Consider the following 922,746-nt stretch of genomic DNA (forward strand, 5'->3'; position numbering starts at 1 on the left):
CCGGAAGCCTCCGTCCCAGTCGGGTCCGAGCGGGACCGGTTCGACATCACGGAGACCGAATGTGGAGCACACGTGCTGAGGCGGTTCGGGTGAGCTCACGACGCTCAACCTACCTCCGCAAACCGCCCGGATCGGGAAGGCACTCCGCTGTTTCAGGTCACAACGAGGTCACCGTCAGTAGACCGGTAACGAGGTGTCGACCTGCTGCGCCCACGCGATCACGCCACCATGCAGATGTGTCGCATCCGAGAATCCGGCGCGCGCAAGCACTTCGAGCGCCTCGGCCGAGCGGATGCCCGTCTTGCAGTACAGCACGATCGGGGTGTTCTGCGGCAGGTCGGCGAGGGCCTCACCGGAGAGGATGCGGTCCTTCGGGACGAGCCGGGCACCGTCGATACGGACGATCTCCCATTCGACGGGTTCGCGCACGTCGATCAGCGCGAGGTCGCGGCCCTCGTCGAGCATGCGGCGCAGTTCGGTGGGGGTGACGGCCGATCGCGCCGACGCGGCGGCATCGGGAACGATCCCGCAGAAGGCCTCGTAGTCGACCAGTTCGGTGACCGGCACCCGTCCCGGATCGCGGCGCAGGGTCACCGTGCGGAACGACATCGCGAGCGCGTCGTAGATCATGAGGCGGCCGAGCAACGGCTCACCGATCCCCGTGATGAGCTTGATCGCCTCGGTGGCCATGACGGTGCCGATCGTGCCGGGCAGGACACCGAGCACACCACCCTCGGCGCACGAGGGAACCATCCCCGGCGGCGGGGCCTCGGGGTAGAGGTCTCGGTAGTTCAGGCCGCGCCCGTCGGGGGCGTCCTCCCAGAACACCGATACCTGGCCCTCGAACCGGAAGATCGAGCCCCACACGTACGGCTTGCCGGCGAGGACGGCGGCGTCGTTGACGAGATAGCGGGTCGCGAAGTTGTCGGTGCCGTCGAGGATCAGGTCGTACTGCTCGAACAGCTGCACGGCGTTGCCCGACTCCAGCCGCGTCTCGTGCAGGCGCACGGTGACGCCGTCGTTGATGGCCAGGATGCTGTCGCGGGCGCTCTCCCCCTTGGACCGTCCGACGTCGGAACGGCCGTGGATCACCTGACGCTGCAGGTTCGACGTCTCCACGTCGTCGAACTCGACGATGCCGATCGTGCCGACGCCCGCCGCCGCGAGATACAGCAGTGCGGGCGAACCGAGCCCGCCGGCACCGATGCACAGCACCCGCGCGTTCTTCAGCCGTCGCTGACCGGTGACCCCGACATTCGGGATGATCAGGTGACGGCTGTACCGCGCGACCTCCTCGTGACCGAGCTCCGGGCCGGGTTCCACCAACGGCGGAAGGGATCGGCGCGTCGACGGTGTCGTTGCGGTCACGGGTTCTCCTGTCGCGATGCGTCCTGCGTCACCGTCCATGGTGCCATTCGTTGCTGCAATCCCCGTCCGGCCCGTCGACCCCGACCGGCGCCTACGCCCGCGGGTACGGCCACGGGTTGAACCGGCATCGCGCCCCGTCGGCGGGGACCGTGCCGCCCGGGTCCAGGCGCGCGATGTCGTCGTTGGCGGTACCGAAGGTCTGCTGCATCATGATCGGCGCGAGGCCGCCGTCGGTGGTGCAGGCATCGTGTTGCGCCAGGCCGATGGCGTGGCCGACCTCGTGGTTGACAACGTACTGGCGGTACGACCCGATGTCGCCCTGGAAAGCGACGGCCCCGCGCACCCACCGCGCTTCGTTGAGGAACACCCGCTCCATGGAGGGGTTGAAGCACGATCCCTCGAGCGGGATGTCGTAACCGCATCCTTCGCGGATGGTCATCTGCGAGGTGAGGGAGATCCGGAAGTCCGGCTCGCCGGTGTCGATCCGACGGAAGGCGACCGCCTCGTCGCCGATCCAGCTGCGCGGGTCGGCGAGGGTCCGGTCGACCATCGTCGCGAAGGCCGCGTCGCCGCCGTAGCCGGTGGTGTCGATGCCCTCCTCGAGTTCCACCGTGTAGGTGAACACACGGGTCTGCCCCGCGCCGACCTGCCCCGTGGTGCCGGGCACGACCCGCCACTCCCGCGCACCGACCTCCGTGAACGGGCCGCCCTCCGGCAGCGCACCGGACTCGAGCGACTCGGGGAAGGTTCCCTCGGGTTGCGGGGCCTCGACGATGATCTCGGTGACCTCGCTCGCGACGATCGGGTCGGCGGGCTCCTCCGCTCCGGCGCCACGCGCGGCGTCCCACAGCACGATCAGGGTCACGACGGCGAGGATCGGAACGGCGTAGGCGCGCCAGCCGTAGGTGGCGACGAATCTGCCCACGCGGGTCTGTTTACGGACGTCGCGCTCGGGTCGCGGTCGGCGAGGCGGTCGGTCCGACCGTCCCACCGGGTCCCACACGGCGCGCAGAGGCTGGTGCGACCTACGCCCCGGCTCGGTTCGTTCCGTTCCTCGCGACCGGGACGAACCGGACAGCGTCGGGGAAGGATCTGTCGGCGAGGAGCCCTGCGGACCCCTGCTCTCGCGCACTCCTCCACGCTCGATCACGGATGTCAGGATGTCATATCGAGACCATTTCGATATCCGAAGCGCCGAACGCGCGCCCTATCCGTGCACCGGGAACGGATACTGGTCGGTAGGCCGGTCCGTTCGATATGCAGGTTCACCTGTAACCTGCAAAGACGAGGAGCGCCGAGGTGGCACAGGCCACTGTCGGAGTAGTGCAGATTGGGAGCAAGCATGACCGAAGTCACCGAACGAGCATCCGGCCGGGGTAACAACGGCAAGCGGGGCGCCCGGATGCCGCGTGACGAACGTCGTGCACAGTTGCTCGAGGCTGCCAGCGAGGTCTTCGTCACACGCGGTTACCACTCTGCCGGCATGGACGAGATCGCCGAATGCGCGGGAGTGAGCAAGCCGGTGCTGTACCAGCACTTCCCTGGCAAGCTCGAGCTCTACTGCGCCGTGCTGCAGAACTATGTGGACACCCTCATCAACGGCGTCCGCCAGGCCCTGCGGTCCACGACCGACAACCGCCAGCGTGTGCGCGCCGCGGTGCAGGCCTTCTTCGATTTCGTCGACAACGACAGCCAGGGATTCCGACTCGTCTTCGAGTCGGACCTCATGGGCGAGCCGCAGGTGTCGCGGCGTGTCGAGCAGGCCACCGAGGCGTGCGTCGACGCCGTCTTCGACCTCGTGAGCCACGATTCGGGCCTCGATCCGTACCGGGCCCGCATCCTCGCGGTCGGCCTGGTCGGAACGAGCCAGTTCACGGCACGCTACTGGCTCGATGCCGCGCGCCCGATCCCCAAGGAGGACGCCGTGGACACCACCGTGGCGCTGGCCTGGGGTGGCCTGAAGCACGTGCCGTTGCAGCCGGAACTCCGTCGTCGCTGACGACATACGAGCACCGTCGTCGCTGACGACACGTGAGCACCGTCGTCGCTGACGACGCGCGTACATACCGAGAACGACGAACGGGCCGGGGCGCCATGCCCCGGCCCGTTCTCGTCGGTCGCTCTCAGTTGGCGGCGAAGCCGACCTTGCCCAGCGTGGCAGGACCGATGTCCACGTAGCTGATCTTGGCGGCCTGCACGAGAACCTTGCGGCCCTTCTCGTCGACAAGGGCGAGCACCCCGTCGTCGGCGCCGTTCAACGCGGCCCGGACGAGCTTCTCCACCTCGTCGGGCGTCTGGTCGCTGACGACGACAACTTCGCGCGGGCTGTCCGCGACGCCGATCTTGACCTCCACGGTGGACCTCCGATTCTCATGCGTTGAAACCGAGCTGGTACTGCTGTCAGCCCCAGGCTAATGCAGTCCGAGCACCGACATCCGCTCGGCGTGCTCGACCTGCATGCGATCGAACAGCGCGGCGATGTTCGTCAGGTCGCCGGACGCGAGAATCACCAGCTCGGCGAGTTCCTCGTTCTGTGCGAGGACGTACTGCGCCTGGGTGATGGCCTCGCCGAGCAGCCGGCGCCCCCACAGCATCAGACGGTCCTTCTGCAGCGGGCTGCGCTCGACGACCTCGCGGACCTCCTGCACCACGAACTCGGAATGGCCGGTCTCGGCGAGGACCTCCCGGACCACCGTGGACACCTCGGGAGCGAGCATGTCGGCGATCTCACAGTAGAAATCCGCGGCGATCCCGTCACCGACGTATGCCTTCACGAGAACCTCGAGCCACGTCGACGGAGTGGTCGAGGCGTGGTAGGCGTCGAGGGCCTTGCGGTAGGGCTCCATCGCCGCGTAGATCTCGACACCACGATCGGTGAGCGCGGTGTGGAGCGTCTCGAAATGGCTCATCTCCGCAGCTGCCATGCTTGCGAGGGCGACCCGCCCGCGCAGGGACGGGGAGAACCGTGCGTCCTCGGCGAGCCGGTAGAACGCCGAGATCTCGCCGTACGCGAGCACCGCGAAGAGCTCTGCGACACCGGGGTGATCGGCGGGGACTGCGGGTCCGCCCGGCGTCGTGCCGGACTCGGAGGTGGACTGCGGCGTATCGGCTCCCATGACGACGAAGCGTAGTACTACCTCGTGGAATGCGCCGGAACCGGTACAATGGATCGGGAAGCCCGCGCTTCGAGCCGCCGACCGTGGCCCGCGAGCTTCCCAGATAATGTGCGCGCACCCGAACTGCGGATCGCTGCCGCGCTTCGCCGAGCCTGGTGGAAACCGCTCGCGCTGAGGTGCAGGCCGGTCGCCTTTCCCCCTCGTGCGTGCGTGCCGAGACCAGGAAGGCCGGACCCCTGAGCAAGATCACCATCGACCACGAAGACGACGCGAGCGAAACGACCGTCTCCGCACAACTCGACTCCACCCACGTACCCCCCACCTTCGGCGAACTCGGTGTCCGCGACGAGATCGTCCGCGCCCTCGCCGAGGTCGGCATCGAACGCACCTTCGCGATCCAGGAACTCACCCTGCCGCTGGCCCTCGCCGGCGACGACCTCATCGGTCAGGCCCGTACGGGTATGGGCAAGACGTTCGGCTTCGGCGTTCCGCTTCTGCACCGCATCGCCACCGAGGGCTCCGGCACGACCACCCTCGACGGCACTCCCCGTGCACTCGTGATCGTCCCGACCCGCGAGCTGTGCATCCAGGTCACCAACGACCTCGTGAACGCTTCCAAGTACCTGCCCGGCAGCCGCAAGTCGGGCCTCGAGGTCCTGTCGATTTACGGTGGGCGCCCCTACGAGCAGCAGATCGACGAACTGAAGAAGGGTGTCGACGTCGTCGTCGGTACTCCCGGTCGTCTGCTCGATCTCGCCAACCAGGGCCATCTGATCCTGGGCAAGATCGGCGTGCTCGTCATGGACGAAGCCGACGAGATGCTCGACCTCGGCTTCCTGCCCGACATCGAGCGCATCCTCACGATGGTCCCCGACCGTCGTCAGACGATGCTGTTCTCGGCCACCATGCCCGGCCCGATCATCACCCTCGCCCGCACGTTTCTGAACCGCCCGACGCACATCCGTGCCGAGGAGGCCGAATCGTCGGCCGTGCACGAGCGCACCCAGCAGTTCATCTACCGGGCGCATGCACTCGACAAGGCCGAACTCGTCGCCCGCGTGCTGCAGGCCGAGGGTCGCGGCGCCACCATGGTCTTCACCCGCACCAAGCGCACGGCGCAGAAGGTGGCCGACGACCTCGTCGAGCGCGGTTTCGCGTGCGGCGCGGTCCACGGCGACCTCGGTCAGATCGCGCGTGAGAAAGCACTCGACAAGTTCCGCAGCGGCAAGATCGACGTGCTCGTCGCCACGGACGTCGCCGCCCGCGGCATCGACATCGACGACGTCACCCACGTCATCAACTACCAGTGCCCCGAGGACGAGAAGACCTACGTCCATCGCATCGGCCGTACCGGTCGCGCCGGACGCACCGGTATCGCGATCACCCTCGTCGACTGGGACGACGTGCCGCGCTGGCAGCTCATCGACAAGGCTCTCGATCTCGGTATCCCGGATCCGATCGAAACCTACTCGAGCTCCCCGCACCTGTTCGAGGAGCTGAACATCCCATCCGACGCCACCGGACGCGTCCGCAAGGCTGCTCCCGCCGCCTCGGAGAACGGTGAGAAGCGCGAGCGCATCGAGCGCGAGGGCGGATCCCGCCCGAAGCGCAACCGGGTCCGCCGTCGTACCGTCCGCGGAAAGTCGGCCGACGGCTCCGCAACGGATGTGGCCGCAACCGGTTCGGACGACTCGGTGAAGGCCGGGAACGGGTCTGCCGCAGCGGAGACGGGTGAGGACACCGGGGCGGCCGCTCCGGCACGTCGTCGCCGTCGTCGCCGTCGCACCCGCTCGGGCGAGGGCCCGGCCGGTCGCGCAGAGCAGCAGGACACGTCGAACGTGGAAGCGGTCTCGACGTCGTCTGCCCGATAACCACGTGCTCGCGCCCGAGCGCCGCACCCGCACCGACCTTCTCGTCGCAGCCGCACTCGTCGTCACCGCTCTGGTGGCGGCGAGTGTCGTCTGGCTGAACTCGGATGCGCGGGGCACCACGTCGACCACCTGGGACGGCCCTGTCCCCACTCTCGCTGCCGCGCAATCTCTTCCGCGCACGCTCGCCGAACTGTGGCGTGCTCCGAGTACGGCGACGACCGCACCGGTGGTGTCCGGCGGCACGGTCGCCACGGCAGACGGTGGTGCGGTGGTCGGCCGCGACCCGCACTCGGGCGAGGAACGCTGGCGGTACGACCGCGACCGGGCGTTGTGCGCGGTCACCGAAGCCTGGGGCGACGTGGTCTCGGTCTATCGCGGCCCGCGGGGATGCGGTCAGGTCACCGCGCTCGACTCGGGCAGTGGCTCTCGGGGCGCGCAACGGTCGAGCGACGCCGACGATCCGATCCGGGTCGTCGACGCCGGTTCGCACCTGATCGCCTTCGGTGAGTCGCGTCTGGAGATGTGGCGCTCCGATCTGGTGCGCACGGTCGAGTACGGGCGCGTCGATGCACCGGTGAACCCGGGCGCCCAGCCCCGATCCGGTTGCGAACTGCGCTCGGCGGATTCGGGCGCCGAAGTGCTCGCCGTGCTCGAACAGTGCGCGAACGAGCCGGCCAACCGGCTCACCCTTCTCGATCCCACCCCTGACGACAGCACCAAGCCCGAGGAGTTCGCCTCGTCGGTGCTGCCGGAAGCGGGCGGGGATTCCCGCATCGTCGCGGTGGTCGGCGACCTCACGGCGGTCTACCTGGCCCCGGACGACAACGACGGGCCCCGCATCGAAGTCTTCGACAGCGAGGGCGTCCTCGTCGACACGCACACCCTGCCGCGTCCTGCCGGCGAGTCGGACGATCCCGCCCTCGAGCGCGGCGGCGTGCTCGTGTGGTGGACCGGCCGCGACACCGTCGCATTGTCCACCACCGATTTCGCTCCGCAGTGGACCGTCGAGGACACCCTCGGCAACGGCGATGTCATGGCCGGTTCGCTGCTTCTTCCCGTCGAGGACGCCCTCCTGGGCGTCGACTCACGCACCGGCGAACCCGGCCCGCGCATCGACGTCGAGCGCGGAGCGGTCTCCACGGTGAACGTCGCCGTCGCCGGGGACGTCGTGGTCGAGCAGCGCGACGACGAACTCGTGGCATTGCGCTGAGGGCGGGCCGCCCGGCCGGTGTCGACGCGTGGCCGGCTCAGTCGGCGACGACGGTCTCGAAGGTCTCGAGTTCCGCCTCGCCCGACCAGTACCGCAGCAGGTTCTCCGCAAGCGCACGATAGGCCTCGGCACCCTTGTTCTTGCGTCCCGCCAGCACCGTCGCGCCCGAGGCGGAGGCCTCCGCGAAACGGACCGTGCGGGGTACGGGCGGGGCCAGCACCGGCAGGTCGTACCGGTCGGAGACATCGGCGAGCACGTCGCGACTGTGTGTGGTCCGCGAGTCGTACAGGGTCGGCAGCGCGCCGAGCAACTCGAGATCCGGGTTGGTGATCTGCCTGACCTCGTCGACGGTACGCAGCAACTGCCCCACTCCACGGTGGGCGAGCGTCTCGCACTGCAGCGGAACGAGCACGGACCGCGCCGCGGTGAGACCGTTGAGCGTGAGGACGCCGAGGGAGGGTGGGCAGTCGATCACGACGACGTCGTAGTCGTCCTCGACCGACGCCAGGGCCCGCTTGAGGGTGTATTCGCGCCCCGGCTTCATGAGCAGCATCGCCTCCGCACCCGCGAGGTCGATGGTCGCCGGCAGCAGCGACATCCCTTCCGCGGTGTCGAGCAGGACGTCCTTCGTCTCGACGCCGCCCACGAGCACGTCGTGAACTGATTGTTCGAGCTTGTCGGGGTTGTGTCCGAGGGAGAAGGTCAGGCACCCCTGGGGGTCGAGATCGACGACGAGCACCCGCCGGCCCAGCGCCGACAGCGCGGCCCCCAACGACGCGACGGTGGTCGTCTTGGCGACGCCACCCTTCTGATTTGCCACTGCAAGTACCGTTGCCACGACCCGATCCTCGCGCACTCGGCGGCGCAGCGCGAGGTGAACCCGCCCACGAGACCGCAGGAGGCTGCCCGTCGTGATCCGCAGAGCCACCCCCGAGGACGTCCCCGCGATCACCGGGCTGATCTACGACCTCGCCGAATACGAGAAGGCGCGGCACGAGTGCACCGTGGTGCCCGAGCAGATCCTCGAGGCCCTGTTCGGGCCGCAGCCCTCGGTGTACGCGCACGTCGCGGAGGAATCCGGAGAGGACGGCACCGAGGGCCGGGTCGTCGGGGTGGCGTTGTGGTTCCGGAACTTCTCCACCTGGGACGGCGTGCACGGGATCTACCTCGAGGATCTGTTCGTCCGTCCCGAACACCGCGGCAAGGGACACGGACGGGCACTGCTCGCGGCGCTCGCCCACGAATGCGTGGAGCGCGGTTACACCCGCCTGAGTTGGTCGGTGCTGGACTGGAACGAGCCGTCCATCGGTTTCTACCGATCCCTCGGTGCCGTCGCGCAGGACGAGTGGACGACCTTCAGGCTCAGCGGCCCCGCTCTGCAGGCGCTCGGCAGCTGAGCCGGATCACTCGTCGACGTCGGGCGCGTACTCGTGCGCGAGCCACCGCGACGTGGGCGGGCTGAACAGCAGCACGAGCGTGGGGACCACGACGAGCGCCAGCACGGTGCCGATGACCGGCTGGTGGGAGTCGGTCAGCAGCGACCACACCACGGGCAGCAACAACAGCTGCGCGAGTATCGCCACGGCACGTCCCCAGCGCACACCGCGCACGAGCGCGATCCCGCCGGCCAGGACCCCGCCGAACAGGATGAACAGCCACAGCGCGAAGCCGTAACCGTTGGTGACCGACTGATCGTGTTCGCCCGAGGCGGCGCGGATGATCGAGTACACCGCGAACCCCATCGCGACGACGCCCTCGAGGACGACGAGCCAACCGGCGGCACGCACGGTCGACGGAACGCTGCTGCGAGGTGTTTCGAGAGGCACCCGTCCAGCGTAGTGGACCCGCCGGGCACCACTTAGGCTGATGTTCCGTGCGCGCCCTGCTGATCGTGAACCCGAATGCGACGACGACCACCCCGGCCGGTCGCGACCGCCTCGCTCACGCCCTGAGAGGCCGGCTCGCGCTGACCGTCGCGCACACCACGCACCGCGGGCACGCCGCAGAACTGGCGCGTTCGGCGCACGCCGACGGGATGGACGTCGTCGTCGCGCACGGGGGCGACGGCACCGTCAACGAGATCGTCAACGGCCTCCTCGGCCCCTCCCCCGACCGAGGCGCCGATCCGACCCTTCCGCGACTCGCGGTGGTGCCCGGCGGCTCGGCGAACGTGTTCGCGCGATCCCTGGGGCTGTCCGCCGATCCGCTCGAGGCCACCGAGCAGGTACTCGAGTCGCTGCAGGAGGGCAGGACCAGCCGGATCGGCCTCGGCCACTGCGACGGGCGGTGGTTCACCTTCAACGCGGGCCTCGGTCTCGACGCCCAGGTGTGCGAGGCCATAGACCTGAGCCGCGCCGAGGGCAAGAAGGTGACGACGGCGCGCTACGTGCGGCACGCGGTGGCCCGGTTCTTCGCGTCGAAGCGGGACGAGCCGGCGCTCACGCTCGAGATGCCCGGATCCGAACCCGTTTCGGGGGTGCACTATGCGTTCGTGTCGAACTCGAGTCCGTGGACCTATCTCGAGTCCCGGCCGGTGCACACGAATCCCGGCACCTCGTTCGACACCGGTTTGGGTGTGTTTGCCATGACGACGACCCGGGTATTTCCGAGCCTGCGGGTGGTGAGACAACTTCTGGCCGCCCGCGGCGAGCCGGCGTCGCCGCATCTGGTGCGTGCGGACGATGTCGCGCGCGTGCGCGCCCGGGCCTCGCGCCCGATCGGACTTCAGGTCGACGGCGACTATCTCGGACTCCGCACCGAGGTCGAGTTCGTGTCCGTGCGGTCGATCCTCGATGTCGTCGCGCCCCGCTGACGATCCCCATTAGCGGGACAGCGACAGAAAGAAAAGCACGAATTCTGTGATTACCACTACCTTCTCGGCTCGAGGGGAGTAGAAAGAGGGATTGGCGAACTCGTAGCTCACAACAGCGTGAGCTTCCCCACGATCGTGGTCGATTCTATTGACTCCACGCTCGTTCGTGAAAGCATTCACAAGTAACCGCGCGGAAACACTCCGTGCCACAGGCGTGAACACGCATTGACCAATCAGCCGGTGCACACGCACCATCGAAGGAGAGTAGAAGCATGGACTGGCGCCACAAGGCCATCTGCCGCGACGAGGATCCGGAACTGTTCTTCCCCGTGGGAAACAGCGGCCCGGCTCTCGCGCAGATCGCGGATGCCAAGCTCGTGTGCAACCGTTGCCCCGTCACCGCCGAATGCCTCTCCTGGGCGCTCGAATCCGGTCAGGATGCCGGCGTCTGGGGCGGCATGAGCGAGGACGAGCGCCGCGCTCTCAAGCGTCGCAACGCCCGCACCCGCGCTCGCACGGCGGTCTGAGCAACTCCGACAGACGTTCGAAGGCCCGGCTCCCCCACGGGGAGGCCGGGCCTTCTTACGTGCACGGTCGGAGAACGATCAGGCGACCGGCACCTTACCCAGCGGTAGTTGCAGGCGTGCATCGGTCCCGCCGACCTCGTTGGACGTCAACTCCAACGATCCGCCGAGCTCGGCAGCCACGAGGGTCCGGACGATCTGCAGACCGAGCCGGTTCGACGCCTCGAGGCTGAACCCCTCGGGAAGCCCCTTCCCCTCGTCGCGGACCACGACGTCGAGCATGCGGGCCGAACGCTGGGCATTGACGGTGACCGTGCCGTTCACGCCCGGATCGAAGGCGTGCTCGACGGCGTTCTGGACGAGTTCGGTCAGCACCATGACCAGAGGCGTGGCGCGATCCGCGGGGAACACGCCGAGGTTCCCCTCCCGCACCACCCGGATCTGGCTGCCCACCGTCGACACGTCGACGACGATGGGGATCAGCTGGTCGAACACACCGTCGAGATCGACCTCCTCGTCCACGGACATCGACAGCGCCTCATGGACCAGGGCGATGGATGTCACGCGACGGACCGCCTCCCCCAGGGCCTGCTGGGCCTCCGCGTTCCCGGTTCGGCGCGCCTGCAGTCGCAGGAGCGCGGCGACCGTCTGCAGGTTGTTCTTGACGCGGTGGTGGATCTCGCGGATGGTCGCGTCCTTGCTCAGCAGTGCCCGGTCGCGTCGCTTGACCTCGGTGACGTCGCGGACGATCACCGCGGCGCCCCGGATCTTCCCTCCCGGGTTCAGGACCAACGCACGGATCAGAACGGTGGCACCGAGTGCCTCGATCTCCATGCGCTGCCCCAGACGGCCCTCCACGGCCCCGCGGAGGTAGTCGGTGACGTCGCGACTCTCGAAGGGGTCGGTGACCAGCGCGCGGGTCGTCTCGACGAGATCCTGACCGATCAGGTCGGAATTCAGACCCATCCGGTGATAGGCCGACAGCGCGTTGGGGCTCGCGTAGACGACCTTGCCGTCCCCGTCGAGCCGGATGAACCCGTCGCCCGCGCGCGGACTCGACTTGGTGTCCGAACGCGCCTCGGGTGTCGGGAAGGTGCCCTCGCTGATCATCCGGTAGAGGTCGTCGGCGCACTCGAGATAGGCCGTCTCGAGCGCGCTGGCAGATCGCCGCGACACGCGGGCGGCGTCGCGGCTGAGCACCGCGACGACCCGGCCGTCCCAGCGCACCGGCACGGCCTGGCGGATGTTGATCCCGGCGCCCGGGGTCGACTTGACGTCGACGATCACTCCGGTCTCGAAAGCCTCACGGACGTAAGGATGTTCGTTGTCGGAGACGAGAGTGCCGACGGCGTCCTCGGGGATCACGGTCGAGGCGGTGGTGGGCCGGCACTGTGCGACGCACACGATTCTGGACGGCGCCGCGTCGACCCACAGGAGGACGTCGGCGAACGACAGGTCGGCGAGCAACTGCCACTCGCCCACGACACGTTGGAGGTGATCGACGGCCGCGCCCGGAAGATCCGTGTACCTCGCGAGCAACGAACTGAGTGTGGACACGGGAACCGCTTTCGTACTCAGACTGTCCGCCGTCAGGAGATCACGGCGATGAGGTCGCCCTGCTGGATGACATCCCCGACCGAGACACCGACCGAGGTCACGGTGCCCGCCGACTCGGCGAGCACGGGGATCTCCATCTTCATCGACTCGAGGATCACCAGCGTGTCGCCTTCGGCAACTACGTCACCCTCTCGCACGACGACCTCGAACACGGTCGATACCATCTCCGCACGTACGTCTTCCGCCATCGAACACCTCGTTTCACACTCCGGCGGCGGACCTGCCGACAGGACCACTCGACCGCACGTGAAACACTGTAATGAACGAGAAAGGAGATCCCACCATGGGTAAGCGAGGTCGCAAGAAGCGCAGCCGCAAGGGTAACGCCGCCAACCACGGCAAGCGTCCCAACGCCTGAGACGCGGACAGGGGCCGGAAAGCAGCAGCTTTCCGGCCCCTGTCACGTTCGGGGTGTCCCGTCTACGACCCGGTGCGAGTGGAACTCGTCTACGACCCGGCGCGAGCGGAGCTCGCCTACGACCCGGCGCTGTCCGTCTCGGTGATCACCACGGTGCGGCGGATCTGCAGCATCAGCCGCTCTCTCAGCCCCTCGGGTGCGTGTTCCCCTCCGCACTTGCGGCTGAGCAAGGACTTGATCTTCTCCTCGATCCCGTAGGCCTCGAGGCAGGTGCCGCACTCGTCGAGGTGCCGCTGCAGTTTCTCGCGGGAACCGGCGTCGCACTCGGAGTCGAGAAGCAGGTAGACGTCCGCGATGACCGCCGAGCAGTCGAGTCGATCGAAGTCGGGTTCGCTCACTGCGGTGCTCCCTTTCCGCTCTCGGTCTGATCCGATGTTCCGGTTGCCGCGTCCACGGCCTTCTCCCGCATGAAACCGCGATCGCGCGCCACGTCGGCCAGCAGGCCCCGCAGCTGCTTGCGACCCCGGTGCAGTCTCGACATCACGGTGCCGATCGGTGTCCCCATGATCTCGGCGATCTCCTTGTAGGGGAACCCTTCGACGTCGGCGTAGTAGACGGCCATGCGGAACTCCTCGGGAAGCTCCTGCAGCGCCGCCTTGATGTCGTCGTCGGGAAGCGCGTCGAGCGCCTCGACCTCCGCGGACCGCAGACCGGTCGACGAATGCTCGGCCGTGGCGGCGAGCTGCCAGTCGGTGATCTCGTCGGTCGGGTACTGCGCGGGCTGCCGCTGACGCTTCCGGTACGAGTTGATGTAGGTGTTGGTGAGGATCCGGTACAGCCAGGCCTTGAGGTTGGTGCCCTCGCGAAACGACCGGAAGGCGGAGAAAGCCTTGATGTAGGTCTCCTGCACGAGGTCCTCGGCGTCGGAGGGATTGCGGGTCATCCGCAGCGCAGCGCCGTAGAGCTGATCGAGCAGGGGAAGCGCATCCCGCTCGAACCGCTCGGTCAGTTCTTCCACAGACTCCTCGATCACACCGATCCCTTCATCGACGCCTGTCGAGAAGGCTACCGGTCCGTCGGGGTCCGGATCGGCGGGACGTCTGACGGCGTCCGGTCGAGGCGGGCACAGCACTGCCACGAATTCTCCGATCGTCGGGTGTCGGGTGGCCGGTGGATCCACCCGTCGGTGTGCAACGCCGTACCCGCCGCACTTGTTCCCCACCTCCGGTTTTCTAGAGTGATCGGATGGCCTCGACATCCACTCCCGCGACGGTGTTGTTGAAGCGCGAGAAGGTCGCGCACCGGGTCCACGAGTACGCACACGACCCGAGGTCGTCGTCCTTCGGCGCCGAAGCCGTCGAGGAACTCGGCGCACGTCTCGGGGTCTCCCCCGATCAGATCTTCAAGACGCTGGTGGTGTCGCTGTCGGACGGCAAGCTCGCCGTCGCGGTGATCCCGGTCCCGGCGACGCTGTCGCTGAAGGCCGCAGCAGGGGCACTGGGCGGCGGCAAGGCCGTGATGGCCGATCACACCGCCGCCGAACGCGCGACCGGATACGTCGTCGGTGGCATCTCTCCGCTCGGGCAGCGCAAGCGTCTGCGCACCGTGATCGACGTCTCCGCCGAGCAGTGGGACCGGGTGCTGTGCAGCGCGGGGCGGCGCGGACTCGAGATCGAACTGGATCCGCACGATCTGATCCGGCTGTCCGGTGCGGTCGTGGCCCCGATCACGGCCGGGCCGTAGAGCACCGCAGCCTGGCGGCACCTACAGCAGCACCATCTGGTCGCCGGCGCCGTCGTCGGGTTGCAGCAGTTCGGGGCCGTTGTTGCGGATGCTGTTGACCTTCGCGGACACGCGGCGGATCTCGATCGCCGAGATCGCCTCGAGGCTCGGCACGATCAGATCCGGGTGGCCGAGGCTGTCGGGGTCGAGCCACGCGTCCCATCGCTCCGCCGGGAGGATCAGCGGCATCCGCTCGTGCACGTTGCCGAGTTGCTCGACCGACTGCGCGGTGAGGATCGCCGTGCTCGACAGCGGTGGTGCCTTCGGGTTCCGCGGGTCGCGCCACTCCGCCCACACTCCGGCCATGCAGATCCGCGATCCGTCGGCGGGCGCCATGAAGTACGGCACCTTGCGGGGTCTGCCGTCCGGCGCGGGTTCGACCTGCCATTCGTACCAGCCGTCCATCGGGACGAGGCACCGCTTGTGGCGCAGCGACCGTGCGAAGCTCGGCTTGGTGGCGACCGACTCGGATCGTGCGTTGATCAGCGGTGCGCTTCCGCCCACCTCCTCGGCGAACGGCGGCACGAGTCCCCAGCGCATGCGCCGGACACGGCGGCGGACGGGACCGTCGGGATCGTCTCCGTCGTGCCGGGCGACGACGGTGAGCACCTCGGTCGTCGGCGCGACATTGTAGTCGGGCCCGCGCCGGTCCCGGCCGCTGTCGTCGGTCTCGTCGAGTGCGTCGAGTTCGACGGCGAGCGTCGCCGGGTCGGCCGTGGAGACATACCTTCCGCACATGCCGTCGAGTGTGGCATCGCCGGGTGACGGAACCGACACCGGCGCGCACCGGGTGGGCGAGGGTGCCCGCACCGGTCCGGATGGGCGAAGATGGTCGGGTGAGTCTGTGGAGAGCACCCCGCGCCGTGTCCCCGGTTCGAGCGTCGGTGACGCTGCCGGGATCGAAGTCGATCACCAACCGTGCCCTGATCTTGGCCGCACTCGCCGACGGGCCGTCCACCCTGACCGGCGCGCTGCGCAGCCGCGACACCGATCTGATGATCGGGGCCCTGCGCACGCTCGGCACGACCGTCACCGAGCGCGACGGCGGCACCACCCTCGACGTGACCCCCGGTGCCCTGCGCGGAGGTGAGGTCGCCTGTGGACTGGCCGGCACCGTCATGCGGTTCGTTCCGCCGCTGGCCGCACTGGCCGACGGCGACGTGCGGTTCGACGGCGACGAACAGGCCCGCGTCCGCCCGATGAGCACCGTGCTCGACGCCCTGCGCGCCCTCGGCGCCGACATCGACGGCGACCGGCTCCCCTTCACCGTGCACGGCCGCGGTGCGGTGCGCGGCGGTTCCGTCACCATCGACGCGTCCGCCTCCTCGCAGTTCGTCTCGGGTCTGCTGCTGTCCGGTGCCGCCTTCGACGAGGGCGTGGTGGTCCACCACGCCGGCGAACCGGTGCCGTCGATGCCGCACATCGAGATGACGGTCGAGATGCTCCGCGCGGCCGGGGTCCCCGTCGATACCTCGGAAGCCGACACCTGGCGGGTGCCCCCGACGACGATCAAGGCCGTCGACGTCACCGTCGAGCCCGACCTGTCGAACGCGACCCCCTTCCTCGCGGCCGCGGCGGTCACCGGTGGTGTCGTCTCGGTGCCCCTGTGGCCCGAGTCGACCACTCAGGCCGGCGACGCGATCCGCGGCATCCTCGAGCAGATGGGCGCCGAGGTGACCTGGGCCGACGGGACGCTGACCGTGCGCGGCCCCGGCGAACTGCGGGGGCTCGACGTGGACCTGCACGACGTCGGGGAGCTGGCACCGACCGTCGCGGCCCTTGCGGCGGTCGCCGCTTCGCCCTCCGACCTGCGCGGCATCGCGCACCTGCGCGGTCACGAGACCGACCGGCTCGCGGCACTCGCCACCGAGATCGCCCGTCTCGGCGGGTCCATCACCGAGACCGAGGACGGGCTGCACATCGAGCCGGCTCCGCTGCACGGTGGTATCTGGCACTCCTACGCCGACCATCGGATGGCCACGGCCGGGGCGATCCTCGGACTCGTCGTCGACGGGATCGAGGTCGAGGACATCGGCACCACCGCCAAGACGCTCCCCGACTTCGAGGGTCTGTGGGAGTCGCTGCTGACGGGGAGCGACTCCTGAGGCGGCGGGAGTACGACGAGTCCGACGTCCGGGTCCGCCCCGGACGCGGCTCGCGGCCGCGCACGAAGGATCGCCCGGCCCACCGCAATGCCGAGGAGGGCATGGTCGTCACCGTCGACCGAGGTCGGTGGGGTGTCGCACTCGGCGGTGATCCCGACCGGATCGTCACCACGATGCGGGCACGTGAGCTCGGCCGGACCCCGATCGTGGTTGGCGATCAGGTGGGTGTCGTCGGCGACCTCTCCGGTCGCCCCGACACGCTCGCGCGCATCGTGCGGGTCGAGGACCGCAGCACCGTGCTGCGACGCACGGCCGACGACACCGACCCGTTCGAGCGCATCGTCGTCGCCAATGCCGAACAGCTGCTCATCGTGGTCGCACTCGCCGATCCCCCACCGCGGACCGGACTGGTCGAACGCGCACTCGTCGCAGCCTATGCCGGGGGTCTCGCCCCGTTGCTGGGACTGACCAAGAGCGATCTCGCCGATCCCGACGAGTTCGCTGCACACTTCGCGGATCTCGACATCCCGGTGCTGCTCGTCGGTCAGGGCGACGATCTCACCGCCCTGCACGAGCGGATCGACGGTCGCGTGACCGCCCTGATCGGGCACTCGGGGGTCGGCAAGTCGACCCTGGTGAACAGGCTCGTCCCCGACGCCGACCGCGCCACCGGTGCGGTCTCCGGGGTGGGCAAGGGTCGGCACACCTCCACCCAGTCGGTGGCACTGCACCTGCCCGAGGGCGGCTGGGTCGTCGACACCCCGGGCATCCGGTCGTTCGGGCTCGCGCACATCGGGCCCGACGACGTCGTCGCATCGTTCGGGGACCTGGCCGAAGCGGTCGAGGACTGCCCACGCGGGTGCACGCATCTCGGTCCGCCCGCCGATCCCGAATGCGCCTTCGACTCGTTGGAGGGCAAGTCGCACAACCGGGCGATGGCCGTGCGCGAACTACTCACAGCGCTCGCGTCCAACGACCCTTGGTGACCGACGACGAACCCCGGCCTGATGCACCGAACCCCGGCACCCTGTGGGTGCCGGGGTTCGTGCTCGTTCGCGTGAGCGTCAGCGCATGCCGAGCGCGCGGCGGATGAATCCGCGCTTGCGGGTCTTCTCGATGGTGGTGGCCAGACCCACGCGGCGACCGGTGGCCGGATCGATCTCCGGCGCTCCGCCGAAGCCCCGCTCGGAGGCGGTCTCCGGGGCGGCGTCGCGATCGTCCTTGAGGTACTTGTCGGGCAGCGACAGCTTGGCGATGGTGCGCCACGACTTCCAGTACTGCACCGCGAGCGGACCCGTGGTGTACGGAAGGTCGTACTTCTCGCACAGTTCGCGCACGCGCACCGCGATCTCCGCGTACCGGTTGGACGGCAGGTCGGGGTAGATGTGGTGCTCGATCTGGTAGCTCAGGTTGCCGGTCATGAAGTCCATGACCTTGCCGCCGGAGATGTTCGCGGAGCCGAGCATCTGGCGCAGGTACCACTCGGCGCGCGTCTCGTTCTCGATGTCCTGCTTCGTGAACTTCTCCGCACCGTCCGGGAAGTGACCGCAGAAGATCACCGCGTTGGTCCAGATGTTGCGCACGAAGTTGGCCGTGGCGTTGGCCTTCATCGTGGACTTCCACGACTTGCCGCTCAACGCCGGGTAGATGACGTAGTCGCGCAGGTGCTGCTTGCCGAGCTTGGCGAGCACCTCCTTGCCGCGTTCCTTGGTGAGCTCGCGGTCGTCGCGTCCCTGGATGACCTTGCCGAGCTCGAGGAGCTGGATGGCGATGCCGTACTGGAACAGCGCTGCGAGGATGGCGTTGTACGCGACGTTGCCGAGGTAGAACGGCTTCCATCGCTGGTCGCGGGTGACGCGCAGCAGGCCGTATCCCACATCGTCGTCCATGCCGAGGATGTTGGTGTACTTGTGGTGCAGGTAGTTGTGGGTGATCTTCCAGTGCGCCGACGGGTCGACGTTGTCCCACTCCCAGTTGGCCGAGTGCACCTCGGGGTCGTTCATCCAGTCCCACTGCCCGTGCATCACGTTGTGCCCGAGCTCCATGTTCTCGATGATCTTCGACAGGGAGAGCATGCCCGTGCCCAGCAACCACAGCGGACGCTTGTTCGAGCCGAGCAGCACGAGGCGCCCGCCGATCTCGAGGCCGCGCTGCAGCCGGATCGTGTTGCGGACGTATCGAGCGTCGCGCTCACCGCGGGACTCCTCGACATCGCGCCGGATGGCGTCGAGTTCGCGGCCGATGGCCTCGACGTCCGCCTCCGTCAGGTGCGCGTACTCCTTGACATCCGATATCGCCATGGGAGCTACTCTACCGTAGGTTACGGCTCCGTAGGTTGGCCGGATTCGGAGCTGTGGCGCGAATCACACGGCGGCGGAAGCTCGTCGGCGCCCCGATTCACCACGGCGACGCCGCCGCTCTGCTACCGCATGCTCGGCGTGGACCCGGAGCGCCGTGAGCAGACCCCGACGCCGGCCGGTGGACGCCTCGGTGACCATCGTGGGCGCATCCGGGCGCCACTTGTCGAACTTACGCTCGGAGGAGGTCTCGGGGGCGTCGTCGGCGGTCGCCGTGAGGAAGCGGTCTGGCAATGCGAGCTTGTGGATCGTGCGCAGCGCCAACCAGTACTGCCGGGCGAGCGAACCCGTGGTGTACGGCAGGTCGTACTTGCCGCACAGGGCCCGCACACGGGCGGCGATCTCCGGGTAGCGGTTGCTCGGCAGATCCGGGAACAGGTGGTGCTCGATCTGGTAACTGAGATTCCCGGTGAAGAAATCCATCGCACGCCCACCGGAAATGTTTGCGCTGCCGAGCAACTGGCGCAGATACCATTCCCCGCGCGTCTCGTTCTCGTAGTGCTCGGTCGTGAACTTCTCTGCGCCGTCCGGGAAGTGGCCGCAGAAGATCACGAGATACGCCCAGATGTTGCGGATCACGTTCGCGGTGAGGTTCGCGGTCAACGTGCTCCGCCAGGCCGGGCCGGTGAGTGCCGGGAAGAACACCAGATCCTTGACGACCTGCCGACCGGCCTTCGCCGCGAATTCCTTGTTGGGTCCCGAATTCCACTGCGCGGGCGGGACACCTTCGAGTTCCTTCTTCGCCGAGAGGTCGTGCAGCGCGATCCCCCACTCGAAGGTCAGCGCGAGGACGATGTTGGCGATCGGCTGCGCGAGATTGCGCGGACGCCACTTCTCGTCGCGCGTCATCCGCAGGATGCCGAATCCCACGTCCTCGTCCATCCCCACGATGTTCGTGTAGGTGTGGTGCGCGTAGTTGTGGGCACGCTTCCAGTGCTCGGACGGGCCGGTCTGATCCCATTCCCACGAGGTCGAGTGGATCTCGGGGTCGTTCATCCAGTCCCACTGCCCGTGCATCACGTTGTGCCCGAGCTCCATGTTCTCGATGATCTTCGCGAGCGACAGAGCGGCGGTACCGATGATCCAGCGCGACCGGCGACGCGAACCGAACAGCGCGCAGCGTCCGACCACCTCCAGCACACGCTGCGCACGGATGACGGAATGGATGTAGCGGGCGTCCCGGGGGCCGCGCGAATTCTCCACATCCCGTCGAATCGCGTCGAATTCGTTTGCGAGAGCAACGATATCGGCTTCGGTCAGATGTGAGAAAGCGCGGATGTCGGTGATGGCCAAGCGGGATCCTTCGGAGGTTGCTGTCGGTGTCTACACATCCAGTGTGCAGTCGCCGGCAGCGGCGGAGATGCAGGTCTGGACGCGTTCGCCCTCTGCGTGCTCCTTGCCGGATCGCAGATCGACGACGTGCCCCTTCTCGAGCGGCACAACACAAGTCTGACAGATTCCCATGCGACAACCGAAGGGCATCAGCGCACCGACGCTCTCCCCGGCCTCGAGAATCGTCGTGGCGCCGTCCACGGTGACGGTCTTGCCGGACTTCGCGAACGTGATCGTTCCGCCCGATCCCGAGGTGTCGGCGCGGCTGACGGCGAACCGCTCGAGGTGGACCTGATCCTCGATGCCCTCCGCCGCCCAGTGCGCGGTGATGTCGTCGAGCATCTGCTGGGGACCGCACGCCCAGGCCTGGCGCTCGCGCCAGTCGGGGCACACCTCGTCGAGTTCCGAGAGCGCGAACTTGCCCTGCTCACGGGTGTGACGCACGTGCACACGGAAGCGATCGTGGGTGGCATCGAAATGCTCGAGTTCCGACCGGAACATCACGTTCTCGGCCGTCGGCGCCGAGTGGATGTGCACGACGTCGGGCAGGTCGAGTTCGCGCTCGACCGCGCGCCGGTCGAGCGTCCGCAGCATCGACATGATCGGCGTGATGCCACTGCCGGCGGTGAGGAAGAGAATCTTCGCCGGCGGCGGGTCGGGCAGGACGAAATCGCCCTTCGGGGCCGCGAGCCGCACGACGGTGCCCTCGGGAACACCACCGACGAGGTGGCTGGACAGGAAGCCCTCGGGCATCGCCTTCACGGCGATGGAGATGACCTTGTCATCCCAGGTGGGCGAGGAGGTCAGCGAGTAGGAGCGCCAGTGCCAGCGACCGTCGATGTGCAGACCGATGCCGATGTACTGGCCGGGCGCATATCCGAAGTCGAATCCCCAGCCGGGACGGATGACGATCGTCGCGGAATCGGGGGTCTCCTGGCGCACCGAGACGATGCGCCCGCGCAGTTCACGGGCGGACCACAGCGGGTTGACCAGGTGCAGGTAGTCGTCGGGGAGCAGGGGGGTGGTCAACCGGGCCACCGCGCCACGCAGGACGTTGGAGAGCGACTTCTCTCCTGGCGCGACGTGTGCCGCAGGCTTCTCGATCCATTCCTTCAGGCCCATCCGACCGTTTCTCCTCACTCCGGTTACGCCTCCGTAGGTTATCAGAGGTTACGGAAGCGTAGGTTGAGCAGGAGACGGCCGTCACACCGATGACGTGGCGATATGCGAGGTCAGAGCAGTTCGAGCAGGAAGGGCAGCTCCTGCGCGGCGTACCACGCCAGTTCGTGGTCCTCCGCGTCGCCGAGGACGAACTCGGCCTCCTCGTCGCCCAGTTCGGCCGCATCGACGATCTCGCGTGCCCGCGCGACGTCGGCCTCCGCCTCCTGCAGGTCGATGTGCACCGACGCGACCGCACGCATCGTGATCGGCCCGGTGAGCTTGACGACCGCATCGTCGAGATCCGGTCGGGGCTTCACCTCGTCGACGTCGGCCGCGATCACCACCCGACGGGACGCGAAGGACGGAGGATCGTTCGGCTCCTCCGACCCGAGCAACCGCAGCGACGCGCGCGCCGCCTCGGCCATCGCGACCTCGGCGAGTTCCTCGTCGTCGCCCGCCGTGTAGGCCTCGCGCAGAGCCGGGGTCACCGCGAAGGCAGTCCGGCCCACCGCGTCGACCTCACCGTCGGCGACGAGACCCTGCAACATCGCGAGCGTTGCCGGTACATAGACACGCGTCACTTCTCACCTGCCGGCATCCGTCAACTCCTCGAGAGATTCCTGGATCAGCGTCGCTGCCACGTCCACATCGGGCATCGCATCACGATCCGCATTCAAACCGTAGTAGATCTTGCCGTCGTAGGACGTCAACGCGATGCTCAGGGCCTGATTCTTCAGCAGCGGCGAGACCGGGAAGATCTCGAGCAGCCGGGCCCCGGTGAGGTAGAGCGGGTGCTGCGGCCCCGGCGCGTTGGTGATCATGAGGTTGAACATGCGCTGCGAGAAACCCATCGCGACCCGGGTACCCACCGCGTGCATCGTCGCCGGAGCGAAACCCGACAACCGGACCATCGTCTGCGCCGCCACGCGCCGCCGCTGCCGCGAGTAGGCCTCTCCGGCGTGTGCGATGTGCGACAACCGGACCACCGCGTTCGGCTCCCCCACCGGCAGATCCAGCAGGAAGGACGACACCTCGCCCTGCGGGTGCACCTGGATCGTGTCGTTGTCGCCGCAGTCGTCGGGATCCTGGATGTAGACCGACATGGGGACCATCGCCCGCACCACCGTCGCCTCGGTCACCGGTTCCCCGCGGGAGAGCAGCCAGTAGCGCAACGCGCCGGCGAGGACCGCGAGCACCACGTCGTTGATCGTGCAGCCGTAGCGGGAGTGGATCTTGCGGTACGGCTCCAGATCGGAGCGCACCACGGAGAACCGGCGGCTCCTCGAGATCTGCGTGTTCAGCGGCGTCTCGGGCGCCGACTGCGCAGCCGTGCGGGCGATCCGGCCGACTGCGTCGACGGTCTCGGTGAGCGTCGCCGTGAGATCACCCACGGCCGATCGCACGGCAGCGATCCCCTCCCCCGGGCGCGCAACGAGTTCGGCGAGCGCTCCGACGAGCAGAGCGGACTCCGACGGTTCGCGTTCGGGCATCCACAATTCTTCGGGGACCTCACGCGGCACCGGCTCCTTGTCGAAGAGGACCTGGACGATGTCGAGGGCCTCCTCGCCGTCGACGAGCGCCGAATGCGACTTCGTGAACAGCGCCACCCGATCGTTCGCGAGTCCCTCGACGAGGTACATCTCCCACAGCGGTCGCGTGCGGTCGAGCGGCCTCGAGACCAGACGCGCGACGAGATCGTGCAACTGTTCGTCGGAGCCCGGCTTCGGCAGCGCGGAGCGTCGCACGTGGTAGGTGATGTCGAAGTCGCGGTCGTCGACCCACACGGGTCGGGAGAGCCCGAATGCGACCTCCCGCACCTTCTTCCGGTAGCGGGGCACCTCGGGCAGTCGCTGCTCGACCAACCGGAGCACGTTCTCGTAGTCGAGACCGCCCTCGGGGGGTTCGAGAATCGCGAGCGACCCGACGTGCATCGGTGTGTTGCTCGTCTCCAGGTAGTAGTACGACGCGTCCTGCGCCGTCATCCGGCTCGTCATCGACCCCGTTCCCCCTCCTGACCCGAACCTCCCGAACGTCGCCACCACGATCCGGCGCCGTCCGTGGCTCCGCTCCCGATCTCCTCGGGATCGAGATCGAGGAGTACGGCCAGTTCGCCCGGCGCGTCGTGTGAACCATCATGGTGTACGCCGACCATCCCTGCAGCAGCGGCGCCTCGCACGTTGCCGACCGCATCGTCGACGAAGACGCACTCGCCGGGTTCGAGATCCAGCAGTCGCGCGACCAGCAGGTAGCTCTCGGGATCCGGTTTGGCGACACGCGCGTCCCCCGACAGCACGACACGGTCGACGAACGGGCCCTCGAGATCGCGCAACCACTGTGCGCCGGGCCCACCGGGATCGTTGCTGAGCAGGGCGGTCCGCACACCACGCGCGCGCAGGACCGTCACGGCCGCACCGAACGTGTCGGGATCGCTCCCCGGCCCGACCAGGACGCCACCGACATCGAGTACGAGTCCTCGCATCACGACACCACCGTATGTCCCGGACGTCCCGCTCGCGCAGCGGAACCCGTCCGCGTCGAACCGGACCGCCGCCCGGGGATGTGGCATCATGTGCGCGGTTCGTCCTCTCCCGAACCGCTTCGCCGTCACGGCGTCAGCCGTGCCGATGCAACCGTCACGGTGTCGGCCGTGCCGATCCGTCATGCCTTTCGGGAGAGCTCATGTCGCATCACACCGGGCGCTACGTGCGCCGCCTCACCAACCTCGAACCTCCGGTCGAGGAGGCCTGTCATCGTCCCCGCAGCCACCTCGCGCGCCGGCCCACGCCGCACGACGGACGCTCGGGGCGCGCACCGCTCCGCCGCGACGGAACCGAACGTCCGACCACCGCCCCCGGCACCGAAGATCCGACCACGCGGCCGGGCGACCGGCCCGCGATCGTCCTCGATCCGGGTGTCGTGCGGGTCGCGGAGACGGCGGTGCGACTGGTTCTCGAAGTGGTCGACGGCCGCCGTCCCGCCGTGCAGTCCACGACGGTCCTCGACCCGCGTCTCGTCGCCACGATCACTGCGGCCCGGCCTCCTCGCGCAGGACGCAGCACTGCGGTGCTGCTGCGGACGCGGGTACGTCCCGTCGACGCCGACACCGTGGAGGTGTTCGGCAGCTACGGTCGCGGGGACCGGGTGTTCGCCTACGCCGGCCGGATGGTGCACAAGCGCCCCCGCCCTCGTGCTCCGCACCGCTGGACGATCACGACCCTGTGGCTCGGGTGAGCCACAGGGTCGTGGGGCGATCGTGAGTCTTCGACTCAGCACTCCATGTGAGTCTTCGACTCAGCACACCACGTGAGTCTTCGACTCAGCACTCCATGTGAGTCTTCGACTCAGCACTCCATGTGAGTCTTCGACTCAGCGCCGCCGGTTGGTCTTCGCGTCGCGCCTGGCCGCGGCACGACGCTCCTTGCGGGTGCCGGCCTGACGGGGCGCGGAGCCCGCGTCGGCACCGGCGGTCGTGCGCGCGACATGGGCGCGGCCGTCCTCGTCGGGACCGCTGTAGGTCAGGCGTCGCTCGGTCTCGTCGAGACCCTTGGCCCGCAGCGCCGTCGGTGCGGGCTCGGCCTGCGCCGGTTGTGCCGGACGGGCGGGCTGTTGTGCCGGTCGGGCCGGAGCCGCCTTGGCGAGGCTCGGGGCCGCCTGTGCAGCGGCCGCCGCGGAGGCCGGCGTGACGGCCACACCCGCGGACTGCTGCTGCTGCGCGGCCTCGACCTGGAGGTTGAACAGGAATCCGACCGATTCCTCCTTCAGACCCTCGAGCATCGCGGTGAACATGTCGAAGCCCTCGCGCTGGTACTCGACGAGCGGATCGCGCTGCGCCATCGCGCGCAGGCCGATGCCCTCCTTGAGGTAGTCCATCTCGTAGAGGTGCTCGCGCCACTTGCGGTCGAGGACCGACAGCAGCACGCGACGCTCGAGTTCGCGCATCGCATTCTCACCGGCGATGGCCTCGAGTTCGGCCTCGCGACGGGCGTAGGCGGCGCGGGCATCCTCGAGAAGAACCTCGAGCAGGCCGTCGCGGTCGAGGTCCTCGTTCTCGGCGACGAGCGTCTTGTAGTCGACACCCACCGGGTAGAGGGTCTTGAGCGCCGTCCACAACTGCTCGAGATCCCAGTCCTCGACGTAACCCTCGGCGGTGGCACCGTCGACGTACGCGGTGATCACGTCGGTGAGCATGTGCTGCACCTGACCCTCGAGGTCCTCGCCGCGCAGGATCCGGCGGCGCTCCTCGTAGATGACGGTGCGCTGCTGGTTCATCACCTCGTCGTACTTGAGGACGTTCTTGCGGATCTCGAAGTTCTGCTGCTCGACCTGCGTCTGCGCGCTCTTGATGGCCTTGGAGACCATCTTCGCCTCGATCGGCACGTCATCGGGCAGGTTCAGGCGCGTCATGATCGACTCGAGCGCGGCGCCGTTGAAGCGGCGCATCAACTCGTCGCCGAGCGAGAGGTAGAACCGCGACTCGCCCGGGTCGCCCTGACGACCGGAACGACCACGCAGCTGGTTGTCGATACGCCGCGACTCGTGCCGTTCCGTGCCGAGCACGTACAGGCCACCGGCCGCGCGCACCTTCTCGGCGTCGGCCTTCGACTCGAGCTTGATCCGCTCGAGGGTCTCGTCCCAGGCCGCCTCGTACTCCTCCGGCGTGTTGACCGGGTCGAGGCCGCGCTTGCGCAGCTCGATGTCGGCGAGGATGTCGGGGTTACCGCCGAGCACGACGTCGGTACCGCGACCGGCCATGTTCGTCGCGACCGTCACCGCACCGGACCGGCCGGCCTCCGCGATGATCTGCGCTTCCTGCTCGTGGAACTTCGCGTTGAGCACACTGTGCGGAACACCGCGCTTGGTGAACTGCCGCGACAGGTACTCCGACCGCTCGACGCTCGTCGTACCGATGAGGACCGGCTGGCCCTTCTCGTGACGCTCGACGACGTCGTCGACGACGGCCGCGAACTTCGCTTCCTCGGTCTTGTAGATCAGGTCGCCCTGGTCGACACGCACCATCGGACGGTTGGTCGGGATCGGGATGACACCCAGGCTGTAGATCTGGTGGAGCTCGGCGGCCTCGGTCTCGGCCGTACCGGTCATGCCCGACAGCTTGTCGTACAGGCGGAAGTAGTTCTGGAGCGTGATCGTGGCGAGCGTCTGGTTCTCGGCCTTGATCTCGACGCCTTCCTTGGCCTCGATCGCCTGGTGCATGCCCTCGTTGTAGCGCCGGCCCGACAGGACGCGGCCGGTGAACTCGTCGACGATGACGACCTCGCCGTTGCGGACGATATAGTCCTTGTCCTTGGCGTAGAGCTCCTTGGCCTTGATGGCGTTGTTGAGGTAGCTCACCAGCGGCGAGTTGGCCGCTTCGTACAGGTTGTCGATGCCGAGCTGGTCCTCGACGAACTCGACGCCGGCCTCGTGCACACCGACGGTCCGCTTGCGGATGTCGATCTCGTAGTGGACCTCGGGCTTGAGCAGCTTGGCGATGCGCGCGAACTCGGAGTACCACTTGCTCGACGCGTCGGCGGGACCCGAGATGATCAGCGGCGTCCGGGCCTCGTCGATGAGGATCGAGTCGACCTCGTCGACGATCGCGAAGTTGTGGCCGCGCTGCACGAGGTCGTCGAGCGAGTGCGTCATGTTGTCGCGCAGGTAGTCGAAGCCGAACTCGTTGTTGGTGCCGTAGGTGATGTCGGCGGAGTAGGCCGCGCGGCGCTGGGCCGGGGTCATGCCGGACAGGATCACGTCGGTCTCGAGCCCGAGGAAACGGTGCACACGGCCCATCCACTCGGCGTCGCGCTTGGCGAGGTAGTCGTTGACCGTGACGACGTGGACGCCGTCGCCGGAGATCGCGTTGAGGTAGGCCGGCAGCACACAGGTGAGGGTCTTGCCCTCACCGGTCTTCATCTCGGCGATGTTGCCGAAGTGCAGCGCCGCGCCACCCATGATCTGGACGAGATAGTGCTTCTGGCCGAGCACACGGAAGGACGCCTCCCGGGCGGTCGCGAAGGCTTCCGGAAGCAGATCGTCGAGCGTCTCGCCGTCCTGGTAGCGACTCCGGAACTCGTCCGTCTTGGCCCGGAGCTCGGCATCGGTCAGGGCCTCGAAGTCCGGGGAGAGGGAATCGACATGCTCGGCGATGTGCTTGAGCCGCTTGACCATGCGACCTTCACCGATCCGGAGCAGCTTCGTCAGCGACAGCACTGGTGTGTTCGTCCTCAATCTCGGGTACCTGCACGGACAAGAAATCCGGCCGAGGCCTTGTCGGACCCCGGCCGGATTCCATGGTAGGCGCTGCGCGGGAGTGACCGCGATGGCGAGGTGCCTTCGGTCACTCCCGGCAGTGTCACACGAGCCTGATCAGACCGTAGTCGAAGGCGTGTCGCCGGTAGACCACGGACGGCTTGTCCGTCTCCTTGTCGTGGAACAGGTAGAAGTCGTGACCGACGAGTTCCATCTCGTAGAGGGCGTCGTCGACGGTCATCGGCTGAGCGTTGTGTTCCTTCGTCCGGACGATGCGACCGGGACCGTCCTGGGGTTCCTTCTCGCTGTCGCCGAGCGACAGGTCGGGCGAGATCGCGAGCTCGTCGTCCTGGGCGAGGGCCGCGGTGGCTTCCGCCACGGACACGGGCGTCTTCTCACCGTAGGAGACCTTGCGGCGCTCCTTCGTCCGGCGCAGACGCGATTCGAGCTTGCTGACCACAGACTCGAAGGCAGCGTAGAAGCTGTCGGCACTCGCCTCGGCGCGTACGACCGGTCCCTTTCCGCGGGCAGTGATCTCGACCCGCTGACAACTCTTCTTCTGACGCCTGTTGCGTTCGTGTTGCAACTCGACGTCGAAGATGAAGATCGTCGGATCGAAACGTTCGAGCCGAGCGAGTTTCTCGGAGACGTAGATCCGGAAATGATCGGGGACCTCGACGTTGCGTCCTTTCACGACAACGTCGGCACGGGGGCCTTCCGTGGCGGCATCGGCCTCTGCAACGGAACCTCTGGACTTCGAAGGGGTCGTCACGCGTACCTCCCGAGTTACGGCCGGCGCAGCCCGCGCACCGGCATGATTTATGAGCGCGAGAGCGCGCTCGCCCGGAATCGGAAGAACAGACGTTTCCACCCGTCTACCTTGTTGTTTCCGGGTCTGATGGCGACGGTAGTACGTAACGCGGAGGTGTGCCACCGTTCCCGCGCGATTTCACGTCGCGTCGCCTTCGGGTCACCCGGCGGAGTACTTTCCGGGCCCGCCCGTGGGCTCACGCATGGGCCGTCACGAGCACTCCGAGAGGGTCGAATCCGGCGCGCCGGAGTGCCCGCACCGACTCGCGCGCGGTGGTTCCGGTGGTGAGCACATCGTCGACGACGAGAACCGGGATCGTGCGCGGCAGCCCGTCGGCGCGCACCCGGACACGGCCGGCGAGGTTGCGCTGCCGGTCGGCTGCCGAGAGCCCCACCGAGTCGCGCACTCCGCCCGCCACATTCAGGATCGGGCGGACGTGGAGGCGACGGTCGTGGGTCGCGGCGGCCCGGGCGGCACGCGTGACGGGATCACCTCCGCGTGCCCGCGCCGCACGCGCCCGGGTGGGAGCGGGCGCCACGATCACGGGGCCCTCGGGCAGCTCGCTCCATCGGCGCAACCGCGCGATCGCGACGGCCCATGCGAGCCCGAGCGGCTCGGCGAGATCCCGGCGGCCACGCTCCTTCGCCACGATCACCGCGCGGCGCCTGGGACCGGTGTACGGGCCCAGACTCCACACCGGAACCCCGGGGTCGACGCGCGGCGCGACGGCCACGGGATGGTCGGAGAGCTCGCGTGCACATGCCCGGCACCAGCTCGTGCCGGGAGCGGCGCAGCCACCGCACCGGGCGGGCAGGACGAGATCGAGAAGGGCCGTGAGCACACCGGGAGTGTGCCCGAAGTCACCGACGTCCGGAGATCACAGTCGGCAGGCTCAGCCCGGAAGGACGGGAATCGCCGCCATACCCGCCAGTCCGGGCACCTCGCGCCAGTACCGGTCGCCCGCGGGATCCCGGTTGTTGAGCTGGAAGACCGTCCGGGAATCGGCGACGAACTCGCTGGCCGTGGATGCCTCGACCGCAACCACCGGAGGGGTGAGGTTGCGGCTCGGGAGCGCGTCGATGCGCGAGCCGTCCACCGCGATCTGCACGACGGGCACGTCGGCCGACGCGCGGGAGACGACGATCGTGTCGGCAGTGCTCCAGTCCAGGGCGAGCGCCGGACCGCCGAGACCGAAGCCGATCTCGCGCGGATTGGTGAGCGAGTACTCGCCGGTCGTGGTCGGGACGACCGTCGCGACGAAGACCCGCCCGTCGATGATCAGGGCGGCGCGGACACCGTCGCGAGACAGGCGCAGCTCGGTGATGCGGCCCCCGAGGGCGCGGATCGCACCCGCTTCGACGCCGACCACGGTGACCCGCCCGGTGCCGGGTTCGCGCACAGCGCGCACCACCGCGGTGCCGTTGACGACGGCCCACACCGAGTTGTTGTTGGGCGACCAGGACGGCCGGGTGATCGACTCGCCGTCGACCGCGGGTTCGGCGGCGCCTTCGCTGTAGGCACCGACCATCAGCTGCACGGCCGGCTCCGGTGCCGGTTTACCGGTGTTCTCGACGGCGGCGACGAGTTCCCCGTCCAGCGACAGGGCGACGGACTTCAGGTCGTCGGACATGCCGAAGAAGCTGCGGACCGGTGTCACGCCGGTCTCGGCGACGCTCACCAGCGTCCCGTCGAGCAGCGCGTGCAGACCCACCGTCACGCTCGACGCGGCGAGGGGGTTCATCGATGCCACGTCGGCGGTGGTCCAGCCGTTCGGGAACCGTTCGTCGAGGGGCTGGCCGTCGGCGAGGAGGTGGTACGGGCCGCTGATGTCGGCGTTGGCGAGGGTCCAGATCACCTGCGCGGCGAGCAGTTCGCGATCCTGCCGGCCCATCGAGCCGACCCCCTGGAAGTCGATGCGGATGCCGCCGAGTCCGACGCCGACGTCGGTCGTGCGGCCGTCCGCCTTCGTCACCGAGCCGATGACGGTGACGTCCTCGAGGAGGTTCTTGACCGCGGGCGCGAGGACCTCTTTCGGCCCTTCGACGAGCAATCCGATCAGCTGCGAGGCCGTCTGTTCGGGTGTACCCGTGATCCAGCGCGGGTCGGGGACGACGGCGTTGCCGGTCGGGTCGAGGAAGTACAGCGAGCGGCGCTGATAGGTGTTGAGGAAGCGCGGGCGGTCCATGATGACGCCGGCCGGCAACCGGTCGATGCGCCACTCCCCGTCCGTGCGGACGAGGGAGAACCGTGCCTCGAACTCCCCGTCGGCGGGACGGTAGATGCCGCCCTCCTCGAGATGGCCGACGGTGCTGGCCCGCACCACGTAGGTGGCGCTGTCGCCGTCGCGTTCCTCGACGAGGACGTCGACCTTGTCGACGATCGTCGCGCTCGCCGCGTCGTCCCAGGACTCGGACATCGTGGGGGTGAGGAACTGCCGGGCCGCGCGGTGGCGGTTGGTCGGATCCGTGCTCGCCTGCAGGAAGTCGCGCAGGAGCAGGTCGGGTTCGCGACCGGGCACGGGCGCGGCGACCTCGGTGGTCGTGGGGCCACGTTCGAGGGTTCCGATGGCCTGCGGTGACGAGGAATCGGGCAGCGTGGCGCATCCCGACAGCACGAGCCCGGCCACGGTCAGGAGTACGACGAGCACGCCCGCTGCACGCGGAGTCGAGCGGCTCATGTATTGGCTCCTTCGGACGGTGTGCTCGCAGGGTCGGTCGGGATCTCTCCGGTCGACGGCTGCTCCGGGGTGTCGTCACCCGGTGGAGGCTTGCCCTGCACGGCCTTCGCGGCGCTGGGCACGAGAGGCAGCGGGCTGCGACCCACCTTACGTCCGCGTTCGCGCGGGAGGGTGAGCCGGAAGCTGGCGCCTCGTCCCGGTTCGCCCCACGCTTCGAGCTTGCCGTTGTGCAGGTTGGCGTCCTCGACGCTGATGGCGAGACCGAGGCCGGTGCCACCGGAGCGCCGGACCCGTGACGGATCGGACCGCCAGAACCGGTTGAAGACGAGCTTCTCCTCCCCCGGTCGCAGGCCCACTCCCTGGTCGCGCACGACGAAGGCCGCGGCCGCGTCGTCGGCGCGCAGCCGCAGGAGGATGGGTTTGCCCTCGCCGTGATCGATCGCGTTGGCGAGCAGATTGCGCAGGATGCGCTCGACGCGGCGGGGATCGACGTCGGCCTCGACGGGCTCGTCCGGTAGGTCGACGATGAGCTCGGTGGCGGTCTCGCGGGCGAGGTGCCGCACGGTCGAGACGGCGGCACGCGCGCACATCCGCACATCGAGTCGCTCGGAGGCGAGTTCGGCGACACCCGCGTCGTGCCGGCTGATCTCGAGCAGGTCGTTGAGGAGGCTCTCGAAACGGTCGAGTTCGGCGACCAGCAGTTCGGAGGACCGCTTGAGGACGGGGTCGAGGTCGTCGCTGCCGTCGTGGATGAGATCGGCGGCCATGCGCACCGTCGTGAGCGGGGTGCGCAGTTCGTGGCTCACGTCGGAGGTGAACCGTTTCTGCAGGTTGCCGTACTCCTCGAGCTGGGTGATCTGCCGCGACAGGCTCTCGGCCATCTCGTTGAACGACATCGCCAGGCGCGCCATGTCGTCCTCGCCGCGGACCGGCATGCGTTCCTTGAGCCGCCCGTCGGCGAAGCGCACCGCGATCCGGGAGGCCGATCGGATGGGCAGCACGACCTGCCGCGCGACGATCATCGAGATCGCGGCCAGCAGCACGAGCAGGACCACCGCGCCGACGAGCAGGGTGCCGCGGACGAGGGCGAGGGTGCGTTCCTCCCCGCCGAGCGGGAAGACGAGATACAGCTCGAGCGTCGAGATGTCGGAGTCGGTGGGACTGCCCATGATCAGGGCCGGCCCGGTGTAGCCGTCGGGATCGGCGACCGTCGCGAACTGGTACGCGATCTGCCCGTTCTGGACGAAGGCGCGCAGGTTCTGCGGGATCTGGTCGGCGGGCCCACTCGAGGTGGGGGCCCGCGGCCCGTCACCGGGGACGACCAGGACGGGGTCGAAGGTTCCGGCGACGCCGGTGTCCTGTCCCCCGTCGCTGCCACGGCTGGTGAGGATCGCCGCGGCACCGTCGAGGCGGACGGCGAGCGAACCGGAGTCGTCGGCGCCCGCGAGTTGCCCCTCGACGAGTGCACGCGAGCGATCCATCTCCTCGGTCGCCGCGTCGATCTTCACTTCGAGCAGTCGGTCGGTGATCTGGCTCGTGAGTACCACTCCGAGCACGAACATGACGATCAGCGACAGTGTGAGGGTCGAGGTCACGACCCGCAGCTGCAACGATCGTCGCCAGGTGTGCGCGAGTCGGCTGCTCATCGACCGCGACCACCTCACCAGCGGCAGCGTCCTACGCGTGATACGCCGCCGTAGCCGGTAGGTTCGGATCACGGCGGTCCGGCCTTGTAGCCGACCCCCCGCACCGTGAGCACCGCCTCGGGATTCTCGGGATCCTTCTCGACCTTCGCGCGCAGACGCTGGACGTGGACGTTCACGAGCCGGGTGTCGGCGGCGTGCCGGTAACCCCAGACCTGTTCGAGCAGGACCTCACGGGTGAACACCTGACGCGGCTTGCGCGCGAGCGCCACGAGCAGGTCGAACTCGAGGGGCGTCAGCGAGATCGCCTCGTCGCCGCGGGTGACCTTGTGGGCAGGGACGTCGATGGTGATGTCCCCGATCGTCAGGACCTCGGCCGGTTCCTGCTCGGTGCGACGCAGCCGGGCCCGCACACGTGCGACGAGCTCCTTCGGCTTGAACGGCTTGACGATGTAGTCGTCGGCGCCCGATTCGAGGCCGAGCACGACGTCGACGGTGTCGGACTTGGCGGTGAGCATCACGATCGGCACACCGGAGTCCGCACGGAGCACACGACAGACGTCGATGCCGTTCATGCCGGGAAGCATGAGATCGAGCAGAACGAGGTCGGGCCGGATCTCACGCACGGCGCCCAGCGCCTGAGTGCCGTCCCCCACCACGAACGGTTCGAATCCCTCGCCGCGCAGCACGATCGTGAGCATCTCGGCCAGCGCGGTGTCGTCGTCGACTACCAGAATCCTCGGCTTCATAGCCTCTATCGTGTCACCCCTTCACCGTCGTGAAGCAGATTTGAGATGTCGACGGCGAGTTGTCGCGGGGAGGTCTGCGGGCCTGCGACCTCCCACGGAGACATCCACTGCTGCTGTGCGAGCTCGTCGTAGACCTCACCGGTGCGGTGCTGCAGACCGGTATCGCGCTCGTAGGCGTCGCGATCGCGGTCGGCCTCGGTCGCGGCGCGGTTACGGGCACGCTCCGCGGCGAGGGCTACCGGAACGCGGAGCAGCACCTGCAGATCGGGCACCGGGAGCCCGAACCGTTCGAACTCGAGATGGCGGATCCATTCGACCGCCGGGCCGGTCGCGCCCTGGTTGTGGCGCGCCGCGGTGTACGCGGCGTTGGACGCGACATACCGGTCGAGCAGCACGATGTCGTTGTCGGCGAGTAGCTTCCGCAACTCGTCGGCAGCATCGCGACGGTCGAGTGCCCACAGCAACGCCATCGCCTCGATGCTCGAGGCGGTGTCGCCGTGCTGCCCGCGCAGCGCCTCCGCGCCCAGGTCGGCGTGGATCGACTGCCCGTACCGCGGGAAGGCCAGCGTCGCGACCTTCCGTCCGGACTCACGCCAGGTCTCGACGAGGCCGGCGGACAACGTCCGCTTGCCGGCCCCGTCGAGACCCTCGACGACGATCAGATCACCCATGCGCCCTGTGATCCCAAATCACTCATGCGCTTCGTGTTTCCCGTCGAGTTGCCGGGATCAGTAGCGGTAGTGCTCGGGCTTGTACGGGCCCTCGACGTCGACGCCGATGTACTCGGCCTGCTCCTTGGTCAGCTTCGTGATCCGTCCGCCGAGCGCCTCGACGTGGATCTTCGCGACCTTCTCGTCGAGGTGCTTGGGCAGGCGGTAGACCTCGTTGTCGTACTCGTCGGGCTTGGTCCACAGCTCGATCTGGGCGATCACCTGGTTGGCGAACGAGTTGCTCATCACGAAGGAGGGGTGGCCCGTGGCGTTGCCGAGGTTGAGCAGGCGGCCCTCCGACAGGACGATGATCGAATGACCGTCGGCGAAGGTGAACTCGTCGACCTGCGGCTTGATGTTGACCCGCGTGACGTCGGCGGCCCGCTCGAGGCCGGCCATGTCGATCTCGTTGTCGAAGTGGCCGATGTTGCCGAGGATGGCCTGGTGCTTCATCGCCTTCATGTGCTCGAAGGTGATGATGTCCTTGTTGCCGGTCGCGGTGATGATGATGTCGGCCTGGCCGATGAAGTCCTCGACCGTCACGACGTCGTAGCCGTCCATCATGGCCTGCAGGGCGTTGATCGGGTCGACCTCGGTGACCGAGACTCGTGCACCCTGGCCGCGCAGGGCCTCGGCGCAGCCCTTGCCGACGTCGCCGTAACCGCACACCAGCGCGGCCTTGCCGCCGATGAGGACGTCGGTGCCGCGGTTGATGCCGTCGAGCAGCGAGTGCCGGGTGCCGTACTTGTTGTCGAACTTGCTCTTGGTGACCGAGTCGTTGACGTTGATCGCGGGGAACGTGAGTTCGCCGGCAGCGGAGAGCTGGTACAGGCGCAGGACGCCCGTGGTGGTCTCCTCGGTGACACCCTTGACGGACTCGGCGACGGTGGTCCACTTCTTCGAGTCGGCGGCGAGCGAGCGGCGCAGCAGCTCGAGGAAGACCTTGTACTCGGCGGAGTCCTGCTCGTCGTCGATCGGCGGCACGACGCCGGCCTTCTCGAACTGGGCGCCCTTGAGCACGAGCATCGTGGCGTCGCCGCCGTCGTCGAGGATCATGTTGGCGGGTTCGCCGGGCCAGGTGAGCATCTGCTCGGCCGCCCACCAGTACTCCTCGAGGGTCTCGCCCTTCCAGGCGAAGACCGGGACGCCCTTGGGCTCCTCGGGGGTGCCGTGCGGGCCGACGACGACGGCCGCGGCGGCGTGGTCCTGGGTGGAGAAGATGTTGCACGACGCCCAGCGCACCTGCGCGCCGAGGGAGACGAGCGTTTCGATGAGCACAGCGGTCTGGACCGTCATGTGCAGCGAGCCGGAGATCCGTGCGCCCTTCAGCGGCTGCACCTCCGCGTACTCGCGACGCAGCGCCATCAGGCCCGGCATCTCGTGTTCGGCGAGCCGGATCTCCTTGCGCCCGAACTCGGCGAGGGACAGATCGGCGACCTTGAAATCGAGACCGTTGACCCGGTCGGCTACGAGCGTGGTGTCAGACACGTGCAGATGCCTCTTCCTGTCGGCAGACGATGTTGGTTCCAGGCTATACAACCTGCGCAAGAAGGAGCCCGGCAGATCGACTCCCGACGGGATCCACCCGACTTCCCGGACGGCCTGTGGGCGCCCGCCGCGTACAGCGGACCCGTTCCGGAACCCGCGTACAGCGACCATGTGCGTCAGCCGCGTACGGCGGCCCGTTCGACGAACGGCACGAGCAGATCGGCGAGGTCGGCGGCGACATCGCGCCCCGAGGAAGGCGGCATCGAGACGAAGCTCAGCGCGACCCGCACGACGGCCCGCGCGAGGATCCCGGCATCGGACTCGGACGCCGCGATCCAGCTGTGGTGGAAAGTCTCCGTGAGGCGACCCGCGCCCCGCTCGAGAATGGGGGCGGCATCGGTGGTGATCAGGCGCAGCAGGTCGGGCTTGGCCTCCCCGCTCAGCAGGGACTGCACCAGGGGGTCGGCGGCGGACGCCTCGAAGAAGAACGTGAAACCATCCATGAGCGCGGCCCGCGCGTCGCCGACGTGGGCGTACACCGAATCGGCCACGGCGTCGACGAACTCGTCGACCAGACGCAGCGCATATCCCTGGGCGAGCCCCTGCCGGGAGGAGAACTCCTTGTAGAGGGTCTGCCGGCTGATGCCGGCGGCCCGGGCGACATCACTCATGGTGACCGCCGACCAGTCACGTTCGAGCAGCAGCTCGCGCATCGCGTCGAGGATCGTCGAGCGCAGCAGCACCCGACTGGCCTCGTGGAAGGGAACCCGCGCGTTCGACATGGTGGGAACGCTCTCACGCACGGATGTGCTCGTCAAAGCAACACGGGCAGTGATCCACCGGGGAGCGGTTCACCGGCGGACGATCTCGACCATCTCGAAGTCGGCCTTGGCGGCACCGCAGTCCGGGCAGGACCAGTCGTCGGGGATGTCCTCCCATCGGGTGCCGGGTTCGATGCCCTCGTCGGGCCATCCTTCGGCCTCGTCGTACTCGAATCCGCACACGAGACAACGGAACAAACGGTAGTCGGTGCTCACGGGGTGTACTCCTCGAAATCGGTCTTCTCCCGGACTCCGCAGTCGGGGCACGGCCAATCGTCGGGTACGTCGGACCACGGGGTGCCGGCCGGGAAGCCCTCCCGGGGAACACCGGCGGTCTCGTCGTACACGAACTCGCAGACGGGACAGCGGTAGGACGCCATGATCACTTCCTTTCCGCGGCAGCGGGATCCGATGCTCCGTAGCGGGCCAGGATCTTCTCGCGCCGACGCGGTTCGATGTTGACGCGGGTGATGTCGCCGTCGTAGTGGTCGAGCACGCGGTGGTCCATGACCTTGCGCCACAGCGGCGGGATGTAGGCGAGGGTGATCATCGTCGCGTAACCCGCGGGCAGCTGCGGCGAGACCTCCATGCTGCGCAGGGTCTGGTAGCGCCGCGTGGGATTGGCGTGATGGTCGCTGTGCCGCTGCAGGTGGTACAGGAAGATGTTCGTCACGAGATGGTCGCTGTTCCAGCTGTGTGCGGGCGAGCAGCGCTCGTAGCGTCCCTTCGCGGTCTTCTGCCGCAGCAGACCGTAGTGCTCGAGGTAGTTCACGACCTCGAGCAACGAGAACCCGAAGATTGCCTGGATCACGAGATACGGCGCGATCGACAGGCCGAAGACGCCGAGGAGCACCGCGTACAGCACGACGGAGATGGCCCACGCGTTGAGGACGTCGTTGTGCACGCTCCACACCGGCTTGCCGAGGCGCTCGAGACGGGCCCGTTCGAGGCGCCACGCCGACCTCAGGCTGCCGACGACAGTACGGGGCAGGAAGCGCCAGAAGCTCTCCCCGAACCGGGCCGAGGCCGGGTCCTCCGGGGTGGCGACCCGCACGTGGTGACCGCGATTGTGCTCGATGTAGAAGTGTCCGTAGAACGACGGGGCGAGCGCCCACTTCGACAGTCGCCGTTCGAATTCGACCTTCTTGTGGCCGAGTTCGTGCGCCGTGTTGATGCCGATGCCCGCGACCACGCCGACCGAGACCGCGAGACCGATCTTCGACATCACACCGAGTCCGCCGTCGATGCCGAGCCAGGACAGATCCTCGGCCGACCAGAGGTAGCAAGCGAAGACCAGCGACGCGAACTGGAACGGCAGGTAGAGGTAGGTGCAGTAGCGGTAGAAACGGTCGTTCTCGAGTTGCTCGAACAACTCCTCGGGCGGGTTCTCGCCGTCGGGTCCGACGAACAGGTCGAGCAGTGGGACGAGGACGTAGATCAGCAGGGGGCCGATCCACCACAGGACCGGGGTGACGCTCTGCAGACCGAGCTCGTTCCCGCCCCACACCAGGGCCGTGGCGACGAACAGTGCCGTCGGGGGCACCAGCCCCAGAAGCCACAGATGGCGCTTCCGGTCGCGCCACTGGAGATCGGGTCGATCCACCGAATCCGCGGATGCCGTACTCATGTCGGGTCTCCTCATCACCGTCGATGGCGCCGATGCGCCACCACTCGGTGACGCACACCACTCATACCTTGACTCTAGGCCGCTATCCGTCCGAGGTCTAGACATATGGAGGAATTTGTAAATCTCACGAAGGCGCATCCGGAAACGACGAAGGCGAGCCCGTGCGGGCTCGCCTTCGATTCGATTCCGTCCCTACAGGGACCCCTGTTTCAGGACTCGTCGGTCACCGATCCCGGTATCTCGCCGAGACGGGCCCGGAAGACCTGCGTGTCCGCGGCAGAACCGTGGACGGTCGGATTCCGGTCGCACGCGGACAACCACGCCGAGTCGCCGGGCTTCAGCGTCACCGACTCGCCGTCGCACTCGACGCGGACATCGCCCGAGGTGCACAACAGGATCTGCGGACCGTCGGCACCGACCCCGAGGCTGTCGCCCGCGCCGAGGTCGATACGCGACAGCGCGAATTCCGGTGCCGGGGTCCGGTACCGGCGTTCGATCGGTCCCTGTCCCGGCCCGGTCTCCGCCGGGGTCTCCGGCACGGCTTCGAGAATCGGCACCGAGGCCGCCCCGAAGTCGAGCACCCGCAGCAGTTCGGGCACGTCCACGTGCTTCGGGGTGAGACCCCCGCGCAGCACGTTGTCGGAGTTCGCCATGATCTCGACACCCATGCCGTGCAGATAGGCGTGCAGATTTCCCGCGTCGAGGTACAGGCCCTCGCCCGGTTGCAGGGTGATGCGGTTGAGCAGCAGCGAGGCGAGCACTCCGGCGTCGCCGGGATAGAAGTCCGCCAGCTGCAGGGCCGTACGCACCTCCGGAACGAAATCGCGTTCGCCCTCTCGTCCGGCCGCGAGATAGGTCACGCACCCGTCGAGCACCCGCGGCAGCAGCGCCGCGAGAGCGGGCGGGGGCAACGTGATCCAGGTGGTGAACAGCGCCCGCAGACCACTCGAATCGGGTTGGCCCGCGAGCAGTCCCACATAGGGGTCGAGTTCCGGAACGGCCAGCGCCTCGAACAGCTCCACGGTCCGTTTCGGGTCGCGGAAGCCGGCCAGGGCCTCGAACCGGGTCAGCGCCACCACGAGCTCGGGCTTGTGGCTGGCGTCCTTGTAGTTGCGGACGGGCGAGTCGATCGGGATGCCGAGTGCTTCCTCACGAGCGAAGCCCTCGGCCGCCTGACCGGCGCTGGGATGCGCCTGCAGCGACAGCGGCTCTTCCGCCGCCAGCAGCTTGAGGAGGAAGGGCAGCCGGGGACCGAACGCCCCCACCGTGCGATCACCGAGGTGTCGCTGCGGATCGGCCGACAGCACGTCGAGCAGCGAATGCTCGTCACCGTCCGGATCCACCAGCCTGGCGGGATCGGCCGGGTGCGCACCGAGCCACAACTCGGCCTCGGGATGATGGGAGGGCACATTGCGGCCACGCAGGGTGGCGATCGCGGTCCGCGACCCCCAGGCGTACGAGCGCACCGCACCTTCGAGTCGGTGCACTATCTCCCCCCTGCCAATCCGAGATACGCGGCCGCCATCTCTGTGCGGACGGTCAACACTGCCACCTGTTCCAGCACGGTGGGAACCGTACTCGATTCGAATTCTCCGATCACGGACATCAGTTCCACATCCGGAAGCGCCGCCGTCCTGCGCTGCGCCGCCGAACGGTCGGGGTCCGTGCTGACCACGAACACCCGTGCCGGCGCGATCGGTGCCGGTCCGTCGAGCTCCTCGTCGTGGAAGAACGGGTCGTAGTTCTCGCCGCTCGCGGTGACGACGTTCGTGAGCCGGTCGCGCGCGACCAGCACGTCGCTCAGTGCCGCAGCGCCGGCGACCACCCCCGCCTCCTGGAGCAGGGATTCCGAGGCGTGCCGTGCAAGCACCGTCGTCACGGCGGAATCTCCCGCGAACACCACACGACGCGACTGCATGCGCACCGCGAGGGACTTCGCCGGATTGTGGAAGACCTCGTTCGACGGGTGATTGCGCGCCGCTTCCTCGTCGGCCGTGTCGGCGACCTCGGCGAGCGGCGGAACACCGGTGATCCGGACGGCGCGCTGCAGCACACCGAGCACCGCGCAGAACACCGCGACGTGCCGGGCGAGCACATACCGGGTCTGGACCCGGACGCGCGGCGGCAACGACATCGCGCGACCGGCCGAGACCGCCCGCACCGGACCTTCGTCCGGGGCGTCGACGACGACCTCCGCACTGCGCCGCAATCCGGCGTCGATGCTGCGCGCCAGCTCGGGATCGCCGGCGTCGTTCCCCGAGACCACCACGACGTCGAGCGCGCCGACCCAGGGTGGGGTGGCAGGTGCGGAGACCAGCGGTACACCGGCCTGCCCACCGAACATCGCGACGACCAGTTCCGCGGCCGACCGGGCGCGGGCGTCGGTGCCGACGAAGACGACACTGCGGGGGTGCATGTCGGTGAGCCGGCCGAGCAGACCTTCGTCGACCGCCGCGGCGACCGCGCGGATCTGAGCGCCGCCGAGGGCCGCGCTCCTGAGGATGCCATCGACATCGGCGGCGAGAACACCGCCCGCATCGTCGAAGTCGAACAGCGGTGAGGGAGCCGTCACGACCGCATCACCTTCCTTCCGCCGCCGCGACCTCGGCGAGCCGGCTGACAGGGCCCGGTCGGCCACCGACCCGAGATCGGTGCTCCGCCGAACCGACACCGGCACACCCTGCACCGGCACTTCGATTATTCCCGTTGTCCCTCCGTCTACGCACGAACGACGGAAAGGATCTCCTTCACCAATGCCTCGACCTCGCCGTCCGTGCGTGCCTCCACGTTGAGCCGCAGCAACGGCTCGGTGTTGGACGCGCGCAGGTTGAACCATGCGTTGTCGGGCAGGTCGACGGTGACACCGTCGAGCCGGTCGATCGACACCGCGCGGTCCTCGAACGCCGCGACGACGGCCTCGGTGCGCTCGGCGGCATCGGCGACCGTCGAGTTGATCTCGCCCGACGCCGCGTAGCGGTTGTAGGAGCTCATCAGCTCGGAGAGCGGACCGTCCTGCGCGGCGAGTGCGGCGAGGACGTGCAGGGCCGCGAGCATGCCGGAGTCGGCACCCCAGAAGTCGCGGAAGTAGTAGTGCGCCGAGTGTTCCCCACCGAAGACGGCACCGGTCTCGGCCATCTGCTGCTTGATGAACGAGTGCCCGACCCGGGTGCGGACCGGCTTGCCGCCCTGCTCGGCGACGAGCTCGGGCACCACGCGGGAGGTGATGAGGTTGTGGATGATCGTCGACCCGGGCTCCTTGGCGAGTTCGCGGGCGGCGACGAGGGCCGTGACCGCGGACGGGGTGACCGGTTCGCCACGCTCGTCGACGACGAAGCAACGATCGGCGTCGCCGTCGAAGGCCAGACCCACGTCGGCGCCGGACTCGACGACCAGACGCTGGAGGTCGACGAGGTTGGCGGGATCGAGGGGGTTGGCCTCGTGGTTCGGGAAGGTGCCGTCGAGTTCGAAGTACAGCGGCACGAGATCCACAGGCAGAGCGCCGAAGACGGCGGGGACGGTGTGGCCGCCCATGCCGTTGCCGGCGTCGACCGCCACCTTCAGCGGCCGCATCTCCGCGAGATCGACCAGGCCGCGGACGAACGAGGCGTAGTCCTCGAGGACGTCCTGCTCGGTGACGCTGCCGCGCTCGCCCTCGTAGGCTGGCACACCCTCGACGAGATCGGCGGAGATCTGCGCCAGACCGGTGTCCTGGCCGACGGGCTTGGCACCGGCACGGCAGAGCTTGATGCCGTTGTACTTCGCGGGATTGTGGCTGGCGGTGAACATCGCGCCGGGTGCGTCGAGCAGGCCCGACGCGAAGTAGAGCTGGTCGGTGGACGCGAGTCCGATCAGCACCACGTCGAGTCCCTGCGCGGTGACCCCGTCTGCGAAGGCCTGCGACAGAGAGGGGGACGAGGCGCGCATGTCGTGCCCGATCACCACGCGCTCCGCGCTGCCCTCACTGCGCAACAGGCGTGCGAACGACGCTCCGACCTCGCGGACGAACTCTTCGTCGATCTGCTCTCCGACGACTCCCCGTACGTCGTAGGCCTTGATGACTGCTGACACCGACTCGGCAGCTCTCGCCACTGTATTAGCTCCTGAACTCGACTCGTGCGATGTCGTCCTCCGCGACATCGCACTCGCTCAGCCTAGTGCGAACGGCTCAGGACGTGGGATCGGGAAGAACACGCAGGTGACCGCGTCGGCCGGTGCGTGCGGTGGGAGGCACGACGGCCCGTTGGGGCTCCTCGGCGGCGTCGTCGCCCGAGTCGGGACGGGAACGCTCCCCCAGGCCGGCCTCGCGTACAGCCTCGGCGAGGGCGGTCAGATCGTCCTCGTCGGGGGTAGCCGACGAGAACGCTCCCTCGTATCGGACGAGTTCCCAGCCCTTCGGTGCCGTGATGCGCGAACCGTGCATCTCGCAGAGATCCCACGAGTGAGGTTCCGCGACGGTCGCCAGGGGACCGACAACGGCAGTGGAGTCCGAGTACACGTAGGTCAGCGTCGCAACAGCAGGGTTCTTGCACCCAGGCCGGCAGCATCGACGCAGTGTTCTCACGACTGGGAGCGTAGCGCGCCGGGCGCGCCAGGACTATTCGGACACACCGAAAGGGTGGGGCGATTTTCGTGTCGTAGTGTCCATGGCATGGTCCGCGCACGACGTTCCCGCCCTGTGTCGTCCCGCTCCGTGGCACGCCGCGGCAGGGGAATCCGCGGTCCCCTGTTCCCGCAGAGCCTGCCGGCGTGGAAGACGCGCGCCGAGAAGTTCGACCTGCTCGTGCTCGGGGCGTTCGCGCCGATCGACGCGCGCTGGCACGACCGCCTCACCAAGCTCGACATCGCCGTCGACGAGGTCCCGAAGATCCGGGCACGCGATCCCGACTCGGTCAACTGGCCGGACGAGGTGGTCGCCGACGGACCGGTGCCGTTGTCCCGGCTCGTGCCGGCGGGGATCGATCGACGGGGCGCCGCCACCCGGGCGCGGATCGTGTTGTTCCGCCGGCCGCTCGAGGTGCGGGCGAAGGATCCGGACGACCTGACGGATCTGGTGCACGACGTCCTCGTGCACCAGGTGGCCACCTATCTCGGTGTCGAACCGGAAGTGGTGGACCCGACACTCGGCGAGGACGACGAGGACTGAACGACATCCGGATATGACGAAGGCCGGGTTGCTCGTCCCCCACGGCCGCAACCCGACCTTCGTCGTCCGACTCGGTGTTTCACTCGGTCCCGTACTCCCCGTACCGGGCCGAACCCCTCGTCAGACTATTCCGCGCTTGAGGCGACGGCGTTCCCTCTCGGAAAGCCCGCCCCAGATACCGAACCGCTCGTCGTGGGCGAGTGCGTATTCGAGACAGTCGTCCCGGACCTCACACCCCATGCAGATGCGCTTGGCCTCCCTGGTGGAGCCACCCTTCTCGGGGAAGAATGCCTCCGGATCGGTCTGCGCACAGAGCGCACGCTCCTGCCACTGCTCCTCGCCATCCGCTGGGTCGCCGAATCCCGAAATCAAACTCAGGACGGGCACCCCGACGTCCGGGTAGTCACAGACAGCCTCGACTGCAGTATCGCTTCGAGTGAGCTCGAAGCTGTCGCGCTCGCCGGCCATTGTCCCTCCTCACCTGCAGCGCCGAATCATGACCGGGGATCAACCCGCTGCCATCCTTCGAATACTCGTTCGAATGCGGGTTCACCGCAAGGGATCTCGAATTCGATTATCGAATGACATGTATGTGATTAGACACTTCGGGTGTGTCGCGGTCAAGCGGAGCGGCGTTGTTCACATATCATCGGCCGCTTTGCCGAAACGCGTTTCGGACGGTGCGCGACCGGGTAGACGACGCACCGCTTAGGCTTGGGCCGTGAATGTGACTGTATTGGTCGGAGGTGTCGGTGGGGCGCGTTTTCTCTCAGGTTTGCGCCGACTTCTCGATATTTCCCCCGGCGTGGAGCCGAATCCGGACGCGGCACACCGCATCACGGCGGTGGTCAACGTCGGCGACGACGTGTGGATGCACGGTCTGAGGATCTGTCCGGATCTCGACACCTGCATGTACACCCTGGGCGGTGGGATCGACACGGAACGCGGCTGGGGTCGCGCCGGCGAGACCTGGAACGCCAAGAAGGAACTCGCCGCCTACGGGGCGATTCCCGACTGGTTCGGTCTCGGCGACCGCGACATCGCCACCCACCTCATCCGGACGCAGATGCTGCGGACCGGCTATCCGCTCTCCGCGATCACCGAAGCACTGTGCACGCGGTGGAAGCCGGGCGTGACCCTGCTGCCGGTCTCCGACGACCGCAGCGAGACCCACGTCGTCATCACCGATCCCGAGGACGGTGAGCAGCGCGCCGTGCACTTCGAGGAATGGTGGGTCCGCCACCGCGCCCAGGTGCCGACGCACAGCTTCGCCCACATCGGCGCAGAAGAAGCCGAGCCGGCCCCCGGTGTGCTCGAGGCGATCGAGAACGCCGACGCGGTCGTCCTGGCCCCGTCGAACCCCGTCGTCAGCGTCGGGGCGATCCTCGCGATCCCCGGCATCCGCGGGGCGCTGCGCACCACGTCGGCGAAGGTCGTCGGCCTGTCCCCCGTCATCGACGGCAAGCCCCTGCGCGGCATGGCCGATGAGTGTCTGGACGTCATCGGAGTGGAGACCTCCGCCGAGGCCGTCGGCCGGTACTACGGCGCCCGCTCGGGCACAGGCATTCTCGACGGCTGGCTCGTGCACTCGACCGACAGCGCCGAGGTGCCGGGTGTCGAGGTCCGATCCGTTCCGCTGCTCATGACCGACACCGACGCGACCGCCGAGATGGCCCGCGCCGCCCTCGACCTCGCCGGAGTGACCCTGTGATGCCGGACGCCGTCGCCGACCCCGCAGTGCGTGACCACGCGCCGGGTGGCCCGATCGAGATCCTGCCCGTCGCCGGGCTTCCCGAATTCCGGCCCGGCGACGACCTGGCCGCGGCCGTCGCGCAGGCCGCACCGTGGCTGGCCGACGGGGACGTCCTCGTCGTCACCAGCAAGGTGGTCTCGAAGGTCGAGGGACGGATCGTCGCCGCACCCACCGATCCCGACGCCCGCGACGCGCTCCGCCGCCGCCTCGTGAACGAGGAAGCGGTCCGCGTGCTGGCACGCAAGGGCCGCACCCTCATCACCGAGAACAAGCTCGGCATCGTGCAGGCGGCCTCCGGAATCGACGGGTCGAACGTCGACAGTGCCGAACTCGCACTGCTGCCCGAGAATCCCGACGCGAGCGCAGCGACCCTTCGCGAACGGCTCGGTGCGCTGCTCGGTGTCCGGGTCGCCGTAGTGGTCACCGACACCATGGGGCGCGCCTGGCGCAACGGCCAGACCGACGCCGCGATCGGCTCGTCCGGGCTTCCCGTCCTGCACGGCTACGCCGGCTCCCACGACTCGCAGGGCAACGAACTGCAGGTGACGTCCGTGGCGGTGGCCGACGAGATCGCCGCCGCAGGCGATCTGGTCAAGGGCAAGCTCGGCGGTGTGCCCGTCGCCGTGGTGCGCGGACTCGACCTGCCCGACGACGGATCCACCGCCCGCGCCCTGATCCGCAGCGGTGAGGACGACCTGTTCTGGCTCGGCACCGAGGAGGCCCTCGAACGCGGCCGGCGCGAGGCACTGCTGCTGCGCCGGTCGGTGCGGCAGTTCGCCTCCGAGCCCGTCGATCCCGAGGATCTGCGTGAGGCGGTCGCCGAGGCCCTCACCGCACCCGCACCCCATCACACACGTCCGGTGCGGTTCGTGTGGGTGCGCACCGAGCAGGTGCGCCGCCGGCTCCTCGACCGCATGCGCGACAAGTGGGCCGAGGATCTCCACGGCGACGGACTCGACCCGGTGGCCGTCGAACGCCGCATCTCCCGTGGCGCGATCCTCTACGACGCACCCGAGGTGATCGTCCCCTTCTGGGTGCCCGACGGAGCACACCACTATCCGGATGCGCGTCGCACCGCGGCCGAAGCCACGATGTTCACCGTCGCCGCCGGTGCGGCGGTGCAGGGTCTGCTCGTCTCCCTCGCGACCCGCGGGCTCGGCAGCTGCTGGATCGGCTCGACGATCTTCGCCCCGGAGGTGGTCCGCGAGGAACTCGGGCTTCCTGCCGAGTGGTCGCCGCTCGGGGCGGTCGCCGTCGGCTACCCGCTCACCGAACCGGAGCCGCGCGAACCCGCGGACCCGGGCGACGCCCTCGTGGAGCTGTAGCCGTGTCGGCGCGTTCCCTGCACGCCTCGGCGATCGACCGGCTCACCGCCTGGCGCACCGACTCCGAGGACGCCGAATCACTGCGGCACACGATGCTGGCGTTCCTCGATTCGGCGCCCGACGGGTGCCTGCGCGAACACGTTCCCGGGCACATCACGGCGTCGTCGATCGTGCTCGATGCCGACCACCGCAACGTGTTGCTCACCCTGCATCCGCGGGTGGGGCGGTGGATCCAGCTCGGCGGACACTGCGAGCCGTCGGACGAGACGGTCGTCGACGCGGCCCTGCGCGAGGCCACCGAGGAATCCGGTATCGCCGATCTGGTGATCGATCCGGAACTGCTCTCGGCGCACACGCATCCGATCACGTGCTCCCTCGGCGTGCCCACCCGTCACCTCGACCTGCGGTTCCTGGTGACCGCACCCGTGGGTGCCCGGCCGGTGCGCAGCGACGAATCCACCGACCTGCAGTGGTGGCCCGTCGACGCGCTGCCGCCGGAGGCCGAGCACGAGACGATCGCGCACATGGTCCGGCTCGCGGCGGCCCGACGGGCCTGAGACGACGCGGCCCGACGGGTCGCCGGGACGAGCGTGAGGTCAGAACCGGACGGGGCCCAATTCGGGGTACTTCGGGGTGACGCCGTCACCGGAGGACACCCCGCGCAACCGCCGGCCCATCCAGGGGACGAGGAACTCGCGCATCCACGCGCGGTCCGCGGCGCGTTCCTGGGCCCGGGTGAGGACGGGTGCCTCGTCGAACTCCACCGGTCCGAGACCGTGTTCGACCCCGAGCAGGTCGAGCACGCGGATCGCCATGTTGTGGTGGCCGGCCGCGGACATGTGTAGTCGGTCGAAGTCCCACATGCGCAGATCGCGGTACTCGTCGAACCTCCAGAAGTCGACGATGGTCGCCCCGTGCCGGTCGGCGATCTCCCGGACGAGCTCGTTGTACACGGCCCACCGGCCGCGCAGGAGCCCGAAGACCGGCGCCCAGCTGCCGTCGTAGGCCGTCCACATCAGGATGCGGGCGCCGGTCGCGGCGAGTTTGCCGATCGCCTCGTCGTACTCGGCCGCGAGTGCGTCGAGGTCGAGTTTCGGACGCATGAGGTTGTTGCCGCCGGCGTAGATCGTCACGAGATCGGGGCGCATCGCCACGGCGGTCTCGAGCTGCTCGTCGATGATCGGTCGCAGCAACCGGCCCCGGATGGCGAGATTCGCGTACGCGAAGTTCTCCGAGTGCCGCGCCAGCTCACCGGCGACGAGATCGGCCCAGCCGCGCAGCCCGTTGGGACGCGACGGGTCCGGGTCGCCGACTCCCTCGGTGAAAGAATCGCCGAGCGCCACATACCGTTCGAAGCTCACTTCGTCCTCTCGACTCAGACGTCGGTACTGAAGCGGATGCCGCCGTCGGGGATCTTCACCCCGGGCCACACCCGCGCACCGCGCAACAGTTCGCACCGGGCACCGATGTCGGCGCCGTCACCGATCACGCCGTCGCGGATCAGGGCACGCGGACCGACCCGCACCCCGAATCCGATGATGGTCCGCTCGATCACCGCACCGGCCTCGACCCGTGCACCGTCGAAGATCACCGCGCCGTCCAGGCGGGCGCCGGCACCGATCTCCGCGCCGCGGCCGACGACCGTGCCACCGATCAGCAGGGCGCCGGGGGCCACGGAGGCACCCGGATGCACGAGCGACTCGCCGCGCTGCGGCGGAAGAGCCGGCGACGGAGCGATACCGCGGACCAGATCGGCCGAACCACGGACGAAGTCCTCCGGGGTGCCCATGTCGCGCCAATAGGCGGCGTCGACGTGCCCGTAGACCTTCTTGCCCTCGGTCAGCAGCGCCGGGAACACCTCGCGCTCCACCGAGACCGGACGGCCCTCGGGGATCTGCTCGATGATCTCGCGGCGGAAGACGTAGCAGCCGGCGTTGATCTGGTCGGTCGGCGGATCCTGGGTCTTCTCGAGGAAGGCGGTCACCCGGCCGTCCTCGTCGGTCGGCACACAGCCGAAGGCACGCGGATCGCTCACCCGCACCAGGTGCAGGGTCACGTCCGCCTCGGTGCGCACATGCGTGTCGAGCACGGCGCCGAGATCGGTGCCACCGAGCACGTCACCGTTGAAGACCATGACGTTGTCGGCACGCAGCTTCGGCAGCACGTTGCGGATACCACCGCCGGTGCCGAGCGGCTCGGTCTCGGTGACGTACTCGATCTCGAGTCCGAAGTCGGACCCGTCGGCGAAGTACTCCTCGAAGACCTCGGCCTTGAACGAGGTGCCGAGCACGACGTGCTTGATGCCCGCCTCACGGATCCGCGCGAGCAGGTGGGTGAGGAAGGGCACCCCCGCGGTGGGCAGCATCGGCTTGGGTGCCGACAGCGTCAGCGGCCGTAGCCGCGTGCCCTGCCCGCCGACCAGAATCACCGCATCGGTGTGCGGTGCCGAATCACTCGTCATCGTCTCCCCTGTTCACTGTCGTGCCGACCGGAATGTTCTGGTCGGTCCTCCCGTTCCGACGCTCCCGCACGGCCGCCGCGACCGCCACTCGCGATCGCACCGCGAGCCCGGCCCGCAACGCCCATCGCAGCGGCGCCTGCCACCCGTGGGGGTGACGGTCCGCCTGGAAGCGGTAGGCACTCTCGTGATGTGCCGGGAGCATCAGTTCGGGGTGCCGTCCGGCCGCGTGGCCCTTGGCGTGTGTGACCACCGCGGACGGCACGTACACGTTGAGCCACCCCGCTCGTCCGAGCCGGTCGCCCAGGTCCACGTCCTCCATGTACATGAAGTATCGCGAATCGAAGCCGTCGATCGAGTCGAAGGCCGCTCGCCGCAGCAGCAGGCACGATCCGGACAGCCAGCCCACGGGGCGTTCGCTGATCTCCTCGTTCTCCTGGCGGTAGCGGCGTGTCCACGGATTGGCCGGCCAGACGGTGCCGAGCAGCGCGTGACCTGCACCGGAGGCGAGGGTGGGGACGGTGCGCGCCGAGGGATAGACGCTTCCGTCCGGTTCGTGGATCAGCGGCCCGAGCGAACCGGCGCGCGGCCAGCGACGCGCCGCGTCGAGCAGTTCGTCGAGCGAACCGGGGTGCCACCGGACGTCCGGGTTCGCGACGACGACGAACTCCGCGGACGGGTCGACCTCGGCGACCGCACGGTTGATCGCGCCGCCGTAACCGATGTTCCCGCCGGTCCGGAGCAGTCGCACGTTCTCGTGTGCCGCCTCGGCGGCCTCGGGAGCACCGTCGGTCGAACCGTTGTCGGCCAGGATCACCTGCGTCGGCAGAACGGTTGCGGAGGTGAGCGAGGTGAGAAAGTTCTCGAGGTGCTCACCGGGCGAGTAGGTCACCGTCACCACGGCCAGCGTCGAATCCACGCCGGTCACCTTAGCGACCTCGACGGTGTGCGACACCTCACGGGCCGCTTCGTCGGATGTCATCGTGCAGGCGGCACGGTTCCGTCACCGGCGATCGCCTCGTGCAGCGCCTCCCGCCACGGACGCAAGGGGGTCAGGCCGGCGCCGACCCAGGCGCTGTCGTCGAGCACCGAGTAGGCGGGCCGGGGCGCGGGCCGGACGAACTCGTCGCTGCTGCACGGGTGCACCCGCTCCGGATCGGCGCCGATCTCCTCGAAGACCGCCCGGGCGAGGTCGAACCAGGTCGCTTCCCCGGCGTTCGTCGCGTGCAGGATCCCGCCGGGGATCCCGTCGGCGCGGGAGGCGAGTTCGAGCAGGCCGTCCGCCAGGTCGCGGGCGTAGGTGGGGCAGCCACGCTGGTCGTCGACGACGCGCAGGGTGTCGCGTTCGCCCTCGAGTCGCCGCATGGTGGCGACGAAGTCGTTGCCGTCGCCGGTGTACACCCAGGCGGTACGCACGACGTGCGCGGTGGGCAGCGCCTCGAGCACCTTCCTCTCACCTGCGAGTTTCGTGCGGCCGTAGGCCGTGCGCGGGCCGGTCGGGGCGTCCACCCGGTAGGGCTCGGTCGCGTCGCCGGCGAAGACGTAGTCGGTGGAGACATGGACGAGACGGGCACCCTTGTCGGCACAGACGGCGGCCAGCACACCCGGGCCCGTGCCGTTCACCACAGCGGCTCGGTCCTCGTCGGTCTCGGCCGCGTCGACGGCGGTGTACGCGGCGGCATTGATCACCACGGAGCCCGGTTCGACGGCGGCGGCCACGGCCTGCGGATCGGTGATGTCGACCTCGGTCGATCCGACACCGCGGATCGGGATCCCCGCCGCAGTGCCGCGGTTCACGAGATGACGGCCGAGCTGGCCACGGGCTCCGGTGACGAGAACGCTACGCACTCGGAGAAGTCTGGCACGCCGGAGTGGTGCGCGCCGAGCAAGCGTCCCCACCAGTAGCCTTCAACCGAGAGCTACAGACACAGACCCCGTACCAGCCACAGGAGGAGTACCAGGTGCCGCCAGAGCCGCGTCGCCGCACCGGCCGGCGTCCCGACCCGACGGGACGTCGCCCCCACGCGGGCGATCCGACAGCTGCCGACGGCAGGTACGGGTCGGAGCCCGGCCCCCGGCAGTCCCGGCGTACCGCCCGGCGCGAGCCGCCCTCGCGCAGCCCCGGAACACCGGCGGAGGCGCGGGTGTACAGCGGCAGGCCGTGGCAGATCGCCGTCGCGATCGCGGCGTGCCTGGTGCTGGTCGTCACCGGTGTGGCGTGGCGCAGCGTCGACGCGCTGCAGTCGTCGCTGGCCTCGGTCCGCGGGCTGGCCCTCGGCGGCGGCGAGGACGGCGCCGTCGACATCCTGCTGGTGGGCACCGACAGCCGCACCGACGCGCACGGCAACCCCCTCTCCCAGCGTGAGCTCGACGCGTTGCGCGCGGGCGAGGAAGTGGCGAACAACACCGACACGATCATCCTGATCCGCGTGCCGAACGACGGCCGGTCGGCCACCGCGATGTCGATCCCCCGCGACACCTACGTCGAGGTGCCCGAGATCGGGATGTCGAAGATCAACGCGGCGTACGGCGCCACGAAGGCGAACCGGCGCGCCGAGCTCGTCGAAGCCGACGCCGACGCGACCGAGACCGAACTCGAGAACGAATCGACCCAGGCGGGCCGGGAGGCGCTCATCGAGTCGGTCGCCGACCTGACGGGTGTGACGGTGGACCATTACGCCGAGGTCGGACTCCTCGGCTTCGTGCTGCTCACCGACGCCGTCGGCGGTGTCGACGTGTGCCTGAACGCACCGGTGGACGAGCCGCTGTCGGGCGCCCGTTTCGACGCCGGTGTACAGACCCTGCAGGGTTCGGACGCACTGAGCTTCGTCCGCCAGCGTCACGACCTGCCGCGCGGCGATCTCGACCGGATCGTGCGGCAGCAGGTGTTCATGGCATCGCTGGCTCAGAAGGTCCTCAGCGCCAAGACGCTGTCCAACCCGTCGAAGGTGAGTCAGCTGACCGCCGCAGTGCAACGTTCAGTGGTGCTCGACTCCGATTGGGACATCATGGCGCTGGCGACCCAGCTGCAGGGCCTTGCCGGTGGCGACGTGACCTTCTCGACGATCCCTGTACAGGACATCAACGCGATGACCGATTACGGCGAGTCGGTCGTGCAGGTCGATCCGGACGAGGTTCGCTCCTTCGTCGCCGAGCTGATCGGCCGCGAACCGGACGGCAGCGAGACCACCTCGACCCCGGTGCCCGCCCCCGACATCGACGCGTCGACCGTCACGGTCGATGTCGCGAACGCCGGATCCGTGTCCGGCCTGGCCTCCCAGGTGTCCGCGGCCCTGTCCGAGGAGGGCTACGTCGAGGGCGAGGTGGGCAACTACACCGGTTCCGGTGTGGGCACGTCGACGGTCTTCGGTGCCGACGAGGACTCCGACGAGACTCGTGCGGTGGCCGCGGCGCTCGGTGGTCTCGCCACCGGGTCCGACCCCTCGCTCCCGGCCGGCACGGTGCGGGTCGTGCTCGCAGGCGACTACACCGGCCCCGGCTCGTCGTCGTACTCCGGTTCGTCCACCGCCGCATCCGCCTCCGACATCGGGGTGAGCCCGGCCGGTGGCACCGCCACCCCGGCTCCCTCCGCACCACCCATCGATGCGGGCTCCGACGGCCCGCGCTGCGTGAACTGACAGCCGAGAAGAAGGACATCGTGACCACCCTGACCGACGCACTGCTCGATCCGATCCTCGCCGAAGATCCGGCGGGTCCGCGGATCACCTGGTACGACGACGCGACCGGCGCGCGTATCGAACTGTCGGCGCTCACCCTCGCCAACTGGGCCGCCAAGACGGCCAATATGATCCGCGACCAGTTCGGGATTCTTCCCGGCGGTCGCGTCGCGGTGCTGCTGCCCGCCCACTGGCAGAGCGCAGCGGTGCTGCTCGGTGCGTGGTGGGCCGGCGCCGAGGTGGTGCTCGAGGCCGACCCCGACGCCGACCTCGCGCTCGTCACCCCCGACCGGCTGGACGAGGTCGACACGGTCGCCGAGGTCGCGGCGTTGTCGCTCGACGCATTCGGTGCCCCCGTCCGCGACCTGCCGCCCGGGATCACGGACTACGCGACGGACGTGCGGATGCACGGCGACCAGTTCCGGTCCTCCGGTGCGGCCGATGCGGTGCTCGCCGGACGTTCACAGTCGGATGTGCTCACCGCCGCCACCGAGTCGGCGTCGGCGGCGGGTATCGGCAGCGGCGACCGCGTGTTGTCCTCCCGGTCGTGGTCGCAGCCCGACGATCTCGTCGCCGGACTGCTCGCGGTGCTCGCGGCCCGGGCGTCGCTGGTGCAGGTGAGCAATCCCGATCCCGAAGCCACCGAACGCCGCGTGGCGAGCGAGAAGATCACGGTTCGTCTGGACGGGTGATCCCGCGCTCCTCGCGGTAGCCGCCGTCGGCGAGTCCCGCCTCGATCTCGAACCTGTTGCGGGATCCCGGGTTGCGGAGTTCCTCCCACAGATAACGCGCCGCGAAGCCGATGCCGTGGCGGGCCCACTGGTCCGCGTGCACGGCTTCGTGGCGCAGCAGCGCGCGTGTGGGTCGTATGCGGGTGAGGAAGACACCGCCGACGGTGGTGCCGCCGCGCGCGAAACCACCGCGCATACCGCTGCAGACGAACAGTCCGTACTCGTCGTCGAAGGACACCGAGCCGCCCCAGGCCCTGCCCCACATCGTCGCGAGTGCGGTGACGAAACGTGCCGACGGGACGCCGCGCGATGCGCGTATCACCCTGGCACGCTTCCGTTCCCGTCCCGACACGGCTCGAGCCTACGCCGGCCATGCCGTTTCGGGTCTCCGCCGTGCCCGCTCAGACCTTCGCGGGCACGTTCTCGTCGACGGCGTGGAGATCCTTGCGGCGGACGACCGGGATCGTCAGCGTGATCGCGGCGGCCACCAGCGCGACGCCGCACCCGATGAGCAGACCGGTACGGAATCCGGCCTCGGTCGGGATGCTGTAGCCGGCGGCCTGCACGCTCATCTGCGACAGCACCACACCCACCACGGCAGCCGAGATCGACGTGCCCATCGAGCGCATGAGCGAGTTGACGCTGTTGGCGGAGGCCGTCTCGGACTGCGGCACGGCCGACATGATCAGTGCGGGCATCGCACCGTACGCGAAGCCGACGCCGGTGCTGCAGATCGCGGTGACGACGAGCAGGCCCCAGGTCGACCCCATGAGGACGATCGACGAGCCGTATCCGAGCGCGATGATCAGGCAGCCCACGAAGAGCGTGACCTTCGGTCCGCGCTTCGACGAGAGCTTCCCTCCGATCGGCGAGACGAGCATCATCATGAGCCCGCCGGGAGCCATCCACAGACCCATCGCCAGCATCGACTGGCCCAGGCCGTAGCCGGTCTCGGCCGGCAGCTGGAGCAGCTGCGGGACGATCAGCGACTGCGCGTACATGCCGAAGCCCACGACGACCGAGGCGCAGTTGGTCAACAGGACCGGGAGCCGCGCCGCGACCCGCAGATCGACGAGCGGCTCGGAGCGGCGCAGTTCCCACCAACCCCAGACCAGCAGGACGACGACGGCCGCGGCGAACAGATCGAGGGTCGTCGAGCTCGTCCACCCCCAGTCGCCGCCCTTCGAGATCGCGAGCAGCAGGCAGGTCAGAGCCGTTCCGAGGCCGAGCGCACCCACCACGTCGAAGCGGGCGGTGCTGCCCGTGCCACGCCCCTGGGGAGCCACCCGCCACAGCAGGACGAAGACCACGGCGCTCAGCACGCCAGTGGCCCAGAAGAGGGCGCGCCAGCTGGCGTTCTGGGCGACCGCGGCGGCGATCGGGAGGCCGAGCGCGCCACCGATACCCATCGAGGCGCTCATCAGCGCGATCGAGGAGTGCAGACGCTCGGGAGGGAGCGCGTCACGCAACAGGCTGATGCCCAGGGGGATCAGACCGACGCCGAGGCCCTGCAGGCCGCGGCCGATCAGCATCGGCACGAGCGACGACGCCATGGCGCACAGAACCGAGCCGAGAACGAGCGGCACCGTGCAGATCAACAGCATCCGTCGCTTGCCGTACATGTCACCGAGGCGTCCGACGACGGGCGTGGCCACGGCACCGGTGAGCAGGGTGACGGTGATGACCCAGGACGCATTGGACGAGGACGTGTTCAGGATGGCGGGCAGCTGGGCGATGAGCGGCACGACCAGCGTCTGGGTGAGCGCGCCGACGATACCGGTGAAAGCGAGGACCCCCACCAGCAGGGAGGAGCGCACCTGGTGCGCCCCGGGTGACTCCGACATGTACGACTCCGTGATCGACGAAATGCGCCGGTTCCACCGGCAAGAATGTGTATGGCGCACATGGTATGCATGATGCATATCCGTCGGTCAACGCGGGAACGCCCATAATGGACACCGACCCGCCTAGGAGTGATGAAGCGCACACATGGACAAGACGACGCACCTGATCGAGTTCGAAATCATGCTCCTGGGGCGGCATCTCACCTTCTTCGGGCCGCGCCGGCGCGACGCCGGGCACCTCGATCGCAGCGCCTACACGATGCTGAGCCGGTTGTGGGCCCAGGGACCGATGACCATCGGACAGCTCAGCGAGGCATTCGGTCTCGACGCCTCCACTGTGAACCGGCAGACCGCGGTCCTGTTGAAGTCGGGACTCGCCGAGCGCATCCCCGACCCGGACGGCGGTATCGCCCGCAAGTTCCGGATCACGGATGAGGGTGAACGTCGACTCGACGACGAACGCGCCCGAGCCGTCGAAGGACTCGAGCGCGTTCTGGTCGACTGGGACGCCGAGGACGTGACGCGGTTCGCCCGCTATCTCGAGCGGTTCAACACCGACATCGAGCGGCTGTCCGGGGCACCGTGGACCCGACCGGCCCACATCCGCCCGCCCGGCGAGGACTGAGTTCCCCCGGTCACCCGGCCATCGCCGCGACCGGCGACACCCGGCTCGCGCGCTGGGCGGGGACGAGCGACGCCACCACACCCGCGAGACCGCCCACCAGGACGATCGCTGCGAGCTGCCACCACGGCACCGCCCCGAATCCGATGTGACCCGTGCCGATCACCGAGGCCGTGCCGGCCGCACCGAGCAGCAGACCGAGCACCACGCCGAGCAGCGACGCCACGCCGGCGATGATCGACGCCTCCCGCACCAGCAGACTCCGCACACCGGCCCGCGAGAGACCGACCGAGCGCAGCATCGCGGTCTCCCGTCGCCGCTCGAGCACCGACAACGCCATCGTGTTGCCCACGCCGATCAGGGCGATCACCACAGCCACGGACAGCAGCCCGCCGACGATCAGCAGCATCGTGTCGAGAATCTTCTCGAGCATCTGCCGCATCTGCACCGCACCGACCACGTCACTGCCCGGAACCTCGGCCGCGGCGATCCGCGACAGGTCGTCGGAGACCGCGACGAGGTCCTCGTCCGACAGTCCCCGATCGAGTTTCAGCCACAGGGTGTCCGCCGTGACGGGACCGGCGACGGCGGTCAGATCGCTCCACTCGATCATGTCGGGCATCCCGATCTCCGTCGTGGCGACGGTCAGCTCGCGTGCGCCCACCGGGCCACCGACGGTCACGACAGCTCCGTCGTCCACGCCCACCGATCTCGCCAGGGACCGTTCGAGCACGATCGTCCCAGCCTCGGGAAGCCGCACGTCCGTCCGGACGGTCGAGGCCATCGCCGCGGGATCGACGCCGAGGACCGACGCCTCCGTGCCACCGATCATGAGGTCGACGGTGGCGAGCTCGGCTCCGCTGTGCACCCGGTCGACCGCCGTCAGCCGCTCGATCACCTCCGGTGCGAGACCGTCGCGTTCGGGCGCGGTCACGGCCATGTCGACGGGGAAGTTCTCGTCGATCACGTCGGGCGCACCGCCCTTGAGCGTGCCGATCCCCACGACGAGGGTCGAGGTCAACGTCACACCGATGAACAGCGCGGTGGCCGTCGACGCGGTGCGGCGAGGATTGCGCCGCGCGTTGCCCGCGGCGAGCGCCGCGAGCGGACCACCGGCACGGGCGAGCACGTCCCCCACCGCACCGACCGCGGCGGGCACGAGACGGCGGGAGGCGAGCACGACACCGACGAACAGCAGCAGTCCGCCGGGGCATGCGACGAGCACGTTCGCCATGACGACCCCGAGCCCGAGCAGTGCCGTGCCGCCGAGGATCGCCAGCGCGGCGCAGATGCGGCGCACCCACGAGTCGCGTACCGGTTCGGGGCGGGTCTCGAGGGGCTGCAGGGCCGCGAGCGCCCGCACGCGGGTCGCCGCACGCGCGGCGCCGTTCGCGGCGACCACCGTCATGCCCGTTCCCACGATCAGACCCGCGAGCACCGTCGTGGTCGTCACCGAGATCGATGTGAGCGGGAGCGGGGCGTCCACGGCCTGCGCGACGGCCACCACGGCCGCGGCGAGTCCGGTCCCGCCGAGCACGCCGAGGACGGCCGCGACGAGACCGACGACGAACGCCTCACCGCGGACACTGCGCCGGATCTGGGCGGACGTCACGCCGACGCAGCGCATCAGGGCCAGTTCGCGGGTGCGCGCGGCGAGCAGGACGGAGAAGGTGTTCGCGATGACCAGGCCGGCCACGACCACCGAGATCGCCGCGAAGCACAGCAGGACGTTGCGCAGCAGGGCGACGTCCCCGACATAGCCGTCGGCGACCGCCGTGGCGCGATCGGCACCCGGCACGACGTCGACACCCGGCATCGGCGCAAGTGCCGCTCGCACGGCGTCGGCGTCACCGACGGCACGGACCTCCCAATCCGTCGTATCGCCGGACCACGACCGCACCTGTGCGACGTCGACGAAGACCGATCCCGGGCTCAGGGCGAGCGGCGATCCGTCGAGATCGACGACGCCGACGACCTCCACGGTGGTCGGGGGCACGGAACCCGTCAGGTCGGCGACGGTGATCTCGTCACCGATCGCCCGGCCGGACGACGAGCCGACGGCCACCTCACCCGGGTTCGACGGCCAGCGGCCGTCCCCGAGTTGCTGCCACCGCAGGGCGCCCTCGGGTGCGATGCTCGTCGCGGTGCCGTTCGAGGACGACCCGTCGGCGCCGATCAGCCGGACGGGACCGCTGACGTCGAGCGCCGCCGCCTCGACTCCCGGTGTCGTGGCGACCAGCGTGAGCACCTCGTCGGGTGCGACGGTGGAGTCGACGGGAAGAGCGACGGCCGCGACCCCCTCGTACCGGGCCGCGGTGGATTTCGAGACCGACGCGCTCACCGTGTCGCCGAGCACGAGGGTCGTGACGACGAACGCGACCGCGACGAAGACCGCCAGCGCGGACGCGACGTACCGCCCCCGATGGGCGCGGGCCTGGGCCAGGACGAGATGCCTCATCGGACCGGCACCACCGTTCGGGAGGTGCGCAGGTCGCGAAGCGCATCGAGCACCGAATCCGCTGTGGGTTGCGCGATCTCACCGGCGAGCCGGCCGTCGGCGAGCAGCACCACCCGATCGGAGTAGGAGGCCGCGACCGGATCGTGCGTCACCATCACCACGGTCTGGCCGGTCTCCCGCACGCTCGACCGGAGCATGGAGAGCACCTCCGCGCCGGACTGCGAGTCGAGGTTTCCGGTGGGTTCGTCCGCGAAGATCACGTCGGGCTGCGGCAGGAGCGCCCGCGCTACGGCGACGCGTTGCTGCTGACCGCCGGACATCTCGTGGGGAAGATGGTCGAGCCGGTCGGTCAGACCGAGCCTGCCGGTCACCTCGTCGAACCAGTCCGGCGCCGGGCGCGAGCCTGCCAGCCGCATCGGCAGCAGGATGTTGTCGCGGGCGGTGAGCACGGGCAGCAGATTGAACGCTTGGAAGACGAAACCGATGCGGTCGCGGCGCAGTTCGGTGAGCACCGCATCGGGGGCGGTGCTGATCTCGACGTCGGCGCGGCGGCCGTCACCGTGGAGGATCACGCGCCCGGAATCGACACCGTCGAGACCGGCGAGGGCGTGCATGAGCGTCGACTTGCCGGATCCGGACGGTCCCATGATCGCGGTGAAGCGTCCCCGCTCGAAGGCGATGGACACCCCGTCGAGGGCACGCACCTCGGCGTCGCCGCGGCCGTAGACGCGGACGACCCCCTGAGCCGAACATGCCGGTACGAAAGAGCTGATCGAAGTCATGCTTCGACGCTAGAAACGATGCGGCGCACGCACATCGACCCGCGAGTCGATCTTCGCCGCCCCGGTGTCCTCCCCCGGGAGGACCGGTCGTCTCCGGGATGGCACCACGGTCCTACTCCCCCGAGCCGAGCAGATCGTCGGGATGCACGAGACCTGCGCGGAAGGCGAACAGCACCGCCTGCACGCGGTCGCGCGATCCCGTCTTCGCCAGCACCCGGCCCACGTGGGTCTTGACGGTCGTCTCGGAGAGCACGAACCGCTCGGCGATCTCCCCGTTGGTCAGGCCGTGCGCCATCGCGACGAGCACCTCGAGTTCGCGCGGGGTCAGATCCTCGGGCACCGCGACCGGCACCGCGCGCCGCTCCGCACCGTCGAGCAACGGCGAGACGTGGTGCAGCAGTGAGCGGGTCGCGCGCGGGGCCATCACGGCGTCACCGCGGTGCACCGTCCGTACCGCGGCCAGCAGGTCCTCGGGCGGCGCGTCCTTGAGCAGGAAGCCGCTCGCACCGGCGGCGATCGCCTGGACGACGTAGTCGTCGTTGTCGAAGGTGGTGAGCACCACGACCTTCGGCGCGTCGGCGGAGCGCAGCAGCGACCGCGTCGCCGAGATGCCGTCGACCCGCGGCATCTGCACGTCCATCAGCACGACGTCAGCGCGAACCCGTTCGAGTTCGGCGACGGCGGCCTCACCGTCGGACGCCTCGACGACGACCTCGATGTCCGGCTGCGATTCGAGCACCATGCGGAAACCGGCGCGCACGAGCTGCTGGTCGTCGACGAGCCCAACACGGATGGTCGTGTCGGGGCGGGTGTCGCGGGCGGGTTCGGTCACGGACGCCACCCTAGGGGGAGACCGCCGGTGCGGGCAGTTCGGCACGGACCCGGTAGCCGCCACCGTCCCTCGGACCGGCCGCCGCGCGACCGCCGTGCAGCCGGGCCCGCTCCTCGATACCGGTCAGCCCCTGCCCACCCGGGCGGGCCTCGACGAGCGCCGCCGCTCCCCTGCCGTCGTCGACGATCTCGACGACGAGCGTGTCGGGCCGCCAGTCGAGACGGACGTGGGTGCGGGCGCGGGGACCCGCGTGCTTGAGGACGTTGGTGAGCGATTCCTGCACGATCCGGTAGACCGACAGTCCCAGTCCCTCGGGCACCTCGCGGCTCTGCCCGTCGACCGAGAACTCGACCTCGAGCCCGCTCGTGCGCATCTGCTCGACGAGCGCCGGCACGTCGCCGACCCCGGGTGTAGTGGTGAACTCGCGGGGCGTGTCCTCACGGAGCACCGACAGCAACCCGCGCATGTCGGTCAGCGCGCGACGCCCGGTCTCGGCGATGGTGGTCAACGCCCCCGTGGCCGCCTCCGGGTTCGTCGCGGCGGCGTAGCGACCACCGTCGGCCTGCGCGATGATCGCCGTGAGCGAGTGCGCGACGATGTCGTGCATCTCCCGGGCGATGCGGGTGCGCTCCTGGGTGGCGGCCAGTTCGGCCTCCTTGAGACGTTCGAGTTCGAGCAACCGGTTGCGCTCGGTGAGCGAATCCATCTCGCGCAACCGCAACCCGCGGACCCGGCCGAACGCCCACACACCGGCGAGGAAGACCGCGACGAAGGTGGCCGTCACGAACGCTTCGAGCGCGGTGCGGCCGTCGTAGCCGAAATAGCGCACCCCGGCGAGTGCGCCGCCGGCGACCGCGACGGGCAGCGCGGTGTTGGCGGCCCACCGCGGAGCGTAGGCGGCGAGCGCGTACACCGCGATCGGCACCGCGATCGCCGAGATCGGCAGGACCTCCGGCAGGACGAGCAGGTGCGCGTAGGCGGCGAGCGCGACGAGCGAACCCGCCACCACCGGGCGGGTCCTGCGCCAGGCCAGCGGCAGCGTGAGCGCGAGGGTGACGAACAGACCCGCCACCGATCGCGCGTCCGCCACGTGCAGGGCGGCCCCGAACAGGGCGAGCACCGCGGCCAACGCCCCGTCGATCACTCCGGTGTGCCCGCGGGCCCACCGGTTCCAGCGTTCGAGCAGCGGGGTCGTCTGCACGGCGACGCTCCGTCAGCCGAGCAGCTTCTGCCGCAGCGCCTCGTCCTTCTCGAGCACCATCTGCTCGAGACCCGCCTGGAACTTCTCCATCTGCTCGCGCAGCGCCGGATCGGAGGCACCGAGGATGCGCGCGGCGAGCAGACCCGCGTTGCGGGCGCCGCCGATCGAGACGGTGGCGACGGGGACACCGGCGGGCATCTGCACGATCGACAGGAGCGAGTCCATACCGTCGAGGTACTTCAGCGGCACCGGAACACCGATCACCGGCAGCGGGGTCGCCGAGGCCACCATGCCGGGCAGGTGGGCGGCGCCGCCGGCGCCCGCGATGATGACCTTGATCCCGCGACCGGCGGCGTCCTTGGCGTAGTCGAGCATCCGCTGCGGCGTGCGGTGCGCCGAGACGACACCCACCTCGAAGCGGATCCCGAACTCGACCAGCGCCTCGGCAGCGGCCTGCATGGTCGGCCAGTCCGAGTCGCTGCCCATGATCAGGCCGACCTGTGCACCCTGTGCCACGTCACTCACCGCTTTCTCCCGTGTGTTCGTTCCAACCGTCGGTCCACACCGCGTGCGAGAGCCAGTGCGCCGCGCGTTCCGCGCGTTCACGCACGGCGGCGACGTACTCGGGATCGTCGATCGATCCGGACGGCCCACCGAGCACGTTGACGTGGCCGATCTTGCGGTCCTTGCGCTCACCCTTGCCGTAGAGGTGGACGTGTACGTCGGGCATCCGGGCGAACAGGTGGTGGAGCCGCTCGTCCATGCTCATCGCCGGCGCCTCGGGCGCGCCGAGCACGTTCGCCATCACTGTCACCGGGGCGATCGGGCTCGTGTCGCCGAGGGGGTAGTCGAGCACGGCGCGCAGGTGCTGTTCGAACTGGCCGGTGCGAGCACCGTCCATGCCCCAGTGCCCGGAGTTGTGCGGACGCATCGCAAGTTCGTTGACGATCAGCTCACCGGAACGTGTCTCGAACAGCTCGACCGCCATGACACCGACGACGCCGAGCTCTCCGGCGATGCGCAGCGCGAGTTGCTCGGCGGCGGTGGCGACGTCCTCGGGCAGATCCGGGGCGGGTGCGATGACGACGGCGCACTGGCCGTCGCGCTGGACGGTCTCGACGACCGGCCACGACGCGCCCTGGCCGAACGGGGACCGCGCGACCATCGCCGACAGTTCGCGAGTCCACTCGACCTTCTCCTCGGCGAGGAGCGGGACACCTGCGGCTAGCTGCTCGGCGACGACCTTCTCGAGTTCGGCGCGGTCGTCGAGGATCCACACGCCGCGGCCGTCGTAGCCGCCGCGTGCGGCCTTGAGCACGTACGGATCGCCGAGCGTGTCGAGGGCGGCGCGGGCGTCCTCGACGGAGGTGATCTCCGCAAACTTCGGCATCGGTGCGCCGAGCTCACCGAGCCGCTTGCGCATCGCGATCTTGTCCTGGGCGTAGATCAGGGCCTGCGGGGGCGGCAGCACGGCGACGCCTTCGCGCTGCAGGACCTCGAGATGCCGGGTCGGTACGCCCTCGTGGTCGAAGGTGAGGGCGTGCGCGCCGGTCGCGGCGCGGCGGAGGGCGTCGAGGTCGTCGTGGCTGCCGAGCACCACGTCCGGGCTGACCTGCGCGGCGGGTTCGTCGACGCTCCCGGCGAGGACGCGCAGCGTCTGACCGAGCGCGATCGCCGCCTGATGGGTCATCCGCGCGAGCTGTCCACCACCGATCATCGTGACGACCGGCATACCCGTCGTCAGGGTGCGGGGCGTGTCGGATCTGGGGGACGATTCAGGTCTGCCTGTCACGGCTGTCCATGGTGTCACAGCATGTCGTGGCGTCGTTCCGCTGCTCCCCTGCCGAGCGGCGAGGGACCTCCCACCGACCCGTTGCGGCGTGTGCCGACGCTGCGGGACGACCCGCGCGGCGGTGTGGGAATGCCGACATGTGCGGTCGGGTTTCGGAAATTCACATCTTCGTTTCGTACACTTCTCCAAGTGACAATCGTCGATGAAGCGTTGAGCAGAGTTCCCCAGCCTTTCCGGGGGCTGTTGCTCCGGCATCGCGAATTGATCAAATTCGCCATCGTCGGCGGCACCACCTTCGTGATCGACTCGGTGATCTTCTACACGCTCAAGCTCACAATTCTGTCCGACAAGCCGGTGACCGCCAAGATCATCGCCGGTGTCGTCGCGGTGATCTGCTCGTACATCCTCAACCGCGAATGGTCCTTCCGTAATCGCGGCGGCCGCGAGCGCGCCCACGAGGCGTTCCTGTTCTTCTTCGTCAGCGGTATCGGCGTCGTGCTCTCGTTCATCCCGTTGTGGATCTCGAGTTATGTCTTCAACCTGCGCGTACCCGAGGTGAGCCTCGCGACGGAGAACATCGCCGACTTCGTCAGCGCGTACATCATCGGCAACCTGCTGCAGATGATCTTCCGCTTCTACTGCTTCAAGAAGTTCGTCTTCCCGGAAGAGATGGTTCCGGACGCTCCCGTCGACGAACCCTCCGAGCAGCAGCTCGACCCGTCCTGAGCCCGAACCGTCCTGAGCCCCGACCCGTCCTGAGCAGAGCACCCCGACCGGTCCCGACCGGATGACGGTCTAGCGCGGTTCGCGCGTGCCGTTCGGCACGGGGGCGTCCCGATCGCGGGGCGCGCCGAGGAACAGCGCGAACAGTGCGGGCCGGCGTCGTTGCAGTTCGAGACGACCGCCGTCCGCCTCAGCGAGGGCGCGCGCGAGCGCCAGCCCGACCCCGGTCGACCCACCGCCGGAGAAGCCGCGGTCGAAGACGTACGGCGCGACCTCGTCGCTGACGCCCTCTCCCTCGTCGGCCACCTCGACACACACGGTGGCGTCGCCGCGGGTCGCGACCTGCCTGACCGAGACCGTGCACGTGCCGCCTCCGTGCACGAGCGCGTTGTCGACGAGCACCGCCACGGCTTCACGCAACCGCGAACCGGTGACCGCCGCCCGCAACGACGGATCGCCGCGCAGCACCAGCTCCCGTCCCGCCTCCTCGTAGGGGCCGCGCCAGTCGGCGACGACCCCGGTGAGTTCGCCGACCACGGAGACGTCGGTGCGTTGGTCGGCGCTGCTGTCGCGGGACTGGCGCACGAGGCCGTCGATCGCGGTGGTCAGCCGGTCCACCTGCGCCATGGCCGCCTCGGCCTCCTCCACCACGGCGGGATCGTCGTGTGTGGACAGCTCGTCGAGCCGCAGCCGGATCGCGGTCATCCGGGAGCGGAGCTGGTGCGAGACGTCGCCGACGAGCGCGTGCTCGCGCTGCAGGCGGTGCGAGATCTCCACGGCGGCCGAATCCAGGACGTCGGAGACGCGATCGAGTTCGGGGATACCGTGGCGCCGGGCCACCGGGCGGAAGTCGCCCTCGGCGAGACGGGCCGCCCGGTTCGCCACGTCGCGCAGCGGGTCGGCGAGCCGTCGGGCGGTCGCCACCGCGACCAGCGCTCCGGCCGCGACGGACAGCAGCACCAGCAGGCTCACCGCGGCGAGCACCTGCTGCTGCAGGGAGCGCATGCTCTCCGAGGGGACCTCGATGAGCAGCGAGCCCGACGTTCCCATCGACAACGATTCGACGATCGACGCCTCGAGCACAGGGGTGCCGATGTCCAGCCGCGCCGCGACGTTCTCGGGTGTCGGGTAGACCACGACGGCCCGCCCGTCGGTGGGGACGAGCAGGCGCAGGGAGCTCGTGTCGAGGCCACCGACGACGAATCCGTCGGTGCCCTCCTGGGCGATGATCTCGTCGGCCATGCGTTCGAGCCGGTTCTGCAGGTCGCGGCGGGCGGTGTCCTCGACGAACAGGAATGCCGTGTAGGCGAGCGGGATGCCGAGCAACAGCGCGACGAGCAACACGGTCGCCAGGACGGCGTTGAGGATGCGGCTGCGCACGCCGGAGACGCTAGTCGGTGTTCAGCCGGAAACCGACACCGCGCACCGTGGCGATGCGACGTTCCCCGGCCGGCCCCTCGTCGCCGATCTTGCGGCGCAACCACGACATGTGCATGTCGAGTGTCTTGGAACCGCGCAGGTCGGCGTCTCCCCACACCTCCTCGAGGATGGCGTCGCGGGAGACGACCTGCCCCGCGTGCTCGAGCAGCACGCGCAGGAGCTCGTACTCCTTGTTGGCGAGCGTCACCTCGGAGCCGTCCACGAGAACACGGCGGGCGGCCCGTTCGAGCCGGATCCCGGCGACGTCCACGATGTCGTCGTTCTCCGGTCCGCCGCGCCGGCGCAACAGTGCGCGCACGCGCGCCATGAGCTCGGCGAGACGGAACGGTTTGCCGACGTAGTCGTCGGCGCCGGCGTCGAGACCGACGACGAAGTCGACCTCGTCGGTGCGGGCGGTGAGCATGAGCACGGCCAGATCGGAGCGGCTCGCCCGGATCTGGCGACACACCTCGAGTCCGTCCATCCCGGGCAGACCGAGGTCGAGGATGAGCAGTTCGAACCTGCCCGACAGTGCCTGTTCGAGCGCGGCCGGACCGTTGTCCTCGACGGTCACCTCGTACCCTTCGCGTCCCAGCGCGCGGGACAGCGGTGCAGCGATTGCGTCGTCGTCTTCGGCGAGTAGAACGGCAGTCACCACGCCAGCCTACGGATCGGGGTTCGCTTTGTCGGGATTACCGGTGGGTCGTGTCGGTGCCCCTGCAACTCGTGGTCACCAGGCCTTGCGGTGCTCGTGCTCGTCGCGCCGATAGCGGGTGGTGTGACGGTCGTCGGGACGCTGGTCCTGCGCATCGAAGGCCTGCCGGTAGAGCAGGGCGTGCACCTGCTGGACGTCGGGGATGTCGTCGAACTCGATGGGATCGTCGGCGGCGGAGACCACGACGAGCGTGCCGGTCCGGAGCATCCGGTCGACGAGGCCGTGCCGGAACTGGACGTTGCTGATCCGGCCCATCGGGATGTCGATGCCCGTGTGGGTGAGCACACCGGTGCGGACGAGGACGCGCCGGTCCGTGACGATGAAATGCGTGGTGAGCCACCCGACGAAGGGAGGGACGCACCGCCAGCCGACGAGGCCGATCCACGCCGCGACCACGGCGAGGCCGCACCAGGTCGCGGCGGCACCGTCGAGCCGCGCCTGGACGAGTCCCAGCAGGAAACCCGCAACCATCGTCGACACGAGGAAGGTCGCCGTCGGCAGCACGAGAGACTTCCAGTGCGAATGCCGATGCAGAAGCAACTCTTCCTCGGGTGCGAGGGCGTCCTCCGGGTATCCCATACCGCCCACGATGGCATATGTCGGTCTTGTACCGATGCGAGCGGTCGCAGGGGGGCTCAGACCGGTCGCAGATGTGTGATGTCGCCCGCAGCGACCGCCACGGCTTCGCCCCCACCGTCGGGCCGGATCACGATCCGTCCCTGGTCGTCGACGTCGGTCGCGACACCGTGCAGTTCGGTGTCGCCGGGCAGGATCGCGCGGACACGCTGCCCGACCGTGCTGCACCGTTCGCGGTAGGCCGCGGCGAGTTCGGTGGTGTCCCATCCCGCTCGGGCCCACGCCCGGATCCGGTCGCCGAAACCGGCGAGCAGCGCCTGCGCGAGCGGAGTGCGATCGAGTTCGGTGGCGTCCTCGAGCAGCAGCGAGGTGGCGGTGGGGACGGGCAGTTCGTCGCGTCCGAGGGTGGCGTTGATGCCGATCCCCGCGACCACCGTGGGCGCCGGCGAGGTGGCTGCGACCTCGACGAGGATGCCGGCGAGCTTGCGTCCGTCGACGAGGACGTCGTTGGGCCATTTCAGTTGTGCAGCAACGCCGGTGACGGATCGCACGGCGTCGACGGCGGCGATACCGCACAGCAGCGGGAGCCAGCCGATGTTCTGCAGCGGGCACTCGGGCAGCCGCAGCAGGACCGACACGATGACCTGCGCTCCGGGCACACCGTTCCAGGTGCGCGAGTGGCGGCCGCGGCCACCGTGCTGGAACTCGGCGAGCAGCACGCGGCGGTCGTCGCCGTCCGCGGCGACGGCGAGCAGATCCGCGTTCGTCGACGCCGTGTCCGCGACGACGTCGAGGCGTGTGTAGAAGCCCTCGCGCTCGGCGCCGACGAGGGCATCGCGCAGCGCCGCCTCGTCGAGCGGTGTGCGGAGGGCGAGAAGATCGGTCGTGGGCCGGTCGGATGCCATGTACACAGCCTAAAGTGGACCTTCGCTACCTACCCGCCGGTAGGTCCGGAGTGGTGGTCCGGCCTTCGGGACCTCGATGCAGCGGCCTTGTATGACGATCGCTAAGCTGACTGGCCATGACCACTGTCCAGGAGCCGTCCGCGCCCGAGGCGGCGAGTACGCCCGATATCCACACCACCGCCGGCAAGCTGGCCGACCTGCGCAACCGTCAAGCACAGGCCCGGGTCCCGGTCGGTGAGGCCGCAGTCGAGAAGGTTCACGCCAAGGGCAAGCTGACCGCTCGCGAGCGCATCCAGGCGCTCCTCGACGAAGGATCGTTCGTCGAGCTCGACGCCCTCGCTCGCCACCGCAGCACCAACTTCGGCCTGGCCGACAACCGTCCGCTCGGCGACGGCGTCGTCACCGGCTACGGCACGATCGACGGCCGCGACGTCTGCGTCTTCTCGCAGGACGCCACCGTCTTCGGCGGCAGCCTCGGCGAGGTCTACGGCGAGAAGATCGTCAAGGTCATGGACCTGGCCCTCAAGACCGGCCGTCCGCTGATCGGCATCAACGAGGGCGCCGGCGCGCGCATCCAGGAGGGGGTCGTCTCCCTCGGCCTCTACGGTGAGATCTTCCACCGCAACGTGCAGGCCTCCGGTGTCATCCCGCAGATCTCGCTGATCATGGGCCCCGCGGCCGGTGGTCACGTCTACTCCCCCGCGCTCACCGACTTCGTCGTGATGGTCGACCAGACCAGCCAGATGTTCGTCACCGGCCCCGACGTCATCAAGACCGTCACCGGCGAGGACGTCACGATGGAGGACCTCGGCGGCGCCCACACCCACATGGTCAAGTCGGGTGTCGCGCACTACGTCGCCGACGGCGAGCAGGACGCCCTGGACTACGTCAAGGACCTGCTGTCCTACCTGCCCAGCAACAACCAGGCCGCTGCGCCGCGTCTCGCGCCGAGCGACCCGATCGAGGGCGCGATCGAGGATTCCCTCACCGCGGAGGACATCGAGCTCGACACGCTCATCCCGGATTCGCCGAACCAGCCGTACGACATGCACGAGGTCATCCGTCGCCTGCTCGACGACGACGAGTTCCTCGAGGTCCAGGCCGAGCGCGCGAAGAACATCATCGTCGGCTTCGGTCGCGTCGACGGCCGCAGCGTCGGCATCGTCGCCAACCAGCCCACGCAGTTCGCCGGCTGCCTCGACATCGACGCATCCGAGAAGGCCGCGCGCTTCGTCCGCACCTGCGACGCGTTCAACGTGCCGATCATCACGCTCGTCGACGTTCCCGGCTTCCTGCCCGGCACGGAGCAGGAGTACAACGGCATCATCCGCCGCGGCGCCAAGCTGCTCTACGCCTACGGCGAGGCGACCGTCGGCAAGATCACGGTCATCACCCGTAAGGCCTACGGCGGCGCGTACGACGTCATGGGTTCCAAGCACATGGGTGCCGACGTCAACCTCGCATGGCCCACCGCGCAGATCGCCGTCATGGGTGCCTCCGGCGCCGTCGGCTTCGTCTACCGCAAGCGCCTGCTCGAGGCCGCCAAGAACGGCGAGGACGTCGACGCGCTGCGCCTCGAGCTGCAGAACGAGTACGAGGACACCCTGGTGAACCCGTACGTCGCGGCCGAGCGCGGTTACGTCGACGCGGTGATCCCGCCGTCGCACACGCGCGGTCAGATCGTTTCCGCGCTGCGCCTGCTCGAGCGGAAGATGGTTTCGCTCCCGCCGAAGAAGCATGGAAACATTCCGCTGTGACGCTCCGCGGCAGGACCGGGCGCATCCCGGTCCTGCCGCGACCGTACGGCGTAGCACGTCGCCGACGACGTGCGATGAACCCGAGAGAGGGATCGACATGACAGCGACCCGGTGGGCATCCGATGCCCGTGTGGACGCGTATCCGGGGGGTGCCCTGTGACAGCGACGGCAGAGGACAAGATCATCACCGAGTTCGAGGTCGAAGAGCAGTCGCCCGCGGTCGAGGCCACGGCCGCCGACGGTGCGGCCGAAGCGCCCCAGGAGAACACCGCGGTCGCCGAGACCGCGGCCGCCATCCGCATCGTCAAGGGCAACCCGTCCGACGAGGAGATCGCGGCTCTCGTCGCCGTGCTCGCCGCTGCCGCTGCGTCGGCGAGCGACGAGGTCGTCGACACCCGGCCGCCCGAGACCTGGGGTGATCCGACGCGGATGCACCGTCGGTGGGCGCCGTTCTCGCCGTATTCGTACCCGAACCGCGGCTGACATGCCCCGGCTCGTTCTGGCCTCGGCTTCACCCGCCCGCCTCGCGGTTCTCCACGCGGCGGGCGTGAAGCCGTTGGTGCAGGTGTCGGAGGTCGACGAGGACGCACTGATCGCGTCCCTCGGGCCCGGCACGCCACCGGCGCAGGTCGTCACCGAGCTCGCCCGAGCCAAGGCCACCGACATCCTGCCCGTCCTGCGCGAGCAGAGGCTGCGCGACGCCGTCGTCATCGGATGCGATTCGATGCTGCTGATCGACGGTGCTCTGCAGGGCAAGCCCGGCACCGTCGAGGCGGCCCGGAAGCGCTGGCGGACGATGGCCGGTCGCAGCGGTGAGCTGCTCACGGGCCACGCCGTGCTCCGCATCCGGGACGACGAGGTCGTCGCGGAGGCCGCCGACCACAGCGGCACCGTCGTACACTTCGGCACCCCCACCGACGAGGAACTCGAGGCATATCTCGACAGCGGTGAGCCGCTCGAGGTGGCCGGTGCCTTCACGCTCGACGGTCACGGGGGCTGGTTCGTCGAGCGCATCGAGGGCGATCCGTCGTCGGTGATCGGCATCGGGTTGCCGCTGGTGCGGCGCCTCCTCGCCGAGGTCGGCATCTCCGTCGCACGCTTGTGGGCCGAGAACGCCGCGATCCCCCTCGAGTCGCTCGAGAACTGAGCCGGACCGGCGAATCCGGTCGCGCGGGCTCTATCGAGCCGTGCCGCCGTACAGGGTCTTCTGCAACGAGCCCACCATCGCCGCGGCCTTGCTCTTCGCGCGCTCCGCGTCCACGCCGTGGAACATCTCGTCCACGGTCCCGCACCACGACTGCAGCCACCGCTCGAATCGGGCGGGGGTCAGTCCGTGGTGTCCGTGCAGCGCCCGGTGCACCGGCACGAATGCTCCGCGATAGCGGGTCGTGCGGAAGAGGATCTGCTCCCAGAAGTCGCCGACGACCACCAGATGGTCGTCGAGTCCGACCACAGCGAGCACGTCGAAGGCCGGCGCGAGCACGGGATCGTCGAGGGCCCGTTCGTAGAACCGCCGGACCAGCAGGTCGATGTGCTCCCGCGATGCGAGCTCGACCGGGACCGCCCGGTCGCCGTTGGTGTCACTGCGGGTCACGTCCCGTCACGGTACCGCCTAGAATCGACGGCGCACCTGCCACCACAGCCTCAGGAGCCCATGTGCCCGTCGCACCCGATAGCAACCCTTCGTTCGCCGTCTACGCGGATCCCAACCGTCTCGTGTCGACGGAATGGTTGTCCGCTCATCTCGGCCATCCCGAAGTGAAGGTCGTAGAGTCCGACGAGGACGTCCTGCTCTACGACGTGGGGCACATCCCCGGTGCGGTGAAGATCGACTGGCATCTCGATCTCAACGACCCCGTCACCCGCGACTACATCGACGGCGAGCAGTTCGCCGCGCTGATGGACCGCAAGGGCATCCGCCGCACCGACACCGTGATCATCTACGGCGACAAGTCCAACTGGTGGGCCGCCTACGCGCTGTGGGTCTTCACCCTCTTCGGTCACGAGGACGTCCGTCTGCTCGACGGTGGCCGCGACGCGTGGATCTCCGAGAACCGCGACACCACCCTCGACATCCCCGTCGCCACGACGAGCGGCTACCCGGTCGTCGAGCGCAACGACGCGCTGATCCGCGCGTTCAAGGACGACGTCCTCGCGCACCTGGGCAAGGGCCCGCTGGTCGACGTGCGGTCGCCGCAGGAGTACACCGGCGAGCGCACCCACATGCCCGACTACCCGGAGGAGGGCGCCCTGCGCGGCGGCCACATCCCCACCGCGGTGTCGATCCCGTGGGCGAAGGCGGCGGCGCCGGACGGCCGGTTCCGTTCGCGGCCCGAACTCGAGGAGATCTACGGCGACATCGACAAGGATGCCGACGTGATCGCCTACTGCCGGATCGGCGAGCGTTCGAGCCACACCTGGTTCGTGCTCACCTACCTGCTCGGATACTCGAACGTGCGCAACTACGACGGTTCGTGGACCGAGTGGGGCAACGCGGTCCGCGTGCCCATCGTCAAGGGCGAGGAGCCCGGAGAAGCGCCGGCAGCATGAGCATCCCCGCCCCGCTCGCCGAGATCGTCGACGACTTCGCCGCCGTCGAGGGTCAGGACAAGCTGCAGTTGCTACTGGAGTTCAGCCGCGAGCTCCCGCCCCTTCCCGCGGAGCTGGAGGAGGCGGCGATGGAGCCGGTGCCCGAGTGCCAGTCGCCGCTGTTCCTGTCCGTCGACGCATCAGACCGTTCGCGGGTGAAGCTCCACTTCAGCGCCCCCGCGGAAGCGCCGACCACGCGCGGCTTCGCGTCGATCCTGCATCAGGGACTCGATGGTCTGAGCGCGCAGGAGATCCTCGACGTACCCGACGATTTCTACGCGTCGCTCGGGCTCGCCGAGGCGGTCAGCCCGCTGCGGCTGCGAGGAATGAGCGCGATGCTCACGCGTATCAAGCGGCACCTCCGAGCCTGACGCGGTCATGGAGTTCACCGAGCTCGCCGACTACCGGATCCCCCCGGGTGTTCTCACCGAATGGCTGCCGTGCGCGGCCGAGGACGACTGGCGCGAGGACCCCCGCCCCGCCTCGTACATCCACGAGGCGCATCTGAGGCGTACCTCGGGGGTCCGGTACGGCGGGGGCCGCGACTCGTGGCTCGGCACGGCCTTCGAGGTCGCCGGTCCGCTCGACACCGAGCGGTTCCGGCGGGCCCTGCAGCGGTGGATCGACCGGCACGAACCGTTGCGCAGCCACGCGCACCTCGCCGAGGAGCAGAGCGGCGGTCTGGTGCGGCGCACCGCTCCCCCGGGCCGGGTGTCGGTGCGGCCCATCCGGCACGATCCCGCCGATCCCGGCACCATCCACGACCACCTCCTCGGCCTGTTCGACGACTACACGACGCCGCACCTGTGGCCGTCCTACGTCTTCGCGACGCTCGAGCGGACACCGGACGGGAATGCCGACGACGCGGGGAGCGCGAAGGACACCGACGAGCGGTTCACGGTCTTCTTCGGCGCCGACCACTCCATCATCGACGGGTACTCGGTGGTGCTCGTGGCGCACGAGATCTCGGCGCTCTACGAGGAGGAGCGCACCGGTCGCGCCGCCGACCTGTTCCCGGTGGGCAGTTACATCGATTTCGGCGCCGCCGAACGCGACGACTCCGCGCAGCTCGACGACCACGACGAGGCCGTGCAGATCTGGCGGCGGACCCTCACCGAATGCGGCGGCGAACCGCCCGCCTTCCCCCTTCCGATCGGTCCGCGACCCGCGCACGCCACACCCCAGCAGCGACTCTCGGAACGCTGGTTCGACGACGACGAGGCGAGTGCCTTCGCGGCGTGCTGCCGGCGCGCCGGGACGGGTTTCTTCGCCGGTGTGCTGGCGTGTTTCGGCCGGGCGACGGCCGAGTTCACCGGCGCGGAGCGGTTCCGGACGGTCGCGCCCGCACACACCCGCGCCGGGCCGATCTGGGCGGGTTCGCTCGGTTGGTTCGTCGGCCTGCGCCCGATCGATCTGAAGCTCACGGACACAACGGATTTCGACACTCTGGCGATGCGGGCCGGCGACGAACTGCACCGCACCCGCGCGAGCGCCCGGGTGCCGTTCGTGCGGGTGGGTGAACTCCTCGGCGTGCCCATTCGTCCCCGTTTCGTCGTCTCGTACATGGACGTGCGGTTCGTGCCGATGGCGGCCCAGTGGCCCGAATGGAACGCCCAGGCGCTGCGCAGCCGCAGCTTCACGCACGACGTCTACGTGTGGATCAATCGCACGCCCGAGGGTGTGAACATGTCGGCGCGATTCCCCGACAACACCATCGCGGGCGAGAACGTTCCGAGCCTTCTCACGCGCACTCGCGAACTGATGCACGAGGTCGCGGTGGGTGGGCCGTGGATCGCGCAGCCGGAAACGGCAGCAGTCCCACCTACCGGTGAGTAGCATTGTGCGCTCGAACGGCCGCCGTAATGTATATGGGCATCCGGTTACATCGTCGATCCGATCGCCGCTTAGACTGCCCGTCGACGGAAATAACCTAACGATCGATCAACAGGAGGCTCCGTGCCCAGTCATGCCAGCGCGCAGATCACGAAGGTGCTCGTCGCGAACCGCGGCGAGATCGCTGTGCGGGTCATCCGAGCCGCCAAGGACGCGGGCTACGGCAGTGTCGCCGTCTACGCCGAACCGGACGCAGACGCACAGTTCGTGAAGCTCGCCGACGAGGCGTTCGCGCTGGGCGGCAACACCTCGGCCGAGTCCTACCTGGTGTTCGACAAGATCCTCGACGCCGCCGCCAAGTCCGGCGCCGACGCCATCCACCCCGGCTACGGCTTCCTCTCCGAGAACGCCGACTTCGCCCAGGCCGTGATCGACGCCGGCCTCATCTGGATCGGCCCCTCGCCGCAGTCCATCCGCGACCTCGGCGACAAGGTCACCGCCCGCCACATCGCCGAGCGCGCCAAGGCTCCGATGGCGGCCGGCACCAAGGACCCGGTCAAGAACGCCGACGAGGTCGTCGAGTTCGCGAAGAAGTACGGCGTGCCGGTCGCGATCAAGGCAGCCTTCGGCGGCGGTGGACGCGGCATGAAGGTCGCGCAGACCATCGAGGAGATCCCCGAACTGTTCGAGTCGGCCACTCGTGAGGCCGTCGCCGCCTTCGGTCGCGGCGAGTGCTTCGTCGAGCAGTACCTCGACAAGGCCCGCCACGTCGAGGCCCAGGTCATCGCCGACCAGCACGGCAACGTCATCGTCGCCGGCACCCGCGACTGCTCGCTGCAGCGCCGCTTCCAGAAGCTCGTCGAGGAGGCCCCCGCGCCGTTCCTGACCGACGAGCAGCGCAAGCGCATCCACGACTCCGCCAAGGCCATCTGCCGCGAGGCCGGTTACTACGGCGCCGGCACGGTCGAGTACCTCGTGCAGGGCGACACCGTCTCCTTCCTCGAGGTCAACACCCGCCTGCAGGTCGAGCACCCGGTCACCGAGGAGACCGCCGGCATCGACCTCGTGCGTCAGCAGTTCCGCATCGCCAACGGCGAGAAGCTCGAGCTCACCGAGGACCCGACCCCGCGCGGCCACTCCTTCGAGTTCCGCATCAACGGTGAGGACGCCGGTCGCGGCTTCCTCCCCGCCCCCGGCCCGATCACCGTCTACAAGGAGCCCACGGGCCCCGGCGTGCGCGTCGACTCGGGTGTCGTCCAGGGCGACGTCATCGGCGGTCAGTTCGACTCGATGCTCGCCAAGCTGATCGTCACCGGTGAGACCCGCGAGCAGGCGCTGCAGCGCGCTGCCCGTGCGCTGGCCGAGTTCGAGGTCGAGGGCCTGGCCACGGTGATCCCGTTCCACCGCCACATCGTCCGGAACCCGGCGTTCGTGGGCGACGGCGAGAAGTTCGACGTCTACACCAAGTGGATCGAGAACGAGTGGGAGAACACCATCGAGCCGTACACCGGTGGTGCCCCGATCGAGGACGAGGACGAGGCCCTGCCGCGTCAGAACGTCGTCGTCGAGGTCGGCGGACGCCGCGTCGAGGTGTCGCTGCCCGGCCAGTTCTCGCTCGGCGGTAACGGCGGCGGTGCCGGCGCGATCCGCAAGAAGCCGAAGCCCCGCAAGCGCGGTGGCGGCGGCGCCGGCAAGGCGTCGGGCGACGCGGTGACCGCACCCATGCAGGGCACGGTCGTCAAGGTCGCGGTCACCGAGGGCCAGGAGGTCGCCGAGGGCGAACTCATCGCCGTGCTCGAGGCCATGAAGATGGAGAACCCGGTCAACGCTCACAAGGCGGGCGTCGTCACCGGCCTGGCGGTCGAGCCGGGTGCCGCGGTCACCCAGGGCACCGTGCTCACCGAGATCAAGTAGGACGCCGCTCGAGCAACGCTCGGGCAACACGGCAGCTCCCGACGAGTCCCCCGCATCGCTCACGATGCGGGGGACTCGTCGTATCGGCCGTGTCGCGGCCCGGCTCCTGCGCGCGAAAAACCACTAGCCTGGAGTCATGGCCGACCGCCCCGACATCCGCATAGGCACCGCCGAGCGTGAAGAAGCCGTCGCGCTGCTCGGCGAGCACTTCGCCGCGGGCCGTCTCAGCCTGGCGGAGTTCGACGAGCGGGTCGCGCTCGCCACGCAGGCCACGGTGCGCGGCGACCTGATCCCCCTCTTCGCCGACCTGCCCTCCGCGCCGGCGGCGATGGCTACGACCGGGCCGCGTGATCTGGTGGAACAGCTGCTCACGCTGGTTCCGTTCATCCTGGTCGCGTTGCTCGTGATCGTCGTCTTCCGGCATCCGATCGCGCTGCTCATCGCCTTCGGCGTGCTGTTCGTCGTCGGTCGCCGGGCCTACCGGCTCCTCGGCGAGGGCCGCGGCCCGTCCTGACCTCGCGGTGCCCGGCCGCGCCTTCCTACTCCGGCGGAGATCCTGTAGCGGGTATCACAGCCTTTCGAGGAGCGCCCGTGGCTGTCGCCGGCCCGACGGCACAGGTTAGTGTGACCGGCATGTCAGAACACCCCGACATCCGGATCGGCAACGCAGAACGCAGTGAGGCGCTCGACCTGCTCGGCGAACACTTCGCACTCGGCCGGCTGACACTGTCGGAGTTCGACGAACGCAGCGCGAAGGCGTCGGCCGCCACGACGCGGGGCGATCTCCAGGTGCTGTTCACCGACCTGCCCGCCAACGTCACGGAGCTGCCCACCACGACCCGCGACGACCTGCCGGTGATCACCCCGAAAAACGATTCCGAGCGCTGGCGCGAGATCGTGATGGGACTGACCCCACTCGTCGCGCTCGTGTTGTTCTTCACGTTCGACACGTGGTTGTTCTTCCTGTTGATCCCCGCGATGGGCATCGTCCTGTTCGCCGGTCGCGACCGGGACGGGCACAGCACCGACAGCGACGCCGACGCCCGGCGGGGCGAGAAGAAGAACGCCTGAACCGTGCCGTCCACGCTCCTCCGGCACCGCACTCTGCCACTGATCGTCGCGGTCGTCGTCATCACCGCGATGCTGCTCTCCCCCGGCGGCACCGTGCCGAGCGGTCCGCCGCACGCCGACAAGGTCACGCACGCACTGATGTTCGTGGCCCTCGCGCTCTGCTCCCGCTACGCACGGATCTCCCCCGTCGTCACGGTGGTGTGGCTGGGTCTCTACGGCGTGCTGACGGAGATCCTCCAGGCCACCGTCGCGGTCCGGCGTTCCGGATCGTTCTGGGACTGGTGCGCCGATCTCGTCGGCGTTGCGATCGGCCTCGCCGTCGCGGCCGTCGTCGGCTCACGTTCTCGCACGCGGTCGAAACCGTAAGCATCAACCCGTGATTCGTCACAAACCCTGACGCTGGTAGCCTCCTCCGCGCCGACAGTCCGACGGGGGATCGGACGGGCTGCTCACGGGGGAACGAATGTCGCAGGAACAGGTCGCGGACGCACTACCGACGGTGCTCCCGCCGTATCTCTACCTACCGTGCGCGGAAGCGGTCTCGGATCCGGCCGATGCCACCGTCGACTATCGATATCTCAGCGACGGCCGCATCGCGCTGCTCGCCTACACGGCACTCGACCGTCTCCACTCCTGTTGCGGCGCCGGGCAACCGTGGCTGGTGCTGCCCACGCACGTGCTCCCGCGACTGCGTGAGGCACAGCCGTGGGATTCGCTGCTGCTCGACGTCCCGATACCCGAAGCGGAACGTCGACACCCGGCCTCCGGAGACGCGAGATGAGCCTGTACGTCGATCCCGACGAACTCGATCGGGCCGCAGGCATCTACACGGGTGCGGCCACGGACACCGCAGATCTCGTCGACACCTGCCCCACAAGCGTGGACGCGGGTCTCGCGACCGGCCCGCTCACCGGCATGCTTGCGCAGATCGTCACCGACCTCGCCGGCATGGTCGAGCTCCTCGGCGGAACGGGTGGCCTGCTGACGACCACAGCGCAGACGTACCGGGACGCCGACGACGAGGCCGCCGCCGCGCTCGTCCGGACCTGGTCGGAGTGACCGTGCCGATCGACACCTTCATCGCCGGCAACCCCACCGACATCCGACGGGTCGAGGACTGGATTCGCACGACGCTGGGCACCACGATCGGGAACGTCGCCGACGCCGCGGCCCGGGCGCGTCGCATCGCCGACGACGCCTGGGACGGCGACGCTTCCGAGACCTACCTCGACAGGTCGAGCGAACACGTCCACGCCATCGACGATTTCCACGAGCGGACATCGAGGACCGCCGATGTCTTCGCGGGCCTGGCGGGCGAACTGTCGCGCGCCCTGTCCGACATGGCCGACATCCGCGCTCGCGCCGCGGCCGCGGGACTGCCGGTGGTGTGCAACACGATCAGCGATCCTCCCCCGGGTGACGACGAAGCCGCTTTCCGAAGGACCTCGGCGTATCAAGAAGCGAGCGCAGCCGCCGAGGCGGTGCACGCTCGATGGTCGGTCGCAATCGCAACTGCCGTGAACACCTGGATCGGACACGTGTGGTCCGCGACTTTTCTGACAACCACCGGGTTCGACTCCGCCGACCTGTACCGGAGTGGTCGGGTGAAGGCATTGCTCGAGCTTCGGGAGAGTCTTCGTAACGCAGCACTCCTGTCGATGGAACGATTTCTCGCACTGCCGGACGGCACACCCTACGGTGAACTGCGACGTCTGTTCGATATCGCTCAGCATCCGCTTCAAGACCTCGCCGACACAGGCAGACACCTCGACGACGCGGTACCGCTGTCCCGAACTGTCGCCAGAGTCGCAGGGGCCGCAAACGCTCTCGGTTTCGTCGCCGGCGTCGGGCTGGACTTTTTCGCCGGCGGCGAGTCGCTCGAACAGGCTGTGGCCTCCAACAGCGCGGGTCTGATGGCATCGATGACGACCGGCGCCGCGGTAGGAGCCGCAGTCGGATCGGTCGTTCCCATTGCCGGCACCGCTGTCGGCACTGTGATCGGTGTGCTGGCGGGAACCGCCGGCGGAATCTTCACATCCGGCATGGTCGACCACATCTACGAGTCGGGCACGAGCTCCGCCTTGGGAACGGTCATGGCCGGGGTGAACGAACTCGGAGGTGCAGCAGACGCTACGGCGGATCTCCTCGACGCGACCGTCGGTGGAGTGACGCGACTGGGACGAGGAGTTCTCGATGCAGTTTTCTGACGGTTCCGACCTCCGCACCTACGGAAATCCGCGGGCACTGTACGTCATCGTGTTCACAGCCGTCGTCGGCCTGTTGTTCCCCGCACTTCTCGTCGGCGTCTTCGTCGAACAGGCAACAGCAGGAATGCCACTCGAAGCACCCACCGGCACGACCTTCCTGTTGGCTCTGGGGGCAACGGTTCTGGTGTATCCGGTGATCGGTTTCCTCATGTACAGCCCACGCACCCGAGCGGAGCACATCGTCGCGGAAACCGAAACCGACTTCCCGGCCTTGGTTCTGCGACAGTCACCTTCGGTCTTCTGGGCCGCTCCCGCTCAGATCGGGATGCTGACGCTGATGTTGCTCGCCGCCGTCTGGACGACCCCGAACGCCGGAGACCGGACGAGCGAGAACGTGATCATGACGATCGTCATCTGCTCGTGGCAGGTCGGTTTCTACTTCTTCGTCGCCCGGCGGACGCTGCGCCCCGGCCGGATCGCACTCTCCGTGGACGGAATCTGCTTCAGCGATCACGCCACCGACACCTGGATACCCTGGAACGCCACGGCATCCGGCGTTCAACCCGATCCCCTGTACGTCGTGCTGGTCGCCCTGCCGCAGTGGGGCGCCGTGACGAGCGCACGAGTTCCGTTGCCGTGGCGGATCATCGACGACCGCAAGGACAGCGACCTACGTCCCTCATCCCGACGCCGCCCCGGTCATACTGCCCGCATCGACCGGCGCCGGTTCGAGATCGCACCCGAACTCCTCGACGCCGTGCTCGACCACTATCTCCGCGACCCCGACGCCCGCGCCGAACTCACCGATCCCGACGCTGTCGCACGCCGAGTCGACGAGCTGCGCTCCTACGCACCCGGACCGCGGTGGCGACGCTACGGTCCGGTCCCCGTGCCGACCCTGAGCACGCCGGCGCCGAGGTGACGGTCAGGCGGTCACGTTCGAATCGACGAGCCGGGTCCGCAGGGCCTGCAGGGTGTCGTCGTCGAGACCGAGTCCGGCGGCGAAGTACTGCTCGATGGTTCCGTAGCGCGACAACGCCTCGTCGATCGCCACCTCGAGGTACTCGCGGCGCACACCGAGCAGGGGCGTGATCAGGTCCGGATCGCCGCCGAGCGATGCGAACCGGGCGAAGAAGTCGTCGAAATGCGGGAGCAGTTCGTCGTTGGTGCGGAGATAGTCGGTGAACACGGCCTCCTGGTCGGCGCCGGCGAACAGGAGCAGCGACGCCGCCGCCCACCCGGTGCGGTCCTTGCCGGCACTGCAGTGCACGAGCCCCGGAACGTCGCCGTGCGCGACGGTGTCGGCCAGGGTCCGGTACGACGCCACTGCGCTCGGAAGAGTGACGAAATCGCGGTAGCTCTGACGTAGGTAGTCGGCGGCGCGACCGTCGCCGAGTATCTGCGACACCAACTCCGGATTCGACACGAGTTGCGGCAGCGCCGCCGCGATCGATCCGCCTTCACGATCGGCGAGGACGTCGAGGCCGAGGTGCCGGGCGCCGTCGGGGACGCGATCGGGACGGGCCTGCTGCTCCTCGAGCGTGCGCAGGTCGAAGACCGTCGCGATACTCAGGGCATCGAGGGTCTCGATGTCGGTGTCGGTCAGGCGGCTGAGGTCGGTGGAGCGGAAGACCACCCCGGTGCGGACCACGCCGCCGAACGAACTACGGCAACCGCCGATGTCCCTCAGGTTGGCGAGCGACGGAATCGCGAAGGATTCGCCGCCGGTCACGGTCTCGTCCAGTGCATCGGCCATATCCGACAAGCTACCGCCGTGCGGCCCCGAACAGGGGGACCCGCCCCGTCATTCGTACTGCGAGGTCACCCTGTCGAGCGCGTCGAGGGCCTCGTCGAGCTCGTGGGTGGTGACGATCAGCGGCGGCCGGAAGCGGATGCCGCGCGTGCCCGTCCCGATCACGAGGACGTGCTCGTCGCGGTACAGCCGTCGCAGCACCTCGTCGCGGATCTCCGGAGTCGGGAGATCGACCGCGCACATCAGTCCGCGTCCCCGCGGTTCGGTGACGACCGGTCGTCGCGCGGCGATCTGCTGCAACCCCGACAGCAGGTGCGCTCCGCTCAACCGGGCGCGGTCGATCAGCCTGTCGTGTTCGACGACCTCGAGGATGCGGCGGGCCCGCACCATGTCGGTGAGATTGCCGCCCCACGTCGAGTTGATCCGCGAGCTCACGGCGAACACGTTGTCGGGTACCTCGTCGATGCGTTCACCGGCCATGATCCCGCACACCTGCGTCTTCTTGCCGAAGGCGACGATGTCGGGGGTGACGCCGAGCTGCTGGTAGGCCCACGCGGTGCCGGTCGTGCCGGCACCCGTCTGCACCTCGTCGAAGATCATCAGGGCGTCGTTCTCCCGGCACAACTGTGCGATCGCCCGGAAGAACTCGGGACGGAAGTGATGGTCGCCGCCTTCCCCCTGGATCGGTTCGGCGATGAAGCACGCGATGTCGTGGGGACGTTCGGCGAAGGCGCGGCGTGCCTGTTCGAGGGCCTTCTCCTCGGCCGCGGCGACATCGCGTCCCTCGGCGAGATAGGGCGCGTCGATCCGCGGCCAGTCGAACTTGGGGAACCGGTCGGTCTTGACCGGATCGGTGTTGGTCAGAGACAGGGTGTACCCGGTGCGGCCGTGGAAGGCCTCGGTCAGGTGCAGCACCGATCCGCCCAGGTGGGCGGGCAGACCACGGGACTCGTTGAGGCGGCTCTTCCAGTCGAACGCGACCTTGAGCGCGTTCTCCACTGCGAGCCCACCACCGTCGACGAAGAACAGGTGCGGCAGCGCCGGATCGCCGAGGACGCGCACGAAGGTCTCGACGAAGCGTGCCATGGGCACGGTGTAGATGTCGGAGTTGCTGGGCTTGTTCGCCGCGACGGCGGCGAGTTCGTGCGCTGCCTCCGGATCGGTCAGCGCCGGATGGTTCATCCCGAGCGTGGACGACGCGAAGAACCCGAACATGTCGAGCCTCGTGGTTCCGTCCCGGGCGTCGACGAGGCGTACTCCGCGGGAACGGTCGAGATCGAGGACGAGGTCGAAACCGTCGGCGAGCATGTGCCGGCCGAGGATGCTGTGTACCCGGTCGGGGGCGAGGTTCTCGGCACCGTCCGGGTTTCGGAATGCAGTGCTCATGACCCCACCGTACGCGATAATCAACGGGGCAAACCCGGTATCACAGCAACACTTACGGCGTAGATGCCTATCGTTCGTAAAATGTTTGCAGGACGACGGTGCTGCGGGTCGCGACGTTGGCGGTCGCACGGATCTCCTGCAGCAGCCGTTCGAGAGCGCGAGGAGACTCGACACGTACGAGGAGGATGTAGCTTTCGTCGCCCGCCACCGAGTGACACGATTCGATCGCGGAGATGTGCCGGAGACGGGCCGGTGCGTCGTCGGGTTGCGACGGGTCGAGAGGGGTGATCGCCACGAACGCCGACAACATCAGCCCGAGCGCTTCGGGATCGACGCGCGCACTGTATCCGCGGATCACGTTGCGCGCCTCGAGTCGGCGCACCCGCGACTGCACAGCCGAGACGGACAGTCCTGCCTTCTCGGCGAGCGCCGCGAGCGTCGCGCGACCGTCGGCGACCAGTTCGCGCAGCAGCATCCGATCGATGTCGTCCAGCGACTCCTTCGACGAGTCGTTTCTCGAGGATTCGGGCACCAGCGCAGGGTATCCGAGCAGTAAAGGAGCTCACCGATGAATGCGACCACCGATCTCGCCGATCGCGCGGCGACCGCTCTGAGGCAGTGCGGCGTCGACGCCCTGCCCGACGACGCGGCGCTCGCGGTGACCAGCCCGATCGACGGCAGCGTGATCGGGCACCTCCCGGTCCACTCGGCCGCCGAGGTCGACGCGACGATCACAGCGGCGGCACAGGCCTTCGAACAGTGGCGGGACATCCCCGCTCCGGTGCGCGGCCGCGTGGTGCGAAGGCTCGGCGAACTTCTCGTCGAACACAAGTCGGATCTCGCCGAACTCGTCACTCTCGAGGCGGGAAAGATCCCGTCGGAGGCCGCAGGCGAGGTGCAGGAGATGATCGACGTCTGCGAGTTCGCCGTCGGTCTGTCGCGACAGCTCTACGGGCGGACGATGCCGTCCGAGCGACCCGGGCACCGCCTCATGGAGATCTGGCATCCGCTCGGCGTGGTGGGCGTGATCTCCGCGTTCAACTTCCCCGTGGCGGTGTGGTCGTGGAACACCGCGATCGCGCTGGTGTGCGGCGACCCGGTGGTGTGGAAGCCGTCGGAGACCACCCCACTCACCGCGCTCGCGTGCGACGCCCTGCTGCGCCGAGCTGCCGCCGAGGTCGGCGCACCCGAAGGACTCCATCACCTTCTGCTCGGCGACCACACGGTGGGTGAAGCGCTCGTCGACGACCCTCGTATCGCGCTGGTCAGTGCGACCGGCTCCACCCGGATGGGGCGGATCGTCGGGCCGCGGGTCGCGGCGCGATTCGGCCGGAGCCTGCTCGAGCTCGGCGGCAACAATGCGGCGATCGTCGCTCCGTCCGCCGATCAGGATCTCGCCGTCCGAGGCGTCGTGTTCGCCGCCGCCGGAACGGCGGGCCAGCGCTGCACGACCCTGCGCCGGCTCATCGTGCACCGGTCGATCGCCGACGAGTTCGTCGAGCGCATCGCGAAGGCGTACTCGGGTCTGCGGGTGGGGAATCCGCTCGACGAGGGCGTCCTGGTGGGTCCGCTCATCTCCGAACGGTCCTACGAGGCGATGACCGCGGCGCTCGACCGTGCACAGACCGACGGGGGCACGCTCGTCGTCGGCGGCGAACGGGTGGAGGTCGCCGGTGGCGGCGTGTACGTCTCGCCCGCGCTGGTCCGGATGCCCGCGCAGACCGAGGTGGTGCGCGAGGAGACCTTCGCCCCGATCCTGTACGTCCTCGTCTACGACGACCTCGACGAGGCGATCGCGTTGCACAACGATGTACCGCAAGGACTCTCGTCGTCGATCTTCACACTCGACCAGCGTGAGGCCGAACTGTTCCTCGCCCGATCCGACTGCGGCATCGCCAATGTCAACATCGGCACCTCGGGTGCCGAGATCGGTGGTGCCTTCGGCGGGGAGAAGCACACCGGCGGTGGGCGCGAATCCGGATCGGATGCGTGGAAGGCGTACATGCGCCGGGCGACGAACACCGTCAACTATTCGACGGATCTGCCACTCGCCCAAGGAGTCGAATTCGGCTGATCCCGAACGACGTTCGCGCGCCGGAACGAGGCTCGCCGCCCCCACAGCAGGGGCGAAGCTCGTTTCGGCGCGCGAACTCGGGGGTCCGGTCGGCTAATGGTTGCGCAGTGCGTCGATCAGTTCGTCCTTCTTCATGTCGGAGTAACCGGTCATGCCCAGTTCCTTCGCACGCTTCTTCAGGTCGTCGACCGTCCAGTCGTCGTAGGAGCCGGACTTGCCGCCTTTCTTCCCGACCTGTGACTTGCCCTCGTTCGCAGCCGCGTTGGAGATCCGGGCCGCCTTCTCCTTCGAGGCGCCGTCCTCGCGGAGCTCCTCGTACATCTTCTCGTTCTTGATCGACGGATTCGGCATCGTCTTCTCCTTCCGTGGTCCTTCCGCACGGGTACCCGACGACACTGCGCCCAATCAGAGGATATGTGGTCTGCACCACATCCTGTGGTAGACCTTGGGCATGTATCCAGGGAACTTCGTCGCCACCACGCCCGACAAACCCGCGATCATCCGCCCCGCCACCGGGGAGTCGCTGACCTATCGCGAACTCGACGAACGCTCGATCCGGCTGGCGAAGTACCTGAGGTCCCTCGGCCTCGAGCGCGGCGATCACATCGCCCTGATCTCGAACAACGACCTGCGGGTCATGGAGGTCTACTGGGCAGCGCTGCGCTCGGGTCTCTACATCACCGTCGTCAACTGGCACCTGGCCCCGGCCGAGGCCGCCTACATCGTCGACGACTGCGGCGCGAAGGCCATCGTCGTGTCGGCGCAGGCCGTCGATGCGGTCGACCTGTCCCCCGGCGCGTATCCCGGCGTCACCCACCGGTTGGCGTTCGGTGGGTCGCCGGCCGGTTTCGAAGAGTACGACGCCGCGCTCGCCGGTTTCGACGCGACACCACTCGACGACCAGCCCCGGGGCCAGGACATGCTGTACTCGTCGGGCACCACGGGCCGGCCCAAGGGCATCAAGCCGAAGCTTCCGGACGGGCAGGTCCAGGACATCCCCGACCCGTACACCGCGGTCTTCGCCCCGATGTACGGGTTCGACGACAGCACCGTCTACCTGTGCCCCGCGCCGCTGTACCACGCTGCGCCGCTGCGTTTCTGCGGCACGATCCAGTCGGTCGGCGGCACCGTGGTCCTCATGGACCGTTTCGATCCCGAGGAGGCACTCGCGCTCATCGACCGGTACTCGGTCACGGCGAGCCAGTGGGTGCCGACGATGTTCGTCCGGATGCTCAAGCTCCCCGAGGAGACCCGCGCGAAGTACGACGTGTCGAGCATGAAGGTCGCGATCCACGCCGCGGCACCGTGCCCGCCCGAGATCAAGCGCGCGATGATCGAATGGTGGGGACCGGTGATCAACGAGTACTACGCCTCCACCGAGGGCGCCGGTGCGACGTTCATCGACTCCGCACAGGCGCTCGCGCATCCAGGCTCGGTGGGCCGCGACGGAGGCCTGGGCACCGTCCACATCTGCGACGACCAGGGGCAGGAGCTGCCCACCGGATCGATCGGCACGGTGTGGTGGGAACGCGACGAGCGTCCGTTCGAGTACCACAACGACCCGGTGAAGACGGAACAGGCGACGCACCCCGAACATCCGACGTGGACGACCAGCGGGGACATCGGTTATCTGGACGAGGAGCGCTATCTCTACCTCACCGACCGGGCCGCGTTCACGATCATCTCGGGTGGCGTGAACATCTACCCACAGGAATCCGAGAACGTCCTCACTCTGCATCCGAAGGTGTTCGACGTCGCGGTGATCGGCGTGCCGAACGAGGAGATGGGTGAGGCGGTCAAGGCCGTCGTGCAGCTCGTCGACGGGGTCGAACCGAGTCCCGAACTCGAGCAGGAACTGCTCGCCTACGTCCGCGACCGCGTGTCGCACTTCAAGGCGCCGCGCAGCATCGACTTCTCCGACGACCTCCCGCGCACCCCCACGGGCAAACTCGTCAAGCACAAGCTCCGTGCGCGCTACGTGGAGCCGGTGCGCGGATGAGCCGCCCGACCACCGACCCGACCCTGGTGCTCGACGAACTTGCCGGGCGGTTGCCCGCCGGCGCGCTGGTCACCGATCCCGACATCCTCGCCGGTTACCGGCAGGACCGCGCGCAGGATCCGGACGCCGCGGTTCCGCTCGCTCTCGTGCGCGCGACGTCCACCGCGGACGTGCAGGCGACACTGCGGTGGGCGAACGCCCACCGGGTGCCGGTGGTGCCCCGCGGTGCCGGCACGAGTCTGTCGGGCGGGTCCGGCGGGCTCGCCGACGGGATCGTGCTCAGCACCGAGAAGATGCGGGCGATCACCGTCGACACCGCGACCCGCACCGCCGTCGTCCAGCCCGGTCTGCTCAACGTCGAGGTGAAGCAGGCCGCGGCCGAACACGGGCTCTGGTATCCGCCGGATCCGTCGTCGTTCGAGATCTGCACGATCGGCGGCAATGCGGCCACCAACGCCGGTGGGTTGTGTTGCGTGAAGTACGGGGTGACGACCGACTACGTGCTCGGACTCGAGGTGGTCCTCGCCGACGGCACCGCGGTGCGGCTCGGCGGCCCTCGGGTCAAGGACGTCGCGGGTTTGTCGCTGACGAAGCTGTTCGTCGGCAGCGAGGGCACCCTCGGGGTCATCACCGAGGTGACCCTGCGGCTCGTCCCACCGCCGCCACCGGCCTCCACGATGGTCGCGACCTTCGCCACCGTGCAGGCCGCCGCCGACGCCGTCGTCGCGATCACCGCGGTCCTGCGCCCGGCGATGCTCGAGTTCATGGACCGGGCGTCGATCGGCGCGGTCGAGGACATGCTGCGCATGGGACTCGACCGCACCACCGAGGCGATGCTCATCGCCCGCTCCGACGCACCCGGCAGCGCGGCCGCGGAGGAGATCGAGATCATGGTGCGGGCGTGCCGCGAAGCCGGTGCCGACGACGTGTTCGCGACCGACGATCCCGAGGAAAGCGAGGCGTTCACCGTCGCCCGTCGCATGGCGATCCCGGCCGTCGAGCGCACCGGCAGTCTGCTGCTCGAGGACGTCGGGGTGCCGATCCCCGCACTGCCGGAACTGGTGAGCGGGATCGCCGATCTCGCAACCGAACACGATGTCACCGTGGCCGTGATCGCCCACGCCGGGGACGGCAACACCCATCCGCTGATCGTCTACGACCCCGCCGACGCGGACATGACGGCGCGAGCACAGGTGGTCTTCGGGAAGATCATGGATCTCGCGATCGAACTCGGCGGCACCATCACCGGGGAGCACGGTGTCGGCCGGCTCAAGAAGGCCTGGCTACCCGATCAGGTGGGGCCGGACGTGATGGCGTTGACCGAGCGGATCAAGGCCGCACTCGACCCGAACGCGATCCTGAATCCCGGCGTGGTGATCTGATGACCCGCACCACATCGACAGCGGTCATAATCGTCGCGTGAACACCCGTGTGCCCCCGTCGACGGCGGCCCTGCCGCTGCGTGAGACCAAGTACCGCGAGCTCGAACAGTATCCCGAGTTCGGCTCGGTCACGGCCTGGCTCCGCGACGTCGTGTCGTCGATCGTGCCCAACGCCCGCATGAGCGAATGCGAGTACTGGTCCGTCGTGTGTCTTCCCGCCGGGGATCCGGACGACCCGCGGAAGCCGCTGGTGTCGGTGCATGCCGGCAACATGGCGGTCGCCGGGGTGTTCCTCGATCTCTCCGACGGGCAGCGGCGCCTCGCCGGTTACGTCCGCGTGTCGGGGGCCGAACTGGAGAAGGCGTCGGGCTCGACCCGCGAGCAACTCGTGGCGGACTCCCCCGACCTCGTGTTCGTCGACGAGGGCTCCGTGGTGTGCGTGGTGTGGAGCGACGAGCCGGCCGTGCGGGAGCAGTTCGAGGCGCTGCCGTGGCGGGCCCCGGCACGGACGCTCGTGACGGAACTGATGCGCTACGGACGCAACTCCTGGGCCGACGATCACTGTCGGCAGATCGCACGGTTCGCATACAGCGACTGATCGGGTTCACGTGCGACGACTGAGTGTGTCGGTCGGCGGGTAGACGATGGGATGGTGACCGACATCCTCGATCGTTTCTCCGCGCCGACCCGGGCGTGGTTCGCCGGGGCATTCGAGTCCCCGACCCCGGCCCAGCTCGGCGCGTGGGATTCGATCTCCTCGGGAGCCCACACGCTCGTCGTCGCCCCCACCGGCTCGGGCAAGACCCTGTCGGCGTTCCTGTGGTCGCTCGACCGGCTCTCGTCCACCCCGGCCGACGAGCACGCCGCGCGTGAGCACCGCACCCGCGTCCTGTACGTCTCGCCGCTCAAGGCCCTCGCCGTCGACGTCGAGCGCAATCTGCGCTCCCCGCTCGTCGGCATCACGCAGACCGCGAAACGTCTCGGCCTGACGCCACCCGACATCACCGTCGGTGTGCGTTCCGGCGACACCTCCCAGGCCGATCGTCGCGCCCTGGCGCGCACGCCACCGGACATCCTCATCACGACGCCCGAGTCGCTATTCCTCATGCTCACCTCGTCCGCGCGGGAGAACCTCGTCGGTGTCGAGACGGTGATCGTCGACGAGGTCCACGCGGTGGCGGGGACGAAACGCGGGGCGCATCTCGCGCTGTCGCTCGAGCGTCTCGACCAGCTCCTGCGCGCGCCGGCCCAACGCATCGGGTTGTCGGCCACCGTGCGGCCGCACGAGGAGGTCGGCCGGTTCCTCGCCGGTTCCGCCCCCATCCGGATCGTCGCGCCGCCCTCGGCGAAGACGTGGGATCTCACGGTGCGCGTACCGGTCGAGGACATGACCGAACTCGGGGTCTCCGAACCCGACGAGGAATCGTTCTCCCCATCACCGCAGGCCGGGTCGATCTGGCCGCACGTCGAGGAACAGATCGTCGACCTCATCACCGAACACCGGTCGACGATCGTGTTCGCCAATTCCCGGCGACTGTCCGAACGTCTCACCGCCCGGCTCAACGAGATCCACGCCGAACGCCTCGGCGAGGAGGTGGACCGCGAGGGCGCACCGCCTTCACAGCTCGGGTCGCCCACCGAGACCACCGCCGGCGCTGCCCCCGTGCTCGCCCGCGCCCACCACGGGTCGGTGAGCAAGGACCAGCGCGCCCTGATCGAGGACGACCTCAAGTCGGGCCGGTTGCGGTGCGTGGTGGCGACGTCGAGTCTCGAACTCGGCATCGACATGGGTGCGGTCGATCTCGTGATCCAGGTCGAGGCTCCGCCCTCGGTGGCCAGCGGTCTGCAACGCGTCGGCCGCGCCGGGCACCAGGTGGGCGAGACCTCGCGCGGCGTGCTGTTCCCCAAGCACCGCACCGATCTCGTGCACTGCGCGGTGACCGTCGAGCGGATGGTCGAGGGACACATCGAGGCGCTGCAGGTCCCGGCGAACCCGCTGGACGTGCTCGCCCAGCAGACGGTCGCGGCCACGGCCCTCGAACCCATCGACGTCGACGACTGGTTCGACACGGTGCGGCGCAGCGGATCGTTCGCGACGCTCTCCCGCGGTGTCTACGAATCCGTCCTCGACCTGCTCGCCGGTCGCTATCCGTCCGACGAGTTCGCCGAACTCCGCCCCCGGGTGGTGTGGGACCGCACGGCCGGCACACTCACCGGCCGGCCCGGCGCCCAACGGCTCGCCGTCACCTCCGGCGGCACGATCCCCGACCGCGGCCTGTTCACCGTGTACATGGTCGGCGAGAAGAACACGCGGGTGGGCGAACTCGACGAAGAGATGGTCTACGAGTCGCGGGTGGGCGACGTCTTCGCACTCGGTGCCACCAGCTGGCGGATCGAGGAGATCACATTCGACCGGGTCCTGGTCTCCCCCGCCTACGGCCGGCCCGGCCGGTTGCCCTTCTGGCACGGCGACAGTCAGGGTCGCCCCGCCGAACTCGGTGCCGCGCTCGGCGCATTCCTGCGCGAGATGGGGCACGCCTCACCGGAGGACGCCGAGACCCGCTGCCGCAAGGGCGGTCTCGACGACTACGCGACCGGAAACCTCATCCGCCTGCTCGACGAGCAACGCACCGCCACCGGGCACCTGCCCACCGACCGCACGCTCGTCGTCGAACGGTTCCGCGACGAACTCGGCGACTGGCGGCTGGTGCTGCACTCGCCGTTCGGGTTGCGGGTGCACGCACCGTGGGCGCTCGCGGTGGGCGCGCGACTGCTCGAACGCTACGGCGTCGAATCCCATCCCACCCCGTCCGACGACGGCATCATCGTCCGGCTGCCCGACACCGACGACGCCCCACCCGGTTCGGAGATCTTCGTCTTCGACACCGAGGAGATCGACGACATCGTCACCGAACAGGTCGGCGGCTCGGCGTTGTTCGCGTCCCGCTTCCGGGAATGCGCGGCGCGGGCCCTGCTCCTGCCCCGCCGCAACCCGGGCAAGCGCGCCCCGCTGTGGCAGCAGCGCCAGCGATCGGCGCAACTGCTCGACGTCGCTCGCCGCTATCCCGACTTCCCCATCCTGCTCGAGACGGTGCGCGAGTGCCTGCAGGACGTCTACGACCTGCCCGCTCTGCGCGACCTGCTCGGCAGCATCGCCCAGCGCAAGATCCGGCTGGTGGAGGTCGAGACCCCCACGGCTTCTCCGTTCGCGACGTCGCTGCTGTTCTCCTATGTGGGTGAGTTCCTGTACGAGGGCGACAGCCCGCTCGCCGAACGGCGGGCCGCGGCACTGTCGCTCGACTCGACGCTGCTCGCCGAACTCCTCGGCCGGGTCGAGCTGCGCGAACTGCTCGACGCCGACGTCATCACCGAGGCCGAGCACGAACTGCAACGACTGACCCCGCAGCGACGCGCACGAGACGCCGAGGGCGTCGCCGATCTGCTGCGTCTGCTCGGTCCGCTCACCGACGCCGAACTGCGCGAGCGCACCACCGACGACCCGACGCCGTGGATCGAGGATCTCGAAACGCAACGACGGGCGCTGCGTGTCTCGTACGCGGGCGAGCACCGGTGGGCGGCGATCGAGGACGCCTCACGTCTGCGCGACGCGCTGGGCGTGCCCCTGCCCATCGGGGTTCCGACGGTGTTCGTCGAACCGGTCCCCGACCCGCTCGGCGATCTGATCGCCCGGCACGCCCGCACCCACGGCCCGTTCACCACCGCGCAGGCCGCCGCCCGGTTCGGACTGGGCACGGCGGTCGTCGAATCCGTCCTCGAGCGACTCGCCTCCGAGAAGCGCGTCACGGCAGGCGAATTCCGCCCCGGTGCGAGCGGATCGGAATGGTGCGACACGGAGGTGCTCCGAAGGCTGCGGCGCCGGTCGCTCGCCGCCGCCCGGCAGGACGTCGAACCCGTCAGCACCACGACCCTCGGACGATTCCTGCCCGACTGGCACCACCTCGGCACCGGCCCGGGCACGAGCGCGCTCTACGGCATCGACGGTGTCCTCACCGTCGTCGAACAACTGGCCGGGGTACCGGTGCCCGCGAGCGCCCTCGAACCGCTGATCCTCGCTCCACGTGTCCGCGACTACACGCCGACGATGCTCGACGAACTCACCACGACCGGCGAGGTCCTGTGGTCGGGTGCCGGATCCATCTCCGGGAAGGACGGTTGGGTGGCGCTGCACCCGGCCGATCTGGCTCCGGTGAGCCTGGCTCCGGTCGACGACATCGAACTCGGGCCGGTGCACCAGGCGATCCTCGAGTCGCTCTCGGGCGGCGGGGCGTTCTTCTTCCGGCAACTCGTCGACGCCGTCACCACCCTCCACACGACGGCGAGCGACACGACGGTCGCCGATGCGCTGTGGGAGCTGGTGTGGAGCGGGCACGTCGCGGGCGACACCCTCGCCCCGCTGCGCGCCCTGATCGGCGACACCTCCCGCGCCAAGCCTGCCCACCGCACCCCGCGCCGGGCGCCGCGTGCCCGGATGTACCGCGCCCGGCCCACCCTGCCGAGCCGCACCGGGCCACCGACCGTCAGCGGGCGCTGGTCGATGCTGCCCGAGCGCGAGACCGACGCGACGGTCCGCGCGCACACCACCGCCGAACTGCTGCTCGAGCGGTACGGCGTGGTCACCCGCGGTGTCGTCGTCGGCGAAGGTGTGCCCGGCGGTTTCGCGACGATGTACAAGGTGCTCAGCCGGTTCGAGGAGACCGGCCGGTGCCGGCGGGGCTATTTCGTCGATTCGCTGGGCGGAGCGCAGTTCTCGACACCGTCGGTCGTCGACCGCCTGCGGTCGTTCTCGGATTCGATCGAGGGTCGGCACTCGGAGACCGCGGCCGTCACCCTCGCGGCGTGCGATCCCGCCAACCCGTACGGTGCGGCGCTGCCGTGGCCGAAATCGTCGGCCGACGACGACGCGCCGCGGCACCGGCCGGGCCGCAAGGCCGGTGGTCTCGTGGTGCTCGTCGACGGGGCGCTCGTACTGTTCGTCGAACGCGGCGGACGCACATTGCTCACCTTCGACGACGATCCGGGCCGGTTGCGCAGCGCATGCGCGTCGCTCGCAGCGACCGTCAAACGCGGAGGTGTCGACAAGATCGTCGTCGAGAAGGTCGACGGTGAGTCGATCCACGGGCACGAGTTCGCCGGATACCTTGCCGAAGCGGGATTCTCGGCGACACCGCGCGGCTACCGGTTGAGGTTCTGACGTGCCCGAGGGAGACACCGTGTTCCGCGCCGCGCACCGCCTCCGGACCGCTCTGGAGGGAAAGGTCCTCACCGAAACCGACTTCCGCGTGCCGCGTTTCGCCACCGCCGATTTCACCGGGTGCACGGTCGACGAGGTGGTCTCGCGGGGCAAGCACCTGCTCGTCCGCGTCGCCGACGTCTCGATCCATTCGCACCTGAAGATGGAAGGTGAATGGCACGTCTACCCACGTGGAACACGCTGGCGCAAGCCCGGATACAAGGCACGCGTCGTGCTCGGCACCGAGGACGTACAAGCCGTGGGGTTCGAGCTCGGCATCGTCGAGGTACTCGCTCGCGACCGGGAGGACGACGCAGTGGGGCATCTCGGGCCGGATCTGCTCGGCCCCGACTGGGATCCCGAGCGCGCGGCGGCGAATCTCGCGGGCGACCCGAACCGCCCCATCGGGGTGGCCCTGCTCGATCAGCGCATCATGGCCGGCGTCGGCAACGTGTACCGCTCCGAGCTGTGCTTCCTGCGTGGCGTCGATCCGTGGACACCGGTCGCGCAGGCCGGGGATCCTGCGGCGTGGGTCGACCTCGCGCACCGGTTGCTGATCGCGAACCGCGACCGGACGACCCGCATCACCACCGGCGACCGGCGCCCCGGCCGCAATCTGTGGGTCTACGGACGTCGTGGGAAGCCGTGCAGGCGGTGCCGGACTCCGATCCGGTCCGGTGAGATCGGCACCGCGACCGATCCCGAGCGCGTGGTCTACCGGTGCCCGCGATGTCAGCCGCGTCCGGAAGGATCTCCGGCCTGATCGCCCTGCAGGCACGCCGCCCTGCCGGCGTCCTCGACGAGCGCGACACAGTGCCGGACGAGGGTCTCTCGCGACACCGCGAGGTCGCCTTCGAGATATCCCATGAACAGGCTGGTGAGGGCACCGACGACACCCACGGCCACCATGTGGCGCTGCCCCTCGTCGCCGCCCGGCGGTAGCTGGTCGCGGACCAGCGCGACGAAGGCCGGGGCGAGTTCGATACCGCGCCGGCTGATCGCGGGTTCGCGCAACGGAGCGAGGAGGAGCACGCGTCCCTTCGGGGGATCGTCGACCATGAGCTCGACGAACGCCCGCACCGCGGCCTCGGCGCGGCCGGTGGGGGGCGCGGAGAGCACCGCGTCGGCCAGCGCGTCGCGGGCGCGGTCTGCGACACGGGCGTAGACCTCGCGGACGAAGGTGTCGCGGTCGGTGAAGCTCTCGTAGAAGTACCGTTCGGTGAGTTCGGCGGCCCGGCACACGGCCCGGACGTTCGCCGCCGCGCCGTCGGGCGCTCCGAGCAGTTCGACGCCTACGGCGAGGAGACGTTCTCTGCGCAGCCGACGGCGTTCGTCGATGCCGACGCCCGCCCAGCTGCGGCGCGTGGTGTCCACCTTCTCGCTTCCCATCGTCGACTGCATGCCGGCCGAATCCTACTCCGACGAGGAAGAACGACCCGGCGATGTAGTGCAGCCCGAAGGTGACGGAGCGCCACCGTCCCACCGCCGTTTCACCCTGACACGACCTTCCGGTGGACGCGTCACCGGGGACGATGTGTGTCACGCTAGCGAAGTGTCCACACCCTCGTTCCTGTTGACCCGACAGCGCCATCCCCTGTCGCCGAGTTCGGCGGCCTCCCGTATCAGCGCATATGTCTACGGCAACATCCTGGTGCTGGCTGCGCTCGTCCCCATCACGACGTCTCCCGAGTACGTGGGAATCGCCATCGTCCTCGGCACCGCACTGTCGACATTCATCGCCCACGTCTTCGCGGAGACGGTCGCGCAGGCCGTCCGGTCGGGTGAACAACTCACGCGCAGCGAACGCATCGAGGAACTCCGCGACTCCGTTCCCATCCTGTCGTCCGCGGTGTTGCCCTGCCTGATCCTCCTGACGGCCTGGATCGGCTGGCTCGAACCACGCACCGCCCACATCCTCGCCGAGGTCGCGGTGCTCGTCCGTATCGGGTCGACGATCTTCGTCGTGCGCCGGCTCCAGGGCCGCAGACCGACCACCCGGACCGTGGTCACCGCGATCGGCCTCGCTCTGGTCGCCACGGTGGTGGTGATCGTCAAGGTGATTCTCACGCACTGACGCCGGTCAGGTGATCGGCACCGGTTCGAGGATCTCCGGCCGGGCCTCGGGGGCCGCTGCCCTCAGTGCGTCCGCGGATTCGTCGTCGGGTCGGTTCTGCGACTCGATCTCCGCCTCGACGCGCGCCCGATAGGTCGCGACCTCCCGGTCGATCATCGCGTCGTCCCAGCCCAGGACAGGAGCGACCAGCCGGGCCGTCTGCTCCGCGCAGTGCAGGCCGCGGTGCGGGTACTCGATCGAGATGCGGGTCCGGCGCGCCAGCAGGTCCTCGAGGTGCAGAGCGCCCTCGGCGGCCGCCCCGTAGACCACCTCGACCTGCAGGTACTGCGGGGCATCGGTCAGCGGTTCGAGCAGCTCGGGCCGACCCTTCGCGAGGCTCAGCACGTCCTCGACGAGGGAGCCGTAGCGGTCGAGCAGATGCTTGACGCGGTAGGGATGCAGACCGTACTGCTCGGCGAGGTGCATGGTCTGGTTGACCAGCGCGAAGTATCCGTCGGCCCCGACGAGGGGCACCTTCGCGGTGATCGACGATGCGATCCGGGCCGGGATGTCCTCGGCCGCGAGATCTATGGCGTCCTCGGCCATGACGCGGTAGGTCGTGTACTTGCCGCCGGCGATGGCCACGAGCCCGGGTGCCACCCGGGCGACCGCGTGCTCACGCGACAGCTTCGACGTCTCGTCGCTCTCTCCCGCCAGCAACGGTCGCAGACCGGCGTAGACGCCGTCGATGTCGTCGTGGGTGAGCGGGACGACGAGCACGCGGTTGACGTGGTCGAGGATGTAGTCGATGTCGACCTTCGTCGCCGCCGGGTGCGCCAGGTCGAGATTCCAGTCGGTGTCGGTGGTGCCGATGATCCAGTGGTTGCCCCACGGGATGACGAACAGCACCGACTTCTCGGTGCGCAGGATGATCGCCGAGTCGCTGACGATCCGGTCGCGGGGCACGACGATGTGCACGCCCTTCGACGCGCGGACCCGGAATCGGCCGCGTTGCCGCGACAACGACTGGATCTCGTCGGTCCACACACCGGTCGCGTTGATCACCGCGTGCGCCCGTACTTCGGTGACCGAACCGTCCTCGCTGTCGCGCACCCGCACACCCGACACGCGGTCGGCCTCGCGCAGGAAACCGACGACCTGCGTCGAAGTGCGTACGACCGCACCGTAGTGCGCGGCCGTCCGCGCGACGGTCATGGTGTGCCGGGCGTCGTCGACGACCGTGTCGTAGTAGCGGATTCCACCGACGAGCGAATTGCGCTTGAGACCGGGAACCATCCGCAGTGCACCCGACCGGGTCAGGTGCTTCTGCGCCGGAACGGACTTCGCGCCGCCGAGACGGTCGTAGAGGAAGATGCCCGCCGCGACATAGGGCCTCTCCCACACGCGATGGGTGAGCGGGAAGAGGAACTTCAGCGGCCTGACCAGGTGCGGGGCCAGGGTCGTCAATGCGAGTTCGCGCTCGCGCAAGGCTTCCCGCACCAGACCGAATTCGAGCTGTTCGAGATAGCGCAGGCCGCCGTGGAACATCTTCGACGACCGGCTCGACGTACCGGACGCGAAGTCGCGGGCCTCGACGAGCGCGACCCGCAGGCCCCGGGTCGCGGCGTCGAGCGCTGCTCCCGCCCCGACGACGCCACCGCCGATGACGACGACGTCGAACTGTTCGGTGGCGAGACGACGCCAGGCGTCGGCGCGCTGTTGCGGTCCGAGGAGTTGCACACCCGATTGGTTGGTCACCGCACCCGCTCCCGTGAGTCGCCGACGTATCCCGATCAAGGCTAGTAGCTTCGGACCCGCAGCGCGCAGCGGAAGCGTTGCCGAACCGAGCCGTCCCCTTCACCCGAGGACCACCTGTGAACCAGTTCATCGCGGCGATCGACCAGGGCACCACGTCCAGCCGGTGCATCATCTTCGACCACGACGGGCGCATCGTCTCGCTCGCGCAGAAGGAGCACCGCCAGTTCCTCCCGCGGTCGGGATGGGTCGAACACGACCCGGAAGAGCTGTGGCTCAACACCCGTGAGGTGGGCGCCGCGGCACTCGCCAAGGCAGATCTGCGACGCAGCGACATCGCGGCGATCGGTCTGACGAACCAGCGCGAGACCACGGTGGTGTGGGACCGCACCACCGGAAAACCGGTGTACAACGCGATCGTCTGGCAGGACACCCGCACCGACAGGCTCGTCGAGGAACTCGCCGGTGACGCCGGGCCCGACCGTTACCGCGAGGTCACCGGCCTGCCGCTGTCGACCTATTTCGCCGGACCGAAGGTGCGGTGGATCCTCGACAACGTCGACGGTGCCCGCGAGCGCGCCGAGGCCGGCGACCTCGCGTTCGGCACCGTCGACAGCTGGATCCTGTGGAACCTCACCGGCGGTGTCGGCGAGGAGGGCCAGCCACCCGGACTGCACATCACCGATGTGACCAACGCCTCCCGCACACTGCTGATGAATCTCGGGACGCAGCAGTGGGATCCGGAGATCTGCGCCGAACTCGGTATCCCGGAGTCGATGCTGCCGGAGATCCACAGCTCGTCGGAGGTGTACGGGCACGCCCGCGAACGTGGACCGCTCGCCGGGGTTCCGATCGCCGGCATCCTCGGCGACCAACAGGCCGCGACCTTCGGTCAGGGCTGCCTGTCCCCCGGCGAAGCGAAGAACACCTACGGCACCGGCAACTTCCTGCTGCTCAACACCGGCACGACCCCGGTCCGCAGCGAGCACGGCCTGATCACCACCGTCTGCTATCGAATCGGCGACGCTCCCGCGGTCTACGCCCTCGAAGGGTCGGTGGCCGTGACCGGTTCGCTCGTGCAGTGGCTGCGCGACAATCTCGGGCTCATCCGGTCCGCCGACGAGATCGAGGCGCTCGCTGCGAGCGTCCCCGACAACGGCGGGGCGTATTTCGTGCCGGCCTTCTCGGGTTTGTTCGCGCCGCGCTGGCGACCCGACGCGCGGGGCGTCATCGCCGGCCTGACACGCTTCGTCGAGAAGGGGCACCTCGCCCGGGCGGCGCTCGAGGCGACGGCCTACCAGACTCGGGAGGTCATCGAGGCGATGAACGCCGACTCCGGCGTCGACCTGCGCACCCTCAAGGTGGACGGCGGCATGGTCGCCAACGATCTGCTCATGCAGTTCCAGTCCGACATCCTCGGTGTGCCGGTCGTACGGCCCACCGTGTCCGAGACCACCGCGCTCGGTGCCGCCTACGCGGCCGGTCTCGCCGTGGGTTTCTGGGAGGACGAGGAGGACATCCGCCGTAACTGGACCGCGGACCGCACGTGGGAACCGGCGATGCCGGTCGACGAGCGCGAGCGCTTGTTCGGCGAATGGAACAAGGCGGTCGAACGCACCTACGACTGGGCCTGAGCAGGGCGGGATCGCCGTCTATCCCGCCCTGTCCGGTGTCTAGTCCAGATCGTCGTGGCGCATCAGCTGGCGGGCGGCCTCGGTGACCGATCCACTCAGCGACGGGTAGACCGAGAAGGTCTGCGCGAGGTCGTTGACCGACAGGTTGTTCTGCACCGCCAACGCGATGGGGAGGATGAGTTCTGACGCGGTCGGCGCAACGACCACACCGCCGATGACCACACCGGTCGCGGGACGGCAGAAGATCTTCACGAAACCGCGTCGCAGACCGGACATCTTGGCGCGCGGGTTGGTGTTGAGCGGGAGCATGACGGTGCGGGCGGGCACCTCGCCCTTGTCGATCGTCGCCTGACTGACACCGACGGCGGCGATCTCGGGTCGCGTGAACACCGCGGCTGCAACGGTTTTCAGCTTGATGGGGCTCACGCCCTCACCGAGCGCGTGGTAGATCGCGATGCGGCCCTGCATGGCCGCGACCGACGCGAGCGGCAGCAGTCCGGTGCAGTCGCCCGCGGCATAGATGCCGGGGACGGCGGTGCGGGAGACGCGGTCGACGGGAAGGTAACCACCCCGGTCGAGTTCGAGTCCGACCTTGTCGAGACCGAGATTGCGAGTGTTGGGCACCGAGCCGACGGTCATCAGCACGTGGCTGCCCTCGACGATGCGGCCGTCGGCGAGGAGCACGCGGACGCCGTCCTCCGTGCGTTCGACCCGGTCGGCGCGGGCGTGCTTGACGAGGGTCACACCACGCTCGGTGAGGACGTCCTCGAGCACGAGAGCCGCGTCCTCGTCCTCGTGCGGCAGGATCCGGTCGCGGCTCGAGACGACGGTGACCCGCACGCCGACCTCGGTGTAGGCGGAGACGAACTCGGCGCCGGTGACGCCCGAACCGACGACGACGAGGTGCTCGGGCAGCTTCTCGAGGTCGTAGAGCTGACGCCAGGTGAGGATCCGCTCACCGTCCGGCTCCGCACCCGGCAGGATGCGCGGGCTCGCGCCGGTCGCGATCAGCACGACGTCGGCGTCGAGCACCTTCTCCTCGCCGGTCAGCAGCTTGGCGCGCACCTGGTGGGCAGCCATGCCGGGCTGCGCGTCGACGAGTTCGCCGTAACCGGAGAACAGCTTCACCCCGGCGGCCTCGAGCTTGGTGCGGATGTCGGCGGACTGCGCGCGGGCCAGGCTCTTCACACGGCCGTGTACCTGAGGCAGCGACACCTCGGCGCGTTCGAGCTCGATGCCCAGGTCGGCGGCGCGGCGCATGTCGGTGCGCACGCCGGTCGAGGCGATGAAGGTCTTGGAAGGGACGCAGTCGAAGAGCACGCAGGCGCCACCGATCCCGTCCGAATCGATCAGTGACACCGTCGCGCCGTACTGGGATGCCACCAGCGCCGCCTCGTATCCTGCGGGGCCGCCGCCGATGATGACGATCCGGGTCATTGTTCTCCTCTGTATCGATTCCGAAGGGTGCCGGGTCGGGCTGCACGTGGGCGCCTGGTGGGCACACACGTCGGTCCTAACGCTATGCCAATGCCCCCACCTCGCGCACAAGGACCGGTGGACCCGGCACATCGGAGCCCTTCGACACTCCTCGTCCGCCCCTGCGCCGCCCCTCCGACGACTCCGGTGGACGACGGGTTAGCCTTATCCTCGTGCCGATCTACGCCGCCTACGGGTCCAACATGCATCCGGAGCAGATGCTGACGCGCTGCCCGCATTCGCCGATGGCGGGAACCGGGTGGTTGCACGGTTGGCGACTGACCTTCGCCGGCGCCGACATCGGCTGGGAGGGCGCCCTCGCGACGGTCGTCGAGGATCCCGATTCCAAGGTGTTCGTGGTGCTCTACGACGTGCCGGAGGACGACGAGCGCAGTCTCGACCGTTGGGAGGGGGCCGAACTCGGTTTCCACCGCAAGATCCGCGTGCGTGTCGACACCGCCGACGGCCCGGTCCTCGCATGGCTGTACGTCGTCGACGGCTACGAGGGCGGACTGCCGTCGGCCCGCTATCTGGGTGTGATGGCCGACGCGGCCGAGATCGCCGGAGCGCCCGCCGACTACGTGCGGGATCTGCGGACCCGCAACAGCCGCAACGTCGGACCGGGACGACCCGACAGCTTCTGAGTCCTCAGCCGGCGCCGAGCACCAGATTCGTCATCACCCGCACACCCACGGCGAGCGCACGCTCATCGAGATCGAAGGTGGGCTGGTGGATGTCGAGCTCGGGTCCGACCCCCGGCCACACCCCGAGGCGACCCATGGCGCCGGGGACGTGTTCGAGGTACCACGAGAAGTCTTCTCCCCCACCGGATTGCGGGGTGTCCGCCAGGGCGTCGGGGCCGGTCGCGCGGATCGCGTCCTCGAACATGCGCGCCGACACCTCGTCGTTGACCACCGGCGGCACACCGCGGCGGTAGTTCAGTTCGTAGCTGACGCCCGTGGGTGCGAGCAGACCGTGCACGATCTCGCGGACCATCGGTTCGAGCAGTTGCCAGGTGTCGTGATCGCCGGTGCGCACGGTGCCCGCGAGCATGCCCGTCCGCGGGATCGCGTTCGGTGCCTTGCCTGCGCTGACCGCACCCCACACCATGACCGTGCCGGTCCGCGGATCGATGCGACGACTGAGCATGCCGGGAAGACCCGTGATGACGGCACCGAGGCCGTAGACGAGATCGCCGGTCAGGTGCGGCCGGGAGGTGTGCCCACCGGGCGAGTCGAGGACGAGTTCGACGGTGTCGGCCGCCGAGGTGATCGCTCCGACCCTCATACCGACCTTGCCCGCCTCGAGACGCGGGTCGCAGTGCAGCGCGAAGATCCGCGAGACCCCGTCGAGCCCGCCCGCCGCGACGACGTCGAGCGCTCCGCCGGGCATGACCTCCTCGGCGGGCTGGAGGACCAGCCGGACACCGACCGGGAGTTCGGGCATCGAGGCCAGGGCCAGGCCCGCACCGAGCACGACGGTGGTGTGAGCGTCGTGCCCGCACGCATGCGAGACGCCGGGAACGGTCGATTCGAACGGCAGTCCGGTGGTCTCCTGCATCGGCAGGGCGTCCATGTCGGCCCGCAGCGCGATCCGCGGTCCGTCGGCCGGGCCGAGATCGCAGATCAGACCGGTGCCGCGCGGCAGAACCTTCGGGTCGAGCCCGGCGGCGCGCAGGTGCTTCGCGACGAACTCGGTGGTGGCGTACTCCTGCCGGGCGAGCTCCGGATTCGCATGGATGTGGCGGCGCCAGAGCGAGAGGTCCTCGGTGTGGCGGTCCAACCACTTCTCGACGTACGGGTTCATCGGCGGCCGACCTGTTCCAGGAGCCGTGCCCGGTGTACCGGATCGGTCGCCGCGCGCACGGCGGTCGCTGCGAGCGCACGCGCTCCGTCGAGTACTGCCCGATCGGCGGACTCGGTGACGCATGCGGCCGCGAAGGCGGCCTGATGTGTCACCGCGCCACCGGAGTCGAGTCCGATGACCGGATGGATTCCCGGCACCACGTTCGTCACGTTTCCCATGTCGGTACTGCCCAGGGGGCGCGCTCCTTCCTCCTCGACGGGCAGCGGTCGGCGCCCGAGATCGATGATCTCCTCACGATATGCCTGCACCAGCCACGGGTCGGGAGTGAGTTCGGTGTAGGTCGGCGAGACCGTCCGGATCCGGTGGTTGCATCCGGTGGCCAGCGCCCCTGCGGCGAAGCAGTTGCGTGCGCGTTCGACGAGGTCGTCGAGGAGTTCGCTCGTCCCGGCCCGCAGGTAGTACAGCAGTTCGGTGTGGCTGGGCACGATGTTCGGTGCCGTCCCGCCCTGCGCGACGATCCCGTGGATCTGCTGCCCGGGATGCAAATGCTGCCGCAGCAGACCGACCGCGACCTGGGCGACGGTCGCAGCGTCGGCGGCGTTGAGCCCGTATTCGGGCGCCGCGGAGGCGTGCGCCTCGCGGCCGTCGTACTCGACGGCGATGTCGGCGAGGGCGAGCGACGTCGCCCCGGTGATGTCGAACGGGCCGGGATGCACCATCATCGCCGCACCGACACCGTCGAAGACGCCGCGTTCGAGCATGAGGACCTTGCCGCCGCCGGTCTCCTCCGCGGGGGTTCCGATGACGCGGACGGTCACGTCGAGTTCGTCGGCGAGCGCGGCGAGACCGATCCCGGCGCCCACGGCCGACGCCGCGATGATGTTGTGGCCGCACGCGTGCCCGATGCCCGGCAGCGCGTCGTACTCGGCGCAGAACGCGAGGACGAGTTCGCCGCTGCCGAACCGCGCATCGAAGGCGGTGGGCAGGTCGGCGATGCCGGTGGTGACCTCGAAATCGTGGTCGCGCAGCACCTCGACGATCTTCGCGGCGCTCCGGTGTTCCTCGAACGCGAGTTCCGGTTCGGCGTGGATGGAATGCGACAGGCCGACGAGGGTGTCGGAAGCAGCCTCGATCGCCGTGGCGTAGTCGGTCGTCACGGGGTCCAGTCTGTCATGCTCACCGCGTCCCGATCGATCGGCGCGTACGACCGGTTCGTCGACTTCGCGGCGGGGCGATCAGCCGAACCGGAAGTTCGACGCGTCGGTCCGGATCTCCAGTGCCGAGATCAGCGGCGCGTGCAGACCGCGCTTGATGCCCGACAGATTCGGCCCGCGGGTGGCAGTGAGCGCCGCTGCGCGCTCGACCGCCGCTGCGAGCACGGCGTCACCGGTGACGGCCTGCTCGGCGATGCCCGCGGCCACGGCGTCCTCACCGCCGTAGCGACGACCTGTGGTGATGGCCTCGACCGCCGTCTGGATCGGCAGGCGGGAACGGATCAGTGCGGACATCCCGACGGTGAACGGCATGTTCAGCTGCACCTCGGGCAGGCACCAGTAGCCGCGATCGCCGCGCATCACCCGGAAGTCGTGGACGAGCGCGAGCATCGCGCCGGCACCGAAGGCGTGCCCCTGCACGGCCGCGACCGTCGCCGCGGGGAAGGTGAGCAGCCGCACGTAGAGGTCGTGGACGGAGTCCAGATAGCCCGGCAGATCCGGCAGGTTCGCGCCGACCCAGTCGATGTCGAGTCCGTTGCTCCAGAACTTTCCGGTCGCCGCGGTCACGAGGGCGGCGGGTCCGTCGTGCGCTTCCACCTCGTCGAGGAGGGAGTGGATCGCGGCGAGACGATCGGGGTGGAACCGGTTCTCGGAGACCTCCACGTCACGGTCACCGAGATGCAGGACGAAGACGTCGCCGTCACGTTCGAGGTAAGGCATGCGCGTCAGCATACCGCGCCTACTTACCCGCGAGTAACATGCCGTGAGCGATTAGGGTCCGATGCCATGGGAGAACCCGATCACGTCTTCGACCCCGCCGCGGCCGCCGACGCCGCAGCCGCCGCTCTCGCCGAACGGACGGGGGTCGCCGAACACTCCGTCGCCGTCGTCCTCGGGTCCGGCTGGCGGGCCGCGGTCGAGAGTTTCGGCATTCCCGTCGCCACGATCCCCATGAACGAGCTGCCCGGCTTCGCACCGCCGACGGCAGCAGGCCATGCCGGGAACATCCACTCGGTGCGCGCCGGCGACAACGCCGTCCTCGTCCTCGCCGGTCGCATCCACGCCTACGAGGGGCACGATCTCGCCCGCGTCGTCCATCCCGTGCGCACGGCGGTCGCGGCGGGTGCCCGCACCGTCGTCCTCACCAATGCGGCCGGTGGCATCGACCCCGAGTTCTCCGTGGGGCAGCCGGTTCTCATCTCGGACCACCTCAACCTCACCGGCCGCTCACCCCTGGTGGGTGCCCAGTTCGTCGACCTCGTCGACGCCTACTCGCCGGACCTGCGCGCGCTCGCCCGCGAGATCGATCCGTCGCTGCGCGAAGGGGTCTATGCCGGTCTGCCCGGGCCGCACTACGAGACCCCGGCGGAGATCCGGATGCTGCGCACCCTCGGCGCCGACCTCGTCGGCATGTCCACGGTCCACGAGACCATCGCGGCGCGCGCGGCCGGAGCGCGGGTGCTCGCGGTCTCGCTGGTGACCAACGCCGCGGCCGGCATCACCGGTGCTCCCCTCGACCACACCGAGGTACTGGCCGCGGGGCGTGCGGCCGCGACCCGGATGGGCGATCTCCTGCGCGATCTGGCGGCCCGGCTGTGACGCTGCGGTTCGGCACCGCGGGGTTGCGCGGCCCGGTCGGCGACGGACCGGACTGCATGAACGTGCCCGTCGTCGTCCGCACCACCGCCGGACTCGGGGCGTGGCTCGAGGCGAACGGGCAGGGCGGTGGCACCGTCGTCGTCGGCCGCGACGCCCGTACGGGCTCGGCGGAATTCCACACCGCCGCGGCAGAGGTTCTCGCCGCGGCCGGCTTCGAGGTCGTCGCCTTCGGAGAGCCACTCCCCACGCCGGTGACCGCCTTCGCGGTACGGGCGCTGGGCGCCGTTGCGGGCGTGCAGATCACGGCATCGCACAATCCCGCCGCCGACAACGGGTACAAGGTCTATCTCGCCGACGGAGCGCAACTGGCCGCGCCCGCCGATCGGGAGATCGAAACGGCAATCGACGCCGTCGGCGATCCCGCGGACGTGCCCCGGGTGCCGGTCGCGCCGTCGGGGGACGACCTCGTCGACCGCTATCTCGCCCGGGTCGCGTCGCTCCTCCGCTCCCCGCATCGAGGCGTGCGTATCGCCCTGACGGCACTGCACGGTGTCGGTGGCGAGACGGCGGTCGCAGCCCTGCGTTCCGCGGGATTCGACGACGTCCACGTCGTGGCGTCCCAGTTCGCGCCGGATCCGGAGTTTCCCACGGTCGCCTTCCCCAACCCCGAGGAACCGGGCGCAACCGATGCTCTGCTCGCGCTGGCGGCCGAGGTCGACGCCGACATCGCCCTGGCGCTCGATCCCGACGCCGATCGTTGTGCCGTCGGTGTCCCGGGCCCGCAGGGATGGACGATGCTGCGCGGCGACGAGACCGGGGTCCTGCTCGGCGACCGGATCCTCGCGTCGTCGCCGCCCGGCTCGCTGGTCGCGACAACCATCGTCTCGTCGACCATGCTGGGACGGCTCGCGGCCGCACGCGGCGCGCGATATGCGCAGACGCTCACGGGTTTCAAGTGGCTCGCCCGTGCCGGTGACGGCCTCGTCTACGCGTACGAGGAGGCGATCGGGCACTGCGTGGATCCGGACGCTGTGCGCGACAAGGACGGCATCGCGACCGCCGTGGTGGTCGCCGACTACGTCGCGGACCTGAAGCAGTCCGGCCGGACCCTGATCGACGCACTCGACGACCTGCATCGCGAACTCGGTGTCCACGTCGGCGATCAGGTGTCGATCCGCGTCGACGACCTGCAGCGCATCGGCGCCGTGATGACGCGACTGCGTGCGGAGCCTCCGACGACCCTCGCGGGTCTGGCGGTGACCGCGACCGATCTCGCCGAGAGCCCGGGACCGATGAGCACCGACGCCCTCGTCCTCGTCGGTCGCGCGGATGCCCCGGACGGGCCGGCGGTACGCGTGGTGGTGCGTCCGTCGGGCACCGAGCCGAAGCTCAAGGTCTACCTGGAGGTGGTCACGGAACGAGACCGCCCGACCGCGGAGGCGACACTCGACGCCCTGCGCGGATGGGCGGCCTCGCTCGGTGACGAGAACCCCTGACCCGGCCGGATCCGGCCGGGTCAGGACCCGATTCGATCAGGCCTGCTGCTGCAATCAGACCTGCTGCGGCACACCGTAGGTGACGACGGTGTTCCGGTCGGCGGTGACAGCCTTCAGGTACGGACGGATCATCACCGGTCCGATGGCTCCCGAGACCGAGCCGTGCACGCCGACGATCCGGATGGTCGTCGAGCTGCCGTCGAACTCGAAGTCCTCGACGATCGGGACGGACGTGATGCCGCCCGGCTCGAGCGGGATCTCGATCTCCTGGGACGGGATGATGTCGCCGCTGAGCGAACCACCCGCCTCCAGGCCGAGATCGAGCGAGGCACCACCTTCGTTGTCGAGCGAGAGGCCGATGGCTGCACCGTTCTCCACGCCCCAGGACAGACTCGGAGTGATGACGGTGACCGTCGCCCCCGGCAGCGCGACCGGGTAGCCGACCTGGAAACCGACCTCCACCGCCGTCCCGGCGAAGTTCGCCGCGTTCGGACCGGTGATCCGAACGGTCGCAACCTCGTCGTGGAAGAACTCGACACTCAGCGGTGAGCTGTCGAGCGGCGGCACCGACTGTGTCGAGGTGTCGGCCTGGATCACTTCGATCGCGTGCCCTCCGTCCAACGGGAGGATGCGCGAGTTGTCGACAGCGGCCGCAGCCGTGCCGTGACTCGTCACGGCAGCGAGGACGGCGACCGCGCCCACCGAAGCCGCTCTGACACTTCCACGAATCAGTTTGCGGGAGAAGATTCTTGCCATTCCGCCGACCCCATCTCTGGCTGTACCTACGCAGTGGACTTCACACGGAGCACACCGAACGTAGGAAGAAATCGAGACCTGCGGGTTGTTTTCGGATAACGAGATGACTGCGGTCGTGTGTCACATTCGTACCGCCAGTCACACGAGTAACAGGCGGCGGACGATCTATCGCGGTCCGAACTGCCTGTCCCCCGCGTCACCGAGGCCCGGCACGATGTACTTGTTCTCATTGAGACCTTCGTCGACCGACGCCGTGACCAACCGGACCGGATGCCCCGACGCAGCAAGGGCCTCGACGCCCTGCGGTGCTGCGACCACACAGATCGCGGTGATGTCCGTGGCGCCGCGCTGGGCGAGGATGTCGAGGGTGTGCACCATCGACCCGCCGGTCGCGAGCATCGGGTCGAGCACGAAGACGGGAAGACCCGACAGGTCCTCCGGCAGCGACTCCAGATAGGGCACCGGCTCGAAGGTCTTCTCGTCGCGAGCGAGACCGACGAAACCGACCTGCGCCTGAGGAATCAGGGCGTGGGCCTGTTCGACCATGCCGAGGCCGGCGCGAAGGACCGGGACGAGCAGCGGCGGCTGCTGCAGCCGCACTCCCGTCGTCACCGCGACCGGCGTCTTGACGTCGAACGTCTCGGTGGGCGCATCGCGCACCGCCTCGTAGACGAGCATCTGGGTGAGCCGCCTCAACGCGTGCCGGAAGGCAGCGTTGTCGCTGCGTTCGTCGCGAAGGATGGTCAGGAGCGAAGCAGCGAGCGGGTGGTCGACGACGAGCGAATCCATGTCCGAAGGATAGAACGACGGAACCGATCGGCAGTCGGGTGCGTCGAACCCGGCAGGGACGGAACCCTCCGAAGGTGCCGAATCCCACAGGAACGACGCGAGGGGCGACGAGGTGACCGAGAACTCCGGCAGGGACGCGATACGGATCGACACGAGTGCCGTCAGGAGGTTCGGCGACGACGCCGCCGAACTGGCCGCGCGCCTGCACGAGGCCGCCGAACGGACACGGCACGGCGCCCCCTCGGCGCTGAGCGCCGCACTGGGTCCGATCGGGGCACCCGTGCTCGCCGCTCTCACCGCGACCCACACCGCGCACGTGCGCGATCTCGGCCGACTCGGCGACCTGCTCGGCGGAATGGGAGACGCCGCGAAGGTCTCCGCGGCCGCCTACGAGCGGACCACCCACGAGACCGCCACACGACTCGGCTCCACCACCGCCACACGACTCGGCTCCGCCTCGGAGACGCTGTGATCTCCGCCGATGTGCTCGCTGCACCGTTGACCGGCCTGCTCGACGCGTTCGGCACCACGCTGCCACCCGGCGTCGATCCGGGCGAGATGGTGCGCATCGGTGCGCAGTGGGCCGAGGAGGTGCACGCGGCCGGACGCGACGCCGTCGCCGAGCTCGCCTGGGCCTGGTGCGGCCCGGCCGCCTCGCAGGCCGTCGCGAGTGCCGAGCAGCTGCTCGCCGACGTCCTCACTGCGGCCGATCGTGGGTCGGCGCTGGCCGGGATCGCGCTCGAAGCGACCGTCACGGTGGTCACCGGTGCGGCCGAGATCGCGCGTCTCGTCGACTCGTTCGTCACCTTCGCCGAGCGGGCCGCACCCGCGACGTCGCTCCCGCAAGGTCGGCTCGCGCTCCTCGCGGTGGCGATCGACCACCTCGTCGCCGGGTTGGACGTGCTGACACGGGTGACCGGAACGCTCGCGGAGCTGACCGATCGGACGTCCGCGCTCCTGCCGCCCGAGCCCTCCGCTCCCCCGCTCGGCTCCGGCGACCACCGCGACCCCGACCCGGCCGGCGACGAGCCACGCACGTTGCACACCTTCGGTGGAGGATTCTCCGCGGGCGTGGAGGTGAGACTCCCGGACGGAAGCGTCAGCCTGGCACCGAACGAGACGGCAGCGGCAGCGGTGCGCCACGCCCTTGCCCAGCAGGGCACTCCGTACGTGTGGGGCGGCACGAGCCCCGGCTCCGGGCTCGACTGCAGCGGACTGACGCAGTACGCCTACGCGCAGGCCGGCGTCGAACTGCCGCGGTTGGCGCAGGAACAGGACGTCGGCACACGGGTGGATCCTGCGGCCGCCCTGCCCGGAGACCTCGTCGTATGGGACGGGCACGTGGCGATGGTGGTGGGCAACGGCCTCATGGTCGAGGCGGGCGACCCCGTCTCCGTGACGCCGATGCGCACCGGCAACGGAGGAATGGCCTTCCACGGCGTCTACCGACCCACCGCCGGCTGATTCCCGAGAATTCCGCACCGGGCGGGAACCGGCCGGGCTCGCGCTGCGTCCAACCCGGTATGGACAGCACGACGACGGAACCGATCACGGCCACCGCCCACAACCGGGCCGGGACGATCTCGGTGCGGACGACGGACGGTGGACTGCCCGTGGACCTTCGCATCGACCCCCGCGAGTTGCGTTACGGAGCCCGGCAACTGGCCGATCAGATCCTCGCCCTGAACCGGCAGGCCGCTCTCGAGGCCGCGGTGGTCCGCGGTGAACACCTCGCCGCCGAAGGGGTCCCTCGCGAGATCCTCGACCGGATGCGGCTGCCGTCCCGCGCCGACCTCGCGGACGGACCGGCCGCTCATCGACGAGGTCTCGTCCGATGAGCGAACGGATGGTGGAGGCGATCGTCGACCGAGCCCACGTCGGGCTCGATGCACTCGAACGCACAGTGGAGAGGCTCGGTGCGGTCCGGGGCACCGCGAGCAGCCCCGATGGACGGGTGACCGCCCGCGTGGACGGTTCGGGAGCGCTCGAAGGACTCGAGCTGGCCGAGCCGATCGGCGGTACCGACCCCCGGGAGCTGGCCGCGGTGATCCTCGCGACCGTGCACGAGGCCGCACGGCGGGCCGCTGTCGCGCGCGTCTCCGCGATGGACGATCTCCGCGCGGCACTCGCCGCGAGCGACTGCGGTCCGGTCACCGCGGGCGACCGTCCGGTAACGCGATGAAACCGGTACCGAGCTGCCCCCGGCTATATTCTCGGCGCCGACATGGCTAGGCTTCGCGCCATGGCTGGAGACATCGTCCCGATCGAGCTCGGTCTCACCGACGGCAACCTCGTGACGCTCTGGGCGCCGCGCTGGCGCGAAGGCGACGACGAGTGGGAGGCATTCCTCGGCCACGGCGACGACCTGTACGCCTTCCCGTCGGTTCCCGAACTCGTCGCGTTCGTGCGTTCGGGTGCCGACAACGACCTCGTCGAGCACGAGGCGTGGCCGATCGTGTCCAAGCTCGCGGCCTCTGAGTTCGAGCCCGACGAGCCGCACACCTACGACCTCGTCGGCGTACCCGAACTCGTGGCCGACGACCCGGATCCCGTCTCGGTGTCCGAGCTGCAGGACACCTTCGACATCGTGAGCATCCTCGGCGATGTCTGCGATCTCGACGTCGTGACGAAGTTCTTCGAACGCGAGGAGATCGACCTCCTGCTGCAGCACGGTGTCTCGGCCTTCCGCACCCGTGAGGGCCTCGACCTGTGGAATCGCATCGGGACCGCGGTCGCGCAGGACTGGGACGACGTGATCGACGCGCTCGACGCCGTGATCTCCACTCCCGACGTCGACGCCGCAGTGGTCGCCGAGATCGAATCCGAGCTCGTGGCGGTCGACGAGAACGAGGTCGAGGCGGACGACACGGTCGAGGACGTCGACGCCGACGACGAGTACGAGTTCATCGACGGCGAGGACGATGACGACGAGGACGACGGCTACGAGTTCTGGGCGCGGGTCGGCATCGATCCCATCCGGATCATCACGACCGACGGCACCTGGTACTCGCTGCGGTGCTACGTGAACGACGACGCAGTCTTCCTCGGCCACGACGGCACCATCGACGTCTTCCCGTCCGAGCGCGCGCTGGCCCGCCACCTCGCCGACAACCACGACCACGACCTCGCGACGCTCGAGCCGTACACGGAGATCCAGCTCGCGGCCGTCGACGGATCGCTCGACGTGACGGTCACCGACGACAACGTCTACGTGCTCACCGGAATCGCCGACGACATCGCCCAGGGGGTCGCGGCCGTCGACCCCGATCAGCTCGAACTGGCGGTCGAGTTGTTCGTCGACGCAGCGAACTTCGCGGACGACGACTCGACGGAGGCCGCGCTCGCCGCGTCCACGGAGCTCGGCTGGTTCGTCAACCACGTGATCGAACCCGACTCGGGACGCACGGCGCCCAAGCCGCCGTTCGACGCCGAGTCCCTCGCCTGGCGCGAGCTCGAGCGCGAGTTCGAGGCGCGACTGCGCCGGCACTGACGCGCGGGTCGCGTCGGGTCGGCACTGACGCGGGTCGCGTCGGGTCGGCACTGACGCGGGTCGCGTCGGGTCGGCACCGACGCGGGTTACCCGACGAGGACGGCGTATCCCGGCTTGATGACGTCGTCGATCAGTTCCAGTCGCTGGTCGAACGGGAGGAAGGCCGACTTCATCGCGTTGATCGTGAACCGTTCGAGGTCGACCCAGCCGTAGTCGAAGGTCTCGACGAGCCGAACCATCTCCTGCGTCATCGTGGTGTCGCTCATCAACCGGTTGTCGGTGTTGACGGTGACGCGGAAGCGCAGGCGGGCCAGCAGGTCGAAGGGATGCTCGGCGAGGGTGCGAACCGCGCCGGTCTGCACGTTCGACGACGGGCACAGTTCGAGCGGGATGCGCTTGTCGCGGATGTAGTTGGCGAGCCGGCCCAGGGTGGCGGTCCCGTCGTCGTGCACTTCGATGTCGTCGACGATGCGCACGCCGTGGCCGAGCCTGTCGGTGCCGCAGAAGGCGACCGCTTCGTGGATGGACGGGAGCCCGAACGCCTCACCGGCGTGGATCGTGAAGTGCGCGTTGGCCGCGCGGGTGTACTCGAAGGCGTCGAGATGACGGCTCGGCGGATTGCCCGCCTCGGCGCCGGCGATGTCGAAACCCGCCACGCCGCGATCCCGGAAGCGCACGGCGAGTTCGGCGATCTCCAACGAGCGCGCCGCGTGCCGCATCGCGGTGAGCAGGCAGCGCACCCGGATCCGACGACCTCCCGCAGCCACCTCCGATTCCCCGGCGCGGAAGCCTTCGAGGACGTGCTCGACGACCTCGTCCAGCGACAGTCCCTTCTCCAGGTGCTGCTCGGGTGCGAACCGCACCTCGGCGTAGACGACGCCGTCGTCGGCGAGGTCGAGGACGCATTCGCGTGCGACGCGTTCGAGTCCTTCGGCCGTCTGCATCACGGCGACGGTGTGCTCGAAGGTTTCGAGATAGCGCTCGAGCGACCCGCTGTCGGCGGACTCGCGGAACCACCGGGCGAGATCCGCTTCGGTGTCCGCGGGCAACGACCACCCGCACGCGTCCGCGAGTTCGAGGACCGTCCTGGGACGGAGGCCGCCGTCCAGGTGGTCGTGGAGGACCACTTTGGGTGCGGTGCGAACGAGTTCGGGAGTCAGACGGCCGTTCATGATCGGGACGGTAGTCGGCGGCGGCCGGTTCCGCTCGGTCTCCGGCCGCCGGACCCGCTACGCCCGGATCCGCTCGATCACGAGCGGCTGCCGGTCGGGTGCCGTGTCGGAGATGCGGAGACCGCCGCGGAGGGCGGCGAGCGCGTCGGGAATGCGTCCCGGGGTGTCGGTGTGCAGCGTCGCGATCGACTGGCCCGCGCGGACACGATCACCGAGGACCGCGTGCAGTTCGATGCCGGCCCCGGGCTGGACGTCCTGGCCCTGCCGTTCGCGACCGGCTCCCAGACGCCACGCGGCGATGCCGACCGCGTACGCGTCGAGTTCGGAGATCACCCCGTCCGCGTCGGCGTGGAAGGTCTCGGTGTGGGTCGCGACGGGCAACGGCGCCGTGGGGTCGCCACCCTGGGCGGCGATCATCGCGTTCCATCGGTCCATCGCAGTGCCGTCGCGCAGGCGGTCGGCGGGATCGACGTCGTCGACACCGGCGGCCTCGAGCATCTCACGGGCCAGGGCCAGGGTCAGCTCGACGACGTCGTCGGGTCCGCCGCCGGCGAGCACCTCGACGGCCTCCCGGACCTCGAGCGCATTGCCCGCCGTACGCCCGAGCGGGCTGTCCATGCGGGTGAGCAGGGCCGTCGTGGGCAGCCCTTCGTCGGTGCCGAGCTCGACCATGGTGCGTGCCAGCTCGCGGGCCTCGCCGAGTTCCTTCATGAAGGCACCGCTGCCGACCTTCACATCGAGGACGAGGGCTCCGGTGCCCTCGGCGATCTTCTTGCTCATGATCGAGCTGGCGATGAGCGGGATCGACTCGACGGTCCCGGTGACGTCGCGCAGTGCGTAGAGCTTGCGGTCGGCGGGTGCGAGATCGGCGCTCGCCGCGCACACGACCGCACCGACGGCCGGGTCGGTGAGGATCTCGGCGATTTCCGCGGTGGTCAGATCGGCCTTCCAGCCCGGGATCGCTTCGAGCTTGTCCAGGGTGCCGCCGGTGTGACCGAGACCGCGGCCCGACAGCTGCGGGACGGCGACGCCGCAGGCGGCGACGAGCGGTGCGAGCGGCAGGGTGATCTTGTCTCCCACACCGCCTGTCGAGTGTTTGTCGACGGTGCGCAGTCCGAGCGCGGAGAAATCGAGGCGACGACCGGAGTCGATCATCGCGGTGGTCCAGCGTGCCGTCTCCGCCCGGCTCATGCCGCGGAACCAGACGGCCATCGCCAGGGCCGACATCTGGGCGTCGGAGACGATGCCGTGGGTGAACGCTTCGATGACCCAGTCGATCTCGGTGCCGGAGAGTTCGTGTCCGTCGCGCTTGCGGCGGATGACGGTGACGATGTCAGGCACGGCGGTCCTCGTTCTCCCGCACGGCCGCGAGATCGTCGGGGCCGAACGCGTCGGGGAGGAGCGCGGAGAGACGACGCGGGCCGCCCTGGGCGTCGACCTCGAGATCGGGGCCGCCGTGTTCGAGAAGCACCTGCCGGCACCGGCCGCACGGGGTCAGAACGTGGCCCCGGGAGTCGCACACGGCGACGGCCCGAAGGCGGCCTCCACCCTGGGCGATCAAGTTACCGACGAGTACACATTCGGCACATAGGCCCAGTCCGTGTGAGACATTTTCCACATTGCACCCGAGGACCATCCGACCGTCGACGGTGAGGCCGGCAGCCCCCACCGGGAACCCGGAGTAGGGGGCGTAGGCTCGACCCATCACCTCATGTGCTTTGGCGCGCAACATTTTCCAGTCGATGTCCGGCATGGTTCATCATCCTGTCACGGTGGCGTGGGCGACGGTAGGCGACCCCCACCGCGCCAGATCACAGTTGGAAAGGCAAACCTAACTTCGCATTTGGAGCCCTGTACGAATGGGGCGGGAGATTAGTTCCCGAGTTTGGGATGGGTCTAGAGTCGATCCAAGTCGGTTCAGGTTCACGTCGGGCCCGTACTGCGGAATCCCCCACAGGTAGGAGCAGCTCGACGCGTCCACCATTGACGTTGGAGGCACAGCACTCGATGAGCAGCACGACTGAAGCCGCCCCCGCAAAGGCGGGGCGCACACGGTCGCTTTACCGGGGAGACCCCGGCATGTGGTCCTGGGTATTGCACCGGATCACGGGCGTGGCGACATTCTTCTTCCTTTTCGTCCACGTCCTCGACACCGCACTCGTCCGGGTCAACCCCGAGACCTACGACGCGGTGATCGATACGTACAAGAACCCGATCGTCGGCCTCATGGAGCTCGGCCTGGTCGCGATGGTCCTGTACCACGCACTCAACGGCCTGCGGGTCATGCTCGTGGACTTCTGGTCGAAGGGCCCGAAGTACCAGCGCGTGATGCTCTGGACGATCCTCGCGATCTGGTTCGTGGTGATGATCCCCGCGGCCGTTCGCATCCTCTTCAACACGTTTGCGGGGCACTGACATGACCGAAGCGAAGACTCTGGGTAAGGAATACGACCGGCCTGCCGGCCTCGACAACCCGCGCTCGCCGCGGCGCGCCGCGAAGAACAACTTCGAGCTCTACGCCTGGTTGTTCATGCGCCTGTCCGGCCTGGCCCTGATCATCCTGGTCCTCGGTCACCTCTTCATCATGCTGATGCTCGATGACGGCGTGCACCGCATCAACTTCGCGTTCGTCGCAGGCCGCTGGTCCAGCCCGTTCTGGCAGGTCTGGGACCTGTCGATGCTGTGGCTCGCTCAGCTCCACGGCGGTAACGGTCTGCGCACCGTCATCGCGGACTACGCACGTAAGGACTCCACCCGGTTCTGGCTCAACACGATCCTCGTCGTGTCGATGATCCTGATCATGGGCCTGGGCACCTACGTGATCTTCACCTTCGACCCGAACATCACGGCGAGCTAGGGGAGCCGAACCTTCATGCAGGAACATCGTTACGACGTAGTCATCGTCGGCGCCGGCGGCGCCGGCATGCGCGCGGCCATCGAAGCCGGCCCGCGTGCGCGCACCGCAGTGCTCACGAAGCTCTACCCCACCCGCAGCCACACCGGCGCCGCTCAGGGTGGCATGTGCGCCGCCCTCGCGAACGTCGAAGAGGACAACTGGGAGTGGCACACCTTCGACACCGTCAAGGGTGGCGACTACCTGGTCGACCAGGACGCTGCGGAGATCATGGCCAAGGAGGCCATCGACGCCGTTCTCGACCTCGAGAAGATGGGTCTTCCGTTCAACCGGACGCCCGAGGGCAAGATCGATCAGCGTCGCTTCGGTGGTCACACCCGCGACCACGGTAAGGCCCCGGTCCGTCGCGCGTGCTACGCCGCCGACCGCACCGGCCACATGATTCTGCAGACGCTCTACCAGAACTGCGTCAAGCACGACGTCGAGTTCTTCAACGAGTTCTACGCGCTCGACATCACCCTCACCGAGACCGAGAACGGTCCCGTCGCGACGGGTGTCATCGCGTACGAGCTCGCGACCGGCGAGATCCACGTCTTCCACGCCAAGGCCATCGTCTTCGCGACGGGCGGCTCGGGCCGTATGTACAAGACGACGTCGAACGCCCACACCCTCACCGGTGACGGCCTCGGCATCATCTTCCGCAAGGGCCTGCCGCTCGAGGACATGGAGTTCCACCAGTTCCACCCGACGGGCCTGGCCGGTCTCGGCATCCTCATCTCGGAAGCCGTGCGTGGTGAGGGCGGCATCCTCCGCAACGCCGACGGCGAGCGGTTCATGGAGCGCTACGCCCCCACCATCAAGGACCTCGCGCCCCGCGACATCGTCGCCCGCTCGATGGTGCTCGAGGTGCTCGAGGGTCGCGGCGCCGGACCGAACAAGGACTACGTCTACATCGACGTGACCCACCTCGGCGAGGACGTCCTCGAGGAGAAGCTCCCCGACATCACGGAGTTCTCCCGCACCTACCTCGGTGTCGACCCTGTCACCGAGCTCGTGCCGGTGTTCCCGACCTGCCACTACGTCATGGGCGGTATCCCGACCAACGTCGACGGCGAGGTCCTCCGCGACAACGAGAACGTCGTGCCCGGCCTGTACGCGGCCGGCGAGTGCGCATGCGTGTCCGTCCACGGCGCCAACCGTCTCGGCACCAACTCGCTGCTCGACATCAACGTCTTCGGTCGTCGCGCCGGCATCGCCGCCGCGGAGTACGCCAACAGCACGAAGCACGTCGAGATGCCGGACGAGCCGACGAAGTACGTCGACGAGTGGCTCGACCTGATCCTGCACCAGGGCGGCAAGGAGCGGGTGGCCGACATCCGCACCGAGCTGCAGCAGACGATGGACAACAACGCGTCGGTGTTCCGCACCGAGGAGACGTTGACGCAGGCGCTCAACGACATCCACGCGCTGAAGAAGCGCTACAAGGAGATCACCGTCCACGACAAGGGCAAGCGCTACAACAGCGACCTGCTCGAAGCGCTGGAGCTCGGTTTCCTCCTCGAGATGGCCGAGGTCACCGTCGTCGGCGCGCTGAACCGCAAGGAATCGCGCGGCGGCCACGCCCGCGAGGACTACCCGAAGCGCGACGACGAGAACTTCCTCAAGCACACCATGGCGTACAAGGTGGGCGAGGAACTGATCTCCGACATTCGCCTGGACTACAAGCCGGTGGTCCAGACCCGGTACGAGCCCATGGAGCGTAAGTACTGATGACAACCATCGAGAAGACCGACACGGGCGCGTCGTCACTGCCTCCCGTGCCCGAGGGCGCGACGATGGTCACCCTCAAGATCGCTCGGTTCAACCCGGAGGACGACAAGGGTCAGCACTGGGATTCGTTCCAGGTGCCGGCGCTGCCGTCCGACCGTCTGCTCAACCTGTTGGGCTACGTCAAGGGTTACCTCGACGGCACGCTCACCTTCCGTCGCAGCTGCGCCCACGGCGTGTGCGGCTCGGACGCGATGCGTGTCAACGGCGTCAACCGTCTCGCCTGCAAGATCCTCATGAAGGACCTGCTGGACAAGAACGGCAAGGACGTCACGATCACGATCGAGCCGATCCGTGGCCTTCCGGTCGAGAAGGACCTCGTCGTCGACATGGAGCCCTTCTTCGACGCCTACCGCGCCGTGAAGCCGTTCCTCATCGCCTCCGGCAACGAGCCGACCCGCGAGCGCATCCAGTCGCAGGCCGACCGTGCCCGGTTCGACGACACCACCAAGTGCATCCTGTGCGCGTGCTGCACCACCTCGTGCCCGGTGTACTGGAGCGACGGCAGCTACTTCGGCCCCGCCGCGATCGTCAACGCGCACCGGTTCATCTTCGATTCGCGTGACGAGGGTACCGCCGAGCGTCTGGACATCCTCAACGACAAGGAAGGCGTGTGGCGCTGCCGCACCACCTTCAACTGCACCGACGCGTGCCCCCGTGGCATCCAGGTGACGAAGGCGATCCAGGAGGTCAAGCGCGCGCTCATGTTCGCTCGCTGATCACCTCGCACGACGGCAGGCCCGCCCCTTCGGGGACGGGCCTGCCGTCGTCTGTGCTCACTCCGCTGTCCTCACTCCGCTGTTCTCACTACGTGTCGTCCCGAACTTCATCGAGGAACAGGCCCGGCAGTCGATGGAGCAGGATTCCGCGCGCGGGTGAACCCGAACCGAGACGATCGGATCAGCGTCCGCGTGCGAACAGGAAGCCCGCGACCCACCCGACCGCGAAGATGACGACGAGCACCAGCCACAACGGTGCCTGCAGCGAGATCCAGAAGAGGTCGATGCTCGTGCTCTTGCGGTTCTGGAGGACGAACAGCGCGGCGAGCAGGACCAGGACGGCCGCGAGAACTCTGCGCGGAGTCACCTGGAACGAGCGTCGGGGCGCGGCGGAGCGCGTCTGTTTTGCCACGCCTCCATCGTCGCCCGTCCGCGGCACGATCGGCACCCCCGAACCGGGTTTTCACCCCGGGAGTTCGTTCATTTCCTCCGGAATCGCAACCCGGCGAGGAGCCCCCCGAGCAGACCCGCTCCGAGGAGTACGGCCCCGCGGCGCGCGTCGAAACCTTCGTGCACCTCGAGACGCGGAGTGATGACAGCTCCCGTGGGCGCGGGATGGTGTGCGAGTGCGAGGCTCGCGCGGGACGTCGCTGCGAACGCGGTGCAGAAGAGCACAAGACGAGCCGTGAGATTACCGAACACGAGAATGCCGAGAATGGGCCCGAAGGCGACGCCCGCCGGCCCGTTGAGCACCCGTTCGAGATAGATCGAACCGGTCTGCTTGAGCAGTTCGAAACCGATCCCGGCGATCACACCTGCGACGATCGCGCTGCGGAACGGGACCGGTTCGCGGGGCAGGCGCGCGATCACCCAGGTGAACACCAGGGCGGTCGCGGCCGTGGCCGTGATCAGTGCCAGGATCCGCAGAACCACGCCGATGCCGACGAGGTTCTCCATGTTGAGCAGCTCGACGATTCTGCGCGCGATCGGCCCGCTGCTCAGCGCCGAGAGCCCCAACGACACTGTCATCGCGAGCCCGAGACTGACGAGCGCGCCGCCGTCGCGCAGCTTGACCACGAAGAAGTTGCCCTTGTCGCGCGGGTGCTCCCACATGGCGGTGAGTGCTTCACGAAGATTCGTGATCCAGCCCAGGCCCGCATACGAGGCGGTGAGCAGACCGATGAGACCTACCGCGCCGCGGGATTCGATCGCCGAGTCGATCAGGCTCTGGACGGTGCCACCGAGCTGACCGGGGATGTTCTCGGAGATGATCTGCCGGATCTGGTCGAGCAGCTCGGGGCGACCGGCGAGCACGAAGCCGGCCAGCGAGAATACGACCATGATGATCGGGACGATGGCCAGCACCGTGAAGAAGGTCAGACCGGCCGCGTAGTAATCGCCTTTGTTCTCCTGATACCGCACCCCGGCCCGGAGGATGCGGTCGAGCACCGGATGGGCCGCGCGTTGACGCTCGAGAAATCCCGGCTTCTCGTCGGGTTCGCCAGCCATCCGGGTGCTCCTTCGTCTAGGTCCGCGGCAGGAAACCCACCTTGTCATAGACCTGCGCCAAGGTGCGGGATGCGACCTCGCGAGCGCGGTCCGCGCCGCCCGAGAGAATGCGGTTCAGTTCGGCCGGGTCGGCCAGGTACTCGTCGACCTTGGTGCGGATCGGCGTGACGAACTCGGTGAGAACCTCTGCGGTGTCGGCCTTCAGGTCGCCGTAGCCCTTGCCCTCGTAGCCGGCGACGAGCTCGTCGATACTGCGGCCCGACAGAGCCGACTGGATCGTGAGCAGGTTCGAGACCCCGGGCTTGTTCTCGCGGTCGAAACGGATCTCGCGCTCGTTGTCGGTCACCGCGGAGCGGATCTTCTTCGCCGAGACCTTCGGATCGTCGAGGAGGTTGATCAGGCCCGCGTCGGTCGCCGCGGACTTGCTCATCTTCGACGTCGGATCCTGCAGGTCGTAGATCTTCGCGGTCTCCTTCACGATCGTCGGCTCGGGGACGACGAAGGTCTTGCCGAAGCGGGAGTTGAAGCGCTGCGCGAGATCTCGCGTCAACTCGAGGTGCTGACGCTGGTCCTCCCCCACCGGCACGTGGCTCGCGCGGTAGAGCAGGATGTCGGCGGCCATGAGGATCGGATAGGTGAACAGGCCGACGCCGGCGTGCTCGGTGCCCTGCTTGGCGGACTTGTCCTTGAACTGTGTCATCCGGCTGGCCTCACCGAAACCGGTGATGCAGCTCAGGACCCAGGCGAGCTCGGCGTGCTCGGGCACCTGGCTCTGCACGAACAGGACGGACTTCTCCGGATCGATACCGATTGCGAGCAGCTGCGCCACGGAGACGAGCACACGCTTGCGGAGCAGCTTCGGCTCGTGCGGAACGGTGATCGCGTGCAGGTCGGGGATGAAGTAGAAGGCGTCGTTCTCGTCCTGCGCCGGAACCCACTGCGCCAGCGCCCCGAGGAAGTTCCCGAGGTGGAACGAATCCGAGGTGGGCTGGATGCCGGACAGCACACGGGGGCGGGCCTTCGGCTTCGTGGCGTTCTGTTCTGCAGTGCTCGACATGCCGTCGATGATTCCACGCAGGCCCCACCGCACTGCGACCGAGGTGGGCACTTCCGGGCGATCCGCAGAAGCGGTCAGCGATCGAAGGCCACCGTCACCGGTGCATGGTCGGACCAGCGCCGGTCGTAGCTCGCTGCGCGTTCGACGCGGGCCTCGGTCGCGCGGGCCGCCAGGCCCGGGGTCACGAGGTGGTAGTCGATGCGCCAGCCGGCGTCGGTGTCGAATGCCTTGCCGCGGTACGACCACCACGAATAGGGACCGGCGACGTCTCCGTGGAGGTCGCGCACCACGTCGCGCCAGCCCGCGTCGAGCAGGTCGCCGACCCAGGCGCGCTCCTCCGGCAGGAAGCCGGACTTCTTGACGTTGCCCTTCCAGTTCTTGATGTCCCGCTCGGTGGGGGCGATGTTCCAGTCGCCGCATACCACCATGTCGCGACCTGCGGCCGTCACCGCGGCGTACCGCTCGGCGAGATAGGTCGCGAAGCTCTTCATGAAGTGTTCCTTCTCGTCCTGCTTCGGCGTCTGCGCCTCACCGGTCGGAAGGTAGAGGCTTCCCACCGTCACGTCGCCGAAGTCGGCCTCGATGTAGCGGCCGGCCGACGCGAACTCGTCGACGTCGAATCCGACGCGGACCGCGTCCGCCGGTACACGTGAGAGGATCGCCACCCCGGCGCGGCCCTTGGCCGAGGACTCCGCGCCGACGCAGTGCCATCCGGCCTCGAGTGCAGGGGCGATCGCAGCGTGGAACTGCTTCTCGGTGGCCCGCACCTCCTGCAGGCACACGATGTCGGCGGCCGACGAGGCCAGCCAGTCGACGAGACCCTTGGCTGCGGCTGCGCGCACGCCGTTGACGTTCACGGTGGTGATCACGAGAGGCACCGGGTCACCGTAGCCGACACCCGCGACGCAACGGCTTCCCTGTGGGAGGGGCCTCCCGCGAGGGTGGTCCACCCCACGACCGGTCGTTCCACGGGACGGAACGAATTCACCACGTTCTCTCATACAGCGGAACGGACGAATGCACTTCCAGCTGAAATGCTGCATAGATCCATTCTGCGGATTGTTGAAACCGTTCTACGGACCTAGAGTGACTCACATGACACAGGCATCGACGGTCACCGGAGCCGACGGCGGCGTGCGGAGCGTCGCTCGCGCGTTCGATCTGCTCAACGCATTCGACGCCGAGCACCCGATCCGGACGCTGCGCGAACTCGTCGAGATCACCGGGCTCCCCAAGTCGACGGTGGTGCGCCTGCTGGGCACCCTCACCACGCAAGGGATCGTCGCCACCCGAGGCGATTCGACGACCTACAGCGTCGGCCCCGCCTTCCTTCGCTGGATCGGTCTGGCCGACGCGATGTGGGAGATCGGCGCCGAGGCACGGCGATCGATGACGGAACTGCGCGATCGATGCGGAGAGACCGTCAACATCTACATCCGACAGGACCTGCACCGCGTCTCCGTCGCTCAGGTCGAGGGCACGACGACGGTCCGCAGCGTCGTCCAGGTGGGTGCTCAGTACCCGCTCGTCGTCGGCGCCGCCGGCCGGATCCTGCTCGGTGGCTGTCCGGACAACGTTCTCGAAGCGCTCGCCGAGCAGGAGGGCACCACCAGCACGGCGGACCTGAGGACCGAGGCCGCCGGAGCACGGGAGGCGGGTTACGCCATCACCCACGGCGATCGGGAGCTGGGCGCTTCCGCGGTCGCCGCGCCGATCCTGTCCGCCGACGGCCGTGTCATCGCAGCCCTGTCGATCAGTGGCCCCACGTCGCGCTTCACCGCCGACCGGGTCGCCGCCTACGTCGATGCCGTAACCGACACCGCCCGGCAGATCAGTGCTGCCGGGCTCGGAACCGTGGAGGCCTTCCTGTGACCACCAACCTTCTGGAGGGCGTGCGCGTCCTCGATATGACCAACGTCCTGGCCGGACCCTTCGCGGGCTACCAATTGGCCCTGCTCGGCGCGGATGTGATCAAGGTCGAGACCGCCGGAAGCGGCGACCTGGCCCGTCAGCTCGGCGCCGATCCCGACCTGAGCGCCGAATACATGGGCGTGTCCTTCCTCGCCCAGAACGCCGACAAGCGCTCGGTCACGGTCAACCTCAAGACCGAGGGCGGCAAGAAGGTCTTCGAGCAGTTGCTCGCGGACGCCGACGTGCTCCTCGAGAACTTCCGTCCGGGCGTGCTCGCCCGCCTCGGCTTCGACTGGGAACGTCTGCACGAGCTCAATCCCCGCCTGATCTACTGCGCGGTCTCCGGATTCGGCGCCACCGGCCCGATGAGCAGCCGACCCGCCTACGACCAGGTGGTCCAGGGACTGTCCGGCATCATGAGCGTCACCGGCGACACCGAATCCGCGCCGCTGCGCGTCGGCTATCCCGTCTGCGACAGCTTCGGCGGTATGGCCGCGGCCATGACCGTGTGCGCCGCCATCGTCCGCCAGCGACAGACCGGGCAGGGCGCGTACCTGGACACCTCGATGCTCGACGCGGCCATCACGTCGATGGGCTGGGTGGTCTCGAACCATCTGGTGACCGGCAAGGAACCGGTGCCGATGGGCAACGAGAACATGACCTCGGCGCCGTCGGGTGCGTTCCGCACGGCCGACGGAGTCCTGAACATCGCGGCGAACAAGCAGGAACAGTACGAGATCCTGTGCAAGGTGCTCGGCCGCGAGGAACTCGTCACCGACCCCCGTTTCGTCACCCGCGAGGACCGCAAGCGCAACCGCGAGATCCTGCGCGACGAACTCGAGATCTCCCTCAAGGAGAGGACCGCGGCCGAGTGGGACGAGATCCTGCTCGACACCGGCGTTCCCGCCGCGCCCGTCGCTCCGGTGTCGGAGGCGCTGCGCTCCGATCAGATCCGCCACCGCGGGTTGATCTCCGAACTGGACGTGGCAGCCGGCTCCGGCACGGTCCAGGTCCTCGGTCTGCCCACGCACGTCGACGGTGAGTCGGTCCGTCCCGATACTCCGCCGCCGACGCTCGGAGAGCACACCGACGAGATCCTCCGCGAGATCGGCTTCAGCGCCGAGCAGATCACCCGTTTCCGGGAAGAAGGCGCAGTATGACGACCGATCCCTTCCGCTCCCTGACCGCTCTGCCGGTCTCGGACGAGGCCGGCGCTCCCCTGCACTACTACAGCCTGGCCGAGGCCGAAGCACACGGTGCCGGGCCGATCGCCGACCTGCCGTGGTCGCTGAAGACGCTCGTCGAAGGGATCCTGCGTCACCAGGGTCATCCGCAGGCGCTGCCCGAGCACGTCCACGCCGTCACCCGCCGCGACGAGACGGCCGCGATCCCGTTCTTCCCGGGTCGTGTGCTGTTCCAGGACGCCTCCGGGATCCCGGTACTGGCCGACATGATCACCCTGCTCGAACGCGCCCGGGCCGAGGGGTTGGACACGTCCGCGCTCGAACCCGCGTTGCCCCTCGACCTGGTCGTCGATCACGCACTCGAGGTGGATGAGTACGCGAATCCGGAAGCGGCACTTCGCAACATCGATCTGGAGTACGAGCGTCACCGCGATCGGTACCGTTTCCTGCGCTGGGCGCAGGACCGGCTTCCGGGCCTTCGGGTCGTGCCGCCGGGGCTCGGGATCTGTCACCAGCTGAACCTCGAGGTCCTCGCGCCGGTCGTGACCGCCACCGAATCCGGGGGCCGGCACGTCGCAGCGCTGGACAGCCTGGTCGGCACCGACTCGCACACCACGATGATCAACGCGCTCGGCGTCACCGGCTGGGGCGTCGGCGGCATCGAGGCCACCGCCGCGGCCCTCGGGCAGGCCGTCATGATCCGCGTGCCCCGCGTCGTCGGCATCGAACTCACCGGACGTCTCGCACCCGGGGTGTTCGCCTCCGATCTCGCCCTCACCCTCGCCGAGAAACTGCGCGCACTGAATGTGGTCGGCGCCGTCGTCGAGTTCCACGGTCCCGGCCTGGAGGCACTGTCGGTGCCCGACCGCGCGACCGTCGCCAACATGGCACCCGAATACGGCGCGACGATGGCCTGGTTCCCGGCCGATCGCCGGACGATCGAGTACCTGGCCGCGACGGGCCGCTCCCCCGAGCGTGTCCACCTCGCCGAGCAGTACCTGCGAGCCCAGGGACTGTTCCGCACCCCGAGCAGCCCGGCACCACGGTTCGAGACCGGCCTGTCGATCGACCTCGCGAGCATCACCACCACCCTCGCCGGTCCGTCCCGACCGCACGATGCCCTGTCGCCCTCCGAGGTCCCGACCTCCCGCGGCGAGAGCGGACCGCTCGATGGCGACATCGCGATCGCTGCGATCACCAGCTGCACCAACACCTCCAATCCCCGGTCGCTGGTCGCGGCGGGGTTGCTGGCGCGCAACGCCGTCGCGGCCGGTCTGCGTCCACCGGGCTGGACGAAGACGTCGTTCACGCCCGGCTCGCGGGCCGCCGCCGACCTGCTGGCCTCGGCGGGTCTGCAGGATCACCTCGACCGGCTCGGCTTCCAGGTCGCGGGATTCGGATGCGGCACGTGCATGGGCAATTCCGGGCCGCTCAGCCCGGCCCTGTCCGAGTCGGACCGGACGAAGGACACCGCGCTCGCGGCGGTGCTGTCGGGCAACCGCAACTTCACCGGACGCATCCACCCGGCGATCGCGCACGCCTACCTCGCCTCCCCGGCGATGGTCGTGGCCTACGCCCTCGCGGGCAACGTCCGGATCGACGTGACGCGCGACCCGATCGGGCGCGCCGAGGACGGCACCGACGTCACCCTCGCCGACCTGTGGCCCTCCGACGAGGAGATCGACGCGATGCTGGCCGAGCACGAGGCCGCCGCGCTCGGGCGTGACGCTCACCGGGAGTTGACCACCACGCGCTGGCAGGAACTCGAGTACCCGCGCGGTGAGCACTACCGCTGGGACGGGGAGGCCGGCAGCATCCGTCGCCCGCCCTTCACCGATCCGGAACTGACGTCGCCCACCCTCACCGGCGATCTGACCGCGCGGCCCCTGCTGGTCCTCGGCGATGCGGTCACCACCGACCACATCTCGCCGGTCGCACGGGTCCTGCCCGACTCCGCGGCGGGTCGCTGGCTCCGCGAGCGCGGTGTGGGCGACCGGGCACTGGGCACCTTCAGCTCCCGGCGGCTCAACCACGACGTCATGATCCGCGGCGGCTTCGCCAACACCCGCCTCGCGAACCTGCTCGTGCCCGAGAAGCAGGGCGGCTGGACGCGCACGGCACCCGGCGAGGAGCCGGTGCCCGTCCACGAAGCGGCCGAGTACCACCGCCGGCAGGGCACCCCGGTCGTGGTGGTCGCCGGTGAACTGTACGGCGCCGGGTCGGCGCGGGACTGGGCCGCGAAGGTCACGCGGCTGCTCGGCATCCGCGCGGTCCTCGCCCGTAGCTTCGAACGCATCCACCGCACCAACCTGGTCGCGATGGGTGTCCTGCCGATCCAGTGGCAGGGCCCCGCCCCGGAGACCTTCGACGGCAGCGAGGAGATCGACCTGCTCGGACTGGCCGATCTCGGGTCGACCACCGAGATCACCGTCCGGGTCCGCCGTGCGGGCGAGATCGTGTGGCAGGGCACGGCACTCTGCCGGATCGACACTCCCCTGGAGTGGGAGTGGCTGCGCGCCGGCGGTCTGTTCGGCCATCTGCTGACCGAGCAGACGGAGCGGCAGGGCGCACCGCACCGCGATCCGGTGGGCGCACACCGGTAGACGAGTGGATCGACGGGGACGTCCTCCGAGGGGGCGTCCCCGTCGTCATGTCCGGTCCGCCGGGGCGGCGCGGGCGACGGTGCGCGCCCGCACGATCAGATGACGGAGCGGCGGGACGGAACCCTCCGCTCGACCGTCCCTCCGGCCACCGTCGACCTCGGCACGCCGCACCCGGTACCGCTCGCGCAGCACAGCGGCGCGCAGGGCGGCGGTGACACCCGGGAAGCGACCGTGACGGCCGAACCCGACGGTGCCGAGGAGCAGGACAGCGGCCGGCAGGATTATCCAGGCGTACAGCACGGCGGCGGAGGCGATCGCCTCGGCGACGGCATCCTCGTCGAGCGCCGCCCATACGATTCCTGCGCCGACCACGACGTAGAGGGTGCCGCCCAGCGCCGCGGCCAGGACGGCACCGACGTATCGACGGAGCAACCAGCACCGGACCGTCCACAGCACGAGGACGGCGGCCGTGAACATCGTGATCGCGGACATGACCACGACGAAGACGACGTCCGAGGAGTCCGGCAGCGGTCCGGAACCCGACTCGTCGTCGAACACCACGACCATCAGGAGCCCTGTCGCCACCGTGACGACGGCCAGGAGAGCGAGTTCGACGGCGAGCGCCGCGAAGGGGTGCCCCGCGGCCCGTGAGTCGGCGGGGCGCAGCCTCGCCGCCGTGGCGAGCAGTTCGCGGCGGCGCAGCAGTGACGCCTCCCGGCGCAGACGACGACGGGCACCGACACCGCGCTGGGTCGCGAGGAACAGATCCTGGCTGAGCACCACGATCACGAAGACCGCCGGGAACAGCAGCAGCGCCGCCAGATCCACGGAGTGCGGAAGGCCGTCGAGCAGCGCGGCGACGAAGGTCATCGTCGCCCCGACGCCGAACACCGACCCGCACAGTTCGAGGTGTTCGAGGCGCAGCGCCTCGGTCGACCGGGACGAGCCCTCGGCGGTGATGGCCGGTCCGAGCGACCACGCGATGAGATTGAGCGCGATGACGAGGGCGGCGAGCACACCGAGGACGGCGGCGGCCTCACCCATCGTGAGGGTGGTGAGTACGCCGCTGCGCACCGGCGTGGACCGGTCGTAGGCCAGTTCGTCGGTACGGCGGGCGACCGCGTGGATCAGGTTGGGGGCGAGGGCGACCGGCAGATAGGCCAGCGCCGAGCCGAACATCAGCATCCATACCCGGGTCCAGAACCGCCGGCGGGCGTGCGCTCCACCGCGGGCTTCGGAGTCGGTGGCAGTGGTGGTCACGGCCGTCCCTCCTCCCGGACCTACGGTGATGCGACTGACAGTGGTACACGAAACGGTAACCGGTGCCGGGAGTGCTCGGGAAACACGACACGGGACGCCCGGTGCGGGCGTCCCGTGTCGTGTTGTCGAGAACGGAGCGGAAGGTCAGGCGCGAGCCTTCTGCAGATTCTCGTCGAGTGCGCCGAGGAACTCCTCGGTGGTCAGCCAGCTCTGCTCGGGGCCGACGAGCAGTGCGAGGTCCTTGGTCATCTGACCGGCTTCGACGGTCTTGATGACGACGTCCTCGAGCTGCTGCGCGAACTCGATGACCTCGGGGGTGTTGTCGAGCTTGCCGCGGTGCTCGAGGCCACGGGTCCAGGCGAAGATCGACGCGATCGGGTTGGTCGACGTCGGCTTGCCCTGCTGGTGCTGACGGTAGTGCCGGGTGACGGTGCCGTGTGCGGCCTCCGCCTCGACGGTCTTGCCGTCCGGGGTCATCAGGACGGAGGTCATCAGGCCCAGCGAGCCGTAGCCCTGCGCGACGGTGTCGGACTGGACGTCGCCGTCGTAGTTCTTGCAGGCCCAGACGTAGCCGCCCTCCCACTTGAGGGACGATGCGACCATGTCGTCGATGAGGCGGTGCTCGTAGGTGAGACCGGCGGCGTCGAACTCCGCCTTGAACTCTTCCTCGTAGATCCGCTGGAACTCGTCCTTGAACATGCCGTCGTAGGCCTTCAGGATCGTGTTCTTGGTCGACAGGTAGACCGGGTAGTTGCGCTGCAGGCCGTACGAGAGCGAGGCGCGCGCGAAGTCCTGGATGGACTTCTTGTAGTTGTACATACCCATCACGACGCCGCCGTCCTCGGGGATCCGGCAGACCTCGTGCTGGATCGGCTCGCTGCCGTCCTCGGGCGTGAAGGTGATGGTGACGGTGCCCGGGCGGTCGACCTTGAAGTCGGTGGCGCGGTACTGGTCGCCGAACGCGTGGCGGCCGACGATGACGGGCTTGGTCCAGCCCGGCACCAGGCGCGGCACGTTCGAGATGATGATGGGGGCGCGGAAGATGGTGCCGCCGAGGATGTTACGGATGGTGCCGTTGGGCGACCGCCACATCTTCTTCAGACCGAACTCCTCGACGCGCGCTTCGTCGGGGGTGATGGTGGCGCACTTGACGCCGACGTTGTACTTCTTGATGGCGTTCGCCGCGTCGACCGTCACCTGATCGTCGGTGGCGTCGCGGTTCTCCACGCCGAGGTCGTAGTACTCGAGATCCACGTCCAGGTACGGGTGGATCAGCTTGTCTTTGATGAACTGCCAGATGATGCGGGTCATCTCGTCGCCGTCGAGTTCGACGACCTTACCCTCAACCTTGATCTTGGACATATGCGCTTCGTGTCCTCCTAGGACGTTTCTGTGGTCCCCAATCGACCGCACTTTGTGGGTGCGATCGCCGTCGGCTCGCGAGCAGCGAGCATGGCCGTGTCCACGTCCTGGACTCCGGCCAAACATGACAAGCGTACTGCTATTGGTGAAGTCCGCAAAGCGCCTCGTCCCGCCCTCGCGCCCTACCGACCGGTAACTTTCCTGCTGGTCAGCGATGTTCAGAGGGTGCATAAGACCCTGCGACGGAGAGTCGCTAGACTGCCGGGAAAGTCATGAGTGCCAGCGTCAAGCCCCGGCTTGCTGGCCGGCAACCCTCCGACGGGGTGGGGTGCTCCGGGTGATGACACGGTCGGTGGAACCCCACCGACAAGCCTGTTGTCGGGAGGACTGAGATGATGATGTGCTGTCGCACGCAAGCCACGATCACACCTCCCATCACCGCCGGAAGGACACGATGACCGACATCCGCAGCCGGCGCTGCCAGCCCACCGCGAGCCTCGAGGCGGTCACCTCTTGACGGCGGGCACCGAGCGGCGTCGCGTCGAACTGCCCCCGGCGGACGGACGCCTCGACACCATCGACATCGGCGATCTCGCGCTCGAGAGCGGCGAGACGCTGCCGAACGTCACCGTCGCCGTGCAGAGGTGGGGCGAACTGTCCCCCGCCCGCGACAACGTGGTGCTCGTCGAACACGCCCTCACCGGCGACTCGCACGTCACCGGCCCCGCCGGACCGGACCATCCCTCGCCCGGCTGGTGGTCGGGCATGGTCGGCCCGGGCGCTCCTATCGACACCGACCGCTGGTGTGTGGTCTCGACGAACATCCTCGGCGGGTGCCGCGGCACCACCGGCCCCGGCAGCACGGCGCCCGACGGCAAGGCCTGGGGATCCCGCTTTCCGCTGATCACCGTCCGCGACCAGGTGGCCGCCGAGGTGGCGCTGCTCGACAGGCTCGGCATCGACGTCCTCGCCGCCGTGACCGGCGGATCGATGGGCGGCATGCGCACTCTCGAGTGGATCATCGCGTACCCGGAGCGCGTGCGGGCGTCGCTCGTCCTCGCCACCGGTGCCCGCGCGACCGCCGACCAGATCGGCACCCAGAGCGCGCAGATGGCGGCCATCACGGCCGATCCCGACTGGCAGGGCGGCGACTACTACGGCACGGGGCGGCGTCCCGAAGCCGGACTCGCCATCGCCCGGACCATCGCGCACCTCACCTACCGGACCGAATTCGAACTCGACACGCGCTTCGGGAATCTCCCCCAGGACGACGAGGACCCGTGGCGCGGCGGCCGGTACGCCGTGCAGAGCTATCTCGAGCACCAGGCACGCAAGCTCGTGGCGCGCTTCGATCCCGGCACGTACGTGGTGTTGTCCGACGTGATGAACCGGCACGACGTCGGTCGCGGACGCGGCGGTGTCGAGGCCGCACTCGCGTCCACCCCGGTCCCGACGATCGTCGCCGGCGTCGACTCCGACCGGCTGTACCCACTGCGCCTGCAGCAGGAGATCGCCGATCTGCTCCCAGGATCGGGCGACCTGCGTGTGCTCGTCTCCCGCGACGGGCACGACGGATTCCTCACCGAGGCCGACGAGGTGGCGAAGCTCCTCGTCGAGCTGATGAAGCTCGCCGAGGGCTAGTCGGTTCCCAGCGGGTCGATCGACGCGGCGAGTGCCACCACGATTCCGCCGACGACCATCATCGAGGCGACGTCGAACGTCTTGCCGCGCACCGCGAGGACACCGACCTTGTCCTCGTCGATCACCCAGCGGAACAGTCCGGCGAGGATGGTGGCGCCGCCGAAGACGAACGCTCCGCGTCGCCACCGGTCGGCGATCACCAGGATCACCGCTGCCGCGATCACCAGGGTGACCGCGAGCAGCGGCAGGTTCAGACGCGTGAATCGCAGAGCCTGAGCCATGTCGTCTCCCGGGTTCGTCGACCTGCTTATCGGGCCGCGAGCTGCTCGGCCCGCTCCACGACGTTGGTCAGCAGGAAGGCGCGGGTCAGCGGCCCGACGCCACCGGGGTTCGGGGACACGAAGCCCGCAACCTCACGCACGTCCGCGGCGACGTCGCCGCGCAGGCCGTCCTCGGTGCGGGAGACACCCACGTCCAGCACCGCGGCGCCGGGCTTGACCATGTCCGCCGTCACCAGGCCGGGAACGCCCGCGGCTGCAACGACGATGTCGGCGCGACGCACCTCTGCAGCGAGGTCGCGGGTGCCGGTGTGGCAGAGGGTGACCGTCGCGTTCTCCGAACGCCGGGTCAGCAGCAGACCGATCGGGCGACCGACGGTGACGCCACGACCGATGACCACCACGTGCGCGCCGGCGATCTCCACGTCGTAGCGGCGCAGCAGATGGATGATGCCGCGCGGCGTGCAGGGCAGCGGAGCCTCCTTGCCGAGCACGAGACGACCGAGGTTGACCGGGTGCAGTCCGTCGGCGTCCTTACCCGGATCCATGCGCTCGAGCGCCGCGTTCTCGTCGAGGTGCTTCGGCAACGGGAGCTGGACGATGTATCCGGTGCAGGCGGGATCGGCGTTGAGCTCGTCGATCGCCTCGAACAGCTGCTCCTGGGTGATATCGGCGGGCAGATCCTTGCGGATCGACGTGATGCCGACCTTCGCGCAGTCGTTGTGCTTGCCGCGCACATAGGCCGCGGATCCCGGATCGTCGCCGACGAGGATCGTGCCGAGGCCGGGCGTGACGCCCTTGGCCTTCAGCGCATCCACGCGGACCTTCAGGTCCTCGAAGATTTCGTCGCGGGTTGCTTTGCCGTCCAGGATCGTCGCAGTCACGTCGCTCATTCTTCCAGGCGCCCGTCCGCCGTCGAATCGCGGCCGGTACCGGAAACCGTCCGAGCACCCGGAGGCAGGCAGTCCCGGGACAGTTCCGCGAAGGCTTCGGCGAGATACCTCTCGTACTGTTCGGGGTCCGGCATGCAGGAGTCCGAGACCAGAAAAGACAAGGTGAGAACCTCTCCGAGCGAGGTCACGGAGTGGACGAGACCGTAGTTCCGGTTGAGCATCGGAGTACCGATCGCCTCGACGGCGGGACTGTCACCGAAGCGGAGGCCCTCGACCGGCCCACGAGGCACATTCGTCACGGTGGTGTTGGCCAGCGGCACCACGTCTCCCGTGGGACCCACCCGCCCGCGGTACGCACGGCGGATCGACATCGCCAGGTCGAACGCGGGCGATGCATCCACCGCGGCAGCGGAGGCAGCCGACTCCGGACGCCGGATGCGCTGTTTCTCGAGGGCGGCGGACTCGTGGACGCTGTGGAGTCGTTCGCGCGGGTCGGCGCGATCGATGTGGAGGTCGACATACATCAGCGTGACCTTGTTCTCCGATTCCGCCCCCGCCCGGTCCCGGATCGATCCCGGGACGATCGCCGCCGGAGAGACGGCCGGAATCTCCTCGTAGGACGCGAGGTAGGAGCGCAGTCCTCCCGAGACGATCGTCAGGATCACGTCGTTCACCGAGGTATCCGTGGCGCGTGCGACGGCACGTACCTCCGGCAGCCGCATACGGACGACGCCGAGCTGCCAGGGACCACCGGCATCGGTGTCGAAGCGGGTCCGGGGACGCTGGGGCCGGGGCGCGACGATCTCCCCCGAGGCGGTGAGGTCACCGAGCGCTCGTCGAGCGCGACGCGTTGCGACCAGGGCCGGGAGCATCCTCGCGTACCGGAAGGGCAGGGCTGCCGCCGCGCCGACCGTTCCCGGCACGGCGACGACACGTCCACCCGACGACGGTGCGGCCGCAGGATCGTCGAACAGCGCACGAGCGATCTCGACGGCTCCGAGTCCGTCGGTCACCGAGTGGTGCAGGAGCAGCGCCACGATCGTCGCGACCTCGGGAAGGTCGTCGACCCCGCGGATGTCGGTCAGGACGTGCACTTCCCACGGCGGCACGGACAGATCGAGGCGGCGTTCCTTCATCGACGCGAGCAGCCGATGCAGCCCGCTGCGCGAGGTCGGGCCGATCGTCTCGTACCGGACGTGATCGTCCGGATCGACGTCCGTCTCCACCCAGTAGGGGAAGTCGAGGTCTGCCGGCACGCGGTGCAGGCGTCGGGTGAGCGCCGGTGTGCGATGCAGGCGGTCCCCGATCCACGTGACGGCATCCTCACGGGTACGGATGGGAGCCTCACCTGCCCGGGCGTCGAACACGTAGAAACTCACCATGGTCGGTGGTGGAGCGTCGGGGTCGGTGTCCCCCACGAAGATGTGGAGCGCGTCCCGCGCGGCCAGTCGGATTCCGCGTCGGCGTGTCATCGCGATGGTTCTCTCCCGGGTCGCCCGCTGCTCGTGCCTCTCGATTGAACCAGTTACCGCTCGGGACCACACCCGATCGGCGGTTCGCGAACACGAGCCTCACGCGGTGTAATTCGGCCATGGCGTACCGAGCCGGATCGACGACCGGCACCGAACGAGACCGGGCCGCGCGTCGTGTCCTGTTCTCGTTCGCAGGCGGCCTCGGCCATCTCGCACCGATGCTCCCGATCGCCGACGTCCTGCGCGAGGCCGGTCACCGTCTCGGCGTGTGCGGCGACGCGGACGTCCTCGCAGGCACCGAAGGCTTCGACGCGTACTTCCCCGAGGGAGACACGACATTCGTTTCCGGTCGGTCCACCGGCACGCTCGTTCCTCCGGATCTCGACCACGAGTACTCGGTGATCGGCACCCACTTCGCCGATGCTCTCGCGTCGCGACGATTCGGTCCGGTCCGCGACGTCGTCGACCGTTGGCATCCGGATCTGATGGTCCGCGACGAGATGGACTTCGGCGCGATGACGGCGGCCGAACACGCCGCCCTGCCCCGCGTGGTGGTCGACGTGATCGCGTCCGGCGCGCTCACCCGGATCGACCGCATCCGTGAGCCACTACGACGACTACGTGCCGCCCACGGCCTCCCTTCGGATCCCGAATTCTCCTTCCTGACAAAGGATCTCGTGATCTCACCGTTCCCACCGTCGTTCCGTGACCCCGACTTCCCCCTGCCTGCCACAGCCGTCTCGATCGGGCCGGGCCCATCGCTCGCGTCCCACGGACACCCCGCGATCGACTGGCTCCGCGGCGGCGAGGAATCTCACCGCGTGTACGTCACGCTGGGCACCGTCTTCAACACCGAGTCCGGTGATCTCTTCGGCCGTCTCGTCGGGGGACTGCACCGACTACCCGCGCGCGTGCTCGTCACCGTCGGCCGCGACGTCGCCCCGGCCACCCTGCCCTCACCGGGTGGCAACGTCCGCATCGAACGGTTCGTGCCGCAGTCGGCGGTGCTCCCGCACGTCGATGTCGTCGTCAACCACGGCGGCTCGGGCAGCGTCATCGGTGCGCTCACCCACGGCGTGCCGGTCGTCGCGCTTCCGATGGGTGCGGATCAGGAACTCAACGCCCGACGGCTGGTCGCGCTGGGCGCAGGGACCACGGTCGATCCCGTCACCGCAACCTCGGCGGAGATCGGAAGGATCACCCTCGACGCGCTGTCGTCGGGCTCCCTTCGCCGCGGTGCCGAGCGATTGCGCGATGAGATCGCACGATTGCCTCCCCCGGCATCCGTGCTTCCACTGCTGGAGGATCGGATGCTCCGATCCCGGCTGCGCTGAACGTCTCCGCTCACACGACGGAGTAACCGTCCGGTAGCGACGTCCGCCCGGTCAATGCCCGCAGCACGGTCGTGCCGTCGCCGAGTGCCAGCGCGATCCTCGTGGCCAGCAGGGTTGCTTCTTCGAGGACGTCGGCCGGAGGCGTGAAGGGGACGTCCGCCGCAGCTGCGATGTCGAGACCGTGGACGGCGAGCTCGAAGGTGCGCGTCGGCAGATAGGAGTGCAGACGGATCCCCTTGTCTCCGATCACCCGGATCAGACGGTCCTCGCCGGCACCGAGCCGTTCGATCACCGCGGTCGACAGAGCATCGATCGTGGCCACCGGGTCGTCGCCGAGGTCGGCACCGGCACGACGTCCGCGTTCGACGATGTCCTCCGCGCCGAGAACCGAGGTGGGTTCCTTGACGTGGACGTAGTACTGCTCCGCGCTCGCGAGGTCCTCGGTGTCGGCGGGACCGTCCAGATAGGTCGTGACGGTCGTCAACGAGCGCGAGGTGTGGCCGATCAGCGCTCGGAGATCCCATTCACCCAGGCCCGGGCCGCCCCAGCGGTCGTCCGGTACGGCACGTACCAGCTCCGAGAAGCTGCGCACCGCCGAAACGTACGTCCTACCGGTGATTCCATGACATCTCCCGAGGTCGACCGGACCGGACCCGACACGAGAATGAAAGCACGCGTCCCGCGGCTGTGAACGAAAGCGCGCGTTCCACGGCTGTGAACGAAAGCGTGCGTTCCGAGGTTATGCCGACGGTGTGCGCACACGGATCAGCACGGATCGTTTGCGCAGCGTGAATCCCAGGTTCTCGTAGAGCCGGATCGCGGTCGTGTTCGCGGCCGACGCGTGGAGGAACGGGATCTCGCCGCGTGCGCGGATACCGGCACCGACAGCCTTGACCAGGCGCGTGCCGAATCCGCATCCCCGGAAATCGGCGTCCGTGCACACCGCGCTGATCTCGGTCCATCCCGGCGGATGCAGCCGCTCCCCCGCCATCGCGACGAGACGTCCGTTCACCCTGATACCCGGATAGGTGCCCATCTCGACGGTCCGCGGCAGGTACGGTCCCGGCCGGGTGCGGGCGACGAGTTCGAGTATCTCCGGGACATCGGTGGGGCCGAGCACCACGAGTTCCGGATCGGGTTCGACGACCAGGCCCGTCCCGTCCATCTGGACGAGCCCGAACGAGCCGAGCACCTCCCAGCCGGGTGGTGGTGTGTGCCCCGGTCCGCGCACGGCCACCTCGGCCGACGGGCCCACGAGTGCGGCCAGGTGCGCCCAGTCGTCGTCCGTCATCGCCGTCGGGTGCCCGATGTGCCCCGCGACGTCGGGGTGGTATCCACCGATCCGGCCCGACCACCGCGCGAAATGTGCGTGCACTCCGCGCAGCGACTGCCGGATCGGATCGTCGAGCGGATGGACGTCCTCGTCCACCTCGACGGCGTCGACCGCCGGCGAAGCACCCGCGGTCATGTCAGAGACCGAGTCCGGTGCCGTGGACGCCGTACTCGTCGATGACGGCGAGCTCGTCGTCGGTGAGCGGCGGGAAGCTCAGGGCCTCGAAGTTGTGGTCGAGCTGCCAGGTCGAGCTCGCGCCGACGAGCGCCGAGGTCACCGCCGGTTGCCGGAGCACCCACTGCAGCGCCAACTGGGCCAATGACTGCCCACGCGACCGGGCGAGTTTGTCGAGTTCGGTGACGCGCTGCCGGTAGGTCTCGTCGATCACGTCCGGGGAGAGGAACGCACTGTCCGCCGCTCGCGCGCCGTCCGGGATGGTCTCGAGATACTTGTCCGTCAGAAGTCCCTGTGCGAGCGGCGAATACACGACGAGCCCGAAGCCGCCCTGCTCGGCCGCGTCGAGCAGACCGTTCTGCTCGATGCTCCGGTCGAAGATCGAGTAGCGCGGCTGGTGGACGAGCAGCGGGACACCGGCCTCCCGCAGAAGTGTCGCGGCCTCGTGCGCACGATCCGGCCGGTAGTTCGAGATGCCGACGTAGAGCGCCTTCCCCTGCTCGACGGCGGAGACGAGTGCCCCGACCGTCTCCTCGAGCGGCGTCGACAGGTCCGGACTGTGGCTGTAGAAGATGTCGACGTAGTCGGTGCCGAGATCACGCAGGCTGTGATCGAGCGAGCCCAACAGCGACTTGCGCGACCCGCCCTTCTGGTAGGGACCGGGACCGATCGGGTTGCCGGCCTTCGTCGACAGGATGATCTCGTCCCGGTAGGGCGCGAGATCCTTGCCGAGGATCCGGCCGAAGTTCTTCTGTGCGGCGCGGTGCGGCGGACCGTACCGGTCGGCGTTGTCGAAGTGGGTGATGCCCAGATCGAAGGCGTGGAGGATGATCTCCCGCTGCGTCTCGAACGGATGGTCGGTGCCGAACTTCTGCCACAGCCCGAACGAGAAGGCCGGCAGGTCGAGGCCGGACCGCCCCGAGCGCCGGTAGGGAATCGTCTCGTAACGGTTCTCGGATGCGGTGTACGGGGTTTCGATGGTGCCGTGCGACATCGGGCGGGGTTCGCCTTTCGGTTCCAGCGGAATTCGAGTCCACGGGTACATCGCCCACCGAAGGATTCGGCGGGCGACATATCCGTTCGACACTCGATCACGGGCGCTTCCGGCCTGTCACCGGTTCCGCTCAGGCTGCGCAGAATGCATCCGCCGAGCGCCGGTGCACTGACGTCGACGGGTGGTTCTAATTCGGTGACTGCCAACGGTCCCGGCCATCCGAGCCGGGAGCGCACACCATCGGAGTCCCCTTGGTCGTAACTCCGGTGGCACCTGGGGTGGAACAGAACGAACCGCCGTGCACAGTTCCGCCCGATTGCTGGGCAGGAGCCGGTGGCGGCGTGTACGCAGGCGCCGGCGGGGGCGTGTACTGCGTGACCGGCGGCGGGGTGTACTCGGGCGTCGGGGGCGGCGTGTACTCCGTCGTCGCAGGCAGGGTGTATGCGGGCGCGGGCGGCGTGTACTCCGTCGTCGTTTCGACGACGGTCGTTCCGGCCTGGGGAACCAACGGCACCACGGCAGGCGAGTCGGAGGTCATGATGGGCGCCGGTGTGGTCGTCCGGGGCGTCGTCGTGGTGGGCTTCGCCGTCGTCGTGGTCGGCGCCACCGAACTGCTCGTCGTGGACACCACCGAGGAGGTTTCCGTCTTCGGCTCCTCGTCACCGACAGCGGCGCCGAGAGCCACGAGTCCGACGAGGCCGGCGCCGAGCGCCCACGGCCACTTGCGCCGCTTCTGTTCGCCTCCGGCAGGAGGATTGCCGCCCTGGCCGACAGCCCCGAACACCTGCGTGGGGTCGCCGCTGCCCTTGGGCCTGGTCTGGTTCGTCCACTGCTGACCGTCCCAGTAGCGATCGATGGACGGGTCGTAGGGGTCGGGATGCCAACCGGCAGGAGGGTTCATGCTCGATCCGTTCTGAGGAATACGTTCCGCAGAACGTCGCCGGTACCGATCGGTGTGTTACACCGACGATTCGGAAACCTCACAGCGGCAGGTCGGGGAGACGTGCGAGCCGGGACACACAGTGCCGACTTGTTAACCTGCGTTGTGTTCAGAGTGATGTTCCACGAGCCGCGCATTCCCCCCAACACCGGCAATGCCATACGCATGGTCGCCGCGACCGGCGCGGAACTGCACCTGGTGGAGCCCCTCGGTTTCGACCTATCCGAGCCGAAACTGCGCCGCGCGGGGCTCGACTACCACGATCTCGCGTCGGTCACCGTGCACAGCAGCCTCGACGCCGCATGGGCGGCGCTGGCCCCCGAGCGGGTGTTCGCGTTCACCGCGCACGGCACGTCGAGCTACGCGGAGATCGAGTACCGGGCCGGCGACGTGCTGCTGTTCGGACCCGAACCGACAGGGCTGTCGCCCGAGGCGCTCGCCGACCCGCACATCACCGAGCAGATCCGTATCCCCATGCTGCCCGGGCGGCGTTCGTTGAATCTGTCGAACGCCGCCGCCGTCGCCTGTTACGAGGCGTGGCGGCAGCACGGTTTCCCCGGAGCGGTCTAGGCGCCGCTCTCCACCGGACGACCCGAGCGGGCCCATCCGTCGGTGCCGCCCGCGACGGAGACGGCGTCGACACCGCGACCGGCGAGATACTGCGCGGCCTGCAGGCTGCGGCCACCCACGGCGCAGACGACGTACACGGTGCCCTCGGTGGGGATCTCGTCGATCCGCGCGACGAACTCGCTGAGCGGGATGTTCGTGACGCCGGGTACGCGCACCTGGGCGTATTCGTCGCGTTCACGCACGTCGATGACGGTCGCCCCGTCGGTGAGCGCGGATTCGAGTGCGGCCAGGTCGACCTCACGCATCGCTGTCGGTCCTCTCGGTATCGGGCGTCCCGGTGGTTCCGGACGAACGTCCCCGTCGGGTGATGAGCCGGATGACCAGGTAGAGGACACCTGCACACACGAACAGGAACGCCACCCACGGTATCGCGGCGCCGATACCGACCACCGCGGCCCCCAGCGCGGCCCACAGGCTGTTCCATCCCGCGACCAGCCCGTCCCAGAAACTGTCCTGCTCGGAGGGGAGGCGATCGGTGGTGATGTCGACGGTGAGCGTGGACAGTTCGATCCGGTCGCCCAGCTGCCGTCGCTGCGCCTCGAGACTGTCGAGTTCGGCCTGTCGTTCGGCCAGGGCGGTCTCTGCGGCGATCAGCGCTTCGACGTCGGCCGACGACTCGAGCAACGCGCGCAGGCGGTCCACCGAGGCCCGCAGCGCACCCACCCGGGCTTCGAGATCGGTGTACTGCATCGTCACGTCGTCGCGTGTGGTGCTCAGGCTCGTGACACGGCCGAGCGTACGGATCTCGTCGACGACCTCGTCGAGCCGGTCGGCGGGCACCCGCACCGTGAGCACGCTGCTCGCCTCGGGTTGCTCGGTGAGCGAGTCGACGCGCCCACCGGCCTCCTCGACGACCGTCACGACCCGGCGGCCCGTTGCCACGGGGTCACCGGCATCCATCTCGAGGTAGCCGGTGACGACCTCCTTGCGGTCGGCCTCTTCGGGTTGCGACTCCCGGAGACCGCCGTCGACGATCGCGGGTGCCGAGATCGCAGGCGCGGACGCCGAGGAGCCCTCCCCACCCCCACCCTCGTCGCAGCCGGTGACGACCAGAGCGAACAGAGCCAACGAGACCGGCCACAGGCGTTTCACACTCGGCGATGCTAGCGAAAGTCGCGTGATCTGCTCGGCATTCGCAGATCCATGGCTTCGAGATGGTCGGCGAGGAGCGTGACCACGCCCTCGGCGTTCTGGAGCCGGCCGCGGACGAGCAGGGCGGGAGCCGTGTGGGCCACGGTCCGGTAGCGCGCCCACAGACCGACCGAGCACACCACGTTCACCATTCCGGTCTCGTCCTCGAGGTTGAGGAAGGTGACACCGGCGGCGGTCGCCGGACGCTGCCGGTGGGTCACGGCCCCGCCGACGAGGATGCGCGTCCCGTCGGGGACCTGCAGCAGCTCCGCGGCCGGGATCACCCCGAGTTCGTCGAGCCTCTCGCGCAGGAACTGGGTCGGATAGCTGTCGGGCGAGATTCCCGTGGCCCAGACGTCGGCGGCGGCGAGTTCGAGAGCGCTCATGCCCGGCAGGGCCGGAGCCGGCACCGTCCCGATCCCGGGAAGCCGGCCGGGGCGTTGTGCCGCCGCCGGAGCCGCACCCCAGAGGGCTTCGCGGCGGGTGACACCGAACGAGGAGAACGCTCCCGCGGTGGCCAGTGCCTCGACCTGCGCGGTGGTGAGACCGACGCGGGCGGCGAGGTCGGCGGGCGAGGTGTACGGGCCGTGGGCACTGCGTTCGGTCACGATGCGTTCGGCGAGGTCGTCGCCGATGTGCCGCACCGTCGCCAGGCCGAGCCGGACCTCTCGCCCTTCGTTCTCGAGGGTGGCGTGCGCGAGGCTCGCCCCGATGTCGGGGCCGTGGACGACCACACCGTGACGGCGGGCATCGGCGACCAGCGATTGCGGCGAGTAGAAACCCATCGGCTGAGCACGCAGCAGACCCGCGCAGAACGCTGCGGGATGGTGCAGTTTGAACCACGCCGAATAGAACACCAGCGAGGCGAAGCTCTGCGAATGACTTTCGGGGAAACCGAAATTCGCGAAGGCGTAGAGCTTCTCGTAGATGCGGTCGGCGACGTCCCCCGTGATGCCGTGCAGGTCCCGCATGCCCTGATAGAGGCGTCCCCGCAGACGCTCCATCTTCTCCGTCGACCGTTTCGATCCCATGGCGCGACGCAACCGGTCGGCCTCCGCCGCGGTGAATCCCGCGGCGTCGACGGCCATCTGCATGAGCTGTTCCTGGAAGAGCGGAACGCCGAGGGTGCGTTCGAGGGCCTTCTCGAGGCACGGATGGTCGTAGGTGACGGGTTCGAGACCGTTGCGCCGCCGGATGTAGGGGTGCACCGAACCGCCCTGGATCGGGCCGGGCCGGATGATGGCCACCTCGATGACCAGATCGTAGAAGCAGCGCGGCTTCAACCGCGGCAGAGTGGCCATCTGCGCCCGCGACTCCACCTGGAAGACACCCACCGAGTCGGCGCGGCACAACATCTCGTAGACCCCCGGCTCGGAGAGGTCGAGGTGCGCGAGATCGACTCGGATGCCTTCGTGTTCGTCGACGAGGTCGATCATGTAGTGCAGCGCGGAGAGCATGCCGAGGCCGAGCAGATCGAACTTCACGAGACCCGCTGCAGCACAGTCGTCCTTGTCCCACTGCAGAACGGTGCGTCCTTCCATTCGCGCCCATTCGACGGGGCACACGTCGGCGACGGGCCGGTCGCAGATCACCATGCCGCCCGAGTGGATGCCGAGATGCCGTGGGAGACCTTCGATCTGTTCGGCGAGATCGAGAACCGTCTCCGGGATCCGTTCGTCGGTCTCTACCCGCACCCCACCCCACCGGCCGATCAGCTTGCTCCACGCGTCCTGCTGTCCCTGCGAGTATCCGAGAGCACGGGCCATGTCGCGGACGGCGGAACGACCGCGGTAGGTGATGACGTTCGCGACCTGCGCCGCATTGATGCGGCCGTACTTGCGGTAGACGTACTGGATCGCCTCCTCGCGCCGGTCGGATTCGATGTCGAGGTCGATGTCGGGTGGGCCGTCGCGTTCGGGCGACAGGAAGCGTTCGAACAGCAGCTTGTTGCCGACGGGGTCGACGTTGGTGATGCCGATCGCGTAGCAGACCGCCGAGTTGGCGGCCGATCCTCGTCCCTGGCAGAGGATGTCGCTCCGCTTGCAGAAGTCGACGATGTCGTGGACGACGAGGAAGTATCCCGGGAATCCCAGCCGGCCGACGACGTCGAGTTCGTGTTCGATCTGCCGATAGGCGTCGGGGCGGCGCTCGACCGGACCGTAGCGGCGACGCGCCCCGTCGTAGGTGAGTTCGCGCAGCCAGGTGAACTCGGTGTGCCCGTCGGGAACATCGAAGGGCGGCAGTTTCGGGGCGACGAGACGCAGATCGAAGGCGCATTCACGACCGAGTTCGGCGGCATGGTGCACGACACCCGGAAAGGCCTCGAACAGCCGCGTCATCTCCTCCCCCGACCGCAGGTGCCCGCCTCCGGTCGGGGGGATCCGGCCGACGGCGTCGTCGAGGCTCTGCCGGTCGGAGATCGCCGCCACGGCCATCGCCAGACGTCGCCGATGGGGATGCGCGAAGTGCGCCGCCGTGCTCGCGATGCACGGAATGCCATGTCGCGCGGCAAGTTCGAAGAGGGCTGCGTTGCGTTCGTGGTCGTCGGGATATCCGTGACGGGTGAGTTCGACGGTCACGCGGTCGGCACCGAACCGGTCGACGAGATCGAGCAATGCTGCTTCGGCGGCGGGGATCCCGCCCGTGGTGAGCGCCTGTCGCAGGTGCCCCCGACGACAACCGGTGAGGATCTGCCAGTGCCCACCGGCAGCGTCGGTGAGCGCGTCGTAGTCGTACCTCGGGTTGTTCTTCTCCCCTCCTGCGAGGTGGGCGTCGGCGATCTGCCGCGACAGGCGTCGATAGCCCTCCTGACCGCGGGCGAGGACGAGCAGGTGCGCATCGTCGAGGCCCAGCTCGGCTCCGAAGACGGTGCGGATGCCGAGTTCGCGTGCGGCTTCGGCGAATCGCACCGCTCCGTACAGTCCGTCGTGGTCGGTCACCGCGAGGGCCTCGAGTCCGAGTCGTGCCGCCTCCTCGGCGAGTTCCTCCGGCGTGGAGGCACCGTCGAGGAAGCTGAACGCGGAGTGGGCGTGCAGTTCGGCGTAGGGCACGACCGGTCCTTCCGGACGTCGGACCCGCGCCTCGTACTCGGTGCGGGTGCGCGACCACGCCGGGCTGTCGCTCCCGTCGCCGGGATGTTCGGCATCGCGGCGGGAAGTGCCGGGTCGTCCCGAGAGCACACGTTCCATCTCCGACCAAGTCGGCGGACCGTTTCCCCATCCCACTCCGGCACCTCCTCGACCTATCCAGTATCGCACATGTGTTCGAACGAGACGTTCGAACACATGTGCAGTTCTCGTCGCGACACGCCGGGAGTCGGCGACGAGAACTGCACGATCGACTGCAACCAGGGGGTTGCATCATGGGCCAGCAAGTGCAACCCTGGAGTTGCATTCCCATCGAAGGAGGCGATCATGACCGACGAACTCGACCGCATCGAACGCGACATCACCATCGACGCCCCCGTGGACCGGGTGTGGACACTCGTGGCCGAACCCGGCTGGTACATCAACGACAACGAGTGGACCGAGCACCGCCTCGAACACGACGGAGATCTCACCACCGTGCACGATCCGGTCCACGGCGCCTTCGTCTTCCGCACCGTGACCCTCGACGAACCGCACTACGCGGCCTTCCGCTGGCTCGCCGACCACACCGATCCCGACAGCCCGTCGACCCTCGTCGAGTTCCGGCTCACCGCCCTCGACACCGACACGACCGAATTACGCGTCACGGAAACCGGATTCGACTCCCTGCCCGGCGACGCGAGCGAACGCCGCACCCGCTTCGAGGAGAACTCCCGGGGCTGGACCACCGAACTGGAGATCGCCAAGCACCATCTCGAGAAGGACGGAAGCGTTGCCCGACGCTGAGTTCTCCGCCGACCTGCATCCCGTCTTCGCGGCCCTGGCCGACGACACCCGGTGGCGCATCCTGCAGCGACTGGGCCGATCCCCGGCGTCGGCGTCCGGGCTCGCGGCCGAGTTCACGGTCTCCCGTCAGGCCATCGCCAAGCATCTGGCGGTGCTCGAACGGTGCGGTCTCGTGACCTCCGAGCGCGCCGGACGGGAGATCCGCTTCTCCGCCGTCGGATCGCGGCTGAGCGCGGTCGGGCGTGCGATCGACGCCGTGGGGGCAGGCTGGGACCGCCGCCTGTCCGCGATCAAGAAGGCGGCCGAACGGCCTCAGTAACCCGCGTTCGGATCGACCCGGGCGATCAACTCCTCACCCGCGGCGAACCGGCGCACGTTCTCCTCGAGGGTCGGCGCGAACGTCTGCGTCAGCCGGCTGCGCGTATTGGCGATGTGCGGTGTGATCACGGCGTTGTCGAGATCCCACAGCGGATGACCGTCGGGCAACGGTTCGGGATCGGTCACGTCGAGGACCGCCCCGGCGATCGCACCGTCCCCGAGCGCCTTCACCAGCGCGTCGGTGTCGACGAGGTTGCCCCGCGCGACGTTCACGAGCCACGCCGACCCGGGCATCGCCGCGAGCGTGGCGGCGTCGACGAGATGATCGGTCTCGGCGGTCGCGGGTGCGGCGACGACGAAGTGATCGGCCATCGACCACACCTCCGACGTGCGGTCGGCCGGCAGCGTGACCTTCGCGCCGTCGACGGGACGGCCCGAACGATTGACCGCGACGACGGACGCGCCGAGGGCATGCAGGCGCGGGATCATCGCCCGGCCGATACCGCCGCATCCGACGATGGCCACGGTCGAGCCGTGGAGGGTCCGCACCCGCGGGTCGAGAACGTCCTTGGTCCACCGCTTCGCGGCAACCGAGGCGTGGAACTGCCGCAACCCCACGAGCAGCGCTCCCACCGCGTACTCGGCCACGTTGTCGGCGTACACACCGGACGCATTCGCCCACAGCCGCCGGTCGTCGATCACGCCCGCCCGGAAGAACGGTTCGATACCCGCGTAGGTGAGCTGCACCCAGCGCACCCGGTCGGGCAGATCCGGGAACTCCTCGGCGCTGCCGTCCCACACCAGGGCATCGGCCTCGTCCAGTTCGGAGAGGGTTCCACCGCCGGAGACGATCGCGGCGGCGAGGTGTTCGTCGTGGCCCGGTCCGAGATGAATACGCATGCCGCGACCCTAACCTCGAATCGTTCGCGGAGGGATGTCGAGAATCCGGAAGCGGCTCCGTCTCCTCCATGAACGCGGCCACAATGGGCCGTACCGCACGGAGGAGAACATCATGGCCAAGTACCTGCTGCTCAAGCATTACCGCGGCGCCCCGGCAGCGGTGAACGACGTACCCATGGATCAGTGGGAGCCGGACGAGGTATCGGCCCACATCCGGTACATGCAGGATTTCGCCGCCCGTCTCGAGAGCACCGGCGAGTTCGTCGACGCGCAGGCGCTCTCCCCGGAGGGCACCTTCGTCCGTTACGACGGTGAGGGACGTCCCCCGGTCACCGACGGGCCGTTCCCGGAGACGAAGGATCTCATCGCCGGGTGGATGGTGATCGACGTCGACAGCTACGACCGGGCACTGGAGTTGGCCGCCGAACTGTCGGCCGCGCCGGGAGCCGGCGGGAAGCCGATCCACGAATGGCTCGAGGTGCGCCCGTTCATGTCCGAGCCGCCGACCGTCACGGAGTAGACGTGGACGAGGCTCTGCTGCGCACGCTCGTCCCCACCGTGATCGGCATCCTCGTCCGCCGCGGAGCGGATTTCGCAGCGGCCGAGGATGCCGTGCAGGACGCGCTCGTCGAAGCCCTGCGGGTGTGGCCGGAGGATCCGCCACGCGACCCGAAGGGCTGGCTGGTCGCGGTGGCGTGGCGCAGATTCCTCGACACCGTACGCGCCGACGCATCCCGCCGGCGCCGCGAGATCCTCGTCGACGCCGAGCCCCGGCCCGGTCCGGGCACACCGGTGGACGACACCCTCGCGTTGTACTTCCTGTGTGCCCACCCGTCGCTCACGCCCGGGTCGGCGGTCGCGCTGACCCTGCGGGCCGTCGGTGGGTTGACCACCCGGCAGATCGCGCAGGCCTATCTCGTCCCGGAAGCGACGATGGCCCAACGCATCAGCCGGGCCAAGCGCACGATCGCGGACGTCCGGCTGGATCGGCCGGGCGATGTCGCGACGGTGCTGCGGGTGCTCTATCTCGTGTTCAACGAGGGTTATTCGGGTGACGTCGACCTGGCCACCGAGGCCATCCGGCTCACGCGCCGGCTGGCAGCGGTGATCGACCACCCCGAGGTGTCGGGTCTGCTCGCGTTGATGCTGCTCCACCACGCCCGGCGAGCGGCGCGCATCCGGCCGGACGGCAGTCTCGTCCCCCTCGCCGAACAGGACCGCAGCCTGTGGGACACGCGCATGATCGCGGAGGGCGTGGAGATCCTGCAGGCCGCACTCGCCCGCGACAGGCTCGGCGAGTTCCAGGCACAGGCCGCCGTCGCCGCCCTTCACGCCGACGCACGCACTGCGGAGGAGACCGACTGGGTGCAGATCGTCGAGTGGTACGACGAGCTCCTGCGGTTCACCGACAACCCGGTGGCCCGCCTCAACCGCGCCGTCGCGGTCGGTGAGGCGGACGGACCGCAGGCCGGTCTCGCGGCGCTGGCCGAACTCGACCCCGGCTTGCCTCGGTACACGGCGGCCGCGGCATATCTCCACGAACGCGCCGGCGACACGGCCACGGCGGCCCGGCTCTACACGGAGGCCGCACACCTGGCGACCAGCGTCCCCGAGCGGGACCATCTCGTGCGGCAGGCGGCGCGCCTGCACAGCGTTTCCTGAGGGTCGCTCAGGGTTCTCCCCCACCATGAAATCCGGTGCCACGCCGGATGTGCCGAGAGTGCGGGAGAACGAGCATGGATGTCGTGAAACTCCTGGTGCGTCTGCTCGCCATACCCTTCGTGCTCTTCCTCGCGTTCGTGGCGGTCATCGGTGGCCTGGCCGTCCACGCGTGGACCACGCGCGCGATCGACACCACCGGACGCGTCGACTTCGACACCGCCCTGCGCATCCCTCCCGTCGAGTCGGGCACCGTCGACGCCGACGGCACACGCGTGTTCGACCTGACCATGCAGCGCGGCACGACCGACCTCGGGCACGGCCCCGACACCCGGACGTGGGGAGTGAACGGCAGCTATCTCGGGCCCACCCTCCGCGCCGTGCGGGGTGAGAACGTGCGCGTGAACGTCACGAACGAACTCGACGAGACGAGCACGATGCACTGGCACGGCATGCACCTGCCCGCGGCGATGGACGGCGGACCGCACCAGCCGATCGAGCCGGGAACGACATGGTCGCCGTACTGGACCGTCGATCAGCCGGCCGCGACCCTCTGGTACCACCCGCACCTGCACGGTTCCACCGCCGCGCACGTGTACCGGGGTGTCGCGGGCATGTTCCTGATCGACGAACCCGGCACGTCGCCGCTCCCCCACGACTACGGGGTCGACGACATCCCCCTCATCGTCCAGGACCGGAAGTTCGAGGGCGATCAGCTCGACGACAGCAACGCGATCTTCGCCGACGTCGGGACGCTCGGCGACGAGATCCTCGTCAACGGCACACCGCGACCGTTCCTGGACGTCGGCACCGAGACGGTCCGGCTCCGGGTGCTCAACGCGTCGAACGCGCGCGTCTACAACTTCTCGTTCGACACCGGGATGCCGTTCCTCGTCGTCGGCAGCGACGGCGGTCTGCTCGAGGAACCGCAGGCCGTCCGCAGCCTCCAGCTGTCGCCGGGTGAGCGCGCCGAGATCGTCGTCCGGCCGGAAGCAGGTTCGAGCCACGTGCTGCGCAGCACCCCACCCGAGCTGAAGGCCGGCTTCTTCCAGGACCGCTTCTCCGGTGGTGACGATCGCCTGGACGTCCTCGAACTGCGGGCGGCACCCGTGCTCGGGTCGTCGGCCGCGATCCCGGAGAAGCTGACGACCCTCCCGGAGCTCGGGGAGCCGAGCAACACCCGCCGCATCGACCTGACGTCGTCGACGACCATCAACGATCGCGAGATGGACATGAGCCGGATCGACGAGGTGATCGTCGCCGGCACCACGGAACTGTGGGAGGTGACCAACGCCAGCGGCACGATCCACAACTTCCACATCCACGACGTGCAGTTCGAGATCCTCGGCATGACCGGGATGAGTCCCGACCATCCGTCCCTGGCGGGGCGCAAGGACACCGTCTTCATCCCGCCGGCGGCGACGGTGCGGCTGCTCGTTCCGTTCGGTAGCCACACCGATCCGGCGATGCCGTACATGTACCACTGTCACCTGCTCAAACACGAGGACGCCGGGATGATGGGGCAGTTCGTGGTGGTCGGCGCCGACGAGGTGCACGAGGTGACGCAGGTGGCCGGCACGGCCCACCATGCCCACGACGGCGGGTGAACCCGGTCACGTCCGGCAGGGCGGGGAATGGATCCCCGCCCACCCCTGTTGAGGAGTGTGGATCGGCGCGTCGCGTACGCCCCGGAGCCAATGAGAAACCGCCTTCGTGGAATACCGTCCGGCTGGAGCCACGTTGCGCACCGTGCCGTGAGGCATCCGGCGCGTCGGTCCACCTACTTCCTCCCCTGATCTCGTGCCCGTTCCGGCCGAGCAGGGTAAAGCCCTCCCACTCCACGCCAGTACAGTTGCCGATCGTCACAATCGTCAGCGGAACCGGGAGTGGGCATGAGTCGCTGGGCCGAGATCGTCGTCACCAGGAGCCGATGGGTACTGGCGATCGTGCTGCTCGTCGTGCTCTTCGCCGGCGCCTGGGGCGTCGGGATCTTCGGCAAGCTGACCGGCACGGGCTACTACGACCCGAACAGCGAGGCCGTCGAGGTCGAGCAGATCATCTACGAGAACTTCGGGTCGCAGGCCGCGGACATCATCGCGCTCTACGCCGCACCCGAGGGACGCACGATCGACGACATCCGTCCCGACATCGAGAGAACCCTCGCCGAGTTCCAGGACGCCGTCCCCGCCGAGTCGATCCAGACCTACTGGACCGCTCCCCCGCCGATGAACCAGCTGCTGCTGGCGACCGACCAGCGCAGCGTGGCAGCCTCGATCACGCTCGGCGCGAATTCCGGACTCACCGCCGCGAACTTCCCCGATGCCCTCGAGCTGCTCGAGGTACCCGGTGTGGAATCACAGTTCGCCGGCAACACCGTGGTCGCGATCGAATTCACCGACACCCTGGAGAGCGACCTCATCCGCTCCGAGCTCATCGCGGTGCCCATCACGCTGGTGCTGCTGGTGTTCATCTTCGGCGGCGTGATCGCCGCTGCGGTCCCGGTCTTCGTGGGTGTGCTCGCGATCTTCTCGTCCCTCGCCACCCTGCGTCTGCTGTCGAACTTCACCGAGGTGTCGTCGTACGCACTGAACATCACGTCGCTGATCGGTCTGGGTCTGGCGATCGACTACGGCCTGTTCATCGTCAGCCGCTACCGCGAGGAACTCGCCGCCGGTTCGGACGTCACGTCGGCGGTCAAGCGGACGATGTCCACCGCCGGTCACACCGTGATGTTCTCCGCTGCCCTGCTGATCTGCGCGTTCGCGGGCATGCTCGTCTTCCCGCAGACCGTGCTGCGGTCGCTGGGCCTCGGTGCCATGGCCGCCGTCCTCGGTGCCGCCGTCCTGTCGCTGACTGCAGTTCCCGCGCTGCTGACGATGCTCGGCCACCGCATCAACGCGTGGACCTGGGACCGTGAGACCTCCACCCGCGCCGAAGCGCGGGCACGCCGCTTCTGGGGTGGGGTCGTCCGCAAGGTCGTGCGCCGTCCCGCCCTGATCGCCGTGGTGATCACCGGCGGTCTGCTCGTGCTCGCGTCGCCCGTGGTGGAGGCACGGTTCGGGGAGATCGAATACACCGCGCTGCCCGAGGACAGCCAGGCCCGCGCGGCCACCCAGACCCTGCTCGACGAGTTCCCGAGCACCGGCAACGGCGCCACGCTCGTCCTGCGCGGCGAGAACGGGCAGGCGCCGGACAGCGCTGCCGTGCGCACGGTGTCCACCGAGGTCGCCAAGGTCGACGGCATCTCCCAGACCGTCATCGTCGGGCAGGAGTCCGACGTCGTGGTCCTGCAGGGCCTCTACGCGCAGGGCGTGGACGGCACCACACGGGCGAGCGAGATCACCGGCGAGCTGCGCGCCCTGGACGTGCCGGACGGCACCGACCTGCTCGTCGGTGGTGGCCGGGCCCTCGTCGACGACGCCAACCAGGCCGTCTCGGATTCGCTTCCCTGGATGATCACCATCATGGTGCTCTCGACCCTGGTGCTGCTGTTCCTGGCATTCGGGTCGGTAGCACTGCCGATCAAGGCGGTGCTCATGGCGGCACTGAGCCTCGCCGCGACCTTCGGTGTGCTGACCTGGGTGTTCCAGCTGGGACACGGCGCCTCGTGGCTGCACGTCGTGCCCGCGGCGATGGAGCCGACCTTCGTCGTCCTCATCCTCGCCGTGGTGTTCGGCCTGTCGACCGACTACGAGGTGTTCCTCATGTCGCGCATGATGGAGGCCCGCGCGGCCGGGGCGACGACCGTCGAGGCCGTCGAGTACGGCATCTCCCGCACCGGGCGTGTCGTCACCGCCGCCGCACTGTTGCTGATCGTGGTCACCGGGGCCTTCACCGTCTCCGGCCTGTCGATCATGCGTTTCCTCGGTGTCGGCATGATCGTCGCGCTCATCATCGACGCGACGATCGTGCGCATGCTGCTCGTACCGTCGCTGGTCAAGCTCATGGGCGAGGCCAACTGGTGGGCACCGGCATGGATGAAGCGCGTGCACGCGAAGGTCGGCCTCGGTCATTAGACCGCAGGGCAGGTGTTCGGGACGTCGCTACAGCGGCGTGATCGTCGTCGCGACGACGGGGCGTGCAGGCTTGGCCGCGGCACCGCAGCTCGCCGGCCGAGCCGGTAGTTCCGAGGTTTCCACCCCGACCCGCCATGCGCGGCCGTCGCGATGACGCACGATCGGCTCGTCCCCGTCCTCGACCGTCACGGCGTCGACCGCGAACTCGTCGATCGCCTCGCGCACCGCGATCTCGGCGGCCTGCCCGGCCGCACCCCAGGTACTGCGCCCGCGCAGGCCACCCGCATGGATGTGCCCGTTCCGGGCGTCGCGGACCGTGGCGAGGCTGTCGTCCTCGTCGAGCCGTCCATAGGTGTATCCGGTCGGCAGCATGATCATCGACGGCGCGAAACGGTGTCCGCCGGTGTGCGAGCACTCCCACACGTCCTGCCCGAACTCGGCGGTCAGAGCCGCCGCGATCGGACGCCCCAGCACAGCGCAGCACCGGTCCCGTTTGCCGTGGGCACACACCAGGGCGATCGGGTCCTGCACGGCGGCACCGATACCGGGGGCGGGGCCCGCGACCACGCGCGGGACGATGTCAAGCAGTTCCGCCGGCTCGGTGATCTCGAGCCGCTCGCACCAGGTGTTCCCCGGTTCGGTGCGGGCCAGCAGGACGGTCCGGGTCTCCCGCACCACGTCGCGGCCGGGTCTCCGGATGAACAGGATCCGCACGTCCGCGGCCTTCGCCCGAGCGGACAGCTCGTCCGACAACTCGGCGCCGAGGGCGGTGCCGTCGAGCACGTCGCGTCCCCAACCCGTCGGCACCTCGAGGCACACGTAACCGGGCGCGGTGGCCGCCGTACCGGGCAGCGGCTCGTCGAGCGCGGACAGTGCGGAACAGGTGGGAGCGGCAATGGTGGTCACGCGGACATTGTGGCCCGGACACCCTGGTGACGGCCCGGCACCCCGCGGTGACCGGTCAGCCGCGGCGAAGAAGCCGCCGTGCCGCACCGCCCCACATCCGCAGGAATCCCTGCGACAGGTACGCGAAACTGCCCAGCGCCAGCACCCACTTGGTGACGCTGACGGTCGAGGCGGCCCGGACCGTCCGATCGTCGATCCGGGTGCGGTGATCCAGCAGGTACAGGCCGACGACGTTCTCGACGTAGTCCCCCGCTGCGGCAACGACGGGCGCCGCCATCAGGATCCGACGCGTGCCCGACGACAGCGGGCGGTGTTCGTCGAGCGATCGTGCACCGGCCCGCAACGCGATCGCGAAGGTCGCCGGATGGACCATGTCCCAGTAGTAGTGCTGCCGGTAGCGCTCGATCTCCTCGGGACCGAGATTGTCGAGGATCTTCCGGTACTTCGCGGCCGAGAAGGTGGTCTGGAGGGTGCCCACCGTCGGGGCCGTGGAGCCGAGAACCCGACCGATGTTCGCCTGGGACACGAGGAAGACTGCGGTAGCACCGATGAGGAAGCGGTCGGCCCGGGTGAGTGTCATGCTCGTGATGCTAGGGGTAGATGAACCCGCGACCCTACGGAAGGGAGACCCGTGCAGATCACCGGAGCAGTCCTGGAGGAGATCGGACGTCGACGGCGGTACGAGGAGTCCACCCCGCTCAGCGTGGACCTTCTCGAACTCGACCCACCGGGACCGGGTGAGGCGCTGGTCGAGATCGAATGCGCCGGTGTGTGCCACTCCGATCTGTCCGTGGTCGACGGCAACCGGCCCCGCCCGGTGCCCATGCTCCTCGGGCACGAAGCGGCCGGACGCATCGTCGAACTCGGCGACGACAGCACCGGGTTCTCCGTCGGCGAGCGGGTCGTCATGACCTTCATGCCCCGCTGCGGCGAGTGCGAGGGTTGCGCGAGCAACGGCATCCGCCCCTGTATCCCGGGATCGGCCGCGAACGCTGCGGGAACCCTGCTGTCGGGTGCCCGGCGGCTGCACCGCGACGGGAACGACCTCCATCACCACCTGGGAGCATCGGCCTTCGCGACCCACGCCGTCGTCGACACGCGGTCGCTCGTCGGTGTCGGCGACGACGTCCCCGCCGAGGTCGCCGCGCTGATGGGCTGTGCCGTGCTGACCGGTGGCGGTGCGGTCGTCAATGCTGCTCGTCCTCAGGCCGGAGACACGCTGGTCGTCGTCGGTCTCGGCGGAGTGGGCATGGCCGCACTGCTCGTGGCGCTGGCCCACGACGACGTCACCGTGATCGCCGTAGACACCTCCCCGGACAAGCGCGATACGGCCCGCTCGCTGGGAGCCGAACGCGTCCTCTCACCGGACGAGGCCGTCGAGCAGGGTGTGAAGGCGCGGCTGGTCATCGAGGCCGCGGGGAGCGTGCCCGCGCTCGCCACGGCGGTCGCGCTCACCGGGCCGGGTGGCACCACGATCACCGTCGGACTGCCCGCCCCCGACGCCCGACTCGAGATCTCACCCACCGCTCTCGTGGGCGAGGGCCGCTCACTCGTCGGCAGCTACCTCGGATCCGCCGTCCCGGCCCGCGACATCCCCCGGTTCGTGGACATGTGGCGCGAGGGGCGACTGCCGGTCGAGCGGCTCGTCACCGACCGTCTGCCGCTGGGCCGAATCAACGAGGCGATGGACGCACTGGCCGACGGAACCGCCCTCCGTCAGATCCTCACCATGGACTGAGCCTCGGCCCACGCCGGTGGTCGGTCGTTCAGTGGTTCAGATGTCGTAGTCCACGACGACCGGCGCGTGATCGCTGATCCTCCGGTCCGGCGCCGGATCGCGGTCGGTCCCTGCGGAGATCGCGGTCCGGGCCAGTCGCGGCGTGGCGAGGTGGTAGTCGATCCGCCACCCGGAATCGGAGGCGAACGACTCCCCCAGCCACGACCACCACGAGTAGGGACCGTCGACCTCGGGATGATGCCGGCGGACGACGTCGACGAGCGTGCGCGGCGACAGTAGCGAATCGAACCAGGCGCGTTCCTCGGGCAGGAAACCCTCGGCCTGCCCGCGACGCCGCCAGTTGCGCACGTCGTAGCGCGTGTGGGCGACGTTGAAATCACCCATGATCAGGAACTCCCGCCCCTGGGCGCGCGCCGCGAGCCGGCTGCGGGTCAACTGCCGGGCGAAGGCGGACAGGAACCGCATCTTGCGCTGGTAGCGCACCCCACCGTCCGGTTCGTCGCGCATGCGCCCGGGCTTCTGGAGGTGCGCCGGGAGCCCGCCCTTCGGCAGGTACAGCGACGCCACGGTGATCGGGGCATCGGCGAGATCCACCTCGACGTACCGCCCCTCCTGGGCGAATTCGGACAGTCCGCGTGCCAGCGGCCCCCGATCGAACCCGATCCGGTCGACGTGTTCCTCACCGGGAAGTCGCAGCAGTGCGGTACCGCTCCAGGTGCGCACGGCGGCGGGTTCGTGCAGGGTCAGGATCCCGACGCCGTTCCGGCCGGGAAGGGTGCCCTCCTCGTAGGCGAGGTGGTACTTGCCGAAGACTCCCTGCGGGATCGCGGCCGCCGGGGCGCGTACCTCCTGCAGGGCCACCACGTCGGGGTTGCGCTCACGCAGCCAGTTCTCGAACCCACGTCGCTGTGCGGCGCGGATTCCGTTGATGTTGAAGGTCGCGATGCGCACGATCGTCCAGTCTAGGCAACCGTTCGATCCGTGAGGAACGGGACGACGGCCGCTGCGAAATCGCGGGCACGGTCACGGTGGATGCTGTGCCCGCAGCCGATCTCCCGCACGGAGGCCGAAGGCAGCGCGTCGACTGCCGCCGTCAGCAGGCGCGGGTCGACCATGCTGCCGCGCCGCACTCCGCGCAACAGCAGGGTCGGGGCGTCGAGGGACGGAAGATGCTGCCACCACACCGGATTCGGTGTGTGGAACTGGGCGACGACGGACGGCGTCATCGAGCGGTCGAAGGCGGTGACCGCGCGCGGGTTGAGCGCCATGCTGGTCGCGGCGTGCCACAACTCCGCGGGAGTCGGACGGTGGGCCGGCACCTCCGGAACCGGATCCCCCTCCCGCAGCGGCAGGGGTGTCTCCTCGAGGACGAGCCGCCGGACGAGGCCGGGATTCTGTTGCGCGACCAGCGATCCCACATGACCGCCGAGCGAGTGTCCGACGAGGTCGACGGCCTCGACACCGAGGTGGGCGCACAGGCCGGCGATGTCGGCGGCGAACTCGTCGAAACGGTACGAGGGGGCCCGGCCGCTGCGTCCGTGCCCGCGCAGGTCGATGGTGATCACCCGTCGGCCCGCCTTCACCAGGTTTCCGGCGAACCGGGTCCATGTGCGCCCGTCACCACCCATCCCGTGCACCAGCAGTACGGGCACGGAACGGGCGGCGGACCCCGCGGATTCGCGGGACGCAGCGTATTCGCGATACGCCAGGGCGACCCCGTTCGGCGCGACGGTGAGGACCGGAGATCTCATGATGTCCGAGCCTACTCAGTCGTAGACGCCCTCCACCCGCCAGCCGTCGGCGCCGAAGAACACCAGCAAGGCCCGTGATTCCTCGAGCAGCACCTGCAGACGGGCGGCGCACCGGGCTGCGGCCGGATCCCACCAGTACTCGTCCACCGGCCACGGACCGGCCCATCCGATCACCGTCCAGCTGCGACTTCCCCATCGCAGCCGAGCAGGCGACCCGCTGAGCAGTCCGCGCTCGGTCACCGAGACCGGATTCCCCACGTCGTCGTCCAGTCGGATCGCGGGAGGTGTGTGCAACACCAGCGCGGGAGCCGGGGGCGGGAGCCGGCCCGGCCACGGTGCGTCCGGGTCTGAGTGCGGTATCGCCTCGTCGCCGACGGGCACGAGGACGATCCGTTCGGTGGGTCCCCGGCCGCCGCCGAGCACTCCGATCCGGACGGCGTCCCCACCGAGCAGGCCCTGCACCCGGACGAGCGCCCGACGTGCGCGTTCGTCCTCGTCGCCGACACCGCCCCAGAGCCCGAGCTGCAGCGCGCCGGCGGCCACGACCTCGACCGGTTCGAGACGTAGCAGCACGATTCCCGCCGTGGGCCGGTTCGTGTTGCGGCCGGTGAGCCATCCGTCGAGCTGCCATCGCACACGATCGGCCGTGCCCTCGGGGGTGAGCGGTTCGGCGCAGCGCCAGGTGCGCGCGAGTTCCTCCCCTGCCCCGGTGCGTGCCGTCACGAGCAGTCGCGTGCAGGCGACTCCCGCTGCCGCGAGCCGGGTGTGGAGCAGTTCGGCCAGTGCGCGACCGGCGAAGGCCGCAGCGTCGACCCGCTCCACCGGCGGGTCGCAGGGTTGCTCGACCGTCAGGTCCGGAGGGATCGGCCGTCCCGACGGGGGACGTTCCGGCAGTCCCCGCGCGCTCCGGTGCGCAGCGACGACGTCCGCGTCGAAGCGTGACGCCACATCGATCGGGGACAACGCGGCGAACGCTCCGATGGTGCGGATACCGAGACGACGCAACAGATCCACCGTGTCGGCCCGCCGAGGAGCCGCCAACGCCGGTTCCACCGCGAGATACGAGACCGGCAACGGCGCCAGGAACTCGGCACACCTCCCTGTCGGGACCAGCGCGTTCCGTCGCGCGGCGAGGACCGCGGTGGACAACTCGTCGGCGACACCGACCTGGCATTCCACGCCGGTCGCCGCGACCGCGTCGATCAGGGCCTCCGCGGCGGCCTCCTCCGAACCGAACCACCGGACCACACCGCGCGCGGCGAGGACCACCAGACCCGGGCGCAGCACCTCCACGCCCGGGGCCACCGCATCGATCGCGGCCACCACCGCCTCGAACGTCCGCGCTTCCAGGTCGGGATCCGAGCGGGCCACATGCAGTTCCGGGCAGCGTGCCTGCGCCTCCCGTCGCCTCAGGCCGCGCCGGACACCCGCGGCCCGCGCCGAGGCCGAGCAGGCGACGACACGATTCGCCGAGACCACCGCCACCGGGACGATCGCGGGCAGCTCCGCGGCGGCGGCGACGGCGACGGCGGGCCAGTCGGGGCACCAGAGGGCCACGACCCGCGCGGGTGCCCGCAGAGAGGACGAGTCGTTCACCGGACCGCCTTACGGAAACGCCCGTCCTCCAGCCGATTCCGCTCTTCACTCGCCCATTCGACGGCACTGCGGTCGGCGCACACCTCCACGCGGGTGGCGCGCGGAGGGAATGCCCGCCCGTGCGCTCGGACCGACAGGCGGGTCGCGCACAGGCGATCCCGGCCGGGACCGTCCACACCCCGATACCCGTCGACCCGCGCCTCCAGCCGCACGTGGGCACCTTCCCAGCGACCGTCCGTGACCACGAGGACCGACTGCTTGCTCCGCGCCCGGGCGGCGACCGCACGAGCGCGGGACGGGGGCACCGATGCTCCACCGAGTCCCAGCACCACCAGGTCGATCCCGTCGAGCAGCACCGCGGCGATCTCCACGGGATCCGGTCCGGGATCGGGGATCACGGCCAGCCGGTGCAGACGGGCGCCCATTTCGGCGGCGGCGAGCAGACCCAGCCGGCGCTGACCGATCACGGCGGCGTACCCGCCGGAGGCCGTCACGGACGCGAGCATCCCGAGGAGAAGCGAGGTGGCTCCGGACACCGAGACGACGCTGCCGCGTACCAGTCCGCCCTGCGGCAACAGTTCCGCGAGCGGAGTCGGGACGGGCAGGATGCGGTCGGAGGCGGCCTCGACCCGGCCTCGCGCGACGGACTGGACCTCACCGCGCGCCGGCACGGCCGCGATCCGACGCCGCAGTGCCTCGATCCGCTCCGCACGACCCGCTTCCTCGTCGTCCACCGGAAATTCGGCCACCTCGCCCACTGTCACCCCTGTCATCCGCCTGCCGCCTGACACACACGACCGGCCGACCACGGGGAAGTCGTGGCCCGGCTCGCACTCTATTCGAACATACTTTCGATCTTCATCAAGTAGAACCGACCCGAATCCTTCCCGTCAAGCCGGAAGCACCGCCCCCGCCGGTGACTACAGTGCAGCTCACACGTTTTTCGGCCGGGCCGGACACCTCCGATCGACTACTCTCGATCGAGTGGCGGAGCAGGCGTGGGCAGGACGGGCCGTAGGGCCGGATCACTTGGTGGCCGGTCGATATCGGCTCGACTCCAAGCTCGGCGGTGGCGGCATGGGTGCCGTCTGGCTCGCCCGCGACAACCGTCTGGGCCGCGACGTCGCCGTCAAGCAGGTGATCTCCACCGCAGACCTCGATCCCGACGAGGCCGAGGATCTGCGCCGCCGAGCGCTTCGCGAGGGCCGGGCCGCCGCCCAGCTCGCCCACGAGCACGCCATCTCGATGTACGACATGGCACTGCACTACGGCGAACCGTGGCTCGTCATGGAACACCTGCCGTCCCGCAGCCTGGCGCAGGTGATGAACGTCGTCGACACCCTCCCGCCGTACGTGGTGGCGCAGATCGGCGCGAACGTCGCCGACGCCCTGGCTGCCGCGCACGCCGCCGGCATCGTCCACCGCGACGTCAAGCCCGGCAACATCCTCATCGCCGAGCGCGGCCGCGACGCCGGCATCGTGAAGATCAGCGACTTCGGCATCGCCCGCGCGAAGGGCGACAACGACCCCGACGGCGTGATCATCGGCACCCCCGCCTATTTCGCACCCGAGGTCGCGCGCGGCAACGACCCCACCGAGGCCAGCGACGTCTTCTCGCTGGGCGCGACCCTCTACACCGCCGTCGAGGGGCAACCGCCCTTCGGTTTCGAGACCGACTCGATCGCATTGCTGCACCGGGTCGCCCGGGCGGAGATCATCATGCCCACGCACACCGGTCCGCTCACCGAACCCTTGCTCGAGATGCTCCAGCCCGATCCGGCGCGACGCCCGACGATGGCGCAGGCACGCGATCTCCTCGCCCGCGTGGTCCTCGGACCGGGCGGATCGGCGGCGGCCCTGCGCGGCCGTCCCATCCAGAACGAGGACGGCACGATCCCGTCGTGGGCGCAGCGTTCCGCGCACTTCGCCGAACCCGCACGTCCCCGTGGATCCTTCGTCGACCGCCCCCTCGGTGCCGCGACGCAGTCCACCGGTGGTCCGAGGAAGTCGGCGAAGGGTTTCGCCCCGGCGGATCTGCTCGACCGACTGCTGCCGAAGGGTCCCGTACCCGACAACCCGCAGGACCGCATCGTCGCCTATGCGCCCCTGGCGATGGCGGCGATGCTCGCGGTGATTCTGGTGGCGCTGCTCATCGCCGTCGTCATCGCGCTGGTCGTCTGATCCGACCCCACCCTCAGTCGATACGGCGCCGGTGCGCCCACCGGGTCAGCGCGTTGCGGTTCGACTGCTGTGTCTTGCGCAGCACGTTCGACGCGTGCGTCTCGACGGTCTTCACCGAGATCACGAGTTCCTCGGCGATCTCGCGGTAGGTGTAGCCGCGAGCGAGCAGACGCAGCACCTCGAGTTCGCGCGGCGTCAGCGAGTCGAGTTCGGGATCGAGGGGCGGTTCAGGTGCGGCCGACCGGCCGGTGAACGAGTCGAGCACGAAACCGGCCAGACGCGGGCTGAACACGGCGTCTCCCCCGGCGACCCGCCGGACGGCGTCGGCCAGATCCGGGCCGGAGATCGTCTTCGTCACGTACCCGCGGGCGCCCGCGCGGATGACGGCGATGACGTCCTCGGCCGCGTCGGACACGCTGAGTGCAAGGCAGACCGGGCCGTCCGGGATCCGTTGGAGGACGGCGACACCGCCGCCGTCGGGCATGTGGACGTCGAGGAGCACGACATCCGGTTTGCTCGCCTCGATCCCGGCGACGGCCTCGGCGACTCCTCCGGCCTCGCCGACGATCTCCATGTCGGCCTCGCGCCCCAGTTCGGTGCGCACTCCGGAGCGGAAGACCGCGTGGTCGTCCACCAGGAAGACACGATAGGGACGGTTGTTCTCGGTGGCATCGGAGGATGTCGCCGGAATCGAAGTCACTGTGTCTGCTCCTCGGGGTGGGGGTCGTTCACCCCCCACTCTAAGGTCGACTCGGTGTCCTGTTCGCGTTCGGTATCCGTCCGGCCGGCGCGCGGCACATGGATGCGCACCTCGGTTCCCTTGCCTGGACTCGACTTCACGACCGTCCGGCCGCCGCGACGTTCGATGCGCGCCCGGATGGACTTGGCCAGCCCCTGCCGGTCGGTCGGCACCTCGTCGGGATCGAATCCGACGCCGCGATCGCGCACGAACACGCTCACCTGATGCGGTTCCACCTCCGCGAAGAGGTCGACGCTGTCCACCCCGGCGTGCTTGGCGGCGTTGACGAGTGCCTCGCGGGTCGCGCCGAGCACGGCGGTCGCGGCCTCCGGGGTCAGATCGCTGTCGTCCGGCGCGACGTCGCCGACGATGACGGGTTGGACGGACAAGCCGTACTGGTCCTCCACCTCACCGGCGATGGTGCGCAGCGTCTCGGCGAGAGAGGTACTCGGCGTCTCGTCCCCGCCGAACAGCCAGCGGCGCAGTTCGCGTTCCTGGCTGCGCGCGAGCCGCACGACCTCCTGCTGGTCGCCCGCCTGCTTCTGGATGAGCGCGAGGGTCTGGAGCACCGAGTCGTGCAGGTGCGACGCGATCTCCTCGCGCTCCTCGTTGCGCACCCGGGCTGCACGTTCGGTTTCGAGGGCACGCCACATCCGGATCCACAGCGGAACCGACAGCAGGGCCGCACCGACCAGCGTGACCACCACGGCGACCAGCGACGACCGCAGCGCCGCGACGTCGACCTGCGCGATGACCATCACCCCGAGTCCGGTGACGACGAGGGTCAGGCCGCCGAGTACGCGGGCCCACGTGAGGACCGTCGGGTGCGCGGGCAGGCCGAGTACCGATCGGGGACCTTCGACGTCGAATTCGCGCCATACGAGCGCCGCACCGACGACCACCACGACGATCGGCAGCACCACGCCTGCCGCACCACCGCTGAACAGCCACGAAAGGCCCACCGCCAGGCCGATACCCATGAAGGCGAGGCCGATGGCGCGGCGACGTTCGGGGCCGGTGGGACGATCGGTGTCGGAGCCGGGGGGCACGAACATCCACAGCAGGCCGTAGGCCGCGATCCCGAAGCCGCCGAGGGCGGCGAGCACCGTGAACGCGACCCGCACCTTGGTGGCGTCGATGCCGAGATGATCGGCGACACCACCGGCCACACCACCCACGATGCGACCGCCCACCCGCCGTTCGAGGCGGGGAACGGTCACGGGTAATCCAGGTACCGGTTGCACACCTCGATACTGGCACGGAGATCGCCGGCCCGGCATCGGGGACGAACCCTGATGTCCGGGTTCCGATCGGACCCTCGGAAATCAGGGTTGGTCCCTGATGTGCCGCGCGCAGAAGCCCAGCAGGATGGGTGCCATGGACACGAGGAGCTTTCAGGACCAGGTGGCGGACATGTGGCGGACCCGCCCCGTGCGTCTGCCGAAGGAGGGGCACATCGCGGGTGTGTGCTCGGGTATCGGAGTGCGCTACGGCGTCGATCCCGTGCTGATCCGTGTCGTCTTCGTCGCGTCGGCGTTGTTCGGCGGTGGCGGTCTCGTCCTCTACCTGGCTGCCTGGCTGATGTTCCCCCGTCACGGCGACCAGGTCTCCTCGCTCGAATCGCTCGTCGGGCGGGGTCCGAGCTCGGACTCGACCACCAAGGTCGTCGTGATCCTCGTGGCCCTGGCGATCGCGGCGGGCGCCATCGGACCGGTGGGTGCGGGTTCGGGTGGTTCGGGATTCATCGGAACGCTCCTGTTGCTCGGCGGCTGGTGGCTGCTCTATCAGCGGCGTCCCGAACCGCCGGTACTGCCGGCGCCCGAGGGAACGTCCTTCCCCACCCAGGGGGCCTTTCCTCAGCCTCCGGTGACGAACTCGTACTGCTCCCCGTGGGGCGCGCACACCGGTGCATGGAACATGCACGCGGGTCCGGCGGCCACGGCGACACCGAGCGCGGAGGCGACCCCGCCTGCGCAGGCCACCGACGCGACGGAGGCCATGGACATCACCGACGCCTCGGCCACCGGCACCCCCGCCCAAGGCACCGACGCCCCTGCTCCGGGCACCGGAACCACAGCGTCCACCGATACGACGGAGAGGAAGACGTCCCCGATGCCCGACCTACGCAAGGACACCGACGTTCCGCTCCCGGGTGTCGACGAGCTCACGCCCCACCGTTCGGCACCGCCGGCATGGGATCCCCTCGGGGTCGCCCCGTTCGCATGGGATCTGCCCGAGCCGGCGCCGAAACACGAACCCGCGGTCGTCACGAATCGTCGCTCGCGCCTGACCACGACGGTTCTCGGCCTCGCCGTGATCGCCGCTGCCGTGACCGGCGCGCTCGGCGCCGCCGCCGACCTGGCCTGGGTGACCCCCGCCCGGGTGGGTGCCGTGGCCCTCGCGGTCATCGGTCTGGGCCTGCTGATCGGCGCGTTCCTGCACCGTGGTCACGGACTGCTCGTCGTCACCGGTCCCCTGCTGGGATTCGTCGTCCTCGCCTCGATCGCCGGACCGGTCGACACCTCGAACTGGGGTAACCGGACCTGGGCTCCGACCAGCGCCGACCAGCTCGAGCCCGAGTACAGCTTCCAGTTCGGGGCGATGACCCTCGACCTGCGGGGACTCGAACTCACCGAGGACCGGACGGTGCAGGTCGACGGCCGCTTCGGCAGCGTCGAGGTGCTGCTTCCGGAGAACCTCGACGTCCGCGCCGACTGCACGGTCGGCCCCGGTGAGATCAGGGGATGCCCCGCCCCCGGCATCGACGGCGGCGCCGACGGAGTCGACGACGGGCCGGTTCTGAACCTGAACGCGAACATGGAATTCGGATCTCTGGAGGTGCGTCGTGGCTGATCACGAAACCGGAACACACACCGAGGATCGGGCCGAGCGCACCCGCAAGGGACCGTCGCTCCTGCTCCTCCTGGCCGCACTGGCAGCGCTGGTCGTGAGCGGATGGGCCATGATCGGACCGTTCTCCGTCGAGTTCCTCGCAGCCGTCGACCTCGGGTGGGTCCTGGTGGGCGCGGCCCTGCTGATCGGAGCGGTGCTGGTCTTCCTCCCCAACCGCCGGAGGTAGCCACCCACCTACACGACGTCCCCCGGACCTGATCGGTCCGGGGGACGTCGTCGTCTCACCGCCTCCGGTGAGCGAGGATCACTCCCACGCAGTCACACGCGAGTGGGATCACTCCCACTCGGCCACACGCGAGTGAGGATCACTCCCACTCGATCGTTCCCGGGGGCTTGCTCGTCACGTCGAGCACCACTCGGTTGACCTCCGCCACCTCGTTGGTGATGCGGGTGGAGATCCGCTCGAGGGTCTCGTAGGGCAGGCGCGTCCAGTCGGCGGTCATCGCGTCCTCGCTGGAGACCGGGCGCAGCACGATCGGGTGACCGTAGGTGCGGCCGTCGCCCTGCACACCCACGCTGCGGACGTCGGCGAGCAGCACGACCGGGCACTGCCAGATCTGTCCGTCGAGGCCGGCGGAGGTGAGCTCCTCGCGGGCGATCGAGTCGGCGCGGCGCAGGATCTCGAGGCGGTCGCGGGTGACCTCACCGATGATGCGGATGCCGAGGCCGGGGCCGGGGAACGGCTGGCGGCCGACAATCTCCTCGGGCAGGCCGAGCTGACGTCCGACCGCGCGCACCTCGTCCTTGAACAGCAGTCGCAACGGCTCGACGAGCTCGAACTCGAGGTCCTCGGGAAGTCCACCGACGTTGTGGTGGCTCTTGATGTTCGCGGTGCCGGAGCCGCCGCCGGACTCCACGACGTCCGGGTACAGGGTGCCCTGCACGAGGAACTTCACGGTCTCGCCCTTGTCGGCGCCCTCGCCGAGCACCTCGGAGACCGCGCCCTCGAAGGACCGGATGAATTCACGGCCGATGATCTTGCGCTTGGTCTCGGGGTCGGTGACGCCGGCGAGCTCGCGCAGGAAGGTCTCGGATGCGTCGACGGTGATCAGGCGGGCACCCGTCGCGGCGACGAAATCCTTCTCGACCTGCTGCCGTTCACCCTCGCGCATGAGACCGTGGTCGACGAACACACAGGTCAGACGGTCGCCGATGGCGCGCTGCACCAGTGCGGCCGCCACAGCGGAGTCGACACCGCCGGACAGGCCGCAGATCGCACGTCCGTCGCCGATCTGCTCACGAACCTGCTCGACGAGCGCGTCGGCGATGTTCGCTGCGGTCCAGTCGCCCGGGATCCCGGCGATGTCGTGCAGGAACCGGCTCAGCACCTGCTGGCCGTGGGGCGAGTGCAGAACCTCGGGGTGGTACTGGACACCGGCGAGGCGGCGGGCGCGGTCCTCGAACGCCGCGACCGGGGCGCCGGCGCTGGTGGCCGTGACCTCGAAGCCCTCGGGAGCCTCGGTGACACCGTCGCCGTGGCTCATCCATACGGGCTGCGTCTCGGGCAGGCCGTCGTGCAACACACCTCCGGACACCGACAGCTCGGTGCGGCCGTACTCGCGCGAGCCGGTGTGCGCGACCGTGCCGCCGAGCGCCTGCGCCATCGCCTGGAAGCCGTAGCAGATACCGAAGACGGGGACGTCGAGATCGAACAGCGAGGGATCGAGGCGCGGTGCGCCCTCCTCGTACACGCTGGCGGGGCCACCGGACAGCACCACTGCGCGCGGATTCTTCGCCGCGATCTCCTCGACACCGGCCGTGTGCGGCACGACCTCCGAGTAGACGTTGGCCTCACGAACGCGCCGAGCGATCAGCTGCGCGTACTGAGCTCCGAAATCGACGACGACGACCGGTCTGGACTGCTGGCTTTGCGACGACACCCGAACAGTCTAAGCGGCCGCGCCGGGTGTTCCCGACGCGGCCGCTCATCCGATCGTTTCCGGGTCGCTACGCGACGCCGCTGTGCTTGACCTCGACGACCGGCAGTCGCAACGCACCGGGCGCGTCGACGGGCACCACCGGGTTCTTCGGTTCGACCGGCGCGACACGACGGTAGGGCTGTCCCTGCTCGGGACGCTGGTCGTCCTCACCCTTGTTGGGCCACAACGACGCAGCGCGTTCGGCCTGCGCCGCAATGGTGAGCGAGGGGTTCACGCCGAGGTTCGCGGAGACCGCGGCCCCGTCGACGACGCTCAGCGTCGGATAGCCGTGGACGCGGTGGTACGGATCGATCACCCCGTGGTCGCGATCGGATCCGATCACGGCACCGCCGAGGAAGTGTGCGGTGAGCGGAATGTTGAAGATCTCACCCCACGTGCCGCCCGCGACACCGTCGATCTTCTCGGCGATGCGGCGCGTTGCCTCGTTGCCGGCCGGGATCCAGGTGGGATTCGGCTGCCCGTGGCCCTGTTTGCTGGTGACCTTGCGACGGCCGAACAGACCCTTGGTCGTGTAGGTGGTGATGGAGTTGTCGAGGTTCTGCATCACCAGCGCGATGATGGTGCGCTCGCTCCACCGGTGCACCGAGAGCATCCGCAGCATCTTCACGGGGTTCCGCGCGACTTGCCCGAGGAACTTCACCCAGCGCGGGGTGCGTCCGTCGCCGTCGGTCATGAGGGTCTGCAGCAGGCCCATCGCGTTCGATCCCTTGCCGTACCGCACGGGCTCGATGTGCGTGTCGGGGGTGGGATGGAACGACGAGGTGATCGCGACACCCTCGGTGAGCTTCAGATCGGGGTCGATCCTCATCTTCCCGGCACCGACGATCGATTCGGAGTTGGTGCGGGTGAGTTCGCCGACCTTGTCGGACAGCTCGGGCAGCGCACCGGTGTCCTTGAGGTGGTGCAGCAGGTGCTGCGTGCCCCACGTTCCGGCCGCGAGGACGACGTGCGCGGCCGTGTAGGTGCGCCGCCGCTTGCGGACCCACGCGCCGGTGCGTTCGGTGATCACGTCCCAGGTGCCGTCGGCGGCCTGCCGGAGATCGGTGACGGTGGTCAGCGGGACGATCTCGGCTCCCGCACTCTCGGCGAGACCCAGATAGTTCTTCACGAGGGTGTTCTTGGCACCGTGCCGGCAACCGGTCATACACTCGCCGCACTCGATGCAGCCGGTGCGGTCGGGGCCGGCGCCGCCGAAGTAGGGATCGGCCACGGTGCGGCCGGGTTCGCCGAAGAAGACGCCGACGGGGGTCTGGACGAAGGTGTCTCCGACGCCCATGTCCTCGGCGACGGACTTGATGACCTTGTCGGCGTCGGTCATCCGTCCGTACTGCACCACGCCCAGCATGCGCTTGGCCTGCTCGTACCAGGGGCTGAGCTCGTCGTGCCAGTCGGTGATGCCGGCCCACTGGCGGTCCTCGAAGAAGGCTGCCGGCGGCTTGTACAGGGTGTTGGCGTAGTTCAGCGACCCGCCGCCGACGCCCGCGCCGGCGAGGATGAGGCAGTCGCGTAGCAGGTGGACACGCTGGATGCCGAAGCAACCGAACTTCGGCGCCCAGAGGAAGCGGCGCAGGTCCCAGCTTGTCTTCGCGAAGTCGGCGTCGGCGTAGCGACGACCGGCCTCGAGAACGCCGACCTTGTAGCCCTTCTCCACCAGGCGCAACGCCGTGACGCTTCCACCGAAACCCGATCCGACGATCAGGACGTCGTAGTCCGTGACCCGTTGCTTACCCATGGAACCTCCAGCGACGAGAGTTGTTACCGGCCAGTATGCACCTCGGCGGTGTGACTACAGGCACAGCTCCGACTCTACCCGTTACGTGGAGTTGCACGAAAACCATGGGCGAAAACGCCGATGGCCGGTCACCGCGTCCTGCGACGCTGTGACCGGCCATCGGGATGTACCGGGAAGGTCTTTATCCGCGAACGGACAGACCGACCTTCTGGAATTCCTTCAGATCGGAGTATCCGGCCTTCGCCATCGATCGACGCAGACCACCCACGAGGTTGAGCGAGCCCGACGGATCGTCGGACGGGCCGAACAAAACCCGGCCGAGGCCCGGTCGTTCGTCCTCTGCGATCCGGACGGCAGCGCCGCGCGGCATCGACGGATGTCCGGCCACCGACGGCCAGTACCAGCCCTTGCCTGCGGCCTCCTCGGCGAGAGCCAGCGGCGCGCCGAGCACGACCGCGTCGGCGCCGCACGCGATCGCCTTCGCGAGGTCGCCGGCATTCTCGATGTCGCCGTCGGCGAGCACGTGGACGTAGCGGCCACCGGTCTCGTCGAGGTAGTCGCGCCGGGCCGCAGCGGCGTCGGCGATGGCGGTGGCCATCGGGATGCCGATGCCGAGCGAGGAAGACGTGGTGGTCGCCTGCTTCGTGGAGCCGAAGCCGACGATGACACCGGCCGCACCCGTGCGCATCAGGTGCAGCGCGGTGCGGTGATCGCTGACACCACCGGCGATGACCGGCACGTCGAGCTCCGAGATGAACGTCTTGAGGTTCAGCGGCTCGTCCTCACCGTGGGCCACGTGCTCGGCCGAGATGATGGTGCCCTGGACGACGAGGAGATCGATACCCGCCTTCACGAGCTCGGGCGTGAGCGCCCGAGCGTTCTGCGGGCTGACGCGAACCGCGGTGGTGACACCCGCATCCCGCACCTGTGCGACGGCGGCGGCCAGCAGATCACCCTGCAGCGGAGCCGCGTGCAGCTCCTGCAGGTAGCGGACGGCCGCGCGCGGATCCGTGCTCGCGATCTCCGCGAGACGGGCCACGACGGCATCGACATCGGCATGGCGACCCCACAGGCCCTCGCCGTTGATGACGCCGAGACCGCCGGCCTTGCCCAGCTCGATCGCGAAGGTGGGCGACACCAGCGCGTCGGTGGGATGCGCCAGCACCGGGATGTCGAAACGGTAGGCGTCGATCTGCCAGGCCGTCGACACCTCCTTCGACGAACGCGTCCGGCGCGACGGGACGATGTCGACGTCGCCCAGCTCGTACGTACGTCGGGCCGTGCGACCCATGCCGATTTCAACGAGGTCGCGCACGCGCGCCCCTTTCTCCTCTTGGACGATGCTCCCGTCCTACTCGGAACGGGACCCTGCTGCGGACGCGAAAACTACCGGACCACGTAGTTCGGTGCCTCGGCGGTGATCGTGATGTCGTGCGGGTGGCTCTCCTTGAGGCCGGCGGCGGTGATCTGCACGAACTGCGCTTCCTGCAGTTGCTCGATCGTCGTCGCGCCGGTGTAGCCCATCGCTGCACGCAGACCACCGATGAGCTGGTGCGTGACCTGCTGCAGCGGACCGCGGAACGGCACACGTCCCTCGATGCCCTCGGGCACGAGCTTGTCCTCGGAGAGCACGTCGTCCTGGAAGTAGCGGTCCTTCGAGTACGACTTGGCCTCGCCGCGGCTCTGCATCGCGCCGAGCGACCCCATGCCGCGGTAGCTCTTGAACTGCTTGCCGTTCACCAGGATCAGCTCACCCGGCGACTCGGTGGTGCCGGCGAGCAGCGAACCGAGCATCGCGGTGGACGCACCGGCCGCCAGGGCCTTGGCGACGTCGCCGGAGAACTGCATACCGCCGTCGGCGATGACCGGCACGCCGTGGGCGCGCGCCACCGTGGACGCCTCGAGGATCGCCGTGATCTGCGGCGCGCCGACACCCGCGACGACACGCGTGGTGCAGATCGAGCCGGGGCCGATACCGACCTTGACCGCGTCGACACCGGCGCCGATGAGCGCCTCGGTACCCGCGCGGGTCGCGACGTTGCCGCCGATGATCTGCACGCGGTCGCCGACCTCGGTCTTGAGCTTGGAGATCATCGACAGCACGTTGGCCGAGTGGCCGTGGGCGCTGTCGACGACGAGGACGTCGGCTCCGGCGTCGACCAGCGTCATGGCGCGGGTCCAGGAGTCGTCGCCGACACCCACGGCGGCGCCGACGAGCAGGCGGCCGTCGCGGTCCTTCGTGGCGTTGGGGTGCTGCTCGGTCTTGACGAAGTCCTTGACGGTGATCAGGCCGGTGAGCTTGCCCTGACCGTCGACGATCGGCAGCTTCTCGATCTTGTGGCGACGCAGGAGACCGAGCGCGGCCTCCGCGGTGACGCCTTCGCGGGCCGTGACCAGCGGAGCCTTCGTCATGACCTCGGCGACCGGGCGGTTCTGGTCGACCTCGAACCGCATGTCGCGGTTGGTGATGATGCCGACGAGCTGACCTTCGTCGTCGGTCACCGGCAGACCCGAGATGCGGAATCGCGCACACATCGCGTCGACCTCGGCCAGCGTGTCGGTCGGCTTGCAGGTGACGGGATCGGTGACCATGCCGGCCTCCGACCGCTTGACGGTCTCGACCTGCCCGGCCTGCGTCTCGGTAGGCATGTTGCGGTGCAGCACGCCCATGCCGCCGGCCCGGGCCATCGCGATGGCCATGCGGGACTCGGTGACGGTATCCATCGCGGAGCTGACCAGCGGGATCCGCAGACGGATCTCGCGGGTGAGCTGACTCGACGTGTCGACCTGACTCGGGACGACGTCGGAAGCCGCGGGAAGCAGCAGCACGTCGTCGAAGGTCAGACCCAGCATTGCGACCTTGTTCGGGTCGTCACCGCCGGTGTGCACGCGCCCTCCGGTACTACTCATGCGGTTCGGACCCTCCGTGACAGTCGATGGGAGCGGACGGCAGAACCGTCCGGCAGCGGGAATGAATGAAGGCAGTGCACGCTCGTCGCACCGACGGGCGGTTGGAGAGCGGCACGCACCCATTCATGTTATCTGCTCCGGGGAACAAGCTCGGCTCCCACCCTGTTCCCTGATGTTCGTCACATCACCTCGTGTGATTTCACGGCGTGTCCCCTGGCGACCGCTGGCGCAGACCCCCTCGGTCTGCGTACCGTGGAGTCGTGCGTGATCAGTTGCCTCCCGGACTCCCACCGGACCCGTTCGCAGGAGACCCCGACGATCCGTCCGCAGCACTGGACGCGATCGAGCCGGGCCAGCCCCTGGATCCTGCGGAGCGGCTCGCGGTGGAAGAGGACCTCGCAGACCTGGCCGTCTACGAGGCGCTGCTGGCTCCCCGCGGCGTCCGCGGACTCGTGGTGTGCTGCGAGGACTGCCACCAGGACCACTACCACGACTGGGACATGCTGCGGGCGAACCTGCTGCAGCTGCTCGTCGACGGCACCGTCAGACCGCACGAGCCGGCCTTCGATCCGTCACCCGACGCCTATGTCACCTGGGACTACTGCCGCGGCTATGCGGATGCGTCCATGAACGAGGCTCTTCCCGTCGACCCCTACGGTCTGGATTCCTGAGTCCTTCCGCCCACTGCGAACCACGCATCACGGCACTTCGACAAGAGAACGGGCCCGGCAGCATCTGCTGCCGGGCCCGTTCTCTCGTTGGTTCTACTCGCCTTCCGGCGTCGTGAGCGACGCCGGCGCCATATCGGCGGCGGGCCCGTCCTGCGTCGACCGCGGCGACGACGCGGTCGTGGTGGGTGCAGTGGTCTGGGACTCCGACGTCGCCGGCGGCGGTTCGCTCGGCGCAGGTGACGGCTGCGTGCTGGAAGACGACGACGGCGGCGCGGTCTGCGACGGCGTGGACGTGTCGGACACCGGAGGCGGCGCCTGCAGGATGGTCGGATCCACGGTCGACGACGACGTGGGCGGCGCGGTGGTGCCCGTGTCGGTACCCGTGCCCGTCGTGGGAGCGGGCTGCTGACCTTCCGTGCCGGGTGTCGTGACCGGCGGCGGAACGACGGCGCCCGGAGCCACCGGTACCTCGGGTGCCACCGGCACCGCCGGCGGCGGAGGCACCTGCGGAATCAACCGGCCGAGTTCCTCGGCGAGGCGTTCCAGCCAGTCGCCGAGCGCATCGCGCTCCTCCGCGTCCCGGACATCGCCGGAACGGGACTCCGCGGACGTCAGCAACTCGCGTGCTTCCTCCGTGTTGCCCTCGGCGATGAGTTGTTCTGCACGTTCCAGGGTGGATGTGGTGTCGATCCGGGCCTCGGTGGATTGCGCCTGCTCACTGAACACGACCTGCTTGACGCCCCACAACGGGTCGCCGGGTTCGGCGCCGTAGGACACCGCGGTCGCGCTGCCGACGGCGACGGCGACGAGCGCTGCTGCACCTGCGAGCGGACGGAGCAACCGGAGTTGCCCCTTCGATCTCGGGCGCAGAGGGGTGACCTCCGGGGCCGGAGCGAGCGTTTCCCGTGTTCCCAGTTCCCGGTGGACGGCGGCGACCACTTCGTCGAGGTCGGGGCCGGCGGGCATCGGTTCGGCGAGGATCTCCGCACGCCAGTCGGCGAGCAGCGTGGCAAGTTCGTACTCCTCTGTGTCCTTCGTCTCGACGAGCCCGTTACCGGAGATCGCGTCGATCAGCGCGTCGTCACGGCGCACGGCGGCGAGGTCCACGGAGGTTTCGTCGTCGGGAAATTCGTCGTCGAAGCCGTCGCCCGAGAAACGCCCCCTACCCATTCCGCTCACCTGCTCTCGTGACTTCCTTCTTGAGTCTCGCGATGGCCCGGTGCTGGGCCACCCTGATCGCTCCTGCAGTACTACCCACAGCTGCGGCCGTTTCCTCGGCCGACAATCCCATGACGAGACGGAGGATGAGGATCTCGCGCTGCTTCTCCGGCAGGATGCCCAGCAGCTGCTTCATCTGCCGGCCCGCCTCGGAGTTGATCGCGTATTCCTCGGGGCTGTCGTCGAGCGACATCACCTCCGGCACATCCGCCACGGGTTCCGCGCGGTTGCGGGCCGCACTGCGGTGCGCGTCGGCGACCTTGTGAGCAGCGATCCCGTATACGAACGCCATGAAGGGGCGGCCTTGGTCCTGATATCTCGGCAGAGCGGTCATCACGGCCAGGCACACCTCCTGTGCAACGTCGTCTGCAGAGAGCTGGCCGCGCTCTGCAGATCCGACCCGTGCGCGGCAATACCGCACGACGAGGGGCCGGACACTTGCAAGAACCTGAGCGAGAGCCGCCCGGTCGCCTTGCGCAGCCGCAGCAACCGCGGAGTCCAGCTCCTCACCCATAACAGTCATCGATTGCGCAAGTCCTGGCGTTACAGACGGCACCACCCCCCGGGCGGGCTTCCACCTGACCGTGGAACACCCCCAGAGTAACTACAACGACGACCGGTCGGGTCATCCCCCGCGCGCGAGTGGAACTCAGCAGGCGGACGAGGTCACGAACCGGCCCCCACGCCCGACGATGGTGGTCGCGCAGATATCACGGACGCGACCCGCATCGAGATCACGGACGCGACCCGCATCACCCCCTCCGAGTCCGTCGAGGAGCATCGCCGCGGCCCATTGCAACGGAACCAGTCCGTGTTCCTCCGCGCGCGCGAGGACGTCGGCGGCCAGTTCCACGGCCGGACCGGGGTCGGGCAGTCCGGTCAGAGAGGCCGCCCGCACGAGGTCGGACTTCACGGCGTGCCGGATCGATCCGAATCCGTCCGCGAGTTCCACCGCGCGGTCCGCCCGGCTGCGAGCACGGGTGAAGTCGCCTGCCGCGAGAGCGGATTCGGCCCCGACCCACGCGAGACGGATCCGCTGCCGAACGAAGGCCTTCTCCCCCGCTTCCGATTCGGCAGCGTCGAGCGCGGCTGCGCATCGGTCGAGGAGCGACCCGCAGACCGCGAGACGGCCCCGCCCGAGCGCATCGGCCGCCAACCCCGTGGCGGCGTCGCACCATGCAGCGACAGCAGCGGCGTCGCGCGATGCAGCGACAGTGTCGGCGTCGCGCCGTGCGGCGACAGTGTTCCCGGAGCCGGTTCGCAGCGACCCCGCCTCTACGAGAGCACGTCCGTCCAGCACTGCGGCGGCACGATGCCCACCCAACTGACGGAGGAGGGAGGCCTCGGTGCTCGCTCCGAACGACGACCACACTGCTCCGGTGCCACGCACTCGGGTGAGCTCGGCCCGCGCGGCGGCGTAACGCCCCTGCCCACCGAGCGCGACGGCCCGCAGCCAGCTCTGTTCGGGTCCGTGCGCCGCGGGGAGCGGATGTGCCCCCGGCGTCGGACCGAAGGCCGCGGCGACCAGGATCGCGTGGCGGTCGGACGGTGTCGGTGCCGCCTCCGGGCGGGCGTCGGGATGTGCCATCGCGGAATCATCGCACCAGCGGATTCCGGCGATACGCGGGGCTCCGGGGCCGACGCCGGGCATTTGTCGGAGAGAAATTCTCACCGTGAGCGCAAATAGTCTCGACGATTGGAACGCAGGGATGCACAGAAGACATTTCCGAACATTTTGTTAAACATCGCGTTAAAACATGCGTGGCGCATGTAAGGTGCCGACCCGGCCCTCCGAGCCCGAGTCGGAGCCACCTTCGGCCACCGAAAGTCCGGGTTACCAGCGAGTAAGGGACCTTCGACCCACGTCGGGAGCGGACAATACCCCGGATCGCCCCCGCCCGCAGCGCACAGGCACGACTCCTCACGAAAGTAAATATTTCCGCGGTTAAATCTTGGCCGTTCGGTTATGGACTATCCCACTCGTCGAAAATATTGACGACGAATCGATACAGATCCTACGGTGAGTTTGTTTGATTCGGATCACAGCGGGAATCCCGATGTGTCCACGGTCCGCTCGCACAACTCACGCGAGCTTGCTGCAAAGGAGTGCCACATGCCTGCACCACACACACTGCCCGGCCCCAACGCGGACCTCTGGGATTGGCAGATGCACGGCAAGTGTCGTGGTGTGGACTCCTCGGTGTTCTTCCACCCCGACGGAGAGCGCGGTCGTGCCCGCGCCCAGCGGGAGAACCGCGCGAAGGAGCTGTGCCGCACCTGCCCCGTGCTGGCCCGTTGCCGCGACCACGCCCTCGCCGTCGCCGAACCGTACGGCATCTGGGGTGGCATGTCGGAGACCGAACGGGAGATGTACACGAGGCAACGACGGCGGAAGATCGCCGTGTGAGGCGCTCACCCGCCCCGTGACGAAGCCGTCACGATCGTGACCATGTCGACACGACCGTGACGGTACGACCGGGAGGCCGGCTGGAGGAGATGCGTCGATACGACCGTCGATACGACGAAGGCCCCGCAGGGAATGCGAACATTCCTTGCGGGGCCTCGCTGTATCCGTGCCGACCGGAACGACTTTCACGTCCGGGGCGGCCTACGGACCCGCTGGGCGGGTCCGCGGCCGGTCGCTCAGTGAGCGTGGCCGTGGCCGTGGCCGGCCTCGGCGTCTTCTTCCGGCTTGTCGACGACGGCGCTCTCGGTGGTGAGCACCATGCGTGCCACCGACGCGGCGTTGACGACGGCGGAGCGCGTCACCTTCACCGGATCGACGACGCCCTCGGCGACGAGGTCGCCGTAGGTGAGGGTCGCGGCGTTGAAGCCCTTACCGCTCTCGGCAACCTTGCTCACGACCACGGCACCGTCGATGCCGGCGTTCGTGGCGATCCAGTACAGCGGCGCGGTGAGCGCGGTGCGCAGCGCAGCGACACCCGTGGCAGCGTCGCCGGAGAGGGACGCCTGGAGCTCCTCGAGCGAGTGCGCGGCCTGAACGAGAGCCGAACCGCCACCGGGGACGATGCCCTCCTCGATGGCCGCCTTCGCGGCGTTGACGGCGTCCTCGACGCGGAACTTGCGCTCCTTGAGGTCCGTCTCGGTCGCAGCACCCACGCGGATGACGGCGACGCCACCGGCGAGCTTCGCCAGACGCTCTTCGAGCTTCTCGCGATCCCAGTCGGACTCGGTGGCCTCGATCTCGCGACGCAGCTGGGCGGCGCGTGCCTCGATGTCCTCGGCCGTGCCGGCACCGTCGACGATCGTGGTGCTGTCCTTGGTGACGACGACGCGGCGGGCCGAACCGAGCAGGTCGAGTCCGGCCTCCTTGAGGGTCAGGCCCAGATCGGAGTTGATGACCGTACCCGCGGTGACGACGGCGAGGTCCTCGAGGAACGCCTTCCGACGGTCACCGAAGTACGGAGCCTTGACGGCAACGGCCTTGAGGGTCTTGCGGATCGCGTTGACGACCAGGGTCGACAGCGGCTCGCCCTCGATGTCCTCGGCGATGATCAGGACCGGCTTGCCGGACTCCGCGATCTTCTCGAGGAGCGGGAGGAAGTCGGGAAGCGAGCTGATCTTCTCGCGGTAGAGCAGGACGAGCGCGTCCTCGAGGACTGCTTCCTGCGCCTCGATGTCCGTGATGAAGTAGGGCGACAGGAAGCCCTTGTCGAACTGCACGCCCTCGGTGACGACCAGTTCGGTGTGCAGCGTGGAGGATTCCTCGACGGTGACGACACCGTTCTTCCCCACGCGGGTCAGCGCCTCGCCGACCATCTCGCCGATCTCCTCGTCGCGCGAGGACACGGTGGCGACCTGCGCGATGGCGGTCTTGCCCTCGACGGGAGTGGCGGACGCGAGCAGTGCCTCGCTCACCTTGTCCGCACCCTGGGCGATACCGGCTCCGAGCGAGATCGGATTGGCGCCTGCGGCAACGTTCTTCAGGCCGGCCTTGACCAGCGCCTGGGCGAGAACGGTCGCGGTGGTGGTGCCGTCACCCGCGACGTCGTTGGTCTTGGTCGCGACACTCTTGACGAGCTGGGCGCCGAGGTTCTCGAACGGATCCTCCAGCTCGATCTCACGGGCGATGCTCACACCGTCGTTCGTGACGGTGGGACCACCGAATGCCTTGGCGAGCACGACGTGCCGGCCACGCGGGCCGAGCGTCACCTTGACGGCGTCGGCCAGCTGGTCGACACCGCGCTCGAGAGCCCGGCGCGCGGTCTCGTTGAACTCGATTTGCTTGGACATGTTCTGCGACTACTCCTGGACTCGGATGTTCCCCAACGTATTCCGCCCCGGGTCCGAAACGGGACACCGGGGCGGAATGCAAGCGGCCTACTTGGCGACGACAGCCAGGACGTCGCGCGCAGACAGGATCAGGTACTCCTCGCCGGCGTACTTGATCTCGGTTCCGCCGTACTTGCTGTAGATGACGACGTCGCCTTCCTTGACGTCGAGCGGGATGCGCTTGTCGCCATCTTCGTCCCAGCGGCCGGGGCCGACGGCGACGACGGTGCCCTCCTGGGGCTTCTCCTTCGCCGTGTCCGGGATGACCAGGCCGGAGGCAGTCGTCGTCTCGGCCTCGTTGGCCTGGACGAGGATCTTGTCCTCGAGCGGCTTGATGTTCACGCTCGCCACGATGAGCCCTCCACTTTCAGGGGTAATGGGGTCCGAGAACCGGTGTTCTCGAACACGGGTGTGTTCAGTCATCACGGTGACTCCGCACGCGTCCCGTCGTCGCGGGTGCCGGGCCGGCGCTCGGTGTCACTAGCACTCTATACACGCGAGTGCCAGCGCTCAAGGGCAACGGGTGCAAACACGCCGACCTGCATCGAACCCGGCGTCATGTTACGGTTGAATAACGGAAACCCATGAGCGTGATCGTTCGGTGACCTCAGCCGAGGTAGGCCCTGGACGCCTGGTCGTCGATCACGCACGGAAGGTGAACAATGCCCACGTCGCTCGGCATCTCCGTCGGCGCCTCCGGCGTCGGCTCGGCCCTGCGCGTCGATGCTGCACACGCGCCCACAACGGAATTCCGCAGACTCGCCTCCGAGTCCCAGCCCGGGCGCGATCTCGGAGATCTCGTCTTCGACGCCGTCTCGCTCACGTCTCCTCGCGGAACCGCCCGCGGAGCCGACGGCCCCGACATCATCACGGTCGCATACCGCACCGAGGAGCAGGCGAACGAGATCCGCACGGCCGCCGAGCGGACGGGCCACATGGTCCGTCTCGTTCCGGAGACCACCGCCGCCCTCGAATACCTCTACACCGTGGGAGTCCGTCGCGAACCCGGCGCGATCGCGCTCGTGGACATCGGAGCCACCGGCACGACCGTCTCCGTCCTCGACCGCGAGACCGGCACCCTGCTGCGGTCCGCACGCACCGAGACCGTCGGCGGCGATGCCCTGACCGCACGTGTACTCGATCATGTCCGCAACGCCACCGAGCGGATGCGCACCCGGCGGCAGATCGACCCCGGCCTGCTGGCGGCCCGGTGCCAGGGTGCCCAGGAGGCCCTCTCCTCGGCGCCGACGACCCGCATCGACATCGCCGAGGCCGGTCCCGACGCGACGGTCACCCTCACCCGCGCGCAACTGGACGAACTGACGACCGATCTGGCCGACGAAGCGGCGGCGTTCACCCGGCGCATCTGCTCGAGCACCGATCCGGTTCCCGAGACCATGGCCCTCATCGGAGGTGCTGCCGCGTCCCCCGTCCTCGCCGCGGCGATCTCGGCGGAGTTCGACGGCGAGATCGTCACCGTCCCCGAGCCGGGAGCGGCTGCCGCGATCGGTGCGGCACTGTCGGCCGATTCCGCGTCCTCGGTCGGATACACCGTGGTCGGTGCCCTGTCGCGCACCGGCAACCGATCCTCGGGTCGTGTCTCCGGTGCGGTCGCCGGGCTCCTGGTGCTCAGTGCGATCATGGCCGGCTTCGCCACCCAGCACTTCACCGAACGCGAGAGCAGCGACGCCCAGGTCTCGCCGCGTTTCACGAGCGGCGACGTCCCCACGCAGGAGGCCGGTCCCGGCGAGTCGGCCGTCCCGTCCCACGACCCGCCGCCCGAACCCGTGACGTCCCGGAGCACCCAGGACGCACCCACGCCGACGACGGTTCCCTGGCCGTTGCCGACCGTCGAGCACACCGTTCCGTCGACCCAGGATCCGTGGCCCACCGCGCCCGAGTCGACGAGCACCACGGTGACGCCCACCCCGATCGATCAGGTGCCGACTCCCGGGTCGACAGCGGAGGAAGAGTCCGAGACGGACCGACCGCTCACATCGCCGGATTCCGAGACCGCACCGAGGCCCGATCCGGACTCCACGGCTCCGGACACGACCTCTCCGGACACCACGGCACCGGACACCACCGCTCCCGACACCACGGCACCGGACACCACCGCTCCCGACACCACCGAGCCGACGACACCGCCGGAGACGACGAGCCCTGCGCCCACCGATCCGGAGACGACCGAACCGAGCACCGGTGTGAGCCCGACACCCCCGTCGACCACATCGCCGACCGAGTCGCCGTCCGCATCGTCCACCGGTGCATATCCGACCGACGTGTCCTCGACGATCGCGTCCGTCACGGAGGAGAGCACGACCGTGCCGTCCACCGGACAGACCACGACGGGCGACACGACCACCGGAGAGACCACCACCGGCTCCGGGACCTCGGAGATCGCTCCCACCTAGGCAGCGCGCCCTCCTCGGGTGGCAGTCGGTCGGGAACGGTCAGGCCACGATCTGCGACACCGACACCGACAGGCCCGGATCCGTCGCAGCGCCCAGCGAGGACGGCTGCGCCCCCGCGGCGATGAGATGCGCGCCCAGCGACGCGATCATGACGCCGTTGTCGGTGCACAGCTTCGGTCGCGGCACACGCAGGGTGATACCTGCGGCAGCGCACCGTTCCTCGGCGAGTTCGCGGAGCCGGCTGTTGGCGGTCGCTCCGCCACCGAGGACGAGCGTGTCGACACCGAGATCCTGGGCGGCCCGCACGGCCTTCATGGTGAGCACGTCCGCCACCGCCTCCTGGAAACCCGCAGCGACATCGGCGACCGGCACCGGTTCGCCCGCACGTTCCTTCGCCTCGACGAAGCGGGCCACCGCGGTCTTGAGACCGGAGAACGAGAAGTCGTGACGCGCGTCGCGCGGACCGGTCATACCCCGCGGGAAGACGACCGCGGTGGGGTCGCCCTCCCGGGCCAGCCTGTCGACCTCGGGACCGCCCGGATAACCGAGTCCCAGAAGCCGCGCGACCTTGTCGAAGGCCTCACCCGCGGCGTCGTCGACGGTGGTGCCGAGTTCGACGATGGGCTTGCCGAGATGTTCGACGTGCAGCAGATGTGTGTGGCCACCGGAGACGAGCAGCGCCACGCAGGGCGGCATCGGTCCGTGCTCGAGGGTGTCGACCGCGACGTGGCCCGCGAGGTGGTTGATCGCGAAGAACGGCACGTTCCACGCTGCCGCGTAGGCCTTGGCGGCGGCGACACCGACGAGAAGTGCTCCCGCGAGGCCCGGCCCGATGGTCACGCACACCGCGTCCGGCTTCTCGATCCCGGCCTCGTCGAGGGCGCGCCGCATCGTCGGCACCATGGCCTCGAGGTGGGCGCGGGATGCGATCTCCGGCACCACACCGCCGAAGCGGGCATGCTCGTCCACGCTCGACGCGACGGCGTCGGCCATCAGCTCGAGGGTGCCGTCACCCACCCAACGGACGATGCCGACACCGGTCTCGTCGCACGAGCTCTCGATGCCCATCACGACGGGGCGCTCGGGCAGCTCGAATCGGGGGCTGATGGTGCTCACGCCGGTGACTCCTCTCGCGGGTCCGGACGACGCATCGTGTACGCGTCCGCGCCGCTCGGCTGGTAGTAACGCTTCCTGGTTCCGACGATCTCGAAGCTCTCACGCCGGTACAGGGCGATCGCCGCGTCGTTGTCGGTGCGTACCTCGAGGAAGACCGGCCCGCCCCAGCGGTCGGCGACGGCCAGTAGCTCCCCCAACAGGGCTCCGCCGATCCCCCGGCGGCGCGCCGCGGGGTCCACGCCGATGGTGTGCACCTCGGATTCGGGTTCGATGGCCGTACCGAGTCGCGCGAGTCCCGCGTAACCGATCAGCCGGCCCTGGGGGTCGCGCGCGGCGAAGTAGCGGTTGTGGGGCGAGGCCAGCTCCGAACGGAAGGCGTCGGCGCTCCACGGGTCGTCGCCGGGGAACAGGATCTGTTCCAGTTCGGCGCAGCGGGGTGCGTCCTCGGGGCGCAGTGCGTCGATGACGACCGCGTTCTCGGCGGCCGGATTCTCGTCGGGTGTGGCGTTCATGCTCGGCGGTTCGCGGTCTCCACCGCGTCGGGACGACGCAGGTACAGGGGCACGAGCGGCTCCGGTTCGGCGTCCGCGCACAGGGCGTCGGCGGCAACGGTCACCAGGCCCGCCGGGGACGGCGTCTGCACGTCCACCGCCGGAAGGTCGAACAGCGCGACGTGCGTCGGCGAGCCGGCCACCCGCACCGACGGCTCGGCGGGCACGTCGGCGGGCTTGCGCACCTCGGGTCCTTCGACGCGGCGGCCGCCGGAATAGCGTGCCCAGTAGACCTCGCGCCGACGGGCATCGGTGACGACGAGCAGATCGGCGTCCGTACCGTGTTCCCGGTGGACGTCCGCGGCGATCGCGTCGAGGCTGCACACACCGTGCACGGGGATGCCGAGAGCATCACCGAAGGCCGCAGCGGTGGCCATGCCGACGCGGAGACCCGTGAACGGGCCTGGTCCGATGCCGACGACGATCGCGTCGAGATCGGTGGGTGCGGCGCCGGCCTCGGCGAGACATTCGAGGATCTGCGGGGTGAGGACTTCGGCGTGCGCTCGCGGATTGTCGAGCACGCGCGCGGCGACCGTCTCGGGCCGGGGATCGTCCCGACCGCGGTCGAGACGGACGACTCCCGAGGTCACGGCGGGGGTGGCGGTATCGACGGCGAGCACGAGCACGATGTACCAGCCTACCCCGCACGACCTGCCCGGTCGGTGCGCAGTGACGGAAGCCACCGGCATGTGGGCTTCCGCTGGGTCAGCCGATCCACTCCCACGAGGCACGGCGGACGTCGGTGCCCGGGTCGCGCCGGAGCCGGACCCTCAGATGCCGTTCGGCGAGCTGTTCGACCAGGCCACCGCCCCATTCGACCACCACGACGGTGTCGGTCAGGTCGGTGTCGAGGTCGAGCGCGTCGAGTTCGTCGAGGGCGTCCGGGCCGTCGCCGAGACGGTAGGCATCGACATGGACGAGCCCGACCGGTTCGCGTCCCTCCGGACTACCGGGACGGTGTTCGCGGGCGATGACGAAGGTCGGGGAGGTCACGCGTCCCTCCACCCCGAGGCCGGCGGCTATCCCACGGGTCAACGCCGTCTTACCCGCGCCGAGCGGTCCGTCGAGCACGACGAGGTCGCCGGCCCGCAACTCGGCTGCAAGCCGCCGCCCGAACGCCTCGGTGTCCTCCACGGTCGGCAGTTCGATGGTCTGCTCCCCCACCTGTGGCCCACTCGATTGCGACTCACCCAATTGCGATCTGCCTTCCGTTCACTCCCTGCGTGAAACTCCGCTGGATCAGGCGATCGAGGGCACGGTCGACCACCTCGGGGAACTCCAGCTGCACGAGGTGCCCGGCACCGCGTACCCGCTTGAGTTCGACGTCGGGCAGTTCCTCCGCCAGCGCCTCGGAACTCGCGTACGGGATGACCATGTCGGCGTCGCCGGACAACACCAACACGGGCACGGTGCCCAGGACCGGAAGCGCCGCGGACTCGTCGTGCAGTTCGAGGGTGCGGAGGAAGTTGACGATGGTGAGCACCGACGTCTCGTCGAGCATTCGGTCGGACAACTTCACCAGGCGAGGGCTCACGACCGTACCGTAGGACGCCGCGCGCAGGATCGGGGTCACGACGGCACGGGCCGCGCCGCGCGCGAACTGCACGAATCCCGGTGCGGTACGCGCCGCGTACCGGAACGCGTCGATCACCGGGTTCTCGAGATTGCGTCCGATACCGGTCTTGCTCAGACCTGCTGCGGTGGTCGCGAGGAGACCGACCCCCACGATGCGTTCGCCGAACAGGTCGGGTCGCTGGGAAGCGAGGGCGATCGCGGTCATGCCGCCCATCGAGTGGCCCACGACCACCACCGGACCGGTGGGCGCGACCTCGTCGATCACCCGGCCCAGGTCGCGGCCGAGCTGCGCGATGGTGCACGTCGCGGCGCCGGAGAAACCGGATTCGCCGTGGCCACGCTGGTCGTAGAAGACGGCGCGCACGTCGCGTCCCCACTGTTCGCGCAGGTGCCGGTACTGCATGTGCCAGGCCTGCATGCGCAGGCAGTAGCCGTGGACGAACACGACGGTGAGCGGAGCCAGGGACGAGCCGCTCTCGCGGACCACGAGCGGGACACCGTCCTCGGTGGCCACGATGCGGCGCGGGAGCCGGAGGATCTCGTCGAAGTCCTCGTTCTGATAGATCTCGGGGGCGGGCGCGCCCGCGGTCCTGACCGCGTACAGTCCCGCCGACGATGCGAGCGTCGCGAGGCTCGCACCGAGGAGTCCCATCCTGTTCACGAGGGACATGACGTCACGCTCCCTTCGCTCCGACATAGGTCCGGACGGTCCGTCCGCCGATGCCGGTCACGATCTCGTAGTTGATCGTGTCCAGCTTGTCGGCCCAGTCCTGGGCGTTCGGCTCTCCGTGACGCCCGTCACCGAAGAACAACGCCTCGTCGCCCTCGCTTACTCCTGCACCGTCGGGGCCGAGGTCGACAACGACCTGATCCATGCACACGCGCCCGATCTGCGGGCACCGGCGCCCACCGAGCTGCACCTCGATGCGCCCGCTGAGATTGCGGCGGATCCCGTCCGCGTATCCCATGGGCAGCAGTGCCACCGTCGTATCCGCGGGAGCGGTCCAGGTGTGCCCGTAGGACACGCCGTCCCCCGCCTTCACCTTCTTCACCAGCACCACCCTCGCCCGCACGGTCATCACCGGCCGGAAGCCCAGATCTCCGAGTTCCGGGATCGGTGTCAATCCGTACATCGCAATTCCGGGCCGAACCATGTCGAATCGCAGGTCGGGACGGGTGACGGTGGCGGCGGAGTTCGACAGGTGCACCACTTCGGGAGCCAGCTGGTGCCGCCGCAGATCCGCGACGGCCTCGCTCAGCCGATCGCGCTGCTCGGCGTTACCCGGATGCTCGGGTTCGTCGCCGTGGGCGAGGTGCGAGAAGGCTCCGCGCACGCGCACGGCACCCTCGGCCTGTGCCCGGCCCAGGTCGCGCAGCATGTCGTCCCACTCGTCGACGGCGACACCGTTGCGGTTGAGACCGGTGTCGACCTTGACCGTGACGGTCGCGGTGGCCCCGACCCGACGGGCCGCCTCGACGACGGCCGCGAGGTGCCGCGGCGAGGACAGGCCCAGTTCGACCCCGGCCTCGACGGCGGGAGCGAAATCGGAGTCGGCGGTGTGCAGCCACGACAGGATCGGAGCCTCGATACCCGCGGCACGGAGTGCGAGGGCCTCGCCGAGCGTCGTCACACCCAGTTCGCGGGCGCCTGCGGCGAGCGCTGCACGCGCGACCGGCACGGCCCCGTGGTTGTAGGCGTCGGCCTTGACGACGGCCATGACCGCAGCCGGACCCGCGTACTCCCGGAGCGCTCGTACGTTTTCCGCCACGGCATCGAGATCGATGACGGCTTCGGCTTGGGGAAGGACGGTACGTGCAGGTCGCGGGGTGCGTTGGGTCGTGGTCACATCTGTCGATCCTGCCACTGTGCCGTCGGACGCCGACGTCGTGTCCCCGTGTGCCACGTCACGATTCGGCAATGTGGGTGCGCAGCAGACGAATCGAGTCGCCGAGTCGCGAGAGGATCGCGCTCGCCGAGATCGGCGCCGCTCCGGGGGACTCCGGGTCCTGCGCGGCCAGGTTCGCGGCGAGCGCGTGGGCCCGTGCACCGGCCGCCGCGGCCAGGTCCACCGGCATGCCCGACGAAAGCAGCGACCCGATGACACCGGCCAGCACGTCCCCGGCACCCGCGGTCGACGCCCACGACCCGCCCGCATCGTTGACGAAGACGTGCCCGTCGGGCCGTGCCACGAGAGTCGCGCGCCCCTTGAGCAGCACGTGCACACCCCAGTCGGCGGCGAGGGAACGTACCGCCGCGACCCGGTCCGGTTCGGGGCGGTTCCCGGTCAGGCGTGCGAACTCGCCGGCGTGCGGGGTGAGCAGGGTGGGCGCGGACCGGCCCCGCACGAGACCGGGTTCCCGGGCGAGGAGCGTGAGCCCGTCGGCGTCGACGAGCACCGGCAGGTCGGTGGCGAGGATGTCGCGCAGGTTCGCGCAGGCCTCGTCGTCGGTACCGGCACCCGGCCCCACGGCCCAGGCCTGCACCCGCCCGGTCTCGGCCACCGAGGGCGACACGACGACCTCGGGGAACCGCGCGAGCACCTCGGAGGCACCCGACCCGGCGTAGCGCACCATGCCGGAGGTCGCGGCGACCGCCGCTCCCGTGCACAGCACACCCGCCCCCGGATACCGGGCGCTGCCGGCACGGATACCCACCACACCCTGGGAGTACTTGTCGTCCTCGGCGCCGGGCACCGGCCAGATCGCACCGATCTCGGACGGTTCCGCCGCGACCAGCCCGGCCTCCGGGAGTGTGAGTCCGATGTCGACGAGTTCGACACGGCCGCAGCGCGCGGCGGCGAGCGCATGGACCGGTTTGTAGGCGCCGAAGGTGACGGTCACCGCGGCCGTGATCGCAGGTCCGTCGACGGCACCGGTATCGGGATCGACACCGCTCGGGATGTCGACGGCGATGATCGGCGCGGTGATCTCGTCCACGACCGCGGCCGCTGCCGGTCGCAGCGGGCCGCGTCCGGAGATGCCGACGATGCCGTCGAGCACGAGGTCCGGGTCGCCGACGTGCTCGGGAGTCGCCGAAAGGATCCGTCCGCCGGCCTTCCGCAGTGCCCGCAGACCCGCCGGGTGCGCCCGATCGGGGGCGAACAGCAGCGCGGTGACGGACACGCCACGGCGACGCAGGAAGGCTCCCGCCCACAGCGCATCGCCGCCGTTGTCGCCGGACCCGACGAGCAGACTCACCCGCCGACCGGCGATCCCACCGGTGCGTTCGCGCAGTTCGGAAGCCACGACCCGCGCGAGTCCGTAGGACGCGCGCCGCATGAGCGCCCCCTCGGGGAGAGACTCCAGCAGCGGCGCCTCCGCCGCACGGACCACGTCGGACGGGTGAAAACTGCGCATCGTCCCTCCTGCACCGGCGGGTGGGCCGCTATTCGACGGTGACCGACTTCGCGAGGTTGCGGGGCTTGTCGACGTCGTAACCGCGGGCCTGCGCGACCTCCGCGGCGAAGACCTGCAACGGCACCGTCGACAACAGCGGCTGCAGCAGCGACGCCGACGACGGGATCTCGACGAGGTGATCGGCGAACGGCCGGACCGTCTCGTCGCCCTCCTCGGCGATGACGACGGTGACGGCTCCGCGGGCCTGGATCTCCCGGATGTTGCTGAGCAGCTTGCTGTGCAGCACGGCGCGGCCCTTCGGCGACGGCATCACGACGATGACGGGCAGCCCGTCCTCGATCAGCGCGATCGGGCCGTGCTTGAGCTCACCGGCGGCGAAGCCCTCGGCGTGCATGTACGCCAGTTCCTTGAGCTTGAGCGCACCTTCGAGCGCGACCGGGTAGCCCACGTGCCGGCCCAGGAACAGCACGGCCGGCGAGGCCGACAGCTCACGCGCCAGCGCCCGCACCGGCTCCATGCCGGTCAGCAACTCGGCGATCTTCTCCGGCATCGCCGCCAGGTCCTGGTACTCGCGGGCCACCTCGTCGGGATACTTCGTGCCGCGCGCCTGCGCCAGCGCCAGACCCACGAGGTAGTTCGCGGCCATCTGCGCCAGGAACGCCTTCGTCGACGCCACACCGATCTCCGGGCCGGTGCGGGTGTAGAGCACCGCGTCGGCCTCCCGCGGGATCTGCGCGCCGTTGGTGTTGCACACCGCCAGCACCCGCGCCTTCTGATCCTTGGCGTGCCGGACCGCTTCGAGGGTGTCGGCGGTCTCCCCGGACTGCGAGATCGCCACGACCAGCGTGGACCGATCGAGCACCGGATCGCGGTAGCGGAACTCCGAGGCCAGTTCGACCTCGACGGGCAGGCGGGTCCAGTGCTCGATCGCGTACTTGGCGACCAGGCCCGAGTGGTACGAACTACCGCAGGCGACGACGAAGACCTTGTCGATGTCGCGCAGTTCCTGATCGGACAGGCGCTGCTCGTCGAGCACGATGCACCCGTCGACGAAGTGACCGCGCAGGGTGTCGGCGACCGCGGCCGGCTGCTCCTCGATCTCCTTGAGCATGAAGTAGTCGTGGCCGCCCTTCTCGGCGGCGGCGAGATCCCAGTCGATGGTGAACGGACGCGTCGCCACGTCGGTGTTGCCGTCGAAGTCGGTGACCTCGTAGGAGTTGTTCGTGATCACCACGACCTGGTCCTGACCGAGCTCGACCGCCTGGCGGGTGAACTCGATGAACGCCGCGACGTCCGAGGCGATGAACATCTCGCCGTCGCCGACCCCGACGACCAGCGGCGTCGACCGGCGCGCGGCGACGATCGTGCCCGGATGATCGGCGTGCGCGAAGACCAGCGTGAACGCACCCTGCAGCCGGCGCAGCACACTGCGGGCGCTGTCGACGAAGTTGCCCGCCGTCGGGCCCTCGGCGTAGGCGCGGGCCACCAGGTGCACCGCGACCTCGGTGTCGGTGTCGCTGGCCAGCTCCACGCCCGACTTCTCGAGCTCCTCACGCAGCGGCGCGAAGTTCTCGATGATGCCGTTGTGCACCACTGCGACCTTGCCGGTCGCGTCGCGATGCGGGTGCGCATTGCGGTCGGTGGGACGACCGTGGGTGGCCCACCGGGTATGCCCCATCCCCGCGGTACCGGCGAAGTGCTCCTCGCCGATCTCGGCGAGCTCGGCCTCCAGATTGACCAGCCGCCCCGCCTTCCGCTCGACGGCCAGACCACCCTTGCCGTCGAGGATGGCGATTCCCGCCGAGTCGTAACCCCGGTACTCCATCCGCCGCAGCGCTTCCACCACGACGTCGAGAGCACGACGGTGCCCGACATAGCCCACGATTCCGCACATGCCTAGCAGGGTACTGGTCGACCCCCGTCCGGGAACAACACACCGGTGAGCCCGTACACCTGCATCGGGGCACGCCGTCCGGTACGCACCGACCCCGGCGGGCAGCGCCATCCGCTAACGTTCAGGCCGTGGCGGCGAACCCCAAGAAACTGGCTCAGGAACTCTCCCGGCGCGGCCCGCACTCGGTGCTGCGCGGCGACCTGGCGCTCGCCGGTCAGCCGGGTGTCGTGTACACCCCCGCGGAAGGCTTCGACCTGCCCGCGATCGCGTTCGGGCACGGCTGGCTCACCGGGGTCACGAAGTACACGAAGCTCTTCGAGCACCTCGCGTCCTGGGGAATCGTGGTGGGCGCCCCCAACACCGAGCGCGGACCGGTGCCGTCGGCGATCGGCTTGTCGACCGACCTGCTCACCACCCTCGACATCTGCACCGGCGTGCGTCTCGGCACCGGGCGGATCAGTGTCCATCCGTCGAAGCTCGCGCTGGTGGGCCACGGCTCGGGCGCCGGAGCGGCGGTGCTCGCCGCAGCGAGGCGTGAGGTGGCGGCCGTCGCCGCGCTCTACCCCTCGCCCGTCTCCCCCGCCGCCTCCGAGGCGGCCGGCCGCGTGCGGGCACCGGGCCTCGTCCTCGTCGGTGAGAAGAGCATCGGGTCGATGACCAGCGACGCCGTTGCGGTCGCCCGGGGTTGGGGCAGCGACGACGTGCAGCTGCGGGTCGTGGACAAGGCGAACGACGAAGGACTCGTCGAGGGGCGCCGCCTGCTCGGAGCTCTCGGCGTCGGTGGTGCGGAGCGTCGCACCCAGGAACGCACTCGTGCGCTGCTCACCGGCTTCCTGCTGCACCGTCTCACGGGCGACAAGACGTACGCGATCTTCTCCGACCTCACCACGGAGCTGCCCGGCTCCACGGTGATCTCCGACCCCGACGTCGTCGACCGCGATCTCGGCACGCAGGTCAACCTGCTCCTCGGGCGCTGACGCACCGTCGTTCGCGTCACAGCGGTCCGGCTTCCGCGAGCACGACTCCCGCATCGCCCGCGTCGTTCTCGTCCTGCCGGTGGTCGTCCTCGAGCGGTCCGGAGGCATGTTCGCGTCTGCGTTCGCCCGGGCGGATCCCGGGAACCGTCAGCAGTGCACCTTGATTCGGCGGGTCGCTCGGTCCGTGCTGCATCGACCCGTCGTCGACGACGGGAGCCACCGTCCCGGTACCGGACGCGCCCCCGGCCGCCCCGGCACCCTCGGCGACGCGTTCGGTGGTCGTCGCCAGGTCGGTGACACTGCCGGCGATCCGGCGGCCGGCCTCCTCACACGCCCCGAGCACCACGTCGACGGCGTCCCGGACCGCCGGGACCAGACGTTCCTCGACCCATCTCCGACAGTCGGCGGCAGGGTCGGCCACGTCGCCACCGGGCGGGTCGCCCACGTCGCAACCGGGCGGGTCGCCGAACCAGCGGGCATGCTCCTCCGGGCTCGGTCCGTGCGGGCTCCCGCTCGCTCCGGCGACGATCGTGTCGATCTCGTCCCTCGTGCGACCGTCGACGGTGCCTTCCGCGAGATCCCCGACGACGCGGGCCTTCTCACGCAAGGCCGCGGCGATCGCGGTGGCGGCCGACTCCAGAGCGACCGCGAGATCGGTGAGCGACGAACACAGCGCCACTCCGGCACGGACGGTGGCCGTCAGCTCCGCGCGAGCCCGGTCGGCGGCGGATCCGTCCCACGACTCGTCGAGTTGCAGCAGGAGACGACGCTGTTCGTCGGTCCGACGACCGAGGGAGGTCGCCAGCGAGCGCGTCGTGGCGGCGTCGTCGGCGAGGGCGGGCAACGCGAGGGTTCGTTCCTCGTCGTAACGTGCCCGGACGTCCGCGACGCAACAGCCGGACTCGAGCCCGAGAGCATGCAGGGACTGCACGAGGTCGGTCAGACGGGCCAGGCCGGGCGCTCCTGCATCGAGGATGTCGCCTGCGCTCTCGGGAGGGGTCCTCACGGCTGCCGGGTCCCTGCGTCGCCGAACCCGACGCTGTCGAGTTCGGCGCCGGTCACAGCGGTGACGGCGATGCCGGTCGCGTCGTCCTGGTGGCGGTAGGTGTCCGCCGCGGCGCGCAGCGCATCGGCATGCGCCTGCACGGTCGCCGCCCAGGTCTCGCATGCAGCACGCATCCTGCGACAGCCGGTCTCGACGCGGACGCCGGCCGCCCGGTGCGTCGATCCGGCACCGGAGCCGTCGAAGACGAGACCGCCGAAGCCGCGACGGATCTCGTCGTCGGCGTCCTCGGCGACCTCCGCGAGTCGTGCCGCGACGGCGCGCACCGCCTCGCCGTCGAACCTGATCGTGCCGTGCTGTGTCGCCGCGCTCTGCTGCTGTGTGTCCATGTCCGCCCTTCGCCCACCGAACCCTCTCGAAGAGTTAGGACGCAGCGCAGGGCGATCCGGTTCCACCGCAGCGGGACTACCCGTGGAATGCGGCTACGAGGAGCCGGTGACCGCGCAGATCAGACGGCGGCGACGACTCCCGCGAGACGGTCGGCGACTGCCCGGGCGTGATCGTCGTCGGCGGCTTCGACCATGACGCGCACGAGCTGTTCGGTACCCGACGGACGCAGCAGCACCCGGCCGGTCTCACCGAGTTCGCGCTCGGCCTCGGCGACCGCAGCCGCCACCGCAGGATCGTTCGCGACGGCGACCTTGTCGTGGACCCGCACGTTCACGAGAACCTGCGGGAGCGACGTCATCACCGAGGCGAGCTTCGCGAGCGGCAGGCCCGTAGTGGCGATCCGCTCCATCAGGCGCAGACCCGTGAGCACGCCGTCGCCGGTCGTGCCGTGCGCGGGCAGGACGATGTGACCGGACTGCTCACCGCCGAGGCCGTAGCCACCGCGGCGGAGCTCCTCGAGCACGTAGCGGTCGCCCACACCGACGGTGCGCACCTGGATTCCCGCCGCGCGCATCGCGAGATGCAGACCGAGATTGCTCATCACCGTGGCGACGAGCGTGTCGTCGGGAAGTTCGCCGGCTTCGTGCATGCCGAGGGCGAGGATCGCCATGATCGCGTCGCCGTCGACCACCGTGCCGGTCGCGTCGACGGCGAGGCAGCGGTCGGCGTCGCCGTCGTGCGCGAGACCGAGGTCGGCGCCGTGCTCGAGCACGGCCTGCTGCAGCACGGACAGGTGCGTGGATCCGCAGCCGTCGTTGATGTTCAGTCCGTCGGGTTCGGCGTTGATCGCGATGACCGTCGCACCTGCGGCCGCGTAGGCGGCCGGGCCGGCCTGTGAGGCGGCGCCGTGCGCGCAGTCGACCACCACGGTCGTACCGGTGAGCGGCTTGTGCACGGCCGTCGCGAGATGCGCGAGGTAGCGGTCGAGGGCGTCGGACACGACGCGTACCCGGCCGATGGCCGAGCCGGTGGGGCGTGCAGCGCTCTCGGCGTCGCCGTGCAGCACCGCTTCGATCCGGTCCTCGACCTCGTCGTCGAGTTTGTGCCCGCCGGCCGCGAAGATCTTGATGCCGTTGTCGGGCATGGGATTGTGCGACGCGGAGATCATCACGCCGAGGTCGGCGCCGTAGTCACCCGTGAGGTACGCGACCGCGGGCGTGGGCAGCACGCCCACCGAGACCACGTCGACTCCGGCTGCGGTGAGTCCGGCCGTGACGGCCGCCTCGAGCATCTCCCCGCTCGCGCGTGGATCTCGACCCACGACCGCGACCGGTCGCCGGTCGGCACCCTGAGGGGCCAGGACCGCTGCTGCAGCGCCTGCCAGACGTACTGCCAGCTCCAATGTGAGCTCGGCGTTGGCCAAGCCCCGGACTCCGTCGGTGCCGAACAACCGACCCATGTACGCAGCCTCCCAGTCGTGTGCGGCCCCCGCCGCGGATGTCGATAGAGGTCAGAATGCACGAAAGCAGGCGCCGGTAGGAGATGTCTACCGACGCCTGCTCTCGTGGTGGAACAGGTGCCGACTCTGACGAAATCAGCGTCGGCGGCACATCAGCGCTTGGAGTACTGCGATGCCTTACGGGCCTTCTTCAGGCCGTACTTCTTGCGCTCGACGGCACGCGGGTCACGCGTGAGGAAGCCGGCACGCTTGAGCGCGGGGCGATCCTCGGGGGTGACCTCGGTGAGTGCACGCGCGATGGCGAGACGCAGCGCGCCGGCCTGGCCGGACGGGCCGCCGCCGTGCAGGCGTGCGTGGATGTCGAACGACTCGGTGCGCTCGACCGTCACCAGGGGCGACTTCACGAGCTGCTGGTGCACCTTGTTCGGGAAGTAGTCCTCGATGGTGCGGCCGTTGAGGGTGAAGTTGCCGGTGCCGGGCACGAGGCGGACGCGGACGACGGCCTCCTTACGGCGACCGACGGTCTGGACCGGACGGTCGAACACGATCGGGGCAGCAGGTGCCTCGACGACGTCCTCGACGTACTCGTCTGCAGCGACCTCGACGTTCTCGACGTACTCTTCGGGGTTCACGTTCTGTTCCTCGGGCGTCGTCACTGTGCCACCTGCTTGATCTCGAACGGCACCGGCTGCTGCGCGGCGTGGGGGTGGTTCGGGCCCGCGTAGACCTTCAGCTTCTTCGCGATGGCGCGACCGAGCTTGTTCTTCGGGAGCATGCCGGTGACGGCCTTCTCCACGAGGCGGTCGGGGTTCTTCTCGAGAACCTCGCCGACGGAACGAGCCCGCAGACCGCCCGGGTGACCGGAGTGGCTGTAGAGGAACTTGTCGGTCCGCTTGTTGCCGGAGACGGCAACCTTGTCGGCGTTGATGATGACGACGAAGTCACCACCGTCGACGTGCGGCGCGAATGTGGGCTTGTGCTTGCCGCGGAGCAGGTTTGCCGCCTGCACCGCGAGGCGGCCGAGCACCACGTCGGTGGCGTCGATGACGTGCCACTGATGGGTCACGTCGCCGGCCTTCGGTGTGTACGTAGACACAGATCTTCCTCGTCTATCGTTTCGCTGCTGGCCTGCATGCCGACGGTTGCCACGCCCGGCGGCCAGTTGGGACCCGGGAGAGGTGTTCGTCGCGCCACAGGGCACGACGACGTGCGACACGCCGAGGGGACACTCTACCGGGCGGACGCGGGGCCGGTCAAAGCGCCGCAGCAGCCCCGACCCGGCACACCCCCGGCCGGAACACTCCGGAAGCAGCAGCACGTCCCGGCGGCCTCTCCACCACCGGGACGTGACAGCGCCGGATCGGTCCGGATCCGGCGGACCCGGATCAGCCCGGGAAACGCTGCTGGTTCAGTCGCTCGACCTCCTGCATGTTGTCGTTACCGGTCGAGACCACCCGACCGATGTCGTGCAGCACCTGGATGAGGCCGGCCTCGGCCTCGTTCCAGCGGGCCTGCGTGGCGGCGTACCGCTCCTGCGCCCCGCTGTCCCAGGTGGCGATGAGGGGCGCGACCTGCCCCTCGATGCGGTCGAGCGTCGCCTCGATCGCCTTCTGACCGGACACGAGCTGGGCGTGCAGGTCGGCGACGCCGGCGAAGTTCTGATAGATCTCGGACACGGATCGTTCTCCTTGTTCTCGAATGTGTGCCGGAGGGGCTGTGTGCCGGAGGAACCGGGATCAGGTGAACGAGCCGTTGAGCACCGAACCGCCGTCGGGGTCGATCGCCGACAGGGACTGTGCCTGCTGGTCCTCGGCCGCGGCGTACGACCGTCCGCTGGTGCGCACGGCCTCGGCCAGTTCGTCCAGGGCGTTCGACAGCTTGGTGTGGTTGACGTTCCAGCGCTCCATGATTCCGGCGAACTGTTCCGCCGAGCGGCTCCGCCAGACCGACGGCGCGGACTGCACCACGCCCGTCAGTCGACCGAGGATCGCGTCGAGTTCGGCGCGGGAGTCCTGGAGTTGTCCCGCGACGACCTCCATGGTCGCCACATCGGTGGTGAGGTGATTCGAATTGCCGGTCGGTTGGGTCAACGGCGTACTCCTTCGCTCGTGCGTGGGTCGTCCGGCTCGGCGTCGAGCCGGTCCTGGCTCCTACATGTGGTTGGACGCACCCGATCCGGTATCGGTTCCACCCCTTCCGAAATTCGTGGACCTTCTTTCCTCACCCGACCCGGAGGGTGTGGACGGCCTGCTCGCATTCGCTGCGGATACGAGTCCATTCCTCCTCGAGGTACTGGCACCCCACGGAGACCTGAAGCCCGCGCCCGGTCGGCGTCGCCGATGAGGGGAAGACCAGGACCGACCACCGCACCACCGAGTAGTCGTCGGGAACCTCGGTGTACGCCACGACCTTGCGGTCGGCGAAGGTCGTGTCGGTGTCGAGGTCGCGGATGACCGGTGCACGTTCGGCGGCCCGTTCCGCCAACGCGGCGGCGACCGAGTGCTCGTCGGTCCCGCCGGGGAGATCGCGGTACACCACCAGGATCCGACGATCGGTTCCGCCGACCGGTACGAGTTCCGCGCGACCCTCGGGCACGGTCGCGGCGTCGCGGACACGCCAGTCCTCCGGCAGGTCGAGGTGCAGTGGGCCGGCGTCGATCCGCGTCGACGGGGACGGACCGGCGTCGGCGGCCGATTCGTGCTCACGCGCGTCGGCCGGCACCTCCGCTGCAGCAACGACTTCCGGTGGATCCGGGGCCTCCGCATCTCCGCCTTCTCCGGCGAGACGCGGCCACAGGAAGATCGCTGCGGCGAGCAGGGACGGAATCACCGCACCGGCGACGACCAGCGTGCGCACCGCGCCGGCCCGTCCGGCACGAGGGGGATCCGGGCGTGCGCGCACCTCGCTCAGCCACGGCAGTGTCCTGTCGGGTCCGTCGGTCGTCGACGCGACGGCCGGAGCCCTCGAGGTCGGTCCGATTCCGGCCGGTGGCGTTGGAGGACCGGTCACCGCGACGAGCATCTCCGAGGCCGCGACGGGCACGATCCGCCGACCCGCACCCACGAGATCTGCCACGAGGGCGAACGATTCGACACCGGACGGTTCGCCCGGCGCTCCGGTCACCACCACGACCTCCGGCCCTGCCCCGCCGCACACCGAGGTCAGCAGGTTCTCGAGTCGCGTCGCGGCGTCCGGGCAGTGCACCGACAGACCCGGATCGCGCGCGAGTCGTTCGACGGTCGGCCCGTCGGGTCCGGGCGGACCGATGCTCACGGCGGTGACTCCCCCGGCAGCGAATTCGAGTACCGCACACCGCTCGTGCGGCGCAGGGTCGGCGGCGCGCGTGGCGACCACCGCGACCGGGAGCAGGATCGTATCGCCCGCGACCTGCCGCACAGCGGTCCGGAAGAGATCACGGCGCCGCTCGTTCCACCAGGTGGGGTGTATCGCGCACGCCAGCCCGCCGGTATCCGGTGCACCCACGGTCGCTGCTGCGTAGGAGACGAGTCCGCTCAGCAGTTCTCCGAGTTCGGTCTCCGTTCCGACCGCGGCCGCATCCACGAGTTCCGTGACATCCACGACCGTTCCGAGGCCGACGGGATCCGCCTCCTCCCCCGCTGCCGCTCCGTACACCCGCCGGTCACCGAGATCCGCTGCGAGAGCAGGCACACTGCGCGTCGTTCCGGGCCACCCGATGTGGACGGACCCGGGCGTCAACGTGAACGCGACCGCGGCGACCGTCTCGTCCCGGACCGCCATCACACCTCCGGCACCCAGGCGGTCTGGACGAGCGCCGTGCCGTCGCGTCGTACGAGCGTGCCGCGACCCGGCGGCATCGGCGACGGACGGACCGCGCCGACGAGCGCTCCCTCGTCGCGGCTACCGCTCATGATCAGACCCGGAGTCGACAACTCCCGCAGACGTCCGAGGATCGGTTCGTACATCGCGCGTCCGGCACCACCCGAACGACGCGCGACCACCAGGTGCAGGCCGATGTCGCGTCCCTGCGGAAGGTAGTCGAGCAACGGCAGCAGCGGGTTCTGGCCCGAGGTGGCGACCATGTCGTAGTCGTCGATCACCACGAACACCTCGGGTCCGGTCCACCACGATCGATCGCGCAGCTGTTGTTGCGTCGTGTCGGGGCCCGGCAGCCGACGTTCGAAGATGCCGGCGAGTTCGCGGACCATGGCCGCGAGGACCGTCGCCGACGGCGCGTATCCCCCGAGATGGTCGCCGCCGACGACGCCGAGCATCGTGCGGCGGTAGTCGCCGACGATGATCCTGGTCTGCGCGCCTCTGCCGGCCTCGACCAGTCCGCGGCACAGTCCTCGCAGCAGATTGGTCTTGCCGCACTCCGAGTCGCCGAAGATCAGCAGGTGCGGATGGTCGGTGAAATCCACCGATACGGGCGCGAGCTCGGATTCGTCGATGCCGATCGGGACGGAGAGCCGGGCCGTCGGGGACGCCTCGGCCGGCGGCGGCCACCCCCTCGGCAGCGCTGCGAGGAGGTCGGGTCGGTCGATGCGTTCGGGCAGCATGCGCACCGGCGGCGCCGAACGCCCCGGGGTGGCCGCACGGACGGCCTCGACCGCCGCTGCGACGCCACTCGCGAGATCGGCCGGATCGGAGCTTCCGTCCACTCGGGGCAGCGCCCCCAGGATGTGCAGGCCGTCGCGGTCGATACCGCGTCCCGGCCGCCCTTCCGGCACCATCGCCGCTCTCTTGCGGCCGTACTCGGAGTCGGACGGGTCGCCGAGGCGGAGTTCGAGCCGCGTACCCAGCAGGTCGCGCATGGCGGGCCTGACGTCACCCCAGCGCGGGGCGCTGAGCACCACGTGGATGCCGTAGGACAGACCCTGGGCGGCCAGGATCCCGATCGTCTGTTCCAGTGCCTCGAAGTCCTGCCGGATGCTCGGCCAGCCGTCGACGACGAGGAAGACGTCGCCGAACGGACCGTCGGTGGCCGGTGCGACCGAGTCGGCGCGCATCAGCCGCAGCTGGGCCATGGACTCGATGCCGTTCTCGGCGAAGGACCGTTCGCGGCGACGCAGCAACGACATCATCTCCGCGACCGTGCGGCGCACCCGGTCGGTGTCGTGCCGCCCCGCGACGGAACCGACGTGTGGCAGGCCGGCCAGACCGGACAGGGTGCCACCGCCGAAATCGAGACCGTAGAACTGCACCTGCTCGGCGGTGTGTGTGAGGGCCATCGACAGGACGAGGCTGCGCAGCAGTGTGGACTTCCCGGACTGCGGCCCGCCGACCACCACGACGTTGCCGGCCGACCCCGACAGGTCGACCACCAGCGGATCGCGGCGTTGTTCGAACGGCCGGTCGACGACACCGACGACGGTGCGCAGAGTTGCCCGACGCGCCACGTCGCCGGTGAGCACCGATCTGGGCAGCAGCATGTCGAGCGACGGGGATGCGTCGAGCGGAGGAAGCCACACCTCGTGTGCCGGTCTTCCATGGCCCTGGATCCGATCGACGACCACCTCGAGCACGCTCCGCCCGTCGCCGACGGGAAGAACCGGGAGCGGCTCCGTGACCGGGGCGGGCGGACCGGCATCGACCGGCACCGCCCGCGCGGTGAAGAGCCGGGGCCGGGACGTGCCGGCCGGCACCGCCGACCGGGCGCGCCGGGTGGGGCGGCCGGGCTCGTACGGTCCCGAGACGTACGCCGCAGAGAACCGCTGGATGTCGGCGGAATCGGTCCGCAGATATCCGGCGCCGGGTGTCGACGGCAGGTGGTAGGCGTCGGGAACACCGAGGACGCTCCGCGATTCGTTGGCGGAGAAGGTCTTCAGACCGATGCGGTAGGACAGGTGGCTGTCGAGGCCGCGGAGGCGCCCCTCGTCGAGTCGTTGGCTGGCGAGCAACAGGTGCATGTGCAGCGACCGGCCCAAACGTCCGATCGCCGCGAAGAGGTCGGCGAATTCGGGCTGTTGCGAGAGCAGTTCGGAGAACTCGTCGACCACGATGAACAGCGCAGGCAGCGGGTCGAGAGGTGTACCCGCCGCCCTGGCCTTCTCGTAGTCACCGACGTTGGCGAAGTTGCCCGCGGTCCGGAGCAGTTCCTGCCGTCGGTTCATCTCGCCTTCGAGGGCGTCCTTCATGCGGTCGACCATCGCGATCTCGTCGGCGAGGTTGGTGATCACCGCCGCGACGTGCGCGAGCCGCTCGAGACCGAGGAAGGTCGCACCACCCTTGAAGTCCACGAGGACCAGGTTGAGCGCCTCCGGTGGGTGCGTCGCCACGAGACCGAGGACCAGCGTCCGCAGGAATTCACTCTTCCCCGAACCGGTTGCGCCGATGCACAATCCGTGCGGTCCCATCCCGTTCTCGGCAGCCTCCTTGAGGTCGAGCTCGACGGGCGCACCGTCGATGCCGACACCGATCGGTACCCGCAGGCGGTCGCGTCCGCGGCGCGGCACCCACGCCTGGGCGGGGTCGAAACGGGCCACGTCCCCGAGTCCCAGCAGCTCCTGCCAACTCGACGGCCGGTCGTCGCCGGCACTCTCGTCCACCGCCCCGCTCACCACCCGGTACGGCGCGAGCCGCCTGGCCAGCGTCTGTGCCTGCGGTGTCCCGATGCCGTCGGCCTCGGCGAAGATGTCGACGTCGGTGCCGGTGGCGACCCCGACCCCTCCGTCCTCGACCACCAGGCGCAGGCCACGCGTCGCGCTGAGTCGTGTGGCGTAACCGGAGAGATCGAGCACGGTTACCGCGTCGAGACCGTCGTCGAGCACGCCCGAACCCGATCCCGTGACCCCGCCGTCGACGACCACGACGAGGTGCACGACACCTTCGCCGGCCGGGGTGTTCCGGACGAATCTGCTGCGACCGGCGAGGACCGCCGCGAGATCGGTCTCGAGTTCGAACAGCGAACCGAACACGGTGCGTGCACTGCCCGCACCGTCGCGCAGGACCGGGTTCTGCGCGTGCGGCAGCCACTTGATCCATTCCCATTCCGCGGCGGTGTCGGGACCGCACACGACGGCGACCTGCAGCGTGTCGGGACCGTGGAAGGTGCACGCCTGCGCGAGCATCGCCCGCGCGAGCGAGCGCGCTGCGCCGCGATCGCCCTCGATGCCGATCGCGGCGAAACCCCGCAGCGACACGGCCGTGGGCAGCGCCTGCACCACCGAGTGCGCGCGCACGAACCTGCGCAGCGACAGGGCGGCGACGGGTTCGAGATCCTCGACCGGTCCGGTGTCGGGAGGCACGAGCCGGGTCGCGAGTCGCTGCCCGCCGCGCCCCACCCTGAGGTGACCGAAATCGGGATCGCTGCCCCGCCGCTCCCACATCCGGACGGTGCCGGCGAGGGTCCACAGCAGGGCCGGGTCGGGATGTGACCATTCGAGCGCCCGACGCTGTTCGTGTGCCGTCTCTGTGACCTCGCGCCGGAGTTGGTCGAGATAGCGCAGGTAGTCCTTGCGGTCCTCGTTCGCCTCGGCGGTCTTCGTTCCCCCGCTGCGACCACCGTTGGCGAGCATGCCCACCAGGGACACGATCATCATGAGCGGGAAGATCATCGCCATGGGGCTGCGTGCGGCGCCGGTGGTGAACATCAGCGCGACCATCCCGATCATCGCCGCGACCATCACGAGCGGGAGCAGCCTGGTCACCAGATTTCCGGGTGTGGCCCGGGGGATGTCCGGTGGCGGTTGGACACTCACCTCCCCGCCGGGAGCGCGCGGCGCCTCCCGCCGTGCTCTGCGCACGAAACGCACGGTACTCACTTCGCCACCCCCCGGGACGCCGTCGGCCGCCCCCTACGGCCCCACGGTCGTGGAAGACTAACCCATGGCGGTGACCTTCCGTGCTCCTGCTCGCATCTCGGTCCCCCGACGGGCAACTCGGGCAGGACATTTGTCGGGACGATGTCGTATGGTCTGCGTCGTTCGGACTGCAGTGACGGGGGGAACCGAGGCCGATGACATCTGTGCGTGCGCGATCCGAGACCCCGGGGCAGGTGGGAGCCCCGGATCTGTGCCGGATCACCGTGCTCGCCCGCCACACCGAGGTCGATCTCGCGCTGCCCCTCGATGTTCCGGTGGCGTTGCTGCTCCCGGGGATCGTGGATCTCGTCGCCGGTCACCGGCCCGACAACGACTTCGACGCGACACCCGAACGCACGGAGCCCGACGGCTGGGCGCTCGCCCGGATCGGCCGGGCCCCGCTGTCCGGGGCACTGAGCCTCGACGAGCACGGTGTCCGCGACGGGGAGATCCTCGTCCTGGAGGATGCCGGATCCCCCGCTCCTCCACCGTTGTTCGACGACGTCATGTACAGCGTCGCGGCGTCGGACCGGACCATGACGCCGTGGGGTGCGGGCCCGTCGGGTCTCATCGTGGCCGTCCTGGGTCCGGTCGCCCTCGCTGCGGGCTGCGTACCGTTGCTGTTCCTGCCCGACGGTGCGAGTCGTCTCGCCCTCGGAGCCGTGTGTGCCGCGCTGTCTCTCCTGGTGCTGCTCGCCGCAGGCATCCTCGCCCGGCTGCACGACGATCGGCGGACCGCCACCGCACTGTTGTGGTGCATCTTCCCGCTCGCATCGACGGCCGGTGCGCTGCTCGTTCCCGGCGACTCGCCGGCGCCGCGTCTCGTCCTCGCGGCGGCTCTGACCGGCGCGGTCGCGGTGCTCGCCGTGCGTGTCACCCGCATCGGCCTCGCACCGTGCACGGCGGTCGCCGCGACCGCCGCGGGTGTCGTCGTGACGGCCTCCCTCGCATCGACCACCGATCTCGACGCGCGTGCGCTCGGGGCCGGAACGGTCGTGGCGGCGCTGCTGCTCGCCGGCACGGCACCGCGTCTCGCGGCGATGCTCGCCAAACTCCCCATCCCCCCGGTGCCCGCTCCGGGCGCTCCGCTCGAACCGGAGAGCACCGACAGCAGCAGCGTGTCCGGTCTGCCGTCACCGGCGGAGCTCGAAGACCGAGCCGACCGGGCACGCAGCGCGCTGACCGGGATCGTCCATGCCGTCGTCGTCCTCACGGCGGGTGGGGCGTGGTGCGCCGCATACCCGTGGGACGGAGAGGTGTTCGTCCCCGCGGTGGCACTGGCCGTCGCGTCGGCCGTGGTCCTCGTCTTCCGAGGCCGCACCTACACCGCGACCGCGCAGGCGGCTCCCCTCGTGGCGGGTGGCGCGGTACTGTTGCTCGGGCTGCTCGTCGGCGCGGCAGCGAGCGGTGCGTTGCCACCGTGGGCGGTGTTCGCATCCGCTACGGGTCTCACGTGTGCCGGTTTCCTCTTCGGTGTGGTCGCGCCGCGACGGACGTTCACCCCGGTACAACGCCGGATCGCCGAAATCGCGGAGTACGCAACCATCGCCACCGTCGTGCCGTTGGCCTGCTGGGTCGCCGGTGTGTACGCAGCGATCCGCGGACTGTGACGGTGCGGCTGTCACACCGGTTCGCGGTCCTGGCCCTCGCTGCCCTGGTAGCGACCACCACGCCGGGTCTCGCGACGGCCGCGCCGCCGGTACCCGATCCGGCGCAACTGCCCGCCGGCGCGACGCCAGCACCTCCCGAGGCCACCGAGATGCGGGTGCTGTGCGCGGAACTGCCGGATGCTCCGGACGGGCCACAGATCCCTCGGGCACAACGCATCCTCGACTTCGCGTCCGTGTGGCCGATCACCCGGGGAGCGGGGCAGGTGGTCGCCGTCATCGACACCGGGGTCCATCCGCATCCGCGGTTGCCGGCCCCGAGGCCGGGTGGTGACTACGTGTCCACGGGCGACGGCACCGAGGACTGCGACGCGCACGGCACGCTCGTCGCCGGCCTGATCGCGGCGCGACCGACACCCGGGTCGGGTTTCGCCGGTGGCGCACCCGACGTCGGGATCATCGCCATCCGCCAGTCCAGTGGCCATTTCTCCGATCGCTCCCGGTCGGACGACGATGCCGCGCGCAACGCCTCCGGATACGGCGACGTACGGACCCTCGCCGCGGCCGTCCGGCAGGCGGTGGATCTCGGCGCCACCGTCGTCAACATCTCCGAGGTCGCTTGTCGGACGGTCGCCGAAGGCCTCGTCGACGGTCCACTGGGCGCGGCGGTGCAGTACGCGACGGATGTGCACGACGCGGTCGTCGTCGCGGCGGCCGGCAACACCGACACCTGCCGCGAAGGCAATCCGCGCTCGGTGGATCCGGCCGATCCCGGTGCGGATCCGTGGGATTCGGTCGTCACCCTGGCATCACCGGCCTGGTACGACGAGTACGTCCTCACCGTCGGTGCGGTCGAGGACGACGGCACGCCGGCCGAGTACAGCCTGCCCGGGCCGTGGGTCGACGTCGCCGCTCCCGGGAGTGGGCTCGTCTCGCTCAATCCCGGCACCGACGGTCTGGCCGACCTGATCCCCGGACCCCAGGGCGGCAGGCCGGTATCCGGGACGAGTTTCGCGGCGCCGCTCGTCGCGGCGACGGTCGCGCTGGTGCGCTCGCGGCATCCGCAGTTGTCCGCCCGGGAGGTGATGGCGCGCATCGAGAACACCGCCCACTCACCCGCGGAAGGATGGAATCCGCGGGTGGGGCACGGGGTCGTCGATCCGCTCGCCGCGGTCACCGCGCCGCTACCGGCCGAGCGCGCGCAGCCGGTGCCGGCGGTTGCCGTCGCCGAGCCGACTCCTCCCCCGGTACCGGATCATCGGCCGCGCGCCATCGCACTGATCTCGGCTGCAACCGTGATCGCCGCGACCGCCCTCGTTCTCGTCCTCACCGCACCGGCACGACGACTCGCCCGATCACGGACCTGAATCAGTTGCCCGCCCGGACGGGGACCGCCCCCGGGTCGGCGGCGACACCGTCGTGTGCCAGCAGCGCCTGCTCCCGGCCGAGCGCGGGTCCCGGAGCGAGCAACTGCAGGATCGGCCACGGGACCCGGGCGGGTGGATCCGTGAGGCCGAGCGCCGCAGCGGCGTCCGCATCGGTGATGCCGTACCGCACGCCGGTGTCGGCGACGTAGAACAACGAACCGAGACGGTCGGTGTCCGAGGTCAGCGAAGTGGTCTGCACGTATCTGCCGCGGCCCGGCGGGATGTGGATCGCGTCGACCTGCGGTCCGGCACCGTCGGCCTGGGCCGGGACCACGGGCACGGCGTCCTTGCCGGTGGGCAGGGCCGTCCCCGCGGACAACCGCAGAGCCGAGCGGTGCCGGTCGTCCTCGGCCGTGCCCGGCTGCCAGGTCGAGCACGCCACGGGCCTCTCCCCCGGATCGACGATCCGCGGGACGACCTCGGGAAAGGTGTCGACCGGCAGTTCGTGCACGACCGGCGCGGCCGCGAGGACGTCGGGTGGAACCACGGGGATCTCCGGTGCTCCTTGCGAATCCGAGAAGTGGATGAGATGTGCGGTGGCCCGCGAGACCTCCTGCACACCGTTCTCGAGCACCACGTGGAAACTCTGACCGTCCGGTTCGGACACCGAGACGACCGACCCGACGCGCGCACCCGGAATCGACACGCTCGGGACGCCTCCGGCGCCGGTGATGACGGGTGCCGTCAGCTTCGGTGCCTCCGGCACGGCGGCGAGCAGTCCGGGGCTCGCGGGGCGCGCGCGGGAGATGTCGATGCCCAGCAGGCGCACGAGGGACCGGTCGTTCGGGTCGATCTCGGCGCGCCTGTCCTCGTAGAGCAGGTGGTATCTGCCGTCCGCGGTCACGAGGAGCGCTTCGTCGTCGGCGAGCACCGAGCCTGCCCGGTGGTCGGGTGTGCCGGCGAGCACGGCGGTGGTCGAGGACTGCAGGCCGTTCGGATCGGCGACGTCGCAGACCGTCCACGGCACCACCTCCGCATCGTGGGCCAGGGAGGACGGCGCACCCGGGATCCCCACCAGCGGTCCGCGCGGTCGTGTCGTCAGTTCCTCGTCGGCCACGACCGCAGGTTCGGCGGGCGATCCGAGGATCAGCCGTGCCGACGCGAGATTCAGGACGGGATGGAAGGTCGTGTCGATCGCGACGTAGAGCGCACCGGAGTCGCGGCCGACGACGACGGACGCATCACCGATCCGGTCCTGGGGCCGGAACAGGGCAAGGGCGGCACAGCCTCCCAGCACGACACACGCGACGACGACGCCGACGACGAGCGCCCGGAACTGGGAATGCATGGGGTCGTGGATCATTCGTACGTCACCCCGCACCAACGCATGATCCATGCGCCGCGCCAGGAAGCGGTATCCACTGACCTGCCATCGCGTGGTCGGTTGCGCTGCCATCGATCTCCCCCCGTACGGCACGCTCTCTGGCGCAACACAGTACAGTCCTGTCGGGCGCTCACCACACGCGCTCTGCGCGGTCAGGGGGAAGGTCGGCACCGCGCCGGAATCATTGCCGGCCGTCGTTCGGGGGGATCGATGCAACGGACCGTATCCGAGACGGAGGATTCACGGGTCAGCACAGCACCCGACAGTGCACGGGTCCGCACAACAGCAGGTGAGGCGAGAAGTCGCGTCGCCGTGCGGCTCGTGGGTGCGCAGTGCGTCGCCGTCCTCGTGTGGGCGCTGGCGGTGGTGTCGGGGGCGTCCGTGTGGGTGGCCTGCGCGATCGCCGTACCGCCCGCCGCGCTGTGTCTCATGCGGGTCGGCGGACGCGGCACGTCCGAGTGGATCGCGACCGTTCTGCGCCGACGCACGAATGCTGTCCCCGTCTCGGGTGTCCTCCGCGACTTCCATGTCGGGTCGGCGGTCCCGGTGGGGGTGCGATGGGACGGCCCGTACGCGACCGTCGTTCTCGAGCTGACCTCCCCGGCCGGCGCGATCGCCCGGCTCGGGCGCGACAGCGAGGAGACGGGGCGAACCCTTCCCCTCGACGCGATCGCCGCGTGCCTGTACCGGCACGATGTCGTCCTGGACGGGATCGATGTCGTGGTGCAGGGGCGCCGGGTTCGCGACTCGACCCCCGCGGGCCAGGCCTACGCGCAGTTGCTGGGTCCGCTTCCCGCCGCGGCCGAACGCACGGTGCGGGTGGTGCTCCGACTCGACGTCACGTCCTGCGCGAGCGCTGCCGCCCGTCGGGGCGGAGGCTCCGAGGGTGCGGCCCGGACCGTCGTCGCGGCGGCGCGGCGCGTGATCCGCGCGCTCGCCGACGCCGGGTACGGTGCGCGACTGCTCACCGCGAGCGAGATCGAACAGGCGGCGCTGCGCATCTCCCACGGGGTCCCGGCGACGGAGTGGGTCCCGACGCACCGGCATGTCTCCCTGTCCTCCGTCTTCGACTCGGGCGGCGCCTTCGACCCCCGGCGGATCGACCGCCACCACACGGCGGCGGTCTGGTCGCATCCGACCCTGGCGTCGACGCTGGTCCTCCGGTTGCGACCGGGTGATGACGGGTCGGTTCGGGTCGGGGCGCTGGCACGGTTCACCACGCGCGAGGCGGACGTCCCCTCGGTTGCCGGACTGCTCCCGGCGTACGGACGTCACGCGGAACTCCTCACCGCTGCGCTGCCCCTCGGGGTTCCGCAGCTGGAGGACCGGGTTCCGTTGCGCGAATCGCGCCCCGGTGGACTCGACGCCCTCGCTCTTCCGGCCGGTGGGTGCGGGCAGCTCGTCGGATCGGACGACGCCGGCCGCGCCGTCACCGCGCGTCTCACCGGTCCCGGCGTCCGATCGGTCCACATCGCAGGCGAGTTGTATCTCGCCCAGCAGGTGGTCTTCCGTGCCGTCGCGGTGGGGGCGCGGGTCGTCGTCCACACCGACCGCCCCGGCGCGTGGCGCGGCCTGGTCGGATCCGCGGCCGGACCCGACCGGCTGCGTCTGGCGGGCGAGTACGGGGGCGACCGCGATTTCGACACGGTCGTCCACGACGGCGTCCCGCCCACCTCGTCCATGCCGCACGCGACCGCGATCCACGTGCACATCCACCCGGACGGATGGCCGCGCGAGCGTCCCACGGTGTCACTGCTGCAACCCGGAGCGGCCGGGGACCGCGTCGTGCTCACGGCGGGCGACGAACGCACGCCCCTCACACTCGTGACGATCGCGGCGGAGAGCACCCATCTCGGCCGGTCGCGCATGCCGGATCCGGCGCCTCAGCCGGGATAGCGGTCGAGAGCGGTTCCGGCGCGGACGGTGCGAGCCCACCACGCGATCTGGTCGAGCATGCGTTCCGCGCCGTCGATCGCGGCCTCGTCCGTGGTGGTGCCGTCGGCCGCGAATGCGTGCTTGACGCGGTGGAAGCTCACCGACTGCCGCACCGGCACCATGTGGACCTCGACGACGACCTGCCGCAACTGCTCGACGGCGCGCAGGCCGCCGGACAGGCCACCGTAGGAGACGAATCCGACCGGCTTGGTACGCCATTCACGTTTGACGGTGTCGATGGCAGTCTTCAGCGCGGCGGGATAGCCGTGGTTGTACTCGGAGGTCACCATCACGAAGGCGTCCGCGGCACCGATGCGACGGGTGAAGTCGTCGGCGACGGGCCCGCCCGAGAGGTCCTGCGGGAGCGGGGTCTCGGCGAGATCGAGAACGCCGACGTCGAACTCGGTGTGCTGTCGCGCGGTGGCCGCGAACCAGTCGGCGACGACCGGGGCGATGCGACCGGCACGGACACTGGCGACGACGACCTCGAGGCGGATCGGATCGTTCGATGCTGCCGTGGTCATGGAGTCGATCGTAGGTGCGGTGCGGCCGAGAGCCCGTGCGCGAGCAGCGCGGCGAGTTCCCGGTAGGCACGTGCGTCCTCGACACCGGTCGCCTCGGCCACCTGTCGTTGCTGGATGCGGACCATGACCGAGGCGACGACGTCGGCGACGAAGGCCGCGTGGACGTCGCGCAGTTCACCGGCCGCGACACCGTCGGAGATGAGCTGGCGGACGCGGTCGGCGGCGAACCGGGTGTTGCGTTCGTAGACCTCGCGCGCGACGGGCGTGTGGGCGATGTCCTCCATGAACCGCGTGGAGGCGGGTTCGAGTTCGCGCCCCACGGCCTCGAGATAGGCGCCGATGCGTGCCTGCGCGTCCGCGGCCCGCGCGACGTCGGCCTCCACCCGGTCGGCGGCGCCCTTGAAGAAGTGGACGGTCGCCGCGTAGACGAGCCGGTCCTTGTTCTCCGCGAGTGCGTAGAGCGTCGATTTCGAGCAGCGCAGACGCGCGGCGATGTCGTCGAGGGTCAGATGCGCGAAGCCTTCTGCCAGGAACAACGCGACCAGATCGTCGAACAGTTGCGCCTGCCGGGCGGTGGGCCGCCGGCTACCGACTCTTGCCATACCGAGAACAGTACGCCAGTATCGTTCTAAGTACTATTTTCGGTCCCCAGCCTTCCAGGAGAAACCACCGTGCCCGTCGAGCGTCTGCTTCCCACCCGCGAGGCCTACGACCTGATCGACCTCACCCGCGACGTCGCCGACAAGGTGCTCGCCCCGCGCGTCGACGAGCACGAGCGCAAGGAGACCTTCCCCGAGGGCGTCTTCCCCGCACTCGGCGCCGCCGGACTGCTGAGCCTGCCGTACCCCGAGGAGTTCGGCGGCGGCGACCAGCCCTACGAGGTCTACCTGCAGGTCCTCGAGGAACTCGGTGCCCGCTGGGCGGCCGTGGCGGTCGCGGTGAGCGTGCACGGACTGTCGTGCTTCGCGCTCGCCACCCACGGCACCGACGAGCAGAAGAACAAGTGGCTCCCGGAGATGCTGGGCGGCAACACCATCGGCGCGTACAGCCTGTCCGAGCCGCAGGCCGGATCCGACGCCGCCGCCCTCGCGTGCCGCGCGAAGCCCGTCGACGGCGGCTACCGCATCACCGGTTCGAAGGCGTGGATCACCAACGGCGGCAAGGCCGACTTCTACACCCTGTTTGCCCGCACGGCCGACACCGGCAGCAAGGGCATCTCGTGCTTCCTTGTGCCCGCCGGCACCGAGGGTCTGTCCTTCGGCAAGCCCGAGGAGAAGATGGGTCTGCACGCCGTCCCCACCACCTCCGCCCACTACGACGACGCCTTCGTCCCGGCCGAGCGCCGGATCGGCGCCGAGGGACAGGGACTGCCGATCGCATTCAGCGCACTGGATTCCGGACGACTGGGGATCGCCGCCGTCGCGACGGGCCTGGCCCAGGCCGCGCTCGACGAGGCGACGGCCTACGCCAAGGAGCGACAGGCCTTCGGCAAGCGGATCATCGACCACCAGGGCCTCGGCTTCGTCCTCGCCGACATGGCCGCCGCCGTCGACTCGGCCCGCGCCACCTATCTCGACGCCGCCCGGCGCAAGGACGCCGGTCTGCCCTACTCGCGGCAGGCATCGGTGGCCAAGCTCGTCGCGACGGATGCCGCCATGAAGGTCACGACCGACGCGGTCCAGGTCCTCGGTGGATACGGCTACACCCGTGACTTCCCGGTCGAGCGCTTCATGCGCGACGCGAAGATCACCCAGATCTTCGAGGGCACCAATCAGATTCAGCGACTCGTGATCGCGCGCTCCCTCGCGGGGTGAACGATCACGAGCCGGAAGCGACAGGGGTTCTCGCGGCGAAAGATCGCTAGAGTGCCTGCATGCCGGACGCCCTGGAGCGGCTCACTCCACAGCAACGCCACCTGCTGACGCAGCGGTTCGGCCGCATCGTCGTGGTCTCCGACATGAGTTGGGGGCTGGTGTCGACCACCGTCCTCGAGGTCGACACCGACGACGGGCGGCTGGTCGTGAAGGCGGGCAGAACCCCGGACCGGCACATCGGCCGCGAGATCAGCGCCCACGAACGGTGGACCGCTCCGTGGGTGCGGCGCGGCCGGGCCGCCCGGATGGTGTACGCCGACCGCGCGACGAAGCTCGTCGTGACGGAATATCTTCCGGGCCGGCTCGTTCAGGGCACGGCCGCGTCGTCCCGTCCGGACGTCTACGAACAGGCCGGCGCGCTGCTCGCGCAGTTCCACCGCCAGGAACGTGTGGTGGACGAGGGATACGAGCGATCGGCGAACACGAAGACGCTGCGGTGGCTCGCGGCGCCGCACCGTATCGGCCCCGATGTCGCCGGCCGGTTGCGCTCGATGGTCGAGGGGTGGCCGACGCCTACGGCCACCCTGGTGCCCACCCACGGCGACTGGCAGAGCCGGAACTGGCTCGCCGACGACGCGGGCACAGTGAAGGTGATCGACTTCGGCCGTGCCGCGATGCGCCCGGCGGGTGAGGACTTCGAGCGGCTCGCGGTGCGCGAGTTCCTCCGGGTCCCCGGGGCCGAGCAGGCCTTCCTGCGCGGTTACGGCGAGGACCCGCGCGAGGAGGACGCGTGGTTCCGCCAACGTGTCCGCGCGGCGGTCGCGGTCGCGGTGTGGGCCTTCCATGTGGGCGACGACTGTTACGAGGCCGAGGGGCATCGCATGATCGCCGAGGCGCTCGCTCGTGCGTCGACAGTCGCGCGTTAACAACTTCTCGACGGATATTTGTCACATTCGCCGAGGTTGCCCGTTACCGGCAGTTTCGCTTGAATCAGTTCTGGACATACGTCCGATTCGTTTTCGACATGGAGGTCACCACATGCTTCTCGGTTCGCTCGACGCCCTCATCAGCAACGTCCTCAATTTCCTGGACTGGCTGATCTGACGAGCATGTGAGAACGCCCGAGGGGGTGAGGTCGCGGACCTCACCCCCTCGGGTCTTTCTCGGCGCGTCCGGCTCAGGCGCCGATGGCCTCGCCGAGCACGGGCCACGACTCGTGCAGGGCCTCCTGCCAGTAGCCCCAGGTGTGGGTGCCGTCGGGACGGACCGAGTAGGTCGCCTCGACCCCGGCTGCGTCCAGCGCACCGCGCAGTCGCGTCGTGCAGTCGTTCACGCCGGCCTCGATGAGCCCGAGCAGAGCCACGTCGGGAAGGACGGCGACACCGTCCTGCTCCCATGCCTTCAGTTCGTACGGACCCGGGACACCGCTGCTCGTGGAGACGTACACGGCCTTGCCGCGCAGCTTCTCGGCATTGAGCACGACGTCCTGTTCGGTCCAGTGCTCACCGGCGACCGGCCCCCACATGTTCTCGACCTCGCCTCCGCCGAACGCGACGACGATCTCGGCGTAGCGCGAACCGATGTCCGACGCCGTCTCGGCGCATCCGCTGTACGAACCCACCGCCTGGTAGAGATCGGGCGCCTGCTGGGCGAGCGCGAGCGCCGACGTCGCCGACATCGACACACCGGCGATCGCGTTGCGGCCGCTCGCGCCGAGCGTCTCGTCGACCACCGACGGGACCTCCTCGGTGAGGAAGGTCGTCCACTTGTTGCGTCCGAGAACAGGATCGTCCTCGAGCCAGTCGGTGTAGTAGCTGAACGCGCCACCGACCGGGGTGACGACGTTGACGTTCTTGTCGCCGAAGAACCCCACGACGTCGGTCTGGTCGCGCCAGGTCGCTCGGTCCAATCCCCCACCGGCACCGTTGAGCAGGTAGAAGACCGGTCGCGGCGCGCTCGTGTCGGCCGGGCGCAACACCTGCAGCTCGATGGTGCGTTCCATCGACGGCGAGTACACGAACAGCGACCAGTCGCGGTCGGTGTGCTTCTCGATGCGTTCGACAGTCGCGCTCTGCGACCGGGTCTCGCCGGTCGCGGCTTCCAGGAGGTCCTCGGCGTGGGCGACCGCGGCACCGGGTAGGACCAGCGACGAGACGGCGAGCGCCCCGATCGTTCCCATCAACGCAAACCGTCGTGCGCGCACATTCGTTCCCTTCATCCGCAACAGCCGGGCGTGATGGGCCCGCGCATCTCCCGCGTCGCAACGTTGCGCGCGGCCAGTTCCTCGTCAGCAGGGTAGTCGACGCGGACCAGTGACAGGCCGTGTGCCGGTGCCACCGCGACGGACGCCGCACGTTCGCGTTCCCCGAGCAGGGCCGTCATCCACTCGACACTGCGACGTCCCTCCCCCACGGCCAGGGCCGCGCCGACGAGACTGCGCACCATCGACCAGCAGAAGGCGTCGGCGCTGACGTAGGCGGTGAGGATGTCACCCTCGCGCGTCCAGTCGTATCGCTGCAGTTCGCGTACGGTCGTCGCGCCCTCCCGCCGCTTGCAGAAGGCGGCGAAGTCGTGCAGGCCGAGCAGCGACTGCGACGCGCGTTGCATCGCATCGAGATCGACGGCCTTCGGCCACGCGACGGTGTCGCGGGCACGCAACGGCTCGGCGCCGTACACCGCTGTGGTGACACGGTATTCGTAGTGACGCCGGATCGCCGAGAACCGGGCGTCGAAATGTTCGGGAGCGACGGAGATCCCGGTGACCCGCACGTCGCGGGGCAGGAACCGTGCGAGACGGCGGACCCAGCGCGACGGATCGTCGGGCAGCGCCGCGGTGGGGACGTCGACGTGGGCGACCTGCCCGGATGCGTGCACGCCGGCGTCGGTGCGACCGGCGACGGTGAGCAGCACGGGCGTGCGGACGATCGCGGAGAGCTTCTCCTCGATCTCCCCGCACACCGTGCGGCGTCCGGGTTGCCGTGCCCAGCCGGAGAAGTCGGTGCCGTCGTACGAGATGTCGAGTCGCAGACGGGTTGTCTCGTGAGAAGCCACGAGCCCGCCGCCCTCGGAAGGGACGGCGGGCTCGTGAGCTTCAGCAGATGCCGAAACCAAGTGGACTAGTCCTTCTTGGCCTCGTCCGCCTCGGGCGCGTCGGCAGCCGTGGCGTTGGTGTCCTCGACACCCTCGACGACGGCGTCGGCGTTCGCGACCTCGGCGTCGGTGGCCTCGGCCTCGACGGCCTGGACCGCGTTGTCCTCGGCGGGTGCCTGCGAGGCGGCGACGCGGCGAGCGCGGTCGGCCTCGGAGGTGACGGTCTTCTCGCGCACCAGCTCGATGATGGCCATGGGGGCGTTGTCGCCCTTGCGCGGCATCGTCTTGATGATGCGGGTGTAACCGCCGTTGCGGTCCTCGAAGGAGGGACCGATCTCCGCGAACAGCGAGTGGACGACGTCCTTGTTGCGGATGACCTTCAGCACCTCACGACGCGAGGCCAGCGTGCCGGCCTTGGCGTGCGTGACGAGCTTCTCGGCGTACGGGCGCAGGGCCTTGGCCTTGGCCTCGGTGGTGGTGATGCGGCCGTGCTCGAAGAGCGCGGTGGCCAGGTTGGCCATGAGCGCCTTCTGATGCGAGGCCGATCCGCCGAAGCGGGCGCCCTTCTTGGGCTTGGGCATGATTTTCTCCTAGTAACGGACCGTGAGCTGCTACAGCTGCTCGGTCTCGGCGTAGTCCTCGTTGCCGTCGTTGTCACCGAAGGAGCCGGCCTCGGTATCGCTCCAGGTACCGGTCGCGGCGTCGTAGCCGGCAACGGTGCTGGGGTCGAACGATGCCGGGCTGTCCTTGAGGGACAGGCCGAGCGAGTGCAGCTTGACCTTGACCTCGTCGATGGACTTCTGGCCGAAGTTGCGGATGTCGAGCAGGTCGGACTCCGTCCGTGCCACGAGCTCGCCGACGGTGTGGACACCTTCGCGCTTGAGGCAGTTGTAGGACCGGACCGTCAGGTCGAGGTCCTCGATCGGAAGTCCGAAGGAGGCGATGTGGTCGGCCTCGGCGGGCGAGGGACCGATCTCGATGCCTTCTGCTTCGACGTTCAGCTCACGAGCCAGACCGAAGAGCTCCACGAGGGTCTTGCCCGCCGAGGCGAGCGCGTCCCGCGCGCTGATCGAGTTCTTGGTCTCCACGTCGAGAATGAGCCGATCGAAGTCGGTGCGCTGCTCGACGCGGGTCGCTTCCACCTTGTACGTCACCTTGAGCACCGGCGAGTAGATCGAGTCGACCGGGATACGGCCGATCTCGGCGCCGGACGCCTTGTTCTGCACGGCAGGAACGTAGCCGCGACCGCGCTCGACGACGAGCTCGATCTCCAGCTTGCCCTTGTCGTTCAGGGTGGCGATGTGCAGATCCGGGTTGTGGATGGTGACACCGGCCGGGGGCACGATGTCGCCGGCCGTGACGGTTCCCGGTCCCTGCTTGCGGACGTACATGGTGACCGGCTCGTCCTCTTCCGAGCTCACCACGAGACCCTTGAGGTTCAGGATGATGTCGGTGACATCCTCCTTCACGCCGGGAACGGTGGTGAACTCGTGGAGCACGCCGTCGATGCGGATGCTGGTGACAGCGGCGCCCGGGATCGACGAGAGCAGGGTGCGACGAAGCGAGTTGCCGAGGGTGTACCCGAAGCCAGGCTCGAGCGGCTCGATGACGAACTTCGAGCGGTTTTCAGCGATGACCTCTTCGGTCAGTGTGGGTCGCTGAGAGATGAGCATCTGTTGCCTCCTTGTGGGCGTCCGCCATATGACGCCCTAGTGGAATGGAGCGGTGTCCTCCCGTCCGGACGGACCGGAGGACACCACGACACCGAGGTGTCTTACTTCGAGTAGTACTCGACGATCAGCTGTTCCTGCAGCGGGATGTCGATCTGCGCGCGCTCGGGGAGCTGGTGGACCAGCACCCGCAGACGCGGGCCGACGACCTGCAGCCAACCCGGAACCGGGCGCTCGCCCTGGGTCTCGCGGGCGACCTGGAAGGGCAGCGTGCTCAGCGACTTCTCGCGGACATCGATGATGTCGTACTGCGAGACGCGGTAGCTGGGGATGTCGACCTTCTTGCCGTTGACCAGGAAGTGGCCGTGGCTCACCAGCTGGCGGGCCTGACGACGCGTGCGGGCGAGGCCGGCACGGTAGACGACGTTGTCCAGACGCGACTCGAGGATGACCAGCAGGACCTCACCGGTCTTGCCGGGGCGGCTGGCAGCCTCTTCGTAGTAGCGGCGGAACTGCTTCTCCATGACGCCGTACGAGAAGCGGGCCTTCTGCTTCTCCTGCAGCTGGAGCAGGTACTCGCTCTCCTTGATCCGCGCGCGGCCGTGCTGGCCGGGCGGGTAGGGGCGACGCTCGAAGGCCTGATCGCCTCCGACCAGGTCGACACGGAGACGACGCGACTTACGGGTAACGGGACCGGTATAACGAGCCATTATTCTTTACCTTCCTTTCCCGTTAGACGCGACGCCGCTTGGGCGGACGGCAACCGTTGTGCGGCTGCGGGGTGACATCGGAGATGGTGCCGACCTCGAGGCCTGCGGCCTGGAGGGAACGGATCGCCGTCTCGCGGCCCGAGCCCGGGCCCTTGACGAAGACGTCGACCTTCTTGACACCGTGTTCCTGCGCCTTGCGGGCAGCGTTCTCGGCGGCGAGCTGTGCGGCGAACGGGGTCGACTTGCGCGAACCCTTGAAGCCGACGTGGCCGGAGGACGCCCAGGAGATCACGTTGCCCTGCGGGTCCGTGATGGACACGATGGTGTTGTTGAACGTGCTCTTGATGTGAGCGGCACCGTGCGGAACGTTCTTCTTGTCCCTGCGCCGTGCCTTCTGGGTCTTCTTGGGACCGGTGCTGCGTGACTTGGGAGGCATTACTTCTTCTTTCCTGCGACGGTGCGCTTCGGACCCTTACGGGTGCGGGCGTTGGTCTTGGTGCGCTGTCCACGCACGGGCAGACCACGACGGTGTCGCAGGCCCTGGTAGCAGCCGATCTCGATCTTGCGGCGGATGTCCGCCTGAACCTCGCGACGGAGGTCACCCTCGACCTTGTAACTCTCCTCGATGTACTCGCGGAGCTTGGCGAGGTCCTCGTCCGTCAGATCCTTGCTGCGCAGGTCCGGGTTGACACCCGTGGCCTCGAGGATCTCCTTGGAGCGGGTACGGCCGATGCCGTAGATGTACGTGAGTGCGATCTCCATCCGCTTTTCGCGGGGAAGATCGACACCTGCGAGACGTGCCATGTGGCATTCCTATTCGGTGTGCGGAGGTCTGCTCCCAGCCCGTCCCCTGCGTCGAAGAACTGTGTGATTCAAAAACACAGTGGGGCCCCGGCCTCCGTACCGGGGGTTGATCGCGCAGCTCCTCGACGGATCGAGGATCGTAACCACGCGACTGGTGCTGGAAGGTCTTCGTGCTTGTTGCCAAGCAGATCTTCGAGACGAAGGTGGATCTAGCCCTGACGCTGCTTGTGACGCAGGTTCTCGCAGATCACCATGACCCGACCGTTACGGCGGATCACCTTGCACTTCTCGCAGATCTTCTTGACGCTAGGCTGAACCTTCACGTAAGTCCGATCTCCTGTATGTGCGCCGCCGGACACGGCAGAGCCGGCCCGGCGACATGATTCTCCCCGACCGTGTGGCCGGGGAAGCTTCGTTACTTGTAGCGGTAGACGATGCGTCCACGCGTGAGGTCGTAGGGAGAAAGCTCCACGACAACGCGGTCCTCGGGAAGGATACGAATGTAGTGCTGGCGCATCTTTCCGCTGATGTGGGCGAGAACCTTGTGCCCGTTCTCCAGCTCGATGCGGAACATCGCATTGGGCAGCGGTTCGATTACCCGGCCCTCGACCTCGATTGCCCCGTCTTTCTTAGCCATATCCTCCGCGATCCGTTGTTCGGCGTTGTGGTTGCATCGGCATCCGTTACCGTGACGCTCGGCAACTCCGGGACCGGACACGAACCGAGATTCGAAGGAATTCGACACGAGACCGATCGGAGCGCAGCGCGCACCACCGATCAATGGTACGGGAAGTTGACCGTCCAGGACAAATGAACTCGGGCACACTCGTGCCCACGACCAGGAGGAGGACCGCACGTGCGGGCGTTGATCCAGCGGGTGACCACGGCGGCAGTGGCGGTGGAGGGAGCCGAGGTGGCCCGCATCACGCCGGCGGAAGGTGGTCACGGACTGCTCGTGCTGGTCGGCGTCACGCACGACGACGACGAGGCGAAGGCCGCGACACTCGCCCGGAAGGTGTGGACGATGCGCATCCTCGAGGAGGAGCGCTCCGCCTCCGACGTCGACGCCCCGATCCTGGTGGTCAGTCAGTTCACGCTCATGGCCGACACCAGGAAGAGCCGGCGTCCGTCGTGGTCGGCCGCCGCTCCCCGCCAGATCGCCGAACCCCTCGTCGATGCGTTCGCGAACGCTCTACGAGATCTCGGCGCGACGGTGGAGACCGGGAAGTTCGGGGCCCACATGGAGGTGAGCCTCGTCAACGACGGACCGGTCACGCTCCTCGTCGAGGTCTGAGCCCGCGCGGCGTGACCGCGGCCGTCACTCCGGCCGGAGGGTGAGAATCCGGGGGCCGTCCTCGGTGACCGCGACCGTGTGCTCCCAGTGCGCGGCGCGGCTGCCGTCGACGGTCACGACCGTCCATTCGTCGTCGAGGACCTCGGTCTCGTAGGTACCGAGGGTGAGCATCGGCTCGACGGCGAGTACCGACCCGACGACGAGCTTCGGTCCCTTGCCCGGCTTGCCCTCGTTGGGGAGGAACGGATCCATATGCATCTCGCGCCCGATGCCGTGACCGCCGTAGCCGTCGACGATCCCGTACGAGCGGCCGTGCAACTTCTCGGCGGCGTGCGTGCCCTGCTCGATCGCATGCGAGACGTCGGTCAGGCGGTTACCCGGGAGCATCGCTGCGATACCGGCCTCGAGCGACAGGCGGGTGGCCTCGCTCAGGTCGATGTCGGCCTGCGACAGCTCCCCGATCCCGAAGGTCCACGCCGAGTCGCCGTGCCAGCCGTCGAGGATCGCACCGCAGTCGATCGAGACGAGGTCGCCTTCGGCGAGCACCACCGACGCCGATGGGATGCCGTGGACGACGACCTCGTTGACCGACGAACAGATCGAACCGGTGAAGCCGTGGTAGCCCAGGAAGGACGGAACGGCCCCCGCATCACGGATGACCGATTCCGCCACCTGGTCGAGTTCCAGGGTGCTCACGCCCGGCTCGGCCGCCTCACGCACTGCGACGAGTGCGGCACCGACCACGGCTCCCGCCGCCGCCATCGCGTCGAGTTCACCCGAGGTGCGGAACGGAACCACTGAGCGCTTGCGCCCGAAACCCATATCGAACTACCCGTCTACTTTCCGAGTGCGGACAGTGCCCGCGAATTGATCTCCTCGACCTCACCGATCGCGTCGACCGTGATGATCGAGTCGGCGTAGTAGTCGAGCAGCGGGGCCGTCTCCTCACGGTAGACCCGGAGACGGTTGCGGATCACGTCTTCGGTGTCGTCGGCGCGACCGCGGGCGAGCATGCGCTCGACCACGACGTCCTCGTCGATGACGAAGGACAGCACGCCGTCGAGCTCGACGCCGAGATCCTTCAGGATGTTCTCGAGTTCCTTGGCCTGCTCCACGCTGCGCGGGAAGCCGTCGAGGAGGAAGCCGTTGGCGGCGTCGGGCTCGGCCAGACGCTCACGCACCATGTTGTTGGTGATCTCGGCGGGAACGAGCTCCCCCGCGTCGATGTACTTCTTGGCCTCGACTCCGAGCGGGGTGCCCTGCCCGATGTTCGCGCGGAAAAGATCGCCCGTCGAGATGGCGGGGACGCCGAGCTTCTCGGACAGAATCGCGGCCTGTGTGCCCTTGCCGGCACCGGGAGGACCGAGCAGTACAAGTCTCACTTGAGGAACCCTTCGTAGTTGCGCTGCATCAGTTGACTTTCGATCTGCTTGACAGTGTCCAGCGCGACACTGACGAGAATGAGAACCGCGGCGCCACCGAAGATGCTCGAGGCCGTCTGGCTGCCGGACAGGAAGAAGTTCGGCAGTGTCGCGATGAGACCGAGGTAGATCGAGCCCGGAACCGTGATGCGGTTGAGCACGAAACTGAGATATTCGGCGGTCGGGCGACCGGGGCGGATGCCCGGGATGAAGCCGCCGTACTTCTTCATCTCGTCGGCCCGCTCCTCCGGATTGAAGGTGATGGCGACGTAGAAGAAGACGAAGAACACGATCAGCGCGAAGTAGATCGCGATGTAGACCGGGTTGTTCGGATTGACCAGGTACTCGTTGATGATCCGCTGCCACCAACTCGGATCCGGGTTGGTCGTGGCTCCGGTGAGCTGCGCAACGAGGTTGGGCAGGTACAGCAGCGACGACGCGAAGATGACGGGGATGATGCCCGCCTGGTTGACCTTCAGCGGCAGGTAGGTCGACGACCCGCCGTACATACGACGGCCGACCATGCGCTTGGCGTACTGCACCGGGATGCGGCGCTGACCCTGCTCGATGAACACGACGCCCGTGATGAGGGCCAGGGCCACGACGCAGACGATCGCGAAGACGAGGCCGCCGCGGGATTCGAGGATCATGCGGCCCTCGCTCGGCAGCGCGGCCGCGATACCGGAGAAGATCAGCAGCGACATGCCGTTGCCGACACCGCGTTCGGTGATGAGCTCACCGAACCACATGACGACGGCGGCACCGGCGGTCATGACCAGCACGATGACGACCATCCCGAAGATGCTGTCGTCGGCGAGGATCGGCTCCGAACAGCCCTGCAGCAGCTGCCCTCGGGCGGCGAGGGCGACGATGCCGGTGGCCTGCAGGACGGCGAGCGCGACGGCGAGATAACGCGTGTACTGCGTCATCTTGGCCTGGCCGGACTGGCCTTCCTTGCGCAGTTCCTCGAATCGTGGAATGACCACGGTGAGCAGCTGGACGATGATGCTCGCGGTGATGAACGGCATGATGCCGATCGCGAAGACCGACAGCTGCAGTAACGCGCCGCCGGAGAACAGATTGATCAGCGAGTAGATGCCGGCCTGCTCGCTGCCGGCGAGCTGATCGACACAGGCCTGGACGTTGCCGTAGTCGACGCCCGGGGACGGCACGGTAGCACCGAGGCGGTACAGCGCCACGAGCCCGAGGGCGATGAGAATCTTCCGCCTCAGGTCCGGTGTCCTGAGGGCCGAGACGAAGGCGGAAAGCAAAGATCCTCCTGGCGGGCCGATCGGGGACGACGGATCGAGAGGGATCCGTCGGACGGTAGACAACTCTGAAACTCTAACAGTGGGCCCCGATGAGAGGGGTAGCCCGGTAGCCTATGTCACCGCTGCGAACGCAGCCTATGACACCGCTGTGAAAGCGCGAACGGCCGCGGTGCAAGGATCTGCACCGCGGCCGTTCGACAGCCGTGACTCACACGCGAAAGTACAGGTCAGGCCTGGACGGTCGCGCTGCCACCGGCTGCAGCGATCTTCTCCTGAGCGGAGGCCGAGAACTTGTCGGCGGTGACCTGCACGGCCACCGTCAGCTCGCCCTCGCCGAGGACCTTGACGAGCTGGTTCTTGCGAACCAGACCCTTCGCCACGAGGTCCGCGACACCGATCTGTCCACCCTCGGGGAACGCGCGAGCGATGTCCCCGACGTTGACGATCTGGTACTCGGTACGGAATGCGTTCTTGAAACCCTTGAGCTTCGGCAGACGCATGTGGATGGGCATCTGGCCACCCTCGAAGGCCGGCGACACGTTCTTACGTGCCTTCGTGCCCTTCGTACCGCGGCCGGCGGTCTTGCCCTTCGAACCCTCACCGCGTCCGACGCGGGTCTTGTCCGTCTTCGCACCCGGTGCCGGGCGCAGGTGATGCAGCTTGATGGTCATTCTCAGACCTCCTCAACAGTGACGAGGTGACGCACCACGTTGATGAGGCCGCGGTTCTGCGCATTGTCCTCGCGGACGACGGACTGGCGGATCTTCCGCAGACCGAGGGTCCGGAGGCTGTCGCGCTGATTCGACTTGGCCCCGATGGTGCTCTTGATCTGGGTGATCTTCAGCTCTGCCATTACTTCACGCTCCCAGCAGCCTGTGCACGTGCGCGCAGCATGCCGGCGGGGGCAACTTCCTCGAGGGTGAGGCCACGGCGAGCCGCGACTTCCTCGGGACGCTGCAGACCCTTGAGGGCCGCAACCGTCGCGTGCACCACATTGATGGCGTTGTCGGAGCCGAGCGACTTCGACAGGATGTCGTGGACACCCGCGCACTCCAGCACCGCGCGCACAGCGCCACCGGCGATGACACCGGTACCGGGGGAAGCCGGACGCAGCAGGACGACACCGGCTGCAGCCTCTCCCTGGACGGGGTGGGTGATGGTTCCGCCGATGAGCGGGACGCGGAAGAAGTTCTTGCGAGCTTCCTCGACACCCTTCTGGATGGCCGCGGGAACTTCCTTGGCCTTGCCGTAGCCGACGCCGACCAGACCGTTGCCGTCGCCCACGATCACCAGAGCGGTGAAGCTGAAGCGACGACCGCCCTTGACGACCTTCGACACACGGTTGATCGAGACGACACGCTCGATGTAGTTCGACTTCTCGGCAGCGTTGCCGCCACGCGAGTCGCGGTCGCGGCGGTCGCGACCGCCGCGGTTGTCACCGCTGTTGGGGTTCTGTCCGGCGGGGCCGTTGCCGCCGTCACGCCGCTGACGTCCCGGCATCAGGCGTTCCTTCCGTTCGAGAAAATGGTCATCAGAACTTCAACCCGCTTTCGCGAGCCGCGTCCGCGAGGGCCGCGATGCGTCCGCTGTAGGTGTGGCCACCGCGGTCGAAGACCACGGCTTCCACGCCGGCAGCCTTCGCGCGCTCGGCGATCAGCTGACCGACCTTCGCGCCGCGAGCCTTCTTGTCGCCCTCGAGAGCGCGCACATCGGGTTCGATGGACGACGCTGCGGCGAGGGTGGTGCCCGTCAGGTCGTCGACCAGCTGCACGTGCAGGTGGCGCGAGGACCGGTTGACGACGAGGCGGGGACGCTCGGCGGTGCCGGAGATCTTCTTGCGGAGGCGGAAGTGACGACGCGTCTTCGAAAGGCGACGCGTGGTGGAGGCGTCCTTGCCGCGCGGGATGCGCTTGGCCTTCTGGTTCTCGGTCTGGCTCATGATCACTTACCCGTCTTTCCGACCTTGCGACGGACCTGTTCACCCTCGTAGCGGATGCCCTTGCCCTTGTACGGGTCGGACTTGCGCAGCCGGCGGATGTTGGCCGCGATCTGGCCGACCTTCTGCTTGTCGATGCCCGAGATCGAGAAGCGCGTGGGGTTCTCGACGGCGAACGTGATGCCCTCGGGAGCCTCGATCAGCACGGGGTGGCTGTAGCCGAGCGAGAACTCGAGGTCCTTGCCCTTGAGAGCCACGCGGTAGCCGACGCCGTGGATCTCCATCTTCGTGGTGTAACCCTCGGTCACGCCGACGATGAGGTTCTGCACGAGCGTCCGCGACAGGCCGTGCAGCGCACGGCTGCGACGCTCGTCGTTCGGGCGCGTGACGTTGATTGCCCCGTCCTCGCCCTTGGCGACGGCGATCGGCTCGGCGATCGTCAGGGACAGGTTGCCCTTGGGGCCCTTCACTGCAACATCCTGGCCGTCGATGGTGACCTCGACGCCCGAAGGAACTGCAACGGGGAGTTTTCCGATTCGCGACATTGTGGTGGCCTCCCTTTACCAGACGTAGGCGAGGACTTCCCCGCCCACTCCCTGCTTGGCCGCCTGGCGATCGGTGAGCAGGCCGGAGGACGTGGAGATGATCGCCACGCCGAGGCCGCCCAGGACCTTGGGCAGGTTGGTGGATTTCGCGTACACGCGCAGGCCGGGCTTCGACACGCGGCGCACGCCGGCAAGGCTGCGCTCACGGGAAGGTCCGTACTTGAGGTCGACGATGAGGGTCTTGCCCACCTCGGCGTCCTCGGTGCGGTAGTCGGAGATGTAACCCTCGCGCTTGAGGATCTCGGCGATGTTCACCTTGATCTTCGAGGACGGGAGCTTGACCTCGTCGTGGTACGCCGTGTTGGCGTTACGCAGACGCGTCAAGAAGTCTGCGATGGGGTCGGTCATGGTCATGGCTGACCTGTTCACCTTTCTCGATGCGGTTCCCATGCAACGCCGGAATATGCCGGCCGTGGGCCTACATCGAAACTCGGTTCGATAGCGGGTTCGTCGGCCGGATCGGCGACGAACCCATGACAGCGCGACAGTGGGCGGAGAACTACTCGGTCCTCCGCCCACCGATCACGTCACCAGGAGCTCTTGTGAACTCCCGGAAGTTCTCCGCGGTGTGCCATCTCGCGAAGGCAGATGCGGCAGAGTCCGAACTTGCGGAAGACCGAGTGCGGGCGCCCGCAGCGCTGGCAGCGGGTGTAGGCGCGCACCGCGAACTTCGGCTTCTTGTTGGCCTTGTTGACCAGTGCCTTCTTAGCCATGGGCTCAGTTCTCCTTGAACGGGAAGCCGAGGTGCTTGAGCAGGGCACGGCCTTCTTCGTTGTTGGTAGCGGTGGTCACGACAGTGATGTCCATGCCGCGCGGGCGGTCGATGCGGTCCACGTCGATCTCGTGGAACATCGACTGCTCGTTCAGGCCGAACGTGTAGTTGCCGTTGCCGTCGAACTGGTTGCCGTTGAGGCCACGGAAGTCCCGGATACGGGGAAGCGCGATGGACACGAGACGGTCCAGGAACTCCCACATACGGTCGCCGCGCAGCGTGACGCGCGCACCGATCGGCATGCCCTCGCGCAGCTTGAACTGTGCGATGGACTTGCGGGCCTTGCGGATCTCCGGCTTCTGACCGGTGATGAGCGCGAGGTCGTTGACGGCTCCGTTGATGAGCTTCGCGTCGCGGGCGGCGTCGCCGACACCCATGTTGACGACGACCTTCACGACGCCGGGGATCTGCATGACGTTCGCGTAGTCGTACTCCGCGTTCAGCGCGTCGCGGATCTCCTCGCGGTACCGCACCTTCAGGCGCGGCTGGGTCTTGTTCTCGGTGCTGGTCATGTCAGAGGTCCTTCCCGTTCTTCCGGGAAATCCGAACGCGCTTGCCGGTTTCCTCGTCGGTGCGGTAGCCCACGCGGGTGGGGTTTCCGTCCGAGTCGACGACCGCAACGTTGGAAACGTGGATCGGGGCCTCCTGCGTCACGATGCCGCCGGAGGAGGCGCCACGCTCGTTCGCAGAGACGGCGGTGTGCTTCTTGATACGGTTCACGCCCTCGACGAGGACCTTGCCGGTCGCCGGGTAGGCCGCGATGACCTTGCCCTTGGCGCCCTTGTCCTTGCCCGAGATGACGAGCACGGTGTCACCCTTGTGCACCTTCATCACAGCACCTCCGGAGCGAGCGAGACGATCTTCATGAACCGCTTGTCGCGAAGCTCGCGACCGACGGGTCCGAAGATGCGGGTTCCGCGAGGATCGTTGTCGCCCTTGATGATGACGGCAGCGTTCTCGTCGAACTTGATGTACGAGCCGTCCGGCCGGCGGCGCTCCTTGGTGGTGCGCACGATCACGGCCTTGACGACCTCGCCACGCTTGACGTTGCCGCCGGGGATCGCGTCCTTGACGGTGGCGACGATGATGTCACCGATACCGGCGTAGCGACGGGACGAGCCACCGAGAACGCGGATGCAGAGGATCTCCTTGGCACCCGTGTTGTCGGCGACGCGCAGTCGCGACTCCTGCTGGATCACTTACTTCTCCTTGACCTGGATTGGTGTGTACGTCAGATTTCCGACCTGGACGTACGCGGTCGTCGGTCACCTGCGGCGCACGTGCGAATCACACACGGGTCCCGTAAGCAACCCGTCCAGAGTAGGCGATATACCGTACGCAGGGCAAATTCGCGAATTGTGATGTCACTCCCCACCCCGGAACCGGGCGTGTCGCAGCGACATCCACGTCTCCCCCACGTGCGGCCTGCACCTATCGGACGCACAGCACCCCACCACCCGCGGTGCGGGTGGTGGGGTGCTGCATGTCTCGGGTCCTGTCGAGGACGAGAGGCCTTACTTGGCCTTCTCGAGCACCTCGACCAGACGCCAGCGCTTCGACGCGGACAGCGGACGGGTCTCCATCAGCTGAACGCGGTCGCCGATGCCGGCCAGACCGTTCTCGTCGTGCGCCTTCACCTTGGTCGTACGGCGGATGATCTTGCCGTACAGCGGGTGCTTCACTCGGTCCTCGAGCTCGACGACGATGGTCTTCTCCATCTTGTCCGAGACGACGTAACCGATGCGGACCTTACGGCTCGCGCGCTGTTCCTGGTTGCTCACTGCCTTTTCCTCACTCATGCCACGTCACCCGCATTCGGGCCGGTGGCCAGTCCGAGCTCGCGCTCGCGCAGCACCGTGTAAATACGGGCGATCTCGTTGCGCACGACGCGGAGCCGACGGTTGTTGTCCAGCTGGCCGGTGGCCATCTGGAAGCGGAGGTTGAACAGCTCTTCCTTGGCTTCGCGGAGCTTGTCGGTCAGCTCTTCGTCGCTCAGCTCGCGGAGTTCCGCGGCGGGGGTACCGGTAGCCATCAGAACTGCTCCTCCCTCGTCACGATGCGGCACTTGCAGGGGAGCTTGTGCATCGCGCGACGCAGAGCCTCGCGCGCAATCTCCTCGTTGGGGTAGCTCATCTCGAACAGCACGCGACCGGGCTTGACGTTCGCGACCCACCACTCCGGCGAACCCTTACCGGAACCCATGCGGGTCTCGGCAGGCTTCTTGGTGAGGGGGCGATCCGGGAAGATGTTGATCCAGATCTTGCCGCCACGCTTGATGTGCCGGGTCATGGCGATACGAGCGGACTCGATCTGCCGGTTGGTGATGTAGGCCGGCTCGAGAGCCTGGATGCCGTAGTCACCGAAGGCCACCTGGGTTCCGCCCTTGGCGGCACCCGTACGGCTCGGATGGTGCTGCTTGCGGTGTTTGACCCGCCGGGGGATCAACATTGCGTCAGCCCTCCTTGTTCTCGGTCGAGGCAGGAGCGTCGCTCGATGCGGCGCGGCCGGCCTCGGTGCTCGTCGCGGTGGTGCCCGAGGCGCCGGAACGACGCGGGCGGCTCGGACGCTCACGACGCGGCCGGTCGGCGGGAGCAGCTGCAGCAGCAGCGAGCTCACGACGGCCACCGACGATGTCGCCCTTGTAGATCCAGACCTTCACGCCGATACGGCCGAAGGTGGTCCGTGCCTCGTAGAGGCCGTAGTCGATGTCCGCGCGCAGCGTGTGCAGCGGGACACGACCTTCGCGGTAGAACTCCGAACGCGACATCTCGGCGCCACCGAGGCGGCCCGAGCACTGCACGCGGATGCCCTTGACGTTCGGCTGACGCATGGCCGACTGGATGGCCTTGCGCATCGCACGACGGAAGGCGACACGGTTCGAGAGCTGCTCGGCGACGCCCTGCGCGACGAGCTGAGCCTCGGACTCCGAGTTCTTGACCTCGAGGATGTTCAGCTGGACCTGCTTACCGGTCAGCTTCTCGAGCTCGGCGCGGATGCGATCGGCCTCGGCGCCGCGGCGTCCGATGACGATGCCCGGACGAGCGGTGTGGATGTCCACACGCACACGGTCACGGGTGCGCTCGATCTCGACCTTCGCGATGCCGGCGCGCTCGAGGCCGGAGGCCAGGAACTTGCGGATCGCGACATCTTCCTTGACGTAGTCCGCGTACTGCTTGTCGGCGTACCAACGAGACTTCCAGTCGGTGGTGATGCCCAGACGGAAGCCGTGCGGGTTGATCTTCTGGCCCACTACTGAGCTCCCTTCCGGCGGTTACGAGTCGAAGCCGACCCGACGCTTTCCACGATCACGGTGATGTGGCTCGACCGCTTGCGGATGCGGAACGCACGGCCCTGAGCACGCGGCTGGAACCGCTTCAGGGTCGCACCCTCGTCCACGTACGCCGTCGCGACGACGAGCGTGCTGGGGTCGAGGTTGTAGTTGTTCTGCGCGTTCGCAGCGGCCGATGCGATCACCTTGGCGACCGGCTCGGCCGCGGCCTGCGGCGCGAACTTGAGGATGGCCAGGGCCTCCTCGACGGACTTACCGCGAACGATGTCGACGACGCGGCGCGCCTTCATCGGGGTCACGCGCACGTGGCGCGCAACAGCCCGAGCGCTGTTGGTGGTGGTTTCAGTGCTCATCGACGCTTGCTCTTCCGGTCGTCCTTGATGTGGCCCTTGAACGTACGGGTCGGCGCGAACTCACCGAGCTTGTGACCGACCATGGACTCCGAGACGAACACCGGCACGTGCTTGCGTCCATCGTGGACAGCGAACGTATGACCGATGAAGTCGGGCAGAATCGTGGAACGGCGCGACCAGGTCTTGATGACCTGCTTGGTGCCCTTCTCGTTCTGCGTGTCCACCTTCGCCAGGAGGTGGTCGTCGACGAACGGGCCCTTCTTGAGGCTGCGTGGCATTCTCTAACTCCCTCCTTGACTAGCGCTTCTTGCCGGTACGGCGACGACGGACGATGAGCTTGTCGGACGCCTTGTTCTTGCGGGTGCGGCCCTCGGGCTTGCCCCACGGGCTGACCGGGTGGCGACCACCCGAGGTCTTGCCCTCGCCACCACCGTGCGGGTGGTCGACCGGGTTCATGACGACACCACGGACGGTCGGGCGCTTGCCCTTCCACCGCATACGGCCGGCCTTGCCCCAGTTGATGTTCGACTGCTCGGCGTTGCCGACCTCGCCGACCGTTGCGCGGCAGCGCACGTCGACGCGACGGATCTCGCCGGAGGGCATACGCAGCGTGGCGTAGGTGCCTTCCTTACCGAGGAGCTGGATGCTCGCACCGGCGGAACGGGCCATCTTGGCGCCGCCACCCGGACGCAGCTCGACCGCGTGGATGGTGGTACCGGTCGGGATGTTGCGCAGGGGCAGGTTGTTGCCGGGCTTGATGTCGGCATTGGGGCCCGACTCCACGGCGGCACCCTGAACGAGTCCCTTGGGGGCGATGATGTAGCGCTTCTCGCCGTCCACGTAGTGGAGCAGCGCGATGCGCGCGGTGCGGTTGGGGTCGTACTCGATGTGAGCGACCTTGGCCGGCACGCCGTCCTTGTCGTTGCGACGGAAATCGATCAGGCGGTAGGCGCGCTTGTGTCCGCCACCCTTGTGACGGGTGGTGATGCGGCCGTGCGCGTTACGTCCACCGCGACCGTGCAGCGGGCGGATCAGCGACTTCTCGGGCGTCGACCGAGTGATCTCGGCGAAGTCCGACACGCTGGCGCCACGGCGGCCCGGCGTAGTCGGCTTGTACTTACGGATTGCCATGAGTCTTCTCGTCCTCTATCTCTCGAGAGTTCCGATCGCTACGCGACCGGGCCTCCGAAGATCTCGATGGGCTTGCTGTCGGCCGTGAGGGTCACGAGCGCGCGCTTGGTGTTCTTGCGCTTGCCGTAACCGAACCGGGTCCGCTTGCGCTTGCCCTGACGGTTGGCGGTGTTGACGCTGCTCACCTTGACGCCGAAGACCTTCTCGACGGCAATCTTGATCTGCGTCTTGTTCGAGTCCGGGTGCACCAGGAAGGTGTAGGTGCCCTCTTCCATCAGCCCGTAGGACTTCTCGGAGACGACGGGAGCCAGCAGGATGTCGCGAGGATCGGCGATCGTGCTCACTTGCTCTCCTCCTTAACTTCCTGGCCGGACTCGGCCGGCCCGTGGATGAACGTGTTGAGCGCCTCGACGCTGAACACGACGTCATCGCTGTAGAGCACGTCGTAGGTGTTCAGCTGATCCGGCGCGAGCGCGTGGACGTTGGGAAGGTTCTGAACCGACTTCCACGCCGCCACGTCCTCACGGCCGACGACGAGCAGGACCTTCTTGCGGTCGCTGATCTCGCCCAGGAACGTGCGAGCACTCTTCGTCGACGGCGTCTGGCCCGCGACGAGCTCGGTGATCACGTGGATGCGCTCGTTGCGCGCCCGGTCGGAGAGGGCTCCGCGCAGTGCGGCGGCCTTCATCTTCTTGGGGGTGCGCTGGCTGTAGTCGCGCGGCTGCGGGCCGTGGACAGTGCCACCGCCGGCGAACTGCGGCGCACGGGTCGAGCCCTGACGTGCGCGGCCGGTGCCCTTCTGGCGGTACGGCTTCTTGCCACCACCGCGGACGTCGCCGCGGGTCTTGGTGGCGTGCGTTCCCTGGCGGGCCGCGGCGAGCTGCGCGGTGACGACCTGGTGCAGCAGCGCGATGTTCGCGGGAGCGTCGAAGATCTCGGCGGGGAGATCGACGGAGCCGGAGGTCTGGCCACCGGGGGCCTTGACGCCCAGGGTCAGCTTGGTTGCGGTCTCGGTGCTGGTCATGCCCGTGCACCACCCTTCACTGCGGTCTTGACGATCACGAGGCCGCCCTTGCGACCCGGGATCGCGCCCTTGATCAGCAGCAGACCGTTCTCGGCGTCCACCTTGTGGACCGAGAGGTTCTGCGTCGTGATGCGGTCGGAGCCCATACGACCGGACATGCGCGTGCCCTTGAACACGCGGCCCGGGGTGGCGCAGCCACCGATGGAGCCCGGACGACGGTGCACAGCCTGCGTACCGTGCGACGCACCCTGGCCGGCGAAGCCGTGACGCTTCATGGTGCCGGCGAAGCCCTTGCCCTTCGAGGTGCCGGTGACGTCGACGTAGGCGCCGTCCTCGAACACCTCTGCGGTGAGTTCCTGGCCGACCTCGTACTCGGTGGCGTCCTCGACCCGGAGCTCGACCAGGTGACGGCGCGGCGTGACGCCGGCCTTCTCGAACTGGCCGCGAACCGGCTTGTTGACCTTGCGCGGCGCGATGGCACCGTAGGCGAGCTGCACGGCGTTGTAACCGTCGCGCTCCTCGGTGCGGATCTGCGTGACCACGTTCGGTCCGGCCTTGACGACGGTGACCGGGACGACCCGGTTGTTCTCGTCGAAGACCTGGGTCATGCCGAGCTTGGTGCCCAGGATTCCCTTGATCTGGTTAGTCATGTGTTGTCTCCGCTGCGTCTTTCACAAGCTCGCTGTAATCGAATGTCACTGGATGTTGACGTCGACACTCGCCGGGAGATCGATGCGCATGAGCGCGTCGACGGTCTTCGGCGTCGGGTCGAGGATGTCGATGAGCCGCTTGTGCGTCCGCATCTCGAAGTGCTCGCGCGAGTCCTTGTACTTGTGCGGCGAGCGGATGACGCAGTACACGTTCTTTTCAGTGGGCAACGGCACCGGGCCGACCACGCGGGCACCCGTACGGGTCACCGTCTCGACGATCTTGCGCGCAGATGCGTCGATCGCCTCGTGGTCATAGGCCTTGAGCCTGATGCGGATCTTCTGTCCCGCCACGCTTAGTGTCCTTTTCTTGCCGCGTTTCGTGATCCCCGGCGGAGCCGGAAACCACCTCGTCTGCACAGTTCCCCAGGGAACGGCGACCGAGAACAGCACTCGAAACACATTGCGAGCCGGACGTATCCGATCCGCTTGCCGCTGTTCATCTGTCATTGTTCTCCGGCCCACGCGGTCGGGCGTGTCGGCCCGCCGCTCATTCCCCGGCGTCGATGCTCGAAGGCTTCGACACCGCAAGGAACGGAACCGGCTGCGCTCCACAGGAGCACACAGGGGTACTGCTTCCGTCTTGCATGTGGCCGCGACCAGGCCGTGAGGCTCGATCCGCGACTGTCACGTCTTTCCCGTTCCGAGCCGCGAAACATCCATGGCCCGGTCAAGGCAACCCGACCAGTATGCAGGAGCACGGCCGAGAGTTCAACTCGCGGCGGTGCGTGATCTGCACCTCGGCGATACGCCGTGCGGACGGGTCCGCGTGGTCGAGCCTAGCCGATGGGGTTCATCGGCAGGGTCCGAACCGGAGCGGCCGCCCCGATCGTATTCGTCGGATCGGGACCGGGACCCGGCGGCACCTGCGCGACCTCGGGGACCCGCGCGCCGGCGGCGACGAGTTGCGGCTCGTCGCGCCAGATCGGTAGTGCCTCCTGCAGTTCGAGCCCGATGCCGAGGAGACGTTCGTCCTCCCACGGTCGCGCACCGAGCTGCACACCGACCGGCATCCCCGTCGCGGCGGAATACCCGGCGGGCAACGTCACCACGGGGGCACCGGAGTAGTTCGCCCAGCGCACGGGACCCGTCACTCCGGCCGTGACGCTGACGCCGAGGAATTCCTGGCGTCGCGCGCCGTCGACCGAGGCACCGGGCAGCATGATCACGTCGAGGTCCTGGTCGGCGAACATCCGGTTGTAGTCGCTCTGGTACCTCAGACGATCGCGCTCGAAGGTGAGGTAGTCACCCACCGGCACGACCAGCGAGGCCACCGCAGTGCCTGCGGCGACCGCGTTCTCGGGGCGGTACAGGCCGAGCCGGTCGGTGAACTGCTGGTGGTAGGCACCCATCTCGACCTGGTCGCCGGTCGCGAGGGATTCCGGCAGGGGCGGCATCGTCACCGGGACGGTGACCGCACCGAGCGATTCCGCCACCCGCGCCGCGTCGTCGACGACGCGCTGCACCGCCTCGGGGGGTGCGGGATTCGTGTTCACGGGCAGTCCGATCCGCACGCCGGCAAGGGGACTCGCTCCCCCGGCGGCCGTCACGGGATAACCGCCCTCGGGAACGTCGGGGCCGAGGGCCGTGATCGGGTCGGCCGGATCCGTGCCCGCGAGCACGGTCATCATCAGGGACGCGTCGGCGACGCTGCGACCCATCGGACCCACGTGGTCGCGGGTCCAGGTCAGCGGGATCATGCCGTGCGAGGTGATGCGCCCGTAGGTCGGCTTGATCGACGAGACACCGCAGGCGCTCGCCGGGAACCGGACCGAACCGCCGGTGTCGCTACCGATCGCGAGGGGCGCGAACCGCGCGGCGAGCACGGCCGCGCTGCCGCCGGACGATCCGCCGGGCGACATCTCGGTGTTCCACGGATTGCCCACCTGAGGGGTGGCGACACCGATCGCGAACTCGTCGGTGTGCGCATGCCCCATGAGCACCGCACCGGCGTCCTCGAGTCGACGCCACACGCCCGAGTGCCCGGCGGCGATATTGCCTTCGAGGACGCGGCTCGATGCGGTGAGCGGAAGTCCGGACACCGCGAAGATGTCCTTGAGAGCGATCGGAAGCCCGCACACGAGCGGCGCCGGGGCCTGGTCGCGGCGCGCACGGGCGAGCCGCTCCCCCGCCGCCTCGGCCGCCGCGTAGGCCACTTCGGGGTAGAGCCGGATCCACGCACCGATCGCTCCGTCGTACGAGCGCGTGCGGTCCAGACAGGCATCGAGCAGTTCGCGCGGGTGCAGTTCGCCGGCGTGCAGCAGCGCTGCCGCCTCGACCGCACTCATCCTCGCGGGATCGGTGACGGTGACGGTGTCGGGTGGAGGAAGCCTGCGTGGCGGAGCCGCACGACCGCTCCCCGCGGTCGCACCCCACGCGAACAATCCGCCGGCGGCCCCTCCCAGTAACCGTCGACGTGATACTCCGGTGCTCACCTCGCCAACCAAACCACGAACCGCGTCACGATCCGGGTGAGGTGGAGAATGTCTGCCACATGTCACCCCCGGCTGTGATGCCGCCGAGACCGTGCGGTGATAATGCGAGCCGTCCACTAGGGGAAGGCGTACGCCATGAACTCGTCCGCTTCGTCCGGTTCGTCACGCTCCCCCGGGGTACGTCGGCGACCGCAGCTCTCGGACGAGGTGGCCGCGCACGTGAGAAACCTCATCATGTCCGGCGGTGCGCGTCCCGGCGATTTCGTCCGCCTGGACGAGACCGCGGCCGAACTCGGGGTGAGCGTGACCCCGGTGCGCGAGGCCCTGCTCACCCTCCGCGGTGAGGGGCTCGTCGAACTCGTTCCCCACCGGGGGTACGTGGTGTCCCCCCTCGACAGATCGGACATCGACGACATCTTCTGGCTCCAGGGCAGACTCGCCGAGCGGCTCGTCGAGCGCGCCGCGACCCTGATGACGGCCGAGACCCTGGCCGAACTCGACGAGCTGGCCGCGCGTTTCGCCGAGGCCGTGCGGGCCGGTGACGGCGCGCGCATCGAGGACCTCGAGTTCGAGTTCCACCGCACCCTGAACCGGGCCGCGGGTTCCCGCAAGCTCGCGTGGTTCCTCCACAACGCGACCCGGTACACGCCCGTGCACTTCTACTCGGACGATCGCAGCTGGGGGACGGATGCGGTCGCCTCGCACGAACGGTTGCTGCAGGCGCTGCGCACCGGTGACGTCGAGGCCGCCGGACGCGAGACGCGCGAACACTTCACCGACGGGGCCCATCGACTCGTCGAACACCTCGACGATCTCGGCGTCTGGTCCTGACCGGCCGGCGTGGACACCCCGAGGGGCGGGGCGTCGGCGCCGACGCGCATGTCCGTCCGCCCCTCCCGGGACCGTTCGCACCGGTACGATTCCGACGGTGACGGACCGACCCGTCCCCGACGGGGACCGAGATCTACGGCGGGGTGTGATGTGAGCGATCACGACCAGGCAGTTCTCGTGGAGGACGTCCACAAGTCGTTCGGCGACGTCCACGCACTCGACGGGATCAGCTTCTCTGCACCGCCGGGCCGTGTCCTCGCCATCCTCGGCCCCAACGGCGCCGGCAAGACCACGATGGTCAAGGTGCTGTCGACGCTGTTGCGCCCCACCTCGGGTCGCGCCGTGGTCGCCGGGCACGACGTGGTCGCCGACGCCGCGGCGGTCCGGCGTTCGATCATGATGACCGGCCAGTTCGCAGCACTCGACGACACTCTCACCGGCCGGGAGAACCTGATCCTGTTCGGGCGCCTGATGGGCCTGGACAAGAAGTCCGCCACCCGGCGCGCCGACGAGCTGCTCCGGGAGTTCGATCTCGTCGACGCCGGTCGCCGTCCCGTGAAGGGCTACTCCGGCGGTATGCGCCGACGGGTCGACATCGCGTGCGGCCTCGTGGTCCGGCCCAAGGTGGTCTTCCTCGACGAGCCGACCACTGGTCTCGACCCGCGCAGCCGGCAGGGTGTGTGGTCGCTGGTGGCAGCGCTCAAGGAGCAGGGCATCACGGTGCTGCTGACCACGCAGTACCTCGAAGAGGCCGACGTGCTGAGCGACAACATCATCGTCATCGACAAGGGCACCGTGATCGCGGAGGGCACCGCGAACCAGCTGAAGTCCTCCGCCGGTGGCACCCACTGCGAGATCGTTCCGGTGGACCCGCGGGCGATCCCCGAGATCCTGCACGTCCTGGACGGTCTCCTCCCCCAGGACGTGCTCGTGGGCACGGTCCCCGACACGGATCGGGTGTCCGTCCCGGCGCCCGACGGCGCCGCGACCCTCACCGAGGTGCTGCGGCGCATCGAACCCCTGGGCATCGAACTCGCCGACATCGGTCTGCGACGTCCTTCGCTCGACGACGTCTTCCTCCGCCTCACCGGGCACTCCGCATCCGCTCCCGACGGCAGCGACCCGACGGACGGTGGCTCCACGGACGGTGGCTCCACGAACGGTGGCTCCACGGACGCCGGGCCGGCCGGGCTACCCGACCCGGAGCGGGCGGAGCCTGCGTCGGCAGGTGAGCGGCCGTGACGGCCCGTACCGACGAGACGGTCCGCGGGACGGAGACCCCCACGGTCTCGTTCACCGACTCCTCGTCCACCCTTCCCGCACGCCGGGGAGGCGTCCACCGCCGGATCACGCCGTCGGGGGTGGAGCAGTGGTGGGTGCTGACGCTCCGGTCGTTGCGCACGATGGCGCGGTACGGCGAGCTGGTCCTCGCAGTCCTGGCACCGTTCGTCTTCGGTCTCGGTTTCTATCTGCCGCTCAAATTCGTCATGCAGTTGCAGGGCATCGACTACGCGCAGTTCCTGATGCCCATCATCGTGCTGCAGTCGATGGCCTTCACCGCCATCTCGGCGGCGCAGCTGGCAGCGCAGGAGGGCACGACCGGCGTGACCTCGCGTCTGCAGACGATGCCCGTCGCCCCGGCGGCGCCCCTGGCGTCACGGGTGACGGCGAGCATGGTGCGGTCGGTCATCTCCTTGGCCGCCGCGATCGGATTCGGTTATCTCATCGGTTTCCGTTTCTCCGCCGGCCCCGGGCAGGCAGTGCTGTTCTGCGCGACCGCACTGATCATCAGCCTGTTGTTGTGCCTGGGCGCCGACGCGATCGGATGTCTGTCCCGGAGCCCCGAGGCGACAGCGCAGGCGCTGACCCTGCCGCAGCTGATCCTCGGAATGCTCTCGTGCGGTTTCGTGCCCGAGGAGGGATTTCCCGAGTGGATCAGACCGTTCGTCCGCAACCAGCCGATCTCGCAGTTCTCCTTCGCGATGCGCGACATGGCCCAGGACGGCGTGACCTGGGAGGTCTTCCGGCCGAGCCTGTTCTGGATGATCGGCCTGGCCGTGATCTGCATCCCGGGCGCCGTGTGGGCCGCGACGAGGCGGGAGTGAGTCGATGAGCGAGACCGTCGAGACACAGTGGGCAGGGACCGCGGGCCGCACCTTCGCGTATCCCGAACCGGATCGCATCCGCAGCGAGAGTTCCCTGGGTGCGTTGTGGGAGCACAGCCGCCTGCAGTGCGGTCGACTGCTGCTCAGATGGGCCCGTGATCCCGCCACGATGATCCAGGCGCTCATCTATCCGGCGCTCACCCTGGTGATGTTCCGCATCGTGCTCGGGGACAGCATCACCGCCGCGACCGGATATTCGTCGATCTTCGGCACGGTGCCCATGATCGTGCTCGTCGGCGCGATGTTCGGCTCGGTGGTCAGCGCGGTGGGACTGCGCACCGAACGCGATTCGGGTCTGCTGAGCCGGTTCCACACGCTCCCCGTCCACCGCTCGTCCGGTCTGGTGGGACGGTTGATGGCGGAGATGGTGCGCGTGTTCGTCACCTCTCTCGTGATCTTCGCCGCCGGTATGGCGTTGGGTTTCCGGTTCACGCAGGGCATCGGCCCCACGCTGCTCATCCTCGTGGTCCCGCTGATCTTCGGTCTGGGCTTCGCGATGATGGTGACCGCTCTGGCGACCCTGCCGGGACGCACTCCCCTGGTCGAGACCGTCTCGATCCTGTGCACCCTGCTCATGTTCTTCAATTCGGGGTTCGTGCCGGTCATGGCGTATCCGAGCTGGCTGCAACCCGTCGTGGCGAACCAGCCGATGTCCTGCGCGATCGACACCATGCGCTCGCTCGCGATGGGTGGCCCGATAGCGGAACCGTTCCTGAAGACGGTCCTGTGGTCGGCCGGGATGGTGGCGGTCTTCGTGGTCCCCGCCGTCGTCGGATATCGGCGCTCGGCCGAACAGAATTGATCTCCACCTTCCGGACCACCCCGCGACCTGCTGTTACGCTGTCCCGCGATCCCGACCCGTGTGAATGCCGTACCCAGAGCGTTCGCCGAGGAGTTTCGTATGTCCCGTTTTCGTCGTAGCACATTCGTGTCCGGCGTCGCCGTACTCGCCGTCACCGCATCGGCGCTCGTCGCGCCGGTGATCTCGGCAGCCGATCCGATTCCGGCCGACCCGGTGGAGGCCGAGGCGGTGGCCACCGCTCCCGATCCCGTACCGCTCCCGACCTCGGCGGATGCGCCGGACAGTCGTCTCGCGGCGCTGCTGAGCACGATGGGTGAGGGTGTCGACGGTGCGAACGACCTCGGGTGTGTGCCGTCACCGGAGCATCCGCGTCCGGTCGTCCTCGTGCACGGCACCGGGGCGGGAATGTATCCGACGTGGACGTTCGTCGCACCCGAACTCGAACGGCTCGGCTACTGCGTCTACGCGTTGAACTACGGCGCCGCGCAGGGCTATCTCGATCCCGATCGCACGGTGTGGGGCGTGTCGAACATCGAGCGATCCGCCGAGGAACTCGGAGCGTTCGTCGACGCGGTTCTCGAGCACACCGGCGCCGAGCAGGTCGATCTCGTCGGTCACTCCCAGGGTGGTGTCGTCTCCCGTCAGTACCTCAAGTTCGAGGGCGGCGCGAACCCGGCCGATCCCGCTCTCAACCGCGTCCGGAACCTCGTGATGCTCGGTGCGACCAACCACGGCACCACCTTCAACGGCCTCCAGCAGCTCTACACGGTGCTCGCCGCACTCGGTCTGACGGACGGCACCGATGCCGTGGCCGAGTTGCTGTTCCGCGGCACCAATCTGGGTGCAGCCGGCCAGCAGCAATTGATCGGATCGCGCACGCTCAGCAATCTCAACAGGGACGGCGACACCCGCCCCGGCGTGACGTACACGTCGATCGCCACGCGCCACGACCAGATCGTCACACCACCGGAGAGCTCGTTCCTGCGCGCCGGACCGGGAGCCGAGGTCCGCAACGTGTGGGTCCAGGACGGCTGCCCGAGCTCCCCCGCCGACCACTCCACGATCCTCATGCGACCCGAATCGCTCCATCTGGTGAAGGCCGCACTCGACCCCGACTACGCGGCCGGTGGCACCGTGCCGTGCCCGGCGCCCGAGGCCGAATAACCCCGTCCCGTCGCACCGACCGTCGAACACCGGACGTCGAGCACGACCGGTCGGAACGCAGAAGGCCCCTACCGCTACGAGCGGTAGGGGCCTTCTGCTGTGCTCTGTCGCCGAGCCTGTCAGTCCGAGAGGCCGAGGGCCTTCTCGAGGACGGGCCACGAATCCTTCAGGTCGTCCTGCCAGTAACCCCACGAGTGGGTGCCGGAGTCGCGGAAGTTGTAGGTGGCGGGGATGCCCAGCTGGTCGAGGCGGGCACGGAGGTTGTGCGTGCAGTAGTTGGTCGCAGCCTCGATGACACCACCGACGATGATCTGGTTGGCGAGCACGTCGACCTCACCGTCGATCTGCGGGCCGTTCAGAGTGTCGTGGACACCCGGCAGGCCGGTGCCGTTGGAGATGTACATCTCGAGCCCGCGCAGTGCCTCGGCGTGCACGTAGGGGTCGTTCTCGACCCAGGCCGGATCGTCGAGCTCGCCCCACATGTTGCGGGTGTCGCCGCCACCCCAGGTCTCGACGACGAGCTTGACGAACTGCTGCCCGATCGGATCGGAGGTCTGCGCACACCCGCTGTAGGCCGCGACGCCCTGGTACAGGCCGGGAGCAGCGATGGGCAGCTGCAGGACGGACGTACCCGAGGACGACAGACCGGCGATCGCGTTGACGCCGTTGGTGCCGAGCGCGGCGTCGATCAGCGGCGGGATCTCCTTCGTCAGGAAGGTCTCCCACTTGTTGACGCCGAGCTCCGGGTCCTCGTTCTTCCAGTCGGTGTAGTAGCTCCACTTGCCACCGACCGGCGAGACGACGTTGACGTTCTTGTCCTTGAAGAACTCGATCGCGTCGGTACGGAAGCGCCAGGTGGCACTGTCCTCGCCGCCGCCGGCGCCGTTGAGGAGGTACAGCGTCGGGGCCGGCTCGCTCGTGTCGGCCGGACGCCAGACGTCGAGCAGGATCTCCTCGTCCATCGAGGCGGAGTACACGTAGACCAGCAGCTGCTGCTCGCCGTAGTTCTCGATACGGGTGATCTTCGAGCCGTTCTCGCTGGTCACCGACTCGATCGGCTGAAGCGTGTCCGCGACCGGGTCCGCCCCGGCGGTCACGCCGCCGAAGAACAACGGCAGGGCGACGACCGCAGCGGAGACCGCAGCGAACCTCGTCCTCCGAGCTCGCGTCCTCGACTGGACAACCTTCATTCCGACAACCTCCTCAGACCCGCTTCCGGGCGTGGGCTACAGACCTCGGGCGGGGCCGAGGCGCGCCGTCCGGCGCAGCACAACGTGTATCGACGAATCGTTCGTGCACATTACCGCGACCGACGGTCTCCTCCACTTTCGGCGACCACGCGTGTGGCGGCGGCGTCGAGCGCCGGCGCGATGATCTCGATGGCGGAAGGCTCCATCATCTCGCCGTGTGTCCCCGGCACGAACCGGGTCCGGATACGGCCCGACACGAACGGTCGCCACAGATCCGCGGCGTCCGCCTCCGTAGGGTGCTCCTCCGTCGCGCTGAAGAATTCCATGTCTCCGGCGAACACCTCGGGGTCGTGACCGTTGATCAACTCGGGCGAGGTCACCGCCGCGGAGAACAAGCCTTGCACCCGCTCCACGTCGAGGTCGATCAACCCGTCCGGCACGGCCCGGACCAGCGCTTCCGCAGCCTCGTGCGGAAGCCCGCCGTCGAGTGCGGCGGTGTCCACGGAGACGCCGAACGCACGCAGGTTCTCCGCGAGTTCGGTCGCGAACCGGTCGGTGTCGATCCGCGGGATGCTGTCGATGAGGGCAAGACCCTCGACCTGCAGCCCACGTGCCTGCAATTCGACCGCGACGGCGTGCGCGAGCACACCGCCGAGCGACCACCCGATGAGGCGGTACCGGCCGCCGGGTGCGGCCGCGACGATCTCGTCCGTGTACCTCCGCGCGAGGTCGGCGAGCGAGGATGCGACGAAGCCGGGTTCGCTCAGGGCCGGGGTCTGCACGCCGTACACCGCGCTGCGCGTCGAGAGTCTCGCGGCCAGCGGCGCATACGGCCATGCCAGTCCGAACATCGGGTGGAAGCAGAACACCGGTGTCGACGCATCGCCCGGCCGCAGCGTGACGAGCACGTCCGACGCCGCCTTCCCGGTCCCCGCGGAATCGACGTCCGTTCCGTCCACGACCGCGGCGAGCCGCGCCGCGAGTGCCTCGACCGCCGGTGTCTCCAGCAGCCACGGGACGCGGACCTGCAGTCCGGTCTCGTCGCGCAGCCTCGCGACCACCTGGGTGGCCACGAGGGAGTTGCCGCCGAGGTCGAAGAAGTCGTCGTCGAGACCGACCTGCTCGGCGTCGAGGGCGTCGGCGTACACCCGCGCGACAACCTCCTCGAGGTGGGTGCGCGGAGCCCGGTACGGGCGGGTCCGTGCCTCCGGTTCCGGCAGCGCCGCGCGGTCGAGCTTCCCGACGTGTGTCAGCGGCACGGCGTCGAGCACGACGATGTCGTCGGGAACCATGTGCTGCGGCAACGCTTGGGAAGCCGCACGGAGCAGGTCGTCCGTGTCGACGACGTGGCCGGCCGTCGCGGTCACGTACGAGACGAGCCGGACACTGCCGGTGTCGTACCGGCGGGCGACGGTGACGGCGAAGTCCACGCTCGGCTCGCGCCGCAGCACGGCGTCGATCTCGTCGAGCTCGATGCGGAAGCCGCGCACCTTCACCTGGAAGTCCGACCGTCCCACATAGGCGATCTTCCCGTCGTCGGTCCAGCGGACCACGTCTCCGGTGCGGTAGAGGCGTCCACCGGATCCGAACGGATCGGCGACGAAGCGCTCCGCCGTGAGACCGGGCCTGCGGTGGTATCCGCGTGCGATCTGCACTCCCGACATGTACAGCTCGCCGGGCACACCGACCGGCACCGGACGCAGTCGCCTGTCGAGCACGAGCGCGCGGACGCCCCGGATCGGTCCCCCGATCGTGATCGGGTCCCCCGGCGCCAACGGTTCGCTGATCGTGGTCACGATCGTGGTCTCCGTCGGACCGTAGACGTTGTGGAACGCCCGTCCGGGCGCCCAGCGCGCAACCAGTTCCGGTGGCACGGCCTCGCCGCCGGCGGCGAGTACCCGGAGCCCGTCGAGGCCCTCCGGATCGAGAGTGGCGACCGCTGCCGAGGTGATGAACGCGTGCGACACGCGTTCGGAGCGGATCAGCTCCGCGAGTTCGGTGCCTCCGTAGATACCCGGGGACGCGACGACGAGCGTGCCGCCCCCACCCACGGCGAGGAGCAGTTCGAGCATGGAGGCGTCGAAGCTCGGCGACGCGAAGTGCAGCGCCCGGGTGTCGGCGTCCAGTCCGTAGTGTTCGCGTTGCGCCGCAGTGAAATTCGCCAGTCCGGAGTTCGACACCACGACGCCCTTCGGAAGGCCCGTGGACCCCGAGGTGTAGATGACGTAGGCGGTGTTGTCCGCTCGGACCGGACGGACCCTCTCGTGCGCGGCGAACGGTTCGCCGGACAGGGCCTCCAGCTCCGTGAGCGTCGCGGGATCGGTCAGGTCGATCCACTGCACGTCGCCGGGCAGCCGGTCCCGCTCGGCCGAGACGGTGAGGCCGAGGACGGCCTCCGAGTCGGAGAGCATGTGGGCGACGCGGTCGGCCGGATAGTTCGGATCGACCGGCACGTAGGCGGCTCCGGCGCGGGCGACCGCCCACACTGCGGTGATCGAGTCGAACGACCGCGTCAGTCCGAGCGCGACCACGTCCTCCGTCCCGATACCCCGGCCGACGAGCAGCCGTGCCAGTCGCGACGACCGGGCGTCGAGTTCGGCGTAGGTCAGCGAGCGTCCGGCGTGGACGACCGCGACGCCGTCGGGGTTGCGGGCGGCGGTCTGCGCGAGCAGATCACCGAGCGGCACCGCGGGCAGCGCGGGTCCGCCCCAACGGTCGGCGAGGTCCTCGATCTCGGCCGCATCGAGATACGGCAGCGAGTCCACCGACGAGTCGGGATCGGCGACGAGCGCGTCGAGGATGCGGACGTACCTGGTGGCCAGCGTCACCACGTCCTCCGCGTCCAGGATGTCGCTGCGGTACTTGAACGCGAGCGTCAACGCCTCCTCGGAGGTGACGACGGCCGTGAGCGGATAGTGCGTCGCGTCCCGGGCGTTGACGCCGGCGACGACGAGTCCGTCGATCGATCCCGCGGCCTCGATTCCGCTGCGGTCGACCGGATAGGACTCGTACACGAGCAGCGTGTCGAACAGCGCTCCCGTACCGGCACGCTGCTGGATCTCGGCGAGCCCGACGTGATGGTGATCGAGCAGTTCGGCCTGTTCGCCCTGGATGCGGCGGAGCAGATCGTGCCCGGTCTCGCCGGCGCCGAGGCGCACCCGCACCGGGAGGGTGTTGATGAACAGTCCCACCATCGCCTCGACGCCGGGAAGGTCCGCGGGCCGACCCGACACGGTGGTGCCGAACACGACGTCGTCGCGGTCGGTCGTGCGGGCCAGGAGGACGGCCCAGGCACCCTGCAGCACGGTGTTGACCGTGACGCCGAGTCGCGTGGCCGTGTCCGAGAGGAGGTCGGACCGTTCACGACCGAGGTCGATCCGGTGCTCCTCCGGGGTGCCGCCCGTGCCGTCGGTGTTGCCCCCGGCCAGCAGGGTGGGCTCCTCGATCCCGTCGAGCGAGTGCATCCACGCCTCGACGGAGGCTTCGTGGTCGCGGCGCGCGAGCCATTCGAGATACGCGCGGTAGGACGGTGCCCGGCCGAGGACACCGGCGTCGCCGCGGGTCGCGTAGAGAACCAGCAGATCCTTCATCAACAGCGGCATCGACCAGCCGTCGAGCAGGATGTGGTGACTCGTGACCGCGAGTGTCCAACTGTCGTCGCCGGTGCGGACGAGCACGAAACGGATCAGCGGGGGCTCGGCCATGTCGAATGCGACGGCCTGTTCCGCTCGCAGCACGTCGGCGAGTACTGCGGGATCCTCGCCCCGGATGTCGACCTCGCGCCACGGCAGGATGACCTCGTCGACGACGACCTGGACGGGGATGCCCGATTCGCTCGCGACGAATGCCGTACGGAGGTTCGGGTAGCGCCCCAGCAGCGCATCCGCCGCCGCGCGCAGCCGCTGCGCGTCGACCACTCCGGCGAGGTGCACGAGCACCTGTGTGCTGTAGGCATCGGAGTGCCCCTCCGCCAGAAGTGCGTGGTAGAGCAGGCCGGCCTGGAGCGGAGCGAGCGGCCAGGCGTCCGCCGCGCCGGGGTACCGCGACTCCCACAGATCGATGTCGCGTTGGGTGACGTCGACCAGCGACAGGTCGGACGGGGTCCGTCCCCCGGCCTCCGGACGCGTGGCGTGCGCGGCGAGGGCTTCGAGTGCGCGCACCCAGCGCTGCGCGAGGTCCTCGACGTCGGCGCGGTCGAGCAGACCGGACGCGTAGCCGAAGTTCGCTCCGAGCTCACCTCCGAGGACGACAGCGTTGATGTCGACGGCGGCGAGGGCCGGGGCGTCGGGGTCGTCGGTTCCGGACAGGTCCCCGAGATCGCCGGCGGGCAGCCATCCGAGTTCCGGCATCCGGTCGGTCGAGACCTCACCGGCGTCGAGCCGGCCGAGATAGTTGAAGCTGATCTGACCGGCGGGTGTCGCGGCGAGACGAGTGGAGGTCTCGGGGTTGCAGTACCGCAGCAGGCCGTAGCCGATGCCCTTGTCGGGAATGCGGCGGAGATCCTCCTTGACCGCCTTCAGCGCCGCACCCGCGCTCGCACCACCGGCAACGGCGTCATCGAGGTCGACGTCGGTCAGGTCGAGCCGCACGGGGAACATCGTCGTGAACCAGCCGACGGTGCGCGAGAGGTCCGAGCCCGGGACGACATCCTCCTCGCGGCCGTGGCCCTCGAGGCGGATCAGCGCCGATCGCACGTCCGTGCCCCGCGCCCGCCGCCACTCGGCCAGGGCCAGTGCGAGACCTGTGAGCAGCACGTCGTTGACCGAACCGTGGTAGAGCTCGGGCAGGGTGGTCAGCAGCGTCTCGGTGGTCGCCGCGTCGACCCGGACGGGCACCTTCACGACCGTCGACGCCAGGTCGACCGCCGGGTCGAACGGGCGGTCGCCGAGCAGCGGGTCGGGTCCGTCGAGGACCGACGTCCACAGCGGCAGCTCCGTCACGCGTTCCGCGGCGCCGTCGACGAGGGCGTGGGCCCAGGTGCGGAACGACGTGCCGACGGGCTGGAGCGCGGGCTGCTGGCCGTGGCTGATCTGGGCCCACGCGGTGACGAAGTCGGGCACCAGGATCCGCCACGACACCCCGTCGACGACGAGGTGGTGCGCCACCACGATCAGTCGTCCGGTCCGTGTCGCCCCGGCAGCGGGGTCGAGCCAGACGAACTGTGTGACGATGCCCTGCGACGGAGCGAGACGCTCCTCGGCAGCGTCGAGTTCGCGCGCGGCGATCTCGACCCACTGCTCGTCGTCGGCATCCGCGGGAACCTCCACGCGCGTCACGAGCGCGTCGACGTCGACACTTCCCGGCGCGGAGGTCGACAGCACCCGTTCACCGGAACCGTTGTCCTGCAAGGATGCCCGGAACATGTCGTGCCGGTCCACCACGGCGCCGATCGTCGTCACGACGTCGCTGCGTCCGATGCCGGCGGGCAGTTCGAGCGCGATGGTCTGTGTGTAGCGATCGAAACCGCCGCCGCGCTCGACCATGTACCGCACGATCGGGGTGAGCGGGATCTCGCCGACGCCGGCGCCGTCGAGTTCGCGCAGCACCGGTTCGGATCCCGTTCCGGCGCGCGCCACCTCGGCGAGCCCGGCAACCGTGCGCTGCTCGAACACCTCGCGCGGAGTGAACACGACGCCCCGCGCCTTCGCCCGGGACACCAGCTGGATCGACACGATGCTGTCGCCGCCGAGGGCGAAGAACGAATCGTCGATCCCGACCCGCTCGAGACCGAGCACGTCGGCGAAGACCTCGGCGATGGTCTCCTCGGTGGGTGTCCGCGGCGCCCTGAACTCGCGGTCGCTGGTGAACACCGGTGCGGGGAGCGACCTGCGGTCGAGCTTGCCGTTCGGGGTCAACGGCAACTCGTCGAGCACGAGTACCGCGTCGGGAACCATGTAGCCGGTGAGGAATTCGCCGACCCGTTCGAGCACCTCGGACGGGGCGACGGTGTGCCCGGACCGCGGCACGACGTAACCGACGAGCTTCTCCCCGGTGTGCTCGTCCGACCACACGGACGCGACGGCGTGCGCGACGCCCTCCACACCGGTCAGTGCCGCTTCGATCTCGCCGAGCTCGATGCGGAAGCCGCGCAGCTGCACCTGCAGGTCGCTGCGACCGGCGTATTCGAGTTGCCCGTGCACGTTCCATCGGGCGACGTCACCGGTGCGGTACATGCGCGTGCCCGGCGCACCGTAGGGATCGGCGACGAACCGCCCGGAGGTCAGCTCGGCACGACCGAGATAGCCGCGTGCGAGCTGGCCACCACGGACGTAGATCTCGCCGGGCACGCCCACCGGGACGGGCTGCAGACGGGCGTCGAGAACGTAGATGCCGAGGCCGGGGATCGCGCGGCCGACGGTGCTCGCCGGGTTGTCGACGTCGGCGGCGGACAACTCGAGATGCGAGACGTGCACGGTGGTCTCGGTGATGCCGTACATGTTGACCAGGCGCGGCGCTGTGCGGATCTCCCGTCGCTGCACTCCCCCTGCGTCCCCGTGCCGCTGATACCAGCCGGCCAGACGACGCAGATCGAGCGCCTCGCCACCGAACACGACGTACCGCAGGGACAGCGGCTGCGCATCCGGATCCTGCTCGGCCACGACGGCATCCGCCTCGGCGAGCTGGTAGAAGGCCGACGGGGTCTGGTTGAGCACCGTGACCTTCTCCCGCCGCAGGAGGGCGTGGAAGTCCTCCGGGGAGCGGGAGGTGTGGTAGTCGACGACCACGAGGCGACCGCCGTGGAGCAGCGGGCCCCACAGTTCCCACACGGAGAAGTCGAAGGCGTACGAGTGGAACAGGGTCCACACGTCGTCGGCGTCGAATCCGAATGCGGGCGCGGTGTTCTCGAACAGTTCGAGCACTGTGCGGTGCGGGATCTGCACACCCTTGGGCCGGCCCGTGGAGCCGGAGGTGTAGATGACGTAGGCGAGGTTGTCGCTGCGCAGCGGTGCCGCGTGCTCGTCGTCGGAGAGCGGATCGGCCGACCGTGTCGACAGGTCGAGCCGATCGAGATCGATCACCGGGACGTCGGTGGCGGGCAGCGCATCCGGCTCCCCCGCCACGAGCACACACACCGGCGCCGCGTCCTCGAGCATGAAGGACAGACGCTCGGCCGGGTAGGTGAGGTCGATCGGCAGATAGCCACCGCCGGCCTGCTGCACCGCGAGCAGCGCGACGACGAGTTCCTCCGTGCGCGGCAGCGCGACGCCGACGAGGGTGTCGGGACGGACACCGCGGTCGACGAGTTCGCGCGCGAGGCGGTTGACCCGCGCGGACAGTTCGGCGTAGGTGAGCTGCCGGTCGCCGAAGATCACGGCGACCGAATCCGGGTGCGCCTCGGCGGCTTCGCGGAAGCGATCCACGAGCGTGACGTCGGGGACGCGGGTGCCGGGCTCGTTCCACGCCTCGAGCATCTCGGTGCGTTCGGCCGGGTCGAGCAGCGGGACGTCGCCGATCACGGCCCCGGGCTCCGCCGCCGCCGCGAGCATCCGGCCGAGACGGTCGCCGAAGCGGCGCATCGTCGCTTCGTCGAACAGGTCGACGGCGTAGGTCAGCACGACGTCGAGGCCGCCGGGAGCACCGTCCGCGTCGAACCGCTCGACGACGGTGACCTGCAGGTCGAACTTGGCGTGGGCGATCGGAACGTCGAATCCTTCGACGGCCAGGCCCGGCAGTTCGAATCGCGACTGCCCGAGATTCTGGAAGGTCAGGGCGACCTGGAACAACGGGTGGCGTGCCTGCGACCGTTCGGGGTCGAGGACCTCCACGAGCCGTTCGAACGGCAGATCGGCGTGTCCGAACGCGCCGAGGTCGCTCTCGCGTACCCGTTCGAGGAGATCGGCGAAGGTGTCGGAGGGGCGCACCTCGCTGCGCAACACGAGCGTGTTGACGAACATGCCGATCATGTCGTCGAGCAGCTGCTCACCGCGTCCGGCGATGGGAGCGCCGATGACGATGTCCTCGGTGCCCGACAGCCGTGCGAGAACGGCCGCCAGGGCACTGTGGAAGACCATGAACAGCGACGCGCCTCGCTCCCGCGCGAGACGGTCGAGCGCTGCGTGCGTCCGCGCGTCGATCTCCACGGCGGTGTTCGCGCCCCGGCCCGAGGCGACCGCCGGCCGCGGACGGTCGGCGGGTAGGGCGATCTGTTCCGGGATGCCCTTCAGGGCGTGGCGCCAGTAGGCGAGCTGGCGGGCGATGGGCGACTCCGGGTCGTCCTCGGAGCCGAGCACCTCCCGCTGCCACAGGGTGTAGTCGGCGTACTGGACCGGAAGCGGCGACCAGTTCGGCTGCAGCCCTTCGGTTCTGGCACTGTAAGCCACCATGACGTCGCGCGCGAGCGGGCCCATCGAGAAGCCGTCGCCGCTGATGTGGTGGAGCACCACGACGAGCACGTGGTCGTCGTCGGCGACACGCAGCAGCCGGATCCGCAGCGGGACCTCCGCCGTGACGTCGAAACCGGCGTCGAGGATCGCCGCGACCTCGTTCAGGATGTCGGCTGGATCGACCTCGGACGGCTCGATGCCGGGAACGACGGACGCCGCCGGGAGGATCACCTGGTGGGCGATGCCGTCGGTCTCCGGGTAGACGGTCCGCAGGGACTCGTGCCGCAGCACCACGTCGCCGACCGCGCCGCGCAGGGCGTCGAGATCCAGCGAGCCGCGCAACCGGATCACGAGCGGCAGGTTGTTCACCGCCGAGTCCGGTTCGAACCGGTTGAGGAACCACATCCGCTGCTGTGCCAGCGAGAGCGGCACGTGCTCGGGCCGGGTGCGTGCCGTGAGCGGGACGGCCGCGGCACCGGCCGTCGACGACTCGATGTGGGCGGCGAGGGACTCGACGACGGGATGCTCGAAGAGCGACCGCACCGCAACGCGTGTGCCGAGTGCGGCCCCGAGTCGCGCGGCGACCTGCGTGGCGACCAGCGAGTTGCCGCCGAGGTCGAAGAAGTGGTCGTCGCGTCCGACCCGGTCGACACCGAGGACGTCGGCGTAGACGTTCGCGACGATCTCCTCGATCGGGGTGCGGGGAGCGCGGAATTCGCGGACCTCGAAGACGGGTTCCGGCAGGGCCTTGCGGTCGAGCTTGCCGCTCGTGTTGAGCGGGAACGCGTCGAGCACTACGACGGCCGACGGCACCATGTACGACGGCAGGACGCTGCGCACGGCGTCGAGCAGGACCGCCTTGTCGACGGTGTGCCCGGGCGCCGGCACGACGTAGGCGACCAGTTGCTCGCCGGTGGGTGTCGGCACGACGAGCGCAACGGCCTGGCTCACCTCGGCGAGGCCGAGAAGCGCGGTCTCGATCTCTCCGAGTTCGATGCGCTGACCGCGGAACTTGACCTGGAAGTCGGTGCGGCCGAGATAGTCCAGGACGAGGGCACCGTCGGCGGTGCGGCGCCACCGCACGAGGTCGCCGGTGCGGTACATCCGGCTCCCCCTCGCCCCGAGGGGGCTCGCGACGAACCGGTCGGATGTCAGGTCGGGGCGCTTCTCGTAACCGCGCGCGAGCTGCACACCGGCGAGATACAGCTCGCCCGGCGTTCCCACCGGGGTGGGACGCAGACGCGAATCGAGCACGTACACCTGCACGTTCGCTTCGGGAACGCCGATGGGCACGGAATGGTCGCCGCCCTCGGCGGGCCAGTAGGTCGCCGAGACCGCGGCCTCGGTGGGGCCGTAGAGGTTGTGGACCGCCGCGTCACCGAGACGCCGGAAGGCCGTCACGGTCTCCGGCGGCAGCGCCTCGCCGATGACGAAGACGTGACGCAGGCCCGCACAGCTGCCCGCCGGGGCGTGGGCCGCGAAGACGGTGAGCATGGACGGGACGAAGTCGGTGAGCGTGACGCCGTACCGGACGATCGCGTCGGCCACGTAGGCCGGGTCGCGGTGACCGTCGTGGGTCGCGACGACGAGCGTTCCCCCGGTCCGCAGCGGCAGGAAGTAGCCCCACAGCGACACGTCGAAGGTCGTGGCGGTCTTCTGCAGGTACACGTCATCGGCTGAGATGGCGTACTCCGCCGCCATCCACTCGAGCTGGTTGACGATCGCCTCGTGCGGAACGGACACACCCTTCGGGCGTCCGGTGGATCCGGACGTGAAGATGACGTAGGCCGGCGAGGCGGCGTGGACGGTGCCCCGCAGTTCGTCCTCGCGCACGGGCTCGGTCGGATGTTCGGGCAGGGCCGGGTCGTCGACGAGGATCGTATCCACACCGGTCGGGAGATCCTCCGCGTCGGCGGTGGTGCTGAGCACGCACACCGGTCGTGCGGTGTCGAGGATGTGGCCGATCCGGTCGGCCGGGTGATCGGGGTCGAGCGGCACGTAGGCCCCACCTGCCGTGACGACCGCGTACATGGCGACGACCAGATCGATCGAGCGCCGGATACCGAGCGCGACGAGCGATTCGGGCCCGACCCCGACCGAGATCAGGTGACGGGCGAGGCGGTTGACCCGCGCGTCGAACTCTGCATAGGTGAGGGCGTCGTCGCCGAAGACGACCGCGGTGGCGTCCGGGGTCGAGGCGACCTGCGTGCGGTAGCGCGAGAGCAGGGTCTGCGCAGCGATCGGGCGCTCGGTGGCGTTCACCTCGACGGTGAGCGCGTGTCGCTCCGGCGCGGCCAGCAGGTCGACGTCACCGACGACCGTGTCGACATCGCCGGTGAGCGCTTCGAGGACGGTCACGAGCCGGGTGGCGAGCGACCGCACCGTTGTCTCGTCGAAAAGGTCTTTGGCGTAGGTGAACTGGGCGCCCATCCCGGCGGGACGTCCCTCGACCTCCCGCGGACCGACGGTGAGCTGCAGATCGAACTTGGCGATGCTGCCGCCCAGATCCACCGGCTCGACGTCCAGGCCGGGCAGGGCGAGTTCGGGTCGCTCCATGTTCTGGAAGAACAGGGCCACCTGGAACAGCGGGTGATGGCCGGCAGAACGAACAGGGTCGAGAACCTCCACCAACCGCTCGAAAGGCAGGTCGGCGTGGGCGAACGCGTCGATGTCCGAGGCGCGGACCTCGCGCAGGACGTCGGCGAACGTCCGCTCGGGAGTGATGGCGGTCCGCAGCACGAGCGTGTTGACGAACATGCCGATCAGATCGTCGAGCGCCTGCTCGCCACGGCCCGCGACCGGCGTGCCGATCGCGATGTCGCTCGCACCCGAGATCCGGGACAGCAGAACGGCGAAGGCCGCGTGGACGACCATGAACGGCGAACATCCTGCGGCGCGGCCGAGTTCGACGACGGCCTCGTGCAGGGCCGGGTCGATCTCGAACTCGACGGTGGCGCCGCGGCCCGACGCCTCGACCGGACGGGGCCGGTCGGTGGGCAGTTCGAGGCGATCCGGCAGATCGGCGAGAACGGAAGTCCAATAGGCGATCTCCTTCGAGACCGTCGATTCCGGGTCGTCCTCGTCGCCGAGGACGGCCCGCTGCCACAGGGTGTAGTCCGCGTACTGCACGGCCAGCGGTTCCCAGCCGGGCGCCGCGCCCGACGTGCGGGCGAGGTAGGCGGTGACGAGATCGCGCACGAACGGCTCGATGGAGGTGCCGTCGGCGGCGATGTGGTGGACGACGATGATCAGGACGTGTTCGTCCTCTGCGGACGCGGCCCCGGCACCGTCGCGCGAGATGCGCAGCAGTTCGAGGCGCAACGGGACCTCGGTGGTGACGTCGAAGCCGGTCGTCACCGCGCGCACCACACGGCCGTGCACCTCGGCCTCCGTGACGTCCTCGGCGCGCAACACCGGTGTCGCCTGCGAGGCGGGCAGGATCAGCTGGCTGCCGACACCGTCGTGGTCGGGATAGACGGTGCGGAGCGTCTCGTGGCGTTCGACGAGGTCGGCGACCGCGGCACCGAGCGCATCGGTGTCGAGTGTCCCGCGCAGACGCAGTGCGACGGGGATGTTGTTCGCTGCCGAGGCGGTGTCGAACCGGCTCAGGAACCACATGCGTTGCTGCGCGAGCGAGAGGGGGATCGTCTCGGGGCGCGGACCGGCCACGAGGGGGATCCGGTCGTCACCGGTGAGGGGTTCGACCAGGTCCGCGAGCTGCGCGACCGTCGAACCCTCGAAGAGCAGGCGGGCAGGCACCCGCACACCGAGGCGCTCGCTCAGCCGTGCCGCCACCCGCGTGGCGACCAGCGAGTTGCCGCCGAGATCGAAGAAATCGTCGTCGAGACCGACCCTCGTGGAGTCCAGTCCCAGCACGTCGGCGAACACCGCGGCGATCGCGATCTCGGTGCCGGTCACCGGGGCCCGGAACTCGGTGACGATCGGTCCCGGATCGGGAAGCGCGTCGCGGTCGAGCTTGCCTGTGGGCGAGAGCGGGATCTCGTCGATCGGCACGATCGCCGAGGGCACCATGTGGGCCGGGAGGCGCTCGGCGGCGAGGGCCGACAGTTCCTGCGGATCGACGGTCGCGCCGGGCGCGGGGTGCACGTACGCGACCAGCTGGGCCTGCCCGGACGGGCCCGTCCGCGCGAGCGTCGCCGCGAAGTCCACTGCGGGCGCGGATGCCAGCACGGCGTCGATCTCGCCGAGTTCGATACGGAAACCGCGGACCTTGACCTGGAAGTCGTTCCGGCCGATGTAGACGATGGGTGTTGCGGCGTCACGGGGTCCGCGGACGAGGTCGCCGGAGCGGTACATGCGCGTGCCACCGGGCGCCGCGACGAACCGTTCGGCGGTCAGTGCCGGCCGGCGGTGGTATCCGCGGGCCACACCCGGGCCCGCCAGGTAGAGCTCGCCCGTCACTCCGGCCGGAACGGCGTGCAGTCGCGTGTCCAGCACGTGCGCCGTGGTGTTCCGGATGGGCGCACCGATCGTGATCTGCTCACCCGGGACCAGCGGGTCCGAGATGTTCGTCATGATGGTGGTCTCGGTCGGACCGTAGCCGTTGAAGAACCGTCGGCCCGGCGCCCATCGCGTCACCAGGTCCGGGGGGCACGCCTCACCACCGACGACGATGCAGTCGAGCACGTCCAGGCCCGTCGGGTCGACCGAGGCCAGCGCGGCGGGGGTGACGAAGGCGTGCGTGACTCCCTGCCGCACGACGAGTTCGGCGAACTCCTCGCCGCCGTACACGGAGGTCGGGGCGATCACCATCGTCGACGAGGCGCCGATCGCCAGCAGCAGTTCGAGGATGGAGGCGTCGAAGCTCGGGGATGCGAAGTGCAGCGTGCGCGAGTCGGAGGTCAGGGCGTACCGCTCCACCTGCTCGGTGCAGAAGTTCCCCAGACCCGAATGGGTCACGACGACGCCCTTCGGCCGTCCCGTCGACCCCGAGGTGTAGATGATGTAGGCCGTGTTCTCGACCCGCAACGTCCGTACCCGTTCGTCGAACGAGACGGGCTCGGACGGAAGAGCCGCGAGCTGCTGCGCGATCGCGGGGGCGTCGAGTGCGATCCATCGGGTCGTGGAGGGCAGTGCGGGTTCGTTCTCGGCGAGGGTCAGGCCGAGCGCCGCGCCGGAGTCGACCGTCATGTGCTCGACCCGGTCGGCGGGATAGTTCGGGTCGACGGGCACGAAGGCGGCACCGGTCTTCGCCACCGCCCAGGTGGCGAGTACCGATTGGATCGAGCGGGCGATCGCCAGCGCGACGACGTCCTCGGGACCGACACCGAGGCCGATCAGATACCGCGCGAGTCGCGACGACGCTTCGTCGAGCTCGGCGTAGGTGAGCGAACGGTCGTCCTCGACCACTGCGGTCGCGGAGGGGTCGCGTTCGACGGCCGCGGCGAGCAGCTGAGGAAGCAGCGCGGCCCTGGCTCCGCGACGCTCGGGACGTCTGCGTGGCCGTCGTCGCTCGGCTGCCGCGGATCGGGAGTCGCCCGAGGCTCCACCGTTCCCCTCGGCCCCCTGCTGCTCGCCGACCTTACGCAAGGCTTCACTCACCACTGGTACCGATCCCTCGTACGTCCCGTTCCGGCCGCCACCGCCCGGTTGTTACCGGGCAGTCATGTGCCCATTAGAGCATCGGCGACCGGGGAGCCATGTTACGGGCGTAAGGCGCGCACGCCGCGGTGGGACGACCCGGTCCGGGTCGCCCCACCGTGGGGGATGTCGAGTTGTGGCCGGTCAGCGCCTTTCGAGACGGCGACCGATGGCGGGTCCGATGACCGCCCACGCCTTCCTGGTGGCCATGTCCCAATGGGAGACCGGCACCTCACGCGTGGTCACCAGCCCGTTCACGTAGGGATACCAGGCCTCGGTGGAGGACGACGGACGATCGGTCTCGGCGACGAAGACCGTGAGGTCACCGTCGTAGACCTCGGGACGATGCGCTGCGAGAACCGCGTACGAGTGCCGGACACCCTCGACGATCCGGGTGATCCGTTCCGGGGACAGGCTGTCGAACGGAGCCGGCAGAGCCTGCACCACCTGCTGCGCACTCTCGGCGGTGAGATCGGTGAGAGGGATCTCCGCGGCCGGGCCTTCGACCGGGATACCGAGCACGTTCGCGACCGTCGGGGCGGCGACCGCAGTGGGCTGTGCTTCGGTATGCACGGCTTCGGCCCGAGCGGCCCCGGTCTCCGGGTAGGCGTCGAGGATCGCAAGGGTCGGGACCTGCTCCCCCGCCCGTCGCAGCCGGACCGCGACGGCGTGGGCCAGGATGCCGCCCATGGACCATCCGACGAGATGGTAGGGGCCGTGCGGGTGCGCCTGCCGGATGAGCCGGACGTACTCGTCCGCCCAGGCGTCGATGTCGCCGGGCAGGTCGGCCGCCTCGCCGAGCGCGGGCGACTGCAGGCCGTAGACGGGACGGTCGCCGAGGTACGGCACGAGGCCGGCGAAGCCCCACGCGAGGCCGGTGACGGGGTGGATGCAGAACACCGGTGCACCGTCCCCACCGGAACGCAGCGGCAGCAGCGCGTCGAGACCGGCACCGCCGAGGGTGCCCGTCTCGGACGTGCTGTGCGAGTCGATGCACGCGGCGAGCTCCTCCACGCCCGGGTGCAGGAACAGCCACGGCAGTTCGACGTGGGCGTCGAGCCGGTCGCGCAGGCGCGCGGCCACCTTGACCGCGCTGAGCGAGTTGCCGCCGATACCGAAGAAGTCGTCGTCGAGACCGACCGGGTCGTCACTGCCGAGCACTTCGGCGTAGACCGACGCGACCGTCTCCTCCGTGCCGGTGCGCGGTGCGCGGTAGGGCGCCGTGACGACCTCCGCCTCCGGGAGTGCCTTGCGGTCGACCTTGCCGTTGACGTTGAGCGGGAGCGCGTCGAGGGTCACGAAGCCCTGCGGGACCATGTAGGACGGCAACGAGCGGGCCAACGCGCCGCGGATCGCGGTGATGTCGGGGGCTCCGCCGGTGGGAACGACGAACGCGACGATCCGCTCGCCGTGCTGCACCGTCACCACCGCGTCGCGGATCTGCGGCAGTGCCCGCAACGCGGACTCGATCTCCCCGAGCTCGATGCGGAAGCCGCGCACCTTCACCTGGAAGTCGGCCCGATCGAGGTATTCGAGCGTGCCCGACAGCTGATCGTCGTCGAACCGCCAGCGCACGAGGTCGCCGGTGCGGTACAGGCGTGTGCCGGGGTCGCCGAAGGGGTTGGCGACGAACCGCTCGGCGGTCAGTTCCGGTCGGCCGGAGTAGCCGCGCGCGAGCTGGGTTCCTGCGAGGTAGAGCTCTCCGGCCACTCCCGGGGGCACCGGGTGCAGCCGCTCGTCGAGGACGAAGACCTGCGTGTTGGGGATCGGGCCGCCGATCGGAACCGAGCTCTCCCCCGTCTCGGTGACGCGGTGCGCGGTCACCGAGACCGCCGCCTCCGTCGGCCCGTACAGGTTGACGAGATCGGTGTGCGACCGCTCGAGGGTGCGTTCGGCCGTGTCGACGGGAAGGACCTCACCGATGGCGAGCACCCGCCGCAGCGACTCGGGCAGTTCCCCGTCGGCGTCGTCGAGCAGCGCGTCGAGCATCGACGGCACGACGTGCAGGGTCGTCACGTGCTCGCGGCGGATCAGATCGTTGAGGTAGGCCGGGTCGCGGTGGCCGTCGGGCGCGGCGACGACGAGCTTCGCACCGGAGGTCAACGACGACCAGAACTCCCACACCGACAGGTCGAAGGTCGCGGCGGTCTTGAGCAGGACGGCGTCGCCCACGCCGAGGTGGTATTCCTTCCGCTTCCAGACGAGCTGGTTGACGATCGCCCCGTGCGACACGACGACGCCCTTCGGCCGTCCCGTCGACCCGGACGTGTAGATCACGTAGGCGGCGTTGCTCGCGCGCAGCGGGGCGAGACGGTCGGCGTTGCGGATCTCCTTGCCGCTGTACGCGGCCAGATCGACGGTGTCGACCTCGATGGTCGGCCGGTCGCCGGGCAGGTCGAGGCGGTCGCGGCTCGTGGTGAGGACGCACGCGGGATCGGCGGATCCGAGGATGTACTCGATGCGTTCGCGCGGGTGGTCCGGGTCGAGCGGCAGATACGCGCCGCCGGCCTCGACGACCGCGTACATCGCGACGACGAGGTCGATCGAACGTCGGATCGGGAGCGCGACGACCGTCTCGGGACCGACGCCGTGCTCGATCAGCATCCGCGCGAGACGGCGGACCCGGCCGGCGAAGTCTCCGTAGGTGAGTTCGCCGTTCGCGTCGACGAGCGCGCACGCGGTGGGTGTCGCGCGGGCCTGATCGTCGAAGAGGTCGGCGAGGGTCCGGCCGGGGCCCACAGCGATCTGCTCGGCCTCCCAGGCTTCGAGCATCGCGGCGAGCTGGTCGGGCTCGTGCAGGTCGATGTCGCCGACCACGACGTCGGCGTCCTCGGCGACGGAACGCAGGATGCGCAGGTAACGGTCGACCATGCGCCGGATCGAGGCTTCCTCGAACAGGTCGGTGGCGTAACCGAACTCGATGTCGAATCCACCCGGTCCGCCGTCGATTCCCTTGTCGACGATCGTCACGTGCAGGTCGAAGCGGACCGACGAGGACGACGCGTCGAGTGCCTCCACGCGCAGGCCCGGCAGCTCGAGCGCGTCGATGGTGAAGTTGTGGTACGACAACCCGACCTGGAAGAGCGGGTGCCGGGATGGCGACCGAACCGGGTCGAGCACCTCGACGAGCCGCTCGAACGGGATGTCGGCGTGGTCGAAGGCCTCGATGTCGACCGTGCGGGCCTGCTCGAGCAGATCGGCGAAGGTGCCGCCGAGATCGACCTCGGTGCGCAACGCGAGCATGTTGACGAACATGCCCACCACACCGTCGAGTTCGGGCGCGGAGCGACCGGCGACGGGGGTGCCGATCACGACGTCGTGGGTGTTCGACAGGCGCGCGAGAAGCGCGGCGAGTGCGGCGTGCACGACCATGAACGGGGTGGTTCCCGCCCGGCGGGCGAGGCCGGTGATCGCCTCGTGGACGTCGTCCTCGAGTTCGACGCGCACGGCACCGCCGCCCGCGCCGTGGATCGCAGGTCGCACATGATCGGTGGCGAGATCGAGATGCTCGGGGACACCGGCCAGCGCGTCCGTCCAGTACGCGAGTTGACGGCCCGCGACCGACTCGGGATCGTCGTCGGTGCCGAGCACCTCCCGCTGCCACAGCGTGTAGTCGGCGTACTGCACCGGCAGCGGCGCCCAGTCGGGCGCGTGCCCGCCGATACGCGCGGTGTACGCGGTGACGAGGTCGCGCACGAGCGGCGCGAGCGAGGTGCCGTCGCCGGCGATGTGGTGCAGGACGAGGACGAGCACGTGCTCGTCGGGTGCGGTCGCGAACAGGTGCGCGCGGACCGGAATCTCGGCCGTGACGTCGAATCCGCGACCCGCGACGCGCGCGAGATGCTCCGGCAGTTCACCGGCGGGCACCTGCTCGACCGGAACGTCGACCGAGTGTGCTCCGGGTTCGAGAATGCGCTGCTCACCCACACCGTCGATCTCGGGGTAGACGGTCCGGAGGGTCTCGTGACGCTCGACGAGGTCCGTGAACGCCGCGCGCATCGCGTCGACGTCGAGGTCACCGGTGAGACGCACCGCGAGAGGGATGTTGTACAGGGCGGATTCGGGATCGAGGCGGTTGAGGAACCACATGCGCTGCTGTGCGTAGGACAGCGGCAGGTGTGCGGGTCGCGGGCCGGCGACGAGCGGTACCGCGCGGTCGGAGCCGGCCGCGTCGAGGTGCCGGGCGAGCGCTGCGACGGTCGGCTCGTCGAACAGGACGGCAGCACGGACGGTGACGCCGAGTCGCGCCCGGATGCGGCCGGCGACGGACGTCGCGAGGAGCGAGTTGCCGCCGAGATCGAAGAAGTCGTCGTCGAGTCCGACCCGGTCCACTCCGAGGACGTCGGCGAAGACGTCCGCGACGGCCTTCTCGGAAGCGGTGACGGGAGCACGGAATTCGGTGACGGTCGCTTCCACCTGGGGAAGTGCCGCGCGGTCGACCTTTCCCGCGGGGGTCAGCGGGATGCGGTCGAGGGGCACGACGGCGGCGGGGACCATGTACGTCGGGAGCATGCCGGCGACGTGTTCGACGAGGCTGCCCGGATCGAGCGGGCCGTCGGTGCCGTGCACGTAGGAGACGAGTTGTGTCTCCCCTGCAGGGGTCTCGCGTCCGACGGTGAGGGCGAAGTCGACCTCGGGGTGCGATGCGAGTGCGGCGTCGATCTCTCCCAGTTCGATGCGGAATCCGCGGACCTTGACCTGGAAGTCGTTACGGCCCACGTAGACGATGCCCGACGACGGCGTCTCGGGCCCGCGCACGACGTCACCGGTGCGGTACATCCGCGCACCTCCCGGTGCCGCGACGAACCTCGCTGCGGTCAGCCCGGGACGACCGAGATATCCACGGGCCACCGCCGGGCCCGCGATGTAGAGCTCGCCCGCGACGCCGACGGGGACGGGGTGGAGTCGCGAATCGAGCACGGCCTCCGTGGCATTGCCGATCGGTGGTCCGATCGTCACCCGGTCGCCGGGGGTGAGGGGTTCGGAGATGTTGGAGACGACGGTCGTCTCGGTGGGCCCGTACGCGTTGTGGAAGCGGCGGCCCGGTGCCCATCGCGTCACGAGTTCGGGCGGACACGCCTCGCCGCCCACCACCACGGTGCCCAGTGCGTCGAGACCGGCCGGGTCCACAGAGGCAAGTGCAGCGGGTGTGACGAATGCGTGTGTGACCGCGTGCTTCCGCACGAGATCCGCGAACTCCGCCCCGCCGAAGACGGACAACGGAGCGACGACCATCGTCGACGACGCACCCACCGCCAGCAGGAGTTCCAATACGGACGCGTCGAAACTCGGTGAGGCGAAATGCAATGTGCGCGACTGCGGCGAGAGCCCGTAGCGCTCCACCTGTTCGGCGCAGAAGCCGGCGAGACCCGAGTGCGTCACCACGACACCCTTGGGTCGACCGGTCGAGCCGGAGGTGTAGATGACGTACGCCGCGTTCTCCGCGCGGACGACACCGAGTCGCTCGTCGAAGAAGACGGGCTCCGGTGACATCCCGGCCGATTCGGCGCGCACCTCGGTCGAGTCGAGCACGAGCGCGGGTACCTCCCCGGGCAACGCGCCGGCGTGTTCCTCGGTGGTCAGGACGAGCCCGACACCCGAATCGTCCAGCATGTAGGCGATGCGATCGGCGGGATAGGTGGGGTCGACGGGCACGAACGCCGCACCGGTCTTCGCCACCGCCCACGTCGCGAGGACGGATTCGAGCGACCGCGTGAGGAACGGCGCGACGCGGTCCTCGGGACCGATTCCGCGCGAGATCAGAAGACGTGCAAGGCGTGACGATGCCGCATCGAGCTCACGGTATGTGAGAGTGCCGGTTTCGGAGACGACGGCGATGCCGTCCGGATTCCGTTCGACTGCAATGGCGAGCAGGTGGGGCAACGATGCGGTCGGTGCGCTGCGGCGCAATCTCCGAGGCCTGCCCGACGTGCGGATCCCTGGAACGGATCCCTCGTCCGAGTGGGCCGAGTCGAAGTCCATCGCATTCGTCGTCATACCACTCCCCGCTTCGCGCCGGGGGATGGTACGGCTGATGAACGCACGCCGAAACAGGCACGCGTTCCAGCGCATCGACGCGATCAGGCCCCCGACAGCCGAATCACGTTCGCCGAACTACACGAGTCTTGCACAGTAGTACAGACGCTGCCACTTCAATCGCCGACGCGGAGTGTCGAGTCGCGCTCGTAGGCTTCACAATTCGGACATACACGGCGGTTGCACCAGGCCGCGAGGAGTGGGCCGACGGTGCGGCACGCATGCTCTCCCGTCATCGCCCAATGGGACACGTCGATGTCGTGGCGGTGCACGCGTCCGGTGACGAACTCGGTCCAGTCCCTGCGGGAATCGTCTTCCGGCGACGACGAACTCCGCGACCCCACGAAGAGCAGGTCGCCGTCGAAGCGTTCCGGCAGGTGCCGTTCGAGGACGTCGAACGAGTGGCCGATACCGGCGAGCAACGACTCGACGGACGGGAACGCGTCCCCACCGCATTCGACACGCCCGAGAATCGATGTGATATCCCCTACATCCGCCATCGCGCGGTCGCCGTTGTCGAGGCCGTTCAGCGCCGCGAGTGCCACCGATTGCGGATCGACGGACTCCGGGAGCGGGGCCGGGACGTGCGCGTCGAGCAGGACGAGGGAGCCGACGGCGCTCCCACGTCGTTGCAGTTGCACGGCCATCTCGTGGGCGATCACCCCGCCCATCGACCACCCGACGAGGTGGTACGGACCGTCGGGATGTGCGCGCCGGATCTCGTCCACGTACAGGGCCGCCCATTCCCGGATCGATCCGGGAAGCTCCTCGGTGCCCGACAGTGCGGGCGATTGCAGTCCGTAGACCGGACGATCCGCGTCGACGAACTCCGCGAGTCGCGAGAATCCCCAGGCGAGGCCGACGACTGGGTGGACGAAGAAGACCGGCTCACCGGAGGTGGGCCCCGAGCGCAGGGGGAACACGACGTCGAACGCCGTGGATGCCGCATCCTCACCGTCACGCTCGCTGCGTTCGATCCGCTCTGCCAGCTCGGCGACGACAGGGTGGGCGAACAACCACTCGAGAGGCACGGGACGCTCCAGCGCCGCCGCGAGTTCTCCGACCGCCCGGACCGCGACCAACGAGGTACCGCCCGAGCGGAAGAAGTCGTCGTCGCGTCCGATCGACTCGATGCCGAGGACCTTTCCGAAGATCTCCGCGACGGCGGATTCGACGGCGGTGACGGGCGGGTGGTGCTCGCTCGGCGCGGACGGGACGAGCGGGAGGGCGTTCCGGTCGAGTTTGCCGGTGCTCCCCTTCGGCAGGCACTCGATCGCGCGGATGTCGGCCGGGACCATGTAGTTCGGCAGGCGCCGGCCGAGCGAGGTCCGCAGGGCGGCAGTGTCCGGCGCGGTGCCGTCCGCGGTGACCACGAAGGCCACCACGCGGTCGCCACGGTGTGCGTCCTGCTGCACCGTTGCCGCAGCGGCGACGACGCCGGGGCATGCCCGGAGTGCGTCCTCGATCTCACCGAGCTCGATCCGGAATCCTCGGATCTTCACCTGGAGATCCCGGCGACCGAGATAGTCGAGTTCGGGTCCGCGTGCGGTCGTGACCCAGCGCACCAGGTCCCCGGTTCGGTAGAGACGTCCTCCTCCACCGAAGGGGTCGGCGACGAACCTGCCGGCGGTCTCACCCGCCCGCGCGACGTAACCGCGCGCGAGCTGCTCGCCGGCCAGGTACAACTCCCCGACCGCACCGTGCGGAACCACGCCGAGGCGATCGTCGAGCACGTGGACTCCCGTGTTCCACACCGGCCTTCCGATCGGCACGCCGTGGACGTCGGCGTCGGTCACCGGGTGATCGGTCACCGAGACGGCCGCTTCCGTCGGACCGTAGAGATTCACGAGTTCGGCGTCGCTGCGGGCGGCGAACTCTCGCGCGGTCGCGACGGGCAGGGACTCGCCGATGGACAGCACTCGTATCAGCGTCGACGGAAGTCGCTCCTCGACCCCCGCCAGGAGCATGCCGAGCATCGTCGGAACTCCGTGGAAGGTGGTGACCCGCTCACGCTCGAGCAGGGCGATCATGGTGCGGGGGTCGGGGTGATGTCGCCGGTCGGCGATCACCAGCCTGCCACCGCAGGTCGACCAACCCCAGAACTCCCAGACCGACAGGTCGAACGCCGCCGGGGTGTGCAGGACCGACACGTCGTCCGGACCGAGGTCGAATCGCTCTCGCAACCACCGCATCTGGTTGGTGACCGCGCGGTGGGTGACCGCGACTCCCTTGGGAACTCCCGTCGAACCGGAGGTGAACAGGACGTAGGCGAGGTTTTCCGGTCGCAACGGGGCGAGCCGTTCGGAATCGGCCACCGGCGCTGCGGACAGACCCGCGTGGGCGGGGTCGTCGACGTCGATCACCGCGGCCCCGCCGAGATCGACGTCCACGGACGTCCCACCCGCACGTACGACGACGGCCGGTTCGGCGGCCGCGACGATCTGTGCGACACGTCCCGGCGGGAGGGAGGGGTCGAGCGGAACATAGGCCCCACCGGCGACGGACACCGCGTACATCGCGACGACCAGCTCGGCGGAATGTTCGATCATGAGGCCGACCCGGGCCTCGGGGCCGACGCCGGCTGCGATGAGCGCACGCGCACACCGGTTCACGCGCTCGTCGAACTCTCTGTAGGACATCGATCTTCCCTCGTGGACGAGGGCGATCGCATCGGGGCGGCGATCGGCGTGCGCCCGGAACGGATCGGGAAGGACGGATGCGTCCGGCCGGCGACGCTCTCCTCTGCCGATATCGAGCAGCCGGGTCCGCTCGTGCTCGCCGATCATGTCGGCGTCGCCGACGGGACGTGACGGGGACGCCACGAGTGCGGCGAGCACCCGCGTGAACATGGACGAGAACGAGCGCGCGGTCTCCTCGTCGAACAGGTCGGCCGCGTACGTGAGCCGACCCGCCAGCCCGCCGCACCGTCCGTCGTGATCGACACGTTCGCCGACGAGCAGATGCAGGTCGAACTGCGAGATGCGGGTGTCGGGGACCAGACTCTCGACGGACAGACCGGGAAGATCGAGCCGGGACGGTGCAAGGTTCTGGAACGACAGACCCACCTGGAAGAGCGGGTGCCGGGCCAAGGAGCGGGCCGGATCGAGCGCTTCGACGAGCCGCTCGAACGGCAGGTCGGCGTGGTCGAAGGCCTCCAGCACCGTCGCGCGACTGCGGTCGAGGAGTTCGTCGAACGATTCGGCGGGATCCACGACGGTCCGGAAGACGAGGGTGTTGACGAACATGCCGATGAGGTCGTCGAGCAGTGGATCGGTGCGCCCGGCGACGGGGGTGCCGATCGCGATGTCGCGCGTCGCCGACAGTCGGGCGAGCATCACCGCGAAGGCGGCCTGGGCGACCATGAACGGGGTCGCACCGTGGCGCGCGGCGAGTTCTCGCAACTGCTCGTGGACGAGGGCGTCGACCTCGACATCGACACTGCCCCCGCGGTGCGACTGCACCGTCGGCCGGGGGTGGTCGGTGGGCAGGTCGAGCTGGTCGGGCAACCCGTCGAGAGCGCGCCGCCAGTAGTCGAGTTGTCGCGCGGCGACCGATTCCGGATCGGACGCATCACCGAGCGCATCCCGTTGCCAGAGTGTGTAATCCGCGTACTGGACGGCCAGCGGTGGCAGGTCCGGCGCGGTTCCGGTCGCGTGGGCGACGTAGAACGCGGCGAGGTCACGGGTCAGCGGCGCGAGCGACGCTCCGTCGGCGGCGATGTGATGGACGACCACGACGAGCACGTGTTCCGTTGCATCGCTACTGTTTTCGTTACCGATCCTGCAACGCAGCAGTCGGGCGAGGACGGGAACCTCACGGGTGACGTCGAACCGGGTCGAGAGGACGGCGTCGACCTCGGAGCGCAGGGTGTCGGGATCGGCCTCGACCGGGAGGAGGTCCGGCAGGAACGCCTCGACCGGAAGGACTTCCTGCACCGGGACACCGTCGATCTCGGGATAGACGGTGCGGAGTGTTTCGTGCCGGGCGACGAGATCGCGGACCGCCGCCTGCATCGCCGCGGCGTCGAGATCTCCGGTCAGCCGGACGACGATCGGAATATTGTATGCCGCAGACGAATCGAATCGTCCGAGGAACCACATGCGTTGCTGCGCCAACGACAACGGCACCCGATCCGGACGCCGCCGCGCCACCAACCGCGCCGCCCCCGCACCGGCACCGGCCGCATCGATATCGACACGAGCCGCCAACTCCTGCACCGACGACGCCTCGAACACCACCGGCACCGCCACCCGATACCCCAACCGCGCCGACAACCGCGCCACCAACCGCGTCGCCGCCAACGAATTACCACCCAGATCGACGAACGAATCATCCAACCCGACCCGCTCGACCCCCAGAACCTGCGCAACCTCCTCGGCCACGGCCACCTCGACCGCCGACCGCGGCGCCCGATACTCGGCCACCTCGAACACCGGCGCCGGCAACGCCGCCCGATCCACCTTCCCCACCGGCGTGAGCGGCACCTCGTCGAGCACCGTCACCGACGACGGCACCATATAACCCGGCAACACCTCCCCCACCGACGCCCGCACCTGCGCCGGATCGAGCACCGCCCCCGCCTCGGGCACCACATACGACACCAACGCCGACTCCCCCGACGCCAACGCCGCCCCCACCGTCACCGCGAACCCGACCCCCGGCACCGACGACAACACCGCATCGATCTCCCCCAACTCGATCCGGAACCCCCGGATCTTGACCTGGAAATCACTGCGCCCCACATACTCGAACACCCCATCGCCACCCCGACGCACCAGATCCCCCGTCCGGTACATCCGACCACCCGGCGTGAACGGATCGGCCACGAACCGCGCCGCAGTCAACCCGAACCGACCGTGATACCCCCGCGCCACCTGCGCCCCGGCCACATACAACTCACCGACCACACCCTCGGGCACCGGACGCAGACGCTCATCGAGCACGAACGCCCCCACCCCCGCAATCGCCGACCCGATCACCACCGGCGCATCGGGCACCAACTCCCCCGACGTCGCCAGAATCGTCGTCTCCGTCGGACCATAGGCATTGAAGAAGCGGCGACCACCTACCGCCCACCGCCGCACCAGATCCGGCGCAAGCGACTCGCCCCCCGCTATCACCACGCGCACCGAATCCATACCGGCCGGATCCATCGTCCCCAACGCACCCGGCGTCATCAACACGTGCGACACCGACTGCGCCACGATCAGATCCGCCAACTCCGGTCCACCGCCGACCCCCGCCGGCGCCACCACCACCGTCGCGCCCGCCGAAAACGCCGCACCCAATTCGAGCAGAGAGATATCGAAACTCGGCGAACCGACATGCAACATCCGAGACGACGACTCCACCGCGAACTGCTCACGCGCGGAAGAAATCACGCCGCCAACCCCCGAGTGCGGCACCACCACGCCCTTCGGCCGGCCTGTCGAACCCGACGTGAAAATCATCCACGCCGCATCCGACACCTCGAGCGACCGCACCCGATCCGCATACGACACCGGCCGCGACGACAATCCCTCCACCTGCGCAACGATCGACTCCTCGTCGACAGCCACCACCGGCACCGACCCCGCCGCTGCTGCCACCGTCGGCACCGACGACCCCAGCGACAAGCACATCACCGCACCGGAATCGGCCACCATGAACTGCACCCGCTCGGCCGGATAACCCGGATCCACCGGCACGAAAGTCGCCCCCGACTTCGCCACCGCCCACAACACCACCACCGACATCAGGGAGCGCGGCAGCACGACCACCACCGCGTCGCCCGGTCCGACACCCCGGCCGATCAACCATCGTGCCCACCGCGACGACACCGCATCGAGCTCCCGATACGACAACGATCCCTCGGTCGCGACGACCGCCACCGAATCACCGGCCGACTCCACCGCCGACACCAACAACTGCGGCAACAACACACCACGACGACCACGGGTCGAACGCGGAGCACGAGGGCGAGCACGGTCCTGGCTCCGTGTCCTCATGCGGTGGGTTCCCCCATCCGTGTGCGCGTCCCCGAGCGTGCTCGGCCCCCGACAAGACCTCTGTGCAACACGGAACAGCTCTCCTTCCGGCCGTGGACGCCCCGAACGAACTCGGCCGGTAAGTAAAGTTACCTTTCCGCAATCATTCCTGCATGATCCAGGGGGAACGCAGGTCGGAGAGTTTGCCGGCGAGTCCGGCGGACGGCTCCGCGCCGTCGTGCGCAGGCCCGTCCGTGACGACGACCGCCACGAGGTCCTCGGTGTCGGGCAGAGCGGCGAGATGCTCGACGGAGACGAAGCCGTGGGTCACCCACTCCTCGTCGACGAGGATGCCCGGATCCTGGTCGGGACCGGCGGGAACGACGACGGCGCCGGTGATCGCCGCAGCCAGGACGGCGAAGACCGTCCACTCGTCGAGCCGGGAACCGGCGAGAAGGACCCGCGACTCGTAGGTCAGATCGAGGTCCTTCCGGCCGCGTCGTAGCGCCGCGACCACCGCACCGTGGGTGAGATCGAGTTCACTCGTCCGGACGGCCGTGTCGTCGGGGCCGAGGACGCCGGAACGATCGGTGTACGCGATCGACCGGGCCGGCTGCTCCGCGACGAGGGCGAGTGTCTCCGGATCGTCGACGAACGTCCCTGCGACCGAGGACGACAGATCGCCGCTGCGTCCGAGCGTGGTCAGTACGTGGTCGGCGGTGACCGCGGGGTCGACCGTGACGGCGGCTCCCGTCTTGACGACGGCCCACACCGCGACGACCAGTTCGGGACCGACCGGAAGGTCGACGGCGACGGTGCGACCCGGACCTGCTCCGCGGGAAATGAGGTAACGGGCCCACTGCGACGACCGGCGCTCGACGTCGACGAAGCCGAGCTCGGTGTCGCCCACCACCACGGCCGGCGCCTCAGGATCGGATTCGACCGCGATCTGCAGCTCCTGGACGACGGTCCGATCGACCGTCTCGAGAGCGGTTTCCCGCACCGGAGCGGCGAGCGGTGTGGTTGCCGCCTCGCGCTCGGTCTCGGTACGGATCTCGATGTCGCCGACCACCGATGCGGGATCGGCGGCAACGGCGTCGAGGACCGTCACGAAGCGCTGCGCGAGTGCCTGCGCCGTCGTCTCGTCGAAGAGGTCGGCGGCGTAGGTGAGCGCGATCCGCATGCCGTCGGCGGTGGCGATCGGTTCCACGGTCACCTGCAGGTCGAACTTCGCGGCGAGCACCCCCGAATCGAGTGCTTCCACCGTGAGCTCGGGCAGCTCGAGCCGGGCGGGTTCGAGGTTCTGGAACGAGAGCATCGTCTGGAAGACGGGGTGGCGTGCCGGGGACCGGTTGGCGACGACCTCGTCGACGATGCGCTCGAACGGGATGTCGGCGTGCGCGAACGCTTCGAGATCGGCGGTGCGTGCCTGTCCGAGGATGTCGGCGAAATGCGCGCCCGGATCGACGTCCGTGCGCAGCGCGAGCGTGTTCACGAACATGCCGACGATGTCGTCGAGCACCCGCGAGCCGCGTCCCGCGACGGCGGTTCCCACGACGACGTCCCGAGAACCGCTCATCCGCGCGAGCAGCACGGCGAGCGCGGCGTGGACGACCATGAACAACGACGCGCGGTTCTCGGTCGCGAGTGCCTCGAGCCGCTGCCGGGTCGACGCATCGACCTCGGTGAAGACCGTGGCCCCGCGCAGGCTCGGTACCGCGGGGCGCGGCCGGTCCGTGGGCAGGTCGAGCAGGTCCGGTACCCCGGCGAGCTGCTGCTTCCAGTAGGCGAGCTGCCTGCCCGCCGGCGAATCGGGGTTCTCGGCGTCGCCGAAGGTCTCCTGCTGCCACGCCGCGAAATCCGCGTACTGCACCTCGAGCGGCGGCCGGTCGGGTCGCGAACCGGACAACCGGGCGACGTAGGCCTCCATGAGGTCGCGGGCCAACGGCACGAGCGAGGCGCCGTCGGCCGAGATGTGGTGCACCACGAGCGCGAGGACATGATCGTCGGAGACGACCGAACCGGCACTGCCGCCGGCGGAGATCGAGACGAGGCGACCGCGTACGGGCGGCTCGGAGGACACGTCGAATCCCTGCGAGGCGACCTCGACCACGGCCTCGAAGGCCTCCTGCTCGGAGGCCACCCGGACCGCCTCGAGCGGCGGCATCGCCTCCGCATCCAGGATCTTCTGGAACGGGCCCTGCTCGTCCTGCGTGTAGACGGTGCGCAGCGTCTCGTGCCGCTCGACGACGTCGCGTACCGCCGCGGTCAGCGCATCGATGTCGAGCGCGCCCCGCAGCCGGATGGCGAGCGGGATGTTGTAGGTCGCGGAGCCCGGGTCGAGCTGGTTGAGCACCCACATGCGCTGCTGCGCGAGCGAGAGGGGGATGCGATCGGGGCGCGGTCGTGCGACGAGCTCCGGCACGGTCCGATCGGACCCGTCGGCATCGACGCGCGCTGCCAGACCCGCCACGGTGGGATCCTCGAACAGCTCCCGGATGGCCAGGCTCGCTCCGGTCGCCTCGTTGATGCGGGCGACGACCCGCGTCGCGACGAGGGAGTTGCCGCCGAGGTCGAAGAACGAGTCGTCGGCACCGACGCGTTCGATGCCCAGTACCTCGGCCCAGACCCGCGCGACGATCCGCTCGGATTCGGTGGCCGGTTCGCGGAAACGATCGGCATCGATGTCGATGCGGGGTACGGGGAGGGCGCGCCGGTCGAGCTTGCCGTTCACCGTGAGCGGGAGTTCGTCGAGCACGGTCACGACATCGGGGACCATGTATCCCGTGAGGAACTCGGACGCGTGCGCGCGCACCGCGGCCGCGTCGACGGTCTCACCGGTGCGGGCGACGACGTAGCCGACGAGGCGTTCGCCGAGTCCGTCGTCCCGGACCATCGCGACGGCCTGTGCGACACCCGGGGCCTGCAACAGTTGCGACTCGATCTCGCCCAGTTCGATACGGAAGCCGCGGAGCTGGACCTGCGAGTCGCTGCGACCCGCGTATTCGAAGATGCCCTCGCTGTTCCACCGCGCGATGTCGCCGGTGCGATAGAGCCGGCCGCGACCGAAGGGGTTGGCGACGAAGCGCGCGACCGTCAGGTCGGGGCGTCCGAGATATCCGCGGGAGAGCTGGTCGCCGGAGATGTACAGCTCGCCCGGCACGCCGGCGGGCACGGGATGCAGGCGCCGGTCGAGGACGTAGGCGTCCAGCCCGGGAAGCGACCGCCCGATCGCGCTGGCGGCACCGGCCTTCGCGAGAGCGCGGTCGACGGGCTGGTACGACACGTGCACCGTGGTCTCGGTGATGCCGTACATGTTCACCAGCTGCGGGCCGGCGGGGTGACGATCGAACCAGCCCGCGAGCCGGGCCGGATCGAGCGCCTCGCCACCGAATACGACGTAGCGCAGCGCGAGCGGTGCCGTGTCGGCCGCGAGAGTGCGATCGGCCTCGTCGAACTGGTAGAACGCCGACGGCGTCTGGTTGAGCACCGTGACGCCCTCGCGGCGCACGAGCTGCGCGAACAGCTCGGGTGACCGAGAGGTGAGGTAGTCGACGACGACGAGCCGGCCCCCGTACAGCAGCGGTCCCCACAGTTCCCACACCGAGAAGTCGAAGGCGTAGGAGTGGAACAACGTCCACACGTCGTCCGGGCCGAAGCCGAAGCGGGGCTCGGCGTTGGCGAAGAGGGTCAGCACGTTCCGGTGCGTGACGGCGACACCCTTGGGGCGGCCGGTCGAACCGGAAGTGAAGATGACGTACGCGAGATCGTCCGGTTGCGGCGATGCGATCCGGTCGGTATCGGTGAGCGGATCGGTGGAGACCGAGTCGTCGTTCTGTGCGTCGGCGACGTCGAGCATCTCGATTCCGCTGCCGCGCAATGCGTCCGCTCCGGGCTCGTCGCCGAGTGCATCGGAGGTGAGGATCACGCGGGGCCGCGCCTGGTCGAGGATGTACCGCACGCGATCCTGCGGATGCGCGGTGTCGATCGGCAGGTAGGCGCCGCCGGAGAGTACGACCGCGGTGAGGGCGACCACGAGGTCCTCGGTCCTCGGCAAGGCCACCGCCACGAGCGTGCCCGGTCGGACGCCTGCGGCGACGAGTCGGCGTGCGATCCGGTTCGCGCGGGCACCGAGTTCGGCGTACGTGAGGGTCGTCTCGCCGTGGGTCACCGCGGCATTCGCGGCGTGGGCGCGCACGGCTGCGTCGAAACGTGCAGCCAACGTGGCCGGTTCGACGACCGGGACGGACTCACCGAGCGTGTTCCATTCGGTGAGGATACGGTCGAGCTCACCGTCGGTGACGAGCGGCACGTCGCCGACCGCGACGCGCGGATCGGTGGTGACCGCCTCGAGGATCCGCGAGAACCGTTCTGCGACACCGACGACGGTCTGCGGGTCGAACAGTTCGGTGGCGTAGTTGAACTCCACCACGAGACCGGCGGGATCGCCGGCGGCGTCGACGACATCCGCGACGGTCACCTGGAGGTCGAACTTGGCGACCTGCGCGTCGAAGTCGATACCGGAGACGGTGAGCTCGGGCAGTTCCAGCTGCGAGACCGGCATGTTCTGGAAGGTGAGCATGACCTGGAAGAGCGGATGACGTGCCTGCGAACGAGGCGGATCGAGCACCTCGACGAGCCGCTCGAACGGCACGTCGGCGTGCGTGAACGCCTCGAGGTCGGCCGTGCGCACCGTGTCGAGGAAGTCGCCGAAGGACGCCCCGGGCTCGACTGGTGTACGCAGCACCAGGGTGTTGACGAACATGCCCACCAGGTCGTCGAGCGCGGCATCGCCGCGGCCGGCGACGGGGGTGCCGATCGTGATGTCGTCGTTGCCGCCGAGCCGCGCCAGAAGTACGGCGAGCGCGGCGTGGACGACCATGAATTCCGTTGCGCCGCTACGGCGGGCGAGGTCGGCGATCGCTGCGCGGACGCGCTCGTCGAGGGTGAGCCGGTGTGAGGCACCCCGATAGCTCGCGACGGCCGGCCGGGGACGATCGGACGGCAGCGTCGACTCTTCCGGCAGATCCGCGAGGGTCCGCTTCCAGAAATCGGTCTCCCGCGCCATGAGCGACTCGGGGTCGGACTCGTCGCCGAGGACCTCGCGCTGCCAGAGCGTGTAGTCCGCGTACTGCACCTCGAGCGGGACCCATCCGGGTTCTCCGCCCGCGACACGTGCGGCATAGGCCGTCACCACGTCGCGGGTCAGCGGTCCCATCGAGTAGCCGTCGGCGGAGATGTGGTGCACCACGACGACGAGCACGTGCTCGTCCGGGGCCACCGAGAACAGGCGCACCCTGATCGGAACCTGCTGCGTCACATCGAAACCGGTGGTGACCGCTTCGGCGACCCGGGCCGCGACCTCGTCGGCACCGACGGTCTCGGGGCGGACCTCGACGACCGCGTCCGAGGCGGGCAGCACCTGCTGGTAGCCGACACCGTCGATCTCGGGGTAGACCGTGCGGAGCGATTCGTGGCGTTCCACCACGTCGGAGACCGCCGCCTGCAGCGCGTCGATGTCCAGTCGTCCCGAAAGGCGAATGGCCACAGGGATGTTGTTCACGGCGGAGTGCGGTTCGAGCCGGTTGAGGAACCACATGCGTTGCTGCGCCAACGACAACGGCACCCGATCCGGACGCCGCCGCGCCACCAACCGCGCCGCCCCCGCACCGGCACCGGCACCGGCCGCATCGATATCGACACGAGCCGCCAACTCCTGCACCGACGACGCCTCGAACACCACCGGCACCGCCACCCGATACCCCAACCGCGCCGACAACCGCGCCACCAACCGCGTCGCCGCCAACGAATTACCACCCAGATCGACGAACGAATCATCCAACCCGACCCGCTCGACCCCCAGAACCTGCGCAACCTCCTCGGCCACGGCCACCTCGACCGCCGACCGCGGCGCCCGATACTCGGCCACCTCGAACACCGGCGCCGGCAACGCCGCCCGATCCACCTTCCCCACCGGCGTGAGCGGCACCTCGTCGAGCACCGTCACCGACGACGGCACCATATAACCCGGCAACACCTCCCCCACCGACGCCCGCACCTGCGCCGGATCGAGCACCGCCCCCGCCTCGGGCACCACATACGACACCAACGCCGACTCCCCCGACGCCAACGCCGCCCCCACCGTCACCGCGAACCCGACCCCCGGCACCGACGACAACACCGCATCGATCTCCCCCAACTCGATCCGGAACCCCCGGATCTTGACCTGGAAATCACTGCGCCCCACATACTCGAACACCCCATCGCCGCCCCGACGCACCAGATCCCCCGTCCGGTACATCCGACCACCCGGCGTGAACGGATCGGCCACGAACCGCGCCGCAGTCAACCCGAACCGACCGTGATACCCCCGCGCCACCTGCGCCCCGGCCACATACAACTCACCGACCACACCCTCGGGCACCGGACGCAACCGCTCATCGAGCACGAACGCCCCCACCCCCGCAATCGCCGACCCGATCACCACCGGCGCATCGGGCACCAACTCCCCCGACGTCGCCAGAATCGTCGTCTCCGTCGGACCATAAGCATTGAAGAACCGCCGCCGACCCGGCACCGACCACCGCCGCACCAGATCCGGGGTGAACGACTCACCGGCCACCACCACCACACGCAGATCGTCCAACCCGGCAGGATCCATCGACCCCAACGCACCCGGCGTCATGAACACATGCGACACCGACTGCGACGCAATCACATCCGCCAGATCCGGACCACCACCGACCCCCGCCGGCGCCACCACCACCGTCGCCCCCACCGAGAACCCCACCCCCAATTCGAGCAACGACACATCGAAACTCGGCGAACACACATGCAACACCCGCGACGAGCCATCGACCCCGAAATGCTCACGCTCGGCCGCAATCACCCCACCGACACCGGCATGCGAGACCACCACACCCTTCGGCCGCCCTGTCGACCCCGAGGTATAGATCATCCACGCCGCATCCCCCGGCTCGAGCGACCGCACCCGATCCGCATACGACACCGGCCGCGACGACAATCCCTCCACCTGCGCAACGATCGACTCCTCGTCGACAGCCACCACCGGCACCGACCCCGCCGCCTCGGCCACCACCTGCGCCACCGATGACACCGTCAGCGCCAACACCGCACCGGAATCGGCCACCATGAACTGCACCCGCTCGGCCGGATAACCCGGATCCACCGGCACGAAAGTCGCCCCCGACTTCGCCACCGCCCACAACACCATCACCGACTCGAGCGATCGCGGCACCGCTACCACCACCGCGTCGCCCGGTCCGACACCCCGGCCGATCAACCACCGCGCCCACCGCGACGACACCGCATCGAGCTCCCGATACGACAACGACCGAGAACCCTCCACCACCGCCACCGCATCACCGGCCGACTCCACCGCCGACACCAACAGCTGCGGCAACAAGACACCACGACGACCACGCGCGCGCTCGCCGCGGGCCGGGCGCGCAGCGCGCTCGGGGCGGGCACCACGTTCGGGGCGGGGCGTGCGTTCGGGCCTGGGTGCACGCTCGGGACGGGACGCGCGCTCGGGACGCGGTGCACGTTCGGGACGCGGTGCCCGGCTGCGGGCACCGTCGGCCTGCGTCTCGCGGGGCTGCGTCTCCGACGGGAAATCGGACGAAGAGGATGCGTTCACCGGAGAGGCCCCGTTCGAGCTGCCGTCGTGTCGTGAACGCATGAAAAAGCCCATACCCTTCGCTTTCGATCCCAATGGTCGCGTCTGCGAACCGAGCAAGCATAGTCACCCGCCGGATACGGGCGAACTTACTCGGCAGTAACCCCATGGGGTTCATCTCTCCGACCACTCCCGACGTTACCGGCGCACCCCGCCTGCACTCATCCGCCGAGGTGGCGGGGCCGCCGAAGCGACCCCACCACGTCGTCAGTCCAGGTCGGAGAGCCGGTACAGGCGGTGTGCCGCGCCCCACTCCTCGAGCAACCCGTCGGGTGCGTCGTCCACCACGACGACGACCGCGAGGTCCTCGAGCGAACCGGGTTCGAGCGTGCTCAGCGACGCCTCGGGCAGGTGCACGTGGGTGACCCACTCGTTGTAGAGCACGCTGTCCAGTGCCGTACCCGACGACGCGCCCTCGGGCACGACCACGACGACGGCACCGGTCGCCGAGACGACCAGCGGTTCGAGCGCCACCGCCTCGATGTCGACGCCGCCCACCGCGAGGCTGCGCGACTCGTAGGTCAGCTCGTACCGATCCCGCAGCGTCCCGATCCGCTCGACCAGCTCGGCGTTCGTGAACGTCCGCGACGACAGCACGAGCGCCGGGTCCGCCGAGCCGACCGGACGCAACCGGTCGGCATAGGTCACCGGATCCGCCGGCTGGGCCGCCAGCTCGTCCCGCACACCGGGTTCGTCGACGACCAGCCAGCCGTCCGCACCGTTCATGGCGGTACCGGCGACCGTCAGTCCCAGACCGGCTCCGGCGGGCAGCTGCCCGTCGGCGCGGGTGGGATCGACCGGCGCGATCGCGGCACCGGTCTTGGCCACCGCCCACTGGGCGACCACGGACTCCACCGAGCGCGGGATCGCGATCGCGACCACGTCTCCGGTGCCGAGTCCCCGGCCGATGAGCAGCCGGGCCAGGCGGGAGGACCGTGCGTCGAGTTCCCGGTAGGCGATCTCCGTTCCCTCACCTCCGACCTCCGGATCGGCGGGGAGCGAGAGCGCCGGCGCCGCCGGGTCCTCCTCGACCACCTCGGCGAAGACGGTGGCCAGCGTCCGCGCGCCGGTGTCCACCGCCGCGGTGGACGGTCCGGACTCGGCGACGATGCGGGCGAGTTCCTCCGCGTCGACGAGGTCGATGTCGCCGACCGCAGACTCCGGATCGGTGGCGAACGCGTCGAGCACGCGCACCAGCCGCTCCGAGATGTTCCTGATCTCCGGCTCGGTGAAGAACCGCTCCAGGTACTTGAAGGTCAGGTCGATCCGAGTGTCGGCAACCGTCATGAGGGTGATCGGGTAGTGCGTGGCGTCCTTCACCCCGACCCCGGTGATCGTCATACCGTCGATCGACCCCGCCGCGTCGGACAGCGCCTCGCGGTCGATCGGGTACGACTCGAACACCAGCAACGAGTCGAAGCCGATCGGGCTCCCGACCCGCTGCTCGATCTCGGACAGCCCGACGTAGTGGTGGTCGAGCAGACCCGCCTGTTCGGACTGCAGACGCTGCAGCAAGCGCGCCACCGACTCGTGCGGATCGACCCGCACGCGCACCGGCAGGGTGTTGATGAACAGGCCGACCATCGACTCGACGCCGGGCAGGTCGGCGGGGCGGCCCGAGACCGTGGCGCCGAACACGATGTCCGGGTTGCCGGTGATGCGGCCGAGCAGCACACCCCAGGCGGCCTGCACGAGCGTGTTCACCGTGACACCGAGCTCGGTGGCCAGCGCGGTCAGCCGGGCGGTGTGATCGGTGTCGACCAGGACGGAGACCTTCGAGATGGCCTCGTTGTCGGGGTCGCGCTGGACCGGTGCGATCACCGTCGGCTCGGAGAGCCCCTGGAGGGTCTGCGCCCACGCGTCGAGCGAGGCGGCGTGATCCTGCTCGGCGAGCCATGCGAGGAAGTTCCGGTAGGAACGCACGCGCGGCAGCACCGTGCGGTCTCCGCGCAGCACGTACAGGGCCATGAGGTCCTGCATGAGCAGTGGCATCGACCAGCCGTCGAGGAGGATGTGGTGGCTCGTCACCGCCAGGTGGTAGCGATCCGCCCCGGACCGCACGAGGAGGAACCGCATGAGCGGCGCCGTCTCCATGTCGAAACGCCTGGCCTGCTCGTCGGCCAGCACCTCCGCGAGCCCCGCCTCTCGGGCGTCGTCCGCACGATCGGTGAGATCGACCGTCCGCCACGGAAGTTCGACCTCGTCGAGTACGAGTTGGAGCGACTGCCCCTCGTCGTCGGTGACGAACGCCGTGCGGAGGTTCGGGTACCGGTCGAGCAGTGCCTGTCCCGCGTCCCGCAGGCGGTCGGGATCCACCGCACCCTCGAGGTCGAGGACCGCCTGCATCGTGTAGACGTCGACGTGGTCATCGATCGTCATCGATGCGTGGAAGAGCAGACCGGTCTGCAGCGGCGACAGCGGCCACACGTCCGCCAGCGACGGGTAGCGCTGCTCCCACGTCTCGATCTCCTTCTGGTCGATGTCGACCAGCGGCAGATCGGACGGGGTCAGGCCACCTGCGGCCGGCGAGGCGGCGTGCCGCGCGAGGGCGCTCAACGCCTCGAGCCAGTGCTGCGCGAGTTCGTCGACGTCGTCGCGGTCGAGCAGACCCGCCGGGAACGCGATGTTCGCGCCGAGTTGCGGGCCGTCCGCACCGTCGGAAACGACGGCGTTGATGTCCACGCTCGCATTGGCCGGCATGTCGGCGTCCTGGGTCACGTCGAGCTTGCCCAGCGCGTCGGTGGGCGCCCAGCCGATCTCGGCGAGCCCCTCCGGCACGTCCGCCGAGGACACCCGGCCGAGGTAGTTGAAGCTGACCTGCGGCGAGCGGTGGATCTCGGCAAGGCGCGCCGACGATTCCGGATCGAGGTAGCGCAGCAGACCGAAGCCCATGCCCTTGTCCGGGATCCCGAGCAGCTGCTCCTTGACGGCCTTGACCGCCGAACCCATCGCGGTCCCACCGGCGAAGGCGTCGTCGACGTCCACTCCGGCGAGGTCGACCCGCACCGGGTAGGCGCTGGTGAACCAGCCGACCGTCCGGGACAGGTCGGCGCCCGGCACCACTGCCTCCTCACGACCGTGACCCTCGAACTTCACGAGGGCGGACGAGGACTCGACGCCACGGTCGCGGCGCCAGCGCACCATCGCCAGTCCGAGCGCGGCCACCAGACCGTCGGCGACACCGCCTCGGAACAGGGACGGCACCGACGTCAGCAACGCATCGGTGTCGGCTGCCGGGACGGAGATCTCGAGTCGCTGCACCGTCGCCATGGTGTCGACGGCGGGATCGAACGGGCGGGCACCCAGGTCCGGGTCCGGTCCCTCGAGGATCCGTTCCCACAGCGGCAGTTCGCTCCGCCGCGACGGAGCCGCCTCGACGAGGCCGTGGGCCCAGCGACGCAGCGACGTCCCGACCGCCTCGAGCTGCGGTTCCTGACCGGAGACGATCTGTCCCCAGGCCAGACCGAGGTCCGGCAGCAGGATGCGCCACGACACGCCGTCCACCACGAGGTGGTGGGCGACGACCGTGAGGATGCCCGGGCGCGTGTCGCCGAAATCGAACCACAGAAAGCGGATCACGGAACCGCTCGACGGATCGAGACGGCCGAGGGCCGCATCGATCTCCCGGTTGGCGATCTCCGTCAGCCCGGCGTCGTCGACGTCCGGGGACAGTTCGACACGGTCGAGGATCGCGCCGGGTTCGACCGTGCCGGCCGCGCGCACCCGCAGGACGTGCGTGCCGTCGGCACCCCGTTCGAGGATCGAGCGCAGCGCGTCGTGGTGGTCGATCACCGCACCGATGGTGCGGGTCAACACGTCCCGGTCGATGCCCTGCGGCAGTGTGACGGACACGAGCTGCGAGAACCGGTCGAAGCCGCCGGGCCAGCCGAGCACGTCGCGCATGATCGGGGTGAGGGGCACCTCGCCGACACCGCCGCCGGGCAGCTCGGCCAGGCGGATGGGGCCGGAACTCTCCGCCCGCGTGGCGACCTCGGCGAGGCCCGCCACCGACCGACGCTCGAAGACGTCGCGCGGAGTGAACACCACACCACGCGCCTTCGCCCGCGACACCAACTGGATCGACACGATGCTGTCGCCACCGAGCGCGAAGAACGACTCGTCGACACTCACCTTGTCCAGATGCAGGACCTCCGCGAAGACCTCCGCGATGATCTGCTCGATCTCGCTCTCCGCAGCGCGGTACTCGCGCTCCTCGATCACCGGCTCCGGCAGAGCATCACGGTCGAGCTTGCCCACCGGGGTCAGCGGCACCTCGTCGAGCACCACGATCGCCGACGGCACCATGTGCGGCGGCAACGACCGCGCCACGAACTCCGTCAGCTCCGCGGTGTCGACCGTGCGGCCGCGGACGGGCAGCACGTACGACACCAGCACGGTGGCGCCCGAGCCGGTCGTGCGACCCAGGGTCGCCGCGAAGTCCACCGTCTCGTGCTCGGTCAGCGCCGCGTCGATCTCGCCGAGTTCGATGCGGAAACCGCGCACCTTGACCTGGAAATCGCTGCGGCCGACGAACTCGAGTTCGACGGGGCCACCGTCGATCGAGCGCCAGCGCACCACGTCGCCGGTGCGGTACATGCGGGAGCCGTCGGCGCTGTACGGGTTGGCGACGAAGCGCTCCGAGGTCAGGCCGCTGCGACCGTGGTAGCCGCGTGCGAGCGCACCACCGGCCATGTACAGCTCACCGGCGACACCCTCGGGCACCGGCTGGAGCCGGGCGTCGAGGACGAGCGCGGAGACGCCGTGCGTGGGATTGCCGATGGTGACCGGCCGGCCCGGCTGCAGCTTGCCGAAGGACGAGATGATCGTCGTCTCGGTCGGGCCGTAGCCGTTGAAGTACTTCCGTCCCGGCGCCCACCGCGCGAGCAGTTCGGGCGTGGTGACGTCGCCGCCGACGGAGACCACCTCGAGGCTGTCGATGCCGGTCGGATCCATCGTGCCCAGCACCGCGGGCGTGATGATCGTGTGGGTCACGCGCTCGGTCTTCAGCAGCTCGGCGAGATCCGGGCCACCGATGATCCCGGCGGGCACGATCACCAGCGTGGCGCCGCTGGAGAACGCCGCCATCCACTCGAGCACCGACGGGTCGAAGCTCGGCGAGCAGATGTGCAGGAAGCGATGCCCGGCCCGCAGGTGGTACAGGTCCACCGCGGTGTCGACCACTCCCCCGAGTCCGGTGTGCGTGACGACGACACCCTTCGGTCGACCGGTCGAACCCGACGTGTAGATCACGTAGGCCGGCTGGTCGAGCCGGATCGGGCGCAGCCGCTCGGCATCGGTGATCGGATCGGCCGACCGGGCCTCGAGTGCGGCGGTGGTCTCCGCCGAGTCGAGCACGAGCCAGTCGGCCTCGTCCGGCAGGTCGCCGATGTGCGCACCACCTGTGAGGCCGAGTGCCGCACCGGAATCGGACAGCATGTAGCGCACGCGCTCGGTCGGGTAGGTCGGGTCGACGGGCAGGTGGGCGGCGCCGGTCTTCGCGATCGCCCACACGCTCAGCACCATCTCGTACGACCGCGGGTACGCGACCGCGACGATGTTCTCCGGTCCGACACCCCGCTCGATGAGCAGACGGGCCAGACGCGACGAGGTCTCGTCGAGTTCCTGGTAGGTGATCGAGCGGCCCTCGTAGCGCACCGCCACGGCGTCGGGGTCGATCGCGACACCGGTCGTGAGGATGTCGGTGAGGCTTCCCCCGGCACTGACGCGGTCGCCGTGGACGTGGGTGAGCCGGTCGAACTCGCTCGCATCGAGGATCGCCAGGTCTCCGACGGGCGCCTGCGGATCGACCAACGCACCGGTGAGCAGCATCGAGAACCTGCGCGCGAACTCCTCGACGGTCCGGCGATCGAACAGGGCCGTCGCGTAGGAGAACTCGGCTCCGATGCCGGCGGGCTCGCCCGTCTCGTCGTACTGCTCGCGCAGCGTCAGGGACAGGTCGAACTTGGCGGTGTCGACGTCGAAGGGGACACCCGAGACCGTCAGGCCCGGGAGTTCGAGACCGGCCGACGGCAGGTTCTCGAACGACAGGGCCACCTGGAACAGCGGGTGACGGGCGGTCGACCGCTCCGGTGCGAGGATCTCGACGAGCCGCTCGAACGGGATGTCCGCGTGGGCGAACGCCTCGAGGTCGGTCTCCCGGACCCGCGCGAGGAGATCGGTGAAGCTCTCCCCACCGTCCACCCGGCTGCGCAGCACGAGCGTGTTGACGAACATGCCGATCATGTCGTCGAGTTCGTGCTCACCACGGCCCGCGATCGGGGTACCGATCGCGACGTCGTCGGTGTCGGCCATGCGGGCGAGGAACACCGCGAGCGCCGTGTGCATCACCATGAACATCGTCGTGCCGGTCCGGCGTGCGAGTTCGGCGACGGCGCGGTGCGTATCCGCGTCGATCGTGAGTCCGACCGTGCCGCCGGCGAACGACTGCACCGGCGGGCGCGGACGGTCCATCGGCAGGTTCAGCTCGTCCGGAAGTCCGGCCAATGCCTCCCGCCAGTACGCCGCCTGCGCGGACAGCACGCTCTCGGGATCGTCCTCGGAGCCGAGCACCCGGCGCTGCCACACCGCGAAGTCGGCGTACTGCACCGGCAGCGGCGTCCAGCCCGGTTCCTCCCCGTGGGCACGGGAGAGATAGGCGGTCATGACGTCCCGGGTCAGCGGAGCCATCGACCATCCGTCGGCACTGATGTGGTGGACGACGAAGACCAGTACGTGGTCGGTCTCGCTCAGGCGCAACAGCGCCACCCGCAGGGGCAACTCCGAGGTGACATCGAAACCGGTGGTGACGATCTCGCGGATCCGGTCCGGCACGTCCGCCGGGTCGACGTCCTCGGCGACGACCTGCTGTGCGGCGTCGGCCGTGGGCAGGACGAGCTGGTAGGGACGCCCGTCGTCCTCCGGGTAGATCGTGCGCAGCACCTCGTGCCTGTCGAGCATGTCGCGGACCGCCGCCTGCAGGGCCTCCACGTCGAGCGCGCCGGTGAGCCGCACGGCGACCGGCAGGTTGTCGGCGGCCGACGAGCTGTCGAAGCGGTTGAGGAACCACATGCGCTGCTGCGCGAGCGACAGCGGGATGCGGTCGGTGCGCGGCTGCGGCACGAGCGGGGCACGCCCGGTCGCGCCGGTGTGCTGTTCGGCGTGCGCGGCGAGCGCCTCGACGGTCGAGGCCTCGAACAGGGCCCGCACGGGCACCCGGACGTCGAGCGCGGACCCGAGGCGGGCGACGAGCTGCGTGGCGATCAGCGAGTTGCCACCGAGCGCGAAGAAGTCGTCGTCGAGACCCACGCGGTCGACGCCGAGCACGTCGGCGAAGGCGCCTGCCACGATCTCCTCGACCGGCGTGCGCGGGGCGCGGAACTTGCGCACCTCGAAGGTCGGCGCGGGCAGCGCCTTGCGGTCGAGCTTGCCCGAGGTGTTGAGCGGGAACTCGTCGAGAACCACCACGGCGGCGGGCACCATGTACGACGGCAGGGAGCCGGAGACGAACTCGATCAGCGCTCCGCTGTCGATCTCGTGCCCCGGCACCGGCACGACGTAGCCGGCGAGCTGGTCACCGGTCTGGGTCTGGGCCACGAGGACCGCGGCCTGGTTGACCGATTCGTGTGCCAGCAGGGCGGTCTCGATCTCGCCGAGCTCGATGCGCTGACCGCGGAACTTCACCTGGAAGTCGGTGCGGCCGATGTACTCGAGCTCGCCGTCGCCGTTCCACGTCACCAGGTCGCCGGTGCGGTACATCCGGTCGCCCGATTCACCGAAGGGGTTGGCGACGAACCGGTCGGAGGTGAGATCGGGTCGCCGGACGTAACCGCGTGCGAGCTGGACTCCCGCGAGGTAGAGCTCACCCGGGACACCCACCGGCACCGGCCGCAGACGACCGTCGAGCACGTACGCGCGGACGTTCCACTCGGGCACGCCGATCGGCACGACGTCGACCGGTCCCTCGGCGGGGGCCTGCCAGTAGGTCGCCGAGACCGCGGCCTCGGTCGGCCCGTAGAGGTTGTCGATGTCCGCGGAGCTGATCCGGCGCACACCGTCGATCGTCTCGGGCGGCAGGGCCTCACCGATGACGAAGATGTCGCGCAGCGTGCTGCACGAGGCGGCGTCGGCGTGCGCGGCGAAGACGGTGAGCATCGACGGCACGAAGTCGGTGATGGTCACCTTCTCGCGGGCGATGACCTCCGACAGGTAGGCCGGATCGCGGTGGCCGTCGGGGGTGGCGATCACGAGTTTCGCGCCCACGCTCAGCGGCATGAAGAAGCCCCACAGCGACACGTCGAAGGTCGTCGCGGTCTTCTGGAAGTACACGTCCTCCGAGGTCATCTCGAATTCGTGCAGCATCCACTCCGTCTGGTTGACGATCGCGCGGTGCGTCACGGCCACGCCCTTCGGCCGCCCGGTGGAACCGGAGGTGAAGATCGCGTAGGCGGTGTTGTCGGGACGCAGCGGCGAGAGCCTGTCTTCGTCGCCGATCGGTGTCGCCGGCACGTCCGCGAGGTCGAGACGGTCGATCTCCACGGCGTCGACGGCGATGCCCGACGGGATCTCGAACTCGTCGCGCGCCGTGGTCACGATGCACACCGGGTCGGCGGTGTCGAGGATGTGGCGGATGCGGTCGGCCGGGTGATCCGGGTCGATCGGCACCCAGGCGCCGCCGGCCCGCACGATCGCGTACATGCCGACGAGCAGTTCCGTCGAGCGACGGACGGCGAGGCCGACCAGCGACTCCGGTCCCACACCGCGGCGGATCAGGTGCCGGGCGAGACGGTTGACCCGCGCGTCGAACTCGGCGTAGGTCAGTTCCTCGCCCTCGTAGGAGAGCGCGACCGCATCCGGGGTGCGTGCCACCTGCGCGTCGAAACGCGTGGTGAGCAGCGCGGTCCCGTCGAGAGCGTGATCCGAGTCGTTCCACGCGTGGAGGATCCGGTCGAGTTCCTCGGAGCCGAGCAGCGCGATGTCACCGACCGGCATCTCCGGCTGCTGCGCCATCGCCTCGAGCGCGCGGACGAAACGCTCGACGAGCGTCTCGACCTGATCACGGTCGAACAGCGCTCGCTGGTAACGCAGTTCGACTTCGAGCGCGGACCGCAGGTGCACGAACAGGCTCAGCGGGTAGTGCGTCGCGTCGTGGGTGCCCACACCCGTGACGGCCATGCCGTCGATGGAGGCGGACTGCTCGGCGAGCGCCTCCTCGTCGAGCGGGTACGACTCGAACACTGTGAGTGTGTCGAAGGCGACCGACGGACTCGTCGCCCGCTGGATCTCGGTGAGTCCGAGATGGTGATGGCCGAGCAGTGCGGCCTGCTCGCCCTGCAGGCGTTCCAGGAAGACCGAGACGGGCTCATCCGGATCGAAGGCGACCCGCACGGGCAGCGTGTTGATGAACAGACCGACCATCGACTCCACACCGGGCAGGTCGGCGGGGCGACCCGAGACCGTGGCGCCGAAGACGACGTCCTCGGCACCGGTGAGGCGGCCGAGCAGCACACCCCAGGCGGCCTGCACGAGCGTGTTCACCGTGACGCCGAGGCGCGCGGCGGCGCTGCTGACGGCGACCAGTCGCTCGGCGTCGAGTTCGACCTTCACCCGGTCGTCGCCCTGCAGTCCGGGATGGCGCGGGGTCTGCGGGGCGAGCAGCGTCGGCTCCTCGAAGCCGGCGAAGGTCTGCGCCCACGCCTCACGCGAGGATTCGCGGTCGCGGGCGGTGACCCATTCGAGGAAGGAGCGGTACGAGCGCACCCGCGGCAGCAGGGACACCTCTCCCCTGGTCGCGTACAGGGCCATGAGGTCCTGCATGAGCAGCGGCATCGACCAGCCGTCGACCAGCACGTGGTGAGTGGTCACGCCGAGCTGGTAGCGGCCGTCACCGAGATGCACGAGGACGAACCGCATGAGCGGTCCGGTGTCCATGACGAAGCGGCGTGCTTCCTCGTCCTTCCAGAACGGCACCGTGGCGGTGACGCCGTCCGCGGCGACCTCCGCGGACATGTCGACGGTGCGCCACGGCACCTGCACGTCGTCGAGCACGAGCTGTACCGAGTCGCCGTCGGCGTCGGTCACGAAGACCGTCCGCAGGTTGGCGTGCCGGTCGAGCAGTGCCTGTGCGGCGCGGTGGAGCCGCTCGGGATCCACCTCGCCCTCGAGGTCGAGGACGGCCTGCATCGTGTAGACGTCGACGTCGTCCTCGCCGGTCATCAATGCGTGGAAGAGCAGACCGGACTGCAGCGGCGACAGCGGCCACACGTCCGCCAGCGACGGGTAGCGCACGTGCCAGCGGTCGAGATCGGCCTGGGTGACCGAGACGAGCGGCACGTCGGAGGGCGTGAGTCCACCGGCTGCGGGGTCGGCGGCGTGCGTGACGAGTGCCGCGAGAGCGGCCCGCCAGTGCTGCACGAACTCGTCGACGTCCTCGCGGTCGAGCAGACCCGCCGGGAACGCGATGTTCGCGCCGAGCTGCGGACCGTCCGCACCGTCGTTGACGATCGCGTTGATGTCGACCGCCGCGCTCGCGGGCATGTCGGCATCGAGGGCGGCGTCGACGCGTCCCAGCGCGTCGGTCGGGGCCCAGCCGATCTCGGCGAGCCCCTCCGGCACGTCCGCGGAGGACACGCGGCCGAGGTAGTTGAAGCTGATCTGCGGCGGCCGCGCGATCGCGGCGAGTCGTGCCGACGACTCCGGATCGAGGTAGCGCAGCAGACCGAAGCCCATGCCCTTGTCCGGGATGGCCAGCAGCTGTTCCTTGACGGCCTTGACCGCTGCACCCATCGCGGCGCCACCGGCGACGGCGTCGTCGACGTCGATACCGGTCAGGTCGACCCGCACCGGGTAGGCGCTGGTGAACCAGCCGACCGTCCGGGACAGGTCGGCGCCCGGCACCACGGATTCCTCGCGACCGTGACCCTCGAACTTCACGAGGGCCGAGGAGGATTCGATGCCGCGGTCGCGGCGCCAGCTCACGAGTGCCAGCCCGAGCGCGGCCACCAGCCCGTCGGCGACACCGCCGCGGAACAGTGCCGGCACCGTGGTGAGCAGTGCATCGGTCTGCGCGGCGTCGAGATTCATCTCGATGCGTTCGACGGTGGACGTGACGTCGACGGCGGGGTCGAAGGGACGCTCGCCGAGCAGCGGGTCCGGTCCCTCGAGGATCCGTTCCCACAGCGGCAGTTCCGACCGGCGCTGTGCCGCGGCGTCCACAAGGCCGTGGGCCCAGCGGCGCAACGACGTCCCGACGGCCTCGAGCCGCGGCTGCTCACCGGAGACGATCTGTCCCCAGGCCAGACCGAGGTCCGGCAGCAGGATGCGCCACGACACGCCGTCCATCACCAGGTGGTGGGCGACGACGAGGAGCACGCCGCGACGTTCGGCCGAGCCGAAGTCGAACCACACGAATCGCAGCACCGAGCCGGCGAACGGGTCGAGTGCTCCGAGCGCGGAATCGAGCTCGCGGGAGGCGATCTCGGTGAGCTCGGCGTCGTCGACGTCGGCCGCGACCTCGACCCGAGTCAGCAGGGCGCCCGGATCCACGGTGCTCGCGGAGCGGACCCGCAGGGTCACCTCTCCGTCGGCATCGCGTTCGAGGATCGAGCGCAGCGCGTCGTGGTGGTCGATCACCGCTCCGATGGTGCGGGTCAGCACGTCCCTGTCGATGTCGGCCGGGAGGGTCACGGCGACGGTCTGCGAGAAGCGGTCGAAGCCGCCGGGCCAGCCGAGGACCTCGCGCATGATCGGAGTGAGCGGCACGTCGCCGACACCACCGCCGGAGAGCTCCTCGAGGCGCACCGCCTGCGTCTCGTCGGCGCGAGTGGCGACCTCGGCGAGGCCCGCCACCGACCGACGCTCGAAGACGTCGCGCGGAGTGAACACCACACCACGCGCCTTCGCCCGCGACACCAACTGGATCGACACGATGCTGTCGCCACCGAGCGCGAAGAACGACTCGTCGACACTCACCTTGTCCAGATGCAGGACCTCCGCGAAGACCTCCGCGATGATCTGCTCGATCTCGCTCTCCGCAGCGCGGTACTCGCGTTCCTCGATCACCGGCTCCGGCAGAGCATCACGGTCGAGCTTGCCCACCGGGGTCAGCGGCACCTCGTCGAGCACCACGATCGCCGACGGCACCATGTGCGGCGGCAACGACCGCGCCACGAACTCCGTCAGCTCCGCGGTGTCGACCGTGCGGCCGCGGACGGGCAGCACATAGGACACGAGGACGGTAGCGCCGGACGGGGTGGACCGGCCCACCGTCGTCGCCCAGTTCACCGACTCGTGTGTGCTGAGGACCGCGTCGATCTCACCGAGTTCGATGCGGAAACCGCGCACCTTGACCTGGAAATCGCTGCGGCCGACGAACTCGATCTCGAGCCGGTCCTCGACGGGCCGCCACCGGACGACGTCGCCGGTGCGGTACATGCGGTCGCCGGGTTCGCCGTACGGGTTGGGGACGAACCGTTCGGCGGTCAGCGCGTTGCGGCGGTGGTAGCCGCGGGCGAGTGCCCGGCCGGCCACGTAGAGCTCACCCGCCATACCGGCGGCCACGGGACGCAGACGCGAGTCGAGCACGAGGGCCGTCATACCCACGATGGGTTCGCCGATCGTGATCGGACGTCCGGGTTCCATCTCGCCGAAGGTCGACACGATGGTCGCCTCGGTCGGGCCGTACGCGTTGACGTAGGTGGTGCGCTGCGACCATTCGGCCAGCAACTCCGGCGTCGTCACATCGCCACCGACGGAGAGCACCTCGAAACTGTCGATGCCCGTGGAGTCCATCGTGCCCAGCACCGCGGGCGTGATGATCGTGTGGGTCACGCGTTCGGTCTTCAGCAGTTCGGCGAGATCCGGTCCGCCGATGATCCCGGCGGGCACGATCACCAGCGTCGCGCCGAATGCGAAGGCCGCCATCCACTCGAGCACCGACGGGTCGAAGCTCGGCGAGCAGATCTGGAGGAACCGCGAATCGGAGGTCACCCCGTACAGATCGGTGACCATGTCCTTCAGGCCCGCAAGACCCGTGTGGGTGACGACGACGCCCTTGGGCTTGCCGGTCGACCCCGAGGTGTAGATCAGGTAGGCGGGGTGGTGGACCCGGATCGGGCGTACCCGGTCGGCGTCGGTGATCGGTGCGGCGGAACGGGATTCGACGTCCGCAGCGAACGCCGGGTCGTCGAGCAGCAACCATTCCGCGTCGTCGGGCAGTCCGCCGACGAACTCGGACGACGTGATGCCCAGGGTGGCCCCGGAATCGTCGAGCATGTAGCGCACACGGTCGGCCGGATAGGTCGGGTCGACGGGGACGTGCGCCGCACCGGACTTGGCCACGGCCATGACGGTGACCGTCATGTCGTACGAGCGCGGGAACGACACGGCAACGAAGTTCTCCGGGCCGATGCCACGGTCGATCAGCACCCGCGCGAGCTTCGACGAGGTCTCGTCGAGTTCGCGATAGGTGATCGATCGTCCCTCGTACCGCACCGCGACGGCGTCGGGATCCATCGCGACGCCGCGCGTGAGGAACTCGGCCAGGGTGCTCGGTTCGGTGATGACGTCGTGTCCGCGCATGGCCGTGAGCTGCGCGAACTCGTCGTCGGCGAGCAGCGGCAGGTCACCGACCGGGGCACGGTCGTTCGTGAGGATGCCGCCGACCAGTCGTGTGAACCGCTCGGCGAAACGCTGGATCGTGCTCTCGTCGAAGAGTGCACTGGCATAGGAGAACTCGGCGGACAGGCCGGCGGGTGCGCCGGATCCGTCGATGTGTTCGCGCAGGGTCAGGCCCAGGTCGAACTTCGCGGTGTCGACCTCGAACGGAACGCCGGAGACGGTGAGCTCGGGCAGTTCCAGAGCGGTCTCGGGCAGGTTCTCGAACGACAGGACCACCTGGAACAGCGGGTGGCGCGCCGTCGACCGTTCGGGGTTGAGGATCTCCACGAGCCGTTCGAACGGGATGTCGGCATGGGCGAACGCCTCGAGGTCGGCCTCGCGCACCCGTGCGAGCAGGTCGGAGAAGCCCTCGCCCGTGTCCACCCGGCTGCGCAGCACGAGGGTGTTGACGAACATGCCGATCAGGTCGTCGACCTCGGCCTCACCGCGACCCGCGATGGGCGTGCCGATCGCGACGTCGTCGGTGTCGGCCATCCGCGCGAGGAAGACCGCGAGCGCGGTGTGCACGACCATGAACATCGTCGTGCCGGTCCGCCGCGCGAGCGCCGCGAGACCGCGGTGCGTGTCGGCGTCGAGGAGGAAGTCGACCTTGCCGCCGGCGAAGGACTGCACCGCGGGACGCGGCCGGTCCATCGGCAGGTTCAGCTCGTCCGGGAGCCCGGCGAGGGTGCGCTTCCAGAAGTCGGCCTGCGCCGCGAGCAGACTCGCGGCATCGTCCTCGTCGCCGAGCACGTCGCGCTGCCAGATCGCGAAGTCGGCGTACTGCACGGGCAGCGGCGCCCAGCCGGGGGCCTCACCCTCGGCGCGGGACATGTAGGCCGTCATGACGTCGCGGGTCAGCGGCGAAATGGACCAGCCGTCGGCGCTGATGTGGTGGACGACGAAGACGAGCACGTGATCGCGCTCGGAGAGCTCGAACAGTCGTGCGCGCAGCGGGATCTCGGTGGTGACGTCGAACCCGCGGGAGACGACCGCCGTGACCTTCTGCAGGAGGTCGTCCTCCGTGGCCGATTCGACGTCGATGTCGGGCGCGGCCTCCGCGACGGGGAGGATCAACTGGTAGGGCTGTCCGTCGATCTCGGGATAGACGGTGCGGAGCACCTCGTGCCGGGCGAGCAGGTCCTGGACCGCTGCCTGGAGCGCACCGAGGTCGAGCGCCCCGGTGAGGCGGACCGCGACCGGGATGTTGTTGACCGACGATTCGGTGTCGAAGCGGTTGAGGAACCACATGCGCTGCTGCGCGAGCGACAGCGGCACACGCTCGGGCCGCGGCTGCGGCACCAGTGGCGGACGTGCCGCCGCACCGGTGTGCTGCTCGGCCGCGACGGCGAGCGTCGCGACGCTGGGTGCCTCGAACAGCACGCGCACGGGGACGCGGGTGTCGAGCGCCGCGCCGATCCGCGAGACGACCTGGGTGGCGAGCAGCGAGTTGCCGCCGAGTTCGAAGAAGTCGTCGTCCACACCCACACGGGTGAGTCCGAGGACGTCGGCGAACACGCCGGCGACGATCTCCTCGACCGGGGTGCTCGGGGCGCGGAATTCGCGGGTCTCGAAGACCGGCTCGGGCAGGGCCCTGCGGTCGAGCTTGCCGTTGACGTTCAGCGGCAGCGCGTCGAGCGTCACGAATGCGGACGGGACCATGTACGACGGCACCTGCGTCGCCAGGTCGCTCCTGACCGCCGCCACGTCGAGGGTGCCGGACTCTGCGGGAACGACGTAGGCGACCAGCTGGGTGCCGACCCGCTCGTCCTCCCGGGCGATCACCGCGACATCACGCAACGCATCCATCGCACGCAGCGCGGACTCGATCTCACCGAGCTCGATACGGAAACCACGCACCTTCACCTGGAAGTCCGTACGCGACAGGTAGTCCAACTGCCCATCACGCGTCCAACGCACCAGGTCACCCGTACGATACAGCCGCTCACCGTCACCGAACGGCGACGCGACGAACCGCTCCGCACTCAGATCGGGTCGATCGAAGTAACCACGCGCGAGCTGTGCGCCCGCGAGGTAGAGCTCACCGGCGACACCCGCCGGCACCGGATGCAACCGCTCGTCGAGCACATAGACACGGGTGTTCCACTCGGGCACACCGATCGGCACCGACGCACCCGAGATATCGGTGACATCACCAGCAGTGACGGACACCGCAGCCTCGGTCGGACCGTAGAGGTTCACGAGCCGCGCCCGGTTGTGGGTCAGGAACCGCTGGGCGGTGGTCGGCGGCAGCGCTTCGCCGATGGCGAGGATGTGGCGCAGCGAGGGAGCCAACACCCCGTCGGCATCGACCATCAACGCTTCGAGCATCGACGGCACCACATGCAGCGTCGTCACCGACTGCTCGATCAGCAACCGGTTCAGATAGGCCGGATCCCGATGACCATCGGCCGACGCGATGACCACCCGACCACCGGAGACCAGCGCCGACCAGAACTCCCACACCGACAGGTCGAACGTCGCCACCGTCTTCAACAACACCGCATCATCGGCACCGAGACCGAAATGCTCACGCTTCCACAGCAACTGATTGACGATCGCCGCATGCGGCACCGCCACACCCTTCGGCCGACCCGTCGAACCCGACGTGAAGATCACATACGCCGTGTTCGACGCACGCAACGGCGCAATCCGCTCACCGTCGACGATGGGGTCGGCCGAGACATCCGAGAGATCGAGCGTGTCGATCGCCAGGCTCGGGACAGACCTCTCCCCCGGCGCGACGAACCCATCACGCTCGGTCGACAGGATCACGACCGGAGCAGCCGTATCGAGAATGTACGCATTGCGATCATCCGGCTGATCCGGATCCACCGGCACATAGACGCCACCGGCCTTGACCACCGCATACATACCGACGAGCAACTCGACCGAACGACGCATCGCCAGCGCCACCGTCGACTCCGGACCCACACCCTCCGAGATCAACCTGCGCGCAAGACGATTGACCCGCGCATCGAACTCCGCATAGGTCAGCAACTCACCCTCGAACACCAACGCCGTCGCATCCGGCACCCGCGAAACCTGCTCGTCGAACAGATCCACCAGGGTCGCCGAGGCGGTGGGGTGCACGGTGTCGTTCCACGCCTCGAGCACTCGCGCAGTTTCCGCGGTGTCGAGGAGCGACAGATCGCCGACCGGCAGGGCCGGATCGGCGACCACGGCGTCGAGCACGCGGATGAACCGGGCGGCGAACTCCGCGACGGTCGATTCGTCGAACAGATCGGTCGCGTACGTGAAGTAACCGGTGATGCCCGTGGGCGTGCCGTCGTCGCTGTAGCGGTCGGTGACGATCAGGTGCAGGTCGAACTGCGAGATCTCCATGTCGGCGTCGAGACCGGCGATGGTGAGACCGGGGAGTTCGAGTGCGGCCTGCGCGAGGTTCTGGAACGACAGACCCACCTGGAACAGCGGGTGCCGTGCCGTGGACCGTGCGGGGTTGAGCACCTCGACGAGCCGCTCGAACGGCACGTCGGCGTTCGCGAACGCGCCGAGGTCGGCCTCACGGGTCCGTCCCAGCAGCTCGGTGAACGACGCGTCCGACTCGACGTGGGTCCGGAACACCAGCGTGTTGACGAACATGCCGATCAGGTCGTCGAGTTCGCGCTCGCCGCGACCGGCCATCGGCGTGCCGATCGCGATGTCGTCGCTCGAGGACATGCGTGCGAGGAACACCGCGAGCGCGGTGTGCAGCACCATGAACATCGTGGTGTTCGTGCGCCGGCCGAGGTCGGCGAGGCGCCGGTGGAGGTCGGCCTCCACCGTGAAGTCGACGCGGCCGCCCCGGAACGACTGGACCGCGGGACGCGGCCGGTCGCTCGGGAGATCGAGCTGGTCGGGCAGGCCGGCGAGCGCCTGTTTCCAGTACTCGACCTGCTCGGCGGCGAGCGATTCGGGATCGTCCTCGTCGCCGAGCACCTCGCGCTGCCAGATGGCGAAGTCGGCGTACTGCACCGACAGCGGCTCCCACGCGGGGGCATCGCCCTGCGACCGCGCGACGTAGGCCGTCATGAGGTCGCGGGTGAGCGGACCCATCGACGAGCCGTCGGCGGAGATGTGGTGGACCACGAACGCGAGGACGTAGTCGGATTCGCGGACCCGGAACAGTCGTGCGCTCAGCGGCACGGCCGTGGTGACGTCGAAGCTCGTCGCCGCGAGTTCCTGGACGGCGGCAACGATGTCCGTCTCCGGCACGTCCACCGGGGTGAGGTCGGGAACCGCTCGCGCAGCCGGAACGATGACCTGGACGGGGCCGTCCTCGGTCTCCGGGTAGAAGGTGCGCAGCGATTCGTGGCGGGCCACGACGTCGCCGACGGCGGCCTGGAGCGCGTCGACGTCGAGATCGCCGCTGAGCCGGATCGCGATCGGCACGTTGTAGGCCGACGATTCGGTGTCGAAGCGGTTGAGGAACCACATGCGCTGCTGCGCGAGCGACAGCGGGATCCGTGCGGGCCGCTCGACGGCTTCGAGGGGCCGGCGGTCGTCGCCGCGCTGCGATTCGACCGCACCGGCGAGCGATTCGACGGTGGTGTTCTCGAACAGGGCACGCACCGGAACCTTCACACCGAGCGCGGCTCCGAGACGGGAGGCCACCTGGGTGGCGAGCAACGAGTTGCCGCCGAGTTCGAAGAAGTCGTCGTCGAGGCCGACCCGTTCGACGCCGAGCACCTCGGCGAAGACCGCGGCGACTGCCTGCTCGGCCGGCGTGACGGGGGTCCGGAATTCGCGGGTCTCGAAGACCGGCTCGGGCAGGGCCCTGCGGTCGAGCTTGCCGTTGACGTTCAGCGGCAGCGCGTCGAGCGTCACGAATGCGGACGGGACCATGTACGACGGCACCTGCGTCGCCAGGTCGCTCCTGACCGCCGCCACGTCGAGGGTGCCGGACTCTGCGGGAACGACGTAGGCGACCAGCTGGGTGCCGACCCGCTCGTCCTCACGGGCGATCACCGCGACATCACGCAACGCATCCATCGCACGCAGCGCGGACTCGATCTCACCGAGCTCGATACGGAAACCACGCACCTTCACCTGGAAGTCCGTACGCGACAGGTAGTCCAACTGCCCATCACGCGTCCAACGCACCAGGTCACCCGTACGATACAGCCGCTCACCGTCACCGAACGGCGACGCGACGAACCGCTCCGCACTCAGATCGGGTCGATCGAAGTAACCACGCGCGAGCTGTGCGCCCGCGAGGTAGAGCTCACCGGCGACACCCGCCGGCACCGGATGCAACCGCTCGTCGAGCACATAGACACGGGTGTTCCACTCGGGCACACCGATCGGCACCGACGCACCCGAGATATCGGTGACATCACCAGCAGTGACGGACACCGCAGCCTCGGTCGGACCGTAGAGGTTCACGAGCCGCGCCCGGTTGTGGGTCAGGAACCGCTGGGCGGTGGTCGGCGGCAGCGCTTCGCCGATGGCGAGGATGTGGCGCAGCGAGGGAGCCAACACCCCGTCGGCATCGACCATCAACGCTTCGAGCATCGACGGCACCACATGCAGCGTCGTCACCGACTGCTCGATCAGCAACCGGTTCAGATAGGCCGGATCCCGATGACCATCGGCCGACGCGATGACCACCCGACCACCGGAGACGAGAGCGGACCAGAACTCCCACACCGACAGGTCGAACGTCGCCACCGTCTTCAACAACACCGCATCATCGGCACCGAGCCCGAAATGCTCACGCTTCCACAGCAACTGATTGACGATCGCCGCATGCGGCACCGCCACACCCTTCGGCCGACCCGTCGAACCCGACGTGAAGATCACATACGCCGTGTTCGACGCACGCAACGGCGCAATCCGCTCACCGTCGACGATGGGGTCGGCCGAGACATCCGAGAGATCGAGCGTGTCGATCGCCAGGCTCGGGACAGACCTCTCCCCCGGCGCGACGAACCCATCACGCTCGGTCGACAGGATCACGACCGGAGCAGCCGTATCGAGAATGTACGCATTGCGATCATCCGGCTGATCCGGATCCACCGGCACATAGACGCCACCGGCCTTGACCACCGCATACATACCGACCAGCAACTCGACCGAACGGCGCATCGCCAACGCCACCGTCGACTCCGGACCCACACCCTCCGAGATCAACCGGCGCGCAAGACGATTGACCCGCGCATCGAACTCCGCATAGGTCAACGACTCACCCTCGAACACCAACGCCGCCGCATCCGGCACCCGCGAAACCTGCTCGTCGAACAGATCCACCAGGGTCGACGCCTGTTCGACCGCACGGTCGGTGGCGTTCCACGACTCGAGGATCTCGACCCGCTCGGATCCGTCGAGCATGTCGATGTCGCCGACGGCCGTGGTCGGGTCGGTGACGATCGCCTCGACGACCCGCACGAAGCGCTGCGCGAAACCTGCGACCGTCGACTCGTCGAACAGATCCGTGGCGTACGTGAAGGTGGCATCGATGACGTCGGGCGCACCGTCGTCGTCGTAGTGGTCGAACACCGTGAGCTGCAGGTCGGTCTTGGCGAGCTGCAACTCGAAATCGGTGGAGCTCACCGTCAGACCGGGCAGTTCGAGCTGGGTGCGCGCCAGGTTCTGGAACGACAGACCCACCTGGAAGAGCGGATTGCGGGCGGTCGAGCGCACCGGGTTCAGCACTTCCACCAGGCGCTCGAACGGCACGTCGGCGTTCGCGAAGGCACCGAGGTCGGTCTCGCGGGTGCCTTCGAGGAGTCGCTCGAAGGACTGGGCCGGGTCGACGTCGCTGCGGAAGACCAGCGTGTTGACGAACATGCCGATCAGGTCGTCGAGCTCGCGCTCGCCGCGACCGGCGATCGGGGTGCCGATCGCGATGTCGCGGGTACCCGAGAGCCGCGCCAGCAGAGTCGCGAAAGCGGCGTTGACGACCATGAACAGCGTGGCGTTCTTCGACCGTGCGAGTTCCTGGAGGCCGCGGTGCAGTTCGGGCGAGATCGTGAACTGCAACGATTCGCCGCGGAAGCTCTGGCTCGGCGGACGCGGGCGGTCGGACGGGAGATCGAGCTGGTCGGGCAGGCCGGCGAGGGCCTGCTTCCAGTACTCGACCTGCTTGGCGGCCAGCGATTCCGGATCGTCCTCGCTGCCGAGCACCTCGCGCTGCCACAGCGCGTAGTCGGCGTACTGCACGGGCAGCGGCTCCCATGCCGGGGCGTCGCCGTGCGAGCGTGCCGCATAGGCCGTCATCAGGTCGCGGGTCAGCGGGCCGACCGACGCGCCGTCGGCGGACACGTGGTGCACGACCAGCGCGAGGATGTGCTCGTCGTCGCTGACGCGGAAGATGCGCACCGCGACGGGCACCTCGGAGGTCACGTCGAAGGTCGTCGACATGAAGGCCACGATCTCGGGTTCGAGTTCGGCCTCCGCGACCTCGCGCACGACGAGTTCGGGCAGTGCACCGTCGAGCGGGAGCACCACCTGGTGCGGGCCCTCCGGCGAGTCCGGATAGATGGTGCGGAGCGATTCGTGCCGCGCGATGACGTCGCGTGCTGCCGCACGAAGTGCCTCGACGTCGAGAGTGCCGACGAGTCGCACGGCGATCGGGATGTTGTCGACCGCAGAGGACGCCGTGTCGAACTGGTTGAGGAACCAGTAGCGCTGCTGCGCGAGCGACAGCGGAACCCGGTCGGGTCGCTCGGTGGCGACGAGGGGCCGGCGCGGACCGCCGGACACCCCACGTTCGAGGCGCGCCGCAAGCTCTTCCACGGTGGAGGCCTCGAACAGCAGGCGCAGCGGCACGGTCGCGTTCAGCGCGGCACCGATGCGGGAGACCACCTGGGTGGCGATGAGCGAGTTGCCGCCGAGCGCGAAGAAGTCGTCGTCGAGGCCGACCCGTTCGACACCGAGGACCTCGGAGTAGATCGACGCCACGACCTGCTCGGTGGAGGTGGTGGGAGCGCGGAACTCCTTGACCTCGAAGACCGGGTCGGGCAGCGCCTTGCGGTCGAGCTTGCCGGACGCACCGAGCGGCATGGCGTCGAGGAGCACATAAGTGGTGGGGACCATGTAGGCCGGCAACTGCGCGGACAGTGCCGCCCCGGCCGCCGCCTGATCGAAGGTCTCACCGGCTTGCGGGACGACGTAGGCGACGAGCTGGTCGTGCCGGACGAGCACGACGGCCTGGTCGACCTCGTCGAGAGCGAGCAGCGCGGTCTCGATCTCGCCGAGTTCGATGCGCAGACCGCGGAGCTTGACCTGGAAGTCGGTTCGGCCGATGTAGTCGAGTTCGCCGGCGCTCTCCGTCCAGCGCACGAGGTCGCCGGTGCGGTACAACCGCTCACCGTCGCCGAACGGCGAGGCGACGAAGCGTTCGGCCGTGAGGTCGGGGCGCTGCATGTACCCGCGCGCGAGCTGGACGCCCGCGAGATAGAGCTCTCCCGCGACCCCCACAGGAACGGGCGCGAGACGCTCGTCGAGGACGTAGACGCGGGTGTTCCACACGGGGGCACCGATCGGCACGGAGACCGTGTCGGCGTCGGTGGCCTCGTGGTAGGTCACGTCCACGGCCGCCTCGGTGGGGCCGTAGAGGTTGTGCAGGCCGGCGTCGGACAACAGTGCCCGCGTGCGTGCGGCCAGTGCGGGCGGGAGCGCCTCACCGGAGGCGAAGACGTGACGGAGCGAAGTGAGTTCGTCGGCCGACGCTTCGGCGACGAACACCGCCAGCATCGACGGCACGAAGTGCACGACGGTCACGCCGCGCCGCTCGATCACCGAGGCCAGGTACCGCGGATCGCGGTGACCGTCCGGCACGGCGACCACCAGTCGGGCACCGATCTGCAAGGGCCAGAAGAACTCCCACACCGACACGTCGAAGGTGAACGGGGTCTTCTGCAGCACCACGTCGGCGCCGGTGAGCGGGTATTCGTGCTGCATCCAGCGCAGGCGGTTGACGATCGCGCCGTGCGGCACCGCCACACCCTTCGGGCGCCCGGTGGACCCGGACGTGAAGATGACGTAGGCGGTGTTCGACGCCCGCAGCGGAGACGTCCGCTCGGCGTCGGTGACCGGCCCGGACGCCGTCGCGGACAGGTCGAGGGTGTCGACGAGCAGGCTCGGGACGGACCTCTCCCCCGGTACGCGGAATCCGTCGCGTTCGGTGCTCAGCACCACCACGGGCGCGGCGGTGTCGAGGATGTACCCGTTGCGATCGTCGGGCTGATCCGGATCGATCGGCACGTAGGCACCACCGGCCGTGACGACCGCGTACATACCGACGAGCAGATCCAGCGAGCGGCGCATCGCCAGACCCACCCGCGCGTCGGGACCGACACCGAGCGAGATCAGGTGTCGCGCAAGACGGTTCACGCGCTCCGAGAAATCGCCGTAGGTCAGCGACTCGCCCTCGAACTCTACCGCCCGCGCATCCGGCGACCGCCGGACCTGCTCGGCGAACAGATCCACGAGGGTCGAGGTGTCGTCGAGCGCGCGGTCGGTGTCGTTCCACTGCTCGAGGACCTGCACGCGTTCGGCGTCGTCGAGCAGGTCGACATCACCGATAGCGACGGAGAGATCACCGGTGACCGCATCGAGGAGATGGACGAAGCGCTCGGCGACGCGCTCGACGGTGCGGGTGTCGAACAGATCGGTGGCGTAGGTCAGGCCCACCGAGTACTCGGCGGCACCGGTCGCGGTCGGCGTCTCGACGACGACGAACTGGAGGTCGAACTTGGCGGTCGCGATGTCGAGGTCGACGGCCTCGACGGTCAGCCGCGGAAGTTCGAGCGTGCCGGTCTCGAGGTTCTGGAACGACAACATCACCTGGAACAGCGGGTGACGTGCGGTGGAGCGCTCGGGGTTGAGCACCTCCACGAGTCGTTCGAACGGCAGGTCGGCGTGGCCGAACGCCTCGAGGTCGGCGCCGCGCACCCGGCCGAGCACCTGCTCGAACGACTCGCCGCCCTCGACCCTGGTGCGCAGCACGAGGGTGTTGACGAACATGCCCACCAGGTCGTCGAGCGCCGCGTCGCCACGACCGGCCACCGGGGTGCCGATCGCGATGTCGTCGGTGCCCGACAGACGCGCCAGCAGCACCGCCAGCGCGGCGTGCACCACCATGAACGGGGTCGCGTTGCGTTCGCGGGCGAGCGTGACGATGCGGTCGTGCAGCGTCTCGTCGATGGTGAACTCGTGCAGGGCACCCCGGTTGGTGGCGACGGCGGGGCGCGGGCGGTCGGCCGGCAGGTCGAGCTGCTCGGGCAGACCCTCGAGCGTGTCCCGCCAGAAACCGACCTGCGAGGAGATGACCGACTCCGGATCGTCCTCCGAGCCGAGCACCTCCCGCTGCCAGATCGCGAAGTCGGCGTACTGGACCGGCAGCGGCTCCCATCCCGGCTCGCCGCCGGCGGCGCGGGCCGCGTAGGCCGAGACGATGTCGCGGGTGAGCGGGCCCATCGAGAAGCCGTCGGCGGCGATGTGGTGCACGACCAGCGCGAGCACGTGTTCGGTCGCCGACACCGCGAACAGTTGCGTCCGGAAGGGTGCCTGGGTGGAGACGTCGAAGCCGGACGAGACGAGATCGGTGATGCTCTGCACCAGCTGCGTCTCGGTGACGTCGACCGGCGTGAGGTCGGGTTCGACCTCGGACACCGGCAGCACCTGCTGGTAGCCCACACCGTCGACGTCCGGGTAGATCGTCCGCAGCGACTCGTGCCGGCCGAGCACGTCGACCACCGCGGAGCGCAGCGCCTCGACGTCCAGGGCGCCGGTCAACCGGATCGCCCCGGGGATGTTGTTGACGGCCGATTCCGGTTCGAAGCGGTTGAGGAACCACATCCGCTGCTGCGCGAGCGACAGCGGGACCCGCTCGGGACGTTCCTGTGCGACGAGCGGCGTGCGGCCCTGGGCCTCGCTCTGCTCGACGCGGGCGGCGAGAGCGGCTACGCCGGGCGCCTCGAACAGGACACGAACGGGCACAACGGTTCCCAGTTCGGAACCGAGGCGCGCGACGACCTGCGTCGCGATGAGCGAGTTGCCGCCGAGGGCGAAGAAGTCGTCGTCGAGCCCGACACGGTCGACACCGAGGACGTCGGCGAACACGCCGGCGACGACCTCTTCGACCGGGGTCGTGGGTGCACGGAAGCCGCGAGCCTCGAAGACCGGGTCGGGCAGCGCCTTCCGGTCGACCTTGCCCGAGCTGCCGAGCGGCATCTCGTCGAGGACCACGAACTGCGACGGCACCATGTAGGCCGGGAGCACCGCGCTCAGCGCGGCCTGCGCGGCGTCGCGGTCGAAGGTCGTGTTCGAGGCCGGGACCACGTAGGCGACGAGCTGTTCGTGCCGCACCTGCGCGGCGGCCTGCGACACCCCGGTGTGGTCGAGCAGCGCGGTCTCGATCTCCCCGAGCTCGATACGCAGACCACGGAGCTTGACCTGGAAGTCGGTGCGGCCGAGGTACTCGAGATCGCCGCTGCGGTCGTTGCTCCAGCGCACGAGGTCGCCCGTGCGGTACAGACGTTCACCCTCGCCGAAGGGCGAGGCGACGAAACGCTCGGCGGTCAGATCGGGGCGGCCGACGTAACCGCGCGCCACCTGCACGCCCGCGAGATACAACTCTCCCACGACACCGGCGGGAACCGGCGACAGCCGCGAGTCGAGCACGTAGGCGCGGGTGTTCCACACCGGAGCGCCCATCGCGACGGAACCACCCGTGGTTCCTGCGACCGGGCGGGCGGTGGCGTGCACCGTGGCCTCGGTGGGGCCGTAGAGGTTGTGGAGCTCGGCGTCGCTGATCCGGGAGAACTGCTCGGCCACCGACAGCGGGAAGGCTTCACCTGCGACGAGCACGGTGCGCAGCGACGCGCAGTCGTCGGGCGACACCGACGCGGCGAACACCGCGAGCATCGACGGGACGAAGGAGGTCGCCGTCACCGCGCGCTCGCGGATGACGGTGCCGAGATAGGCGGTGTCGCGGTGACCGTCCGGGACCGCGATCACCATGCGCGCACCGACGGCGAGGGTGCCGAACAGTTCCCACACCGACACGTCGAAGGTGAACGGGGTCTTCTGCAGCACCACGTCGTCGGGGCCGATCCCGTATTCGGTGGTGATCCACCGGATCTGGTTGACGACCGAGGCATGGGTCACGGCCACACCCTTCGGGCGTCCCGTCGAACCGGAGGTGAAGATCGAGTACGCGGTGTTCGACGGCCGCAACGGCGCGACGCGGTCGGCGTCGGTGACCGGCTCGGCCGGTGTCGCGGACAGGTCGAGGCCGTCGATCGCGAGCGACGGCACCGATGCCGTGGCGGGCACGGAGAATCCGTCGCGTTCGGTGGTCAGCACCACCACGGGCGCGGCGGTGTCGAGGATGTAGCCGTTGCGATCGTCGGGCTGATCCGGATCGATGGGCACGTAGGCACCACCGGCCGTGACGACCGCGTACATACCGACGAGCAGATCCAGCGAGCGACGCATCGCCAGACCCACCGACGTCTCCGGCCCGACACCGAGCGAGATCAGGTGTCGTGCAAGACGGTTCACGCGCTCCGAGAACTCGCCGTAGGTCAGCGACTCGCCCTCGAACTCCACCGCGACCGCGTCCGGCGACCGCCGTACCTGCTCGGCGAACAGATCGACGAGGGTCCCGGCGTCGCCGAGTTCGCGCTCGGTGTCGTTCCACGTGGCGAGCACATCGGTGCGCTCGGCATCGTCGAGCAGCACGACATCACCGACCGGGAGTGCGGGTTCGGTCACGACCGCGGTGAGGATCCGGGTCAGGCGCTCGGCGAAGGACTCCATCGTCCGGGCGTCGAACAGATCGGTGGCATAGGTGAGGTCGACGAGATAACCCTCGGCGGTCGCGTCGTCCGAGACGGTGACCTGCAGGTCGAACTTCGCCAGTGCCGCATCGACGTCGAGCGCCGAGACGGTCAGGCCGGGCAGTTCGAGGGAGTCGGCGTCGAGGTTCTGGAACGCGAGGAGCACCTGGAACAGCGGGTGCCGTGCCGTCGACCGTTCGGGGTCGATGATCTCGACGAGCCGCTCGAACGGCAGGTCGGCCTGCCCGAACGCTTCGAGGTCGGCGCCGCGCACCCGGCCGAGCACCTGCTCGAACGACTCGCCGCCCTCGACCCTGGTGCGCAGCACGAGGGTGTTGACGAACATGCCCACCAGGTCGTCGAGCGCCGCGTCGCCACGACCGGCCACCGGAGTGCCGATCGCGATGTCGTCGGTGCCCGACAGACGCGCCAGCAGCACCGCCAGTGCCGCGTGCACGACCATGAACTCGGTGGTGGAGGTGCGCCGGGCGAGATCGCGGACGGCGGAACGGAGTTCGGAGTCCAGGACGAACCGGTGCGAGGCACCGCGGTAGCTCGCGACAGCCGGTCGCGGACGGTCCGCCGGCAGGTCGAGCTGCTCGGGCAGACCCGCGAGGGTCTCCCGCCAGAACGCGACCTGCGAGGAGATGACCGACTCCGGATCGTCCTCCGAGCCGAGCACCTCCCGCTGCCAGATCGCGAAGTCGGCGTACTGCACCGCGAGCGGCTCCCACTGCGGGGCGTCACCCGAGACGCGTGCGGCGTAGGCCGTCACGACGTCGCGGGTCAGCGGACCCATCGAGAAACCGTCGGACGCGATGTGGTGCACGACCAGCACCAGCACGTGCTCGGCCGCGGTCCCGGTCTCGGTGACGGCGAACAGCCGGGCCCGGAAGGGGACCTGCGTCGTCACGTCGAAGCCGGTGCCGACGATCTCGGTGGCCCGGGCGATCAGATCGGACTCGGCCACCGGGACCGGCGTCAGGTCGGGCACCACCTCGTCCACCGGCAGCACCTGCTGGTAGCCCACACCGTCGACGTCCGGGTAGATCGTCCGCAGCGACTCGTGCCGGCCGAGCACGTCGGTCACCGCGGCCTGCAGGGCCGCCGCGTCGAGTGCCCCCGACAGGCGGATCGCCACGGGGATGTTGTTGACTGCCGATTCGGGCTCGAAGCGGTTGAGGAACCACATCCGCTGCTGCGCGAGCGACAACGGCACCAGTTCCGGACGCACCTGCGGGACCAGCGGTGCGCGTCCGTCGCCACCCGAGGCCATGGCGGCGTCGACGAGCGAGGCGAGTTCGGCCGCCGTCGGGGCGTCGAAGAACTCGCGGACGTCGATGCGGACCTTGTGATCGGCGCTGAGCCGCGCGACGACCCGCGTCGCGCTCAGGGAGTTGCCGCCGAGTTCGAAGAAGTCGTCGTCGACACCGAGCTGCTCGATGCCGAGGACCTGCTCGAAAGCGGCGACGACGGCATGCTCGGTAGCCGTCGACGGCGCGCGGTACTCGCGCTGCAGGGAGCTGAAATCCGGTGCGGGCAAGGCCTTCCGGTCGAGCTTGCCGCTGCCGCCGAGCGGGAACTCGTCGAGTTCGACGAACAGCGACGGCACCATGTAGTCGGGCAGGCGCCGGCGCACGGCGTCGGCGAGCTCGGACCGTTCGATGTCGCGGCCGTCGGTGACGAGGTAGGCGACGAGGTGGTCGCCGAGCGCGGGGTCGGAGTGCACGACGACGACCGACTGCCGCACGCCCGGGTGGTCGAGCAACGCCGATTCGATCTCGCCGAGTTCGATGCGCAGACCGCGCAGCTTCACCTGGAAGTCCGTACGGCCGATGTACTCGATCTGCCCGTCCTCGTTCGTCTTCACGAGGTCGCCGGTGCGGTACATGCGGTCGCCGGGCTCGCCGAACGGGTCGGCGACGAAGCGATCGGAGGTCAGATCGGGGCGACGGAGATAGCCGCGCGCGAGCTGGACGCCCGCGAGGTAGAGCTCGCCCTCGACACCGTCCGGGACGGGGCGCAGACCCTCGTCGAGGACGTAGAGGCCGGTGTCGGCCACGGCGGCACCGATCGGCACGACGGTGTCGTCGGCGGAGGTCGCGAAGTAGGTGACGTCGACCGCGGCCTCGGTGGGCCCGTAGAGGTTGTGCAGACGCGCCGAGGAGATCTCGTAGAAGCGGGCGACGGTCTGCGGCGGCAGCGCCTCACCGGACGCGAAGACATAGCGAAGGGTGCTCACCGACGCGGCGGTGGGCTCGGTGAGGTAGACGGCGAGCATCGACGGCACGAAGTGCGCGATCGTCACGCCGCGTTCGATCATCGTCTGCGCGAGGTAGGCAGGGTCGCGGTGCCCGTCGGGCACGGCGATCGTGAGGCGGGCACCCACCTGCAGGGGCCAGAAGAACTCCCAGACCGACACGTCGAAGGTGAACGGTGTCTTCTGCAGCACCACGTCGTCGGCGCGCATCCCGTATTCGGACTGACGCCAGTCGATGTTCGCGACGATCGCCCGGTGCTCGACGGCGACGCCCTTCGGCCGTCCCGTCGAACCCGACGTGAAGATGACGTAGGCGAGATGATCGGCCGTGAGCGCGCCGCGGCGCTCCTCCGGGGCGATCGGCTCGTCGGACATCTCGGACAGGTCGAGGGTGTCGATCGTCAGCGCCGGGACCGAATCGGGAAGATCGACGGCGTCGCGCTCGGTGGTGACGACGGCGACCGGCTCGGCGATCTCGAGGACGTAGGCGAGGCGATCGGCCGGGTGGTCGGGATCGAGCGGCACGTAGGCGCCGCCGGCCTTGACGATCGCGTACATGCCGACCAGCAGGTCGAACGACCGGCGGACGGCGAGACCGACACGTGCGTCCGGTCCCACGCCGAGACCGATGAGGTGACGTGCGAGACGGTTGGCGCGGGCATCGAACTCGCGGTAGGTCAGGGCCTGCCCGTCGAACTCGAGAGCGACCGCATCAGGGGTCCGCGCCACCTGGGCGTCGAAACGCGCCACCAATGTGTCGGGATCGACCGTGGCGGGTGCTGCCGCATCGTCGCCGAGCACCTCGACGGCGTCGGCCAGCAGGGCGTCGACCACCCCCGCGAGGCCCGGAGCACCCAGCAGAGCGGGCGCGATGTTCGACAGGACGACCGGGAACAACGCGTCGAAGCCGAGCGCACCACCCATGGCGGTGTCGAGCGTGGCGATCTCGTCGCGCAGGCGCGCGTAGCCGATACGGGTGTCTCCGTCGGTGAGGGCGACGCGGTCGGGTTCGATCTCCGCGACGGCGGCGAGCAACCGGGGAAGGTCCTCGATCGCCAGCGTCGGCTTGCCCGCCATGTCACCCGTCATCTACGTCAGCCTCCTGAAATAACCTGCGCTCGGCACCACGCTGTGCACGCAACACCGCCCCCCGCTGCCACCCGGCACCGTACTGGCCGGGCAGTCGAACGACAGCCGATCTTCCATTATCCCGAAGTGTCCGACACAGGACTAATCCGCGTCTCCCACCGGGCCGGCGTCCACGCCTTCTGTCGGGTCCGCATCGACGCCTTCCGCGACGGCGATCACATCGCGCACCAACTGTGCGAGACCGTCGGCGCCGAGTTGGGGCAGCATCCCCGGTACGAGCCCGTTCAAAACCACCGACACGAGTGCTTCTGCGGTGAGCGCACCGCCGGTCGTGGTGGCCATGGTGTCCAGACGCTGTGCGAACTCGCCGAGTGTGACCTCGCGCTCACCGTGCCGGAAGGCGACGGTGTCCGGGGCCACGGCGGCCGCTGCCGCCACGAGTGCCGGCAGATCGGCGACGGTGCGTGCCTTCTTCGGCCGGGCCGCCCGCGCCCGCTCGGCATCCGTGCGGATGTCGATCGAACGGAGGACGACCTGCGGGTCGGCGCTGACGGCCTCGAGGATCCGGACGAAGCGATCGCCGAAGGTCTCGACCGTCGCGGCGTCGAACAGTGCCGTGGCGTAGGTGAAGGTCACATCGAGTGCGGTCAGTGCTCCCGACTCGGAGAACCGTTCGACCACCGTGCACTGGAGGTCGAACTTCGCCTGGTCGGCTCCCGTCTCGAGCGCGGTCACCTCGAGCCCCGGCAGGGCGAAGGTGCCGGTGTCGATGTTCTGGAAGGTGAGCATCGCCTGGAACAGCGGGGTGTACGCGCTGTTGCGTCGCACCCCGAGACGTTCGACGACCCGCTCGAACGGCACATCGGCGTTGCCGAACGCCGCGAGATCCTTCTCCTTGGCCTGAGCGAGCAGCTCCGCGAAGGTCGCCGAGCCGGCCACCCGGGTGCGGAGCACGAGGGTGTTGACGAACATGCCGACGAGGTCGTCGAGCGCTTCCTCACCACGACCGGCGGTCGGCGTGCCCACCGCGATGTCCTCGCTGCCCGACAGGCGGGCGAGCAGCACCGCGAAGGCGGCGTGCACCGTCATGAAGACCGTCGCGTTGTGCTCGCGGGCGGTCTTCTCGATCCGCTGCGCGAGTTCCTCACCGATCGTGAAAGTGAACGACTCACCGACGGTCGACTGGCGGGCAGGGCGCGGACGATCCGTGGGCAGGGCGAGAACCTCCGGGACACCGGAGAGTTCGTCGGCCCAGTAGTCGAGCTGACGCGACAGCTCGCTCTCGGGATCGTCCTCGGAACCGAGAACGCTCTGCTGCCACAGCGTGTAGTCGGCGTACTGGACCTCGAGCGGTGCCCAGCCCGGGGTCTCCCCTGCGGCATGCGCGAGATAGGCGGTCATGACGTCGCGCACGAGCGGGCGCATCGAGTACCCGTCGGCACTGATGTGGTGCGCGACGACCGCGAGGACGTGTTCGTCGGCGGCGAGACGCAACAACGCGACCCGCACCGGCGGGACCGATGCCGTCACGTCGAATCCGCTGCCGAGGATCTCGGTGAGACGCTCCACGAGTTCGTCGGCGGTCACGTCCACCGGGGCGAGGTCGGGCACGGCCTGCGCGACCGGCAGCACGACCTGCACCGGACCGTCACCGCTGTCCGGGTAGACGGTGCGCAGCACCTCGTGTCGTGCGAACAGGTCGGCGACCGCGGCGCGCAGGGCGTCCACGTCGAGCGCACCGGTCAGGCGCACGGCGACGGGGATGTTGTAGACACCCGATTCGGGATCGACCCGGTTCAGGGTCCACATGCGCTGCTGTGCGAGCGACAGCGGCACCTGCTCGGGACGCGGGACGGTCGTGAGCGCCGGACGGGCACCCTCGCCCACCGACGGCCGGAGGCGGGCGGCGAGCGCGACCACCGTGGACGACTCGAAGACGGTCCGGACCGGCACGCGGGTGTCGAGTGCGGCACCGAGCCGGGCGGCGAGCTGCGTCGCGAGCAGCGAGTTGCCGCCGAGTTCGAAGAAGTCGTCGTCGAGGCCGGCCCGCTCGACGCCGAGCAGTTCGGCGACGGTCGCGGCCACGATCTCCTCGACGGGATCGGTCGGGGCGCGGAACTGCCCCGCATCGAGTTCGGGGTCGGGCAGGGCCCGCCGGTCGAGCTTGCCGTTGGTGTTCAGCGGCAGCGCGTCGAGTTCGACGAAGGCCGACGGCACCATGTACGACGGCAGTCGCTCCGCGAGCGCCGTCCGTGTCGCACCGGCATCGAACGAGTCGGCGGCCGGCACGACGTACGCGACGAGCCGGTCGCCGAGGTGGGCGGTGTTGCGCACCAGGACGGCGACGTCCTTCACGTCCGGCAGCTCGCGCAGGACGGTCTCGACCTCGCCGAGTTCGATGCGGTAACCGCGCACCTTGACCTGGAAGTCGGCGCGGTCGAGGTATTCGAGGCGACCGGCACGGTTCCACCGGACGATGTCGCCCGTGCGGTACATGCGTCCGCGCCCGTACGGGTCGGCGACGAACCGGTCCGCGGTGAGGTCGGGACGGTCGTGATAGCCCCGCGCGAGCTGGGCACCCGCGAGGTACAGCTCGCCGGCGACACCCGGCGCCACCGGCCGCAGCCGGTCGTCGAGGACGTAGACGGCGGTGTTCCACTCGGGCACACCGATCGGGACGACGGTCCGGTCGGCGTCGTCGACCTCGTGGACGGTCACCGAGACCGCGGCCTCGGTCGGTCCGTAGAGGTTGTACAGCGTCGCGGTGTCGTCCGCGCGGAACTGCTGGGCCACCGCCGCTGGCAGTGCCTCACCGATCGCGAGGATCCGCCGCAGCGACGGCGCAACCGGACCGGCCGCGACCGTCATCAGCATCGACAGCATGGACGGAACGGTGTGCAGCGTGGTGACCTGCTCGTCGCGCAACAACGCGAGCAGATAGTCGGGATCGCGGTGTCCGTCGGCGGTGGCGATCACCAGGCGGGCGCCGGAGGTGAGCGCCGACCAGAACTCCCACACCGACAGGTCGAACGTCGCGACGGTCTTGAGCAGCACCGCGTCGTCGGCCCCGATACCGAAATACTCACGCTTCCACAGCAATTGGTTGACGATCGCGGCGTGGGAGACCGCGACGCCCTTGGGGCGCCCGGTCGAACCCGACGTGAAGATCACGTACGCCGTGTTGCCCGGCCGCAGCGGAGCCGACCGGTCGTCGTCGGTGATCGGATCGTCGGAGAGCCCGGCGAGGTCGAGGCCGTCGAGTTCGACGACCGGCGCCGTGCCGTGCTCGACCCGGTTGCCGCGCGTCGTCACGATCGCGACGGGAGCGGCCGTGTCGAGGATGTAGGTGTTGCGTTCGGCGGGCTGGTCCGGGTCGACCGGCACGTAGGCAGCGCCGGTCTTCGCGATCGCGTACATGCCCACGAGCAGCTCGGGTGAACGACGGATCGCGAGCGCGACCCGATCCTCCGGCCCCACACCGAGACCGAGCAGGTGCCGGGCGAGACGGTTGACGGACGAGTCGAACTCGCCGTAGGTCCACCGCCGGCCCTCGTACACGAGCGCGACGTCGTCGCGGTGTGCGGCGACCTGCTCGTCGAACAGACCGACGAGGGTCGCGCCGGGGTCGGTTCCGTGCGCGGTGTCGTTCCACGCGCCGAGCACCGTGTCGCGCTCCTGCGGAAGGAGCAGGGCGTGATCACCGACGGGCAGTGCCGGTGCCGCGACGAGCGCTTCGAGCAGCTGCTCGAAACGGGCCGCGACGGCCTCCGCGGTCTCGCGGTCGAACAGATCCGTCGCGTAGGTGAGGATCGCATCGATGCCCTGCGGTGCGCCGTCGTCTCCGTAGCTGTCGGCGACGATCAGGTGCATGTCGAACTGGGCGGTGCCACCCTCGAGATCGATCGGTTCGATGTCGAGCCCGGGCAGGGCGAGTTCGGAGCGGTTCTGGTTCTGGAACGAGAAGCCGACCTGGAACAGCGGATGCCGGGCCGTCGAACGGGCCGGATTCAGGACCTCGACGAGACGCTCGAACGGCACGTCCGCGTGCGCGAAGGCCTGCAGATCTGTTTCCCGTGCTGCGGACAGCAGTTCGTCGAAGGACGCACCGCCGTCCACCTCCAGCCGGAGCACCAGCGTGTTGACGAACATGCCGATGATGTCCTCGGTGGCCTGCTCGGTGCGACCCGCGATGGGGGTGCCCACCGCGATGTCCGTCGAGCCGGACAGACGCGCGAGCAGCGTCGCGAAAGCCGCGTGCACGGCCATGAACACGGTCGCGTTCCGGTTGCGTGCCAGATCCCGCAGCTCGCGGTGCAGATCGGCACCGATGGTGAACTCCACTCGGTCGCCGCGGAAGCTCTGCTGCGCCGGCCGCGGACGGTCGAGCGGCAGGTCGAGCTGGTCGGGCAGGTCGGCGAGCGCGGTGCGCCAGTAGCCGAGCTGCTCGGCGGCGGTGGATTCCGGATCGTCCTCGGAGCCGAGGACCTCCCGCTGCCACAACGCGAAGTCGGCGTACTGCACCTCGAGCGGCGCCCACGCCGGATCACTGTTCGCGGAACGGGCGGCGTAGGCCGTCATGACGTCGCGGACCAGCGGCACCATCGACGAACCGTCGGCGCTGATGTGGTGGACCACGGTGACGAGGACGTGATCGTCGTCGGCCACGCGGAGCAGATGCATCCGCACCGGCACATCGACGGTCACGTCGAACCCGGCTGCGGCGATCTCCCGCATCCGCGGCTCGAGATCGGCGGCGGTGACGTCCACCGGTTCGAGTTCGGGCCGGACCTGCGAGGCCGGCAGGATGCGCTGCACCGGACCGGATTCGGTCTCGGGGTAGACGGTGCGCAGGGACTCGTGCCGTGCGACGAGATCGGCGACCGCGGCACGCAACGCGTCGACGTCCAGTGCGCCCGTCATCCGCAACGCGAACGGGATGTTGTAGGCCGTCGAGTCGGGATCGAACCGGTTGAGGAACCACATCCGCTGCTGTGCGGGAGACAGCGGGATCGACTCCGGCCGTGTCCGCGCCGTGAGCGGCACCCGAGCACCGCGACCGGACTCCTGCTCGACCCGTGTCGCGAGTTCGGCGACGGTGGACGCCTCGAACAACGCCCGCACCGGCACCTGCGCATCGAGCGCGGCACCGAGCCGGGAAACGACCTGCGTCGCGATCAGCGAGTTGCCACCGAGTGCGAAGAAATCGTCGTCGGCGCCGATGCGGTCGACACCGAGCACGTCGGCGAACACGCCCGCCACGATCTCCTCGATCGGGGTGCTCGGCGCGCGGAAACCACGCGTCTCGAACACCGGCTCGGGCAACGCCCGACGGTCGAGCTTGCCGTTGACCGTCAGGGGGATCGCGTCGATCACCACGAACGCCGAGGGCACCATGTACTCCGGCAGGACCACGGCGACACCGCTGCGCAGCGCTTCGGTGTCGATCGACATGCCCTCGTGCGCAACCACATAGGCGACGATCCGGGCTGCTCCCGGGGTGTCCTCGCGCACGATGACCGCCGCGTGGGCAACCTCGTCCTGCGCGAGCACCGCGGCCTCGACCTCACCGAGCTCGATGCGGAAACCGCGGATCTTCACCTGGTCGTCGGCGCGTCCGAGATATTCGAGATCACCCGAGACGACCCAGCGTGCGACGTCGCCCGTCCGGTACAGCAGCGCACCGTCGGACGAGAACGGATCGGCGACGAAACGCGCCGCCGACAACTCGGGCCGACGCAGGTAACCACGCGCCAACTGGCCGCCGCCGACGTACATCTCGCCGGCCACACCCACCGGTACCGGCTTGAGCCGCCGATCGAGCACGTACACCCGCAGACCCGCGATCGGGACACCGACCACGCTCGCGGACGCGCCCTGCGCCAGGTCGGCACCGATCTCCCGGTACGACACGTGCACGGTCGTCTCCGTGATGCCGTACATGTTCACCAGGCGCGGAGCTGTGCCGATCCCCCGTCGCTGCGCTCGCCCCGCATCCCCGTGACGTTCGAACCACCCGGCCAGACGCCGCGGCTCGAGTGCCTCACCACCGAAGATCACGTACCGCAGCGACAGGTGTGCCTCGTCGACCGCGACCCGGTCGGCCTCGACCAGTTGGTAGAACGCCGACGGGGTCTGGTTCAGCACGGTGACCCGCTCGCGGATCAGCAACTCGCGGAATGCTTCCGGTGAACGCGACGTGAAGTAGTCGACCACCACCAGGGTCCCGCCGTAGAGCAGCGGTCCCCACAGCTCCCACACCGAGAAGTCGAAAGCGTAGCTGTGGAACATCGTCCACACGTCCGACGAGTCGAAGCCGTACACCGATTCGGTGTTGACCATCAGCCGCACCACATTGCGATGCGGGATCAACACACCCTTCGGGCGTCCCGTCGAGCCCGACGTGTAGATCACGTACGCGAGGTTCGTCGACGTCAACGGCGCACGGCGCTCCGCGTCGAGGATCGGTGCGTCGTCGACCTCCGACAGATCCAGACGATCGATCTCGACGACCGGCACCGAGTCCGGGAACGCCACCTCGACGTCCGAGGTGGTCACCACCGCGACCGGTGTCGCGTCCGAGACCAGGAACTCGATCCGATCGGACGGCGAGTTCGGGTCGATCGGCAGATACCCGGCACCGGCCTCGAGCACCGCCAGCAACGCCACGATCAGATCGAGCGAACGCGGCATCGCCACCGCGACCAGATCCTCCGGACCGGCACCGACATCGATGAGATGACGCGCCAGGCGATGCACCCGCGCACCGAGATCACGGTAGGACAACTGCTCGTCGCCGAACCGCACCGCAACCGCGTCGCCGCGTTCGGCGACACGCGCCTCGAACATGTCGACGAGTGTGGTGCCGGCCGGTGCGACGTCGTCGCCCAGCGAGTTCCAGCGCGAGACCACCAGTTCGCGTTCGAAGTCGTCGACGATCTCGATGTCGCCGACCACGGCGGCCGGATTCTCGGCCACCCCGCGCAGGATGCGCAGCAGCTGCTCCGCGAATGCCGCGACCCGCAGGTCGTCGAACAGGTCGGTGGCGTAGGTGACGGCGAAGTCCATGCCGGCCGCCGAACCGTCCTCGCCGACGGTCTCGGCGAAGGTGAACTGCAGGTCGAACTTGGCGGTGGGCGCCTCGTAGTCGACCGCGGCGGCGGTGATGCCGTCGAGGTCGAACTCGACCCGGCCCGTGTTCTGGAAGGTCAGGGCCACCTGGAACAGCGGGTGACGCGCCTGCGAACGCTGCGGGTCGAGGATCTCCACGAGCCGTTCGAAGGGGACGTCGGCGTTCGCGAAGGCGTCGAGGTCGGTGTCGCGCACCTCGGCGAGGAGGTCCTGGAAGCGGATGTCGTTGCGCACGCCGACACGCAGCACGAGGGTGTTGACGAACATACCGACGAGGTCGTCGAGGGCGGCTGCGCCGCGACCCGCGATCGGGGTGCCGATCGCGATGTCCTCACTGTCGGACAGTCGCGCGAGCAGTACCGCCAGCGCCGCGTGCACGACCATGAACAGGGACGTGTTCCGCTCCCGGGCAAGACTTTCCAGTGTCGAATGCAGCTCGGGTTCGACGCGGAACCGGCTGGTGCGTCCGGTGTTCGACGCGACCTCGGGGCGAGCGCGATCCGACGGCAGGTCGAGCTGGTCGGGAAGGTCCGCCAGTTGCGCGGTCCAGTACTCCACCTGGCGGGAGAGCACCGAACGCGGATCGTCCTCGGAGCCGAGGACGTCGCGCTGCCACAACGCGTAGTCGGCGTACTGCACCTCGAGCGGCGCCCAGTTCGGGACGTCGCCGCGCGAACGGTTCGCGTAGGCGACCATGATGTCGCGCGCGAGCGGCCGCAGCGAGAAGCCGTCGGACGCGATGTGGTGGACCACGAGGAACAGCACGTGCTCGCGCACGCCGAGCGAGAACAACACGACCCGCAGCGGTACCTCGCTCGTGACGTCGAAACCGGCCGAGGTGAGCTGCTCCGCACGCTCGAACAGGCTGTTCTCGTCGACCCGTTCGACGGGCAGCTCGACCTCGTAGGGCGGCTGCACCGACTGGTGGCCGACGCCGTCGATGTCCGGGTAGACGGTCCGCAGCGACTCGTGCCGCTCGACGACGTCGCCGAGCGCGGTGCGCAGGGCCTCGACGTCGAGGTCCCCGGTGAGGCGGACTCCGACGGGGATGTTGTTCGCCGCGGAGGCCGGATCGAAGCGGTTGAGGAACCACATGCGCTGCTGCGCGGGCGACAGCGGGATCCGCTCCGGACGCTCGCGTCGTTCGAGCGCGGGTCGAGAGCCGGCTCCCCCGAACTGTTCGACGCGGATCGCGAGGGCCTCGACGGTGGGGGCGTCGAACAGGGCACGGACGGGGACGGTCGTGTCGAGGGCGTCGCCGAGACGCGCGACCACCTGCGTCGCGACGAGCGAGTTCCCGCCGAGCGCGAAGAAGTCGTCGGTGCGGCCGACGCGCGGGACACCGAGCACCTGCGCGAAGACACCCGCGACGATCTCCTCGACCGGCGTGCGCGGCGGCATGAACTCCTGCACCTCGAAGGTCGGTGCGGGCAGTGCCCGACGGTCGACCTTGCCGCTCGTGTTGAGCGGCAGCGAGTCGAGCACGACGATCGCCGCGGGCACCATGTACGACGGCAGCCGCGAGAGCAGCGCGGTCTTCACGTCCGCCGGGTCGATGTCGGCACCGGCGATCGGCACGACGTACGAGACGAGTTGCGGTCCGGAGCGGGGATCCTCGCGCACCACCGTCACGGCACGACCGATCGCGGGCTGCGCGGTGAGCGCGGTGTCGATCTCGCCGAGCTCGATCCGCAGACCGCGCAGCTTGACCTGCTGGTCGGTGCGGCCGATGTAGTCGAGTTCGAGGCGGTCGCCACCGGCGGTGCGCACCCACCGCACGAGGTCGCCGGTGCGGTACAGGCGGCCACCGGAGGTGGAGAACGGGTCGGCGACGAAGCGTTCCGCGGTCAGGTCGGGGCGACCGTGGTAGGCGCGGGCGAGTTGTGCGCCGGACAGGTACAGCTCTCCGGCGACTCCCACCGGGACGGGCCGCAGGCGCGCGTCGAGGACGCGGGCGGCGGTGTTCCACACCGGCGAGCCGATCGGCACGGCGGGGTGGTCGTCGGGTTCGGCGGTGCGGTGCAACGTCTGGATGGTGGTCTCGGTGGGACCGTAGAGGTTGTGCACCGGTGCTGCGCCGAGCTTGCGGAAGCGGGCGGTGCTCTCGCCGGAGAGGCTCTCGCCGCCGCAGAAGACGTGGGTGAGCGAGGCCGCGGCCTCCTCCCCGAGGTGCTCGAGCACCGCGTCGAAGACGGTCGGCACGAACTGGACGACGGTGATGCCGGCCCGGGCGATCTCGGCGGCCATCCCGGCGGGCTCGCGGTGCAGGCCCGGCGACGCGACGACCGTGCGTGCGCCGGCGTGCAGCGGCAGGAAGAGCTCCCAGACCGATGCGTCGAAGGTGACGGGGGTCTTGAGCAGCACCCGGTCGTCGGCGGTGAGGGCGAATTCGTCCTGCATCCACGACAACTGGTTGACCACCGCGCCGTGCGGCACGGCGACGCCCTTGGGGCGGCCGGTGGAGCCGGAGGTGTACAGGACGTATGCGAGGTGTTCGGCCCGCAGCGGGCGGGTCCGTTCGTCGTCGCGGACGGGCGAGCCGTCGCGGCCGGCGAGGTCGACGGCGTCGATCTCGACGGTCGGGATGTCCCCGAAACCGGTCCGTCCCCGGAGCTCGTCCCAGGATGCGACCAGAACCAGTGACGGAGCGGAGGATTCGAGGACGTACGCGATACGGTCGGCGGGCTGTTCGAGGTCGAGCGGCACATAGGCGCCGCCGGCGGCGATCACCGCGTGCACGGCGACGAGCATGTCGACGGACCGGCCGATCGCCACGCCCACCCGGGTCTCCGGGCCGACGCCGAGCTCGACGAGATGACGTGCGAACGCGTTGACGCGCTCCCCGAACTCGCGGTAGGTCGACGGCGTTCCGACCGCGTCGGTGCCGGGTACGACGGCGAGGGCGTCGGGAGTACGCGCGACCTGCGCGTCGAGCAGTCCCGGCAGCGTCGCGGTCGCGCCGAGATCGGCACGGGCACCGTGCGCGGCGGCGTCGACGGCGTCGCGTTCGCCGGCGGTGAGCAGCGGCAGTTCGTCGATCCCGGTACCAGGGGTCTCCGTCGCGGCGGCGAGGAGACGAACGAACCGCTCACCGAGGACGTCGATCGTCTCGGCGTCGAACAGGTCGGTCGCGTAGGACAGTTCGACGACCCAACCGTCGGACGACGATGCGCCCTCGGTGTCGGCATCGAGGACCGTCACCACGAGGTCGAACTTGGACAGTCCGTTGTCGAGGGGCACGTTCGTCACCGACAGTTCCGGCAGCTGCAGCGACACCTGTCCGAGATTCTGGAAGGCCAGCATCACCTGGAACAGAGGGTTGTGCGCCTGGGTGCGGACCGGGGCGAGGACGTCGACGAGACGCTCGAACGGGATCTCGGCGTGGGCGAACGCGCCGAGGTCGACCTCGCGGACGTGGGCAAGCAGCTCGTCGAAGGTGGCGGTGACGTCCACCCGGGTCCGCAGGACGAGGGTGTTGACGAACATGCCGATCAGGTCGTCGAGGGAGCGTTCGCCGCGACCGGCGATCGGCGTGCCGATCGCGATGTCGTCGGAAGCGCTCAGACGCGCGAGCAGCGTCGCGAGGACCGCGTGCACGACCATGAACTCGGTCGTGCGCCGCTGCTGCGCGAGACGCTCGACCGCGGCGCGCAGTTCGGGGTCGATCGTCAGCCGGGTGACGGCACCGCGGTACGACGCGACCGCCGGACGCGGCCGGTCCGTGGGCAGGCCGAGGCTCTCCGGCAGGTCGGCGAGGGTGTCGGTCCAGTAGCCGATCTGACGGGCCAGCACCGACTGCGGGTCGTCCTCCGCTCCGAGCACCTCGCGCTGCCAGAGGGTGAAGTCGGCGTACTGGATCTCGAGCGGGGTCCAGGCCGGAGCCTCGCCCTGCGCCCGGGCCGCGTAGGCGATCATGATGTCGCGGGTCAGTGGCACCATCGAGAACCCGTCGGCGGCGATGTGGTGCAGGACCGCGACGAGCACGTGCGAATCGGGTCCGGTCTCGAACAGACGCACCACCATCGGCACGTCGCGCACGACGTCGAAGGTGGTCGCCGCGAGTGCCCGCAGTTCGGCGGGCAGACGGTCGGCGTCGATCCGAGTGACGGTCAGCTCGACCGGCACCTCCGAGACCGGGAGCACCTTCTGGTAGCCGTAACCGTCGACGTCCGGGTAGACGGTGCGGAGCGATTCGTGCCGTACGACGACGTCGCGGAGCGCGGTCTCGAGAGCGGCGACGTCGAGCGCACCGGACAGGTGCACGGCCACCGGGATGTTGTTGACCGCGGACTCCGGGTCGAAGCGGTTGAGGAACCACATCCGCTGCTGCGCGAGCGACAGCGGAACCCGCTCGGGCCGCGGTCCGGCGACGAGCGGTGTGCGGGCCGCACCCGACGAGTCGGCCTCGACGGCGGCGGCGAGCGCCTCGACGGTGGACGCCTCGAAGATCGCGCGCAATGCCACTCGGCCACCGAGGGATTCGCCGATACGGGAGACGGCCTGCGTCGCGATCAGCGAGTTGCCGCCGAGCGCGAAGAAGTCGTCGTCGAGACCGACGCGGTCGAGTCCGAGGACGTCGGCGAAGACCGACGCGACGATCTGTTCGACCGGGGTCGTCGGGGCACGGAACTCCTTGACCTCGAAGACGGGGGCCGGCAGGGCCCTGCGGTCGAGCTTGCCCGACGATCCGAGCGGGAACTCGTCGAGCACGACGTAGATCGACGGCACCATGTAGGCCGGCAGGGAGCCGGCGAGACGACGCGAGACGGAGGCGGTGTCGAGCGACCGGCCGTCGGCGGCGACGAGATAGGCGACGAGGTGCTCACCGGAGTGGGCGTCCGAGCGCACGAGCACGACGGCCCGGTCGACGTCGTCGAGCGCGAGCAGGGCCGCCTCGATCTCGCCGAGTTCGATGCGCAGACCACGGAGTTTGACCTGGAAGTCGGTGCGGCCGATGTATTCGAGTTCGGCGCCTGCCGTACGTACGTCGGAGGTCTCCCGAGCGACCCACCGCACGAGATCGCCCGTGCGGTAGAGCCTCTCCCCCGCCCCGTACGGCGAAGCGACGAAGCGTTCCGCCGTCAGGTCCGGCCGCGCCACATAACCGCGCGCCAGCTGGACACCCGACAGGTAGAGCTCACCCGCGACACCGACCGGCACGGGATGCAGTCGGCCGTCGAGGACGTGGACGCCGGTGTTCCAGACCGGGACGCCGATGGGCACCGACACCTCGTCGGCCGCGGTGACCTCGTGGTAGGTCACGTCGACGGCCGCCTCGGTGGGGCCGTACAGGTTGTGCAGGCGAGCGCCCGGCAGGATCGACCGCAGACGTGCGGCGACCGATGCGGGCAGTGCCTCGCCCGACGCGAAGACCATCCGCAACGACGACGCCGATGCCGCGGCGTTCTCGGCGACGAAGACCGCGAGCATGGACGGCACGAAGTGCGCGACCGTGACGCCGCGGTCGGCCATGACCCGGGCGAGATAGGCCGGGTCCCGATGGCCGTCGGGCAGCGCGATCTCGAGTCGCGCACCGATCTGCAGGGGCCAGAAGAACTCCCACACCGACACGTCGAAGGTGAACGGCGTCTTCTGCAACACCACGTCGTCGCGGGTGAGGCCGTACTCGTCCTGCATCCACAGCAGGCGGTTGACGATCGCGCCGTGCGGCACCGCGACACCCTTGGGGCGTCCCGTGGAGCCGGACGTGAAGATGACGTAGGCGGTGTTCGCCGGCGTCAGCGTCTCGATGCGATCTGCGTCGGTGATCGGGCCGGACGGCAGGTCGGACACATCGAGCGTGTCGATCTCGATCGTGCGCGCAGCCGCGGGCGACTCGAAGGCGTCGCGGGTGGTGGTCAGCACCGCGACCGGCGCCGCCGTGTCGAGGATGTAGGCGTTGCGGTCGGCGGGCTGGTCGGGGTCGAGCGGCACGTAGGCACCGCCGGCCTTGACGATCGCGTACATGCCGACGAGGAGGTCGAAGGATCGCCGTACTGCGAGCCCGACGGCCGTCTCCGGTCCGACACCCTGCGAGATCAGGTGGCGGGCAAGGCGGTTGACACGCGCGTCGAAGTCCGCGTAGGTCAGCTGCTCACCCTCGAAGGCCACGGCCACGGCGTCGGGATCCGTCGCCACGCGGGCGTCGAACAGGTCGACGAGGGTGGCCGGTTCCAGCTCGTGCGCGGTGTCGTTCCACGATTCGAGGACCGCGAGACGCTCGTCGGCGTCGAGCAGGTCGATGTCGCCGACGACGACCTCGGGTTCGCGCACCACGGCCTCGAGGATGCGGACGAAGCGATCGGCGAATCCGCGTACGGTCGCGTGATCGAACAGGTCGGTCGCGTAGGTGAACGCCGCTCCGAGACCGTTCGGCGTGCCGTCCTCCGCGAAGTCCTCGGTGAGGGTGAGCTGCAGGTCGAACCTGGCGACCGCCGTGTCGATGTCGAGCACGTCCAGGGTCAGGCCACGCAGTTCGACGTGCGCGGCGCGCAGGTTCTCGAACGAGAGCATCACCTGGAACAGCGGGTGCCGGGCGGTGGAGCGGGCCGGGTTGAGCACCTCGACGAGCCGCTCGAACGGCACGTCGGCGTGACCGAAGGCACCGAGCGCCGCGTCGCGCGCCCGTGCGAGATGCGTGGTGAACGGCGTGCCCGAATCGACATCCGTGCGCAGCACGAGGGTGTTGACGAACATGCCGATCAGGTCGTCGAGCGCCTGCTCGCCGCGACCCGCGACCGGGGTGCCGATCGCGATGTCGTCCTGACCGGACATCCGCGCGAGCAACACGCTCAGGGCCGCGTGCACCACCATGAACAGCGACGCGTTCCGGGTGCGCGCCAGCGCCACGAGCTCGCGGTGCAGTTCCGGATCGATTGAGAAATCCACGGTGGCACCGGAGTACGACTGCACGGCCGGCCGCGGACGGTCGGCGGGCAGATCGAGCTGATCGGGCACACCGGCGAGGGTGCGACGCCAGTAGTCGAGCTGCCGAGAGATCAGCGACTGCGGATCGTCCTCGGAGCCGAGGACATCGCGCTGCCACAACGTGTAGTCGGCGTACTGCACCGGAAGGGGCGCCCATGAAGGGGCCTCCCATTCGGTGCGGGCGGTGTAGGCGACCATGATGTCGCGCGCCATCGGACCCGTGGACCAGCCGTCGGCCGAAATGTGGCTTACGACCAACGCCAGGACATGCTCGTTGTCCCCGAGCTCGAACAACTCGGCCCGCATGGGTACATCCGACGTTACATCCAACCCCGTCGAGGCCAGACGACGAACCGCCCACGGCAACTCGTTGTGAGCGATACGCGTGGGAGTGAGATCCGGGACGACTTCCGCCGCAGCCCGAATCACCTGATGTGGGCCGTCCGAGGAGTCGGGGTAGACGGTGCGCAAGGATTCGTGTCGATCGATCACATCCATGATCGAAACCTGCAGAGCCGCAACATCCAGCTGGCCGGTGAGCCTCAAGGCCATCGGCAGGTTGTAGGTGGCCGATTGCGAATCGAACTGGTTGAGGAACCACATCCGCTGCTGCGCCAGAGACAGCGGGATCGACTCCGGCCGTGTCCGCGCCGTGAGCGGCACCCGAGCACCGCGACCGGATTCCTGCTCGACCCTTACTGCAAGCGAGGCGACGGTGGACGCCTCGAACAACGCCCGCACCGGCACCTGCGCATCGAGCGCGGCACCGAGCCGGGAAACGACCTGCGTCGCGATCAGCGAGTTGCCACCGAGTGCGAAGAAATCGTCGTCGGCGCCGATGCGGTCGACACCGAGCACGTCGGCGAACACGCCCGCCACGATCTCCTCGATCGGAGTGCTCGGCGCGCGGAAACCACGCGTCTCGAACACCGGCTCGGGCAACGCCCGACGGTCGAGCTTGCCGTTGACCGTCAGCGGGATCGCGTCGATCACCACGAACGCCGAGGGCACCATGTACTCCGGCAGGACCACGGCGACACCGCTGCGCAGCGCTTCGGTGTCGATCGACATACCCTCGTGCGCAACCACATAGGCGACGATTCGGGCTGCTCCCGGGGTGTCCTCGCGCACGATGACCGCCGCGTGGGCAACCTCGTCCTGCGCGAGCACCGCAGCCTCGACCTCACCGAGCTCGATGCGGAAACCGCGGATCTTCACCTGGTCGTCGGCGCGTCCGAGATATTCGAGATCACCCGAGACGACCCAGCGTGCGACGTCGCCCGTCCGGTACAGCAGCGCACCGTCGGACGAGAACGGATCGGCGACGAAACGCGCCGCCGACAACTCGGGCCGACGCAGGTAACCACGCGCCAACTGGCCGCCGCCGACGTACATCTCGCCGGCCACACCCACCGGTACCGGCTTGAGCCGCCGATCGAGCACGTACACCCGCAGACCCGCGATCGGGACACCGACCACGCTCGCGGACGCGCCCTGCGCCAGGTCGGCACCGATCTCCCGGTACGACACGTGCACGGTCGTCTCCGTGATGCCGTACATGTTCACCAAACGCGGAGAGGTGTCACCATGACGTTCGAACCACCCGGCCAGACGCCGCGGCTCGAGCGCCTCACCACCGAAGATCACGTACCGCAGCGACAGCTGCGCCTCGTCGACCGCGACCCGGTCGGCCTCGACCAGTTGGTAGAACGCCGACGGAGTCTGATTGAGCACGGTGACCCGCTCACGGATCAGCAACTCGCGGAAGGCTTCCGGTGAACGCGACGTGAAGTAGTCGACCACCACCAGGGTCCCGCCGTAGAGCAGCGGTCCCCACAGCTCCCACACCGAGAAGTCGAAAGCGTAGCTGTGGAACATCGTCCACACGTCCGACGAGTCGAAGCCGTACACCGATTCGGTGTTGACCATCAGCCGCACCACATTGCGATGCGGGATCAACACACCCTTCGGGCGTCCCGTCGAGCCCGACGTGTAGATCACGTACGCCAGATTCGTCGACGTCAACGGCGCACGGCGCTCCGCGTCGAGGATCGGTGCGTCATCGACCTCCGACAGATCCAGACGATCGATCTCGACGACCGGCACCGAACCCGGGAACGCCACCTCGACGTCCGAGGTGGTCACCACCGCGACCGGCGTCGCGTCCGAGACCAGGAACTCGATCCGATCGGACGGCGAGTTCGGGTCGATCGGCAGATACCCCGCACCCGCCTCGAGCACCGCCAGCAACGCCACGATCAGATCCAGCGAACGCGGCATCGCCACCGCGACCAGATCCTCCGGACCGGCACCGACATCGATGAGATGACGCGCCAGGCGATGCACCCGCGCACCGAGATCACGGTAGGACAACTGCTCGTCGCCGAACCGCACCGCAACCGAATCACCACGCACCGAGACCTGCCGCTCGAACAGATCCACCAACGTCACACCCGACGGCGCCACATCGTCACCCAACGAATTCCAACGCGAGACAACCAACTCCCGCTCGGAATCGTCGAGAATCTCGACATCACCGACCACGACCGACGTATCGCCCACGACCGTTCGAAGGATGCGCAGCAGCTGCTCCGCGAACCGGGCAACAGTCGCTTCATCGAACAGATCGACTGCGTACTCGAAGGCAGCACGATGGGTGGACCCGGTATTGCCGTCACGAATGTCCGGCACAGTCAATTGCAGGTCGAACTTGGCTGTTCCGATCTCGATCTCGGTTGCAGCGACATCCATGTCACCGAGTCGAGCCGCGGGTATCCCCGGTGTGAGATCCACAGCGAGGACGACCTGGAACAATGGGTGGCGCGCCGCAGAGCGTGTCGGGCTCAGAAGGTCGACCAGGCGTTCGAACGGGAGATGCGCGTGTGCATATGCTGCGCTGTCCACATCCCGGATGTGGTGTAGCAATTCCGCGAAGGTACTGCGATCGTCGACATCCGACCGAAGAACGAGCGTGTTGACGAACATACCGATCAGCTCATCGAGTTGCTCGTCGTCCCGGCCGGAAACCGGAGTCCCGATAGCGATGTCGCGAGTTCCGGACAGACGTCCCAGAAGCACGGCAAAAGCAGCATGCAGGACCATGAACGGCGTCACACCGTGGTCACGTGCCAGCGAACGTATGCCCTGCACCAGGTCGGCTTCGAGATCGAACGACAGGCGCGCACCGCGATTCGTGGGTGCCTCCGGCCGACTCCGATCGAACGGAAGGTCGAGTTGTTCGGGCAGATCGGAAAGAGTCCGCTCCCAGAACTCCAGTTCGCGACTTGCGACCGAGTTCGGGTCGTCTTCCGATCCGAGCAGTTCCCAGTGCCACAGGGTGTAGTCGGCGTACTGCAGAGACAGGTCGGGGAGGCTGGGCTCTGCAGCGCCACTCCTCGCACTGTAGGCAGCCAGGAGGTCTCGTCCGAGGGGCTCGAACGACGCTCCGTCGGCGGCAATGTGGTGGAGCACGATGATCAATACGTGCTCGTCGGGCGCAGTCCTCAGGACCGAGGTGCGGATCGGTACCTCGATCGTGAGGTCGAATCCGCGCGACGCGAGTGATGTCATCTCTGCTTCGAGCGCGGAGGCTGCAACATCCCGTGGCTTCGACTCCAGATCGATCTCGTCCGGAGAAAACACACGCTGCTGCGGGGATCCGTCGACATCGACGAAGAGAGTGCGCAGAATCTCGTGGCGGGAAATCAAGTCGTACAGTGCCGAATGGATCGCGACTTCGTCGAGAGGCCCTCGCATCCGGATTGCGAACGGCAGGTTGTACAGCGCGCTCGCCGGGTCGAATCGATTCAAGAACCACAGTCTTTGCTGTGCGGTCGACAGTGGCAGCACGTCGGGTCGCGGCCGGGCGACGAGCGGGGACCGCGCGCCGGTACCGATCTGCTTGGCGAGCCGCGTCGCGAGACCCACGACGGTGGATGCCTCGAACAGCACCCGCACGGGCACCTGGGTGTCGAGCGCGGCTCCGATGCGGGAGACCACCTGAGTGGCGACGAGGGAGTTGCCGCCGAGTTCGAAGAAGTCGTCGTCGAGACCCACGCGTTCGACGCCGAGGACCTCGCCGAACGCGTCGGCGACGGCACGCTCGGCGGGGGTGCGCGGCTCACGGAAGATGCGGGTGCTGCTGAAGACCGGCTCCGGCAACGCCTTCCGGTCGAGCTTGCCGCTCGTGTTGAGCGGCAGTGCGTCGAGCACCATGAGCGACGCCGGAACCATGTACGACGGCAACGACCGGCCGGCGTGGTCGGCCAGGTCGGAGGTGTCGATCGTGCGGCCGGGAGCCGCGACGACGTACCCGACGAGCTGGTCGCCGGTGGGGGTCGCCACCACGAGCACGACGGCCTGCGAGACGGCGGGGTGCGCGAGCAGTACTGCTTCGATCTCACCGAGCTCGATGCGCTGGCCACGGAACTTGACCTGGAAGTCGGTGCGGCCGATGTATTCGAGCAGACCCGTGCCGTCGGCGGCGGTCTCCCACCGCACCAGGTCGCCGGTGCGGTACATCCGCTCGCCGGGCGCCCCGAAGGGGTCGGCGAGGAAACGGTCGGAGGTCAGGTCGGGACGGTCGAGGTACCCGCGCGCGAGCTGGACACCGGCGAGGTAGAGCTCGCCGGGGCGGCCCACCGGCACCGGACGCAACCTCCGGTCGAGGACGTATGCGCGGCTGTTCCACTGCGGAACGCCGATCGGGACGCTGTGCACGTCGCCGGGAGCGGCCCGGTGGTAGGTGATGGAGACCGCGGCTTCGGTGGGGCCGTAAAGGTTGTGGAGTCCGGCCGAGCACATCCGCGCGAAGTCCGCGGCGGTCTCCGACGGCAGGGCCTCACCGATGACGAAGACGTGCCGCAGCGAATCACACGTTCCGGCAGGCGCATTCGCGACGAATACGGTGAGCATCGACGGCACGAAGTCGGTGATCGTGACGCCGTGCTCGGCGATCCTGTTCGCGACGTAGACCGGGTCGCGGTGCCCGTCGGGCGTCGCGATCACGAGGGTCGCGCCGACACGCAGGGGCATGAAGAAACCCCACAGCGACACGTCGAAGGTCGTCGCGGTCTTCTGCAGGTACACGTCGGAGGACGTCAGACCGTACTGGTCGTTCATCCACTGGATCTGGTTGTCGATCGCCACGTGGCTCACGGCCACGCCCTTCGGCCGGCCCGTCGAACCGGAGGTGAAGATGACGTAGGCGGTCGTGTCCGGCAGGATCGGTCCGCGTCGTTCGGCGTCGGTGAGCGGCGTCGTGTCGAACCGCGAGTGGTCGAATGTGTCGACGTCGATCGTGGGGATGCCCTCGGGCAGCGTCACATCGTCGCGCGCCGTGGTGAGCACCGCCGCCGGGTGGGCGGTCTCGAGGATGTAGGCGGTGCGATCGGCCGGGTGGTCGGGGTCGATCGGCACCCAGGCGCCCCCCGCCTCGACGATCGCGTACATGCCGACGACGAGCTCGAGCGAACGGCGGATGGACAGTCCGACGAGGGACTCGGGGCCGACACCGAGGTCGACCAGTGCCCGGGCGAGGCTGTTCACCCGCGCGGCGAACTCGGCGTAGGTCAGCGATTCGCCCTCGAAGACCAGCGCGGTCGCGTCGGGAGAGGTCGCGACCCGGTCGTGGAACTCCGTGAGCAGGTCGCGGCGCTGCACGGGGTGGTCGGTGCGGTTCCAGTCGCGGACGACCCGGTCGAGTTCGGTGCCGCCCGCGAGCGGGATGTCCCAGACGGGCCGGTCGGAGTCCGAACCGACGAAACGGTCGAAGAACTCGACGAACCGCGCGTGGTCGGAGGCGGCCCGGTCGGGTCCGTAGAGATTCGGGTTCGACTCGAAGTCGATGTGGGTGTTGTCGCCGCTGGTGTAGACGTTGACGCCGAGGTCCTCGATCAGACCGGTCGACAGGATGTTGATCCGTCCCACCATGTCGCCGAGGCGGACCTCGTTGTCGAACAGCATGATGTTGACCCACGGCCCGAAGAAGGTGGCCTGTGCTCCACCCGCGGAGCTCGCGTCGCGGTCGCGGACGATGTCCTCGTGTCGGTAGCGCTGATGTCGCAGCGCGCCCGAGACGGCGGCACCGGACGCCGCGATGAGGTCGTGCACGGTGGTCTCGTCGGTCACGCTCAACCGGAGCGGGACGACGTTCGAGACCATGCTGCCGGAGCGGCGCAACAGGGCGGTGGTGCGGGCCGCGACGGGCAGGCTCAGCACGACGTCGGTCTGCCCGGTCATCTGGGCGACATAGGCCGCGAACGCCGCGATGACGGCGGTCGCCAGACTCGTGTTCTCCCGTTCGGACAGCTGCTCGATGCGGCGTTCGGTCTCGTCCGACAGCGCCGCGCTGTCGATGCGGCTGACCGGCGCGGGCGCCGCGGTGCGGCCGGCGAGGCTCGTGGGCTCCTCGATGCCCTCGATCTGCTGCGCCCAGTACTCGTGGTCGTCGGCGAACCGCTTCGACCCGCGGTACTCCATCTCCACGTCGTAGACCTTGCGCAGATCGGACGCGAGGCTCGGCGACGGTTCGACGCCGTCGACCGCCGCCGTGTAGAGCTCGGCGATGCGGGTCATGAAGGTCGCGGCGGCGAAACCGTCGAGCGCGAGATGGTGGACGCGGTTGTACCAGAAGTAACGACGGTCACCGATGCGCAGGACCGTCGCGGAGATCAGCCGGTCGCGGAGGACGTCGACGGGACGGCTGCGGTCGTCGCGCATCCAGTCGAGGGCGGCCTGACGAGGGTCGGGTTCGTCCCGCAGGTCCTCGTAGCCGACGGAGTCGTCGAGCGTGAGGTCGACGAGCTGGTAGGGCTGGGCGTCGACCTCGATGAACCGGAGGAAACCCGATCCCATCTCGCGGGCGGCGCGGACGCTCGCGGCGTGCAGCAGGTCGAGGTCGAGGTCGCCCTCGAGTTCGACGTACTGAGCGATGTTGGCGGGCACCGTCGGGTCGACGTGCTGGGCGAACCACATTCCCAGCTGTGCCGGCGAGAGCGGAAAGGCCCCGGGCGGCACGACGCCCTGCGAGTTCCCCGCGTCCGATCCGCCGTTACCCAGCGAGTCCAATCCCCAACCTTTCTCTCACCGTCGCGCAATCCCCCATCGGCGGTAGCTTGCGCAGCGCACAACCCTCTCGGTTTATCTGCTGAGCAGGTGAGGATCGTTACGGCGTGGTCGGGCGGTAGAACTCTCCGCAGGACCGGACGCAGCAACGGATCCCCAGCCTGTCGGCCGAGGCGCCCGAAGCAGGTTACCCGCCGGTCATCACCGGAGCCCATGACATACGCATCGGTCCCAATCTACAGGGTGCCCGCCCGGGCGCCGACCGACTGTCACCGAGTGCCGACGGTCACGTCCACGCCACGGCGATGATCACGTTGAGAATGCCCAGACCACCTGCGACGTGGGCGAGGGTCGCGGTCGAGCCGGGATTCTGCTTCTCCTTCTTCAGGCCGATGAACGCCACGACGAGCACGGCGAGGGCGACCAGCAGCTTGATGCCGATCTTCATGTGGTTCACCTCGACGACGTCCTGCGCCTCCCGGAGACCGACCAGGGCCAGACCCGTCACGACCTGCAGGATGGCGCCGTGCAGCATGCCGGCGACGACGCGCGGTTCCTTGATGACCGCGAGCCACGAACCGATGATGCCCGCGAGGCCGATGAAGTGCAGGATGAGGAAGATCTTGATGGCGATGTCCATGGGCGCAATCCGACCATTCCGGGCGTGGGCTGTCCAGTAAGGCGACACTCAGCGAGTGCCTGGGATCACGCCTGGCTGCGGTACCAATCGAGCAGGTCCGGGTCGTCGATCGCGGTGCGGTCCACCGCCCTGGCGGGATCGGCTCCCTGCAGGATCCGTTTGAGGGGAACCTCGAGCTTCTTACCGGTGCGGGTGTGCGGCACCCCGGGCGCGGCGACGATCTCGTCGGGCACGTGCCGGGGCGAGGCGTGCTCGCGCACGGCCGCACGGATCCGTTCCTTCAGGTCGTCGGTGAGCGTGGCTCCGTCGGCGAGGACGACGAACAACGGCATGCGGTACGTGCCGTCGGGTCGTTCGATGCCGAGGACGAGCGACTCGACGATCTCGGGCAGGGTCTCCACGGCCTGGTAGATGTCGGCACTGCCCATCCGCACGCCGTGACGGTTGAGCGTGGAGTCGGACCGGCCGTGCATCTCGAAGGTGCCGCGCTCGGTGATCGTGATCCAGTCGCCGTGCCGCCACACGCCCGGATAGACGGAGAAATAGGAGTCGCGGTAACGACTGCCGTCCGGGTCGTTCCAGAACCGCACCGGCATGGACGGCATGGGAGCGGTCACGACGAGTTCGCCGACCTCTCCGCGCACCGGTCGGCCCGCCTCGTCGAAGGCGTCGACCGCCACACCGAGGCAGGGCACCGAGATCTCCCCCGGCCACACCGGCACCGTGGGGACGGCCCCGACGAATGCCGTGACGACATCGGTCCCGCCGGAGATGGACATCACCTGCACGTGTTCCCCCGCATTGCGCGCCAGCCACGACGACGAGGAGGCGGGCAGCGTCGACCCGGTGACTCCGACGCCGCGGAGGGCCGACAGATCGTGATCGTCCTGCGGGACGACACCGGCCTTGATGCAGGCCAGCACGTATCCGGGGCTCGTCCCGAGCACCGTGACGTTCTCGTCGGCCGCGATCCGCCACAGGCGATCGACCTCGGGATGGGACGGGGCGCCGTCGTAGGTGACGACGGTGCATCCCACGAGCAGTCCCGAGAGCAGGAAGTTCCACATCATCCAGCTCGGGCTGGTGTACCAGAGGAAGCGGTCGCCGGGACGGAGGTCGAGGTGCAGCGATAACGCCTTGAGATGCTCGAGCAGCACACCGCCGTGGCCGTGCACGAGGCCCTTCGGCGGGCCGGTGGTTCCCGAGGAGAAGACCACCCACAGCGGGTGGTCGAAGGCGACGGGCAGGGGTTCGAGGTCGGCGTCGCCGGAGACGGCGTCCTGCCAGTCCAGGACGGCCCCGGTCTGCCCGGTCGTGTCCGACGGCGGCTCGCCGTCCGTATCGACGGACGTCCCGCCGTCCGACACGACGACCGTCAGGGCGAGGCCGGGCATCGCGGCGCGGAGCCGGTTCACCTCGTCGGCGCGGTCGTGCCGCCGTCCTGCGTAGCGGTACCCGGTCGCCGTGACGAGTGCGCGCGGTTCGAGCCGGCCCAGACGGTCGATCGCCGCGGGCACGGCGTAGTCCTGTCCGCAGCCCGCCCAGACGGCGCCGATGCTCGCCGTGGCGAGCAGGGCGACGATCGCTTCGGGGATGTTCGGCAGGTAACCGACGACACGGTCGCCCTCCCCCACCCCGTGCGCTCGGAGGGTCGCGGCGAGCGCGGCCGTGCGACGTTCGAGTTCGGCCCAGCCGATCTCGCGCCGGTGTCCCTCCTCGTCGAGGTGGACGATGGCTGCCTCGTCCGGGGGACGCTCCCGGAAGACGTACTCGGCGAAGTTCAGTCTCGCGCCCGGGAACCACACGGCGCCGGGCATGGCGGCGTCGGCCAGAGCCGGGCCGGGATCGGTGTGGGAGACGACGTCGAAGGCATCCCACACGGCCTGCCAGAAATCACCGGGCTCGTCGACGGACCACTGCCACAACGCCCGGTAGTCGGGCAGGTCGAGTCCGTGTCTCTCCTCGACGAACCGGGTGAACCCGGTGACGTTCGCCTGCTCGATATCGACGTCTGTCGGGGTCCATTGCGGTTCCACCACAGTTCACCTCCGGTCCGGGACCGTATCCGAACACGCGCGAAGGCCCCGCTCGGGCCCGACAGGAGGTGGTGCACGGCCGATCGCCGTGCACCACGTCCCGGTCGTCCGGGCGGAGCCCCGCGCGACGGGCTCTCGACTATCTCCTCTCGCGCGTCGCAGAGGTGTAGATGAGAGTGAGAACCACCGCGACGGCGATGGAGATGATCCAGCGGATCCAGTCGATGCCGGAGGTGTCCTCGTTGCCTTCGGACGAGATCATGCCCCAGATCCAGTAGCCGATCAGCGCGCCGATGATGCCGATGATGATCGTGATGATCATGCCCATCGCCTGCTTACCCGGGATCACCAACCGGGCGAGGATGCCGATGACTGCGCCGAAGATGATGGTGCCGATGATTTGTCCCATGGTGAGCCTCTCTGTTCGGCGCCGCACCTGCGGGCGGCGCAACCTCGACGACCATGTACCTCCTCAGTGTCGATCATGAACGGCGCACGCGGAGGCCGAATCGACGTCCCTTCCGGGTGAATTTCCTTCTCCGGCAGGCCGGGATCTCACCGGACCCCGTCTGCTCCGGCCGCCTCGAGCAGCGCGATCGCCTGCTCGCGCATCTCCACCTTGCGGACCTTTCCGGTCACCGTCATCGGGAACTCGTCGACCACGTGCACGTAACGCGGGATCTTGTAGTGGGCGAGTTTCCCGGTGCAGAACGCCCGGAGCGACTCGGCGTCGAGCGGCGCCGCGCCCTCGCGCATCCGGATCCACGCCATCAGTTCCTCGCCGTACTTCGTGTCGGGCACGCCGACCACCTGGGCGTCGAGGATGTCCGGGTGGGTGTAGAGGAATTCCTCGATCTCGCGGGGGTAGATGTTCTCCCCACCCCGGATGACCATGTCCTTGATCCGGCCCGTCACCGAGACGTACCCGTCCTCGTCCATGACTCCGATGTCGCCGGTGTGCATCCATCGGGCCGCGTCGATCGCCTCGGCGGTCTTGTCGGGCTGATCCCAGTAGCCGAGCATCATCGAGTAACCGCGGGTGCACAGTTCGCCGGGTTCGCCGCGCGGCACCGTCAGTCCGGTGACGGGGTCGACGACCTTGACCTCGAGATGCGGGCCGACACGACCGACGGTGCTCACGCGCCGCTCGATGCTGTCGTCGCTGCGGGTCTGCGTCGAGACCGGGGAGGTCTCGGTCATGCCGTAGCAGATGGACACCTCGCTCATGCCCATCCGGTCGATGACCTGCTTCATCACCTCCACCGGGCACGGTGATCCCGCCATGATGCCGGTGCGCAGGCTCGACAGGTCGTAGTTGTCGAATCCCGGGTCGGCCAGTTCGGCGATGAACATCGTCGGCACGCCGTACAGCGACGTGCACTTCTCCTCGGCGACGGCGCTCAGCGTCGCGGTGGGATCGAAGCCCGGCGCCGGCAGCACGATGGTCGCGCCGTGGCTCGTGCACGCGAGATTGCCCATCGTCATCCCGAAGCAGTGGTACAGCGGGACGGGGATGCAGACCCGGTCGCGTTCGGTGTAGTGGCACAGCTCGCCGACGAAGAAACCGTTGTTGAGCACGTTGTGGTGACTGAGGGTGGCGCCCTTGGGGAAACCGGTGGTGCCCGAGGTGTACTGGATGTTGATCGGATCGTCGGGCGACAACGAGGCCTGGGCCGCGTCGAGCGGTGCCCGGTCCTCGGTGAGCGCGGCGCGGCCGGAGTCGACGAGTTCGTCCCACCGCGGCGAGTCGAGCAGGACGACGTCCTCGAGGTCGGGACAGTTGGGCCGCACGGTCTCGATCATCTGCGCGTAGTCGGAGGTCTTGAACGTCGGGGCGGACACCAGCATCCGCACACCGGCCTGCTCGAGGACGTACTGCAGCTCGTGCGAGCGGTAGGCGGGGTTGATGTTGACGAGGATCGCTCCGATCTTCGCGGTCGCGTACTGCACGAGCACCCACTGCCAGCAGTTGGGTGCCCAGATGCCGACGCGGTCGCCCTTGGTGATGCCCGCCCGCAGCATACCGAGCGCGAGCGTGTCGACGTCCGCGACGAATTCGCTGTAGCTCCAGCGCTTTCCGGCGGCGGAATCGACGAGCGCCTCACGGTCGCCGAAGCGGGCGGCGGTGCGGTCGAGGTTGTCGCCGATGGTGTCGCCGAGCAGCGGGACGTCCCAGGCACCCTGGGCGTAGCTGGGCAGACGGTCGACGTCGAGGCCGGACATCGCATTCTCCTTCACGAGACGGGGATACGGCTGCGGTGGCGGTCGTCGGGCTGCTGCCGGACGACCGCCACCGGGGGTGGATCGGGGTGGAACGGATCCACCGGGTGTGGATCGGTGCGCGACGGATCCGCCTACTGCGGATCAGAGAGCCCGGTCGCGGGTCTCCACGAGCGCGGCGGTGCAGACCAGGCTCACGAGGCCGATCGCGGCCAGCATGATCCCGATCGCGATACCGCCGTAGGAGGCGGCGAGCGGTGCGGCGATCATCGGCGGGATGGCGCCGCCGAGGACACCGGCGAAGTTGTAGCCCAGACCGGCACCGGTGTAGCGGTAGCGGGTCGCGAACATCTCGGGCAGCAGTGCTCCGCACGGTCCGTAGGCGATACCGAAGATCGCGAGGGTGATCATCATCCCGAGCACGAACGCGATCGGTGAGCCGGTGTCGAGGAGCGGGAACAACACCAGTGCCCAGACCACGGAGAAGGCGCACGAGACCATGATGACCTTCTTGCGCCCGAAGCGGTCGGAATACAGCGCGGACAGCACGATCGCGAGACCGAAGACGAGCGACGAGGCGATGCCCACCATCAGGACGAACGGCCGATCGAATCCCAGCTTGGAGGTCGCGTAGCTGGTCAGGTAGGCCGTGCCCATGTAGAAGAAGGCGAACATGATGGCCAGCGCGCCGCCGGCGAGGAAGATCTCCTTGGCCTGGTAGCGCAACGCGTCGAGGAAGGGCAGCCGGCGCGGGGCCTCGATCTCGGCGGCCGGGGCGCTACGGCGGGCTTCCTGCTCCGCACGAAAGACAGGAGTCTCTTCGATGGCGAGGCGCATGTAGAGGCCGATGCCGACGAGAACGATGCTGAGCAGGAACGGGATCCGCCAACCGTAGTTCAGGAAGGCGTCGTTGGTGTCGCCGAGGGCGAGACCGGTGAACAGGAAGGTTCCGCTCGACAGGGCGAAGGCGATGGCGGGACCGAGCTGCGGGAACATCGCGTACAGACCGCGTTGACCCGGTGGCGCGTATTCGGCGGTGAGCAGGGTCGCGCCGGCCCACTCACCGCCCACTGCGAAGCCCTGGGCGAATCGCAACAGCACGAGGATGATCGGGGCGGCGACACCGATGGTCTCGGCGCCGGGCAGAAGGCCGATGAGCAGGGTGGAGATACCCATCAGCAGCAGCGTGGAGATCAGCGTCTTCTTGCGTCCGATGCGATCACCGAAGTGCCCGAACAGCATTGCGCCCACGGGGCGGGCGATGAAGGCGACGGCGAAGGTCGCGAAGGAGGCGACGGTACCCGCGGTCGATCCGAGCGCGGGGAAGAAGACCGTCGGGAAGACGAGCGCTGCGGCGGTGCCGTAGATGAAGAAGTCGTAGAACTCGATCGTCGTGCCCATGCAGCTGGCGACGGCGACGCGCCGGATGCCGGGCCCTTCCTTCGAGGGTCCCGCGTGGCGGGGTGTGGATGGATCGGGACGCGAACGTCCCACCGGTCCGGCGACGGGGGGTTCGGCAGCCCCCGGGGTCGACACACTGGTCACGTGAGTCCTCCGTTGTCCGTTCGAACCGCGGGCGTGATCGCCTCGGCGGATGAACGAAAACGTAGTGATGCCGGTCACCCCCTCACCACCCCCGAAAGGGGGGTAGGGGTGACCGGCATCACATAGTGTACCGAACGAACGAAATTGTCAGCGGCCGGCGGCGCCCGCGATCTCTTGGCGCATCTCGCCCCACACGGAGGCGTAGGAGTCGATGTTGGCGGCCGTGGCCCACGCCAGCGAGCCGCCCTTGATCTTCTCCAGGGCCTCGGCGAACAGGTCCTGGTAGCGCGACAGGCGCGGCACGAACGCCGACACGTCGTCGAACAGACTCTGTGCCCGGCGGTCGAGGTCGATGAGGCCGTCGACGAATCCGTCGGCGTCCGCGTTCTCGAGGAGCGTGTTCAGCTCTTCGTCGAGCGGGAGGAACTGGTCGTAGAGCTCCGAGATCGAATCCTCGTCGATGGAGACCCGCTCGGCGTCGAGCTGATCGTTCAGCTCGGAGACACCCTTGTCGCTGAGACTGATTCCGCCGTCGTTCTCCGACGCCTTGCCCTGCTCGAGGAGTGCGGCCACTGCGGCCTGGCCGGCCGCCACCGACACCCCGAGGTGCGCGGCGAGCACCTCGGCCGTGACCTGCTTCTTCAGACGCACCGTCTGCAGCAGTGCCAGTTCGTCCACGTTGCCTGCGAAGGCCATGCCCACTCCTCGTCGCACCCGCCGGGCGCCCACGTCGTCGTCCGGAATCCGGACGGATTCCGTCCCGATTCTGACGCACACCGGCAACCGGCAGGTGAGTCACCCTCCTCCCGATGGGATCACGCAGATGCGATCACGGGGACAGGCCGGGCACCGGGCACGCGTCGGCGGCCTCGGCGACCACGGTGGGCACATCGGACACGGCGGGCTCCACGCCGGCCTCCCGGTCCCGCCCGGTGAGCGGCCGGTCGGCTTCCAGGAGGGCCAGTTCGTCGGGGGTGAATGCGCGCCCCCTGCTGAGGAACCGCACCCCCTCCGGACTTTCGAGACTGAACCCGGAGCCGCGTCCGGGCACCACGTCGAGGACGAGACAGGTGTGCTTCCACGCCTCGAACTGCGAACCGGAGATCCACACCGGCACGGCGTCGGCGCCGACCGGCGGATCGGAGCGGGTCTCCCCTTCCCCGAGACGCAGGTCGAGGACTCCGAGGAGCACGTCGCGGTCACCGACGACGAAATCGCCGTCGGGATAACACATCGGCGCGGAGCCGTCGCAGCATCCGCCGGACTGGTGCATCATGAGCGGTCCGTTGCGCTGCGCGAGACGGCGCAGCAGGGCGACGGCATCGACGGTCGCCACGATTCGCGGGACGGTCACAGGCCTGCCTTTCCGTTGGGGTGCACGATGTTCCGAGCGTATGGCAACGGCGCCTGCCACGTCGTGCGGACGTGACAGGCGCCGAAGTTCGGATCAGAAGAAGCCCTGTGCCTTGGGGGCGTAGGACACCAGGAGGTTCTTCGTCTGCTGGTAGTGGTCGAGCATCATGTGGTGGTTCTCGCGGCCGATGCCGGACTGCTTGTAACCACCGAAAGCCGCGTGCGCGGGGTACTGGTGGTAGGTGTTCGTCCACACCCGGCCGGCCTGGATGGCGCGACCGGCACGGTAGGCGACGCCACCGTCGCGGGACCACACACCGGCACCGAGACCGTAGAGGGTGTCGTTGGCGATCGAGATCGCATCGTCGAAATCGCTGAAGGACGTCACGGACACGACCGGGCCGAAGATCTCCTCCTGGAAGATGCGCATCTTGTTGTCGCCTTGGAAGATCGTCGGCTGCACGTAGTAGCCGCCCGAGAGGTCGCCGCCGAGATCGGCGCGCTCACCACCGGTGATGACCTTGGCACCCTCGCTCTTGCCGATCTCGATGTACGACAGGATCTTCTCGAGCTGGTCGTTCGAGGCCTGAGCGCCGATCATCGTGTCGGTGTCGAGCGGATCGCCCTGGCGGACGGCCTTGGTGCGGACCGCGGCGAGCGAGAGGAAGTCGTCGAAGATGTCCTGCTGGATCAGCGCACGCGACGGGCACGTGCACACCTCACCCTGGTTGAGGGCGAACATCGTGAAGCCTTCGAGCGCCTTGTCCTGGTAGTCGTCGTTCGCCGACAGCACGTCGGAGAAGAAGATGTTCGGGCTCTTGCCACCGAGTTCGAGGGTGACCGGGATCAGGTTCTGCGAGGCGTACTGCATGATCAGCCGGCCGGTGGTGGTCTCACCGGTGAACGCGATCTTGCGGATGCGCGGGCTCGACGCGAGCGGCTTGCCCGCCTCCACACCGAAACCGTTGACGATGTTGACCACGCCGGGCGGCAGCAGGTCGCCGATGATCGAGATCAGGTGCAGGATCGACGCCGGGGTCTGCTCGGCGGGCTTGAGGACCACCGCGTTGCCGGCGGCCAGGGCCGGCGCGAGCTTCCACACGGCCATGAGGATCGGGAAGTTCCACGGGATGATCTGGCCGACGACGCCGAGCGGCTCGTGGAAGTGGTAGGCGACCGTCTCGGAGTTGATCTCGGAGATCGAACCCTCCTGCGCGCGAATGGCTCCCGCGAAGTAGCGGAAGTGGTCGATCGCGAGCGGGATGTCGGCGTTGAGGGTCTCGCGGATGGGCTTGCCGTTGTCCCACGACTCGGCGAGGGCGATCGACTCGAGGTTCTCCTCGATGCGGTCGGCGATCTTGTTGAGGATCACCGCGCGTTCGGCGGGCGAGGTCTTCCCCCAGGCCGGTGCGGCGGCGTGGGCTGCGTCGAGCGCGAGTTCGATGTCCTCTTCGGTGCCGCGAGCGACCTCGGTGAACACCTGGCCGGTGACGGGGGTGACGTTCTCGAAGTACTCCCCCTTCACCGGCGGCACCCACTGGCCGCCGATCCAGTTGTCGTACCGGGACCGGAAGGACATGAGGGCGTCGGGCGAACCGGGACGGGCGTACACGGTCATGTGCATCTCCTGCAGCGTCGAGCGGTCGGTATGTGATCCGGAACACTACGAACGCGAGGGTTGCAACTACGTTGCGAGCTGCCTGTCCAATCGGGTCAATGTGGCATCGACCTGCGCGAAGCGGGGCGACCGAGGATCGATCGATGCCCGGTAGGCCGCCCAGGCGGTGATGTCCTCGCGACCGTGGACGGACGAGGTCCATTGCGCGAGCAGATGCTCCTCGCCGCAGCGCAACAGCGCCGCCCGCACGCCCGAGCGGAGTTCGTCGCGGATCTCCTCGATGCCCGGCGCCACCGATCCGGGCAGGATCTCCCCGGTACAGAGGCGGACCGCCGAGGCCACGTCGCCGCGGTCGAGTGCGCGACGCACGTCCGCGACATCGGTGTCGAGCGTGGTGAGCAGCCGGTAGGGCCGCGATCCGAGGTGTTCGGCCCCGAGCACCTTGCGCAGGCGCGACATCTCGGCGCGGATGGTCACCGAGTCGAGTTCGTTCTCGTCGAGCAGCATCGCGAGCCGGTCGGAGCTCAGGCCCTCGGGATGATCGGCGAGGATCAGCAGGATCTCGGCGTGCCGGCGGGACAGGCCGACGCGTTCGCCTCCGCGGTGCAGGGCGGGCCGCCCGGCGCCGATCGTCTCGATGCGCGGCGTCGCCGAGGGGAACAGCGGGCGGCCGCTCAAGGCATGCAACCGCAGTTCGGCCTCCGCCGCCGCGACCGTCGCGCGGACGAGTTGCAGGACCTCGGGCGCGGCGACCCGATGCCCACCGGTGATGTCGATGGCACCGAGGACCCGGCCGCTGGTGGGGTCGTGCACGGGAGCAGCCGAACAACTCCATTCGTGCACCGTGCGGTTGAAATGCTCGGCGCCGAAGATCTGCACCGAATGATCTACGGCGAGAGCCGTTCCCGGAGCGTTCGTGCCGACGCGGTCCTCGCTCCAGTCGGCCCCTTCGACGAAGCTCATCGACAGGGCGCGGTCGCGCGCGGCGTGATCGCCCTCGACCCACAGCAGCCGTCCCTGCCCGTCGGTGATGGCGACGAGCAGTCCGCTGTCGGCGGCGTCCTCGACGAGGAGCTTGCGCACCACCGGGCGGATCAGCGACATAGGGTGGCCGGCGCGGTACTCCTCGAGGTCGTGCCCGGAGAGCAGTGCGGGTTGTTCGACGACGTCGGGATCGATGCCGCGTTGCAGGCTCCGACTCCACGAGTCGCGGACCACCGAGCGCACCCCGTCGAGCCGATCCTTGCCGCGTGCGGAGACGAACGTGCCGTGCGCGCGCAGCACCGCACGTGCGTGCGCGGCCACGTCCGCTCCGGGGTCCAGTGCCACCCAGGGGTTAGTCGTCGCGATTCCACGATCCGTCATGTACCGGCGCCTCCTCCCCCGACACTGTAGTCGGGATCACACCGTGTGCGGCAGGGCATCCCTCGCGGTCGCGGCGACGCGGTGGGCGAGCATCACCGCGGTGGCATGGGGTCCACGGCTGGGGACCTGCGGAAACACCGAGGTGTCGACGACGCTCAACCCCTCGATCCCGCGCACGCGGCACCACTCGTCGACCACGGCGTGCTCGTCGTCGCCCATCCGGCACGTTCCGGACAGGTGCAGCGACGTTCCGAGCGTGCCGCCGCTCGCGTCCACGCTGCCGGCCTCGACGACGCCGGTGGTCGCGGCGAGGAGGTCGGCGGCGAGTCGGACACCCTCCTCCAGGGCTTGCCGGTCGGCCGGGTCGGTCAGGTATCGGTAGTCGAGCAGGGGTGGACGTCGCGGGTCGCGTTCGTCGAGCACGATGCGTCCGCGACTGCGTGGGCGCGTCAGGACGACGCCGAGCACCGGATCGGCGATGCCACTGCCGGGGATCGCCGCTCCGAATGCCGCGGTGTACGGGCGCAGTTCGAGGTTGCCGGTGTGCAGGACCGCCTCGAGCAGCACCGTGTGCGACGGGAGACCCGGGCGGAAGCGGTACGGGACGGTGAACTCCGGATGGTCGGAGAAGTTTCGACCCACCCCGGGAAGGTCGTGCAGCGGCACGATGCCGAGCCGTCGCAGCTCGTCGGCCGGTCCGATCCCGGAGAGCATCAGCAGCTGCGGGGACCTCACCGCGCCCGCGGCGACGATCACGTGTCCGGCCGAGATCGTGCGTGGTCCGTCGGGTCCGGCGATCTCGACGCCCGCCGCGCGACCGCCCGACATCACGATGCGCGTCGCGGTCGTCCCGCCGGCGATCGTCAGATTCGGCCGGTCCAGGACGGGCGCCAGGTACGCGAGGAACGGACCCACCCTCGTGCCGTCGCGGAGGTTCGACGGGACCGCACCCACCCCGTCGGGTCCGGGGGCGTTGAGGTCGGCGACCGGTGTGAATCCTGCGTCCTCGGCAGCGTCGACGAAGGCACGCGAGAGCGGATGCATCCGTTCACGCGGCACCCGGGCGACCGGTATCGGGCCGGAACTTCCGTGCAGGTCGCCGGGGACATCCGCGTCGGTCTCGACGGCCCGGAAGTACGGCAGTACCTGCTCGTACGACCACGAGGTGGGCCACGACGCGAAGTCGTCGGGTCGCGCACGCACGAAGTAGGCGCCGTTGACCGCGCCGGAGCCGCCGAGCACCCGGCCTCGCGTCACGGTCGCCTCGACATCCGGAGTCAGCCGTGCGGGAAAGTCTGCGGTCCACGGGCTCTCCGGACCCACCGGAAGGACGGCGGCATCACGGATCTCGCGCGGAACAGCGGATGCCGATCCGAACGCCGCGCCCTCCTCGAGCAGCAGCACGGTGCGGTCCGGATCGTCGCTGAGCCCGGCGGCGAGAACGCAGCCGCAGCTTCCGCCGCCGACGATCACCACATCGGCGTGCGCCGGGATCATGTCACTTCCGGATGTCGGGTACGAGCGCGGCCGCCGTGCGGGCGTCGAGCGCACCCTTCCACAGCCCCGCGCCGTAGGCGAGGTCGTCGAGTCGCTTGTAGAGCAGGTACCGGACGGGATCGAGACCGCCGCTCTCGCGGTGCGTCTTCCAGTCCCAGATACCTTCGGCCACAGCACAAGCCAGAACCGCTCGACGCACCCGGCGAGAGAACACCGCTGCGACGACCGTCACGGGCCAGTAGTGCCGGCACACCGCCGACGCCACCTGCCACAGTCCACCGGCGAATCCCTGGGCCGTGAGCATCCCGGCGATGCGGTCCGGCCGGTCGAGCTCGGAGAACATCCGTCGCAGCCGCACGAAGGTGGCCACCTGGGTCAGTACCGCTGCGATCACCCCGATGCGGGTGAAACTCGCGATCGCGACGCACGTGAGGAGCGTCCAGACAGACATCACCATCGGCGGGACGGAACCCGGATGCCGCTCGGCGAGCGGAGCCGCACCGGTTCCGTAGAAGGCCTTGCGTGTCAACCACGTCCGGAAACGGGTGCGGTGGTCGTGCGCGACCCGCGAGATGGGCTCGTACCGCAACCGCCACCCCGAGGTCTGCAGTCGCCGGCACAGATCGACGTCCTCGGCCACGTGCATCGTCTCGTCGAAACCGCCGCAGGAGACGAGCGCGTCGCGGCGCACGAGCACCGCCGCGCTCGGCACGTACGAGACGGGACCACCCGCGACCACGGCGGATTCCCGACTGCCGAGGTCGAGCGACGAACGTGCGTGCTCGTACTTCGCGAGCGCGCTGCTGTCGGGTTCGAGAGCGACGATGCGCGGCGCGACGAGAGCGACCGCGGGATCGGTGAAGTGCCCCAGCGATCGTTCGAGCCAGCCGAGTTGCGGGACCACGTCGGAATCGAGGAAAGCAACGAATTCCGTTGTCACCTGCTGCAATCCGGTGTTCCGGGCCGCTGCGGGACCGCGTGAGGTCTCGTGGCGGATCACCCGGACGCGACCGCGTTCCGGCGCCTCGACCGGCTTCTCGGAACCGTCGTCGACGACCACGACCTCGTGCCCTTCGACGGCGGCGAGCAAACGCGCGAGGCCGGACGGATTGTCCTTGACGGGGACGACCACGGTGACGGCGGAACTCGGCGGCAGCTTCGTCGGGCGTGGGTTCCCGATTCCCGAATCGAGCAGGCGGCGCGCGACCGCGGCGCTCTGCGCGTCGACGACCTCGACGAAGTCCTCGTCGATCATCGCTGCGGCGGCGGGTGCGAGCTTGAGCATGCGCGTAGGTGATCCTCCGACGAGGACGCGCCCTCCGGCGAAGCTGCGTACCCGTGCGTCGATGCGCACACCGAAACCGTCGGGGAGCCGGGTCGCCCGGGGCTGTGCCGCCTCCGGGGAGGTCGCCTGTGGAGTGATCGCCCGACTCACCGAAGCCTTCCTTCCGTTCCCGGATGCCACCGGGCGACCTGTGCGCTCGCCCGCTCGACCAGACTCGCGAACAGGTGCGCGCCGAGTTCTGCGGTGGCCTCGGTGGGGTCTCCCAGCACTCCGTTCGCGGACACCGAGACGATACCGGCTTCGCGCAGTCGTGGCATCAGTGCTCCGATCGGTTCCGTCGCTCCGACCGCGGCCCGTGTCATGTCGACCGCACCGGGGGCCAGGTGCAGCAGCAGACTCGTCTCGGTGACACCGGCATGAGCGTCGGATCCGGGCACCGCGCACGGAAGCCAGGCAGCGTCGCGGCCCTCGTATCGCAGGAGGCTCACCGCCTCGATCAGCGGATAGGCGTTGCCGCCGTGTCCGTTGACGAAGACGACCCGCTTCGCCCATCGGCACACCGACCTGCCGTATTCGACGATCAGAGCCTTCGTCACCTCGGCCCCGATCGAGACGGTTCCGGCGAAACCTTCGTGTTCGCCGCTCGCTCCGTAGGGCACGGGCGGGGCGAGGACCACCTCGGGCAGCGCCGCGGCGACAGCAGCCGCGATCCGGGTGTCGGTGTCGAGGGGAAGGTGCGGGCCGTGCTGTTCGAGCGCACCGATCGGGACGGCCACCGTCACCCGGTCGGGTTCGATGTCCGTCCAACAGGCGTCGGCGAGCTCCCGCATCACCGCTCCGATGCTAAGGGTTTCGCGGGCGTGCACGAAACCCGGAGGTCCCGGTAGGTACACCCGGACGCCGAGGTCCGGTCGGTACGCTTTCCCGGTGCTGATCGAACCTCGTCCGCTGGACGATCCGGACGTGCAGGACCTCATCGGCGAGGTCCAGCTCGAGTACGTGCGGAGGTACGGCGGACCCGACGACACGGAACTGGCGCCGCACGAATTCGAACCGCCGCGCGGGGTGTTCCTCCTCGCGGTGGCCGACGGGATTCCGGCCGGGATCGGCGGCTGGCGCACACCGGAGCATTCGCATCGAGGGGTGCGCGACGACGATGCCGAGATCAAGCGGATGTACGTGCGGGCGAGCATGCGGCGTCGTGGTGTCGCCGCGCGGGTGCTGGGTGCCCTGGAGCGGACGGCGACCGATGCCGGTCGCCGGCGCATGATTCTCGAGACGGGCAGCGAGCAACCCGAGGCGATCGCGCTGTACGCGAAGGCCGGGTATGTGCCGATGACCGAGCGCTTCGGGCTCTACGCGGACTCACCGACGGCGATGTACTACTGCAAGGAACTGCCCCCGATCCGTCCGGCGGCCGACGACGATCTGCCGGTGCTGCAGGAGATCGAACGCGCGGCGGGCAAGCCCTTCGCCGAGATCGGGATGGCCTTCGTCGCCGACGACGACCCTCCGTCCATCGAGGAACTGCGCGCCCACCGGGACGCAGGTCGCTGCTGGGCGTGGTTCGACGAGCAGGGACGAGCGGTCGCGTATCTCGTGGCCGACATCGTCGACGACGACATCCACATCGAGCAGGTGTCGGTGCATCCCGACCACGCGCGTCGCGGGATCGGACGCGAGCTGATCGAGCACGTCGCGGGGTGGGCTCGGGACGCCGGGTTCGGGTCGCTGACGCTGACCACCTACCGCGACGTGCCCTGGAACGGCCCGTATTACGCGCGTCTCGGTTTCCGCACCGTCCCGGACGATGCCCTCTCCCCCGGTCTCACCCGGATCCGCGTGGAGGAACGGAAGAACGGTCTCGACCGGTGGCCGCGGATCGTCATGCGTCGCGCGACGACTCCGGAACGGTAGGCGGCCTTTTCAGGAGTCGCGAGGCGGGGAGGTGAGAGCAGGCAGGACGGCGGCGACGACCGAGCCGGCGAAATCGGCCATCGGTTCCTGCGGGTGCTCGGGCCCGTAGAACTGTTCGAGGAAGGCCCGTAGGTAGCAGGCTCCTGCGATGGACGACGCGGCCCCGCCGATCGGCGCGTCGGCGACGACTGCGCCGGCGCGATGGTCCTCGCCGTCGTGTACGCCGCGGCGGCGGGACCGATCCGCGACGCACTGAACGTGAGTGCGGCAACGATCCTGATCACGGCCGGCCTGCTGTTCCTGAGCGGTCCGGCGGAGTGCGCGTTCGCGCTCCGCAGTGCCGCTCCGTCGCACACCAAGTACCTGATCGCCTACGACACCGGATGGATTCTCGCCACCTTGGTTGCAGTCGTGCCGATGTCGTCAGGGGGCGGCTTCTGGTTCGGATACCAGGCGATCGCGTCGGCCCTTCTCACCGTCGCGTTCGCGACCGGGGCCGTGCGCACCGAGAACCGCGGACACTGACCGATCTCCCTCGGTGATCGCGGCGTACAGGCGGCGTGGCGTCACCGCGTCGCCCACGCGGATCACTCTCGTGCCCGGTCCGGTGAGTTCCCGCCACAGTTCGTCGACGGGCTCCTGATGGGTGGCGACGACGACCGCGTCCACCGTGAGCGTCGTCTGCTCACCGGTCGCGTGGTGGACCAGGGCGACCTCGGCGCCGCCCGGCAGGTCCACGACACCGCCGACGGCGACGCCGGCGAGTCGCTCGATCCGCTTGTCGTGGGCGCGGTGCAGCCAGCCGTCGAGCTCGAGCGTCAGACCGAGGTCCTGGCCCACGAGCATCCCCGGCGTACACACCGTCACCGCACATCCCCGGTCCGCCAGCAGTTCGGCGACCGACGTCGCCTGGTGGAAACCGAGATCGTCGACGACGAGGACCCGGCCGGAGGGTGCAGTGCGACCGGTGAGCACATCGCGCACATCGCTCACCCGTGCGGACGATCCCGCCCAGGCGGGCCGGTGCGGGCGCGCGCCCGTCGCGACGACCACGACGTCGGGCGCGAGCGCGTGCAGTGTCGCGGCATCGGCGGTCACACCGGTGCGGATGTCCACTCCCCTGCGGCGGCACTCGGCGTCGAGGTGGGTCACCGCACCGAGCAGTTCGGCACGGTGCGGGGCTGCGGCCGCCTCACGGATCTGACCGCCGGTACACCGGTTCCGTTCGAGCAGCGTGACCGAATGCCCCTGCCCGGCAGCCGTCACCGCCGCCTGCAGACCCGCGGGTCCGCCGCCGACGACAACGACCCGATGCGGTACGGCGGTCGCGGCGGGAGCGTCGGATTCGTACCCGGCATGGGAATTGACCGCGCACGCGATGGGACGGTTGAGCCCGACCCGTCCGATGCATTCCTGGTTGCAGCCGATGCACGGCCGTATCTCGTCGTCGCGGCCGGAGAGGGTCTTGTTCGCGAAGTCCGGGTCGGCGATCTGCGCACGCACGGCGCCGACCAGATCGCACACTCCGTCTGCGAGCGCGGCACCGATCTGTTCAGGTCGGGTGAAGCGCCCGACCCCGACGACCGGCAGCGACACCGCTGCCCGGATCGCGTCGGGGACGAACAGCGAATAACCGTGCGGGGTGGACATCGGGGCTTCGACCAGATGCAACGTCTCGGTCGCGACACCCACGGACGTGTTGAGGTAGTCGACGTCACCGCTCGCCTCGAGCATCTGCGCGACCTGCACGGCGTCGTCGATGCCGACACCGCCGGCGGTGCCGTCGTGACCCGTCAGCCGCACGCCCACGACACGGTCGCGTCCGACGGCCCGTCGCACAGCGGACACCACCTCGAGCAGCAGCCGGGCCCGCCCGGCGAGATCCCCGCCGTAGCGATCGGTGCGACGGTTCGTCGCGGGTGCGAGGAAGGCACGGAGGACGGATGCCTGGGAGCACTGGATCTCGACACCGTCGAAGCCGCCTTCGGCGCAGCGGCGGGCGACGTCCGCGTAGCCCCCGACGAGTTCGGCGATGTCGGATTCCGTCATCACGCGCGGGACCTCACGGAAGAGCGGGTCGGGTTCGGGACTCGGCGCCCACAACGGTTGCCCCGTGTACATCGAGGTGCCCTGGGCGCCGTTGTGGTTGAGCTGCGCGAGGATCCGCGTGCCGTGCCGGTGGATCGCGTCGGTGAGGCGACGGTAACCGGTGATCACGTCCGGGTCCCAGCCCCGGATCAGTTTCTCGTAGGGCCGGTCCGAGGGGTGCACGGTGTGCTCCTCGGTGACGATCATCGACGCGCCGCCGCGTGCTCGGGCTTCGTAGTACGCGATGTGCCGGTCGGTGACGGTGCCGTCGACCGAGAAGTTGGTCAGGTGCGCCGGGAAGACGATGCGGTTGCGCAGGGTGACCGGACCGATCCGCAACGACGCGTGCGGAACGGTGCCGGTCGCCGTGCGCGTCACCGTCAGACCTTCGAGTTGCCCTGGTCGATGGCCATCTGGCTGCCGGTGATCGTGGAGGCCCGATCGCTCGCGAGGAACAACACGGTCTCGGAGATGTCGTCGGGGTCGGCCGCGGGCTTCTCGGTGAGGATGGGGACGAAGTTCGGTCCCCACGACGGGTTCTTCTCGAACAGCTTCAGGACGCTGACGTCGGTGCCCATCGGGGTGTTCACGCCGTAGGGGTGGATGGAGTTGACCCGGATGCGGTACGGGCCGAGTTCCTTCGCCGCGGCCTGCGTGATACCGACGAGGCCGAATTTCGCTGCTGCGTAGTTGATCTGGCCCGGCATCGCCTTGAGGCCCGCCACCGAGCTGACGACGATGATCGATCCGCCGTTGCCGGCCTCGATCATCGCGGGGGCGGCGGCCTTGAGGGTCTTGAAGACACCGGTGAGGTTGATGTCGATCAGCTCTTCGAACTGGTCGTCGGGCATCTCCCAGAAGCGGTTCCAGCTGCAGATGCCGGCATTGGCGACCACCACGTCGAGGCGCCCGAACTGGGCGACGCCCTCGTCGACGACGGCCTTCAGTGCGGCACTGTCGCGCACGTCCGCGACACGGGCGAGGATCTTCCCGCCGGCCTCCTCCACGAGGCGGACCGTCTCGTGGAAGTCGTCCTCGGTGGCCTGCTCGTAGGTCACGTACTCCGAGACCGGGGCCGCAATGTCGACGCCGATGACGGACGCGCCCTCGCGCGCGAACCGGATGGCGTGGTTGCGGCCCTGCCCGCGTGCGATCCCGGTGATGAAGACGACCTTGCCGTCGAAATCTCCCATGTCGGCCCTTCCGTAGACCCGGATTAGAACGCGTTTCAGTGTGCCCCACGTTACAGCGCCGTGGCCACCCGGTATCCCTCTCGGACGGCCTCGCGCACGGTCCTCGGGGCCACGCGGTCGCCGATCGACCACGATCCAGGCCACTCGGACACTTCTGCCGGTAGCAGGGGTGCACAGTCGACCAGGACAGCGTCCGCGACCCGCGTGGATTCCCCGGACACCCGGTCGACGAGCACGACGCCGTCGTCATCGACCGAAGCGACCCGGCACCCGAGATGTCTCACCACGCCCGCCCGCTGCATGCGGACGTCGGAGGCGACGAGGTCCCCCGTCGGCGCGAGTCGTGATCCGGCGACCGGGTCACCCGTCGCATAGTGGACCTCCCCGCCGAGCTCCACGAGACGGTCGACGACGGCACCCGCCACCGGACCGCCCGTCGGATCCCACACGACCGTGGGGGACGTGGGCTGCCGGGTCCCCGAGAGCACCTCTGCGGCGGTCGCGTACCGCTCGGGCGCGGTCACCGGAAAGGAGGGCGGACGGGCAAGCCCGCCGGTGGCCTGCACAACCGCAGTGCCGGCGGCGAGCGCATCCGCGATGTCGGCGGCACTCGCTTCCGTGCCGGACCGGATGTCGACGCCCGACTCCCGGCACTGCTGTTCGAGCCAGTCGACGAGCGCAGCGAAGTCGGGTCGGCCCCCGCACGAGACGGCGGCGATCGTCCCACCGACCCGCTCGTCCGCCTCGACCAGGACGACACGGTGACCGCGCATCGCTGCCACGCGGGCAGCTTCCAGTCCGGCGGGCCCGGCACCCACCACGAGTACGTCGCGTGCGGAGGTCACCGGTTCGGGTGGGTCCCGTGTCTCGTCACCGGCCTCCGGGTTCGCGATGCACCCCACGACCGGATTGTGGAAGTCGTCGACGAGGCACGCCTGGTTGCAGCGCACGCAGGGACGCGGCCGACGACCGCGACGGGCAGCGAGGACGAGGTCGGGGTCGGCGATCTGCGCGCGGGTCATCTCGACCAGGTCACACGCGCTGTCGGAGAGAACCCGCTGCGCGTGGCCGGCGTCGACGATGCTGCCCTGCAGAGCGATCGGGACCGATCCGGAGACCTCGTCACGGATGCGGCGGCACAGGTCGTCGTTGAACCCGGCGGGGACATGTGCATCGGGCCGATACGACTCGGGTGAGAACAATCCACCGCGCACCACGGTGAGCAGGTCGACCGATGATGCGATCGCGCGGACGTATCCGGCGGCGATGTCGGGTGTGATGCCCGCCCACGGCGCGTTCTCGTCGCACGAGAGTCTCAGTGCAAGAATGCGATCCGAGCCGATTCGCACGCGAACGGCGGCAATCGCCTCACGCAGCAGCCGCAGGCGTTCGGTGCCGTATGCGTCGTCGCGACGGTTGGTCAGCCCGGAGAGGAACTGCCGCAGCAGCGAGGTCGGTCCGGCGTCGAGTTCCACTCCGTCGAGACCCGCTTCCGCGGCGACGACGGCAGCACGGGCGAAGGACTCGACCAGTTCGGCGATTTCACGCTCGGTCGCCTCGGCAGGCAGTTCGCGTGTCACCGGATCCGGCACGCGCGAGGGTGCCCACAGCGGTGCCCGGGTCCACGCGCTCGAACCCTGCAGGCCGCGATGACCGAGGCCGGCGAGCACGAGTGTGCCGTGCGGACGGCAGGCCTCGACGATCCGCCGGTAGCCGTCCCCGCAGTGCTCGGCCAGCGGCGCGCGTTCGTAGGGGTGGTCGGACGGGTGCACCGACGCCGTCTCCGTGACGACGATCCCGCACCCACCCCGCGCACGTCGCGCGTAGTACGCGACGTGACGGTCCGAGAATGCCCGGCCGTCACCGAGATCGGTGACGTGCGGACCGAAGATCACCCTCGACGGAGCGGTGCGTCCGGCGAGGGTGATCGGTTCGGTGAGCGCGGGGCTCATGTCGTCGGTTCGGTCAGATGCCGAGGTCGCGGCGGAAGCCGTCCGGCACGAAGACGTCGTCGGGGGTGAGCTCGTGGATCGAGTTCTTGCCCAGACCCATGAGGGCGGAACCGATTCCGCCGGACAGGATGTCGAGGACGTTCTCCACGCCCGCCTGACCGTTCGCGGCCAGACCCCACAGGTACGCACGGCCGATGAGCACGGCCCTGGCGCCGAGCGCGATCGCCTTGACGACGTCGCTGCCGCGGCGGATACCGCCGTCGAGCAGCACCTCGACGTCCTTGCCCACCGCTTCGGCGATCGCCGGCAGCGCCCGGATCGGCGCCGGGGTGCCGTCGAGATTGTTGCCACCGTGGTTGGACACCGAGATGGCGGTGACCCCGGCGTCGACGGCGCGCTTGGCGTCGTCGACGCGCATGACGCCCTTGAGCATGAACGGTGCATCGCCCCACTGCTCACGCAGCCACGCGACGTCCTCCCAGGTGGGCAGGGGCGTGGTCATCCACTCGCCGTAGGCGCCGAAGAAGGTCGGGGCCTGGCCGTCCGGCGGTGTGAGGTTGGGGGTGGTCAGATCCGGCACCCCGCCGGTCTTCGCCCATTCGAGCAGCCACTTGGGGCGGGTGATGCCCTCGGGGGCGAACTTGACCATCGCCTCGAGGTTCATCCGCTCCGGGATGGCGGGGCTGCCCCAGTCGCGACCGTTGGAGAACGACCAGTCCAGCGTCATGATCAGACCCTTCGCACCCGCGGCGCGGGCACGTTCCATGCGCTGGATCAGCGTGTCGCGGCTGCCGACCCAGTACATCTGGAAGAAGGTCTTGTCGTTGACCGCCGCGACCTCCTCGATGGACTTGCTCGCGAACGACGACAGACCCATCGCGGTGCCGCGGGCGGCGGCCGCGCGGGCCACGGCGACCTCACCGTCCGGGTGCACGGCCTGCACACCGGTCGGCGAGATCATCACGGGCAGGGACACATCCTGTCCCATGATGGTCGTGGCCATCTCCCGCTTGTCGGACAGTCCCGCGACGTGCGGGGCGAACCCGAGTTCGCGGAAGGCGGTGGTGTTGTCGTCGACCGTGATGCCGGCCTCGGACCCGGCGACGAGTGCGCCGTAGACGGACTTGGGCAGGCGCTTACGGGCGCGCTGCTGTGCGATTGCGACGGTCTCGAACCACGGGTCCTGGGCCCACGGATTCTTCAACCAGGAAGGCTTGGCCATCGTCGGTCGTCTCCTCGGAAGATCTAGAGCCCTGCGAGCGGATTCTCGTCGCAGAACTTGGCGGGGGGCTTGGTGAGCAGAGTCAGCGGTACCGGTGCGGCCGGGGTGCGCCGTTCGGCGCGCTTGCCGGTGCGCGAGTGGTCGACGCTCGACTGCGGCACGGTGCGCTCGGCTTCGAGCGCGGACTGCCCGTAGCCCTGCACGCATTCGGGATCGGGGCCGTCCATCGGCAGGCCGGTGAAGAACTTCGCGGCCATGCAACCGCCGCGGCACGCGTCGAAGAAGTTGCACGAGGCGCACGCACCGGCGGACTGCGGTTCGCGCAGTTCGCGGAACAGCTCGGAGTTCTTCCACACCGACGCGAAACCACCGTCGGTGAGGATGTTCCCGGCGTGGAAGTTCTCGTGGATCGCGAAGGGACACGCGTAGACGTCGCCGACCGGGTCGATCAGGCACACCACGCGTCCCGCGCCGCACAGGTTCAGTCCGGGCAGCGAGCCGCCGCCCTCGCCGCCGAAGGCGGACAGGTGGAAGAACGAGTCGCCGGTGAGCACGCCCTCGCCGTGGGCGACGAGCCAGTCGTAGAGCTGCCGTTGCTGCTCGTGGGTGGGATGCAGGTCGTCCCACACGTCCACGGCGCGGCCGGACGGGCGCAGTCGCGTGATGCGCAGGGTCGCGCCGTAACGGTCGGCGAGAGCCTTGAATTCGTCGAGCTGGTCGACGTTCTGGCGGGTGACGACGACGGAGATCTTCGCGTCGCGGAAACCGGCCTCGGACAGGTTCTCCAGCGCGCGCACGGCCATCGCGAACGAACCCGGCCCGCGCACGGCGTCGTTGACCTCGGCGGTGGCGCCGTCGAGGGAGATCTGCACGTCGACGTAGTCGGAGGCGGCCAGCCGGGCGGCGACCTTCTTGTCGATGCGCACACCGTTGGTCGAGAACTTCACGCCCACCTGGTGTTCGGTGGCGTAGTCGACGAGTTCCCAGAAGTCGGATCGCACGGTGGGTTCGCCGCCACCGATGTTGACGTAGAAGACCTGCATGCGTTGCAGCTCGTCGATGATCGCCTTGCACTGTTCGGTCGACAGTTCGCGTGGGTCGCGCTTGCCCGACGAGGACAGGCAGTGCACACACGAGAGGTTGCAGGCGTAGGTGAGTTCCCAGGTCAGGCAGATCGGGGCGTCGAGGCCCTTCTCGAACTGGTCGACGAGGCGGCCGACCTTCGGCGGGGCGGAGGTGGTGGGCGGTTCGAGCAGCGAGGTCATGGGCTGGTCCTTACAGACGTCAGGCAGGAACGATCATGTGCGAGTCGGCCAGGGTGCCCAGGGCGCGCACGTAGGGGCGCTCGGCACTCTCATCGATCCCGTGTGCTCGCAACGCTTCTCGCACCGACCCGTGGTCGCCGAGGGATCGGACGACGTCGACGATGACGGTGTTCTTCAGGAACGACAACTTGCGGGTGCCGAAGTGGTAGAGCAACGCCCCGAACGGCTCGGGGCGAAGCGCTACCTGCGGGTGGAGCCGCCAGCCGGCACCCGGATCGAACATCTCGGTGTCCATTGCTACGGGGGACACATCGGTGGCTCCGGGCGCGGTCATGTCAGTACACGCCGCACATGCCGTCGATGGAGACCTCTTCGACGAGGGACTCCTCGATCAGATCGGATTCGATCACGGCGTTGTCACGATCGGACATGTTTCCTCCTCGGTTTCTTCTCCTGGATCGGAGTCGGTCGTCACAGTGGACTTGCGCTGTGAGCCGGTTCACCACTGTAATGACATCGAGTGCAGAATGTCACCCCTCCGGGAGGAAGAATGACGCGCAGTCGCGGGAAACCGTCCGCTCGGATAGGTCGACGCCCGTCCACCTCGAAGGAGGAACTCGCCGCGATCGGCATCGAGCTGTTCATGGAGGCGGGCTTCGACGAGACGAGCATCGACGACATCGCCGAGGCGGCCGACATCGCGCGACGCACCTTCTTCCGCTACTTCCCGTCGAAGAACGAGGTGGCCTGGGGGAACTTCGACGAACACCTCGCCGGCATGCGCACGAGCCTCGAATCGATCCCCGAGGACGTTCCGCTCTCGGAAGCGCTGACCACCGCGCTGCACGACTTCAACACCTTCCCCGACAGCGAGGCCGAACGACACCGCGCGCGGATGGGGCTCATCCTGCACACGCCCGCGCTGCAGGGCTATTCGTCGGTGATGTACCAGGGCTGGAGACGTGTCGTCGCCGAGTTCGTCGCCCGTCGCACCGGGGCCGATCCCGACGATCACATCCCCCGTACCGTCGGTTATCTGTTGCTCGGTGTCGCGATCTCCGCCTACGAGGCGTGGCTCGACGAACCCGGATCGGATCTGCACGAATTCCTGTCCACCGGGATGGGGACACTGACGGCCGGTCTCGACTACAGTGACCCGCACTCCGCTTCCACGCCGCCCCCTTCCACACCCCCGAAAAAGGTTGCGAAACAATGACCCTGCTCGATTCGCTCGCCCCCTGCAGCCCGGGCCGGTGGACACACGACCATGTGACGGTCGAGCGCGTACCCGCCGGACCGTTGAACGTCCGGCGCGACGACGACCGGCTCCACGTCACGCATTCCCTCACGGCCGAGCAGATCAGCGAGCGCCTCGTCGCCGAGGTGACCGCCTCGATCCGGGACGCCGAGTTCGGTCAGGACGAATTCGAACTGACGATGGTGGGGCTCGTCCGCTCCACGGTGCCCGGCGCCCTCGCCTCGTGGGTCACCTACTACCGCAACTCGCTCGGCGAACTGCTCGACGGTACAGCCGATTTCGCGCCCATCCACGACCGCGCGGCCGAACTCGTGCGCGGGAGCGTGCTCGACCTGGGATCGTGCTTCGGCTTTTTGCCGCTGCGGCTCGCCGCGTCCGGCACCGCCGTCACCGCCACCGACATCCTGCCCGGCACGATGCGTCTGCTCGATGCGGTCGCACCTCGACTCGGACTGCACGTGAACACACTCGTGTGCGATGCGGCGAACGTCCCGGTTCCCGACGGCAGCGCCGACACCGTCACCGCGATCCACCTCCTCGAGCACGTCGACGACATCATCGGTGCCACGATCCTCGCGGAGGCGTCGCGGATCGCCCGGGAGCGGGTGGTGGTCGCGGTGCCGTTCGAGGACGAGGCGACGGCCTGCCACGGGCACGTGCGCACCTTCGACCTGCCTGCGCTCGAGGAACTCGGGCGCAGCACGGGGCGTCCCTTCGAGGTGTTCGAACACCACGGCGGGTGGCTCGTCATCGACTGATCCGTCCGGCCCACCTTCCTGCCCGGCCCTCCGCTTCCCACCCCGCTTCGTCGAGGCGGACCGCTACTGCACCTGATCGTGTGCACCGGCGCAGTGTCGGTACTCGTACCGTTGCACTCGCCTGCCCCGACCGGATGCTGACGCGGTGTGGACGTCGGGGCCGTACTCGCCCGGGCAGACGTGGTCGACCAGCACGTGCTCGCGGTCGTACTCACCCCCGCGCAGCGGCCTGTACGGGATTCCGGGTTCCGACGACAAGCCCGCAAGACGATCGTGGAGACGACGCTCCTCGCGCAGGAAGGTCTCCCCGTCGAGCCGGTCGGCACTCGCGACGAGATGGGGCCGCAGTACCCGCATCCCGGTGTAGAAGCCCGTGCCGTGCAGGAGCGGCCACAGCACGTGATCGATCGATCCGCTGATCCCGCGCGGTCCGAATGCTGCGGCCCGATCACCTGCCGTGACGACGGCGAGCATCGTCCTGCCGGACAGTCCCCCGTCGCCGTACTTGCGCACGTGCCCGTGCTCGTCGCGGACACCGAACGCGAAGCCGTTGGTGAACACGCGGTCGAACCATCCCTTCAGGATCGCCGGCATGCCGTACCACCACAACGGGAACGACACCACGAGGTGGTCGGCGGCACGCAGCGCGTCCTGTTCGCGTCGGATATCGTCGGTGAGGAGCCCGGTGGCCGTGGCGTTCTTCTGCCGCTCCGACAACGTCCTCCCCGGCGCCGCACCGAAGTCGGCGTCGGAGAGCACCGGATTCCAGTTCATCGCGTAGAGATCCGAGATCGCGACGTGCGTGCCCGACTCGCGCAGTCGTGCCGCCCCCGAACGGACGAGGGCGTGCCCCAGCGAGGCGTCGTCCGGATGGGCGTGCACCCACAGAACCCTGCCGTTGTCTGCACTGCCGTTGTCTGCACTGTTCTTCTCGGCCATGTCTCCATAGTCTGGGTACGGGAACACTATGGGAAGTACGCACTTTGCGATCACATACGGACCGAGAGGTAACCATCGGCGATGACCAGGGATTTCCGATGAGGAGGAAGTTTCGATGACACGGAAGGCCGTGGAGACCGCGATGCAGGTGTGCCCGGTGGAGATCGCCGTGGCGGTTCTCGGGGGCGCGTGGAAGCTCACCATCGTCAAGAACCTGATCGACGGGCCCTGCCGGTTCGGCGAACTGGGCCGACGGGTCGGTCCCGTCAGCGCGCGGGTTCTCACCCGGCAGCTCCGTGAACTGGAGGCCGACGGGATCGTGTCGCGCACGGTCTTCGCCGAGGTACCGCCGCGGGTGGAGTACGAACTGACCGAGCTCGGCCGGACCCTCGAGCCGGCCGTCGCGTGGCTCGACGACTGGGGTGCGACCTACAGCAGCAGGCTCACCCAGCGCAACTGAGTGCCGGAAGGGCCAGGTGTCAGATCAGCCCCTGTTTGCTCGCGGCGTAGACCGCCTCGGCACGGCGGCTCACTCCGAGCTTGCGCATGATGTTGCTGACGTGGAACTTCACGGTGGTGGCCGAGATGAACAGCTGCTCACCGATCTTCACGTTCGACATGCCGGCGGCGAGGAGCTTCAGCACCTCGAGTTCGCGGCCGGTCAGCTGTTCGGCGGGCGCACCCTGACCGTTGAGCGAACGCACGACCGCCGCCGCGCTGCGCGAGTCGAAGGCGCTCTCACCGCGGGAGACGGCCCGGATGGCGCGCACCAGTTCGGTGGTGTCGACGTCCTTGACGACGTAACCGCGTGCGCCGGCGTGGACCGCCCGCACGACGAGCTGTTCGTCGAGGAAGGTGGTGAGCACGAGCAGACCGATGCCCGGATGCGCCGAGGACAACCGTCCGCACAATCCCAGTCCCTCGAAGTCCGATCCGGCCGAGAGCTTGAGATCGAGCAGCACGATGTCGGGGCGCATGCGGTCGACGAGCGCGAGAGCTTCCGCGTCCGTCGAGGCCTCCCCCACAACTTCGAGATCCGGTTCGCGGTCGAGGATCGAGCGGAGTCCCTGGCGGAGGATCGCGTGGTCGTCGACGAGCGCGATGCGCACCGTGCCGGGCCGCGCCCGTGGGGTCGCCTGCGGCGGTGTGACGGTCATGACGGTTCTCCCACCTGTTGAGCTACAGCATTGTCCTGCAACGGGATCCGGGCAGCGATCCGCACACCGCCGAGCCGGGAACGACGCACCTCGAGCGTGCCGCCGAGTTCGCGGGCACGAGCCTGCATGTTCGCGAGACCGCGATGGCTCCCGTCGAGATCGTTGGCGGCGAGTCGCAGCATCACCCGCAGACGGGCGGGGTCGCCGTCACCGTCGTCGGCAACCGACAGCAGGACCGCGTCGCGTCCGTAACTGAGCCGCAACACCACACGACTCGCGTTGGCGTGCACGGCCGCGTTGAACAGCGCCTCGCCGGCGATTCTGAGCAGGGCGTGCTCGGCCTCGCCGCTCAGCTCGACCGGTGTGCCGCCCGTCCTCGTCCTGACCTCGAGTTCGCCCGGCATGTGGGCCACGCTGAGCTGTTCGAGCATCTCCGGCAACGACATCCGTTCGGAATCGGACGGCCGGTTCAGCGCATAGATCGCCGATCGCAACTGCTCGACGGCACCGCGGGTGAGTTCCTTGGCGAGGTCGAGTCGTTCGCCGCGTTCGGCGTCGGGGATGTCGCTGCGGCACACCTCGATCTGCATGCCCGCCGAGAGCACGGCCTGGGTGACGCTGTCGTGGAGTTCGCGTGCGATGCGGTGGCGTTCCTCGTCGAGCGCCTGGTTCCGGTGGGCGACGCCCAGTTGTCGCTGCGTGACGGCGAGTTTCTTCAGGGTCGCTTCGAGTTCCTCGTTGCGTGCCTGCAGGTCGGCAGCGGCGCGGTTCGCTTCGCGGTAGGCCTGTTCGGCGCGTTCGAGCAGGAGTTGCCCGCGCTGGTAGAGCGCGGAGTTCTGCAGCGCGACCGCGGTCTGGCTGGCCAGGATCGACAGGACGGCGCGGTCGGTGGTGTCGAGGACGCGGTGGTCCGGCGTCCACGCGGCGATGGCGCCGGCGACTCCCCCGTCGAGGACGATGGGCACGAACGCATGGTGCTTCTCGACCAGCTCGCGTCGTTCGACGGCACCGGTGCGCACGGCGTCGAGCAGGGCCACGACCTCGTCGGGAAGGGGCGGCCCCTCGACGTTGTCGACGAGGAAGGGGGTGGCGTCGGGACCGAGCACGAGCCTGCGCGGCCCGGCATCGGGCAGGACACCGTCGGCGAGCGCGAAGGCCACCCACGTCGCGCTCAGGTGCGCGCGGGCGGCTTCGGCGACGGCGCAGATGAGCGTCTCCGGCCCCTCGACCGTGCGCACCAGCGCCCGGGAGATCAACTCGAGTGCGTGGACGACGCGTTCGAGTCGTTCGGCGGCACCGCGGTACTGCGGATAGAAGGTCGACTTCCCGGAGCGGAGTCCGGTCAGTGCCGACAGGTCGGGAGCACTCACAGCGCCGTCCGGAACAACTCGATCATCTGGTCGCGGGTCGCGGTGCGCGGATTCGTCGACATGCACGCGTCGCGCAGGGCTCCCTCGGCGAGTCGCGGCAGGTCCTCCTCGCGCACACCGAGTTGGCGCAGCCCGCGCGGCACACCCACCTGACGAGCGAGAGCGTCGATGCGCGCCGCAACGGCCTCGACGGCCTCGGGCGCGGGACCGCGCGCCTCCTCCAGACCGAGGGTCGCGGCGACCTGGACGAACGGCTCGGGATCGTCGGCGCCGTTGAACCGGATGACGTGCGGCAGCAGCACCCCGTTGATGACCCCGTGCGGCAGATCGAGCAGACCGCCGACCTGATGGCTCATCGCGTGGGCGGCGCCGAGGATGGCGTTGGTGAACGCGAGTCCGGCCTCGAGACTCGCCTGCGCCATGGTGGCGCGAGCGGGCATGTAGGTCGGGTCGTCGATCGTGCGCACGAGCGTGCCGGTGACCATGCCGACCGCGCGCAGCGCGTGATGGTCGGTGAGGGGGTTGTGGGCGCGGGAGACGAAGGCCTCGATGCCGTGCGTGAGGGCGTCGAGTCCGGTGGCGGCGTTGAGGTCGGCGGGCATGGTGGTGAGCAACCGCGGATCGATCACCGTGAGGTCGGGGACGAGCGACCGGCCGATGATGGTGATCTTGCTGCCGCGCGCGGTGTCGGTGACCACGCAGAACTGGGAGACGTCGGCTCCCGTCCCGGACGTCGACGGCACCATGACCATCGGCGGGATGGGCAGCGGCGCGCGGTCGACACCTTCGTAGTCGAGGATGTTGCCGCCGTTGGCGGCCAGGATCGCGACGCCCTTCGCGGCGTCGATCACCGAGCCACCGCCCAGCGCGACGAGGACGTCGCAGCCCCGCAACCGGTACAGCTCGTGACCGGCGGCGACCTCGTGGTCCTTCGGATTGGGGGTGAGCCCGGCCCACACCGTGGCTTCGACGCCCTGGTCGCGCAGATGCCCGAGGAGTTCGTCGACCCAACCGGCCTCGATCAGTCCCGGATCGGTGACGAGCATCGGGCGGACACCGCCGAGCCGGACGGCGGCATGGGCCGCTTCGACGAGTGAGCCCTCCCCGAAGACGATCTCGGGTGCATGGAACTTGACGAGGGCCGGCCCCGAAGCGGGGTGGTCGTCCCGAGGGGTCGCGGAAGCGCGGGGATGGGTCGTGTTCTGGTGTCCCGGCATGACGACGGCCACTGTTCACTCCTGACGATCCGCGCACCTGTGTGATCCAGCTTACGGTGCACGGGTTGTCGGGCGGGGCGGGCACGGGGCGCACCGGACCGATGGCGAGGGTCGGCACCTATCCGACAGGGTAGGTCACGGGTGTGGGTCGGCGCTCGACGGATCTCCGCTACGGCCTGCGCCGATACGTCGCCGGCCCCGTGCCGATCCGTCGACAAGCCTGCCCCGGTCGGTCACTGCCCGCCGGTATCGCCCATCACGGCACCCTCGCGGCGGGGGTCGGCGCCACCGACCCATCCCTCCCCCTGGCGCAGCAGCGCGCTCAGCCCACTGGACTGCGGGGCGACGGACACCTCGTGGCCCATGTCGCGGAGCTGCTGCACGAGCGGATCGTTCGCTCCGTCGTCGGCGCCGTCGATCGCCGGGTGTTCGCCGCCGACCCCGGTGACGGGGGTGTTCGCGGCACCGAACGACACGGCCGAGACGGCCTGCTGCGGGTCGAGTCCCCAGTCGAGGGTGTTCACGAGTGTCTTGACGACGAACTGGATGATCACCGAACCGCCCGGCGACCCGACCACCATCCGGATGTCGCCGCGACCGCCGTCGGGTGTGCGTTCGAAGACGAGCGTCGGGGCCATCGAGCTGCGCGGCCGCTTGCCGGGTTCGACGCGGTTGGCGACGGGCAGTCCCTCGTCGTCGACCGGTTCGGCCGAGAAATCCGTGAGCTGGTTGTTGAGCAGGAAGCCGTCGGTCATGTGGAACGAGCCGAAGGCCGACTCGATCGTGGTCGTCATCGACGCGACGTTGCCGTAGCTGTCCGCGACCGAGATGTGGCTGGTGCCGTGCTCGGGGCTCTGCGGCGGCATGCCGAGCGGGACCGGACCGAAGTCGCCGGGCTGCGCCTCGCCCATGCTCTTGCCGGGGTCGATCAGTCCTGCACGCTCGGACAGGTAGTCCGGGTTCACCAGGGTCTCGAGCGAGCCGCCCGGCAGGGGGACGAAATCGGCATCGGCGACGTACTTGTCGCGATCGGCGTAGGCGAGTCGTTCGGCCTCGGAGATCAGGTGCACCGCGTCCGCGTCGGGGACGCCGCCGTCGGCGTCGACATCACCCGGCGGCAGCGACGCGAGGTCGAAGTTGTCGAGGATGCCGAGCGTCGCGGCGACCGCCATGCCACCCGAGGACGGGTTGGGCATGCCGCAGATCTCGTACTCGCGGTAGGGAGTGCACAGCGGCTGCCGTTCCTTCGCCTCGTAGGCGGCGAGATCCTCGAGGGTCATGGTTCCGGGTGTACGCCCGCCGGAATCGGTGCCGGTGGACTCGACGATGCCGGCCGCGATGTCACCGGTGTAGAAGACGTCGGCACCGTCGGTGGCGATCGCCGAGAGTGTCTTGGCCATGGCCGGATTCGTGAGGGTCTCACCCGCGGCCTTGGGTGAGCCGTCGGCCTGCAGGAAGTAGGCGCGGGCCTCGTCGTCGACGGCGAGCTGCTCGGCGGAATCGGCGATCGACTGCGCCAGACGGTCGCTGATCACGATGCCCTGATCGGCGAGATCGATGGCGGGGCGGAACAACTCGTTCCAGGCGGCGTTCCCGTGCTCCGCGTGGACGGTTTCGAGCATCCGCACGACGCCGGGCACACCGATCGAGCGGCCGCTCGCACGCGCGTCGGGGCGGGGTTCGGTGCGGTCGGTGTCGCTGATCCAGCGCAGGTAGTTCTCGGTCGCGGACATCGGTGCCGTCTCGCGGCCGTCGTATGCCTTCACCTCACCGGACTCGGCGTCGTAGTACACCAGGAACGCTCCGCCACCGATACCCGACGACTGGGGTTCGACGAGACCGAGGACCATCTGGGCGGCGACGAGCGCGTCGGCCGCGGTCCCGCCGTCGCGCAGGACCTCGCATGCCGCTTCGGTGGAGACGGGATTGGCCGTCGACACGGCGAAGGAGGAGGTGGTCACCGCGGTCATGCCGGTGCGGTAACCGGTCGCGATCTCGGGGTTCGTGGAGATGTCGCGATCCCCGGTCTCCGCCGGCTGCGTGTCGGTGATCGGGGTGCCGTTCGGTTCTGCGGTGCAGGTCGCGGCTGCCGCGGTCTCCTGCACGTCGGCCGCGCCGTCGGATTCCGTATCGCGCGACGCGGACGTGCACGCGCCGAGGAGGGCGATCGAGACGGTCGCGGCGAAGGCCGCGCGGACACCGGGCCGGACTCTCGATGGCAGGACCATTCACCGACCGTAACCGGGCGCGTGAGTGGCCGTAGGGAATTCGACAGCGTTCCGCTCGCGTCCGCGCGACGGACCCCTTGACACGGCCCTCGGCCGGGGCGCATCCTTTATTCAACCGGATGGTTGATAAACCGGAAGGTTCACAAAGCGGAGGCGATCGTGTACGACGACGAGACGGACGACACCGCACTCGACCTGGCGTTCACCGCACTGGCCGATCCGGTCCGCCGCTGCATCGTCGCCCGGCTCAGCCGGGGCCCGGCCACGGTCACCGAACTCGCGGAACCCTTCGAGATCACCACGCAGGCGATCTCGAAACACATTCGGGTGCTCGAACACGCCGGTCTCGTCACGCGCACGCGCGACGCCCAGCGCCGGCCCGTCCACCTGAACCCCGCACGGCTGGAGATGCTGACCTCCTGGATCGACCGCTACCGGTTGGTGAAGGAGCAGCAGTTCCGCGGTCTCGACGCCGTGCTGACCCGGGAAGCGGCCCCCGATCGTCCACGGGGTGCGTAGCCCACCCCGATCCTCACAGCGTGCGTAGCCCACCCCGATCCTCACAGCGTGCATGGCAGCGCACCCCGATCTCCGGAGGACCACCATGAGCAGCAATGCAGTCACCCTCTCGATCCCCGAGGGCGTCCCCTTCATCGACTACGAGCGGGAGTTCGACTTCCCCCTCGAGGACGTCTTCCGCGCCCACAAGGATCCCGATCTCGTCGCGCAGTGGCTCGGCCCGCGCGGCATGGAGATGAAGATCGAGGAGTACGACCTCCGCACCGGCGGTTCGTACCGCTACGAACACTCCGACGACGGCGGCAGCTACCGCTTCGCGGGTGTCTTCCACACCGTCCGCGAGAACGAACTCATCGTCCAGACCTTCGAATTCCTCGGGTTCCCGGACGTGGTGAGCCTCGAGACGCTCACCTTCGTCGATCTCGGGAACGGCCGCTGCAAGCTGGTCGGCCATGCTGTGTACCCGAGCCAGGAGGCCCGCGACGGCATGGCGGAATCGGGCATGGAGACCGGCCTGACCGAGGGCTTCGAACGACTCGAGGAACTGCTGACCGGGTCCGCGACGCGGTGAGCGCCGTTCACCGCAGGGCGTGGCCGAGTTCGGCGGCGCGCGCGAGCAGTTGCGCGCCGTCGCGGGCGACGACCACCTCGTCGCACAGTTCGGCGTAATCGGGCATCGCGCAGGTCGCCTGCGGCCAGTACCGCTCGGGCTCGGGCGTGATCCACGCGAGGCGGTGCACGCGACGACGGAGTTCCTCGAGCCGATCGATACGCGGGGGCAGACCGTTGCAGCGCCCGTCCCCCACGACCAGCACCGACGTCCGGCCGTCGATCGATCCGGAATGTTCGGTGAGCAGTTCGTCGAACATCCTGCCGTAGTCGCTGCTCGCTTCGAGATCGACTGCGGGATGGGCGAGTACGGCCGCCAGTGCACCGTCGCCGTCGGCGGCGAGCAACTGTGTCGTCACGTCCACCGGACGATCGACGAACGCGACCACCCGGCACCGGTGCGCCCGTCCGTGCATCGCCTGGGCGAGCCGGAGTGTGAACGCGGTGATCGGACGGACCGACAGCGAGACGTCGGCGAGGACGAGCAGCCGCACCCGGTCGGGGCGGGGCGCGCGGACGACGAGCCGGAACGGCACCCCGTCGGTCCGCATCCCCGCTCGGGCGGTCCTACGCATGTCGAGCCGCCCGCGGGTCCGCTCACGCGGATGGGGCCGGACCGGTCCGCGCATGCGACGCAGCACCTCGTGGCACGCGAGTTCGATCTCGGCGCGATCGATGCCGGCGGTGTCGTGCGATTCGGGTGCCTCGACACCTTCGGTCCCCGGCGCCACGGCGGCGAGCGAAGCCACGAACGCCTCGACCGCATCCACGAGACGCGCGAGCTGGGATGCGGAGAGAGGTTCGTCGAGGACCTCTCCCCCGTAGGTGCGGTGCGGGTCGTAGGCGTCGAGCCACGCGAGAATCGACGCCGGGTCGTCCCACGACAACGATCCGACGACCGCGGCCCCCGGTTCACCGGACAGATCACCCACCGTCGTGGTCGCCGCATTCTCGACGTCGACGGTGTAGGTGACGCCGCGACGGCCCGAGTCCGCATCCGTGTCCACCGACAGATCGGCGTCGGACGACGTCATCGACACATCGTCGTCGTCCTTGTGCGGGTTGAAACCCTTGCGGGCCTCCGGAGTGTCGAAGTGGTCGCCGACCTCGGCTGCGCGTTCGTTGTACTCGGCGTAGCGCGCGACGCTCGGGTCGTCGCCGATCTCGAGTGCCGCCGGCAGGGACTCGGCGAACTGCGCGCGGGCGGGACCGCCGCCGCTCGTGGCGACGGCGGCGTCGACCGCACCGAACAACTCGTCGAAGGCGCGCTCGAAGCCGGCCCTCTCGTGCGGGTACTTGGCGCACACCGCCCGCAGGCACGCGCGCAGCGAATCCCGCTCGCGGGCGGGGACCATGTCGAGCACCCGGCGCACCTCGATGCTCTCGGCGGGTGACGCCGCGACACCGTGGCGTCGCAGGAGCATGCCGAACACCGCCGCCACCACGTCGAGCACGTAGCGGGGGCGACGCTCGTCGAGCGCGGTCACCCGTCCCACTCGGGCTGCGTGCATCGCGGGGTCACCCCCGGAGTCCGCTGCCCGCGGCGTCGCGACCGCCACCACCGCGTCCCCGGAAGGCTGCGGTCGTGGTGTTCGCCGGGCGCGATGCGACCGTCACGCGTTCACGCGACGGAACAGGTTCGGGTGCACTCGCTTCGGACGCGCTCGGTTCGGACACCGCGGTTGCCGGTGCTGCACCGCCGAGCCGGGTCTTCGCGAGGTCGACGTCACCCGTGTACTTGAGCAGCGTCGCCAGCAGCACGTCGCGCATGCCGCCCAGCGAATCCGGGTCGTCGGCGTCGTGCCCCATCACCGTCGCCGCGCGCGCGGCGTCGATGACCTCCGAGATCGAAGGGCTCTTGCGCAGCGGCAGATCGCGCAGGGTCCGGGACAGGTCGACGATCTGGTGGGCCGTTCCCGGGCGCACGTCCGGGACCCGCGCGGTGACGATCTCGCGTTCACGTTCGGGTGTCGGGTACCCGACGTGGTAGTGCAGGCAGCGCCGCTTGAGCGCGGGTGACAACTCGCGAGTGTCGTTGGAGGTCAGGATCACCCAGGGTATGGACCGGGCCGTGAACGTGCCGACCTCGGGGATCGTCACCTGCCGCTCGGCGAGCACCTCGAGCAGCAGAGCCTCCATGGACTCCTCGGTGCGGTCCACCTCGTCGACGAGCAGGACCACCGGCTCTTCCGAGAGCACGGCCTCGAGTAGCGGCCGGACCGAGAGGAATGCCTCCGAGTACAGACCGAAGTCCTGCTGCGCGAGGAACTTCGACGCGTCCGCGAGTTCGGCGTGACCGGCGAGCAGTTCGCCGATGCGGTCGCGCAGCATCTGCACGTGCAGCAGCTGTTTGGCGTAGTCCCACTCGTACAGGGCGCGACTGTCGTCGAGCCCTTCGTAGCACTGCAGTCGCACCAGTTTCCGGCCGCCGACGGCGGCGAGCGCCTTGGCCAGTTCGGTCTTGCCGACCCCGGCGGGGCCTTCGAGCAGCAGAGGCCGCTCGAGTGCGGTGGCGAGGTGCACGACGGTCGCGAACTCGTCGTCGGCGATGTAGTCGTGCCGGCGCAGCGCATCCTTCAACTCGGCGCCCGAGGCGAACGGGGTCATCCGGGGTCTCCTTGTCTGGCGTGGTCGCAGCGGAGCAGGGCGCTCCCGGGGCGCAGGGGACGCCCCGGGAGCGCGGGTTCTCAGTAGGACCGGTTGATGCAGTGGTCGACGACCGGGATCATCGAGTCGACCGTGACCTCACGGGGGTTGCCCGGGGTGCACCAGTCGTCCTGGATGTGCTCGGAGATGGCGCGCACGGTCTTCTCGTCGCCGCGGATCGTGTCGCCGCGACCCGCGTACTTCTTGGTGTTCATCTGGTTCTTCTCGTACGAGTCGGTGCGCACCTGCCCGAAGTTGTCGGGGATGCCGACGTCCTTCGCGAGACGGATCGCCGCTTCGACCGCTGCGTCGGCGGCCTGGACGGTCGTCATGTTGCGGGTGTCCACGCCCATCGCGGTGGCGATGCGGGCGTAGTGCTCGTAGCGGGAGGGCAGGTTGTACTCCCACACGCGCGGCAGAGCGATGGCGTTGTTGAGACCGTGGTGGCTGTCGAAGAAGGCGGAGACGGCGTGCGAGATGGAGTGCACGATGCCGAGGCCGCCGGAGTTGAAGGCCTGCGCGGCGATGTACTGGGCGTTCATCATGCCTTCGCGGGCCTTGAGGTTGCGCGGTTCGAAGACCGCCTCGCGCAGGTGCTTCGAGACGAGTTCGATCGAGTACAGGGCGTTGCCGAGCGACGGGGCGAAGTCCAGCCGGGAGACGTACGGCTCCGAGCCGTGGGCGAGGACGTCGAAGCCGCAGTAGGCGGTGAAGTGCTGGGGGCAGCTGTAGTAGAGCAGCGGGTCGTCGATCGCGAGGGTGACGATCGTGGCCTCGTCGAATCCGACCCACTTGTGCGGGTGGTCCATGTCGGAGGTGTCGGTGATGACGTATGCCCAGGACGTCTCGGAGCCGGTGCCGGCGGTCGTGGAGACGGCGATGTGCGGCGGGTTCTCCTTGTTGGTGGACTTCGCGAAGCCTTCGAACTCGTTGATGTTGCGGCCGTCGTGGGCGATCACGACGCGTGCGCCCTTGGCGGCGTCGTGGCTCGATCCGCCACCGACGGAGATGATCGAGTCGCACTTCTCCTTCTGGTAGAGCGCCGCGGCCTCCATGACGTTGTAGTCCTTGGGGTTGGACTCGACCTTGTCGTAGAGGACGACCTCGACGCCCTGGTACTCGATCTTGCCGATGAGCTCCTCGATGATCCCCGATCCGCGCAGGCCGGTGGTCATCAGCAGGGCACGCTTGAAACCGAGGTTCTTCGCCTCGACACCGAGGATGTCGTGGGCGCCGACACCCATCAGCGCGCGGGGGAAGGGGTGGAATTCCTTGATCGGGAAGTCCCAGATCTGATTGAGCTCGATTGCCATGGTGTATCTCCTCGCAGAGGGGGTGTACCGGATCGGGAGTGTGATGTGGACCTCATCCGCGATTCACCATCGACCAGAGCTGCGAGGCGTGAAAGGCACAGCGGCCGAAACCGTCCGGTCGCCGTGGGGTCACCACCCGTTCGGGTAGGGCACCTCCCGCTGACCGGGTGGGTTCCGCACCCGCCCGAGCAGTGCCGGTACCGTTTTCCTCATCCCATGCGCGCTGGTAACCTTAATTAGAACACGTTCTAGATTCGGTCGTGCGCGGCCATCTTTGCAGGAGAGGACGAGACCCACCCATGACGACTGTCGAGGTGCCCCACGGCTCACGCTCGGTGATCCTCACCGTGTCCGCCGTCGTCGAGGAGACCGCCGACACGCGGTCGATCGTGTTCGCCGTCCCGGACGAGCTGCGCGACAAATTCGCCTACCGACCCGGCCAGTTCCTCACCCTGCGCATCCCGAGCGACCGGACGGGCTCGGTGGCCCGCTGCTACTCGCTCGCGAGCTCCCCGTTCACCGACGACGCCCCCAAGGTCACCGTCAAGCGCACCGCCGACGGCTACGGATCCAACTGGCTGTGCGACAACATCGCGGCCGGACAGACCCTCGAGGTGCTGCCTCCCGCGGGTGTCTTCACCCCGAAGTCGCTCGACCACGACTTCCTGCTGTTCGGTGCCGGCAGCGGCATCACCCCGGTGATCTCGATCCTCAAGTCCGCGCTCACCCAGGGCGGCGGCAAGGTGGTGCTGGTCTATGCCAACCGCGACGAGAAGTCCGTCATCTTCGCCGAGGAGCTGCGCGCTCTTGCGGAGAAGTACCCGACGCGCCTGACCGTCGTGCACTGGCTCGAGTCCGTCCAGGGTCTGCCCACCGCCGACCAGCTGGCGACGATCGCAGCGCCCTACGAGTCGTACGAGGCGTTCATGTGCGGCCCCGGCCCGTTCATGGACACGGTCCACCAGGCACTGAACACCGTGGGCATGCCCCGCGCCCGCGTGCACGCCGAGGTCTTCAACTCGCTATCGGGCGACCCGTTCGCCGACCAGGCACCTGTCGAGGTCAGCGACGAGGACGCCGCCGACGCCGCGACCGTCGAGGTCGAACTCGACGGCGAGGTCCACAAGCTCTCGTGGCCGCGCAAGCAGACCCTTGTCGACATCATGCTCGCGAAGGGCATCGACGTGCCGTACTCGTGCCAGGAGGGCGAATGCGGGTCGTGCGCGTGCACCGTGCTCGAGGGCAAGGTCGAGATGGAGAACTGCGACGTGCTCGATCCCGAGGACATCGAGGCGGGTTACATCCTCGGTTGCCAGGCGCGGCCGGTGACCGACCACCTCAAGATCGAGTTCTGAGCCGGCGGGCTCACGCCCCGCTGCTCACACCCTCTGCGGAAGTGCCCGGCGCCTACGAGCGTGCGGGCACGGGCACTTCCCGCATCCCGGCGGAGTCGGGCTTCGGCTTGCGCACGAGCACGCCGACCCCGGCCACGAGCGCCAGCACGGCCACGACCACGCCGTAGCCGACGGCGGTGGACATCAGGCCGAACGATCCGGCCGCCACCCCGGCGGCCATCGCGGGCACCGAGAACGCGAAGTAGCAGACGACGAAGGTCGTCGCGAAGATCCGGCCGCGCTCATGAGGTCGGCCGAGCGAGCCGACCACGCCCATGGCCGCGACGAAGGTCGAGCCCCAGCCGAAGCCGGCGACGGCGGTACCCGCGTAGTACACCGCGACCCATCCGGTGAGGAGCGCGGTGATCACCGCGGCCAGACCCGTCGCGAGCAGCACGGCCCCGAGCACCACGATGCGATGCGGGTCGCGGCGGGAGGTGGTGGTCGCCGCGACGGTGCCCGCCGTGAACAGCGTGCCGATCGCCAGACCCGCGGCGAGCCGGTTGTCGATACCGAACACCGAGTCGACGATCGACGGCCCCAGCGACATGTACAGCCCGCCGAGCGCCCACGCCGACATCAGGCTGGGCAGGATGAGCAGATAGCGGCCCCGGACCTCACGGGGCACGGACGCGCTCGGCACCAGGCTCCGCAGGGCATCGCGTCGTGTCGGGAAACCCACCGACGGCGACGTCTCCGGCACGAAGATCAGCGCGATCGCCAGTACGACGGCGAGAACCGCGACGACCGCATAACTCAGGACCGTCGGGAACGGCGCGAACTGCACGAGCACGCCTGCTCCCGCCGCACCGAGTGCGAGGCCGAGCGACGGCGCAGCCGTGTTGATCAGCGGACCGATGTGTCTGTTCGGCTGCATCTCGATCACGGCGGCGGCCAGCGCACTCGTCGCTGCACCCACTGCGAGACCCTGCAGGATCCGGGCGACGATCAACCACCCCACGCCCGGTGAAGCGATGAAGACGACCATGCTCGCCGCGAGCAGCAGCAGAGCGGTCACGATCACGGGTCTGCGCCCGACGTGGTCGGACAGCGACCCCACCGTCACGAGCGCCGCGAGCAGCGCGAGCACGTAGACCGCGAACACCACCGTGAGCATCGCCGCGGAGAATCCCCACATCTGCTGGTAGACGGGATACAGCGGTGACGGTGCCGACGACGACGCGGTGAGGGTGAAAGCTCCCAGGCCGACCACGGCGAAACCGAACGAGCGGATACGGCCGCGGGGCTGTACGGGAGCAGTCATCGAACCTCCAGAAGGTGATCGGCGCGTTCCATGCAGGAAACGAACGGCGTGTTCCACGCGGAAACGAACGATGCGCCCCCGCGCGAATTGGTGAACACCCCTTCACCAACATACTTCGCTCGACGAAGTATTCCTCCGGCCACCCACCCGGCGGCTCGGACACTCAGAGAGAGGTGGCGTCCTCGACGTCCGCGTCGCGCATGTCGCCGGGCGCCGCGAGCAGGGCACGACCGGCGGCGAAGACCGTCGCTGCCGGCGGCAACTCTCCGGGCACACCGCTGCGGAAGACCTCGACACGACCCGAGCCCGAGGCGGGTCGCCCGAGCGCATCGATGCGGCGCAGCGTCTGCCGTGCGACGGCCTCGGCGCTGTCGAACAGGCGCACCCCGGCCGGCAGATGTTCGGTGATGGTGTCCGCGACCAGCGGGTAGTGGGTGCAGCCGAGAACCACACCCTGCACGTCCCGAGGGGTGCGCTCGGCCGCGGAGGCGACCGCTGCGGCGACGGCCACCCGATCACCCGCATCGATGGCATCGGCGAGTCCGTGGCACGCCACACCGACGACCTCGGACCCGTTCGCGAACTGTTCGATCAGATTCGCCTGGTACCTGCTCGCGGTGGTCGCCGCGGTGGCCCAGATCGCCACGGAGTCGCACGCCGCGGCCGCGGGCTTGACCGCGGGAACCGTGCCCACCACGGGCACCGACGGGCCGAGATCGGCCCGTACGTGTTCGAGGGCGGTCACCGATGCGGTGTTGCACGGGAGCACGACCACCTCGGCGCCGCGGTCGACGGCGCGGCGGGCGGTGGTGACGACCCGGTCGATCACCCAGTCCGGTGACTTCGGCCCCCACGGGGCGCCGTCGGGATCCGTCGACAACATGAGGTCGAGATCGGGACGCAACCGTCGCAGCCACGCGGACGTCGGCAACAGCCCGAGACCCGAGTCGATGAGCGCAACGATCACCCTACGAATCTAGCGGGTCGCGCACCGCCGACCCGAGTGCGGTCGGCGCGACGCGCAGCCCACTCCCCTATACCGCTGCCGCGAGCAGCTCGTCGATCGGGGCGCCCGCGGCGATCTTCGCGCGCGACTTCATGACTAGCGCGGGCAGGCCGCCGCCCACGGCACCGACGAGCCTGCCGTCGCGCTCGTAGTACGCGAGGAACTTGCGGCCGTCGTCGCGCACGACGTGCACCGTGTCGTCGGCCGTGACCGCACCGAGGCCCTGGATCTTGATGTCGTACTGGTCGCTCCAGAAGTAGGGCACCTGCGCGGCCGCCCCGGCCTCGACACCCATGATGGTTCTGGCGAGGACGGATGCCTGCTCACCGGCGTTCGTCCAGTGCTCGATGCGCCGGCGGCCACCGGCCGGCACCTGCCAGGACGCGACGTCGCCGACCGCCCACACGTGCGGGGTGGAGGTGCGGCCCGTGCCGTCGCACACGACTCCGTTCTCGACCTCGACACCCGAACCCTCGAGCCACTCGGTGGCCGGGATCGAACCGATGCCGAGGACCACGAGATCGATCTCGATCTCGCTGCCGTCGCCGAGGACCGCGGAGGTCACACGCTCGTCGCCGCGGATCTCCGACAGACCGACGCCGGCGCGCACGTCGACACCCTCGGCGGTGTGCAGCCGCGTGACGAGAGCACCGACCTCGGCACCGAGCACCGACGCGAGCGGGGTGGGCTGCGGTTCGACCAGCACGACCTCGACCTCGCGCGACCGCAGGCTCGCCGCGACCTCGCATCCGATGAATCCGGCGCCGACCACCAGTGCGCGGGCACCCGGCACGATCGCCTCGCGCAGCGCGCGGCTGTCCTCGAGCGACCGCAGGACATGGACTCCCGCCAGATCCGGCAGACCGGGGATGCGGCGGGGCCGCAGACCCGTGGCGACGACGAGTTCGTCGTAGCCGAGTTCGGTGCCGTCCGTGAGGGTGAGGGTGCGCGCTGCGGTGTCGACCGAACGGGCCGCCGCACCGAGCTTCAGCTCGATGCGGTTCTCCTCGAAGAATTCGCTCGGGCGGAGGGTCGTGTCGTCGCGGTCGCCGCGCAGGACCTCCTTCGACAGGGGCGGGCGGTCGTAGGGCAGGTGCGTCTCGTCGCCGACGAGCACAAGTTCGCCCTCGTATCCGGCCCGGCGCAACTCCTCGGCGGTACGCACCGCCGCCAGACCGGCGCCCACGACGACGACGCGCTCCGGCGTACTCTCGGTCTCCCGCTCGTTCGACACCCTCGGCCCATCCTTCGCTTCGTCTGTGACACGAATGCTCGTGCCGCGCGTCAGTGATGTATCCCACCCTGCGTCCCACGTTCTTACCAAACAGCGACGGCGGGCGACAGACCTACGTCGGCCGTTAGAGTTCGAGGCACCGTGAGGACAATGGGATCGAGCACGGAACACGACCGGTACACCTACCTGGGAGCCCTCATGACCAGCGACAGCGGCGCAGGTATCAGCCGCATACAGTTCGGCACCGGAACCTCCTCCGGACCCGCCGGCCCGCAGGGCCGCACGATCATCGCGGACGCGGTGGTGGCCAAGATCGCGGGGCTCGCGACCCGCGAGATCAGCGGCGTCATCGAGGTGGGCGCCGGCACCGCCCGCGTCGTGGGCGCACTGCGCGACCGCATCCCCGGTGCGCGCATCAACCACGGACAGGGTGTCGCCGTCGAGGTCGGTGAACGCCAGGCCGCGATCGACATCGGCATCGTCGCCGAATACGGCGTCGCGCTGCACGAACTCGCCGTCGCCATCCGGCACAACGTCATCGCCGCGGTCGAGCGCATGACGGGACTCGAGGTCACCGAGGTCAACATCACGGTCTTCGACGTCATGCTCCACGAAGAGGCCGCAGCCCTCACCGACGACGCCAAACCCCGCGTGCAGTGAACCCCGGATCCGCAGCGCAGGCGAGCACGGCCGACCTGGTCGCGGACGCCGCGCTGTCCGTTCCCGGCGTCGTGGGTCTGCACCGCGGCGCCTTCGGTGAGGTCGCCACCTACCTGCCCGGGCGACGGGTCGAAGGTGTGCGGCTGACCGATCGGCTCTGCGCGGTGCACATCGTCGTGCGGATCCCCGCCGATCTCCAGGCCGTCGCCGACGCCGTCCGCGTCCGGGTGTCCCCGCTGGTGGACGTGCCCGTGCAGGTGACGATCGAAGACGTCCACGCCGGTGAACGAGAAGGAGCCCCATCGTGAACCACACACCCGTCAGCAACACCGTCGTCGGACTCCTCGCGGGGCTGCTGCTGGCCCTCGCCGGCATCATCGGCGGCTTCAGCGGTCTGCTGTTCGCCGTGCTGCTCGGCGCGCTCGGTGCCGCGATCGGCGCCCACCGCGACGGCCACCTCGACCTCGGCGCCCTGCTGAGGAGTCGGGGCCGTGGCTGACCCCACCGCACCCGACGTCGGGACCTCCGACGACACCGCACTCGACACCGGGGGCGTTCCCCCGGGCGAACGCGGCAGCCTCGTGATCAAGGACCGCGCGATCGAACGTATCGCCGCGGCCGCCGCGCTCGGCGTCCCCGGTGTGGTGCGGCACAGCGGAGGGGGCATCCTGCGCCTCACCGGCCGCGACCTGCCCCGGGCCGACGTCTCCACCGGAGCGATGGCCGTCGCGGTGAATCTCTACATCGCCGCCGAATGGCCGTACGACGCGGCGATGCTCACCCGCCGCGTCCACGATGCGGTCGAACGCCAACTGCACGACCTGACCGGCATGCGGATCAGCGAACTCAACGTGCTCATCGTCGCGACCGCGCTCGTCGAGGACGGTGAGACCGCCGAGGCGCAGCCACCCGTCGAGTACCTGGAATCCGACATCGTCGCGGCACGGACCACCCCGGACCCCGACATCCCCACCGTCGCTCCCCTGCCACCGCTGGCGCCGCCCGCGGCCGCACCCGCCGCCGCGATCGTCGCGATCGCGGCGCTCGCCCTGTCGTTCGTCGCCGCGCGGGAACTGCTCATCGTCAACGGGACCTACGGCGGTGCCCCGTGGCTGCGCAACTCCTTCGAGTGGTTCGGCCGCCTGCACTGGCACACCTGGCTCGCACCCATCGCGGGGGTGTGCCTCGTCCTCGGGATCGTCCTGATCGTCGTCTCGCTCAAACCGCGTCGCCGGACGCATGTCCCGCTGCAGGTCGCGGGGCCGGTGCCCACGGTGTGGATGCGGCGCACCGACGTCGCACGCATGTGCAGCGCCCACGCGTCCGCGCTCACCGGCGTGCGCACGGCCCGCACGGTCGTCGACCGTCGCCGCGCCGTGGTGCGTATCTCGATCGAGGACGAGACACCGATCGACGAGATCACCGCCTCCGTGCGCGGCGCGGTCGCCCCGAACCTCGCGGCGCTCGCCGACCCCGTCGAACTCGTGGTGGAGGTGGCGCGGTGAAACTCCGTACCGTGCTGGCGAATCGGCTCGTCACCTTCCTGACGGGCCTCGCGCTCGCCGGCGTCGGCGCATTCGCCCTCGCGTGGGTGTGGCAGGTTCCCGTCGCCCGCGAACAGCTCTCGCGTCTCGACCGTCCCCGTGTGACCGACGTGCCGGACCAGTCGTGGTGGACGCCGGCCCTGTGGTCGGTCTTCGCAGGCGGACTCGTGCTCGGCATCGCGCTGCTCGCGGTCAACCTGTCTCGCCGGCGCACCTCGACCGTGCAACTCTACGACCAGGTCACCGATGCCACCCTCGGTATCGAGCTCGGTCCTGTCGCCGACGGTGTGGCAGCGGAACTCGCCGCCCTGCCGGGCGTGCGGGCCGTGCGCGGACGGGCCGTAGTCGAACGCCACCTGCCGACGCTCTCCGTGGTGGTGCACGCCGACCCGACCATCGATGTCACCGAACTGACGGAGGCCGCCGAGGACGCCGCCCAGCGGGTCGCGCGGGCTCTCGGCGGGGCGCATGTAGCGACGCAGGTCCTGGTGCATCTCGACCCGGCCGTGGACGTCCACTGACCTCGGCCGGCACGGGGGCCGGAGCCCACCCACCCCTTCCGGTGCGGCTCAGCGTGCGGCTGCGTCCACGAGGTCGTGCTCGACGCGGTAGTCCACCCGCATCCGGTCCATCGCCACGTCGCGCACCTTGTAGGCCCGCCTCGTGGTCCGTTCGAGGTCCGGATAACGGAGTTCCTGGACGCGGTTGACGAGTGCGAGCAGCGGCCCGACACGTCCGAGGACGTACTTGAGCGGGCTGTCGGGGATGTGCAGGGCGTCGGCGTCGGCGTCGCCGATGAACACGCGCTGCAGCGAGTGCATCACCGTGCGGGCGACCGTCGTCCGGATCGGTGCGGTGCCCGGCAGCAGGTTCGCCAGCTCCGGGACGAGATACTGCTCGGTCAGTGCGGTGACGAACTCCCGGTCCTCGTCGCTGGGCCCCGGCGAGGTCAGCCGGTACAGCTCCTCGACCGCGATGTGGTCGCGTTCGGTACGCGGGCCCAGTTCCTCGCTCATCCCGATGACGTGCCCGACATATCGCCACAGGTGGTAGATGTCGTCGAGTTCGCGATCGGTGAAGCGCACCCCGAGAGTCTGCATCGCCTCGACCGCGATGTGGCCGAACTCGGCCATCGTCAGCGCCATGTACGACTGCGGGATCGGCACTCCCCAGGCGTCCTCGTCCCACACTCCACTCGCGAGGATGCCCTTGCGCACGTGGGCGTGGATCAGACGCACCCGCACCGTGAACGCGAATCCACCTCCGTCGCGGCGCATTCCACCGCGGGTGAGGACGTGCCGCAGCCACTCCCCGACCTCGACCGATCGCACGGCCGGCCGGCTCACGTAACGGCCCGTCAGCGCGAGAGGCTTTCCGGCGATGAAGTTCCCGGCACCGCGCAGCAGCGATGCGGCCCCGAGCACCATGCCGAGAATCGGGGTGTGCCGCACGAGCGCGTCGGCGGCGTTGTCGATGCGGTCGTGGTCGACCCAGGCGGGTTCGTCGTCGAGGAAGGCGAACAGCTCGCGCAGGGAATCGGGGGCGCCGGGGACCGAGTCGACCCCGTCGGCGAGCGCGACGCGCACTGCGTCCGTTGCGGAGGCCGCGCCGAAGTCGTCGTTCACCACGGCGTCGGCGAGGGGGTCGGCCTGCCACATGCCGTCGAGCCAGCGCTCGCCGAGATCGGCGTATCGGCGCACCGCAAGGTCGGCGTTGACGAGATCGCGTGGGATACGTCGCTCCATGCATCCATGGAAACACGAGGAATCCTCACTTACTATTCACTTTTCATGAGCTCCCCGCGCGGTGACAGAACCGCAGGCAAAGCACCTCGGAAACGTCCCGTGCAGCAGCGGAGTCACGACACTCGTAAGCTGCTCCTCACGTCTGCGTACGAATTGCTCGAGCGCAGACCCACCGCGCGGATCAGCACCACGGCACTCGCTGAGCACGCCCACGTGAGCATCGGGACGGTCTACCGGTACTTCCCCGACGTCGACGCCGTGCTCGACGAACTCCGCATGACCGCCGTCCACGCGATCACCACCTCGCTGTCCACCGCCATCGGGCGGGCAATGGACCAGGAACCGGAGGAAGCCATGGTGACGGTCGTGGAAAGCCTCACCGCCGCGTTCGAGAAGCACGCCGCGGTGCTCCGGGTGTCGTACACCTCGGAGGAGATCGAGTTCGGGCTCGCGTGGGCCGAGGTCGAAGGTCCGCTGCGGCCGCTGGGACGTATCATCCCGGCGCGGTTGCGACCCGATCTCGACGACGCGGCACTCGACGATCTCGTGTTCATCGTGATGGGAGCGACGGCGAGCCTGTGCTCACGAATCGCCCTGCTGCGGCCACGGAGATCCGATCGGGCACGGATGATCGCGGTGACGGCGCGGATGCTCCTCTCCGCGATCGAGAGCGCCTGACGCACAGCGCACCATGTACGGCGCGGTCGTCTCCGGGTTCGAAAACAGACCCGACGTCCTGCCGAACGGCACATACTGATCACTGTCGTTCTCACACAGTCGTCTCGACCGGGGAGAGTGCCGTGCGCCGACTACCGATCGTGTTGTCCGCCGTGATCCTCACCGTTGCCACTGCCTGCGGCAACGACACCTCGGGCGAATCACCGCCCGCCGTGACGTCCGAAGCGACGACCTCTGATGCGCCCGCCTCCGGCGCGGCGCCCGCCGACGAATTCCAGGACGTGCTCGACCGAGTCCGCGAGGAGGTCGGCTTCCCGGGAGTCGTTGCGCGCGTGGTCACCCCGGAGTACGAGTGGACCGGTGCGTCCGGCACCATCGGGGCGGATCGATCGGAGGAGCCCGGCCCCGACGACCACACCCGCATCGGCAGTATCACGAAGACGATGACGATCACCGCTCTGCTGCAACTGGCGGAGGACGACAGACTGTCGCTGGACGACCCGATCGGCCGCTACGTGCCGGGCCTGCCGAACGGGGACGTCGCCACCCTGGGGCAGCTGGCCTCGATGGTCAGCGGCATCCCCAGCTACACCTTCGACGAGGAGTTCCAGCAGCGGCTCTTCGACGATCCGGAGGCGTCGTGGACCCCGGAGGAACTCCTCGACTACGTGCGCGGCGACGCACCGAACTTCGCACCCGGGGAACGGTTCGAGTACTCCAACACCAACACGATCGCGCTCGGGCTCGTCGTCGAGCAGGTCTCCGGGCAGAGCCTGCACGAGTACTTCCGGACCGACATCTTCGATCCCCTGGGCATGACCGAGACCGTCATGCCCACCGACGCGGCAATCGCGTCACCGCACCTGTACGGGATCACCGAGCAGGGGCAACCGGACGGGCAGACAGCCGATGCGACCGACTGGAACCCGTTGTGGGGATGGTCGGCCGGCGCGGTGATCTCCACGGTCGACGATCTCGAGCTGTGGGGCACGGCCCTCGGGACGGGCGAGGGCATCCTCTCCCCCGAGATGCAGCAGCTCCGTCTCGACTCGTTCCTGTTCGACATCCCCGGTGCGACCGACACCCGCGCCTACGGCCTCGGGCTCGGTATCGAGAACGGCTGGCTCGGCCACACGGGCGAGCTCCCCGGGTTCAACACCTACGTGGGGTACCTGCCCGAACGCCGGGCCGTGGTGGTCGCCGCCGTGAACAGCGACATCGCGACGGCCGACGGGGAGGAACCGGTGACCCCCGTGGCGAACCAGCTGAAGGAGATCGTCGGCTGATCGCCTCCGCCCCGGAACACCTGACGGCGCCCGCGCCGGAACACCTGACGGCGCCCGCGCCGGAACAGAAACGCCGAACGGCGCCCACCCCGAAGGGTGGACGCCGTTCGAGCGTCAGTGAGAACTAGCTCACTTGATGATCTTCGTGACGCGACCGGCGCCGACGGTGCGGCCACCCTCGCGGATCGCGAAGCGGAGGCCCTCGTCCATGGCGACCGGCTGGATCAGCTTGACGGACATCTCGGTGTTGTCACCGGGCATGACCATCTCGGTGCCCTCGGGGAGGGTAACAACGCCCGTCACGTCCGTGGTACGGAAGTAGAACTGCGGACGGTAGTTGTTGAAGAACGGCGTGTGGCGGCCGCCCTCCTCCTTGTTGAGGATGTAGGCCTGGCCCTCGAACTCCGTGTGGGGAGTCGTGGTGCCCGGCTTGACGACGACCTGGCCGCGCTCGACGTCCTCGCGCTTGATGCCGCGGACGAGGAGACCGACGTTGTCGCCGGCCTGGCCCTGGTCGAGCAGCTTGCGGAACATCTCGATGCCGGTGACCGTGGTCTTGGTCGACTCGGGGCGGATGCCGACGATCTCGACCTCTTCGTTGACGTTGATCACGCCACGCTCGATACGGCCGGTGACGACGGTGCCACGACCCGTGATGGTGAAGACGTCCTCGACGGGCATGAGGAACGGCTTGTCGGTCTCACGGACCGGGTCCGGGATGGAGTCGTCGACGGCCTGCATGAGGTCGACGATCGACTGGACCCACTTCTCGTCACCCTCGAGAGCCTTGAGAGCGGAGATCGGGACGACCGGAGCGTTCTCGTCGAACTCCTGCGAAGCGAGGAGCTCGCGCACCTCCATCTCGACGAGCTCGAGGATTTCCTCGTCGTCGACCATGTCGGCCTTGTTCAGGGCGACGAGGATGTAGGGAACGCCGACCTGGCGGGCGAGCAGCACGTGCTCACGCGTCTGCGGCATCGGGCCGTCGGTGGCGGCCACGACCAGGATCGCGCCGTCCATCTGGGCGGCACCGGTGATCATGTTCTTGATGTAGTCCGCGTGACCCGGGGCGTCGACGTGCGCGTAGTGGCGCTTGTCGGTCTGGTACTCGACGTGGGAGATGTTGATCGTGATACCACGAGCCTTCTCCTCAGGCGCCTTGTCGATCTGATCGAAAGCGAAGCTCTCGTTCAGGTCGGGGAACTTGTCGGCAAGCACCTTGGTGATCGCAGCCGTGGTGGTGGTCTTGCCGTGGTCGACGTGACCGATGGTGCCGATGTTCACGTGCGGCTTGGTCCGCTCGAACTTCGCCTTCGCCACTGGATGTCCTCCTGGACTGTTGTTGCTTGCTGTATGCAGCAGTGCGGTTTGTATTACTTGGTCGTGCAGGTGACCGAGGGATAACCCGGAGGCTACTCGCCGGTCGCCTTGGCGATGATTTCCTTCGCGACGTTCGAGGGAACCTCTGCGTAGGAATCGAACACCATGGAGAAGTTCGCACGACCCTGGGTCTTCGACCGCAGATCGCCGATGTAACCGAACATCTCCGAGAGCGGAACCAGCGCCTTCACGACACGGGCACCACTGCGTTCCTCCATGGCCTGGATCTGGCCACGGCGGGAGTTCAGGTCGCCGATCACTTCACCCATGTAGTCCTCGGGCGTGGTGACCTCGACCGCCATGAGGGGCTCGAGGATCACCGGGGCGGCCTTGCGGGCCGCTTCCTTCAGTGCCTGCGAGCCGGCGATCTTGAACGCCATTTCGGACGAGTCGACGTCGTGGTACGCACCGTCGATGAGGGTGACCTTCAGGTTCACCAGCGGGTAGCCGGCGAGCACGCCGTACTGCATGGCGTCCTGAGCACCCGCGTCGACCGACGGGATGTACTCGCGCGGGATGCGACCGCCGGTGACCTTGTTCTCGAACTCGTAGGTCGCGCCGTCCTCGCCGACGAACGGCGAGAGGCCGATGATGACCTTTGCGAACTGGCCCGAGCCACCGGTCTGCTTCTTGTGCGTGAACTCGAGCTTCTCGACCGGCTTGGTGATCGTCTCGCGGTACGCGACCTGCGGCTTGCCGACGTTGGCCTCGACCTTGAACTCGCGCTTCATGCGGTCGACGAGGATGTCGAGGTGGAGCTCGCCCATACCGCCGATGACGGTCTGGCCGGTCTCGTCGTCGAGCTCGACCGAGAAGGTCGGGTCCTCTTCGGCGAGCTTCTGGATGGCCGTCGAAAGCTTCTCCTGGTCGGCCTTCGACTTCGGCTCGATGGAGACCTGGATGACCGGGTCCGGGAAGGTCATCGACTCGAGGACGATCGGGGCGTCCTGCGCGCACAGGGTGTCGCCGGTCGTGGTGTCCTTCAGGCCGATCATCGCGTAGATGTGGCCCGCGACCGCCTCGTCGACCGGGTTCTCCTTGTTGGCGTGCATCTGGAACAGCTTGCCGACGCGCTCCTTCTTGCCCTTGGTCGAGTTGAGCACCTGGGTGCCCGAGTCGATCCGGCCGGAGTACACGCGGACGAAGGTCAGCTTGCCGAAGAAGGGGTGCGCAGCGATCTTGAAGGCGAGAGCCGAGAAGGGCTCCTCCTTCGAGGGCTTACGACGCAGTTCCTCTTCTTCGTTACCGACCTGATGGCCGATGACGTCGCCGATGTCGAGCGGGTTCGGCAGGTAGTCGATGACCGCGTCGAGCATGGGCTGGATGCCCTTGTTCTTGAAAGCGGAGCCGCACAGCACCGGGTAGAGCTCGGAGTTGACGGTCATCTTGCGGATGGCCGCCTTGATCTCGGCGACGGTGAGTTCCTCGCCGCCGAAGTACTTCTCCATGAGCTCTTCGTCGGACTCGGCGACCGTCTCGAGCAGCTTCTCGCGGTACTCGGCAGCCTTGTCGGCGAGGTCGGCCGGGATCTCCTCGACCGTGGCCTCGGTGCCGATGTCGGTGGTGCCACGCCAGGTGAGCGCCTTCATCTCGACGAGGTCGACGACGCCGTCGAAGGCATCCTCGGCACCGATGGGGAGCTGGAGGACCAGCGGCTTCGCGCCCAGGCGATCGATGATCGTCTGCACGGTGAAGTAGAAGTCCGCGCCCATCTTGTCCATCTTGTTGACGAAGCAGATGCGCGGAACGTCGTACTTGGCAGCCTGGCGCCAGACCTGCTCGGACTGGGGCTCGACGCCCTCCTTGCCGTCGAACACGGCGACTGCGCCGTCGAGGACGCGCAGCGACCGCTCGACCTCGACCGTGAAGTCGACGTGGCCGGGGGTGTCGATGATGTTGATCTGGTTCTTGTTCCAGAAACAGGTCACAGCAGCGGAGGTGATGGTGATACCACGCTCCTTCTCCTGCTCCATCCAGTCGGTGGTCGAGGCACCGTCGTGCGTCTCACCGATCTTGTAGTTGACACCGGTGTAGAAGAGGATGCGCTCGGTGGTGGTGGTCTTGCCGGCATCGATGTGCGCCATGATGCCGATGTTGCGGACCTTGTTCAGGTCGGTCAGCACTTCCTGTGCCACAGGTAACCCCGCTCGTAGCTCGTGTCGGTCCTTGGGTGCGGACCACATGTTCTTGTGTTGTCAGCCGGCCTTTACGGGACCGACACAGTTGTGCGAGCAGCCGACCGGGAGGTCCGTGATGACGGCATCTCCCGGTCGGCGACGACTCACCAGCGGTAGTGCGCGAACGCCTTGTTGGCTTCAGCCATCTTGTGCGTGTCCTCGCGGCGCTTCACGGATGCGCCGAGGCCGTTGCTCGCGTCGAGGAGCTCGTTGGCGAGCCGCTCGACCATGGTCTTCTCGCGACGCTGACGCGCGAACGTCACCAGCCAGCGCAGGGCGAGGGTGGTGGAACGACCGGGGCGAACCTCGACCGGCACCTGGTAGGTGGCACCACCGACGCGACGGCTGCGGACCTCGAGGGCGGGCTTGACGTTGTCGAGCGCGCGCTTGAGGGTGACGACCGGATCGGTGCCGGTCTTCTCGCGAGCCTGCTCGAGCGCCTGGTAGACGATGCGCTCGGCGGTGGACTTCTTGCCGTCCAGCAGGATCTTGTTGACCAGCTGGGTGACCAGCGGCGAACCGTAGACCGGATCGGCGATCAGGGGGCGCTTGGGAGCGGGACCTTTACGTGGCATCAGCCCTTCTCCTTCTTCGCTCCGTAGCGGCTGCGGGCCTGCTTGCGGTTCTTGACACCCTGGGTGTCGAGCGAGCCGCGGATGATCTTGTAGCGCACACCCGGGAGGTCCTTCACACGACCGCCACGCACGAGCACCATCGAGTGCTCCTGGAGGTTGTGGCCCTCACCCGGGATGTAGGCGGTGACCTCGACCTGGGAGGTCAGACGCACACGGGCGACCTTCCGGAGAGCCGAGTTCGGCTTCTTCGGGGTGGTGGTGTACACGCGAGTGCACACGCCGCGACGCTGGGGGCTGCCCTTGAGCGCCGCGCTCTTGACCTTGGCGGCCTTGTCGCGGCGGCCCTTGCGGACCAGCTGATTGATGGTTGGCATTAACCGGCTTTCTTCGTTGTCTGAAGCTGCTCACTTCGAGCAACCTCGGCTGTTCTGAAATTAGGGATCCATCGGTTGGGGCAAGAAAGCTGCTGCCCCTCACTCGCCCCTCGTGTGCACACGAGGTCGGGTGTGTCGCGTACCCCCACACAGGCAGCCGGGGGCTCGCTCCTGCAGAAATCCACAGACCGCGCGCACGGCACTACCTCGCATAGGCACACAGACCGGCCCGGGCATGCCGGACACGACCCACAACGATACCCGGCGGGCGCACATGAGGTCAAAGTGAGGAGCGCGCACCCTCCCGAGGATCCGCACACACCGTCAACTGCTGAGGTTCAGTGTGAGCCGGGCCAACGTAGCAGCAGCTTCACACGGGTCCGTTCCCCCGGAGGTGTACTGCACCCACCAGCCGAAGATCCCGGTCGTCGACGCCCCGGAACTGACCCCGCACGAGCGCGGATCGCCCGGTCGGCGCATCTGCAGTGCCCGCCGGCCTTCGATGGTCGTGTTCTCGATCTCGTAGCCGAGCCCTTCGGCGGCGGCGCGTTCGTGGTCGAGGGAACCGGTCTCGAACCAGTTGAAGGTGACCTTCACTACTCCGGCGGGTCCCTCGCCGTCCCAGCGGCAGATCGCACCGAAGAATCCACGGTAGACGTAGTCCGCGCCCACCGCCTCGGCGATCTTCTCGTCGGCGACCGCGTCGCACTCGGTGAGCAGCCGGGTGAACTCGGCACCCGTGCCGCTACCGATCCCCTCGGGAACGGCACGCCCCTCGATGGTGCGGGTGCACCCGGTGAGCAGAGCGCCAGTCGTGAGGACGGTCGCGAGCGCGGCACCCCAGCGGCGGGCGTTCACTTCTGCACCCTTTCCACACTCGTGGCGGCCAGGCCGCGAGCGACCATGCAGGCGTCGGCGACGGGCGTGAGGTTCGAGTACGAGACCGACCAGTGGACGAAGTCGCCGCCGAAGTCCACACCGATCTCGCACAGCGTCGTCTGCCCCAGTTCGTTCTGGTAGGACCCCATGAAGCCGGACCGTCCCCCGATCTCGACGTCGGCGGCGGGCCGGCCGATGAGATCGGAGCCTGCCCGTTCGCGGCCGATGGGACTTCCCCGGTACCAGGAGAAGCTCACGCTGGGACCGCCGACGTAGATCTCCCACTCGCAACCCACCGAGTTGCGCGTCACCGTCGTGAACGTTCCGAGACCGAAGGCCGCCGCCACCTCGTCGTCGGACATCGCGCCGCACTCGTCGAACAGCGGGCCGGGGTCGGTGACGGACGCGGTCGGCGCGGTTTCGGCCTGTTCGGCGTCGTCGGAGTTCCCGCACGCCGCCGCACCGAGACCCATGAGACCCACCGTGGCCACGGCAGCCGCCGTCCTTCCGATGCGCGGGAGAGGCATGGCGGGAAGACTACCGAGCCGGGCCCGCCTGCGTGCGACGACTCGAGGACTCCCGGAGCACCTCGTCGAGCTGCGCGGCCCAGTGCCGGACGATCTCCCGTCGGCGCGCCGAGTCGTCGGTCAGCACATCGGCCAGACCGAGGCCGCGCGCGAGATCCAGGGTCGCCTGCACGGTTCGGTGCACGACCGGGTCGGTGTCGTCGGCGCCGAGCTGCTCGACGGCCACCGCGTGCGAGACGCGCCCGAACTTCTCCTCGAGCGGCAGGAGCATCTCGCGCAGAGCCGGATCGGCCGCCGCGGCCGTCCACACCTGCAGGGCGGCCTTGAACATGTTGCCGGTGCACTGGTCGACGATGCGCTCGACCACCGCCTCCGTGCGGCCGACGCCCTCGGGCACGTCGAACGGCTCGGTGCGGACCCGTTCGATGCGACTGTCGAACATGAACTCGAGCGATGCGGTGATGAGATCCTCCCGGGTCGGGAAGTGATGCTGGGTGGCCCCGCGCGACACTCCCGCCCGTTCGGCGACCACACTCACCGTGGTTGCGGCCCAACCGGATTCGGCGAGGCAGTCGATCGTCGCCTCGAGCAGTCGCCGCCGCGTGGCGCGGCTGCGATCCTGCTTCGGTTCTCGCGCCATCGGGTCTCCTGTTCCTGCCTGTCCTGTCCCCACCACCGGTCACGACCGTTCCGTCACGACTGATCTTCCGCCGAACGGGTATTCGTGCGACCCCGAGACCGTACGCAAAGCTCATCATCCGTACACTCGTATAACGGGTCGGGGCGAAAGGGGAGCACCACGTGGCGACCATCGTCAGGCGCGAGGACTACTTCGACGCTGCGCTGGCCATCCTGGCCACCAACGACCATGCCGGGCTCAAGCAGGCACGGTTGTGCAGTCACCTCGAGGTGACGACCGGCTCGTTCTACAACTATTTCGAGAGCTGGGCGCAGTTCAAGACCGAGTTCCTCCAGCACTGGCTCGAGAGTCAGACGCTCCAGCTCGCCGCCGCGGCGCGCCTCGAGGGTTCGATGACCCGGCGACTCCGGTTGCTCGTCGAATTCGCGTGCAGCCTTCCCCACTCCGCCGAATCCGCCATCCGCGGTTGGTCGCACAGCGACTCCGGGGTCCACGAGGTGCAGAGCAAGGTCGACGAGCTGCGCTACGCGGTGGTGGCCGAAGCGGTGGCCCAGTACATCGGTTCGAGGGAACAGGCCGAGCGGTTCGCTCGGTTGGCCCTGTACGCGCTCGTGGGCTACCAGCAGACCGTGCCGCTGCAGGACGTGAACTCGTTGCGGTGGTCCCTCGCATATCTGCTGGGCACGCTGCTCCCGGAGGAGGAGGAGGCGGCCGGCCTCTTCCCGTCGGATTCCTTCCCGCCGAACGCCGGAACCTCCGGGTCCGAGGTGTCGAACCCCGAAACCTCGAACCCGGAAGCGTCCACCTAGAACGACTGCGGCCTGGAACGACTGCGACCTGGAACGACTGCGACCTGGAACGACTGCGACCTAGTACGACTTCGGCAGACCCAGCGAGTGCTGGGCGACGAAGTTGAGGATCATCTCCCGGCTGACCGGCGCCACTCGGGCGATGCGCGCGGCACCGAGCATCGCCGCGAGGCCGTACTCCCGGGTCAGGCCGGCACCGCCGTGCGTCTGGATCGCCTGGTCCAGCGAGGCGATCGCGGCCTCGCCCGCTGCGTACTTGGCCATGTTCGCGGCCTCGGCGGCCCCGAAGTCGTCGCCGCTGTCGTAGAGGAAGGCGGCCTTCTGCATCATGAGCTTGGCGAGTTCGAGCTCGATCTTGCGCTGCGCCAGCGGGTGCGCGATGCCCTGGTGCGCACCGATGGGCTGCTTCCAGACGGTGCGCTCGTTGGCGTAGCGCACCGCGGCGTCGAGGGCGTACCGGCCCATGCCCACCGCCATCGCCGCGCCCATGATCCGCTCGGGGTTCAGGCCGGCGAACAGCTGCATCAGCGCGGCTTCCGGCTCACCGACCAGTGCGTCGGCGGGAAGCCGGACGTCGTCGAAGAACAGGGAGAACTGGTAGTCCGGCTCGAGGATGTCCATCTCCATGGGCGTCTTCGTGAAGCCCGCAGCGTCGGTCGGCACGATGAACAGGGCCGGGCGGAGCTTGCCGGTCTTCGCGTCCTCGGTGCGGGAGACGACGAGCACGGCGTCGGCCTGGTCGACGCCGGAGATGTACACCTTGCTGCCGGAGAGGATCCAGTCGTCGCCGTCACGGCGTGCGATCGTGGTGATGTTGTGCGAATTGGATCCGGCGTCGGCCTCGGTGATGCCGAAGGCCATGATGCGGGAGCCGTCGGCGAGCCCGGGCAGCCACTCCTGCTTCTGGGCGTCGGTGCCGTACTTGGAGATGATCGTGCCGCAGATGGCCGGGGAGACCACGACGAGCAGCAGTCCGGCACCCTTGGCGGAGAGTTCCTCCTGCACCAGCGCGAGTTCGTAGATGCCGGCGCCGCCGCCTCCGTATTCCTCCGGGAGGTTCACGCCGAGGAAGCCGAGCTTGGCCGCCTCCGCCCACAATTCGGTGAGCGGCTCGTGCGCGCGCGACTTGGGGAGCACGTAGTCGACGTAGTTGTAGCGCTCGGCCAGAGCCGCCACCGCAGCGCGCAGTTCCTTCTGTTCTTCGGTCTCGATGATGCTCACGAGGATGCCTTCCGGGTTCGGGTGAGAGGACGCGCGGCCGTGGACGGTCGCGTGAGGGAACAAGTCGGTCAGGTGCCGTAACCCAGCCGCTTGGCGGCGAGTTCGGTGAGAATCTCGGTGGTGCCGCCACCGATGCCGAGGATGCGCATGTCGCGGTACTGCCGTTCGACCTCGGATTCGGCCATGTACCCGAGTCCGCCGAACAACTGGACAGCCTGGTTGGCGACCCACTCGCCGGACTCGACAGCGGTGTTCTTCGCGAAACACACCTCGGCGATCAGGTCGGTCTCCCCCGCCACGGCGCGTTCGGTGACGTGCCGGGTGTAGACGCGCGCGACGTCGATGCGACGCGCCATCTCGGACAGCGTGCGCTGCACGGCCTGGCGGGTGATCAGTGGCCGCCCGAAGGTCTCGCGGTCGCGGCACCACGCGACCGTCAGGTCCAGGCACCGTTGCGCGCCCGAGTAGGCCTGGGCGGCGAGGGCGATCCGCTCGGAGACGAAACCCTGTGCGATCTGCCAGAATCCGGTGTTCTCCGCGCCGACGAGGTTGCCGACCGGGACACGGACGTCGGTGAAGGACAACTCGGCGGTGTCCGACGCGCGCCAACCCATCTTGTCGAGTTTGCGGGAGACGGTGAAACCCGGTGTGCCCTTCTCGATCACGAGCAGCGAGACTCCCCCGGCGCCGGGACCACCGGTGCGAACCGCGGTGACCACGAAGTCGGCGCGGCACCCCGAGGTGATGTAGGTCTTCGCGCCGTTGACGACGTAGTGGTCGCCGTCGCGCACCGCGGTGGTGGTCAGATGACCGACATCCGATCCGCCACCCGGTTCGGTGATCGCGAGGGACCCGACGAGTTCGCCTGCGAGAGTGGGCCGTACCCACCTGTCGATCTGTTCGGGATCACCGGCTGCGATGAGGTGCGGCAGTGCGATGCCGCACGTGAACAGCGACGCGAACGCACCGCCCGAGGCACCCGCCTCGTGGAACGCCTCGCACACGGTCAGCGTGTCGGCGCCGTCGCCGCCGGAACCACCGACCTCCTCGGGGAATCCGGCGCCGAGCAGTCCGATCTTCGCGGCCTCGACGTGCAGTTCGCGAGGCAGTTCGCCGGCGCGCTCCCAGTCGTCGAGATGAGGAAGGATCTCGCGCTTCACAAAACCGGTGACGGTCTCGCGGAGGGCGAGACGCTCGGGGGTGGTCCACATACTCACGATGTCTCCGATGGTGTTCCGGTCGACGATGTTCCGGCCGGGGTGTCTCGACTGTGGGGCGGTGGCCTCAGGAGGCGGACGAACCGGCTTCGCGTCCGGCGCCGGGCGCGCCGGCGAAGGCCTGTGCGAGACCGAGCCATTCCTCCGCGTCCGGGCCGTCGGCGACGAGGGCGGTGTCGTCGCGGTGGATACGCTGGGTGACGAGCAGGCAGAAGTCGAGGGCCGGGCCGGTGACCGACTGCGCCGCGTCCTCGGGACCCCACTCCCAGCTGTCACCGTCGGGGGCGGTGAGCACCACGCGGAACGGTTCGGCGGGCGGCCTCCGGTCGCGGATGACGTACGCGAAGTCGCGCGTCCGCACTCCCAGGTGCGCGATGTTCTTCAGGCGCGCGGTGGGTGTGCGGGTGACGCCGAGTGCGTCGGCGACGTCTCCCCCGTGCGCCCAGGTCTCCATCAGCCGCGCGGTCGCCATCGAGGCCGGCGACATCGGCGGTCCGAACCACAGGATCTTCGTACCGCGCGGGACCTCGGCGAGCGCGTCGGCGAGTTCGCGGCGGGTGTCGCGCCAATCGGCGAGCAACTCCGCGGGCGGGCGGCCCGCCTGCTCCGCGGCACCGACATCGACGAATCCCAACGGGTTCCCGAACGCCGCTTCGACCGTCTTCACGAAGGCGTCCGGGTCGCGGACGGCGGTGAGCGCCGCCCGGTCGGTCCACAACAGGTGGCCGATCTGGTGGGCGATGGTCCAGCCCTCCGCCGGGGTGGGCAGTGCCCAGTTCTCGTCGGGCAGGGTCGCGACGAGAGCGTCGAGATCGTCGCCCTCCGCGCGGAGATCGTCGAGCACGGTGTGCAGATCGGACATGCGGCAAGCGTCACACGTCACAGCTCCAAAATCAAGCACACGTGATTGTTTTTCGCGGCGGGCGTCGTTCGTGCCCGTCCGACAGACTGGCGGGATGGCCGACGATTCCCGCTCGCACCCCGTCGGGCCGGTCGTCGCGGTCCTCACCGCGGTGCTGTCGATGCAGTTCGGGGCGGCCTTCGCCGCGACCCTGTTCGACCGGGCGGGCGCCCTCGGCACCGTGACCCTGCGCCTGCTGTTCGCGGCCGTGATCCTCTGCGTGTTCACCCGGCCCCGGCCACGGACGTGGACACCGGAGCAGTGGCGGGCCGTGGTGACGCTGGGCGCGAGTCTCGCGCTCATGAACACGGCGTTCTACGGTGCGTTGACGCGACTGCCCCTCGCCGCGACCGTCACCATCGAGTTCCTCGGCCCGCTCGGGCTGGCCGCGATCCTGTCCCGACGCATCCGCGACGTCCTGTGGGTGGTACTCGCGCTGGCCGGGGTGGTGCTGCTCGGCGTGGGCGACGGCGCCGGACTGTCCACCGGTCTCGATCCGCTCGGTGTCGCCTTCGCGCTGGTCGCCGCATCGGGGTGGGCCTGGTACATCATCGCCGGGTCACGTGTGGCGACGACCCTGCCCGGATCGGCCGGACTGGCGGGAGCCACCACGATCGCGGCCGTCGTCGTCCTGCCGTTCGGCGCGGCGACCGCCGGCACCGCACTCCTCCGGCCCGACCTCGCGCTCGCAGGACTCGCCGTGGCGCTGCTGTCGTCCGCGATCCCGTACACCCTCGAGATCCGCGCCCTGCGCGACCTTCCGAAGAAGGTGTTCGCGATCCTCATCGCTCTCGAACCCGCCGCCGCTGCACTCGCCGGTGCCCTGGTGCTGGGGCAGTTCGTCGACCCTCTCGCCCTCGTGGGCATCGCACTCGTCGTGATCGCCGGAGCCGGCGCGCTGCAGCATTCGCGCGCGTGAATATTGCGGATATACGACCGGTCAGCGGGTACGGGTGATCAGACGGACCAGCTCCCCTGCCGGACCGGACAACACCCGTGGCGGCCTCCAGACCGCGCGGAGCACACGCTGCAGGTCGAGTCCGTCCACCGCGACCGCGACCAGGCGACCGGAGTCGAGGTACTCCTCCACCGCGAGGGTGCTCAGCACCGCCGGGCCCGTCCCCCCGAGCACGCTCGTGCGGACCGCGGCTCCGCTCCCGAGTTCGAGCAGCGGTACGGTCCGGTCGTACTCCTGCAACGCGAGGTCGAGGGTGCGGCGGGTGCCGGACCCCTCCTCGCGGACGACCAGTGGTGTCGCCGCGAGTTCGGCCACGGTGAGCGGGCGCCGTCGCCGCGCCCACGGATGCTGCGGCGGGACGACCACGACGAGGCGGTCGCGTGCCACCGCGACACTGTGCAGTCCCTCCGGAACCGTCGGCCCTTCGACGAATCCGACGTCGCATCCGCCCTCGGCGACGACGTCGCACACCCGCATCGAATTGTGGACCTGCAACTGGATCTGGACGTCGTCGCGGAGCGTGCGGAAGGCGCCGAGCCACCGAGGGATGAGGTGTTCGGCGACCGTCATCGACGCCGCGACCACCAGTTCGGGTTGGTGTTCGACGCGCAGTGCGGAAGCGGCGTCGAGGAGGCGTTCCGCGTCGGCCAGGACCTCCCGCGCCCAGTGCGCGACCACCGTGCCCTCCGGGGTGAGCACCGAACCCGTCCGGCCCCGCCGCACGAGGACCGCGCCGAGTTGCCGCTCGAGCCGGCGCAGCATGCGGGTCGCGTTGGGTTGGGCGAGACCGGCCGCGCGGGCCGCGGCGCCGAGGCCGCCCCGGTCGTCGACCCCGACGAGCAGTTCCAGAGCGACGAGATCCGGCCAACTGGTCATGCACGAACGATATGCCCGATCCCCTGCCCATATCCATTCGGTATGACCTCATGTCCGATCGACGGCTGGTGCGGACCCCGCTGCGGCGGAAGAGTCGAGGCATGCTCACCGTCCACGCGCCCGCATCCCGGCCCACCGTCGTTCCGGGACTCCTGGTGGCCGCGACGGGCGCGGTCGTCGCACTGGGAGCGGCGCACCTGATCCCTGGGGCGAGCCCGCTGCTCGTCGCGATCGTCCTGGGTGTGATCGTGGCGAATGTGGGTCTGCCCGCACCGGTGGTCGGCCTTCTGGAACCGGGCCTGGCTACGGCCTCGAAGCGTCTGCTCCGGGTGGGGGTCGCGCTGCTCGGCGTGCAACTCGCGGTCTCCGATCTCGTCGACCTCGGGTGGGGCACGGTGATCGTCGCGGTGACCGTCGTCGTAGCGGGTATCGGTGGCTCGCTCGCCTTCGGACGGTGGCTCGGTGTGGGCTGGACCCAGCGTCTGCTCATCGCGTGCGGCTTCTCGATCTGCGGGGCCGCGGCCGCGGCGGCGGTCGACGGCGTGATCGACTCACGCAAACGCGAACTCGTCACCACCGTCGCACTGGTGGTCGTGTTCGGCACCGCGATGATCCCGCTCGTCCCGCTCGCCGCCGACATGCTCGGGCTGACCCCTGGGACGGCCGGCCTCTGGGCGGGTGCGGCGATCCACGAGGTCGCCCAGGTGGTCGCGACCGGCACCGCCCTCGAGGTCACCGCCGGTGGGGTGCTCGCCGCGGCGGTGACGGTCAAACTCGCCCGGGTGGCACTGCTGGCCCCGGTCGTGGCTGTCGTCGGGGTCGTCGCCCGGAGGCGCGGTGACGGCCGCCGCGACGAGCGAACTCCCCCGATCGTGCCGGCCTTCCTGCTGGGCTTCCTCGCGTGCGTCGCACTGCGCTCGACCGGACTGCTCGATCCGATCGTGGTGGAGGCCGCGGGGACGGTGCAGAGGACGCTGTTGACGGTCGCGATGTTCGCCCTGGGCGCGGGGGTGCGCCGGGAGGTGCTCCGCGGGGTCGGATGGCGCCCGATCGCGCTCGCGGCAGCGGCGACCGTCTGGGTCGCGGCGATAGCGCTGATCGGTGTGTCGTCGATCAGCGGGCGGTGACGATCAGTGGGCAGTGACGATCAGCGGGCAGTGACGATCAGTACGGCCGACGAGATCGCGAGCACCACGACCGTGGCGGCGACCGCGACGTTGCGCCACCAGAAGTAGGGCGCGCGTCCCGCGATCAGACCGCGCACCCGCGCGCGGTGACCGATCCGGGAGGCGAGCAGCACCGCGAGCACCGGCACGAGGCAGATCAGGCCGATTGTCGCGACGACGGCACCCGGGCCGGGCACGAACCGCATGAATCCGAGCACCACCGCACCGAGCACCGAGGCGGTGCGCAGCCACGCCAGACTCGTCCGTTCGGGCTGCAGACCGGCGTCGCCGTGCCGCAGATCGTCCGGGCCCACGATGCCGCTCGTCTCACCGGGCGATCGCGACGGCGAGCACGACCCCGGAGACCCCGAGGGCCACGGCGAGCAAGTAGGCCACCCACGGCACCGGGAGTGCCCGTCCGGTGCGCATCGCGTGCTCGACACGGTGCCAGCGGATCAGCGCGAACACGGTGAGCACGGCGGCGAATCCGAGCAGCGCGCACGCCAGCACCGTGCGGAGCCCTTCCGACACGATGCCGCCCGCGAAGGTCTCCAGCGCGACCGCCGCGGCGATGACGCCGAGCGCGGTCCGCACCCACGCGAGGAAGGTGCGCTCGTTGGCCAGCGTGAAACGAGGGTCCGGGTCCGTACCCTCCCGCAGCGCCTTCGGGCGCCAGCCTCCGCTGGTCTCCACGGAGCGGACTCTATCCCCGGACCGATCAACCCACGACGAGATCGGACCCGCGCGCCGTCACGGGACGGGTCTTCAACGGCCGCTTCGCCGGTCCTTCGATCGGGGCACCGTCGAGGTCGTACCGGCTGCCGTGGCACGGGCAGATGATGCGGTCGCCCTCGACACCGCTGAGATTGCAGCCCTGGTGGGTGCAGATCGCGATGAACGCGCGGAAGTCGCCCTCCGCGGGCTGGGTGACGACGAGCCTCTTCGATTCGAGCATGACGCCTCCGCCGACCGGCACGTCCGAGACGGCGGCGACGACCTCTGCGTCGGGTCCGGGAGGCGCCGTCGTGGTCGGTGCGGGCACCGCCGATTGCGCCTCGCCGGTGTCGCCGGACGTTCCGCAGGCCGTGAGGGCCGCGCCGGCCGCCACCACACCGGCACCGCCGATGAGAGTGCGGCGCGTGAGCGCCGTGCGGTCGAGGTTGTCGCTGCTCATGCACATGTCCGTTCGGGTCGGGATTCGGTTCTCCCGAGCCTATCGACGAACGTCCGGCCGGGCCGCGACCTGCGTCACCCCCGCTCGGTCAGTGACGCAGCGAGGCGAGCAGCGGAAGCCGGCGTCGGCGACGACCGAGTTCGACGAGGGTCTCGCGATCGGTGATCTTGACGCGGGGCCGGCCCTGGGCTCGTCCGGCGCGACGTTCGGCGGCGTCGATGGTCTTCCAGCCGTCCAGGTCCACCCGATCGGGCCGGCGCTGTCCGAGCAACCGGTTCAGCGCACGACGGTCGCCGCGGGGATCGGCGAGCGCACCGGAGTCGAAGTCTGCCAGCAGCGCGGCGACGGTCTCCTTCGCGCACCCCTTGTTGGTACCGATGACGCCGCTCGGCCCGCGCTTGGCCCAGCCGGTGACGTAGACGCCGGTGTCGACGCGACCGCCGGCGTTGGGAACGATGCCGCGGACGTCGTCGAAGGGCACGCCCGGCACGGGAACGCCGCGATAGCCGATCGACCGGAGCACGAGCGTGGCGGACAGGTCCTCGAACCGGCCGGTGGGACGGGCGGTGAGGCGGCCACCGTCGTCGACGAGTTCGGTGCGTTCGACCCGAACGCCGGTCACGTGGTCGTCGCCGAGCAGTTCGCTCGGCGCGGCGAGATACCGGAAGACGATGCGGCGGTGCCCGGGACGGACGGGTCGTTCGGCGTACTCGCGGGCGAGACGGACGCGCAGGGCCGTCGCCGCGTCCTCCTCCACGGCCCGGGCGCTCGCCGGATCGAGTTCGAGGTCGGCGTCGTCGACGACGATATCCACCCCGGTGAGGTCGCCGAGGGCGAGGAACTCCGGGTTGCTGTACGCGGCCTGGGCCGGGCCGCGCCGGCCGAGCAGGACGACCTCCCGGATGTTGCTCTCCCGCAGTGCCCTCAGAGCGTGATCGGCGATGTCGGTGCGCGCGAGTTCGTCGACGTCCATGGTGAGGATCCGCGCGACGTCGAGGGCGACGTTGCCGTTGCCGACGATGACGGCGCGTTCGCCGGACAGATCGAAGGTGCGGTCGGCGTAGTCGGGGTGGCCGTTGTACCAGGCGACGAACTCGGTGGCGGCGTGGCTGCCGGGCAGGTCCTCGCCGGCGATCCCGAGGCGGCGGTCGGACGACGCGCCGGTCGCGTAGATCACGGCGTGGTGGTGCTCGAGCAGTTCGGTGTGGGTGATGTCGCGCCCGATCTCGGTGGCGAGGTGCAGGGCGAACTCCTCGCGCCGGAACGACCATTCGAACGATTCCGTGACCGCCTTGGTCCCCGGATGGTCGGGGGCGACGCCGGCGCGCACGAGGCCGAAGGGAGTCGGGAGCCGGTCGAACATCTCGACCTCGACGTCGGACCGTTCGAGGAGTTCCTGGGCGGCGTAGCAGGCGGCGGGACCGGCGCCGACGATCGCGACCCGCAGCGTCCCGCGATCACGCGGAGGCGCCGGGGTGGGCACGAGGGGCTGCCACCCTTCCGGCGCCGGGTGGTCCTCGTACCAGGCCGCGTTGATCTCGGCGAACCGCTTCTGGGAGGGGTCGAGCCTGTCGTCGGGCAGGATCGCCTCGACCGGGCACGCGTCGGCGCAGGCGCCGCAGTCGATGCAGGTCTTCGGATCGATGTGCAGCATCTCGGCGGTGGCGAATCCGGGCTCGTCCGGCGATGGGTGGATGCAGTTCACAGGGCAGACCGCGACGCAGCTCGCGTCGTTGCAGCAGGTCTGGGTGATCACATAGGCCATGGGAAGGGTCCTCGGCAGCCGGGCGGAGCGTCCGCGAATTTCATGTAACGATCCGTAACAGTTAACTTGACTGTAGCGGCAGTCACCACGGGTTCGCAAGAGAACCTGCGACCGCCCACCGAAGCTGCGAGAATCGCACGATCGGACATCCGACCCGGGGGGACACATGGCCACGTCGACGCCGAGCACCGATCTGCCTCGGACGCGACCGCTGACGGAACTGCCCGAGCAGGCGGACCCCTTCTCCACCGAGCGCACCGTCCGCACCGGCGACGTCGACACCGGTAAGCGACTGCGACTCGACGGCATCGCCCGCTATCTCCAGGACATCGGCACCGACAACCTCGCCGCCGTCGGCGCGTCCGAGACCGACCCGCTCTGGATCGTCCGGCGCACGATCGTCGACGTGCACCGCCCCGCCGAGTACGGCCGCACGCTCCGACTGCGACGCTGGTGCGACGCCCTGTCGACGCGGTGGGCGAACGTGCGGGTCCGCTTCGACGACCCAGGCGACGCCCCGGACGGCCCGCTGATCGAGACCGCGGCGTTCTGGATCGACATCGGTCCCACCACCGGCGCCCCCACCCGGATCAGCGACGGCCTGTTCGAGCACATGGCCCGCTACGCGCACGACACACGCCTGAAGTGGACGGCGTGGCTGCCCGCTCGCGCACCCGACGAGGTCGACGACGAACGCGTCTTCCCCCTGCGTGCCACCGACCTCGACCCGTTCGGGCACGTCAACAACGCCGTCTACTGGCACGGCGTCGAAGAACTCCTGTCCCTCCGGCCGGACGTCCCGGACTCGCCGTACCGGGCGGTGATCGAGCACCTGCGTCCCGTCGCTGCCGGCGAGACCCTCACGTTGCGGACGACCCTGCGGGAGGACGGACTGACGGTCTGGTTCACGGTCGAGGATCACACTCGCGCGGTCGCGTGGATCGGCCGGAATCCGGACGCTCTACGGTGGACCCCATGACCCGTACCCTGATCTTGCTGCGCCACGGCAAGTCCGCGTACCCGGACGACGTGGACGATCACGAGCGTCCCCTCTCCCCCCGCGGACGCCGCGAGGCCGGTCTCGCCGGTCGCTGGATCCGGGCGAACCTGCCCGAGGTGGACGCCGTTCTGTGCTCCACCGCGACCCGGACACGCAAGACCCTCGCCGAGGCGGCCGTCGAGGCGCCCGTCGAGTACCGCAACAGCCTGTACCACGCCGATCCGGAATCCCTGGTCGCCGAGATCCGCGGAACGGCCGACGACGTGCAGACCCTGCTGGTCATCGGGCACGAACCGACCCTCTCCGCCACCGTCCTCGGGCTCATCACGGACCACAGCACCGACGCCGCCCATCAGGTGGCCGAGAAGTTCCCCACCTCCGCGATCGCGGTCCTCACGGTGAGCGGATCCTGGTCCGAACTGTCGCGAGGCACCGCCGAACTCGTGGACTTCCACATCCCGCGCTGACCCACCCCGAGCAAACTGCCACGGGATGCCCGCACGCAACAACGGCGTCACTGCCGGGAAGAAATGACGAAGGCCCCGCCCCCGAAGAGAAGAGGGCGGGACCTTCGTCGTCTACTACGGCAGCGAACTACCGGTAGTCGTTGGAGTAACCGTAGTCATCCAGCGGCACTGCAGCGCCGGTGTTCTGGCCGAAGCCGTCCGGCGAGTAGTACTGGTCGTCGTACGCCGGGATGGCGTACGCGGCCGCGCGGGCCTCCTCGGTCGGCTGGACCTCGATGTTCCGGTACTTGTTGATACCGGTACCCGCGGGGATCAGCTTGCCGATGATCACGTTCTCCTTGAGACCGATCAGCTTGTCCGAGCGGCAGTTGATCGCCGCGTCGGTCAGCACGCGAGTGGTCTCCTGGAAGGACGCCGCCGACAGCCACGAGTCGGTGGCCAGCGACGCCTTCGTGATGCCCATGAGGACCGGACGGCCGGCAGCCGGCTCGCCACCCTCCTGGACCACACGACGGTTCGCAGCCTCGAACTCGCTGCGCTCGACGAGCGAACCGGGCAGGAACTCCGTCGAGCCCGAGTCGATGATCGTCACGCGACGCAGCATCTGGCGCACGATGACCTCGATGTGCTTGTCGTGGATCGACACGCCCTGGCTCCGGTAGACCTCCTGGACCTCGTGGACCAGGTGGACCTGAACCTGACGCGGGCCCATCACGCGCAGCACCTCGTGCGGATCGGCAGAGCCCTCGAGGAGCTGCTGACCGACCTCCACGTGGTCGCCGTCCGCGAGCACGCCTTCGGTGCCGTCGGCCTTGCGGATGACGTGCAGACGCTGACGCTTGGACAGCTTGTCGTACACGACCTCCTCGCCACCGTCGTCGGGGATGATCGTGATCTTGTAGAAACGATCGTCGTCCTCGAGGCGGATGCGGCCGGAGACGTCGGCGATCGGGGCCTTGCCCTTGGGGACGCGGGCCTCGAACAGCTCCTGGACGCGGGGCAGACCACCGGTGATGTCCTCACCGACGCCACCCTGGTGGAAGGTACGCATCGTCAGCTGCGTACCGGGCTCACCGATCGACTGGGCGGCGACGATACCGACGGCCTCGCCGATGTCGACGAGCTTGCCCGTCGCCATCGAACGGCCGTAGCAGGTCGCGCAGACGCCGGTGCCGGTGTCGCAGGTCAGGACCGAGCGGACCTTGACCTTCTGGATGCCGGCCTCGAGCAGCGCCTCGATCGCCGGATCGCCGAGGTCGGAACCACGCTCGACGACGACGTTGCCGTTCGCGTCGACCGCATCCGTCGCCAACGTACGGGCGTAGGTGCTGGTCTCGATGTGAGCGTCGCGGACGAGCTCACCGGTCGGCTGACCGGTCGCGTCGCGTGCGAGCTCGGCGATGGTCATCTCGATGCCGCGCGGCGTGCCGCAGTCGACCTCGCGGACGATGACGTCCTGCGAAACGTCGACCAGACGACGGGTCAGGTAACCCGAGTCGGCGGTACGGAGAGCGGTGTCGGCCAGACCCTTACGCGCGCCGTGCGTGTTGATGAAGTACTCGGCGACGGTCAGGCCCTCACGGAAGGAGGACTTGATCGGGCGCGGGATGAACTCGCCCTTCGGGTTCGTCACCAGACCCTTCATGCCCGCCAGCGAGCGGATCTGGGTCATGTTGCCCGCAGCACCGGACTTGACGATCGTGGGGATCGGGTTGTCGTCCGGGTAGTGCGCCTCCATGACCTGACCGACCTCTTCGGTCGCTTCCTGCCACAGCTTGACAAGCGAATCGCGACGCTCGTCCTCCGAGAGCTTGCCTCGGTCGTACTGCCGCTGGATGGCGTCGGCCTGTGTCTCGTACCGCTCGAGGATGTCCTTCTTCTCCGGCGGAACGAGCACGTCCGCCATCGAGATGGTGACACCCGAACGCGTGGCCCAGTAGAAACCGGCGTCCTTGAGCTTGTCGACGGTCTGCGCGACGACGATCATCGGGTACCGCTCGGCCAGGTCGTTGATGATCGCGGCCTGGCGCTTCTTCGGCATGATGTCGTTGACGAACGCGTAGTTCGTCGGCAGCAGCTCGTTGAACAGCACGCGACCGAGGGTGGTCTGCGTGATCCACGCCTGACCGTACTTCCAGCCCTCCGGGAACAGCTCGTTCTCGACGTCGCGCGGCGGACGCAGCTGGGTCAGGCGCACCTTGATCGGAGCCTGGACCGACAGCACACCGCGGTCGACGGCCATCTGGGCCTCGGCCGGCGACGAGTAGACGCCCTGCTCGGGCTCGTCGGCGGTCGCGGCCTTGTAGGCGCCGGGGGCGTCCTCGACCAGGCGGGTCAGGTGGAACAGACCCGTGACCATGTCCAGACGCGGCATGGCGAGCGGGCGGCCCGATGCCGGCGACAGGATGTTGTTCGACGACAGCATCAGGATGCGGGCCTCGGCCTGCGCCTCCGCGGACAGCGGGAGGTGCACGGCCATCTGGTCGCCGTCGAAGTCGGCGTTGAAGGCCTCACACACGAGGGGGTGCAGCTGGATGGCCTTGCCCTCGACGAGCTGCGGCTCGAACGCCTGGATACCGAGGCGGTGCAGCGTGGGAGCACGGTTCAGCAGAACCGGGTGCTCGTTGATGACCTCTTCGAGGACGTCCCACACCTGCGGGCGCTGACGCTCGACCATGCGCTTGGCGGACTTGATGTTCTGCGCGTGGTTGAGGTCGACGAGACGCTTCATCACGAACGGCTTGAACAGCTCGAGCGCCATGAGCTTCGGCAGACCGCACTGGTGCAGCTTGAGCTGCGGACCGACGACGATGACCGAACGGCCCGAGTAGTCGACGCGCTTACCGAGCAGGTTCTGACGGAAGCGGCCCTGCTTGCCCTTGAGCAGATCGGACAGCGACTTGAGCGGACGGTTACCGGGACCGGTGACCGGCCGGCCACGACGGCCATTGTCGAAGAGGGCGTCGACCGACTCCTGCAGCATCCGCTTCTCGTTGTTGACGATGATCTCGGGGGCACCGAGGTCGATCAGTCGCTTGAGGCGGTTGTTGCGGTTGATGACGCGGCGGTACAGGTCGTTGAGGTCGGAGGTCGCGAAGCGGCCACCGTCGAGCTGCACCATCGGACGCAGTTCCGGCGGGATCACCGGCACGGCGTCGAGCACCATGCCCATGGGCGAGTTGCCGGACTGCTGGAACGCAGCCACGACCTTCAGGCGCTTGAGAGCACGGAGCTTCTTCTGGCCCTTGCCGCTGCGGATGGTCTCGCGCAGCGACTCGGCTTCGGCGTCGATGTCGAAGTTCTCGATGAGCTTCTGGATCGCCTCGGCACCCATGGCACCGGTGAAGTACTCGCCGTAGCGGTCCTGCAGCTCGCGGTAGATCATCTCGTCGACGATCAGATCCTTCGGCTTCAGCTTCGTGAAGGTCGTCCAGATCTCGTCGAGACGGTCGAGCTCGCGCTGCGCACGGTCGCGGAGCTGACGCATCTCGCGCTCGCCGCCGTCCTTGACCTTGCGGCGGACGTCGGACTTGGCGCCCTCGGCCTCGAGTTCGGCGAGGTCGGCTTCGAGCTTCTGCGCACGGGCCTCGAGGTCGGCGTCGCGCTGGTCGGCGACCGCCTTCTTCTCGACCTCCATCTCGGCTTCGAGAGTGGAGAGCTCGTTGTGGCGCAGCTCGTCGTCGACGGACGTGATGACGTACGCGGCGAAGTAGATGATCTTCTCGAGATCCTTCGGCGCGAGGTCGAGCAGGTAGCCGAGGCGGCTCGGCACACCCTTGAAGTACCAGATGTGCGTCACCGGAGCGGCGAGCTCGATGTGGCCCATGCGCTCACGGCGGACCTTGGCGCGGGTCACCTCGACGCCGCAGCGCTCGCAGATGATGCCCTTGAAGCGGACACGCTTGTACTTGCCGCAGTAGCACTCCCAGTCCCGGGTGGGACCGAAGATCTTCTCGCAGAACAAGCCGTCCTTCTCGGGCTTGAGCGTGCGGTAGTTGATGGTCTCCGGCTTCTTGACCTCGCCGTACGACCAGTTACGGATGTCCTCGGCGGTGGCCAGGCCGATCCGGAGTTCATCGAAGAAGTTGACGTCGAGCACGTAACTTCCTTTCCCCTGTGCGGGTTGTATTGCTGCTAGTTGTCGCTATCGCTGCCGGGGCCCGATGCGGTACGCGCCCGGTGGTGTCGGGGTGCGTACCGCATCGGCTCGGCTCCTAGTTCGCGAGGTCGTCGACCGTGGCCGACTCGTTGCGGGAAAGGTTGATGCCCAGGTTGGCGGCCGCCCGCTCGAGGTCCTCGTCGTCGCCGTCGGCCATCGCGATGGCCGCGCCGTCGCTGGAGAGGACCTCCACGTTCAGGCACAGCGACTGGAGTTCCTTGAGGAGCACCTTGAACGACTCGGGGATACCCGGCTCGGGGATGTTCTCGCCCTTGACGATCGCCTCGTAGACCTTGACGCGACCGACAACGTCGTCGGACTTGATCGTGAGCAGTTCCTGGAGGGTGTAGGCGGCGCCGTAGGCCTGCATCGCCCAGCACTCCATCTCACCGAAGCGCTGACCACCGAACTGCGCCTTACCACCGAGCGGCTGCTGCGTGATCATCGAGTACGGACCGGTCGAACGCGCGTGGATCTTGTCGTCGACCAGGTGGTGCAGCTTGATGATGTACATGTAGCCGACCGACACCGGGTACGGGAACGGCTCGCCGGAGCGACCGTCGAACAGCGTCGCCTTGCCGTCGGGGCCGACCATGACCTCACCGTCGCGGTTCGGCAGCGTCGAGGACAGCAGACCCGTCAGCTCCTCCTCGCGGGCACCGTCGAACACCGGCGTGGCGATGTTGGTGTCGGGCTCGGCGGCGAGCATCTCCTCGGAGAGGTTCTGCGCCCACTCGGGACGGCTGCCGTCGTCGGCCACCTGGATCTGCCAGCCGGCCTTGCCGATCCAGCCCAGGTGCGTCTCGAGGACCTGGCCGATGTTCATACGACGCGGAACACCGTGGGTGTTCAGGATGATGTCGACCGGGGTGCCGTCGGGCAGGAACGGCATGTCCTCCTGCGGGAGGATCTTGCCGATGACGCCCTTGTTGCCGTGGCGGCCGGCGAGCTTGTCGCCGTCCTGGATCTTGCGCTTCTGCGCCACGTACACGCGGACGAGCTCGTTGACGCCCGGAGGCAGATCGTCGTCGTCCTCGCGCGAGAACACGCGAACACCGATGACCTTGCCGTTCTCACCGTGGGGCACCTTGAGCGAGGTGTCGCGGACCTCGCGCGCCTTCTCACCGAAGATCGCGCGGAGCAGGCGCTCCTCGGGGGTCAGCTCGGTCTCGCCCTTCGGCGTGACCTTGCCGACGAGGATGTCGCCGTCGCGGACCTCGGCACCGATGCGGACGATGCCACGCTCGTCGAGGTCGGCGAGGACCTCGTCGGAGACGTTCGGGATGTCGCGGGTGATCTCCTCCGCACCGAGCTTGGTGTCGCGGGCGTCGATCTCGTGCTCCTCGATGTGGATCGAGGTGAGCACGTCCTCCTCCACGAGGCGCTGCGACAGGATGATCGCGTCCTCGTAGTTGTGGCCCTCCCACGGCATGATCGCCACGAGCAGGTTCTTGCCGAGCGCCATCTCACCGTTCTCGGTGCAGGGGCCGTCGGCGAGGACCTGGCCGGACTCGACGCGCTGTCCCTCGTCCACGATCGGACGCTGGTTCGAGCAGGTGCCCTGGTTCGAACGGTCGAACTTGCGCAGACGGTAGGTCTTGCGGGTTCCGTCGTCGGCCATGACCGTGATGAAGTCGGCGGAGACCTCTTCGATCACGCCGCTCTTCTCGGTGACGATGACGTCGCCGGCGTCGACGGCGGCACGCAGCTCCATGCCGGTACCGACGATCGGCGACTCGCTGCGCACCAGCGGCACCGCCTGACGCTGCATGTTCGCGCCCATGAGGGCACGGTTGGCGTCGTCGTGCTCGAGGAACGGGATCATCGCGGTCGCGACCGACACCATCTGGCGCGGCGAGACGTCCATGTACTCGACCTGGTCGGCGGCGACGTACTCGATCTCCGCGCCCTTCTTACGGACGAGGACACGCTCGTCCGAGAAGCGGTTGTCGGAACCGATCGGCGAGTTGGCCTGGGCGATGAGGTAGCGGTCCTCCTCGTCGGCCGTGAGGTACTCGACCTCGTCGGTGACGACACCGTCGACGACCTTGCGGTAGGGCGTCTCGATGAAGCCGAACGGGTTGACCCGCGCGTACACCGACAGCGAGCCGATCAGGCCGATGTTCGGGCCTTCCGGGGTCTCGATCGGGCACATGCGGCCGTAGTGCGACGGGTGGACGTCGCGGACCTCGAGGCCGGCGCGCTCACGCGACAGACCGCCGGGGCCCAGCGCCGACAGACGACGCTTGTGCGTCAGGCCCGACAGCGGGTTGTTCTGGTCCATGAACTGCGACAGCTGGGAGGTTCCGAAGAACTCCTTGATCGCGGCCACGACCGGACGGATGTTGATCAGGGTCTGCGGCGTGATCGCCTCGACGTCCTGGGTGGTCATGCGCTCACGGACCACGCGCTCCATGCGGGACAGGCCCACGCGGATCTGGTTCTGGATGAGCTCACCGACCGTGCGCAGACGACGGTTGCCGAAGTGGTCGATGTCGTCGACCTCGACGGGAACCTCGACGCCGCCGGGGACGGTCATCTTGTTCTCGCCCGCGTGCAGACGCACGAGGTACTCGATCGTGGCGACGATGTCTTCCTCGGTGAGGGTGGACGCCTCGATCGGCTGACCCGTGTTCAGGCCGAGCTTCTTGTTGATCTTGTAACGACCCACGCGCGCCAGGTCGTAGCGCTTGTCCTTGAAGAAGAGGTTCTCCAGCAGGGTCTGCGCGCTCTCCTTGGTCGGCGGCTCGCCCGGACGGAGCTTGCGGTAGATATCGAGGAGCGCCTCGTCGGTGCCCGCGGTGTTGTCCTTCTCGAGCGTCGACATCATGATCTCGGAGAACCCGAAACGCTCGACGATCTGCTCGGTGGACCAGCCCAGCGCCTTGAGCAGCACGGTGACCGGCTGACGGCGCTTGCGGTCGATACGCACACCGACGGTGTCGCGCTTGTCGACGTCGAACTCGAGCCAGGCACCGCGGCCCGGGATGACCTTGACGCTGTGCAGGTCCTTCTCGGTGCTCTTGTCGACGTTCTTGTCGAAGTACACGCCCGGCGAACGGACGAGCTGGGACACCACGACACGCTCGGTGCCGTTGATGATGAAGGTGCCCTTGTCGGTCATCATCGGGAAATCACCCATGAAGACCGTCTGGCTCTTGATCTCACCGGTGTTGTTGTTGATGAACTCGGCAGTGACGAACAGCGGAGCTGCGTACGTCATGTCCTTGTCCTTGCACTCCTCGACGGAGGCCTTGACCTCGTCGAAACGAGGATCGGAGAAGGACAGGGACATCGAACCCGAGAAATCCTCGATCGGCGAGAGCTCGTCGAGGATCTCCTCCAGGCCACCGACGACGTGACCGTCGCCGCGCTCGGCAGCCTTCGCGCGCCAGCGCTCCGAGCCGATCAACCATTCGAAGGAATCGGTCTGTAGATCGAGGAGCCCGGGAACTTCGAGGGGTTCGCGAATCTTCGCGAACGACACCCTCGTCGGGGCTCCGGGGATTCCGGCTACTGCCTTGGTCTGGCTAGAGACTGCCAAGATGCGTCCTTCCAGCACCTCACGCGGGCCGCTCCAACCGGTGCGACCGCCGCTGTACCTGCTTCTTCATGTGGGGCGTTTTCGCTGGTCGCAACCCGAACGAGAACCCCACCGACGCACCGAAACGGTCTCGCCTGAATGGGCGAATCCGACTCGACGATCAGAAGGTGAACAGGAGGCAGCCAGCGCAAAGAACTAACCTACACCAAAGTAGGCAAAATGTCCACAGGGGTGCCTCAAAGAAACCTGGCAAACGACCTCGAACGGCTCACGAGGAAGCCTTCAGTCGAACAGGCGTACCGATAGAGTGACCGCTCGCGTCGCCTGCGTCAAGACTGCGCGTCCGGAACGATCCGCGCGTCGCGGCCGCGGACGCCCCCGGTGAGGGGGCGATCCGCAGCCGTCGTCACCGGTCGCGGATCTCCGAGACCAGCCATCGTCCGTCCGACTTCTCCATCCTCACCAGCAGCGGTGCGGCCGCGCTCCCCTGGGCGATCCCATCGCCGGTGGCGCTGACGTTGATGTAGGCGGCGACCTCGGCGCGGGTGTCGTCGAGCATCGTCGGGCCGATGTGCTCGACCATCACCTCGGTGACCGTGCGGGTGTCGATCGCGGCCTTCTTGGTGACGTCCGCGGTCGAGTCGAACTCCTCGAGCCGCTCCGGGGTCAGCAACTCCCGGATCCGGCCGAAGTCCTCGTCGATGGTGCGGTAGTCGTAGCCGTGCATGGTCTCGATCGCGACCTTCGCTGCCTCGGTGACCTCCCGGGTCTCCGCCGTGTCGACCCACGCGACGTTCGAGACGTCGGCGCCGGGACGGAAGGCCGCAACCGCGGCGATCACCGCGAGTACCACCGCCACCGCACCGACGACGATCACCGGGCGCCACCCACCGGAGGCACGCGATCCGCCGGCCTCACCGGCGGGAGGCTCCGGCGGGTCCACCGGCTCGGTCGCAGTCTCCACCGGGTCCGCTGCCGGGGTCCCCGTCACATCGCCGGCCGCCGGAGCCGGCTTCTCCTGTTTCTTCTCCTGCTTGTCGAACGTCACCTCGGACGGTCGCGACGGCTCGGCAGGAGCCTTCTCGGCAGGGGTCTCCACCGGTCCGGTGCCCACCTGCTCGGGCGGCGTGATCGTCCGCTCCGTCCGGGACGGGCGTTCGTCCTCTGCAGGGCTCATCCGGGGCGGTCGGGACGTGCCGGCGACCTTCGGCCGACGGCGCGGGGGCCCGCTGGGGCCGGTCTTCCGTCGCTGCGGGGGCACTACACGTTCTCCTTCGTCGACTTGCCGAACATCACGGGCCCGCCTCTCCTTCGGGCGCGGGCTCCCCGGAGTCCTCGGGCACTCCGCTGTCTCCGGGTGCGGACTGCGCGCCGGGATCGGGGGCCGGTGCACCGGGGACCGGTCCCGACTCCATCTCGACGGAGGCGAGCGGCTCGATCGTCTCGGCCTTCCACACGTCGCCGTCCTTGCGCAGCGACACGAGCACCGGGACCTTGTTGGTCACGAAGTACTCGGGGGTCTGGGTGCGCACGGCGAGCACGACGAGCGCCTTGCCCAGATCGTCGTCGGTGTTGAGTTCGGTGAGCGTTCCGAACAGCACCTCGGCCGACATGCTGGTGCCGGTCTCCGCGACCCGGGCCCGGATGTCCTCCTCGGTCGCCGCGAGATCGTTGCGCAGGGCGTCGCCGGTGATCGACGACCGCATGTTCTCGATCGACAGGTCGACGTCGTTCGCGTCGACACTGTTCAGGTTGACGGCCGCCTGCATGGCTCCCGAGAGCGCGGCGTCGCGCGCCTCGGCAGCCGAGCGATCCACCAGGAGCGCACGCCCCCAGCCGTAGCCGAACCACACCGCCGCCGAGAGGGCGACGACGGCGAGCACCGAGACGACGGCGAGGGCCGCCCTGCGTGCCCCACCCGGTCCCCGACCGTCCGCGGGCGGGCTGCCGTCGGCGGATGGGGGCGGGGTGGGCGGAGCGTCGGAGGAAATTGGTGCACTCACTCCACAAACCTACTAACTGCTCACTTCGGGGTGACTCCGAGCAACGGCGCGAGCTGCGTCGCGATCGGATTCAGGTTGAGCTTGTCGGGGTCCTTCTTCGGCTTGAAATCCCAGGGCTGGATCGTGTTCGGATCGGCGAAGACGATGCGGTTCGCGCTGCGCACGCCGGTGACACTGCCCTGCGGCACCTCGCACGAGGCGTTCGTGTTGAACGGGAAGTCCTGCTGGGTCTCGTCGAAGTTCGGATCCTGCGCGCGCATCTGCGCGAGGATCTCCTGCGTCCCCTCGTACCCGATGGTGCACGAAGGCGGATTGTTGGTCTCGAGCACGATGCCCTGACGCACCGCGCCGTCGCCCGGAGCGACCGTACTCGCACTGCCCGCGACGGCGGGAAGGAAGGCCAGCAGCGGCTGCAGAGCGATGGACTGCGGCGCTGCCGCTTCCGCCACCGCCGCGAGGTTGGCGAGGTCGGTGGTCAGACCCGGGCCGGAACCCTCGATCAGCTGCGAGAGCTGGTCGCTCGCGTCGGTGCCGGTGTCGATCAGGCGCCGCAGATCGGGGTCGCTGTCGCGGAGCTGCGCGGTCACCAGATCCAGATCCGAGCTGAACTGCCGGATCGCCGACGACTGGTCGGACTGCGTGTCGAGCACCGTGAGGCTGTCGCGGATCAGCGTGACGGTCTGCGGCAGGTATTCGGCGCCCTTCTCGCTGAGTCCGGCGAGCGCGTCGACGAGCACCTGCAGGTCGTCGCCGCGACCGTCGAAGGCCGCGCCGAGTTCGGTGACGACGGTGCGCAGCGGCTCGAGCGGAACCGAGTACACGAGGTCGTTCGTGCTCAGCAGCAGATCCTCGACCGGCGTGGGCAGATCCTCCTCGGTGCCCTCGATGACGGAGCCCTGTTCGAGATAGGGGCCCTCGTCGGTCGGCGGTTGCAGATCGACGTACTGCTCACCGATCGCCGACCGGTTCGCCACGACCGGGCGCGCCGACGCCGGGATCTGCGGGCCACCGTTGTCGAGGCGCAGCTCGACGTTGATGCCGTCGTCCGTGAGACTGAGCGCCCCGACACGGCCCACGGGCACCCCGCGGTAAGTGACCTCGGCGTTCGGGAAGATGCCGCCGCCGGTCGGGAACCGTGCGTCGACGGTGTACTGGCCGAACCCCATGAGGTTGTCGAGCCGCACGTACCGGGCACCGACGAACACGATGCCGAGCAGCGCGATGATCACGAACAGCGCGAGCTGCACTTTCACCAGGCGCGATCTCACTGCCCACCCCCGAGTCCGAGCTGATTCAGCAAACCTTGCAACGGCCCCGGCTGCGGGGCCTCGTCACCGTCGGTCTCGGCGTCGGTGTCCGCACCGGCCTCGGTGACCCCCGGAATCTCGATGCCGTCGGGCAGCGACACCCCCTCGGGCAGCGTCACACCCGGCAGACGCGGGGTGGGAAGCACCGGCAGCAACGACACCGTGGGCCAGCCCGGAGCGGGTCCGTTCCCGTCGTAGTACGGATTGGACGGGTCGACGAGCGGCTTCGGATTGCCGAACTTCGGCTCGCGGTAGACCGGGTCGCCCTGACCCACACCGAGCGCGGCCAGCGCGTTGCCGATCTGCAGGTCGACCACGAGGAAGAGGTTCACCGAGTTGCCCAGCGCGACCTTCTCGACACCGTCCGGGAACGGCACAGTGGGCACGAAGGCGAGCGCCTCGACCAGGTCGTCACCCGACGCCGCGAGCGACTGGAGGGTCGGGCGCAGCGCCAGGAGGTCGGCGATCAGATCCTCCTTGGACCGATCGAGGACATCGACACCCGCGGTGCCGAGCCGGTCGAGCTGGCCGAGCAGCTGGGTCAGCTGCGGCCGCTGCTGCTCGAGCACCTCGGTCGCGACCGGCAGTTCGTCGAGCACGGCTGCGATCTTGTCGTTCTGCTCCGCGACCCGCACCGTGAGCTCGTCGAGCCCGTCGAGGGCCCGGGTGATGTCGTCGCGTTGCTGTTCGAGACCGGTGATCAGGGTCTCGGCCTGCTCGATGAGGCTGCGCGTGGTGCCCTCGCGGCCGTCGAAGGCCGTCGACAGTTCGCTGACGATCGGCGCGAGCTGACCGACACCGCCACCGTTGAGCAGCAGCGACAGCGCGCCGAGCACCGGTTCGAGTTCGGTGGCGTGCCGGGTGCGGTCGAGCGGGATCACGTCGCCGTCGGCGAGCCGGCCCGTCGGGGGCTCGTCCTCCGGAGGTGTGAGCTGCACGAACTTCTCACCGAGCAGACTCGACTGTTCGACGCTCGCGAGCGCGTTCGCCGGCAGGTCGACACTCGAGTCGAGCACGATGTCGACGTCGGCGGTCCACCCGAAATCGGATGCGACCGAGATCGACTCGACGCGCCCGACCGGCACGCCGTCGACCTTCACGCTCGACTGCGGAACCAGGTCGAGCACGTCGTCGAACTGGATGGACAGACGGATCGGATCGCTACCCACATCGGCGCCGCCGGGCAACGGGACGTCGGACAGACCTCCGCAGCCCGTGACCGTCACCGCGACCACGCACGCGGCCGCTCCGAAGACACCTGTGCGGCCCATCCTCTTCGCGCCGCTCACCGATCTCCTCCCTGGAGGTCGAGCCGGGGCGAGACCACGCCGGGCACCGTGCCCGGGGTGACCTGCCGCTGAATGTTCTCGCCGCTCAGGACACCGAACGGCAGGATCAGATCCGGGGACCGCTGGTCCTCGGTGATCTGCGTGGCGACGTCGCGGCACCGGTCGATCAGCGGCTGCATCTGCCGGCCGAGCTGCTCGAAACGTTCGTCGCCGGGCACGAGATTGCCCAGATCGATGAGCTTGCACACCGCTCCCGCAGGGTCCTGCAGGTCGGGCAGCACGAGGCGCGACGCGAGCACACCGGCTTCGGCGTCGTAGGAGTTGACGAGGTTGCTCACCGCGAGCGGGAGCAGGGTCAGCGAATCCACGAGTTCCTGCCGGCGGTTCGACAGGGTCTCCGTGATCGGCACGAGCGCGTCGACGTTGTCCTTCACGGCCGCCTGGTTGTCGCGCACGAACGTCGCGACGTCGCCGAGCGTGACCGACAGCGTGTTCAATGCCTCACCGAGGTTCTGCCGCTCCCCCGCCAGGAATCCCGACAGGTCCGAGAGCTGGGCGTTGAACTGACGCACCTGGTCGTCGTTGGCCGCGAGGGCGCTGACGAACACCTGCAGGTTCTCGATCGTGCCGTAGAGGTCGTCGCGCGACTGGTCGAGCGTGCGCGCGGCGGCCGAGAGGTTCTCGATGCTCTGCCCCAGGGCCTCACCGTTGCCGGCAAGGTTCTCCGCACCGACCTCCACGAAGTCGGTCAGTGCGCCCTCGCGGTTCGCGCCGTCGGGACCGAGCGCGCGGGAGAGCTCGTCGATGCTCGCGTAGAGCTCGTCGACCTCCACGGGGGTGGCGGTGCGCTCGCGGTCGATCACCGCACCGCTGCTCATCGTGTCGCCGCCGGTGTAGGCGGGAGTGAGCTGCACGTAACGGTCGGCGACCACCGAGGGGGTGATCTGCACGGCGCGGGCGTCGGCGGGGATGTCGATGCCGCGGTTCACCCGCAGACCGACCTTCACGAGGTCGCCCTGCGGTTCCACGGAGGTCACCTTCCCGACCTCGACGCCCAGCACCCGGACATCGGAACCCTCGTAGATGCCGACGGCCTTGTCGAAGTAGGCGGTGATCTCGGTGGTGCCCAGTCGGGTGAGCATCCACCAGCCCGCTCCGGCCAGGGCCACCGCGACCGCCACGACGGCCGCGATCAGCGCGATGCGCCCGCGATTGCTGCGGGACTCGCCGTTCTCGGCGTGTGCCATCAGTTGCCCCCTTCCAGGCGGCGACCGGGCTCGCGGTAACCGGGGATCTCCGGCAGGCCCGGCGGGGTCAGGTTCACGACGACCTGGTCGAACCACCGGCCGTTGCCGACGACGTTGGTGTAGACGCGCACGAACGGCTCGTACAGTTCCATGGCCCGATCGAGGTTGTCGTTGTTCTCCTGGAGGATGTCGACGACGCCGCGCAACTGCTGCAGGGCGGGACCGATGGTCTCGCGGTTCTCCTCGACGAGCCCGGAGAGCTCGGCCGACAACCGCTTGGTGCCGTCGAGCAACTGCGAGATCGCCTCCTGCCGGTTGTTCAGTTCCGCGACGAGCAGCGCACCGTCGGAGAGCAACCGGTTGAACTCGGCGTTGCGGTCGGCGAGCACCTTCGAGACGTTGCCGGTCGCGTCGAGGAGCTTCTTCAGCTCCTGGTCACGACTCGCGACCGTCTCGGACAGGCGGCTGATGCCGTCGAGCGAGGCCCGGATGTCGTCGGGTGTCTCCGAGAAGGCCTCCGACAGGGTCTGGAAGCCGGTTGCGAGCTGCTCGGAGTCGATCTCGCCGAGGGTCGTGGCCGCCGACGAGAACGCCTCGATCACGTCGTACGGCGCGACGGTCCGGTCGAGCGGGATCCGGTCGTCCGGGTCGAGCACCTCCCCTCCCCGCGGCTCGAGCGCCAGATACTTCTGCCCGAGGATCGTCTTGATCTGGATGGAGGCCGCCGTGTCGTCCCCGACCCAGGCGTCCTGGACCTTGAACGAGACGATCACGCGGTCGCCCTCGAGGTCGACTCCGGTGACCTTGCCGACCTTCACGCCGGCGATGCGCACCTCGTTGGTGGGTTTGAGACCTGCGGCCTCACTGAACTCGGCCTTGTAGGTCGCGCCTGCCCCGATGATGGGCAGTTCGTCGAGAAAGAAGGCGGACAGTGTCCCCAGCAGCACCACGACGATGCCCAGGGCACCGGCGGCGGCCGGACTGCGACGTTTGCTCATCGTCCCTGCAACTCCTGCATCCCCTCCTGCGAGCAACGCTTCGCCGCATTCGTGTAGATGGGTTGGTTCACGGTGGGCAGCCCCGTCGGCAGATTCAGATACGGGACCGAACCGGGACCTGCGACGACGTCGATACCGCACAGGTAGAACTGGAACCACGACCCGTAGCTGGCCACGCGCCCGAGCTTGTCGAGCTTGACCGGCAACGTCTCGAGGACGCGGTCGACCTCGTCGCGGTTCGCGTTGAGATTCGAGGTGACCTGTTCGAGCGCCGTGATCGACTGCGCGATCGACGGGCGGGTGGGCTCGAGGACGTCGGAGACCGCGTCCGTCAGCCCGGCCATCGACGCGACCGCCGAACCGACGGTCTCCCGGTCGGCCGACAATCCGCTGACGAGTGCCTGCGTGTTGACCAGCAGCGAATCGAGCTGCTCGTCGCGCTGGTCGATCGTGGCCAGGACCGTGTTGAGGTTGTCGATCACCGCACCGATCACGCGATCCTTGTCGGCGATGGTGTTGGTCAGCGACGCGGTGCTGCGCACCAGATCGTCGATCGTCCCGGCCTCACCCTGGAAGACCTGGATGATCTGGAACGAGAGCTTGTTGACGTCGTCGGCGCTCAACGTCTGGAACAACGGACGGAAGCCGTCGAAGAGCGTCGTGAGGTTCACCGCCGGCTTCGTGCGCTCGATCGGGATCGTGTCGCCGCCCGTGATCTTCTCGCCCTGCGCGCCCTCACCCTGACCGAGCGCGATGTAGCGCTGGCCGACGAGATTGCGGAACCGGATGGTCGCGGTGGCTCCGGCCGGGAGCCAGTCGCGCTCCTCGAGCGAGAAGGTGACCCGCGCCTGCCGTTCGTCGAAGACCGAGATCTCCTCGACCTGTCCCACGCGGACACCCGCGATGCGGATGTCGTCGCCCTTGTTGAGGGAGGTGACGTCGGAGAAGATCGCGTGGAACTTCGTTCCTCCCCCACCACCGACACTGGCGATGGTCGCGGCGAGGACACCGGTCGCGAGGATGGTGACCACGGCGAACACGATGAGTTTGATCAGGGGTGCTGCCAGACCTCTCACTGGAAGCTCACCTCCGTACCGCGGATCGCCGGAGCCCCGAGCCGGGTGGTCCAGGACGGGACCTCCTCGGGGTCGACGCCGGTGGCCTGCCCGTAGATCACGTCGAGCGTGTCCTGTTCCAGACGCGAGCCCGCGTACGAGACGGGAGTGGCGCCGCCGTCCGAGGTGCCGATGATCTCGCCGACGTCGTCGGGGACACCGGACCCTGCCGGGGCAGGGAAGAAATCGATGGTCTCGGGGCCGGGATTACGCGACGGCACCTGGTACGAACCGTCGTTGACCGAACCGCCCGGATACTGCGGGAAGTTGCGGCCCGGAGCGGTCACGTCGTTGTAGCAGGCCGGTCCGCGATCGTCGAGCAGACGCGGTTCGTCCTGGTTCGGCAGGTAGCGGCCCTTGGGGTTGGTGAACTGGATGTTCGCACGCACACCCGGGAACGGGTCGTCGGCTGCGAGCAGGTCGACAGCGGCCGGCTTCGCGTCGGCGAATCCCTTGAAGGTGCAGGGGAAGGACGGCGAGTAACGGGCGAGCAGCTGCAGCGCCTCCTTCGAATCGGCGGACAGCGTGATGATCGAGTTCGAGTTCTGCTCGATGAAATCGGCCGTCTGCGACGACGCTCCCGTCGCGCTCGCGAGCAGCGTGCGGATCTGGTTCTGCTGTTCGACGACCGTGCCACCCGTCGTGCGCAGGTTGTTCAGCGCCTCGACGAGCTCCGGTGCAGCCTCGGAGTAGGTCTGCGAGAAGTCGGCGAGTCCGCGCAGATCCTCCTGCAGCGTGGGCAGTTCGACGTTCACCTCACGGAAGATCCGTTCCAGATCGTCGACCGTCCGTCCCAGCTTCTCGCCGCGTCCGCTCAGTCCCTGGGCGAGGGCGCCGAGCGTGTTGGCGAGGTCCTGCGGCGGGACGGCCTCGAGGAGTGGGAGCAGCCCGTCGAGCACATCGCCGAGCTCGACGGTGCGCTCGCTCGTGTCCTGCACCAGCACATCGCCGTTCGTAACGGGACGGCCCGGATCGTCGGGGATGATCAGCGAGACGTAGCGCTCACCGAAGAGGGTCTTCGGCAGCAGCTGTGCCGTGGCGTTGACCGGGATCAGTTCGGCCTTGTCGGGGTCGAGAGCGAGATGTGCGGTGACGTCGCCGCCTTCCGCGCTCGTTCCGCGGACCTCGCCGACGAGCACACCGCGCGCCTTGACGTCGGCGTTGAGCGGCAGGGCGTTGCCGATGCTGTCGGTGCGGAGGTCGACCTTCACGACCTTCGTGAACGTCTTGTTGTACATCGCGATCGTGACGTACAGGAACAGCGCCAGCACCACGAAGAAGATCAGTCCCAGGGTGCGGCGACGCACGGGCGAAGTGGTCGTGTCGCTCATCCGGCCACCCTCACCGTGGTCGTCGTGCCCCAGATCGCGAGGCTGAGGAAGAAGTCGAGGATCGCGATCGTCACGATCGCGGTACGCACCGCGCGGCCCACGGCCACACCGACGCCGGCAGGGCCGCCGCTGGCGTGGAAACCGTAGTAGCAGTGGATGAGGATGACCACGAACGCGAAGACGAGCACCTTCGCGAACGAATACAGCACGTCCTCCGGTGGGAGGAACAGATAGAAGTAGTGGTCGTACGAGCCGCTCGACTGGCCGTTGAACAGCGTGCTGATCGTGCGGGTCGCGAGATAGGCCGCGAGGAGACCGATGATGTACAGCGGGATCACGGCGACGAAGCCGGCGATCATCCGGGAGGTCACCAGGAACGGCAGCGACGGCACGGCCATCACCTCGAGGGCGTCGATCTCCTCGCTGATCCTCATGGCGCCGAGCTGCGCCGTGAAGCCGCAGCCCACGGTCGCCGACAACGCGAGCGCTGCGACGATCGGGGCCAGCTCGCGGGTGTTGACGTAGGCCGAGAGGAAGCCGGTGAGCACCGACGAGCCGAGCTGCTCGAGCGCGGCGTAACCCTGCAGACCCACGACGACGCCGGTGAAGCCGGACATCATCGCGATGACGCCGATGGTGCCACCGATCACGGCGAGCGCACCGCTGCCGAAGGTGACCTCGGCGAGCAACCGCAGGACTTCCTTGCGGTAGTGGGTGAGGGTTCGCGGGGTCCACGCGACGGCGCGCGCGTAGAAGGACATCTGGTCCCCCGCGCGGTCGAGCACGTTCAGCGGTGCGCGCACCGCTCGGCGACCCCGGAGAAGAACGAGATCTCCGCGGCCTCTGGAGACTGTCATCTGGTCAGGATCCCTTCGCAGGAACGATCTGCAGGTACACCATCGTCAGGATCAGGTTCGCGAAGAAGAGCAGCAGGAACGTGATGACGACGGTCTGGTTCACGGCCTCCCCCACGCCCTTCGGACCCGCGCCGGGGTGCAGTCCCTTGTAGGACGCGACGACTCCGGCGATCAACCCGAAGATCGCAGCCTTGAGTTCGGCGACGTAGAGGTCGGGTAGCTGTGCCAGGGCGGAGAAGGAGGCGAGGTAGGCGCCGGGGGTACCGCCCTGCAGCACGACGTTGAAGAAGTACCCGCCGGCGATGCCGATCACGGAGACGAGACCGTTGAGCAGGAGCGCGACGAGCACCATCGCCAGTACTCGCGGGACGACGAGTCGCTGGATGGGATTGATACCCAGCACCTCCATCGCGTCGATCTCCTCGCGGATCGTCCGCGATCCGAGGTCGGCCGTGACCGCGGAGCCGGCTGCACCGGCGATCAGCAGGGCCGTCACGATCGGACTGCCCTGCTGGATGACCGCCAGGACGCTCGCGGCGCCGGTGAACGATTCAGCGCCGAGCTGTTTGATCAGCGACCCGGTCTGCAGCGAGACGACGGCACCGAACGGGATCGCGACGAGCGCCGTCGGAAGAATCGTGACGCTGGCGATGAACCACGCCTGTTCGATGAATTCCCGGAACTGGAACGGTCGGCGGAAGGTGTTCCGCACGACGTCGACGAACAGTTCGACGATGTTGCCGGCCTGGGTGAGTGCGCCGTGAACCGGCCGCACGAGCGAGCTGCCCGCCCCCATCTACTCTCCTACTTCTCCAGCCTGCGGCTGTACTACCACTGACGTTGTACGACTGCTGCGGCTGTTGCTACTTCGGGGCCTGCTCGTATCCCTCTCCGGTGTAGGCGGGAATGATCTGGGTGTCGTCGTCGGCGTATCCACGGGAGGTCTGGGGCGCGCCGGTGTGATCGAGCGACTCGAGGATGGCGCTCTGGGCGGCCGGGGGCAGAGTATGCAGGATCGACCGCACCCGCTCCTGCCGACGCGCCACCGCCTGCCGCTCCGGCATCCCCGGAGTCGCCTGCATCTGCGGCACGATCCCCTCGACATCCTCCACACCACCGGCATGATGACCCGCATCGACGAGCGCCTGCTCGTGCGCCATCGTCGCCTCGTCCTTCTCCTCCGACATCCCGATCGGACCGATCATCGTGCCGTTGAGGAACTGCTTGACCACCGGCTCGTCCGAAGTCAGCAACACTTCGCGCGGACCGAACATCACCAACTGCCGGCGGAACAACATCCCGATGTTGTCCGGCACCGTGCGCGCCAGATTGATGTTGTGCGACACGATCAGGATGGTCGCATCGATCTCGGCGTTGATGTCGATCAACGTCTGCGAAATGTAGGTGGTGCGCACCGGATCGAGACCCGAATCCGGCTCGTCCACCAGAATGATCTCCGGATCGAGCACCAACGCCCGCGCCAGACCGGCGCGCTTGCGCATACCCCCGGAGATCTCACCGGGCAGCTTGTCCTCGGCGCCGAGCAGACCGACGAGCTCGAGCTTGCTCATCACGATCTGCCGGATCTCCGACTCGGACTTCTTGGTGTGCTCGCGCAGCGGGAAGGCGACATTGTCGTAGAGGTTCATCGATCCGAACAACGCACCGTCCTGGAACAGCACCCCGAACAGCTTGCGGATCTCGTAGAGCTCCTTGCTCGAGCACTGCAGGATGTCGGTGCCGTCGATGACGATCGAGCCCTCCTCCGGGCGCAGCAGACCGATCAGCGACTTGAGGAACACCGACTTACCGGTACCCGACGGACCGAGCAACGCACTGACCTCGCCGGCTGGCAGCGTCAACGTCACGTCCTGCCAGATACGTTGCGAGCCGAAGGACTTGGTCAGCCCCTCGACGGAAACCTCGACTCCCACGATTACCTCCGCTGTCCGATACCGTCGCCCCCGTGTGGGTTGGGCCACTCTATCGCATGGATAGTGGTACCTGTGACAAGCGATCCTACTCATGAGTAAGGACCTCGTACAAGGGGGTCCGCATATCTCGACTTACGCCGTGACCTGCATGAACACCGTGCGGAATCGGATTCCTCCGATATCGGACATAACGCTCGCAATTCTCGTCCGAAAATGCAGAAGGGCCGTTTCCGCGAAATGAATTCGCGGAAACGGCCCTGTGCGGAACCGTCCCGGAGAGCGTCGGAACGCTCGACGGAAAGTTCGGAAACCGTCTTACTTGACGGTGACCTTGGCGCCGGCCTCTTCGAGCTTGGCCTTGGCAGCGTCGGCAGCGTCCTTGGCGACCTTCTCGAGGATCGGCTTCGGAGCACCCTCGACGAGGTCCTTGGCTTCCTTCAGGCCCAGGCCGGAGACGATCTCGCGAACGACCTTGATGACCTGGATCTTCTTCTCGCCGGCACCCTCGAGGATGACGTCGAACTCGTCCTGCTCGGACTCGGCCTCGGCAGCAGCGGCCGGAGCACCGGCGGCAGCGACGGCAACCGGAGCAGCAGCGGTGACCTCGAAGGTCTCCTCGAATGCCTTAACGAACTCCGAGAGCTCGAGCAGGGTCAGTTCCTTGAACGCGTCGAGCAGCTCTTCGGTGGTGAGCTTCGCCATGGTGGCGGTCCTTCCTGATAAGTCCCATGTCGCTGATCCGCGACCGGATGGGATGGTGCGTGCCGGAGCACGCGTGGATGTATCTTTCGCGGTGATGCGGATTCGCGGTGATGCGGATCAGCGTCAGGCGGCTTCTTCGCCCGCCTTCTTCTCCTGCAGAGCGGCCGCGAGGCGGGCCACCTGAGAAGCAGGGGCGTTGAACAGGCCTGCGGCCTTTGCCAAGTTGCCCTTCATCGCGCCGGCAAGCTTGGCCAACAGCACCTCGCGGGACTCGAGGTCCGCGATCTGGTTGACCTGCTCCACGGACAGCGCAGCGCCGTCCATGTAGCCGCCCTTGATGACGAGAGCCTTGTTGTCCTTCGCGAAGTTCTTCAGAGCCTTCGCAGCGTCCACCGCTTCGCCCTTGACGAACGCGATGGCGGTCGGACCGACGAACAGGTCGTCGAGACCCTCGACGCCCGCCTCAGCGGCGGCACGCTTGACCAGGGTGTTCTTGGCGACGGAGTAGGTGGCACCCTCTCCGAGAGCGCGACGCAGCTCGGTCAGACTTCCCACCGACAGACCACGGTATTCCGTGACCACGGCAGCGGTGGAGGTCTTGAACTGCTCGGTGATCTCCGCAACTGCGGAAACCTTCTCGGGCTTTGCCATACTTCGCCTCCTCTCAGTAACAGTCGTTTTCCCGGTGTCCCGAGTGGGACGCCCCACCGGACGACCGCCGGGACCGGAAAACGACGAACGCCCCGGCGCAGGGCACACGGGGCGTAAAAGGAGGAGGAACTCGAATGCACCCGAAAAGGCACATCGCGGCTCACATCTCCCCTAACCTCGTCCTCCTGCGTGGGCCGCCGGACAACTCCGGACCTTCAACCGATCCGCACGCGGATTCGGTGACCAACGGTCTTGGGTAGAACATGATCGGGGTGAAGATCGGCGCACGCCGAACTACCCGACCACTGTAGCGGACGACGTGCGCGAGATGCAAAACGGCCGGCACAGCGATGCTGTGCCGGCCGCTTCAGGCTGCAAACCCACTGCGTGCAGTGTGAATTACGTGCAGTGCGATCTACTCCGCGGTCTCGAGGAGGTTGCGGGTGCGCTGCGGATCCACCGGGATGCCCGGGCCGGTGGTCGTAGCAATCGTGACCTTCTTGATGTAGCGGCCCTTCGCGCTGGACGGCTTGGCGCGGAGCACCTCGTCCAGAGCAGCAGCGTAGTTCTCGACCAGCTTGGTCTCGTCGAACGAGGCCTTGCCGATCACGAAGTGCAGGTTGGCGTTCTTGTCGACGCGGAAGCTGATCTTGCCACCCTTGATGTCGGTGACGGCCTTCGCGACATCCGGCGTGACCGTACCCGTCTTCGGGTTCGGCATCAGACCACGGGGACCGAGGACGCGGGCGATACGACCGACCTTCGCCATCTGGTCGGGGGTCGCGATCGCGGCGTCGAAGTCCAGCCAGCCGCCCTGGATGCGCTCGATCAGATCCTCGGCGCCCACGACGTCGGCACCTGCGGCCTCGGCCTCGGCAGCCTTCTCGCCCACCGCGAAGACGATGACGCGAGCGGTCTTACCCGTGCCGTGCGGCAGGTTGACCGTGCCACGCACCATCTGGTCCGCCTTGCGGGGATCCACACCGAGTCGCATGGCGACCTCGACGGTGGCGTCGTAGTTCTTCGAGGTGGTCTCCTTCGCGAGCTTCACAGCTGCGAGGGGGCTGTACAGGTTGTCCGAGTCGATCTTCTCGGCCGCGGCGAGGTATGCCTTGCTGCGCTTTGCCATGTTCTTTCCTAACTTCTCACCGGCAGGTGAATGGTTCGGGCGTGGTAGCGGGCCTGGCCGGCCCTCCCACGAGTGCTACTGCAGGCCGGGGACTGCTCCCCGGAACAGTGAGGGCTCAGCCCTCGACCGTGATGCCCATCGACCGAGCGGTGCCGGCGATGATCTTCGCGGCAGCCTCGATGTCGTTGGCATTCAGGTCTTCCTGCTTGGTCTTGGCGATCTCGCGCACCTGATCCATGGTCACCTTGGCGACCTTGGTCTTGTGCGGCTCGCCGGAGCCCTTCTGCACGCCTGCGGCCTTGAGCAGGAGCTTTGCGGCCGGCGGGGTCTTCAGCTTGAAGTCGAACGAGCGGTCCTCGTAGACCGTGATCTCGACCGGCACGACGTTGCCACGCTGCGACTCGGTCGCGGCGTTGTACGCCTTGCAGAACTCCATGATGTTGACGCCGTGCTGACCCAGCGCGGGGCCGACCGGCGGAGCCGGGTTGGCCTGGCCGGCCTGGATCTGGAGCTTGATGAGCCCGGCGATCTTCTTCTTCTTGGGGGGCATCTCTATTCCTAGTTTCTTGCTCGGTGTGGTTCTTGCGTACTGCTACTGCAAGCTTGTGCGCGCCGGATGCCGGCGCCGTCGGGTCCCGGGGACCGTCAGATCTTCGACACCTGGTTGAACGACAACTCCACGGGAGTCTCACGGCCGAAGATCGACACCAGGACCTTGAGCTTCTGCTGCTCGGCGTTGACCTCGCTGATGGAGGCGGGCAGCGTCGCGAACGGGCCGTCCATCACGGTGACGGACTCGCCGACCTCGAAGTCCACCTCGATGGCGGGCTTCGCAGCGGCGGCGGGAGCCTGCTCGCCTGCGGCCGGGGCACCGGCCGCCGGTTTCTTCTTCGCCTGCTGCGGGAGGAGGAACTTCACGACCTCCTTGATCGTCAGCGGCGACGGACGCGACGTGGCTCCGACGAAGCCGGTCACGCCGGGCGTGTTCCGGACGGCACCCCACGACTCGTCGTTGAGTTCCATCCGAACGAGGATGTAGCCGGGCAGGACCTTGCGGTTGACCTGCTTGCGCTGACCGTTCTTGATCTCGGTGACCTCTTCGGTCGGCACCTCGACCTGGAAGATGTAATCGGCGAGGTCGAGGTTCTGGACGCGGGTCTCGAGGTTGGTCTTGACCTTGTTCTCGTAACCGGCGTAGGAGTGCACGACGTACCAGTCGCCGGGCTCGCGCCGCAGCTGCTTCTCGAGGGCCTCGGCCGGATCGACCTCGTCCTCTTCGGCGTCGGCGCTCTCCGCTGCGTCGGCGTCGTCGGCGTCCTCCGCTGCGTCGGAGACATCGGCGTCGGACTCGGCATCGGTGCCGGACTCGACAGCAGTGTCGGACTCGGAGACCTCGGTGTCCGCATCCGCCGACTCGGCCGTCACGTCGTCAACCAAGGCCTCGTCCGAAACGTGCTCCTCGGCCGAAGCCTCGTACGAGTCGTTCTCGGGGGTGCTCACCGGGCACTTTCCTCTCGTCGATCACATTTTTCGTCTCGCGCGGACAGGCGCTAACCGAACAACCAGCTGACGCCCTGTACGAACGCCAGATCCAATCCGAAGATGAACGCCGTCATGACGGTCACGAACGCAAGGACCACGAGTGTGTAGGTGGTCAACTGCTTGCGGTTGGGCCAGATCACCTTGCGGAGCTCGGCGACGACCTCACGGAAGAAGCGCACGAGTCGCTTGAAGATGTTCTCGGACTTCGCGGCGGGACGATCGCTCACGGCCGTGGCCGAACGCGACGTCTTCTTCATGGACACCGCGTTCGTCGTGGAAGCCGAGGAATCGGCCGCGCCACGACGGGTGGCCCGCTTGCCGGTCGGCCGAGCAGCCGCGGAGGAACCGTCGGGGGTCGCGCCGGTAGCCGTTCCAGCGTCGCCGGGGATGTTCCCTGCGGTGCCGCTGTGGCGCTGACCGCGCTCCTCGCTCACATCGTTCCTCTCGGTCGCTGGCAGTCCGGGGGCAGGGGCGACAGGACTTGAACCTGCAACCTGCGGTTTTGGAGACCGCTGCTCTGCCAATTGAGCTACGCCCCTCTGGTCGGACATCCACACTCGTACGAAGCGAGTGTCCGGAACCGACCCATCTGCGACCACATGACACGCGCGCTACCCCGTCGGGCCGTTACGGCCTTCGTAGAGCAGCGCGCTGCTATGCGATCCCAGAAGCCTAAGTGTACTGCATTGCCCCGGGACAAACCCAATCCGCTCGGCCGTCAGGCCAAACGGACCGTTGCCGTGGCCCGACCGAAGATCTTACGACCGTCGGACTTCGCCACGATAGCGACCACTGCTGTCTTGCTCTCCGCGTCCACCGACTTGATCTTGCCGGTGAACTCGATCTCGGCGGCCTTGTCGGCCTCCACATATACCGGACTGGTGAACCGAACGTTGTATTCGGTCACCGCACCGGGGTCTCCCAGCCACTCCGTGACGAAGCCGGCCGCGATGCCCATCGAGAGCATGCCGTGCCCGACGACGTCGCGCAAGCCGGCCAGTTCGGCCACCTTGTCGCTCCAGTGGATCGGGTTGGGATCACCCGACACACCGGCATAGTTGACCAGATTTCCACGCGTGAGCGTGACGACCTTCGACGGAAGCTCGTCCCCTACCGCGACATCCGTGAAACTACGGAGTGTCACTGTGCATCACCACATCCTTGACCGCGTTCGCGATGTTGTCGTCGACCTCGCCACCGGAACGGGCGACGAGCGTCGTCCAGGACGTGAGCACGAGATTGTCGTACTGATCGGTGATCACGTTCTTGGTGGTGATGATGTCGCTGCCGGCAGCCTGACGGAAATCGTCGAGGTAGACGTCGCAGAACAGCCTGTCGCCGGCCTGGATCGGGCGGTGGTAGACCATCCGCTGGTCGGTCTGCATGATCTGGCTCAGGTCGTATCCGGTGACGACCTCTTCGAACAGCTTGCGCTGGGCGATCATGCCGACGATCGAGACGAAGGTCAGCGGGGCGATCACGCCGTCGTACCCCAGCCCGCGGGCTGCGTCGTCGTCGTGATGCGCCGGATGCGAATCGCGCACGGCACGGGCGTACTCGCGGATCTTCTCGCGACCCACCTCGTAGTAGTCGTCCACCCGGTAGTGGTGGCCGACCATGGACTTGGCGTGCGCGGCGGCATCGAACGGGATCCCGGCCTGTTCGGTCGCGTCCACCGATTCCTGGTTCTCGAGTACGTTCGTCATACGCAAAACCTCCGCAATTCCGACGACGCCAACTGGCACGGTCGGTATTGCGGAGACCTTACGCGTCGACGTCGTTCCGACCGGCTACTTGGACTCGCGGTGCGACTGGTGCGTACCGCAGTTCGGGCAGAACTTCTTCAGTTCGAGCCGGTCGGGGTCGTTGCGACGGTTCTTCTTGGTGATGTAGTTGCGGTGCTTGCACACCTCGCAGGCCAAGGTGATCTTCGGCCGAACGTCAGTAGAGGAGGCCACGGGATGCCTTCTTTCGCGTCAATCCGATCAGTATCGATCAGGGTGGATCATGAACTTTTGGTAGCGGTGACCGGACTTGAACCGGCGACGCAACGATTATGAGTCGTTTGCTCTACCAACTGAGCTACACCGCCTCGGTGCCGAGTGTCGCTACGAAGGCGGCACCTCAATCCAGCGAGCCCCCTGACGGAATCGAACCGTCGACCTTTTCCTTACCATGGAAACGCTCTGCCGACTGAGCTAAGGGGGCGTGGCCTCCGGAGCATCTCTGCTCGCTGCGGCCTCCAAAAGATTACACACACTCGGTCCTGGCGCAAAATCCGCTGGTAGAGGCGCATAAACGCCGATGCTTGCCGAGCTCCGCGCACCGGCACGCACCCGCGCACACACGTACGCGCGCGGCGGGTCGGCGGTGGGCACCGGGCGCGGGAAGGAACGGCACCGCGTGCCGAGCCGGCCGGAACCTCCGGGAGAGCAGGACCCGCACTCGGGGATCTCGCTACGAGAATCCGCGCCCAGGGACTGCACTCCAAGGACCCCCGGAATGCAGAACGGCCCCGGTTCCGAAGAACCGGGGCCGTTCCGGTGGCAGGTGTAGGATTCGAACCTACGTAGGCATAAGCCGACGGATTTACAGTCCGCTCCCATTGGCCGCTCGGGCAACCTGCCGGGTGCGATCGGGACCGCGTCCTCGATGCGTTTGGAAGAATACAACGCATACCCCCCCGAAACGCAAACCGAGTGGTCACAGCCCCGCGCGACCCGATAGCGTCGGGTGGACAGAACCCTTACAGATCGACCCGGAAGTGGAGTGAGACGTGGCTGATTCGTCGTTCGATGTGGTGAGCAAGGTCGACCGCCAGGAAGTGGACAACGCGCTGAACCAGGCGGCGAAGGAGATCGCCAACCGCTTCGATTTCCGGAACACCGGGGCGCACATCGAGTGGTCGGGTGACGAGGCCATCACGATCTCGGCCGAGACCGAGGACCGCGCACTCGCCGCGCTGGAGGTCTTCAAGGAGAAGCTGATCCGCCGCGACCTGTCGCTGAAGTCCTTCGATGCCGGCGAGCCGACGCAGTCCGGCAAGGTCTACAAGATCACCGGCACCCTGGTGCAGGGCATCAGCCAGGAGAACGCCAAGAAGATCTCCAAGCTCATCCGTGACGAGGGCCCGAAGGGCGTCAAGGCTCAGATCCAGGGCGAGGAGCTGCGCGTGACCAGCAAGAAGCGCGACGACCTGCAGGCCGTCATCTCGCTGCTCAAGAATGCCGACCTCGACATCGCCCTGCAGTTCGTCAACTACCGCTAGTTCGTCGAGCACCGCCGGTTCGTCGAGCACCGCCGACGAAACCTCTCCCCTACGACACCGCCCGCGATTTCCGTCGCGGGCGGTGTCGTCTGTGGGGGTCGTGCGAGTTGTCCGGGGTCAGCGGATCCCGGCCATGCGCTCGAGTCGTTCGATGCGGTCGGCCATCGGCGGGTGCGTCGAGAACAACCGGCTCATCTTGTCGCCCGCCCGGAACGGGTTGGCGATCATCAGGTGCGACTGGGCCGCGAGCTTCGGTTCGGGCGGCAGCGGGGCGGCCTGAGTGCCGAGAGCGAGCTTGCGCAGCGCCGAGGCCAGGGCCAGCGGGTCGCCGGTGAGCTCGGCACCGGACTGGTCGGCCTGGTACTCACGCGACCTCGACACGGCGAGCTTGACGACCGACGCCGCGATGGGGCCGAGCAGGGAAACAAGCAGCAGCGCCAGCGGATTCGCGCCACCCTCCCGGTTGCCGAAGGCCGACGCGAAGAACGCGAAGTTCGCCAGACCCGAGATGACGGCCGCCATCGCGCCGGCGACCGACGAGATGAGGATGTCGCGGTTGTAGACGTGGGCGAGTTCGTGGCCGAGCACCGCGCGCAGTTCCCGTTCGTTCAGGATCTCCAGGATGCCCGTCGTACAGCACACGGCGGCGTTGCGCGGGTTACGTCCCGTGGCGAACGCGTTGGGGGCGTTGGTGGGGCTGATGTAGAGCCTCGGCATGGGCTGGTGCGCCGCGGTCGCGAGCTCGCGCACGATCCGGTACATCGCCGGAGCCTGCACCTCGGTGACCGGCTGGGCGTGCATCGCCCGGAGAGCGAGCTTGTCGCTGTTGAAGTACGCATAACCGTTCATGCCGACGGCGAGCACGATCGATATCAGCAGGATCGTCGAATTCTGGAACAACGCTCCGACGAACACGATCAGCGCGGACATTCCGATCAGCAGACCGGCCGTCTTGAGACGGTTCGAGTATCCGTGCACGTCGCACCCCTTCCGCACCACGATTCCCCACTCGTTCGTCCAACGAACGAGCGCGCGGCGCGGTTCCCGCCCCGAACGGGGCGGGACCACACGACGATGCGTCAGCCGACGCGGGCGACGGTGAAGTCCACGAGGCGACGCAGCGCCTCGTTCGCCGGGCCCTGCGGCAAGGCATCGAGTTCGGAATGGGCGCGGGCGGCGTACGTCGCGAGGGTCGCCTTCGCCGCATCCATTCCCGGCGAGCGGACGAGCAGCTCGAGCGCCTCTGCGACGTGCGCTTCGTCCTCGATGGGACCGACGAGCAGTTCGCGCAGGCGATCGGCCTCCGGCCCGGTCTCCCGCAGCGCGTAGAGCACCGGCAGGGTGTACACACCCTCGCGGAGATCGGTTCCGGGGGTCTTGCCCGACTCCGTGGTGTCGGACGCGATGTCGATGATGTCGTCGACGATCTGGAAGGCGGTGCCGACGGCGTCGCCGAGCCGCTCGAGACGCTCGACGTGCTCCGGATCGGCGCCCGAGAACGTTCCACCGAAGCGACCGCTGGCGGCGATCAGCGAACCGGTCTTCTCCCAGATCACCCGCAGGTAGTGCTCGACCGGGTCGTCGTTGGTGCGCACACCGATGGTCTCGCGCATCTGACCCGTGACCAGCTCGGCGAACGTCTCCGCGATGATCTGCACGGCCGACGGACCCAGGGTCGACACCAACCGTGAGGCGTGCGCGAACAGATAGTCGCCGGCGAGGATCGCGACGCTGTTGCCCCAGCGCACGTTGGCACTCGGGGCTCCGCGACGCATCGTCGCCTCGTCCATCACGTCGTCGTGGTAGAGCGTCGCGAGGTGCACGAGCTCGACGACGGTCGCCGCCGTCACCACGGCGGGGTCGGTCGGCTTCGGCCCGAGCTGCGCCGTGAGGATCGTGAACAGCGGCCGGAACCGCTTGCCACCCGCCTTCGCCAGGTGCAGCGCGGCCTCCGTCAGGAAGTCCTCACCGTCGGACAACTCCTCGACCAGGAGTTTCTCGACGCTCGCGAGGCCGTCCCCGACTGTCGCGGCGAGGACCGGATCGCCGAGTTCCACACCGGCCACGACGGTGCTCGGCGCCGCATCGGCCGAACCGGCGGTCCGAGCCGCCCCCTCAGTGCTCACGATGACGTACCCATCCTGTTCTGTCGCCTCGACTTCACCGTAGTGAACCTAGCCGTTCGTTCCCCGATCCACCTCGTCGAGGCGGCCGATCGCGGCCTGAGAAGATGGAGCGGTGGTGGCCGAACACTCCGCGCGAGATCCGCGGCAATCCCAGTCCTGCGTTCCCGACAGTACCGATGTTCTCGTCGTCGGTGCCGGTCCAGCCGGTTCCGCCGCCGCCGCGTGGGCTGCCCGCGCCGGTCGCGACGTGCTGCTCGTCGATGCCGCGACCTTCCCTCGCGACAAGACCTGTGGTGACGGCCTGACCCCGCGTGCCGTCGCCGAACTCGACGAACTCGGGCTCGGTGACTGGCTGCGTACCCGCACCGTCAACCGCGGTCTGCGTCTCGAAGGCTTCGGTGGCCGCTTCGAACTCCCTTGGCCCGATTCGTCTTTCCCGGTCGTGGGCAGTGCCGTGCCGCGCACCGAGCTCGACGCCCGGATCCGGCAGGTCGCGCTCGACTCGGGTGCCCGTGCCGTGGAGGGAACGAAGGCCGTCGACGTCGAACGCGACGGCGACCGGGTCTCGGCGGTGATCTTCCGCACCGCCGACGGGCCTCGGGCCGTCCGGTGCCGCATGTTGATCGTCGCCGACGGCGTGCGCTCTCCGCTCGGCAAGGTGCTCGGGCGTCGCTGGCACCGCGACACCACCTACGGGGTGGCTGCGCGGGCCTACGCCACCTCCCCGCGCAGCGACGATCCGTGGATCACTTCGCACCTCGAACTGCGCGACGACGCGGGGGCCGTCCAGCCGGGCTACGGCTGGGTGTTCCCGCTCGGCACCGGCGAGGTGAACCTGGGGGTGGGCACCCTCGCGACCGCCTCACGACCCGCGAACGGATCGCTGCGACCGCTCATCGACCTGTACGCGCGGCAGCGTCGCCCGGAATGGGAGCTCGGTGAGGTGACCCGTGTGGCGTCCGCTCTGTTGCCCATGGGCGGAGCCGTATCGGGGGTCGCCGGCAGGAACTGGGCGCTGATCGGCGACGCCGCGGCGTGCGTCAATCCGCTCAACGGCGAGGGCATCGACTACGGACTCGAGGGCGGACGGCTGGTCGCCGGACTGCTCGACTCCGACGACCTCACCGACCTGTGGCCGGCGACGCTGCGCTCCCACTACGGCCGGGCGTTCTCCACCGCACGTCGTCTCGCGAGCCTGCTCACGATCCCGAAGTTCCTGCCGGCGACGGGTCCGATCGCGATGCGGTCGCGAACGATGATGTCGGTCGCGGTGCGGGTGATGGGCAATCTCGTCACCGACGAGGACGCCGACTTCGTGGCCCGGGTGTGGCGGACGAGCGGTCATCTCTCGATGCGCTGGGATCGGCAGCCGCTCTTCGCCTGAGCGCCCTACAGCGCCGCCCGGCTACTTGCTACCGCGCGGTGCCGATGCACTCGGCTACTTGCGTACCGCGCGGCGCCGATGCGCCCGGCTACTTGCGTACCGCGCAGTGCAGGGCGGTGATGCCCCCGGTGAGATTGCGCCACTTCACGTCGTTCCAGCCCGCTGCCTCGATGCGCCGGGCGAGCTGTTCCTGATCGGGCCAGGCCCGGATCGATTCGGCGAGGTAGACGTAGGCGTCGGGATTGCTGCTGACCGCCCGCGCGACCCGCGGCAGCGTCCGCATCAGGTACTCCATGTAGACGGTGCGCAGCGGTTCCCGCACCGGCGTGGAGAACTCGCACACCACGAGGCGTCCACCGGGCTTGACCACCCGGGCGATCTCGCGCAGCCCCTCGTCCGGATCGGCGACGTTGCGCAGGCCGAAGGAGATGGTCGCGGCGTCGAAGACGGCGTCGGCGAACGGCAGTCGCATCGCGTCGCCCGCGACCATGGGGACGTTGCGGAACTCACCGGCGTGCAGCATGCCCTTGGAGAAGTCGGTGGCGACGACCCACGCTCCGGACCGTCCGAGTTCGACGGTGGACACCCCGGTGCCGGCGGCCAGGTCGAGCACGCGCTCGCCGGGCTTCAGGCCGAGTGCCGCACGGGTCGCGCGACGCCACCCGCGGTCCTGCCCGAACGACAGGACGGTGTTGGTCAGGTCGTAGCGTGCAGCGACCCCGTCGAACATGGACGCGACCTCACGCGGGTCCTTGTCGAGCGACGCGCGTGATCCGTGAGTTGTTGCCACGGCCGAAACGTTACCCGCTCCCCTGCGCCACCCCGGCGGTCGTGCCGCCCCGGAGGCGACGTCGCGACGAACGTTGCGTTCGTCACACCTGCAGCTGCCGATCCTTCTCCTCGGAGGTGGCCGCAGCAGCCGCGCCCCCCTTCCGCCGGAGCCAGATCGACACGGGCGTGGCGATCAGCCATGTGACGACAATCACCGATCCGGTGGGGATCAGCGCGACGCGGGCGTCACGTCCGGTCACACGGACGAGATCGGGATCACTCCGGGCGTATTCGACGGCGATCCGCTGCCCGGTGGCCAACCCCGTCGGATACAGAACACCGAGCTCGGGATTGTGCGTCACCCCATCGGGAGTGACGAAACTCACCGCGGACCGCAGGGATCCGGCCGAGAGCACCTCGGCGACGGCCGTGCCCGTGTCGGAGCGGATGGTGAGGTCGTTCCGGAGGGCGCCGAGGAACAGGATCACCGCGAGGGCGGAGATCGCCGCCGCGACGATGAGAACCGCGCGCCGCGCGCGCTCGGGTCCGCTCACAGCTGCGCCCGCACCGCCGCGTGCAGTTCGCGCAACCCGGCCCGATCCGTGGTGACCTCGACCACACGGATGCCCGCGGGCGGCACCGTGTCGTCCGCGAGGGTGAGGGCGAGGCCCTGCAGATCCACCCGCTCGTGCGGGACGCGGTAGGCCGCGCACAGTGCCGCGAGGTCCATGCCGTGCGGCGTGCCGAAGACACGCTCGAAGACACCTGCGTACTGCGGGTCGCCCTGTTCGAGCAGTTCGAAGATTCCGCCGCCGTCGTCGTTCGCGACGACGATGGTGAGGTTCTGCGGACGCGGCTCCGACGGTCCGATGAGCAGGCCGGCGGCATCGTGCAGGAAGGTCAGGTCGCCGAGCAGCGCGACGGTCCGTCCCTGTTCGTAGGCGAGTGCGGCACCGACGGCGGTGGAGACCGTGCCGTCGATCCCGGCGACACCGCGGTTGGACAACACCTTCACGTCGGGCTTCGGGTAGCTCACGAGCGCCGCGTCGCGCACCGGGTTCGATGCCCCGAGCAGCAGCTGGTCGCCGGGCTTCAGCGAATCCGTCACCACCGCGGCGACGTGCAGTCCGGTTGCCTTCGGGTGCCCGTCGAGCTGGGCACGGACGGCCTTGTCGGTGTGCGCCGACAGCTGGCGGCATCGTTCGAGCCATGCCTCGTCGGGTGTTCCCGACACCACGGCACGGGTGCCGGTCGCGATGACGTTGCCCGAGACGTCGGGCCAGCGCGGGCCGGTGGTCAGGGCGTAGACGGTGACGGCGGGGTCTGCGAGCAGGTTCGACACCGGCCGGTGCAGCGTGGGCCGGCCGGTGATGATCGCCTGGCGCGGCTTCAGGTGCGGCAGCGCCATCGGATGCACCGGGATGCCGTGCAGCGGTGCGGTGGGTTCGGCGACGGTCGGCAGCCCGGACAGCTCGGGGCGATGGGCGGAGCCGTGACCGGAGACGACGATCGTGTCGGGGGTCAGATCGATCTCGAGCGGGACGTCGAGGGTGGCGTTCACCGTGGTGGTCCAGGCCTTGCCGTCGGGACGTCCCTCGGGCACCGGTCCCTTCGCGTCGAGCTCGGGCACGAGCGGTTCGCGCAGCGGGATGTCGAAGTGGACCGGGCCGGCGTTGCCCGATCGGGTTCCGCGGGCGGCGGCGAGAACCCGGGAGACCGCCGAACGCCACTGGCTGTTCTGTTCGATGCCTTCGGCGAGTCCGAGGCTGATGGTCGCGCGTACCTGGGTGCCGAACATCCCGAGCTGTTCGACGGTCTGGTTCGCGCCGGATCCGAGCAGTTCGTAGGGGCGATTGGCGCTGAGTACGACCAGCGGCACGCGAGCGTAGTTCGCCTCGAGCACGGCCGGCGCGAGGTTGGCCACGGCAGTACCGGAGGTCATGACGACCGGTACGGGACGACCCGAGGCGAGGGCCAGGCCGATCGCGAGGAATCCGGCGGTGCGCTCGTCGATACGCATGTGCAGGCGCAGACGTCCTGCGCTGTCGGCGGCCTGGAGCGCGAAGGCCAGCGGCGCGTTGCGCGAGCCCGGGCACAGCACGACGTCCCGAACACCGCCCCGGGCGAGTTCGTCGACGACAGCAGTGGCCTGGGCAGTGGACGGATTCACGGAGTCCAGGGTAATTGCGCCGGAAGTGTGGCCGGGTACAGGTGCGGTCAGAATGGAGGCCGTGCGCACAGTCTTCGATCCCGCCGAGTCCGGTCCCGGCCGCTTCTACCGCCTTCTCACCGCGACAATCGTGCCGAGACCGATCGCGTGGGTGTCGACCGAGGCCGAGGACGGTGTGTTCAATCTCGCTCCGTACAGCTTCTTCACGGTGGCGAGTACCGCACCGCCGGTCGTGCAGTTCACGTCCGTGGGCCGGAAGGACAGTCTGCGGAACATCGAGCAGACGGGCGAGTTCGTGATCAACATCGCAACCGTGCCGTTGATGGAGAAGGTCAACGCCTCGTCGGCGGCGTTCCCACACGACATCGACGAGTTCACCGAGGTGGGGCTGCACGCCGAGCCGAGCGAGCGGGTGCGGCCCCCGCGGGTCGCGGAGGCACCGGCCTCGATCGAGTGCCGGCTGCACCGGGTGATCGAGATCGGCGACTCGTTCGTCGTGATGGGCGACGTCCTCGCGGTGACGGTCGATCCGGAGGTGCTCGCGGAGGACGGTGCCCCCGACTTCGCGGCGCTCGGCGCGGTGAGCCGATTGGGGCGGACGGAATGGGGCCTGACGCCCGCGGTGCGGAGACTGCAGCGGCCCGGCACTCCCGGGTGAACACAGGTTAGGCTTCGCTGAACGATCGTCGGGATGCTGCACGTCGTCAACGGTGGCATCCGAGCAACCTCGGAGGGCGTATGGCGAAGAGCACCGGAACCGCACGGCGCGATCCCTATCTCAAGCCCGAGTCGCGGCGGATGGCGCGCGCGCAGGTGCTCGCCACCGAGCGGATCAGCCCGACCTTCGTGCGCATCACCGTGGGCGGTGACGACATCGACTCGATCGCGCCGATGGGCTTCGACCACTGGTTCCGGATGTTCTTCCCTACCCCGGAGCAGCAGGAACTCACCCTCCCCGGGGCGACGGACGACCGTTGGTGGCCCGAATACCAGGAACTGCCCGAGGAGCAGCGTCCGGTGTTGCGGAACTACACGTTCCGCCGCGTGCGACCTGCGGGAACCGGGTTGTTCGGCCCGACCACCGAGATCGAGATCGATTTCGCGTCGCACGGCGATCTGGGTCCGGCCTCGGCGTGGGCGGAACGCGCGCAGCCCGGCGACGAGATCGGCATCCTCGACGAGGGCATCAGCAACCTCCCTCTCGACGAGGCGCGGTCGTGGCTGCTCGTCGGTGACGAGAGCGCCGTGCCCGCGGTGGCCGGCATCCTCGATTCGATCCTCGCCCTCGACCCGCTCGCGGCGGTGGAGGTCCTCGTCGAGGTTCCGCACCCCGACGACCTCACCGCCCAGAACGTTCCGACGGGCGAGAACGTGCTGGTGCATCCGGTGATCAGGACGGATCCCGAGGCCGTACCGGGCAGTCTCGTCGCCGACGTGGTGCGGAAGTCGACCCCGTCGTCGGATTCCGCCCACGCATTCGTCGCGGGCGAGTCGTCGCTCGCGACCGGCGTGCGTCGTCATCTCGTGCGCGAGTGCGGCTGGGACCGGTCGGCGGTGACCTTCATCGGATATTGGAAGTACGGCGAGCCGGTCTACTGAAGGTCGGCACCACCGAGAGACCGAATCTCTCCGGAACGACGAACGTCGCGGTACCGACCGGCAAACCGGTTCGGGACCGCGACGTCCGGATGTCGCTGGTGTCGGCTCAGCCGGCGTGCTTCTGGATGAGATCACCCAGGCGCGGCAGGGCCTCGACGACGTGCTTCTTGGCCGAGGGGCGCAGCGAGTCGTAGACCTTCTTGACGCCGGACTTCGACGTGCCGGCGATGCGCTCGTCGGTCACCCCGAGGAGAGCGTCGGCGACGACCTCACCGCGGGCGACCAGGAAGTCCGAGAACGAACCGTTGCCTGCGTACTCCACCCAGAAGGGCTGGAGCTTCTCGACGAATTCGGGCAGCAGACCTTCGACGGCACCCGGCACGATGCCCGGGCCGACCTTCTTCACTGCTGCGTAGCCACCCTTGAGGGCGAGACCGGACGCACCCTTCTTGTCCGACACCTCAGCATCGATCAGGGCTTCGACGTCTGCCTTGACCGCCGGGAACTTGTCGGCGCCGAGGAGGGCATCGCCCAGAGCTGCAACCACTTTCACTGCCTCCGTAGATGTGACACTTGTGACCGTTGGGACGCGGGGAACGATATACGACGATTCCGTGCCGTCACAGTCCGCGTCCGGCGAGGTCGTCACAGTCCGCGTCCGGCGAGCACCGTACGGCACCGACGCACCCGTTCGCACCACCACTCGATGCGGTCGGGATCGGCTCGCAGCGCATCGAGTCGCTCGGGTTCGGGCTCGACGGCGACGACATCGAGCGCTCCGTCGGACATGTGCAGAGCCGGCGCGACGTCGGCTTCGAAGAATCCGCCCGTGCCCAGTCCGCAGGCATACGGGAGGTCGGGCAGGGCAGCGGCCGCCGCGAGACCGGTGGCGATCCCCACCGCGGAGTCGAGGGCGCTCGAGACGACCACCTCGACGCCGTGTCCGGCGAGTTCGTCGGCGAGCGCGACGAGACGTCGGACCCCGCCGAGCGGCGCGACCTTCACAACGGCGACGTCCGCTCCCCCGGCCCGCACGACCCGCAGGGGATCCTCGGCGCGGCGGATGCTCTCGTCCGCCGCGATGCGCACTCCGGGCAGTCGCCGGCGCACCTCGACGAGTTCGGGGACGGTCGCGCACGGCTGCTCGGCGTACTCGAGCGGTGCGTCGGCGGTGAGCGCCGTGAGCGCGCGCACGGCCTCGTCCACGCTCCAGCCGCCGTTCGCATCGATCCGGACGTTGGGCACGTGCTCGCGCACGGCCCGGACGCGAGCGACGTCCTGTGCGAGATCCTGGCCCGGCTCGGCGACCTTCACTTTCGCGGTGCGCGCACCGGGGAATCGGGCGAGGACCTCGGGGACGCGCTCCGGGCCGACGGCGGGGACGGTCGCGTTGACGGCGATCCGGGAGCGGCGCGGAGCAGGATGGCCCTGCCAGGCGGCCTCGATCGCGGACTGCAACCAGTGCGCCGCCTCGTCGTCGCCGTATTCGGGAAACGGCCCGAACTCGCCCCACCCGGCGGGTCCGCGCAGCAGCAGCACCTCGCGTTCGGTGATGCCGCGGAACCGGACGCGCATGGGCAGCGAGACGACGACCGCCCCGTCGAGCAGTTCGTCCGCGGACGGGAGGGGCGGCGAGGACGGGAAGGGCAGGGAGGTCACGGCTGGCCCGGCAGCAACTGGACCATCAGCGCCTCGCAGTCGGCGAGGAGATTGCCGTCGACGTCACGCAGTTCGGCCTTGCAGAAGGCCTTACGACCGTCGACGCGGTCGACCCAGCCGTCGACGACGAGGTCGGTCTCGATCGGGGTGATCCTGCGGTAGTTGACGTGGAGATAGGCGGTGCGGGCGATCGGCCGTCCGTTGGCGTGGATGACCATGCCGAACAGGTCGTCGAACAGCAGTGGCAGTGTGCCGCCGTGCGCGGCTCCGTTGCCCCCGAGGTGGTAGCGGCGGAAGACACCGCGTTCCCGGACACCGTCCGGCCCAAACTTCTCGATCGTCCACGGCAGCAGCAGCGCGCTGCCGCGTCCGGGCAGGTCGATGTTGAATCCGGCGGGCGAGCCGCCCTCGGGTACGGCGTGCTCGGCGAGCAGGTCGATCAGGGCCTCGGTCTGCTCGATCGCGCGGTCGACGACCTCGTCCGGCGGATTCGTGGAGACCATCAGATCCTGCAGACGCCGGAAGGTCTCGACGAAGCGACCGTAGTTCGGCCCCGCCTCCACCGGTTCGTAGACCGGGAATCCCCCGTGGTGTTCGTAGTCGTCGCGGGGATCGGTCTGCTCGCTCATGGTTGTGCACGTTATCGGGCGACAGCGCACGTCGTCGCGATGCCCGGCCCTTTATGGTGACGAGGTGACCTTCGATCCAGAATTGTGGCGCCCGGTACCCGGGTTCGAGAACCTCACCGACATCACCTATCACCGACACGTCACGCAGGGCACGGTCCGCGTCGCGTTCGATCGTCCCGAGGTGCGCAACGCCTTCCGTCCGCACACCGTCGACGAGCTCTACCGCGTGCTCGACCACGCGCGGACCACCTCCGACGTCGGCGTCGTGCTGCTCACGGGCAACGGCCCGAGCCCGAAGGACGGCGGATGGGCGTTCTGCTCCGGCGGCGACCAGCGGATCCGTGGCCGCAGCGGCTACCAGTACGCGAGCGGCGAGACGGCCGACACCGTCGACAAGGCCCGCGCCGGCCGCCTGCACATCCTCGAGGTCCAGCGGCTGATCCGGTTCATGCCGAAGGTCGTCATCGCTCTGGTCAACGGCTGGGCCGCCGGTGGCGGGCACAGCCTGCACGTCACGTGCGACCTGACGCTCGCCTCCCGCGAGCACGCTCGCTTCAAGCAGACCGACGCCGACGTGGGCAGCTTCGACGGTGGCTACGGCAGCGCCTACCTCGCCAAGATGGTCGGCCAGAAGTTCGCGCGGGAGATCTTCTTCCTCGGCGATACCTACACGGCCGAGGAGATGCACCACATGGGTGCGGTCAACAAGGTCGTCGACCACGACGTGCTCGAGAACGTCGCGCTGGAGTGGGCGCAGAAGATCAACGGCAAGTCGCCGCAGGCGCAGCGCATGCTCAAGTACGCCTTCAATCTGCAGGACGACGGACTCGTCGGCCAGCAGTTGTTCGCGGGCGAGGCCACCCGCCTGGCCTACATGACCGACGAAGCGATCGAGGGTCGCGACGCCTTCCTGGAGAAGCGCGATCCCGACTGGTCGCCGTACCCCCACTACTACTGATCCTGACGCGACGAACCGGGCTTCGCCCCTGCTACAGCAGGTGCAAGGCCCGGTTCGCCGCGCAAGGAGGGGTCGTCGGACGGAAGGTCAGACGCAGTCGCGGCAGAAGGCCTGCTCGCCGTCGCCCGTCGCGCGGCGGCTGTGGTGCTGGACGAGGAAGCAGCCCATGCAGGTGAACTCGTCCGACTGCTTCGGCAGGACCTGGACCGAGAGCTCCTCCGCCGACAGTGCCGAGAGGTCGGCGCCGGGCAGGTCGAGGGTCTCGAGGATCTCGCCCTCGTCGGTGTCGGCGGCCGCGGTGGGCTTGATGTCCAGCTCGTCCAGGGCAGTGCCACCGCCGCCCAGGATGTCGGTGGTGCGGGGAGCGTCGTAGTCGGTCGCCATGGCAGTTCTCCTCACTCGTTGTCGGCGGTGCCGCGCAGTCGCGGGTTACGGCTGCGTCGGACCCGCTGTGGCAGGCCGGCGCTGTCATGGGCACCGTTGCCGTCAGTAATGTCCCACCCGAAGCTTCGTCAAACACATATGTCCAGTTACGTTCGAACTGTGTGCTCTCGGGCACACTGTGGGACATGACCGATCGCCAGAGTCCGCGAACCGCCCACACCCGCCCGGAAGGCGTCTCCGACGCCACTGTGAAAGCGACCGGCAAACTGTCCGAGGCCCTCGAGACCGTCGAGCAGGCGCGGGGCCATCTCTATGCCTTCCACCAGCTGATGGGCCGCGCCGATCTGCTCACCGGCGACGCCGAGGAGCTGTTCCGCGAGGCCGGGCACGACGAGATCGCCGAGCGTCTCGGCACCGAGATCATCGGACGCAACATCGCCGAGGGTCGCTGGACCTTCCAGCTCGTCGAGGAGTTCGACGACGGCTACTGGTCGGACTTCCGCACCTTCGAGAAGCAGGTGCGCGACGAACTCGTGCAGGGCCGGCGCCATCTGTTCGAAGCAGAGATGAAGGAATCGCGGCGCACACACGGCCGCCGCCATCACGAGGCCCGCCCGGCCGAGGAGCAGTGACGGTGGAGATCCTCAGCAGCCGCACCATCCTCCGGCCGCGCGATCAGGAGGCCGCCGTCGAGTTCTACGGCTCGACGCTGGGACTGGCGATCGCCCGCGAGTATCCCGGCGGAACCGTCTTCTTCGCGGGGCAGTCGCTCATCGAGATCGCCGCCCACGGCCGGTCCGACGACAGCGACGAGGTGTTCCACGGCGCCCTGTGGCTCCAGGTGCGCGACGTCTACGACGCCGAGGCCGAGCTGGCACTGAAGGGTGTACGCATCGTCCGGGGTGCGAAGCAGGAGCCGTGGGGACTGCACGAGCTGTGGATCGCCGATCCCGACGGGATTCCGATCGTCCTGGTGCAGATCCCCGAGGACCATCCGTTGCGCCGCGACCTCCGCTGACGAACGGAGGTACCCGGGCACGACCGCAGACAGTCGCGCGGCGCCGGTGATCTTGCACACAAGCCGCGCGGTCTGCTCTGCACTCCGCTCATGGTCGGAGTCCGAAAGAACCGGTCGGGCGTGACGCCGAGACGCAGAATTCACACCCCCGTCGCTGTACATTCACGTGCCCGCTACCCCACAATCGACAGACGTGACCGCAGAGTTCGTCGTGCTCCTGGTGGTGGTCGTCACTGCCCTCGCATTCGATTTCACCAACGGCTTCCACGACACCGGCAATGCCATGGCGACATCCATCGCCACCGGCGCCCTCAAACCCAAAACCGCGGTCACTTTGTCCGCGACCCTCAACCTCGTCGGCGCCTTCCTGTCCGTGGAAGTCGCCGCGACCGTCGCGAAGGGTGTCGTCGACCTCGACACCGTCGGCGGTACCGATCTGTTGCTCATCGTCTTCGCCGGTCTGGTCGGAGCGATCCTCTGGAACATCTCGACCTGGCTGTTCGGCCTGCCGTCCAGCTCGTCGCACGCCCTGTTCGGCGGTCTCGTCGGCGCTGCACTGGCGTCGATCGGTGTCCAGGGCGTCGTGTGGGACGGAGTCCTGGGCAAGGTCCTGATCCCCGCCGTGCTCGCGCCCGTCATCGCGGCGCTGGTGTCCACGGTGGGTATCTGGTCGATGCACCGCCTGACCCGTTCCGTCTCCAACGAACACCGCGACCGCGGCTTCCGGCTGGGACAGATCGGCACGGCGTCGCTGATGTCCCTCGCGCACGGCACCAACGACGCGCAGAAGACGATGGGCGTGATCTTCCTGGCCCTCGTCGCTCACGGCACGATCACCGCCGACACGGACATGCCGTTCTGGGTGAAGGTCGCCTGTGCCGTCGCAATCGCACTGGGCACCTATCTCGGCGGCTGGCGCATCATCCGCACTCTGGGCAAGGGCCTCGTCGAGATCGCCCCGCCGCAGGGCCTGGCCGCCGAGTCGTCGTCGGCCGCCATCATCCTCACCTCGAGCCATTTCGGTCTGCCGCTGTCGACCACACACGTGGCCACGGGATCGATCCTCGGTACGGGTCTGGGCACCAAGGGCGCCGAGGTGCGCTGGTCGGTGGCGCGACGGATGGTCGTCGCGTGGGTCATCACCCTGCCGTGCGCCGCGGTCGTCGGAGCGACCTGCTGGGCGCTCGCCCACCTGATCGGCGGTATGCCCGGCGTCCTCGTCGTGTTCGCGATCCTGTGCGCTCTGGCCGTGTTCATGTGGCTGCGCTCGCGCCGGCAGCCCGTCGACGCCTCCAACGTCACCGCCGACTGGGACGACAAGCTCGCCCCGGCGCCGGGTGCCTCCGAGACGGTCACCGGGGAAGGACGCGCGTGAACCTGCTGACCCACACCCTCGACTCCCTGTGGCAGGTCGTTCTCGTAGGCCTGCTGCTCGGCGCCGGCCTGCCCTCCCTGTTCGCCCTGGGGGTCCGCGCGCTCGACACCGGTCGCGGCAGCGACGGCACACCCAATCCGGCGGCACGGACCGCCGCGGTGCTGTGCTTCGCTGTGGTGGCCTGCGCGATCCTGGCGGGCATTCTCCTGCTGGCGTCCGATTTCCTCGCCGGAACATTCGGCATCGACATCTTCTGATCGGAGTGACGGGTGGCCCTCCCGCCGTTTCTCGCTTCCATCGTCGAGTGGCTCCGCGCCGGTTACCCCGAAGGGGTGCCGGAACAGGACTACGTACCCCTGTTCGCACTGCTCGCGCGGCGCCTGTCCGACGAGGAGGTCGCCCAGGTCGCCGACACCCTGGTCGAGGACGGTGACCTCTCGATCAACCGCATCGACATCGCGGTCCTCATCAGCAAGATCACCAACAACATGCCGTCGCCCGACGATGTGGACCGGGTCCGCCGCCAGCTCGAAGCGGGCGGATGGGACACGACACAATACGATCTGTGACCACACTCGAGCTTCTTCCCGTCCCTGCCGGGCCCGCCGTCCGTTCCGTGCTGCCCGCCCTGCAGCGCATGCTCGACGGTGACGGGCCGGCGCTGCTCCCCGTACCCGCCGGGGACGAGCGGGAGACGCTCCGCCTCACCGACGCGCTGAGCCCCGGTGACCCCGTCGCGGACGGCGTCGGACTGGTGGTCGCGACCTCCGGCACGACCGGGATCCCGAAGGGCGCCCTGCTCTCCGCACAGGCGCTGCGCGCGAGCGGCGACGCCACCCACGCCCGGCTGGGCGGAACGGGCTCGTGGCTCCTGGCCCTGCCCGCCCACCACATCGCGGGCATGCAGGTACTGCTGCGCAGCCTGCTCTCCGGAACCGAACCCGTCGTCGTCGACGTGTCCGCCGGTTTCGATCCCGCGGGTCTGCCCGCGGCGGTGGACGCCATGGCAGGTCCTCGCCGCTACAGCTCGATGGTTCCCACCCAGCTGATCAAGGCCCTCGATCATCCCGACGCCACCGCGGCGCTCGCCCGCCTCGACGCGATCCTGCTCGGTGGGGCCGCGACTCCCGTGCCGGTCCTCGAACGCGCCCGCGCGGCCGGCGTCACCGTCGTCCGCACCTACGGCATGAGCGAGACCTGCGGCGGCTGCGTCTACGACGGCGTGCCGCTCGACGGGGTGCACGTGCGCGTCGACGGCGACTCACGGGTGTGGCTCGGCGGCGCCACGCTCGCCTCGGGCTACCGGAACCTGCCCGATCATCCCGCCTTCGCCGAACCCGGCTGGTTCCGCACCGACGACGCAGGCACGCTCGACGACGGGGTCCTGCGCATCCTGGGACGGCTCGACGAGGCCATCTCCACCGGCGGGCTCACCGTGGTCCCCCAGGTGGTCGAGGCCGTGCTCGTCGAGCACCCGGCCGTCCGGGAGGTCGCGGTGGTGGGTCTGCCCGACACCCGGCTCGGTCAGCGCGTCGCGGCTGTCGTCGTGCCCGTCCCCGGCGCCACGCCGACGCTCGCCGAACTCCGCGACCACGTCGAGGCCACGCTCGATCCCACTGCTGCGCCGCGTGAGCTGCAGCTCGTCGACGCACTACCGCTGCGTGGGCCGGGCAAGGTGGATCGCCGCGCCCTCGTCGCGCGCTTCTCCTGACGGGTGCGCACGACGCGGCAAGCGGACCCGGGTGCGAAGATCGATCCATGGCAACGGCTGGTCAATGGCTCGAAGGCGCTCGTCCGCGCACCCTCCCCAATGCGATAGCACCCGTCCTGGCAGGTACGGGCGCTGCGGCGTGGCTCGGTGAGGTCGTGTGGTGGAAGGCGCTGCTGGCACTGGTCGTCGCGCTCGGATTGATCATCGGCGTGAACTTCGCCAACGACTACTCCGACGGCATCCGCGGCACCGACGATGAGCGGGTCGGGCCGATGCGGCTGGTGGGTTCGGGCGCGGCGAGCCCCGGCGCCGTCAAGCGCGCCGCGTTCGTGTGCTTCGGGATCGCGGCCGTCGCGGGACTCGCTCTCGCCGTCACGACCGCCTGGTGGCTCGTGCTCGTCGGCGCGGTCTGCATCGCCGGGGCCTGGTATTACACCGGCGGGAAGAACCCGTACGGATACAGCGGATTCGGAGAGATCGGAGTCTTCGTCTTCTTCGGGCTCGTCGCGGTGCTCGGCACGCAGTTCGTGCAGGCCGGTCGCGTCGACGGGGTGGGTCTGGCGTGCGCGGTCGCCGTCGGCTCGCTCTCGACGGCCGTGCTGGTGACGAACAACCTCCGCGACATCGCGACCGATGCGGAGACCGGTAAGAGGACCCTGGCGGTCAAGCTGGGTGATCCGAGGACCCGCACGCTCCACCTGGTGCTGATCGTGGTGCCGTTCGTGATGTCGCTCGTGCTGGTCGCGGCGACGCCGTGGGCGCTCGCCGGCTTCCTCGCCGCGCCGTTCGCGGTCCGCGCGCACAAGCCGGTGCGGGCCGGCGCCCTCGGTCTCGCGCTGATCCCGGCGTTGAGCGATTCGGGTGTCGCGATGCTCGTGTGGGCGGTGGCCACCGCGCCCGCGCTGGCCTTCGGCTGACCAGGACGCGGGCGCGGCGGAATCGGTCGCGGACGGGCGGATCAGTCGCGGTCCGGGACGATCAGTCCGAGGACGAAGTTGACGATCGCGATGATCACGCCGCCCCACAGTGCCGCCCAGAAGCCGTCGATCGTGAGGCCGTACTCGGTGAAGCCGCTCAGCCACGCGGTGAGCATGAGCATCAGCGCGTTGACGACGAGCAGGAACAGCCCGAGGGTGAGGATCACCAGCGGCAGCGACAGCAGCTTCACCAGCGGCTTCACGAGTGCGTTGACGACGGTGAAGATGGCGGCCAGGACGACGAGCGTGATGACCGCGCGGGTCGTGTCGGAGGTGCCCGCGGGATCGGTGAAGTCGATCCCGTCGACCAGCTCGACCGCGAGCCACAGACCGACCGCGTTGATGATCAACCGCAGTATCAGAGAAATCATGGTGCCACTGTGGCACACGGAACCCGGTCTCGTAACGGGCAAATCGGACGCATCCGGGGCCGCCCCTCCCCCTCAGCGGCCTCTCAGTGACGGACGGTAGCGTCGGCCGGCGTGCGTTCACGTCTTCTCCCCCTGCTTCTCACTGTGACCGGACTGCTCCTCGTGGGCACCGGTGCGGTCTTCGCCTGGCTCGATCGCCCCGAGACGACGGTCGCGACCGTCGCGGAAGAGCCGAGTCCCTCGGCGGACGGCGTCGACGAGGCACGGAGCAACCTCCAGCGAGCCGGACTGCCGCTGTCGGTGCTCGACGGCGGTGTCGGGCAGCTGACGGAGGGCAGCACCCAACTCGACGACGGTGCCCGACAGCTGTCCGACGGCCTCCGGCAGGCCCGCGACGGTGGGGAGCAGCTCGCCGCCGGCCTCGGACAACTCGACGGCGGTGTCGACATGCTCGGCGACGGTGCCCGCCAGGTGAGCGGCGGCGTCGACGAGGTGGTCGACCGGCTCTCCGGTTTCGGGGAGATGCAGGGCGACGTCACGGCACGGCTCACGACCGTCGCCGACACGCTCGGCGCGTCCGCGGATCCGGTCTCGCAGGGTGCGGCCGGCCAGCTGCGCGGACTCGTCGAGACCCTCGACACGCAGGGCCTCGGACCGGACACCCTCGACCAGCTCGGGCAGTTGCGCGACGGCGCGCGGCAACTCGCCTACGAACTCACCGATCCGAACGCGCAGTTCGTCGCGGGGATGGCGCAGGCGGCCGACGGTTCGCGACAGCTCCGCGACGGCCTCGTCCTCCTCGACGACGGCGGCCGAGCTCTGACGGACGGCACCGGACAGCTGGTCGACGGTGTCGGGCCGGTGGCCGATGTCGTCGGTGGCATCGCCGACAACGTGCGGTCCGCCACCGATGCACTGCCGCGCAGCGCGCCGGCCGCTACGGACACGCAGGTCGCGGAAGCCGTGGCGACGGCGGATCGTCGGTGGTGGCCGTTCGCGACGATCGCGGTCGGCACGCTGCTGCTCGTCGCGGCGACGGTCGTCCCGCTCGTCGCCGGGCGCCCGCTCGCGGTCGCTCCCGCGCCGACCCGGTAACCGTCCGAAGGGTCGACGACGTCAGGCAGCGGTGTCGTCAGGCAGCGGCGTCGAGGTGGCCGTTCAGGCGCTGACGGAGCTGCGCGCGCGGCACGTGCGCTTCCACGAGGGCGACGGTCGCCGGATCGTCGCTGCGCAGCAGTCCGAGCAGAATGTGTTCGGGGCGAATGACGCGTTCGCGGCGTGCGATCGCCTCCCGCAGCGCGAGTTCGAGCGACTTCTTGGCCGCCCGGTCGAACGGGATGTGACCGAGCCGGTTCGCGCCGGCCCGCCGGTCGGTGCCCTTCCCGTCGAGCACCCCCTTGCCGAAGGCCGCTTCGAGACGGCTCCGGACCTCGTCGAGGTCGATCCCGATCGCTTCGAGTGCTGCGGCGTCCTCGTCGCCGAGCGGGGAGTCGGCGGTGCGGGCGGCCCGATCGGAGCGGAGCCCGTCGACCGTGAGACCTTCTTCCGCGAGCAGGACCCGCAGCGGTTCCTCCGCGGCGACGGCGACACCGATGAGCAGGTGCGACGCCTCGATCCGGGGATCGTGCACCCGGATCGCCTCCTGTTGCGCTGCGACGACGACGGATCTGGCACTGTCGGCGAATCGTTCGAACATGTCGATCACCTGCGCTTCCGGTTGTGCTTCTGATGGACCGCCTGGCGGCTGACGCCGAGTTCGTCGGCGATGGCCTGCCAGGACCAACCCCGCTCACGGGCATTCGCGACCTGGACCTCCTCGAGCCGTTCCAGCAGGCGGCGCAGGGCACGCACGGCGCGCAGGCCCACTGCGGGATCGGAGCTCGCGGCGGCAGCGGCGAGGGTGGTGGCTTCACTCATGTTGTCAATATAGGTTGACAACGAGAGCGTGTCAACGAAAATTGACAGAAGACGGAATCTGCACAGGTGGTGGAGTCTCTATCGACGCCACCGACCGCTGGTCACCGAGGCCACCGACCGCTGGTCGCGAACTTTTCCAGCACCTCGAGCGGCCCGGTCAGGTCCATCCCCTCGGCAGCGACCCACTCGTCGGAGAAATAGGTGTCGGCGTAACGCTCGCCGCCGTCGCACAGCAACGTCACGACGCTGCCCTCACGGCCTTCTTCGAGCATCTCGGCGATCAGACCGAAAGCTCCCCAGAGGTTCGTGCCGGTCGAGCCGCCCACCCGTCGTCCGAGCGCGGTGCTCGCGTGCCGAATGGCGGCGATGGACGCCGCGTCGGGCACCCGCACCATCCGGTCGACGACCTCGGGAACGAAGGACGGCTCGACGCGCGGACGTCCGATTCCCTCGATACGCGAGGGCATGCCGGTGGTGTAGTCGGCCGAGCCCGTCTCGAACCCGCCGAAGAACGCCGAGTTCTCCGGGTCGACGACGGCCAGCCGCGTCCGGTGACGGCGATAGCGGATGTAGCGGCCGAGGGTGGCGCTCGTGCCACCGGTCCCGGCACCGACGACGATCCACTCCGGTACGGGATGACGCTCGAGACGCATCTGCGAGTAGATGCTCTCGGCGATGTTGTTGTTGCCCCGCCAGTCGGTGACCCGCTCGGCGTTCGTGAACTGGTCCATGAAGCAGCCGCCGAGTTCGTCGGCGAGCCGCTGCGCCTCGGTGTAGATCTCCGGCGGGCGGTCGATGTAGTGGCACCGGCCGCCCTGGGCCTCGATGAGCGCGACCTTCGCCGGTGAGGTGCGGCGCGGCACGACGGCCACGAAGTCGAGACCGAGCAGCCGCGCGAAGTACGCCTCGCTCACCGCGGTGGAACCCGAGGACGCCTCGATGACCGGGGTTCCCTCACGGATCCAGCCGTTGCACAGGGCGTAGAGGAACAGCGAGCGCGCGAGGCGGTGCTTGAGGCTGCCCGTGATGTGCGTCGACTCGTCCTTCAAGTACAGGTCGATGCCCCGGTCCGCCGGGAGCGGGTAGCGGAGCAGGTGGGTGTCGGCGCTGCGCTGGGCGTCGGCCTCGATGAGCCGGACCGCGTCGTCGACCCAGTCGCGGGGTGCGCTGCGGTCGACGACCGCGCCGGTCGCCGTCACCGCCCGTTCTCGCCGCGCATGCGCTTCTCGAGGTCGGCGCGCTCGGTACGCCGGCGCTCGTCGACCGCGGCGATGCCCTCGTTCACGCGACGCCGCAGCGACGCGAAGAGCACGAGCGAGACGGGCAGCGCGATGAGCACAGCGAACAGGGCCGCGACGAGGAGGGGGATTTCCACCCCGAATGCACGCGGAACGTAGAGAATGAGCAGTGTGAGCGCGACCACGAGGGCGAGTCGTGCCGCGGAGTACAACGCGACGTCCCGGATCAGGGACCCGGTCCCCGCCCTGCCGGTTGCGCTCTCGTCACGAGAGTGTGGAGTGCGCTGGGAGGGGGTATTCGAGGGTTCGTTCCGGCGTTCGTCGTTCACCACTCCAGGTTAACCGGCCGCCCGGACCACGAGCTCCGCGACGATTTCCGGAAGTCGGACATCCGTCCGTTTTGTCTATTACTTCCGCTTTACCAACCGTAGACCGTTCGAGCAACCAGGGGTATCGGTGCCACCATGGGCTTGGACATCCCGATCGAACAACTCGATCGCGTCGAACAACACGATCACGACAACCGGGAGGACATTCGCAATGAGCGCACCCACTTTCAACGGCGCGAAGGAATCCCTGCTGACCCCGGGCCAGGTGGCAGCACTGTTCCATGTGGATCCCAAGACCGTCACCCGGTGGGCCCACGCCGGCCGATTGGGCTCGCTGCGGACCCCCGGCGGCCATCGCCGCTTCCGTGAGTCCGAGGTCCTGGCGCTTCTCCGCTCCCTCACGACCGAAGCGACGCGCTGATCCGAGACACGAGAATCCGCACCTCCGGCGTGCACCTGCCGGACCCCGGCCGACCACCCGCGGAACCCACGTGCCGGACCGGGTTCCGCACACCTAGAATGTGGACGAACCGGTCTGCGGTCGCCGCGGCCCGGAGGTGTACGGCGAGGGCACGTCCTCGTCCGGCACCGCCACGGTCAGGAGGTGCAACGTGCTCTATCTGTTGGCACTCATCGGTGCGGTGACACTCGCCGTCCTGCTGTGGAAGGCGTACGGTCCCACGTCTCGTCCGCCCACCCGCGTGATGGGTCCGGACGACGATCCCGACTTCCTGTGGAAGGTCGATCGTGAGGTGCACCGCCGCCGGAGTGGCGACGGCACCGGCGAGTCCGATCAGGACCGGGGCGACTGACCGTTCGCGGTGTGCGGTGAGCCTGTCACCGTGGCGGAGCTGCGAGCCTGTCACCGCGCGGTGAAACCGTCGGCGATATCCGCGGCGAGCCCGAGCAGGGCGCGCCGCGTACCCGACTGCAACCGGTCCGGATCGATCTCCGCTCCTTCTTCGAGGTGGGGGTCGAAGGGTAGGACGTGGACCGCGCGGCACCGGTGTTCGAAGTGCCGCACCACGAGGTCGAGATCGACCTTGCCCGACCTCGGCCGCACCGCGTTGACGACGGCCACCGACCGCTCGACCAGGTCGCGATAGCCGTGCGCGTCGAGCCAGTCGAGCGTGGCCGACGCGCTGCGGGCGCCGTCCACCGATCCGGAACTGACGACGACCAGCGTGTCGGCGTTCTCGAGGATCGCGCTCATCGCGGAGTGCATGAGCCCGGTCCCGCAATCCGTGAGCACGATGCTGTAGAACCGCTCGAGCAGCCCGAGCGTCCGCTCGTAGTCGTCGGCGCTGAAGGCCTCCGAGACCGCCGGATCGGCGTCCGAGGCGAGCACCTCGAGACGATGCGTGTTCTGCGAGGTGTAGGCGCGCACGTCCGCGTACGTCTCGAGCAGCGCGTGATCGCGCAGCAGCGTGCGCACCGTGGCCGGCGTCTGTTCGGCCACCTTCTGACTCAATGTCCCGCGGTCCGGATTCGCGTCGACCGCGACGATCCGATCGCCCCGCAACTCCGCGAAGGTCGAGCCGAGGGTGACCGTGGTGGTGGTCTTTCCCACCCCACCCTTGAGGCTCAGCAGGGCGATCCGGTGGCAGTCGCGCAACGGTGCACGCACCCGCTCGACCGATTCGTCCCTGCGCTGGTGCCGGGAGCTCTCCCCCATGCGGACGCGTCCGCCGGTCGCGCGGTAGACCACTCGCCGCCAGCCCTCCCGCGGCGGCGCAGCGACCGGGCGTACCAGTAACGACGAGTCCAGCGCCGTCGCGTCCAGTGCGTGTCCGTCGAGCCCCGACGTACCGTTGCCGGCCCCATCCACCGCGTTCTCCCCCCGTCGACTGTCACGGACGACGGCGCGACGATAGCAGCCTCAGTTGAGCCCGGCGTACGAGTGCAGGCCCGAGACGACCATGTTGATGATGAACAGGTTGAACAGCATCGCGATGAAACCGGCGACGTTGATCCAGGCCGCGCGGGTGTTGCGCCATCCGGAGGTCGCGCGGGCGTGCAGATAGGCGGCGTAGACGACCCACGTGATGAACGAGACCGTCTCCTTCGGGTCCCAGCCCCAGAAGCGTCCCCAGGCGGCCTCGGCCCAGATCGCACCGAGGATGATGCCGGCACCGAACAGCGGGAAACCGATGATCGTGGTGCGGTAGGCGAGACGGTCGAGGGTCTGGGCGTCGGGCAGACGCTCGGCGAGCGCCGCGAACACGCCGCTGTGCTCCTCACCCTTGGGGAAACGGATGCGCAGCAGGAACAGCAGGCTCGCGACACCCGAGACGAGGAAGATGCCGCTGCCGACGCTGATGATCGTCACGTGGATCGGCAGCCAGAACGAGCGCAGCGCGGGAACCACGGGAGCGGCGTCGGCGTAGAGCACGGTCGCCGCGAGGAACATGAGGATCAGGACGGGGACCAGCAGGTACACCCACATGATCCGGTAGGCCGGCTTGCGCAGGACGACCAGGCCGAAGAGCACGGCGGCGGTGCACGCCATCGCGACGAACTCGTACATGTTGCCGAGCGGGAAACGCTCGGTGGCCAGGCCGCGCAGCACGATCGAGGCGACCAGCAGTCCGGCGACCACGACGACCAGCGCGCGGCCCATGTTGCCGACACGCTGCGACAGGGTGCGTTTCGGTGTCTCCTCGACACGCCCCGGGCCGGCGGTGCGTTCGACGGTGTCGGAGGCCGGTCGTCGGCCTGCCGCGACGAGTTCGCGTTCCCGCTCGGCCACGACGTCGGCACGGTGGGTCGCGTATTCGGCGACGAGCAGCACCAGCGCCAGTACGAGCACCGCGAACGCCGATTCGAAGGCCCAGTCGCTGTACCGCGCCAGGGTGTCGTTCTGTGTCATCAGTTCTTCTTCTCCTGTGCCGCCGGGGCGGAGGGTGCATCGTCACCGAGAAGACGTTCGACCAGTCGGTCGAACTCGTCTCCCCATCCGGCCTGATCGGTCCGTGCGAGACCACCGAGTTCTACTACGGTTCGTCGTTCACCGTCGTTCACTGTACCGCTCGGGTACGCGCGCGCCCACACTCTGCGTCGTTTGACCAGCAACGACACGAGCAGACCGGCCATCATGGAGATCGCCGCGACGAGTACCCACTGCTGCGCCGGGTCGTGCGAGACCTGCAGGTTGACGAAGTCGGTGGCCTTGTCGAACCGCACCTCGGTGCCGTCGGCGAGCGTCACGCTCTCCCCCGGACGCAGGTTCACGCGGTCCTGCTTCACGAGGCGGCCCTGGTTGATCAGTTCCTTGTTGAGCGAGAACAACGACTGCGGGCTGCCGGTGTCGAGACCGGAGTCGCCCTTGTAGACGTCGATGGCGACGGCGGGGTCCATCATCGCCGGGAAGATCGACGTGAGCAGCGTGCCGTGGAAGGACGCCGTCGGCGCGAACAGACCCTCGAGCGCGATCTGGTTCTTCCGGCGCTCGTCGGCGTCGGGATACATGCCGCCGGGCGGGTCGAAGCGCATGGCGCCACTGCTGAGGAAGGTCGTCGCGTCGTCGGGCGCCCACTGCATCGTCTCGGTGCGGGTCTCGCCGTTCGGCCAGGTGACGGTGAAGGTCGGGGCGTAACCGTGACCTTGCAGGTAGACGCGGTCGCTGCCGACCCGCAGCGGATGGTTGACCTTCAACTGCGCATCGCGCCAGGTGTTCGTGACGAGGTCGCCGCCGTACTGGTACTCGATGTCGGAGGTGAACATCTCGGCCTGGCCGTTGTCGAGATAGTCGGCGGCGAAGGTGTTCACCCGCACACACATGGGATTCAGGCCGGTGCCGTCGAGCGTGCTGCCGGCGCGGAACGAGTCGAAGGAGGCAGGTGAGGTGGTGCAGAACTCCTCGCCGTTCGCGACGAGGATGCGCTGCCCCTCGTAGCCGAAGAGCTTGCCGGCGGCGACGGCGACGAGCAGGCCCACGAGGGAGATGTGGAAGACCAGGTTGCCGGCCTCGCGCAGATATCCCTTCTCTGCGGACAGGGTCACCTCGCCGTCATGTCCGCGGGCACCGCCCTCGCGGCGCACGACCTTCCAGCCGCGCAGCTCCCCCTGGATCCGGTCGAGCGCGTCGGCGGGGCTGTCGGCCACGGTCGTCTGCGTGTGGTGCGGCAGGCGCTGCAGGTTGCGCGGCGCGGCGACAGGCGGGGTGCGCAGGGCGTGGAAGTGCTCGACGCAGCGCGGCAGGATGCAGCCGACCAGCGAGACGAACAGCAGCACGTAGACGGCGGTGAACCAGAAGCTGCCGAAGACGTCGAACAGCTCGAACCGGTCCATGATCGGTCCGAGCGTCGGGCGGGCCGCGATGTACTCGTCGACCTTCTGGGTGTTGAGGCTGCGCTGCGGCAGGAGTGCGCCCGGGATCGCGGCGAGCGCGAGCAGGAACAGCAGGACCAGTGCGGTCCGCATCGAGGTCAGGCCGCGCCAGGTGTTCCGCACGAAGGCCGTGGCACGTCCGAGCGCGCCCTGTCGCGGCGGCGGCGACGGTTGCGGTGCGGGGGTCGGGGTGTGGGTCGCGGTCATACGGGCAGAGTCACTTCCGAGATGAACGAGTCACGGATCCAGGACACGAACAGGTCCCACGCACCGGTGACGAGAGCGATGCCGACGGCCATGAGCATCAGGCCACCGACGATTTGCACGGTCCGCGCGTGGGTGCGCAGCCAGCCCACCCCGCGCAGCGCCCGCGCCGAACCGAGCGCGAGCACGACGAACGGCAACCCGAGGCCGAGGCAGTAGGCGACGATCAACGTCACCCCGCGTGCCGCGGTGGTGCCCTCGGTGCCCGCCGCGAGCGAGATGACGCCGGCGAGGGTCGGGCCGAGGCACGGGGTCCACCCGAGCGCGAACACCGCGCCGAGCAACGGGGCTCCCGCGAGGTTCGAGATGCGCCGGGGCGCCGGGCGCGTGTCGCGTTGCAGGGCCGGGATGAGGCCGATGAAGACCAGGCCCATCACGATGGTGACGACCCCGCCGACACGCATGAGCAGTTCGCGGTTGACGGCGAGCGCGGAGATCGCCCCGAACACCGAGGCCGTCGCGAGGACGAACACCACGGTGAATCCCAGGACGAACAGCCCGGCGGCACCGGCCACCCGGAGGCGGCCGTCGCTGCGGATCGTCGTGGTGCGGGCACCGGCCTGCTCGGCGGTGACGGCGGGAGCCTCGGCTCCCACCACCCCGGCGAGATAGGACAGATAGCCGGGAACGAGCGGCACGACGCACGGCGACGCGAACGAGACGAGACCGGCGAGCAGGCACACGCCCATCGCCAGCAGCAGCGGACCCGACAGGGCCGCGTTCTGGAAGGTCTCCCCGACACCCGACGCAAGGATCACTGTTACTGCTCCGAATCCGGTTCCGCCGCGACCCGCTCGACGACCGGTTGCAGGTCCTCCGCGAGCAGTTCGGTCAGGTAGACCGCGGCCACGCGGTGCTCACGATCGAGAACGACCGTCGTCGGCACGACCGAGGTCGGGTAGTTCCGTCCGAGTGCGAGCAGCGAACGCATCGGCGGGTCGTAGATCGACGGGTAGCCGATCTGCTGGTCGGTGACGAAGTCCTGGGCCTTGTCGCGCTGGTTGTCGCGGACGTTGATGCCCAGGAACTGCACGCCGAGATCCTTGGTGGCCTCGTGGACCTCCTCGAGATCGTCGGCCTCGCTGCGGCAGGGCGCACACCACTGGCCCCACACGTTGAGCACGACGACCTGGCCCTCGTAGTCGTCGAGGGAGATGGTCTCGCCCTCGTTCATGAGGTCCTCGCCGGTGAGCTCACCGAGGGTGCCGCGTTCGGCCGGGGGGTCGTAGAAGATGCGGGTCTGCCCGCCGGGCGAGACGAAGTCGAACGTTCCCCCGGTGGCGACGGCGTCGTCCCCGGTGGCGCAGGAGGTGAGAAGGACGGAACCGCAGATCGCGGCGACCGTCGCCCGGAACACCTTTCTCATGCGCCGTGGACGTTCGGGTCGGAGGCGCCTGCCGGTTCGGAGTAGACCAGATCGACGAGGGTGTCGCCCTCGTAGACCAGGGAGGTCAGCGAGGCGAGGCTGCACTGGCGGCGACGCGGGTCGTGCCACAGGCGCTCGCCCTCGAGGAAGCGGCGCAGCGTCCACACCGGGAGCTGGTGGCTCACGCACACCGCTTCGCGTCCCGCTGCGGTCACGCGCGCCGCGTTGACGGCGGCGAGCATGCGGTGGGCGATCTGCAGGTAGGGCTCGCCCCAGGAGGGGGTGAACGGATCGCGCAGCTTCCACCAGTGGCGCGGACGGCTCAGCGCACCGTCGCCGACCGCGACCTTCAGTCCCTCGAAGTCGTTGGCCGCTTCGATGAGGTTGTCGTCGGTGCGGATCTGCAGTCCGTGCTTCTCCGCGATCGGGGTGGCGGTCTGCTGGGCCCGTTCGAGCGGGGACGCGACCACGTGCGCGATGTCGTGGTCGGCGAGCGACGCCGCGACCGCCCGTGCCTGGGCCTCACCGGTCACCGACAGCCGGAATCCGGGCAGGCGTCCGTAGAGGATTCCGGAGGGGTTGTGGACCTCTCCGTGGCGGAGCACGTGCACGATCGTGCGGGTCTCGGACGGGGCGGCGTCGGTCACGTCGATGTTCCTCGAGGGGTGTGGGAGGGGCGGGGCGGGCTGGGCAAGCAGGAAGAAAGGACTACGGCGCGGTCGCAGCGGCGGCCGCGCGAGCGGCGTGCGGCAACGCGTCGGCGATCCGCGAGAACGCGTCGTCGTCGAGCGCGGACGAGACGAACCACGTCTCGAAGGCACTCGGGGGTCCGTAGACGCCGCGCTCGAGCAGCGCGTGGAAGAAGGCCGGGAAGCGCCAGGTCTGCGCGGCCTTGGCCTGCTCGTAGTTCGTCACCGGCTCGTCGGTGAAGAACACGCTCAGCAGCGTGCCGGCGTTCTGGACGTGGTGCGGCACCCCTTCTACGGCGAGTGCCTCGCCGAGCAGACGACCGAGGGTCTCGGCGTTGCGGTCCAGGGCGGCGTAGACGTCGGCGTCGGCGGCACGCAGGCTCGCGAGGCCCGCGGCGACGGCGACGGGATTACCGGACAGGGTGCCGGCCTGGTAGACCGGTCCGTTCGGGGCGAGATGGGCCATGACATCGGCGCGACCACCGAAGGCCGCGGCGGGCAGACCACCGCTCATGACCTTGCCGAAGGTCATGAGGTCGCCGGAGACCCCGTCGATGCCGTGCCAGCCGGTCGGGCTCGCGCGGAAGCCGGTCATCACCTCGTCCATGATCAGCAGCGCGCCGTGCTCACGCGTGAGCTCGCGCAGACCCTCGTTGAAGCCGGGCACCGGCGGGACGGTGCCCATGTTGCCGGCGGCGGCCTCGGTGATGACCGCGGCGATCTCACCGGGGTTCGCCTCGAAGGCGGCACGCACGGCGGCGAGGTCGTTGTAGGGGACGACGACGGTGTCGCCCGCCTGGGCGCCCGTGACGCCGGGAGAGGTGGGCAGACCGAAGGTGGCGAGGCCGGAACCGGCGTCGGCGAGCAGTGCGTCGACGTGACCGTGATAACAGCCCGCGAACTTCACGATCTTCGACCGGCCGGTGAATCCGCGCGCAAGACGGACGGCGCTCATCGTCGCCTCGGTGCCGGAGTTGACGAGCCGGACCTGCTCGACGGGCGCGATGCGGGCGACGATCTCTTCGGCGAGTTCGACCTCCCCCTCGGTGGGGGCACCGAACGACAGACCCGCCAGCGCGGTCGATCGGACGGCCTCGACGACCGCGGGATGCGCGTGCCCGAGAATCATCGGACCCCAGGAACACACCAGGTCGACGTATGTTTTTCCGTCGACGTCGGTGAGCAGCGGACCCGATCCCGATGCGAAGAAGGGAGGATTGCCGCCGACCGATCCGAACGCGCGGACCGGAGAGTTGACGCCCCCCGGTGTCACCTTCGATGCCCGGTGGAAGAGTGCGGCGGATCGAGTGTCGTGGGTGGACGAAGCATCGGGGGTCGCAGTCACGACTTCCAGTGTCCGTAGTTTCGCGGGATTTGCCAAAAACAGCGGTCCTCAAACCTCATGTGTTTTTTCTCCCTTACCAGGAAAAAGGGACACCGTGAGTGACTTGTCGCACCTATCGTCTGAGGCATGCCGACGACAGCCGAACACCTGCGCATCGCACTCGACGGTGCGTGGCACGAAGCACGCGAACGCGCACGCAAGGATCTCGCGCACGAGAAGTTCGCGCCGCACTACACCCCCGAGACCGACAAGGCCCGCGCCATCACGCTCGAGCAGATGCGCATCCTCGCCGAGCACGGCTACGCCGCGGCGGGCTTCTCCGTCGAGTCCGGCGGCACGGGCGACGCGGGCGGCGCGGTCGCATCCATCGAGATGCTCGCGATGTCCGACCTGTCGCTGATGGTCAAGGCCGGCGTGCAGTGGGGCCTGTTCGGCGGGGCCATCGAGAACCTCGGCACCGAGCGGCACCACGAGAAGTACGTCAAGCAGCTCATCGATCTCGACGTGCTCGGCTGCTTCGCGATGACCGAGACGGGCCACGGCAGCGACGTGCAGTCGCTCGAGACCACAGCGACCTACGATCCGGACACCCAGGAGTTCGTGATCCACTCCCCCACCCCGTCGTCCCGCAAGGACTACATCGGTGGCGCGGCGCAGCACGCCCGGTTCGCGGCGGTCTTCGCGCAGCTCGTCACGGAGGGTGAGACCCACGGCGTGCACTGTTTCGTCGTCCCGATCCGCGACGAGGACGGCAACGACCTGCCGGGCGTGAGGACCTCCGACTGCGGTTACAAGGGCGGCCTGCCGGGTGTCGACAACGGCCGCATCATCTTCGATCAGGTGCGCGTCCCCCGGGAGAACCTGCTCAACAAGTACGCGGACGTCGAACCGGACGGCACCTACGTCTCGGACATCGACAACCCGAGCCGACGGTTCTTCACGATGCTCGGCACGCTGGTCCGCGGTCGCATCACCGTCGGCGGGTCGGCGGGTGCGGCGGCGCGGGTCGCGCTGAGCATCGCCACCCGCTACGCCGAGAAGCGTCGCCAGTTCGACGCCCCCGGACGCGACGGCGAGGTGCCGATCATGGACTATCTCGTCCACCAGCGTCGCCTGCTCCCGCTGATCGCCCGCTCGTACGCGCTCGGCTTCGCCCAGAACGAGCTGCTCACGACGATGCACCGCCTGCAGTCGACGTCGCTGCAGGAACTCGACGCGCAGGAACAGCGCGAACTCGAGGGTCGCGCGGCGGGCCTCAAGGTCGCCAACACCTGGCACGCGTCGCAGGCGATCCAGGAGTGCCGCGAGGCGTGCGGCGGGGCCGGCTACATGGCCGAGAACCGGCTGACGGCGCTGCGCGCGGACGTCGACGTGTTCACGACCTTCGAGGGCGACAACCACGTCCTGACCCAGCTGGTCGCGAAGGAACTGCTCACCGCCTACGCCGACGAGGTGCAGGGCATGAGCCCGGTGGAGTGGATGCGGTTCGCTGCGACCACCATCTCCGACATCGTCAAGAAGCGCACCGCGGCGCAGCAGATCATCCAGACGATCGTCGACACCCGCCAGGACAACGAGGAGGACGGCAGTCTCTTCAACCGCGGTACCCAGGTGACGATGTTCGAGGACCGGGAGCAGTACCTGCTGTCCACCGCGGCACGGCGTCTGCAGGCCGCGATGAAGCGCGAGGACAACCCGTTCGACGCGTTCAACTTCGTGCAGGACCACGTTCTGCACGCCGCCCGCGCGCACATCGACCGGGTCGTGCTCGAGGCGTTCGTCGCCGCGATCGAGGACTGCAAGGACGAAACCGCCCGCGAGCTGCTGTCGGAGCTGTGCGATCTGTACGCGCTGACGATCATCGACGAGGACAAGGCGTGGTTCATGGAGCACCGCCTGCTCTCGGTCGAACGCGCCAAGGCGGTCACGCGCGGCATCAACGAGCGGTGCCGCAGCCTGCGTCCGCATGCGCTGACGCTCGTGGACGGACTGGGTGTGCCCGACTACCTGCTCGGCTCGGCCATGCTCGATCGTGAGGGAGCGGTCGTCCCGCCTCAGGACGTCGCGGTCTGACCGGGGTCGCCGACGAGTTCGCCGAGCCGTGCTCGCAGCTCGTCGGCGTCCTTCGCCCACGCCCGCACGAACGTCCCTCCGGTGAGCCGCAGCCCGACGGGCTTGCGGCCGCGCGGCACGTCGGCCAGTTCGCCGAGGCTCCGGGCGGTCTCCCAGCGTTCCGGATCCCGCCGGTCCTCCGGTGGCGGCGACAGCACCGCCTCGATCTCGGCGACGGGTAGTTCCTCGGTGCCCTGCCGCAAGGTGGTGGACGTGAGCTCGACGCTGACGTGCCGGCGGGCCGCCACGACCATCACGTAGGAGAAACCGGCGAGCACGATCGCGATGATCGGCAGCGCGGCCCAGTGCACGACGGGACCGGTGAACAGTTCGACGACGAGGGCCACGGCGCAGAACAGCGGGCCGATGGCGACCGTGCGCCAGCGCGCTCCGGGTTCGTGGAACAGCGGCCCGGTCGCGTCGGTGCCCATCGGATCGGGGGTCGTCGGCTCGGGGACCGTCGGGTCGGTCAAGCGGCGAATGCGCCGGGGATCACCAGCAGCACGGTGGTCACCAGGCCGAGGAGGGCGATGAGAGCGATCAACACCAGTTCGCGACGGCGCCCATAGGGCCGCGGTTCCACCTGCATGACGTCCTTTTCGCTCGACGGGAAGGGCCTTCGGGCCCATATGGTGAGCCCACCGTACTCTTCCGTCGCACGCAACGAAACCGAGTGGTACGTCTATTCTTCCGGCAGTCTCAGGAAGAAGCGGTTGGCATCGCGCCGGTGCATCAGCACGATCGCTCCGACGGTCGCGACGGCTTGCAGAATGCCCACCACACCGAGTATCCAGCCCGCGCCGCCCTCCCCGACGCCCACACCGAAGACGGTGGGCAGGGTCGACAGCGACATGAACACCCCGAGCAGGGTGAGCAGCATCCGGGCCCAGTTCTTGGCCTTCAACAGCTGCCTGACCACCAGATACAGCAGTCCGACGATCACCAGGCCGATGCCGGCCGTCAGGGCGACCAGCACCGGCACCGCCGACTCGAGTTGCTCCGTCGTGACCCCCTCGACGGCCTGATCGGTGGCCATCGTCGTCATGAGATCGAGCAGTTCGTCGCGTCGACCGAGCAGATCGGCGAGACTTGCCGCCAAACTCACGACGGCGAGAGCGAGTACCCCGCACCACAATTGGTAGGCCGTCGTGACGTCTCCGGGAACGGGACGATTCGCCGCGGGACCGGGCCCGACAGGAGGTGCGGGGAAGCTCATGACAGGCGACCCGCGACCTCGGCGGCCCAGTAGGTGAGGACGACGTCCGCGCCGGCCCGCCGGATGCCGACCAGCGATTCGAGGATCGCCGCGTCGCGATCGATCCAGCCCTTCTGCGCGGCCGCGGTGATCATCGAGTACTCCCCCGAGATCTGGTAGGCGGCCACCGGGACGGGCGATCGGTCGGCGACCTCGCGCAGCACGTCGAGGTACGACATCGCCGGCTTGACCATCACCATGTCGGCGCCCTCGGCGAGGTCGAGGTCCACCTCGTGCAGCGACTCGCGACGGTTCGCCGGATCCTGCTGATAGGTGCGGCGATCGCCCTCGAGGGACGAGCCGACGGCGTCGCGGAAGGGACCGTAGAACGCCGAGGCGTACTTCGCGGAGTAGGCGAGCTGACCGACCTCGGTGTGCCCGGCCTCGTCGAGCGCCGACCGGATGAAGCCGATCTGACCGTCCATCATGCCGCTCGGGCCGAGCAGATGCGCTCCGGCCTCGGCCTGCGCGACGGCCATCTCGGCATAGCGCTCCAGGGTGGCGTCGTTGTCGACGACACCGGTGTCGGTGAGCACACCGCAGTGGCCGTGATCGGTGAACTCGTCGAGGCAGGTGTCGGCCATGATCACCGTGGAGTCGCCGAGTTCGCTGCGCAGCGACCGCAACGCGCGGTTGAGCACACCGTCGGGATCGCTCGCCGCGGTACCGCGGGCGTCCTTGTCCTCGGGGCGGGGCACACCGAAGAGCATCAGGCCGCCGACACCGGCGGTCACGGCCTCGGCCGCGGCCTTGCGCAGCGAATCGGCGGTGTGCTGGTACACCCCCGGCATCGACGCGATCTCGCGCGGCTCGTCGAGGCCGTCGGCCACGAACATCGGGAGCACGAGGTGGCGGGGTTCGAGGGAGGTCTCTGCCACGAGCCGTCGGATGGCAGGTGTGCTACGCAGCCGGCGGGGACGGATGTCGGGAAACATGGGGAGAACACCTTCCATACGGGTCGTGCGCGGCCCCGGTAGTGGCGACTACCGGAACCGCGCACGGATCATCGGATCACGAGAGATCAGCGGCGGGCTCGGGACTTCTTCCGCGGCGGGGGCAGTGCGCCCTCGGCGCGGAGCCGGGCCGCATGCTCGGCGAGCGCGTCGACCAGGGGCCCGATCTGCGCCGTCTCGGGCTGCACGTCCACCCGCAGACCGAACTCGATCGCCGTCTCGGCCGTCTTCGGGCCGATGCACGCGACGATCGTGCGGGCGTGCGGCTTGCCGGCGATACCCACGAGATTGCGGACGGTCGACGACGACGTGAAGCACACCGCGTCGAAACCACCGGTCTTGATCATCTCGCGGGTCGCGGCCGGCGGCGGAGCGGCACGCACGGTGCGGTAGGCGGTGACGTCGTCGATCTCCCAGCCGCGCTCGCGCAGGCCCTCAGCGAGGGTCTCGGTGGCGATGTCGGCGCGCGGCAGCAGAACCCGGTTGACCGGGTCGAAGACGTCGTCGTACGGAGCGAACTCGGCGAGCAGGCCGAGGCTGGACTGTTCGCCGCTGGGCACGAGTTCGGGGATGATGCCGAACGAGCGCACCTTCGCGGCGGTGGCCTCACCGACGCACGCGATCTTCACGCCGGAGAAGGCCCGCGCGTCGAGACCGAACGCCTCGAACTTCTCCCACACCGCACGCACCGCGTTGGTGGAGGTGAAGACCACCCACTGGTAGCGGCCGTCGACCAGGCCCTTGACCGCGCGTTCCATCTGCGCGGGGCTGCGCGGCGGCTCGACCGCGATGGTCGGCACCTCCATCGGGATCGCGCCGTGCGTGACGAGCCGCTCGCTCATCTCGCCGGCCTGATCCTTGGTGCGGGGCACGAGCACGGTCCAGCCGTACAGTGCGCGTGACTCCCACCACGACATCTTGTTGCGGTGCGAGACGACCTTGCCGACGGTGACGACCAGCGGACCGACGAGCTCGGAACCCGCATCGTTCAGGGTCGCGAGGGTGGCCTCGACGGTGCGCTGCTGACGGGTGGTGCCACGCACGGTGATCGCGGCGGGGGTCTGCGGCGCGAGACCGTGCTCGACGAGCGCGCTGGCGGTCTCGGCGAGGTGACCGGAGGTCGCGTGGAGCACGAGGGGGCCGGGGGCTGCGGCGAGCGCTGCCCAGTCGACCTCTCCGCGCACGTCGACCTCGGTGTGGCACGAGCCGAGCGCCATACCGGCGTAGCTCGGCACCGACGACCCGGCGGGCAGGCCCGGCAGGACCTCGAAGACCACCTGGGTGCGGGCGACGGCGTTGACCTCGGCGATCACCGAGTCGGTGGTGAGGGGGTCGCCGGCGACGAGGCGCACCACGTCGCGTCCGGCCTTCGCCTCGGCGACGAGCGTCTTGGCGACCTCGGCGGGCTCGCCGAGTGCGGGACGGACCTCGGCGACGGGCTCACCGGTCTCCGGATCGGTGCCGTGATCGACACCGACGAGGGCCACGACACCCTTGTCGACATCGGGGTCGGTGAAGGCGATCGTGGCGCCCGCCAGCACGTCACGCGCGCGCACGGTGAGCAGCGCAGGATCGCCCGGACCCGATCCCACGAACAGGATGCGCCCGGGGTTGTGCTTACGGACTCGGCTCATCGGTCATTCTCCAGTGCGGTCAAATCAGCGGTAAGGGCAAATCGGGTGACGGTGACAGCTGGGTCAATCATCGGCAGGTCTCGTCTCGGGAACGACCCCGTGCTCGACCATGAGCTCGCGCGCACCGAGCTCGAGAAGTTCGCGGGCGACACGACGACCGAGTTCCTCGGCCTTCTCCGGCGCCCCCACCGCGCTGGCTCGCAGCACATCCGATCCGTCCATGGCGGCGGCACATCCGCGTACCGACAGCTCCTCGATCACCCGGCCGTCGTCGTCGAGCGATTCGACGACGTCGGCGATCGCCCCCACCGGTGCGGTGCATCCGGCTTCGAGTTCGGCGAGCAGCGAGCGCTCCGCGACGACGGCGGCACGGCTCGGTGCGTGGTCGAGTCCGGCGAGCAGCTCGATCATCTCGGGATCGTCCGATCGGCACTCGACGGCGAGCGCACCCTGCGACGGCGCGGGCAGCATCTGCACCGGTTCGAGGGACTCGGTGACGCGGTCCAGGCGTCCGATGCGCGACAGTCCGGCACGCGCGATGACGATCGCGTCGAGTTCGCCGGAATCGACCTTGCCGATGCGGGTGTCGATGTTGCCGCGCAGCGGTTCGATCTGCAGTCCCAGGCCGAGCGCGGCGAGTTGTGCCCGCCGGCGCGGCGCCGAGGTACCGACCTTCGAGCCGGGCGGCAGCTCGCCGAGGACGAGTCCGTCGCGGGCGACGAGCGCGTCGCGCGGGTCCTCCCGCTCGGGGACGGCCGCGACGACGAGACGCGGATCCTGGAAGGTCGGCAGGTCCTTGTAGGAGTGCACGGCGACGTCGACCTCACCGGCGAGCAGCGCCTCGCGCAGCTCGGCGGTGAACACCCCGACGCCGATGCGCTGCACCGGGCCGGGCGTCACGTCGCCCTTGGTGGTGATGATGACGAGCTCTGCCGGGCGACCGGCGGCGATGAGTGCGTCGCGCACGGTCCCGGCCTGGGTCGTGGCGAGCACGCTGCCGCGGGTACCGATCCGCAACGGACGATCCTGCCGAGCAACATCGTCGCGGGAAACCGATGCGGCTTCGGTGCTCATGCGGTGCCGTCCTTTCGTGAGGCCTGGAGTTCGGTGGTGACAGCGGGGTCCAGTGCGGCGGACAGATCCCCCGAGAGGGTCGGATCGGTCAGCGAGCTCAGATCCTTGGTGGGTGTCGCGACCGCGTCGACCGACCCCGGGCTCAGCTCGAACAGCTCGCGCAGGGCCTCGGCGTACTGGTCGCCTCCCGGCGTCGACGCGAGCTGCTTGACCCGCACCGTCGGTGCGTGGAGGAGCTTGTCGACGACCCGGCGCACGGTGCGGGCGACCTCGCCGCGCTGGCCGTCGTCGAGATCGGGCAGTCGCGATTCGAGGCGCATCAGTTCGCCCTCGACCACCTCGGCGGCGCGCTGACGCAGTGCCGTCACGGTGGGGGTGACCTCGGCGAGTCGCTGCGCGGTGAGGTACTGCGACAGCTCGGCGGCGACGATCTTGCGGGCAGCCTCCGCGTCGGTCGCGGCGGCGCCGGCCGACGGGTCGCGCTGCAGCGACTCCATGTCGAAGACCTGCACACCGGGAAGACCGGCCACGGCGGTGTCGACGTCGCGCGGCAGACCGAGATCGCAGATAGCGAGGGGGCGTTCGCCGCGGCCGGGCTGCGCGAGTGCGCGGTGCGCGTCGGCGAGCGTGACGACGGCGCCCACGGCTCCGGTGCAGGTGACGGCGACGTCGGCGCGGCTCAGTGCGGTCGCGAGATCGTCGAATCCGACGACCTCGGCGTCGACACCGGCGGCCCGTGCGGTCTCGGCGAGTCGCTCGGCACGGTCGCGGGTGCGGTTGGCGACGACGATCGAGCCGACCTCGGCCCGGACGAGATGTGCGACGGCGAGGCCGCCCATGGCGCCGGCACCGATCACTGCGGCGGTGCGGCCCTTCAGGTCGCCTCCGAGGAAGTTCGAGGCCTTGTCGAGCGCGACCGACACGACGGATGCGCCGGCGGCGTCGATGCCGGTCTCCGAGTGCACCCGCTTGCCGACGCGCAGCGCCTGCTGAGCGAGTTCGTGCAGGGTGCGGCCGGCGGCCTGCTGGGCGTCGGCGGCGGCGTAGGCGGTACGGATCTGGCCGAGGATCTGCTGCTCCCCCACGACCATCGAGTCGAGCCCGCTGGCGACGGAGAAGAGGTGTTCGGCAGCGGCCTCGCTGTACCGGACGTAGGCGTGCTTGTGCAGTTCGGTGACGGGCAGACCCGAGTGCTCGGCGAGCAGTTCGCTGACCGCGGCGAGCGCGCCGTGGAAGGCGTCGACCACCGCGTAGATCTCCACCCGGTTGCAGGTGGAGACGATCATCGCTTCGGAGATCTTGTCCGACGCCAGCATCTTGTCGGTGAGCTTGGGGCGGTCGGTGTCCGTGACCGCCACCTTCTCGAGCACCGGGACCGGTGCGCTCCTATGCGATATCCCGACGAGGAGAACACTCACGGTGCGATCACCGATCCGTTTCTGGTCGCGGCCGAGCCCATCGGACCCGCCTTTCCTGTTGTGGTACGCCGTGCAGAGCTCCGGGTGGACACCCGCGGGATGCCGGCGGGGCGTACGTCGCCGGCTGCAGGACGAACGTCGGCGGTCGCCGCACGGGGGGTCTCCCCGTTGCGCGTGCTGTTGAACGAGAGAACCTGCATCTCGACGGACAGATCGACGCGTCGGATCTCGACGTGGTCGGGGACATCGAGTTCGACGGGAGCGAAGCTCAGGATGCTGCGCACGCCTGCGAGCACGAGCCGATCGCACACCTGCTGCGCTGCCTCGTCGGGGGTGGCGACGACTCCGATGGTCGCGCCGAGTTCACGGGCTCCGTTCTCGAGATCGTCGACGTGCCGCACGACGAGGTCGCCCACACGTGTGCCCACGACGTCGGGATCGGAATCGAAGAGACCGGCCATCGTGAAACCGCGGCGGTCGAAGCCCGGATACCGGGCGAGGGCGCGGCCGAGGCTGCCCACTCCGACGAGCACGACGCGATGGCCCCGGTCGAGTCCGAGAGCTGCTTCGATGCGGGACTGGAGGCGCAGGACGTCGTAGCCGACGCCGCGCACTCCGTTGGGTCCGAGGAAGGACAGATCCTTGCGCAGCTTGGCCGAACCGACGCCGGCGGCGGCCGCGAGTTCCTCACTGGAGACGATGAGGGTGCCGGCCTCGGCGAACGCACCGAGGACCCGGAGGTAGGTCGCGAGACGCGTCACAGTAGCCTGTGGGATATCGCGGACCGGAGGGGTGGGAGTGGCACCCTCGCCGGACTCGGCGGTGCCGCGAGCGTCCTCGCCCTGCGGTGGGTGCAACTGCGTCACGGTACGTGGCTCCTCGTCCGGCCGGTGGATACACGCCTGGCCTCACGGTGATCCGGGAATTCGTTCACACCACGGTAACCGCTTGTGAAGCCATGCACAAAGTTGCTCGAAGCACCCCGAATGTGCTTCCCACCTGCTGTACGACGAGGACCTGCCCACTCAGCCGGCGAGATCTGCGCGCAGTCGCGGCTCGTCTACCTCCCAGTAGCTGTGCTCGCGTCCGTCGAGCAGAACGACGGGCAGACGGTCCCCGAATTCGGCCCTCAGATCGGGATCGGTTGCGGCAGCGACATCCACGTCGATGCAGGTGACCTCGACGCCGAGCTCCTCCGCGAGCGCCTCGAGCTGCTCGCGCGCAGGACCGCACGCACCGCACCCGGCACGCACGAGAAGGGTCAGGTGATGACGGCTCGCGGAGCCGCTCGTTGCCGATGACGATTGCTCACTCATGCCTCCACTGTGCGGCACGACCTGTCGAGATGAACGTCACACCCGGTCACGGGGGCGACGGCCTCCCGGTGACGGGCCGTATCGCGGGCTAGGCTTGGCGCGGGTCGCCCGTGTATGCGGTCGCCGTATGTGCGGCGCCCGGAAGTGCAGGGGTCACACGGGGCCCGCCCGTTTCGACAGCCCCGCCCGTTACGACACCGGAGGTGCGAGTGCCAGGACGTTCGTTTCCCTACGGATGGGGCATGGGTGAGACGTGGGCGCGCATCATCCGTCCCGGACGTCGGCTCTTCTCTCGCAAGTTCGGGCCCAGCGAGGAAGAGGTCCGCGCCAATCTCGCAGGTGAGGCGAGCGCCGATGCCGCCCTCGCGTTGCAGGAATCCCGCGTCGAACCCGAGCCCTCCCCCGATACCGCTCCCGTCCCGCGCGATCTGACCGCGGCGGCGTTCTTCGACGTCGACAACACGATGGTGCAGGGCGCGTCGATCATCCACTTCGCCCGCGGCCTCGTCGCCCGGAACTACTTCGACAAGTCCGACCTGTTCGAGTTCGCCTGGCAGCAGGTCAAGTTCCGCCTGACCGGCAAGGAGAACATGAACGACGTCGCGTCCGGTCGCGACAAGGCGCTGTCGTTCGTGCAGGGCCGCTCCACCGAGGAACTGCGCCGGCTCGGCGAGGAGATCTACGACGACATCATCGCCGACAAGATCTGGCCGGGCACCCGCGCGCTCGCGCAGATGCACCTCGACGCGGGCCAGCAGGTGTGGCTCGTGACCGCGACGCCGGTCGAACTGGCCGACGTCATCGCCGAACGCCTCGGCCTGACCGGTGCGCTCGGCACCGTCGCCGAGTCGAAGGACGGTGTCTTCACGGGCCGTCTCGTCGGCGACATCCTGCACGGTCTCGGCAAGGCACACGCCGTGCGGGCCCTCGCGATCCGTGAGGGCCTGAATCTCAAGCGCTGCACGGCCTATTCGGACAGCCACAACGACGTGCCGATGCTCTCGGTGGTCGGCACGGCCGTCGCGATCAATCCCGATCCGGATCTGCGGCAGGTCGCGCGTACACGCGGGTGGGAGATCCGCGACTTCCGGACGGCGCGCAAGGCTGCGAAGGTCGGGGTACCCACGGCGCTCGGTCTCGGTGCCGCGGGTGGTGCAGTCGCGGTCCTCGTGGGCCGCCGCCGCGATCGAGCGGCCTGACGGCACAGCCGCGATCGAGCGGCCCGACGACACAGCCGCGATCGAGCAGCCCGACGACACAGCCGCGATCGAGCAGCCCGATCTTCGGCCTGCTCAGCCGAGGAAGACGTTCCGCCGGCGCGTGAGCAGTTTGTAGAGGGTCTGCTGGATCGTCTCGCGCACGTGGTCGGTGACCTCGAACAGCACCATCGGATCCTCTGCCGCGGCCTCGTCGTACACGTCGGTGACGATGGGGGTGCCGAACTCGATGTACCACTTCGACGGCAGCGGCACGATTCCGAGCGGGCCGAGCGCCGGGAACAGCGGGGTGATCGGGAAGTAGGGCAGGCCGAGCAGGCGCGCGAGCGAGGTGAGGTCGGCGATGTTCGGGTAGATCTCCTCGGAGCCGACGATCGAGCACGGCACGATGGGCGCCTGGGTGCGCAGGGCCGCCGACACGAAACCGCCGCGGCCGAACCGCTGCAGTTTGTAGCGCTCCTTGAACGGCTTGCCGAGTCCCTTGTAACCCTCGGGGAAGACCGCGACCACCTGGTCCTGCCGGAGGAGTCGTTCGGCGTCGGGATGGCACGCGAGGGTGTGGCCGGCCTTGCGCGTCACCGTTCCGACGACGGGCATACCGAAGGCGAGGTCGGCGGCGAGCATCCGCAGGTGACGATCCGCGTGGTCGTGCACGGCGACGGAGGTCATCAGTGCGTCGACGGGGAGCGTGCCGGCGTGGTTGGCGACGACGAGTGCGCTGCCTTCGGCGGGGATGTTCTCGACGCCGCGGACCTCGACGCGGAACCACTTGTCGAACAGGGGTCGCAGCACCGGCAGGACGACGTTCTCGGTGAAGTGCGGGTCGAAGCCGAAGTCGTCGACCTCGTAGTCGCCGGTCATCCGGCGGCGCACGAACTCGGCGGTGGCGGTGACCTGTTGTGCGAGCGTGCCGCGCAGGTCGTCGAGGAATCGGTCGGTGCGGTTCACCTGCTCGGGGGTGGGCGGTGGCCCCATCGACGGATGGGGTGTGCGTGTGACCCGTTCGCCGGGACGGCGGTTGCCGGCGTGCAACGGGATGACCTTCGCGACCTCCGTCATCGCGCCTCCCTCGTCTCTCCGAGCACGGAGAGCGCCATCGACTCGGCCTTGTCCACCCATTCGGTCTTCACGATGCGGGTGAGGGCGAGGCCCCGGGCGAAATCGTCGAGCGCTTCTCTCGTGGTCCAGCGTGGTTCGAATCCGAACTCGTTGCGCATGCGCGTGGTGTCGAGTCCGCATCCGAAATGGAAATAGTCGAGTTCTTCCTTGGTGAAGGAGTTCATCACCGAACCCATGAGTGCGTGCCCGACCGTGCGGAACAGCGCGTAGGGCATCGGCACGGTGACGCCCCCGGCCCGGCGCACGGCCTGGGTCATCATGACGATCCCCTCACCGGCGATGTTGTACGTCCCGGGCCGTCCGGCGACGACCGCGTGTTCGAGTGCACCGAGCGCGTCCTCCTCGTGCAGCAGCTGCAGTCGCGCGTCGCGGCCGAGCACGTTGGGGACGAGCGGGGAGGTGAGATAGCTCGACACCGAGCCGGGCAGCCGGTTCCCGACGGTGGGTGCGAGCCGGAGGATGGTGGTCGCGATGTCGCTGCGCCGGCGGGCGATGCCGCGCAGGTACCCCTCGACCTCCATCATGTCGCGGGCGAAGGCACCCGTGGGTCGTCGGCGGGCGCTCATCTCCTCGGTGAACTTCGCGGGATCCTTGGCGCTCGAGCCGTAGACGACGGACGACGAGCGCAACACGATCCTGCGCACCGACGGCGCCTTCTGGCACACCGCGAACAGTTGCATCGCGCCGAGGACGTTCATGTCCTTCATCGCCGTGCGGCTCCCCGACTTCGGGGCCTTCGTGACGGCGGACGCGTGGACGACGGTGTCGACGTCCATATTGCGGATGATCTTGCCGATGAGAGGGTTGCGGATGTCGGCGAGCACGAACTCGGCTCGCCCCATGCGCCGGAGCATGTCCTTCGACGGCGATTGGGTGTCCACACCGATCACCCGCTCGATATCCGGATTCTGAGCGAGCCTGGTGACGAGGAAACCACCCAGGAACCGACTTGCTCCGGTGACCAGCACGACTCGTGGACGTGCCACCTCGTGCCCATGCGAAACCACTCGTGAAACCCCCTGCTGCACCACACGCGTCATCGGTCACATTCGCCCCGACGCGGTATGCCGTCCCACAATACGGCCACTTCGCTGCCGTCGCACGACTCGCGGGTGAACTTCCGGGGACCGGGATGCGCAGACGAGTACGGGATGTACGGACGAACGATGCCCGCCACCACGAGGGTGACGGGCATCGGACAGGCGCAGGGCTTACTTGCCGAGTTTACGACGCTGCACTCGGGTGCGGCGGAGCAGCTTGCGGTGCTTCTTCTTCGACATGCGCTTACGGCGCTTCTTGATCACAGATCCCATGTGGGCATCCCTCACGTTCCTTGTAGCGTTCCTGCGCACGCCGGTGACGTACGCCTGATGTATGTCGACGCTGGGCCTCGTGGCGACGAGTAACAGCGCCTCACGACACCGGCTGGCCGGTACGACGACAAGCAATCCTACCGGGGCGGCCCACCCGGCGTGAAACCGAGGTCCGCCCCGGAACGCGACTTCCCTCGCGCACCGGATCCGTTCGTCGTACCGTCGTACCCCGACGACGCGCCGACCGTCCCTGCTCTACCTCTATCCGACGTCGAAGTACGACGTCTCGAGGTAGTCGTGGACGGCCTTCGCATGCACGCGGAACGAGCGTCCCACGCGCACTGCGGGTAGTTCGCCACTGTGCACCAGCCTGTACACGGTCATCTTCGACACCCGCATGAGAGCTGCCACCTCGGCAACTGTCAGGAACTGGGTACCGGCGAGAACCGACTGTCCGTCTTGAGGTTGACCCTTCGACGGCGTGTTTCCTGAAACCATTACACACCTCCGGCACGCCCGCGCCGCCGGCTTCCCCTCCGGCGGAACAGACACGCACGTGCTGATTCGAGCTTAGCGTGACGAATGGTTCCTGTGCGACGATGCAGCTGGGGAATTTCCGGCGGGCGGCTGTTCGTCGCCACGCTACGCCCCGCAGGGACGTCTGTCAGCGTTCCGCAGATGCGCCTGTCCGCGTTCTCCGGAGGGACCTGTCGGGGCCCCGGGTAGGGCGCCTGTCAGGCGGTTCCGGAGAGTCCCTCCCGGGCCGCGGGCGACGGCTGATCCGATCCCGCACCGAGTTGCGCGGAGCGACGCTTCGCGGCGTCGAGCGCCTCGTAGAAGGCCGTACGCAGTCCTCCACGCTCGAGTTCGCGGACCGCAGCCGCCGTGGTGCCCCCCGGCGAGGTGACCGCGGCGCGCAGATCGGCGGCGTTGTCCCCCGAACGCGCGAGCATCGCGGCAGAGCCGGTCATCGTCTGCACCACCAGATCGGTGGCCACAGCCCGCGTCAGGCCGAGCGAGACACCGGCGTCGATCATCGCTTCCGCGACGAGGAAGAAGTAGGCCGGTCCGGATCCGGAGACCGCGGTGACCGCGTCGATCTGCGACTCAGGGACCACCGAGACCGTTCCCACGCTCGCGAGGATCTCGCGGACCGTGTCGAGGTGCTGCTGCTTGACGTACCGACCGGCGGACAGCACGCTCGCGCCCTCCCCGACGAGCATCGGGGTGTTCGGCATCACGCGCACGACGGGGAAGCCCGCCGGGAGCTTGGTCTCGTAACGGACCGTCGGGATGCCTGCGGCCAGCGACACCAGGATCTGCTCGTCGTCGTTCCCGGCGTCGACCGCCGCGAGGGCGGTGACGACGACGTCCACGTCGTTGGGCTTGACGGCCACGACCACCACATCGGCGCCTTCCGCGGCGTCGGAGGTGCTGTCGGTGACCCGGATCGAGTAGGTCCGCGACAGTTCTTCGCGTCGTTCCTCGAACTTCTCGGCGACCACGAGGTCCTTGGTCGCGAAGCCGTTCTTCAGCAGGCCCGAGACCAGCGCCTCGCCGATCCTGCCGCCACCGATCACTGCGATTCTCGTCATGGGGACAGCCTGCCACGACCGCCCGTGCGGCCTACACCACAGTGGGGTGTGTCAGCGGGGCATCATGGCCAGCTGACGCGACTGCACGACGACCTGGCCGGTCGAGTCGACGACGGTGTGGTCCTCCTCGAACCAGGTGTTGCCGAGGACGCTGCTCTCGGCGATGACACGCAGCCATCCCGGAGCCGGCACCCGCCGCAGGTACGCGGTGAGCTGCACCGTCGGCGCCCAGCCGAAGCGGCCGAGGTTCATCGCGACGGGAGCCGAGACGTCGCCGCACATGAGCGCGAACAGCACCGAGGTGTCGACGTCCGCCTCGTCGCCCGGCGACGGCCGCGTCCACATCGACACGAGTGGTTCGCCCTGTTGCCCGTCGAGGAAGCGTGCGGTCGAGGAGTCGATCCGGAGCCGGGAGGTTGCGGCGAACTTCACGATCTGCCCCATGGGGTGCTCGGGGGTGACGAGCACCGACTCGGCCGGCGGGTCGGCGGGCATGGTGGTCGCGCGGTGCGGCACGGTGTGGAAGGGCTCTCCGGTGTCCGGGGCGCCGAGGGTGACACTCGCCCGCACCGCTACGCGTCCGGCCTGGGACAGTTCGACGTCCACGAGACCGATCTGCTTGCCCTGCTTGCGCAGGACGGTGGTGAGCTCGACGTCGCCGGGATCGGGCGCGGCGACGAACGAGGCGCTCACGGCCAGGGGCTGGGTGAGCGGGTCGACACCGGCGTCGAGCACCGACCTGCGTGCTGCGGACGCGCAGACCGCGAGCATGCATCCGCCGTGCACCTTGGGTCCGATGGTCCACACCGGATCGATGTGCGCCTGCCAGGCAGAGGTGCCGTCGGGGTGCTCCCCCGGCACCCGGGTGACCGAGGTCAGGTCGAGGAAGGGCTGGTCGGTGAGAGTCATTGCTGCTCCTGGTCGTCGTTCGGGGCCTGATCGGCGCCGGTCGTGGGAGATTCACCGGACCCGAACACGCGGGCGGCGAGATGCTGGTGGGCCAGTCGGCGCATGGCCGTGAGGACCGGTTCGTACAGGGCCGTCCCGAGCACGGCCGCTTCCACGGTGGCCTCCCGGGAGTGCGTCGGCAGCAACTCGAGGTCGACTTCGGCGATGGCGCGGACGTGCCGGCCGTAGGCGTCGATCCGGCGGTCGTCCATCCGCAGGCCGGCGGCCTCGAGGGCTGCGAGCGCATGTTCGAGTTGCGCCACGGCCGCGAACCGCGGGTCGTAGATCTGGCCGAGGCGCTCGAGCAGGCGGCGGGCGCGGGGATAGTCGGGACCGGCCGAGTCCTCGACGTAGGGCGGCAGCGCGGCGATGGCGTGGCCGAGTTCGACGAACAGGTCGTCGCGCGGGTTGTCGACGAGATCCACGACGGTCTTGATCTTCTCGAGGGGCAGGCCCTGTGCGGCGAGAGCGCGGACCAGACCCAGGCGGCGGACGTGCCGGTCGTCGTAGGTCGCCGAGGTGACGCTCGTCGCCACGCCCGGCATGAGCAGTCCTTCGCGCAGGTAGTACTTCACCGTCGGCAGCGGTACGCCGCAGCGCTCGGCGAGTTCCGAGATCCGCACGGTTCACCTCCATCCCTTGACATCGGATACTACAACTATCCAATATTGGATAGCATCACTATCCAGTTGCGGATCACAGGCCGGGGAGGCCCTCATGCATCCGATCGTGACCATCGTTCTCGGGAGCACCGTGCTCACCGTCGCAGGCATCGCCTTCGGAGGCGCCTTCCTGCTACGCGTCGCCGCAGGCGGCGTACCCACCAACGACCTGCAGAAGGCGTTCTTCCGTGCGGGTCATGCCCACGCGGGCGTACTCGTCACGCTGGGGCTGCTCATCGCCGTTCTCACGCACGTCGTGGGCGCATCACCCGGCTGGTCCGCGGGCGGTGCCATCGCTGTGCTCGTCGCCGCGATCCTGATCCCGGCGGGCTTCTTCCTGTCGGTGCTCGGGCCCGATCCGGCCCGGCCCGGCCGGATGTTCGCGGCGGTGTGGCTCGGCGCCGCCTCCCTCACCGCGGGCGTGCTGATCTCAGGCGTCGCCGTGCTCGCCGCCGGAATCGCCGGCCTCTGAGGCGGGGACGCGCGCGATGTCCGTGTGCCGGGGACTCTCGGGGCCGGCGGTGATCGCGCGCGTCGCCGAGCGATCCAGGTGCGTGCGCGCGAAGGCCAGCGAACGCGCCAGCATCCCGGCGCGCTCCGCACGCGTCCGTGCACTCTGAGTGCTGATCTCGAGAACCACGTGACCGCCGAAATCGCTCTCGGCGAGCCGGCGGCAGACATCCGCACACGGCTGCGTGCCCGTTCCCGGGACGAGGTGCTCGTCGAGCGAGGAGCCCCGGCCGTCGGCGAGATGGAGGTGGGTGAGCCCCTCCCCCATCCGATCCGCGAGCGCGAGGGCGTCGGCCCCCGCAGTCGCGGTGTGAGACAGGTCGAGCGTGTAGTGCGCGAAGCCGGTGTCGGTGGGGTCGAGCGACGGGCTGTAGGCCGAGACCGCGCGGCCCGGCCCGCGCCGACGCAGACGTTCGGCGCCGCGATCACGACCGCCGAAGACGACATCGGCTCTCATCGGGTACATGTTCTCGACCGCGACCACCACGTGACTGTCGGCCTCGAGCGCCGCGACCTGGTCGGAGAATCCCTCCGCATAGCGACGCTGCCACCGGAAGGGCGGATGGACCACGACGGTCTCCGCACCGAGGATCTCGGCGACACGTACCGAACGGTCGAGCTTGGCGGCCGGATCGGATCCCCACACGCGCTGCGAGATCAGCAGGCACGGCACGTGCACGGCGAGCACCGGCACGCCGTACCGGCGGACCAGACGTTCCACCGAGGTGGGGTCCTGACTCACCGGTTCGGCCCACACCATCAGCTCGACCCCGTCGAAACCGAGATCGGCGGCGAAGCGGAACGCCGCTTCGGTGTTCTCCGGATAGACCGAAGCGGTGGACAGCCCTACCCGGATTCCCTGCGCGGTCGGCATCGGCTCACCCGGGCAGCAGGAACAACAGCGGCCCGAAGGCCACGAATGCTCCCACCGCGAGCGCGATGAGCTGACTCGTGATGTCGTCGGTGCGCCGCAGCACACGCACCAGTGCGACCAGGCCCACGATCACCAGCAGCGCGAGCGCGAAGGCGACCCACGGCAGGAGATCCCACAATCGTTCGAATCCCTTGAAGAGCAATCCGCCCGCGACGATCGCGGCGACACTCTCGCCGATCAGTAACGCCCACTGCTTGAGGCCGCTGCCCTGCTCCGCGTCGGCGGACTCGTCGTCGTCCACACTCTTCCGTGCCGAATCGTCGGCGGCGTCGGCCGCTGCCTTCCCGCCCTTGCCGCGCGACTTCCGCGACCGCGACGATGCCGCCTTCTCGGAGGCGTCGGACCCGGTGTCCGCGGCACCGATGGTGTCGGTCGAGTCCTCGGCGCCGGAGCCGGTGCCCTGCAGGTCGCTGGCCGGGCCGGAGAGCAGTCGCGGTTCGGCGACGTCGGCCTTGCGCACCGACACCGCCGGGGCGCTCGCCTTCTCGGACTTCTTGTCCGCCTTCTTGTCGGCGACCGCTGCTCCCTCACCGGACTGCGAGCCGGGCGCGGCCGCTCCGAGATGCGCCCGCGCGCGCCGGGGAAGCGCCTCGGGACGGATGACCTCGGTCGGCGACTCGATCTTGGGCGGCGCCGCCTTGGACGCTGCCTCCGTCGATGCGGCCGTCTTCGAGACTGCATCCGTCTTCGACACCGTGTCCGTCTTCGACACTGCGTCCGCGGCTGTGGGCACCTTCGACGCCGGGCCGGACGGTGTCTTCGCAGTGGGTGGCGTTTTCGCGGCAGGCGGCGTCTTCGTGACGGCAGGCGTGCTCGTTCCGGTCTTCACCGGCGGCGTCTTCGTCTCGACGGCGACCCGCGGGGTCACGGTGGTCTTCTCGATGTCGGACAGCGCGAAGGTCGCCGCCTTCGGCGTCTCGAGCTTCGGGGTCTCGACCTTGCGTGGCGCCGGGACGGCCTTCGGCGGGGTCTCCGCCTCGACAGCAGCCGTCGAGGTCGACGAATCCGCCTGCCCGGCAGCGCTTTCCGCATCGGCCGCGGTGTGCCGCTCGACCTTGCTGTCTGCGCGGGTGATCGGGATCTCACCCGTCAGTTCGGCGACGGAGATGCCGCCGCTCGCGCCTCGTCGGCGTCGTCCCCCGGCCCGCGTTCCCACCTTCTGGCCGTTACGCGCCAACAGCTCGGCCACGGAGATCTGCCCCGTGTCGTTGCTGCGATTCCCGCTCATCCGGTTGCCACCACCAGTTCGCCACCCATATCCGTATCGAGCTTCCGAAGAATCAGGCCTTCGCGCAACGCCCACGGGCAGATCTGCAGCGTCTCCACCCCGAGGGCACGCATGCTCGCCTCCGCGACGAGGGCGCCGGCGACGAGTTGCTCGGACCGATCCGAGCTGACGCCTTCGAGTTCCGCCCGGTCGGCCGTGGTCATCCGGGAGATGAAGGCGATGAGCTGGCGCAGTCCGCTCGCCGTCAGAGTCCGTTGTACCCGCAGGCCGGCCGAGGAGGGGGCCGCGCCGGTCAGGCGGGCCAGGGTCCGGAAGGTCTTGGAGGTACCCACACACAGGTCGGGGTCGCCCGCGCTGCGCAGCACCTTCGCCGGTTCGGCGAGTTCGGCGTCGAGCCAGTCGCGCAGCGCGGAGATCCGGCGCTTGCCGGGCGGGTCCTCGCGGAACCAGTCGCGGGTGAGCCGTCCCGCACCGAGCTGGAGGGAGTAGGCGATCTCGGGGTCCTCGTCGCCACCGAAGGTGAGCTCGAGCGAACCACCGCCGATGTCGAGGTCGAGGATGTTCCCGGCGCTCCAGCCGTACCAGCGGCGCACGGCCAGGAAGGTCAGCCGCGCCTCGTCCTCACCGGAGAGCACGTCCAGCGACACCCCGGCCTCCCGGCGCACCCGATCGAGGACGGTCTCGGAGTTGCCGGCGTCGCGCACCGCGGACGTCGCGAACGCCATGAGCTCGCCGCATCCAGAGGTGCGGGCGATACTGGCGAACTCGGCAGTGGTCTCGACGAGCCGATCGGCGCCCTTGGAGGTGATGTCGCCGTTGTCGTCCATGTTCTCGGACAGCCGCAGCGTGGCCTTCGTCGAACTCATCGGCGTGGGGTGCCCACCACGATGGGCGTCCACCACCAACAGGTGAACGGTGTTGCTTCCGACGTCGAGTACCCCTAAGCGCACATCAATACGGTACTGGGTCTACCGTCGGGACCTGTGACAGCAGGTATGTCCCATGCCCCACACAAACTCGACCCGGCCCCCGAAGTCCCTCTGGACTTTCCTCGGGAGTGGGTGGAGTTCACCGACCCCGACAACGACGAACACGTCATCGCCGCAGACATGACATGGCTGCTCTCGCGGTGGACCTGCGTGTTCGGCACTCCGGCGTGCCAGGGCATCATCGCCGAGCGCCCCGACGACGGGTGCTGCTCGCACGGCGCGTTCCTGTCCGACGACGACGATCGCAAGAAGCTGGCGAAGGCAGTGAAACACCTCACGCCGGCCGATTGGCAGTTCATGGACAAGGGCCTGGGCAAGAAGGGCTACCTCGAAGAGGACGAGATCGACGACGAGCCCGCCCTGCGCACCCGCCGCTACAAGGGTGCGTGCATCTTCCTCAACCGTCCCGGATTCGAGGGCGGCCAGGGCTGCGCCCTCCACACCATGGCGTTGCGACGCGGCATCGAACCGCTGGAGATGAAGCCCGACGTGTGCTGGCAGCTCCCGATCCGCCGCACCCAGGACTGGGTGGAGCGTCCCGACGGCACCGAGATCCTGCGCACGGTCATCACCGAGTACGACCGGCGCGGCTGGGGTGAGGGTGGCCACGATCTCGACTGGTACTGCTCCGGCTCCCCCGACGCTCACGTCGGCGAGCGCCCGGTCTGGCAGTCGTACGCCCCCGAACTCACCGAACTCCTCGGTGCGGCGGCCTACGACGAGCTCGCGCGCCTGTGCCGGCGACGCCAGGGACTGGGTCTGATCGCGATCCATCCCGCGACGTCGGCAGCACAGGCGCACTCGGCTGCCGGTTCCGATCAGGCTTCGAGCTTGTAACCCAGGCCGCGCACCGTCACGAGGTGGCGCGGCTTGGCCGGGTCCTCCTCGATCTTCGAGCGCAGTCGCTTGACGTGGACGTCGAGGGTCTTGGTGTCGCCGACGTAGTCGGCGCCCCACACCCGGTCGATGAGCTGTCCGCGGGTGAGCACCCGCCCGGAGTTCCGCAGGAGATATTCGAGCAGGTCGAATTCCTTGAGCGGCATGGCAATCGGCTCGCCGTTGACATGCACGACGTGACGGTCGACGTCCATCCGCACGGGCCCGGCCTCGAGCAGTCCGTCGTCCGCCGCCGCCTCGCTCTCGGTGTCGGATCCGCGCCGCAGCACCGCGCGGATCCGGGCGATGAGCTCGCGCGCCGAGTACGGCTTGGTGACGTAGTCGTCGGCGCCGAGTTCGAGCCCGACGACCTTGTCGATCTCGCTGTCGCGGGCGGTAACCATGATGACCGGCACACCCGAGCGGGTCCGCAGTTGCTTGCACACGTCGGTGCCGCTCATTCCGGGGAGCATCAGATCGAGCAGGACGATGTCGGCACCCTTCCGGTCGAACTCGGCGAGGGCCGACGGGCCGTCGCCGGCGATGGTCGTCTCGAACCCCTCCTTGCGCAGCAGGAAGGCGAGCGGATCCGCCAACGATTCCTCGTCCTCGACGATCAGCACACGCGTCACGAGCTGGTCCTCCGTCTGTTTCTCGGTGTCCGTCCGCCCGGGAACCCGGGTGGGGGTCTGTGTCACGATCCGACCGCCTTCTCGGTGCGGCCGGCGGTGTCGTCCTCGTCGTCGTCGGCGTCCTCGAGGTGGGCCGGGACGAGAAGGGTGAAGGTGGAGCCGGTACCGGGCTTGCTCCACAGGGTGATCTCGCCGTGATGGTTCGCGGCGACGTGCTTGACGATGGCCAGGCCGAGGCCGGTGCCTCCGGTGGCCCGCGACCGGGCCTTGTCGACGCGGAAGAAACGCTCGAAGACCCGTTCCTGGTCCTCCTTCGCGATACCGATCCCCCGGTCGGTGACGGCCATCGCGACCTTGCCCTCGCGCAGCGACCTGCTGATCGTCACCGGTGAGCCGGCCGGCGAGTAGGCGATCGCGTTCTCGATGAGGTTGGTGAGGGCGCTGACGAGCAGCGTTCGGTCGCCGAGGATCTCGAGACCGCTCGGCCGGTCGGTGCTGATGGTGATCGAGGCGTTCTCGGCGGTCAGGCGCGTGCGGTCGAGGGCCTCCTCGACGACGGCGTCGACGTCCACGACCTCGAGATCGGGCAGCTTCTCGGCGCCCTGGAGCTTCGAGAGTGCGATCAGTTCGGTCACCATGTTGCCGAGGCGCGTCGCCTCGCGCTGGACCCGTTCGCCGAAGTGGCGGACGGTGTCGGGATCGTCGACGGATTCGAGCAATGCCTCCGCGAGCAATGCCATCGCACCGACGGGGGTCTTGAGTTCGTGGCTGATGTTGGCCACGAAATCGCGCCGTGTGGCCTCCATGCGGACGTGCTCGGAGTCGTCGAAGGCGTAGAGCACGACGAAACGCGGGTCGCGGTCGAGCAGCGGCCGGACGGTGCAGCGCACCGCGACGGGTTCGCGGCCGAGCAAGGCCTTCGCACCCAGGTCGATTTCTATCGAGTTCCTCGTCTCGAGCACGCGGCAGGCGGCCACCCAGGCACGGTCGTCGATCTGCCGGTTGCGGACGAGTCCGAGTTCCTCGGCGCGCGGGTTCGACAGGACGACGTCGTGGAACTTGTCGACCACCGCGATCCCGGTCGATGCCTCGTGGACGACCCGGTCGAGCACGTCGAACATCGTGAGGTCGGCTTCATCGCTACCGTGCGCTCTGCGCTGCACCAGCCTCCCGACGGCGACGGTGCCGATCCCGCCGAGGACCGCTGCGACCACGGCCAGCAACACGGCCTGCGTAACACTCACACTTCGAATCGTAATGACACCGGTACCCCACCGGACACCGGGTCGACGGCATTCCCCGCACGTCACACCGCATTTTTCGGTTGTTGGAGTGTTGTTCACCGATTGTTCGCCCGGCACCTGCACGAACGAACCGACCCCGTCACCGATCGGAGACGGGGTCGGTTCGGTACCGAAGAGCTGTTACTTGGCGCCCTGGTTGGCGACCGCTGCCGCACCGGCAGCCGCGGCCTCGGGGTCGAGATAGGTGCCACCCGGGTTCAGCGGGCGCAGGTTCTCGTCGAGGTCGTAGCGAAGCGGAATGCCCGTCGGGATGTTGAGGCCGGCGATGTCGTCGTCGGAGATCCCGTCGAGGTGCTTGACGAGCGCGCGCAGCGAGTTGCCGTGTGCGGTGACCAGCACGGTCCTGCCCGCGAGCAGATCCTGGGAGATCGTCGACTCCCAGTACGGAACGAGGCGGGTGACGACGTCCTTGAGGCACTCGGTGAGGGGGACCTCGTCGATGTCGGCGTAGCGCGGATCGGCGTCCTGGCTGTACTTCGAACCCGGCTCGATCGGCGGCGGCGGGGTGTCGTAGCTACGACGCCACAGCATGAACTGCTCCTCGCCGAACTCGTCCTTGATCTCGGACTTGTTCTTGCCCTGGAGCGCACCGTAGTGGCGCTCGTTGAGACGCCAGTCGCGGAAGACGGGGATCCAGTGCCGGTCGGCGGCGTCGAGCGCGAAGTTGGCGGTGCTGATCGCGCGGCGCAGCAGGGAGGTGTAGGAGACGTCGGGAAGCACGTTGTGCTCGGCGAGGAGGGCACCGGCCCGCTTACCCTCGGCGATCCCCTTGTCCGTCAGATGCACGTCCACCCAGCCGGTGAACAGGTTCATCGCATTCCATTCGCTCTCGCCGTGGCGGAGCAGAACAAGTGTTCCGATAGTCATGACCCAATCCTGACATGCACGGATGGCGATTTCGCCACGGGCGCCCCCGATCGTGGGCTATATCTGACAACGCGCGTTGCCAGGAACGCGGGAGTCGGCGTCGCGCACCACAGTTCGCCATCACCGACATACACGGGGGTTCGATGTCACACGGGGAACCGAAGTCACACCGGGGTTCGAAGCCCGACGCACGCATGTCCCGCCGCACCGTCCTCACCGCCCTCGGGGCACTCGGTGCCGCTGCAGCCCTTCCATCCACAGCATCCGCCCTACCACCCACAGCGGCACAGCCGAACCGCCGCGCCCCGGCGGTGCATTCCGGCGGACGCCGGGTCGCGATCCTCGGCGGCGGGATGGCCGGGCTGGCCGCCGCGCACGAGCTGATCGAGCGTGGCTTCGAGGTCACCGTCTTCGAACCGACGGCGCTCGGTGGCAAGGCGCGCAGCATCCCCTCCCCCGGCACCGCGACAGGCGGCCGCCTCGATCTGCCCGGCGAACACGGCTTCCGCTTCTTCCCCGGCTTCTACCAGCACATCCCCGACACGATGCGCCGGATCCCGGTCCCCGGCAACCCGAACGGCGTGTTCGACAATCTCGTTGCGGGACACGGATTCCGGATGGCGATCCCCGGGGCGCCCGACCTCACCGCCCCGGCCTCCATCGCACCGCTGCGCTTCGACGTCTACGACCCGCTGAGCCTGCAGGAGAGCCTGACGGCAGCCTTCTCCCTCGGCGGCTCGATCCCCCCGCACGAGCTCGCGGTCTTCATGCGCAAACTCGTCATGTTCCTCACCAGCAGCCTCGAACGTCGCAACGACCAATGGGAACACGAGACGTGGGCGCAGACCCTCGAAGCCGACGGCAAGTCGAAGGGCTACCGCGAGATCCTCGTCTCCGCACTGACCCGTCAGCTCGTCGCGGCACGGCCGCAGACCGTCTCGACCCGCACCATCGGCATCATGGGCCAGGCCTTCGTGTGGAACGCGATGGGCACCGTGCCCCAGTACGGACATCTCGACCGCCTGCTGTCGGCACCGACGAACGAGGCGTGGATCGACCCGTGGGCGCAACTCCTGCGCGACCTCGGCGTGAAGTTCGAAATGGGTTGGGCGGCCGAGGCCCTGGAGATCTCCGGCGGACGGATCACCGGTGCACGGGTCGTCGACGGGTCGGGCAATCGGGCCCGCGCCGAGGCCGACTGGTTCGTCGCGGCGATGCCGGCCGAACGCGCGGTCTCGCTGTGGTCACCCGAGATCCTCGCGGCCGATCCCGGCCTCGAACGGATGAACGCTCTGGTCACCGACTGGATGGTCGGCATCCAGTACTTCCTTCGGCGACCCACCCCCATCACGCCGGGTCACGTCGCCTATCTCGGTTCGCCGTGGGCGCTCACATCGATCAGCCAGGCCCAGTTCTGGCGCGGCGACTTCGCGCAACGGTACGGCGACGGTTCGGCACACGACTGCCTGTCGGTGGACATCTCCGACTGGGACACCCCCGGCATCCTCTACGGCAGAACCGCCAAGCAGTGCACGCCGGAGGAGATCGCCCGCGAGGTGTGGGCGCAGATGTCGGCCTGCCTCGAGGACGGGACGGGCGCGATCGACGAGAACGATATCGTCTCGTGGTTCCTCGATCCCGGCGTGAAGTGGGGAGCCGGCGGCGTCACCAACGACACCCCGCTGCTCATCAACACCGCCGGGTCGCTCGCGAACCGGCCCGAGGCGCACACCGCGATCCCGAACCTGTTCCTCGCGGGCGACTACGTCCGCAACGACATCGACCTCGCGACGATGGAGGGCGCGAACGAATCGGCGCGGGCGGCAGTGGGTGCACTGCTGCAGACGGCGGGGTCGCCCGCCGCACCGCCCGCGCTGTACAAGTTGCACGAACCGCCCGAACTGGAACCGTTGCGGCGCATCGACGCCGACCGGTACCGGGCGGGACAACCGCACATGCTGGCCTGATCGGACAGGGCCCGGACAGCGGAATCCCCGGGAGACACACGGTCTCCCGGGGATCCACATTTCGTCGGCCCGTCCGTCAGGCGTTCAGGGCACGCAGATCCTTCCGAAGGATCTTGCCCGCAGAGGATTTCGGCACCGTGTCGATGAACTCGACCTGCCGGACCTTCTTGTGCGGCGCGACCCGCGCGGCCACGAAGTCGATGACCTCGTCCTCGGTGACCGTCGAATCCGGCTGCCGGACGACGAAGGCCTTCGGAACCTCCTCGCCCTCGTCGTCGCGGACCCCGATCACCGCGGCGTCGGCGATCTGCGGGTGCGTGAGGAGCAGGGCTTCGAGTTCGGCCGGCGGCACCTGGTAGCCCTTGTACTTGATGAGTTCCTTGAGCCTGTCGACGATCCGGACGGCGCCCTTCCCGTCGACGGTGGCGATGTCGCCGGTGTGGAGGAAGCCGTCCTCGTCGAGGGTGTCGGCCGTGGCCTCGGGGTTGCCGAGATAACCGGCCATGACGTTGGGCCCCTTGCACCACAGTTCGCCGGGCGCCGAAACACCGTCGCCGGTGGGATATTCGACTTCCTCGCCGGTCGCGGGATCGACGATCTTGCATTCCATGTTCGCGATCGTCGGACCCACCGAATCGAGCTCGGTCTCGTTGTCCTCGAAGGGGATCGCGTGCGACACGGGAGACATCTCCGACATGCCGTATCCCTGTCGGACGTTGCAACCCAGGCGCTTCGCGACGGATCCGGCGAGTTCCTTGTCGAGCGGTGCGGCCCCGGAGAATACCGTGTGCACGCTCGACAGGTCGTACCGGTCGACGAGGGGGTGCTTGGCGAGCGCAACCGCGACCGGCGGCGCGATGAACACGTACGTGCACTTGTGTTCCGAGATGTAGGTGAGGAAGTCGACGAGATCGAACTTCGGCATCGTCACCAGCGACGCGCGGTTGTACAGCGCGGCGTTCAGCAGCACCGTCATGCCGTAGATGTGGAAGAACGGCAGCAGTGCGAGCACGCGGTCGTCGGCCGCAATTCCCATCCGCGGGGTGATCTGGCAGACGTTCGCGACGAGATTGCGGTGCGTGAGCATCACGCCCTTCGGCCGGCCGGTCGTGCCCGAGGAATACGGCAGCACCGCGAGATGCGTCGCCGGATCGAACTCGACGGTCGGAGCCGGGGAGCCCTCGGTGAGCAGGTCGCGCAGGGACGGATGACCCTCGGCGCCGTCGAGCACGAAGAGCAGCTCGTCGGGGATCCCCGCGGCCGCGGCGGCCTCCTTGGCCTGCGACAGGAACGGGGAGACCGTGAACAGTGCGGCGGCCCCCGAGTCGTCGAGCTGCTTCGAGATCTCACCGGCCGTGTAGAGGGCGTTGATCGTGGTCGCCGTGGCGCCGGACCTCAGGATGCCGTGGAAGACCGAGGCGAAGGCCGGCACGTTGGGTGCGAGCAACCCGACGACCTTCCCGACACCGATGCCCCGGGCGGCCAGCGCTCCGGCGACGGCGTCGATGTGGGCCACGAGCGTGCGGTAGTCCGTCACGGCGCCGGACGAGCCGTCGATCAGTGCGGGTCGATCGAGCTCGGACTCGTCGAGCGAACCGAACAGGAAGTCGTAGACACTCGATGCCGGGATGTCGACGTCGGGAAAGGGACTGCGGAAACTCATTACTCATCCTCCGAGCATTCTGCTGGCACGCCGTGCCGACTTTCGGTCGAGTTCACACTACCGCAGCGGTTGTGAAGCCCGTCACACGTGCTGTGTGAGGATTGCGAGGATACCGTTCCCGGCGCGATTCGCCTGCCGGAGAGCACGAACCCCGCGTGCGACGGATCGCACGCGGGGTTCGGAAGCCGCTGGAGCTGCGCTCACGATCGTGCGTGAGCTGCGCTCGCTACGCCAGGAGGCGCTGCGCTCAGAGGTACTGACCGCAGACCGGCCATGCACCGGCGCCCTGTCCGGCGAGGACGTTCTCGGCGACGCGGATCTGCTCCTCGCGCGTGGCGTTGTTCGCGGTTCCCGAGCCACCGTAGGCCTGCCAGGTGCTCTGCGAGAACTGCAGGCCGCCGTAGTAGCCGTTACCGGTGTTGATCGCCCAGTTACCACCGCTCTCGCACTGTGCGACGGCATCCCAGTTACCGGATGCGGCGTTGGCGGTACCGGCACCCAGAGCGAACGGGGTCGCAACGAGTGCAGTGGAGGCAGCGAGGGTGCCCAGGGCGCGCTTGATCGTGAACTTTGCCATGTGGATGAATCCTTTCCGGCTGCTTGCGAGGCCCCCGACGCAATGGGTCCGCCACATGTGGGCTGGACGGTCGGTGCCGGCAACACGGTGCGGTGCTGACGCACGCCCGGTCGCTCTCTCGCTCCACCCCTCGGCAGGTTGTGGATCCGACAATCCCGCGGGGGTGGAACGAGCGGCTGCGGGGCCGGTGTGTAACGCCCGTCGGTATCGGGCCTACATCGACGGTAAGGGTTCATCACGGCGAGGTCACGGGTCGATTTTCCGGTACGGCTGTGCGAGAAACCGGACCGGCGATCGACAAAACCCCAGGTCGCTTCGCGGGAACGCACCGTTTCCCGGACGTTTCCAGCGGATTTCGATTGTGGCGATGGTCACACGATACGGCCGTGCAGACCTCTCCAACCGGACATGCTCACGGCGCGGTAACGGTGTTCGGCGACGCCGTCACCCGTTCGCTTCGCGCCGATCCTCGGGTTCGTCGTCGTCCACATCGGGTTCGAACGGCGTACCGGTCTCCTCCTCGATGAGGTGACGGAAGGGCTCGAGATTGCGCAGCGGCTCGCCGCGCGAGACCCGCCATTCCCATTCACGCTTGATCGACGTGATGAACCCGATACCGAGGATGATGTTGAAGTCGTAGTCGGCCGCCTCGAGGACCTGCCCGAGGACCGCGTCGATCTCCTCGGGGGTCACCGCGTGCGCGGCGATACGTCCCACCAGATAGATGTCGCCGACCTTGTCGAGCGTGTACGCCACGCCGTAGAGGCGCCGGTTGCGGCGCAGCAGGTAGCGGTACACCGATTCGAAGTTCTCGTCCGGCTTGCGGCACACGAACGCCTCGACCCGCACACCGTGCTGTCCGACGCTGAGCAACGTGGTCGTCTTGAGCTTCTTCTCGCCCGGGAGCTCGACGACGAAGTGCCCGCCCTCCTTGACGGAGAACTCGAGCTCGCGATCGCGCAGCGTCGAATCGATCAGTTCGATGAGCCGGTCGCTCATGCCGTGACTCCCCTCGTCCGTCGCAACTTCCACACTCCACGCTGCCGTCGCAGCGAATGCTCACCGGTACCGAAGGCGCGGTTGCGGCGCATCCCGGCCCGCCGATAGCTGTCGAGCAGTCCTTCCGCGGTGTGTTCCCACGAGAAGGACTCCGCATGCACGGGCGCGGTCGCCGCGAACCGGGCGAGACGATCCGGATCGCCGACGAGCGAACGCAGCGCCGTCGCCCAGTCGTCGATGCGGTGCCCGTCGACGAGCATGCCGGTCTCCCCGTCGCGCACGGCGACCCCGAGACCACCGACGTTCGCGGCCAGCACGGGCGTGCCACAGGCCTGCGCCTCGATCGCGACGAGACCGAAGGACTCCGAATAACTCGGCACCGCAACGAGATCCGCAGCACGGTAGACCTGGACGAGACGGTCGGGCGGCTGCGGCGGGAGGAAGGTCACCCGCGACGCGATACCCAATGCGGACGCGAGTTCGATGAGCGCGTCGGGGCGCTCGAGACCCGTTCCCGACGGCCCTCCCACCACCAGGACCCGCAGCGGCATGCCGGGGTCGTCGGCGAGTGCCCGCGCCGCGGCTTCGAGCAGCACGTCGGGAGCTTTGAGCGGCTGGATGCGGCCCACGAACGCCACGACGGTCTCGCGCGGGTCGAGTCCGAGTTCGGCGCGGGCGGCCGCGCGGTCGCCGGGCCGGTAGCGGTTCAGGTCGGCGCCCGGCGCGACAACGTCGATCTTCGCGGGATCGGCCCCGTAGATACGTTCGAGCTGCCCCGCCTCGTCGGCGGTGTTGGCGACCAGGCGATCGGACTCCGCGACGACCTGCTGCTCCCCGATCTGCCGGGCCGCGGGTTCGGGGGTGTCGCCCTCGGCGAGCGAGGCGTTCTTCACCGCGGCGAGCGTATGGGCGGTGTGCACGAGCGGCACGCCCCAGCGGTCGCGGGCGAGCCAGCCGACCTGCCCCGACAGCCAGTAGTGCGAATGCACCAGGTCGTAGTAGCCCTGCGGGTGCCGTGCCTCCTCGCGCAGCACGCCGGCGGCGAATGCGCACAACTGCGTCGGCAGATCGTGTTTGTCGAGTCCTTCGAACGGACCGGCCTCGATGTTGCGGACGAGCACCCCGGGCGCGGCCTGCTGCACGGCCGGGGCGGCCGACGAGGTCGCGCGGGTGAAGATCTCGACTTCGACGCCGCGACGCGCGAGCTCGACAGCGGTCTGCAGGACGTACACGTTCATACCGCCTGCGTCCCCGGTTCCGGGCTGCGCCAGCGGCGAGGTGTGGACCGAGATCACGGCCACGCGGTGCGGGCGGCTGGGCTGGGACGTCACCCCTCCATACTGCCCTGCTGCCGATCTTCGCGTGTCGCCGCCTCCGCCGTCGCAGCTCGAGCGAACTCTCCGACCTCCGACACGAACCGGTGGGGATCCTCGACGAACGGACCGTGGTCTACGCCCTCCCAGATCGAGGTCGTGGCGCGGCGCAGCAGCGACGCCGCATGGTGCGCCGCGGAGACGTCGACGACCGAGTCGGCGTCGCCGTGCAGGAGGAGAACCGGCACGTCCAGGCCGGCGAGCAGGTCGTCGTTGCCCACCGCTCGGTCGAACAGCGCCGCACGGACCCGGGGCGGGGTGGACAGGCTCGCGCCGAACAGTGCCTGCGACACCGCACCCTTGCCCTCGAGGAGAGCGCTGTCCTCGACGGGACCGGTGAGCGCGTTGCCGAAGGAACCGAGCGCGCGCACCGCTTCCTTCGGGTCCTCGGACATCGCGGCGGGGATCGCGGCACGCATCGAGGCACCGACGCGTCCGCCCTTCTCGCCGCGCCCGATGCTCGTGATGGCACCCACGAGGACGAGGCCGGCGACGGCTTCCGCGCCGTGTTCGGCGAGATAGTCGCAGATCACCAGACCGCCGTAGGACCATCCGAGCAGCACCGCCGGGTTCGTCCCGGAGACGTTCTCGGCGGCGAGCACCGCGGCGAGGTCGCCGGCCCAGAGCTTGCGATCGGCGTATCCGGTCTCGGGAGCCTGCGAATAACCGTGTCCGCGCAGGTCGACGGCGACCACACGGAAGTCGCGGGCGAGTGCGTCGAGAACCCCGTCGCCCCAGCACCGCGACGACTGCGCCCATCCGTGGAGCAGCACCAGGACCGGTGCCGTTTCGGAGCCGAATGCGCGATACACGAGGGAGGTGCCGTCGATACCGGCCACTTCACGAACTGCCATGCGCGTCACTCTAACCGTGCCCGCACATGGATCCCGCCGGCACAGGTGACCGCGAGGATGCCCGCGGCGACCGCCACGAGATAGCCGGTGCCGGCATCGGTCCGGTCGATGACCTGTCCCACCAGCGCAGAACCCGCGGCGACACCGACCCCGAGACCCGCGACGGTCCACGTGATGCTCTCGGTGAGCCGGTCGGGCGGCACGATCTGCTGCGTCAGCGACGTCGCCACGATCATGATGGGCGAGATCGCGCATCCTGCAACGAAGTACAGCACCGTGAGCATCGGCACCGAACCGGCGAGCAGCAACGGGCACAGCAGGACGGCGAGAGTGCCGGTGGCGACGAACAACTGGCGGGTCGGGGCATTCGACCCCACCCGGCTCCCGAAGACAAGGCCGCTCAGCGCCGAACCCGTCGCGAACAGTGCGAGCGCGAAGGTGGCCGATCCCGGGGAGTCCTGTTCGGCCGTGAACGCGACGGCCGCGACGTCGATCACCCCGAAGACCACACCCATCGCGACCATCACCACGACGATGGACAGGAGGACGGGCATGCGCAGGATGTTCGTCCGCGCACGGCCGTCGGTGTTCGGTTGCACGGGCGGTTCCGTGCTGCGCAGCGCCGCGAGGGCGAGGGTGCCGACGAGCAGCAGGACCGCGCCGAGCAGCGGGCCGGCCTCGGGGAAGACCGCCACACTCAGCCCCACCGACAGGACGGGGCCGACGATGAAGCACACCTCGTCGACCACGGCCTCGAGCGCGAAGGCCGTGCGCAACCGCGGGGTACCGCCGTAGAGCTGCGTCCACCGCGCCCGCACCATCGCCCCGATCGTGGGCATGAGCCCGGCCGGGATCCCGCAGACGAACAACCACACGGTGGGCACCTCGAACCGGACGCCGGCGAGCATCGCGAGGGTGGCGACCGCACTGACCGCCGCCGCCGTGGGCAGGACCCGTCGCTGGCCGTACCGGTCGACCGCGCGGGAGACGAGCGGGGTGAGTACGGCGTACGACAGCGCGAACACCGCGGACAGTGCACCGCCGACCGCGTAGTTCCCCTCGAGCTGCGAGAACATCGTGACGATGCCGATCCCGACCATCGCGATCGGCAGGCGCGCCACGAATCCCGCGAGGCAGAACGCGGCTGCGCCCGGCGCTGCGAACAACTCGCGGTACGAGCCACCCTTCTCTCCTGTCACGTGCTTCTCGCGTTCTCTTCGGTCCGATCCGGTCCGGTCAACGTTATGGCCGACCGACCGCGCCGGGTGCAGGTGCCTCCCCGCGTCCGCACATCGCTGCCCGATTCCGCACGTTCCGTGACGGGAGCGGCCATGCTGGGTACATCCGGAGAACGGACAGGACGGATCTACGGAACGGAGCGGGCATGGCGGTGCACGAACGACACGGACGGCTCTCGTCGAAGGAACTCTCACCGAGGAATCTGTGGACCCGGTACCGCGCATCGGGAGCGGATCTACCCTTCGGGAATCCGCTCGCCGCGCACGGCGTCGCGATGGAGGGTTACTTCTGGCGCTTCACCCAGCCCGGAACCGACCGCGTCGTCATCGCCCTGTGCGGGGTCAACCGTGCCGACGACTCGGCCGGGCCCGGATCGCACTGGGCGACGCTCGGCCTGGCCGCCCATCCCGGCGGTTTCCTGCGCACCGCCGCGCATCCGGTGGCCGCTGCCGATCCCGATCGGCTCGGCGCGTCGGCCGGCGACGTCTTCTGCGGCGACAGCGAACGCGTGTGGATGGATCTCGGCGACGACGCCCGTCTCGACATCCGACTGTCGGATCTGCGGCCCTGGCCGCGACGCCGCTTCGGCGCGTCGAGCGTCTTCCATTCCGTCCCCGGCCTCAACCAGTACTGGCATTCCTGGCTGCTCGGCGGCCGGGTGGAGGGCCACGTGATCCTCGGCGACGAGAAGTGGGATCTGACCGGATCCCAGGTCTACGGCGAGAAGAACTGGGGCAAGGGAGGTTTCCCCGAATCGTGGTGGTGGGGTCAGGCGCAGGGCTTCGCCGATCCGCAGGCGTGTGTGGCCTTCGCCGGTGGGCAGGTGCACTCGGGTCCGCTGCGCACGGAGGTCACGGCGGTGGTCGTCGCGTTGCCCGACGGGCGCGTGGTGCGACTGGGCAATCCCGTCACGTCCCCCGTCCGGGCGACGGTCACCGACGAGAGCTGGCACCTGCGCGGCCGCAACGCCCGCTGGAGCGTGGAGATCTCCGGAAGTTCACCCATCGGAGCGGCGCACGTCCTACCGGTCCCGCTGCCCGCGGAACGACGGAACGTCGCCGGTTCGATCGAACATCTCGGCGGTCACATGACCGTGACGGTCCACGAACGCGGGAAACTGGTGTGGGCCGACGAGTCGCATTCGGCCGCACTCGAACACGGCGGGCTCGACCGGGCCCGGGCGGAACTCGATCGGCGGGGTGCCGCAGCGGACGCGACGGACGCCCCACCGATCGTGTGAATCCGACGGGATCGCTCAGAGTTCGGTGCGCTTCATCGCCGCGATCGGATCCGAGAACAACGAGCTGAGCGAGACGACACCCGCGGCGTGGGCCTGCACCCGGTTGCCGAAGCCGGTGATGCGGATGTCCTTGCGGGGCAGAGTGGTCGACGCGGCGAAGGCGCGGGCGACGTGTGGAACCGCGGCCGGGTACTCGGTGAAGGCCTGTCCGCCGAGGATCACGCGGTCGGGATTGAACAGGTCGCGCAGCATTCCGACGGTGCGGCCGAGCACCGTGGCCCGCTCGACGAGCAGACCGTGGGCGGCCTCGGATCCGTTCCGCGCGAGGCGGTAGAGCGACTGGATGGTGTCGTCGCGGTCGGTGAGGATACCCTCGGCCACCGCACGCTGCACGATCGCCCGGTCGCTCACCGTCGCTTCGAGGCAGCCCGTGCCGCCGCACGAACACCGCGCCGACGAACCGGTGGGGAAATGCGTCACCGAGCCCGGACCACCGGCAGGAGTGTGCACCTTGCCGTCGAAAGTGATTGCCACACCGGCCGTCTCACGAACGTAGAAGTACAGGCCGGTGCCCTTGACCTCGGGGGCGTCGCGATCGGGGGTGAGGAGCAGCTCGGAGGCGGCCATCGCCTCGACGTGCGCGGCCACCGAGACGGGCAGGCCCATACCGCCACCGACGATCGCGCCGACCCGGGCGTCGACCCAGCCGAGTCGCGGGTGCGTGACGACGGCGGTGTTCGAATCCACCCGCCCGCCGAGTGCGACGCCTACCCACAGCGGGGTGCGGCGGTGCCACCGTGCGGCGAAGGCCTTGGCGCTCGCGGTGATCGACGCGAGCGCGGCGTCCTGGTCGCCGGTGGGCGTGGGGACTTCGACGGCGCCGATGATGCGACCACGCAGGTCGCTAGCGACGATGCCGGTGGTGACGGCACCGATGTGGATGCCGACCGTCAGGTACCGCTCGTGGTCGACCTCGACGGGAACGCGCGGCCGGCCGACGGCGCCGGGTTCGGTCAGGTCGGCGCGCTCACGCAGAAGACCGGCCGAGAGCAGGGCCGACACCTGACGATTGACGGTGGCGATGCTCGCACCGGTGACCTTCGCGATCACGTCGCGGGAGACGGGGCCGCGGTTGGCGGCGACACGGAAGACCGACGCTCCGGTGCCGTCGGCGATACGCAGGTCCGGCGGGACGATCCGGACCGGGCTCGACACACGAAAGGTGCGGGGACGGACGACCGTTGCGCGCGTGGATCCACGAACAGCGGAACCGGTGGCGCGACGGGGCGCGGACGACCGCGAGGGAAGGGAAACGGACGGCGAGAGAGTGGGAACCGACACGGCGCTGATCCTTGGCTGCTGATCCGGACGTGATGACCGGAGGACGGGCGGGAGACGATCGACGCACCGAGACCCCGGCGTGGAGAACACGATCGGAGACGGACCCGCACATCGAGGGGCGGGATCGGTGCGGAGTTACTTTCCGCAGCAGCGACAACAGAGTTCGCGCGCCAGAGGCAGCCGTGATCCCAGCGCGGCGGTCACATAGGTGACGCGCGGTGCGGAGGTGTGGCCGACTGACATGTCGATCAAACTATCGCCCCGACCGCGTCGTGTCCAATCCTCACCGACCCGGTGGGAAACCTTCCCGCACATCCCCGCGCGCCTGCGCGGTCTCCGCCGACACCGGGGCGAGCAGCAATGCCTCCCACGCGTCGACGAGCGCGGCGAGTTCGACCGTGGTGGGGGATTCGCCCGCACGATGACATCGCGCCAGCGCACCGACGGTGCCGGAGTAGACCAGTCGCAGACGTTGCCCGGCGATGTCGTCGGGCAGCGGCCCGAGCAGGGTCCGCAGCGCAGTGTCGGACCGGCGGCCGCTCTCGGTTCCCGTCGGTCCGGTGACGCGGAAGCACTCGGCGAACCGGTCGTGGTTCGACAGCCGGTCGAGGAAGGCGACGTAGTGGTTGGTGCGGCCGAGCGTGCCGGCCAGGGGGCGGATGATCACCCACAGCAGGTCGCGGACCGAGAGGGTCTCCCGCGTCCGCAGCATCTCGGCGAGGAGCGCTTCCCGCTGGGAGTTCAGGGCGGGCAACCGGTGGGAGAAGACCGCCTCGAGCAGTCCCTCCTTGGTGCCGAAGTAGTACCCGACCACCGAGGAGTTGTGCTGTCCGGCGGCCTTGCGGATGTCGGCGAGGGTGACCCCGTCGTATCCGCGGCGGGCGAAGAGCCGCTCGGCGGCCTCGACGAGCCGGATCCGGGTCTGTTCTCCCGAGCTGTATCGACCGCGGGTGGTGGTCATACGCCGCAGGGTAGCCGCACGGAGGGGACTTCGCAGGCCGGGAGGTGGGGCGTCATCCGGTGCCCGACACTACGATTGCCCCCATGAGCATCTCTCCCGATTCCCGCGTCGCCGTCGTCACCGGAGCCTCCTCCGGAATCGGCGAGGCGACCGCCCGCACGCTCGCCGCACAGGGCTTCCACGTCGTGGTGGGCGCACGCCGACTCGACCGACTGCAGAAGCTCGCCGACGAGATCGGCGGCACCGCGCTCGAGCTCGACGTCACCGACGAGGATTCGGTCGACGCATTCACCACGGTGCTGCCGCGGGTCGACGTGCTGGTCAACAACGCCGGGGGCGCCAAGGGGCTCGCACCGGTGGCCGAGGCCGTCGAGGACGACTGGCGCTGGATGTGGGAGACCAACGTCATCGGCACCATGCGCATCACCAAGGCGCTGATCCCCGAGCTCATCGCCTCGGGCGACGGCCTGATCGTCACCATCACCTCGGTCGCGGCCTTCGAGGCCTACGACAACGGCGCCGGTTACACCTCCGCCAAGCACGCGCAGGCCGTCCTGCACCGCACGCTGCGCGGCGAACTGCTCGGACAGCCCGTCCGTCTCACCGAGATCGCGCCGGGCGCGGTCGAGACCGAGTTCTCGCTGGTGCGCTTCGAGGGCGACAAGGATCGGGCCGACAAGGTGTACGAGGGCATCACCCCGCTCGTCGCCCAGGACATCGCCGAGATCATCGGCTTCGTCGCGTCGCGCCCGTCGCACGTCAACCTCGATCAGATCATCGTCAAGCCGCGCGACCAGGCCAACGCCGGCCGGTTCCACCGCGTCACCGACTGACCCCGCCGTGGTGGTGGGCGCGGCAAAACGGTCGCGTCCACCGCCGTCGGTACTGTCACGGGATATGCGCCAACGACGCCTCGCGCCCGGACCGCTGCTCGACGACGACGGAGTGCTCGCCGAAGCCGGCTGGAGCACCTCCGAGGTGCGCACCTACGACCGGCAGCGGGTCGCGGCGCCGCGGTTCCGCATCAAGGAGTGGGACTACTACTGCGTCCTGTCCGACGGGGAGGACGGACCGTTCGGGATCGCACTGACCGTCGCCGACAACGGTTACGTCGGGCTCCTCGGAGTCAGCGTGCTCGACCTCGCGGGTCGCTCCGAGACCACCGAGAACGCCCTCGTCCCGTTCCCGCTCGGCCGGATGCGCCTGCCGGGGACCGCCGACGGCGGCGATGTCGTCGTCCACCACGGTGGACTCCGCATCGAGTACCACCACGAGGGGCGGTCGCGGCGGCTGGTCGTCGACCACCCCCGTTTCGGCGGTGGGCGCGGACTGTCCGGTGAACTCGTGCTCACGCAGCCGTCCGACGACCGGATGGTCGTCGCGACACCCTTTCCCCGAGCACCGAAGGCCTTCTACTACAACCAGAAGATCAACTGCCTGCCCGCGCGGGGCACGATCACCGTGGGTGGGCGGGAGCTGGTCTTCGATCCTGCCACCGCGTTCGGGGTGTTCGACTGGGGTCGCGGGGTGTGGACCTACGACAACACCTGGTACTGGGGGTCGGCCTCGGGAATCCACGAGGGTGTGCGATTCGGGTTCAACATCGGCCACGGCTTCGGTGACACCACCGCGGCGAGCGAGAACATGCTCTTCCACGACGGTGTGGCGCACAAGCTCGACCGCGTGCACTTCCATCTGTCCCGCGACACCTACGACGGGGCGCCGTGGCGGTTCACCAGCAACGACGAGCGGTTCGAGATGGAGTTCGAACCGATCCTCGACCGCGCGGCCGACGTGAACGCCCTGCTCGTGCGGTCCACGCAGCATCAGGTCTTCGGACGGTTCACCGGCAGCGTCGTCCTCGACGACGGCACCCGGCTCGAGATCGAGAACCTGCTCGGCTTCGCGGAGGAGGTCCGCAACCGCTGGTGACCCGGGCCGGACCGTCCGTCAAATCACACAGTTCACGGTGACGGGTTCGGGATGCAGACGCACTCCGAAGGCGTCCTCGACGCCGTCGCGCACCGTCCGCGCCAACGCCACGAGATCCGCCGTCGATGCCGCTCCCCTGTTGGTGAGCGCCAGCGTGTGCTTCGTCGACAACCGCGCCGGTGCGTCGGCGGCGGGGAAACCCTTCGCGAAACCGGCCCGCTCGATGAGCCATCCGGCCGACAGCTTGGTGCCGCCGTCCGCGGGGAACTGCGGGATGCGCACGTCCTCCCCTACCTTCGCCGCGATAGCCGCGAGCACCTGCGGCAGGCGGTCGTCGGGGACGACGGGGTTCGTGAAGAACGATCCGGCGCTCCAGGTGTCGTGGTCCTCGGCGTCGAGCACCATGCCCTTGCTGCGGCGCAGCGCGAGGACGTGCTCGCGGACCTGGGCCGCCGGCCGGCGCTCGCCCTCCTCCGCCCCCAGCGCGACCGCGAGTTCCCGGTAGGCCAGGGGCGCGGAGGAACCGTCGCTCCGCACGTCCAGTTCCACCTCGAGGACGACTGCTGCGTCGGTGTGCTTGAGGATGCTGGTCCGGTAGCCGAGACCGAGTGCCTCGGGGCCGACCCACGAGTCCTGGCCGGTGGCGCGGTCGAGCAGGCGGACGCGACGCAGGATCGAGCCCACCTCGACGCCGTACGCGCCGACGTTCTGCACCGGCGTCGCTCCCGTGGATCCGGGGATACCCGACAGGCATTCGAGGCCGCCGAGGCCGGCGTCCACGGTGGCCGCGACGACGGCGTCCCATTCGGCTCCCGCATCCACCCGGACGTGGTCGTCGCGGAGGTCGACACCGGTGGTCGCGACACGGACCACGACGCCGTCGAAGCCGTCGTCCCCGATCACGAGGTTGGAGCCGCCCGCCAGGAGCAGCAGCGGCACTCCCTGCTCGTCCAGCAGGCGCACGACCTCGATCAACGACGCGGTGGACGTGCATTCGACGAGATACCGGGCAGGACCACCGAGCCGGAGGGTCGTGAACTCCGACAGCGACACCTGCTCGGACACCGTGGCTCCCGTTTCGACGAGCCGGGCCCTGGTACGTGGATCAAGCACCAGCAAACGGTAGCGTGCCCCGTATGGGCAGCCCTATCGACCACACTGCGAACTACTCGTCCCCGCCTGCTGCGGTCCACGCGGCGTTCGTCGATCCGCAGTACTGGCAGACCCGGCTGCGTGAGGTCGGGGGCCCGGGTGCGGCCGTCGAACGCGCCGACACCGGCGACGGCACCATCGAGCTCGACCTCCACCAGGCCATCCCGGCCGAGCACCTGCCGAGCATGGTCACGAGCCTGCGCCCGGGCGACCTCGTCATCCGGCGTCACGAGGCGTGGGGTGCGTTCGCGGACGGTCGCGCCGAGGGCAGGTTCTCGGCCCACGTCGACGGCATGCCCGGCGAGGTCACCGGTGCGATGACGCTCATCGCCGACGGAGCGGGTTCGTCCGTCGTCATCGAGGGCACCGTCGAGGTGAAGATCCCGTTCCTCGGTTCCAAGATCGAGGGCATGATCGTCGAGCAACTCGTCGAGCTGTTCGACGCGGAGCGCACCTTCACCGAGCAGTGGTTGAACGGGGACCACTCGGCCTGATCGCACGCCCGCGGGGCTTCCCCGTGGACGATCGCGATTTCCGGAGAGGCCGTCCGGCGCGGTAACCTGGCCGGTCGTGGCACGGCGTATCGACTACTCCGCCCGCTTCCCTCATCCACCGGAGCGGGTGTACGAGGCTCTCGCCGACCCCGATCACTGGGAAGCGCGGATGACCGAGATGCGCAAGTACTCGGAGAACCACGTCCGCGAGTTCACGGTCTCCGAAACGGGCATCGCGCTGGTGTTGCACCACGTCCTGCCGCGTTCCGACCTGCCGGAGATCGCCCGCACGGTGATCAAGAAGGACATGGTCATCACGCGCAAGGAGACCTACGGGCCGTTCACCGACCGTGCGACCGGCACCTACCAGGCGTCGATCCCCGGCGGTCCGGGCAGTCTCACCGGCACGATGGACCTCTTCGGCGACGATCACGGTGCCACGCTCCGCACCACTTCCGAGGCCAAGGTGCACATCCCGTTCGTCGGCGGCAAGCTCGAAGAACTCATCCTCACCAATCTCGTCGACGTGTTCCGCACCGAAGCGGCCATCACCGCCGACTGGCTCGCCGGTCGGTAGCGCGTGCGGAATCGAGGACCCGTCGGTGTCGTCACGCGCGGCACCACCGGCATCAACAGGCTGCGCCGCAGCGACCGCTGGGCGATGCACGATCCCCACATCACGAGGGCGTTGACGCACGCCACCGACCCGCTGGTGGTCGATCTGGGTTACGGCGCCATGCCGGTGACGACCCTCGAACTCGCCGCGCGGCTGCGTCGGGTCCGCAGCGATCTGCGTGTGGTCGGTCTCGAGATCGATCCGGACCGTGTGGTCCCGGGCCGCGACGGTGTCGAGTTCGCCCGGGGCGGTTTCGAGCTCGCGGGCCTGCGCCCGACCCTGGTCCGGGCCTTCAACGTGCTCCGGCAGTATCCGGAGGAAGCCGTCGAACCGGCGTGGGCGCGCCTGCGTTCCGGCCTCGCTCCCGGCGGCCTGCTCATCGACGGCACGTGCGACGAGCTGGGCAGGCGCTGCGCCTGGGTGCTCCTCGACGAGCACGGTCCCCGTTCGCTGACCCTGGCGTGGAGCCCGTTCCACGTGGAGAGACCGTCCGACGTCGCCGAACGGCTGCCGAAGGCGCTGATCCACCGGAACGTCCCGGGTGAGCCGATCCACGCGCTGCTCCGCGCGGCCGACCGGGCGTGGGCGACGAGCGCTCCGCACGCGGCGTTCGGGCCGCGGATCCGGTGGAAGGCGACGCTCGAGCTGCTGCAGGATCAAGGCTTCCCGGTGTCCCCGCCCCGCCGCCGTCTGCGCGACTGCGTGCTGACGGTGCCGTGGGACGCGGTCGCGCCTACCGGCGCACCTGTCGCATCCGAGCGAGTCGGCCGAGGAACTGCGCTCGGCGCGCTCGTCGCGGTCTGAGACCCCGTCGGTCAGCCCGCGGCGAGGAGCGCGAGCTCGATCCGGTCGGCCACCGCGGCCGGCTGGTTCGCCACCGCGGCGTGCAGCTGGTCGGAGTCGACCCGGCCGAGCGCGATCGCGTCGCCGACGAGTTCGTCGAGCACTTCCTGGGACACGCCACCGGCCGCGAGGTCGACCGCGGTGCGGGCGGGAGTGGTGATCCGGAAGGCCCCGACGACCTCGCAGTCCTCCTCCGCCAGCGTCCGGTGGTGCAGCGCGAGCCGGTTGCTCGGCACGGTGCGCTGGTCGGGGGTGGACAGGTGCAGGAAGCGCGGCTGGAGGTGACCCATGCCGTGCAGGTCGGCGGCGCTCTGGTGCGAGACGACCGCTTCCCCCTCGTACCAGGTGCACCACTGGGCGAACTCGTCGAACTTCGTCCGTGGGCTGTCGCTGAGGCGGAACAGTTCGGTCTCGACGCGGATCCACAGTCCCGCCTCGATGCGTTCCGCGAAGTCGTGAGCTGCTATTCCGTGACCGACGGCCTGGCGTGCGGTGAAGAACCCGGCTTGCGTGGCGGCGAGGCGCCGCAGCGAGTCGTCGGCATCGGCCCGCCCGGTTGCGTCGTAACCTGAATCCGTCCACCCTGTCATGGCGCCCAGCGTAGCCGACGAATGTGGTACAACTCACATATTTTCCTCATCCTGTGGCCGTGTGCTCAGTCGATCCTCAGCGTCGTCCGGAAGAATCGGCGAGCATGACGCAACGGAAGCGCAACCGCACCGTCACGATCGCCGTCGTTCTCGTCGCGGCGCTGGTCGCAGTCCTGGTGGGCGCGGAGGTGTATGTCCGCAACCGCGCGACCACGTGCCTCGCCCAGTCCTTCGAGAGCGAGCTCGGCACGGGAGTCGACGTCGACCTGAGTTGGAAGCCGGTGCTGCTTCAGCTGCTCGACCGGCAGGTTCCCTCGGTCGCCCTGGACAGCGACGACACCGCCTTCGGTCCCGCCCAGCAGATGCAGGTGCACGCCGAGGTCAACGATGTCGACCTGCGCGACTCCGCCGAGGGAGCCGGCACCATCGGCAGCTCGAGCGCCGACGTGTCGTGGCCGACCTCCGGAATCCTCGCGACCGTGCAGAGCCAGCCGGTCGGCGGCCTCGTCACCGATGTCACGGCCGACGAGAACGCGGGCACCCTGACGTTCACGGTCGGCGGGCAGGGGCTCGCGGAGTTCACCGCGCGACCGGTGGTGAACGGCGGTCTGGTGACGGTCGAGACGACCGACGCGACGATCCTCGGCATCGGGCTCCCGACGGCCCTCGTCGACGGCGTCGTGGAGATCCTCACCTCGGGTCTGCAGCAGTACCCGCTGGGTATGCAGGCCACCGAGGTGAACGTCACCGACGCCGGCGTCGAACTGCGCCTCGAGGGTGGTCGCTTCGTGCTGCCGGAGGCCCCGCAGGGACAGCAGCAGCAACAGCAGGAGGGCAGCTGCGGCCTCCTGTCGTGACCGGAAAGACCGGTCCGGCAGACCGTCGAGTAGAGCTGGTCAGTTCTGCAGACCGTCGAGGACTGCGCGGCTGCCGGACAGTCCGAGGCGCGTGGCTCCGGCGTCGATCATCGCGATCGCGTCCTCGGCGGTGCGGATTCCGCCGCTCGCCTTGATGCCGAGCCGGCCGCCCACCGTCTCCGCCATGAGCGCGACCGCGTGGGTGGTGGCGCCGCCCGCGGGATGGAAGCCGGTGGAGGTCTTCACGAAGTTCGCCCCGGCCTTCTCCGCGGCGCGGCACACCTCGACGATCGCCTCGTCGGAGAGCACGGCGGATTCGATGATGACCTTGAGGACCGGGTCGAACCCGATCGCTTCGCGCACGGTGAGGATGTCGGCGAGGACGGCGTTGTAGTCGCCGGCCACCGCTGCCCCCACGTCGATCACCATGTCGATCTCGCGTGCACCCTCGTCGACGGCAAGTCGCGCCTCGGCGCCCTTGATGAGCGAATGGTGCTTGCCCGACGGGAAACCGACGACCGTCGCGACCGTGACCCCCTCGGCCCGCAGGGGCAGCATCGACGGCGACACGCACACCGCATACACGCCGAGCTCGACGGCTTCGTCGACGAGGGCCCGCACGTCCTGTGAGGACGCTTCGGGTTTGAGGAGGGTGTGGTCGATCATCGACGCGACCTGCGTGCGGGTCAACGGGGTTCCGGACATGACTGCAGCTTCCCATACGGCGGGCCCGACCGTCCGGCACCGCACACCGTCCGGTACCGCATATTGCCTGGCACCGCATCGCGGCTTCGGTAATCCGCTCGCGCGCGGTCCCCTCCGCCACCCACAATGATCGCGTGCTGATCCGTCGAGAACTCCCCGCCGACGTCCGTGCGATCGCCGACGTGCACCGCGCCGCCTTCGCGCCGTTCACCCCGGAAGGCCACGAGCCGGTCGAACCCGGTCTGGTCGCGTCGTTGAGGGTGAGCGACGCATGGCTGCCGCCGTTGTCACTCGTGGCCGAGGACGCCTCGGGCGCGATCGTCGGCCACGTGGTCGCCACCCGCGGACACGTGGGCACCACCCCGGCCCTGGGCCTCGGTCCGCTCGGTGTCCGTCCCGATTCCCAGCGCTCCGGCGTGGGCGGCGCTCTCATGCATGCCGTGCTCGGTGCGGCGGACGCTCTGGACGAGTCGCTCGTGCTCCTGCTCGGGCATCCCGACTACTACCCCCGTTTCGGTTTCGTGCCCGCCGCCGGACTCGGAATCTCCCCGGACGTCGAGGAGTGGACGTCCCACTTCCAGGCGCGGGCGCTCACGGCGCACGACCCCGGACTGCGGGGCACCTTCCGGTATGCCGAGCCGTTCTACGCTCTCGAGGAGCAGGCATGAACGACGATCCCGAGAATCCCTGGTCCGATTCCGCCGAGACCGCGCGCACCTTCGACGCGGCGAGCGGTGATTTCGACGAGTTGACCCCGACGGTCTGGGGACCGGCCGGGCAGGCTCTGGTCTTCCAGCTCGGTGTCTCCCCCGGCGAGGCGGTGCTCGACGTGTGTTGCGGAACGGGATCGTCCGCGCTTCCCGCCGCCGCAGCCGTCGGACCCGAGGGTCTCGTCCACGGCGTCGACGTCGCCGACGAGATGCTCGAACACGGCCGCCTGACCGCGGAACGCCGCGGCCTGAAGAACATCGAATTCGTCTGTGCGGACGCCTCGCAGTGGGAGGCGCCGTCGGACGTACCCGACGCCGGCTACGACGTGCTGGCGATCTCCTACGGCGTGTTCTTCCTCCCGGACATGGACCGCACCTTCTGGCGTCTGGTCTCGCTCGTGCGGCAGGGCGGACGCGCCGGCGTGACGGTCTGGCGACACGGCGCGATGGAGGAGTTCTCGTCGATCGTGTTCGACGTCGCGTCGCGCCACTCCCCCGAACTGCGCGAGCGCGGTGCCCTGCGCGATCGCACACCGCTGCACCGGATCGACACGCCGGACACCCTCGAGGCGTGGATCGCGGATGCCGGAACCGATTCCGTGGAGGTCCGCCCCCTGTCGAATCATCTTCCGGCGACGGACGAGTTGTGCTGGTCGCTGGTGACGGGCACCGGTCTGCGCGGGGTGCTTGCCGGGCTCGACTCCGGGCAGGTGGCGTCGGTGCGGCAGCAGATCGCCGAGGAGGTCACCGCTCGCGGACTGCACACGATCGACGCGACCACCCTCGTCGCCACGGGCACCGTTCGACGTCCTCCGGTCTCGGGCTGACGACCGACGGCAGGGTCTACCGGGAGCAGGGCCGACCGGAAGTAGGACGCCGTGTGTCACCTGAGACAATCGGGGCATGACGCTCGCCTCATCCGCCGACGATCGACGTTACGTTCTGACCCTGGGCTGCCCGGACACCACCGGGATCGTCGCCCGCATCGCGACCTTCCTCGCGGAGGTCGGCGGCTCGATCGTCGAGGCGGCCTACCACGCCGACCAGGACACCGGCTGGTTCTTCACCCGCCAGGCCGTCCGGGCGTCGTCGATCCCGTTCGGCCTCGACGAGCTGCGCGAGAAGTTCGCGAGCGTCGCCGCCGACATCGGGCCGCAGACCGAATGGACGCTCTCCGACACCGGCAAGCGCAAGCGCGTCGTGCTGCTCGTGAGCAAGGAAGGGCACTGCCTGCACGACATCCTCGGACGTGTCGCCGCAGGGGAACTCGACGCCGAGATCTGCGCCGTCATCGGCAACCATCGCGATCTCGAACCGGTCGCGCAGCGGCACGGCATCACCTTCCACTATGTGTCGTTCCCGAAGGATCCGGCCGAGCGCGGACCGGCCTTCGAGCAGGTCCGCAAGCTCGTCGACTCCCACGACCCGCACGCGGTGGTCCTCGCCCGGTTCATGCAGGTGCTCCCGGAGGAGCTGTGCGAGCACTGGGCCGGCCGGGCGATCAACATCCACCACAGCTTCCTGCCGTCGTTCATCGGCGCACGGCCCTACCATCAGGCCTTCACGCGCGGTGTGAAGCTCATCGGCGCGACCTGCCACTACGTCACCGCCGAACTCGACGCGGGCCCGATCATCGAGCAGGACGTCATCCGCGTCAGTCACAGCGACAGCGTCAGCGACATGGTCCGGCAGGGCCGCGACGTGGAGAAGCTGGTCCTCTCACGCGGTCTGCGCTGGCACCTCGAGGACCGGGTGCTGGTGCACGACAGCAAGACCGTCGTCTTCCGGTAGATCCCCGGAGCCGAAACCGGTCCACCCGCGAACGGATGGACCGGTTTCGTGCGTGAGTGATCGGCTCAGCCGACGTGCGTGAGTGATCGGCTCAGCCGACGTGCGTGAGTGATCGGTTCAGCCGACGGGCACGCCGGCTCGTTCGACGAGGTGCGCGAGCTCCTCGTCGAACCGGTCGATCGCCTCGACCGAGCTCATGTGACCGATCCCGTCGAGCACCACGAGACGTTCGAGGTTGCCCGCTCGTTCGAGTTCCTCGGCGAGACGACGGGCGTGGACGGGCGGGGTGAGACGGTCGGCGGTGCCGACCAGCACGGTCGTCGGCACGGTGAGGTTGTGCAGGCCTTCACGGATGTCGAGGGCGCTCAGGGCCCTGCCCCAGCCGCCCCGTGTCCGCGGCGGGCAGCCGAGGACGATCTTCTCGCAGAACTGCACCTCCGCGGTGCTAGCGCCGGGCGACAGGGCCACGTACCGCAGGGCCCGTGTCGTCACCGGGGACGCGGCCAGCGGAACCGTCGCACCCATGAGCCGACTTGCGACGGGCACCGGTACCCGCGGGAAGCGTTGCGGCAGCGGCACGATCGCCGAGTCGGCGACCAGCCGGTCGGTGCCGGTGCTCGCGAGCAGCACCCCCGCGACCGTGCGGTCGACGTTCTCCGGGTACTTCTCGGCCCACGCGATGATGCTCATCCCGCCCATGCTGTGACCGGTGAGTACGGCCTTCGCGCCGGGCCGGACCACGGCGTCGAGGACCGCCTGCAGATCGTCGGCGAGCACGTCGGCTCCCAGCGGCCGTGCCCCGGCCTCGCTGTCGCCGTGCCCGCGCTGGTCGTAGACCACCACCCGGTAGTTCTCCGCGAACGCGTTGATCTGCGGGGTCCAGTACGCGGCGTTGCACGTCCAACCGTGGCAGAACACCAGCACGGGAGCGTCCGCGTCGCCGTAGGCGAGCACGTTGAGCCGGGCACCGTCCTCGGCGCGGACGTCGAGGATCTCGGGTTCGAGTTCCGGTTCTCGCAGCAACTCGTGCGGCGCGACGTCCTCGGTACGGACGACCGTCCGACGACGCCGGCGGACGAGCACGGCGGTGGTCGCCGCGGCAGCGAGAACGATCGAACCCGCGACGATCGACGCGGTCGGGGACGGCTTTCTCACGGGTGGGATTCTCCTGTCGGTTCGGTGGAGCAGCGCGGCGTCACAGGACGTGCGCGCGACGCAGAAGCAGAGTGGACGGACCGCCGATCAGTCCCACCTCGTCGAGGAATTCGACGGTGCGGCGAGTGCCCTGGCGGAGCTTGTCGTGGTAATGCCTGTTCTCCCGCGCGGCCTTCTTCGCCTCGGCGACGTCGAGTCCGGCCGCCGCGTAGACCTGGTCGTTCACGAGGCTGGTGACGACGAAGTACGCGCTCACCCCGAGGTGGATCCGGATCCATGCCCGCTCGAGACGACCGAGCCGGGCCGAGCGCCTGCGGGTCTCCTCGCGGGCGTAGCGGATGTGCCGCGACTCCTCCACGACATGGACGTGGCTCACCGTCCGGGTGATGGGCTGCACCCGCTCGTCGCGCATGAAGTCGCGCTGCATCATGTCGAGGATCTCCTCGGCGAACAGGGTGCCGCCGTAGGCAAGGGCGCCGCGCGCGACGGCCTTGAACAACCGGCCGGTCTCGCGGATCCAGCGCTTGGGCCGGTAGGAGGGGATGCCGTATCGCTGCGCCGACCGCGCGAACATGATCGAGTGCCGGCATTCGTCGGCGATCTCGGTGAGCCCGAACTGCACGTAGGGGGTCGCCGGATCGTGCCGGTAGAGATCGCGCACGAGCATCTGCATGAGGATCATCTCGAACCAGATCCCGGTGCCGGCGATGCTCGCGGCCTCGTGCTCGGTGAGGGTGATGCGCTGATCCTCCGACATGCGTTCCCACAGGTCGGTGCCGTAGAGACTGCACCATTCCGGGGTCATGCCGTACTTGCCGTCCACGAGCGGCGCATCCCAGTCGATCTCGAGCTCAGGATCGTAGGAGAGCCGCGCCGACGAATCGAGCAGTCGTTGCGCGGTTTCCTGCCGGTGATCCGTGGAGTGTTCACCCGGCAGGCTGTCGTGCTTTCGCAGGAGCGTCATCGCCGACCACCTCGTCTCGGAAAATTATCCGTTACCCGAAGTGTCATTATCTGGATCACACTTGTCAAGCGAAAGGGAGGCCCACCCGCCCTACCACCGAGGACGACGGACCTCCCTGATCACCACCGCGGAGTTCGGACCCCGCAGTCATCACCGCGGAGCGGTCACCACCGCGGGCGCTGGACCTCTTCGACCCGCGGGCGGACGTCCACGAGGTACACACACACGGCGACGACCGCGATGATCCCGAGCAGACCCACCGCGCCGAAGACGACGAGGACGAGCAACGCGGCCACGAGGATGCCGAGCCAGACGGGCTTGGTCAGCTTGTCGACGGCCGGAAACGCCTCGGCGGGCTGACGCACGACGTGGAACAGCGCGAATCCCGCCCCGGCGATGGCGATGATCTGCAGCGCGAGGATGATCAGACCGGCAAGTGAATCGACATTCGTCACCACACCAGTCTACGAGAATCGGCCCTCGTGCGAGTTCGCACGAGGGCCGATCGATCGCTGCAGGTCAGGAACCGCTGGTCTTGCGCGGAGCCGCCTTCTTGGCAGGGGTCTTCTTCGCCGGGGTCTTGGCGGCGGGCGTCTTGGCAACCGTCTTGGCCGGAGCCTTGGCGGCCGGCGTCTTGGCAACCGTCTTGGCCGGGGCCTTCGCCGGGGTCTTGGCGGGAGCCTTCTTGGCCGGAGCCTTGGCGGGGGTGACCTCGACCGGCTCGACCGGGGTGGCCACGGACTCGACCTTCTCCGCGGCCTTGTCGGCCGCTTCGCGGACGTCGCCGCGGGCCGAGTCGACCCGTCCGGCGGTCTCGGAACCCGTCTCCTCGGCACGCTCACCGAGCTCGACGACGCGCTCGGCGGCCTTGTCACCGGCGTCGGACACGGCCTCGCTCACCTCGTCGCTCGTCTCGGAGATGCGACCGGCCGCGCGACCCGCAAGCTTCGCGGCCTGCTCGCCGACCTCGCGGGTCCGGCGGGCCACCGTCCCGAGGGCTTCCTCGGTGAGGTCGGCGGCGTCGCCGAGTACGGCTTCGGCGCGACCGATGCCGTCCTCGAGGGCCGGCTGGGAGCGCAGACGCTCGAGCGTCTCCTCACCGCGCTCGGCGAGAGCGGTGTAGAGGTCGGAGGCGACCTTCAGGTACGCCTCGGCGACCTTGCGCAGCTCCTCGGCACTGAAACGCTCGCGCAGCTCCGCGATCTCCTCGGGCAGCTCAGCCGGGAGTTCGGCGAGGCGCTCGCGGAGGGATTCGACCGTCTCGGTGAGATCGGCGGGCAGGGTCACGAAGCGGTCGCGGGCGGTCTCGACCCGCTCGGCCACCTCGGTGCGGTTGGTCTCCGCACGTCGGCGCGCCTGGGCCACGAGGTCGGCGACGGCCTGGACGACGGCGTCGCCGGCACCGACCGCCGCGTAGAGGGAGGTACGGATGCTGGTGGGATCGGTCATGAAGATTTCTCCTCGTCGAAGTCTGTCGGATGGTCGGGCCGGGCATCGCCGGTGTTCTGCTGGTTCTCCCGGCAGAACGAGTCGTAGATGTCGAGCAGGACCTGCTTCTGCCGCTCGGTGAGAACGGTGTCGACGAGCACCGCGTCGCGCACGGCACTCTCCGCTCGATGCTCGAGGATCCCCGCTCGTACGTAGAGAACCTCGGCCGAGAGCCGCAACCCCTTGGCGATCTGGGCGAGAACTTCCGCGGACGGCTTGCGCAGGCCGCGTTCGATCTGGCTCAGGTACGGGTTGCTGACACCGGCCAGTTGCGACAACTGCCGGAGCGAGACCTGGGCGGCCTCGCGCTGCGACCGGATGAAGGCGCCGATGTCCTGGGCGGCATTGTTGACCACCCGGGCGGCGATATCCCCCGGTCCGGCACTGTCGTCCGGCGTGTCCGAGCCCTCGATCGGATCTGGTTCCGTGGACACACCGACCACCCTACGGACAGGTGCTAGCTACAGCAAGCACTCTGCTAGCACGTGACGGTTGTCACGCGAACAGCAGCTCCGAGACCGTGTAGATCGCAAGGCCGGCGAGCGAGCCGACCACCGTGCCGTTGATGCGGATGAACTGCAGGTCGCGCCCCACGGCGAGCTCGATCTTGCGGCTGGCCTCCTCGGCGTCCCAACGCTCGACCGTCTCGCGGATGACGGACGTGATCTCGTCGGCGTAGTTGGACGCGACGAAGCGCACCGCGTCGAGCAACCAGCCGTCGATCTTGGTGCGTAGCTCGGCGTCCTCGCGCACCCGGATGCCGAACGCCATGACGTTCTCCGCGATCTTCGTACGCAGGGTGCTGTTCGGGTCGTCCACGGAGTCGAGGATCATCCGCTTGGCCGTCCGCCAGGTCGCCGCGGCGAGTCCGGTGATCTCGTCGCGGCCCATGATCTCGGCCTTGACCTTCTCCGCCTTGGCGATGGTCACGGGATCGCTCTGAAGGTCGCGGGCGTAGTCGGCGAGGAACTTGTTGACCGCGAGGCGCACCTCGTGGTCGGGATTCGACCGCACCTTCCACGTGAACTCCACGAGTTCGCGGTGGATCTTCTCCCCGAGCAGCAGGTCGACGAACTTCGGCGACCACGACGGCGAGTCGCGGCTGATCACGCGGTCGATCGTCTCCTGACTCCCGAGCGCCCACTGGTGCGCGCGTTCGGCGAGCATGTCGACGAGCGGGAGGTGACGGTTCTCGGCGAGCAGTTCGGTGAGGACACGCCCGATGGGCGGTCCCCATTCCGGTTCGGCGATGCGCTTGACGATGGTGTGGTCGATGATCTGCTGGATGTCGTCCTCGCGCAGGATGCCGACCACGCCGCGCAGGACCGTCGACGTCTCCTTGGCCACACGCTGGGCGTTCTCGGGTTCCGCGAGCCAGCTACCGACCCGCAGCGGGATCTGCGCCGACTCGACCTTGGCGGAGACCACCTCGGGTGCGAGGAAGTTGCTGCCCACGAACGAGCTCAGATTGGCGCCGAGTTGGTCCTTCTTCCGCTTGATGATCGCTGTGTGCGGGACGGGTATCCGCAGCGGGTGGCGGAACAGGGCGGTCACGGCGAACCAGTCGGCGAGCGCGCCGACCATGCCGGCCTCGGAGGCCGCGCGCACGTAGCCCACCCACGCGCCGGCGCCTCGGGTTTCCTGCCAGCGGCAGAAGAGATAGATGATCGCGGCGACGACGAGGAAGCCGGTCGCGACCGCTTTCATACGGCGGAGTTCTCGGCGCTTGATCTCGTCGTCGGTCGTCAGGAGCTGCACCCGATCGATTGTGCCGAAAGTCGACTCTCGGCGGACGGAACGCCCTCGAGTTCTGAAGGACGGGAGACCGGATCGTAGACTGAGCCGACGATCGAAACCGAACGGATGTGCCACACAGTGTCCAGCAGACCGCAGACGACTTCGAACCCGACCTCGAGCGAGGCCGCCCCGCCCGTGAAGCAGGACGGCCGCAAACGGCGCTGGCACGAGCACAAGATCGCCCGCCGGGAAGAGCTCGTGGACGGCACCATCAACGCGATCCGCACTCGCGGCCACGAGATCGGCATGGACGAGATCGCCGCCGAGATCGGCGTGTCGAAGACGGTGCTCTACCGCTACTTCACCGACAAGAGCGACCTGACGACCGCCACGATGCTGCGGTACGTCGAGACGGTCCTCGCTCCCCGGATCTACGCGGCGGTCGCGGAGGATCTCGACGAGTACGAGCTCACCCGGGAGGCGATCACCGCCTACGTCGAGACCGTCGCCGATGATCCCGAGGTCTACCTGTACGTGATGAGCAACAGCGCGTCGGCGGGACGCGACGTGGTCGCCGATTCGGAGCGGATGATCGCCGAGCTCGTCGCCACCGTCCTCGGGGAACGGCTGCGGCTGCTCGAGATGGATTCGGGCGGTGCCGTGCCGTGGGCGTACGGGATCGTCGGCGGCATCCAGCTCGCGACGCACTGGTGGATCTCGAACAAGTCGATGACCACCGAGGACCTCATCGACTACCTGACGATGATGATCTGGGGCGGCATGACCGGCATCGCCGGAGTCGCCGGATCCCCGGTGCGTTTCAAGTCGCAGCCGCATCCGCTCCTGCCGGAGTCGTCGACCACTCCCTGATCGACACCTTTACTGTTACTCGAAGTTGCACGTATAGTGCGGGCATGAGCGACCACGCCGACGACCTGCACGACGAGGACGACCCCGGCTACCGCGGCCCCGCCGAGGTCACGGTGGGCGACCGCACGGTCGTCGTCGACGTCGAGATCTCCGGGCGGTTCGATCCCCTGCTCGGCCGGCACGTGTGGCGGGGCCGGCTCCGCAGGCTCGCCGAGACCCTCGGCGCAGACGCCTCGCCGGCGCCGGGCACCACCGTGACCATCACGGTGCCCGACGCCCCCGAGGCCGCGACCGCCCGCATCTCGGAGGTCGACCTGTGGGGCAGCCACATGGTCGACGGCGTCTCGCGTCCGCCGTACCCCCTGCCGACCGAGACCGACGGTGTCGATCCCGCCTGATCCCTACTGCGTGTGACACGCTGGCGGGATGACGAAGGACGACGTCTTCCGGCCCGCATCGATCATCGAAGCCCTCCGGGCGACGCCCGAGACGCGCGTCGCCGACCTCGACACGAACGGCACCCCGGGATTCGACGGCGACAAGGCGCTCGGCGAACGTCTGCTCGCCGAACGCGGCGCCGTCCTCTCCGACCTGCAGGAGATGCTCTTCGCCGAGGGGCGGACCGGCGGCACCCGTTCGGTGCTGTTGATCCTGCAGGGTATGGACACCGCCGGTAAGGGCGGCATGGTGCGTCACGTCGTCGGTCACGTCGATCCGCAGGGCGTCGACCACACGGCCTTCGGGGTGCCGACGGAGGAGGAGAAGCGTCACCACTTCCTGTGGCGGATCAACAAGGCGCTCCCCCGCAACGGCCAGCTCGGCGTCTTCGACCGGTCGCACTACGAGGATGTGCTGGTCGCGCGGGTGAGATCACTGGTGCCGGAGAGTGTCTGGCGGGGGCGCTACGACGAGATCAACCGGTTCGAGAGCGAAGTCGTCCGCGAGGGCACGACCATCGTGAAGGTCGCGATGTTCGTCTCGTTGGACGAGCAGAAGAAGCGTCTCGCCGAGCGCCTCGAGCGTCGCGACAAGCATTGGAAGTACGACCCGAGCGATGTCTCGGAGCGCACCCTGTGGCCGCAGTACCAGCAGGCCTATCAGGACATGTTGGATCGGACGAGCACCGACGACGCGCCCTGGTACGTCGTGCCGTGCGACCGCAAGTGGTACAGCCGCCTCGCGGTGACGGAACTGCTCATCGACGCGTTCGAACGTCTCGACCTGGATTGGCCGGAGCCGACTTTCGACATCGAAACGGAGAAGCGCCGACTCGCAGAGTCGTGATGTGACCGACTCGCAGAGTCGTGATGTCGTGTGAGTGACGCGAGTCGGCTTTCACCGACTCGCGTCAGGTATCACCCTCAGAACAGATGCGGGGTGTCGTAGTGCCGTCTGTGGTCTCGGCGCACGGTTCCGGCCATCATGCCGAATGCCGCGCCGAGTGCGACGACAGCGCCGAGCGCCGCGACGAGCGCCCAGCCCGAGAAACCGTACCCTGCGGCGACGATCGTCAGCGCGATCAGCAGGATCGAGGCGAGTGCGAGCGCATAGGCGCTCCAGGCTACGAACAGATTGAGTTTCACGACCGGCCTCCTTGGACGAGGTGTGTCCCTCTCGATGCCGACGGTACCTGCACGTGACGCGCATCACAACCGGCCGGTGGAGTACTTCAGCACCTCGTAGCGGAGGACGGCGAACTCGCCGCTCTGCCCGAGCTCGGTGAGGCGCATCTCCACGTGCCGCGGGAGCAGCGGCCGGCCGGAACCGATGGTCACCGGCGCGAACGAGACGATCAGTTCGTCGAGCAGCCCGCGTTCGGCGAACTGTCCGGCGAGATCACCGCCGCCCACCATCCACAGGTCGCGGCCGTTCGCGGCTTCAGCCATCTCGTCGTAGACCTGCCGGACGTCCTTCTGCGTGAAGCGGATGTCGCCGGGTTCGTCACCGGTCCGGGCAACGGGCAGGTCGTTGCGATGCGTGAACACCCAGCAAGGCAGGTCGTACTCCCACTCGTCCTCCCCTGCATGGTCGAGCACCCAGCGGTAGGTGGACGATCCCATCGCGATGGCGCCGATACCGGCGATGAACTTCTCGTAGTCGAACGGCCCGCCGTCGCCGGACTCCCGGGTGAGCAGCCAGTCGAGCGAGTGGTCCTCGGTGGCGAGGAAGCCGTCCAGTGTGCTTGCGGTGTAGTAGATCATCCGGGTCATGAGCTACTCCTGTTCCAGTCGAGTGGATCTCCGTGATCGACGTCGAGGCCGGCCGCCCGCATCATGTGCCGTACGAGTTGACGGCGGTGCGCGGCGAAGGTGAGGACGTGGGCGACCACTCCCCCGAGGACGAAGCTCTCGGGCGGGTCGCACAGGGCGTCGATGAGTATGTCGCCCCAGGCGCCACGGCGATGGATGTCGCGGATCGTCTCCACCCAGCGCGGAGCGACGTCCTCGAAACGGGCTGTCAGAGCCTCGATCCCGCCACCCACATCCTCGGGGTGGTCGGCGCCGGCCATCGAGGCCAGCCACATCTCCTTGGCGCGCACCAGATTGCCGAGCACCCTGGAGACGGATTCCTCGGGGCCGTCCCATTCGAGGACCACCAGGCCGGGGAACCGGATCCGGTCGCGCTCGTCGTCGTCGAGTTCGGTGGCGCGCGCGAGGAGATGGCGAGTGTCCGCGAGATCGTGCTGCACCATCTGCGCGAGGACCTCGGCCGCCGGGTAGGCGGGCGCGGTGGGTCGCCGCCCGTCCTCCTCGACCCAGAGATTGGTCGGCGGATGGAAGTGGACGCCGTTGGGGGCGGGCAACCAGTGATTCACGGGCGCGGACACCCCGGGGTCGACGGGCGCGGGCGCCCCGGGGCCGCTACCGCCGATGCCGAGCACCCGGGCGGCGGCACTGGGCGGATATCCGTAGGCACGGGCGAAGGCGCGCGCGAACCCTTCGACGCTGTCGTAGCCGGCGGCGAACGCCGCATCGGTGACCGAACTGCCGTGACGCAGTTGCCAGGCGGCGCGCTCGAGCATCACGCGGCGCCGCAACGCGACCGGTGACTCGCCGGTGCCCACCGCGAAGGTGCGGCTGAAGTGCCACTGCGACGCGTAGGCGTGCTGCGCCATCCGTTCGAGGGTCGCGTTGTTCTCGTCGAGAACGGCGTCGAGCAGTTCCCGGAGTCGGTCACGGCCGAAGGTCATGCGTTCAGTGTCGCGCGCAGACCCCGGCCGCCGCCCGACCGTTCTTGCTCTCTACCGGCTTCCCCGGTCAGCCCGGCATGGTCTCGCCGCCGAGCGGAGCGAGCACCTCACCGCTGTAGTACGACGACATCGTCTCCGACGCGAAGAAGACGTAGGACGGGGCGATCTCGTCGGGCTGCGCGGCGCGCCCGAAGGGCGCCTGCTGCCCGAACTCGGAGACCTTCTCTGCATCCATGGTCGCGGGGATCAGCGGTGTCCACACCGGTCCCGGTGCTACGCAGTTCACCCGGATCTGCCTGTCCCGCAGCGCCTGCGCGAGTGAGTAGGTCAGGGCGATCACTGCACCCTTGGTCGCCGAGTAATCGATGAGCGTCTTGTTGCCGCGCAGACCGTTGACCGACGCGGTGTTGATGATCGAGCCGCCCGGCGTCAGGTGCGGCAGGGCCGCCTTCGTCACATGGAAGAAGCTGTCGATGTTCACGGCGAAGGTGTGCCGCCACTGCTCCTCGCTCAGCTCGGCGAGGTCGTCGACGGGCTGCTGGGTACCGACGTTGTTGACGAGGATGTCGAGGCCACCGAGTTGCTCGACGGTCTCGGCCACGACCGCCCGGCAGTGCTGCGCGTCGCCGAGATCACCTGCGATGACGTGGCACGTGCGGCCCTCGCGTCGCACCAGCTCGGCGGTGTGCTCGGCGTCGCGGTGCTCCTCGAGGTAGGCGATCGCGACGTCGGCGCCTTCCTTCGCGAAGGCGATCGCGACGGCCCGTCCGATGCCGGAGTCGCCGCCCGTGACGAGGGCCTTGCGACCCGACAGCAGCCCGCGTCCGACGTAGCCGCGCATCTCGTCGGCGGGACGCTCGGCCATATCGTCGGTCTCACCGGGATAGTCGATGGTGTGGGGTTCTCGTTCGCGGTCCTCGCTCATGGCCGCCGGATACCCACCGGCTGCGCCGATATTCCCATTCGTTTCCCCAGTTCACACGGACCGCGAGGTCGTTTCTCCGTGGCTCCGACGGGGTAACCCGGCCGTATGGCTCATGAGACCCGGATGTGCGATGTGCACGACGCCCCGCTGCCCACGCCTCGCGGCCCCATCTCCGCCGAGATCGTCGAGCGACTCGGCGGCCCGGTGGACGATGCCGTGTGGGACGTCGCGACCGACGGCGCGGATGCCTACGGCGAGGACGTCCAGCTCGCCCTGGCCGTTCTCTACGAGCTCCACTACCGCGGATTCGCGGGCGTCGACCCGGCCTGGGAATGGGCGCCGGGTCCTCTCGGGGTCCGGGCGCGTCTCGAGCGTATCTTCCTCGATCGTTTGCGTGCCGACGTCCCTGCCTCGGACGATCCGCAGGGTGTCCTCGAGGACCTGTGCCGTGAGCCGGACGATTCGTGGGGCGTCTCCCACGAGCTCGCTGCGAACGGCACGTGGGAGATGATGCGCGAGTTCTTCGTCCATCGCTCGATCTACCACCTCAAGGAAGCCGACCCCCACGCCCTCGCGATCCCGCGCCTGTCCGGCCGTGCGAAGGCCGCGCTGGTCGCCGTCGAGTTCGACGAGTACGGCGGAGGACGGGCCGAGCGTATGCACTCGCGGCTGTTCGCCGACCTGCTGCTCGCCGCCGGACTGAAGGACGACTATCTGGGATATCTCGATGTCGTTCCCGCCGTCACCCTCGCGACGGTGAACTTCATGTCGTTGTGCGGTCTGCACCGCGCGTATACGCCGATGCTGGTCGGGATGTTCGCCGCCGCCGAGATCACCACCGCCCCGAGCGCACGTCGCATGGTCGAGGCCCTCGAGCGTCTGGGCGCCGACGATGCGTGCATCCTCTTCTACTCCGAGCACATCGAGGCCGATGCCGTGCACGAGCTCGTCCTGCGGCACGACGTGGTGGGCTACATGCTCGAACAGGATCCGGCTCGGGCTCAGGACATCTCGTTCGGTGCGCAGGCCATCGAGTTCCTCGAGGGCCGGCTCGGGAGCCATCTGCTGACCAGTTGGGCCGCGGGCCGCAGCTCGCTCCTCACGTCGGCCGAGGCGTCGGCCTGACGAGCGGGTACGAAACAGCGAACGGAGCCCCGGGACAGCGTGTCCCGGGGCTCCGTTCGTCGGTACCGGAGTTCCGGCTCAGTCGATGAGGCCGGGTTCGTGTGTGGGGGTGCCACCGGAACCGCGCAAGCGGCGTCGACGGAGGTTGAGAGCGGACATCACGACGCCGACCGCGATGAGCACGACGGCAGCGATGGCCCCGACGAGCACCCATCCCTCGAAACCGTCGCCCGCCGCGTAGAGGACGAGGGCGACGACGGCGATGCCCGCGAGGATGCAGGCGTAGCCGATCCAACCCGAAGCTCGGGACGCGGTGGTGGAAGCGTGAGCTCGATCCGATGGTTTCGTCATGGTCGTGGATACCGCATCCGGCCCTCCACGAAACCAGCCCTCCACCACCCCGGGGGACGGGGAGGGCAGGCGGATGATTCTGCGCGGGAGAGTGTTACGACGGGATCCGCCGGCCGATGGGTCCGCGTTCGACGAGCGCGGCGAGTCGCTCCCTCGCGCTGCGCGGAGACAGGACGGGGCTGTCGGTGCCCATCGCACTGCGCATGCCGCGCACCGTCTCGGACCACACCTCGGGACCGTCGTACTTCGGCGACCATCCGAGTTCTTCTCGGGCCCTGCTGCAGTCGAGCATCGGACAGGTGTAGGCGAGGTCGATCCACCCACCCTGCACCGGTTGCAGCCGTAGGCGCCAGGTCGCTTCGGCGAGCGCCGACAGACCCCATCGCGGCACCGGAATCGTCGGGCAGTCGAACGGAGCGGCGAAGTCCCTCGCTCCCACCGGCGTCGGTGCACCGAGGTTGAACGGGCCGGGCACCCGTCGCTCGAGCGCCGCGACCAGCGCGTCCGCGACGTCGTCGGAATGTACGGCGGGGATCGTGAGCCGGTGGTCGATCGGGATCAGCGGCAGGTGGTTCGTGATGCCGGCGGGCACGAACTCGGGCAGCACGTAGCGTTCGAGACCCGAGCCGGAGACGAGCTGCCCGATGAATCCCGGACGGAAACGGGTGAGGACGGGCGCCTTCGTGCCGGACTCGAAGTCGTCGAGGAATTTCTCCGCCGCGACCTTGTCGACGCTGTACACACAGGTGGGTACGCCTTCGCGGGCCCACGACTCGTCGACCTCCCGGCCGTAGGCGCCGTCGGAGTACACGGCGGCGGAGGACATGTGGATCACGTGCCCGACACCGGCATCGGCGGCGGCCGTCACGACGGCGCGGGTGCCGTCCACCGCCACCTGCCTGAGATAGTCGCGCCGGTGCGAGGGCTGGAATCCCCACGCCAGATGCACGACGGCGTCGGCCTCCGCGAAGATCGGCGTCAGGACCCGGGCCGCGTCGGGGGCCGCGAGGTCCACGGCGCACCACTTCGCCGCCGCATACGGATCGCGCGCCGGGGGAATCCGGCGCGCGATCGCGACGATATCGAGTTGTGCGGGATGAGCAGCCAGCCGGCGCAGGAGCGCCGTGCCTACATTTCCGCTCGCTCCGGTGACGACGATGCGTCGTGGCAGACCGGTTCGGGATGTGGAAGCCATCGGCATCGCCGGTATCGTCCGAACGTCCCGGTCAGCGGGCCGAATCCGCCGCGCTCTTCTCCGTCTGCGCATCGGCGTTCGGGAGGGTACCGGCAGAGTTCTCCAGGTGGGCACGGACGAACCACTGGAACTTCTCCAGCTGACCGGTCTGGCCGATCAGGACGTCCTCGGTGATCGGGTCGAGCTTGCCGACCTCGTCGATCGCCTTGCGGTTGTCGGTGATGATGCCGTCGTAGACGAGGTCCAGCGCGGCGAGGTGCGCCTGCGCGGTGTCGCGGCCGACCGAGTAGTCGTCCCATGTGCGGTTCTTCTCGATGGCGCCGGGCGTGCCCTTGGGGGACGCACCGAGCGCGGCGATCCGCTCGGCGACCTCGTCCGCGTATCCACGCACGAGCTCGACCTGGGGGTCGATCATCTCGTGGACACCGATGAAGTTCGGACCGACGACGTTCCAGTGGATGTGCTTCAGCGTGAGGTGCAGATCGTTGTAGGCACTCAGGCGCTCCTGGAGAATCTGCGCGGTGCGCGAGCCGTCGGCATCGCTCAGACCGGGAACCGTGTAGCTCGAGTTCGACATATTCTTCCTCCAGAATGCTCGCGGGTGTGTCGGAGGGCGGATACCCGAGATCCGGTGACATCCAAACATCCGGGCGCACCGAGCGACCCGTGACCTGCGTCGAAGAATTTCGTCCGAATTCGGCGAGTCACAAACGTTTGGAAACGGACCAACCCGGTTATTCGTTCGCCGGGCACCGAAGCCTCCAGGTTTCGGTCATGACATACGAGGTGGCGACAATGATCATTCTGGGTCTGATTCTGTTGGTGGTGGGGTTCTTCACCGGCATCTCGATTCTCACCACACTCGGAGTGATACTCCTGGTGATCGGCGTGATCCTTGCGATCCTGGGCGCGACGGGCCGGGCGATCGGCGGACGCGCACACTGGTACTGACCCCGATCGATCGTCCGTGCCGGAAGGAGACGTCCGGCACGAGACAGGACTGCGGATCCCGGGTGCTCACAGCACCCGGGATTCGTCGTTTCGGGACCTCCACGCACGGCCCCGCCCGGACAGGCGGATCGAGGAGCGGATCTCGGAACGACATCCGGGCCGGCCCCTGTGCAGGGACCGGCCCGGATCGGCGGAGTCGCTCGGTGACTACGTGTCAGTGCTCGCCGCGGCCTTCGGTGTCTCGGTGCTCGCCGCCTTCGGTGCACGGAGTGTGCGATGGCTGGTGTCGCAGAGGGGGTACAGGGCGCTGCGGTGACACCGGCACACGGCCACCACGAAACGGTCCGAGACCGTCTCGGCGCCGTCGTCCTCGACGATGCGCACCGGGCCCTCGACGAGGGTCGGCCCGCCCCTCACCTGACGCACGACTCGTGCTTCGCACTCTCCGTCGGCGGTGAGCTGCGTGATCTTCGGTGTCCTGCTCACGTCCTCAACTCCTCGTGCGAGGACGGTCGGCGCGAACGACGACCACCTCCTCGGTCAGTGCCCCCGGCTCGGCCATCTGCGACGAGTACAGATAATCCGTGCGGCTGCGAAGGACCGGGCCGAAGGGGATACGACTGCGGGCGACGACGGACGCCTTGAGGTCCGCGTCGCGCAGCCGGGACAGTGTCGCTTCCACACCGGTGAACTCGGAGTGCACGATCAGCGCGAATCCGCCGGGTGTGAGCAGCGTGGGAAGGCTGTCGCACAGGGGATCGAGAACACAGCGGCCGTCGGCGCCGGCATCCCAGCGCGGGTCGCGGTTCTCCCCGTCGCACGGAACGTAGGGCGGATTCGACAACACGACATCGAACGGACCGTGGCGCAGGGCCTCGTCCAGACCTCCCTGCCGGGCACGGATCGGCAACCGGCGCGACCACGCGTTGACGCGGGCGCTGAACACGGCGCGCGGGTTGATGTCGAAGGCCGTCACCGACGAAGCACCGAGCATGGCGGCGTTCACCGCCAGCAATCCCGTCCCGGTGCAGAAGTCGAGAACCTTCGCACCCTTCGTCCCGCCTGCGTCGGCAAGCGCGCCGGCGAGCAGGTACGAATCCTCCTGGGGGCGGTACACCCCCGGAAGACGCCATACCCGCGGCGAATCCGATCCGTCCAGTGCCAGGGAAGCTGTCACGTCACACCACCTCGGTATCTCGAGTTCGACGGCATCTCCACCACCCCGGGCCGAAGGCCCGGATCCGTCCGTTCGCGGGCGGATACCCGCGCGATTCACGTGTGAAACACGCCACCGATACGCGAGGGAGACCGGGTTGTCACGAGAACAGCACCCGGCGCGCGGCATTTCGCACGCGCCGGGTCACCGGAGCAGTGCGTTTCCGATCCGAGAGAGCGGCGTGAGCGGCGTTCCAGCCACCCATACCGTGGACTCCCCCGCCCGGATGGGCACCCGAACTGGCGAGATACACCCCTTCGACCGGGGTTCGCGGTCCGCCGAAACCGGGCGTGGGCCGCAGGAACAACTGCTGGTGGACCTGCGCGGTTCCACCGTTGACGGCGCCGCCGACGAGATTCGCGTTCGCCGCTTCGAGGTCGCCGGGACGCTGGACGTGCCGACCGACCACGCGCGCGCCGAAACCCGGTGCGTAGGCCTCGAGTTGCGCGTCGACGCGTTCGGCGAGGAGGTCGGCGGCCGCGTCGTCGGTGATCCCGCGCGGCAGATGCGTGTAGGCCCAGCAGCTTTCGGTGCCCTCCGGTGACCTCGTGGCGTCGGCCGTGGTCATCTGACCGAACAGCAGGAAGGGGGACTCGGGGACGACGCCGGTGGACAGATCGGCCGACCACCGGATCATCGCGTCCGTATCGGCACCGACGTGCACCGTTCCGGCGCCGCTCAACGACGGCGAACGCCACGGCACACGACCGTCGAGCGCGTAGTTCACCTTCACGACCGGGGTGTCCCATTCGAACTTGCGGATGTCGTCGAGTACCCGCGACCCGACCGCGTCGGCCGGGAGGAGTCGTGTGTACAGGGCCGGGGCCGAGGTGTCGGCGAGGACGGCGCGTCGCACCTTCACCCGTTCACCGCCGGCGGTCCGAACGGCGGAGACCTTCCCGCCCTGTACCTCCACGCCGACGACCGGCGAGTCGCACCGCAGCTGGGCGCCCGCCGAGGCGCCGCGGCGGACCAGCGCGTCTGTGAGCGCTCCTGCCCCGCCGACCGGCGCGGGGAATCCGACGTCCTGCGCGAGCATGGTGAGCATGTAACCCATGACGCCGCTGCCGGGGGCCTCGGGCGGTGTGTCTGCGTGCATGGCGTTGCCCAGGAGCAGCAGCCGTGCCGCCGAACCGCCGAACAGTTCGGCGGACATCCGGGTGACGGGCAGCGCGAGCATGCGCGCGTAACGCAGCAGATCACCCGTCTTCATGGTGCGCAGCAGGTCCATGGTGCCCCGGACGGGCGGGAACGGGCCGAGGAGCAGTTCGAGCAACGGGCCACGCACCTGTTTCCACTGGTCGAACAACGCCAGCCACGCTTCCCCGTCACCGACGCAGCGACGCTCGAGGTCGGCCGCCGTGTCGGTGGGATCCGGAGAGACGACGATCGCGTCCTCGTCGTCGGGGCCGAGCGGATGACCGAAGGCCTTCGGCGAACGCGCCCAGCGGAGGCCGTGCGACGCGAGGTCGAGAGCCTGGAAGGCCGGTGAGGCCACACCGAGCGGGTAGAAGGCGCTGAACAGATCGGCGCAGTATCCCGGGTGGAGTTCCGCGCTGCGCACGGCTCCACCGGGTTCGGGTTGTTCCTCCAGCACGAGGACGTCCCATCCGGCGTCGGCGAGCACCGCGGCGGCAGTCAGACCGTTGGGTCCCGCGCCGATGACGACCGCATCGACCGTCGTGTCGCTCATTCGGTGGCGCCTTCGGCGAGCAGCACCAGCCGTCTCAGGCATTCCTGGTTCCGTGGCAACACCATTTCCTCCTGTACACGGTCAGGGACGAGGGCGTACGGCCCTTCGACGACGTGTTCGGCCATCGTGATGCGGGTGCCGCCGTCGTGGGTGGGTTCGAGCGAGATCGCGATCTCGGCCTTGCCGAACAGCCAGGCACGTGCGCGCAGCACCAGTTGCCGTTCGGGCACCACCGCGCGGACCTCGGTGTGGTCGTCGAGCAGGAGTGGCCACAGACCCACCGAATGGTGGATCCGGGTGTCCGTTCGCGGCCAGGCGGGGTCGACCGCGCGGATGCGGGACGCACCCACCACCCATGCCGCGTACCGCCAGCCGTCCGCGAGGATCTCCCACACTCGCGCCGGCGCCACCGAAGTCTCGATCGTCGCGATCCTGGCCATGCCCGCTCCTCATCCTCTGGACGACAGCTCGCTTGCGGCAGACGCATACCCCGCTACCGCAGGTGTCACACGACGCCGGGTGTCATCGCTGTTCGGAGGGGGTATCCGGGCGGGCATGGAAGCCGAGCACACCCCCTCCTCCAACCCGTACGCCTTCGTCTTCGCGCCGTCCCCGCTCCTCACTGTGACACTCGAGAAGGCACCCGACGGAAGCACCGAGCTGCACGTCCATCCCGGCGGGCAGGGATTCTGGATCGGCCGCATGGCGGCGACCCTGGGAATGGACGTGCATCTGTGCGGACCGTTCGGCGGCGAGTCCGGCACGATCCTCGTCGACATGATGAACCGCGAAGGCGTGACGGTGCACGCCGTGGAGACCGCGTCGCCCAACGGTTCCTATATCCACGACCGTCGCGAGGGCGAACGGAAGGAGATCGTGGAGATCGACCCGCCGGCGCTCACACGGCACGAGACCGACGATCTGTTCAGCGCGTCGCTGGCGTCGGCGATGTGCGCGAAGGTCGCGATGCTGGGCGGACCGCACTGCGACGACGCCGTGCCGACGGAGGTGTACACGCGGCTGTGCTCGGATCTGGGAGCCCTCGGTATCCCGGTCGTCGCCGACCTGTCCGGCCCCACCCTCGGTGCGGCCCTCGAAGGCGGGGTGACCGTGCTGAAGGTGAGCCACGAGGATCTCATCGAGGACGGTCGCGCGAAGTCCGAGGATCTCGACGATCTCATCGAGGCGATGCACCGTCTCCACGACGAAGGCGCCGCTTCGGTGGTGATCTCCCGCGCCGGCGATCCGGCGATCGCACTGGACAACGGAACCGTCTGGGAGGTGGAGGCGCCCTCGGTGCAGACGGTGGACCACCACGGTGCCGGTGATTCGATGACCGCCGGCATCGCGTCGGCCTACGCCGCGGGCGCGAAGTTCGAGGACGCGCTGCGTCTCGGCGCCGCAGCAGGTGCGGTCAACGTCACGCGCCGCGGTCTGGCGACGGGGCACCGTGGCGCGGTGGAGAAGATGGCCGAGAAGGTGGAGGTCCGGAAGGTGAAGGGGAAGCGTTCATGAAAGCACTGACCGTCAACGACGACGGCATCGACAGCCCCGGTCTCGCTCTGCTCGCCCGCCTCGCCGTCGAGGCGGGATTCGACGTGCAGGTCGCGGCGCCCCATGTCGAGCGCAGTGGCGCCAGTGCATCCCTGACCGCTCTCCAGGACGAAGGAAAACTCCTGTTGAGCCGTCGCCCGCTCGACGACCTGCCCGAGGTGGAATCCTATGCGGTGGAGGCATCTCCGGCGCTGATCACCTTCCTCGCCTCGTACGGTGCGTTCGGGACGGCACCGGATATCGTGCTGTCCGGAATCAACCTGGGCCCCAACACCGGTCACGCGATCCTGCATTCGGGCACGGTGGGTGCGGCCCTGACCGCGGCCACCCACGGTGCCCGCGCGGTCGCGTTGTCCCTCAACGGGACAGCTCCGTCACAGTGGGAGACCGCCGAGCTGGTGGCCCGTCGCGCTCTCGAGTGGGCCGTCGAACACAGCCGTCCGGGTGCGGTTCTCAACGTCAACATCCCCGACATACCCGTCCACGAGTTACGCGGACTGCGCAGTGCTCCGCTTGCAGAATTCGGCGCTGTCCAGGCGGAGATCGGGGAAGTCGAGGACGATGGCGACATCTCCCGTGCCCTACCGGTCACCTTCCGGGCCGTCGAACTCGATGAATCCCACGACAGCGACGCCGTTCTCGTGTGCCGGGGGTGGGCGACCGCGACCGTGCTGACGATGCCTTTCCAGGTGGCGGAGGCCGATCTCGGAACCTTGGAATTCGCCCACTCGGGTAGTTCGCGGAAGTAGGTGCAGTAGAAGGTTCGGGACCGCTCGGTCACGAGCACCGTGACCGAGCGGTCCGAACCCAATTGCTTCGGGCCGCTGCAGTTCTCAGGGCACGGCAGTTATCAGGCGACTGCGGAATCGGAGACGTAGCGGGAGATCGGCGTGACGACGGACCGTTGCGCACGACCGGTCGTGTCCGTCACGGACTGCACGAACCGGCCGGCCTCGGCGAGCGCACGCCGGCTCTCGGGAACGCTGTCGGCGAAGATCGGGAAGGCGTGCACCTGGTGTCGCCACAGGTGCAGGTCGCAGCTGACCCCTGCCTCCCACACGGCCCGCGCCATGGATTCTGCGTCGCTGCGCAGCAATTCGTCGTGACCGGCGTGGATCATCACCGGGGGCAACACACTGAGGTCGTTGTCGAGCGGGCACATCAGCGGTCCGGGCTCCCCGTCGACGGTGAGACGGGTATGGGTGCCCTCGATGTAGCGTACGAGCGACTGCACGGCCGATCCGGGGAACATGGGGCAGGCCGCCTGCATGTCGTGTTCGGCGCGACGATCGGAATCGAGGTCGACGAGGGGCGACAGCGCGACGATTCCGGCCGGGCGGGGCAGATCGGATTCCGCGATGGCCAAGGCCGTCATGAACGACAGGTATCCACCGGCGGAGTCGCCTGCGATGACGATGTCCTCCCCCCGATAACCTTTCTCGCACAACCACTCGTAACCGCGTACCGCGTCGTCCACCGCGTGTGCGATGGGAGCGTTCGGCAGCATGCGGTAGTCGACGCTGAGCACCGCGCCGTCGGCGCGATCCGACAGGCTCACGGCGAGCGAACGATGAGTGTTCAATCCGCACATCAGGAAAGCGCCCCCGTGCAGGTACAGCACCGCGCGCTTGGTCGATCGTCCTTCCGCGCGGATCCACTCCGCACTGCACGCGCCCAGGTCGACGTCCACGTACTGGGCTCCGGAAGGCTTGGGGAGGAGGGACGCAGCGCCGTCGACGACCGACAGTGGCCACGCGAGGTCGGGCCGGGCCATCCATGCCCCGACGACCGGCTTCGCGAGTGCGCGTACCGCGCCCCGAACGACTCGGGAGCGCACGCTTCCACCTCGGTGGGTGCGGCTGACGCCCTCACCTCCACCGAAATCGTCGATCTCAGAAGACAGCATGGAACCTCCCGTGGGACACCCACGAAACCGGTTGATTTATTTCGCCTTACGCGACGTGGTACTGCGGTTTACCCACACCTGTCCGGCATCGAAACACCCGGTTCGGATCACGAACCGGAAACAACGGTGCGAGAGGCTCCCGCAGCGCCCCGTTTACCGGCCCGACCGGGGAGGTAACCAGCGCATATGCCTACCGAGACCACGGTGTCCCTCTGGCGGGATCGCGCCCCGCAAACCGCGACGTACGACGACTGGACGGCCCGCCGGGAGCGCTACGACGTCGTGGTCGTCGGTGCCGGGATCACGGGCACCGTGACGGCGCTGCTCCTCGCCGAGCGGGGACTGCGCGTCGCGGTGCTCGAAGCCCGGGACATCGGGGCCGTGACCACCGGGAACACCACCGGCAAGGTCAGCGTCCTGCAGGGCACACGCCTGTCGCAGATCGGCCGCAGACATTCCGGTGCGATCCGTCAGGGATATGTCGACGGCACCCTCGCGGCGCAACGATGGGTGGTGGACTTCTGCACGCGGCACGGACTCGACTTCGACCGTGCGGACGCCTATACCTACGCGCAGGACCCGTCGAATGCGAGCATGATCGACGCGGAATACCACCACTGCCGCGCCGCCGGTCTGCCGGCCGAGCGGGTCGGTGAGATCCCGCTTCCCTTCGGTGTGGCCGCGGCGGTCACGATCCCCGACCAGGTGCAGGTCGATCCCATGCCCATCCTGTTCACAGCGGTCGACCGTGCGCGTACGTGCGGCGCCGAAGTGTTCGTCGGGCGTCGCGTGAAGACCGTGGACACCGAGGACGCAGGATGCATCGTCCGCACCGACGACGGCGACATCCGTGCAGATCGCGTGGTACTTGCGACCGGCATCCCCATCCTGGACCGCGGCGCATTCTTCGCCAGGATGGAACCCGACCGCTCGTACTCCATCGCGGTCGAAGTGCCCGGTGGCCCGCCGGAAGGGATGTTCCTGTCCGCGGACAGTCCCACCCGGTCGCTCCGCACTGCCTCCGCGGCGGGAACGTCCTCGTCGGCGGATCGACTGCTGCTCGTCGGCGGCAACGGGCACGTCGTCGGCCGGCACGATTCGACCCGCTCCGCATACGACGACCTGCTGCGATGGAGCCAACGGACCTTCCCCGGCGCCCATGAGCTGTACCGGTGGTCGGCCCAGGACTACACGAACATGGACAGCCTCCCCGAGGTCGGGCCCGTTCTGCCTGGTGCCGACCGGATCTGGGTGGCGACCGGCTTCGGTAAGTGGGGTATGACCGGCGGGGTCGCGGCGGCCCACATCATCGCGTCCCGGTTCTCGGAATCGCCGGACCCCGAGGTCGAGGCCTGGGCGCCCGCCATGGCGGCCTGGCGCACCGAACTGGTGACCGGCACTCCCACCGCAGCCAAGCTCAACGCCACCGTCGCGTTGCACATGGCCAAGGGCTGGTTGCAGGCCGCGACGTCCTCCGGGCCGGAGCCGGACGAAGGACAGGGACGGGTGGTGCGCAGTTGCGGACGTCCCGTCGGGGTGTCCACGGTCGACGGTCGGACGCAGCGCGTGAGCGCGGTCTGCCCGCACCTCGGTGGAATTCTGCGGTGGAACGACGCGGAATCGTCGTGGGACTGCCCGCTGCACGGCTCCCGATTCGCCGCCGACGGCGCTCTGCTGGAGGGACCCGCGACCCGCAACCTCTCCCCCAGGTGATGCCGAGGGTGAAAGGAAGGGTGAGAGCCCGCGTTTCACATCCACCGCAGCCGGGTAGTTCTGACAGCAGCCGAGAAAGGACCACACGAACATGAATTCCGCCGATGGGGCACGACTGTCCGGACTGACCGTCGCAATTCTCGCGACGAACGGAGTCGAGGAGGTCGAGCTCGTCGAGCCGCGTAAGGCTCTCGAGGACGAGGGTGCCACCGTCCGACTCGTCTCGATCGAGCAGGGCGAGATCCAGGCCATGGAGAAGGACGTCAACGCCGCAGGGAAGTACACCGTCGATCACCTCGTCTCGGAGGTCTCCGCCGGCGACTTCGACGGCCTGGTACTTCCCGGTGGAACCACGAATCCCGACCAGCTGCGCCAGGACGACAAGGCCGTGTCGTTCGTGCGGGAGTTCGTCACCTCCGGGCGTCCCGTCGGTGTGATCTGTCACGGGCCGTGGACGCTCGTCGAGGCCGACGTGGTGCGCGACCGCACCCTGACGTCGTATCCGAGCGTCCGCACCGACATCCGAAACGCCGGCGGAAACGTCGTCGATCAGGAGGTGGTCGTCGATCGCAACCTCGTCTCGAGCCGCAACCCCGGCGACCTGCCGGCCTTCTGCAAGGCGCTCATAGATCTCTTCGCCGCGAACCCCGCGAGCTGAATCGTGCGGGCCGCGCACGACGCAGGCCCATCCTCGTTACTTCACCGACCGCGACCACAGAGGTCCCGGTCCATCTCCACCTGTTTTCCGAAAGGACCTCGACGATGCTCGAGCAGAGCCCCGTTTCCGGCGCCACCGTCTTCCCGTCCGCAGCCCTCCACCAGGGCGTGCGATTCAGTACCGCGGAGATCAAGAAGCGTATCGACGAAATGTTCGACAACCCGGCCGCTCCCCTGCCGAGCGAAAGCTGATCTTCCGGAGAACTGCTGGTCGAAGGCCCGCAGCGGTGCACGCGGTTTGCGGCCCCCTACCCGCCTTGATAACAAGAAGTAGTCGATTTCGAACATTTGGGATTGGTTCGCCGTAAGGCAGTTGCACGAAGGCGGGATTATGAACGAACCGAACTCCGACGATTTCGTCGTGGTCGCCAACCGTTTGCCGGTGGATCTCGAGACGCCGACCGACGGTGGCCCGCCGGTCTGGCGACGCAGCCCCGGTGGCCTGGTGACCGCAATGGAAACCGTGCTCCGGTCCAACAGTGGCGCCTGGGTCGGCTGGCCCGGCACTCCCGACGTGACGGTCGATCCCTTCGAGGAGGACGGGCTCTCGCTGTATCCGGTGGAGCTGTCCTCCCAGGAGGTCGAGGAGTACTACGAGGGTTTCTCGAACGACACCCTGTGGCCGCTCTACCACGACGCGCTCATCCCACCCACTTTCGATCGCCGGTGGTGGCGGACCTATCGCGCGGTCAATCAGCGATTCGCCGAGGCCGCGGCCCGTGCCGCCGCCCCCGGGGCGACGGTGTGGGTGCACGACTACCAGCTCCAGCTCGTTCCCCGGATGCTGCGCGAACTCCGGCCCGACGTCACGATCGGCTTCTTCCTCCACATCCCCTTCCCGCCCACCGAACTGTTCCTGCAGTTGCCGTGGCGGAAGGCGATCGTCGACGGTCTGCTCGGCGCCGATCTCGTCGGTTTCCATCTCCCCGGCGGGGCACAGAACTTCCTCTATCTCGCCAACCGGCTCTTCGGACTGCCGGCACCGCGCGGGACCTCGTCGGGCGGCACCATCGATCTCGGCGACCGGCAGGTTCGCGTCGGCGCCTACCCTATCTCCATCGACTCCGCGCAGCTCCGGGAACGTTCCCGCGACAAGGCCGTTCGGGAGCGCGCCGCCGAGATCCGCAGGGACCTGGGCGATCCGGAGGTCATGCTGCTCGGCGTCGACCGTCTCGACTACACCAAGGGGATCGACGTACGCCTGGAGGCTCTGCACGAGCTGTTCGCCGAAGGCACCCTCGATCCCGAGAAGGTCGTGATGGTGCAGTTGGCCACGCCGAGCCGCGAGCGTTTGACGGCGTACGCACAACTCCGCGACCAGGTGGAGCGCGAAGTGGGGCGGATCAACGGTGAGTTCGCCCGGCTCGGTTCCCCCGTCGTCCACTACCTCCATGCCTCGGTCGACCGCGACGAGCTGCTCGCGATGTACACCGGTGCCGATGTCATGCTGGTCACTCCCTTGCGCGACGGCATGAACCTCGTCGCCAAGGAGTACATCGCCTGCCACCCCGACGGCAGCGGTTCGTTGGTGCTCAGCGAATTCGCTGGGGCGGCAGCCGAACTCCGCCGCGCTCTTCTGGTCAACCCACACGATCTCGAAGGCGTCAAGCGCGCGATCGTGGAAGCGATCGAGGACGACCCGGCCGAACGGAAGAAGCGCATGAAGACCATGCACGCGCACGTCATGGAGTACGACGTCGCCCGCTGGTCGCGCACCTTCCTCGAGGACCTGCGGGCCACCTCGGGTGCGCACGTCACCGCCTCCGGAAGCTAGGCATGCGGGTCCTCTCCGACATCTGCCGGAAGAGGACCCGCACGCTCCGCACCTCGAACAGCTACAGACCCGAAGGAATGCGGACCTACCGGCTCGGCTGCGGCATCTCGCACTCGACCTGGGGATTGACGCCCGCGTAGTTGAGCGGCCCGGCCACCACCGTGACCGCCACCGTCGCGAGACTGCTGCAATTCTGGTCCGAGTCGCTGAAGTAGCCGCGCTGACCGGCCGCCACCGCACCGATGATCAACCAGATCAGGACCACGAGACTCAACAATCGCACGACCTCACCTCGATCCGCCTCATACGCCGGACCGTCCGGCCGGGTAGCAATACCCGAGGGGGAAACCGAACAAACGCACCGAGCACCCTGATCCGGCCCTAACGGACAAACTCTCTACGGTCGGGGCGGGCGGGGATGAATCAGGGTCCGGCGGTACCGCATAATCTCGTCATGACCGATTCGTCCGACGCCGACCGAGCGCTGGGCCGGATCACGGCCGACGACGCCTCACGGAATGTCGGCAGTTTCCGGTACCTGCTGGCCGACGACTCGTGGGAGTGGTCCGCGTCCGTCGCCCGGATGCACGGCTACGAACCGGGCACCGTCGTACCCACGACCGAACTCGTCCTCCGGCACAAGCACCCCGACGACAGGGAGGACATCGCGACCCTCCTCTCGTCCGTCCGCACCACGGGCGAGCCCTTCAGCAGTCGACACCGGATCATCGACACCGGGGGAGGGTCAGACAGGTAGCCGTCGTCGGCGACCGCATCCTCGACGAGGACGGCACCGTTCTCGGCACCTCCGGCTTCTATCTCGACCTCACCGACACCCTCGAGGAGGACGTACGCGTAGCCGTCGACGCTGCGATGGCGTCCCTGGCGGACGCCCGTGCCGTCATCGAACAGGCCAAGGGTGCTCTCATGCTGGCGTACACCATCCCGGCCGATCGCGCCTTCGAGATCCTGGCCTGGCGCTCGCAGGAGACGAACGTCAAACTGCGGGCACTGGCCGAACGACTCGTACAGGAGATCACGTCCTTGCCGGCCCTCGCCGAACAGCATCGGAGCCATTTCGACCACGTCTTCATGACCGTGCACCAGCGCGCCTGACGCCCGGCTCACCCCACCCCTCGTCGGGCGACCACGGCACATCCGGATTGGGCGACCTACCCGGGGGTACTCGGAGAGCGAGTCGCGCCCGCCGTTGCGCGCGTGCGCCGCTGTTGCGCGTGCACACTTCGGCCACGAGGAGGAGAGCCATGACCCAGGATGTGGAGAAACGCTGGAACGACCCCCGGACGGCCCGTAAGGCCACGATGTACGCAGGGGGCGTGATCGTCGCCGCGCTCGTGGTGATGGGCGTCGCCATCGTCTGGGGCACGAACTCCGGACAGGACTGCAGCGACGCCGCATTCGCTGTGTGCACCGATCCCGCCCGCCAGATCCTGGTCTTCGGGCCCACACTCGTGCTCCTGCTCGGCGGACTCGGCGCACTGTGGACGGCATACCGCACGTGGAAGCGCGGCGGTCGTTGGCCGATCTGGCAGGGTGCGGGATGGGCACTGCTGGTGCTGATGGTCGCCTACGCCACCATCTCCGCCCGCGCCATCATCTGACCGGACGCCCGGTCGTCCCGTCCGGGACGGCCGGAGCAGCCACATCACACGAACGAACAGCCGGGACAGCAGCGTATTTCGGTTCGTACCGACGCGCCGTGACCGGTTTATCCCCCATCGCACGCGGGAATACCGCTGTGGTGAAGATCGCGATGGTTGCTGGACAAGTGAATCCCCTGCTCGGTCACGGCACGCACGCAGGTGCGGCGCCGCAAGGACTGCACGTCCATCTGGCCGAACTGTCGTCCGCCCTCGCCGGGGCCGGCCACGAGGTGGTGGTCTACACGCGCCGCGAGGACCGCGACGGTCCCGACCGGATCTCCGCTCCCGGCGGATACGAGGTGGTACAGGTACCGGCAGGACCGCCGTCACCCCTGCGCCCTGAGGAAACCTCCTCTGCGATGGGAGAATTCGGGAGCTTTCTCGATCGTGAGTGGCGTCAGCGGCCACCGGACATCACCCACGCCCACTATTGGCTGTCCGGACTGGCCACCCAGCTCGCCACCCGCTCGCTGGGCATCCCCACGGTTCAGACCTTCCACTCCCTCGGCACGGTCGAGCACCGGATCCGGGAGAAGACTGCGATGGACGCGTCCGCGCGCGACCGAATCCGCTTGGAGCGGCTCATCGCCCGGGGCGCGACACGCATGATCGCGACGAGTTCCGACGAGGTGTTCGAACTGGCGCGCATGGGTCTCCCGCGCACGCGGACCACGGTGGTACCGAGCGGAGTGGATGCCGCGCACTACAGCACCGCCGCTGCTCCCGACACCACGAGGACCCGCAAGCATCGTCTGCTCGCGGCCGGCCCTCTCGAACCGGGCTCGGGATTCGACATCGCCATCGAAGCGCTGGCGGGCATTCCCGATACCGAGTTGGTCATCGCCGCGCATCCTGCTCCCCCGTACCTGTCGCGTCGATCCGACGAGAAGGAGAAGTCCCGCCTCGTGAAGCTCGCCCGCGTACGTGGCGTGCAGGGACGCGTCCGGATCCGACGAGACGTCGGGCGGGACGAGATGCCCGGTCTGCTCCTGTCCGCCGACGCCGTCGTCTCCACCCCCTGGCACGATCCGTCGGGCATGCTCGCCCTGCAAGCGATGTCGTGTGGTCGCCCGGTCATCGCGACCGCCTCCGGCGGAATGCTCGACACCGTGCTCGACGACGCCACCGGCCTTCTCGTGCCCACCCGCTCCCCCGAGGCCGTCGCGGCAGCTGCGCGCCGGCTCCTCTCCGACGCGACGACACGCGCCACCTTCGGTATCGCCGGACGCGACCGCGTGCTCGCCCGGTACACCTGGGATCGCGTGGCGGAGGACACCCTTCGCGCCTACGAACGCTGCGTGCCGGTCCGGCGTACTGCACACCGGACCGCACGGACCGGTGTGCAGTAGCGCCCGTCGAACCTTTACAGGCGCCGGAACGATCAGCGACGGAAGTCCTGATCGTTCCGGTGTGCGCCCGCTCGGCCGGCCTCGTCACCCGGCACGTTGTTCGGGATCCGATCCGACGAACCTGCCTCCCGCGGAACCGGATCCGCGCGGCGGTCACCGCGCTGCTCGGCACGTTCCGCCGAACGGGGATCCAGCTCTTCCGCCCGACGACGACGCTCGTCCAACTCGGCCCGCGCCGCTTCGGCGGTATGGCGTTCCTCCTCGGAGCGGGCGCGCAGCCGCTCCGCCTCGGCCGCCTTGGCTTCGGCTTCCGCCGCGGCGCGCCGGGCCTCCGCTTCGGTGCGTTCGGCCGACGCCGCTCGCTGTTCGACTCCCGGCCTGTTCTCCTCGACGCTGCGACGCAGACGTTCGGCTTCGGCACGCCGGCGCTCGGCACGCCGGTTGCGGAGCGTCCACACCAGCACCGCCACTACCACCAACGCGACGACCACCGCTATCACCAGCAGAATCCAGTCGTTCGTGCTCATCTCGACCTCCTCGGGTTCACCAGCGGGTTCCCCCGGGTCGAAGTGACGAAACGGGCACCTCGGGCCGAGCGGCGGATCGGAGATGCCCCCGAACAGAACCGTTGCCGCCCGGGAGACCCGAACGGCAACGGTATGGAGGGGCGTGGCGGATTGCGGGCCACGCCGTATGGTCGGCTCTCCCGGTCTGCTACTTCACGGGAGCGACCGCAGCGAGTGCTGCTTTACGTGTTCTACAGGCCTTGGCGGCGATGGCCGCATCGGCGACCCGGAGCAGTCGTTCCACCGGCCGGCCGCTCAGAAGAGCCCATCGGACGTTCAGCGCTCGCGCCCGTTCGTCGAGATCGTCGAAGACCGACAAACCCGCCGCGCCGAAGAACTCGACTGCGCCGAGATCGACGACCATACGGATCGATTCCCCGAGCTGCCGGTGGGTGAATGCGTGGAGAGCGTGTGCGTTGCGGATGTCGATCTCGCCTCGTACGTCGATCCAGACGAGATCCGGCTCGATCCTCTGAGCACTGAATTCCGCACCGACGACCCGCTCTGCGGGAATATCGGACCTGATCGGTTGAGCCGACCACGCGGACGGGCCGGAATCTACCTGTGCGGCAATTCGCTGAGGAACTGTCATAGCACTTCCCAACATCGAAAATTTCAGGAAGCACGACCTACGAGACAGGCACAACCGGTAACCGATCGGAACCCTCCCGAAACGGGGGTGCTTCCGTGTTCTCGGCTGTGTGCTCAACCTTCTGCCCCAACAGTAGTCCACGAACCCCGGGCACTCAACATGTCGAGCGTGCATTTCGGGCATGGTGCGGACAGCCGCCCAGGTCAAGGCGGATGGATTGGATTCGCGGTATCTGGGTAATCTCTCGGACGACCAGACATACACGACCCGCTCGTACCCCACTCCCCGTACTGGAGACATCAGGCTCATGGCAAAATCCGCGTCGATCGAATCGGCACGCGACCACAATCCCCCGGTAGTCGAACTCCGAGTAGAGGCTCATCCCGACCAGCTCGCAGTGCTCCGAGCAGTAGCCGCCGCGATCGCGCTGCAGCACGACTTCGACCTCGATACCGTTGCGGATGTGAAGCTCGCCGTCGACGAAGCGGCCACGCGGCTGATCATGGGCGCACCCGAGGACGCGATCCTCGCGTGCTCGTTCCGGGTGGCTCTCCCGCTGCTGCACATCAGTCTGTCGGCGCCCACGAACGACGCCTCCGCGATCGGGCAGCCGCGCTCCTTCGGTTGGCACGTGCTCAACTCGCTGACCGAGTCCATCTCGGTGACGAGCGACGACTCGCGCGCCACGATCGACATGTCCATCGCCGAAGGCAGCGCCGATCGGTGACGCGCAACACGGGTAGGTCGAGCGACGAGTACGCCGACGTCACCGAAACGTTGAGAACACTCCTCGCACTCGAGGAGGGCGACCCCGGTCGCATCCGCATCCGCGACGCAGTGGTCGAGCGGTGCCTGCCGCTCGCCGAGCACATCGCCCGGCGCTTCGACGGCCGTGGTGAGGCCTTCGAGGATCTGCTGCAGGTCGCGCGCCTGGGCCTGGTCAACGCGGTCGACCGTTTCGACCCCGAACGCGGTTCGGATTTCGTCTCCTTCGCGGTCCCCACGATCATGGGCGAGGTGCGCAGGCACTTCCGTGACGCCGGCTGGGCCGTTCGTGTGCCGAGGCGCATGAAGGAACTGCACCTGTCCCTGAGCAAGGCCACCTCCGAGCTCTCCCAGCAGCTCGGACGTGCACCCACCGCCTCCGAGCTCGCCGAGGTACTCGGCATCGATCAGGAGGAGGTGCTGCAGGGTCTCGTGGCCGGCAACGCCTACCAGACGGTGTCGGTCGACCGGTCGTCCCCGTCCGGCGACGACGGGCTCACTCTCGCCGACACGCTCGGCGACTACGACGCCGCGCTCGACGAGGTCGAGAACCACGAGGCGCTGCGTCCGTTGCTCGAGGCCCTTCCGGCCCGCGAACGCACGGTCGTGCTGCTGCGCTTCTTCGGCAACATGACGCAGACGCAGATCGCCGAGCGCGTGGGTGTCTCGCAGATGCACGTGTCGCGTCTGCTCACGAAGACCCTCGCGCAGCTCCGCGAGCAGCTCGGCGACAACTTCTGACGGGTCGACGTCCCGGGCTCCCGTGCCCGGGACGTCGACGCGGTCAGAACGTCGAGGCGTCGATCACGAAGCGATAGCGCACATCACTGGCGACCACACGGTCGTATGCCTCGTTGATACGGTCCGCGGAGATCAGCTCGATCTCCGCACCGATGCCGTGCTCTGCGCAGAAGTCCAGCATCGCCTGCGTGTCGGGGATTCCGCCGACATTCGATCCCGCCATCGCACGATCGTTCATCGCGAGCGAGAACGCCCGCACCGACAGCGGCTTCTCGGGCAGGCCGAGGCCGACGAGGGTGCCGTGCAGCCGCAGCAACGACATGTAGCGGTCGAGGTCGAGGTTGACCGAGACGGTGTTGAGGATCAGATCGAACTTCCCGCGCAACTCCTTGAAGGTCGACTCGTCCTCGGTGGACCGGTAGTCGACCGCACCGAAACGCAGGCCGTCGTCCCGCTTCGACAGCGAGTGACCGAGCACGGTCACCTCCGCACCCATCGCTGCCGCGATCTTCACTCCGACATGCCCGAGACCGCCCATGCCGATGATCGCGACCTTGCTCCCCGGCCCGGCATTCCACCGCTTCAGCGGCGAGTACAGGGTGATTCCCGCGCACAGCAGAGGCGCCGCGGCGGCCGGGTCGAGTCCGTCGGGAATCCTCAGGACGAAGTGTTCGGTGACGACGATGTGTGTCGAGTAGCCGCCCTGGGTGACGGAGCCGTCGCGGTCGACGGAGTTGTAGGTTCCCGTCACCCGATTGGTGCAGTGCTGTTCGAATCCTGTTCGGCAGGGCTCACATCCACCACAGGAGCTCACGAAGCAACCCACGCCGACGCGGTCTCCGACGGCATGCTTCGTGACCCCGGAACCGACGGCGGCGACAGTGCCGACGATCTCGTGGCCCGGCACGATCGGGTACTTGGTTCCGCCCCACTCGTTCCGGGCGGTGTGGATGTCGGAATGGCAGATGCCGGCGAACTCGATGGCGATGAGCACGTCGAGCGGGCCGAGGGCACGTCGTTCGACGGTGGTCTTCGACAGGGGCGCGTCGGGCGCGGTGGCGGCGTATGCGGCGACGGTGGTCGTACCGGTTGTGGACGTCATTCCTCCACAACTACTCCGCCTCGCGACGACGTGCACCCGCGGGGGACTCCCGCAGGTGCACGTCGTCGAGACGGTTCGGTTATCCGGCCTGGTCGGACCGATGTGCCGCCCGGCGGCGCAGTCGTCGTGCCGCAGCGACGAGGTTGCGCAGCGACGGCTCGAGCTGCCAGTGGTGACGGGTCTTGAGACCACCGTCCGGATTGGCCCACAACCGGTCGAGTTCCACCGATTCCGCCGCCTCGGTGAGCAACTCGTCGAGCTCGTCGATGTCCGGGATCCGGGCCGAGCGGGACTCGTAGACACCGGGACCGACACCGTGGGACAGCGCGCGGTCCTTGATCGCCTCGAGCACCCAGCGGATCGAGCGTGTCGCCACGATCGCCGTGACGTCGGCGTCGAGCCGCTCGATCGCGTCGACCACCGACGCCTGACCCGAATAGGTCAGGTGCGTGTGGATCTGCGTCTCCGGCTTCGCGCCACCGGTGGCGAGACGGAAGGCGTCGACGGCCCAGTCGAGGTACTCGGAGCGCCCGTCCTGCCGCAGCGGCAACAGTTCCCGGATGGCCGGTTCGTCGACCTGGATGATCGCGATGCCCGCCCGCTCGAGATCGGCGATCTCGTCGCGGATGGCCAGCGCGAGCTGGTCGGCCGTCTCGTGGAGCGGCTGATCCTGACGCACGTAGGAACGCGCCAGCATCGTCACCGGACCGGTGAGCATGCCCTTGACCGGCTTGTCGGTCAGCGACTGCGCGAACGAGATCCACTCGACCGTCATCGGCTTCGGCCGCACGATGTCGCCGTAGAGGATCGGCGGACGCGTGCAGCGCGAACCGTAGGCCTGCACCCAGCCGAAGTGCGTGGTGGCGAAGCCCTCCATCAGCTCGGCGAAGTACTGCACCATGTCGTTGCGTTCGTGCTCGCCGTGGACGAGGACGTCGAGACCGATGTCCTCCTGCAGACGGATGGTGGACTCGATCTCCTCCTGGATCCGCTTGACGTACTCGTCGTACGACATCCGGCCACGACCGAGTTCCGCTCGTGCCCTGCGGATCTCCGCGGTCTGCGGGAACGACCCCAGGGTCGTCACCGGCACCGGTGGCAGATCCAGGCGCTTCTGCTGCGCGGCGCGGCGCTCCTCGTACGGCGCGCGCACCCGATGTGCGGGTGTGACCGCGTTCAGACGTGCACGGACGGTGTGCTTCTGCTTGAAGTGCACCGACACGGGCGGCTTGCGCCACCGCTCCTCGGCTCCGGTCGTGAGCGCCTTGGCGAGGGAGACCACCTCCCCCACCTTCTGCTTCGCGAACGCGAGACGGTCGGCGACGTCGCCGGGGATGTCGTACTCGACGAGCAGGTCGTAGGGCACGTGCAGCAACGAGGACGAGGTCGACACGACGAGATCCGGTGCGACCGCGGCGAGCGACTTCAGGTAGTCGAGGGTGCGGTGGCGGTCGACCTTCCACACGTTGCGGCCGTCGACGACACCGGCGTAGATGCGCTTGCGCTTGAGTCCGGGGACTGCGGCCAGTTCGTCCGCGCTGATGCGGCCGTTGACCAGGTCCAGGCCGATCGCCTCGATCTTCGACGCGGCCAGGATCGGCAGTGCCTCACCGAGATGCCCGTACGGGCCTGTCACGAGCAGACGCGGACGCAGCGGAGCGTGCGAGAGCGCGTCGTAGGTACGCGCGAGGGCTGCGAGCTCCTCCTCGCTGCGGTCCTCGGTGAACGACGGCTCGTCGAGCTGCACGCAGGTGGCGCCGGCGCGGGCGAGTTGCTCGAAGAGCTTCTCGTATTCGGGGAGCAGTGCGTCGAGCAGGTCGAGGGTGCGGAAACCCTCCTTCGTCGACGTCGGTGCGACCTTCGACAGCAGCAGCAGCGAGACCGGGCCGAGCACCACCGGCCGCAGCTCGATACCCTCGGCCTTCGCACGCTCGAACTCGTCGAGTACGGCCGCCGAACTCAGCTCGAAGACGGTGTTCTCGTCGAGTTCGGGCTGGCGGTAGTGATAGTTGCTGCCGAACCAGCGCACCAGCTCGAGCGGCGGGAAGTCCTCGCGGCCACGACACAGCGTGAAGTACAGATCGAGCGGGTCGAGCTCGTCGGCCAGCGGACGGAACCGCTCGGGCAGCGCGCCGAACAACAGCGCGTTGTCCAGGACGTGGTCGTAGTAGGAGAACGTGTTGCCGGGTACCTGGGTCAGACCCGTGGCTGCGAGCTCGCGCCAGGTGTTCTCCTGGAGCTCGCGAGCGACCGCGACGAGTTCGTCGCGCGTGCCCTCACCGTGCCAGTAGGCCTCGAGGGCGAACTTGAGCTCGCGGCGGGGCCCGATGCGCGGGTACCCGAGGATGCTCGATCCGTATCCGTCGGCGAGAGTTGCCATGTCGGCGTCGACCTTTCCCTCATGCACGTCGCGCCCGTGCACCGGTGACCAGTGTTCGGAACACTGTCGCCGGGCACGGGCGCCGTGTGCGGTGGTGCTACCTGGCTAGCCGGCCTTCTTGACCGTGCGACCGTTGTCGGCGTACTCGTAGAAGCCGGCGCCCGACTTCTTGCCGACGAGTCCCGCCTCGACCATGCGCTGCAGCAGCGGCGGGGCCGAGTACAGGGGCTCCTTGAACTCCTCGTACATGGAGTCGGCGATCGACTTGACGGTGTCCAGACCGACGAGGTCGGTCAGGGCGAGCGGACCCATCGGGTGGGCGCAACCCAGGACCATCGTCTTGTCGATGTCCTCCTTGGTGGCGAAGCCGGACTCGACCATCCGGATCGCCGAGAGCAGGTACGGCACCAGCAGTGCGTTGGCGATGAAACCTGCACGGTCGGAGGACCGCACGACCTGCTTGCCCAGTACGTCGGCGGCGAACGCCTCGGCGCGCTTGGTGACGGTGGGGCTGGTCTTCAGGGTGGTGACGAGCTCGACGAGCGGGAGCACCGGCACAGGGTTGAAGAAGTGCATGCCGATGACACGCTCGGGCGCACCGGTCGCGATACCGAGCTTCATGATCGGGATCGACGAGGTGTTCGAAGCGAGCACCGCGTTGGGATCGGTGACGATCTTGTCGAGCTCCGCGAAGATCTCGCTCTTGACCTTCTCGTCCTCGACGACGGCCTCCACCACGAGCTGCCGATCGGCGAAGTCACCGAGATCGGAGGTGAAGCGCAGACGCCATGCGGCCTGCTCACGCTCCCGTTCGGTGATCTTTCCGCTGCTCACGCCCCGGTCCAGCGACCGGAGGATGCGGGCACGTCCGGCAGCCGCGAGTTCACGGGTCTGCTCGAACACCAGTACGTCGACATGAGCGCGTGCGCACACCTCGGCGATACCTGCGCCCATGATGCCGGCGCCGATCACGCCGACGCGCTGAATCTTTTCGCTGGTCACGTCAGCTCCTTCTCGTTGTGGGGGTCGTGGCCGAGGCCGGAAGTACAAGCGAGGACCCGTCGGGTGCGCGCGTTTCGAACTGCTCCGGATACGCACGCACCCCGCGGCAGGACATGGGGACCTGTGGATCCCGCCGCGGGGTGGTGGACCTCGGGGTGGCGCTGGTTCCTAGTGGAACTGGCCTTCCTCGGTGGAGCCCTTCAGGGCAGCCGTGGAGGTGTTGGGATCGACGGTGGTGGCGATGGTGTCGAAGTAGCCGGCACCGACCTCACGCTGGTGCTTGATGGCGGTGAAGCCGCGCTCCTTGGCCGCCTTGAACTCGCGCTCCTGCAGGTCGACGAAGGCCGTCATGCCCTCGCGGGCGTAGCCGTGCGCCAGGTCGAACATGCCGTAGTTGAGCGAGTGGAAGCCGGCGAGGGTGATGAACTGGAACTTGAAGCCCATCGCGCCGAGCTCCTTCTGGAACTTCGCGATGGTCGCGTCGTCCAGGTGAGCCTTCCAGTTGAAGGACGGCGAGCAGTTGTAGGCCAGCAGCTGGTCCGGGAACTCGCTGCGGACGCCCTCGGCGAACTTCTTGGCGACCTCGAGGTCCGGAACACCGGTCTCCATCCAGATGAGGTCGGAGTACGGAGCGTAGGCCTTCGCACGGGCGATGCAGGGCTCGATGCCGTTCTTGACGTGGTAGAAGCCCTCGGCGGTGCGCTCACCGGTGATGAACGGGCGGTCGCGCTCGTCGACATCGGAGGTGATGAGGGTCGCGGCCTCGGCGTCGGTGCGGGCGATGACCACGGTCGGGACGTCCGCGACGTCGGCCGCGAGGCGAGCCGAGGTCAGGGTGCGGATGTGCTGCTGCGTGGGGATGAGCACCTTGCCACCGAGGTGACCGCACTTCTTCTCCGACGCGAGCTGGTCCTCCCAGTGCGAACCGGCGACGCCGGCCGCGATCATGGCCTTCTGCAGCTCGTAGACGTTGAGGGCGCCACCGAAGCCGGCCTCACCGTCGGCGACGATCGGAGCGAGCCAGTTGTCGACGGAGGTGTCGCCCTCGACCTTGGCGATCTCGTCGGCGCGCAGCAGCGCGTTGTTGATACGGCGGACGACCTGCGGAACCGAGTTCGCCGGGTACAGCGACTGGTCCGGGTAGGTGTGGCCGGACAGGTTGGCGTCGCCGGCGACCTGCCAACCGGAGAGGTAGATGGCCTTCAGGCCGGCGCGGACCTGCTGGACCGCCTGGTTACCGGTGAGGGCGCCGAGCGAGTTGATGTAGTCCTCGTTGTTGACGAGGTCCCACAGGATCTCGGAACCGCGGCGAGCGAGGGTGGCTTCCTCGACGACGTTGCCCTGCAGCTTGGCGACCTGCTCGGCGGTGTAGTTGCGGGTGATCCCCTTCCAGCGCGGATTGGTGTCCCAATCCTTCTGGATCTCTTCTGCAGTCCTCGGGGTGCCGGTGGTCGACATCAAATCTCCACTCTCTAGATCTGCCCCGCTCGGGATGAAGCAGTACGCGTGTACGACTTCACATCCTTTGCGTGCCGTTCGGATGTACAAGAACGACAATGACACAGTCCAAAAAACCCGTCTACCTGTTGCTAATGCCAATCTCGGCTATTTTCGTCGCAGCCATTGCGAAGATTGCTAATCGATGGTCGGTCCAACTACCCGAATCGGGCACGGGTTTATTACCCGCGAGTAGTAACTACCTCGGCTTTTGCCGCTGCCGTCCGGCCCACACCGCCGGGACGCCTCGTCCCGCCGACTCCCCCACCTCGGGACGGATCGGACACCTGTCTGTGACTGCCTTCACAAGCGGTGATCGCGGTTTGTGATCCCCATTGACCCCTGGAATCCCATCCGTAACATGTCTCGGGCCGGATCGGGGCCGGTGCGTCGCAGTGCCTTCGTGTCTCAGGGCCCCGGCCGAACAGCCCCCCGAACACGAGGAGTCGACATTCTCTCGAGTACGTCGCGGTCGATCGTCGAAGCGACCCTGCCGGTGGTCGGCGCCGAGATCGGCACGATCTCACGTGTCTTCTACAACCGGCTCTTCCGGGCCGTCCCGTCCCTGCGGGACACCTTCAACCGCACCAACCAGGCCAACGGGGCCCAGCAACGTGCGCTCGCCGACTCGGTCGCCGCTTTCGCATCACTGCTGGTCACCCACGCACCGACCGACATCGACCCGATCATGGAGCGGATCGCCGCCAAACATGCGTCCCTCGGTGTACAGGCCGCGCACTACGGGATCGTGCGGACCCACCTGTTCGCCGCGATCGCCGAGGTGCTCGGCGACGCCGTCACACCGCAGGTCGCCGTGGCCTGGCACGAGGTGTACACGCTGATGGCGAACTCGCTCGTCGAGCAGGAGACGGAGTTGTACCGGCGGGCCGGTGTGGCCCCCGGTGACATCTGGCGTCGGGTGGTCGTCACCGAACACGAGTACGACGGCGCGCACGCGGCCACCTTCCACCTCCGCTCCGTCGACGGTCGGCCGCTGCCGGCCTTCCTTCCCGGCCAGTACATCTCGGTGCGGGTCGCGCTGCCCGACGGCTCCGAGCAGATCCGCCAGTACACCGTCTTCCCGGGCAGGACGAGCGGCGAGTGGGCCGTCACCGTCAAGCGCGTGCCGGGCGGACTCGTCTCCCCCGTGCTGTGTGACGGCCTGCGCGTCGGCGATCACCTCCTCGTGTCACCGCCGTTCGGCAGCGTCGTCGTCGATCGGGGCAGCGAACCGTTGCTGCTCGTCTCGGCGGGCGTGGGCGTGACGATGACGATCGCGGCGCTGCGCGACATACAGTCCCGGGGCGACGGTCGGAGCGTCGACGTCGTCCACGTCGACCGCACCCCCTACGAACAACCGCACCGGACCGAGCTCGCCATCCTGGTCGACTCGTTGCCGGACGCCCGGCTGCACGTGCGCTACACCGAGTACGACGAGATCCGCGGCGACGGACGAACTCCCCTGTCCGGTCTGACGATTCCGGGCGATGCCCGCACCTACGTGTGCGGTCCGATCCCGTTCATGCGTGCCATCCGCTCCGATCTCGTCGCGTCGGGCGTGTCCCCCGGGTCGATCCACTTCGAGGCGTTCGCGCCGGGCTCGTGGTTCGGTCTCGAGGCCCCACCGATCTCCGTCGATTAACACGCTGCGAACGCTGCCTTGCGAAGGCTGCGAGGCAGTTCTACCCTGGGCGAATGGCCAAGACCTATGTAGGCGCCCGGCTGCGGCAGCTACGCACCGAGCGAGGACTCAGCCAGGCTGCGCTCGCCAAGACCCTCGAGATCTCGGCGAGCTATCTCAACCAGATCGAGCACGACGTCAGGCCCCTGACCGTGCCCGTCCTGCTCCGGATCAGCGAGGTCTTCGGGGTCGACGCCACCTTCTTCTCCTCGCAGGACGACACCCGTCTGATCGCGGAGATGCGGGAGGTCGCGCTCGACCGGGAGATGGGCATCGAGGCCGACGCCCAGGAGATCGCCGAGATGGTCGCAGCCCACCCCACTCTGGCGCGCGCGATGGTCAATCTCCACCGGCGCTTCCGCAACACCACCGCGCAGCTCGCCGTCGCGACCGAGGAGAGATACAGCGACGGCAGCGGCAGCGGTGCGATCACCATGCCCCACGAAGAGGTCCGCGACTACTTCTACCAGCGGCAGAACTACCTGCACGATCTCGACACCGCGGCCGAGGAACTCGCCAACCGCATCCGGTTCCACCGCGGCGACGTCGGGGGCGAGATCGCCCGCCGCATGACCACGGTCCACGATGTGCAGATCGTCAAGCGCATCGACCTCGGCGAGAACATCCTGCACCGTTACGACCCCGAGACCCGTGTCCTGGAGGTCGCGCCGCAGCTGTCCGGCGGGCAGCAGGTCTTCAAGCTGGCCATCGAACTCGCGTACCTGGAGTGCGGAGAGCTCATCGACCGCCTCGTCGCGGAGGGTTCGTTCACGAGCGATGCCTCACGCGCGCTGGCCCGGCTCGGGCTCGCCAACTACTGGGCGGCCGCGCTGATCCTGCCGTACACGCAGTTCCACGAGATCGCCGAGGACTTCCGCTACGACGTCGAACGCCTGTCGGCCTTCTACGGCGTCAGCTACGAGACGATCGCGCACCGACTGTCGACACTCCAACGTCCGAAGCTGCGGGGCGTCCCGTTCTCGTTCGTGCGCGTCGACCGCGCGGGCAACATGTCGAAGCGCCAGTCCGCCACCGGTTTCCACTTCTCCACCAGCGGTGGCACGTGCCCGTTGTGGAACGTCTACGAGACCTTCGCCTATCCCGGCAAGATCATGACGCAGATCGCGCAGATGCCCGACGGTCGTCGCTATCTGTGGGTCGCGCGCACGGTCGAGCGTCGCGCCGCGCGTTACGGCCAGCCGTCGAAGACGTTCGCGATCGGCCTCGGCTGCGAACTGCGGCACGCGCATCGCCTCGTCTACGCCGACGGTCTCGACCTCGACGAGTCCAATCCCGGCACACCGATCGGCTCGGGTTGCCGCGTGTGCGAGCGGATGAACTGCCCGCAGCGAGCCTTCCCTCCCCTGGGCAAGGAGATCGACATCAACGAGCACCGTTCGTCGGTCTCGCCGTATCTGGTGCGCTGAGCGTCGGTAGGCTCGTCGCATGGCACGCACCCCCGACTCGATAGGCGCGAAGGCACTCGAGTTCCTGTCCGAGTACCACCTCGCGACGCTCACGACCCTCCGCAAGGACGGCTCGCCGCACGTCGTCGCCGTCGGGTTCACGTGGGACGGCGAGGCGGGCCTCGCCCGCGTCATCACCTTCGAGGGCTCCCAGAAGACCCTCAACGTCGAGCGCGGGGGGTATGCGGTGGTGAGCCAGGTCGACGGTGGTCGCTGGCTCACCCTCGAGGGCCCGGCCCGCGTGACGCGCGAGCCGGCCGACGTCCGCGAGGGCGAGCGTCGCTACGCCGCCCGCTACCGCGAACCCCGCCCCAACCCCCGCCGCGTCGTCATCGAGATCGCCGTCGAGCGCGTGATGGGCTCGGTCCTCGACCCCGCCTGACGCATCCGCTACGGGATTCGCCATCCGCTACCGCAATTGCTGTAGCGAATGACGAAAGATGTAGCGAACGCGTTGTCCACAGGGCGACGACTCATCCACAGATCGGTCGGAATCCCCGACTCCCGCGATTTTCGGGGGCAGACGTGCGGCACGGTGGTCGCCATGGAGCCCATCCTGCGCGGCGACGCCCTGACGACCGGCCTCAGCGACGCCGAGATCCGCCGAGCACTGCGCAACGGTGAACTCGAACGACTCGAACCCGGGGTGTACATCGCCGACGCATCCCTCGACGACCTCGACCGCTACCGCATGCGCGTCCGGTCCGTCGGTGCGCGTCTGTCCGACGACACCGTGATCAGCCACGAGTCCGCCGCTGTCCTTCACGGACTCGCCTTGTGGAAGCCGGACCTGGCACGAGTGCACGTCACCCGCGACAGGTCGGCCGGTGGACGCAGGACTGCGAGTCGCCACCTGCACGTCGCGCCATTACCCACCTGCGACCGGTCGGAGGTGGACGGCGTTCCCTGCACCTCGATGGCCCGAACGGTCGTGGACCTCGCCTGCACGCTCGACTTCGACGCGGCCGTGATCGCCGGCGACTCCGCCGGGTCCCGTGAGCCGGAGTTCGCGGAAGCGCTCACTCGTTGCCTGGCCGAGTCGGGCCCTCGTACGGGCATCGCCGCGGCACGGCGGGTGGCAGCGTTCGTCGACGGTCGCAGTGAGAGTCCCGGCGAATCGCTCAGCCGGGTGCGTATGCAGGAGGTCGGCATGCCGTCACCGATCCTGCAGCAGGAGATCAGAACCCCCGGTGGGCTCTTCGTCGGGCGAGCCGATTTCTACTGGGAGGACGAAGGCGTCGTCGGTGAATTCGACGGCATGGGCAAGTACGACGACGGCGGGATCGAAGCGGTCCGTCGGGAGAAGCGACGCGAGGACGCACTGCGCGATCTCGGCTTCGAGGTGGTGCGCTGGACGTGGCCGGAACTGTTCCGGTTCGACGTGGTCCGCGCCCGTTTCGATCGGGCCGTCGCCCGCGCCCGGAGATAATCGGTAGCGGATGCTTGTGCGCACTTTGTAACACACGCGAAATCTGTGTCACGCGACCGTGACCGGACGATATTCCCGCGCAACAACTCCCTTCTACTGTGTGGCCTCACGGATACAGCGCTGTATACGCCTCCCGGATACACCGGGGGTCCTCTCCGGCCACACCTTCGAAGGAAGGGCTCTACATGTCTGTTGTCAGGTCCAGGCTCGCCACCCGCGCCATCGCGGCCCCCGCAGCACTCGTCGCAGTCGGACTCGTGTTGTCCGCCTGCGGAAGCCGCGCGGGTGACGAGGGCAGCACGGCCGCCTCCGGTGCTGCGTCGTGCGTCGACACCTCGGGCGACACCATCAAGGTCGGCTCGCTCAACTCCCTGTCGGGCACGATGGCGATCTCCGAGGTCACCGTCCGCGACTCGATCGCGCTGGCCGTCGAGGAGATCAACGCCGACGGCGGTGTCCTCGGCAAGCAGATCGAGATCGTCTCCGAGGACGGCGCCTCCGAACCGACGGTGTTCGCGGAGAAGGCCGAGAAGCTCATCGGATCCGACTGCGTCGCAGCGGTATTCGGTGGTTGGACGTCGTCGAGCCGCAAGGCGATGCTGCCGGTCTTCGAGGACCGCAACGCGCTGCTGTACTACCCCGTCCAGTACGAGGGTCTCGAGTCGTCGTCGAACATCTTCTACACCGGCGCGACCACCAATCAGCAGATCGTGCCGGCCCTGGACTACCTGAAGGAACAGGGCGTGACGTCGCTCTACCTCGTCGGTAGCGACTACGTCTTCCCGCAGACCGCCAACCGCATCATCAAGGCGTATGCAGAGGCCAACGACATCGAGATCAAGGGCGAGGACTACACCCCGCTCGGCTCCACCGACTTCTCCACCATCGTCAACAAGGTGCGCACCGCCGACGCCGACGCGGTGTTCAACACCCTCAACGGCGACTCCAACGTCGCATTCTTCCGCGAGTACACCAACGCCGGCCTCAACGCTAAGGACATGCCGGTCGTGTCGGTGTCCATCGCCGAGGAGGAGGTGGGCGGCATCGGTGCGCAGAACATCGAGGGCCAGCTCACCGCGTGGAACTACTACCAGACCGTCGACTCCCCCGAGAACACCTCCTTCGTCGAGGCGTACAAGGCGAAGTACGGCGCCAACAAGCCGACCTCCGATCCCATGGAGGCCGCCTACACCTCGGTCTACCTGTGGAAGAACACGGTCGAGAAGGCCGAGTCCTTCGAGGTCGACGACGTCATCGAAGCCGCCGACGGCGTGACCTTCGATGCCCCCGAGGGCACCGTCACGATCGACGGCGACAACCACCACATCACCAAGACCGCCCGCATCGGTGAGATCCGCGGCGACGGCCTGATCTACACCGTCTGGGAGTCCGACGGCGCCATCGAGCCCGACCCGTACCTCGAGTCCTACGACTGGGCGTCGAGCCTGTCCGGTAACTGACAGCGGAAGCCGAAGAGGGAGACGACATGGATGTCCTTGTAGGACAGCTCTTCACAGGGTTGAGTATCGGATCGATCCTGTTGCTGGCAGCGCTGGGGCTGTCGCTGACGTTCGGCCAGATGGGCGTGATCAACATGGCCCACGGCGAATTCATCATGGCCGGCAGCTACACCGCGTTCGTCGTGCAGCAGGTGATCTCGTCGGCCGGGGTGTCCCTGTTCGTCTCCCTCCTCGTCGGCTTCCTGGTGGGCGGCGTGATGGGCGTGATCCTCGAGGTCACCCTCATCCGCCGCATGTACCACCGCCCGCTCGACACCCTGCTGGTCACCTTCGGTGTGGGCCTGCTGTTGCAGCAGGCCGCCCGCGACATCTTCGGCGCCCCCGCCGTCAACGTCATCGCACCGTCCTGGCTCTCCGGCGGCGTGGAGATCTTCGGGGCCGTCGTCCCGAAGACCCGCCTGTTCATCCTCGCCCTCGCTGTGGTGTGCGTGGTCGCCCTGATCGCATCGATGAAGTACACGCCGATGGGACGACGGATCCGGGCCGTGGTGCAGAACCGCGATCTCGCCGAGACGGTGGGCATCTCGTCGCGCCGCACCGACATCACCACCTTCTTCCTCGGCTCCGGTCTCGCCGGCCTCGCCGGGGTGGCCCTGACACTCATCGGCTCGACCAGCCCGACCATCGGCCAGTCGTACCTCATCGACGCCTTCCTCGTCGTCGTCATCGGCGGCCTCGGCCGCATCGAGGGCGCGGTGCTCGCGGCCGTCGCACTGGGCCTGCTCAATTCGTTCATCGAGTACTCCACGACCGCGTCGATCGCGAAGGTCATCGTGTTCGTGCTCATCGTGATCTTCCTGCAGGTCCGCCCGCAGGGCCTGTTCGCCGTCAAGACGAGGAGCCTGGTCTGATGTCGTCGACATTCTCGGTCCGCAGCTTCACGAAACCCGGGCCCGTCCGCACAGCAAGCGGATTCGCGATCGCCGCGATCATCCTGTTCGGTCTCGCACCCGCCGTCCTCTCCGATTTCCGTCTCGGCCTGCTCGGCAAGTTCCTGTGCTACGCGATCGTCGCCGTCGGCATCGGTCTGGCCTGGGGTCGCGGTGGCATGCTCACCCTCGGCCAGGGCGTCTTCTTCGGCCTCGGCGCCTACATCATGGCGATGCACCTGAAGATCTCCGACGCCGAACTCCGCGGCGACACGGTCCCCGACTTCATGCAGATCGCAGGCATCCGCGAACTCCCCGCCTACTGGGTGCCGTTCGCCTCCCCCGCCGTCACACTGCTGGCGATCCTGATCGTGCCGGCCCTCATCGCCGCCCTGCTCGGTTTCGGTGTGTTCGCCCGCCGCGTCAAGGGCGCCTACTTCGCCATCCTCTCCCAGGCACTGGCCGCCGCGTTCGCGATCCTGCTCGTCGGCCAGCAGTCCACCGGAGGGTCCAACGGCCTCAACCGTTTCCGCACCTTCTTCGGCTACGACCTGTCCGATCCGGTCAACAAGCGGATGCTGTTCTTCATCGTCGCCGCGATCCTGCTGCTCGTCGTCGCCGCGACCCGCCAGCTCATGCAGTCCCGCTACGGCGAACTGCTCGTCGCCGTGCGCGACCAGGAGGAGCGGGTCCGCTTCCTGGGCTACGACCCCGCCCTGATCAAGGTGGCCGCCTACACCGTCGCCGCCTTCTTCGCCGGCATCGCCGGTGCGATGTTCGTGCCCATCGTCGGCATCATCTCCCCCGCCGACGTCGGCATCGTCCCGTCCATCGCATTCCTCATCGGTGTCGCCATCGGCGGACGCACCACCCTGCTCGGCCCGGTCCTCGGCGCGGTGGGCGTGGCGTGGGCACAGACCACCCTGTCGGAGAACTTCCCCTCCGCCTGGACCTACGCGCAGGGCCTGCTGTTCATCGTCGTCGTCGGCTTCTTCCCCGCCGGCCTCGCCGGGGTGATCACCCTGCTCCGCCGGCGCCGCCGCACCACCCCGACGGAACCCACACCGCCGGCCGAACCCGAGACCGCCGACCTTCCCGAGATGGAGCCCGTGCGATGAGCAAACCCGTCTACGGCGGCAACGCCGGAATGAGCAGCGACTACCTCGAGATCCGCGACCTGCGTGTCACCTTCGACGGCTTCACCGCCGTCGACGGCGTCGACCTCACTCTCCTCCAGGGCGACCTGCGGTTCCTCATCGGCCCCAACGGCGCCGGCAAGACGACCCTCGTCGACGCCGTCACCGGCCTGGTCCCGGCGACCGGCTCGATCACCAAGTCGGGCGTCGAACTGCTCGGCAAGAAGACCCACATGATCGCGCGCCTCGGCGTCGGCCGTACCTTCCAGACCGCCTCGGTCTTCGAGGAACTGTCGGTTCTGCAGAACCTCGACATCGCCGCCGGCGCGGGCCGCTCCCCGTGGCAGTTGCTGCGGCGCCGCAAGGACGTGCTGCCCGAGATCGAGGAAGCGCTCGAGACGATCGGCCTGACCGCTCACCGTGACACTCCCGCGGGCATCCTCGCCCACGGGCAGAAGCAGTGGCTCGAGATCGGCATGCTGCTCGTGCAGAACGCCGACGTGCTGCTCCTCGACGAACCCGTCGCCGGCATGAGCCACGACGAACGCGAGGAGACCGGGCAGCTGCTGCGCCGCATCGGTGCGCAGCGCACGGTGGTCGTCGTCGAGCACGACATGGACTTCATGCGCGCCTTCGCCACCTCGGTCACCGTCCTCGCCCGCGGCAAGGTCATCGCCGACGGCACCGTCGACCAGGTCCAGAACGACCCGCAGGTCCAGGAGGTCTACCTCGGGACCGCCACCGCTCCCCAGGAGGCATGATGCTCGAACTCGTCGACGTCCACGCCGGTTACGGTCGCACCGAGATCCTGCACGGCATCTCCCTCACCGTCCCGACCGGGAAGACCGTCGCGGTCATGGGCCACAACGGCGCCGGCAAGACCACACTGCTGCGCGCCGCCGTCGGTCTGCTGCCCGTCACGAAGGGCAAGATCCTCTTCGACGGTGAGGACATCACGTCGCTGCGACCGTCCGCGCGGGTCGCCCGCGGCCTGGCCTACGTCCCACAGGGGCAGCAGTCCTTCGGTCAGCTCACCTGTCGTGAGAATCTGCAGGTCGTCGCCGACACACGACGCAACGGCCGGCAGCTGGTCGCCGACATGCTCGACCTGTTCCCCGCCCTCGTCCCGCTGCTGGACCGGCGGGCCGGTCTGCTCTCCGGCGGTCAGCGGCAGCAACTCGCCATCGCCCGCGCACTGATCACCGAGCCGCGCATGCTCATCCTCGACGAGCCCACCGAGGGCATCCAACCGTCGGTGGTCGCCGAGATCGAGAACACCATCGTCGAACTCGGTCGCAGCGGCGACCTCGGGGTGCTGCTCGTCGAACAGCACATCGGTTTCGCCCTCGACAACGCCCTGCACTACTACGTCCTCGAATCCGGGCGCATCACCTCGACGGGTGACGGCGGTGTCGACGCCGCCTCCACCGTCCGTGCGGCGATGGCGATCTGATGGCCGCCGACACACGGCGTGAACGGGTCTACAAGGCCCTGCGCGCCCGTCTGATGTCCGGGACACCCTCCCCCGACGAACGACTCAGTGAAGAACGCCTCGCCGAGCAGTACGGGGTGTCGCGTACTCCGGTGCGCGAGGCCCTCGCCCGGTTGGTCTCCGACGGGCTCGTCGAACGTCGCGACCAGGGTCTGTATCCCTACCGTCCGCGCTTCGACGACCTCGCCGATCTGTACGAGCTGCGGACCACCCTGGAACTGCGCGGGATCCGCCGCGCGCTCGACGGCGAGTCGGTGCGGCACGATCCCGACGTCCTCGGCCCCGAGCTCGACCGCTGGTACGAGATCCGCGAGGATCCGCCCGAACCCGACGCCGGCTTCGTCACGCTCGACGAGCGCTTCCACATGACGTTGCTCGCCGCCTCCGGCAACCGCGCACTGTGCGATGCACTCGCCTCGGTGAACGCCAAGGTGCGCCCGGTGCGGATGTTCGACTACCTGACCCCCGACCGCATCGTCGCCACCGTCGACGAACACATCGAGGTCGCCGAGCTGGTCCTCGCCGACAAGCTCGACGACGCCCACGACCTGCTGCTCGCCCACATCGACACCTCGCGTTCGGTGGTCGTGCGCCGGGCCGAGGAGGCACGCGCCTTCGCCCGGATGGCCCGCGCCGTCCGAGACTGACCCTCCGGTCGTGTCACGTGACCGGACGGGTTCGTTCGGGCACACTGGCGCTCATGACACCCCGCATCCCGCCCGGACGTTTCAAGGAGCTCGGCCCGATCAACTGGGTGACATGGAAGGCCCTGTCCGCTGCCGGCGGTACCTCGGACGCCCACCTGTTCAGCACCCTCGGCCGCACCGGACGGCTGTTCCGCGGGTGGTTGCACTATGCCGGCATGCTCATGCCGTTCGGCCGCCTCGGCCGGTTCGAATCGGAGATGGTCATCCTGCGCGTCGCGCATCTGCGTGAGTGCGGTTACGAATTCGACCACCACACCCGCCTGGGCCGCCGTGCCGGGATCACCGACGAGGTGCGCGAGCGTATCGTCGCCGGACCCGACGCTCCCGGCTGGCAGGCGAGGCATCGTGCGCTTCTCGCCGCCGTCGACGAACTCGTGGCGACGAAGGATCTGTCCGACGAGAGGTGGGCATCGCTCGCGCAGTTCTACGACGATCGCAGACTCATCGAATTCTGCCTGCTGGTCACGCAGTACGACGCCCTCGCCACGACCATCGGTGTGCTGCGGATCGAACGCGACTTCTGATCCGCCCGCACCGGCCGGCACCCGTTCGGCGGCGCGATCCCTAACAAGGCTGTTACACAACGTCACAGCGGCGTCATTGCTGGTCCATAGCGTATACAGCCATGTCCACAAAGACGTATACAGAAGCGTCGGTCCCCTCGACCTTCGCCTTCGACACCCTGCTGGTCGCCAACCGCGGCGAGATCGCGTGCCGCATCATGCGGTCCGCGCACAAGCTGGGTCTGAAGACTGTTGCGGTCTACTCGGACGCCGACGCAACGGCCGCACATGTCGAACTCGCCGACATCGCGGTCCGGCTCGGCCCGGCTCCCGCATCCGAGTCCTACCTGCGGGCCGATCTCGTCGTCGAGGCGGCCCTGGCCACCGGTGCGGGAGCGATCCATCCCGGTTACGGGTTCCTCTCGGAGAACGCCGAATTCGCTGCTGCCTGCGAGGCGGCGGGAATCGCCTTCGTCGGGCCGACCCCCGACCAACTGCGCGTCTTCGGCGACAAGCACACCGCCCGTGAGGCCGCCCTCGCGGTGGGCGCGCCCCTCGTCCCCGGAAGCGGACTGCTCGAGTCGCTCGACGACGCGCTCGCCGCGGCCGAGGACATCGGATATCCAGTGATGCTCAAGGCCGTCGGCGGCGGTGGTGGTATCGGCATGCAGGCCTGCCACAGCGCCGACGACCTGCGTGAGGCGTACGAACGCGTCATCCGGCTCGCCACGGCGAACTTCTCGTCCTCCGGTGTCTTCCTCGAACGGTTCGTCCCCCGCGCCCGGCACGTGGAGGTGCAGGTCTTCGGCGACGGGCACGGCCGGACGATCAGCCTCGGCACCCGCGACTGTTCGTTGCAGCGCCGGAACCAGAAGGTCGTCGAGGAGGCGCCCGCGCCGAACCTCCCCGACCACATCGTCGAGCGGATGCTCTCGTGTTCACGCGCTCTCGCGTCGTCGGTGCAGTACCGGTCGGCGGGCACGGTCGAGTTCGTCTACGACGTCGATCGCGGCGAGGTGTCCTTCCTCGAGATGAACACCCGGCTGCAGGTCGAACATCCGGTCACCGAGGAGGTCACGGGCGTCGACCTCGTCGAGTGGATGCTGCGCCTCGCGCGCGGCGACGACAGCATGCTCGACGGACTGCCCGATTCCGGACCCGAGATCACCGGGCACGCGGTGGAAGCCCGTGTGTACGCGGAGGATCCGGGCCGCGACCACCGGCCGAGCGCGGGTCTGCTCACGCACGTCGAGTTCCCCGCCCACACCCGCATCGAGACGTGGGTGGACACGGGCACCGAGGTCGGCACCTCCTACGACCCGATGCTCGCGAAGGTGATCGTGCGCGGCGAGTCGCGGCGCACAGCATTCGCCGGGTTGGCGGAGGCACTCGACGACACCCGGATCCACGGCGTGCAGACGAACCTGTCGCAGTTGCGCAGGATCTGCTCCGAGGCAACGATTCTCGACGCGGAGCATGTCACCACGACGCTGGCGGACATCCACCCCACCGGACACCGCATCGACGTGCTGCGTGCCGGCACGATGACGACCGTCCAGGACTTCCCGGGACGGATCGGACTGTGGGAGGTCGGCATTCCGCCGTCCGGTCCGATGGACGATCTCTCCTTCCGCGCCGCGAACGTCGCCGTCGGCAACCCGGAGGGCGCACCCGGTCTCGAATGCACCCTGCTCGGTCCGCGCCTCGGGTTCTCCGATCCGACGATCGTGTGTGTCACAGGCGCCCCCGCCGAGGTCACCGTCGACGGTGCGCCGGTGCCGATGTGGGAGCCCGTCGAGGTCCCCGCCGGTTCCGTTCTCGACGTCGGCACCCCCGTCGACGCAGGCCTGCGCACCTACCTCGCGGTCCGCGGCGGACTCGACGTGCCGCTCTACCACGGCAGCGCATCGACGTTCACGCTCGGCGGTTTCGGTGGACCCACCGGCAGGGCGCTCGCGACCGGCGACGTGCTCGGGCTTGCGTCCGGTGGCGCACTCACCGATCCGGCCCCGGTCCCCACCGGGATCCGCCCCGCCTTCGGGCACACATGGCATCTCGCGGTGACCGAGGGCCCGCAGCCGGCCCCGGCCTACTTCACCGCCGACGACCTGCAGCAGTTCTACGACGCGACGTGGACGGTGCAGACGCACGCCAACCGCACCGGCATCCGGCTCGACGGCCCGAAGCCCACCTGGTCGCGCACCGACGGCGGCGACGCCGGTCTGCACCCGTCGAACCTGCACGACAATCCGTACAGTGTCGGCGCACTCAACGTCTCCGGCGACACCCCGATCCTGCTCGGTCCGGACGGTCCGAGTCTCGGCGGCTTCGCGTGCCCGCTCACGGTGATCTCCGGCCACCGCTGGAAGCTCGGCCAGATCCGCCCCGGCGACTCGCTGCGGTTCGTGCCGGTCACCGACGAGGGCGCCGTCGAGCTGCGCAGCAGTGCGGCCCGCGGCGCCGACCTCCCACCGGTCGCCCGGCAGAGCGCACCCGACTGTGGTCGTCTCGGTCGCATCGAGCCGTTCCTGGACCACCCCGAGGTCGTGTACCTGCGCGGTGGCGACGACAACATCCTCGTCGAGTACGGCGAGATGGTGCTCGATCTCGGCCTGCGCATGCGCGTGCACGCACTGTCGGAGGCGCTGGCCGCCACGCGCCTGCCCGGCATCGTCGACGTCACGCCGGGTGTGCGCTCGCTGCACATCCACTTCGATCCCGACGTGCTGCCGCAGTGCCGCCTGCTCGGGGTGCTGCAGGATCTCGAGACGGAACTTCCCGCGACGCGCGATCTGGTGGTGCCGAGCCGCACCATCCGTCTGCCGCTGTCGTTCGACGACCCGTCGATCGCCGAGGCCATCTCGCGCTACCGCAGCGGGGTGCGCGACGAGGCACCCTGGCTGCCGTCGAACACCGAGTTCATCCGGCGCATCAACGGTCTCGACTCGGTCGAGCAGGTCCGCGACACCGTCTTCGACGCCGAATATCTGGTCCTCGGCCTCGGCGACGTCTATCTCGGTGCGCCCCTGGCCGTTCCGCTCGACCCGCGGCACCGGCTGGTCACGACGAAATACAACCCCGCCCGCACGTGGACGCCGTCCGACGCAGTGGGCATCGGCGGCAAGTACCTGTGCGTCTACGGCATGGAATCGCCCGGCGGATACCAGCTGGTCGGACGGACGATCCCCATCTGGTCGGGCTACCGGCAGACGGGGCCGTTCGAGGAGGACAAGCCGTGGCTGTTCCGGTTCTTCGACCGCATCGTCTGGGAACCGGTGACGCCCGAGCAGTTGCTCGAAGACCGGGCCGCGGCGAAGGCGGGCCGGTTCGACGCCGACATCTCCGACGGCACCTTCGCTCTCGCCGACCACCTGCGTTTCCTCGAGGACAACGCCGACTCCATCGACGCCTTCCACGCCGCGCAGTCCCGTGCGTTCGACGCGGAGAAGCGGGCCTGGCTCGAGGCCGGAGAGTTCGACCGCGTCGACAGCGAGCCGATCGAGATATCCGCTGTCGGTGATCCCCTGGACGGGATGCCGGCAGGTGCCGTCGTCGTCGAGGCGCCGATGGTCGGCAACGTCTGGCGCGTGGGGGTCGCCGAGGGCGACACCGTCGCCGCCGGGGACACCGCGGTGGTCCTCGAAGCGATGAAGCTCGAGATGCCCGTGCCGGCGGAGACCACCGGCACGGTCCTGAAAGTTCTCGTGAGCCCGGGCACGAAGGTTGCACCCGGGACCCCCCTTCTCGTGATCGGAGCAGTCTGATGAGCATCGGCAGTACCCTCGACAACCCGGGTGTCGGATTCACGGCGCCCGCCCCCTCGGTGAGGGTGTCCGCCACCGATCGCGTTCGTGCCGCACTGGGCCGCATCGACGAGGTGGACCGACCCGAGGTGTGGATCACCCTGCGCAGCGCAGACGATCTCCTCGCCGAGGCGGCCGCCGTGGACGCACGGGTCGCCGCCGGTGAGTCGCTTCCGCTCGCCGGTCTGGTCGTGGCGGTCAAGGACAACGTGGACGTCGCGGGAATCCCGACCACCGCGGCGTGTCCCGAGTTCGCGTACGTCCCGGAGGAAACCGCTTCGGGTGTCGAGCGTCTGGTCGCCGCCGGCGCCGTCGTGCTGGGCAAGACCAATCTCGACCAGTTCGCCACCGGCCTCGTCGGCACCCGCAGCCCCTACGGGGCGGTGCGGTGCGCGTGGGATCCCGAGAAGGTCTCGGGCGGTTCGAGTTCCGGTTCGGCGGCCGCGGTGGCGCTCGGCATCGCCGACATCGGGTTGGGCACCGACACGGCCGGTTCGGGACGCGTCCCCGCCGCGCTGCACGGAATCGTGGGCATCAAGGCCACTCTCGGCGTGATCCCGGCACACGGTGTGGTCCCGGCCTGCGTCGACTACGACTGCCTCACGGTCTTCGCGACGTCGCTCGACCTGGCGGCGACCGCGATGCGGATCATGGCCGGACCCGAACCCCGCGACCCGCGCAGCCGGACCTGGCCCGCGGACGTGCGACTCGCCGCGCCGAACACCCTGCGCGTCGCGGTGCCGCGCGCCGAGGATCTCGAGGCGCTGTGCGAGCAGTACCGCGACGCCTTCACCCGCACGGTGGCCGCGGCGCGCGAGTCCGGCGTCGAGATCGCGGAGGTGGACGTCTCACCGCTGCTCGACGCGGCCCTGCTCCTGTACGACGGTGCCGTGGTGGCCCAGCGTTATGCGGCCGTCGGCGAGTTCCTGTCGACGGCACCGGAGGGAGCCGATCCCACCGTCGCCGCGATCGTCGCCGGGGCGAAGAAGCCCGCCGCCTACGAACTCGTCGAGGACCTCGACACCCTCACCCACGTGAAGGCGTTCGCGAGTGAACTGCTCGCCGGATTCGACGGGTTGCTGCTCCCGACGACGACGGAACACCCGACGATCGCCGCGGTGCAGGCCGATCCGATCGCGATCAATCGGCGGATGGGTACCTACACGAACTTCTGCAACCTGCTGGACATGGCGGCGGTGGCGGTGCCCGGTGTGCCCACGGCGGCCGGCGAGCCGTTCGGGGTCATGGTCGTGGTCCCGGCTTTCGGCGACCAGGTGGCGGTGGACGTCGCGGCGGCGCTGAACGGTGTGGACGCACCGCGCATCGTCGAATCCGGTGTGGAACTGGCGGTCTTCGGAGCACACCTGCGCGGTCAGCCGCTGCACTTCCAGCTCGAGGAACTCGGGGCGCGCTTCGTCGAAGAGGTGCACACCTCCGACGCGTACCGTCTCACCGCACTGAACACGACGCCGCCGAAGCCGGGCCTGGTGCGTCACGCACCGGGCGAGGGCGCCGCGATCGTGGGCGAACTGTTCCGGCTGTCGGAGGCCGGTCTGGGCCGGTTCCTCGCCGCGCTGCCCGCCCCGATGACGTTGACGAGCGTCGAACTGGCGGACGGACGGTGGGTCGTCGGTTTCGGGTGCACGCAGGACGCAGCCGCCGACGCGGTGGACATCACCGGGTTCGGCGGCTGGAAGGCCTATCGGGCGTCCTGACCCCGGGCTCCGGAGTGCAGTTCTCGTCGGCGATCTCGCGCATCGTCGACGAGAACTGCACGCCGGATGACGGTCAGCGGGGCGGCGGATCGACCTTCACGCCGCCACCGGCGTGTTCCGGTCCGGCGTCGGGATGGTCGGCGGGCAGACGGTCGCGGAACCGTGCGGCCTCGCTGGGGATGGGACCGCCGGTGGGGTCCTGCGAACGACGATACGGTCCGGGCTTCGGACGGGGCTTGCCGCCCGGGAACGCGAGCCGGGCGATGGTGCGGTGCACCATGAACCACTGCTTGCCCAGTCTGCCCGAGTTGTAGGGCAGTTCGTAGCGCTCGCAGATGTCCTTGACCTTCGGCGCGACCTCCGCGTAACGGGTGCTCGGCATGTCGGGGAACAGGTGGTGCTCCACCTGGTAGCCGAGATTACCGCTGAGGATGTGGAACAGCGGGGTGCCTTCGATGTTCGCGGCGCCGACGAGCTGTCGCACGTACCATCCTCCGCGCGACTCGTTCTCGACCTCCTTCTTCGAGAAGGTGTAGGTCTGGTCGGGGAAGTGCCCGCAGAAGATGATCGCGTGCGCCCACACGTTGCGGATGATGTTGGCCGTGATGTCGGCGAGAACCGTCGCGAGGAAGGTCTTCTCGACGCCGGGCAGATACCGGTCGGCGAGATGGGCTGCGGTGCGGAACTTTCCGGACCGGCCCCTACCCATCGTCCCCTTGCTCATCGATCGCAGTCGCCGGCCCAGACGCGAGGTCTTCGGCTGGGGCAACCGGCCCTGCAGCGCGACCTGCGCGAGACCGAACAGCGCGGCGCTCACCAGCGGCCAGCCGACGTAGTCCTTGACGAACTGCGCGCGGGCCTTGCCGAAGATGCCCTTCAGCTCCTCGATCACCTGACCGGCCGACTTCTCGCCGGCCCACAATGCCTCGAGGTCGAGGTCGTGCAGCGCCACACCCCATTCGAAGAGCACGGTGAGCAGCGCGTTGTAGAGCGGTTGCGCCAGGTAGACGGGGTGCCACTTCTGGTGCGGGTCGATCCGCATGATCTCGTAGCCGAGATCCTTGTCGAGACCGCGGATGTTCGTGAACGTGTGGTGGATGTAGTTGTGCGAGTGCTTCCACGCCTCCGCGGTGGAGGCGGTGTCCCAGTCCCACACCGACGAGTGGATGTCCGGATCGTTCATCCAGTCCCACTGGCCGTGCATGACGTTGTGGCCGATCTCCATGTTCTCGAGGATCTTCGCCACTCCGAGACAGGCGGTCCCGGCCACCCATGCGGGCTTGTACGACGACGCGAAGAGCAATACCCGCCCCGCGACGACCAGCTGACGCTGCGCGGCGATGACGTTCTTGATGTACTGCCGATCCTTGTCGCCGAGACTCGAGTACACCTCGTCGTGGATGGCGTCGAATTCCTTGGCGATCTGCTCGAGATCGTCGTCGCTCAGATGCGCGAGCGGGCTCTGTGGCTCCCGCGTCCCGGTGTCGGTCCTGTCGATGCTTATCGTCACGACGCCCCCTGCTTCGAAGCCGGTTGCTTCACAGTTCTATTTCGATGTCGCCCTCCGCGGTGTGGATGCAGGTACGCACCGCAGCCCCGGTGGGCTCGCTCACCTCGTCGGTCCGAAGGTCCCGGAGTTGCCCGGATTTCAGCGTTCCGACGCACGTGTGGCAGATGCCGATACGGCAGCCGTACGGCAACTTCAGGCCGGCGTTCTCGCCTGCGACCAGGATGGGTGTTCCCCCGTCGCACTCCACCTCTTTCTCGCTGTCGAGGAAGTGGATGGTGCCGCCCTCGCCGCTCCCGGCATTCCCACCGATGATCGGCTGGAAACGTTCGAGGTGGAATCTTTCGGGATCACCGTGTTCGTCCCAGTGTTCTTCGAGAGCGTCGAGCAGGTCGCGCGGGCCCGAGCAGAAGGTGTCGCGCTCGCGCCAGTCGGGGCACAGATCGTCGAGGTCGTCGGGGGTGATGCGGCCGCGGTCGCCGCTGAGCCACAGCTCGAGACGCATTCCGGGATGCCGCTCGTCGAGGTCGCGCAGGGTCGAGCCGAAGATCACCTCGTCCTCGGTGTGGGCGGAATGCACGACGACGACGTCGTCGAGGCGGTCGCGGTGATCGAGGCTGCGCAGCATGCTCATGATCGGTGTGATCCCGCTGCCCGCGCTGATGAACAGCATCTTCGCGGGCAGCGGGTCGGGCAGGGTGAACACGCCCTCGACCTCACCGAGCCGGACGATGTCGCCGGGCTCGAGTTTGCGGACCAGGTACGGCGAGACCACACCGTTCTCGACGAGCTTGGGTGTGACGCTGATGAGCCCGTCGACCGGATCGGGATCGGAGGTGAGCGAGTACGCCCGCCAGTGGTAGACCCCGTCGATGATCACCCCGAGCCGCACGTACTGGCCCGGCTCGTGACCGCGCCACTCGTAGGCCGGGCGGATGAGCACCGATGCGGCGTCGCCGCCCTCGGGGACGACCCGTTCCACACGGCCGCGCAGTTCGCGGGTCGTCCAGAGCGGGTTGATCATTTCGAGATAGTCGTCGGGCCGCAGAGGTGTGAACAGGTGCCGCACCGTTCGCAGCAACCATCTCCGAACTGGGTGCACGTGTGGGCGAGCGCCGCGTTCCGCCATGACGCAACACTACGCGGGCATACACGCCGCACGTGCGAATTCCTTGCCGATGTGGGATCGGTGACAGCTCAGCGCAGGATCGTCAGCTGCACCACGGAATCGGCGTTCGCGACGAGGCGGTGCACGATGCCGGCGTCGACGTGGACGGCGGTGCCCGGCACGAGCGACACGGTCTCGTCGGCGGTGCTGAACGAGATGTCCCCGGTGACGGCCTGCACGAGGATCGGAGCGCCGGCCTTGTGGTCGTCCATCGTCTGCCCGGCAACGAAGGACAGCCGCACCACGGTGGCGCCGGTGACCGCCGCGAGCTTCTCGATGCGCGGCCCGCTCCCCTCACCCGCGTTGAGCTCCGCGAGACCCTCGATACGGGTGAGCCTGCCCTCGACCTGCTGTGTACTCATCACGCTTCCTTCTTCGTGGCGACGATCTCGATCGCGACCAGATGCTTCTTGTACTTCGTGAACGTCGACCGCATCTGGAGCACCCGGCTGCGGGCGTCGGAGTCGCGGAGGACGTTGCGGACGAACTTCAGGGTGCCGGGCAGGCCCTCGTCGGCGAGGATGCGCCTGGGTTCGAGCAGCGCCATGGGCGCGAAGCCGACCTTCTCGACCTCGAATCCGTTCTCCTCGAACAGGGTCCGCCATTCCTCCGCGGTGAGCGGGCGGGCGTTGACCTTGATCGAGCGCGCGAGCGACTTGCGGATCTCGGTCTTGACCTCGTCGTCGACCTCGTCGGGTTCTATCGCGAGTTCGTGGATGGCGTACCGGCCGCCGGCGCGGAGCACCCGGCGGGCCTCCTGCACGATCTCCGCCTTGTGCCTGTCGGTCTGCATGGTGAGCATCGCCTCGCCGACCACGACGTCGGCGACCTCGTCGTCGAGTCCGGTCTTCGACGCCTCGCCGCTGACCACCCTGCCGCCACCGGCGATGGCCTTGCGCGTCAGTTCGGCTGCCGTCTCGTCGGATTCGACGCCGGTGTAGCTGCCGGGCGAGTACGCGAGGATCTCCTGTGCCGTCCGGCCGAGGCCGGGCGCGAACTCGACGACGTCCGCGCCGCGCAACCGCGCGTCGGCGAGCACGCGTGCCGTCAGTTCCTTGCCGCCGGGCCGCAGCACACGCTTGCCCAGGCGGGCGAGCAGCCAGTGCCCCGGCAGGTGGGCGGTGTCCCTACCCGCAAGGGGCAGAGCGTCTTCCGATGCGCGCTCATTCGTCATGTTCTGCACTCTTTCTCGCGAGGCCAAGGGTAGCCACAGTTCCGAGGCCTTCCGGACCGGTCGTAACGTGGACGGTGAGCCGGTCGTCGCCTCCATGACGCCGACTATAGAGGATTTTCTTCCTTTTAATAAGGTGACCCTCACCTAAGGGGCACCCCGGGCGCGACGGGAGAGCGGACTTGGCACGGCGGGTGAAGCAACGCGAGCGGATTCTCGGACTGCTGCGGGAGTCCTCGGGCCCGGTCGACGCCCATCACCTCGCCGCCGCGCTCGCCCTGCACGTCACGACCGTCCGCTTCCATCTCGCGGGCCTCGAGGACGAAGGTCTCGTGCGTACACAGCAGCTTCCGGCCGAGCGGGTCGGGCGCCCGCGCCTCGGCTACGTCGCGGTGAAGGAACCGTCCTACACCGATCTCGTCGCGCTGCTCGCCGCGCGGCTCGGGGGCACCCCCACCGAGCGCGAGGACAAGGCGTTCGAGGTGGGCTCGGACTGGGCGGGCATGCTCGCCCTCGCACCCGCACCGACCGTCGACGCCGGCACGCTCGTCATCGACGCCCTGCAGCAGTTGGGTTTCGAGACACAGACCGCGACGAACGCCTTCGGCACCCACAGCCTCACGTTGTGCACGTGCCCGCTCGCGGAGATCGCCCGCACGAATCCCGAAGTGGTGCGCGGCATCCAGCGCGGATTGATCCAGCGCGTCCTCGACGACCACGCCGACCTGCTGCGCAGCCGCTACGCCGTCGACGTCCGGCCCGACCCGCAGGACGGCAACTGTCTCGTGCAGCTGGTGCTGCGCCCGGAGAAGGGCGGAACGACGTCAGCCCGCGACGACGGTCGAGTCGTCACGGGCTGAGCCGGTACATCCGAGCGGGGATCCGCCCACACGGAAGAAGGGTGAACGCGGGGCCTCGGGTCGGCCCCGCATCCTCAGAAGTTGATCATGTGTCCCGCGAGACCGTGGATGGCCTCCTGCAGCGCCTCGCTGAGCGTCGGGTGCGTGTGGACGTTGCGCGCGAGCTCGTTGACCGTGAGGTCCCACTTCTGGGCCAGGGTCAGCTCGGGCAGCAGCTCCGAGACGTCGGGGCCGATGAGGTGACCGCCGATGAGCTCACCGTGGGTCTTGTCGGCGATGAGCTTGACGAAGCCGTTGGGATCACCCAGACCGTGTGCCTTGCCGTTGGCGGTGAACGGGAAGGTCGCGACCTTCACGTCGTAGCCCTCGGCCTTCGCCTGCTCCTCGGTGAGACCGAAGGAGGCGACCTGCGGCTGGCAGAAGGTCGCGCGCGGCATCATGCGGTAGTCGCCGAGCTCGAGGGTCTCGGCACCGCCGATGGTCTCGGCCGCGACCACGGCCTGTGCCTCCGCGACGTGCGCGAGCTGCAGCTTCGCGGTGACGTCGCCGATGGCGTAGATGCCCTTGACGTTGGTGCGCATGCGCTCGTCGATCGCGATGGCACCGCGGTCGGTGAGCTCGACGCCGGTGTTCTCGAGGCCGTAGCCCTCGACGCGCGGCGCGAAGCCGACCGACTGCAGCACCTTGTCGACCGTGACGGTCTCGACGTTGCCGGACTTGTTGTCCTTGATCTCGACGGTCACCTTCGAGCCGTCGTCCGAGATCTTCTGCACGGCGGCACCGGTCTTGATGGTGATGCCGAGCTTCTTGTACGCCTTGGCGATCTCCTTGGAGACGTCGGCGTCCTCGTTGGGCAGTGCGCGGTCGAGGAACTCGACGATGGTGACGTCGACCCCGTAGTTCTTCAGGACGTAGCCGAACTCCATGCCGATGGCGCCGGCACCGACGATGACGATGGACTCGGGGAGGTCGCGGGTGAGGATCTGCTCCTCGTAGGTGACGACATTGTCGCTGAGCTCGGTGCCCGGCAGCAGCTTCGTGACGGAACCGGTCGCGATGATGACGTTGTCGAAGGTCACCTGTTCGGTGCCGCCCTTGGTGAGGGCCACCTCGATGGTCTTGGCGTCGACGAACGAGCCCTTACCGTCGTACTCGGTGATCTTGTTCTTCTTCATGAGGAAGTGCACGCCCTTGGTGCGCCCGTCCGCGACCTTGCGGCTGCGGTCGTAGGCGGCACCGAAGTCGAAGGACACGTCTCCCGAGATGCCGAAGGTCTTGGCCTCTTTGTTGAAGAGATGTGCCAGCTCGGCGTTGCGGAGAAGTGCCTTCGAGGGGATGCAGCCGACGTTCAGGCAGACACCACCCCAGTACTTCTGCTCGATGATGGCGGTGCTCAGTCCCAGCTGTGCCGCGCGGATAGCAGCGACGTACCCACCGGGACCGGCTCCGAGGACAACGACGTCATAGTGTGAGGTCACGGATATACAGGGTAGTCCCGCCCGATTCCGGTGTCTGCCGATGGTCCGGTTACCGGCCGGTAGCTACCGGATCCGGTGATCGGCCGTGTATCGGCGCACCGCGAGCGGGACCGTCACGACGAGCAGCACGACGCACCAGCCGAACGCCGACCACACCGGATGGTGCAGCGGCCACGCCACATCCGCGGGTACCGGCGCGGACGCCGAGAGCAGCTCACGCAGCGCACCCACGACGGCACTGACGGGATTCCACTCCGCGATCTGCCGGACCACCACCGGCATCGTGTCGGTGGGCACGAAGATGTTCGAGAACATGATCGCGCCGAAGATCATCGGTGCGCACTGCTGCAGGACCTGCTCGTCCCGGATCGAGACGCCGAGCCACACACCCACCCACGAAAGTGCGAACCGGAACAACAGCAGCACCAGCACGGCGAGGGCGATCTCCCCGGCGTCCGCCTCGATCCGCCAGCCGACGAGATATCCGATGCCGACCATCGGCGCCAGCGTGACCGCACACGTCAGGGTCTCGGCGAAGACAAGGCCGGCGGGTGCGGCCACCGGGGAGGTGGGCAGGGTCCGGAAGCGATCCGACAGTCCGCTGCGCATGTCGGCGTTGGCGGTGGCGGCGGTGGTCGCGAGGCCCATGGCCGCCACGAGGACGAGTACGCCCGGCATCAGATACGCGCGGTAGGTGGCGCCCTCGCCACCGGACAGGGCGCCGGCGAAGACGAATCCGAAGAGCAGCATCATGCCCAACGGTGCGGTGAGGGTGACGAACAGCAGGGCCGGCGAATGCCGGTAGGTCAGCAGGACGCGGTGCAGCAACGTCCGGGTGCCGGTGAGGGCAGAACTGCCGTGGCCGGACTCGTGGATGGTGGTCATGCGGACTCCTCGATTCGCTCACGTCCGGTCAGGGTCAGGAACGCCTCGTCGAGACCCACGCGGCGTCGGCCGATGTCGTCGACGGGGACACCTGCCTCGCCGAGGGCGCGCAGCACCGGCAGCAACGGCACCGAGTGGGCCTCGGTCGTGAACGACAGCCGGACCGAGTCGTTCGCCCCCGGCGTCCGGACGCCGGTGTGGCGCAGGCCGAATGCGCCGATGACGGCGACGGCCTCGTCGACGTGGGCGGCACCGGGCAGGACGAGGTCGAGTCCGGAGCCGACCGCCTCCTTGATCTCGGCGGGAGTGCCGGTCGCGATCGTCCGGCCCGCGTCGAGGATGGTGATGTCGTCGGCAAGCCGGTCGGCCTCGTCGAGATACTGCGTGGTGAGCAGGACCGCGGTGCCCTCGGCGACCAGTTCGCCGACCATCCCGTAGATCTCGTTGCGACTGCTCGGATCGAGACCGGTGGTCGGTTCGTCGAGGAAGAGCACGTCGGGTCGCACGAGCATCCCGCCGAGCAGATCCAGCCGCCGGCGCATGCCGCCGGAGTAGGTGCTCGCCTGCCGGTTCGCAGCGTCGGCCAGACCGAAGCGGTCGAGCAGTTCGACCGCGCGGGCGTGGGCGGCGCGACCGGCCAGACCGTGCAGGCGAGCGACGATCGTCAGGTTCTCGACACCGGTCAGCCGCAGATCCACCGCGTGGTACTGGCCGACGAAGCCGATGCAGCGCTTCACGCGGGCCGCATCGCGCACCACGTCGAAGCCGCGTACGCGGGCACGACCGGCCGTGGGCCGCAGCAGGGTGGCGAGCATCCGCACGGTGGTGGTCTTCCCCGATCCGTTCGGACCGAGGAGCGCATGGACGCGTCCCGGCGGGACGCGCAGCTGGACGTCGTCGACGACGGTGCGATCACCGAACGTCCGGGTGAGGCCTTCCGCCTCGAGTGCCATCTCGGTCACGATCCGCCTCTCGACTGGGAACAACGTTCGCAGTTCGAGGGTACTCATCTGCGAACATCGTTCGCAACCCGTTCGAGGAGGCATGCTGTCCTGCATGACGGTCTCCGACTCGATCTGGCTGCGGTCCGACACCGGGCGTCCCGGTCCGCGACCGGCCTACACGCTCGACCAGCTCGCGGACGCGTGCGTGCGGATCGCCGACGAGGACGGCATCCGCGCCCTGTCCATGCGCAGGCTCGCCGACACCCTCGGTACCGCCCCCGCGTCGCTCTACCGCTACGTCTCGGGCAAGACCGATCTCGTGGACCTCATGGTCGACCGAGCCGGCGCCGAATACCGCTTCGCTCCACTGACCGGCGACGTGCGCGCCGACGTACTCGACATCGCCGAACAGTCCCGCGCGATCCACCGCCGGCACCCCTGGCTGAGCCAGGTCACCGCATCGACGCTCGGCCCGAACTCGATGCGGTATCTCGACCACCTCGTCGGCGCCCTCGCCCCCGCCGGACTCGACCCGACCGCGACGATGACCGGAGTCGCCCTCCTGTCGGGGTGGGTCACCAACTTCGCCGCGCAGGAGGCCGCCGGGATGTCGGCAGGGGCGGCCGGCGGCGGAGCCGCGCACATCGCCGCGATGCTCGAGCACGGCGACTACCCGCATCTCACCGCCCTGATGACCGGCGCGGCCGCCGGAGGATCCGCTGGTGATGTCGCAGATGCGGACAGCCGCAGCGGTGCGGACGACGGATCCGATGCGAACGACCGTGCGTTCCGCGCCGGCATCGACGCGCTCCTGTTCGGCATCGCGCCGACCCGCTGACCTCGGCCGCCGGTTTTCGGGCCGGATCGCGGGGCCGGATCGCGGGGCCGGATTCGGGCTCGTTCTACGCGGGTCCTGTCGACCTCACGCTCGCCGAGACCACGGTGCTCACGGGCGACACCGATGGCACTGAGACGGTACAGAAGCGTGGGAGTGATGATCACGGACCGAGCGTGCGGAGACATTCTTGGCGACCACTTGGTGCGCGACGATCTCCGGCGCCCGCTCGGCACCAAGTCGGTTCCAAGTCCGGCCGCGCACGCTACCGACATGACTTCCGCATCCATCACCCCGCGCCTCACCACCGACGACGACCTGCTCGGAATGCGGCTCGCGCACCGCGTGATCCTCCGCGACGTCACCCGGCTCCGCGAACTGGCGGACCGGATGCTCGCAGATCCGTCGAGCTTCGACAGGGCCCGCTACGCGGCGACCGCCGACTACGTCGGACTGTTCGTCGCGAGTCTCCATCACCATCACAACGTGGAGGACCTCGCACTCTGGCCGCTGATCACCTCGTCGGCCGGACCCCACGTCGACTTCACCGAACTCACCGACGACCACGACGAACTCGACCCGCTCCTCGACGAACTCGGCGAATGCACCCGCGGGCTCCCCGACCCCGCGGCAGTGGCCGGCTTCGCACGCACCCTCCGCACGCTGAGTGAGCACCTCCACGAGCACATCGCGGACGAGGAGCGGACGGTCTTCCCGCTCATCACCGGGCACGTCTCCGCCGACGCGTGGCAGCGGTTCGAGAAGGACGCCCAGCGCGGTGGCCGGGCCGACTTCGACCTCACCCGCTTCTTCGCCGTGATGACCGAGGACGAGACCGAGCGGGTCCGCCGCGAACTGCCCCTTCCGGTGCGACTGATGGTCGCGGTCTTCTCCCGTCGGCAACGACGCCGCGAGCGCGCGGTGTTCGGCTGACCCTGCTGTTCGGCTAACCCAGGATCCCGCGGTCGTAGGCGACTGCGACCGCGGCCGCCCTGTCCTTCACCTCGAGCTTCGCGAAGACGTGGGTCAGGTGGGTCTTCACGGTCGCCTCGCTGATGAACAGCTCCTGGGCGATGGCCCGGTTCGAGGTGCCCTTCGCGACGAGCGCCAGCACCTCACGCTCCCGGGCGCTGAGCGCCTGCGGGGCGGTGGGTGTCCGCATGTGGTTCATCAACCGCGACGCGACCACCGGCGACAAGACGGTCCGTCCCTCCGCCGCAGCCCGCACCCCGGCGAACAGGTCGTCCCGCAGAGCGTCCTTGAGCAGGTAGCCGGTCGCGCCGGCCTCGATCGCAGGCACGGTGTCGGCGTCCGTGTCGTAGGTCGTCAGCACCAGGACGCGACTACGCGCACCTCGCGCGACGAGTTCGGTGATCGCCTGCACTCCCCCGCCTCCCGGCATCCGCAGGTCCATGAGCACCACGTCGGGATCGAGTTCGAGCGTGAGGGTCACGGCCTCCGGACCGGAGGCGGCCTCCCCGACCACGTCGAATTCCGGGGATGCGGCGAACATTCCGCGCAGGCCGTCCCGCACGACGGGGTGGTCGTCGACGATCAGCACGGTGATCTCGTCCGCGTCGGTCACGACATCCTCCCCGTCGGTCACGACGTCCTCCCGGCCCTGATCAGCGGCACCCGCACCGAGACCGCGGTCCCCACACCCGGTTCGGACTCGACGTCCACGACGCCGGCGATCCGGTCGGCACGGGACTGCATGCCCCGCAACCCGAATCCGTCGCCCGGTGTCGCGCACGGATCGAAACCGCATCCGTCGTCCCGGATGTCCACACTCACTTCGTCGTCCATGTAGGACACCGTGACACCGGCACGGTGTGCGGAGGAATGCTTGGCGACGTTCGCGAGGGCCTCCTGGGTGATGCGGAACAACGTCACTCCGATGTCGTCGTGCAACGGTTCGGTGGTGCCCGTGACCGTGAGATCGGCCCGGATCCCGTTTTCGGCCGACCATCTCTCCACCTCGTGGGCCAGCGCGTCGTCGAGCGTGCGGTGCTCGAGTGCCTCGGGAGCGAGATTGCGCACCGAGCGGCGGGCATCGCCGAGGCTGCGTCGCGCAAGGTCCGTGGCCCTCTCGACGTGGCGCCGCGCCGCCTCCGGATCGGCGGTGTCCTGCGCCGCCTGCAACTGCGTGACGATCCCGGCCAGGCCCTGGGCGAGGGTGTCGTGGATCTCGGCGGCGAGCCGGCGGCGCTCGTCGTCGATCCCCGCTTCCCGGGCGTGCACCAGCAGCTGCGCGTGCAGGGCCTGGTTCTCGGACAGCGCGTTCTCGAGTCGGACGTTGGTGCGTTCGAGTTCGGTGATCGCAGCGAGCCGTTCGAGACTTCGCTGCTCGTCGCGTTCGGCGAGCCTCATCATCAGCATGGAGATCGAAGCGTTGAGCACGACGAGGAGCCCGAACGCGATCCACATCGTCGTGTCCTCCGGCGGCAGACCACCCGCCTGCGAACCCGCCACCGTCACAGCGGTGACGAGCAGCCCGAACCGGATCCAGCGATCCGGCAGCATCGCGTGGGCATCGAAGTAGCCGGAGGCCGCGTAGATCGCGAAGAACGGGTTGAGCCAACTCAGGACGAACGCCAGGGCAGACCGGAGCAGGTAGTAGACCGCGTCGCCCTCCGGCATCGACCGGCGGCGGCGACCGCGCCACAGTTCCAGACCCACCGCCACCGCGGTGAGCACCGCTGCCGTGTACCGCTCGGCGGGACTCATCAACAACGTCGCGGTGCCGACGGACAGGACGGTGCCGGTGGCGAGCATCCCCACCGGCGCCCATCTGTAGGTCCGAAGCCACGGATCGTCGGTGGTCGTCGGTGCCGTCATGGCTTCCAGGATGACGGTCGACGCGGTCACTGCCAACGGAACCACCGGATCGCCACGCCGGTCAGGACGACGGTCCAACCCACCACGACCGCGATGCCACCGAGGTTCGGCAGGCCGCCCGCGGCGGTCTCGTCGAGCAGTTGCGCTGCGGCACCGAAGGGTGTCAGCTCCACGATCCGTCGCAGCAGCTCGGGCATCGCCTGCACCGGAAGCCATACGCCTGCACTGAACATCAACGGGAAGAACACGATCGTGCCCAGCGTCTGGGCGATCCGCACGGACGGTGCCACCGCAGCCAGTGTCGCTCCCGCGCTCAGTGCCGCAGCGAGAGTGACGAGTACCGCGAGTGCGTATCCCCACGGCTGGGCGGGGAAGGCGACTCCGAAGGCCGCCCGACCGACGATCAGTGCGAGGACCACCGACGCCAGGACCGCGATCGCGTGCACCACGATCTGTGCGGTCAGCAGGTGCGACGGACTCGCCGGGGTCACGGCGAGCCTGCGGAGGATGCCCCGTTCTCGGTACGACGACAACACCGCGGGCATCGTCTGGACACCGGCCACGATCATCGCGAGGAGGATCGCCACGGGGACGTACAGATCGATCACCCGCAGACCACCGAGGTCCGGATCCGGTTCCCGGAAACCGGGAATCATGCCGAGGATCACGAGCAACAACGTGGGGAAGACGAGGATCCAGAAGAGCGCCCCGGGTTCCCGCGTGAACAGTCGTGCCTCGGTACGCAGAACGGCGGTCGATGCGGACATCGCCGGGGTGCCCGTCGTCGACGTCTCGACGAGCCTGGTGCGGACGGTCGGGTCGGTCATGACGTGCTCCTGGTGTCGGTGAGATCGAGGTAGGCGTCGTCGAGGGTCGCTTCGGCGATGCGGAGGCGTTCGGCCGTGACGCCGAGGCGTGCCAACAGGCCGAGTACCGCGTGGATCGACTCCTCGCTGCCTTCGACGGCCACCCGTTCCCGGGCGGTGTGCACGGAGACGACGCCGGGCTGGGCTTCGAGGAGCGCGGGGTCGAGCGGACCGGACGGGTGGAACGAGACCACGATCGCTGCGGACGACTGCCCGATCAGCTGGGCCGGCGTCCCCAGCGCACGGATGCGCCCGGAATCGAAGACCGCGACACGGTCGCAGAGGCGTTGTGCCTCTTCCATGAAGTGGGTGACGAGCAGGACGGTGACGCCGGAATCACGCACCTCCTCGATCAGTTCCCAGGTGTCACGGCGCCCACGCGGGTCGAGTCCGGTGGTGAGTTCGTCGAGGACGACGACGCGCGGTGAACCGATGAGTGCCAGTGCGATGAACAACCGCTGTTTCTGGCCCCCGGACAGTTTCGTGAACCGGGTGTCGAGCATGCGGCCGAGCCCGAGGCGTTCGGCGAGCACATCGCCGTCCGCGGGTCGGGCGTAGAAGGCCGTGTACAACCGGAGGGCCTCGCGCACGGTCAGTTTCGGCTGCAGCTCGCTTTGCTGCAACTGCGTGCCGAGCAGTTCGGTGACGGCCCGGTGGTCGCGGACCGGGTCGAGGCCGGCGACGCGGACGGTGCCCTCGTCGGGTTTTCGCAGACCCGAGATGTGTTCGACGGAGGTCGTCTTCCCGGCGCCGTTCGGACCGAGGATCCCGAAGATCTCACCTTCGTGGATCTCGAAGCTCACGCCGTCCACGACGGCGCGACCTCCGTACGACTTGTGCAGATTGCTCACTTCGACGATCGGCATGCATCGAGCGTCGCGCGGAGTTCCGGTCCCGCACATCGTCCGTCCGTCTCGATCGGATGTCCCCCGATCGGATGATGGCGAGGGTCATCCGGGTCGGGCATGATGTCGCCGTGCGTGTTCCCCGTCGAGATCAACCCGCGCGGCGCGAGGCCGCTCGGGTGTTCGACACGGGAGAACCCACATGGAATACAACGCGATGATCGAGATCGACGCCGACCTCGATCGCCTGACCGACGACGAGACCGTCGAGCTCATCGAACCGATCGTCCCGCACCACGGGGCGGTGGGACGCAGCGACAACGGCCGCGCCCAGCTCGTCATCACCGTCGACGCCGTCGATGCGATCCACGCGCTGCGGTTCGTGCGCGACCTGATGCAGACCTCGTACCCGTCGTACCGCGTGAACGCGGTGGACGTGTTGCCCACCAGTGCGTTCGACGCGATCTACGGCTTCGGCGACTACTTCGCCTGATGTGACGGGCCGGTGAGGGTCCGCCCCGGCGCGGACCCTCACGTCACTTCCGGCGCCCGAACCTCCGCATGCCGAGCAGGTAGCCCGGGATCGACCGGAACGGGACCCGCACCGGCCAGTCGTCGGGGCGGAAGTACGCCTCGGTGCCGCCGTCGACCACCACGACGCTGCCCGTCATGAAGTCCGCGGCCGAGGACAGCATGAACTCGACCCACTGCGCGATCTCGTCGGGCTTCCCGAAGCCCCCGAGCGGAACGGGGAAGCTCTCGACCGCCTTCTTGAGCGGGCTCTCGAGCTGCGCGTCGAGCAGCGGGGTGGAGATCGCTCCCGGTGCGAGGACGTTGAGGCGGATGCCGGCACCCGCCCATTCGGGGGTGACCGCGGCGCGGCGCGCCCATCGGGTCACGGCGATCTTCGATGCCGCGTAGGTGAACGGCGGGCCTGCCTGCGGGATGCGCGTGGTGCGCGCGACGCCCTTGTCCATGTCGCCGGCGAGGAATGCCTTCACCGCCGAGTTCGGCACGCCGGGCGTCGTGGTCGTCGAATTCGACCCGAACACCACGACCTTGCTGTTCGCGGAGGCGGCCAGAGCCGGTCGCCAATCGACGAGCAGGTCGATCACGCCCCGCACGTTGACCTGCGCGATGAGCTTCTCCTTGCCCGGGGTGGGGCCCAGGCCCGCGGCGAGCACGGCACCGTCGAGACGGCTGCCCGCCAGCTCGAGCGTCGCCCGGATCGCGTGGGAGCGGCCTTCCAAGGTGGACAGGTCCGCCGTGACCTCGGTGTCCTTCAGATCGATGCCGATCACCGTGTGCCCGGCGGCCCGCAACCGCTCCGCGCTCGCCCGGCCCATTCCCGACGCGGCACCCGTCACCGCATATACCGCCATGTGCCCCTCCATCGTTGGATTCGGGGCACGTTACAGCGAGGCGACCGCCTCGTGCAGCAGGGCGACGTACCGAGCGAGACCTGCCGCGTCGAGGACATCCGGGGAGGTCGTCACCGACAGGGTCACGGTGTCGCCGATCCCGTGCACGCCGTGGGTGAGCGCCTGCACGGGCGACAGGCCCGGGAAGCCGGAGGTGAACCGCACCCGTCCGCCACCGAGTTCCAGGTCGGCCGGCCCTCGGTGGACGCTCGACACGACGGTGTTGCCCGTGACGGTGGGTGGGACGACGGACAGGTCGAGTCGGTCGGTACCGAACCGCAGCAACGGTGCGGGGACGTGGTCGTCGGTGCGGGCCCGGATCGCCATGGCGGGGTGCCGCGCACGGATCCGTTGCAACGCCAGGTCGGCGGCGATCGCTGCGGCACGTTCGTGCGGGTCGCGGATCGCGCAGTGCAGGTCGACGCCGACGTTGCGGTAGCTGTTGCGGGCCGTGCCCGGCGCCACCGCAACCGGCACCTCGGCGGACAGTTCGTCGACGCCGAGGAACTGCGACAGGGCGGCGCCGATGGCCGTGAGCGCGCCGACGGTAACCGTGCCGACGCTGCGCAGGTCGGCGGAGTCGAACACGAGTGTGCGGACCGTCCGCCGCGGCCCGGGTGCGGTGTTCACGGCGACCAGCGGTCTCCCCGGGGTGGGTTGCGGCACCGACGGGTCGGCGAGCTGTCGCGCCGCCTCCACCGCCCGCCGTCCGTCGGCGATCACCCGCGGAATCGAGAACGGCAGCCGCAGGACGGCACGTGTGAGCATCCCGGCCGGCGAGGGGGCACGCGGCGGTGTGGTGGGTGTCGCGGTGCCCGCCAGCAGGTCGCGGGCGAGCGCGGAGGTGCGCACCCCGTCGGCGAAGGCGTGCGACATCTGCAGGACGACGAGGAGGGCGGGACCGTTCCCGCGCGGAGCACCCGTGACATGCGGGAAGACGTGCAGTCGCCACGGCGAGACGGTGACGTCGACGCGGGTCGCGACGAGTCCGGACAGCGTGTCGAGCAGGTCGCCGTAGCTACCGGATCCGTGGACGACGAACCGGTCCTCTGCAGACGTGTGCGCTGCAGGGGTGTGCGCTGCCCAATAGGGATAGTCGAGACCCGCGGGCACCTCGACCATCCGTACCTGCAGCTCCCCCATCACCTCCGCACGCGAGCGCAGCTCGTCGAGCACGTCGGCGACCGGAGCCGCGGGGGCGTCGAAACAGTAGAGGGCGAACAGGTCGCCCGGGATGCGGTCGCCGAGCCATTCCCGGCGCGCGTCCGACGGATGCATCTGCACGAGGTCACAGTCTGCCTGCCGCCCGTGGCACGTGCGGGGCGGGTATGAATGGGTCATGAGCGACGACACGACCGATCCGTACCTGTGGCTCGAGGACGTCACCGGCGAGGAACAACTCGACTGGGTGCGTGCCCGGAACGACCGAACGGTCGAGGAGTACACCCGCACCGAGAGCTTCACCGACCTCGAATCCCGCATCCGCGAGATCCTCGACACCGACGCCCGCATCCCCTATGCGCGTCGGCGGGGCGAGTACCTCTACAACTACTGGCGGGACGCCGAGCACGTGCGCGGCCTGTGGCGTCGCACGACGATGGAGCAGTACCTGCGCGACGAACCCGAATGGGACGTCCTCGTCGACCTCGACGCCGTCGCCGAGGAGGAGGGCGAGAACTGGGTGTGGTCGGGCGCCCAGGTGCTGCGGCCCGACCAGACCCGTGCGCTCATCAGCCTGTCGCGCGGTGGTGCCGACGCGAGCGTGATCCGCGAGTTCGACCTCGTCGAGCGGCGATTCGTCTCTGGCCCGGACAGTTTCGAACTGTCCGAGGCGAAGACGGACATCGGGTGGATCGACGCCGACACCGTCTACGTGGGAAGCGATTTCGGCGACGGCTCGCTCACCGACTCGGGTTATCCGCGACTCGCGAAGAAGTGGCGGCGCGGCACCCCGATCGAGGAGGCCGAGACGGTCTTCGAAGGTGAGCGCACCGATGTCGCCGTCTCCGCCTGGTACGACAACACCCCCGGTTACGAACGCAGCTTCGTCGACCGCGCGATCGACTTCTACCGGGCGCAGCGTTTCGAACTCACCGCGGACGGCGAACTCGTCGAACTCGACGTTCCCGACGACGCGCGGGTGAGCGTGTACCGCGACCACCTGCTCGTGCGCACCCGCTCCGAATGGCTCGGTCATCCCGCCGGCACCCTGCTGGCCGCGAACTATCCGGCCTTCCTCGCCGGGTCGCGCGAGGTGACGGTGCTGTTCGGTCCCGACGACCACACCTCGCTCGAGCAGTACGCGTGGACGCAGAACCATCTGCTCGTCGTCACACTGCGCGATGTGCAGACCCGCGTGCGGGTACTCACGCCGGGCGAGGACGGCTGGTCGGACGAGGAGCTGCCCGGCGTCCCCGATGCCACGTCGACCTCGATCATCGACGTCGATCCGCTCAACGGCGACGACTTCTTCCTCAACTCGAGTGGTTTCACGATCCCCGCGACCCTGCTGTCGGGGACGGTCGGCGGTCCGGTTGAGGCGATCAAGCAGGCCCCGTCGTTCTTCGACGCCGAGGGCATCACCGTCGAGCAGTTCTTCGCGACGTCCGACGACGGCACGCAGGTGCCCTACTTCGTGGTGGGTAGCAACACCGGAACCCCTTCGCCCACACTGCTGTACGGATACGGCGGATTCGAGAACTCGATGGTGCCGGCCTACAGCGGCGGCGTCGGGCGGGCGTGGCTCGAGAAGGGTTACACCTACGTCATCGCCAACATCCGCGGTGGCGGCGAGTACGGGCCCACCTGGCACACTCAGGCCCTGAAGGAGAACCGGCACAAGGTCTTCGAGGACTTCGCCGCGGTCGCGAAGGATCTCGTCGCGCGCGGGATCACGACGGCCGAGCAGCTCGGCGCCCAGGGCGGCAGCAACGGCGGTCTGCTCATGGGCGTGATGCTCACCCGCTGTCCCGAACTGTTCGGGGCGATCGTGTGCCAGGTGCCGCTGCTCGACATGAAGCGCTACCACCTGCTGCTCGCCGGTGCGTCGTGGATGGCCGAGTACGGCGATCCCGACAACCCCGCGGAGTGGGAGTTCCTGTCGAAGTACTCGCCGTACCAGAACACCGATCCGGATGCCGACTACCCGCCGATCCTCGTCACCACGTCGACGCGCGACGACCGGGTGCATCCCGGCCATGCGCGGAAGATGGTGGCGCGACTCGAGGAGCAGGGTCACGAGGTCTGGTACTACGAGAACATCGAGGGCGGCCACGGCGGCGCGGCCGACAACGCGCAGGCGGCGTTCAAGTCTGCTCTCACGTTCACCTTCCTGGCCGACAAGCTCACGAACCGGTGAACTTCGGGGAGGTTGTGTGCGTTTTCGACAATGAACACGCACACGACCTCCCTCATCTCGCCGGTCCGGTGGACTCGCGGACGACGAGCTGCGTCGGGAGCACGAGTTCGTCGGCCACCACGACCCGCTCGTAGGCCTGTCGGGCGAGCATCTCGATGGCGCGCGCCCCGGCGTCCTCGGTGCGTTCGGCGAGCGTCGTGAGCGACGGCTGGCACAGGTCGGAGCCGAAGATGTTGTCGAACCCGACCACGCTCACGTGCTCCGGCACGGACACCCCGCGTTCCCGCATCCGGCGCAGCACCCCGATGGCGAGCATGTCGTTGTGGCACACCACCGCGGTGGCACCGGCGGCCACGGCGGCGTCGGCTGCGGCGGCACCGCCACCGAGCGTCGGTGAGTAGGGGCCGAAGCGACGCACCGCGATGTCGTGGGCCTGCGCCGCGGCCTGCAGACCGGCCCAGCGCCGTGCTCCCGACCACGACTCGGGCGGACCGCCGAGGAACAACAACGAGCGGTGCCCGAGCGACGCGAGGTGGTCGACGATCTGCCGCGTGCCGGCCTCGTAATCGGCGACGACGCAGGAGATTCCGCGGATCGCGCGATTCACGAGAGTGACGGCGTCGAGGTCGGCGATGCGCCGCAGTTCGTCGTCGGGCATGCGGGCGGCCGCCAGGACGAAGCCGTCGACGGCCGGCCCCAACCGCCGGATGATGTGCGCTTCGGTGGCCGCGCTCTCCTGGGTGTCGGCGAGGACGAGGGTCCGGCCGGAGGCGACGGCGGCGCGTTCGGCCCCTTTGATCACGCCCGAGAAGAAGGGGTTCGTGATGTCGGGGACGAGCAGCGCCAGGGTGTTGGTGCGTCCCGATTCGAGGGCTCGGGCCGCGGGGTTGGGGGCGTAGCCGAGCCGGTCGGCGACCTCGAGGACGTGGTCGCGGGTGGCGGCGTTGACGCGGCCGGGGTTGGTGAACGTGCGCGAGACCGTGGACGCCGCCACCCCTGCCTCGCGGGCCACATCGGTGATGGTGGCGCGTTTCCGGGAACGCGGAGAGGCCGACATACGGACAGTATGGCAAAAAATGGCAAACGATTGCCGTGGGCTGCGCCACACCCATAACGTCCGTGTATCCGATACTGAAGACCCACCCCCCGAGGCATCCGATGACTGAAAACACCACGGTGCAGCGCACGCCCCGCAAGGCGGCGCTCGCCGCGTGGAGCGGCAGCGCACTGGAGTACTACGACCTGGCGATCTACGGCACCGCCGCTGCGCTCGTCTTCCCGAAGATCTTCTTCCCCGAGGGCAACCAGGCGGTCGCGACCGTCGCGTCGCTCGCCACCTTCGGCGTCGCCTACGTCGCGCGTCCCTTCGGTTCCATCCTGATGGGCCACATCGGCGACCGTTTCGGCCGCAAGCTGATCCTCGTGGGCACGCTGCTGCTCATGGGTGTCTCGACCTTCCTCATCGGCTGCCTGCCGACCTACGGGCAGGTCGGCATGCTCGCGCCGATCCTGCTGGTCACCTTGAGACTCCTCCAGGGCCTGTCGGCCGCTGGTGAGCAGGCCGGCGCGAACTCGATGTCGTTCGAACACGCCCCCGACGACAAGCGCGGTTTCTTCACCAGCTGGACGCTGAGCGGCACGCAGGGCGGGCAGGTGCTCGCACCGCTGATGTTCCTGCCGGTGATCGCCCTGCTCTCCGAGGAGCAACTGCAGTCGTGGGGCTGGCGCGTGCCGTTCTGGATCAGCGCCGTGATCGTGCTGATCGGCTTCCTCATCCGCCGCAGCCTCGACGAGACCCCCGAGTTCCACGCCGAGAAGGCGCACGACGAGGCGCCCAAGGCACCGCTGGCCGTCCTCTTCCGCCACCACTGGACCGGTGTCCTGCGCGTCTTCTTCGCGGCCTTCATCGCCATGGTCAACACCGCATTCCAGGTGTTCGCCCTCAACTTCGCCACCGCCGACGAGTACGGCATCGGCATCAGCGACACCACGATGCTGTGGCTGGCGATCGTCGCCAACATCATCGCCGTCGGCACCATCCCCATGTGGGCCATGCTGTCCGACCGCATCGGCCGCAAGCCGGTCTTCGTCACCGGCCTGATCGGCAGCGCCGTCATGGTGACGGCCTTCCTGTGGTCGATCTCGCGGGGCGACGTGCCGCTCGTACTCGTCACCGGCATCCTGCTCGCCGGCGTGATCTACAGCATGCCGAACGCCGTGTGGCCCGCCACCTACGCCGAGTACTTCCCCACCAGCGTCCGCCTGTCGGGCATGGCGATCGGTACCCAGTTCGGTTTCGCGCTCGCCGGCTTCACCCCGGCCATCGCCGGGTCGCTCATGGACGGCAACGCCGACAACTGGTATCGCGTGGCCCTGTTCTGCGTCGGCGCGGTCGCCATCTCGCTGATCGCGGTGGCCACCGGACCCTCCGGAACCCACAAGGTCCCCACCCGTGAGATCGGCCTGCGCCCCCACGACCGGAACACCGCGCCGGTCCCCGCCGGAGCCGCATCGTGACCGCCCGTCCGACGATCGCCGTCCTCAACGGGCCCAATCTCAACCTGCTCGGCACGCGCGAACCCCATCTCTACGGCACCACGACGCTGGCGGACATCGAGAAGTCGTGCCGTCGCACCGCCGACGACCTGGGCTTCGACATCGACTTCCGGCAGAGCAACCACGAGGGCGCACTCATCGACACCGTCCACGAACTCCGCGAATCGGCCGCCGGTTTCGTGGTCAACGCCGCGGCCTACACGCACACCTCGGTCGCACTGCACGACGCGCTGGTCACCGTCGCGGCACCGATCGTGGAAGTGCACCTGACCAACGTCCACGCCCGCGAGGAGTTCCGGCACCGCTCGTTCGTCGCTCCCGTCGCGACGGCCGTGATCGCCGGATGCGGCCCCGACGGATACGGCTTCGCCGTCCGTCACCTGGCCGCACTCGCACTCGACACCGAGAAGAAGGAAAGTTCCCGATGACCTCCGCAGCGCCCGCACGTACGTCCTTCCTGCTGGGCCTGTTCGGCGCCGGGATCGGCGGTTCGCTCACCCCGGCCATGCAGGAACGCGAGGGTTTCGCCTCGGGACTGAACCTGACCTACCGCCTCGTCGACGCCGAGCGCCTCGGCTACGGCGCCGAGAACCTGGCCGAGATGCTCGACTGGGCACAGCGTTTCGGCTTCGACGGGCTCAACATCACGCACCCCTTCAAGCAGGTCGTCATCCCCCTGCTCGACGAGTTGTCCGACGACGCCCACGATCTCGGCGCGGTCAACACCGTGGTGTTCCGCGACGGTCGCGCACTCGGCCGCAATACCGACTGGTCCGGCTGGGGACGCGCGTTCCGCCGCCGGCTGCCCCAGGCCGTCTCCGACCGCGCCGTGCTGGTCGGGGCCGGCGGTGCCGGTTCGGCCGTCGGGTACGCGCTGCTCGAACAGGGCTCCGCGCACGTGTCCATCGTCGACGTCGACGTCGAGAAGGCGCAGGCCTGCGCGACCCGCCTGGCCAAGCGCTTCGGCGACGACCGGGTCCGCGCGACCACCGATCTCGCCGGGGCGCTGGCCTCGGCGCAGGGTCTGGTCAACGCGACCCCGACGGGCATGACCGGACACCCCGGGCTGCCCGTCCCCGCCGAGCTCGTCCGCGAGGACCTGTGGGTCTCCGACGTCGTGTACTTCCCGCTCGAGACCGAACTGATCCACCTCGCCCGCTCCCGCGGATGCCGCGTGGTGCCCGGTGGCGGCATGGCCGTCTTCCAGGCCGTGGGTGCCTTCGAGTACTTCACGGGCGTCGAACCCGACGCCGAACGAATGGTCCGACACTTCGAGGAGCTGACCAGCTGATGCGCCGCGGAATCGCCACCGTCTCGCTCTCCGGTGTTCTCGCCGACAAACTCGACGCGATCGCCGCTGCAGGATTCGACGGGATCGAGATCTTCGACAACGACCTGATCGCCTCGCCGCTGTCACCCGCCGAGGTGGCGAGGCGCTGCGCCGATCTCGGTCTGTCGATCGACCTGTTCCAGCCGATCCGCGACATCGAGGGCGTCGACCCGCGGCGGTTCCCCGACGTCCTGCACCGTGTCCGCCGCAAGCTCGAGGTGATGAACGAGCTCGGCGCGACGACCTTCCTGGCGTGCTCGAACGCGCTGCCGACCGCGATCGACGATCCGGGACTGTCCGCCGAACAGTTGCGCGCCGTCGGTGATCTCGCCGCCTCGCACGGGGTCACCTTCGCCTACGAGGCCCTCGCCTGGGGACGTCACGTCAACCGGGTCGGGCAGGCGTGGAATCTCGTCGAACGCGCCGACCACCCGGCCGTGACGCTGGCCGTGGACACTTTCCACATGCTCGCACGCGGCGACGACGGACGCGCCCTGGCCGGTATCCCCGGCGAACGCATCGGCTTCCTGCAGGTCGCCGACGCCCCGGTGCTCGACATGAACGTCCTCGAATGGAGCCGCCACTTCCGGTGCTTCCCGGGGCAGGGCATGCTCGACGTCTCCGGGGTGGTCGCGGCCGTGCTCGACGCCGGCTACGACGGGCCGCTCTCGCTCGAGGTCTTCAGCGACGTGGTGCGCGAAGCGGATCCGCATGTGACCGCGCGCGACGCGATGCGGTCGCTGCTGTTCCTCGAGGACCGGCTCGGTACGCGGGTCACCGGACCCGCACGCGAGAAGGTGACGGTCGCACCGCCGCTTCCGGCGCGGACCGACGCGGCGTTCGTCGAATTCGCCGACCCCGACCGCTCCGATTACCCGGCACTGCTCACCGGACTCGGATTCCACGTCGCCGGCCGGCACCGCAGCAAGCCCGTCGTGTGGTGGCGCAACGGCGGCGCGAACATCGTCCTCAACGAGGAGCCCGCGCCGGGCCCCGCCGCGACCGCGCTGGGTCTCGTCGCCCCCGACGTCGCCGCGGTGGCCGAACGCGCCGCGAGCCTGCTGTGGCCCGCGGTCGACCGCACCCGAGGGGAGGGCGAAGCAGGCCTGCCGGGCATCACCTCCCCCTCCGGTCTGCACGTCTTCGTCAGCGCCGAGCCGGGGCAGCCCGACGACTGGCACAACGACTTCGTGTCCGACGACGGCGCGGGCACCTCACCTGTCGACGAGGGATGGCTCGGTCTCGACCACGTCGACGTGACGGTCGCGGCGGACGACCTGAACCAGGAGCTGTCGTTCTTCCGCACCCTGTTCGGACTGCGGCCGGAGGACCCGGAGGAGTACATCCAGCCGCAGGGCCGCCTGCGCATCCGCGCTCTGCGCGCGGAGAAGGGCGACCTGCGGGTCGCGCTGAACGTCTCCGATACCGGTGCTGCGCCACAGCCGCACGGCGTGACCCAGCTGGCCTTCGCCACGGCCGACGTCGTCGACTCGGTGCGGCACGCACGTGCGCGCGGGGTGGAGTTCCTCCGGCCGCCCGCGAACTACTATGCCGATCTCGATGCGCGGTTCGTGCTCGACCCGGACCTGCTCGTCGTCCTGCAGGACAACGGGTTGCTCTACGACCGCAACGACGACGGTGGCGAATTCCTGCACGCGTACTCGCTCCCGGTGCAGGGTGGCTTCCAGGTCGAGCTCCTCGAACGGCGCGGCGGTTACACCGGATACGGCTCCCCCAACGCCCACGTCCGGCTCGCCGCGGCCGCCCGCGCGGGATCAGCGGTCGCGTAGCCAGGTCACGATCTTCGCGACGGTGTCGTCGTTGTCGCGGATCCATCCGTTGTGGCCCAGTGCCCGCGGGTTGTGCCACCGGGCGACCTCGGCGGCGGGCAGCTTCTCGAGCAGGTGCTGCGCCGACTCGATCGGGGTGAGGTCGTCGCCTTCGATCGTGATCGACAGGACGGGCAGCGTGAGACGCCCGATCCGTTCCTCGTAGTCGATGTCCGCACCGGCCGGTTCGAACCGGCCGGTGCGGGCCAGTCGCGCCCAGTCGGAGATCAGCACGCGCGACTGCCGGCCGAATCCGGCGACGTCGATGCGGTCGCCGGGCCAGAAACCGGCAACCGCGGCGGTCAGCGACATCGCCGTCGCCCCGAGCCACAGCCCCGGTCCGCGGATACCACCGTGGTGGCGGTAATAGGGCGTGCCCGAGGCGACGAGGATCAGCCCGCCGAGGCGTCCGCGGATGCGCGCGGCGTAGAGCACCCCGAGTTGCCCGCCCATGGAGTGGCCGAGCAGGTACGGCGTCGAATCGGGGAAACGCTCCCGCACCACCTCGAAGACGGCGGGGAAATGCGTCGCGACGATCTCGTGATAGCCGTAGGTGCTCTCGGGCCCGGGTCTCGGACGGCTGTCGCCCTGCCCGGCCAGTTCACAGATCGCCGCGTCGAATCCGTGGTCGGTGATCGCCTGCGCGAACGGCTCGTAGTAACCGGCCGGGATGCCGAGCCCTGGCACGATCACCACGACGGCGCGGGAAGCGTCGCGGCGTGTCTCGTGTTCGTGGTCGGGTCCCGCGAAGAGGCGCACCGGGGCCGTGGTGCCCCCGGGAAGCTGGATCGGTACGGTCTCCACCGGCCCAGACTAGGCCGATCCGGACGCGGCGGGTGCCGGTTTCCCCGCCCCCGAACTTCACCGCCCTCCGAATTTCATCGCTACCCCGAGTCCGGAATTCAGGGTCGGGATGGGGGTCGTGCCCGGATGTGCTCGGGCCGGGTCGCGGCGGACGATCGAAATGTCCGGTCCAGCACCCTTTCGGAGGAACCCATGCGTACCCTTGCCACCCGCTCCCGTCTCGCGACCGCCGCCGTCCTGTCGCTCGGCACCGCCGCAGTGTTTCTCGGAACAGGAACTGCCGCAGCACAATCCGAGCCTGGTGTCGTGGGCATGAGCGAGCAGGCCGCGGTCGGCGTGCTCACCGCGGAGGGTGTGCCGTACTCGATCGTCAACCGGTCCGGTTCCGCCGGCGGCGACTGCACCGTGACCGCTCAGCGCGACCGGGGATACCGGACCGAGGTCGAGTACGAATACGACAGTGACGACAACGAGTTCGACCGTGTCGAACGTCAGGTGTGGCGCGGGGTCGGCCTGACGGTCGTGTGCCGCTGACGAGTCCTGACGGTCAGTCCAGACCGAAACCGCGCTCCCGCAGGGCTTCTCGCATCTTCTCCCTGCTCCCGAGCGCACCGGGCGACGCGAAGCGCCCGAGTACACGTTCGACCCAGCTCTCCGCCAGACCCTGATCGCGGTAGAAGCCGGCGATCTCCTCCTCGTAGGCGGCGAGGCCGGCATCCCGCTCCTCGGTCGAGTACTGCTCGCGATGCAGCACCACATCCTGACCCAACCGCGGCTTGACCTCCGCCTCCACCTCGGGATCGGGACGGCCCACCACCAGCCCGACCACAGCGAAACTGTGGTCGGGCAGAGCCAGTTCTGCGGCCACGTCACGCGGATGATTGCGGATCGCTCCGATGTAGACGGTGCCGAGACCGAGTGATTCCGCAGCGAGCACCGCGTTCTGCGCGGCGAGCGCGGCATCGACCACACCGAGCAGGGCCGACTCCACGTAGTCGACGTTGACGAGGTCCTTGTCGTGCTGCTCGGCGACCCGCGCCGCGCGGGCGAGGTCGGCCACCCACACGAGCAGGAGCGGAGCGTCACGCACCGCCGGCTGATTGCCGGCGAGAGTCGCGATCCGGGCGAGCCGGTCGCGGTCGGTGACGGCCACGACGCTCCACAACTGCAGGTTGCTCGAGCTCGCGGCGGAGGAAGCCGCGGCCACGATTGCGCGCAGATCGTTCTCGGAGACGGCCTCGGGAAGGAACTTCCGCACGGAGCGATGCGCCAGTTGAAGAGCGATGACGTCGTTCCACGCGCCGGAACCACCACGGCCGGCCACCTGCTCAGCGGCGCGGGTGCCGTACCTGCGGCGCAGTGCGGCGAGCTGTTCGTCGAGGACGACGTCGGTCATGGCGGGGAGATCTCCTTCTGATCGGCAGTACCGACGGTCGAGTCTGCCTCCTCGCGTCCCGGCCGCCGAGCATTGCCCTCAGCATGATTTCAGCGGCGTCCGGGCCGGCTCGTCCGGTCGACCCCGAGACGAAGATCAGGGTGAAGATCCGGGCCGTTCCCGGATGTGCCGGGACCGTCACGGCGACAGGATGAATGCATGAACTTCGAGAACCAGGCTCCCCGTCCCTTCACCCGTTCCTCGTCCCAGCGCATGCTCGGTGGTGTGTGCGCCGGACTGGCCGAGTACTTCAACGTCGATCTCAACCTCGTGCGTGCCGGCGCAGTCCTCGCAGCCTTCGTCACGGGCGGCACCGCCGTGTTGCTCTACCTCGCCCTGTGGATGATCGTCCCGGAGAACTGATCGGACTCCGGTCGTGGAGAACACGCAACCCTCGGTGGACATCCACCGAGGGTTGCGTGCTTCGCTGCGAGCGGCAGCGACGGTCCGAACTACTTACTGGGCGCTGCCCAGCAGAGCGCTGCCGGTGTCGAGCAGGGTACCGAGCAGTTCGGTGCCGCCGAGCAGTTCGAGGGCAGAGCCGATGAGTTCGATGATCTCCATGTGAATCTCCTTCGTCCGATCACATACCGGACGGGTGTCGTCCGATTGCTTTTCGCCTACCCGGAATCCGATCGGAATTCCGTCGGGCTCGCATCAATTCTCAACACAGTCGACGCGCCTGCGCGACCCCAGAATACGCAAAACGGGTGTGACGACATTCACACCTGGAAACAAGCCCGGTCGGGCTCACAAATATGCAGCTCACAGCGTCAAGGAAAGAAAACGGAACGTCCGTACCCATTTATTTCTGTTTGAATTCGATTTTTCCGTTCGATCCGGTTCATCCCGTTCGGTGACCGATTACGGCGAATCGACCGATCCATCGGTGAAATACCGACCGAACGGTAATGCCCGATTCGACCGGAGTCGAATCGGGCATTACCGGTGGGTGTCCGGGAGCTACAGTCCGACCGCCTGCGACAGGAGCGGCCACGAATTGCGCAGATCGTCCTCCCAGTAGTCCCAGGAGTGCGTACCCGCCGGACGCAGGTCGATCCGGGCGGGGATGTCGAGTTCCTCGAGCCGCTGGGCCATCCGCTGTGTGCAGTGGTGGACTGCCGCCTCGATGCTGCCGCCGACGACCATCTGACCGACGAGCCCGATCGGGTCGTTGTTCACCGACCGCGACCCGAGCCGCTCGTACTGCCCGGGCAGCCCCGAGCCCGACGAGATGTAGAGGTCGATACCGCGGAGCTTCTCGGCCTGGAGGTAGGGATCGTTCTCGATCCAGGCCGGATCACCGACCGGACCCCACATGTTCTCGGGGTCGCCACCCTTGACGCGCACGACGGCCTGCACATAGGACTGCCCCAGCGGCGTGCTCGTCTCGGCGCATCCGCTGTACGCCCCGACCGCCTCGTACAGTTCGGGAGCCGCCGTGGCGAGGCCGAGCACCGATGTGCCCGACATCGACAGTCCCGCAATGGCGTTGCGTCCCGATGTCTCGAACTCCGTGTCGATGACCGGCGGGAGTTCGTGCGTCAGGAAGGTCGTCCACATGTTGCGGCCGAGCGCGGGATCGTCGTTGCGCCAATCGGTGTAGTAGCTGTAGCCGCCGAGGAGCGGCGTGACGACGTTGATGTTCTTGTCCGAGAAGAAGTTCTCGATGTCGGTCTGCTTCTCCCAGGTGGCGATTCCCTGCCCGCCCCCCGAACCGTTGAGCAGGTAGAGGGTGGGCCGCGGTTCACTCGTGTCAGCAGGCGTCCGGACCCGGAGGGGAATCACCTTGTCCATCGACGGCGAGTAGACGTTGGCGATGACGGTGCGGTCGCTCTCGCGCTCGACGGAGGTCAGCTCCCCCACCGGTCGATCGTCGGGGGTCTCTGCCGGCTGCGCGACGGCGCCTCCCGGCGCCGCGAGGACCATCGACGTTCCCATCGCCACCGTGAGCAGTACCCGCCGTAACCAGGACGACCGCATATTCTTCCATCCCCTCGTCGATCCGTCTGTCTGCGCCCCTCGGACCGGTTGCGGATCGGCACGAACCTCCGGAACCGGATGAAGTGACACTTTCGTGACATTCATCGTCCGCGAGGCCCGTTTCGTAACGAATATGTGATCGTTCGGTACGGGAGGCCGGAATGATCGGGGAAGAGCACGAGGCCCGACCCCACCGGAGTGGGATCGGGCCTCGTGTGACTCAGGGGCGCTGGATCAGAAGTCCATGCCGCCCATGCCGCCGGTCGGGTCGCCCGCGGGAGCGGCGGCCTTCTCCGGCTTGTCGGCGACGACGGCCTCGGTCGTCAGGAACAGAGCCGCGATCGACGCAGCGTTCTGCAGCGCCGAGCGGGTGACCTTGACCGGGTCGTTGATGCCCGCTTCGAGCAGGTCCTCGTAGTCGCCGGTCGCAGCGTTGAGGCCGTGGCCGGCCTCGAGGTTGCGGACCTTCTCGGCGACGACGCCGGGCTCGAGGCCGGCGTTGAAGGCGATCTGCTTCAGCGGCGCCTCGAGGGCGACCTTGACGATGTTGGCACCCGTGGCCTCGTCGCCCTCGAGCTTGAGGTCGTCGAGAACCGGAGCGGCCTGCAGCAGGGCCACGCCACCACCGGCGACGATGCCCTCTTCGACGGCAGCCTTCGCGTTGCGGACGGCGTCCTCGATGCGGTGCTTGCGCTCCTTGAGCTCGACCTCGGTCGCGGCACCGGCCTTGATGACGGCGACGCCGCCGGCCAGCTTCGCGAGGCGCTCCTGCAGCTTCTCGCGGTCGTAGTCCGAATCCGACGCCTCGATCTCGGCGCGGATCTGGTTGACGCGACCGGCGATGGCGTCGGGATCGCCCGCGCCCTCGACGATGGTGGTCTCGTCCTTGGTGACGACGACCTTGCGGGCCTGGCCGAGCAGCTCGATGCCGGCGGTCTCGAGGGAGAGGCCGACCTCTTCGCTGACGACCTCGCCACCGGTGAGGATGGCGATGTCGGCGAGCTGGGCCTTGCGGCGGTCGCCGAAGCCCGGAGCCTTGACGGCGACCGACTTGAAGGTGCCGCGGATCTTGTTGAGGACCAGGGTGGACAGGGCCTCACCCTCGACGTCCTCGGCGATGATCAGCAGCGGCTTGCCCGACTGGATGACCTTCTCGAGCAGCGGCAGCAGGTCCTTGACCGTGGAGATCTTGGAGCTGACGAGCAGGATGTAGGGATCCTCGAGCACTGCCTCCTGACGCTCTGCGTCGGTGGCGAAGTAGAGGGAGATGTAGCCCTTGTCGAAGCGCATACCCTCGGTCAGCTCGAGCTGGAGACCGAAGGTGTTGGACTCCTCGACGGTGATGACGCCTTCCTTGCCCACCTTGTCGATGGCCTCGGCGATGAGCTCACCGATCGCGGGGTCGCCGGCGGAGATGCCTGCGGTGGCGGCGATCTGCTCCTTGGTCTCGACCTCCTTGGCGGTGTCGAGCAGCTTGGCGGTGACGGCCTCGACGGCCTTCTCGATGCCGCGCTTCAGGCCGAGGGGGTTGGCGCCCGCAGCAACGTTGCGCAGACCCTCGCGGACGAGAGCCTGGGCGAGCACGGTAGCGGTGGTGGTGCCGTCACCCGCGACGTCGTCGGTCTTCTTGGCAACTTCCTTGACCAGCTCGGCGCCGATCTTCTCGTACGGATCCTCGAGCTCGATCTCCTTGGCGATGGAGACACCATCGTTGGTGATCGTGGGGGCGCCCCACTTCTTCTCGAGAACGACGTTGCGACCCTTGGGGCCCAACGTCACTTTGACTGCGTCGGCGAGGCTGTTGAGGCCCCGCTCGAGGCCGCGACGGGCCTCTTCGTCGAACGCGATGATCTTGGCCATTGCGAAGTGATCCTCCGGGTATGGGGGTGACACCGGAGCGATCGCTCGTCGGATCGCTCCATGTACGCCTTCGGCCGGAAGCAGTGCCCGCGACGGACGACCAGGGGTGTCGAAAACCCGGTCTCACCCTACCGACCTGGCACTCACGTGTTGCGAGTGCTAAGTGCATTCTTAGCACTCGGGGGTGGCGAGTGCAAGATTACCGGCACCCGCCACCCCCGTCACGAAATCTGCGAAAGACCGACTACACGGTCGTGCGGATCATCGATGCGGCGCTCGCTCAGCGAGGCGTCGAACCGACTCCCACGGCGCACCACTGCCCCGTCGCGGTGTTGACCGCGAACGACTGGGCACCGACGCACGTGACGCCGGTGGTGTCGGCCGTGGCACCCGACCCGTAGCCGGCCACCGACAGGGTCGTCGCCGGACCCTGAGCCCAGGAGTGGCTCAGTCCGCCGCCGAGCGCGTAGGCGAACGAACGGCCGCCGTCACGGGCCGCACTGAGCGCCGTACCGAAGCCCGTCGCGTGGGCTTCGGCGGCGCCGGCCGACTCGGCAACCGACACCGCGGTGCCGCTGTCGGCCGCGTACGCGCGAGCGAAGGCGTCCTCTGCGGTGGCGCCGCAGCTGGCGGTATCGGACACCAGGATGTCGTTGGCAGAAGGAGGTGACACACAGGTCACCGGCGCCGCTGCGGCGGTACCCCCACCGAACAGCGCGGCCGAGGCCACACCGATGGCGACGAGTACACCGGCCCGGAGCGAACGGCGCGCGGTGAGAACGGATCGGAACGAACGAATGGACAAGAACGGCTCCTCTGCACTGGAGTGCCTCTACGCGAAAGGCTGCATCTGCGCTATGTGGGGCGAGAGCCCCGGCCGTAGGGTACCGATCACATGCGTCTCACGCGAGACCACGTGTCACAGACTGTCGAGGAGCCCGGGAAGATCGGCGACGGAGTCGATGACGTGGTCGGGACGATCCACCGCGAGGTCCAGGACCGATTGCCGAAACTTGCCGGTACGCACCAGGATTCCCGTCATGCCGAGGCGTTGCCCGGGGACGACCTCTCCCGCGATGTCGTCGCCGACGACGACCATCCGATCCGGTTCGACATCCATCCGTTCCGACGCGACGAGGAAGCCGCGCAGCGACGGCTTGCCCACCGCCACCACCGACCTGCCGGTGAGCTCCTCGAGTCCCGCCAGGTAGACCCCCGTGTCGATGCGCAACCCGTCGGACGCCTGCCACGCGAGCGCCCGATGCATCGCGACCACCGGGACGTCCTCGAGCATCAGTTCGGCGACGCGACTCATCGCCCGGTGCGTGAAGGCATCCCCCGCACCACCGAGGATCACCACCTCCGGATCGTCCTCGTCGAGGACGATGCCCTCGAGATCCGCCGCGATGTCGCCCTCGTTGAGGACCCAGCAGCGCAGACCCGTATAGGTCTGCCGGACGTGCTCGACGGTGAGGGACACCGCGGTGACGATCTCGTCCGGCGACACCTCCATCCCGAGATCGGTGAGCCGCTGCGCGATCTCGGCGCACGTCCGCGAGGTGGTGTTGGTGAGGAAGGCGCGGCGGACGCCGTCGGCACGCAGTCGTGCCAGGACGTCCGCCGCACCCGGGACGGGCTGCCACTCGGTGACGAGCACGCCCTCGATATCGAACAACACCCCGTCCACACGCGTCATGTGTCGAGCCTATCCGCGTGCGTGCCCACGGCGACAGGCTCGGCTCACACGCTTCCGGCGAGACGCTCGGCGAGCAGGCGGGTGAAGCGCGCCGGATCCTCCACCTCGCCACCCTCGGCGATCAGCGCCATGCCGTGGATCAGCTCGGCGACGTCGGCGAGCGAGGCGTCGTCCGGACGCTGTTCCCGGGCCGTGCGCAGACCCGACACGAGCGGGTGATCGGGATTGAGTTCGAGGATCCGCTTGACCCGCGGCACCGGCTGACCCGACGCCTTGTACATCCGTTCGAGGGCAGGCGACATGCTGAAGGTGTCGCCGACGATGCACGCCGGGGAGGACGTCAGGCGCGACGAGAGCCGCACGTCCTTGACCTGGTCGTCGAGGGTCTCCTTCATCCACGACAACAGGTCGCCGAACTCCTTCTCCTTCTCCTCGCGTTCGGCTTCGGCGGCCTTCTTCTCGTCCTCGGTACCGAGGTCGACGTCGCCCTTGGCGATCGACTGGAAGCGCTTGCCCTCGAACTCCGGAACGGAGGTCACCCACATCTCGTCGACGGGGTCGGTCAGGAGCAGCACCTCGATGCCCTTGTCACGGAACGCCTCCATGTGCGGGGAGCTCTCGAGCAACTGGCGCGACTCGCCGGTCAGGTAGTAGATCGCGTCCTGGCCGTCCTTCATGCGCTCGACGTAGTCGGCGAGGGTGGTCTGCTCCGACTCGCTCGCCGTCGAATCGAACGACGAGATCGCCAGCAGCGTGTCGCGGTTGTCGGTGTCGGAGATCAGACCCTCCTTGACGACCCGGCCGAACTCGCGCCAGAACTTCGTGTACTTCTCGGGTTCCTTCGCCGCCATGTCCTTGACGGTCGAGAGGACCTTCTTCGTCAGGCGGCGCCGGATGGCCCGGATCTGCCGGTCCTGCTGCAGGATCTCACGAGAGACGTTGAGCGACAGGTCCTGTGCGTCGACCACACCCTTGACGAAACGCAGGTACTCGGGGACGAGGTCCTCGCAGTCGTCCATGATGAACACGCGCTTGACGTACAGCTGCACGCCGGTGCGCCGTTCGCGGGCGAACAGGTCGAAGGGCGCGTGCTCCGGGATGAACAGCAGCGCCTGGTATTCGAAGGTGCCCTCGGCCTTGAGCGGGATGATCTCGAGCGGCTCGTCCCAGGCATGCGCGATGTGCTTGTAGAAGTCCTTGTACTCCTCCTCGGAGACCTCGTCCTTCGAGCGCGCCCACAACGCCTTCTGCGAGTTGAGGGTCTTGGTCTCGAAGGTCACCTCGTCGGCGCCGTCCTCCGACTTCGTGGTGCGCGAGACCTCCATGCGGATCGGCCACGCGATGAAATCCGAGTACTTCTTGACGATCTCCTCGAGCTTCCACTGCGAGGTGTAGTCGAACAGGTGGTCCTCGGCGTCCTCGGGCTTGAGGTGCAGGATCACCGAGGTGCCCTGGGGCGCGTCGTCCACCTCGGCGATCGTGTAGGTGGATTCGCCGCTGGACTCCCAGCGCGTACCGGTCTTCTCCCCGGCCTTGCGGGTGACCAGGGTGACCTTGTCGGCGACCATGAACGACGAGTAGAAGCCGATGCCGAACTGGCCGATCAACTCCTCGGATGCGGCGGCATCCTTGGCCTCGCGCAGCTTCTGGCGGAGTTCGCCCGTACCGGACTTCGCGAGGGTGCCGATGAGGTCGACGACCTCGTCGCGGTTCATGCCGATGCCGTTGTCGCGCACGGTCAGGGTGCGCGCGTCCTTGTCCACCTCGAGCTCGATGTGCAGGTCGGAGGTGTCGACGTCGAGATCCTTGTTTCGGAACGACTCCAGCCGGAGTTTGTCCAGGGCGTCCGACGCGTTGGAGATCAACTCGCGCAGGAAGGTGTCCTTGTTCGAGTAGATCGAGTGGATCATCAGATCCAGCAACTGCCGCGTCTCGGCCTGGAATTCACGCTGTTCGACGTTCGTACTCATTCCGGGTTCCCTTTCCACAAGCAGAACTTCCCCGGAAATAGTAAGCCGCCCGCGAACCCGGCCCGTTCGCGCTTCCGGGTCCATGATGGAGGTGCAGGCTTCGTCGTTCACAGGAGGTTGCGATGACGGTTCGTCGGACGGTGGTCGTCGGTGCGGGCATCGTGGGTCTGTCCACCGCGTGGTTCCTGCAGGAACGCGGTATCGAGGTCACGGTGCTCGATCGGGTCGGCGTGGCGGGCGACGCGTCGTGGGGCAACGCCGGATGGCTCGCGCCGGCTCTGACCCTGCCGCTGCCCGAGCCGGGGGTGCTGCGTTACGGCTTGCGCTCGATGTTCCGGCCGTCCTCGCCGGTGTACGTGCCGCCCACGACGGATGTGCGGTTGCTGCGTTTCCTCGCCGACTTCGCCCGGCACTGCACGAGGCGGAAGTGGACGTCGTCGATGGAGGTCTTCGCGCGCGCCAACCGCGTCGCTCTCGACGCCTACGACGACCTCGCCCGCGGGTCGGGCGACACGACCGTCACCGAGCCGACGCGGGTCGCCGATCCGTTCCTCGCGGCCTTCACCTCGGACGACGACCGGCGACTGCTGGTCGAGGAGTTCGAGCACGCACGTGCCGCCGGCAGCGAGATCGACTTCGACCTGCTCGACACCGACACACTGCATTCGCTCGAACCGCTGCTCGGGGACTCGGTGCGAGTGGGGCTCCGGATCCGGGGGCAGCGGTTCATCGACCCGCCGCGGTTCGTCGCCTCGCTGGGGCACGCCGTGCGCGCCCGGGGGGCGGAGATCGTCACCGGCGTCGACGTCGAGGAGGTGCGCGACACCGGTCGCGGGGTGGACGTCGTCGTGGCCGGTGGGGACTCGCGTTCGGCGGATGCGGTGGTGCTTGCGAACGGAGCGTGGCTCGGATCGCTCGCCCGGCCGTTCGGGGTGCGCACGCAGGTCCAGGCCGGTCGCGGCTACAGCTTCAGCGTGCGGCCGCCGAGCCTGCCGAAGAACCCGGTCTACTTCCCCGCCCAGCGGGTGGCGTGCACACCCCTCCAGGACCGCTTCCGGGTCGCGGGAATGATGGAGTTCCGCAGCCCCGACGCCCCGCTCGACCCGCGGCGCATCGAAGCGATCGTCGACGCGACCCGTCCGCTGCTGCGCGATGTCGACTGGGACGGGCGCAGCGAGGAGTGGGTGGGCTCGCGGCCGTGCACGGCGGACGGGCTTCCGCTGATCGGCCGCACCCGTTCGGAGCGGGTGTACGTCGCCGGCGGGCACGGGATGTGGGGTGTGGCGCTCGGTCCCCTCACCGGACGGCTGCTCGCCGGGGCGATGACCGGCGAGCCGGATCCGTTGCTCAGGTCGTTCGATCCGCTGCGCTGACCGGCCCGGGTTCGAGCCGGTCGCGCACGCGGTCGAACCAGTCGAGGACCGCTCGCTCGTAGAGGATGCCGAAGTCGAGGGTCGCCGCGGCGTGCGGCGGGAGGATGTCGGCCGCCGCCTGCTGTTCGTAGGCGGCGAGCTGCTCCTCGTGTCTGCGGCGATGGTCGGCGAGCATCTCGGCGAGGCGCTCGGGCGGGAGGTGATCGCCGAAGGCGACGGTCAGCAGCAGTGGGTGACGGATGTTCTCGTCGCCCGGTTCGCGGTCGATCCATTCGGCGAAGGCGGTGCGTCCGGCCTCGGTCAGCAGGTAGGGCTTGCGATCGCGCGGGCCCTTCTCCCCTGCCTCGATCAGTCCCTGCCGTTCCATCGCGGCCAGTTCCCGGTACACCTGGCTCGTCGTCAGCGACCAGAACTTGCCGATGCGCGTCTGCGCGGTGGACACCAGGTCCCAGCCCGTCTTGGGGCCTTCGTGGAGGAATCCGAGCAGCGACGCGGCGGTGGCGTTGAGCGGTCGTCCGGTCATTGCCGGTTCCTTTCTCGATTCGGGTACGGAAAACACTTGACATTCCACTGTGGCATATTCACCCTGGACTCAGGTGACATTCCATTGTGGAAGATCCCGGAGGGCACCATGGAACACACGTCCACTACCGGCCCCGGTACTGCGACACCCCCGCTGCGCATCTCCGATGCCGAGCGCGAAACGATCGTCGACGAGCTGGGGCGGCATCTCACCGCCGGACGGTTGACGATCGCCGAGTTCGACGAGCGTGTCGCCCGGGTCTACCGCGCCGCGACGCAGGACGACGCCGGCGCCGTGCTCGCCGATCTGCCGTCGACACCCGCGCCCACCCCGGCCCCGCCGGCCGGGAATCCCTTCCCACGCCTGCGCCTGCCGCTCCACCAGCGCATCGAGTGGGGAGCCTGGGCCGCCGTGGGCTCCATCAATCTCGTGGTGTGGGCACTGGTGTCGCTCGGAACGGCCTCATTGATCTACTTCTGGCCGATCTGGGTCATCGCGCCCTGGGGTCTCGTCCTGGTGGGACGCACCGCACTCGGACTCGAGGGCGGCCCGGACCGCCGCAGGGCCGACGACCACATCCGCAACGCCCGGCGACTGCACCGCGAGCACATGCGCCACGCCGCCGTCGTCCACCGGCGTGCCGTCATGCACCGGCGTGGACCGAATCCGCACTGCGGGCGATCGAGTCGTACCTGGTACTGATGTTCCCGAGATAGTGCGGGTGCGTGAGGATGTAGGGGGCGTCGATCGAGATGCCGCGGACGACGATCTCCCCCGCCGTCTCCGGTGCCATACCGGCGTTCCCGCCCTTGATGTGATCCACGCGCCGGACCTCGCCGCCGAGCCTGGCGGTGCTGTCGTCGAGCCCCGAACGCACCAGGCCCGGGCACAGGACCGAGACCCCGACACCGTGCGGGGCGAGTTCTGCGCGTAGCGCTTCGGACATCGCGACGACGGCGGCCTTCGCGGCGCTGTACACGCCGCGGCCCGGCACACCCGCGGTCAGCCCCATGACCGAGGCGGTGTTGACGATGTGCCCGCGCCCGCGTGCCCGCAGGTCACCCGCGAAGGCCGAGACGCCGTTGAACACCCCGGTGACGTCGATGTCGATGACGGTGTCGAAGATCTGAGGATCGAGGTCGGCGAAATCTGTTCCGTTGAAACCGATCCCGGCGTTGTTGACGAGGATGTCGACCGGACCGAAGGCGTCCTCCGCCTCCCGTTTGACGCTGCACCAGCCCTCCCGGTCGCGCACGTCGAGGACGGCGCCACGGAAGAGCCGGAAGACTCCCGTCCGGTCGGCGAGCGTGGATTCGACTGCCGCGCCGTCGATGTCCGCGATCGTCACGGCCACCCCACGGTGGGCCAGGGCGTCGGCGATGCCGCGGCCGATACCGCTCGCACCTCCGGTGACGAGCGCGTGGCGCGCCGAGGCGATGTTCATGGACGAGGCTCCGTTCGTCTGGGTCGTCGAAGTCTGTGGTTCGTCGAGGTCTGCGGTTCGTCCCGATCAGTGCGACCGGCGGATCTTTCCGAAGTCCCAGCTGCGCACGTTCTGCGGAGTGATCCGCAGCCATGCATGACGGCCGTCCGCCGTGAACTCGTCGCGACCGGCGTACTTGCGGGCGAAGGACAGTTCGACGCCGCGCAACAGTTCGTCCTCGACCGTGCGCGCCACGACCTCGGGGCGGGAACCGCGCGGCACGTCGCCGACGCTCATCGCGGTTCCACGCACCTCGACGCCTCGCAGATCCGTGAACTGCTCCCCACCGTCGACGACGATCGCGATGCGCGGGTCCTTCTGCAGGTCGGTCCACCGGCGGCTGCGGACGAGGGAGTTGAGCCACAGGAAGGCGCCGTCCCAGACGAACCACAACGGAGCGACGTGCGGGCTTCCGTCACCGCCGATCGTTGCGACGCGGCACGTCCGCTCGGTGGAGAGGAAGAGATCGATCTCCTCCTTCGTCATCGAGATCCCGGCGCCGCGCGTGCGCAGCGCGCCGTTTCCACTCATCAGCCCTCCTACCTGCACGGATGCTCGTCAAGAATTTTATTCTCCTTCATGAGAGAGATGTTCTCATCCGGCGGGTGCGAACACAACAGTCCGACGGGTCCGACCGATCTGCGATAGTCGGGACCAACCGTGCCCGTCCCGGGCATCCCGCACGCCGGAGACGGAGCCGCCGATGTTTCTTCTCGACGACAGGTTGGTCTTCGGCGCGGGAGATCTCACCCGCGCCGCCTCGTGCGAGTTCGCCCTGCTCCGCAGCCTCGACTCGGCACTCGGTCGCCGCCCGCGCCCCGACACCGAACCCGACGCGATGCTCGACCGCGTCGTCGCACTCGGCGGTCGTCACGAGCAGCGTGTCCTCGACCGCTTCCGCGCGCAGGTGGGTGCGGAGAAGGTCGTCGAGATCGCCCGGCCCGAGTACACCGCCCAGGCACTCACCGAGGCGGCACAGGCCACCCTCGACGCCGTCCGGGCCGGAGCACCCGTCGTCTACCAGGGCGCATTCTTCGACACCGACTCCTTCGACACAGGCTCCTCCGACACCGCCCCGGTTCCGCTCGGCATGGTCGGCTTCTCCGACTTCCTCGTCCTCGAGGACGACGGTTACGCCGTCTACGACAGCAAACTCTCCCGGCACGCGAAGGTCGAGGCCCTGCTCCAGCTCGCCGCCTATGCGGACGCACTCGCGCGCACCGGAACGGCGGTGTCCTCGCACGCGCATCTCGTCCTCGGCGACGGCTCGATCGCGTCCTATCCGCTCGCGGAGATCCTGCCGGTCTACCGGCACCGACGCGCCTGTCTCGAGACCCTTCTGACGTCGCACCGCACCTCCCCCGAGCCGGTGCGGTGGGGATCGGGTGGGCACACCGCCTGCGGTCGCTGCGACGACTGCACCCCCGAACTCGAACGCCACCGCGACCTGCTGCTGGTCGCGGGGATGCGCAGCACCCAGCGGCTGCATCTGATCGAGGCCGGTGTGTCGACCATCGACGACCTCGCCGCATGTGCGGCGCCCGTCGACGGGATGGCCCGCCGCACCTTCGAGACCCTGCGCGCGCAGGCACGGGCGCAACTCGAGGAGGAGCGGCGGGGCAGTCCCTACGCGGAGGTCTACGACGCCACTCCGCTCGGCATCCTGCCCGCCCCCGACGAGGGTGACATCTTCTTCGACTTCGAGGGCGACCCGCTGTGGTCCGAGGGTGGCGATTCCGAGTGGGGACTCGAGTACCTGTTCGGCGTGGTGGAGGGACCGGCCGATGCGCCGGTCTTCCGTCCCTTCTGGGCGCACGACCGCGAGCAGGAACGGCAGGCGCTGCTGAACTTCCTCGACTACGTCACCGACCGTCGGCGTCGCTACCCGGGGATGCACATCTACCACTACGCCCCGTACGAGAAGACGGCGTTGCTGCGACTGGCCGGCCGCTATGGCGTCGGCGAGGAGATCATCGACGATCTGCTGCGCGAGGGTGTGCTCGTCGACCTGTATCCCGTGGTGCGCAACTCGATCCGGGTGGGCGCCCGGGCGTACGGGCTCAAGAAGCTCGAACCGCTCTACACCGAGGAGGGCGAGTCGCGCGACGGCGATGTCGTCGACGCGGGCGCCTCGATCGTCGCGTACGCCGACTACTGCGCACTGCGCGACGCCGGGCGCCTCGAGGAGGCGGAACGCGAACTCGCGTCGATCGCTTCCTACAACGAGGACGACTGCATCTCCACCCTGCGTCTACGCGACTGGTTGCTCACTCGCGCCCGCGACCACGGCATCTCCCCCACCGAGACCATCCACGACGAGGCGGCTCCCGACGCGGAGGCGCACCCCGTCGAGACGAAACTCCTCGAGTACGTCGGCGGTGCACTCGCGGGCGACCGTACCCCGGAGCAACAGGCGGCGGCACTCGTCGCCGCAGCCATGGGCTACCACCGGCGCGAGCGGAAACCTTTCTGGTGGTCGCACTTCGACCGTCTGTCCACGGTTCCGGACGAGTGGGCCGACGCCCGCGACACGCTGGTCGCGGCGACGTGCACGCTCGAGACCGACTGGCACAAGGCCACGCCCCGTCAGCGACTGCTCCGGCGCCGGTTGCGCCTGGCGGGTGAGTTCGAGCCGGGCAGCACGTTGCGCGCCGGGCAGGACGTCTTCCTGTTGTACGACGCGCCGGGACCGGACGGACTGCCCGACGGCGGCGCCGGGACGCGGGCGTGGTCGCGCGGCCAGGTCGTCGAACGCACCACGGGGACGGACCATCCCGACGCGCTCGTCGTCGACGAGTTGCTGCGGACGGACGAGGAGTATTCGGCACTGCCGGTCGCGGTGACACCCGGTGCACCGATCTCGTCGAAGAACATCGAAGCGGCGATCGCCTCCGCTGCCGAGGCGATGTGCAGCGGGTTGCCGGCTCTGCCGTCGACCGCGGCGGTGGACGTGCTGCGCCGTATCCCGCCCCGCTCGAGCTCCGGTGCCGCACTGCCACCGCTCGGCGACGACGCGGCGGCCACGATCGTCGCGGCCGTTCTCGCCCTGGACAATTCGTACCTGGCGGTGCAGGGCCCGCCCGGAACCGGCAAGACGTACACCGGGGCGCGCGTGGTGGCGGCACTCGTGAACGAACACGGCTGGCGTGTCGGCGTGGTCGCGCAGTCGCATTCGGTGGTCGAGAACATGCTGGCCGGCATCGTCGCCGCGGGGATGTCGCCGGAGCGGGTCGCCAAGGCGAAATGCCAGAGCCCCGAACCGACGTGGACCGCCTTCCCGGACGCGAAGTCCCTTGCGACACACATCGGTACGTCCACTACCGGCTATGTGGTGGGCGGAACGGCCTGGGACTTCACGAATCCGAACTGCATAACCCCCGGCAGCCTCGACCTGCTGGTGGTCGACGAGGCCGGTCAGTTCTGCCTCGCCAACACCATCGCCGTGGCCACGGCCGCGTCGAATCTGCTGCTGCTCGGCGATCCCCGCCAGCTGCCGCAGGTCTCGCAGGGCACCCATCCCGAGCCGGTCGACGAGTCCGCCCTCGGATGGCTCGCCGAAGGGCACGGCGCGTTGCCCGCCGATCGCGGCTACTTCCTGCCGGTGACCTGGCGGATGCATCCGGATCTGTGCGCTCGGGTGTCCGACCTGTCCTACGAGGGACGACTGCGGTCGAAGTCCGAGATCACCACGCGCCGTGCGCTCGACGGTGTCCCGCCCGGCGTCCGCTCGGTGGAGGTCGCCCACGAGGGCAACGCGACGTGCTCGCCCGAGGAGAGCGCCGAGATCGTGCGCGCCGTCGCAGCCGTGCTCGGCTCGGCGTGGACGGACGACGCCGACTCCCCGCCGCGGCCGCTCGGGGAGGAGGACGTCCTGGTGGTCGCGCCGTACAACGCTCAGGTCACCCGCCTGAGGCAGGATCTCGCCGCCGCAGGTCTGCACCGGGTCCAGGTGGGGACGGTCGACAGGTTCCAGGGTCGTCAGGCGGCGATGGTGTTCGTGTCGATGACGGCCTCCGCCATCGAGGACGTGCCGCGGGGCATGTCGTTCCTGCTGTCCCGCAACCGGTCGAACGTGGCCCTCTCACGCGGCAAGTGGTCGGCGGTGATCGTCCGGTCCGGCGCCCTGACCGATCACCTCCCGTCGACCCCGGACGGCCTGATCGAGCTCGGGGCGTTCATGCGGCTGACCGAAGCCGAGCCGACCGGGACGTGACCGCACTCACAGCATCCGATAGGATCGACAGCGATCCTGTTACCTCCGGTAGCAGATACACGGGACCCGGTCCCCCGAGAACAGGAGTACACGTGTCGAAGACCCTCGAGGCCACGATCGAGATCACCGCCTCCCCCGAGCAGGTGTGGCGCGTGGTGTCCGATCTGAAGCGGATGGGCGAGTGGAGCCCGCAGTGCCGTCGGATGATCGTGCGCGGCGGGCCGGTATCGGCCGGCACCACCACGATCAACATCAACAAGAAGGGTCTGCTGGTGTGGCCCACGACGTCGAAGGTGATCGACTTCGAACCCGGCCGTCGCCTGAGCTTCCGGATCAACGAGAACCGCTCCATCTGGTCGTTCACCCTCGAACCCACCGCCACCGGCACCCGGGTCACCCAGCGGCGTGAGGCGCCCACCGGGACCAGCAAGGTCTCGCAGACCCTGGTCAAGTATGTTCTCGGCGGCACCGAGGCGTTCGACGACGAACTGACGATGGGGATGAACGCGACTCTCGCTCGTCTCAAGAACGAGATCGAGGCGGGCGCGCGGGTCTGACCTTCCCTCCTCCGCTCACGTACGCTGGAGTGCCTGTGGACCGACAGGACCCGCCCGCGCGACGGGCGGGTCCACTGCGGTCCCGGATCACCGATCGCCAGCGATAAGAGGAGCCCGTGGCACGTAAGCCGACGCCCGCCGGAACACCCCCCACCAGCGGGGTAGCCCACATGGTCGACCTGGTCAGGCACGTCGTACCGCCCATGCATCCGGGCGGCATCCCCTTCGTCGCAGCTCCGCTCGCCGTGGCGACCCTCGGCCGCCGCAAGCCCTGGCTGCGCCGCGCCGGTCTCGCATCGGCACTGGCGTGCGCCACCTTCTTCCGGCACCCGCACCGCGTGCCGCCGAACCGCACCGGGGTGGTCGTCGCTCCCGCCGACGGCGAGATCGCTCTCGTCGACCACGCCGTGCCGCCCGCCGAACTCGGGCTCGGCAGCGAGGAGCGCCCCCGGGTCAGCATCTTCCTGTCCGTCCTCGACGTGCACGTACAGCGCAGCCCCGTCGGCGGCACGGTCCGCTCGGTGGTCCACACCCCCGGCAAGTTCCTCTCCGCCGATCTCGCCGACGCGAGCGAGGTCAACGAGCGCACCAGCATGCTGATCGAGACGCGCGACGGCGCCGAGGTCGCCGTCGTCCAGATCGCCGGGCTGCTGGCGCGGCGCATCGTCAACGACGCGCAGATCGGCGATACTCTGCCGATCGGCGACACCTACGGTCTGATCCGCTTCGGATCCCGGGTCGACACCTACCTGCCGGTCGGGAGCACCCTGCTGGTCGAACGCGGTCAGCGCACCATCGGTGCCGAGACCGTCCTCGCTCAGCTGCCCACGGTGTCGTGAGTCCGCACACACAGGGCGCACGCGCGGTCGCGACCGGGCGGTCCCGCAATCGGCCGAACGTCGTCCGCCTGCTGCCGAGCGTCATCACGATCCTGGCGTTCTCCGCCGGACTGTCGGCGGTGAAGTTCGCGCTCGACGGACAACTCGGCACCGCCCTCGGCATGATCGGCGCCGCGGCCGTCCTCGACTCACTCGACGGCCGCATCGCCCGCATGCTCGATGCGACCAGCAAGATCGGCGCCGAACTCGACTCGCTGTCGGATGCCGTCGCCTTCGGTGTCGCCCCGGCGCTCGTGCTGTACGTGACGATGCTCGACGGCAGCCCCTTCGGCTGGATCGTCGCCCTGCTCTACGCGGTGAGCCTCGTGCTGCGGCTCGCACGGTTCAACACCCTTCTCGAGGACGACAGTGTCCCCGCCTACGCACGCGAGTACTTCGTCGGCGTGCCCGCGCCGGCGGCCGCCCTCGTCGCACTGTCACCCGTCGCCGCCTACATCCAGTGGGGCGACGGCTGGTGGACCTCCTACGGGCTGGTCGCGCTGTGGATCCTCGGGACGGCCGGGCTCGCGGTCAGCCGCATCCCGACCTTCGCGATGAAGTCGGCGTCCGTCCCCGCGCGACTCGCCGTGGTGCTGCTCGTGCTGGTCGCGGTGGCCGCGGCCGCGCTGGTCACCTATCCGTTCATCCTCATGCTCGTGCTGGTCGCGGTGTATCTCGCGCACATCCCCTTCGCGGTGCGTTCGAGGCGATGGGTCGCGGCCCGGCCCGAGACCTGGGACATCAAGCCCTCGGAGCGCCGTGCACTGCGTGCCCGCAACCGCGCGCAGCGTCCGCGTCGAGTCGCGGCCCGGCGTGTCGCCACGTCGGCGAGATCTCAGGCGCGACTCGGACTGCGCCGTCCGCGAGGGCGATGACATGCACGGCCCGCGAGGACGCTAGTCACGTTCTAGGCTCGGCGGGGTGACGACCCCACAACTCTCACTCACCGTCCGGCTCAACACCTCCGCCGCCGACTCGCGGCGGGGTGTCGTGCGTCTGCACCCCGAGGCGCTGGCCGCCCTGGGCCTGCGGGAATGGGACGCGATCGCGTTGGTGGGAGCGCGTCGCACGGCGGTCGTGGCGGGTCTCGCGCCGACCGGCACCCCGACCGGCACGATCCTGCTCGACGACGTGGTGCTGTCGAACACGGGCCTGAAGGAGGACGCGACGGTCGTCGTCGCACCCGTGACGGTCTACGGCGCGCGCACGGTGACGGTGACCGGATCCACCCTCGCGCGGCAGTCGATCCCGGAGACGACCCTGCGTCAGGCACTGCTCGGGAAGGTCCTCACCGTCGGCGACGCGGTCTCGTTGCTCCCGCGCGATCTCGGACCGGGCACGAGCAACGCCGAGACGACGCGGGCGTTGTCGCGGACGTTCGCGATCGCGTGGACCACCGAACTGCTCACCGTCTCGTCGGTGGATCCGGCCGGACCGGTGAGCGTGCAGCCGAACACCGCGGTCGTATGGGGTGGTGGTCAGGACGCTCTGTCGTCGTCCGTGCCGTCCGCCTCCGGATTCGTCTCGTCGGGCTTCGTCGCCTCCTCCCCCGCGACCGACCGGTCCGAACCGGTCCCCATCCCGGCTGTGCCTCCGGCACCCCCGGTCGAGGACCTCGTGGGTGTGCAGGCCCAGGTCGCGAAGCTCTCCGAATGGCTCACCCTCTCGCTCGACGAACCGGAACTGCTGCGCACCCTCGGCGCGTCGCCGCACCTCGGCGTGCTCGTCACCGGCCCCGCCGGGGTCGGTAAGGCGACCTTCGTGCGCTCGGTCGTCGCGGACCGGCGTCTGGTGGAGGTCGACGGGCCGGGCGTGGGTGCGCTCGCCGCCGACGATCGGCTGCGCCGGATCTCCGCGGCCGCCGAAGCGGTGCGCGGCGGTGGCGTCCTGCTGCTCACCGACGTCGACGCCGTGCTGCCCGCCGACACCGAACCCGTCGCGACGTTGATCCTCGACGAGCTGCGGCGGGTCGTCGACACCGAGGGCGCGGTGCTGATCGCGACCACCGCGCATCCCGACGACGTCGACTCCCGGCTGCGCGCCCCGGAGATCTGCGACCGCGAACTGTCCCTGCCGCTGCCCGACGGTGCGACCCGCCGGGCCCTGCTCGACGTGCTGCTGCGTTCGGTGCCGGCCACCGGCCTCGATCTCGCTGCCGTCGCCGGTCGCACTCCCGGCTTCGTCGTCGCCGACCTCGCGGCACTGTGTCGCGAGGCGGCACTGCGCGCGGCGTCCCGGGCGAACCGCGACGACGACGAACCGTCGCTCGTCCAGGACGACCTGCTCGGCGCGCTCGAGGTGATCCGTCCGCTGTCGCGGTCGGGCACCGAGGAGCTGGCGATCGGCAGCGTGAGTCTCGACGACGTCGGCGACATGGTCGAGACGAAGCAGGCACTGACCGAAGCCGTCCTGTGGCCGCTGCAGCATCCCGATTCGTTCGAGCGCCTCGGTGTCGACCCGCCGCGCGGTGTGCTGCTGTACGGCCCGCCCGGCTGCGGCAAGACCTATCTCGTCCGCGCCCTCGCCGGCACCGGGCGCCTGAGCGTCCACGCCGTCAAGGGCGCCGAACTGATGGACAAGTGGGTCGGCGCCTCGGAGAAGGCGGTACGCGAACTGTTCGAGCGTGCCCGCAACTCGGCGCCGGCACTGGTGTTCCTCGACGAGATCGACGCGCTCGCGCCGCGCCGCGGGCAGAGCTCCGATTCCGGGGTGTCCGACCGGGTCGTCGCGTCGCTGCTCACCGAACTCGACGGTGTCGAACCCCTGCGCGACGTCGTGGTGGTCGGGGCCACGAACCGACCCGACCTCATCGATCCGGCGCTGCTGCGTCCCGGCCGCCTCGAACGTCTCGTGTTCGTGCCGCCGCCGGACGCCGACGCCCGGGCCGCGATCCTGAAGACCGCGGGACGGTCGGTGCCGCTCGCCGACGACGTCGACCTCGACGAGCTGGCCGCCGGACTCGACGGCTACTCGGCCGCGGACTGCTCGGCGATGCTGCGCGAGGCCGCGCTCGCTGCGATGCGGCGCAACGTCGACGCCGCCGTGGTGACAGCGGAGGACGTCGCGGTGGCCCGGGAGAAGGTGCGGCCCTCGCTCGATCCCGCGCAGGTCGCGCATCTGCAGGCCTACGCGGAGGGCCGTTGAGATGGCCGTGACCACCGCGGTCCGCGTGGCCGGACCGGCAGCCGTCCTCGCGGCCTTCCTCGCCGCCGCGGTCGCGATCCTCGTCCCGGCCGCGGGTGAATCCGTCCTCCCGGCGGGTGCGCGCAGCGAATGGGCGCCCGTGGTCACCGCCGCGCTCGCCGTTCTCTCGGCGGCGGGGCTGCAGCGGACCGGCTCCCGGCGTACCGCGTGGATGCTGGCCGCCGCGTCGATCGTGGTCCTCGGTTCGATCCGCTATCTCGTTCCCGCCGGCATCTCGGCCGACAGTCTGACGGTCGTCGGATGGGTGATCGCCGCGATCACCGGTGTGTTGCTCGGAGCGGCGACCGCGGGTTCGTGGGGTTCGGCGACCGGCCAGTGGGCGCTGATCGCCGGTGGCTGGGCGGCCTTCCTCACCGCCGCGGCCGTCGGCTCCGAGGTCCCCGTCGACGCGATGCGCTGGACGGTTCCGCAGTGGGCGTTGGTCTTCGCACTCGTGGCAACCGTCGCCGCTGCGCTGACGGTTCCTACCGGGATGCGCGTGCAGCGGGCCGATCCGCGGTTGCTCGCGATCATGGTGACCGCCGCGGTGGTGCTCTCGGTGGGCTACCGGTTGCTGGGTGAATTCGTGGGTTCCCGCGCGGGCGACACGGGTGTGCTCCTGTGGCTGGTCGCCGGCGGAGCGCTCGCGGTGGCGGTCGTCGGCGCCGAGATCGTCGCGCGCCTCGTCCCGCCCGGCGACGACCGGTTCGTCCTCGCAGTCACCGGAGCCGTGGCCGCGGCGTACCCCGTCCTCGTCGAACTGTGGTCGGGTATGCAGTCGGCGACCGTGCCGTGGTGGGTGCTGCTCGTCGCGGTGGCCGCCGTGGTCGCCGGGGTGCGGCTCTCCCCGTACATGCCGTACGCGCTTCCCGGGCTGGTGCTCGCCGCATCGATCTCGGCGGCGACGGTGTGGTGGCCGGCGGAGATCGGCGAGGGCATCCCCCTCGCGGTGCGGGTCGCGCTCGTCGCGCTGGGCACCGGTCTCGCGCTCGGCGCATCCTTGCCGGGTTCGGCGTCCGTGGCGGCTCTCGGCCTGGCGCTGCCGGTGCCGGCAACGGCCGTCGTGGGGGCCGTGTGGATGCTGCCGGCGGATGCGCAATGGTCGGCGCTCGCATTGTTCGCCGCCGCCGTGATCTGTGCGTGGCAGGTGCGTTAGCGCTCTCACCTCCCCGATTCGCAAGCGTGCGAAGACAACCGTTAGGATGGGCACAATCCGTTTTGCCCGATGACGGCGAGCGGCGTGCATGTCGGGGCGATCCCCGTTTCGGCGGTGTGCCGTCCGCTGTGACGACAGCGAGTCCCACGGCCCGCAGTCAGTTTCACCCCGCCGACAGGCCCGACCCCGACGGAGTGCCTTTTGATCGCCATACTCGTTGCCCATGCGGTCGCTGCTCTTCTGGCGCCGCTTCTGGTCAGAGTCATGGGGAGAAATGCATTCCTGCCGCTCGCGCTGGTGCCTCTCGCAAGTCTCGGCTGGGTGGTCACCAATTGGGGAACCGATCAGACCCTGCAGATCGCGTGGGCCCCGACGCTGTCGATGAATATCGATCTGCGCTTCGACACGCTCGCGGCGATCATGTGCGTGCTCGTCCTCGGCATCGGTTCGTTGATCCTGCTCTATTGTTCGCGTTATTTCGAGGACGACGAGCCCCGCCTGGGCCTGTTCGCCGCCGAGATGGTCGCCTTCGCCGGCGCCATGTTCGGCCTGGTGGTCAGCGACAACATGTTGCTGCTCTACGTCTTCTGGGAACTGACGACCGTCCTGTCGTTCCTGCTCGTCGGGCACTACGCCGAACGCGCCTCGAGTCGTCGTGCCGCCACCCAGGCCCTGCTCGTCACCACGGCCGGTGGTCTGGCGATGCTGGTCGGCATCATCGTCCTCGGCGAGATGGTCGGCAGCTACAACCTCTCCGACGTCGTCGCGGCGGCACCCCACGGCTGGCTCGCCGGTGTGGCCGTGGTGCTCGTGCTCGTCGGCGCACTGTCGAAGTCCGCCGTGGTCCCGCTGCACTTCTGGCTGCCCGGCGCGATGGCCGCCCCCACCCCGGTGTCCGGATACCTCCACGCCGCGGCGATGGTCAAGGCCGGTATCTACCTCGTGGCCCGGCTCGCGCCCGGCTTCGCCGACAGCGCCGCGTGGCGGCCGATCGTCATCGGTCTCGGTCTCGCGTCGATGATCCTCGCCGGCTGGCGAGCGTTCCGCGCTTTCGACCTCAAGCTCATCCTGGCCTTCGGCACCGTCAGTCAGCTCGGTTTCCTCACGGCCCTGGTGGGCACGGGCAGCCGGGAAGCGGCCCTGGCGGGCCTGGCGATGGTGATCGCCCACGCCCTGTTCAAAGCATGCCTGTTCATGGTGGTCGGCATCATCGACCACTCCACGGGCACCCGCGACATCCGCAAACTCGCACATCTCGGCTCCGTGGCCCCCTACCTGGCGGTGATCGCGATACTCGCGGCGGCGAGCATGGCCGGTCTGCCACCGTTCATCGGGTTCGTCGCGAAGGAAGCCGCCCTCGAGTCGGCGCTGGTGGCCGAGGTACTGCCCGAATGGGCGCGGATCGCCATGACCGCGGGCATCGTGGTGGGCTCGATCCTCACCCTCGCCTACAGCATCCGGTTCATCTGGGGTGCCTTCGGCCGCAAGCAGCTCAAGCGCCCGAGCCCCGCGGTGCAGAACCTTCACGCGCCCGGGGCGCTGCTGCTCACCGCCCCGAGCATCCTTGCGTTCGCCGGTCTCGCCGCGGGCTTCGCGAGCTCGTGGGTCGATCACCTGATCACCCCCTACGCCGACGAGCTGCCCACCGAACTGAGCAAGCCCTACCACCTGGCGCTGTGGCACGGGTTCTCCTTGCCCCTGGGCCTGACCGCCGTGGTGATCGTGGGCGGCACGGTTCTGTTCCTCGCGCACCGCACCATCGCGCGCCTGCGCTTCGAGCACCCGCCGCTCGGCAACGCCGACCGGATGTACGACGCGACCCTCCAGGGCATGGACACCCTGTCCCTGCGCCTGACCGCCTTCCTGCAGCGCGGTTCACTCCCCCTGACCCAGGCGACGATCCTCGTCACCCTGGTGGCGCTCCCGACGGTGCTGATGTTCTTCTTCGGGCTGAGCACGATGCCGTCGACGCGCGCGTGGGACTCGATCTGGCAGCTCGGGGTCGGGCTGATCATGATGGCCGCCGCGATCACCGCGACGGTGCTGCGCAACCGTCTCGGCGGTGTGCTGGTCGTGGGCGTGACCGGCTACGGGCTCGGTGTGCTGTTCGCCCTGCAGGGCGCCCCCGATCTCGCGCTCACCCAGTTCCTCGTCGAGACCGTCACCCTCGTGATGTTCGTGCTGGTCCTGCGCAAGCTGCCCGCCGAGACCGACCCGGCCGCGGTGATGGGCAGCAAGTTCGCCCGCGCGATGCTCGGCATCGCCGTGGGTGCAGTGGTCGTCGGGATCGGCGCCTACGCCGTCGCGGCACGCACCACCGATCCGATCTCGCTGCTGCTGCCCGACGCCGCCTACTACGGCGGCGACGGCAAGAACGTCGTCAACGTCCTGCTCGTCGACATCCGCGCCTGGGACACGATGGGCGAGATCTCGGTGCTGCTGGTCGCCGCGACCGGCGTGGCCAGCCTGGTCTTCCGCACCCGCCGCTTCGGCACCGCCCCGCGTGTGGCTGACGCACCTGCGGCGCAGCTCGACGCGGTATCCGCCAGCAACGAGACGACCTGGCTGCTCGGCGGCGATCTCATCGATCCGCGCTACCGCTCGCTGGTCCTCGAGGTCACCACCCGGCTGGTCTTCCCCACCATGATGATCCTGTCGGTGTACTTCTTCTTCTCCGGCCACAACGCCCCCGGTGGCGGCTTCGCGGGCGGTCTCATCGCCGGTCTCGCGCTGGTGTTGAGGTACCTGGCCGGAGGACGCTACGAGCTCGGAGAGGCGGTTCCCATCGACGCCGGCAAGATCCTCGGCCTCGGACTCACCTTCGCTGCGGGCACCGCGCTGGTGTCGATGTTCCTCGGTGCTCCGGCCCTGTCGTCGGCGACCCTCGAGCTCACGCTGCCGCTGCTCGGCGACATCAAGATCGTGACCGCGCTGTTCTTCGACCTCGGTGTGTACCTCATCGTGGTCGGCCTGATCCTGGACGTGCTGCGCAGCCTCGGTGCTCGCCTCGACGCCGAGACCGTGGGTGAGCGCCGATGACCGCGAACATCACGCTCCTCGCCATCGTCGGCGTGCTCGTCGCGTCCGGTGTGTATCTGCTGCTCGAACGCAGCATCATCAAGATGTTGCTGGGTCTGCTGCTGGCGGGCAACGGCATCAACCTGCTGCTGCTCACGCTCGGCGGTCCCGCGGGTCACGCCCCCATCGTCGGTGTGGAGAGCGACGTCGAGCCGGACATGGCCGACCCCCTCGCCCAGGCGATGATCCTCACCGCGATCGTCATCACGATGGGTATAGCGGCGTTCGTGCTGGCATTGACCTACCGCTCCTACACCTATCGCGCACGGGACGAGATCGAGAACGACCCCGAGGACACCCTCGTGTCGCAGCGGCGCAGTCTCGCGGATCTTCCGTCGCGAGACCGCTCCGACGACCCGCTCACCGGTATCCCGAGCAAGAGCGGCGACGCCTTCGACGCCGCGGGCAACCCGATCCCGCTCGACCAGCTCAAGAACATCGAGGACCTCGAGGCGTACGAGGACCTGCACGACGGCGACTTCGACGACCCGACCGACTCTGCCTACACGCAGAACCAGGACGGGACGGACGAGTCCGGCGCTGCCGGAGATGCCCCTGCCGGAGATGCGGCCGGAGCCGGCTCTGCCGAGGACGCCGACGAGGCCGACTCCGCCGAGGACGACACCGCAGCCGTGCGTGCGGACGACCCCGACCCCGAGGCCCCCGATCCCGCCGAGGACGAGCCGACCGGAGACGACGAGAAGAACGGGAAGGAGGATCGCCGATGAACCTGAGCGTCGCGAACCTGGTTCCCCTCCCCGTCCTCATCCCGCTGCTCGCTGCCGCTGCGACCCTGATCGTCGGCCGCCGTCCCCGCGCACAGCGGTGGATCACCGTCTTCGCGCTCGTCGCCTCGCTCGCCGTGGGCGTGGCGCTGCTGTACTACGCCGATGCCGACGGCATCGCCGTACTGCAGATCGGCGGGTGGGAGGCGCCGATCGGCATCTCGCTGGTCGTCGACCGTTTGTCGGCGTTGATGCTGGTCGTCTCGGGGATCGTGCTGCTGTCGGTGATGCTGTACGCAGTCGGTCAGGGTATCCACGACGGCAACGAGCAGCAGCCCGTCTCGATCTTCCTGCCGACCTATCTCGCGCTCACCGCGGGCGTCAACATCGCCTTCCTCGCGGGCGACCTGTTCAACCTCTTCGTCGGCTTCGAGGTGCTCCTCGCCGCCTCGTTCGTCCTGCTGACCCTGGGTGCGAGCGCCGACCGCGTCCGCGCGGGCGTCTCGTACGTCATGGTCTCGATGGTGTCCTCGCTGGTCTTCCTCGTGGGCATCGCCTTCGCCTACGCCGCCACGGGCACCCTGAACCTCGCCCAGATGGCACTGCGGATGGACGAGATCTCACCGGGCACCCGGGCCGCGATCTTCGGTGTGCTGCTCGTCGCCTTCGGCATCAAGGCCGCGGTCTTCCCGCTGTCGTCGTGGCTGCCCGACTCCTACCCCACCGCACCCGCACCGGTCACCGCCGTCTTCGCCGGCCTGCTGACCAAGGTCGGTGTCTACGCGATCATCCGGGCGCACACCCTGCTGTTCCCGGGTGGCGAACTCGACGACGTCCTGCTCGTCGCCGGTCTGCTCACGATGGTCGTCGGCATCCTCGGCGCGATCGCGCAGAACGACATCAAGCGTCTGCTGTCGTTCACGCTCGTCAGCCACATCGGATACATGATCTTCGGCGTCGCCCTGTCGTCGCAGACGGGTCTCGCGGGCGCCGTCTACTACGTCGGCCACCACATCCTCGTGCAGACCACCCTCTTCCTCGTGGTGGGTCTCATCGAACGCCAGGCCGGGTCGGCGTCGCTGCGACGCCTCGGCAGCCTTGCACTCATGTCCCCGCTGCTGGCGGTCCTGTTCCTCATCCCGGCGCTCAACCTGGGCGGTATCCCGCCGTTCTCCGGGTTCATCGGGAAGGTCGCCCTGCTGCAGGCCGGTGCGGAGGACGGTTCGGTCCTCGCCTGGATCCTCGTCGCCGGTGGTGTCGTGACCAGCCTGCTGACGCTGTACGTCGTCGCGCGTATCTGGACGAAGGCGTTCTGGCGGGCACGCGCCGACGCGCCCGAGGGCGATCTCGCCGACATCGGCCCGTCGGCGCTGATCGACGAATCCGCCACCGACATCTCGTTCGAGGAACGCCCGGACGTCGGCCGGATGCCGGCCGCGATGCTCGTCCCCACGGTCTGGCTCGTGGCGATCGGTGTGTCGTTGACGGTCTTCGCCGGTCCACTGCTCGACATCAGCAACCGTGCCGCGGAGAACCTGCGCGACCGCACGGTGTACATCGAGGCCGTGCTGGGGGGTGAGCAGGAATGATGAAACGCGCCAACGTCCTGCGCATGTTCGTCGTGGGATGGACGACGCTGGTCTGGGTCCTGCTGTGGGGCACCTTCAGCGTCGCCAACATCCTCGCCGGCGTGGTCGTCTCGCTCGTCATCATGTTCGTGCTGCCACTGCCGCGCGTGCCCGTCGAGGGTCGCGTGCACGTGTGGTCCGCGATGCGACTCGGCGCGGTGATCTTCAGCGAAACCATCCGCTCGACGATCAACGTGGCGTGGCTGGCGATCCGACCGTCCCCGCCGCCGGTCACCGGTGTGCTGCGCTGCCGGCTCACCATCAAGTCCGACCTGGTGCTGACACTGTGGACGGACATCATGAACAACATTCCGGGCACCATGGTGCTCGAGATCGACCAGGTGCGGCGGATCATGTACGTGCACGTTCTCGACGTGAGTACCGACAAGGCCGTGGCCGACTTCTACCGTTCCGCCCGCCTCATCGAGCGTCTTCTCATCCAGACGTTCGAACGCGAGTCGGAATGGCAGGCCAGCCCCTGGCGCAGCGGAACGGAGGAACTGACGTGACCGTGACACTGGTGATCGCGGGGACACTGCTGTTCGTCTCCGCGGTCCTGATCACCTACCGCGTGATCGCGGGCCCCAACTCCCTCGACCGGCTCGTCGGCGTCGACGCCCTGCTGGCGCTCGGCATCTGCGGCATCGCGATCTGGGCGGTGTACACGCGCGACACGTCGGTGCTGCCCGCCACCGTAGCCCTGGCCCTGGTCGGCTTCATCGGGTCGGTGTCCGTGGCTCGATTCCGGGTGCGTGACGAAGGATGACGACGATCATCGACACCTTCGCCCACATCCTGATCCTCATCGGTTCGGTCATCTCGCTGACCGCCGCGATCGGCGTGGTCCGTTTCCGCGACACCCTGTCGCGCATGCACCCCGCTACCAAGCCCCAAGTGGTGGGCCTGTTGTTCGTACTGGGCGGCGCCATGATCATCCTGCGCAGCTCGATCGACATCTGGATGATGGCCCTGGCGGGCATGTTCATGGTCCTCACCGCCCCCGTGATCGCCCACCGGGTCGGCCGCGTCGCCTACCGGGAGCAGCTCGGTCGCGACGGTCTGCTCGACGAGGACGCTCCCGGCGGTGCCTGACAACCGATGAGGGCCCGACGGGCGATGAGGGCCAGACTCTCGACGGGAGCGTGACGGCCGGGATGTCCTCGGCCGATCACTCCTTCAGTTCCTGCACGAGCGAGTCCACCACCGCGACGAGATCGCCGTCGGTCCGCTCCGCGATCCGGCGCTGACGCTGGTAGGACGCTCCCCGCACCGGGATGTCCGCGACCCGCGCGAGTTCGTCGGCGCAACCGAGCCGCATCGCGGTGGGCATGATCTGCTCGAGCAGGTCGTTCAGGTCGTCGGTGACCAGCCGCTCGGTGCACACCGGGTCGAGGATGACCTCCGCCTCGAGTCCGTAGCGCGCGGCACGCCACTTGTTCTCCTTGACGTGCCACGGCTGCAGCACGGGCAGTTCCTCACCGCGTTCGAGACATTCGTCGAAGTAGACGACGAGCGAATGCACGAAGGCGACGAGGGCGGCCAGTTCGGCACGGTTGGTGATGCCGTCGAACACCCGGACCTCGAGGGTGCCCCATTTCGGCGCCGGCCGGATGTCCCAGTGCATCCCCCCGGGGTGGCTGATGACGCCGGACTTGAGCTGATCGCCGATGAACTCCGCGTACTGCGGCCAGTCGGCGAAATGGTAGGGCAGGCCGGCGGTCGGCAGCTGCTGGAACATCAGCGCGCGGTTGCTCGCGTAGCCCGTGTCGTAGCCCGCCCAGATCGGCGACGAGGCCGACAGCGCGAGCATGTGGGGATACTTCACGAGCATGGCGTTGAGGATCGGGATGATCTTCTCCGCGGAGGAGACCCCCACGTGGACGTGTACTCCCCAGATGAGCATCTGCCGTCCCCACCAGCGGGTGCGGTTGATCATCTCGTCGTAGTCCGGGGACGGGGTGACGGTCTGGTCGGTCCACTGCGCGAACGGGTGGGTGCCGGCGCACATCAGGTCCACGCCGTTCGGGTCGGCGGCACGTCGCAGCAGCGACAGCGACTCGGACAGGTCGTCGACCGCCTCGGCGACGGTGTCGTGCACGCCGGTGACGAGTTCGACGGTGTTGCGCAGGAACTCCTTGGTCAACCGCGGGGTCTCCCCCGCGATCTCCTTCACCCTGTCGAAGACGACCGTCGCGCTGTTCGAGAGATCACGGGTGGTCTTGTCCACCAGAGCGATCTCCCATTCCACGCCGATCGTGGGACGAGGTGATCCCGGAAACTCGACTGCCACGTATCGATCCAACCACAGGGCCCCGCCGACGGATGTCCGTCTGCGGGGCCCTGTGTCGGGAATTACCTGCGAGATCGAGTCTCAGGAGATGCGGTCTCCGGTCACTCGATGACGCCGCACGCGAGGCGCGCGCCGAGGTTGTCCTGGTGCACGACCACCGAGGCGCCGTCCTCACCCTCGAGGTCCTCGAGGCCGAAGGCCGAGGTGGTGACGGTGGCGGTGGCGGTGCCGTCCTCACGGACGACGAGCGAGACCAGGTCGCCGCTCTCCGGAACGGAGGTGTTACCGCCGGCCTGCAGGTGGGCACCGGCGGACAGGAACGCGCCGGGCTCGCCGCCGTCCGGAGCGGTGGACTCGGCCTCGCAACGGCCGAACTCGTGGATGTGGACACCGTGGTAGCCGGGCTCGAGACCCTCGACCTCGACGGTCACCTCGACGTCGCCGCCGTTCTCGGCGAACGACACGGTGCCGGCCGACTCGCCGTCGACCGTGGTGAGCTCCGCGGTGAGCGCAGCAGCAGAGGCGGAGCCACCGGCGTGCGACTCGCTCCCACCCTCGGTGCCGTGGTCGTCGCCGTGGGCCTCGGAAGCGGGCGCGGCGGATCCCGTCCACACCGGCGGAGTCGTCCCCGGCTCGGTGCTCGCCTCCTCGCTGTTCGAGCACGCAGTCAGGCCCACCGCGGCGATCGCGACGATCGGGGCCAGAGCACGCCAGGACATGCGACGGGTGGAACTGGAGACCATCAAACCGCTCCTTCGAAGTGCCGAAAAGTCACCCGATCATAACCGGGCGTCTCCGGCGACCACCCGGTGGCGGACCGACACGGTTCCGGCGCTAACGCGAAGTGACGATGACGATCACTCCGGGGGCGGCGTCGCGGATGCCCTCGAAGCGCGGTTGCGCGGTGACACCGAGCGACTCGGCGACGGCTGTCGCGGTCTGCTGCTCTCCGGGAGACGACCCGTAGAACACCGAGGTCTGCGGGAGCAAGCCCTCGCTGTAGTTGCCCGTTTCACTGATGGTGTACCCCTCGTCCTCGAGGTAGGCCGCGGTCTGCGCGGCGAGGCCCGCGACCTCCGAGTTGTTGAACACGCGCACCGGTGCCGTCGCGGAGGCCGAGGTGTCGGACGCGAACGCGGTTCCGCTCCCCACGGGCATGGAAGGAGCCGAAGACACGGCCGTGGTGGTGGTCGCACCGTCCCCGGCGGCGGACGTGCCACCGTTCGCGGCAGCGGGCGCGGGCGCGGTGGGCACCGCGGCCGAGCGCGTGGACGGTGCGGCCGGCGCGGCAGCGGTCGTCGTCGTGGGTGCCGCCGCGGGAGCGGGTTCGTCGTCGGAATCACCGAGCGAGGCGAAACCGAGACCGGCGAACAGGATGCCCAAGGAGATCAGGACCATCGCGAACGCACGCAGAGGCGGTCCCGAGGGTGCGGGCGCGCGGCTGGGGATCTCGGGGGTTCTGCTCACGACCTCGACCATAGTTGCCCGAGCACACGCAGCGCTGCCGACCGGCCGCGCGTGTCGATATCGCATTATCCGGCCCGACGGCCGCCCGTCTAACGGGTGTCGAAACCGAGCCGGCGGGCCGCGCGGGCCTTCTGACGGCTCGCACGCAACCGCCGCAGCCGCTTGACCAGCATCGGATCGGCGGCGAGCGCCTCGGGACGATCCACCAGAGCATTGAGCACCTGGTAGTAGCGGGTGGCGGAGAGACCGAAGAGTTCCTTGATGGCGTCCTCCTTGGCACCGGCGTACTTCCACCACTGCCGTTCGAACGCCAGGATGTCGAGATCGCGACGGCTCAGGCCGTTCGCCCCGTCGCCGGTGGGCTCCTGCGCGGATGCGCCGTCGCCCTGCGGGGACACGAGATCGGACCGGTCGTTGCCGTGCGCTGCTGCGCCGTCCATTTCCCTCCTCGACTGACTGGATCACACCGTGACGAAGAGTCCCTGCGTCTCGGCGGAAGTCATTCAATCACGGGGTGGGGACACATACCGGTTCGAGAACGCCGCGAGTCGATCCCATTATCCTGTGTCACCATGGCCATTCTTCCGATCGTCATCGTCGGCGACCCCGTCCTGCACAACCCGACCCGGCCGGTGACCGAGTCACCCGCCGAACTCGCTCAGCTGATCGCCGACATGTTCGAGACGATGGACGCGGCCAACGGCGTCGGTCTCGCCGCCAACCAGGTCGGCGTCGACAAGCGACTGTTCGTCTACGACTGCCCCGACCGCGACGAGTCCGGCAAGGTCGTGCGCCGGCGCGGTGTCGTCGTCAATCCGATCCTCGAGACCTCGGAGATCCCCGAGACGATGCCCGACCCGGAGGACGATCTCGAGGGCTGCCTGTCCGTGCCCGGCGAGAACTTCCCCACCGGCCGCGCCGACTGGGCGAAGGTCACCGGTACCGACGAGAACGGTGATCCCGTCGAGATCGAGGGCCACGGATTCTTCGCTCGCATGCTGCAGCACGAGGTCGGGCACCTCGACGGCTTCCTGTACGTCGACGTCCTGATCGGACGCAACGCCCGCGCCGCGAAGAAGACCATCAAGCGCGCCGGATGGGGTGTCCCCGGGCTGACCTGGCTCCCGGGTTCGGTGGAGGACCCGTTCGGCCACGACGACGAGGACGAGTGACGAGGCGACCGACGAACCGTCGATGACGACCGACCGTCCGGCCCCGTCCGTACCCCTCGGCACCCGGGTGGTGCTGCGGTACCGCCTGCCCGCCGGCTACAGCCATCCGATGACCGACGTCATCGGTGAACTCGTCTCCGTCGAACCGGTGGTCGCGGTGCGCACCGCCGACGGTCGCGTCGTCCAGGTGTCCCCCACCTCGGTCGTCGCGCTCAAGCCGATCGCGGCGCGGCCGATCCGCGTCTCGGAGATCCGCGCGCTCGAGCACGCTGCCGCCGCGGGGTGGCCCGGTCTCGAATCTGCCTGGGTGGACGGCTGGCTCGTGCGCGCCGGGCACGGTTTCACCCGGCGCGCCAATTCGGCGACGCCGCTCGGTGAACGTGGCACCGTGGCCGACCCCGCCGATCCGGCCGTGCGCGCCCGGCTCCGTGAATGGTTCGCGGCGCGCGGACTGCCGTTGCGACTGCTGGTGCCCGATCGGCTCGCCCGGATACCGGAGGGATGGCCGACCTCGGAGCCGGTGCTCGTTATGGGCGCCGACCTCGCGAACGTGCCGTTGCCGCCGGAACCCACCCCGGTCACGATCACCGACCGACCGGACGCCGACTGGCTGTCGCTCCACCGCGCCGACGCCGACCCGCGGCTCGCGCAGGACGTGCTCGGCTCGGTGGCCGCGGGTGTCCTCGGGTTCGGCCGCATCGGCGCGCCCGGGCAGGCGCCCCTGGCGATCTGCCGCGCGGCGATCACCGACGCACCGGACGGACGCCGCTGGGTGGGTCTGTCGACCGTGGAGGTCGCGCCCGAGCACCGGCGGCGCGGACTCGGCACACTCGTGTGCGGCGCTCTGCTGCGCTGGGCCCGCGAGCAGGCTGCGACCCACGCATACCTGCAGGTCGAGGAGTCGAATACGGCGGCCCGCGCCCTGTACCGAGAACTCGGCTTCGTCGACCACCACCGCTACCGGTACGCCTCCGAACCCGTCGGATAGGTCGCCTACAGTGGGCGTGTGCGCCTTGCTACCTGGAATGTGAACTCCGTCCGTGCCCGTACCGACCGCATCCTCGACTGGTTGCAGCGAACCGACACGGATGTCCTCGCGATGCAGGAAACCAAGTGCAAGGACGAGCAGTTCCCGTACGAACGCTTCGAGGAACTCGGCTACCGCGTCGCGCACGTCGGGCTGAGTCAGTGGAACGGCGTGGCAATCGCGTCGCGTGTGGGCCTCGACGACGTGCAAATCGGCTTCGAGGACCAGCCCGGTTTCTCGAAGGACCCGGAGGTCGATCCGGCGCTCGAGGCGCGGGCCATCGGCGCGACGTGCGCGGGTGTGCGCGTGTGGAGCCTGTACGTCCCCAACGGCCGCGACCTGAACGACCCGCACTACACCTACAAGCTCGACTGGCTCGCCAAGCTGCGCGCCGACGCGCACGCCTGGGCCACCGCAGCGCCCGAGCAGCCCATCGCGCTGGTCGGCGACTGGAACGTCGCCCCCACCGACGGCGACGTGTGGGATCCGGCCTTCTTCGAGGGCAAGACGCACACCTCGCAGCCCGAGCGCGACGCCTTCCACGCGTTCACCGAGGTCGGCTACACCGACGTCGTCCGTCCGCACGCACCCGGCCCCGGGGTGTACACCTACTGGGACTACACCCAGCTGCGCTTCCCGAAGAAGCAGGGCATGCGGATCGACTTCGTCCTCGGGTCCCCTGCCTTCGCGGCGCGGGTGACGGGCGCCGAGATCGACCGCAACGAGCGCAAGGGCAAGGGCGCGAGCGACCACGCACCGGTCATCGTCGACCTCGACCTCTGAGCGGATTCCGGGCCGGGTGAACCGCCCGCGCAGGCATCAGGCCTTGCGGGCGGGCACCTTGCGTCGCGGCTGCCTGCGCCGGTTCTCCTTGCGCTGGGGGTCGGTGCGCGGAGGTTCGAGAGGCACGACGACGTCGCGGTAGTTCTCGTGCGACGACAGGAACCGCTGCACATAGGTGCACACCGGCCGCACGCGCCAACCTCGTCTGCGCGCGAGATCGAGCGAGCCACCGACGAGAACGGCTGCGAGACCCCGATGGCCGAAATCCTCCACGATCACGGTGTGCATGAAGTCGACGACCGGCGGGTTCGGTGCCGGAACGCGTTCGAAGTCGTAGTACCCCAGGATGCCGACGAGATCGCCGTTGAGGCGCAGTTCGAACCGGTTCTGGTCGGCGTTGTCCGACACGGCGAGGTCCGGCGAACTCGTGTTCATGAGCGCCTCCAATAGGGGTGTTGCGTGATCGAACTGTGACCTATGCCACTATAGAGTACTGCGGTGACCACCGGCAGCAGCGCTGTCGCGTTTCGGAAAGTGCACCCGTCCCAGCGCCGCCCGGCCGTGATCGAACACACCCTCGGTAGGGTGTCCGCGTGGACCTTCTGCCCTTGTCGCCTCGAGGCGAGACCCCGGTTCGAGCCCTCACCATCGCCGGTACCGACTCCGGAGGTGGGGCCGGCATCCAGGCCGATTCCCGCACGATGGCGATGTGCGGTGTGCACGCCTGCGTCGCGGTGGCCGCCGTGACCGTCCAGAACTCCGTCGGCGTCCGCGGGTTCCACGAGATCCCCGCCGAGACCGTGGCCGACCAGGTGCGATGCGTGGTCGAGGACATCGGGGTGTCCGCAGCGAAGACCGGCATGCTCGCCTCCACGCAGATCATCGAGGCCGTCGCGCAGGTGTGCTGCGAGGTGGGCATCGGCCGCGACAAGGAGGTGCCCCTCGTCGTCGATCCGGTCTGCGCCTCGATGCACGGCGATCCGCTGCTGCACTCCGACGCGCTCGACGCGATCCGCGGGGTGCTCATCCCCCTCGCCACCGTCGTCACCCCGAACCTCGACGAGGTACGGCTGATCACGAGCATCGACGTCGTCGACGACGCGTCGGCCCGGCGCGCAGCCGAAGCGCTCCATGCGCTCGGCGCCCGGTGGGTGATCGTCAAGGGCGGTCACCTGCGCAGCTCGGAGAAGAGCACCGACCTGCTGTTCGACGGCGACCGCTTCCTCGAGTTCAGCACGCCGCGGATCGAGACCGGCAACGACCACGGCGGCGGCGACACGCTGGCGGCCGCGATCGCGTCGGCCCTCGCCCACGGCCGGTCGGTGCCCGAGGCCGTCGAGTTCGCGAAGGAATGGATCACGAAGTGCCTCGAGTGGTCCTACGACCTCGGTCACGGCCACGGGCCGGTCAACCCGTTGTGGCGCCTGCACGAGCGCTGACCGCGCCCGTCCTCACTCGGTGAACTCGGCACGCACCTCGGCCCGCTGGTCGCCGGTGGGTACCCCGTCGGGTCCGTCGATCGAATTCGCGTAGACGGCCGTGCCGTAGGCGACGGCGGCGGCCGCCGCGCCGAACGCCTCGCGGTCGATGCCGGCCAGGGTGTCCTCGGGGGTGTGGTAGTTCGGGTCGAAGGGCTGGTCGGCGGTGCCACCCCACAGGTCGGCCTGCTCGGGGGTCTTGACGTCGTCGGCGCCGGTGAACACCCCGCCCGCGGGGATGCCGAAGGCGACGAACGGACCGTAATCGGAGCGACCGTCGAAATCGGTTCCGCCGACTTCGATTCCGCGTTCGTCGAAGAACTGCGCGAAGGTCCGCTCGATACCCGCCGAGCCCTCCGGACCGGGTCCTTCACCGACGGAGTCGGAGTCGTCGCCGTCGAACACGAGATATCCGGCGTTGAGCGAGCCGAGCATGTCGAAGTTCAGGTACAGGGCGATGTCGAGTCGTTCCTCGTCGGACAGCGACTCGACGTATTTCGTCGAGCCGACCAGTCCGACCTCCTCGGCGCCCCAGAACGCGAACCGTACGGCGTTGGTCACGTCCGGTTCGCTGCCGAGTTGCAGCGCGGTCTCGAGGACGGCGGCGACACCGGTTCCGTTGTCGTTGATCCCAGGTCCTTCGGGGACGCTGTCGAGGTGCGCGCCGACGACGACCACGTCATCGGTCGAGCCGGTGCGGGTCTGCGCGATCACGTTGCGCGACTTCCGGTCCTCGGTGCGGGTCTGGAGCGTCACCGTCACGCTGGTCGCAGCGGACAGGCGCTCGGCGTCGGCCCCGGCCACACCCCCGACCGGGATGCGGGGATTCGATTCCGCCCCGAGACCGGCGGCGTCGAGCGGACCGTCCTCGTTGTTGGCGACGAGGAGTGCGGCCGCTCCTCGTTCGGCGGCGACCTGCTCCTTGACGGCGAAGGTGCACACGCCGCGATCGACGATCACCACCGCACCGGCCGCGTCGACACCGTCGTAGTCGGTGGCCTCGCAACCGGGGGTGTCGTCGGGGGCGATACGTACGACACGCGCGGTGAGCCCCTCCGGTCCCGTCGACGGTGACATGCCGAGTGCGCTCACACCCATCGGCTCCCCGTCGACGGTGAGCTGCTCGTTCTCGACGGCGAACAGGGTCGTGTCGAACTCCGGTGTCTGCACGTCGAATCCGGCGTCGCGCAGAGCTCCGGCGACGTAGTCGACGCTCGCGTCGTAACCGGGGGTCCCGAGCGAACGGTTGCCGTCGTTCTCGCCGGCGATCCGTTCGAGTTCCGTCAGGTGCGCCATGACGGCATCGAGTTCCACGGCGTCGGCGAGCACCGCCGGGTCGACCGGCGGCGTCTCCACCTCCGCCTCCGAGCATCCCGCCGTCAGGAGTACACCGGCGGCGATCAGAGCCGCTCCCCGCATGCCGTATCTCGTCTGCGCCCGCGCCATCGACCGAGCGTACAAAAAAGCACTGCGCCGCACGGGGAAACCGTGCGGCGCAGTGTGACGGCGCAGAACCTGCGGCGTGTCGGCGCAGAACGTCAGGCGTCGCGGCGGTTGACCACCACGAGCGAGGCGGCGAACACCACGAACGAGAAGGCCGCGAAGTACACGAGCGATCCCCATGGACCCCAGTGGAATTCGATTCCCTGCCCGATGCCCAGGAAGTTGTTCGCGTTCGCGAACGGCAGGAACGGCTGGATCTCACGGCCCACCGAACCGAACAACGCGAACAACGACTCGAGCAGCAGCGGCCACAGCATCAACAGCGCGATCGTGCCGGCCGACTGCCGCAGCAGCGTGCCCACACCGACCGCGAGGAAGACGCACAGGAACGCGTAGATCGCGGTGCCGTAGACCGCGCGCCACGCCGTCCCACCGCTCAGGACGAGTTCGCGACCTGCGTCCGGCCCCGCCAACGCCTTCGCGAGGTAGAAGGCACCGAACGAGACCGCGAGTGTCAGCACCGCACCCAGCACGCCGATGAGCAGCGCCTTCATCGTCAGGAGCAGGGTGCGGTTCGGGGTGGCCTGGAAGGTCGTGCGGATGACCCCGAAGCGGTACTCGCTGGTGACCGACAGCGCCGCGAGAATCATGAGCACCAGCACGCCGAAACCGGTGACGCCGCTGACCGCGACGTCCACGGTCGGATAGAACCGTCCCAGCTCGTCGTCCATCCCTGCCGACGCACGGGAGACCGACCCGAGGATCGCGGCCAGACCGAGGCCGAGGGCGACGATGACGACGGTACACCACAGCGGTGACTGCACCGACGTGAGCTTGATCCGTTCGGCCCGCAGTGTGTCGAGCGCCGTACTCATCACAGTCCACCCTTCATGACGTCGTCGACTCCGGATCCGTGGTACTCGACCTCGCCACCGGTGAGTTTCATGAACGCTTCCTCGAGCGACGCGTTGCGTCCCGCGAGTTCGTGCAACACGATCGACCGGGTCGCGGCGAGTTCGCCGATCTCCGCCGCCGGAGCGCCCGAGACATGCAGGGCACCGTCGTCCTCCCGCACGGTGTGCCCGCGCTCGGTGAGCGCGGTGCGCAGCTCGTCGAGCTGCGGACTGCGCACGACGACGAACGACTCGGACGCGCGATCGACGAACTCCTTCACCGAGGTGTCGGCGATGAGCCGTCCACGCCCGATGACGATCAGATGTTCGGCGGTCTGCGCCATCTCCGAGAGCAGGTGGCTGGACACGAGCACCGTGCGGCCTTCCGCGGCGAGCGCCTGCATGAACCGCCGGATCCACACGATGCCCTCGGGGTCGAGGCCGTTGACCGGTTCGTCGAACAGCAGCACGCGCGGGTTGCCGAGCAGCGCGGCGGCGAGACCGAGTCGCTGCGACATGCCGAGAGAGAATCCGCCGGCGCGCTTGCCGGCGACCTCCGTCAGCCCCACCTGGCGCAGCACCTCGTCGACGCGTGAGGCGGGCAGACCGTTCGACGCAGCCAGCCAGGCGAGATGCGACCGCGCCGACCGGTTGGGATGCACCCACTTCGCGTCGAGCAGTGCGCCGACGGTGGTGAGCGGCCGTGTCAGCTCGGTGTACGGCTTCCCTTCGATCAGTGCAGTTCCCGAGGTCGGCCGGTCCAGTCCCAGGATCATGCGCATCGTGGTGGACTTCCCCGCCCCGTTGGGGCCGAGGAAGCCGGTGACGATACCGGGACGGACCGTGAACGTCAGGTCGTCGACCGCGGTCGTGGACCCGAAGGTCTTGGTCAAGCCGGTCACTTCGATCATGCGCACCACCCTACGTGCGGCTCCGGCCCGCGCATCCGATCACGCGCCCGGAGCCGCACGCGGTGTGTCAGGGGACGAACACCTCGACGGTGACCGGGATGCTCGGTCGCTCGGTACGCATCGTCAGGGCGACACGGCCCTGCCCGGGGAACACGTGCATGAACAACGGCCGGGTGCTGGTGTGGAAGGCCGGCACGAAGCGGGTCTCCGTGCCGCGGGCGCCGGTGTCGAGATTGTGCCAGTCGAACGCCACGGTGACGTCGCAGTTCAGAACACTCGGTGTCCACTCGCCGAGAAGCGAATAGCCCTGCGTGATCCGCAGTTCGATCCCGTGGGTGGCGCCCGCCACCGAGTAGATCGAGTAGGACTCGTCGAGCGGGCCGTCGAAGGCGGTTCCACCCGCGCGCACGATGCCGGCGCAGATGCCGTCGCCCAGTGTCAGCACGGGAGGCGTGGCCAGCTGCGTCATCTCGCACGTTCTCGGTCCGGTGTTCGACCGGCTCAGCTGGCACGGCTCCTGGGCGCCTGCGACGCCCGGTGCCGTGACAGCGACGGCAACACCCATGAGCCCGGCAGCGGCGGCGGAAAGGATTCGGTGTGCAATTGTCATGCCCGGGGATCGTACCGACCGCACGGTATCCCGTCACGCGATAATCGGAAAACCCCTGAACACGAGGATTCTCAAGGGTTTTCCGTACCGGTCACGGCTCCATCGGCGAAGATGCCTGAGCCCAGAAGCGTTTCGGGATCCGACCGGCGTGCCGGGCACGGAATCCCGCCTCGACGGCGTGGCGCATCGCCGACGCCATCAGCGCCGGATCCTTCGCGCGGGTGACGGCGGTCGCGAGCAGCACGGCGTCGCAACCGAGTTCCATCGCGAGCGCCGCGTCGGAGGCGGTTCCGATTCCCGCGTCGAGGATCACCGGCACGCCCGCCGCCTCGACGATCATCTCGATGTGGTGCGGGTTCGAGATACCGAGGCCGGTGCCGATCGGCGAACCGAGCGGCATCACCGCAGCACAACCGACATCCTCGAGACGGCGCGCAAGGACGGGATCGTCGGTCGTGTACGGCAGGACGACGAAGCCGTCGTCGACGAGTTGTTCGGCCGCCGAGACGAGTTCGATAGCGTCGGGCAGCAGCGTCCGTTCGTCGGCGATGACCTCGAGTTTCACCCAGTCGGTCTCCAGCGCTTCCCGCCCGAGCTGCGCGGTCAGCACGGCCTCCTTCGCGCCGCGGCACCCGGCGGTGTTCGGCAGCGGTTCGATGCCGAGACGGCGCAGCAGATCGAGGACACCGGTTCCGGAGGCCGCATCGACGCGGCGCATCGCGACGGTGGTCAGTTCGGTGCCCGACGCGACGAGCGCCTCCTCGAGCACGGCCAGGTTCGCCGCGCCACCGGTGCCGGTGATCAGCCGCGACCCGAAGGTGCGGCCGGCGATGGTCAGCTGCGGCAGATCGGCGCCGGGATCGTGTGTGTCAGCCACCCTGGACCGCCGTGAGGATCTCGATGCTCGCGCCGCGTGCCACCGGTTCCGACCAGCGACCGCGCGGGCACACGACACCGTCGACGGCGACGGCGATTCCCTTCTCGGGCAGACCGAGCTCGTTCAGCAGCTGCGACACGGTCGGGGCCGCGTCGTAGTACTTGTCCTCACCGTTGACGGTGATGCCCACGGACACGTTCGTCATCCCACACTCGCTTCCGTAATTCGTCCAGGACAGGCGTATTTCGCGTCGGCCAGTGACCGCCCGCCGAGTTCGGCGAGCACCGCGTCGACGGTGAGCGGCGTGAGCAGCACACCGTTGCGGCCGTGGCCGGTCGCGGCGACGACACGATCGGAGAGCCGGCCGATCATCGGCAGGTTGTCGGGGGTCATCGGGCGCAGGCCCGCGCTCGCCTCGAACAGTTCGTACTCGCCGAGCGCCGGGAAGATCGTCTCGGCATCGGCGATCAGATCGCGCACGCCGGCCACCGTGATCTGCGTGTCGGAGGCCTCGTACTGCGTCGCGCCCACGACGAGCCCGTCGTGGCGGGGCACCAGATAGGCGGGCCGTCCGTGGACACTCGCACGGATGGTGCGCTGCGGCGGCGGGGTCGCGCCCGGCCGCACCCGCAGCCGCAGGATCTCGCCCTTGACCGGTCGGACCGGAAGACCCGGCCACAGCCGCGCCGACGCCGAGCCGGCGGCGAGCACCACCTGATCGTCGGGCAGGTCGGCGAGGTCGTGCACGGCGCCGTCGGAGAAACGCACCCCGGCCCCGGTGGCCGCAGTGCGCAGGGCGTCGACGAGCGCGCGGTTGTCGACCGACGACTCGGTGGGTGCGAGCAGTCCGAGCCGGACCTTCGGGCCGAGCGACGGCTCGAACTCCCGGATCTCCGCGCGGGAGAGCAGCCGCATCTCGTGCCCTCGCTCCCCGACCCATTCGGCGACGGTCCGCAGGTCGGCCGCATCCGCCGCGTCGAGCGCAACGGTCAGCGACGCCTCGGCGGTGAACACGTCGACGTCGGTCTCCGTGCGCAGTGCGTCCGCGAAGCCGGGCCAGCGGTCGAGCGACGCCGCACCCAGGGACAGCACATGGTCCTCGCCGGGCCAGCCCTCGGACAGCGGGGCCAGCATTCCCCCGGCCACCCACGAGGCGCCGCTACCGGGATTCGGGTCGTGCACGGTCACGACGTGCCCCGAGCGGGCCGCGCGCCATGCGATCGACAGCCCGATCACTCCGCCACCCACGACGGCCACAGTTGTCATCGGTCCACCTCACTCCCTGCGCCGGCATGATCCGGGTCAGGTCATAACGGTCGGGGCCGGCAGGCCCCCTCTCAGCCCCGCGAACCTCGGGACTCCCGTGTCGTCACACTTTCTGCCTAGAGGCTACCGTCTTGGTCGTGACCACCTATCGCGGCAACCATCCCGACCCGCGCGGCCGCCTCGCGACCGCCCGGTTGTACCTGTGCACCGATGCTCGCCGGGACACCGGTGACCTCGCACGGTTCGTCGAGGAGGCCCTCGCCGGTGGGGTCGACATCGTCCAGTTGCGCGACAAGGACTCGGCCGGCGAGAAGAAGTTCGGACGCCTCGAGGCACGCGAGGAACTCGCCGCCCTCGAGATCATCGGTGAGGCGTGTGCACGCCACGGTGCACTCCTCGCCGTCAACGACCGCGCCGACATCGCTCTCGCGGCGGGCGCCGACATTTTGCACCTCGGTCAGGGCGACCTGCCGGTGCGGCACGCGCGGCAGATCCTCGGCGACGAGATCGTCATCGGCCGTTCGACGTCGAGTCGGGCGCAGGCCGCGCTCGCCGACATCGAGGAGGGCGTCGACTACTTCGCGTCCGGGCCGGTGTGGGACACCCCGACCAAGCCGGGACGGACCGCCGCGGGGCTGCAGGTGACGCGCGAGGTCGCGCAGTCGCAACCGGCACGACCGTGGTTCGCGATCGGCGGCATCGATCTCGAGCGGCTCCCCGAGGTGCTCAATGCCGGGGCCACGCGGGTCGCGGTGGTCCGGGCGATCACCAAGGCCTCCGATCCGCGGGCAGCCGCCGCGGCGTTCGAGGCCGCACTGCCCGCCTGAGGCCGCTGAAGGCCGCTGCCGGCCCGAGGGGCTACAGCCAGCCCAGCACGGCCGAGGGCGACATCGCGATCGTGCCCTCGGGCAACCGCGCGCGCAGGCCGCGATCCGCGGTGACCACGACCGTCACGCCGGGGTCGACCACGGCCGTCGCGGTGGAGGCCAGCCGGGCCAATTCGTCGTCGCCGCTGCCGTCCGCGCTGTGTACCGGGATCCGGGCGTCGTCGATCGTCGCGTCGCGGGCATGCCCTTCGAGGACCGCTTCGACGCGGGGGACCCAGCCGAACGTCCCGTCGGGAAATTCGACGGTGCGGGGCAGGACCGCAGCGAGGTCGGCGAGCAGGGCGCTCGTCGCGCCGGGGCGGTCGCGCCACCATCCGGTGGATCCGCTCGCACCGAGCACGTTCGCGGTGTCGAGCAGCATGCGTACCGGTGAGGTGCGCAGCGACGGCCACGCCTCGGCGAAGCCGCTGTGCAGCGGCATCGCCTCGACCTCCGGTTCGGGCACCCAGCGCAGTTCGGTGCTCTCCTGGTTGAGGCTGGTCACGAGCGTTTCGGTGGCGTCGGCGACGACGGTGGTGTAGGTCCATCCGCCCGCGAGACCGAAGGTGACGCGTTCGGCGCGCACCGTCACGGCCGCGACATCGATGCCGGCCTCCTCGTGGGCCTCCCGCACGGCGGCGTCGACGGTGCTCTCGTGCGAGTCGCGGGCTCCACCGGGAAGTGCCCACGTGCCACCCTGGTGCGACCACGCCGCCCGATGCTGCAGGAGAACCGCGGGGCGACCGTCCGCGAGCGGAGCGCGCAGCAGCAGACCTGCGGCACCGTGTCGTCCCCAGCGCTTCTCACCGTCCGGTCCGACCGCCCAGCCGTCACCGTCTCCACGCATTGCGTCCGCCTCTCCGACCCGCCCTCGTCCGGGCCTGTGCCCGGTACCGGATCCCCGCCGTCCGTGGACGGCAACAATACCGCCGGGCTGCTTATATGCTCCCCTCAGAGCGCTCGACACGAGGAAGGGAGTGCCCGGTGGACGTACGGATCACCCCTCCCTTCGCGCCTGTCGAGAGCCATATTCGCGACGACGCCGGCACCGACGCTCCGGACGCCCGGTTCGACGACGCCCGCGCGCTGTTGCGATCCACGCCGGTGCGGTTGGTGGTCCTCGGCGTGGTGCTCACCGTTCTGCTCGTCGCGTCGGCGGCGGTCTCCGCGACGACGGTCTCCGGCAGGCAGGCCACCCACGACCGTCTCCTCTCGTCCATCGAGCCGCTCGCCAGCGCGGCCCAGAATCTCTACAGCGCGCTGTCGGTGGCCGACGCCGCCGCCGTGACGGGCTTCATCTCGGGCGGACTCGAACCGGAGGCGGTGCGCAGTCGCTACATCCGGGCCACCAACGAGGCCGCGGAGTATCTCGTCATCGCGGCGACCGGCCTGACCGACGCCGACCGCGAGACCGCGCACAACCTGACGGAGATCGTGAGGCTGCTGCCCGTCTACACGGGCCTCATCGAGACGGCCCGCACCAACAACCGCACCGGGCATCCGGTCGGCGCCGCATATCTCGGCGAGGCCTCGCACCTGATGCAGACCGAACTGCTCCCCGCCGCGCAGGAACTGCACACGCGGGGCGTCGCCGCCGTCGAGGACACCCAGCGCGACGCGGTACGACCACCCTGGCTCGCAATCGGTCTGCTCCTTGTCACGGTCACCGCACTGTGCGTGGCGCACGTCGTCGTGAGCCGCCGCTGTCGTCGCACCCTCAATCCCGGACTCCTCGTCGCGATCGGCGCGACCGGGGTGCTGCTGTGCTGGTTGCTCGTCGCCGGCCTGGCCTCGTCGAGTGCCACCGAACACGCCATCGAACGCGGTGCGGCACCGCTCGCCGATCTCACCGAGGGACGGATCCTCGCCCAGCAGTCGCGTACCGCCGAGACTCTGCTGATCGCCCGGCGCGACACGACCGGCGCGTACGACGACACCTTCGGGACCAACATGGCGCGACTCGGCGACATCCTCGACGAGTACGGGCGCGACTCCGCCCTCGAGGCCGGCGCCGAAGCGGTCGAGGCCGCGCGGTCGGCGCACGACGCCTGGATCAACTCGCACGCACGCATGGTCGCCGCCCTCGCCCGCGGCGACTACGCAGCGGCCTCGGTCCTCGCGGTCGGGGCGGGACCAGGCGAATCCACCGCCCGGTTCGTCGCTCTCGATGCGGCCCTGACGGAAGGGATCGACGACACCCGCACCGAACTGCGCGACAACGAGTTCCGCGCCTCCCGCACCCTCGCCGGTCTCGCACCGGCGTCGGTGGTGCTGCTGACGGTGGCACTGATCGGCGTGTGGGTCGGTCTCCGGCCCCGGTTGAAGGAGTACCAGTGAGAAAGCGCGTTCTCGTCGCGGGTCTGTGCGTCGTCGCCGCACTCGCCGGCGGGTGCGCGACCGATCCCCCACCGCGCGCCCCCGGTCTCCAGGGGACGACGACCTCTCTCCCGCTCCCCGAGAACGCGCGGATGCTCGAATCGTCGGTGGCCACACCACCCGCACCCGACTGCGGCGATCCCACCGCCTCGCTGTCCCCGGACCCGAACGCCACCGGACCCGCGATCGATCGGATCCGGAAGCGCGGACGGCTGATCGTCGGCCTCGACACCGGCAGCAACCTCATGAGCTACCGCGATACCGCGACCGGGCGGATCACCGGTTTCGACGTCGACATCGCACGTGAGATCGCCCGCGACCTCCTGGGCGATCCCGACCTCGTCGACTACCGCATCCTGTCCTCCGCCGAACGCGAGAAGGCGCTGCAGGACTCCACCGTCGACATCGTCGCGAAGACCATGAGCATCACGTGCGCCCGACGCGAGAAGGTCGACTTCTCCTCCGAGTACTTCCGGGCCCAGCAGCGCGTGCTCGTCGTGCGGGGTTCCGACATCCGCTCCGCCGCCGATCTCGCCGGCCGGCGCGTGTGCATCGTCGAGGGCACCACCTCGCTGCTCCGGATGCGAGAAGTGCAGCCGTCGGCGTCGATCCTCACCGTGCCGTCGTGGGCCGACTGCCTCGTCGTCCTCCAGCAACAGCAGGTCGACGCCGTGAGCACCGACGACACGATCCTCGCCGGACTCGCCTCGCAGGACCCCTATCTCGAACTCGTCGGCCCCTCCCTCGGATCGGAGCCGTACGGCATAGGAATCCGGCAGGGCAGCGACGAGCTCGTACGCTTCGTCAACGCCACCCTCGAACGGATCCGCTCCGACGGGACGTGGACGGCGCTGTACGAGAAGTACCTGCGGGTGCTCGGTCCCACTCCGTCACCCCCGACACCGAACTACCGGGAGTGACGGCCATGTCCGACGAACCCGAACCGGCCGGCACGCCGTCGGCCGATTCCGGCCCCGCGACCGAACGGGCAGTCGATTCCGGGCCTGTCACCAGACGCGCGGCGGATTCCGGACCCGCGACCGAACCGTCGACGAGCGACTCGGGGCCGGCCACCGCGCGGGCGGCCGGGGATACCGGGCCCGCCACCGAACGCGGTCCCGTCCCCACCACGCAGCCCGAATCCACCCGGCGCTCCTCGATCCGGTCGGGTTCGTCCTCCCAGCGATCGTCCTCCCAGCGCTCGTCGTCCCAACGCTCGTCGAGCCGTCGCATCCGGCCCCGCGGCACCCAGCGTCGCCGCATCGCCGGCCTCGTCGACGTGCCGGTCCCCACCCCGAAGGATCCCGTCGACGCCGTCCTCCGCGATCCGCACGTCTCCGAGGGCAAGAGGTTCTGCTCGAAGTGCGGGCAACCGGTGGGACGCAGCACCCCCTCCGGGCCGGGTCCCACCGAAGGCGATTGCCCCAAGTGCGGAACGCATTTCCAGTTCACTCCCGCCCTGCACCGCGGGGATCTCGTCGCCGGGCAGTACGAGGTGCAGGGCTGCCTCGCGCACGGCGGACTGGGGTGGATCTATCTCGCGATCGACCGAAACGTGAGCGACCGCTGGGTGGTACTGAAGGGGTTGCTGCAGGGCGGTGACGCCGAGGCCCAGGCGGTCGCGGTGGCCGAACGCCAGTTCCTGGCCGAGGTCAGCCATCCGAGCATCGTCCAGATCTACAACTTCGTCGAACACCCCTCCCCCGACGGCACCCCGATGGGGTACATCGTCATGGAGTACCTGGGTGGTCACACCCTGCGTACCGTGCTCGACAACTATCCCCCGCCGAATCGCATCCCGGTCGAGCAGGCCATCGGGTACATGCTCGAAGTGCTTCCGGCACTGCAATATCTGCACGACATCGGACTGGTCTACAACGACCTCAAGCCCGAGAACATCATGGTCACCGACGAGCAGATCGAACTCATCGACCTCGGTGCCGTCTCCGCGGTCGAGGGATACGGCTATCTGTACGGGACGCCCGGATATCAGGCGCCCGAGATCGTCCGGACCGGACCGACGGTCGCGAGCGACATCTACACGGTCGGACGCACACTCGCGGTGCTCACGCTCGACATGCCGTCGGACAAGGGCCGGTATCGCGACGGTCTGCCCACCCCCGAGCAGGCTCCCCTGCTCGCCGAGTTCGACTCCTTCCACCGCCTGCTCCTGCGGGCCACGAACCCCGATCCGCAGCAGCGCTTCTCGTCCGCCGACGAACTGCAGGGTCAGCTCACCGGTGTGTTGCGCGAGATCCTGTCGAAGAAGCTCGGTACCGAACATCCCGGACTGTCCCGCCTGTTCAGCCCGCCCCGCACGACCTTCGGCACCGACGAGGCACTCGTCCCCACCGACGTGTACGCCGACGGGATCGAGCGCGACCCCAAACTGCGGGGGCAGGATGTCGCGGCGGCACTGCCCGTCCCCCTGCTCGACCCCAACGATCCGAGTGCCGCGCTCCTCGCCGCCGCGGTCCACAGCGAACCTCAGCAGACCCTCGACTCGCTCCGGCACGCGCGCGAGAACGGGGTCGGTCGGGTCGTCGGGGCATCCGATGTGTCGTTCTCCAAGGAGATCACCCTGGCCGAGGTCCGCGCCTATCTCGATCTCGGACAGGTCGACAGCGCGGTGGAGATCCTCGCCCGCCTCGAGCGCGAGTTCGGCGACGACTGGCGCATGGACTGGTACGCCGGGATCGCCGAACTGCTGCAGGACGACTACGAGGCGGCGTTCGCCCGGTTCGACAAGGTGCTGCAGGCTCTTCCGGGTGAGATCGCCCCGAAGATCGCGCTCGGGGCCACCGCCGAACTGACGCTGCAGCACTGGGAGAGCGACGACCCCGATGCGTGGCGACGCTTCTGCGAGGAGTCCTACCGGGTCGTGTGGCGCACCGACCACGCCGTCGTCAGTGCGGCCTTCGGGTTGGCACGCCAGCTCACGGCCCGCGACGAGATCCGCGCCGCCGTGGACGTGCTCGACGAGGTCCCCACGACCTCCCGGCACCACAGTGCCGCGACCATGACCGCCGCCCTGATCCTGTTGCGGGGCGGTCGCGTCGAGGAGATCTCCGAGGCGGATCTGCGCGAGGCCGCGCACCGGATCGCGTCACTTCCTCCCGACGAGGGTCGCGCACTGCAGATGCGCGCGCTCGTCCTCGGGACGGCACTCGAATGGGTGCGCAGCGGCCGGGCGTCGAGTCGCGAGTACGACCGCATCCTCGACGTACCGTTCACGGAGAAGGGACTACGCCTGGGCACCGAAGCAGCGCTGCGGCAGCTGGCGCGCAACGCGCCCTCACGCACGCACCGCTACACCCTCGTCGACCTCGCGAACGCGATCCGGCCGCGCAGCCTGACCTGATCGAAGATCAGGCACGTGCAGCCTGACCTGATCGAAGATCAGCGCCGGGCGAACTGCACGGCTGCGCGCGCGATCGCGAGTTCCTCGTTCGTGGGGATCACGAGCACCTCCACCTGCGACGAGTCGGCCGAGATCCGGCGTTCCCCGTCGTCGTCGGCGGTGTTGCGCGCGTCGTCGACGATGATGCCGAGCCGGTGAAGGTCGGCGAGGCTGTCGCGCCGGACGTCGACGTTGTTCTCCCCCACCCCGCCGGTGAACACGATCGCGTCGACCCCTCCGAGTTCGAAGGTGTAGGCGCCCACGTATTTCCGGATTCGGTGCACATAGACTTCGTACGCGAGTCGCGCATCCTCGTCGCCCTCGCCGACGAGTTTCAGCAGGGCGCGGAAGTCGTTGACGCCCGAGAGTCCCTTCAGGCCCGAGTGCCGGTTGAGCAGGTCGTCGATGGCGTCGACCTTCAGTCCGGCCGCCCGGTTGAGGTGCATGACGACACCCGGATCGATGTCGCCGCTGCGCGTGCCCATGACGAGACCTTCGAGCGGGGTCAGACCCATCGAGGTGTCGATCGGACTGCCGCCCGCGATCGCCGACGCCGACGCGCCGTTACCCAGATGGAGCACAACCAGATTCAGGTCCGCGATGTCGCGCCCGAGGAACTCCGCGGCACGCCCCGAGACGTATTCGTGTGAGGTGCCGTGGAATCCGTAGCGCCGGATGTCGTGCTTGTGGGCGATGTCGCGGTCGATCGCGTAGGTCGCCGCGTGCGGCGGGAGACCGTGGAAGAAGGCGGTGTCGAAGACACCCACGTGGGGGACGTCGGGAAGTTCCTCCCGCGCGACCTCCATTCCCACGACGTTCGCCGGATTGTGGAGGGGTGCGAGGACCGACAGCTCGTCGACGGCGCGGACCACATCGTCGTCGATGAGAGTGGGTTCGTAGAAGACCTTGCCGCCGTGCACGAGTCGGTGTCCGACAGCGACGATGCCCACCTCGTGCAGCGGACGGCCCAGTCCTTCGAGCATCTCGAGCACCGCGCGCAGTCCGGTCCGGTGGTCGGCGATGGCGTCGTTGCGTTCGTCCACGCCCGTCGTGTGATGGAAGACGATCCGCCCCTCCGACTCCCCGATCCGCTCGATCAGTCCGTGCGCCAGCGACTTTCCGCTGTCCGGTTCGATCAGCTGGAACTTGATCGACGACGATCCGGAGTTGAGGACCAGTACGGTGCCTGCGGTGGCCGGGTTCGGGCTGCTCACGCGTCTTCCTCCTGCGCCTGGATCGCGGTGATGGCGATGGTGTTGACGATGTCCTGGATCAGGGCGCCCCGGGAGAGGTCGTTGACCGGCTTGTTCAGGCCCTGCAGGACCGGTCCGACGGCGACGGCCCCGGCGCTGCGCTGCACGGCCTTGTAGGTGTTGTTGCCGGTGTTCAGGTCCGGGAAGATGAACACCGTGGCGCGTCCGGCGACGTCGGAATCGGGCAGCTTCGCACTCGCGACCGTCGGTTCGATCGCCGCGTCGTACTGGATCGGACCTTCCACCAGCAGGTCGGGTCGCCTCTCCCGCACGAACGTCGTGGCCGAGCGGACCTTGTCGACGTCGGCACCCGAACCGGATTCGCCGGTGGAGTACGACAGCATCGCGACCCTCGGGTCGATGCCGAACCGGGCGGCGGTCGCGGCGGACGAGATCGCGATGTCGGCGAGCTGGTCGGCGGTCGGGTCGGGGACGACGGCGCAGTCACCGTACGCGAGGACGCGGTCGGCGAGGCACATCAGGAAGATGCTCGACACCGTGGAGACACCCGGTTCGGTCTTGATGATCTCGAGGGCGGGGCGGATCGTGTGGGCGGTGGTGTGTGCCGCGCCCGAGACCATGCCGTCGGCCAGTCCCAGGTGCACCATCATCGTGCCGAAATACGAGATGTCGCGAATGATCTCGCGTGCACGGTCGACGGTCATGCCCTTGTGGGCGCGCAGCCGCGCGTACTCCTCCGCGAACCGGTCGGCGTGCTCGGAGGTGCGCGGGTCGAGGATCTGTGCCTCCGACAGGTCCACCCCGAGTTCCGACGCCCGCTGGCGGACGGCTGCCTCGTCGCCGAGGATCGTCAGCTTCACGATGCCACGCTGGAGCACGCGTCCGGCGGCTCGAAGGATGCGGTCGTCCTCGCCCTCGGGCAACACGATGTGCCGCTGCTGGGCCCGCGCGCGGTCGATGAGCTGGTATTCGAACATCTGCGGGGTGGTCACGGACGGTCGCGGCAGTCGCAACCGGTCGAGCAGAGAACGGGAATCGACGTGTCGTTCCATGAGCGCGAGTGCCGTGTCGATCTTGCGCTGCGCGCCGAGGGCCATGCGGCCGCGGGTGCGGTCGGCAGCCGAGGCGGTGTCGAAGGTGCCGAGTTCGGTGGTGAGGATCGGCAGCGACGGCTTCAGGGCCGTGACGAGCTGCGCGATCATCGGGTGCGGCAGCAGGCCGCCGTTCATGATGATGCCGGCGAGCGTCGGGAATCCTTCGGCGGCATTGGCATTGACCAGCGCGAGGATGACGTCGGAGCGGTCGGCGGGAGCGATGACGACGACGCCGTCGGTGAGCCGCTCGAGAATCCGTTCGGCGGTCATGCCCCCGACCATGATGCGCAGCGCTTCCCGCTGCAGCAGGTCGGGGTCGCCGCTGTAGAGCTCGCCTCCGATCGCGGTCTGCAGCTCGGCCATCGTCGGCGCGACCAGCGCGGGCACCTCCGGGAGCGTCCACACCGGTTCGGCGCGGTCGCCGAGAGCCTGGGCGATCTCGTCGAGTGCATGCGGGTCGCAGCGGTTCACCACCACCGCGCCGAGATGCGCGTGCTGTCCCGCGAGCTCGTTCGCGCACACACCGGCGAGCTGGGCGATCTCCGAGGGCGTGCGGCGGGAACCGCGCAGGACGAGCAGCACCGGGGCGTCGAGATTCGCCGCGATGCGGGCGTTGTACGACAGTTCGCTGGGGTTGGCGATCTCCGTGTAGTCGCTGCCGACGATGACGACGGCGTCGCAGCGGTCGGCCACCGCGTGGTACTTGCCGACGATGTCGCTGAGCGCGGCGTCCGGGTCGTCGTGGACGTCGTCGTAGGTGACGCCGATGCAGTCCCCGTAGGCGAGGTCGACGGTGGTGTGTTCGAGCAACAGTTCGAGGATGTAGTCGATGTCGCTGTCGGAGCGCGCGATGGGACGGAAGACACCGACGCGGGCGGTGGACGCGCACAGCGTCTGCAGCACGCCCAGGGCGACGGTCGATTTCCCGGTGTCCCCTTCCGGAGCTGCGATGTAGATGCTCGAGACGGACCCTGCAGCAGCACTCATGGATTCCACCCTAACTGCAAACTTTGCTCCGTCCGGTGTACCCGCGCACATGCCCGGCCGGGGGTGTCCGGCCGGGCATGTGGGAGTCGCGGGAACTCAGGACTGGGTCTGCAGCACGCGCGGGGTGTCGGGCTGTTCGGCGTCCGCCACGACCGCCACCGGTTCGGCGTCGGCCGACAACCCGAGCAGGTCGGTCGGGGTCTTCGCCGTCTCCCGCAGTCCGAGGACCGCGACACCGGCGATGCCGCACGCGACCGCACCGAAGATCGCGACCGGGAGCCAGCCCGCGGCGCCGGGGAGCAGGATGAGGGCGGCGACCATCGGCGAGAAGCCGGCCAGCAGGTTGCCGAGCTGGTTGCTCACGGCCATGCCCGTGAAGCGGACGGTCGCGGGGAACTGTTCGGCGAAGAACGACGTCCACACGCCGTTGTAGCAGCTGAAGAACAGCGACATGTTCACGAACGCGGTGACGGAGATCAGCAGGATGTTCGTCGTCGAGATCGCCCACAGGTATCCGGCGAGGCTCACAGCGCAGCCGACGGAGGCGATCAGCATGGTCGGCTTCCGGCCGATGATGTCGGAGAGGTAGCCGGCCGCGGGGATGGTGAACATCGACAGTGCGATGGCGACGGAGATGACGGTGAGCATCACGCTGTGCTCGACACCCACCGAGGTGGCGTAGGACAGGCTGAACACGGCGAAGAGGGTCTGCACCGAGGCCATCAGGGACGCGCCGGCCACCCGGATCACCGAGCGCCAGTGGAACTTGAACACGTCGCCGAGGGGGAGCTTGCGGACGACGCTCTCCTCCTTCACCTCGGTGAAGGTCGGGGTCTCGTCCAGGTGGTTGCGGACGTAGTAGGTCACGGCGACGACAACTGCGCTGAACCAGAACGGGATCCGCCAGCCCCAACTGTAGAGCGCGTCGTCGGGCAGGAGCGAGACGGGTACGAAGACGACGGTCGCGAGCGAGCAGCCCACGGCGTAGCCGACCATCACGAAGCTGGTGAAGAAGCCGCGGCGTCCTACCGGTGAGTGTTCGACGGTCAGCGTCGACGCGCCGGCCGATTCGGCGCCCGCCGAGAAGCCCTGCAGGACACGCATCGCCACGAGAAGGACCGGTGCGAGGATGCCCACCTGCTCGTATGTCGGAAGGCATCCGATGACGAAGGATGCGACGCCCATCAGGACGACGGTCGCGAGCATGACGCGTTTGCGACCGAGTCGGTCACCGAAGTGGCCCATGACGACGGCGCCCACCGGTCGTGCGACGTAACCCACGGCGAAGGTGGCGAGGGATGCGATGAGGGCGACGGTGGGATTGCCGCCGGGGAAGAACAGCACGTTGAAGACGAGCGCGGCGGCAGCACCGTAGACGAAGAAGTCGTAGTACTCCAGCGCCCCTCCGAGGAGGGCGGCGATCGATGCGCGGCGGGGGTTCATCTCCGGTTTCGCTTCTGACGGCGGCATGGTCGATGCAGATTTGTCGGTGATCACGGTGCCTCGTTGGGGTCGATTCGGATCGGGGTCGGCGTATGCCTCGTCCGAGCTGTGATGTCCGGCGGTGGCAGGCGGAGTGTGTGACGGTTGCCACCGCGTCGGAACAAACGTAGGAGGGCACCGAACCCCCTCGCTGTTCCGTTGTGAAACAACATCGACATCTCTCGTCGAACAGAAAAGGTGCCGCTCCTCCTCGGCGGAGAAGCGGCACCTTGCGGGTCGGATGTCAGGCGAGTGCGCGCAGGCGCGGGGCGAGGTCGCGCTCGAACAACTCCAGGAACCGCTTCTGATCATGACCCGGCGCATGGAACACCAGATGATTCAACCCCGCATCGACATACGCCCTGACCTGCTCGACCGCCTCATCCGGATCCGACGCCACGATCCACCGCTTGGCCACCTGCTCGATCGGCAACGCATCCGCCGCCGCCTCCATCTCCATCGGATCATCGATCGAATGCTTCTGCTCCGGAGTGAGCGAGAGCGGCGCCCAGAACCGCGTGTTCTCCAACGCCAACTCCGGATCGGTGTCGTACGAGATCTTGATCTCGATCATCTTGTCGATCCCCGCCACATCCCGCTCCGCCTTACCCGCACCCTCCGCCACAGCCGGCAGCAATTTGTCGGTGTAGAGCTCCATCCCCTTACCCGACGTGCAGATGAACCCGTCCCCACTGCGTCCGGCATACCGGGCGACCACCGGACCGCCGGCGGCGACATAAACCGGAATCCCGCCCTCGGGCACGTCGTAGATCGACGCCCCCTTCGTCGAGTAGTACTCCCCCTCGAAATCCACCCGATCCCCGCGCCACAACTCACGCATCAACCGCACCGACTCACGCAACCGGGCGAAACGTTCCTTGAACTCCGGCCACTGGCCCGCATAACCGGTGGCGATCTCGTTCAGCGCCTCCCCGGTACCCACCCCGAGGAAGATCCGCCCCGGATACAGACACCCCATCGTCGCGAAAGCCTGCGCGATCACCGCCGGGTTGTACCGGAACGTCGGGGTCAGCACGCTCGTGCCCAGCTGCAACCGCTCGGTGCGCTCACCGACGGCGGTCATCCACGCCAACGAGAACGGCGCATGCCCACCGTTGTGCCGCCACGGCTGGAAATGATCCGACACCGTCGCCGAATCCATCCCGTGCGCCTCGGCCAACACACCCAACTCCACCAACTCGCGCGGGCCGAACTGCTCCGCCGACGCCTTGTACCCCAACTTCAAACCCTGAGCCACAGATTCCTCCGACCGTTCGCGTTTCCGATGTCCCCGAGTATGCCCACCGGATGCTCGTCATCGATCGAGACCGACGTTGTGTGCGAGATTCACGGAAAAATCGCACACAACACCGGGCTCGACGGGTCACCCGAGGGCACCAGCGCGGCGCAACGCGCGTCGTACCCTTTCGACGAGGACCTGGGGTCGTCGGTACAGCAGGTCGGCACCGACGCGCACGACGGTCCAGCCCAGCTCCGACAGCAGCGCGTAACGGTCGATGTCGATGGTCCGTTGCACCTGATCGGTCCAGTGCTGCGCACCGTCGTACTCGACGAGGACCCGCCACTGCTTCCAGCCCATGTCCGCACGTGCCACGAACCGCCCACCGTCGTAGATCTCGATCTGCGTCTCCGGCACGGGCAGACCGGACCGGACGATCAACAGCCGCGTGTGCGTCTCCGGTGGTGACGCGGCACCTCCGTCGACGAGTTCGAGAACCTTCCGTATGGACGTGAGGTGCCGAGCACCCTTGTGCCGAGCGACCACCACTTCGATCTCGTGGACTTTCGTTCCGGTCGCATTGCAGAGCGCGTCCACCATTTCGACACATCGGTCGATGTCTGCACCCCGCGCGAGGTCGAAGGCCGTTCGGGCCGGTGTCGTCACCGTCATTCCGTCGACGACGCAGGATTCGATGTCGTCGACGCTGCGAACGATGATGCCCGGCGTCGAGTGCAGCTTCCCGGGTCGCACGATCTCCGCGGGCAACGACGCGCCGAGCCAACGGGTCCCGTGCACGGCGGCTGCGGACGGTCCGGCCAGTACCCCTCCACCTCCCGCCCACAACCAAGCTGCCTTCGCGCGTAGAAGTGCCGTCGCTTCGACTCCAGGGGCCACGTACACATTGCGATGAAGCTTCACGAAGTGGTGCCGAAGTTGGTACCGCGTCACCGATCCGGCTGCCAGCGCGTCGGTACCGGCGAACGGTTCGTCGAAGTCGACCATGAGCGCGAGCGTGCCCGGTCTCCACTGTTCCCGGTACCCCGAATCCGCAGCCTGTGGAGAATTTTCGACGTTATCCCCAGATGCCCCGAAACGAGACCGGCGTTGATGTCGATTTTTCGCGAATCATCGACAACAACACCGGTCTCGACGGACGATCACGCGGCGCGAACCCGCGCCAATCCCCATTCGCGGGCCAGGAGTTCGTAGGAACGCAGGCGGTCCTCGTGGCCGTGGGTGACCGAGGTGACGACGAGTTCGTCGGCGTCCGTCACTCGGCGGAGGGTGTCGAGGCGCTCCGCCACCGTGCTCGGCGACCCCACGAACTGGGTGACGATGCGGTCGTCGACGAGGGCGCGCTCCTCATCGGTCAGCGGCGGGGTGGTGTCCGGGTTCGGGTACGGGATCGCGCCGTGACCCGAGCGGATGCTGTGCGTCCAGTGCCCGTAGGTCGACGCCAACTCGCGTGCGGTGGCGTCGTCGTCGGCGACCACCGCGTCGGCCGAGACCACCACGTACGGCTTCCTCAGGATCGACGACGGACGGAACGCCGCCCGGTACGCCTCGACCGCCTCGACCGTCGTGCCCGGACTGACGTGGTAGTTCGCACCGAACGGCAACCCCAGGCGACCCGCGAGTTCCGCCGACGGTCCGGCACTCGAACCGAACACCCACAGTTCGAAGTCGGCGCCCTCCCCCGGGCTGGCGTGCAGATCCGTTCCGTCCGGCGCCGTGTAGGTGCCGTCCAGGAAGGCGAGGATGTCCTCGACCTGCTGCGCGAAGTCGGGCGACTGCGCGCCGGGTTGCTGCAGGATCCCGAAGCTCGCCGCCAACCGGGACGACGACAACAGCTTCGCCGGCGAGAAGGGCGGCGGGATGATCAGTCCGTCGCGGATCTCCGTCGCCCGCGGTGCGGGTTCGGGAGCCGCACCCGCCAACGTCTCCGCTCGCCGCTGCCCCGACCTGCCGAGACCGAGATCGATGCGTCCCGGGTACAGGGCGTCGAGGGTGCCGAAGGATTCGACGACGCCGATCGCGGTGTTGTGTCCGAGCTGAACCGCGGCGGCACCGACGCGGATGGTGCGGGTCGCGGCGGCGATCGCGCCGATGAGCACGTCGGGTGCCGACGAGGCGACGGCGACGAAGTGGTGCTCGGCGACCCAGTACCTCTTGTACCCCCACGCTTCGACGTGGCGCGCCAGGTCGACGGTGTTGCGCAGCGCCTCCGGCACCGAGGACCCCTCGCTGACGGGCGAGAGGTCCAGCACGGACAGCGGGACCGGATTCACCGCGTTCACGACGACTCCCCGACTCGCGGAGTACGTTCACCGGCTTCGACGGCGAACGGAAGACGGTTCTGCGGCGGCGCGATCGGGCACGTCGCCGCGTCGGTGAACGCGCACGGCAGGTTCGCGGCGCGGGTGAAGTCGAGCGTGACCGTCCCGTCCTCGGCCGGCGCCTCGACCTGCAGGATCCGCGCCGCCGGATAGGTCGTCACCCCGGAGGTCGCGTCGGTGAACAGGATCCGCAACGGACCGCCGGCTTCACCGAAGGCGACGAGTTCGTGGTCGCCACCGTCGTATCCGAACCGGACCACACCCGCCGCCGGGTGGTGGTGTTCGAGTCCGTCGACGACGGCACCGGTCGTCACGACCTGCTGTTCGTCGAATGCCTCGAACCGGCCGGTCAGCACCCAGGACGCGTCGGGTTCGTAGACCGGGACGCCGGTGAACGACGCGAGCGCCGGTGCCGTGCGGTCATGGATACGGATCCCGAATCGTCCGGTGCGCTTGATGATCTCGACGAAGCCGCGATCGAACTCCGCTTCGAGACCGGGCGCCCCCTCGACCGGCTCGTAGGTGGTTGTCGCCCCGTCGAATTCGTGGATCACCGATTCGCCGTCGACGTGCCACCGACCCGGCGCTTCGTCGAAGGAGGTGGGGGTCTCGGCGAGCCAGTGCAGGGCGGTCAGGCTCAGCCAGCCGAGCGGCTGCCGCAGACCGTCGTTGCGCTCGGCATGCCACCGCTGCCAATCGTCGACGAACTGATCGAGTGTTGCGGTCATGACGCGCGGACTCCTTCGGTGACGGTGTGCGGGTCGCGCAGGCCGAGGTGGCCGCGCAGGGTGGTGCTGTCGTATTCGGTGCGGAAGCTGCCGCGTTCCTGCAGCAGCGGGACGACCGTGTCGACGAAGTCGTCGAGGCCGCCGGGGGTGAGGTGCGGAACGAGGATGAACCCGTCGCTGGCGTCGGTCTGCACGTAGAGGTCGATCTCGTCGGCGACCTGCTGCGGCGTTCCGATGAACTGCTGGCGTGCGGTGACCTCGATGATGAGTTCGCGGATGCTGAGGTTCTCGGCGTCCGCCTTCCCCTTCCACTGCCGGGCGACGGCGAGCGGATCCTTGGCGTGGCGCACGCGTCCGCGCGTGATGGTGACGTTGTCCTCGGGGTCGACGTCCGGCAGCGGGCCGTCCGGGTCGTACGACGACAGGTCCTTGCCCCACACCTGTTCGAGGAAGGCGATGGCCGTCTGCGGGCCGACCTGCTGCAGACGGATGTGCCGGGCCCGCTCGTGTGCTTCCTCCTCGGTGTCGCCGAGGACGAAGGTCGCGGCGGGCAGGATCTTCAGCTCGCCCCAACTGCGTCCGTACTTCGCGAGGCGGTTCTTGACGTCGGTGTAGAACGCGCGACCCTCCTCGAGGGTGCCGTGCCGGCTGAAGATGGCGTCGGCCTTGGCAGCACCGAACTCACGACCCTCGTCGGAGTCGCCGGCCTGCAGGAGGACGGGATGCCCCTGGGGACTGCGCGGCACCTCGAAGCGACCCGCGATGTCGAACTGGGTGGTGTGGATGTCGAACGACGCGATGTCGCCGTCGGGAGCGAAGATCCCGGCCTCACGGTCGATCACGGGACCGCGGGCCGACCAGCCGTCCCACAGTTCCCGCACCACGTCGACGACCTCGGCGGCACGGACGTACCGCTGCGAGTGCTCGAGGAAACCACCACGACGGAAGTTCTCGCCGGTGAACGCATCCGACGAGGTGACGAGGTTCCATGCGGCGCGACCGTCCGAGAGGTGGTCGAGGGTCGCGAACTGCTTGGCCAGTTCGTACGGCTCGTTGAAGGTCGTGTTGATGGTGCCGGCCAGGCCGAGGTGGGTGGTGGCACCGGCGAGGGCCTCGAGCACCGTGAGGGTGTCGGGGCGCCCCACGACGTCGAGGTCGTGGATGCGGCCGCGGTGCTCACGCAGCCGGAGTCCTTCGGCGAGGAAGAAGAAGTCGAACCTGCCGCGTTCGGCGGTGCGGGCGAGGTGCAGGAACGACGAGAAGTCGATCTGGCTCTTCGACTCGGGGTCGGCCCACACCGTGGTGTTGTTGACACCGGGGAAGTGCGCGGCGAGATGAATCTGCTTGCGAACAGTGTTGCGGGACACGATGATCGTTCCTTCAGTGAGCAGCCGCGAAGCGGTTGGCGGGACGGGGCAGACCGAGCCGGTCGCGGAGGGTTCCGGTGGTGGGTGCGACCTCGGGGCGGACGACGGGCAGCACGTTCTCGACGAGTCGGTGGAGGGTGGACGGCAGCGCGAGTGGCCGCAGGGTCACCCCGTCCACACCCGTTGTGTCATCGAGCAGTTCGATCAGGCTCTCGGATGTACCGACGTGGACGAGCGTGTCGGAGCGGTAGGGCTGCCCGGCCCACGTCTCGAGCTGCGCGAGATCTGCGGTGGCGTCGTCGCCGAGCAGGACGTCGACGTCGAGCAGCACGAAGATCCGCCGGTCGCCCGCCGCGGCCCGGATGCGACCGGCCAGTTCGGATGCGGCGGCGAGGTCGGTGGCGCGGATACGCACGAGATCCGCTCGATGCGCGGCGAATTCGAGGGATTCGTCACCGGTCACCGTCACCGCGACCAGCGGTTGTCCTTGTGGGGATCGCGGCACGATCGACGAGCCCTTGACGGAGAAGTACTCGCCGACGAAGTCGATGTAGTGGACCTTGTCGCGATCGATGAAGCGACCGGTGGCGACGTCGCGGATCTCGGCGTCGTCCTCCCAGCTGTCCCACAACCGTGCCGCGACCTCGGCGGCCTCGTGCGCTTCGGCCCACAGCGACGCGGTGTCCTGCTCGTCCTTGCGGCCGAACAACTCCACGGCGCCCGGTGTCACCGCGACCTCCCACCCGGCGCGACCGAGCGTGGTGTGGTCGATCGTCTGGATCGCCTTGGCGACATGGAACGGCTCTGTGTAGGTGACGGTGGCCGTCGGGATCAGACCGATGCGGGAGGTGGCGGTGGTCAGGCGCGCCGCGAGGCCGACGGCTTCGAGACGGCCCCGCACCGTGGTCGCGTCCGAGACGACACCGAAGGTGTCGGGGAAGAACGCGAAGTCGACGCCGGCACGATCTGCGGCACCCACGAGGTCGGCCCAATAGCGGGGGGTGAACAGTTCCTCGGCGCGCGAATCGTCACGTCGCCAGGACGAGGGGTGGATGCCGGTGCCGGCGAAGTCGACGGCCAGCAACAATTCTGAACTATCGGACATGATGGACCTTCCCGGGGATGGCCTCGAGCAACGTCTGCGTGTACTCGTGTTGGGGGTTGTCGAAAATTTCTGCGGTGGAGCCGTATTCGACGACCCGACCGGCGCGCATCACGGCGACGGTGTCGCTGATCTGCCGGACGACGGCGAGGTCGTGCGAGATGAACAGGTAGCCGAGTCCGAGTTCGGCCTGCAGCGAGGTGAGCAGGTCGAGGATCTGAGCCTGGACCGACACGTCGAGCGCCGAGACGGGCTCGTCGAGGACCAGCAGCTCGGGGTTCAGGGCGATGGCCCGTGCGATGGCCACGCGTTGCCGCTGCCCACCGGACAGTTCGGCGGGTTTGCGGTCCAGATGTGCCGTCGACAGCGCCACCTGATCGAGGAGACGGGCGACGTGGGCGGCACGTTCGGCTCTCGTGCCGATGCCGAACGCTTCGAGCGGTTCGGCGACGATGTCGCGGATCCTCAGTTTCGGGTCGAGCGAGGCGTAGGGATTCTGGTGCACGATCTGTACACGACGCCGCAGTGCCCGCAGCGCACGGCCACCGAGCGCGGTGATGTCGTCACCGTCGAACCGGACCGTCCCGGCAGTGGGGGTCTCGAGCCGGATCGCGATGCGCGAGACCGTGGACTTGCCGGAACCCGATTCCCCCACCAGCGAGAGAGTGCCGCCGCGGGAAACATCGAAGGACACATCGCGCACGGCGTGCAGCGAGGACTTCCGGTCGATGCGGAAGGTCTTCGACACCTTCGACACCGACAGGATCGGAGCGGCATCTCGCAGCGCAGGTCGCACGGCCGGTTCCGCGAGGCTCGGCGCTGCCGCGATGAGCGAGCGCGTGTACTCGTGTTGCGGGTCGGTGAGGACCTGCGCCGCCGGTCCGGTCTCGACGACCCGGCCGCTCTGCATGACGACGATGCGGTCGGCGCGATCCGCCGCGACGCCCAGGTCGTGGGTGATGAGCAGTACTGCGGTGCCGGTCTCGGCGATCCGCGCGTCGAGGTGGTCGAGGATGCGGCGCTGCACCGTCACGTCGAGTGCGCTCGTCGGTTCGTCGGCGATGACGAGGTCGGGCCGGCAGGCGAGCGCGATACCGATGAGCACGCGCTGCCGCTGACCGCCGGACAGTTCCTGCGGGTACTGCTTCGCGCGCAGGTGGGGGTCGTCGAGTCCGGCCTCCTCGAGGATGCGCAGCGCCTCGAGCCGCGCGGTACGCCGATCGGCGAGACCGTGGATGCGCAGCACCTCCGCGATCTGGTCACCGATGCGGATGACGGGATTGAGGGAGGTCGTCGGGTCCTGCGGAACGAATCCGATCCGGGCGCCGCGGATGCGTTCGAAGGCGCGCTCGGACAGGTCGTTCAGCGACGTGCCGTCGAAGGTCACCGACCCCGCCGTGACACGCCCGGTGCCGGCGAGCAATCCGATGATCGCGTGTGCCGTGGTGGACTTGCCCGATCCCGACTCGCCGACCACCGCGACGACCTCGCCGCGGGCGACGGTGAGATCGACACCGTTCACCGCGACCACCGGTTCGCGCGACGATCCGTAGGCAACCTGCAGGTCGCGCACTTCGAGGAGCCTCATCATGCGCTCCTGTCCTCGAGGGCGTGGCCGATGCGGTGGGCCGAGAGCACGACAGCGACGATGACGAGACCCGGAAGCGTCGTCATCCACCAGGCCGCGGCGAGATAGTTGCGGCCTTCCGAGATCAGCGACCCCCATTCGGGTGTCGGTGGCACGGCACCGAATCCGAGGAAGCTCAGCGACGACACGGCCAGCACCGCCATTCCGAATTCGACGGCAGCGAGAGCCGCGACGGGCGCGTACGAGTTGCGCAGCACGTGCCGGCGCAGGACGGTGTGCCACCGGACTCCGCACGCGAACGCGGCTTCGACGTAGAGCGCCTTGCGTACCCGCAGCACTTCCGAGCGCATGACGCGCGCGAAGTTCGCCACGAGGCTCACACCGACGGCGATCGCGACGTTCATCGTGCCGAAGCCGAGGGCCGTGACCAGGGCGAGCGACAGCAGCAGCGCGGGGATGGACAGCAGGACGTCGACGAGGCGCATGAGTACCGCGTCGAGGGCACCGCCGACCGCACCGGACAGCAGCCCGATCAGCGAGCCGACGGCCAGGGCGATCCCGACCGCGACGAGCGTCGCGGTGAGTGACAGGCCGGCTCCGTGTACGACACGCGTGTACACGTCGCGGCCGAGATTGTCGGTGCCGAACCAGTGCGCGACGCTCGGTCCCTGGAGCTTCTCGGCGGGCACACCCTGCAGCGGGTCGCCCGATGCGAAGAGCGACGGGAACAGCGCGAAGCCCACCGCGAGGAGCAGCACGATCGACGACACGACGAGCACGGCGTTGCGCCGCACCGCTGCCGTGACGGACGTGATCCGGATTCTTCTGCGCGAATGAGGTTCCGGTAACGGCGTTGCCGGGAGCGTTTCGCGGACGAGTGTGTCAGACACGTGCCTCGACCTCCAGGAGAGTGTCGTCGTGGGTCGGGTCGTCCTCGGTCGAGGCTGCGCCACCCCGGTCGATGCCGTGGGTGATCCGCGGGTCGATGAGGGGATAGAGCAGGTCGACGGCGAGGTTGACGAGCACGAAGACGGTGGACGAGAACACGACGATGCCGAGCACCACCGGGATGTCCTGCGTCATCACCGACATCTGGGTCAGACGTCCGATACCGGCGCGGGAGAAGACCGTCTCGACCACCACGGACCCCGCGAGCAGATTGCCGACGATGACACCGGCGATCGTGAAGGCGGGGATGCTCGACAGCTTCAGCGCATGACGGGTCTGGATGCGCAGGCGGGACGCGCCTTTCGCGCGTGCCGCCTCGATGAACGGCTGTCGCCAGGTCGTCTGCAGGCTGGTGGCAAGGACCTGGGCGATCACCGCTCCGGTGGGCAGTGCCAGGGTGATCGCGGGCAGGATCACGTGTTCGATGCCCTGGTCGCCGAAAGCCGGGAACAACCGCAGTCGGAACGAGAAGAGCTGCAACAGGATCAGGCCAACCCAGAAGGTCGGCACGGCCACCCCCAGTGGGGGCAGCGAGAACAGCAGGCTGCGGAGCCGGTGGACCCGCGTGTAGGTCGCGAGGAAGGCGACCGCCGTGCCGAACACGACGGCGAACACCAGTGCTGTGCCCGCCAGGACGAGGGTGCTCGGCAGAGCGGCGGCGATCGCGTCGGTCACCTGCTGTCCGGTCGAGATGGACATGCCGAAATCACCTCGGACCGCGTTGCTCAGCGCATTCCAGTACTGCGCCGCGATCGGCTGATCTAGTCCGTACCGCGCCTGGAGCTGTTCGATCGCAGCGGCGTCGACCGGTGTTCCGGCATCGGCGCCGGCGGCGATGGAGACCGGATCGGAGGGCAGCAGGAACAGGACCGCGAACGACACCGTGAACGCCGCCCACAGCACCCCCACGGCCTGGAGCACACGGAAACCGAGATAGCGCAGCATGATCTACTCACTCAGCCAGGTGTCGAAGAACTGCAGTCGCGCCGACGCCTCGAACTTCAGGTCGGCGACGTTCGGTCCGGCGCCGACCGCCTGCGACAGTTCGACCGTGGGGATCCACAGCCCGTTGTCGAGGACGAGTTGCTGCGCCTGGCCGATGAGCTCGGCGCGTGCGGCGGGGTCGGTCGTGGACAGCTGACGGTTCAGCACCTCGTCCAGGTCGGGGATCGGACCGCGCTGGTTGATGTTGCGGCCGTCCAGACCGAATGCGGTGCGGAGGATGTCGCCGTCGGCGCGGGTGCTGTTGTAGTAGGACGCCTCGTAGTCACCGGCGTTCTGGCGCGCGGTGTTCTCCGGGGTGGAGACGAGGTCGAGTTGCAGGTCGATTCCCACCGTGCGCAGCTGCTGCTGCACCAGTTCGAGGATGGCCTGATTGCCGGCGAAGACGGAGCTGAACAGCACCGGGAAGCTCAGGCGCTGCCCGTCCTTGACGCGGATCCCGTCGGGTCCGGGAACCCAGCCGGCGTCGTCGAGGATCTTCTCGGCCTTCTCCGGGTCGTAGGTGACGTCGGCAAGTTCGACGTAACCGGGGGTCGCGGATGCGAGGGTGCCGGTCGCGGGGCGGAAGTCCGGTCCGAGCACCGTGTCGACGAGCTCCTGACGGTTGATCGCCGGGACGATGGCACTGCGCACGACGGGGTCGGCGAGGACACCGCGGCTGAGGTTGGGTTGGAAACCGAACGGGATGCCCGGATTCGGAGTGGTCAGGATGCGTCCACCGGCACCTTCTATCTGCGCCGCGTCCTGCGGCAACGCATCCGAGATGGCGTCGAGCTGTCCCGAGGCGAGCGATCCGGTGCGGACACCCGATTCGGGGACGATCGTGAATTCGATCCGGTCGAGATAGGCCTCACCGTTGTGCCCGAATGCGTCCGATCCCCATGAGTAGCCCGCGCGCTTGACGAGGGTGGCGGACCTGTCCTGCTGATAGTCCTCGTAGACGAACGGACCGGTGCCCGAGAGGTCGCCGGCGCAGCGTTCCTCCGCGCTCTTCGCGGTGTCGGCCTCCGAGAGCAGGCCCAGCTGATGACTGGCGGTGGCCTGCAGGAAGGGCGCGTTGGGAGCCGAGAAGTTCACCTGCGCAGTGCGGTCGTCGACGACCGTGGTGCCTGCATATCCCGCGAGGTACCCGACGGCCTGTGGCGCCTTCACCCCACCGAGGGTGTTCACGATCGCGTCGAAGTTCTTCTTCACGGAGTCCGCGGTCAGCGGAGTGCCGTCGCTGAAGGTCACGCCCTCCTTCAGCCGGAAGGTGAACTGCGTGCCGTCGGCGTTCGATTCCCAGCTCTCCGCGAGCCACGGCACGATCTCACCGGTCGCGGGATCCTGGTCGGTGAGCGAGTCGACGACCTGCCGGGCGACGTAGATGGTCTGGTTGCTGGCCGCCTGTGCGGGATCGGCGCAGGTGGGAGGGACCGACAACCCGTACCGCAGGGTGCCACCGGGCTGCGGGTCGCCGGTGGGCTCCGAGTTCGCCGCGGCACCGGTGCCGCAGGCGGTCAGCGCTGCGCCCAGTACGGCGGTGGCGGCGGCCGTGACGACGAACCGGGACGCGGAGGAGGACGAGATGGACAACGACGGGCTCCGTGATCTGAACAGGGCTCCGGCAGCATCACCGTGCGGATGCCGCCGAGCGGGCGGGGGTGGGATGTCGTCCCTGTGGAACGGGATGTCAGCGGGATCTCGGCCGCTCTGGGTGGCTCGCTTCCCGAGGTTACGGAGTCTCGGGGATCGGGCACACCGTTTCTTTCACTGCGATCGAAACGGTTCCCGGGACAGCGGTCTCAGACGGTGAGGGCATCGCGGTGCGGGACCGCCGCGCGCAATTCAGGAGCGACCTCCGCCTGGAACAGTTCGAGACTCGCGCGCTGCTCGGCCACGGAGAACCCGCCGCGATCGGCGGTCACGTGCATGACCTCGTGGCCGAAACGCTCGTGGTAGCGGAGCACCTTGTCGATCACCTGCTGCGGACTCCCGATGAGCGCGGAGCTGCGTTCGACGAAGTCCTCGACGGTCTCGAAGACGACGGGAAGACCGGTCTCCCGGGCGAATTCGAGGCGTTGCTCGAACTGGGGACGGTAGGCGTCGATCGCTTCCTGCGAGGTGCGCGCGACGTACAGTCCCGCCGTCCCGGCACCCACCCGAGCCTCGGCGGGATCGTGGCCGTAGGCGGCCCACCGCTCGCGGTAGTGGTCGATGAGGTCGGCGTACGGCTCGATCGGGTTGGTGACGTTGGCTGAGAAGATCGGATCGCCGTATCGGGCTGCGAGATCGACGGATTCGCGGCTGGTGGCGCTGCCGTGCCAGATGGTGAGGCGCGGCTGCAGTGGCCGGGGCACGGTGACGGCGTCGGTGAGCGACGGCCGGAACCGTCCCTCCCAGGTGACGGTCTCGTTCTCCCACAGAGCCCGGAACAGTTCATATCCTTCACGATTGCGGTCCCACTGGTCCTCGGGGGTGACGTGGAACAGGTCGGCCTGGGCGGTGCCGTTGCCTTTGCCGATCATGAGCTGCAGGCGCCCACCCGACAGGTTGTCGAGCGTGGAGTAGTCCTCGAATGCGCGGACGGGGTCGAGCAGGCTCAGCGTCGTGACACCGGTCCACAGTTCGAGTGTGTTGGTCCGCGCCGCGATGCTGGCCAGGACGACCGGGGGCGACGACGCGAGGAACGGCTTCTCGTGCCGCTCCCCCACCGCGAATCCTTCGAATCCGAGCCGTTCGGCGAGCACGGCGGTGTCGACGACCTCCCGGATCCGTTCGGAGGGCGAGAGCCGTTCTCCTGTCACGGGATCAGGATGATGGGTGATGAGACTGAGCAGCAGGAACTTCATGCGGAGACCGCCTTTCCGGCCAGGAACTTCTCGAAGGGATGCGGACCGATCTCCTCGGCGGGTCGCCGGGAGTCGAACAGGGCGGTGTATCCGGCCGCGAGATACAGTGCGACGGCCTCGGGTTGCCGCCACCCTGTCGTGAGGTAGATGCGGGTGTACCCGCGACGCAGGGCCTCCGCCTCGAGTTCGGCGACCACGATGCGGCCGAGCCCGCGACGTCGATGGTCCTTCGACGTCCAGATCCGTTTGAGTTCGGCGGTGTTCTCGTCGTAACGCTGGAAAGCACCACCCGCGACCGGCACTCCGTCCTCGACGAGGACGAGCAGGGCACCGTCGGGTGGCGCGAACCGGTCCTCCGGGTAGCCGACGAGACTCTCGTACTGTTCGTCGAAGGAGTGCTCGTAGCGGGTGCTGTACTCGACCGCGAGTTCCTCGAGGAGCGGCGCGGCCAGGGGATCGTCCTGCCGCACCGCCCTCACCTCCGATCTGCGGGTCCCGCTCACGAGACCACCACCGGCTGTCGCGCGCCGAACCGGAACGGTTCCGGGGTGGCGGCGGTGCCGTCGGCGAGATCGGCGACGAGTTCCCCGATGGCCGGCGCGAATTTGAAGCCGTGCCCGGAGAAGCCGGCGGCGACCGTGACGGCACCGTCGCGGTCGACGACGAAGTTCGAGTCCGGTGTCGTCGTGTACAGGCAGGTGTCCGCCCGTGCGCTCTCGACGTCGACGCCCGGAAGCCACGTGCGCGCGTAGTCGACGAGCCGGCGCACCCCGTCCGGGTCCGCCACGAAACTACGGTTGTCCGGATCCACCTGCGGACCGGTGCCGTGCTCGCCGATCTTGATGCCGTCGACGGAACCGAGGCCGTAGATGCCCTCCCCGTCGAGTTCGGCGCCGCGATGGTGGACGAAGCTCGGCCACTGTGCATCGGTGAGCGGGACGAAGTGCGCCGGTTGCTCCTGTGTTGTGCGCAGGGCCGGAAGCCGAGGCGCCGTACCACCGGTCACCCCGTCGAGGACGGTGCGCGTCCACGCACCCGCCGCGACGACGACATGTTTCGCGATGATCACCTCGGAGTCGAGCACGATCTCGATGCCTCGGCCGGACGCGCGGACGGTGCGGACCGGGGTGGTGTGCCGGACGTCCGCGCCGGCCTGCGCCGCGGCCTGTTGCAGTGCCGCCACCGAGTGATCGGCGTGCAACCGGCCGGCGTCGGGGTGGTGCAGCACCGTGGTATCGAATCTGATTCCGGGCCAGCGGCGCTGCGCCTCGGCCGGTGTGAGGACACTGTGCGCGATACCGAGCCGGTGCAGCGCCGTCGCCTTGGCGTGGACGGCTGCCGGGAGCCCGTGGTCGACGGCACCGGTGAGTTCGAGGACCGTGCGGCCGGTGGTCTCCTCGAGCCGTCGCCAGAGCGGCAGGGCGCCGGCGGCGAGTGCGGTGTAGAACCGCCCGTCGTAGGCCTGCCGGTAGATGCGGGAGGTGCCGTGCGAGGCACCGCGGTGGTGTCCCTGCTCGAACTGTTCGAGCAGGACCACCGTTCGGCCACGTGCGGCAAGTCGCCAGGCCGCCGCGGAGCCGATGACACCGCCACCGATCACCACGACGTCGACGAGTCTGCTGACGCGAGTCATGCTGTCTTCCTGTCGCTTCCGGTCTAGGTCGTCTTGGGCAGGCCGGGCGGGTTGATGCGCGAGACCTCGATCGCCTCGCTGCTGATGCCCCACCGCTCGAGAACCTCTGCGTAGGTGCCGTTCTCGATGATGTGGTTGATCGCTTCGTTGATCGCCCGGATCAGTCCGTTGTCCTTCTTCGTGAGCACCGCGATCTCACCCTGCAGGTCGAGGCCCGCGCCCGAGAACGTGCCGGCGATCTCCGTCTCACCTGCCTGCAGGACGTGGAACGCCGAGGTCGGGTTCGGGCCGACGTAGGCGTCGATACGTCCGGAGCCGAGCGCGAGGTAGTAGTCGACGGCGTTCTGGTAGTAGAGGATCTCGGCGGGTTCGAGCCCGGCGGCGACGTTCTGCTCGTTCCACTCGACGAGCAGCGACTCCTGGTTGGTCCCGGAGCCGACACCGATCGTCAGGCCGGCGATGTCCTCGGGTCCGTCGAAGGTGATGCCGCTGTCCTTGCCGACCTCGATGGCGAGGCTGTCGAGGCGGTAGGTGGCGAAGTCGTACTTCTCCTTGCGTTCCTCGGTGACGGTGACGTTCGAGATGAACACGTCCGCCTCGCCGGAGTCGACGCGGACGAAGTTCTGCGCCCAGTCGGCGGCGGTGAGTTCGATGTCCAGGTCGAGCACGTTCCCGATGAGATGGGCGAAGTCGGTCTCGGATCCGATGATCGTCGTGTCGTCGTCGGCGTAGAAACGCAGCGGCGGCGCGGTACCGGCGGATCCGGTGACGACCAGCGTGCCGCGGTCGCGGATCTCCTGAGGAACCTTCGCGGCGATCTCCTCGACCGGGTCGGTGGTGATGCGGTTCTGGTCCGCCGTGAGGTTGTAACCGGCCGTCGTCGCGGCATCGGCGTCGGTGCCGGCATCTGCGCCGGAACCGCAGGCCGCGACGCCCAGAAGGGCGGCGGCGGTCAGAGCCGAGGTCAGCAGGCGGACCCGGCGGGAGGAAGCGAACATTGTTACCTTCTCGAGTGCTGTGGTGGGGAGGGGAATCAGAGAACGCGCGACAGGAACGACGCGGTGCGTTCCTGCTGCGGATTGTCGAGGACCTCGTGGGGTGGTCCCTGTTCGACGATGACGCCGCCGTCCATGAAGACGACGGTGTCGGCGACCTCACGGGCGAAACCGATCTCGTGCGTGACGATCACGAGGGTCGCACCGTCGCCGGCGAGGTCGCGGATGACGGCGAGAACCTCGCCGACGAGTTCGGGGTCGAGAGCCGAGGTGGGCTCGTCGAAGAGGATCACGGCGGGTCGCAGGGCGAGGGCCCGCGCGATCGCGATACGTTGCTGCTGACCGCCGGACAGCTGCTTCGGATAGTCGTGCACCTTGTCGCCCACGCCGACGCGGTCGAGCAGGGCGCGAGCCTCCACCTCGACCTCCGCGCGGTCGCGTCCCTGTGCCGACACCGGTGCCTCGACGACGTTCTCGAGGGCGGTCAGGTGCGGGAAGAGGTTGAAGTTCTGGAAGACGAAGCCGATGCGGGAGCGCTGGCGGAGGATGTCACGGGCACGCAACTCGTGCAGCTTGTTCCCGCGACGCCTGTAGCCGATCAGTTCACCGTCGATGCGCACGGTGCCGCGGTCGACCTTCTCGAGGTGGTTGAGGGTGCGCAGGAGTGTGGACTTCCCGGATCCGGACGGACCGAGGATCACGGTGACCGTGCCCTTACGGAGTTGCAGGTCGATGCCTTTGAGGACTTCCAGGGCGCCGAACGACTTGTGAACTCCGCGCACGTCGACGACGTAGTCGACGTCGTCCCTGGTGGCGGTCATTTCGTCGCTCCCCGGGGTGCGCCGATGCTGCTGTCGCGGATCTCGCGGTACTTCGCGACCACACGCTGCCATGGGGTGAGCGGCAGTGCACGTGCCGAACCGCGGGCGTAGTGCCGTTCGACGTAGTACTGCCCGATCGACAGGATCGTGGTGAGGATGATGTACCAGACGGTCGCGACCATGAGCATCGGAACGACGCGTCCGGTGCGACCGAAGATCACCTGTACCTGGTAGAAGAGTTCGGCGATGGCCATGGTGGAGACGATCGAGGTGCCCTTGAACAGGCTGATCACTTCGTTGGCGGCGTTCGGGAGGATCGCCCGCATGGCCTGCGGGAGAACGATCTTCATGAACTGCCGGTAACGCGGGATGCCGAGCGCGTTGGCGGCCTCGATCTGACCGTGGTCGACGGAGATGATGCCGGCGCGGATGATCTCGGCGGAGTAGGCCGCCTGGTGGAGCGCCAGACCGATGACGGCGGCTGTGAATCCCGAGATCACCCCGGCCACACCGAACTCGAAGAAGGCCGGCCCGAAGGGGATGCCGATCGACAGCGTCTTGTACAGGTACGCGATGTTGAACCAGAACAGTAGCTGGACGATGAGCGGGATCGATCGGAACGCCCAGATGTACGTCCACGAGACCACTTGCAGAACAGGATTGTTCGACAACCGGCCGACCGCGAGGAGCACACCGAGAGCGAAGCCGAGGACCGTGCCCCACAGTGTCAGTTCGATCGTCATCCACAGTGCGGACAGCACGGACGACGCGGTGAAGTACTGCGCGAAGGTCGCCCAGTCCCAGCCGGGGTTGGTGACCAGGCCGTGCACGAACTGGGCGACGAGGATCAGCACGGCAGCGCTGATCACCCAGCGCCACGGATGCCGTTTCCGGGCGACGGCCAGGTCCTCGTCGTCGGTGTGGTCGGCCGGGGCGTCGGGGATGCGGAGATCGGTGGACGTGCTCACGGCGACGTCCTGGGGGCGGGAGCCATCGGGATGGGCCTTTCGGGAATGCGGGGGTGCGGGGGTGCAGACGTGGGTCCCGGCCCGTCCCCCTGCGGACGGGCCGGGACTCACGCGGCGAAGGACGACGGGCGGTCTACGTCAGCGACGACACCGGTGCGAAGTACCGCGGCACAGGTCGATGTGCAGGCGGCACCACGAGGCGCGCTCGGTCCAGCGGGTCATGCTCGTTCCTCCATCGATCCCGGCGGTAGCACCCGCACCCGCGCACGGGGGGTTGCTGCGACGTCGTGGAGCCAGGTCTCTCGGTCGCTCTGGATGGTCGCTGCTCAACCTACGGAGTGCGGCGCGTCGTGGACAGGCTTTCTCTCACCGTGGCGGAAATACCGTCCCTCGTCGAGACCGATGTAGATGTCGACGTGGTGCCCCGACATCGACAACAAGGCCGGTTTCGGCACGCCGTAGACTCGCCTCGGTGACCCCGCTCGAACTTTTCCTCGTCGCATTGGCCGGGCTCGGCGCCGGAGCGATCAACTCCCTCGTCGGATCCGGCACCCTCATCACCTTCCCGACGCTCGTCGCGTTCGGTGTACCCCCGGTGACCGCGACGATGTCCAACGCGATCGGCCTGGTCGCGGGAGGCGTATCGGGCACCTGGGGGTATCGGCGCGAACTGCGCGGGCAATGGGAACGGTTGCAATGGCAGATCCCGGCGTCGTTCTGCGGGGCGTTGGTCGGAGCGTGGCTCCTGCTCCACCTGCCGGAGACCGTCTTCGAGACGGTCGTGCCGATCCTGCTTCTCCTGGCACTCACACTCGTCGTGTTCCAGCCGAAGATCCAGGCGTGGGTGGCTCGCCGGACAGGTGGCGACGCCGACGGCCGTCTCGGGCCGGTGCGGATGACGTTGCTCGTCGTCGGCACCTTCGCCGTCGGCATCTACGGCGGCTACTTCACGGCGGCACAGGGCATTCTGCTGATGGGCCTGTTCGGAGCATTGCTGCACGACCACATCCAGCGACAGAACGCAGCGAAGAACCTTCTGTCGCTGGTCGTGAACATCGTGGCCGCATCCGCATACATCCTGGTGGCGTTCGACCGGATCAACTGGACCGTGGCCGCGCTGATCGCCGTGGGCTCCTTGATCGGTGGTTATCTCGGCTCCCATTACGGCCGACGCCTGTCGCCGGTGGCGCTGCGTGCGGTGATCGTCGTGGTCGGGTTGATCGGCCTGTACCGACTGCTCGCCTGACCCGTCTCCGCGAAGACGGTGAGAACACCCCGCTCCGGCACCAGACTGTAGCCGCGCCGATCCCTACACGCTTCGGACGGGAGAGCGCAGTCATCTGAGAGACGCGAACGTGGTGACCTGCGGTCGACCTCAGCGCGCTCCCACCCACAGGTGCCCCCCCAATGCCGTCGCAGGAACCAGCAATGCACGAAGTACCATCCGCCTCCGAATACGAAGGGCCCGGAGTGCGAATGACACCGGTCGGGGGCAGGCTTCGGTGGGCGTGGAGGGTCCTCGCCCTCGGCTCGGAACTCCCACAACGCCACGGTGTCGGCGAGCCCGGCGAAGTCGTGCGGTGGCGTGCCGGCGGGAATCTCTACACGGAAGCACAGAGTCCGCACAACCTTCGGTTCGAGCATGAGGCTGCCGCCCGTCGCCGTGAGCGGTTGACCGTCGACCACAGTCGGAGATCCGAAACCTCCCGCGTTGCAGGACGATGCGGGAGCCTCCGATACGGAGTACCGCAGAACCCCCGCAACCGAGTTCGGTGTCGTCAACGGTGGTCTCAACATGATCGTTACCGGCGTCGTCACCGTCGGAAGCGTTCGTAACGCAACCGGCGCATAGACCGGCTCACCTGGTTGGAGAGAGAGCGGGTCGATGGAGAACTCGAATCGTCCGGCGCCTTCTCGGGTCCCGTACTCTCCCCAGGAGCCTGACTCGCTCTGGTCGATGCCGAAGTTTCCCTGAATCCCGGCTTGGTCCGGCGGCGGATGTAGATGCGATCCGAATCCGCACGCCGAAACCAGGCCGACGATGCAAGAGATCACCAGCAGACGCGCGCCCCTACCGGCAGGTTCGGCCGCACGCACTGTGATCACCTCCTGCCTGGCGTGCTATTCGTCCACGTTGTCGTCTGCTGCGGTTGCAGCGGTTGGGCGCGCGGCTTCCTCTGCCGGTTCGGTAGACGCTTCTTCGTCCGGCACGTCCGCTCCGGTCGTCGCAGGAGTCGCCGTCACCGAAGTCGGTACAGAGACCGCGGGCGCCGACGGAAGAGTGAAGATCCAACCGGCCGTGCCGGACGGACGCAGCATCACCGCGTTTCCACCGTTGAGGACATCGAACGTCACCCATCCCGTATAGGTGGAGTTCGGAGAGAAAGAGGCCGGCATCGAGGCACCACCGCCACACGACGCGGTCGGTGAGCCGACCGGAGCCGTACCTCCGTCCGGAAGTACCTCACGGAAGTCCCGGGCGCGTACTCCGTTCAGCTGCGTGCTCCCCGAACCATCGGACGTCTCGACCTCCAGGAGAACCGCGACGCATCCGCTGCTGCGTGAGACGTCACGAACGGTCGCAGTGCCGAGAACACTTCCATCCGAAGCGACCATCGAGAACGGAACTCGAGCACTCACGCGACTCGGAGTCGAGGGTCCGTTGGGAGCCGGCGTCTGGACAGGTGCCGGTGTAGGTGCGGGCTCGCCAGGCGGCGTGGCGGATATGGTCGTCGGCGCTGTCGAGGTCGCGTCTTCGACTGAACCAATATCCTTGCCATCGACCTCAGATTCCCGGGCTTCGTCGACCGCGCTGTCGGACGTTTCGGAGTTGTCGTCGCCCTCCGCGGCCTTCGTCTCGTCTGCAGTCTTGCCGCCTGGTGATTTGCCGTCCTCTCCCTTGCCATTCTCGTTGTCCTCGCGAGTCGGATCCGAGGCTCCGGTCGATCCTTCGGTACTGCCATCGAATTCACGAGGGTCTCCCCCGACGCGTCCATCGTCAGCACCGAATCGGACGTCTTCGCCTTCCTCTCGAGAATCGGTAGGCTCTGGCAGAGTTTCGGCTTCCTCTATGAGATTCTCGTCTATCAGATAATCAATGGGCGAAGTAGCGCTCGGTCCTGACGCATCGAGCTCACATGACATTGATTCGTCAGCGCGATCGTCAGTTTCTCCAGTTACTTCCAGCTCGTCTGCGCCAATCTCGAGACCAGCAGGTTCAGTTCCGAACGATGTTCCAGAGACAGATTCGACGAGGTGAGAGTCGACGGATTCAGTTGGAGTCGCTTCCACCGTGCCGACATCGTCATCACCTTCATCGACGAGCGAGCTATCTCTCGGCTGCGTTCCCTTGCTTGTGACGGAACAAAGAGACGTTTTGTGGGGGCCCAACATCAAGGACGCCAAGGAGCTCACTGCCGCGCCTTGAACACTCGATCCGTCGACGACGGGCCATTCCGGTGTCGGCACCGACATCCCTACACCGCACTCGGCGTACGCCAAGACGAGGTCGAGGGACCACTTCTGCTCGTCGGTCACCTTACCGATGCTCATCATCTGCAGTCGGAGTTCAGACCGTGCCCCCTTCGATGTCTCCTGCTTCGTGCGGATCAATGTCGCTGTGTATTCGTACCCGACCAACGGCGAATTTCGGCTAGCCGATCGCGTAGTCACGGCCGGGTCGGCACCTTGAACGATTGGTTCGGGGGGCAACTGCATCTGCACCCCGGAGATCCACGGTCCCAGCCTGAGCGATGCATTCGATGGTTTGATCGGGCCAGCAATCATCGTCCCGTCAGCGAGACAGGTTGCCGATGTCGAGATCTCATCCTGAGAAGTAAGGAGATCGATGCCGGCTACGGTAGCCGTCTCAACTTTGATATCTCTTGCAGCCCCATACGCATACCCGATCGCCGGCTTTGCAGGACTGTCGGTACATGTACTCGTACCGCCGCCGCGATAGTAGGACGCACACGAAGAGCCCTTCATCGAGGCTGCGAGAATGCCGGCCGTTCCGGATCCGGATTGGGACACCCAACTCTTCTTGACAGTATCTTCTTTGGGCAACTTCACCTGCGCTTGAGCGCCCCCAAGATTCGAATCCGACAGTCGTCTATGGAAGTGGTAGCGAGCACCGACTGCTTGCGCAAACCCTTCGAACGCCGCCGAATTTGTTCCGAATGTCGACGACCCGAAGACGCGATCGTTCCAGCTCGCGAGAGTCTGCCCGACGAAGCCGGCATTGAAGATCGCGGCGCCCGCCACGGTCAGCACACCGAGTAGCGCGACGAGGAGTCGCGACGATCTGGGGTTGTTCATTGCTGATCCTTGAGGTCAATAGGCGCAGTTGACGCCGACTCGAACTCTCCCTTGCGGGGCCAGAACGCCCACAGAACGAGGAGTGCGGCACCGAGAGTAAGGCCGGCAAGGATCAGGGGATCCGAAAACCAAACGATGACGGAGGCTGCACCAGGCACGGACCACAGCACCTTGCGAACCTCGGTGACCCGGTACGGACCGGGGTCGGGATTGGGGTTGGCGTCGCCCTGCATCTCGATGAGTGCCTCACCCGGACGTTGAGGGTGCACAGCGATCACACGGTGTGTGACAGGCAGTTCACCGGCTTCGCGATCGACAGTGACGACGTCACCGACCTCGATGTCGTCGGCCGAGATGCGCTGTACTACAGACATCGAACCCTGGGGAATGGTCGGAGCCATAGATCCCGTTTTGAACAGGATCAACGAGATGTTGAAGAAGAACGCGGCAATCACCAGAGCAATGCACGCCAACCCGCCCACCGCAAGGAGATTGAGCAGACCGTTCTCGAGACGGGACCATATGGACTTCTGCTGCCGTGTCGGCTCAATGAGTGCGTGCATTCGGACCGGACCGTTCTTCGGAAAGTAGGAATCGAGGACGGGGTGCGCTGCCCGACTTCGGACCGCTCGGGCAGCGCACGAGGGCGGCTAGGCCTCCGGGCTCACTGCCTGGAATTCCCACTGGAGCGAGGCGTTGTAACCCCCCTGAGCGTTCGGGGTACCGAGCTGGGTCGGGGTTGTGCCGTTCGGAAGCGTCACAGCAAAGCAGAGCCACTGTTGGCCGTTCGCCGGGATCGTGACCCCCTTGGCCGGGATGGAAGCAGTCCGAACGGAGCCGTTTGCGACGAGATCCGAAGCATTCTTCACGGCGTCTGCATTACAGTTCGCGCTGGGCCCGATCGGCGCAACCTTCAACTGGAGCACGTCCGCGAACTTCGACGTAGCCGACAGATTCTGCGCAGCCGGCATGCCGATCTCGGCGCCGAGCTTCTCGGACACCACCCGCAGACCGACCTTGGCATAAACCGAATCGCCGGCCGCCATCTCGGTCGGATTCATCGCGAACGCGAACGTTCCAGCCTCGTCGCTGGTCACGAACTCGTCCCAGTCTTCAGTTCCGCCGAAGCTTCCTTGGACGTTCCAGGTATTTCCACCCGTGCCGAACTCTGCGTTGCCCCACACCGAGTCGTTCCACGCAGCGAGGGTCACTGCCGCACCCACGCCGAGAACGAGGCCGGAGGCCAGGATCGCGCGGACCTTACGACGCTTCTGTGCCTTGTTGTCAGCGTTGTCGATCGTCATGACTCACTCCTCTGGGCAGTCTGCGTGCCCGCTCGTGTCGCTTGTCGCCCCGCCCCTCCGCCTTCCCCGAATCAGGCATGGGGCTACCGCACGACCGAATATGGAATTTCGATCGAGTGGGGTTCTGCGAGTTATCTATGGCTTGTTTTCTGTCCGTTGCATCGGACTTACTCGGAAGTATGTTACCGACAAGTAGGCAAACTCAAGACCTGTGATGTAGATCATCCTGGACGGTCTTCTTTAACGTTTCCCCAGTTCACGCCTAGTAATTGAAGGTTCACCCATGATTTCACCCCACGAGAGCTGGACGATCGTCCACTCGAGGGCGATCGACCACGCACTCGCAACGGAAGGCCCTATTCGGGCATTCGAGACAATAATTCCATCACTAGAATTACGTGTTACAGGAAAGAACAGAAATCAATCCGACTTCAGAGAAACGGGAATTCCTGCCACCACGAGAGTCGCCGACTCACTCGCCTCGGCGACCCGCGCATTGAGCCGACCCAGCATGTCGCGGAACAACCGCCCCGACGCACTCGCCGGCACCACACCACTGCCCACCTCGTTGCTGACTGCGACCACGGGAACCCGGGCCTGCCGCCACGCATCGAGGAGATCGTCGATGTCGGCGTCGACGACAGCGGAATTCCCTGTGTTCCACACGTCGTGGAGGTCGAGTCGCGCCGTGAGCCACGTTCCGAGGCAGTCGACGAGCAGAGGTTCGTCGGCATCCCGGAGCACCTTGGCCACATCCGAGGTCTCGATCGTCGACCACGATGCCGGTCGCCTCTCCCTGTGCAGCGCAACACGTTCCGCCCATTCTGCGTCGCCTTCACGCGTCCCGCCGGTGGCGACGTAGGTGACGGACGGATACGACGCGAGTAGTTCCTCGGCGTGCCGCGACTTACCCGACCGCACTCCTCCGAGCACCAACGTCCGATGCGGCACGAGCGGAGCCTCTTCACCCACGTGGATCACCTCACCGTCACGACCCGGACGAGCATTCAACTGCTGCAGTCGGTTCCGTAGATCGTCGATGGGCGGATTGTGGTGGCCCAGATGTACCGCGACCACGTCGGTGTTCTCGGTGACGGCACCGGCTCCGCGCAGACCGTCCACCATCGCGCCGAACTCGGGCAGACCGAGGTGGCCCTCGGACAGTTCCGAACGGTCCCCGAAGGTCTCCTCGAGGAAGACCGCGTCGAACCGGGCGTCGCGCACGGCCTCGAACCACTCGGCGGGCCACATCCCGGTGTCGCAGGCCCACAGCAACCGCGACCCGCCGGGGCCCGACAGGTCGTACAGCACCGCATCGCCGTCGCGGAACACCTTGTGCCGTGCGGGAAGAACGCGCACCGAGTAGTCGCCGACGGTGAGCGAGTCCCCCGCCTCGACCGGCACGAAGCGCACCGGGTCGTCGGGAGCCACCCAGGGCCTGCAGGTGTCGAGCGCGTCGGCGGGACCGATCACGTCGAGCTCGACACCGGCAGCGACCCACGATCGGAACAACAGCGCCTGCGGGCCCAGATGGTCGGCATGGGCGTGCGTCAGGAGAATGTGCCGCACCTTCGCCAGCGACCTGCCGTGCCGCACGGCCGCGTGGGGCGCCTCGGGACCGCAGTCGAGCATCAGTACGTCGTCGACGAGTGCCGCGGTCTGCCCGCGGACCTCACCACGACGCACGGCGTCTGCGCAGGATGCACACGTGCAGAACGGATTCGGCCACCCGTCCGCCGCGCCGGTTCCCAGGAGCACGACCTCCATCAGCAGTCCTTCGTGCTGTCGCGGAGCGGGAGGACGGCGCGACCCGCCGGGCGGTCGAGGATCTCGACGCGGGCGCCGTAGACCTGCGCGATGCGGTCGGCGGTGAGGACGTCGTCGGGCGCTCCGTCGGCGACGACGTGTCCGTGATCGAGGAGCACGAGTCGTTCCCCGTACTGCGCGGCGGAGGTCAGATCGTGCATCGCGGCGATGACGGTGAGGTCGCCTTCGGTCCGCATCGAGTCGACGAGCTCGAGTACCTGCTGCTGGTGCCCGATGTCGAGTGCGCTGGTGGGTTCGTCGAGGAGCAGCACCCGCGGTTGCTGGGCGAGAGCGCGCGCGAGCACGACGCGCTGCAGCTCACCGCCGGACAGTTCGGTCGCGAGGCGTGGGGCGAACGCTTCGAGTTCGAGTCGTTCGACGACGCGGTCCACCACCTCGCGGTCGTGCGCGGTCTCGGAGCCGAAGCGCGGGATGTGCGGGGTGCGGCCGAGATGGATCAGTTCGCGGACGGTGACGCCTTCCGGCACCACCGGTCGCTGCGGCATCAGTGCGACCGCGCGTGCCATGTCCCGACGTCCGGCGCGCCCGGGCGCCACGTCGGCGACCTGCAGATGACCGGTGGCCGGCACGAGACCGGCGAGGACGTGGAGAAGAGTGGTCTTGCCCGAACCGTTGGGTCCGACCAGCGACACCCACGATCCCGCGGTGACGTTCAGGTCGACCCCGTGCAGCACCTCGACACCACCGCGTTCGGCACTGAGCTGCCGGCACGAGACCGTCATGGTCGGGGTGGTGAGAACATCGCTTTTCATCGGACACCTCGGCTCCGTCTGAGCACGACGAGGAAGAAGGGCGCCCCGATCGCCGCGGTGACGACACCGATCGGCAGTTCGGCGGGCGACATGACGGTGCGGGCCAGGACGTCCGCGAGGACCAGGAAGGACGCACCCACCAGCAGCGACAGCGGCAACAGGAGGCGGTGACCCGGTCCGACGAGCAGCCGGACCGCGTGGGGAACGACGATGCCGACGAACCCGATGAGTCCGCTGGCCGAGACCACCGCGGCCGTCCCGAGGGTCGCGACGCACACGAGCAGCAGCCGCACGCGCGCCGGGTTGATTCCGAGGCTCGCGGCTTCGACGTCGCCGACCGCCATGACATCGAGTGTGCGCCGATGCAGCGCGATGATCGCGACGGTGACGACGACGTACGGCAGGACCACGACGACGTCGGACCAGCCGTCGGTGGACAGGCGGCCGAGCATCCACGAGTACACCTGCCGCAGCGTGTCGTCGTGCAGCTGCATGAAGAAGGTCTGGATCGCGTTGGCGAAGGCCGCGACGGCGACACCGGCGAGGATGATGACGACTTCCGAGCGGCTGCCGCCGACGGTACGGCCGAGCGAGTACGTCGCGCCGACGGCGAGCAGTCCCCCGGCGAAAGCCGCGATCGGGACACCGGCGAACCCGGCGGCGCCGCCCACGACGATGGCGAGGGTGGCACCGAGACCGGCGCCGCTGGAGACCCCGAGCAGATAGGGGTCGGCGAGCGGATTGCGGAAGACCCCCTGGTAGGCGGCACCGGCGATGGCCAGCATCGCCCCCACCAGCACCCCGAGCACGACGCGCGGCATCCGGATGTTCCACAGGATCGCCTGCTGACGCGTGCTCAGCCCGGAGTCCACGTCGACGAACGGCAGGCGGTCGGCGATGTCGAGCAGCACCCCGCCCGGGGTGAGGCCGGCGGGCCCGACGAGGATCCCGACCAGCATCGCGGCGAACAGGACGAGCACCGCGCCGGTCAGTACGAGCACGTTGCGCGGCACCACCCGCGCACCACCGGGTGGCAGTGCGCGGGTGTTGCCTCGCGACAGGGAGATCAAGGCGTGGGCTGGACCGCGGGGATGGCACCGACGATCCGGGCGACCTCACGCATCAGGTCCACGACGCGCGGCCCCCAGCGACTGGCGATGTCCTCGTCGAGGACGTAGACACGGCCGTCCCGGACGGCGGTGAGCTCGCCCCACCCGGCACGCTCCGCGACGACCTCGGGCGTGACGCCGCAGCACTGCCCGTCGGCCAGGAAGATCACGTCGGGGTTCTGTTCGAGGACGTACTCGGCGGACAGTTGCGGGTAGCCGTTGCCGCCGGTCGCGATCGAGGTCAGACCCAGCATCGAGAAGATCTCGCCGATGTAGGTGTCGTCGGTGACGGTGTAGAAGGTGTTGTCGAGCTCGTGGTAGTAGCTCAGCGGGGTCTCCCGTTCGGGGAGGCCGGCAAGGATCTCGTCGATGTCCGTCTTCATCTGCGCGACGAGCTCGGCGGCGTCGCCGACGTGCCCGGTCACGGCTCCCAGCTGCTCGATCTGCGCGTAGGTGTCGTCCAGGTTCTCGGCCGCCGGAAGGATCAGCGTCTCGACACCGGCCTGTTCGAGCCCCGCGACGAGATCGGCGGTGTCGGCGTTGGCGACGACGAGGTCGGGTTCGTATCCGAGGATCGCCTCGACATTGGGGGTGTACCCCGACAGGTCGGTGACGGGCGCGTCGGCCGGGTAATCGGACCGGTCGTCGACCGCGACGACCTGATCGCCGGCACCGACGGCGTAGAGCATCTCCGTGCTGGTGGGGCTCAACGACACGATGGCCTGCGGGACGTCCGCGGAGGTGGTGTCGGTGTCACCGGACGGTGACGAATCGTCGCTGCTCGAGCACCCTGCGGCGAGAAGCGCGAAGGCGGTCAGTCCGGCGGCGAGCAGCCGTAGGTGATTGTCGAGGGGCACAGCCATCCTCCGTTGTTCGGAGGACGAAAACAGTACGGCTGCAACGGTGCGGTTGCGGCACGTCACCGTCCTTCGTCCGAGGACCAGTACGTACGAACCCTCCGCGCCGGCTGACCTGGCTCACCCGGAATCGGGCTCACAGTTGCGGGACAGCGCCGGATTCTCACCGGCTTCACCGAAAACGCAGCGGGTGCCCTACCGGATCGGCAGGACACCCGCAGCGTAGCTCACGGCGCCCCAGGTCAGGACAGCGCCTGCTGGAGATCTTCGAGCAGATCCTCGGAATCCTCGAGGCCGACGGACAGTCGCACCACACCGTCGGACAGACCGATCGCGGCCCGGCCCTCCGGTCCCATCGCCCGGTGGGTGGTGGTCGCCGGATGGGTGATGAGCGACTTGGAGTCGCCGAGATTGTTCGAGATGTCGACGATGCGCAGCTTGTTCAGCAGCTCGAAGGCACGCTTCTTGCCTTCGCCCTCGGGGGCGTCGAGCTCGAACGTGATGATCGTGCCACCGCCGCTCATCTGCGACTTCGCGAGTTCGTACTGCGGGTGCGATTCGAGATAGGGGTACTTGACCAAGCGCACGGCGTCCTGCGTCTCGAGGAACTGCGCGATACGCAGCGCCGAATCGACCGAGGCGCGCAGCCGCACCGGCATGGTCTCGAGGCCCTTGAGCAGCGTCCACGCGTTGAACGGGCTCAGCGACGGCCCGGTGTGGCGGATGAGCTGCTGCACGGGCCCGTCGATGTAGTCCTTGGGACCGAGGATCGCTCCTCCGAGCACGCGGCCCTGACCGTCGATGTGCTTGGTGCCGGAGTAGACGACGATGTCGGCGCCGAGATCGATGCTGCGCTGCAGCAGCGGCGTGGCGAAGACATTGTCCAGCACCACCTTCGCGCCCGCCGCGTGTGCCATCTCGGAGACGCGTCGCACGTCGACGAGGGTCTGCATGGGGTTCGACGGGGTCTCGAAGAAGACCGCGGTGGTGGGCACCGACAGTGCCTTCTCCCACTGATCGAGGTCCTCGCCGTCGACGAACACCGTCTCGACGCCCCAACGGGGCAGGATCTCGTTGCACACGACGAAGCACGAACCGAAGAGGCTGCGTGCCGCGACGAGGCGGTCACCCTTGCCGAGCAGCGCGGCGAGCGCGGTGAACACCGCGGACATGCCGGACGCGGTGGCGTAGGCGCCCTCGGCACCGTCGAGCAGGCGCAGGCGCTCCTCGAACATCTTCACCGTGGGGTTGCCGTAACGGGAGTAGACGAAGTGGTCGACGTCGCCGGTGAACGCAGCTTCGGCGGCCTCCGCGGACTCGTAGACGAACCCGGAGTTGAGGTAGAGCGCCTCGGACGTCTCCTCGAAGCCGGATCGCAGCAGGCCGCCGCGCACGCCGAGCGTGGCGGGGCGAACGGTGGCGGGCAGCGCCTTGTCGAACGCGCCGCCCTGGGGGATGGAACTCACGACTGCCTCCACGGCAGGCCCGCAGCCCGCCAGCCCTCGGCACCGCGATGGCCTTCACCGTCGAGAGCGCCTTCGAATCCTTCGAGAACGTTGTAGGCGGGGGTCAGGCCCGCAGCGGTGGCGGCCGTGGCCGCTCCGATGGAGCGCTGCCCCGAGCGACACAGGAAGATCACCGGTCCGCCGCCGATACCCGCCGCTCTCAGGTCCTCGACGAAGGTCGGGTTGGGTGCGCCGTCGGGGTAACGAACCCACTCGACGAACACGGTCCGGCGACCGAGCGACGAGGTCTCGGGGACCCCGACGTATTTCCACTCGGCTTCGGTACGCACATCGACGAGCACGGCATCCGGATCACCTTGCAGCAGGTCCCATGCCTGCTGCGGCGTTATATCACCTGCGTAGCTCACCCGGATATGTTTTCACAGGTCGGACTGTGACGTACACGCGGGCACCGCTTCGTATACGCACGGCGACGCGTCAGAACCGGCAGATCCGCCATACGTCGTCGACGCGGACGACCTGCCACGTCTCGGTCTGTGTCTCCCCGTCGAGGCCGGTCCGGACGTCGACGGTGGCCCGATCGCCGTCCACGGAGACGTTCTGTGTGGCCTGCAGTTCCACCCGTCCCTCGACGTCCGCGAGCGGCGCTTCCTCGGCGGGCAGATCGCTGCAGCGCAGCCGGTCGAGGATCGGTCCGTCGTTCTCGTTGTGCGCGGAGACGTAGTCGGTGACCGCGCGGCGCACCATCTCGTCCTCGGTGAGGTCGTCGCCCGCCGGGGAGAAGAGCTGTGCGCCGAAGACGACGAGGACGAGAACCACCAGCACCGCGAGGGCTCCGAGGAAAGGCCCTATGCTGCTACCGGTGGGACCGTCGGGATCCGGGCCGGGATCGGGTTCGGGTTCGGGGGCTCCGCGCTTGGCCATGCGCCCGATCCTAGTGGGCGCGAGGTCGCGACCCGTCACGGCCGCATTTGCCCTAAAAACCCTCTCGAGGTAGGAATTGTCGCATGGCCACCACGCAGCTCGTTCGACGCCTCGCCGTCGACCTGTGTCGTATGGGTGCCCACATGTGTTGTCGCTGAAGCGATTCGCTCGACGGCTCGATGTCTTCTCCTTCGCCGTCATCCCCGCGCGACCTGCGCCGAGCCCACTGAGGGCAGCCTTAATTTAAGCTGGATATGTCCGTCCGCACACCGAAGAGGTAGTTGATCCCCTGATGACCGATCAGACTCGTCCCCTTCGCGTCGCGATCGTGGGTGCCGGCCCTGCCGGTATCTACGCCGCCGACGCACTCATGAAGTCCGACACTGCGCAGGATCCCGGGGTCAGCATCGACCTGTTCGAGCGCATGCCGGCGCCGTTCGGTCTGATCCGCTACGGTGTCGCGCCCGACCACCCGCGCATCAAGGGCATCATCACGGCCCTGCACAAGGTGCTCGACAAGCCGCAGATCCGCCTGCTCGGCAATCTCGACTACGGCAGCGACTTCAACCTCGACGACCTGCAGCGTTTCTACGATGCGGTGATCTTCTCGACCGGCGCGAACGCGGACCGCGCGCTGAACATCCCCGGTATCGATCTCGACGGCAGCTACGGCGCCGCCGACTTCGTGTCCTGGTACGACGGTCACCCCGACGTGCCGCGCACCTGGCCGCTCGAGGCGGAGAAGGTCGCCGTCCTCGGTGTCGGCAACGTCGCGCTCGACGTCGCCCGCGTGCTCGCCAAGACCGGCGACGAACTCCTGCCGACGGAGATCCCGCCGAACGTCTACGAGGGCCTGAAGAACAACAAGGCCGTCGAGGTGCACGTCTTCGGTCGCCGTGGTCCGGCGCAGGCCAAGTTCACGCCGCTCGAGCTGCGCGAACTCGACCACTCCCCGACCATCGAGGTCATCGTCGATCCCGAGGACATCGACTACGACGAAGGCTCCGAGCAGGCGCGTCGTAACTCGAAGCAGGTCGACATGGTCGCCAACACCCTGCAGGACTGGGCGATCCGCGATGTGGGCAACCGCCCGCACAAGCTGTTCCTGCACTTCTTCGAGTCCCCGCACGAGATCCTCGGCGAGGACGGCAAGGTCGTCGGTCTGCGCACCGAGCGCACCGAGCTCGACGGCACCGGCAACGTGCGCGGCACCGGCAAGTTCAACGACTGGGAGGTCCAGGCCGTCTACCGCGCGGTCGGCTACCTGTCGCAGAACATCGCCAAGCTGCCCTTCGACGAGCAGGCCGGCACCGTGCCGAACGAGGCCGGACGTGTTCTCGCCGACGAGAACGCCGAGGGTCACGACCGGTTCATGCCGTACACCTACGTCACCGGCTGGATCAAGCGCGGCCCCGTCGGCCTGATCGGCCACACCAAGGGCGACGCGAACGAGACCGTCGCGAACCTGCTCGAGGACCGGGCCGCCGGCCGTCTGAACACCCCCGAGGATCCGTCCGAGGACGCGATCGTGAAGTTCCTCGAGGACAAGCAGCTGCCGTACACCACCTGGCAGGGCTGGTACCGCCTCGATGCGCACGAGCGCAGCCTCGGTGAGGCCGAGGGCCGCGAGCGCGTGAAGGTCGTCGAGCGCGAGGACATGTTCCGCGCCAGCGAGCCGCACAAGGCGTGACAGCCGCCTGAGCTGCACGAACGAGGAGGGACCCATCCGCACACGGATGGGTCCCTCTCGCTTTCCGGGTGTGCTCAGGTGAGCAGGACGGCGCCCAGCCATACCGACGCTGCGACGAGCCCGCCGAACAGTTCGACGAGGATCGACAACGCGACCGCCTTGGTCGCCGCGACCGTCGAGACCCACGCGTCGCGGTGGGTGCGGTGCCGCTGCACCTCCGACAGGTACATGCCGAGCAGGAAGCCCAGGAACAGCCCGACGACGGGGATGACGAAGAAGCCGACGATGCCGAGCAGACCGGCCAGGATGAGCGACCGGTTCGGCACCCCGGCCTGTTGCAGTCGCTTGCCGGGCCAGGTGTACTTCACGATGCCGGTGACCAGCAGCGCCACCGTCGCGACGCCCAGCACGATCCATGCGGTGGTGCCTCCCGTGAGGAACGCCCACACGGCGATCGCACCGAAGATCAGCAGGACGCCGGGCAGGATCGGCAGCACGATCCCGAGCAGTCCGACGAGGATCGCCAGCCCGACGAGCAGTTCGCCGCCGGCACTCACGGCGCCACCGGGCGGGCCGAGCGGGCGGAAGACGGCGGAGTACCGGGACGCGGTGGCAGCATGGTGGGACTATATGTGCCACCGGTCCACGCCCCCGGGAGGACGCGATGAGCAGTACCAGGCCTCACAGCAGCCCGAAGAGTGCATCGGACGCCGCTTCCGCCGCGGTGCGCGGCGACGTCCGGTACTTCACGACGCCCGGTGTCGATCCTGCCGAGACGGTGGAGTGGCAGCGACGCGACGCGCGGATCGTCCATCACGGCACCGGCCGTGTCGTCTTCGAGCAGACGGATGTGGAGTTCCCCGCCTTCTGGTCGCAGAACGCCACCGACATCGTCACGCAGAAGTACTTCCGCGGGCAGCTCGGGCACCCCGATCGTGAACACTCGCTGCGCGACGTGATCGCGCGGATCGTCGACACGATCACCGCGTGGGGGCACACCGACGGCCACCTCGACGCCCCGGAGGCATTCGCCGCCGAACTGACCTACCTGCTGATCCACCAGCGGGCCTCGTTCAACAGTCCCGTCTGGTTCAACATCGGCGTGCCGAACACTCCACAACAGGCCAGCGCGTGTTTCATCCTGTCGGTCGACGACAGCATCGATTCGATCCTCGAGTGGTACCGGCAGGAAGCGGTCATCTTCAAGGGTGGGTCGGGCGCGGGGGTGAACCTCTCCCGGATCCGTTCGTCGGCCGAACCGCTCACCGGCGGCGGAAGCGCGTCGGGGCCGGTCAGCTTCATGCGCGGCGCCGACGCCTCGGCCGGGACCATCAAGTCCGGCGGCAAGACCCGGCGGGCCGCGAAGATGGTGATCCTCGACGTCGACCATCCCGACATCGAGGAGTTCGTCGACTGCAAGGCGATCGAGGAACGCAAGGCACGGGTGCTCGCCGAGGCCGGTTTCGACATGGGTCTCGACGGCAGCGACATCCATTCGGTGCAGTACCAGAACGCGAACAACTCGGTGCGCGTGACCGACGAGTTCATGCATGCGGTCGTGGCCGACGCCGAGTGGCCGCTGCGTGCGGTGACGACCGGCGAGACGGTCCGGACGGTCCGCGCGCGAGAGGTGTTGCAGCGCATCGCTGCCGCCACCTGGGAGTGCGCCGACCCGGGTATCCAGTACGACACGACGATCAACGCCTGGCACACCGCCTCGGCGACCGGCCGGATCAACGCGTCGAATCCCTGCTCGGAGTACATGCATCTCGACGATTCGGCCTGCAACCTCGCGAGCCTGAACCTGCTCACCTTCCTACGCGAGGACGGCACCTTCGACGTCGACGGTTTCCGTCATGCCGTGGCGGTGATGCTCACCGCGCAGGAGATCCTCGTCGGCCGCGCCGACTACCCCACCGAGAAGATCGGTGAGACGTCGCGGCGGTTCCGGCAGCTCGGGCTCGGTTACGCCAATCTCGGTGCGCTGCTCATGGCTTCGGGTCTGCCCTACGACAGCGAGGCCGGTCGCGCGACGGCCGCGGCGATCACCGCTCTGATGACCGGCCACGCCTATGCCGTGTCGGCGGACATGGCACGGCGCCTCGGGCCGTTCGACGGGTTCGACGAGAACCGCGCGCCGATGCTCGACGTGCTGGGCAAGCACCGTGGTGCGCTCGACGACATCGACGCCGATCTCGCACCCGCCGAGGTGCTCGACGCGGCACGACAGGCGTGGGATCGCGCGGTGGCCGACGGCACCGCCCACGGTGTGCGCAACAGCCAGGTCAGCGTGCTCGCGCCGACCGGCACGATCGGGCTCGCGATGGACTGCGACACCACCGGGATCGAACCGGACCTGGCGTTGGTGAAGACCAAGAAGCTCGTCGGCGGTGGCAGCCTCACGATCGTCAATCGCAGTGTGCCGCGCGCACTGTCGCGTCTGGGTTACAGCCCGTCGGAGGTCGCCGACATCGTGGCGCACCTCGATCTGCACCACGATCTCACCGGTGCACCGCACGTGCGCGACGAGCACGCACCGGTGTTCGCGACCTCCATGGGCGACAACGTCATCTCGCCGCGCGGTCACGTCGGGATGATGGCCGCGGTGCAACCGTTCCTGTCGGGTGCGATCTCGAAGACGGTGAACCTGCCCGAGTCCGCGACCGTCGACGACATCGCCGACATGTACGTCGACGCATGGCGCCTGGGGGTGAAGGCCCTCGCGATCTACCGCGACAACTGCAAACTGGGACAACCGTTGTCGACATCGTCGCGCCCTGCCGTCGCAGAAGCGGCGGTCCCGTCCGCGGCGCCTCGTCGCGAACGGCTCCCGCGTACCCGCAACTCGCGGACGTTCGAGTTCCGGGTGGCCGACTGCAAGGGCTTCGTCACGATCGGCGAGTACGACGACGGGCGTCCGGGCGAGATGTTCCTGCGCGTGTCCAAGCAGGGTTCGACCTTGGCCGGCATCATGGACGCCTTCTCGATGTCGGTCAGTTACGGTCTGCAGTACGGGGTTCCGTTGCGCACCTTCGTCCGGGCCTTCACGAGTACGCGTTTCGAACCTGCCGGGATCACCGACGATCCGGATCTGCGGATCGCCACGTCGATCCTCGACTACATCTTCCGGCGACTGGCGGTCGACTATCTCGAACCCGACGAGCGCGCCGAACTCGGCATCCTCACCGTCGCCGAGCGTTCGGTGCCCGACACCCCCACGCTCACGCCGTACACGAGCACGCCGCCGATGCGCGAGCCCGATCCGCCGGCGACCGCCCCGCGCGGCACACACAGCGAGAGCACATCCTCCCCGGGTGGGCTCGCCGCTCCGTCGCCGTCGAATCCGGACGCGCCGTATTGCATGCAGTGCGGGGTGAAGATGCAGCGGGCCGGGTCGTGCCACGCCTGTCCGTCCTGTGGGAACACCAGCGGCTGCAGCTGAGGTGATGCGTCCATACTGGCGCGATGGTCCTGGGAGTCGACACCGAACTGACACTGACGGCCGCGGGTGCGGTCTTCCTCCTCGCACTCGCTCTCGGCGTGTGGAAGTACCGGCAGATGGCGACCTCCGACGACCACCTCGCGCACCCGTACGTCGACATCGCCCACCGCTCCGCCCTGTTGTACTCCTTCGCGACGCTGCTGGTCGCGGTGTTCGTCGAGCTCAGCGCGTGGCCCACCGCGGTGAATCTCGCGGCGGCCGCGGTGATCGTGATGTTCTTCGTCGGCGCGATCGCGAGCTATGTCGTGCACGGCGCGCTGCGCGATACCACCAACCAGTTCGCGCATCCGGTGCGCGGGACGGGCCTGGCGATGGCCGCGCTGATCGTCGGCGAGATGGGTGGCTTCGCGGTGCTGTTCGCAGGCTTCCTGTGGGGCGCCTTCGCGAGCTGAGGCCGCGTCAGGTGCGGTGTTCGAGCAACGACAGGACGTTGCCGTGCGGGTCTCGGAACCACGCGACCCGCATGCCGTCGGGCGCGGTCCACGCGTCGTGGTCGTCCTGGTCCATGCCGTTGTAGCGGATGAACTCCACGCCGTGCTCGCGCAGTCGTTCGACGGTGCCGTCCAGATCGGATACCCGCCAGCCCAGCACGGTGTAGCCGGTCTCCTCGCGCGACTGCACGAGGGTCACCCGGACCGGTGCGCCGTCGCCTCCGTCGAGGACGAGCGCGAACGGGTCGCGGGAGAGCTTCCGGAAGCGCAGGGTGTCGACGTAGAACATCTCCGAGACGTCGAGGTCGGTGCTCGGGATGAAACTCACGAGTTGGCCGGTGATCGTCATATGTCCACTGTGCGCCGGAGCGCCCGAGCGCGACAGCGGATTCGGCGGATTCACGCCCCCACCTCCGCGATCCGGCGACTAGGCTCTCGATCATGAGCACCTCGGAGATCGCCACGGTCCTGGCCTGGCACGACGCCGTGAACAGCAACGACATCGACACGCTCGTGCAGTTGTCGAGCGACGACATCGTGCTGCCCACCCCCGACGACGATCCCGACCAAGGACTCGACGAGCTGCGCGAGTGGGCGACGACGGCGGGCGTCACGCTGCAGCCGGGCCGCATGTTCGTCCACCGGGGCGTCGTGGTGGTCGAGGAGACGGCGACGTGGGCGTCCGATCCGGGTCCCCGTGAGGAGGCGATCGCCTTCCGGGTGGTCGACGACCAGGTGGTCACCGTCGTCCGGCACACCGATCTCGCGGAGGCCTTCGAGGCGACCGGACTGAGTGAAGCAGATCTGTACGAGGAGTGATCCGTTCCGCGTGACCGGAACCATATTCTGAACGCTCGCTAAGGTACTCTCCGTTTCGACAGTCCCTACGTATCGGAGTGAGGTTCGTCGAGTGTCCGCTGAAGCTGTTGAGAAGAAGGGTCCGCTCGCGGGTATCCGCGTCGTCGAGTTCAAGGGCCTCGGTCCCGGCCCGCACGCCGCGACCCTGCTCGCCGATCTCGGCGCCGATGTCGTCATCGTGCAGCGCCCCGGCGAGATCCCGCAGGAGGGACAGCGCGATCCGATTCAGCGCAACCGTCGCATCGTCGAGGCCAACCTCAAGGATCCCGCCGACATCGAGAAGGTCCTGACCCTGCTCGAGCGCGCCGACGTCCTCATCGAGGGCTTCCGCCCCGGCGTCACCGAACGGCTCGGCCTCGGACCGGACGTGGTCCTCGAGCGCAACCCGCGCATCGTCTACGGCCGCATGACCGGCTGGGGCCAGGAGGGCCCGCTCGCCAACGCGGCCGGCCACGACATCAACTACATCTCCCTCACCGGCGTCCTGCACGCCATCGGCCGCCAGGGCGAGCGTCCGGTGCCGCCGCTGAACATGGTCGGCGACTTCGGTGGCGGTTCGATGTTCCTCGTGTTCGGCATCCTGTCCGCCCTCGTCGAGCGTCAGACCTCCGGCAAGGGTCAGGTCGTCGACGCGGCGATGGTCGACGGCGCGCTCGCCCTGTCGCACATGATGTGGGCGTTCCGCGGTCGCGGCGCGTGGTCGGACGAGCGCGGCGTCAACATGCTCGACACCGGCGCACCGTTCTACGAGGTCTACGAGACCAAGGACGGCAAGTACATGGCCGTCGGTTCCATCGAGCCGCAGTTCTACGCGCTGCTGCTGCAGGGCCTCGAGCTCGATCCGGCCGACCTGCCGCACCAGCTCGACACCTCGCGCTGGGCGGAGATGAAGAAGATCTTCACCGAGAAGTTCCTGTCGAAGACCCGCGACGAGTGGACCGAGATCTTCCTCGGCACCGACGCCTGCGTCTCCCCGGTCCTCACCTGGGCCGAGGCGGAGAAGAACGAGCATCTCGTCGCCCGCGGATCGCTGATCGAGATCGACGGCGTCGTGCAGCACGCACCGGCTCCGCGCTTCTCCCGCACCCCCGCCGGTGAGCCGGTCGGACCGGCGGCCGAGGCCACCGACATCGACACCCTCTGGGTCTGATCGCCCGGTCCGGGCCCGGGATCGTAACGGTGTTCTACCGATACGGTTCCGGGCCCGTCCCATCAGCGGGAAAGCCACCGGGCGCACCCTGATCGGTGTGCTATCAACACCGTCATGAGTGATGGGGTGGGAGCCGCGATCCATCGATCGGCGGCCACGGCACGAGCACGAGCACGCACCGCGGTCCCGGGCCGCGTCCCGGAGGTGCTCGACGTCCGCAGCAAGGACGGCACCCGCATCCACACCGAGGCGTACGGGCCCGCCGACGCCCCGACGATCGTCCTGGCGCACGGCATCCTGTGCGAACTCGGTTTCTGGCGCAACCAGATTCGCGACCTGTGCGACGACTACCGGGTGGTCGCCTTCGATCACCGCGGTCACGGACGCAGCCAGGCCGCCCCTGCCCGGGCGTACACGATGGACCATCTCGCCGACGATCTCCACGCCGTGCTGGGCGCGGCCGCACCCGACGGCCGACCCGTCGTGGTCGCCGGGCACTCCATGGGCGGCATCGCCGTGATGGCCTGGGCCGAGCGGTATCCGCGCGACGTCGACGCACGGGTGTCGGCCGTGGGCCTGGTGAACACCACACCGGGCGAGATCTTCGACAACGTGCAGTTCCTGCGCGGACCACAGAGCCTGACGACGGTGCGGCGCCGCGTCGCCCAGACCGTCGTTCCGCTGGCGCGGATGCCGCTCCCCCAGCGGATGCCGTTGCGCAAGCACCTGCTCTCCCGCGTCGCCGTCGGGACGGGGGCGGCCGCGACGATCACCGCGGACGTCGACCGCATGCTCGGCCGCACCTCGGCACGAGGTCGCGGCGGTTACGGGCGGCTGCTGGTGAACATGATCGACACCGTCGATCCCTCCGCGATCACCGCGCCCACCCTGGTGATCGCGGGCAGCCACGACCGGATCTCACCGCCGGGCCGATCCGAGTGGATCGCCGAGCGCCTGCCGAACCTGCTCGAACTGCGCACCTTCGACAGCGGGCACTGCGGCCCCCTGGAACGACCCGGAGAGGTGTCGGCGGCGCTGCGCGAGCTGATCGAGACGTCCTGAGAGGCAGAATCAGACGACGAGCCGCGCCTCGTCGGGTGTGCGCCCGGAGGCCACCTGGTCGTAGGCGGCGGCCATGGCCTCGACGGCATCGTCGAGGACCTCGACGTCCTGCGTGTACGGCAGGCGCACGAAGTGCTCGAACGCGCCCTGCACACCGAAGCGCGGACCGGCGGAGAGCAGCACACCGTGGGACGGCGCGGCGGCAGCCAGCGAGGTCGACACCGGTTCGGGCATCCGCGCCCACAGCGACATCCCGCCCTGACCCGGCGTGTACTCCCAGTCGGGCAGCCGGCAGTCCAGGGCGTCGCACAGCGCACGACGTCGTTCCCTCAACGCAGCGCGGCGACGTTCGAGCAGTTCGTCGACGTCGGAGAGCAGATGCGCGGCCGCGAGCTGTTCCATGACGGGCGTGCCCAGGTCGACCGCGGTCCGCGCTCCGGCCAGCCGGACGATCGTGTCGCGGTCGGCGCGGATCCATCCCACCCGCAGGCCACCCCACAGCGATTTCGCCGTCGAGCCGACCGTCACCACCGACGCGCCGGCAGGCATGGCTGCGACGGGAGGCGGCGGCGGGGCGTCGAGCCAGAGATCGACCATCGACTCGTCGACGACGAGCGTGGTCCGCGTGTCGCGCATGATGCGGGCCAGTTCGGCGCGGCCGTCCTCGTCGAGGCACAGGCCCGTGGGGTTGTGGAAATCGGGAACCAGGAAGGCGGTGCGAGCGGCGGTCTGCCGGACGGCGCTGGCGACACCGTCGAGATCCCAGCCGCCGTGCGGACCGTTCTCCGGGCGCACCGGAACCGGCACCGGGCGCGCGCCGTACCGGCGGATCGCTTCGAGCGCATTGGGATAGGTGGGGTGGTCGACGACCACCCGGTCGCCGGGATCGTCGAGCACACCGAGCAGCAGACGCATCGCGTGCTGCGCGCCGGAGGTCACCATGATCTGGTCGGGCGAGGTGGGCAGTCCACGCTCGCGGTAGCGACGGGCGATGACTTCGCGCAGCACCAACACCCCGATCGGTTCCATGCCGTGCGAGTCGAGATAGGTCGACATCGACCGCAGCGCCGCCGCATACGCCGCCTCGATCTCCGCTGCCGGCGCGGGCAGCGAGGCATTGCTCAGATCGATCGCCGGACCGATCGGCATCCGGGACCCCGTGTTCTCGGAGTCCCGACGTGCAGGCACGGCGACCGTACTGCGGGCGCCCTGGCGGCTGCGCAGATAGCCCTCTTCCCGCAGCGCCGCATAGGCGGAGGCGACGGTGGTGCGGCTCACCGACAGCGCGGCGGCGAGTTCCCGCTCGCTGGGCAGGGCGACCCCGAGTGGGACGCGACCGTCGTGCACGAGCAGGCGGATGCTGTCCGCGAGCGCCCGGTAGGCAGGGCGGGGATCGGCGCGAGCGGAGCGACGGGAATGCGACTGTCCGGAATCCTGCCAGTTGCCGAGGTCGCGGACGAGCGAACCGGCTCCGATCGCTCGAGTGATCACCGATCCAGTATGCCCCGCGCCGCGCGGGCGGGATCAGGACGGTGGATCGAGCACCTGACGGAACAGGACCGTCCCTCGCGAGTCGAGCAACTCGACCCGCATCTGCTTCGTCGCGCCGTCGACGAACACCTCCCCGAAGTGCTGATATCCGTCCATCGGTGAGGTGTTCGCCGCCGGGGGCGCGTGCACGAAGACGGCCTCGGGACCGAACGTCCCGTCCAGTTCGTTGGGGCCGAAAGCACCGGCGTTGAGCGGTCCCGAGACGAACTCCCAGAACTCGTCGAAGTCGGTGAACGAGGCGCGGTCCGGCGAATAGTGATGCGCGGCCGTGTAGTGCACGTCGGCGGTCAACCACACCGTACCGGTGATCCTGCGCGCCTTGACGGCCGACAGGACCTGCGCGATCTCCGATTCCCGACCCGAGGGAGCGCCGTTGTCCCCGTTCGCGATTCCTTCGAAGGCCGTGTCGCCGTCGGGTACCACCAGGCCGATCGGCAGGTCGGCGGCGATGATCTTCCAGGTGGCGGTCGAGCGGGTGAGTTCGTCGATGAGCCACCGCGTCTGCGCGCTGCCGAGCACCTGTCCCGCCGCGCCGACGTTGGTGCCGTTGGCGTCCTTGTAGGTCCGCATGTCGAGTACGAAGACGTCGAGCAGCGGTCCGTACCGCACGACCCGGTGGATACGTCCGTCGACGGCCTCCGCCGGATCGAGCGGGAGCCACTCGTGGAAGGCACGGAAAGCCCGTTCCGCCAGGACGTCCACGTTTTTCTCGGTGTACTGGTCGAGATCCAGGATCTCACCCGCGTACCAGTTGTTGACGGTCTCGTGGTCGTCCCACTGCACGATCTGTGCGACGGTGGAGTTGAACCTGCGGTAGTTCTCGTCCATGAGGTTGTAGGCGTACTGGCCGCGGTACTCGTCGAGGGTCTGCGCCACGGCGCTCTTGGGTTCGGTGACGACGTTGCGCCAGATCCGGCCGTCCGGCAGTTCGACGGTCTCCTTCAGCGGATTGTCGGCGTACACGACATCGCCGGAATGCACGAACAGGTGCGGGTCGCGACGGGCCATCGTGTCGAAGATCGTCATCCCACCGACGTCGGGGTTGATGCCGAAGCCCTGACCGGCAGTGTCGCCGGACCACTGCAGCCTGATGTCGCCGGGAGCGGTCGGGGCGGTGCGGAACAGACCCGTCACCGGCTCGGACGTGGCGCCGTCCTCGCCTTCGAGGACGACACGGTAGTGCACCTGCTCACCGGCCGGCAGTCCCGTCAACCGCAGCCGGCCGGTTCCGTCGGTCTCGGGTGTGAGCAGTCCACCCACGTGCCGGACGGGATCGGTGAAGGATTCGGTGGCCGCCGTCTCCACGACGAGCCGAGCCGGTCGATCCGAGCGCGCCCACACGAGCGCCCCGTCGGCCCGCACGTCGCCGGTGGCCACACCGTGGGTGAGGATCGGCCGCTCACGGACCAGGCTCGGCGTTGCAACGGAACTTCCCGACGAGCACGCCGCCGCCGGAGCCGCGAGGGCTCCGAGCGCAACGGTGCGTAGCAGGGTTCGACGGGACACGTACATGGTTCTCCCCGGGGTCCGACGGACTGTGCGGGACGAGCGTGCACAGTCCGTGCGAACCGTCGGTGAACATGCAGTGAGGGATCGGTGCCCGTCCGACGACGAATCGGAGCGGGCCGGAAGCTACCCCGTCAGCGGATGACGTCGCGCCGGACGATCGTCTCGTCGCGGCCCGGTCCGACACCGATGCAGGAGATGTAGGCGCCGGAGAGCTCCTCGAGACGCAGCACGTAGTTCTGCGCGTTCTTCGGCAGCTCCTCGAAGGTGCGGGCGTGGGAGATGTCCTCCCACCAGCCCGGCATCTCCTCGTAGATCGGCTTGGCGTGGTGCACGTCGGTCTGCGTCATCGGCATCTCGTCGATCCGCACACCGTCGACCTCGTAGCCGACGCAGATCGGCACGGTGTCGAGGCCCGACAGCACGTCGAGCTTAGTGAGGAAGTAGTCGGTGATGCCGTTGACTCGGGTGGCGTAGCGGGCGATGACGGCGTCGAACCATCCCGTGCGGCGGGCACGACCGGTGGTGACACCGACCTCTCCACCCTGCTTGGCCAGGTAGGCGCCGTGGTCGTCGAACAGCTCGGTCGGGAACGGGCCCGAACCGACGCGGGTGGTGTAGGCCTTGAGGATGCCCAGCACCGTCGAGATCTTCGCCGGGCCGATACCCGAACCGACAGCGGCACCGCCGGCGGTGGGGTTGGACGACGTCACGTACGGATAGGTGCCGTGGTCGACGTCGAGCAACGTGCCCTGCGAACCCTCGAGGAGGATCGTGTCGCCGCGCTCGAGCGCCTTGTTCAGTTCGAGGCGCGTATCGGTGATGCGGTGCTTGAAACCCTCGGCCTGGGTGAGGACCTCGTCGACCACCTGCTGCGGGTCGAGCGCCTTGCGGTTGTAGATCTTGACGAGCACCTGGTTCTTGAATTCCAGTGCGGCCTCGACCTTCTGGGTCAGGATCTTCTCGTCGAGCACATCGGCGACCCGCACGCCGACGCGGGCGATCTTGTCCTGGTAGCAGGGACCGATACCGCGTCCGGTGGTGCCGATCTTCTTCTTGCCGAGGAAGCGTTCGGTGACCTTGTCGATGGCCACGTGGTACGGCATGATCAGGTGCGCATCGGCCGAGAGCAGCAGACGGGACGTGTCGACGTCGCGCTTCTCGAGACCTTCGAGCTCGGTGAGCAGCACACCCGGATCCACCACGACACCGTTGCCGATGACGTTGTTGACGCCGGGCGTCAGGATTCCCGACGGGATCAGGTGCAGGGCGAACTTGTCGCCGTTGGGCAGCACGACCGTGTGACCGGCGTTGTTACCACCCTGGTAGCGCACGACCCACTGCAGACGTCCGCCGAGTAGATCGGTAGCTTTGCCCTTGCCCTCGTCGCCCCACTGGGCTCCGATCAGGACGATTGCCGGCATGTCGCGCTCTCCTCAGGCAGGTGTCTACGTGCGGGCGGTCTCGCCTGCAGGGTCCTGCCCAACCGGGCAGCAGCCGGGACCACAGTGTAGTCCACCCTCCGACAAGCGCGAATGACGGGACTGCAGAAGCGCCGGAGCTGCGGCGCGGTGCCGGGTCGCCGCCGCCCTCCCCCACCGGCTTCCCATTACAGTGGACGCAGCCGAGAGCCCGACGAACCCGACCCCTCGAGGAGACCCGTTGACCCCGGTAGTGCTCAGATGCGGTGACGTGCCATTGCCGTTGGCGCTGACCCCCGTGACCGCACTGTCTGCGCCTGCCCTCCCCGAGAAGGACGACTTCGAGGACGTCTTCGCGCATCTCGAGTCGGTGGAGGACCCTCGTCTGATCGTCGTGGGCGACGACGCCGCCTTCGCCGCGACCGTCACCCGCCTGATGCGCACCGAACGTCTCGACCTGGAGGTCGCGTACGTCCCGGAGAAGCGCACCCCCGCCACCGAGGCGTACGGGTTGCGGACGGGGTCGAAGGCCGCCACCGTCGCCCTCCAGGGGGTCGCGAAGCCGTTGCCGCTGATCCGCGACGACGCCGGTATCGCCCTCGTCGGCCGTGCACTGCTGTGCGGGGAGAACGGCGACGCGCTCGTCGGGGAGGCCTACGTCGACGACACCCGCCTGTTCTCCGGCACGGTGCCCGGCATCCGCGTCGAACCCACACCCGCGATGCCCGGTCTGCGGGCCGCGATCGACCGGCCGCGCTGGTTCGGCGGCTACAAGTGGCTGACGGGCCGGGCCATGCAATTGGGTTCCCCCGCCGCGGTCGTCACCCGCGACGGGGTCGCGAACCCCCGGGCTCTCAAGCGGTCGACCTTCTACCGGCACGACAAGAAGTGGAAGCTCGTCCGCTGAGACCCGTTTTCAGCCGACGTTGACCCCGTAGTCCCGCGCGATGCCCGCCAGGCCGGAGGCGTAGCCCTGGCCGATGGCGCGGAACTTCCACTCTCCACCGTGGCGGTACAGCTCACCGAAGACCATCGCGGTCTCGGTGGATGCATCCTCGGTGAGGTCGTAGCGGGCGAGTTCCCGGCCGTCGGCGCGGTCGACGACGCGGATGAACGCGTTGCGGACCTGACCGAACGACTGGCCCCGCGCGTCGGCGTCGTGGATCGACACCGGGAAGACGATCGACTTGACCTCCGCGGGAACGGCGACGAGGTCGACGTTCACGCTCTCGTCGTCGCCCTCGCCCTCACCCGTGAGGTTGTCGCCGGTGTGCTCGACGGAGCCGTCCGGCGAACGCAGGTTGTTGTAGAAGACGAAATGCTGGTCGGACAGGACCTTGCCGTTCTCGCTCGTCAGCAGTGCGCTAGCGTCGAGATCGAAGTCCGCGCCGGTCGTCGCGCGCACGTCCCAGCCGAGACCCACCGTCACCGCCGTCAGGTTCGGAGCCTCCTTCGACAGCGAAACGTTGCCGCCCTTGGCCAAGCTCACACCCATACCGAATCCTTTCGCTCGATGATCGTTGCCTACCGCCACCCTAGTGAAGACCGGACGAGTCGGGCAGGGACGTGTGAAGGCCGTCCCGCGGGGGTAGTCGCAGGGCACCGGACGATGGCCGGGGACGGCGTTCCCGGCCTTTCGGTGTGTACGGCGAATGTCGCGCGAGGGAGAAGAGGGGTCGGTTGTGGTGATTCGAGTCGCGTCGGTACCTGCGTCGCACGTCTACGTCCGGCACCTCGCCTGCCCGGAGGGCGACGACGTGATCCGGTTGACGGATCCGGTTCCCGCCGACGGCCGCAAGGTTCCCGGGGGCTGGTGGCCGCCGTTGATGCTCGAACCGGGCCGGGTGAGCGACCACCACGAGGAATTCGACGTCTTCCACATCCATTTCGGATTCGACGCGATCGGCGCGGAGCAGCTGCAGGACGTCGTTGCCGAACTCGCCGAGCACGACAAGCCTCTCGTGTACACGGTGCACGACCTGCGGAACCCGCACCATCCCACCCCCCGGTGAGCACCACAAGCAACTCGACGTGCTGATTCCGGCCGCGGACGAACTGATCACCCTCACGCCGGGCGCCGCCGAGCGGATCCGTCTGCGCTGGGGCCGGGAGGCGACGGTCCTGCCGCATCCGCACGTCGTCGAACAGCACTGGCTCGAGCGACCGCGTCGCGACGAGAGTCCGTTCGTCGTGGGGGTCCACGCGAAGAGCCTGCGCGCGAACATGGATCTGTTCCCGGTGCTCGACACGCTGGCCGAGACCGTGCGCTCGCTTCCCGATGCGGTGTTGCAGATCAACGTGCACGACGAGATCTTCGATCCCGACAATGCGTACTGGTACAACCCGGAAGCCGGTTCCCGCATCCTCCAGTACGGCGAGCAACCCCAGGTGGACGTGCGCGTGCATCCGTACTTCTCCGACGACGAACTGTGGCAGTACCTCTCGGACCTGTCGGTGTCGGTGCTGCCCTACCGTTTCGGAACCCATTCGGGTTGGCTCGAGGCGTGTTTCGACCTCGGCACCGCCGTGATCGCGCCGAGTTGCGGCTTCTACGGCGAGCAACGTCGGTGCGGTGTGTACACCTACGACGAGGACACCTTCGACGCCGACTCGCTCGATCGTTGCGTGCGAGAACTGTACGAGAGTAGAGATCTTCCGCGAGCCGACTGGTCGCAACGTATGGACGAACGTCGCGCGCTGGCCCGCGCCCATCGTGACATATACCTGCGCGCGATGAGCAGCCGGAGCGGATCATGACGCCGTTGCGCATCGCGCTCATCGCGTCGAACAGATATCCGATCCGCCAGCCCTTCGCCGGCGGACTCGAAGCGCACGTGTGGCATCTCGCCCACGCGCTCGGCAAGGACGGCCACGAGGTGACGCTCTTCGCCGCACCGGGATCCGATCCGGAACTTCCGGCCTCGTTCCTCGAGGTGCCGTCCTTCGAGGTCAGCGAACTCGCACGCAGCGACGTGTCGATGCCCCCGGCGAACGGCTTCCTCGGCGACCACCACGCCTACCTGTCGCTGATGCTCGATCTCGCCGGACCGTCCGCCGATGCTTTCGACGTCGTGCACAACCACAGCCTGCACTACCTGCCGATAGCGATGGCCCGCATGTTGCGCACCCCGTTGCTCTGCACGCTGCACACGCCGCCGACGCCGTGGCTCGAGTCGGCGATGGCGACTCCGGGTGGGTGCCCGGGCACGTTCGTCGCGGTCAGCCGGCACACCGCGACGGCCTGGGAACACGCCACGCCCGGTCCGGTGGCGGTCGTGCCCAACGGTGTCGATCTCGGAGCGTGGCCGGTCGGTTCGGGAGGTGAGGACCTGATCTGGTTCGGCCGCCTCGTGCCGGAGAAGGGCGCGCATCTCGCGATCGAGGCCGCGCGCCGGGCCGGTTACCGGCTGCGGATCGCGGGCCCGATCAGCAACCGCAGGTACTTCGCGGAGCACGTCGAACCGTTCCTCGGTCCCGACGTGATCTATCTCGGTCATCTCTCCCAGCCGGATCTCGCTGCCGCGGTGGGACGTTCGGCAGCAGCACTCATCACCCCGCAATGGGACGAACCGTACGGTCTCGTCGTCGCCGAGTCCCTCGCATGCGGGACACCCGTGGTGGCCTTCGCGCGCGGCGGCATCCCGGAGGTCGTCGACGAGAGCAGCGGATGCCTGGTCGCGCCGGACGACATCGACGGCCTGGCCGCGGCGATACCCCGCGCGGTCCGTCTGTCCCGTGCCTCCGCCCGAGCCCGCGCGGAGGAGCGTTGTTCGGAACGCACGATGGTCGATGCCTACGTCTCGCTGTATCGGGAACTCGCGGGAGCGGCATGATCGGCTACTACATCCATCATCACGGGCACGGACACCGCACCCGCGCGAGCAGCATCTGCGCGCATCTGCGGACGCCGGTGACGGCATTGTCGTCGGCGCCGCTCGGCACTGCCGCCGACGCCTTCGACGACGTCGTGCTGCTCCCCCGCGACGACCTCGCCGTCGACACCGCGCAGGACCCGACGGCCCACGACGTCCTCCACTGGGTTCCCACCCACGACGACGGTCTCCGCGAACGCATGCACGCACTGGGGTCGTGGATCGCCGCGACCCGCCCGAGCCTGCTGGTGGTGGACGTGTCGGTGGAGGTGACGCTCCTCGCCCGCTTGTACGGGATCCCCGTCGTGGTGCTCGCGATGCCGGGCGAGCGCACCGATACCGCCCACACGCTGGCCTACCGCGTCGCCGACCATCTCATCGCACCGTGGTCGCAGGACGTCTACGATCCGCACTGGCTGCGCTCGTACGCCACCTCGTACGTCGGCGGGATCAGCCGTTTCGACGGACGCCCGTCTCCCACCCGCACAGCCGGTGAGAAGCCGAGGGTCCTCGTCATGAGCGGCAGCGGCGGATCGTCGATCACCGTCGACGATCTGCACCGGTTCTCGTCGCGCTTCCCCCAGTACGAGTGGGAGGGTCTCGGTGTCGCGGGCGGCCCGTGGATCGACGATCCGTGGCCCGTCCTCACCGGCGCCGACGTCGTGATCGGGCATGCGGGCCAGAACACCGTCGCCGACATCGCGGCCGCCGCGCGACCTGCGGTCGTGATCGCCGAACCCCGTCCGTTCGACGAACAGCGTTCCACCGCAACGGCTCTGGAGAAGGCCGGACTGACGGTGGGTCTCGACGGGTGGCCCGACCCGAACCGCTGGCCCGAACTGATCGAGCGAGCACGCGGCCTCGGCCCCGTCGAATGGAAACGCTGGCAGGTCGACGGTGCCGCGGCACGTGCGGCGGCGATCCTGGACGAGCTGGCGGAGAGATCGTGACGGTCTCGGTCGTCACCGTCGCCGCGAGTCGCAGCACGCATCTGCGACGGCAACTCGACGGCCTCGCACGCAGCACCCGGACACCCGACGAGCACATCGTCGTCGCGATGGGTGATCCGCAGGTCGCAGAGGTCGTCGCTGCTGCGGGATCGTCGGCGCGGGTGGTGGAGATGGACGTCGACTCCTCGAAACTGCCGGTCGGAGAGGCGCGGAATCTGGGTGCGCGGACGGCGTCGTCGGATCTGCTCGTCTTCCTCGACGTCGACTGCATCCCCGCTCCCGACCTGATCGAACGATATGTCGAGGCGGCCGGCCGGCACCCGGCTGCGCTGCTCAGCGGTCCGGTCACCTATCTGTCCGAACCGGGTGCCGGCGGCTACGACCTCGACCGGCTCGGCGACTCGATCGATCCGCATCCGGCCCGTCCGTTCCCCTCCTCGGGTGAGATCGTGCTGGACGACAGGCACGAATTGTTCTGGTCGCTGTCGTTCGCGTCCCGGTCGCTCGTGTGGGACCGCATCGGCGGGTTCTGCACCGCCTACAGCGGATACGGCGGCGAGGACACCGATTTCGGGCAGAAGGCCGCGCGTGCCGGAGTGCCGATGGCCTGGGTCGGCGGCGCCCACGCCTTCCACCAGTACCACCCGGTATCGAACCCACCGGTCGAGCATCTCGACGACATCCTCACCAACGCCGCGCTGTTCCACCAACGTTGGGGCTGGTGGCCGATGCGGGGGTGGCTCGACGAGTTCGAGCGTCTCGGTCTCGCCGCTTTCGACACCCGGGAGCGGCGATGGGTACGCACTCGACCGTGAACTGGTATCACGGCGTGTGCTAATTTCGGCACCGTCATTACGATGACGCCAGAGGAAGCCGGTGCGATTCCGGCGCGGTCCCGCCACTGTGACCGGAGAGCGATCTCCGGGAGCCAGATACTCCCGTCGCCGTACCTCCTTGCCCGGGGCGGACTTCCCCGAGAGAGGGCGTAATCGCCATGCGTGTACGCGCAGCCTTCCCGAAGCTCCTGGTCGCGCTGACCTCGGCGAGTCTTCTGCTCGCCGGGTGTTCGACGACCGCATCCGATACCGAGAACGACGCCTCGGACGGGTGTATCACCGACTTCGACCCCTCGGTCGACTATTTCCCCGACAAGTCCGAGATCGTCGACGCCGAGAACTTTTCGATCACCTACGAGAAGAGCTACCAGGTTCTCACCGTGAACGAACCGTTCTCCGCGGCACCGCCGGAGTCGTACGTGCTGGTCAAGTGCGGTGCACCTGCTCCGGAGCTGTCGGGCGAGCTGGCCGCGGCCCAGCAGATTCAGGTGCCGATCACGAGCTTGTATTCCGGTTCGACCACCCACCTGCCACTGGTGACCGAACTCGATGCGCTCGACGTCCTCAGCGGCGTCTCGAACGGCTCCTATGTCTCCGACCCGGCCGTGATCGAACGCATCGAATCGGGCGCCGTCGCCGAGTATGCCGCGGGCGGCAACATCGACACCGAAGCCGTGGTGCTCGCTGCACCCGACGTTCTCATGACCGGCGGCTCCGACGATCCCGCCTACGTCCAGCTGCGGGAGGCCGGAATCGGCGTGGTCGCCAATGCCGAGTGGCTCGAGGCATCTCCGCTGGGACGCGCAGAGTGGATCAAGGTGATGGCCGCGCTGACCGGCAAGGAGAAAGAGGCGGCACAGGTCTACGACGATATCCGGAACCGTTATCTCGATGTGGCGGCGAAAGCCTCCGACGTGGAACCGGCTCCCGTTCTGCTGGGTGGGATGGCACAGGGCACGTGGTACATGTCCTCCGGCGGCAGCTTCATGGGCCGGTTGTTCAGCGACGCCGGTGCGCAGTGGCCGTGGCAGGACGTGACCACCGCCGGCTCGCTTCCCCTCGACTTCGAGGCTGTGGTCGCCGAAGCATCCGATGCGCCGACCTGGCTCGTGGTGAACAACTGGACGTCGATCGGTGACGCACTCGCCGACGACGAACGGTACCGCTCGCTGGCCGCTGTCGGCACCGGCCGGGTATGGAACGCGAACAAGGCTCTCGGCCCCAACGGGGGCAACGACTTCTACGAGCGGGGCGTTTTGCGACCCGATCTGATCCTCTCGGACCTCGTGGCAATTCTGCATCCCGACCTGTTGCCCGACCACGAGTTCACGTTCTACCAGCAGCTACCGGCATGACCGCCGTGCTCGGGGCGTCCCCTGCCGCGACCGAGTCCGCGCCCGATTCGCCGCCGGGGACCGGACGGGTCTCGCTCGTGTTCACGGCGCTGATCGTGGGACTGGCGGCGGCAACGATTCTGTCGGTGACACTGGGTTCGGTGACGGTGCCGCTCGGCGAGACCCTCCGGGTCCTGTTCGGCCAGGAAGCATCGGATCCGCGCTGGAGCATGGTGGTTCGTGACCTGCGGCTACCGCGAACGATCACCGCGATCGCGGTCGGGGCGGCGCTGGGGATCGCGGGTCTGCAGATGCAGACGCTGTTCCGGAACGCTCTGGCGGACCCGTTCATCCTCGGTGCCAGTTCCGGCGCGAGTCTCGGCGTGGCGATCGTCGTGGTGATCGGCGGCGGCGGAGCGAGTGGCTTCACCGCAGGCCTGGCGGGTCTCGGGCGTGCGGGTGTGGTGCTCGCCGCGGCGCTGGGGGCGGCTGCGGTTCTCCTGCTGATCGTATTGCTGTCGCGGTGGGTGCGGTCGGCCGTGACCCTGTTGCTCATCGGAGTGATGCTCGGATCGGCGACCACAGCCGTCGTCTCGGTACTGCTGGTGTATTCGGACCCGCAGCGCAGCCAGCAGTTCCTGGTGTGGGGACTCGGGAGCTTCACGGCCACGACGTGGTCGGATCTGAAGTTGCTCGTCCCTGTCGTGCTCGGCGGGATCGCCGTCGCACTGCTCACCGTGCGCGCGCTCAATGCGCTGCTGCTCGGTGAGGGCTACGCCCGGTCCATGGGCATCGATATTCGCGTCGTCCGCCTCACCACCGTGGTGTCGGCCGCTCTCCTGGCCGGGGCCACCACCGCGTTCTGCGGCCCGATCGGATTTCTCGGATTGATCGTCCCGCATCTGGCCCGCATGGCCTTCGGCACCTCGGACCATCGCATACTGCTTCCCGGTGTCGCGTTGCTCGGAGCCGTACTCGCCCTCGTCTGCGGGATCATGAGCCAGATGCCCGGTACCGACACGGTGTTCCCCCTCAACGCCGTCACCGCCATCGTCGGCGCTCCCGTCGTGATCGCCGTTCTCATCCGCAGCCGACGCGGAGCACTGGGAGCAGCACTGTGACCCCGAATAGCACTGGGAGCAGCACTGTGATCCCGAGTAGCACTGTGACCCCGGGTGTGGAACTGCACGACCTCACGATCGGTTACACCCGGCGTCGGGCACTGCGACGCGGAACGGTCACCGAGGTGGCGTCCGGTCTCTCGGCAGTGGCCCGACGCGGCGAACTCACCGCCCTCGTCGGGCCGAACGGTGCAGGAAAGTCGACGTTGCTCCGGACGTTGTGCGGCCTGCAACCGGCGCTGCGCGGTCGGGTGCTCATCGACGGTGAGGACGTGGCGACGGTGAAGCCCGCCGACCTCGCCACCCGCATCTCGGTGGTGCTCACCGAGCGCATCGACCCCGGCCTGTTCACGGTGCGCGAACTGGTCGCGCTCGGCCGCACACCGCACCTGCCCGCCAGTGCACGGCTGTCCCCCGAAGATCTGGCCGCGGTGGACCAGGCGCTCGAGGCGGTCGGCGCGACCCGCCTCGCATCCCGGCAGTTCTCCGAACTGTCCGATGGGCAACGGCAACGTTCTCTCACCGCCCGTGCCCTGGCTCAGGATCCGTCGCTGCTCGTCCTGGACGAACCCACCTCCTTCCTCGACGTTCCGTCGCGGGTCGAACTGGTGGACGTCCTCGGCCGTCTCGCTCGTGAACAGAACCTGGCTGTGGTGATGTCCACGCACGAACTCGAACTCGCCTTGCGCGTAGCCGACAGGATGTGGCTGCTGGGCACCGACCGGACCTTGACGTGCGATACGCCGGCGGCGCTGGCCGAGTCCGGACGGATCGGGGCGGCATTCGATCGGGGGCGGATGCGGTTCGATTCGCGCACGATGGTGTTCGATCTGAAACCGGAGGACAGCAGTGTCTGACCCAGCAGTATCCGGCGCGCGCGGGGTGCTCGAGCGAATCACCGCGTGGAGCCCGTACTTCCGTGTCGGTACCGGACCGGTGGACGCGGGCTGGCGCCCGACCTCCGAACTACGAGGTGCCGCGACTCGCGATGCGCTGGTCCGTGCGATGTCGGAACGCATGAACACCGCAGAGCCGCGGGTCGCGGCGTCCACATTGTTCTTCGGTTTCGTCGCGCGACTGTGGTCGGTCGCGGTCGGTACCGTCACCACCTCCGGTCGCTGCGTTCGGCTCGACCCCGACAAGTTGCTGTGGCGCGACGATTCCGGTCTGCAGTTGCACATCGTCACCCCCGAATTCGGAAGCGACCCTGCAGCGGAAGTTCTCGACACCCAGATCGAACCGCTGATCGATGCGTGGCGTGATGTTGTGGCGCCGGGCGCTCTGTGGGGCAACACCGCCTCCGCACTGATCGGTGCCCGACGAGTCATCGGCGACGAAGCCCGGCCGCTCGTCGACGCACTGCTGCAGGATCCGCGACTCGTTCACACCATCGACCGATCCACCGGTCGCCGGCGCAGTTGTTGCTTGTACTACCGGACACCGTCCGGCGGTGTGTGCAGCGACTGCGTCTTCCCCGCGCCACCCCGACACATACCGAAGGAGATTCCGTGACCGTCGTGTTCGATCCCGAGATCATCACCACCGAGGACGGTGGGCGTGAACAGCGCTGGCCGTTGCCCACCGACGAGGACAACCTGCTGCGGCTGGTGACGTTGCTGTTCGAAAACTACTGGGACGACATGTGGTTCGGCCTGCTCATCGAAGGCTCGGCACTGGAGGTCGCGGCTCCGAACGCGCCGAGGAAGATCGGGATGTACGACGGGTACGTCACCGTCGATTTCGGCCGGTGGCATTTCCATCTGTGCATCGGCGAACACACCGCGAGCGGTCCCGAACTGGGCCGGATCCGCCGCTGTGGCCGAGCAGAGCTGTATCGCAGGATCGGCAAGGACGACACCGTCACCTCCTGGGGTCTGCGCATGCTCAACGGGCGGGACGAGCAGATGCTCACGATCATGCTGCCCACCCCGTTCCTCACCAACGCCCAGCAGCTGACCGATGAACCGGTCTGGGAACACCTCGAGGCGTGGGACCGCATCCGCGCGGAGTTTCTGGGGCTGGAACCCGATCCGCGGGACCGCACCGGCAAGGGCTTCCGTCACTCGTGACCATGTCGCACGGCAATCCTGCTACGTGTAGGACGAGGCGCGAATCCGGTGGTAACGGATGACGGGTGTCCCCCCTTCGTAGGAGACCGCGGCACGCACTCCGTATACCTGTTGGATCATCTGTTCCGTCAGCGCCTCGGCCGGAGCGCCGTGAGCAACGACCCGCCCCTTCTCGAGCACCACCACTCGATCACAGAACATCGCCGCGAGATTGAGATCGTGCAGCGCGACGTAGGTCGTCACCGGCAACGCTACGACCCGTTCGAGGATGTCGAGCTGGTGTTGGATGTCGAGGTGGTTGGTCGGTTCGTCGAGCAACAGTTCTTCGGGTTCCTGCGCCAGAGCTCGGGCGATCTGTGCGCGCTGACGTTCACCACCCGACATCGCTCGCCACAACCGGTCGGCGTGTTCGGTCATTCCGGTCACCTCGAGCGCATGTGCGATGGCGGCGTCCCCGCCGTCGTCACGGCCGAGAACGTCGGCGTGCGGAATTCTTCCCAGCCGCACGACATCCCGTACCCGGATGTCGACCTCGGTGTGGGCGTGCTGCCCGACCATCGCGACGCGGCAAGCCAGTGTTCGACGGCCGAGGCTGTGGATATCGGTGCCATCGAGCGTCACCGCACCCGAGTCCGGACGATCGACTCCGGCCAGCAGGCGGAGCAACGACGACTTGCCCGACCCGTTCGGTCCGAGAAGTCCGATCGTCTCCCCGGGCACGGGAGCGATCGTCACGTCGTCGACGACGAGATGTCCGCCGCGGCTCCACCGCAGCGACTTTGCGGACAGTGTCACGGAGTACTCCTCGTACGGAAGAGGATCAGCGCGAAGGCCGGCACGCCGATCAGTGCGGTCACCACACCGACGGGAACCTCTTGCGGCGCGAAGACGGTGCGGGCGACCGCATCGACCCACACCATGAAGACCGCCCCGACGACGGCGGTGACCGGGACCAGGCGGCTGTGGCATGGACCGACCAGGAAACGGGCCGCATGGGGCAGCACCAGCCCGACGAACCCGATCGCCCCTGCTGCACTGACCAGGACGGCGGTGATCAACGCCGTCACCATGAGGAACAGCAGACGGGTACGTCCGACCGCGATCCCGAGGGTCGCGGCGGTCGACGAACCGAATGTGAAGGCGTCCAGCGACGACGCCTTCACCAGGCACACCACGATTCCGGCGGCGCAGACCGCTCCGCAGAGCGCGACGTCGGTCCAGGTTGCTCCGCTCAGGGAACCGAGTAGCCAGAACAGCACTCCCCGAGTGCGTTCCGCGTCGGCGGAGGAGATGACGATGAACGATGTCAGCGCCGAGAACAGTTGTGTTCCTGCCACTCCGGCCAGCACCACACGGGAGGTCCCGCCCCCTGCCCCGGTCGCCAGCAGCAGCACGAGTGCGAAGGAGACGAGTGCCCCGAGAAACGCTCCGCCCGACAACGACACGGCACCCCCGCCGATGCCCAGCACTGCGATCATCACCGCGCCGGTCGAGGCGCCCGAGGAGATGCCGAGCACGAAGGGATCCGCCAGCGGATTACGTAACAACGACTGCATGATCACGCCACACACCGCAAGTCCGGCACCGCACACCGCCGCGAGCAAGGTGCGCGGGAGACGCAGTTCCCACACGATCCCTTCCCGAATCGCGGTGACGGAACTGTCGGCCAAGCCGAGACGGTCGAAGATCACCGCGTACACGTCGACGACGGACAACTCCGCCGGGCCGATCGTGACGGTCACGGCGATCGACAGTGCGAGAACGATCAGCCCCGCGACCACCACGACACCGGCCACCGGAGCCCGGCGCCCCTTCGAGGGTCGCCGGGCAGTGGACGTCACCATCAGCTGTCGAGATTCCACTCGCGCAGGGCGTCGGCGACCTTCTCGATGCCGTCGACCGTGCGGATGGACGGATTCAGGTCGGCGCCGTTGACCACGATGTACCGCCGGTTCTGCACCGCGCTCAGGCGCTGGGTGACCGGATTCGATTCCAGGAACTCGATCTTGCTGTCCAGAGCGTCCCCGGTGACGCTCCGGCGACTCAGGTCGGCCAGCACGAGTGCGGTCGGGTTGCGGTCGAGAATCGATTCCCAGCTCACCTGGGGCCACTCGTTGGTGGTGTCGTCGAAGACGTTCTTCGCTCCAACCGAATCGGTGATGATTCCCGACGACCCGCAGCAACCCGCCACATAGGGCGTCTCGATGTCGGCGAACCAGTAGGCGAGCGACACGCCGGCCGCGTTCACCTGCCCCGACACGTTCTCGTATCGCTGTTCGAGTTCGGCGACGAACTCCTCACCGCGCTCACGCACGTCGAAGATCGCGGCGAGGTCTCGGATCTCCTTGTACACCGCGCCCATGGTCAGCGGTTCGGTGCGGTTGCCGTCGGCGTTGACGCTGTTGTCGTCCTTGCCGTCGCAATCGGTGGGCGAGAGGTAGGCAGGCACCCCGAGTTGTTCGAACTGTGAAGGTTCGGCGACCCCACCGGCGCCGAGTGTGCCGCCGAAGGACGCCGAGACGAAATCCGGTTCCGTGTCGAGCACGACCTCGAAGGACGGCTTGTTGTCGGCCAGACGCGGAACCTTCGCGTTCTCGTCGGCGAGGTTCTCCCGAACGGGATCGGTCCAGGTCGCGGTGCCGACCATGCGGTCGGCGAGACCGAGCGACAGCAGGATCTCGGTGGATCCCTGATTCAGGGACACCGCCCGCTGTGGTGGCGCGTCGACGGTGAGCGTCCTGCCGCAGTTCTCGATGGTGAGCGGGTACGCCGTCGCGGCTGTGTCCGGCTCGGGCGGAGTCGATTGTTCGTCGTTCGACGAGCATCCCGACACGGTCAGCGCCGCCGCCATCAATGCGACGCCGACGCGCACCACCGAATACCGCCTCGTACGGGCGGTGAATATCGAAGTGTTCATGTCCATCCTCGTGGGTCCTGCTTCGGCGACGCAGGTGTCCTGGCTCCCGGATCGACGCTCGCCCCCGGCCTTCCAACCCGTATGGGCCGTGACCATGCTGTTGGGGGATCACTCCTCGGTGACAGTTGCGGGACAGCCACGGATTCGCACCGTTGTTCCCTACGTCGCTACGAACAGTACAAGACCCGGCGTCGGTCCCGGAACCGCGCAACCGGGCGTCCGCCACCCATCGACACCGGATGAGGCACCATGTCCGAATGGCATCCGGCCGAAGAACCCTCGTCGTCGCATGCGCGCCGAGGGCTACCGTTTCGTGACGGTGTCGGAGCTGCTCGACATGCAGTCCTCGTGAACTCCGGAGCGCGAAATGGTCATCGGTACGCGTTGTTACGCGCTCCGATGACCATTTCGCGCTCTGATCCTCAGGTGAACGGGACCCCGCCGGTGACGGCGATGGTCTCCCCGGTGATGTAACTCGACTCCTGGGAGGCGAGGAAGACGTAGGCCGGTGCAAGTTCCGCGGGCTGGCCGGGGCGACCGAGCGGGGTGTCCTTACCGAACTGCTCGTACGCATCCTTCGGCATCGTCGCGGGAATGAGCGGCGTCCAGATCGGACCGGGGGCAACCGCATTGACGCGGATACCCTTGCTCGCCACGTCGGAGGCGAGGCCCTTCGTGAAGTCGACGATGCCGGCCTTCGTGGCCGCGTAGTCGAGCAGACCGGGCGAGGGGCTGACCGCCTGAATCGATGTGGTGTTGACGATCGTCGAGCCCGGGGCCATCTCCGCGACCGCGAACTTCGAGAGCCAGAACAGGGCGTAGAGGTTCGTCTTCATCACGCGGTCGAACTGCTCGGTGGAGATGTCGCCGATGCCGCCGGGTTCGAGGTGCTGGTAGGTGGCGTTGTTGACGAGGATGTCGATGCCGCCGAGTTCGGACACCGTCGTGTCGATCAATCGCCGGCAGAATTCCTCCTCCCGGATGTCGCCGGGCATCCGCACCGCGCGGCGTCCCGCCTGTTCGACGAGTTCGGCGGTCCGCTTGCCGTCCTCGTCCTCCTCGTCGAGATAGGCCAGGACGACGTCCGCGCCCTCCCGCGCGAAGGCGACCGCGACCGCCCGTCCGATACCGGAATCACCGCCGGTGATCAGGGCGCGACGACCTTCGAGTCGTCCGCTCCCCTGGTAGGTCGCCTCACCGTGGTCCGGGGCGGAGAGCAGATCGGCGGTCGCGCCGGGGTAGGCGATCTCCGGTTGCTCCTCGAGCGGTGGAACCGGGTGCTGTTCGCCCGGGTGCTGCATGCGGTATTGGTCCTGGTCCGGCATTCTCGCCCTCCCTCGATCGGGTTCGTAAGGGGCGATACCCGGTGCACCGCGGCGCCACACCGGCACCGGCCCCGACGGGTGTGTCGGAGCAAAATTGCAGGTGGACGACATGAGCGAGGTCACATCGGCGTCCGGCGCATAATGGCCACCCATGTGTCGGAACGGAGAGGTCGAGGCATGAGCGCGGACGGTACGAGCGCGGACCTGTCGGCCTATCGGAACGACTTCGCCCGGATCGAGAAGAAGGTCGCCGGGGAGTTCGACGCCGGCCGCCGCGGCCGGGTTCTTGCGGTCTGCGTCGTCGTCCTGACGGTGTGCATGGTGCTTCCGCAGACGTCGTCGGCGTGGTCGTGGACGGTCTTCGGCAGTTGGTTCGGCGACACCGCACCCGTGGCGGTGCCGCTGCGGATCTTCGCGGCCCTGACCCTCGTGTTCGGGGTGGTGATCTCGACGCTGGCGTTGTGGCTGCGACGATGGAAGCTAGCGTCGCTCGCGATGCTCGGCTCGGGGCTGTCGTCGTTCTTCGGGCTGTTGGCGTACTGGTCACAGGCGGGAATGATCACGAACGCTCCGCATCACCCGACCGTGGCGTTGATCGCCGAATGGCTGGTGATGATCGTGATGACCTCGCAGTGGTTGCCGATCGTGCTGAGCCGGTCGCCGACGGACGTCCCGCCCCGGCCGCATCCGCTGCGGACCGGTCGCCGGTAGGTCAGCGCTCGACGAGCGAGCCCATCTTCTTCGCCAGGAACTCTATGCTGCGACGCGGCATGAGCCTGGCGAGCAGGTCGAGCATCGTCGCGTCCTTGCCGATGCACACCCGGAAGGTGCCCTTCTCGATCGCGTCGGCGATCCTGCGGGCTGCCTCGGCGGACGAGGTGATCTTGACGGAGGCGTCGGTGCTGCGACCCGGGATGGCGGCACCGGAGTTCTCGGCGATGCCGGTGCGGACGGCGCCTGGGAACACCAGCGTCACCGCGACCTTCGTCGTGCGCAGTTCGGCGTACAGACCATCGGTGAGCAGTTTGACCGCCGCCTTGCTCGCGCCGTAGACGGACTGGCCCGGCACCGGCACGAAGGCACCCATGCTCGACACGTTGAGCAGGCTCGCCTCGGGACGGCTCAGCAGCTCGGGGAGGAACGCCTTGCACATGTGCACGATGCCCCAGTAGTTGACGTCGAGCACCTTGTTCATCTCGTCGTACGGCAGGTCCGCGAACGGGACGAACTTCTGGATGATGCCTGCGACGTTGGCGACGCCGTCAACCTGCCCGTGTGCTGCGGTCACGTCGCCCACCAGGGCTTCGACGGCGGCGCGATCGGAGACGTCGACCGTGTGGGTGGTGAGACGGTCGACATAGGCGTCCGCCAGAGCACGGGTGCCGTCGAGAGCCTCGGCGCGGAGGTCGATCGCCGCGATCCGCGCGCCACGCACGAGGAGTTCGAGGACGACATCGCGTCCGATCCCGTTGCCGCCACCGGTGACGACGAAAACCCTGTCACGGATCTGCATGCTGCCTCCTCGTGTCGTTGGGTCCAGTCAATCCGGTCCGGAGCACCGACGCCACCCCGAAGTGTGCGCGTGCACGTCTGCGGGTATCCGTCCGGACACGAGTCGGCCCAGCGTACGGAGGTAGAAGTGACGACGTCGAAGAATAAGGACGACGAGGTGCGCAAGGACCCGCCGGGTCCGGTCGATCACGGTCGCAACGGCGGCATGGCAACGCGGGAGAACGCTCCCGAGGTGGTCGAGCGCTCGGACGACGACGAGAAGTGACCTCGATCAGGACGATGTGAACGGCCACGAGACCACCGATCGGGCCGATATGTTGGGCATATGCAGTTCGCCGGACCGGCCGAACAGTACAACCGCTTCATGGGCCGCTACGCAGCGACGCTCGCGCCTGCCCTGGCGGACGCGGGCGGGGTGAGGGGCGGGCATCGGGTCTGCGATGTGGGCTGCGGACCGGGTGGGCTCACCCGGGAACTGGTCGCCCGGGTCGGCGCAGCGAAAGTCGCGGCGATCGACCCCGCTCCCCAGTTCGCGGCGGCGTGCCGGCAGATCACACCGGAGATCGACGTCCGCGTCGGGGTGGCCGAGAATCTGCCGTGGCCGGACGGAACTTTCGATGTCACCCTGGCGTCGCTGGTCCTCGGATTCATGAACGATCCCGAACTGGGCGTGCGCGAGATGGTGCGTGTGACCCGCCCGGGCGGCACCGTCGCCGCATGTATGTGGGACACCACGGCCGGCGGGATGACGATGCTCCGCATCTTCTGGGCCGCGGTGGGAACAGTCGAGCCCGCGTCTCCGGGTGAGACGAGGTTGGCCGGGACCACCGAGGGCGACATCGCCGAGCGGTTCCGCCGTGCCGGTCTGGACGACGTGATCGGTGGTGCCCTGTCCGCACGCGCGGACTACGCCGATTTCTCCGACTTCTGGGAGCCCTTCACGTTCGGCGTGGGACCGGCCGGGCGGCACCTGGTGTCGATGCCCGAAAGGCACCGCGCTGCAGTACGTGACGCCTGTCGTGATGCTCTTCCGTCCGGACCGTTCTCGCTCGACGCCCGCGCCTGGTACGCGCGGGGAACGGTTCCGGGCGAGCCGAACTCATCCTCGTCGCAGTAGATAGGTGTCCATCACCCAGCCTCGGGCCCCCTTGGCCCGGGCACGGGCCTCACGGACCGCCGGGAGCACCTCGGCGAGCGGGCCGGCGACGAGTTCTTCGTCGTCGGTCCCCAGATTCGCACCCCACCAGATGTTCCAGGCCCCGTCGAGGTCCGCGCAGGCGAGGCCACCGTCGAGCATCACCACGATGTTCGACGCACCCGCTGCGACGTCCTGCACCAGCCTGCGACCGGTCGTGACGGTGATCGGCCCGCCGATGGTGTTGAGCACGAGACGGTGTCGGGCCGCGAGCAGTTGCACGCTGCTGACCCCGGGGACGATGTCGTAGTCGAACCGCACCCTCCCGCGTTCGAGGATGCGTTCGACGACACGGATCGTGCTGTCGTACAGGCTCGGATCGCCCCAGACCAGGAAGCCGACGGTCTCGTCGTCTCCGATCCGGTCGAGCAGAACGGTCTCGTAGGCCTCGGCGCGGGCGGCGTGCCAGTCGCGTACCTCGTCGCCGTAGTGCGCCGGGTTACGGTCCCGGGGCGGGTCGGGCACCACGATCACCCGATGCGCACCGGAGGTGTGGCGGCGCAGGACCTCCTCGCGGACCGCCACGAGATCGTCCACGCCCCGCTTCTTGTCGGGCACGAGGAAGACGTCGACGCTCTCGAGGGCGTGCACCGCCGCGACCGTGAGATCGTCCGGTCCGCCGGGGCCGATCCCGATGAGCCGAACTCTCACCCCCGGTCCTCGAGATCGCCCTCGACGTCGAGATAGGCCTGCTGCAACCTGTTCATCGTCTCCGGATCGGGCTCGGACCACAACCCGCGATCGGCCGCCTCGGTGAGTCGTTCGACGATGCCGCGCAACGCCCACGGATTCGCTTCGCGGAGGAACTGCTGGTTCGCGGGGTCGAGCGCGTAGTTCTGGGCAAGCGACTCGTACATCCAGTCCTCGACGACACCTGCGGTGGCGTCGTAGCCGAACAGGTAGTCGACGGTGGCGGCGAGTTCGAAGGCGCCCTTGTAGCCGTGCCGCCGCATCGCACCGATCCACCGCGGGTTGACGACCCGCGCGCGGAACACCCGTGCAGTCTCCTCCGCCAGTGATCGGGTGCGCACCGCATCGGGGGTGGTGGAGTCGCCGATGTACGCCTTCGGGTCGGCGCCCGTCAGCGCTCGCACCGTTGCGACCATGCCGCCGTGGTACTGGAAGTAGTCGTCCGAATCGGCGATGTCGTGTTCGCGGGTGTCGGTGTTCTTCGCCGCCACCGCGATCCGCCGGTAGTTCGCACGCATGTCGTCGGCGGCCGGAACACCGTGCAACCCACGCCCGTAGGCGAAGCCACCCCACGCGGTGTAGACCTCGGCGAGATCGGCGTCGGTGCGCCAGTTCCCGGAGTCGATGAGCTGCAGGATGCCGGCACCGTACGAGCCGGGCTTCGATCCGAAGATGCGCCGCACCGCACGGTCGGCGTCGCCGTGTTCGGCTTCGTCCCGCCGAGCATGGGCTCGCACGAAGTTCTGCTCGTCGGGTTCGTCGAGAGCGGCGACCATGCGGATCGCGTCGTCGAGCATCCCGATGACATGCGGGAACGCATCGCGGAAGAAACCGGAGATCCGGACTGTGACGTCGATGCGCGGGCGTCCGAGATCTTCGAGTGGGATCATCGAGAGTTCCTTCACGCGCCGGGATTCGGCATCCCATTCGGGCCGTACCCCGATCAGCGCCAGCACCTCGGCGATGTCGTCGCCGGCCGTGCGCATCGCCGAGGTCCCCCACACCGACAGGCCGACCGACTGCGGGTACTCCCCCGTGTCGGCGAGGTACCGCTCGATCAGGTTGTCCGCCAACGCTACACCCGTGTCGTAGGCGAGGCGGCTCGGGACGGCCTTCGGGTCGACGGTGTAGAAGTTGCGTCCGGTAGGCAGCACGTTGACCAGGCCGCGCAAAGGTGAGCCGGACGGTCCGGCCGGGACGTATCCACCGTCGAGGGCGTGGAGCACCGCGTCGAGTTCGGCCGTCGTGCCCGCGAGGCGGGGAACCACTTCGTCGGCAGCGAAGGCGAGCACCCGCTCGACCTCGGAATCGGGATGGCCGAGCACGGTTTCGACGATGAGTGCGCACGACCCGGCGTTCCAGCCGTCGTCCTCCATGGCCTGCACGAGCGACCGCGCCACGGTTTCGACCCGGTCGACCTCGATCAATGGGGCGTCGGGCTTCAACCCGAGCGCAGTGCGCAAGCCCGGGACGGCATTGCTCTTACCGCCCCACACCTGCGCGGCCCGCAGGATCGACAACACGAGATTCACCCGTGCCTCGCCGGTCGGTGCGGCGCCGAGGATGTGGAGTCCGTCGCGGATCTGTGCGTCCTTGACCTCGCACAACCAGCCGTCGACGTGCAACAGGAAGTCGTCGAACTCGGCGTCGTGCGGGCGGTCGTCGAGCCCGAGATCGTGATCGAGTTTCGCGGCCTGGATGAGCGTCCAGATCTGCGCGCGGATCGCGGGCAGTTTCGCCGGGTCCATCGCGGCGATGTTCGAGTACTCGTCGAGCAGCTGCTCCAGGCGAGCGATGTCGCCGTACGATTCGGCACGCGCCATCGGTGGGATGAGGTGGTCGACGATCGTCGCGTGGGCGCGGCGCTTGGCCTGTGCCCCTTCGCCCGGGTCGTTGACGAGGAACGGGTAGATCAGCGGCAGGTTCCCGATCGTGGCGTCGGTTGCACACGCCGCGGACAGACCCGCGTTCTTGCCCGGCAGCCACTCCATCGATCCGTGCTTGCCCAGGTGCACCACGGCGTCGGCACCGAAACCGTGCTCGACCCACTTGTAGGCGGCGAGATAGTGGTGCGAGGGCGCCATGTCGGGATCGTGGTAGATCGCCACCGGATTCTCGCCGAATCCACGGGGCGGCTGGATCATCAGCACCACGTTGCCGGCCTGCAGGGTCGCCAGCACGATGGCGTCTCCGTCGACGAACAGCCTTCCCGGCGCCGGTCCCCACGCCTCGGCCATGGCATCGGTGAGCTCGGCAGGTAGATCGTCGGTCCACCGAAGGTAGTCGGAGGTGCTCACCCGCACCGAATTTCCGGCGAGCTGTTCGGCGGTGAGCCACTCCTCGTCCTGTCCGCCGGCATCGATCAGGGCGTGGATGAGGGCGTTTCCCGCCTCGGTGTCGTCCTCGACGTCCAGGCCCGGGAAGCCGTCGCCGAGGTCGTATCCGGCATCGCGCAGAGCGCGCAGAAACCGGATCGCCGACACCGGCGTGTCGAGACCGACGGCATTGCCGACGCGGGAGTGCTTGGTGGGGTACGCGGACAGCATGATCGCGATCCGGCGCTGCCCCGGTGGTACGTGCCGAAGCCGCGCGTGCGCGACCGCGATACCGGCCACACGGCGGCATCGTTCCGGGTCGGTGACGTAGCGGGGCAGACCGTCGGCGCCGAGTTCCTTGAACGAGAACGGCACCGTGATGATGCGCCCGTCGAACTCGGGCACTGCGATCTGGGTGGCCGAATCCAACGGTGAGACACCGTCGTCCGATTCCGCCCAATCGTCGCGACTCCACGTCAGGCACAGCGCCTGCAGGATCGGGATATCGAGCGCAGCGAGCGCCCCGACGTCCCACGCCTCGTCCTCGCCTCCCGCGCTCACAGCGGCAGGTCGGGTGCCGCCGGCCGCCAGCACCGTCACGACCAGCGCATCGAGGGTGCCGAGTTCGGCGAGCAAGCCGTCCGGAGCACCGCGCAGTGACGCGCAGTGAATCACGACGCCACGAGCCGTGCCGGTCGCGTCGATCGCGTCGGCGAGATCGTGTGCGAACTGCACGTTTCCGCTGGTGTGGTGCGCTCGGTAGAACAACACGCCGACGCGCGGCGACCGCTCGCCGTCGGGCGGTTCGGGACGGTCGAGCACACCCCATTCGGGCAGCTCGGCGGGTGGTTCGAAACCGTCACCGCCGAGCAGCACGGTGTCGCTCAGAAAAGCATGGAGCTGCCCGAGATTGGCAGGACCGCCGTACGCGAGATAGCGATGCGCCTCGGCCGCAACGCCGATCGGCACCGTCGAATACTCCATGAGCTCGGCGTCCGGCGTCTGCTCACCGCCCAGGACGACGACCGGGACCCCGGCGGCGAGCACGGTGTCGAGCCCCGAGCGCCAGCTGCGGGCGGAACCCAGGATCCGCACGACGACCAGGGCTGATCCGCTGAGCAGGGCAGGTAGTTCGGTGGACACGTCGAGGCGCGATGGGTTGCCGAGCACCCAGTCGGCGCCGCTCGACCGCGCCGACAACAGGTCGGTGTCGGACGTCGACAACAAAGTCAGGCGCGTCACGACGCAACCCGAAAACACAGGCGTACAGCCATGTTCAGTCTCCAAAACCCTCGTGGACCTCACGTGCCGTGGCCGGTCTCCTGGCTGACGGGTCATCGCTGCTCCACCGACCTTCCCGGACCGAGATCCAGTGGCCTCCGCACCGGCGGACCGGTACGGACGAGGGCGAGCAACTATCCGCTCACAGTGGCGAGGGCCGCGCCGGTTTCCCACCGGCTTCCCGAGCACCACGGCAAGCCGAGAGTAGCGCACCCGGCCGGAAAGGTGTGCAACCATGTGCGTCCGTGGATGCTCTGCCACCTCCTCTCCCTCCCGATCGGTGCCCCGGAATTCTTCGCCCGCATGTCGCGGCGGACGGTGCGCTGGTGCGCCTGCGTGTGCCCGGAGGGCAGATACCCGACGGTGCACTCCGAGCGCTGTCGACCGCGTCGATCGCCTACGCCGACGGCGACGTACACCTGACGTCTCGAGGAAATCTGCAGCTCAGAGGTATCGAACTCGACGAGTGCGGGGCCGTCCCCGCGGGGCTGGCCGACGCCGTCGCCGCGGCCGGCCTGCTTCCGTCGGCGAGCCACGAACGGGTGCGGAACATCGTCGCGTCACCGCTGTCGGGGCTCGCGGGTGGACTCGCCGACGTCCGGCCTCTCGTTCGCGAATTCGATGCCGCACTGTGCGCCGATCCCGCCCTCGCAGAGCTGCCGGGCCGGTTCCTGTTCGGCATCGACGACGGTCGCGGCGACATCGCATCGCTGAGGTGCGATCTGACCGCCGTCGCACTCGGCGACGGGACCGCGCGAATCATCGTGGGTGGACTCGACGGGCCGACGGTACCGCTCGCGGAGACGCCGGGGATGCTCCTGCGACTCGCCCGCCGCTTCGTCGGGATCCGCGGGTCGGTCTGGCACGTGCGTCAACTTCCGCGTGCGGGAGCGGAACTCGGCGGTACCGTTCCCGTACCGCGCCCACCGGCCCCCACGATGCCGTACGGCGTGCTCGGTGACGCGGTATCGGTGCTGGTCCCGCTGGGAATTCTCACCCCCGCCACGGTCGCTGTGCTGCCCGATCGCGACGTGGTCGTCACGCCGTGGCGCGGCTTGATATTTCCGTCCGGATCGAATCTCGTTGCGCTGCGCGGAACCGGCCTCGAGACGGCCCCGGATTCGGCGTGGCAGCGGGTGACGGCGTGCACGGGAGCACCCGGGTGTAGCCTCGCCGAAGGTGACACCCGAGCACTGGCTCGCCGGATCGTCGCCGGAAATACCATCGATTCCCGAATTCATGTCGTCGGATGCGAACGCGCCTGCGGCGCACCGCACTCGTCTCACCGTCTCGTTTTCGCCAGGAGCACCCCGTGAGTCTTCGACCTCCCCCGCACCGGTACGACTACGTCACTGACGGCGCCGAGATCTACGTCCGGTCGTTCGCGACGATCCGTGCCGAATCCGATCTGTCGGCAATCCCTGTGAATGCTGAGAAGGTCGCGGTCCGGATGATCCATGCGAGCGGACAGACCGATCTGGCACGGGATCTCGTCATCCACTCCGATCTTGTTCCGGCCGCACGCGAAGCGTTGAACGCTGGTGCGCCGATCCTCACGGACGCGAACATGGTGGCCTCGGGGGTCACCCGCACGCGCCTGCCCGCCGACAACGACGTGATGTGTCTGCTCGCCGACCCACGTGTCCCCGAACTCGCCGAACGTTGGGGCACGACCCGCTCCGCGGCGGCGGTGTCGCTGTGGGCCGACCGCCTCGAGGGGGCTGTCGTTGCGATCGGCAATGCCCCGACCGCCCTGTTCCACCTGCTCGAGATGCTCGACGACGGCGCCCCGCGACCGGCGGCGATCGTCGGTGTTCCCGTCGGCTTCATCGGCGCCGCGGAGTCGAAGGAGGCGCTGCTCGACCATCGGCTGCAGATCCCCCATCTGGTGGTCCGGGGACGCCGCGGCGGGTCGGCGATGGCGTCGTCCGCGATCAATGCACTTGCGCAGGAGAAGGAATGAGCGAGATGGTGTCCGGCAGGTTCTACGGCGTGGGTCTCGGCCCCGGCGATCCCGAACTCATCACACGCAAGGCTGCGCGGCTGATCGCCGAGGCGGACGTCCTCGCGTACTACTCCGGTACGCACGGCCGCTCCATCGCCCGATCGATCGCCGCCGATCTGATCCCTGACGGCGTGATCGAGGAACTGCTGGTGTACCCGGTGACGACGGGCACCACCGATCACCCGGGCGGCTACGACGGTGCGATCGCCGATTTCTACGACGAGTCCGCCGCCCGGTTGGCCGTCCACCTCGACGCGGGACGCACTGTCGTCGTGCTCTGCGAGGGCGACCCTCTGTTCTACGGCTCGTACATGTACCTGCACGACCGCCTCGCTCCGCGATACCCGACGGAAGTGGTGCCAGGGGTGACCTCGGTGTCCGCCGCCTCTGCTGCAGCCGCCGAACCGATGGTGCGGCGCACCGACGTCCTCACCATCCTGCCCGGCACACTGCCCGCCCCGGAGCTCGCACGGCGACTCGCCGACACCGATGGTGCGGCGATCATGAAGCTGGGCAGGACGTTTCCCGCCGTCCGGGAAGCTCTCGCCCAGTCCGGTCGCCTCGACGACGCCGTCTACGTCGAACGCGCGTCGATGGATCGGCAACGCATCCTCCCGGTCGCCGAGGTCGATGCCGACGCGGTGCCGTACTTCTCGGTGATCCTCACCGCTGGTGACCGCTCGCCGAGGAATCGGACGGTCGCCGACCGATCACGGCCGTCCGTCTCGGCCGAGGCGACACACCCGGACGCGAACGAATTGCTCGTCGTCGGGTTGGGCCCGGCGGACGAGAAATGGTTGACCCCCGAGGCCGCCGACGCACTCGCACAGGTCGATCACGTCGTCGGATACGGACCGTATGTCGATCGCGTCCCGGTGCGTCCCGGCCTGCACCGTCATTCCAGCGGCAACACCGTCGAGGTCGACCGTGCGCGATTCGCTCTCGACCTTGCGCTGTCGGGCGAGAAGGTCGCGGTGGTCTCCGGTGGTGACGCCGGGGTGTTCGGGATGGCGTCGGCGGTCTTCGAGGCCGCGCAGGACGGTGCGTACGCATCGGTGCCGATCCGCGTCCTGCCGGGTGTCTCCGCGGTGCAGGCCGTGGCGGCGCGTGCCGGCGCCCCGATCGGCGGCGACTTCGCGGTGATGAGCCTGTCGGATCGACTCAAGCCGTGGGACGTGATCGAGAAGCGGTTGGCCGCGGTGTCCGAGGCCGATCTCGTCCTGGGTATCTACAACCCGGCGTCCCGGTCTCGGACGACGCAGGTTGCGGACGCGAGAACGGTACTGTTGAAGCATCGTCCGGCCGACACCGTCGTCGTGATCGGACGCGACGTGGGACGGCCGGGCGAGTCGCTCGAGGTCACGACACTCGAGAAACTCGATCCGGCGAGCATCGACATGAAATGCCTGCTCATCGTCGGCGCTGCAGGCACCTCCGTGATGCCTTCGGGTGCGGTATGGACGAAACGATCGGTCGACGGTCAGAGTGCGGGATCGTCGACGACCGACTGGACGAGCCGGCCGTAGGTCTCGATCAACGTCTCGCTGGGCATCTCGTCGGGCGGCAGCAACTCGAACGTCCTCAGGCTGCCCGCCAGCCCCAGCAGGAGGGTGACGACCATCTGCGGGCGCACCAGCGCCGCCGAGTCATCCCCGATCAGTGCCGCGATCCGGGCGACGACCCGCTCGTTCGTCCGTGCGCGGGCCACAGCCGGATCCGCCGCCTCACGGATCAGGAAGGGTGCCATCGCCCAGAAGTCGTAGTCGTCCGAATCCCGTCGCTCGACGACCGCACGCACCATCCGGTACCCGACCGGCTCGTCCTGACGCGTGGCCTCGGCGAGTCCGGGCGAGTCCGGAGCTGCCGCCTGGAAGAGCTCGGCCTTGCTGCCGGTCAGTTTCATCACGAGAGCCGGTGAGACACCGGCTGCTTCGGCGACGTCCCTGATCGTGGTGCCGTTGAATCCGCGCTCGGCGAACAGCGGTCGTGCGGCGTCGAGGATGACGTCGCGGGTGGTTCGCTCGGTCACCTACGCCTTCGCCTCCACGGATGCGTCCGCGACGCTCGTCGTCGACGGTCGATGCCTCGGAAGGAACATGGCTGCCAGGCTAGCGGAGAACGTCGCGACGCCGGCGATCCCGAACATCGCCACGAAGGCGCTGTGGGCCGGGAAGACCGTCCCGGCGACTTCCATGGTGAGTCCGGCGACCAGTGCCGCGACCACCGCGCTCATGCTCGACGATCCGATCGTCCTCAACAGGCTGTTGAGTCCGTTGGCCGCTGCGGTCTCCGAGAGCGGGACGGCACCCATGATCAACGCCGGCATGGTCGCGAAGGCCATCGCGTTACCGATGCTGACGAGGACGCTCCCGATGACGATGGGTGCGACGGTGTCGTCGAAGACCATGCGGAATCCGTAAGCCACGGTCATGAGCAGTCCTGCGGCGAACAGAGTGGTGCGGCCGCCGAATCGTGCGGTCAGGCGCGCCGACAGCGGGGAGACGACGAGCATCGTGAGTCCGCCCGGAACCATGCACAGACCCGCGGTCGCCGCGCTGAGACCGAATCCGAAGCCGGTGATCTCGGGGAGCTGCAGTTGCTGTGTGGTGGAGAGGGTGTTCGCGTACGCCGCGAACCCGACGAAGAGCCCGGCGATGTTGGTGAGCAGTACAGGCCGATGCGATGAGACGCGCAGATCCACCATGGGGACGGGAACGCGCAGTTCGTACGGGACCCAGACGGCGAGGACGACGGCGGCCGCCCCGAGGCTGACGAGGGTCTGCGGACTCGACCAGCCCCACACCGGACCCTTCGAGATCCCGAGCAGCAGTGCCACGAGCGCGAGGGACAGCAGCACTGCGCCGACGAGGTCGAAGCGGCCCCGGGTGCCCGATGCGCCTGCCGGAACCGTGACGAGGATGCCGATCAACAGGAGCACACCAGCAGCCGCCGAGACGTAGAAGACCGAGGCCCATCCCAGGGTGTCGTAGAGAACGCCCGCTGCCGGTAGACCAAGTGCCCCGCCGATGCCCATCGTGGCGCTGGTCAGCGCCACCGCGCCCGCGACCTTCTCGCGGGGCAGCAGGTCGCGCAGCACGGCCATGGCCACCGGGATGAGCGCCGAGGAGAAGCCCTGTAGTGCGCGGCCGACGAGGACGGCGAGGTAGCTCCCGCCGAGCGCGGCGATGAGCGATCCCACGACCATCATCGCCAGCGACAGCACCATCATCCGGCGCTTGCCGAACATGTCCGCCGAGCGGGAGACGATGGGCGTCGCCACCGCTCCGGTCAGCAGCGTGATGGTGACCAGCCAGGTCGCGGCGCCGGCCGAGACGTCGAGGATCTCCGGGAAGTCCGGGAGCAGCGGAATGACCAGCGTGGTCTGCAGAGCCGCCACCAGACCCGCCAGGCTCAGCAGCGTCGTGATCGTCGTACTCGATGCCGGTGTTCTTCGTCCCATGTCCCCATCTCCGTTGCCACCCGCGGGGTGAACGCCGTTCACCCCCTGATCGAGTGAACGGTGTTCACCCCCGGGTTGTCAACAGGTTCGCGCGGTGGAACGGGGTTCGCCCCTGCTGCAACCGGGGCGAACCCCGGTTCGGCGCGCAAGGATGGAGCTATCCGAGATCGTGTCGCTCGCGGGCGGGGTCGTAGAGGTGTGAGCAGGCGACGTCCGGCCGTTCACGCACACCGAGAGCGTGTCCGACGACGATCACCGCGGTGTGCTTCAGGCCCGCCGCCTCGACGCCGTCGGCGATGTCGGTGAGGGTGCCCCGCAGCACGACCTGGTTCGGCCGCGACGCGAACGCGACCACCGCGACGGGGCAATCGGCGCCGTATTCGACAGCGAGTTCCTCGGCCAGGACGCGGATGCGGGTGATCGCCAGGTGCAGGACGAGACTCGCCCGGATCCCCGCGACCCGCGCCAGCGCCTCGGTGTCGGGCATCGCCGTCGATCGGGCCTGGGTGCGGGTGAGCACGACCGTCTGCACGAGTTCGGGGACGGTCAGCTCGGTACCCAGTGCCGCGGCCGCCGCGGCGTAGGCGGGCACACCGGGTGTGACGTCCCAGGGCACGCCCGCGGCGTCGAGTCGTCGCGTCTGTTCGGTGAGCGCGGAGTACAGCGACGGGTCGCCGGAGCACAGCCGCACCGCATCGAGGCCGCGCCGGTGTGCGTCGACGAGATGCGCGGTGATCTCGTCGATGTCCAGGTGCTGCGTGTCGATCAGTTCGGCGTCGTCACGACAGTGCGAGAGGGTCTCGGCATCGAGATAGGTACCGGCATACAGCACCACCGGGACCTCGCGGAGCAGGTTCACCGCTCGCAGGGTGAGCAGGTCGGCCGCTCCGGGTCCGGATCCGACGAAATGGACGGTCATCGTTCGCCTTTCACTGCGCTCCATTGCACGATCGGTCGCTGTGCACGCCAGCCGGTGAACGTTCCGATGGGATCTGCGTGTTCGACGGACAGACGCGTGAGTTCACCACCGTGCGTCTTCCACCACTGCACGAGGACGGACTCGGTCTCCAGGGTCACCGCATGCGCGACCAGCCTACCGCCGGGAAGCAATGCTTCCCAACAGGTGTCGAGCACACTGTCACGACTTCCTCCCCCACCGACGAAGATCGCGTGGGGTGTCCCGAGACCGGAGAGCGCCTCGGGGGCTGCGCCTCGAACGACATGCACGGTCGACGGCACACCCAACGCGGCAGCGTTGCGTTCGATCGCACCGGCACGCCGTTCGTCCTTCTCGATCGCGAACGTGCGGCAACGGGGATCCGCGCGCGCCCATTCGATTCCGACGGACCCGGCACCCGCACCGACGTCCCACAGCAACTCCCCCGGTCGCGGTGCGAGCGCGCACACGGCCGCGAGACGTACTGTTCGCTTGCTGAGTTGTCCGTCGTGTTCGAACAGGGAGTCGTCGAGACCGGGCAGCACCGACAACCCGGCAGGTCCGTCGACCTCGATGCACAGCAGACTCAAGGACCGGACGCCCGTATCGGTCAGATGGGCCGCCTTCGCATCGATCCGGGACTCGTCCGCCGCACCGAGATGCGACAACACCGCGACCCGTGAGTTCCCGAAACCGGCGGCCTTCAGGAGCGTCGCAACATCCGCGACACGTGCACCGTCGACGAGGACGACGAGTTTGCGTCCGCGCGTCAGAACTCGGCGCAGAGCGTCGATCTCGCGCCCCACGACGGTCACCGTCTCGCACTCCTCCGCGGACCAACCCATGCGTGCGCGGGCCAGTGCCACCGACGAGACCGCCGGGATCACCTCCACGGCGTCGCCTCCGAGGCGCCGGATCAGTGTGGTGCCGATTCCGGAGACCAGCGGATCACCGGACGCGAGCGCGACGACGTCCTTGCCGGCGTGCCGGTCGAGGAGGTCGTCGAGCCCGGACAGGAGCGGCGACGGCCACTCCTCGCGCACCGCTCCGCAGGCAGGAACCAGATCGAGGTGGCGCCGGCCGCCGAGCAGGACCTCGGCTGCGAGAATCCGCTCCCGGACGGTGGACGGCACACCGGACCATCCGTCCGCCCCGATTCCGACAACGGTGATGCCTGTCGTCTGTCGCATCGGTCCCATGGCGGTGAACCATAGCCCAGGCACGGCGGCTACACTCGGCCGCGGCAAGGCAATCGAAGGTGCCCCTCACGGGGATAATCGGGAAGCCGGTGAGAATCCGGCACAGGCCCGCTGCGGTGACCCGGGAGTCGTCGATCATGCGCATCCGCGCAGCCACTGGACCGTCCGGTCCGGGAAGGCGATCGCACGGCGTCCGACCGGGAAGTCCGAATACCGGCCTTCGAACAGCTTGCCGCGAAGAACATCCCAGCGGGAGCCTGTGGAGGTCGAAGTGCATGTGTATCCGTTCGGCGCGGTGGTCGGTTCCGACGACCTCGCGCTGGCCCTGACCCTGTGTGCGGTGTCGCCGTCGATCGGCGGTGTGCTGGTGCGTGGAGAGAAGGGCACCGCGAAATCGACGACGGTGCGTGCCCACGCCGCACTGTTGCCGCCGGTCACCGTCGTGGACGAGTGCCGGTTCTCGTGCGATCCGGACGCTCCCGATCCGTCCTGTCCGGACGGTCCTCATCCGGCCGATACGGTCTCGCATGTCCGGCCGGTTCGGCTGGTGGAACTGCCCGTCGGCGCGGCGGAGGATCGCGTCACGGGAGCGTTGCATCTCGGCAAGGCGCTGGCCGACCGCACGGCCGAATACGAGCCCGGTCTTCTGGCTCTGGCCCACCGCGGTGTGCTGTACGTCGACGAGGTCAATCTCCTGCACGACCACCTGGTCGACCTGCTGCTCGACGCCGCGGCGATGGGTCGCTCGACCGTCGAACGTGACGGGGTCTCCGTCGAGCACGCCTCCCGATTCGTGCTGGTCGGGACGATGAATCCCGAGGAGGGTGAGCTTCGCCCGCAGTTGCTCGACCGCTTCGGACTCGCGGTGGACGTGGCCGCGCCGCGCGACCCGCACGTGCGCGCCGAGATCGTGCGGCGGCGTATGGCCTTCGACGCCGACCCGGCCGGATTCACCGCGCGGTGGGCGGAGCGCGATGCCGAGTGGTCGCGCCGCGTCGTCTCCGCCCGTGAACTCGCCGCACAGGTCGTGCTGAGCGACGACGCGCTGGTCTCGATCGCCGAGGTGTGCGCGGCCTTCGACGTGGACGGCATGCGCGCCGATCTGGTCACCGCCCGCACGGCGATCGCACACGCGGCCTGGCACGACCGCCGCGAGGTGACACGTGAGGACATTGCGGCAGCGGCCCGACTCGCCCTGCCGCACCGTCGGCGCCGCAACCCCTTCGACGCCCCCACCAGCAGCGACGATCTGCTCGACGAACTGCTCGGCGGAGACGATCCCGATCCCGGCCCCGACGACGATCCCGGTGGTGGCGAGAGCGCACCCGACGACTCGGCGGCGGAAACGTCCTCCGGCTCGGGTGATCGGTCGTCCACCGGCCTGGCATCAGCATCGGATCCGTTTCGCGCCACAGTGTTCTCCGTCGATCGGGTCGGGCGCGGAGCGGCCGGTCGCCGGTCGCGGGCGGTCACCACGATCGGCCGCACCGTAGGCAGTCGCCGAGGCGATTCCGGTCCCGTCCACCTCCCCGCCACGATCCGCGCGACCGCCTTCGCCGATCGGGATCGGCAGGTGCGCCGCAAGATCATCGAAGGTCGTGAGACCAATCTCGTCCTGCTCTGCGTCGACGCATCCGGGTCGATGGCCGCACGCAACCGGATGGTGCAGGTCAAGACCGCTGTCCTGTCGTTGCTGCTCGACGCCTACCGCCGTCGCGACACCGTCGGCCTCGTGACCTTCCGGGGAACCGGCGCGACCCTCGCACTCCCGCCGACGAATTCGGTGGACGTGGCCGCCGCACGACTACGAGAACTCCCCGCCGGTGGGCGGACCCCACTGGCCGAGGGCCTGATCGAAGCGGCCGCCACCATACGGCGCCATTCGCTGCGGGATCCACGTCGACGCGCCCTGCTCGTCGTGGTCACCGACGGTCGCGCCACCGCCGGACCGAACGCTGTGCAGCGCTCGCTCGACGCCGCAGACGCCATTGCCGCACACGGGATCTCCTCCGTGGTAGTGGATTCCGAGACGGGCCGGTTCCGGATGGGTCTGGCAGCCCGTTTGGCCGAACACCTCGGCGCCGAATACGTGCCCGTCGGCGAGGTCGATGCCGACGCACTGACCGGAATCGTTCGGGAGAGGGCCGCCTGATGCCGAAGGGACAACCCACCGTCGTACCCGACGACGGTCTCACGACTCGCCAGCGCCGCAACCGGCCGCTGCTGATGGTCAACACCGGCGACGGAAAAGGAAAGTCCACGGCCGCTTTCGGTCTCGCGCTGCGGGGCTGGAACCAGGGTTGGTCGGTCGCCGTCTTCCAGTTCGTCAAGTCCGCCAAGTGGCGACTCGGCGAGCAGACCGCTTTCGAGACCCTGGCCGATCTGCACGACGAGCGCGGCACCGGTGGGCCGATCGAGTGGCACAAGATGGGTTCCGGCTGGTCGTGGTCGCGTAAGGACGGCACCGAGGAGGACCACGCCGCCGATGCCCTCGCCGGGTGGCGCGAGATCCAGAGACGCCTCGCCGCGGAGCAGCACGGCCTGTACGTGCTGGACGAGTTCACCTATCCGATCGCCTGGGGCTGGGTCGACATCGACGAGGTCGTCGATACGCTGACCTCACGGCCGGGACGCCAGCACGTCATGATCACGGGGCGGCGGGCGCACCCGAAACTCGTCGAGGTCGCCGACCTGGTGACGGAGATGACGAAGGTCAAGCATCCGATGGATGCGGGACAGAAGGGCCAGCGAGGGATCGAGTGGTGAGAGTTCCACGTGTAGTCGTCGCCGCACCGGGATCCGGGCACGGGAAGACCACCGTCGCCACGGGTCTCATGGCGGCACTGCGCCGCGCCGGCCACATCGTGTCGGGCCACAAGATCGGTCCCGACTACATCGATCCCGGCTACCACTCGCTCGCCACCGACCGACCCGGCCGCAACCTCGACCCGCATCTCGTCGGCGAGGACCTCGTCGCTCCCCTGTTCCTGCACGGCGCCGCCGGTGCGGATATCGCTGTGATCGAAGGGGTCATGGGGTTGTACGACGGGATGATCGGCACCGACGGGTACGCGTCCACCGCCCACACCGCGGCCCTGCTGTCCGCACCGGTGATCCTCGTCGTCGACGTCTCGCACGCCTCCCGGTCGATCGCGGCGATCGTGCACGGCATGGCGTCCTACGACCGCGGCACGCGGATCGCCGGCGTGATCCTGAACAAGGCCGGATCGCAGCGACATTCGGACGAGGTGATCCGCGCACTCGAACCGACCGGCATCCCGGTGATCGGCGTGCTCGGCCGCGACGACGGCATCACCGTTCCGTCGCGCCATCTCGGCCTGGTGCCCGCCGAGGAACGCGACGAAGCAACTGCGCAGGTGGATCGGCTCGCCGTGCGGATCGCCGAGCGCATCGATCTCACCGAGATCCTCGGTATCGCCTCGGCAGCACCCGACCTGCCGGCAACACCGTGGTCACCGGGCACGCCCACCGAGGACGGACCCGTGATCGCCGTCGCCGGAGGCCGCGCCTTCACCTTCCGCTACACCGAGACCGAAGAACTTCTGCGCGCACACGGATGCCGACCGGTGTCGTTCGATCCTCTGCGCGACGGACGGCTGCCTGCCGGCACCGCGGGGATCTATCTCGGCGGCGGGTTCCCCGAGGTGCATGCCGCCGACCTCGCCGCGAATCTCCCCCTGCGCGCGCACCTGCGCGCCGCGATCGCGGCGGGAGTTCCGACCGTCGCCGAGTGCGCCGGTCTGCTCTATCTGGGGCGGGAGGTCGACGGGCACGAGATGGTCGGCGCCCTCGACACCTCGGCACGGATGACGCCGCGCCTGACCCTCGGCTACCGCACCGCGATCGCACCGCAGGACACCCTGCTCGCCCCCGCCGGCACCCGCGTCACCGGCCACGAATTCCACCGCACCGCGATCGATCCCGGTTCGTCTCCCGCGTGGCTGCTCGACGGCCGGCCGGACGGCGTCGCGACCGCGACGGTGCACGCGTCGTACCTGCACACGCACTGGGCGGGACATCCCGATCTCGCTCGACGTTTCGCGGACGCCGCGCGGGCGGCGGAGCCCGCACCCGAACCCACTTCGGCACCGGCACGTCGTCGAACACACGAACCCGACCTGCACCATCACGGCGACCGTGACGCGACCGAAGGGCTGGTCGACCTCGCCGTCAACGTCTCTCGTCGACCGCGACCGGCATGGCTCGACGACGCCCTGCGTGCCTCGCTGGACGATCTCGCCCGGTATCCCGACCCGAGCGATGCACGCGCCACCCTCGCCGATCGTCACGGCCGCAGCAACGACGAGGTCCTCCCGACGTCCGGGGGCGCAGAAGCGTTCACGCTGGTCGCCAGGGCCCGAGCGTGGCGGAAGCCGGTGGTGGTGCATCCGCAGTTCACCGAACCCGAGGCGGCACTGCTGGCCGCCGGGCATCGCGTCACGCGGGTCGTGTTGCGCCGCGACGACGGGTTCGTCCTCGATCCGGGTACGGTCCCGGAGGATGCCGACCTGGTGATCGTCGGCAATCCGACGAATCCCACCTCGGTCCTGCACCCGGCCGACACGCTCCTGGCGCTGACCCGGCCGGGACGGGTGGTCGTGGTCGACGAGGCGTTCATGGACGCCGTTGCCGGCGAAACCGAATCGTTGACGGGACGATTCGTCCCGGGACTGGTGGTGCTGCGGTCGCTCACCAAGACGTGGGCGATCCCGGGCCTACGAGCCGGATACGTGGTCGGCGACGCCGCAGTGCTCGTGGATCTCGCCGCGCAGCAACCGCCCTGGTCGGTGTCCACTCCCGCAGCGGCCGCGATGATCGCGTGTGCATCCGGTCGCGCAGTATGCGAGACCGACGTGATCGCGCGGAAGATCGCCACCGACAGGGCGGTTCTCGTCGACGCCCTCACCGGACTCGGGATCCGCCTGGTCTCCCCCGCGACGGCCCCGTTCGTGCTGGCGTCCGTTCCCGAAGGAACGCGGGAGAGATTGCAGGAGAAGGGCTTCGCACTGCGTCGCGGCGACACCTTTCCCGGTCTCGGTGACGACTGGGTGCGGATCGCGGTGCGCGACGCGGCGACCACGGCGGCACTCGTCGAGGCGTGGAGAACGATCCTGTGAAGCACAGGGCACTCGGACTGGCGCTCGGCTACGCCGCCGACCAACTCGTCGGCGACCCGCAGCGGTGGCATCCCGTGAGCGGCTTCGGGAAGTTGGCGCGCGCCGCCGAGGGCCGGTTGTATGCCGACCACCGCGCCGCCGGGGTGGTGTTCACCTCACTGCTGGTCGGCTCTGCCGGAGCGCTGGGATACGTCGCCGACCGCGCGACCCGCCGTCGCCCGGTACTGTCCATCGCGGTCACGGCGCTGACCACATGGACCGTGCTCGGCGGCCGCTCCCTCGGATTCGAGGCCCGGACGATCGACGCCCAACTCCGCGACGGTGATCTCGCCGCGGCGCGGCGGCAGGTGACCCACCTGGTGGGCCGTGACCCGTCTCGGCTCGACGAGAACGGGATCGCCCGCGCCACGATCGAGTCGGTCGCCGAGAACACCTCCGACGCCGTCGTCGCGCCGCTGTGGTGGGGTGCGATCCTCGGCCCCGCCGGTCTGCTCGGCTACCGCGCCGCGAACACCCTCGACGCGCGCGTCGGGCACCGCACCCCGCGGCTCGAACGGTTCGGCTGGGCTTCGGCCCGGTTCGACGACCTGCTCAATCTCGTCCCCGCTCGCCTCACCGCCGTGCTGGCTGTCGCACTCGGTGAGGACGGCCGGGGCGCGGTCCGGGCGTGGCGCCGGGACGCCCGTCAGCATCCGAGTCCGAATGCCGGTCCGGTCGAAGCGGCGTTCGCCGGTGCTCTCGGGGTCCGGCTCGGCGGCACGAACGTCTATCACGGTGTGGTCGAGGATCGCGGCACGCTCGGCGACGGACCCGCACCGGCCCCGGAAGATATCGGCCGGACCGCGCGACTCGCCTCGAAGGTCGGAACCGGAGCCGTGGCGACCGCCATCGCTGTCGCCCTCGTCCGTCGATAACCTCCCCGATAATTCCCGCTACGACGGGAAATTCCGGCCGAGGGTGAAATTCCGGGGTGAATCCGTGTTCGTTCTGCCCGAATGCGTAACTCCGGTTACTGTTCGTGCGATTCGTATATCGGAAAACGAAATACGGAACCGTTGAGCAGGGGAAGCCGACGTGGAGGTGTCGAGATTTTTCCTTACTGTCGCGGTCGCCTGTTCTCGGAATTGTCCGATGCCCCACGTCTGGTGATCCTTCGCGGTCACCGCTTCTCGGGGAAGACGACACTTCTGCGGACATGGCTCATGACCGATCCCGAACCCCGTCGCGTCATTGCGTACGTCGGTCCGTCCACGGCGAATTCTGCCGCCGACCGTTATTGGACCCGGATATTCGATTCCGTACGCCGTTGCATCGACACCGAAGCCTCGCGCACGAGCCGGGGATTCGACGCCCTCCGCACCGCCCTGTCGACCGCGGACACAGCCGTCACCCTCGTCCTCGACGGCACGCGACTCGACGAGGACGTCGCCGAGGGCATCGGCACTCTGCTCGCCGACGAACCGACCCTGCGCATCGTCGTCGCGACCCGCACCGCGAGTTCCGTCGGTGCGGACATGCCCTCCGACACGAGGATCCTCACCTCCGACGACCTCGCCTTCACCGTCGACGAAACAGCTGCCTACCTGCGTGATGCCGGTGTTCCGCAGGAGCGGTGGGTCGTGGAGCGGATCGTTCACCGCACCGGAGGGCTACCGGCCGTGATCGGCCGTCTCCCCGCAGCCCTGTCCCCCGCTCGGATCCCCGGCGTGACGGAGACGGAGCACCTCGACCGCATCGTGGACGCGGTGACCGACTCGGTGACAGCGCGGACGATCAAGAACGAACCGCTCCTCGCACACCTGCTCCGACCGGTTCTGATGTCGGCGATGACCGACACGCTGACCTGCTCCTCCGTGGCAGGGTCGGGCGTGGACGCGCCGACGTTCGTCGCCACCCTCGAATCCCTCGGACTGGTCGAATCCGTGCCCGGGAACCCGGCCCGGGCGTACCCGGACGCCGTCCGCCGGTCGTTGTTGCGACGTGCCGTCGCCGACCTGCCGGCGGAACCGGCCAGGACCTACCTCGTGATGCCGGGGACCGACGAGCGCGGGTCGGACAATGCTGCGCAGCTCGGGCAGGTCGTCACTCTGCGGAGGGACGGACGGTTCGCCGAGGCGGCGTCGATCTGCGACGAGCTCGCGTCGAGAGCGGTGTCCTCGTCGACCGAGTCCACCGATACGACGGTCACTTCCGACGCCGCCTTCTACTTCCAGGCGGGGCTGACCTACTTCTTCGCGGTGCGTCCGCACGAGGCGATGGGCATGTTGCGCCGCGCCCGTTCCGCCAGGGCCGGGACACCCGTCGGCGACGATGCCGCTGCCGTACTCGGACTCATGCACGCCCTGCGCGGAGAAGGACCGGAGGCACGCGCGGCGCTCTCCGTCGATCGGTCGCCTCGGCGACACCACCGAGCGGGCGCACGCCTCGCGCACACCGCCGAGCAGGTCGCGGCGGTACTGCTCGCGATCGACCGACTCGAATCCGACGTCGCGCTCGACATCCTCGTCGACATCGAAGCGTCCACGGCTCCGAACGAGCTCTGGGCACTCGTCCTCTACGCACAGGGCTCGCTCGCGCTGCTCACCCGTACTCCGATGGACGGGCTGCGGCGGATCAAGGCCGAGATCCGGAGGCACCCCGAGCTCCACGCCGGGTACAACGCGGTGCTCGTCAACGCGATACGCGCCGACCTCGAACTGGCGCTGGGCGACTTCGACCGGGCGCAGAACCTCATCGCCGACTCCACCCACCTGTTCACCGCGCCCGTCCATGCCCGCCTGCGTCTGCTGACGGGCGATCCTGCCGGCAGCGAAGCGCTCGTGCACCACTACGGAACCGATCCGAACTGCACGCCCCGGCAGGCGATGGAACTCGCCGTGCTCGGTGCAGCTGCCGCATGCGCGCTCGGACGCGACACCGAGGCCCGTCCTCATCTCGACCGGGCGATCGCGCTGTCGCAGCAGACCGGGCTGTTGCGACCGTTCACCATGGTCTCGCCGCTGATGGCCCGTCACCTCGGCTCGCTGGGAGTCGCCCTGCCGACCGCCGCGGAGCCGACGGCGCTCGACACGGCCACCTACCCGAAGTCGAAACCGGTCGTGCGACTGACGCCGCGCGAGCGTGCGGTGCTCGACGGATTGATCGCGGGTCGTTCGGCACGCACCATCGCGAAGGTCGAGTTCGTCAGCGTGAACACGGTGAAGACGCAACTGCGGTCGCTGTACCGGAAGCTCGGCGTGAACTCCGGGAAGGACGCGGTGATCGCCGCGCGGCACCTCGTGCTCGACTGACGCGGTACCCGAGCGACGGGTGAGCCCGGTCGGTCCGGCCGCCTCAGGGAGTGTGCTCGACCGTGGTCATGTGGTGGTGGCCGATGCGCACCAGCTCCGACAGCACGTCGGTGTCCACGGCGGACAGCTTCGTGACGTACAGGCACGCGGCACCGCGCTTGTGCGGACCGAGGGTCGCGAGGAGCTCTTCGGCACCGGGCGCGATCGTCAACCCGTACAGCGCGAGGTTCGTCTTGCGCGGCGAGAAACCGACGGCGAGGGCGTCGCCTTCGCGTCCGCTGGCGTATCGGTAGTGGTACCGGCCGAAACCGACCATCGACGGTCCCCACATCACCGCCGGCTGCCCGGTGACGTCGTGCATCAGGTCGTGCAGTGCCCACCCGTCGGCGCGGCGTACCGGATGATCGACGGCGTCGAGGAACTCCGACACCGGACGATCGGTGGGCTGGGTCTTGTTCTCGGCCATGATCGGCACTCTTCCAGCGAGTGCCGACAGGTACCTGTCACGGCATGTCCCGCAGGTCCTCGATGCGGTGGTCGAACTCGCCCTCGGTGTCGTCGACCGCGTCCTCGAGGCGACCGTTCTCGAGCGGTCGGTACACGAAGACGGTGTTCAGGCCGACCTCGCGGGCGGCCCGCAGATCGTAGGGATGCGACGCGACCATCGCGGCCCGGGAGGGGTCGACCCCGAGATAGCGGCAGGTGCGTTCGTACAGGAAACGTTCGGGTTTGAAGGCGCCGAACAGTTCGGCCGTGAGGATGGCGTCGGCCTCGAGCTGCTGCTCGCGGAAGAGCCTGATCATCGTGGCCATGTCCGTGTTCGACAGCGTCGACACCACCGCCTGAGAACGGAGTTCCTTCAGCCCCGGCCGCACGTCCGGCCATGCCTCGAGGCGCTGCCATGCCCGCGCCGTCTCGATGCGCACGTCCTCGGGAAGGTCGATCCCGAACTGCTCGCACACGTCGCCGAGTCCGTCGACGTAGGAGTCCTGCACGCGATACCACTTCTCCACCGACTGATCGAGGCGGAGGATGCGCTCGTAGTAGTCACTCCTCCAGGCCCGCACCAGGTCGCCCACGGTCGCCGGATCGGCATAGGTACCGAGTGCCTCGGCGACCGCCCGGGTGACCGGGGTGTAGAAGTCCATCAGCGTGCCCTGCACGTCGAAGATGTACGCGTCGTATCGGCTCACGCCCTGGAGCATGCCCGCTCGCGCCGTCCCGAAACGGAGTCGCAGAACCAGCACGCCGATGTGACCCGCGTCGCATACTGGGACCGAAGCGTCGCCGCGCTCCGGGGGTACACCATGGACGACCTGGCGGAATTCCGTCACGATCTCGATCGCATCGAACACCGCGTCGCCGGTGAGGTGACCGTCGGCCGCTCGCGGGTCCGAATCCTGGCCGGGTGCGTCGCGCTGCTGGTCGTGGGCCTGCTGCTTCCCCAGGCCACCTCGGTGACGTCCCTGACGACCCTTCTGCGCTGGGACTCCGAGGCCGCCACACTCCCCCTCCGCGTCTTCGACGTCTTCGTGGTGGTGTTCGGCATCCTCGTACCGCTCGTCGCGTTGCTCCGCCGCCGGTGGGGTGCCGCGGCGATCGCGATGCTCGGCTCGGGTGCGGCGTCGATGGTGGGACTGTTCGCCGTCTGGTCGCAGGCCGGGATGGTCGCCCGCACCTCTCACGCACCGCACGTGGGGCTGTATCTGTGCTGGGCCGCGGTGATGGCGTCCACGGCGGTGTGGCTGCCCGTCGTACTCTCCACCGCTCCCCTGCGTAGCGCTCCTCCCGTCACCTCCGGGGTTCTGACTCCCCGGGACGGTCACTGATCGCACCGTTCACCGATCGACAGTGGCGCGCGTCACGCTTGCAGTGCAACACTGTAATCAGTGCAACACGCACGGTTGATCGGTGCGACACGCACCGGGTCGCGTCCCGAGGAGGACATCATGCGACATTCACACATTCACGGATTCGGACGACCGGGCGGCTGGCAACAGGCCGACGTCCCCGACGCGAGCGATGCCTCCGAGTGGTTCGCCGGCAGGCTCCCCGACGACTGGTTCACCGGCCCGCCCGACATCGAGATCGACAGAGAGGAGATCTTCGTCGTCGGCCCGCTCGGGGTACCCGACGGCACGAGCGATACCGAGATCGACGGACGTATCGCTCGATTCCGCGAGACCACCCGCGCCGATCGGATGCGCATCGCCGACGAGGCCGAGGCCCGCTACGGCCGGAAGGTGGCCTGGGGCGTGAAGGTCGGCGACCGGACCGACCTGTTCACCCACCTCGCCGTCCCGGTCATGACTCGACTGCGCCAACCCGAACGGAAGGTGCTCGACACCCTCGTCGACGCGGGTGTCGCGCGGTCCCGTTCGGACGCACTGAAGTGGACCGTCAGGCTCGTGGGGCAGCACTCGGAGCAATGGCTCCGGGAACTGCGCGAGGCGATGAAGAAGGTCGACGATCTGCGTTCCGAAGGTCCGCAGGTCTGACCTCCGCGACCCGGAGGACCCACTCCCGCGCTGCCGCCACGGACTCCACCGTGGCGACACCGCGGGGTGCCGGCGGGCGACGCACGACGATCACGCGCACACCCAGTTCGTCGGCGGCGTCGAGTTTGCCGCGAGTGAGCGAGCCACCCGAATCCTTCGTGACGAGGGTGTCGATCCTGTGGTCGAGCAGCAGCTTCCGTTCGTCACTCGCGGTGTAGGGGCCGCGTCCGAGCAGCACCGACCAAGCCTGTGGCACTTCGATCGTCGGCGGATCGACGACGCGGACGAGCACGTCGTGCGCGTCGAGCGGCCCGACGAAGCGGCCGAGGGTCTGTCGTCCCGTGCTGAGGAAGATCCTCCGGCCGGTCGCGGCAGCGCGCGCGGCGCCGTCGTGGTCGTCGACCCACGTCCACCGGCGGTGCTCGTCGTGCCAACCGGGTCGCTGCAGGCGCACGAGCAGCACGTGTGCGGCAGCGCATGCCGCGGCGGCGTTCGCGCTGATGCCCGCGGCGAACGGATGGGTGGCGTCGACGACGGCTCGGATATCGCGCTCGGTCAGGTACCGGGCGAGACCCTCTGCACCACCGAATCCACCGATGCGCACGGGGCCGACGGGCAGGCGTGGATTGCGGACCCGGCCGGCCAGGGAGGATTCGAACGCGATGTGCGTGTCGTCCAATGCTGCAGCGAGGGAACGGGCTTCCCCCGTCCCACCGAGGATGAGGACCGTCACCGAAGGGTTCCCCTCAGCACGGGCAGGGTTCGCCCGTCGGAGAGCATGGCGAGCAGAGCGTCCATGTCGAGATGTTCGTCGACGAGATCCGCGAGCGCCTCGATGCGAGCCTCGCGTGCGGCCGGGAAACTCACTTCCCCGGCGCGGATCTCGCAGCCCATCCCTGCGGCGACCTCACGCAGCCACGCCCACCGTAGGGCGTCCCCTTCGAGGGCGCCGTGCCACATGGTGCCGAACACCGATCCTTCGCGGGTGCCGCCGAGGAAATCGGTGCCCCCGTCGACGATGATGCGTCCGTGGTGGATCTCGTAACCGGAGGCGGCCACACCCAACGCGGTGCCCCTCGGCAACCGGAGAACCTTCTCGCGTCCGAATGCGGTTCGCACCGGGAGCAATCCGAGACCCGCAGCGCTTGCGCCGGGCAACCCCTCGACGCCGTGCGGGTCGTCGATCTGCGTGCCGAGCATCTGGAATCCGCCGCAGATACCGAGGATCGTTCCACCCCGGCGGGCGTGCTCGACGATCGCGGTGTCGAGTCCTCGCGAGCGCAGCCACGCGAGATCCGCGAGGGTTGCGCGTGTTCCGGGCACGATCACCACGTCGGCACCGGCGAGCGCTCGCGGGTCCTCGACGAAGCGGACCCGCACATCCGGTTCGAGGCACAACGCATCGACATCGGTGAAATTGCTGACGCGCGGCAGCATCACGACGGCGATGCTCAGTGCACCGTCACCGTCGTGCACGGGGCGGGAGGTGAGGGCGAGCGAATCCTCGGAGTCGAGCCACAGGTCGCGTTGCCACGGCAGCACACCGAGTACAGGGCGGCCGGTGAGTCGTTCGAGCGAGTCGAGTCCGGGCTTCAGGAGTGAGACGTCGCCACGGAACTTGTTGATCACGAAACCGCGGATCAACTGCTGATCCGCCGCGTCGAGCAGGGCGAGCGTCCCGTACATCGAGGCGAAGACACCACCGCGGTCGATGTCGCCGACGATGACGGTCGGCATCGAACCGTGTTGCGCCAGTCCCATGTTCACGTAGTCGTGGTCGCGCAGATTGATCTCGGCCGCACTGCCGGCACCTTCGCACACCACCACGTCGAATCTGCGGCGGAGGTCATCGAAGGTGCCGAACGCCGCATCGGCGAGATGCTGTCGCCCACCGGCGAACTCGCCTGCCTCCAACGCTCCGGCAGGTCGCCCGAGAACCACGACGTGGCTGCGCCGGTCGCTGCCGGGCTTGAGCAGCACCGGGTTCATCGCGGCCTCGGGGATCGCGCGTGCTGCCACCGCCTGGATCCACTGGGCGCGCCCGATCTCCGCGCCCTCACTCGTCACCATCGAATTGTTCGACATGTTCTGCGCCTTGAACGGCGCGACCCGAAGGCCGCGCCGCGACAAGGATCGGCAGATCCCGGTGACGACCACGGATTTCCCTGCATCCGAGGTCGTTCCGGCGACGAGCAGACCCGAACCCATGTCGTCAGGCCGAGATCATCACACGACGGGACGCGCGTTCGGTGAGATACGCGAAGACCACACCGAGCGCCGCCCACAGGGTGAGCTGCACGGTGAACGACGCGACCCGGAACTCCCACAGCAGTGTCGCGGGGAATCCCTCGTCCACCTCGTCGATTCTCGGCAGGGCGAGATATCCGAGTCCCACCACGACGAGGAATGCGACCGCCGGTCCGGCGATACGGACGGTGTGGAGATCCTGGGCCGCCAGGGCCTTCGCCACCGCGACGGCCACGGCGATCGCGACGAGCCCGAGAACCACCGAGGCGAGCCACAGCAGGGTGCGTTGATCGATCGTGTCGGGATCACCGACGGCCGGCGGGTTCGCCGGGTACTTCACGAACGGGACTGCCTCGACGGCGAGCCACGCCCCGGCCGCTCCGAACAATCCGAGTTTCCACCCCGGCATGTCGGTGAGGCGACGCGCGAAGTGCAGCACCGATGCGTAGAGAGCGCCGAGTGCGAGACCCGCGAGGATCGTCGCGAGGAACAGCCCGGCCTTCTGACCGGTTCGGCCGACGAGCGCGTCGTCGCCGTGACTGTGACCGTGGGATTCTTCGGCGGTCGCAGCGTGATCGTGGTCGTGCGAATGCGCCTCGCCGGCAGCTTCTTCGAGCGCGATCGCCGATTCGATGTGGGGTTCGCCGACGACGAAGGCGACACCGCCGGCGAGCAGACCCGCGACGAGTCCGGCGAGCAGGCCCCGCAACAGCAGGTGGAGGTAGGTTCCGGGCATCATGGTCCCCGTTCTCAATGGCACGGGAGACCGAGGAGGTGCCGGCCGTCGTGCATCAACTCGTGCATGAACATGCCGGTGCGCGAGATCGCGCCCTGATCGAATCCGACCAGGTAGAGAACGAGAAATGCCGCGACGATCACTGCGGCGAGAGCGACTGCGAGTGCGGCGGAGCCGAGCGACTCGTCGGGGGTATGGACAACAGCCATGACAATCCTCCTGGGATTTCGCGTCCCATTCGATTCCGTCATGCGCCGCGGGAGTTTTCTGGCTTCCGGAGATTTCGACGTCTCCGGTTACAGTGGCGCGACCGCTCCGGTTTCCCACCGGATTGCCTACACCTCGGCACATCTTTACCGACGAACCTTCGCACCGCGCGGTCTGCGATGTCAAGCGGAGAGGACGCACCTGCCGTGACCCGATTGTTCTTCGTCGCACACGCTTCCACGCGTGCGACGGAGAAGGCCCGATTCCCGTGCGACGAGCCGATCTCCGAACGAGGCCGACGCGAACTCGGACGCGTCACCGTGCCGGTCGTCGACCGGTGGGTGTGTGCACCGGAGCGACGCGCGGTCGACACGGTGCACGCCTTCGGTCTCCTCGCCGAGATCGACCCGGCACTGCGCGAGCTCGACTACGGCATGTGGTGCGGGGCGGGGTTGGACGAACTGCCCGAGAGCGACCTGGCGATGTGGCTGACCGAGCCGGCGGCAGCACCGCACGGCGGCGAGTCCGTCGAGGACCTCATCCGCAGGGTCGGCACCTGGCTGGCTGCACGGGACGACGGCTACGAACGTGTCGGGGTGGTGACACACCCGGCGGTCGTGCGGGCCGCAACGGTGTGCGCCCTCGACGCTCCGGCATCGTCGTTCCGCAGGGTCGACGTGGGACCGCTCGACGTCGTTCGGCTCTACGGTGGGCCGGATCGGTGGACGTTGCGTCCGAACCGATTCGCGCGGTGAGCTACCAGGTGACGTCCTTCTCGCACTGCTTGCCGTCGACCGTCGACTCCACCTGGACGGTGGCGTGCTCGAGTCCGTGCGACGACAGCGCGGTGCGCGCCGAGTCGAGGATCCACTGCGGGTCGTGGTCGCTGACGAGATGCACGGTGGCGACGTCCATGCCGGTGGTCAGCGTCCACACGTGCAGGTCGTGCACGCCGCACACGCCGGGCAGCGCGAGCAGGTCGGTGCGCAGGAGATCGACGTCGAGATGCGCGGGCGAGGTCTGCGTGAGGATGCGCAGCGACTCGGCGGCCAGTCGCAGGGCGCGCGGCACGACCCACAGGGAGATGAGCACACCGACGACGACGTCGGCCAGGCTCCACCCGAAGATCATGACGAGTGCGCCCGCGATGAGGACCCCGACGGATCCGACGGCGTCGGCCAGCACTTCCATGTAGGCACCGCGCACCGCGATGCTGTCCTTCGCGTCGGCCCGGAGCATGAGCATCACGACGATGTTGGCGGCCAGTCCCGCGAGGGCGGTGATGATCATGGGCAGGCCGGGAAGTTCGGGGGCGTCGCCGATGCGATTGATCGCCTCGTAGAAGACCCAGCCGGCGACGCCGAGCAGCAGCACCGCGTTGACCATCGCGGTGAGGACTTCGGCGCGGTGCCACCCGAAGGTGCGCGACGCCGCGCTGCTCCCTCGTCGGGCGAGGATGAGGGCGACCATGCCCATGGACACCCCGACGACGTCGGTGAGCATGTGGCCCGCGTCGGCGAGCAGGGCGAGGGAGCCGATCAGGAGACCGACGAGCGCCTCGAGTACGAAGAACGCTCCGAGGATGCCCAGCGCGAAGGCCATGCGCCGGATGACGGCACGCGTGGGACCGGCGCCCTGACCGTGACCGTGGCCGACGCCGTGTGAGTGCCCGTGACCCGAACCCATCGAACTCCCTCTCCGAACTTCGGGCCATCGTATGCACGAATGCGCATATGTTTCAACGGCGACGTGCCCGGCGGGGTCGGAGAGGTCTATTCGTCCGGGTCGTAGGCCGGATGTTCGACGGTGGGAGGAAGGGTCGCGATCGCGGTGATCCGCTTGAGTCCGGCGGTCTGCAGCAGGTCGACGATCAGCGACCTCATCTGCGCGAACACCACCGTCGCCGAGACTCCCGCCCCGGCGATGAGGTCGGGATCCATCTTCTTGGCGATGCTGCGCAGCACGCGCGCGGCCTCGGCCTGGTCGGGTTGCTCCCCCGGCTCGGCGAGAACCATCGCGCGGAGCACGTCCACCGCATCGGCCACCTCGGCGAAACGCTGCACGAGCCGCGGGTCGAGGATCTCGTCGTCGCGAACGAGGGTCAGGGACCGGCGCGCGAGCACCCGGATGTTGCGCATCGCGTGGTCGATGGGATCGGCCGCGGCGGTGAGCACCGCGAGTCTGCCCCGGCTGTTCCAGTAGAGCGGCGAGATCCGGCTGATCTCCCGGCCACCCTTGAGGTGGGTCCGCATCGTGTCGATCGCAGGCTGAGTGGCTCGTGCCTGTTTGAGGGCGTCCTCGATCGGTTTCGGGTTGTTCTCGACGAGCCCGGTCTCGACCTTCCTCAGGACCTCGCTCGCCGTCGCGAGGACCTCGGCGGCGTTGCGCCGGGCACGCCGCACCGGATGGGTGGGGATCATGGCGACGACCGCGATTCCGGTGAGACCACCGATCAGGGCGTCGACCATGCGATCGGGCCCACCGGTACCGCCGGGTGGCAGCAGTGTCGCCACAAGCACTGCAGAGTTCCCGGCCTGCATCGCGAAGATCGGGCCGCTGTTCAACGCGACCGCCGTACTCATCGCGATCGTCACGACGAGGGCGATCTGCCACGGTCCGCTGCCGATCAGCGACACGAGCAGGTCGCCCACACCGATCCCGACGGTCACACCGCAGACGAGTTCGACGGAACGCCGCAACCGGGCGCCGAGCCCGAGTCCGAGGGAGACGACTGCCGCGATGGGCGCGAAGAAGGGCTGTTGGTGCCCGACCAGATCCTTCGCGACCCACCACGCAAGGCCCGCCGCCAACGCGCACTGCACGATCGGCAGCGCCGATGAGCGCAGCCGTTCGAACGAGTCGGTCAGGCGCTTACGAGCTCCTCGACGCGTGGGTCGACGCCGGGTCGCCGCGGACAGTCTGTTCGATACAGACATGTACGGGCGTCTATTCGACGCCGAGTTCTTCCGCTGCCCGCGGGTCGCAGTCCTCGAGCAGGTCCAGGCAGCGGGCGTGCTCGTCCGACTCCCCGATGGTCCGGGCGGCCCGGGCCAGCACGGCGACGCAGCGCAGGAAACCGCGGTTGGGTTCGTGGCTGTAGGGCACGGGACCGAAACCCTTCCATCCGTTGCGGCGCAGCTGGTCGAGGCCGCGGTGGTATCCGGTGCGGGCGTAGGCGTAGGCCTGGATCGTCTCGCCACTGTCGAGTGCGGCCTCGGCGAGGTACGCCCATGCGATCGAGGCGGTGGGATGGTCGGCTGCGACCTTCGCCGGGTCCTCGTTGTTCAGCAGGGCCGACTCCGCGTCGTCGTCGCCGGGGAGAAGGGTGGGCTGCGGTCCGAGAAGATCACCGAAAGACGTCATGGGGTCATTCTGCCCTTCCGTCATGAAGGCTCGATAGAGTCCCCGGGTAACCGCAGGCCGTCGAGCGAGGTGCAGCACGTTGTCGGACCCGAAGAACGAAGAGTCACCCGAGCAGACTTCGACGACCCCATCTGTCGAAACACCGGGCGAGAGCACGGAGAACGAACCCGCCGTCGAGCCGGCGACGGCCGAGAAGGCGGCGCCTGAGGAAGCAGTGGCCGAGGAGGCCGACGAGCCGGCGGAGCAGGTCACCGAGCCGACCACCGAGGCGGCGTCCGCTGATGTGGACGCGAGCAGCGAGGTCGACGCCTCCCCCGAGAGTTCCGAAACCGTCGAGCCGTCCGGAACTCCCGAACCCCAGGACGCTCCAGAACTCCCGGACGCTCCCCAGCCCTCCGACACCGTCGCGAGCAGCGACGAGCCGGAGCAGGCCGACGAACCGAAGCAGGCTTCGGACGAGAGCATCACCACGGACGAGACCGTGGCGCTTCCCGTCGTCGACCCCGAGAACACCGGGTCCCGCCCGGCCGCCGAACCCGAATCGGAACCCCCGCCCGAATCCGACGCCGCCTCCGCCGCCGATGCGCCCACGGTGCAGATCCCGGTTCGCAGCCACGTACCCAAGGCGCCGCCGCAGCGAATCGTGCCCCGCGGTGAGGAACCGCCGGTGCAGCCCGAACCCGCCCGCGTCGCCGTCCAGCCCACGCCGACGCGCATCCCGCCGGCCCGCGACAAGAGCCGCGGACGCTGGCTGATCGCCGCCGGAGCGGCAGCCGTGCTGGTGGTCGTCGCGATCGTCGCGGCCGGGGTGTTCGTGTTCATGAAGGACCGCGCCGACAACTCCCCTGAGAGCCGGATCCGCTCGAGCATCGACACCTTCGTCGGAGCGCTCGAATCGGGCGACCTCCCGACCCTGCGGGAGTCGACCTGCGGGGCGCTCTCCGACTTCTACGAGACGGTCGATCCGGAGAATTTCCGCGACATCCACCGGCTCGCCGTCGAGCAGGGCGAGATCCCGGTGGTGACGAGCGTCGACCGCATCCAGATCACCGGCGGCACCGCCATCGCGCAGGTCACCGCGCACACGGTGAACAATCCCGACGACGTCACCGACCGCACCTTCGACCTCATGCTCGACGGTGAGCAGTGGAAGGTCTGCAGCGAATAAACGGGACAACGGCAGCGACGAGTGCGCAGAAACCGTCGATCGTCCTCGGCGTGTCGCGACGATTTCTGCACACCCCGGGGACGACGAAGGGCGCCGACGTTGCCGTCGGCGCCCTTCGGGTATCGGTGGGTCCTACTTGGCCGAGACCGAGCGTCCCGCCGACCTGAGGTCGTTGCAGGCCTCGACGACACGCTGCGTCATGGACGCCTCGGCCTTCTTGAGGTAGCTGCGCGGGTCGTAGGTCTTCTTGTTGCCGACCTCGCCGTCGACCTTGAGAACACCGTCGTAGTTGGTGAACATGTGTCCCGCGATCGGGCGGGTGAACGCGTACTGCGTGTCGGTGTCGACGTTCATCTTCACCACGCCGTAGCTCAGCGCCTCGTCGATCTCCGACTTCAGCGAACCCGAACCACCGTGGAAGACGAGGTCGAACGGCTTCGAACCCTCGGGCAGACCCAGCTTCTTCGACGCGGCGGCCTGGCCCTCGGCGAGGACGGACGGCTTGAGCTTGACGTTGCCCGGCTTGTAGACGCCGTGGACGTTGCCGAAGGTCGCGGCGAGCAGGTACTGGCCCTTGTCGGCGCCGAGCGCGTCGACGGTCTTCTCGAAGTCCTCGACGGTGGTGTAGAGCTTGTCGTTGATGGCGTTCTCGACGCCGTCCTCTTCACCGCCGACGACGCCGATCTCGATCTCGAGGATGATCTTCGCGGCCTTGGCGGCGGCGAGGAGATCCTGCGCGATCTCGAGGTTCTCGTCGATCGGGATGGCCGAGCCGTCCCACATGTGCGACTGGAACAGCGGGTTCTGACCGTTGTTCACGCGCTCCTGCGAGATCGCGATGAGCGGACGGACGAAGCCGTCGAGCTTGTCCTTCGGGCAGTGGTCGGTGTGCAGGGCGATGGTCACGTCGTACTTCTCCGCGACGACGTGAGCGAACTCGGCGAGTGCGACGGCACCGGTGACCATGTCCTTCACGCCCAGGCCCGAGCCGAACTCGGCGCCACCGGTCGAGAACTGGATGATGCCGTCGCTGCCGGCGTCCGCAAAGCCCTTGATGGCGGCGTTGATCGTTTCGGACGAGGTGCAGTTGATGGCCGGGAACGCAAAGGAGTTCTCCTTCGCGCGGGCGATCATCTCGGCGTAGACCTCGGGAGTCGCGATAGGCACAGCGGCTGTCCTCCAGATGAGAGTCGATCGGCATCCCACCGGGATGTGGTGGGTGCCCGGGTTGTCCCTGCAGTATGTCAAGTGACACGTCTCCTCGATACTCGGGCCGTCCCGCGCCCGATGCCGGGATTCGGGGTGAGGTGGACCCCGCCGGTACCCTGGACCGCGTGACTGTGTTCGAAGCCTCGGAGTCCGTGACCAATCTGGCCCTGATGCCGGGGTTTCTGGATCCGGTCAATCTGCTCAATTCGTTCGGAACCTGGATGCTCATCGGGCTGCTGCTCGTGGTGTTCATCGAGTCCGGACTGCTGTTTCCGCTGCTCCCGGGCGACTCTCTGCTGTTCACCGCGGGTCTGATCGCAGCGGCCAAGTCGGCGGAGGTCGAGCCGTTCGCCCCTCTGTGGGTGCTGATGGTGACGATCCCGATCGCGGCCGTCCTCGGCGACCAGGTCGGTTATCTCATCGGCGCGAAGGGCGGCACCAAGCTGTTCAAACCCGATGCGAAGCTCTTCAAGCAGGCCTACATCGACGAGGCGCACCAGTTCTTCCTGCGCCACGGTCCCGCGATGATCTTCCTGGCACGCTTCGTGCCGATCGTGCGCACCTACGCCCCGCTCGTCGCGGGCGCCGCGAAGATGCCCTACCGCGTGTTCATCGTCTACAACGTCCTGGGCGGCATCGTGTGGGGCGCGGGTGTGACGCTGCTCGGCTACCTGCTCGGCCAGATCACCTTCATCGCCGACAACATCGACATCATCTTCCTGGGCATCGTGTTCGTCTCGGTGATCCCGATCATCACCGAGGTCGGCAAGCGCGTGCTCAGCTCGCGTCGTGCGGCCAAGAACGGTGAGGCGCCGGCCGCCGAGGCCGAGCCCGCGACGATGCCGATCAACCGCATCGAGAGCAAGTAGGAACGGCCCTCACACCGCAGAAGGTGGATTCCGCCCGTCGAACGAACGGGCCGGGATCCACCTTCTTCCGTTTCAGGACCGCGACGCGGCGACAGCGTAGGCGGCCTCCATGAGCATCCACCCACCGAGTTGCACCGACATGTCGCGTTCGGCGACGGCCGACTCACGGACGGTGCCGCCCGCGAACCGCGCGACCGAGGTGCCCAGGCCCGGGAGCCGCGCCTGCTTCGACCAGTCGCGGCCGAAGACGGGCAGTTCCTCGACCTGCAGCCGGTTCTCCCAGGCGGCCTCCGCCGACGCCAGCACGATCCGTGCCGCGACGTTGCGGGCACGGATGTCGTCGCCGTCGACGACGGGCAGTGTCGTGGCGACCATCGCGAGGTAGCGGGCCAGGATCCCGTTGAACAGTCCCCCGTCGCCCCCTCCCCCGCCGGTGACGACACTGCGTTCGGTGAGGTGGTCGTCGACTGCGGCGACGAGCGCGTGGACCCTGCGGCGATGCCGGGGGTCGTCGAGCTGCAGGGCGAGTTCGGTCTCGAGACCGAGCGTCACACCCTGGCAGTAGCTGTAGATCGCGCGTTCGTGCACGCCGTCGCGGATGCCGTCCAGGACGAGACCCGTCTCGGGGTCGAGCAGCACGTCGTGGATCCAGTCGGCCATCTCCTCGGCGCGGTAGACCTTGCCGGTGCGGGCGAGCAGCAGCGCCGCGGGACCGTTCGCGGGGGCGTTGAAGAAGTTGTCCCGGCGACGCCACGGGATGCCGCCGCCGCGTTCGGGTTGCCAGGCGTCGAGGAGCTCGTCGACGAGGGTCGCGATCGCACCGCGGTGGTCGACGTAGAGATGCCGTTCGGCCCGTTCCAGCGACAGGCCGAGCCACGCCATGTCGTCGTAGTAGTTGTTGGTCCAGCCGGTGAGGTTGCGGATGCGGTGGGTGCGGGCGAGCCGCACGACGCGGCGCCGGCGACGCGGTGTGGCGTCGCGCTCGGCGGCGTCGACGGCGGTGTCGATCAGGTGCGCCTGCCACCAGTAGTGCCAGGAGAGGAACAGTCGCTCACGTCGGACGGCGGGCCATCCGACCACCCCGAGCGCGGTGCCGGGCAGGGCCCAGAGACGACGGATGTGCCGCGAGACGATCGCACCCTCTGCGGCGTCGGCCCGCTGCGACCACCGGGCGGCTTCGACTCCGTCCGAACGCTGTCCTGCTGCGGTGTTCATCACCCTCCACACTGCCCGACCGGCGGCCGTCCCGACGACGGTCCGCGCGACTTTCATCCCGGAATGCGGGGCAGGTGTTACCAGGCGTCCGAGAAATCGGCGTGCTGCCTGATCCACGCGTGCATCGCGATCCCCGCGGCGACACCCGCGTTGATGGATCGGGTGGAGCCGAACTGGGCGATGGAGACCGTCATCGACGCGACGTTGCGGGCCGCTTCGGTGACGCCGGGACCCTCCTGCCCGAACAGCAGCAGGCAGCGGTGCGGCAGGGTCGCCGTCTCCAACCGGACCGAGCCGGGGGTGTTGTCCACCGCCACGATCTCGAGGTCCTGTTCGGCCGCCCACGCGACGAGCGCGTCGACGTCGGGGTGGTGGAGCAGGTGCTGGTAGCGATCGGTGACCATCGCTCCGCGCCGGTTCCACCGGCGTCGTCCGACGATGTGCACGGTGCCCACGGCGAACGCGTTGGCGGTGCGGACGACCGTCCCGATGTTCGCGTCGTGGGCGAAGTTCTCGATGGCCACGTGCAGCGGGTGCCTGCGACGGTCGATGTCCGCGACGATCGCCTCGCGGTTCCAGTAGCGGTAGGCGTCGACGACGTTGCGCCGGTCGCCGTTGGCGAGCAGCTCCGGGTCGTAGCGCGGGTCGGTCGGCGGCTCGGTGCCGAATTCCTCGATCCACGGTCCGACGCCGTGCGGGTGCTCGCCCCACTCGGTGGGGCCCGCGGCGTCCTCGACGGCCGGTTCGGAATGCGTGTCGGTCACCGTCAGAACGTCTCGTTCGATCCTGCCGCGACGCGGAAACCGTGACCGGTGGCGTCGTTGGTGCAGGTCACGTCGGCTGCGGTGGTGGCGCACGTGTAACCGAGCTGTGACAGCGGCGATCCGGGCGGCAGCGCGGGGCTCGCCCCGTCGGGCGAGAGGTAGACCGGTCCGCCGGAGCACACGAACTCCCCTTCACCGGAGTCCTGCACGCGGATGCCGAGTCCCCAGTTGACCATGCAGTCCTCGGGGCGCGGCGGGATCGGATCGGTCGGTCCCTCACAGCCCGCCTCGGTGCGGGTGGGCAGCCGGACGATGCCGCATTCGAAGGTGCCGTCGGGGCTGCTGAAGTAGTACGACTCGTTGCGCTGGTACTCGACCTGCGCGAGCGGAGCAGGTTCCTCCGTGGAGGTCTCCGGCTCGGGAGCCGGTTCGGTCGTCGACGGGGTCGTCTCCTCGGTGGTACTCGGGGCGACCGTCGTGGAGGAGGTCGTCGAGGCAGTCGCCGAGGTCGTCGTCGACGTCGCTCCGGAGTCGGCTTCCGGCCCGTCCGCGGAGCCTCCGCATCCTGCGACGAACAGTGCCGCACCCGCGACGACTGCGACCGGCCACATCCGAATTCTCACGCAACACCCTTCCCGACGACGTGCGGGTGTCACTCTATCGAGCGGTGTCAGTGGCCGGTCAGGCGCCGGTTGACCAGGCGATTCATCCATCCGGGCGACACCTGGGCGAGTGTGGCGAGCACGGTTGCCTGCCGTCCGACGGGCCGGTGCACCCGGCCCGAACGCCGGGTGGGGCGGGTCGCGTCGAACACCGCGCGGGCGACGTCGTCGGCGCCGAGGTTCACGCCCAGGGAGCGTCGCGAGCCGATGTCCATCCCGTCGACCATGTTCGTGTCGACGAACAGCGGCCACATCGCCTGGACCTTGATGTCGTGGCGTGCCCACTCGAGTTCGAGTGCTTCGGTCAGGCCGCGCACCGCGAACTTGGTGGCGCTGTAGGTGGCGAGCTCGGGCTGTCCGTAGAGCGCCGATGCCGAGCACATGTTGACGATCTGCGCACCGGGGGTGTCGCGGAGGTACGGGAAGGCCGCATGGCAGCCGAGGAGGACACCGGTGACGTTGACCTCGACGATCCGGCGATGGCGGCTCACCGGGATCTCCTCGAACGGTCCGGAGGACAGCAGCCCGGCGTTGTTGACGAGGACGTCGAGGCGGCCGTCGGTGCAGAATTCCTCGAGCACGCGGGTCCACGCGGCGGTGTCGGTGACGTCGAGGGCACCGGTGACGATCCGTCCCGCGGTGATCGAGGCGCCCTCCTCGGCGAGGCTCGCGAGCCCGGCGGTGTCGATGTCGAAGGCACCGACGCGGTAACCGTGACGGGCGAAGAGCAGGGCTGTGGAGCGGCCGATACCGGCGGCGGCTCCGGTGATCACCACGCTGGGAGCAGACATGGCATCACCCTAATCGCGGGCGGGAGCCGACGGGGTAGAGCGGGGATAGGCTGGAATCGGAGGAGTTGTGAATCGTCGTATCGTCGCCACCGTCGCGTTCGTCACCGTGGGATATGTCGTCGTTCTCGCGTTGTGGATGAACCTGTTCCTGCCGATCTCCGAACCCGGCACCGAGGGTTTCCAGGTGGTCTTCCTCGTCTGCCTGTACGGCACCGTGCTCGGCCTGTCGATGGCGCTCGCGGGTCGCCGATCGGAGGTCATGCGTCGCATCGAACGCGAGGGCTACGAGGGATGGGCGACCATCCGTTCCGCGACACCGCTCGATCTGACCTCGACCGGTCAACTGACCCGGCTCGACCTCGAGCTCACGGTGCCCGGCTCGGAGCCCTATCGCGGCACGGTCGTCTACGAGGTCGACCGCCGCGACCTGCACCGCTACGTCGCCGGCGAGGTCGTGAGCATCTGGGTGGACCCCCTCGACCGCGACCGGATCGTCCTCTACCCCTAACCCTTCCGGCTCGTGAGAGCGAGAAGCCCTTCCACGAGCAGCAGCTGGGCCACGGCGTAGGTGGTCAGCACGAATCCTTCCGCTGCCGCACGGGACTTCTCGTCCTTCAGCAGGGTGCGGCGCACCACGATCGATCCGTCGGACAGCGTGAAGATCAGACCACCGAGACCGAGCCAACTGCGCCGATCGGTGTCCGGCACGGCCAGCCCCGCGCGCACGCGCGCAGCGGGCGCGAGGGCGGGATCTCCGGCGAGCGTCGCGGTGGTGGCGAGCAGGGCACCGTATCCGGCCAGCGGCGCGGCCACCGAGCGGCTGCGGGCGGCGAGCAGACCGGCCGCACCGGCCAGCGCACCGGCACGCTGCACCGCGACCGGCTTCGACACCCGCGCACCACGCCGGACGAGGATGCTCGAGTAGGCGGTCTGCATGACACCGAAACAGGCTGCACCGCTCAGGATCCGACGGTCCTCGTCGGAGCGGATCATGGCGATGTCGCCGAGGGTGGCGGCTGCGAGACCCGCGACCATCAGCGCGGTATCGGCGCGATCGGTGTCACGGGAGCGACGCAGCACCCGCACGGCGAGCGCCGGTGCGATGAGCGGTTTGGCGATCCGCTGCAGCTTCTCGTTACCCGACACCCCACCGACGACCGTGGCAGCCGATGCCGCCGCGAACACCGCGTGCTCGACGCCCCACCTCTTGCGACTGAACCAACCCATGCGCGCACAGTACCCGGCAGGCATCAGCAGCGGCGCGCACCGCCGGACGCCGTGGCGCGCAGGAAGGTCGGCGCCGGAAGGCCGCGACGCGCAGCGGCATCGGCGACGGCCTGCCGCACCGGGTCGACGCGGTCGTCCTCGCACAGCGCGATCGCCGACCCGCCGAAACCGCCGCCCACCATCCGGGCACCGAGTGCACCGGCGCCGACGGCCGCATCGACGGCGGTGTCGAGCTCGAGGCAGCTGACCTCGAAGTCGTCGCGCAACGAGCGGTGCGACGCATCGAGCAATGGTCCGAGATCCCGGATCCGCCCTGCCCGCAACAACTCCGCGGCCTCCCGGACCCGGGCGATCTCGCCGATCACGTGCCGGGCGCGGCGACGCAGGACGGGATCGTCGATCGGGTCCGCCGACGAGGCGTCGCGCAGGCTCTCCACGCCGAGGAGTCGAGTGGCGTCCTCGACCTCACGGCGGCGCTGCCCGTACTGCCCGTCGGCGAGCTCGTGTCCGGTGCCGGTGTCGACGACCAGCACGGTCAGTCCTCGGGCTTCCGCGTCGAACGGGATGTGTTCGCTGCTGCCGTCGGCGAAGTCGAGGAGCAGCGCGTGGCCCGGACGGGCGTGGAGGGCGATCCGCTGGTCGAGCCCACCGGTGGGAGCACCGGCGTAGTCGTTCTCCGCGCGCACGCACGCCGCGGCGAGTCGATCACGGCCGTCGTCGTCGAGGGGCAGCCCGCACAGGTCGGCGAGTGCCACCGCAACCGATGTCTCGAGTGCCGCGGACGACGAGAGTCCCGCTCCGACCGGCACGTCCGACGCGACCGCGATGTCCGCCCCGGTGAATCCCGGCGGGTCGAGCGTCCAGATCACGCCGGCGACGTAGGCCACCCAGCCGTCGGCGTGCCGGTCGCGCAGATCGAGATCGACGTCGTCGAAACCGGAACTGCGCACGCGCAGCAGATGATCGGAGCGGCGGCGTACAGCGACGACGGTGACCTGCGGGATCGCCATCGGCAGGCACAGACCTCCGGCGTAGTCGACGTGCTCGCCGATGAGATTGACGCGCCCGGGCGCGCACCAGCAGCCCTCGGGGTCGGTGCCGAACTCGGCCGTGAACCGTGCGCGGGCGGTCTCCGCGAGTGTCATGGCGCCACCTCGCGCAGGCGTTCGGCGATCCGTTCGGGGGTGGTGTCGCTGATCCACGCGCCCATCGCGGATTCGGATCCGGCGAGATATTTCAGCTTGTCCGGGGCCCGCCGCAACGAGAAGATCTGGCAGAACAATCGCACGTCCCCGCGGGGTGCACCGACCGGCGCCTGGTGCCAGGCGGCGATGTAGGGAGCGCGGTCGACACCGGGAAAGAACCGGTCGACACGGCCGAGCAGGTCGCGCTGGATGCCGGCGAGTTCGTCGCGTTCGTGTTCGTCGAGGGCCGCGAGATCAGGGACCTCGCGATGCGGGACGAGGTGCACCTCGACGGGCCAGCGTGCCGCGGCGGGAACATAGGCCGACCAGGCGTCGCCGGCGAACACGAGTCGGGTGCCCGCGCGTCGTTCGGCGTCCAGGATGTCGCCCTGCAGCGACCTGCCGGTCCGCCGGCGATGCTCGCGGGCGCGGTCGAGCAGGGCCTGCGAGCGCGGTGGGACGAACGGGTAGGCGTAGATCTGTCCGTGCGGATGCTGCAGTGTCACACCGATTTCCACGCCGCGGTTCTCGAAGCAGAAGACCTGCTCGACATCAGGTCGCTGCGACAGCGCGGCGGTGCGGGCGGCGAGCGCATCGATGACGGTGCGCGCCCGGGACGCCGAGAGGTCGGCGAACCGGGCGTCGTGGTCGGGGGTGAACGCGACGACCTCGCAGCGGCCGGTCGCCGGTCGCCGCGGCCACAGACCGTCGCCGTCGACGAGATCCTCACCGGCCGACGGCGCCCCGAGCGACGGGAAACGGTTCTCGAAGACAACGACGTCGTAGTCGTCGGCCGGGATCTCGGTGCACGCACCGGCCCTGCTCGGACACAGCGGGCAGTCGACGGCCGACGGCAGGAAGGTGCGGTCCATCCGGTGCGCCGCGAAGGTGACCCACTCCCCCGTCAGCGGGTCGCGGCGCATCTCGGAGGTCGCCGCGACCGGCGGCAGGTCGCGGCGGTCGTGGAGGTCGCGGGTCGCGGCACCGGAGACGAACGGCTCGGTGTCGTCGAAGTAGATCAGCTCCCGGCCATCCGCGAGATGCGTGACGGTCTGCCGGACCCGCGCCTCCACGCGGCTACTTGTCGTCCAGACCCAGGTCGGCGAGGCCGAGCAGGGAACGGTACTCGACGCCCTCGGCGGCGATGACCTCGTCGGCGCCGGTCGCGCGGTCGACGACGGTCGCGACACCCACGACGATCGCGCCGGCCTCGCGCAGCGCCTTGACGGCGGTGAGCGGCGAGTTGCCGGTGGTGGTGGTGTCCTCGACGACGAGCACGCGCTTGCCGGTGACGTCCGGTCCCTCGATCTGCCGCTGCATGCCGTGGGCCTTGGCGGCCTTGCGGACGACGAACGCGTCGATGGGCCGGCCGGGGGCGTGCATGACGGCGAGGGCGACCGGGTCGGCACCCATGGTCAGGCCGCCGACGGCGTCGAAGTCCCAGTCGGAGACGAGCTCGCGCAGCAGCTTGCCGATGAGCGGGCCGGCCTCGTGGTGCAGGGTCGCGCGGCGCAGGTCGACGTAGTAGTCGGCTTCCTTACCGGACGACAGGGTCACGCGGCCGTGTACCACCGCCAGCTCGCGTACCAGTGCTGCCAGTTCGTCGCGGTCACTCATTGCGTCCTCACCCGTCGTTCGGCGGCGCGACGCCGGTGCGGTCGCGCTCGTGTCGGGGAACGAGCCTAGTCGCTGTGGGTCGCAGATCAGGCAGCGACGGTGTCGGAGGTCGCCTCGGACTCCGGCCGGACGTCGCTCGCGACGACCGCGGTTTCGGTGTCCGCCTCGACGGTCTCGGGCCTGCGGGCCGGTCCGGATGCGGTGACGGGTGCGGGCGCCTCGAACAGCACGACCGGGCCGACGGCCGCGAGCTTCGCGAACAACGAGGTGGGGAATCGGCCGACGGCGGTGTTCAGGGCGCCGCCGAGGTCGTTGTGCACGCGGACGGCGCCGGCGATGCGCTGTTCGCGGGTCTGCAGTTCCCGGGCGACCCGGATGAACGGCCAGTGGTTGACCCCTTCGAGTCCACCGATCAGCTCGTGCAGCGTCGCGGACAGCGCGTTCTCCGCGCCGGCGCGTTCGGTGAGCCCGAGACGCTGGTCGCGCACGCCGATGGCGAGCGACCGGGCGCCGACGACGGGCCGGATGTGCTCACGTTCGACGCCGGCACCGGCCGACGCCGCGATGAGCGCGGGCACGAGATCGTAGCGGTCGTCGAGTTCGTGGAGGAGCAGGCGCAGGCTCTCCCGGTGGCGTTGCTGCAGCGTCCGAAGGCGGCGCACGCCTGCGCGCAACCACAGCACCACCGCAACCACGACAGCAACACAGAGCACCACAGCCACAGACGTCACGCGCAGAAATGTACCGAGCGCACGGATCGCGTCGAAGACTGCACCCGGCGTGTCCTGCGCGGTGTATCCGTACCGTGATCTGGCAACGCCCGCCGTCAGTTCGTCCGGCGACGATCAGGTGCGGCCGCGACCGTTGCCGAAGGTGTTCGTCAGCTTCCGCACGAGGTTCTGCGGCACCAGTCGTCCCGCCGTCGCGAGCACCTTGTACTGCAGCCCGGGGATGCTGCGGACCTTGCCCTTGTCCAGGTCGGCGAGCGAGGTGCGCACCACCTCGTCGACGTCGAGCCACATCAGGTTCGGGGTGGACGACATGTCGATCCCGGCACGCTGGTGGAACTCGGTGCGCACGAAGCCGGGGCACAGTGCCTGCACCCGCACGCCCGTGCCGGTGAGACCGCCCGCCAGTCCTTCGGTGAACGACACGACGTAGGCCTTGCTGCCGGAGTAGGTGGAACCGCGCCCGGGAAGCAGACCGGCCACGCTCGCGACATTGACGATGTCACCCCTGCCCGCCTCGATCATCGACGGGAGCGCGGCGCGTGTGAACGCGACGACCGAGGTGACGTTGACATCGAGCTGCGCGTGCAACAGGGCCGGATCGGCGGTCCAGAACTCGCCGGTCGTGCCGAAGCCGGCGTTGTTGACGAGCATGTCGACGCCGCGGCCGAGGCGCTCGACGACGAGATCGCGACCGTCGGCCGTCGCCAGGTCGGCGACGATGATCTCCGATGCCGCCCCGAACTTCTGCTTCAGCTCGGCGGCGAGTTCGTCGAGGGCGGGACGGGTGCGGGCGACGAGCACGAGGTCGTAACCGCGACTCGCGAGGGTGCGGGCGAAACCCGCGCCGATTCCCGAGGTGGGTCCGGTCACGAGCGCGACGGGGCGGGCGGAAGTCATGGCCGCCACACTAACGACACGCGGCGTGCGCGACCACCTCTCGGCGTTCCCCGCAGTGACTGCTTCTCGGCGTTCGCCTCAGTGACAATTCTCGGCGTTCGCCTCAGTGACAATTCTCGGCGTTCGCCTCAGTGACGAGCGGAGGGGCGTCCCGGATCCTGCGAACCCCGGTCGAGTTCCTCGGGTTCGACAACGGGTGGCAGCACGTGGAGGATGCCGGACAGCCGCGCGACGGTCTCGATGGCCGAGTCCCATTCGCGTCCGGTGCTGCCGATGGGGATCGAGCCGAGCGTCCACTCGCCCTCGCTCCACAGCATCTGCACGTGATCGGGGATGGATTCGGTGAACGCGACCATCCGCTGATCGCACACGCGACGCGCGATCTCGAGGTCGGTGGCGAAGACGATGCGCGGCCCGATCGAACCGAGCAGGTTCATGTCGGGATCCTTCGGCGGCGGCGTCGACTTGAGGCGCAGGTCGATGTCGACGTCGGAGCCGACCTTGCGGCGGACCGCGATGATCGTCGCGGTCTCCTCGATGTCGAACAGGACGAACTCCTCGCCGCGGCGAACCCCGCGGACGATGTCGATCGCGCCGAGATATTCCTGCTTGGCGAGCGCCGCGCGGTGCCAGGTGGACGGCAGGTGGTCCTCGGCGGAGGTGTACTTGTAACCCTGCGCCTTGGCCCAGATCTCCCGGATACGACCCGACTGCTCCCGCCGCGTCCGGTCGACGTAGAGCAGCGCGACCGCACCCAGCAGTGCGACCGCGGCCAGAGAGAACCACATGACAGTCATCGTCGAGTCAGCCTAGCGGGTCAGCGGCCCGAACCACCGAAGGACGGGAGGGACGCGCTGACGACGGTCTGGGCGGTCATCCGCCCCTGCTCGACGGCGCTGCCGGTCGCCACGGCGGTCGCGCCGACCTCGAGGCTGTCGGCGGTGTTGCCGGTCAGGGTGATGATCTCGGTGTCGGGCGTGAGGACGACGGTGACCGTCGAACCACCGATGACACCGAGGGTGATGCTGCCGCCGTCGTTCGCGGTGATCGTGCCCACGACCGCGCCCGCGTCGCCCATGACCTCGCCGAGTCCGCCCGGGATCCGGTCGAGGGGCAGCCCCGGTGTGGTCGGTTCGGGTGCCGGCGGGAGAGTCGCCGTCGGCGGGGGCGCGACGGTGGCCGGGGCGCGATCCGACGCGACCCGCGAGGTGGAGTCGTCGGGTCGGCTGAGCAGGAACCCGATGGTGCCGCCGAGCGCGATGAGGACCACCGCGGCGAGCGCGATCAGTCCCCAGCGAGGGCCGCGTGGCTTCCCGGCATCCGCGCCGGGCACCGGGCCCGTCGGTGGCTGCCCCGGTATCCCCTGCCCCGGTGTGCCCGGTCCCGGGTTCATCGCCGTCTGCGGATTGCGGGGGTCGTAACCGGGGAGCACCTGCGTGGGCTGATAGCCGTGCGGGGGCGGGTAGCCCGGCTGGGGAGGATACGGCTGCTGAGACGGATGGACCTGGGGCGCGGGGTAGGCCTGCGTGGGCTGGTACTCGCTCCCCTGCGCGCCCCACTGCTCGTAGCGGGTGTACGCGACCGTCGGGTCGGTGACCGGCCGCCCGTACGCCTCGGTCGGGTCGTCGGTGTGCAGCACGCGGGTCGCGTCGTCGTCCGTCCCGTTCGACGACTCGTCGAGTGCGTAGGCCCGTTCCTGCGGGGTGCGCGGCTCCTGGGGATTCGTCATAGCGCCTTCCAGAGTAGGCGTGCGCGGCCCCGGCGGCTCCTGCCGCCGAGGCCGCGCACGGGGCGCCGTCAGGCGCTGATCACCAGGTGGTCGCCGTCCTCGCTGACGCCCACGTGGACGGTGTCGCCGTCCTTGATCTCACCGGCGAGCAGCTTCTTGGCGAGCTGGTCGCCGACGGATTGCTGGATCAGGCGACGCAACGGACGTGCACCGTACTGCGGGTCGTAGCCGCGCACCGCCAGCCAGAACCGGGCGGTACCGGAGACGTCCAGCGTCAGTCGCCGCGCCGACATGCGGTCGGCGAACTGGTCGAGCTGGATGTCGACGATCTTCTCGAGCTGCTCCTCCGAGAGCGGGTCGAAGATCACGACGTCGTCGAGCCGGTTGATGAACTCCGGCTTGAACGCCGCCCGCACCGCCGCCATCACCTGTTCCTTGTCGCCACCCGCACCGAGGTTCGACGTGAGGATCAGGATGGTGTTGCGGAAGTCGACCGTGCGTCCCTGGCCGTCGGTGAGACGACCGTCGTCGAGCACCTGCAACAGCGTGTCGAAGACGTCCGGGTGTGCCTTCTCGACCTCGTCGAACAGCACCACCGTGTAGGGGCGGCGCCGCACGGCCTCGGTCAGCTGGCCGCCGGCCTCGTAGCCGACGTAGCCCGGAGGCGCACCGACGAGCCGTGCCACCGAGTGCTTCTCGCTGTACTCGGACATGTCGATCCGCACCATGGCGCGTTCGTCGTCGAACAGGAAGTCCGCGAGTGCCTTCGCCAGCTCCGTCTTACCGACACCGGTCGGGCCGAGGAACAGGAACGACCCCGTCGGACGGTTAGGGTCGGCGACACCGGCACGCGCACGACGCACCGCGTCGGAGACGGCCTGCACCGCGACGTCCTGGCCGACGACCCGCTTGCGCAGTTCGTCCTCCATCCGCAGCAGCTTGGCGGTCTCGCCCTCGAGCATGCGCCCGGCGGGGATGCCGGTCCATGCCGCGACGACGTCGGCGACGTCGTCCGGGCCGACCTCCTCCTTGAGCATCAGGTCGCCACCGGCGGTGGCACCCGACGCGGCGGCTGCCGCCTCGAGCTTCTTCTCCAGCTCGGGGATGCGGCCGTAGCGCAGCTCGGCGGCCTTGCCGAGGTCGCCGTCGCGTTCGGCTCGCTCCTCCTCGCCGCGCAGGGATTCGAGCTGTTCCTTGATCTCCCGCACGGAGTCGATCGCGGTCTTCTCGTTCTGCCAGCGCGTGGTGAGCTGGTTGAGCTTCTCCCGCTCGTCGGCGAGTTCGGCGCGCAGCTTCTCGAGACGTTCCTTCGAGGCCTCGTCGCTCTCCTTCTGCAACGCCATCTCCTCGATCTCGAGGCGACGGACGATGCGTTCGACGCTGTCGATCTCCTCGGGACGCGAGTCGATCTCCATCCGCAGACGCGAGGCCGCTTCGTCGACGAGGTCGATGGCCTTGTCGGGCAGGAAACGCGAGGTGATGTACCGGTCGGACAGTGTCGCCGCCGCGACGAGTGCGGAGTCGGTGATGCGCACACCGTGGTGTACCTCGTAGCGCTCCTTGAGGCCACGCAGGATTCCGACGGTGTCCTCGACACTCGGCTCCCCGACGAGGACCTGCTGGAAGCGACGTTCGAGAGCCGCGTCCTTCTCGATGTACTTGCGGTACTCGTCGAGGGTCGTGGCACCGACCAGCCGCAGCTCACCGCGGGCGAGCATCGGCTTGATCATGTTGCCGGCGTCCATCGCCGAGTCGCCGGTCGCGCCGGCGCCGACGATGGTGTGGAGCTCGTCGATGAAAGTGATGATCTGCCCGGCCGATTCCTTGATCTCGTCGAGCACGGCCTTGAGGCGTTCCTCGAACTCGCCGCGGTACTTCGCGCCCGCGACCATCGAGCCGAGGTCGAGCGAGATGACGGTCTTGCCGCGCAGCGACTCGGGCACGTCCCCGGCGACGATGCGCTGGGCGAGGCCCTCGACGATGGCGGTCTTACCGACGCCCGGCTCACCGATGAGGACCGGGTTGTTCTTGGTCCTGCGGGAGAGCACCTGGACGACACGGCGGATCTCATTGTCGCGACCGATGACCGGGTCGAGCTTGCCTTCGCGCGCCCGCGCCGTCAGATCGGTGGAGTACTTCTCCAGGGCCTGGTAGCTGGCCTCGGGGTCGGCGGAGGTCACGCGTCGGTTGCCGCGGACGGTCGTGAAGGCGTCGCGCAGGGCGGTCGGCGTCGCGCCGTGCCCGGCGAGCAGCTTCGCGACGTCGGAGTCGCCACCGGCGAGACCGACGAGGACGTGTTCGGTGGAGACGAATTCGTCGGTGAGTTCGGTGGCGAGTTTCTGCGCCGCGGTCATGGCCGCGATCGCTTCACGCCCGAGCTGCGGCGTGGTGGTCGCACCGCTGGTCTGCGGAAGGCGACGGACCAGGTCCTCGGCTTCCCTGCGGACCGCGGCCGGGTCGACGCCCACTGCTTCGAGCAGCGGGCCGGCGATGCCGTCGATCTGGTCGAGCAGTGCCACGAGCAGGTGTGCCGGACGGATCTCCGGGTTGCCCGCAGCGGACGCCGACTGAAGTGCAGCGGTGAGTGCGGCCTGGGTCTTGGTCGTCGGATTGAACGAGTCCACTGCGCGCCCCTTTCTTTCTCGGTGCACTCCCGCGCAGGCGAGTGCCCCATGTCGATTCTGCAGCCGATTCCCTGTGGAGGGCAGGTCTCGGTGATGTCGAATTCTTCAACGGATCGTAAGTTGAGTTTGTTCCACTCAACTTTCCTAATTGTAGTGACGCTGATCACAAACCGCTCGCAGGTTGTGATGGACCCCGTGGTCGGTGGCCGGGCGCCCTGCGAACGACTACAGTGACGGCGTTCGCGCAGCACGGATACAGGGAGGATGGCGTGGAGGCTTTCGCCATCGCCCGGGTTCAGCTGAGCTTCGCATCGATCATCGCCACCCCCACCGGAGCCGAACGGTTCGCGACGGCGTTCTACAACGCCCTGTGGAGCGAGTCCACGGGCATCCGATCACTGTTCCCCGCCGGCATGGAGTCCATGCGACAGCGTTTCGCGACCGCGGTCGGCTGGGTCGTCGCCCGTCTCCACGAACCGGGCACCGTCGAGAAATTCCTCGGCCAGCTCGCGCGCGACCACCGGAAGTACGGGGTCGAGCCGCTGCACTACCGGGTCGCCGGCAATGCGCTGCTCGCCGCGGTCCGCGAGTGCACTCCCCTGATCCTGTGGACGGCCGCGCTCGAGCGCACCTGGGCCGAGGTCGTCGACGGGGTCGTCGAGACGATGGCGACCGCCGCGGCCACCGACGACCTGCCCGCCTCCTGGGGCGCCACCGTCGTCGGCCACGAACGCGTGCTCCCCGACCTGGCGATCATCCGGCTCGAGGCCGACAGCCCGATCCCCTACTACGCGGGCCAGTACATGAGCGTGCAGATCCCGCAGCGCCCGCACATGTGGCGGTACCTGTCTGCGGCGATCCCCCCGAATCCGTACGGGCAGATCGAATTCCATGTCCGACGGGTCTCCACCGGGTGGGTGAGCCCCGCGCTCGTCGGCGAGACCGCCGTCGGCGACCGGTGGACGATCGGCCCACCGCTCGGCGGCCTGCACGTCGACCGCGAGAGCGGCCGGGACGTGCTGATGATCGCGTCCGGCACCGGCCTCGCCCCCATGCGCGCCCAGATCATGGAGATGGCGATGCGCGGTGACAACCCGCGCGTCCACCTGTTCTACGGCGGCAAGTATCCGTGCGACCTCTACGACCTCGAGACGCTGTGGCAGATCGCCACGACCAACCCGTGGCTGACCATCGTGCCCGTGCTCGAGGAGAAGGAGAACCCTTGGTGGCACCCAGTTCCCGTGAAGGAAACGCCCACCGGCCTCAACCGGCCGATGTACGGCAAGCTCGGTAAGGTCGCCGGGCAGTTCGGCACGTGGGCCGACCGTCAGATCCAGATCGCCGGGTCGCCATCGATGATCCGCACGACGCTGTACGCGCTGTCGGCGGCGGGCACCCCGCGTCAGAACATCAGCTTCGACCCGCTCTGATCTGCTTGCGCAGCCTCCGTGTTGCGAGAACGTTCCGCTCCGGTGGCTACATCCGCTGCGCCGCGACCGCCCGCGCGAACTCCGGATGCGCCTGCGAGATGACGAGTTCCGAACCGTCCTCCGCCACCGACATTCCCAGCGACGCCCGCGTCGGCTCGAGCACCCGCAGGGCGACGTAGATCGGGAGGAACGACAGGCCGAAGACACTGAGCAGCGCGAGACCGTAGATCTTGGGAGCGCCCTGCACGAGCGCGAACACCAGGGCGAGGAAGATGACGCCGAGGACCGTACAGGTCGCGGCGGCGGCGATCTGCCACCGCGTGCGGACGGCGACGCAGCGAGCGCACACGGGCCAGTCCACCGCGGCGACCTGCACCGTGTAGGCGGCCTCGAGCGCCGAACCGAACCGGTTCGATCCCTGGCGGGGCTCCGAGGCGTCGGCCGCGACCGTCACCCGGACACGACCGGTCTCGGGCTCACCGTGGCGCGGGCAGATCGGGGGAATGGGGTCGATCGGTCGCATCGAACCGTCCCCGAGCGTGCTCGTCGCTCCCGAGCCCGGATATTCGACTGCCAACCGCACCTCGACCCGCTGGGCGTCCCCGTTCACCATGCGAGGGAGTATGTCAGCACGACCCGGGCGGTGAAAGACCGGCCGCACCTGAGCGGTACTCGTCGGGTCGGTCCGTACAGAGAATCCCTCCGTGCGCTCGTTCCCGAAAGCGCGCACGATCTTTCGGACGGGCGCCGGCGTTGTCGTGGCACGAGTCCCACCCTGCGGCAGCGGAACAGAACAGCGGTATGTAACGCAGATCACAGTTCTTGCGATGATCCATCATCAGCCACACACAGAGGAACGGACATGAGCAGGATTCACGTGTGGCTCGCGATGATCGTCGTCATCGCGGGGATCGGGCTGACGGGCCCGACCGCGTCGGCCGCAACGCCCTATTGCGGCATCCACTGGGATTCACTCGACAAGGTGAACCCGACGATGGTCACCTCACCGTTCACCGCCGTACGGGCGGGACGGCACGAGTGCTTCGACCGGATCGTCGTCGATCTCGCCGGGCCGGCCGCGGGTTACCGCGTCGGCTACGTCCCCACCGTCCACGAGGACGGATCGGGATTCGAGATCCCACTGCGCGGCGGCGCGTATCTCCAGGTGGTCGTCCTCGCGCCCGCCTACTACGCACCGGCGAACCGGCACGAGGTCGTCGACGTAAGCGGGTATCGCACTCTGCGACAGGTGGCGTGGGCCAACAGTTTCGAGGGCCAGACCACCCTCGGGGTCGGAGTACGGGCCCGGTTGCCCTTCCGGGTGTTCACCCTCGACGGTCCCGGTAGTGGTTCACGGGTGGTGCTGGACGTCGCGCACCAGTGGTGAGGCCGGATACCGGCACATCCGGATCCACGAATTCTTCCGACACAGCTGGTCCCGGCAACCACGGACGGCTGCCGGGACCGGCTGTCACAGAGGAGGGTCAGCGGTAGGACGCCCGCAGCGTCTTCTTGTCGAGCTTGCCCAGCGGCGTCAGCGGCAGCGAGTCGAGGAAGTCGACCGACTTGGGGGCGTGCACCGAACCTTTTGCGGCACGCACCTTCTCGATCAGCTCCTCGGCGGGCACCGACTGGCCGTCGCGCAACACGACACACGCCTTGACGGCCTCGCCCCACTTGGCATCGGGCACACCGACGACGGCCACGGACGCGACCGCCGGATGCGACGAGATGACGTCCTCGATCTCGCGGGGGAAGACGTTGAAGCCGCCGGTGACGATCATGTCCTTCTTGCGGTCGACGATCGTCATGAAGCCGTTCTTGTCGGCGCGCGCGACGTCGCCGGTGTGCAGCCATCCGCCGCGCAACGCCTCGGCGGTCTCCTCCGGCTTGTTCAGATAGCCCTTCATCACGAGCGGGCCGCGCACACAGATCTCGCCGAGTTCGCCCTGCGGCACCTCGTTCAGGTCGTCGTCGAGCAGGCGGACGTCGAGCCACGGCACGGGGCGCCCACACGACGCGAGACGGCTCGGATCGTCGGGGAGGTGTTCCTCCTTGCGCAGCACCGAGATTGTCATGCCGCATTCGGACTGGCCGTAGAACTGGAAGAAGACCGGGCCGAGCCGTTCGATCCCCTCGCGCAGGCGGGACGGCGACATGGCCGACGCACCGTAGAACAGGGTCTCGAGACTCGACAGGTCGCGGCTGTCGAAATCGGGATGGTCGAGCAGCATGTAGATCATCGTCGGCACGAGCATGGTCGCGTTGATGCGGTGCTTCTCGATCGCTTCGAGCACGAGCGCGGGATCGAAATGGGGCAGCACGTAGAGACATCCACCGCGCAGGAGCGTGGGGACGAAGAACGCCGCACCGGCGTGCGAGAGCGGGGTGCACACGAGGAAGCGCGGCTGCTCGGGCCACTGCCACTCGGCCATCTGGATCTGGTTCAGGGCCGCACCCGAACGGAACGAGCCCATGACACCTTTCGGCTTCCCGGTGGTGCCGCCGGTGTAGACGATGGACGAGGTGTCCTCGATGTCGACGGGCGCGGACACGAGTCGCTGCTCGGTGAACTCCTCGGACAGGGCGAGGATGTCGGTGCCCACCGAGGACGGACCGAGGGAGAACAGGTTCTCGAGGGTCGGTACCTGCTCGCGCAGCTCTGCGGCGCGGTCCTCGAAGTGGCGGGGATCGAAGATCAGGGTCTCGATCTCGGCGTCGGTCGAGATGTACAGGTGGTCGGAGAGCGAGCCCATCGGGTTCAGGGCCGTGTTGCGGCAGCCGGCGACCATCGTGGCACCCATCGAGATGAGGACCTCGGGCCGGTTCTTGGACAACATCGCCACCGCCGATCCCTGTCCGACCCCGACGGACGCGAGCGCCTGCTGGAACCGGCTGATGGCGGCGCGCATCTCGGCTCCGGTGAGGACGACGTCACCGAGGTGCAGGGCGGGCCGGTCGGCGCTGCGGTCGAGCGCGGTGATGAGGAGATCGGGCGTGAACGCGGGGCGGTAGAGGTCGGCGTACTCCTCGGGCATGGTCGTCCTTCCGGTGTGCTGTGACGGTCCGTTGTGTGACGTCACCGGTCGGCGTTCTCCGCTGTGGTGACCATCACCTGCCGTTGGTCACGATAACCGCTCCGGGCCGAAAACTGAAACACGTTCCACTCTGCCTTTTCGGCGAACTCTCGCCTAGAGTCTTGGGCACGCCACAGCACACCACCGGGGGATCACGCATGCAGTCGGCCACGCCGTCACCGAGCGAGACCGAGACGGCAGTCACCGCCACCGTCGTCGAACATCATCGGCTCCGGCACGACCTCGCCGTCGTGCGTCTCGAATGCGACGACGCGATCGTCGATTTCCGTCCCGGGCAGTACGTCGACGTGGCCGTGCCGCAACGTCCCACGCTGCCGCGTCGCCTCTCCCCCGCGTTGCCGCCGTCGCTGGACGGCAAGCTCGAGTTCCACGTGCGCACGGTCCCGGGCGGCTGGGTGAGCGGTGCGATCGTCGCCGAGACACAGCCGGGCGACGTATGGCAGATCGGCGCGGCCCGCGGCGGCGACCTCCACATCGACGACACCGGCCGCATCGTCATCATGGTGGCCGGCGGAACGGGCCTCGCACCGCTGCGGTCGTTGATCCTCGACGCGGCGCGCCGACCGGATCCGCCTCGTACCTTCCTGTTCACGGGCGCCCGCAACCCGCGCGACCTGTACGCCGCCGACATGCTCATGCTCCTGTCGGAGGCGCTGCCGTGGCTGACGGTGGTGCCGGTCGTGGAGACCCTCGAGATCCCCGACATCCCCGACCCCTGGTTCGACCGCATCGCCCCGCGCATCGACGAGTTCGGACCCGACCCCGACGAACTGCTCGAGGGCAGCGTCGACGAGGTCGTCACGTCCTACGGTGCGTTCGGCGACCACCAGGTGCTCGTGTGCGGCCCGGCGGCCATGGTGCGCACCACCGCTCAGCGGCTGATCGAGACCGGTACCCCGGTCGAGAACATCCGCTACGACCCGTACTGAGTGCCCCGGCGCACCGGCCGGCGCTCTACGAAGCGGCCGCGGTCACCCAGGCACGGGCGACGACCGACCCGGACGAGTCCGTGCCGACGAGCGCGACGTCCTCGACGTTCTCGTGATCGGTGCGGTAACGCTGCAACACGGTCACCGACCAGGTCGGTGATCCGGGACCCGCGGAGTGCTCGTAGAAGCGCATCCGGAGCCGCCGCACATCGGCGAGGTCGAACCGTTCGACAACCGAATGCAGCAGTTCGTCGGCGTACGGGGTGGGCACACCGTGCTCACCGTCCGGACGCGCCGATCCGGACACGAAGACCTCGGCGACGACCCGCCCGATCTCATCGACGTATCCGAGTGTCCGGTCGAGCCGGCCGGACGCCTCGTCGCGGTCGTCACGGGCCCGGCAGGTCAGCGCGTCGGTGGTGGGTGGCGCGAAGAACACGATGTCCACTTCGTCCACCCGGCCACCTTCGGGACGGGGTCCGGACTCCCAGAGGGACAGCACGGTAGGGAGGAGACGTACGTCCCCGTTCGTGATCGTCACATACCCTCCATACCTCTCGGATCGTCCGGTCAGGCGACCGGTGCGTCCGACGATGCTGCGTCGCGTGCCGCGATGTACCCGAAGACCAGGCCCTGGCCGATCGTGGCGCCGGCACCGGGATAGCGGTGGCCGAACGCGTTGGCCGCGGTGTTGCCGATAGCGTAGAGACCGGCGATGGGGCTGCCGTCCTCGCGGAGGACCCGCGCCCGCTCGTCGGCGCGCACGCCACCGCACGTGCCGAGATCGCTCAGCGTCATCTTCACCGCGTAGAGCGGGCCGTGCGTGAGGGGCCGCAGGTTCGGGTTCGGCTGGACGGTCGGGTCACCGTAGTAGCGGTCGTAGGCACTGCCGCCGCGTCCGAACTCGGAATCCGTTCCCGCCGCCGCGTCCTCGTTGAACCTGTCGAACGTCGCGGCGAAGGTGTCCACCGGCACGCCCATCGACGCCGCGAGTTCCGCAGCGGTGGTGCCACGGTGGGCGATGCCCGCCTCGTACCAGGCTTCCGGGAGCGGTTGACGCGGGAACACCCCGGCCGCGAAGACGTAGCTGTTGCGGTACTTCTGGTCGAAGACGATCCACATCGACTCGATCGGATCGCCGGCACGCTCACGTTCGAGCACCAACTGTCCGAACGACATGTAGTCCGACGACTCGTTGGTGAACCGGCGGCCCGTCTGGTCGACGATGAACGAACCCGGCAGCGACCGCTCGGCGAGCATGACCATCGGCGGCTTTCCCGTGCGGGTCGGCGCGACGGCAGGGAACCACCAGGCCTGGTCCATGAGGGCGAGATCTGCACCGACCTCCTGGGCCGCCTTGATCGCGTCGCCGGTGTTGGTCTCCGCTCCCAGGCTCTCGTGGTCGAGCAGACGCTCGGACTGGAACTTGCGCCGCATCTCCATGTCGTGGTCGAAACCGCCGGCGGCGAGCACCACCCCGCGACGCGCGGTCACCGTCACCTCACGTCCGTTCTGCTCGACGACGGCACCGGTGACACGGTCCCCGTCGGTGAGCAGACGCACCAGCGACGTCTCGGTCCACACCGGGACACCGGCCTTCAGCACACCCGCGAACAGACCGGCGGCGATCGCCTGTCCACCCGCGACATATTCACGCTTGACGGCGAGACCGGCGACACCCTGGGCGAGCCGCTTGAAGATGCGCGGAAAACCCTTGTGCGGCACGCGCAGCATGAGGTTCATCCACTTGTAGTCGGCACCGGTGGTGGGCATCGGCAGGCTCGCCTCCATGAGGCCCGGACGCAGTCGACCGCGCTCCTCACCGAGGACCGACAGGTCGAGGGGCAGGCACTCGCAGCTGCGGCCGACCGCCGAACCACCCGCCAGTTCGGGGTGATAGTCGGAGTAGCCCTCGGCCCAGAACAGCTTCATGGGGGTGGTGCGCTGGAGCATCTCGATGGTGGCGACACCGTTGTCGACGAAGGCCTCGCCCCGCTCGACCGGCGCCGTGCCGTCGACGACCGTCCGCACGTAGGTGTGGCCGCGCTCGATGGTGTCGCCGCTTCCCGCCGCGGTGAGTACCGGATTGGCCGGCACCCAGAATGCACCGCCGGAACGGGCGGTCGATCCGCCGACGTAGGCCGACTTCTCCACGATGAGAGCGGACAGGCCCGCCTCGTGCGCGGTGAGCGCAGCGGCCATGCCGGTACCGGACCCGATCACGAGCAGGTCCACGGTCGTATCGCGGGCTGTGGTCACGGCCGGTACAGGGGTCTTGGCCATCGACTGTCTCCTTCACATCGTTGTCTTCCGGACGGTATGGCAGCTCCGGGGGTCGTAACATGCGTGATCCCGATCACCGGGAGAACACGAGGCTCGGACGATCGGTCTCCGATCGTCGATCACTTCGGCGAGGCGAAGACGTCGGAGAGATAGGCGACGATCCTGTGGAACAACTCTTCCGCAGCAGGTAGCACGGCTGTCATGGTCGCGAAACCGTGCATCGTCCCGTCGTACCGCCGTAATTCGACCGGCACACCGGATTCCTGCATACGCCGCGCGTACTCCTCGGTGCCGTCGCGCGTGGGGTCCACTTCGGCGGTGGCGACGAAGGCGGGCGGCAGGCCGACCAGGTCGCCGGCGAGGCCCGGAGATGCCTGCAGGGAACGCCGGTCGGTGGGATCCGGCACGTACATGCCCCAGAACCTGTGACAATCCTCCGGGGACAGCAGAGCCGTGGCGTACTCGGGGTTGGTCACCTCCATCACCGCCGTCCCGTACAGGGAGATCTGCGCGAGAGGAAGCGGACGACCGGCCTCTCGGAGTTGCTGGGCCAATGCGAAGGTCAGAGTGCCACCGGCACTCTCGCCTGCGATGACCACTCGTGTCACGTCGACGGACCGAAGTTCATCCGGCACAGAAGTGATCCATTCCCACACACTCCGGCAATCGTCGAGCGCGGCAGGACACGGGTGTTCCGGCGCCAACCGGTAGTCCACTGAGACGATGACGGCCTGCGATGCGATGCTCAGCTTCCGCAGGTACTCCTCGTTCTGATCGAGATTTCCGACGGCGAAGCCTCCACTGTGCATCCACTGCACCACCGGCAACCCCGGGTCGTCGGGCGGCCGGTAGATGCGCACGGGAACGCCACCACCGGCCGAGGGCACGACGCTGTCCTGTCGATGATGAATGGGTGTCGTTGCCGGAATCGCGTGCGCAGCGAGAGCGGCACGCAGATCCTCCACAGGCGTCTCGTGCATGGGCTTCGCCATGCGTGCTGCAGATGCATCGACCACGCGCTGCGCTTCCGGTGAGAGCGACATGTGTTCTCGTTTCGTCGACGTCTCGTACGGGCTGGGGAGGTTCCGATCGCTGTGGCGGCGGTTCGGATCAGAGAACTCGCGGAGACACCTCTGCGAAGTGATCGGCGTATCTCACCGAGTCCTGGGTATCGAGAACGACGTGAACGGCACTGAAGACCGGTCCCGCTTCGGTGGCGCGGATGCTGCCGCGCACGATGCCACTGGACAGGTTGAACGGCCTACCGTCGACGATCTTGGTGACGAAGATGTAGGACGAGAACTCGACCTCGTCGTCCTCGACACCGGTGACGAACACGTTGGTGCCGTTGTGGCGCAGCGGATAAGGACTGTTGCGTCGATGATCGTCCTTCCATGCCATCACATTGGCGGCGCCACGCACGTCGACGCGGATGAAGTCCTCGCAGTCGGTTTCGCCTGTGTCGCTCGCGCAACTGAAGACGATGTCGTCGGCCATCAGCGCTCGAAGTGCGACGGGATTCCATTCGTCGTAGTGGAACCACCAGGCGGCGACGAGGGCGCTGACGGTGCCGAGCGTGATGTCCTGTACCGGCCCGGTCGCGCTCCCGCCTCCGCCACTCATCGGTCGGTCACCGACGATGGGACGGTCTCGGGGTAGACCTGTGCGAACCAGGCGCGCTGGGTGGCGTCGAACGTGCCCAGTTCCATCGCACGTCGGCCCCATCCCTTGATCAGGTCGAGAAAACTCGTGACGTCGTAGATGTCCTCCTGCCGGGAGAACCTGCCGTTCCCGGCGTAGGTCAAGATGCTGACATGGGGCGCTCCCCACACCGTGCCATCACCGGGATCGCTCATCACATTGTCGAGCTTGGCCACGATCGTGCCATTGGTTTCGTCGATCACATGGAAGTGTTCGGGGAAGGAGACCGTGTGTGAGCCGGGAAATTGGGCGAGGCTCGGCTCTGCCCATTTCCAGATACCTTCTCTCCCTTCGAGTACGCCGGCCATCTGCTCGTGGTAGACGACATCCTCGGTGAACAGTTCGAGGAAATCCCGCCAGCTTCCCTCCCCCGACCCCGCACGATTCACCGTGGCGTGCCAGTTCTGGTACGCGTTCTCGAGTTCTTCTCTGCTCCAGCTGTTTTCGGCCATGTTCCATCCTAAGGTTCGAAATGCCCATCGTTCTACGAAACGTCCCATCACGCGGGAATCGGACACGAATCCCTCATCATGCACCGTGCTCGACGGTGATACCCATGCGCGTGAGCATGGTGTGAGGATCGGCCGGTGACGCATGATCGAGAAGCTGCTGTGCGCGTCGATGCATTGCGGCCATGCACAGGTCGTCATCGGAGTGGATCCAGAACTCGCCGCGCGCGATCTGCTCGACCATGTGCTCGGCGGCGACGAGCGGATCGAGTCCCTTCTCGACGTTGTCGCGTTGCATGGCCGCGAACACTGCGTTCGCCGTCGGGTTGTCCGTGGGTGCCTCACGCTGCGCCGACAGGAAGATCTCGCTCCGAATCGAATGCGGGATCACCGCACTCACCTGGATCGGTGCACCGACGATGGCCAGGTCCTGGTGCAGACACTCCGTCATCGCGAGCACCGCATGCTTGCTCACGATGTACGGGGATTGCACCGCAACGGCATTCAGTCCACCGACCGACGACAGATTGGCGATGCACGAGGGAGTTCCCGCTGCGATCATCCGCGGGACGAACGATTGCAGGCAGTAGAAGACACCATCGACGTTGATCTGCATCAGCCGTTGCCACCGCTCGCGGTCGATCTCCCACAGCAGGCCGGCCGACTCGACGCCGGCATTGTTCACCAGGAGTTCGACGCTGCCGTGACGATCGAAGACCTCGCTCGCCATCGTTTCGACAGCGTCGGGGTCGGCGACGTCGACGGCATACGGTTCCGCCTTGCCCCCTGCAGCGACGATCTCGTCGGCGACCTTCGCCGCTCGATCGCCGTCGATATCCGAGACGACGACCGTCATTCCCAGGGAGGAGAGATGCCGTGCCAGACCTTCACCGATGCCGGCGGCGGCGCCGGTCACCACGGCCACGCCCCGGGAGAAACGTTCCCGCGCACTGCTCGTCTGCATGCTCACGCCCTCAATCCGTCGTCGGCGATGGGGACTGCTGCACGGATAGGTGACATCTGAACTGTGGTGCCGTGAGGCACTGCTGGAAGGATGGACCCCGTGCCCAAGCCCTATCCGAAAGAGTTCCGCGACGACGTCGTCCGCGTGGCCCGCAACCGCGAACCAGGTCAGCACCTGCGGCAGATCGCCGCCGACTTCGGCATCAGCGAATCCTGCCTGACCAACTGGCTCAGGAATGCCGACGTCGAGGACGGCACCAAGCCAGGGACGACGAACGAGGAGTCCAGAGAGAACCGCGAGCTGAGAAAGCGGATCCGGTTGCTTGAGCAGGAGAACGAAGTGCTGCGGCGGGCCGCGGCGTATCTATCACAGGCGAATCTTCCGGGAAAATGATGTTCCCCCGCACGCGGGAGGTGCCCCCACCGCTCGTCCGCGAGCTGGCCGCCGGCGGGATTCCCGTCGCGGCGGGTGTGCCGGGTTCTGGGGATCGCGCGCCAGCCGTACTACCGGTGGCTCGCCGACCCGGTCACCGACGCCGAACTCGAGGAGGCGTACCGGGCGAACGCCCTGTTCGACGCCCACCGCGAGGACCCGGAGTTCGGCTACCGGTTCCTCGCCGACGAAGCCCGCGATGCGGGCGAGTCGATGTCGGACCGCACGGCGTGGCGGATCTGTTCGACCAACAGGTGGTGGAGTGTGTTCGGCAAGAAACGTGGCTCGAAGAAGGGCCGCTCCGGGCCGCCGGTGCACGATGATCTCGTCGGCCGCGTCTTCACCGCGGATGCTCCAAACACTTTGTGGCTCACCGATATCACCGAACACAGAACCGAGGAAGGCAAGCTCTACCTGTGTGCGGTCAAGGACGTGTACTCGAACCGGATCGTCGGCTACTCGATCAGCGATCGGATGAAATCCCGTCTGGCTGTCACGGCCCTCGAATCGGCAGTGGCACGGCGGGACTCGGTTGCCGGATGTGTGGTTCATTCCGACCGTGGATCGCAATTTCGCAGCCGGAAATTTGTCCGCGCCCTCGCCCGCCACGACCTGGTCGGATCGATGGGTCGGGTGGGTGCGGCCGGCGACAATGCCGCGATGGAATCGTTCTTTGCGCTGCTCCAGAAGAACGTCCTCGACCGGCAGAGATGGGCCACACGCGAGCAGTTGCGCATCGCGATCGTGACTTGGATCGAGCGGACCTATCACCGCCGGCGACGTCAGCTCCGGCTCGGCAGATTGACGCCTGTCGAGTTCGAGACCATCATGACCACACCAGCCACACAGGCTGCGTGACCGAATCTGTCACCGGATCGTGCAGCAGTCCCCAATCAGGACTCTAGAACAACCCGGACCTACTCACAGGGGACACGCCAACGCCAGTTGCTGCCGCTCCCGTCGCTGCCGATCCCGTTGGTTTCAGATGGGCTTGTCGCGACGACGATGTCTCAATCGGGGCGGGGGTCGTACCGGTACAGAGTCCCACAGCATTCTGGCGACGTGGTAGGGACTGGGGTCTGGACCATTCCGTGGGCACCGTCAATCGTGTACCAGTCTGTTGGTGGTGCGAGGCTCGGGTCAGCGGCGACCGCGGCCAGCGCCAGGTCCTCGAAGAACGCTTCAGTGGCTCCGACCGCGGCGACGACGACAGCGCGGTTGAGTGAGCGCTGGTTGGCGGGCGGCGCTCCGGCACCAGTTTGCTCCCCTGGCTGACGCGCGGGGCCGTCAGGGGCGCATTCTTCTGATGGATGCTCTCGAGGGTTCTGTGCGTCCGAGAGGTACGAGACCAGTTCGTCCAACGACGACTGCAAGGGGTGACGGGGCAACGCGTTCTCCAAAAGTCGGCTCGATCGACCACGCACGCGCTCGGCGGTCTACTCCACGACTCCGCCGATCTGCCGCTTCCCGCAGGTCGAGGTAGGGATGCGGGTGCGCCGGCCCCGCCAGCGCGCTGCGCTGGCCGACTTCATTGGGTAGGCGACAATCGAGGCCTACGCCTCGCCGGATGCCCTGGTCATCAGCGCGCTGACCGCCGACGGCCCGCGGGCGCTGACGCGCACCACCGATTGCGAACTGGTGCGGCGAGGCGGCGACGAGGACCCTGCTCGGAGCCCCGATCAGGTTGGTCGAGATCCCGATCATCGGGACGACGGAACCCGCGGCCACGGTCCGCGCGCTTCGCGACGCCGCTCCCGCCGGCGCAAGCCCGTTGACCGTCGAGTGGGACGGCCTGCTGTGCGTGATCACAATGACCCGGCCCGCGGTCCGCAACGCCGTCGATCTGGCGCTGGCCCTGGAAATCGAGAAGGCCGTCGATGGCCGGACCATCGAGCAGCATGACGCGGCGGACGTCCGCACTCTGGCCGACGGGTGGGCCTACGCACGCTTTTACGAATCAACCGCGCGCCGCAACGCTGCCCTGCCCGGCTGGCTGCACTTCTACAATCACCACCGAGCCCTTTCCGCCATCGGCGGCCAGCCGCTAGTCACCAGACAACGTCGCTGGACATCGCATGATGGACGCCGTCAGCTCCGTGGGTGTGTCGTCCGGGACGAGGTAGCCCGCGCCAGGGATGGTCTCGAAGCGTGCTACGGGGATCTGTGCCGCAAGCTGCGCCCCTTGGCTGCAGGCATCAGATGTCATCGCCGGCTCGTCTGCGCATACGCAGGCGAGCCCCGGACGGTAGACCGGGCATCAACACATCGGATGATTCGGGCGTCGGATGTGTCTCAGCCGAGCTCGTGCCGGCGTAGATACGCGAGGACGGCCAGCACCCGACGATTCGTGTCGTCGGTCGGCGGCAGCACCAGTTTGTTAAAGATGTTGCCGACATGCTTGCCGACCGCCGATTCGGTGATGAACAACTGTGCGGCGATCGCCGCATTCGAATGTCCCTCTGCGATCGAGGCGAGCACCTCGCGTTCGCGCGGCGACAACTGCGCCAACGGATCCCGCCGGCGACGGAACAACTGCTGTATGACCATCGGATCGATCACAGTGCCACCGGCAACCACTTGACGCAGAGTGGAGACGAACTCCTCGACATCGACGATGCGATCCTTCAGCAGATAGCCGACCCGCCCACCTTCCGCACCCATGAGTTCGTCGGCGTAACTCAATTCGACATACTGGCTCAACGCCACCACGGCAAGCCCCGGATAGGTTCGTCGCAGTGCCACTGCTGCGCGCAACCCCTCGTCGGTGAAACCCGGCGGCATCCGCACATCGGTCACGACGAGGTCCGGACGGTGCTCGGCGACAGCCGATTCCAAGTTCACGGCATCGGGGACCGCAGCCACGACCTCGAACCCGAATCGTTCGAGCATCGCGGCGAGGCTTTCGCGCAGCAGTGCACCATCCTCGGCGAGGACCACTCGCACGGCAGTCAGTTCTCGATCCACGGCAACTCCACACGGACAACGGTGGGCCCGCCAGGCGGGCTGGACAGCAGCATTCTGCCGTCGACCGCCGCGACCCGGTCGGCCAGGCCCGTCAGACCGCTCCCTCGTTCCGGATCCGCACCACCGCAGCCGTCGTCCACGATCTCAACGACCAGCAGATTCCCGGCGCGTCGGACAGCCACTGCGACGGCCGTCGCATCCGCATGCTTGGCGACGTTGTTGAGCGCCTCGACCACGACGAAGTACGCTGCGACCTCGACATCCCGGGCGGGGCGGGATGGGATGTCCGCGGTGACGCCGACCGGGGCCATGAAGTCTTCGGCCAGCGCACGCAACGCGTCGGGCAGGCCACGGTCGGTGAGGACCCTCGGGTGGATTCCCCGAATGAGTTGCCGCAGTTCCGCCATCAATTCCTTGGCCTGGTCATGCGCCTGCGACACGCTTTTCGCGGCTGCGGAATCTGGTGGGAGGTCGAGTTTGGCCATGCCCAACTGCAAGGTGAGGTTGACGAGCAGCGACTGTGCGCCGTCGTGCAGGTCGCGCTCGATCCTGCGACGTTCCGCCTCGAAGGCATCGACCAACCGGGCCCGGGACCGGGACACCTCCACAAGTCGTGCACGAAGCGCGTCCGGGTCGTCGCCGCACAATAACGACCGGGCGAGCGCACCGTGCAGTCCCGCGATCAGAGCACTCACATACGGGATCGCGGGCAGCAGAAGCACACCTGCGATCGCGTAGGGGACGGCCTGGTCGACCGCCGTGATCTGGCTGAAGCCGAGCGCCACCGCTTCGTCACCGTCACCCACCACCAGGGGGCTGATCACCATCACCACGATGAGCCCGGTGATCACCGCAGCCAGGAACAACAACGCGGGCACCAGCGTGAGCAGCAGGAACGCATAGCCGAGCCCCCTCCATGTCGCGGACTCGGTGTAGCGGGTGCGCACCCAGGGCCACAGGCCCGCGGAGGGAGGAGCGCGGTGCGCCGAGAGCGCCCGATCCCTGCTCACCAGACGCAGCCGCATCCGTTCCAGGGTCGCCAGCGGTATCGCCACCAGCGGGCCGAGCCCGAACACCAGCGCCGCGCCGAGAACACCGAGGAACAGCACCCGGCCGAGCGGCTGCGGATACATGCCGTCGCCCGCCCACACGATCAGGACGAGCCACGGGACGCAGAACGCCGCGAACGGCAACGCGACCATGCACACCACCGGGACGGTGGTCAGCACGTGACCCAGCGACCGCCACGGCCACTCGGTCAGCAGAAAGCGCCGCCGTGTGATCGCGGTGAGCACCGTGGTCGGTTCATTGGAGGACACCGAGTGAGCCTACCGACGCGGCCGCTGCTTCGGGATGAGGTGGAGTGCAGCCGAAAGGTGGTGCTGGCACCACCTTCGATCCGCGGCGTGGACCCAGTGACCGCACCACCGGTCGAATGGTCAGCTGAAGTCATGCAACTGGAGCTGAACCACGTCACCAAAACCTATCGGGGTAAACAGGCTGTCACCGACGTCAGCCTGCGGGTCGGGCCCGGGGTTCTCGGCCTCCTCGGCCCCAACGGAGCCGGTAAGTCGTCGCTGATGCGCATTCTCTCCACAATCACCCGCCCGACCACAGGTACGGTCATGTGGAACGGGACCGACATCGTCGCTCGGCCGGAGCCGCTCCGACGCGTCCTCGGTTACCTCCCGCAGGATTTCGGCGTCTACCCGAATCTCAGTGCCGGAGAGTTCCTCCGGTATCTCGCCGCAGTGAAAGGTCTGACTTCGCGGTCGGCCAAGGAGCGGGTCGACGAGCTGCTCGAACTCGTCAACCTGACGGAGACGGGATCGCGGCCGGTGGGTACGTTTTCCGGCGGAATGCGCCAGCGTGTCGGTATCGCGCAGGCACTCCTGGGTGACCCCGAGCTTCTCATCGTCGACGAACCGACGGTCGGGCTGGACCCCGAGGAACGCATGCGGTTCCGCAACCTGCTCGGGGATCTGGCGAACGACCGGATCGTCATCCTGTCCACTCACATCGTGTCAGACATCGAATCGATCGCCGACGACATCGCGATCCTCACCGCCGGCGAACTACGTAGGCGCGGCACCCCCGAGGAGCTTCTCCGTTCCGCGGACGGTCTGGTGTGGGAAGCGATGGTTCCCGTCGATGCCGTGACCGAGATCCGGCAACGAGCGACGATAACCCGCACGGTCCGAACAGCACAGGGCGTGCGTGTCCGTGCGGTCGCCCATACACCTCCGATGCCGGGGGCTCGTCCTGTCGAACCCGATCTCGAAGACGCGTACGTCAACGCGGTCCACAGCCCGATGGCGCCCGCCGGGGTGATCCGATGACAGGCGCTGTCGCTGCCGTCGCGATGGCAGACTTCCGGGATCGTTCGCGGCGTCCCGCGTTCCTGGTGACGGTGCTCGGCGCTGTCGCACTCGGCTATGTGGCCGTCCCGCCTGTCTCTGCAACGTACGCGATGGTCAAGGTCGGATCGTTCCGGGGACTGTACGACAGCGCGTACATCGGCATGTTGCTCGCCATGATCGGCAGTTTGTGGTTGCCGCTGTTCGGGTTCTACGTCGTCCGCAGCAGCATCGCGCGCGACATTTTGACCAGCGTAGGCGAAACGCTTTCCGCCTCCCCGTTGCGCACGTCGATGTATCTGCTAGGCAAGTATCTGAGCAACCTGGCGGTGCTCGCGGCGATGGCTGCCGCACTCGCTCTGATCGCACCCGTGATGCAGCTTCTCCGCGGGGAATCCACTAGCCTCGACATGACGGCGCTCTGGCTTCCGATCGTGCTGTTCTGTCTTCCTGTCCTGACCGTGGCCGCAGCAGCCGCCGTCGTCTTCGAAACGGTCCCGCTCTTGCGAGGTGGTGCGGGAAACATACTGTGGTTCTTCGTGTATCCGTCGATGTTCCTCGCCGGGATTCCGCTGGTCTACGGATCAATTACCGCAGGGTTCCAGGCAGACCTGGCGACGCAGCACCCCGGCATGGATGACGAGATCTCAATCGGGTTCACCGCGGAACCGGGCGCACTCGGGCAGTTCACGTGGTCCGGGATGGACATCGACACGACTCTCGTCGCCGCGAGTGCGGGGTTGATTGCCGCCTCGACGATCGTCGCCATCCTTCCCTCCCTCTGGTTCGGCCGGTTCGATCCCGCACGGTGGCAACGCACTCCCTCGCATGTGTCTGCCGCACCTGCAACCGAAGCTCCCGTTGCGCCGGCGTTCTCGCAGAGCCCGCGAACGCTGTCGCCGGCCGAGCGTGGACAGTCGTTCCCGGGGTTGCTGCTCGGCGAGGTGCGCATTCATCTCGGAAGCGTGTCGCGGTGGTGGTGGCTCACACTCGCGATCGTGACGATCACAGCCCTCGCCGTTCCCGCTGATCGCGTCGGCACCGCACTGCTCTTCGCATGGTTGTTGCCGGTGCTGCTGTGGTCACGTCTCGGGACACTCACCTACGAACAAGGCGTCGCTCCCCTTGTGCAGTGCGGTGTCTCGTCTCGCATCAGACTCATCGCCGAGTGGGGTGCAGGCGTGCTTATTGCGGTCATCGCGGGTGTCGGCCCGCTGGTGAAGATGCTGCTTGCAGCGGACGCGACCGGAGTCGCCGCGTGGGTTGCGGGTGCGACGGTGATTCCTGCCCTTGCGCTTCTGATCGGGTCGATCGGCCGGACTGCACGCGTGTTCCAGGCCGTCTACCTGTTGATCTGGTACGCCGTGCTCAACGGGGTCGCAGCGGTCGACGTCATGGGCGTGCTCCGCACCGATGGGTCACTCGGCGGCCCGTCCCCACTGTTGTCCTTCGGCGTCAGCGCCGTGCTGATCGCCGCCACAGTACTCGTTCAGGAGATTCGCCATGCCCGTCGTTGAAACCGCACCCCGGAAGTTCCGCGTCTCCGTCGGCGTTGCGGCACTGGCACTCTTGTCTGTAGCACTCACCGGCTGCACTGCCGATTCCACGAGTCACGAACAGCGGAATGACAGCTACAGCGGCGCCACGTCCGTCACACTCGATTTCGATGATGCGGGTGCCAAACAGTTCGGTGTCACCACCGCGGCCCTGAGCGCCCAGGTGATCGGCTCCGACCGCGACGACATCGAGATCCGACGTTCCTTCGAGTTCACCGACGGCGACAAGCCCGATGAACGCATCGACACCGACGGGTCCGGTCTGATTATCAGCGCGAGTTGCCCCGATAGATTTGCCGTCGGCAGCCCCACCTGCGTCGCCCGATACGAGATCGCCGTACCGTACGGGACTGTTGTCCAAGGGAATTCGAAGTTCGGCGATCTGACGGTGACCGACACCCGTGCCGCCGTCGATCTGAACTCCCGCTACGGTGACGTCACGCTGGTCACGGGCCCGGGCGGTTACGCGGTGGACGCCGTCTCGGCGACGGGCACAAGCACCATCGAGGTGCCGCAGGATCCCGCCGGGATCCCGGTGCGCCTACGGTCCGGAGATGGCGCCGTCTCCGCAATGACGGACCCTCGCTGAGACGAGAGCGAAGTACCCAGAGTGAATGCACACCTCGCAGGGACGGTTACTACCAGGCAGCCACTCGAGGTGTGTGTTATTCGTCGTCGTCGATCTCGCCGCGGGCCAACCACTGTGGGAGGAGCTGCTCAGGAGTATCGGCGTGAGGATGGGGTGGCTGTGGTGTCCGGGCGAGTAGTCGAATGACGGCAATCACCGCCAGGACGATTAACACCCAGAACGCGATCATCGCGAAGATCATGAGCGCGTAGCCCCACCCGTCCATGCTGTTGGCGTACCAGAACATCATCGGTGTGCCTCTGCATTGCGCCAGATTCGTCGCTCTTCAGGCAGCCCGCGCGATCGCGATTTTCACCCGGGTCCGGCGCACGAGTTCGGCGCGGCCGGCGACGGTGCCGCGAGACGGCCCACACCTGCTGCCTCAGCGATCGCATCGGGTGGCACGTCACTCGCGCCCGCTCTGCTTTCTGTTGATTGGCGTCCAAGTATGCCGAGGCGCTCTTTCAAGAACGCGATGTCGTTGTCCTGCTCGAACATCTGCTTGCGGAGACGGGCGAGCTCGGTGCCCACACGGGCGATGCTGCTGCAGCTCGGAGAGCATCTCGACATACCGCTTCGTGATCGGAACACGCTGTCGGCGTTGGTGACGAAGCGGACATCTCACCTGTCCCCGTACAGATGTCGTGGGAATCTGCGATAGGAGGCGCACACAGCCAATGGGCACACCGACCAGCACCAAAATATCGAAACGACCTGCAAAACAAGATGAAACACCTGATGAGTATCCGGACGCACCCTGACGAACCGTTGCGGGCAGATTCAATCGTCCTCGACGGTGATCGTTGGGGGACTGGGAATTACCGCGGTGGTCAAGGCGATGCGAGTGCGGTCCCCGCCGGAGTCGGTTTGGTACGGCGCGAGTAGCTCGGCGAGCCGTGTCTGGATCTGCGCGAGGTCGTCGGTGGTGACGTAGAGCGGTGTGGTGCCGAAACCCAAGTAATTCCGCAGGTTTCGATCCTCATTCTCGATGAACGTGTCGAAACTCTCGCCGAGTGCGCTCAGGAAGGTCAGGAAGGCGTTTCGGAGTTCTGCGTCGCTCATCGCATTGAGATCGTCGTGCCCGACGTGTGCCATGCGTTCCCCGAGCGCGAGTGTTCGTTCAATGGTCCCGCGCACGCGGCGCTCGTCGACGACGGTGACGATCTCCGCGTCGATCAGTGCCGCCACGTGCCGGTAGAGCGTGGCCTGGGTGACGCTCGGCAGTGCCGCCCGGAGTTCGCCGGTCGTCAGCTGGCGACCTCCGAGCTGCTGCACAATCCGCAACCGAACAGGATGCAGTACGACGTCGGCAATTGTCGATTTGCTCGCCATCGCGACCTTTCGCCGTTATTATCACTCTGATAATGTTCTCAACATCGATACGAGCTTACCGTCGACAGGAGACTTGACGCTATGGCGCAACCGATCTACGACGAAGCAGCCCTGCATCTGACCTTTTCTCGATGGGAAGCCCCGGTGGTCCGCTATTCCGCCATGGCTGTACCGCTGAACTCGATCTCGAGCGTCGAGGTGTTGCCGAGATGGACCTCGGAAACTCTCGGCATCAGATCCGGCCTGACAGTCTCCGGCTACCTGAAAGTCGGCACCTTCTTGCACCCCCGCGGCACCACTCGACTGGTCTCGATGAAGCGTGGCCACCCGATATTGCGTGTCGGACTTCGTGGGCGCAAGGCCGATGAGAAGTTCGACGAATTGCTTCTCAGCAGCCCGGACGCATACGAGATCGCCGAAGCCCTCCGACTGGCCGGTGTGCGATGAAGGGCGTCTCCATCCAAGTCGACAGCCTCACAAAACGATTCGGTCGAGTAGAGGCAGTCGGCGACGTCACCTTCACGGCCCAACCGGGTCGGGTGACGGGTTTTCTCGGACCGAACGGCGCCGGCAAATCCACGACTTTAAGGATGCTGCTCGGACTGACCCGTCCGGACCGCGGTACTGCGCTGTTCGCCGGCATCGCCTACGGCGACCTTCCGTCCCCCACGCGAACCGTGGGCGCTGTACTGGACATCGCGTCGGCGCATCCTGCTACCACCGCCCGCAATCACCTCCGTACCTTCTGCGCCCTCGGCGGTCACCCGTCGGATCGAGTCGACGAGGTAATCGGAACGGTCGAACTGGACCGGTTCTCCGACCGACGCGTAGGCGGTTACTCCACGGGCATGCGACAGCGCCTCTCCCTCGCTACCGCGCTGCTGGGCGACCCGGACGTGCTCGTTCTCGACGAACCGTCCAACGGCCTCGACCCGGCGGGAATTGTGTGGCTACGTAACTTCCTTCGGGATTTCGCTGTCTCCGGCGGTACCGTCCTGATCTCCAGCCACGCCCTCGGTGAACTGCAGAACAGTATCGACGACGTGGTGCTCATCGACCACGGACAGATCGTCTGGACGGGCACCCTGCTCGAACTCACGACGCGAGGCGACACATTGGAAGAGGCATACCTCAGACTCATCGCCCGGGAGAGTGCGATATGAAGCGTGCCGTCCGCGGTGAACTCACGCGACTGTTCTCCACCCGTCTCCCCATGTGGGCACTGATTGCGGCCGTCGCGAGCGGCGCCGGACTCACAGGGCTGCTCGGTTTAGTGGGCCCGGAGAACGCATCGCCTCCGATGCCCGCTCTCGACACCTCGGAAGGTGTGGGAATCGCTATCGGCCTCGCTGGGCTGCTGCTGTTCGTACCCGCACTGTTCGGCACGGTAGCCATCACGAGCGAGTACCGCCACCAGACCATCGGCTCGACGTTCCTTGCGGTGCCTCGTCGCGGCAGGGTGCTCGGCGCAAAGCTGGCTGTCTACAGCGTATTTGGACTCGCTTACGGACTGCTGATGTCGTTGTCGTCGGCAATCGCCTTGTGGTCCGTCGCCACCATGCGCGGAATCACCCTCGGCGCCTCCGCCGGCGACCTGGTGACACTCCTTGCCCGCCTGGCTGTGGCCGCCGCAATCTACACGATGCTCGGCATGGGTATCGGTGCGCTGGCACGCAACCAGCTCGTGGCCGTGGGAGTCGCGCTCGGGTATTTCTATCTTGTTGAGCCTGCGCTCATGATCGTCCCGGGACTCGGTGCCTTCTATCCGTTCCTTCCTGGAGGCGCGACTGCTTCACTGATGGACTTCACGTTCCTCGCCGATACCGTCGCCCAGGAATCTTCGCTGGGAGTGCCCGCATTGCTCTCGCCGCTCGTGGGCGTGCTCGTGCTCCTCGGCTACGCGGCGGCTGCCTCGGTGGTAGCAGTGGTGTCGCCGCTTCGGCGGGATCTCGCGTAGCGTTGCCGCGCTGAGCAGTGCTGCGCGCGGTCCGGCGGGTCGGATACCGCCGGATTTACGCAGAACCGACCGATCTGGGGAACGCCCTCCCCGAGGACTCGCCCCGACTCGCTCAGCAAATCACCTCGATGCTGGCAACGGGCGGGCGGAAATGTGGGGAGTTCCAACCGAAAGCGGACAGAAACCGTCGCGCTGCAGGGACAGTGTCCGGTGCAGCGCCGCCGCCAGAGGCCAGTTCACGGCTTCAACGTACAAGGCACGAGCGTGGACCGCTGTGAGCTGGGTGGATCCGGGGGGACTGCTGCACGATCCGGTGACAGATTCGGTCACGCAGCCTGTGTGGCTGGTGTGGTCATGATGGTCTCGAACTCGACAGGCGTCAATCTGCCGAGCCGGAGCTGACGTCGCCGGCGGTGATAGGTCCGCTCGATCCAAGTCACGATCGCGATGCGCAACTGCTCGCGTGTGGCCCATCTCTGCCGGTCGAGGACGTTCTTCTGGAGCAGCGCAAAGAACGATTCCATCGCGGCATTGTCGCCGGCCGCACCCACCCGACCCATCGATCCGACCAGGTCGTGGCGGGCGAGGGCGCGGACAAATTTCCGGCTGCGAAATTGCGATCCACGGTCGGAATGAACCACACATCCGGCAACCGAGTCCCGCCGTGCCACTGCCGATTCGAGGGCCGTGACAGCCAGACGGGATTTCATCCGATCGCTGATCGAGTAGCCGACGATCCGGTTCGAGTACACGTCCTTGACCGCACACAGGTAGAGCTTGCCTTCCTCGGTTCTGTGTTCGGTGATATCGGTGAGCCACAAAGTGTTTGGAGCATCCGCGGTGAAGACGCGGCCGACGAGATCATCGTGCACCGGCGGCCCGGAGCGGCCCTTCTTCGAGCCACGTTTCTTGCCGAACACACTCCACCACCTGTTGGTCGAACAGATCCGCCACGCCGTGCGGTCCGACATCGACTCGCCCGCATCGCGGGCTTCGTCGGCGAGGAACCGGTAGCCGAACTCCGGGTCCTCGCGGTGGGCGTCGAACAGGGCGTTCGCCCGGTACGCCTCCTCGAGTTCGGCGTCGGTGACCGGGTCGGCGAGCCACCGGTAGTACGGCTGGCGCGCGATCCCCAGAACCCGGCACACCCGCCGCGACGGGAATCCCGCCGGCGGCCAGCTCGCGGACGAGCGGTGGGGGCACCTCCCGCGTGCGGGGGAACATCATTTTCCCGGAAGATTCGCCTGTGATAGATACGCCGCGGCCCGCCGCAGCACTTCGTTCTCCTGCTCAAGCAACCGGATCCGCTTTCTCAGCTCGCGGTTCTCTCTGGACTCCTCGTTCGTCGTCCCTGGCTTGGTGCCGTCCTCGACGTCGGCATTCCTGAGCCAGTTGGTCAGGCAGGATTCGCTGATGCCGAAGTCGGCGGCGATCTGCCGCAGGTGCTGACCTGGTTCGCGGTTGCGGGCCACGCGGACGACGTCGTCGCGGAACTCTTTCGGATAGGGCTTGGGCACGGGGTCCATCCTTCCAGCAGTGCCTCACGGCACCACAGTTCAGATGTCACCTATCCGTGCAGCAGTCCCAACAGCGTTCGCCTACACCGGCTACCCGAAGATCGTCATCGAATCCGTGCCGGAGGACGTCACCAGCGTCACGACCGGAGTGCTGGCCACAGCCCGACAGGCGTTCTCCGCCATCAGCGTTGCGATCGTGTCGGTCATGCTCTCGCTGTGGACCGTGCCGGATACGACCATGCCGACATCGGCGTCGCTCGACCTGGCAGTCGGCTGGTTCGTGTTGTGCTCGCTGATTGTGGCGGCGATCTGTTTGTTCATCGGCCGGCCGCAACAGGCGCCTGCCGTCGACTCGCCTGTGAGCGACGGCCGGGACGACGCCGACATGTCCGGCGCCGCAGTCTGAAAGCGAACCGGTGTGGGCCTGTTCGTTCCTCCGGGAAAACCCTCCCGCGAAGCGGGATACGGTCGCCCTGGAACGCTCCGACGACCGTAGGTTCTCGATATGGCAGACGAGAAGATCTTCGTGGTCGACCGTGTGGTCACGAAGCCGGGATGTGCACGAACGTTCGTCGACAGATACATCGCCGAATACGTACCGGGGGGACGTGGACGAGGGATGACGCTCGACCGGATCCTCGTCACTCCTCCGGTCTGGTCCGACGACGAAACCAACGTGGTCACCATCATGTGGTCGGTCGACGGCGTGAACTCGTGGTGGAACATGACCCGGCAGGGACGACGAGACCCCGAACTCGGACGGTGGTGGTCGGATATGGATCAGTACGTCACCGAGCGTTCGCGGACGATGGCCGCCCAGGCCGCCGACATCGAAGGACTTGCCGATGTTTAACGTGGTCAGAGTCGTGCACTTCGACGAGTCCGCAAGCATTGCGGACTGCGCCGAATACGTCGACACCGTTCGGATCGCCGCCAAGGAACTCGACACGGTCGGACACTTCGTCGCTCCCACCCTGCCCGGCGTGATCAACGGTGGCAATGTCCTTGTGCATCTTCGTTTTCCGTCCGCAGAGATCGCCGCTCGCCACATCAGCGATTTCGACGTCATCCTCCGTACACCTCCCGCGACGTATGTGGACGGAGTCGGTTATCCGGCTTCCTCGGCGCACAGACGTCCGGACGAGCCGCACACGGTCTACCGGGCGCTTCTGGTGCGGGTCGACCCCGAGGCCCCGGCCGAAGCCGTCGAGGAGTTCGAAGGTGGCCTGTTGAAGATGCCGGGATACATCCCCTCGATCGTCGCCTGGCGCCTGAGCCGGGTAGCGGATTCGGTGGGCCGTACCGAATGGACGCACGTGTGGGAGCAGGAGTTCACCGATCACGAGGCTCTCATGGGCCAGTACCTGAACCATCCGGTCCACTGGAGCATCGTCGACCGCTGGTTCGATCCGGAGTGCCCGGAAGTCATCGTGCGCGAGCGGGTGTGCCACACCTTCTGCGCTGTGGAGGACATCGCCATCGAGTGAGAACGACGAAGTCCTCGGGCCATCGGTGATGGTCCGAGGACTTCGTCTTCAGCGGAGTGCCGTCACTCGAACAGTGAACGCATCATCTTCCAGATCTCCTGCCGTGCAGGCTCCGTCAACGACAGCGACGGGAACGTCAGGAATCCGTGGAAGAGACCGTCGAATCGTCGATGCCGTACTTCCACACCGGCGTCCGCAAGTCGTTGCGCATAGTCGTCACCGGCCGAGCACGGTGGATCGAGTTCGGCAGTGATCACGACGGCCGCAGGAAGTCCGGCGAGCGAATCGGCCCGAGTCGGGACCAGTCGAGGATCGTCGGTACCTTCCGGCGCGTACTGCTCCCAGTACCACTTCATCGCCTTGGTGGTGTTGTAGTACCCCGACCCGTACTTCCGGTACGACTCCGTGTCGAAGTCGTCGTCGATGACCGGATAGAACAGCGCCTGGCCGAACACTGCAGGTCCCCCGCCGTCGCGCGCTGCGAGGGCCACGGTCGCGGCGAGGTTCCCCCCGGCACTGTCACCTGCGAGCACGATACGCGTGGGATCTCCCCCGTATGTCGTGATGGTGCCGGCCGCCCATTCGAGTGCTGCGAACATGTCCTCGTGCGCTGCCGGTGCACGATGTTCCGGTGCGAGTCGGTAGTCGACGGACACGACGACGACGCCGACCCCCTCCGCCATCGAACGGCAGAACTCGTCGTGACTGTCGAGATCGCAGAACACGAAGCCACCGCCGTGGGCGAAGACCACCACCGGGATCGCGTCCTCGGAACTCTCGGGCCGATAGACACGGAGCGCGAGGTCTCCACCGGGCCCGTCGATGGTGATGTCGTGGACGTCCCTCATGGCGGGCAGGTGCTGAAGAGGTGCACGACGACTGCGGATCAGGTCACGGAGTTCCGGGGGCGGAACCGTGGTGACATCCGGAAAGCCCGCGTCCAGGGCCTTCAGCATGGACTCGACTTCAGGATGCAATGACATGTGGTCTCCTCGATGTGGTGCGTTCGGCCACGCTAAGACCGGGGGCGACGGGTCCGGAACCCGTTCTCCCGGCCAGCGGTCGACCGAAATACGTCACTTCAGTGGGACGAAGCCTTCGCTCGGGCCGACCCGGCCACGAGGATGAGGAGCAGCCCACACCCGACGGTCACCGATCGACGGTGACCGGAGACCCGGAGGAAGCGACATCATGACCACCGCGCACGGTGCTACGTCCGCACCCGACGACGTCTACGATCCCGACGTGAGGAGGCTGGTCGAGGCGATCCGCGCGCGAGGCGTCGGTTCCTTGCGGGACACCGGGGTCGAAGCGGCCCGCCGCTCACTCGAATCGATCGTCCGGCCCGCCGGCCCCGACATGCGCTCCGTGCAGTCCAGGGAACTCCCCGGACCCCACGGCACCGTTCCCGTGCGCATCTACCGCCCTCGTTCGACACCGGATCGACATGCACCCCGCCCTGGTCTGGTTCCACGGCGGCGGCATGATCATGGGCACTCTCGATTCGTTCGACCGGCTCGCGCGCGAGGTCGCCGAATCGACGCGGGCCGTGGTGATCAACGTCGACTACCGACTCGCCCCCGAACATCGCTATCCCGTGGCCCACGACGAAGCCTGGGCAGCGCTTCGATGGGCACACGACAACGCTCACGATCTGGGTCTGGATCCGGACCGTATCGGGGTGGGTGGAGACAGTGCCGGCGGCGGGTTGGCCGCGGCCACAGCTCTCCGGGCCCGCAACGAAGGCGGGCCCCGCATCGCTCAGCAGGTGCTGGTGTATCCCGGCCTCGAGCGCCGATGCGATCGGCCGTCGATGCGGCGCTTCGGCGACAGTCCCTTCCTCAGGGCCGAGGACATCGACTGGATGAAATCGCTGTATCTGGGCGATGATCCGGCAGAGGACGACGAGTACGGAACCCCGGTGCTGGCGACCGATCTGAGTGGGCTCCCTCCTGCGGTGGTGATCTGCGGTTATGCCGATCCCCTCCGGGACGGTGTGGAGGACTACGGACGACGCCTGCAGGAGGCGGGGGTGCCGACGGCCGTCATCCGCTATCCGGGGGTCGGGCACGGATTCTTCATGCAGACCCACGCACTGGCACGGGCCAGGGCTGCGATGGCGGAGGTCGGTGCCCTGGTCGCCGCACGGTTCGCTCCGATCACCTGATCCCGGAATTCCTCCCGGTGAGCAGACCATGACCGTCCAGGAGCCACGGAACTCCTCGTAGTTTGTCCGCGAGCGCGCAACCCGGCTCGCTCGCAGATGCCGAGGAGGCAGCGATGTCCCGAGAACCCGGATCCCAGGTGGAACGCGACGAGATCGAACACGTGGACGTGGTGGTGGTCGGGATGGGTGCCGCCGGCTGCGCTGCCGCTCTGGCCGCCCACGACGCGGGTGCCCGAGTGGTCGTGCTGGAGAAGACCGGTCCCGGCGAGGCCGGCGGAAACACGCGGGTGTCGGGTGGTGGCTGGTTCCATCACGACGATCCCGAACGCGCTGCTGTGTATCTGCGCGCGCTGTGCGGCGACGATCGGCCCCTACCCGAGCCCGTCGTCCGAGCGTGGTCCCACGGAACCCGAGAGGTGTCCGCATGGGTGGAATCGCTCGGTGTCGAGGTGGGGCCGCACGGTCACTTCAACGCGGCCGGCGCGGAGTATCCCGAGCTGCCCGGGAGCGACTGCTACGGAGGATTACGTTGTGTCGAGGGGACACTCGGTCAAGGTCGGCTCTTCGCGGTCCTGGAGAAGGCGTTGCACGATCGCGGCATCGACGTGCGGTACGAGACGCCCGTTGCGCGCCTGACGACCGACGCGCTCACAGGTTCGGTGACCGGCGTCGTCACCGCCGGCGGTGAACGGATCGACGCCGGGCGCGGTGTCGTGCTCGCCACCGGCGGCTTCGAAGGCGACCCCGAACTGGTACGCACTCACCTCGGACTCGAGGACGTGCCGGTGTGGGGAAGCACGGCCGCAACCGGCGACGGCCTCCGTATGGCGCAGGAGGTCGGGGCGGATCTGTGGCACATGGACAACATGATGGCGGTCAACGGCATCACCGACCCGGCTTCCCGCCACGGCTACTTCGCGATGTTCGTCCATGCGCGTGGGGTGATCTGGGTCGACGACACGGGCCGTCGATTCGTGGACGAGTTCGTCCCGTCGGGGCACGGGCAGGCGTTGATCGACGGACGGTACGTTCTGCATCCGCATCGCCCCATGTGGGTCGTGTTCGACGAGAAGACGAGGTCGGCCGGTCCGATCAGCGGTTCGGCCGACATCCTCCCGGTCGGGTGGAACGTGTTGATGAACGGTTATCGGTGGAGCTCCGACAACATGACGGAGATCGAAGCGGGCTGGATACGACGCGGCGACACGCTGGAAGAACTTGCCGCGGTGACAGGAGTGCCCGCAGATGCTCTCGCAGAAAGCGTCTCGGAGTACAACGCTGCATGCGCTGCGGGGGTGGACGAGCGCTTCGGGCGTTCCGCCGCCACGCTGGTGCCACTCCTCGAACCCCCCTTCTATGCCTACCGCAGCGGACCGATGCTGGCGTGGACCAACGGCGGGCCTCGTCGTGACGAACACGCTCGTGCCCTCGCCACGGACGGCACGGTCATCGAGGGACTCTATGCCGCGGGCACGGTGAGCTCGACATTCAGTTGGGCCAAGGACGGTGGTTTCCACATTGCCGATGCGTTCGTGTTCGGCCGCATCGCGGGCGAACACGCCGCTCGTCGTATCGGTTGAGTCCGGAGACCGGGACGGTTCGTGCTTCCTGCGTCCGCCGCGCGCAGACTGCCACGAGACGACGTTGCGAAGGAGTGTCCTGTCATGACCCCTGTGCCGAGCCGAGATCCGAAGGTGCGGATCGGAATCACCAGTCCGATCGTCACGCGCCTTCCGGGTGCGTACAACGAATGGGAAGCAACCGCCGGGATCGACGAGCTGACACGGATCGCGGTCACCGCAGACCGCCTGCGATTCCATCACCTCACCTGCAGTGAACATGTCGCCGTGCCGGTGCCTGTGGCCGAAGTTCGTGGCGGGACGTACTGGGATCCGTTGGCGACACTCGGGTATCTGGCGGGACGGACCGAACGGATCCGGCTCGCCACACAGGTTCTGGTTCTCGGCTATCACCACCCGCTGGAGATCGCCAAGCGTTACGGCACCCTCGACGCGGTCAGCGGGGGTCGCCTGATCCTGGGACTCGGCGTCGGCACGCTGCAAGAAGAGTTCGATCTGCTCGACGTGCCGTTCACCGACCGCGGCGCACGGGCGGACGATTCCCTGGCTGCGCTGCGTGCCGCGCTCTCGGAGCGCGTACCGTCCTATCGCGGAATGTATTTCGAGTTCTCCGACATGGTCGTGGAGCCCAACGCAGTACAACCGCGGGTGCCGTTGTGGATCGGCGGGCGTACACCACGCTCCTTGCGACGGGCGTGCGAGCTGGCAGACGGCTGGGTTCCTTTCGGTCTGTCGTTCGACGACGTGCAGGCGATGTTGGGCAGGAGACAGCTGCAGTCCGGATTCGAGGTCGTGTTGCCGGCTGCGGGCCTGGATCCGATCGGCGACCCGGACAGGACGAGAAGGAGGCTCGATCGCGCCGTATCGGCGGGAGCGACGATCATCGGCGCCGGAGTGACCGCCGAGTCGGTCGACCACTACTGCGAGCAGCTCGAGGCTCTCACAGAGTTGTACGGGGAGGCGTTCGGGAATGCCGGAGAATGAGGCCCGCGCTTTCGTGATCCACTTCACAACCTTGGGAACGTGTGGCACCATTCCGATTCGAAATACCCACGTCCTCGCGCTCGGAGCGCTGCGGTTGCAGGAGTAGTCATGACGATTGAGGCGGAAGTCGACCGTACGGCACCCAGCGCAGTGCTCGATCGTGTCGGCCTCGTGCTCGATACGTTCGACGGGGCCGGCCGGCTCACCCTCGCCCAGATCGTGCGTCGGACCGGCCTCCCTCGGTCGTCCGCCCATCGCATCCTCGATCGCCTGGTCTCGATGCGATGGCTGCATCGGGAAGGCCGCACCTACACCCTCGGGCTCCGCCTGATGGAACTCGGTTCACTCGCCGTCCACCAGGACAGACTGCACGCCACCGCCCTACCGCACCTGCAGGAACTCCATCGCGTCACCGGCTTCGTCGTCCACCTGGCCGTCCTCGACGGCGACGATCTCGTCTACCTCGAGAAGATCGGCGGACGTCTCGCCACGGCCGTGCCCACCCGGGTCGGAGGACGCCGACCGGCGCGCAGCACCGCCCTCGGCAAAGCACTTCTGGCGTACGAAGGCACCCCCGGTGCCGCCTACGATCACATACGCGAGCAGGGGGTCGCCTTCGAAAACGAGGAGTCGCTGGCAGGATTCGGGTGTATCGCTGTTCCTGTCGGTCCCGTCGGTTCCGCGGTCGCAGCGGTATCACTGTGCGGCCCCCTCCCCCATCTGCGTTTCGAACATCGGCTGACCGCGCCCGTCCGCATGACGGCCACCGCCATCTGGCGCAAACTCGACCGCAACCACATCGTTCCGACCCTGCAGACCCGCCGGACGCTACGCACAGCACCCGGCGTCCGAGAGCATCAGTACGCCTGACGGACAGTCCTGCCGACCGTCCGGGTTGCGGGTCGACGCATGTCGGACCCGTCGATCCCCCTGTGCGCGAATCGTTCTGCGGATGAGTAGGAGCGGCAGCGAATCGGGTACGTCGCGGATCTCCCGCTGCGCGGGAGCGCGACCCCATATCCACCACGACGCGAATAACGTCGACGAAGTCGCCCCTTGACCATCATCAGATCCGAGGAACAGATATGACAGTGTCCGACGCAGACGCCCGCACGCAGCGCATCCGCGCCACCGTGCACGCCTATCTCGACGCCGTGGCCGCGGGAGTGGCCGCCGACATCGCCGCCCTCTACGCCGAGGACGCCACCCTCGAGGATCCGGTCGGCAGCGAACCGCGCGTGGGCCGGGCCGCGATCGCCGAGTTCTACAAGGGTGTCGAGGCCACCGAGAACACCACCGAACTGCTCACGCTCCGGATCGGCGGGTCGACCGCGGCCTTCCACTTCCGCGTGGTCACGAAGGCGGGCGAGCAGACCTACGAGATCGAGCCCATCGACATCATGACGTTCGACGACGAGGGACGAATCACCAGCATGCGGGCGGTCTGGGCACCGAGCGACATGCGTGTCCGCTGACCGGTGGGCGGGGCACGGTTCGCCAGGCCCCGCCACGGTGACGGACACTGGAACGAACGCCGATCGATTGGAGCTTCGATGACAGCGGAACACGCGGTACTGGATCCCCGACGGATCCGCGACGTGATGGGCAACTTCTGCACGGGTGTCACGGTGATCACCGCGCTCGACGGCGACGAACCGCTGGGATTCGCATGCCAGTCGTTCGTGTCGGTCTCGCTGGACCCGCCGCTCATCTCGTTCTGTCCCGCCCGCACGTCGACGACCTGGCCGAAGATCCGGGAGGTCGGCACCCTGGCCGTCAACGTCCTGTCCGAGAGCCAGCGCACCCTGTGCGGTGCGTTCGCGGTGAGCGGCGGCAACAAGTTCCGCGGGGTGCGCTGGGAGCCGGGTGACAACGGCGCTCCGGCGCTCGAGGGAGCCCTCGCACGGGTCGAGGCGACCGTGGAGACCGAGTACGAGGCCGGCGACCACGCGATCGTGCTGGCACGAGTGACCGGACTGACGTCGCTGCACTCCCGCGGCCCGCTCCTGTTCTTCCAGGGCACCTACGGCGGTTTCGAGCGTCGGTGACACCGAACGTCGGCGATGTGGAACGACGGGTGAGGGAATAGACGGTCACCGGCCGAGGTTGCTCCGAAGGTGTGCCCGGCGGCCGATACCGGGCCCCGACGCGAAGGATTACCGGTGACCGTTCCCCTCTCCATCCTCGACCTCGCACACATCGGCAAGGGCGAGACCGCCCGTGAGAGCTTCGACGCCAGCGTGAAGATGGCCCGGCTCGCCGAGCAGTGGGGTTACCGGCGCATCTGGTACGCCGAACACCACAACATGCCGACGATCGCCTCGTCGGCGACGAGCGTGCTCATCGCGCACGTCGCCGCGCACACCTCGTCGATCCGTCTCGGCGCGGGCGGCATCATGCTGCCGAACCACTCGCCGCTGACCATCGCCGAACAGTTCGGCACCCTCGCCACGCTGCATCCCGGCCGCATCGACCTCGGTCTCGGCCGCGCCCCCGGCAGCGACCAGAAGACCATGCGGGCGCTGCGCCGCGATCCGACGTCGGCCGACAGCTTCCCGCAGGACGTTCTCGAACTGCAGGCCTACCTGAAGGGCGAGTCGCGGATCCCGGGAGTCGACGCGATCCCCGGTAAGGGCACCGACGTGCCGCTGTACATCCTGGGCTCGTCGCTGTTCGGCGCGAAACTCGCTGCCCTGCTCGGTCTTCCGTACGCCTTCGCGTCGCACTTCGCGCCGCAGGCCCTCGAGGACGCGGTGCGGCTCTACCGCCGCGAGTTCCAGCCCTCCCCCGACCACCCGGAGCCGCACGTCATCGCAGGTGTCGGCGTGATCGCCGCCGACACCACCGAGGAGGCGCAGTCGCTGTTCGAGGCGACCAAGCGGGCCCGGGTCGTCCAGATGGTCGGACGCGGGCGCACGTTCACGGAGGAGGAGATCGACATGCTGCTCGACTCCCCCGCCGGCATGCAGGTGCTCGAGATGCTCCGGTACACCGCCGTGGGTACGCCGCAGGAGGTGCGCGACTACCTCGACCGGTTCACCGAGCGCGCGCAGGCCGACGAGCTGATCGTCGTGTCGTCGGCTCCCGGACGCGACGCGTGGCTGCGTTCGCTGGAGCTTGTTGCGCAGGTCAGCGACCTCGTCCCGGCCTGATCGCCGAAGACCGACGGATCGAGCTACCGACGGGTACACTTCAGCGGCCGGCCAGGCACGGCTGAGAACCACGAGTCGTCAACCGCCAGGAGCACGATGAAGTACCGCACCCGCGCTGTTGCAGCGGCAGTGCTGACCGCCGCAGCGGCGATCACTGCACCGGCCGCCGCGACAGCCGATTCCCTTCCCACCGACGGGCCCACCATCTCGGTGACGATCCGCAACGACACCGACGCACCGATGGTGCTCACGTCGACCGAGAACCCCTACGGCAGATGGGTGGACGAGCCGGCCGCGGTGGTCCCGGCCCGTTCCACCGAGACGGTCTCGGCGAGCAGCGCCGACCGGCGCGGGTTCGGCATCCAGATCGACTACACGATGCCCGGCGACGCGACCGTGGCGCTCATGGCCAACAATTACGGCACCGGCGTCGCGAACGGCGACGGCACCCACATCGAGGGTGCCAACCGACACGGCTTCGCGGTCGCTGCGATCGTGGAGGACGGATATCCGTTCATGACAGCGGACTTCGTCGTCACCAGGCCCTGAGACGACGAACCGGGCCCGAAGGGATACCTGCGTATCCTCCCGGGCCCGGTTCGTTTGTGTGTCAGCGGGTGGCCGCGTCCATCACGGACAGGTGCGCGAACAGCGCGCTCGCGCCGATCGGGTTGCCGCCGCCGGGGTAGACGGTGCCGCTCGGTGCTGCCATCGTGTTGCCCGCCGCGTACAGACCGGGGATCGGAGCACCCTCGCTGTCGAGCACGCGCCCGACGGTGTCGGTCCGCAGACCGCCCTTGGTGCCGAGATCGGAGATGCCGAACTGCGCCGCGTGGAAGGGGCCCTGCTCGATCGGGACCAGCGCGGACCCACCGCCGGTGAAGGCGAGATCGTAGGGTTCGTCCCCGCGACCGAAGTCTTCGTCGACTCCCTTCGCGGCCAGCTCGTTCCACCGCGCGACGGTCGCCTTCAGGGATTCGGCGGGCACACCGATCTGCCCGGCGAGCTCCTCGAGGGTGTCGGCGGTCTTCCACAGTCCCGCGTCGACGTACTTCTCGGTCTCGACGAGCGGCACGTTCGTCGCCCCGACCGGCGGGGCCTCACCGTTCCGGTCGTCGTAGATCATCCAGAACGGCAACGTCATCTCGCCGCGCTCCATGCGGGCGATGACGTCGCGGCCCAGACGGTCGTAGGGTGCGTACTCGTTGGTGAACCGCGCACCGTCCTGGTCGACGAAGATGCCGCCCGTGAAGCACAGCGCGAACGCCGAGCGTCCGTCCGGATGGGTCAGTCCCGGTGACCACCAGGCCTGATCCATCAGATCCACGTCGGCGCCGACGGCGATGCCCGCCTCGTGGGCCTTGCCGAGGTTCGACCACGGTCCCATCGAGTCCCGCGCGGCACCCGGTACCCCGTACTTGCCGCGCATCTCGTCGTTCTGATCGAAACCGCCGGCGGCCAGGACGACGCCCTTGCGCGCGCGGATCGCACGTCGCTCACCGTCGTTCCCGACGACCGCGCCCACGACCACGCCGTCCTCGACGATCAGTTCCTCGAGCGGGGTGTTCCGGTACAGGTCCACGTTCGGGTACTTGCGCAGGGCGATGAGGAATCGTCCGACGAGCGCACGACCGCCGATGAGCATGTCGGGCAGGGGTTCGCCGATGCGTTCACGGCCGAGCGGGCCGCGGATCGACTCGTTGAGCTCGGGATCGCCGGCGATGGGCAGCGGCGACGGGACGATGTGCCGTCCCTGGGCACGGGCCTTGGGCGCCTTGCCGAAGTAGTCGGGCCACGGGTACACCATGAATTCGAGGTCGTCGTCGGACTCGAGGTAGTCGATCAGCGGGGCGCCGCCGCGAACGTAGGCCTCCTGCAGCTCGTGCGGGGTGCGGTCGCCGACGACCGCGTGGTAGTAGGTCAGCGCATCCTCGATGGTGTCATCGTCACCGGCGCGCTGCAGGACCGCGTTGGTGGGGAACCAGACGCCGCCGCCCCCGGAGTACGCCGTGGTGCCGCCGAAGTACTCGGACGCCTCGACGAGGATCACCGACAGCCCTTCGCGCGCAGCGGTGTACGCACCGCAGCACCCTCCGGCTCCCGACCCCACCACGAGGACGTCACATTCTTCCGCCCACTCCGCCATGACTGTTGCCTTCCGTCGACCGTTCGTGTGGAACACGCCACACTAGGCAGACGTCGGGCCCGCGCAGGGCGATCGTCTCGCTGGGCGGGAGATTTTCACCCGGCAGGTCGGTGCGGTCGGTCAGTCGCGCCTGTTGCGCGGCTTCCATACGACGAGGGCGTTGCTGCGCGGAATCGGCACCAGATCGCCGCGCGTCGAACGCAACTGGGCGACCTCGGCGTTGAGTTCGGCGACGCGCTGCTGCAGCGCCTCGACCTGGTTGGTCAGCTCTATGATCCGCTTGATCCCGGCGAGGTTGACACCTTCGTCCTGGGAGAGGCGCTGTACTTCGCGCAGCAGTTCGACGTCGCGCGGCGAGTACCGGCGGCCGCCGCCGCTGGTGCGGTGCGGGGTGACGAGGCCGAGCCGGTCGTAGTTACGCAGCGTCTGCGCATGCATCCCGGCGAGTTCTGCTGCCACCGAGATGACGTAGACGCGCGCATCGGGGTCCGGTGACAGATCCCGTGGCATTCTCGTCTCGCTCATCACGCACCTGCCCATCCCTCTCGAGGATCGAAACCGCTTGCCTCTTCTGCACGAAGATAGTTGTGCAGCGCTTCCGTCGCCTTCTCGTCGAGATTCTGCGGGATCGCGACCTTCACCGTGACGAGAAGGTCACCGGCGCCGCCCCCGCGCTTGGGGACACCGCGTCCGCGGACCCGCAGGACCCGGCCGTCGGCCGTTCCCGGCGGGATCTTCAGCCCGACGCGACCGTCGAGGGTCGGCACCGAGACGGTGCCGCCGAGGACGAGCTCGCCGTAACTGACGGGCAGCACGAGGGTCAGATCGTCGCCCTCACGCCCGAACACGCGGTCGGGACGGACGTGCACCGTCACGAACAGGTCGCCGGACGGAGCGCCGCGCAGACCGGCCTCGCCCTGACCGGCGAGGCGGATGCGCGAACCGTCCTTGATGCCTGCGGGGACCCGCACGGTGATGGTGCGCGTGCGGTTCTGCACACCGGTACCGCGGCAGTCGTTGCAGGGGTTGTCGATGATCGATCCGGTGCCCCGGCAGTCGTCGCACGGTTCCGAGAAACCGAACGCGCCCTGGTTACGGGAGACCACACCGCTTCCGTTGCAGTACGGGCAGACCCGCGGGCTCGTTCCCGGCTGGGCACCGCTGCCGTGGCAGGTGGTGCACGGCGCCGGGCTGGTCATCCGCAGGGGAACCGTGACGCCCTTGACGGCGTCGCGGAAGTCGAGTGTCGTCTCGGTCTCGACATCGGAGCCGCGGCGCGGACGCGAACGGGCGCCCGGTGCCGCTCCGCCGGCGCGGTTGAACAGGCCGCCGAAGAGGTCGCCGAGTCCACCGTCGCCGGCGCCACCGCCGAACAGGTCGCCGATGTCGAAGGTCGCTCCGGTGCCACCGGAGAATCCGCCGGCGCCGGGACGGAAGCCGCCCTGCATGCCGCCGGAGGCGAACATGCGGCGGGTCTCGTCGTATTCCTTGCGCTTGGCGGGATCCGACAGGACGGCGTTGGCCTCGCTGACGGCCTTGAAACGTTCTTCGGCCTTGGCGTCACCGGGGTTGGCGTCGGGATGCAGGTCCCGCGCCAGTTTCCGGTAGGCCTTCTTGATCTCGTCCTGCGTTGCGTCGGGGGAGACGCCCAGGTCCTTGTAGAAGTCCTTCTCGATCCACTCCCGCTGGCTCACCGGGCGTCTCCTCCTCTCGCGTTTTCTTGTTCTTACTCTGTGCCCGGCTCTGCCGACGGCGCGTCGCCCGGCGTGTCCGCCGGATCGCCGTCGGTGACCGTCACCATCGCGTGCCGCAGGATGCGGTCGCCGAAGCGGTAACCCTTGCGGAGCACCGCCCCGAGCACCGGGTGGTGACCGTCGCCTTCCATCTGGACGGCCTCGTGCAGCTCGGGATCGAAGGCGTCGCCTTCCTCGCCGAACGCGACGAGTCCGACACTGTCGAACACGGCGGTCAGCTTGCCGGACAGCGCCTTCAGCGGACCCGTCTCCAGGTCGCCGTGGGCGCGGGCCCGGTCGAGGTCGTCGAGGACGTCGAGGAACTTCGCCGCGACGGAGGCCTTGGCCTCCTCCGCGATCGCCGTGCGCTGCGCCTCGGCGCGGCGACGGTAGTTCGCGTACTCCGCGCTCACGCGCTGCAGGTCGGCAGTGCGCTCGGCGAGTTCCTTCGCCTCCTGCGACTGTCCTTCGGTCTGCTCGGCCTTCTCGGTGTCACCCTCCGCAGGAACCGACTCGATCACCTCGCCCTCCTCGGCGCGCGGCTCCTCGGCGGGGTCGCGCACCTCGAAGGTCTCGGGGTCGATCCGTCGCTTGTCGGTGACGGTCACCGGTTCCTGCTCGGGCTTGTCGGCACTCACTTCTTCTCCGAATCGTTCGGCTCGTCGACGACCTCGGCGTCGACGACGTCGTCGGCACCTGCGGCCGCGCCGTCACCGGCAGCGGCACCCTCGGCGCCCTGCGCCTCGTAGATGGCCTGGCCGAGGGCCTGCGACTCGGTCGCGAGCTTCTCGACGGCGGCCTTGACCGCGTTGATGTCGGAGCCGGCGAGAGCGTCGTTGGCTTCCTTGACGGCAGCCTCGACCTTCTCCTTGACGTCGGCCGGGACCTTGTCCTCGTTCTCCTTGATGAACTTCTCGGTCTGGTGCACGAGCGACTCGGCCTGGTTGCGGACCTCGGCCTCCTCGCGACGCTTGCGGTCCTCCTCGGCGTGGGCCTCGGCGTCCTTGACCATCCGATCGATCTCCTCCTGGGAGAGGCCGGAGCCTTCCTGGATCTTGATCGTGTTCTCCTTGCCGGTGCCCTTGTCGCGGGCGGTGACGTGGACGATGCCGTTGGCGTCGATGTCGAAGGTCACCTCGATCTGCGGGACACCGCGCGGAGCCGGCGCGATGCCGCCGAGCTCGAACGAACCGAGCAGCTTGTTGTGCGCCGCGATCTCACGCTCGCCCTGGTAGACCTGGATCTGCACGGACGGCTGGTTGTCGTCGGCCGTGGTGAAGGTCTCGGACCGCTTGGTGGGGATCGTGGTGTTGCGCTCGATGAGCTTGGTCATCACGCCGCCCTTGGTCTCGATACCGAGCGACAGCGGGGTGACGTCGAGCAGCAGCACGTCCTTGACCTCGCCCTTGAGGACGCCGGCCTGCAGAGCTGCACCCACGGCGACGACCTCGTCGGGGTTCACGCCCTTGTTGGGCTCGCGACCACCGGTGAGCTCGCGCACCAGGTCGGTGACGGCGGGCATACGGGTCGAGCCGCCGACCAGCACGACGTGGTCGATGTCGCCGACGGAGATGCCTGCGTCCTTGACGACCTGCTGGAACGGAGCGCGGGTGCGCTCGAGGAGGTCGCCGGTGATCTTCTGGAACTCCGAGCGGGTGAGCTGCTCGTCGAGGAACAGCGGGTTCTTGTCCGCGTCGACGGTGATGTAGGGCAGGTTGATCGAGGTCGACTGCGAGGACGACAGCTCGATCTTGGCCTTCTCGGCAGCCTCACGCAGACGCTGCATAGCCATCTTGTCCTTGGTCAGGTCGACGCCGTGCTGTGCCTTGAACTTGTCGACGAGCCAGTTGACGATGCGCTCGTCCCAGTCGTCGCCACCGAGGTGGTTGTCGCCGGAGGTCGCGCGGACCTCGACGACGCCGTCGCCGATCTCGAGGAGGGAGACGTCGAAGGTGCCGCCACCGAGGTCGAAGACCAGGATGGTCTGCTCCTTCTCGCCCTTGTCGAGGCCGTAGGCGAGGGCAGCCGCGGTGGGCTCGTTGACGATGCGCAGGACGTTGAGGCCGGCGATGGTGCCGGCTTCCTTCGTGGCCTGACGCTGGGCGTCGTTGAAGTACGCCGGGACGGTGATGACTGCGTCGGTGATGTCCTCACCGAGGTAGGCCTCGGCGTCGCGCTTGAGCTTCATCAGCGTGCGGGCGCTGATCTCCTGCGGCGTGTACTTCTTGTCGTCGATGGCCACGGTCCAGTCCGTGCCGATGTGGCGCTTGACCGAACGGATGGTGCGGTCGACGTTGGTGACCGCCTGGTTCTTGGCGGGCTGGCCCACCAGAACCTCACCGTTCTTCGCGAATGCGACGACGGACGGGGTGGTACGGGACCCCTCGGCGTTGGCGACCACAACGGGCTCGCCGCCTTCCAGAACGGAAACGACCGAGTTGGTGGTTCCGAGGTCGATGCCGACCGCACGAGCCATAATTTTCCTCCAATGTTCCTGCCGCGGCGCGTACACGCCGCGAAAACGTTCCTGCTCCCCCGGACCTGTTCGACCCGGGTGAGCGCGGTCGACTCAAGCCTGCACCCGATCGACTCACGTCGTCAAATGAGGTTGAGCCTAGTGCGCTCAAGTTGTCTGACTCATCCAACGGCAGGTCGCGGATTTTTGTTCCGATCGTGACGTAGATCACTTCCGCGTCGGATCGCGCTGTTCTGCCGCTCCCCTGCCGTCCCCGGAAACGACCCGCTGGGCGGGAAAGACCGGTGCCCCGCCCGTTCCACCCGCCCTAGCGTGAGGCCACTTCATGAACCTCCGTGTCCGTTCCGGGACCGGACTGTTCGCGCTCGTGGAAGGACTCCAAGTTGAACGGCCAGCATCCCCGATCCGTCGTCACCGCACCTGATGCCACCACCGGGACCACGTCGTACGACGTCGTCGTGGTCGGGGCCGGCATCGCCGGTCTCTACGCGATCCACAGATTCCGCAGCCAGGGCCTGACGGTCCGCGCGTTCGAGGCAGCGTCGGGGGTGGGCGGGGTCTGGTACTGGAACCGCTACCCCGGCGCGCGCTGCGACGTCGAGTCGATCGACTACTCCTACTCCTTCTCCCCCGAACTCGAGCAGGAGTGGAACTGGAGCGAGAAGTACGCCACCCAGCCCGAGATCCTCGCCTACCTCGAGCACGTCGCCGACCGGTTCGACCTGCGCCGCGACATCCGGTTCGACACCCGCGTCACCTCCGCGGTCCTCGACGAGGAGGGCCTGCGCTGGACCGTGCGCACCGACCGCGGTGACGAGGTCTCCGCCCGCTTCCTCGTCGTGGCCGCCGGGCCGTTGTCTAACGCGAACACCCCGGCCTTCGACGGTCTCGACCGCTTCACCGGCGACATCGTCCACACGGCCCGCTGGCCCCACGACGGCGTCGATTTCACCGGCAAGCGCGTCGGCGTGATCGGCACGGGATCGTCGGGCATCCAGTCGATCCCGATCATCGCCGAGCAGGCCGAGCAGCTGTTCGTCTTCCAGCGCTCGGCGAACTACAGCATCCCCGCCGGCAACGTGCCGCTCGACGACGCCACCCGCGCCGAGCAGAAGGCGAACTATGCCGAGCGACGCCGGCTGTCCCGGGAATCCGGCGGCGGCTCCCCGCACCGGCCGCACCCGAAGTCGGCACTCGAGGTGTCCGAGGAGGAACGCCGCGCCGTCTACGAGGAACGCTGGAAGCTCGGCGGCGTCCTCTTCTCCAAGGCGTTCCCCGACCAGCTCACCGATCCGGCTGCCAACGACACCGCCCGTGCGTTCTGGGAGGAGAAGATCCGCGCGGTCGTCGACGATCCTGCGGTCGCCGAACTGCTGATCCCCAAGGACCACGCCATCGGCGCCAAGCGCATCGTCACCGACAGCGGGTACTACGAGACGTACAACCGCGACAACGTCGAACTCGTCGACCTGCGCAGCACCCCGATCGTGGGCATGGACGAGACCGGCATCGTCACCACCGGCGCGCATTACGACCTCGACATGATCGTCCTCGCGACCGGCTTCGACGCCATGACCGGTTCGCTCGACAAGCTCGAGATCGTCGGCCGCGGCGGTCGAACACTGAAGGAGAAGTGGGCGGCCGGCCCGCAGACCTATCTCGGGCTCGGCATCGACGGCTTCCCCAACTTCTTCAACCTCACCGGTCCCGGCAGCCCGTCGGTCCTCGCGAACATGGTGTTGCACTCCGAACTCCACGTCGATTGGGTCGCCGACGCGATCGCCTATCTCGATGCGCGCGGCGCCGCCGGTATCGAGGGCACGCCGGAGGCCGTCGCCGACTGGGTGGAGGAATGCCGCAACCGGGCCGAGGCGTCGCTGCTGAACTCCGCGAACTCCTGGTACCTCGGTGCGAACATCCCGGGGCGGCCCCGTGTGTTCATGCCCTTCCTCGGCGGCTTCGGCGTCTACCGCGAGATCATCACGGAGGTGGCCGAATCCGGTTACAAGGGGTTTGCGATCCTCGAGGGCTGACGCCCCGGACGGAGGGTTCGGGATCGATCAGTTGCGTCCGTCGAACAGTGCGTCCGGGCGCAACCGATCGGTCAGCACCCGGGCCCGCTTGGCGGCGAGCCGGTCGAAGGACTCCGGGTGGGTGAGGATCCAGAAGTCGTCGCGCCCGATGCCGTCGAACAGCAGTCGCGCGGCGTCGTCGGGGGTCATCCCCTCCCGGATCTGTTCACGCCAGAACCCGGCGTCGGCGGCGGACGCCTCGTGGTCGGGAAGGTCGTCGAAGATGCGCGTGGCGACCTGCCCTGGACTGAACACCGACACGCCGATCTGCGGATACGCCTCGGCACATTCGAGATACAGGCATTCGGTGAGCGCCTGGACACCGTGCTTCGACGCCGCGTAGGCCGTCATCCGCGGGGTGATCGCGATGCCGCCCACCGAGCACGTGTTCACGATGTGCGACCGTCGCGGGTCGGCGCCCATCCTCGGGACGAACGACCGGATGCCGTGGTAGACGCCCAGCAGGTTCACGTCGATCACGCGCCGCCACTCGCCGACGGGCACCTCCCAGGTATATCCGAGCGATTCGAGGCCGGCATTGTTGAGCAGCACTGTCACCGAACCGAATTCGGCATACGCGGCATCGGCCAGAGCGTCCACCGCAGCGGCATCGCGCACGTCGGTGGGCACCGTGAGCGCTGCGCATCCGTCGGCCCGCAGGTCCGCGGCGACCGCGTCGAGGCGCTCGGCGGAGATGTCGGCGAGCACGACGTTCATGCCGAGGGCTGCGGCCCGCCGGGCGGCGCTCTCCCCGATCCCGCTGCCCGCTCCGGTCACGACGGCGGTACCGTCCTTCAGGTCTTCCGGTCGCACGATGTCTCCTGTTCGACGCAGCGATTACTTGACGCAGTGCCCGGCGTCGACGGGCAGGGTGACACCGGTGATGTACCGGGATTCCTCGGATGCGAGGAACAGGCTCGCGTTCGCGATGTCCTCGGGTTCGATCAACGGCACCGGGAGCAGGTGCATCGACTGCAGGGCCGTCTCGAACTGCTCCCGCGTCGGGTTCTCGACACCCGGGCAGAAGGTGCGCATCGTGGCCGGGTTCTCCACCATCGCGGTCCGGGTGTTGGCGGGGTGGATCGTGTTGACCCGCACCTGATGCGGTGCGAGTTCGTTCGCGAGCGACTTCATCAGCCCCACGACTCCGTGCTTGGCGGCGGTGTAGTGACCGACGTTCGCGAGTCCGCGCAGGCCGGCGATCGAACTGATCAGCACGATCGATCCCCCGCGACCACCGGTCACGATGTGCGGGATCGAGGCCTTGCACGTGCGCCACACGCCGGTGAGGTTGACGTCGAGCATCGTCTGCCAGCGTTCGGCGTCCAGCTCCGTCGCCCGTCCCGACGAGCTGATCCCCGCCGTCGCGCAGACGACGTCGAGCCGGCCGAGCGCCGCGACACCCTGCGTCACCGCGTCGTCGAGCGACGGTTGATCACGCACGTCCACCTCGAAGGGGCAGATCTTCCGGCCGAACGATTCCACGAGCCGCACGGTCTCGGCGAGATCGTCGGGTGACGCACCGGGTGTGGTCGCGTGGTCCACCGGCGCGCACACGTCGACGGCGACGATGTCGGCGCCTTCCTGCGCGAATCGCACCGCCTGGGCACGCCCCATCCCCCGCGCCGCGCCGGTGATCAGCGCGACCTTCCCGTCCAGACGCCCGCTCATCACGCCACCTTCTGGGTCAGGCCGCCGTCGACGACCATGTGCAGCCCGGTGACGTACCGGGATTCGTCGGACGCCAGGAACAGCACCGCGTTGCTCACGTCGACCGGTTCGACCCACGGCACGCGCAGCAGCGTCTTCGTCGACAGCACCTCCGCGGCGTCGTCGGCGGTGGGCGCCTCGAGGTCGGGGCGCAGCCGCGCGAAGGTCGCGGGATTGAGCGTCATCGGTGTCGCCGCCGCACCCGGGTGAACCGTGTTGACACGGATCGCCAGGGGCCCGAGTTCGTTCGCCAGCGTCTTGGCCAGACCCGTGACCGCGTGCTTCGCCGCCGTGTAGTGGGACGCACCGGGTACGGCCTTGATCGCGGCGGTGGAGCTGACGAGGATCACCGATCCGCCTGCGGAACCGAGTTCGGCGACACCGGCTTTGACGGTGTGCCACGTGCCGGTGAGGTTGACGTCGATCGACCGGTTCCAGATCTCGTCGTCGATCTTCCAGGACGGACCCGGATTGTCGCTGATGCCGGCGTTGGCGATCACGACGTCGAGCGGCCCGAGTTCGGCCACCCCGGCCCGCACCGCCGCGACCACCGCGTCGAGGTCGCGGACGTCCGCCGTGCCGGTGACGATCCGGCGCCCCGTGGCGCGTACGAGGCGGGCGGTCTCGTCCAGTTCCGCCTCCGTGCGGCCGCCCGGCAGGTCCAGCGCGACGATGTCGGCACCCTCCTCCGCCAGCCGCGTCGCACATGCGCGCCCCAGCCCACCTGCGGCGCCCGTGATCAGCGCGACCTTCCCGGTCATCCGTGCCATGAACGTTCCTTTCACCGTGATGTGCCGCGACGCTAACGACCGCGGGTGTTCCCTCGGGAGGGCTTCTCCCGTGTGACGGGAGGCCTGTTCTGCCCGCCGGTTCGTCGCATTCCATCCAGCGGGAGACACGCTTCACACGGCGAGTGGCCGACGAGTTCCATGAGGCGCATCACAAGTCTCTCCACCACTGACGGCACGGAGGAATTCATGTCCATCGACACCGCACGGTCCGGTTCGGACGACGACGTCGAGATCCGCGAGATCCAGGCTGCGGCCGCTCCCACCCGCTTCGCACGGGGCTGGCACTGCCTCGGCCTGCTCCGAGACTTCCAGGACGGCAAGCCGCACTCCATCGAGGCCTTCGGAACCAAGCTGGTCGTGTTCGCCGACAGCAAGGGGCAGCTCAACGTCCTCGATGCCTACTGCCGGCACATGGGTGGCGACCTGAGCCGCGGCGAGGTCAAGGGCGACTCGATCGCGTGCCCGTTCCACGACTGGCGCTGGAACGGCAAGGGCAAGTGCACCGACATCCCCTACGCCCGGCGCGTCCCGCCGATCGCGAAGACCCGCGCCTGGACGACCCTCGAACGCAACGGCCAGCTGTACGTCTGGAACGACCCGCAGGGCAATCCGCCGCCGGAGGATGTCACCATCCCGGAGATCGCCGGTTACGGCACCGACGAGTGGACGGACTGGAGCTGGAAGAGCCTGCGCATCAAGGGCTCCCACTGCCGTGAGATCGTCGACAACGTCGTCGACATGGCGCACTTCTTCTACATCCACTACTCGTTCCCGCGCTACTTCAAGAACGTCTTCGAGGGCCACACCGCCACGCAGTACATGCACTCGACCGGTCGTGAGGACGTCATCTCCGGCACCAACTACGACGACCCCAACGCCGAACTGCGTTCCGAGGCAACCTATTTCGGTCCGTCGTACATGATCGACTGGCTCGAATCCGATGCCCACGGCCAGACCATCGAGACCATCCTCATCAACTGCCACTACCCGGTGAGCAACAACGAGTTCGTGCTGCAGTACGGCGCGATCGTCAAGAAGCTCCCGGGGGTGTCGGACGAGATCGCCGCCGGGATGGCCGAGCAGTTCGCCGAGGGCGTGCAGCTCGGTTTCGAGCAGGACGTCGAGATCTGGAAGAACAAGGCACCCATCGACAATCCGCTGCTGTCCGAGGAGGACGGCCCGGTCTACCAGCTGCGTCGCTGGTACCAGCAGTTCTACGTCGATGTCGAGGACATCACCGAGGACATGACCAAGCGCTTCGAGTTCGAGATCGACACCACCCGGGCGGTCGCGAGCTGGCAGAAGGAGGTCGCGGAGAACGTCGCGAAGCAGGCCGAAGGCTCCACCGCGACCCCCTAGAGCCTCTCGTCGCATCCCCCACCCCACCAGAAGGAACACGATCATGAGCTACGAAGTCCTGGCCGGCATCGAGGCCGCGGCCGACGACATCTTCCTCGAAGGCATCGAGGCCGAACGGATCGGCAAGGTCGCCGACGCGACCGTCAAGCGCATGAAGGAGTCCGGCTCCATCCGCATGCTGCAGCCCAAGGAGCACGGCGGTTTCGAGTCGCATCCGCGCGAGTTCGCCGAGACGGTCATGCGGATGGCGTCGCTCAACCCCTCGGGCGGCTGGGTCCACGGCATCGTGGGCGTGCATCCCTGGCAGCTCGCGTTCGCCGATCCCAAGGTCCAGCAGGAGGTCTGGGGCCAGGACCAGGACACGTGGCTCGCGTCGCCGTACATGCCGGGCGGCATGTGTGTGCCGGTCGACGGCGGTTACAAGTTCTCCGGCAAGTGGTCGTTCTCCTCGGGCACCGACCACTGCGACTGGGCGTTCCTCGGCGCGATGGCATGCAATCCGGACGGCAGCGTGCAGATGCCGCCGCGCATGCTGCACGTGATCATCCCGCGGTCCGACTACCGGATCATCGACGACTCGTGGGACGTCGTCGGTCTGCGCGGGACGGGATCGAAGGACGTCGTCGTCGAGGACGCGTTCGTGCCCGACTACCGCGTCATGGATTGCGACGAGGTCATCGACGGCACCGCCGTCCGCAAGTACGGCCGCACCGAGTCGCTGTACCTGATGCCGTGGTCGAACATGTTCCCGCTCGGGATCACCTCTGCCACCATCGGCATCTGCGAGGGTCTGCTGCACCACGCCAACGAGTACCAGCGCGAGCGCATCAACCCGCAGGGCACGGCGGTCAAGGACGATCCCTACACCCTGTTCGCGATCGGTGAGGCCACGGCGAAACTGCGGTCGGCCCGGGATTCGCTGCTCGCCAACGTCGATCGTATGTGGGACATCGTCGATTCCGGGAAGACGCCGACCTTCGAGCAGCGTGCTCTCGGCCGCGAGACCCAGGTGAACGCCGCCTGGCAGGCCGTCACGGCCGTCGACCAGGTCTACGCCCGGTGCGGCGGCAACGCCCTGCGGATGGACAAGCCGATGCAGCGTTTCTGGCGCGACGCACACGCCGGTCTGCACCACGCGATCCACGTCCCGGGCACGGTCTACCACGCGGCGACGCTGAGCGGCCTCGGTGTGGACCCGCAGGGTCCGCTGCGGGCGATGATCTGACCTTCCCCCACATCCGAACCGACAACGGAGACAACAGTATGAGCAAGTTCGACGCCGGAAGTTTCGGCACCGACATCCGCGGTCTGGGATACGTGAAGATCCAGACGAACGACATGGAGCGCTGGCGGAAGTTCGCGTTCGAGGTCCTCGGCTTCGCCCAGGGGTCCGGGCCGGAGGAGAACGCGCTGTACCTGCGCATGGACGAGCGCAGCGCGCGCATCGTGGTGGTGCCGGGCGAGGACGACCGGGTCGTCACGATCGGTTGGGAGGTCCGCGACCGCGCGGCTCTGGCACGTGTCCAGGCAGCCGTCGAGGCGGCCGGAGTGGCGGTCAAGCCGCTGTCGGTCGAAGAAGCCGACCTGCGCCGGGTGGAGGAGGTCATCACCTTCCAGGATCCGAGCGGCGCGACCCTCGAGGTCTTCCACGGCGCGGTGCTCGACCACAGCCCGGTGGTCACGCCGTTCGGCGCGAAGTTCGTGACGGGCGCGCAGGGACTCGGCCACGTCGTCCTGCCGGTCACCGACATCAACGGCACCTTCGACTTCTACACCGAGGTTCTCGGCTTCCTGCCGCGCGGCGCCTTCCGGTTGCCGGCACCGCCGGAGTTCGGGCCGATCCGCCTGCGCTTCCTGGGGGTCAACCAGCGCCACCACAGCCTCGCGCTGATTCCCGCCCCGCACGGCGGCGCTCCGGGCCTGATCCACCTCATGGTCGAGGTCGACACCCTGGACGCGGTCGGCCAGGCTCTCGACCGGGTCGTCAAGGACGGTTTCTCGGTGTCGTCGACGCTGGGCCGCCACACCAACGACAAGATGGTGTCGTTCTACGTCCGCGCCCCCGGTGGCTGGGACATCGAGTTCGGTACCGACGGGCAGCTCGTGGACGAGACGTTCTACACGTCCGAGGAGATCACCGCCGACAGCTACTGGGGCCACGACTGGTCCGGTAGCGAGCCGCTCGCCGCCATGTAGCACCACCCTCTGCGCACCACCGCACAACCGCAGATCGCTCCCCGAAGAGGGGGAACCCCGTCCACGAGGACAGCGGGTTCCCCCTCTTCGGTGTGCAATCTCGGTGATCCACTTCACAAACGCGCGCGCGTGTGTCACTATTTCTAATAGAAAGACCTACGTCAGTTGGGTTTCGTGGCGATTCTCGCCCCTGATCGAGGGAGATATCGGTGACCGCACCCGCGACTGCAGACTCCACCCCCACCGCGATCCTCGAACGGATCTCGCTCGTCCTGGACGCCTTCGACGGCCCCGGACGGCTCACGCTCGCCCAGGTCGTCAGGCGAACCGGGCTGCCCCGCTCGTCCGCCCATCGGATGCTCGAACGACTCGTCGAGATGCGGTGGCTGCGCCGCGAGGGCCGCGACTACGAGCTCGGCACCCGCCTCATGGAGCTCGGCTCGATCGCTGTCCACCAGAACCGCCTGCACAGCGCCGCCGCTCCGATCCTGCACGACCTGCACCGCGCCACCGGCTACGTCGTGCACCTCGGCGTACTCGACGGGCCCGACGTGCTCTATCTCGACAAGGTCGGTGGCCGGCTCGCCACGGAGCTGCCCACCCGCGTCGGCAGCCGCTATCCCGCACGCAATTCCGCGATCGGCAAGGCCCTGCTCGCCTACACCCCGCCCAGCACCGACGACCTCACCGAGCTCACCCCCGAACTGCGCAAGGTCCGCGAGACGGGCGTGGCGTACGAGGTGGCGCGGATCTCCGGCGGGATCGGCATCATCGCCGTCCCGATCGGCCCCGTCGGTGATGTCGTCGCCGCCCTGTCCATCTGCGGACCGACCAGCCACGTCAAGTTCGACCATCGCCACGCCGCCCCGGTCCGTATGGCAGCGAACGCGATCCACCGATCTCTCTCAGGACGCCCCCGCGCTGCGCAGGTCGTGCCGCGAGCGCACCACCCGGGCCTGTCCGCAGCGACGGCACAGCCCCGCCTGCAGTACGCCTGAGGGCGCTCCGCTCTGCCCGGACGGTCCCCGCACCGGGCGGAGCGGCCGACTCAGCTGCGCTCGCGCCGTTCGAGACCCAGCACGAAGTCCTCCACGTCGCGCCAGGACCCGGCGACCTCCGGAACAGGATTGCCCAGTTCGTCACGGGCCCGGACGGACGAGAAGGTCTCGGCCGCCTCGTCGATGTCGGCCAGTACCTGTTTCGCCAGATCGATCTCGGCCTGGAAGTAGCGTTCGGCCCAGATCAGGCTCATCCGGGAGAACGCCCATGCGGGTTCGCGGTTGGCGTGATCGCCGTGCAGCTTCGCCTGCTCCCGCATGGTCTCCATGTTCTCGATGTGCGACCGGACGAGCTTCTTCAGCTCGTCGGGCTCGTTGAGATGTCCCATCCACAGACGCAGCATGAGACCGTGCTTGAGGACCGGTTGTTCGACGGGCGCAGCCCGCGACCAGTTCCGCACGGCACGGGTGCCACGTTCGGTGATGCGGTAGACCCGCCGGCCACGCTCCCCCGGCTCGGAGATCATCTCCGACTCGGCCAGCCCCGCCGCCTCGAGCTTCTTGAGTTCGGCGTAGATCTGGCTGACGGACGGACTCCAGTAGAAGAAGCCGATGCTCCAGTCCGCCCACTTCTTCAGGTCGTAACCGGTGAGTCCCTCACCGAAGGTGAGCATGCCCAGAACGGCCCAACTCGTGGCGGGCAACGACGGGTAGCTGTCGTCGGAAGCGTCGGCGACAGGCTCGATCTCGGGCATGATCGAAGCCTAACAGCCCAGGTAGATGAAGGTGCACCGCGCTGGATACCGCCCGCTGAGCGGAACACGGTCTCCCGTTCCGTGGGAGAACGGGAGACTCGGCCGGTCGCCGCAACTACCGTCGCTGTCACAGCCCCCAGGAGGTCCGATCATGGAAAGCGTCACCTGCAACCACTGCAGCAATCGCGTCCTCGTCGAGAAGTACAGCGAGGCACACACCAGCATCCAGTGGCTCGACGACGCCGACAGCGTCTGCCCCGAGTTCGCGCGGGCCCGCACCGCCCAGGAAGGCCGTGCCTGGATCCCCACCTGCCACAAACTGCAGCAGACGATCGACGACCTGATCGTCTCCGGCCAGATCGGCCTGTCGCTGCGCAGCTATCCGGTACCCGGCCGCCTCGAATGACGCGGAGCGCGGCCGGGATCCGCCGGATCACATCCCCCGCGCCTCGTTCGCCTTCGTGATGAACTCGATCTGTTCACGACTCGGCCCGCAGAACTCCTGCTCGATCTGCTGCGCGTTGTCCTCGTGCATGCGGTAGAGGCTGTCGCGTAGGCCCTCGTCGCCGCCGTGGAACTGCTCGAGCAGACCCATCCATTGCCGTGCCATCTCCTGGGCCTCGGGAGAAGCCGGATCCATCCCCGCACTCAGTGCAGCGTCGACACGTGGGATGAGCTCCTGCCACGACGCCTCCGCCGCCGTGATGACGTCGTCGCCCAGCCTTGCGCGTCGTTCCGCGAGGTCTGCGATCTGTCCCTTGTCGAAATACTTCTCGAAGACGTCGTCCACTTCGATCACTCCTCGGATCACCTGAAGGAAGTCGGCGACCGATGCATCCGGCGACGTTCGGACCGTGCGGGAGAGCATCTCGACCTGGGCGCGCAGCGTGCGGGTTGCCGCGAGCTGATCGTCCAGGTAGGCACGGTGCGCATCGAGGATCTCCGACAGCGAGGTGTCACCGTCGGTGACCGTGGCGATCGCGTCCAGCGACAGCCCGAGCTGACGCAGCACCAGCACCTGGTACAGCCTCTCGACGTCCGGCTCCTCGTACAACCGGTGACCCGACGCCGTCCGGCCCGACGGCCGCACGAGGCCTATGTCGTCGTAGTGATGCAGGGTCCGCACGGTCAGGCCCGTCTCCGCTGCGAGACGCCCCACCTTCCATTGCTGTCCGGAACGTGTCTGCTGCATCGTCCACCCACTTCCACCGGCACTCCGTGTACCGGCACGATCGACGCTATGACCTCACGTTACGTGAGGTGCAAGCCGATCGTCCGGCTACAACTCGTCTACCGGCCGGCTCCCGCGACCAGCCCCTCCGCACTGCGCGCCGCCACCGCTGCGGCCTTCGCGGTGAACGGATCGAGCAGCGGATGCTCTGCGCGGGATCGCCAGTGCCGCACCGCGTCGACGGCTGCCGCGCGGATCTCGGCGGGCGACGCGTCGTCGGTGAGTCCGAGGCGCCGGGTGGCGCCGATCCCGGATCCACCGACCACACGCTGCAGCGCCAGGACCTCCTCGTCGGGCAACGACACCGACGCCGACCGCAGTCTGCCCAGCAGGCGGAGTTCGGCGAAGCCGTGGTCGTCGGCCAGTTCGCGTCGCACGGCTCCCAGCAGGTCGTGATCGCCGCACGCGTGCAGCACCCGTTCGAGCGCCAGCAGCGCCGAATGGGTCTTGAGCTGATCGGCGCGCTGACCGAACTGCACGTCGATGACCTGACGCAGCTCGTCGAGCCCGCTGCGCGCGACGAGTTCGGCGGCGAGCGAAGGTGAATCGCGCGCGCCGAGCTGCACGAGCAGAACTGCGGTGCGGATGCCGAACAGACCGAACCGGTCGACGAGACGTGCCCGCATCCCGGGGTCGACGGGCAGGTCGACGTCGGGCCGCGCGAAGCGGTCGGCCGACAACATCGCGACCTGCAGTTGGTCCGACGGCACCCGGGCGAGCGCCTCGAAGGCCGCGAACTCGTTCTGCCGCAACGTTCGTGCGGCGAGCGCGAGCAACCCGGCGACCGGCACGACCGCCTGGCACAGTCCGGTGCGTTCGAGTTCGTCGGTGAACCTCGCCGCGACCTGCTTCGCCGACATCATCGCGTCGGCGCGACCGGCACCGACCTCGTCGGCACGCGAGACCACGCCGACGATGCCGAGCGGCCCCGATCCCCCGCCGACATGGCGGCCGATCCGTTCGAGGAACTCGACGTCGGCGGCGCCGAGCGAACGCATCAGGTAGACGACGGCGTCGGCACCCGAGGCCGATTCCTCCGGGGTGAGCAGCGCCAGGGTCCGCGCCGACACGTCCTGCGACAGCGACGACGTGCCCGGGGTGTCGATGATGGTGGTCTGCGCCAGCGCGCTGGCGGGCCATTCGACGTCGATGAAGTCGACGCGGTCGGCGGTGAGTTCGCCGAGGTCGAAGGTCAGACGCCCGTCGGGACGGTGCACGGGCACCGGCATGCGGCGCTCCCCGTCGTACCAGGCGTTCACCGACGGCACGGGCCCGTTGCGGTACCAGGTGACGACGCGTGTGCACTCCGTCGCATCGGTGGGCGCGATGTCCTGTCCCACAAGCGCATTGAGCAGAGTCGACTTGCCGGCCTTGAGCGATCCGGCGAGCGCGACCCGCAGCGGCTGATCGAGTCGCGCGGCGCAGTGGTCGAGCCGGTCCGCGACGGCCGGGTTCCCGCCGTACGACGCGCGTGCCCGGTCGAGCAGGTCGCGGGCGCGCGCGAGGGCCGGGGTCACGCCGACACTCCCGCGAGTTCCACGGCGCGCTCGCGCAATCGGCTCAGTTCCGCGACCTGCGTGTCGAGTTCGCCGATCCGACGCCGGCGTTCCTGTTCCTGCACGGTCGCGGCCTGACGGGTCGCTTCGAGCGACTCGTCGAGCGAACGCAGTGTCTGTTCGGCGATCTCGGTGAAGTGATCGCGCAACTGCCGCTGGATGAGGCGGAGCCGGTCCTTGGATTCCTTCCCTACCTGGAAGCTCACGTCGTCGGTGAAGGCGCGGATCGCGTTCTTCGCGTCGGCGCGGCGTCTGGCGAGCCGAACCTGCTTGTCGTCGCGATACGCCTTGGTACCCAATACGACTCCGGCTCCCACCGAGATCGGGTTCACGAGCGCCATCCCCATCAGGGTGGTGACGAGACCGAACATCAGCACGCCACCGTAGGAACCCTTCATGCCGACGAGCACCTTCTGACCGATACCGATCCGGCCGGACTCGAGATCGGACAGGTTCTCGACGGGATCGAGCAGCGTCGACAGGTCGCCGAGATGCAGCGACGGCAGGGATGCGTCGTCGAGCGCGAAGTGCTCCGCCACCCTGCCGGCGAGGATCTCGGCGCGTTCGTGCGCCCACACGAAGTTGTCGCCGACCGATTCGGCGACCTGCTCGGCGAGCCACTGCCCCAGCCGGGGCCATTCCTTGCCCGGATCACACTCGTCCACGGACGCTTCGGCGTCGCGGGTCACTGTGCGCAACCGGTCGCGCAGGTCGTGGTCGATGTCGGCCGCGAGATCGGCGATGCCGTCCGACAACGTGATCTGCCACCGCGCCGCCCGCGTCCGCAACGCCTCGGTCGCGGCACGCGCCCGGCGCAGGTCCTCGATCGCGGCGTTCCCGGATTCGGGGTCGCGCAGCGCAGCGAGTTCGCTCTCGCAACCGAGCGCGAGATGGTCGACGACGGTCTTCACGTCGTGTGCCACCGACAGGCGCGCCGAGTCGGCGTTGCGCGCGACGACCTGGTCGCGCAGGAAGTCGTAGATCGCGTCGAAGCCGGATTCCTGCTGCAGCGACGCATCGTCGGTGCGCAGGGCGTATTCGCGCAGCAGGGACGAGACGGGCAGCAACGGCAGGTCGAGCCCGGCGCGCTGCAGGTGTTCGCGGTCGGCGTCGACGATCGCGCGCCAGTGCGGATACATGTCGGTCTTGGTTACGAGCACCGCCGACGCCGGGCACAGTGTCTGCACCTGCCGCAGGAACGCCATCTCCGGAGCGGTGAACTCCTGGCTCGCATCCGAGACGACGAAGACCGCGTCCGCGGTGGCGAGGAGCGTCAATGTGGCTGCGGTGTGCGGATTTCCGTGCCCGCCCACACCCGGGGTGTCGACGAACACGAGCCCGTCGGCGAGCAGTGGACTCGGCACGCTCACCTCCAGCCGTTCGACGTCCCGGCCGGCACTGCGCGGCGCGACCTGCTGCAGGTCGTCGAAGGGGACGGCGATGCGCGGCGCCGAACCGGTCGGGACGAGTTCGGCCGACGGCTCCTGCCCGTGCTGCACGAGCGTGGGGACCGCGGTGGTCTCGTCGTCGCCGACGGAACACACCTCGAGGCCGAGCAGTGCGTTCACGAACCGGCTCTTGCCCTGGTTCAGTCCCCCGACGACGACCACCCGCAGTCGCGGGTCGGTGACCTTCGTGCGGGCGGCCGTCAGCCGGTCGGTGAGATCGTTGCGCCCGGCGCTGCGGGAGCGCGCGATCACGGAGTCGATCAGGTCGAGGAGCGCGCGGCGTCTCGAGGGATCGGATGGATGCTGCGTATCCGGTGAATGCTGCATGGGCTGCGTCGACTCGCCTTCCGTCGGTGCGGGCTCCGGCCATTATGTCCCGGAGCCCGCACCGCTGCGGTCAGGGCAGCAGTCCGTCGAGATCGGTGGAGTCGCCACCGGCGCCGAGCGAGGAGTCGCCACCGGCTCCGGCGAACAGACCACCACCGAGACCGGAGGTCGCGGTGAGGCCGCCCTCGCCGAACAGACCTGCAGCTCCCGAGGCGGAGCCGAAGACGTCCTCGCCGACCGACGCCCAACCCTCCGCACCACCCGACAGGGCCGTCCCCACCTGCGTGGACAGTTCGGCGCCGAGGTCGGCTGCGCTCTCCAGGCCGCCGGAGACACCGAGGTCGACTGCAGTACCCGGATCTGCTGCACCACCGAGATCGAGGGCGTTCTCGAAGTCGGCTGCCGTACCCAGGTCGACCGACGTTCCCAGTCCACCGGCCGCGCCGATCCCCGAATCGATCGCGGCGCCGAGGTCCGCGCCCACGTTCACTCCGGCCCCGAGTTCCGCCGCCGCGTCCAGCGCTCCGTCGAGGGCGTAGCCGAGCTGACCGGTGGCTTCGGCACCGGCGCCGAGGCTGCCGCCGATCGTTGTCGCGAGCTGCGAGCCGAGATCCGCACCCGCATCGACGGGCACCGACCCCGCGGCCGTCTCGAGTGCACTGCCGAGCTGCAGGCCGAGCTCGGCGCCTGCCGAACCACCGGTCGCGAAGGTCGAGCCGAGGACGGACGACAGGTCCGTTCCGAGGCTCGTCCCCGCCTGCACGGTCGAATCGACGGTCGCGCCGATATCGGTGGTCGAGCCGATGGCGACGTTCAGCGCGGACGACAGTTCGGTGGTCGCGGTGGTCTCGAGGCCCAGCGCGCCGCCGAGCACCCCACCGACCACCGTGCCGAGGTCGATGCCCGCACCGGTCTCCGTATCGATCTCACCACCACCGGAGAGGACCGCGTCGAGGTCGACGCCGCCGAGCAGGCCACCGTGCGCACCGCTCTCGATGACGGTCCCCAGCGCGGCACCGAGATCGGCCGCAGCGCCGCCGCCCGCTCCGAGCAGGGCCGAGAGGGACGCACCGAGACCGAGGGTCGCGCCCACGCCGGCGTCGAGACCGGCGGCGAGGTCGGTTCCCAGGCCGGCACCGAGATCGGCCACACCACCGAGGACACCGCCCAGGCTCGTGCCGAGCGCACCGGTCAGTTCCGTGCCCACGCCGAGCACGCCCCCGAGTGTCGTGCCGAGCGCGACACCGAGTTCGGCGCCGCCGTCGAGGGCCGCGGTGAGCTCGGTCGAGAACGCGCCCCCGGCGTCGACGGCAGATTCCAGCAGGCCACCGAGGGCGAGGCCGATATCGGCACCGAGCGTGCCCCCGATACCCAGTGCTCCTTCGAGGGTGGTCGCGAGGTCGGCGCCGAGACCGCCCGAGGCCTCGACAGCCGCGTCGATCGCGGCGGCGAGATCGGCGGCGGCACCGACGCCCAGGCCCAGTCCGCCTTCGAGCGCTCCGGCCAGTGCCCCACCGACGTCCAGGGCACCCCCGAGGTCGAGGGCTCCACCGAGTTCGAGGCCCGCGCCGAGTGCACCACCGAGTGCCGCTCCCAGGGAAGCACCGAGCTCGCCACCGGCTTCGAGCGCCGCTCCGAGCTGTGCACCGAGATCGGCGACGATCCCGGTGTGCGCGCCGACGGTCCCGCCGAGGTCCAGTCCGCCGCCGAGCCCCAGACCGCCACCGAGTCCTGCTCCGACACCGAGGCCGGCCGCAGCGGTGCCGGCGATCGACGCTCCGACGTTCGCCGCACCGTTCAGCGCTGCGGTCAGTTCGGCGGCGGTCCCGGCGAACAGACCGCTGTCCGCAACGAGCGGGGCGACGGCGACGATGTCGGCGTGGCACACGTCGTCCAGTCCGGCTTCGGCGAGAACGGCCTCGGGGTTGCTGCAGTACCGGGCGAGTTCCTTCTCATCGCGGAACAGGCTGAGGATGAAGTCGAGTACGGCGTTGGTGGCCATCGCGTGTCTCCTGAGTCGTCGGGATCTGGGAACGACGCTACGAATCCGCGGGTCACGGGCACAGGGGGTGCGGCCCCCTGTCTGCCGTCGCCCGTTAGGGGATCGGGGTTCGGGGGCATCGGGGTCGTTAGGGGATCGTCCCCACGATCGGGCCGGTGGGCGGTGCGGGAGCTAACGGGTCACGGGGTGGGAACGACAGGCTCATCGAGACCGAACGATGGAACGAGAACGCGGACCGATGTCCGCCCAGAACCCGGGAGCGTGCATGTATTCAGGACTCGGCGTCACGATCGGGGCGGCCAACTCGGTGGCCCTCACCGTGCTCGACCAGCCCCGATCCGGCGATCCCAGCGTTGCGTCGATCCCCACCGAACTCCACCTCCCCGCGGGCGGGGCCCCTGTCCTCGGCGCCGGTGCCCCGATCCCCGGCACGCAGGTGTTCTCCGGCTATGCGGCCCGGGTGGGCGATCCGGTCGGCATCCTCGCCGACGACGGCTCCACCTACCTCGGTGAGGATCTCGTCGCGTCGACCGTGGCCTGCCTGCAGTACCGCACGGGTACCTCCGATGTGCCGACGATGCTGGCGCATCCCGCCGCGTGGTCGGCGCACACCGTCGAGGCCCTGGCGGCGGCACTCGTCCGCGCCGGCGTGACCGCAGGGACGATCCCCGAACCGATCGCGGCGGTGCGCTGGCTCGACGCCACCCACGGTCCGCTGGGGGACGACGTGACGGTGGTCTACGACCTCGGTGCGCGCAGCCTCGACGTCGCCGTCGTGCAGGGCGGGACGCATCCGACGCTGTTGGGCCGACCGCTGAGCAGCGACGACGTCTCCGGCGACCACCTCGACCATCTCGTCACCACCTATCTGCTGGGAACGCTCGGCGAGGACGCGGCCGACCTCGACCCGTTCGATCCCGCGACCGTCGCGGCCCTCGCCGATTTCCGTGCTCGGTGCCGCGCGGCGAAGGAGGCACTGTCCAGCGACACCGAGACGGTCGTGCCGGTCGCGCTGCCGGGCCTGCACCGCGACCTGCGTCTGGTGCGCAGCGAGTTCGAGGAGTTCGCCCGGGAGCCGCTGGAGACGTCGCTCGCCGTGGTGCAGGATGCGATCCGCGGGGCCGGGCTCGACCGGTCGGACATCGCACACGTGCTGTTGATCGGTGGTGGCTCGTCCACCCCGCTCGTCGCCGAACTGATCTCGTCGCAGCTGGGTCTGCCGATCGTCTCGTCGGCTCGACCGGCCTACACCGCAGCGCACGGGGCCGCGCTTGCAGCGGCCGCGGTCGGTGCCCCGACCGTTGCGGTTCCGGTGCCGCCTCCCGCACCTGTCGTCGACGACGAACCCGAGACCGTCGCGCTGCCGGTGGTGTCCGTCGCCGAGGCGCCGCCTGTCGCTGCTGCGCATCGGCCGGCGGTCGTCGACACCGCCACCGGCACACCCGCCCGCGCCCGTGCCCGTTCGTTCACGCTGGTGGGGGCTGCTGTCGCTGCCGTCGTCGTCCTCGCCGGCGGCGGACTGGCGATCGGCACCCTGTCGTCGGAGGCCGAGACGCCCGGTTCGGAGGTACGTCCGTCGAGCGAAGTCGTGGCCGGGAACCCGACGACCACCGAGACCGTCTCCGGTACGACTGTCCCCGGCACGACCGGCGCGCAGCCGTCCGAGGCGGGAACCGTCGTCCCGGTCCGGGTGCAGGGCCCGGACGGGACCGTGACCGCTGTCCCGGTCGCCGCGACGCCCGCTTCCGGCGCCGCACCCACCGGCGCTGTACCTGCGCCGGACCCGACCGCACCCGTGCCGGCAGCACCCGGTCAAAGCCCGCAGGCACCCCAGCCCGCGCCGCAACCCGCTCCTGCCCCGGCCCCGGCGCCCGCCCCTCAGCCCGCGCCGCAACCGACCCCGCCGAGCACGGGTGGCAGCGGTGTCGGCGACGCCCTGTCCGGCGCAGGTCAGGGTGCCGGTGCCGTCGTCGAGGGTGTCGGTAACGGCGTCGGTGGGGTGCTCGACGGCACCGGCAACGTGGTCGGTGGTGTCCTCGACGGCACGGGGCAGGTCGTCGGCGGACTGCTCGGAACCGGGCGCTGACCGATCCGATGACGTCCGCTCCCGCCCCTCCGCGACGTCCGGTCCCCAGGGAGGTCACGCGTGCCCTGACCGCGGCCGCTTCCCCGCGACTGCTGCTCGTCGGCGGCACCGGAACCGGGAAGTCCGCAATACTCGCTTCGCTCCGAACCGATTTCGCCGATGCCCGCATCGTCGACGACGCACACCGCATGACCGCCGCGGAACTGCAGGAGCTCGTCGACCACATCCGGGATGCACCGACGGGGATCGTCGTGGCCACCGAAGCCCGACCGCACCGAGCCGAGATGCGTTCGCTGACAGCAGCATTCGTGGGACACGGGACCGTGGTGGAACTGGGTTCGTGGACGCCTCGCGAAATTGCCGGTCGCGCGGCGTCGTTCGAGCTCCGGCTCGCACCGCCCCAGGTCCGTGCCCTGCACCGCCTCACGGGCGGCGTACCGCATCTCGTGGACACCGCCCTCGAGGCCGTGCGGACGGAGAGCGATGCCCGGCGGGCCGTCGAGGAGGCGATTCGCCGGCAGCTCCTCGCGGATCTCGATCTCACCGTAGCCCTGGCGCTCGTCGATCTCGGTGCCGCGCTCGATCCCGGCGAACTCGCCGCCGTACTCGACATCCCTGTCGAGCGTGCCCTCGACCTCGTCGATGCGGCCCGTGCGAGCGGCCTGCTCGGCACGGATGCCGCGAGCCTCACCACCGGGGCGAGCGGTGTGCCCGCCGCGGTCCTGGGAAGGCACAACCTGTTCGCCGTCGCGCGTCGTCTCCTCGCGACCCGCATCGATGCCGGAACGCTGACGCCGCAGCTCGCCCGCGGTCTCGCGACGATCGGTCTCACCGACCCGCACCTCGCCGATCGGCTCGTCGCCTTCGCGGCCGACGCGCCACCGCGCGAAGCCGCCGAACTCCTCGACGCCACCGTACCCGCGGGAGCCGATCCCGCGACCCTTGCGGTGCGACGAGCCGAAGTCGCCTTCGCGGCAGGGGATCTCGAGCGAGCCGAACAGATCACCGACCGGTTGCTCGACCGCGCCGACACTGCGGACGTCGACGACGTGCGCGCCGCCACCCGGATCTCCGCGAGCATCGCCGCGCATCGCGGCATGCTCGACCGCAGTGCCGACCTGTTCGAATGGCTCGGTCCCGAACGGGTCGGTACGGACGCGCCCCTCGCCGCGACCGTGCTGCTCGCCGCCGGACGACCCTCGGCCGCAGAACATCTCCGCAGTGCCGCCACATCGGGTGCGCCGACCTCCTCGGCCTCCGCCGCGCGACTGCTCGAGGAGGGCCTGCGCGAATCCGTCGGCGGCGACGGCCGGATCGCAATGAACCGCCTCGCCCGCGCCCTGACGAGCCTCGGCTCCGACGGGTCGCTGCGCGCCTGGCCCGACACGGTCGACGCCGTCGCCGCACTGCTGTGTCTGCACTCGGGTGAACTCGGGCACGCACGCGCGATCCTCGACCGTCCGGAGACGCCCACCGTGCGAAATCGCATCCTGGTGGCGTGGACCGAGATGCTCGGCGGTGATCTCGCAGCCGCCGCGGCCACCGCCGACGCCGTTGCTCCCGAGGTGACCGGGCAGCGCGACCTCCTCTTCTTCCACGCCCTGCAGGTCGGGTTGGCGCGACGGAACGCCGACCTCGGAGCGTTGACGGTGCGGTGGCAGGCCGCGCAGTCGGTGGTGGCGGAGTATTCCGTCGACCTGTTCGGGCTGCTGCCCCTGGGGGAACTGTGGCTGGCCGCCGTCCGACTCGGAGAGTCCGCGCGGGTCGCGCATCTCGTCGCCGCTGCCCGCGCACTGCTCACCACCCTCGGTGAGCCACCGCTGTGGGGTGCGGCGCTGCACTGGTACGGGGTGCAGGCCGCGATCGCCGCGGACCGTCCGGCCGACCTCGTCCCGCACGCCCGCGCGCTGGCCCTGGCTGCGGAGACCACCGCCTACGCCGCGGTGCTCGCGCGGGCCGGGCACGCATGGCTCTCGGTGCTGCGCGGTGAGGTCGACGCGGTGCGTATCCGCGAGGCGGCCGAGTCCCTCGCGTCCGTGGGTCTTCCGTGGGACGGCGCGAAGCTCGCGGGAGAAGCGGCGCTGCGGACGGACGACACCACGGTCGCCACCGGATTACTGCAGGTCGCGCGGACGATCCGGCAGGACGGTCCGGCCGGTCGCGCCCCGGTCGACATCGCCCCCGACGCTCCCCCGGGCGGTCCGGACGAATCCCCCCTCGGCGCGCGGGAGAAGCCGGGTGCGCTGTCGGAGCGCGAGGCGCAGGTGGCCGACCTGGTTGTTTCGGGCCTCACCTACCGAGAGGTAGGAAACCACCTGTACATTTCCGCGAAGACCGTGGAACATCATGTCGCCCGTATCCGGCGCCGACTCGGTGCCGGTTCCCGCTCGGAGCTCCTGTCACTGCTCCGGGCCATGGGGCACGGCGCAGATGTACCCCGTCACACACACTCCGACCGGAATGGAGGCAAGCCGGCATGTCCGTAGGCGTAGGCCTGAGGGTGGGGACCACCGTGTCGTCGGTTGCGGTCACCTCACCGACGCCGGGACGGCCGGACCCCGCACCGATCGAGCGGTTCACCGCCGTCCACCTGCACTCCGACGGCACCGCGACACTGGGCGACCACGACGTCGTCGACGGGCACACCAGTTCCTTCACCGGCTTCGTCGATCGTCTCGGCCACTCCGGTGGTGTCCGCGCCAACGACGGTTCGCTCTCCCGCGCCGAAGACCTCGTCGCCACGGCCATGGAATGCCTCCTCGCCGACGCAGCCTCTCTCATCGGCGACACCCCGTACACCGCAGTGGCGACGTACCCCACCGACTGGCCGAGTTCGACGGTTGCGGTCCTGCGCAACGCCCTCGACTACGTCGGATTGCGACACGTCTCGCTCGTCTCCGACGCCGAAGCCGCCGCGGCATGGTTCGAATCGCAGGTCGCGCACCAGACCGGGCGGCTCGTCGCGGTCTACCACATCGACCCGCAGGGCTCGACCGTCACGCTCGTGCGCTCGGGAGTCGCGGCGGGTAAGGCCTTCCGATTCCCCGAGGACGACGCTCCGTCGGTCGCCGCGCAGCTCTCGTCGGCGCTCGGCGCATTCGGCTGGCTCGTGAGCAACCTCGACGCCATCGTCGTCACGATCGACGAAGCGGTCGACCCGAGCGCGGCGCAACTCGTCGCACAGTCGGTGAAGACCGGACTCGGCGTGCGGTGCGCCCTGGCGCCCGAGCCGCACCAGACGATGGTGCGTGGCGCCGCTCTCGCGGCGGCCGCCGGCTCGGTCGACCTCCTCGGCTCGACGCAGATCCTGCCCACCGCCAAGCTCGCCGAACCGCGACGCAGCGAACTCGACCCCGAGATCACCGCGGTGATCTCGAAGATCACAGCGACTCCCCCTCCGGGTGCCACGCCCGCTGCCGTCGCGACGCCCGCGGCGAACACGTCGAAGGCGACGGTCGCCGCCGTCGCGGCCGGGGAAGTCGCCGACGAGAAGCCCTCGGGTCGTTCGTCGAAAGTCACGGCCATTGCGGCGGCTGCGGCGATCGCGCTGCTCGTGGGCATCGGCGCGTTGGTGTTCGGGCTGCGGGACTCCCCGACGGCCACCGCGGGCACGCAGGTCGCCGAGACCCCGACCGCACCCATGACCACGACGACCTCGAAGGCGCGCCCCGCACCGGCTCCCCGCAGCACCGAGGAGACCACCACCGAGGAGTCGACCGAGCCGGCCACCGCCGAGCAGACGGTTCCGGTGGCTCCGCCGGTCGTGCAGCAGACCTGGGTCGATCCCACCACCGGCACGAGCGAACAGTCCTCTTCTTCGTCGTCGCCCGGCTCGACCACCTCGAGCACGTCCGACACGTCCTCGACCACGTCGAGCACCGGCTGGTCGCGGCGGAACCAGCCCGATGATTCCTCGGGTGGCGGACGCGGTAGCGGAGGCAGTGGCGGGAGCGGTGGCAGCACCACCACCACGACGACGACCCAGTCGACGACCGTCCCGACCGATCCCGACCCTTCTGAGGAACCGCCCTCGACGGACATTCCGGAAACGACAGAGACTGAGACCGGCAACTAGACAGCGTGGGTATCCGGGTGGTGACCTACGGCACTATCGGCGGTCGCCGGGCCGTCCCGTAGGCTGTCCCGCGGGTCGGCTCGCCGATTCCACGAAGCACCTGTTCAAGAGCACATCGAGCACACATGAAAGGCCTCCATGCGTCTCTCGTCGGCGTCGCGCGCCGCAGTCCGTTCCACCACCCGCCGCGTCGCAGTCGCAGCGGCCTCCGCGGTTCTGCTGGCAGTGCCCTTGAGCGCCACAGCGAGTGCCGCGCCCGCCGAACAGTTGCCTTCTGCTGAACTTCCCGCCGAACTCGTCGAGGCGATCCAGCGCGACCTGGGTCTGTCCCCCGAGGAGTACCTCGACCGGGCCGCCCGCGCGCAGGAGCTCGGCGACTACGCCCGCGACTTCCGCTCCGAGCACCCCTCCGAGTTCGCCGGTGCCTGGCTCGGCGAGGACGGCAAGCCGGTCATCGCCGTCACGAATCGCGAGGCCGCCGAGCGCGCTGCGCAGGACGGCTTCCACGCCACGGTCGCGCCGGTCTCGGCCGACGGACTCGAGCAGGCCCTCGCCGAATTGAACCGCTGGGTGGCGGGACTCCCGCGCGAGGTGTCGTCGCAGATCAACTCCGCGTCGATCGATGTGCTCAACAACCAGATCGTCCTCGACATCGTGAACTCGCCGATCGGGCGCGCACTGAACCTGCCGTCGCTGGTGGCGAACGTGCAGGTCCAGCTGTCGCCGGGCATGCCGCCGAACGATCCGGCCCCGATGGGTGGCGACACCTACATCACCGCCGACGGCGACGTCCGCGCCACGCCCATCGAGCGCATCGGCATCTGCTCGTTCGGCTTCAACGGTGTCGACGCCGACGGTAACGCCGTCAATCTCACCGCCGGTCACTGCGACGCGGTCGCCCGTGCCGACGGTGGTTCGACGGTCTACCTGCCCAACCGCGCGAACATCGACGAGAGCGTGCGGATCGGCAAGTTCACAGAGTCCACGGTGGGCACCGACAGCACCCTCGACTACGGCATCGTCTCGCTCGACGAGGCCGGCGTCGAGGCCGGCCTCGACCGCCCGTCGGTCCGCGGCGGCAACGGTTCGACCCTCACGGTCACCGGCACGGCCGTTCCGGTCGTCGGCGCGCCCGTCTGCAAGTCGGGCCAATCCTCGTCGTTCACGTGCGGCCTCGTCGTCGCCGATCGCATCGAGACCCAGCTGACCTACGACTCGGGGTTCTCGAGCACCATCCGCGGCTTCGCGACCTCCGCCTGCACCCTCGCGGGTGACAGCGGTGGCGCCATCGTCACCGGCACCCTCGCCCTCGGCGTGATCAGCGGATCGAACAGCGCCGGCGCACCGAACTGCGTCGAGGCGAACCTTGTACTCGCGCCCAACGGTGGCACCTCCAGCCTCGGCATTCCGATCCAGGAGATCGAGAACGCCACCGGCACCCGGGTCCGTACTGCGGCGAACCCGGCATAACGGCCGGAACCGTCCGGTCCGTTCGTCACAACAGTCACACGAGTCTCATCCGTAACCGAGAAGTACCTATGTACTTCCTCGTTCACCCCTTAGGATCGGACGGACGCCGATCCGCGGGGGAACGGCGCCTTCGCGCGTGCATGCGTGAAGGAACGAGAAAGGTATCCATGCGACGCACCTTCGCACGTCGGACGGCCGTCATCGGTTCGGCCGCACTGCTACTCCTCGGTCCTGCCGTTGCCATCGCGCAGGCCGAACCCGAGACCGAACCCGCGCAGACATCGTCTCTGCCGGCCGAGCTCGTCGAGGCGTTGCAGCGCGACCTGAACATCGATGCCGAGCGCTTCCTCGCCGATGCGCAGCGCAGCCAGGATCTCGCCGCGTTCGCCGAGAAGGCACGGGAGCAGTTCGAAGCCGTCTTCGCCGGTGTGTGGCTGGACGACCAGGGCACCGCCACGGTCGGCCTCACCGAGGGTGACGGCTTCGAGGAGGCCCGCACGGCCGCCGAGGATGCCGGATTCACCGTCGCCGAGACCGAACGCAGCGAGGACGCCCTCGAAGATCAGCTCGGCGCACTGGGCGACTGGCTCGAGACCCAACCGCCCGCCGTTGCCGACGTCATCCGCGGCATCGCCATCGACGTGGTGAACAACGACGTCGTCGTGCGCACCGACAACGTGTCCGGCGTCGAGCTCCCCGACTTCCTCGACGGGGTGCGCGTGCTGTTCGCTCCCGCCGAGCTGACGCCGGAAGGCGCGACCGACCTGCAGCCCATCGCCGGTGGCCTCGACGCCCCCGACGCCCTCTTCGGTGGCGACGCCTACGCCGCGCTCGGCGCCGGCGAGGGCCTGCGCTGCTCGCTCGGCTTCAACGGCGAGGACGGCAGCGGACAGCCCGTGAACATCACCGCCGGTCACTGCGACCCCAACCGCGCGCAGGCGGGCACTCGGTGGGCCTCCCAGGTCCACCAGCTCATCGGCGACAACCTCGGCCAGCACCTCGGCTCGTTCGAGAAGACGGTGCTCGACGGCAGCGACTACGCGCTGATCCGCCCCACCTCCGATGCCGCGGGTCGCTTCGAGAACAACGGCGTGCGCGTTCCGTTCGCCGCTCCGCTGCCCATCACGGGTGTCGCGGATCCCGTCGTCGGCGCTCCGGTCTGCAAGTCGGGCCTGCGCACCGGCTACAGCTGCGGCGTCGTGACCGCCACCGGCCAGAACGTCGAGATCGGCCACCGCGTGCTCGAGAACGGCTTCTCCACCAACCTGTGCGCCCTGCAGGGCGACAGCGGTGGCACCCTCGTCACCGGCACCCTCGCCCTCGGCATCTCCAGCGCCTCGAACGTCGGCCAGTACGGCATGTGCGAGATCGCCGGGTTCGTCAGCGGCCTGCTCGGTGAGAGCCCCGAGCTGTTCGCCACGCCGATAAAGACGGTCCTGGCGGAGAACCCGGGCCTGAAGGTCCGCACCTGGTAATCCACCAGAACGTCACGAAGGTCCGTTCCCTACGGGGAGCGGACCTTCGTCGTTCGTGGGGGCGTTCGGAGGGGCGTACGGCCGTGCCGGTCGGCGCAGGTTCGGGGCGGTTCTCCTGCACCACAACGACCGGCGGCAGAAGGCGGTGGAACAGCCCTTCGTCGGGCGTTCGGAGGATGCCTCCAGGGGCCCTCGGAAATGCCCCTGAATCCGCTTCGGAAAGCGCCCGCGAGCTGCATTTCCTAGGTGAACCTAACCACCTCCGGGACCTGGCTTCCCAATGTCCGTTTAGCGTGGGTTACGATCCTCGCACCCTGGCCGGTAGCGCCATCCCCTGAAAGGACTTCACTTGAGCAGCGAGATCTTGATGACCAGCCTCGAACTCGGCTTCGACATCTTCGGCTATGTCTGGGACATCATTCGCCACGGCAGCCGACTCATCGGGTCCATGTAACGACACCCGATTCGAGCTGAAGGCCCTGTCCGCACTTTCGGACAGGGCCTTTCTGTATGGGTTCCGACGCCGGATGGAGAACGGCCGCTGCAAGGAGTTCGTCCTTACAGCGGCCGTTCGAGTTCGAATGCCTAGCCGACTGGAATCAGTTGGCGTAGACCGTGGTGCCCGGAGGCGCCAGCAGGGTCTGCGCCAAGCCGACACCGGCAACGATCAGCGTCGGACCACCCGCGATGATGGTTCCGACGACGCCACCGATACCAGCGCCCGTGATGGTGCCGACAGCGGGCATCACGAAGGTGCCGACAACTGCGCCGATGATGGTTCCGATCAGGCCGCCGACCGCGGTCGCGATACCCAGCTGCGACGCGAAATTCTGCTGAGCCTTCAGGTTCTCGTCCGGCGAAGCAACATCGGTCAGCTTCAGGGCGACCGGCGTGAGGCTCGCGCCGACCTTGTCCTCGGGGGCGACGGGGGTGGCCTTCGACAGGTCGGTGACCGGGGTCAGCGTGAGGGTCTTGCCGTCCTCGCTGATCTGACGCTCGAAGGGGAGCTGCAGATCGCCGAGCTGAATGGCCAGCGGCAGGCTGAGGACAGTGTTGCCGGCGTTGTCCTGGAGCTCGACGCTCTCGCCGTCCCCGGAGACCTGGAACTCGCCGGCGTCGATGACGGTGACCACCGAGTCGCCCTCGATCTTGGACTCGTAGTTGATCTCGTCCTGCGCAGCGGGCGCCGCATACGAGGTACCGGCGGTGATGCCCATGGCGGCGATCGTCATCGTCGCCACAGCGGCAAGCTTCTTCAGCTTCATCTTTTTCCGTTCTGTGACATGGCGCACGCCTGTTAAGACGCCCCCATTCTGCTGTATTGACCTGGAGTTCTACGTCCCCCGACGTGTACAGCCCACATGCGAACCCCATGTACCGGGCGAATCATAACCGACATCACATCCGGAGTGTTATACCTATTTGCCCGAATGGAAACAGCATCGTGGCCGGTACAGGGGTGCCGTGATCTCCGTGTGACACATGCCTCTTTTCAGACGAGTTAGGACATCCTGCGTGACTGCGGTATCACGTTTGACCTCTAGCGTGTCCGGGCACACGGTCTCCGATTCGACGCAGTTTTTGCTACTGGCGGGTAACTCCAGTTCAGACCAAGTTACCGGTGGGTAACTTAGCTTGCGTTACGATGCGGTGACTCATACCAGGCGGCACGACGCCGCCCCCGACACGAAAGGCCACGTATGAATGCCCTGACGATTACGTTGGGCACGATCGGCGTGCTGCTGAGCCTCGTGTGTTGGTTCGCGTTCATCAGCGGCGCACTGAAGATGGTCAACACGATCCGGGTCGGCCAGCCGGCCCCGGACCGCTGGCGGCCGTTCTTCCCGCGCTTCAAGCAGATGGTCGTCGAATTCCTCGCGCACACGAAGATGGTCAAGTTCCGGACCGTCGGCTGGGCGCACTGGCTGGTGATGGTCGGCTTCATGCTCGGCGCGATCGTCTGGTTCGAGGCCTACGGCCAGACGTTCGACCCGAAGTTCCACTGGCCGCTCATCGGCAATACCGCCGTCTACCACTTCATCGACGAGATCCTCGGTCTCGGCACGGTGATCGGCATCCTGACGCTGATCTACATCCGCCAGCGCAACCATCCGCGTCAGCCCGGCCGGATGTCGCGCTTCAGCGGCTCGAACTTCAAGGCCGCCTACTTCGTCGAAGCGGTCGTGCTGCTCGAGGGCCTGGGCATGATCCTGGTGAAGGCCGGAAAGATCGCCACATACGGCGGCGGCCACCTTTCGACCGACTTCTTCACGATGCAGGTCGCCCGGATCCTTCCGGAGAGCCCCGAGCTCGTGTCGGTGTTCGCGTTCATCAAGCTCATGTCGGGCATGGTGTGGCTCTACATCGTCGGCCGCAACATCACCTGGGGTGTCGCATGGCACCGCTTCTCGGCCTTCTTCAACATCTACTTCAAGCGTGAGGACGACGGCGGTCCCGCCCTCGGTGCCGCACGTCAGATGATGTCCGGCGGCAAGCCCGTCGACATGGAAGACGCCGATCCGGACAAGGACACCTTCGGTGCCGGCCGCATCGAGGACTTCACGTGGAAGGGCTGGCTGGACTTCACGACCTGCACCGAGTGCGGTCGTTGCCAGTCGCAGTGCCCCGCCTGGAACACCGGTAAGCCGCTGTCGCCGAAGCTGCTCATCACGTCGCTTCGCGACCACGGTTACGCCAAGGCTCCCTACCTGCTCGCCGGTGGTCGCACCGATCTCGGTGGCGACGAGGTCGGCCTGGTCGACGCCGAGGGCAACCCGGACGAGGCCAAGCTGGCGAAGATCCCGGCGTCGGCTCGCGAGGAGTCGGGTCGCAAGCTCGTCGGCGAGACCGAGGGACTGCTGGAAGCAGGCGAGCTCGCTCCCGTCATCGACACCGAGACCCTGTGGTCGTGCACCAACTGTGGTGCGTGCGTCGAGCAGTGCCCGGTGGACATCGAGCACGTCGACCACATCATCGACATGCGTCGCTACCAGGTGCTCATCGAGTCGGACTTCCCGTCCGAGCTCGCGGGTCTGTTCAAGAACCTCGAGAACAAGGGCAACCCCTGGGGCCAGAACGCCAAGGACCGTCTCAATTGGATCAACGAGATGGAGTTCGACATTCCGGTCTTCGGCCAGGATGCCGACAGCTTCGACGGCTACGAGTACCTCTTCTGGGTCGGCTGTGCCGGTGCCTACGAGGACCGCGCCAAGAAGACCACGAAGGCCGTCGCCGAGCTCCTCGCGACCGCCGGCGTGAAGTTCATGGTTCTCGGTGCCGAGGAGACCTGCACCGGCGACTCCGCTCGCCGCGCGGGCAACGAGTTCCTGTTCCAGCAGCTGGCACAGCAGAACATCGAGGTCCTCAACGGTGTGTTCGAGGGCGTCGAGCCGAGCAAGCGCAAGATCGTCGTGACCTGCGCGCACTGCTTCAACGCGCTGAACAACGAGTACCCGCAGGTGGGTGGCAGCTACGAGGTCGTCCACCACACGCAGCTGCTCAACCGTCTCGTGCGGGCGAAGAAGCTGGTCCAGGTCAAGGCCGTCGGCCAGGACGTGACCTACCACGACCCGTGCTTCCTCGGACGGCACAACAAGGTCTACAACGCTCCGCGTGAGCTGATGGCGGCGTCGGGCGCGAAGCTCGTCGAGATGCCGCGTCACGGCGAGCGGTCCATGTGCTGTGGTGCCGGTGGTGCCCGCATGTGGATGGAGGAGAAGATCGGTAAGCGCATCAACATCGACCGTGTCGACGAAGCGCTCACCACGAATCCCGCCAAGATCGCGACCGGCTGCCCGTTCTGCCGCGTCATGCTCACCGATGGTGTGACGGCGCGTCAGGAAGAGGGCAAGGGTGAAGGCGTCGAGGTCATCGACGTCGCGCAGCTCATGCTCGAGTCCATCTCTCGCGTCGAGGCCGCCAAGCTCAGCGACAACCTCAAGGTCGTCCAGCAGCCGAAGACCCCCGTCGAGGTCGAGGAGACCGCGGAAGAGGTCGAGAAGGAGCGCGTCGAGGAGATCGAGGCAGCGGCGGCAACCCCCGCGGCTCCGAAGACCACCGGTGCCCCGAAGGCCGGCGGCCTGCAGATGAAGGGCGGCCTCAAGGCTCCGGGCGGACCGAAGGCGCCCGGGGGCGCGAAGGCTCCCGCTGTTGAGGCAGCCGAGGCTCCGGCAGCTCCGAAGGCGAAGCCGGGCGGCTTGCAGATGAAGGGCGGCCTGAAGGGTCCGGGCGCGAAGAAGGCTGCGGCTCCGGCTGCACCTGCCGCGTCGTCCGAGGCTTCTGCCGCTCCTGCGGCCGAGGCACCGGCAGCGCCGAAGGCCAAGCCGGGCGGACTGCAGATGAAGGGCGGCCTCAAGGCTCCGGGCGCGAAGGCCCCGGGTGCTGCGAAGCCCGCCGCACCTGCTGCCTCTGCTGAGTCGTCGTCGGAAGCTCCCGCAGCCGAGGCACCCGCGGTGCCGAAGGCGAAGCCGGGTGGTCTCCAGCTCAAGAGCGGCCTGAAGGGCCCCGGCGCCAAGAAGGCGGCTCCGGCAGCGAACTCTGCTCCCGCGGCTCCTGCCGAGGAAGCACCTGCTGCCGAGGCTCCCGCGGCGGAAGTTCCCGCTACGGAAGCGCCTGCGGAGCAGCCGAAGGAGTCGGCGATCCCGAAGGCGAAGCCGGGCGGACTGCAGCTCAAGAGCGGTCTGAAGGGACCGGGTGCGAAGAAGGCTGCGCCTGCCGCTCCGGCTGCACCGGCGAAGGCTGAGCCGACGCCCGAGCCGACGCCGGAACCCGAGCCGGTCGCCGAGGCTCCTGCGGAGCCCGAGGCACCCGCGACCCCGGCGAAGCCGGAGGTCGAGGCACCGAAGGCGAAGCCGGGCGCGCTCGGCTTCAAGCCCGGCGCGAAGGCACCTGGCCGCAAGTAGGTACGCAACGCGAGGTTGAGGCTCGCAACGCCGGCAGTAACTGCTGGTGTTGCGAGCCTCACTTCTTCGTTGCGTACCTCCCTGTCGGCCCGCTCCCCCGCGCCGCCCGTGCGAACGCCTCCCGCACCTTCGCTGCGACGGCGCCGCGGGTCCCGAGGTCCTGCCACGTCCACCGCACCACCGTCCACCCCGCGTGACGCAGTGCGTCCTCCCGCAGCTTCTCGCGGTAGACCACGTCCTCGGCAGCGGTAGTCGCGACCCCGTCGCGGCGGTACTTGATCCGACCGTCGAACTCGCCGATCACACCGTGTTCCGGCCACAGGAAGTCGACACGAGCCAGCCACCTGCCGTCGGCGGAGAAGACGTCCACCTGCGTGAGCGGCACCGGGATCTGCTCGCGGACGAACAGGACCCTGCTCCGCGACTCGCCGGCACTGTCGCTGCACCCGCTCGACAGTTGCACGGCACGACGGGCGTGCGCGATGCGGGGATGACTCCCCATCCGTTCCACCGCACGAGTCAGATCGACGGGGGCAACCAGCCCTGCTCGCAGCGCACTGTCGGCAAGTACGACGGCCTGCTCCACCGGCACCGTTGCGGCCACATCCGTGATCGTCCGTGCGACCGACAGCACCCGCGCTCCCCTCCGATCCACGACGTCCGCCTCACGGAAGAGCGCGGCGTGCATGACGCGGCCGGGTGTACTCCGCGCTCCACTCGGCGCGTTGCGGGTGAGGTGCACATCGTCGAGTGGGATCTGCCAGACGTCGAGCCCGTGCAGTACCGCTGCCGATACGTGGCTCAGCGCCGAGGTCGGTCCGGCATTCGCGATGAACGCCCGTGCCCGCAGGGCATGTCGAGCGTGATCGTCGGCCCCCGCATACTGGCCGGACTGGACGAAGACTCCCGACGCGAGCCGAGTCCACGTTCCGTTCCGCACCAGACGTCGAATCTCCGCATCGGTGACGCCGCGCGCATGTGCCTCGCGCCGCAGGATCAACTCCCCCATGGCGCTCAGCATCCCCTGTCGCCCGGAGCAGGCAGATGCCTACGGGGACGAATCGGCCGGATCTGTGGATGAACCGACCTCCTGTGGAGAACTCGTCAGGACGCGCCGATCGCGGGGCCGAGGACGGGCCACGAGTTGTGCAGGTCGTCCTGCCAGTAGCCCCAGTTGTGGGTACCGTCGTCGTGGATGTCGATGGTGGCGGGGATGCCCAGTTCGTCGAGACGCGTCGCCATGTGTCGGGTGCAGTCGGCCGCTGCGGCTTCGATGAGTCCGCCCTTGATGACCACGTCGGCGAGGTCTTCCTCGTCCTTGATCCACTCGGATTCGAGATTGTCGTAACGGCCGGGCAGGCCGGTGCGCGACGACAGGTACAAGGTGGTGCCGCGCAGCTTCTCCGCATTGATGTACGGATCGTTGGCGACCCAGGTGGGGTCGTCGAACGACCCCCACATGTTGAGCGGGTTGCCGAAGAAGTTGACGACGGTGGTGGTGACGAAGGCCTGGCCGAGCGGGTCGCTTGTGCGCGCGCAACCGCTGAAGCTGCCCACCGCGTCGTACAGATCCGGTGCGGCGATGGCGAGGTTCAGCGACGACGTGCCCGACATCGAGAAGCCGATCAGACCGTTGGTGCCGGTGGTCGCGTAGGTGCTGTCGATGACGGGCGGCAGTTCCTCAGTGAGGAAGGTGGCCCACTTGTAGCGGCCGAGGTTCGGGTCGTCGTGCTTCCAGTCGGTGTAGTAGCTCGACTCGCCGCCCTTCGGGATGACGACGTTGACGTGCTTGTCGGAGAAGAAGTCGACGATGTCGGACTGGTCCATCCAGCTGTTGTTGTACGACCCGCCGTCGACGCCGCTCAGCACGTACAGCGTGGGGCTGGGAGTGACGGTGTCGGTGGGGCGCAGGATCCGCAGCTCGATGTTCTCGTCCATGGACGGCGAGTAGACCTCGATGTCGAGCTGCTGGTCGTCGACGACCGTGGTGCTCACAAGCCGGGCCTCATCGGGTTCTGCGGACGCCGTCGACGCTCCGAGTCCCCAGGTCGACGCCACGACGGTCGTCACGACCGCCAACGCGGATATCCGCCGCATAGATATACTCCGATTCCGTTCCCCTGCGCAGCCCCCGGAACACCTTATAGGGCCGCAGTGCACTTGCCGATAATCGTCACTGTTCGAAGGATGACCCGTGTTTGGCCGATCGCTCCTGCTGACCGTTCTCGCCGCGGGTCTTCTCGGATCCGGCACGGCGGCCGCCTCGCCCGCCACGCTGCCCGTGCCGTACGAACTTCCCGACACTGTGGGGCTGGAGCTCGAGAATCCGGGTGGTTCGGCTCCCGGCTCGAACGACCCGAATTGTCGCCCGACCGCCGACAAGCCCAATCCTGTTGTGCTGGTCCACAACACCAGCGGCAACCGGCAGGTCGCGTGGCAGACGTTCTCGCCTCTGCTCGCCAACGCCGGCTACTGCGTCTTCGCTCCGACCTTCGGCACGTTCCCCGGTCCGTGGCCCGTCAGCGCTCTGGGTGGGATGGCGCCGCTCGAGCCCAGCACACATCAACTCTCCGCATTCGTCGACGAGGTGCTCGCGCAGACCGGCGCCGAGAAGGTCGACATCGTCGGCCATTCGCAGGGCACGCTGGTCGCGGCGAAGTGGATCGGTGACGGCGGCGCCGACAAGGTCGATCGGCTCGTGTCGCTCGCTCCCCTGTGGGACGGGACGACCATCGTCACCAGTGACGGTGTGATGCGCGACTTCGAGTACGCGACGTGCCCCGCCTGCGCCGACATGCTTCCCGGTTCGCAGTTCCTCGAGGATCTCGCCGCGACCGGCCGTTTCGTCGAGCCGGTGGAGTACACGAACATCCTCACCACCCACGACGACGTGGTGCAGCCGTACACGAGCGGCCTGGGCGAGGACCCGAACGTCACCGACATCGTGCTGCAGGACGTGTGTGCCTCCGCGAAGACCACGCACCTGGAGATGCTCGCCGACCGGCTCACCGCGGAGCTGGTGCTCTCCACCCTCGACGAGACCGTTCCGGCGCCCACCGGCTGCGTCGACTGACAGCACCTCAGCTCTCCCGCTCGGAGAGCACCGCGTCGAGCACGGGCACGATGACGCCGAGCGCGTCGGGTGAGGTCATCTGCCAGTGCGTCGCCGGCACCTGATGGTTGTCGACGGCACCCGTCACGGCTGCGTTCCAGCCGGACGCGCCGCGCATTCCGGTCGGGTCGTCGGCTGCCGCGGTGAAGTAGACGATGTCGCCGTCGTACGTCCCCGGCCGATGCTCCGCCATCAGCTCGGAGTTCCGTTGCGCCGCCGCGACCAGTCTGGTCACCACGCGTCTCGTGTCGTCCTCGGTGCTGCCGGTGAGTGAGGCGACGGACGCGACGAGGTCGTCGATGTCCTCGGCGTCGGCTGCGGCCGCGTCGTCGATTCCGAATCCGGCGAGCAGCTCGCTCGTCGACACATCGCTCGACTCGCCGGTCCGTGCACCGTTGCCGGCGAAGCTGTCGAGCATCACCAACGTGTCGACCTGCTGTCCCTCCGCCTGCAGACGAACGGCCATGGCGTGGGCGATCACGCCGCCGAGCGACCAGCCGAACAACCGGTACGGCCCCTCGGGCTGCACTGCCCGCAGTTCGTCGACGTAACGCGCCGCGAGTTCGTCGAGGGTCGCGGGTTCGAAGTCGCCCTCGGTGACGGCCGGGGTCTGCAGACCGTAGACGGGTGCATCGTGATCGAGTTGTCGCGCGAGAGCGGTGTAGCACCACGACAACCCGGCGATCGGGTGGACGAAGAACAGCGGTGTACTCGCGCCCTGCGCGCGCAGCGGCCAGATGGGGGCTACAGACTCCGTTGCATCGGAAGGTTGCGCAGTTCCGAGAAGAGAGGCAAGTCCCTCGACGGTCGGCTCCCGGAAGAGGTGTTGCAACGGCACCTCGGAGCCGATCTCCATCCGTAGTCTGGACACGAGTCGCGTTGCCACGAGCGACGTACCTCCGAGTCCGAAGAAGTCGTCGTCCAAACCGACTCGCTCGATGCCGAGCACATCCTCGAACACCGATGCCACCGTACTCTCGATCTCCGTCACCGGCGCCCGGAACTCTCGCGTCATGAACTCGGGCTCCGGCAACGCCCTCCGGTCGAGCTTCCCGGACGCATTGAGCGGCAGCGCATCCAGAACGACGAACTGTGTCGGCACCATGTACGACGGCAACAGTTCGCCGAGCGCCCTACAGAGATGTGCAGGATCGACGTCCCCTACGGAAACGATGTAGCCGACCAATTGATCCGATCGCACGTCGACCGCCGCAGTCGCAACCCGGTCCAGGCTCCGCAGCACCGCTTCGATCTCACCGATCTCGATGCGCTGACCACGGAGCTTGACCTGCAGGTCGTTTCGGCCGATGTATTCGAGTTCGCCGCCGCGATTCCACCGCGCGAGGTCGCCCGTGCGGTACAACCTCTCGCCGCGGCCGCCGAAGGGGTCGGCCACGAAACGCTCGGCCGTGAGCCCCGGACGTCCTGCATATCCTCGCGCGACCTGCGTGCCCGACAGATACAGCTCACCCGTCACGCTCACGGGGACGGGACGCAGACGCGCATCCAGCACACGAGCGTGGGTGTTCCATACGCTTGTACCGATGGGCACGATGCCGGCATCGTCACCGCGGCTCTCACGGTGCGTCGCCTGGATCGTCGCCTCGGTCGGGCCGTACAGATTGTGCACGTCGGCGCCGAAGGTGGACCGTGCGCGTTCGGCAGTGGCCGACGTCAGCGCTTCACCACCCGCGAACACGGCGCGCAATGCCGGTGTCAGGCTGGTTGTCTCGTCGAGCACGGCATCGAGCACGGTCGGCACGAACTGCGCGACGGTGATATCGAAGTCCACGAGTGCTGTTGCGAGATAGGCGGGGTCGCGGTGTCCGTCGGGCGACGCGACTACCAACCGGGCTCCGCATGCCGAAGGCAGCAGAAGTTCCCACACCGACGCGTCGAATGTCGCAGGCGTCTTGAGCAGCACCGAATCCGAGGGGCCGATACCGAACCGCTCCTGCATCCAGGCGAGCTGGTTGACCACGGACGCGTGTGTCACCGCGACGCCCTTGGGTCGACCCGTGGAGCCCGAGGTGAACAGCACGTACGCCGGGTTGTGTGCCCGCAACGGTGCACGACGGTCACTGTCCGAAACCGGGCCGGAGGCATACCCGGTGAGGTCGAGTGTGTCGACGGCTGTGACCGAGCGTCCGGCGAGGACCTCGATGCCGGACGAGCCCAGGACCATCGAGACGTCGGCGGTGTCGAGGACGTATCGGATCCGCTCATCCGGTTGTTCGGGATCGACCGGTACGTAGGCACCACCGGCCGCGAGGACGGCGCAGACGCTCAGCACCAGGTCGAGCGAGCGATCCATCGCCACCGCGACCCGCACCTCGGGACCCACATCGAGTGAGATCAGATGTCGGGCAAGACGACCGATCCGTTCCTCGAACTCCTGGTAGGTCCATGTCGTGGAGCCGTCCGACACCGCTGCAGCGTCCGGAGACCGAACGACCTGCGCCGTGATCAGATCGGGGACGGTCGCCTCGTCCACCGACACCGGGGATCCGTGGCCGAGAGCCAGCACACGCTCGAGCTCGTCTGCACCGAACATGTCGATGTCACCGACGGCAGGGGTCGGGTCGAGCACGACGGCCGACAGCATCCGTTCGAGCCACCCGGCGAGGGTGACGATCGTGGAGTGGTCGAACAGATCGGTCGCATACGTGATCTCGGCGTCGAGACCGGAGCGGTCGGCCTGCGGCGACAGCGTCACCTGCAGATCGAACTTCGCCCACTGTGCGTCGGCGTCGACCGCAGACAACGACAGACCCGGCAACTCGAAGCTCGTCGGCTCGAAATTCTGCAGGGTGAGCATCACCTGGAACAACGGATTCCACGCTGTCGACCGCACCGGATCGAGGACTTCGACGAGACGCTCGAACGGCACATCCGCGTGACCGAATGCGCCGAGGTCGACCTCGCGCACCCGGCCGAGCAGATCCGCGAACGACTCGGACGTGTCGACCCGCGTGCGCAACACCAACGTGTTGACGAACATGCCGATCAGGTCGTCCAGCGCACGCTCACCACGACCCGCCACCGGCGTACCGATCGTGATGTCGTCGGTGCCCGACCACCGCGCCAGCACGATTGCCAACGCACTGTGCACCACCATGAACGGCGTGAGGCCGCGTTCGCGTGCCACCTCGTCGATGCCGGCTCGGACCGCATCGCTCAACTCGAACCGATGCGTGGCACCCCGGTAAGAAGTGACGGCGGGCCGCGGACGATCGGTCGGAAGGTCCAGCACGTCCGGTGCACCGGTGAGCGCCTCGGTCCAGAACGACAACTGGCGCGAGATCAGCGAGTCGGGATCGTCCTCGGATCCGAGCATCCGGCGCTGCCACAGTGCGTAGTCCGCGTACTGTACGTCGAGCGGCGCCCACGCCGGTATCTCGCCGACGGCGCGTGAGGCATAGGCGAGCATGACGTCCCGTGCCAACGGGCCCATCGAGAATCCGTCCGCCGCAATGTGGTGCACCACGACGACGAGCACGTGCTCGGTCTCGGACAGCCGGAGCAGTTCGAGCCGCAGGGGTGGTGCGACCGTCACGTCGAAGCCGGAAGCCATGAAGTTCGCGACCTCGCCGAACAGCTCCGCCTCGATGGTCTCCACAATGGTCAGGACAGGGGTCGACGCGTCGACGTCGAGCACGACCTGGCGACCGACACCGTCGATCTCCGGATACACCGTCCGCAGGATCTCGTGCCGCGCGATCAGATCCGTGATTGCGGCCTTCAGTGCCTCGACGTCGAGTGCCCCACTGAGCCGGATCGCCGCGGGGATGCTGTTCACCGCTGAGTCGGGGTCCAGGCGGTTCAGGAACCACATGCGCTGCTGTGCCAGTGACAGCGGCACCACATCGGGCCGTTCCTGTGCGACCAGAGGAACAGCAGCCCCGGCACCGGATTCTTCCTCGAGGCGTGCAGCGAGACCGTCGACGGTCGGCGCATCGAACAGGGCGCGCAACGGTACGCGTACTCCGAGGGCGGCACCGAGGCGGGACACCACCTGTGTAGCCACGAGTGAGTTGCCACCGAGGACGAAGAAGTCGTCGTCCAAGCCGACCCGCTCGACACCGAGCACCTCGGCGAACACCGACGCGACCATCTGCTCGGTATCGGTGACCGGAGCTCGGAACTCGCGCTCCTCGATCGTCGGCTCCGGCAACGCCCGACGATCCAACTTGCCGTTCGACAACAACGGCAACGCCTCGAGCACGACAACCTGCGACGGCACCATGTACCCAGGCAGAACCTCACCCATCGCGGACCTCAAGGCCCGAACGTCGAGGTCGCCGGACGGTACGACGTAACCGACCAGCTGATCGGACACGACAGTTACTGCACCCGCAACCACGTCGGACTGCGCCCGCAGCACCGCTTCGATCTCACCGAGCTCGATGCGCTGACCACGCACCTTCACCTGCAGATCGTTACGACCGACGTACTCGAGCTCTCCGTCGCGGGTCCAGCGCACGAGGTCGCCGGTGCGATACAACCGCTCCCCCGCCGAACCGAACGGATTCGCCACGAACCGCTCCGCCGACAGACCTGCACGGCCCGCGTAACCACGCGCCACCTGAACGCCGGACAGATACAGCTCGCCGACAACACCGACCGGGACCGGCCGCAAACGCTCGTCCAACACCAGCGCCGCGGTGTTCCACACCGGACCACCGATCGGCACATACACGCCGTCCACCACGTTCGCACTGCAATGCGTCGCCTGCACCGTGACCTCGGTCGGCCCGTACAGATTGTGGACCTCCGCACCCAACGCCGATCGCACTCGTTCAGTGGTCGACGCAGCCAGCGCCTCACCACCGGCGAACACCAACCGCACCGACGACGATGCCGCACCGTCGATCTCGTCGAGCACCGCATCGAGCACCGTCGGCACGAACTGCGCCACCGTGACGCCCGCCTCGCACAACGTCCGTGCCAGATACTCGGGGTCCCGATGACCGTCCGCGGAAGCGATCACCATTCGACTACCGGTGGCCAAGGGCAGCAACAACTCCCACACCGATGCATCGAACGTCACGGGAGTCTTCAACAACACCGAATCGGATGCATTCAGGTCGAACCGCGACTGCATCCAGCGGAGCTGGTTCACCACAGCTCCGTGCGAGACCGTCACGCCCTTCGGCCTGCCGGTCGAACCCGAGGTGAACAGCACGTAGGCAGCGTTGTCGGGACGCAGCACACCGAGGCGCTCGTCCGCCGACAGCGGTCGATCGTCGAACTCGGAGGACGCGTCGGTGTCGACGACGATCGTCGTCCGCTCGGTGGGGATGCGGCGGTCGGATCGCGTCAGTACGACCTGCGGGTCGGCGACGTCGAGCACGTACGCGATGCGATCGGCCGGCTGCTCGGGATCGATCGGAACATACGCGCCACCGGCGACGAGCACCGCGACGATGCTGACCACCACGTCGAGGGAGCGGTCCATCGCGACCGCGACGCGCACCTCCGGACCCACACCCGACGAGATCAATCTGCGAGCAAGTCTGCTCACCCGTCGCTCGAACTCCGCTCGATCGAGCGTGTCCTGCTCGTCGGAGACCGCAACAGCGCCGGGCGACATCTGCGCCCGAGCAGCGAGAAGATCCGGAACGGTCTCACCGGTCGAGGGAACCGCGCTTCCGCTGCCGAACCCGAGGACCCGCTCGCGCTCCGCAGGTTCCAGCACATCGACGTCACCCACGGCGACCTGCGGATCAGCCGCGAGGGTCGACAGCAGACGGGTGAAACGAGCGGCGATCGAAGCGGCCGTCGTCTCGTCGAACAGATCGGCCGCGTAGGTGATCCTGCCACCGAAACCGCCGTCGGACAGTTCGGTCAGCGTGAACTCGAGATCGAATTGGGAGGTCTGCACATCGGTGTCGAGCGCGGACAGGACGAGGCCGGGGAGTTCGAAGCGCGTGGGACCGACGTTCTCGAACGAGAGCATCACCTGGAACAGCGGACTTCGCGCCGTGGACCGGATGGGGTCGAGCACCTCGACGAGCCGCTCGAACGGCACATCGGCATTGCCGAACGCACCGAGGTCGGTGTCGCGCACCTGCGCAAGCAGATCGGTGAACGACAGCGCCGGGTCGATGTCGTTGCGCAGCACCAGGGTATTGACGAACATGCCGATCAGGTCGTCAAGTTCGGCTTCGCCGCGACCCGCAACAGGGGTCCCGATGGTGACGTCGCGCGTACCCGCGAGTTTCGCGAGCAGAACGGCGAGCGCGGCGTGCACCACCATGAAGGTCGTCGCGTTGTGCTCACGTGCGAAACGTTGCAGCGCACCGACGGTGGCGGCGTCGACCTCGAAGGTGTGGCGGGCACCGCGGTTCGTGGCGACCGGCGGACGTGGATGGTCCACCGGCAGTTCGAGCGGTTCGGGCAGGTCACAGAGTCGTTCGGTCCAGTAGGCCAGTTCGCGTGCGACGAGACTGTCCGGATCGTCCTCGGATCCGAGCAGGTCGCGTTGCCACAGAGCGTAATCCGCGTACTGCACGGCGAGCGGCGACCACGACGGCGTCTCCCCACGGCGACGCGCGTCGTAGGCGATCATGACATCGCGGGTCAGCGGTCCCATCGAGAAGCCGTCCGCAGCAACGTGGTGCACGACGAAGACGAGCACGTACTCGTCGTCACCGACCCGGTAGAGGCGGGTGCGGACCGGCACCTCCGACGTGACGTCGAATCCGGCGTTCACGAATTCGACGACGGTGGGCAGGATGTCGGTCTCGTCGATCGGCACGGGTGTGACGTCCGGGCGCACCCGGGAGAAGGGCAGCACGACCTGGTACCCGACACCGCCGGCCTCCGGGTAGACGGTACGCAGGATCTCGTGGCGCGCGAACAGATCCGCGACGGCGTTTTCCAAGGCCGTCAGGTCCAGCGAACCGGTGAGGCGGATGGCCACCGGGATGTTGTAGGCCGCCGAGTCGGGATCGAAGCGGTTGAGGAACCACATCCGCTGCTGCGCGAGCGACAGCGGCACCTGCTCGGGCCGCTCCCCCGCGACCAGTGCAGGTCGCGCGGCCTGCCCACCGTGCTCGGCCACCGCGGCTGCGAGCGCTTCGACGGTGGGATGTTCGAACAGCGTGCGCAGCGGGATGTCCGCGCCGAGCGCGGCACCGATGCGGGCGATCACGCGGGTCGCGATGAGCGAGTTGCCGCCGAGCGCGAAGAAGTCGTCGTCGAGACCGACCTGCTCCACCTCGAGCACCTCGGCGATCGCGGCCGCGACCGCCTGTTCTGTGGGGGTGACGGGAGGACGGAACTCCCGGACCGCGGCGACGGGCTCGGGCAGCGCGCGACGGTCGAGCTTGCCGGATGCGTTGAGCGGCAACATGTCGATCACCATGAGCACGTCGGGCACCATGTAGCGCGGCAGCGACCGGCCGACCGCCGCACGCGCCGCCTCGACGTCGACGGTCGCGCCCGAGGACGGAACGACGTAGCCGACGAGTTGCTGACCGTGGTCGCCGTCGTGCACGACCATCACGGCCTGCGCGATCTCCGGCAGCGAAGTCAGGGCGCTCTCGATCTCACCGAGTTCGATGCGCAGACCGCGTACCTTCACCTGGAAGTCGGTGCGGCCCAGGAAGTCCAGTTCGCCACTGGGCAGGATCCGAACGAGATCGCCGGTGCGGTACAGGCGTTCGCCGCCGGGTGCGGCGACGAACCGCTCGGCGGTGAGGTCGGGACGGGCGTGGTAGCCGCGTGCGACCTGCACTCCCCCGAGGTAGAGCTCACCGGGCACCCCGACCGGCGCCGGACGCAGCCGGGCGTCGAGCACCTGCACGGTGGTGTTACGGATCGGCCGGCCGATCGGGACGCTGCCCGCATGCTCGCCCTCGACCCGCAGAACCGTTGCGGTGACGGTGGTTTCGGTGGGTCCGTAGGTGTTGTCGAGCGCCGCTGTCGATCGTGCGGCGAAGTCGGCTGCGAGATCGGCCGGCAGGGCTTCGCCGCCGACCGACAGGTAGCGCAGCGACTCGGGAAGTTGCAGCGCCGGGTCGGCGAGGAACACCGCGAGCATCGACGGGACGAATTCGAGGATGCTCACGCACTCCTCACGCGACACGCGTGCCAGATAGGCGGGGTCGCGGTGCCCACCCGGCACGGCGACGACGAGACGTGCCCCGACCTGCAAGGGGTAGAACAGCTCCCACACCGACGCGTCGAAGGTGATCGGTGTCTTGTGGAGCGCGGCGTCACCGGCACCGAGGTCGTACCGTTCGCGCATCCACGCGATCTGGTTCGCGGCCGAACGGTGGCTCACCGCAACACCCTTGGGACGTCCGGTCGAGCCGGACGTGAAGATGACGTAGGCGGTGTTGTCGGGTCGCAGCGGTGCGACGCGGTCGGCGTCGGTGAGCGGCGCGTCGGAGACGTTCGACGGCGCATCGATCTCCAGCACCGGTGCCGCGGCGGGCAACGATCCCCGATCGGCTGCGGTGGTGAGCACGACGACGGGCCGCGCGAGGTCGAGCACGTACTCGGTGCGGTCGGCGGGATGTTCGGGGTCGAGCGGAACGTACGCTCCCCCGGCCTGCAGGATCGCGTAGATCGCGACCATCATCTCGATGGACCGGCCGGTGTACACGCCGACGAGGCTCTCCGGACCCACTCCGAGTCCGACGAGGTGCCGCGCGAGACGGTTCACCCGCGACGCGAACTGCGCGTACGTCAGGGTCGTGTCCTCGAAGATCAGCGCCGGCGCGTCCGGGGTGCGGGCGACCTGCTCGTCGAATCGGGTGAGCAGGGCCTCGTCGACGGAACCCGCATCAGTCGCGTTGATGTCGGCCAGTAGACGGATCTCCTCGTCGCCACGCAGGTCGATGTCACCGACGGCGACCTCCGGCGCACTCACCGCGGCGTCGACGAGAGCGACGAGGCGCTGCGCGGCCTGCGTGATGGTGTGTTCGGTGAACAGGTCGGTGGCGTAGGTGATCGATCCGTCGATGCCGAGGCGTCGGCCGTCGGCGTCGAAGGTCTCCCCGAGGTGGATCTCGAGGTCGAGCTTGGCGCCGGTCGCGCCGGGCTCGACGGTGCTCAGTCGCAGCCCGGGCAGGTCGATCTCCGAGCGCGTGAAGTTGTGCACGACCAGCAGGGTCTGGAACAGCGCCGAGTAGGCCGTGGAGCGAACCGGGTCGAGCAGTTCGACGAGGCGCTCGAGCGGCACGTCCGGATGCGAGAAGGCCGCGAGGTCGACGTCGCGCACCTGGTCGAGCACCTCGTCGAAGGTGGCGTCGGCGTCGATGCGGGTGCGCAGCACGAGGGTGTTGCCGAACATGCCGACGAGGTCGTCGAGAGCCTCCTCGCCGCGACCGGCGATCTGGGTGCCGATCGGGATGTCGCTGCTCCCCGACCAGCGGGCCAGCAGCACCGCGACGGCGGCGTGGGCGAGCATGAACAGCGTGATGCCGCGTTCGCGGGTGAACTGTTCGACGCGGTCGGCGAGCTCGGCGTCGAGGGTGATCGGGACGGTCGCGCCCCGCGACGACTGTACGGGCGGGCGCGGCCGGTCGGTGGGCAGTTCCACCAGGTCGGGCAGGTCGGCGAGTTTGTCGGTCCAGTACGCGAGCTGGCGGGCGAGCAGCGACTGCGGGTCGTCCTCGCTGCCGAGGAGCTTCTGCTGCCAGAGGGCGTAGTCGGCGTACTGCACGCGCAGCGGCGACCAGCCGGGCTCGGCGCCTTCACGACGCGCGAGATAGGCGGTGACGACGTCGCGCGACAGCGGTGCCTGCGACCCGCCGTCGCTCGCGATGTGGTGGGCGACGACGGCGAGGACGTGCTCGTCGTCGGCGAGACGGAACAGTCGGGCACGCACTGGCACGTCGACGGTGAGATCGAAACCGCGCGTGACGAAGTCGGTGAGGACACCGGTGATCTCGTCGGCCGCGACGACCTGCGGTCCGAGATCGGAGGCGGCGTCGCCGGCGGGCACGATCACCTGCGACGGTCCGGCGTCGCTGTCGGGGAAGACGGTGCGCAGCGCTTCGTGACGGTCGAGGACGTCGAGCAGCGCGGCCTGCAGCGCCGGCACGTCGAGGTCGCCGCTCAGGCGCAGCACCATCGGGATGTTGAAGGCGGCCGAGCCGGGATCGAAGCGGTTGAAGAACCACATGCGCTGCTGCTGGAGCGACAGCGGGATGCGGTCGGGTCGGTCGACGGCGACGAGGTCGGGGCGGCCACCGGAACCGGCGGTGCGTGCCACGGCCTCGGCCAGCGCGGCCACCGTCGGGGCATCGAAGACGGTGCGCACCGGCACGGTGGTGTGCAGGGCGGCGCCGAGCCGCGCGACGAGCTGGGTCGCGTTGAGCGAATTGCCGCCGAGCGCGAAGAAGTCGTCGTCGAGGCCCACACGGTCGACGCCGAGCAGGTCGGCGTAGACGGACGCGACCGTCTGCTCCACGGGTGTCTCGGGAGCGCGGAAGGTACGCGCCTCGAATCCGGGGACGGGCAGCGCTTTCCGGTCGAGCTTGCCGTTGGCGGTGATCGGCAGCGCGTCGAGGACGAGGATCTGCGCGGGCACCATGTACGACGGCAGTTCGTCGGCGATCCGGTCGCGCAGCGCCTGCGGGTCGGCCGCGGTACCGGTCGCCGGGACGACGTAACCGATGAGCCGTTCGCCGGTGCGCGGGTCGGTGTGCAGCATGACGACGGCCTGGGCCACCTCGTCGGCGCGGCTCAGGGCCGCTTCGATCTCGCCGAGTTCGATGCGCAGGCCGCGGACCTGCACCTGCGCGTCGCTGCGGCCGACGAAGTCGATTTCGCCGGTCGCGGTGCGGCGTACGAGGTCGCCGGTGCGGTACATGAGCCCGCCGGTGAAGGGGTTCGCGACGAACCGCGCTGCCGTCAGTCCCGGCTGCGCGTTGTAGCCGCGCGCGAGACCGGCGCCCGACAGGTACAGCTCGCCGATGACGCCGTCGGGCACGGGATGCAGACGCGTGTCGAGGACGACGGCCCCGGCACCCTCAATGGGCGCGCCGATGGTGATGCGGTCGCCCGGGGTGAGCGGCGCGGTCTCGGTGATGATGATGGTGGTCTCGGTGGGACCGTAGCTGTTGACGAAACGGCAGACGGGGCCGAACTTCTCGACGAGTTCCGGCGGGCACACGTCGCCGCCGATCACCACGGATTCGAGGTCGGGCAGGTCGTCGGGGGTGACGGTGCCGAGCGCGGCGGGCGCGGTGATGATGTGCGTGATGCGTTCGCGTCGCAGCAGGTCGGTCAGTTCGGTGCCGGCGACGATGTGCGGCGGCACGACCACCACGGTGGCGCCGGCGGAGAACGCCGAGATCTGCTCGAACACCGAGGCGTCGAAACTCGACGACGAGAACCGCAGCATCCGCGAGCCGGTGCTCAATCCGAGTTCGGGACGGTGTTCGGCGGTGAAGGCGTTGAGGCCGCGGTGGGTGACGACGACCCCCTTCGGCGTGCCGGTGGAACCGGACGTGTAGATCATGTACGCCGCCGACTCCGCGTTCACCGCGGAAGTCACCGGTGCAGAAGAACAGTCGTCGGCGTCGACGCTCAGCCACGGAACGTGCGACGGTCCGTCGCCGAGCCCGAGGATGGCCCGGGAGTCGGTGAGCAGATACGCGACACGCGCTGCGGGCAGTGCGGGATCGACGGGCACGAACGCCGCGCCGGTCTTGACCACGGCCCACAGAGCGACGACGGCGTCGAGGCTACGCGGGAACGACAGTGCCACCACGGTTTCCGGTCCGGCGCCGTGATCGATCAGCTTGTGCGCGAGCCGGTTGGAGGCGAGGTCGAGTTCGGTGTAGGCGAGCTGCCGGTCGCCGTCCACCACCGCGATGCCGTCCGGGTTCGCGGCGACACCGGTGGCCAGGATCTCGGGGAAGGTCTTCTGCGGCAGCGGCATCGGCACCGACCGTGATAGTGCCCGATCGGTCTCGGCCTCCGACAGGAGCGCGATGTCGCCGACGGCAGCCGTCGGGTCGGCGGTGCTCACGTCGAGCAGTTGCACCCACCGCGCGGCGAGATCGGCGGCGGTTGCTTCGTCGAACAGGTCGGTCGCGTAGGTGAGTTCGGCGATCAGTCCGCCGGTTTCGTCCTCACGCAGCGCGATGTCGACGTCGAACTTCGCGATGGCGAGATCCGCTGCGAGCGGTTCGACGCGCAGCCCGGGCAGTTCGAGTTCGCCGATGCCCTGGTTCTGCAGCGACAGCGCGACCTGGAACAGCGGCGAGTGGCTCTGCGAACGCACCGGATCGACGGCCTCGACCACCTGGTCGAACGGCACGTCGGCGTGCGAGAACGCCGCGAGATCGGTGGCGCGGACCTGCTCGAGGAACTCCGCGAACGACGCCGCGGGATCGATGCGGGTGCGCAGCACGAGGGTGTTGACGAACATGCCGACGAGGTCGTCGAGGGCACGATCACCGCGACCGGCGACCGGCGTGCCCACCGACACGTCCTCGGTGCTGCCGAGACGCGCGAGCAGCACGGCGAGCGCGGCGTGCAGGACCATGAAGCGGGTCGCGCCGTGGGCGTGCGCGAGGCGGTCGACGCGGGTGAGGACCTCGGGGGCGATCCGGAAACCGGTGTTGGCGCCCCGATACGACGCCGCCGCGGGTCGCGGCCGGTCGGCGGGCAGTTCGAGCACGGCCGGGGTGTCGGCGAGGACCGAGGTCCAGTAGTCGAGCTGTTGCGCGATCGGTGCCTGCGGATCCTGCGGGTCGCCGAGCACGGTGCGCTGCCACAGCGCGAAGTCGGCGTACTGCACCGGCAGCGGTTCCCAGGCCGGCTGTGCGTCGTCGAGGCGCGCGGAGTAGGCGACGAGGACGTCTCGGGCCAGCGGCACGGTGGACGCACCGTCGGCGCTGATGTGGTGCACGACCACCACGAGCACGTGGGTGCGGTCGTTCTCGCGGAACAGCGCGCCGCGGATGGGGACCTCGCGCGTGACGTCGAAGCCGCGTCCCACCACTCCGGCGATCGCGGTGTGCAGTGCGTCGGTATCGGGTGTGTCGATCGGGGTGAGGTCGAGCGGCACGTCGCCGGTGGCGAGTACGTGCTGCGACGGCCCGTCCTCGTGTTCCGGGAACACCGTGCGCAGTGCTTCGTGCCGGTCGAGCACGTCGCGGACGGCGGCGGTGAGGGCGTCGACGTCGAGGTCGCCGTGCAGGCGCACCGCGAGCGGGATGTTGTAGAGCGGCGACGTCGGGTCGAAGCGGTTGAGGAACCACATGCGTTGCTGCGCGTACGACAGCGGCACCCGCGTGGGGCGTTCCTGCGGCACGAGCGGCAGCCGCTCCCCCGTGCCGATGTGCGAGCCGGCGGTCTCGGCGAGCGCCTGCACGGTCGATCCCTCGAACACCGCGCGCACCGGCACCGTGGTGCCGAGCGCTTCCCCGATGCGGGCCACCAGGCGCGTTGCGATGAGCGAGTTGCCGCCGAGTGCGAAGAAGTCGTCGTCGAGGCCCACGCGTTCGACGCCGAGCAGGTCGGCGACGATCTCGGCGACAGTCTCCTCGACGGGGTTGGTGGGGGCACGGAACTCGCGGGTCACCGGGTCGGGCGCGGGCAGCGCCTTTCGGTCGAGCTTGCCGTTGACCGTGACGGGCACCGTCTCGATCGGCACGATCTGCGAGGGCACCATGTACGACGGCAGAACGTCGGCGACGGCGCTGCGCAGCGCATCGGCATCGACCTCGGCGCCGTCGCGGGGCACGACGTAGCCGACGAGCCGTTCGCCGGTGTGGGCGTCGCGGTAGACGTCCACGACGGCGTGCGCGACGCTGTCCTGACGGCTAAGCACCGCCTCGATCTCGCCGAGTTCGATACGCAGGCCACGCAGCTTGACCTGTGCGTCGCTGCGGCCGACGAACTCGAGTTCGCCCGACGAGCGTCGGCGCACGAGGTCGCCCGTGCGGTACATGAGCCCACCGGTGAACGGGTTCGCGACGAACCGGGAGGCCGTCATGCCGGGCCGGTCGTGGTAGCCGCGGGCGAGCGCCTGGCCCGCCAGATACAGCTCACCCAGGACTCCGTCGGGGACGGGCTGCAGGCGTGCGTCGAGCACGACGGCACCGGCGCCCCGGATGGGCCGGCCGATGGTGATGGCACCGCCCGCGACCAGCGGATCGGTCATCGTGATGACGATCGTGGTCTCGGTGGGGCCGTAGCTGTTGAAGAACCGGCAGCGCGGCGCGAACCGCTCGACGAGTTCGGGTGGGCACACGTCGCCGCCGACCACGACGGCCTCGAGATCGGGCAGTCTCGCCGGGTCGACACCACCGAGTGCGGCCGGTGCGGTGAGCACGTGGGTGACGTTGTGGCGCAGCAGGAACGCTTCGAGGTCGGCGCCGGCGACGATCTCGGGCGGCGCGACCACCATGGTGGCTCCGGTGCCGAAGGCGGCGAGCATCTCGAACACCGACGCGTCGAAGCTCGCCGACGAGAACCGCAGCACCCGCGACTGTGCGGTGAGTCCGAGTTCGGTGCGGTACTCGGCGGTGAAGGCGTTGAGGCCGCGGTGCGTGACGACGACGCCCTTCGGGGTGCCGGTCGAGCCGGACGTGTAGATCATGTACGCCGCGACGTCGGGTGCGACGTCGACATAAAGTGCGTCCGTCGACACGTCGGCGCACCGGTCGACGATGTCGTCGGAATCCAGCGCGAGCCAACGGAAGTCGACGGCCGGAGCGATCCCGTTCATGGTCAGGCCGAAGGCGGCACCCGAGTCCGAGAGCATGAACGCGATGCGGTCGACGGGCAGCTTCACGTCGATCGGCACGAACGCCGCACCGGTCTTCGCGACCGCCCACACCGCGACCAGCGACTCGATGGTCCGCTCGAAGGCCAGGGCCACCACGGTTTCCGGTCCGGCCCCCTCGGTGACGAGGACACGGGCCAGAGCGTTGGAACGCTCGTCGAGGTCGCGGTAGGTGAGCTGTCGCGTCTCGTCCACGGCGGCAACACCGTTCGGCGACGCGGCGACACCGGCCGCGAGGATCTCCGGCAGCGTCCGGATCCGGATCGGTTCCGGTCGGGCCGCGTCGAGTGCCCGGGCGGTTTCGTCGGCGTCGAGATACGGCAGGTCGCCGACGGGGCTGCGCGGGTCGTCGAGCAGCTTCGCCAGCATGCGGTTCCAGCGCTCGGCGGTGCGGGCGGCGGTGGACGCGTCGAACAGGTCGGTGGCGTAGGTGAGGGTGCCGGCGAGGGCACCGTCGTCGTCGCGGAGCGTGAACTCGAGGTCGAACTTGGCGATACCGAAGTCGGGCACGATCGGTTCGACCCGCAACCCGGGCAGTTCGAGGTCGCTGGGGTGCGCTTCCTCGACCGACAGCGCGACCTGGAACAGCGGTGCGCTGTTCTGCGACCGCACGGGGTCGACGGCCTCGACGACCTGCTCGAACGGCACCTGGACGTGGGCGAAGGCGTCGAGGTCGACGTCGCGGACGGTGGCGACGATGTCGTCGAAGCCCGCAGCCGGGTCGACAGGGGTTCGCAGCACGAGGGTGTTGACGAACATACCGATGAGGTTGTCGAGGCGGCGGTCGCCGCGACCGGCGACCGGCGTGCCCACGGACACGTCGTCGGTCGCTCCGAGCCGGGCGAGCAACACGGCGAGCGCGGCGTGCAGCACCATGAACCGGCTCACGCCGTGGGTCTGCGCGTAGGCGTCGAGGCGGCGGACCGTCCCGGGATCGACGGTGAACGGCACCGCGGCGCCCCGGAACGACGAGCTCGCGGGTCGCGGCCGGTCGGTGGGCAGTTCGAGCAGCGCCGGTGCGCCGGCGAGTGTCGTGGTCCAGTGGTCGAGTTCGCGCGCGGCGATCTCGGTGGGTTCGCCCGGTGCGCCGAGCAGCTCGCGCATCCACAGCGCGTAGTCGGCGTACTGCAGCGGCAGCGGCTCCCAGAGCGGTGCCCCACCTGCGGCGCGCGCAGAGTAGGCGAGCACGAGATCGGTGGCGAGGACCTGGGTGGACCAGCCGTCGATGGCGATGTGGTGCACGACCATCACGACGACGTGGCTGCCGTCGGCACACTCGAGCAAGGTCAGCTCGAGCGGCGGTTCGACGGTGATGTCGAATCCGCGTGCGGTCAGCGCCCGGATGCGTTCGGAGAGGTCGTCTTCCGCGACCCTCTCCGTGCCGGCGACCAGCACGGGACGATCCCGCAGCGCGTCGTCGACGGAGAGGATGTTCTGGTAAGGCCCGACATCGGAGTCCGGGTAGATCGTCCGGAGCGTCTCGTGTCGTTCGAGGATGTCGACGACCGCCGCGCGCAGGGCGTCGAGGTCGAGTTCTCCGCGCAGCCGCAGGGCGGCGCCGACGTTGTAGGCGCCGGAGCCGGGATCGAACCGGTTGACGAACCACATGCGGGTCTGTGCCGGCGACAACGGAATCCGGTCGGGACGCGGCCCGGCCGTGGGAACAGTCACCGTTGCGCCGGTGCCGCGGGCACGATCGACGGCGGCGGCGAGGCCTTCGACGGTGGGATCGTCGAACAGTGCGCGGATCCCGATGCCGGCGCCGAACGTCTCGTTGACGCGGGCGATCAATCGGGTGGCGCCGAGCGAGTTCCCGCCGAGCTGGAAGAAGTTCGACGACGCACCCACCTGGTCGACCTCGAGTAGTTCGCCCATGATGCGGGCGACGGCGGCCTCGGTGTCGGTGCGCGGTGCGATGTAGGCGGCGGAGGCGTCGAAGTCCGGTTCCAGCAGGGCCGCCCGGTCGATCTTGCCGTGCGCGGTGACGGGCAGGTCGTCGAGCAACACGAGCACCGACGGCACCATGTGCCGGGGCACGCGGTCGGCGACGGACGCGAGCACCGCGTTCTCGTCCGGCCGTTCACCGGTGGCGACGGCGTAGGCGGCGAGATAGTCGCCGTGCCGGCCGGTGCGCAGCGTGACGACGGCCTGCGTGATGCCGGGATGGGCGAGCAGTGCGCTCTCGATCTCGCCTAGTTCGACGCGCTGACCGTTGAGTTTGACCTGGAAGTCGGTGCGGCCGAGGTATTCGAGTTCGCCGTCCCGGTTCCACCGGACGCGGTCGCCGGTGCGGTACATCCGGTCACCGGAGTTCCCGAAGGCGTTCGCGACGAAGCGATCGGCGGTGACGGCGGGACCGGCCTGATAGCCCCGCGCGACCTGCGAGCCCACCACGTACAGCTCACCGGGCACCCCGACGGGCACCGGACGCAGCGCGGCGTCGAGGACGAGGAAGCGGGTGTTCCACACGGGCCGGCCGAGCGGCACCTGCTCGGCATCGTCGCGGCGCGCGGTGCGGTGTGCGACCTGCACCGTCGTCTCCGTCGGGCCGTAGAGGTTGTGGACCTCGGCGCCGAGGACTTCGCGGACGCGGGCGGCGGTGGTCGCCCGGAGTACTTCACCACCGGAGAACACCGCGCGCAGCGACGAGGCGCCGATGCCGGCGTGCTGTGCCTCGGCGACGAACAGGTCGAGCACCGACGGCACGAACTGCGCGACGGTGACGCGTTCGCGGTGGACGACCGACGCGAGGTAGGCGGGGTCGGCGTGCCCGTCGCGGTCGGCGATCACCAGCCGCGACCCGCTCTGCAGTGGCAGGAACAGCTCCCACACCGACGCGTCGAAGGTGAAGGGTGTCTTGTAGAGCACCGTGTCGGTGGCGTCCGGTGCGAAGGCCGCGCGCATCCACGCGAGCTGGTTGTGCAGCGCGCCGTGCGTCACCGCGACACCCTTGGGCCGGCCCGTCGAGCCGGACGTGAACAGCACGTAGGCGAGGTCGCCGGGGCGGAGCGCGGGTCGTTCGTCGTCGGTCAGCGGGTCGCCGGAGTACCTGTCGACGTCGGACACGTCGAGCACGCGCAGGTCGGCGGGCAGGCTGTCGTGGGTCTCCTCGGTCGCGAGCACGAGTTGCGGTGCCGCGGTGGTGAGGACGTGAGCGGTGCGCTGGGCGGGCTGGTCGGGATCGACCGGCACGTACGCTCCACCGGCGGCGAGCACGGCGTAGATCGCGACCAGTTGGTCGTAGGAGCGCGGAACAGCCACGGCGACGCGGGTTTCCGCAGCGACACCCTCCGCCAGCAGCCGACGAGCGAGACGGTGCACGTCGGACGCGAATTCGGCGTAGGTCGACGCCGATCCGTCGACGACGACGGCCGGCGCATCGGGTGTCCGCGCCACCTGCTGCTCGAACAACGCGACGACGTCTCCGGCGGGCACGGGGTGCGCGGTGTGGTTCCAGGACTCGAGGACCCGTTCGCGTTCGCCGGGCAGGAACACGTCGACGGCGCCGACGGCGTCGTCGGGACGCTCGGCGACGAACTTCAGGATCTGCGTGAAGCGGCGGGCGAGTTCGTCGACGGTCGCGGCGTCGAAGACGTCGCTGCGGTAGCGCAGGCTCAGTCGCAGATGGGGTTCGAGCAGCGCCATGAGCGAGAGCGGGTAGTGCGTGGCGTCGCGGGCGTCGACGTCGGTGACGCGCATACCGGCGATGTCGGTGTTCTCGTCGAATCCGGCGCGGTCGACGGGATACGACTCGAAGACGGTCAGCGTGTCGAAGAGGGTGCCGGTGCCGATGCGGTCCTGGATGGCGCCGAGGCCGACGAACTGCTGGTCGAGCAGGGCGGTCTGTTCACCCTGCAGGCGCAGCACGAGGTCGGCGACGGTTTCGGTCTCGTCGATCCGCACCCGCACGGGCAGGGTGTTGATGAACAGGCCGAGCATGTTCTCGACGTCGGGCAGGTCGGCGGGCCGCCCGGAGACGGTGGCGCCGAACACTGCGTCGCGGGTACCCCAGTGCCGGGCGAGCAGCAGGCCCCAGGCGGTCTGGACGATGGTGTTGAGCGTCGCGCCGGTGCGGCGCGAGAGCCGTGCGAGGGCGTCGATGTCGTCGGCGTCGAGGTCGATGTCGATCTGGACGGGTGCGTCGTCGACGGCGTCGGTGGCCCCGGGTGCGACGAGCGTGGGTTCGTCGAGGTCGGCGAACGCCTCGGCCCATGCGTCGAGGGCGCGGTCGGTGTCCTGCCGGTCGAGCCAGGCCAGGTAGCCGCGGTAGGACGCGGGGGTGGGCAGCGCCGCCTGACCGCCGGCGGCGTAGCCGACGAGGAGTTCGCGCACGAGCAGCGGCATCGACCAGCCGTCGAGCACGATGTGGTGGTTGGTCAGGGCGAGGACGGCGCGCTGCTCGGGCAGTCGGACGAGGACGGCGCGTAGCAGCGGTGGGTGCGCGAGGTCGAAACGGGCGAAGCGTTCGCTGTCGAGGAGCGTCTGCAGGTCGTGCTGCGGGTCGGACGATCCGGTGAGATCGACCCCGCGCCACGGCATCTCGACGTGATCAAGGACGAGCTGGACGGGGGTGCCGGAGTTGTCGTGCACGAAGGCGGTGCGCAGGGCAGCATGTCGTGCGAGCAACGATGCGAACGCTGCCTGCCAGCGATCGGTGTCGACCTCCCCTGCGAGGTCGAGACGCAGCTGTGCCGTGTAGACGTCGACCGCGTCGACGGACAACGCGGCGTGGAAGGCCAGACCGGTCTGCAGCGGCGAGAGCGGCCAGATGTCGGCGAGGCGACCGAAGCGGTTCTCCCACTGCTCGATCTGCTGCTGGCGGGTACGCACGAGCGGCACGTCGGACGGGGTGAGACCACCGGCGTCGGGTCGCTGCGTGTGCGCGGCCAGGCCGACGAGTGCGTCCTTCCACCGTTCGGCGAGCGCGCCGACCGTCTCGGCGGAGATCACCCGTGGCACATAGGTGAACGACGCGGTGAGGTGCGCGCCGTCGGGGCCGTCGACGACCATCGCGTTGATGTCGACGGCGACCGATGCGGCCATCCGCGACGTGCGGTTGGGATCGAGGGCGAGATCGATCGGCACCCAGCCGATCTCGCGGATCTCGTCGGCGATGTGGCCGGAGGTGAGACGGCCGAGATAGTTGAACGACACCTGCGCGGCGGGCAGGGCGGCGAGGACCGGCGATGTCTCCGGATCGAGGTGGCGCAGGATGCCGTATCCCACGCCGTTGTTCGGGACGGCGGCGAGTCGTTCCTTGACGGCCTTGATCGCGGTGGCGCTCGCGCGTCCTCCGGCGGCGGCGTCGGTGAGGTCGAGGTCGTCGGCGAGGTCGAGGCGCACGGGATACGCGCTGGTGAACCAGCCGACGGTGCGGGCGAGGTCGACGGTGCCGGTGGCGTCGAGGTCGCGGCCGTGCCCTTCGAGGGTGAGCAGCAACGAACGCTGCCCGTCCTGGGCGGTAGCGAGCGCGAGAGCGGTGAGCAGTCCGTCGGCGGTGCCGCTGCCGTACAACTCGGGCAGTCGGGCGATCACCGCGTCGGTCGCACTCGGATCGAGATCGACCCGGACGGTCGCGGTGGTCACGAGGGTGTCGATCTCCGGGTCGAGCGACGCGACTCCGGTGAGCGGTGCTGCACCACGGAGGGTTTCGGTCCAATGGTCGAGTTCACCGACGTGGTCGCGGGCGGTGTCGTGCAGGGCGTGCGCCCAGCGGCGGTAGGAGGTGCCCACCTCGGGAAGCGACGGTGCCTGTCCTGCCGCGACCTGCATCCAGGCCTGGCCGAGGTCGGGAAGCAGCACCCGCCACGACACGCCGTCGACCACCAGGTGGTGTGCGACGAGCAGCAGGCGGCCCTGCTCGCCGGGTTCGGCGACGTCGAACCATACGGCACGCAACACGAGACCGAATTCCGGATCTAGATCGCTTGCGGCAGCGTCGCATTCGCGGTCGACGAGAGAATCGGATTCGGCAGCGTCGGCGACCGGGACGCGGGTGATCCACGCGTCGAGATCCGGCAGTTCGGCGTGCGTCCGCCACTGCCCGTCGCTCAGTGTGGACCGCAGGATGTCGTGCCGGGCGACGACGGCACCGAGCGCGGCCCGCAGATCGTCGTAGGTCAGATCCGCGGGGGTGGAGACGAGGACGGCCTGCGCGAAGGTGGAGTAGTCCCCACGTCCGAGCATCTCGTGCACGATCGGCGTGATCGGGATGTCGCCCACTCCCCCGCCGGGCAGTTCGTCGAGGACGAGGGCGGTGGGGACGGCAGTCGCGACCCGCGCGAGCGCCGCGATCGTCTTGTGTTCGAAGATCTGCCGGGCGGTGATGTGCAGTCCGGCGGCCTTGGCGCGGGCGGCGAATTGCATCGCGACGATGCTGTCGGCGCCGAGGGCGAACAGCGAGTCGTCGACGCCGATGCGTTCGACGTCGAGCAGGCCGGCGGCGACCTCGGTGAGGAGGTGTTCGGAGTCGGTTTCGGGGGCGCGGAATTCGGCGGTGGCGAACTGCGGGGCGGGGAGCGCGGCGCGGTCGAGTTTGCCGGCGGGAGTCACCGGGATCTCGGTGAGTTCGACGACGGCGGCGGGCACCATGTGCGCCGGGAGGACGCGAGCGACGCCGTCGAGCAGTGCCTGCATGTCGAAGGTCGCGCCGGATTCCATACGTACGTACGACACGGGGACGACGGAGCTGCCACTGTCGTGCACGACGGTCGTCGCGAAGTCGACGCCGTCCTGGTCGAGCAGGGCGGTGTCGATCTCGCCCAGTTCGATGCGGAAGCCACGGATCTTCACCTGGAAGTCGGAGCGGCCCACGAAGTCGAGCTGGTGATCGGGCGTCCACCGCACCTCGTCGCCGGTGCGGTACAGGCGCGTGCCGGGTTCGAATGGGTTGGCCACGAAGCGATCCGCGGTCTGCCCGGGACGGCGATGGTAGCCGCGCGCCAAAGCCGGTCCGCCGAGATACAATTCGCCGACGAATCCGACGGGCACCGGCCGCAGGCGACGGTCGAGCACCACGGCGACGACACCGTCGAGGGGACGGCCGATGGTGATCGGGTCGCCGGGGGCCAGGGGGTCTCCGGCGGTGACGACGATGGTGGTCTCGGTGGGGCCGTAGCTGTTGGTGAACCGGCAGGTGGGAGCGAAGCGTTCGACGAGGTCGGCGGTGCACACGTCGCCGCCGACCACGACGGCCTCGAGATCGGGCAGGCCCGCGGGGTCGACGGTGTTGAGGACGGTGGGCGCCGAGACGATGTGGGTGACCCGGCGGGCGCGCAGGACGTCGACGAGTTCGTCGCCGCCGAGGACGTGCGGCGGCGCCACGACCATGGCCGCTCCGGCGCTGAAGGCCTGCAACATCTCGAAGATCGACGCGTCGAAGCTCGCCGAGGAGAACCGCAGCATCCGCGAGTCGGTGCCGAGGGCGAGTTCGGGGCGGGCGTCGGCGGCGAAGGTCGCGAGCCCCCGGTGGGTGACGACCACGCCCTTCGGGGTTCCGGTGGAGCCCGAGGTGTAGATCATGTACGCCGGGTTCTCCGGCACGGCCGGCGAGTGCACGACCTCGACGTCGGTATCCGAGCGGAGCGGGTCGTCCACGGCGATCCAGCGGGGCCCGGACGGCAGGTCTGCGATCCGGCTCCGCACGGTGAGTCCGAGCTGCGCACCGGAATCACCGACCATGTAGGCGATCCGGTCGGCCGGGAGCGCCGGGTCGATCGGGACGAAGGCCGCGCCGGTCTTCGCCACCGCCCACACCGCGATCAGCGCATCGGCGCCACGGTCCATGCTCAGTGCCACGAAGGTCTCGGGGGCGGCCCCGGCGGCGACGAGCTGTGCGGCGAGACGTGTAGAAAGATCGTCGAGTTCGCGGTAGGTGACCTGCCGGTCGCCGTCGATGATCGCGACGCCGTCAGGATTGCGGCGCACACCGTCGGCGAGGAAGTCGGCGAACAGCCGCACGGGCTGCGCGGGCAGTCCTCGATACGGGACGAGGCTCTCGTATTCGTCGTCGTGCAGGACCGGCAGTGTGCCGATGGTGCGGTCGGAGTCGGCGAATTCGCCGAGATACTCGACGAACCGTGTGTGGTGCGAGCGCAGTTCGTCGACCGTGTACAGGTGGGGGTTGGCCTCGAGGTCGATGTGGGCGGGCTGCCCCGGCGCGCTCGGGTAGATGTTGAGCGAGAGGTCGTCGACCGGGCCGGTGCTCAGCACGTGCCGGCGGCCGACCGAATCGCCGTAGCGGATCTCGTGGTCGAACATCATGACGTTGACCGCGGGCCCGAAGAATCCGCGGTCGGCGCTGCCGTAGCCGGTGTCGCGGCGCATGTCCTCGTGCCGGTACCGCTGGTGACGCAGTGCCCCGGTGAATTCGAGCTGCATCCGGTCGATCAGATCGTCGCGGCTGCCGTCCGGTTCGACACCGACGCGGATCGGGACGACGTTGGAGACCATGCCGCCGGAGCGACGCAGGCGGACGGTGGTGCGCGCCGAAACCGGGAGGCTGAGGACCACGTCGGTCTCACCGGTGACGCGGGCGAGGAAGGCTGCGAATGCGGCGGCGACCACGGTCGCGAATGTCGTGGTCTTCTCGCGCTCGGCGATCATCCGGTCGATCGCGGCCTCGACACGCTCGGGCAGGGGCGCGCTGAACCGGACCGGGTGCGGGCCGACGGGCGCGGCGCGACCGGCGAGGCTGATGGGGTGCGGCAGGTCGCGGATGCGGTCGGCCCAGTAGGCGCGGTCGCTCTCGAACCGGGCCGAGTCGCGGTAGCGCTGTTCGTCCTCGACGATTTCCGGCAGCGGGCTGACGTCGAAGCGGGCGGGTTCGCGCTGCTGCACCGCGGCGCTGTAGCGCTCGGCGGTGCGGGTGTCGAAGGTGGTCGCCCCGTAGCCGTCGAGGGCGATGTGGTGGATCCGGGTGTAGACGAAATGGCGATCGTCGGCGATGCGCAGGACCGCGCACACGATCAGCCGGTCCTCGAGCATGTCGAGGGGTGTGCGGTACTCGGCGCGCATCCAGGCGATGGCGGCTGCTTCGGGATCGTCCTCGTCGCGCAGGTCGAGAATCGTGGCTCGGTCCTCGAGGCCGTGGTCGATGACCTGACGGGGGTGGCCGTCGACCTCGAAGATGCGGAGCATGCCGGTGCCCAGTTCGCGGGCGGTGGCGGCGCCGGCGTCGGCGAAGATCTCGGGATCGAATTCGCCTCGGACGTCGACGTACTGGGCGATGGTCAGTGGAATGTCGCCGAGCAGATGCTGGGCGAACCAGATCCCGCGTTGGGCCGACGAGAGCGGGAAACCGTCGTCGGTCTCCCCGACCTGCGACGATGCAGGCAAATACCGCTTCTCCACTTATCTCCCCAGGCGCGCATGATCCGCACGGGTGTGCGCATCACAGAAACGGCGCGGTCTCCCCGACACGGCGCCTAACTGCGATTACCGTATCGCGCCTGAACCGCCGTTCGTTTCTCAGGCTCAATATTGATTCGCGACACATCGTGCCCGTAATGCTCGAGCAGTCGCGGATCCATTATCCGCCGCCACAGCGGCGGGAACAGCGCGAGGATGATCAATACCGCGTAGCCGGCGGGCAACTGCGGCGCCTGCGGCATCGACCGCAGGGTCTGGTAGCGGCGCAGCGGATTGGCGTGATGGTCGCTGTGCCGTTGCAGGTTGTAGAGGAACAGGTTGGAACACACGTGGTTGCTGTTCCAGCTGTGCTGGGGTTGCACGCGTTCGTAGCTGCCGTCCGGGCGCTTCTTGCGCAGCAGCCCGTAGTGCTCGAGATAGTTGGCGCCTTCTAGGAACATGATCGCCATGACGGCCTGGACGACGAGCCACGGGGCGATCGACCAGCCGAACACCGCGATGAGCACGGCGTACAGGACGACGCTCAGCGCCCACGCGTTGAGGATGTCGTTGTGCCGCACGTTCCAGAACGACGTACCGCGACGTTCGAGGCGGCCCTTCTCGTAGCGGATCGCCGAGCGGAGGCTGCCGAACACCGAGCGGGGCAGGAAGCGCCAGTAGCTCTCCCCCATGCGGGCGGTGGCGGGGTCCTCCGGGGTCGCCACACGGGCGTGGTGTCCACGATTGTGTTCGACGTAGAAGTGGCCGTAGAACGACTGGGCGAGTGCGATCTTCGCGAGGCGCCGCTCGATGGTGGTGCGCTTGTGCCCGAGTTCGTGCGCCGCGTTGATGCCGACACCGCCGACGATGCCGAGCGTGGCGGCCATCGCGAACCGTTCGGCGCCGCCCATGGGCTGCGACACCCACATCCAGCATCCGAATGCCAGGCCCGCGTACTGCAGTGGGAGATACAGGTAGGTGCAGTAGCGGTAGTACCGGTCGTTCTCGAGCGTCCGCATCACGCTCTCGGGGGGATTGCTCGTGTCCAGCCTCGCGAACGCGTCGACCAGCGGGCAGACGACGGCGATGACCAGTGCACCGGTGGCCCAGAAGACGCCGAGGTGCAGGTATTCGACGAGGAAGTAGGCGATGAAGGGACTCAGGGGGACGACGAGTCCGTACAGCCAGAGGCGCTTCTTGGGGTCGGTCCATCGATCGTGCGTCGCGCTGCGAGGAGTCGCCGAATCCACAAACACCAATCCCCCAGGAAGGAAAAACCGTCCGGTACGAATCCCCCCGCACCGGATGAAACAAACTGTTACCCCACGACCCGGATATACCTTACAAGTAGTACTTACCGACGGGTAGGTCTATATGACCCCTATGTGGCGCAGAGCACACACCGCGGTAGTACACGACGACGGCGCCGCATCCTGAGATGCGACGCCGTCGAACGCGGAATTCTCGAAAGGGTGCGACCTAGATGGCGCGCACGCCCTGAGCCTGCGGGCCCTTCTGCCCCTGACCGATCTCGAACTCGACTCGTGCCCCCTCGTCCAGGGTCTTGAAGCCCGAACCCTGGATCTCGGAGTAATGGACGAAAACGTCTGCTCCCCCACCATCCTGCTCGATGAAGCCGAAGCCCTTTTCCGCGTTGAACCACTTGACAGTGCCCTGCGCCATACCACTTGCTCCTTGCATTCCCCCACGTCACCCCGACGTGAGGCCTAGATGGACCTCGATCATCGCATTGATCCGGACATTCGTCGCGCCTTGTTTCCCAACTCGTTACCGCAACCGGCAAAACGCGGATGAAATCCTGTTGCGGCACGGTGGCACGATGTAAGCCGTGACTACCGAGGAGCAAGGCCAACTTCACCATCACATCAGCCGTCGGCTCGAGCAGTCGTCGAAGCTCCAGAACGTGCTCTACGAGATCCGCGGGCCGGTGCACGCCCACGCCGCGCGGCTCGAGGCCGAGGGGCATCGCATCCTCAAGCTCAACATCGGCAACCCCGCACCGTTCGGGTTCGAGGCGCCCGACACGATCGTGCAGGACATGATCGCGGCGCTGCCCCACGCGCAGGGCTACTCGGAGTCCAAGGGCATCGCCTCCGCCCGTCGCGCGATCGTCACGCGCTACGAGCTCGTGCCGCGCTTCCCGAAGTTCGACATCAACGATGTCTACCTGGGCAACGGCGTCTCCGAGCTCATCACCATCACCATGCAGGCCCTGCTCGACGACGGCGACGAGGTGCTCATCCCGGCACCCGACTATCCGTTGTGGACGGCGATGACCTCGCTCGCCGGTGGCACCCCCGTGCACTATCTGTGCGACGAGACCAACGACTGGAACCCGGACCTCGACGACATCGAGTCCCGGATCACCGACCGCACCAAGGCGATCGTGGTGATCAACCCGAACAACCCGACGGGCGCCGTGTACTCGCACGAGGTGCTCGAGGGGATCGTGCGCCTCGCCCGCAAGCACCAGTTGCTGCTGCTCGCCGACGAGATCTACGACAAGATCCTGTACGACGACTCGAAGCACATCTCCCTCGCCTCGCTGGCCCCCGACCTGCTCTGCCTGACCTACAACGGCCTGTCGAAGGCGTACCGGGTCGCCGGCTACCGATCGGGCTGGATGGTCATCACCGGCCCGAAGGATCACGCAGAGGGCTTCCTCGAAGGCGTCGACCTGCTCGCCTCGACGCGGTTGTGCCCCAACGTGCCGGCCCAGCACGCCATCCAGGTGGCGCTCGGTGGCTACCAGAGCATCGAGGACCTGGTGCTGCCCGGCGGGCGCCTGCTCGAGCAGCGCGACGTCGCGTGGGAGCGGCTCAACGCCATTCCGGGCGTGAGCTGCGTGAAGCCGCGCGGCGCGCTCTACGCCTTCCCGCGTCTGGACCCGGAGGTCTACGACATCCACGACGACGAGAAGCTCGTGCAGGATCTGCTGCTGCAGGAGCGCATCCTCGTCACCCAGGGCACGGGCTTCAACTGGCCGAACCACGACCATCTGCGCATCGTCACGCTGCCGTGGGCACGCGATCTGGCGGTGGCGATCGAGCGGATCGGTAACTTCCTGTCCTCCTACAAGCAGTAGGAACTAGGCTTCCGACCCCGGGCCGGCAATCGTTGCCGAACAGTTATATTGCGCCTTTCGGGACCAAAGTCCCTGTTTAGAGGCACGGGCGACCTACCCGAACGGACAGTTTGTCGGGTTCGTGACCATCGCCACATGTCAACCCCTCCCCAACCCGGGGTCGGAACCAGTAATTTGTCCTATGGCACTAAGCACTACGCGCTGTGCCGGGCTCCCTGATCGATCGCCATCCCCCCCCTGTGCGAGATCAGGTGACGGTGGCGGGGACACCCCCCCTGCTCCCCGCCACCACCAGCCCCAACCATCTCGCCTCTTGGCTAGCCTGTCCGGGTGAATCACGGACACGGCCACTTCGGCCACGGACACGGTCACGGCCACGGGCAGGACGAAAGTCCCATCCCACTCGGACCCATCGCCGCGAAGATCGTCGTCGGCCTCCTGGCTGCGATCGGTCTCCTTGTGCTCTTCGGTACCGCCCTGTTGTGGCCGAGCAGCCGTTCCGTGGACATCCCCGCCCCCTTCCAGACGAGTAGCGGCGGCGCGGTCGTCACCGAGGCCGGAACCGTCGTCGAACAGGACACCGGCCCGTGCGGCAGCGCGTCCTTCGGGCGCGTCTTCACCGGTGAGCCGTCCCCTCCCTCGAGCAACGCCTTCGACTGCGAACGCAGCATCGTCGCCATCGAATCCGGTCCCGACGACGGTGCCCGGACCCTCCTTGAGGTGATCCCCGGCCCGGGTCAGCCCGAACTACAGGCCGGCGACGAGATCCGTCTCGTCCGCCAGACCGATCCGGCGGGTGCCACCCAGTACTCCTTCTACGACTACGCCCGCGGTTTCCCGCTCGCCCTGGTGGTCGCGGCCTTCGCTGTCGTGGTGGTCGCGATCGCCCGTTGGCGCGGTCTGCGGGCCCTGATCGGCCTGGTGGTCGCGTTCGGGGTGCTGGTGGTGTTCATGCTCCCGGCGCTCCTGGACGGCAAACCCGCCGTGCCGGTCGCACTGGTCGGCGGTGCACTGATCCTCTACGCGGTGCTCTATCTGGCGCACGGCGTGAATCTGAGGACCAGTTCGGCGCTGCTCGGCACACTCGCGTCGATGGTCGTCGCGGCCCTGCTGTCCTACGTCGCGATCCGGATGACGCACCTGACGGGCCTGTCGGAGGAACAGAACACCGACGTACAGCTGTACATCGGGCACGTGTCGATCTCGGGCCTGCTGTTGGCCGGATTCATCATCGGCTCACTGGGTGTGCTCAACGACGTCACCATCACGCAGGCGTCGTCGGCCTTCGAACTCGCCGGGCTCGATCCCGAGTCGTCACGTCGTGAGATCTTCTCGGCGGCGATGCGCGTGGGCCGCGACCACATCGCCAGCACCGTCTACACACTCGTCCTCGCCTACGCGGGCGGCGCGCTGCCTCTGCTGCTGCTGTTCTCGGTGGCCGGGCGCTCGATCACGGATGTGATCACGAGCGACGCCGTGGCGATCGAGCTGGTCCGCGCATGCGTCGGCGGCATCGCGCTCACATTGTCGGTGCCGCTCACCACGGCGATCGCCGCCGTGCTCGCGCGTACCGACGCCCCCGGACAGCAGACGGGTGGCCGGCACGCGCGACGCGCGTGAGCGGGTGACTCAGGGAAGCCGGATCTGCGGCAGCGGCGGCAACTCGATCGTCGGCAGCGGCGGCAGCGTCGGCACCGGCACTCCCAGCCCCGGGATGGTCGGAGCCGGGGCGGGCGGAGGTTCGGGGGCCGGCGGCACCGGGCGCGGTGAGTAGGTCGTCGGAGCGGGCTCCGGCTCGACCGTGGTGGTCGTGGTGACCTGTGTGGGCGCCACCGCCGGTGCGGGGTTCTGGCGCGGCGCGTTGGTGGTCGTGGGGGTGTACGACTGGGTGGGGCTCGTCTCGTCGGTCGACGAACTCGTGAAGCCGGTGCTCAGCGCCACGCCGATGATCGCGACGACCGCGAGGGCCGTGCCGGCGATACCGGCGCCGGAGATCTGCTTGCCGCTGACAGACGGGCCGCGACCGGCCAGCGTCGACCACCACGGCTTCTTCGCGTCGGCGGATTCCGGGCCGGAGGCGGCCGCGGTCGTCGGTGCGGCGGCCGCAGCGACGACGGGGATCTGCTCGGTGTCAGCGCTGGTCGACGACGGGCGGCCCGGCACGATGCGGGTGAGGGTGCTCACCGGCTGCGAGTTCGCCGGCTTCGCGGCGGCCATGGCCCCGCCCTTGGCGAGCACGAGTTCGGGCTCGTGCGGCACCACCAGCGGCAGTCCGAGCCACGAGCGCAGCACCTCCTGCACGAGCGGGATGTGCGCGCCGCCGCCGAGCAGGACCACGGCCTCGGGGTTGCGACCGGCACGGGAGATCACCTGGTGCACGAACTGCGCCGACGACTCGACGCACTGCGCGATGAGCGGATCGAAGGTCTCGCGCGACATGAGCACGACTCCCGCAGCGCCGGGCACGGCCACGGTCTCGCTCAGCGAGAGCTTCTCCTTGGCCTCGCGGCACTGGGCGGACAATTCGTCGTCGGTGGCGGGGTCGTCGGGGCGCCACACACCGTTCGTGTCGAGCTGGTGGTCGCGGATCACGTTGTCGAAGACGCGGCCGCCGATGCTGTCGGTGCGTTCGGCGAGCACCTCTCGGGAGACGAGGTCGACGACGGTGACGGTGAGCCCGGCGTCGCCGAGGTCGTAGAAGACGGCGGTGTTGCTGCCGAGTTCGCCGGTGGCCTGCAGATAGGTGACGGCGGCCTCGGGTTCGGAGACGAGGAGGTAGCGGTCGATGTGTTCGACGGCCATCGCCGCGCGCAGGCGCTCGGCCTGGGCATGGTCGCGGTAGACCACTCCGACCCGCTCGATCGGATCGCCCGCTACACCGGTCTGGAAGAGCACCCCGAGGGTGCCCGCCGCCAGCCGTGCCGGATCGTCCTTACCGGTTTCGACCACCTGGAACTGGAACCCCGCCGTCGGGGTCGTTCGATCCACGGGCCGCACCACCCGAACGGCGCTCTCCCCCACGGTCACACCGAGAATAGAACTCATCAGCCGCCTTCGACGTTGGATGCGCCAGCCGCTTCAGCTTCCCCCGGCGCCCGAAATCACCGACGATGGTACAGAACGTTACCGACCGGTCACGAGGGCCGTTCGGATGACGTATACGGGGACCGAGCACCCTGACGGCGTCTCCCATAGGATCGCCGAATGCGGATTCTCTATGTGTGTACCGGAAACATCTGCCGCTCACCCACCGCAGAGAGGCTGACCACCGCATACGCGGCCGAACAAGGTCGCGGAGATCTCTCGGCGCACAGTGCCGGCACCCGGGCGATGGTCGGTCACGGCATGGAACCCACCGCTGCCCTCGTGTTGCAGCAGCTCGGAGGCGATCCGGACGGATTCGCCGCGCGCCGGATCACCCCGCAGATCGCGGAGGACTCCGACATGATCATCACGATGAGCGAGAAGCATCGCGCCAAGGTGATTCAGCTCGCACCCCGCAGGATGCGGGTGACGTTCACACTGCGCGAGGCTGCCCGGCTGCAGAAGGCCACCGGAGCGCGAACCATCGCAGAACTGACGACGGCCCGGGCGCAGATGTCTGCACCCGGGCCGGAGGACATCGTCGATCCGATCGGCCGCGACGAGGAGACGTTCGTCGCGGTCGGATCCGAGATCGCCGACCTGTTGCTACCTCTCCTCGCCGCTCTCCGATCCTGAGTCGTTCACCGGGCGCCGCGGTGCGTGCACCACGGGCCGCGACAGCGGCTCGGCGGAGGAGTACGCCTGCGGCGCCTGGTAGGGCTCGCTGCCGTACCGCTCCGTTGCCGGCTGCGGCGCCGGCGGGAACTGCTCCGCAGCGCGGTAGTGGTAGGCGTCGTTGCTCGGCGCCGGGTAGGCCTGCGTGGCCGGCGGCTCGACGTGGCGATGACCGTTCTGCGGCCGTGCCGGGCCTTCCACGGGTGCCTGCGTCTGCGGGGCAGGCTGGGCGGCCGGTGCGGTCGGGGCCGGTGCACCGACACGCTGTGTCGCCGGCGTGCTCGTCTGGGCGGCCGCCGGAGCAGCAGCCGGAGCGGCACCGTCCTTGTCGGAGCTGTAGTAGTAGCGGTACTCGTAGGCCGTGCCGCGTCCCTTGGTGGGGGTCATCGCCAGGATCGTGCCGAGCACGGGCGCGTTGATCGCACGCAGGTTGCCGACGGCCCGCGCGAACTGCTCGCGGGTGGTCTTGCCGTAACGCGCGATGAGCAGCGCACCGTCGGCGATGCTCGTCAGGATCGTCGCGTCGGTGACGGGCAGCAGCGGCGGTGCGTCGATGATGACGTAGTCGAAGCGCGACCGCAGGTCCTCGATGACCTCCCGCGCATGCGCGGAACCGAGCAGCTCGGACGGGTTGGGCGGCAGACCGCCCGCAGCGAGCACCCACATGCCGTCGAAACGGGTCGGCTGGAGCACGTCCTCGAGCGAGGCCGTGTGCGCGAGCACGTTCGACAGGCCGGCGTCGCCGAGCGTGGCGAGGTACTTGCTCACGCGCGGGCGGCGCAGGTCGGCTTCGACGAGCACCACGGAGTGACCGGCCTCGGCGAGCACCAGAGCCAGGTTGACGGCCGTGGTGGTCTTGCCCTCACTGGGCAGCGAGCTGGTGACGACGATCGCGCGCGGCGGGTTGTCGACCTCGAGGAACTGCAGGTTGGTCCGCATCTCGCGGTAGGCCTCGGCGTCGCCGCTGTTGGCTTCCGCGAACACGATCGCCGGCTCTTCGTGACGGGCCTTGTCGAGCGGGATCACACCCACCACACCGGTGCCGGCGAGATCCTCGACGGCGTTGCGGTCCTTGATGGTGTTGTCGAGGCGGTCACGCAGCACCGCAAGGGCGATACCGAGCAGCAGACCGACGGCCAGACCCAGCGCGACGTTCCGCGTGGTCTTCGGCGTCACCGGCGACGACGGCGTGGCTGCGTACTGCTCGACCACCACGCGGGCGGTGGGCGGGCCGCCGTCCTCCGGGGTCTCCAGTTCGCGTGCCATGACGACGAATTCGTCCGACAGCGCGTTGGCGAGGTCGCGGGCACGCTCGGGCGACTCGTCGGTGACGGCGGTGTCGATGAGCACCGTGTCGGGAGTCGACGAAGCGGTCACCTTGCCGGCCAGATCGACGGCCGACATGTCGCCGAGACCGAGCTTCTCGAGGGTGCGCTGCGCGAGGGTGGTGCCCTCGAGCAGTTCGGTGTAGGAGGTGACTCGCTGCTGCGAGAACAGGTTGCCCTGGTAGATCTCCTGCACCGATGCGCCCGACGAGGTCGACACGAACAGACGTGTCTTGGCTTCGTACTGCGGCGTGGTCAGCAGGGAGGCGCCGAGAGCGGCAAGAACCGCCACCACCGTCGTGACGGCGACGATCTTCCACCTCGCCTGCAGAATTCGCAGGTAATCATGTACTTCCATCAGGGCGTCTCCCTCGTTGCGGTAACACTGCGTGCGCACCCGGTGGGCGCGGTGTGGGGGTCGTCGTGGCGCTCGAGCACGCTGTCGAGCACCGGGCCGATCGCACGCACCGCGTCCGGATCGGCCAGTTCCGAGTGCGTGAACGGCACCGGATGTTCGACGACGAGACCGCGCACATACCGCTGCCAGGTGGCGGCGATATCTGGGTGCCGGTCGAGATCGGGTGCGGCGACCACCAGGACGATGTCGCCGTCGTATTCGCCGAGAGTGTGCTTGCGCACCGCATCTTCGACGGCCTGCGCGGCGGCGTCGGTGCGGCGCCGGACCTCGGCGACGAGTTCTTCGGGCAGCCCGGCGATGTCGGGTACGTTCTCTGCCGCAGGGTGGGGCTCGGCAGGCACAGTCTCGGGCGTGAGCGTGTCGAGCAGCACTACCGCACCGACCTGCTCTCCGTGCTCGCGGAGCTGCACGGCCATCTCGTGTGCGATGGTGCCGCCCACCGACCAGCCCAGCAGGTGGTAGGGACCATCGGGCCTCACCTTACGGATTTCGGCCACATACCGCGCGGCGAGTTCGCCGATGCTGTCCGGAATGTCGTCGAAGCCCGTTGCCTGGAGACCGTAGAGGGTGCGGCCGTCGAGATGCTGTGCGAGCCCGGCGTACATCCATGCGAGTCCGCTGATGGGGTGCACGCAGAACAGCGGCGGCTTCTCGTCACCGCGACCGGCAATCTCGACGATGCTGCCGAGCGGGTCGCGTTCGTCGTCGCTGCGCGGGTCGCGCTCGTCATTACTGCGGCCGTGTTCGATGCGGTCGGCGAGCGACGCGAGATCCGGGCTGGTGAACAGCCATTCGACGGGAACGTCGGCGCCGAGCGCGTCGCGCAGCTCGCCAGCGACGGTGACGGCCGCGATGGAACTGCCACCGAGGTCGAAGAAGCTTCGGTCGGCGGAGATCTCGTCGACCGGCAGATCGAGGTGGCGGGCGAACACCGCGGCGACGGTCTGTGCGATGCGACCCTGCGGCGCCACATACGGTTCGTCGACCGCGGTGTCGGGGGCGGGCAGCGCCGCGCGGTCGACCTTGCCGGACACCGTCAGCGGCAACGCGTCGACGACGGTGATGCTCGCCGGTCGCAGGTGACGCGGCAGGTCGGCGACGAGCGCGCGACGCAGCGCCGCCATGTCGGGTGCGGTGCCGGTCTCGGGCTGGATGTAGGAGACGAGCACGGTGTCGCCGTCGCGTCCCGGATGCGGGACGGTCACGGCCGCCGCAACTCCCGGACGGTTCAGCAGCGCGGCGTCGACCTCGGCGGGTTCGATGCGGATGCCGTGGATCTTCACCTGGTCGTCGATGCGGGCCACGTAGTCCAGTACCCCGTTCGGCTGGATCCGAACCAGGTCGCCCGTGCGGTACAGCCGCGACCCGCCGTCGTCGAACGGGTTCGCGACGAATCGGGTTGCGGTGAGGCCGGATTCGTAGCGGTAGCCGCGGGCGGTGCTGTCGCCGGTCACGTAGAGCTCGCCGACGGTGCCGCGCGGCACGGGGTGCAGGCGCGAATCGAGCACGTAGGCGGTGGCTCCGGCGACAGGCGTGCCGATGCTCGGCTTGTCGTCACCCATGAGCGGTGCGGAATACGAGACGGCGACGGTGAATTCGGTGGGTCCGTAGCCGTTGACGATCCGGTGCCGCGACCAGCGGCCCACCAGTGCACCGGGCAGGGTCTCACCCGCGGCGACGATCGTCGTCGGCTCGAGTGCCTCGGGGTCGAGGGTGCCGAGCACGGTGGGCGTGAGGTTGAGGTGCGTGACGCGCTCGTCGACGATCAGCTCCTGCAGGGGTTCCCCGGCGAAGGTGTGGTCGGGGGCGATCACGAGGGCGCCGCCGTGCGCGTGGGCGGAGAGCAGTTCGAAGACCGCGGCGTCGAAGGTGTGCGAGGCGACCTGCAGCACGCGCGATTCCGGGCCGAGTGCGAGCAGATCGGTCTGCACGTCGAGCAGCGCCGCGAGTCCGCGGTGGGTGACGTCGACGCCCTTCGGTGTACCCGTGGTGCCGGAGGTATAGATCGTGTAGGCGAGGTCGTCGGATGTCACTGCGGGACGCGGGGGTTCGACGGCGTCGAAGTCGATGCTGCGGTCGGCGGTGAGGTCGAGCCACGTCACGTGGCCGAGTTCGCGGTAGCCGACGGTCAGGCCGATGCGAGCACCGGAGTCGGCGAGGATCGCGACACTGCGCGCGTCGGGCTGGGTGAGGTCGACGGACACCCATGCCGCACCGAGTTTCGTGATCGCCCAGACGGCGAGCGGCCAGTACTCGCTGCGCGGCACGGCGATCGCGACGAGGTCGCCGCGTCGCACGCCGTGGGAGGCGAGCACGGAGGCGATCTCGTCGGCGCGGGCGTCGAGTCCGCCGTACGTCCACGCGACGGTGCCGGAGCGCACCGCGATGCGTCCGCGATGCTGCTCGACGGCAGTCTCCAGGATCTCGGGCAGCGTGCGCGGTGCGACGGCGGGAGCCGACAGCGGTGCGTGCACCGGCACGGCGAGATCGCCGACGGCGCGGTCGGGTTCGGCGAGGGCGGCGGCGAGCATCGCGACGAGGTCGGTGAGCATCGCGTCGCCGGTGGTGTCGTCGAACAGATCCGTCGCGTAGACCAGGCGCAGGTCGAGTCCGGCCTCGTGCTCGACGAGTTCGACGACCACGTCGAACTGCGCGGCCGGTTCCCCGGCGTCGGTCTCGGCGATCTGCACGTCCGGCAGTTGCGGCAGCACCTCGCCGGCCTCGACGCGGTGCGTGAGCAGCACCTGGAAGAGCGGGCTGTACGACGGGTCGCGCCGCGGCGCGAGGCGCGCGACGACCTCGTCGAACGGCACGTCGGCGTGCGCGAGCGCGCCGAGGTCGGTGGCCCGCACATCACGCAGCAGATCGGTGAACGGACGCGACGGGTCGACGGCGGTGCGCAGCACGACGGTGCCGACGAACATGCCGACGAGCCGGTCGAGACGCGCATCGGGGCGACCCGCGATCGCGGTGCCGACGGCGATGTCGGTGCGTCCGCTGCGACGCGCGAGCATCGCGGCGAGCACCGCGTGGACGAGCATGAACACCGTGACGTCGTGGCTGCGCGCGACATCCCGGAGGCGACGGTGGGTCTCGGCGTCGAGCGTCGAGACGATCTGCGCGCCACGGTGCGTCGGCTGCGCGGGGCGCGGCCGGTCGGCGGGCAACGGCAGCGGGCCGTCGGGGATGCCGGCAAGTGTGGTGGCCCAGTAGTCGAGTTGACGGGCGGCGAGCGAACTCGGGTCGGTGACGTCGCCGAGCAGTTCGTGCTGCCAGCGCGCGTAGTCGCCGTAGGTGACGGGCAGCGACTCGAAGACCGGCGCTTCTCCCCCGCGACCCGCGGCGTAGGCGACGGCGAGATCGGTGAGCAGCGGACCGACCGACGCGCCGTCGAACGCGATGTGGTGCACGGCGGCGGCGAGTACCCAGCAGCCGGGTTCGACGTCGAACAACCGGATCCGCATCGGTGCCTGCGTGGTGATGTCGAAGGGCGTGGTGATCGTGGCGGTCACGGCTGCGGCGACGTCTTCCGGCGCGGAGTGTTCGAGCACCGGCGGGTCGACGGGCACCTGGACGTCGTCTGTGAAGGCGGTGCGCAGCACGCGGTGACGGTCGACGACATCGCTCACCGCATCGGCGAGGGCGTCGACGTCGAGGTTGCCGCTCAGCGTCAGCACGACCGGCACGAGATACCCGGCGGTGCCGGTCTCGGCGCGCGCGACGATGCCGAGGCGGCGCTGCGCGGGCGCGATCGGTGCCAGGGTGTCGTCGTCGTAGTGCCGCAGCGCGACGCGCTGGTCGTCGCCGGATTCGATGCGGGCGGCGAGCGCGGCGAGCGTGGGGGCGGCGAGCACCTCGCGCACCGGCACGTCGGTGTCGAACGCCTCGCTCAGGCGCGCGGCGAAGACGACGGCCGACAGCGAGTCACCACCGGCGGTGAAGAACCCGCGGTGCGCGGCCGGGCGGGCGCCGAGCACGTCCTCGGCGACGGTGACGACGAGATCCTCGGCGTCGGTGAGCGGCCGGTCGAGGGCTTCATCGTCGTCGAGTGCGGCGGCGTCGTGCAGTTCGAGCGCGGCGACGTCGAGCTTGCCGTTGGGGGTGAGGGGCAGCTGGGCGAGCGCGTGCACGCGGGTCGGCATGCGATGCGGCGGTACGACGAGCGCGAGTCGCGCGGTGATGTCGTCGGCCGACAGGTCCGGGCCGGCCGCGAACGCGACGAGCGTGCCGCTCACCGCGACCACCGCGGCCTGCCGGATGCCGGACTGGGCGAGCAGCGTGGCTTCGAGTTCGCCGGGTTCGATACGCACGCCGCGCACCTTGAGCTGGCGGTCGGTGCGGCCGAGATAGCCGAGGGTGTCGTCGACGCGGCGGTGGACGCGGTCGCCCGTGCGGTACATGCGTGCACCGCCGGGGGCGGCGACGAAGCGTTCGGCGGTGCGGGCCGGGTCGTCGAGATATCCGGCGGCGAGGCCTTCACCCGCAAGGTACAGCTCGCCGACCGCGCCGGCCGGCACGGGCCGCAGGCGTGCGTCGAGCACGTGGGCGACGGTGCCGGGGACGGGCCTGCCGATGCTCGGGCGGGTGCCGGGTTCGATGTCGACGAGGGTCGCGACGATCGTGGCCTCGGTCGGTCCGTAGGCGTCGAGCATCACGCGGCCGTCGGCCCAGCGCGCCGCGAGCGACGGCGACAGCGATTCGCCACCGGACGCGACGACCTTCAGGTCGGGCAGTCCCTCGGGGTCGAGGGTGCCGAGCACCGTGGGCGTCGACAGGTAGTGAGTGATGCGCTGCTCGGCGAGGTAGCGGTGCAGGTCCTGACCGGCGTAGACGTCCGGGGGTGCGACGACGAGCGTCGCGCCGGTGGTGTGGGCGAGCAGCAGTTCGAGCAGTGCCGCGTCGAACTCGGGTGAATAGCCGTGCAGTACGCGGTCTCCGGGCTCCACCCGGTAGCGCTCGGCGGCTTCGGCGGCGAGCGGGGCGAGTCCGCGGTGCGTCACCGCGACCCGCTTCGGGGTGCCGGTGGAGCCGGAGGTGGACACGACGTAGGCGGTGCCGGGCAGGCACGTCTCCCCTGCCTGCCGCGAATGGGTGAAGGCCGCACCGGTCTTGGTGATCGCCCACAGGGTGCGGATGTAGTCGACGCTGCGCGGTGCGTCGATGCGCACGATTCGGCCGTCCCGCGCGCCGTCGGCCCGCAGTTCGTCGGCGAGGGCGTCGGACTGTTCGTCGAGTTCGCGGTAGGTGAGCGATTTGCCGTCGCCGCGCAGGGCCTCGCGGTCGGGATGCGCGGCGGCGGTGGCGCGCAGCATCTCGGCGAGGGTGCGGGTCGGGGCCGGTTCGCCGCCGTCGAGGGCAGCGGCCGGGGCGTCGACGGCCATTTCACCGATGGTCGTGTCGGGTGCGCTCGCCAGGTTGCCGAGCAGCGCGACGAACCGGGTGACGAGCAGTTCGGCGGTGCGGCCGGCGAAGCGGGCGGCGTCGAACACGAGCGTGCCGGCGTAACCGGCGGGGCGTGGGGCGAGCGTGAACTGCAGGTCGAACTTCGGTGTGTCGTCGAGGACTTCGCGGGCCTCGACCGTGAGCTCCCCGAGGCTGATCGGATCGATTCCGAAGTCCTGCAACGCCAGCGCGACCTGCGGTGTGCCGCTCTGTCGCTCCGACAGCAGCTGCTCGTAGGGCACGGCAACGTGGTCGAAGGCGGCGACGGCGAAATCGCGGACCTGGCCGAGCAGTCTGGCGAACGACATGTCGGGGGCCACGCGGGCGCGCAGCACGAGGGTGTCGAGGAACGGGCCGACGAGGTCTTCGAGCTGCGCCCAGCGACGTCCGCCCACCACGGCGGCGACGGCGATGTCGTCGCTGCCGCCGAGTCGCGCGAGCAGCACCGACAGCGCGGCGTGCAGCACCATGAACTCGGTGGCGCCGTGGGCGCGGGCGAGATCGGCGAGCGCGTCGCGCACATCGGCGGGAACCGTGAAGTCGACGCTGCGCGCACCGGTGTCGGTTCCGGTGGCGTCGGCGGGCAGTTCGGTGACGGTGAGACCGTCGAGGGCGCGCCGCCAGTGCTCGAGGTCGCGTTCGGGGATGCCGCGTTCGGCTTCCCACAGGGCGTAGTCGGCGTACTGCAGCGGCAGCGGTTCCCACTGCGGGGCCGCACCGTTCACGCGGGCGAGATAGGCGATGGTGAGGTCGCGCAGCAGCGGCTTCAACGACGTGCCGTCGGCGATCGAATGGTCGACGTCGAGGTGCAGCACGTGCTGGTCGGGGCCGGTGCGTTCGAGTCGCACGCGCCACCGGTCGCTGCGCGGCGCCTCGTGGACCTGCTGGTACACGCCGTCGCCGTCGACGATGTAGTCGGTGCGCAGGATCTCGTGGCGCAGCGCGACGTCGCCGAGGGCGGCCTGCAGGGCACCGAGGTCGAGCGGTCCGCTCAGGTTGACCTCGCTGCGCAGCCGGTAGGCATCGGGGGCGAGCGAACTCAGTCCCCACAGGCGACGCTGGGCGCGGCTGAGCGGGATCCGTTCCGGTCGCGGCGACACGGCGACGGGTCCGGCGTCGGTGTCGAAACCACCGGCGTCGAGGGCGGCGGCGAGTGCGTCGACGGTGGGGTTCGCGAAGACGGTGCGCAGCGGCACGTCGGTGCCGGTCTCGTCGCGCAGGCGTCCGACGAGGACGGTGGCGAGCAGCGAGTTGCCGCCGACGGCGAAGAAGTCGTCGGTGCGTCCCACCGCGGTGCCGCCGCCGAGGACGTCGCCGATGATGCGGGCGACGAGCGCTTCGGTCTCCGTGCGGGGTTCGCTGCCTTCCCCGGCTGCGGGTTCGGGCAGTGCGGCGGCGTCGATCTTGCCGTGGGAGGTGAGTGGGATGGCGGCCAGCGGCACGATCGCGGTGGGCACGAGGTGCGCGGGCAGAACGGTGCGCAGCTGGGCTCGCAGGTCTGTGTCGTCCAGGTTGTTGCCGTCGAGGTTCTCACCGGTGACGTAGGAGACGAGACGACCGCTGCGCACGAGCGTCACGGCCCGGTCGACGCCGTCGAGCGCGGTAAGGGCGGTATCGATCTCGCCGGGTTCGATGCGCACACCGCGCAACTTGATCTGGTTGTCGCTGCGGCCGACGAATTCGAGGGCACCGGCACGGGTCCAGCGCACGAGGTCGCCGGTGCGGTAGCGGCGGCCGTCGGGTCCGGCAACGAACCGCGCCGCGGTACGCGCGGCGGCGGCGCGGTAGCCCGACGCGAGTCGCGGTCCCGAGACGTACAGTTCGCCGACCACGCCGGCGGGCACGGGACGCAGGCGCTCGTCGAGGACCTCGACGGTGACGCCGCGGACCGGGGTGCCGATGACGATGTCGTCGCCGGGTCGCAGCGGCTGCGAGTTGGTGACGAACATCGTGGCCTCGGCCGGGCCGTAGCTGTTGACGAGGGTGCGCCCGTCTCCCCAGCGGTCGACGATCTCGCGGGTGAGCCGGTCGCCGCCGAGCACGAGGGTGCGCAGGGCCGGCAGGTCGCGCACCGGCACGGTCGCGAGCGTCGACGGCGTCATCACCGCGTGGGTGATCGCGGCACTGTCGAGCAGGTCGCCGAGGGCAGCGCCACCGTAGCTGTCGGCGTCGGCCACCACGAGCGTCGCGCCGGAGATGCCGGCGGTGAGCATCTCGAGCATCGCGGCGTCGAACGACGGTGCCGCGACGTGCAGGACGCGATCGCCCGGGAAGGCTGCGAGGTATTCGCCGATGTCCTCGGCGAACGCGCTCGCGGCGCGCTGGGTGACGGTGACGGCCTTGGGGTGTCCGGTGGTGCCGGAGGTGAAGACGAAGTAGGCGGGGGCGTCGGGTGCGGGATCGACGACGTCGGCGAGCGGTTCCTCGTCGTCGGAGGTCACCTCGAGCCACCGCACGGTCGCCGGAAGTGTCGGCGCTTCACCGACTCCCACATGCACGTCGGCGAGCATCTCGGCCAGGCGCGCGGTGGGGGCGGTGGGGTCGACGAGCATCGGTGCGGCGCCGGCGCCGATGATGCCCCACACGGCGACCACCGATTCGAGCGAACGCGGGTAGGCGCACGCGACCGGATCGCCCGGGCGCACTCCGACGAGCTGGAGGCGCGCGGCGAGAGCGTCGGCGTAGTACAGCAGTTCGGGATACGACAGTTCGCGGTCGCCGTCCACGATCGCGAGTTCCTCGCCACCGGCGGCCGCACCCTGCGCGAGCCACTGCCGCAGCGACCGGGATGCACCCGGTGTGGCGCCGACGGTGGGTAAATCGACGTCGCCGTGCAGGTCGATCTCACCGACCCGCACGTCCGGATCGGCTGCGGCCGCGCTGAGGATCGCACGCAGACGGTCGGCGTAGGCGGCGACGGTGTCGGCGTCGTACAGGTCTGTGCTGTAGAAGAATTCGAGGTCGATGCCGTCCTGCTGTTCGGTGACGGTGACCTGCACGTCGACGTTGACCGTCTCGGTGTCGACGGGTGCGGCGGTGACGTTGAGCCCCGGCAACGCGAAGGTCGACGCGACGGGTCGTGCCTGCGACAGCGCCACCTGGAACAGCGGATGGCGCGCTTCGCTGCGGGCGGGCTGCAGCTTCTCGACGAGCGTCTCGAACGGTGCGTCGGGGTTGCTGTAGGCGGCGAGGTCGCGGCGGTGCACCTGCGCGAGCAGGTCGGTGAAGGGGGCGTCGGGGTCGACGTCGGTGCGCAGCACGAGGGTGCCGGCGAACATGCCGACGACGTCGTCGAGCTGCGGGTCGCCGCGACCGGAGACGGCGGTGCCGATGGGGATGTCACGACCGGCACCGTGGCGCGCGAGCAGCGCCGCGAGTGCGGCGTGCAGCACCATGAACACCGTCGCGCGACCCTCACGGGCCAGCGTGTGCAGTCCGCGGACGAGGTCGGCGTCGAGCGAGACGGTGTGGGCGGCACCGTGTCCGGTGGGCTGCGCGGGTCGCGGGCGGTCACCGGGCAGGGTCACCTCGTCGGGCAACTCGGCGAGTTCGCCCAGCCAGTACGGGATCTGCTCGTCGGCGACGCTGCGCTGCCACCGCGCGTAGTCGGTGTACTGGACGGGCAGCGCGGGGAGTTCGGGGGTCGCGCCGGTGAGGCGGGCGTCGTAGGCGACGGCGATATCGCGCAGCAGCGGCGTGAGCGACCAGCCGTCGGCCGCGATGTGGTGCAGGACGACGAGCAGCACGTGCCGGTCGGGTGCCGTCCGGTACAGGCGCATGCGGGCCGGGGGTTCGACGGTGAGATCGAATCCGGTGGTGGCGTAGTCGCGGACGAACTCGTCGAGGGCGTCCTCCGGCACGGCCACCGGGTCGAGATCGGGGCGTGCGGCGGGCAGCACGGTGTACTCGTCGGCGGCCGGGTAGACGGTACGCAGCGTGCGGTGCCGTTCGAGCACGTCGGTCACGGCGGCGGTGAGGGCGTCGAGGTCGAGGTTCCCGTCGAGCCGCACCGCGAAGGGCAGGTTGTAGCTCGGGGACGCCGGGTCGAAGCGGTTGATGAACCACAGGCGCTGCTGCGCCGCCGACAGCGGGGCGGGCGCGTCGGGGTCGGCGACGAGAGGTGCGCGGCGCGAGCGGGTCTCACTGTTCTCGTCGACGAAGGCGGCGAGCGCTGCGACGGTGCGGTTCTCGAAGACGTCGCGCACGGTGACGTCGGTGTCGAGTACGTCCGACAGGCGACCGGCGAGGCGCGTGGCGAGCAGCGAGTTGCCGCCGAGGTGGAAGAAGTCGTCGTCGGCGCCGAGGGTGCCGGGGGCGATGCCGAGCAGTTCGGCGCACACGTCCGCGACGAGTTCTTCGACCGGTCCGTGCGGTGCCGCTCCCCCGCCGGCGGTGACGTCGGGGGTGGGCAGCGCGGCGCGGTCGAGTTTGCCGTTGGCGGTGAGCGGCAGCGCGTCGAGGACCACGGCGGCCGACGGGACGAGGTGGTCGGGCAGGCTGCGGCGCAGGTCGCGCAGGGCCGCGGTGGCATCGCCGCCGACGAGGTAGGCGACGAGGCGGTCGTCGCGCAGCAGCACGACGGCCTGGCGTACGCCTTCGCTGCGCAGCAGGGCGGCTTCGACCTCGCCCGGTTCGATGCGGTAGCCGCGCAGTTCGATCTGCTGGTCGGCGCGACCGAGATAGTGCAGGGCACCGCTGGTGTCGCGGCGGCCGAGGTCGCCGGTGCGGTAGCGGCGGGTGCCACCGGGGGCGGCGACGAAGCGGGTCGCGGTCTGGCCGGGACGTCCGCGGTAGCCGCGCGCGAGTTGGTCTCCGCGCACGTACAGTTCGCCGATCGCCCCGGGCAGTGCGGGTCGCAGCGACGAATCGAGCACGTCCACGGCGAGACCGGGCAGCGGCGCACCGATGCCGGTCGCGGCGGCGTCGCCGAAGGTCACGTGCACGGTGGTCTCGGTGATGCCGAACATGTTGACCACCCGCACATGCGGATGACGCTCGGCCCACGGGCGCACCCGCGCGGGGTCGAGGGCTTCGCCGCCGAAGATCAGCAGCCGCAGGTCCTCGAGCGGCGCGTGATCGGCGGCGGCGAGCTGGTAGAAGGCCGTGGGGGTCTGGTTGAGCACCGTCACCCGATTGCTCGTGAGCACGTCCACGAAGGCCGCCGGGTCGCGCACGGTGAGGTGATCGACCACCACGACAGACGCGCCGGTGGCCAGCGGTGCCCACATCTCCCACACCGAGAAGTCGAAGGCCGGCGAGTGGAACAGCGTCCACACGTCGTCGGCGCACAGTCCGAACTCGTCGACGGTCGCGGCAAGCAGCGACAGCACGTTGCGGTGCGTGACCTGCACGCCCTTGGGGGTTCCGGTGGAACCGGACGTGTAGACGACGTAGGCGCCGAGATCCGCGACGAGCGGGAAGTCGAACAGGGCGCCGTCGTCGAGACGGCCGGCCACCTCCGGATCGTCGAGTCGCAGCGTCGGCACGCGGACGTCGGTGAACTCGCTGTCGGTGACGACCAGCGAGGGCTGCGCGTCGTCGAACAGGGCCTGCAGGCGCGTCGCGGGATGCGTGACGTCGACGGGCAGGTAGATGCCGCCGGCGCGGGAGACGGCGAGGATCGCGACGACGAGGTCGGGGGTCCGCGGCAGTGCGACGGCGACGACGTCCTCGGCGGTGACGCCGCGTTCGCGGAGGAGTTTGGCGAGCGCGCCCGAGCGCGACCACAGCGCGCCGTAGCTGAGGGAGTACCCGTCCCCCACCACGGCGACGGCCGCCGGATCGTCGGCCACGCGTTGCGCGACCAGCTCGGGCAGCGACTCTGCCGAAAGTTGTTGCGCGACGCCGACGGGGGTGAGGTCGGCGTCGCCCAACTCGATACCGCCGACCGACACAGCCGGGTCGGCGGTAACGGCATCGAGGATACGCACGAACCACGACTGCCACTGCACAATCGTGTGCGAATCCAAAAGTTCGTCCGCGTACGTAAGGATCGTTTCCAAACCGGCGGGCACACCGGTCTCGGAACGGCGTTCGCGGACGGTCAGTTCGAGGTCGACGCGGGCCGTGCCCACGGGGATCTCGCGGATGGTCCTGGAGCTGCCGGGCAGCGTGAACTCGTCGAGCGAGAACGACTCGTACGCCAGGATGACCTGGAACAACGGGTGATGTGCGTCGGTGCCGGCACCTACCGCGTCGACGATGCGATCGAACGGCACGTCGGCGTGGGCGAAGGCGTCGAGGTCGGCGCGGCGGGTGTCGGCGAGCAGGTCGGCGAAGGTGCGGCGCGGATGCACCCGCAACCGCAGCGGCACGGTGCCGACGAACATGCCCACCACGTCGTCGACCGCGGCGTCGCTGCGTCCGGAGACCGGTGTGCCGATCGTGACGTCGTCGGTGGCGGCGAGTGCCGACAACAGCGTCGCGAAGGCCGCGTGCATCACCATGAACGGCGTGACGTCGTGGGCCCGAGCGAGCTTGTCGATCGCGGCGTGCAGTTCGGCGGGGATCGTGAAGCTCGCACGACCCGCGGTACCGGTGGTCGCCGCGCTGCGGGGACGATCGGTGGGCAGCGCAAGCAGCGGCGACGCGTCGTCGAGGGTCTGCTTCCAGAAGGCGAGCTGCCGGGCCGCGAGGCTGTCGGCGTCGTTCTCGTCGCCGAGCACGGCCCGGTGCCAGCGCGCGTAGTCGCGGTAGGTGACCGCCGGTGCCGACAGTTCGGGCGTCTCCCCGTCGCGGTGGGCGCGGTAGGCGGCGACGGCGTCGCGTCCGAGCGGCAGCAGCGACAGGCCGTCGGCGGCGATGTGGTCGATCACCACGGCGAGCACGTAGCCGGAGTCCGTCCGGTACAACCGGGTGCGGATCGGCGGGTTGACGGTGAGATCGAAACGCGCGCGAGCGAATTCGGTCAGCTCCGCATCGAGGTCGGTGCCGGCGTCGACGGGCTCGAGGTCGAACGTCACCGACGACAGCACGTGCTGGCGCGGGCCGGACGGGCTGTCGGGGAAGACCGTGCGCAGCGAGTCGTGGCGAGACAGCACGGTGGCGGTGGCCGCGCGCACGGCGTCGAGGTCGGTGTCGGCGTCGAGGTCGAGCGCGAAGGCGATGTGGTCGCCACCGTCGATGCCGTCGGCCACGTCGAACCGGTTGAGCAGCCACATGCGCTGCTGCGCCGGTGCGAGCGGGGCATCGCTGTCGTCTTCGACGTGCACGAGCGGCAGGTGCTCACCGGTGGGTTCCTCGGCGAGCAGGTTCGCGAGTTCGGCGACGGTGGGGTGCTCGAAGATGTCGCGCACACCCACCCGGCGCCCCGCGACTCCCCGCAGGCGCGCGGCGAGCTGGGTCGCGAGCAGCGAGTTGCCGCCGACGGCGAAGAAGTCGTCGGATCCGGCGACGCTCGGCAGGTCGAGCAGGTCAGCGACGACGCCGGCGACGAGTTCTTCGGTGGCGCTGCGATATCCGTCGGTGCGGGTCGCGGTGACCTCAGGCTCGGGCAGCGCGGCGCGGTCGATCTTGCCGGTGCTGGTGAGCGGGAACGCGTCGAGCACGGTGACGGTCGCGGGCACCATGTGCCGGGGCAGACGCTCGGCGGCCCATTCGCGGATCTCGTGCGGGTCGAGGCGGCCGTTGCGGCTGTGCACGTAGGTGGCGAGGGTGTCGCCGCGCACCACGGTCACGGCGGTGCCGATGCCCGGGTGGGTCTGCAGGGTCGCGTCGATCTCGCCGAGTTCGATGCGGAAGCCGCGGATCTTGACCTGGTGGTCGCTGCGGCCGACGAACTCGAGAGCGCGGTCGTCGTCGTGTCCCGTCCAGCGGACGAGATCGCCTGTGCGGTAGAGGCGTCCGGTGCCGTACGGGTTGGCGACGAACCGGTCGGCGGTGAGCGCGGGAGCGTCGAGGTAGCCGCGGGCGACGCCCTGTCCCCCGAGATACAGCTCGCCGGTCACGCCTTCGGGCACGGGGCGCAGGCGTTCGCTGAGCACCACTGCGGTGACGCCGACGAGGCCGGTGCCGATGGTGAGCCGGTCGCCGGGTTCGAAGGGTTCGCTCGACGTGGCGAGCACCGTCGTCTCGGTGGGTCCGTAGACGTTGAGGAGAGTGCGGCCGGGTGCCCAGCGTTCGGCGGTCTCGACCGGCCATGCCTCGCCGCCGATCGCGATGGTGCGCAGGGCGTCGAGTCCGGTGGGGTCGAGCTGGGTGGGCACCGAGGGCGTCGAGAACCAGTGGGTGATGCCTTCGGTGCGAAGCAGTTCCACGAGTTCGTCGCCGCCGAACAGGTCGGCGGGCGCGACCACCAGTGTGCCGCCGGAGGTGAGTGCCAGGACGTATTCGAGCACCGCGCCGTCGAAGGCAGGGGTTGCGAAGTGCAGCACCCGTGCTTCGGTTGCGGTGTCCGAGATGGTGGGCAGGTCGAAGCGCTCGACGAACGACTGTGCGAGCGGGCCGAGTCCGCGATGCGAGACCACCACGCCCTTGGGCCGGCCGGTGGAGCCCGAGGTGTAGACAACGTAAGCAGTGTTGTCGACGTGCAGCGGCCGCACTCGATCCGCGTCGGTGATCGGGCGGGTGTCGCCCTCGACGGTGAAGGCGATCGGCTCGACCCCGTCGGGCAGCGCGACATCGCCGTCGACGATCGCGTACCGCGCGCCGGATGCGCCGAGCAGCTGGGCGATGCGCGCGGCGGGCTGGTTGGGGTCGACAGGCACGAAGGCCGCGCCGCTCAGGGCGACGGCCGCGGCGGCGAGCACCGAACGCGTCGACCGCGAGAGCACGACGGCCACACGGTCTTCCGTCCCGATACCCCGCTCGATCAGCGTCCACGCGAGCGGGCGTGCCGCCGTGCGGATCTCGATGGCCTGTCCACCGGGCTCGGTCACGCAGGCCGGCGATCGGTCGACGATCTCGGCGAAGGTCGCTTCCGGGCCGGGTTCGGCCGGCTCGACGGAGAGGGTGCCGAGATCCAGGTCGCCGACGGGCAGCGACGGATGCTGCGCGACCTGCTCGAGCACTCCGCTCAGGCGGGTCACCCAGCGGCCGATGGTGTCGTCGTCGAACAGCTTCGTGTCGTAGACGAGACGGCCGGTGAGCGATCCGTCGCGCAGTTCGCGCAGCGAGATCTCGAGGTCGAATCGCGCCTGCGACGAGGCGATCTCCTGCGGCCGCACCGTGAGGCCGGGCAGTTCGAGGTCGGGCACGTCCACGTTGTCGTAGGCGAGCATGACGTGGAAGGGCGAGAAGCCGAGGGCGTCGACGACGTAGTCGAAGGGCACGGTGGCGTGCGCGAAGGCGTCGAGGTCGGTGTCGCGGGCCTGCGCGAGCAGCGACGTGAACGGCTGGGCCGGGTCGACATTCGTCCGTAGGGTGACGGTACCGACGAACATGCCGACGAGTGCGTCGAGGTCGGGATGGTCGCGACCGGCCGTTCCGGTGCCGATGGCGATGTCGTGCCCGGACGTCCAGGCAGCGAGCCACACGGCGACGGCGGCGTGCACGGCCATGAAGGTGGTGGCGTCGTGCGCGGCGGCGACGGACCGCAGCGCCGCGACCTGGTCGGCGGGCACCGTGAAGTCCACGGCCGCAGCGGGACCGAAGCCGCCGTTGCGGGGGCGGTCGGTGGGCAGCGGCGCCGCGTCGGCGAGACCGTCGAGTGTGCGGGTCCAGTAGTCGATCTCGCGACCGGCGCGGGTGTCGGGCGCCGCCGGATCGCCGAGACGATCGAGATGCCACTGCGCGTAGTGCCGGTAGTGCAGCGGCAGCGGCGTCCAGACGGGCGCCTCCCCTGCCGTGCGGGCGAGGTAGGCGGTGGCGACGTCGGCGGTGAGCGGCACGAACGACGCACCGTCGAGCGCGATGTGGTGGGCGACGACGGCGAGCACGTGCTTGTCGTCGGCGAGTCGCAGCAGGCGGATGCGGAACGGGATCTGCGCGGTGAGGTCGAACGGTTCGGCCGCCCACTCGGTGATGAGCGCTTCGACATCGCCCTCGGCCGTTTCGGGTTCGAGTGCGAGACCGGCGACGGCACGGTCGAGCGGCAGCACGTCCTGCACCGGGCCGTCGAGCTCGAGGCGGAACAGCGTGCGGAGGGTTTCGTGCCGGTCGAGGACGTCCACCACCGCGGCCTGCAGCGCCGGGAGGTCGAGGGCGCCGTCGAGGTGCAACGCGAACGGCAGGTGGTAGGCGGCGGGATCACCGTGTGCCCGGGCGAGCAGGAACAGTCGGCGCTGCGCGGGGGCGAGCGGTGACGGTCCTGTGTCGGGGGTGGCGACGGGTCGCGATTCCGATTCGGGTCGCTTCGCCGCGGCTGCCGCCAGTCGGGCGACGGTCGGGTGGGCGAACACGTCGCGCAACTGCACGTCGCGGCCCAGCGCGGCACCGAGACGGGCGGCGAGTTGCGCGGCGCCGAGCGAGTGACCGCCGAGCGCGAAGAAGTCGTCGTCGGCTCCGATGTCGTCGATGCCGGTGAGTTCGGCGAACAGCTCGGCGACGATCTTCTCGGTCGGGCCGTGGGGCGGCCGCGATCCGACGGCCACGGCACGCTCGGGTGCGGGCAGCGCGCGCCGGTCGACCTTGCCGCCCGGCGTGAGGGGCAGCGCCTCGAGCACGGTGATCGACGACGGACGCAGATAGGTGGGTAGTTCGTCGGCGAGGCGGACGGTGAGGTCGGCGGGGTCGACGTCGCCCACGACGTAGGCGGCGATGTGCTCACCGTGGACGGTGACGGTCGCGGCCTGCACCTCGTCGAAGGCGATAAGCGCGGCTTCGATCTCGCCGAGTTCGATGCGGTAGCCGCGGATCTTCACCTGCTGGTCGGCGCGGCCGAGGAATTCGAGGTGACCGTCGGTGGTCCAGCGGGCGCGGTCGCCCGTGCGGTACATGCGCCCACCGAACGGTGAGGCGACGAAGCGTTCGGTGGTGAGGGCCGGGGCACCGAGGTAACCGCGCGCGACGCCCGGGCCCCCGAGATACAACTCGCCGATCACGCCGGCGGGCACAGGATGCAGACGCGAGTCGAGGACGACGGCGGTGGTGCCGTCGATCGGCCGGCCGATGGGCACGCCCGCGCCGGGCTGTAGCGGGTCGCTGAGGGTCGCGAGAATCGTGGTCTCGGTGGGCCCGTAGGCGTTGAGCATGGTGCGGCCGGTGGACCAGCGATCGGCCACGGCCTGCGGAAGTGCTTCGCCACCGGCGTCGAGAACCTGCAGGTCGGGCAGGCTGTCGTCGGGGGTGACGGCGAGGATCGCCGGTGCGGTGATCGCGTGGGTGACGGCTTCGCTGCGCAGCAGGGTTGCCAGCGCCGGTCCGCCGACAGCATCGGGCGGGCAGATCACCAGGGTGGCACCGGAGTCGAATGCCAGGAACAGTTCCTGCAGCGACGCGTCGAAGGACGGCGATGCGAGGTGCAGCACCCGCGACGTCTCGTCGGCACGGTAGCGATCGCGCAACGTCGACACGAGCGCCGACACACCGCGGTGGCCCACCGCGACGGCCTTCGGGGTGCCGGTGGAACCAGAGGTGTGGATGACCCACGCCGTGTTGTCGACATGCAGCGGCCGCAGGCGATGCTCGGCCGTGAAGGTCTCGCCGGAACCGTCGGTGGGCGGCGCGATGCGGGTGACGTGCTCGGGCAGCGCCGGGTGGTCGTGGGCGACGGCGATCCGCACGTCGCGCAGCACCTGCTCGAGGCGACGGGCGGGAAGCTCGGGATCGAGCGGGGTGTAGGCGGCACCCGTCTTGGCGACGGCCCACAGCGCGACCACCGAATCGATCGAGCGAGGCAGCAGCACCGCGACGCGCTCTTCGGGGCCGGCACCGGCCGCGACCAGCGCATGAGCGAGCGCATCGGAGCGAGCGTCGAGTTCGCGGTAGGTGATGCTGTCGTTTCCGTCCACGACGGCGACGGTGTCGCTCGCGGCGTGGCGGGTGAGGACGTCGGGCAGCAGTTCGGGCTCGGGCGCGGTGCGTCCGCGGGCGGGAGCCAGGCCGTCGAGTTCGGCCGGGTCGGCGAGGGCGAGATCGCCCACCGCGACGCCCGCGTTCTGCACGAATTCCTTCAGGAAGCCGCGGAAACGGCTGTGCAGCGACGAGAGGTGCTCGTCGCTGTAGAGATTGGGGTTGGCCTCGAAGTCGACGCGCATCGTGCGGCCGGCGACGCCCGGGTAGACGTTGACGGCGAGGTCGTCGATCGGACCGCTGGACTGGTGGTGGTACTCCCCCGTCACGTCGCCGAAGGCGATCTCGGGATGGAACATCATCAGGTTGACGGTGGGGCCGAACGGGCTCGCCGCCTCGTCGCGGGAGCGGCCGAGACTGCGCAGATCCGCGAGCATGTCTTCGTACCGATACCGCTGGTGGCGCAGGGTGCTGCTCAGTTCCACCTGCACGTCGCGGATGAGCTCGACGGGTGTGGTTGCAGGATCCACGCATAGGCGCAACGGCACGACGTTGGCGAGAACACCAGCGGACCGACGCAGCGCGGCGGTGGTGCGAGCGGAGACGGGCAGGCTGAGTACGACATCGACCACGCCCGTCGTCCGAGCGAGGAACGCGCCGAACGCCGCGAGGACGATCGGCACGTCGGTGGAGTTCGCGTCGTGGGCGAGCGACGAGACCGCGGCAGCCGTGTCGGCGTCGAGTTCGGAGTTCGCTCGGCGCGCCGGCACCCCGAGAGGTGCCTCGTGATCGACGAACGACACGGATTCGGGCAGGTCGGCGAGGCGCTCGAGCCAGTGCTGTCGGTCGGTGTCCTGGCGCTTCGAGCCCACATAGGCGGCCTCGACTTCGAGAATGTCGGCAATCGGCATCGCCTTGAGCGGCGGCGCCTCGGAGCCCGAGACCCACGCCGAATACAACTCGGCGGCGCGGTTGAGCATGTTGACCGCGCCCTGGCCGTCGAGCGCGATGTGGTGGACGTAGCTCGACAGGAAGTAGCGGTCGTCCGCGATGCGCAGCACGGTGGTGGCGATGAGCCGGTCGCTCAGCAGGTCGAGGGGCTTCGTGTACTGCTCGGTCATCCAGCGATGAGCTGCAGCTTCCGGGTCCTTCTCGGACCGCAGGTCCAGATAACGCGGCGCGTCCTCGATATCGGCGACGACCTTCTGGAACGGCTTGCCGTCCTGTTCGACGAGCACGACAGTGCCCGACTCGACCTCGCGCGCAGCCTGATTACAGGCGTCCCGAACCAGGTCCGCGTCGAGATCGCCACGGAACTCGACGTATTGCGCCGTGGTGAACGGTATGTCGGGATTCAGTTGCTGCGCGAACCACAGGCCCCGCTGACTCGGGGACAGCGGAAGTAGATGCACCACGCTCCCCTCGTCCTCCCGACACGATTCAGGACACGGGAAGTGCAGAACCCTCCCCTGTCATGCGATCGTGGACGGAGCCTCCCAACTCCACGGTCACGATCACCGTGCAGAAGTTTACTTACAGTCACTGTTACCCACCACTTGAACGGTCGGCCAGATCGAATCGGGTTATCGTCTCGAGCGGAAACCACGAAGGGGGCACAAGCGGCGTGAACGATGTTACCGGTGAGTCAGTTTCGCCCGAACCGCGTCGACGGAAGGTGCGCAGGCGCCTGTCGGACGAGGAGATCGCAGCTCAGCGCAGGAAGCGCCGGCGCGTGCAGATCGGCTGCGGCGTAGGCGCACTCGTGGTCGTCGGATTCATCGGCTGGCTGGGTTACGAAGGCTTGCAGGCGAAGTCGAACCTGGAGAAGGCGCAGGACTTCGCGACGCAGGCGAAAGACGCACTCCTCGCAGGCGATACCGACAGGGCCCGCGTCGTCGCGGGCGACGCCGATCGTTACGCCCAGGACGCCCAGAGTTCGGTCGACTCGGTGCCGTGGCGTATTGCCGGCGCCGTTCCATTCTTGGGGAGCCCGTTCGATTCCACTCGCCAGATGACCACCATTGTGAGTGGTCTCACAGAGCAGGTTCTCCTTCCGGCGGTCGACGCAGGTAGTGCCGTGTCCCCCGATCAGTTGATTTTGGACGGTGCACGAATCAATCTTGCGGCTCTCCGCGATGCCGCGCCCGTCCTCGAGACGACCTCTGCGGCGATCAGCGACCTCGACGAGCAGGCCCAGAACGTCGACAGCACGTGGTTGGGACTGATCGACGACGCTCGGGTCGATCTGCAGGAGCAGGTGTCCGAGTTGTCCGGACTACTGAACAACACTTCGCTCGCTGCACAGATCGCGCCGGCCATGCTGGGCGCAGACGGTCCGCGCAGCTATTTCGTCGGTTTCCAGACGAACGCAGAGGCACGTGGCACAGGCGGACTGCTCGGCGGCTTCACTGTGATCCGAGCAAATAACGGAGCGGTCTCCGTCGACGACGTCACGAGCAATCGGGAATTCCGGTTCGACTACGACCCGATCGACCTCGGTCCCGATTTTCAGCGCGCATACGGTCACAGCCGGCCCACGCAGGACTTCCGCAACAGCAATGTGAGTCCGCACTTTCCCTATGCGGGTCAGATCTGGCAGTCGATGTGGGAGCAGGAGACAGGCCAGCGCGTGGATGGCGCGATCGCGACCGATCCTGTGGCGTTGAGTTATGTCCTCGATGTGGTCGGTGACGTCACCCTTCCGGGCGGAGAGAAGATCACTGCGGACAACGTGGTGGAACTGACCGAGTCCACGGCGTACGCCCGCTTCGGCGACGACCAGACGGCACGTAAGGCATACCTGGAAACGGTTGCACAGACCGTGGTGAAGAAGCTGACCGGCAGCATTTCCAAGCCTCGGGCGTTGCTCGAGGCGCTGGGGCGCGCAGCAGGCGAGGGTCGACTCGCGGTGTGGAGTTCCGTTCCGGAGGAGCAGGACGTCCTAGCAACCACGCCTCTCGGACACGTCGTACCCGACGACTCCGGACCGTACGCCCACGTGGTGGTCAACAACCTCGGCGGGAACAAGTTGGACTACTACTTGGAACGCGAGATCGAGTACACGGCAGGGTCGTGTGACGGAGACACCCGTGAATCGAAGGTAACTGTCCGGCTGACCAACGGCCTCCCTCCGGGCGATTACACAGACTATGTCGCAGGAATGTTCGACAACCCTGTCGGCGCGCCTGTAGGCACGAACCTCACTGACCTCGGGCTACTTGCGACACAAGGCGCCAAGTTGAAGAAAGTGACCATCAACGGCACCCCCGCCTTCGGTTACTCCGGAATGGAGCGAGGTCACCCTCTGTTCAACGTCCAGGCTCCGGTACCACAGGGTGAAACGGTTGAAATCATTTACGAACTGACGGAACCCACAGCAAGCGGAGAGCCGCGCGTCCCGATTCAACCCCTTGTGGACAGCCCCCGTATAGACATCATGGTGCCGGACTGCGCCCAAAGTGAGGAAGACTAAGTGCTGGCAACGCTAGTCTGACGAATGAAGGGGATCGCCCAACCTTGGGGCTGCTCAACCCACCGCTGACAGGCTTTGCCGCACTCGTCCAACCGCACAGCGGTGGCTGGGCATGATCGCAGCCGACGGTCATGCGTCAAGCTGACGAATCGGAGAGAGCAGGCAATCCGGACCACGGCTCGGCGTATCGGGGTGGGCGGTGGTTGCCGAGGTTGCATGTAACCTCGGCAACCACTCTCACTGGCGATGATCCGCGTACGTCGAACGTCCGTTGGCGCTTTCAGATCCGCCGAAGGTCCTGCATAGAGAACCGAATACTGACACTAAGCCACCGGAGCCTATTTGAACCGGTATGCCAGACCATCCATATGTTGTCCTGCCAAGATCGGCTGATTACTTCATGCCACTCACTGGAACGCCAACTCTGCACGGTTTGCCAAACGCGCAACGTCCAGTTCCGGGACCTTTCTGACTTGCCCATCGGGACGACTCAGCTCGCCGAGCGCATCCAAGATCTTCTTGCCACAGCCCGCTTCGGGCTCTATGACGAGATGCGGAGCCCCCAGCACTTCGTAAAGCCCTTCGACCTTACCCTGCGTCGACATTGTAATGGGGTACGTACCAGTAAGAATTCCTAGTACAGCGAGATGCATCCGGCCGGTAATGATCACCGATGCACGTCCCGCAAGGGACACAACCTGGTCCGGACTGAGCAGTTCCGGCACGCGAAAAACTTGATCTTCCCTTACTCGATCAACCCGGACCTTGCTTAATTCCTCGATATCATCGTTTCCTGGCCGGGACACGTGCGGTAGGAGAACCACACTCCATCTCTTTTCAATCAGATTCTCCACTACATACTCGTATTCCCTGATCTGATCGAATGACGATGAAATCAGGCCGCTCGCATTAACAACGGCGATCTGACGCCCTTCCGCGATCTGTGCATCACACCACTTCGTGAGACGAGGCTCCTCAACATGTTGACCCACACGAGAAAAGACGATATCGGCGCAGAGAGTAGCGAGATGAACTCCGGACCCACGGATACGGCGCAGCGAAATCGGATCTCTGACGGACAGCAGAGCCCTCCGCTGCACGAACTTTGCGGCTACGATACTTGATCGAGTAGCGCGATCGTTCCAACTGAACCCGAGCACTCGACTCTTCGCTCCTGCAATCGATGCTAGCCAAGCAACCGAAAACCGTGACACAGACGCTAGCGGATTATAGGCGCCGTCCATGGTGTCCGCACCAATAATCCATACGTGCTTACTCCGATGCGCTAAACGGACAAGAGTGCGGACGCCCTGAAACCTTTTCGGGCCAATCGAGTACAGCAAAGCTCGACTCGAAACTACATCTACTCGCTCCTGAAATCGAGCAGGAATTTTCAATGCTTCAGCACCACCTGCAAGGATCGAAATCCTCCCATCGCCAGCTTGATCGAGGCACGCTTCCAACAGCGCTTGATCGCCGATGTTTCCAGCGCCGGGCGCGGCAACTATTGTTACATCGAACTCACGCTGAGAACGGCGCATACGAACAATTTCAACAGCAGCAACCAGGGTATCGATGCCGATTATTATCGCTCCAGCGGCGCCGGTCCCAAGAAGGGACTTTCCAAGCGATTTTACCCTTGATGGAAATTTCACGAAGTCTCCTCGGACCTAGAATTACTTCTACTCTTCAATGACGAGGACATCAGAACCCATGACCCAACAGCACGAGTCGCAGTTCCGCCGGCTAGTCCGACCTGGGAACCGATCGCTCCGCCCCACGCCGCACCCCCAGCTACCGCGATAAGCGTTACGGGCGCCGCAAAGACCTTAATCAGCATTGATGCCCGCACCATGCCCATTGCACGAAGTATCAATCCGGGGCCGACACTTATGGCAGCAACACTTAATGCGATCGCAGTGAACGGTAAAACCGTTAGACCGCCCTCCGCCGCCTCCCCCATAAGCGCTACGGAAATTTCGGACGGCAGCACCTGATATACAAGGATACAGATTACTGCGACCAACACGACACAAACGCCGTACAACGCCGGCAATCGGCGGGACGCACGTACATCGCTTGACGCCACCAATCGAGTCGCTTCCGGGATCAAGGCAAAATTCATGCCCATCGTAAAAATCGACAAGGGCATTAGCAGCATCTGAGCTGCGCGCAGCCATCCAGATGCTTCGAGCCCGGATACCGCAGAAACGACAAATGTCACGGCAGGAGTCAGCCCTCCCGCCACAAAGTAATCAATAGAATATACAGGCCCCACTCTCCTGACAGAACGGACCCATTTTGCCGCCAGCCGGGCATCGAGACGTGGACGGAGAATGAAGAATCCAAACAAAACGCTTGCCGCTGCACCCAAGCCCCACGCGGATACAAATTGCGACAGCCCGGTAGGTGTGATCGCAAGAATCACCGGCACCTCAACAAGGAGCCATAGTGCTTCAGCACCAAACGCTTGCGCGGCCTTACCCGAGTCCACTAAAGCGAAGCGAACCGAATCCTGGACGACCGCGAAGAATATGGCGACGCCGAAAGCGATAGCTAATCGTGTGTCACTAGCAACTATGCTTACCGTGAGGGATGAAACGAATCCGACTACCACGCTCGCAAGAACCGTCGACAGCAATGAAGCTGAGTGCTTGTCGCCCTCATTGAATTGGCGCGTGTCGGCCTCTTTGAAGATCATCGGCTCGCTAGTCCACGCGCGGACAACGCCGATCGCAACTCCGTTTACGGCCATCAAGATCGCAAAGACGCCGAGTTGTGCAACATCCAAGGTACGAGCGACAAGAACCGTGAGGACAAAGTTTGACGCATTGGACGTCACCTGCGCCGCTGCCGACCAGCCCAATCGTTTCGCTGCGCGGACAGACTTTGTTATGACACCCAAGCCAGGCTCCGGCCTCCCGCGATTTGGGCATTCCAATCGCTGCCCTGAAGGACCGTATTGGTGGTCGTCATGCCGAGCCCGGCGATTTGGTCTGGACCTGGCCGTGGCTCAATAGGACCCGGTCGAAATTCCGCAACGGAGAAGCGGTAACCACCGCGTCATCCGAAGGATAGCCAATTGCGATCATCATAATCACTATCTCTTCATCCGGTAGCCCGATCAGTTTCCTCAATCTCAAGTCCTGGCTTTTTACTGTGCTCCAATTCAGGGGGCAACTGCCTACACCTGCACCGTGCAAACCGTAGATCAGCGACATGGCGAACATTCCACCATCGATATACCCCTGGTTCCGCTCACCCGGTGTTAAGAACGCAGATAGATCTGAGGTCACCACGAGGACGTGGCTCGCTGTATGACCGAATCCTCGGTTTCCGTTCTGCGTCTGCAAGACCTTATTTGCGAACTCCCCTTGAGCGAAAATACGCACCCGAGCTGCCTGCCTATTGCAAACACTCGGGGTAGTTTGCGCATCCGCGATTGCACTCTGGATGACGCCAAGGTCGACGCTACGCTCGGAGAAGTTTCGAATACTGCTTCGAGAACGTGCGAACTTCGAGAAGTTCCATTCATCGAGCTTATTGCCAGACAACAATAATGGTTCGGTACCGCCAACGCTGTTTTCAAACTCCGGTGTTGAGCTCGCCAATTTTTCGAAGTCGGGCTCTATAGCCGACCACCACTCGTTCGGAGACGATTGAAACTTGTGCTTGTATTCTCTTAGCGCTCCGAGAGCCCCGGCAAGGATTGCTTTATCGTGACCATCTAACGCGGCATAGCGAACACAGTTGGCCAGCAACCTTTCGACCGTTTCGCGGCCAAACCAGGGGCGTGGTTCCGGCAGCGTCAAGCCCTTCTCAACGCGATGGAAGTCCATAACAATGTGTGACTCCAACACTTCGAGTTTGCTTGACTTAACGATGCCCGAGAACCGCACAAATCTCCGAGCGTCATAGGCATACGATCCCACGAGTTGCGTGATTGCTCTCGCCTGCCGCAGCACCCGAACTTTTTTAGCTCGCCCTCTAACGTTTAAGACAAAGCTCATTTTCGCCCTCCAAGAGCTAACGCAGATACAGATAAGAACTATCTTGCATCAAGATCCTAGGAATTCACGGATCATTTTAATCTCATGCTGCTGTTCCGACATCCTACGCAGCAAAACATCATTAGCTGCGGCAGCAAATTTCTCAGGATTGTCTGATATGTCCCTCACTGCGCGTGCAATCGATTCCGGATCATTTGGGTCGACATATGCAGCGGCGCCCTCTAAAAAATCTCGGAGAACAGGAAAATTAGCAGTCACTTGAGGTTTCCCCTCCATGAGCGCTTCGTAGCCTGCTCGCTGCATCGTATGGTCACGATCCGTCACGGCGACTACAGCTAAACAGTCTCGCACCAATCGGTCGTATTCCGCTGCAGACACAAAACCCGGAAAAATCACATTTTCGGGCGCAGATCCGCGAACCCAATCGGGAGCTTTTCCGGTGAAAACGAACCGAAGGTCAGGAATACGGCGGGTAGCCTCAAGTAGCGCATCCATCGGTTCATCGTTTGCGTAACTCAGGGGGCACAGGATATACGCGCCGGCGTCATGCTCCACCTTGCCGACACGGCGGTCAGTAAGGATATCGTGAAGGACAAATGCATTCGTACCCGCTCTTCGGCACTGGGCGGCAAGGGGTTCATTTGTCACAATTGCGGAATTTCTCCGCAACATCCACAGTCCGATACGGGAGAACCATGACCATTTAGGATCCGAGAAGAATCCCGTATGCAAGTCAGCGATCAACTTGCTGCCTCGCGGCCTTGATAGCGCCGCTACGACTAGTAACGGAGCAGGCGGAAGCATCACGATAATCGAATTCGGACGACGGTCACGAATGACACTTCGAGTGTATCGTGCTGCAGCCAGGTACTTGAACACGTGACGCTTCTTTGCAATCGCGTCAGGCAAGAATACTGCTTCGACGCCGAGCTCCTCTGCCAGACCAGCGCTTCGGCCGTGAAAATCGATCCAGCTCACTATCATCGTGCTGCCTCCAGGAGGAGAATTCGACGTGTACTCGCTTCGAGGAGATGCTCTGACTTCAGATCGAGTGGATCGACAGCAACCGCGATTTCATTGTCCGCCACCAGCCGAGCGATCTGCAGCTGATGATCGTCGACATGCTCGTTTCGCTTCTTCCTTCTAGGGAGAACTACCGGATACTTACCCATTCCAAGGATGTTCAAGATCGAGCCGACACCGCTATGTGTAATTACGACATCGCTTGCTTTGACAAAGCTCTCGAACTGCTCGTTCTCCACGGTCTCAAAGACTTGGCCAGGTAGATCAGTACGAGTCGTACAGCCAACCTGCCAGACAGTGTTCTCATCAGCCAAGCCTGTCCTGAGGACTGCATCAATCGCAGAGTCAAACCTGAAAGGTTTGATGGTCCCCAGCGTCACGAAGAGCCTCGGCTTGTCCACGGGAGTATCACTGCTAACTGAGGAGAAGGCGCTCATCACACTGTCGCGGTGACTCCAGCGACCAGTAGCCCATTCCTTGTGTTGAGCCTCCAACTTTGTGAACCTGAGCGCGTGCAGGATACGACCGGACAACGAAGGTCCGTCAGTCCTCGAGACGCTCTCGATGTAGCGCGTCGGCACGCCGGCCAATCGAGCCGCTGGCAACGCTGCAAGGGCAAGGGCAGCCCCTGTGCTGATCGCCTCGTCGTACTTGACGTTCGTAGACCGCAAATAGGATGCCAGCGTGCGGAATGCATTGAATGTGCCTATGTAGTCCCGCGGTGCGATGTACGGAACATGGAGCGCGTTCTTTCCAGCAAGCAACGACCTGCTCTGCGGTGAATCAAATGTAACCCAGAGCGAGTCGTGGGTCGCGCCGAGAGTTGGCGCTAGTCGGACCAGCTGCTCAAGGTGTCCTCCAGTGGAGGCTGCCAAGATCAGACGCCTGCTGCTTTCTGTGGTTTCCACGGTTCGTTCCGCCCCTTATTCCGAAATATTGCTTGTGGCCGATAAAGTCGTCGATCCCTGCCGGTGTTCATACCCCTGTCAAGGCCTGCCCAATGCGCGGTACTCCCACCCGGCAGCCCTCCATTTGCTTGCATCAAGGCAGTTTCGTCCGTCGATCAGCTTCTTCCGACGAACGACATCTTCGATGCTCGTCGGCGCAAGCTCACGGAACTCTTGCCATTCCGTCAGCACAAGAACCACGTCGGCGCCGCTGCATGCTTCTTTGACGTCAGTTGCATAGCTAAGCGTGGGAAAAATTGTCCGCGAATTCTCCATTGCTTTTGGATCGAAGACCGTCACTGATGCGCCTTGCAGCTGAATCTGGCCTGCGATATTCAGGGCGGGCGAATCTCGCACGTCATCGGAGTCGGGTTTGAAGGCAGCACCCAGCACCGCAACTCGGGACCCGATCAACGAACCATCGACTGCTTCACGGGCGAGCTCGACCATACGTGCTCGACGCCTCATATTAATATTGTCAACTTCGCGCAGAAATGTCAGCGCTTCATCCGCACCGATCTCTCCTGCGCGGGCCATGAAGGCACGAATGTCCTTTGGCAGACACCCTCCGCCAAAACCGATACCCGCGTTAAGGAAGCGTCGTCCGATGCGGACGTCGTGGCCAATCGCGTCTGCGAGGAATGCTACGTCGGCTCCTGCGGCCTCACACACTTCCGACATCGCGTTGATGAACGAAATTTTTGTCGCCAGGAATGCGTTCGCTGCGGTCTTGACAAGTTCCGCTGTCGCTAGATCAGTGACAAGGAACGGAATGTCTTCTTCGATAAGTTGTGCGTAGACTTCTCTAGCGACTTGTTCCGCCAGTCCACGGCTGTTCCGTGAGACCCCCAGAACCATACGATCTGGGTGCAGAGTGTCTTGCACAGCGAATCCTTCGCGGAGAAACTCTGGGTTCCAGGCCAGCTCGACTTCTTCACCAGCAGGCGAAAGTGTCCGCACACGTTCCGCGAGGCCTTCGGCCGTGCCTACCGGAACCGTCGACTTTCCGAAAATGACGGACGGACCGGACAGTAGAGGTGCCAGCCGATCGATTACTGCATTAACGTACGTCAGGTCAGCGGCGAACTCCCCCTTGCGTTGAGGCGTGCCGACACCGATGAAGTGCACATCTGCGAACGCTGCGGCTTCCTCGTACGACGAAGTGAAGCGCAGTCTTCCGCTCTGAATATTTCGTTGCAGGACCTCTTCAAGGCCAGGTTCATAAAAAGGAACTTCGCCGGCTTCCAGCTTCGCGAGCTTTGCCGGGTCAACGTCCACTCCTACAACTTCATGGCCAAGCTCGGCCATGCAGGCCGCATGTGTGGCTCCGAGGTAGCCAGTACCGAACACTGCAATTCTACGACTCATGTCATTACTCCCATATCTAGCTACTAGGTTGGCGGATTGGTTCCTACAGCTGACTCTTTTCGACGACCATGTAATCGTCGCACGTATTCACGTTGTGCCCAGGAATCGGCGCCACTACGCGAAATGCCCTGGATGAGAAACGGACCAACTGGGGCGCGAACGCGCACTACCACCTGAACCTGGAGATTATAAAGGTTTTGATCGTTCACGACGACGCGAGCATTCTGTCTTCGATGCCGATTGCCGACAGGAATATAAGAGCATGGTGAAAAACAACCAGGGTAATCGCGACACCTCGGGCACAGTCGATCCACTCGACCTGAGTTTTAATATCGGTTCTCGTCGAACTCACGATCGTGCCCATCGGAAGTGGTGGCCCATACGGTTTTCCTTCCTCACCCTTTGCAAGCTGCGAGTCCCCAAGGCGATCGCCGTCGTGTCAGTCTCTTCATCCCGAGGAGCGCCAGATTCAGAGCAGGGCGTGTACATGGCGAAGTGCGCAATCCGATCCCTGTCTGCCCTGCGCGTCCCATAAATGGACCGCCTTGGACAGATCATTAGTATCTGAGGACATTTAGTAGGCGCCGTCGCTGGCGAGCACTGCCTTGACGGTCTTACCGATGATCAGCACATCGGACACCATCGACCAGTTCTCCACATACGACAGATCCAGGCGCACCGACTCGTCCCACGACAGATCCGACCGACCACTGACCTGCCACAGGCCCGTCACACCCGGACGCACCAACAGCCGCCGCTTGACCCGACCGTCGTAGGCCTCCACCTCACGCCGCAACGGCGGGCGCGGACCCACCACACTCATCTCACCACGAATGACGTTGATGAACTGCGGCAACTCGTCGATACTGAACCGGCGCATCACCTTGCCGATACGGGTCACGCGCGGGTCGTCCTTCATCTTGAACAACGGGCCCGCGCCCTCATTCTGGGCCAGCAACGTGTCGACCATCTTGTCGGCATTGGTGACCATCGACCGGAACTTGATCATCCCGAACGGCGTGCCGTCGATGCCGATGCGCTCGGCCTTGTAGAAGATCGGACCCCGATCCTCGAGCTTGATCAACAGCGCGACGACCGCGAACACCGGCGCCAAGGCCACCAGCGCCGCGCCGGCGAAGACCAGATCGAAAATCCGCTTCCCCGACCGCTTCGCCCCGTGATAGCTCGGCTTCTCGACGTGAATCAGCGGCAGACCGGCGACCGGGCGCATCTCGATGCGCGGACCGGCCACATCCACGACACCCGTCGCGACCACCAGGTCGGTGTCGAGCGGTTCGAGCTGCCAGACCAGATCGTGCAGCCCCTCACTACCCAGAGTTTCGGTGGCGGTGACCACCACCGTGTCCGCCCCCGACAACTTCAATGCTTCGACGACGGAGTGTTCGTCGCCGTAGATGGTGATGTCCCGGCCGTCGACGTCGATCACGTCGCCGGGGGCACCCGAATAGCGGGGCACGCAGACACCGACGACCCGGTAACCCTCGCCGTCCTTGCGGGAGAAGGTGCGCGCCATGTGCCGCACCGCCCGCGCCCCACCGACCACCAGCACCGAGGTACGGAACTCACCGCGAGCGCGCTTGCGCGCGATGACCTTCCGCCATACCCAGCGTGACAGCAGCAGACCTGCGAGACCGACCGGCAACGCAATGGCTAGGTATCCACGTGCCAGTTCCAGTTTGAATACGAGGGCGATGATCGCGATGAAACCGAACAACCGAGCCGTACTCGAGACGACTCGTTGGTACTCGCTTTGACCTGTGCCTATTACGCGCCGCGAGCGAGTACGAAACAGTGTGAGAGTGCTCAACCAGAGACCTACTAGACCGGCAGAGATCAGTGCATAGTTGAGTTCGGAGACGGGCTCCATAGTCAGTAGGTCGCTCTGTCCGAAACGGACGCTGTGTGCCACAACTACGGCTAGTACAACGACCATTGCGTCGGACCAGATCAGACGTCTGATGTAGGACTGCTGCCAATTTCGGCGGTTTGTCGACTGCGACGGTTGGTGCTGTCCGCGAACAGAATTGACGGAGCCCCCCACGAGTACGTCGGGCACACCACGACTCGCCTCCCCGACGGCAGTCATAACCCAACCACCCTCATTGTTGTCTCCTCCCCGAGACATGTACTGCTCCTACGAACAAGCAACGTCGGACCCGATTCGCGCACCCTCCCCGGTCGCGTAATCTGCCCGTTGCATGCCCAGTCGGGCGCAGTTCCTCCAGTTGTGCGCGCATCGCTTCCCTGCGAAAACGCTCTTTGAGACTGTAACGTTACTTACGAGATATGGCAGCTTGAACGACCGTCCAGATCGCGTCCCGCTTTCGCATGCCGATCAGTCCCCCGTCGCGGCGCGAGTCCGTGCCGCGAAGTGACGGAGTAGGCAATCCCCCCTGCTGTCTTGCACTTTCAGTGCATTTCCCGATTCGCGAACCGAGAGATCGACCCCTAGACTGCGCTTACCGACCCCCTGCGTCACGCGGGAATAGTGGTCGGAATCTTGATGGTGAGATGTATCTCACCATGATCAACGTTTTGACCGTGCATTCGTGGGTATTCGGCCGCGTCCATGCGCTCGACAGGGGAGGCGAGGGTATAACCATGCAAGAAGAAGCAGAGGTGCGTAGAACTTTCCGGACGGCCGTAGTGCCAGCGGCTGGGATGGGCACCAGATTCCTGCCGGCCACAAAGACTGTGCCGAAGGAACTGTTGCCGGTAGTAGATACGCCGGGCATCGAACTCGTCGCGACGGAAGCCGCCCAGTCGGGAGCTCAACGACTTCTCATCGTAACGGCTCCCGGAAAGGACGGAGTCGTCGCGCATTTCGTCGACGACTTCGACCTTGAGAAGCACCTTGAGGCGAAGGGCAAACTCAAGCTGCTCGAGAAGGTGCGGCGCGCGCCCAATCTGCTCACGGTCGAGTCAGTTGTCCAAGACAAGCCGCTCGGCCTGGGCCATGCTGTCGGCTGCGCCGAAGCGGCGCTGGAGCCGGATGAGGACGCGATCGCAGTTCTTCTCCCGGACGACCTCGTGCAACCGAGCGGCATCCTGGAAACGATGGCTCGTGTCCGCGCCAAGCGCGGAGGAAGCGTGCTGTGTGCCATCGATGTTCCGAAGAGTCAGGTGAGTTCGTACGGCGTATTCGAGGTCGAGGAAGTACCCAACGTCGCAAATCCCGATGTCTTACGAGTTCGCGGCATGGTGGAGAAGCCGGCCCTTGCCGACGCTCCGTCCACACTTGCCGCCGCTGGCCGCTATCTGCTGGACCGTCACATCTTCGATGCCCTCCGTCGGATCAAGCCGGGCGCAGGCGGGGAACTCCAATTAACTGACGCGATCGCGCTGCTGATCGAGGAAGGTCACCCGGTCCACGTCGTGGTCCATCGTGGGACCCGCCACGACTTGGGCAACCCGGGTGGATATCTTCGGGCAGCGATCGATGCCGCCCTCGACAGCGAGGAATACGGCGACGGCCTCCGTAAGTGGCTCCACCAGCGGCTGGACTTGGACGCCATCTGAACGGAGTACGGCCGAATTACATCAATGGGACTTAGGTCCCATCTTCGATGTGCCGTAGGTCCCGCATTCTGGTTAAATCCTCAAGTGTGTTGCCTCCCCGCAACATGCCCCTTCCCCTCCCCGGGAATTGGCGGCACCGGGCCCCGCTGGCTCCTCCCCCCTGCCAGCGGGGCTCGCTCGACTTCGAGACACCGCACCACGGACCACCACGAACGGTCCGAGACCACAAATCCAATTCGTAAGCGTTGACGCCTTCCGGACTCGGTGCCAAGATGATCAACCACGCGCTCGAACGTGCGTGCGAACAACTCAAAACAGATGGCCCGCCGCGACTGGCATCGCGACGGGCCGGATGTCCGACTTAGAGGGAGTCGAACATGCGTCAGCATACTCATGTGCAGGTGATCCAGTGAGCATCGAAGCGATCACCTGGGCGCTCGAACGCGCCGAAATTCCGTCCCCAACTCCTCCTGGCATGCCCTCGGCACCGGCGCTGACAGTGGTGCTACTCGGCCTGGCCAATCATGCGTCCCGACATGGCGCGGATGCGTATCCGTCCGTGCGAAAGCTCGCCGGGTACGCCCGCATCAGCGAACGCCAGGTGCAGCGTTGTTTGAAGGCGCTCGCCGCTCTCGGCCTCATTTCCAAAGGCGATCAAGAGCGGATCGCGGCGACAATTCCTCGCGAAGACCGCCGCCCCGTCCTGTACAACCTGTCGATGAAGCGGGGTGGCACGTCGTCACCCCGCAGCTCTGAACGAGGTGACAAGACGAAGCGCCACGGGGTGACAGGAACGACCGAGCGGGATGACACCCCGGTCACCCGAACCGTCCTTGAACCAAGAGATGAACCTGCTGCACTCCCCCACCCGACAAATCGCACCTGCGATGCAACACGCGAGCAACAGCCATCGCCTATCGACCGATTGGCTACGGCGTGCCGCCGGGCCGGCCTGTCTGCCCGGTTCGATACCCTGCCGCAGGCGAAGTGCGCCCTCGTCGAGCAATCGATTGACACTCACGGCGTAGATGCTCTTGTCCGCGCCGCGCTCGAACATCATCGACCGTGGGACCCGGCTCGCTCCGCAGCAGCATGGATCCCGATCTGGCAGTCGCTGCAACCATCCCGCCCGAAACTCCCGCCACGATGCGGTCGATGCGACGAATATGGCTGGTTACCCGACGACGAACTCGGGCGTGCAGTGCGATGCCCGTGCCGCCAAGTGACGTCGCACAGGATTGCCACTTCACCCCGGGAGACGATGCTCTTGGCAGCATGAGCACACTGCCGCTGTCGGCCGTGCGCTGGCGCCGTAGTTGCCCTCATAGCAACGCATTCCGATCCCTTGATTGGTGCTGCGAGCAATACGACGGCGTTGTGAATCGGACATCGCCGATTCCTTCTCTCGGTACCATGGGCCTGTATTTCGTGGAAACGAGCGGCGGCATGCCGCGGAGGATGTGAGGCAACTGGCACCCGAAGAAATCGAACACCGCCCGATAGCAGTGTGCGTAGTCGGGACCGGCGCGATCGGGCAGACGGTGATCGACGTTCTGCGCGACGACGTGGTGCCGCATGTGAGCCTCGCGGCCGTATTGAACTCGCGAAGCAGCCCGGAGGAGGCCGCCGCCGCATTCGACGCCGCAGACATTGTGGTGGAAGCTGCCACAGTCGATGCCGCTCGGACTCTGCTACCCGAGGTGGTGAAACGCGGTAAGGACATCATCGTCTGTTCGTGCGGCGTCTTCGCCGAGCACGGCTTCGATGTGGAGTCATTCGGCTCCGGACCAGCACGTGTGCTGCTCCCGACGGGCGCGATCGGCGGCTTCGATGTTCTGGCCGCAGCGACACGTGCAGGAACCCGCGATGCGCGCCTGACCCACACCACGATCAAACGACCCAGTGCGCTCGGCATCGAAGAACGTCTGGACGCAGAACGCACCGTTTTTCGGGGATCTGCTCGAGAAGCTGCGCTGGCCTTTTCGCGAACCTCGAACTCGTCGGTGGCTCTCGCCCTCGCGACGCTCGGGCTCGATCGGGTCGAGGTGGTGGTCATCGCAGACCCCGCCGCTGTGAGCACGCGGCACGTCGTCGAGTGGGAGTCGCCGCTCGGCCGGTACGAGCTGACGTTCGAGAACGCGATCGACCCGGCGTCGAGTGGGCGCACGTCTGCGATCACTGCCTGGTCGGTGATCGAGGTTCTTGCTGCGCTATCGCTCGGGATCGGCCCCGGCGCGGTCGTGCTCGGGCCTCCCCGTAGGTAGTAGCCGACCCGAAGGTTCCGAACGCTCAACGAGGGAGATTGCCGCTTTCGCGTGTTTGGAGCAGAATTTCGGGACGAAAGTCCCGAATGCGCGGGCGGAATCGTAACCACTTCTGTCACATTCAGGTTTCCTGATGGTTGCCCGGGTAGCGGAGGGTGAACAGGTACTGTACACAGTGTGAAACAACACATTTCGCAGGTGAAGGTGTAACTCCCTACCGGGAGTGGCAATTCGGTTTCACCTGACCTATTCGCACCCTGGAGCAGCCTGTGACGACATCATCGCTTTCCGACCGACCGGCACGGGTACTTTTCGTCGGCACTCCCTCCAGCGCTATCGCACTCGACCAGTGGACAGAACTGCAGGAGCGTCTCGACCTCTCAGGCATCGAAACCACCACCGCCTTTGAAGGCGAAGTGGACTACGCGATCCTCACCGAGGACATCCTCGACGGCTACTGCACCGCCGCCGAAGCACTCACTCTTCAGAAGCTCCGCGCTCGAGGGATCACGTGCGCAAGTACATGCGCTGGCCCCGAACAGATTCTGGCAGCGCTGGCGGAAGCCTCCGTCGACGTTGCGTCGGTCGTGCCGATCTCGGCAGCCAGGGGACGCACTTACGGACGCGCTGTGCGTAGCGCGGTCTGACACCCTAGAACGAATCGTGCGCGTCGGTGGATAGCCACCGACGCGCACGATTCGTTTACTACGGCTCGCTTTTGGAGACTACATTCCGCCGTCGATGTGGATCGTCAAGCCTTGCTGCAGGAACTTCAACGCTGCGCGCGGAGTGAGGTTGGCGAACAATCTCACGTCGTCGGTGTGCAGGTTCCCGCCTTAGGAGCGCACCGGTACGAGCCATATCGACACTTATGCCCCGGTCTCCGCGCTCATCGGCAAACTCGACGCGAGCAAGCTGATCGTCTCCTCCGTCGATCCGGGTGCAGTGCCGGCCGGGACGATCTGGGTGCAGCCCTCGGTCGCCGCCTCCGCACTCGACACCCTGCCGGATCTGCTTGCCCGCTGGAACGCCGACGCCCTCACTGCAGCGAACGGCAGCGAAGTCACATCGTTCGCCCCGACGGTCGGTGCGTGGACATCTCCGCTCGCCGCCGCGGCCGGCACCGCGCCGACGCTCGCACATGCTGCGCTCAACGGCCGCAAGGCACTGTCGTTCAACGGCACGAACCAGTTCATGGACCTCGACCACGCCGACATCACGGGCGCCTCGACGATCTTCCTCGTCTGCAACCTGCAAACGGCCGGTTCCGCCGGTGGTCGTGCGGTCGCATCAATGACATCCACGAGCTTCCGGGCGATCCGCCTGTCGAGCGGAAACACCACAGGCGGGATGCTCACCTCAGATGCGTCCCCGAACAGCATCTACGACACATGGACCTCCACATCCGGATGGCGCATCATTGCCGCAGTGTTCAGCGGCGCATCCTCGGCGCTGTACCGGCACAAGCGCACCGCAATGGCCGGCACCACCAACCTGGTGAACCAGGCCGACCTCCGCCTGGGTCGCGGCCCCGCTGCCTCCACCGAGTACAGCCGAATCGACATCGCCGATCTGGCGATCGTCAACCGTGCCTGCACCGACACCGAGGTGAAGACAGTTCTCGACGAGCCTGCAGCCCGCTACGGGCAGACCTTAGGGGCGTGACATGCCGTGGCCTGGTGAAGACTCGTTCACGACCGGCACCACCGCAGGCGGCACGGCATGGCGACATGCCCGCGTGTACCCGAACGGCTCGACTGACCGCGCAACGATCTGCGCCCCGCGTCGCTGGCGGACGGAGCGCCCATCAAACTCGTGATCGCCACGCACGGCACCGGCGGCAGCGACGGCACGATGGATACCGGCAACGGGCAAACCGTCCGAGATGCCCTGCTCGACGCCGGATATGTGGTCGTCGCAGGTCATCTCGGCGGCAACACCTGGGGCAATGCCGAAGCGATTGGACATCTGTCGAACTTGTACGCGTGTTGCGCTGCCCTATGGCAGGTCACGGACACGATGTTCTTCGGGCAGTCCCAGGTTGGCGGTGTCGTGATGGTCGCTACTCGCCGCAAAGTCATCCCGACGCTGTGGGCCGTGGCAGCGGTGGCCCCGGCGATGAACTTCCAGTGGGTGTCCGGACTCGGGTAGCTCGTCCGCGGACATCCGCGCCGCCTACGGGGGCGACAGCGGCACATTCGCAGCGCAGGCCGCGGAATACGCACCGTTCGCCGGGACGATGGACGACTACGCAGCCATGCACTTCAAGTTCTGGGCCTCGCCCGACGACACCACCACGCCAAAGGATCGGCACGCCGACGAGTTCAAGGCACGTGGACTGGACTATCGCAGCGCATCGACGCAGATCGTGACCGTCACCGGCGCTCACCTGAGCGTGGATCACTACCGTCCGACCGAGGTCGTCGATTTCTACACGCACGCGCTCACGGTTGCAACGTCGAACAGGAACATCCGGTGCCGCCCTCCGGCGCTCGCGTGCGAGTCGGTGGAGCGTGGGTCGACGCTGCGGTCCGGGCCCGGCAGGGTGGCGCGTGGGTGGACTCTGGCCTGCATGTCCGCCAGGGTGGCGCGTGGAACCAGACGTCGCACTAGTCGTCGGCTCCACCTCGGACGGTGTCGTACATGCTGTCCACAACTGCACTTGAGTAAGCCGTGTCATTGCAGCCGCACATCACCGGATCTCCGAAAGCGTTGACGGTGGAGCTACTGCACTCTGGTCTCCGGAGTGGACGCCCGAACATGAGCCGAAACCGATGGGCCCATGCGGACGCTGCGATTCCCTCGGCGGGGTGGCCGCAGGTAGGACAGTTCGAGCCTCCGCGAGGGGAGTGCTCGACAGGGGCGTATCCCGCGAGGACAGGTGGGTCACACGTCCAAGTCTCGCTTACGGATTGCGGGTACGCCAGCATAGAGCCCGTTCGGTTCGCAGTCCTTCGTGACGACCGCGCCTGGGGCGACGATGCAGCCAGCCCCGATCGTGACCCCGGGATTGACGATGACCCCGGCGCCGAGCCATGCGCCATTTTCGATAACGACCGGCTGGAACTGGGTGGGGTCGCTGGCCCGCTTGGTGCTGGGACCGATCTCGTGGGTACCGGTCATGACGATCACTCGCGGCCCGAACGACACGTTGTCACCGATGGCGATGCCGCCGGTGGGGTGCAGCGAGCAGCCGGTATTGAGGAACACCCCGTCCCCAATGGTCAGCCCAGAGATGTCACCGCCGACGGTCATGCCATGCATGATGCGAGCGCGGCCGATCTTCGCGCCTGCTGCCCGGAGCAACGCGAGTCGTACCTTTGAGTGCAGGAGAGCGGAGGCGGCGGGGCTGTTGGCGAGCCAACCCTTGATCGTCATGCCGGGGATTCTGCCCCGTGCAGCATCTCGATGCGCTTCTCGGGGTGCCGCTCGTAGTAGGTGCCGTGATCCTGCGTGTACTTGAAGATGCCGCCCATCACGACGATGGTGATCGCGAAAAGCACAGCGAGCGTCCACCAGTAGGCAGACTTGATCTTGACATCCTCTAAGTGCATAGATGCATTGTCCAAGAGGGAAGTGTTGTCTGCATCTCGGGGCCGCAGTCAAAACGGTTCTCAGTTAGGATCGTTCGGTGACTTCGATAGATCAAGGGGAGGGGTCTGTTCGAGAGTCCGGCAAATTGGGTGCAATTGGGAAACTGACAATTGTCGCCATGCTCGCTGGGTTCGCTCAAACAGTTCTCATCGCACTTGCACCCAGCCTGCCCGGCCTCACTCTGCTCGATGATGCGGTTGTTGTACTGCTCGTATTCGCCGCATTGAGCAGGATCGGCAAAGCCCCTGCAGTCCCGATCTACATGATCTTCTGCTGGGTATTGTTGATGGTCTTTGGTGCTGCCTTCTCGACGGTGACCGAGTCGTTGACTTTCGTGCTATTTCGACAGGTCACCATCCCCGTCCTCCTGGTCTTCATCGGACTGACGCTGACCCGAGATGAGTGGCGAGCAGTCACAAAGGTGGCGATCTGGATCGGCATCATCAACGCGCTGTACATGACGCTTGAGTTCATCGGCGTGCGGGTGCTTGATCCAGAAACGCTCGCCACCTACGACCGGACACATTTGGTGATGCGTGACGGCCTACCCGCGTACTATTTCTACTACGCAGATGCCTTCGGGCTGGGCCAGCTGACTCGCTTGGGTGGAACGGTTCTCAACCCTCCGATTGCAGGGCTGGTCACCGGCGGCGCGCTCGCGCTGCTGTGGTACACGAAGGACTTTAGCCGGCGGAAGATGTGGCTCGTCCTACTCGCGGTCACGACCGCGCTCACCTATGGGCGGGGAGGAATCCTCGTCGCGGCTGCCGCGATCGTGCTTCCTTACCTGATTCGCAAGATCGGTGCGTTCGCAGCGTTGGTTGTGTCTGCCCCGGTGGTCTACCTGATAGGAACCCAGCTCGCCGAGGACGGCAACAGCGGGATCCATGCAGATGGCTTGACCGAGGGTGTGCGATTCGCGTTCGATGGCGTCATCGGGACGGGATTCGGGACGATCGGCAACGCGTTGAAGGCGGAGGGGATCACCAGGGTCAGCGAGAGCCTGATGGGAATCGGGTTCGCCGCTGGTGGCGTACTCGCAATTGCGGTAGCCGCAGCGCTCGCAGTGAAGCTGTTTACCTCCATTGGCAAGAGTGGCAACTGGGAGGCTGCGGTTGGGTTGGGCGTGCTCGTCGCCGCCATGTTCTCGGAGTCTGCGGGGGCGCTGAACGGCACGATCCCGCTATGGATTGCCATCGGGGTGGCGCTTCGAAAGGCACATGACTTCCGCGGTCAGGCGTCGATCGATGGGGACGCTTCGGCAGACGCCGTGTCGATAGCCCGCTCGGCGAAGGCTTAGTTACCGGCCCTGACGCATCGCGTCGTCTTGCTCGCGACATTGCTCGGAGCAAAATGGGCTGCGGCCAGAGATGACGCCTCGGCCCGAGAGGATGAACTCGCCGCACCATTGGCACCCGCCGTCGGAATTTGAAGGCAGCGTGCCGGTGGAGAATCGCAGTGCGGTGGTGATCCGCTGGATGATGCTCACGACGCGGAATCGTTCCATACCTCGACCGCGGCCGCCCGTAACGCATCCTTACGTTCGGTCCCGGCCAGGTCCTCTTGCGTTCGTAGCGGCTCGAATTGCGACCGTGACGTGCCGTGCCGATATAGGGGCTGAGCTTCAGTCGTGCCGACCTCGGCAGCCAGGCGACCCGCACCATTCGTTTGTCGGGGCGACGGCATCCCATCGCTGACCTCACATGATCACTGCTCGTGGGATCGGAAGACCCGGCTCTCCCAGGAGCGCGTTGTCGCAATACCCGCGCGTGCGGCAATCGTCTCGGCACGCTCGGATGCAGTGTCCAGCAGATCCGCCTCTGCGTCCTTATCTAGCCAATCGACGATTCCGTCGCGCATCACGACTCGACCATCGATAAGCACCGTGCGGACGTCGCACCCGGACGCTTGCCAAGCAAGCATCGCCGGAATCGAGGACGAGGGGGTCAGGTGAGGTCGTCGCGTGTCGACCAGAACGATGTCCGCTTTGTAGCCGGGGGCAAGACGACCGATGTCGGAGTTCTGGCGAACGGCTCGCGCGCCACCCAACGTAGCGATTTCGATCAGTTCCTCTGCCGTCACGGCCGCGGCATCGCAGTTGACGGCGCGTTGCACCACCCCCAACGCCTTGAGGTCCGCCAGGACATCGCACGCGTCGTTGCAGTTCGCATCATCGGTGCCGATGCCCACGTTGATGCCGGCCTGAAGAAATGCCGGCACGGGTGCGATACCCGATCCGAGGACCCCGTTGCTGACAGGTTGCGTCGAGATCGAAGCACCCGCTCGACGAATCATCCTGATATCGGCAGCGTCGACGTGCACGCAGTGCCCGAGCAACAGACGTGAGTCCAGCAGCCCGTGCGAGTCGAGGAAACGCACGGCGCTCATCTCACTGACGGGCCGATCTCCCGGGGTCTCCGACAAGTGCAGGGCCCAGATGCCGTCGCGCGCTCGGGCAGTGTCGCGACTGAATTCCAGGGCTTGCAACGATGCCGTGCTCGCCGTGGACGGCGATGCACAGACGCGCAGTCGTCCGTCGTAGCCGTTGTCGTGCCGCCGATACATCTCGTCGAGGTCGTTCAGGATCGCTGTGGTGTCCCGCAAAACGCTCGCCGAATAAACGTGCGGTTCCCGGGCGCGCACCGTCTCCATGAAACGAGGCGAGGACGGTCTGAGAGCATCGGTGAACATGCGGGCATAAACAGCGCGTAGCCCCGTCCGTCCGAGTACCTCCACGGCTACGTCGACTGCCGGCAGAGGGTCGAAGGGATGCACATGGTCGTTCAACACGACCGTTGTGACGCCGGAACGGATGCTTTCGAGGCAGAAGAGTTCAAGCGCGACCCGCACATCCGACAACGAGTAGGCAGCCAGGCCGGGGTACAGGTCGTTGAACATCCAGTCGAGCAGATCCCGGTCCTGGTTCCCTCCTGCCCTCAACAGGGACTGGGTCCCGTGGGTATGCGCGTTGACCAGGCCTGGCATGACGACCTGACCACTCGCGTCGATGATCTCCGCTCGGCCGGCACGTCGACCTCTGTATCCCGTCCGACCGCGATGATCCTGTTGCCTTGGACGAGCACCGTGCCGCTGGCGAAGATCTGGCGACGATCGTTCATCGTGAGCACTCGTCCACCCACGATCGCTGTGAAGCTCACGCGGTTGTTCCTGCTACGTCGATTCCTTGCCCATTTCCCGAGAGTTCCTTCGACGCAGCCACCGCTGCGCTCACCACCGCGGCGTAACCGGTGCATCGGCACAGGTGACCGGTCAGAGCGTCCCGGACTTCATCCACAGTGACGACACGTCCTTCTGCGGCGGCTCCTCGAATCAACCATGACAACGTCACGACGATCCCAGGAGAACAGAATCCGCATTGCACAGCGCCGTGCTCCATCATGGCTGCCACCAGAGCGTCCTCGGCGGCGGTAGCAATCGTCGCGATGTCTTTCCTACGAGCGTCGGCGTGCGAAACGAGGCAGGCGGGCACCGGAGTATCGCCGAGAAGAACCGTGCACGACCCGCAATGACCACTCGCGCAACCGAGCGGAACCGTGATGCCGTGGGCATCCAAGACATCCCACACGCTCTCGGTCCCGTTCGACGGCAGGGTGATCGGCCGGCCATCCGCCGTGCAGGCCGGTGGAGCGGCGTCGGCAGGTGCGTCGACAATCACCACGAGCGAATGTGTTTCCGCTCGCGGTATTTCGTCTCGGTTCAACATTCCCGCTCTCCCTTCGACGCGTGCAGCGCACGATGGACACGTTCGGCCAGCCCACTCACGAGTCGCTCCACGTCACTGTCCACTTCGGTTCCGGTGCGGTAGGTTCGCCGGCAGGCCGCGGCAAAGCGTTCCGCTCTGGACGGGTCCTCCAACGACGACTCCGCGTCCTCGATGAACATCGAGCGTCCGCTGATGCCGACGGAAAGAGCTGCACCACAACCCTGTCCGATCGCACCTGCGACGGCGATCTCCGACCGACTCGCGCGGGGACGCACCGACACTCGTTCGAACGCGATTCGCCTGGGCTTGTACAACTCCACTGCGCAGGCCACCTCGCCGTCCGCCAGACCGGCGGGTGGCACCGTCGTCACGTCCATGGTGCGAAGCCCGTCTTCGTCCATGACGAGGAGACGCCCCCTGCACGCAGCCAGAACGGGCACGAGCTCGCGGGGGCCGAACCGAGAAACCACATTGCCCACCACAGTTGCTCGTCGCCGCACCGCGGGTGTCGCGAACCAGGAAGGCTGGACTCCCCCGAACCACGGCACCAATGCCGCATCGGAGATCCTGGCCATCGCTCCGATCCGCACTCGGGTGACCGACTCCGCGAGCGGACCCTCGGAGGCTTCGATCGGCTCGATCGTTCCGGCACCTGGGATGTCCCCGAGATGAATGAGCACCGAGGGTTCCACCCCGGTACTGGTCAACCATGGTTGAACACTGGTTCCGCCTCCGATGATCACGGAGTCGGCAGTCCGAGCGGCATATACGGCTTCGCCCCATGTGGACGCGAACAGATGAGCGGTCATGTGAGCACCCGGCCTGCGCTCGTCGTGGCACGGTGGAGAGGGATGGAATCGATCGTCGCACCCGACGCTGAGCGAACTGCGGCAGCGACCGCAGCGGGAGAGGAGACCAACGGCCCTTCCCCGATTCCCTTCGCTCCGAAGGTCAGATCGGGATGGGCATGTTCGACCACCACCGGCACGACCTCGGGCACGTCCACTGCTCCAGGCATCAGGTAGTCGCCGAACCCGGTCGTGAGCTGGCGACCGGCGACGTCCACCTCTCGTTCTTCCCACAGTGCGAACCCGACCCCTTGGACGGTGCCACCGACGAGCTGCCCCTCGACGGCAACGGGATCGATGGCCCGCCCACAATCCTGAGCACAGACGACCTGCACGACGGAGCAACTACCAGTCAGCTCGTCGACGTCGACGACCGCGCGGTGGGCCATGATCTGAAAGGCCTTGTGGGGACGGTCCGCCGATGTCGACGGTCCGTCGTACGTCACGAATTCCGTCCATGCGGACGGGGGATCACCGGCGAGTACGGCAGCGAGGTCGGCGGTCGTCCACTGCGGGGGTATGGAGAACCCTTTCTCGCGGGCACGTTCGGAGAGTCTTGCGGCGAGTCGTTCTGCGGCACGGGCAGCGGCACCGCCACTCGCCATGGTCTGTCGGCTGGCCTTGCTCCCTCCGGCCGCGGGGAATCGCGTGTCCGCGGTGCGTAAGTGGACGGACAGGCCCGGGAAATGATGACCGACCACGCGACGCAACATCTCGTCGCTGCCCTGACCGACGTCCATGGCCGCCGAGACCACCTCGACTCCTTCGTTCGTCACACGCACCTCCGCGGTGGCGGGGTCCGGCTTCCCGTGCCCCAGTCCCGCGCTCTTCACGCCGATCGCCACACCCCTCCCCCGTCGCATCCCCGGCGCAGGAGAATCCTGTGGCTCTGGCACGGACAGTGCCGCACGGAGAACTTCACGTGGATCGGTGCATCCTTCGAGAGGCTGACCGGTCGTGGCAAGCGGCTCACCGGGTTCGATCAGATTCGCGAGTCGCACGTGCACCGGATCGCAACCGAGTTCGGCGGCCACGGCGTCGACCGTGGATTCGACGAGGAAGCAGGCCTGCGTCGCTCCGAACCCTCGCATCGCACCGGCAGGCGGGTTGTTGGTGTAGACGGTGGTCGTCTCCAGGTCCAGGCTGTCGAAGCGATACAGGCCGGCGCTGAAGTCGTGGACGATCGCTGTCACCGGCAGCGAGGTGTGCGCGTACGCGCCCCCGTCGAGAAGGGTGCGGGTCCGCAGCGAGACGAACCGCCCGTCACCGTCGAAGGACAGTTCGACGTCGGTCCGCATCGGGTGCCTGCTCGGGTGAGCACCGAGTGATTCGCCACGGCTGTAGACCATGCGCACCGGCCTGCCGGTGTGGAGTGCGGCCAGCACGAGATGGGCCTGGACCGTGATATCCTCCCGCCCACCGAACGCCCCGCCGATGCCTGCGTGGTGCACGACGAGGTCGTCTGTGCGCAATCCCAGTCCCCGCACGACCTGCAGGTGGTCGGCGTGCAGGTCCTGCGTGGCCACCCACAGATGAACAGAACCATCCGCCTGCGGCATTGCCAGACCTGCTTCGGGAGCGAGGAAGGCGGCATCCTGTCGACCGGTGCGCCAGCTGCGGCGTACGACGTGCTCGCCGGTGGCGTCACCGCGCCGGGTGTGCAGTCTCGTGACGAGGTTGCCTCCAGGACCGACCTCCGGCGCGTCTGCGTCGAGTGCCCGCCCCGGATCGACCAGCGGAGGCAACGGCTCGACGTCGACGGTGACGGCATTCGCCATCGCCCTGGCCGCGCGCGGCGAGGTCGCGACGACCAGCGCCACCGGCTCTCCGAAGTGCCTGATCTCATGTTGGGTCAGAACGGGTTGGTCCTGCACTTTCGATCCGAGTCGACGCCCCGGAACATCGGCACCCGTCAGCACGGTCACCGCGCCCGGAATCTTCATGGCCGCATACGTTCCCACCAGATTCAGATGTGCTCGCGCCACCGTCGCCCGTACCGTGACGGCGTGCAGCTCGTCTTCGGCGTGAAGCATGGGTGCAAACCGGTACTGTCCGCGCAGCTTGGCTTCGTCCTGGGGACGGACCGCCCGACGGCCGACGGAGGCCGGAACCACCCCGGCCTCCGTCGATCGCTGTGTCTCCATTCCTACGGAACGATCGGCTCGCTCGGGAGGTACTCGAGCGTCACGAACTCCCCCACCGGTCGCGGCTCGGCCAGCCCGGCCTGTTCGAGCACCGACTGCGTCTCGGTGATACCGGCGACCTCGAAGGTGCCGAGTCCGTTCGCCGTGGCATATCCGCCGGTGTAGCCGTCGAAATACGCGTCCATGCTGAACTCGAGTGCTGCAGGATCGACCTCGGGGCACTTGTCCACCAACATCTCGTAGGCGGCATCCCAGTTGTCGAGCACCCACTTGGCGGATTCGGACCACGCCGTGACGTACCCGCGAACAGCGTCGGGATTCTCGGCGAGGTAGCTGTTGTTGGCGACCATCAGGTGTCCGTAGGCGGGGACGTGCTCCTGCATCGGCATGACGGTCAGGTCGGGTCGGGCGTCGAGGATCGCCTGGGTGGACGCGGTCGGATAGAACACCACGAGCGCGTCGAGCGAGCCGCCGAGGAACTCGGCCGTCGTTGCGTCGTCGGCGGGGATGACCTCGACCTTGTCTCCGTCGATGCCGGTGGCCTGCACGTAGGCCTCCCACATCGCGCCCTCGAACTGATCGGTCTGCACGGCGAGTGTCCGGCCCTCGAGGTCGGCCGGTTCCTTGATGTCGGAGGACGCCAGGATCGTGACGGGTCCGGATGTGGCAGCGGCCCCCACGATGGTGACGGGGAGTCCCTGGCCGGCGCCGATGATGGTGGGTGCGGCGCCGAGCACTCCGAGATCGAACTCGCCGGCAGCCACCATCGGCACGGTGTCGGATCCGCCCTGCCCTCGGTCGTACGACAACGCGATGCCGTGCTTCTCGAAGATTCCCTGTTCGAGTCCCGCGTGGACCACCGACCAGTCGCCCGAACACGTCCATTCGAAGGCCATCGACAACGGGGTGAGTCCGTCTTCACGGGCTTCGGCATCCGATTCGCCGCAGGCGGAGAGGAGAAGGGTGGCCGACAGGCCGGCGGCAGCTATCGCGCCGGTGCGACGGGCAGACAGAGACATGGCTACTCCAGGGGTTGAGGGAGAGATCGGCTCGAGGGAGGGGCGGATCAGCGCACGACGGTCTTCCACGGAACGACGACACGCTCGAGCCAGACACATACGTTGAAGAACACGATGCCGACGAGGCAGGACAGCAGGGCCAGAACGAATACCGCGGCGGTGTTCAGCTGCGCCGAGTAGACGGTGATGAGATATCCGAGTCCTTCACGGGACCCGATGTACTCGCCGAGCAGCGCACCGACGACCGCACCGGGTGCGGCCACACGGAACGAGGAGAACAGGTACGGCAGGGCGTTGGGGATGCGCACCTGCAGCAGGATCGACAGCTCACTGGCATTGGCGAGCTTCATGACGCTCACCAGATCTTCGTCGACGGACATCAGCCCGTGGGCGACGTCGACCAGAATCGGGAACACTGCGATGAGGAAGGAACAGATGATGATGGGGATCGCGTTGCGTCCGAACCAGATGATCAGCAGGGGTGCGATCGCGACGGTGGGCATCACCCGGATGACGTTGAGGAACGGGTAGACGAGCTCCTCGAACAGCGCACTGCGCGCCATGAGAACGGCGAGGGCCACGCCGACGACCACGGCGACACCGAACCCGCCCAACGCCATCACGGTGGTGGCGATCAGCCCGTCGACGAACAGGCCGGCATTGTCGACGAAGGCTGTGATCATTTCCGTCGGCGCCGGGAGGATGTAGAGGGGGATGTCGAAGGCCTCCACCACCACCTGCCACAGCACGACCGCCAGTCCGAGCACCAGCCACGATCGTGTCATCTTGAACAGACGGACGGCGATCCCGGAGCGAGTTGCCGGGGGGATGACCGCCCGCACAGGTGGCTTTGCAAGAACGGGAGCAGCAACGGTTGTCATCGGTTCTTCTCCAGACACAGGCGAATACGCTGAGAGATTGCGGCGAACTCACGAGAATCCTTGAGCTCGTTGCGGCGCGGGCGCGGAAAGTCGACGGGGATGGTGTCCGCGACGCGGCCCGGATAGGAGGACATCACCACCACTCGGTCGGACAGGAAGATCGCTTCGGTGATCGAATGGGTCACGAGCACGATCGAGACGTGGGTGTTCTCCCAGATCCTCAGCAGCTCGGTGTGCATCTCGTCGCGGGTGATCTCGTCGAGCGCGCCGAACGGCTCGTCCATCAGGAGAACCTCCGGTTCCATCATCAGCGCCCGCGCGAGGGATACGCGCTGACGCTGACCACCGGAGAGCTGCTTGGGATAGCGCTTCTCGTATCCACCCAGACCGACGAGTTCGAGCTGCTCCGAAGCCGTTCGGGTGGGCTTCCGAGTACGTCCGCGGGCGACCTCGACCGGCAGGGTCACATTCTTCTCGACGGTGCGCCACGGGGCGAGCACCGCTTCCTGGAAGACCATGCTGATAAGGCCCGACTTGCGGGCTTCCTCGGGGGTGCGTCCCATGACCGACAGGTCTCCCTGCACGGACGCATTGGGCAGAAGGCCGGCGATCGCACGCAGGATCGTCGACTTGCCGCAGCCGGAATGCCCGACGATCGAGACGATCTCACGCGCGCCGACCTCGAGATCGGCGCCTTCCACTGCAACGACCGCGCTGTCTCCACGACCGTGGACGATGCACACATCCTGCAGGCGGACTCGCTCCTCACCTGCCGTAGCGACCGGTTCGGCGCGACCGACGTAGGGCTGAGTTAACCCAGGCACGCTTCCTCCTGTAGGAATTCGGGTCGGCAGAGCGCCGATCGATATTGAATGTTGTATCCAGAAGTCTTTACGACAAAGGGCTCGAACGGTTTCGGTGATGTTTCGAATCACCTAGGCACGGAGACGGTCCATGATCACCGAGATCGCCGCTACGACACCGAGCGACACCGCGTGTCGCGGGTGCGGAGCGAAGCGCGCATCGTGATTGCGTGGCGGCGGGGTGTCCGCCTCGAAGAGTTCCTGTTCCTGGACCCCGAAGTTCCATATGACGGAGGGGACTCCGAGTCGCCGCCCGTAGTGACAGAAGTCGTCGGCGGCCGGGAACGGATCCTGGGGCACGACGACCTGTTCCGGCCCGAAGATCGGAGCAAGCGCGTCCACCACCCCTGCCGCCAGACTCTCGTCGTTGAAACAGGCTGGGATGTCGAATAATTGTTCGATCTCGATGGTCACACCATGAGCTGCCGCCTCCCCTTCGAGGACGCGCAACATCGAGGCTTCGACCACGTCGGTCACAGCCGGTTCGAACGTGCGCGCCGACACGGTGAACACCGCCTCGGCGGGGATGATGTTCTCCTTGGTGCCGGCGTGGAAGGTGCCGACCGTCAGTACCGCCATCCGAAACGGATCGACCGCACGGGAGACGACGGTCTGCAGTGCGCCCACCATCGAGGCGGCGGCGACGATCGGGTCGCGTGCCAGATGAGGGCGTGACGCGTGTCCGCCGATGCCCCGCACCGTCGCCTTCCACGATCGCTGGCGGGAGAGGAACCATCCGGGTCGGCACACGACTCGACCGAGCGGCGCACTGGTGACGTGCTGCGCGTAGACGACGTCGGGCAGCGGAACATCCTGTCCGGCAATTCCGTCCAGCACGTCGTCGAGCACCTGCACGGCACCCCGGCCCGTCTCCTCGGCCGGCTGGAAGACGCCCACCACGGTGCCACGCCAGCCTTCGCGGGCACCATCCAGATACCGGAGGGCACCCACGAGGGCCGCGGTGTGCACGTCGTGGCCGCAGGCGTGCATGACCCCGACGACCTCGCCACCATCGAGCACGGCCGTGGCCTCGCTGGCGTACGGAAGACCGGTCGCTTCCCGAAGCGGGAGCGCGTCGGTGTCCGCACGCATCCACGCCACCTGCCCAGGACCGTTGCGCAGCACGGCCACCAACCCGGTGTCTGCGCATTCGTGCACTTCGACGCCGGTGCCGGCGAGTGCTGCGGCCACGGTGCGCTGGGTCCGGTACTCCGCTCCGGACAGTTCCGGATGCCGGTGAAGGTCCTGGTACAGCGCCACCACATCCGGCAGCAGCGGAGCCGGATCGATCCCCTGCGCGGCAGCCCGCGCGAGAATCATCGCCACCGACGTATCGGTGTCCACAGAAGGTACGGCTGTCTCCAACGGGCGACCTCGTTCGAATACTGGATACAAAATGGGGTTGGTCTCGATTACTCGTTTCTTCGACAGCCACATCCTGACAGAGGTAGACGGAGGTCGAAACATGCGACAGGAGACGTTTTCTCACGCGTCACACGACGACACATCTGCGTAACTCCCGGTCTCTAACTTGGATACAACATCCTGGAGTGAGGAGCGAACCGTGAAGAGGCCCCTGAGTCCGCGCGCCATCGCGGCCGCCGAGAAAGTCTTGTCCGACGTCGACGGATGCACCGACTCCGTCGCCACCGCGCGACTGCTTCCCCCCGACGTGTACACCAGTGAAGACTTCTGGGAGTTCGAGAAAGAAGCGATCTTCTCCCGCGAATGGCTGTGCATCGGCCATGTGAACGAGATCGCCGAACCCGGCGACCAACTCCCCCTCACGATCCTCGACGAACCCATCGTCATGCTCCGCGACCTCAGCGGAGAGATCCGAGTGATGTCGGCGGTCTGCCAGCACCGCGGGCAACCGCTCTTCGGTGGTCTCGCCGGAGAAGAACGCGACGCCGCATCCCCCTGCCTCAACGGGCGCAGAATGAAGTGCCCGTACCACAACTGGCAGTTCGAGCTCGACGGCCGGCTCGTCGCGGCGCCGTCGATGACCGAGACCGTGCCGGTGAAGCGGTTGCGCGAAACGATCCGGCTCCCCCAGATCCGCCACGAGATCTTCCACGGTCTCGTGTTCATCAACTTCGACGACGACGCCGAGCCCCTGGCTCCCACCGTGCAGCGGATGGACGAGGAACTGTCCACCTTCGGGCTCGAAGAACTGGTGCCGATGCCGGCCTTCGTGTTCTCCGATCAGAAGTGGAACTGGAAGATCCACCACGACAACGCACTCGAGCCGTACCACACCAGCTACGTCCATCGCGGTGTGCACGAGGCCGCCCCGGCCAAGAACGCGCGCTTCTACGATTTCGAGGAGGGTGACGGTCAGATCATGCACCCCACCTATCTCCTCGACGAAAATGCCGGGCTCGCAAGCACCGACGGCAAACGCACCACTCCGATCATCCCGGGCCTGACCGACGAACAGCGCAAGCGGGTGATGTTCGCATCGATCCCGCCGATGCTGTTCTCCATCCTCCAGCCGACCTTCGTGCAGCTGGCGATGATCCACCCCACGGGTCCCGGTTCGATGGACCTCCGTCGCGTGAACCTCTACCCGAAGTCCGCGGTCGAAGAACCCGGATTCCAGGAGGCCTACGAGAAGTTCATGCAGCGCAAGGAACTGGCGATCCATCAGGACGCCGTCACCACCGCTGCGCTCCAACAGGGTCTGCGTTCGCGCTACGCCCCTCGCGGACCGCTGTCCTGGATGGAATCGAACATCCCGCAACTCAACCAGTGGCTCATCGAGCGCTACCGAAAGGCCTTGACCGCCGATGTCTGAGACGACCTACCTCACCGACCCCACCGCCCTCGACGCGATCCTGCACCGCCTCGACGTGCTCGAATCCCGCGAGGCGATCACCGGCCTCATGGTCGACTACATGGCCGCCACCGACTCGAAGGCCGACAAGGGCATCAAGGTCGCGCGCCTGTTCACCGAGGACGGCGCCTGGGAAAGCGTCGGCCCCCACGGCAACCCCGGATGGGCTGCGGTCGGCCACGAGGCCCTGACCAAGAAGTTCGACCGCAACGTCGAACGCATGCCCTTCTCCGCGCACTTCGTCACCAACCCGTCGATCGACCTCGACGGCGACGTCGCCCGCGGCCGCTTCATGTACTTCCAGGCCTGCACCTACCGCGCCGACCAACCACTGTGGATCGCCGGCTCGTACGACAACGACTTCCGCCGCGTCGACGGCAAGTGGCTCATCTCGTACATGCGCGTCCACAACTTCTTCACCACCCCGTTCGACCAGGGATGGGTGAAGGTCCCCCACATGGACACCCCCTAGCAGCTTCCACGTCTCCGCAGCACAACGAACAGGACATCGATGTCGACCTACCGCCACCAGATCCTCCGCAACCTGAAGTTCGGAACACTCCCCGCCTTCATGGAGGCGCAGAAGGAGAAGAACGAACTGCTCGCCGCCGCCGGCCTCACCCCCTACTCGGTGTGGGCACCGGCGTTCGGCGGTCTCCACCACATGGTGCTCGAGGCGTACTTCGACACGATGGCCGAGTTCGAACGCCAGCATCTCGCGCAGAAGCAGATCCCGCAGATGTCAGCCATCAATGCCCGCCAGCTCGACTGCGTCATCGAAGGATCCGCCGAGGACCGCCTCCAGCGGGTCGGCCTGGACGCGGCGAAGGCATGACGCCGTGCCTCCCCTGACCGAGCAGAGCTGGTACGAGTGGCACGCGCCCTACGACGCGCTCGACTCCGCCCAGACCGATCGTCTCGCCGCTGTCCAGGATCTCCTGTACGACGCGCTCGGCAGCTCACCGCCCGGTGCCATCCGGGCGGTGAGCGCCTGCTCCGGGCAAGCGCGCGACCTGCTGCCCGTCCTCGTCCACCACCCGCGGGGCGCCGACGTCTCGGCCCGGATGATCGAGAAGGATCCGCTCAACGCGTCCTTCCTCCACGGAGCCCTGGGAAGCACCCGGCTCGTCGACGTCGACGTGCTCGAAGCCGATGCGGGCAACACCGCGGCGTATGTGGGTGCGGCACCTGCCGATCTCGTCGTCCTGGGCGGAGTGTTCGCCAATATCGGTGCCGGCGACGCGGAACGCACGGTCGATATGCTGCACTCGCTCTGCGCGCCGGGCGCACAGGTGGTGTGGACGACTTACGGCACCAACGGAACGGACCCCGATCGGATCCTCGCCCTGCTGGCCGGCGCAGACTTCGACACCGTCGAGATCCATCGCTCCACCGAGCACGGATGGACAGCAGCCGCCCACCGCTACCGAGGCACCGGCCGGCCCCTACCCGCCGACGTCCAGTTCTTCGACTTCATCGCCTGACACCTCGGGTGTCGCTTCGACACGATCGGTGCCGATCACCGGGTCAGCCCCGGTGATCGGCACCGCCCTGATTGACGTGCCGCTCGGTCAGGTGTCGCCGCATCAACATCATCGCCAGTTCGGAATCCCGATCGAGAGTCGCGGTGATGATGGCGGCGTGCTCGGACCACGACGGTTCCACAGCGGTGCTCTTCCCCCCGACGAGATGCCGGGCCTGGTTCCGGACCGAACGCAGCACATCGGCAAGGAAACGGGATCCGCCTCCCTCGCTGAGCACTTCGTGGAAGTCGTCGTTGAGAGCGTCGAGCGCCTCACGGTCGCCTCGTGTCTCGGCCGCGCGACCCTCGTCGAGCAACCTGCGCAGCGTGTCGCGCACCTCCGGATCGGCAGTCTCGATGGTGCGCCGGACAGCTATCAGCTCGAGCGCGACCCGCATTTCACGCACGGCGTCGAGCTCGCGCTGGTCGAGTTCCACGACCCGGACGCCCCGTCGCGGCAGCGACTCCACCAGCCCTTCGGCCTCCAGTCGCCGGAATGCTTCGCGCACAGGAAGACGCGAGACACCGAGACGGTCGGAGATGTTCAGCTCGGACAATCGTTCGCCCGGCTGCAACTCACCGTCGAGAATGAGCCGACGGAGCTCGTCGACAGTCTCGTCGCGGAGGGAACGGTGGCGAGATCCTACGGACGGCATGGCTCCTCGCTCGATTCTCTGGTGCGCAACAGCTTTTGGATACGCATGGGATGGGAGTGCTGCGATCGTACCCGACCACACTCCGATATGGGAGCGCTCGCGGATCGTTGGATCGCGGCGGCCGGGAAACCAATTCGATTCGCAGGCAACGACATAAAGAGGAACCCGGACCGGTCGCCGGAAACATATCGTTCACCATCAAACGCATTGACCGTAACGAACTTTGGATACAACATACCAATGACCGTCACCTACTCCCACATCGCAGCCACCACCCAGGGCGTCGTCGACGTCAAGCAGCTCGACCACATCGTTCTGCGGGTCAAGGACCCCGAGACCTCCGTCCGCTGGTACGTCGAGAAGTTCGGCTTCCTCATCCATCGACTGGACGAATTCCGCGCCGGCACCGTCCCTTTCCCCTCCGTCGAGATCCGCCCCGGACAGATCCTCGACCTCGACGCACGCCAGCCCCCGACAGGCACGAACGTCTCCCATTTCGCCATCGAGATCGAAGAGACCGATCTCGTCGCCCTCGCCTCCTCCGGCGCATTCGAGAAGATCGAAGGTCCGTTCCGACGCTGGGGCGCCCGTGGCCCCGCAGATCTCGTCTACGTGACCGACCCCGACGGCCACGTGATCGAACTCCGCCACTACGGACCCAGCCAGATTCAGGAGTGAGCACATGACCGGTCTGCACGCCCGCACCTGCATCGCATCGGGCCGCACCGGCGCGGTCGCGGCAGGATCGAGTGCGGCTGCGGCGGTAGGAGCCGAGGCGCTGCGCGACGGCGGCAACGCGTTCGACGCCGCCGTCGCCGCAGCGCTCACCGAAACCGTTGCGCTACCCTCGAAATGCGGACTGGCCGGCGACCTGGTGGCCCTCGTCGTCACCCCGGGACATGCCGAACCCCGCTCGCTGGTCGCACTCGGCGGCGCGGCAGCCGGACTGTACGACGCCGCAGCGGCCGTCGACTGGAAGGTACCGCCCACCGGCCCGATGTCCGTCGGAATCCCCGGCGCACCCGCGGGCTACGCCGACCTTGCCGCGCGGGGCCGCCTGTCGCTCGCCCGACTGGCGGCACCCGCCATCGAACTCGCACGAGCAGGCATGTGGTGGTCCCCGATCAACGCGGTGCTCGAAGCCGAATCCCGAGAGTTGCTGGCAACCTACCAACCGGAAGGTTGCCGATACTCACCCCGATCCGGTGCCCACTCCGTCGGCGACACCGTCGCCCTGCCCGGGCTGGCCCTGGCACTCGAGGAGTTCGTTGCACGCGGAGCCGAACTCTTCCACCACGGACCACTGGCCGAGGCAGTCGTCTCGACGGTCGCGCGGCACGGAGGCGTCGTCGACAACGCCGACCTTCGTACCGCACGCGCCGACGAACAGACCGCGCTCGACAGCCGGATCGCCGGTGACGACACCCGGGCACTGTGGGTCACCCACCGACCCACCTACGGCGTCGCGCTGGCCGATGTCCTCGCCAAGACCCCACCCTCCGACATGACGCCGACAGCCGTGGCAGCGAGTCTCGCACTGCTGAATCGCGGCGAACTCGGCACGGACGAAGGCACTTCCACGGTCGCCGCCGCCGACAGCGAAGGGAACGCCGTGGTGATCGTGCATTCGAACTCGTTCCCCCGGTACGGCAGCGGCATCGTGGTCCAGGACTACGACCTCGTCCTCTCCAATCGTGCGGGTCGCGGCTTCACCTTCGCTCCCGACCACCCCAACTCTCCGTCACCCGGCCGTCGGCCATTGACGACCCTCCACGCTTGGGGTGTCCGGCACGACAAGGGATGGCTTCTCGGTGCCACCCCCGGCGGGCAGCAGCAGGTCCCGTGGAACGCCCAGCTACTCGGTCTTCTGCTGTCGGGCCCGCAGACGCTGGACTCCGACCGGTTGTCGGATGCGCTGACGATGCCCCGGTGGCTGCTCGACGCCGACGGCTCGGTACGGATGGAAGGACGGGACATGAGACCTCTGAGCGCACGGTCGTCACACACACTCGTCCGGACTTCACGCGACGACCTGACCGCAGCGGCCGATCCTCGCTGGGATTCGACGGCGGTGGCGGTATGACGAACACACTGCCGGCCCCCGCTGTCCGACGCACGCAGCGCTCTACCTTGTCGGTCTGCGTCGCCGGCGCAGGCGCGATCGGCCAGGCGGTCGCGGACGCGCTCTCGGCCAATCGCGTGCCGGGCGCAACCCTCACCGCGGTACTCACGTCCCGCAGCAGCACCGACGACGTGGAGAGAGCAATCGACGCCAGCGACATCATCGTCGAAGCGACGACCGTCGCCGCAGCCCGAAGCCTGGTTCCCCGAGTCACCCGACGAGGAAAGGACATCGTCGTCTGCTCCTCCGGAGTACTGGCGGAGTACGACACCGTCGACGACCTCCGCGGAGGCACCGGTCGCGTACTGCTCCCCACCGGAGCACTCGGTGGATTCGACATCCTGTCTGCGGCCGCGCGGGCCGGAACCCGCGATGCGCGCGTCCGCCACACCACGATCAAACGACCCTCCGCGCTCGGCGTCGACGAGCCACTCACCTCGCCGCGCGAGATCTTCACAGGCAGCGCTCGCGAAGCAGCACTCGCATTCCCCCGAACGTCGAACTCGTCCGTGGCACTGGCGTTGGCGACGATCGGCCTCGACCGTGTCGAAGTTGTCGTGGTCGCCGACCCGGACGCGACGAACACGCGCCACATCGTGGAATGGAGTTCACCGGTCGGGAATTACGAGCTGACCTTCACCAACGCGGTCGATCCCACATCGGGAGGTCGCACGTCCGCGATCACGGCGTGGTCCGTGACCGCGGTCGTCGCGGCACTGCTCCAAGGTGTGGGTTCGGGTGCGGTGGTGCTCGACTCGAACCTGTCCCCCGTCGCGGAGTGAGACAACTTGTCTACGGCGAGGGCATCCCGCCGTTGACGTGGATCGTCGCGCCCACGACGTAGCTCGATTCCGGGGACGCCAGGAACACGTAGGCCGGCGCCAGTTCGGTCGGCTGCCCCGCACGTCCGAGCGGGGTGTTCTGACCGAATTCGGGCAGCTCTTCCTTCGGCTGACCGTCCGACGGCTGCAACGGCGTCCAGATCGGTCCGGGCGCAACCGCATTCACACGGATGCCCTTCTCCGCCAGCTGGGTCGCCATGTTCTTCGTGAAGTTGTTGATCGCGGCCTTCGTCGACGAGTAGTCGATCAACGACGGCGATGGCTGGTACGCCACGATCGATGTGGTGTTGATGACCGTCGAGCCCGGCTGCAGATGCTTCAACGCTGCGCGCGTGGTGCGGAACATCGCGAGGATGTTCACCTGGAAGGTCTGCTCGAGCTGATCGTCGGGCAGGTCGTCGAGTCCCTCGACCGCAATCTGCTTGCCGGCATTGTTCACCAGGATGTCCAATCCGCCGAGCTGCTCGACTGCCTGGTTGACGACATCCGTGCAGAACGAGGCATCCGTCAGGTCGCCGGGGAGAGTAACTGCCTTGCGACCGCTCTCGCTGATGATGCGCGCGACGTTCTTGGCATCGGGCTCTTCGTCCGGCAGGTACGAGATCGCGACGTCGGCACCCTCCCGCGCGAACGCGATGGCAGTAGCAGCGCCGATGCCCGAGTCCCCACCGGTGATCAGTGCCTTACGCCCTTCGAGCCGGCCCGTGCCTCGGTACGAGAATTCGCCGATGTCCGCCTTGGGCACCATGTCGGCGTCGAGGCCCGGTTCGGGCTGGTCCTGCTTCGGCGGCGAGATGGACGGGTAGCGAGTAGTCGGATCCTGGAACTTCAGTTGATCGGTCTTATTGGTGTGCACGTCTTGTTCAGCCATGAGTACCGCCTGTGAATCGGTGATTGTTCGAAGTGCTCGAGAGTTCGTTGCACATGGGCTTCCCGGGGGGACGGGCCCGCAAACGCCGCTGGCCGTCCCCCGAATGGAGGACCGACAAATCGGACATCTCATGGCAGAATGCCCCAAATTGTCGACCGAAGGGCATGGGGGATGACGCTCGTATACCGCGCGATCTGGCAGGATGATCGACTTGACCTAGCCGATGACGTGCAGAAACTGTTCGCACGATGGGTCAAGGAACGATCCGGTGGGAAGATCTCGATCGATGGCCCAGGAAAGCAGTCCGCAGAGATCGGCACACTCGGATCACCGTCCCAACTCGACGTCACGAGTGAAGTGGTCGAGGGCAAGAACGGCCGACCCGCTATCGTCCGCAATTCCTATGTTCTGGTGACTCATCACGGAGAGCGGTGGCACACCCTTGTCCGAGCATGGAACGACGGATCAGGTGGTTGGTGCTGGGTCGACAACTCGGTGGTCGGCGACCAGACGTTGCACGCACGCTCGATCGATGTCATTGCGCCGCTGATCGCTCGCGACCTGATCAGCACCGGTATCAATGCACGTGTCGGAGATTTTCCGCTCTCGGTGGAGGCGCTTCGATTCAGCGGTCCGGGTGCGGCGGACAGGTTGGCCGAGATGATCACCACCTTCGCATGGCGGCTTCCTGTCGTAGTGTTCGCGCGTTCCCGACACCTCACGGAGCCTGGTTACGAACCTCAGTCGACCATCATCGAGGAAACGGCACGACGACTCGCCGGTATCGCCGTAGTCGTGGACGCCGACGAAGATGTCGCCGCGGAGATGTCCGAACTGGTGGGTGAAGGTTTCGGCGTGTTCAACGGTGCGTTCCGTATCTACGCCCGCAACGTCGATCCTGCCGACCCCGGAAATGCTTTCCGGCACAGATACTTCACCGCAGATCGGTACAGGTGGGACCGGAAGCGCGCTGCAGTCCTGGCAGGTCGGATGGCTGGACCGGAATCGACCCTTCGTCGGCCCCCGCCCGAGTTCGATGCCATCAAGGAACGACTCAATCGAGCGCGAGCAGGCATCGACAACTACGAGAAGATGTTCAACGAACTCGGGACAGAGTTCGACGAGGTGAAGGCCGAAGTCCGCGAATTGCGGCGCGAGCGGTCCGACCTTCAGGAGTGGGAGCAGGAAGCGGAACGGCTCGAAGCCCAGCTCGACTACGCGAAGAAACTCCTGATCGTCAATGGCATCTGCGATGACTTTCGACTCGATGAGGAAGGAAGGTTCCGCGAGAAGCCGCCCCGGTCGTCCCGCGAGGTGGCCACCATGGTTCGGAAGTACCTGCACGATCGGGTCGAGTTGCACTCGGAAGCGCTTCGCGGCGACAAGGTCATGGACCGGAACAGTGCGAGTGCCTCGTGGGCACAGACTGCATGGCAGGGATTCAAGGCGCTGTATGCCTACGGCGAGTACATGGCGGAGAACCCGGGGCAGAACGTCGACTTCTTCACCTGGTGCAGTGGGCCCCACAACCGTTCGGGGTGGACGCGTGACAAGACGGCGCGTGGCGAATCCGGCGCGACGATGGACAAGAGAGGAAAGACGAGGATCTTTCCCGTCTCGGTGAAACTGTCACGCAACGAAGAGATGGAGATGGTGCAGCATCTGAAGATCCAGAGGAAAGGCGAAGGGGACATCCCGCGCGTGTACTTCGTGTACTCGCCGCGGACGAAGAAGGTCCATGTGGGGTTCTACGGTCCGCATGAGCTCGTGCCGAACACGAAAAGTCGCAAGAGGTAGACCGACCGATAGGACCACTGTGGCCCTATCGAGCCTCAACCCTTTCCTGCCCTGCGCGCATGCTTCGTGAAGGTGTACCTGCGTCGTTTGGTGCCGTGCCTTCGACGCCGAATCCCCTTCGATGACGGGCGCTCCCCCTCGACCGGTGACTGCGCGTCTCGCAGGACGGGACGGGCGGCCAGGTCGAGAGCCGACCAGCGCTCAGCGGGGGCTTCGCGTTCGTCGCGCGTGCGGATGATCCGACCGAGAATCATCGCGGCGGCAACGGACACGACAGCCCAGCCCAGCACCACCCACAGAATCCAATGCACGACTTGGACAACGGTCCAAGTTTCGGCCTTGTTACATGGTCAGGCGGACTTCACCCCGAACTTCACCCCGTTTCTTGGTTATCGAGGGTCCCGACCTCGGGAAAGTGGCCGCGAAGAATAGAGACCCCGCCGGAAGGGCATGCGAGTAACCTTCCGGCGGGGCTCGACGTCACCGTGCAGGGGACGGCGACAGACTGTGACACTACTGCGTAGTTGATCTTGAAGCGAGGATCGCTCCCGTGACGAGGGTCAGTACGCGCCTTCGCTCGCGACGACCGCCTTCACGGTCTTCATGATGATCAGCACGTCGGAGACCATGGACCAGTTCTCCACGTACGACAGATCCAGGCGCACCGACTCGTCCCACGACAGGTCCGAGCGGCCACTGACCTGCCAGAGGCCCGTCACACCGGGACGCACCAGCAGACGACGCTTGACCCGACCGTCGTAGCTCTCCACCTCGCGACGCAGCGGCGGACGCGGACCCACCACGCTCATCTCGCCGCGCACGACGTTGATGAACTGCGGCAACTCGTCGAGGCTGAACCGACGCAGGACCCGGCCCACACGGGTGACGCGCGGGTCCTCCTTCATCTTGAAGAGCAGGCCGGCGCCCTCGTTCTGATCGAGCAATTGGTCGACCAGCTTGTCGGCGTTCTGCACCATCGAGCGGAACTTGATCATTCCGAACGGAGTTCCGTCGAGGCCGATGCGCTCGGACCTGTAGAAGATCGGGCCGCCGTCCTCGAGCTTGATGAGCAGCGCTACGACAGCGAAGACCGGAGCAAGGCACAGCAGCGCGCCAAGCGAGAACACGAGGTCGAACAGACGCTTCCCGCTGCGCTTGGCACCGTGATAGCTCGGCTTCTCCACATGGATCAGCGGCAACCCGGCAACCGGACGCATCTCGATGCGCGGACCGGCGACATCGACGACGCCGGTCGCCACCACCAGATCGGCACGCTCGGGTTCGAGCTGCCACAGCAGGTCGCGGATGCCTTCGTGGCCGAGGGTCTCGGTGGCGGTCACCGCGACGGTGTCGGCACCCGAGGCACGCAGCGCCTCGACGACGGTGTTCTCGTCGCCGTGGATCGGGATCTGCCGACCGTCCACATCGATGCTCTCGCCCGGCACACCGGAATAACGCGGCACGCACACACCCACCACGCGATAACCCTCGCCGCTGCGGCGCTGGAACGTGCTGGCCATGTGACGAACTGCGCGAGCGCCACCCACCACCAGCACCGACGTCGTGAACTCGCCCTTCCGGCGCCGGCGTGCGACGGCTCGTCGCCAGACCCACCGGAAGAACAGCAGACCCGCCAGACCGACGGGCAGAGCGATGGCGAGATAACCGCGCGCGAGTTCCATCCGGAAGATGAGCGCCACGATGGCAACGAGGCCGAAAAGATTGAGCGTCGCCGAGACGACGCGCTGATACTCCTCGAAGCCGGCGCCGATCACCCGCCTGGAACGTGTACGGAACAGCGAAAGAAATGCGATCCACGCGACGCCGAGCGCAATGGAGATCAACGTGTAACTCAGCGTTCCGACGCCGTCCATGGTGACGAGCGAATCCTGGCCGAACCGCATGACATGCGCGAGCGCGACAGCCAGCACGACGACCAGAGCGTCGGTCACGAACAGAGTGTTGACGTAGGACTTCTGCCAGCCCCACCTGGTGGACATCCGATTGCCGTCCGGCTCACCGACACTGGCGTCGATATCCGAAAGGTCATGTACAGCATCGTCGTTCGTCTGACGAACGGTGGTCATGACGGAAGAACCCTCATAGCGTGTCTCCTCCCCGAGACGTTTCGACGTTCGAGCACCCCCCTGCACTCGGACGTCGACAACCCCGTATATCGAAGCCACGTCCTCCGTAGCGGCTCCGATACGTTATGCGATTGAGATCGTCTCACAGAATTGTTGCTTGCGCGCGACAACAAAAGAGAAGTTATCGAGAAACTCATCCGTTGGTAGCGTGCCCGGGGTCGAGGTCGAGGCGCCGGAGCGTTTGGGCATTGAGCGCGACGACGATCGTCGATGCCGACATGAGGACCGCGGCGAGAGCCGGCGAGATCGCAACGCCTGCGAACGCCAGCACACCGGCCGCCAACGGAACTGCGACGACGTTGTATCCGGTTGCCCACAGCAGGTTCTGCCACATCTTGCGGTAGCTCGCGTGCGAGAGCTCGACGATCGACAGCACCGCTCGCGGATCGTTCGCGGCGAGGACGACGCCGGCCGACTCGATCGCGACGTCCGTGCCGGCCCCGATCGCGATGCCGACGTCGGCCCTCGCGAGGGCAGGTGCGTCGTTGACGCCGTCACCGACCATCGCGACGGTGTGCCCGCGCTTCTGCAGCTCGGCGACCTTCGCGTCCTTGTGTTCCGGAAGCACTTCCGCGAACACTTCGTCGATGCCGAGATCCGCAGCCACGGCGTCGGCCACCTGCTGGGCATCTCCGGTGATCATCGCGACCGTCACGCCGCGCGCATGCAGAGCATCGACGGCCTGCCGAGATTCCTCGCGCACGGTGTCCTCGAGCGCCACCGCGCCGAGCACCTGACCGTCGGAGGCGACGTGCAGCACGGACGCGCCGCGGCGCACCCATCCTTCGGTGACTGCGGCGACGTCGTCGGGCACCGACAGTTGCAGGGAGTTCAGCATGGACGGTCCGCCGATCGTCACCTCCGCCCCGTCGACCAGTCCGCGCACGCCGCGGCCGGGCAACGAGCGAAAGTCCGTCACTGTCATCCGCTCCGCCGACGGCACTCGGGCGTCGGCAGCAGCCACGATGGCTCGCGCGACCGGGTGTTCGCTGTCGGCTTCGACCGCTGCTGCCCGGGCGAGCAGATGCTCCTCGTCCGTTCCTGTCGTGGCGACGACACCGGTGACCTCATGCCTGCCCTGCGTGAGGGTGCCGGTCTTGTCGAACAGCACCGCGTCGACGGTGCGCATACGTTCGAGCGCCAACCGGTCCTTTACGAGTACACCCGCCCGCGCCGCGCGCTCGGTCGAGATCGCAATCACCAACGGAATCGCCAGACCCAGCGCGTGGGGGCAGGCGATGACAAGGACGGTCACGGTGCGCACCACGGCTTCGTCGAGATTGCCGAGCAACGTCCACACGAGGAAGGTGAGAGCACCCGCGATGGCTGCGAAATAGAAGAGGAAGGCCGCGGCACGATCCGCCAGCGCCTGAGCACGGGACGAGGACGCCTGAGCATCGGCGACCATGCGTTGGATGCCGGCCAACGCGGTGTCCTCCCCCACCGCCGTGATCCGTACCCGCAGCGCGCTGTCGGTGGCGATGGTGCCCGCGACCACCGTGTCGCCGACGTCGCGGGTGACGGTCTTGGATTCACCGGTGACCATCGACTCGTCGACCTCGGCGGTGCCGTCGATGACCGTGCCGTCGGCGGGCACACGTGCGCCCGCGCGCACGAGCACCACGTCGTCGAGAGCCACGTCGTGCAGCGGCACCTCGACCACACCGTCGTCGGTGACCTTCTCGGCGGTATCGGGCAGCATCGCGGCCAGTGCTTCGAGTGCTCCGGAGGCCGAACCCAGCGCCCGCATCTCGAGCCAGTGACCGAGCAGCATGATGACGATCAGCAGCGCCAGTTCCCACCAGAAGTCCAGGTCGAAACCGCCGACCTCGAGAGTCGTGGCCCACGACGCGACGAAGGCGACCGTGATCGCCATGGCGATGAGCAGCATCATCCCCGGTTGGCGGGAACGTAGTTCGGCCCAGCCGCCGGTCAGGAACGGCACGCCGCCGTAGAAGAAGATCACCGTGCCCAGTACCGGTGGGATCCACTCGACGCCCGGAACATCCGGAAGGTGATAACCGAAGAGCTCGGCGACCATGTGGCTGAAGACGACGACCGGCACCGACAGGATCAGACTGACCCAGAACCGTCGCCGGAACATCTCGCCGTGCGCGCCGTGCCCCGCGTGACGATCGTGGCCGGCGTGCTCGTGGGTGTGTTCGTGCACCTGCTGGGACATCGACAGCTCCTGACTCGGCCGGCGGGACGAACCCGCGACGCGGATCGGCTACAGAGTGGTCAACAACTGACGCATCGTGTCGATTTCCTTTTGCTGGGTGTCGGCGATGGTGCGGGCCAGCTCGACGGTATCGGGGTACTGCCCGTCCTCGATCTCGTCCTGCGCCATCTCGATCGCTCCCTCGTGGTGGACGATCATCTGCTCCAGATACAGGCGGGCCGCGTCGACACCCTGCGCGTCGGACAGTGCCTGCATGTCCTGCTCGCTCATCATCCCGTCCATGTGCGGCATGTCGTCCATGTGCGGCATGCCGGGCATGTCGAGTCTGTCCATCCGGGGAGTGTCCTCCCTGTGCATGGGCGGCATGCCCCACTCGTCGAGCCACGCCTCGAACTGCTCGATCTCGGGTTGTTGCTCTGCCTTGATCTGCTCGGCCAGCGCCCTCACCGGCTCCGGGATGCCGTCCTTTGCCAGCAGCATGTCGCTCATCTCGATGGCCTGCGCATGGTGCGGGATCATCATGCGCGAGAACATCACATCGTCCTGGTCGAACCGCGCGGAGTTCGCCTCGGCGGATGTCGGAGCCGAAGTGGCGGTCGCCGTGGTTGCTTCGTTGCCACTGGAATCACTGCACGCAGACGTCGTGAATGCCACTGCCAGCGCGATCGCACCGGCGGCCAGAGCCTTCTTGTTCATGGCATCCACCCTCGCGTGTGCGCTCCCGGGTTCCGGTGGAGATCTCATGAAGATTTGCTCAAGAAGTGCGGGCACATCGTCAGCACCACGGCGGGTGACGATGATGGATCCCATGCCTTCCTCTGTTCGCCCGACGGGACCATCCGGCGGATCCACACCCGCCCCGAGCTCGACCGGCCGGATGCGAGCCATGGTCGTCGAGGACGAGGAGTCGTTGGCGAAGCTCGTGGGTTCGTATCTCGAACGCGACGGCTTCGACGTGACGATCACCGGCGACGGATCCGAGGCCGTGACCCTCGCGCGGCAGGTCGACCCCGACATCCTGGTGCTCGACCTCGGCCTACCTGGACTCGACGGTGTCGAGGTGTGCCGGCAGCTGCGAACCTTCTCCGACGCGTACGTCGTGATGCTCACCGCGCGCACCGAGGAAGTCGACACCCTGATCGGTCTGTCCGTCGGGGCAGACGACTACCTGACGAAGCCGTTCAGCCCGCGCGAACTGATGGCCCGCATCCAAGCGATGCTGCGTCGTCCTCGGACCACCGCGCGGGTCGTAGCGTCCGCGAGTCGGCAGACCCGGACGTTCGGGGAGCTGTCCATCGATGTCGACGGACGGGAGGTCGCCGTGCGCGGCACACCGGTCGCGCTCACCCGCACCGAGTTCGACGTCCTCGCTGCCCTGGCGCAGGACCCAGGAGTCGTGTTCACCCGGGCGCAGCTCATCGCGGCCGTGTGGGGACAGAACTGGGTCGGCGACGACCACCTCGTGGATGTGCACATCGGCCATCTGCGCCGCAAACTCGGCGACGATGCGAACCAGGGACGTTTCGTGCGCACCGTCCGCGGCGTCGGCTACCGGATGGGTACAGGACGATGACGTCCCGCTCCCCCACCGCGACGAGTTTCGGCACCCGCCTGTTCCTCGCGCTCGTCGCCGTCGTCGTCGGATGTGCCGTCAGCGCATGGCTGGTCGCGTCCGCTCTCGCTCCCGGGATCTTCCACGACCATCTCGGACAAGCGGGCATCGATCACGATTCGAGCCAGGCCGCCCACGTCGAAGAAGCCTTCACCTGGGCCATCGTCCTCGCGTGGGGTCTGGCGGTCGCGATCGCGGTGCTGTTGGCCTCGGCGGTCAGTTGGTACATCGCGCGACGGATCCAGCGTTCGCTCGACACGGTGACCACCTCCACCGCGCAGATCGCCGGAGGTCGTTACGACACCCGCGTCCCCAGCCCCGAGCTCGGCCACGAATTCGACGAACTGGCAACCAGTTTCAACGAGCTGGCACGACGCCTCGAAGCCACCGAAATCACAAGGCGCAGAATGCTCGCCGACCTCGGGCACGAAATGCGCACACCCATCGCCACACTCGACTCCTATCTGGAAGCACTCGAGGACGGCGTCCGCACTCTCGACGACGACACCCGGCAGATTCTGCGAGCCGCCACCCACCGGCTGAACCGCCTGGCACAGGACATCACCGCGGTCTCCCGGGCGGAAGAGCACCTCACCCGCATCCATCGGGTGCCCACTACCACCGGCACCCTCGTCGCCACGGCGGTCGACGCGGTGCGCGAGCAGTACGACGGCAAAGGCGTGACGTTGCAGGCCGACGTCGTCGAATCTGCGCCGGTGACGGTCGATCCCGACCGGCTCGGACAGGCGCTGGCGAACCTGCTGGACAACGCCCTACGGCACACACCGGCAGGAGGAAACGTCACCGTCGCCACTCGCATCCTGGGCCGCGACCGAACGGAGATCACCGTGACCGACACGGGCGCCGGCATCGCGCCCGATCACCTCGACCACCTCTTCGACCGGTTCTACCGCGCGGACACCGCCCGCGACCGGAATCACGGCGGCAGCGGCATCGGCCTGACGATCGCGCGGGCACTCGTCGAAGCCCACGCCGGTCGCATCCACGCGCACAGTGAGGGACCGGGCTGCGGAGCCCGGTTCACTCTGGAACTGCCGACGGCGAGTCAGGCGTAATTGGACAGGACGAACTCGGTCAGCCCCTTCCGGACCGCTTCGACCGCATGCTTCTGCCCGCGCTTCAGCACGAAGCCGGGAACCGGAACCTTCGGTTCGAGCGACATGGTGACGTGCACCCGGGTGCCGCGCGCGATCTGTTCGAGGGCGTACTCCCCGTCCTGGCTGCGCTGCATCGCACTGTCGACGAGCGTCCACGACGTCGAACTCTCCGTCCACGAATGCTCGATGGTCTGGGTATCGGAGAAGCCGAGCAGCGACAGGGTCATGCGGATCCGGAGCGGCCGGCCGTCGTCATCCCGGGTGAGCACCTCGACGCTCTTGTGCGCCGACGACCACTCGGGAATGCGCTCGACATCCTTCAGGGCGCGCATCACCTGCTCGGGTGTGGCCTCGATGTCGAATCGATCGGAGACGCTGGCCGCCATGTCGGGTCCTCCTCGTCGGAAACGCGGTACATCGACCAGATGACCCCGGATGCCCCGCGGCGAAACCCCACCGACAGTGCCGGCGGGGTTCGGGCCGTGCTGTCGATCAGTTGTCGACCTGCACCTCGTCGCCGGTGATGAGGAAGGTCATCAGGTCGCTGCCGACGGTCAGCGGGCCGTCGTAGTTCTCGCGGGTGCGTTCGACGAGCATCTCATCCGAGATGCCGGGGACGCGGCCGGGGATGCCGTTGACGATGTGGCTGTACACGGCCATCTTCGGCTGGGTCTGCTCGAAGATGTCGCCGGCCTGCTGCGGGTTCGTGTGGTGCGCGTACACGCTGGGCAGCGCAGACGGATCCTCGAAGTCGGCCACCTCGTGCACCAGCACGTCGACGCCTTCACCGAACTTCAGGACGTTCTCGGTGGGAACGGTGTCGCCGCTGATGAGCACCGACTTGCCCGCGTAGTCGACTCGATAACCGACCGCCGGTTGGATGGCACCGACCGGATCGTGCTCCACGGTGAACATGGTGACGGTGACGCCGTCCTGGTCGAAGACGACGCCGTCTTCCGCGAACTCGTGCGATTCGATCGGCGTGGTCGCGGGATCGACTTCCTTGTCCGCGACGCGCACGTCGATGTCGTTGCGGTAGGTGCTCTGCATTCCGTCGCCGATGTTCCGGACGCCGACGGGCCCGTAGAGCTGGAAGGCGCCCTCGCGCCCACCGAGCGCCGGGACGTAGCTGCTCATCCAGAGGTCGGACAGACCGTTGATGTGGTCGGAGTGGAAGTGGGTGAGGAAGACGGCGTCGACCTGACCGACCGGAACGCCGGCCTGCGTCAGGCGCACTGTGGCTCCGCGTCCCGCATCGAAGACGAGGTTCAGTCCGTTGGCCTGGACCAGCGTGGACATGCCGTAGCGCTCAGTGCTTGGCACCGGGCTGCCCGTGCCGAGCAGCGTCACACGCATCTCGCCCTCGGCGGGAGCTTCGGAGGCCGGGTGAGCGGAGTCCGTGGGTGAACCATCCGACGCCGTCGTTTCCTGGGCTGCGGGTGTCTCCTGAGCTGCAGATTCACCGGAGCTGCAGCCCGTGAGTGCGAGCGCGAGAACACCCGACACCACTACTGCCGCCGTGTGGATCCGGCCGAATTCGAATGAGCGTCGTGACACCGAAGGTTCCTTCCAAGGGAACGAGAGATTTTGTACGCACTGCGTACGTAGTGAACGCTGTGCGTACATACTGTGCGGGTCATCACAGCGGAAAGTCAAATCACGGTTGTGTGTCGGAGATCGAGAACGGCCCCGGAGTCGAAACCCCGAGGCCGTTCCGATCGAGCTGCGGTCAGTTCTGCATGAGGACCTGCTGGCTCTTCACCAGCGGATACGACGCCAGTTCGCTCCCGTCGAGGTCCTCTTTGTGCATGTCCACACCGGTGATCTGACTGTTCTCGTAGGTGCGGTAGTAGTAGATGCCCCTGTGGGTGTTGCAGCACGACGAGTAGATGGTGATCTCGTACTTGTCGTCGAGCCGAACACATCCCCGCTGCTGCTCCACGGAGCCAAGGATGTGGAAGAACTGGCTGATCGCCTCGGACTCCGAGTCGCCCGATACCGAATTCACCTTGGTGAAGGCGGCCTTGACGAAGCGCGACATCGACGACAGGTCTCCCGGCAACCCCACAGCACCGAGGCCGCGACTGTAGGTATCGAAGGGGATCTCCTTCGAGAAGCGCGGCTCGGGTGGATCGACCGACAGACTCATGTAGTTGTTGATGTTGAACAGTTGGATGTCGAAGGTCGGATTGTTCGTGAGGACCTGGATCGGGTTGTCGTGGACCTTCAAGCCCTCGGCGACGGATTCGACGGTGATGGACTCGTCCCGGTCGGAAATGATCCAGTGCAGCGGGGACGGCGGGAACTCCTCACTGAACGCGATATCGACGATGCGCACGTCCGCAAGCGCGTCGCGCACCTGCGCGACGGTCTCGAACTGCCCGAGCACCCAGGGAATGAACTCGAACGACGCGACATTCGTCCCGTCCTCCGAAACGGGCTTGTAGTCGGCATTGTCGGGGAAGTTCAGCCCCGCCATGCTCAAGCCCTTCTCGTTGGTCGCGTCGTAGTAGAGCGGATAACCATCGGCTACCGTCGCCATGCCGATCATGGCGTGATGCGTCTTCAGTGGCGGCACCTTACGGAACTCGAACGGGAAGTTCCGCGGCGTGACCGTCACCGCTTCCCGGTAGGAGTATTCGAGGTCGAGATTCCGGCCGAAATAGTGGTCCTTGGCGGTGTAGTTGGCGGCTGTGCACATGCGGCTACCTCCGGACTGTTTCGTCCCACTGTATCGGCATATGCGTGGACGCATGGCGGTTCGACGCGGCCTTCTTGTCGGCCACCGAATGCCGCCGTTTCAATTCCTGGGCGGCGCGCCGGTACGACGACGGGCGCGCGGGCAGAAGCCACTGCAGGAATCGGGTACCCGGACCGACGTTCAGGCCGATCTCGTCGAGAACCTCGTCCACATGCCGAAGAGAGAACGGGATGATGTTCGTGCCCCGGGCCTGCTTGCCCTCGGTGCGCTCGATCATCCAGTTCAGCCTCGTACGGACGAACTCGCGACGCTCCTCCACCGGCGGAACTCTCCACCGAGCAGATGATTGACGGTCCACAGCGCCGCCGCCTCTGCACTGAGCGGGCTGAACAACGACGACCCATAACCGACGAAGTACAGGTTGGCCACGTCGTTGGGCAGGATCTGCCGGTAGAGCAGGAAATTGCCGTCATCGTCCAGCAGGCGCTCCTGCACCGCCGCCGACAGGAAGGGCACCCGCTGCACGAACCCGGTCGCACAGACGATCACATCCGCCGGCAGCACCGATCCGTCGTCGAGTTCGGCGACCGGCCGACCGTCCTTCTCTCGCAGAACGGCGATCGATCGTCCCCGCCGCACCGAGATGGTGCCGGCCTCGACCTTCTCGTAGAATCCCTCGGTCGCGAGGCTGACGGCATGTCGCACGATCCGTTCGAACGAGCCTTCCGGAACCAGCCCGGTCCGATCGAACCGCAGTTGGCGTCGGGCGATCTTCTCGATGGAACCGAGTAGACCGTTGCGAACGAACTTCCCCGGCCCGGTCAGGAACCGTCCGAATCCTCGCTGCTCGATGTGCTCGAACAACCCCTCACTGAGACGCGTGAGCAGGATGTACTTGTAGTTGAGCACGTTCGCCAGCTTGCGCGGCATCTTCCAGGTGACTTCGCGGGCCACGACGGTGGTGGACGCCGCCACCTCACTCAGCGCCTCTGCGACATCGCAGGACGACTTGCCGTACCCGACCACCAGCACGTCGCGGCCCGCCGCATCGGCGAGGTCGTGGAAATCCGACGCCGCACAGAGCCGTCCGCCCGCACCCTCGTACTCCTCCTTACCTTCGTAGGGAGGAATGAACGGGTCGCAGAAGATACCGTTCGCCACGACCAGGTAGTCGTACTCCTCGACCGCAGTCTCGTCCGAATCGAGACTCCTACTGGTGACCGTCCACCGTTCCGACTCCGGGTCCTGTTCCGCAGAGACCACTTCGGTTCCCAGACGCAGCAGGCGCCGGAGCCCGAAATGCTCGACGTAGTCGTCGAGATACCGCTGGACCTGTTCACCTGTGGGCCATTCCGGGTACTCGTCCGGCATCGGGAAGTCCGAGAACGCATACGTGCCCTTGTTGTTCTGAGTGGTGACACCGGGATACCGGCGAGTCACACTCCACACCCCGCCGACGTCCGGGGTCCGATCGTAGACATGAACGTCGAATCCGAACTCCGACAGGATGTTCGCCGAACACAGGCCGGCTATACCCGCACCGACCACCGCAACGCTTCGTCCCCGGCCGGTCATCCCTCGTTCGCCCCCGCGGAATCCTCGGCGAAGAACGTGCTGACGAGATGCTGGAAACGTGCGGCGTGTTCGATCTGCGTCCAGTGACCGCACTTACCGAAGATGTGCAGTTGCGAGTTGGGAATCAGGTCGAACATCTTCTGCGAAGCCGCGACCGGTACCACTCGATCCTCGCGTCCGTGCAGGATGAGTACCTCGTGCTCGATGGCGGCCAGGTCCTCGTCGGGCACGATCTGCGCGTCCAGCCACCGTTGCCGGGGTTCGGGGAAGACCTGCTCGAAGGCTTCCTGCGCACCCGGCCGAATGGTCGCCCGGTACCGCAGTTCGGCCAGTTCGTCGGTGACCAGGGACCGGTCGTAGGCCATGATGTCCATGATCTTCTTCATGTTCTCGACCGACGGCGTGTATCCCCAGAGCGCATCGAGTTCGGGCGTGAAGTCGAACTGCACACCGCCGGCTCCCATCAGCACGATTCGGCCGAGCCGCTGCGGGTGCCGGACTGCGAGGTGCAATGCGAGTCCACCACCGAACGAGTTGCCGACCACGTGCACCTTCGGGATCTCGAGGCCGTCGAGGAGAGCGAGGATCTGATCGATCCAGGTATCGAAGATCTCGAACCGGACCGGATCGGGAAGGGTGGTGTATCCGAAGCCGACCAGATCGGGAGCGATCACTCGACGCTGTTCTGCGAGGACCGGGATCAAACCTCGCCAGTTGGCCCACGCCGAGACGCCGGCGCCGGAACCGTGGAGGAGCAGCACCGGAATGCCGTCTCCCTCCCCCACGTCGTGATAGTTGGTCTCGAACCCGGAAGTGCGGATGGTTTGTGCGACTTCGGGATTGGTATCGACCTGCATCAGGACTCCTTTGAAGGGAAGACGGAAGCCACCGCGGCGAGCAGGTCGTCCTGCGGCCGTTCGGGAGAGGGGTAGGCCTGCTTGCTGTGCGACAGGCCGGTCTGCACGAGCATCTCGCACATCTTGTAGGCGACGACACCGGGATTGAGCACCGGCACGTCGAGGACGGTGGACAGGTGGGCGTGACTCTGGTGCATCGTCGTCGAACCCAGGATGATGACGTCGGCGCCGTCCTCCGCGATCGCGGTCTTCGCCTCGCGCTCGAGTGCCGCGAAGACGAAATCCTCCTTGCCCGCGAGCAGTTCGGCGGTATCGGGGCGGACACCGATGTCGCGCACGGAAGCAAGCCGGGACATGATGCCGTTCTCGCGAGCAGCCTTGTGGTACAGCTCGTGCCACTGCGGCCACATGGTGATCACCGAGAACTTCTTGCCGAGCATGCACGCCAGCAGCATGGTGGCCTGACTCGGTGCGACGACCGGGATGGACAGTCGCGAGCGCAGGGCAGCGAGCGCCGAATCGCTCATCGAGTTGACACAGACCCCGACATAGCCCTGTTCTTCCGCACGACAACCCGCGTCGAGCACGAATGCGTCCGCGAGGGTCGTCTCGTAGGCGCTGTCGAGAGTGCCGCCGCCGTTGCGTGCCGAGACGAAGACGTTCTCGAACGCCGGGTGCACGTAGTCACCGGAGAGCTGGGCGGCGAAGGCGTCCAACGCTTCCGGCGGTACCGGAACGGGGACGATGTTCAGTACACGCTTCACAGGTCGAGTTCCTCTCGGGTACGGGTCAAGGTGTCGACGACCGCGAACGCGATGGCACGGGTCGCCATCATCACGTCGGTCACCGAGGCGACGCCCATGCCGCCGAGACCCTCGTTGAGTTCGGCCGGGGCACTCGCCGGCGGCCAGGGATAACCGATTCGGGCACACGGAACTCCGAGCCGACGGATCAGGGTGCCGTCGGTCTGCCCGCCCAGTAGCGGGGTGGACTCGTAGGGCTTGCCCTCGACTTCCTCCCAACCGCGTTGGCAGCTCCGGATGATCCAGTTGTCGGGATCGGTCATGCCGCCCGGCAGGGACCCGTACATCTCCCAATCCAGTTCGATGTCCGGATGCTGCGCGCGCAGAGCACGAATCATCTCGGCAAACTGGTGCCGCACCTCGCCGGGCGTGGTCCGCGGATTGACCCGCACGTCGAGGTAGATCTCGGTCGCCGCGGACGGGAAGGCCGGCTTGTCCGGGTTTCCGGACCGGACCGCGGAGATCCAGCCCTCCGCCAGCGTCGACCCGGAGGTGTTACGGGCCGTGTACTCGGGCAGCCACGCCTCGATCGCCTGGATCACCGTGGCCGCGGGCACGATCGACGACCGGAAACCCTCGGTACCACGACTGATACCGGCATATCCGAAGGTGCCGCGCACGGTCACCTTGAACCAGCACATCCCGGGTTCCTCCGGGTACACCGCCCACCACGGCTTCAGCACGATCGCGTGGTCGGGCATCATGCCGTGGGTGAGCAGGTGGAACACGCCGGAGCTCATGCCGACCTGGTCGCGGTTGCTCATGCTCACTGGCATCCCGCCACCTGCGAACCCGATGGCCAGATCACCCAGCAACGGCAGGTCGGCGTCGGCGACCGCGTGCAGCACCTCGGTCAACCCTGCCACCATGCACTTCGGATTCGAGGCACCGAGTCCGATCACCAGGTCGCCGTCGACCTTCGCTTCGGGAATCATGTCCGGCCGCAACGACTTCCCCACCCACGGCACGTCCGCCTCCGGGTCGATGTGGGTGTCGATGGGCGCGTACAGGAGCAGCCGGCTACCGCCACCGCTGCCCGGCAGTTCCCCGATCGCGTTGCCTGTGTGCTCGGAGATCGGTTGGTACCGGGCACCGATCCCGACCTTGTCCTGCAGGTACGACGCCATGTACTCGGACGCGGGTCGCTCCCGGCCGGTCGGACTGTGGATGTTCACCAGGTCGACGAGCAGATCCCGGAACCGATCCGGATTCAACTTCGCCAGAACCTTCTCGTACATCTCCCGCCGAGCGGGATCGAGTGTCGCAGTGTCGGTTGTCTCGAGAGTGTCGGTCACGGTCGGCCCCCTTCGTCGTGAACCTCGAAGCGATGCGCCAATCCGACGCGGTCGGTCAGGCACGTTGCGATGCGGACCAGCCCCTGGTCTGCGTGGTGTGGAGCGATGATCTGGATGCCGAGGGGCAGCCCTCCGAACCCGCGGCCCGCGGGAAGCCCGACCGCAGGGCATCCGGCGATGCTGGCGAGCTTGTTGAACACCGGATCCCCGGTGCCGGACTCGATCGGCGGGGCCTCGCCCGGTGCCGCGAGCGTGACCAGCACGTCGACGTCGGCGAAAACCTGCCCGACGAACGTCCGGACATCCCGGAGCACCTCGCGTGCCCGCTGGACCTCGCTCGGAGCGGCGGTCCGTCCCTCGTTGAGGAATCGATGCAACTGCTCGGAGACCCGCTCGACGTGTGGACGGGCGATCCGGTCGGTGAGCGATGCGGACGCCTCCACGGCCATGATCAGGGTGTGTGCCCGGTCCAGAGCGTCCAACTCGTCGGGTACCGGCACATCCCGCACATCGGCGACGACCCCTTGCAGGTTCTCCGCGAACTCGTCGAGCAACGCCGCTGCGGCCGGAGTGGCCCGATCGGCCCACGGCGGCCGGAGAATCCCCACCCGCAGGTTCCGCAGCGCGGGAAGAACAGTGGTCCGTGGGGTGGCGACCCCGTCGGTCGAGAGCGACTCGTCCACCGCCCCCAGCCATGCCGGATGGCGTGCGAACGCGCCGACGGTGTCGAAGGTCAGCGCGACGGGCAGGACGCCGTCGAACGGCCAGCGCCCGTACGTCGGCTTCAGCGTGAACACACCGCAGAACGAACCGGGTCGCAGGACCGAGCCCGCGGTCTGGGTGCCGAGTGCGAGCGGCACCTGGCCGTCGGCAACCGCGGCGGCAGATCCACTCGACGACCCGCCCGGAGTCCGGTCGAGACCGTGCGGATTGCGGGTCGCAGTGGGCCGGTAGGTGGCGAACTCCGTGCTGGTCGTCTTACCGAGGATGACCGCGCCGTCCCGCCGGAGCCGGCGGACGACCTCTGCATCCTGGGCCGGCTGCCATCCGGCCCACAGGCTCGAGCCGTAACCGGTCGGCTGGTCGCCGGTCTCGATGATGTCCTTGAGTCCCACCGGGATACCGTGCAGCGGAGAGCGCCGCTGCTCTCCGTCCCGAGTCCGCGCCTGCTCGCTCGCACGCTCCGGGTCGAGGTGTGCCCACGCCCCGACGACGTGATCACGCTTCGCGATCCGGTCCAGGCAGTGCTCGACGGCGGAGACACTCGGATGCTCGTCGGCGAGGATGTCCGCGATCGGCGAGACGGTATCGGAGCCGGTCACGGCACTCATCCGACCTTCTGCGGTTCGTGGCCCCACCGCGACGGCGAACGGAAGGTCTTGACCTCCCAGGCGTCAGAATCGATCGTGTCGCCTCCGTAGCCGATCTCGATGGCGAAGCCGGACGGTGTGCGCATGTAGAAGGAGGTGACGCCGTCGTTGGTGTGGCGGCCGAAGGTCATCTGCAGTGCGATGCCTGCGCCGGTAACGAGATCATAGGCGCGGCCCACGTCGTCGAGCGATGCCACCTCGATCATCAGGTGGTTGAAGTCGCCGCCGGTGAAGCTGAAGCACTCGTTCATCAAGGCCAGGCTGTGGTGCCGCGGATTGCAGTGCAGGAAGGTGGCATCCGCACCGTCCCAGACGATGTAGTCGGTGAGCCGGAACCCGAGGACCCGGGTGTAGAAATCGACTGCGGCGGGGTAGTCCTTGCACATCAGGACCACGTGGCCGAGACCGAGTTCGCCGGTGACGAACCCGCTGATCACCCCTCCCCCGGCCAGCGGGGTGTGATCGATGGTGGGTCCGAAGACCACCTCGTTGGGGAAACCGTCGGCGTCGGTGAACCGGAATGCTGCGACGGCCAGTCGCTCCTCCGGTGAACCGGTATCGATCCACTCGACGTCGATGCCCTCGGCTGCGACCCGGTCCGCGACGTCGCGGAGCTGGTCGAGGCCGTCGACCTCCCACGTGATGGCCCGGATCCGATCCTCGTCCGCGGGATACAGCGCGATGCGGTGGTGATGGTCGTCGAGCCGGATCAGCAGCGGATCGGTGTCATTGTGCCGAGGTCGTGCCTGCAATCCGAGCAGATCGACCAGAACCTGACGCCAGGTGTCGAGATCGGAGACGTCGACACTCAGAGCGCCCAAGCGGGTGATGCTCATATCGTCCTCTGTTTCGAAAGGGGCGCCGCGGGCAGGCGGCTAACTGGGAAGGAATTGCTCGGCGTGGATGCGCTCGGCAGGCAGGCCGAGTTCGACCAGCCGGTCGTGCGCGGCGGCGAGCATCGCGGGCGGTCCGCACAGATAGGCGGACGTACGCGGGTGACGAACGTCGTCCTCGGTGAGGACGCTGACCGGGTTCCCGGTGAGGACCCCGTCGATGGAGGTCGGCTCATCGGACACCACCCGCACGTCGAGGGTGCGCATGAAGCTCCGGCGGGCCTCGAGTTCGTCGAGGTGGAACAGATCTGCCTCCCGGGCGCATCCGAACACGAGACGGATCGGATGGTCCTCACGAGCGGTCTGCAGGTTCTCGAGCATGGACAACATCGGTGCGAGACCGGTGCCGCCTGCGATCATCAACGTGGGACCGGGCTCGTCGGAGAGTCCGAATCCTCCTCTGGGCCCTTCGATTTCGATCGTGTCACCGACGGCTGCGACTTTGCGGAGATAGTCCGACATCGCCCCGGACGGCAGGACTCGGATCGTGAACGCGAGCTTCTTGCGGTCGCGCTCCCCGGATGCCATCGAGTACGAACGCCACTCCTCGGTGCCCGGCACCTGCATCCGGACGTACTGGCCGGCACGGAAGGCGAACCGGACGGACTTCGGCAGTTTGAGCACGAGCTCCACCACCGACTCTCCGAGCCAAGTGATCGCCCCGACCTTGGCCGTGGCGGCAACGAGTGGATACTCGTCCAGCATCGAGGCCGGATAATCGAGTGCGACCTCACTGTCCGCGCACGCCACCGACTGGCACAACAGTCGCTGGCCCTCGCGGATCTCGTCCTGGCGCAAGGAGAACACACGGTCCTGCGGCATCGCGAGGTCGCCACGAACGACCTTGCCGACGCACGTGCCACACGTCCCGACGGTGCACTGGCTGACCAGTCGGACCCCTGCGGCCGTGGCCGCCTCGAGGACCGTCGAACCGGCCGGCACGGACACCGTCTTGGTGCCATCGGCGAAGGTCAGATCTACCGTGTGGACGACTCCGGCCTCGGACGCCGCCACCACTTCGGTCGGGGTGAGCGTCATGGGTCAGTCCTCGTCCAGGTACGGCGATTCGAAGAAGCCGCGCGGGTGCCGAGCCGCCATCTTGCGCCAGGCGATGATGGAATAGTCCATGTCGCACAGCATCTCGTTGTTCCAGCCGTCGAAGCGGGTGTAGTGCTCCTCGGTGGCCTCACGAGCGAAGACGTCGCTGTTGTTGAAGCCCTCCAGCGCCAACGGCAGCATGAAGTTGTCGTACTTGAAGTTGAACTCCGCGATCTCCTCGTCGGTGCGGGCGCGGGTGGCGATGATCTCCCAGTACTCGTGATGGTGGTCGTCGATCGGGACGTAGAACTCGTACTGGACGTGGTCGGTGATGGGCCAGTGCTCGACCATCAGGACACCGGGGACCCACAACGAGGTGCGGAAATAGTGCGGCACCGTGCCGCGGGCCTTCATGTTGACCTTGGGATTGTCCAGAACCGGCTGGTACAGGTCGGGACGATCGTAGCGGTTCATCACGCCCTTGGGACCGTCCTCGATGTCGATCTCCTCCGTCGCCGAGTCGGTGAGTGCATTGACACCGAGAGGCAGGGCGCGGTCGAGGGCGACCAGGATCTGGTTGTCCCAGTGGACCAGCAGGTGGCCCGGATCGAGGCCGTTCTCGGCGGCGAGGCGCCAGTTGCCGACGAGCTTGCGGTGGATGCCGCGGATCACGATGCCCTCGTCGAGCAGGTGCGGCACCGGAGAATCATTGGGGTCATTGGTGACCGGCGCAGGAAGGTCGCTGGCCAGCGGAGGCGGAGTCCCGAAGTCCTCCTCACCCACGAAGACGTAGATGATCCCGTTGACCTCTTCCACCGGGTACGTCCGGATGCCGGCCTTCCCGATCAGCGAGTCGTCGGGATTGCCGACGATCGTGGTCAGGCTGCCGTCCTCGAGTCCGTAGGTGAAGCCGTGGTACCAGCACGTGATCGTGCCCTCGGACAGGCACATCGGCTTCGCCGAGAGCTTCACGCCCCGGTGGATGCAGCGGTCGGATACTGCGTAGGTCTTACCCGAACTGCGACGCAGGGCGATGTCGTGTCCACCGATGGTGACGCCCTTGGCGGTGCCGTCCTCGAGTTCGCTGGACAGCAGCGCGGGATACCAGTGGTTGGCGAAACCCCAGTCTGCCTGGACATACGGGGCGTACTGGCGGGTGACGCCCGCCGAGGATCCGCTGTGCGAGATAGCGGTCATGGAATGACTCCCTGGAGGTGAGTGAGGGGTGGGGTAGGTCGCTGGATGGGCTGAGGTGCGACCGAGGTACGGACCCGAGAACCGGGTCTTCGAGAAGTGGGTGACACTCGCTGTGTCTGAAGCCACAGTATCGAAGTTCCGTGGAACGTCAATAGAAAATCCATGAAATTTACATTGATGGCATGTGCGCAATCTTGATACCGTTGACCCGCGCGGCGCACCCCGCCGCGGGGCGATGAGCCCGGGCCTATCGCGGAAGACAGTGATGACCAGCGCAGACTCCGAGCCGACCAGCGACACCGCACCCCTGCCCACCGGCAGACGTTGGCATCTCGCCGAGAACGCCTACGAGGACGCCCTGACGTCCTTCGAGTTCGCGATCCTCCAAGCCGAAGGCGGCTTCCAACGCTTCGCCATCCAAGCGATCCGGGCAGCCACAGACCTCGACCTGGCCTTCAACGAGATCGTCGCGTTGCACGTCGTGCGGATGCAGGAGCGTTCGAAGGACACCGCGACGATCGCCCAGCTGACCAACCGGGAGGATCTGCCCAATCTGCAGTACAACCTCCGCAAGCTCGTCAGCCTCGGCCTACTCGAACGACGGAAGGCCGGCACCTCCTCCGTCTTCACCGTCACCGAGAAGGGTCGGGCCGTCACCGATCGCTACGCCCAGCTCCGCCGCGAGACCCTGGTGTCCAACCTCGAGGAACTGAGCGACATCACCACGAAGATGCGGCACGCGTCGCGATCGATGCAGGTGCTGACCGGCCTGTACGAGGCCGCGAGCCGCGAACTCGCCACCATCAACACCGCCGTGCTGTTCGAGCCATTGGAGAACGGGAGTCGACCCCGCCGCTCGACAAAGCGCAAAGCCGACTGAACGGCACCGCTGCTATCTACCGCATACGAAAGAACGGCCCCGGAGTGGGAACTCCGAGGCCGTTCTTGTCGAGCTTTTCTCAGTAGGCGCCGTCGCTGGCCAGGACCGCCTTGACGGTCTTGCCGATGATCAACACATCCGAGACCATCGACCAGTTCTCCACATACGACAGATCCAGGCGCACCGACTCGTCCCACGACAGATCCGAGCGACCGCTGACCTGCCAGAGTCCGGTCACGCCCGGGCGCACCAGCAGGCGGCGCTTGACCCGACCGTCGTAGGCCTCCACCTCACGGCGCAACGGCGGACGCGGACCCACTACGCTCATCTCCCCGCGAATGACATTGAGGAACTGCGGGAGTTCGTCGATGCTGAACCGGCGCATGATCTTGCCGATACGGGTGACGCGGGGGTCGTCCTTCATCTTGAACAACAGACCGGCACCCTCGTTCTGGGCCAGCAACGTGTCGACCATCGTGTCGGCGTTGGTGACCATCGACCGGAACTTGATCATCCCGAACGGCGTGCCATCGATGCCGATGCGCTCGGCCTTGTAGAAGACCGGACCCCGATCCTCGAGCTTGATCAACAGCGCAACGACCGCAAACACCGGAGCCAGGGCCACCAGCGCCGCACCGGCGAACACGAGATCGAAGATCCGCTTCCCCGACCGCTTCGCCCCGTGATAGCTCGGCTTCTCGACGTGGATCAGCGGCAGACCGGCCACCGGGCGCATCTCGATCCGCGGACCCGCCACATCCACCACACCCGTGGCGACGACCAGGTCGGTGTCGAGCGGCTCGAGCTGCCAGACCAGATCGTGCAAACCGTCGCTGCCCAGGGTCTCGGTGGCGGTGACCACCACCGTGTCCGCCCCCGACAACTCGAGTGCTTCGACGACCGAGTGCTCGTCGCCGTAGATGGTGATCTCCCGGCCGTCGACATCGATCACATCACCGGGCGCTCCCGAATAGCGGGGCACGCACACACCGACGACGCGGTAACCCTCCCCATCCTTACGGGAGAAGGTGCGCGCCATGTGCCGCACCGCCCGCGCACCACCGACCACCAGCACCGAGGTCTGAAACTCGCCGCGAGCACGCTTGCGCGCGATGACCTTCCGCCACACCCACCGCGACAACAGCAAACCGGCAAGACCCACCGGCAACGCAATAGCAAGGAAGCCACGCGCGATCTGCTGGTTGGTGATGAGCGCGATGATGGCGATCGTGCCGAACATGGCGAGCGTCGCCGAGATGACCCGCTGATACTCGTCGTAGCCGGCGCCGATCACGCGACGCGACCGTGAACGGAACAAACTCAGCGCGCCCAGCCAGGCCACGATGAGGACGGCAGATACCACCGTGTAATCGAGCTGGCCGCCACCTCCGGCGAGGAGCAGATCCTCGTAGCCGAAGCGGACGGTCTGCGCCAGGATCACGGAGAGGACCACGGTGATCGCGTCCGTGAGGTACAGCCTCTTCACGTACACGTTCTGCCACTTCCACCGGTTGACACCGGTGCCGGGCGACGCATCAGCGGGGGCACGCTTCGGTGCACCCCGCTGAGCGTCGGACGGGTCGAGCCCTCGATCATCGACCGTCGTCATCCCGCAGTCCTCCCCATAAATGTGTCTCCTCCCCGAGACAAAACTTTCCCGACGAGTCCAGGCGCCGGCACTGGAACCGGACTCGAGCGAGCGTTACCCGAACTATCTCTAAGAAATAGCTGAGCGTTACCTGTTAATCGAAGTCTTCTCGCAGATCACGCGGGAAATTCACCCTCGGAGTCCGGGGCAACGCTGCGACCGTGTCGTGTGTTCGGTTGAATCCCTTGGGCTTCGAGTTCACCTACCTGCATGTAACCCGAACAACGGAACACTCCGAGTGACGATAATCACGTTTATGCAACATTGTTTCCCGCTCAGAACCCGATGAGTTTCCCGAGGCCGTCGAGATCACCGCGAGAACCAAGTGACGAATACCGTTACCGCGAGTTTCTGAAACCTCAAGCGCCCTCTGTCAGTTGGCGCGCGCATAACGCGGCCGGCACAGCCTGACCGCCCATCCATCGAAGGCGGGGCGGGTTGACGCGCCGAACCGGGGCTCGCACGGCGTGTTGCAGGGGTGAGCCCCGGTTCAGCGCGCGGGGGCCGGTCGACACCCAAGAAACTGCCCCTAGACGCCCGCCACACATTCGCGCCGATAGCCGGAGATGTGGTCGAGATAGGCTTCGGTATCCCTAGCAAGAGCCCCGAGGAGAACCGTTGAGCACCCTCCAGACCCTTGATCGCGGTCTACGTGCGCTGGACATCGTGTCTCAGCGACCGGGGGGAATTTCGATCGCGGAACTCTCGGCCGAGTTGGAGGTCGCTCGGGCCATCGGTTATCGAATCGTCGCGACCCTCGAAGCGCATTCGCTCGTGGCCCGAACACAGGACGGCAGGATCAGACTTGCCGTCGGAGCCGCTCTTCTCGGTTCACGCTTCCGCCCCCGCTTGCGCGAAGTGGCGCAACCGCTCCTGCGAGACCTGGCTCAGCAGACGTCGGCCACCGCCTTCCTATCGACTCTCGAGGGTGACGAGTGCGTCGTGATTGCGGTGGCCGAACCCGATACGGGCATCCTCCGAGTGGGCTACCGAGTCGGTACGAGGCATCCGGTATCCAAGGGCGCGGCCGGTCTCGCGATCCTCGCCGGCCGCCCTGCATCGGATTCCGACACCGACGCCGTCCGACGTGCACGCGAGGACGGTTTCAGCATCACCGCCGGCGAGCTCGAGCACGGCGCTGTCGGCGTGGCAGCCAGCGTGCGCTCCCCCCTCGACCATGAGGGCGTGGGATTCGAGGCGAGCGTCGGCGTTGTCGCGATCGAAGGTCTCGATACCGATGTTGCGGCAGCCGCCGTTGTGGCGACCGCCGCACGGATCAACAGCCTGCTCGATACCTGACCAGTACAGCCACGCTCGAGGACGCCCGCTGAGGGCGTCCTTTTTTGTGCCCTCAGCACAGAGATCCGACCCCGACATTGACGCCGAGTGTGACCGCCGTTACCTTTCTACTGTGCGTTCAACGAACATATGTGTTCGTTAAAAGTAAACTTGCAGTTCGCAGATGGAGAGCATCATGACGAGTCAGTCGATCGGCACCGTCCTCGACACCCCGAAACCCGCCGCGGAGAGCCGCTGCCCCGTCGACCACACCGCCTTCACTTCCCCGACCGGCTGCCCCGTCTCCCCGCGCGCTGCATCGTTCGATCCCTTCACCGGCCCGTACCAGGTGGACCCGGCCGCGTCTCTGCGTTGGTCACGCGACGAAGAACCCGTCTTCTACAGCCCCGAACTCGACTACTGGGTGGTCACCCGCTACGAGGACGTGAAGGCCGTCTTCCGCGACAACCAGTTGTTTTCCCCCTCGATTGCCCTGGAGAAGATCACCCCGACTTCCGACGAAGCGAACGCCGTCCTCGCTCGCTACGGCTATGCCATGAATCGCACCCTCGTCAACGAGGACGAACCTGCGCACATGCCGCGACGCCGTGCGCTGATGGAGCCGTTCACTCCCGCTGCGCTCGCTCACCACGAGCCGATGGTGCGTCGACTGACCCGGGAGTACGTGGATCGCTTCATCGATACCGGACACGTCGACCTCGTCGACGAGATGCTCTGGGAGGTTCCGCTCACCGTCGCGCTGCACTTCCTCGGCGTGCCCGAGGAAGACATGGACACCCTGCGCGAGTACTCGATCGCGCACACCGTCAACACGTGGGGACGTCCGGCTCCCGAACAGCAGGTCGCCGTCGCCGATGCTGTCGGTAAGTTCTGGCAGTTCGCCGGCACCGTTCTCGACAAGATGCGCAAGAACCCCGACGGGCACGGCTGGATGCCGTTCGGTATCCGCGTTCAGCAGGAACAGCCGGACGTCGTCACCGATTCCTACCTGCACTCGATGATGATGGCCGGCATCGTCGCCGCGCACGAGACGACTGCCAACGCCTCCGCCAACGCTTTACGACTGCTGCTCGAACATCGCGACGTATGGGAAGAGATCTGCGCCGACCCGAGCCTGATCCCCAACGCAGTCGAAGAATGCCTGCGTCACTCCGGATCGGTGGCGGCGTGGCGACGCCTCGTCACCGCGGACACCACGATCAACGGCGTCGCCATTCCCGCCGGGGCGAAGCTGCTGATCGTCAACTCGTCCGCGAACCACGACGAACGCCACTTCGACCAGGCCGACGACTTCGACATCCGGCGTGACAACGCCAGCGACCATCTCACCTTCGGGTACGGCAGCCACCAGTGCATGGGAAAGAATCTCGCGCGCATGGAGATTCAGATCTTTCTGGAAGAACTGACCCGTCGCCTGCCCCACATGGAACTGGTCCCGGATCAGGAATTCACCTATCTGCCCAACACCTCGTTCCGCGGACCCGATCACGTGTGGGTTCGCTGGGATCCGTCACGCAACCCCGAAAGGGCCGATCCGACGGTGCTGTCCCGTCAGCAACCGGTCAAGATCGGCGAACCGTCGAAGAACACGATCGCTCGCACGATGGCCGTCTCCGGGCTCGAACGCGTCGCCGACGACATCCTGCTGATCACCCTGCGCGACACCTCCGGACGACCGCTCCCGAAATGGTCCGCCGGGTCACACATCGACATCGACTGCGGCACTGTCTCCCGCCAGTACTCACTGTGCGGTGATCCGAACGACCGCAACACCTTCCAGGTGGCCGTTCTCCACGACCAGCAGAGCCGAGGTGGCTCCCGGTGGATCCATACCGAACTGTCCGTCGGCGACACGCTCCGGGTACGGGGTCCCCGCAACCACTTCAAGCTCGACCCCGACGCGAAACGGTATGTCTTCGTCGCCGGCGGTATCGGCATCACGCCGGTGATCGCGATGGCCGATCAGGTCAAAGCTGCCGGAGGCGACTACGAGATTCACTACGCCGGCCGCTCACGCACCTCCATGGCATTTCTCGACCGCCTCGCCCGCGACCACGGAGATCGCGTCCGGGTCTATCCCGGCGACGAAGGCACCCGCATGGACCTTCCCTCTCTCTTCGCCGACCCGGAAGAGGGCACGCAAGTGTACTCGTGCGGGCCCGAGCGCCTGCTCGCCGCACTCGGAGAGGCCACCGCACATTGGTCCGACGACACGCTGCACGTCGAACACTTCTCCTCCACGCTCGAGGAACTCGATCCCTCCAAGGAGCACGGCTTCGAGGTGGTGCTGAAGGATTCCGGCATCACCGTCCCGGTCGCAGCCGATCAGACAGTGCTCCAAGCACTTCGAGCGGCCAACATCGACGCACAGAGCGACTGCGAAGAAGGTATCTGCGGTGCCTGCGAGGTACCCGTTCTCGATGGCGAGGTCGACCACCGCGACCTGGTCCTCACCAAGGCCGAGCGCGCAGCCGGAAAAACCATGATGACCTGCTGCTCCCGCGCATGCGGCGACAAGCTGACCCTCCAGCTGTGACACACGGCTGAACTCGAACCTGATCCGAAAGGCACGACATGACCACCATCGAGCAGTCGGGTACGCCGCCGATTCCACCGGACGCCGGCACACCGACCACGAGAACTCCGTTCAAGCGGGTTCTGGCCGGCAGCATGGCCGGCGCCGTCCTCGAGTGGTACGACTTCGCGGTCTACGGCATCCTTGCCGCGACCGTCCTCGGCCCTCTCTTCTTCCCCAGCGGCAATGCGGTCGCATCGTTGTTGATGGCTCTCGCGACACAAGGACTCGGGTTCGTCGCCCGTCCTCTCGGCGGCATCGTCTTCGGTCATCTCGGTGACAAGTTCGGACGCAAGCCCATCCTGGTGGCGACATTCCTCATGCTCGGTGGCGCGACGGCCGCGATCGGACTGCTCCCCACCTACGGTCAGATCGGCATCTGGGCCACCGTCGCCCTGGTCGTCCTGCGCATGATCCAGGGCTTCGCCCTCGGTGGCGAGTTCGGTGCCGCGGTCATCCTGGTCAGCGAATACGGCGAACCCAAGCGTCGTGGATTCTGGGCGGCGTGGCCGCAGTCCGGAGCGCCGGCCGGTACCGTCCTGGCCACCGTCACGGTCGGCATCCTCGCCGTTGTCTTCCCCGGCGACGCCTTCGACAACTGGGGCTGGCGCGTCGCCTTCCTGCTCGCCGTGCCCCTGCTCATCATCGGCTTCCTGATCCGACGGGGAGTCGAGGAATCTCCGGTCTACCAGGCCGCACAGGCGAAGGCCGAATCCGCCGAGGACAAGGCCGCACGCAAGGAATCGTCCAGCATCGTCGAGGCCCTGCGTAAGCCGCGCCCGCTGCTCCACGGCCTCGGCATGCGCCTCGGCGAGAACATCGCGTTCTACGTCTACACCATCTTCGTCATCGCCTACGCCACCACCTATTTCGACTACACGCGCGGTGCCATCGTCACCACCGTCGCCTTCGCGTCGGTCTGCCAGTTCCTCGGAATGATCGGTGGCGGCTGGTGGTCCGACCGGGTCGGACGCAAGATCGCGATGCTCGTCCCCTCGATCTCGCTCGTCATCTGGGCGCCCATCTTCTTCGCTCTGGTGCACACCGAGAACATGACTGCACTCGGGGTGGGTGTCTGCGTCGGCGCTCTGCTGCACGGCATGCTCGCCGGCCCCGAAGCCGCGTGGATCACGGAGTTGTTCCCCACCAAGTACCGCTTCGCCGGTTCGTCATTGGTGTTCCAGGGCTCGTCGATCATCGCCGGCGCTCCAGCCCCGTTCATCGCAGTGTGGCTGGTCGATCGCTTCAATGCCACTGCCGTCATCGTCTATCTGGTGATCACCATGTCGATCACCGTGATTGCCGTGGCCACCAGTCGCGAGACCAAGGGTGTCGATCTCGACAAGCTCGACGATCTCTACTGAGCACGACTCATCGAGAATTGGCGCGCTGAAACGAGGTTCGCGTCGGCAACACGCCGCGCGAGCCTCGTTTCGGCGCGTCAGCTCAGCTCGGGTGTTCGTTTCAGGAAGCTGAAGAAACCGGGAGTGTGCACCTCACGCAGACGCGTGAGCTTGCGGTAGGAGATCAGCCAGACACCGTCGACCTTGCGGTACTCCTCGTGGTAGTGCCCCCAGCCGTGCAGCGACTCCTCGACGCCGTCGTTGTCCCACCACAACTCGTCCTCCATCGCCCAGATGCCGCGCGCGGTCGTGGCGGATTCGAGGACGATCTCGGGGCAGTGGCCGTGGTGCGCGGAGGTGATCGACACGGGTCCGTCGAGGAAGTTGCTGATAGCGCGTGTGAGTGCCTCGCGTCCGACGACACGGCCGGGCTGCTCGCCGGTGCGCGGCTGCTTGTCGCTGGGGAGTCCGCCCCACGTCTCGCTCACCACGTCCTCGGTGTGCAAGGTGGGGTACAGCTCCCACTGCTTGGTGTCCATCACCCGCAGCCGGGCCGAGAAGACCTGCTGGATCTCGTGGATAGCGAGAAGCTGTTCGGCCGCAGACAGGTCGCTGGTCGGGCGGTCCGTGGTCTCGGTCATGGCGATCCTTCCGAGCGAGTGGTCACCTCCCTGCCTACCGATCGCCGGACGGAATCTCCTGCGACATCCCGTTGATCGGAACAACCGGCATCCTCGCGCGGTGAAACGGGTCCGGCGCGGCGTGTTGCAGGGGCGCGCCTCGTTTCATGGCGTCAACATGAGCGCGGGCCCCCTCCGAGTTGCCCAGGATGTTCCGTTCAACGGAAACACCGGTGCGCGCTCACATCACAGCTGGGACTGTTCGACACGCCACACCTGCACAGCGCAAGTCGCTCCGTACCGCGGAGCACCCCTCCACGTAGTCCCGGCTCGTCAGCAGCCGATTCCCAGGAAGAGTCACCGTCATGGGTCAGGTATTGGACAGGATCATGCAGCACGCGGACGAGATCCGCAGTGAAGGCATCGTCGGCGACGAGCAGATGCGACTGTCGGACATCTCGGCGAAGCACCTGCGCGATTCCGGCATCATCCGCATGTTGCAGCCGAAGGAGTTCGGCGGCTCGGAAGCCCACCCCCGCGAGTTCGCCGAGACCGTCATGTCCATCGGTGCTCTCGACGGTGCGACCGGCTGGGTGGCCGGCATCGTCGGTGTGCATCCGTGGGAGCTCACCTTCTTCGACACGAAGGCCCAGGAGGAGATCTGGGGCGACGACAACGACATGTGGATGGCGTCGCCGTACGCACCGATGGGTGTCGCTGTGCCGGTCGACGGTGGTTACATCCTCAACGGCCGCTGGTCGTTCTCGTCGGGTACCGACCACTGCGGTTGGGTGATGATCGGCGCTGCCGTCGGCGACAAGGACGGCAACCGCACCGGCCAGGTCCTGCACGTGCTGCTCCCCCGCTCGGACTACGAGATCGACGCGGACAGCTGGAACGTCATCGGCCTGCGCGGCACCGGATCGAAGGATCTGATCGTCAAGGACGCGTTCCTGCCCGAGTACCGCACGATCGACGCCGACATCGTCCTCAGCGGAAACGGCTGGCGCCATGCGGGTCGCGACGAGACGCTGTACAAGTTCCCCTTCTCGTACATCTTCCCGCTGGGCATCACCTCGTCGCTGATCGGCATGACCGAGGGCGCGCTGGCCTGCTACATCGCCGCGCAGAAGGAGCGCGTTCAGGTCACCGGTGTCCCGATCAAGGAGGACCCGTACGTCCTGTTCGCAATCAGCGAGGCAGCCGCCGAGATCTCCGCGTCGCGGCTCGCGTTGCTCGAGACCGTCGACCGGTTCTGGGACAAGACCGACCGCGGTGAGGAGATCAGCTTCGAGGAGCGCGCCATCGGCCGGCGCACCCAGATCTCGTCGGCGTGGCGTGCGGTGCGGGCGATGGACGAGATCTTCGCGCGCGCCGGCGGTGCGGCAGTGCACCTGAAGACACCGATGCAGCGCTTCTGGCGCGACGCGCACGTGGGTCTGACCCACGCCATCCACGTGCCGGGCATGATCTACCACTCCGCAGCTCTCACTCAGCTCGGTGGCGACCCGCAGGGCCCCTACCGCGCAATGATCTGATTCCCTTCCACTTTCGAGGACGACGACATGACTGAACTGAGAGGTCTCGGCTACCTCCGCATCCAGACGCAGGATGTGGCGCGCTGGCGCGCCCTGCTGCTCGACGGGCTCGGCATGGCCGAGGGAACCGGGCCCGAGGCCGACGGCTTCTACGCCCGTATCGACGAGCGTCGCTCGCGCATCCAGGTGCTGCCCGGTGATTCCGACAAGGCACTGGCCGTGGGCTGGGAGGTGCGTGACGAGTTCGCGCTCCAGCGCGTGCGTGAGGCCGTAGAGAAGTCGGGACGCACCGTCGAGGTGCTCTCGCACAAGGAAGCGACCTACATCGACGCCGAGGGTGCCATCGCGTTCGAGGATCCGGCCGGAACCCGCCTCGAGGTGTTCTTCGGGCCGGTGCTCGACCACAGCCCGGTCGTGACGCGCTTCGGTGGACGCTGGGTGACCGGCGGCCTCGGCCTGGGCCACGTCGTGCTGCCGACGGCGAATTTCGCCGAGACGTACGAGTTCTACACGCAGGTGCTCGGTTTCCTGCCGCGCGGCTCGATCCGCCTCGACGAGGACGGTCTCGTGCGCGTCCGCTTCCTCGGCATCAACGAGCGGCACCACAGCCTCGCGTTGTGCCCGGCTCCGCCGAACGAGGAACCCGGCCTGGTGCACTTGATGACCGAGGTCGACACGCTCGACGCGGTCGGCCAGGCCCTCGATCGGGTGAACAAGCTCGACTTCTCGATCTCGTCGACACTCGGCCGGCACACCAACGACAAGATGATCTCGTTCTACGTTCGTGCACCCGGAGGCTGGGACCTCGAGTTCGGCACCGAGGGCATGCTCGTCGACGAGCGTCACTACACGTCCGAGGAGATCACGGCAGATGCGTACTGGGGCCACGACCAGTCGGGATCCGAGCCGTTGAAGGCGTTCCTGCCACCCACTGCCTGACACCCCACGGTCCGTCCGACGAAAATGCACCGCGACTTCCGGTCGCGGTGCATTTTCGTTGTTCCTGAAATTCGTTCTTCCGCGGAGCTCCGAGTGGCGCTACAGTCGTATCTACTCATTGATCGGTCGATCAATCAACGAACCGCCACGGAGAAGACCATGTCCGAAGTCCTCCCCACACCCTCGTCCGTCATGGACCGCCTCGGTCTGCTGCTCGAACCGTTCCGCGACGCGGACGGCCTCACCCTCACCGAGTTGTGCCGACGAACAGGCTTCCCCCGTTCGTCCGCTCATCGGATGCTTCTCCAACTCGTGCGGGTCGGGTGGATGCGTCGCAGCGGCACCACCTATCACCTCGGTCCGAAGATCGTCGAGCTCGGCGCCCTCGCGCAGGCACACGACCGGATCCACAGCGCCGCCCTCCGCTCGATGTACGACCTGCACCGAGAGACCGGCCTCGCCGTCCACCTGACCGTTCTCGACGACGACCAGGTCGTCTACCTGGAGAAGGTGAGCGGCGCGCAGTTCACCGACAGCACGTGGGCGGGCCAGCGGCACCTTGCCGAGGACACCGTCGCCGGCCTGGCGCTGCTGGCGCGACGCGACGGAACCCACCCCGCCCTGACGGGCAGCAACGGGCACTCACTCGTCGGCGGTGTCGTACACGGAGGCGAGTGCTTCCGGCACGCCGTCGCCGCCTTCGCTGCGGGCGACGGCGAGATCGCCGCACTGTCGCTGGCCGGCCCGGTGGAGGCGATCAGCGAGGACGCGGTCCGGCGGTTGCGTCGGGCAGCCGACCATCTGGAGACGACCTTGACCGCCTGACATCACACCCCTCAACCGATCCGCTGATCAATCGATCAGTCGATGGCTTCGATGTATTGCGAGGATCCCATGGCACTCGACGACGAGTTCTCCAACGCCTTCATCGCCCGCGTGGCCGGACTGCTGGACGAGTTCCACACCGGCGATCGGCTCACCCTCTCCGAGCTCTCGACTCGCACGGGTCTCCCACGCTCGTCCACCCACCGCTTGCTCACACAGCTCGTCGAGCACGGCTGGGTGAGCAAGCGCGGCAAGACCTACGCCCTCGGACGCACACCCCTCGAATGGGGCGCGTTGGCGCGGAACCACGACCGTCTGCACCGAGCAGCCCACCCCGTCCTGCACGACCTGCATTCGACGACGGGTCTCGTCGTGCATCTGGCCGTCCTCGAAGGTGGCGACGTGCGCTACGTCGACAAGATCGGACGTGGACCCCTCGTGCTCCCTTCGCGCATCGGCGGGCGGCAGCCGGCACATCGCACCGCCCTCGGTAAGGCCCTTCTGGCCCACACCCGACTGCACGCCTCCCTTCCTGCAACAGGATGCACGTACCCCAGTGCCCCGAGAGCAGAGCATCTGCTGTCCCGCAACGAGATCGCACATATTCGCGAGCGACGTGTCGCGCACGAGCGTGAGGAATCGGTGCCGGGTGTCGCGTGCGTGGCGGCGCCCATCGGAAACGGGCAGACGTGCGTGGGCGCACTGTCCGTGACAGGACCCGTCGACATCGTCGACACCGTCGGCCTGGCCACCCCGGTCCGGCTCGCGGCGCGGGCGGTGTGGCGTGCCCTGTCCCCGAGCGATTCTCGGCCACACCTCTCCCGATCGGTGGGTCAGCGCACCAGCGCCTGACCTCCGTCCACCGGAAGCGAGTGGCCCGTGATGTAGCGGGCGGCCTCGCTGCACAGGAAGACGACAGCGGGCCCGATGTCGGTCTCGGGATCGCCGAGCCGGCCGAGCGGGATCGAACTCGCGTACGCGGCTGCTTCTTCCGGCTCGCGTTCCGCCCACTCCTGCATTGCTACCGAATCGGCGAGCGGCAGAATCGAATTGACGCGGATCCCGTCCGCCGCCCACTCACAGGCGGCGGTGCGGGTGAGAACCCGGATCGCTTCCTTCGCAGCGGCGTATCCGCCCGTCCCCGAGGGGTTCCACCGGATACCGGCCGCCGATCCGAGATTGACGATCGAACCACCACCGCGCAGGTGCGGGTGGCACGCCCGCATCATCCGCCAGGTCGCGGTGGGCCCGGATTCCATACCTCCGCGGTACACGTCCTCGTCGAGTTCGAGAAGCGTTCCCGGCGCCGGCGACTGCGCGTTGTTCACCAGGATGGACAGTCCGCCGAACTCCTGCACCACGGCGGCGACCGTCTCCTCGACCGCCGCACCATCGGTCACGTCGCACACATACGACACCGCGCGACCACCACGGTCGGTGATCTCCACGGCGGTCGCGCCGATCGTCTCCGCGGTGCGACCCACGACAGCAACAGCTGCGCCGGCGGCGGCGAGCGCGAGTGCAATCCCCCTCCCGATACCCTGACCTGCGCCGGTCACGAGAGCTGTGGCGCCTGCCAGCGGCGTAGCGGGAACGATCGGGTCCATCCGGGACACGGCCATGCATACTCCTGAAGACGTGAAGAACATGAACCCATTGATCGGTTGATCAATAGGTGTGGCAGAATACGGTCCGAAGCAGGCCTGTACGGGCCTTACGAGAGGACGACGGTGGACCCGCAGGAGCGAAAGCGGCAGATACTCGACCGGTCGGCGGAGATCTTCGCCCGCAAGGGGGTCACCGCCACCACCATCCGCGAGATCGCCGACGCGGTCGGTGTCTATTCCGGAGCGCTCTACCACTACTTCCCGTCGAAGGAAGCGATCGTCACCGAGCTCATCCGCGAGTACATCACCGACCTCAACGAACGATGCCGCGAGGTGCTGGCGCGGTCGCTACCGCCCGTCGAGCGACTCGTGGCATTCACACAGATCGCGCTGGAGACCTCCGAGGACTACCACGGAGCAACCTCCATCTGGCGACGCGAAGGCGAGTACATGCGTGAGCGCGTCGTCGAGGCCGACATGGTCTCCTCCGCCGACGCCATGGAAGTCGCGTGGCGAGAAGCCATCCGCGACGGCATCGCCGAAGGCGTCTTCCGTACCGACATCGATCCCGAGACGTTCCGGGAACTGATCTACGACGCGGTCTGGCACGCCTCCCGCTGGTACCGGCCCGGTCCGGACCGTACTCTCGCCGCCCTCGCGCGCACCATCGTGTCGGTGTTCGTCGACGGTTTCCGTCGCCGCGAAGCGTGATCCGTCCCGCCGCACGCAGCGGGACGGATCATCGGATCACTCCGCCGAACCGGCGAGGTTCTCCTCGACCTCCTTGTGCCACGACTCGAGCGCACGCGAGGTGTCCACCTCGAACTCGAAGCGCTGCGTCATCTCGGGCGTGACGTCCTCGAGGTCGACGTAGAACTGGTTGTACCAGCGACGCAGCTGGTAGACCGGGCCGTCCTCCTCGGTGAGGAGCGGATTCTCGATGCGGGACTTGTGCTTCCAGATCTCGATGTCCTGGGCGAACTGCTCCTCGAGACCGTCGGTGAACATCTTCGCCATCTCGGCGGCCTGCTCCTCGGACATACCCTCGATCTTCTTGACGATCGTGCCGAACTGCAGCACGAACGAGTTGTTCGTGACCGGGTAGTGGCAGTTGATCAGCTTCGACTCGATGGTCGTGCCCTCGGAGACCGTGTAGATCGTATCGAGCATGAAGGACGGACCGTAGTAGAAGGCATCCGAGATCGTCTGCGCCTCCGGCAGATCCATCTGCACACCGGTCTTGATGTCGTCGCGACCGTAGGAGCGCATGTGCTGGCCGGCGATGTGCCCGTCGAAGACGTTCTTGAAGTACTCGGGCATCTGGAAGTGCACGTAGAAGAAGTGCGCCATGTCGACGACGTTGTCGACGATCTCGCGGCAGTGCGAACCCTCGACGTGGATGGTCGTCCACGTCCAGTCGCTCCACTGACCGTCCTCGTAACCCTCGATCTCGGGGATCGCGAGTTCCGGGGTGGGTTCGCTGTTCTGCGGGCAGTGCCAGACGAACAGAACACCGTTGCGTTCCATCGTCGTCCACGCCTTGGTGCGACCGAGCTTCGGCGTGCGGCGCGCGTACGGTACAGCCTCACAACGGCCCTGTCCGTTCCAACGCCAGTCGTGGAACGGACAGGCGATGGTGTCGCCCTTGATCTCGCCGCGCGCGAGGTTCCCACCCATGTGCCGGCAGAAGGCGTCGAGCACGTGCAGCTTTCCGGCCGTATCGGCGAAGACCACCAGGTCGGTGCCGAACACCTTGACCTGGTGCGGCTTTCCGTCACGGAAATCCTTGGCGAGGCCGATGCAGTGCCATCCGCGCGCGAAGCGGGTGGGGTTGGTACCTGGATCGATGTTGCGGATCTCGATCCGCTCCTGGGGGACGGTCATGTCTTCTCCTGCGCTGACGAGAGGTGATGGGGCTGACGAGGGTCGAAGGCGAGCGACGGTCACCGGGCTGGGGCGACCGTCTCCGTGGAAGCGAGAGGAGCGATCGTAGGATCGATCCGGTTCCCGGTCCGGATCACACCGTCGGCCACCGCCTCGTCCACGGTGCGATCGAGCGCCTCGCACCGCATCACGTAGGCACCCGGACCAGCGGTGGCGATCTCTCGGCACGACTCCCGGGCCTCGTCGGACCATTGGATGCTGGTATGAGCTGGGCTGTACTTCGCGACGAGCACACGAGCGCCGCAGGTATGACAGGCGAGCGACTGCATTGTTGCCGGTTCCCTTCCTCGGATGAGCCGAGACTAGGAACCGCGATGTGGGCGGCGACACAGCTTTTCAGCCCAGCGGGACAAACGGAGTTCTATCGAACGCCCGGCGACTTCTCGTCGTGCGGTGAAACGGGGTTCACGCGGCGTGTTGCAGGGGCGAAACCCGTTTCAGCGCGTCAGCTGGGGAGTAGCCGTGGGATGCGGACGCGGAAGATCGAGCCGACACCCTTCTCCGACTCCACCTCCACCTTCCCGCCGTGCGCCGCGACCAGCGCGGCGACGATCGACAGACCCAGACCGCTCCCACCCGACGAGCGGGTGCGGGAGGCGTCGGCGCGGTAGAAGCGTTCGAAGACGCGCTCGCGGTCGTCGGGATCGAGGCCTGGGCCGGTGTCGGCGACTTCCAGAACAGCATCGGAATCCGCGGTTCCCACCCGCACCGTGACGTCGGCGTCGGGTGGAGTGTGGGTCAGCGCGTTGGTGACGAGATTGCTCAGCACCTGACGCAGACGGGCGTCGTCGCCGAGAACCTCGGGAGTGCCTGGGCCGTCGATGATCTCGAGGGTGATGGCCCGCTCGGGCGCAACGGCACGCGCGTTGTGCACTGCGTCGGCAGCGACGGCGAGCAGGTCCACCGGGGAGCGGTCGAGCGGGCGTTGTTCGTCGAGTCGCGCGAGCATCAGCAGGTCTTCGACGAGCAGACCCATGCGGCGGGCCTCGCGTTCGATGCGTTCCATGAGCATGCCGGTGTCGGTGCTCGCACCCTGCCGGTACAACTCGGCGAAGCCACGGATGGTGGTGAGCGGGGTGCGGAGTTCGTGGCCGGCGTCGGCGACGAAGCGACGCATCTTCTCCTCCGAACGTCGCGCCGATTCCTCCGACGCCGCAGTTGCCGCGAAGGCCGATTCGATCCTGCCGAGCATCGCGTTGAAGGTCACCGACAAGCGGCCGATCTCCGTTCGGGGGTCGCCCTCGGGCACCCGCTCGCTGAGGTCGCCTTCGGCGATCGCGGCAGCGGTGCGCTCGACCTCGTCGAGCGGACGCAGACTCATACGCACGACGACACCGCCGGCCACCGCCAGCGCGACCAGCACGACCGCACCGATCATCGTCTGCAGCACGACGAGCCTGTCCACCGTCTCCTCCGCCTCGGCCAGGCTCATCCCGACAGTGGTCACGGCACCCGAGGCATTCTCGGTACTCATCACCCGCCAGTGCGGACCGTCGTCGCCGGCGGACCTGACGGTGACGGGCCTGCCGGTCGGCTCGTCCGGCACGTCGGGGGCGGTCGACTCGTCGTTGACGACGAACAGCAGCCGACCGTCGGCGTCGACGACCTGCACGTAGAAGGGGCTCGGTGGTCGCCGGGAGTTGGGGGCGTCCAGCGGGGGCGTCGGTGGTGGCCTGTCGGGTCTCGCCCAGGTCCGCGCAGCCTCCTCGAGATCGCGATCGACCCGCGACAGCAGGGAATTCTGCAGAGCAGACGTGACTGCGATGCCCGACGCGAGCAGACCGATGCCCGCCAGAAGCACCAAGGCAGCGACCAGCGTCCAACGGAGCGGCAACGCCCGCAGACGGTTCATATGCGGGGTTCCCGCATCACGTAGCCCACCCCGCGAACGGTGTGGATGAGGGGGACGTCGCCGGTGTCGACCTTGCGTCGCAGATACGACACGTACGACTCGACCACCCCGACCTCACCGCCGAAGTCGTAGTTCCACACGTGCTCGAGGATGCGGGGCTTGCTGAGCACCGTGCCGGCGTTGAGCATGAGATACCGCAGCAGCGTGAACTCGGTCGGCGACAGCGACACGGGCTTGCCCGCCTTGAACACCTCGTGGGTGTCCTCGTCGAGTTCGAGGTCGGCGAAGGT

General features: G+C 68.4%; 785 protein-coding genes, 4 tRNA genes, 5 pseudogenes and 9 riboswitches (2 of these 803 only partly in view). Of the genes and pseudogenes, 296 read left to right on the forward strand and 498 right to left on the reverse strand.

Going from position 1 to position 922,746, the window contains the following annotated elements:
* The 3 genes from U9J23_RS16140 to U9J23_RS16150 form a co-directional block, all read right to left on the reverse strand.
* Positions 1–99, reverse strand: the beginning of a protein-coding gene (locus U9J23_RS16140; protein WP_026061392.1) for a TIGR02569 family protein. Its footprint begins 756 nt before the window's first position; the window shows 99 of its 855 coding nt (coding positions 1–99); it begins with the start codon at positions 97–99; the stop codon falls past the left edge of the window.
* A 75-nt stretch (positions 100–174) separates the two neighbouring features.
* Positions 175–1,407, reverse strand: a complete 1,233-nt coding sequence (moeZ, locus tag U9J23_RS16145) for an adenylyltransferase/sulfurtransferase MoeZ (RefSeq protein ID WP_059382231.1) — start codon at positions 1,405–1,407, stop codon at positions 175–177.
* A 52-nt stretch (positions 1,408–1,459) separates the two neighbouring features.
* Positions 1,460–2,518, reverse strand: a complete 1,059-nt coding sequence (locus U9J23_RS16150) for a DUF3152 domain-containing protein (protein WP_370670849.1) — start codon at positions 2,516–2,518, stop codon at positions 1,460–1,462.
* A gap of 192 nt (positions 2,519–2,710) precedes the next feature.
* Between U9J23_RS16150 and U9J23_RS16155 the strand changes: the two genes are divergently transcribed.
* Complete coding sequence (locus U9J23_RS16155; protein WP_059382233.1) at positions 2,711–3,367, forward strand: TetR/AcrR family transcriptional regulator; 657 nt, start codon at positions 2,711–2,713, stop codon at positions 3,365–3,367.
* A gap of 124 nt (positions 3,368–3,491) precedes the next feature.
* On the opposite strand, the gene U9J23_RS16160 is transcribed toward U9J23_RS16155, so the two are convergent.
* Both U9J23_RS16160 and U9J23_RS16165 read right to left on the reverse strand, forming a co-directional pair.
* Complete coding sequence (locus tag U9J23_RS16160) at positions 3,492–3,722, reverse strand: DUF3107 domain-containing protein (protein ID WP_006550244.1); 231 nt, start codon at positions 3,720–3,722, stop codon at positions 3,492–3,494.
* Between the two features lie 57 nt (positions 3,723–3,779).
* Positions 3,780–4,484 carry a ferritin-like fold-containing protein gene (locus tag U9J23_RS16165; RefSeq protein WP_059382234.1) on the reverse strand — a complete coding sequence of 235 codons (705 nt, stop codon included), beginning with the start codon at positions 4,482–4,484 and terminating at the stop codon, positions 3,780–3,782.
* Between the two features lie 206 nt (positions 4,485–4,690).
* Here U9J23_RS16165 and U9J23_RS16170 point away from each other — a divergent pair, with 206 nt between their 5' ends.
* A complete protein-coding gene (locus tag U9J23_RS16170; protein WP_229579372.1) occupies positions 4,691–6,355 on the forward strand; it encodes a DEAD/DEAH box helicase in 1,665 nt (554 codons plus the stop codon).
* Positions 6,356–6,359: 4 nt separating this feature from the next.
* A complete protein-coding gene (locus U9J23_RS16175) occupies positions 6,360–7,565 on the forward strand; it encodes an Rv3212 family protein (RefSeq protein ID WP_059382236.1) in 1,206 nt (401 codons plus the stop codon).
* Between the two features lie 37 nt (positions 7,566–7,602).
* Here U9J23_RS16175 and U9J23_RS16180 read toward each other — a convergent pair whose 3' ends face one another.
* Positions 7,603–8,403, reverse strand: coding sequence for a ParA family protein (locus tag U9J23_RS16180; protein ID WP_059382244.1), 801 nt, complete (start codon positions 8,401–8,403; stop codon positions 7,603–7,605).
* Between the two features lie 73 nt (positions 8,404–8,476).
* Here U9J23_RS16180 and U9J23_RS16185 point away from each other — a divergent pair, with 73 nt between their 5' ends.
* Positions 8,477–8,962: a GNAT family N-acetyltransferase gene (locus tag U9J23_RS16185; RefSeq protein WP_085468510.1), complete on the forward strand. Its 486-nt coding sequence runs from the start codon at positions 8,477–8,479 to the stop codon at positions 8,960–8,962.
* A gap of 6 nt (positions 8,963–8,968) precedes the next feature.
* On the opposite strand, the gene U9J23_RS16190 is transcribed toward U9J23_RS16185, so the two are convergent.
* A complete protein-coding gene (locus tag U9J23_RS16190; RefSeq protein ID WP_024101488.1) occupies positions 8,969–9,391 on the reverse strand; it encodes a hypothetical protein in 423 nt (140 codons plus the stop codon).
* A gap of 47 nt (positions 9,392–9,438) precedes the next feature.
* On the opposite strand from U9J23_RS16190, the gene U9J23_RS16195 reads away from it, so the two are divergent.
* Together U9J23_RS16195 and U9J23_RS16200 are read left to right on the forward strand one after the other, a co-directional pair.
* Complete coding sequence (locus U9J23_RS16195; RefSeq protein WP_059382238.1) at positions 9,439–10,377, forward strand: diacylglycerol/lipid kinase family protein; 939 nt, start codon at positions 9,439–9,441, stop codon at positions 10,375–10,377.
* Between the two features lie 272 nt (positions 10,378–10,649).
* Positions 10,650–10,904 carry a WhiB family transcriptional regulator gene (locus U9J23_RS16200; RefSeq protein WP_006550236.1) on the forward strand — a complete coding sequence of 85 codons (255 nt, stop codon included), beginning with the start codon at positions 10,650–10,652 and terminating at the stop codon, positions 10,902–10,904.
* A gap of 78 nt (positions 10,905–10,982) precedes the next feature.
* On the opposite strand, the gene U9J23_RS16205 is transcribed toward U9J23_RS16200, so the two are convergent.
* Positions 10,983–12,458, reverse strand: coding sequence for a sensor histidine kinase (locus tag U9J23_RS16205; RefSeq protein WP_085468511.1), 1,476 nt, complete (start codon positions 12,456–12,458; stop codon positions 10,983–10,985).
* A gap of 32 nt (positions 12,459–12,490) precedes the next feature.
* On the reverse strand, positions 12,491–12,706 hold the full coding sequence (locus tag U9J23_RS16210) for a biotin/lipoyl-binding carrier protein (RefSeq protein WP_006550234.1): 216 nt from the start codon (positions 12,704–12,706) through the stop codon (positions 12,491–12,493).
* 95 nt (positions 12,707–12,801) lie between these two features.
* Between U9J23_RS16210 and U9J23_RS27750 the strand changes: the two genes are divergently transcribed.
* The gene (locus tag U9J23_RS27750) at positions 12,802–12,876 is read left to right on the forward strand and encodes a 50S ribosomal protein bL37 (protein WP_022597109.1); all 75 of its coding nucleotides are present in this window, start codon (positions 12,802–12,804) and stop codon (positions 12,874–12,876) included.
* 116 nt (positions 12,877–12,992) lie between these two features.
* Here U9J23_RS27750 and rsrA read toward each other — a convergent pair whose 3' ends face one another.
* On the reverse strand, positions 12,993–13,274 hold the full coding sequence (rsrA, locus tag U9J23_RS16215; protein ID WP_059382245.1) for a mycothiol system anti-sigma-R factor: 282 nt from the start codon (positions 13,272–13,274) through the stop codon (positions 12,993–12,995).
* The gene (locus tag U9J23_RS16220) at positions 13,271–13,909 is read right to left on the reverse strand and encodes a sigma-70 family RNA polymerase sigma factor (protein ID WP_051033026.1); all 639 of its coding nucleotides are present in this window, start codon (positions 13,907–13,909) and stop codon (positions 13,271–13,273) included. The genes rsrA and U9J23_RS16220 overlap by 4 nt, the downstream gene beginning before the upstream one ends.
* A gap of 212 nt (positions 13,910–14,121) precedes the next feature.
* On the opposite strand from U9J23_RS16220, the gene ybaK reads away from it, so the two are divergent.
* Complete coding sequence (ybaK, locus tag U9J23_RS16225; RefSeq protein WP_085468513.1) at positions 14,122–14,619, forward strand: Cys-tRNA(Pro) deacylase; 498 nt, start codon at positions 14,122–14,124, stop codon at positions 14,617–14,619.
* Positions 14,620–14,640: 21 nt separating this feature from the next.
* Here the strand turns inward: ybaK and U9J23_RS16230 are convergent, their stop codons facing one another.
* Positions 14,641–15,396, reverse strand: coding sequence for an SOS response-associated peptidase (locus U9J23_RS16230; RefSeq protein ID WP_326598859.1), 756 nt, complete (start codon positions 15,394–15,396; stop codon positions 14,641–14,643).
* A gap of 80 nt (positions 15,397–15,476) precedes the next feature.
* Between U9J23_RS16230 and aroA the strand changes: the two genes are divergently transcribed.
* Positions 15,477–16,763 (forward strand): 3-phosphoshikimate 1-carboxyvinyltransferase, encoded by a 1,287-nt coding sequence (gene aroA / locus U9J23_RS16235; protein ID WP_059382384.1) that lies wholly within the window; start codon positions 15,477–15,479, stop codon positions 16,761–16,763.
* On the forward strand, positions 16,730–17,749 hold the full coding sequence (gene rsgA / locus U9J23_RS16240) for a ribosome small subunit-dependent GTPase A (RefSeq protein ID WP_106199238.1): 1,020 nt from the start codon (positions 16,730–16,732) through the stop codon (positions 17,747–17,749). Before aroA ends, rsgA begins: the two co-directional genes overlap by 34 nt.
* A gap of 78 nt (positions 17,750–17,827) precedes the next feature.
* Here rsgA and U9J23_RS16245 read toward each other — a convergent pair whose 3' ends face one another.
* The 6 genes from U9J23_RS16245 to U9J23_RS16270 all read right to left on the reverse strand — a co-directional run bounded on the left by U9J23_RS16245 (position 17,828) and on the right by U9J23_RS16270 (position 24,092).
* Entirely contained in the window at positions 17,828–19,063 is a 1,236-nt protein-coding gene (locus U9J23_RS16245; protein ID WP_106199237.1) for a fatty acid desaturase family protein, read from the reverse strand.
* Between the two features lie 63 nt (positions 19,064–19,126).
* Positions 19,127–20,413, reverse strand: coding sequence for a fatty acid desaturase family protein (locus tag U9J23_RS16250; RefSeq protein WP_106199235.1), 1,287 nt, complete (start codon positions 20,411–20,413; stop codon positions 19,127–19,129).
* A gap of 30 nt (positions 20,414–20,443) precedes the next feature.
* A complete protein-coding gene (locus U9J23_RS16255; protein WP_145709370.1) occupies positions 20,444–21,574 on the reverse strand; it encodes a ferredoxin reductase in 1,131 nt (376 codons plus the stop codon).
* A 110-nt stretch (positions 21,575–21,684) separates the two neighbouring features.
* Positions 21,685–22,161: a DUF6912 family protein gene (locus U9J23_RS16260; protein WP_179161731.1), complete on the reverse strand. Its 477-nt coding sequence runs from the start codon at positions 22,159–22,161 to the stop codon at positions 21,685–21,687.
* 36 nt (positions 22,162–22,197) lie between these two features.
* Positions 22,198–23,607, reverse strand: a complete 1,410-nt coding sequence (locus tag U9J23_RS16265) for a WS/DGAT/MGAT family O-acyltransferase (protein WP_272267184.1) — start codon at positions 23,605–23,607, stop codon at positions 22,198–22,200.
* Positions 23,604–24,092: an HAD-IA family hydrolase gene (locus tag U9J23_RS16270; protein WP_272267277.1), complete on the reverse strand. Its 489-nt coding sequence runs from the start codon at positions 24,090–24,092 to the stop codon at positions 23,604–23,606. Before U9J23_RS16270 ends, U9J23_RS16265 begins: the two co-directional genes overlap by 4 nt.
* Positions 24,093–24,292: 200 nt before the next feature.
* Between U9J23_RS16270 and U9J23_RS16275 the strand changes: the two genes are divergently transcribed.
* Positions 24,293–24,844 (forward strand): Rv3235 family protein, encoded by a 552-nt coding sequence (locus U9J23_RS16275; protein WP_059382250.1) that lies wholly within the window; start codon positions 24,293–24,295, stop codon positions 24,842–24,844.
* 135 nt (positions 24,845–24,979) lie between these two features.
* Here U9J23_RS16275 and secA read toward each other — a convergent pair whose 3' ends face one another.
* The 16 genes from secA to U9J23_RS16355 all read right to left on the reverse strand — a co-directional run bounded on the left by secA (position 24,980) and on the right by U9J23_RS16355 (position 42,946).
* Positions 24,980–27,778: a preprotein translocase subunit SecA gene (secA, locus tag U9J23_RS16280; RefSeq protein ID WP_229579468.1), complete on the reverse strand. Its 2,799-nt coding sequence runs from the start codon at positions 27,776–27,778 to the stop codon at positions 24,980–24,982.
* Between the two features lie 184 nt (positions 27,779–27,962).
* Positions 27,963–28,631, reverse strand: coding sequence for a ribosome hibernation-promoting factor, HPF/YfiA family (gene hpf / locus U9J23_RS16285; RefSeq protein WP_059382251.1), 669 nt, complete (start codon positions 28,629–28,631; stop codon positions 27,963–27,965).
* 235 nt (positions 28,632–28,866) lie between these two features.
* Positions 28,867–29,511, reverse strand: coding sequence for a ComF family protein (locus tag U9J23_RS16290; protein WP_059382252.1), 645 nt, complete (start codon positions 29,509–29,511; stop codon positions 28,867–28,869).
* Between the two features lie 51 nt (positions 29,512–29,562).
* Complete coding sequence (lpqB, locus tag U9J23_RS16295) at positions 29,563–31,347, reverse strand: MtrAB system accessory lipoprotein LpqB (RefSeq protein WP_085468519.1); 1,785 nt, start codon at positions 31,345–31,347, stop codon at positions 29,563–29,565.
* Positions 31,344–32,993: an MtrAB system histidine kinase MtrB gene (gene mtrB / locus U9J23_RS16300; protein ID WP_106199227.1), complete on the reverse strand. Its 1,650-nt coding sequence runs from the start codon at positions 32,991–32,993 to the stop codon at positions 31,344–31,346. Before mtrB ends, lpqB begins: the two co-directional genes overlap by 4 nt.
* A gap of 68 nt (positions 32,994–33,061) precedes the next feature.
* A complete protein-coding gene (mtrA, locus tag U9J23_RS16305; RefSeq protein ID WP_006550216.1) occupies positions 33,062–33,739 on the reverse strand; it encodes an MtrAB system response regulator MtrA in 678 nt (225 codons plus the stop codon).
* A 5-nt stretch (positions 33,740–33,744) separates the two neighbouring features.
* Positions 33,745–34,410 carry a dTMP kinase gene (locus tag U9J23_RS16310; RefSeq protein WP_085468521.1) on the reverse strand — a complete coding sequence of 222 codons (666 nt, stop codon included), beginning with the start codon at positions 34,408–34,410 and terminating at the stop codon, positions 33,745–33,747.
* A gap of 57 nt (positions 34,411–34,467) precedes the next feature.
* Positions 34,468–35,937 carry an adenosylhomocysteinase gene (gene ahcY, locus U9J23_RS16315; RefSeq protein ID WP_059382256.1) on the reverse strand — a complete coding sequence of 490 codons (1,470 nt, stop codon included), beginning with the start codon at positions 35,935–35,937 and terminating at the stop codon, positions 34,468–34,470.
* 176 nt (positions 35,938–36,113) lie between these two features.
* Positions 36,114–36,719 carry a TetR/AcrR family transcriptional regulator gene (locus U9J23_RS16320; protein ID WP_059382257.1) on the reverse strand — a complete coding sequence of 202 codons (606 nt, stop codon included), beginning with the start codon at positions 36,717–36,719 and terminating at the stop codon, positions 36,114–36,116.
* 69 nt (positions 36,720–36,788) lie between these two features.
* Positions 36,789–36,974: a rubredoxin gene (locus U9J23_RS16325; protein ID WP_016694878.1), complete on the reverse strand. Its 186-nt coding sequence runs from the start codon at positions 36,972–36,974 to the stop codon at positions 36,789–36,791.
* Positions 36,971–37,138: a rubredoxin gene (locus U9J23_RS16330; protein WP_059382389.1), complete on the reverse strand. Its 168-nt coding sequence runs from the start codon at positions 37,136–37,138 to the stop codon at positions 36,971–36,973. The genes U9J23_RS16325 and U9J23_RS16330 overlap by 4 nt, the downstream gene beginning before the upstream one ends.
* A gap of 2 nt (positions 37,139–37,140) precedes the next feature.
* The gene (locus U9J23_RS16335; protein WP_085468522.1) at positions 37,141–38,385 is read right to left on the reverse strand and encodes an alkane 1-monooxygenase; all 1,245 of its coding nucleotides are present in this window, start codon (positions 38,383–38,385) and stop codon (positions 37,141–37,143) included.
* A 209-nt stretch (positions 38,386–38,594) separates the two neighbouring features.
* A complete protein-coding gene (gene manA, locus U9J23_RS16340) occupies positions 38,595–39,872 on the reverse strand; it encodes a mannose-6-phosphate isomerase, class I (protein ID WP_059382259.1) in 1,278 nt (425 codons plus the stop codon).
* Positions 39,872–40,957, reverse strand: coding sequence for a hypothetical protein (locus U9J23_RS16345; protein ID WP_059382390.1), 1,086 nt, complete (start codon positions 40,955–40,957; stop codon positions 39,872–39,874). The genes manA and U9J23_RS16345 overlap by 1 nt, the downstream gene beginning before the upstream one ends.
* 146 nt (positions 40,958–41,103) lie before the next feature.
* Entirely contained in the window at positions 41,104–42,474 is a 1,371-nt protein-coding gene (locus U9J23_RS16350; protein WP_085468523.1) for a phosphomannomutase/phosphoglucomutase, read from the reverse strand.
* A 76-nt stretch (positions 42,475–42,550) separates the two neighbouring features.
* A complete protein-coding gene (locus U9J23_RS16355) occupies positions 42,551–42,946 on the reverse strand; it encodes a DUF3499 domain-containing protein (protein WP_174479619.1) in 396 nt (131 codons plus the stop codon).
* An 87-nt stretch (positions 42,947–43,033) separates the two neighbouring features.
* Here U9J23_RS16355 and U9J23_RS16360 point away from each other — a divergent pair, with 87 nt between their 5' ends.
* Positions 43,034–43,528: a metallopeptidase family protein gene (locus U9J23_RS16360; protein ID WP_059382262.1), complete on the forward strand. Its 495-nt coding sequence runs from the start codon at positions 43,034–43,036 to the stop codon at positions 43,526–43,528.
* A gap of 120 nt (positions 43,529–43,648) precedes the next feature.
* On the opposite strand, the gene U9J23_RS16365 is transcribed toward U9J23_RS16360, so the two are convergent.
* Positions 43,649–43,915: a WhiB family transcriptional regulator gene (locus tag U9J23_RS16365; protein ID WP_167388378.1), complete on the reverse strand. Its 267-nt coding sequence runs from the start codon at positions 43,913–43,915 to the stop codon at positions 43,649–43,651.
* A gap of 334 nt (positions 43,916–44,249) precedes the next feature.
* Here U9J23_RS16365 and cofD point away from each other — a divergent pair, with 334 nt between their 5' ends.
* From cofD to U9J23_RS16380, 3 genes are read left to right on the forward strand one after another with little or no spacing between them, the layout of a single operon-like run.
* Positions 44,250–45,239, forward strand: a complete 990-nt coding sequence (gene cofD, locus U9J23_RS16370; RefSeq protein ID WP_326598875.1) for a 2-phospho-L-lactate transferase — start codon at positions 44,250–44,252, stop codon at positions 45,237–45,239.
* On the forward strand, positions 45,239–46,606 hold the full coding sequence (locus tag U9J23_RS16375) for a coenzyme F420-0:L-glutamate ligase (protein WP_059382265.1): 1,368 nt from the start codon (positions 45,239–45,241) through the stop codon (positions 46,604–46,606). The genes cofD and U9J23_RS16375 overlap by 1 nt, the downstream gene beginning before the upstream one ends.
* Before the next feature lie 2 nt (positions 46,607–46,608).
* Positions 46,609–47,163, forward strand: a complete 555-nt coding sequence (locus U9J23_RS16380; RefSeq protein ID WP_059382266.1) for an NUDIX hydrolase — start codon at positions 46,609–46,611, stop codon at positions 47,161–47,163.
* Between the two features lie 39 nt (positions 47,164–47,202).
* Here U9J23_RS16380 and U9J23_RS16385 read toward each other — a convergent pair whose 3' ends face one another.
* Genes U9J23_RS16385 through rfbD form a run of 4 tightly spaced genes read right to left on the reverse strand, consistent with a single transcriptional unit; the run spans position 47,203 to position 50,912 of the window.
* Entirely contained in the window at positions 47,203–47,967 is a 765-nt protein-coding gene (locus U9J23_RS16385; protein WP_059382267.1) for an SGNH/GDSL hydrolase family protein, read from the reverse strand.
* Between the two features lie 14 nt (positions 47,968–47,981).
* The gene (locus tag U9J23_RS16390; protein ID WP_059382268.1) at positions 47,982–49,067 is read right to left on the reverse strand and encodes a sugar phosphate nucleotidyltransferase; all 1,086 of its coding nucleotides are present in this window, start codon (positions 49,065–49,067) and stop codon (positions 47,982–47,984) included.
* Complete coding sequence (locus U9J23_RS16395) at positions 49,057–49,983, reverse strand: glycosyltransferase family 2 protein (RefSeq protein WP_059382391.1); 927 nt, start codon at positions 49,981–49,983, stop codon at positions 49,057–49,059. The genes U9J23_RS16390 and U9J23_RS16395 overlap by 11 nt, the downstream gene beginning before the upstream one ends.
* A 59-nt stretch (positions 49,984–50,042) precedes the next feature.
* On the reverse strand, positions 50,043–50,912 hold the full coding sequence (gene rfbD / locus U9J23_RS16400) for a dTDP-4-dehydrorhamnose reductase (protein WP_326598880.1): 870 nt from the start codon (positions 50,910–50,912) through the stop codon (positions 50,043–50,045).
* A gap of 296 nt (positions 50,913–51,208) precedes the next feature.
* Here rfbD and U9J23_RS16405 point away from each other — a divergent pair, with 296 nt between their 5' ends.
* Together U9J23_RS16405 and U9J23_RS16410 are read left to right on the forward strand one after the other, a co-directional pair.
* Positions 51,209–52,702: an LCP family protein gene (locus tag U9J23_RS16405; protein ID WP_085468526.1), complete on the forward strand. Its 1,494-nt coding sequence runs from the start codon at positions 51,209–51,211 to the stop codon at positions 52,700–52,702.
* A 20-nt stretch (positions 52,703–52,722) separates the two neighbouring features.
* The gene (locus tag U9J23_RS16410) at positions 52,723–53,433 is read left to right on the forward strand and encodes a TIGR03089 family protein (RefSeq protein WP_059382271.1); all 711 of its coding nucleotides are present in this window, start codon (positions 52,723–52,725) and stop codon (positions 53,431–53,433) included.
* On the opposite strand, the gene U9J23_RS16415 is transcribed toward U9J23_RS16410, so the two are convergent.
* Positions 53,411–53,737 (reverse strand): hypothetical protein, encoded by a 327-nt coding sequence (locus tag U9J23_RS16415; protein WP_080968252.1) that lies wholly within the window; start codon positions 53,735–53,737, stop codon positions 53,411–53,413. The two genes, U9J23_RS16410 and U9J23_RS16415, sit on opposite strands and share 23 nt — an antisense overlap.
* Before the next feature lie 136 nt (positions 53,738–53,873).
* The gene (locus U9J23_RS16420) at positions 53,874–55,316 is read right to left on the reverse strand and encodes an MFS transporter (RefSeq protein WP_272267175.1); all 1,443 of its coding nucleotides are present in this window, start codon (positions 55,314–55,316) and stop codon (positions 53,874–53,876) included.
* A 145-nt stretch (positions 55,317–55,461) separates the two neighbouring features.
* Here U9J23_RS16420 and U9J23_RS16425 point away from each other — a divergent pair, with 145 nt between their 5' ends.
* Complete coding sequence (locus tag U9J23_RS16425) at positions 55,462–55,941, forward strand: MarR family winged helix-turn-helix transcriptional regulator (protein WP_272267174.1); 480 nt, start codon at positions 55,462–55,464, stop codon at positions 55,939–55,941.
* A 10-nt stretch (positions 55,942–55,951) separates the two neighbouring features.
* Here U9J23_RS16425 and U9J23_RS16430 read toward each other — a convergent pair whose 3' ends face one another.
* From U9J23_RS16430 to U9J23_RS16455, 6 genes are all read right to left on the reverse strand, one after another.
* Positions 55,952–58,396: an FtsX-like permease family protein gene (locus U9J23_RS16430; protein WP_085468528.1), complete on the reverse strand. Its 2,445-nt coding sequence runs from the start codon at positions 58,394–58,396 to the stop codon at positions 55,952–55,954.
* Entirely contained in the window at positions 58,393–59,178 is a 786-nt protein-coding gene (locus U9J23_RS16435) for an ABC transporter ATP-binding protein (RefSeq protein ID WP_085468529.1), read from the reverse strand. Before U9J23_RS16435 ends, U9J23_RS16430 begins: the two co-directional genes overlap by 4 nt.
* Positions 59,179–59,290: 112 nt before the next feature.
* Positions 59,291–60,019, reverse strand: coding sequence for a response regulator transcription factor (locus U9J23_RS16440; protein WP_059382276.1), 729 nt, complete (start codon positions 60,017–60,019; stop codon positions 59,291–59,293).
* A 1-nt stretch (position 60,020) separates the two neighbouring features.
* Positions 60,021–61,211, reverse strand: a complete 1,191-nt coding sequence (locus U9J23_RS16445; RefSeq protein ID WP_106199211.1) for a sensor histidine kinase — start codon at positions 61,209–61,211, stop codon at positions 60,021–60,023.
* Between the two features lie 12 nt (positions 61,212–61,223).
* Positions 61,224–61,736, reverse strand: coding sequence for a 5-(carboxyamino)imidazole ribonucleotide mutase (purE, locus tag U9J23_RS16450; protein ID WP_019288515.1), 513 nt, complete (start codon positions 61,734–61,736; stop codon positions 61,224–61,226).
* A complete protein-coding gene (locus U9J23_RS16455; RefSeq protein WP_085468530.1) occupies positions 61,729–63,003 on the reverse strand; it encodes a 5-(carboxyamino)imidazole ribonucleotide synthase in 1,275 nt (424 codons plus the stop codon). The genes purE and U9J23_RS16455 overlap by 8 nt, the downstream gene beginning before the upstream one ends.
* A gap of 189 nt (positions 63,004–63,192) precedes the next feature.
* On the opposite strand from U9J23_RS16455, the gene U9J23_RS16460 reads away from it, so the two are divergent.
* Positions 63,193–63,729, forward strand: coding sequence for a GtrA family protein (locus U9J23_RS16460; RefSeq protein ID WP_059382279.1), 537 nt, complete (start codon positions 63,193–63,195; stop codon positions 63,727–63,729).
* Positions 63,730–63,798: 69 nt separating this feature from the next.
* Here the strand turns inward: U9J23_RS16460 and U9J23_RS16465 are convergent, their stop codons facing one another.
* The 4 genes from U9J23_RS16465 to U9J23_RS16480 all read right to left on the reverse strand — a co-directional run bounded on the left by U9J23_RS16465 (position 63,799) and on the right by U9J23_RS16480 (position 67,341).
* The gene (locus tag U9J23_RS16465) at positions 63,799–65,106 is read right to left on the reverse strand and encodes a sensor histidine kinase (RefSeq protein WP_059382280.1); all 1,308 of its coding nucleotides are present in this window, start codon (positions 65,104–65,106) and stop codon (positions 63,799–63,801) included.
* Between the two features lie 10 nt (positions 65,107–65,116).
* Positions 65,117–65,800 (reverse strand): response regulator transcription factor, encoded by a 684-nt coding sequence (locus U9J23_RS16470; RefSeq protein WP_059382393.1) that lies wholly within the window; start codon positions 65,798–65,800, stop codon positions 65,117–65,119.
* A gap of 75 nt (positions 65,801–65,875) precedes the next feature.
* Positions 65,876–66,439: a PH domain-containing protein gene (locus U9J23_RS16475; protein ID WP_059382281.1), complete on the reverse strand. Its 564-nt coding sequence runs from the start codon at positions 66,437–66,439 to the stop codon at positions 65,876–65,878.
* A gap of 56 nt (positions 66,440–66,495) precedes the next feature.
* Positions 66,496–67,341, reverse strand: coding sequence for a biotin--[acetyl-CoA-carboxylase] ligase (locus U9J23_RS16480; protein ID WP_059382282.1), 846 nt, complete (start codon positions 67,339–67,341; stop codon positions 66,496–66,498).
* Between the two features lie 116 nt (positions 67,342–67,457).
* Between U9J23_RS16480 and U9J23_RS16485 the strand changes: the two genes are divergently transcribed.
* The 3 genes from U9J23_RS16485 (at position 67,458) to U9J23_RS16495 (ending at position 70,245) form a co-directional block, all read left to right on the forward strand.
* Complete coding sequence (locus U9J23_RS16485; RefSeq protein WP_016694905.1) at positions 67,458–69,098, forward strand: acyl-CoA carboxylase subunit beta; 1,641 nt, start codon at positions 67,458–67,460, stop codon at positions 69,096–69,098.
* Between the two features lie 156 nt (positions 69,099–69,254).
* A complete protein-coding gene (locus U9J23_RS16490) occupies positions 69,255–69,581 on the forward strand; it encodes an acyl-CoA carboxylase subunit epsilon (RefSeq protein WP_059382283.1) in 327 nt (108 codons plus the stop codon).
* A 1-nt stretch (position 69,582) separates the two neighbouring features.
* Positions 69,583–70,245, forward strand: a complete 663-nt coding sequence (locus U9J23_RS16495; RefSeq protein WP_059382284.1) for a Maf family protein — start codon at positions 69,583–69,585, stop codon at positions 70,243–70,245.
* Positions 70,246–70,275: 30 nt separating this feature from the next.
* Here the strand turns inward: U9J23_RS16495 and U9J23_RS16500 are convergent, their stop codons facing one another.
* The gene (locus U9J23_RS16500; RefSeq protein WP_272267171.1) at positions 70,276–70,692 is read right to left on the reverse strand and encodes a group III truncated hemoglobin; all 417 of its coding nucleotides are present in this window, start codon (positions 70,690–70,692) and stop codon (positions 70,276–70,278) included.
* A 62-nt stretch (positions 70,693–70,754) separates the two neighbouring features.
* Between U9J23_RS16500 and U9J23_RS16505 the strand changes: the two genes are divergently transcribed.
* From U9J23_RS16505 to U9J23_RS16555, 11 genes are all read left to right on the forward strand, one after another.
* Entirely contained in the window at positions 70,755–71,648 is an 894-nt protein-coding gene (locus U9J23_RS16505; protein WP_059382286.1) for a sulfurtransferase, read from the forward strand.
* Entirely contained in the window at positions 71,645–72,058 is a 414-nt protein-coding gene (locus tag U9J23_RS16510) for a SufE family protein (protein ID WP_059382287.1), read from the forward strand. The genes U9J23_RS16505 and U9J23_RS16510 overlap by 4 nt, the downstream gene beginning before the upstream one ends.
* 7 nt (positions 72,059–72,065) lie before the next feature.
* Complete coding sequence (locus U9J23_RS16515) at positions 72,066–73,523, forward strand: condensation domain-containing protein (protein WP_106199206.1); 1,458 nt, start codon at positions 72,066–72,068, stop codon at positions 73,521–73,523.
* Between the two features lie 120 nt (positions 73,524–73,643).
* Positions 73,644–75,434 carry an acetyl/propionyl/methylcrotonyl-CoA carboxylase subunit alpha gene (locus tag U9J23_RS16520; protein ID WP_085468532.1) on the forward strand — a complete coding sequence of 597 codons (1,791 nt, stop codon included), beginning with the start codon at positions 73,644–73,646 and terminating at the stop codon, positions 75,432–75,434.
* Positions 75,435–75,570: 136 nt separating this feature from the next.
* Positions 75,571–75,948 (forward strand): DUF1707 SHOCT-like domain-containing protein, encoded by a 378-nt coding sequence (locus U9J23_RS16525; RefSeq protein WP_059382290.1) that lies wholly within the window; start codon positions 75,571–75,573, stop codon positions 75,946–75,948.
* A 119-nt stretch (positions 75,949–76,067) separates the two neighbouring features.
* Positions 76,068–76,505 (forward strand): DUF1707 SHOCT-like domain-containing protein, encoded by a 438-nt coding sequence (locus U9J23_RS16530; protein WP_059382394.1) that lies wholly within the window; start codon positions 76,068–76,070, stop codon positions 76,503–76,505.
* Between the two features lie 3 nt (positions 76,506–76,508).
* On the forward strand, positions 76,509–76,871 hold the full coding sequence (locus tag U9J23_RS16535; RefSeq protein ID WP_059382291.1) for a VanZ family protein: 363 nt from the start codon (positions 76,509–76,511) through the stop codon (positions 76,869–76,871).
* 97 nt (positions 76,872–76,968) lie between these two features.
* Positions 76,969–77,286, forward strand: a complete 318-nt coding sequence (locus U9J23_RS16540) for an SAV_915 family protein (protein WP_059382292.1) — start codon at positions 76,969–76,971, stop codon at positions 77,284–77,286.
* Positions 77,283–77,564: a hypothetical protein gene (locus U9J23_RS16545; RefSeq protein WP_059382293.1), complete on the forward strand. Its 282-nt coding sequence runs from the start codon at positions 77,283–77,285 to the stop codon at positions 77,562–77,564. Before U9J23_RS16540 ends, U9J23_RS16545 begins: the two co-directional genes overlap by 4 nt.
* Before the next feature lie 2 nt (positions 77,565–77,566).
* The gene (locus U9J23_RS16550; RefSeq protein WP_326598908.1) at positions 77,567–78,712 is read left to right on the forward strand and encodes a hypothetical protein; all 1,146 of its coding nucleotides are present in this window, start codon (positions 77,567–77,569) and stop codon (positions 78,710–78,712) included.
* Positions 78,699–79,634, forward strand: a complete 936-nt coding sequence (locus U9J23_RS16555) for a hypothetical protein (protein WP_272267169.1) — start codon at positions 78,699–78,701, stop codon at positions 79,632–79,634. Before U9J23_RS16550 ends, U9J23_RS16555 begins: the two co-directional genes overlap by 14 nt.
* A 3-nt stretch (positions 79,635–79,637) precedes the next feature.
* Here the strand turns inward: U9J23_RS16555 and U9J23_RS16560 are convergent, their stop codons facing one another.
* The 3 genes from U9J23_RS16560 to U9J23_RS16570 all read right to left on the reverse strand — a co-directional run bounded on the left by U9J23_RS16560 (position 79,638) and on the right by U9J23_RS16570 (position 82,383).
* The gene (locus U9J23_RS16560) at positions 79,638–80,468 is read right to left on the reverse strand and encodes a tyrosine-protein phosphatase (protein ID WP_272267168.1); all 831 of its coding nucleotides are present in this window, start codon (positions 80,466–80,468) and stop codon (positions 79,638–79,640) included.
* 48 nt (positions 80,469–80,516) lie between these two features.
* Positions 80,517–81,851, reverse strand: coding sequence for an L-lysine 6-transaminase (gene lat, locus U9J23_RS16565; protein WP_272267166.1), 1,335 nt, complete (start codon positions 81,849–81,851; stop codon positions 80,517–80,519).
* Positions 81,852–81,918: 67 nt separating this feature from the next.
* On the reverse strand, positions 81,919–82,383 hold the full coding sequence (locus tag U9J23_RS16570; protein WP_016692799.1) for an Lrp/AsnC family transcriptional regulator: 465 nt from the start codon (positions 82,381–82,383) through the stop codon (positions 81,919–81,921).
* A 36-nt stretch (positions 82,384–82,419) separates the two neighbouring features.
* Between U9J23_RS16570 and amaB the strand changes: the two genes are divergently transcribed.
* Complete coding sequence (gene amaB / locus U9J23_RS16575) at positions 82,420–83,925, forward strand: L-piperidine-6-carboxylate dehydrogenase (RefSeq protein WP_059382298.1); 1,506 nt, start codon at positions 82,420–82,422, stop codon at positions 83,923–83,925.
* Positions 83,926–84,018: 93 nt separating this feature from the next.
* Here the strand turns inward: amaB and U9J23_RS16580 are convergent, their stop codons facing one another.
* Positions 84,019–84,276 (reverse strand): DUF7218 family protein, encoded by a 258-nt coding sequence (locus U9J23_RS16580; protein WP_059382299.1) that lies wholly within the window; start codon positions 84,274–84,276, stop codon positions 84,019–84,021.
* Positions 84,277–84,376: 100 nt separating this feature from the next.
* Here U9J23_RS16580 and U9J23_RS16585 point away from each other — a divergent pair, with 100 nt between their 5' ends.
* The 5 genes from U9J23_RS16585 to U9J23_RS16605 are packed head-to-tail and all read left to right on the forward strand — an operon-like array spanning position 84,377 to position 93,320.
* The gene (locus tag U9J23_RS16585; protein ID WP_272267164.1) at positions 84,377–85,924 is read left to right on the forward strand and encodes an AMP-binding protein; all 1,548 of its coding nucleotides are present in this window, start codon (positions 84,377–84,379) and stop codon (positions 85,922–85,924) included.
* On the forward strand, positions 85,921–87,306 hold the full coding sequence (locus U9J23_RS16590; protein WP_059382301.1) for an FAD-binding oxidoreductase: 1,386 nt from the start codon (positions 85,921–85,923) through the stop codon (positions 87,304–87,306). Before U9J23_RS16585 ends, U9J23_RS16590 begins: the two co-directional genes overlap by 4 nt.
* 37 nt (positions 87,307–87,343) lie before the next feature.
* Complete coding sequence (locus U9J23_RS16595) at positions 87,344–87,904, forward strand: hypothetical protein (RefSeq protein WP_059382302.1); 561 nt, start codon at positions 87,344–87,346, stop codon at positions 87,902–87,904.
* A gap of 51 nt (positions 87,905–87,955) precedes the next feature.
* Positions 87,956–92,518 (forward strand): ATP-dependent helicase, encoded by a 4,563-nt coding sequence (locus tag U9J23_RS16600; protein WP_272267162.1) that lies wholly within the window; start codon positions 87,956–87,958, stop codon positions 92,516–92,518.
* Between the two features lies 1 nt (position 92,519).
* Positions 92,520–93,320 carry a DNA-formamidopyrimidine glycosylase family protein gene (locus tag U9J23_RS16605; RefSeq protein ID WP_085470021.1) on the forward strand — a complete coding sequence of 267 codons (801 nt, stop codon included), beginning with the start codon at positions 92,520–92,522 and terminating at the stop codon, positions 93,318–93,320.
* On the opposite strand, the gene U9J23_RS16610 is transcribed toward U9J23_RS16605, so the two are convergent.
* Entirely contained in the window at positions 93,290–93,946 is a 657-nt protein-coding gene (locus U9J23_RS16610) for a TetR/AcrR family transcriptional regulator (protein ID WP_059382305.1), read from the reverse strand. The two genes, U9J23_RS16605 and U9J23_RS16610, sit on opposite strands and share 31 nt — an antisense overlap.
* A gap of 163 nt (positions 93,947–94,109) precedes the next feature.
* Between U9J23_RS16610 and U9J23_RS16615 the strand changes: the two genes are divergently transcribed.
* On the forward strand, positions 94,110–94,631 hold the full coding sequence (locus tag U9J23_RS16615) for a hypothetical protein (RefSeq protein WP_085470022.1): 522 nt from the start codon (positions 94,110–94,112) through the stop codon (positions 94,629–94,631).
* 6 nt (positions 94,632–94,637) lie between these two features.
* Here U9J23_RS16615 and glpD read toward each other — a convergent pair whose 3' ends face one another.
* The gene (gene glpD / locus U9J23_RS16620) at positions 94,638–96,368 is read right to left on the reverse strand and encodes a glycerol-3-phosphate dehydrogenase (RefSeq protein WP_106199195.1); all 1,731 of its coding nucleotides are present in this window, start codon (positions 96,366–96,368) and stop codon (positions 94,638–94,640) included.
* Positions 96,369–96,484: 116 nt separating this feature from the next.
* Between glpD and glpK the strand changes: the two genes are divergently transcribed.
* Positions 96,485–97,999, forward strand: coding sequence for a glycerol kinase GlpK (gene glpK / locus U9J23_RS16625; RefSeq protein WP_085470023.1), 1,515 nt, complete (start codon positions 96,485–96,487; stop codon positions 97,997–97,999).
* A gap of 39 nt (positions 98,000–98,038) precedes the next feature.
* On the opposite strand, the gene U9J23_RS16630 is transcribed toward glpK, so the two are convergent.
* Entirely contained in the window at positions 98,039–99,436 is a 1,398-nt protein-coding gene (locus U9J23_RS16630; RefSeq protein WP_059382308.1) for an NAD(P)H-quinone dehydrogenase, read from the reverse strand.
* Between the two features lie 212 nt (positions 99,437–99,648).
* On the opposite strand from U9J23_RS16630, the gene U9J23_RS16635 reads away from it, so the two are divergent.
* Complete coding sequence (locus U9J23_RS16635; protein WP_016692814.1) at positions 99,649–100,119, forward strand: gamma-glutamylcyclotransferase; 471 nt, start codon at positions 99,649–99,651, stop codon at positions 100,117–100,119.
* Between the two features lie 4 nt (positions 100,120–100,123).
* Here U9J23_RS16635 and U9J23_RS16640 read toward each other — a convergent pair whose 3' ends face one another.
* The 3 genes from U9J23_RS16640 to U9J23_RS16650 all read right to left on the reverse strand — a co-directional run bounded on the left by U9J23_RS16640 (position 100,124) and on the right by U9J23_RS16650 (position 103,215).
* Positions 100,124–101,281, reverse strand: coding sequence for a M20 family metallopeptidase (locus U9J23_RS16640; protein ID WP_326598929.1), 1,158 nt, complete (start codon positions 101,279–101,281; stop codon positions 100,124–100,126).
* Positions 101,278–102,438, reverse strand: a complete 1,161-nt coding sequence (locus U9J23_RS16645) for a M20 family metallopeptidase (RefSeq protein WP_059382311.1) — start codon at positions 102,436–102,438, stop codon at positions 101,278–101,280. The genes U9J23_RS16640 and U9J23_RS16645 overlap by 4 nt, the downstream gene beginning before the upstream one ends.
* Positions 102,439–102,516: 78 nt before the next feature.
* Positions 102,517–103,215 carry an enoyl-CoA hydratase/isomerase family protein gene (locus tag U9J23_RS16650; protein WP_059382396.1) on the reverse strand — a complete coding sequence of 233 codons (699 nt, stop codon included), beginning with the start codon at positions 103,213–103,215 and terminating at the stop codon, positions 102,517–102,519.
* 66 nt (positions 103,216–103,281) lie between these two features.
* Here U9J23_RS16650 and U9J23_RS16655 point away from each other — a divergent pair, with 66 nt between their 5' ends.
* Both U9J23_RS16655 and U9J23_RS16660 read left to right on the forward strand, forming a co-directional pair.
* Positions 103,282–104,094: a purine-nucleoside phosphorylase gene (locus tag U9J23_RS16655; RefSeq protein ID WP_059382312.1), complete on the forward strand. Its 813-nt coding sequence runs from the start codon at positions 103,282–103,284 to the stop codon at positions 104,092–104,094.
* Entirely contained in the window at positions 104,091–105,590 is a 1,500-nt protein-coding gene (locus tag U9J23_RS16660; protein ID WP_272267156.1) for a phospho-sugar mutase, read from the forward strand. The genes U9J23_RS16655 and U9J23_RS16660 overlap by 4 nt, the downstream gene beginning before the upstream one ends.
* 54 nt (positions 105,591–105,644) lie before the next feature.
* On the opposite strand, the gene U9J23_RS16665 is transcribed toward U9J23_RS16660, so the two are convergent.
* Together U9J23_RS16665 and upp are read right to left on the reverse strand one after the other, a co-directional pair.
* A complete protein-coding gene (locus U9J23_RS16665; protein ID WP_085470026.1) occupies positions 105,645–106,292 on the reverse strand; it encodes an MspA family porin in 648 nt (215 codons plus the stop codon).
* Between the two features lie 219 nt (positions 106,293–106,511).
* Positions 106,512–107,135 (reverse strand): uracil phosphoribosyltransferase, encoded by a 624-nt coding sequence (upp, locus tag U9J23_RS16670; protein WP_024101551.1) that lies wholly within the window; start codon positions 107,133–107,135, stop codon positions 106,512–106,514.
* Between the two features lie 112 nt (positions 107,136–107,247).
* Between upp and U9J23_RS16675 the strand changes: the two genes are divergently transcribed.
* From U9J23_RS16675 to U9J23_RS16695, 5 genes are read left to right on the forward strand one after another with little or no spacing between them, the layout of a single operon-like run.
* The gene (locus U9J23_RS16675; protein WP_059382315.1) at positions 107,248–107,607 is read left to right on the forward strand and encodes a type VII secretion target; all 360 of its coding nucleotides are present in this window, start codon (positions 107,248–107,250) and stop codon (positions 107,605–107,607) included.
* Positions 107,604–108,599: a C40 family peptidase gene (locus U9J23_RS16680; protein ID WP_085470027.1), complete on the forward strand. Its 996-nt coding sequence runs from the start codon at positions 107,604–107,606 to the stop codon at positions 108,597–108,599. The genes U9J23_RS16675 and U9J23_RS16680 overlap by 4 nt, the downstream gene beginning before the upstream one ends.
* A gap of 59 nt (positions 108,600–108,658) precedes the next feature.
* Complete coding sequence (locus U9J23_RS16685; RefSeq protein ID WP_059382317.1) at positions 108,659–108,973, forward strand: hypothetical protein; 315 nt, start codon at positions 108,659–108,661, stop codon at positions 108,971–108,973.
* A complete protein-coding gene (locus U9J23_RS16690) occupies positions 108,970–109,317 on the forward strand; it encodes a YbaB/EbfC family nucleoid-associated protein (protein WP_085470028.1) in 348 nt (115 codons plus the stop codon). The genes U9J23_RS16685 and U9J23_RS16690 overlap by 4 nt, the downstream gene beginning before the upstream one ends.
* 60 nt (positions 109,318–109,377) lie before the next feature.
* Complete coding sequence (locus tag U9J23_RS16695) at positions 109,378–110,625, forward strand: primosomal protein (RefSeq protein ID WP_085470029.1); 1,248 nt, start codon at positions 109,378–109,380, stop codon at positions 110,623–110,625.
* An 86-nt stretch (positions 110,626–110,711) separates the two neighbouring features.
* Here the strand turns inward: U9J23_RS16695 and U9J23_RS16700 are convergent, their stop codons facing one another.
* From U9J23_RS16700 to U9J23_RS16710, 3 genes are read right to left on the reverse strand one after another with little or no spacing between them, the layout of a single operon-like run.
* Positions 110,712–111,797, reverse strand: coding sequence for an adenosine deaminase (locus U9J23_RS16700; protein WP_059382320.1), 1,086 nt, complete (start codon positions 111,795–111,797; stop codon positions 110,712–110,714).
* 57 nt (positions 111,798–111,854) lie between these two features.
* The gene (locus tag U9J23_RS16705) at positions 111,855–113,138 is read right to left on the reverse strand and encodes a thymidine phosphorylase (RefSeq protein WP_059382321.1); all 1,284 of its coding nucleotides are present in this window, start codon (positions 113,136–113,138) and stop codon (positions 111,855–111,857) included.
* A complete protein-coding gene (locus U9J23_RS16710) occupies positions 113,131–113,550 on the reverse strand; it encodes a cytidine deaminase (RefSeq protein WP_080968241.1) in 420 nt (139 codons plus the stop codon). Before U9J23_RS16710 ends, U9J23_RS16705 begins: the two co-directional genes overlap by 8 nt.
* A 254-nt stretch (positions 113,551–113,804) precedes the next feature.
* Between U9J23_RS16710 and sdhC the strand changes: the two genes are divergently transcribed.
* The 4 genes from sdhC to U9J23_RS16730 are packed head-to-tail and all read left to right on the forward strand — an operon-like array spanning position 113,805 to position 117,197.
* The gene (gene sdhC, locus U9J23_RS16715) at positions 113,805–114,212 is read left to right on the forward strand and encodes a succinate dehydrogenase, cytochrome b556 subunit (protein ID WP_071935442.1); all 408 of its coding nucleotides are present in this window, start codon (positions 113,805–113,807) and stop codon (positions 114,210–114,212) included.
* Position 114,213: 1 nt separating this feature from the next.
* Entirely contained in the window at positions 114,214–114,654 is a 441-nt protein-coding gene (locus tag U9J23_RS16720) for a succinate dehydrogenase hydrophobic membrane anchor subunit (RefSeq protein ID WP_059382323.1), read from the forward strand.
* Positions 114,655–114,669: 15 nt separating this feature from the next.
* On the forward strand, positions 114,670–116,421 hold the full coding sequence (sdhA, locus tag U9J23_RS16725) for a succinate dehydrogenase flavoprotein subunit (protein WP_059382324.1): 1,752 nt from the start codon (positions 114,670–114,672) through the stop codon (positions 116,419–116,421).
* Complete coding sequence (locus U9J23_RS16730; protein WP_059382325.1) at positions 116,421–117,197, forward strand: succinate dehydrogenase iron-sulfur subunit; 777 nt, start codon at positions 116,421–116,423, stop codon at positions 117,195–117,197. The genes sdhA and U9J23_RS16730 overlap by 1 nt, the downstream gene beginning before the upstream one ends.
* Before the next feature lie 181 nt (positions 117,198–117,378).
* Here the strand turns inward: U9J23_RS16730 and U9J23_RS16735 are convergent, their stop codons facing one another.
* The 4 genes from U9J23_RS16735 to U9J23_RS16750 form a co-directional block, all read right to left on the reverse strand.
* Complete coding sequence (locus U9J23_RS16735) at positions 117,379–117,609, reverse strand: LapA family protein (RefSeq protein ID WP_085470065.1); 231 nt, start codon at positions 117,607–117,609, stop codon at positions 117,379–117,381.
* 68 nt (positions 117,610–117,677) lie between these two features.
* Positions 117,678–118,706: a YhjD/YihY/BrkB family envelope integrity protein gene (locus tag U9J23_RS16740; protein ID WP_059382326.1), complete on the reverse strand. Its 1,029-nt coding sequence runs from the start codon at positions 118,704–118,706 to the stop codon at positions 117,678–117,680.
* 16 nt (positions 118,707–118,722) lie between these two features.
* Complete coding sequence (trpS, locus tag U9J23_RS16745; RefSeq protein WP_059382398.1) at positions 118,723–119,763, reverse strand: tryptophan--tRNA ligase; 1,041 nt, start codon at positions 119,761–119,763, stop codon at positions 118,723–118,725.
* Between the two features lie 74 nt (positions 119,764–119,837).
* Positions 119,838–120,641, reverse strand: a complete 804-nt coding sequence (locus U9J23_RS16750) for an exodeoxyribonuclease III (protein ID WP_059382327.1) — start codon at positions 120,639–120,641, stop codon at positions 119,838–119,840.
* A gap of 217 nt (positions 120,642–120,858) precedes the next feature.
* Between U9J23_RS16750 and U9J23_RS16755 the strand changes: the two genes are divergently transcribed.
* The 3 genes from U9J23_RS16755 to U9J23_RS16765 are packed head-to-tail and all read left to right on the forward strand — an operon-like array spanning position 120,859 to position 125,461.
* Positions 120,859–121,635, forward strand: coding sequence for an IclR family transcriptional regulator (locus U9J23_RS16755; RefSeq protein ID WP_059382328.1), 777 nt, complete (start codon positions 120,859–120,861; stop codon positions 121,633–121,635).
* Positions 121,632–122,834, forward strand: coding sequence for a CaiB/BaiF CoA transferase family protein (locus U9J23_RS16760; protein WP_085470030.1), 1,203 nt, complete (start codon positions 121,632–121,634; stop codon positions 122,832–122,834). The genes U9J23_RS16755 and U9J23_RS16760 overlap by 4 nt, the downstream gene beginning before the upstream one ends.
* Complete coding sequence (locus tag U9J23_RS16765; protein WP_085470031.1) at positions 122,831–125,461, forward strand: aconitate hydratase; 2,631 nt, start codon at positions 122,831–122,833, stop codon at positions 125,459–125,461. The genes U9J23_RS16760 and U9J23_RS16765 overlap by 4 nt, the downstream gene beginning before the upstream one ends.
* A gap of 45 nt (positions 125,462–125,506) precedes the next feature.
* Here the strand turns inward: U9J23_RS16765 and U9J23_RS16770 are convergent, their stop codons facing one another.
* Positions 125,507–126,721 (reverse strand): hypothetical protein, encoded by a 1,215-nt coding sequence (locus U9J23_RS16770; RefSeq protein WP_059382331.1) that lies wholly within the window; start codon positions 126,719–126,721, stop codon positions 125,507–125,509.
* Between the two features lie 144 nt (positions 126,722–126,865).
* Positions 126,866–128,083, reverse strand: a complete 1,218-nt coding sequence (locus U9J23_RS16775) for an NADP-dependent isocitrate dehydrogenase (protein WP_059382332.1) — start codon at positions 128,081–128,083, stop codon at positions 126,866–126,868.
* A 268-nt stretch (positions 128,084–128,351) separates the two neighbouring features.
* Positions 128,352–128,462: riboswitch (SAM riboswitch) on the forward strand.
* Between the two features lie 134 nt (positions 128,463–128,596).
* Between U9J23_RS16775 and metX the strand changes: the two genes are divergently transcribed.
* Entirely contained in the window at positions 128,597–129,724 is a 1,128-nt protein-coding gene (metX, locus tag U9J23_RS16780; RefSeq protein WP_085470033.1) for a homoserine O-acetyltransferase MetX, read from the forward strand.
* Here the strand turns inward: metX and U9J23_RS16785 are convergent.
* From U9J23_RS16785 to U9J23_RS16795, 3 genes are read right to left on the reverse strand one after another with little or no spacing between them, the layout of a single operon-like run.
* Positions 129,721–130,005, reverse strand: coding sequence for a DUF3017 domain-containing protein (locus U9J23_RS16785; protein ID WP_059382334.1), 285 nt, complete (start codon positions 130,003–130,005; stop codon positions 129,721–129,723). The two genes, metX and U9J23_RS16785, sit on opposite strands and share 4 nt — an antisense overlap.
* 26 nt (positions 130,006–130,031) lie before the next feature.
* A complete protein-coding gene (locus tag U9J23_RS16790; RefSeq protein ID WP_179161825.1) occupies positions 130,032–130,886 on the reverse strand; it encodes a bifunctional methylenetetrahydrofolate dehydrogenase/methenyltetrahydrofolate cyclohydrolase in 855 nt (284 codons plus the stop codon).
* Positions 130,887–130,891: 5 nt separating this feature from the next.
* Positions 130,892–132,367, reverse strand: coding sequence for a wax ester/triacylglycerol synthase domain-containing protein (locus U9J23_RS16795; RefSeq protein WP_272267150.1), 1,476 nt, complete (start codon positions 132,365–132,367; stop codon positions 130,892–130,894).
* Positions 132,368–132,486: 119 nt separating this feature from the next.
* On the opposite strand from U9J23_RS16795, the gene U9J23_RS16800 reads away from it, so the two are divergent.
* Positions 132,487–133,701, forward strand: a complete 1,215-nt coding sequence (locus tag U9J23_RS16800; RefSeq protein ID WP_326598955.1) for a glycosyltransferase — start codon at positions 132,487–132,489, stop codon at positions 133,699–133,701.
* A gap of 10 nt (positions 133,702–133,711) precedes the next feature.
* Here U9J23_RS16800 and U9J23_RS16805 read toward each other — a convergent pair whose 3' ends face one another.
* From U9J23_RS16805 to U9J23_RS16820, 4 genes are all read right to left on the reverse strand, one after another.
* On the reverse strand, positions 133,712–134,293 hold the full coding sequence (locus U9J23_RS16805) for a maleylpyruvate isomerase N-terminal domain-containing protein (protein ID WP_326598957.1): 582 nt from the start codon (positions 134,291–134,293) through the stop codon (positions 133,712–133,714).
* A 147-nt stretch (positions 134,294–134,440) separates the two neighbouring features.
* The gene (locus U9J23_RS16810) at positions 134,441–135,169 is read right to left on the reverse strand and encodes a GNAT family N-acetyltransferase (RefSeq protein WP_085470035.1); all 729 of its coding nucleotides are present in this window, start codon (positions 135,167–135,169) and stop codon (positions 134,441–134,443) included.
* Position 135,170: 1 nt separating this feature from the next.
* Positions 135,171–136,202: an aldo/keto reductase gene (locus U9J23_RS16815; RefSeq protein ID WP_059382339.1), complete on the reverse strand. Its 1,032-nt coding sequence runs from the start codon at positions 136,200–136,202 to the stop codon at positions 135,171–135,173.
* Positions 136,203–136,389: 187 nt separating this feature from the next.
* Positions 136,390–137,103: a DUF2510 domain-containing protein gene (locus U9J23_RS16820; protein WP_080968243.1), complete on the reverse strand. Its 714-nt coding sequence runs from the start codon at positions 137,101–137,103 to the stop codon at positions 136,390–136,392.
* 144 nt (positions 137,104–137,247) lie between these two features.
* On the opposite strand from U9J23_RS16820, the gene U9J23_RS16825 reads away from it, so the two are divergent.
* On the forward strand, positions 137,248–137,712 hold the full coding sequence (locus tag U9J23_RS16825; protein WP_326598960.1) for a tRNA (cytidine(34)-2'-O)-methyltransferase: 465 nt from the start codon (positions 137,248–137,250) through the stop codon (positions 137,710–137,712).
* Here U9J23_RS16825 and U9J23_RS16830 read toward each other — a convergent pair.
* From U9J23_RS16830 to U9J23_RS16840, 3 genes are read right to left on the reverse strand one after another with little or no spacing between them, the layout of a single operon-like run.
* On the reverse strand, positions 137,709–138,017 hold the full coding sequence (locus U9J23_RS16830; RefSeq protein WP_016692855.1) for a rhodanese-like domain-containing protein: 309 nt from the start codon (positions 138,015–138,017) through the stop codon (positions 137,709–137,711). The two genes, U9J23_RS16825 and U9J23_RS16830, sit on opposite strands and share 4 nt — an antisense overlap.
* Entirely contained in the window at positions 138,010–138,864 is an 855-nt protein-coding gene (locus tag U9J23_RS16835; protein WP_059382342.1) for a DUF4349 domain-containing protein, read from the reverse strand. The genes U9J23_RS16830 and U9J23_RS16835 overlap by 8 nt, the downstream gene beginning before the upstream one ends.
* An 11-nt stretch (positions 138,865–138,875) precedes the next feature.
* Positions 138,876–142,127: an error-prone DNA polymerase gene (locus U9J23_RS16840; RefSeq protein WP_085470067.1), complete on the reverse strand. Its 3,252-nt coding sequence runs from the start codon at positions 142,125–142,127 to the stop codon at positions 138,876–138,878.
* 189 nt (positions 142,128–142,316) lie between these two features.
* On the opposite strand from U9J23_RS16840, the gene U9J23_RS16845 reads away from it, so the two are divergent.
* Together U9J23_RS16845 and U9J23_RS16850 are read left to right on the forward strand one after the other, a co-directional pair.
* Positions 142,317–142,775 (forward strand): hypothetical protein, encoded by a 459-nt coding sequence (locus tag U9J23_RS16845; RefSeq protein ID WP_006550101.1) that lies wholly within the window; start codon positions 142,317–142,319, stop codon positions 142,773–142,775.
* On the forward strand, positions 142,762–143,094 hold the full coding sequence (locus U9J23_RS16850; protein WP_006550100.1) for an ArsR/SmtB family transcription factor: 333 nt from the start codon (positions 142,762–142,764) through the stop codon (positions 143,092–143,094). The genes U9J23_RS16845 and U9J23_RS16850 overlap by 14 nt, the downstream gene beginning before the upstream one ends.
* Here the strand turns inward: U9J23_RS16850 and U9J23_RS16855 are convergent.
* The gene (locus U9J23_RS16855) at positions 143,088–143,993 is read right to left on the reverse strand and encodes a D-isomer specific 2-hydroxyacid dehydrogenase family protein (RefSeq protein WP_272267145.1); all 906 of its coding nucleotides are present in this window, start codon (positions 143,991–143,993) and stop codon (positions 143,088–143,090) included. The two genes, U9J23_RS16850 and U9J23_RS16855, sit on opposite strands and share 7 nt — an antisense overlap.
* A gap of 112 nt (positions 143,994–144,105) precedes the next feature.
* On the opposite strand from U9J23_RS16855, the gene U9J23_RS16860 reads away from it, so the two are divergent.
* The 4 genes from U9J23_RS16860 (at position 144,106) to U9J23_RS16875 (ending at position 149,668) form a co-directional block, all read left to right on the forward strand.
* Complete coding sequence (locus U9J23_RS16860) at positions 144,106–144,513, forward strand: YciI family protein (protein WP_006550097.1); 408 nt, start codon at positions 144,106–144,108, stop codon at positions 144,511–144,513.
* A gap of 2 nt (positions 144,514–144,515) precedes the next feature.
* Positions 144,516–145,655 (forward strand): RNA polymerase sigma factor, encoded by a 1,140-nt coding sequence (locus U9J23_RS16865; protein ID WP_006550096.1) that lies wholly within the window; start codon positions 144,516–144,518, stop codon positions 145,653–145,655.
* Between the two features lie 74 nt (positions 145,656–145,729).
* Positions 145,730–147,259: a multicopper oxidase family protein gene (locus tag U9J23_RS16870; protein WP_085470037.1), complete on the forward strand. Its 1,530-nt coding sequence runs from the start codon at positions 145,730–145,732 to the stop codon at positions 147,257–147,259.
* Between the two features lie 285 nt (positions 147,260–147,544).
* Complete coding sequence (locus tag U9J23_RS16875) at positions 147,545–149,668, forward strand: MMPL family transporter (RefSeq protein ID WP_059382345.1); 2,124 nt, start codon at positions 147,545–147,547, stop codon at positions 149,666–149,668.
* Between the two features lie 27 nt (positions 149,669–149,695).
* Here U9J23_RS16875 and U9J23_RS16880 read toward each other — a convergent pair whose 3' ends face one another.
* Positions 149,696–150,574, reverse strand: coding sequence for a sucrase ferredoxin (locus U9J23_RS16880; protein ID WP_085470038.1), 879 nt, complete (start codon positions 150,572–150,574; stop codon positions 149,696–149,698).
* Positions 150,575–150,629: 55 nt separating this feature from the next.
* Complete coding sequence (locus U9J23_RS16885) at positions 150,630–151,154, reverse strand: hypothetical protein (protein ID WP_059382347.1); 525 nt, start codon at positions 151,152–151,154, stop codon at positions 150,630–150,632.
* 51 nt (positions 151,155–151,205) lie between these two features.
* Between U9J23_RS16885 and U9J23_RS16890 the strand changes: the two genes are divergently transcribed.
* Complete coding sequence (locus tag U9J23_RS16890; RefSeq protein WP_059382348.1) at positions 151,206–152,312, forward strand: alcohol dehydrogenase catalytic domain-containing protein; 1,107 nt, start codon at positions 151,206–151,208, stop codon at positions 152,310–152,312.
* Between the two features lie 36 nt (positions 152,313–152,348).
* On the opposite strand, the gene U9J23_RS16895 is transcribed toward U9J23_RS16890, so the two are convergent.
* From U9J23_RS16895 to U9J23_RS16910, 4 genes are read right to left on the reverse strand one after another with little or no spacing between them, the layout of a single operon-like run.
* On the reverse strand, positions 152,349–153,263 hold the full coding sequence (locus tag U9J23_RS16895; RefSeq protein WP_272267144.1) for an exodeoxyribonuclease III: 915 nt from the start codon (positions 153,261–153,263) through the stop codon (positions 152,349–152,351).
* 11 nt (positions 153,264–153,274) lie between these two features.
* Positions 153,275–154,063 carry an alpha/beta fold hydrolase gene (locus tag U9J23_RS16900; RefSeq protein WP_059382350.1) on the reverse strand — a complete coding sequence of 263 codons (789 nt, stop codon included), beginning with the start codon at positions 154,061–154,063 and terminating at the stop codon, positions 153,275–153,277.
* A 15-nt stretch (positions 154,064–154,078) separates the two neighbouring features.
* Positions 154,079–155,659 carry a DNA polymerase Y family protein gene (locus U9J23_RS16905; protein WP_059382351.1) on the reverse strand — a complete coding sequence of 527 codons (1,581 nt, stop codon included), beginning with the start codon at positions 155,657–155,659 and terminating at the stop codon, positions 154,079–154,081.
* Positions 155,656–156,417 carry a hypothetical protein gene (locus U9J23_RS16910; RefSeq protein ID WP_059382352.1) on the reverse strand — a complete coding sequence of 254 codons (762 nt, stop codon included), beginning with the start codon at positions 156,415–156,417 and terminating at the stop codon, positions 155,656–155,658. Before U9J23_RS16910 ends, U9J23_RS16905 begins: the two co-directional genes overlap by 4 nt.
* 274 nt (positions 156,418–156,691) lie before the next feature.
* On the opposite strand from U9J23_RS16910, the gene U9J23_RS16915 reads away from it, so the two are divergent.
* Entirely contained in the window at positions 156,692–157,840 is a 1,149-nt protein-coding gene (locus U9J23_RS16915) for a serine/threonine-protein kinase (protein WP_272267143.1), read from the forward strand.
* Between the two features lie 13 nt (positions 157,841–157,853).
* On the opposite strand, the gene U9J23_RS16920 is transcribed toward U9J23_RS16915, so the two are convergent.
* Together U9J23_RS16920 and U9J23_RS16925 are read right to left on the reverse strand one after the other, a co-directional pair.
* Complete coding sequence (locus tag U9J23_RS16920; RefSeq protein WP_085470041.1) at positions 157,854–158,540, reverse strand: response regulator; 687 nt, start codon at positions 158,538–158,540, stop codon at positions 157,854–157,856.
* Entirely contained in the window at positions 158,537–159,859 is a 1,323-nt protein-coding gene (locus tag U9J23_RS16925) for an ATP-binding protein (protein ID WP_253250020.1), read from the reverse strand. Before U9J23_RS16925 ends, U9J23_RS16920 begins: the two co-directional genes overlap by 4 nt.
* Positions 159,860–159,956: 97 nt before the next feature.
* On the opposite strand from U9J23_RS16925, the gene U9J23_RS16930 reads away from it, so the two are divergent.
* Complete coding sequence (locus U9J23_RS16930) at positions 159,957–161,432, forward strand: PspC domain-containing protein (protein WP_059382401.1); 1,476 nt, start codon at positions 159,957–159,959, stop codon at positions 161,430–161,432.
* Positions 161,425–161,658, forward strand: a complete 234-nt coding sequence (locus tag U9J23_RS16935) for a hypothetical protein (protein WP_059382356.1) — start codon at positions 161,425–161,427, stop codon at positions 161,656–161,658. Before U9J23_RS16930 ends, U9J23_RS16935 begins: the two co-directional genes overlap by 8 nt.
* A gap of 139 nt (positions 161,659–161,797) precedes the next feature.
* Here the strand turns inward: U9J23_RS16935 and guaA are convergent, their stop codons facing one another.
* The 4 genes from guaA to guaB all read right to left on the reverse strand — a co-directional run bounded on the left by guaA (position 161,798) and on the right by guaB (position 168,074).
* Complete coding sequence (gene guaA, locus U9J23_RS16940) at positions 161,798–163,372, reverse strand: glutamine-hydrolyzing GMP synthase (protein ID WP_059382357.1); 1,575 nt, start codon at positions 163,370–163,372, stop codon at positions 161,798–161,800.
* Positions 163,373–163,439: 67 nt separating this feature from the next.
* Positions 163,440–165,164 carry a GMC family oxidoreductase N-terminal domain-containing protein gene (locus U9J23_RS16945; protein WP_059382358.1) on the reverse strand — a complete coding sequence of 575 codons (1,725 nt, stop codon included), beginning with the start codon at positions 165,162–165,164 and terminating at the stop codon, positions 163,440–163,442.
* 181 nt (positions 165,165–165,345) lie between these two features.
* Positions 165,346–166,479 (reverse strand): GuaB3 family IMP dehydrogenase-related protein, encoded by a 1,134-nt coding sequence (locus U9J23_RS16950; RefSeq protein WP_059382359.1) that lies wholly within the window; start codon positions 166,477–166,479, stop codon positions 165,346–165,348.
* 71 nt (positions 166,480–166,550) lie between these two features.
* Positions 166,551–168,074, reverse strand: a complete 1,524-nt coding sequence (gene guaB, locus U9J23_RS16955; protein WP_059382360.1) for an IMP dehydrogenase — start codon at positions 168,072–168,074, stop codon at positions 166,551–166,553.
* Between the two features lie 260 nt (positions 168,075–168,334).
* On the opposite strand from guaB, the gene U9J23_RS16960 reads away from it, so the two are divergent.
* On the forward strand, positions 168,335–168,745 hold the full coding sequence (locus U9J23_RS16960; RefSeq protein ID WP_006550077.1) for a DUF5319 domain-containing protein: 411 nt from the start codon (positions 168,335–168,337) through the stop codon (positions 168,743–168,745).
* Positions 168,746–168,838: 93 nt separating this feature from the next.
* Here the strand turns inward: U9J23_RS16960 and U9J23_RS16965 are convergent, their stop codons facing one another.
* The 3 genes from U9J23_RS16965 to U9J23_RS16975 form a co-directional block, all read right to left on the reverse strand.
* Positions 168,839–169,915, reverse strand: coding sequence for an anti-sigma-D factor RsdA (locus U9J23_RS16965; protein WP_145709401.1), 1,077 nt, complete (start codon positions 169,913–169,915; stop codon positions 168,839–168,841).
* Complete coding sequence (locus U9J23_RS16970) at positions 169,908–170,486, reverse strand: sigma-70 family RNA polymerase sigma factor (RefSeq protein WP_019288580.1); 579 nt, start codon at positions 170,484–170,486, stop codon at positions 169,908–169,910. The genes U9J23_RS16965 and U9J23_RS16970 overlap by 8 nt, the downstream gene beginning before the upstream one ends.
* 126 nt (positions 170,487–170,612) lie before the next feature.
* Entirely contained in the window at positions 170,613–171,551 is a 939-nt protein-coding gene (locus tag U9J23_RS16975) for a hypothetical protein (RefSeq protein WP_326598990.1), read from the reverse strand.
* Positions 171,552–172,076: 525 nt separating this feature from the next.
* Between U9J23_RS16975 and U9J23_RS16980 the strand changes: the two genes are divergently transcribed.
* Positions 172,077–172,370, forward strand: coding sequence for a WhiB family transcriptional regulator (locus U9J23_RS16980; protein WP_106199152.1), 294 nt, complete (start codon positions 172,077–172,079; stop codon positions 172,368–172,370).
* Positions 172,371–172,606: 236 nt separating this feature from the next.
* Here the strand turns inward: U9J23_RS16980 and groL (U9J23_RS16985) are convergent, their stop codons facing one another.
* Together groL (U9J23_RS16985) and groES are read right to left on the reverse strand one after the other, a co-directional pair.
* Positions 172,607–174,217 (reverse strand): chaperonin GroEL, encoded by a 1,611-nt coding sequence (gene groL / locus U9J23_RS16985; protein WP_272267138.1) that lies wholly within the window; start codon positions 174,215–174,217, stop codon positions 172,607–172,609.
* An 87-nt stretch (positions 174,218–174,304) separates the two neighbouring features.
* Entirely contained in the window at positions 174,305–174,607 is a 303-nt protein-coding gene (groES, locus tag U9J23_RS16990; protein ID WP_006550071.1) for a co-chaperone GroES, read from the reverse strand.
* 311 nt (positions 174,608–174,918) lie between these two features.
* Here groES and U9J23_RS16995 point away from each other — a divergent pair, with 311 nt between their 5' ends.
* Positions 174,919–176,670, forward strand: a complete 1,752-nt coding sequence (locus tag U9J23_RS16995) for an Hsp70 family protein (protein ID WP_326598998.1) — start codon at positions 174,919–174,921, stop codon at positions 176,668–176,670.
* A 39-nt stretch (positions 176,671–176,709) separates the two neighbouring features.
* Here U9J23_RS16995 and tsaD read toward each other — a convergent pair whose 3' ends face one another.
* From tsaD to glmS, 8 genes are all read right to left on the reverse strand, one after another.
* On the reverse strand, positions 176,710–177,738 hold the full coding sequence (gene tsaD / locus U9J23_RS17000) for a tRNA (adenosine(37)-N6)-threonylcarbamoyltransferase complex transferase subunit TsaD (protein ID WP_088897727.1): 1,029 nt from the start codon (positions 177,736–177,738) through the stop codon (positions 176,710–176,712).
* A 44-nt stretch (positions 177,739–177,782) separates the two neighbouring features.
* Positions 177,783–178,298: a ribosomal protein S18-alanine N-acetyltransferase gene (rimI, locus tag U9J23_RS17005; RefSeq protein WP_145693357.1), complete on the reverse strand. Its 516-nt coding sequence runs from the start codon at positions 178,296–178,298 to the stop codon at positions 177,783–177,785.
* Positions 178,295–178,963 carry a tRNA (adenosine(37)-N6)-threonylcarbamoyltransferase complex dimerization subunit type 1 TsaB gene (gene tsaB / locus U9J23_RS17010; RefSeq protein ID WP_106199146.1) on the reverse strand — a complete coding sequence of 223 codons (669 nt, stop codon included), beginning with the start codon at positions 178,961–178,963 and terminating at the stop codon, positions 178,295–178,297. Before tsaB ends, rimI begins: the two co-directional genes overlap by 4 nt.
* A 79-nt stretch (positions 178,964–179,042) precedes the next feature.
* The gene (gene tsaE, locus U9J23_RS17015; protein ID WP_088897626.1) at positions 179,043–179,501 is read right to left on the reverse strand and encodes a tRNA (adenosine(37)-N6)-threonylcarbamoyltransferase complex ATPase subunit type 1 TsaE; all 459 of its coding nucleotides are present in this window, start codon (positions 179,499–179,501) and stop codon (positions 179,043–179,045) included.
* Between the two features lie 22 nt (positions 179,502–179,523).
* Entirely contained in the window at positions 179,524–180,582 is a 1,059-nt protein-coding gene (locus tag U9J23_RS17020; RefSeq protein WP_016690938.1) for an alpha/beta fold hydrolase, read from the reverse strand.
* A 4-nt stretch (positions 180,583–180,586) separates the two neighbouring features.
* Positions 180,587–181,759: an alanine racemase gene (gene alr / locus U9J23_RS17025; protein WP_088897625.1), complete on the reverse strand. Its 1,173-nt coding sequence runs from the start codon at positions 181,757–181,759 to the stop codon at positions 180,587–180,589.
* A gap of 58 nt (positions 181,760–181,817) precedes the next feature.
* Positions 181,818–183,269 (reverse strand): NAD(P)H-hydrate dehydratase, encoded by a 1,452-nt coding sequence (locus U9J23_RS17030; RefSeq protein ID WP_088897624.1) that lies wholly within the window; start codon positions 183,267–183,269, stop codon positions 181,818–181,820.
* A gap of 28 nt (positions 183,270–183,297) precedes the next feature.
* Positions 183,298–185,163 (reverse strand): glutamine--fructose-6-phosphate transaminase (isomerizing), encoded by a 1,866-nt coding sequence (glmS, locus tag U9J23_RS17035; RefSeq protein WP_229565270.1) that lies wholly within the window; start codon positions 185,161–185,163, stop codon positions 183,298–183,300.
* 128 nt (positions 185,164–185,291) lie between these two features.
* On the opposite strand from glmS, the gene U9J23_RS17040 reads away from it, so the two are divergent.
* Positions 185,292–186,140, forward strand: coding sequence for a hypothetical protein (locus U9J23_RS17040; RefSeq protein ID WP_258258659.1), 849 nt, complete (start codon positions 185,292–185,294; stop codon positions 186,138–186,140).
* Positions 186,141–186,156: 16 nt separating this feature from the next.
* Here U9J23_RS17040 and U9J23_RS17045 read toward each other — a convergent pair whose 3' ends face one another.
* The 9 genes from U9J23_RS17045 to eccCa all read right to left on the reverse strand — a co-directional run bounded on the left by U9J23_RS17045 (position 186,157) and on the right by eccCa (position 196,734).
* On the reverse strand, positions 186,157–187,146 hold the full coding sequence (locus U9J23_RS17045) for a hypothetical protein (protein ID WP_272267136.1): 990 nt from the start codon (positions 187,144–187,146) through the stop codon (positions 186,157–186,159).
* Positions 187,143–187,532 (reverse strand): hypothetical protein, encoded by a 390-nt coding sequence (locus U9J23_RS17050; RefSeq protein ID WP_088897620.1) that lies wholly within the window; start codon positions 187,530–187,532, stop codon positions 187,143–187,145. Before U9J23_RS17050 ends, U9J23_RS17045 begins: the two co-directional genes overlap by 4 nt.
* Positions 187,533–187,651: 119 nt before the next feature.
* Positions 187,652–188,992 (reverse strand): phosphoglucosamine mutase, encoded by a 1,341-nt coding sequence (gene glmM, locus U9J23_RS17055; protein ID WP_160874400.1) that lies wholly within the window; start codon positions 188,990–188,992, stop codon positions 187,652–187,654.
* Between the two features lie 152 nt (positions 188,993–189,144).
* Positions 189,145–189,648: a 30S ribosomal protein S9 gene (gene rpsI, locus U9J23_RS17060; RefSeq protein WP_006550056.1), complete on the reverse strand. Its 504-nt coding sequence runs from the start codon at positions 189,646–189,648 to the stop codon at positions 189,145–189,147.
* Positions 189,645–190,088: a 50S ribosomal protein L13 gene (gene rplM, locus U9J23_RS17065; protein ID WP_006550055.1), complete on the reverse strand. Its 444-nt coding sequence runs from the start codon at positions 190,086–190,088 to the stop codon at positions 189,645–189,647. Before rplM ends, rpsI begins: the two co-directional genes overlap by 4 nt.
* A 289-nt stretch (positions 190,089–190,377) precedes the next feature.
* Positions 190,378–190,668 carry a WXG100 family type VII secretion target gene (locus U9J23_RS17070; RefSeq protein ID WP_016690931.1) on the reverse strand — a complete coding sequence of 97 codons (291 nt, stop codon included), beginning with the start codon at positions 190,666–190,668 and terminating at the stop codon, positions 190,378–190,380.
* Positions 190,669–190,728: 60 nt separating this feature from the next.
* Entirely contained in the window at positions 190,729–191,082 is a 354-nt protein-coding gene (locus U9J23_RS17075) for a WXG100 family type VII secretion target (RefSeq protein WP_229565273.1), read from the reverse strand.
* 130 nt (positions 191,083–191,212) lie between these two features.
* Entirely contained in the window at positions 191,213–192,751 is a 1,539-nt protein-coding gene (locus U9J23_RS17080; protein ID WP_272267133.1) for a type VII secretion-associated protein, read from the reverse strand.
* Positions 192,751–196,734 (reverse strand): type VII secretion protein EccCa, encoded by a 3,984-nt coding sequence (gene eccCa / locus U9J23_RS17085; RefSeq protein ID WP_326599021.1) that lies wholly within the window; start codon positions 196,732–196,734, stop codon positions 192,751–192,753. The genes U9J23_RS17080 and eccCa overlap by 1 nt, the downstream gene beginning before the upstream one ends.
* 194 nt (positions 196,735–196,928) lie before the next feature.
* Here eccCa and eccD point away from each other — a divergent pair, with 194 nt between their 5' ends.
* Entirely contained in the window at positions 196,929–198,383 is a 1,455-nt protein-coding gene (eccD, locus tag U9J23_RS17090) for a type VII secretion integral membrane protein EccD (protein WP_202399498.1), read from the forward strand.
* A complete protein-coding gene (gene mycP, locus U9J23_RS17095) occupies positions 198,380–199,747 on the forward strand; it encodes a type VII secretion-associated serine protease mycosin (RefSeq protein WP_160874406.1) in 1,368 nt (455 codons plus the stop codon). The genes eccD and mycP overlap by 4 nt, the downstream gene beginning before the upstream one ends.
* 1 nt (position 199,748) lies before the next feature.
* Here the strand turns inward: mycP and eccB are convergent, their stop codons facing one another.
* Positions 199,749–201,203: a type VII secretion protein EccB gene (gene eccB, locus U9J23_RS17100; RefSeq protein ID WP_229565283.1), complete on the reverse strand. Its 1,455-nt coding sequence runs from the start codon at positions 201,201–201,203 to the stop codon at positions 199,749–199,751.
* 138 nt (positions 201,204–201,341) lie between these two features.
* Here eccB and eccE point away from each other — a divergent pair, with 138 nt between their 5' ends.
* Positions 201,342–203,027, forward strand: coding sequence for a type VII secretion protein EccE (gene eccE, locus U9J23_RS17105; RefSeq protein WP_326599025.1), 1,686 nt, complete (start codon positions 201,342–201,344; stop codon positions 203,025–203,027).
* On the opposite strand, the gene U9J23_RS17110 is transcribed toward eccE, so the two are convergent.
* Together U9J23_RS17110 and U9J23_RS17115 are read right to left on the reverse strand one after the other, a co-directional pair.
* A complete protein-coding gene (locus tag U9J23_RS17110; RefSeq protein ID WP_272267130.1) occupies positions 203,015–203,590 on the reverse strand; it encodes an NADPH-dependent FMN reductase in 576 nt (191 codons plus the stop codon). The two genes, eccE and U9J23_RS17110, sit on opposite strands and share 13 nt — an antisense overlap.
* Complete coding sequence (locus U9J23_RS17115; protein WP_160874412.1) at positions 203,587–204,192, reverse strand: TetR/AcrR family transcriptional regulator; 606 nt, start codon at positions 204,190–204,192, stop codon at positions 203,587–203,589. The genes U9J23_RS17110 and U9J23_RS17115 overlap by 4 nt, the downstream gene beginning before the upstream one ends.
* Before the next feature lie 69 nt (positions 204,193–204,261).
* On the opposite strand from U9J23_RS17115, the gene U9J23_RS17120 reads away from it, so the two are divergent.
* Together U9J23_RS17120 and U9J23_RS17125 are read left to right on the forward strand one after the other, a co-directional pair.
* Positions 204,262–205,404 carry an acyl-CoA dehydrogenase family protein gene (locus U9J23_RS17120; RefSeq protein WP_016690921.1) on the forward strand — a complete coding sequence of 381 codons (1,143 nt, stop codon included), beginning with the start codon at positions 204,262–204,264 and terminating at the stop codon, positions 205,402–205,404.
* A gap of 59 nt (positions 205,405–205,463) precedes the next feature.
* Positions 205,464–206,330: a phosphotransferase family protein gene (locus U9J23_RS17125; RefSeq protein ID WP_272267128.1), complete on the forward strand. Its 867-nt coding sequence runs from the start codon at positions 205,464–205,466 to the stop codon at positions 206,328–206,330.
* Between the two features lie 251 nt (positions 206,331–206,581).
* Here U9J23_RS17125 and U9J23_RS17130 read toward each other — a convergent pair whose 3' ends face one another.
* The 9 genes from U9J23_RS17130 to infA form a co-directional block, all read right to left on the reverse strand.
* Positions 206,582–207,583, reverse strand: a complete 1,002-nt coding sequence (locus U9J23_RS17130; protein WP_272267126.1) for an alpha/beta hydrolase — start codon at positions 207,581–207,583, stop codon at positions 206,582–206,584.
* Positions 207,584–207,618: 35 nt separating this feature from the next.
* Positions 207,619–208,455: a tRNA pseudouridine(38-40) synthase TruA gene (gene truA / locus U9J23_RS17135; RefSeq protein ID WP_230824046.1), complete on the reverse strand. Its 837-nt coding sequence runs from the start codon at positions 208,453–208,455 to the stop codon at positions 207,619–207,621.
* A gap of 65 nt (positions 208,456–208,520) precedes the next feature.
* Positions 208,521–209,075 carry a 50S ribosomal protein L17 gene (gene rplQ / locus U9J23_RS17140; protein WP_006554582.1) on the reverse strand — a complete coding sequence of 185 codons (555 nt, stop codon included), beginning with the start codon at positions 209,073–209,075 and terminating at the stop codon, positions 208,521–208,523.
* Between the two features lie 30 nt (positions 209,076–209,105).
* A complete protein-coding gene (locus U9J23_RS17145; protein WP_016694607.1) occupies positions 209,106–210,167 on the reverse strand; it encodes a DNA-directed RNA polymerase subunit alpha in 1,062 nt (353 codons plus the stop codon).
* Between the two features lie 101 nt (positions 210,168–210,268).
* Positions 210,269–210,874, reverse strand: coding sequence for a 30S ribosomal protein S4 (rpsD, locus tag U9J23_RS17150; protein WP_006554584.1), 606 nt, complete (start codon positions 210,872–210,874; stop codon positions 210,269–210,271).
* A 22-nt stretch (positions 210,875–210,896) separates the two neighbouring features.
* Positions 210,897–211,310, reverse strand: a complete 414-nt coding sequence (rpsK, locus tag U9J23_RS17155; protein ID WP_006554585.1) for a 30S ribosomal protein S11 — start codon at positions 211,308–211,310, stop codon at positions 210,897–210,899.
* Positions 211,310–211,678 carry a 30S ribosomal protein S13 gene (rpsM, locus tag U9J23_RS17160; protein WP_016694609.1) on the reverse strand — a complete coding sequence of 123 codons (369 nt, stop codon included), beginning with the start codon at positions 211,676–211,678 and terminating at the stop codon, positions 211,310–211,312. The genes rpsK and rpsM overlap by 1 nt, the downstream gene beginning before the upstream one ends.
* 209 nt (positions 211,679–211,887) lie before the next feature.
* Positions 211,888–212,001 (reverse strand): 50S ribosomal protein L36, encoded by a 114-nt coding sequence (gene rpmJ, locus U9J23_RS17165; protein WP_003938068.1) that lies wholly within the window; start codon positions 211,999–212,001, stop codon positions 211,888–211,890.
* 92 nt (positions 212,002–212,093) lie between these two features.
* Positions 212,094–212,315: a translation initiation factor IF-1 gene (gene infA, locus U9J23_RS17170; RefSeq protein ID WP_006554587.1), complete on the reverse strand. Its 222-nt coding sequence runs from the start codon at positions 212,313–212,315 to the stop codon at positions 212,094–212,096.
* 219 nt (positions 212,316–212,534) lie between these two features.
* Here infA and dtd point away from each other — a divergent pair, with 219 nt between their 5' ends.
* Positions 212,535–212,972: a D-aminoacyl-tRNA deacylase gene (dtd, locus tag U9J23_RS17175; protein WP_106199127.1), complete on the forward strand. Its 438-nt coding sequence runs from the start codon at positions 212,535–212,537 to the stop codon at positions 212,970–212,972.
* Between the two features lie 24 nt (positions 212,973–212,996).
* Here the strand turns inward: dtd and map are convergent, their stop codons facing one another.
* The 25 genes from map to U9J23_RS17300 form a co-directional block, all read right to left on the reverse strand.
* On the reverse strand, positions 212,997–213,794 hold the full coding sequence (gene map / locus U9J23_RS17180; protein WP_272267118.1) for a type I methionyl aminopeptidase: 798 nt from the start codon (positions 213,792–213,794) through the stop codon (positions 212,997–212,999).
* A 14-nt stretch (positions 213,795–213,808) separates the two neighbouring features.
* Positions 213,809–214,354: an adenylate kinase gene (locus tag U9J23_RS17185; RefSeq protein ID WP_006554590.1), complete on the reverse strand. Its 546-nt coding sequence runs from the start codon at positions 214,352–214,354 to the stop codon at positions 213,809–213,811.
* On the reverse strand, positions 214,351–215,664 hold the full coding sequence (gene secY, locus U9J23_RS17190) for a preprotein translocase subunit SecY (protein WP_059382411.1): 1,314 nt from the start codon (positions 215,662–215,664) through the stop codon (positions 214,351–214,353). The genes U9J23_RS17185 and secY overlap by 4 nt, the downstream gene beginning before the upstream one ends.
* Positions 215,665–215,891: 227 nt before the next feature.
* The gene (gene rplO, locus U9J23_RS17195) at positions 215,892–216,335 is read right to left on the reverse strand and encodes a 50S ribosomal protein L15 (protein ID WP_059382412.1); all 444 of its coding nucleotides are present in this window, start codon (positions 216,333–216,335) and stop codon (positions 215,892–215,894) included.
* Positions 216,336–216,337: 2 nt separating this feature from the next.
* Positions 216,338–216,517: a 50S ribosomal protein L30 gene (gene rpmD, locus U9J23_RS17200; RefSeq protein ID WP_006554593.1), complete on the reverse strand. Its 180-nt coding sequence runs from the start codon at positions 216,515–216,517 to the stop codon at positions 216,338–216,340.
* A complete protein-coding gene (rpsE, locus tag U9J23_RS17205; protein ID WP_006554594.1) occupies positions 216,517–217,164 on the reverse strand; it encodes a 30S ribosomal protein S5 in 648 nt (215 codons plus the stop codon). Before rpsE ends, rpmD begins: the two co-directional genes overlap by 1 nt.
* A 31-nt stretch (positions 217,165–217,195) precedes the next feature.
* A complete protein-coding gene (rplR, locus tag U9J23_RS17210) occupies positions 217,196–217,603 on the reverse strand; it encodes a 50S ribosomal protein L18 (protein ID WP_006554595.1) in 408 nt (135 codons plus the stop codon).
* 2 nt (positions 217,604–217,605) lie between these two features.
* Positions 217,606–218,145, reverse strand: coding sequence for a 50S ribosomal protein L6 (gene rplF / locus U9J23_RS17215; RefSeq protein ID WP_016694616.1), 540 nt, complete (start codon positions 218,143–218,145; stop codon positions 217,606–217,608).
* 15 nt (positions 218,146–218,160) lie between these two features.
* On the reverse strand, positions 218,161–218,559 hold the full coding sequence (rpsH, locus tag U9J23_RS17220) for a 30S ribosomal protein S8 (protein WP_006554597.1): 399 nt from the start codon (positions 218,557–218,559) through the stop codon (positions 218,161–218,163).
* A gap of 173 nt (positions 218,560–218,732) precedes the next feature.
* Complete coding sequence (locus U9J23_RS17225) at positions 218,733–218,918, reverse strand: type Z 30S ribosomal protein S14 (RefSeq protein WP_006554598.1); 186 nt, start codon at positions 218,916–218,918, stop codon at positions 218,733–218,735.
* 4 nt (positions 218,919–218,922) lie between these two features.
* A complete protein-coding gene (gene rplE / locus U9J23_RS17230; RefSeq protein WP_059382413.1) occupies positions 218,923–219,489 on the reverse strand; it encodes a 50S ribosomal protein L5 in 567 nt (188 codons plus the stop codon).
* Position 219,490: 1 nt separating this feature from the next.
* A complete protein-coding gene (gene rplX, locus U9J23_RS17235; protein WP_006554600.1) occupies positions 219,491–219,808 on the reverse strand; it encodes a 50S ribosomal protein L24 in 318 nt (105 codons plus the stop codon).
* Complete coding sequence (gene rplN / locus U9J23_RS17240) at positions 219,808–220,176, reverse strand: 50S ribosomal protein L14 (RefSeq protein ID WP_059382414.1); 369 nt, start codon at positions 220,174–220,176, stop codon at positions 219,808–219,810. The genes rplX and rplN overlap by 1 nt, the downstream gene beginning before the upstream one ends.
* A 315-nt stretch (positions 220,177–220,491) precedes the next feature.
* A complete protein-coding gene (rpsQ, locus tag U9J23_RS17245; protein WP_024101619.1) occupies positions 220,492–220,776 on the reverse strand; it encodes a 30S ribosomal protein S17 in 285 nt (94 codons plus the stop codon).
* Positions 220,773–221,009: a 50S ribosomal protein L29 gene (gene rpmC / locus U9J23_RS17250; RefSeq protein WP_006554603.1), complete on the reverse strand. Its 237-nt coding sequence runs from the start codon at positions 221,007–221,009 to the stop codon at positions 220,773–220,775. Before rpmC ends, rpsQ begins: the two co-directional genes overlap by 4 nt.
* A complete protein-coding gene (gene rplP, locus U9J23_RS17255) occupies positions 221,009–221,425 on the reverse strand; it encodes a 50S ribosomal protein L16 (RefSeq protein ID WP_006554604.1) in 417 nt (138 codons plus the stop codon). The genes rpmC and rplP overlap by 1 nt, the downstream gene beginning before the upstream one ends.
* Before the next feature lie 4 nt (positions 221,426–221,429).
* A complete protein-coding gene (gene rpsC, locus U9J23_RS17260) occupies positions 221,430–222,227 on the reverse strand; it encodes a 30S ribosomal protein S3 (protein ID WP_059382415.1) in 798 nt (265 codons plus the stop codon).
* Entirely contained in the window at positions 222,227–222,619 is a 393-nt protein-coding gene (rplV, locus tag U9J23_RS17265) for a 50S ribosomal protein L22 (protein ID WP_006554606.1), read from the reverse strand. The genes rpsC and rplV overlap by 1 nt, the downstream gene beginning before the upstream one ends.
* Positions 222,616–222,897, reverse strand: a complete 282-nt coding sequence (gene rpsS, locus U9J23_RS17270) for a 30S ribosomal protein S19 (protein ID WP_003938088.1) — start codon at positions 222,895–222,897, stop codon at positions 222,616–222,618. Before rpsS ends, rplV begins: the two co-directional genes overlap by 4 nt.
* A 19-nt stretch (positions 222,898–222,916) precedes the next feature.
* The gene (gene rplB / locus U9J23_RS17275) at positions 222,917–223,750 is read right to left on the reverse strand and encodes a 50S ribosomal protein L2 (protein ID WP_059382416.1); all 834 of its coding nucleotides are present in this window, start codon (positions 223,748–223,750) and stop codon (positions 222,917–222,919) included.
* Between the two features lie 38 nt (positions 223,751–223,788).
* Complete coding sequence (rplW, locus tag U9J23_RS17280; RefSeq protein WP_006554608.1) at positions 223,789–224,094, reverse strand: 50S ribosomal protein L23; 306 nt, start codon at positions 224,092–224,094, stop codon at positions 223,789–223,791.
* A complete protein-coding gene (gene rplD / locus U9J23_RS17285) occupies positions 224,091–224,774 on the reverse strand; it encodes a 50S ribosomal protein L4 (protein ID WP_085470058.1) in 684 nt (227 codons plus the stop codon). Before rplD ends, rplW begins: the two co-directional genes overlap by 4 nt.
* Positions 224,771–225,424, reverse strand: a complete 654-nt coding sequence (gene rplC, locus U9J23_RS17290; RefSeq protein WP_085470059.1) for a 50S ribosomal protein L3 — start codon at positions 225,422–225,424, stop codon at positions 224,771–224,773. The genes rplD and rplC overlap by 4 nt, the downstream gene beginning before the upstream one ends.
* A 45-nt stretch (positions 225,425–225,469) precedes the next feature.
* Positions 225,470–225,775: a 30S ribosomal protein S10 gene (gene rpsJ / locus U9J23_RS17295; protein WP_003938093.1), complete on the reverse strand. Its 306-nt coding sequence runs from the start codon at positions 225,773–225,775 to the stop codon at positions 225,470–225,472.
* A gap of 485 nt (positions 225,776–226,260) precedes the next feature.
* On the reverse strand, positions 226,261–227,769 hold the full coding sequence (locus U9J23_RS17300; RefSeq protein WP_085470060.1) for an amidase: 1,509 nt from the start codon (positions 227,767–227,769) through the stop codon (positions 226,261–226,263).
* A gap of 282 nt (positions 227,770–228,051) precedes the next feature.
* Here U9J23_RS17300 and U9J23_RS17305 point away from each other — a divergent pair, with 282 nt between their 5' ends.
* The 5 genes from U9J23_RS17305 (at position 228,052) to U9J23_RS17325 (ending at position 232,878) form a co-directional block, all read left to right on the forward strand.
* Positions 228,052–228,747 (forward strand): GntR family transcriptional regulator, encoded by a 696-nt coding sequence (locus U9J23_RS17305; RefSeq protein ID WP_106199123.1) that lies wholly within the window; start codon positions 228,052–228,054, stop codon positions 228,745–228,747.
* A 150-nt stretch (positions 228,748–228,897) separates the two neighbouring features.
* Positions 228,898–229,989, forward strand: a complete 1,092-nt coding sequence (locus U9J23_RS17310; RefSeq protein ID WP_106199122.1) for an ATP-binding cassette domain-containing protein — start codon at positions 228,898–228,900, stop codon at positions 229,987–229,989.
* Positions 229,986–230,852 carry an ABC transporter permease gene (locus U9J23_RS17315; protein WP_085470063.1) on the forward strand — a complete coding sequence of 289 codons (867 nt, stop codon included), beginning with the start codon at positions 229,986–229,988 and terminating at the stop codon, positions 230,850–230,852. Before U9J23_RS17310 ends, U9J23_RS17315 begins: the two co-directional genes overlap by 4 nt.
* Positions 230,853–230,856: 4 nt before the next feature.
* A complete protein-coding gene (locus U9J23_RS17320; RefSeq protein WP_085470064.1) occupies positions 230,857–231,714 on the forward strand; it encodes an ABC transporter permease in 858 nt (285 codons plus the stop codon).
* Positions 231,715–231,813: 99 nt separating this feature from the next.
* Complete coding sequence (locus tag U9J23_RS17325; RefSeq protein WP_143533416.1) at positions 231,814–232,878, forward strand: esterase/lipase family protein; 1,065 nt, start codon at positions 231,814–231,816, stop codon at positions 232,876–232,878.
* A 119-nt stretch (positions 232,879–232,997) separates the two neighbouring features.
* Here the strand turns inward: U9J23_RS17325 and U9J23_RS17330 are convergent, their stop codons facing one another.
* The 19 genes from U9J23_RS17330 to mftE all read right to left on the reverse strand — a co-directional run bounded on the left by U9J23_RS17330 (position 232,998) and on the right by mftE (position 332,993).
* On the reverse strand, positions 232,998–234,068 hold the full coding sequence (locus U9J23_RS17330) for an alpha/beta hydrolase (protein WP_106199119.1): 1,071 nt from the start codon (positions 234,066–234,068) through the stop codon (positions 232,998–233,000).
* A 110-nt stretch (positions 234,069–234,178) separates the two neighbouring features.
* Positions 234,179–247,954 (reverse strand): non-ribosomal peptide synthetase, encoded by a 13,776-nt coding sequence (locus tag U9J23_RS17335; protein WP_272267112.1) that lies wholly within the window; start codon positions 247,952–247,954, stop codon positions 234,179–234,181.
* A 183-nt stretch (positions 247,955–248,137) separates the two neighbouring features.
* On the reverse strand, positions 248,138–253,990 hold the full coding sequence (locus U9J23_RS17340) for an amino acid adenylation domain-containing protein (protein ID WP_272267111.1): 5,853 nt from the start codon (positions 253,988–253,990) through the stop codon (positions 248,138–248,140).
* Between the two features lie 155 nt (positions 253,991–254,145).
* Entirely contained in the window at positions 254,146–259,944 is a 5,799-nt protein-coding gene (locus U9J23_RS17345; protein ID WP_326599402.1) for a non-ribosomal peptide synthetase, read from the reverse strand.
* A 214-nt stretch (positions 259,945–260,158) separates the two neighbouring features.
* A complete protein-coding gene (locus U9J23_RS17350) occupies positions 260,159–267,697 on the reverse strand; it encodes an amino acid adenylation domain-containing protein (protein ID WP_442802253.1) in 7,539 nt (2,512 codons plus the stop codon).
* A gap of 204 nt (positions 267,698–267,901) precedes the next feature.
* Entirely contained in the window at positions 267,902–297,484 is a 29,583-nt protein-coding gene (locus tag U9J23_RS17355; RefSeq protein WP_326599406.1) for a non-ribosomal peptide synthase/polyketide synthase, read from the reverse strand.
* 141 nt (positions 297,485–297,625) lie between these two features.
* Complete coding sequence (locus tag U9J23_RS17360; RefSeq protein ID WP_326599408.1) at positions 297,626–318,607, reverse strand: non-ribosomal peptide synthase/polyketide synthase; 20,982 nt, start codon at positions 318,605–318,607, stop codon at positions 297,626–297,628.
* Positions 318,608–318,890: 283 nt separating this feature from the next.
* A complete protein-coding gene (locus tag U9J23_RS17365; protein ID WP_016696138.1) occupies positions 318,891–319,244 on the reverse strand; it encodes a hypothetical protein in 354 nt (117 codons plus the stop codon).
* 65 nt (positions 319,245–319,309) lie between these two features.
* A complete protein-coding gene (locus U9J23_RS17370) occupies positions 319,310–321,280 on the reverse strand; it encodes an acetoacetate--CoA ligase (RefSeq protein ID WP_059383258.1) in 1,971 nt (656 codons plus the stop codon).
* 139 nt (positions 321,281–321,419) lie between these two features.
* Entirely contained in the window at positions 321,420–321,689 is a 270-nt protein-coding gene (locus U9J23_RS17375) for a GlsB/YeaQ/YmgE family stress response membrane protein (protein ID WP_059383259.1), read from the reverse strand.
* A gap of 146 nt (positions 321,690–321,835) precedes the next feature.
* Positions 321,836–323,503, reverse strand: a complete 1,668-nt coding sequence (locus U9J23_RS17380; RefSeq protein WP_272268539.1) for an AMP-binding protein — start codon at positions 323,501–323,503, stop codon at positions 321,836–321,838.
* A 141-nt stretch (positions 323,504–323,644) separates the two neighbouring features.
* A complete protein-coding gene (locus U9J23_RS17385) occupies positions 323,645–325,045 on the reverse strand; it encodes an MFS transporter (protein ID WP_059383260.1) in 1,401 nt (466 codons plus the stop codon).
* A 147-nt stretch (positions 325,046–325,192) separates the two neighbouring features.
* Complete coding sequence (locus tag U9J23_RS17390) at positions 325,193–325,741, reverse strand: hypothetical protein (protein WP_059383261.1); 549 nt, start codon at positions 325,739–325,741, stop codon at positions 325,193–325,195.
* 133 nt (positions 325,742–325,874) lie between these two features.
* Positions 325,875–326,399, reverse strand: coding sequence for a DUF779 domain-containing protein (locus U9J23_RS17395; RefSeq protein ID WP_085470284.1), 525 nt, complete (start codon positions 326,397–326,399; stop codon positions 325,875–325,877).
* A 93-nt stretch (positions 326,400–326,492) separates the two neighbouring features.
* Positions 326,493–328,016, reverse strand: a complete 1,524-nt coding sequence (gene adh, locus U9J23_RS17400) for an aldehyde dehydrogenase (RefSeq protein WP_059383407.1) — start codon at positions 328,014–328,016, stop codon at positions 326,493–326,495.
* Between the two features lie 66 nt (positions 328,017–328,082).
* Positions 328,083–329,381 (reverse strand): GAF domain-containing protein, encoded by a 1,299-nt coding sequence (locus U9J23_RS17405; RefSeq protein WP_059383263.1) that lies wholly within the window; start codon positions 329,379–329,381, stop codon positions 328,083–328,085.
* Between the two features lie 36 nt (positions 329,382–329,417).
* The gene (gene mftG / locus U9J23_RS17410; protein ID WP_085470285.1) at positions 329,418–330,878 is read right to left on the reverse strand and encodes a mycofactocin dehydrogenase MftG; all 1,461 of its coding nucleotides are present in this window, start codon (positions 330,876–330,878) and stop codon (positions 329,418–329,420) included.
* 1 nt (position 330,879) lies between these two features.
* Positions 330,880–332,313 (reverse strand): mycofactocin biosynthesis glycosyltransferase MftF, encoded by a 1,434-nt coding sequence (gene mftF, locus U9J23_RS17415; protein WP_085470286.1) that lies wholly within the window; start codon positions 332,311–332,313, stop codon positions 330,880–330,882.
* Positions 332,310–332,993, reverse strand: coding sequence for a mycofactocin biosynthesis peptidyl-dipeptidase MftE (gene mftE, locus U9J23_RS17420; protein WP_085470287.1), 684 nt, complete (start codon positions 332,991–332,993; stop codon positions 332,310–332,312). Before mftE ends, mftF begins: the two co-directional genes overlap by 4 nt.
* 97 nt (positions 332,994–333,090) lie before the next feature.
* On the opposite strand from mftE, the gene U9J23_RS17425 reads away from it, so the two are divergent.
* A complete protein-coding gene (locus tag U9J23_RS17425) occupies positions 333,091–334,080 on the forward strand; it encodes a GNAT family N-acetyltransferase (protein ID WP_085470288.1) in 990 nt (329 codons plus the stop codon).
* Positions 334,081–334,089: 9 nt separating this feature from the next.
* Here the strand turns inward: U9J23_RS17425 and U9J23_RS17430 are convergent, their stop codons facing one another.
* The 8 genes from U9J23_RS17430 to mftA form a co-directional block, all read right to left on the reverse strand.
* Entirely contained in the window at positions 334,090–334,434 is a 345-nt protein-coding gene (locus U9J23_RS17430) for a hypothetical protein (RefSeq protein WP_106199107.1), read from the reverse strand.
* Positions 334,435–334,503: 69 nt separating this feature from the next.
* Positions 334,504–336,546 carry a mycofactocin system FadH/OYE family oxidoreductase 2 gene (locus U9J23_RS17435; protein WP_226949866.1) on the reverse strand — a complete coding sequence of 681 codons (2,043 nt, stop codon included), beginning with the start codon at positions 336,544–336,546 and terminating at the stop codon, positions 334,504–334,506.
* Positions 336,547–336,548: 2 nt separating this feature from the next.
* Complete coding sequence (locus U9J23_RS17440) at positions 336,549–337,361, reverse strand: mycofactocin-coupled SDR family oxidoreductase (protein WP_024101647.1); 813 nt, start codon at positions 337,359–337,361, stop codon at positions 336,549–336,551.
* Between the two features lie 50 nt (positions 337,362–337,411).
* Entirely contained in the window at positions 337,412–339,313 is a 1,902-nt protein-coding gene (locus U9J23_RS17445; RefSeq protein WP_085470290.1) for a mycofactocin system FadH/OYE family oxidoreductase 1, read from the reverse strand.
* Between the two features lie 13 nt (positions 339,314–339,326).
* The gene (gene mftD / locus U9J23_RS17450; protein ID WP_059383269.1) at positions 339,327–340,535 is read right to left on the reverse strand and encodes a pre-mycofactocin synthase MftD; all 1,209 of its coding nucleotides are present in this window, start codon (positions 340,533–340,535) and stop codon (positions 339,327–339,329) included.
* Positions 340,536–340,558: 23 nt separating this feature from the next.
* The gene (mftC, locus tag U9J23_RS17455; RefSeq protein WP_059383270.1) at positions 340,559–341,800 is read right to left on the reverse strand and encodes a mycofactocin radical SAM maturase; all 1,242 of its coding nucleotides are present in this window, start codon (positions 341,798–341,800) and stop codon (positions 340,559–340,561) included.
* Positions 341,801–341,819: 19 nt separating this feature from the next.
* On the reverse strand, positions 341,820–342,134 hold the full coding sequence (gene mftB / locus U9J23_RS17460; protein ID WP_370670861.1) for a mycofactocin biosynthesis chaperone MftB: 315 nt from the start codon (positions 342,132–342,134) through the stop codon (positions 341,820–341,822).
* 1 nt (position 342,135) lies between these two features.
* A complete protein-coding gene (gene mftA / locus U9J23_RS17465; RefSeq protein ID WP_006553546.1) occupies positions 342,136–342,231 on the reverse strand; it encodes a mycofactocin precursor MftA in 96 nt (31 codons plus the stop codon).
* 119 nt (positions 342,232–342,350) lie between these two features.
* Between mftA and mftR the strand changes: the two genes are divergently transcribed.
* Positions 342,351–343,016: a mycofactocin system transcriptional regulator gene (gene mftR, locus U9J23_RS17470; RefSeq protein ID WP_085470291.1), complete on the forward strand. Its 666-nt coding sequence runs from the start codon at positions 342,351–342,353 to the stop codon at positions 343,014–343,016.
* Positions 343,013–343,816: a mycofactocin oligosaccharide methyltransferase MftM gene (gene mftM / locus U9J23_RS17475; protein WP_085470292.1), complete on the forward strand. Its 804-nt coding sequence runs from the start codon at positions 343,013–343,015 to the stop codon at positions 343,814–343,816. The genes mftR and mftM overlap by 4 nt, the downstream gene beginning before the upstream one ends.
* Positions 343,817–343,879: 63 nt before the next feature.
* Here the strand turns inward: mftM and U9J23_RS17480 are convergent, their stop codons facing one another.
* Positions 343,880–344,755 carry an NAD(P)H-dependent oxidoreductase gene (locus U9J23_RS17480; protein WP_272268527.1) on the reverse strand — a complete coding sequence of 292 codons (876 nt, stop codon included), beginning with the start codon at positions 344,753–344,755 and terminating at the stop codon, positions 343,880–343,882.
* Positions 344,756–344,870: 115 nt separating this feature from the next.
* Between U9J23_RS17480 and U9J23_RS17485 the strand changes: the two genes are divergently transcribed.
* Positions 344,871–345,215: a winged helix-turn-helix transcriptional regulator gene (locus tag U9J23_RS17485; RefSeq protein ID WP_085470294.1), complete on the forward strand. Its 345-nt coding sequence runs from the start codon at positions 344,871–344,873 to the stop codon at positions 345,213–345,215.
* A gap of 19 nt (positions 345,216–345,234) precedes the next feature.
* On the opposite strand, the gene U9J23_RS17490 is transcribed toward U9J23_RS17485, so the two are convergent.
* From U9J23_RS17490 to ggt, 4 genes are all read right to left on the reverse strand, one after another.
* Positions 345,235–345,912 (reverse strand): MadR family response regulator transcription factor, encoded by a 678-nt coding sequence (locus U9J23_RS17490; RefSeq protein ID WP_016690913.1) that lies wholly within the window; start codon positions 345,910–345,912, stop codon positions 345,235–345,237.
* On the reverse strand, positions 345,909–347,282 hold the full coding sequence (locus U9J23_RS17495; protein ID WP_085470295.1) for a MadS family sensor histidine kinase: 1,374 nt from the start codon (positions 347,280–347,282) through the stop codon (positions 345,909–345,911). Before U9J23_RS17495 ends, U9J23_RS17490 begins: the two co-directional genes overlap by 4 nt.
* Positions 347,279–348,511 (reverse strand): iron-containing alcohol dehydrogenase, encoded by a 1,233-nt coding sequence (locus U9J23_RS17500; RefSeq protein WP_085470296.1) that lies wholly within the window; start codon positions 348,509–348,511, stop codon positions 347,279–347,281. Before U9J23_RS17500 ends, U9J23_RS17495 begins: the two co-directional genes overlap by 4 nt.
* Before the next feature lie 221 nt (positions 348,512–348,732).
* Positions 348,733–350,727: a gamma-glutamyltransferase gene (ggt, locus tag U9J23_RS17505; protein ID WP_194699643.1), complete on the reverse strand. Its 1,995-nt coding sequence runs from the start codon at positions 350,725–350,727 to the stop codon at positions 348,733–348,735.
* 159 nt (positions 350,728–350,886) lie between these two features.
* On the opposite strand from ggt, the gene U9J23_RS17510 reads away from it, so the two are divergent.
* The gene (locus tag U9J23_RS17510) at positions 350,887–351,246 is read left to right on the forward strand and encodes an ArsR/SmtB family transcription factor (RefSeq protein ID WP_085470298.1); all 360 of its coding nucleotides are present in this window, start codon (positions 350,887–350,889) and stop codon (positions 351,244–351,246) included.
* A gap of 85 nt (positions 351,247–351,331) precedes the next feature.
* Complete coding sequence (locus tag U9J23_RS17515; RefSeq protein WP_085470322.1) at positions 351,332–351,817, forward strand: SRPBCC family protein; 486 nt, start codon at positions 351,332–351,334, stop codon at positions 351,815–351,817.
* Positions 351,818–351,824: 7 nt separating this feature from the next.
* Here U9J23_RS17515 and madC read toward each other — a convergent pair whose 3' ends face one another.
* The 3 genes from madC to mdo form a co-directional block, all read right to left on the reverse strand.
* Positions 351,825–353,366 (reverse strand): MadC family VWA domain-containing protein, encoded by a 1,542-nt coding sequence (madC, locus tag U9J23_RS17520; RefSeq protein ID WP_085470323.1) that lies wholly within the window; start codon positions 353,364–353,366, stop codon positions 351,825–351,827.
* A gap of 7 nt (positions 353,367–353,373) precedes the next feature.
* Positions 353,374–354,462, reverse strand: a complete 1,089-nt coding sequence (locus tag U9J23_RS17525; RefSeq protein ID WP_085470299.1) for a MadB family AAA-type ATPase — start codon at positions 354,460–354,462, stop codon at positions 353,374–353,376.
* Between the two features lie 80 nt (positions 354,463–354,542).
* A complete protein-coding gene (mdo, locus tag U9J23_RS17530) occupies positions 354,543–355,814 on the reverse strand; it encodes an NDMA-dependent methanol dehydrogenase (protein ID WP_085470300.1) in 1,272 nt (423 codons plus the stop codon).
* A gap of 299 nt (positions 355,815–356,113) precedes the next feature.
* Between mdo and U9J23_RS17535 the strand changes: the two genes are divergently transcribed.
* Entirely contained in the window at positions 356,114–357,169 is a 1,056-nt protein-coding gene (locus U9J23_RS17535) for a ferredoxin--NADP reductase (protein ID WP_085470301.1), read from the forward strand.
* 52 nt (positions 357,170–357,221) lie between these two features.
* Here the strand turns inward: U9J23_RS17535 and U9J23_RS17540 are convergent, their stop codons facing one another.
* From U9J23_RS17540 to U9J23_RS17550, 3 genes are all read right to left on the reverse strand, one after another.
* A complete protein-coding gene (locus tag U9J23_RS17540) occupies positions 357,222–358,472 on the reverse strand; it encodes an MFS transporter (RefSeq protein ID WP_085470302.1) in 1,251 nt (416 codons plus the stop codon).
* A 163-nt stretch (positions 358,473–358,635) separates the two neighbouring features.
* Complete coding sequence (locus U9J23_RS17545) at positions 358,636–359,439, reverse strand: glutamate racemase (RefSeq protein WP_085470303.1); 804 nt, start codon at positions 359,437–359,439, stop codon at positions 358,636–358,638.
* 67 nt (positions 359,440–359,506) lie between these two features.
* A complete protein-coding gene (locus U9J23_RS17550; protein ID WP_059383285.1) occupies positions 359,507–360,712 on the reverse strand; it encodes an NAD(P)/FAD-dependent oxidoreductase in 1,206 nt (401 codons plus the stop codon).
* Positions 360,713–360,910: 198 nt separating this feature from the next.
* Between U9J23_RS17550 and U9J23_RS17555 the strand changes: the two genes are divergently transcribed.
* Genes U9J23_RS17555 through U9J23_RS17575 form a run of 5 tightly spaced genes read left to right on the forward strand, consistent with a single transcriptional unit; the run spans position 360,911 to position 363,437 of the window.
* Positions 360,911–361,372 carry an Asp23/Gls24 family envelope stress response protein gene (locus U9J23_RS17555; RefSeq protein WP_085470324.1) on the forward strand — a complete coding sequence of 154 codons (462 nt, stop codon included), beginning with the start codon at positions 360,911–360,913 and terminating at the stop codon, positions 361,370–361,372.
* Positions 361,369–361,680, forward strand: a complete 312-nt coding sequence (locus U9J23_RS17560; protein ID WP_085470304.1) for a hypothetical protein — start codon at positions 361,369–361,371, stop codon at positions 361,678–361,680. Before U9J23_RS17555 ends, U9J23_RS17560 begins: the two co-directional genes overlap by 4 nt.
* The gene (locus U9J23_RS17565; protein ID WP_006552248.1) at positions 361,677–361,871 is read left to right on the forward strand and encodes a hypothetical protein; all 195 of its coding nucleotides are present in this window, start codon (positions 361,677–361,679) and stop codon (positions 361,869–361,871) included. The genes U9J23_RS17560 and U9J23_RS17565 overlap by 4 nt, the downstream gene beginning before the upstream one ends.
* Positions 361,864–362,877, forward strand: coding sequence for a DUF6286 domain-containing Asp23/Gls24 family envelope stress response protein (locus U9J23_RS17570; RefSeq protein ID WP_085470306.1), 1,014 nt, complete (start codon positions 361,864–361,866; stop codon positions 362,875–362,877). Before U9J23_RS17565 ends, U9J23_RS17570 begins: the two co-directional genes overlap by 8 nt.
* A complete protein-coding gene (locus tag U9J23_RS17575) occupies positions 362,874–363,437 on the forward strand; it encodes a hypothetical protein (protein ID WP_085470307.1) in 564 nt (187 codons plus the stop codon). Before U9J23_RS17570 ends, U9J23_RS17575 begins: the two co-directional genes overlap by 4 nt.
* Positions 363,438–363,485: 48 nt before the next feature.
* On the opposite strand, the gene U9J23_RS17580 is transcribed toward U9J23_RS17575, so the two are convergent.
* A complete protein-coding gene (locus U9J23_RS17580; RefSeq protein WP_194699641.1) occupies positions 363,486–364,661 on the reverse strand; it encodes an oxygenase MpaB family protein in 1,176 nt (391 codons plus the stop codon).
* A gap of 99 nt (positions 364,662–364,760) precedes the next feature.
* Between U9J23_RS17580 and U9J23_RS17585 the strand changes: the two genes are divergently transcribed.
* Positions 364,761–365,339: a TetR/AcrR family transcriptional regulator gene (locus tag U9J23_RS17585; RefSeq protein WP_085470309.1), complete on the forward strand. Its 579-nt coding sequence runs from the start codon at positions 364,761–364,763 to the stop codon at positions 365,337–365,339.
* A 122-nt stretch (positions 365,340–365,461) separates the two neighbouring features.
* Positions 365,462–366,625 carry a serine hydrolase domain-containing protein gene (locus tag U9J23_RS17590; RefSeq protein WP_085470310.1) on the forward strand — a complete coding sequence of 388 codons (1,164 nt, stop codon included), beginning with the start codon at positions 365,462–365,464 and terminating at the stop codon, positions 366,623–366,625.
* A gap of 129 nt (positions 366,626–366,754) precedes the next feature.
* Here the strand turns inward: U9J23_RS17590 and tuf are convergent, their stop codons facing one another.
* The 7 genes from tuf to U9J23_RS17625 all read right to left on the reverse strand — a co-directional run bounded on the left by tuf (position 366,755) and on the right by U9J23_RS17625 (position 373,177).
* The gene (tuf, locus tag U9J23_RS17595; protein ID WP_016690893.1) at positions 366,755–367,945 is read right to left on the reverse strand and encodes an elongation factor Tu; all 1,191 of its coding nucleotides are present in this window, start codon (positions 367,943–367,945) and stop codon (positions 366,755–366,757) included.
* Positions 367,946–368,037: 92 nt separating this feature from the next.
* Positions 368,038–370,140 carry an elongation factor G gene (gene fusA / locus U9J23_RS17600; RefSeq protein ID WP_024101663.1) on the reverse strand — a complete coding sequence of 701 codons (2,103 nt, stop codon included), beginning with the start codon at positions 370,138–370,140 and terminating at the stop codon, positions 368,038–368,040.
* Positions 370,141–370,286: 146 nt separating this feature from the next.
* Positions 370,287–370,757 (reverse strand): 30S ribosomal protein S7, encoded by a 471-nt coding sequence (gene rpsG / locus U9J23_RS17605; protein WP_016690891.1) that lies wholly within the window; start codon positions 370,755–370,757, stop codon positions 370,287–370,289.
* Entirely contained in the window at positions 370,757–371,131 is a 375-nt protein-coding gene (gene rpsL, locus U9J23_RS17610) for a 30S ribosomal protein S12 (RefSeq protein WP_006552258.1), read from the reverse strand. The genes rpsG and rpsL overlap by 1 nt, the downstream gene beginning before the upstream one ends.
* Positions 371,132–371,455: 324 nt before the next feature.
* Positions 371,456–371,989 carry a DUF3558 domain-containing protein gene (locus tag U9J23_RS17615; protein ID WP_059383292.1) on the reverse strand — a complete coding sequence of 178 codons (534 nt, stop codon included), beginning with the start codon at positions 371,987–371,989 and terminating at the stop codon, positions 371,456–371,458.
* On the reverse strand, positions 371,986–372,537 hold the full coding sequence (locus U9J23_RS17620) for a DUF3558 domain-containing protein (RefSeq protein ID WP_059383293.1): 552 nt from the start codon (positions 372,535–372,537) through the stop codon (positions 371,986–371,988). The genes U9J23_RS17615 and U9J23_RS17620 overlap by 4 nt, the downstream gene beginning before the upstream one ends.
* A 10-nt stretch (positions 372,538–372,547) precedes the next feature.
* Positions 372,548–373,177 carry a TetR/AcrR family transcriptional regulator gene (locus tag U9J23_RS17625; RefSeq protein WP_016690888.1) on the reverse strand — a complete coding sequence of 210 codons (630 nt, stop codon included), beginning with the start codon at positions 373,175–373,177 and terminating at the stop codon, positions 372,548–372,550.
* A gap of 161 nt (positions 373,178–373,338) precedes the next feature.
* Here U9J23_RS17625 and U9J23_RS17630 point away from each other — a divergent pair, with 161 nt between their 5' ends.
* Positions 373,339–373,986, forward strand: coding sequence for a TetR/AcrR family transcriptional regulator (locus U9J23_RS17630; protein WP_272268499.1), 648 nt, complete (start codon positions 373,339–373,341; stop codon positions 373,984–373,986).
* 60 nt (positions 373,987–374,046) lie between these two features.
* On the opposite strand, the gene U9J23_RS17635 is transcribed toward U9J23_RS17630, so the two are convergent.
* From U9J23_RS17635 to U9J23_RS17645, 3 genes are all read right to left on the reverse strand, one after another.
* Positions 374,047–375,207 (reverse strand): acyl-CoA dehydrogenase family protein, encoded by a 1,161-nt coding sequence (locus tag U9J23_RS17635; RefSeq protein WP_059383295.1) that lies wholly within the window; start codon positions 375,205–375,207, stop codon positions 374,047–374,049.
* A 68-nt stretch (positions 375,208–375,275) separates the two neighbouring features.
* Positions 375,276–376,424, reverse strand: coding sequence for an acyl-CoA dehydrogenase family protein (locus U9J23_RS17640; RefSeq protein WP_085470314.1), 1,149 nt, complete (start codon positions 376,422–376,424; stop codon positions 375,276–375,278).
* A gap of 67 nt (positions 376,425–376,491) precedes the next feature.
* Positions 376,492–377,286, reverse strand: a complete 795-nt coding sequence (locus tag U9J23_RS17645) for a TIGR03084 family metal-binding protein (RefSeq protein WP_059383297.1) — start codon at positions 377,284–377,286, stop codon at positions 376,492–376,494.
* Between the two features lie 94 nt (positions 377,287–377,380).
* Between U9J23_RS17645 and U9J23_RS17650 the strand changes: the two genes are divergently transcribed.
* Positions 377,381–378,244, forward strand: coding sequence for an EamA family transporter (locus U9J23_RS17650; protein WP_085470315.1), 864 nt, complete (start codon positions 377,381–377,383; stop codon positions 378,242–378,244).
* A gap of 21 nt (positions 378,245–378,265) precedes the next feature.
* On the opposite strand, the gene U9J23_RS17655 is transcribed toward U9J23_RS17650, so the two are convergent.
* A complete protein-coding gene (locus tag U9J23_RS17655; protein ID WP_326599466.1) occupies positions 378,266–379,159 on the reverse strand; it encodes a LysR family transcriptional regulator in 894 nt (297 codons plus the stop codon).
* 101 nt (positions 379,160–379,260) lie between these two features.
* On the opposite strand from U9J23_RS17655, the gene U9J23_RS17660 reads away from it, so the two are divergent.
* The gene (locus tag U9J23_RS17660; protein WP_085470317.1) at positions 379,261–380,286 is read left to right on the forward strand and encodes a YeiH family protein; all 1,026 of its coding nucleotides are present in this window, start codon (positions 379,261–379,263) and stop codon (positions 380,284–380,286) included.
* Positions 380,287–380,306: 20 nt separating this feature from the next.
* Here the strand turns inward: U9J23_RS17660 and U9J23_RS17665 are convergent, their stop codons facing one another.
* The 4 genes from U9J23_RS17665 to U9J23_RS17680 all read right to left on the reverse strand — a co-directional run bounded on the left by U9J23_RS17665 (position 380,307) and on the right by U9J23_RS17680 (position 383,264).
* Positions 380,307–380,639, reverse strand: coding sequence for a DUF202 domain-containing protein (locus tag U9J23_RS17665; protein ID WP_106199093.1), 333 nt, complete (start codon positions 380,637–380,639; stop codon positions 380,307–380,309).
* 13 nt (positions 380,640–380,652) lie between these two features.
* Entirely contained in the window at positions 380,653–381,018 is a 366-nt protein-coding gene (locus U9J23_RS17670; protein WP_085470319.1) for a YidH family protein, read from the reverse strand.
* 25 nt (positions 381,019–381,043) lie between these two features.
* Entirely contained in the window at positions 381,044–381,499 is a 456-nt protein-coding gene (locus U9J23_RS17675) for a Rieske (2Fe-2S) protein (protein WP_106201481.1), read from the reverse strand.
* A gap of 88 nt (positions 381,500–381,587) precedes the next feature.
* Complete coding sequence (locus U9J23_RS17680; protein WP_106199092.1) at positions 381,588–383,264, reverse strand: FAD-dependent oxidoreductase; 1,677 nt, start codon at positions 383,262–383,264, stop codon at positions 381,588–381,590.
* A 166-nt stretch (positions 383,265–383,430) separates the two neighbouring features.
* On the opposite strand from U9J23_RS17680, the gene U9J23_RS17685 reads away from it, so the two are divergent.
* Positions 383,431–384,243, forward strand: a complete 813-nt coding sequence (locus tag U9J23_RS17685) for an acyl-[acyl-carrier-protein] thioesterase (protein WP_326599471.1) — start codon at positions 383,431–383,433, stop codon at positions 384,241–384,243.
* Positions 384,240–384,731: a SixA phosphatase family protein gene (locus U9J23_RS17690; RefSeq protein ID WP_326599473.1), complete on the forward strand. Its 492-nt coding sequence runs from the start codon at positions 384,240–384,242 to the stop codon at positions 384,729–384,731. Before U9J23_RS17685 ends, U9J23_RS17690 begins: the two co-directional genes overlap by 4 nt.
* 127 nt (positions 384,732–384,858) lie before the next feature.
* Here the strand turns inward: U9J23_RS17690 and U9J23_RS17695 are convergent, their stop codons facing one another.
* The 26 genes from U9J23_RS17695 to U9J23_RS17820 all read right to left on the reverse strand — a co-directional run bounded on the left by U9J23_RS17695 (position 384,859) and on the right by U9J23_RS17820 (position 411,166).
* Complete coding sequence (locus U9J23_RS17695) at positions 384,859–388,830, reverse strand: DNA-directed RNA polymerase subunit beta' (protein WP_085469607.1); 3,972 nt, start codon at positions 388,828–388,830, stop codon at positions 384,859–384,861.
* 115 nt (positions 388,831–388,945) lie between these two features.
* A complete protein-coding gene (gene rpoB, locus U9J23_RS17700; protein WP_230823090.1) occupies positions 388,946–392,452 on the reverse strand; it encodes a DNA-directed RNA polymerase subunit beta in 3,507 nt (1,168 codons plus the stop codon).
* Between the two features lie 388 nt (positions 392,453–392,840).
* Positions 392,841–393,611 (reverse strand): hypothetical protein, encoded by a 771-nt coding sequence (locus U9J23_RS17705; protein ID WP_229579450.1) that lies wholly within the window; start codon positions 393,609–393,611, stop codon positions 392,841–392,843.
* A 115-nt stretch (positions 393,612–393,726) separates the two neighbouring features.
* Positions 393,727–394,317, reverse strand: a complete 591-nt coding sequence (locus U9J23_RS17710; protein ID WP_326602953.1) for a hypothetical protein — start codon at positions 394,315–394,317, stop codon at positions 393,727–393,729.
* Between the two features lie 140 nt (positions 394,318–394,457).
* Positions 394,458–395,705, reverse strand: coding sequence for an MCE family protein (locus tag U9J23_RS17715; protein WP_085469610.1), 1,248 nt, complete (start codon positions 395,703–395,705; stop codon positions 394,458–394,460).
* A complete protein-coding gene (locus U9J23_RS17720; protein WP_085469611.1) occupies positions 395,702–397,015 on the reverse strand; it encodes an MCE family protein in 1,314 nt (437 codons plus the stop codon). Before U9J23_RS17720 ends, U9J23_RS17715 begins: the two co-directional genes overlap by 4 nt.
* Positions 397,016–397,029: 14 nt before the next feature.
* The gene (locus U9J23_RS17725) at positions 397,030–398,280 is read right to left on the reverse strand and encodes an MCE family protein (protein ID WP_326599482.1); all 1,251 of its coding nucleotides are present in this window, start codon (positions 398,278–398,280) and stop codon (positions 397,030–397,032) included.
* Positions 398,280–399,278, reverse strand: a complete 999-nt coding sequence (locus tag U9J23_RS17730; RefSeq protein ID WP_059383311.1) for an MCE family protein — start codon at positions 399,276–399,278, stop codon at positions 398,280–398,282. The genes U9J23_RS17725 and U9J23_RS17730 overlap by 1 nt, the downstream gene beginning before the upstream one ends.
* Positions 399,275–400,354, reverse strand: coding sequence for an MCE family protein (locus tag U9J23_RS17735; protein ID WP_059383312.1), 1,080 nt, complete (start codon positions 400,352–400,354; stop codon positions 399,275–399,277). Before U9J23_RS17735 ends, U9J23_RS17730 begins: the two co-directional genes overlap by 4 nt.
* On the reverse strand, positions 400,351–401,724 hold the full coding sequence (locus U9J23_RS17740) for an MCE family protein (protein WP_059383313.1): 1,374 nt from the start codon (positions 401,722–401,724) through the stop codon (positions 400,351–400,353). Before U9J23_RS17740 ends, U9J23_RS17735 begins: the two co-directional genes overlap by 4 nt.
* Positions 401,721–402,581, reverse strand: coding sequence for an MlaE family ABC transporter permease (locus U9J23_RS17745; RefSeq protein ID WP_024101684.1), 861 nt, complete (start codon positions 402,579–402,581; stop codon positions 401,721–401,723). Before U9J23_RS17745 ends, U9J23_RS17740 begins: the two co-directional genes overlap by 4 nt.
* A 4-nt stretch (positions 402,582–402,585) precedes the next feature.
* Positions 402,586–403,377: an MlaE family ABC transporter permease gene (locus U9J23_RS17750; RefSeq protein WP_006552286.1), complete on the reverse strand. Its 792-nt coding sequence runs from the start codon at positions 403,375–403,377 to the stop codon at positions 402,586–402,588.
* Positions 403,378–403,444: 67 nt separating this feature from the next.
* Complete coding sequence (locus U9J23_RS17755) at positions 403,445–404,518, reverse strand: ABC transporter ATP-binding protein (protein WP_059383412.1); 1,074 nt, start codon at positions 404,516–404,518, stop codon at positions 403,445–403,447.
* 312 nt (positions 404,519–404,830) lie between these two features.
* Positions 404,831–405,217, reverse strand: coding sequence for a 50S ribosomal protein L7/L12 (rplL, locus tag U9J23_RS17760; protein ID WP_024101686.1), 387 nt, complete (start codon positions 405,215–405,217; stop codon positions 404,831–404,833).
* A gap of 123 nt (positions 405,218–405,340) precedes the next feature.
* The gene (gene rplJ / locus U9J23_RS17765; protein WP_059383314.1) at positions 405,341–405,868 is read right to left on the reverse strand and encodes a 50S ribosomal protein L10; all 528 of its coding nucleotides are present in this window, start codon (positions 405,866–405,868) and stop codon (positions 405,341–405,343) included.
* 415 nt (positions 405,869–406,283) lie between these two features.
* A complete protein-coding gene (gene rplA / locus U9J23_RS17770) occupies positions 406,284–406,997 on the reverse strand; it encodes a 50S ribosomal protein L1 (protein ID WP_059383315.1) in 714 nt (237 codons plus the stop codon).
* A gap of 115 nt (positions 406,998–407,112) precedes the next feature.
* Positions 407,113–407,547, reverse strand: coding sequence for a 50S ribosomal protein L11 (gene rplK, locus U9J23_RS17775; protein WP_006552290.1), 435 nt, complete (start codon positions 407,545–407,547; stop codon positions 407,113–407,115).
* A 95-nt stretch (positions 407,548–407,642) separates the two neighbouring features.
* A complete protein-coding gene (gene nusG, locus U9J23_RS17780) occupies positions 407,643–408,497 on the reverse strand; it encodes a transcription termination/antitermination protein NusG (protein ID WP_085469613.1) in 855 nt (284 codons plus the stop codon).
* 50 nt (positions 408,498–408,547) lie between these two features.
* A complete protein-coding gene (gene secE, locus U9J23_RS17785) occupies positions 408,548–408,973 on the reverse strand; it encodes a preprotein translocase subunit SecE (protein ID WP_106201478.1) in 426 nt (141 codons plus the stop codon).
* Positions 408,974–409,005: 32 nt separating this feature from the next.
* Positions 409,006–409,078, reverse strand: a tRNA-Trp gene (locus U9J23_RS17790).
* A gap of 179 nt (positions 409,079–409,257) precedes the next feature.
* Positions 409,258–409,683: a (3R)-hydroxyacyl-ACP dehydratase subunit HadB gene (gene hadB, locus U9J23_RS17795; protein ID WP_085469615.1), complete on the reverse strand. Its 426-nt coding sequence runs from the start codon at positions 409,681–409,683 to the stop codon at positions 409,258–409,260.
* Positions 409,670–410,245: a (3R)-hydroxyacyl-ACP dehydratase subunit HadA gene (hadA, locus tag U9J23_RS17800; RefSeq protein ID WP_085469616.1), complete on the reverse strand. Its 576-nt coding sequence runs from the start codon at positions 410,243–410,245 to the stop codon at positions 409,670–409,672. Before hadA ends, hadB begins: the two co-directional genes overlap by 14 nt.
* A gap of 84 nt (positions 410,246–410,329) precedes the next feature.
* Positions 410,330–410,497, reverse strand: a complete 168-nt coding sequence (rpmG, locus tag U9J23_RS17805; RefSeq protein WP_003941903.1) for a 50S ribosomal protein L33 — start codon at positions 410,495–410,497, stop codon at positions 410,330–410,332.
* A gap of 58 nt (positions 410,498–410,555) precedes the next feature.
* A tRNA-Met gene (locus U9J23_RS17810) sits at positions 410,556–410,631 on the reverse strand.
* A gap of 43 nt (positions 410,632–410,674) precedes the next feature.
* Positions 410,675–410,747 (reverse strand) — tRNA-Thr (locus U9J23_RS17815).
* Between the two features lie 336 nt (positions 410,748–411,083).
* Positions 411,084–411,166: transfer RNA gene (locus tag U9J23_RS17820), tRNA-Tyr, on the reverse strand.
* A 149-nt stretch (positions 411,167–411,315) separates the two neighbouring features.
* Between U9J23_RS17820 and U9J23_RS17825 the strand changes: the two genes are divergently transcribed.
* A complete protein-coding gene (locus U9J23_RS17825; RefSeq protein ID WP_059383317.1) occupies positions 411,316–411,807 on the forward strand; it encodes a YajQ family cyclic di-GMP-binding protein in 492 nt (163 codons plus the stop codon).
* Between the two features lie 117 nt (positions 411,808–411,924).
* Here U9J23_RS17825 and htpX read toward each other — a convergent pair whose 3' ends face one another.
* Positions 411,925–412,785, reverse strand: a complete 861-nt coding sequence (gene htpX, locus U9J23_RS17830; RefSeq protein ID WP_026061590.1) for a zinc metalloprotease HtpX — start codon at positions 412,783–412,785, stop codon at positions 411,925–411,927.
* A gap of 101 nt (positions 412,786–412,886) precedes the next feature.
* Positions 412,887–413,933 carry a polyprenyl synthetase family protein gene (locus U9J23_RS17835; protein ID WP_230823094.1) on the reverse strand — a complete coding sequence of 349 codons (1,047 nt, stop codon included), beginning with the start codon at positions 413,931–413,933 and terminating at the stop codon, positions 412,887–412,889.
* Positions 413,934–414,045: 112 nt separating this feature from the next.
* Between U9J23_RS17835 and U9J23_RS17840 the strand changes: the two genes are divergently transcribed.
* Positions 414,046–415,317 carry a geranylgeranyl reductase family protein gene (locus U9J23_RS17840; RefSeq protein ID WP_326599534.1) on the forward strand — a complete coding sequence of 424 codons (1,272 nt, stop codon included), beginning with the start codon at positions 414,046–414,048 and terminating at the stop codon, positions 415,315–415,317.
* A gap of 88 nt (positions 415,318–415,405) precedes the next feature.
* Here the strand turns inward: U9J23_RS17840 and U9J23_RS17845 are convergent, their stop codons facing one another.
* The 3 genes from U9J23_RS17845 to menD form a co-directional block, all read right to left on the reverse strand.
* Positions 415,406–416,107, reverse strand: a complete 702-nt coding sequence (locus U9J23_RS17845) for a demethylmenaquinone methyltransferase (protein ID WP_326599536.1) — start codon at positions 416,105–416,107, stop codon at positions 415,406–415,408.
* An 82-nt stretch (positions 416,108–416,189) separates the two neighbouring features.
* Positions 416,190–416,642 (reverse strand): DUF3592 domain-containing protein, encoded by a 453-nt coding sequence (locus U9J23_RS17850; RefSeq protein ID WP_059383320.1) that lies wholly within the window; start codon positions 416,640–416,642, stop codon positions 416,190–416,192.
* Positions 416,639–418,258 (reverse strand): 2-succinyl-5-enolpyruvyl-6-hydroxy-3-cyclohexene-1-carboxylic-acid synthase, encoded by a 1,620-nt coding sequence (menD, locus tag U9J23_RS17855; protein ID WP_059383321.1) that lies wholly within the window; start codon positions 418,256–418,258, stop codon positions 416,639–416,641. Before menD ends, U9J23_RS17850 begins: the two co-directional genes overlap by 4 nt.
* A 52-nt stretch (positions 418,259–418,310) precedes the next feature.
* Here menD and U9J23_RS17860 point away from each other — a divergent pair, with 52 nt between their 5' ends.
* Both U9J23_RS17860 and U9J23_RS17865 read left to right on the forward strand, forming a co-directional pair.
* Positions 418,311–418,916, forward strand: a complete 606-nt coding sequence (locus U9J23_RS17860; protein WP_059383322.1) for a flavin reductase family protein — start codon at positions 418,311–418,313, stop codon at positions 418,914–418,916.
* Positions 418,917–418,996: 80 nt separating this feature from the next.
* On the forward strand, positions 418,997–419,857 hold the full coding sequence (locus U9J23_RS17865) for a siderophore-interacting protein (RefSeq protein ID WP_059383323.1): 861 nt from the start codon (positions 418,997–418,999) through the stop codon (positions 419,855–419,857).
* Positions 419,858–419,963: 106 nt separating this feature from the next.
* On the opposite strand, the gene U9J23_RS17870 is transcribed toward U9J23_RS17865, so the two are convergent.
* From U9J23_RS17870 to U9J23_RS17880, 3 genes are all read right to left on the reverse strand, one after another.
* The gene (locus U9J23_RS17870) at positions 419,964–420,404 is read right to left on the reverse strand and encodes a DUF6918 family protein (RefSeq protein WP_033096107.1); all 441 of its coding nucleotides are present in this window, start codon (positions 420,402–420,404) and stop codon (positions 419,964–419,966) included.
* A 98-nt stretch (positions 420,405–420,502) separates the two neighbouring features.
* Positions 420,503–421,507, reverse strand: coding sequence for an o-succinylbenzoate synthase (locus U9J23_RS17875; protein ID WP_080968332.1), 1,005 nt, complete (start codon positions 421,505–421,507; stop codon positions 420,503–420,505).
* Positions 421,508–421,512: 5 nt separating this feature from the next.
* Positions 421,513–422,145, reverse strand: coding sequence for a PaaI family thioesterase (locus tag U9J23_RS17880; protein ID WP_326599542.1), 633 nt, complete (start codon positions 422,143–422,145; stop codon positions 421,513–421,515).
* A 64-nt stretch (positions 422,146–422,209) separates the two neighbouring features.
* On the opposite strand from U9J23_RS17880, the gene U9J23_RS17885 reads away from it, so the two are divergent.
* A complete protein-coding gene (locus U9J23_RS17885; RefSeq protein WP_326599544.1) occupies positions 422,210–423,103 on the forward strand; it encodes a 1,4-dihydroxy-2-naphthoyl-CoA synthase in 894 nt (297 codons plus the stop codon).
* Positions 423,104–423,190: 87 nt separating this feature from the next.
* Here U9J23_RS17885 and U9J23_RS17890 read toward each other — a convergent pair whose 3' ends face one another.
* The gene (locus U9J23_RS17890; RefSeq protein WP_016694322.1) at positions 423,191–423,487 is read right to left on the reverse strand and encodes a DUF4193 domain-containing protein; all 297 of its coding nucleotides are present in this window, start codon (positions 423,485–423,487) and stop codon (positions 423,191–423,193) included.
* A 185-nt stretch (positions 423,488–423,672) separates the two neighbouring features.
* Here U9J23_RS17890 and U9J23_RS17895 point away from each other — a divergent pair, with 185 nt between their 5' ends.
* The 7 genes from U9J23_RS17895 (at position 423,673) to U9J23_RS17925 (ending at position 428,508) form a co-directional block, all read left to right on the forward strand.
* A complete protein-coding gene (locus U9J23_RS17895) occupies positions 423,673–424,119 on the forward strand; it encodes a hypothetical protein (protein ID WP_059383416.1) in 447 nt (148 codons plus the stop codon).
* 2 nt (positions 424,120–424,121) lie between these two features.
* Positions 424,122–424,505, forward strand: coding sequence for a VOC family protein (locus U9J23_RS17900; RefSeq protein ID WP_059383326.1), 384 nt, complete (start codon positions 424,122–424,124; stop codon positions 424,503–424,505).
* A 193-nt stretch (positions 424,506–424,698) separates the two neighbouring features.
* Positions 424,699–425,880: an inorganic phosphate transporter gene (locus U9J23_RS17905; RefSeq protein WP_106201470.1), complete on the forward strand. Its 1,182-nt coding sequence runs from the start codon at positions 424,699–424,701 to the stop codon at positions 425,878–425,880.
* On the forward strand, positions 425,877–426,137 hold the full coding sequence (locus U9J23_RS17910) for a hypothetical protein (protein ID WP_016694326.1): 261 nt from the start codon (positions 425,877–425,879) through the stop codon (positions 426,135–426,137). Before U9J23_RS17905 ends, U9J23_RS17910 begins: the two co-directional genes overlap by 4 nt.
* Positions 426,138–426,149: 12 nt before the next feature.
* Positions 426,150–426,449 (forward strand): DUF3349 domain-containing protein, encoded by a 300-nt coding sequence (locus U9J23_RS17915; protein WP_006552314.1) that lies wholly within the window; start codon positions 426,150–426,152, stop codon positions 426,447–426,449.
* Positions 426,422–427,591, forward strand: coding sequence for an o-succinylbenzoate--CoA ligase (gene menE, locus U9J23_RS17920; RefSeq protein WP_442802254.1), 1,170 nt, complete (start codon positions 426,422–426,424; stop codon positions 427,589–427,591). The genes U9J23_RS17915 and menE overlap by 28 nt, the downstream gene beginning before the upstream one ends.
* 47 nt (positions 427,592–427,638) lie before the next feature.
* Entirely contained in the window at positions 427,639–428,508 is an 870-nt protein-coding gene (locus U9J23_RS17925) for a 1,4-dihydroxy-2-naphthoate polyprenyltransferase (protein WP_326599553.1), read from the forward strand.
* 41 nt (positions 428,509–428,549) lie between these two features.
* Here U9J23_RS17925 and U9J23_RS17930 read toward each other — a convergent pair whose 3' ends face one another.
* Positions 428,550–428,939, reverse strand: a complete 390-nt coding sequence (locus U9J23_RS17930) for a phage holin family protein (RefSeq protein ID WP_059383329.1) — start codon at positions 428,937–428,939, stop codon at positions 428,550–428,552.
* Positions 428,940–429,050: 111 nt separating this feature from the next.
* Between U9J23_RS17930 and U9J23_RS17935 the strand changes: the two genes are divergently transcribed.
* A complete protein-coding gene (locus tag U9J23_RS17935; protein WP_326599556.1) occupies positions 429,051–430,034 on the forward strand; it encodes a hypothetical protein in 984 nt (327 codons plus the stop codon).
* Positions 430,035–430,071: 37 nt separating this feature from the next.
* Here U9J23_RS17935 and U9J23_RS17940 read toward each other — a convergent pair whose 3' ends face one another.
* The 4 genes from U9J23_RS17940 to U9J23_RS17955 all read right to left on the reverse strand — a co-directional run bounded on the left by U9J23_RS17940 (position 430,072) and on the right by U9J23_RS17955 (position 432,426).
* Positions 430,072–430,635 (reverse strand): Clp protease N-terminal domain-containing protein, encoded by a 564-nt coding sequence (locus U9J23_RS17940; RefSeq protein WP_186455421.1) that lies wholly within the window; start codon positions 430,633–430,635, stop codon positions 430,072–430,074.
* 5 nt (positions 430,636–430,640) lie between these two features.
* Positions 430,641–430,856, reverse strand: a complete 216-nt coding sequence (locus U9J23_RS17945) for a helix-turn-helix domain-containing protein (protein ID WP_016694332.1) — start codon at positions 430,854–430,856, stop codon at positions 430,641–430,643.
* A 101-nt stretch (positions 430,857–430,957) separates the two neighbouring features.
* Complete coding sequence (locus tag U9J23_RS17950; RefSeq protein WP_326599560.1) at positions 430,958–432,055, reverse strand: PLP-dependent cysteine synthase family protein; 1,098 nt, start codon at positions 432,053–432,055, stop codon at positions 430,958–430,960.
* Complete coding sequence (locus tag U9J23_RS17955) at positions 432,052–432,426, reverse strand: DUF4229 domain-containing protein (protein WP_059383332.1); 375 nt, start codon at positions 432,424–432,426, stop codon at positions 432,052–432,054. The genes U9J23_RS17950 and U9J23_RS17955 overlap by 4 nt, the downstream gene beginning before the upstream one ends.
* A gap of 208 nt (positions 432,427–432,634) precedes the next feature.
* Here U9J23_RS17955 and U9J23_RS17960 point away from each other — a divergent pair, with 208 nt between their 5' ends.
* Together U9J23_RS17960 and U9J23_RS17965 are read left to right on the forward strand one after the other, a co-directional pair.
* Positions 432,635–432,844 carry a BldC family transcriptional regulator gene (locus tag U9J23_RS17960; RefSeq protein ID WP_006552323.1) on the forward strand — a complete coding sequence of 70 codons (210 nt, stop codon included), beginning with the start codon at positions 432,635–432,637 and terminating at the stop codon, positions 432,842–432,844.
* Between the two features lie 190 nt (positions 432,845–433,034).
* On the forward strand, positions 433,035–433,235 hold the full coding sequence (locus U9J23_RS17965) for a hypothetical protein (RefSeq protein ID WP_059383418.1): 201 nt from the start codon (positions 433,035–433,037) through the stop codon (positions 433,233–433,235).
* A 50-nt stretch (positions 433,236–433,285) separates the two neighbouring features.
* Here the strand turns inward: U9J23_RS17965 and U9J23_RS17970 are convergent, their stop codons facing one another.
* From U9J23_RS17970 to hemL, 7 genes are all read right to left on the reverse strand, one after another.
* Positions 433,286–434,251 (reverse strand): MinD/ParA family ATP-binding protein, encoded by a 966-nt coding sequence (locus tag U9J23_RS17970; protein WP_326599566.1) that lies wholly within the window; start codon positions 434,249–434,251, stop codon positions 433,286–433,288.
* A gap of 51 nt (positions 434,252–434,302) precedes the next feature.
* Complete coding sequence (ccsB, locus tag U9J23_RS17975) at positions 434,303–435,292, reverse strand: c-type cytochrome biogenesis protein CcsB (protein ID WP_059383333.1); 990 nt, start codon at positions 435,290–435,292, stop codon at positions 434,303–434,305.
* On the reverse strand, positions 435,292–436,959 hold the full coding sequence (gene resB / locus U9J23_RS17980; RefSeq protein ID WP_326599569.1) for a cytochrome c biogenesis protein ResB: 1,668 nt from the start codon (positions 436,957–436,959) through the stop codon (positions 435,292–435,294). Before resB ends, ccsB begins: the two co-directional genes overlap by 1 nt.
* Entirely contained in the window at positions 436,956–437,774 is an 819-nt protein-coding gene (locus U9J23_RS17985) for a cytochrome c biogenesis CcdA family protein (RefSeq protein ID WP_059383335.1), read from the reverse strand. Before U9J23_RS17985 ends, resB begins: the two co-directional genes overlap by 4 nt.
* A 2-nt stretch (positions 437,775–437,776) precedes the next feature.
* Complete coding sequence (locus U9J23_RS17990) at positions 437,777–438,382, reverse strand: TlpA disulfide reductase family protein (RefSeq protein ID WP_085469625.1); 606 nt, start codon at positions 438,380–438,382, stop codon at positions 437,777–437,779.
* Positions 438,379–439,029, reverse strand: coding sequence for a histidine phosphatase family protein (locus U9J23_RS17995; protein ID WP_059383337.1), 651 nt, complete (start codon positions 439,027–439,029; stop codon positions 438,379–438,381). The genes U9J23_RS17990 and U9J23_RS17995 overlap by 4 nt, the downstream gene beginning before the upstream one ends.
* Positions 439,030–439,090: 61 nt before the next feature.
* Positions 439,091–440,416 (reverse strand): glutamate-1-semialdehyde 2,1-aminomutase, encoded by a 1,326-nt coding sequence (gene hemL / locus U9J23_RS18000; RefSeq protein WP_326599573.1) that lies wholly within the window; start codon positions 440,414–440,416, stop codon positions 439,091–439,093.
* Positions 440,417–440,542: 126 nt separating this feature from the next.
* Here hemL and U9J23_RS18005 point away from each other — a divergent pair, with 126 nt between their 5' ends.
* Entirely contained in the window at positions 440,543–442,489 is a 1,947-nt protein-coding gene (locus U9J23_RS18005) for an acyl-CoA dehydrogenase family protein (RefSeq protein WP_229582634.1), read from the forward strand.
* Here the strand turns inward: U9J23_RS18005 and U9J23_RS18010 are convergent.
* The 8 genes from U9J23_RS18010 to U9J23_RS18045 all read right to left on the reverse strand — a co-directional run bounded on the left by U9J23_RS18010 (position 442,471) and on the right by U9J23_RS18045 (position 450,178).
* Positions 442,471–442,959, reverse strand: a complete 489-nt coding sequence (locus tag U9J23_RS18010; protein ID WP_085469628.1) for a hypothetical protein — start codon at positions 442,957–442,959, stop codon at positions 442,471–442,473. The two genes, U9J23_RS18005 and U9J23_RS18010, sit on opposite strands and share 19 nt — an antisense overlap.
* Before the next feature lie 251 nt (positions 442,960–443,210).
* Complete coding sequence (locus tag U9J23_RS18015) at positions 443,211–443,744, reverse strand: hypothetical protein (protein ID WP_232622175.1); 534 nt, start codon at positions 443,742–443,744, stop codon at positions 443,211–443,213.
* Positions 443,741–444,718, reverse strand: coding sequence for a porphobilinogen synthase (gene hemB / locus U9J23_RS18020; protein ID WP_059383420.1), 978 nt, complete (start codon positions 444,716–444,718; stop codon positions 443,741–443,743). The genes U9J23_RS18015 and hemB overlap by 4 nt, the downstream gene beginning before the upstream one ends.
* An 86-nt stretch (positions 444,719–444,804) precedes the next feature.
* Positions 444,805–446,370, reverse strand: coding sequence for a uroporphyrinogen-III synthase (locus U9J23_RS18025; protein ID WP_016693742.1), 1,566 nt, complete (start codon positions 446,368–446,370; stop codon positions 444,805–444,807).
* 63 nt (positions 446,371–446,433) lie between these two features.
* On the reverse strand, positions 446,434–447,444 hold the full coding sequence (gene hemC, locus U9J23_RS18030) for a hydroxymethylbilane synthase (RefSeq protein WP_085469629.1): 1,011 nt from the start codon (positions 447,442–447,444) through the stop codon (positions 446,434–446,436).
* Positions 447,441–448,862 carry a glutamyl-tRNA reductase gene (locus U9J23_RS18035; RefSeq protein ID WP_059383343.1) on the reverse strand — a complete coding sequence of 474 codons (1,422 nt, stop codon included), beginning with the start codon at positions 448,860–448,862 and terminating at the stop codon, positions 447,441–447,443. The genes hemC and U9J23_RS18035 overlap by 4 nt, the downstream gene beginning before the upstream one ends.
* A complete protein-coding gene (locus U9J23_RS18040; protein ID WP_026061479.1) occupies positions 448,859–449,728 on the reverse strand; it encodes a redox-sensing transcriptional repressor Rex in 870 nt (289 codons plus the stop codon). The genes U9J23_RS18035 and U9J23_RS18040 overlap by 4 nt, the downstream gene beginning before the upstream one ends.
* 159 nt (positions 449,729–449,887) lie before the next feature.
* Entirely contained in the window at positions 449,888–450,178 is a 291-nt protein-coding gene (locus U9J23_RS18045; RefSeq protein ID WP_059383344.1) for a glutaredoxin family protein, read from the reverse strand.
* A 242-nt stretch (positions 450,179–450,420) separates the two neighbouring features.
* Between U9J23_RS18045 and U9J23_RS18050 the strand changes: the two genes are divergently transcribed.
* Positions 450,421–451,377, forward strand: a complete 957-nt coding sequence (locus tag U9J23_RS18050; protein ID WP_085469630.1) for an HAD family hydrolase — start codon at positions 450,421–450,423, stop codon at positions 451,375–451,377.
* Positions 451,378–451,470: 93 nt separating this feature from the next.
* Here the strand turns inward: U9J23_RS18050 and U9J23_RS18055 are convergent, their stop codons facing one another.
* The 7 genes from U9J23_RS18055 to U9J23_RS18085 form a co-directional block, all read right to left on the reverse strand.
* Positions 451,471–452,454 carry a lysophospholipid acyltransferase family protein gene (locus U9J23_RS18055; protein ID WP_085469631.1) on the reverse strand — a complete coding sequence of 328 codons (984 nt, stop codon included), beginning with the start codon at positions 452,452–452,454 and terminating at the stop codon, positions 451,471–451,473.
* Positions 452,451–453,482, reverse strand: coding sequence for an NAD-dependent epimerase/dehydratase family protein (locus tag U9J23_RS18060; protein ID WP_085469632.1), 1,032 nt, complete (start codon positions 453,480–453,482; stop codon positions 452,451–452,453). Before U9J23_RS18060 ends, U9J23_RS18055 begins: the two co-directional genes overlap by 4 nt.
* Positions 453,483–453,725: 243 nt before the next feature.
* Entirely contained in the window at positions 453,726–453,827 is a 102-nt protein-coding gene (locus tag U9J23_RS18065; protein ID WP_003402602.1) for a 30S ribosomal protein bS22, read from the reverse strand.
* 261 nt (positions 453,828–454,088) lie between these two features.
* On the reverse strand, positions 454,089–454,325 hold the full coding sequence (locus U9J23_RS18070) for a helix-turn-helix domain-containing protein (RefSeq protein WP_006552345.1): 237 nt from the start codon (positions 454,323–454,325) through the stop codon (positions 454,089–454,091).
* Positions 454,326–454,561: 236 nt separating this feature from the next.
* On the reverse strand, positions 454,562–455,422 hold the full coding sequence (gene proC, locus U9J23_RS18075; RefSeq protein ID WP_085469633.1) for a pyrroline-5-carboxylate reductase: 861 nt from the start codon (positions 455,420–455,422) through the stop codon (positions 454,562–454,564).
* Positions 455,423–455,473: 51 nt separating this feature from the next.
* Positions 455,474–456,331: a thioesterase family protein gene (locus U9J23_RS18080; RefSeq protein ID WP_085469634.1), complete on the reverse strand. Its 858-nt coding sequence runs from the start codon at positions 456,329–456,331 to the stop codon at positions 455,474–455,476.
* Positions 456,328–456,993, reverse strand: a complete 666-nt coding sequence (locus U9J23_RS18085) for a MerR family transcriptional regulator (protein ID WP_059383349.1) — start codon at positions 456,991–456,993, stop codon at positions 456,328–456,330. The genes U9J23_RS18080 and U9J23_RS18085 overlap by 4 nt, the downstream gene beginning before the upstream one ends.
* A 94-nt stretch (positions 456,994–457,087) precedes the next feature.
* Between U9J23_RS18085 and U9J23_RS18090 the strand changes: the two genes are divergently transcribed.
* On the forward strand, positions 457,088–457,504 hold the full coding sequence (locus U9J23_RS18090; RefSeq protein WP_085469636.1) for a hypothetical protein: 417 nt from the start codon (positions 457,088–457,090) through the stop codon (positions 457,502–457,504).
* Here U9J23_RS18090 and U9J23_RS18095 read toward each other — a convergent pair.
* From U9J23_RS18095 to U9J23_RS18105, 3 genes are read right to left on the reverse strand one after another with little or no spacing between them, the layout of a single operon-like run.
* Entirely contained in the window at positions 457,463–458,416 is a 954-nt protein-coding gene (locus tag U9J23_RS18095; RefSeq protein WP_059383351.1) for a sugar phosphate isomerase/epimerase family protein, read from the reverse strand. The two genes, U9J23_RS18090 and U9J23_RS18095, sit on opposite strands and share 42 nt — an antisense overlap.
* A 4-nt stretch (positions 458,417–458,420) precedes the next feature.
* Positions 458,421–459,704, reverse strand: a complete 1,284-nt coding sequence (locus U9J23_RS18100; protein ID WP_326599595.1) for a hypothetical protein — start codon at positions 459,702–459,704, stop codon at positions 458,421–458,423.
* Entirely contained in the window at positions 459,701–460,654 is a 954-nt protein-coding gene (locus tag U9J23_RS18105) for a Ppx/GppA phosphatase family protein (protein WP_080968326.1), read from the reverse strand. Before U9J23_RS18105 ends, U9J23_RS18100 begins: the two co-directional genes overlap by 4 nt.
* 45 nt (positions 460,655–460,699) lie before the next feature.
* Here U9J23_RS18105 and U9J23_RS18110 point away from each other — a divergent pair, with 45 nt between their 5' ends.
* Positions 460,700–461,530 carry a hypothetical protein gene (locus tag U9J23_RS18110; protein WP_059383354.1) on the forward strand — a complete coding sequence of 277 codons (831 nt, stop codon included), beginning with the start codon at positions 460,700–460,702 and terminating at the stop codon, positions 461,528–461,530.
* On the opposite strand, the gene U9J23_RS18115 is transcribed toward U9J23_RS18110, so the two are convergent.
* The 3 genes from U9J23_RS18115 to U9J23_RS18125 all read right to left on the reverse strand — a co-directional run bounded on the left by U9J23_RS18115 (position 461,512) and on the right by U9J23_RS18125 (position 464,372).
* The gene (locus U9J23_RS18115; RefSeq protein WP_059383421.1) at positions 461,512–462,201 is read right to left on the reverse strand and encodes a response regulator transcription factor; all 690 of its coding nucleotides are present in this window, start codon (positions 462,199–462,201) and stop codon (positions 461,512–461,514) included. The two genes, U9J23_RS18110 and U9J23_RS18115, sit on opposite strands and share 19 nt — an antisense overlap.
* Before the next feature lie 62 nt (positions 462,202–462,263).
* The gene (locus U9J23_RS18120) at positions 462,264–463,445 is read right to left on the reverse strand and encodes a sensor histidine kinase (protein WP_272268408.1); all 1,182 of its coding nucleotides are present in this window, start codon (positions 463,443–463,445) and stop codon (positions 462,264–462,266) included.
* 180 nt (positions 463,446–463,625) lie between these two features.
* Positions 463,626–464,372 carry a phosphoglyceromutase gene (locus U9J23_RS18125; protein ID WP_272268407.1) on the reverse strand — a complete coding sequence of 249 codons (747 nt, stop codon included), beginning with the start codon at positions 464,370–464,372 and terminating at the stop codon, positions 463,626–463,628.
* A 194-nt stretch (positions 464,373–464,566) separates the two neighbouring features.
* On the opposite strand from U9J23_RS18125, the gene U9J23_RS18130 reads away from it, so the two are divergent.
* Positions 464,567–466,339 (forward strand): hydroxysqualene dehydroxylase, encoded by a 1,773-nt coding sequence (locus U9J23_RS18130; protein ID WP_326599600.1) that lies wholly within the window; start codon positions 464,567–464,569, stop codon positions 466,337–466,339.
* A gap of 76 nt (positions 466,340–466,415) precedes the next feature.
* Here the strand turns inward: U9J23_RS18130 and U9J23_RS18135 are convergent, their stop codons facing one another.
* The 6 genes from U9J23_RS18135 to U9J23_RS18160 all read right to left on the reverse strand — a co-directional run bounded on the left by U9J23_RS18135 (position 466,416) and on the right by U9J23_RS18160 (position 473,004).
* Positions 466,416–468,002, reverse strand: a complete 1,587-nt coding sequence (locus tag U9J23_RS18135; RefSeq protein ID WP_326599602.1) for a 4-coumarate--CoA ligase family protein — start codon at positions 468,000–468,002, stop codon at positions 466,416–466,418.
* Positions 468,003–468,249: 247 nt separating this feature from the next.
* Positions 468,250–468,579, reverse strand: coding sequence for a transglycosylase family protein (locus U9J23_RS18140; RefSeq protein WP_326599605.1), 330 nt, complete (start codon positions 468,577–468,579; stop codon positions 468,250–468,252).
* Between the two features lie 444 nt (positions 468,580–469,023).
* Positions 469,024–469,578, reverse strand: coding sequence for a YbjN domain-containing protein (locus U9J23_RS18145; protein ID WP_016693718.1), 555 nt, complete (start codon positions 469,576–469,578; stop codon positions 469,024–469,026).
* Positions 469,575–470,909: a D-inositol-3-phosphate glycosyltransferase gene (mshA, locus tag U9J23_RS18150; RefSeq protein WP_059383361.1), complete on the reverse strand. Its 1,335-nt coding sequence runs from the start codon at positions 470,907–470,909 to the stop codon at positions 469,575–469,577. Before mshA ends, U9J23_RS18145 begins: the two co-directional genes overlap by 4 nt.
* Positions 470,906–471,805: an alpha/beta fold hydrolase gene (locus U9J23_RS18155; RefSeq protein ID WP_326599609.1), complete on the reverse strand. Its 900-nt coding sequence runs from the start codon at positions 471,803–471,805 to the stop codon at positions 470,906–470,908. The genes mshA and U9J23_RS18155 overlap by 4 nt, the downstream gene beginning before the upstream one ends.
* 5 nt (positions 471,806–471,810) lie before the next feature.
* Entirely contained in the window at positions 471,811–473,004 is a 1,194-nt protein-coding gene (locus U9J23_RS18160) for an MFS transporter (RefSeq protein ID WP_326599611.1), read from the reverse strand.
* Between the two features lie 185 nt (positions 473,005–473,189).
* On the opposite strand from U9J23_RS18160, the gene U9J23_RS18165 reads away from it, so the two are divergent.
* Entirely contained in the window at positions 473,190–474,284 is a 1,095-nt protein-coding gene (locus tag U9J23_RS18165; protein WP_085469645.1) for a tocopherol cyclase family protein, read from the forward strand.
* A gap of 15 nt (positions 474,285–474,299) precedes the next feature.
* On the opposite strand, the gene U9J23_RS18170 is transcribed toward U9J23_RS18165, so the two are convergent.
* Together U9J23_RS18170 and U9J23_RS18175 are read right to left on the reverse strand one after the other, a co-directional pair.
* A complete protein-coding gene (locus U9J23_RS18170) occupies positions 474,300–475,625 on the reverse strand; it encodes an ROK family transcriptional regulator (RefSeq protein WP_085469646.1) in 1,326 nt (441 codons plus the stop codon).
* Positions 475,626–475,908: 283 nt separating this feature from the next.
* Entirely contained in the window at positions 475,909–476,586 is a 678-nt protein-coding gene (locus U9J23_RS18175) for a TetR/AcrR family transcriptional regulator (RefSeq protein ID WP_059383366.1), read from the reverse strand.
* Positions 476,587–476,669: 83 nt separating this feature from the next.
* Between U9J23_RS18175 and U9J23_RS18180 the strand changes: the two genes are divergently transcribed.
* Both U9J23_RS18180 and U9J23_RS18185 read left to right on the forward strand, forming a co-directional pair.
* A complete protein-coding gene (locus U9J23_RS18180) occupies positions 476,670–477,419 on the forward strand; it encodes an SDR family oxidoreductase (protein ID WP_326599618.1) in 750 nt (249 codons plus the stop codon).
* 64 nt (positions 477,420–477,483) lie between these two features.
* Positions 477,484–478,518, forward strand: coding sequence for a DUF2804 domain-containing protein (locus U9J23_RS18185; protein ID WP_194699623.1), 1,035 nt, complete (start codon positions 477,484–477,486; stop codon positions 478,516–478,518).
* Between the two features lie 18 nt (positions 478,519–478,536).
* Here U9J23_RS18185 and U9J23_RS18190 read toward each other — a convergent pair whose 3' ends face one another.
* Positions 478,537–479,631, reverse strand: coding sequence for a UDP-N-acetylmuramate dehydrogenase (locus U9J23_RS18190; protein ID WP_194699622.1), 1,095 nt, complete (start codon positions 479,629–479,631; stop codon positions 478,537–478,539).
* 23 nt (positions 479,632–479,654) lie between these two features.
* Between U9J23_RS18190 and U9J23_RS18195 the strand changes: the two genes are divergently transcribed.
* The 3 genes from U9J23_RS18195 (at position 479,655) to U9J23_RS18205 (ending at position 481,584) form a co-directional block, all read left to right on the forward strand.
* Complete coding sequence (locus U9J23_RS18195; protein ID WP_326599624.1) at positions 479,655–480,164, forward strand: DUF2505 domain-containing protein; 510 nt, start codon at positions 479,655–479,657, stop codon at positions 480,162–480,164.
* A gap of 76 nt (positions 480,165–480,240) precedes the next feature.
* Positions 480,241–480,741, forward strand: a complete 501-nt coding sequence (locus tag U9J23_RS18200) for a DUF2505 domain-containing protein (protein WP_088897050.1) — start codon at positions 480,241–480,243, stop codon at positions 480,739–480,741.
* A 3-nt stretch (positions 480,742–480,744) separates the two neighbouring features.
* The gene (locus tag U9J23_RS18205; RefSeq protein WP_326599628.1) at positions 480,745–481,584 is read left to right on the forward strand and encodes a class I SAM-dependent methyltransferase; all 840 of its coding nucleotides are present in this window, start codon (positions 480,745–480,747) and stop codon (positions 481,582–481,584) included.
* A gap of 11 nt (positions 481,585–481,595) precedes the next feature.
* Here U9J23_RS18205 and U9J23_RS18210 read toward each other — a convergent pair whose 3' ends face one another.
* Positions 481,596–482,213, reverse strand: a complete 618-nt coding sequence (locus U9J23_RS18210; protein WP_006552373.1) for a type IV toxin-antitoxin system AbiEi family antitoxin domain-containing protein — start codon at positions 482,211–482,213, stop codon at positions 481,596–481,598.
* A gap of 104 nt (positions 482,214–482,317) precedes the next feature.
* On the opposite strand from U9J23_RS18210, the gene U9J23_RS18215 reads away from it, so the two are divergent.
* A complete protein-coding gene (locus U9J23_RS18215) occupies positions 482,318–483,070 on the forward strand; it encodes an LmeA family phospholipid-binding protein (protein ID WP_106201451.1) in 753 nt (250 codons plus the stop codon).
* A gap of 39 nt (positions 483,071–483,109) precedes the next feature.
* On the opposite strand, the gene deoC is transcribed toward U9J23_RS18215, so the two are convergent.
* Positions 483,110–483,775, reverse strand: a complete 666-nt coding sequence (deoC, locus tag U9J23_RS18220; RefSeq protein WP_326599633.1) for a deoxyribose-phosphate aldolase — start codon at positions 483,773–483,775, stop codon at positions 483,110–483,112.
* A gap of 134 nt (positions 483,776–483,909) precedes the next feature.
* Here deoC and U9J23_RS18225 point away from each other — a divergent pair, with 134 nt between their 5' ends.
* The 3 genes from U9J23_RS18225 to purU all read left to right on the forward strand — a co-directional run bounded on the left by U9J23_RS18225 (position 483,910) and on the right by purU (position 486,276).
* Positions 483,910–484,443, forward strand: coding sequence for a GNAT family N-acetyltransferase (locus tag U9J23_RS18225; protein WP_085469655.1), 534 nt, complete (start codon positions 483,910–483,912; stop codon positions 484,441–484,443).
* Positions 484,440–485,312, forward strand: a complete 873-nt coding sequence (locus U9J23_RS18230) for a class I SAM-dependent methyltransferase (protein WP_326599635.1) — start codon at positions 484,440–484,442, stop codon at positions 485,310–485,312. The genes U9J23_RS18225 and U9J23_RS18230 overlap by 4 nt, the downstream gene beginning before the upstream one ends.
* Positions 485,313–485,388: 76 nt before the next feature.
* Positions 485,389–486,276, forward strand: a complete 888-nt coding sequence (gene purU, locus U9J23_RS18235) for a formyltetrahydrofolate deformylase (RefSeq protein WP_016693701.1) — start codon at positions 485,389–485,391, stop codon at positions 486,274–486,276.
* A 117-nt stretch (positions 486,277–486,393) separates the two neighbouring features.
* Here the strand turns inward: purU and U9J23_RS18240 are convergent, their stop codons facing one another.
* From U9J23_RS18240 to U9J23_RS18265, 6 genes are all read right to left on the reverse strand, one after another.
* Positions 486,394–487,431, reverse strand: a complete 1,038-nt coding sequence (locus U9J23_RS18240) for an alpha/beta fold hydrolase (protein WP_326599638.1) — start codon at positions 487,429–487,431, stop codon at positions 486,394–486,396.
* A gap of 40 nt (positions 487,432–487,471) precedes the next feature.
* Positions 487,472–488,395, reverse strand: coding sequence for an AurF N-oxygenase family protein (locus tag U9J23_RS18245; protein ID WP_106201449.1), 924 nt, complete (start codon positions 488,393–488,395; stop codon positions 487,472–487,474).
* A gap of 164 nt (positions 488,396–488,559) precedes the next feature.
* Positions 488,560–488,850, reverse strand: coding sequence for a DUF2516 family protein (locus U9J23_RS18250; protein ID WP_024101750.1), 291 nt, complete (start codon positions 488,848–488,850; stop codon positions 488,560–488,562).
* Positions 488,851–488,914: 64 nt separating this feature from the next.
* On the reverse strand, positions 488,915–489,844 hold the full coding sequence (locus U9J23_RS18255; protein WP_106201448.1) for a heparin-binding hemagglutinin: 930 nt from the start codon (positions 489,842–489,844) through the stop codon (positions 488,915–488,917).
* Positions 489,841–490,317: a helix-turn-helix domain-containing protein gene (locus U9J23_RS18260; RefSeq protein WP_059383424.1), complete on the reverse strand. Its 477-nt coding sequence runs from the start codon at positions 490,315–490,317 to the stop codon at positions 489,841–489,843. The genes U9J23_RS18255 and U9J23_RS18260 overlap by 4 nt, the downstream gene beginning before the upstream one ends.
* Before the next feature lie 61 nt (positions 490,318–490,378).
* On the reverse strand, positions 490,379–491,590 hold the full coding sequence (locus U9J23_RS18265; protein ID WP_226950083.1) for a DUF445 domain-containing protein: 1,212 nt from the start codon (positions 491,588–491,590) through the stop codon (positions 490,379–490,381).
* Between the two features lie 156 nt (positions 491,591–491,746).
* Between U9J23_RS18265 and U9J23_RS18270 the strand changes: the two genes are divergently transcribed.
* From U9J23_RS18270 to U9J23_RS18280, 3 genes are read left to right on the forward strand one after another with little or no spacing between them, the layout of a single operon-like run.
* The gene (locus U9J23_RS18270) at positions 491,747–492,490 is read left to right on the forward strand and encodes a TetR/AcrR family transcriptional regulator (RefSeq protein ID WP_026061465.1); all 744 of its coding nucleotides are present in this window, start codon (positions 491,747–491,749) and stop codon (positions 492,488–492,490) included.
* A 44-nt stretch (positions 492,491–492,534) separates the two neighbouring features.
* Positions 492,535–492,888 (forward strand): DUF4873 domain-containing protein, encoded by a 354-nt coding sequence (locus U9J23_RS18275; RefSeq protein WP_059383379.1) that lies wholly within the window; start codon positions 492,535–492,537, stop codon positions 492,886–492,888.
* Between the two features lie 28 nt (positions 492,889–492,916).
* On the forward strand, positions 492,917–493,774 hold the full coding sequence (locus tag U9J23_RS18280; RefSeq protein WP_059383380.1) for a polyphosphate kinase 2 family protein: 858 nt from the start codon (positions 492,917–492,919) through the stop codon (positions 493,772–493,774).
* Between the two features lie 77 nt (positions 493,775–493,851).
* Here U9J23_RS18280 and U9J23_RS18285 read toward each other — a convergent pair whose 3' ends face one another.
* The 4 genes from U9J23_RS18285 to U9J23_RS18300 all read right to left on the reverse strand — a co-directional run bounded on the left by U9J23_RS18285 (position 493,852) and on the right by U9J23_RS18300 (position 496,605).
* A complete protein-coding gene (locus tag U9J23_RS18285) occupies positions 493,852–494,073 on the reverse strand; it encodes a hypothetical protein (RefSeq protein ID WP_059383381.1) in 222 nt (73 codons plus the stop codon).
* A gap of 63 nt (positions 494,074–494,136) precedes the next feature.
* A complete protein-coding gene (locus U9J23_RS18290; RefSeq protein ID WP_145708997.1) occupies positions 494,137–494,700 on the reverse strand; it encodes a dihydrofolate reductase family protein in 564 nt (187 codons plus the stop codon).
* The gene (locus U9J23_RS18295; RefSeq protein WP_059383382.1) at positions 494,697–495,680 is read right to left on the reverse strand and encodes a helix-turn-helix transcriptional regulator; all 984 of its coding nucleotides are present in this window, start codon (positions 495,678–495,680) and stop codon (positions 494,697–494,699) included. The genes U9J23_RS18290 and U9J23_RS18295 overlap by 4 nt, the downstream gene beginning before the upstream one ends.
* A 67-nt stretch (positions 495,681–495,747) precedes the next feature.
* Positions 495,748–496,605 carry an SDR family oxidoreductase gene (locus tag U9J23_RS18300; protein WP_085469660.1) on the reverse strand — a complete coding sequence of 286 codons (858 nt, stop codon included), beginning with the start codon at positions 496,603–496,605 and terminating at the stop codon, positions 495,748–495,750.
* A 123-nt stretch (positions 496,606–496,728) separates the two neighbouring features.
* Between U9J23_RS18300 and U9J23_RS18305 the strand changes: the two genes are divergently transcribed.
* Positions 496,729–497,730 (forward strand): iron-containing redox enzyme family protein, encoded by a 1,002-nt coding sequence (locus tag U9J23_RS18305; protein ID WP_272268373.1) that lies wholly within the window; start codon positions 496,729–496,731, stop codon positions 497,728–497,730.
* Positions 497,731–497,808: 78 nt separating this feature from the next.
* Here U9J23_RS18305 and U9J23_RS18310 read toward each other — a convergent pair whose 3' ends face one another.
* The 3 genes from U9J23_RS18310 to U9J23_RS18320 all read right to left on the reverse strand — a co-directional run bounded on the left by U9J23_RS18310 (position 497,809) and on the right by U9J23_RS18320 (position 499,853).
* Positions 497,809–498,081 carry a hypothetical protein gene (locus tag U9J23_RS18310; RefSeq protein WP_085469662.1) on the reverse strand — a complete coding sequence of 91 codons (273 nt, stop codon included), beginning with the start codon at positions 498,079–498,081 and terminating at the stop codon, positions 497,809–497,811.
* A gap of 94 nt (positions 498,082–498,175) precedes the next feature.
* Positions 498,176–499,282 (reverse strand): NAD-dependent epimerase/dehydratase family protein, encoded by a 1,107-nt coding sequence (locus tag U9J23_RS18315; RefSeq protein ID WP_272268371.1) that lies wholly within the window; start codon positions 499,280–499,282, stop codon positions 498,176–498,178.
* A 25-nt stretch (positions 499,283–499,307) separates the two neighbouring features.
* The gene (locus tag U9J23_RS18320) at positions 499,308–499,853 is read right to left on the reverse strand and encodes a Dps family protein (protein ID WP_085469664.1); all 546 of its coding nucleotides are present in this window, start codon (positions 499,851–499,853) and stop codon (positions 499,308–499,310) included.
* A 218-nt stretch (positions 499,854–500,071) separates the two neighbouring features.
* On the opposite strand from U9J23_RS18320, the gene U9J23_RS18325 reads away from it, so the two are divergent.
* Positions 500,072–500,227 carry a DUF6131 family protein gene (locus U9J23_RS18325; protein ID WP_006552398.1) on the forward strand — a complete coding sequence of 52 codons (156 nt, stop codon included), beginning with the start codon at positions 500,072–500,074 and terminating at the stop codon, positions 500,225–500,227.
* A gap of 207 nt (positions 500,228–500,434) precedes the next feature.
* On the opposite strand, the gene U9J23_RS18330 is transcribed toward U9J23_RS18325, so the two are convergent.
* From U9J23_RS18330 to U9J23_RS18345, 4 genes are all read right to left on the reverse strand, one after another.
* Positions 500,435–500,713 (reverse strand): CDGSH iron-sulfur domain-containing protein, encoded by a 279-nt coding sequence (locus U9J23_RS18330; protein WP_059383386.1) that lies wholly within the window; start codon positions 500,711–500,713, stop codon positions 500,435–500,437.
* 4 nt (positions 500,714–500,717) lie between these two features.
* Positions 500,718–501,344 carry a HemK2/MTQ2 family protein methyltransferase gene (locus U9J23_RS18335; protein ID WP_272268551.1) on the reverse strand — a complete coding sequence of 209 codons (627 nt, stop codon included), beginning with the start codon at positions 501,342–501,344 and terminating at the stop codon, positions 500,718–500,720.
* A gap of 199 nt (positions 501,345–501,543) precedes the next feature.
* Entirely contained in the window at positions 501,544–503,136 is a 1,593-nt protein-coding gene (locus tag U9J23_RS18340) for a phytoene desaturase family protein (RefSeq protein WP_272268369.1), read from the reverse strand.
* Positions 503,133–503,576: an SRPBCC family protein gene (locus U9J23_RS18345; protein ID WP_059383389.1), complete on the reverse strand. Its 444-nt coding sequence runs from the start codon at positions 503,574–503,576 to the stop codon at positions 503,133–503,135. Before U9J23_RS18345 ends, U9J23_RS18340 begins: the two co-directional genes overlap by 4 nt.
* 115 nt (positions 503,577–503,691) lie before the next feature.
* On the opposite strand from U9J23_RS18345, the gene U9J23_RS18350 reads away from it, so the two are divergent.
* Both U9J23_RS18350 and surE read left to right on the forward strand, forming a co-directional pair.
* Positions 503,692–504,651 (forward strand): 1-phosphofructokinase family hexose kinase, encoded by a 960-nt coding sequence (locus U9J23_RS18350; protein WP_059383390.1) that lies wholly within the window; start codon positions 503,692–503,694, stop codon positions 504,649–504,651.
* Entirely contained in the window at positions 504,648–505,439 is a 792-nt protein-coding gene (surE, locus tag U9J23_RS18355; RefSeq protein ID WP_272268368.1) for a 5'/3'-nucleotidase SurE, read from the forward strand. Before U9J23_RS18350 ends, surE begins: the two co-directional genes overlap by 4 nt.
* A 101-nt stretch (positions 505,440–505,540) precedes the next feature.
* On the opposite strand, the gene U9J23_RS18360 is transcribed toward surE, so the two are convergent.
* Entirely contained in the window at positions 505,541–506,596 is a 1,056-nt protein-coding gene (locus U9J23_RS18360; protein WP_272268366.1) for an alpha/beta hydrolase, read from the reverse strand.
* A 186-nt stretch (positions 506,597–506,782) separates the two neighbouring features.
* Here U9J23_RS18360 and U9J23_RS18365 point away from each other — a divergent pair, with 186 nt between their 5' ends.
* The 4 genes from U9J23_RS18365 to U9J23_RS18380 all read left to right on the forward strand — a co-directional run bounded on the left by U9J23_RS18365 (position 506,783) and on the right by U9J23_RS18380 (position 510,800).
* Positions 506,783–508,309, forward strand: a complete 1,527-nt coding sequence (locus tag U9J23_RS18365) for an FAD-dependent oxidoreductase (protein ID WP_059383393.1) — start codon at positions 506,783–506,785, stop codon at positions 508,307–508,309.
* 91 nt (positions 508,310–508,400) lie between these two features.
* Complete coding sequence (locus U9J23_RS18370) at positions 508,401–508,967, forward strand: type 1 glutamine amidotransferase domain-containing protein (protein ID WP_059383394.1); 567 nt, start codon at positions 508,401–508,403, stop codon at positions 508,965–508,967.
* 104 nt (positions 508,968–509,071) lie between these two features.
* Entirely contained in the window at positions 509,072–509,218 is a 147-nt protein-coding gene (locus U9J23_RS18375; RefSeq protein WP_179161808.1) for a hypothetical protein, read from the forward strand.
* A 139-nt stretch (positions 509,219–509,357) separates the two neighbouring features.
* Positions 509,358–510,800, forward strand: coding sequence for an alpha,alpha-trehalose-phosphate synthase (UDP-forming) (locus U9J23_RS18380; protein ID WP_085469671.1), 1,443 nt, complete (start codon positions 509,358–509,360; stop codon positions 510,798–510,800).
* Between the two features lie 85 nt (positions 510,801–510,885).
* Here the strand turns inward: U9J23_RS18380 and U9J23_RS18385 are convergent, their stop codons facing one another.
* Positions 510,886–511,083: a hypothetical protein gene (locus U9J23_RS18385; protein WP_272268363.1), complete on the reverse strand. Its 198-nt coding sequence runs from the start codon at positions 511,081–511,083 to the stop codon at positions 510,886–510,888.
* 171 nt (positions 511,084–511,254) lie between these two features.
* Here U9J23_RS18385 and U9J23_RS27755 point away from each other — a divergent pair, with 171 nt between their 5' ends.
* From U9J23_RS27755 to U9J23_RS18400, 4 genes are all read left to right on the forward strand, one after another.
* Positions 511,255–511,557, forward strand: coding sequence for a PAS domain-containing protein (locus U9J23_RS27755; RefSeq protein ID WP_372466041.1), 303 nt, complete (start codon positions 511,255–511,257; stop codon positions 511,555–511,557).
* Positions 511,558–511,673: 116 nt separating this feature from the next.
* The gene (locus U9J23_RS27760; RefSeq protein WP_372466042.1) at positions 511,674–511,916 is read left to right on the forward strand and encodes an ANTAR domain-containing protein; all 243 of its coding nucleotides are present in this window, start codon (positions 511,674–511,676) and stop codon (positions 511,914–511,916) included.
* Between the two features lie 149 nt (positions 511,917–512,065).
* The gene (locus tag U9J23_RS18395; protein ID WP_085469672.1) at positions 512,066–512,422 is read left to right on the forward strand and encodes a hypothetical protein; all 357 of its coding nucleotides are present in this window, start codon (positions 512,066–512,068) and stop codon (positions 512,420–512,422) included.
* 167 nt (positions 512,423–512,589) lie between these two features.
* Positions 512,590–513,813: a glycosyltransferase gene (locus U9J23_RS18400; protein WP_326599664.1), complete on the forward strand. Its 1,224-nt coding sequence runs from the start codon at positions 512,590–512,592 to the stop codon at positions 513,811–513,813.
* Between the two features lie 32 nt (positions 513,814–513,845).
* On the opposite strand, the gene U9J23_RS18405 is transcribed toward U9J23_RS18400, so the two are convergent.
* Both U9J23_RS18405 and U9J23_RS18410 read right to left on the reverse strand, forming a co-directional pair.
* Positions 513,846–514,340, reverse strand: coding sequence for a hypothetical protein (locus tag U9J23_RS18405; protein ID WP_059383398.1), 495 nt, complete (start codon positions 514,338–514,340; stop codon positions 513,846–513,848).
* 187 nt (positions 514,341–514,527) lie between these two features.
* Entirely contained in the window at positions 514,528–514,971 is a 444-nt protein-coding gene (locus U9J23_RS18410; protein WP_085469674.1) for an STAS domain-containing protein, read from the reverse strand.
* Between the two features lie 307 nt (positions 514,972–515,278).
* Here U9J23_RS18410 and U9J23_RS18415 point away from each other — a divergent pair, with 307 nt between their 5' ends.
* Complete coding sequence (locus tag U9J23_RS18415) at positions 515,279–515,698, forward strand: ATP-binding protein (protein WP_194699615.1); 420 nt, start codon at positions 515,279–515,281, stop codon at positions 515,696–515,698.
* Positions 515,695–516,477, forward strand: a complete 783-nt coding sequence (locus U9J23_RS18420; protein ID WP_085469675.1) for a SigB/SigF/SigG family RNA polymerase sigma factor — start codon at positions 515,695–515,697, stop codon at positions 516,475–516,477. The genes U9J23_RS18415 and U9J23_RS18420 overlap by 4 nt, the downstream gene beginning before the upstream one ends.
* Before the next feature lie 43 nt (positions 516,478–516,520).
* On the opposite strand, the gene U9J23_RS18425 is transcribed toward U9J23_RS18420, so the two are convergent.
* The 4 genes from U9J23_RS18425 to aceA form a co-directional block, all read right to left on the reverse strand.
* Positions 516,521–517,579 carry an NAD(P)-dependent alcohol dehydrogenase gene (locus tag U9J23_RS18425; protein ID WP_059383402.1) on the reverse strand — a complete coding sequence of 353 codons (1,059 nt, stop codon included), beginning with the start codon at positions 517,577–517,579 and terminating at the stop codon, positions 516,521–516,523.
* A 79-nt stretch (positions 517,580–517,658) separates the two neighbouring features.
* On the reverse strand, positions 517,659–519,959 hold the full coding sequence (metE, locus tag U9J23_RS18430; RefSeq protein WP_085469711.1) for a 5-methyltetrahydropteroyltriglutamate--homocysteine S-methyltransferase: 2,301 nt from the start codon (positions 519,957–519,959) through the stop codon (positions 517,659–517,661).
* 105 nt (positions 519,960–520,064) lie between these two features.
* Positions 520,065–520,961, reverse strand: coding sequence for a 3-hydroxybutyryl-CoA dehydrogenase (locus U9J23_RS18435; RefSeq protein ID WP_059383403.1), 897 nt, complete (start codon positions 520,959–520,961; stop codon positions 520,065–520,067).
* A gap of 168 nt (positions 520,962–521,129) precedes the next feature.
* Entirely contained in the window at positions 521,130–522,419 is a 1,290-nt protein-coding gene (aceA, locus tag U9J23_RS18440) for an isocitrate lyase (RefSeq protein WP_006553580.1), read from the reverse strand.
* A gap of 535 nt (positions 522,420–522,954) precedes the next feature.
* Between aceA and U9J23_RS18445 the strand changes: the two genes are divergently transcribed.
* The 13 genes from U9J23_RS18445 (at position 522,955) to atzF (ending at position 538,779) form a co-directional block, all read left to right on the forward strand.
* Entirely contained in the window at positions 522,955–524,100 is a 1,146-nt protein-coding gene (locus U9J23_RS18445; protein ID WP_230823133.1) for a globin domain-containing protein, read from the forward strand.
* Positions 524,101–524,153: 53 nt separating this feature from the next.
* Positions 524,154–525,566 (forward strand): acetate metabolism transcriptional regulator RamB, encoded by a 1,413-nt coding sequence (ramB, locus tag U9J23_RS18450; protein ID WP_006553582.1) that lies wholly within the window; start codon positions 524,154–524,156, stop codon positions 525,564–525,566.
* A gap of 19 nt (positions 525,567–525,585) precedes the next feature.
* Positions 525,586–525,987, forward strand: coding sequence for a PPOX class F420-dependent oxidoreductase (locus tag U9J23_RS18455; RefSeq protein ID WP_059383405.1), 402 nt, complete (start codon positions 525,586–525,588; stop codon positions 525,985–525,987).
* A 162-nt stretch (positions 525,988–526,149) separates the two neighbouring features.
* Entirely contained in the window at positions 526,150–527,034 is an 885-nt protein-coding gene (locus U9J23_RS18460) for a type IV toxin-antitoxin system AbiEi family antitoxin domain-containing protein (RefSeq protein WP_059384731.1), read from the forward strand.
* 185 nt (positions 527,035–527,219) lie between these two features.
* Positions 527,220–528,494 (forward strand): urea ABC transporter substrate-binding protein, encoded by a 1,275-nt coding sequence (gene urtA / locus U9J23_RS18465; RefSeq protein WP_106201442.1) that lies wholly within the window; start codon positions 527,220–527,222, stop codon positions 528,492–528,494.
* A gap of 26 nt (positions 528,495–528,520) precedes the next feature.
* Positions 528,521–529,405 (forward strand): urea ABC transporter permease subunit UrtB, encoded by an 885-nt coding sequence (urtB, locus tag U9J23_RS18470; RefSeq protein WP_059384723.1) that lies wholly within the window; start codon positions 528,521–528,523, stop codon positions 529,403–529,405.
* Positions 529,405–530,541: an urea ABC transporter permease subunit UrtC gene (urtC, locus tag U9J23_RS18475; protein WP_326599679.1), complete on the forward strand. Its 1,137-nt coding sequence runs from the start codon at positions 529,405–529,407 to the stop codon at positions 530,539–530,541. The genes urtB and urtC overlap by 1 nt, the downstream gene beginning before the upstream one ends.
* Positions 530,538–531,320, forward strand: a complete 783-nt coding sequence (gene urtD, locus U9J23_RS18480) for an urea ABC transporter ATP-binding protein UrtD (protein WP_326599681.1) — start codon at positions 530,538–530,540, stop codon at positions 531,318–531,320. Before urtC ends, urtD begins: the two co-directional genes overlap by 4 nt.
* Positions 531,320–532,012 (forward strand): urea ABC transporter ATP-binding subunit UrtE, encoded by a 693-nt coding sequence (gene urtE, locus U9J23_RS18485; RefSeq protein ID WP_326602961.1) that lies wholly within the window; start codon positions 531,320–531,322, stop codon positions 532,010–532,012. The genes urtD and urtE overlap by 1 nt, the downstream gene beginning before the upstream one ends.
* Positions 532,012–532,698, forward strand: coding sequence for a GntR family transcriptional regulator (locus tag U9J23_RS18490; RefSeq protein WP_059384721.1), 687 nt, complete (start codon positions 532,012–532,014; stop codon positions 532,696–532,698). Before urtE ends, U9J23_RS18490 begins: the two co-directional genes overlap by 1 nt.
* Positions 532,699–532,751: 53 nt before the next feature.
* Positions 532,752–533,282, forward strand: coding sequence for a carboxymuconolactone decarboxylase family protein (locus tag U9J23_RS18495; RefSeq protein WP_229579486.1), 531 nt, complete (start codon positions 532,752–532,754; stop codon positions 533,280–533,282).
* 101 nt (positions 533,283–533,383) lie between these two features.
* Entirely contained in the window at positions 533,384–537,025 is a 3,642-nt protein-coding gene (uca, locus tag U9J23_RS18500) for an urea carboxylase (RefSeq protein ID WP_229579487.1), read from the forward strand.
* Positions 537,025–538,779, forward strand: a complete 1,755-nt coding sequence (gene atzF, locus U9J23_RS18505; RefSeq protein ID WP_229579488.1) for an allophanate hydrolase — start codon at positions 537,025–537,027, stop codon at positions 538,777–538,779. The genes uca and atzF overlap by 1 nt, the downstream gene beginning before the upstream one ends.
* 73 nt (positions 538,780–538,852) lie before the next feature.
* Here the strand turns inward: atzF and U9J23_RS18510 are convergent, their stop codons facing one another.
* The 4 genes from U9J23_RS18510 to U9J23_RS18525 form a co-directional block, all read right to left on the reverse strand.
* Positions 538,853–540,289 carry a fatty acid desaturase family protein gene (locus U9J23_RS18510; protein ID WP_194699614.1) on the reverse strand — a complete coding sequence of 479 codons (1,437 nt, stop codon included), beginning with the start codon at positions 540,287–540,289 and terminating at the stop codon, positions 538,853–538,855.
* A 28-nt stretch (positions 540,290–540,317) separates the two neighbouring features.
* Positions 540,318–541,415 (reverse strand): ferredoxin reductase, encoded by a 1,098-nt coding sequence (locus U9J23_RS18515; RefSeq protein WP_085469680.1) that lies wholly within the window; start codon positions 541,413–541,415, stop codon positions 540,318–540,320.
* Positions 541,416–541,483: 68 nt separating this feature from the next.
* The gene (locus tag U9J23_RS18520) at positions 541,484–541,816 is read right to left on the reverse strand and encodes a hypothetical protein (RefSeq protein WP_060650615.1); all 333 of its coding nucleotides are present in this window, start codon (positions 541,814–541,816) and stop codon (positions 541,484–541,486) included.
* Positions 541,816–542,628, reverse strand: a complete 813-nt coding sequence (locus U9J23_RS18525) for a class I SAM-dependent methyltransferase (protein WP_059384726.1) — start codon at positions 542,626–542,628, stop codon at positions 541,816–541,818. Before U9J23_RS18525 ends, U9J23_RS18520 begins: the two co-directional genes overlap by 1 nt.
* Positions 542,629–542,807: 179 nt before the next feature.
* Here U9J23_RS18525 and U9J23_RS18530 point away from each other — a divergent pair, with 179 nt between their 5' ends.
* Entirely contained in the window at positions 542,808–543,485 is a 678-nt protein-coding gene (locus U9J23_RS18530) for an ArsR family transcriptional regulator (protein WP_228526005.1), read from the forward strand.
* Positions 543,486–543,559: 74 nt separating this feature from the next.
* Here U9J23_RS18530 and lpdA read toward each other — a convergent pair whose 3' ends face one another.
* From lpdA to U9J23_RS18545, 3 genes are all read right to left on the reverse strand, one after another.
* On the reverse strand, positions 543,560–544,963 hold the full coding sequence (gene lpdA, locus U9J23_RS18535; protein ID WP_059384716.1) for a dihydrolipoyl dehydrogenase: 1,404 nt from the start codon (positions 544,961–544,963) through the stop codon (positions 543,560–543,562).
* A gap of 63 nt (positions 544,964–545,026) precedes the next feature.
* A complete protein-coding gene (locus U9J23_RS18540; RefSeq protein ID WP_059384715.1) occupies positions 545,027–545,848 on the reverse strand; it encodes an ABC transporter permease in 822 nt (273 codons plus the stop codon).
* A complete protein-coding gene (locus U9J23_RS18545; protein WP_080968447.1) occupies positions 545,845–546,858 on the reverse strand; it encodes an ABC transporter ATP-binding protein in 1,014 nt (337 codons plus the stop codon). The genes U9J23_RS18540 and U9J23_RS18545 overlap by 4 nt, the downstream gene beginning before the upstream one ends.
* Positions 546,859–546,904: 46 nt before the next feature.
* Between U9J23_RS18545 and U9J23_RS18550 the strand changes: the two genes are divergently transcribed.
* Positions 546,905–547,630, forward strand: a complete 726-nt coding sequence (locus tag U9J23_RS18550; protein WP_228526003.1) for a TetR/AcrR family transcriptional regulator — start codon at positions 546,905–546,907, stop codon at positions 547,628–547,630.
* Between the two features lie 270 nt (positions 547,631–547,900).
* The gene (locus U9J23_RS18555) at positions 547,901–548,560 is read left to right on the forward strand and encodes a hemerythrin domain-containing protein (protein ID WP_085469714.1); all 660 of its coding nucleotides are present in this window, start codon (positions 547,901–547,903) and stop codon (positions 548,558–548,560) included.
* Positions 548,561–548,573: 13 nt separating this feature from the next.
* Here U9J23_RS18555 and U9J23_RS18560 read toward each other — a convergent pair whose 3' ends face one another.
* From U9J23_RS18560 to U9J23_RS18575, 4 genes are read right to left on the reverse strand one after another with little or no spacing between them, the layout of a single operon-like run.
* Positions 548,574–549,212 (reverse strand): response regulator, encoded by a 639-nt coding sequence (locus tag U9J23_RS18560; RefSeq protein ID WP_006553604.1) that lies wholly within the window; start codon positions 549,210–549,212, stop codon positions 548,574–548,576.
* A gap of 17 nt (positions 549,213–549,229) precedes the next feature.
* A complete protein-coding gene (locus U9J23_RS18565) occupies positions 549,230–550,465 on the reverse strand; it encodes a sensor histidine kinase (RefSeq protein WP_059384361.1) in 1,236 nt (411 codons plus the stop codon).
* A 26-nt stretch (positions 550,466–550,491) separates the two neighbouring features.
* The gene (locus U9J23_RS18570) at positions 550,492–551,292 is read right to left on the reverse strand and encodes an ABC transporter permease (protein WP_095092050.1); all 801 of its coding nucleotides are present in this window, start codon (positions 551,290–551,292) and stop codon (positions 550,492–550,494) included.
* Positions 551,289–552,197 carry an ABC transporter ATP-binding protein gene (locus U9J23_RS18575; protein WP_085469682.1) on the reverse strand — a complete coding sequence of 303 codons (909 nt, stop codon included), beginning with the start codon at positions 552,195–552,197 and terminating at the stop codon, positions 551,289–551,291. Before U9J23_RS18575 ends, U9J23_RS18570 begins: the two co-directional genes overlap by 4 nt.
* Positions 552,198–552,378: 181 nt before the next feature.
* Between U9J23_RS18575 and U9J23_RS18580 the strand changes: the two genes are divergently transcribed.
* Entirely contained in the window at positions 552,379–552,669 is a 291-nt protein-coding gene (locus U9J23_RS18580) for a hypothetical protein (protein WP_059384294.1), read from the forward strand.
* A gap of 43 nt (positions 552,670–552,712) precedes the next feature.
* Here U9J23_RS18580 and U9J23_RS18585 read toward each other — a convergent pair whose 3' ends face one another.
* Together U9J23_RS18585 and U9J23_RS18590 are read right to left on the reverse strand one after the other, a co-directional pair.
* A complete protein-coding gene (locus U9J23_RS18585; protein ID WP_059384295.1) occupies positions 552,713–553,558 on the reverse strand; it encodes an SDR family oxidoreductase in 846 nt (281 codons plus the stop codon).
* 30 nt (positions 553,559–553,588) lie between these two features.
* The gene (locus U9J23_RS18590) at positions 553,589–554,938 is read right to left on the reverse strand and encodes a wax ester/triacylglycerol synthase domain-containing protein (protein ID WP_080968415.1); all 1,350 of its coding nucleotides are present in this window, start codon (positions 554,936–554,938) and stop codon (positions 553,589–553,591) included.
* Between U9J23_RS18590 and U9J23_RS18595 the strand changes: the two genes are divergently transcribed.
* A complete protein-coding gene (locus tag U9J23_RS18595) occupies positions 554,937–556,955 on the forward strand; it encodes a prolyl oligopeptidase family serine peptidase (RefSeq protein ID WP_059384297.1) in 2,019 nt (672 codons plus the stop codon). The two genes, U9J23_RS18590 and U9J23_RS18595, sit on opposite strands and share 2 nt — an antisense overlap.
* A 52-nt stretch (positions 556,956–557,007) precedes the next feature.
* On the opposite strand, the gene U9J23_RS18600 is transcribed toward U9J23_RS18595, so the two are convergent.
* Entirely contained in the window at positions 557,008–558,012 is a 1,005-nt protein-coding gene (locus U9J23_RS18600; protein WP_059384298.1) for a LacI family DNA-binding transcriptional regulator, read from the reverse strand.
* 101 nt (positions 558,013–558,113) lie between these two features.
* Here U9J23_RS18600 and U9J23_RS18605 point away from each other — a divergent pair, with 101 nt between their 5' ends.
* From U9J23_RS18605 to U9J23_RS18620, 4 genes are read left to right on the forward strand one after another with little or no spacing between them, the layout of a single operon-like run.
* Positions 558,114–559,472, forward strand: a complete 1,359-nt coding sequence (locus U9J23_RS18605) for an MFS transporter (protein ID WP_326599706.1) — start codon at positions 558,114–558,116, stop codon at positions 559,470–559,472.
* Positions 559,469–559,939 carry a type II 3-dehydroquinate dehydratase gene (aroQ, locus tag U9J23_RS18610; RefSeq protein WP_088897006.1) on the forward strand — a complete coding sequence of 157 codons (471 nt, stop codon included), beginning with the start codon at positions 559,469–559,471 and terminating at the stop codon, positions 559,937–559,939. The genes U9J23_RS18605 and aroQ overlap by 4 nt, the downstream gene beginning before the upstream one ends.
* Positions 559,936–560,802: a shikimate dehydrogenase gene (locus U9J23_RS18615; RefSeq protein WP_326599709.1), complete on the forward strand. Its 867-nt coding sequence runs from the start codon at positions 559,936–559,938 to the stop codon at positions 560,800–560,802. Before aroQ ends, U9J23_RS18615 begins: the two co-directional genes overlap by 4 nt.
* Entirely contained in the window at positions 560,802–562,631 is a 1,830-nt protein-coding gene (locus tag U9J23_RS18620) for a bifunctional sugar phosphate isomerase/epimerase/4-hydroxyphenylpyruvate dioxygenase family protein (protein ID WP_230823156.1), read from the forward strand. Before U9J23_RS18615 ends, U9J23_RS18620 begins: the two co-directional genes overlap by 1 nt.
* Here the strand turns inward: U9J23_RS18620 and U9J23_RS18625 are convergent.
* Positions 562,617–563,474 (reverse strand): alpha/beta hydrolase family protein, encoded by an 858-nt coding sequence (locus tag U9J23_RS18625; RefSeq protein WP_059384303.1) that lies wholly within the window; start codon positions 563,472–563,474, stop codon positions 562,617–562,619. The two genes, U9J23_RS18620 and U9J23_RS18625, sit on opposite strands and share 15 nt — an antisense overlap.
* Positions 563,475–563,666: 192 nt before the next feature.
* Between U9J23_RS18625 and U9J23_RS18630 the strand changes: the two genes are divergently transcribed.
* Positions 563,667–564,008 carry a hypothetical protein gene (locus U9J23_RS18630; RefSeq protein ID WP_085469686.1) on the forward strand — a complete coding sequence of 114 codons (342 nt, stop codon included), beginning with the start codon at positions 563,667–563,669 and terminating at the stop codon, positions 564,006–564,008.
* 13 nt (positions 564,009–564,021) lie between these two features.
* Here U9J23_RS18630 and U9J23_RS18635 read toward each other — a convergent pair whose 3' ends face one another.
* A complete protein-coding gene (locus U9J23_RS18635; RefSeq protein WP_145709010.1) occupies positions 564,022–564,870 on the reverse strand; it encodes an NADPH-dependent oxidoreductase in 849 nt (282 codons plus the stop codon).
* A 198-nt stretch (positions 564,871–565,068) separates the two neighbouring features.
* Between U9J23_RS18635 and U9J23_RS18640 the strand changes: the two genes are divergently transcribed.
* The gene (locus tag U9J23_RS18640) at positions 565,069–565,272 is read left to right on the forward strand and encodes a PspC domain-containing protein (protein WP_085469687.1); all 204 of its coding nucleotides are present in this window, start codon (positions 565,069–565,071) and stop codon (positions 565,270–565,272) included.
* Positions 565,273–565,872: 600 nt separating this feature from the next.
* Here the strand turns inward: U9J23_RS18640 and U9J23_RS18645 are convergent.
* The 5 genes from U9J23_RS18645 to htpG form a co-directional block, all read right to left on the reverse strand.
* Positions 565,873–566,892, reverse strand: a complete 1,020-nt coding sequence (locus U9J23_RS18645) for an alpha/beta hydrolase (RefSeq protein WP_085469688.1) — start codon at positions 566,890–566,892, stop codon at positions 565,873–565,875.
* 234 nt (positions 566,893–567,126) lie between these two features.
* Complete coding sequence (gene groL, locus U9J23_RS18650; RefSeq protein ID WP_016932760.1) at positions 567,127–568,752, reverse strand: chaperonin GroEL; 1,626 nt, start codon at positions 568,750–568,752, stop codon at positions 567,127–567,129.
* A gap of 280 nt (positions 568,753–569,032) precedes the next feature.
* A complete protein-coding gene (locus tag U9J23_RS18655) occupies positions 569,033–569,557 on the reverse strand; it encodes a DUF6764 family protein (RefSeq protein WP_059384323.1) in 525 nt (174 codons plus the stop codon).
* A 114-nt stretch (positions 569,558–569,671) separates the two neighbouring features.
* The gene (locus tag U9J23_RS18660; protein ID WP_085469689.1) at positions 569,672–570,448 is read right to left on the reverse strand and encodes an HAD-IIA family hydrolase; all 777 of its coding nucleotides are present in this window, start codon (positions 570,446–570,448) and stop codon (positions 569,672–569,674) included.
* 44 nt (positions 570,449–570,492) lie between these two features.
* Positions 570,493–572,418 carry a molecular chaperone HtpG gene (gene htpG / locus U9J23_RS18665; protein ID WP_272268319.1) on the reverse strand — a complete coding sequence of 642 codons (1,926 nt, stop codon included), beginning with the start codon at positions 572,416–572,418 and terminating at the stop codon, positions 570,493–570,495.
* Between the two features lie 122 nt (positions 572,419–572,540).
* Here htpG and U9J23_RS18670 point away from each other — a divergent pair, with 122 nt between their 5' ends.
* A complete protein-coding gene (locus tag U9J23_RS18670) occupies positions 572,541–573,791 on the forward strand; it encodes an NAD(P)/FAD-dependent oxidoreductase (RefSeq protein WP_272268317.1) in 1,251 nt (416 codons plus the stop codon).
* On the opposite strand, the gene U9J23_RS18675 is transcribed toward U9J23_RS18670, so the two are convergent.
* A complete protein-coding gene (locus U9J23_RS18675; protein ID WP_016691621.1) occupies positions 573,766–574,314 on the reverse strand; it encodes a PadR family transcriptional regulator in 549 nt (182 codons plus the stop codon). The genes U9J23_RS18670 and U9J23_RS18675 overlap by 26 nt on opposite strands.
* Positions 574,315–574,422: 108 nt before the next feature.
* Between U9J23_RS18675 and U9J23_RS18680 the strand changes: the two genes are divergently transcribed.
* Positions 574,423–575,016: a DUF1707 SHOCT-like domain-containing protein gene (locus U9J23_RS18680; protein WP_308117452.1), complete on the forward strand. Its 594-nt coding sequence runs from the start codon at positions 574,423–574,425 to the stop codon at positions 575,014–575,016.
* Here U9J23_RS18680 and U9J23_RS18685 read toward each other — a convergent pair.
* The gene (locus tag U9J23_RS18685) at positions 574,958–575,758 is read right to left on the reverse strand and encodes an SDR family oxidoreductase (protein ID WP_230823208.1); all 801 of its coding nucleotides are present in this window, start codon (positions 575,756–575,758) and stop codon (positions 574,958–574,960) included. The genes U9J23_RS18680 and U9J23_RS18685 overlap by 59 nt on opposite strands.
* Before the next feature lie 66 nt (positions 575,759–575,824).
* Entirely contained in the window at positions 575,825–576,328 is a 504-nt protein-coding gene (locus U9J23_RS18690; protein ID WP_059384329.1) for a pyridoxamine 5'-phosphate oxidase family protein, read from the reverse strand.
* A 172-nt stretch (positions 576,329–576,500) separates the two neighbouring features.
* On the opposite strand from U9J23_RS18690, the gene U9J23_RS18695 reads away from it, so the two are divergent.
* From U9J23_RS18695 to mnhG, 12 genes and pseudogenes are all read left to right on the forward strand, one after another.
* A complete protein-coding gene (locus U9J23_RS18695; RefSeq protein WP_326599730.1) occupies positions 576,501–580,010 on the forward strand; it encodes a TM0106 family RecB-like putative nuclease in 3,510 nt (1,169 codons plus the stop codon).
* A 92-nt stretch (positions 580,011–580,102) separates the two neighbouring features.
* Entirely contained in the window at positions 580,103–580,567 is a 465-nt protein-coding gene (locus tag U9J23_RS18700; RefSeq protein WP_085469694.1) for an SRPBCC family protein, read from the forward strand.
* A 116-nt stretch (positions 580,568–580,683) separates the two neighbouring features.
* Complete coding sequence (locus U9J23_RS18705) at positions 580,684–581,406, forward strand: phosphatidylserine decarboxylase (RefSeq protein WP_059384331.1); 723 nt, start codon at positions 580,684–580,686, stop codon at positions 581,404–581,406.
* Positions 581,403–582,320 (forward strand): CDP-alcohol phosphatidyltransferase family protein, encoded by a 918-nt coding sequence (locus U9J23_RS18710; protein WP_085469695.1) that lies wholly within the window; start codon positions 581,403–581,405, stop codon positions 582,318–582,320. The genes U9J23_RS18705 and U9J23_RS18710 overlap by 4 nt, the downstream gene beginning before the upstream one ends.
* Before the next feature lie 46 nt (positions 582,321–582,366).
* Positions 582,367–584,589 carry an AAA family ATPase gene (locus tag U9J23_RS18715; protein ID WP_085469696.1) on the forward strand — a complete coding sequence of 741 codons (2,223 nt, stop codon included), beginning with the start codon at positions 582,367–582,369 and terminating at the stop codon, positions 584,587–584,589.
* Position 584,590: 1 nt separating this feature from the next.
* The gene (locus U9J23_RS18720) at positions 584,591–585,784 is read left to right on the forward strand and encodes a hypothetical protein (RefSeq protein WP_059384334.1); all 1,194 of its coding nucleotides are present in this window, start codon (positions 584,591–584,593) and stop codon (positions 585,782–585,784) included.
* Positions 585,785–585,985: 201 nt separating this feature from the next.
* Positions 585,986–588,823: a Na+/H+ antiporter subunit A gene (locus tag U9J23_RS18725; RefSeq protein ID WP_326599736.1), complete on the forward strand. Its 2,838-nt coding sequence runs from the start codon at positions 585,986–585,988 to the stop codon at positions 588,821–588,823.
* Positions 588,820–589,362 (forward strand): annotated as a pseudogene (locus U9J23_RS18730) (Na(+)/H(+) antiporter subunit C); the annotation flags it as partial. The gene U9J23_RS18725 and the pseudogene U9J23_RS18730, both read left to right, overlap by 4 nt.
* A gap of 224 nt (positions 589,363–589,586) precedes the next feature.
* Positions 589,587–591,176, forward strand: coding sequence for a Na+/H+ antiporter subunit D (locus tag U9J23_RS18735; RefSeq protein ID WP_059384337.1), 1,590 nt, complete (start codon positions 589,587–589,589; stop codon positions 591,174–591,176).
* Positions 591,176–591,724 (forward strand): Na+/H+ antiporter subunit E, encoded by a 549-nt coding sequence (locus U9J23_RS18740; RefSeq protein ID WP_059384338.1) that lies wholly within the window; start codon positions 591,176–591,178, stop codon positions 591,722–591,724. Before U9J23_RS18735 ends, U9J23_RS18740 begins: the two co-directional genes overlap by 1 nt.
* The gene (locus U9J23_RS18745) at positions 591,721–591,981 is read left to right on the forward strand and encodes a monovalent cation/H+ antiporter complex subunit F (protein ID WP_059384339.1); all 261 of its coding nucleotides are present in this window, start codon (positions 591,721–591,723) and stop codon (positions 591,979–591,981) included. Before U9J23_RS18740 ends, U9J23_RS18745 begins: the two co-directional genes overlap by 4 nt.
* Positions 591,978–592,307, forward strand: coding sequence for a monovalent cation/H(+) antiporter subunit G (mnhG, locus tag U9J23_RS18750; protein WP_059384340.1), 330 nt, complete (start codon positions 591,978–591,980; stop codon positions 592,305–592,307). The genes U9J23_RS18745 and mnhG overlap by 4 nt, the downstream gene beginning before the upstream one ends.
* 76 nt (positions 592,308–592,383) lie before the next feature.
* Here mnhG and U9J23_RS18755 read toward each other — a convergent pair whose 3' ends face one another.
* The 4 genes from U9J23_RS18755 to U9J23_RS18770 all read right to left on the reverse strand — a co-directional run bounded on the left by U9J23_RS18755 (position 592,384) and on the right by U9J23_RS18770 (position 595,412).
* Positions 592,384–593,505 (reverse strand): glutamate--cysteine ligase, encoded by a 1,122-nt coding sequence (locus tag U9J23_RS18755; protein WP_059384341.1) that lies wholly within the window; start codon positions 593,503–593,505, stop codon positions 592,384–592,386.
* A gap of 101 nt (positions 593,506–593,606) precedes the next feature.
* Entirely contained in the window at positions 593,607–594,248 is a 642-nt protein-coding gene (locus U9J23_RS18760) for a superoxide dismutase family protein (protein WP_059384342.1), read from the reverse strand.
* Between the two features lie 91 nt (positions 594,249–594,339).
* Positions 594,340–594,984, reverse strand: coding sequence for a LytR C-terminal domain-containing protein (locus tag U9J23_RS18765; protein WP_059384343.1), 645 nt, complete (start codon positions 594,982–594,984; stop codon positions 594,340–594,342).
* Between the two features lie 77 nt (positions 594,985–595,061).
* Positions 595,062–595,412, reverse strand: coding sequence for a DUF3263 domain-containing protein (locus U9J23_RS18770; RefSeq protein WP_106201421.1), 351 nt, complete (start codon positions 595,410–595,412; stop codon positions 595,062–595,064).
* 132 nt (positions 595,413–595,544) lie between these two features.
* On the opposite strand from U9J23_RS18770, the gene U9J23_RS18775 reads away from it, so the two are divergent.
* From U9J23_RS18775 to U9J23_RS18785, 3 genes are read left to right on the forward strand one after another with little or no spacing between them, the layout of a single operon-like run.
* On the forward strand, positions 595,545–596,144 hold the full coding sequence (locus U9J23_RS18775; RefSeq protein ID WP_059384344.1) for a peptide deformylase: 600 nt from the start codon (positions 595,545–595,547) through the stop codon (positions 596,142–596,144).
* A 22-nt stretch (positions 596,145–596,166) separates the two neighbouring features.
* Entirely contained in the window at positions 596,167–597,132 is a 966-nt protein-coding gene (locus tag U9J23_RS18780; protein WP_085469698.1) for an N-acetylglutamate synthase, CG3035 family, read from the forward strand.
* A gap of 18 nt (positions 597,133–597,150) precedes the next feature.
* Positions 597,151–597,954 carry an exodeoxyribonuclease III gene (locus tag U9J23_RS18785; protein WP_272268306.1) on the forward strand — a complete coding sequence of 268 codons (804 nt, stop codon included), beginning with the start codon at positions 597,151–597,153 and terminating at the stop codon, positions 597,952–597,954.
* A gap of 36 nt (positions 597,955–597,990) precedes the next feature.
* Here the strand turns inward: U9J23_RS18785 and U9J23_RS18790 are convergent, their stop codons facing one another.
* Positions 597,991–598,389 carry a GNAT family N-acetyltransferase gene (locus U9J23_RS18790; RefSeq protein ID WP_059384347.1) on the reverse strand — a complete coding sequence of 133 codons (399 nt, stop codon included), beginning with the start codon at positions 598,387–598,389 and terminating at the stop codon, positions 597,991–597,993.
* 158 nt (positions 598,390–598,547) lie between these two features.
* Between U9J23_RS18790 and thiD the strand changes: the two genes are divergently transcribed.
* Complete coding sequence (thiD, locus tag U9J23_RS18795) at positions 598,548–599,393, forward strand: bifunctional hydroxymethylpyrimidine kinase/phosphomethylpyrimidine kinase (RefSeq protein WP_059384348.1); 846 nt, start codon at positions 598,548–598,550, stop codon at positions 599,391–599,393.
* Positions 599,394–599,405: 12 nt separating this feature from the next.
* Here thiD and U9J23_RS18800 read toward each other — a convergent pair whose 3' ends face one another.
* The 7 genes from U9J23_RS18800 to thiO form a co-directional block, all read right to left on the reverse strand.
* Positions 599,406–600,878: a M20/M25/M40 family metallo-hydrolase gene (locus tag U9J23_RS18800; RefSeq protein WP_272268303.1), complete on the reverse strand. Its 1,473-nt coding sequence runs from the start codon at positions 600,876–600,878 to the stop codon at positions 599,406–599,408.
* Positions 600,879–600,970: 92 nt separating this feature from the next.
* A complete protein-coding gene (locus tag U9J23_RS18805) occupies positions 600,971–601,750 on the reverse strand; it encodes an ABC transporter permease (RefSeq protein ID WP_085469700.1) in 780 nt (259 codons plus the stop codon).
* Positions 601,750–602,679, reverse strand: coding sequence for an ABC transporter ATP-binding protein (locus tag U9J23_RS18810; RefSeq protein WP_059384367.1), 930 nt, complete (start codon positions 602,677–602,679; stop codon positions 601,750–601,752). The genes U9J23_RS18805 and U9J23_RS18810 overlap by 1 nt, the downstream gene beginning before the upstream one ends.
* A 67-nt stretch (positions 602,680–602,746) precedes the next feature.
* Positions 602,747–603,289: a hypothetical protein gene (locus tag U9J23_RS18815; RefSeq protein ID WP_226949970.1), complete on the reverse strand. Its 543-nt coding sequence runs from the start codon at positions 603,287–603,289 to the stop codon at positions 602,747–602,749.
* Between the two features lie 91 nt (positions 603,290–603,380).
* Complete coding sequence (locus U9J23_RS18820; RefSeq protein ID WP_006553655.1) at positions 603,381–604,166, reverse strand: thiazole synthase; 786 nt, start codon at positions 604,164–604,166, stop codon at positions 603,381–603,383.
* The gene (gene thiS / locus U9J23_RS18825) at positions 604,159–604,371 is read right to left on the reverse strand and encodes a sulfur carrier protein ThiS (RefSeq protein ID WP_059384351.1); all 213 of its coding nucleotides are present in this window, start codon (positions 604,369–604,371) and stop codon (positions 604,159–604,161) included. The genes U9J23_RS18820 and thiS overlap by 8 nt, the downstream gene beginning before the upstream one ends.
* Positions 604,368–605,432, reverse strand: a complete 1,065-nt coding sequence (thiO, locus tag U9J23_RS18830; RefSeq protein ID WP_186455423.1) for a glycine oxidase ThiO — start codon at positions 605,430–605,432, stop codon at positions 604,368–604,370. The genes thiS and thiO overlap by 4 nt, the downstream gene beginning before the upstream one ends.
* A riboswitch (TPP riboswitch) is annotated at positions 605,429–605,541 on the reverse strand. Its footprint overlaps the gene before it by 4 nt.
* 28 nt (positions 605,542–605,569) lie before the next feature.
* Here thiO and thiE point away from each other — a divergent pair.
* Positions 605,570–606,259 (forward strand): thiamine phosphate synthase, encoded by a 690-nt coding sequence (gene thiE, locus U9J23_RS18835; protein ID WP_272268299.1) that lies wholly within the window; start codon positions 605,570–605,572, stop codon positions 606,257–606,259.
* A 31-nt stretch (positions 606,260–606,290) separates the two neighbouring features.
* Here thiE and U9J23_RS18840 read toward each other — a convergent pair whose 3' ends face one another.
* Positions 606,291–607,145: an NUDIX hydrolase gene (locus tag U9J23_RS18840; RefSeq protein WP_145709026.1), complete on the reverse strand. Its 855-nt coding sequence runs from the start codon at positions 607,143–607,145 to the stop codon at positions 606,291–606,293.
* A gap of 137 nt (positions 607,146–607,282) precedes the next feature.
* Here U9J23_RS18840 and U9J23_RS18845 point away from each other — a divergent pair, with 137 nt between their 5' ends.
* The 3 genes from U9J23_RS18845 to U9J23_RS18855 are packed head-to-tail and all read left to right on the forward strand — an operon-like array spanning position 607,283 to position 612,035.
* Positions 607,283–608,635, forward strand: coding sequence for a hypothetical protein (locus U9J23_RS18845; protein ID WP_106201418.1), 1,353 nt, complete (start codon positions 607,283–607,285; stop codon positions 608,633–608,635).
* Positions 608,632–609,594 (forward strand): glutamate ABC transporter substrate-binding protein, encoded by a 963-nt coding sequence (locus U9J23_RS18850; protein ID WP_059384356.1) that lies wholly within the window; start codon positions 608,632–608,634, stop codon positions 609,592–609,594. The genes U9J23_RS18845 and U9J23_RS18850 overlap by 4 nt, the downstream gene beginning before the upstream one ends.
* Before the next feature lie 5 nt (positions 609,595–609,599).
* The gene (locus U9J23_RS18855) at positions 609,600–612,035 is read left to right on the forward strand and encodes a serine/threonine-protein kinase (protein WP_272268296.1); all 2,436 of its coding nucleotides are present in this window, start codon (positions 609,600–609,602) and stop codon (positions 612,033–612,035) included.
* A 38-nt stretch (positions 612,036–612,073) separates the two neighbouring features.
* Here the strand turns inward: U9J23_RS18855 and U9J23_RS18860 are convergent, their stop codons facing one another.
* The 19 genes from U9J23_RS18860 to U9J23_RS18950 all read right to left on the reverse strand — a co-directional run bounded on the left by U9J23_RS18860 (position 612,074) and on the right by U9J23_RS18950 (position 634,413).
* Positions 612,074–613,288: an acetate/propionate family kinase gene (locus U9J23_RS18860; protein ID WP_059384357.1), complete on the reverse strand. Its 1,215-nt coding sequence runs from the start codon at positions 613,286–613,288 to the stop codon at positions 612,074–612,076.
* Complete coding sequence (gene pta / locus U9J23_RS18865; RefSeq protein ID WP_145709028.1) at positions 613,285–615,369, reverse strand: phosphate acetyltransferase; 2,085 nt, start codon at positions 615,367–615,369, stop codon at positions 613,285–613,287. Before pta ends, U9J23_RS18860 begins: the two co-directional genes overlap by 4 nt.
* Before the next feature lie 96 nt (positions 615,370–615,465).
* Positions 615,466–616,839: an MFS transporter gene (locus tag U9J23_RS18870; protein WP_442802291.1), complete on the reverse strand. Its 1,374-nt coding sequence runs from the start codon at positions 616,837–616,839 to the stop codon at positions 615,466–615,468.
* Positions 616,840–617,095: 256 nt separating this feature from the next.
* Positions 617,096–618,109, reverse strand: coding sequence for a glucose-6-phosphate dehydrogenase (coenzyme-F420) (gene fgd / locus U9J23_RS18875; RefSeq protein WP_230823235.1), 1,014 nt, complete (start codon positions 618,107–618,109; stop codon positions 617,096–617,098).
* A 126-nt stretch (positions 618,110–618,235) separates the two neighbouring features.
* Positions 618,236–619,096 carry a DUF559 domain-containing protein gene (locus U9J23_RS18880; protein WP_085469016.1) on the reverse strand — a complete coding sequence of 287 codons (861 nt, stop codon included), beginning with the start codon at positions 619,094–619,096 and terminating at the stop codon, positions 618,236–618,238.
* Positions 619,097–619,251: 155 nt separating this feature from the next.
* Positions 619,252–620,391 carry an LLM class flavin-dependent oxidoreductase gene (locus U9J23_RS18885; protein WP_326599764.1) on the reverse strand — a complete coding sequence of 380 codons (1,140 nt, stop codon included), beginning with the start codon at positions 620,389–620,391 and terminating at the stop codon, positions 619,252–619,254.
* Positions 620,388–621,158, reverse strand: coding sequence for a DUF1684 domain-containing protein (locus U9J23_RS18890; protein WP_326599766.1), 771 nt, complete (start codon positions 621,156–621,158; stop codon positions 620,388–620,390). The genes U9J23_RS18885 and U9J23_RS18890 overlap by 4 nt, the downstream gene beginning before the upstream one ends.
* A complete protein-coding gene (locus U9J23_RS18895; RefSeq protein ID WP_326599768.1) occupies positions 621,155–622,525 on the reverse strand; it encodes an NtaA/DmoA family FMN-dependent monooxygenase in 1,371 nt (456 codons plus the stop codon). Before U9J23_RS18895 ends, U9J23_RS18890 begins: the two co-directional genes overlap by 4 nt.
* A 13-nt stretch (positions 622,526–622,538) precedes the next feature.
* Complete coding sequence (locus tag U9J23_RS18900) at positions 622,539–623,630, reverse strand: LLM class flavin-dependent oxidoreductase (RefSeq protein ID WP_145707666.1); 1,092 nt, start codon at positions 623,628–623,630, stop codon at positions 622,539–622,541.
* The gene (locus U9J23_RS18905; RefSeq protein WP_272269060.1) at positions 623,620–625,215 is read right to left on the reverse strand and encodes a dipeptide ABC transporter ATP-binding protein; all 1,596 of its coding nucleotides are present in this window, start codon (positions 625,213–625,215) and stop codon (positions 623,620–623,622) included. Before U9J23_RS18905 ends, U9J23_RS18900 begins: the two co-directional genes overlap by 11 nt.
* A complete protein-coding gene (locus tag U9J23_RS18910) occupies positions 625,215–626,105 on the reverse strand; it encodes an ABC transporter permease (RefSeq protein ID WP_261379190.1) in 891 nt (296 codons plus the stop codon). Before U9J23_RS18910 ends, U9J23_RS18905 begins: the two co-directional genes overlap by 1 nt.
* Positions 626,098–627,108: an ABC transporter permease gene (locus U9J23_RS18915; RefSeq protein WP_145707669.1), complete on the reverse strand. Its 1,011-nt coding sequence runs from the start codon at positions 627,106–627,108 to the stop codon at positions 626,098–626,100. Before U9J23_RS18915 ends, U9J23_RS18910 begins: the two co-directional genes overlap by 8 nt.
* Positions 627,109–627,111: 3 nt before the next feature.
* Entirely contained in the window at positions 627,112–628,740 is a 1,629-nt protein-coding gene (locus U9J23_RS18920; RefSeq protein ID WP_145707671.1) for an ABC transporter substrate-binding protein, read from the reverse strand.
* Positions 628,741–628,949: 209 nt separating this feature from the next.
* Positions 628,950–629,996: an LLM class flavin-dependent oxidoreductase gene (locus U9J23_RS18925; protein WP_145707675.1), complete on the reverse strand. Its 1,047-nt coding sequence runs from the start codon at positions 629,994–629,996 to the stop codon at positions 628,950–628,952.
* Positions 629,993–630,499, reverse strand: coding sequence for a GNAT family N-acetyltransferase (locus tag U9J23_RS18930; protein WP_106201404.1), 507 nt, complete (start codon positions 630,497–630,499; stop codon positions 629,993–629,995). The genes U9J23_RS18925 and U9J23_RS18930 overlap by 4 nt, the downstream gene beginning before the upstream one ends.
* Positions 630,496–631,629 (reverse strand): FAD-dependent oxidoreductase, encoded by a 1,134-nt coding sequence (locus tag U9J23_RS18935; protein WP_145707677.1) that lies wholly within the window; start codon positions 631,627–631,629, stop codon positions 630,496–630,498. Before U9J23_RS18935 ends, U9J23_RS18930 begins: the two co-directional genes overlap by 4 nt.
* A 23-nt stretch (positions 631,630–631,652) precedes the next feature.
* Complete coding sequence (locus U9J23_RS18940; RefSeq protein WP_272269068.1) at positions 631,653–632,627, reverse strand: ABC transporter substrate-binding protein; 975 nt, start codon at positions 632,625–632,627, stop codon at positions 631,653–631,655.
* Positions 632,628–632,662: 35 nt separating this feature from the next.
* On the reverse strand, positions 632,663–633,445 hold the full coding sequence (locus tag U9J23_RS18945) for an amino acid ABC transporter ATP-binding protein (RefSeq protein ID WP_145707682.1): 783 nt from the start codon (positions 633,443–633,445) through the stop codon (positions 632,663–632,665).
* Positions 633,442–634,413, reverse strand: coding sequence for an amino acid ABC transporter permease (locus tag U9J23_RS18950; protein WP_442802255.1), 972 nt, complete (start codon positions 634,411–634,413; stop codon positions 633,442–633,444). The genes U9J23_RS18945 and U9J23_RS18950 overlap by 4 nt, the downstream gene beginning before the upstream one ends.
* Positions 634,414–634,642: 229 nt before the next feature.
* Positions 634,643–634,735, reverse strand: a riboswitch (SAM riboswitch).
* A gap of 150 nt (positions 634,736–634,885) precedes the next feature.
* On the opposite strand from U9J23_RS18950, the gene U9J23_RS18955 reads away from it, so the two are divergent.
* A complete protein-coding gene (locus tag U9J23_RS18955) occupies positions 634,886–635,659 on the forward strand; it encodes a sulfite exporter TauE/SafE family protein (RefSeq protein ID WP_272269070.1) in 774 nt (257 codons plus the stop codon).
* An 875-nt stretch (positions 635,660–636,534) separates the two neighbouring features.
* On the opposite strand, the gene U9J23_RS18960 is transcribed toward U9J23_RS18955, so the two are convergent.
* The 10 genes from U9J23_RS18960 to U9J23_RS19005 form a co-directional block, all read right to left on the reverse strand.
* The gene (locus tag U9J23_RS18960; protein ID WP_143543584.1) at positions 636,535–638,730 is read right to left on the reverse strand and encodes a hypothetical protein; all 2,196 of its coding nucleotides are present in this window, start codon (positions 638,728–638,730) and stop codon (positions 636,535–636,537) included.
* Positions 638,727–639,293, reverse strand: coding sequence for a signal peptidase I (locus U9J23_RS18965; protein ID WP_253250163.1), 567 nt, complete (start codon positions 639,291–639,293; stop codon positions 638,727–638,729). Before U9J23_RS18965 ends, U9J23_RS18960 begins: the two co-directional genes overlap by 4 nt.
* Before the next feature lie 87 nt (positions 639,294–639,380).
* Positions 639,381–640,034: a SipW-dependent-type signal peptide-containing protein gene (locus U9J23_RS18970; RefSeq protein WP_088899384.1), complete on the reverse strand. Its 654-nt coding sequence runs from the start codon at positions 640,032–640,034 to the stop codon at positions 639,381–639,383.
* 420 nt (positions 640,035–640,454) lie between these two features.
* Positions 640,455–641,801, reverse strand: a complete 1,347-nt coding sequence (gene cobU, locus U9J23_RS18975; RefSeq protein ID WP_088899383.1) for a bifunctional adenosylcobinamide kinase/adenosylcobinamide-phosphate guanylyltransferase — start codon at positions 641,799–641,801, stop codon at positions 640,455–640,457.
* Positions 641,801–642,613, reverse strand: coding sequence for an ABC transporter ATP-binding protein (locus U9J23_RS18980; protein ID WP_145692382.1), 813 nt, complete (start codon positions 642,611–642,613; stop codon positions 641,801–641,803). Before U9J23_RS18980 ends, cobU begins: the two co-directional genes overlap by 1 nt.
* Entirely contained in the window at positions 642,610–643,572 is a 963-nt protein-coding gene (locus U9J23_RS18985) for a FecCD family ABC transporter permease (RefSeq protein ID WP_230823337.1), read from the reverse strand. The genes U9J23_RS18980 and U9J23_RS18985 overlap by 4 nt, the downstream gene beginning before the upstream one ends.
* Positions 643,573–643,679: 107 nt before the next feature.
* Complete coding sequence (locus U9J23_RS18990) at positions 643,680–644,585, reverse strand: ABC transporter substrate-binding protein (protein ID WP_172415056.1); 906 nt, start codon at positions 644,583–644,585, stop codon at positions 643,680–643,682.
* Positions 644,586–644,666: 81 nt separating this feature from the next.
* Positions 644,667–644,781, reverse strand: a riboswitch (cobalamin riboswitch).
* A gap of 40 nt (positions 644,782–644,821) precedes the next feature.
* The gene (locus tag U9J23_RS18995) at positions 644,822–646,045 is read right to left on the reverse strand and encodes an O-succinylhomoserine sulfhydrylase (protein WP_272269079.1); all 1,224 of its coding nucleotides are present in this window, start codon (positions 646,043–646,045) and stop codon (positions 644,822–644,824) included.
* Positions 646,042–646,452, reverse strand: coding sequence for a rhodanese-like domain-containing protein (locus U9J23_RS19000; RefSeq protein ID WP_186455359.1), 411 nt, complete (start codon positions 646,450–646,452; stop codon positions 646,042–646,044). Before U9J23_RS19000 ends, U9J23_RS18995 begins: the two co-directional genes overlap by 4 nt.
* A 70-nt stretch (positions 646,453–646,522) precedes the next feature.
* A complete protein-coding gene (locus tag U9J23_RS19005; protein ID WP_059384524.1) occupies positions 646,523–646,969 on the reverse strand; it encodes an Rv0361 family membrane protein in 447 nt (148 codons plus the stop codon).
* 292 nt (positions 646,970–647,261) lie between these two features.
* On the opposite strand from U9J23_RS19005, the gene U9J23_RS19010 reads away from it, so the two are divergent.
* Positions 647,262–648,659: an FAD-dependent oxidoreductase gene (locus U9J23_RS19010; protein WP_059384525.1), complete on the forward strand. Its 1,398-nt coding sequence runs from the start codon at positions 647,262–647,264 to the stop codon at positions 648,657–648,659.
* A 74-nt stretch (positions 648,660–648,733) separates the two neighbouring features.
* Here U9J23_RS19010 and U9J23_RS19015 read toward each other — a convergent pair whose 3' ends face one another.
* On the reverse strand, positions 648,734–649,216 hold the full coding sequence (locus U9J23_RS19015) for a DUF456 domain-containing protein (RefSeq protein ID WP_059384526.1): 483 nt from the start codon (positions 649,214–649,216) through the stop codon (positions 648,734–648,736).
* 107 nt (positions 649,217–649,323) lie between these two features.
* On the opposite strand from U9J23_RS19015, the gene U9J23_RS19020 reads away from it, so the two are divergent.
* Positions 649,324–652,101, forward strand: a complete 2,778-nt coding sequence (locus U9J23_RS19020) for a vitamin B12-dependent ribonucleotide reductase (protein ID WP_272269083.1) — start codon at positions 649,324–649,326, stop codon at positions 652,099–652,101.
* Between the two features lie 23 nt (positions 652,102–652,124).
* A complete protein-coding gene (locus tag U9J23_RS19025; protein ID WP_326599792.1) occupies positions 652,125–652,553 on the forward strand; it encodes a hypothetical protein in 429 nt (142 codons plus the stop codon).
* Between the two features lie 7 nt (positions 652,554–652,560).
* Here the strand turns inward: U9J23_RS19025 and U9J23_RS19030 are convergent, their stop codons facing one another.
* Positions 652,561–652,941 carry a VOC family protein gene (locus U9J23_RS19030; RefSeq protein WP_088899375.1) on the reverse strand — a complete coding sequence of 127 codons (381 nt, stop codon included), beginning with the start codon at positions 652,939–652,941 and terminating at the stop codon, positions 652,561–652,563.
* A gap of 92 nt (positions 652,942–653,033) precedes the next feature.
* On the opposite strand from U9J23_RS19030, the gene U9J23_RS19035 reads away from it, so the two are divergent.
* From U9J23_RS19035 to U9J23_RS19045, 3 genes are all read left to right on the forward strand, one after another.
* Positions 653,034–653,411, forward strand: coding sequence for a nuclear transport factor 2 family protein (locus U9J23_RS19035; RefSeq protein WP_059384530.1), 378 nt, complete (start codon positions 653,034–653,036; stop codon positions 653,409–653,411).
* Positions 653,412–653,502: 91 nt separating this feature from the next.
* Positions 653,503–654,600, forward strand: coding sequence for a CaiB/BaiF CoA transferase family protein (locus tag U9J23_RS19040; RefSeq protein WP_059384531.1), 1,098 nt, complete (start codon positions 653,503–653,505; stop codon positions 654,598–654,600).
* Between the two features lie 114 nt (positions 654,601–654,714).
* Positions 654,715–655,662 carry an alpha/beta fold hydrolase gene (locus U9J23_RS19045; RefSeq protein WP_095092052.1) on the forward strand — a complete coding sequence of 316 codons (948 nt, stop codon included), beginning with the start codon at positions 654,715–654,717 and terminating at the stop codon, positions 655,660–655,662.
* A gap of 9 nt (positions 655,663–655,671) precedes the next feature.
* On the opposite strand, the gene yczR is transcribed toward U9J23_RS19045, so the two are convergent.
* The 3 genes from yczR to U9J23_RS19060 form a co-directional block, all read right to left on the reverse strand.
* The gene (gene yczR / locus U9J23_RS19050; RefSeq protein ID WP_059384532.1) at positions 655,672–657,153 is read right to left on the reverse strand and encodes a MocR-like transcription factor YczR; all 1,482 of its coding nucleotides are present in this window, start codon (positions 657,151–657,153) and stop codon (positions 655,672–655,674) included.
* A gap of 33 nt (positions 657,154–657,186) precedes the next feature.
* The gene (locus U9J23_RS19055) at positions 657,187–658,725 is read right to left on the reverse strand and encodes an alkaline phosphatase D family protein (protein WP_059384533.1); all 1,539 of its coding nucleotides are present in this window, start codon (positions 658,723–658,725) and stop codon (positions 657,187–657,189) included.
* Between the two features lie 128 nt (positions 658,726–658,853).
* Positions 658,854–660,143, reverse strand: coding sequence for an adenylosuccinate synthase (locus U9J23_RS19060; RefSeq protein ID WP_272269091.1), 1,290 nt, complete (start codon positions 660,141–660,143; stop codon positions 658,854–658,856).
* 250 nt (positions 660,144–660,393) lie between these two features.
* Here U9J23_RS19060 and U9J23_RS19065 point away from each other — a divergent pair, with 250 nt between their 5' ends.
* Positions 660,394–661,047 (forward strand): hypothetical protein, encoded by a 654-nt coding sequence (locus U9J23_RS19065; protein ID WP_059384535.1) that lies wholly within the window; start codon positions 660,394–660,396, stop codon positions 661,045–661,047.
* Positions 661,048–661,056: 9 nt separating this feature from the next.
* On the opposite strand, the gene U9J23_RS19070 is transcribed toward U9J23_RS19065, so the two are convergent.
* Entirely contained in the window at positions 661,057–661,635 is a 579-nt protein-coding gene (locus tag U9J23_RS19070) for a TerD family protein (protein ID WP_006552942.1), read from the reverse strand.
* 190 nt (positions 661,636–661,825) lie between these two features.
* Between U9J23_RS19070 and U9J23_RS19075 the strand changes: the two are divergent.
* The 9 genes and pseudogenes from U9J23_RS19075 (at position 661,826) to U9J23_RS19115 (ending at position 670,322) form a co-directional block, all read left to right on the forward strand.
* A pseudogene (locus tag U9J23_RS19075) lies at positions 661,826–662,897 on the forward strand (glycosyltransferase family 1 protein).
* The gene (locus U9J23_RS19080) at positions 662,894–663,973 is read left to right on the forward strand and encodes a glycosyltransferase family 4 protein (RefSeq protein WP_059384536.1); all 1,080 of its coding nucleotides are present in this window, start codon (positions 662,894–662,896) and stop codon (positions 663,971–663,973) included. The pseudogene U9J23_RS19075 and the gene U9J23_RS19080 overlap by 4 nt, the downstream one beginning before the upstream one ends.
* Positions 663,970–664,962 carry a glycosyltransferase gene (locus U9J23_RS19085; protein WP_059384537.1) on the forward strand — a complete coding sequence of 331 codons (993 nt, stop codon included), beginning with the start codon at positions 663,970–663,972 and terminating at the stop codon, positions 664,960–664,962. Before U9J23_RS19080 ends, U9J23_RS19085 begins: the two co-directional genes overlap by 4 nt.
* Positions 664,959–665,777, forward strand: a complete 819-nt coding sequence (locus tag U9J23_RS19090) for a glycosyltransferase family 2 protein (protein ID WP_059384538.1) — start codon at positions 664,959–664,961, stop codon at positions 665,775–665,777. Before U9J23_RS19085 ends, U9J23_RS19090 begins: the two co-directional genes overlap by 4 nt.
* Before the next feature lie 18 nt (positions 665,778–665,795).
* Positions 665,796–665,916, forward strand: a riboswitch (cobalamin riboswitch).
* Between the two features lie 40 nt (positions 665,917–665,956).
* Positions 665,957–667,153: an ABC transporter substrate-binding protein gene (locus U9J23_RS19095; RefSeq protein WP_085469039.1), complete on the forward strand. Its 1,197-nt coding sequence runs from the start codon at positions 665,957–665,959 to the stop codon at positions 667,151–667,153.
* Complete coding sequence (locus U9J23_RS19100) at positions 667,150–668,253, forward strand: FecCD family ABC transporter permease (RefSeq protein ID WP_085469040.1); 1,104 nt, start codon at positions 667,150–667,152, stop codon at positions 668,251–668,253. Before U9J23_RS19095 ends, U9J23_RS19100 begins: the two co-directional genes overlap by 4 nt.
* Before the next feature lie 44 nt (positions 668,254–668,297).
* On the forward strand, positions 668,298–669,110 hold the full coding sequence (locus tag U9J23_RS19105; protein WP_085469041.1) for an ABC transporter ATP-binding protein: 813 nt from the start codon (positions 668,298–668,300) through the stop codon (positions 669,108–669,110).
* Complete coding sequence (locus tag U9J23_RS19110; protein WP_085469042.1) at positions 669,103–669,765, forward strand: (2Fe-2S)-binding protein; 663 nt, start codon at positions 669,103–669,105, stop codon at positions 669,763–669,765. The genes U9J23_RS19105 and U9J23_RS19110 overlap by 8 nt, the downstream gene beginning before the upstream one ends.
* Positions 669,762–670,322, forward strand: a complete 561-nt coding sequence (locus U9J23_RS19115; protein WP_085469043.1) for a DUF7676 family protein — start codon at positions 669,762–669,764, stop codon at positions 670,320–670,322. Before U9J23_RS19110 ends, U9J23_RS19115 begins: the two co-directional genes overlap by 4 nt.
* Before the next feature lie 21 nt (positions 670,323–670,343).
* On the opposite strand, the gene U9J23_RS19120 is transcribed toward U9J23_RS19115, so the two are convergent.
* The 4 genes from U9J23_RS19120 to U9J23_RS19135 all read right to left on the reverse strand — a co-directional run bounded on the left by U9J23_RS19120 (position 670,344) and on the right by U9J23_RS19135 (position 674,564).
* Positions 670,344–671,117, reverse strand: coding sequence for an ABC transporter ATP-binding protein (locus tag U9J23_RS19120; protein ID WP_106201382.1), 774 nt, complete (start codon positions 671,115–671,117; stop codon positions 670,344–670,346).
* Positions 671,114–672,166, reverse strand: coding sequence for a FecCD family ABC transporter permease (locus tag U9J23_RS19125; RefSeq protein WP_145707801.1), 1,053 nt, complete (start codon positions 672,164–672,166; stop codon positions 671,114–671,116). Before U9J23_RS19125 ends, U9J23_RS19120 begins: the two co-directional genes overlap by 4 nt.
* The gene (locus tag U9J23_RS19130) at positions 672,166–673,173 is read right to left on the reverse strand and encodes an ABC transporter substrate-binding protein (RefSeq protein WP_085469171.1); all 1,008 of its coding nucleotides are present in this window, start codon (positions 673,171–673,173) and stop codon (positions 672,166–672,168) included. Before U9J23_RS19130 ends, U9J23_RS19125 begins: the two co-directional genes overlap by 1 nt.
* 78 nt (positions 673,174–673,251) lie before the next feature.
* Positions 673,252–673,433: riboswitch (cobalamin riboswitch) on the reverse strand.
* Positions 673,434–673,661: 228 nt separating this feature from the next.
* Positions 673,662–674,564 (reverse strand): SDR family oxidoreductase, encoded by a 903-nt coding sequence (locus tag U9J23_RS19135; RefSeq protein ID WP_272269108.1) that lies wholly within the window; start codon positions 674,562–674,564, stop codon positions 673,662–673,664.
* A gap of 177 nt (positions 674,565–674,741) precedes the next feature.
* On the opposite strand from U9J23_RS19135, the gene U9J23_RS19140 reads away from it, so the two are divergent.
* Positions 674,742–675,275 (forward strand): Rv2732c family membrane protein, encoded by a 534-nt coding sequence (locus U9J23_RS19140; protein WP_230823275.1) that lies wholly within the window; start codon positions 674,742–674,744, stop codon positions 675,273–675,275.
* A 1-nt stretch (position 675,276) separates the two neighbouring features.
* Here the strand turns inward: U9J23_RS19140 and U9J23_RS19145 are convergent, their stop codons facing one another.
* Positions 675,277–676,077 carry an SDR family NAD(P)-dependent oxidoreductase gene (locus tag U9J23_RS19145; protein ID WP_272269112.1) on the reverse strand — a complete coding sequence of 267 codons (801 nt, stop codon included), beginning with the start codon at positions 676,075–676,077 and terminating at the stop codon, positions 675,277–675,279.
* 126 nt (positions 676,078–676,203) lie between these two features.
* On the opposite strand from U9J23_RS19145, the gene U9J23_RS19150 reads away from it, so the two are divergent.
* Both U9J23_RS19150 and U9J23_RS19155 read left to right on the forward strand, forming a co-directional pair.
* Positions 676,204–676,341: a hypothetical protein gene (locus tag U9J23_RS19150; protein WP_230823277.1), complete on the forward strand. Its 138-nt coding sequence runs from the start codon at positions 676,204–676,206 to the stop codon at positions 676,339–676,341.
* Positions 676,342–676,401: 60 nt separating this feature from the next.
* Positions 676,402–677,193, forward strand: coding sequence for a class I SAM-dependent methyltransferase (locus U9J23_RS19155; RefSeq protein ID WP_106201378.1), 792 nt, complete (start codon positions 676,402–676,404; stop codon positions 677,191–677,193).
* Here U9J23_RS19155 and cobF read toward each other — a convergent pair.
* Both cobF and cobN read right to left on the reverse strand, forming a co-directional pair.
* A complete protein-coding gene (gene cobF, locus U9J23_RS19160; protein ID WP_106201377.1) occupies positions 677,176–677,922 on the reverse strand; it encodes a precorrin-6A synthase (deacetylating) in 747 nt (248 codons plus the stop codon). The genes U9J23_RS19155 and cobF overlap by 18 nt on opposite strands.
* The gene (cobN, locus tag U9J23_RS19165; RefSeq protein WP_326599823.1) at positions 677,919–681,518 is read right to left on the reverse strand and encodes a cobaltochelatase subunit CobN; all 3,600 of its coding nucleotides are present in this window, start codon (positions 681,516–681,518) and stop codon (positions 677,919–677,921) included. Before cobN ends, cobF begins: the two co-directional genes overlap by 4 nt.
* Before the next feature lie 53 nt (positions 681,519–681,571).
* A riboswitch (cobalamin riboswitch) is annotated at positions 681,572–681,765 on the reverse strand.
* 118 nt (positions 681,766–681,883) lie between these two features.
* Here cobN and U9J23_RS19170 point away from each other — a divergent pair.
* The 3 genes from U9J23_RS19170 to U9J23_RS19180 are packed head-to-tail and all read left to right on the forward strand — an operon-like array spanning position 681,884 to position 685,088.
* Positions 681,884–682,873: a cobalamin biosynthesis protein CobG gene (locus U9J23_RS19170; RefSeq protein ID WP_272269125.1), complete on the forward strand. Its 990-nt coding sequence runs from the start codon at positions 681,884–681,886 to the stop codon at positions 682,871–682,873.
* On the forward strand, positions 682,870–683,520 hold the full coding sequence (locus U9J23_RS19175) for a precorrin-8X methylmutase (protein WP_272269127.1): 651 nt from the start codon (positions 682,870–682,872) through the stop codon (positions 683,518–683,520). Before U9J23_RS19170 ends, U9J23_RS19175 begins: the two co-directional genes overlap by 4 nt.
* Positions 683,517–685,088: a precorrin-2 C(20)-methyltransferase gene (locus tag U9J23_RS19180; RefSeq protein WP_272269130.1), complete on the forward strand. Its 1,572-nt coding sequence runs from the start codon at positions 683,517–683,519 to the stop codon at positions 685,086–685,088. Before U9J23_RS19175 ends, U9J23_RS19180 begins: the two co-directional genes overlap by 4 nt.
* Here the strand turns inward: U9J23_RS19180 and U9J23_RS19185 are convergent.
* The 4 genes from U9J23_RS19185 to cbiE form a co-directional block, all read right to left on the reverse strand.
* On the reverse strand, positions 685,043–685,591 hold the full coding sequence (locus U9J23_RS19185; RefSeq protein WP_272269132.1) for a TetR/AcrR family transcriptional regulator: 549 nt from the start codon (positions 685,589–685,591) through the stop codon (positions 685,043–685,045). The genes U9J23_RS19180 and U9J23_RS19185 overlap by 46 nt on opposite strands.
* On the reverse strand, positions 685,592–687,022 hold the full coding sequence (locus U9J23_RS19190) for an MFS transporter (RefSeq protein ID WP_230823285.1): 1,431 nt from the start codon (positions 687,020–687,022) through the stop codon (positions 685,592–685,594). It abuts the gene before it with no gap.
* Between the two features lie 157 nt (positions 687,023–687,179).
* On the reverse strand, positions 687,180–687,941 hold the full coding sequence (locus tag U9J23_RS19195) for a cobalt-precorrin-4/precorrin-4 C(11)-methyltransferase (RefSeq protein WP_085469053.1): 762 nt from the start codon (positions 687,939–687,941) through the stop codon (positions 687,180–687,182).
* Positions 687,938–689,158, reverse strand: a complete 1,221-nt coding sequence (gene cbiE, locus U9J23_RS19200) for a precorrin-6y C5,15-methyltransferase (decarboxylating) subunit CbiE (RefSeq protein ID WP_085469054.1) — start codon at positions 689,156–689,158, stop codon at positions 687,938–687,940. The genes U9J23_RS19195 and cbiE overlap by 4 nt, the downstream gene beginning before the upstream one ends.
* A gap of 40 nt (positions 689,159–689,198) precedes the next feature.
* A riboswitch (cobalamin riboswitch) is annotated at positions 689,199–689,394 on the forward strand.
* A gap of 23 nt (positions 689,395–689,417) precedes the next feature.
* Between cbiE and U9J23_RS19205 the strand changes: the two genes are divergently transcribed.
* From U9J23_RS19205 to U9J23_RS19225, 5 genes are all read left to right on the forward strand, one after another.
* Positions 689,418–691,310 (forward strand): VWA domain-containing protein, encoded by a 1,893-nt coding sequence (locus tag U9J23_RS19205; protein ID WP_085469055.1) that lies wholly within the window; start codon positions 689,418–689,420, stop codon positions 691,308–691,310.
* Complete coding sequence (gene cobO, locus U9J23_RS19210) at positions 691,310–691,924, forward strand: cob(I)yrinic acid a,c-diamide adenosyltransferase (RefSeq protein WP_085469056.1); 615 nt, start codon at positions 691,310–691,312, stop codon at positions 691,922–691,924. Before U9J23_RS19205 ends, cobO begins: the two co-directional genes overlap by 1 nt.
* On the forward strand, positions 691,921–694,296 hold the full coding sequence (locus U9J23_RS19215) for a cobyrinate a,c-diamide synthase (RefSeq protein WP_145707747.1): 2,376 nt from the start codon (positions 691,921–691,923) through the stop codon (positions 694,294–694,296). The genes cobO and U9J23_RS19215 overlap by 4 nt, the downstream gene beginning before the upstream one ends.
* Complete coding sequence (locus tag U9J23_RS19220; protein WP_085469057.1) at positions 694,293–695,210, forward strand: cobalamin biosynthesis protein; 918 nt, start codon at positions 694,293–694,295, stop codon at positions 695,208–695,210. The genes U9J23_RS19215 and U9J23_RS19220 overlap by 4 nt, the downstream gene beginning before the upstream one ends.
* Before the next feature lie 288 nt (positions 695,211–695,498).
* Positions 695,499–697,586: a helix-turn-helix transcriptional regulator gene (locus tag U9J23_RS19225; protein WP_326599833.1), complete on the forward strand. Its 2,088-nt coding sequence runs from the start codon at positions 695,499–695,501 to the stop codon at positions 697,584–697,586.
* 43 nt (positions 697,587–697,629) lie between these two features.
* On the opposite strand, the gene U9J23_RS19230 is transcribed toward U9J23_RS19225, so the two are convergent.
* Both U9J23_RS19230 and U9J23_RS19235 read right to left on the reverse strand, forming a co-directional pair.
* Entirely contained in the window at positions 697,630–698,052 is a 423-nt protein-coding gene (locus U9J23_RS19230) for a DUF1801 domain-containing protein (RefSeq protein ID WP_059384657.1), read from the reverse strand.
* Positions 698,053–698,089: 37 nt separating this feature from the next.
* On the reverse strand, positions 698,090–698,791 hold the full coding sequence (locus U9J23_RS19235) for a haloacid dehalogenase type II (protein WP_059384658.1): 702 nt from the start codon (positions 698,789–698,791) through the stop codon (positions 698,090–698,092).
* Positions 698,792–698,839: 48 nt separating this feature from the next.
* On the opposite strand from U9J23_RS19235, the gene U9J23_RS19240 reads away from it, so the two are divergent.
* Together U9J23_RS19240 and U9J23_RS19245 are read left to right on the forward strand one after the other, a co-directional pair.
* The gene (locus tag U9J23_RS19240) at positions 698,840–699,415 is read left to right on the forward strand and encodes an Rv2732c family membrane protein (RefSeq protein ID WP_229579518.1); all 576 of its coding nucleotides are present in this window, start codon (positions 698,840–698,842) and stop codon (positions 699,413–699,415) included.
* Between the two features lie 120 nt (positions 699,416–699,535).
* Positions 699,536–700,084, forward strand: a complete 549-nt coding sequence (locus tag U9J23_RS19245) for a hypothetical protein (protein ID WP_059384660.1) — start codon at positions 699,536–699,538, stop codon at positions 700,082–700,084.
* On the opposite strand, the gene U9J23_RS19250 is transcribed toward U9J23_RS19245, so the two are convergent.
* From U9J23_RS19250 to U9J23_RS19265, 4 genes are read right to left on the reverse strand one after another with little or no spacing between them, the layout of a single operon-like run.
* Positions 699,987–700,817 carry a cobalt-precorrin-6A reductase gene (locus U9J23_RS19250; protein ID WP_059384630.1) on the reverse strand — a complete coding sequence of 277 codons (831 nt, stop codon included), beginning with the start codon at positions 700,815–700,817 and terminating at the stop codon, positions 699,987–699,989. The genes U9J23_RS19245 and U9J23_RS19250 overlap by 98 nt on opposite strands.
* Positions 700,814–702,292 carry a cobyric acid synthase gene (locus tag U9J23_RS19255; RefSeq protein WP_085469061.1) on the reverse strand — a complete coding sequence of 493 codons (1,479 nt, stop codon included), beginning with the start codon at positions 702,290–702,292 and terminating at the stop codon, positions 700,814–700,816. Before U9J23_RS19255 ends, U9J23_RS19250 begins: the two co-directional genes overlap by 4 nt.
* 4 nt (positions 702,293–702,296) lie before the next feature.
* Positions 702,297–703,067 (reverse strand): CbtA family protein, encoded by a 771-nt coding sequence (locus U9J23_RS19260; protein WP_095092103.1) that lies wholly within the window; start codon positions 703,065–703,067, stop codon positions 702,297–702,299.
* Between the two features lie 14 nt (positions 703,068–703,081).
* Entirely contained in the window at positions 703,082–703,276 is a 195-nt protein-coding gene (locus U9J23_RS19265; RefSeq protein WP_006552982.1) for a CbtB domain-containing protein, read from the reverse strand.
* 32 nt (positions 703,277–703,308) lie between these two features.
* A riboswitch (cobalamin riboswitch) is annotated at positions 703,309–703,427 on the reverse strand.
* A gap of 53 nt (positions 703,428–703,480) precedes the next feature.
* Here U9J23_RS19265 and U9J23_RS19270 point away from each other — a divergent pair.
* A complete protein-coding gene (locus U9J23_RS19270; protein WP_064059936.1) occupies positions 703,481–704,029 on the forward strand; it encodes a histidine phosphatase family protein in 549 nt (182 codons plus the stop codon).
* A gap of 1 nt (position 704,030) precedes the next feature.
* Here U9J23_RS19270 and U9J23_RS19275 read toward each other — a convergent pair whose 3' ends face one another.
* The 3 genes from U9J23_RS19275 to U9J23_RS19285 form a co-directional block, all read right to left on the reverse strand.
* Positions 704,031–704,960: a cation diffusion facilitator family transporter gene (locus U9J23_RS19275; RefSeq protein ID WP_059384634.1), complete on the reverse strand. Its 930-nt coding sequence runs from the start codon at positions 704,958–704,960 to the stop codon at positions 704,031–704,033.
* Positions 704,961–705,046: 86 nt separating this feature from the next.
* Positions 705,047–706,210, reverse strand: a complete 1,164-nt coding sequence (locus U9J23_RS19280; RefSeq protein WP_174479686.1) for an FUSC family protein — start codon at positions 706,208–706,210, stop codon at positions 705,047–705,049.
* A gap of 10 nt (positions 706,211–706,220) precedes the next feature.
* Positions 706,221–706,637: a DUF3151 domain-containing protein gene (locus tag U9J23_RS19285; protein ID WP_006552986.1), complete on the reverse strand. Its 417-nt coding sequence runs from the start codon at positions 706,635–706,637 to the stop codon at positions 706,221–706,223.
* Between the two features lie 79 nt (positions 706,638–706,716).
* Between U9J23_RS19285 and U9J23_RS19290 the strand changes: the two genes are divergently transcribed.
* Positions 706,717–707,805: an Rv0361 family membrane protein gene (locus U9J23_RS19290; protein ID WP_194699409.1), complete on the forward strand. Its 1,089-nt coding sequence runs from the start codon at positions 706,717–706,719 to the stop codon at positions 707,803–707,805.
* A gap of 132 nt (positions 707,806–707,937) precedes the next feature.
* Here U9J23_RS19290 and fbaA read toward each other — a convergent pair whose 3' ends face one another.
* Positions 707,938–708,972, reverse strand: coding sequence for a class II fructose-bisphosphate aldolase (fbaA, locus tag U9J23_RS19295; RefSeq protein ID WP_326599844.1), 1,035 nt, complete (start codon positions 708,970–708,972; stop codon positions 707,938–707,940).
* 212 nt (positions 708,973–709,184) lie between these two features.
* On the opposite strand from fbaA, the gene U9J23_RS19300 reads away from it, so the two are divergent.
* Positions 709,185–709,883: a VTT domain-containing protein gene (locus U9J23_RS19300; protein WP_095092104.1), complete on the forward strand. Its 699-nt coding sequence runs from the start codon at positions 709,185–709,187 to the stop codon at positions 709,881–709,883.
* Positions 709,884–709,955: 72 nt separating this feature from the next.
* Here U9J23_RS19300 and U9J23_RS19305 read toward each other — a convergent pair whose 3' ends face one another.
* The 4 genes from U9J23_RS19305 to U9J23_RS19320 form a co-directional block, all read right to left on the reverse strand.
* Positions 709,956–711,098, reverse strand: coding sequence for a glycoside hydrolase family 76 protein (locus U9J23_RS19305; RefSeq protein ID WP_059384662.1), 1,143 nt, complete (start codon positions 711,096–711,098; stop codon positions 709,956–709,958).
* A gap of 77 nt (positions 711,099–711,175) precedes the next feature.
* Positions 711,176–711,862, reverse strand: a complete 687-nt coding sequence (locus U9J23_RS19310; RefSeq protein ID WP_059384638.1) for a TrmH family RNA methyltransferase — start codon at positions 711,860–711,862, stop codon at positions 711,176–711,178.
* A 2-nt stretch (positions 711,863–711,864) separates the two neighbouring features.
* Positions 711,865–712,473: a hypothetical protein gene (locus U9J23_RS19315; protein ID WP_059384639.1), complete on the reverse strand. Its 609-nt coding sequence runs from the start codon at positions 712,471–712,473 to the stop codon at positions 711,865–711,867.
* A 59-nt stretch (positions 712,474–712,532) separates the two neighbouring features.
* Positions 712,533–713,315, reverse strand: a complete 783-nt coding sequence (locus U9J23_RS19320) for an SDR family oxidoreductase (RefSeq protein WP_085469063.1) — start codon at positions 713,313–713,315, stop codon at positions 712,533–712,535.
* 67 nt (positions 713,316–713,382) lie between these two features.
* Between U9J23_RS19320 and U9J23_RS19325 the strand changes: the two genes are divergently transcribed.
* Positions 713,383–713,823 carry a hypothetical protein gene (locus tag U9J23_RS19325; RefSeq protein ID WP_059384641.1) on the forward strand — a complete coding sequence of 147 codons (441 nt, stop codon included), beginning with the start codon at positions 713,383–713,385 and terminating at the stop codon, positions 713,821–713,823.
* On the opposite strand, the gene U9J23_RS19330 is transcribed toward U9J23_RS19325, so the two are convergent.
* The 9 genes from U9J23_RS19330 to clpB form a co-directional block, all read right to left on the reverse strand.
* Positions 713,820–714,542, reverse strand: a complete 723-nt coding sequence (locus tag U9J23_RS19330) for a lysoplasmalogenase family protein (RefSeq protein WP_059384642.1) — start codon at positions 714,540–714,542, stop codon at positions 713,820–713,822. The two genes, U9J23_RS19325 and U9J23_RS19330, sit on opposite strands and share 4 nt — an antisense overlap.
* Before the next feature lie 23 nt (positions 714,543–714,565).
* On the reverse strand, positions 714,566–715,687 hold the full coding sequence (gene galK / locus U9J23_RS19335) for a galactokinase (RefSeq protein WP_230823314.1): 1,122 nt from the start codon (positions 715,685–715,687) through the stop codon (positions 714,566–714,568).
* Complete coding sequence (galT, locus tag U9J23_RS19340; protein WP_085469065.1) at positions 715,684–716,799, reverse strand: galactose-1-phosphate uridylyltransferase; 1,116 nt, start codon at positions 716,797–716,799, stop codon at positions 715,684–715,686. Before galT ends, galK begins: the two co-directional genes overlap by 4 nt.
* Before the next feature lie 4 nt (positions 716,800–716,803).
* Positions 716,804–717,343 (reverse strand): orotate phosphoribosyltransferase, encoded by a 540-nt coding sequence (gene pyrE, locus U9J23_RS19345; protein WP_059384645.1) that lies wholly within the window; start codon positions 717,341–717,343, stop codon positions 716,804–716,806.
* Positions 717,344–717,429: 86 nt separating this feature from the next.
* On the reverse strand, positions 717,430–718,029 hold the full coding sequence (locus U9J23_RS19350; protein ID WP_059384646.1) for a LemA family protein: 600 nt from the start codon (positions 718,027–718,029) through the stop codon (positions 717,430–717,432).
* Between the two features lie 159 nt (positions 718,030–718,188).
* Positions 718,189–718,971 (reverse strand): SDR family NAD(P)-dependent oxidoreductase, encoded by a 783-nt coding sequence (locus tag U9J23_RS19355; protein WP_059384647.1) that lies wholly within the window; start codon positions 718,969–718,971, stop codon positions 718,189–718,191.
* Between the two features lie 128 nt (positions 718,972–719,099).
* Entirely contained in the window at positions 719,100–719,759 is a 660-nt protein-coding gene (locus tag U9J23_RS19360; RefSeq protein ID WP_016691486.1) for a hypothetical protein, read from the reverse strand.
* A 29-nt stretch (positions 719,760–719,788) separates the two neighbouring features.
* Complete coding sequence (locus tag U9J23_RS19365) at positions 719,789–720,700, reverse strand: hypothetical protein (RefSeq protein ID WP_059384648.1); 912 nt, start codon at positions 720,698–720,700, stop codon at positions 719,789–719,791.
* Between the two features lie 68 nt (positions 720,701–720,768).
* Positions 720,769–723,324 (reverse strand): ATP-dependent chaperone ClpB, encoded by a 2,556-nt coding sequence (clpB, locus tag U9J23_RS19370; RefSeq protein WP_085469067.1) that lies wholly within the window; start codon positions 723,322–723,324, stop codon positions 720,769–720,771.
* A 269-nt stretch (positions 723,325–723,593) separates the two neighbouring features.
* Between clpB and U9J23_RS19375 the strand changes: the two genes are divergently transcribed.
* A complete protein-coding gene (locus tag U9J23_RS19375; RefSeq protein WP_085469174.1) occupies positions 723,594–724,754 on the forward strand; it encodes an FAD-binding oxidoreductase in 1,161 nt (386 codons plus the stop codon).
* Positions 724,755–724,800: 46 nt separating this feature from the next.
* Here U9J23_RS19375 and U9J23_RS19380 read toward each other — a convergent pair whose 3' ends face one another.
* Positions 724,801–725,367: a hypothetical protein gene (locus tag U9J23_RS19380; RefSeq protein WP_085469068.1), complete on the reverse strand. Its 567-nt coding sequence runs from the start codon at positions 725,365–725,367 to the stop codon at positions 724,801–724,803.
* A 249-nt stretch (positions 725,368–725,616) separates the two neighbouring features.
* Between U9J23_RS19380 and U9J23_RS19385 the strand changes: the two genes are divergently transcribed.
* The gene (locus U9J23_RS19385; RefSeq protein WP_228525647.1) at positions 725,617–726,141 is read left to right on the forward strand and encodes an AMIN-like domain-containing (lipo)protein; all 525 of its coding nucleotides are present in this window, start codon (positions 725,617–725,619) and stop codon (positions 726,139–726,141) included.
* 97 nt (positions 726,142–726,238) lie between these two features.
* Here U9J23_RS19385 and U9J23_RS19390 read toward each other — a convergent pair whose 3' ends face one another.
* Complete coding sequence (locus U9J23_RS19390) at positions 726,239–727,792, reverse strand: AMP-binding protein (RefSeq protein WP_085469070.1); 1,554 nt, start codon at positions 727,790–727,792, stop codon at positions 726,239–726,241.
* A 197-nt stretch (positions 727,793–727,989) separates the two neighbouring features.
* Here U9J23_RS19390 and U9J23_RS19395 point away from each other — a divergent pair, with 197 nt between their 5' ends.
* Positions 727,990–728,781: an FAD-binding oxidoreductase gene (locus U9J23_RS19395; RefSeq protein ID WP_194699407.1), complete on the forward strand. Its 792-nt coding sequence runs from the start codon at positions 727,990–727,992 to the stop codon at positions 728,779–728,781.
* Between the two features lie 25 nt (positions 728,782–728,806).
* Here the strand turns inward: U9J23_RS19395 and U9J23_RS19400 are convergent, their stop codons facing one another.
* The 6 genes from U9J23_RS19400 to U9J23_RS19425 form a co-directional block, all read right to left on the reverse strand.
* Positions 728,807–729,238: a hypothetical protein gene (locus U9J23_RS19400; RefSeq protein ID WP_261379195.1), complete on the reverse strand. Its 432-nt coding sequence runs from the start codon at positions 729,236–729,238 to the stop codon at positions 728,807–728,809.
* A gap of 113 nt (positions 729,239–729,351) precedes the next feature.
* A complete protein-coding gene (locus U9J23_RS19405) occupies positions 729,352–731,064 on the reverse strand; it encodes a 3-ketosteroid-delta-1-dehydrogenase (RefSeq protein WP_145707772.1) in 1,713 nt (570 codons plus the stop codon).
* A 119-nt stretch (positions 731,065–731,183) separates the two neighbouring features.
* Complete coding sequence (locus U9J23_RS19410; protein WP_272269175.1) at positions 731,184–732,107, reverse strand: alpha/beta hydrolase; 924 nt, start codon at positions 732,105–732,107, stop codon at positions 731,184–731,186.
* A gap of 67 nt (positions 732,108–732,174) precedes the next feature.
* The gene (locus U9J23_RS19415; RefSeq protein ID WP_272269176.1) at positions 732,175–732,687 is read right to left on the reverse strand and encodes a hypothetical protein; all 513 of its coding nucleotides are present in this window, start codon (positions 732,685–732,687) and stop codon (positions 732,175–732,177) included.
* Positions 732,684–733,217: a nuclear transport factor 2 family protein gene (locus tag U9J23_RS19420; RefSeq protein WP_145707778.1), complete on the reverse strand. Its 534-nt coding sequence runs from the start codon at positions 733,215–733,217 to the stop codon at positions 732,684–732,686. The genes U9J23_RS19415 and U9J23_RS19420 overlap by 4 nt, the downstream gene beginning before the upstream one ends.
* 76 nt (positions 733,218–733,293) lie before the next feature.
* Complete coding sequence (locus U9J23_RS19425; protein ID WP_106201673.1) at positions 733,294–734,178, reverse strand: SDR family NAD(P)-dependent oxidoreductase; 885 nt, start codon at positions 734,176–734,178, stop codon at positions 733,294–733,296.
* Positions 734,179–734,277: 99 nt separating this feature from the next.
* On the opposite strand from U9J23_RS19425, the gene U9J23_RS27765 reads away from it, so the two are divergent.
* The 3 genes and pseudogenes from U9J23_RS27765 to U9J23_RS19435 form a co-directional block, all read left to right on the forward strand.
* A complete protein-coding gene (locus tag U9J23_RS27765; protein ID WP_006552189.1) occupies positions 734,278–734,571 on the forward strand; it encodes a transposase in 294 nt (97 codons plus the stop codon).
* A gap of 72 nt (positions 734,572–734,643) precedes the next feature.
* Positions 734,644–735,468 (forward strand): annotated as a pseudogene (locus U9J23_RS19430) (IS3 family transposase); the annotation flags it as partial.
* A 1,057-nt stretch (positions 735,469–736,525) separates the two neighbouring features.
* A pseudogene (locus tag U9J23_RS19435) lies at positions 736,526–736,687 on the forward strand (IS481 family transposase); the annotation flags it as partial.
* A gap of 215 nt (positions 736,688–736,902) precedes the next feature.
* Here U9J23_RS19435 and U9J23_RS19440 read toward each other — a convergent pair.
* A complete protein-coding gene (locus tag U9J23_RS19440; protein ID WP_255247737.1) occupies positions 736,903–737,574 on the reverse strand; it encodes a response regulator transcription factor in 672 nt (223 codons plus the stop codon).
* Positions 737,559–738,893: a sensor histidine kinase gene (locus tag U9J23_RS19445; protein WP_059384584.1), complete on the reverse strand. Its 1,335-nt coding sequence runs from the start codon at positions 738,891–738,893 to the stop codon at positions 737,559–737,561. Before U9J23_RS19445 ends, U9J23_RS19440 begins: the two co-directional genes overlap by 16 nt.
* A 132-nt stretch (positions 738,894–739,025) precedes the next feature.
* Here U9J23_RS19445 and U9J23_RS19450 point away from each other — a divergent pair, with 132 nt between their 5' ends.
* The 3 genes from U9J23_RS19450 to U9J23_RS19460 are packed head-to-tail and all read left to right on the forward strand — an operon-like array spanning position 739,026 to position 742,076.
* The gene (locus U9J23_RS19450) at positions 739,026–739,913 is read left to right on the forward strand and encodes an ABC transporter ATP-binding protein (protein ID WP_106201351.1); all 888 of its coding nucleotides are present in this window, start codon (positions 739,026–739,028) and stop codon (positions 739,911–739,913) included.
* Positions 739,910–741,448, forward strand: a complete 1,539-nt coding sequence (locus U9J23_RS19455) for a hypothetical protein (protein WP_145709434.1) — start codon at positions 739,910–739,912, stop codon at positions 741,446–741,448. The genes U9J23_RS19450 and U9J23_RS19455 overlap by 4 nt, the downstream gene beginning before the upstream one ends.
* Complete coding sequence (locus tag U9J23_RS19460) at positions 741,435–742,076, forward strand: hypothetical protein (RefSeq protein ID WP_169619036.1); 642 nt, start codon at positions 741,435–741,437, stop codon at positions 742,074–742,076. Before U9J23_RS19455 ends, U9J23_RS19460 begins: the two co-directional genes overlap by 14 nt.
* 76 nt (positions 742,077–742,152) lie before the next feature.
* Here U9J23_RS19460 and U9J23_RS19465 read toward each other — a convergent pair whose 3' ends face one another.
* From U9J23_RS19465 to U9J23_RS19475, 3 genes are all read right to left on the reverse strand, one after another.
* Complete coding sequence (locus U9J23_RS19465; RefSeq protein WP_326599868.1) at positions 742,153–742,365, reverse strand: SHOCT domain-containing protein; 213 nt, start codon at positions 742,363–742,365, stop codon at positions 742,153–742,155.
* A 62-nt stretch (positions 742,366–742,427) separates the two neighbouring features.
* On the reverse strand, positions 742,428–742,646 hold the full coding sequence (locus U9J23_RS19470) for a hypothetical protein (protein ID WP_155418975.1): 219 nt from the start codon (positions 742,644–742,646) through the stop codon (positions 742,428–742,430).
* Positions 742,647–742,895: 249 nt separating this feature from the next.
* The gene (locus U9J23_RS19475) at positions 742,896–743,447 is read right to left on the reverse strand and encodes a helix-turn-helix domain-containing protein (RefSeq protein ID WP_059384589.1); all 552 of its coding nucleotides are present in this window, start codon (positions 743,445–743,447) and stop codon (positions 742,896–742,898) included.
* 81 nt (positions 743,448–743,528) lie between these two features.
* Between U9J23_RS19475 and U9J23_RS19480 the strand changes: the two genes are divergently transcribed.
* The 3 genes from U9J23_RS19480 to U9J23_RS19490 are packed head-to-tail and all read left to right on the forward strand — an operon-like array spanning position 743,529 to position 745,404.
* Entirely contained in the window at positions 743,529–743,894 is a 366-nt protein-coding gene (locus U9J23_RS19480; protein ID WP_059384590.1) for a hypothetical protein, read from the forward strand.
* On the forward strand, positions 743,891–744,610 hold the full coding sequence (locus U9J23_RS19485; protein WP_059384591.1) for an ABC transporter ATP-binding protein: 720 nt from the start codon (positions 743,891–743,893) through the stop codon (positions 744,608–744,610). The genes U9J23_RS19480 and U9J23_RS19485 overlap by 4 nt, the downstream gene beginning before the upstream one ends.
* Positions 744,607–745,404, forward strand: coding sequence for an ABC transporter permease (locus U9J23_RS19490; RefSeq protein WP_059384592.1), 798 nt, complete (start codon positions 744,607–744,609; stop codon positions 745,402–745,404). Before U9J23_RS19485 ends, U9J23_RS19490 begins: the two co-directional genes overlap by 4 nt.
* A gap of 326 nt (positions 745,405–745,730) precedes the next feature.
* Here U9J23_RS19490 and U9J23_RS19495 read toward each other — a convergent pair.
* Positions 745,731–746,555: pseudogene (locus tag U9J23_RS19495) on the reverse strand (IS3 family transposase); the annotation flags it as partial.
* A 72-nt stretch (positions 746,556–746,627) separates the two neighbouring features.
* Positions 746,628–746,921: a transposase gene (locus U9J23_RS27770; RefSeq protein ID WP_006552189.1), complete on the reverse strand. Its 294-nt coding sequence runs from the start codon at positions 746,919–746,921 to the stop codon at positions 746,628–746,630.
* A 115-nt stretch (positions 746,922–747,036) separates the two neighbouring features.
* Between U9J23_RS27770 and U9J23_RS19500 the strand changes: the two genes are divergently transcribed.
* The 3 genes from U9J23_RS19500 (at position 747,037) to U9J23_RS19510 (ending at position 748,408) form a co-directional block, all read left to right on the forward strand.
* Positions 747,037–747,327 carry a hypothetical protein gene (locus U9J23_RS19500; RefSeq protein WP_326599873.1) on the forward strand — a complete coding sequence of 97 codons (291 nt, stop codon included), beginning with the start codon at positions 747,037–747,039 and terminating at the stop codon, positions 747,325–747,327.
* Positions 747,328–747,426: 99 nt separating this feature from the next.
* A complete protein-coding gene (locus tag U9J23_RS19505; RefSeq protein WP_059384595.1) occupies positions 747,427–747,774 on the forward strand; it encodes a hypothetical protein in 348 nt (115 codons plus the stop codon).
* Positions 747,767–748,408, forward strand: coding sequence for a Dabb family protein (locus U9J23_RS19510; RefSeq protein WP_272268286.1), 642 nt, complete (start codon positions 747,767–747,769; stop codon positions 748,406–748,408). The genes U9J23_RS19505 and U9J23_RS19510 overlap by 8 nt, the downstream gene beginning before the upstream one ends.
* 62 nt (positions 748,409–748,470) lie before the next feature.
* Here U9J23_RS19510 and U9J23_RS19515 read toward each other — a convergent pair whose 3' ends face one another.
* The gene (locus tag U9J23_RS19515) at positions 748,471–749,391 is read right to left on the reverse strand and encodes an alpha/beta hydrolase (protein WP_272268285.1); all 921 of its coding nucleotides are present in this window, start codon (positions 749,389–749,391) and stop codon (positions 748,471–748,473) included.
* Between the two features lie 464 nt (positions 749,392–749,855).
* Between U9J23_RS19515 and U9J23_RS19520 the strand changes: the two genes are divergently transcribed.
* The 8 genes from U9J23_RS19520 (at position 749,856) to U9J23_RS19555 (ending at position 756,840) form a co-directional block, all read left to right on the forward strand.
* Positions 749,856–750,575 (forward strand): alpha/beta hydrolase, encoded by a 720-nt coding sequence (locus tag U9J23_RS19520; RefSeq protein WP_272268284.1) that lies wholly within the window; start codon positions 749,856–749,858, stop codon positions 750,573–750,575.
* 113 nt (positions 750,576–750,688) lie between these two features.
* Complete coding sequence (locus U9J23_RS19525) at positions 750,689–752,155, forward strand: FAD-dependent oxidoreductase (RefSeq protein WP_059384599.1); 1,467 nt, start codon at positions 750,689–750,691, stop codon at positions 752,153–752,155.
* Between the two features lie 114 nt (positions 752,156–752,269).
* On the forward strand, positions 752,270–753,139 hold the full coding sequence (locus U9J23_RS19530; protein WP_064059949.1) for an LLM class F420-dependent oxidoreductase: 870 nt from the start codon (positions 752,270–752,272) through the stop codon (positions 753,137–753,139).
* Between the two features lie 108 nt (positions 753,140–753,247).
* Positions 753,248–754,009, forward strand: coding sequence for an IclR family transcriptional regulator (locus U9J23_RS19535; protein ID WP_272268282.1), 762 nt, complete (start codon positions 753,248–753,250; stop codon positions 754,007–754,009).
* Positions 754,010–754,224: 215 nt separating this feature from the next.
* Positions 754,225–754,614, forward strand: a complete 390-nt coding sequence (locus tag U9J23_RS19540; RefSeq protein ID WP_106201342.1) for a nuclear transport factor 2 family protein — start codon at positions 754,225–754,227, stop codon at positions 754,612–754,614.
* A 78-nt stretch (positions 754,615–754,692) separates the two neighbouring features.
* Positions 754,693–755,187: a flavin reductase family protein gene (locus tag U9J23_RS19545; protein ID WP_272268279.1), complete on the forward strand. Its 495-nt coding sequence runs from the start codon at positions 754,693–754,695 to the stop codon at positions 755,185–755,187.
* Between the two features lie 114 nt (positions 755,188–755,301).
* On the forward strand, positions 755,302–756,291 hold the full coding sequence (locus tag U9J23_RS19550; protein ID WP_106201341.1) for an LLM class flavin-dependent oxidoreductase: 990 nt from the start codon (positions 755,302–755,304) through the stop codon (positions 756,289–756,291).
* Between the two features lie 96 nt (positions 756,292–756,387).
* Entirely contained in the window at positions 756,388–756,840 is a 453-nt protein-coding gene (locus tag U9J23_RS19555) for a hypothetical protein (RefSeq protein WP_264722434.1), read from the forward strand.
* A 61-nt stretch (positions 756,841–756,901) separates the two neighbouring features.
* On the opposite strand, the gene U9J23_RS19560 is transcribed toward U9J23_RS19555, so the two are convergent.
* From U9J23_RS19560 to dnaK, 5 genes are all read right to left on the reverse strand, one after another.
* On the reverse strand, positions 756,902–758,437 hold the full coding sequence (locus U9J23_RS19560) for an FAD-binding protein (RefSeq protein WP_326599886.1): 1,536 nt from the start codon (positions 758,435–758,437) through the stop codon (positions 756,902–756,904).
* A gap of 120 nt (positions 758,438–758,557) precedes the next feature.
* Positions 758,558–758,962, reverse strand: a complete 405-nt coding sequence (locus U9J23_RS19565) for a heat shock protein transcriptional repressor HspR (protein WP_016695959.1) — start codon at positions 758,960–758,962, stop codon at positions 758,558–758,560.
* Positions 758,962–760,131, reverse strand: a complete 1,170-nt coding sequence (dnaJ, locus tag U9J23_RS19570) for a molecular chaperone DnaJ (RefSeq protein ID WP_085469135.1) — start codon at positions 760,129–760,131, stop codon at positions 758,962–758,964. Before dnaJ ends, U9J23_RS19565 begins: the two co-directional genes overlap by 1 nt.
* Before the next feature lie 32 nt (positions 760,132–760,163).
* Positions 760,164–760,808 carry a nucleotide exchange factor GrpE gene (gene grpE, locus U9J23_RS19575; RefSeq protein WP_059384607.1) on the reverse strand — a complete coding sequence of 215 codons (645 nt, stop codon included), beginning with the start codon at positions 760,806–760,808 and terminating at the stop codon, positions 760,164–760,166.
* Positions 760,805–762,646: a molecular chaperone DnaK gene (gene dnaK, locus U9J23_RS19580; RefSeq protein ID WP_059384608.1), complete on the reverse strand. Its 1,842-nt coding sequence runs from the start codon at positions 762,644–762,646 to the stop codon at positions 760,805–760,807. The genes grpE and dnaK overlap by 4 nt, the downstream gene beginning before the upstream one ends.
* Before the next feature lie 383 nt (positions 762,647–763,029).
* Here dnaK and U9J23_RS19585 point away from each other — a divergent pair, with 383 nt between their 5' ends.
* Complete coding sequence (locus U9J23_RS19585) at positions 763,030–764,679, forward strand: flavin-containing monooxygenase (protein WP_145709576.1); 1,650 nt, start codon at positions 763,030–763,032, stop codon at positions 764,677–764,679.
* Positions 764,680–764,706: 27 nt separating this feature from the next.
* Here the strand turns inward: U9J23_RS19585 and U9J23_RS19590 are convergent, their stop codons facing one another.
* The 3 genes from U9J23_RS19590 to U9J23_RS19600 are packed head-to-tail and all read right to left on the reverse strand — an operon-like array spanning position 764,707 to position 767,198.
* Positions 764,707–765,531: an SDR family NAD(P)-dependent oxidoreductase gene (locus tag U9J23_RS19590; protein ID WP_059384610.1), complete on the reverse strand. Its 825-nt coding sequence runs from the start codon at positions 765,529–765,531 to the stop codon at positions 764,707–764,709.
* Positions 765,532–765,555: 24 nt separating this feature from the next.
* The gene (locus tag U9J23_RS19595) at positions 765,556–766,389 is read right to left on the reverse strand and encodes a mycofactocin-coupled SDR family oxidoreductase (protein WP_145709577.1); all 834 of its coding nucleotides are present in this window, start codon (positions 766,387–766,389) and stop codon (positions 765,556–765,558) included.
* The gene (locus tag U9J23_RS19600) at positions 766,389–767,198 is read right to left on the reverse strand and encodes a mycofactocin-coupled SDR family oxidoreductase (protein ID WP_145964768.1); all 810 of its coding nucleotides are present in this window, start codon (positions 767,196–767,198) and stop codon (positions 766,389–766,391) included. The genes U9J23_RS19595 and U9J23_RS19600 overlap by 1 nt, the downstream gene beginning before the upstream one ends.
* 207 nt (positions 767,199–767,405) lie before the next feature.
* On the opposite strand from U9J23_RS19600, the gene U9J23_RS19605 reads away from it, so the two are divergent.
* The 4 genes from U9J23_RS19605 to U9J23_RS19620 all read left to right on the forward strand — a co-directional run bounded on the left by U9J23_RS19605 (position 767,406) and on the right by U9J23_RS19620 (position 771,772).
* Positions 767,406–768,578, forward strand: coding sequence for a Rieske 2Fe-2S domain-containing protein (locus tag U9J23_RS19605; RefSeq protein WP_326599895.1), 1,173 nt, complete (start codon positions 767,406–767,408; stop codon positions 768,576–768,578).
* A 43-nt stretch (positions 768,579–768,621) separates the two neighbouring features.
* Complete coding sequence (locus U9J23_RS19610) at positions 768,622–769,803, forward strand: hydroxylase (protein ID WP_059384613.1); 1,182 nt, start codon at positions 768,622–768,624, stop codon at positions 769,801–769,803.
* 38 nt (positions 769,804–769,841) lie between these two features.
* Entirely contained in the window at positions 769,842–770,774 is a 933-nt protein-coding gene (gene bphC, locus U9J23_RS19615) for a biphenyl-2,3-diol 1,2-dioxygenase (protein ID WP_106201336.1), read from the forward strand.
* A 209-nt stretch (positions 770,775–770,983) separates the two neighbouring features.
* A complete protein-coding gene (locus U9J23_RS19620; RefSeq protein WP_059384615.1) occupies positions 770,984–771,772 on the forward strand; it encodes an IclR family transcriptional regulator in 789 nt (262 codons plus the stop codon).
* A 50-nt stretch (positions 771,773–771,822) separates the two neighbouring features.
* On the opposite strand, the gene U9J23_RS19625 is transcribed toward U9J23_RS19620, so the two are convergent.
* The gene (locus tag U9J23_RS19625; RefSeq protein ID WP_059384616.1) at positions 771,823–772,527 is read right to left on the reverse strand and encodes a PadR family transcriptional regulator; all 705 of its coding nucleotides are present in this window, start codon (positions 772,525–772,527) and stop codon (positions 771,823–771,825) included.
* A gap of 151 nt (positions 772,528–772,678) precedes the next feature.
* Between U9J23_RS19625 and U9J23_RS19630 the strand changes: the two genes are divergently transcribed.
* Positions 772,679–772,933, forward strand: a complete 255-nt coding sequence (locus U9J23_RS19630) for a hypothetical protein (RefSeq protein ID WP_016695946.1) — start codon at positions 772,679–772,681, stop codon at positions 772,931–772,933.
* Positions 772,934–772,960: 27 nt separating this feature from the next.
* On the opposite strand, the gene U9J23_RS19635 is transcribed toward U9J23_RS19630, so the two are convergent.
* From U9J23_RS19635 to U9J23_RS19650, 4 genes are all read right to left on the reverse strand, one after another.
* Positions 772,961–773,719 carry a MerR family transcriptional regulator gene (locus U9J23_RS19635; protein WP_016695945.1) on the reverse strand — a complete coding sequence of 253 codons (759 nt, stop codon included), beginning with the start codon at positions 773,717–773,719 and terminating at the stop codon, positions 772,961–772,963.
* 98 nt (positions 773,720–773,817) lie between these two features.
* The gene (locus U9J23_RS19640) at positions 773,818–775,275 is read right to left on the reverse strand and encodes a dynamin family protein (protein WP_326599903.1); all 1,458 of its coding nucleotides are present in this window, start codon (positions 775,273–775,275) and stop codon (positions 773,818–773,820) included.
* On the reverse strand, positions 775,272–777,089 hold the full coding sequence (locus U9J23_RS19645; RefSeq protein ID WP_326599905.1) for a dynamin family protein: 1,818 nt from the start codon (positions 777,087–777,089) through the stop codon (positions 775,272–775,274). Before U9J23_RS19645 ends, U9J23_RS19640 begins: the two co-directional genes overlap by 4 nt.
* A 70-nt stretch (positions 777,090–777,159) precedes the next feature.
* Positions 777,160–779,091 (reverse strand): IniB N-terminal domain-containing protein, encoded by a 1,932-nt coding sequence (locus tag U9J23_RS19650; protein ID WP_326599907.1) that lies wholly within the window; start codon positions 779,089–779,091, stop codon positions 777,160–777,162.
* Positions 779,092–779,356: 265 nt separating this feature from the next.
* Here U9J23_RS19650 and U9J23_RS19655 point away from each other — a divergent pair, with 265 nt between their 5' ends.
* The 5 genes from U9J23_RS19655 (at position 779,357) to U9J23_RS19675 (ending at position 788,197) form a co-directional block, all read left to right on the forward strand.
* A complete protein-coding gene (locus U9J23_RS19655; protein ID WP_326599909.1) occupies positions 779,357–781,177 on the forward strand; it encodes an Hsp70 family protein in 1,821 nt (606 codons plus the stop codon).
* Between the two features lie 8 nt (positions 781,178–781,185).
* Positions 781,186–783,663: a LuxR C-terminal-related transcriptional regulator gene (locus U9J23_RS19660; RefSeq protein WP_326599910.1), complete on the forward strand. Its 2,478-nt coding sequence runs from the start codon at positions 781,186–781,188 to the stop codon at positions 783,661–783,663.
* Entirely contained in the window at positions 783,654–785,252 is a 1,599-nt protein-coding gene (locus U9J23_RS19665; protein WP_326599912.1) for a hypothetical protein, read from the forward strand. The genes U9J23_RS19660 and U9J23_RS19665 overlap by 10 nt, the downstream gene beginning before the upstream one ends.
* 138 nt (positions 785,253–785,390) lie before the next feature.
* Entirely contained in the window at positions 785,391–786,722 is a 1,332-nt protein-coding gene (locus U9J23_RS19670) for a S1 family peptidase (protein ID WP_085469142.1), read from the forward strand.
* A gap of 167 nt (positions 786,723–786,889) precedes the next feature.
* Complete coding sequence (locus U9J23_RS19675) at positions 786,890–788,197, forward strand: S1 family peptidase (RefSeq protein WP_326599915.1); 1,308 nt, start codon at positions 786,890–786,892, stop codon at positions 788,195–788,197.
* Between the two features lie 599 nt (positions 788,198–788,796).
* Here U9J23_RS19675 and U9J23_RS19680 read toward each other — a convergent pair.
* Positions 788,797–789,462, reverse strand: coding sequence for a hypothetical protein (locus U9J23_RS19680; RefSeq protein ID WP_085469144.1), 666 nt, complete (start codon positions 789,460–789,462; stop codon positions 788,797–788,799).
* 435 nt (positions 789,463–789,897) lie between these two features.
* Between U9J23_RS19680 and U9J23_RS19685 the strand changes: the two genes are divergently transcribed.
* Positions 789,898–793,098, forward strand: a complete 3,201-nt coding sequence (locus U9J23_RS19685; protein WP_272268235.1) for a (Fe-S)-binding protein — start codon at positions 789,898–789,900, stop codon at positions 793,096–793,098.
* A 58-nt stretch (positions 793,099–793,156) separates the two neighbouring features.
* Here U9J23_RS19685 and U9J23_RS19690 read toward each other — a convergent pair whose 3' ends face one another.
* On the reverse strand, positions 793,157–794,107 hold the full coding sequence (locus U9J23_RS19690; protein WP_272268233.1) for a hypothetical protein: 951 nt from the start codon (positions 794,105–794,107) through the stop codon (positions 793,157–793,159).
* A 95-nt stretch (positions 794,108–794,202) separates the two neighbouring features.
* A complete protein-coding gene (locus U9J23_RS19695; protein WP_272268232.1) occupies positions 794,203–795,195 on the reverse strand; it encodes an alpha/beta hydrolase in 993 nt (330 codons plus the stop codon).
* 97 nt (positions 795,196–795,292) lie between these two features.
* Here U9J23_RS19695 and U9J23_RS19700 point away from each other — a divergent pair, with 97 nt between their 5' ends.
* A complete protein-coding gene (locus U9J23_RS19700; protein WP_060650457.1) occupies positions 795,293–796,171 on the forward strand; it encodes an esterase/lipase family protein in 879 nt (292 codons plus the stop codon).
* Between the two features lie 7 nt (positions 796,172–796,178).
* Here the strand turns inward: U9J23_RS19700 and U9J23_RS19705 are convergent, their stop codons facing one another.
* The 3 genes from U9J23_RS19705 to U9J23_RS19715 form a co-directional block, all read right to left on the reverse strand.
* The gene (locus U9J23_RS19705; protein ID WP_326599923.1) at positions 796,179–820,304 is read right to left on the reverse strand and encodes a non-ribosomal peptide synthase/polyketide synthase; all 24,126 of its coding nucleotides are present in this window, start codon (positions 820,302–820,304) and stop codon (positions 796,179–796,181) included.
* A gap of 89 nt (positions 820,305–820,393) precedes the next feature.
* Positions 820,394–821,566, reverse strand: coding sequence for an alkane 1-monooxygenase (locus U9J23_RS19710; RefSeq protein WP_059384688.1), 1,173 nt, complete (start codon positions 821,564–821,566; stop codon positions 820,394–820,396).
* A 229-nt stretch (positions 821,567–821,795) separates the two neighbouring features.
* On the reverse strand, positions 821,796–821,999 hold the full coding sequence (locus tag U9J23_RS19715; RefSeq protein ID WP_006553044.1) for a cold-shock protein: 204 nt from the start codon (positions 821,997–821,999) through the stop codon (positions 821,796–821,798).
* 166 nt (positions 822,000–822,165) lie between these two features.
* On the opposite strand from U9J23_RS19715, the gene U9J23_RS19720 reads away from it, so the two are divergent.
* Both U9J23_RS19720 and U9J23_RS19725 read left to right on the forward strand, forming a co-directional pair.
* The gene (locus U9J23_RS19720) at positions 822,166–823,422 is read left to right on the forward strand and encodes a pyridoxal phosphate-dependent aminotransferase (protein ID WP_085469149.1); all 1,257 of its coding nucleotides are present in this window, start codon (positions 822,166–822,168) and stop codon (positions 823,420–823,422) included.
* 330 nt (positions 823,423–823,752) lie between these two features.
* Positions 823,753–825,042 carry a YibE/F family protein gene (locus tag U9J23_RS19725; RefSeq protein WP_059384686.1) on the forward strand — a complete coding sequence of 430 codons (1,290 nt, stop codon included), beginning with the start codon at positions 823,753–823,755 and terminating at the stop codon, positions 825,040–825,042.
* A 9-nt stretch (positions 825,043–825,051) separates the two neighbouring features.
* Here the strand turns inward: U9J23_RS19725 and U9J23_RS19730 are convergent, their stop codons facing one another.
* Positions 825,052–826,371: an Hsp70 family protein gene (locus U9J23_RS19730; protein ID WP_326602977.1), complete on the reverse strand. Its 1,320-nt coding sequence runs from the start codon at positions 826,369–826,371 to the stop codon at positions 825,052–825,054.
* A gap of 255 nt (positions 826,372–826,626) precedes the next feature.
* Here U9J23_RS19730 and U9J23_RS19735 point away from each other — a divergent pair, with 255 nt between their 5' ends.
* Positions 826,627–827,142, forward strand: coding sequence for an arsenate reductase/protein-tyrosine-phosphatase family protein (locus U9J23_RS19735; RefSeq protein WP_085469151.1), 516 nt, complete (start codon positions 826,627–826,629; stop codon positions 827,140–827,142).
* Here the strand turns inward: U9J23_RS19735 and U9J23_RS19740 are convergent.
* On the reverse strand, positions 827,113–828,864 hold the full coding sequence (locus tag U9J23_RS19740) for a polysaccharide biosynthesis tyrosine autokinase (protein WP_326599933.1): 1,752 nt from the start codon (positions 828,862–828,864) through the stop codon (positions 827,113–827,115). The genes U9J23_RS19735 and U9J23_RS19740 overlap by 30 nt on opposite strands.
* Positions 828,864–847,670 (reverse strand): non-ribosomal peptide synthetase, encoded by an 18,807-nt coding sequence (locus U9J23_RS19745; protein ID WP_326599935.1) that lies wholly within the window; start codon positions 847,668–847,670, stop codon positions 828,864–828,866. The genes U9J23_RS19740 and U9J23_RS19745 overlap by 1 nt, the downstream gene beginning before the upstream one ends.
* A gap of 209 nt (positions 847,671–847,879) precedes the next feature.
* Between U9J23_RS19745 and U9J23_RS19750 the strand changes: the two genes are divergently transcribed.
* The gene (locus tag U9J23_RS19750) at positions 847,880–849,727 is read left to right on the forward strand and encodes a DUF4012 domain-containing protein (protein ID WP_442802256.1); all 1,848 of its coding nucleotides are present in this window, start codon (positions 847,880–847,882) and stop codon (positions 849,725–849,727) included.
* Between the two features lie 407 nt (positions 849,728–850,134).
* Here U9J23_RS19750 and U9J23_RS19755 read toward each other — a convergent pair whose 3' ends face one another.
* The 7 genes from U9J23_RS19755 to U9J23_RS19785 all read right to left on the reverse strand — a co-directional run bounded on the left by U9J23_RS19755 (position 850,135) and on the right by U9J23_RS19785 (position 859,029).
* Positions 850,135–851,382, reverse strand: coding sequence for a polysaccharide pyruvyl transferase family protein (locus U9J23_RS19755; protein ID WP_326599937.1), 1,248 nt, complete (start codon positions 851,380–851,382; stop codon positions 850,135–850,137).
* Positions 851,379–852,632, reverse strand: coding sequence for a hypothetical protein (locus U9J23_RS19760; RefSeq protein ID WP_326599939.1), 1,254 nt, complete (start codon positions 852,630–852,632; stop codon positions 851,379–851,381). Before U9J23_RS19760 ends, U9J23_RS19755 begins: the two co-directional genes overlap by 4 nt.
* A 67-nt stretch (positions 852,633–852,699) precedes the next feature.
* Entirely contained in the window at positions 852,700–853,692 is a 993-nt protein-coding gene (locus U9J23_RS19765; RefSeq protein ID WP_326599941.1) for a nitroreductase family protein, read from the reverse strand.
* 93 nt (positions 853,693–853,785) lie between these two features.
* Positions 853,786–854,715 (reverse strand): glycosyltransferase, encoded by a 930-nt coding sequence (locus tag U9J23_RS19770; RefSeq protein ID WP_326599944.1) that lies wholly within the window; start codon positions 854,713–854,715, stop codon positions 853,786–853,788.
* A gap of 2 nt (positions 854,716–854,717) precedes the next feature.
* The gene (locus U9J23_RS19775; protein WP_326599946.1) at positions 854,718–855,668 is read right to left on the reverse strand and encodes a glycosyltransferase; all 951 of its coding nucleotides are present in this window, start codon (positions 855,666–855,668) and stop codon (positions 854,718–854,720) included.
* Between the two features lie 78 nt (positions 855,669–855,746).
* Positions 855,747–857,075: a UDP-glucose dehydrogenase family protein gene (locus tag U9J23_RS19780; RefSeq protein ID WP_326599948.1), complete on the reverse strand. Its 1,329-nt coding sequence runs from the start codon at positions 857,073–857,075 to the stop codon at positions 855,747–855,749.
* Positions 857,076–857,649: 574 nt separating this feature from the next.
* Positions 857,650–859,029: a sugar transferase gene (locus U9J23_RS19785; protein ID WP_442802292.1), complete on the reverse strand. Its 1,380-nt coding sequence runs from the start codon at positions 859,027–859,029 to the stop codon at positions 857,650–857,652.
* A gap of 668 nt (positions 859,030–859,697) precedes the next feature.
* Between U9J23_RS19785 and U9J23_RS19790 the strand changes: the two genes are divergently transcribed.
* The 6 genes from U9J23_RS19790 to U9J23_RS19815 all read left to right on the forward strand — a co-directional run bounded on the left by U9J23_RS19790 (position 859,698) and on the right by U9J23_RS19815 (position 865,030).
* Positions 859,698–860,615 carry a UTP--glucose-1-phosphate uridylyltransferase gene (locus U9J23_RS19790; RefSeq protein WP_326602981.1) on the forward strand — a complete coding sequence of 306 codons (918 nt, stop codon included), beginning with the start codon at positions 859,698–859,700 and terminating at the stop codon, positions 860,613–860,615.
* Between the two features lie 409 nt (positions 860,616–861,024).
* A complete protein-coding gene (locus tag U9J23_RS19795; protein ID WP_326599952.1) occupies positions 861,025–861,894 on the forward strand; it encodes a helix-turn-helix domain-containing protein in 870 nt (289 codons plus the stop codon).
* Between the two features lie 226 nt (positions 861,895–862,120).
* On the forward strand, positions 862,121–862,879 hold the full coding sequence (locus U9J23_RS19800) for an aspartate dehydrogenase domain-containing protein (RefSeq protein WP_326602983.1): 759 nt from the start codon (positions 862,121–862,123) through the stop codon (positions 862,877–862,879).
* 269 nt (positions 862,880–863,148) lie between these two features.
* On the forward strand, positions 863,149–863,526 hold the full coding sequence (locus tag U9J23_RS19805) for a hypothetical protein (RefSeq protein WP_326599954.1): 378 nt from the start codon (positions 863,149–863,151) through the stop codon (positions 863,524–863,526).
* Between the two features lie 319 nt (positions 863,527–863,845).
* Positions 863,846–864,544: a hypothetical protein gene (locus U9J23_RS19810; RefSeq protein WP_326599956.1), complete on the forward strand. Its 699-nt coding sequence runs from the start codon at positions 863,846–863,848 to the stop codon at positions 864,542–864,544.
* A 150-nt stretch (positions 864,545–864,694) separates the two neighbouring features.
* Positions 864,695–865,030: a hypothetical protein gene (locus U9J23_RS19815; RefSeq protein ID WP_326599958.1), complete on the forward strand. Its 336-nt coding sequence runs from the start codon at positions 864,695–864,697 to the stop codon at positions 865,028–865,030.
* Positions 865,031–865,765: 735 nt separating this feature from the next.
* On the opposite strand, the gene U9J23_RS19820 is transcribed toward U9J23_RS19815, so the two are convergent.
* Together U9J23_RS19820 and U9J23_RS19825 are read right to left on the reverse strand one after the other, a co-directional pair.
* On the reverse strand, positions 865,766–866,257 hold the full coding sequence (locus tag U9J23_RS19820; protein WP_326599960.1) for an acyltransferase: 492 nt from the start codon (positions 866,255–866,257) through the stop codon (positions 865,766–865,768).
* Positions 866,254–866,433: a hypothetical protein gene (locus tag U9J23_RS19825; RefSeq protein ID WP_326599963.1), complete on the reverse strand. Its 180-nt coding sequence runs from the start codon at positions 866,431–866,433 to the stop codon at positions 866,254–866,256. Before U9J23_RS19825 ends, U9J23_RS19820 begins: the two co-directional genes overlap by 4 nt.
* A gap of 158 nt (positions 866,434–866,591) precedes the next feature.
* On the opposite strand from U9J23_RS19825, the gene U9J23_RS19830 reads away from it, so the two are divergent.
* On the forward strand, positions 866,592–867,773 hold the full coding sequence (locus U9J23_RS19830) for a hypothetical protein (protein ID WP_326599964.1): 1,182 nt from the start codon (positions 866,592–866,594) through the stop codon (positions 867,771–867,773).
* On the opposite strand, the gene U9J23_RS19835 is transcribed toward U9J23_RS19830, so the two are convergent.
* The 9 genes from U9J23_RS19835 to U9J23_RS19875 all read right to left on the reverse strand — a co-directional run bounded on the left by U9J23_RS19835 (position 867,774) and on the right by U9J23_RS19875 (position 877,296).
* Positions 867,774–867,962: a hypothetical protein gene (locus tag U9J23_RS19835; protein WP_326599966.1), complete on the reverse strand. Its 189-nt coding sequence runs from the start codon at positions 867,960–867,962 to the stop codon at positions 867,774–867,776. It lies immediately after the preceding gene.
* A gap of 218 nt (positions 867,963–868,180) precedes the next feature.
* Positions 868,181–869,458 (reverse strand): amidohydrolase family protein, encoded by a 1,278-nt coding sequence (locus U9J23_RS19840; RefSeq protein WP_326599968.1) that lies wholly within the window; start codon positions 869,456–869,458, stop codon positions 868,181–868,183.
* A gap of 169 nt (positions 869,459–869,627) precedes the next feature.
* Positions 869,628–870,197: a (2Fe-2S)-binding protein gene (locus tag U9J23_RS19845; protein WP_326599970.1), complete on the reverse strand. Its 570-nt coding sequence runs from the start codon at positions 870,195–870,197 to the stop codon at positions 869,628–869,630.
* Entirely contained in the window at positions 870,191–871,006 is an 816-nt protein-coding gene (locus U9J23_RS19850; protein ID WP_326599972.1) for an FAD binding domain-containing protein, read from the reverse strand. Before U9J23_RS19850 ends, U9J23_RS19845 begins: the two co-directional genes overlap by 7 nt.
* Positions 871,003–873,189 (reverse strand): xanthine dehydrogenase family protein molybdopterin-binding subunit, encoded by a 2,187-nt coding sequence (locus U9J23_RS19855; RefSeq protein ID WP_326599974.1) that lies wholly within the window; start codon positions 873,187–873,189, stop codon positions 871,003–871,005. The genes U9J23_RS19850 and U9J23_RS19855 overlap by 4 nt, the downstream gene beginning before the upstream one ends.
* A gap of 2 nt (positions 873,190–873,191) precedes the next feature.
* Positions 873,192–874,208 (reverse strand): ABC transporter substrate-binding protein, encoded by a 1,017-nt coding sequence (locus U9J23_RS19860; protein ID WP_326599976.1) that lies wholly within the window; start codon positions 874,206–874,208, stop codon positions 873,192–873,194.
* A gap of 47 nt (positions 874,209–874,255) precedes the next feature.
* Positions 874,256–874,993: an ABC transporter permease gene (locus tag U9J23_RS19865; RefSeq protein ID WP_229582739.1), complete on the reverse strand. Its 738-nt coding sequence runs from the start codon at positions 874,991–874,993 to the stop codon at positions 874,256–874,258.
* A gap of 92 nt (positions 874,994–875,085) precedes the next feature.
* Positions 875,086–876,024: an ABC transporter ATP-binding protein gene (locus U9J23_RS19870; RefSeq protein WP_265572291.1), complete on the reverse strand. Its 939-nt coding sequence runs from the start codon at positions 876,022–876,024 to the stop codon at positions 875,086–875,088.
* Positions 876,025–877,296, reverse strand: coding sequence for an amidohydrolase (locus U9J23_RS19875; RefSeq protein ID WP_229582741.1), 1,272 nt, complete (start codon positions 877,294–877,296; stop codon positions 876,025–876,027).
* A 220-nt stretch (positions 877,297–877,516) separates the two neighbouring features.
* On the opposite strand from U9J23_RS19875, the gene U9J23_RS19880 reads away from it, so the two are divergent.
* The 4 genes from U9J23_RS19880 to U9J23_RS19895 are packed head-to-tail and all read left to right on the forward strand — an operon-like array spanning position 877,517 to position 880,272.
* Positions 877,517–878,749, forward strand: a complete 1,233-nt coding sequence (locus U9J23_RS19880; protein WP_326599980.1) for an aromatic ring-hydroxylating oxygenase subunit alpha — start codon at positions 877,517–877,519, stop codon at positions 878,747–878,749.
* Positions 878,742–879,260, forward strand: coding sequence for a nuclear transport factor 2 family protein (locus U9J23_RS19885; RefSeq protein WP_326599982.1), 519 nt, complete (start codon positions 878,742–878,744; stop codon positions 879,258–879,260). Before U9J23_RS19880 ends, U9J23_RS19885 begins: the two co-directional genes overlap by 8 nt.
* Positions 879,261–879,299: 39 nt before the next feature.
* The gene (locus U9J23_RS19890; RefSeq protein ID WP_326599984.1) at positions 879,300–879,623 is read left to right on the forward strand and encodes a hypothetical protein; all 324 of its coding nucleotides are present in this window, start codon (positions 879,300–879,302) and stop codon (positions 879,621–879,623) included.
* Positions 879,624–879,627: 4 nt separating this feature from the next.
* Complete coding sequence (locus U9J23_RS19895) at positions 879,628–880,272, forward strand: SAM-dependent methyltransferase (protein ID WP_229582745.1); 645 nt, start codon at positions 879,628–879,630, stop codon at positions 880,270–880,272.
* A 43-nt stretch (positions 880,273–880,315) separates the two neighbouring features.
* On the opposite strand, the gene U9J23_RS19900 is transcribed toward U9J23_RS19895, so the two are convergent.
* Entirely contained in the window at positions 880,316–880,966 is a 651-nt protein-coding gene (locus tag U9J23_RS19900; RefSeq protein WP_229582747.1) for a GntR family transcriptional regulator, read from the reverse strand.
* A 240-nt stretch (positions 880,967–881,206) separates the two neighbouring features.
* Here U9J23_RS19900 and U9J23_RS19905 point away from each other — a divergent pair, with 240 nt between their 5' ends.
* The 3 genes from U9J23_RS19905 to U9J23_RS19915 are packed head-to-tail and all read left to right on the forward strand — an operon-like array spanning position 881,207 to position 883,870.
* A complete protein-coding gene (locus U9J23_RS19905) occupies positions 881,207–881,644 on the forward strand; it encodes a VOC family protein (RefSeq protein ID WP_229582748.1) in 438 nt (145 codons plus the stop codon).
* 4 nt (positions 881,645–881,648) lie between these two features.
* On the forward strand, positions 881,649–883,049 hold the full coding sequence (locus U9J23_RS19910) for a gamma-glutamyltransferase (protein ID WP_229582749.1): 1,401 nt from the start codon (positions 881,649–881,651) through the stop codon (positions 883,047–883,049).
* Entirely contained in the window at positions 883,046–883,870 is an 825-nt protein-coding gene (locus U9J23_RS19915) for an aspartate dehydrogenase domain-containing protein (RefSeq protein WP_229582750.1), read from the forward strand. Before U9J23_RS19910 ends, U9J23_RS19915 begins: the two co-directional genes overlap by 4 nt.
* Positions 883,871–883,880: 10 nt before the next feature.
* Here the strand turns inward: U9J23_RS19915 and U9J23_RS19920 are convergent, their stop codons facing one another.
* Entirely contained in the window at positions 883,881–884,801 is a 921-nt protein-coding gene (locus tag U9J23_RS19920) for an SDR family oxidoreductase (protein ID WP_229582751.1), read from the reverse strand.
* Positions 884,802–884,972: 171 nt separating this feature from the next.
* Between U9J23_RS19920 and U9J23_RS19925 the strand changes: the two genes are divergently transcribed.
* The gene (locus U9J23_RS19925) at positions 884,973–886,598 is read left to right on the forward strand and encodes a hypothetical protein (RefSeq protein ID WP_326599990.1); all 1,626 of its coding nucleotides are present in this window, start codon (positions 884,973–884,975) and stop codon (positions 886,596–886,598) included.
* Between the two features lie 560 nt (positions 886,599–887,158).
* Here U9J23_RS19925 and U9J23_RS19930 read toward each other — a convergent pair.
* The 3 genes from U9J23_RS19930 to U9J23_RS19940 all read right to left on the reverse strand — a co-directional run bounded on the left by U9J23_RS19930 (position 887,159) and on the right by U9J23_RS19940 (position 891,623).
* Positions 887,159–888,598: a sugar transferase gene (locus U9J23_RS19930; protein ID WP_326602985.1), complete on the reverse strand. Its 1,440-nt coding sequence runs from the start codon at positions 888,596–888,598 to the stop codon at positions 887,159–887,161.
* Positions 888,599–888,878: 280 nt separating this feature from the next.
* A complete protein-coding gene (locus U9J23_RS19935; RefSeq protein ID WP_326599992.1) occupies positions 888,879–890,927 on the reverse strand; it encodes a heavy metal translocating P-type ATPase in 2,049 nt (682 codons plus the stop codon).
* Positions 890,928–890,975: 48 nt separating this feature from the next.
* Positions 890,976–891,623 carry a DUF305 domain-containing protein gene (locus U9J23_RS19940; RefSeq protein ID WP_230792777.1) on the reverse strand — a complete coding sequence of 216 codons (648 nt, stop codon included), beginning with the start codon at positions 891,621–891,623 and terminating at the stop codon, positions 890,976–890,978.
* Between the two features lie 190 nt (positions 891,624–891,813).
* Between U9J23_RS19940 and U9J23_RS19945 the strand changes: the two genes are divergently transcribed.
* Both U9J23_RS19945 and U9J23_RS19950 read left to right on the forward strand, forming a co-directional pair.
* A complete protein-coding gene (locus U9J23_RS19945) occupies positions 891,814–892,500 on the forward strand; it encodes a response regulator transcription factor (protein ID WP_326602989.1) in 687 nt (228 codons plus the stop codon).
* Positions 892,497–893,615: a sensor histidine kinase gene (locus U9J23_RS19950; protein WP_268654515.1), complete on the forward strand. Its 1,119-nt coding sequence runs from the start codon at positions 892,497–892,499 to the stop codon at positions 893,613–893,615. Before U9J23_RS19945 ends, U9J23_RS19950 begins: the two co-directional genes overlap by 4 nt.
* On the opposite strand, the gene U9J23_RS19955 is transcribed toward U9J23_RS19950, so the two are convergent.
* From U9J23_RS19955 to U9J23_RS20010, 12 genes are all read right to left on the reverse strand, one after another.
* On the reverse strand, positions 893,606–894,043 hold the full coding sequence (locus tag U9J23_RS19955; protein WP_088897951.1) for an SRPBCC family protein: 438 nt from the start codon (positions 894,041–894,043) through the stop codon (positions 893,606–893,608). The genes U9J23_RS19950 and U9J23_RS19955 overlap by 10 nt on opposite strands.
* 106 nt (positions 894,044–894,149) lie before the next feature.
* A complete protein-coding gene (locus U9J23_RS19960; protein WP_326599999.1) occupies positions 894,150–895,214 on the reverse strand; it encodes an MBL fold metallo-hydrolase in 1,065 nt (354 codons plus the stop codon).
* A 172-nt stretch (positions 895,215–895,386) separates the two neighbouring features.
* Positions 895,387–896,358: a choloylglycine hydrolase gene (bsh, locus tag U9J23_RS19965; RefSeq protein WP_039584948.1), complete on the reverse strand. Its 972-nt coding sequence runs from the start codon at positions 896,356–896,358 to the stop codon at positions 895,387–895,389.
* A 4-nt stretch (positions 896,359–896,362) separates the two neighbouring features.
* Positions 896,363–896,635 carry a hypothetical protein gene (locus U9J23_RS19970; protein ID WP_326600004.1) on the reverse strand — a complete coding sequence of 91 codons (273 nt, stop codon included), beginning with the start codon at positions 896,633–896,635 and terminating at the stop codon, positions 896,363–896,365.
* A 5-nt stretch (positions 896,636–896,640) separates the two neighbouring features.
* Positions 896,641–897,933: a flavin-containing monooxygenase gene (locus tag U9J23_RS19975; protein WP_326600006.1), complete on the reverse strand. Its 1,293-nt coding sequence runs from the start codon at positions 897,931–897,933 to the stop codon at positions 896,641–896,643.
* Positions 897,930–898,790 carry an alpha/beta fold hydrolase gene (locus U9J23_RS19980; protein ID WP_085469800.1) on the reverse strand — a complete coding sequence of 287 codons (861 nt, stop codon included), beginning with the start codon at positions 898,788–898,790 and terminating at the stop codon, positions 897,930–897,932. Before U9J23_RS19980 ends, U9J23_RS19975 begins: the two co-directional genes overlap by 4 nt.
* On the reverse strand, positions 898,790–899,554 hold the full coding sequence (locus U9J23_RS19985; RefSeq protein ID WP_145709614.1) for an aspartate/glutamate racemase family protein: 765 nt from the start codon (positions 899,552–899,554) through the stop codon (positions 898,790–898,792). Before U9J23_RS19985 ends, U9J23_RS19980 begins: the two co-directional genes overlap by 1 nt.
* Positions 899,551–900,888 (reverse strand): M20 family metallopeptidase, encoded by a 1,338-nt coding sequence (locus tag U9J23_RS19990; protein WP_326600010.1) that lies wholly within the window; start codon positions 900,886–900,888, stop codon positions 899,551–899,553. The genes U9J23_RS19985 and U9J23_RS19990 overlap by 4 nt, the downstream gene beginning before the upstream one ends.
* Entirely contained in the window at positions 900,885–902,219 is a 1,335-nt protein-coding gene (locus tag U9J23_RS19995; RefSeq protein ID WP_326600013.1) for an amidase, read from the reverse strand. The genes U9J23_RS19990 and U9J23_RS19995 overlap by 4 nt, the downstream gene beginning before the upstream one ends.
* Positions 902,216–903,094: a VOC family protein gene (locus tag U9J23_RS20000; protein ID WP_326600015.1), complete on the reverse strand. Its 879-nt coding sequence runs from the start codon at positions 903,092–903,094 to the stop codon at positions 902,216–902,218. The genes U9J23_RS19995 and U9J23_RS20000 overlap by 4 nt, the downstream gene beginning before the upstream one ends.
* Before the next feature lie 39 nt (positions 903,095–903,133).
* Entirely contained in the window at positions 903,134–904,189 is a 1,056-nt protein-coding gene (locus tag U9J23_RS20005; RefSeq protein WP_326600017.1) for a 2Fe-2S iron-sulfur cluster binding domain-containing protein, read from the reverse strand.
* Between the two features lie 3 nt (positions 904,190–904,192).
* Entirely contained in the window at positions 904,193–905,386 is a 1,194-nt protein-coding gene (locus tag U9J23_RS20010; RefSeq protein ID WP_085469794.1) for a Rieske 2Fe-2S domain-containing protein, read from the reverse strand.
* A 265-nt stretch (positions 905,387–905,651) separates the two neighbouring features.
* Between U9J23_RS20010 and U9J23_RS20015 the strand changes: the two genes are divergently transcribed.
* Positions 905,652–906,266 (forward strand): winged helix DNA-binding protein, encoded by a 615-nt coding sequence (locus U9J23_RS20015; RefSeq protein WP_160873994.1) that lies wholly within the window; start codon positions 905,652–905,654, stop codon positions 906,264–906,266.
* Positions 906,267–906,345: 79 nt separating this feature from the next.
* On the opposite strand, the gene U9J23_RS20020 is transcribed toward U9J23_RS20015, so the two are convergent.
* Positions 906,346–907,875, reverse strand: coding sequence for a sugar transferase (locus U9J23_RS20020; protein WP_326600023.1), 1,530 nt, complete (start codon positions 907,873–907,875; stop codon positions 906,346–906,348).
* Positions 907,876–908,532: 657 nt separating this feature from the next.
* On the opposite strand from U9J23_RS20020, the gene U9J23_RS20025 reads away from it, so the two are divergent.
* The 3 genes from U9J23_RS20025 to U9J23_RS20035 all read left to right on the forward strand — a co-directional run bounded on the left by U9J23_RS20025 (position 908,533) and on the right by U9J23_RS20035 (position 913,152).
* Complete coding sequence (locus U9J23_RS20025) at positions 908,533–909,213, forward strand: IclR family transcriptional regulator (RefSeq protein ID WP_059383859.1); 681 nt, start codon at positions 908,533–908,535, stop codon at positions 909,211–909,213.
* Between the two features lie 175 nt (positions 909,214–909,388).
* Positions 909,389–911,749 carry a cytochrome P450/oxidoreductase gene (locus tag U9J23_RS20030; RefSeq protein ID WP_272268133.1) on the forward strand — a complete coding sequence of 787 codons (2,361 nt, stop codon included), beginning with the start codon at positions 909,389–909,391 and terminating at the stop codon, positions 911,747–911,749.
* Positions 911,750–911,787: 38 nt separating this feature from the next.
* On the forward strand, positions 911,788–913,152 hold the full coding sequence (locus U9J23_RS20035) for an MFS transporter (protein ID WP_229582774.1): 1,365 nt from the start codon (positions 911,788–911,790) through the stop codon (positions 913,150–913,152).
* A 77-nt stretch (positions 913,153–913,229) separates the two neighbouring features.
* Here the strand turns inward: U9J23_RS20035 and U9J23_RS20040 are convergent, their stop codons facing one another.
* Positions 913,230–913,772: a nuclear transport factor 2 family protein gene (locus U9J23_RS20040; RefSeq protein ID WP_085469791.1), complete on the reverse strand. Its 543-nt coding sequence runs from the start codon at positions 913,770–913,772 to the stop codon at positions 913,230–913,232.
* A 344-nt stretch (positions 913,773–914,116) separates the two neighbouring features.
* Between U9J23_RS20040 and U9J23_RS20045 the strand changes: the two genes are divergently transcribed.
* The 4 genes from U9J23_RS20045 to U9J23_RS20060 all read left to right on the forward strand — a co-directional run bounded on the left by U9J23_RS20045 (position 914,117) and on the right by U9J23_RS20060 (position 917,905).
* Positions 914,117–915,289 (forward strand): acyl-CoA dehydrogenase family protein, encoded by a 1,173-nt coding sequence (locus U9J23_RS20045; protein WP_085469790.1) that lies wholly within the window; start codon positions 914,117–914,119, stop codon positions 915,287–915,289.
* A gap of 27 nt (positions 915,290–915,316) precedes the next feature.
* Positions 915,317–916,228, forward strand: coding sequence for a biphenyl-2,3-diol 1,2-dioxygenase (gene bphC / locus U9J23_RS20050; RefSeq protein ID WP_085469789.1), 912 nt, complete (start codon positions 915,317–915,319; stop codon positions 916,226–916,228).
* A 159-nt stretch (positions 916,229–916,387) separates the two neighbouring features.
* Entirely contained in the window at positions 916,388–917,053 is a 666-nt protein-coding gene (locus U9J23_RS20055) for an IclR family transcriptional regulator (RefSeq protein ID WP_228525759.1), read from the forward strand.
* Positions 917,054–917,122: 69 nt separating this feature from the next.
* Positions 917,123–917,905: an IclR family transcriptional regulator gene (locus tag U9J23_RS20060; RefSeq protein WP_228525758.1), complete on the forward strand. Its 783-nt coding sequence runs from the start codon at positions 917,123–917,125 to the stop codon at positions 917,903–917,905.
* On the opposite strand, the gene U9J23_RS20065 is transcribed toward U9J23_RS20060, so the two are convergent.
* Positions 917,887–918,675, reverse strand: coding sequence for an SDR family NAD(P)-dependent oxidoreductase (locus U9J23_RS20065; RefSeq protein ID WP_085469787.1), 789 nt, complete (start codon positions 918,673–918,675; stop codon positions 917,887–917,889). The genes U9J23_RS20060 and U9J23_RS20065 overlap by 19 nt on opposite strands.
* A gap of 108 nt (positions 918,676–918,783) precedes the next feature.
* Here U9J23_RS20065 and U9J23_RS20070 point away from each other — a divergent pair, with 108 nt between their 5' ends.
* A complete protein-coding gene (locus U9J23_RS20070) occupies positions 918,784–919,371 on the forward strand; it encodes a TetR/AcrR family transcriptional regulator (RefSeq protein ID WP_085469786.1) in 588 nt (195 codons plus the stop codon).
* A gap of 36 nt (positions 919,372–919,407) precedes the next feature.
* Here U9J23_RS20070 and U9J23_RS20075 read toward each other — a convergent pair whose 3' ends face one another.
* The 3 genes from U9J23_RS20075 to U9J23_RS20085 form a co-directional block, all read right to left on the reverse strand.
* Entirely contained in the window at positions 919,408–920,544 is a 1,137-nt protein-coding gene (locus tag U9J23_RS20075) for a Rieske 2Fe-2S domain-containing protein (protein ID WP_085469785.1), read from the reverse strand.
* 505 nt (positions 920,545–921,049) lie between these two features.
* Positions 921,050–922,456, reverse strand: a complete 1,407-nt coding sequence (locus U9J23_RS20080; RefSeq protein ID WP_326600042.1) for a sensor histidine kinase — start codon at positions 922,454–922,456, stop codon at positions 921,050–921,052.
* Positions 922,453–922,746, reverse strand: the 3' end of a protein-coding gene (locus U9J23_RS20085; RefSeq protein WP_106201284.1) for a response regulator transcription factor. 414 nt of this gene lie beyond the right edge of the window; the window shows 294 of its 708 coding nt (coding positions 415–708); its start codon lies off the right edge, out of view — the gene reads right to left on this strand; the stop codon is at positions 922,453–922,455. The genes U9J23_RS20080 and U9J23_RS20085 overlap by 4 nt, the downstream gene beginning before the upstream one ends.

It is taken from the genome of Rhodococcus sp. PD04, assembly GCF_035918275.1.
GTDB classification, from domain to species: domain Bacteria; phylum Actinomycetota; class Actinomycetes; order Mycobacteriales; family Mycobacteriaceae; genus Rhodococcus; species Rhodococcus rhodochrous.

What these genes read in the sequence shown, in the direction of transcription:
- moeZ (WP_059382231.1), bottom strand. Translation starts at nt 1,407, where the DNA reads ATGGACGGTGACGCAGGACGCATCGCGACAGGAGAACCCGTGACCGCA.
- U9J23_RS16155 (WP_059382233.1), top strand. Translation starts at nt 2,711, where the DNA reads ATGACCGAAGTCACCGAACGAGCATCCGGCCGGGGTAACAACGGCAAG.
- U9J23_RS16165 (WP_059382234.1), bottom strand. Translation starts at nt 4,484, where the DNA reads ATGGGAGCCGATACGCCGCAGTCCACCTCCGAGTCCGGCACGACGCCG.
- U9J23_RS16200 (WP_006550236.1), top strand. Translation starts at nt 10,650, where the DNA reads ATGGACTGGCGCCACAAGGCCATCTGCCGCGACGAGGATCCGGAACTG.
- U9J23_RS16210 (WP_006550234.1), bottom strand. Translation starts at nt 12,706, where the DNA reads ATGGCGGAAGACGTACGTGCGGAGATGGTATCGACCGTGTTCGAGGTC.
- ybaK (WP_085468513.1), top strand. Translation starts at nt 14,122, where the DNA reads ATGGCCTCGACATCCACTCCCGCGACGGTGTTGTTGAAGCGCGAGAAG.
- U9J23_RS16230 (WP_326598859.1), bottom strand. Translation starts at nt 15,396, where the DNA reads ATGTGCGGAAGGTATGTCTCCACGGCCGACCCGGCGACGCTCGCCGTC.
- aroA (WP_059382384.1), top strand. Translation starts at nt 15,477, where the DNA reads ATGGGCGAAGATGGTCGGGTGAGTCTGTGGAGAGCACCCCGCGCCGTG.
- U9J23_RS16245 (WP_106199237.1), bottom strand. Translation starts at nt 19,063, where the DNA reads ATGGCGATATCGGATGTCAAGGAGTACGCGCACCTGACGGAGGCGGAC.
- U9J23_RS16255 (WP_145709370.1), bottom strand. Translation starts at nt 21,574, where the DNA reads ATGGGCCTGAAGGAATGGATCGAGAAGCCTGCGGCACACGTCGCGCCA.
- U9J23_RS16260 (WP_179161731.1), bottom strand. Translation starts at nt 22,161, where the DNA reads ATGTTGCAGGGTCTCGTCGCCGACGGTGAGGTCGACGCGGTGGGCCGG.
- U9J23_RS16265 (WP_272267184.1), bottom strand. Translation starts at nt 23,607, where the DNA reads ATGACGAGCCGGATGACGGCGCAGGACGCGTCGTACTACTACCTGGAG.
- U9J23_RS16270 (WP_272267277.1), bottom strand. Translation starts at nt 24,092, where the DNA reads ATGCGAGGACTCGTACTCGATGTCGGTGGCGTCCTGGTCGGGCCGGGG.
- U9J23_RS16275 (WP_059382250.1), top strand. Translation starts at nt 24,293, where the DNA reads ATGTCGCATCACACCGGGCGCTACGTGCGCCGCCTCACCAACCTCGAA.
- secA (WP_229579468.1), bottom strand. Translation starts at nt 27,778, where the DNA reads ATGGTCAAGCGGCTCAAGCACATCGCCGAGCATGTCGATTCCCTCTCC.
- lpqB (WP_085468519.1), bottom strand. Translation starts at nt 31,347, where the DNA reads ATGAGCCGCTCGACTCCGCGTGCAGCGGGCGTGCTCGTCGTACTCCTG.
- mtrB (WP_106199227.1), bottom strand. Translation starts at nt 32,993, where the DNA reads ATGAGCAGCCGACTCGCGCACACCTGGCGACGATCGTTGCAGCTGCGG.
- mtrA (WP_006550216.1), bottom strand. Translation starts at nt 33,739, where the DNA reads ATGAAGCCGAGGATTCTGGTAGTCGACGACGACACCGCGCTGGCCGAG.
- U9J23_RS16310 (WP_085468521.1), bottom strand. Translation starts at nt 34,410, where the DNA reads ATGGGTGATCTGATCGTCGTCGAGGGTCTCGACGGGGCCGGCAAGCGG.
- U9J23_RS16320 (WP_059382257.1), bottom strand. Translation starts at nt 36,719, where the DNA reads ATGTCGAACGCGCGGGTTCCCTTCCACGAGGCCAGTCGGGTGCTGCTG.
- U9J23_RS16330 (WP_059382389.1), bottom strand. Translation starts at nt 37,138, where the DNA reads ATGGCGTCCTACCGCTGTCCCGTCTGCGAGTTCGTGTACGACGAGACC.
- U9J23_RS16335 (WP_085468522.1), bottom strand. Translation starts at nt 38,385, where the DNA reads ATGAGTACGGCATCCGCGGATTCGGTGGATCGACCCGATCTCCAGTGG.
- U9J23_RS16360 (WP_059382262.1), top strand. Translation starts at nt 43,034, where the DNA reads ATGGTCCGCGCACGACGTTCCCGCCCTGTGTCGTCCCGCTCCGTGGCA.
- U9J23_RS16375 (WP_059382265.1), top strand. Translation starts at nt 45,239, where the DNA reads ATGCCGGACGCCGTCGCCGACCCCGCAGTGCGTGACCACGCGCCGGGT.
- U9J23_RS16390 (WP_059382268.1), bottom strand. Translation starts at nt 49,067, where the DNA reads ATGACGAGTGATTCGGCACCGCACACCGATGCGGTGATTCTGGTCGGC.
- U9J23_RS16415 (WP_080968252.1), bottom strand. Translation starts at nt 53,737, where the DNA reads ATGTGGGGCAGGGCCTGGGGCGGCTCGGTGTCCTTCGACGACGAGTAC.
- U9J23_RS16420 (WP_272267175.1), bottom strand. Translation starts at nt 55,316, where the DNA reads ATGTCGGAGTCACCCGGGGCGCACCAGGTGCGCTCCTCCCTGCTGGTG.
- U9J23_RS16425 (WP_272267174.1), top strand. Translation starts at nt 55,462, where the DNA reads ATGGACAAGACGACGCACCTGATCGAGTTCGAAATCATGCTCCTGGGG.
- U9J23_RS16430 (WP_085468528.1), bottom strand. Translation starts at nt 58,396, where the DNA reads ATGAGGCATCTCGTCCTGGCCCAGGCCCGCGCCCATCGGGGGCGGTAC.
- U9J23_RS16435 (WP_085468529.1), bottom strand. Translation starts at nt 59,178, where the DNA reads ATGACTTCGATCAGCTCTTTCGTACCGGCATGTTCGGCTCAGGGGGTC.
- U9J23_RS16475 (WP_059382281.1), bottom strand. Translation starts at nt 66,439, where the DNA reads ATGGGATACCCGGAGGACGCCCTCGCACCCGAGGAAGAGTTGCTTCTG.
- U9J23_RS16480 (WP_059382282.1), bottom strand. Translation starts at nt 67,341, where the DNA reads ATGGCATCCGACCGGCCCACGACCGATCTTCTCGCCCTCCGCACACCG.
- U9J23_RS16485 (WP_016694905.1), top strand. Translation starts at nt 67,458, where the DNA reads ATGACCACTGTCCAGGAGCCGTCCGCGCCCGAGGCGGCGAGTACGCCC.
- U9J23_RS16495 (WP_059382284.1), top strand. Translation starts at nt 69,583, where the DNA reads ATGCCCCGGCTCGTTCTGGCCTCGGCTTCACCCGCCCGCCTCGCGGTT.
- U9J23_RS16510 (WP_059382287.1), top strand. Translation starts at nt 71,645, where the DNA reads ATGAGCATCCCCGCCCCGCTCGCCGAGATCGTCGACGACTTCGCCGCC.
- U9J23_RS16515 (WP_106199206.1), top strand. Translation starts at nt 72,066, where the DNA reads ATGGAGTTCACCGAGCTCGCCGACTACCGGATCCCCCCGGGTGTTCTC.
- U9J23_RS16525 (WP_059382290.1), top strand. Translation starts at nt 75,571, where the DNA reads ATGGCCGACCGCCCCGACATCCGCATAGGCACCGCCGAGCGTGAAGAA.
- U9J23_RS16530 (WP_059382394.1), top strand. Translation starts at nt 76,068, where the DNA reads ATGTCAGAACACCCCGACATCCGGATCGGCAACGCAGAACGCAGTGAG.
- U9J23_RS16540 (WP_059382292.1), top strand. Translation starts at nt 76,969, where the DNA reads ATGTCGCAGGAACAGGTCGCGGACGCACTACCGACGGTGCTCCCGCCG.
- U9J23_RS16545 (WP_059382293.1), top strand. Translation starts at nt 77,283, where the DNA reads ATGAGCCTGTACGTCGATCCCGACGAACTCGATCGGGCCGCAGGCATC.
- U9J23_RS16555 (WP_272267169.1), top strand. Translation starts at nt 78,699, where the DNA reads ATGCAGTTTTCTGACGGTTCCGACCTCCGCACCTACGGAAATCCGCGG.
- U9J23_RS16560 (WP_272267168.1), bottom strand. Translation starts at nt 80,468, where the DNA reads ATGGCCGATGCACTGGACGAGACCGTGACCGGCGGCGAATCCTTCGCG.
- lat (WP_272267166.1), bottom strand. Translation starts at nt 81,851, where the DNA reads ATGAGCACTGCATTCCGAAACCCGGACGGTGCCGAGAACCTCGCCCCC.
- amaB (WP_059382298.1), top strand. Translation starts at nt 82,420, where the DNA reads ATGAATGCGACCACCGATCTCGCCGATCGCGCGGCGACCGCTCTGAGG.
- U9J23_RS16580 (WP_059382299.1), bottom strand. Translation starts at nt 84,276, where the DNA reads ATGCCGAATCCGTCGATCAAGAACGAGAAGATGTACGAGGAGCTCCGC.
- U9J23_RS16585 (WP_272267164.1), top strand. Translation starts at nt 84,377, where the DNA reads ATGTATCCAGGGAACTTCGTCGCCACCACGCCCGACAAACCCGCGATC.
- U9J23_RS16590 (WP_059382301.1), top strand. Translation starts at nt 85,921, where the DNA reads ATGAGCCGCCCGACCACCGACCCGACCCTGGTGCTCGACGAACTTGCC.
- U9J23_RS16600 (WP_272267162.1), top strand. Translation starts at nt 87,956, where the DNA reads ATGGTGACCGACATCCTCGATCGTTTCTCCGCGCCGACCCGGGCGTGG.
- U9J23_RS16610 (WP_059382305.1), bottom strand. Translation starts at nt 93,946, where the DNA reads ATGGGAAGCGAGAAGGTGGACACCACGCGCCGCAGCTGGGCGGGCGTC.
- U9J23_RS16630 (WP_059382308.1), bottom strand. Translation starts at nt 99,436, where the DNA reads ATGACCCGGATCGTCATCATCGGCGGCGGCCCCGCAGGATACGAGGCG.
- U9J23_RS16640 (WP_326598929.1), bottom strand. Translation starts at nt 101,281, where the DNA reads ATGAACCCGTACGTCGAGAAGTGGTTGGACCGCCACACCGAGGACCTC.
- U9J23_RS16650 (WP_059382396.1), bottom strand. Translation starts at nt 103,215, where the DNA reads ATGCCTTACCTCGAACGTGACGGCGACGTCTTCGTCCTGCATCTCGGT.
- U9J23_RS16655 (WP_059382312.1), top strand. Translation starts at nt 103,282, where the DNA reads ATGGGAGAACCCGATCACGTCTTCGACCCCGCCGCGGCCGCCGACGCC.
- upp (WP_024101551.1), bottom strand. Translation starts at nt 107,135, where the DNA reads ATGGATTCGCTCGTCGTCGACCACCCGCTCGCTGCTTCGCTCCTGACC.
- U9J23_RS16685 (WP_059382317.1), top strand. Translation starts at nt 108,659, where the DNA reads ATGGACAGCACGACGACGGAACCGATCACGGCCACCGCCCACAACCGG.
- U9J23_RS16690 (WP_085470028.1), top strand. Translation starts at nt 108,970, where the DNA reads ATGAGCGAACGGATGGTGGAGGCGATCGTCGACCGAGCCCACGTCGGG.
- U9J23_RS16695 (WP_085470029.1), top strand. Translation starts at nt 109,378, where the DNA reads ATGGCTGGAGACATCGTCCCGATCGAGCTCGGTCTCACCGACGGCAAC.
- U9J23_RS16700 (WP_059382320.1), bottom strand. Translation starts at nt 111,797, where the DNA reads ATGAACGGCCGTCTGACTCCCGAACTCGTTCGCACCGCACCCAAAGTG.
- U9J23_RS16710 (WP_080968241.1), bottom strand. Translation starts at nt 113,550, where the DNA reads ATGCCGGACATCGACTGGAAAATGTTGCGCGCCAAAGCACATGAGGTG.
- sdhC (WP_071935442.1), top strand. Translation starts at nt 113,805, where the DNA reads ATGAGCAGCACGACTGAAGCCGCCCCCGCAAAGGCGGGGCGCACACGG.
- U9J23_RS16720 (WP_059382323.1), top strand. Translation starts at nt 114,214, where the DNA reads ATGACCGAAGCGAAGACTCTGGGTAAGGAATACGACCGGCCTGCCGGC.
- sdhA (WP_059382324.1), top strand. Translation starts at nt 114,670, where the DNA reads ATGCAGGAACATCGTTACGACGTAGTCATCGTCGGCGCCGGCGGCGCC.
- U9J23_RS16730 (WP_059382325.1), top strand. Translation starts at nt 116,421, where the DNA reads ATGACAACCATCGAGAAGACCGACACGGGCGCGTCGTCACTGCCTCCC.
- U9J23_RS16740 (WP_059382326.1), bottom strand. Translation starts at nt 118,706, where the DNA reads ATGGCTGGCGAACCCGACGAGAAGCCGGGATTTCTCGAGCGTCAACGC.
- trpS (WP_059382398.1), bottom strand. Translation starts at nt 119,763, where the DNA reads ATGTCGAGCACTGCAGAACAGAACGCCACGAAGCCGAAGGCCCGCCCC.
- U9J23_RS16755 (WP_059382328.1), top strand. Translation starts at nt 120,859, where the DNA reads ATGACACAGGCATCGACGGTCACCGGAGCCGACGGCGGCGTGCGGAGC.
- U9J23_RS16765 (WP_085470031.1), top strand. Translation starts at nt 122,831, where the DNA reads ATGACGACCGATCCCTTCCGCTCCCTGACCGCTCTGCCGGTCTCGGAC.
- U9J23_RS16775 (WP_059382332.1), bottom strand. Translation starts at nt 128,083, where the DNA reads ATGTCCAAGATCAAGGTTGAGGGTAAGGTCGTCGAACTCGACGGCGAC.
- U9J23_RS16785 (WP_059382334.1), bottom strand. Translation starts at nt 130,005, where the DNA reads ATGGCTCAGGCTCTGCGATTCACGCGTCTGAACCTGCCGCTGCTCGCG.
- U9J23_RS16795 (WP_272267150.1), bottom strand. Translation starts at nt 132,367, where the DNA reads ATGACACGCCGACGCGGAATCCGACTGGCCGCGCGGGACGCGCTCCAC.
- U9J23_RS16800 (WP_326598955.1), top strand. Translation starts at nt 132,487, where the DNA reads ATGGCGTACCGAGCCGGATCGACGACCGGCACCGAACGAGACCGGGCC.
- U9J23_RS16810 (WP_085470035.1), bottom strand. Translation starts at nt 135,169, where the DNA reads ATGACCGCGGGTGCTTCGCCGGCGGTCGACGCCGTCGAGGTGGACGAG.
- U9J23_RS16815 (WP_059382339.1), bottom strand. Translation starts at nt 136,202, where the DNA reads ATGTCGCACGGCACCATCGAAACCCCGTACACCGCATCCGAGAACCGT.
- U9J23_RS16820 (WP_080968243.1), bottom strand. Translation starts at nt 137,103, where the DNA reads ATGAACCCTCCTGCCGGTTGGCATCCCGACCCCTACGACCCGTCCATC.
- U9J23_RS16830 (WP_016692855.1), bottom strand. Translation starts at nt 138,017, where the DNA reads ATGCGTGAGGTCGACCTGGCCGCACTCGAATCCGCGCTCACCGACGGG.
- U9J23_RS16845 (WP_006550101.1), top strand. Translation starts at nt 142,317, where the DNA reads ATGACCGACGAACTCGACCGCATCGAACGCGACATCACCATCGACGCC.
- U9J23_RS16855 (WP_272267145.1), bottom strand. Translation starts at nt 143,993, where the DNA reads ATGCGTATTCATCTCGGACCGGGCCACGACGAACACCTCGCCGCCGCG.
- U9J23_RS16860 (WP_006550097.1), top strand. Translation starts at nt 144,106, where the DNA reads ATGGCCAAGTACCTGCTGCTCAAGCATTACCGCGGCGCCCCGGCAGCG.
- U9J23_RS16870 (WP_085470037.1), top strand. Translation starts at nt 145,730, where the DNA reads ATGGATGTCGTGAAACTCCTGGTGCGTCTGCTCGCCATACCCTTCGTG.
- U9J23_RS16875 (WP_059382345.1), top strand. Translation starts at nt 147,545, where the DNA reads ATGAGTCGCTGGGCCGAGATCGTCGTCACCAGGAGCCGATGGGTACTG.
- U9J23_RS16885 (WP_059382347.1), bottom strand. Translation starts at nt 151,154, where the DNA reads ATGACACTCACCCGGGCCGACCGCTTCCTCATCGGTGCTACCGCAGTC.
- U9J23_RS16900 (WP_059382350.1), bottom strand. Translation starts at nt 154,063, where the DNA reads ATGAGATCTCCGGTCCTCACCGTCGCGCCGAACGGGGTCGCCCTGGCG.
- U9J23_RS16925 (WP_253250020.1), bottom strand. Translation starts at nt 159,859, where the DNA reads ATGCCGGGCCGGCGATCTCCGTGCCAGTATCGAGGTGTGCAACCGGTA.
- U9J23_RS16930 (WP_059382401.1), top strand. Translation starts at nt 159,957, where the DNA reads ATGGACACGAGGAGCTTTCAGGACCAGGTGGCGGACATGTGGCGGACC.
- U9J23_RS16945 (WP_059382358.1), bottom strand. Translation starts at nt 165,164, where the DNA reads ATGGGTAAGCAACGGGTCACGGACTACGACGTCCTGATCGTCGGATCG.
- guaB (WP_059382360.1), bottom strand. Translation starts at nt 168,074, where the DNA reads ATGAGTAGTACCGGAGGGCGCGTGCACACCGGCGGTGACGACCCGAAC.
- U9J23_RS16965 (WP_145709401.1), bottom strand. Translation starts at nt 169,915, where the DNA reads ATGGGTAGGGGGCGTTTCTCGGGCGACGGCTTCGACGACGAATTTCCC.
- U9J23_RS16970 (WP_019288580.1), bottom strand. Translation starts at nt 170,486, where the DNA reads ATGACTGTTATGGGTGAGGAGCTGGACTCCGCGGTTGCTGCGGCTGCG.
- U9J23_RS16975 (WP_326598990.1), bottom strand. Translation starts at nt 171,551, where the DNA reads ATGGCACATCCCGACGCCCGCCCGGAGGCGGCACCGACACCGTCCGAC.
- U9J23_RS16980 (WP_106199152.1), top strand. Translation starts at nt 172,077, where the DNA reads ATGCCTGCACCACACACACTGCCCGGCCCCAACGCGGACCTCTGGGAT.
- groL (WP_272267138.1), bottom strand. Translation starts at nt 174,217, where the DNA reads ATGTCCAAGCAAATCGAGTTCAACGAGACCGCGCGCCGGGCTCTCGAG.
- U9J23_RS16995 (WP_326598998.1), top strand. Translation starts at nt 174,919, where the DNA reads ATGCCCACGTCGCTCGGCATCTCCGTCGGCGCCTCCGGCGTCGGCTCG.
- tsaD (WP_088897727.1), bottom strand. Translation starts at nt 177,738, where the DNA reads ATGGGCATCGAGAGCTCGTGCGACGAGACCGGTGTCGGCATCGTCCGT.
- rimI (WP_145693357.1), bottom strand. Translation starts at nt 178,298, where the DNA reads ATGAACGCCACACCCGACGAGAATCCGGCCGCCGAGAACGCGGTCGTC.
- U9J23_RS17020 (WP_016690938.1), bottom strand. Translation starts at nt 180,582, where the DNA reads ATGTCCCTCGTGAACAGGATGGGACTCCTCGGTGCGAGCCTCGCGACG.
- U9J23_RS17030 (WP_088897624.1), bottom strand. Translation starts at nt 183,269, where the DNA reads ATGCGCAGTTTTCACCCGTCCGACGTGGTCCGTGCGGCGGAGGCGCCG.
- glmS (WP_229565270.1), bottom strand. Translation starts at nt 185,163, where the DNA reads ATGTGCGGAATCGTGGGCTATGTCGGGCACCGTCGTGCTCTCGACGTC.
- U9J23_RS17050 (WP_088897620.1), bottom strand. Translation starts at nt 187,532, where the DNA reads ATGGACACACAGCAGCAGAGCGCGGCGACACAGCACGGCACGATCAGG.
- glmM (WP_160874400.1), bottom strand. Translation starts at nt 188,992, where the DNA reads ATGGGTCGGTTGTTCGGCACCGACGGAGTCCGGGGCTTGGCCAACGCC.
- U9J23_RS17080 (WP_272267133.1), bottom strand. Translation starts at nt 192,751, where the DNA reads ATGGCGGTCCGGGACGAGACGGTCGCCGCGGTCGCGTTCACGTTGACG.
- eccD (WP_202399498.1), top strand. Translation starts at nt 196,929, where the DNA reads ATGACATCTGTGCGTGCGCGATCCGAGACCCCGGGGCAGGTGGGAGCC.
- eccB (WP_229565283.1), bottom strand. Translation starts at nt 201,203, where the DNA reads ATGGCAGCGCAACCGACCACGCGATGGCAGGTCAGTGGATACCGCTTC.
- eccE (WP_326599025.1), top strand. Translation starts at nt 201,342, where the DNA reads ATGCAACGGACCGTATCCGAGACGGAGGATTCACGGGTCAGCACAGCA.
- U9J23_RS17110 (WP_272267130.1), bottom strand. Translation starts at nt 203,590, where the DNA reads ATGACCACGGCAGCATCGAACGATCCGATCCGCCTCGAGGTCGTCGTC.
- U9J23_RS17115 (WP_160874412.1), bottom strand. Translation starts at nt 204,192, where the DNA reads ATGGCAAGAGTCGGTAGCCGGCGGCCCACCGCCCGGCAGGCGCAACTG.
- U9J23_RS17125 (WP_272267128.1), top strand. Translation starts at nt 205,464, where the DNA reads ATGCCGGACGCCCTGGAGCGGCTCACTCCACAGCAACGCCACCTGCTG.
- U9J23_RS17130 (WP_272267126.1), bottom strand. Translation starts at nt 207,583, where the DNA reads ATGGGAACGATCGGGGCGCTCGCCGTCTCGTCGCTGGTCCTACCCGGT.
- rplQ (WP_006554582.1), bottom strand. Translation starts at nt 209,075, where the DNA reads ATGCCCAAGCCCAAGAAGGGCGCCCGCTTCGGCGGATCGGCCTCGCAT.
- U9J23_RS17145 (WP_016694607.1), bottom strand. Translation starts at nt 210,167, where the DNA reads ATGCTCATCTCTCAGCGACCCACACTGACCGAAGAGGTCATCGCTGAA.
- rpsD (WP_006554584.1), bottom strand. Translation starts at nt 210,874, where the DNA reads ATGGCTCGTTATACCGGTCCCGTTACCCGTAAGTCGCGTCGTCTCCGT.
- rpsK (WP_006554585.1), bottom strand. Translation starts at nt 211,310, where the DNA reads ATGCCTCCCAAGTCACGCAGCACCGGTCCCAAGAAGACCCAGAAGGCA.
- rpsM (WP_016694609.1), bottom strand. Translation starts at nt 211,678, where the DNA reads ATGGCACGTCTCGCAGGTGTCGATCTTCCCCGCGAAAAGCGGATGGAG.
- infA (WP_006554587.1), bottom strand. Translation starts at nt 212,315, where the DNA reads ATGGCTAAGAAAGACGGGGCAATCGAGGTCGAGGGCCGGGTAATCGAA.
- map (WP_272267118.1), bottom strand. Translation starts at nt 213,794, where the DNA reads ATGGGTTTCGGGCGCAAGCGCTCAGTGGTTCCGTTCCGCACCTCGGGT.
- rplO (WP_059382412.1), bottom strand. Translation starts at nt 216,335, where the DNA reads ATGACCATCAAGCTGCATCACCTGCGCCCGGCACCGGGTGCGAAGACG.
- rpmD (WP_006554593.1), bottom strand. Translation starts at nt 216,517, where the DNA reads ATGGCAGAGCTGAAGATCACCCAGATCAAGAGCACCATCGGGGCCAAG.
- rpsE (WP_006554594.1), bottom strand. Translation starts at nt 217,164, where the DNA reads ATGCCGGGACGTCAGCGGCGTGACGGCGGCAACGGCCCCGCCGGACAG.
- rplR (WP_006554595.1), bottom strand. Translation starts at nt 217,603, where the DNA reads ATGAGCCAGACCGAGAACCAGAAGGCCAAGCGCATCCCGCGCGGCAAG.
- rplF (WP_016694616.1), bottom strand. Translation starts at nt 218,145, where the DNA reads ATGTCGCGAATCGGAAAACTCCCCGTTGCAGTTCCTTCGGGCGTCGAG.
- rpsH (WP_006554597.1), bottom strand. Translation starts at nt 218,559, where the DNA reads ATGACCATGACCGACCCCATCGCAGACTTCTTGACGCGTCTGCGTAAC.
- U9J23_RS17225 (WP_006554598.1), bottom strand. Translation starts at nt 218,918, where the DNA reads ATGGCTAAGAAGGCACTGGTCAACAAGGCCAACAAGAAGCCGAAGTTC.
- rplE (WP_059382413.1), bottom strand. Translation starts at nt 219,489, where the DNA reads ATGACCAGCACCGAGAACAAGACCCAGCCGCGCCTGAAGGTGCGGTAC.
- rplX (WP_006554600.1), bottom strand. Translation starts at nt 219,808, where the DNA reads ATGAAGGTGCACAAGGGTGACACCGTGCTCGTCATCTCGGGCAAGGAC.
- rpsQ (WP_024101619.1), bottom strand. Translation starts at nt 220,776, where the DNA reads ATGAGTGAGGAAAAGGCAGTGAGCAACCAGGAACAGCGCGCGAGCCGT.
- rpmC (WP_006554603.1), bottom strand. Translation starts at nt 221,009, where the DNA reads ATGGCTACCGGTACCCCCGCCGCGGAACTCCGCGAGCTGAGCGACGAA.
- rplP (WP_006554604.1), bottom strand. Translation starts at nt 221,425, where the DNA reads ATGTTGATCCCCCGGCGGGTCAAACACCGCAAGCAGCACCATCCGAGC.
- rplV (WP_006554606.1), bottom strand. Translation starts at nt 222,619, where the DNA reads ATGAGCACTGAAACCACCACCAACAGCGCTCGGGCTGTTGCGCGCCAC.
- rpsS (WP_003938088.1), bottom strand. Translation starts at nt 222,897, where the DNA reads ATGCCACGCAGCCTCAAGAAGGGCCCGTTCGTCGACGACCACCTCCTG.
- rplB (WP_059382416.1), bottom strand. Translation starts at nt 223,750, where the DNA reads ATGGCAATCCGTAAGTACAAGCCGACTACGCCGGGCCGCCGTGGCGCC.
- rplD (WP_085470058.1), bottom strand. Translation starts at nt 224,774, where the DNA reads ATGACCAGCACCGAGACCGCAACCAAGCTGACCCTGGGCGTCAAGGCC.
- rplC (WP_085470059.1), bottom strand. Translation starts at nt 225,424, where the DNA reads ATGACTAACCAGATCAAGGGAATCCTGGGCACCAAGCTCGGCATGACC.
- U9J23_RS17300 (WP_085470060.1), bottom strand. Translation starts at nt 227,769, where the DNA reads ATGAGTGCGGTCGAGGCGGCAGCGCTGCTGCACGCCGGCGAACTGCAC.
- U9J23_RS17305 (WP_106199123.1), top strand. Translation starts at nt 228,052, where the DNA reads ATGAACTCGTCCGCTTCGTCCGGTTCGTCACGCTCCCCCGGGGTACGT.
- U9J23_RS17320 (WP_085470064.1), top strand. Translation starts at nt 230,857, where the DNA reads ATGAGCGAGACCGTCGAGACACAGTGGGCAGGGACCGCGGGCCGCACC.
- U9J23_RS17325 (WP_143533416.1), top strand. Translation starts at nt 231,814, where the DNA reads ATGTCCCGTTTTCGTCGTAGCACATTCGTGTCCGGCGTCGCCGTACTC.
- U9J23_RS17330 (WP_106199119.1), bottom strand. Translation starts at nt 234,068, where the DNA reads ATGAAGGTTGTCCAGTCGAGGACGCGAGCTCGGAGGACGAGGTTCGCT.
- U9J23_RS17340 (WP_272267111.1), bottom strand. Translation starts at nt 253,990, where the DNA reads ATGACGACGAATGCGATGGACTTCGACTCGGCCCACTCGGACGAGGGA.
- U9J23_RS17350 (WP_442802253.1), bottom strand. Translation starts at nt 267,697, where the DNA reads ATGCGTTCACGACACGACGGCAGCTCGAACGGGGCCTCTCCGGTGAAC.
- U9J23_RS17355 (WP_326599406.1), bottom strand. Translation starts at nt 297,484, where the DNA reads ATGACGGGTGACATGGCGGGCAAGCCGACGCTGGCGATCGAGGACCTT.
- U9J23_RS17365 (WP_016696138.1), bottom strand. Translation starts at nt 319,244, where the DNA reads ATGGACATCGCCATCAAGATCTTCCTCATCCTGCACTTCATCGGCCTC.
- U9J23_RS17375 (WP_059383259.1), bottom strand. Translation starts at nt 321,689, where the DNA reads ATGGGACAAATCATCGGCACCATCATCTTCGGCGCAGTCATCGGCATC.
- U9J23_RS17380 (WP_272268539.1), bottom strand. Translation starts at nt 323,503, where the DNA reads ATGTCCGGCCTCGACGTCGACCGTCTGCCCAGCTACGCCCAGGGTGCC.
- U9J23_RS17390 (WP_059383261.1), bottom strand. Translation starts at nt 325,741, where the DNA reads ATGGCCTTCGCAGGCAACGTGGACGAACTGGCACTGCTGCAGACGGTG.
- adh (WP_059383407.1), bottom strand. Translation starts at nt 328,016, where the DNA reads ATGACCGTGTACGCCCGTCCCGGTTCGCCCGACGCCCTCATGTCCTTC.
- U9J23_RS17405 (WP_059383263.1), bottom strand. Translation starts at nt 329,381, where the DNA reads ATGACGGATCGTGGAATCGCGACGACTAACCCCTGGGTGGCACTGGAC.
- mftG (WP_085470285.1), bottom strand. Translation starts at nt 330,878, where the DNA reads ATGATCCCGGCGCACGCCGATGTGGTGATCGTCGGCGGCGGAAGCTGC.
- mftE (WP_085470287.1), bottom strand. Translation starts at nt 332,993, where the DNA reads ATGCGGGAGCTCGCCGACGCCTGTTGGACGGACATCGAACCCGACCGG.
- U9J23_RS17440 (WP_024101647.1), bottom strand. Translation starts at nt 337,361, where the DNA reads ATGGGAGATTTCGACGGCAAGGTCGTCTTCATCACCGGGATCGCACGC.
- U9J23_RS17445 (WP_085470290.1), bottom strand. Translation starts at nt 339,313, where the DNA reads ATGAGCCCCGCGCTCACCGAACCGATCACCCTCGCCGGACGCACCGCT.
- mftD (WP_059383269.1), bottom strand. Translation starts at nt 340,535, where the DNA reads ATGGCCAAGCCTTCCTGGTTGAAGAATCCGTGGGCCCAGGACCCGTGG.
- mftC (WP_059383270.1), bottom strand. Translation starts at nt 341,800, where the DNA reads ATGACCTCGCTGCTCGAACCGCCCACCACCTCCGCCCCGCCGAAGGTC.
- mftB (WP_370670861.1), bottom strand. Translation starts at nt 342,134, where the DNA reads ATGACCGCGCCCGGAGCCACCGATGTGTCCCCCGTAGCAATGGACACC.
- mftA (WP_006553546.1), bottom strand. Translation starts at nt 342,231, where the DNA reads ATGTCCGATCGTGACAACGCCGTGATCGAATCCGATCTGATCGAGGAG.
- mftR (WP_085470291.1), top strand. Translation starts at nt 342,351, where the DNA reads ATGACGCGCAGTCGCGGGAAACCGTCCGCTCGGATAGGTCGACGCCCG.
- mftM (WP_085470292.1), top strand. Translation starts at nt 343,013, where the DNA reads ATGACCCTGCTCGATTCGCTCGCCCCCTGCAGCCCGGGCCGGTGGACA.
- U9J23_RS17480 (WP_272268527.1), bottom strand. Translation starts at nt 344,755, where the DNA reads ATGGCCGAGAAGAACAGTGCAGACAACGGCAGTGCAGACAACGGCAGG.
- U9J23_RS17485 (WP_085470294.1), top strand. Translation starts at nt 344,871, where the DNA reads ATGACACGGAAGGCCGTGGAGACCGCGATGCAGGTGTGCCCGGTGGAG.
- U9J23_RS17490 (WP_016690913.1), bottom strand. Translation starts at nt 345,912, where the DNA reads ATGACCGTCACACCGCCGCAGGCGACCCCACGGGCGCGGCCCGGCACG.
- ggt (WP_194699643.1), bottom strand. Translation starts at nt 350,727, where the DNA reads ATGGTCCTGCCATCGAGAGTCCGGCCCGGTGTCCGCGCGGCCTTCGCC.
- U9J23_RS17515 (WP_085470322.1), top strand. Translation starts at nt 351,332, where the DNA reads ATGAGCAGCAATGCAGTCACCCTCTCGATCCCCGAGGGCGTCCCCTTC.
- madC (WP_085470323.1), bottom strand. Translation starts at nt 353,366, where the DNA reads ATGCACGCAGCCCGAGTGGGACGGGTGACCGCGCTCGACGAGCGTCGC.
- U9J23_RS17525 (WP_085470299.1), bottom strand. Translation starts at nt 354,462, where the DNA reads ATGACCCCGTTCGCCTCGGGCGCCGAGTTGAAGGATGCGCTGCGCCGG.
- mdo (WP_085470300.1), bottom strand. Translation starts at nt 355,814, where the DNA reads ATGGCAATCGAGCTCAATCAGATCTGGGACTTCCCGATCAAGGAATTC.
- U9J23_RS17535 (WP_085470301.1), top strand. Translation starts at nt 356,114, where the DNA reads ATGACGACTGTCGAGGTGCCCCACGGCTCACGCTCGGTGATCCTCACC.
- U9J23_RS17540 (WP_085470302.1), bottom strand. Translation starts at nt 358,472, where the DNA reads ATGACTGCTCCCGTACAGCCCCGCGGCCGTATCCGCTCGTTCGGTTTC.
- U9J23_RS17555 (WP_085470324.1), top strand. Translation starts at nt 360,911, where the DNA reads ATGACCAGCGACAGCGGCGCAGGTATCAGCCGCATACAGTTCGGCACC.
- U9J23_RS17580 (WP_194699641.1), bottom strand. Translation starts at nt 364,661, where the DNA reads ATGGAGCGACGTATCCCACGCGATCTCGTCAACGCCGACCTTGCGGTG.
- rpsG (WP_016690891.1), bottom strand. Translation starts at nt 370,757, where the DNA reads ATGCCACGTAAAGGTCCCGCTCCCAAGCGCCCCCTGATCGCCGATCCG.
- rpsL (WP_006552258.1), bottom strand. Translation starts at nt 371,131, where the DNA reads ATGCCAACCATCAATCAGCTGGTCCGCAAGGGCCGCCGCGACAAGGCC.
- U9J23_RS17620 (WP_059383293.1), bottom strand. Translation starts at nt 372,537, where the DNA reads ATGCCTCTCCCGCGCATCGGAAGGACGGCGGCTGCCGTGGCCACGGTG.
- U9J23_RS17625 (WP_016690888.1), bottom strand. Translation starts at nt 373,177, where the DNA reads ATGGCGCGAGAACCGAAGCAGGATCGCAGCCGCGCCACGCGGCGGCGA.
- U9J23_RS17645 (WP_059383297.1), bottom strand. Translation starts at nt 377,286, where the DNA reads ATGTCCGATCTGCACACCGTGCTCGACGATCTCCGCGCGGAGGGCGAC.
- U9J23_RS17650 (WP_085470315.1), top strand. Translation starts at nt 377,381, where the DNA reads ATGGCCGACGATTCCCGCTCGCACCCCGTCGGGCCGGTCGTCGCGGTC.
- U9J23_RS17655 (WP_326599466.1), bottom strand. Translation starts at nt 379,159, where the DNA reads ATGACCAGTTGGCCGGATCTCGTCGCTCTGGAACTGCTCGTCGGGGTC.
- U9J23_RS17660 (WP_085470317.1), top strand. Translation starts at nt 379,261, where the DNA reads ATGCTCACCGTCCACGCGCCCGCATCCCGGCCCACCGTCGTTCCGGGA.
- U9J23_RS17675 (WP_106201481.1), bottom strand. Translation starts at nt 381,499, where the DNA reads ATGAGCAGCGACAACCTCGACCGCACGGCGCTCACGCGCCGCACTCTC.
- U9J23_RS17680 (WP_106199092.1), bottom strand. Translation starts at nt 383,264, where the DNA reads ATGGCCTATGTGATCACCCAGACCTGCTGCAACGACGCGAGCTGCGTC.
- U9J23_RS17685 (WP_326599471.1), top strand. Translation starts at nt 383,431, where the DNA reads ATGGCCACGTCGACGCCGAGCACCGATCTGCCTCGGACGCGACCGCTG.
- U9J23_RS17690 (WP_326599473.1), top strand. Translation starts at nt 384,240, where the DNA reads ATGACCCGTACCCTGATCTTGCTGCGCCACGGCAAGTCCGCGTACCCG.
- U9J23_RS17705 (WP_229579450.1), bottom strand. Translation starts at nt 393,611, where the DNA reads ATGAGCCCTGCAGAGGACGAACGCCCGTCCCGGACGGAGCGGACGATC.
- U9J23_RS17720 (WP_085469611.1), bottom strand. Translation starts at nt 397,015, where the DNA reads ATGGGCCGCACAGGTGTCTTCGGAGCGGCCGCGTGCGTGGTCGCGGTG.
- U9J23_RS17725 (WP_326599482.1), bottom strand. Translation starts at nt 398,280, where the DNA reads ATGGCACACGCCGAGAACGGCGAGTCCCGCAGCAATCGCGGGCGCATC.
- U9J23_RS17730 (WP_059383311.1), bottom strand. Translation starts at nt 399,278, where the DNA reads ATGAGCAAACGTCGCAGTCCGGCCGCCGCCGGTGCCCTGGGCATCGTC.
- U9J23_RS17740 (WP_059383313.1), bottom strand. Translation starts at nt 401,724, where the DNA reads ATGAGCGACACGACCACTTCGCCCGTGCGTCGCCGCACCCTGGGACTG.
- U9J23_RS17745 (WP_024101684.1), bottom strand. Translation starts at nt 402,581, where the DNA reads ATGACAGTCTCCAGAGGCCGCGGAGATCTCGTTCTTCTCCGGGGTCGC.
- U9J23_RS17750 (WP_006552286.1), bottom strand. Translation starts at nt 403,377, where the DNA reads ATGGGGGCGGGCAGCTCGCTCGTGCGGCCGGTTCACGGCGCACTCACC.
- rplL (WP_024101686.1), bottom strand. Translation starts at nt 405,217, where the DNA reads ATGGCGAAGCTCACCACCGAAGAGCTGCTCGACGCGTTCAAGGAACTG.
- rplJ (WP_059383314.1), bottom strand. Translation starts at nt 405,868, where the DNA reads ATGGCAAAGCCCGAGAAGGTTTCCGCAGTTGCGGAGATCACCGAGCAG.
- rplA (WP_059383315.1), bottom strand. Translation starts at nt 406,997, where the DNA reads ATGGCAAAGCGCAGCAAGGCATACCTCGCCGCGGCCGAGAAGATCGAC.
- rplK (WP_006552290.1), bottom strand. Translation starts at nt 407,547, where the DNA reads ATGCCCCCCAAGAAGAAGAAGATCGCCGGGCTCATCAAGCTCCAGATC.
- hadA (WP_085469616.1), bottom strand. Translation starts at nt 410,245, where the DNA reads ATGACGAACGTACTCGAGAACCAGGAATCGGTGGACGCGACCGAACAG.
- U9J23_RS17860 (WP_059383322.1), top strand. Translation starts at nt 418,311, where the DNA reads ATGGAGGCCGTGCGCACAGTCTTCGATCCCGCCGAGTCCGGTCCCGGC.
- U9J23_RS17865 (WP_059383323.1), top strand. Translation starts at nt 418,997, where the DNA reads ATGGCGAAGAGCACCGGAACCGCACGGCGCGATCCCTATCTCAAGCCC.
- U9J23_RS17880 (WP_326599542.1), bottom strand. Translation starts at nt 422,145, where the DNA reads ATGAGCGAGCAGACCGATCCCCGCGACGACTACGAACACCACGGGGGA.
- U9J23_RS17890 (WP_016694322.1), bottom strand. Translation starts at nt 423,487, where the DNA reads ATGGCGACCGACTACGACGCTCCCCGCACCACCGACATCCTGGGCGGC.
- U9J23_RS17895 (WP_059383416.1), top strand. Translation starts at nt 423,673, where the DNA reads ATGACCGATCGCCAGAGTCCGCGAACCGCCCACACCCGCCCGGAAGGC.
- menE (WP_442802254.1), top strand. Translation starts at nt 426,422, where the DNA reads ATGGGACACGACACAATACGATCTGTGACCACACTCGAGCTTCTTCCC.
- U9J23_RS17925 (WP_326599553.1), top strand. Translation starts at nt 427,639, where the DNA reads ATGGCAACGGCTGGTCAATGGCTCGAAGGCGCTCGTCCGCGCACCCTC.
- U9J23_RS17930 (WP_059383329.1), bottom strand. Translation starts at nt 428,939, where the DNA reads ATGATTTCTCTGATACTGCGGTTGATCATCAACGCGGTCGGTCTGTGG.
- U9J23_RS17940 (WP_186455421.1), bottom strand. Translation starts at nt 430,635, where the DNA reads ATGTTCGAACGATTCGCCGACAGTGCCAGATCCGTCGTCGTCGCAGCG.
- U9J23_RS17945 (WP_016694332.1), bottom strand. Translation starts at nt 430,856, where the DNA reads ATGAGTGAAGCCACCACCCTCGCCGCTGCCGCCGCGAGCTCCGATCCC.
- U9J23_RS17960 (WP_006552323.1), top strand. Translation starts at nt 432,635, where the DNA reads ATGAGCGCACCCACTTTCAACGGCGCGAAGGAATCCCTGCTGACCCCG.
- ccsB (WP_059383333.1), bottom strand. Translation starts at nt 435,292, where the DNA reads ATGACACAGAACGACACCCTGGCGCGGTACAGCGACTGGGCCTTCGAA.
- resB (WP_326599569.1), bottom strand. Translation starts at nt 436,959, where the DNA reads ATGACCGCGACCCACACCCCGACCCCCGCACCGCAACCGTCGCCGCCG.
- U9J23_RS17990 (WP_085469625.1), bottom strand. Translation starts at nt 438,382, where the DNA reads ATGAGAAAGGTGTTCCGGGCGACGGTCGCCGCGATCTGCGGTTCCGTC.
- U9J23_RS18005 (WP_229582634.1), top strand. Translation starts at nt 440,543, where the DNA reads ATGCCGACGACAGCCGAACACCTGCGCATCGCACTCGACGGTGCGTGG.
- U9J23_RS18010 (WP_085469628.1), bottom strand. Translation starts at nt 442,959, where the DNA reads ATGGGCACCGACGCGACCGGGCCGCTGTTCCACGAACCCGGAGCGCGC.
- U9J23_RS18015 (WP_232622175.1), bottom strand. Translation starts at nt 443,744, where the DNA reads ATGAGCTTCCCCGCACCTCCTGTCGGGCCCGGTCCCGCGGCGAATCGT.
- hemB (WP_059383420.1), bottom strand. Translation starts at nt 444,718, where the DNA reads ATGTTTCCCGACATCCGTCCCCGCCGGCTGCGTAGCACACCTGCCATC.
- U9J23_RS18025 (WP_016693742.1), bottom strand. Translation starts at nt 446,370, where the DNA reads ATGAGCCGAGTCCGTAAGCACAACCCCGGGCGCATCCTGTTCGTGGGA.
- hemC (WP_085469629.1), bottom strand. Translation starts at nt 447,444, where the DNA reads ATGAGCACCGAAGCCGCATCGGTTTCCCGCGACGATGTTGCTCGGCAG.
- U9J23_RS18045 (WP_059383344.1), bottom strand. Translation starts at nt 450,178, where the DNA reads ATGAGTGAGCAATCGTCATCGGCAACGAGCGGCTCCGCGAGCCGTCAT.
- U9J23_RS18050 (WP_085469630.1), top strand. Translation starts at nt 450,421, where the DNA reads ATGGGTGAGACGTGGGCGCGCATCATCCGTCCCGGACGTCGGCTCTTC.
- U9J23_RS18055 (WP_085469631.1), bottom strand. Translation starts at nt 452,454, where the DNA reads ATGACGGAGGTCGCGAAGGTCATCCCGTTGCACGCCGGCAACCGCCGT.
- U9J23_RS18065 (WP_003402602.1), bottom strand. Translation starts at nt 453,827, where the DNA reads ATGGGATCTGTGATCAAGAAGCGCCGTAAGCGCATGTCGAAGAAGAAG.
- U9J23_RS18070 (WP_006552345.1), bottom strand. Translation starts at nt 454,325, where the DNA reads ATGGTTTCAGGAAACACGCCGTCGAAGGGTCAACCTCAAGACGGACAG.
- proC (WP_085469633.1), bottom strand. Translation starts at nt 455,422, where the DNA reads ATGACGAGAATCGCAGTGATCGGTGGCGGCAGGATCGGCGAGGCGCTG.
- U9J23_RS18080 (WP_085469634.1), bottom strand. Translation starts at nt 456,331, where the DNA reads ATGACTCTCACCGACCAGCCCTTCCTCGACCTGACCTCGGTCACCCGG.
- U9J23_RS18090 (WP_085469636.1), top strand. Translation starts at nt 457,088, where the DNA reads ATGCATCCGATCGTGACCATCGTTCTCGGGAGCACCGTGCTCACCGTC.
- U9J23_RS18095 (WP_059383351.1), bottom strand. Translation starts at nt 458,416, where the DNA reads ATGCCGACCGCGCAGGGAATCCGGGTAGGGCTGTCCACCGCTTCGGTC.
- U9J23_RS18100 (WP_326599595.1), bottom strand. Translation starts at nt 459,704, where the DNA reads ATGAGCGGGAATCGCAGCAACGACACGGGGCAGATCTCCGTGGCCGAG.
- U9J23_RS18110 (WP_059383354.1), top strand. Translation starts at nt 460,700, where the DNA reads ATGTCCCATGCCCCACACAAACTCGACCCGGCCCCCGAAGTCCCTCTG.
- U9J23_RS18125 (WP_272268407.1), bottom strand. Translation starts at nt 464,372, where the DNA reads ATGACTATCGGAACACTTGTTCTGCTCCGCCACGGCGAGAGCGAATGG.
- U9J23_RS18130 (WP_326599600.1), top strand. Translation starts at nt 464,567, where the DNA reads ATGTCCCGCCGCACCGTCCTCACCGCCCTCGGGGCACTCGGTGCCGCT.
- U9J23_RS18135 (WP_326599602.1), bottom strand. Translation starts at nt 468,002, where the DNA reads ATGAGTTTCCGCAGTCCCTTTCCCGACGTCGACATCCCGGCATCGAGT.
- U9J23_RS18140 (WP_326599605.1), bottom strand. Translation starts at nt 468,579, where the DNA reads ATGGCAAAGTTCACGATCAAGCGCGCCCTGGGCACCCTCGCTGCCTCC.
- U9J23_RS18145 (WP_016693718.1), bottom strand. Translation starts at nt 469,578, where the DNA reads ATGAGCGACCGGCTCATCGAACTGATCGATTCGACGCTGCGCGATCGC.
- U9J23_RS18155 (WP_326599609.1), bottom strand. Translation starts at nt 471,805, where the DNA reads ATGGCAGTTCGTGAAGTGGCCGGTATCGACGGCACCTCCCTCGTGTAT.
- U9J23_RS18165 (WP_085469645.1), top strand. Translation starts at nt 473,190, where the DNA reads ATGGCGGTGCACGAACGACACGGACGGCTCTCGTCGAAGGAACTCTCA.
- U9J23_RS18175 (WP_059383366.1), bottom strand. Translation starts at nt 476,586, where the DNA reads ATGACCACCACCCGCGGTCGATACAGCTCGGGAGAACAGACCCGGATC.
- U9J23_RS18180 (WP_326599618.1), top strand. Translation starts at nt 476,670, where the DNA reads ATGAGCATCTCTCCCGATTCCCGCGTCGCCGTCGTCACCGGAGCCTCC.
- U9J23_RS18185 (WP_194699623.1), top strand. Translation starts at nt 477,484, where the DNA reads ATGCGCCAACGACGCCTCGCGCCCGGACCGCTGCTCGACGACGACGGA.
- U9J23_RS18195 (WP_326599624.1), top strand. Translation starts at nt 479,655, where the DNA reads ATGGGCAGCCCTATCGACCACACTGCGAACTACTCGTCCCCGCCTGCT.
- U9J23_RS18210 (WP_006552373.1), bottom strand. Translation starts at nt 482,213, where the DNA reads ATGACAGGGTGGACGGATTCAGGTTACGACGCAACCGGGCGGGCCGAT.
- U9J23_RS18215 (WP_106201451.1), top strand. Translation starts at nt 482,318, where the DNA reads ATGACGCAACGGAAGCGCAACCGCACCGTCACGATCGCCGTCGTTCTC.
- deoC (WP_326599633.1), bottom strand. Translation starts at nt 483,775, where the DNA reads ATGTCCGGAACCCCGTTGACCCGCACGCAGGTCGCGTCGATGATCGAC.
- U9J23_RS18230 (WP_326599635.1), top strand. Translation starts at nt 484,440, where the DNA reads ATGAACGACGATCCCGAGAATCCCTGGTCCGATTCCGCCGAGACCGCG.
- purU (WP_016693701.1), top strand. Translation starts at nt 485,389, where the DNA reads ATGACGCTCGCCTCATCCGCCGACGATCGACGTTACGTTCTGACCCTG.
- U9J23_RS18245 (WP_106201449.1), bottom strand. Translation starts at nt 488,395, where the DNA reads ATGACGCTCCTGCGAAAGCACGACAGCCTGCCGGGTGAACACTCCACG.
- U9J23_RS18255 (WP_106201448.1), bottom strand. Translation starts at nt 489,844, where the DNA reads ATGACCGATCCCACCAGCATCCGTACCTCCCTCTACGCGGCGGTCGGT.
- U9J23_RS18265 (WP_226950083.1), bottom strand. Translation starts at nt 491,590, where the DNA reads ATGAAAGCGGTCGCGACCGGCTTCCTCGTCGTCGCCGCGATCATCTAT.
- U9J23_RS18270 (WP_026061465.1), top strand. Translation starts at nt 491,747, where the DNA reads ATGTGCCACACAGTGTCCAGCAGACCGCAGACGACTTCGAACCCGACC.
- U9J23_RS18275 (WP_059383379.1), top strand. Translation starts at nt 492,535, where the DNA reads ATGAGCGACCACGCCGACGACCTGCACGACGAGGACGACCCCGGCTAC.
- U9J23_RS18280 (WP_059383380.1), top strand. Translation starts at nt 492,917, where the DNA reads ATGACGAAGGACGACGTCTTCCGGCCCGCATCGATCATCGAAGCCCTC.
- U9J23_RS18290 (WP_145708997.1), bottom strand. Translation starts at nt 494,700, where the DNA reads ATGACCCGGATGATCTACTACACCGCAAGCACACTGGACGGCTTCCTC.
- U9J23_RS18295 (WP_059383382.1), bottom strand. Translation starts at nt 495,680, where the DNA reads ATGACCTTCGGCCGTGACCGACTCCGGGAACTGCTCGACGCCGTTCTC.
- U9J23_RS18300 (WP_085469660.1), bottom strand. Translation starts at nt 496,605, where the DNA reads ATGAGCGAGGACCGCGAACGAGAACCCCACACCATCGACTATCCCGGT.
- U9J23_RS18305 (WP_272268373.1), top strand. Translation starts at nt 496,729, where the DNA reads ATGTGCGATGTGCACGACGCCCCGCTGCCCACGCCTCGCGGCCCCATC.
- U9J23_RS18310 (WP_085469662.1), bottom strand. Translation starts at nt 498,081, where the DNA reads ATGACGAAACCATCGGATCGAGCTCACGCTTCCACCACCGCGTCCCGA.
- U9J23_RS18315 (WP_272268371.1), bottom strand. Translation starts at nt 499,282, where the DNA reads ATGCCGATGGCTTCCACATCCCGAACCGGTCTGCCACGACGCATCGTC.
- U9J23_RS18320 (WP_085469664.1), bottom strand. Translation starts at nt 499,853, where the DNA reads ATGTCGAACTCGAGCTACACGGTTCCCGGTCTGAGCGATGCCGACGGC.
- U9J23_RS18325 (WP_006552398.1), top strand. Translation starts at nt 500,072, where the DNA reads ATGATCATTCTGGGTCTGATTCTGTTGGTGGTGGGGTTCTTCACCGGC.
- U9J23_RS18340 (WP_272268369.1), bottom strand. Translation starts at nt 503,136, where the DNA reads ATGAGCGACACGACGGTCGATGCGGTCGTCATCGGCGCGGGACCCAAC.
- U9J23_RS18345 (WP_059383389.1), bottom strand. Translation starts at nt 503,576, where the DNA reads ATGGCCAGGATCGCGACGATCGAGACTTCGGTGGCGCCGGCGCGAGTG.
- U9J23_RS18350 (WP_059383390.1), top strand. Translation starts at nt 503,692, where the DNA reads ATGGAAGCCGAGCACACCCCCTCCTCCAACCCGTACGCCTTCGTCTTC.
- surE (WP_272268368.1), top strand. Translation starts at nt 504,648, where the DNA reads ATGAAAGCACTGACCGTCAACGACGACGGCATCGACAGCCCCGGTCTC.
- U9J23_RS18360 (WP_272268366.1), bottom strand. Translation starts at nt 506,596, where the DNA reads ATGCTGTCTTCTGAGATCGACGATTTCGGTGGAGGTGAGGGCGTCAGC.
- U9J23_RS18365 (WP_059383393.1), top strand. Translation starts at nt 506,783, where the DNA reads ATGCCTACCGAGACCACGGTGTCCCTCTGGCGGGATCGCGCCCCGCAA.
- U9J23_RS18370 (WP_059383394.1), top strand. Translation starts at nt 508,401, where the DNA reads ATGAATTCCGCCGATGGGGCACGACTGTCCGGACTGACCGTCGCAATT.
- U9J23_RS18375 (WP_179161808.1), top strand. Translation starts at nt 509,072, where the DNA reads ATGCTCGAGCAGAGCCCCGTTTCCGGCGCCACCGTCTTCCCGTCCGCA.
- U9J23_RS18380 (WP_085469671.1), top strand. Translation starts at nt 509,358, where the DNA reads ATGAACGAACCGAACTCCGACGATTTCGTCGTGGTCGCCAACCGTTTG.
- U9J23_RS27755 (WP_372466041.1), top strand. Translation starts at nt 511,255, where the DNA reads ATGACCGATTCGTCCGACGCCGACCGAGCGCTGGGCCGGATCACGGCC.
- U9J23_RS27760 (WP_372466042.1), top strand. Translation starts at nt 511,674, where the DNA reads ATGGCGTCCCTGGCGGACGCCCGTGCCGTCATCGAACAGGCCAAGGGT.
- U9J23_RS18395 (WP_085469672.1), top strand. Translation starts at nt 512,066, where the DNA reads ATGACCCAGGATGTGGAGAAACGCTGGAACGACCCCCGGACGGCCCGT.
- U9J23_RS18405 (WP_059383398.1), bottom strand. Translation starts at nt 514,340, where the DNA reads ATGAGCACGAACGACTGGATTCTGCTGGTGATAGCGGTGGTCGTCGCG.
- U9J23_RS18410 (WP_085469674.1), bottom strand. Translation starts at nt 514,971, where the DNA reads ATGACAGTTCCTCAGCGAATTGCCGCACAGGTAGATTCCGGCCCGTCC.
- U9J23_RS18415 (WP_194699615.1), top strand. Translation starts at nt 515,279, where the DNA reads ATGGCAAAATCCGCGTCGATCGAATCGGCACGCGACCACAATCCCCCG.
- U9J23_RS18425 (WP_059383402.1), bottom strand. Translation starts at nt 517,579, where the DNA reads ATGACGTCCACAACCGGTACGACCACCGTCGCCGCATACGCCGCCACC.
- metE (WP_085469711.1), bottom strand. Translation starts at nt 519,959, where the DNA reads ATGGCAACTCTCGCCGACGGATACGGATCGAGCATCCTCGGGTACCCG.
- aceA (WP_006553580.1), bottom strand. Translation starts at nt 522,419, where the DNA reads ATGTCGACCACCGGCACCCCGAGGACTGCAGAAGAGATCCAGAAGGAT.
- ramB (WP_006553582.1), top strand. Translation starts at nt 524,154, where the DNA reads ATGGCCAAGACCTATGTAGGCGCCCGGCTGCGGCAGCTACGCACCGAG.
- U9J23_RS18455 (WP_059383405.1), top strand. Translation starts at nt 525,586, where the DNA reads ATGGCACGCACCCCCGACTCGATAGGCGCGAAGGCACTCGAGTTCCTG.
- U9J23_RS18460 (WP_059384731.1), top strand. Translation starts at nt 526,150, where the DNA reads ATGGAGCCCATCCTGCGCGGCGACGCCCTGACGACCGGCCTCAGCGAC.
- urtA (WP_106201442.1), top strand. Translation starts at nt 527,220, where the DNA reads ATGTCTGTTGTCAGGTCCAGGCTCGCCACCCGCGCCATCGCGGCCCCC.
- urtB (WP_059384723.1), top strand. Translation starts at nt 528,521, where the DNA reads ATGGATGTCCTTGTAGGACAGCTCTTCACAGGGTTGAGTATCGGATCG.
- urtC (WP_326599679.1), top strand. Translation starts at nt 529,405, where the DNA reads ATGTCGTCGACATTCTCGGTCCGCAGCTTCACGAAACCCGGGCCCGTC.
- urtD (WP_326599681.1), top strand. Translation starts at nt 530,538, where the DNA reads ATGAGCAAACCCGTCTACGGCGGCAACGCCGGAATGAGCAGCGACTAC.
- urtE (WP_326602961.1), top strand. Translation starts at nt 531,320, where the DNA reads ATGCTCGAACTCGTCGACGTCCACGCCGGTTACGGTCGCACCGAGATC.
- U9J23_RS18490 (WP_059384721.1), top strand. Translation starts at nt 532,012, where the DNA reads ATGGCCGCCGACACACGGCGTGAACGGGTCTACAAGGCCCTGCGCGCC.
- U9J23_RS18495 (WP_229579486.1), top strand. Translation starts at nt 532,752, where the DNA reads ATGACACCCCGCATCCCGCCCGGACGTTTCAAGGAGCTCGGCCCGATC.
- uca (WP_229579487.1), top strand. Translation starts at nt 533,384, where the DNA reads ATGTCCACAAAGACGTATACAGAAGCGTCGGTCCCCTCGACCTTCGCC.
- atzF (WP_229579488.1), top strand. Translation starts at nt 537,025, where the DNA reads ATGAGCATCGGCAGTACCCTCGACAACCCGGGTGTCGGATTCACGGCG.
- U9J23_RS18515 (WP_085469680.1), bottom strand. Translation starts at nt 541,415, where the DNA reads ATGGCGGAACGCGGCGCTCGCCCACACGTGCACCCAGTTCGGAGATGG.
- U9J23_RS18520 (WP_060650615.1), bottom strand. Translation starts at nt 541,816, where the DNA reads ATGAGTACACAGCAGGTCGAGGGCAGGCTCACCCGTATCGAGGGTCTC.
- U9J23_RS18525 (WP_059384726.1), bottom strand. Translation starts at nt 542,628, where the DNA reads ATGACGAATGAGCGCGCATCGGAAGACGCTCTGCCCCTTGCGGGTAGG.
- U9J23_RS18540 (WP_059384715.1), bottom strand. Translation starts at nt 545,848, where the DNA reads ATGACCACCATCCACGAGTCCGGCCACGGCAGTTCTGCCCTCACCGGC.
- U9J23_RS18545 (WP_080968447.1), bottom strand. Translation starts at nt 546,858, where the DNA reads ATGAGTACCCTCGAACTGCGAACGTTGTTCCCAGTCGAGAGGCGGATC.
- U9J23_RS18550 (WP_228526003.1), top strand. Translation starts at nt 546,905, where the DNA reads ATGACGGTCTCCGACTCGATCTGGCTGCGGTCCGACACCGGGCGTCCC.
- U9J23_RS18555 (WP_085469714.1), top strand. Translation starts at nt 547,901, where the DNA reads ATGACTTCCGCATCCATCACCCCGCGCCTCACCACCGACGACGACCTG.
- U9J23_RS18565 (WP_059384361.1), bottom strand. Translation starts at nt 550,465, where the DNA reads ATGACGGCACCGACGACCACCGACGATCCGTGGCTTCGGACCTACAGA.
- U9J23_RS18570 (WP_095092050.1), bottom strand. Translation starts at nt 551,292, where the DNA reads ATGACCGACCCGACCGTCCGCACCAGGCTCGTCGAGACGTCGACGACG.
- U9J23_RS18575 (WP_085469682.1), bottom strand. Translation starts at nt 552,197, where the DNA reads ATGCCGATCGTCGAAGTGAGCAATCTGCACAAGTCGTACGGAGGTCGC.
- U9J23_RS18580 (WP_059384294.1), top strand. Translation starts at nt 552,379, where the DNA reads ATGGAATACAACGCGATGATCGAGATCGACGCCGACCTCGATCGCCTG.
- U9J23_RS18585 (WP_059384295.1), bottom strand. Translation starts at nt 553,558, where the DNA reads ATGGCGGTATATGCGGTGACGGGTGCCGCGTCGGGAATGGGCCGGGCG.
- U9J23_RS18595 (WP_059384297.1), top strand. Translation starts at nt 554,937, where the DNA reads ATGAGCGACGACACGACCGATCCGTACCTGTGGCTCGAGGACGTCACC.
- U9J23_RS18590 (WP_080968415.1), bottom strand. Translation starts at nt 554,938, where the DNA reads ATGACCCATTCATACCCGCCCCGCACGTGCCACGGGCGGCAGGCAGAC.
- U9J23_RS18600 (WP_059384298.1), bottom strand. Translation starts at nt 558,012, where the DNA reads ATGTCGGCCTCTCCGCGTTCCCGGAAACGCGCCACCATCACCGATGTG.
- U9J23_RS18605 (WP_326599706.1), top strand. Translation starts at nt 558,114, where the DNA reads ATGACTGAAAACACCACGGTGCAGCGCACGCCCCGCAAGGCGGCGCTC.
- U9J23_RS18615 (WP_326599709.1), top strand. Translation starts at nt 559,936, where the DNA reads ATGACCTCCGCAGCGCCCGCACGTACGTCCTTCCTGCTGGGCCTGTTC.
- U9J23_RS18620 (WP_230823156.1), top strand. Translation starts at nt 560,802, where the DNA reads ATGCGCCGCGGAATCGCCACCGTCTCGCTCTCCGGTGTTCTCGCCGAC.
- U9J23_RS18630 (WP_085469686.1), top strand. Translation starts at nt 563,667, where the DNA reads ATGCGTACCCTTGCCACCCGCTCCCGTCTCGCGACCGCCGCCGTCCTG.
- U9J23_RS18635 (WP_145709010.1), bottom strand. Translation starts at nt 564,870, where the DNA reads ATGACCGACGTCGTCCTCGACGAACAGCTCGCCGCACTGCGCCGCAGG.
- U9J23_RS18640 (WP_085469687.1), top strand. Translation starts at nt 565,069, where the DNA reads ATGAACTTCGAGAACCAGGCTCCCCGTCCCTTCACCCGTTCCTCGTCC.
- U9J23_RS18645 (WP_085469688.1), bottom strand. Translation starts at nt 566,892, where the DNA reads ATGCGGTCGTCCTGGTTACGGCGGGTACTGCTCACGGTGGCGATGGGA.
- groL (WP_016932760.1), bottom strand. Translation starts at nt 568,752, where the DNA reads ATGGCCAAGATCATCGCGTTCGACGAAGAGGCCCGTCGCGGCCTCGAG.
- U9J23_RS18660 (WP_085469689.1), bottom strand. Translation starts at nt 570,448, where the DNA reads ATGACGCGTGTGGACGGGGTGTTGTTCGATATCGAGGGCGTGCTCGTC.
- htpG (WP_272268319.1), bottom strand. Translation starts at nt 572,418, where the DNA reads ATGAGTACGAACGTCGAACAGCGTGAATTCCAGGCCGAGACGCGGCAG.
- U9J23_RS18670 (WP_272268317.1), top strand. Translation starts at nt 572,541, where the DNA reads ATGACGGTTCGTCGGACGGTGGTCGTCGGTGCGGGCATCGTGGGTCTG.
- U9J23_RS18675 (WP_016691621.1), bottom strand. Translation starts at nt 574,314, where the DNA reads ATGACCGGACGACCGCTCAACGCCACCGCCGCGTCGCTGCTCGGATTC.
- U9J23_RS18680 (WP_308117452.1), top strand. Translation starts at nt 574,423, where the DNA reads ATGGAACACACGTCCACTACCGGCCCCGGTACTGCGACACCCCCGCTG.
- U9J23_RS18685 (WP_230823208.1), bottom strand. Translation starts at nt 575,758, where the DNA reads ATGAACATCGCCTCGGCGCGCCACGCGCTCGTCACCGGAGGTGCGAGC.
- U9J23_RS18690 (WP_059384329.1), bottom strand. Translation starts at nt 576,328, where the DNA reads ATGAGTGGAAACGGCGCGCTGCGCACGCGCGGCGCCGGGATCTCGATG.
- U9J23_RS18695 (WP_326599730.1), top strand. Translation starts at nt 576,501, where the DNA reads ATGTTTCTTCTCGACGACAGGTTGGTCTTCGGCGCGGGAGATCTCACC.
- U9J23_RS18720 (WP_059384334.1), top strand. Translation starts at nt 584,591, where the DNA reads ATGGCCGTGACCACCGCGGTCCGCGTGGCCGGACCGGCAGCCGTCCTC.
- U9J23_RS18735 (WP_059384337.1), top strand. Translation starts at nt 589,587, where the DNA reads ATGAACCTGAGCGTCGCGAACCTGGTTCCCCTCCCCGTCCTCATCCCG.
- U9J23_RS18740 (WP_059384338.1), top strand. Translation starts at nt 591,176, where the DNA reads ATGAAACGCGCCAACGTCCTGCGCATGTTCGTCGTGGGATGGACGACG.
- mnhG (WP_059384340.1), top strand. Translation starts at nt 591,978, where the DNA reads ATGACGACGATCATCGACACCTTCGCCCACATCCTGATCCTCATCGGT.
- U9J23_RS18760 (WP_059384342.1), bottom strand. Translation starts at nt 594,248, where the DNA reads ATGGTCTCCAGTTCCACCCGTCGCATGTCCTGGCGTGCTCTGGCCCCG.
- U9J23_RS18765 (WP_059384343.1), bottom strand. Translation starts at nt 594,984, where the DNA reads ATGGTCGAGGTCGTGAGCAGAACCCCCGAGATCCCCAGCCGCGCGCCC.
- U9J23_RS18770 (WP_106201421.1), bottom strand. Translation starts at nt 595,412, where the DNA reads ATGGACGGCGCAGCAGCGCACGGCAACGACCGGTCCGATCTCGTGTCC.
- U9J23_RS18775 (WP_059384344.1), top strand. Translation starts at nt 595,545, where the DNA reads ATGGCCATTCTTCCGATCGTCATCGTCGGCGACCCCGTCCTGCACAAC.
- U9J23_RS18780 (WP_085469698.1), top strand. Translation starts at nt 596,167, where the DNA reads ATGACGACCGACCGTCCGGCCCCGTCCGTACCCCTCGGCACCCGGGTG.
- U9J23_RS18790 (WP_059384347.1), bottom strand. Translation starts at nt 598,389, where the DNA reads ATGAACACGAGTTCGCCGGACCTCGCCGTGTCGGACAACGCCGACCAG.
- U9J23_RS18800 (WP_272268303.1), bottom strand. Translation starts at nt 600,878, where the DNA reads ATGGCGCGGGCGCAGACGAGATACGGCATGCGGGGAGCGGCTCTGATC.
- U9J23_RS18805 (WP_085469700.1), bottom strand. Translation starts at nt 601,750, where the DNA reads ATGAGTACGGCGCTCGACACACTGCGGGCCGAACGGATCAAGCTCACG.
- U9J23_RS18810 (WP_059384367.1), bottom strand. Translation starts at nt 602,679, where the DNA reads ATGATCGAAGTGACCGGCTTGACCAAGACCTTCGGGTCCACGACCGCG.
- U9J23_RS18815 (WP_226949970.1), bottom strand. Translation starts at nt 603,289, where the DNA reads ATGACAATTGCACACCGAATCCTTTCCGCCGCCGCTGCCGGGCTCATG.
- thiS (WP_059384351.1), bottom strand. Translation starts at nt 604,371, where the DNA reads ATGACGAACGTGTCCGTGGGCATCACCGTCAACGGTGAGGACAAGTAC.
- thiO (WP_186455423.1), bottom strand. Translation starts at nt 605,432, where the DNA reads ATGACAACTGTGGCCGTCGTGGGTGGCGGAGTGATCGGGCTGTCGATC.
- U9J23_RS18840 (WP_145709026.1), bottom strand. Translation starts at nt 607,145, where the DNA reads ATGCGTGGAGACGGTGACGGCTGGGCGGTCGGACCGGACGGTGAGAAG.
- U9J23_RS18855 (WP_272268296.1), top strand. Translation starts at nt 609,600, where the DNA reads ATGTCCGACGAACCCGAACCGGCCGGCACGCCGTCGGCCGATTCCGGC.
- pta (WP_145709028.1), bottom strand. Translation starts at nt 615,369, where the DNA reads ATGAGTGCTGCTGCAGGGTCCGTCTCGAGCATCTACATCGCAGCTCCG.
- U9J23_RS18870 (WP_442802291.1), bottom strand. Translation starts at nt 616,839, where the DNA reads ATGCCGCCGTCAGAAGCGAAACCGGAGATGAACCCCCGCCGCGCATCG.
- U9J23_RS18880 (WP_085469016.1), bottom strand. Translation starts at nt 619,096, where the DNA reads ATGGTCGACTTCGACGAACCGTTCGCCGGTACCGACGCGCTGGCAGCC.
- U9J23_RS18890 (WP_326599766.1), bottom strand. Translation starts at nt 621,158, where the DNA reads ATGACCGCAACACTCGATCAGTTCGTCGACGATTGGCAGCGGTGGCAT.
- U9J23_RS18900 (WP_145707666.1), bottom strand. Translation starts at nt 623,630, where the DNA reads ATGTCCGATAGTTCAGAATTGTTGCTGGCCGTCGACTTCGCCGGCACC.
- U9J23_RS18905 (WP_272269060.1), bottom strand. Translation starts at nt 625,215, where the DNA reads ATGAGGCTCCTCGAAGTGCGCGACCTGCAGGTTGCCTACGGATCGTCG.
- U9J23_RS18915 (WP_145707669.1), bottom strand. Translation starts at nt 627,108, where the DNA reads ATGCTGCGCTATCTCGGTTTCCGTGTGCTCCAGGCCGTGGGGGTGCTG.
- U9J23_RS18925 (WP_145707675.1), bottom strand. Translation starts at nt 629,996, where the DNA reads ATGAAGTTCCTGCTGCTCAGTCTCATCACCCATCATCCTGATCCCGTG.
- U9J23_RS18935 (WP_145707677.1), bottom strand. Translation starts at nt 631,629, where the DNA reads ATGACTCGCGTCAGCAGACTCGTCGACGTCGTGGTGATCGGTGGCGGT.
- U9J23_RS18940 (WP_272269068.1), bottom strand. Translation starts at nt 632,627, where the DNA reads ATGTTCGCTTCCTCCCGCCGGGTCCGCCTGCTGACCTCGGCTCTGACC.
- U9J23_RS18945 (WP_145707682.1), bottom strand. Translation starts at nt 633,445, where the DNA reads ATGACCGCCACCAGGGACGACGTCGACTACGTCGTCGACGTGCGCGGA.
- U9J23_RS18960 (WP_143543584.1), bottom strand. Translation starts at nt 638,730, where the DNA reads ATGAACAACCCCAGATCGTCGCGACTCCTCGTCGCGCTACTCGGTGTG.
- U9J23_RS18965 (WP_253250163.1), bottom strand. Translation starts at nt 639,293, where the DNA reads ATGCACGCACTCATTGAGCCGACACGGCAGCAGAAGTCCATATGGTCC.
- U9J23_RS18970 (WP_088899384.1), bottom strand. Translation starts at nt 640,034, where the DNA reads ATGACGATCGACAACGCTGACAACAAGGCACAGAAGCGTCGTAAGGTC.
- cobU (WP_088899383.1), bottom strand. Translation starts at nt 641,801, where the DNA reads ATGGAGGTCGTGCTCCTGGGAACCGGCGCGGCGGACGGGTGGCCGAAT.
- U9J23_RS18980 (WP_145692382.1), bottom strand. Translation starts at nt 642,613, where the DNA reads ATGAAAAGCGATGTTCTCACCACCCCGACCATGACGGTCTCGTGCCGG.
- U9J23_RS18985 (WP_230823337.1), bottom strand. Translation starts at nt 643,572, where the DNA reads ATGCTGGTCGGGATCCTCGTCGGGCCCGCCGGCCTCACCCCGGGCGGG.
- U9J23_RS18990 (WP_172415056.1), bottom strand. Translation starts at nt 644,585, where the DNA reads ATGGCTGTGCCCCTCGACAATCACCTACGGCTGCTCGCCGCCGGACTG.
- U9J23_RS19005 (WP_059384524.1), bottom strand. Translation starts at nt 646,969, where the DNA reads ATGGCCAAGCGCGGAGCCCCCGAACCCGAACCCGATCCCGGCCCGGAT.
- U9J23_RS19010 (WP_059384525.1), top strand. Translation starts at nt 647,262, where the DNA reads ATGACCGATCAGACTCGTCCCCTTCGCGTCGCGATCGTGGGTGCCGGC.
- U9J23_RS19020 (WP_272269083.1), top strand. Translation starts at nt 649,324, where the DNA reads ATGAGCAGTACCAGGCCTCACAGCAGCCCGAAGAGTGCATCGGACGCC.
- U9J23_RS19025 (WP_326599792.1), top strand. Translation starts at nt 652,125, where the DNA reads ATGGTCCTGGGAGTCGACACCGAACTGACACTGACGGCCGCGGGTGCG.
- U9J23_RS19030 (WP_088899375.1), bottom strand. Translation starts at nt 652,941, where the DNA reads ATGACGATCACCGGCCAACTCGTGAGTTTCATCCCGAGCACCGACCTC.
- U9J23_RS19035 (WP_059384530.1), top strand. Translation starts at nt 653,034, where the DNA reads ATGAGCACCTCGGAGATCGCCACGGTCCTGGCCTGGCACGACGCCGTG.
- U9J23_RS19045 (WP_095092052.1), top strand. Translation starts at nt 654,715, where the DNA reads ATGAGTGATGGGGTGGGAGCCGCGATCCATCGATCGGCGGCCACGGCA.
- U9J23_RS19055 (WP_059384533.1), bottom strand. Translation starts at nt 658,725, where the DNA reads ATGTACGTGTCCCGTCGAACCCTGCTACGCACCGTTGCGCTCGGAGCC.
- U9J23_RS19060 (WP_272269091.1), bottom strand. Translation starts at nt 660,143, where the DNA reads ATGCCGGCAATCGTCCTGATCGGAGCCCAGTGGGGCGACGAGGGCAAG.
- U9J23_RS19070 (WP_006552942.1), bottom strand. Translation starts at nt 661,635, where the DNA reads ATGGGTGTGAGCTTGGCCAAGGGCGGCAACGTTTCGCTGTCGAAGGAG.
- U9J23_RS19080 (WP_059384536.1), top strand. Translation starts at nt 662,894, where the DNA reads ATGACGCCGTTGCGCATCGCGCTCATCGCGTCGAACAGATATCCGATC.
- U9J23_RS19085 (WP_059384537.1), top strand. Translation starts at nt 663,970, where the DNA reads ATGATCGGCTACTACATCCATCATCACGGGCACGGACACCGCACCCGC.
- U9J23_RS19095 (WP_085469039.1), top strand. Translation starts at nt 665,957, where the DNA reads ATGCGTGTACGCGCAGCCTTCCCGAAGCTCCTGGTCGCGCTGACCTCG.
- U9J23_RS19100 (WP_085469040.1), top strand. Translation starts at nt 667,150, where the DNA reads ATGACCGCCGTGCTCGGGGCGTCCCCTGCCGCGACCGAGTCCGCGCCC.
- U9J23_RS19125 (WP_145707801.1), bottom strand. Translation starts at nt 672,166, where the DNA reads ATGGTGACGTCCACTGCCCGGCGACCCTCGAAGGGGCGCCGGGCTCCG.
- U9J23_RS19130 (WP_085469171.1), bottom strand. Translation starts at nt 673,173, where the DNA reads ATGGCGGCGGCGCTGACCGTGTCGGGATGCTCGTCGAACGACGAACAA.
- U9J23_RS19135 (WP_272269108.1), bottom strand. Translation starts at nt 674,564, where the DNA reads ATGCCGGACCAGGACCAATACCGCATGCAGCACCCGGGCGAACAGCAC.
- U9J23_RS19140 (WP_230823275.1), top strand. Translation starts at nt 674,742, where the DNA reads ATGAGCGCGGACGGTACGAGCGCGGACCTGTCGGCCTATCGGAACGAC.
- U9J23_RS19145 (WP_272269112.1), bottom strand. Translation starts at nt 676,077, where the DNA reads ATGCAGATCCGTGACAGGGTTTTCGTCGTCACCGGTGGCGGCAACGGG.
- U9J23_RS19155 (WP_106201378.1), top strand. Translation starts at nt 676,402, where the DNA reads ATGCAGTTCGCCGGACCGGCCGAACAGTACAACCGCTTCATGGGCCGC.
- U9J23_RS19180 (WP_272269130.1), top strand. Translation starts at nt 683,517, where the DNA reads ATGAGCGAGATGGTGTCCGGCAGGTTCTACGGCGTGGGTCTCGGCCCC.
- U9J23_RS19190 (WP_230823285.1), bottom strand. Translation starts at nt 687,022, where the DNA reads ATGGGACGAAGAACACCGGCATCGAGTACGACGATCACGACGCTGCTG.
- U9J23_RS19195 (WP_085469053.1), bottom strand. Translation starts at nt 687,941, where the DNA reads ATGACCGTCCATTTCGTCGGATCCGGACCCGGAGCGGCCGACCTGCTC.
- cbiE (WP_085469054.1), bottom strand. Translation starts at nt 689,158, where the DNA reads ATGGGACCGATGCGACAGACGACAGGCATCACCGTTGTCGGAATCGGG.
- cobO (WP_085469056.1), top strand. Translation starts at nt 691,310, where the DNA reads ATGCCGAAGGGACAACCCACCGTCGTACCCGACGACGGTCTCACGACT.
- U9J23_RS19225 (WP_326599833.1), top strand. Translation starts at nt 695,499, where the DNA reads ATGACCGATCCCGAACCCCGTCGCGTCATTGCGTACGTCGGTCCGTCC.
- U9J23_RS19230 (WP_059384657.1), bottom strand. Translation starts at nt 698,052, where the DNA reads ATGGCCGAGAACAAGACCCAGCCCACCGATCGTCCGGTGTCGGAGTTC.
- U9J23_RS19235 (WP_059384658.1), bottom strand. Translation starts at nt 698,791, where the DNA reads ATGCTCCAGGGCGTGAGCCGATACGACGCGTACATCTTCGACGTGCAG.
- U9J23_RS19245 (WP_059384660.1), top strand. Translation starts at nt 699,536, where the DNA reads ATGCGACATTCACACATTCACGGATTCGGACGACCGGGCGGCTGGCAA.
- U9J23_RS19255 (WP_085469061.1), bottom strand. Translation starts at nt 702,292, where the DNA reads ATGGGTTCGGGTCTGCTCGTCGCCGGAACGACCTCGGATGCAGGGAAA.
- U9J23_RS19260 (WP_095092103.1), bottom strand. Translation starts at nt 703,067, where the DNA reads ATGCCCGGAACCTACCTCCACCTGCTGTTGCGGGGCCTGCTCGCCGGA.
- U9J23_RS19265 (WP_006552982.1), bottom strand. Translation starts at nt 703,276, where the DNA reads ATGGCTGTTGTCCATACCCCCGACGAGTCGCTCGGCTCCGCCGCACTC.
- U9J23_RS19275 (WP_059384634.1), bottom strand. Translation starts at nt 704,960, where the DNA reads ATGGGTTCGGGTCACGGGCACTCACACGGCGTCGGCCACGGTCACGGT.
- U9J23_RS19280 (WP_174479686.1), bottom strand. Translation starts at nt 706,210, where the DNA reads ATGTCTGTATCGAACAGACTGTCCGCGGCGACCCGGCGTCGACCCACG.
- U9J23_RS19285 (WP_006552986.1), bottom strand. Translation starts at nt 706,637, where the DNA reads ATGACGTCTTTCGGTGATCTTCTCGGACCGCAGCCCACCCTTCTCCCC.
- U9J23_RS19300 (WP_095092104.1), top strand. Translation starts at nt 709,185, where the DNA reads ATGCCGGGGTTTCTGGATCCGGTCAATCTGCTCAATTCGTTCGGAACC.
- U9J23_RS19305 (WP_059384662.1), bottom strand. Translation starts at nt 711,098, where the DNA reads ATGAACACCGCAGCAGGACAGCGTTCGGACGGAGTCGAAGCCGCCCGG.
- U9J23_RS19315 (WP_059384639.1), bottom strand. Translation starts at nt 712,473, where the DNA reads ATGTGGCCGGTCGCAGTCGTCGCGGGTGCGGCACTGTTCGTCGCAGGA.
- U9J23_RS19320 (WP_085469063.1), bottom strand. Translation starts at nt 713,315, where the DNA reads ATGTCTGCTCCCAGCGTGGTGATCACCGGAGCCGCCGCCGGTATCGGC.
- U9J23_RS19330 (WP_059384642.1), bottom strand. Translation starts at nt 714,542, where the DNA reads ATGGGTTGGTTCAGTCGCAAGAGGTGGGGCGTCGAGCACGCGGTGTTC.
- galK (WP_230823314.1), bottom strand. Translation starts at nt 715,687, where the DNA reads ATGACACTCGCGGAGACCGCCCGCGCACGGTTCACGGCCGAGTTCGGC.
- pyrE (WP_059384645.1), bottom strand. Translation starts at nt 717,343, where the DNA reads ATGAGTGACCGCGACGAACTGGCAGCACTGGTACGCGAGCTGGCGGTG.
- U9J23_RS19355 (WP_059384647.1), bottom strand. Translation starts at nt 718,971, where the DNA reads ATGACTTCCGCCCGCCCCGTCGCGCTCGTGACCGGACCCACCTCGGGA.
- U9J23_RS19360 (WP_016691486.1), bottom strand. Translation starts at nt 719,759, where the DNA reads ATGTGGTTCTCTCTGGCCGCGGTCGCACTGCTGGGTGCGGTCGCGCTG.
- U9J23_RS19365 (WP_059384648.1), bottom strand. Translation starts at nt 720,700, where the DNA reads ATGACGAATCCCCAGGAGCCGCGCACCCCGCAGGAACGGGCCTACGCA.
- U9J23_RS19380 (WP_085469068.1), bottom strand. Translation starts at nt 725,367, where the DNA reads ATGGTGAACGGGGACGCCCAGCGGGTCGAGGTGCGGTTGGCAGTCGAA.
- U9J23_RS19385 (WP_228525647.1), top strand. Translation starts at nt 725,617, where the DNA reads ATGAGCAGGATTCACGTGTGGCTCGCGATGATCGTCGTCATCGCGGGG.
- U9J23_RS19390 (WP_085469070.1), bottom strand. Translation starts at nt 727,792, where the DNA reads ATGCCCGAGGAGTACGCCGACCTCTACCGCCCCGCGTTCACGCCCGAT.
- U9J23_RS19395 (WP_194699407.1), top strand. Translation starts at nt 727,990, where the DNA reads ATGCAGTCGGCCACGCCGTCACCGAGCGAGACCGAGACGGCAGTCACC.
- U9J23_RS19405 (WP_145707772.1), bottom strand. Translation starts at nt 731,064, where the DNA reads ATGGCCAAGACCCCTGTACCGGCCGTGACCACAGCCCGCGATACGACC.
- U9J23_RS19410 (WP_272269175.1), bottom strand. Translation starts at nt 732,107, where the DNA reads ATGTCGCTCTCACCGGAAGCGCAGCGCGTGGTCGATGCATCTGCAGCA.
- U9J23_RS19415 (WP_272269176.1), bottom strand. Translation starts at nt 732,687, where the DNA reads ATGAGTGGCGGAGGCGGGAGCGCGACCGGGCCGGTACAGGACATCACG.
- U9J23_RS19420 (WP_145707778.1), bottom strand. Translation starts at nt 733,217, where the DNA reads ATGGCCGAAAACAGCTGGAGCAGAGAAGAACTCGAGAACGCGTACCAG.
- U9J23_RS19425 (WP_106201673.1), bottom strand. Translation starts at nt 734,178, where the DNA reads ATGCAGACGAGCAGTGCGCGGGAACGTTTCTCCCGGGGCGTGGCCGTG.
- U9J23_RS19450 (WP_106201351.1), top strand. Translation starts at nt 739,026, where the DNA reads ATGCAACTGGAGCTGAACCACGTCACCAAAACCTATCGGGGTAAACAG.
- U9J23_RS19455 (WP_145709434.1), top strand. Translation starts at nt 739,910, where the DNA reads ATGACAGGCGCTGTCGCTGCCGTCGCGATGGCAGACTTCCGGGATCGT.
- U9J23_RS19460 (WP_169619036.1), top strand. Translation starts at nt 741,435, where the DNA reads ATGCCCGTCGTTGAAACCGCACCCCGGAAGTTCCGCGTCTCCGTCGGC.
- U9J23_RS19465 (WP_326599868.1), bottom strand. Translation starts at nt 742,365, where the DNA reads ATGATGTTCTGGTACGCCAACAGCATGGACGGGTGGGGCTACGCGCTC.
- U9J23_RS19475 (WP_059384589.1), bottom strand. Translation starts at nt 743,447, where the DNA reads ATGGCGAGCAAATCGACAATTGCCGACGTCGTACTGCATCCTGTTCGG.
- U9J23_RS19480 (WP_059384590.1), top strand. Translation starts at nt 743,529, where the DNA reads ATGGCGCAACCGATCTACGACGAAGCAGCCCTGCATCTGACCTTTTCT.
- U9J23_RS19485 (WP_059384591.1), top strand. Translation starts at nt 743,891, where the DNA reads ATGAAGGGCGTCTCCATCCAAGTCGACAGCCTCACAAAACGATTCGGT.
- U9J23_RS19490 (WP_059384592.1), top strand. Translation starts at nt 744,607, where the DNA reads ATGAAGCGTGCCGTCCGCGGTGAACTCACGCGACTGTTCTCCACCCGT.
- U9J23_RS19505 (WP_059384595.1), top strand. Translation starts at nt 747,427, where the DNA reads ATGGCAGACGAGAAGATCTTCGTGGTCGACCGTGTGGTCACGAAGCCG.
- U9J23_RS19510 (WP_272268286.1), top strand. Translation starts at nt 747,767, where the DNA reads ATGTTTAACGTGGTCAGAGTCGTGCACTTCGACGAGTCCGCAAGCATT.
- U9J23_RS19515 (WP_272268285.1), bottom strand. Translation starts at nt 749,391, where the DNA reads ATGTCATTGCATCCTGAAGTCGAGTCCATGCTGAAGGCCCTGGACGCG.
- U9J23_RS19520 (WP_272268284.1), top strand. Translation starts at nt 749,856, where the DNA reads ATGCACCCCGCCCTGGTCTGGTTCCACGGCGGCGGCATGATCATGGGC.
- U9J23_RS19525 (WP_059384599.1), top strand. Translation starts at nt 750,689, where the DNA reads ATGTCCCGAGAACCCGGATCCCAGGTGGAACGCGACGAGATCGAACAC.
- U9J23_RS19535 (WP_272268282.1), top strand. Translation starts at nt 753,248, where the DNA reads ATGACGATTGAGGCGGAAGTCGACCGTACGGCACCCAGCGCAGTGCTC.
- U9J23_RS19540 (WP_106201342.1), top strand. Translation starts at nt 754,225, where the DNA reads ATGACAGTGTCCGACGCAGACGCCCGCACGCAGCGCATCCGCGCCACC.
- U9J23_RS19545 (WP_272268279.1), top strand. Translation starts at nt 754,693, where the DNA reads ATGACAGCGGAACACGCGGTACTGGATCCCCGACGGATCCGCGACGTG.
- U9J23_RS19555 (WP_264722434.1), top strand. Translation starts at nt 756,388, where the DNA reads ATGAAGTACCGCACCCGCGCTGTTGCAGCGGCAGTGCTGACCGCCGCA.
- U9J23_RS19560 (WP_326599886.1), bottom strand. Translation starts at nt 758,437, where the DNA reads ATGGCGGAGTGGGCGGAAGAATGTGACGTCCTCGTGGTGGGGTCGGGA.
- U9J23_RS19565 (WP_016695959.1), bottom strand. Translation starts at nt 758,962, where the DNA reads ATGAGCGAGACGAGAATGCCACGGGATCTGTCACCGGACCCCGATGCG.
- dnaK (WP_059384608.1), bottom strand. Translation starts at nt 762,646, where the DNA reads ATGGCTCGTGCGGTCGGCATCGACCTCGGAACCACCAACTCGGTCGTT.
- U9J23_RS19595 (WP_145709577.1), bottom strand. Translation starts at nt 766,389, where the DNA reads ATGAGCGGGCGTCTGGACGGGAAGGTCGCGCTGATCACCGGCGCGGCG.
- U9J23_RS19600 (WP_145964768.1), bottom strand. Translation starts at nt 767,198, where the DNA reads ATGGCACGGATGACCGGGAAGGTCGCGCTGATCACGGGCGCCGCAGGT.
- U9J23_RS19605 (WP_326599895.1), top strand. Translation starts at nt 767,406, where the DNA reads ATGTCCATCGACACCGCACGGTCCGGTTCGGACGACGACGTCGAGATC.
- U9J23_RS19610 (WP_059384613.1), top strand. Translation starts at nt 768,622, where the DNA reads ATGAGCTACGAAGTCCTGGCCGGCATCGAGGCCGCGGCCGACGACATC.
- bphC (WP_106201336.1), top strand. Translation starts at nt 769,842, where the DNA reads ATGAGCAAGTTCGACGCCGGAAGTTTCGGCACCGACATCCGCGGTCTG.
- U9J23_RS19625 (WP_059384616.1), bottom strand. Translation starts at nt 772,527, where the DNA reads ATGCCCGAGATCGAGCCTGTCGCCGACGCTTCCGACGACAGCTACCCG.
- U9J23_RS19630 (WP_016695946.1), top strand. Translation starts at nt 772,679, where the DNA reads ATGGAAAGCGTCACCTGCAACCACTGCAGCAATCGCGTCCTCGTCGAG.
- U9J23_RS19635 (WP_016695945.1), bottom strand. Translation starts at nt 773,719, where the DNA reads ATGCAGCAGACACGTTCCGGACAGCAATGGAAGGTGGGGCGTCTCGCA.
- U9J23_RS19645 (WP_326599905.1), bottom strand. Translation starts at nt 777,089, where the DNA reads ATGCAGCATTCACCGGATACGCAGCATCCATCCGATCCCTCGAGACGC.
- U9J23_RS19650 (WP_326599907.1), bottom strand. Translation starts at nt 779,091, where the DNA reads ATGGCCACCAACGCCGTACTCGACTTCATCCTCAGCCTGTTCCGCGAT.
- U9J23_RS19655 (WP_326599909.1), top strand. Translation starts at nt 779,357, where the DNA reads ATGTATTCAGGACTCGGCGTCACGATCGGGGCGGCCAACTCGGTGGCC.
- U9J23_RS19660 (WP_326599910.1), top strand. Translation starts at nt 781,186, where the DNA reads ATGACGTCCGCTCCCGCCCCTCCGCGACGTCCGGTCCCCAGGGAGGTC.
- U9J23_RS19665 (WP_326599912.1), top strand. Translation starts at nt 783,654, where the DNA reads ATGTCCGTAGGCGTAGGCCTGAGGGTGGGGACCACCGTGTCGTCGGTT.
- U9J23_RS19670 (WP_085469142.1), top strand. Translation starts at nt 785,391, where the DNA reads ATGCGTCTCTCGTCGGCGTCGCGCGCCGCAGTCCGTTCCACCACCCGC.
- U9J23_RS19675 (WP_326599915.1), top strand. Translation starts at nt 786,890, where the DNA reads ATGCGACGCACCTTCGCACGTCGGACGGCCGTCATCGGTTCGGCCGCA.
- U9J23_RS19680 (WP_085469144.1), bottom strand. Translation starts at nt 789,462, where the DNA reads ATGAAGCTGAAGAAGCTTGCCGCTGTGGCGACGATGACGATCGCCGCC.
- U9J23_RS19685 (WP_272268235.1), top strand. Translation starts at nt 789,898, where the DNA reads ATGAATGCCCTGACGATTACGTTGGGCACGATCGGCGTGCTGCTGAGC.
- U9J23_RS19690 (WP_272268233.1), bottom strand. Translation starts at nt 794,107, where the DNA reads ATGGGGGAGTTGATCCTGCGGCGCGAGGCACATGCGCGCGGCGTCACC.
- U9J23_RS19695 (WP_272268232.1), bottom strand. Translation starts at nt 795,195, where the DNA reads ATGCGGCGGATATCCGCGTTGGCGGTCGTGACGACCGTCGTGGCGTCG.
- U9J23_RS19715 (WP_006553044.1), bottom strand. Translation starts at nt 821,999, where the DNA reads ATGGCGCAGGGCACTGTCAAGTGGTTCAACGCGGAAAAGGGCTTCGGC.
- U9J23_RS19735 (WP_085469151.1), top strand. Translation starts at nt 826,627, where the DNA reads ATGCGGATTCTCTATGTGTGTACCGGAAACATCTGCCGCTCACCCACC.
- U9J23_RS19740 (WP_326599933.1), bottom strand. Translation starts at nt 828,864, where the DNA reads ATGGAAGTACATGATTACCTGCGAATTCTGCAGGCGAGGTGGAAGATC.
- U9J23_RS19780 (WP_326599948.1), bottom strand. Translation starts at nt 857,075, where the DNA reads ATGAGTCGTAGAATTGCAGTGTTCGGTACTGGCTACCTCGGAGCCACA.
- U9J23_RS19785 (WP_442802292.1), bottom strand. Translation starts at nt 859,029, where the DNA reads ATGGTCGTTGTACTAGCCGTAGTTGTGGCACACAGCGTCCGTTTCGGA.
- U9J23_RS19790 (WP_326602981.1), top strand. Translation starts at nt 859,698, where the DNA reads ATGCAAGAAGAAGCAGAGGTGCGTAGAACTTTCCGGACGGCCGTAGTG.
- U9J23_RS19820 (WP_326599960.1), bottom strand. Translation starts at nt 866,257, where the DNA reads ATGACGATCAAGGGTTGGCTCGCCAACAGCCCCGCCGCCTCCGCTCTC.
- U9J23_RS19825 (WP_326599963.1), bottom strand. Translation starts at nt 866,433, where the DNA reads ATGCACTTAGAGGATGTCAAGATCAAGTCTGCCTACTGGTGGACGCTC.
- U9J23_RS19830 (WP_326599964.1), top strand. Translation starts at nt 866,592, where the DNA reads ATGCTCGCTGGGTTCGCTCAAACAGTTCTCATCGCACTTGCACCCAGC.
- U9J23_RS19840 (WP_326599968.1), bottom strand. Translation starts at nt 869,458, where the DNA reads ATGCCAGGCCTGGTCAACGCGCATACCCACGGGACCCAGTCCCTGTTG.
- U9J23_RS19845 (WP_326599970.1), bottom strand. Translation starts at nt 870,197, where the DNA reads ATGTTGAACCGAGACGAAATACCGCGAGCGGAAACACATTCGCTCGTG.
- U9J23_RS19850 (WP_326599972.1), bottom strand. Translation starts at nt 871,006, where the DNA reads ATGACCGCTCATCTGTTCGCGTCCACATGGGGCGAAGCCGTATATGCC.
- U9J23_RS19855 (WP_326599974.1), bottom strand. Translation starts at nt 873,189, where the DNA reads ATGGAGACACAGCGATCGACGGAGGCCGGGGTGGTTCCGGCCTCCGTC.
- U9J23_RS19860 (WP_326599976.1), bottom strand. Translation starts at nt 874,208, where the DNA reads ATGTCTCTGTCTGCCCGTCGCACCGGCGCGATAGCTGCCGCCGGCCTG.
- U9J23_RS19865 (WP_229582739.1), bottom strand. Translation starts at nt 874,993, where the DNA reads ATGACACGATCGTGGCTGGTGCTCGGACTGGCGGTCGTGCTGTGGCAG.
- U9J23_RS19885 (WP_326599982.1), top strand. Translation starts at nt 878,742, where the DNA reads ATGTCTGAGACGACCTACCTCACCGACCCCACCGCCCTCGACGCGATC.
- U9J23_RS19890 (WP_326599984.1), top strand. Translation starts at nt 879,300, where the DNA reads ATGTCGACCTACCGCCACCAGATCCTCCGCAACCTGAAGTTCGGAACA.
- U9J23_RS19900 (WP_229582747.1), bottom strand. Translation starts at nt 880,966, where the DNA reads ATGCCGTCCGTAGGATCTCGCCACCGTTCCCTCCGCGACGAGACTGTC.
- U9J23_RS19905 (WP_229582748.1), top strand. Translation starts at nt 881,207, where the DNA reads ATGACCGTCACCTACTCCCACATCGCAGCCACCACCCAGGGCGTCGTC.
- U9J23_RS19910 (WP_229582749.1), top strand. Translation starts at nt 881,649, where the DNA reads ATGACCGGTCTGCACGCCCGCACCTGCATCGCATCGGGCCGCACCGGC.
- U9J23_RS19915 (WP_229582750.1), top strand. Translation starts at nt 883,046, where the DNA reads ATGACGAACACACTGCCGGCCCCCGCTGTCCGACGCACGCAGCGCTCT.
- U9J23_RS19920 (WP_229582751.1), bottom strand. Translation starts at nt 884,801, where the DNA reads ATGGCTGAACAAGACGTGCACACCAATAAGACCGATCAACTGAAGTTC.
- U9J23_RS19925 (WP_326599990.1), top strand. Translation starts at nt 884,973, where the DNA reads ATGACGCTCGTATACCGCGCGATCTGGCAGGATGATCGACTTGACCTA.
- U9J23_RS19930 (WP_326602985.1), bottom strand. Translation starts at nt 888,598, where the DNA reads ATGTCCACCAGGTGGGGCTGGCAGAAGTCCTACGTCAACACTCTGTTC.
- U9J23_RS19935 (WP_326599992.1), bottom strand. Translation starts at nt 890,927, where the DNA reads ATGTCCCAGCAGGTGCACGAACACACCCACGAGCACGCCGGCCACGAT.
- U9J23_RS19940 (WP_230792777.1), bottom strand. Translation starts at nt 891,623, where the DNA reads ATGAACAAGAAGGCTCTGGCCGCCGGTGCGATCGCGCTGGCAGTGGCA.
- U9J23_RS19945 (WP_326602989.1), top strand. Translation starts at nt 891,814, where the DNA reads ATGGTCGTCGAGGACGAGGAGTCGTTGGCGAAGCTCGTGGGTTCGTAT.
- U9J23_RS19950 (WP_268654515.1), top strand. Translation starts at nt 892,497, where the DNA reads ATGACGTCCCGCTCCCCCACCGCGACGAGTTTCGGCACCCGCCTGTTC.
- U9J23_RS19955 (WP_088897951.1), bottom strand. Translation starts at nt 894,043, where the DNA reads ATGGCGGCCAGCGTCTCCGATCGATTCGACATCGAGGCCACACCCGAG.
- bsh (WP_039584948.1), bottom strand. Translation starts at nt 896,358, where the DNA reads ATGTGCACAGCCGCCAACTACACCGCCAAGGACCACTATTTCGGCCGG.
- U9J23_RS19970 (WP_326600004.1), bottom strand. Translation starts at nt 896,635, where the DNA reads ATGATCGAGCGCACCGAGGGCAAGCAGGCCCGGGGCACGAACATCATC.
- U9J23_RS19975 (WP_326600006.1), bottom strand. Translation starts at nt 897,933, where the DNA reads ATGACCGGCCGGGGACGAAGCGTTGCGGTGGTCGGTGCGGGTATAGCC.
- U9J23_RS19980 (WP_085469800.1), bottom strand. Translation starts at nt 898,790, where the DNA reads ATGCAGGTCGATACCAATCCCGAAGTCGCACAAACCATCCGCACTTCC.
- U9J23_RS19995 (WP_326600013.1), bottom strand. Translation starts at nt 902,219, where the DNA reads ATGAGTGCCGTGACCGGCTCCGATACCGTCTCGCCGATCGCGGACATC.
- U9J23_RS20000 (WP_326600015.1), bottom strand. Translation starts at nt 903,094, where the DNA reads ATGAGCATCACCCGCTTGGGCGCTCTGAGTGTCGACGTCTCCGATCTC.
- U9J23_RS20005 (WP_326600017.1), bottom strand. Translation starts at nt 904,189, where the DNA reads ATGACGCTCACCCCGACCGAAGTGGTGGCGGCGTCCGAGGCCGGAGTC.
- U9J23_RS20010 (WP_085469794.1), bottom strand. Translation starts at nt 905,386, where the DNA reads ATGACCGCTATCTCGCACAGCGGATCCTCGGCGGGCGTCACCCGCCAG.
- U9J23_RS20015 (WP_160873994.1), top strand. Translation starts at nt 905,652, where the DNA reads ATGACCAGCGCAGACTCCGAGCCGACCAGCGACACCGCACCCCTGCCC.
- U9J23_RS20020 (WP_326600023.1), bottom strand. Translation starts at nt 907,875, where the DNA reads ATGACGACGGTCGATGATCGAGGGCTCGACCCGTCCGACGCTCAGCGG.
- U9J23_RS20030 (WP_272268133.1), top strand. Translation starts at nt 909,389, where the DNA reads ATGACGAGTCAGTCGATCGGCACCGTCCTCGACACCCCGAAACCCGCC.
- U9J23_RS20035 (WP_229582774.1), top strand. Translation starts at nt 911,788, where the DNA reads ATGACCACCATCGAGCAGTCGGGTACGCCGCCGATTCCACCGGACGCC.
- U9J23_RS20040 (WP_085469791.1), bottom strand. Translation starts at nt 913,772, where the DNA reads ATGACCGAGACCACGGACCGCCCGACCAGCGACCTGTCTGCGGCCGAA.
- U9J23_RS20045 (WP_085469790.1), top strand. Translation starts at nt 914,117, where the DNA reads ATGGGTCAGGTATTGGACAGGATCATGCAGCACGCGGACGAGATCCGC.
- bphC (WP_085469789.1), top strand. Translation starts at nt 915,317, where the DNA reads ATGACTGAACTGAGAGGTCTCGGCTACCTCCGCATCCAGACGCAGGAT.
- U9J23_RS20055 (WP_228525759.1), top strand. Translation starts at nt 916,388, where the DNA reads ATGTCCGAAGTCCTCCCCACACCCTCGTCCGTCATGGACCGCCTCGGT.
- U9J23_RS20060 (WP_228525758.1), top strand. Translation starts at nt 917,123, where the DNA reads ATGGCACTCGACGACGAGTTCTCCAACGCCTTCATCGCCCGCGTGGCC.
- U9J23_RS20065 (WP_085469787.1), bottom strand. Translation starts at nt 918,675, where the DNA reads ATGGCCGTGTCCCGGATGGACCCGATCGTTCCCGCTACGCCGCTGGCA.
- U9J23_RS20075 (WP_085469785.1), bottom strand. Translation starts at nt 920,544, where the DNA reads ATGACCGTCCCCCAGGAGCGGATCGAGATCCGCAACATCGATCCAGGT.
- U9J23_RS20080 (WP_326600042.1), bottom strand. Translation starts at nt 922,456, where the DNA reads ATGAACCGTCTGCGGGCGTTGCCGCTCCGTTGGACGCTGGTCGCTGCC.